This is a genomic window from Sorangiineae bacterium MSr11954 (genome assembly GCA_037157815.1).
Lineage (GTDB): Bacteria > Myxococcota_A > Polyangia > Polyangiales > Polyangiaceae > Pendulispora > Pendulispora albinea.
Genome location: CP089984.1, coordinates 8,233,084 through 9,155,829 on the forward strand (window position 1 = coordinate 8,233,084; position 922,746 = coordinate 9,155,829).

Genomic DNA, 922,746 nt, shown 5'->3' on the forward strand with positions numbered 1-922,746 from the left:
GCGCGCGCGCGAACGACCACCGCCAGTGGCGAGCCTAGCGCTTGTTCAGTCGCGTTTGTCGCGGTCGAAGCTTCGGAGACCCATCGGACGTACGACCTACGATATAAGTATCGGTTCCCCCGCCACGCCGTTTTTTTCCGGACACGATTTGGTGGTTCGCCAGCTCGAAGACGCCATGCCCACATTGAAATGGTTTCCCACTCAAGGCTCTCCTCGCGTGTTCTCGCTCTTCAAGCCGGTCTCCACGATCGGCCGAGCGCTCGGCAACGACGTCGCCGTGCCCACACAAGGCATCGCCGAGACGCACGCGCAGATCCTCTTCGACGGTCGCGACTTCAATCTGGAGGAGGTCGACCGCAGCGGCGAAATTTTGATCAACGGGAAGAAGAAGCGGCGCGCGCGTCTGGTGCACGGCGATCGGCTCACGCTCGGCGACGCGGAGCTGCAGTTCAGCGTCTTCGACGAGCCGCGGACCGAACCCGAAGGCGGGGCCGGCGCCCGTGAGCGCGGCGCGCCCGAGGCCACCGACACCACCTTGGCGGGCGTGCGGAAGCTCTTCGAGTTCAGCGAAAAGTTGATGACCCAAAAGGGCCTCGACGAGCTGCTCGACACGATGCTCGACCTCGTGCTCGAGGTCACCGGCGGAGAAAAAGGCCTCATCCTGCTGCTCGACGACGCCCTCGGCCCCGCGGGTGCAGCCAGCGCGCCGCCGCTCGAGAAGCCGGGCGCCGCGAGCGGAGCGCCAACCGGCGACAAGGCCGATTCGCGCCGGCCGGTCGTGCGTGCATCGCGCCACATCCGGCGCGAAGCGATTGGCACCGCGCCGAACCTGGTGTCGGACAGCATCGTGCGCAAAGTGCTCGAGAGCGGCCGCCCCATCATCGTCAGCGACGCCTTGAGCGACGCCCAATTCGGCTCGAGCGAGAGCGTGCTCGCGCTGCGCGTCTCCAGCGTCATGTGCGCGCCGCTCATGGCGCAAGGGCACGTGATCGGCGCCATGTACGTCGGCAACGATCGGGTCAAGGGCCTCTTCGAGCGCTCGCAGCTCGACGTGCTCTCCATCTTCGCCGGGCAAGCCTCGCTCATCCTGCAGAACGCCATGCTCCTCTCCGCGCTGCGCGCCGACAAAGATCGCCTCTCCGCCGAGCTGAAGGACAAGCGATTCGGCGAGATCATCGGCGTGTGCCCCTCGATGCTCGAGGTGTTCCGCAAGCTCCAAAAGGTGGCCACGACCGATATTTCCGTCCTCATCACCGGGGAGACCGGGACCGGCAAAGAGCTGATCGCGCGCGAGGTGCACCGCCGCTCGAATCGCGCCAATCAACCTTTCGTCGTCATCAATTGTGGGGCAATACCGGAAAATCTCATCGAGAGTGAACTATTTGGGCATATCAAAGGAGCGTTCACGGGCGCCGTCGCCTCGCGCCCCGGCAAATTCCAAGTAGCCGACAAAGGTACACTCTTTCTCGACGAAATCGGCGAGCTGCCGCTGAACCTGCAGGTCAAGCTGCTGCGCGCACTTCAAGAGCGCGTGGTCTTCCGCGTGGGCGATTCGCGTCCGGAGAAGGTCGACATTCGGGTGGTGGCGGCCACCAATCGCGTGCTCGAAGAGGAGATTCGCGCAGGGAGGTTCCGCGAGGATCTCTATTACCGTCTCAACGTCGTGAATATTTATCTCCCCGCGCTGCGCGAGCGCGGAGACGATGTGCTCATCATCGCCAAGGCGCTCCTGTCCAAGTACGCCGACGAGCTGGCGTCGAAGATCGTAGGCTTCACGCCGCAGGCGCTGGCCGCCATCAAGAAGCACACCTGGCCGGGCAACATCCGCCAGCTGGAGAACCGCATCAAGAAGGCGCTGGTGCTCTGCGAGAAGACCCTGCTCGGCCCCGAAGATCTCGATCTGGTGGAGAACGCGGAGAACCCCATTCTGCCGCTGGAGAAGGCCAAGGAGGAGTTCCAGCGCAAGTATGTGCTCGAGGTGCTCGAGCGCAACAACGGCAACCGCACCCAGACCGCGCGCGATCTGGGCGTCGACCCACGCACCATCTTCCGTTACCTCGAACGCGAAGCGAACCCCATACCGAGCGGCGCCGGAGGCGGAAATGACAAGTGAGAAGACGATGCGGGCGGTGCGCGTTCACACCTTGACCGGCCCCGCGGGGCTGCGCGTCGACGCCATCCCCGAGCCCGTGGCCGGCGCGGGCGAGGTCCTCATCGACGTTCGAGCGGCCGGCGTCAACTTCCCGGATTTGCTGCTCGCCAATGGCAAATACCAATTCAAACCCGACCCGCCCTTCGTGCCCGGCGGCGAAGCGGCCGGCGTCGTGCGCGCGGTGGGCGCCGGCGTCACGCACCTCGCGCCCGGCGATCGCGTGGCGACGACCATGATCCATGGCGGCTTCGCCGAGACCGTGGCGGTGCCCGCGCAGACGGTGGTCGACATCGGCGAGACCCCCTTCGAGGTGGCCGCCGCGACCTTGCTCACGTACGCCACCACCATGCACGCGCTGGTGGATCGCGCGGCGCTGAAGGCCGGTGAGACATTGCTGGTGCTGGGCGCGGCCGGGGGCGTGGGCACGGCGGCCGTCGAGATTGGCAAGCTGCTCGGGGCGCGCGTGATCGCGGCCGCGTCCACCGACGAGAAGGTGGCGTTCTGCCGGGAGCGCGGCGCCGATGCGGTCATCAACTACACGCGCGAGGACCTGAAGGAGCGCATCAAGGCGCTCACCGAGGGCAACGGCGCCGACGTGATCTACGATCCGGTGGGCGGCGCGCTCGCCGAGCCCGCGCTTCGGGGCATCGCGTGGCAAGGGCGCTACTTGGTCATCGGCTTTGCGGCGGGGGACATCCCGAAGATCCCGCTCAACCTGGTGCTGCTCAAGGGCTGCCAGATCGTGGGCGTCTTTTGGGGCTCCTTCGTCATGCGCGATCCCCAGCGAAACCACGAGCATGGCCGGCAGCTCTTCGCGTGGATCGCCGACGGGAAGCTTCGTCCGCACGTCGACGGCGTGATCCCCTTCGATCGAGCACCTGAAGCGCTGGAGCGTTTGGCGCGCCGCGATGTAAAGGGCAAGATCGTGCTCGTTCCGTAAGGATCACGCGCGTTTCAGAAGAATGGCCGGGCCTCGGGGAAAAATCATCCGAGGGGCGCAACGCGGGAAGGTTGGCAGCATCCCAATCTTGAAGACGCTCCTGACGGGTGAGTTCGGCACTTACCTGCTCTGGGTCGTTTTGCTCGCCGTTGGGGGGGTGGCGTGAGGAGTCACCCGGAATGAGCCACAATCCAGGCCCTGTGTCGCCTTCGGCGAGCCCCCCGCAGGACCCCGAGAAGCCGAAGCGAAAGATTTTGGAGCGCCTCCACATCCTGGTGGTGGAGGACGATAGGGACTCGCGCTCGCTCATCGCGCGCTTCCTTCGCCAAGCGGGGGCCCGCGTGACCGCGGTCGCCGACGCGTACGAGGCGCTGGAGGTCATCCGTCAGGTTCGTCCGGATCTGCTGCTCTCCGACATTGCCATGCCCGGCATGGACGGCCACGCGTTGATCCGCCAGGTGCGGAGCTCCCCTTCCCTTTTCGGCTTTGGCTCCCTGGTGCCCGCGATTGCTCTGAGCGCCTATGCCGCGCACGACGATCGCGTCTCCGCCCTCGGCGCGGGCTTCGACGAGCACCTGGCCAAACCGGTGGACTTTGCGGCCATGCTGGCCACCATCACCCGGGTCGTGAACGAAAAACGCGCCCAGGGCGAGCGCAAGACGGACCGTCCGAAGCGTTGATCGCCGGCGCGGCAAGCCGCGCGGAACGTCGGGCGCGGCTTGCGTCGGAGGAAAACGCGCCCTACTACTCCTCGACCTTGAGCGCTGGATATCCCACATTGGAAGCTGCGTGCCCGGCGAAAACGCGGGCGGACCTCGAGTGGGACCGCGTGCTCTCCGCCATTGCTTCACGCTGCCAGGGCGAGATGGGCCAGGCCGAAGCGCTCGTGCTTCCCTTTGCCCAGACGCGCGACGAGCTGCGCACCCGCCTCGCGGAGGCCAAAGAAGCGTTTACGGGCCTGGCCTCCGGCGAGCCTCTGCCGATCGAAGCCACCTTCGACGCAGGCGACGCCATCCGTCGTTTGAAGGTGGGCGGCGCGCTCGGCCCCGTCGAGCTTCGCGGCATCGGCAACATGCTCACCGCCGCGCGCACCTTGCGGCGCTACCTGCACCAACGCCGCGCCACCTACCCCGCGCTCTACGCGGCGTGCGCCACCGATCCCACCCTCGACGCGCTGGCCGAGGAAGTGGCCGGTTCGTTCGATCCGGACGGCACCTTGTCGGACCGCGCCAGCCCGGCGCTGAGCCGCCTTCGCGCCGAACGCCAGGTGGCGCGCCAGCGCATGATCACGCGCTTGGAGGACTTGATGGGGCGCTACGAGCGCGTCCTCCAAGAGCGCTTCATCACCGAGCGCGAGGGCCGCTACGTGCTGCCCGTCCGCGCCGATGCCCACGAGCGCTTCCCGGGGCTGGTGCACGCCACCAGCGCCAGCGGGTCCACCATCTTCGTCGAGCCGCGCGCGGTCATCCCCATGGGCAACCGCCTCAAGATGCTCGACGCCGAGGTCGAGCGCGAAGAGATCGCGGTCTACACGCGTCTCTCGTCCCTCTTGGCCGACGCGCTGCCCAGCCTCGAGGCGTGCCGCGCGGCCATCGCCCGGGCCGACGTGCTCGCGGCCATCGCGCGCCTCGGCGAGGAGCTCGCGCTGGTGTTCCCCGAGGTCGTGGACGAGCCGCGGCTCGATCTGCGCCAGGCGAGGCACCCGCTCTTGGCGCTCGATGGCACCCAGGTCGTGCCGAGCGATCTCTCCATCGTCGCCGGCCGCGCGGTGGTGGTGAGCGGCCCGAACGCCGGCGGCAAGACGGTGGCGCTCAAGACCATGGGGCTCGCGGCGCTCATGGTTCGCGCGGGGCTCCCGGTCGCGTGCGACGAGGGGAGCACCGTCGGCATCTTCGACGTGGTCGTGAGCGACGTGGGGGACGATCAGAACCTCTCGAAGAACCTCTCCACCTTCAGCGCGCACGTCTCCAACCTGCGCGACATCCTCGATGCTGCGCACCGCGGCGCGCTGGTCCTGCTCGACGAGCTCGCGGGCGGCACCGATCCCCGCGAGGGCGAGGCGCTGGCCGCCGGCGTGCTCGACTCGCTCTGCGCGCGCGGCGGCGCCGTGGTGGTGACCACCCACTACGAAGGGCTCAAGGCCCTCGCCCTGGCCGACGATCGCTTCCAGAACGCCTCGGTGGGCTTCGACCTGTCCACCATGGAGCCCACCTTCCGCGTCACCATCGGCATCCCCGGGAGCTCCAGCGCCCTGGCCGTGGCCCGCCGCTTCGGCATGCCGAGCACGGTCATCGAGCGCGCCGAGCGCTTCCTCTCGCGCGAAGATCAAAGCTTCGAGACCTTGGTGAAGCGCCTGCACGAAGAGCGGGCCGCCCTGGAGCTCGCGCGCAGCGCCGCCGTCACCCGCGAGCGCGAGGCCGACGAAGCCCGCGCGCGCCTCGACGACGAGATCGCCCGAACGCGCGCGCAAGAGGCGCGCATCGTCTCGCGCGAGGCGGAGGCGCTGCTCACGAGCTTGCGCCGCGCCAAGGACGATCTGCGCGAGGCGCAAGCCCGCTTGCGCGCCAAGAAGCTCGACGAGGCCCAGCTGCGCGACGCGGAGCGGGCCATCCAGCGCGTCTCGGGCGCCGTCGCCTTGGGCGGCGAGCTCGAAGGGATCGTCGCGCGCCCGGAGAGAGCGCGCGGTGACGCGGGGGAGTCGCGCCGCGCGCTCTCGCCGGGCGAGGTCCGCCGAGGCACCCGCGTCTACGTTCCGCGCCTTCGCGCCGAGGCCGAGGTGGTCGAGGTCTCGGGCGAGTCGGTGCGCGTGTCGGCGGGGGCGCTCAAGTTGAACGTGCCCCTGGGCGAGCTTCGCTCCGCCGCGCCGGAGCCGGCACCCGCGGCCGCACCGCCCGGCGCGGGCAAAGCCGGAAAAGAACCCGCGCCGCGAAACGAGCCGGCCATCGCCACCAAGGACAACACGTGCGATCTGCGCGGGCTGCGGGTCGACGACGCGCTGGCGCTGGCCACCTCGTTCCTCGACCGATGCCTCAACGATCGCCGCCCGGTCGCCTTCCTGGTGCACGGCCACGGCACCGGCGCGCTGCGCGATGCCCTGCGCAAGGAGCTGAAATCGAGCTCTTACGTCGCCCACTTGCGCGCGGGGACGCACGACGAAGGCGGCGACGGCGTCACCGTCGTGTGGCTCAGTTAGCCGCCGTCCGGCCCGCGCGCCTCGCGTCCGCGCTGCCGCTCCGTGATGAGCAGCGCGACCCCGTCCAAGATCCGCTCGAGCCCGAAGTGGACCGCGTCGGGGTTCGACGAAGCTTGGTAGGCGATGCCCGCGGACATCCCGACCCGAGTGGCCAGCGGAAACCGCCCCGGATCCACGATTTTCTCGAGGATGGGCGCCGTGGCCACCCACCACTCCAAGTCGGTCATCCCGCTCTCGCGCTGCACGCGCGCGGCGTTGGCGCGGACGCGCGCGGCGCCTTCGACGTGGGTCAGGATCAACGACAGCACCGAGTCCATCTCGACGTCGGTGAGCCCGAGGCCCTCGAGCGGGCGCAGCTCCGCCTCGTATTTGAGCGAGCCATTGGGGCCGAGCACCGGGCGCCCCACGATGTCGAGCAGCCAGGGGTGCTTCTGGAACGTTTCCCAGTTGCGCAAGGCGATGAAGCGAAGAGCCTCGCGCCATCCCGGCTGCCGCGAGGGCGCCTCCACGTCCTCGTAGAGCTCCCCGCACACGGTGTCGATCATCAGATCCGTCAGCTCGCCCTTGCCGGGGACGTGCGTGTAGAGCGACATGGTGCCCACCTCCAGCACATCGGCCACCTGCCGCATCGACACGGCGTCGAGCCCTTTGGCGTCGGCCAGCTCGATGGCCGCCGCGACGATGGAGCACACCTGAAGCCCCGACCTCCCCGGCTTGGCTTGCGATCCCCATAGCAGCGCGAGGCTGCGGGCAGGGTCCGTCGGTTGGTCCTTCCTCCCGTTCACAAAAACGTGCTCCCGAGGCTCTTCCGCCGGACCCTACTTGACACATTTTGCCTCGAACCGTACATCGTACGGTACACCATACGGGATGGTGCTTTTCGAGGCAATGCGTGACCGCCGTATCAGACGCTGATCGCCCCTTTGCGAAAGTCGCTCTTGGCGATCTTCACATTGACGCACGCGGGTTTACCGCAGGCGAACGCGGCATCGAGCGCCGGGCCGAGCTCCTCCACCTTCTCCACGTACGCCCCGAAGCCGCCGCACGCCTCCACCACCTTCTCGTAGCGCGTGTAATCGAGCGCCGTCGCCACCGCGCGCTCCTCCCCATAAATGTCCACCTGCCCGCGGCGGATCTGCGTCCAGCCGGCGTCATTTCCAATCACGGCGATGACCGGAATGTTCTGGCGCGCCATCGCCTCGAACTCCATCGCGTGCAGCCCGAAGCTGCCGTCGCCGTACACGAGAACGACGTTGGCATCCGGGCGCGCCAACTTGGCGGCCATGGCATAACCGGGGCCCACGCCCAGGGTCCCGAGCGGCCCCGGGTCCATCCACAACTGCGGCCACTCCAGCTTGAGCACGTACGCGGCCGTCGCCACGAAGTCGCCGCCGTCGCCCACCACGATATCGTTCGGGTGCAAACGCTTTCCCAGCTCGGCGCACACCCGCAGCGGATTGGGCGGCGAGTCGTTCGACCCAATCTCCGCCTCCATCTTTTCGCGCCGCTTCTTCTCGTCGGCGCGCACGGCCGCCAGCCACTCGGGGGCCTTCTTCGAGGGAAGGGCGCGCACGAGTTGGTCGAGCACCAACCCGCTGTCGCCATGAATCCCAATTTCGACCCGCCGATTGCGTCCGAGCTCGGCCCCCTCCAGATCGACCTGCACGATCTTCACCCCGTCCGCCCATGTCGGGGTTCGTCCATAATCGACGCGAAAATCGAATGGCGTGCCAAACACGAACACCACGTCGGCTTGGCCCAGCGCAAATCGGCGCGAGCGCGAAAAGAGCCCCGCGTGCTGCGACGGCAGCGCACCGCGCGCCATTCCATTGAGGTAGAACGGGACCTCGAACGCGTCGGCCGCGCGCGCCACCGCCTCGCGCAGCGGCGACCATTTGATCTGCGATCCCACGAGAAAACAGGGGCGCTGCGCCTCGCGAAGCAAGGCCGCGGCCCGCTCGATCGCGCGCGCATCGCCCGCCGGGCGCGGCGGCTCGACGAAGGGCGCCGTTGCGGGCACATCGGCATCGTCGTGCACGTTCATCAACAGATCGAGGGGCATCTCCAAGAAGACGGGGCCTGGCACGCCTGCCTGCGCGACGCGAAATGCGGCATCGATGTACTCGGCAATGCGACGCGTCTCGGGTACTTGAACGCTCCACTTGGTAATGGGGCGCATCAAGGTCACATGATCCATGTCCTGAAGGGACCCCATATCGGTCAGAAGCCGGGGGCCCGCGCCACCAATGACAATCATGGGCACCCCGGCGCGATGGGCGTTGGCCACGGCCGTGACCACATCGGTCACCCCGGGCCCTGCGGTCACCGCGCAAACACCGGGCCGTCCGGTGACCCGCGCATACCCATCGGCCGCGTGGCCGGCGGTCTGCTCGTGGCGCGTATCGACGACACGGATCCGCTCATCGAGGCAGCCGTCGTAAATCGCCTGGATATGGCCTCCGCAAAGGGTGAAAAGATGAGTCGTGCCATGACGCTTGAGGGCTTGGGCGACAATGCGACCGCCGTGAACGTAAGCCATGTATTTTTTCCTCCAGATGATTTCCGTATGATTCCGTACGACTGCGTAGGACGAGATTAGCCGTTAGCGCGTCCGAGCGGCGCGTGTATTCTAGGGGGGTTACCTTGAGCCTCGACGCTCCGCGTTCATTCCTTCGACATCAAAACTGGCATCAAAACCTGACCGAGCCCTGACACAACGCGGAACTGCGCGTATCCACGCACCCAGGCATCCACTCATCCATGCATCGGCGCGCGCGCTCCGGGAGCACTTCGCATGTCGGAACAGCTATCGAACGATCTTTTGTCGCTGAAAATCGAACGCGGCTCCAAGCCAGAGCGGAAGAGCGGGCGTTCCTTGGTCCTCATCGTAGGTGTGGCGGCCGCGATGGGGGTCGGCGTCGTCGCCTATACGGTCGCGGCCCCTTACATCGAGGCAAAATTCTTCAAAACCAAGGTGGATGTCACCGAGGTCGCCATGGTGTCGCCCGCGCAAGCCACCATCGAGCTGAGTGCAACCGGCTATGTCGTTCCCCAGGTCAGCGCCCGCATCGGCGCCAAGGTGATCGGTAAGATATCGAAAAATTACATAAGGGAGGGATCGCGGGTCAAGGCGGGGGATCCCCTGTTCGACCTCGACGTGACCGACCAAAAGAGCGCCATCGCCGCGGCCCAAGCCCGTTACGCCGCCGCGGTGGCCAAGGCGCGCGCATCGCGGGCGCAGACCCGAGAGGTGCAGCAGCAGCTCGCCCGCGAGAAGAAGCTCGTGGCCTCCGGCGCGGTCGCGCCCGCGAACTCGCAAGATCTCGAGGCGCGCACCAGCGCGTTGAACGCGACGGCCGCCGCCATGGAGGCGGAGGCGCAGGCGCAAAAGGCGGAGGTGCACGCGCTCACGGTGGGGCTCGGGAACTACCGCATCGTCGCCCCCATCGATGGCACGGTCGTGAACAAGCCCGTTCAAGTGGGGACGACCTTGAACTTCGAGCTCCCGCTGCTGGAGCTGGTCGACTTCGACTCGCTCCTCATCGAGGCCGACGTGCCCGAAGGGAAGATGAGCACCATCAAGAAGGATGGCCCGTGTGAGGTCGTGCTGGACGCCTTCCCCGGCAAGCGCATTCGCGCGGTGGTGGTGGAGGTCAGCCCCAAGCTCAATCGCGCAAAGGCCACGGGCACGGTCAAAATCAAGATGATCGACCCGGCGGAGGGCGTGCTGCCCGAGATGAGCGCGAGGGTCAGCTTCCTCAACAAAGCGCTCGACGAGGGGCAGCTCAAGGAGCCTTCGCGCAAAATCGTCCCCTCGTCGGCCATCGTCGATCGGGGGGGCGCGAAAGTGGTATTTGCCATCGAGGGCGAGAAGGTGCGCCAGCAGCCGGTGGAGCTCGGGGCACCGTTCGCCAACGGCTTCGAGTTGAAGAACGGCCCTCCGCCCGGAACCATGTTGGTCAAAGACCCATCACCGACCCTATCGGACGGCCAAGAGATCAAGAGGAACTAATGCAGACTGCAGCGGCTTATCGTTCGGCGGATACGGACGCCATCATCAAGCTGAGTGGGATCGACAAGACTTATTATCGCGGCGACGAAGCGGTCAAGGTGCTCGACAAGCTCTCCCTCAATATCCCCAATGGCTCCTTCGAAGCGCTCATGGGCCCCTCCGGCTCGGGCAAGTCGACCCTGCTCAACCTCATCGCCGGCCTCGATCGCCCCAGCGCGGGGTCCATCGAGATCGGGGGTCAGCGCATCGACAGCCTGACCGAGGGTCAGCTGGCCAAATGGCGCGCCGACAACATTGGATTCATCTTTCAGTCGTACAACCTGCTGCCGGTCCTGACGGCGGTGGAGAACGTGGAGCTGCCGCTCCTCCTCACCTCCGTTCCATCCGGTGAGCGGCGCAAGCGCGCGGAGACCGCCCTTCGCATCGTGGGCCTGGCGGAGCGCATGAACCACTACCCGCGCCAGCTCTCGGGCGGTCAAGAGCAGCGCGTGGCCATCGCCCGCGCCATCGTGAACGATCCGAAAATCCTGGTCTGTGACGAGCCGACGGGCGATCTCGATCGCCACAGCGCCGACGAGATCCTGAAGCTGCTGGAGACGCTCAACAAAGAATTGAACAAGACCATCGTCATGGTCACCCACGATCCGGTCGCCGCCGAACGCGCCGGCATCGTCCGCCGCCTCGAAAAAGGCGCGCTGACGTGAATGCGGGTTCGTGATCCTCGATCCCGACCCCCGAAGCACCGGCGACCGCGGGTGCTGGGTACGAAGGAACCCACGACCGCCGTAGGCCGGAGCGCCACCTCCCCCGCCGTGTCGTCCTTCGCTCTGGCCATGCCCACCTTCGTCGGGCGCTACTCGGGACGGCCCCCGCACGCTCGTGCACCCTTTCATGAATGAGGCTCCGCCGTGAATTTCCTTTATCTCGCGTTCCGAAATTTGGCGCGAAATCGATTTCGTGTCGTGTTGACCATCTTCGGCGTCGCCGTGCCGGTGGTGGCCTTCGTTCTTCTGCGCACGGTGGTCTGGGCGTGGGAGGTGGGGGCTGAATCGGCGGCCAAAGATCGGGTGGTGACCCGGCACAAGGTCACGTTCGTCATGACGTTGCCTCACCGGTACGTCAATGATCTCGAGCAGCACGCCCAGGAGCTCGGCATCAAGCAGAGCACCTTCGCGGTGTGGTTCGGCGGCAAGGATCCCGCGCACGACAGCGAATTTTTCGCGACCTTCGCGGTCGACCCCAAGACGTACCTGGAGGTCTACAACGAGATGGGCCTCGCGCCGGCGCAGAAGGAGGCCTGGCAGAAGAACCGCAAGGGGGCCATCGTCGGCGACGTCCTGGCGCGAAAGCTCAATTGGAAGGTCGGCGACAAGATCACGCTCCAATCACCGTTCTTCCCCGACGTGGAGAACTGGGAGTTCGTGATCGAAGGGATTTACGACGCGCTGGCCAAGTCCGTCGATCGTTCGAGCTTCTTCTTCCACTACGACTACATGAACGACGCCGTGCGCGAGCGCAGCCGTGACCAGGTGGGCTGGATCGTGAGCCGCGTGAACGATCCCTCGAGGGCGACGGAGATCGGCACCCGCATCGACAAGCACTTCGAGGAGCAGGAGACGCAGACCTTGAGCCAGGACGAGGGCGCCTTCACCGCCTCGTTCCTCGCGTCCTTCTCGGCGCTCCTCAAGGCGCTGAGGCTCATCTCGTTCGTCATCCTCGTCATCATGGCGCTCATCTTGGGCAACACGATCGCCATGGCGGCGCGCGAGCGAACCAACGAGTACGGCGTGCTGCGGGCGATTGGCTTTTTGCCGAAGCACCTGGTGGCCTTCGTCTTGGGTGAGTCGATGCTCCTGGCCTCCATCGGCGGGGTGCTCGGGCTGCTCGTCGCCTATCCGTTCGTGGAGAAGGGGCTCGGGCGGTTCATCGAGGAGAACATGGGGAACTACTTCCCCTACTTCCGCGTCACCCCCACCACCGCCATCCTCGCCTTTCTCGCGTCCGTCTTGGTCGGTCTTCTCGCGGGGGCCATCCCCGCTTACCGCGTCTCCAAACTGCGCGTGGTCGACGCCCTGCGCCGGGTAGCCTGAGGTCATCGCATGATCCCGATTCGGTACAACCTGCGCAGCCTGGCCGTGCGCAAAACCACCACCATCGCGACGGGCCTGGGCGTGGCCCTGGTCGTCTATGTCTTCGCCTCTGCGCTCATGCTCGCCGAGGGCATCCGGCGAACGCTCACCACCTCCGGCAGCCCGAACGCAGCCATGGTCATGCGCAAAGGCAGCGACAACGAGCTGAGTAGCGTGGTCGAAACGCCGACCATGAGCCTCTTGCTCGCCGCGCCCGGGGTGAAGCGCGAGGTCAGCCTGCCGCTCGGCGCGGGCGAGATCGTGGCGGTGAACGCCATGGAGAAGATCGGCGCCAACGGCATCAGCAACGTGCAGCTCCGCGGCGTGACCGACGTGTCGTTGAAGCTGCGGCCGGAGTTCAAGATCGTCGAGGGGAAGGCGCCGTCCCCAGGCAGCGACGAGGTCCTGGTCGGCGAGCGCATTCGCGGGCGCTTTCGTGGCCTCGAGATCGGCCAGACCTTCGAGCTGAAAAAGAACCGCCACGCCAAGGTGGTCGGCGTCTTCTCGGCCGGGGGCTCCTCCTACGAGTCCGAGGTGTGGGTCGATCTCGAGGTCCTGCGCACCGTCTTCCGGCGCGAGGGTGTCGTCTCCTCGGTGCACGTGCTCCTCGACTCGCCGGCCTCGTTCGATGCCTTTCGAGCGGTGGTCGAGCAGGACAAACGGCTCGGGCTCTTGGCCATGCGCGAGGTCGAATACTTCGAGAAGCAGTCGGAGGGGACGAGCAAGCTGCTCTCGGGGCTCGGGAGCATCATCGCCTTCTTCTTCGCCATCGGCGCGATGATCGGCGCCATGATTACCATGTACGCGGCGGTCGCCAACCGTCAGCGGGAGATTGGGACCTTGCGCGCCCTCGGCTTTCCGCGCTGGAGCATCCTGTTCTCCTTCTTGCTCGAGTCGGTCTCCTTGGCGATCATGGGCGGCTTGGTGGGGGTCATTCCCTCGCTCTTGATGGGGTTCGTGAAGATCTCCATGATGAACTTCGCCAGCTGGTCGGAGATCGTCTTCGAGTTCCGGCCGACGCCCGAAATCCTGATTGGGTCGGTCGTCCTCTCGGGCTTCGTCGGCTTGATCGGCGGCTTCTTCCCCGCCGTCCGCGCGGCCCGCGTCTCGGCCGTCACCGCCATGCGCGCCTAACCAAAGGTATCGGGGCGTGCGACAGTATGCCGCACGCCGGGCGTGCGACAGCATGCCGCATCGCCCACGGCGAGCTGAATCGTTATCGATCTCTTTGTCGAGTCAAACCTCACAAGGAGATCGATATGACCATGGTGAAGAAGGAAGTCGCCCAGAAGACATCCACCCTCGAGTCGAAGCGGGTCGAGGTCGTTGCGGTTCGTGAAATCGAAGTGGGTGACCTCGGCGCGGCGCGATGCGCCGGGATCTGTGCGGCTCTCAAGCTGTAAATGGTGAAGGTCGGCGTCAATTGGACCCGCGGTGTTCATCTGCCGCTCATCCAGCAAATGGTGGGCGGCAGGGTCGCCGACTTCGTCGAGGTCCTCATCGACAACTTCTTGCACGTGGAGCCACGCGCCATGGCCGAGGCCTTGGACGGCGTCCCGGTGGCCTTCCACATCATGCACTCGCGGTTCATGGAGCGCGGCCCCGAGGACCTCGCGTTCATGGCCGGCCGAATCCGCGCCCTCGCCCGCGAGCTAAAACCCATCTATATCTCCGATCACCTCCTTCGCTTTTCCATCGAGGGCCGCGAGCTCATTTATCTGCCGGAGCTCGACTACGGCCCCGCCTACGACGGCGCGCGGCGCGCGGTCCTCGCGTGGCAAGATCGGCTCGAGTCGCGGGTGCTCTTCGAGAACTACCCGTCGGTGTTCGACGCGGGGCACGAGCAGCCCGCCTTCCTCGAGAGCCTCCTACGCGACACCGGCGCCGGCCTGCTGTTCGACATTTCCAACGCGGTGTGCGCCCAACGCAATTGCGGATTGAGCCTCTCGGCGTGGGACCGCCTCGTTCGCGACACCGAGCACTTTCACGTGGCGGGCTACGAGCCATCGACCGAGCCCCCCTTCGTCACCCTCGACATGCACGGCACCAACCTCGCAGACGATACGCTCGCCTACACCGAGCACGCGCTCCGCGTCGCATGGCATCCGTCGACCATCAGCGTGGAACGTGACAACAACGTGGAGCTCGAACCGTGGAGCGCCGATCTTTCGGCCGTGCGCCGGCTCGCGGAGCTCTCGGTTTCGCAGCGGCCGGGGAGACTCGAGGAGCGCGCACATGCTCCGTGAAGGCATCGAGCGGTCGTATTTGTCCTTGGCGCGCGCCCGAACCTTGCCCGAGGGGACGCGCGAGCGTGCGGTGGCGGAGTTTGCCATGCGCCTGCGGTGGCATACGCTCTTCGACCCCTGCCCGCGCGTCCTCGCGCTGGCGCCCCCGGACGGAGCCGACATTTTCCGCCGCTTCTCCGATTGGCTCGACCAGGCGAAGCCGTCCATGGATTGGACGCTGCACCTGCACCTGCTCGCATGGCTGCTGCGCGATCCGCCGTACGCCGGCGCCGTCGACGAGCCCATGGTGATCGAGCTGCTGGCGGCCGCCGCCTCCAAGTGGGCGATCTTCGATCGAGGACCGCGCGAGGGCATCGTCCTCGGCTCCGAGCGCGTGAAGAAGGCGCTGATCGTCGGATGGAAATGCCGCGCGCCGGACACGGGGCGCACCATCGAGGTGGCCACCCTCGCTGGCGATCTCGAGCTCGAGAGCTTGGTTGGATATGCCTATGCAGCCGGCGGTGTATTGGAATCGGTCGGTCCCCTTTTGCCCGTGACGGTCGATATTTAGAATTGCAATGAACGTTTTCCGATCGATGCCCGCCAAACACCCGACTTAATCCGCCATCGACGTTGCGTGTATTGCCGAATGTGGCGTGCGGCGCAACACATCGGGCATGCGATCCTATGTTGCGTATACTGCAGTATCGTTGTTCTTATTGGGCGCGGCCGGGTGCAGCGGAGATCCGACCAACTCCGCCGCCTCCAACGACCCCGGAGCCTCGGAGAGCCAGCTCGAGGCTTCGAAAGCAGTGGACATTCTGGACCGGCTCAAGGCCATTCCCGATTTCACCAGCGTGCAGGAAGTAGCCCCCGGACAGGTGGCGAACGCCCGGAAATTCATCATCAAGATCTCGCAGCCGCTCGACCACTCGAGGCCACTCGGCGGGCGCTTCGAGCAACGGTTCGCGCTCTGGCACGTATCGGAGCAAGCTCCGGTGGTGCTCTACTCCGGCGGATACGAGCTCCGCGAGATCCTGAGCGACGTGCAGCCCGTGATCAAGAGCAATCAAATTTCGATGGAGTACCGGTATTACGGAGAATCGGTGCCGTCACCGCTCACGCCGGACCAGTGGAAATACCTCACCGTCGAACAATCGGCCCACGACTTCCACCACGTCGTCAGCTTGCTCAAGTCGATTTATGCCGGTAAATGGATCTCGCACGGCCGCAGCAAAGGCGGCATGACGCAGATTGCCTACCGCACCTTCTACCCGGAGGACGTCGACGGTACGGTCGCGATCGTCACCCCGCTGCAGACCGAGTTCATGGGGCCGCGCTACCCGGAGTGGTTCCGCTCCCTCGAGTCGCGCTTTCCGCAGTGCACGGCCAACAAAGTCGGCTTCGAGCGCGAGGTGCTGAAGCGGCGCGACGTCATCGCCAAGAAGACGTTGGCCGAGGCCAAGGAGGCGGGCGAGACGTTCACCAAGCTGCCCATCCAGAAGGCGATCGAGCTCGGAATCAAGGACTTCCACTTCGGCTTCTACCTCGGGGCCAACCCGCTCACCGACTGCAACGACTTCGTCGGCGCGTCGGCCACCGACGACGAGCTCTACGCGGCGTACGACAACTGGGTCGGCAAGTTCTCGTACAGCGACCAAGGCATCCAGCGCTACGATCCGCGCGCGTACATCTATCAAGGGTGCGCCGAGATGGGCATCTACCAGATCGACGAGACCCCGCTCGCCGATCTCCTGCGGTATCCGAAGGAGCAGCCGTTCTGCTACTTCCTGCCGGACGGCACGAACCCCACCTACAATCCGCTCTCGTCCCGCCTGACCGTGCACTATTTGAAGTCGGAGGCGCAGCGGATGGTCTTCGTCTACGGCAGCACCGACGCTTGGAGCGGCCAATCCGTGCAGTATCCCGGGGTCGAGGATGCGCACAAATTCTGGATCACGGAGGGCCCGTCGACCGGGCACGTCGTCCACTTCACGTCGCTGAAGGGCGCCGATTGGACGAAGGCGTCCACCCGCGTGCAAACGTGGGCCGGGCTCTTGCCGGGTGCCACCGCCGCGACCGCCGCGCCGGAAGCCGTTGCGCCCAAGGCCGAAATTGGAGCCGCGTCGGCCGACGAGGAGGTGCTCTGGCCGCCGAAGCTCTACTTCCGGAATCGGGCGCGGAAGAACGCGCACTGATCCGTAAGCAGGGTCCTCGAATGAGATGAGTCGACCGCAAGGACGCTAGGATCGCCAGGGGGTGGAGGGTGTTTGGGCTTGCGCGGTCCATGCTTGCGCAGCCTTCCACCCTGGCGGCCTTGGTGTCCTGGCGGTTTTTCGTGGGTCACTTCGCGGGGACGGCGATCGTCCCCGCGATGATCCCGGCGCGGAGCTCTTCGACCCGCGCCGTGACCGCGGGGGGGAGACGCGCGGCGTGCGGGCCTTCGTGCACGTAGTCGATGCCGTGATCGCGCACGCCGAGCTGGAGGATGCCGCCGCGGAAGCGATGCTCGATCGCGGAGCGCACGGCCTCGAAGACGGCCACGTCGACCCGTTTGACCATGCTGGTGAGCACCACCTCCGGCATCTCGTCGTATTGGTCCGAGTCGACGCCGATGGCGAGGACATGCGCGTCGCGTGCGCCTTCGAACACGCCGTGGCCGGTGGCGCCGGAGGCGTGGTAGACCACGTCTGCGCCCGCCGCGACCTCGGTCATGGCCAACGTCTTTCCCTTTGCCGGATCTTTGAAGGCCTCGGGGGTCGCCCCCGCGTAGGCGGAGTGCACCTCGCACGTCGGGCACGTGGCCTTCACCCCCGCGATGTAGCCCGCTTCGAATTTGCGGATGAGAGGAATGGTCATGCCGCCGACGAAGCCCACGTGGCCCGTCTTGGACACCAAGCCCGCGGCCGCGCCCACCAGGAACGAGCCTTCTTCCTCGCGGAAGGACAGGCCGGCCACATTGGGCGGTGGGCCCTCGGGCCCCGGTGCGTAGTCGACGCACGCGAAGCTCACGTGCGGATAGGCGCGGGCCACGGCGTCGACGTCGCTCGAGAAGATGAACCCGACGCCGATGACCAAATCGAGGTTGCGCGACGCGTACAGACGAAGCCCCGCCTCGCGATCTTCGCTCTGACCCGGCTCCAGGTAGCTCACCTCGGCGCCGAGCTCGTCGCGCGCGCGCATCAGCCCCAGGTAGGCCGCGTCGTTGAAGCTCTTGTCGCCCCGCCCGTCGATGTCGAACACCAACCCCACGCGCGCCGTCGGTGCGCCTGGCCGGGGGCTCTGCGTCTTGGCGTCGTTGGCGCGCGCGCGCCCGCGACCGCCGCCTGGGAGGAACGTGAGCACCAACGCGATCACGAGCATCAGGCCTACGACGAGGCCTGCGCGGATCACGTCTGCTCCCCCAGATCGGATCGTGCGCTGGTGGCGCGTGCCGTGGCGGCGGTGCCGGGGATCACCAGCCCGCGGCCGTCACCGCGGGAGTCCGGCTCCACGAAGATCTTCTTCATGTCGGGCAGCTCCGCGCGCAGCCGCGCCTCGAGCTCGTTGGTCGCGTCCTCGATCTCGGCCACACGCATGTCGGGGCGGAAGGCGATCTTCAACGCGAGGATGATCACGTCGGGCCCCAAGTGCATGGTGAGCATCTGCGTGACCCGCTCGACCCCCGGGCTCGCCTGCACGATGCCGAGCACCCTCGCCCGATCCTCCGGGGAGGCCGCCTCGCCGATGAGCAGACCGTGCGTGATGCGCGCCAGCATCACCGCCACGAAGGTGAGCAAGCCGCCGATGATCAAGCTCCCCACCGGATCCCACCAGGACTGCCCCGTCACATGGCTCAGGGTGACGGCGACCAACGCGATGGCGAGCCCCACCAAGGCCGCGGTGTCCTCCGCCAACACCAGCGGGATGGTCGGATCCTTGGCCTCCAGGAGCGATCGCCTCCAGGGCTTTCCGCGCGACATGACCTTGAACTCGCCGAACGCCACCCGAAAGCTCAAGGCCTCGAAGACGATCGAGGTGCCGAGCACCGCGTAGTTCAAATAGCTGGCGTCGAAGCCGATGTGCGTCCCGAAGAGATCGAGCGCGATCTGTTTGCCTACGTGGTGATCCTCGGGGTGCAGCAGATGCTTGATGCCCTCGTAGATGGCGAACGCGCCGCCGATCGAGAAGAGCATCAGCGCGACCACGAAGGCCCAGAAGTACTTTTCGGCCGAGCGGCCGAAGGGGTAGCGCTCGTCGGCGGGGCGGGCCGCGAGGGCCAAGCCCACCAGCAAGAGGCCCTGATTTCCGGTGTCCGCCAGCGAGTGAACCGCCTCGGCCAACGTGGCGGTGGACGCCGAGAGGAGCGCCGCTCCGAATTTGCAAAAGGCAATCGCGAGATTGCCCGCGAGGGCGGCGATCACCACCTTCTTACTGTCCGCTGAGCTCATCTTGTGGCGGCGATCTTCACCCGCGAGCGAGCGGCCTGCAAGAAGGCCGTTTCTGCCGCACGCAATCTTTCATCGACGTACCAGCGCGCGAACGGGAGCCGCGCTTCCTCGAACTTCTGCGACTTATACGGGTGCGGTGCGGTCCGATACACGTCGCGCAGCTGCTCCTCCGATGGGTAGAGGATCGGCAGCACCGCGCGCTCGACGTAAAGCGCGGCCCGCGCCCTCCGTCGAAAGAGCGCCCCCAGCTCGGCCTCGGAGATGCGCTCCATCTCGGCGAGCTCCCGGAGCACCACGTCGCCGCCGATCCGCTGCACGAGCCCCTCGCGCAAATCGACGGAGACCCGCGCGATCTCGGCCTCGTCGGGCGCCCGCTCCAGGGGCAGCGCGACCAAGAGCTCCTCCGCGATGTGCTGATCCATCGCGGCCCGCACATGCCGATCTTGGTATGCGCGCGCGCCCCCGTCCTCCACCTTGGCTTGGATGCGTGCTTCGAACGCCAGCACGCGCTGCATGATGAACCGCGGTCGCGAAACACCCCCCGTCTCCGCGGAATAAAACCGTACCGCCACCCCGTCGACGATGTCTTCCTCTTGGGCCGCCGCATCGCGAAGGCTCGCCGTCAGCGCGAGCACCGCCGCCACCGCGACCCGGGTCCATCGCAGGCGCAGGCGCGGGCGCGCGCGCGGCGCAGAACGCATCACCGCGCTTCTTTTTCCTCGGGCGAACGTTGCGACGCGGGGCCCGGATCGATCTTCGGGGCTTGCCGCTCGCGCTCCTGCAGGTGCTCGTGGTGGTGCGCGAAGCCCCGCGCCGCGCGGCGCGCCTTCAAGAACTCGGCGAAGGCTACGATCGTCTCCAGATCGCGGGGGCCGAGTCCTTCGGCCACCTCGCGCAGGTGCTGCCGGCTCGCCTCCGCGTTTCGAGCGCGGCGGCCGCTGGTCGACTTCGGTGCTTCTTCACTCGACGGACCGACCTCGGACAACGGGCCCTCGCTTTCCGGTCCTGCCGATGAATTCTCGGCCCATTGCGGCCGCGCCGTCGGGCGGATGGCGTGGGCCGTGAGCCAAGCTTCCATGAAGGTGCGCAGGCGCTCGCTGCGGAACGTGAACCATTTCTCGCGGTCCGCACCAAAGGACATGAGCACGTCCTTGAAACGGCGAAACGCCCCCTTCCCATCGATGGCATGTCCGAGCTTGGCGCGAAGATCGTTGTCCTCCACCATCGGAATGAACCGCTCCATCCACCGGTATTGCTCGCGGGAGCTCACCGGATCGATCCGGAGGTAGTTCGGGTCCGACGAGATGCGGACGTGCATCTGCGGGTCGGCGACCCCATCCACCACGCGAAGGACCTCACCGGTCGATAGATGTAAGTAGCTATGGACTTCCGGTGCGTTGTTTTCGAATGCGTCCTCGAGTGCTTCCCAATCGACGGGCACATCGCGCGTCGTCGCGGCGGGACGGTCCGCAGGCTCATTCATGACTTGCTCCTTCGAAGGCATAAGAGGCGTCGGAGACGTCCCAACGCGAATACGGCGGACAAAGGCACCTCGTGCAATCTTGGGCTGAAGATCGCGGAAGGAGCGCAAAGCTAGGAACGCGGGAGCGGTATTCTCTAAGCACCGGGCCCCTATTCCAAGCGCCGGCGGTCACAACAGAGTGCCATTTTTCACGGGTCCATGAAAGGGAGTTACGCTATCACTGATCTTGCACGGGAAATTGCGTCGTTCCACCTGCTGAGCATTGCGGCACGGTCGGCCTCCCCGACCTGGGGCTCGAAGCGCTTTTCGACCTGCACCCGATTCGTCAGCTCGGCCATTCGTGCCAGCCCGGCCCCGACCGCCGCCAACATGGCCGCGCCCCGCCCGGTGGACTCGATTTCCATCGGGCGTTCTACTGTAACGTGGGCAATGTCGGCCTGAAGCTGCATGAGCAAATCGTTCTGCACGGCGCCGCCGTCGACGCGAAGCTTGACCACTTCACGTTTGGCGTCTTTCGTCATCGCCCGCAAGAGGTCCCAGACCTGAAAGGCGATCCCCTCGAGGGTCGCCCGTGCAATGTGGGCCGCGGTCGTCCCGCGGGTCAGCCCAACAATGGTTCCGCGCGCGCCTTGATCCCAATACGGCGCGCCGAGCCCGGCCAACGCAGGGACGAAGGCGACCCCATCGCTCGACCCGACTTTTCTCGCGAGCTCTTCGACCTCACCGGCCGACCGAATGATCCCGAGACCATCGCGCAACCATTGAACTGCTGCCCCGGCAATGAACGCGCTCCCCTCGAGCGCATACGTCACCTCGCCATCGACCTTCCAGGCAACCGTAGTGACCAGGCCATGGGTGCTCCACACCGGGCGCGCGCCAATGTTCATCAGCGCAAAGGCCCCGGTGCCGTAGGTACACTTCGCGTCCCCCTCGCCAAAACAGGCCTGGCCGAAGAGCGCAGCTTGCTGGTCACCCGCGATACCGGCGATGGGGATGCCGTCGGGTAGAAAACCGACACCGCGCGTCGTGCCCACCACCTCGGCGCTCCCCACGATCGTCGGGAGCACCGCGTCGGGGACGTTCAGCAGCTCGCAAAGCTCCGGATCCCACTCGGTGCGGGCCAGGTTCATCAACATGGTGCGCGACGCGTTGGTGACATCCGTAGCGTGCACGGCGCCCTTGGTGAGCTTGTGGACCAAAAATGTATCAATGGTCCCAAAAGCAAGTTCACCCCTCTCGGCCCGCGCCCGGGCGCCCTCCACGTGGTCGAGGAGCCACGCAATTTTGGTCCCCGAAAAATACGCATCGATGACCAAACCGGTGCGCTCGCGCACCCGCGGCTCGTGCCCCTCGGCCTTGAGCCGATCGCATGTATCGGCCGTGCGGCGACACTGCCACACGATGGCGCGGGCGATGGGCTCGCCGGTGGCCCGGTCCCACACCAAGGTGGTCTCGCGCTGATTGGTAATGCCGATGGCGGCGATGTCCTTCGAATCGACCTTGGCGGCCGCCAGCGCTTGATTCACGGCGGTCACGACCGAGGCCCAAATCTCCCGCGCGTCGTGCTCGACCCACCCCGGCTTTGGAAAATGCTGGGGAAACTCCGTGTTGTAACGGCCCAAGGTCTTGCCCTCGAGGGAGACCACCAACGCTGTCGACCCCGTCGTTCCTTGGTCGATCGCAAGAATGTACTTGGCCATGACGAAACGAGACTACCTCCAGCGACCGGAACGCGGGCGGGAGAAAATCGAGGAAAGCACAAGCAAGGCCCCCGCCGCTCCCGAGATCCAGACCAGCACACGAGCGATAGCATCCTCCCCGCGGAAATGAAGCTGCAAAGCGGCGACACCACACGCAATTGCAATGGCCGTGTAGATCACCTGACGCCCCACGGCGTAAAGGATGCGGGCGCCTTCCTGCACGCCGCGCACGCGGACCTCGAGCTCGCCGCGGGTGGCGCGATTGAGGTACTTGCGGAGGTCGTCGGGCAGGGTGACCGCCTTGAGGACCATGTCCTTGACGGTTTCCACCGCGATCTGCTGCCAATCGCGCTTGCCGAGCACGAATTCGTGCAGGTACGGCTGAATGATGGCCATCGGATTCAGCTCCGGATCGAGCAGGGAGCAGCACCCGTAGACGAGCAGGATGGTGCGCTCGAGGAGCACCCAGTCCTTCGGCACGTGGAACGCGCTGGAGAGCTCCTTGATGCCGATGTTCATCTTGCGCAGGTCGAGCAGGTTCTCGAAGCCGCGCTGGGGGTCGATCTTGATGTCCTTGAGGTTGAAGCTCTCGAGCCGGATCTCTTCCTGGAAGCGATGGTGGAAATATTCGATGACCTTCTCGCTCACCTCTTCGTCGCTCGTCCGTGACAGGAAGCCCATCTTGCGCAGCGCATGAATCAACCGCTGCGTGTCGCGCCGCAGCACGCCTTCGAGGAACTCGGGGATGCCCTCGCGCATCTTGGGCGAGAGCTCCGCCACCGCGCCGAAGTCGAGCAAGATGAGCGAGCCGTCTTTGCGCACCAAGATGTTCCCGGGGTGCGGATCGGCGTGGTAGACGCCGTCGACGAAGATCATCTGGCAGTACGCGCGCACCAGGCGGCTCGCGAGCTCCTTGGTGTCGACGCCCATCTCCTGCAGGCCGGCCACGTCACCGACCTTGCGCCCCTCGACGAAGGTGGTCGTGAGGATCTCCTTGGTCGAGAGCGCCCGGACGGGCGTGGGAAAGACGACCATGGAGTCGTTGGCGAAGTTCTTGGCGATGCGCTCGATGTTGTCGGCCTCGAGCGAGAAGTCGAGCTCCTGCCGGAGCAGCTCGCGGATCTGGTGGTAGTAAGCGTCGAGCCCCTGCACGGGGAAGAACCAGCTGATGATGCGCAAGATGCGGCGGATGGTCCGAAGATCGAGCCGCACGATCTCGTCGATGTCTTGGTGCTGCACCTTGACCGCCACCCGGGTGCCGTCGCGAAGCCGCGCCTCGTGCACTTGGCCGAGCGACGCGCTGGCGATGGGCGTGCGCTGAAACTCGCCGAACAGCTCGTCGACCTTGCCCCCCAGCTCCGACTCGATGCGGTGAAGGATCTCGGCGAGCGGGCGCGGGGGCACCTGGTCCTGCAGGGTCTCGAGCTCGGCGCGAAACTCCTCGGGTAGAAAATTCGCCATGATCGAGAGCAGCTGCCCGACCTTGATGAAGAGGCCCTGCAGCGCCAGGATGGTCGCCTTGACCCTGCGCGCGTTGCGCAGGTGCACCTCGCGGATGTCGTCGGAGGAGCGCGAGCCGCGGGCCAAGCGCCTTCGAAAGGCGAGCCAGAGGTAGCTGAAAATGACCTGAAACGTGGTGTAGTACGCGCGAATGAAGCGGTAGCTGTTCGCGCCGCGCGGCCGGTACGCCTCGAGGGCCTCGGGGTCTCCAGGTCGTCCGCGTTCGCCGCGCTCTTTGCGCTCGCGCTCTCCGCTGGAGCGGCTGGAAGGGCCGGGCGCGCCGTCCGAACCTTTTGGGGGCGAGGTTTGCTCCTGGCGCAGGCTGAGGCTTCGGTCGACCATGTTTCCTTAGGGGTTCAGGCCACGAACAACGTAGACCATAGAAACGCACATGTGGGTGGCGGCGTCCTACAATTGTGGGGGATCGGCGCCGGGCACGCCGCGCGCGAAGCGCATTCTGGGGAGGCTGCGTAGCCTTCTTAATGATGTCCCCTTTTGCGTGCGAGCGTCCCTCGGAGGGAGACAATTCGTCCGAGGAGTCGCCCGCCCAGGAGGCCCGCGACGCGGAGGCCGACGCGCCGCCCGTCGATCTGGATGAGGCGCGCCGGTACAACCTGGCCAAGGTGAACGCGTACCGCGCCGAGGGCGGGCTCGCTCCGCTCGCGCTCGACGGAGCGCTCAACACCTTTGCGCAAGCCGCCAGCGAGCAGCTGGCCATCGATCACGTTCCGCATCTGTACTTCAAGATCAACGTCTACGGTTGCGGGTGCGGGCTCGCGGCGGAGAACCAGGGGAGCCCGCACGGCTGGCGGGTGCGCGACGTCCACGTTCAGATCGATCAGATCCTGGAGGCGATGATGCAGAGCCCGGGGCATCGCGCGAACATGATGAACCCCGCCTACCGCCGGATGGGAGCCGGGCTGGTGCGGCCGGGCGCCGATCTCTACTTTACCAACGACTTCGGGCGCTGAGCGCGCCGGCTCCGAGCCCGCCGGCTCACAAGGCGAGCGCCAGCTCGAACAGCGCGTCGTGCGTGACGGGGCGCGCGGCGCGGATGGCGACGTGATCGCGCGTGGGGTGCACGCGGTTCGTGAGGAGCACGATCACGACTTGCGCGTCGGGATCGATCCAGAGGCTCGTGCCGGTGAACCCGAGGTGCCCGATGGCGCGCGGGCCCATGCGCGCTCCGGCGCTGGAGCCTTCGCGGCTCTTACCATCGAAGCCCGCGCGCAAGGTTCCACCGGGTCGCTCGCGGACCAAGGGCGCGAGATCGTCGATGCGGTCGAGCACATGGCAGCCGAAGCGAAGCACGGCGTCCGCGGTGCCGAACAACCCCGCGTGGCCCGAGCCGCCGTCGCGGGTGAGCGACCACGCGGACTCATCGTGCACCCGGCCGCGCACGACTCCACCGCGCCAGCCCACGTGCTCCGTGGGGGCCGCGCGCAGGGCGAGATCGATCGACCGCGCTTCGAGCGCGCGCGCCGTTCCCAGTTGGTCCGAGAGCCCCAGGGGCGCGATCAGCAGGCGCTCGATGGCTTCACCGGCGTCGCGCGCGGAGACGAACCGCGCGAGCGCTTCGCCGGCGAGGATGTAGCCCACGTCGCTGTAGAGCGGCGCGAAGCCCTCGGGCGGGGCCGGGCCGATGGCATCCGGGCGGCGCGCGTTCGCCAAGCTCACGAGCGCCTTCGCGCGATCCACTTCGCCTCCGACCAGGAGCGGAATGAAGACGGGGCACGTCGCGCGAAGGCCCGCGCGATGGGCGAGCAGAAGATCGATCGCCACGTCGCCGCTCGCCGTGTGCCCGAGTTCGGGCACGAAGTCGGCGAGCGGACGTGAGGCGTCGAGCCCGCTCGCGCGCACGGCCACCGCGGTCATCGGCTTCGTCAAGCTCGCGAGATCGAAGAGCGTGTCCTCGGCGCCGCTGGAGATGGCGAACCATCGTCCACCTTGCCGTCGGGCCGCCGCGACTGCACATCGTGGCGCAATACCGGACTGGACGATCCTTTCCGCGATGGCGGAAGCGCGGCTTTTCATTGCGGAGAATGTTGCCAAGTTCCGTACGTCGAACATAAAGAAACCGATTCGAGCCCCCACGGTCCGGATCGAACAGAGCCGGAAACGTAGGAGTGGAGTAAACTAATGAAATTGCGGAACTTTTTTCGATCGATCGCGTTCGCCACCGTCGTGGCCGGTTTGGCTGTAACGAGCGTTTCTACGATTTCCAGCCCAGCATTTGCGGATGAGGCGGCGGACGCGCAAGCCTTCGTGCAGGCCCAGCATGCCAAGATTTCCGCGCTCTTGCGCCAGCCTGCGTCCGGTTCGCGCGACACCCAGATCAACTCCGCGCTCGAGACCTTCGTCGACTACGACGAGCTCACGCGCCGCGCGTTCGGAAAACCGTGTCCGCCCGCGCTCTCGGGTTGCACCGATCACTGGGGCGAGTTGAACGATTCGCAAAAGGCGGAGGTTCGCGGCTTGCTGAAGCAGCTGGTCGAGAAGAACTACCGCAAGAACATCATCAAGACGCTCGACTACGAGATCGCCTACAAGAGCGCGAAGGCGGCCGCCCTCGGCGACTCGAAGATCCGCACCGAGGCGCAGAACAAACTGAAGCCGCGCGATCCGGCGGTGCAGGTCGACTATTTCGTGCACCTGCAGGGCGGCAGCTTGAAGGTGGTCGACATCGTCACGGAAGGCTCCAGCCTTACGAAGAACTACTACGACCAGTTCCATAAGATGTTCGTCACCGCGGGTCAGGGCTATCCGTACATCGTGAAGAAACTCAACGAGAAGATCGCCAAGAAAGACTGACCGGGGCGGAAGGCTCGGGTCGGTCGCGCGCGCCACGAACCGCCGGCCGCGGCCCATCCCCGGAAAAGACCGGAACGAGGGCGGAAGAACCCGAGGAAAAACCGAAAGAACCGGCAAGAGCGCGCGAAGCCATCCGAAACGGCGACCCCCGACGAGCCGAGCGAATCGGGCCGTGCGCTCCAACAGGCACAGCACGAAGGCGCCAGATTTTTCGGCGCGCGGGAGCGTTTTTCTCGGCTCTTCTTCCCGGCTTACCGGCGGTGGCTGTGCATCGCACCGCTTACCGGCGAGTCGGATTGCACAAGAGGTTCCCACGACGTCGGCATGCATCCTATACTCGGAGAATGCCGTCCGTAGCCGGCGTTGGTTCGAGTGTGGAGGATGAGCCCACGCCTGCGCCTGCCAACCGTTACTCGTCTCTTTTTCGGATTGGCCGAGGGGGTATGGGGATCGTCGAGGCGGCGATTCAACACGGTCCGGGCGAGCGGGTGCGGATCGTGGCGTTCAAGCGGCTCCTGCCGGAGGCGTCGCGCGAGAAGCGTCATCGTGACATGTTTCTGCGCGAGGCGCGCCTCGCCACCATGCTCGAGCACCCCAATGTGGTCCGCGCGCTCGACTGTGGCCAGCTCAAAGGCGAGGTGTTCATCGCCATGGAGTTCGTCGAGGGCGAGACGCTCTCGAGCCTGTTCGATGTGCTTCGCGCCAAAGGGCACCGCGTGCACCCCGCCGTGGCCGCTCACATCCTCGCGCTGGTGTGCGACGGGCTTCATGCCGCCCACGAGCTTTGCGACGCCAACGGCGTGAAACTGAACCTCGTCCACCGCGACGTCTCACCGCACAACGTGATGATCGCGCGCGACGGCGAGGTGAAGCTCTTGGACTTCGGCGTGGCCAAGATCGATGCGAGCGACGTGCTCACGCGCACGGGCGAGGTCAAAGGCAAGGCGGCGTACATGTCGCCCGAGCAAGTGATGAGCGATCCGCTCGACCGGCGGAGCGATCTTTACAGCGTGGGGGCGCTGCTGTTCGAGTGCATCGCCGGCCGAAAGATGTGGGAGGGCAGCGAGATGGAGGTCATCCGCGCGCTCACCCAGGGCCAAGCGCCCAGCCTCGCCGAGTGGGCCCCCGATGCGCCGCAGGAGCTCTGCCAGCTGCACGCGCGCTTGGTCGCGCGCTCGCCGGAGAACCGCCCGCCCAGCGCGCGTCATGTGGCCGACGAGCTGCGCGCCTATGTCGGCACCAGCGGGGTGATGCCGGATCAGTGGATGCTCGAGCAGTCGCTCTTCGGCCTCTTCGCCGGCGAGGCCCATCGCCGGCGCGAGGCGCTTCGCTCGGCCGTCGCCAACGCGGACCTTCCCGATCTGTTGAAGCAGCGGCTCATCGAGCAGGTCATCTTCACACAGTCGGGCGTTCACACGCGCTCGTATCATCCACCTGCGCCTCCGCAGGTCGTGATGCCGGACGACACGGCGCAGACCGTCGCGGCGGGCCCGATCACCGACCCGATCCCGCCGCCGATGGTCCCGCCGGAGCCGCCGTCGCGCAGCCTCGCGGCGAACCCGGAGGCCGCGCCGCAAGCTTCGCAGGCGTCGCAAGCTGGGCAAGCGTCGCAAGCTTCGCAGCAGCAAGCCCCTGCGCGGCCACCGCAGGTGAGCACGATCCAAGAGACACGACGTTACGCGATGCTGGGCATCGCGCTGGTCGTGCTCGCGGTGGCCATCGTTCTGCTCTACTGCTTGTCGATGCTGTACTTGCGCAGGTAGGCGCGCACGTGGTGGCGCTCCATCCCGCTCTGGCGCGCCATTTCGCTCACGTTGCCCGCGGCGCGCTTGGTGAGGTCCGTGAAGTATTCGCGCTCGAACGCGGCGATGGCCGCGCGTTTCGCCTCGCTGAACGCGGTGGCGGGACCGCTCGGGCGCGCGGCGTCGAGGGGCTGCTCGCGGGTGAGCGTGAGCACGTCGTCGATGGCGCCCGGCTCACCGGCGAGGGTGGCGGCGACGGAGGCCACGTTGACCAGCTCGCGCACGTTGCCCGGCCAGTCGTGCGAGCCCATGTGCCCTTCGAGCCACGCGATGACCGTCTGCGCGTGCTCCGGCTTTCCGACCCTGCGGCAGATCTCCTCCACCAAGAGCGGCAAATCGGCGATGCGATCGCGCAGCGGCGGCAGCTCCACCCGCACTTGGGCGATGCGGAAGAAGAGGTCCGAACGAAAGCGCCCGGCGTTCATCTCGCGACCGAGATCGCGCCGCGTGGCGGCGAGCACGCGCACGTCGATCGGCTCGACCGCGTTTCCGCCGACCCGCTTGATCTGCCGCTCGGCGAGGGCGCGAAGGAGCTTCGGCTGCAGATCGAGGGGTAGCTCGCCCAGCTCGTCGAGGAAGAGGGTGCCGCCGTCGGCCTCGCCCAGCGCGCCTTTGCGGCGCTCGTGCGCGCCGGTGAAGGCGCCGCGCTCGTGCCCGAAGAGGAGGCTCTCGGCCAGCATCGGAGGGATGGAGCCGCAGTCGACGACCACGAAGGGGCCGTTGCGCTGAGGGCTCGCGTCGTGCACCGACTTGGCGACCACCTCTTTGCCGGTGCCCGTCTCGCCCAAAATCAGGACGCTGAGCGCGGTCGGCGCGACCTTCTCGAGGATGCTGAAGACGCGTCGCATGCGCGGCGAGTTGCCCACCAGCGATCCGAAGTGATCGGAGAACCCCACGTCGACGCGCCGCTTGGCGGCCGGCTCGATCACGAGGCGCGTGCTCCCCACGGTCAGCTCGGAGACCGTGGTGACGATCGCTTCCTTGACCCGCGTGAGCCCGATGAAGGTGCCGTTGGTGCTGCCCAGATCGCGCACCAGGATCCCTTCGTTGACCGCGCGAAGCTCGCAGTGGATGCTGCTGACCTCCGGATCGGCGATGGGGATCTGCGTTCCTTCGTCGCGGCCAATGACTATCGGATCGACATCGACCGCGATGATCTTTCCGTCGGGTGTGCGTACCGAACCGCCGCGAACGAACCAATGGAGTACGCGCGCTTTGGTGGCATGGTTTTCGTCCATTGAGCCCTCAGTGTGACTGTGTACCGCTCGAGTGGCCGCCCTCTTCAATCGGTTCCTCGTAGACCTTGAGCGGCTCGAGGTTGGCGAGAACTTCCGGACGGATGCCTACGCCGCGATCGGAGAAGAACAGATCATTTTCATCCATATTGGCGCGCTGCTGCGCGATGAACAGAATCGGGTCGCCCGTGCGTGTGTAGCCCAGCTGCACGAGGGTCCCCTTGGGCCAGGAGCCGCCATCGAAAGTAAGATCCTTCCGAAGCATGTAAAAGCCTTCGTTGGGCACGCGGGCCAAACTATCGGCCCAAGAAAGTCCGCGAAAGGGAATGCCGGCCCCGTGGAAGTGCCAGCGGTTCATAATGTTGTGGTCGGGGGCAATCACGACCGGAAGGCCGGAGTCCGAGTGGTTGTGAAAGTAAACGAGGATGCCCGAGGGGATCTCGCTCTCGTGCTCCGGTAGCGGCTTGGTGGTCCGGTAGAGGCCGCAGTTCGGAAGGATATTCTTGACGCTCGCCATAAGCGTCGACTGTAGCACTGGGTTCTTCCGTCATTCCACTACCGGAATAGCCTGGAGGCCCGCCGGTCGCGGCGGAGACCCGCGCGCTCCTCGATGCCCTATTTACCCGTACGCCTTTCCGTGCCCGTACACGTTCCCGACTCTCCGGCCGGATATGCGCGCGTTCTTTGCCCGTCCCGACTTCCCGTTCTTGCTCCGGATGACTCTCCCAGACCGACGATCGGGAGTCTCCGAAGGAGACCCACGGCCCGGCAGGCCGGAGTGTCGTGTACGGGGAAAAGACCTCAGATTTCCGGGGTTTCCGGCGCCTCGGGGGTATCCGGTGAGGGCGGAGCCACGGGCTCCGCGGCGCGATGGGTGCCGGACGGGGTCAGGAACTCGACCCCCACGATTTGGCCGTCGGCCTCCTCTTGCACCCAGACGATGCGACCGCGGCGCGTCAAAGGCGCGTTGCCCTCTTCGCCGATGGTGATCTCGAACTCGTCCCCGAGCTCCACGTTTTCTTCGAGGATGCAACGAATTCCGCCCCGACTTACGTTGAGCGCCCAGCCATCGAGGACTTCCCCGCCCCCGCCCGTACCCCCAGGTCCCGAGGTGGAGCGCCGAAGTTGGATGCGCTCGCTCACCTCGCGGCGAACGTCGTTGCGACGCATCGGGGTGGTGCCGTCGGCAACGGGGAGGCCCTGCATGGGGGTGAGACTCCTACGGTTTTTCACAGCTAGTTCCATCATAGCAGGGGCTCTCGCTTCCCCGTGCGCTATACAGCTACGGCTGCGATCGGCCTTATCTTCCCTTCCACAATTCCCTACATAGGCTAATATTACCCCCTCTTGACTACCTCGGGCTCTTCCGAAACGATGTGGCGATTCGGGGGAAACGAAGCACGGAGCCGACGTCGTTGACGCCCCAAGAACTGAAAAAAGCGCTGATTACCGCGGGTTTCGAGGTCTATCGCACCAACGGCGACGAAGTCGTCCTGGCCGATCGGGTACGGGATAACCTCATCCTCGACTCAGGGGTTCGCGTCCGCGCGAGCACGCCATTCGAGATTCGCTTGATCATGGGCCTGCGCCGAGCTCAGTACCCGGTCGACGACGAGCCGACCCTTTTTGGTCGCGTCCGCCAGATAGCCAGCCCGCTCCTCGCCGATGGCTTCGTGGAGGTGACCACCCGCACGTCACCGGTGACCGACCCAGCCGACGCCACGCGAACGCTCGATACGTTCTACGAGGTCGTCTTCGTGAAAAAGATCCCGACTTTGGACGAGGCGTCGCTCCGGCTGGCCCTTCGGGTGGCCAAAATGGCCGAGTCGAGGCACTAGCCGCAGCCCGTTCGCGCAAACCGGCCGGCGGCCCTACCGACCCGGGAAGGAATGAGCAGAATTCGGGCCGGGGGACTTGGGGTCAAGCGGCCACGCATGCTATTCCCCGCGAGCTCCCATGCTCGATCTGTTCCGAAAGCGAGGTGTTACCTCGTTCATCTATGGCGCCATCATCATTGGCATGGTCCTCGTCTTCGTTCTGGAGTTCGGGCCATCGGCCGGGCAGAAGAAGGCATCGCTCAGCACCGCGTGTGTGGCGACCGTCAAAGGACACTGCGTCGATCCGAAGGACTTTTCGGGTGCGTACCGCATCCTCATTCCGCGCGACGAAGATGGGATGCGCCGCGCGAAGCAAATGGGGCTGCGCAAGGTGGCGCTCGACGGGTTGATCGAGCGTGAGCTGCTCGTGAGCGAGGCGGAGCGCCTGGGGCTCACGGTGACGAAGGACGAGCTGGACGACTCGATTTACCAAGGCTTCATCCACGTCAGCGTGCCCTCGGACAACCCGCAGCTCGCCTACCAGCTTCGCATCGGCGAAGGGCGGCTGTACGCCGGATTCAAGGATCCGAAGAGCAAGCACTTCGACATGGCCGTGTACAAGCGCACCATCCGCAACTTGATGGGTCGCTCCGAGATCGAGTTCCGCGAGGAGCAAGGGCGCGAGATCCTCGCCGCCAAGATGCGCGATTTGATCCGCGCGCCGGTGCGCGTGAGCGAGGTCGAGGCGCTGGAGGCTTACATCGACGAGAAGAGCTCGGCCACGGTGGAGAGCGTCGCCGTGAAGACGTCGTACGCGGGCAAGTACGCCGTGGCGGCCACCGATGCGGACGTGGCCAAGTGGGCCGCCGACAAGGAGAACCAGAAGCAGATCGACGATCTGGTCCACCTGCGCAAGGCCGACTCGGATCCCAAGGCCAACCACGTCCGCCACATCCTGGTGCGCGCCGAGAAGAGCGCGAGCATCGAGGAGAAAGGGCTCGCGCTGGGCAAGCTCGCGGAGGCCGCCGCCCGCATCAAGCGCGGCGAGGCCTTCGCCGACGTGGCGCGCGAGGTGTCGCAAGATCCCGGCAGCGCCATGCGCGGCGGGGATCTGGGCGAGGACACCAAGGGCTTCGTCGAGCCGTTCCGCGTGGCCGCCAATGCGCTCAAGCCGGGCGAGGTCACGGCGAAGGCCATCGAGACGCAGTTCGGCTATCACCTCATCGCCAAAGACGATCCGGCCAAGGCGGCCGAGATCGAGGCGGCGGTGAAGAAGGGCGCGGCGCGCGAGCTCTATGTCAAAGGCAAGGCGCTCGAGGCGGCCAAGGATTTGGCCAACAAGATCCAAGCAGGGCTGAAGGCCGGCAAATCGCCCGACGACGCCATCCGCGAGGCGACCTTGCCGCTGAAGCGACCCACCGCCGCCATCCCCACCCTGCTCATTCAGGAGGAGTCGGCTGCGGCTGCGGACGCGGGCGCCGCCGACAAGAAGGAAGGCAAAGAAGAGAAAAAGAACGACAAGAAGGCGGACAAGAGCGATGGCGGGGCGGCGAAAGACGTCGTGATCGCCAGGGAGCTCACGCCGGAGAACGATCCGGATCGGCCCAAGCTGGAGACGTCGAGCTCGTTCAACCGCGGCGGCGATCCCATCCCGGGCCTCTCGCCGGAGACGGCCCAAAAGGTGCTCGCGTTTGCGTTCGAGGGCGCCTCAGGTAAAAGCGGTGACCTTTATGCGGAGCCGCTGCGCACCGACGATGGGTTCACGGTCATCCGTCTGAAAGAGCACAAGTCGGCCACCAAGGAAGAGTTCGAGAAGGATCGCGACACGTACATGCAGACGCTCCTCGCGGCCAAGCAAGCCGAAGCCCTCGCCATCTATGTCAAGCGCCTGCGCGAGACGTCGAAGGGCGAGATCAAGACGGACGAGACCTACCTGCGGGATCCTTCGGCCCGCGATGGCGGCGCGCCGGCCGACATGGATGACGAAGGTCCCTGATTGAGCACGTCGGCATTCCGCACGGTCGTCCTCGACAATGGGCTGCGCGTGGTGGCGGTCGCGCAGCCCCAACTCCATCGCGCGCACGTGGGGCTCTACGTTCGCGTCGGCTCCCGCTACGAGACGGTGGAGACGAACGGGCTCAGTCACTTTCTGGAGCACATGCTCTACCGGGGCACCGACCGGCTGAAGAACGCCCACGACGTGAACCTCGCGTTCGAGCGGCTCGGCGGCTACCTGTACGCGGCCACGCAGGCCGACTTCGGCGTGTTCTCGGTGACCTTGCCGCCCGAGTCGCTGGAGCAGGCGTGCGCGCTCTTCAGCGAGGTGATTCACAAGCCGGCGTTCTGCGACATCGAGATCGAAAAGGGCATCGTCTGCGAGGAGATCCTGGAGGACCTCGACGACGAAGGCCGGCAGGTCGACGCGGACAACCTCTCGCGCGCGCTCATCTACGGATCGCACCCGCTGGGCTTCACCATCACGGGCGACGAGAAGAACGTGCGGAGCTTTACGACGGAGGCGCTGCGCACGCACTACGTGCAGCACTACAACGCCTCGTCGAGTGTGCTCGTTTTCTCGGGCGCCATCGACGTCGACGCGGCCATCGAGCTGGGCGCGAAGAGCTTCGGCGATCTGCCGCGGGGTGAGCGCTTCCAGACGGTGGCGCCGCCGTTCACGCAGAAGAAGCCGCGCATCCGCATCGTGGAGAACATGTCGAGCCAGACGGAGCTCCGCGTGTGCTTCCGCACCATCGCCGAGAACGCGGCGGAGCGGCCCGCGCTCGATATGTTCATGCGCGTGCTCGACGACGGCATGTCGACGCGGCTCTATCATCGCATCTGCGACTCGCAGGGCCTCTGCTACGACGTGGGCGCGTCCTACGACGGGTACGAGGACGACGGGGTCGTCGACTTCGTGGCCGGCGCGCAACATGCGCGTACCACGCGCGTGACGGAGGAGATCCTCGACCTGGTGCGCGAGCTCGGGTCCGAGGGGCCGACCGAAGAGGAGCTCGTCAAAGCCCGCCAGCGGCATTTGTGGGAGCTTTCCGCCATGCGCGACTCGCCGGACGACCTCGGTGCGTTCTACGCCGTCGGCTACTTGTTCGACCGCTTCGAAACACCCGAAGAAAAACACGCCAAGCTCGCTTCCGTCACCGCGGACGAGGTGCGCGCCATCGTGCGACGCGTTGCGCAGCCGGAGCGCCTCAACGTCGTTGCAGTCGGGCTGCTCGAGAACGGTGAAGACAAGCGCCTGACCGATCTGGTCAAAGGCTACAGCTTCAAGTAGATCACGCTTCGAGTTTGCCCCTTGGCAACCTCGGAGCCAATCGGGCTTCGCTCGGTTGGGTCGCTCTCGCGGGGCTTCGGCCCTTGGTTTCGAGCCTCTGCCGGCCGCCTTTTGGCGGGTGGTGGGGCTGGTGGGGCTTACCCCTCCACGGTCTCGTTTTGCTGGTTCGAGCCTCCCCCAGTCGCCTTTGGCGATGTCGTCTTTGGCGGGTGGGCGGGCTTTGCCCCTGCACGATCTAGTTCACTTTGGTTTGCCTCCCCCGTCGCCTTCGGCGATGCGTGCTTCCCATGCGGAGCACGCGCAGCACGCGAAGAGAGTTGGAAGAGTTGGCGTCGCGGTCGAGACGAGGTGCGTGACATTCACGCGGAGAGAAATCGGACGATGGCGCATACGATTACGTTGATTCCGGGGGATGGAATTGGGCCGGAAGTTAGTGACGCGACGCGGCGCGTGTTGGAGGCGGCCGGGGTCGCGATCGAGTGGGACGTGCAGGAGGCGGGGGCGGCGGTCGCGGAGAAGGTTGGAACGACCTTGCCGACGAGCGTGCTCGACTCGATTCGGAGCAACAAGGTCGCGCTGAAGGGCCCGATTGGGACGCCGATCGGGAAGGGGTTTCGCTCGGTCAACGTGACCTTGAGGCAGGCGCTGGATCTCTATGCCAACGTGCGGCCGGTTCGGAGCCTCCACGGGGTGGAGCCGCGGTTCGAAGGGACGGACATCGTCATCGTCCGCGAGAACACCGAGGATCTGTACGCGGGGCTCGAGCTCGTGATCATGCCGGGCGTGGCCCAGTCGATTAAGCTCATCACCGAGCGAGGGTGCACGCGCATCTGCGAGTATGCGTTCGACTACGCGGAGCGCTTGGGGCGCAAGCGGGTCACGGTGGTGCACAAGGCGAACATCATGAAGCTGTCCGACGGGCTTCTGCTGGAGTGCTTCCGCAAGGTGGCGCTCAAGCACCCGAAGATCGAGCCGGCGGAGATGATCGTGGATGCGTGCGCCATGCAGATGGTGCGCAACGCCAACAAGCTCGATGTGATCGTCACCGAGAACTTGTACGGCGACATCTTGAGCGACTTGGGCGCCGGGCTGGTGGGCGGCTTGGGGATCGTCCCCGGCGCGAACATCGGCCACGACGCCGCCGTGTTCGAGGCGGTGCACGGGAGCGCGCCGGACATCGCGGGCAAGGGGCTGGCGAATCCGACGGCGCTCATCCAGAGCGCGGTGATGATGCTGCACCACATCGGTGAGAGTCCGGCGGCGCTGCGGATCGAGCGGGGGTTGTTCTCGCTCTACGAGCGCGGCGAGGTCCGTACGGCCGATCTCGGCGGCCCGGCGACGACCACCCAATTTACGGAAGCGCTCTGTAAAGCGATCGCCACCGCCTAGAGCGATTCGCGCTCGTCGATGACGAGCTCCGAAGGGGACCCTGGGCGGCCGTGGGCTGGGTGCCACCGAAGCCCGACGTCATCGAATTTTCTCGACGGAAGCGCTCTGTAAGCGATCGCCACCGCCTAGGGCGGTTCGCGCTCGTCGATGACGACGCTCCGAAGGGGACCCTGGCGGCCGTGGGCTGGGTGCCACCGAAGCCCGACGTCATCGAGTTTTCTCGACGGAAGCGCTCTGTAAGCGATGGCCACCTAGGGCGGTTCGCGCTCGTCGATGACGAGCTCCGAAGGGCCCACCGAGGGTCGCGGGGGCGAGGTGCCCGAGGAGCCACGCTTTCGTCGAGTTCGCGATGGACGGCCCGGAGGGCTTCGCCTCGCGAAACTGCGGTTTCGAGCCTCCTAGGAGCGCGAAGGCAGCGCTGAGGCCGCAATCGAAGGCCCCGGGGGCGGAGCGGGACGGGAGGTTGTGATATCCGTACTTTGTGACGGAGCACGACGCGGTGGTGTTTCTCGCAGCGCTGGCCGCGCTGCTCGGCGTAGCACGGCTCTTGGGGGAGTTGGCGCGACTTTTTGGGATGCCGCTGGTGGTGGGGGAGATCCTCGCGGGCGTCTTGCTCGGGCCCACGGTGCTGGGGCGCGCGCTCCCGGGCGTGCATGGGTGGCTGTTTCTGCAGCCGACCCCGCAGAAGATGATCGGCGCGTACACGACGGTGGGCGTGGTGCTGCTCCTGGTGGTGGCGGGCCTGGAGGTCGATCTCGGCATCGTGCGACGGCGCGGCCGAAGCGCGTTCTTCACGAGCGTGCTCGGGATCGTGCTGCCGCTCGCGGGCGGGCTGCTCCTCGGGTTCATGCTCCCCGCGTCCGACATGGTGCACGCGGATCAGCGGGTGCTGTTCGCCATGTTCATCGGCGTGGCGCTCTCCATCTCGGCGCTGCCGGTCATCGCCAAGACCTTGCTCGACCTGGGGCTCTTCAAGACGGACTTGGGGCTCCTGGTGATGGCGGCGGCCATGATCAACGATCTGGTGGGCTGGATCGCCTTCTCCATGCTCGTGGGGCCGATGCAGGGCAACGCGGTCGACGTCGCGCGGCTGGTGGTGATGGCCGCGCTCTCGCTCGTCTTCATCGTGGGGACCATGACCGTGGGGCGCCGGGCGATCGATCGCTTGCTCGGTCAGCTCGCGGACGAGTCGCACGGCGGGCGGGTGCTCTCGCTGGTGATCCTCTTTGCGCTCGTGGGGGCGAGCATCACGCAGGCGCTCGGGATCCACGCGGTGCTCGGGGGGTTCGTGGTGGGGGTCGCCATCGGCGACAGCCCCAGCCTGCGCGAACGCACGCGCGCCACCATTCACGAGTTCGTGACCAACGTGTTCGCGCCGGTGTTCTTTGCGTCGCTGGGGCTGCGCGTCGACTTCCTGCGGGCGTTCGATCTGCGGCTGTGCGTGCTGGTGTTCGTCATCGCGACGGTGGCCAAGGTGGTGGGCTGCTCGGTGGGCGCGCGGGCGGGCGGTCTGCGCTGGCGCGAGTCGATGGCGGTCGGCTTCGGGCTCAACGCGCGCGGCGCCATGGAGATCATCCTGGCGCTGCTCGCGCTGGAGGCGGGGCTCCTGAAGGAGCAGCTCTTCGTCGCGCTGGTGGTGATGGCGCTGGGCACCTCGCTCATCGGGGGGCCGGCGATGAAGCGCCTCTTGTACCGGGCCACGGAAGAAGACGTGGTCGCGCTCCTGCGGCGCGGCGGCTTCGTACCGCGGCTCGCGTCGGCCACCGCCACCGGCGCCATCGAGGAGCTGGTGCGCATCTTGGAGCCGCGCCTCGGGCACCTCGCGACCAGCGCGCGCACCCTGGTGCTGGAGCGCGAGCAGATGGCGCCCACGGGGCTCGGCGACGAGGTGGCGGTGCCGCACGCCGCCATCGAGGGGCTGGAGGAGCCGATGCTCGCGCTGGGGCTCGCGCCCGAGGGCGTCGATTTCGACGCGCCCGACGGCAAGCCGGCGACCATCGTCTTTCTGCTCCTGCTCGCGCCGGGGCGCTACGAGGAGGAGGTGCGCGTGCTCGCGTCGATCGCGCGCTCCGTGATCGATTCGCACGCGCGCGAGCAGCTCATGGACGCGCGCGAGACGGAGCAAGTGCTGGTCGTGCTGGCGGAGAGCGCGCGCCGCATCGCCGAAGAGCGCCGCGCACGCGGACCGGCGCTCGCCGACATCTAGTCTAGTACGCGCACGTGACGAGGGGCGTCGGGCAGTCGGCCGCGCGCGCGGCCTTCGTCGGTGTCCCCTGCCCTTGGCCCGACGGCGAGGCGCTGCTCGGCCGCGCGGACGATTGACGGAGCACCAGCCACACGACGGCGGTGGCGACGGCGGCGATGCCCACGGCGCCGAGGACGTCGCCCACCACGAGCTGCGTCTTGGCGCGCGACACGTCGGAGTCGCTGCACGAGTGGCTCGGCGCGCAGGTGGAGCCGAGGTTGCTATGGGCGTCGGTGCCCGCGTACCAAAAGCCGACGCCGACGCCGAGGGCGGCGAGGCCGCTGCCGCCGAGGATCCACGGCCATGGCGAAGGAGCCGGCGCGGGTGGAGGCGGAGGCGCGGGGCTCACGATGGGCGCCGGCGCCGAGGGCTTGGGGACGGGAGCCTTGCCGGCGTTCTTGTCCGGCAGGTGAAACACGTGCAGCCGGTTTCGCTCGCCTTCCCGCACCACGATGTCCTCTTCGATGCGCTCGGCCGCCTTGGTGCCGCTCGCGCTCACGTAAGCGATGCGATGGGCGCCGGGATCGACGGGCACCGCGCGGCCGTCGAGCTTGTCGACCAGTGATTCGCCGTCGAACAGAACGTGGCCCTCGTGCACGTCCTGCCCGCTGGCGTCGACCACGCGAAAGACCATGCTGGGCATCGCGTCTTGCAGCTCGGCGATCCACCGGCCGCAGTCGCGGCGCACGATCCCCGGGCACTCGGGGGCGATGCAGATGGCGAAGCGCTCCACCGCCGCGCGCAACGTTCCCTTGGCCCGAAGGCGCTGCCCGCTCACCGCGGCGTCGGTGCACTGCGCGACCGCGCGCGGGTTGCTCGCGTGCGCGAGCCTCGGTCCGAGAGGAGCGAACGGGCCGAGCAGCATGGAGGCGATGGGAACGAGGAGCGAAAGCGATCGGGCTCGCGTGACTCGGTCCGTCATCGAAAGCACTCTTCCTTGTACACACGGATCCCCATCGCATCGACGACAAATGGAGGATCGCACCCATCGGCGCGGTGTACGGCCGGCGCGCGCTTGGTCTTCGTCGCGCGCGACGGATGATTGTCGGGCTGCGGCTCGGGCGCCTTGAGCGGCGCCGCCGCCGCCACATCGCGCGAGGGCGCGCTGGCAGCCACGTTGTTGCGCGGCGCCGCAGCTTCGGGCGCCGGTGCCGATGCCGGCGCCAAGGGAACGGACGGCGCGGGCGGCGCGAGGACCGGGGCGGCCGGCAGCTCCGGTTGCACCTCGGCGCGCGCCTTCACGGGGGCGACGAGCTCGCGCCCGATGAGCGCGAGGCACGCGACGGTGAGCACGGTCAGGAGCACGAACGGCGTGAAGCGGGGCGGCTTCTGCGCCGCGGGCACCGACTGCGAGGCGTCCGGGAGCGGCGAGACATGCGCGAGCTGCAGCGACTGCGGCGAGAGCGATGGCACGCCGCTCGCGGGCCCCGAGCCCGCGACGGCCGCACCGCCTGTCCCACCTGTCCCGCCTGTCCCGTCACGCAAACGCGCGCGCTCCATCTCCACGATCTCGGTGAGGCGCGCGGCGCGCTCGTCCAGCTTGTCCCCGGCGAGCTCGTGGGTCCATGCGCCCACCTCGGCGGCGCTGGCCACGCCCTCGGTGCCCACCGCTTCCGCCAGCGCCGAGGCGAACGCCTCCGCGTTTTCATGGCGATCTTCGGGCGCGACGGAGAGCGCGCGGAGCATCACCCCGTCGAGCGCCGGGGGGATCCCTTGCGCGATCGCGCTCGGGGGCGGAATTTTGGGGTTCAGCGCCTGGCTGATCAGCTCCACTTCGTCTTGGCCCCGAAAGGCGCGCACCCCGGCCAGCGCCTCCCAGAAGACCAGCGCCGCCGCGTAGAGATCCGCGCGCGCGGTAACATGACCGCCCAGCTGCTCCGGCGCCAGGTAGGCGAGCTTTCCCTTCAAGCCGCCGGACTGCGTGGCATGGAGCCGGCCGCTCGCCTTGGCCACGCCGAAGTCGCCCAGCCGCGTGATGCCGTTGGCGCCCACCAGGATGTTCTCCGGGGTGACGTCCCGATGCACCAGGTCGAGCGCGTTGCCCGCTTCGTCGCGCGCATGGTGCGCAGCGTGCAGCGCGCGAAGGACGTCGAGCAAGACAGCGGCGGCGATGCGCAGCGGGACGACCAAGCCGCGCCGCCGCGCCGTTGCCAGCAGATGACGAAGTGACTCCCCGTGCACGTACTCCATGACGAGGACCATCTGTTCGCCGTCGTATGCAAAATCGAGCACGGGGACGACGTTGGGATGCTGCGCCATCCGCGTCAACCGCATCTCGTCGAGCAGCATGGTGACGCTCGCCGGATCGCGCGCGTACTCGGCGTGCAGCTGCTTCGCGGCGACGGGGCGAGGCTCCTCCCCGTCGCGCACGACCCCAAAGTGCACCGAGCCCATTCCACCGACGCCGAGGGCGTCGTAGAGCGCGTAGCGACCGACAACACGAGGTCGCGTAACCCGCATGGGCTGAGGTATAGCTCGCACAGAGCTTTCGCTCAAGCGCCCGAACCCATTCTGTGTGCCTGCGCTATTCCTGTTTGTTTTGTTTGTTCTTGGCAAGCAGCATATGGAAATAGCGCCGGGTGAGACCGGATGCCGCAGCCGCGCGGGTTACATTTCCACCTTGTTCGCGCACGGCGCGCTCCACGAACCGGCGCTCGAACTCGCGAATGACCAGCTGCCGTGCGCTGGGCATTGCCAGACTCATACCCAGCACATGCTCGATGTAGTCGCTGGGCCTATCGCGCTCGCCGATCGTGGGGCTGACGATGTCGTGCTCCTCACCCAGCACGGTCGCGCGCGAAACCGCATGTTCGAGCTCCTGCACGTTGCCCGGCCACGGCTGGCGGGCCAGCTGGAGAAGAAAACGCTTCGGGATTTCGGCCGCGCCGCCGAACAGCTTCCAGAAATGCCGCGCGAGGAGCTCGACGTCGCCGTGCCGCTGCCGCAACGCCGGCACTTGGATGCGCGCGCCCGCGAAGTGCACCAACAGCTCCTCGCGAAAGCGCCCTTGCTCCACCGACCGGTCGAGATCGTCACGGGTGGTGGCGATGAAGCGCACGTTGGCCCGCACCGGCTCGATCTCCCCTACCCTTCTCAGCTCGCCGCGATCGAGGAGCGCGGCCACGCGCGATTGCGCTTGCATCCCCAGCTCACCGATCTCGTCGATCACCAGGGTGCCGCCGCGCGCTTGGTCGAGCGCGCCCGGCCCGCGCGGGCCACCGAACAAGGCTTCGAGCTGCGCCTCTTCGTCGTGCGCCGCGCAGTCGAACACGATGAAGGGGGCGGCGCTGCGGGGGCCGGTCTCGTGGATGGCCTCGGCGAGCAGCTCCTTGCCCGTGCCGGTTTCGCCTTCGATGATGACCGGCAAGGTCGACGTGCTCAGCGCTTCACAGGCCGCGAAGAGGCGCTGCATCGCCTGGCTCTTGCCGAGCACGCGGCCGAAGCGCTCGCGTCCTTCGGCGCCCATGCGAAGCTCGCCGGCGCGCGCGACGCGCAGCGAGGAGTCCCCGAGCTCGATCAGCTCGCCCCCTTCGAGCAGCGCCTCCGTGATGCGGATGCCGCCCACCCGCGTTCCGTTGGTGGAGCGCAGGTCGACCACGCGGAGCGCGGTCCCTTCGGATGTGAGTGATAGATGCCGGCGCGAGGTGCGAGGATCGGAGAGCACCAGCTCGCAGACTTGACTCTGTCCGACGAGAGCCTGCGGCACTTTGTTCCAATCCAAGATAAGCGTCTTGCCCACACTGGGTCCGCTCATGACGCGTAAAACGTAGAGAGGTGCAGTCGTGGCTGAATGGGTGGGTCGATCCGCGATGGTCGACAATTCTTCGTTCGGTCCGTCTTGGCCCATGTTGGGCACTGTAGCCGACGAAGGGTTGATACGCGTAGGCTGCGTCACACGAATGATTCGCAAACGTGCGACCACGCTGCTCCTTGCGCTTACAATGGCAGCGGGATGTTCGGCAATGACCAGCTTCGATGGCTATGTGCCCGATAAGCCCGGGTGCGAGCTGAAAACGTGGCCCAAGCCTCCTAAAAGTGCCGAGCCCGGTAGTCCCAATACCCTAACGGGCGCGACCAGAGCCCTCCGCTTCGGGGCCGATACCGCAGGCAACTCACCGGGTTTCGATCTCGACGGGCTCTGCACCTGCCCCGATCGCGGCTCGTGCACCACCAAAGCCGGATCGGGCGGGCGCTGCGACTCGCCCAACGGCGTGGACAACACCGGCGCGAGCATCCTGGCGCTCCTCTTTGGAAGCGAGAAGTTGCTCGAAGGGATCGAGCACGGGCTTCATGGGTTGTTCGTGCAGATTGACGAATACAACCTTCAAGCGAGCGATCGCAAAGTGAGCGTGTCGCTCTTCAACGTCGTAGGCGTCAATGGCAAAACCGACGGTACGGGCTCGGCGACCTTTACGGGAAACGACGAGTTCATCATGGATACCGAATCGATGGCCTTCGAGGCGCAGCCCGGCTCGAAGTATGTCGACATCAATGCCTATGTCACCGACGGCACCTTGGTCGCGCAATTCAACAGCTTTCCCTTGCGCATGGTCTTCGATCCGGCGGACGGCGATCCCAAGGTCGCCGTCGTCCAGCCCTTCGAGTCCTTGCACCTCGTAGGTCGCGTCGCGCACGATGGCCATGGCGGACTGCAGCTGCAGGGCGCAACGCTCAGCGGGCGGATCGCGATCGCCAACATGTTCTTGCAAGCGGGCCCCGCGAGCATCTGCGCGAAGGACTCGCGGTTCGGGAACATCAAGGAGACCGTCTGCAACGCAGTCGATCTACACACCGGCGGCAACGAGAGCGCGCCCTGCGACGCCATCTCGTTCGCGCTGGAGCTCGATGTGCTGCCGGCCAAGCGGAGGGTCGCGCCCGCCCTCGGCTTTCGCGACCCTCCGTGCCCGCCGCCGGAGGGCGGCGTCCACTGCGATTGACCTACGCCGCGTGCGCGCTCACGAACCGCACGTGACGTCTTGCCACGAGCCGGTGGCCGCGAGCTCGCGCGCCTGCTCCGGCGCCGACCAGCGGAGCGGGACGGCTCGGGGCATCCAGAGCCCCTCCGACACGCGAAAGCGTACGAAGCGCTCCGCGCGGGCGAAGGATGCGAGCTCCGGGGCGTCCCATAGGACCTCCGACTCGCCGGTGAGCGAGAGCAGATCGCCGGTCTCGAAGTCGACGAAGAGCATGCCGCTCCTCGGGTTCTGCAGGAGGTTGCCCAAGGTGTTGAAGTGAAAATTGCCGCGGTAGTCGGGCCAGATGAGTTGCGTCCGGTCCGAGGTCTCGTGCGGCTCCACGCGGACGAACCCCGGCTTGCCGCCGCGATGGGAGACGTCGAGACCATCGGCCGCGCGATCCACCTCGGCGGCGGCGCGGGCCGCCGAGGCGATGAAGAACGTGTCGGCGCGCGCGATGAGGGCCACGGCTTCGGGCGGGAGCATCGGGCCGAGCGCCTCGCTCGAGGTCGAGGGCGCCGAAGGTGCAGACGGGTCGGCCACGAAGGTGTGCTTTCGCGCCTGGATGTACTGCGGGCAATTGCCGAAGCTATGGTCGACGCGAACGACGAAGCCGGCCTCGTCGACCGCCGTCACCGTTCCGTTCATGCGATTGCGCCGGCGCGTCTCCAGCTGGATGCCCAAGAGCCCCACCCGCGTGCCGACCCGCAGCTGCGCGCGAACCGGCTCGGCCGGCAGCGCATCGATGCGGAGCGTCTCGGGATCGGGCGAGCGCATGAAGCCGGGACGGCCGACGAGGATCGATGCCCACGGCCGCATCGACGCGTCGTGCGCGCCGAGGAGCATGAAGGGCAGCTGCGCGAAGAACTCGCGATGCTGATCGGGCATGTAGCTGCGGATGAAGCGCTCGAGGGACTCGAGCTTGGGCCGCACACCGGCGCGCTCTTGAAGAGCCTGCTCGGTTGCGTTGAATGGGGAGTCTGGTGAATCCGTCATGACGACCTCAGCTGGCGTCGGCGGGGATGGGCGAAGCTTTCATCCGTACGAAGCCGGGGAGCGCCTCGATGCGTCCGAGCCACGCGCGAACGTTCTCGTAGCGCTCGAGGAGCACGCCGCCCTCGGGCGCGTGCGCCGTGTACGTGTAGAGCGCGATGTCGGCGATGGTCGGCGCGTCGCCCGCCACCAGCCAGGGCTGGGTGGCCAGCTGCTGGTTCATGACGCCGAAGAGCTGCGCGGCCGCGGCCCGACATTGCTCGATATCGAACTTGGAGCCGAACAACTGCACGAGCCGCAGGGAGCCGGGCCCGAACACCAGGGGACCGGCCGCGGCCGAGAGCCAGCGCTGCACGTGCGCGGCGCCGACGGGATCGCGCGGGAGCCAGCGCCCGGACTCATCGTAGCGGCTCGCCAGGTAGACGATGATGGCGTTGCTGTCGGCCAGGGTGATGTCACCGTCTTCGATCACGGGCACCTGACCGAAGGCGTTCTTGCTCAGAAAGTCGGGCTTCTTCTGCTCGCCCTTGACCAGGTCCACGGTGACGCGCTCGAACGGCAGACGAAGCAGCGAAAGGAGGAGCTCGACCCGGTGCGCATGGCCGGAGAGGGGGAACGAATAGAGGCGGATGGGACGTACAGGGGTGGTCATGTCAAGGTTCCTTTGTCGAACGCGAACTGCAGTGAGAATGCGCACTTACGGCCGCGCCCGGAATCACCGTTCTTGACAAGGAACCCTTTCACCTCGCGCAATGGTGCTGTGGATCGGCTCGAAACCATGCGGGTTTTCATCGCGGTGGCGGACGAAGAAGGCTTTGCACCCGCGGCCAGGCGCTTGTCCATGTCGGCCCCCGCGGTCACCCGTGCCATCTCGGCGCTCGAGGGGCGGCTGGGCACGCGGCTCTTGCGGCGCACCACGCGTGTGGTGCGGCTCACCGAGGCTGGACGGCGCTACCTCACGGACTGCCGGCGCATCTTGGGCGAGATCGAAGAGGCGGAGGCCGCCGCCGCGGGCGAGGACGCCGAGCCGCGCGGGACCTTGCAGGTGACGGCGTCGGTCAACTTCGGGCGCATGTTCATCGCGCCCATCGTGCTCGAGTTTCTGGCGCGCCACCCGCACGTGTCCGTGCGCACGTTGATGGTCGATCATGTCGTCAACTTGGTCGACGAAGGGATGGACGTGGGCGTCCGCATCGCCCACCTGCCCGACTCCGAGCTGCGCGGCATCCCCGTCGGCACCGTGCGGCGCGTGGTCTGCGCGTCGCCCGCGTACTTGGCCGCGCACGGCAAGCCGGAGAAGCCGTCGGATCTCACGCACCACGAGACCATCTCGTTCTCCAGCGTGAACCCGAACCGCCATTGGTCGTTCACCTCGGCCAACGGTGGAAAGCCGCAGACGGCGACCCCTGAGCCCCGCCTCTTCGTCAACTCGGCCGACGTGGCCATCGCCGCGGCCACCGCCGGGCACGGGCTCACCCGGGTGCTCTCCTACATGATTCAACCCGAGCTTCGCGCCGGGCAGCTCGCGATCGTGCTCGAGGACTTCGAGCCGCCGGAGATCCCCATCCACGTGGTGTACCCCGACGCGCGAAGGGCTGCGTCCCGGGTGCGCGCCTTCGTCGAGTTCGCGGCCGAGCGCTTGCGGGCGCTCGCGTACAAAGGATCCTTCGGCACCAAGGCCGGAAAGAAGCTCGAGTCCTCATGAAGACCAACGCTGCGCGCATCTTGGATCGCCTCGGCATCCGCTACGAGCTCAAGGAGTACACGGTCGACGAATCGGATCTCTCGGCCGGCACGGTGGCCCGCAAGATCGGGCTCCCCGCCGAGCAGGTGTTCAAGACCTTGTGCGCCCGCGGCGATCGCCACGGTGTGTGCTTTGCCGTCGTTCCCGGCGACGCGGAGCTGGATCTCAAGGCGCTGGCCGCGCTGTCGCAAGACCGGAAGGTGGAGATGGTCTCCTTGAAGGAGGTGTTGCCCTTGACCGGGTACATCCGCGGCGGGGTCACCGCCCTCGCGGCCAAAAAGGATTACCCGGTGTACGTCGACGAGACCGCGTCCATGTTCGACGTCATCTCCATCTCGGCTGGGGTCCGCGGCACGCAGATCTTCTTGGCCCCGGACGACTACGTGCGGGCGACCAAGGCCAAGATGGGCGCGATCACTCGTCCGTCGGGCACGTAACGTGGCTGGCGATGAACCGGAGGCGTTTGCGCTCGTCGAGCACGCGCGCTTGCATCCGGTCGAACACCCACGGAATGAACGCCACGCCCGTGATGGCGATGAGGATGGTCGGCACGAAGAGCAGCACCGCGCCCGGGATGGAGCCGATGCCCACCGTCCAACCGAGGACGCTCCACCCGTCGGGCAAGGTCTCCTCGGAGTCGGAGCTCCACGCGCGCAGGTTCTTGGCGAAGCACCAGCTCAAGGCCACGAGCACGATGTGGGCGAGCCCCACGATGACCATGCTCAAGCCGATCCATACATCGAAGGCCTCGAAGAAATTGCTGCCCGCGAAGGGCGCCGCGATGGCGAGGTGAATCGAGAGCGGCGCCACCAACGACCAGCCGATGAGCGGGAGCGCGACGCTGCGGTATTCGAGGCCATCGACGAGCGCAACGGCGAGATCCCGCGGCTTGCCCGACTCGAGGTCCTCCAGATCGCGCCGCACGTCGTCGGTCGCCACGTAGAGCTCCCCCAGCACGTGCGCGAAGTGCGCTTTGGCCAGCACCCGGGTCATGAAGTACGCGGGGGCGATGGCGGCGAGGGTCGCGATGAGGATCTGCGTGAGGCGCACGGAGGCGAACGACGAGTCCGCGAACGCCTCGACCGAGCGCAACACGGCCCGCAAAATCATGATGGCCGCGCCAAAAATGGCGACGCAACCGGCCACGGCACGGGCGTGCCTTCGCGCGTAGATGCTCGCGAGATCGTCGGCAGCGCCAAGAGAGCGTTGCCACCCGTCGATGAGCTCATCGCGCCGCCGCCGGAGCAGCGAGCACACGTCGCGGTAAGGCGACGCGTGTGACGTGTCCGCGGCTCGAGATCCAAGGTTTCCCATCAGCTTGGCTCCACGCTCGTACGTTGGGGTCGAGCGAAAAACCTAGCACTCGAAATTCATCTTCCCAGCTGGATCGCTAACCCGGTGCGACGTGGAGGGCGGCGAAGGCGTCAATCGCCTCGCGTTTCGGCATGGACGTACTCGCTCCCGCGCGCTGAACCGAGAGCGCGGCCGCCGCGCTCGCCCACCGCAACGCTTCCTGCATGTTTCGGCCCTCCGCCAGGGCCACCGCCAGAACGCCCACGAAGGTGTCACCTGCCGCTGTCGTATCGACCGCTTCGACTTTGGGCGCGGGCACGTGCAATGTGCCACCTTGGGTACGTGCGCCGTAGACACAGCCCTCGGCGCCCAAGGTCACCACCACCTCGGGCACTTGCTCGAGCATGGCACGAAGCGCCTCGCGCGGCTCGTCGATGCCGGTGATCTGCGCAATTTCATGCTCGTTGGGCGCGAGCAGATCGACATTTGCAAGGAGCTCCGGGGGAAGGTCCTGCACGGGGGCCGGCGTAAGAATGACGCGCGTGCCTGCTCGACGCGCCACGGCAGCCCCGGCGATGGCGGCCTCCATGGGCAACTCCAGCTGCAAGAGCAAGACCGCACTGTTCGCCACGATGGCTTCGTCGGCCGCCGTCAGCGATGTCACCGTGCCATTGGCACCTGGAATGACCACGATGGAATTGCCGCCCCGAGCATCCACCACGATGTGCGCGATGCCCGTGGGCTCCGCGCTCGCGCGCACCGCGCCCGCATCCACCTGCGCCTCGCCGAGGACGGTACGAAGCGCGCGACCAAAGTCGTCGTCGCCCACGGCGCCGATCATGCGAACGGCGCCACCCGCGCGCGCGGCGGCGATGGCTTGATTGGCGCCTTTGCCGCCCGGGATGGTGGCGAAGCGCCTTCCGGCCACGGTCTCGCCGAGGGTGGGCGCGCGATCGGCGAAGGCCACGACGTCCATGTTGCAGCTGCCGAGAACGGCGATGGCGGCGGGGGTCATTTGTTGCAGCATCGGAAGCCTACGTCGGGGAAGGTCAACGTGCGCGAGCCAATCAAGAGATCGTTGCAGCGCACCTCGTCTTCGTCGTGGTGGAAGCTGCCGCCGCGGAGCGCGCAGCGGTCGGAGGTGGGGGTGCTGCCGTCGCCCGAGATCTCGCAGGTGTTCTCCCACTCCCCAACATTGGCGCTCATGTCGAAGATGCCGGGGAACCCGCCGACGCATCCGGGGTCCGATCCCACGGGCACGGTGGCGTCGAGCTTGCGCTCGTAGGCGTTGCACACCGACGCGTCGTACGTATTTCCATAGGGGTAAATGTGAAAGCCGTCTTCGCCGCGGGTGCAGGCGATGCGCCATCGATCCGAGACGACGCTCGCCGGCTCGGTAAATGCCGTGTGCGGGCCGCCATCGAGATCGCCGCACAGCGTCTTGCCGGCCCAGGCGCAGTAGGCGTACGCGTCGCACCAATCGACGGCGACCACGGGGTGGTTGCCCGGTTGTGGAGCGACCTTCTTCGAGTCCGGCTCGAAGGTGGTGTTCCATTCGCAAACGCCGATCTGCTTGCCCGGATCCACCTTCGCCGCGAGGAACTCGGCGTACTGCGCCCGCGTCACCTCGGTGGAGTCGATGCAAAAGACCCCGGCGTCGCGCGGCGCGCGCACCCCGACCATGGCCGGCCCGCGCGTCCCCGCGCCGGTGGGGCACGCCAGCGGTTTTTCGCGGCCATCGTCCGCGTCCGGCGCGGGCGACGACGTGTCGATGCTGCCATCGCGCGACGGCCCCGCCGGGGTGAACGTAAAGTCGTAACAGCTCGCCACATACGTCAGCGATACGCCCGCGACCCCCGCCACCGCGGCCGCCCCGAACCGAGCCCACCCCCGACGTCGGTGGTGGCTCATCCCCGGCGCGCCCCGCCCGCGCCCCCGGTCACCGTGTGCTGAAACACGTGGACGAACGCGTCGCGCGCCGCGATCAGATCCGACTCCAGCACCCACTCATCGGGCGCGTGCGCCTGCGCGATATCGCCTGGCCCGAACACCACCGCGTCGATGCCGGCCTGCGTGAGCTGCGCGGCCTCCGTCCAGAACGCCAAATCGACGGGCGCCTCGGAGCGGGCGCCGATGGTGGGCGGAAAAGCCGCGAGGGCCTGGGTCGCAAAGGCCGGGCGGCCGAGGACCGCGTCGGAGGTGGCGTCGGGGCATATTTCTTTTGCGATCGCAACGAGCTCGCTGCCGACGGCATTCACATCCGTTCCCGGCGGCGGACGGAACGACGCGGTCAAGGTCGCGCGCTCGGGCACCACATTGAAGGCCACCCCGCCCTCAAGGCCCGCGATGTTCGTGCACATCCCCGTGAACCCTTTCGGCCCGCGACCGCGCTGCGCCTTGCCCCAATCGTCCCAGGCCACCGCCACGCGGCAAAGCTCCGCGAGCGGCGCGCGCATGGTGTCGGCCCGCGAGGAGTGGCCGCCCTCGCCCCGCAAGGTGAGCTTGAGCCCCAAAATGCCGCGATGACGCACGCCCACCCGCACGCTGGTGGGCTCGCAGACGATGGCCCGCGCGAGCCCCTTGGCGTACGGGCTCGCGAGGAAGGCCGCGATGCAGGTGCTGCTCAGCTCTTCGTCGCCGGAGAAGAGCACCCCCACGTTCTTGGGCTTCACCGCATCGAGGGCCGTCAGGATCGAGGCAATCGCGCCCTTGGTATCACACGCCCCGAGGCCATAAAGGCGACCATCCGCCCGGCGGGGCTCGAAGGGATTGCCCGTCCAACCGGCGTTGACGGGCACCGTATCGATGTGGGCGTTGACCAAAAGGTCCGGCTGTCCCCACCGTGCGTAAACGTACGCGCCGCGCGTACCGCTCGCACGGGGCACCTCGACCACCGCCACGTCGTCCGGCGCGCGCGCGTGCAGCTCTTCGGCCAAGAGCGCGGAGAGCGCCAGCTCGTCGCCGCCGGGGTTGTGCGTATCGACGCGGATCAAACGCTCGAGCAGCGGAATCGGGTCGGTCGTGCGGGTCATGTTCGCCGCAGTATTGACCGCCTCATCTGACTTCGCAACGCGCGCCGCGAGGTTCACCGCCCCCGTTTACGCGCGGGGAACATCGGCCCGCGGGCCGCGCGGGCGCAGCGGAAGGCGCAGGGTGAAGCGCGCGCCTCGGTCGCGACCCTCGCTGTGGGCGACCAAGGAGCCGCTCAACTCGCTCGCTGCAAATGCACAGCTGTGCAGGCCGAAGCCGTGACCGTCCCTGCGGGTCGAGAAGCCATAGCGAAAGAGCTCGCCGATGTTCTCGGGCGGAATGCCGTCGCCGTCGTCGATCACCTCGATGACGATGCCCGATGGCGCGGACGATGGATCGAGGTCCGCGGCGGCGCTGGCTCGCTCGCCGGGAAGCGCGGCGGCGCTGGCCCGCTCGCCGGGAAACGCGGCGGCGCCGGCCCGCTCGCCGGGAAAGGTTCCCCCGTCGCCGCGACCGCGGCTTCGAATCCGGATCGTCAGGGTGCCCTCCGCCCTCCCCGTGGCTTGAATGGCGTCGCGGGCGTTGGTGAAGAGGTTCACCAGGATCTGCACCACCTTGTGGCGCTCGACGGTGAGCGACGGCACCGGCTCGAAATCCTTCTCCACCGTGATGGCCGGGAGCACCCGCTCGTCCTCCACGCGGGCGATGGTGAGCGCGTCGTCGACCAGGGCCTCGGGGGTCACCTCTTCGACGATGCTGGCCACCCCCGCGTAGTTCTGCTGCCAATTGACGATGGTCTTTGCGTGATTGACCATGCCTTGCAAGCTACCGAGCTCGCCCATGACCCGCTTTTGCTCGTCGGCCAGCGCCGTGGCCAAGCTGCGAACGAACGCCGGAACGAGCTTGCCCCGCTCGTCCGACACCAGAAACGTGCCCAGATCCTCGCGGTGCGCTTCGAGGAGCCCGGCCAGCCGCTCCACGTCCTTCACCTTGGACTCCGCGACCAGCGAGCTCGCCACCTGGCTCGAGATGTTCACGCTGTTCAGCGCATTGCCGATGTTGTGGAGCACCCCGGTCGCGATCTCCGCCATGCCCGCCTTGCGCGCGGTCACCAGGAGATCGGAGTGCATGGCGTCGCGCTCCCTTTGAAAGCGTTTGCGCTCCTCGATCTCGGAGTGAAGGAGCTCGTTCTTGGCCGACAGCTCGTCGATCACGTTGTTGATGCCCAACACCAGCCGCCGAAAGCTCCCCGAGTACGCCTTTTCTTGCCCCCGGAGCCCCATTTTCCCGGCGCGGAAGGCGGCGAACAAGCTCTCCGTCTCGCGCAACAGGCGCCCGATCACCTCCTGCATCTCGCGAAACGCGGAGGCCAGATCGCCCATCTCGTCCTTGCCCGTGGCGGCGATTTCTTGCTGCAGGCTGCCCGCCGCCAGCTTCTTGGAGACGGCGATCATCTCGCCCAGAGGCCGCACGATGGCCCGGTTCGCGAACCAGATGCCCAAGAGGAGCGAGCTCGCGGCCACGATGAGGATCGCGCCTTGGATCCCGCGCTGCAGCGCCAAGTTGTTGCGCACGGTGGCCTCGCGCACGGGCAGCAGGTTTTGCAGCTCCTGCGCCACATAGAGGTCCACGTCGCGCCGGGCGTAGCTCATGATTTTGTCGATGAGCTCGATGCTCTCCACCAGCTCCGGGGTTCGCTCCTGGCGATCGACATAGCCGATGGATCGGGTCACGTGCTCGTCGAGGCTGCGCACGAGCCCCTCGATGCCGCGCAAGGTGGCGACGCTATCGGTGTGCTCGGAGGGCGTGTTGGCGAGCGCTTCGCCGGAGATCCGGCGCAGCTCCTTCATGTGCCCATCGATGCGCGAGCGCGCCGCCACCGTGGGCACGCGCTCGTAGACGTCGACCTCGCGATCCACCTCGGTCACGATGCCCGGCAATCGGCTGATGAGCAGGAGGTTGTCGAACAGGCGATCGTACGGCGCGATGCTCGCCGTCATGAAGTAATAGACGAACAGCGAGCCCGCGCTCATCACCCCCACGAGCGCGAGGAGCATGACGTTGAGCTTCGATTTGATCGAGATTTTCATGGCGGGCCAGCGACGCGCTCTCACGTCAAGGTCGGCTTCGGTCCTTCGGGTGCGTCGCGCTCATTTTCTTGAGCGCCATGACCCATGGCTCGGTGAAGTCTTCGCTGTCGGCGAAGGCGGGGACGAACTGGGCGAGCGTCTCCAAGGAGACCGGCTTGTCGGGGCCCGGCAGCATCTCGCGCGCGACCAACACCGGCTCGAGCGAGTAGCTCGATGGCACACGGCGCCCGGCGATGCGGTAGCCGAGCATGCGCACTTGAACGCGCCCCACCGCCGCGCCCGAGCAGCCCACGGTGGCGACCCAGGGGCTCGCGGGATCTTGGATCATCTCCAGATCTTCGTTGGAGACGTCGATGCCGTACACCTTGATCTCGGCGCGACCCGCCTTGCGGATGGCCGAGCTGGCGCCGCGGGCGAACTCGTCCCAGGTGGCCCACACGGCGTCGATGGTGCCCTTGGGGTGCCGCTTGAGCACCTCGGTCATCGCCACCTCGGTCTGCAGCGCGCTGTTGGCCGTCACCTTGCCGAAGCGCTCGATCTCGTGCACCTCGGGGGCCGCGGCCATCATGCGCGTATAGGTCTCCATGCGCTTTTCCATCGGCGCGTAGCCGGGCACCCAGACGAGGACGAGGTTGGCGTGGCCGTGGGTGTCGGCGAGCATGCGGGTCAGAGCAATCTCGGCGATCTTGCGATCGTTCTGATCGATCTTGGGGATCTCGGCGCCCAGGCGGTCGTTGTCGAAGGCCACCACGGGGATACCACCGGCCACCGCCCGCTCGACACCTCTGTGGAGCAGCTCGGGATCGCCGTGCGAGACGAGAATGCCGTCGACCTTTTGCAGCACCGCGTTGTTCAGAAGATCCGCCATGCCCTTGCGGTCGTGGTGCGCGTCCATCACCTCGAGGCTCAAACCGAGGGAGGCGGCCTCGCTCTTGACCCCCTCGAGGTACTGCGCCGAGTGCGGATCGGAGGAGAACTCCACCAGCGCCACCACCCGCGGGCGCTTGCGAAACGCTTCGGGGATCTCGACCTCCGGCGCCGCGGGAGGCTCCAGCGAACGAGCCACCTTGACCCCGGCGATGCCCGCGGCGACGAGCAACAAGACGGCGGCCGTTCCCAAAAGGGCTTTCCTCGTCACCGTTGCACCCCGATCTTCCTACGGCTCCCGCTCTTGTCTTGCTCGTTGCGCGTTGGCTCGTTTGCGCGTTCGCTCGTTGCGCGGTGCGTCGTGTGCGGCGGCTTCTCGCCCACGCGACGGGGTCACGCGATCCGGGCGCGCGCGCGGCGCAGCCACCGCGAGGTGAGCGACCAGGCGAGATCGAGCACGTCTTTGCTGTCGAAGGGCTTCTTGAGCAGGCGCAAGCCGGTGCGATTGAGGCGCCGGATCACATCGTGCCATGAGTAGTCCGAGTAGGCGCTGCAGATGACCACCTCGAGATCGGGGTCCTTGCCGATCATGTGCTTGATCGTCTCCACACCGTCCCACCCCGGCGGCATCTTCATGTCCACGAAGGCGAGCGCATACGGGCGCCCTCGCTCGCGCGCGCGCACCACCATGTCGTAGCCGGCTTGCCCTTGCGAGGCATAGTCGACCACGTATTCCAATGTCGGATCCCTCTGGGGGACCGGGCCACCACCGCCGAAGAGTGCGCTCTCCAGGCTGCCCAAGCTGGGGTCGGCCGGCAATGGACAGAGCACTTTTCGAAAATCTTCATGGATGGCAGCGTTGTCATCGACGACCAGGATGCGCCGTGGTCCCTCCACCGCGCTCTTTGGAAGCGGCAGCGACTCCGATCGTGGTCCCGAGGTTCCAGCGCCAAGGTCGGGTCCGGAAGGCCTGCCGGAGCCGGCGTCGTAGCCGGAGCCCCCTGGCTTGCCGGAGCCGACGTCGTAACCGGAAACTGGACCACGCCTATCGGAATTGGGCGGAATAGTCCCGAATTCCCCGCGTGATTTCCCCGAGTCTCCCATTGCCCCTCGACCCCCTCCCTCAACCCCGTCCGCTCCATGCTACAGCCGACCGGCTCCGCCGTGCGTCGGAAAGTGCATGACGCAGAGCGACTTCATCGGATCGAGGTCCTTTTGACACCATAATACCACTGGAGCGGACCCGTGGGGCGGCCCGGAGAGCGGCCCCTGGCGCGACGATTCGCCGCATTCCTGCATGTGCAAGGGTGCCTTAGAAACGCGCGGAATCTTCTAGGAGACCTTCATGCGCCGTGCGCCTCTTTTCTCCGTAGCATCCATTGCCTTCTCCGCCGCCATGGCGGCCATTCTGTGCAGCAGCGCGTGCAGCGACGACAAAACATCGGTCGCGCCCCCCGGCAACGACTCCGGCACCCCGGACACGTCGACGGGGAGCTCGGTCACCCTTGCCTTCGAGGCGCGGGTGGGCAGCGAGCCCTTCAAGTGCACGAGCACCTATTCGAAGCTGGGAACCACGAAGGCCACCCTCAACATCACCGACTTCAAGCTCTTCGTGTACGACGTGCGCCTGGTGGGCAAGGACGGCACGGAGACACCGGTCTCCCTTACGCAGGATCAAAAGTGGCAGTACCAGAACGTCGCGCTGCTCGACTTCGAGGACCGCACGGGCAGCTGCCGCAATGGAACCACGGACACGAACACGAAGATCACGGGCACCGTACCGCCCGGCGAGTACCGCGGCGTGCGATTCCGGCTCGGTCTCCCCCCGGCGCTCAATCACGGCAACGCCACCTTGGCCCCTGCGCCGCTGAACGACGAAGAGCTCTTTTGGACCTGGGCCAGCGGCTACAAGTTTCTCCGCATCGACTCGCGCGCCGTGCGTGACGACGCCGGCGCCGGCGACGCGGGCACCGACGACGCGGGCCATGGAGACATGGACGCGGGCGACGGCGGCATGAACCACGGCGGCAACCCGCTGACCTTCTTCGTGCACCTCGGGAGCGCCGGCTGCAAGGGCGAGCCGCAAGTGGGCGAGAAGGTCACCTGCACGTACCGCAATGTGCCCGACATCGATCTGCCGGCCTTCGATCCGGCGAAGAACAAGATCGTGCTCGACTACGCGGCGCTCGTCTCGGAGAACGACGTGAGCGGCGGCGGCATGTGCATGTCGTCGCCCACCGAGCCCCGGTGCGTGCCCATCTTCAAGCACCTCGGGCTCGACATCGCCACCGGCAACCCCGCCCCGGGCCAAACCACGTTCCGCGTGGAGTGATCATGAAACGCCTCCTTGCTCCAAGCGTGGTGACCATCGCGGCGAGCGCATCGCTCGCGATCGCCGCGACCGCTGCGATGGTCGCGGGGTGCGGCGATTCGTCGAAGGCGAGCCCCGATCCGCCGCCCGGGCCCGGCCCCGACGGCGGCACCAGCGCGTTCGAATGGCGCTTGCCGGTGGGGTTCCCCACGCCCAAGGTGCCGAACGACAACCCGATGACGGCCGAGAAAGTCGACCTCGGGCGGCATCTCTTCTACGACACCCGGCTCTCGGGCAACGGCACCTTCTCGTGCGCCTCGTGCCATGAGCAAGGCAAGGCGTTCACCGATGGCCTGGCGCGCTCCAAGGGCTCGACGGGGGAGCTGCACCCGCGCGGCTCGATGAGCCTGACCAACGTGGGGTACGCGAAGACGTTGACGTGGGCGAACGATCTCATGGGCACCCTCGAGAAGCAGGCCCTGGTCCCCATGTTCGGCGAGGCGCCCATCGAGCTGGGGCTCGCGGGGCATCAAGCCGAGATGCTCGAGAAGCTCCGCAAGGAGCCGTATTACCAGACGGCGTTCCCGCGCGCGTTTCCGGGGACCGACGAGCCGTTCGCCACCTTGCGCATCGTGGAAGCGCTCAGCGCCTTTCAGCGGACGCTCATCTCGGGCCGCTCGCCTTACGACAAATGGGCCTTCGGCGGCGAGAAGAACGCGCTGTCGGACTCGGCCAAGCGCGGACGCGATCTGTTCTTCTCGGAGACCTTGGAGTGCTTCCACTGCCATGGAGGCTTCAACTTCTCCGACTCGTCGACCCACACCGGCGGCCCCTCGAGCGAGGGGCAGTTCCACAACACCGCCCTCTACAACCTCGACGGCAAGGGCGCGTATCCCGCAGACAACCGAGGGCTGATGGACGTCTCCACCAACCCTGCCGACATGGGGCGATTCAAAGCGCCCACCTTGCGCAATATCGCGGTCACCGCTCCGTACATGCACGATGGGAGCATCGCGACCTTGGAAGAAGTGCTCGACCATTACGCCGCCGGCGGGCGCACCATCAAGACGGGGCCCAACGCCGGGGACGGTTCGAAGAGCCCACTCAAGAGCGAATTCGTCATTGGGTTCGTGATTTCCGACGAACAAAAGCGGGACGTCATCCACTTTCTCGAGAGCCTGACGGACAACGACTTTTTGACCGATCCACGGTTCGCAAACCCGTGGACCGCAGGGAGAACGCCATGAAAAAGCGCAACCCGGCTCGTATCGCCAGCATGTCGCTCCTCGCCCTCGCGGCCTTCGCGCTGGCCTCCTTCGCGACCGCCTGCGGGAGCTCCGACTCCGAAGGCGTCAGCGTGGCCATCGCCCTCGAGGCGCCCACCACGAACAGCAAGGCCACCGGCGACACCTGGACCACCGATCTCGGCTACACGGTGCACCTGCAGCGCGCCTATCTGGCCTCGGGGAGCGCGGAGATCCTTCCGTGCGCCACCGCCGCCAAGGGCTCGCTCCTCGGCTCGCCGCTGCGCGAGCTTCGTTCCTTCTTCGCGATCAAGGAGGCCCACGCGCACACCGAGGGCAGCCCCACCAAGCTGGGCATCCCGGTGATCGAGTCGCTGCTCGCCACCGGGGGCACCCGCGTTCGCATGGGCACCCTGGCGCCGCCGCCCAACTCGTACTGCCAGGTTCGATACAGCGTCCACGAGGCCGACGCCGACGCGGTGGCGATGCCGAGCGACGTGGACATGGTCGGCAAGTCGCTCTACTTGAGCGGCACGTGGGCCAAGGGTGGTGACCCCAAGCCGTTCGTGGCCTCGTCCCAGCTGCCCTTGACCGTCGATCTGCCGGTGGGCACCACGGTGCTCTCGACGGACGGCACCCAAAAGGCGGAGCTCGTGATCCGCAAGAACGCCGACACGTGGTTCAACGGGATCGACTTCGCTTCGCCGACCCCGGACATCGCGTCCAAGGCGCTCAAGCAAATGCAAACGTCGTTCACGGCCGCCCGACTGTGAGCGCGCGATCGAGGAAGCTGCGCGTCTTGGCGCGGGCCCTCGGGGCCCTCGGCGCCGCGCTGTTCACCGTCGCCGTGCCCATGGCACGCGAGGCTCGGGCGTGCGCGGTCTGCGGCTGCGGCGATCCCACGCTCACGGCCATGGGCACGGAGAAGCCGCAGACGTTTCGGCTGCGCGCATCGGCCGAGTGGCGGCACCGCACCGACTCCATCGGGCGGTCCGGCATGGACGAGGTCCGCCTGACGGAGGATCGCTTCGACGCGCAGGTGGCGGTCGCGCCCATCGATCGATTGTACCTGCTGCTCACGGTGCCCACCCTGCGGCGCAAGGTCTCGTACGTGAACGCCGCCGAGCGCACGCGCTGGGGGTTGGGCGATATCGAGCTCCGCGCCAAGTTCTTTCTCTATCAGGACCGCGACTTCGTGCCGCGCCACCTGCTCGCGGTGGTCGGCGGGGTGAAGCTCCCGACCGCCCCCCTGCAGCGCGGCGCCGGTGGAAAGCTCCTGCCCATCGAGCTGCAGCCCGGCACCGGCTCCGTCGATCCCATCGTCGGCCTCTCGTACGCGTACTTCGCCGCGCCCATTTCGTTCTACGCGAGCGTCCAAGGCACCTATCCGACCAAGGGCACCGAGGGCTTTCGCGCCGCCGCATCGGTTCGAACGACCACCGCCGTGCAGTATCAAATCGTGCAGCCGTTCGCGCTCCGGCTCGGGATCGACACGCGCACCGAGGGCAAATCGCTCGAGGACGGTTCGAACTCGCGCGACTCGGGCGGGTTCATCGGTTTTGGCACCGCGGAGGCGCTGGTGAGCCCCGTCACGGATTTCATGCTATTCGCCTCGTTCCGCATGCCCGTCCTCAACGCGCTCGCCGGGTACCACGACGAAGGGCCCATTTATGGGGCCGGGATCGCGTACGATTTCTGACCGCCGGCGCGCGGCCGCCGAGAGCTCCTCATGCAAGCCCCCGCTCCGTCCTCGATCCCCGCCATCGACTCCGCCCCGACCATCGGGCTGGCGTGGCTGGTGCGGCTCCGTTGGGGCGCGGTGGCCGGGCAAGCCGTGCTGGTGCTGGTCGCGCGCGTCGCGCTCGGGATCGACTTTGCGCTGTCGATCCTGGCCGGGCTCTTGGGGCTGACGGCGGCCTCGAACGCGGCGCTCGCGATCTGGCTCGGGCGCGGCGGGCGCTCCTCGCAGCAGATCTTGGCGGCGGTGCTGGTGTTCGACACCGTGATCCTGACGGCGATGCTGCACGCCAGCGGGGGCGCCGCCAATCCGTTCTCGGTCTTCTACTTGGTGCAGGTCGCGCTGGCCGCGCTGCTGCTCGAGACGAGCGGTACGTGGCTGGTGGCGTTGGTCACGTCGATTGGGTTCGCCACCCTCTTCGTCGGCTTCGTGGTGCCGAGCCTGGCGCCCGCGGAGCCGCCGACCATGCACCACGGGCATCATCACGGGGGCGATCCGTCGAATCAGTCGTTCTCGGTGCACTTGCAGGGGATGTGGGCGGCCTACACCTTGGCCGCCATCTTCGTGGGCTACTTCGTGACGCGGCTGGCGCGCGCGCTCGAGCGGCAAAAACGCGACCTGTTGGCGCTGCAGCACGTAGCGGCCAAGGCGGAGAAGCTGGCCTCTCTGAGCACCCTCGCGGCGGGTGCGGCCCACGAGCTGGGCACACCGCTGGCGACCATCGCGGTGGTCGCCAAGGAGCTGGAACGCGCCAGCGAGCGGGCCGGCGACGCGCCGCTCGATCGCAAGAGCGTGGCCGACGATGCGCGCTTGCTTCGCGCCGAGGCCGAGCGGTGCCGCACCATTTTGGCGCAGATGGGTGCCCACGCCGGGCAGAGCCAAGGCGAGGCACCGCGCGCCGTGTCCGCGCGGCAAATCGCCGCCGATGTGATGGCGGAGCTCGACGAGGCACGCTCGGCGCGGGTCGCCGTGGAGGCAGGCGATGATCCTTCGCTCACGGTGGTGGCGCCCCCGCGCGCCCTGGTGCAAGTGCTGCTCAACGTCGTGCGCAACGGGCTCGACGCGAGCGAGGACGCCCCCGCGGCGCGACGCAAGGTGACCCTGTCGCTCGGCGCCTCCACCCGCGCCAGCGGGCGGCCCGCGCGCGACGCGAGCTTCGTCGACTTCGCGGTGACCGACGAAGGCGCCGGCATCGCGCCCGATATGGTGGGCCGCCTGGGCGAGCCCTTTCTCACCACCAAGGCGCCGGGGCGGGGCTTGGGCCTCGGCCTTTTTCTGGTGCGCGCCTTCGTCGAGCGCACGGGCGGGCGCCTCGACATCGCGTCGCGGCTGGGCGAGGGGACCAAGGTCACGTTGTCGGTGCCCGCCCGCGCCGATACCTCCGCAGCACCCATGGACAGCAGGATGGCAACCGGATGAGCGAAGAGACACCGCGCTCGATTCTCGTCGTCGACGACGACGACACCTTTCGCACCCGCCTGGTGCGCGCCTTCGCCGACCGCGGCTTCGACGCGCACGGCGCCGCCAACGGCGAAGAAGCGCTCCGCCGCGCGCGCACGGACAGCCCCGAGTACGCGGTGGTCGATCTGCGCATGCCGGGCGACTTCGGCCTGGACGTCGTCCGCGCCCTCCGCGAAATCGACGAGGCCACCCGCATCGTGGTGCTCACCGGCTACGGAAGCATCGCCACCGCCATCGAAGCCATCCGCATGGGCGCCGTCGACTACCTCACGAAGCCCGCCGACGCCGACCAAATCCTGAGCGCCTTCGAAGCCGGCCAAAGCGGCAAACGCGTCGACGAGAGCGCCGACAGCAGCGCCGTCCCCAGCTTGGCCCGCGTGGAGTGGGAGCACATCCAGCGCGTCCTCATGGACTGCGGCGGCAACGTCTCCCAAGCCGCGCGCGCCCTCGGCCTCCACCGCCGCTCGCTCCAGCGCAAATTGTCGAAGCGCCCGATGCGGCGCTGAGCGCTACACCGTCACAGCGACCGGATCGGGCTCACGCAAGCGGAGGGTGGCGAAGAGCGCCGTCAGCCCGAAGAGCATGGCCGCCGTCCACATGCGCGCTGCGCCGATGTATTCGAGCCCCTGGATCCCGAGCCACGGCCCCACGCTGGAGGCGAGGCTCCAGATCATCATGTAGTAGCCAAGGGCCTCCCCGCGCCGCGCCTCGGGCGCCACCTCGGTCACGTACGCATTGAGCTGGGGCAATGTCAGCATTTCGCCGAAGGTCCAGATCACCAGGCCCGCCGCCGCGCCGAACACGCCATCGACGAACGCCAAAGCACCGAATCCAACGGCCACCAGAAATGCCCCCAGGGTCAAGGTGCGCCGGTAGGACCAGTGCGCGAGCGCGGTGGCCAGCGGCACCTCCAGCAGCACGATCAGCACGGGATTGATGCTGGAGACGATGCCATAGTCCACGGCGGTGAGCTTCAGCTTGTCCACCATGAAGAGCGCAAAGGACGAATTGTGCTGCAAGAACACGACCGCGATGGGAAAGGTCGCCAGAAAACACAGACGCAAGCGCGCATCGGCAAACAGCCATGGGCCATCTCCCCCTCGCGCGGCGCGCGGCGCGCTGGGTTTCTTAGCTGGCCAGCCCTTTCGCGTCCCCGCGATCAATACGAGCGCCGCCAACAAACTGGTCCCGCCGTCGACCCAAAACAGGAGAACGATATCGTGATCGGCGAGCAAACCGCCAACCACCGGCGCGATGGCCATGCCCAGGTTCGTGGCCAGTCGCGAAACGGCAAACGCCGATTTGAGCCGGTCCGCCGGCACGACCTGCGCCACCACGGTGGGAATGAGCGGGCGAAATCCCTCGTTGGCAAAGGACGCCGCCGTTGTCACAACCACCACGCCCGCAAAGGTGCTCACGGCGAGATAAGCAAGAAGAAATAGGCCCGTCAGCACCATCAGGATCTTCATCAGGCGCATGGCCCCGACCCGATCGGACAGCCTGCCCATGAGGGGCGAGGCCACGAGCGCGACCACCCCCCACGTGGCCATGACGAACGCTGCCCGCGAGCCGCTCATGCCGAGCGCCCGCGTCAGGTAGAGGACGAGAAAGGGCAGCACCATGGTTCCGGTGCGGTTGATCAGGGTTGCCACGAAAACGAGCCAGAAGGCAGGGGACAACCCCCGGGTCTCCTGCCAGGCGCGACGGAAAGGCATCGCGGCTTCCATAGGGTCGGTCCCCGATCTGGGTAGCTCCCATGGACGCGGGCCACACGTTGACGGTATTCCTCTTTGCCCACAACTCGAAGGGTGAGCCCCGAAGGGAGGAATGGATGTCGAGAGACAAGAGCCAAGCACTGATCGACGAACTGGGGCGCTACCTCATCACGGAGCCGCTCCCCTTCGGGGTGGATCTCGCCAAATCCGAGGGGATGTATCTCGCGACGGTGGACGGCGACCGCCTCTTCGACTGGGCCGGCTACTACGGTGCCAAGTTGATTGCGCACAACCATCCACGCCTTTACGAGCCGGACTACGTCCGCCGGCTGGTGGTCGCAGCCAACAACAAAACGGCCAATCCTGATTTTCTCACCCCCGAGTGCGTCGCCTACTACCGCGAGCTGCACGCCCTCGCACCGCGCTCGATGAGGAGCGATTCGCTCGAGGTGTACGCGGTGAACTCGGGCGCCGAGGCGGTCGAGAACATGATGAAATACCTCATCAACCGCCACCACGAGCGCCTCATCGAGCAGGGCAAGCTCCAGACCGTGCGCCGGTTCGTCTACTTCGAGCAAGCCTTCCACGGCCGCACCATCTTCACGCTCAGCGTCACCCGCCTCTCGCACGCTCCGGTGATGACCAAGGATTTCCACGGCTTCATGCCTGGAAACATCCAAGTCCCCTTCCCCGCCCTGGACAGCGCCGCCGACTCCGCGGGCGAAAACACCTCGCGCATGGAGCGCACCCTCTCCATGATCGAAAACGCCTTTCTACAATACCGCGACGAAATCGTGGCCGTGGTGGTGGAGCCTCTGCAAGGCGCAGGCGGCCATCGGGTAGCTCCTCCCGAGTTCTTCCCCAAACTCTCGACCCTCTGCCACGAATACGACGTTCAACTCGGCTTCGACGAAGTGCAGACCGCCGGCGGAACCACGGGAACCATGTTCGCCATCGACCAGTTCGATCTTCCACACGCGCCGCAGGCCGTCGCCGGAGGAAAAAAGCTCGGCAACGGCGTGGTCTACATGCAAAGGCCGATGAAGGACCTCGGCGTGCTCGACTCGACCTGGGGCGGCTCCCTCACCGACATGGTGCGGTTCGTCCAAGAGATGGATATCGTCCGAAGCGAAAAGCTCGTCGAACAGGTACCCGCCAAGACCGCGCTCCTCGTCGAGACCCTCGAGTACCTGGCAAACCGCTTCCCCGAGGTCCTCCACAACGTCCGCGGCTACGGCCTTTACCAAGGCTTCTCCCTACGGGAACCGGCCATGAAGAGCCGCTTGATCGAGCTAGCCCTCACCGAAGAGCGCCTCCTCCTCCTCGGCGCGGGCGACCGTACGATCCGACTGCGTCCTCATCTCCACGTGACGGAGAAGGACATCGTCAAGCTCGGGGAGCACCTCGAACGCCTGGTGAAAAAGCTGGTGCGCTAGCGGGTGCGAGATCATCAACGGGCCCGCGGCCACCGGGCGCAGACGAAATCGAGCCGTCCGCGCTCGCGGTGCTCATCGGCGCGCGTCACCAACCGATGCCGAGGGTCAGGCTGCTCGGCGGATTTTTGTTCGGCAGGATCTCCACCGTGCTCGGATCGTTGATGTCATCGTATGGAAATCCGTGCGCCCGCCGCGCAATGCCAACTGTGTGAAAAAAGCCGGCATCATCGTTCTCGATCGCGCCGCTCGGATAATAAGCGGCCGGATTGTACCAATCGGCCGTATTCAACGCCACGCAGTTTCTGATCCGATTCACAAAATCAGTGAGAGACCGGTCGCCCGAGCCTCACTGGCCAAGGAGGAGCAGCGTGAACCGGTGGCGCGCTGTCATCATCTGCCGCGAACGTTCGACGCCGGCTAAAGATTCTGAAGTCGGCGTCCATGCTCAGTAAGGTATCGATCCACGCAAAGGATGTCTTCCTGCGCTATCGCCAGCAGCTGCCAGGCCACGCTGCGTCCATGGCGAAGAAACTCGTCGGGCAGACCAATTCCGTAGTGCTCGACGTAGTCCGCGGCGTCAAGTCGCCAGTGATACGCACCGTCCGTGAGCACTGCACTACCACCCGATACCCCAAACGAACCGTTCACCACGTCCCGCGTGTACTCCATGATCGCGAACACAACCGCCCCACCGCGGAGATATCGTGCGATTACCGAGCGCTCTTCATCCGGGAGCACCCCGCCAGGGCTAGAAGCTCGCCACGTACCCGTTCAAACTCGGGCTGGGACGCGACTACCCCGAATACCCCTAACGGAGTGACGGCAACAAATGAGCTATTCTGGTCAAAATTCACGAAGAAGCCCCGTTGTCGGATCGAGATCAACGAGCGGCGCAAGCCGCTGCGTTCTCACAGCGACGCGTCGTGGTTCACCTCGGGGTGCACCGTAAAACGCTAGGTACGAACCAGTTCGGCCATCACATCCACCGAGTCATGGAGGCATGGGGGTCGACTGTGCTCGATGAAATGCTAGAACGGCCGCCAACAGCAACTTGGCTCGACCTACGTCGGGCCCCATTAGCGCTCTGAAATCCTCGTCCCAGGTAACGACGTCGATCCCGTGAAGCTGCTCGACCCGGAACGTGAAACGCTGTTGTCCACGCTCGAGTTGCAGCACCACACGATACGCGGCATCCGCGATCTTGGTCAGACTCTCGATTGCGCTCATCGGAACACCGCCACACCGTCCCACGAGTCGAAAAAGGCGTCGCGGGTCATCTGATACGAGCTCCCGCCCGCCCAAGGACCGCGGATGAGAATATTGCCACCTCCTTCTATGCCGTCAACGACAACGTAATGCATAGCTTCCTGACCTCGCATCATGGCGATCCACGGCCGTCCAGTGCCAACGAGCATATCGAATGCACCGTGTCCAACATATCCCCCTTTTCCTCCGATCGCAGCGGCGAGGAGATCGGGTGCCGCGGGAGCTCCGACCCGCGAGATAAGCGCGGCTTGCGGAATGCCGCTCACCATTTCACCGCATGCTGCACCGCAGGAAAGGGAGGTCGTTTGACCAATTGCCCCACCCGGGACCTCACCGATCGTTGCCCATCCGGGGAAGCCTGCGCCCTCAACCCCGACCCCCTCGAGAAGAAGCCCTGCCGCGTCCGAAATCATAGCGAGCGCTGCCGCCTTCAGGACCTCCTTCGGCAGGTTGTCCAGCCTGTCCGCAGCGTAGATCCGCCTCGCTGTTGCCCCACCGTACTTCTGGGCCAGTAATTGCCGCAACGACATCGACACATTCCGGGCGTCCTTCCCATAATTCGGGTTGGAGCCCATTGCGTAAGGCTGAGGCCGGGGCGTGGCGATGATCGATCCCCCCGAGTATGTCCCTGTCGCAGGCCCTCCCGGTAGGACCACCGAGGGCCGTGATGGTATCACCCCAGGGGTGCTCGGCAGGCTATCCGGCCCTGTACCGGGCACCCCGGGGTACGCCGGCCGCGCTTCCCGTCCCGGATCGCGGCCTAGCACTACTCAGTCAATTTATGGTGGAGCGAACAGGCGCACCGGAGCGCTGCATCGCGGGCAAGGCGTAGTGAGGCACTGCAGGAGACGCTTCCGAATCGAAGGGAGCGTCGCCGGCCGGTGCGGGTCCTCGCTACGCCGAAGCTTTATTTTCGCGGAGGCGTTCCTGTTGAAGAAACGCGAAGCTCACGAGAGTGAGAAGTGCGTGGTGATGAAGGCCACGCCAGGAGCGACCCTCGAAGAGGTCGAGCCCGAGCTCCTCTTTTAGCTGCTGGTGGCCTTGCTCGATCACCTTGACGCAAACCACCAAATCGTCCTGACAGAGGGATAGCGTGCTCGATCGTGAGCTTGTCGCCGGTAACGACGACGCGCTCAAGAAGAAGACGGACGATCCTTTGGCGCTCGGTGAAGTCGAGCTTGTCGAATCCCTTGCGGAGTGTCGAGGCGAAGGCCGCGAGGTCATCGGCGATGCGTGTAACGCGGGTGGAGTCCATCTGCTGACCAATCAAGTCCTCGCCTCGGAGGCTGACGGAGTCCATGGCACTGTCGAGTCTCTCGCGTCGGGACTTCAGTTGCTCGACGCTGATCGCTCCTCGTTGGTATGCGTCGATCAATCGCTCGACTTGGAGTTCGAGTTGTCGTCTCGCTCCTTCCAGGCGCGCGAGCTCCTTGGCAACGCTCGACGCGGCTTGACGACTTGTTCGCCATAGTTCGAGTTCGCGTTGGAGCATTGCGGGGCTCTGCACCCAAGATCGAATCGCGTCCCACACAACACCGTCGAGTTCCTCTGCGCGCACGCGCTTGGCGGTGCACTTGCTCATTCGCCCGGTGTCGACAGGATCGCGGCGAGCACATTCATAGTAAAAATACTCGTAGCGCTTGCACACGCTCGACTGGTGCCCACACGCCATCTTCCAACCGCACTCACCGCACGTGACGAGAGCCCGCAGCAAGTAGTCATGCTGCACGTTGCGTGGCGCCCAGATTTTGTTCTTCGCCAGCCGTGTCCGCACGCACTCTTGATCCTTTTCGGTAACGAGCGAAGGAATCGAAACGTGTAGCCATTGCGCCCGCGGGCGGATGACGTGCGAGCTCTTCGCGTTCTTACGATATCCACCAGGACGACGCGGACGCTTTGGCTCTGCGGGTTCGCGTTTGCCGTACGTCGCCATGCCCGTGTACGCAGCGTTGGTCAGGATGACGTGCACGCTGCCTGCGACCCAGATCTTGGCGCGGCGCGGCTTGATGCCGAGCGCGTTCAATCGTTTGGCGACTTGCCGTGCACTCAGCCCTTCGTCGAGCACCCATCGATACATCGCACGGACATTCTGCGCCTCGACCTCGTCGATCACAATGCTTCCACCGGGCACGGCCTTCGTCCTGACGATCGCGTATCCGTACGGCGGTATTCCAAAAGGAAGCATTCGACCTTCGCGCACTTTGTGCATTCGTCCTCGCCGCGTACGTTCCAGGATCTTGGCACGCTCGTACTCGGCGATCACGCCTTGCATCTGGACAAGCAGTCGATCCTCCGCACGCTCGCCGACAGGATGTTCAACGAAGTGTACGCGCACCCCACGCTTGGTGAGCTCTTCGAGGATGACCTGCTGATGGACGTAACTTCGCGCGAGCCGATCAGGACAATATATGTAAATTACATCTATCAATCCATCTGCCGCGGCGTCGCGAAGTGCATCGAACGCGGGGCGGTCCAAACGCGACCCGCTGAATCCTTCATCGACATAGCGCCGATCCGGCGCGATGCTCACGCCACCAGCGGCGCACGCGCGTTCGATCGCTTCGACTTGCGAGCCGATCGTTTTCTCTTGCTCCTGGCGCGCCGTTGAAACGCGCGCGTACAGCGCCGCTCGGTTCTTCATGCATCACGCTCCTCGAGAACGCCGACGCTCGTGGGGATGAGGAGCCTCGACCTCTCGTTGTTGTCCGTTTGCATTGCGCGGGCGGCGGCCTCTCGGACGATCACGAGCTTCACCACCTGCCCGAGTCGTTCCAAACCGTCGGATTGCGGTCTCGCGCGTAACTCGACCTTCCATTTTCGCTTCGCCATCGCCGATGGCCTCCCCGCGCGAGGGAGCCCCATCACGACTCGCGCCGCAGGGCAAGTTTTCGGCTACGCCGCGATGTCGCGATCGACGAACCAGCTTGAAAACTCGTCGCTCCAGCGCGAAGCGGACCAAGATTTTACGGTTTGCGTCTGGGCTTCCTCGCACGACCAGCGCGCTTTGATCGCGCCCACGACTTTCCGAAGCGATGCGTCGGTTGGATGGTTCGTTAGGTAGTACTTCTTTTCGCCGTTCGCTCGTTCTTCACAGACGAGCCAGGCCTCCGTGCCGGGCAAACGGCATCCGACGCCGGTTCGCTTGCCGTCTGCGATGGCGACGCGACAACGAGCGAAGCGGGCACTCATCGGTCTGCCTGTCGTCGTTGTTCGCCAGGTGACTTTCTTGAATCCTTTATCACCGAGGGCCTGAATCATCTCCGAGGCGGCATCGACGGGGTGACTCGGAATCGGATGTTTCTGATTTCCGATGCGAGCTGGCATCTTGGTTTTCACGTTGGCCGGATAGACCTGTTGAGTCGACTGTACTCCGAGTGCCCAGAGCAGCCCTTCGCTCGAAAGCGCCTCGCGAAACTCTGTGCAGTGGCCGTAACCGGCGTCGGCCAGCACCGTCCCGAACCGAACGCCCGCTTTCCGAAGGCGTCTCACTTCGTCGATCGCGATCCTCCACTTCTCGCGAAAGACGACGTTGTCCGGGATGCCCACTTTCGCGCGTCGCTCCGGGTCGGCAGCCCAATCCATCGGAACGTAGAGCTGCAAGGACAGCGGAAGGGGAACGATGTCGTTGGCCAACGTCACGGACACCAAGCACTGACAGTTCGCCTGTTTTCCGAGCGCTCCGCAGTACTGATGTGCGACGCCAACCGATTCGCTTCCCTTCTTTGGGAGTGCGGTGTCGTCGATGATCAAGAACGCATCGTCCGCACCAAGTAATGCATCCGCCTTCTCCCACAGCACTTCTTCGACCGCCGCGGCGTCCCAAGCAGACTCGCTTACGAAGTGACGCAACTCTGTCGAAGACACGGCCCACAATGGAGCAGAGCGGCCGCCGAATGGAAAGTAAAAAGTGACCGAGTAGTGTTAGGCCGATCGTCCACGATTCCATATCGATTCGACACGTAGACGCCGGTGTGGCGATTCGAGCCCACGGTGTACGATTCGTAGACGTCCTGCGTGCCGTTGCCATCGATGTCCCCCACCGCCACCGGGGCTCGTGCAAAATCCAGCTTCGACGACTCCGACCATGTAAAGGCGTCGGCAGCCTGTGTGATCCGCATTCGTTGCAGCTGATTCGCCCCTACACGTCTCCAAAATGCGGAGGGCGCGTTCTTGAGGTCGAGCGGATCCACGAGCGTGAACCCTTGGTAGATGGACAAGAGGTCGCTGTCGGCCTTCGACAGCGGTTTGTAGCGGAGGCGGATGTCCGCCTGAGTGCTCTCCGTCAGATAAACGCGACCGGCGTCGCCCCGCAGCGGATGCAGCACGAGATCCATCGCCCCGTCCCGATCCACGTCCAGCAGATTCACGCCACCTGGGTATGGAAACAGCAGCCCTGCCGGTGGTGGGCTCTCCGGCGAGGCGCGAAAATACGCCGACGGATTGGCGCCCTGGAGGCCAGGCTCCGAGCTGGGACCCCAATGCGGGGTCGCATATTCGAATGTCGTCGGCGGCAGCCGCGGGCAGCTCGTTTCGGGCGCCTCGTAGTCCGTCGTCCCACCGAAGGGGCCCGGCGGGAGCGGTACCTCCTGCGCGGACGCGCACGCGGCCCCCTCCTCCGTGATGGACGTGAGAAGCGAGCGGCGCAAATAGAGCTGATAGCCCAGATGATACCGGCGGACGACCGTTCGCGCTGCTTGAGGGTCTTCGCCATTTCCGGCGACGTCAATCCGTTTGATTCGGAGTTGGTACTTCTGCTTCCACGTCCTGGTATAGGTGATCGTGTTCACGCCGGGATCGCCCGAAGCGGGGTGCGGCTCGTATGCGATATGCACGTGATGGGCGAATTTTGCGGGATCGAACGATCCGCCCAGCGGAGTATCGTAGATATCGGTCAAGAGGAGCATCTCGTCGGACGTCCGACCGAGGTTGTGCCAGTGGTAGACAATGAGGTTGCACGCGTCGCCCGCGCAGTGCGCGTCGTACTGCCGCACCAGCCGCCAGCGATGAATCGCGCCCGAGCGCTCTTGGTCGAGGGCGGAATCGCCGTCCTGCGGTTGCGTGGAGGGTTGCCCAAATTCGAGCGTAATCCCGCTTGGATCTTGTACGACCCATTTTCGACCATTCTTCTGCTCGGGCCCCTCCAGCGGCGACCAAAAGAACCGAAGGTGCGACGCATCGTCTTGAAGGCGATAGTAGTACCAGCCCACCGACCACGCAGGCAGCTGCTCCTGGGTACCATCCCGCATGGTCGAGGAGAGGGAGCTCACCTGGCGGATGAAAACGAGCGGTCGACCGTTGTAGGACACGCGCTCGCTCTGACGGTAACTCGGTGCGCCGCCTTGCGGCGGCTTTCGCTCGATGATGGGGAGACCGAAACCCCACCCCGTTCCCGCCTCTTGGACATCGGAGCTCGACGCGTACGCGAGCCGCAGTTGCGATTGGACCGCTCCTCGGGCGGGCAACAGATTGAACGAATAGGATGCGTGCGCCGTTCCGCTCGTCGGATTTGCCCACCCTTGCGCGCCCTCGAATGTACCTACGCCACTGGTATGCGAATACTCGACGTCCGTCGCGGCGGCCAGCGACGTGACGAGAAGAAAGACGAGCGGCAACAGCGCCATGAGCCTTACTTGCATGATTGCTCCAATTGCTTCGTCGCCTGAGCGCACTTCGACCTCACCTCGGCCAGCTCCGCGTCGCTCGCGGCCGCAGAGTGCTTCATCGAACGCCCCGCAGCGGCGAGGCGGCTCGCGATTTGCTCCGCTGCCATTCCGGTTTTTCTCAAGCAGCGCTCATAGACGACCATGTAGCCATCGCACGTATCCATCTCGGTGCTCTCCAGCTCACGGCCCGAGCGGCACGCACCGACGAGCATCGCGCCGAGGAGCAAAGCAGCATGCCGTTTGCGGCGAACGCTTGCGGCCCATCCGGGAGAGCAACGAAAAGCACGCGTCATCTGTCTTCCTTCATGAGAAAGTCCAATAAAGCCATCACGCGAACACGGGATAGGCTCGGCCTCATCGAAATGAGGCACCTCAACGTGCATCAACGGTATCTCCTCCGCAATCAAATTATCTGCAATCCGCTTGAGCACGAAAGCGCGCAACATCCCACTCGAAGCGTACGATTGTCGCATTATCGCGAATGTCGAACCGACATCGCCCGATCGGGTATTCGTTAGTCCAATCGACCGCGACGCATACGAAGTTGCGACCTTTTTTCGTACCCCGCGCTCGTACCAACGGTACCCAACGACCCTCTGCAATCCGCGCACACCACGCGACCATTCAATCGCTCGAACCGTCGCAACCGCCACACCACAACACGGTGCGCGCGCCGAAACCCGTACGCCGCGATCCGCCTAATACGTCTCTTTCGGCTCGTTCTCGGAGAGCACTTCGACCTTGGGCAACACATCGCGCGCGAAGCGATCGCGCACATCGCGGGCGCGGGCCGGATCGTCGCGGGCGGGGACGGCGACGCCTAAAATCAGGCACGCCCCCGCCCACGCGGGGTACGCGGAGTATGCGACCGCGTACGCCTCGCGCTCCGCCAAGGTGGCGGTCTTGGCGAACATGGCGTCGATTTCGACGATTTGGCGGGCCGCGCCCTTGGCGACCGAGGGGCCCTTGGTGTGCGTCCAGACGAAGGCGGAGGGTGCCTCGTGCGTCAGCTCCACCTCGAAGCTCTGCACCCAGGGCATGGCCCACGCCTCGAAGCTCTTGGTGCACGCGCCCTGCGCCGTGTTGTCGGCCACGTGGGTGACGACGCCGCCTACGATGGCGTGGTGCTCTTTTCCATAGCGGAAGCCCACCAAGCTGGGCACGCCCCAGAAACGAACGCGCGTCCAATGCTCGGCGTCGGGCAGGAGCACGCGCACGGCCTGTTGCTTGTCGATGCGGCCGCGAAGAGGGGCGACCTTCAGCTGCTCCAGCGCGGCCGCGTGCGAGGTTCCCCCCGTTCCGCCTTGCGCCGCTTGGCCGTCGTCTTTGGGGGGCGAGGCAGCGGATACGGGGGAGGCTGGCGCGGTGGACGATGGCGAAGGACCGGTGCCGGAGCATGCGACGTTCGCCAGCAACGCCAGGGAGACGAAAGGATACGCTGCTCGAGGGCTACGCATGGGACGGTTCCATTCGCTTGGACGGATTCATTGTACCGTTTACTCACTTGGCGCAAACGGCATGCTCTGTGCTCGGTACCGAGCCGATGGCCCGACTGCGGTTGCTCTTTGCCTTCCCGCTCCTGTTTGCCCTCTCCGCGGGCCTTGGCGCGCTGTCCCCGAGCTTTCCCGTCGCGCTTCCCCCTGCCTTCGGCGGCGAAATCGCGCCCAATGAGCCCCCGGCCGCGGCCCCCCGCGACAAGCACGATGCGCCTGCCGACGTGACCGGCTCCAGTGCCCCCGTGTGATCCCTGCGTCGGACTGACGCACGGCGGATACACCTCTTTCCCACACGCCCTGGTGGAAGCGGACACGATGCGGTAAACCGGGACAATGAGCACGACCCCGGTCTCCCCGACAGGCAAGTCCCCGTACCCGAGCTCGGTACTTGCGGGCCCTTCCAAGGTTCCCTCCACAAATCCCCACCTCGTCACGTGGGTGAACGAGATGGCTGCACTCTGCAAGCCGGATCGCGTGGTGTGGGTCGATGGAAGCGAGGAAGAAAAGAAACGCCTCACCGACGAAGCCGTCGCCCAAGGCACCCTCCTGCCGCTCAATCAGGAAAAGCTCCCGGGCTGTTACCTGCACCGCTCCAACCCGAACGACGTGGCGCGCGTGGAGCAGCTCACGTTCATCTGTACGCCCACCGCCGACGAGGCGGGGCCGACCAACAATTGGATGGCGCCGAAGGATGCCTACGAGAAGCTCGGAAAGCTCTTCGACGGCTCGATGCGCGGGCGAACCATGTACGTCGTGCCGTACATCATGGGACCCGCCGGCTCGCCCATGGCCAAGGTGGGCGTGGAGCTGACCGACAGCATCTACGTGGTGCTCAACATGCGCATCATGGCGCGCATGGGGAACATCGCGCTCAAGCAGCTCGGTGAATCCAACGACTTCAACCGCGGCCTGCACTCGACCCTCGACTGCAACCCCGAGCGCCGCTTCATCTGCCACTTCCCGCAGGACAACACCATTTGGTCCGTGGGCAGCGGCTACGGCGGCAACGTGCTGCTCGGCAAGAAGTGCCTGGCCCTGCGCGTCGGCAGCTACCTCGGTCGCAAAGAAGGCTGGCTCGCCGAGCATATGCTCATCCTGGGGGTCGAGAGCCCCGAGGGCGAGATGACCTATGTCGCCGCGGCCTTCCCCAGCGCTTGTGGCAAGACCAACTTCGCCATGATGATCCCGCCCGCGCGCTTCAAGGGCTGGAAGATCTACACGGTGGGCGACGATATCGCGTGGATGAAGGTGGGCGAGGACGGCCGGTTGCGCGCGGTGAACCCGGAGTTCGGCTACTTCGGCGTGGCGCCGGGCACGAACCTCAAGAGCAACCCCAACGCGATGCGCACCATCGCGCGCGACACCATCTACACGAACGTCGCGCTCACGTCCGATGGCGACGTGTGGTGGGAAGGCAAAGACGGCGACATCCCCAACGAGCTCACCGACTGGCAAGGCCGCCCCTGGACCCGCAAAGGCTCCACCGAGAAAGCCGCGCACCCCAACTCGCGCTTCACCGCGCCCATGACGAACAACCCGGCGCTCTCGCGCTTCGCGGAGGATCCCGAGGGCGTTCCCATCAGCGCCATCATCTTCGGCGGCCGCCGCGCCAACACGGTCCCCTTGGTCATCCAGGCCTTCAGCTGGACCCACGGCGTGTTCTTCGGCTCGGCCCTGGGCTCGGAGACCACGGCGGCGGCGGCGGGCAAGACGGGCATCGTGCGGCGCGACCCGTTCGCGATGCTTCCCTTCTGCGGCTACAACATGGCCGACTACTTCGCGCACTGGCTGGAGATGCAGGCGTTCATCACCAACCCGCCGAAGATCTTCATGGTGAACTGGTTCCGTCAGGACAAGAACGGCAACTTCCTCTGGCCGGGCTTCGGCGAGAACATGCGCGTCCTCAAGTGGATCGTGGACCGCGCTCGTCTGCGCGTCGGCGGCCAGGAGACCCCCTTCGGCTGGGTGCCCCGCGCCGGAGACCTCGATCTGTCGGGCCTCGCCATTTCGCACGAGCAGGTCGATGCGGCGACCGAGATCGATCTGGACGAGTGGAAGGCCGAGCTGGAGTCCCACGGTGACTTCTTCAAGAAGTTCGGCGAGCGCCTGCCCCATGTGCTCGAGCTCCAGCGCGAAATGTTCCTCGCGCGCATCGAGACCTTGAAGAAGCGCAAGTGGGGCGCGCACCAGCTCGACTAACGTCGAATGCATTGAAACGAATGGACGCCCAATCGTAGTGGAGCGATGCGATGACCACGCCTCTTCTGAGTCCCGAAGCCTTCGTCCGTGAGCTCGACGAGCAGAATCGCCGCGCGCTCGAGCGCATCGCGCAGGCCACCAAAGGCCCCGCGGCGAACGAAGCGACCCCCGGGAGCTGCACCCCGGGCTCCGCCTCGGCCAGTAAGCCGGCGTGCGAAGGCAAAAAGCTCGACACGGCCACGTTGCTTCGGCTGGCTCTGAAGAACGAGCTCGAGGCCACCGAGTGCGCGGCCGCATGGATTCCGACCACGACGGACGTCGACGTCAAGCTGGCCCTCGCGCGGCAAGCCGGCGACGAGGCGAAGCACTATCGCCTGATCCAGAAGCGCCTCGGTGAGCTCGGGATCGATACCTCGCAGCACGATCCGCTGGCCCAGGGCCGAAGCCCTCTCCTCGAGTTCCTCCTGGGGCTCGAGGGGACGGTGGCCCGGGTGGCGGCCGGCCAGTTCACCCGCGAAGCCCTGGCCGTGGTGAAGAACACGGAGTTCGTTCTCTTTTGCGAGGAGCAGGAGGACTTCAAAACGGCTGCCCTTTACAAAGGCACCATTCAACCCGACGAGGAGCACCACCACGAGCTGGGGCGCACCCTCTTGCTCAAGCTGGCCACCACCGTCGAAGCGCAAGAGGCCGCGCGTGCGGCAAGTCGTCGCACGTTGGAGCTCGCCGAAGAACTGCAGGAAATTGCACGCATGCGCGCCGGGATCGTGCGTGCACCAGGTTGTTAGACCACCGCTGGGACTGGGGAACGCGGCGGTGACCACCGAACCACACGGAGCGGGCGGTAGCGGCGTCGCCGCGTTGTGCTAAAAGGCTAGGCCGTGCACGTTGCCAGACAACGGGCGATCGAGCGTCGTCACGCGAACGCCCTCAACGCGACCTACGAAAAGACATTGCGCCGGCTCCTGGAGCGGGCGGAGACCAAGCCGTACGCGCTGGCGACGCTCATCGCCGATGCGGTCGTCCGCGCGGGTGTGCTCGCGACGGTGAACGAGACCTCGCCCGAGATCCCCAAGTTGATTCGGGTCGCGGCCCAGTCGGGCACCGCGCTGTTTGCGCTGGCGCGAAGCGGGGGTGAGGCCATCGAGCTGCCGCTCGGCGACATCGCCAAGACCGTGAGCGGCAAGCCCGACGATACGCAAATCCACGTCGCGCGCTGGCTCGACACCTTTTGGACGGCCGCCCTGGGGCGCGACACGGTCTCGATCGTGCGCCTCCTCGAGACATCGACGGACGAGCTCCGGCGCTCCCCCACCAAGGGCGACGAGTTTCACTACCACCTCGTCGACGCCTTGCGCGCGGCCGCCATCGACGACACCACCTCGGCCCTCGAGCACCTGCGCCATGCCACGCGCAAGACCGACGCCGAGTCCCTCCGCATCCTGGCGCTGGACCGGGTCGAGGAAATCGAGGTCCCCGTGCTGGCGGCCCTCACCCGCCTCCTCGAGCGCGACGAAGCCGGCTTTGCCGCCGCCATCCGCATGGTGCTCGAGCTCCACGGCCGCTTCTGGAACGAGGGCGAGCGCCGCGACGATCTGGCCGGCCTGGTGTGCGTGCGCGCCGGCGCCCTGCTCGTAATGGCCAAAGAGCGCGGCATCGTCCCCGACATCACATCCGATTTCGTCCCCGCGCTGCTCCTGGATTTCTGACGATACCGCAGCCCGGAGACGCCACCGTTGTGGTTCGGCGTGGTTCGGCGTGCTTCCGCGCGGTTCGGCGTGCTTCCGCGGGCTTCCGTGTGCTTCTGCACTTTGGGGCGCTTTTCGCGCGCGAAAGATTCGCGAACGAAACATGAAAGTTTCTTATTTTTGCGGGGAGGCCCGCGATCTGTTGGCGCACGCCGCGGCCTCGGGGTTTACTCTCGAGGCATGACACACGCATCAGGCGGATCAGACGGAATCGAGTCACGGCTCAAGGAGGAGCGCAAGTTCGTACCGAGCGCCGAGTTTTGCGACCACGCCCGGGTGCGATCGCATGCCGAGTACCTGTCGCTCTACCAGCAGTCGCTCGAGTCGCCGGAAGAATTCTGGCGCGAGCAAACGTGCGATCTCGTGTTTCGCACGCCCCCCACGAGCTTCTTGGAGTGGAAGCTCCCCAAGGCAAAGTTCTTCGGCGGCGCGACCCTGAACATCACCGAGAGCTGTCTGGATCGGCACCTCACGACCGCCAACCGCACGCGCGCCGCCATCGTCTGGGAGGGTGAGCCCGGCGATACGCGCACGATCACGTACTTCGAGCTTCACCGCGAGGTGGTGCGCTTGGCCGCGGGCCTGGCCAGCCTCGGCGTCGGCGCGGGCGATCGTGTCGCCATCTACATGGGCATGGTCCCCGAGACCGCGGTGGCCATGCTGGCGTGCGCGCGCCTCGGCGCCACGCACTCGGTCATCTTCGGCGGCTTCAGCTCGGACGCCTTGCGCGATCGCATCAACGACTGCGGCGCCAAGCTGCTGCTCACGCAAGATGGCGCCTGGCGCCGCGGCTCCGTGGTGCCCCTGAAGAGCATGGCCGACACCGCGATCGCGCAGACGCCGTCGATCGAAAAGGTCGTCGTGCTTCGCCGCATCGGCGAGGGCCAAGCGCCGGTGACCCTCGAGGAAGGTCGCGACATTTGGTGGCACGATCTCATGGCCGAAGGCGCCGCCGGCATCACCGCCGAGCACCGCAAGCTCGCCGCGTCTCCCCCCGCGTTCGACGCCGAGCACCCGCTGTTCGTCCTCTACACCTCCGGCTCCACCGGAAAGCCCAAGGGCGTGCTCCACACCACCGCCGGCTACCTCGCGGGCGTGCACGTCACCTCCAAGTACGTCTTCGATCTGCGCGACGGCGATCTCTATTGGTGCACCGCCGACGTGGGTTGGGTCACGGGGCACAGCTACGCCGTCTACGGCCCGCTCTCGTGCGGCGCCTCGTGCTTCATGTACGAGGGCGCGCCGAACTTCCCCGATCCGGGTCGCTTCTGGCAGCTCATCGAGCGCCACGGCGTCACCATTCTCTACACGGCCCCCACCGCCATCCGCGCCTTCATCCGCTGGGGCGACGAGTGGCCGAACAAGCACAATCTCTCGTCCTTGCGCCTTTTGGGGAGCGTGGGTGAGCCCATCAACCCCGAGGCGTGGACCTGGTACCACCGCGTGGTCGGCGGCAACCGCTGCCCCATCGTGGACACCTGGTGGCAGACGGAGACCGGCAGCATCATGCTCACCACCTTGCCGGGCGCCTGCTACTCCAAGCCCGGGAGCACCGGCCTACCGTTCTTCGGCGTGGACATCGCGGTCGTCAAAGACCGCGGCGAGCCATGCGGCGCAAACGAGGGCGGAAAGCTCGTCATCCGCCGCCCGTGGCCCTCGATGGCGCGCACCCTCTACAACGACGACGAGCGTTACTTCTCGGCCTATTGGAAGCAGCTCGAGGGCGTCTACTTCACGGGCGATGGCGCCCGAAAGGACCAAGACGGCTATTTCTGGGTGGTCGGCCGCATCGACGATGTCCTCAATGTGGCGGGACACCGCATCGGCACCGCCGAGATCGAGAGCGCGCTGGTGAGCCATCCGCAGGTGGCCGAAGCCGCCGCCGTGGGCAGACCGGACGACCTCAAAGGGCAGGCTCTGGTGGTGTTCGTCACCCTCAAGCAAGGTCAGAAGTCGGACGCCGAAACCAAAGCCAACCTTGCGAAACACATCGAAAAGGAAATCGGCAAGTTCGCCCGCCCCGATGAAATCCGCTTCGCAGACGCCCTCCCGAAGACGCGCAGCGGCAAAATCATGCGGCGTCTTCTGAAAGAGGTCGCTGCAGGCGCCACGGAAGCCAAAGGCGACACCTCCACCCTCGAAGATCTGAGCGTGCTCGCCAAGCTCCGGACCTCCGACGAAGAATAATCGGCTCGTCCAACGCGGAAAACGCGAGGCGCCTCGCGCATCCGACCATGGCCGAGGGAAGACTTCGCAGAGACGAACGTACGTAAGGGGGCGATGCTGACGTTCGACGACGACGAAGAGACGGGGCCCGCTTCCGTCTACAATCCCAAGGGAACGAAGGCCGATTCCACGGGGCTCGTGCAGACCACCGCACGAGCCCACGCCTCGGGTTCAGCGTCGCCGCTGCGGCGCGCGGCGACTCTTTTGCGCATCGTGCTGGCCGGCCTGGCACACGCGATCCTACTTCCCCTCATTCAGGTTCGGGACGTTCGGCGCGGGGCTCGGGGCTGACTCCGCGAGCGCAGGCTGGGTGCTGATCGCGATGCGCCGCGGCTTCGACGCCTCGAGCCTGGGGATCCGAATCGTCAGAACCCCCTCCACCAGCTCGGCCGTCAACCGGGACACGTCGAGATCCTCGGGAAGCGTAAACGCGCGATTGAACGAGCCATAGCTTCGGCCGAGCAAAACCTGGCCAGCCTTGCCGTCGCCCTTGTTTTGTCCCGGCTCCGCGAACTTGCGCGCGCCGCGGATGGTGAGCGTCCTTCCCTCGACGGTGAGCTCCAGATCTTCGCGCTTCACGCCCGGCAGATCGCACACGAAGAGCACGCGCTCGGCGTCCGAGAACACGTCGATGCTCGGAGAGAAGGCGCGGCGGTGGGTGGCGGTGCCGAAGCTCGCACCCATCACATCATCGAGAACGCGATCGAAACGGCGGAACGATTCATAGTCGAACATGGTCCAATTTCCTTCCGTCGTCGGCAGCGAACACACTCCTCCGTCTACGCAACACCGCTTGCACGCGCCGGTGCACGAAGCCCGGACGCGCCCCCGAGACACGGGGACGGTTGCGCGAAGACGAGGGATCGAACGCACGCGATTCCGGCACCATTGCCGCCTCTCGCGTGCCGGTTCGAACCGGCGACGTCGTTGACCACATCGATAAAGCATCGATCGGGCCTGTCAATGCCAGGTCACCCACCAGACCGCCCGGTGCGCTCCACGGCATCGACGTACCGCCGACCGCGGCATCCAAAACGTCGGGCGCGCGCGTAGCGGCTCCGACAATCTCACCCTTCGAGCGCCGGGGCTCGTTCCCGTTGGCGCTTGTACGTACACCGGTCTTCCCAGGTGACGCGGGCGCGCCCGGCGCTCGAAGGGCTCTCTACAAAAACGACACGATTCAAACTGAAACGAAATGCGAAAGGGGTGTTTGATCGAACGGATCGAGGTGGTTACCTTCCTTTCCGACGGTTCGCGTTCCCGCGTCCCCGTCATGGAAACGACACGCGCGAGCGCGCGTCCATTCCCGGCATTCACGATTCGCAAAGGCTGGGGCGATCGAAAACAACGACGCTCGAGGCGCAGGCTCCCTGTCGCGCCGCGCCACCGCCGTTCGTGTTGGGCGCACCGTCGCGTTGGGCGCGCCGTCGCGTTGGGCGCGCCGCGCAGCTCGTTCGCGTTGGGCGCACCGTCGCGTTGGGCGCGCGGCGCTCGAAGCGAACGGCGCGCGGCGGAGACGGCGGGCTCGCCCGAGCCGTAGCTTCGCCAACTCGACAGCGCCGCTTCGCAGCACTAGTTTGGACCGCGCAATGAAACGACCCGGTCACCCCTCGCCGTTTTCTTTTCCTTTCTCGTTCTCCGCGTTCTCCGCGTTCGCGGCCCTCGCGTTCGTCTTTCTGGGCTCCCAGATGCTCATGGGCTGCCAGAAGTACGACGAATTGATCGAGAAGGACCAAGTGGCCGAGCAGCGCTGGGCGGATATCGACGCGCAGCTCCAGCGCCGAGCCGATCTGGTCCCCAACCTCGTGAGCACGGTGAAAGCATCCGCCGCGCACGAGACCGAAACGTTGCAGAAGGTCGCCGAAGCACGCGCATCGGCCACGAGCATCAAGCTCACCACCGAAGATCTCTCGGACCCGGCCAAGGTGGCCGCCTTCGAGAAAGCGCAGTCCGAGTTGAAGGGATCGCTCTCGCGCCTCTTGATGGTCGCCGAAAAGTACCCCGACCTCAAGGCAAACGCGGCCTTCCACGATTTGCAGGTTCAGCTCGAAGGCACGGAAAACCGCATTCTGCGCGCGCGTGAGCAGTACAATCAGGCCGTGCGCGAGTACAACAGCGAGCTCGGAAAGATCCACGGGCAAGCGGTCAACCGCGTCACCGGAAAGGCCTTCAAGCCGCGCGTCTACTTCCAGGCGACCCCGGAGTCGCAAGCCGTGCCCAAGGTCTCTTTCTGACGTGGTGAATTCGCCGACTCGTGGAGGTCTGCTGGTGCGCGCGCTGTTCGTCTTCTGCACCGTGTTGTTTGCGCTGATCACGGGGACGGCGCCCGCATTCGCATACAAGCCCCCTCCCCTCGACGGCCACGTGATCGACACGGCGGGCAAGCTCACACCCGAGGACATCGCCCGCCTCGACAAGAAGCTGGACACGTTCCACCGCAGCACCGGCTACGCCATCGTGGTCTTTCTGACGGGATCGCTCGAGGGCGAGAACATCGACGACTACACCTACCAAACCTTTGCCAGCTGGAAGATCGGCGACAAGGGCCAGGACAACGGCGTTCTTCTGCTCATCGCCCCGAACGAGCGCAAGATCCGCATCGAGACCGGCAAAGGCGTGGGCGGCGAGCTCCCCGATCTCCGCGCCAACGACATCATCCGCAACAAGATCGCGCCACGCCTGCGCGAGGAACAGTTCCGCCAAGCCGTCGACGACGGAACCAACGGCATCATGACCGCGCTCGCAGGCGACGACTGGCAAACCAACCCGCGCCCGCGCAAGCCCAAGGTCATTCGGACAACATCGGGCAATCCGCTCTGGTTGATCGTCCCTCTGGCGGTCCCTCTTCTCATCCTGGTCATCATTTTCGGCGCCATTGCACGCGCCAAGCGCCGCGGCTTCGGCCCCGGGCGCCATGACGACGATGACCGCTGGGGCGGCGGAGGCGGCTGGGGTGGCGGCGGATTCTACGGTGGAGGAGGCGGGTTCTTCGGTGGCGGCGGCGGTGGCGGGGGAGGCGGCGATTGGGGCGGAGGCAGCGGATATTCGGGGGGCGGCGGCGAATCCGGTGGCGGCGGCTCCAGCGATAGCTATTGAAGTAGTACACTCGTCGTTATACCGAGGGCGGCCCCGCCCGGGCGGGGCCCACTGAAAGGCCTGCTGCCGTGCCACGAAAACCGCGCCCGTCGAAACACATCGTAGCCTTCAAGGTCGAACCCGAGCTCGCCGCGGTGCTCGATGCGATGCCCAACAAGAGCGAGTTCATTCGCGCAGCCGTCCAGAACCGCCTTGCCAGCGCGTGTCCCCTCTGCCGCGGCACCGGCGTCGCCCCCTTCGGCGGGGTCGGCGACGAGCTCACGAAGCTCGTTCAACAACACCCCCTCTGCGTCTGCACCGGCTGCGGCGTCAAAGAGCCCCGCCCCTGCCACTCCCCAGGCCACTGCGACGACGAGCCCCGCATCGAATCCTTCGAGCGCTGGGGCATCTTCATCTGCGAAGCCTGCGCCAAAACGACCCCCTTCTGCACAGTCTGCAAAAAACCGCTCCGCACCGCCGCCAAAAAGAAATCCGATCGGTGCGACGAGTGCCGTGCAGCCTAATTCGTATCCATGATTCCCTATTTGGGTATTCCTCCAAAATAGAAATAGGCAGACGTTTCACGTCGATCGCATCCGCCGTTCATGAAACGTCATGACCCCCAATGCGCGCCGCAACGCAGGGCGCTCCGACCCTGGCGCCCTCGCGTTTCTCTTTTTCGCCCTTCGCGTTTGATGGCGAAATGATTGTCGAAGAGGGTCAACGAAGACGACGGCGGACGGCCAGCAATGCAAGGATGGCGGCCATCCCGGTGAGCGCAAATAGGGGTGGCGAGGTATCCCGGATTTCGGACTGAGCGCATTTGGTGCAGCCGAGGAGGGAGGTGCGGCGGGGTTTGCGAGGGGTGTAGTGGTGGTCGAGGATGTCGAGGAGTTGTTTGCGGGCGGTGAGCCAGGGTATCCCGCGCTCGGGCCAGGAGGGATGGCGGCCGGCGGAGGAGAGGACGTCGGGGACGAGGTCGTCGGCGATGGCTTCGGCGGTGGCAGGGTCGATGGCGCGGGCCAGCTGGAAGTACGCCGCGTCTTGCGCGCCGCGCCGGAGGTTTTTGAGGCGAATGGAGGGGAGGAGGATGGGGACGCCCTCGTCGTGCATGCCGGGGACGATTTGGGTGCCGGGGTATAGGAGGATGCCGTCGCCGTTGGCGTGGTCGCCGCGCGTGTTGTGGAACGTCTCGGCGATGACGAAGGGATCGAAGCCATGGGGGCCGCCGCGGCCGCCGCGGTTGTTGTCGAGCCAGAAGGTCGATTCCCAATAGAACCAGCGGGTGATGCCGTAGCGGGCGGCGATCCAGCCGTTGGCGCGGAGATCGGTGGCCGGGACGTCGAGCATCATGGCGCCGGCGTAGGGGCGCTGGCCGTTGTAGACCCAAATGCGCTTGCCGCCGGCGCGCGCTTGCTCGACTTTTTTGAGCGGGTAGTGCTCGGCCAAGAGCATGACGAGATCGGCGGCTTGTTTGCGGGGATCGTCACTGCAGGTGAGGCCGACGCGAACGCCGCGCGCGGATGGGAGGGCGCCAAGGAGCTCCTTCCAACGGGCGGTGCGCGGCGTGGTGCAGTCTTCGTCGGCGGCGTAGACGAAGGTGTCGGTGGTCTCGAAGACGTGGAGGGCGCGGAGACGCTCGGCGATGCGGGCGACCTCCGCGGCTTTGGCGGGATCGGGATCGCCCAGGGCACCGTAGGCGCCGATGGCGAGGATGCCCTCCCCTATGCCCGCGCCCGGGCCGGTGTAGCCCGCGGACGAGGTGTAGAGGGTGCCGGTGAGGGCGTCGAGGTCGGCGGATACCTCGTCGGCGGTGAGAATGTCGTGGATGGCGCTGATGCGATGCGCGTGCAGCATCTGGCGAAGGGAGCGCTCGGCGCGTCGCTCGCCGCCATCCCCCATGCGCTTCTGCAGGGTCGCGCGATCGTAGAAGGTGGTGATGGCCGCGCCGGGGTAAGGCATCGCAGCGTCGACCACGCGAAGGGTGAGGGGCCGCTCGAGGAGAGGGCGTGTGCCGGCTTCGACGCGGAGAAGACCCGTGTAAAGGGCAGGCGGGGCGTTGGGCGGGACGTGGATGTCGATCCACAAGGCGCCGCGGGCGCGGGGGCCGGCTTGTACGTGCGCAGGGGTGCGATCGCTCGCGGCCGGAACCAGGGGGTCGGCGAAAAAGCCGATGTAGGCGCCGGCGGAAGGCGCGGCCTCGGGGGTGAAGGCGAGCGAGCCGGGGAAGCGCTCGTTGTAGCTCGCGCGGCGGATTTCGATGAAGCGCTCCGCGAAGGTGGAGATGGGTGCATCGAGGGGCGGGGTGAAGGGCGCGAAGGTGACGTGGATGGATTCGAGCGTTTCGCCGTCGGGTTCGATGGCGACTTGAAGGGCGATGATCTCGTCGCGGAGGCCGAAAAGGTCGATGGGCTGGGCCGGATCGGGCCAGGCGCTCGGCGGCAGCGGGTGCGCTTCGTCGCGAGGAATTTTTTCGCCGTCGTCGAGGACGATCGCGCGCGGGGCAGCTTCGGCGCGCGAGCCCGGCGTGATGGCGGCGAAGGTTGCCCACGCTGCGAACGCGGCATGCCGCGCCCCGCGCTTGCTCGAACGAGACGGGGCGCGGCGGGCGCCCATCATCGAAAGAGACGCACGAGCTCGGGCGCGAGCTCCTGCTCCTCGGGTGCGCCGGCCAAGAGCGGTGCCATGGGTGCGCTCGACAAGGTGTGCACGTAGAGGACGTGGCGGTAGCGGCCGGAGTCGACCAGGTCCAAGACGGCGGCGAAGGTCTTCGCGGTGTAGGTTGGATCGAGGGTCAACCCCGAGCCTTGCGCGAGCGCGGTGGCGCGATCGCCCCACGCGGTTCGATGTCCGTAGCCGGCGCCGAGGTAGCGGCTGGTGACGCGAAAGCGGATCGCCAGGTGGCCGCAGCGCCATGCGAGCCAGCGCGCCATGAGCGCGATGCCCCACCCCGGGGGCGTGACGGCCACGCCCAGGACCTCGGTCTTCAATCCTGCGGCGGCGAAGCCGGCGGCGAGGCCGGCCGCGGTTCCTCCGGAGCCGAGGGTCACGACGGCCACGTCGGGCTCGGGCATCGCGCCGCTGCGAATCTGCTCGGCGATTTCGCGTGCGGCGTCGACATAGCCCAGGGTGCCGAGGTAGTTCGAGCCACCGACCGGGATGAAGAGCGCATCGCGACCAAGGCGGCGCACGATGGCGAGGGGCGCCGCCGCGTACGAGCTCACGGGAAAAACATGGGCGCCTTGGGCGAGCGACGCCCGGAGATTGAGCAGCGCATGATCGGAGCGCGGCTGAGGCAAAAGCACGGCCTCCACCTCGAAGCCCGCCTGGCGGCCGAAAAGGGCCGTGGCCAGCACTTGGTGGCTTCCCCCTGCCCCCACCGTTACGATACGGTCGGCTGCGCGAGCCTTGGCGACGGCCAGGAGTCGCTCGAGCTTTCGGACTTTGTTGCCGCCATAAAGAGGATGCGTGACGTCTTCGCGCTTGACCCATAGTTGGCAAGCGTGGCTGGCACGGCGCGCGTCGCACGCGCGGGCCGAGGAGGACGCGTCCGGTACCCGGCTCAGGCGCGGTAGGTGCTCGACGGGGGTGGGGTAATTCGGGTTAAGTTCCATCGGGGAAAACGCCCGCGAAACGTTGGCGAAACCTTAGCCTGGCACAGTGCGGTCTGTCATCGAAGGCGAAACGACTCGCACGTTGCACGCGGCCACGGTTGCTTTCGATGTTTTGCGGCAGCTCGCGTCCGTCCCCGCCTAGAGAAAGGCCCCCTCGTGAAGAAGATCGAAGCCATCATCAAACCGTTCAAGCTCGACGAGGTCAAAGACGCCTTGAGCGAGGTCGGCGTGCAGGGAATGACCGTGACCGAAGTCAAAGGGTTCGGGCGCACAGGTGGAAAGAAAGAGGTCTACCGCGGTTCGGCGTACGTGGTCGACTTCGTCCCGAAGGTCAAAATCGAGGTCGTGGTGCCGGACGAGCTCGTGCACGACGTGATCGACGCCGTCGAGAAGTCAGCCAAAACGGGGCGGATCGGGGACGGAAAGATCTTCATCACCCCCGTGGAAGAAGCGGTGCGAATCCGCACCGGTGAACGTGGAAAAGAAGCCATCTAAGGAGAATCTTCGAATGAATCCCAAGGAAGTCATTGAGCTTGCCAAAAACCACGACGTCAAATTCGTCGACTTGAAGTTCGTCGACTTTCCAGGGGTATGGCAGCACACCACGATCCCGGTCAATCGGCTGGACGAATCGCTCTTCGAGGATGGTCTCGGCTTCGACGGCTCGTCGATCCGCGGCTGGCAGCCCATCAACGCGTCGGACATGCTCATCATCCCCGACGCGGAGACGGCGCGCATCGACCCGTTCTACGCGCAGTCGACGCTGCACCTGGTGTGCTCGGTCTACGATCCGATCACCAAGCAGCCGTACTCGCGCGATCCGCGTCACATCGCGAAGAAGGCCGAGGCCTACCTTCGTCAGACCGGCATCGCCGACACGTGTTTCATGGGTCCCGAGGCGGAGTTCTTCGTGTTCGACGACGTCCGCTTCGACCACTCGCAGCCGAACGCGGGCTACTACTACCTCGACAGCATCGAGGGCGCCTGGAACTCGGGCCGCGAGGAGTTCCCCAACCTGGGCTACAAGGTTCGCCACAAGGAAGGCTACTTCCCCGTTCCACCGACGGACACCTTGGCCAACCTCCGCAACGAGATGATGACCACGTTGATGGATACCGGCGTGGAAATCGAGGTCGGTCACCACGAGGTGGCGAGCGGCGGTCAATGTGAGCTGGGCGTGAAGTTCGCCCGGATGCTCCCCAGCGCCGATCAGCTGCTGTGGTTCAAGTACGTGGTGAAGAACGTGGCGCGCAAGAACGGCAAGACGGCGACGTTCATGCCGAAGCCGCTCTTCGGCGACAACGGATCGGGCATGCACGTGCACCAGTCGCTCTGGAAGGAGGGCAAGCCCCTCTTCGGCGGCGACGGCTACGCGGGCCTGAGCGAGACGGCGCTCTACTACATCGGCGGCATCATCAAGCACGCGCGCGCGCTCGCCGCCCTCACGAACCCGACGACCAACTCGTACCGACGCTTGGTGCCGGGCTTCGAGGCGCCGGTCAACCTGGCCTACTCGAGCCGCAACCGCTCGGCCTCGGTGCGCATTCCGATCACGGGGCCTTCGCCGAAGACCCGCCGCATCGAGGTGCGCTTCCCCGATCCCAGCTGCAACCCGTACCTGGCCTTCAGCGCCATGATGATGGCCGGCCTCGACGGCATCCAGAACAAGATCAACCCCGGCGATCCGCTCGACAAGGACATCTACGCCCTGTCGCCCGAGGAGCTGAAGGACATCCCGCACATGCCGGGCAGCCTCGAGGACGCGCTCGATGCGCTCGAGCGCGACGGCGAGTTCCTCCTCCGCGGCGACGTCTTTACGCGCGACGCCATCCACGAGTGGCTCGAGTACAAACGCAACCGCGAGCTCAACCCGATCCGCATGCGCCCGACGCCGCACGAGTTCTTCCTCTACTTCGATATCTGATTCGCGGAGCGGAAGCCGATTTCGCTTCCCGTACACGTACACGTTCCCCTTCCCGTTCCCGCCTCTCGGCGAGGAGAAGATCGGGAACGTGTACGGGAGAGCCCGTTCAACGCCGGGCTGCGAGGAACGCGCGCAGCTCGGTGTTGAACCGATCGAAGTCCTCGATGTGCGGGATGTGACCGATCCCCGGGAGCTCCACCAGCTTGCTCCCGGGGATTTTTCGTGCCGTCTCCTTGCCCAGGCGATCGTAGCGGCCATGTTCGGCGATCACGTCGGGCTTGAGCAGCGCTTTGCCCACGATGGTGCGATCGGCGGTGCCGACGAAGAGCAGGGTCGGTACGCGGATGCGATCGAGCTCGTACTGGACGGGCTGCATGTAGATCATCTCGGTGGTGAGCGCGGCGACCTTGGCCGACTGCGAAAAATCCGGGCGCTTGGTGTACGCGGAGACCGCGTCGACCAGGGCGTCGTAGTCCGGCTTCCACTGCGGAAAGTACGAGGTCTGGAAGTACTTGCGGATGGAGTCGGCGGTGGTCGCGAGCTCCGCTTTGAGCTTTTGATCCACCGTCGTGTACGGGACGAAGGTGCGGTAGTCCTCGAGGCCGATGGGGTCCTCCAAAATGAGCTCGCTCACCCGCTCGGGGTACGAGAGCGCATAGCGGATGGCCAGCATGCCGCCCATCGAGTGACCGAACATGGCCGCGCGCGAAATGCCGAGGGACTCGAGGAGCAGCTTGGTGTTGTTCGCCAGCCCGTGAAAGCTGTAGGCGATCACGGGTCGGGACGACTTTCCGAATCCGATTTGGTCCGGAACGATCACACGGTAGCCGCCCTCGCGGAGCGACTCGATGACCCGGCGAAAGTAATAGCCGCCGAAGTTCTTCCCGTGGAGCAGCACCACGCTCTTTCCGTTCGGCGCCGCCGTGGGGGGCACGTCGAGGTAGGCCATCGTCACCTGCTGCCCCTCGAGCTCCAGGGGAAAGCGCTTGACCGGAAAGCCGTAGTCGATCCCATCGTCCGCCGGCTCGGCCGCGTTGACGGACGCCACGCCCGCGCGCGGCGAGGCGTCGCTCCTGGTTGCGCCCGGCGACGACGGCGAAGATGAAGATGAAGATGAAGACGCGGACGCAGACGAGAGCGCCGGAGTCGGTGCAGGGGATGCGGCGCAGGCGGTGAGCCATGCAGCGCTGGCGAGGGTGAGCGCCATCGTGAGAACGCCTTTGGGAGAGAGGGCCATCGTCGTCATGGGTCGACCTTTCCGGCGAGCGCGCGCAGCGCCTCGCCCTCGATGCGCACGTTCTTCCATTCGTGGAGGATACGCGCACCGAGCCGCTCGTAAAAGCCGATGGCGTCGACATTCCAGTCGAGCACCTCCCACTGAAAGCGGGTGCACGCGTGGCTCAACGCTTCCCGCGCGAGGTGCTCGAGCAGAACGCGCCCCAAGCCGAGCCCGCGAAATTCGGGACGCACGAAGAGATCCTCCAGGTACAGCGCGGGGCGGCCCTCCCACGTGCTGTATTGCAGGAAGTACAACGCAAACCCCGCTGGCTCGATCGCGCCGCCCGACGGAACCTCCACGATGAGCACATGAAAGAGCGGGTGCTCGCCGAAACCATCGCGCAGAAAATCGGACGCCTTGGCCACCACGGCGTGCGGCTCGCGCTCGTAGGTCGCGAGCTCCTTCACGAACGACAGGATCAGTGGCGCGTCGGACGCGACAGCACGGCGCACGGTGATCGATGGATCGGGCATCCTTTCGCGATTAGCGCACGCGCACCCACGGGAACAGGGCCATAGTGCTGCCAAGAGCGGGGCCATGTTGTACGTTTTCGTCCATGATGACTTCGGCATTTTCCGCGAGCCGCCGCGCGCGGTGGGTCCCCGGCATCGTTCTCTCGTTGCTCCTCGCACCAACCGCATGTTCGTCGAGCAGCGACGGGCCCAACTACGACGGCATGTTCGCGCCGCCGCCTGCCGGTCCCATCACGGCCAACAACGTTCGCGGCTTCTGGGTCGCGCACATCAAACGCGATGCGGGCGACGGTGTCGACGCGGACATGGATATCCGCATGCGCATCACCGATGCCAACCTCACCATCGCCAACCGATGCCGTTATACCGATGGAACGTCGCTGACCGCGGGCATCACCGTCGCGCTCCGCATCGATGATGCCCAGACGGATTTGATCACGAGCGAGTCGGCGGAGAGCGCGCCCGCGGCGGCAAATCACACCTGTCGGCTGGCGGTGCAAGCGGGTACGCTCGAGTATCACCTCAACGGGCGCGAGTTGCACTTTCAAGGGCGCGATCTGCCCTACCCGAAATTCGCCAACGCCAACGAATCCCCGCCCTTCACCAAGGCCGCCGACTGACACGATGACGGCCGACTGAGCCGCAACGGACGAACCGCGCCGAGGGCGTGTCCGCGCGATGACATCGCCGCTAGTCCGCTAAAAAAGCGTCGATTGCGGTAACGTGGCTTTATGGATGAAGCGCACGATTACGATCAGGAGTCCGTCGTTCTTCACGAGAAGTTGCATGGCAAGCTGAGCGTGGCGAGCCGTGTGCCGCTCGAATCCCGACGCGATTTGAGCCTCGCGTACACGCCCGGTGTTGCGCAAGTGTGCCTGGAGATCGCCAAGGATCCGCAGCGCGTACACACGCTGACCCTCAAGCACAACACGGTGGCCGTGGTGAGCGATGGGTCGGCCATTTTGGGCATCGGCAACCTCGGGGCGGCGGCGGCCATCCCGGTGATGGAGGGCAAGGCGGTGCTCTTCAAAGAGTTCGCCAACGTGGACGCCTTTCCCATTTGCCTCGCCACCCAAAAGACGGACGAGATCATCGCGGCCGTGCGCGCGATCGCGCCGGTCTTCGGCGGCATCAACTTGGAGGACATCTCCTCACCGCGCTGCTTCGAGGTCGAGGACGCGCTCAAGGACATCGGCATCCCGGTCTTTCACGACGACCAACATGGAACCGCGGTGGTCGTCCTGGCCGCGCTGCTCAACGCCGTGCGCTACACGCGCAAGGATCTCTCCACGTGCCGCGTGGTGTTCAACGGCAGCGGAGCCTCGGCCCTGGCGTGTGCGCGGCTGCTCATCGTCTGCGGCGAGCGCGGGCTGCTCCCCAAGCTGGGGGATCTCATCCTGGTCGACTCCAAGGGCATCGTTCACAAGAACCGCACCGATCTGCACGCCCACAAGCGCGAGCTCGCCGAGGCTGGAAATGTCGAGGGCCGAACGGGCACCTTGAGCGACGCCATGGTGGGCGCCGATGTCTTCATCGGTCTCTCCACCGGCAATTTGGTCACCGCGCAGATGATCCACGCCATGAACAAGGACCCCATCGTGTTCCCCATGGCCAACCCCACCCCGGAGATCATGCCCGATCTGGCGCTCGCCGCCGGCGCCGCCATCGTGGGCACCGGGCGAAGCGACTTCCCCAACCAGATCAACAACGTGCTCGCCTTCCCCGGCATCTTCCGCGGCGCGCTCGATGCCGGCGCCATCACCATCAACGACGAGATGAAGATCGAGGCCGCGCGCGCCCTCGCCGCCTATGTGAAAGAGGTCGGCGTCGAGAAGATCCTGCCCGATCCGCTCGATCGCAAGGTGGCGTACCACGTGGCGGAGGCCGTCGCAGCGGCGGCGCGGCGCACGGGGGTTTGCCGCACGTAAGGAGTCGCGCCATCATCGATGCATCGCTCACCGCGGGCTCGCGAGCCACCCGGATCACGCGCGCGCGAGCCGGTGGTGGCGCACGCCGGGCGGCCCCGCGTCGCTCAATCCTCTTCTTCTTCCTCCGCGCCCGCGGGCACGATGCGCCCCCCGGGCCGGAGCGCTTGATCGACGTCGGAGGCGATGAAGAACGGGGACGGTGGGACATCGCCGCGCTGGCGGGCGCGCGCATCGGCATGTTGGGCGACATCGAGCAGGACGCCGCGCTCGCGGCTCGAGCGCCCAGGACCGCTGCGGTCGACCCAGAAGTAGCTTCGCTGGCGCACGTCCACGTGGACGAAGGAGCTGATCGGGTAGACGCCCACGCCGACGAAGCCCGTTTCGCGTGCGAAGCGGGCCACGTCCTGATCGGTGGCGCCGGGCACCACGAAGTCGATGGCGAGGCCGCGCCCGTGGTTGCCCTGGCCGGTGCCATCGGGCTTGGGCGTGCGGTAGCCCGAGATGATGCGGATCTCGTGGGCGTTGAAGTGCCGCTGGATGCGGTAGATCACGTTGAGGGTGCGCGGCTCGACGGGGTGCTCGTTGCCCTCGGGCGCGCGGAGCACGTGCGCGGCTTGGTCGAGCTCCTCGGCGGCGAAGCCACCTTCGTCGGTGGCGGCGGTGAGGGCCACCGTCTCTTTGAGGTACACGGCGTTCAAGACGAGCTTGGGCTTTCCCGCAGCATCGAGCGGCGCCTTGGCACCCCGGGTGGGCGTGTGCAGCGCGCGCACGTTGTGATGGTAGCCCGATGGCGCCATGGGCCGCGCGGCGCGGCCGGGAAATGCGCGCACGGGACGCGCCGCCGGCCTTTGTGCCCAGGCTGTGCCCGAGATCCACACGATTGCCAGCGCCGCCAGTGTGTACGTCCTTCGCATGATGCTTCCACCCCCCGACGTTTTAGGTCGGTTGAAACGTATCGACCACGCGGAGCAGCTCGCGCACCACGGGGGTCACGGACTCGCCTTGGTGGACGATCTCGACGAGCTCGTAGTGGTTCTTGCCGCGCATGATGAGCTCACGGCTGTAGTTCGTATACGGGGCCTTGGACGCCTTCACATTGCGCCGGACCACGTACTCGCGACCTTGCGCCGTGAGGCTGGCGACCGGCACGCGGCCCGCGACCACCTCGGCGCCGGATGTCTTTGCGTCCTCCTCGTAGCGCGAAAGCACATCGCCCCACGAATCGCTCGGGAAGTCGAGCCGCTCGTAGACGGCGAACACGTACTGGCGCGGCGAGACGTACTCGATGAAGCGCTTTTGATAGGTCAGGCTCGCGCGACGGATAATCCAGTTCTTCGGCCGCGAGAAGTGAACCGTTCCGCCCAAAATGGAGACCCCGATGTATTCGACGTCGCCATCCTTGTGATCGAGCGCCGGATACGGCGTTTCGAACGCGCTGGTGGTGCCGCCCGGGTGGTCGTCGTACTGGTAAAAGGTGTGGTTCTGGGTCGCCGACGCAGGCGGGCCGCCTTTGCATCCGGCAGTGGATGCGACGAGCGCGACGAGCGCGACGAAGGCCACGGGCACCAAAGAGCGAAGCACGGAGCGGTTCACGCGAAGGAGAATATCGACTTTGCAGCCGCGTGAATACCTCGGCACGAGACGCGAACGAGCAACCCGATGCGATGCAAGCCGGCGTCTCGCCGCGCGTTGCGTATTGGCGCCCCCTCATTTATGAAGCAAACATGGTGAAGCGCACGGTGGGGGCTGCGAGCGGGTCGATGTGGTGCACGGTGCTCGCCCTGGTGGCTACCGCGGGTTGCGGAGGAAGCGGGTACCATCCCAAACCGCTTCAGCCAGCCGTCTGCTCGGGTGTCGATCTTCAGCCGGCGTCCACGATGTTGGATGAGATGTCCATCATCAACTTTTTGAAGGCGCAAGGTGCGGTCACCCGGATCGAGCGGGCGCGCCCCGATCTGGTGTACGTCGAGGTACAGCTCAACCCTGAGCAAAAAACGGACACGTGGGTCCGCCTTCGGGTTGCCGTCCTGGGCTCCCCCATGCTGGCGGGCCGCGAGCTTCATGATGCGATGCTGCAGCACAAAGAGGGCTCCTGGGGGGTGCACCGCGGGAACCTGGCCGTGCTCGGACCGGTCGACAAGATTGACAACACCCTGGCGTTCGCGCAGCGAACCAAGCTGGCGTGCTGGGGGGTGCTCACGATCGCGGCGTCCTCGGACGAAGCGGTGGTCGTCCCGGGCGGCTACCGGGAGCTCTGACTTTCGCTCCGGGGGAGCGAAAGTCGAGCCCGAACGCTCGTTTTTCGCGACGTGACGAAAAATCGGAAACGTGCTTCGGCGCGGGGCCGAACTACGAGGAAAAGGGGAACGAATCATGACTCCTTCTCATCTCGCGGTTCGAGCAGCCGTGGACCGAATGAATCGAGAACTTCGCCAACGTTACGAAGAACTTCAAGCCTTGCTTGCCGAAGCCACGGGCAAAGACGTGCGCGCCCGCTACCGCATCGGCCGGCTCATCAAAGACGTCAAGGGCTCCGAGCAGCGTTACGGAGCAAGGGCCGTCAAGAACCTCGCCGCCGCCTTGGGGCGCGACGAGGCCACCCTCTATCGCTTTGCGCTCGTCGCCGAGGCGTGGACGGAGGAAGATCTCGACGTCTTGCTCGCCCGCAAAACGCCGCACGGCGAGCCGCTCTCGTTCTCGCATCTGGTGGAGCTCGCCCAGATTCAGGACAAGAACCGGCGGAGCGAGATGCTCGAGTTTGCCCTCAGCTACGGCGCCTCCGTGCGCGAGCTGATCGACGCCATCGCCGACCCGGGCGCCGAGCGCACCGACAACAACGGCGCCGATCCCGCTCCCTCGATCGACTCGCTCCTGCGCAGGGTCGCCAGCACCTGCGACGCCGTGCAGCGCAAGATCGAGATCAGCGAGCGGCTGCTCTCCCAACTCGAGCGCTCCACCGATCCCAAGTCGACCAACTCGATCGACGAGCTGCTCTCCCGCGCGGTCTCGTCCCAGAGGGCAATCTTGGAAGCCTCCACGCGATCGATCGAGCGACTCGAACGCGCACGCCAAAGGCTCTCCGTTCCGAGCCTGCCCGCATCGAAGCCGGCGCCGGCCACCACGCCGAGCAGCGCGCCGGCCTCCGACTGGAGCGAGACGCGATCGGCGCGCTCCGTGGCGCGCAAGGCATCGCAACACACCGGCGCCACCCCGCTTCCCGCCGTGCACGCAAAGAACGCGACGGCCGAGCTTTCGGACAATCGCACGCCGCGATTGTTGGCGGGCTTCACGTCGGCCTGACTCGGCGTGGGTCTCTCGCTCGGAGGCTCACGTCGCGGTTCACGTGGGCTCGCGGCACGTGGATCGGCGCACGCGGGGCTCGCGGCACGTGGATCGGCGTGGCAAGCACAAAATTGTGCCGGCCGCGACCTTCACATGATGCGCGTCATATGAGCTACGACGAAACGCGTTATGAACGATTGTGCACCGCCAATTCAAAGTTCCAGTCGAGGTTGGACGTTCGTAACGCACCGCGCAGCAGCCATACCAGCGATCGTAGATCGCGCTGCTCCTCTCGTTTTGTTAGATACCACTTCGAGGCCATCTACCGATATTTATGCCACCCGGTCGGATTGGTAACCACCCAAGAGGGGGTCGCGATTGGGTAAAAATTGGAAACGCAGCGCGTCAATCCTCATAAATTGACAATAATATTCAGCAATTGGCATTGAGAATGCGTGTGGGTGCAAGTGTCGCGCGCCGGCGCCTCGATCGGTATTTACATGGTATTAAAGTGGTAGTAAGCGGTAGAAGATATGATGACCTCGGGCGGGAGATCGAAGTCGTCGGCCCTGCAGATGCCTCTTTCGCCGGCGGTGCATTTTGGGCGGATGCTCGGGGCGAGCGTAGCCATGCGCAGGCTCTACCCGTTGTGCGAGCGACTCGCGATGTCGAACGTTCCCTTGATTGTCGAGGGGGAGACGGGAACCGGAAAAGAGGTTCTCGCCGAATCCCTTCACGATCAGGGGCCGCGGGCGCGCGAGCCCTTCACCGTCTTCGACTGTACTGCTGTGCCGCCCAACCTCGTGGAGGCTGCCCTCTTCGGGCATGAGCGGGGCGCATTCACAGGGGCGACGGAGCTTCGACAGGGTGTTTTCGAGCAGGCGCACGGCGGCACGCTCCTCATCGACGAGATCGGCGATTTGGAGCTGGAGCTGCAGGCCAAGCTTCTGCGCGCCATCGAGCGCTCGGAGGTGCGGCGCATCGGAGGCAAACAATGGATCCGGGTGGATGTGCGGATCATCGCCGCCACCCGGCGAAACCTCGATGAAGAGGTCGCGGCCGGCCGGTTCCGGGACGATCTCTTCTATCGTCTGGCGGTGGCCCGGTTGGAGCTACCGCCGCTTCGAAATCGCACGGGCGACATCCAGCTGCTCGCGGGGCATTTCTGGAACCGGCTCGCGGGCACGAAGATGCCCATCGGCGACGATTTTCTCGCGCAGCTCGAAGGTTACTCCTGGCCGGGCAACGTGCGGGAGCTGCAAAACACCGTCGCACGGCGCGTCGTCCTCGGTGATCTGATCGGGGGCGAAGCGCTCGCGCCACCGTCGTCGCGCAACCTTCGCCCCGTGCCGCCGATCGACGGCGGTGCATCGACGCAGCGCTCCACCCGGCCTTCGGATCCGGGTGATGTCATCGCCGATGTCATCGCATGCGGGCTCCCCCTCCCTCGCGCGCGGGAGCGCGTGCTGGAGGCCTTCGAGCGCCGCTATGTCAAGCACCTCGTCGATAAGCACCGCGGCAATGTGGCACGTGCGGCCGCCGCCTCCGGCGTGGCGCTTCGCTACTTTCAGGTCCTGCGCGCCCGTACCAAGCGGCGCGAAGAAGGCACGTAACACCGCGCCCATCACGTGGCGACGGTGACATCGCCACGTCGAACGAGTTGCGACGTGGCGCGAGGACGACGGCGATGGGCTCCCATCGCCGTCGTTTGCGCTTCCGCTTATTGCAGCCCGTTGGAGATGGCGGTGATCAGCTCACCGTTGGTCGTATCGCCACTGAGCTCCCAGAACATCGCGCCGCCGAGCCCGCGGCTCTTGATGTACGAGGTCTTCGTTCCGATCGACGTGGGCGTGTCGTAGCTCCAGAGGGTCGACCCGTTGAAGACCCAGTAGGCCTTCGTATCGGGGTGATAGAACCCCGGGTAGTTCTTGCTCTTGAGCACCTTGTAGTCGTCGATCCCTTGCTCGTACGTGCCTTGGGCGGCGCCGGTGGCCGTCTGCCACAAGCCATTGTTGACATTGGGCACGCCGGTCCATCCGCGTCCGTAGAACGGGATGCCCACCACCAGCTTGTTCGAGGGTGTTCCGCCATCGAGCCACAAGGACACCGCCTCGTCGGTGGTGTACTTGAGCGCCTTCGCGGGGTTCCCCGCCGAGTTGTACAGCGGCGATTGGAAGTTCGTCTGCTTCTCCCACGCGCCGTGGAAGTCGTAGGTCATCAGGTTGATGAAATCGAGGTGCGGGTGGATGGCCCCCACCTGGATCTTGCTGATCTTGTCGCCACCCGCGGGCGCCGCGATGGTGAGCTGGAGGCCCGGGCGGACGGCGTTGAGTTGTTTTCGGAACTCCCCCAGCAGCGCGGTGAAGTTCACCGTGTCCTCGGGGCGGTGATTGCAGGTGTTTCCGCAGGCCGCCGGATATTCCCAATCGACATCGATGCCATCGAACAGCCCGGCCCAGCGCGTGTCCTTGATGTACAAATCGATGCACGACTTGACGAAGGACGCACGGTTCGCAGGCAACGCCGCGTCGGAGAAGCCGGAGGACCACGTCCAGCCGCCGAGCGAGATGAGCACCTTGATGTTCGGGAACTTCGCCTTGAGCTTCTTCAGCTGATTGAAGCTCCCGCGAAGCGCTCCGTTGTCCCAGGTGTCAGCTTTGCCATCGACGCTGACATCCGCACCATAGAATTTATCGTAGTCGGCATAAGCGTCGCCGATCGCGCAGCGGTTGTTCGTCACATTGCCGAAGGCGTAGTTGATGTGCGTCAGCTTGCTCGCCGAGCCGCTCGTTGCGATGTTCTTCACGTGGTAGTTGCGACCGTAGACGCCCCACTCGACGAAGTATCCGATCACCCGATTGCCGGCTGCGACATCGGCGACTCCAGCTTGGGTGGAGGTTTCGCCCGCGGCGGGCTCGTTCGAAGCGTTGGTCGATCGGTCTTCGTTCTCTGAAGCTCCGGTGCATCCGAAAGCACTGACGGCGAGGGCGGTGAGAATGGAAAGCCGCCGTGCGGCCACATTCGAGCGATGTGACATGATGGGAAGGCTCCTTGTTCGTGGTGCGCGCGCGCGTGCGCGGGAAGTGTGGGCGCGCCCACGTCGTGTGCACCCCGCATGCCGCTGCCCAGACGCGCAAACTTCGCGTTGGCTTGCCACCGAGATGATCCGACTGATCAGGCCAGCATGATCGGCACGATCATACCGAGCGCGTTGATGAGGTACGCACGATGCGACCCCGCCTTCCGGGAGAAGCTCCAAAGCTCGGCGGCACTTCGTGAGACAGTGTCCCACCGGATGATCGCATCGTGCGTCGGAGGAATATCGTCCTGCCGGCCGGAAAGGTTGCTAGCGCGCGACGTCCGAGACGCCGTACGGCGGCGCGTCTAATCGACGCTGCGCTCCAAATCCGAGACGTGCCCCGCGCGCGTTGCGCCGGAGGGCGACGATGCCGATCCGGTCGCGGGGATGGCGCGCGCCTTGGCCGAAGGATGCGGCGCTGCGCTGGCGCTGCCGGGCGCGCCGGCAGGAGATGCGGCAGCAGGAGATGCGGCAGCAGGAGACGCAGCGGGAACGCGCGGCGCGGAAGGCTCATCCGCGATAGGCGACTTCTGGGACGAGGGCGAGGACGCAGCGGCCGCCGGCGAGATATGAATCGTAGGTGCGGCGCGGGGCTCGGCTGCGGCGGGTGCGGCGCTGGCCGCCGGCGCATCGGGGATGTACTTTGCGGCCAGGGTGCCGAGGATGCCCACGGCGAGGATCAAGCACACGCCGAACAAGAACACGGCGACGACCAAGGTCGCCTTGCCGCGCGCCAAAGCGCCGTTGCGCGCGACATCGTTCGAGACGATGGCATCGAGGCTGCGGCTCGTGGGATCGGTCGATACGTCGACCACGACGAGCGGCTCGGCGGGGCGCGCGACTTGACCCGGCGCGGGCTGCACGACCGCGACGTGCACGGCCCCATCGCGCCCGCGTGACTCGGCGGTGTGCGCCACCGGCGTTTGCGCGCTGCTGCCGCGCTCGAGGCCGCGAACCAAATCGTCCGGATCCGGCGGCAGCGCGGCCCGCGGTGGATCGCCGGGCATCGGCGCGCCCGACTTGGGCGTAATGGGCGCCGTGACCGCGTTCTCCACGAAGGGATCCGACGGAGGCGGCATGCCGACCAACGTGCTCGCGCCGTCGACCAGAGCTCCGCTGCCGGCGACACGAAGCTGCGAGGGCACGATGCCGAGCCCAGGCACCGTGGCGTTCGCGATCTTCCGCGCCGGCGCCGCGCGCACCTTCGACGGCAGCTCGCGTGGAACGCGCGGATTCGAATCGGGCGAGCGCAAGACGCCCTGCACGACCCGAGGCGCGCCACGGCCGTCGGTGGCGGGCGGCGCAACACCGGGAACGGTGTCATTGCGAACCACGCGGGGCGACGGCGACGGAGGTGACTCGTCGGAGACCTTGCGTTTCGTAGGATCTGAGTTGCTATCGTTCATCGGACCCCACCGCTGGTCGCGTCTGGTACAACGAGACGCGTCGCATGGTAGCGCATTTCGGTGGTGGTGCGCGAAAGCAAGGAGCCTCGCGCGAAAGGATTCCCTCGCCGTGCGCGTTTTCTATCGACCGCACGATCGCGCCAGTTGCCGTTGTGGGGCGCACAAAGCAAAGAAACGCCACGCGTGAAGGTGCGCCGCTTGCTGCGAGCGACGGCATCCGCGCGTAGCGTTTCGTGTACGAATCGGTCGTGAGCTACTCTTTGTCCAGCTTACCGACGAGCGACAGCGTAAAGAACGCGCCCATGTAGCGGAAATGGGGACGAATCTTCATGCTGACTTTGTACCAACCGGCATTGCCCTCGACATCGGCCACCTTGATTTCGGCCTGACGGAGCGGCCGCTTGCCGCGCACGGCCGGGGTGATCGAGTCCATATCGGCCACGTATTGCTTGATCCATGCGTTCAGCTCGGACTCGAGATCGCCGCGCTCCTTGGCGGTGCCGATTTGCTCGCGCTGAATGACCTTCAAATAATGCGCAATGCGATTGGCCACGAACAGATACGGGAGCTGCGTGCCCAAGCGGTAGTTGAGCTCCGCCTCTTTTCCTTCCGGCGATTGCCCGAAGGTCTTCGGCTTCTGCACGCTGTTGGCGGAGAAGAACGCCGCGTTGTCGCTGTCCTTGCGCGCGACCAGGGAGATGAAGCCCTCTTCGCTCAGCTCGAACTCGCGGCGCTCGCTGATGAGCACCTCGGTCGGGATCTTGGTCTGCACCTCGCCCATCGCTTCGTATTGATGGAGCGGGAGGTTCTCGACGGTGCCGCCGGCCTGCGGGCCCACGATGTTCGGGCACCAGCGGTACTTCGCAAAGCTATCGCCGATGCGCGTCGCCAGCGCGTAGGTGGCGTTGCCCCAGAGGTACGCGTTGTGTTTGCCCACCACGTCTTCTTGGTAGTCGAACGCCTTGGTGGGCGTGGTGGTGGGGCCATACGGAAGACGGAGGAGGAAGTTCGGGAGCAGCAGACCGACGTAGCGCGCGTCCTCCGACTCGCGGAACGACTGCCACTTGGTGTACTGCGGCCCCTCGAAGAGCGACTTCAGATCCTTCAAGTTCGGCAAATTGAGGTAGCTCTTTTCGCCGAAGAAGCCCGGTCCGGCCGCGCCGAAGAAGGGCGCGTGGGACATGGCGGCCACCGCCGCGACCTTCTGCAGGAGCCCCACGTCTTGCGGGCCGGGGCCAAAGCTGTAATTCGAGAAGATGGCGCCGTACGGCTTGCCGCCGAACTGCCCGTACTCCGCGGTGTACGCGATCTTGTAAAGGCCGCTCTTGGTGATCTCGGGCGCGTCCTCGAAATCGGTGATCAAGTCTTCTTTGGAGACGTTGAGCACTTCGATTTTGATGTTCTCGCGGAAGTCGGTCCGGTCGACCACGAACTTCAATCCGCGCCAGGCCGATTCCAGCTTTTGAAAATCGGGGTGGTGCAGGATTTGATCGATTTGCTTGGAGAGCTTCGAGTCGAGCTCGGAGATCATCGCGTCGACGAAGGCCTTGTCGACCCGATCCACCGCGTGGCCCGGGGTGAGAAGCTCGCCGATGAGCGCGCGGATGCCGCGCTTGGCCACGTCGTAGCCGTCGTCGGTGGGCGTGAGCTTCGTTTCGAGGAGGATCTCGTCGAGCAGCGAGCCTTCGGTCGTGGTGGTCGTGGTCGCTGCGGCGCCTTGGTTTTCGAGTTCGTTTGCCATGATCAGCCCTCCCCCTTCCCGCCGAGGCCAACTTCACCGAGCAGCTTTTCGCGCGCGCTCACGTCCGCGATGAGCGATTGAATCTTTTTGCGAAACGCCGGTACGTTGCCCAGCGGCCCTTTAAGGGCGGTGAGGGCGCGGCGCAGCTCGAGGAGCTGGCGCAGCTCCGGAACGCGCTCGGCGACGGCCTCCGGTCCGAAGTCGCTCAGGCGTTTGAACTGCAGGTTGACCGCCAGCTCCTTGGGCTCGCCCCCTTCGACCAAGGTGTTGGGCACGTTCATCGAGAGCTGCAGATTGTGCTCGGCGAGCACGCTCTGGAAATTGTCCTTGTCGATGTTGATGGGCTTTCGGTCCTCGAGCGGTCGTTCGTCGGCGCGGCCCGTGTAATCGCCAATGAATAGACTCTTCAGCGGGAGCTCGACCTCCGCCTGTGCGTCCCCCGTCGAGGGCTTGTACGTAATGTTGACGCGCTCCTGCGGAGCGACGCTTCCCTCTTTGGCCATCGGTAAACTCCCTTTCTTCGATTTCCCTTTTACGTACCGCGCAACCGCAGCGCGGCCTCCGGATCCAGCTTCAAGAGTCGACGAAACAGTAGGTTAATCCTTCCATCGACCGGGCCTTGTTCGTCGTTGCTCGTTTTTTGGATGGCGCTCAAACAACTGGCCAGCGCCTCGGCCGCCAACGCTGGCTCCCACGCTTCGAGGGTATCGGTCACCTCGGGCAAAAGAAGCTCCGCGACATCCAGCGCGAGCGCATGACGTTCTTTGTCGAGCGCGATTTTTGCCACCTCCAGCCGGCCGACAAACCGGCTTCGCACATCGGCGCGCTCCGCCGCCCGTAGCAATTTGGCCATCGAGGCGTCCGTTCCATCGCGCGCCGCCCCCAGCGCTTCCGTGACGGCGGCGGCCATCGCGGCGCCGCCACCTGCGCTCGAAGCGCCTGCGCCTGCACCTGCGCCGGCGGTTCCACCCGCATGAAGGGGCGAGAAACGCGCGCGCTCGCGTTCGAGCCACGCGCGGGTCTCGGCGGACGCGAAGGGCATCCCGCCGCGGAACTCGAGCTCTTCGACCCCCGGCAACCGCGCGAGGAGCGCCACGAGCTCGCGCACCACGGTGTCGCGCGCGGCGGTGCGCTGCAGGCGCTCCAACCCCAGCGCGGTGAAGCGGTGCAGATCGAGCCAAAACGTGTATTGTGCAAACAGTTCTTCCGACGCGGTAACGAGGCCCTGCCAGTCGGAGGCGTCCACCAGATCGGCCAGAGTCGACGCTTCGTCCGGCGCGCGGATGTACGTGCGGCGGCCCGTGTCCAAGTCGGGCGGGGCGTCGATCGTGAGCCAGATGGACGCGCGCAGCAGCCGGTAACCCCACGGATCCGCCGGCGCCGTGGCACGCGCGGCGCGCGCGAGCGCGAGCAACCCCTCTTGCCAAGGTCCTGCCTTTTCGTGAAGCTCCTCCAAGGAGCCACCGACGTCGGCGACGAGCGGCGGAGCCTCGGGCACCGGGGGCGGCGGGGCGATGATGGCCACCTGTGGGGCCACGACGGCCGCCTGCGGCGCGACGACGGCGACGGGGGATGCAACCGCGGTCACGGCCGACGCAGCGGCGCTCCCATTGGTACCGTTCGTGGCGGGCGGCGGCGCCTCCGCCTTCGGCGCCGTCGCGGGAGGCGGAGGAGCAGGCGGCGCGGGCGCAGGGAGCGCGCGCACCTTTTCGCGGACCACGCTGCGAAAGCGCCCGACGCCGGGGTTCAAGTCGCCGAGGCGCTCGCCGAGGCGCGCATCGAGATCCGACACGAGCGTCTCCAGCGCCTTGATGGCGTCTGCGTCGGCCGCCGAGACGGCGCGCACGGCGAGCATCTTCTCGAGCGACTCCCACAGCCATGTGAGCACGCCGGCGCGCGCGCGGGCGCGCTTGGTGGGCGGGAACATGGTGTCCCAGAAGCCATCCACCATGGCCTGCATGACGAACAGCCCCTCGGCCACGCCGCGCCAGCCTTCGCGCTGCGCCTTGGCGACCGTGAGCCACCCCACCAGGCGAAAATCTTTGCTTCGCTCGGAGAGAATGCGGGTCGAGTCCTCGACGACGAGCATCCAATCGACATTGCCGCCCGTGAGGTTCGACAGCTTCTCGATCTCGGCGGAGACCCGCTCGAACTCGGCGTCGTAGGACAAATCGCTCCCGGCCGGCGCGGCGCCGGCCAGCGGATTCGCGAGCGGCGCGATGCGCGCGCGGATCTCTTCGTCGAAGGTGGTCATGGACATGCGCTCCTCATTGCAGCGTCTGCGCCTCGGTGCCGTAGAGGGAGAGCTGCACGGTGCTGGGATCGATGGGGAGGTAGATGGCCACGCCGCCGGTGGTCAGGATTTCGCGCCAGTAGTCGCTCGCCTTTTCGATGCGAAAGAAGAGGACCCCCGGCTTGACGGGGAGCGCCGCCGGCACCCGGTACTCGTGGGCGATGCGGGCCCCCGAGACCGCCGAGTGCATGAGCGACTCGATGCGCCCGGTGGACGCGATCTTGGCGAGCCTCGGGACGTGCTCGCGGATCTGGGGCTCCGAGATGTTCCCGGTGCCGCTCACCGCCAGGAAGTAGTCGTACGGCAAGGCGGCCGGATCGCGGAACTCGCCCGTGTAGAGCCCGCGATCGTGAACCTTGAGCGGCACGGTGACATAGCGCTCGGCGATGACCGTATCGAGCAGCTTCAAGGCTTGGTTGAACATCGGCTCGAACGTTTCGCCCAGGCCGAGGTGGTTGTACTTGGGGATGGTCATCGGATCGGCGGTCGCGTCGAAGGTGCCGAGCATGCCCAGGAGCTGCGCCAGCGCCTGATGCGCCTCGCGCGGCGGCGTGGCCGGCTTGTCGACGATCTCGGCGATGGATGGGATGGCCTGGTTGAGCGTGTGCAGCAGCCAGAACTTCGCGGCGTCGGCCGCTTGGAAATCGACCACCGACGCCGAGCGCAGGCGGCGGCTCTGCGAGAGGCTCTGTTGCTTGGCGATCATCGCCCCCAGCACGCGGCGAAAGCCATCGGCCACATAGCGCGAGGCGCCGACCCTCAGGATCGGTGGAACGAACGTATCGCGCAGGACCACCGCGCCGGCGGCGGAGCGCACCAACTCGGCGATCGGGATGACGTCGAACCGATCGAGGGGCTCGGCACCATAGAGGATGCGTGCATTGTGCCGCACCCAGGCGACCGGTCGCTCCTCCTTGGCGGTGGAGGTGTCGAGCTCGCGCGCCTCGGCCGCGATGTAGCGGTTGGTGGCCGCCGGATCGCCGCTGAAGTCGACGGCGGCGCTCGAGCCATCTTCGCGCGCCAGCGCGACATAGACGGTGAGGTTCTTTCCGGTGAAGCCTTCGATGGGGCGCGCGGGGAGCACGTCGTCCACCTGCTGATCGGCCACCACCAGCGGTGTTCCATCCTGCAGAATCGCCTCGAGGCGGGCGACGCGAAGCTGGCCTGCACGAAGCGCAGCTTCGTCGATCTCGAGATCGACCACGCCCCACGCGTAAGGCAACATCGATTCGAGCCGCGCGGCGAGGAGCCGCTCATGGTAGCGGTCCTGCGCTTGCAGGTGATGTTGCGCGAGAAAAAGTCCTTTGGTCCAGAGCGGCTTACGCGGCTTCATCCCGCCTTCCCAGGTTGGATCGACTGCCTCAAGAACGACGAACGGATAGTTGAATACGCTACAGAAAGTCTTGATCGTACGGCAACGGCCGACGACTCACGACGAGGCCAATGCATGCAGCACATCCGCAAAGCTAGTATGCCCCGCGCTCAGGACCTGCGAAACATGCGAAATATGTGAAGGGTGCGAAACATGCGAGATATGTGAAGGGTGCGAGAGTTGCGAAGGGTGCGAGAGTTGCGAAACATGCGTTGGTGCTGCTGAGCTATTGGCTCCATCGACCGGTACCAACGATTCGTTGTCCGGATCCGGCATCCATAGCTCCGCCAAAGTTGTTTGCGGCACATCTCCGAAGTGCACAATCAGCGAACCGGTTTGCATCGACCAAAAGGAAGTGGGCACGGTGTTCCTCCAGCGCCCGAGCCGCCGGATCACATCGAGCCACAGCACCGCCGCCCCTGCCCCACCCGAGCCAAGCGACAAGCGCGCACCCAACTTGGTCATCGGGCGCTCGAACCCGCGAAAGGGCTCGATGGTGAGCGCCAGCATGGAAAGCGCGCGCTCCGCGGCGCGGGCTCCCTCGGAGAACAGCGGCAGCCACGCTTGCTCCGGCGCGCTGCCCGCACACCAGGCATTGTACTCCGACGCGGCGGCGGCCACCGTTTCGTAGCCGGGGACCTGCAGCCAGGCGAGCGACTGATCGAATGGCGCCGAGGGTGGCATCGTGGGGTGCACGATCTGGTAGGCCTGATCGAAGAAGTCGCCGAACGCGAGCGGGATCGTGTGGGCCGAATCGCCGAAGAGCGCCACGGGCACCCCGGCAAAGACGGTGATGGGGTAGCTCCTTCCAACGGCGTCGCGGCTGGGGGTGATGATCCCGCAAAGGGCCATATCGGGCTGCGCCCTGTTCGTCCATACGAAGGCGTACGGCGCGCCCACTTCGAACTTCGCGCGCCATTCGTCGCCATGGCGCATATGACCCCATTCGAGCCCGTTCGCGAGCCATGCTTCGAAGCTCGATGCGAGCTCCCCGTGAGGACGAAGCCGGACGAACTCCGCATACTGCGGAACCTTGCCGATCGCCCCGATGAAACAGCCGCCTTGCACGCGTCCTCCTCGCCCGACCTTCGCTGATTCCGCTACCTGCCCGCGCTGACGCGGGGGCAAGAATAGCCGCGGAAGAACCCCGACGTGAGCGGGTTTTGCTCGCGTGAGGGTTTGATATCCAGCTTGACTTGCGCCGGTGGTCTCGTCCCTCGAATCTCGAAGGTCGCGATCAAAACGGGGCGTTCGTTGGCCGTGCCTGCCCGGACATCGGCCGCGTCGAGCAGACGGAAAAGACCGAAGTCGCCCTGGCGCCCGATCTCCTCGTTGAGCCCCTCGCCCCTCACCTTGAGCTTCGCCCCGTGGGCGCCCTTTCCAGGCCATGTCACGGTGAGCCAGCGCTCGGGCTCATTGCGGTAGGTGCGCGTTTGGCCTTCTACCTCCAGCACCACCTCGGCGATGCGCTCGCTCACCGAGTGCAGGTTCACATCGAACGCCACGACCGCTCCATCGGCCTTCGGCGGAAAGACCGTCTCGGTGATATCGGCGCCGCGGCTCAGGCAATTGCTCAAGAACTCCGGCATGTACGGCACCGCCGAGCGCGCCCTTCGCGAGGGCGAGAACCTGTTGCCGCTGCGATCCAGCGTGGGCCTCAACGTGGCGTCGTAGAAGCTCCAGAGAACACCGTCGCCCTGGCGGAAGAAGTCGATGAAATCCGGGAGCGGCGCGTCGGCACCCGAGTTCGTAAAGGGGTATTTCCCTTCGAGCTTGTCGTGCCACTTGGACCAGACCTGCGTCTCCCACTGGGCCTGAATCACACCGGAGGCACCCACGGTCACCGAGTTGGCGGTTATGTTGATGGGGTTCAGCAAAAGCGGCGACAGCAGCGGTCGCGTAAATCCATCTTGCTCCGTGAGGAGCGCCGCCGTCGCGCGGGCCGCGTCCGTGAAGACGGCCGTCGTTTGGCGGGGATCGGCGTTCGCCTCCGCGTCGCGAAGCTCGGTGAGGGTGGCCACCAGCCGCGCGAGCTGCGCCTGGTATTGCGACAGCCCGGTGGGCGCGGCCGGCTCGCCCTCCTTTGGCTCGCCGGCCGGGAGACCAAAGCGGACCATCGGCTTGAATGCCAGTTCCACCGGCGAGGGGCCGGCCTTCTTCGGGGCCGCTTGCCCTTGCCCGAGGCCACCATCGACGATCTTGTTCGCCCGCTCCGCCGCCTTGCCCTGCGCGGCCTCCTTGAGCTTGTCGATGAGGCCCGCGTCGGCGCTGGTGTCGGGCTCGGACATGTCCAAGTTGACGTTATCGCGGAGCACGCGCATCAAGCGCAAATAGGGCCACTCGGGCTCGCTCAGCGCGCTGAGCTCGTCGAGCGCGAGCTCGGTGTTGCCCGGATCTTGGATCTGGAGATCCGCCAGAAAATCGCGCCAGGCGTTCTTGTAGCGCTCGAAGTACAGCTCCCGCAGCTTCACGATGGCGTTGTTCTCGCTGCCCGGATCGCCCTCGTCCTGGAGCACCCACTTCTCGGCCGCGAGCTTGGCCCGCTCCGTCCCCAGGAGATCGCGCACCCGAAGCCACCCGGCCTTGGTGTACGCGCCATCGACCCGCACCCCGCGCCGCGACTGCACGAAGGGCGCGATCGACCCGTAGAAGATCGTCTCCCGGCGGATGGGCGCGAGCTCCATGTTCGCGTCGCGCACCAGCGACTCGTAGAGCCGCTCCACCTGCGGCACCTGCGCCAGAACGGATCGCGCGGTCGCGACCAGCCGCGCGTCCTGGCCCCACGGCTTGATGCCGCCGCGCTTGAGGAGCTCGAAGTAGTAGGCGACGTGGGGGAGCAGGAGCTCCTCCTCGTTGGTCACCCGCGTGTGCGCCGTGAGCGACCACTCGCGGACCAAGCGCGGCGACGCCCACTCGGGATCCATGTGCTTGGGATCGCTCATCATCAAGTACAGCTTGAGCGTGTCGAAGTCCTTGTTGAAGTTCTCCGACGTGCGCACGGGCCCCGCGTCCATCGTCTTCAAGCGCGACTCGATCTCGGCGTGCGCGCGCGCCACCGCCGCGCGCGCGAGCACCGCGCCGTAGAGGCTTCGCATGCCGTCGTCGAGCTCGTCGCCCGTGTACATGCCCCACCGCAGTTGGAGCGGCGGTGCGCCGTTCTCCCAGGCGTCGAGCTGCTTGAGGCGCGCCTGCGCCGCGTCGAGGTGCGGCGCGCCCTCTTGAAGGCTCGTCCCCTCGCCCCACCGCACGCCCTGCACCCGCGCGGCGATGTCGTGCGTGGTTTGCACCAGCTCCCGGTTGCGCACGAAGGTGAAGAACGCCGGGAGCAAAAGGGACCCGCCCAGGAGCGTGGCCGCCAGCGCAAAGGCGCCGCGCGTGAGCAGGCGCCGCTGGCGATCGACCTCGGTGCGGCCGGCCACGTGCTGGTCCTTGAACATGACGCTCTTGAACACCTCCGTGAGGAAGTAGCTCTTGGACTCCGTCGCCGCGCGGCCACCGAACGCCGCGCCGAGGCCGCGCAGCCCGAAGGCCTGCGCCATCGCGTTGACCACGCGCGACGTGGGCGTGCCCATTTGCGTGCCGCTCGTGAAGTAAACACCGCGCAAAATGGGCGTCTCTTGGAAGCGGTTCTTCTGAAAGAGCGCCTGCAGAAAAACGCCGATGTGATGGCGCAGCGGCGTGAACTCCAGCGGAAACTCGGCGATCTTCTGCCGCATTTCCAGGTGCCGCTCGCCCCGGAACCGGCGGAGCGCGCGGCCGTGGAGCGCTTTGGCGAGCAGCGCGAACTCGCGCTCGAAGGCCGCGCGCGGCTCCTCGTTCGCGTTGTTCGCGTTCAAGGGAAAGCTCATTCCCCAGATTTGCCCGCGCTCGGATTTGCGAAGGTCGCCCCAGAACTCCACGAACCCTTGCACCAGATCGCACTTGGTGAGCAGCACGTAGATGGGCACCAACATGTTGATGCGCGTGGCGATCTCGTCGACCCGCGCGCGGATGCGGCGCGCCACCTCGTCGATCCCTTGGTCCTGCGAGACCGCCAGATCGGCCAAGCTGATGGCCACGATGAGCCCATTGATGGGGCGGCTCGGTCGATGCTTCTTCAGAAGATCGAGGAACATGAGCCACTCGTCTTGATCGTTCACGTCGGTGGCGTAGCGCCCCGCGGTGTCGAGCAAGATGGCGTCGTTCGTAAACCACCAGTCGCAGTTGCGCGTGCCGCCCACCCCACGGTACGCCGAGGCCGACTGCTGATCGGCGAGCGGAAAGCCCAAGTCCGAGTGCTTGATGGCGGTGGTCTTGCCGGCGCCCGGCGGCCCCACGATGATGTACCAGGGCAGCTCGTAGAGCGCCTTGGCGCCACCGCGCGCTCCGAGCTTGCTTCGCTTGAGGGTGAGGATGGCCTGCTGCATCTTGCCTTGCAGCTCCATCACCGCCTCGCGCCGATCGGGGCGCGTGCTGGCGATTTGCGCTTGGCCCTGCTGGAGCATCGCCTGCTCGAGATCGCGCGCGGCCGTGTAGCGCAAATAGAGGATCAGGCCCAGAAAGAGCCCTCCGATCGCGAGCACGGCCACCGTGAGCACGATTTTGACGACGAGGGTGACCGTGAAGAACCATCCGATGACCCAGATGGCGATGATCGCGGCGACGCTCAGCGCGATGGTAATTCCGAGAATCATAGCCAGAAACTCATGGTGTGTGTGCCGTGCCCGATGCGTAAGACTTCATCTGCTGGTTCGCGTTCGATGCGGTGAAGCCCACCACCACCTTGAGGGCGATGAACGCGAGGATGGACAGCGCCACGATGCCGATGCCGATTCGAATGAGCGGCATATCGGAGGTGAGCACGTTGCGGCCCAAGTCGGGGGGCAAGCCGCTGGGGCTGATGGCATCACTCGGCGGCAAGAAGCGATCGAGCGCCGCCGCCGTTTGATCGAGCACGTTCGCCAGCCCCTCGCCGCCCATCATCTGGTAACGGCCTTGAAAGCCCATGGCGAGGCAGAGAAAATAAATCTGCAGAACGTGGGCGCGGTGCGGCTCGCCGCGCAGCACGTCGAGCCGGCGGAAGAAGCCCTCACCCGCCGTGTTCTCCTGAAAATAAATGAACTGCAGCAAATTGGCATTCCACTCCGCGCGGCCGGGCCACTGCCCGCGCAGGATCTGCTCGTCGAGCAGCGCCGCGATGGCATATTGCGCGTCGCGGATGTCCTCCGGCGGGATGTTCGACTCATAGCAGCGGCGCCCCATTTCCGTGAACATGCCGCGACAGGTCGCGCGCAACGCGTCGGGCGCCGGGAGGTTCTCTCCGTGCGCGAGCTGCGGGGCAAACGCCAAAAGGTCGGCGCACGCCCAATACATCGGCGAAAGAAGCGGATGCTCCGTGCGCATACCGGCCGGCACCGGCCCGCCGCCAACACCGCCAACACCGCCAACGCCGCCAACGCCGCCAACACCAGGAGGTAAATGCGCGGGGCGCTGCTGCGGGGGCAAAGCTTGAGGAGCGGGGGCGGGGCCCGGCGCCCAGGCGTGCTGCGGGTGCTGCGGCTGCGACGGATACTGCGGCTGTTGCGACGGCTGCGATGGATGCGACGGCTGCGACGGTTGCTGCGGCCCGCTCGGGCGGACGCCGGCGGCTTGCTGCGGGTTGAATTGAACGGTGCGGCTCACTGCTTGGCCTTTTTCTTCATGGGACCGCCGGCGGCAGGGAACTGGTCGAGGTGATCGACGCCGTCGTCCACTTTGCTGCCGTCGATCCAGTACGCCAACTCGGCGTTTTGTACCGGACGTTCGGTACAATCTTCGTCTTCACACGTGTTGCATTTCCCCGGCTCGGGGAGCGGCGGCAAATCGAAGGTCGTGTACCACGTTTTGCCTTTGGGGTTGTGGAACAGGGCCACCGCCGCCACGTACTCCACGCCCTCGGCCCTGTCGAACTTCAGATCTTTGCGGGTGGCGGGATAGGCCTGCACTTCGTCGACCTTCACCAGATCATCGGCCAAGGTCGTCTTGTCCTCGTGCCAAATCTGCTCGAAGGTGGCGTTGTACAGACGCGTGTCGCCTTTGAGCTGGTAGACGCGCACCACCACCGGGCGCGCGGAGCCTTCGTCGGTGGGGTTGATCATGGGCGACGCCAGCACGGAGACGGTGATGTGCTGCGGCTCGCACTTGGCGGGTGCGGCGGGCGGCGGCGCGGCAGCTTGACCACCGCCGCAGCCGACGAAGCCGATGCCCATCGCCAGCGCGGCCGCGGCTGCCGTTTGCCGCGTTCGAGCTCCTGTTCGCGCGCGCCGCATGGTGCGGATCCCTCGTTGCCCCATCATCGTTCCTCCACCTGGCAAGCGAAGCCTCGTTCCTCGTCGGTGACCAGGCGAAGCCTTCGTGTGACTTTGCCGCTGGCCATCCCCTCGAGCAAGGCGTTCGAGATGAGCGGGAGAATCGTCCCGCGCAAAATGTGATCGACGTTTCGTGCGCCGCTCTCGACCTCGCGGCATCGGGCGGCCACGGCATCGATGACCAGGTCGTCGATTTCCAGATCGATTTTGTGCGCCTCGCGTGTGCGGGTCGCCACGGCCGAAAGCTTCATACGTACGATGCCCAAGAGCGCGTCCGCGCGAATGGGAATGTACGGGACCACGGTCATGCGCGCGAGCAGCGCCGGCTTGAAATGGGCGCTCAAGGTGGGTTTCACCAGCGCGATCAAGTCATCATGGCCCACCGCGCTGGCGTCGGCCGGATCGGCCGCGCGGGTCAGAAGATCGGTGGCGAGGTTGGAAGTCATGATGACGACGGTATTTGCAAAGTCGATCACGCGCCCCTCCCCGTCGGCCAGCATGCCTTTGTCGAAGACTTGATAGAAGAGGTTCATCACCTCGCGATCCGCTTTCTCCACTTCGTCGAGCAAGACCACCGAGTAAGGGCGCTGGCGTACGGCCTCCGTCAACATGCCCCCTTCGCCGAAGCCGACATACCCCGGCGGCGAGCCAATGAGACGCGACACCGTGTGCTTCTCCTGAAATTCACTCATGTTGATGGTGACCACGAAACGCTCACCACCGAACAGGAGGTCGGCCAGCGCAAGCGCCGTTTCGGTCTTTCCAACGCCGCTGGGTCCCACCAGAAGAAAGACGCCAAGCGGTGCGCCCGGCGCTTTCAACCCGGAACGCGCCGAGCGAAGCTCGCGGGCAATCACGGAAAGGGCCGCGTCTTGGCCGCGCACCCGTTGCCGAAGGCGGTCCTCCAGGGCCAGAATGGTCGCCACGTCGTCTTGCACCATGCGGCCGGCAGGAATGCCGGTCCAATCGGCTACGATGGTCGCGACGAGTGTCTCATCGACATCTGCAAAGACGACCAGCTCGTCGCGGGGAATCTTGCGCAGGCGATCGAGGGCGGCGCGCAGCTCATCCAGCTTGCTGTCCGAGACGGCGGCCTCGTTGGGGGATGCAGACGTGATTTTCGCGACGTCGCGACGAAGTTCATCCACCCGGTCGACGAGGGCGCGTTGCTCCTGCAAGCGCGCCTCGAGGGTGGCCACCCGATCGCGAAGCTCGCCGCGCTTGGCCTCGGCCGCCTTGCGCGGCTCGTCGTCGACCACCACGCCGGCCGCGTGATCGCGCCCGAACGCCGCGATTTCACGCTCCACCGCGGCCAGCTCGGCGCGCGCATCCTCCAGCGCGGCCGGCGGCGCCCCGCGCAGGACGCGAACGCGGGCGGCGCTGGTGTCGAGCAGATCGACGGCCTTGTCCGGGAGCTGGCGGCCCGCGATGTAGCGGCTCGAGAGGGTCACCGCGGCGCGCACGGCCTCGTCGCGAATCACCACGCCGTGCGCATCTTCGAATTTGCGCGCGAGGCCGCGCAGCATGAGCACGGCCGCGTCGATGCCCGGCTCGTCGACCTTGACGGGCTGAAAGCGCCGCTCGAGGGCCGCGTCCTTTTCGAAGTAGCGCTTGTACTCGGCCCAGGTGGTCGCGGCGATGGTCCGAAGCTCGCCGCGCGCGAGGGCGGGCTTCAAAAGATTCGCGGCGTCGCCGGCGCCTTGCGGTCCGCCGGCGCCGATCAAGGTGTGCGCCTCGTCGATGAAGAGCACCATCGGCTTGGGCGACGCCTTCACCTCGGCGATCACCGACTTCAATCGATTTTCGAACTCGCCTTTGACCCCGGCGCCGGCTTGGAGCGAGCCCAAATCGAGCACCACCACCTGCGTATCCTTCAAAAACTCCGGCACGTCGCCCTCGGCGATGCGCAGCGCCAGCCCTTCCACCAGCGCCGTTTTGCCGACCCCGGGCTCGCCGACGATGATCGGGTTGTTCTTCCTTCGCCGGCAGAGAATATCGACGATCTGCCGGACCTCGCCCTCGCGGCCAAAGACCGGATCGATCTCTCCTTTTCGCGCCCGCTCCGTCAAATTGGTCGTAAATCGCGCGAGGGCACCGTCGCGCGCCGCGGGCCCTGCACCTGCGCTCCCACCTGCCGCGGGCGCGTTGGGTGCGGCGCCCGCGGAGGACGCGGACCATGCGCTCTCGGCCTCCTCGATGGCCTCCGCGCTTTCGCCGGCGAGGATGGCCATGTTGCGCCGGAGATCGTCGCTGGGGATCGCCTCGAACAGGGCCAGATCGAGCGGGAGGTAACGGCCGGGGGCCTGCACCAGGCGCACGAGCATGGCGCCCGAGCGCAGGTACGCGGCGGGTTGCTCGGTGCTGGCGTAGATCCAGGCGTCTTGCAGGAGCTGCAGGAGCAGCGGGCTGAAACCCGGGCGGCCGGCGTTGCCCGTGCGAAGCTCGGTGAGGCTTCGGTGCAGGCGCGCGCGCACATGCGAGGGGTCGATGTGGAAGCGGTCGAGCAGCACCACCAGGTCGCTCTCCCGCACATCGAGGAGCGCGTGCAAAAGGTGCTCGACGGTGACCTCGTAGTGCCTGCCGGTCACGCTGGCGGCGCCTGCAGCCTCGAGGGCGCGGCGGCTTGTGGAGTTGAGCTTTTTAATCAGAGCGCGCGGCTCGGCAATCAACATGAATCACCTTGGGAATGCAGTGGGCTATCGGCGCTTGGGGCGTCGATGGCTGGGAGAGCTGGGGGAATTCGAAGAACCTGAAGATCCGAGGGCTGGATTCGCCGGAGCTCCCGCATCTTGAGGGGCCCGTATGGTCAGGAGGGTTCCCGGCTTCAACGGAGCGGCAGGATCGAGCGCATTGTCGGAGACGAGGGTCACCGGCGATACGCCATAGGTGCGGGAGAGGTTCTCGAGCGTATCGCCTTCCCGCGCGCGGTAAAGGATGCGCCGCTGATCGCCATAGCCCACCGTCACGGCGTCGTTGGCCGGGCGGCTTGGCGAAGAATCGGTTGAGCCAGCGTCCATCGTGGGCAGGTTGCGATGGCCCCAGTCGAAGCCATCGCCCACCTTTCGTTCGAGACCGGGACCGGTCGCATAGAGGAGGGGCATGAGGCTCTCTTTTGCCCGCGCCAGCCCTTCCGTAGGCAAGTGCACGATCATGGCGAACTTGGTGGAGGGCACGGTGTCCGTCAGGTACTCCGGGTTGAGCTCTTGAATGCGGGTCAGGCTCGTTCCCGCCGCGCGCGCCACCACGGCGAGCGGGGCGCCGCCGGGGACCTCGAGATCGCTCGTCAGCAGCGGCTCGTCCAGCTTGACCCGGTCCATTCCAAAGCGATTCAGGTTTCCGAGCACGGTGGATGCCGCGAGCACCCGAATGACGTATTCGGCCCCTTCGCGGGGAAGGACATCGAAGGACGTCCAAAAATCGTTTACCGCATGAGCTGTCACATCGGCCAAGGCGGTCCGATACCCCACCCCGTAGGCATAGAGCGCGAGCTCCCAACTTCCGAATCGCTCGCGCAAATCGGCGAGGTAGTGCGCCGTCGCTTCGGTGGCCAAGGTCACCGCGCGGCGCTCGTCGTACTTTTTATCGATGACGGCCAGGCCATAGGCCCAGGCGACGTCGGGGGTCATATGCCAAACGCCCGCGGCGTCGCCGGCCAACTCGGTGGGCGATAGGGTTCCTTCGACCACGGCCAGCACCATCAGCGATTCGGGGACCTTCCATGCGCGGAGGATCCGCTCGACGTCGGTGCGATAACGCCCGCTGCGCTGCATCCGCTCGGTCAAAAGACGGCGGCCGCCGTCGTTCTGCGTGAGGGAGGTGATGGCAAGGTCGATGGCGGCGTCGTCGCGCGAGCTCAAATCGCTGCGTTTGAGGGCTTTGGGGAGCTTCTTCGGGTCGCCTGTTGCAAGCCCATCGAACAAGGCGGCCTTTCGAGCTGGCCGCTCCGAAAAGGCTTGCGGCGGGGGCGCGCCGGCATCGCTCGCGCCGCTTCCTTGAAGGAGTGAACGAAGCTCAATCGATTCCGCCCCGGCGGCACCGCGGATGGGCGGAAGAGTTGCAAGGCCCGCATCCGCCCGGGAAACGATCGGAGCGTCGGCGGCGACGGGGCTCATGAAACCGCTCACGAGCGCGCGGACGCTCGGACGGGTCAATGCAACGCCGGCACCGACCAAGGGGAGCGCCGCCGCCGCCGCGAGCAGCGCATAGAAGGCAGGCTTACGCATTCGGCGGTTCGAAGGTCGCACAGAGTGATGACGGACTTCAAACGATCTTGCCTTCGACGTGCGACTGGGTCAGCGTCGTCGTGTGACCCAAGCCGTCCAACTGCGCGTCTACAACGTGGCCGACCATCGCAGCTTCGAGTACGTGACGGATCGTTTTCCCGTGCTCATCGGGCGCGACCCCAAGGTCTCGGCGTGCATTCTCGAAGATGATTTGAAGGTGTCGCGCGTGCACGCCGGCGTCGATCTTCGCGGCGACGAGATTTTCGTGCGCGACGGCGGCAGCGCCAATGGCACGTTCGTGAACGGGCAAAGGCTCTCGGATCGTTGGGTGTCGTTGGGACCCGCCAATCACGAGCACGAAATCCGCATTGGCAATTGGCTCATTCGCGCCCAACGCGCCGCGCAGCGCGCAGCCCTGCCCGGCCAAACGTCATTTGGCGCCGACACCGGTGCATCGGTTGCGAACTTCAATGAAACGTTCGGGGGTCTCGATGGGGTCGAGCCCAGCCTCCAGCACGCAAGCCCGTCGCCCGGCCACCCCGCGACCACCGGCGCACACCATGCGGTGCAGCAAACGACCGATGGCCTGCGCATCTTGTTCGACTGCTACGAGGCGGCGGCACGCGAGCTGTACACGCGCATGGCGGCGCAGCTCGAGGCGATGCCGCCCGCCGCGCGCGTGGCGGCGTGCCGTCAGATTCAAGCGGCCTATCCGTCGCTTTCGGGGAACGACGCCTTCGTCCAACTCTTCCGCCATTACGGCGCAAGCCCCGAGGGCGCGCAGACGCCGGAGACGGTCGCGCTCAAGGCGGTGCAGTACCTGTCGCAGTGGTACATCGGACAGCCGGTCACCCGCCCGCGCGAGATCATTGCGTTTTGTGACAAGGTTCGCCAGGCGGTCGATGAGCTTTTGCTCGGGCATGTGCCGCTCTTGGCGGGGCTCGAAAAGTTCGAGCAGCAGATGGCCCTCGCCGAGGGCGACGAAGCCTTCAGCCTTCCGCACACCCCGGCCGAGTTCTCGCGCGCCCTCTTCGATTGGACCGATCCCACGGACCGGGCCTCGCGCGCGCTGCGACGCAGCTTCGCCGATTTGATGGTGCATCAAGTCGGGATGCTCAACGGGGTCATGCGCGGCGTCAAAGCGCTGCTCGTGCAGCTCGCGCCGGATTCGATTCAAAAGAGCTGGCACGAGCACCAAGCGCGCCGCACCGGCATCGGCCGGCTGCTCGGCAGCTTCCGCAAGGCGCCCGAGCTTCTCTCGATTTACGCCAAACGCCATAGCGATTTGGCCGACGAGGAGAACGAAACGTTCCGGCTCATCTTCGGGCGCGAGTTCGTGGAGGAGTACAAGCAGTTCGCGCGCGAGCAAGGCTCCGAAACGTCCCGCGCCACCGCTATGATCCCCGCGACGACCACCGGATCGCGCCAGCTCCTGGCGGCGGCGCCGGTGCAGGGCCAGGCGCAACCTCCTGCGGGGGCGGCCGCGCAAGCGGGGCCCGCGGCGCAGACTGGACCGGGTGGAACATCGGGGCGCTATCCGCCCAACGCGACCCGATAGCCGTTCGCGTCAGCGCGGCGGGCAGTGCAACGCGGCGTGGCGGGCGCGCGCGGTCTTCGCCGAGACGCTGCGCGGCTCCTTTCCCCATCGCGTCAGCACCACGTCGTAGGCCGCGCACGCGCCGGGGATGTCGCCCGCGCGTTCGAGCGCGGCGCCCAAGTGCAAATGGAGCCACGTGTGCTCGAAGGGGCGCCGGAGCGCTTGGCACCGGCGAGCCCCGTGTCCGAGGTATTGGACGGCCTTGGCCGTGTCCCCCGTCAAAAAGTACACGCGGCCAATCGCCAGCTCGTCCTCGGGCTCCTGTCGGAGCAAGTCCCAGGTGGGCGGGTTCTTGGGGAGCGCACGAAGCGCGGCCACGGCGTCGAGGTGCGTGACGGCCGCGTGCCCATAGGCTTCGGTCCATCGGGAGTTGATCTCCTCTTGAAGCGGCGGACGGCTGGCCATGCGCTCCAGCCATTTTTGCCGGCGCGCCTCGAAGGCTTCGCGCGACATACCGCCCGCGAGGTACTGCGTGCGCAGCGGCACGATCTCCCAATCGAAGTGCGAAGCGAGGAGCGAATCGCGCTGCGATAAAAATCGAGCGGCGAGCCGCGCGGCGCGGTGCCGATCGCCCAGCTCCATCGCCAAAGACAGCCGCAGGCTCTCCACCGGCACATGGTCGATCTCGTATTTTTTGCTCGCGATCAGCTCGCCCCATGCGTCGAGCGAGCGCTCCACCTCGGCGAAGTTGCCCGCCAGCACGTGGAAGCGCGCCTCGCTCTTCAAGCGGGTCACCTCGCGCTCGGCCGGCGACGCGAGCCTCCACTGCTGCTCGAGCACGTTGTGAACGCTCTCCAAGCTGCCGCCGCGCCCGTAAATCGAGTCCGCGAGGCGCAGCCCCCACCACTTGGGCGCCAAGGGTGTGGCCATGAGCTTGCGGCCACTTTGCTCGGCCTCGGCGCAGCGGCCCTCGGACATATCGAACAACATGAGCTGGTCGAGGCATGCGTCCGCGGTGGCCGCGAGCCGAACGCACTCTTGCAGCGAGGCCCGGGCGCCCGAGGCATCGCCCATCACCGCAAAGGCTTCCGCCTTGTCCGACCACCCGAGGCCGAGCAGCGGATCCAGATACAGGAGCTCGTCGAGGACGGCAAACGCCTCGGCCGACCTTCCGCTCATGACGAGCAGGCCGCTGAGCGTGGCGAGCACCATCCAGTCCGATGGAAACTCCTTTTTCACGGCGAAGAGGCGCTCCGCGGCCGCGTTCAAGTTCCAGGGGACCGTCATGGCGTCGGCGAACGCATCGAGCAGCGCGCGGTCGCGCGGGCCAAGGCGATCGCGATGCGCGAGCGCGCCTCGATACTCCTCGCGCATCGTCTCCTCGTCGTTGAGCAAGAGCATGGCGTAGAGGTGGGCCTCGCCCAGGCTCGGGTCGAGCTCCGACGCGCGATCGAAGTCTTGCTGCGCCGCAAACACGGAGCCATCGCGCCAGTTCTGGATGCCGCCTCGAAGATGTGCGAGGGCGCGAGGGTTTGCGGGCTCCCCCGCGTCGCGCTCGACGACCTGCGCCGGCGCCGCCGAAGCCGCCGACAGCGCCGCGGATCCGACGGAGTCGACCGCGCTGCGCTCGTGTCGATCGTGCCGAAACGCCGCCACCGAGGCCGCGATCCCCAACGCGACCGCGCCGGCGAGCACGGGGGTTCGGTGACCTCCCAGGCCCTTTCGGCGCAGGCTCTTGGCCAAGCCGGCTTTGGTCGAGCTGTTGTTGATGGGCGGCGGATGGGACGCCCGCAACGGCAACTCCGTGTCGAGATCCGCCGATTCGGCGCCCAAGGTGAGCTCGGCGATGAGGTTGGCGCGAACGCGCAAGGCGACGTCCTCGAGCGGGGTGCCCAGCGCTTCTTCAAATGCGCGCAGCAGCGCTTCGCGCATTTCGCGGGCCGAGCGCCATCGATCCTTCGGCTCGAACGCGAGCGATTTGTCGACGAACTGCACGATGGCGGGCGCCATGTCGGGCGCCACCTCGGCCAAGGAGCGGGCGCGCCGCGTGATGGCCGCGGCAAGTTGGGCTGGTCCGCTGTCGGCGGGGTGCACGAACTCGCCCGAGAGCAATGTAAACAAGGTGGCGCCCATCGCCCAGCAATCGCTGGGGGGACCGATGGCGTCGCGGTCGGCGACGGCCTGCTCGGGCGGCATGAACGCGGGGGTGCCGATGATGCCGCCGGTGACGGTCGCCGTGCCCGTGCTGTCGGTTCGGCGGGCGATTCCAAAGTCGAGCACGCGGACATCGCCGGAGCTGGTGACGAAGAGGTTTTCGGGCTTGATATCGCGGTGAATGATGCCCTTGTCGTGCGCGCACGCCAGCACGTCGAGCACATCCGATAGAAATACGCCGACATCGATCAGCGGCAAGCGCTTGTTGGCGCGCTCCCACCGCTGGCGAAGTGTCTCTCCGTAAAGGAGGGGCATCACCAGAAACGCGCAGCCGTTCGCGTCGATGCCCGATTCGAGGACCGGGACGGCGCCGGGGTGCTCGATCTGGTTGGACGTATGCGCCTCGCGGTCGAAGAGCCGGACCATGACGGGATCGTCCGCCAAGCGCTCATGCAAAAACTTGATGGCGACCCGACGCCCGTCGAGGTCCACGGCGGCATAGACCGCCGCCATTCCCCCGACCCCCAGCAAACGAACGATCCGATACTTTTCTCGAACGAGCGCTCCCAAGCGGGCCAACGCCCGCTCGGAAGCCGACGGCATTACGGGGGACATCGACCGTTACACGATTTCGATTCGACGGGAGGCATCGGTGCGCGTTTCAAAGCGAACGGGCGAGGTGTGATCGGCAAGGACCATGGCGGCGGTGATTTCGAATCGAACGACCAGCTCGGTGGTTTCGCTGGGAATGTGGCGGACCCGCACCCGGGTGAGCCGGGGCTCGTACTTCTCGATGGTCTCCTTGATGGATCGCGCCAAGGTGTCGAGGGCGGCGGGAAACGAATGAACCATTTCGGAGACGTCGGGCACTCCGTAGTCGGGGCGGGTGAGCATGGTGCCGATGCGGGTGCTGCACATGGCCCGCAGGTGCGCCAAAATCGCGTCGCGAAGGGCGCGATCATTGTCGCCAAAGGTGCCCTCCTGCGCGAGGGTCGGCTCGCGCAGGCGACTACGGAGTGGGTGAATTGCCACGGTGCACCGAGTGTGTTGACGGACCGAGGATTCCAAGGAGCTCCGAGCCGCGCAAGGCGCGACGACGAAAGCCATGGGAGGAGCTCGAGGAGGAGCAACGCAGCGCTGCGACGGAAATCCGCAGGAAGCCGGCGGGGATCAACACGTTCGGTGCTCAAGAACCAGGTGTCAGCCAGTCGTCGCTGGTGGCGGTACCCGCTTCTTTGTTTTCGACTTCGATTTTGCGGAAGCGAAAGCCGATGTCTTCGAGGTGCTGCACGTCGGTGTCGACGGTGGCCTTGGCCGAGGCGGACGAATAACGCTCGACGGAGGTGATGACGGCGTCGGTCAGCTTGATCTGCTCGACGACGATTTCCCGCTTGCCGTCCTTATCGCGGCCCACCACGTCGATGACCACTTCGTCGAGGACCTCGTTCGTCCAGTGAGCTTGCAAGATCTGGGGCGAGGCCGCGCCCCATTCCTTGGTGACGATGAGCGGCTTGTGTTGGCGATGTCCTTTGGCCTCACCGCTGTTGGCGTCGACTGGAACCTGCGACGACATGAAGAACTTGATGCACGGAATGTGCTTCTCGCTTCGCCCCGCCTTCTTGGTCTCGGGTTTGAACTGCTTTTGGCTCTTTCCCTTGATGGAAATGTAAAACTCGAACGACATAACGAACTGCCTCCATGGCCTTGGCGAAGGCCAGCTAGAACCACCTGGAGCTGTGAAGAACCGAGAACGCCGAGCCCGGGTAAACAATGCCAGTTGCGTGGCGACGGCGCCATCGCCGTGCGCATGGCGCCGCAGCGTATCGTTGCCCGCGCGCCACCTTCAAGCCGCTCCATACCTTTCGTTCTTAGTTCGTCCCTTTGGACCGGATGGTTGCGCGTTTCATGCTTGGCCATGCTTGGTTGAGCTAACTTGATTGCCCGGCCATGGGCGCGAATCTTCCAACCATAAGATCGCGCGCGACCGGCGGAAGGGGGAATTGCCGATTTCGAGCTTTGCATCCCCGCGTGAGTGGTGTCGCAATGGCCGCTTGGTGTAGCTTTCGCTCAATGCGCCGGTCACTCCGCGTTCCTCGGTCCGTTTCTTCTGCGGCAGCCGCGCTTGCGGCGGTTTCGACCCCGGCGTTCAGGGCGTTGGGCGCAATGAGCCTCGTTGCCATAACGGGCATGGCAGGCATGGCAGGCATGATAGGTGCGACGGGGTGCTCGCGAACTCCCCCGGCGCGCACACGCATCGAGGATCAATCGAGGAAGGTGGCTCCTCTTCCCGCGTGCATTCACTACCTTCCATCGCGACGTTCGGAGAGCGCAGGGACGGCACGGAGGTTGCGCGATGAGCAAATCTTCAAGCTGATCTTTCCCGCCTTCGATGACTCGAAGAACGTCCTGGCACGTTCCCCCGCGTGCACGGAGCAAAACGTCTTCGATGACAAAGTGCTCGCCGGCGGGACACCCAAGGGCGGCTGGCCCATTCGCATTCAAGATGGGCAAATCATGCAGGGCAGCGGGGGCGATCGCATCAAGGTCGTCTGGCTTCGTCTTTTGGAGTGGCCCGATGGCACGGTGGGCGGTCCGCTGGCCATCGTCCGCGGCTCGGAGCACTTTGCCGAGTTGTACGCGGTCACCGCCCTGCGCGGCCGGCCCGACAAAATGCGCTTGGGAACGGAGCGCATGGGCGGCGAGCTGCTGGTCACGGCGGAGGAAGACGGCTGCACCGGGCACGCGGCGGGTTCGCCGTGCGAGACGGCGCTGCATGTCTTTCTTCCGCGCGGCGGCGCGCTGCAGCGCGTGGTCGATGTGCCGGTGGAGCGCATCGATTATGCGATGGGCCGCGAGAAGACCAGCGGGAAGGTCGAGTACCACATGACGTCGTCGTCGCGGGTGCAGCCGGACGGCATCCACCTCTCGGAGCAGGTCGAGGTGAAGGACGACGGCGGCCAAGTGCTTCGCAAGGCGGAGCTCGAGCGGCTCTTTCGCATGAGCGAGGCGGGGCTGACCGCGAGCGAGGGCTCGCTCTGGGATCGGATCGCTAAGCCCGAGCTGGCCGCGAACCCGGAGCCAAAGGAGAAGCCCGAAAAGACCAAGTCACCGCCCCCTCGTCGCCAGCGCTGAGCTCCACCCGCACGATCATCGGCGGATCGTCGGCCGAGCGTTGCCCGAGGGCCGCCGTGCCGCCGAGGGTGGCTTCGTCTTCCCCGAGCACCAGGCGCGGCTCCTCACCGGGGCGCACTTCGATTTCGATGGCCACGTCCACGAACCCGCCCGTGACCTCTTCGATGACATAACGCAGGCGCGCATGATCGGCGCCGCTCGGCACCAGGCGGGCGAGCATCTCGCGCCCCACGGGGGCAATCCAGAGGACCACCAGGCCCGCCTGCTTGGTGAGCACGCCGCCGAGCACCACCTCGCCGAGCCGGTTGCGTCGCTCGCCGAGGAGGGTCGTCTCCGAGGGCGCCAGCGCAATGTCGCGCCAAGGCGCCTCCACGATGCGGACCGACAGCTCCGGAAAGGCCAGGGCCAACGCTTCGACCAGCGCCGTGCGCCCGCGCGGCCTCTGCGCAAAGAGGCGCGCGCGCCCGAGGCGCATCAGCGGCGCGATGGCGGGAACGTCGGACGCGAGCGCGGCGCCGCCCACGAGCGCGAGCGCCCGCCGGGTCGAGGTATCGCGCCCGCCGCCCGTGAGGCTCGCCGAGAGCCCCACCCGCCGCGAGGCGCGCAAGAACAACGAGATGAGGCGGTGATGGAACACGTCGTAGAGCGCGAGGACGGGGTCGTCCTCGTTCGCGGCGGCGCGGAGCGCGTCCTCCGTGAAGAAGCTGGCCAGCGGCGACACGGTGCCCACGACCCCTAGGAAGGTCGTCGACACCTCGAAGGTCGGCTCGCCTTTGCGCCCGGTGAAGTCGTCGTACACGTCGATGATCCGCAGCTCGGTGACATCGCCCGCGTGAAAGATGGGGCGAATGTCATGACGGAAGCGAATCCGCTCGGCGCGCGCGGGCCCGAGCTCGCCCACGGGCACGGCGTCGGGGCCGAGCAGGCGCTCGAGCTGCTCGATCAGGATCGCGAACGGGAGCTCTGGGGCCCGTCGAACGAGCTCGTCGAGGTTCGTGAGGTGGCCGAGGTTGCGTTTCATGGTGCGCGCGTTCCATGGCGAAGGTCGTAGGAGAAGAGCACCGCGCCGTCGCGGCGGAGAAGGACCAGGCGGATGGAGTCGTCCTCGCTGGCGGCGCCCGCAAAGAGCTGCTCCACCACCTCGCCAAAGAGGTGCAGATCGCCTCTGCCGGCGAAGCGCGATTCATCGACGACCACCTCCAGCTCGATGCCGATGCGCGCGACCGCCCGAAGGTCCGCGCTCGTGTCCGCGCCAAGATCCGTGAGGTGGGTGCGGCGCCATCGCACGTCGAGCAGGGCTTCGAAGTCGGTGGCGCTCTCTTTGGCGCCGGGCCACCGTCCCCACGCCGGCAAGTTGGCGCGCGCGAGCAGCGCCGCGAGCTCGTTTCGCTCCGCCAGCGAGGGGAGCCCCAGCTTGAAGTAGCGGTAGAAATGCCAGAGGCGATCGCCCTCCAGCACCGCGGGCGCCGCGCGGGTCACGGGGATCACGTTCCGATAGGCGATGACGGCGTTGGCGGATTTGGTGGACTCGCACACGTCGCCGATCCCCAGCTGCGCGGCGCGCCGAAGTTGGGTGGTCACCAAGGTCACCTCGATATCGCCGCCCGGGGGGCACGAGCGCAGGGCCGTGCCGAAGGTGAGCTCGATGTCGAGGGTGGGGCCCACGGCCGAGCGGCGCCGCGCGAGCTCGTAGAAGAGCACCGCGTCCTCGGTGGCCTCGAGCGGCGGCGGGATCAGCTCGCCCCACGAGGGGATCGGCTTGGACTTCAAGGTGCCTCGCTCCACCACGGCCACCTTCTCGACCGAAACAATCTCCGTATCGTCCCCCGGGACGAGCGCGCGCAGCGCCCAGCGATCGTCCTCCGGCTCCGTGCGCACGGTCACCGGCGTGGGGGCCGAGATTTGAATGGCCGGCACGGCGTGCATGCGGATCGACGTGGGATCCACGGTCACGTGCGCCGGAATCGGCTCGGCCAGGCGTATCTCGATCTCGAACCGCTCCGCGTCGCCCAGGCCGGAGAGCTGGAGCGGCCCCAGCTCGAGGCGCGCAAACTTGTTCGGAAAGGCGAAGTACTCGCGCGCGAGGAGCAGCGGCCCGCCCAGCCGACTCGCGCCCGAACCAAGCGAACCAGGCGGACCAAGCGAACCAAGCGGATCGGCAAAGCCGGGGCGCCGGTAGACATCGCGCCCGGACGGACCACCGAGCCGCACCTCGCGCTCACCCGCGCGCGCGAGCACCTTGTCCGTCTCCTCGAGGAGGTGCGCGCGCAAATCCAGGGCGCCCGGGAGATCGCCGGCAAAGTAGAGGCCGATGGAGTCGACATCGGCGAGCCTGGCGCCTTCGAAGAGCTCGAACACGAGCAGGATCTGCCGCCGCTCGGCGCCATGGAGCACCACGTCGCGCAGGGCAATCGGCTGCATGATGCACGCTTCGGTGCTGGCAAACGCGCAGCGCACGCCCTCGACCGGGCGGCTGTCGAAGGCCCGTCCCTTCTCGACGATCTGGCGGGTGCGGATCTTGAGGGTCGGCTCGAGCTCGAGCATGGTGGCGCTGGGGAAGGCGCGGAGGAGCGCGGGGCAGAGCGTCTCCATCACGGGGTGGATCACCTCCGGCAGCTCGTCGTCGAGGCGCTCGCGCAGCCGCGCAAAACCAAAGGCGAGGCTCTGCACCAGCCGCGACACGCCCGGATCGGCGTCGCGGCCCAGCACCGGCGCCACGCGAGGGTAGGTGCGCCCGAGCTCTTCGCAGAGTTGATAGAGGTAATCGAGCTCGGTCTGAAACGTCCTTTCGAACATGGTCTCGGATGCGTCCTCGCGTGAAGGCTAAATGGTCTCGTCGCCGGATCGCGCGGGGAAGGAGACGATCCGCCCCGTTCCCTCGAAGCGCGCGCGGGTGCGCGCGAACGAGTTGATGGCCGCGTCGTGCGCGAAGAGGCGCGCGAGCACGGCGGCGAACACGTACGCGTCCCCTTCCCCGTCGAGGCCCGCTTCGTCGAGGCGCACTTCGAGCTCGCTCCCCTGCCGCATGCCCCGCTCGCCCTCGACCAGGGCCGTGGTGCGGGTGACGTCGATGACCGCGCGGATGCGCCGGAGCGCCGTGAGCCCCGCCGGGCCGTTGAAGGTGGTGTGCAAGTTGAGGAGGTGAAGGAGCGTCTTGAGCACCTCGACCTGGAGCCGGGAGCATGCGCTGACCGCCACCATGGCCAGCGATCGCCGCTGCAAGGTGCGCCCGCCGGGGGCGGCGCGGTAGGGGGTCACGGCGGTGATGTTGCGAAAGAGGAGCCCTTTGGGCGTGCGCGGCCCCGGCACCTTGATATCGCCCACGCCGAGCGCCATCGGCAGATCGCGGTTGCACGCCAAGAGATCGAAGGAGACGGACTCGATGGGCGGGAGCTCGCGGCCCTCGCGGGGCAGCACGAATCGAACGGTGGTGTCCTCTTTCTGCCCGCTCGCGCGCGGACTGCGCCCGAGGGCATAGAAGATCCGATCCTTGGTCGACCGCTCCAAATCGGCGACCGCGTCGAAGTCGGTGAGCGGGGGGATGGGCAAGGTGCCGCTCTGGGGTCCGCAGTAGCCTTGCGCCCCGAGGACCTCGTAAACCTCACCATGATCGGGCGCGAGCCCCGCGACCCGAAGCATATGCGCCTGCCGCGCGAGGGTCGGCCGCACCGGCTCGGCGGTGGTCTCGAAGACATTGACGACGGGGACGCAGTTCGTTCGAATCGTGTCGCGCGTCACCGCGAGGTTCGCAGGGAGGGCGCGGCCGAGGCGGAGCGCAATCTCGATGCTCTGCGCGTCGCCGAGCGGCTCGGTCCACCCGCGCTGGCCAGCGATCTCCACGAAGGCAAACTTGGCGGGCAAAAGGAAGTACTCGCGCAGCAGCCGAAAACCCACGTGCTCCCATGGCTCCGGGGGCAAGAGGGCCTCGGAAGCGTCGAGCCCCCACATGCGAAGGGCGTGGCCGGGAAGGCGGACGGTGGGCGCGGCCGTCGCGCCGAGCCCGCCCTGGTTTGCGGCGCGCGAAGGGTCGGTGACGAAGAGATCCATCGACTCGACGGACGACAGCGCGAGAAGGAGCGCGAGGGACGCGCGGGTCTCGCCGGCCAGGTGCAAGCGCAGGGGAAAGAGCGATCCGAGGGTGGCCGGGGCGGAGGCACCTTGCGCCTGCGCCTGCGCCTGCACCGAAGCGCGCCGGCGAAGGACGATGCGAAGGAGCTGACCGCGATCCTGCGCCCACGCGAGCTTGGCGTCGGCGACCTCCCAGGGGATGACGCGCGCCGGCGCGAAGGTACGAAATCGGCAGCGCGTTCCCTCGACAGGGACGCTCTCGAACTCCGTTCCCGCGAGCACGTCGAGGGTGCGATCGGCCACGAGCTCCAGGATGGTCGCGCAAGGAAAGGGCCGCAGAAGCTCGGGGCCGAGGATCTCCGCAAAGGGATCGGCCGCGCGCTTGGCCGCAGCGTCGATGAGCGACTCCACTTGGTGGACCAGGTAGGAAAAGCCATCGATCAGCCGCTCCACGTCGGGATCGTCCGACGGCGCAGCCAGCCCAGGGGCGAGCGCAGGATGGGCCGCGGCGAACGAGCGCGAGAGCGCCGCCAGGGCCTCGAGTTCACGAGCGAAATCGTGTGCCACCGTCCGGCGACAGTAACCGCTTTAAGCTGAGACCGCATTCTCGCGGCGTTGCGAGAATTGGCTCAGCGCAGCCGTTGCGACATGCCATGGCGCTTTTCTGCGGGGAAGAAGCTCCGCCGCGAATTTTATCTACGATGACTCCGGCACATCATTGGTGTTCAAAAGACGACATCGCTATCCTTCTGCGATCGAATGGCGCGCCCCCGCACGATCCGCGAGGGCAAAGCGACATCATTTGAAGGGGGAGGCGAGATGCGAAGCAAGCTCGGAGTGGTGCGGATCATCGGGTTGGGAGCGCTGGCGACGACCGCGGCAGCCATGGCCATGGCGGGTTGCAGCGCAGCGGACGAGGGGTCGCTCGATGAGCCGCTCGTCGACGACAGCGCCCTCTCGATGCACCAAGGTCCCAAACGCAATTGCGGTACGCGCGAGGTCGACGATCGCGAGCAAGATCGGGTCAACAAGGCGATTGCAGCGGCGCCCCAGAGGCTCGTTTCGCCGGGGGTCTCGACCATCGACGTCTATGTGCATGTGATCAACGGAGGATCGGGCACCGCCAACGGCGATGTGCCGCTCTCGCAGATCAACGACCAGATTGCGGTGCTCAACGCGGCCTACGCCGGCGATACGGGCGGGGCGGAGACCAACTTCCGCTTTGCGCTAGCCTCCGTCGATCGAACGACCCACCTCGGGTGGTACCACGTCGGCTACGGCTCGCCCGAGGAGGCGGCCATGAAATCGGCGCTGCGCAAAGGGGGCAAGCGCGATCTCAACCTCTACACGGCCAACGTGGGCGGGGGCTTGCTCGGCTGGGCGACCTTCCCGCAAGACTACACGTCGAATCCAAATGACGACGGGGTCGTGCTCCTCTTTTCGTCGCTCCCCGGAGGAAGCGCGGCGCCCTACGATCAAGGCGATACGGCGACCCACGAGGTCGGCCACTGGCTGGGCCTCTACCACACGTTCCAAGGAGGCTGCAGCGCGCGAAACGACGGCGTGAGCGACACGCCGGCCGAGAAGTCCGCCGCCTACGGCTGCCCAACGGGCCGCAACACATGCACGGGCAACAAATACGTAGGCTTCGATCCCATTCGGAACTTCATGGATTACACGGACGATGCGTGCATGAATCAATTCACGGCCGGGCAATCGGACCGAATGGATTCCCTGGTCGCCACGTACCGGTGACGGGCCATGTCACCCGAGTTCGAAGCGCTCGCCCACCGCGATGGCCGCGGTGAGCGACGCCAGGGCGGTCAAAAAGAAATACGAACCAACGAAGGTCGAGCGCCCCAATACGCAGAATGCAAAGAAGGCGACCATCGCCGAAAGTGAAAATGCATAGCGCGTGCGCGGTGCGCGCCAGGCGGCGAGGGCGGAGACGATGGCGGCGCTCAGCAATCCAGGGGCGCTGCGCGGTGCGAGCCCGTAGCGCTGGTAGAACCAGGTGGTGGGCGTGATGCCGTCGATGCTCGTTTGGGACGGGGTCCCGTAGAGATCCGAGAGGAATCGGACGGTGGTGTGGAGATCCCAAATGGCGAAAGGCGCGATGGTGAGGCCAGCCGTGCCCAGGAAAATCGCCCACTCGCCCAGGTCGAAGCCAAGGAGGATCACGAGCGGCACCAGCCAGATCATGCTTTGTTTGGCGCTCAGGGCGAGGCCGAGAAAGGCCGCCGTGAGCAAGCGCTTCTCGTGCAGGTGCGCCACCAGGGCGAAGGCGAGGAACGCGACGGGGAGAATGTCCGTGTACGCTTGCTCGACGAAGAAGTAGGCCTTGGGGGTCAGCCAGAGCATGAGCGCGGGGGCATCTTCCGCCAGGCCCGGGAATGGAAGCGACGAGGCCGGGCGCATTTCGGAGACCGAGCTGCGCGCGCCGGGCGCCTGCAGGGATGCCGCGGCGTTGGCGGCCGGGGATGCCTTGGCGGTGGTCACGTCGCCCGCGTGCTTGGCGGAGGGCCGGGGGCGCACGCCGCGGCGGGCGATGAAGCGCATGGCGAAGCCGGTGGCCACCAAGGTGACGAGCGGCGCCCAGCGAATGTCGTGGAAGACCAGAAACGCCAGGGTGCTCGTGTAGAGCACGGTCGGCGGATCGCTGCCGAGGGGGAGCGCGAGGGCGCGGTAAGGGTTCTCGCCGTGAAGGAGCGCCTGCACCGCCTCGGTGTTCATGCTGAACGCGCCGCCGTGCGGGCGCGGCGAGAGGATCATGACGCTGATCCCGCTGAGGACGAGGAACAGCGCAAAGAGACCGAATCGGACCTCGCCCCAGAGGCGCCGCTCGGGGACGCCGCGCAACACGGAGGGAAGGTACGAGGCGAGGAGCACGACCTGCCCGGCGTGGGTGATGCGGATGAAGCGTGGGGTCTTCTCGGCGTCGAGCAAGAGGCGCGCGTCGGCGAAGGTGGCCACGACGAAGACGGTCAGCGCGATGGCCGTGAGGGTGAGCGTGGGACGGGCGGAGTCGTGTTGAAAGGAGCGCTTGGCGACCAAGCGCGCAAACTGGATGGCCAGGAGCGCACCGCAGCCGAGGATGAGGAAAAAAGGGGTCCCCGCAAAGGATCCATCGCGGAATCCTACCGTCATGAGCATGACGAGGCCGAACACGTAGACGATGATGAGCAGCCAGCCGATCTCGCGCGGCAGTGTGGGCATGCGTATCACTGACTCTGGTCTCCCCCCGTCCGTTTCGTGACCCGCTCCCGTTGCGACCGTGGCTCCTGTTGCTTTCGTTGCAAGTCGGGCGCCGTGCGTTGCAAGCCGGACGCCGCGCGCGCCGCATCACCTCTGCGATGCCGATCTTCTCACGAATCGGGGAGCGCGCTCCGACGAAGCTCGGCGAGGCAACGACGAAGAGCACCGCGGGCGATGGTCGCTTCCCCTTGCAATCCACTCCGCGGCAACCCACGCGCGACGAGCGGCAACGAGAGCCGACTCGAACCGACTCGAACCGACTAGAGGAGATGTCGTACCAAAACGACAAGCAGCCACACGATGAGCGCGAGGAGCAAGAGCCCGACGATGATGCCGCCGATGGCCCAGCCGAGCGCCGAGGTGGGAGGGTCCATCAAGATGACGGGCGGCGGAGGCTCGGCCCAAACGGCGCCCGACTTGGATGCGCCGTAGCCGACCGCTGGACGCGGGGGTGAGAACGCAAACGGCGTGGTCGGAGGGTGAGCCGCACCCGAGGCTCCCGTCACGCCGCTCGCGGGCGGTGCATGCGCGCCGGCGGCACCTGCGCCCGCGGCACCTGCGCCGACGGCACCGGCGGCCGGAGATTGCGCGAGCGCCGCTCGTTCGAGGGGCGCGAGCGGATGCGGATCGACCACCGTCTCCACGCCGACGCCGGTGAAGCCAAAGCCTTCGGGCTCCGGATCGGTCGCGGAGCTGGGGGCCGCGGCAAGCGCGCTCTCGGTCGGGGCAAAGGCGAGGACGTTCTCGGCCGCCGCAGGCGCCGAACGGGCGGACAACCCCGGCGCAAGCGCGTTCGGCGGGGCCCCCAACTCCGCGGCCGCTCGGGGGAGCGGAGCGTTCTCCAGCGCGCGCGGCGACTCGTACGGCTCGAGGTGCGAGTCTTCGAGGACGAGCTCGGACTCGATTTCGGCCTCCGCGTCGTCATCTTCCGCGTCGTCGGCTTCCGCGTCGGTGCGGGCCTCCGCCCCAAAGCGCGGAGAACCCATCGCAGGGGTCACCGCCTCCGTGAACGGGGTGGCCGCCACCGGCCCGCGCGCATCCGGCACTTGAAGGAGCGACGGCAACGCCCGCGGCCGGCGGCTCGAGGGCACGGGCGGAACGTCCACCACGACGGGCACTTCGACGGTCGCGAGCGGCGAGACCGGCGTCGGCATACGCGATCCCGCACCGGCCGACGGCGACGCGCCGCCACCCGGTGCCGCTTGCGGCGCGCCCGGCAGCGAACCGCCACCCGGCGCCGCTTGCGGCGCGCTCCCACCTGACGGCGAAACGATGCTCGATGGCGAGACCGCGACCGGCGAGCTCCCCGCGTGCGCCCCCGCAACGGGCGCTCCCCTGCCCGGCGCCGCTTGCGGCACGACCGGCGGCGCGCTCCCACCTGACGGCGAAACGATGCTCGATGGCGAGACCGCGACCGGCGAGCTCCCCGCGTGCGCCCCCGCAACGGGCGCTCCCCTGCCCGGCGCCGCTTGCGGCACGACCGGAGCCACCGGCCCACCGGGCCGCACCGCAGGGGCCCCGGGATCCGAGCTTTCTCCCCCGACGGGAACGGAGGTCGGGGTCAGCGCGGGCGGCGGATGCGAGGCGATGCCCGCCTTCTGTGCGAGGGCCTCGATCAGGTGCTGCGGGAACTCGGTGACGATGGTGGATGCTTCATCGCCCGGCGGAGGAACGGAATCGGATGATGCGGGGATGGCTCTGAGGTTCTTCTCGTCCTCATCCGGCATCGGCGTCCTCCGGACAAAGATAGCCTATGCGAGGCTCAAGAGCGAAGAACTTCCCGAAATGCATAGCTCGGTTTTGCGGGCGCGTGTCCGAAATGGGAAGCGTGCTCCAAGGCCGCTCAGCCGCCTCCGAAGCGGACGTTGAGCCGTCTCATCATTTTCTGCAAGCCAAAACGGGAGAGCCCGAGCATCTCGGCCGCTTTGGTCTGATTTCCACGCGTGCGCTCCAGCGCATCCCGCACGAGCTCCGCCTCCAGCGCATCGACGCGCGCCCGCAAACCGACCCCTGCCCCGCGCGCCGCACCGGGTCCGCCGCGCGCGATCTCCTGTGAAAGTTCACCCACGTCGATCTTGTCGTCGGCGAGGACGATGGCGCGCCGGATCTCGTTCTCGAGCTGGCGCACGTTGCCCGGCCAAGGGTAGGCCACGAGGCGATCCATCGCGGCCTTGGTGATGCGCGCTTTCTTGTGGTTCGGGCCAGCGTGCTTCTCGAGGAAGTGCGTCACCAGGAGCGGGATGTCGTCGGTGCGCTCACGAAGCGGCGGAACGCGGATGGTGATGACATTGAGCCGGTAGAAAAGGTCCTCGCGAAAGAGCTTCGCCTCGACCATCGCCGCGAGATCGCGGTGCGTCGCGCAGACGACGCGCACGTCGACCTTGCGCGTGCGGTCGCTGCCGACGGGTCGCACTTCGCCCTCCTGCAGGACGCGGAGCAGCTTCTTTTGCATGGCGAGCGGCATCTCGCCCACCTCGTCGAGGAAGAAGGTGCCGCCGTCGGCCACGTCGAACAAGCCGGCCCGCGTGCTGACGGCCCCCGTGAAGGCCCCGCGCACATGGCCGAAGAGCGTGGACTCGAGCAGCGGCTCGGGCACGGCCGCGCAGTTCTCCGAGACGAACGCGCGCTCCTTTCGCGCGCCGTTCGCGTGCATGGCCCGCGCGATGAGCTCCTTGCCGGTGCCCGATTCGCCCACCAGGAGCACGGGGATGTCGCTCGCGGTCACCCGGTCGACGACCCGGAGCATGCTGCAAATGGGCTCGCTGCGCCCGGCGATGGCGTCGTACGCGTAGCGCGCGTCGCCGCGCACCGTGCGAAGCTCGGCGCGGGTCGCGAACAGCTCCGCTTCTTTCTCGCCGAGCAGCCGCGAGAGCTCGGCCTTGGCGCGCTCGGCGCGGCGGACCGCGCGGCGCAGGAGCACCTGATCGCGCGCGTCGGCGATGGCCATCGCCGCCTGGCCGGCGACCAGCCGCACCCACGCGATCTCGCGCGCGCCAAATGCGCCGCGTCGGACGCGATCGTCCAGGTAGACGACGCCGAGGGTCTCGCCGCGGGCCATGAGCGGCACGGCGAGCACGCTCCTGAGCCGCAGGGCGTGCACGGAGGCGTGGGTGTCCGGGCCCAGGTTGGAGAAGGCGTCGATGGCGATGACCGCGTCGCCCGTCTCCATCGCCTGACGCGCCAGCCCTTGCGAGAGCGAGAGCTGCTCGCCCACCAAGTCGCGCCGCAAAAGGTTGCGAGCGGCGCGCGGCACCAGGCGCCCGTCGGGGGCGCGCAAGAGCAAAAGGCCGCGCTCCACCCCCGACCAGAGCACCATGGCGTCGAGCACCTGCTCCAGGAGCGGGCGAAGGCGATCGCGCGATCCGAGCACGCGCACGATGGAGGCGAGCTGCTCGAGCTGCGCGGGGGCGAGCGTCAAGTCTGAGGCATCCGCCGGCGCCGCGGCCTTGATCCAGTGCACCGCATCGAGCGCGCCGCGAAGCTCGAGCGGCGTGTGCTCGCGCAGGGTGCGCGCGGCAGCCGATCGCGCCAGCTCGAACCTTCGCGCCGCGTCGCCGTCGCCGCGCGAGGCGGCCAAGCGCGCGGCCGCGTGGAGCGCGGGACCGCGCGATCCCAGCGGCGCGGGGACGTCGAGCAGGCCAAGCAGCGCCGCCAGCGCCTCGGGGGGCGGAGGAAAGGCCGGTGCGGCGGCCGCGCGGGCGCCCCACCACTCCCAGCGCGAGGGCGGCTTGAGGCCCTCGGCGATGGCGTCGATGGCCGCGAGCGACGCGCCGTCGACCGCGTCGGGTGCCCAGACGAGCAGGCGCGCGGTGGCACGGGCCACGTCGTCCATGTTGGCGTCGCCCTCGATCTCGCGCAGCGCAAAGGTGGCTTCGTCCTTGGCGCGTCGATCACCGGGCGCGCGCGTCTCCACGATGGCCCAGCGCGCATAGGCATGCGCGGCGCGATCGCCCGACTCGGCCGCGCGATGCCCCGCTTCCTCCGCGGCTTCGTCGGCCGCGTGCGACGCGCCCACCGTGGCGAGGGCGCTCGCGCGGGCCAGCCATGCGCGCGCCGCGTCGGAGCGGCGGCCGAGGCGCTCCCACAAAAGCGCGGCCCGGGTCGCGCTGGTGAGCGCGCACCCAATGTCGCCGCCGTCGGTGGCGGCGGCGGCGAGGCCCGTCAGGTACGTGGCCTCCTCGACCACGGCGCCCGCCTGCACCGAGAGCTCCACCGCCCGCGCATAGGCGCGCGCGCTCTCGGCCGAGCGACCGTCGGCGTGCTCGATGAACCCGAGCGCCGCCATGAGCCGGGCCGACGTCATCGCGTCGGGGGACACCACGATGGCCTCCTCGAGCGCCGCCCGCCCCGCCGCGAGCGATCCGCGGCGGTACGCGATGAGCGCGCGCACCTCGGCCGCACGCGGGCCGCGCGCGCCATCGAGCCGCTCTTCGGCGAGGGTCACGTCGCCCGCGTCCCACGCGACCCGGGCCGCGATCGCCCGCGCGCGATGCGCCACCGCCGGAGGCTGCGAAGGCTCCGCCATCAACGCGAGCGCAATTTGCTCCGACCCGCCCCGATCGCCGCGCCGGCGCGCGATCTCCGCGCGCCGCAAGAGCGCCTCCTCGCCCCGGCCCGAGCCGAGCGCCGCCCACGCGCGACCGATTTCGCCTGCGCGCACCAAGGCATCGACGGCGGAGAAGATCAGCGTCTGCGGCGCGCTGCCCCGCGCGATCGCGTCCTCCGCCGAGGCCAGCGCGCGCGCATCGGGGCGCGGTCGCTCGAGTTCGGCCACCAACGCCGCCATCGACTCCACCTCGCCCGCCCCGCCCATCTCGCGCGCCTCGCCGGCTGCGTCGCTCTCGGGCCCTTCGCGCGACTCACGCGCCTCGTGCGCTCCGAGCGCAGCGCCGCGGGCCCCGAGCGCCACCGTCACCTGCGACTCGCTGGCGTGGGTCAGATCCTCGAGGGTCCACGACTCCGGCGGCGCGTGCTGCGCCAGATCCATCATGCGCCGCACCAGCTCCCCGTCGCCCGGCGCATCCTCGCGAAGCGGCCACGCCGCGGCCGCGGGCCCCACCAGCGCGACCAACCATCGCGCGCGGCCCAGGGGCGAAAGGGGCCCGAGCCACCCCGGGTCCGCGCGAAGAGGCCCGCCACCCCGAAGCTGCGACACGCTGCGAATGGCCTCCTCGAGCCACTCGCCCGGCACCCCGAGCGAATCGGCCACCCGCGCGCCCGGCGCGATCTCACGCGCGCGCACGGCCAGGTACGCGCGCCGGATCCGTCCGTGGACGGCGGCGGCGTCGGTCACCTCCGCGCTGCGGCCGGCCTTTTCGTTCCACAGACGCCGCGCGCGCTCCGCGACCCAGCCCGCCGAAGGACGGGCGCCCGGCGACACCGAACGAAGCGCCTCGGCCCAGCGCGCGGGTTCGCATCCCGCGTCGCCGACCAGCTCCGAGAGCACCACGCCCAGCGCAAACAAATCCGCCTCGGGCCCCACCGACTCGGGCCGCTCGCGGAGCTCGGGCGACGCATAGCGCGGGGTGGCGCCGCGCAACGGCTCGCCCCATGCCGTGGCCAGCCCCAGGTCCAGCAAGGTCGCGCGCTCCGGATCGAGCACGATATTTTGCGGCTTGACGTCGCCGTGACGCACCCCGGCTTCGTGCAGCTCCGAGAGCCCTCGCGCGACGCCCAGCGCCACCCGCAAGGCGACCAGCTCCCGCTCGTGGGCCGCGCGCCCGCGCACCTCGACCGGATCGAGGGGCTCGCCGTCCACCCACGTGGTCGCAAGAAACCACCCTCCGTCGGGGAGCGCGCCCGCGTCGAGCCATCGAGGTCCCCATGTTCGGCCCAATCGAGCCACGACCTCGGCCTCCGCGCGGCCCACGGCACCATCACGGACCAGCTTGAGCGCGGCCAGGGTGCCGTCGGCCCGTCTGGCCCGCCAGACCTCGGAGGTTGCTCCCGCCCCTGCCCGCTCCAGCAGATCCCAGCTCGCCAACTCGGTGGGCAAGGCGAACGGCCGTACTGGCGCGAACGACATGCCTTATTTATGGCCGTAACAACCTGGAACCGTCAACAGAAGTGACACCGCCCGGCCCGGTCCACGGCTAGAACTTGATCCCGTTCTCGGCCCGGTGTTTCCACCAGCGGTGGGCGAGGATGGCGGCAGGAACCGCTGCGATGGCCGCTGTAATGGGGGCCCCCGCTACGGCCGCGGTGACGGCAACGGCCGTGACCGCTCCCGCTGCGATCCCTTTTCGTTTCGATTCATTGAGCACGTCCGTCCGCGATTCGCTCATGGTGTGGCCAACCTGCCCATGGTGCGCTCCGGACGCAAGACCGCCGCGCCGCACCGCTTTACAACGCGTTGATCCATGCATTCACCGCCTCGAGCGCGTTGCTATCGACCACGTGGGTGCCGAGCGGCGGCATTTGGATGCGTTCGCCGCCGGTATCGCGGTAGCTGTCGCGATACGGGATCGAGCTGTGGGCCACGTCCCTGGACTTGATGCGGTAGAAGCCCCCGCCGGGCCCTTGGAACCGCGAGGGCACATTGACCGCCGTCTTGTACGTCTCGGTGGCCGTGACGCTGCTCAAGGCGTTGGCGCGCAGGCGCATGAACAGACCCGAGTCGCGCGCGAGCGCGTAGTTCGAGTTGCTATGGCACGCGTTTCCACAATTGGCGTGCAGGGAGCCGAGCGCCGCGCGCGCGGTCGCGTCGCCCGGGAGCGTGAACGAGGACGACGGCGGGTTGGTGACACGCTGCTCGTTCACCAGCGCCGTCATCTCGAAGCCGCTCGCGCCCGGGTTGGAGAGCCCGATGGCCTCGAAGCCCAACACGCCGTCCAGGTGACCGCCGTGGCAAAGCGTGCAGTCGCTTTGCGGGACCACGTCGTAGCCCGTTCCCCAAATGTTGGAGACCCCGGCGGTGTTCTCGATGGCGCTCGTTTGATCCTGCGACCACACGTAGGTCGTCCGGTACCAGTCGCTGCCCGAGTTCTTCCAGAGCAGCCGCGTCTCCACCCGGCGCCCATTCAAGCGAAACTCTTTCCAGATTTTCGTGCCGACCGGAAAACGCCACTCGTCCATGTTGCTGGTGTCGATTTTTTGCCCGGGCGGCAAATAGATGTAGCGCGATTTCTCGGCACCATCGCTCCACGCCGTAAAGGCCGGCGCAAAGAAGCGCGCGCTGTCCGCGATGGCTCGATCGGGCCACGAGGCGTAGAGGCCGGTGCAACCGAGGTGGATCGGTTCACCCGCCGAGCCCACGGCCGTGCAATCCAGCGGCGGGCCGGTGTCGACGGGCGGCGGGTTCCCCACGCCATCGGGCCCCGCGTCCCGCACTTCGGAACCATCGGGGTTGCCCGCGGCATCGGCATCGGAGAGGGAGCCATCGCCGGTGGTATCTGGACCGGCCGCGTCGCGACCGGGGCGGGTACCGAGGTCAGGTGCCTGGCTGCCGTCACGATCGGTCAATCCATCCGACCGCGGGTCACCGCTTTGGGAGCTGCACGCACCGAGTGACCCCGCCGCCGCGACGATCATCGCAGGAAAGAGGACGATCGACACCCGCAACCCTCGTCGCGTCATCTGAGCCATGCTCGGCCGCATTCGCATTGGCTTGGCGACGTAGCGAATCGAATGCCAATTTGTTCCTGGCCACCGATCGTCCGGTCTCAGCGGGTACGGAGAGTGCCAGGCAACGTGGATCACACGGATGTCCAAACCAACAGACGAAGAGATCGTTTACCGCCGCGCCAACCACGACGATCCGGCCGATCGCGAACGGATCCTCGGGATTTTGCGCGAGTACCTCACCTCCGTTGGCGAGCCCGGCGTTGCAGACGCGCGCTACCAGTGGCTGTATCGGAAAAACCCCGCGCTCACCGCGTACACCTTCTTGGCGTCCGATCGCGCCACGCGGGAGGTGGTGGGCCTCACGTCGTTGTTTCCGCGTCCCGTTTGGGTCCACGGGCAGACCTTTCTGGGCGCCATCGGCGGCGATGGGTATGTCACCCCGCGCTACCGAAGGCGCGGGATCATCACCCGTTTGCATAGCGAGGCGCTGCGCGTGATGAGCGATCGCGACGAGGCGGTGAGCTTCATGTACGGCCCCCCGGAGCCGAACAACTTGAAGGCGCTGCTCCACGCGGGGGCCTCGCGCGTGGGCCAGGTGCAAAGGTTCGTGCGGCCGCTCGACGCCGATGGCTTCGGCGCCCGCGTGACCGCGCACATGGCGCAATGGGCGGCGCCGCTGCGAAAGCCGCTGGCGTGGGCGCTTTCACCGCGTCGAAGCAAGTTGAGGCTGCTGGAGCTCGGCGACCAACCCGATGCGCGCGTCGACCGCGTTTGGCACGCGACCGTCGACGCGTTCGAGGGCACGAAGCACGTGATCCCCGTGCGCGACGCGCCCTTTTACGCGTGGCGATTCGGGCCCTCGAGCGAGGGGGGGATCGGCCGGCAGCGCGGCTACTTGGTCCTCGATGGCGAGACACCGGTGGCCGCCGTCGCGCTGGAGCGCCACGAGGGCAAGGCCGCCATCGTGGACGTCACGGCCCCACCTCGGTGGCTCGCGCGAACCTACCGCGCCATTTTCGATGCATGCCGCGATGTTGCGTCGATTCACTTCGAGGTGCACACCCCCTGTCCGCGGCTGCAAATGACGCTCTACCGGCTCGGGTTTCTCCCGCGCACGAGCAAGCCGTTTCAGGTCCATGTCGGCCCGCATCACCCGGCGTACGATGCGCTCGTTCGGCCCAACGCATGGCGGTACATGTGGGGCGATGGGGATGTCACTCGGGTTCTTTGAGCATGCTCGGCTCGCTTGGTGCGTGCGGTTTTGCGCCACACCCGTGGAAAGTCGCCACATGGCGCCGAACCTGGATGGTTGATGCGGGTTGATTTAGGGTGATGGATCGTGAGCCCCCCGTGGCGCGTCGAGGACGAAGCGCTGCTCGCCCGTCTCGAGGATGAACGCCTCCTCGGGCGGCTATGGGCTGTCTCCACTCCATGGGCGGGGCGCGGTGCCGAGCCTCCTCATCCGCGCGCGGCCGGGATGATCGCCCTCATCGCGCGCACGGACAGCGGCCGCGCCGCACGGGCCCGCGCCGAGCAAGGCGATCTCGGGCCGCTGGTCGACGTGGTGGAGCGCGCGCCGCTGACCGATCTTGCGCCCGAGCTCTTGCACCATATCGCGCTCTACCTGACCCGCGTCGCCGACGCGATGTGCGAGCAATCGCCCGAGGATGCTTGCGATGTGCGGGTGCGGGCGCTCGGCGCATGGCTGGCGCTCAGCCGGCCGCCGCGCACGTACCTCATGGAGCTCGCGCAGGCGGTGGTGGGGACCGAGCTGCCCTCGGCCGAGATCGACCGCGCGGCGGCGGACGTGGCGCTGGAGGCCATCGACGCGCTGGGCCGCGAGGCCGAGGAGGGCACGCGCGCCCGAACGAACCGAGCGCGCTCGGCGTGGTGCACCTTGGTGCGCGTCCCCGAGGCGTGCCGCGCGGCTGGGATGGGCGGCTCGGACGACTTGGCCAAGCGGGCGGCGGCGCGGGCGGAGTCCAAGCGCAGCCACGCGCTGGAGTCGGCGCTGGCCCCCATCGCCGAGGCGATGGCCGACGCCGGGGCGCGCGGTACCCTTTCGGCCGATGCGCTGCGGATCCTCCACCCGGCGACCACCCTGTGGGCGTGGGCGGAATACGATGAAGCGGTGGAGCGCTTCGTGGTGGACCAGGTGAGCGACGCCGCGTGGGAGCTCTATCGCGACAGCCGTTGGGACGATCTGCGGGCGCTCATGGCCCCGCTCGATCCGCTGGTGGACAGCCTTTGCAAGCGCATCCTGGAGCATCGGGAGCCGATGGGCTACCTGGCCGCGTGCGCGCACATGCTCGTCTTCCGCGCCGAAACGGCGACGACCCTCGGGGAGCAGATCGCGCACGCCGAGCGGGCGCTCGTCATCTGCCCATCGCACCGCAACGCACAAATTGTATTATGCAGCTATCTCTGCCGCTCCGCGATGGACAAGATGGGCCGCACCACCTTCTTCGTGGGCGAAAAGACGCTGGCCGAGGTGGAGTCCACCTTGGCGCGCGCCGAAACGATGAACCCCGCATCGAAGTCGCTCGAGGAAGCCAAGCGCCGCCTCGCCGAGTTCCGCCAGCGCTCGTACCGGAGGTACCCGTGACCAACCCCTTCGAAACCTACGACATCGATCCGCGCGAGGGCCCGCGCGCCATCACCGAACGCTTTCGCGAGCTCTTGGAGGAAGCCCCCAGCGCCGACCGCGACCACCTCCGCACCGCCTGGGAAGAACTGACCCTGCACCCCGCCCGCCGCCTGCGCGCAGCCTTCGGCGCGCACCCCAGCTCGGGACACACGTCCCCTTCACGCCCGCCGCCGCCCCGCGCGATCCCAGGCCTCTCCGCCATCCTCCGCGGCGACGCGGACGCCTCACGCGCTCCCGATGACACCGCGAGCACACGCTCCACGAATGAAATGACGGGATCCGCGCGAGGCGCAGACGAAAATCAAGCCCGCGAGGGGCTCCGCCAGGACCCCATTCTCTTTCCTCCGAGGAAATGACGCATGTTCGTCGACCGTCCCGTTGGCATCGACCTTGGTACGACCAACTCCGAGATTGCGCTCTGTCATCCTTCGGAGCGACGCATTCACCTTTACACGGATCGCTTTGGTCGCAAGACCATGCCTTCGGCCGTCGCCTGGGATCCCAAGACGCAGTCGCTTTTGGTCGGTCACGCGGCCCGCGCCCGCCGCACCCGCGCGCGCACGCAAGGCGACGCCATCGTGGAGTCGATCAAGCGCAAGATGGGGCAGACCGTCAAGACCATGGTCGGCCCCAAGGCGCTCTTGCCGGAGGAGATTTCGGCCGCCATTTTGACCGAGCTTTGCGCGCGCTTTCGCGAATACCTCGCCGCGGACGCCGAGCCGGAGGTGGAGATGCGGGTCACCCGCGCCACCGTCACCGTCCCCGCCTACTTCGATGCCCCGCAGGTGGAGGCCACCCGCCGCGCCGCCGAGGCGAGCGGCCTGGAGGTGCTCAGCATTTTGCAAGAGCCGACGGCCGCCGCCATCCACGCCACGTGGAAGCACCGCCTCGGCGACGGCACGTTCCTCGTTTACGACTTGGGCGGCGGCACCTTCGACGTCTCCGTCGTGCGCTGCATCGGCGGTGAGTACCAGGTGCTCGCCATCGACGGTGACAACTACCTCGGCGGCGACGATTTGGACCGGCGCTTCGCCGAGCACCTGCGGGCCGACTTGGTGAAGCGCGGCTACACCCTCGATCTCGACGTGCGCCAGAGCCCCGACGACGCGGTCCGATGGTCCAAGCTGGTCCACCTCGCGCAGGAGATCAAAGAGTCCCTCTCCACGCGCGACGTCGTGCACGTCTCCAAGCAGGACATGTTCGACGATCAAGGCGGCGAGAGCGTGGCCTACGAGGCCGAGATCGGCCGCGCCCACTACGATGCCGTGGTGGCGAGCTTGATCGACACCACCTTGGTCTGCTGCGAGCGCGCGCTGGAGAAGAGCCAGAAGATGGCCGGCGTCGGGATCGCGGAGATCGATCACGTGCTCCTGGTGGGCGGCTCGACCCGCGTACCCCGCGTGGTGCAGCGGGTGACGGAGGCGCTCGCCGCCAAGAGCAAGAACGGCAAGCCGCTGCAAGACGAGGTGGACACCTGCGTGGCGCTCGGCGCGGCCATCCACGCGGCGCAGCTCGGCGGGCTGCGCATCGGCGACGTCGATAAAAAGACGATGGTCTCCTTCGTATCGCCGCTGGTCGGTCAGGGAAAGCACCTGCGCCTCGGGGTGCGGGTGGAGCAAGCGCCCGAGGGCACCCAGGGCCTCGCGGTGCGCGAGGGCGAAGGTACGCTGGCCGAGGCGGCGGTCGCCATCGGGCAGCAGGTTCGCCTCGATGTTCCGCTCGGGGAGCAGGAGGAGAACCCCGCCGTTCTCGCGCTGGTGGGCAAGGATGGCGGCACCTTGGTGGAGCTGAATTTCAAGCTGTATCGAGGCGATGCGCGGCCCCGTGCGAGCGCGCTCAGCCGCCCCAGCGTGATCGCCAAGGACATCGCGCTCGAGGTCGTCCGCGCAGGGCGCCGGGAGCGGCGGGTGCTCTTGGCGCATGGCACCGGGCTCCCCGCCAAGGTCAAACGCGAGTTCTTCACCATGGACCAGAGCGGGAGGGTGGTCTTGCGCCTGCTGCAGGACAGGCTCCCCATCAAGACGTTGGTGATCGAGGTGCCGGGCGACACCAAGGTGGGCACGCGCGTCGATCTCGAGCTCGCGTGCGACGAGTCGATGCGCATGCACGCGCGCGCCGAGGTCGCGGGCCAGGAGCTCTGGGCGCTGGTGGAGGCGCCATCGGCCGCCCGCTACGAAAAGGTGGAGGCCATCCTGGCGCTGCTCGACGAGGCCGAGCAAGCGGGGCGCGCGCTCTGGGGCGCGTATGGGCAGATTTACCAGCGCGAGAGCGAGCGGCTCATCACCTCCATCCGGGAGCTCATCGCCATCGATCCCGACAAGTGCGATGCGCTCTGCCAAAAGCTGCGCCTCTTGGTCGACGAGTTCCGCGGCGGCGAGCAGGAGGAGATGACGCCCCCGATGCACCGCTTCGAGCAAGTGCTCAACTCCTTGCGGCGCATCGTGTACCGCGCCACCGGCTCGCTGGTGGGCATGGACCGCGCGGCGTGGGAGGAGCGGATTGGGCGCATCGTGGCCGAGGCCGAGCGCGCCTACGAGGCGTCGGACGGACCGAGCTGGCGGCGCATCTTCAACGAGACGCAGGCCCTGGTCGAGACCGCGTACCAAGAGGAGCTCTCCTCGGTGCGCCACGACGATCCCTCGTACCTCGCGCGCCGCTTCGCCACGGTGTTCGCGTGGACCTCGCGGCTCGAGCTGGAGCTCGAAGACTTCCAACCCTCGGCGGCCGAAGAAGTGCGCCCCGTGCAGGTGGCCGAAAAGGAGCGCCTCACGGCCTGGCTCCGCGAGAAGTGCGCCAAGCCGCTCGCGGCGCTCGACGGCAACGGCGACGCCGCCCAGACGCGGCGCACCTTGGAGCAAGTGGCGTCCGAGCTCGAACGCATCCAAGCGGCGCTCGAGCGCATTCCCTCGATCGGCTTGGTGACCGATCGCGGAACCCGCTGAGGGCGCGCCATGGCCATGCTCCACTCCTTGGCGCTCGCCGCCTTGCGGGCCGCGATCGAGATCGGCAGCGTGCGCGAGATCGAGCGCGTCATCCGCTGGTGGCGCTCGCTGCGGGGCGGCGTTCACGACGACGAGCTGGCGTCGATCGCCGCCGATCTCATCGACCAAGGCATGCCCGATCTCGCCGCCAAGCTGGCGCGCGCCGAGGTCCACCGCCGCGAGCGCGCGCGGTCGCTCTACCTGCTCGGCCGCTGCCTGGAGCTGGCGCGTGGCGCGGTGCACGACGAGGCGCTCGAGTCGTTTCGGCGCGCACGCGCGCGCGCCGCTCAGGAGGGCGACCCGAACCTGGCGTGCGCCGCGGGGGTGCGGGTGGTGCAGCTGCTGGCGGCGGACGAGCTCACGGCCGCGCAAGCCGTTGCCGAGGCCATGAAGATCGATCGTGCGGCCCTGCGCGGCGCCGAGGAGTCGCTCTTCGTCGACGCGGTCCTCCTCGGCTCCACCAGCCGCTTCGTGCGCGCCGGCGCCCTCGCCTCGCTCACCGATCTGGCGCGGCGCGAGCCCGCCTTCTGCGAGCGCGCCGTGATCCTCGGAGCCCAGCACGCCGATGCGCGGGGACAGGCCTTGAGCGCGGTGGAGGCCGAGCGGCTGATCGCGCTCCTTCGATGCTGGCCCGACGAGCGGCAACGCGAGGAGCTGGAGGCGCGGTTCGATGCGCAGCGCCGGCGCGCGCGCGAGCTCGCGACCTCGGACCAGCTCGGGCGCGCCCTGGTCGAGGCCGCGCACCGCATGGCCGCGCAAGGCCGCCGCAGCACCGCCATCGCCTACTTGCGCGAGGCGCGCGCGCTCGGCGGCCCGTAGTCTCTCTGGTTTACTAGGCTTTCTAGCCCTCTTCGACGGCCCCTGGCTCGTGAGAAGAGACGGGATCGCGCTCCGTGAGAATGCGCTGACGGTGCGAGTCCTCGATGGAGTACGCGGGCTCGCGCGAGGCGCTGCTCATGGGCGGCGGGATGGTCGACGCCGGGCTGCTCGGGCTGCTCTCTTCGTCGAAGAACACCGGGATCTCCGTCGACGATGCCTCTCCGGGCGGGCTAGAAGGCGATACCGAGGGCGACGCGCGGCCACCCCCTCCCCCGCTCCCACTCTTACTCGACGAGCTCCCGGACGAGCTTCCTTTTCGGTAGAGCACGGCCAGCTCGTGGAAGCGTTGGCGCAGGTAAGCAAGACGCTCACTCGTGGGCTCTTCTCGCACCTGCGGACTGGACTCCGACGTGGCGTGCTTCAAAGACTCCAGCGCACGGGCGAAAGCTCCAGCGGTGGGGTAGCGCGCGTCGCGCGACGGAGCCATGGCGCGGGCCAGCACCGGGGTGATCGACTCCGGCAAGCTTGGCTCCAAGCTGCGGATCGGCTTGGGATCGGCGGCCGCGATCGACTTGAAGATCTCGCTGAAGTGGTTTCCCTCGAAGGGCCGCACCCCGGTGAGCGCCTCGTAAATGATGGTGCCGCATGCGAAAATATCGAGCCGTCCATCGGGATCGCGCTCGCCGCGCGCTTGCTCCGGGGCCATGTAATAGGGCGTGCCGACGGCGTAGCCGGTTGCGGTGAGCGCATCCAAGTTGTCATCGTCGCTCAACAAAAACCCGTCGAGCTTGGAGGCGCCGAAGTCGAGCACCTTGACCAGCGCTTCGCCGCCCACCGGCCGGCAGACGAAGATATTTTCCGGCTTCATATCGCGGTGAACGATCCCCTGCGCGTGCGCGGCGTGCAGGCCGCTCAGCACTTGGGTCATCATGGTGATGAGCGCCGACAGCTCCAGCTTGGGCGTTCGCTCCAGCCGGTCGGCGAGCGTGTCGCCGAAGAGCCGCTCCATGACCAAAAAGGGAGTTCCGTCGTCGAGCGGGCCGACGTCGTACAGCGCGCACACGTTTGGATGCGCGATGGCCGCACCTGCCCTGCCCTCGCGAAGGAAGCGCTGGAGGATCACATCGCTCGCGGTCTTATGGGGAACCTTGATGGCGACCGTGCGCCGCAAGGTCCGATCGATGGCTTCGTAGACCGTGCCAACGCCGCCGGAACCAATGATGCTTCGCACGAGATACTTTCCCGCGAGCACCTTGTTGATCAGGCTCCGTTCGTCGCGCGGCACATGATCCGACTCCAAGGACGGCAGTCGGGGCGGTCTGCTCACCACGGGCGCTACGTTACCAGGGACCGACAGCGCCTCCGTAAAATCCGCCTTCCTCGGCTCCACATTTTTCCGATGGCGGCGGTTCTACCGCGGAAGCAGGCCGGGAACGGGCAATGCATTGAAGCGATGCATGGGCTATCGCGCGCTCTCGATTGTTGCGTCCACACTCGTTACGCTTGGCTTCACGGTGGTGGCCTGCGGCGGCAGCGATGAATCGGGTTTCGGCAATCCAAACGATCCCAATCGGCAGGACCGTAACCCCGGGGGTGAGTTCGGCAATCCCCTGGCACCTGGAGGTGTCTTTGCGGCTTGTGCGACGTCCACCGCGGACGCGGCGCTCACGCCCGCCAACCTGGTGATTATGTACGACCGCTCGGGAAGCATGGGGGACCCGAACAACAAGCCGCCGTTCGATCCGAATTTGAAGTGGAACCCGGTGGGCCAAGGGATGACGACGTTCTTGTCCGATCCCGGCTCGGTGACCTTGAACGCGTCGCTCCAATTCTTTCCGGTGGGCGAGACCATCGAGGAGGTCTGCTCCTACGACTACGGCAAGCCGGGGGTGACCCTCACGCCGCTCACGCAGAGCAACTCCTTCGTCGACGCCATCCAGAAGACCAAGCCGCAGGGCGGTACGCCGACGCTCCCCGCGCTGCAGGGGGCCATCAAGTACGCGAAGGGCATCGCGACGCAAAAGCCCAGCGACACCACGGTGGTGGTCCTGGTCACCGACGGCGAGCCGGGGATCTCGGTCGACGATCGCTTCTCGGAGGGCTGCACCAACAACGATATCCCGCACGTCGCCGCCGCCGCGCGCGACGCGCTCCGCAACACGCCATCCGTTCGCACGTACGTGATTGGCGTGGGCCCGTCGCTCGAGAAGCTCGACGCCATCGCGGTGGCGGGAGGAACGGGGCAGGCCATGATCGTCGACGTGCAAGATCCCGCCAAGACCACCGCGCGCTTTCAAAAGGCGCTCGAGCAGGTGCGGTCGCAAACCTTGTCGTGCGACTTCGCCATTCCGCCGGCGCCGCCGGGGCAGTCGCTGGACGCGAACTTGGTGAACGTGGTTTACGCGTCGGGCGGGAAATACCAGGTGCTCGACTACAGCCGCGACTGCGCGAACGGCACCGGGTGGCGCTACGATCAACCCACGGCGCCGACGAAGATTTCGCTTTGTCCCACGAGCTGCAGCGCGGCGCAGTCCGATCGCAACGGGCGGCTCACCCTCGCCTTCGGCTGTTCGACCCAAGGAGGCGTCATCAAGTAACGACCAAGTGGCGGCTAATTCGAGCGACGGTCGGCGTAGCGCGAGACGTTGTCGAGCAAAATGTCGAGGCTCAAAGGCTTCCGCACGACGCCCGACACGCGCATGGTATCGGCGCGCATGGCGACGTCGCCGGAGGCGGAAACGAGGACGACCGGGATGGCGGACAGCGAAGGATCCGCTTCCTGCGCGGCGCGGAACTCGGAGCCGGACATGATGGGCATCATCAAGTCGAGCAAAATGAGATGAGGGCGCTTGGCCCCGGGGCTCTGCAAGTACGCAAGCGCTTCCTCCCCATTTCCAGCGCTCGCCACCTCGTAGCCTTCTTCCTGCAACGCCCCGGTCACCGCCTCACGTATGTCGACGTCATCGTCGACCACGAGCACGAACTTGGTAGTCACATCCGGGATGTTATGCCGTGGAGTCGGCACCGCCAAGCACAGCCACGGTCGACTTTCACGCAGTTCATCTCCCGTTGTCTCCACGTTGCTTCGATGACGGCGCAGTTTCGCACCTCAGCCATGGCAAGGGGTGGCCGCTTGGGATGGGGTGGCCGCTTGACGCAGCGAGGGAACCGCGGCCCAAGCCCAGGCGTGGGTTTAGGTGAGGGTTGCAGTGGCATGAAAAGCGCTTGACGATCCGGCGCCCTGAACCCAACGTCGGAGCTTACGAGACCGATGAAGGCGATTTGGAATGGGACGGTCGTCGCGGAGAGCGATGACATCGTGGTGGTTGAGGGGAATGCCTATTTTCCCAAGGCCTCGTTGGACCTGAAATACTTCCGGCCAAGCGCCCGCCACACAGTCTGCGGATGGAGAGGCGTGTGCAGCTATTACGACCTCGTCGTCAACGGTGAAGAGAATTGCGGCGCGGCCTGGTATTTTTCGACGCCGAAACCCGCTGCACAACGGCTGGCCGGAAGGGTCGCGTTTTGGCACGGGGTGAGCGTCGAGCCGTAGGCGTTTCTGGGCTTTTGCGGCGGGCGTTTCGGCTTCCGGCGGGCGTTCCTGGGTTTTTGCGGCGGGCGTTTCGGCTTCCGGCGGGCGGTTCCCGTGCTTCCAGCGGGCTGCGTTCCCTATGCTTCCGGGGACGGCGCTTTCATGCTCCCCCGCCCCAATCCTCCCCCTGACGGGGAGAGAGCGTGATGAGAACGTGGAGCGCCGGGTTTAGACGGGCCGCCGCGATGCGATGCGTCATTTCGTGTCTTTGAAGAAATTTGCCAGAAATTTTCTTGTGAATTGATCGAAGGCGTCGTGGGCGATTTGTTCGTAGACGATTTCTTCGGGGCGCTCGGCGCCGCGGATGGAGTCGGTGCGGGGGACGCGCCAGGTGGTGTACTTGAACTTGTAGGGGCGGGAGTCGCCGGGGATGCGGAAGGTCACGTCGAAGGTGACGCCGATGCCGACGAAGACACCGCGGGGAACATCGGATGTTGCGGTCCCGCCAGACCACTCGCTGGTGTGCTCGATGAAGAGGGTCGGGACGGTGGGCTCGGGGAGAGGAGCGTCGGGCTCGGAGAGTGGCTCGCCCATGGTCACGTCGAGGATGTCCTTCGGGAACACCTGGCCGAACTGCTCCACGATGATGCGCCCCGCATAGGTCTCGCGCGACCGCGCGTGGGCCACATCGAAGTAGCGCGTGGGGAATGACTGGCCGCCCATGAACATGCGGCTCTTGCCGACGGCCGTGTCGGCCTTCTCGAGCGCCTTGCCGATCTCGCGCTGGAAGCGGACCTCGACGCGCGGACCTTTGCGCTCGGCGAAGCCGAGGAGGCGCTCGATGAAGGCGAGCGCCGTGGGATCCTTGGGGTTGGCCATCGGCCGGTACGACTCGAAGGCGGCGGCGTAGACCGCGTGCTTGGCGGTTTGGATCTCGGCGGCCAGCTTGTGATCGGGCCGGCGCTTCTCGAAGTCGTTCAGCGCGCTCACCGTGCCCGCTTGCTTGGTGGTCGCGAGCTCCGCCAGCATGGCCTGGCGCAGCACCGCGCTCACCTCGTTCTGAATCTTGATCTGCGGGTGCGCCTGCATGTACGCCTCGATGGCGTCCACCGTCCCCACGCGCTCCGCCTCGCGCAGCTCGGCGCGCGGGAGCAGCACGGTCTCGACCTCCGCGCGGTGCGACGAGCCAGCGGCGCCGCGCGCCAGGTAGGCGCGGTACGACGCCACGTCGTTCTTCGTCTTGGCGGTGGCGAACATGCGCTCGTCGCTCCACGCGTTGCGCCCCGTCCAGAGCGCGTGGCCCACCGCGAGCCCCACGATGGGCGCGACCAGCCACGCGCGCGACCACACGGGCGTGGCGCGCGCGATGGGCGTCTTGGGCACCAGCGGGCTCGCGAAGCCGCCGTCCTGCAAGGGGTCGATGGCGGCGATGGCCTTGGGCCGTATGCTCTCGCGCGCGGACGTGGCCTCGATGTGCTGCGTGCGCGCCGTGTTCAAGCTGCGCAACGCTCGCTCGGCCTTCTCCTTGTCCGGCGCCGGGAAGACGAAGCGGGGGCCGCCTTCGAACGAGAGGACGAACTGCCCCGCGGTCGGCCCCTCCACGTTCTTCAACTCCGCCAGGTGGTAGACGCGCATGGTGTGGCGGCGCGCATCGATGACGCCGATGGGGAAGACGTAGACGCCGGGCTTGTAGGGGAGCACCCGAACGGCGCGCCACACCGCGAGCGCGCGCACGATGCCGAAGGCGATGAGCGCAACCAATACGTATGCCGCCACCGTCCACGTTCGCTGAATGGCGAATGGGCTATCGAGCGAGCCGTATCCGAGCCGATACAGGATCAGGAGCAAAAGGGATGCGACGGCGCTCAGCCCCAGCCACGCATAAGGCTCCTTTGGACCGACGTGCACCTCCAGAATGGGAACGGGCATACCGCTCCCCCGCACCGACCCTAGAAAGCGCTCTTGAACAGGGCGCGTCAGCTTATAGAAGTCGACGATTTGCATCCCGCGCGAGCCATACTCTCGCGGGTTCGACCAGAAAGCCAATCCCTCTAAATGTTTGCCCCCATTGTCCCGTACCGTCCGATTTATATATCGAGCCCTGATGGCCCCGTTTTGGCCGATCGCCCGCCCGGAGCCCGAGCCCCGTGACATACCCGACCATCCTTTTTGCAATTGGAGTTGCATGTGCGGCCGTCGCCGCGGCCTTCGGCGGAGCTTTCTGGCTGCTTTTGTGGCCGGCGGTGAGCTTCTGGACGGTGGTGCTCCTGGGCTACGCGGGGCGGCGCCCGGGGCTCGTGGGCAAACGGGTGGACGGCACCATCGCGTTGCATTCCTTTCTCTTTTTCCTCCCCTTCCTCCTGTTCTCGCAAACCTCGTGGAGCGTCTTTCGGTTGCTGGTGCGCGAGGACGCCGCCAACGAAGTGGTCCCCGGCCTATGGATCGGCCGTTGGCCAGGTGAAGCCGATCTGCCCGCCGCGGTCGGGCTGGTGGTGGACGTCACCGCCGAGCTCCCCGTGCGCCGCCGGGTGGTGCACGCCGGGCGCGCCTATGTCTGCCTGCCGGCGCTCGACGCCTCGGTGCCGGACGAAGCGCTCTTTCGAACCATGATCGATCGGCTCGCCGGCGATCCGCGCGGGCTCTTCGTGCACTGCGCGTTCGGGCACGGACGCTCGGCCATGGTGGTGGCGGCGCTGCTCATTCGGCGCGGTTTGGCGCGGGACGCGATGGAGGCGGAGAAGATGCTCAAGGCGAAGCGACCTCTCGTCTCGATGAGCGCGCGGCAGCGCGACTACGTGCGCCTCGTGGCGACCCGAGCGGCCGTTGCGACGGGGGACACCGGGCCGGGTTGATGTTACGGTGGTCGGGATGTCCGATTCATCCACCATAGAGCGCCGGTTCACAGGCATGCTCGCCCGTATTTTCTCCGACGGTGTCGTCACCGACGAAGAGCGCACCGAGTTGTGGACCGCGGTCACCACCGGCGGCCTCGATGCAGCCCGCGTCGACGCGCTGCTCGTCGACTTTCTGCAAAAGAGCTTCTCGCACTTCTCCGCCGACGGCCGCCTCACCGACGGCGAACGCAAAAAGCTGCGCCTCATCGTCAACGAGCTGGCGCTCTCGCAGGAGCACCTGCCCCCCGCCATCCAGCGCGCGCTCGATAGCTGACTTACTCGAGCAGCGCCAGGAGCTCGTCGCGCGTAATCCCGCCCGCGTGATCGGCATTGCCGAGCGCGACGTCCGCCAGCGCGCGCTTTCGCTCCTTGAGCGCCAGGATGCGCTCCTCGACCGTGTCCTTGGTGACCATGCGGTAAACCATGACGGGCCGGTCTTGTCCGATGCGGTGCGCGCGGTCGGCGGCTTGATCCTCCACGGCCGGGTTCCACCACGGATCGAGGAGGAAGACGTGGTCGGCGGCGGTGAGATTGAGCCCGGTGCCGCCGGCTTTCAGGGAGACGAGCATCACCGGGGGCCCGTCCTCGGCTTGGAACTCGGAGACGACCGCGCCGCGATCGCGGGTGGCGCCATCGAGGCGCGTGTACTTGATGCCGGCCCGGCCCAGGTGCGGCTCGAGCAGATCGAGGAAGCTGGTCCACTGCGAGAAGACGAGCGCCTTGTGGCCCTCGGACGTGGTCTCCTCGAGCGCCTCCAAGAGCCGGTCGACCTTGGACGAGCTCTCCGCTTTTTGCCCGGGGACGAGCTGCGCATGGCACGCCGCCTGGCGCAAACGAAGGAGCGCTTCGAGCGCGGCCAGCACATTGCCGCCTTGGGAGAGCGCCAGCGCCACGTCTTTCTTGGTGGCCACGCGCACGGCGTCGTAGACGCTGCGCTCCACGTCGTCGAGCTCCACGTGGAGGATGGCGTCCGTGCGCGGGGGGAGCTCGGGGAGCACCTCGCGCTTCATGCGGCGGAGCACGAAGGGCCGGATCTTGGCGCGAAGTCGGCTCGCCGCCGACGGATCGCCCACCGAAATGGGGCTGGCGTAGCGCTCTTGGAAGTCGCTCCTGCCGCCGAGGAGCCCCGGGTTGGCGAAGTGCATCAAGCTCCAGAGCTCCTCGAGCCGGTTCTCCACCGGCGTGCCGCTCAGGGCCACGCGAAACGCTCCTTTGAGCTCGAACGCGGCGCGGGCGGTCTGGCTCGTGGGGTTCTTGATGGCCTGCGCCTCGTCCAGGATGACGGTGTCCCACGACTCGCTGGAGAGCACCGTGGCGTCCAGACGGAGCACGGCGTACGTGACCAAGGTGACGTCGGCCGAGCGATCGAGCTCGCGCTTGACCCCTTGGTAAATGTGGGTGCGAAGCCCCGGGCGAAAGCGCTGGATCTCGTCGGCCCAGTTGTAGACGACGCTCTTGGGGCAGACGACCAAGGTGCGGCCGGACACCGCGCAGATGGTCTGCAAGGTCTTTCCGAGGCCCATGTCGTCGGCGAGGACGGCCCCGAGCTCGGCGTCGCGCAAGAACGAGAGCCAGTCGACCCCCACCCTCTGGTACGCGCGCAGATCGGCGAAGATCCCCTTGGGCAGATCCGCGTGCGGGATGCCCGCGAAGCCTTCGACCAACGGCAAGAGCTTCCCCACGCCCAGCGGCTTCGGGGTGTCGAGCGCGTCGCACAGGGCGCCCAGCTCGGGGAGCGCGGCGGTGGGCAGCTTCTTCTCCGGATCGCGCGCGGCGAGGAGATCGGCCACCAGGTGCCCGTGCTCGTTGAGCCACTGCGCGGGCAGCGGCGCCCATCCTCCTCCTTGCAAGGGCACCAGGTCGAGGCCATCGCGCCATGCGCGGATCACGGCCTCGGCATCGGCGCGCCGGCCGGTCGCGGCCGACGGCGGACGCGAGCCGCGCGCGTTCCCGTCTTTGTCCAGCGCGGGGCCATCGGTCGCGGGGTCGACCTCGAAGATGACGTCGAACAAACCGTTTTGCAGATCGAGGCGCGCGCTCAGCGCATGGTTCTCGAACACCTTGGCGTGCGCCTCGTCCCCCGTGCGCTGCTGCCAATCGCGCAGCTTGGCGGCGAAGCGAATGGCCTCCGTTCCATCGAGGTCGACCCGGCGGCCGGGCACGAGGTTCAAATCGTCGCGAAGACGGAGGATCAGCTCGCGCTCTTCATCGCGGCGGCGGACGGGGACGTCCTTGCCAAAGAGGGTGACCGTATCGCCGTCGACGCGCGCGATCGGCGGATCGCCATAGACGAGGGTGGGCAGGATGGAGAGCGTATGGCCTTGGTGCGACAGGTCCATCGCGATGCGCGGGCTCAAATGCGCGGCCTTGCGCGGGAGCTTGTTCGTCTTGATGACGACGGAGAAGCCCTTCTCGAGCTCGGGGATGACCCGGGTCACGAGCTCCGTCTCGTGCGCGCGCGGGAAGGTGCGCGCGAGCGGTAGGCGCTCCAAGAAGTCGCCCGTGGTGGTGGTCTCCGTGAGCGGGCGGAAGGTGTCGGGTGCGGCGGGGGCGCCCTCGGCCCTGGGGGTGCGGCAGCGCGCGACCCCCATGGCCACGAGCTCCGCCATGGCGGGGTTCTTCTCGATGCGCACCACGAAGCCGCCGCCCGGTGCATCTTCGACGACGGCGCGCGGCGCGAGCCCCTCGCCCGAGACGCGAACGGGTGTGCCGTCGAAGGTCACCACCGCGTCGTGCGAAAGAGCCTCGAAGATGTCGCCCACACGCGCGAGCGGCACCACATCGCGCGCGGGCGAACCGAGGATGCGGTCGATGAGCAAATCTTCGTGCGTGGGTGAAAATTCGGTCGGACCGCGACCGCGGCCCAGCTCGGAGGCCAGGGTGCCCCCAAAGGGCTCCTCGCGCCCATCGTCGTGGATGACGACGCGCGTCAACGTGAGCAAGCGCCGCTTGGTGCCGAGCCGGTAGACCAGGCGCGCGGTCTTGGCGGGAGCTTGCGGGATGTCGCTCCCATTTTCCCCTTTTGCGCAAGTGATGGCCGCGGCCGCGACATGGGCACAAGGGTCGACCTTGCTGCCGCAATCGCACGACCACTCGTTGTCCTCCACATACAGAATCACGGTGGGGGCGATGGGATGCCCCGGCGCGCGAACGCGCACGGTCACCTCACCGGAATCATTGGCAGAAGCCCGCGTGACCGACGTGACGGAGTTCTCGCGAACGAGCTTGACGCCCTGCGACCAAATGGCGGGCAGGGCTTCCTTCTTGATCGTCTCGAGCAGTCGACGCATGGTGCCTACTCTTTAGCCTCATCAGCCATGTTGGCGCACACGTCTTTCGCGTCCCTCGTGCGCCACGTGGCCCGGCGCGTCAACTTCCACGGAATTTTCTTCGACTTTCGCCAGAAGTGCGAAGTCTCGTCTTGTGGCCTCTCGCGCTGCGTGAAAGAAGGTTGCTTTGATGCCTCAGCCATACAACCGGTCGCGTTCCTCTTGGACTCCTCTTTGTTCGGCCGCGCTATGCGCTCTTGCAACCGCATGCGCTGGAACATCGGCGGGCACCTCCACTCCGGCACCTTCCGCGCCGCGATCTGCGGTATCATCGTCGCCCTCTTCTGCATCCCCGCAAACCGCACTGTCACGTACGCCCCTCAGCTCGTCACCCGTGTCCAATTTCCCCTACGAGTTTGCCCTTACCCGCGGCTACACGCTTGGTGCGCCGAAGAACCTCGTGCCCACCGAAGATGGGCGCATTGTTCTCTTTTTGCGGGCGCGCGCGCGCGACGCGAGTCAGTCGCTCTGGGAAACCGATCTGACGACCGGCCAGACGCGCGAGCTCCTTCGCCCCGAGGCCTTGAGGTCCGGCCCGGAGACGCTCTCGGCCGAGGAGCGCGCGCGGCGTGAGCGCCAGCGCATCAGCGCGGCAGGCTTTACATCGTTTCAGCCCACGCACGACGGCAGCAAGATCATCGTGACCTTGTCGGGCCGGCTCTATGTGCTCACGCGCGCCTCGGGCGAGGTTCGCGAGCTGCCGACGGGAAAGGGCGCGGCCATCGATCCGCAGCTCTCGCCCGACGGAACGCGGGTGGCCTACGTGCGCGACCACGACGTTCACGTGATCGGGCTGGACGGCGGCAAAGAGCTGCGGGTCACCCAAGGCGGAACGGAAGGAAAGCCGAATGGCCTCTCCGAGTTCATCGCGCAAGAGGAGCTTCATCGCTCGCGCGGCTTCTGGTGGTCACCCGACGGACAGGAGATCCTGTACGAAGAGGCCGATCTCTCCCCCGTTCAGCGGCTGACCATCACCGATCCGGCGCACCCCGAGAAGCCGCCGGAGATCCTCCCCTACCCGCGCGCCGGCACGCCGAACGCCATCGTGCACTTGGCCATCGCGCCCGTTCCCTCGGCCAATGGGAAGGCGCCCGCGAGCGGACGCGTGCGCAAGGTGTCGTGGGACGCGACGCGCTACCCCTACTTGGCCACCGCCACCTGGACCAAGAACGCGCCGCCAACCATCTACGTGCTCGATCGGGTGCAACAAAATGGTCTGGTCTTGGCGATCGATCCCAAGACGGGGGCCACGCACACGCTGGTCACCGAGCAGGACAGCGCGTGGCTCAACGTCGATCCGTCGGTGCCCCGCTGGCTTCCGGACGGCAGCGGCTTCCTCTGGTCCACCGAGCGCCGCGGATCGTGGGAGCTCGAGCTGCGCGACGCGCGCGGCGAACCGCGATCGGTGCCCGTGCCCGCCGCCATCGGCTACCGCGCGCTCTTGACCGTCGATCCGGACAAGCACGTCGCCTATGTCTCGGCGTCGTCCGATCCCATTCGCGCGGAGGTGTGGGCCGCGCCGCTCGACGGCAGCGCCGCACCGCATGCCCTGGCCCGCTCCGAGAACGGCGTGGTGCACGCGTTTTTTGGTGAAGGGTCGCACACGTTTGCCTTCGTCGAGGCCACGAAACAAGGCGACCGCCGCTTTGGCGCCCGCTCGGTCGACGGGAAATCGCAAGCCACCATCGGCTCGATGGCGGAGGCGCCGCCCTTCAATCCGCAGGTCGAGTTCACCACGGTCGGGGTGGGCGACGAAAAGTTCCACGTGGCCATCGTCCGCCCGCGCAACTACGACCCCAAGCGACGCTATCCGCTGATCGACGCGGTCTATGGCGGTCCGCACTCCAACGTGGTGGTCGCCGACGGGCTGGCCTACCTGCGCGCGCAATGGATCGCCGACGTAGCCGACGCCATCGTGGTGGCCGTCGACGCGCATGGAACGATGTGGCGCGGCCGCACCTGGGAGCGCAAGCTGCGCGAGCGGCTGGGCGAAGTTCCGCTCGAGGGTCATGTCGCGGCCATTGGCGCGCTGGCCAAGGCGCACCCCGAGATCGACGCCACGCGCGTGGGCATCTACGGGTGGTCCTTCGGCGGCTACCTCACGTCGATGGCCATCCTCCGCCGGCCCGACGTCTTCAAGGTCGGCGTCGCGGGCGCGCCCACCGTCGACCAAGCCGACTACGACACCTGCTACACGGAGCGCTACCTCGGCATCCCCCCGAGCCCCGCCTACGACAACGCGTCGCTCCTCACGTGGGCCGCGCGCCCCCCGACCGCCGCCCTGCCCGCGCGCCCCTTCCTCCTCGTCCATGGCACGGCCGACGACAACGTCTACTTCTCCAACTCCCTCAAGCTCGCCGACACCATGGGCAAGTCCGGCCGCCCGCTCGAGTTCATCCCCCTCGTCGGCGTCACGCACATGCTCTACGCCCCCGACATCGCCGGCCCCGCCTGGACCCGCATGGCGAACTTCCTACGCGATCATCTGTAGGCGCCCGTTCAACGGAAGCGAAAAGCGTTCAACCGCAAGGACGCTAAGAGCGCTAGGGATCGTCGCTTATCTCCCTCTTTTGCGGCCCTTGAGCCCCTGGCGGTTGACTCATCGAAGACTTCAACCGCAAGGACGCCAGGAGCGCGAGAGATCGTCGCTTATCTCCCCCTTTTGCGGCCCTTGCGCCCTCGCGGTGAATTCATCGAAAGATTTCAACCGCAAGGACGCTACGAGCGCCAGGGATTGAAGGGGGACTCTAACTATCTCTTCCTTTTGCGGCCCTTGCGCCCTGGCGGTGGACTCATCGAAGACTTCAACCGCAAGGACGCTACGAGCGCCAGGGATTGAAGGGGGATTCTAACTATCTCCTCCCTTTGCGGCCCTTGCGCCCTGGCGGTGGATCCATCAATTCATTTGCCCGGCGCGCAGCTGCCCTGCAGCCCCTTGATCCATTCGTGGATGAGCGACACCGCCTCTTTGTGGATCAAGCTCCGACCCAGCTCGGGCATGGCGACGCTTGGTTCGGTGGAGTTCATACGGAAGGTTAGGATCGACTTGTCGGGGCTCCCCGGCACGATGTCATATTCGAGGCCGGAGCCCGCGCGCCCGGCGGCGACGGGGGCTTTGCAGACGCCGAGGCGGACCGGTGCGGTTTGGCGGAGATCGAGGAAGAGGCCGCTGGTGCGCGCTTCGCCGGTGGCGCTGTGGCAGTACGCGCAGTTGCCATCGAGGTACGAGCGGGCGCGTTCGGCTACCGTGCCCGACGAGGGATCGTCCCAGGGGACGAGACGGGGTGCCCCGCCCAAGGAGGCGGGCGCGCCTTGAAGTAGGCCGAGCTCGCGCCACTTGGTGAGCTGGTTGGCGAGGGTGCCGCCCTCGTAGGGGTGAGGGCGGTTCATCTGTGCCGCGTAGATGCCAATGGGGACCGTTTCTTCCCCTTTGGCGTGGCACTTGGGGCATTGGTTTACGTTGGGGACGAGGTAGTTCGCGCGCTGCGGTGCTCCGGATGCGTCGATGAACTCGATGGGCAGCGTTTTTCCACCCGGCGCCTGGACCGCGCGTTTTTGCTCTGTGTCCCACGAATAGACCATCGGCCTCCACTCGGTGCTCGTTCGGATGAAGAGGCGCGTCTCGATCCAGGTGACCTTCGACTTGGGATCGCGAAAGTCCTTGGGGAAGCCAAAGGACTTGGTGAGGATGGCCCCCGGCGGAAAGTCGAAGATCCCATCGTCGCGGTAGGTCATCGACGTACCGCGCGGGAGGTAGATGCTCCGCTCTTTGACCGCATAATCCGAAAAGAGCGGCGTGTTCAAATCGTAATGGACCGACTCCTTGGCCATCACGATCGCGCCGTCTTGGATGCGAACGAGACCGTACTCCTCCAAGGTCTCGTACGGCTGGATGACGTAGCTGCCGTCGCCGCCCGCGGGAGGCCCCGACGGAGGGTCGCTCGACGAGCTGCACGAGACCAACGAAGAAACGAACATCGCCGCAGCGAAGCCGACAATCCGATTTGCCATCACCATCATGGATGTACCGATGTACCGATGTATCAGGAACACATGTCTCGGCGATCACAGCCCCGGGAGGGATACGGGGGCGAGGCGCGGGAGCTCGCACTCGAGCTCGGGCGGGCTCATGACGCGGACCGCGCCGAGATCGATACCTTCCATTTTGTCGAAATGCAAATTGGCCCACACGGCCCCCGGGTTGTTCTTGAAACAAACCTTGAGCGGGTTGCCGGCCGGCGCGGGGGTCGGAGGCGTGGTCACGATGCCGTCGTAGAGCAGATCAGGCACCTTATCGCCTGGAAATTTCCCGAGCTTGAGGACGATGCCGAGCTTGTTGTCCTGGTCCGGGCTCGCCCCGCCGCCGGCGTACGTGTTGTCGTGGATGTAAATGTTGGACGGGAACGGCTGCTTGTAATTCGGATCGTCGATGGGCTGCTGCAAAATGAAATAGCTCAAGACCGACGTCTGCGCGGTCACGTTGTTCTTGAAGGTATTCTCGAAGACCTCCACGTTGGAATTCGCCAATACGAAGAAGCCCGTGCCCTTGGGGACGGCCGCGACGGTGCTGGCCGAAGGGGCGAAGTTGGCGGTGTTGTTGTCGTGGATGTCGTTCTTGAAGACGCGAATGTCGTGTCCGCCGGTCTGCGGCAGATGAGGCAGGTCGAACACGAGAATACCGCCCGTGTTGTCGTGCGCATTGTTGTTGTACACATCGGCGGTGAAGCTGTTCTCGATTTCGATGCCCGCCACGTTCTCGTAGACCTCGTTGTCGCGGACCACGATGTTCTTGGACTGCCCCACGTAGATGCCGGTGTCGACGGCGCCGATGGCGATGCTCTTCTCCACCAGCACGTTGGTCGACTCCACCGGATAGATACCGTAGGCGCCGTGTTTGGTTTTGTCCTCGGTGGTCCAATGGGTCTTCAGGCTGCGGAAGGTCACCCCGGTGCCTTTGAGCACCTTGATGGCGTTGCCCACCGAGTTCTTCACCGTGAACCCTTCGAGGCGAAGGTTGGTCACGTTCTGCGCGAAGATGCCGTCGTTGCCGCTCGTTTGCGCGCTGAAATCGATCACCGTCTTGTCGATGCCCGCGCCCAGGACCGTCAGATTGGAGACGTTGGAGGGCAGCGCGATCTGGTTGACGAACTTGAAGGTACCTTCGCCGAACTTGATTGTCTGCCCCGCTTTGGCGGTTGCGATTCGATTCTGCACCTGCTCCTCGGTGGAGCCCACCGCGAAGAAGGTACAGTTGTTCGCCGCCGTGCACGAAGGATCGGGCGGCGGAGACCCCGGCGAGTCGTCGCTGCTGCAAGCAGCGAGCAGGCCGAATCCGAGGGACGAGAAGACCAAGGCCGCGCAGCGGCAAACGAGCAGCATTCTCATATCGAGGAAGCTATCCGCAAATTGCTTGTATCTGCAAATACGAAAAACGCGCGCCCGGTGTTCCTCTCTACTTAACCCGCACGCGCGCGCGACGAAGAGGATAGCAGCGCGACGCGTCACGAGCTATGGCGGTGTCCCGCCGGCATGCAATCGATGGCGACGGGATGATAGCGGAGCCTATGCTCTAGGCGTGGTGGGGTACGGCTTGGCCCGACTCTTCCGCGGCGGTAGGCACCGCGCGGGCGCGGAGCATCGGCGCAAAGCTATCGCGGTAAGCCCAAGCCAAATAGATCTCGAGCGCGAGCACCACGACCGCGGGCCCCAAGCCCTCTGGCTCGACGGAGAGATGGTAGCCAACGACGTTGACAATGACGGGTGCGAGCAGGGCCAATGCGAGGGGAACGAATCGCCCGCTCAACAGAAGAACACCGGCGACGAGCTGCGTGGCCGCGAGCAGAGGATAGAAATACCCCGCCGCCGCCAGCCCGCCCGTGAATTGTGCGGCGGCCCCCGTAGGCGACGGCAAAGGCAGGAAATTCAGAAAGCCGTTCAGTCCGAAGAGGGCGAAGATGCCCCCGAAAAGAACGCGCGCAACAGCCGGGATTTTACCGACCAACGTGTCCATGGCAGTCTCCTGAATCGAATGAATTTCGGAGTGGACGAGGTCCAAAGCGCTGGACGAAGCCCACGGAGAAACCGCAACCAAAAGCACCCCGCCCCGCAGCTTTCCTGCGTTTTCGGAAGTCACTTCCCTTTTTGCGGTCACCCGGAAGCTTGTGTCCTGACCTTTCGGAGGTCAATAGCTTCCCTTTCAGAAGTGGGTTGCTACCTTCTTGGAAGGACTGGACTGAACATGACCCGCTACAGCCGAGCGCTTTGCCCGAACTACCAGGCCGCCGTGAATCTCATCGGCAAACGATGGACCGGGCTCGTCTTATTGATTCTGATGGATGGCCCTGCCCGCTTTGGCGAGCTGCTCGAAAAGCTCGAGGTGGTGGGCGACCGCATTTTGTCCGAGCGGCTCAAGGAGCTCGAGGCCGAGGGCGTGGTCGAGCGAAGGGTGCTCCCAACGCACCCCGTACGCGTCGAATACGAGCTCACCGAGAAGGGCCGCGCGCTCGCACCCGTGATCGATGCGCTCGCCAAATGGGGCGACACGTGGGTGTCGATCGACCCGAAGCAAGCTGCGGAGTTCGAGGCAGCGGCGGACGCCGAAGAGGCGGAAGAGAAAACGCCCTCGCGCCGCACCAAGCGCAAGGCCGCGGGCGCAGCGTAGACGAGCGCGAAGGATCGCTGGTGGCGCGGGCTCGGAGCGTTCGACGCCCCGCCGCCCGGAGCGCCGACGTCAGGATCGCTCGATCAGCTCGATCTTGTAGCCGTCCGGATCTTCCACGAAGGCGATGACGGTGGTGCCGTGCTTCATCGGGCCGGGCTCGCGGGTCACTTTGCCGCCGGCGGCGCGGATCTTCTCCACCGTCCCGTGGATGTCGGAGGTGGCGAGCGCGATGTGGCCGAAGGCGTTGCCGAGATCGTAGGTCGAGGTTCCCCAGTTGTAGGTCAGCTCGAGGACGGTGTTGGACTCTTCGTCGCCGTAGCCCACGAAGGCGAGGGTGAATTGGCCGCCCGGGTACTCCTTTTCGCGAAGGAGCTTCATGCCGAGGACTTCACAGTAGAACCGCTTCGACGCCTCGAGGTTGCCCACGCGGAGCATGGTGTGCAGCATGCGCATGCGCGCATCTTACCCCGACTCGGGCACGTTGGCGCGGCCCGTGAGCTCAGGAGGCGCCGGCGGCGCGATGGGCGCCGTGGCGGAGGGGTGGTTTCGGGGCTGGAAGCGATCCTTGAGGCGGAGAATGGGCTTCTCGAAGGCGTACCAGCTGGCGGTCGCAAAGGCGATGGCGACGCCAAACTTGGCCACGAGCAGCGCCACCGACGTGGCACCACCGGGGATGCTCTGCGGGTCGAGGATGTCGAGGCGCTCGGCGAGCTTGTCGACGAAGACGTCGGCCGGGCGATGGAGCAGGTACGTGCCGTAGCAGATCTTGCCGACGTATTGGAGCGGGGGCCAGCGCAGGAACGCCGTCGCCGCTTCATCCCGGCGCTGCAGCACGAAGGCGAGCAGCACCGTGAACGCGATGGCCACCAGCGAATATCCGAGCACGCGCCCCCAAGGCGTGGTCCGCGTCAGCACCCCGAGGGGAAACGCGACCAAACAGAGCGCCGCCACGACACCGAGCGCGCGCGCCACCGACGCGCGCGAGCCCACGGCGGACGGCTCGATGCGCAGGAGCAGCGCCAGGAGAGCGCCGTAGGAGATGCAATCCATGCGGCAGGGCGTCGCGAGGTATTGGATGCGTTCGTTCGAGGGCACCAAGAGCAGCGCCAGCAGCCGAAAGAGCGGCGCCAGGACGATGAGGCCCAAGAGCACCTTCTTGAGGCGCGCCGGATCGAGGGTGGCCACCACGAAGGGGAACACGATGTAGAACTGTTCCTCGATGGCCAACGACCAAATGGGACCGAGCACGTACGGCGGATCGTGGCCGATGGTCTCGGGGACATTGCCGAGGTAGAAGAGGTACCAAAGCGGCGAGCCGGCGCTCTGAATGAACGGCGTCTCGAAGTACGCGCCGGGCTGCGTGAGCGGAAAGAGCAAAAGACAGCCGGCGACGAAGAGGTAATAGAGCGGAAAGATGCGCAGCATGCGCCGCGCGTAGAAGTTGCGATAGAAGTGCGGGTCGCCGCGGGTGTCGAGCAGGATGCCGGCGATGAGAAAGCCGCTGATGACGAAGAAGAGATCGACGCCGACCCACCCGAGCTCCGCCAGGCTCGCCCATCGATGCAGCGGCCCTCGATCGGGCCAGAAGCGATGAACGAGCACCAGCGAAATGGCGATTCCGCGCAATCCGTCGAGCTCTCGGATGAAGCCCCGGGTCAGACTGTCTTTCACGTTCACCAATTGCATGAAGCTGCACCTCGGCCCCACCCTGGCCTGCGCCCCAACGTCACCTAAAGGGCTGCCAGAAATGTGCCGCGAACATGGATAAGGTGCTCGCAGGGCCTTCTTGGTTGCACGAAAGGCCATCTTCGTGCACCCGAGGCGGGATGACGCGAAGCGCGGTCCGGCGCGCGCTTCGGGGCAAAGTGCTACGGCTGAGAAATTGGCGCGAGCGCACGCGGTGCGCGCAAGCAAGGGAACGCGGGCAATTTCACGTTCGGTATGTGGATTGCTCCGCCCGGTTGCCTGCTCATGAGACGAATCCGAACGTGCAGCAAGCTGGCCTGCGGAATCCCAGCGACCACCGCGTTTCTGGTCGTGGCCGCCGCCGGCTTCTTCGGGGCGTGCAGCTCATCATCCGACGTGCACCCGCCCGCCGATGGTCCGGGCTCGGGGGATGGCGCGGCGGATCGCAACCAACCCGCGCGGGATGGCGCGAGCGGGTCCATTGGCGATCGCCCGGACGGAGACGTGGGCCTGGAGGACGCATCGAACCCCGCCGACGCGGGCCCCGACACTTCGGTGCCGCCGCCGCCGGGCGATGCGGGGCTTCCGCCTGCGGCATCGCTCTGGGCGAGCCCGGCCCTGCCCGCCTTCGACGCGGAGACGGTCGCGCACGTCCGGCAGGTGCGGGCGTTGGGGCAGACGAAGAGCAATCGGCCCGAGGTGGTGGGCAAGCTCGGGGACTCCATCACCGCCTCGTCCAGCTTCTTTTACGACGTGGGCAACAACGCGTATGCGCTGGGGAACTATGCCGCCTTGGGGCCGACCATCGAGGCCATTCGCGCGGTGCCGGTGGGCGGCGGGAAGAACGCGTTCAATCGGGACAGCTTGGCCGCAAAGGGCGGCTGGACGTCGGGCGACGTGCTGGCCGGCACCCCCAGCTATGTGCAGCGCGAGGTGGCGGCCATTCGACCCGGGTATGCCATCGTCATGTTCGGGACGAACGACGGCAACGCGGCGACCTTGGCGACGAACATGAATCGAATCGTCGACCAGCTCGAGAGCGAGGGGGTGGTGGCGGTGGTGAGCACCATCCCCGATCGAACGGACTATGCTGACGCCGGTACGCTCATTCGCGCGATCAACACGCAGGTGCGCAGCATCACCGCGCAGCGGCATGTGCCGCTCATCGATCTCTTCGCCGCCCTCGGGGCCTTGCCCAACGTCGGCCTCGGCCCCGATGGGGTGCACCCTTCGGTCGCCGCGCCGGGGACGTCGGGTTACTTCAACGATTCGGACCTTCAGTACGGCTACAACGTGCGGAACCTCACCGCGATTCAAATGCTCGACCGGCTTCGAGCTCTGCCCCAATAGGCACCGAAATGGGCACCGAGAAGCTCGAGCGCGGGCCCGCCGCCTTTTGGCTCGGAGGCGAGGAGGATAGCGGCGCGAGCCAATCGTGGTTACGAAGAGCGCCTCACCATGATGATCCTCCGTCCCTCCGATGAGCGCGGCCATGCGAACCATGGCTGGCTCGACACCTACCACACGTTCTCCTTCGCCGATTATTACGACCCGGGGCATATGGGCTTTCGCTCGCTTCGGGTGATCAACGAGGACCGGGTGAGCCCGGGCCGCGGCTTTGGAACGCACCCCCATCGCGACATGGAGATCGTCACCTACGTGCTCGAGGGCGCCCTCGTGCATAAGGACTCGATGGGCACGGGATCGGTCATCTCCCCCGGCGAGGTGCAGCGCATGAGCGCGGGCACCGGGGTCACGCACAGCGAGATGAACGCCTCGAAGACCGAGCCCGTTCACCTTTTGCAGATCTGGCTCCTGCCGCGCGCGCAGAACATCACGCCGAGCTACGAGCAAAAGGCCTTTTCGCGCGAGGAGAAAGACGGGCGCCTTCGCCTGGTGGCCTCGCCGAATGGCCAGGATGGGAGCGTCACCATCCACACCGACGCGCGCCTCTACGCGGGCATCTTCGAGGACGGCCAGCGCATCGAGCACCCGATCCCCGAGGGCCGCTATGCATGGGTGCACGTGGCGCGCGGCCGCGTTCGCGTGCAAGGCCGGGAGCTCCGAGCCGGCGACGGCGCCGCCTTCCGCGAGGAGCCGGCGCTCACCCTCGAGGGCGCCGGCGGCGGCGAGATCCTCGTCTTCGATCTCGCGTAAATCGCCGTTCGCGAGCTGCCTCGGATCTTTCACGATCGCTCGAGGGAGACCGCGGTAAGTTACGCACGCTCTCGATGCTGTACGCGCCCGACACGATTTCGCGTTTTCTTTGGAGCATCGGCAAGCGTGCCGAGGCGGAGTTTTACCTGGCGCTCTTTCGCGCGGAGGCGAAGGAGCGCTTCGCGACCATCGCCGTCGATGGCCCCGTGCTCACCCACGCGCTCGACGCGCTGGTGGTCGATCTTCGCTTTCTCTCCGAGCTGGGCCTGGTGCCCATCATCGTCCTGGGGCTGCTCGACACGGGCCACGTGGCCCAGCACGCCTCGAAGCTCGCCCTCGAGCTCGCTCGCGCCGACGTCCTGGCCACCGTGCTCGATCCCGCGTCGTCGGAGATCACCAGCGTGGCGGAGGCCGCGCGCACGGCGGCCCGCGACGGCGTGATCCCCATCATTCCGCTGGGCATCTTCGCCGGCCGCACCCCGCCCGATCGCTTCGAGGCGATGCGCGTGTTCGTGGAGACCATCGCCGCGCGCAAGGTCATTTTTCTCCAGCGGCGCGGCGGCATCGTGGTCGAGGGGCGGCCGGTCAGCTTGGTGCGCCTCAACGCCGATCAGGCCCCGCTCTTGGCGTCGAAGGAGGTGTCGCGCAAGCAGAAGATCATCCTGAACGGCGTGGGCTACCTGCTCGATCGCCTGGCGCACCGGTGCACCTTCGCCATGACGTCGCCCCTCGAGCTTTTGCGCGAGCTCTTCACCACCGGCGGCTCCGGCACCATGGTCCGCCGCGCCGCGCGCGTCGAGCGGCACGATGGCTACGCCACCCTCGACACGACGCGGCTGATCACCATGCTGGAGTCGGCGTTCGAGCGCCCGCTAAGCCCCGGCTTTCTCGAGCGCCCCGTCTCGCGCATCTACCTGGAGGAGCACTACCGGGGCGCGGCCATGGTCATGGAGACCCCCCTCGGCGCCTACATGAGCAAGTTCGCCGTGGGCCGGGAGGCGCAAGGCGAAGGGCTGGGCAAGGACGTGTGGACCGCGCTCACCTTGGACTATGGGACGGTGTTCTGGCGCTCGCGCGTGAAGAACGCCGTCAACGCGTGGTACACGAAGCAGTGCGACGGGATGATCCGCACCGGCGTATGGCAGGTGTTCTGGCGCGGGGTGCCGACCGAGCGAATTCCGGAGGCCATCGCGTTCTCGCTCGATCAGCCCAAAGACTTTCCGCGCGTGGACGGCGAGAGTTAGCGCCCCAGGTTCACATCGACGTCGACATCGATGTCGACCCCGATGTCCAAGAGCCCGCTCGAGCCGGCGTAGCTCGTGCCAATCCACGCCTCGTCGACGCGAAGGCGCTTGTAGCGCGTGCTGTCGGTGGACGCCGCCCAGGTGCTGACCACCTCGAGCCGCACATGGCGCGTGGTGACGGCGGTGAGATCGATGAACTGCACGCCGCGGTGGCTCGGGAGGGTCCCCGTCTTCACGGGCTGGCCCCAGCTGCTTCCGTCGTTGGAGACATAGATGCGGTAGTCGCGAATGCGCGCCGATTGCTCCGTGTCCGAGCGGGCGTAGCTCACCGAGTCTTCGCGTTGGTTGATGCCGATGTATTGGACGCGCTCGCGCTCGCCCAAATCGAAGCGCAATGACACCGGTGTCACCTTGTTGCTGTCCCAATAGGTCGTGGAGTCTCCATCGGCGGCGGCGGACGCGGCGTGTCCGCTGGACGAGGAGCTGGCGCTCATCGTGTACGTGGAGGGCGGGAGGATGCCCTCGCGGCCCGCGCTCTGCACGCGAAACACGGTGTCGTAGTCGTCCCACTTGGTGATGCCGGACAGGGTGAGGCTCCCGCCCTTCTGCGCGAACGCCACGGGCGCGCCGGTGCGCAGGTTGGTGACCGAGGTGATGCGGTAGCCGTTGTCGCGCACGACCAGGGTGCTGCCCGATGGCTTGGTGATCACGTGGATGTAGTGCCGGTTCGGATCGTCCTTCTTCACGGTGGTGACCCCGTGCGCGCCGTCGTTCCAGAAGCCGGGCTTCAAGCCGCCGTAGAGGTAACCGCCGCCGTGGGTTCCCTCGAGCGACTCCCAGATGGCCTGGAAGTAGCCCTGGGCGAAGTCGTTGAAGGCGGCTTGGTTCGAGGGGAATTTGCCGTTCACCATCGCCGTCTCCGCCATGAGGGACTTGATCGACGAGCCGGCGTTGGTCACATAGCGGCCGATGGTGAGCTTGTAGTCCACGGTGGAGTTCGAGCCGCTGTACCACCAGGCGCCGCCCGTGGGCAGCTTGTAGTCGGCCTCGATCAGCCGCGGCCCCGCCGTGTAGACGGCCTGCGGGTAGTCGTAGCTCGGGGTCATGCCCGTCTTCTGCTCGTTGCTGATCATGTCCATGATCGGCGTGTCTTCGTTGTTGTTGCTCAGGGTGAAGCTCGGTCGGTCCTTGCGAATGCGCTCGTAGAGGCCGTGGCTCTCCCAGTACGCGTTGTCGTTGTCGATCCAGAAGCCCGAGAGGTTCGGATAGTTTTGCATCACCTCCACGAACTGGTCGTAGCTGAACTCACCGAACCCATCGCGCTTCGTCAGGTCGACGTCGTGGCCTTTGTATTTCGAGTACGCGGCCGAATCGAGCCAGCTCTGGCCCGAGGGCAAGCCCTCGGCGTGCCACTGGGGATCGTCGGTCATGTAGAGAATGACCTTCAGCCCTTTGGCGTTGGCCGCCGCGATCAGCTCCCCCAAAAAGTCGCGCTTGACCCGACAGCTGCCCGGGATGGCCGACGGCCATGGCCGCGCGTAGCCCAGTCGGCTGTGAAAGGTCGCGAGCACCAGGTACTGCACATGGAGCTTCTGCGCCTCGGCGACCCAGTAGCCCGGGTTCCAGCCGCCGCTGGTGACCGCCGCCTCCCAGGCGCTGCAGCTCGTGTAGCCGGGCGAGGTCCGCATGCCCCAGTGAAGGAACAATCCGCCCTGAGCGTCGCGGAGGTACTGTTGGCGCGGGTGCGTGACTTGCGCGTGCGCCGGAAGGGCCGCGGTGCCGAGAATGAGCGGAAGGGCCAAGGTCCAGAGCCGCCGGGCGGTGCTCCGGCCTGCCAACCGACGGGGCTCTTCGGCAGAGACTCGCGGCGAGTGGCAATCTGTACGTATGTGTGTCGTGTCCCAGGCGCGAAACATGGCGTAACCTCCTTGGTCGCGGGAGAGCACCATGTCGGTCTCCCCCCGCATTGGGTCGACGTTCGAGCTCTAGCGGACTCGCCCTCCAGGCAGTCTCGCTCGCCATGCGGTATACATCGGATGTATGTCGGCTGTAAAGAGGTTCGTAGCTGTCGTTGGTGTCACATCTGGGGAGAGTTTTATGCATACTGATGGCAAGACATCCGATCTATATGGATTTCGAAGGAGTGGCGTGGCGGTCACGGACGAGGCCATCGATAAGATCAAAGAGATGATCGTCACCGGGCAGTGGCGTCCGGGGGACCGGCTGCCGAAGGAAGCGGATTTGGCCGCGCAGCTGGGCCTATCGCGCAACTCGCTGCGCGAGGCCGTGCGGGCGCTCTCGCAGCTTCGCATCCTCGATGTGCGGCAGGGGGATGGCACCTATGTCACGAGCTTGAAGCCGCAGCTTTTGCTGGATGCCGTGAGCTTTGCGGTCGAGGTCCACCGCGATGGCTCGGTGCTCGAGTTCTTCGAGGTCCGCCGCTTGCTCGAGCCGGCGGCTGCCGCCATGGCTTCATCGCGGATGAGCGACGAAGAAGTGGAGCTGCTGCGGCTGCACCTCGCCAAGGTGCAACCCGACTCCTCCGTGGACGAGCTCGTGGCCAACGACTTGGAGTTTCACCGGCGCATCGCGGAGGCCTCCGGCAACTCGGTGCTCTGCTCGCTGATCAACGGGCTCGCCTCCCCCACCCTCCGCGGCCGCATCTGGCGCGGGGTCAATGACGAGGGCGCCTGGCTGCGCACCCAGTCGGAGCATCGCTCCATCCTCGACGCCATCGCCAGCCGCCAACCCGAGGTGGCTCGCGCTTGGGCCGCGGTGCATATTGCGGGCGTCGAGCAATGGTTGCGCAAAGTGCTGTAGGACGGTGAACGGCGAGCGGGTGCGCGCGAAAGCATGCCGCCGATGAGGAAAGAGCCGAACGCCGGCCATGGGGAGGCCGACGTAAAGGAAACGATGCGACAAATGCAATTTACGGAGGGGCCGGTCGGGAAGACGCTGTTCCTGTTCACCCTGCCCACCCTGGCCAGCAGCATCCTGCAATCGCTGAACGCATCCATCAACGCGGCCTGGGTCGGCCGCCTGCTCGGCGAGCGCGCCCTGTCGGCCAGCGCCAACGCCAACGCGCTGCTGTTCTTCTTGTTCAGCACCACCTTCGGGCTGGGCATGGCGGCCACCGTGCTCGTCGGTCAGAGCCTGGGCGCGCGCGACATGGAGACCGCCAAGCGCACGATCGGGACGGGCTTCGCGTTCTTCGCGCTGGTGTCGCTGGTGGTGGCCACCTTGGGCATCGCGTTCGCGCCGCAGGTGCTCACCTTGATGCACACGCCCCCGGATGCGCTCCCCCTCGCCTCCTCGTACCTGCGGGTCATCTTCATCGCGCTGCCGGGCATGGTGCTCTACATGTTCGTGATCATGGCGCTGCGCGGCGCCGGCGACGCCAAGACACCGGCGGTGTCGTTCCTCGTGGCGGCGGTGCTGGACTGCGTGCTCAACCCGCTGCTCATTCGCGGGGTGGGGCCGATTCCGGCGTTCGGGATCGCGGGCTCCGCGCTCTCCACCGCCATCGCGCAGTGGACGGGCGTGCTCGGCGTGATCGTGTGGATGTACAAAAGCAAGCACTTTCTGCGCTTTGCGCGCGGCGAGGGTCACTACCTCCGGGTCGATCGCCGCATCCTGCGGACCCTGATCGTCAAGGGGGTGCCGATGGGGCTCTCCATCGCCGTGATGTCCTCCTCGATGATCGTGATCATCAGCCTCGTCAACCGCTTTGGCTCGCACGTCACGGCGGCCTACGGCGCGTGCTTCCAGCTCTGGAACTACATTCAAATGCCGGCCATCGCCGTGGGCACCGCGGTCTCGTCGATGGCCGCGCAAAATGTGGGCGCCAAGCGGTGGGATCGGGTGAGCCTCATCGCGCGCGCGGGCATCGTGTTCAACGTGATCCTGACCAGCGTGCTGGTGGTGCTGGTCTCCGTGATGAGCCACACGGCGTTCGCGCTCTTTCTGGGCAGCGACTCCGACGCGCTGCCGATCGCGCAGCACATCAACGCCATGGTGTCGTGGTCGTTCGTGATGCTCGGCATCAGCTTCGTGCTCTCGAGCGTGGTGCGCGCCACCGGTGCGGTGGGAGTGCCCCTCGCGATCCTCTTCGTGGCGCTCTGGGTGGTGCGCATCCCGTTCGCGTACGCCCTCGCGCCGACGTTTCAGGCCGAGGCGATCTGGTGGAGCTTTCCGCTCGGCTCGGTGGTGTCGCTGCTGCTGTCGATCCTGTACTACCGCTTCGGCAACTGGCGCGAGGCGCGCATGCTCGATCGGGGGCGCGGACCTGTCGACGGCGAAGCGGCGGCCGTGGAGCCGGCGGGGTAGCTACGAAGACGAGGTGGCGACCGTCGCGGAAGCCGGGACGGTGGGGCCGATGAGAGATCGAACCGGTTGCCGTAGAGATCTTCGAAGACGGCGACGGTGCCGTAGGGTTCGTCTTTCGGGGGACGCGCGAAGGTGACGCCGCGGGCGACGAGCTCGCGGTAGTCGCGCCAGAAGTCGTCCGTGTCGAGGAAGACGAAGACGCGGCCGCCCGTTTGGTTGCCGACGCTCGCGTGCTGCTGCTCGTTCACGGCGCGCGCGAGCAGGATGGCGGCGTCCGAGCCTTTGGGGCGCACGCGAACCCAGCGCTTTCCTCCGCCGAGATCGGTGTCTTCCAGCTTCTCGAAGCCAAGCTTGCCCACATAGAACGCCAGGGCCTCGTCGTAGTCGCGAACGGTGATGGCGAAATGGGCGAGACGTTGGACCATGGGCGGTTAGCCGCAGTTATCGCACAGTCCCTTGAGCTGGACGGCGACCTTGTTCTTGCTGACCGACTTGGGGACGCCCTTCACGCTCTTGACCTCGAACGCGAGCCCCGGAAGACACGCGACCTCACCGCAGTGGATGCAGACGAAGTGCGGGTGCTCGTCGGTGTGGGCGGTGCCGGCCACCCCTTTCTTCAGCTCGAAGCGCCACACGTGATCGCCCAGATCCGTGCGGCTCACGATGCCGACTTCGGCCAGGTCCATCAGGTTTCGGTAAATGGTGGCGCGGTCGAAGCCCTTGCTGGCGAGGGCCTCGAACAGCTCGGCGTGGCTGCTCGGCTCCGACGAGTCGTGCAGGTACTGGAGCACCGCCACCCGGGGCGCGGTGCTCCGGAGCCCGGACGAGCGCAGAAGGTCCTGGAACTCCTGAACGGCCCTTTCATCTGCTTTTCGCGGCTTTTTTTGCTTGGTCAACGGCGGCTCCCATGTCGCTTCCATAATTGAACGACTCATGGAGTCTAACGCTCCTGCATCTGCATTGCACAAGAAACGGAAAACCCGCGAGGCCCCTCCGAGCGCGGAAGGGCGAGGGTGGCGAGGGGTGGTCCGCGCGACGTGCACGGACCCCGGCGCGATGCCCGGCCCTATCGGTTGACAAGAGGAGGCCCCGACACCATACAGCAATTGAGTTGCAATTGCATGCACGACGCAATACTTGCCGCAAAAAGTACGCTGCTGTTGGGCCTCGTTCTGGGGATGCGCCACGCAACCGATCCGGACCATGTGCTGGCCATCAGCACGATCGTCAGCCGCGACCCTCGCGTTCGCCGCGCCGTTCGCACGGGGATGTTCTGGGGGTTGGGGCATACGCTCACCGTGATCGGGGTGGGCGCGGCGATGCTGATGGGGCGGCTCACGGTGCCACCCGGGGCGGTCCTCGCCATGGACTTGCTCGTGGCGTTGATGCTCGTCGTCCTCGGCGCCGTGGGGCTCCGGGCGCGGCCCGTGACGCATGCCGCGGAGCACGCGAAACTTCCCGCGGGCGCGCGCCTTCTGGCGTCGCCGCTGCGCGCGTTTGCGGTGGGCATCGTGCACGGGCTGGCGGGATCGGCGGCCGTCACCTTGCTGGCGTTGACGACGATTGGGGATCGAGGGCGGGCGCTCGCCTATTTGGCTTTGTTCGGCGTGGGGACGGTGGCGGGGATGATGCTCATCACGCTCGCCATCGCCGTGCCTCTGACATTTGCGGCGGAGCGCATGTCGCAGAGGATGCCGCTGTGGATCGCGCGCGCATCGGGCGCGCTCAGCATCGCGGCGGGGCTCACGTTTGCCGTGCGGAGCTTGCTCGCCCCGTGACGAGGAGCGCGGCGAGGGCGGCGGCCACCGTGAGGATGCCCGCGGCCCACCCCGCGGCCGTGGCGTAGCCGTGCACCAAGGCCGCGAGACGCGGTTCGGCCGCGCGCGTGGCCGCGTAACCGGCGCTGGCGCTCGCGGCGATGGTGTTGAGGAGCGCCGTGCCCATGGAGCCGCCGAATTGCTGGGCGGCGTTGATGCTCGCCGAGGCGACGCCGGCCTCGCGCGGCGCGACCCTCTGCGTGCCCACGCTGAAGACGGTGATCATGGTGCAGCCGATGCCGAAGCCCACGGCAATTTCGGCCGGCAGGATGTCGGTGAGGTAGCGGCTGTCCGCATCGATGCGGGTGAGGAGCGCCATGCCGCACGCCGCCACGAGCAGACCGGGGGCCATGATGGCGCGCGGCTGCACATGGGGCAAAAGGCGCGTGGCGAGCGCGGTGGAGCCGAAGAGCGACGCGGCCGTCATCGGAAGAAAGGCGAGGCCCGCGCGCAGGGGCGAGTAGTGCAGGACCACCTGGAAGTAATACGTGAGCAGTAGAAAGAGCCCGAACATGCCCACGATGGCGAGCGCCGCGCACAAGGCGGCGCCGCCCCGGGTTCGATCGGCCACGATGTGCAGGGGCAAGAGCGGCGTCGCGCTGCGCGCCTCCTGAACGACGAAGAGCGCGAGCAAGACGACGGCCGCGCCCAGGAGCGCGAGCACCGTCGCCGATCCCCACCCCAGCGCCACCGCGCGCGTGCAGCCGTAGATGGCGGAGACCATGCCGAGGGTGACGAGCAGCACGCCGGGCACGTCGGCGCGCAAGGGGCCCGAGCCGGGCATGTCGGCCAAGGTTCGACGGGCGCCGGCGATCGCCACCAGGGCGATGGCCACATTCACATAGAGGCACCAGCGCCAGTTGCCGGCGAAGGTGAGCGCGCCGCCCAACACGAGGCCCACGGCGCCGCCGCTGCCCGCGATGCCGCCATAGATGGCGAACGCTTTGGCGCGCTCGCGCGGCTCGGTGAAGGTGACGGCCAGGAGCGACAAGGCGGTGGGCGAGAGGAGGGCAGCGAAGGCACCTTGCGCGGCGCGCGCCAGGGCGAGGGTGGCGAGATCGGGGGCGGCCCCGCCGGCGGCCGACGCGAGCGCAAAGCCGGTGAGGCCGATGAGAAAGGCGCGCTTTCGGCCGATGGAGTCGGCGATGCGGCCCCCGAGCAGGAGCAGCCCCGCGAACGGCAAGGTGTACGCGGTGATCACCCACTGGCGCTGGGCGTCGGAAAAATGCAGGGCGCGCTGCACCGAGGGGAGCGCGATGCTCACCACGGTGGCGTCGAGGGCGACCATGAGCTGCGCCAGGGCGATGAAGCCGAGCGCGGTCCAGCGGCGATCGCGCTCAGCGGAAGGCGCCGGCATGTGCCCTCGCCCATTGCTCGAAGGTGCGGGGCGGGCGGCCCGTGATCCGCTCCACGGTGGAGAGCACCTCGGTGCCATGGGTGGTGGACACGCTGCGCGCCACGATGGCGTCGATCACATGGCTCGGAAAGCCCGAGCGCTGCATGCCGGCCCGCGCCATCTCGAGGGGCACCGGCACGGGCTCGAGCGTTCGCCCCAGCACGGCGCCGAGGATGGAAAGCTCCTGCTCGGGGGTGAGCGCTTCGGGGCCCGAGAGCTCGTACGCCTGGTTGCGGTGCCCGGGCTCGGTCAGCGCGCGAAGCGCCACCGCGGCGATATCCGCCGGATCGATGGACGCGGCCGGGCGGGTGGCGAACGACAGATGAACCTTGTCGCCTTTTTGGATCATCGCCCCCCACTGCAGCGCGTTGGACATGAACCGCCCGGGGCGCAGCAAGGTCCACGCGATGCCGCTGTCCGTCACCGCGGCCTCCGCCGCGCTGTGCCAACGGGCGATCGGATCCTCGGAGTCGACCCCCGGACCGCGACCTCCACCCAGCACCGACAGCTTGACGATGTGCTCCACACCCGCGCGAAGCGCGGCGCGCACGGCGAGCCGTTCGTGGGTGGGGCCGCCCTCCGTCCCCGTGGCCTGCGTGGTCACGAGAAAGAGGCGCTCCACGCCCGCCATGGCGCGGTCGAGGCTCGCGTCGTCCTCGAAATCGCCGCGCACGGGTTCGATGCCCGCCGGAAACCGCGCCGCCTCCGGACGGCGCGACATGGCACGCACCCGCGCTCCACCGTGTGCCGCAAGCAGCGCGGCGAGCTCGCCGCCGACGTGTCCCGTTGCTCCCGTAACCAGAATCATGGCTGTGCTCTCCGCGGTGAATCGTTCATAATGTGAATGATTCATAGATCACGCGATTCGGTTCGACCATGGTTTGCGGGCAAAAAAAATTTCGGATTGTCACCGAGAGGCCTTAAGTTGGTGACAGCACGGCCGTATACAGAATGAGAGCGCGGGCCGATGCGAAGGGCCCACCTCCGGGGGGATGGAGCCACGCACGCATGTCGCTCGTTCGTCCTCGATCGTCGCTTTCGGAGCTGGTGCTCCCGGTTACCCTTTGGTCTGCAGGCGAAGACAACGATGTCTTGGCCTCTTCGGAGGCATGGCGTGGGAAGTCCACGATCGCGGGGGCCCCTCCTCCGGACACGACGGAGTGGATCCGACCGCACCGCATCGATGTCGTTGGGACGCGGGAGCTTCGGCAGCTCGATCCCTCGCGGCTGGGCGTGAAATATTTCGTGACCTGCCGCTCGTCGGACGAGGAGGACTATCGCCGGGTGAGCTGCGGTCTGGAGCGAAGGCACCATTTCGCGATGGGCTCGATGCTGCTCGGGGACGAGGTGGTGGCGGTGGCGCTCCGGCCCGTGGGCTGCTTGTTCGAGCTCTTTCCGGTGCTCACCCGTCCAAAGACGCCGCGGCACCTGCCGCTGGGCGCGCTGCGCATCGCGACGATGCACCTCCTTTCCGCATCGGCGAAGCTCGACGCGGAGGGCGCGTCCAAATCATCGGAGCCGCGCGGCGACGAGCCGGCGGAGACGGGCGGATATTTGGACTGGCTCTGGAAGTAGCGCTCACGCAAGGTGCGCGCTCACGGCGGTGCGCACCTTCGCGACGGTGCGCGCTCGCGGCGGTGCGCGCCTTCGCGACGGTGCGTTGGCAACCGCCACGCTCACGATGGGCTACGGGAACGGGATCACGCGGCGCGGGAACGGGTTGCAGAGGCTGCGGAGCTGGTCGTTGCAGTTGGTGAGATCGTCCTGGGTCCTCGGCGTGTGACCGAGGCGCGCGGGATCGTTGCTGCCCCAGCCCCAGATGCTTCGACGATCGTCGCTCCACGCGAACGTGCTGGCAACGCCGGTGGTGATGCCGGCCATGGCGCCATTCGAGAGCACGGCCTGCGGAACGCGCTGGCATGTCTGCCGGGTGCCGGAGTTCTCGGGCATGCACCGCTCGCCGGCGATGTTTCCGATCCCGAGCGAGCCCAAGGTGTTATCGCCCCAGCACCGAACGGATCCGTCCTCGAGCAGGGCGCAGGCGTGCTGAAACCGTGCATCGATCGTTTGCGCGTTGGAGAGGCCGGCGATGGCCACGGGGGCGCGCTGGATGCCGCCATCCGTGGGGCCGCCCACGGTGCCGATGGACTCGTCGCCCCAGCAGAACACCTGGCCGCTTCGGTGGCGCGCGCACGAGAAGAGAAAGCCCGCGCGCACCTCGGTCGCGCCCTCGAAGGGCTGGTACATCGCGCCCCCGTCTTCGCCGATGGCCGCCGTGGACACGGGCATCGGCAAGCAGCCCTCCTTGCAGTCTTTGTCGAGCTCCTGCGGGTGGCCGAGCTCCCCGTGGCTGGCGTTGCCCCAGCACCACACGGCGCCGCCGTCGGCCGCGATGGCGCACGAGTGCCACGACTGGCCCGTGGCCACGTGCACGCTCGGCGGGATGGACGGGATCACCCGCGGGGTGGCGCGCTCGGAGACGGCGGCGCTCGGCTCGCCCAGCTCCCACTCCTTGTTGGTCCCCCAGCACGCCACCGCGCCGTCGAGTTGGAGCGCGCAGACGTGGAGGGCGCCGGAGCTGACCTCGAGCGCGCGAAGATCGGCCACCCGTTGCGGCGTGGGGTTGCACGGCTCGGAGCCGGCGTCGGGCTCGAGGCTCACGGGGCAAGGACGGTCGCCCGAGGTGCCGGCCTCGTGCCCGAGCACCCCCTTGGCGTTCTTGCCCCAGCACCACACGGAGCTATCGCGCTTGATCGCGCAGACGAAGTACTCGCCCGCGGAGACATGCGCCACGTCGGACAACCCCGGGACGCGAACGGGCTTGGGACGGCAGGCCACCGAGACACCGCCATTGACGCACGAGCTGTCGCCTTCGGGCTCCACCCCGAGGGTGCCGAACTGATTGCCGCCCCAGCACCACAAGCTGCCGTCCGCGAGGACGGCGCAGGAGCTCTCGGTGCCCGCCGACACCTCCACGATGTCGTCGCTGCACGTGCCGGCGCCCTCGGTGCCGAGACAGGTCGAGCCCTGGGCGCAGCAGCGCGAGCCGCACGCGTTGCATGCATCGGGCGGATCGGGGCGATCGGGGAGCGGGGACGAGCCATAGCGCCCGAGATCCGCCACCACCTCGCATCCGCCGAGGATCGCGAGAGCGACCGCCGGCACGGCGGTCACGAGGGTCAACCAGGATGCAAAGCGCATTCGGCCGCCACTCTATAGCACTTTTCCAAGTGCGCTGATTTTCAACGGGTCCGGGGGAACGTGCGCTTCAACAGGATGTGAACGCGCCAGAGCACCAAACCCAGCACGGCGAAGGCAGCCGTCACGGTGCCCATGGTGGCCAGCACGTCGATCCAAAGAGGAGCGCCCGAGCGCAGGATCACGAGGGAGACCGCCATGGCGCCGCCGCCCAAAATGCCGCCCATCGCCCCGCCGATGAAGGCGAGGCCCAGGCGGATCCAACGGGCGCGGGGGGAGCTCGGCGCGGGTGGATGGGCGGGTGCAGGCCCCGGCGCGGGTGCAGGCTCCGGCGCGGGCTGCAGCGCGCGCCCTGTGATCCGCGGTCCGCTGGGCGCACACGGCTCGATGCCGGACTTCAAGCGTTCGGTGGAGGAGGGCAACCCACGAAGGGCGCCCCGATGGGCTCTTCTCGACTCGGCCATACCGTTGTGTAGCTCCCAATCACAATTGGGTTCGGCGCCGTGCTTCCGTCACACGGCGCGCGATGCTTCAATCGCCTTGCATCGCGTCTTCGACGATGGGAACGAAGAGGCTGCGCGGAAAACGCTGGAGGAAGCGCTCGCCGCGCGACTTGGCCGCGGCGGCGTCGCCCGTCTTGGCGAGCGCTTGAACGGCGAGCGCCTCGCGCTCCTCCGCCAAGACGCCGTTTGGAAACTGACGCGCGTGCCGCTGCAACGTGGTGAGCGCGGCGTTCGCATCGGCCCGCGCCAGAGCCGCGCGCGCCGTCTCCACCAGCGCGCGCTCGGCGGCGAGCGCGCCATCGCGGGCGGCCGAGGGAAACGCCGGCGGGGCGCCGTGAGGCTCGGGATCCGCGCTCTCCGCCGGCCCGACGTGCGCCGGGGCCGGCGCGGTGACCGGATCGTGCGCCGGATCGAGAGATGGATCGTGCGCCGGATCGTGAGACTGTGTCGGGCGGCGCGGAGCGGTCTCCGTCGCGGGAGTCGGCGCCTCCTCCGGCGCGGTCACGGTGTGGGCGACCGGCGACGCGCTGCGCTCGGAGCGCAGCACGCCATAGACCAACGCGGCCCCCGCGGCCGCGCCGAGAACGAAGACCCCGGCGAGCATCGGCAGAAGCCGGCCAGGGGTGCGCGGCGTGTAGCCGACGGCCGAGGCCACATAGTCCGAGTCGGGCGCTCCCCATGTTGCGTCGTCCCCTTCCCGCGCGGGGCGCCCTCCCCGCCCGGCCGCAGGCGCGATGGGGATCACCGACGCAGGCGCGCGCTCGGGCGCGACGCCCACCGTGGTCTCGACCCGGTGCAGCAAGCGCTCCCGGACTCGCTCCGGCGCCGGGGGCCCTTCCGCCCCCGCATCGAGAAGCGCCCGCAACGAGGGCGCGAGCGGCTCGAGATCGTCGCTCATGACCGAGCCTGCGCCCCTTGCGCGCCTTGCAAATGCGCGACGGCGGACGCGAATGCCTTACGCGCCAGCCGCAAGCGCGAATAGACGGTGTTCAGCGGAACGCCGAGCGCCGTGGCCACCTCGGGGGCGGTCTGCCCGTCCAGCTCGTGCAAGATGAAGACCGCACGCTGGTCCAGGTTGATCGTGTCGAGCGCTGCCATGACGAGCCTGTGGGCCTCCATCGTCTCCAGTTGGGCGTCGACCGAGGGAGAAGGGTCTTCTCGCTCGGGTTCCCCGTCGAAGACCTCGCGCTGGAAGCGCGATGTTCGGCGGTAATCGGATGCTATGCGAAAAGCTATACCGAAGAGCCACGGACGAAGCGGGCGAAAAGGATCGTAGTCACTCAGCTTGCGGTGAACCGTAACGAAGACATCGTGCGCGACGTCCTCGAGATCCGAAGGGCGCACCCCCAGCCGGCGGAGGCTTTGCCATACATAGTTGAGCTCTGCATCGTAAATGGATCGAAAGGAGGGGCCCCACCCCATGGCGCTCGCGGGCGAAGCCTGCATGTCATCTGGGTATCGGGATGACGAGGGTGAATCCGTCACGGAATGTGCACCCCCAGTCCGAATCCGACGGCACCGGAGACCGACGGGCTGCGCCACACCTCGGACTGGTTCACCTGGGCCACCGTTTGCGAAAGCGGGACCAGGACATCGCCATGAAAATTCAAGGAAAGCACCCCGTGCAATGGGATCTCCAGCGCCACGCGGCCCCCGGTCACGAAGACCGGCGTGCTGGACGTCCGGCTCTCCTCGAAGGAGCGCCCCTCGGATCGCAACGCGCCCACCCCCAAAATGGCGCACCCGGCGAACACCCGGTGGTGCACGCACGGCACGACGGATCCGAGCACGAGCGATGCGCGGATGCTACCCGGCCCCACAGCTTGGCTCGCCGCCGCGTCCATGCGCGCATCCACACCGATGGAGACGGCGTCGTGCCGCACCCCCACCAGCACCCTGCCACCTTGGGACAGATCGGGCTCGGCGCCAAACGCCACGATCGCGCCACCGTTGGCATAGATCGACAGGTGCAGCCGCGGAGGAGGAGGCGGCGGCGGCGCGGGGGCGGCTACGAGCACCTCGACCCGCGGCGGGGGCGGCGGCGGCGCGGGCGGCGGCTCCTCTTTGATGACGATGGGCCGGGGCGGCTTGGGCTCCATGGCGCCCAGCGGATCGATGGCGATCGCGATGGCCAGCTCGGTGGCGGCCGCGAGCTCCGCGCAATCTTTTCCCTGCGAGGACAATTCGCGCTCGCCCGCGAGCTCGCCCGAGGCATCCCGCACCTCGATGCGGGTCCGCAGGGTGCGACGGGCGCGCGAAACGCGTGCGATGACCGTCCTCTCCGCGTGGTCGTCGAACGGATCGCGCCCGAGCCGGCCGGAGACACCGTTGCGAAGCGTCTCCTCGTCCGGGCACTTCTCGGCCCCGGCACCGCGCGCATACACGAGCTTGACCCGTGACGGCTCCCCGGCGGACGCACGTCCTTCCACTCCGAGGAGCCCGAGCACGAGTGCTCCGAGCATCGCCGTCGGGAACGATCGCTTCGCCAAGATGGTCCCTCAATAGCCCAGGCCCACACAAGGTGCTCTGCAAAATGCGCGTTCCCCCGCGCCGCGTGCTCCAACGCTTCCGATCAGGCGCCGTCGCCGATCACGTAATGGACTTGCTTCCGGAAATAAGCGGGATCTTTCTCGAAAACGTCACGCAACACAATCGCATCGCGGCCGACCCCACCAGCGCCAGCGCTGGCATCGCTGTCGATGCGATCGAAAGAAAGAATGCCATCGAGGTGGTCAATCTCGTGCTGAAGCAGCTCCGAGGTGGCGCGATCGAGCTTGGACCACATGCAAGGCTGGCCGGATTCGTCCAAGAACGAGACCGAAATGGCATCGTGGCGGCGGACGCGAACGAACAGCGAGGGGAAGCTCATACAGTCGTCCCACATCGTAAAGGTCTCCGCGCTTCGCCAGGTGATCGCGGGGTTGATGAGCAACCCGACATAGCTCGGGAGGTGCACGGCGATGAAGCGCTGCGCAATGCCAATCTGCGGCGCGGCGATGGCGCGGCCGAACCCGTGCTCGTTGCGGAAGGCATCGAGCGCGCGGCGAAGGCGCTGACCCTTGGCGAGGAAGTCCGGATCGTGGACGTCGAGGACGGGCTCGGAGACGCGGCGCAGCTGGGGATCGCCCAAGAGGAGCACGGTGGCGGGCATTTCGGCGTGAGGCGGGGTCATAGCGAGGATCTTCCACCGCGCGGGCCACCGGGCAAGCACGATCCCAGGCTCGGGGCTACACTCGGAGCATGTGCCTCATTTGCATCGAGTTCGACAAGCTCACCATGAACGTCAAAGAGGCGCGCCGTGCGCTCGGCGAGATGCGCGTGACCTTGGACGCCAAACACGTGAAGGAGCTGGAGGCCAAGCTCGACAAGGCCGAGCGCAGTCGCTCGCCGACCAAGCCTTAAAGCTCGGAGCTCTTCGCCGCCACCGCTTTGCATCGCAGCTCGCCGCACCGCCCAAAGCGGAGCACCGCGGACTGCCCCGCTTCGATATCGTGAATGCCGGTGGCCGCGCCGGTGGTGACCAGATCGCCCGCCTTGAGCGGACGGTTTCGATGTGCCAGGTGCTCGAGCAAGAATCGCAGGGCCTCGATCGGCCCGCCGGGCACGGAGGCGGCGGTGCCCGTGCCCACCCGCGAGCCCTCGATCCAGGTCTCGCACGGGAGCTCCTGCCAAGGCGTGCTCCGCCAATCGCGGATCTCGGGGCCGAGGATCAAGCCGTTGTTGTTGCCGAAGTCCGAGACCACCACCGTCGGACCGAGCGCGTTGATGGTGGCGAGCGGACTGCCCGCGGGCTCCACCCCGATGTGAAGCGCGGCGGTCATGGCCCGGGCCTCATCGAGCGTCCAATCGGTCTTCCCCGGTGGGGCATCGTGTGCCACGCGCACCACGTATTCCGCCTCGACCGCGGCGAAACCTCCGACGAAAACCGGAAACGCGATGGCCTCGTTGCGCTCGCCTTCGGGCACGGTCCAGAGCTTCCGACGAAAGATGGGCCCGGCGATGCGCGGTGCCCCGAGCACGGCCTCGTACTGCGGGGGCACACGACCGATCTTCCACCCCACGACATCATCGGACCAAAGCGAAATGGCGATTTCCTGGGTGGCGTAGCCGGTGGCCAAATCGCTTGGAACCGGCCCCGGAAACTCCGGCAACGCGCGCATGGCCCTGCGCGCCTCGACGAAGTGACGGGCGACTTGGGTCACGGCGGCGGAGGAAAGGGGCGACGAGGTCACGCATTGGGCTTAGGGGAAACCGGTGTCATTTTCAATGGAGTCATTTGCGGGGGTGTGAAATCGGGTACAACGAGTGCGCGAACGACGCACGCCATGGCGAAGAACCGATCGAAAATGACGCAGGACGTTGTCCGGGGCGCGAGCCGGGCCGGGCGAAGTCCAGCCGGATGGACGGAGCCCACGGAGGACCACGGAGCGCAGCGGGTGAGCGAACGCGCGCGCCGACCGACGATCAACGACATCGCCCGGCTGGCCCGCGTGTCGAAGAAGACCGTTTCGCGCGTCATCAATCGCTCCCCGCTGGTGCGCGAGGACACGCGCGAGCGCATCAACGCCGTCATCGAGGAGACGGGCTTCGTCCCCGATCCCACGGCGCGCGGCCTGGCGTTCCGGCGCGCGTTCCTGATCGGCATGATCTACGACAACCCGACGCCGCAGTACGTCGTGAACATGCAACAGGGCCTGCTCGATGGCATGCGCGACTCGGACTACGAGCTGGTGGTGCACCCGTGCAACCGGGCGAGCCCCGACTTCGTGACCGACGTGCGCAACTTCGTGGAGCGGCAAAAGCTGTTCGGCGTGGTGCTGCCGCCCTCCGTCTCGGAGGACGATCGGCTGCCGCCCATCCTGCGCGAGAACGACTGCGCATACATCCGCATCGCATCGGTGGCCCTCGACGAGCCCGACGTCATGGTCGTGACCAACGATCACGTGGGCGCCGCCGCGGCCGCACGTCACCTCCTCGCCCTCGGTCACCGCCGCATCGCCCACATCTCGGGCCTGATGACCTTCCGCTCCGCACACGAGCGCCGCCGCGGCTTCTCCGAAGCGCTGGCCGCCCAAGGCGTGAAGCTCACCAGCAAGAACGTGCTCGAGGGCGCCTACACCTTCGAGAGCGGGATCGAGTGCGCAAAGGTCCTGCTCGCCCGCTCCCCTCGCCCCACCGCCATCTTCGCCGGCAACGACGAAATGGCCGCCGGCGTGCTCGTGGCCGCGCGCCAAGCGGGCGTCTCCATCCCGCACGATCTGTCCGTGGTCGGCTACGACGATTTTCAAATCGCCGAGCGCGTATGGCCGCCCCTCACCACGATCCACACGCCCACCCGCGAGATCGGCCGCATCGCCGCCGATCAGCTCATACGCAGCACGGGCGACGCCCACGGCATCCGCTACGATTCGCAGGCGATCCTGCCGACCTTGGTCGTGCGCGAATCGTCGGGCCCTGCGCCCGCCGAGTAGCCGCCGGCGATTCGGGCGGTGCGGACCCGGGCGCGCGGCACGGCGGGCGCGCGGCGAGCTCCTTGCGCTTGCCTTCGGCCATGACACCGGTTACCTAACGAAGAAGGAAGGAGCAGGGCCGCGGGTGGCCTGCAACGCACCGTGTTCGAAAAAACCTACCAAGCGACCCATCCCGACATGATGGCGGGCGCCACCGCCGATCAACTGCGCAACCGGTATCTGGTCGGCGATCTCTTCGCGCCCGACGCCGTTCGTTTGAACTACTCGCACAACGAGCGCATCGTCATCGGCGGCGCGGCCCCGGTGACCAAGGCCATCGAGCTACCGGACCAAACCGAGCCGGCATCGGCCGCGGGCCACCCCTTCTTGAAGCGGCGCGAGCTGGGGCTCATCAATGTGGCCGAAGGCCCCGGACGGGTCACCGTCGACGGGCTCGCCCACGATCTGGCACCCAAAGACGGCCTTTATGTTCCGATGGGCACGACCAAGGTGCTCTTCGAGAGCCTCGACCCCACGAACCCCGCGCGCTTCTATTTGGTGTCCACGCCGGCCCACGCGCGCTTCGAGACGCAAAAGCTCGGGCTGCGCGAGTCGGCGCCGCTGGAGCGGGGGGCGCTGGCGACATCCAACGAGCGGACCATTCATCAATACATCGTCCCCGGCGTATGCCGCTCCGCGCAGCTCTTGTTGGGGCTCACCATCCTCAAGCCGGGCAGCGTATGGAACACCATGCCGCCGCACCTGCACGACCGCCGCTCGGAGGTCTATTTCTATTTCGGGCTGAAGAGCGACGCGCGCGTTTACCACTTCATGGGCGAGCCCGATGCCCAGCGCCACATCGTGGTGGCCAATGAACAAGCCGTGATCTCCCCGCCCTGGTCGATCCACATGGGCTCGGGGACGTCCAATTACGCGTTCATCTGGGCCATGGGCGGAGAGAATCTCGACTACACCGATATGAACGTGCTCGATATCTGCCAATTGAAGTAAGGCCCGTCGCGCCGCTCTATTTGTTCAGCCCCAAGGTGAGCAGGATCGCCGCGCCGAACGAGGCGATCGTGCGCAGGTGGTTCCACGCCGTCCAGTTCGTGAGGTAATATTGCCAATACGTCGCCGCCTCGGCGCTCGCAGGATCGAGCGCCGCCAGCGCGCCGTTGCGCGGCACGTGGTACACGATCGTCAGCACGATGGCGACCAAGTACATGGCGCAGCCCGCGACCCGGTAGACGGCGCCGGCCTCGCCCAGGTGCAGCCCGGAACGAACACCCAAGATCGTGCAGAGGAGGGCCGTTCCAAACAGCGCCGTCATGAACCACGCGGTGGGCGCCTGCTGGTTGATGCCCTGCATGGCCGCGATCCCACGCGCCGGCTGCACGCTGCCGAGCCCCGCCATGACGAAGGTGGAGAACGCGAAAAACACGCCTGCCATCAGGGCGCAACCAAGAAGCGATACCATCGTCAACGAACGGACCATCTGGACACTCATCGAAGCCTCCACCTCGCTGCACCTTCGAAACGGAAGGTCGCAGCACCCGGAGAATGGCGCCTGCGCAGATGCATTGCAATCCGCATGGTTGCACGCATTCATTGCGTTTATGCATCGCTGCGCGGCGAGTGGATCGGCTACGGTCTCCCCATGGCGCGTATCATCGACAAAATTGCATGGATCCGGCTCGAGTCGGGGCGCATCTTGGGCACCCGCTCGCGCGGCAAGGATCGGTACTATTTGCCTGGCGGCAAGCGGGAGGCGGGCGAGAGCGATCACGATACCTTGGTGCGCGAGATCGACGAGGAGCTCTCGGTCGCCATCGTGCGCGAGACGGCCGTGCTCTTCGGCTCCTTCGAGGCCGCGGCGCATGGACACACCGATGGGACCTTGGTGCGTATGACCTGCTACACGGCCGACTACCGGGGAACCCTGGCGCCCAGCCACGAGATCGAGGAAATCGCTTGGCTCACCTACGCCGATCGCCCGCGCGTATCGCCGGTGGACCAGCTCATCTTCGATCACCTCCAGGAGCGAGGCCTCTGGGGCTGATTCACCGAAGCGAAGCGTGAACGCGCAGCAAGCTCTCCTCGCTGGGCACGCCCACGCGCAGCGGAAAGCCGTAGTGCCCCGTGCCACGGTGGACGTAGAGGCGGTTTCGGCCGAGCGCCCAAAAGCCGTGGTCGGGGATCTTCGTAAAGGCGCTGACGAAGGTGTGGGGGAGGCCCAGGGTCAAGAGGCCGAGTTGGCCGCCGTGGGTGTGCCCCGATAGCACGAGATCGGCGTCGCCGTCGGGGACATGACGGAAGGCGCCGGGATCGTGGAGCAGCACCAGGCGCAGGTGGCCGGGGATGCGCGGGTGGGCTTCGCATACGCCTCGGGTTTGCCGGGCGCGATCCCGAAAGTGGAAGTCGAGCCCCAGGATTTGCACGGGGCCGGCCGGGGTATCGACCACCGCCGCCTCGTCGACGAGGAGCGTCGCGCCAATATCGGACAGGGCGCCGGCGACGGTGTGCGGCGCCTCGAGATCGTGATTGCCGCGGCACGCGAAGACCCGCCCGGGCAGCGCGGCCAGCGGAGAGAGGGCGCTCGCCAGCGCCTCGCGCGCGTGGTGCGATTCCATGGTGAGGAAGTCGCCCGTGAGGAGCACGAGATCGGGCTTGGCCGCCACCGCGCGGAGGGCGATGCGATGGAGCCGCGACTCGGACATAAACGGGCCGAGGTGCGGATCCGTGATCTGCACGATCCGCAGCGGGCGATCGACGCGGGCGCCGCCTAGCGAGCGGCGCGCGAGCGATGGCGCGGAGGCTTCATCCAGGCTGACGTCGATCTCTTCGAAGCGCTGCGCGAGGCTCTGCACCAAGCCAAAGGCCGCGATGGCGTAAGGAACGAAGAACCCATACGGGGTGCCGCCGAAGGCCGCGACGATGGCCCAAGGCATCGCCAGCAGGGTTCCGGCGGCGAAGAACGACGCCGGGAGGCTCACCAGCGCGCGAAACCAAACGGCGCGCATGCGCGGCCGCACCAGGAACGCGAAATGAAGATACACGGCCGCCTGCAGATAGACGTAGATGGGCAGCGCGGGCTCGAACGAACGCGCGATCGAGGGCGCGAGGGCGCACGCGATGAGCGTTTGAACGGTGAGGAGCACGCCCGCAAAGGTCGCGTAGAGGCGACCGCGCAAGATGGCCGCGAGGATGACGACGGTGATGGCGGCCGCCGCCGAGAGCCAGGGAAACAACGCCAGCATGAGTGCCCAAGGTCTACCATGCCGGCCCCCGGTGCAGTATTGCGCAACATTTCTTCATAATCGGCTCGTATTTCCGAACACTTCCGTGCTGAACCTGCTTGGCGTTCGCGGGGACGAGCGCGCTCCGTACCCGGATTTTTGCACGACCGTCGCGAGGGTGTCGCGGGCGGGCGGCGCGTGCAGGGCGAGCTCCCACGGATCGTGCGATCCGAGGGTGTGCCATGGCGTGTCCGTAGGTCGGCCGCGGGCCAACGAAGATTGCGCCAAATGGGCGCGGCGCATGGGGCGCGCTGAGTGCATTGGGCCCGGGCTCCGCGCGGTTCACTCATCCCCAATTGGAGGTCGTCATGTCGACGCGTCGTGTCCGAATTCGCAATGGTTTGGATGTTGGAAAGGCTGTCGTTCTCACCGCGGTCATGTCGGTGTTTGGTGCCGTGGCATGTGCCGCGGATGGTGCGGATGGTACGGAGAGCACCACGGAGGAGGCGATGAACGAAATGCTCCTCGATGTCGAATCGGATGATGGAGAGCTGGGGGCGGCCTGCCATGTGCCAAAAACATGTGCCGGGATCGAATCCGCCATGAAGAAGTGGGTGGCCAAACATCGAAGCTGCGGCGATGGGCTCCCCAGCTGCGAGTACATCCCCGATCTGGACTACGTGAACCTCTGTGAGATCGTGGCCGCCAAAAAGAAGGATCGAAAGAAGCTCGACGCGCTCTTGAAGGCCTTCAAGGACAAAGGGTGCACGACCACCGGCGTTTGCGGGCACACGCCAGGGAGCGCGGTGTGCGAGAACGGAACGTGCCAGTGGAAGCGCGATACGAGCTGCGAAGACTGTCCGCGCGATCTCGATCCCCAGTGCACGGTGAACAACCTCAATGCGCTCAACAAGTGCTACGCCGAGCATTGCTTGAAGAGCCCCGTCGCGCACGCCGGCTTCTGCGAGGACTCGGCGGAGTGCAAAGGCGCGCAGGGCACGTGCGAAGAGTGGACCTCGAACGAGACCGCATTCTGCCCCGATGGAACGCGGTGGCACGGCGCCTTCTGGACGCCCGAGGCGACCAAGGGGTGCGCCGAGGGGAACTTCCAGAACACCTGCTGTGTGCCGTGGGATCAGCCCTGCAGCTACATCGGTAGCACCGTGAGCTTGAACATCGATCCGTTCACGTGCGCGACGCCGACCGGGGGCGGCATGCCGTGGGTTTGCGTGGACGCGAACGATACGTCGACGTGCACCATGGCCGCGAAGATGCAACAACCCTTGAACCCCAATGGCCCTTACAACGCCGATATCACCATGATCTCCCACTTGGGAAACATGGCCGAGATCACCGGCGTTCATCGGGAGACGGGCGCTCATTTCCGCTGCACCGGCAAGGTCTCGTACGATATTTCGCGCGCCAATACCTGGAACTGCGAGACATGCCAAAACGGCGCATGCACGCAGTGCCAGGCGCAACAGACCTATCTTTGCAGCCTCTAGCCGACCCGTAGCGCGCCATCAAAAGCGGTTATCGAGCGGGTCCTTGGCTTTCGAGCCCGCGTGACTCGAATGGCTCGAATTGCCCGGATTGCTCGGACTGCCCGAACCGCTTGCTGCGCCCGGCGCGGAGCCACTTGGCGACCGCAAAGGGCGCAGCGGCGCCCCGGCGTCGGCCTCGAGGGTCGCCGTCTCGCGCGCCGCATCGGCGCTCGGCGTCGGTGCGATCGCGGGCGGCGCGGCGCTCGGGGACGAGAGCTCGCCCCGCGCCAACGGCTCGCGCGGCGCCGACGCCGTGGCGTCGAAGGTCGAGACGGCGCCCGCCGCGACGGACGCCGCGGGATCGGCCGACGCCGCGCGCCCGTGCGTGAGCCAGGAACGAAGCCACCACGTCGAGCCCAGGAGAACGGAGACGGTCACCAGCCCCGCCACCAGCGCGACCCACTTTCCGCCGCGCGTGCTCTTCCCCCCATCCATGGACGCGGCCAAGTTGGCATGCTGCACCGTTGGAAGCGGTGCGGGCGAAAACGAGGGCTCGGGCGAGAACGAGCGCGCGGCCACCGTTTCCATCGGCAGGAGCGGGGGATCCAGGGGCGCCTCGGACCTGCGCGAAGTTTGCCCCGACCCGACGGCGGCGTGCGACGAATGCCGGCGCAGCTCGACCAGCACCTCGTCGTCCGTGGGGCGCTTTGCGCGATCGTTCGAGAGCATGCGCGAGGCCAACGAGACGATCGCGGGCGGAACGTCGCGAAGCAAAATATCCAGCGGCGGGCGCTCGTCGACGGCGATCTTCCGAAAGACTTGTCCGAAGTTGTCCCCGTCGAAGAGCACCTTCCCCGAAAGGCACTCCACCATCACCACGCCCAGCGCCCAGATATCCACGCTGCGATCGAGGTGCTTCTCCCCGAAGACCTGCTCGGGCGCCATGTAGTGCGGTGTTCCGACGACCGCGCCCGTGTTCGTGATGTTGACATGGGCAGCCGTATCGGTCGCGCGGGCCAGGCCAAAATCGAGGACCTTGACCACCGTGAGCCCATCGTTCTCTTGCGCGAGAAAGATGTTGTCCGGCTTGAGATCGCGGTGCACGAACCCTTGCGTGTGGGCGCTCTTCAAGGCGGCGGCCACCGAATAAAGGATCTCCGCCGTCGCCCCGAGGCCGAGCGACGTCTCGCGCTCCAAGCGCTCGGCGAGCGATTCGCCGCGAAGGAGGTCCATGACCATGAGCAGGACACCGGTGTTCGGCAGCTGCCAGAGATCGAATACTTGAATGATGTTTCGATGTTGGAGCGACGCCGCCACCCGGGCCTCGCGCAAAAGGCGTGCAGCATCGTCGGGGCCATTGCGTTTGAGGACCTTGATGGCCACGGCTCGCCCGGTCGTCAGGTGGGTGGCGGCCCACACGATGCCCATCCCCCCTTCCCCCACGATCCGCTCGAGCCGGTAGCGGTCGGCGACAACGTCCCCCGCCGCGAAGCTTGGCGCGGCAATCGGGGTCGGAGGCGGGGAATCCGGCGGCATCGGGGCGGAGAATGGCTCAAAGGCGAATCAGCGTCTACTGCTGTACGCGCGTTCTTTTTCTCGTGACGGCGCGCTCATCGCGTGTCGTTCAGGGGGGAGAATCGTCTCTCCTGGCGTATACGGAGCCATGAGCGCCAAGTTTCCTCATGATGTTTGGCATCAACGTTCTACGAGGTATGACGGCAGGCGAGTATGATGCGTATCTTTCGAATGTCCGCCGCACGAATCGCGCTCATTTCGTCAATAGGGCTCGCGGCGATCACGGGGACCACGGCGGCTCGTGCCGATGACCGCACGGCCGAAGCTCTTTTTCGCGCGGCCAAGCAGGCGGTGCAGGCCGGCGACTACAAAACCGCGTGCGAGAAGTTCGAGCAAAGCCAGCAGCTCGAGCCGGCCCCCGGTACCCTTCTCAACCTCGCCGACTGCGAAGAACATTTGGGCCGCCTGGGCCTCGCCTCGCAACACTTTCGACTGGCGGCGCTCCACTTTCGTGCGGGCGATTCCAGGATCACCTACGCCAAACAGCGTGCCACCGCCGCCGAAAGCCGCATGCCGCGACTCGCCATCCGTATCGCGATGTCATCTTCTTCCACGTCCTCCGGGCGCGGCCAAGCCGATAAAACCACGGTGCTCCGGGATGGGGTCGAGCTCGATCCCGCGGCGCTGGGGCAACCGCTGCGCGTCGATCCGGGGGAGCACGTGGTGATCGCGCGAACCGCAGGAATGAGCGACGCGACGTATACCATCACCTTGTCGCCGGGCGAGACGAAGGAGCTCTTGTTGCAGCCCTCCGATACGCCCGCGCGTGCCGCGGCGCCGGCCGTGTCTTCTTCCTCTTCTTTTTCTTCCTCTTCTTCTGAGGCGGCGACCCGAGAACCCAAGCCGGTGCCACCGTCCGCGTCCGCATCCGCATCAATCGATTTGCGCGCCGAGAACCGTGCGAGCGGCACGCCCGTGCGCACGGCCGAGGCGCAAGCAGGCCCCAGTCGAACCTTGGGGTGGATCGCATTGGGCGTGGGCGGCGCGGGGATCGCGGTTGGAACGATTTTCGGGCTTCGGGCCCTGTCGGAGAAGAGCACCATCGACTCGCACTGCAACGCCATGTGCGATCGCGAGGGCTACGACGCCCAGTCTTCGTACAAAGACGCTACCGTGCTGAGCACCCTTGGCTTTGGCGCGGCGCTCGCCGGAATTGGGGTGGGCACGTATTTTCTCGTGGCCCGCCCGTTCGACAAGCGGGTCACGGTGACCACGCAGACGGGACACGGGCTTGGCTTGCGCATGACGGCGGAGTTCTGAGCATGCGCAAGCGCGTTTCGATCTTTTGGGTGAGCACCCTCGCCGCCACCGCCGCATGGGTCCCCGGGTGCGGCTTGCTCCTCGGCGTCGACGCCGATCGCCCGCTGGATCCAGGCGATGGCGGCAACTTGCAGGCCGACACCAGCACCTCGAGCAACCCGGGAGATGGCTCCACGCCCGACGGCAAAGGTGGATCGGGCGATGGGAATGTCGACCCTCCCCGCGATGGCGGCGATCCCGGCCACGACGGGGGCACCTGCGCGGAGGGCACCCATCGTGTCGGCAGCGCGTGCGTGGCCAATGAGATTCTCACGGCGGGCACCAAGCAAACGTGCCGCATCAAGCCCGATGGCTATGTCCTTTGCTGGGGCGATTCGGCGGCGGGGCAACAGCGAATCCCCAATACGACCTTCAAGCAAATATCGTCCTCTGGATTGCACATCTGCGGCGCGCGAACGGACGGCCTCGCGTCGTGCTGGGGCTCCGATGGACAAGGGCAATCGACCCCACCGCCGGGGACGACGGCCCAACTCGCCGCCAGCGGTCTTTACCACTCGTGCAGCATCCTGGCGGAAGGCCCGCGGACGGGGACGGCGGTCTGCTGGGGCTCGAATTATTACCAACAGGCCGAACCCAAGGGCGGCATCTTCGCGCAGCTCACGGCCGGCGCCCGGCACACCTGCGGCCTTCGTCCTACCGGCGCCGTCGAGTGCTGGGGCAACAACGACTCCGGTCGCGCAACGCCACCGTCCGATTCATTTCTCCAAATCAGCGCGGGCACCGATCACACCTGCGGCGTGCGAACCGACGGCACCTTGAGGTGCTGGGGCGATCCCGGAAATGATCGGTTGGCCGCCCCCGCCGGCACCTTCCAACAAGTGGTCGCCGGCAGTGCCCACGGCTGCGCCTTGGCCATGGACGGTCGCATCACCTGCTGGGGCGACAATGGAGCGGGCCAAGCGTCCCCGCCCTCCGGCACCTTCCGACAGATCGCCGCGGGGGATCGCCATACGTGCGCCCTTCGCGCCGATGGCACCGGCACATGCTGGGGTGACAACGCCGATAAGCAAGCACCCCAGATCATGCCGTGATCGCCGCCCGGGCGCCGAGGACTTATTTCGTTTCGCGCCGCGTGCCCGTCTCGTGCTTTTCGCCCGCTTCGTGTGTTTCCCGCACGAGCAAAACGGGGATCTCCGCCAGGCGCGCGATCTTCTCGGCCACGCTGCCGAGCAAGGTTCGGGATAGCCCCCGCCGGCCATGGGAGCCCACCACGATCAAATCGGCGTTCTTCTCCTTGGCCACCGTGAGCACCTCTTCCCACGGCGCGCCCGATCGCAAAATCGGCTCCACGCTCGCGCCACCCAGCCGGGTCGCTTCGGCGCGGAGCTCGTCGCGCGCGGCCGTTTCGATGGGCCCTAGCACCGCCTCCACGTCGACCCCCGGTGCGGGGATCCCGGCCCCCGGCGCGTAGCCCAAGGACGTGATGGGAATTTCGTAGGCGTGGACGAGAAAAATGGTTGCCCGAGAGGTCTTGGCCAAACGCAACGCCACGTCGCTCGCTTTGCGCGAAGACTCTCCGAAATCCGTCGCTAGAACGATTCGTTCGAACACCGTTGCACCACCTTTCTACGGCCGCTGCCTGGGCCGTTCATGATTTCTCGGCAGCACCCGCCCTTGTACGGCTCTTCTTCGCGGTCATGTGGTCCGGTGATTGCTCCCGACTGGAGCAAGCATCGAATAGGCGGGGCACATCGAAAGGGATCCTCATGGCCGCGAAGAAGAAATCGAGCTCTCGGAAATATGGGAAAGCCGCCAGCGACAAAGTCGGCAAAGCCATGCATGAACGAAAAGAGGGCACCTTGCGCTCGGGCAGGTCCGGAAAAAAGGTAACGAATAAGAAACAGGCCGTCGCCATTGGCCTTTCGGAGGCGCGCCGCGAGGGCGCGAAAGTGCCAAAAAAGAAAGCCGCAAAGAAACCTGCTGCCAAAAAGACGGCCGCCAAGAGGTCGGCGTCCAAGAGACCAGCCGCCAAGAAGTCGGCCACCAAGAAGGCGCCCGCGAAGAAAAAGGCGCCCGCGAAACGCGGCAACCACGGGAAAAAAGCCGCGTAACGCGGGCTGCGAAGACGAAGCATGCTGCGCGTGCGACCTTGGCCGCACGCGCCATGAATCAACGACCGGGACCACGCCGCCGTGCTCCATTGCCGAGCGTGTCGTGAAGCTCTTGCGCCACCTTCATATGCACTTCGACCTTGGCGCGCACCGATTGGAGCATCGATTTCACCTCCTCGTTCTTGGCGGCCGGCAGAAGCTGGTTGTCCAACGTCTCCAGCGCAGCACGATGCGCGCGCACCTCCTCGGCCATGTACACCCGATCGAAGCTGGCGCCGGCGCGCTGCAGCTGCTCGAGGGTCCTATCCGAGTCGTCCTTCAGCGCCTGGCTGGTCGCGCTCTCCACGGGCGCAAGCCGCCTTCTCTTGGCCAGCTCGTAGCCTCGACCATCGGCATCCATATGGTCGTTCATCATGGTCGTGGCAAAACGCCTCACCCGCTCGTCCTTGCCTTGCTCTCGCGCCAAACGCGCTTGGTCGACCTCGGCCGTGTGGAGCACATGCGCGACCTGCACGATTTGGTCATCGCTGAGACCACCGGCCCGAACAGTTTCGGATCCACCCCCCGAGGTATGGGCGCCGGCGCTGCTCGAGCTCTTCGCGGCATTGGGGATGCTCGACGTGCCTGGCCGATACATCGGATAAGCTTCGGTACCGGGGCCGCTGGCAGCATCGACCGAGCCACGGGGCGCTTCGCCGCCGGTAGTGTTGGTGACGCTGGGCATCTCCGACCGGGGAGCCCGCGGCGCGGGGGTGTCGCCTCCCCCGCACGCCAGCACGACCGAGGCGGCCGACGCAAGGGCACCGGAGAGGAGGCTCGCGCGCGCCGACCGGGAGCTCACAAGTTGCACGACGTCGATCATGATGGGCTCTCACACCCAATGGGCGGGTCTTGTGTACGCGCCTCGCCCAGGTGGCGGGCCACGACCGATTTGAGCGCCTCGTGGCTGAATGGCTTCGCGAGGATCGCGTCGGCGCCCATGGCGATGGCCCGTTCGAGGAGCGAGGGATCGCCGCTCATGGCCACGATGGGAACGTCGGCGGTCTTCTGATCACCGCGGACCTGTTCGATGACCTCCAACCCCGTGATGCACGGCAAGCACAAGTCGATGAGCATCAGCGAGGGCGAATGCAGAAACAGCGATGAAAACGCGTCGATCCCGTCTTTCCCATGGAGGACGCCGTAGCCTTCGCGCCGGAGCACGCGCGAGACGAGATCGACGAAACTTCTCTCGTCGTCCACGACGAGAAGCGATTTTTCATGCACCATACAAGTATCCTCCGGAACGTATACGCGGGAACGAAGGGGTCGGTCTGTCGAAAAGGTCTATAGGGTCGCCGCCCGCCGCCTTCCACGGCGGCGCGAGGCGCCCGAATCCGATGAAGGAGCAACCGCGAGAAACACCACCTCGTATTTTTGCGCGAGGGGGCTCGCGTCGACCTCCGGACTACGACGGAGAAGCTGCTGCATGGTGCCCAGCGCCAAGGCGCGCGTCGCGGATCGGCACTGCAATGCCGGCATGAGGGGACACCGTGCGGAGACCGTTCCGTCTTCTTCGTAGTGAAGGTAGACGGGGAGATTGCGCAGGGAGTTCATGGGTCACGCCCTTCTCCATGGTCGGTTATCCCCCGACGACTGAAACCTCTCGACCCCCAAAGGGCGAAGGTTTTGCGCTGCATGTTTCATAGGCGAGTCTCCTTCCCGAAACTGCGCCCCCCCGAAACCAGACGACGTCACCCCGTGCATCGTTCGGACCAAAATCGAGCGCAGCGCCTCAAGGCTGTCCTGTAACAAACGGATATCACTCAATTTTTCGCCGAAAGGAGGTCGAGCCTTCTTTGTCACGCGAAGCCGGACAGTTTTGCCTCGGGTGTGATCCTCGCGCCCGCGCACACGAATCGATGATGGAGCGAAGACGCGATGAGAAGCGTTGAGATGCGATGACGCGCCGGCGGAAGACGAGATGCGATGAGCCAAACTTCGTTTCCATGAAAACTCCATTGGACATCCGGAGGCCGCATCGATCACATGTGGCGGTATTGCCTCCGCACGCTTGCACGATGCACATGATCGCGCGCGCGTGTTTATCTGCGGTATGCGCCCCATGGCACGCACGATGCTGGGCATGGCAGCGGGGGGAGTTCTCACGGAGGAGACACGTCATGCTCAACATTTCACGTATCAGCATGGTCCTCATCGCTTCGGCGCTTGCCCTTCCCGCTTGCGAACGCTCTGCGCGCGACGAGCAAGACAAGGTCGCATCGGCCGAGCGCGAGGCCCAAAAGAAGACGGTTGAGGCCCAGAGAGAGTCGACCACCAAGATCACATCGGCGCAAGCAGAGGTCGATCAGAAGGTGGCCGAGGCCAACGCCAGCTTCGTCAAGACACGTGAGGATTACCGATCCGATTTGATGTCCAAGCTCGACGACGCCGACAAGAAAATCCAAAAGCTGGAGTCCAAGCAGAACACGGCCTCCGGTAAGACCAAGGCCGAGCTCGAGGCTGCGCTGCCCGACATTCGCGCCAAGCGCGACGCGCTTCGCAACAACATCCGGCAGCTCGACATGGCCAGCGTCAACAACTGGGACGCGACCAAGAACCAGCTGGACAACGATCTGGCCGGCTTGAAGAGTGCCCTCAACAAGGCGCCGGTGGTGATGTGACATGTGACGGCGTCCTCGCCGGGCCGCGAAGGCGGCGCGCGCGCAGAACGCGAAACGTACATCGAACGCGCGAGACACCACGAACGCGTTGGATGCAAAAAGGGGGAGTGCACCCGTGCGGTACCGCGCGGGTGCCTTTCTCGCCGCGAGGGCGCGCCACCTGAATCACCGACTCTGCCTACCACCTCTATTGCGACTATTACGTCAATTACGGAACCCGCCGGGAGAGAGAAGAGAGAGAGCTGCCATGGCCACGAAGAAGGTCCGTTATGCCGTCGTCGGGGTTGGGAACATCGCGCAGATGGCCGTTTTACCCGCCTTCGAGCACGCGAAGGAGAACAGCGAGCTGGTCGCGCTGATATCCTCCGATCCGCACAAGCTCGAGGAGCTGGGGGAGCACTATCGCATCGAGCACCGGGGCTCCTACGAGGAGTTCGAGAGCGTGCTCCGGCGCGCGCGGGCCGACGCCGTGTACATCGCATTGCCCAACACGATGCACTGCGAGTTCACGGAGCGGGCGGCGAAGGCCGGGGTCCATGTTCTATGCGAGAAGCCGATGGCCATGTCGGTGTCGGAGTGCGAAACGATGATCCGCGCCTGCCAAGCGGCCAACGTGAAGCTCATGATCGCCTATCGTCTGCACTTCGAGGAGGCGAACCTTCGCGCGATGGAAATCGCCCGCTCGGGCAAGCTGGGCAAGCTCCGCTCGTTCGACTCCGTGTTCGGGCACGACGTCCGCCCGGGCGACATCCGCACGCGGCCCGATCTGGGCGGCGGCGCGCTCTTCGATATGGGCATTTATTGCATCAATGCCGCCCGCCACCTGTTCGGCGAGGAGCCGATCGACGTGGTGGCCTTTCAAACGGATCATCAGGAGCCGGAGCTCGGCGGGGTCGACGCCACGACCTCGGCGTTGTTGCGCTTCCCCGCCGATAAGTTTGCCACCTTCACCGCCAGCCAGAGCTCTGCGGACGTGGACTCGTACCGCATCGTCGGCAGCGAGGGCGTGTTGCGCGTGGAGCCCGCGTACACCTATCGCGGCGACCTAAAGCACTATTTGACGATCGGGGATCGCACCACGGAGACGCTCTTCACCGAGCGCGATCAGTTCGCGCCGGAGCTCGTCACCTTCTCGAAATGCGTCTTGGACGACACCGAGCCGGAGGCATCGGGGCAAGAAGGGCTGGCCGATGTCCGCATCCTGAAGGCCATCGCCAAGTCCGCCCGGCGCGGCGAGGTGGTGCAGCTGCGGCCCTTCCAGCGCGATGTTCAGCCCGACTTGGACCAGGAGATCCGCAAACCGCCGGTGGAGAACCCCAAGGTGGTGCACGCTCCCCCTCCGCACAAATAACCCCTATCGAAGTCATCGAATAGCCATCGAGACAGGAAACGGCCATGGCGCGCGCAATTTGGAATGGGGCGATCAATTTTGGTTTGGTGAGCATTCCCGTCCGGCTCTTCGGCGCCATACGCGCGAACGATCTTCGGTTCCATCTCCTGCACGAGAAGGACATGGGGAGAATTCACAACGAGCGCGTGTGCAATGTCTGCGAGGAGCACGTGGAGTGGAAGGAGCTGGTGCGCGCCTATGAAATCGAGCGCGACAACTTCATTCCCATCACCGAGGCGGAGCTGAAAAAGGCCACCGCGGAGGCGACCCAGTCGGTCGACATCGTGGAGTTCGTCGGATTGAACGAAATCGATCCCATCTTCTTCGATACACCGTATTACCTCGCGCCCGAGCCGCGCGGGCGCCACGCGTACACGCTCCTTTGCGAAGCGCTGCAGCAATCGGAGCGGGTGGGGATCGCGCGGGTGGTCATCCGCACGCGCGAGCATTTGGCCGCGCTCAAGCCGAGCGACGGTGTGCTGATGTTGGAGCTCTTGCACTGGGCGTCCGAGGTGATTCCTCGCTCGGAGTACGACTTTCCCGAGGCGAAGGGGAAGCTCCCGGCGGCCGAGATGAAGGCGGCCATGATGCTCATCGATACGATGACCGCCACGTTCGATCCGCAGACGTTCCATGACCGGTACCGGGAGCAGGTGCTGGCGCTCATCCGCGATCGCGCCGAGGGCAAGGAGCTGCCGGCCGCCAAGCCGCAGAAAGCAGCCGGTAAAGGGAAGCTGGTCGACCTGGCGGCGATGCTTCAAAAGAGCCTCGATGCGGCCAAGAAGCGGGGGCCCGCGCGACCCAAGCGGGCCAAAGCGCCGGCGCGGGCTGCGCGCAAAGCGGCGTGAGGGTCAACGTGGCGCCGGCGGCGCCTCGGGCGGATCGTCCGTGAGCAGCGGCGCCATGGCGTGCGCTTCATCGCGGAGCCAATCGTCGAGGCCGAAGAGGCGGACGCCGGCGCCCTCGTCATCCAGGCGGATCCCCGCGGAGAGCACGCCCTTCTCGACGATGAACGCGCCCCGGCGGTGCTCGCCCTTTACCGCATAAAGACCGCGCACGGCGAGATCGCCGCCGCGCGCATCGAGGCGGCGCAGCGCGAAGTGCTGCGGGGCGAGGATCAGCCGGCCCGCCGCCACGAGCCGCGGCATCTTGGCCAGCTCGCCCAGGATCTTCGGCGGGCCGTCGCGCAAGAGAATGGCGAGCAGCGGATTGGCGTCGCGCGCATCCAGCAGGATGCGGGCGTCGAGCCGGGGCTCGGGCGCGATTCGAAAGATGGCCCCGGGGAGCATGGCGTCGCCGTACCAGTGCGACGCCTCGGTGGTCGCGTGGGTGACCTCGACGTGCCGCATCTGCACGCGCGAGCCGCTCAAATCGAGGATCGGCCCGCCGAAGACGCTGCCGGCCGCCCCCGTGGTGTGCGCGCGCGCGATCACTCGGAAGTCGCCCGCGAAGTGCGTCTCGTTGAGGCGAAGGCGCGACCGCGACAAGGCGAGATCGGCGGTCCCGTGCGCGACATTTCGATCCCCGGCCATGGCGAGATCGGCCGAGAGGTGCGCGGCCCCCGACTCGATGGCCACGATGCCATCGCCGGGCAAAATCGTCTGCAGCGAACGCAAATCGGGTATCCGTGCGTCCCGGATCCGAAGCTCCGACTCCCAATTCCCGAGCTTGCCGCGCGCGTGGCCGCCTTCGAAGAGGCTCGAGGTCGGATGGCGAAGGCTCACCAGGCTGACATGCGGCGCGCGCGCCGAGAGCTCGAGCCGCTCCAGAGTGAGATCGGGCGCGCCTTCCAGGGCGTCGGGCCGCGTAAACCGCGCTTTGGCCCGGGTGAGGGCCACCCGTACGCCATGCACGCGCAGCGATTGCCGCGCGAGGTTCACGTCGGCCTCGGCGGATGCATCGATATCGCCGGCGACGCCGAATGGCTCCACATTGACGCCCAGCCGCTCGCCGTGAACCCGCGCGGAGAGCGACGCGCGTTTCTCGGCCAGCCAGCCCTCCGCCCGCGCCTGGCCGCGCGCGTGCCCGCTTCGAATGGCCGCGTGCCACGCGGCGGGTAAATAACGCGACAGCGCTCGCGCATCGGGCAGCTCCAGATGGGCGAGGTCGAGGGTGCCATGAAGATCCGTGAGCGGGTGTGCGAGCTCGAGAGCTCGCGAGTCGGCGGTGGCCACGGCGCGGCCCCGCAGAAAACCGCGGCGCGCAGGCGGCGCTTGCCTTTCGGGCGCCACTTCGAACGATGGCGCTTCGAGCCGGAGGTCGAATCGATTGCGCTGCTCCGCCACCTCGGCGCGCGATACATGGCCGGTCACGACGAGCTCGCTCGAGAGCGTATGACCTGCCGCGGATAGGGTCGCGCGCGGCAGCACGGCGTCGAGTTGGCTGCCCGTCTCCACGGAGCCGCCCTGAAGGTGTACGGCCAGCCTCCGCACCTCGGCGATGCCTTTTATCGATACGTCTTTTGCGAGCTCGGGCGCCATCCGCCCGACGTCCGGGAGCATGCCCGCCACGTCGGCGTGGATGGTCGCGCCGCGCAGGATGTCCTCGCCTTGCGCGGTGCGCGGATCGAACCGGGCCACCGTGACCTCCAACTTGCCACCGCCCAGCGCGTCGGCCACGGCAAACGGGCCGGTCATCGCGCGACCCTGCTGCACGTCCACCTGCACGGGCCCGATATCGACCGAGCGGACCGGGATCAAGTGAAAGCGGCCGGCGATGCGGGCCAGGCCCTCGAAGCGATACCGATCGATCCACACTTCGCGCACCTCCTCGGCGACGACATCCTCCAAGTGGGGCTGCCAGAGATGGTACTCGGCGTCGTTCCACGTATCGGGGGTCTCGACCTTCGGCGGCCGCACCGCATAGGCGCCGAGCCCCGGGATGCTCGGGAGGCCCGCCACCTCCTCGGGCGATGCGGGCGGCGCATCCAGGCGCTGTCGGAGGCGAAACGATATGCCGCGGCCGCGCGCGCGCGATACATCGAAATGCTGCTTTGCGAACGCCAGCAGCGATACGTCGAAGGTGACCTCGTCGAGCCATAGAATCCACTCGACATTGCTGTCGCGTCCCCGGATGGAGAGATCGGTCGCGTGGATGCGGCCGGGGATGAGCGACCACCCGTGTCGGTAGCGAATGTCGATGGTCTCCGGCTCGCGATCGATGGCCATCTCGAAGAGCGGTGTCGCCAGAAAGACATTCATGACGACCGCATAAAAGACGAACGGCAAAACGACGAGGGCGACCAGGAGACGCACCACGCGCTCGATTCGCGCGCGCGGCGCCTTGCCCGATCCATCCTTGGTTTCGTGTGCGGTCTCGTCTGCCACACCCGGGTTCTCATGCATTTTCGAGCCCAACGCCGCTACGCCTGCGCCATGCGCGACCGCGCCATCGTCCCCGAGGTGGCGCGAGGACCGCGGAACGTGAGGCAAAATGCGCAGGGACGCCACTTCGCCACATGCGCTGGCTCGCTCGAGCGCCGCTCGAAGCTCCCGGAACGCCGAGCGATCGCGGTCACGCGGGCGGCGGAGCGAGCACACGTTGGCCAGATGTTTGCGGAGCGACGCTCCACCATGCTCAGGGCGCGATCGGGAAGCTTCGGGGGCCTCGGTTTCACGGCCGGGATCTCCGCCATGGCGTGCGCGATGACGATGCTCGCGGCGCCCCCGGCGCAGGCCGTCGAAGACGACCCTTCCCGCGTCCCGCGGCCGAAGACCGAGGTGGATGGGGTCCCCATCGTGGGCGGTGACAGCGACATCGGGGTGGGCGCGGGCGCCCTCGGCGCGATCACCCGCCTCGAGCCCGGGCGCAAACCGTACCTGTGGCGGCTGGAGGCCGGCCTGCTCGCCACCTTCAAGCCGCCGACGTCGGACGCCGGGTTGCGGCTGCCTTACCAAGATTATTACCTGCTCCTCACGTTGCCGTACCTTGCAGGGAAGGCGCTTCGCCTGGAGGTGCGGCCGTCGTTCACCAAGGAGACGACGCAGCGCTATTACGGAATTGGAAATGATTCGCCGGCGCCCTCCCCCGACGGGCCGCAGGACGAGGGATCGTCCTACTACCAATATGGGCGCCTTCACGCCTCGCTGGCCGTGCGCGCGCGGCTCCGGCTCACGGAGCACCTGTTTTTGCTGGTCGGAGACACCTATACGTACAATCGCCTGGACGTGCCGGCCGACTCCAAGCTCGGCGCCGATTTCGCCAACACGGCCAACACGGAGGTGCGCTCGATGCTCGGCGATACGCGCCCGCACGGCGTAAACTTCTTCGAATATGGCATCCTGTTCGACAACCGCGACAACGAAATTTGGACCCGGCGCGGCACCTACGACCAGCTCAAGATTCGATTGAGCCCCAGCGGGCCCGATGGCCTGCCGTACCGCTATGGGCAAGTCGACGCCATCTTGCGCGCCTATGTGCCCATCGGCTCGCGCGTGGTGCTCGCCGCGCGCCTGGTGGCCGACGTGCAGTTCGGCGATCCTCCCTTTTACGAGCTGGCGCGCTACGAAGACACCTTCGCCCTCGGCGGCTCGAACGGCGTGCGCGGTGTGCCGGGGCAACGCTATTACGGCAAGGTCAAGGCGTTCGGCAACTTCGAAGTTCGTTCGACCCTCTTCGACTTTCGCTTGTTCGACAAAAAATTCGCGCTGGGCGCCACGGCCTTCTTCGATGCGGGCCGCGCCTGGACCGAGCTCGGCTCCTCGCACCCCGCCCTCGATGGAACGGGCCTCGGGCTCAAGTATGGCACGGGGGTCGGTTTGCGGCTGCACCAGGGACAGGCGTTCGTGGTGCGCGGGGACATCGCGTGGTCGCCCGATGCGCAGCCCATTGGCGGGTACTTCACCGCCGGTGAGATGTTCTAACCAAAAGGACTCGTGTGGCAGTTTTGCTCAAGGGATCGCCGGGAGCGATCCTCCGAGTTTCTCCTTCATGAATTCATGAAACTTCGCGTCAGAGGGCGCTTGTTCGGATGACGCCAGGTGGCATGTAGATTGCGACGCAACCATTCGCGTTCGACCGGGGGCGTTCGCGTTCACGACAACCATTGGAACCGGGAGGAAGTCTCATGAACTGGGATCAAATCGAAGGTGAATGGAAGCAAATCAAAGCGCACGTCAAGTCGAAGTGGGCCAAGCTGACGGACGACGACGTGCAAGCCTTGTCCGGCAAGAAAGACGCGCTCGTGGGCAAGATTCAAGAGCGCTATGGCGTCTTGAAGGACGAGGCCGAGCGCCAAGTCGACGAATGGATCGCCAAGGTCAAGCCCGGCAGCGGGGACAACAAGGACGTCCGGCCGGGGCCGCGCTGACGGCGGACACGAGCGTCGAATCGTAGCGGCGTAACGCACCGCAGTCCACGTAGGAGGTCACGATGCATTTCATTTTATTTCTGCTCTTTGGACTCGTCGTAGGCGTGCTTGCACGGCTCATCGTGCCGGGTCGAGAACCCGGTGGGTGGATCATCTCCATTTTGCTGGGTATCGCGGGCTCCTTCGTGGGCGGCTTACTCGGCCGGCTGGTGGGACTCTACCGCGAAGGTGAGTCGGCGGGCTTCGTGATGTCGCTCATCGGTGCGGTCCTCTTGGTGGTCGGGTACCACGCGATCGCCCGCCGCCGCCGCTCGCTGGTCTGAGAGCCATGAGAAGCGCGCGCCAAGCCGAAGTGCTTCGGGCCACGCTTCCAGGACGGAGCGCCTCGAGGTCTTCGGGTTCGCGCGCGCGCTCTGCCGTGGAAGGAGTGGGCATGTTTTCGAAGCTGCTGCACGAACGCAGTCCGTGGGCGATCGCAGCGGGCATCGGCGGGGTGGTCCTCGTCGGGCTCGCGGTCCGCTCGCACGTGGGTCGCGGGATCCTCGCGACCCTCGCCGCGCTGTCGGCGGCCCGCTGGACGACGAGGCGGCTCTTGGAGCCGCCCCACGTCCCTACCGCACCACCACCACCACAGCTCACGTCGTCGTAATCCGTTCGCCCGTCAGGGGCGAACGGGCCCCTGGCGGGTCGGCGTCGCCGTCAAGGCGGGGGTGTCGTAGTCGATGCTCAATCGGGCGAGCGAGAGGGCCCCGAGGCACAAGCCGAGGTCGCGCAGCGCGATATCCCAGTAGCCTCCGACGAGCACGAGATTGCCGATGATGGCGAGCAGCCATGCCACGACGATGTACGCGCCGACCCTGGGTTTGGCCGCGACGATCAGGGCCGCGGCGATCTCCACCACGCCGACGAACATCATGAACATGCTCGTGCGGAAGGGCAGGTGCGTCGCCACGGCGGGCGCGATGTATTTCTCCCACGAGACCAGCACGTTCGCGAACTTGTCGAGGCCTGCGATCAGCGGGAGGATCACGAACCCCCAATGTAGAATTTGATAGGCTTGATAGGCAGGGCTGTGCGCATCGGCGACGAGATCGTCGCGCCGAAGGCCGCCATGTGCGTGACTGATGTTGGCCATTGTAAACCTCATGTGCAGGTGTCGACCGCCAGGCCGACTGCCGCGCTTATCGACGCAACGCGCATTCCATGGCCGCGCGCTTCGTTCGCGTCATTCCGTCACGCTCCGTCCCGCTCACGCGGCACCAGCATCCGTAGCGCGCCGCGCGCGACGTCGAGGGTGACGTCGCCGTCGAGCTCCCACGCTTTGTCGTCGCGCTGAGCCCATTGCACCTCGCTTCGGATGCGCACATGGGTGGCGCGGCTCACCTCGAAGGATGGCAGCACGATGTCCGCGGGGCTATCGATATCGTACAGCGCGTCGATGAGCGCGCGCTTGAAATGCGGCCCCACGCGCACCACATCGAGCTCTCCGTCGTCGTGCTCCGCGCGCGGGGCCAGCCGCAATCCGGGGCCGAGGCTGCGGATGTTCATCACCGCGATGAGCACGTAGTCCCCCGAGAGATCGCGGCCATCGGCCTCGATGCGGTAATGGCGAGGCTCGTACGTCTCCAGCACACGCGCGATCAAACCCGACGCCTTGGCCGGGCTCTTGTGCTCGTGGCCGGCCTTGTTCGCGAGCACATGGGCGAGCACCCCCGCGCTGACGCCCTCGAGAAAATACGCTTTCGAAGCGGCGGTGGTGACGATGCCCAAATCGATTCGGCGCTCCACGGCGCGCTCCAGCCGCGACACGGCCATCATGGGCTCGATGCCGACCCCCAGGGAGCGAGCCACGTTGTTGACGGTCCCCACCGGGAGGATGGCCATGGGAATGTCGGGCAGCTCCCCGCCCGCGATCTGCTTGGCCACGCGTCCGACGGTCCCATCGCCCCCAGCCACCACGACGGCGTCGGCATCCCGCAGCGCGTCGCGATCGAGCTGATCCTCCGTATGGCACGAGGAGACGGTCCATCCGGCCGCTTCGAGGGCGGTAACGAACGTGGCCTGGGAGGTCTTCTTGTTGTCCTCACCTGCGGAGTTTTTTTCCCCCGCACGTGGATTGTAAACGAGCACAGCACGCATGCGGCCCTTGCAATGCAGGTGCTGCGCCCGCGCGCCCGCGGTCTGGCTCCATCCGTGCACGGCATGGGCGAATGCGAATCTTGGTGACCAACGACGATGGGATTTACAGCCCAGGCCTTTGCGCATTGGCCGAGGCGGCCTCCAACTTCGGCGAAGTGCGCATCGTCGCCCCGGACGTGGAGCAATCCTCGATGGCGCACGCCATCACGTCGTCGCGACCGCTCTCCCACCGCCCCGTCAAGCTTGGCCGCTACTCGGCATTTCGGGTCAACGGCACGCCGGCGGATTGCGTGGCGCTCGGGAGCCATGTTTGGGGCGGGGTCGACCTGGTGCTCTCCGGGGTGAACCTGGGCCTCAACGTGGGAAACTCGATGTGGCACTCGGGCACCTTGGCGGCCGCGAAGCAGGCGTCGCTCTTGGGGATGCGCGGGGTGGCCCTGAGCGCGGGCGAGACGGAGGACGAGTACGCCGTCCTCAAACCACATATGAGCCGGGTGCTGGCGGAGGTCATGAAGCGCCGCCACCTGATGTTGCTCAATGTCAATTTCCCGCCCCGCCCCGAGGGCATCCAATTCACCCGCCAATCCGTGAGGCACTACGATGGTTACATCGTGCCCGCGCGCGATCCGCACGGCCGCGATATCTTCTGGTCGGCCATCAAACCGCTGGAGGCGCCGGAGCCGGGCACCGATCGCTGGGCCATCGAGCACGATCTGGTCTCCATTACCCCGCTCCGGCTCGACTTGACGGACCAGAAGGCGCTCGATGAGCTCCTGCGGGGCACGGAGGAGCAGTAGGTCAGATCTCGCCCGGGGGTTGATCGCGCAGCAACTCGAACAGCTCGCGTCGGGTTCGAGGACCGTAGGTGCGGAAGGACGGACGGGGATCGTTGCGGTACTCCATGCGCTCGCGCGCGACGGCGTCGTTCGCGTGCGCGCGCCGGACTTCATCGATGTCCACGCCGTAGACGCGCGCGCCGTTCCATCCGAAGATCTTGCGCTTGATGCGCGGGGTGAGCGCCGGATAGCCGTAGCGCTCCTGGAACTCTTCGGAAATTTGAAAGGCGCGGAACGCTTGGATCTGGTCCTGGGGCGATCCGTACCAGATGGCATCCGTGCCCCATAGAATGCGGTCTTCGCCGAGGTGCTTCAGGAGCTTGCCCAAGAGATGGGCGGCCTGCTCCGGATCCTTCATGAGCTCCCGCCACACCGAGCCCAGCTCCGCATAGACGTTGCCGTGCTTGCCGATGTCGTTCTCCTCCAAGCTGCGAATGAGCGCGTCCACGCCCTTCTCCGCGTTGGGATTGTACGGGCCTTCACGGAGCGAGGGCTCGTAGCCGGAGTGATAAATGAGAAACGTGGCGTCCGGCGCGGCTTTGGCGGCGGGGCCCACGTCGATGGGGCTGGTGAAGGCGTTCTTGGCGCCCGGGAGCGGCAGGCCTTTGTGCACGGCGAAGATGTCGACCCCGAGGCGCAATCCCTCGCGAATGGTGAAAAGCCCCGTCTCGGGATCGTCGAGGCGGTATCCGGTCGAATCGCCGGTCCACACGGGATAGAGCTTCCACGCGCTGATCTTCCACCGCTCGGCCAGCGCGTGCATGCGCTCGCGCGTCCTCTGGTGGGATTCGTCCTTGGGCAGCACGATCCCGTGGATGCGCAGGCGGGGCGAGCCCTCCATTTGGGCGACGCGGCGGCGGGTCAGGGCCTCCTCATCGATGTGAATGGCGTTGATGTCGTCGGTGCCCCAGAGGGCGCTGAGCACGGCCAACTGGGTATCGCTATCGAGGAATACTTCTTTGAGGAACACATCGCGACCGAAACAATCCATCTTTTCGGCGCGGCCGCATTGGGCTTGGGGGGTGGTCAGGATGAAGTCGGCGAGCGTGGGGCGCGAAGCCTTCCACCAGGGCCGGTTGGTGGCGACGTGGTGGGTCTGCACGTCGAAGATGAACTCATCGCCTTCGAGCACGGCCGCGGCCGCAGGATCGGTTTGCGCCTCGTCGGGGATGGCATAATGGCCTCCGCAGCCCGTTTGCCCCAGCTCGTTCAACGTGAGCAGCACGGTGGCGGCGCCGCAGCTCGAACGAAGGAACGCGCGGCGATCCATGCCCAATCGCCGCGCGGTTTCGCTCGCTCGCTCGAGCGATGTTCGCATGACCCATCGCAGCCGCTCGCTCGGCGGTTGCGGTTCGTATTCGCCATTGGTGGTCGCGTCGAGCTTGATCGGCAAACGCAACGGCTCTTCGGGTGACGTTTTCGACATAGCGGACCTCCTCGGGCCGCCTCCTAACGCAGAATACGTACCGCGAAAAGCGGGATCGTGGCGCGATGTCGCGCGTGGCGAGATGCCGCGAAGACTGGGCCTCGACCGGGTGCGGCATGAATCACGCACCGGGCCCGCTCATGCCGTGACGTTCACGGCATCGAGGTGGGACCCAAAGCCAAACACCACCCGAAAAGACAACGACGAAAGAGCAGAAAGAGAAGGAGGTACCAACGATGACCACAGCCCAAAGCCACAACGTCGACCAACTCAACTCGTTCCTTCGCGGTGAGATCTCCGCAGTCGAGACCTATCGGAAGGCGGTTGGAGCGCTCGACAAGTCCGTGCACATCCAGCAGCTGACCGAGTGCCAGCAATCGCACGAGCAACGCGTGGCCATCCTCTCGGAGCAGATTCGGAGGCTCGGGGGCACGCCCGCCGATTCCTCGGGTATCTGGGGCGCTTTCGCGAAGCTCGTCGAGGGTGGGGCGAGCGCGCTCGGAGAGAAGACGGCCATCGCCGCCCTGGAGGAGGGCGAAGACCACGGCAATCGCGACTACCAGAGCGATCTGCCGAAGCTGGATCGGGAGGTGCGCGCGCTGATCGAGGCGCGCGTGCTGCCGCTGCAGCAGCGCACCCACGCGGCGCTCAGCGCCCTGAAGAAGCGTCTCTCGTGAGCCACTCGCACGCGGCACCCGAGCTCGTGCTCGTCGCGCTGGGCGCGGCGTGGGCCTGAGCGGCGCGTTGGACGCCCGAAGGAGGACGGGTTTGGCCGGTCTCCTTCGGGCCCTCGCCCGGCGCGGCGGGGGATGCATGCGGGGCGTGGAGGTCGTGCTCTTTCATGAACGACTCCAGCTGGCGCACGGCGCCGAGACACTCCTTGCGTGCATCCTGCAAGCGACGCCAGCGGAGCGAACGCGCATCGCTCGACTCTGGCCCCGCGCATGTCGAAGGACGCACCGGCGCGGCGTTATGCACCTGTGCAGCCGCCTTCTCGACGGTCAGATACACGATCTCGCAATTGCCTTACGAGCGAACGGATCGGCGCCGGTTGCGCCGAAGGAACACCCAAACCGAAGCATGATTTAGACCACAGCCGTTCCGTCCTTCGGCATTCCGCAATGACGCGATAAACCTATGTGGCCGGCACGAAGAATGCTCCGCTGTAGGCAATGCCGGAAAAGAAAACCATGGAACGGGCTCGTCGCGCGAAGGCGCGAGGAAAAGCGCCGTCGACCCAAGCCGGTGAGTTCGTGCGCGAAGAGATCGAGCATGTGCGCGAGGGCAAACACGGGGCCCGATCGGCCAAGCAGGCGATCGCCATTGGCCTCTCGAAGGCCCGGCGCGCGGGCGTCGATCTGCCGCCGCCTGCACCCGGCAAGACGTCCTCCAAAACGCGGCGCAGCGCCCAGCGCGATTACGAAAAGGGGCACACGCCCCGCGCGGCCGCCGCGCGCAAATCGCCTTCGCCGCGGCGTTCGCGCGCCACCAAGGCCGCTCTGAAGCGCGAAGGCACGGCGGCGGCATCGCATGGCGCCTTGGCGAGACAAGCGCATTCGGCCGCCACGCGGCGCACGCGCGCGGATCGCTCTCAGGCGGCCAAGAAAGCGGTGCGCACCAAGGGTCCGGCGGCGCGTTCGGCGGCCGCAAAGAAGGGCGCGCGCACCCGCGCGGCGCGATCAGGCCGCAAGCCCGCCCATCGATGACGGTGACGAGATACGCTCGATGCGCATAGGTGCTTCACGTCACGACGTTACCTTGCGTCTCCCTGCTTCATGCTCGATGGGGGTGAACGAGAGTGACTCGTAGGGTGAACGACGATGACGAGCCTGCAAACGTGCACCAACGGGGCACGCTGACACGTGCGCGCCCCGGGTTCGAAGAGCTACTCAGGTATGACTTCGGGGGTGGCCGGAGGAATGGGTGTGTGGATGGGTTGCTCCGGCACCGGACGATGAATCGGTTGCTCCCCGGGTGCATACTCGGGCACCTCGCGGGTCGGAATTTCCACGGGCTGACCGGGCACGTGAGGCTGGCCGGGGTTCGGGGTCATGGGCGGTTGCGTCGAGCTCATTGAATCTCCTTTTCTCTTAAGGTCTCGTGTGCGGTTTGCTTCGTTATTCGTTCTTACGGCTCATGCACTCTTGCGCCGGCGGGCATGCGCCATTTGCAAGTACGCCGGGGGCACGCGCTGCGCGAGATCGAAGAAGTCCGCCCAAGGATCGGTGCGCCGTTTGCTCAGCAGCTTGGGCACGGTGGCGACGGAGAAATCACGCGGGTCCATCTTGCCGAGATCGCGCCAGGCCACGGGAAAAGCAACCGGCGCGCCCGGGCGAGCGCGGACCGCATAAGGAACGATGGCGGTCGCTCCTTGTCCATTGCGAAGGTAATCGATGAAGATCTTTCCGCGCCGCGCAGACTTGGACAATGTCGCGGTGTACCGAGCGGGATCGCTTCGAGCGAACTCGCCCGCTACGCCAAAGGTGAACTCCTTGATGGCGTCGAAGGGCGCCTCGGGCACGATGGGCACCACCACGTGCAAGCCTTTGCCGCCCGTGGTTTTGACGAAGCTCCGGAGCCCGATGCGCGCGAACGCGTCGTGCATCGTCCAGGCCGCGTCCACCACGCGCGCAAAGGGCAAGCCCTCGTCGGGATCCAAGTCCATGACGATCCAATCTGGAACGCCGCTCTCCGGGAGCCGCGATCCCCATCCGTGCAGCTCGACGGCTCCGAATTGGATGAGCGCGATCAGCCCGCCCTCGTCCTCCACGTGCAAAATGCCGTGCTCGGCGATCTTCGATCCATGAATCGAGGGCGGCATCCCCGGGGTTCGCTGTTTTTGAAAGAAGCACTCCGCTTGGTCACCCTCCGGACATCGCACCAGCGCAAGCGGCCTTCGGATCACGTAAGGGAGCATGCGGCCGGCGACGGCACCGTAATACCGAGCGAGCCCCACCTTCGTCAGCCCCGATTCGCGGTCGAGAACCCGGTCAGGGTGGGTGATCCGCACGCCGGCGACGGCCTCGCCGGCCGGGCCTGGGCGCGCGGTGCGCGGGCGCGACGATGACGACGTCGATTTCATCCGGACGAGCGCTCCGTGTTCGCGATGCGCGGATCTTTGATTTGGCGCATGGGATCGCCATCCGGGCCAAAAGGCGGATCGCCCAATGGCGGTGGCGGCGGCAGCGGCCCCTGTTTGGGCGGCTCTTTGACGGGCGGTTTCTGGGGCGACGGATCGCGGGCCGGAGGATGGGGCGGACCTTTGCGGCGGGTGCTGCGCTCGCGCGGATCTCCCTGTCCTTGGTGCCCTTGCGACGGATCGTGCTCTCGTTTTCCAATCATGTTGCCTCCTTTCGCCGGTACGCCGCGTGTGCGTCGGCTACGAGCTTGGCCGCCACCTCGGGACCTTTCCAGCCCTCGATGCGAGGGTCTTTGGGGGTCAGGAGGGTCGCCAAAAGAAAGAACTGTTCGAGCTCCTGGCGAACGCGCGGCGAAAAGAGGGTGGCGTCGCGCGCGCGCTCGTCCTCCGCGGGGACCACGATGAGCCGATCGTTGCTCTGACGCTCGCTCGATGCCCGCCCGTCCTTCACGACCGCCTGCGACAGCTCGACGAGGCCAATGGGTTTGCACGCGATGACCAACCCCGGAAAGCTGGTGCCGTCGTGGTAGATCAGCGCGTCGAGCGGATCGCCGTCGGGTGCGACGGTGCTGGGGACGAATCCCCAGTCGTACGGGTACGTCACGCCGAGCACCAACGGGCGCGAATATCGAAATAGCTCCCTCTCCGGATCGTAGGCGATCTTGGTATGCGATCCGCGGGGCGTCTCGACGACGACGTGCAGGTCCTGCTTTTCGTCCTGGTAGGGGAGCTTTGCGAGGTTCACGGTGGTCTACGCCCTTCTTCGTGAAACGACTGGGTGCAACGACCGGACCGGCCTCGTTGACGCGGTGTAGCCCGCGTTATCGGGCCTCGAGCGTGGTATTTGGCAAACACGACCATCTTGGCGCGATCGCGTGAAAACGCGAAGGAGGCGTCGGAGATTGCCCCAGTGAGGAAGAATGCAACGCGGCCGCGCGCTGCGACGAAGATCTAAAGAAGAAAAGCCGCGAGCAAGGTCGCGCCGGCGAGGACCAGGAGCAAGACCGGGGCGAGCCAACGAAACGAGCCACGGCCCATGACCAAGGCGAGGACGATCTTCACCAGCGCATCGCCGACGACGCCGAAGGCAATGGCGCGCGCGGCGACGTGCACGCCCTCGTGGATTCCGGTGCGCGTCATCGCGAAGACCACCGCCTCCACGTCGACCAGCCCCACGATGGCGCCGGAGATCGCGAGGCCGAGCGATCCCCAATGCGTCTCGACGAGGTGCACGGCGAACAGCGCGAGCTGAAAGATCAGCGCGAGAGGGAGCGCCACCCCGAACTGCAAAGGGTTCTTTGGCGTCATGACGTCGCGCGCGGGGGGCTTGCTTCGCCACGTCAACACGCCGACGAGGATCGCGCCGGCGGCGAAGGGCACGGCGAGGATCATCGCCAGACGGAGGGCGAGCGGCGGGCTCAGGACGGCGGCGAGGACGAGCACGCGAAGGAGGCGCGTGGTGCCGGCGGAGCACGCAGCCAGCGCCAACCCCGTGCCCTCGCTGGGATCGTCGCGGCTCGATTTGGCGCCGAGGACGGTCACGGCGGTGGACGAGACGAGCCCCGCGAGCCCGCCGAGCACGATGGCGCCATGCCGCTCGCCGACGAAGCGCCGGGCGATGTACGCCGCGAAGCTGGTGCCGGAGAGAAGCAAGGTCATGCCCCACACATCGCGCGGGCGGAAGCCACCGAGCGGTCCGAAGGGCCCCTTTGGCAGAATGGGCCAAATGACGATGGCCATCACGGCGAAGCGCGCCGCCGTATGGAGCTCGGCCACTTCGATTTTGGCAATGAACGCATGAAGGCGCGAACGCTCGACCAAGAGAAAGCACGTCAGCGCGACGAGCGCGCCTGCGAATACCAAATAACCGGCCCCCGCCAGGACACCCGAGCAGAGCACCGCGGCCGCGGCTGCCTGCGACGTCGCCCCCGCGCGCCGCCGGGGCAGGGAGTGGGCGACGAGGATGGCCGCCACCGTCACCAGCAGCACCGCGGATGGAAGGAGGATGCCTTGAATCCAGAGCCAGCTGGCCGACGATGCGGCCAGCCCGAAGAGCGCGCACGTCCGGACGCCGAAGGCAGCGGCTGCTCCCCGTGAGCGCCGCGACCATTCGCGCTCGAGGCCGATCGCCAGGCCGCCCGCGGTTCCTACCACCGTGCGCACGAGTCCGATGAGTTCCGGTCCGGAGTCCACGGCGGCCACCTCGTTTGGCCCGCGCGGGGCGTCCTTTCTTCCCCCGTCCGGCGTTGCAAAGCACGTACTTCGAAATTTGCGAGCGTGCCACGGCGCGCCATGAATGGGCACACGACGCGCCGGCACCAAGCGGCGCGTGCCGCAGGCGCGAAAGCCGGCTCGAGGAGGCTTCGAGATTGCCACTTTGCGCGGCGCTCGTCGCGACCGCCAGCTCATGCCATTGTTGCCTCGATGCTGCATCCTCGCGTGGCAAAAAAGCGTGCTTGGGCCCTGGGTTCGGCGCGCGCGAAACGTTTTTTACATGCAGATTACCCGAATGATCATCGCGAGGTGCAACGCGGATTTCGCGTCGGCTCGGCGGTATACGATTCGCAATCGTCGCCGGCGATTCTCGTTTTCAAAGGAGAACGTCAAATGAGCTTTTCGAGTCTCGCGACGAAGTCGTTCATCGCAACGAGCGCGCTCGTGTGCGCTTCTCTCGCCGTGAGGACGGCGGAGGCAGCAGACCCTGTCGCTCCATCGGGCCCGCCGCCCGTGGCGGCGCCGGTCGCAACGAGCCAGACGACGACGACGGCCGGCGTGGTCGATACCGGTCCATCGCCTTTCGCCGTGAAGGATTTGCCCTCGACGGAGAAGGTGTCCCCCGTGAACCGGCCGCTGCTCATCACCGGCGCCGTCGTCCTCGCTGGAACCTGGGGTACGTCGATTGGGTTCGCGTACGGCAGCAAGCGCAAGGAAGACCAAGATTATCTCTATTACCCGGTGGCCGGCCCATGGCTCGATCTGGCTCATCGCGATTGCGATGCGCGCCCCTGCTCCAACGAAGACGTCAACAAGGCGCTGCTCATCGCCGACGGCATCGGTCAGGGGCTCGGCGCGCTGGCCATCGTCACCAGCCTCTTCCTGCCGGAGAAGAAGACCAAGAACTGGTACCTGATCGGAAGCGAAAAGTCGGTCATCGGCGGGCCGATGCGCGTGGGCACGGGCTACGGGCTCGGGGCTCTCGGTCGGTTTTGAGCGGACTTTTCAAGGAGAATACAACCATGTTGCGATCGATTCATTTGGCTCTCGGCGCGGCGGTCATCGCCAGCACCGCGGCTTGCTCGAGTTATCCCGCCCCCAACCAGCGGATGGCGGACGCGGTGGCGACCTCACGCGCGGCCCAGGAGGTCGGCGCGAACACCAACCCGCAAGCGCAGCTCCACTTGCGGCTGGCGAACGAAGAGATCGAGCGCGCCAAGCGCTTGATGGAGGACGGTGACAACAAGCGCGCCGACTTCGTCCTGGTCCGGGCCAAGGCCGACGCCGACCTCGCCCTCGCCGAGGCGCGCGAGGTCGCGGCCGAGCGCGACGCCAAGGCCGCCGTCGCGCGCGCCGACGCCTTGCAGTCCGAGCTCCAGCAGGCGATCGCCGCGGGACAAGCCCCGGCGCCCACCCCGATCGGCGGCTCGAGCGTCCCGGTGGGGACGACGACCACGACGGGATCGACGGTGCCGGGACCGGTTCAACAACCCGCGCCGGTGGTGAAGCCCCGCAGCGAAGGAGGTGCGCGATGAAACTGATTCATCTTCTCGGGTTCTCCGTGATCGCGGGCGCGGTGGGTTGCGCCAGCACGACCCCTCCCTCGGAGCTCGTCAACGCCCGCAGCGCCTACAAGGGCGCGAACGAAGGCCAAGCCTCGCAGCTGGCGCCGGCCGACGTGCACGCGGCCAAGCAAACGCTCAAGGTGGCCGAGCACTCGTTCGACGAGAACGGCGATTCGGACGAGACCAAGGACATCGCGTACGCCGCCCAGCGCCGGGCCGAGTACGCCGACGTGAAGGCGCGCACGGCCGCCGCGCGGCAGCAGCAGCGGGAGGCCAACGCGCGCGAGCAATCGCTGCGCGATCAGCTGGCCAAGGCCAACGCCAACCAGCTGGCGAACACACGGCAAGCGCTGGAGAACGAGCGCATGCAGCGGGAGGACGCCGAGCGGCGCGCGCGCGAGGCGAACTCCGAGTTGAGCAAGATCGCGTCCGTGCGGAGCGATGCGCGCGGGCTCGTGATCTCGCTCTCCGGCTCGGTGCTCTTCACGTCGGGCAAGTCGGCGTTGCTCCCCGCCGCCAAGAAGCGCCTCGAGCAGGTGGCGCACGTGCTCAACCAGCAGGACCCCAAGGCCAAGCTGCGCATCGAGGGCTACACCGACTCGACCGGCTCGGCCGCCGTCAACGAGCGCCTCTCGCAAGCGCGCGCCGACACCGTGCGCAGCTTCCTCGTCTCGCAAGGCATCGCCGCCGATCGCATCGAGGCCACCGGCATGGGCCCGAGCAACCCGATCGCCGACAACACCAGCGCCGAAGGGCGCGCGAACAACCGCCGCGTCGAGATCATCGTTCAGTCGTCCAAGGACACCGGCGGCAATATCCGCTGAGTCGTGATTCGCATTTTCAATCATGACTTCGAGCCCGATCGCGCCGGTGAATCGACCCTGGCGCGGTCGGGCTCTCCACGGGCGGCCGGCGTTCATTCGCGTTTGGAGCATCGCCACGCACATCGCTCGCACTTAGATTATGCCTGAGTTCATACTCGGCATTCCCGACCCTTCGAATCGCAATTTCGCATTTCTCATTTCCACGGCGTCCCCGCGCGACCTATACGGATCATCGCGCGAAAGGGGACGCTCATGCTCGATACGAAACGACTGATTCGGTGGACATCCATGTGTGCGGCCATCGCCTCGCTCGGGATCGGGAGCCCGGCGGCGATGGCGACGAGGGCCGAGGCGGCGGAGAGCGCGACGAGCGCCGCTCCGCTGCGGGACGTGCTCTTGGTCGGAAACAGCGCCGCGGGGACCGTGAGCTTCCTCGACGGCCACACGTTCCAGAACCTCGGCTCGATCGACGTCATTCCGGATTTGCAGGCGCGGCTCGACGCGATGAACCTCGTCGAGAAGACCGCCTACGACATCGTCGGGCAGCAGGAGGGCGGCGATCGGTTCGTCGACGATCTCTTCGTCTCGCCGGACGGACGCACCCTGTACGTCTCGCGCGGCGCCCTCAATGACGCGGTGGCCATCGACATCGCGAGCAAGAACCAACTTTGGCGCTTCAAGCTCGATGGCTTCAAAGCCGACCACGCCGCCCTCTCCCCCGACGGCACGCGCCTGGTGGTCTCCGCCACGACGGCCATGGCGGCGCAGGTCCTCGACACGAGCACGGGCCTGCTCGTCGGCAACTTCGCGACCGGCACCTATCCGCATCAGAACGACTATTCGGCGGATGGACGGCGTATCTACAATTCGAGCATCGGCGTGGTCAGCCTGCCCCGGGCGCTCGACGCGCTCAAAGGCGAGAAACGGCTGACGGTGGTCGACGCGAAGACCTTGAAGGTCCTCCGGACGTACCAGTTCCCGAGAGGGATCCGGCCGTCGGTGATCACGGCGGACGAGAAAACCATGTACACACAACTTTCTTATCTGAACGGCTTCGTGGAGTTCGATTTGGTGGCCGGGCAGATCACGCGAACCGTCGCCATGCCCTTCAGCGCCCACGGCGGCGCGCTGACCCCCGATGAATACCCGCTGAACTCCGCGCACCATGGCCTGGCCATATCGGGCGACGCCACGAAGCTCTGCGACGTCGGCACCATCGACGATTATACGGCCATCGTCCGCCGGCCCGCGCTGACCACCGACGGCTTCGTTCACTACCCGACCGATTCCCTCCCCTACTGGGCCACGACGAGCGTGGATGGCAATCACTGTTTCGTTTCGCTGAGCAAAGCCAACGCCATCTCCGTGATCGATTATCGCACCGCGACCGAGGTGGCGCGCGTCCCCGTCGGCGCCTTCCCGCAGCGCGAACGCATCGGGAAGCTGCCGAGCACCGTTCTTTCGGCCCTCTCACCGACGCCGGGTTGACGCGGGCGCGCGCTCCTCGGGCCCGCACCTTGGGCCCGAGGGCCGCGCAGGTCGGTCGGGGTGGTGCGTCGGGCGCGTCAGGGACGCTCGCTCGGTTGTCGGATGGTCACCCAGTGTTCCTTCGAGCATCGAAGGGTGCGGAGCTTTGGTCGGGGTGACGATCCTTGGTCGAGTCGGTGGCGATGCGGAGCTTGGTCGGGTCCGTCGCGATGCGAAGCGTCGGTCGGCGGGGTCGCCGGACGCGCCCAATCGTTCGGATTGGACATTTTCGAATGGAGCTCTTCGGCGGTAAATCGCGTGCGGCGAGGTAACGTTCACTCCTCGCTGCGGAGTCGTTCATCATACCGAACGGCATCTCCCAATCTCCATGTATGGGTGGGAGCACATTGGCGTGCCCCGACCCGAACAGGAGGATGAGTCGATGAACTTTCTGTGGGTCCTCGCCGCCCTTTCTTTCGTCATTTGGGTGACTGCGATTGCATTCCATCAGAACGTCACGAGTGGTATCATTCATTCGCTGCTTTTCTTGACCGTTTTCTCCATGCTGGTCCGATTCGTCTTGGGCCAGAGGATCGCACGAAGGCGGCGGGCGTGACCCCCGCGAGCGGACGCCACCGCTCTCTTACCTTGTAAGAACGAGAAGACCTCCTCCCGCACGAGAGCTGAGGAGTGCCGGCGACGTCGCGATTCGGGACAGGCCCCGAGCCGCACGATCGTCGGCAACGACTTCGCGGCGACCACGCGATGCCGTGCAACCCACAAGGCTGTTTTGCATTCGACCGCTTCGCACGCGGTGCAAGTTGGGATTGGATGTATTCGGGCAACTGAAGCACCAGGTTGCCGGCGTCAGTCCAATGCATACGCAATTAATTTGACAGGCGGCAACCGTCCGGCGACGGCGTCGACGCGCGACGCACCAATCGACCGTGCGATGGGGATGTATCTACACCGGTTGTGAGTTGGCCAACTTGCAGAGGCAAGCATTTTGCGCCAAGGCGCGATGTCTTCGACGAAGGCGTCCAAGCGACACCACGACCCAACATCGCAACGAGACGCGGGGTCGCTCGCACGATCGCGCTCATTTTCTGCGGGTTCGAGGCATTGGCGCGCCACGACAATTTTGGCTCGGTTGAGTCAGCGCGAGGCCTCCACAATCGATTCCATTGTCGATCGATGTCGCACAGAAATACCCAGTTGAATGCGTCGTAGGACCGGTGCGTTATCGAATTTTCTCGATGAAAACCGATATCCCACTGCGGCAAAACAAACTTCTTTTCCACCGTGCTCTTCGAGCTTGACTCGCGAGCGACAAGCGCTCAAAGTCCCCCCGCCCACGAAAGCCCGTCGGTCCACAGCCTCGCTTCGGCAAAGGATTCATCGCGCTGGCGAAGCCCCGGGATCCTGACAATTCAAACGACGTTTCTAACCTGGAGATCACAATGAACAAGAGCGTGATTCGAGGCGTGATCGGTGCAGTGGCGGTAGCGGCGATGGGGTTGACGAGTGCGGCGGCCATCGGGTCGCCCGCTAGCTCGCGGGAAATTTCCTTCATGCCCCAGAACAGCCTCGACCAAGAGGACAACCTGCTCGCCCCGACCGGCATCACCGAGGCCGAGTTCAATCGGGTGATCAACTACTACAAGGGCATCTACACGCCCATCGTCTCCCGTCTGGGCGGCCGGCTCGTGATCAACAACCGCTGGACCGACAACACCGTCAACGCCAACGCATCGCAGAGCGGAACGACGTGGACCGTGAATATGTTCGGCGGTCTGGCGCGCCGCCCCGAGATCACGTCGGACGGTTTCGCCATCGTTCTGTGTCACGAGATCGGGCACCACCTGGGCGGCTACTTCTTCTACAGCAGCACCAACTGGGCGTCCGCCGAAGGCCAGTCGGACTGGTACGCGACGCAGGTTTGCGCGCGCAATGGCTGGGTGAACGAGACGGCCGTCAATGCCACGTTCCGGAACACGGCCCCCGCCATCGTGAAACAGAAGTGCGATGCGGAGTGGAAGACCACCGCCTCGCAGGACCTCTGCTACCGCATCTCCGTTGCGGGCAAGTCGACGGCCGACCTCTTGGCCGCGCTGGGCGGCGGCACCGTCCGTTACGAGACGCCCGATACGACCGTCGTGAGCGCCACGCAAACGGCCCACCCGCGCGCGCAATGCCGCCTGGACACGTATTTCACGGGCGCGCTCTGCACGGTGCAAGGCGACATCAACAACATCCCGGGCAAGAGCCGCCCCAACCGCAACTCCGTGGATGCAGAGCGTGACGCTGCCAAGGTCCGCTGCTTGCCCGCCAGCGTGGGCGTGCCCGGCTACAACGGCAAGAACGTGCCGACCTGCTGGTTCCGTCCGCAAGTCCGCGCCGGTGGCCTGCTCGACGTGGATGACGCAACGGAGTCGACCGAGTCGGTCGCTCCCGAAGGCGACACCTACAACTGATAAAGACGCCCGCGGCCCCGCCGGGGGCAACGAGCTAGGTTGAATGGGAATGGCGCGCCTCGATCGCATCGAGGCGCGCCGCGCCACATTTGACATGCAGACGCACGGGCAACCTGCCGGGAGCTCAGCGATCGGCCACCAGCGCGCACGCATCGATCTTTCCTTCGCACGCGCAATTCATGGCGCTGGCGAGGAGGCGGCGGGCCATTGTCAATTTGGCAATGGACGCGTCGAGCTCGACGAGCTTTCGCCGTGCGATGGATGGCCATGGATCCGGGCCGCCGCTCCGCAGGAGGCCGACCAGCTCGCGCGTTTCGGCGAGCGTAAAACCGGCGCGTTGCGCGGCTTGGACGAACTGCAGCGTATCGAGCGCGCTATTGGCGTATTCGCGACGTCCGGACACCCGCGCGGGCGGCTTCAAAATTCCGATACTTTCGTAATATCGAATCGCCGAGGGCGCGAGCCCGGCGCGCAGTGCGAGCTGTCCGATACGCATGATGTCCGTTTCGAGCATACGCCAAGAGCGGGTGCGCGGCTGCAACATGCAAGACAACATCGCGCGCGAACGAAATCGCTTCGGGGGGTAGCCTGGCGTAAGCTGCCGCCATGAACGGCTATGTGTATCTCGGGATGGCGATTTTCTGCGAAGTCATCGCGACCTCGGCGTTGAAGGCGTCCCAGGAGTTCTCACGGCTCGGGCCGTCACTTCTCGTCCTCGCGGGCTATTCAGGCGCCTTTTATGCGCTCTCGAAGACCTTGCGGGACATCCCCGTGGGCATCGCATACGCGATTTGGAGCGGCATCGGGGTCACGCTCGTGTGCATCATCGCCGCCGTGCTCTACCGGCAGAAGCTCGACTTACCGGCGATTTTTGGGATTGCGCTCATCATCGCGGGCGTGCTCGTCATCCAACTTTTTTCGCGCAGCGCGGGCCACTGACTCCGTCTCCGGATCGGGGGACATGGTGAAGAATGTCGCCCGGTTGGCACTCGAGAAATTCGCAGATACGCGTCAAGGTATCGAAGCGAACACCTTTGACCTTGCCTTGCTTCAAGAGCGAGAGATTCGCCTCGGTGATGCCCACGTACTCCGCAAGCTCCTTGGAGCGGACATTTCGTTCGGCAAGCACGACCCCCAATCGGACGACGATGGGCATTTCGGCCGTTACACGATCTGTGCGTGCTCTTCGGCCAGCGCGGCGGCATCGACGACCACACCGCTGAGCAAGCGAAGCGCACCCGAAAAGGCCATGGGCAAAACGACGCCCGCCCCCGCGTGCACGGTGATGGAGAGCTCTCCGCTCGCCAGCGAAAGCAGCACACCGGCCACCGTCGGCACCAGCAGCGCGGCCGCGCTCGACGCGAGCATGCACGTCGCCGCCGTTCGCAGCTTTTGCGCCACGTCGAGGGTAAGACCTCCGCCCTCGTGAACCGCGCGCGACGCGCTCGACCAGTTGACGTTTTCGTACCGTATCTTCTTCGAGATGGTCGCCTCGTTCGCAGCTTTTGCGCCACGTCGAGGGTAAGACCTCCGCCCTCGTGAACCGCGCGCGACGCGCTCGACCAGTTGACGTTTTCGTACCGTATCTTCTTCGAGATGGTCGCCTCGATGGCCGACCCTTCCGAGGGCGGCCCCGCGCGGGTCCGGCGCATGTTCGTGGCGCGGGAGGCGCGCATGTTTCCGCGCTTTGCGCGCTGGCGCGCGACCCTGCCGGAGAACGCCAAGGTGGCGCTCCTGGCGCACGATCTGCACGTCGCCCGCGACTCCGAGGTGCTCTGGTACGGCCGCACGCCGCACGATTTGCCCATGTGGACGAGCTTCGGAACGCGCATCGAGCGCGATCAGCCGGGCAGCCTTTGGGTGTCCTGGTTGCTCTACGGCCGCGGAACGCGTTACCTGCCCGACAAAGCCGGTGGCATCTCCCAAGTTCATTTGCGAGAAGGCGCGCTGGAGGCGCACCTCGCGGCCACCCCCGGCTCGAGCTTCGTGGTGGTGGATCGCGCGCCGGCGGGCTCGGTGGTCGATCGGCCGATCCCGTTCGGAACGGAGACGAGAAGGCTCGGGCCCCATTCGCTCATCCGTCGATTCGATCGTGTTTTTGGAGACAGCGTCGGCGCCACCGTGCCAAGCGGTGCCGTGAGAAGCGCGCCCGCGAGGCTTTTCGAGCGCGGATCGTTTTCATAGGCTTTCGTGCATGCACGCTGCACCCATCCTGATCCGCCCCGAGCTGCCGAGCGATGTCGCGAGCATTCGGCGGGTGAACGAGCTGGCGTTCGGGCGCGCGATGGAAGCCGATATGGTGGACGCGGTACGGCACCATGGCGGGGTTACGCTCTCGCTCGTGGCGGTGCTCGATGGGAACGTGGTGGGGCACATTCTCTTCTCGCCCGTCGCGGTGGACCGCGAGGATGGAGCGCGCGACATGGGCGTGGGGTTGGCTCCCATGGCCGTCCATCCGGATTTTCAGAAGCATGGCGTTGGCTCCGAGCTGGTGCGCGATGGGCTCGAGCGTCTTCGCGGCCTGGGCCACGGGGTGGTGATCGTCGTGGGCCACCCCGAGTACTACCCTCGCTTTGGTTTCGAGCGGGGCAGCCGCTTCGGCCTTCGTTGGGAGCTCGCGTGTCCGGATGCGGCCTTCATGGCCCTGGCGCTTCGCGAGGGCGCGCTCGATGGGCGGCCTGGCGTCGTGCGGTACCGGCCCGAGTTCGGTTCGCCTTGACATCATCGATCGTCTTCGATCTGCACCACGCGGAGGCGGTTCCGCGCTAAACGTAGCGCCATCGATGAGCATCGTGGTCGTTGCCGAGAAACCGAGCGTCGCGCGTGACATTGCGCACGTGCTCGGTGCGCGCACGCGCGCGGAGGGGTATTTCCGCAGCGACAGCCACGTGGTGACCTGGGCCATGGGGCACCTGGTCACCCTCGCGGAGCCCCACGAAATGAACCCAGCGTGGAAAAAATGGCGGCTCGGCGATCTTCCGCTGCTGCCGGCGGCGTGGCCGCTGGTGGTCACCGAGGCGACGCGCGCGCAGTTCGAGGTGGTCCGCCGGTTGATGCTGGCGCGCGAGGTGCGCGGGATCGTATGCGCGACCGACGCCGGCCGCGAAGGGGAGCTCATCTTTCGCTATATTTACGAGGCGGCCAAGGCGACGAAACCCGTTCGCCGCTTGTGGATCTCGTCGCTGACCCCCGACGCCATCGCCGCCGGGCTTCGCGCGCTCAAGGATGGCAAGGAGTTCGACCGCCTCGCCGACGCGGCCCGCGCGCGGAGCCGCGCCGATTGGCTCGTCGGGATGAACCTTTCGCGCGCCTACAGCGTCGTTCACGACGACAACCTCTCCGTGGGCCGCGTGCAGACGCCGACCTTGGCGATGCTGGTGGCGCGCGAGCTGGAGATTCGGGCATTCGTACCCGAGGACTACCTCGAGGTCGTCGCGACGTTCGGGCCGCCCGGCGCAGCGGCCATCGTGGACGAGCCCGCCGGCAACGGCGGCGCGGCCAACGGCGGCGCGAACGCGAAAGAGCTCTACGAGGGCACGTACCTGCGACCGGACACCCCCGAGCCCGAAGCGCGGAGGCTGCCGCCCGACGGCAAAGAGGCGGAGGAGATCGTGGCGCGAGCCCAGCGCGGGAGCGCGCGCATCGAGTCGGTGGATCGGCAGTCGCGGCGTATGCCGCCGCCGCTGCTCTACGATCTCACGGAGCTTCAACGGCACGCGAACCGGCTCTATGGCTTTACGGCGCAGCGCACCTTGGGGATCGCGCAGTCGCTCTACGAACGGCACAAGCTCCTCAGCTATCCGCGCACGGATTCGCGTCACCTCTCGCGCACGGTGGCGAGCACATTGCCCGGGATCGTGGATGCGATCGCGGAGCCTTACCGCGCGCTCCTTGCTCCGGGCACCGGGGCGCGGCCTCTCGGCCCGCGGTTCGTGGACGACGGGCGCGTCTCCGATCACCATGCCATCATCCCCACGGGCGGAAGGCCATCCGCCGATTTGACGGCCGACGAGCGCGCCATTTACGACCTGGTGTGCCGGCGCCTGCTGCAGGCGTGGCACTCGGACCATCTGTACGCCGTGACGACCGTCATCACCGCCATCACGTGCGACGACGTGCGCGATCGCTATACGAGCCAGGGGACCAGCGTCGAGAGCATGGGGTGGAAGGTGCTCGACATTCCGTCGCGCCCGGCGCGTCCAGCGCGCGCGACGAGAGAGGGCGACGCCAAATCGACTGCGCGCCCGGCGCCCGAACCAGAGCTTCCGGGCGGGCTCGTGGCGGGGATGCCGCGTGACGTCGTCGACGCCAAATCGGTGGCAAAGAAGACGCGAGCGCCCGCGCGCTTTACGGACGGCACGCTCCTCACGGCCATGGAGACCGCGGGGCGCACCCTCGACGAAAAAGAAGTGTCGCAGGCGATGCGCGAGTGCGGGCTCGGTACGCCGGCCACGCGGGCGGCGATCCTGGAGACGCTCCTGCGGCGCGAGTACGTGGTCCGCGAGGGAAAGCTGCTGCAGGCGACCGACAAAGGCATCGCCCTCATCGCCATGGTGCACCCGCACGTGAAGAGCCCCGCCATGACCGGCGAGTGGGAGGCGAAGCTCGGGCGCATCGAGCGGGGAGAGGGAAAGCTCGATGCGTTCATGCTCGAAATCGAGCGGTACGTGCGCGAAGTCGTGGGCATCGCCGCCTCCGCCGCACCTTCCGCCGACAAACCGGCGTACATGAACGGAACCGCGCGGCACGCCCCCTCGGACGCATCGAACCTCGCACCGCTGCGCGACACGTCGAACGCCGCCGGCACCGCATCGCTGCACGGCAGCTCGGGTGCAGCCGGTACCGCATCGCTGCGCGGCAGCTCGGATACAGCCGGCGCCGCATCGCTGCGCGGCAGCTCGAACACCGCCGGTACCGCATCGCTGCGCGGCAGCTCGGACACCGCCGGTACCGCATCGCTGCGCGGCAGCTCGGGCGCAGCCGGTACCGCATCGCTGCGCAGCTCGAACACCGCCGGTACCGCATCGCTGCGCGGCAGCTCGAACACCGCCGGTACCGCATCGCTGCGCGGCAGCTCGAACACCGCCGGTACCGCATCGCTGCACGGCAGCTCGGGTGCAGCCGGTACCGCATCGCTGCGCGATAGGCTCCCCCTCCTCGATTTGCCCCCTGCCCCGCCCCCTGCGCGCTCGCGCAACCTCGACGAGCTGCTCACGAGCGCGTTCGGATTTTCGTCGTTTCGCCCATATCAAAAGGATGTCTGCCAAGCCGCCGCCGCAGGCAAAGACGTGCTCCTCGTCATGCCGACCGGCGCCGGCAAATCCCTCTGCTACCAGCTCCCCGGCCTCGCCCGCGGCGGCACCACCCTGGTCGTGAGCCCCCTCATCGCGCTCATGGAGGACCAAGTCGCCCAGCTCGCCCGCCGCGGCCTCGCGGCAGCACGCATCCACTCCGGGCGAGACCGCGCGGAGTCCCGCGCCGCGTGCCGGGCGTACCTCGACGGCGCGCTCGACTATTTGTTCATCGCCCCCGAGCGCCTCAAGGTACCGGGCTTCCCCGAGATGCTCGCCCGCCGCAAACCGGCATTGGTGGCCGTCGACGAGGCCCACTGCATCTCGCAATGGGGCCACGACTTTCGCCCCGACTACCGCATGCTGGGCGAGCGCCTCCCCCTCTTGCGGCCCGCGCCGATCATCGCGCTGACGGCCACCGCCACCCCCAGCGTACAAGACGATATCGCGAGCGAGCTCCGGCTCGAATCACCCGAGCGCTTCATTCACGGCTTCCGCCGCACCAACATCGGCGTCGAGGTCATCGAGCAGAGCCCCGCCGAGCGCCCCAGCGTCGTCCAGCGCCTGCTCGCCGATCCCGCGCGAAGACCGGCCATCGTTTATGCGCCGACCCGCAAAGACGCCGAGCAGCTCGCGACCGAGCTCTCGCGAAAGCGCCGCTTGCGCGCGGCCGCCTACCACGCCGGGCTCCACGCGAGCGCGCGCGACGACGTCCAATCCGCGTTCCTCGAGGGCAAGCTCGACGTGGTGGTCGCGACCATCGCCTTCGGCATGGGCATCGACAAAGCCAATGTCCGAACCGTTTTGCACACCGCACTGCCCGCCAGCGTCGAAGGCTATTATCAGGAGATCGGCCGCGCCGGACGCGATGGATCGCCTTCGCGCGCCGTGCTGCTCCACTCGTTCGTCGACACCAAGACGCACGAGTTCTTCCTCGAGCGAAACTACCCGGACCCCGCGCACCTCGCGCAGATCCAAGACGCCCTGCCCGCCGGGGGATGCACGGTGACCGATCTCGCCGCGCGCGCCCAGGTGAGCCCCGACGTCTTCGAGAAGGCGCTCGAGAAGCTCTGGATCCACGGGGGCGCGATCATGGGGCCCAGTGAAACCGTTCGCCGGGGCACCGCCGACTGGCGCGGCGCCTACGAGCGCCAGCGCGCCCACAAGCGCGAACAGATCGACAAAATGCGGCGCTTCGCGGAGACGTCCGCGTGCCGGATGTTGAAGCTGGTCGCGCACTTCGGCGATCAAAATGACCCGGGTAGCCCGTGCGGGCAATGCGACGTGTGCGCGCCCTCTGCCTGCGTGGCGCTGACCTTCCGCGCGCCCGCCAAAAAGGAGCAAGACGCCGCGGCCCTCATCCTCGCCGCCCTCCGCGAGCGCGACGGGCGCGCGGTGGGCCAACTCCACCGCGATCTCTTCGGCGAGAGCACCATCGACCGCCGCACCATGGATCACGTGCTCGGCGGCCTCGCCCGCGCCTCCCAAGTTCGCATCGTGGGTGACGAATTCGTCAAAGACGGTAAGACCATCGCCTTTCAGCGCGTCTATCTCACCCCCGCCGCGCGAAACGCACCCCCCGGGCCCGCCGTCATGACCATGATCGCCGTGCCCGAGCGGATGCCGGCGCCAAAGCGCGCAAAAACCACCAAGCGCGCCAAACGCACTAAGCCCGCTAAACCGAAGACCACCAAATCGACTAAATCGACCACGCCCAATACCTTCGCCAAGAGCGGAACGAAGGTCGTACGGCGCGGAAAACGCAAAACACCGCGCTGATCGGCGCCGGACGCGCGCGCGTTCACCGGCCCTTCGTCTACTTGGGTGAGGCCGGATTATTCCAGACGTCCCATGGTGCATTGCGCGGCGCTATGATGCGAGCATGGGATCCTATCGCAGGCACGGGCTCGTGCCCTGGATGACGCTCGCTTTGACCTTGGGCGTTCCGGCGTGCAGCAGCGGAACGTCGAACAATCCCTCCGGCGACCTCGATGGCGGCGGAAAGGAGCCGCCGGGTGGAAACCCCGGCGGCACCAACCCCGACGCCGGCCCGCCCGCCGGCAACCCCGATGGCGGCTCGAACATCCCGCCGGAGGCGCGTTTGGAGGACAGCTCCAATCCGCGCACCGTGGTGGGAACGGGCACGAAAGAAAGTTGCACGGGCGATGCATTCGTCGACGCCGTGGCAAAAGGCGGCGTGATCACGTTCAACTGCGGCCCCAATCCGGTGATCATCACGCTCACGAAGACGGCGAAGATCTTCAACGACAAGGGCCCGAAGATCGTCATCGACGGCGGCGGAAAGGTGACCTTGAGCGGCGGCGGGAAGGTGCGCATCCTTTATCAAAACACGTGCGACAAGAATCAAGTGTGGACGTCGAGCGACTGCAACAACCAAGAGACGCCCGCCCTCACCGTGCAGAACCTCACCTTCATCGACGGCAACGCCAAGGGCTTGGAGACCCAGGACAACAACGGCGGCGGCGGCGCCATTTGGGTGCGGGGCGGCCGCTTCAAGGTCGTGAACTCGCGCTTCTTCAACAACGTGTGCGACGAGCTGGGCTCCGACGTGGGCGGCGGCGCCATCCGGGTCCTCGATTTTCCCAAAGGAGGAAGCCAATCGCGCCCCGTCTACATCGTGGGGAGCACGTTCGGCGGCGCGGCGGGGTTCGGCAACGACTGCGCAAACGGAGGCGCCATCAGCAGCATCGGTACCTCTTATACGATCATCAACAGCGTCTTCGGCGACAACCACGCCACCGGCCACGGCGCCAACGATGGCCAGGGCGGCAACGGCGGCGCCATTTACAACGACGGCAATACGTACAGCCTCTCCCTCTCCGGCGTTCGTATCGAGGACAACCACGCGAACGAGGGCGGGAGCGCCATTTTCTTCGTGAGCAACGACGAAACCGGCTCGCTGATCATCAAGGACTCCGTCCTTCGGAAAAATCCGAAGGGCGCGTTCCAAAATTATCCAGGGATGTTCGTCAAGGCCAAGGGCCCTCCCCAGGTGACCAACTCCGTCATCGAGTGAGCGCCCTCACTCGCCTCGCGTGACCTTGGCCACCAGCTGACCATCGCCGAGCACCACGTCGCCGCCCAGGACGAAAGGCGTATTCATCGCGCCATGTCCAAACGTGGCGCCCGCGTAAACGGGGACGCGAAGATCGCTCAAACAGCTCGCCAGCGTCTCCATCACCGTCACTCCATCGCCGTCGGGCTGGCAATTGACCCAATCGCCCAGAACGATCCCGGCGGCGCGGGCGAGGTGCCCGCCCAATCGAAGTGACGTCAGCATGCGATCGACCCGGTACGGGTGCTCGGTGGTGTCTTCGAGCGCCAGAATACAGCCCTCCGGGAGATTCAGCCGGCCGCCCGCGGCCATGACCACCAGGAGCGAGAGGTTGCCCCCCACCAGAACGCCCTCGGCCGTGCCGGGGGTGATGGGCTCGAGGTGCGGAAAGCAAAGGTGCCGCTCGCGCCCCTCGAGCAGCTCACGAAAGCCGCCCCGCGCGTGCGCTGACATCGACGACAGCGTGGTCACCACCGGACCATGCAGCGAGGCAATCCGGCGCGCGGTGGCCTCCACGTGCAGCACGGTGATATCGCTGAAGCCGACGATCCATTTGGGATCCTTTTCGAATTCGTCCCAGGGCAGTTGGTCGATGATGCGCATCGAACCGTAGCCCGCGCGCGCGGGGAAGATCGCGCGCACGTCGGGATCGATCATGGCCGACGCCAATTCGTCGCGGCGGCGCGCATCGCTCCCGGCCAAATAGCCATTCTCGTCGAAGATGGATGGCAGCATGCGGATGCGGTAGTGCTCGCACAACCACGCGAGGCCCGGCTCGAACCGCTTGCGGTCGACCCCCGTCGCGGGCGCCACGACGGCGATCAAGTCGCCGCGCGCAGGTGATACGGGAAAGGTGAACCCCATTTGTCGGGGGCTCAGGGCAACCAGGCCAAGATCCGCGGATGGTCCGCCTCGGCGGCAACGCTCTCGACCTCGGAGACCAACTTGCTCCGAACGGCGAGCACGGATGCGCCGATGGTTTGGACCCACTCCGCCACCTTCAACGAGGACGCGACGTCGAGCGCGTCGATGGCCTCGGCCATTTGATGGGCGGTCGCGAACCGATCGCGCGGGTTGCGCGCGAGGGCCTTCATCGTGATCCAATCCACCTCGGGCGGCACCTTGGGGTTGATGCTGCTCGGAGGGGCAACCTCGCCCCACATGATGGAGTTCATCAACTGCAGCCCGTTCTCGCCGCGAAAGAGCCCCCTCCCCGTCAGCATCTCCCAGAGAACGACGCCCGCCGAGTAAATATCGGTTTGCCGGGTGACCACCCCGACCAGCTGCTCCGAGGCCATGTACGGGATCTTGCCTTTGAGCACGCCGCCATTGGTGGATTGCGACAAGCGATTTGCGGCCTTGGCAATCCCGAAATCGAGGACGCGCGCGATCCCGTCGATGCCGACGATGATGTTTTGCGGCGACACGTCGCGGTGCACGAGGTGAATGGGATCGCCCTTTTCGTCCTTTGCCTCGTGGGCGGCGTGCAATCCATTCAACATACCGGTGGCGATGAAGAGGCTTATGGGAACCGGTATCGTCTCACCCAACTTGGCCGAGGCGCGGAGCAGCCCCGCGAGCGACTCGCCCGTCACGTACTCCAGGACCAGAAAGAGCTCGCCATCCCTGGCCACCACGTCGAGGGTGGGCACCACGTTGGGGTGGTGGATGCAAGCGGCCAAACGGGCCTCGTCCACGAAGCTCGTGACCAGCTCCTCGTCGCTCGCCAGGTGTGGATGAAGGCGCTTGATGGCCACTGTGCGACCGAATCCAGCTGCGCCATGGATGCGTGCAAGATACACCGTCGCCATTCCGCCCGAGGCGAGCTCGCGAAAAAGTGTGTACCGCTCCAGCGCGAGAGGAAGCTGCATCCCAGGTGCCATCCAGGTTAGCAAATGTCCATGCCGACAGAAGAGGCAGAAGCCGCTGTGGTCACACGATGTTGCATCGACATACAGCGCCTTCGGCCTCGCGCGGGCCCAGTGGGCTTGACTTCAAGCGTGCTTGAAGTCGCACGCTTGGTGCATGTGCGATTCCGACCTTTCTCCTTCGAACGTCGACCTACCTTGTAAGGATAGCAGCGCCTCCGTGGCGTGCGATCCCGCGGTGTTCAGCCCGGCGGAGCGCGCCGAGCACGCCGCGCGCTCTCGCGCCGTTTTTCACGCGATTCATAGGCTAATCGAGAATTCGGACGGCTACACCTTCGTTTTCCCAACGGCCCCGGCGCTTCGTGAGCAAATCACGGATTGGGTGGCATTCGAACGTCGATGTTGCCCATTTTTTACCTTCGAGCTGGCAGGCTTCGACGGTCATCCAGCCCCGACCGAAGGGGCGGTTCGTACCGCACCATTCCTTCGGATCGCAGGGCCCGACCGGACCAAAGCGATCCTGCGCGCGGCGCTGGACGAACACGGTGTCTCGCATCGAAGTTTGACAGCTGAGCAGCGCGAGTGAGCCCCCATGAGCCCGCGGCGCCATGAGCCGCACGCCTGCGCGAACGGCTCATGGCGAAGCACCTCCCACGAACGATTTCGAAACGCGCGCCATCGCAGCGCGGCGCGAGGTTCGGAGTGTTCGATTCGTGTGAAGAGCGTATGAAACGAAGATGGGCGCGCCGCTCCGATTCACCGTTTATTACGGAGAGCGTCGCTTTCTGCTGCTGGCATCGCGACTCGTGATGGAGCCGCGCACCCCATATCGACGAATCGCCCCGACCTTGCTCCTGGCGTGCAAGGAGCCATTTTGGCTCGAGTGCGGCGAAGACATCACCCTCTCGACCCGCGCGGCGTTGATCGCCCCCAACACATGGCGGCGGCGCCTGGTGGCCGTAGACAGCGATTTGGCGGTATTCGAATTACCGCTTCATTCGATTCGCGCCACCAAGCCGGCGCAGTCGCTCGACATCGAATCATTTCTATCGTTGATGCCCGCGCTGGAGCGCGCCCTCGGCGGCTCCTTGCCGTGCGCAGGGCTCGATGCGCTCTTCGAGGCGGCGGTGCGCGCGATCGCAGGCCAAGTCCCCGCGCTCCGCGGCGGCACCTCCGGAGCGCTCCCGGCCATCGATCCACGCATCGAACGGGCGTTGAAGCTGCTCGACGAATTGCCATTCGACGAAGCGCGATTGACCGGCTTGGCGAACCAGCTCGCCTTGTCGCCTTCGCGCTTTCGTCATCTCTTCAAGGAGGTCACCGGCGACACCGTGGGCCACTACGCGCGCTGGGCAGCCGTATGGCGAGCGGTCTCGCTTTGGTCGCAGGGGCAGGCGCTATCGGACATCGTGCGCCAAGTCGGCTTCCCGGATCTGGCGCACCTCGATCATGCGTTCAACGAGCTTTTCGGGGTGAACCCGGCATCGGTGCTCAGCCCTGAAAATGTCACCTTGATCCACTGCCCTTGAATGGCGGCAACCACTTCAGCGAGACGGCCGAAGAGAAACGGGAGAAGATGGCCCATTCGTTCCATCCTCTCTCACCCCGGGTCCTCCGATGCCGAATCCGACCATCCTCGTCACCAACGCACACGCGACACGCCATGGCTGGCGCACCTTTGGCAAGAGCGCATGCTGCCCACCAGGCACGGGTCGCACATGACGCGCCCCAGCCTCTCAGACCACCAAAACGTCTCGCTTCGCGATGTCGACGAACGGGATCTCGACATCTTCTTCGAACACCAGCGCGATCCGGAGGCGACGCGGGTGGCGGACTTTCCCGCGCGCGAGCGCGACGCGTTCATGACCCACTGGAAGGAGAAGGTCCTCGTCGACCCCACGAGCCTCGTGCAGACGATCGTCGCCGGGGGCGAGGTGGCCGGAAATGTCGTGAGCTGGGTCGGGTCGGGCCAGCGCATGGTCGGCTATTGGATCGGCCGCGATTACTGGGGCCGGGGCATCGCCAGCGCGGGGCTGGCGCTTTTCCTCCGTCATGTCGCCCGGATGCGCCCCCTCTACGCCGAGGTCTTCCCTGGCAACCTCGGCTCCATCCGCGTCCTGGAGAAGTGCGGGTTCCGGCGGCTGCCCCGGCAAGACGCGACGAACGCGACGAACCGGAACGCTGCGAAAGCCACGGAAGGTGCCGATGCGCTCTTCACGAAGGACACCGAAAGCGCGAAAACCGCGAGCCGCACGACCAGCACCACCAGCACCACCAGCACCACCAGCACCACCAGAGAAGAGCCCGAAGGACTCCTCTTCGTTCTCGATGCTTAACGGAAGGCGTCACGGACAGCGTAACAAAAGGCGCGAAGAACGCGTATACCCCCACGATAGGGGTTTCATATCGCAAGGTGGAGCATGGTGTCACCACCTTTAATTTTCATATTGAAATATCGATACTTCGTCGCCCACGGTGGACCTTATGCGTGCCGGGATGTGGAAAAACAAGCCCCTCAATCGGATGACACGGATGACTGCGACAAGCCGTTGCGGCGGCTCCGCCTGATGCGCATGATCCACCGCCGTCTCATGCAGAACAGCAAAGAAGCAAATCGCACATCAATCATCTTGAGTATCCAGAAAATCGACATACGTTGATTGGGTGGTGGGGATGTTGTCCGAAGGGGAGCTCTTCCTCGGGAAGTATCGCGTCGAGAGGCTGATCGGCAAAGGCGGAATGGGCGCTGTTTACGCCGCCGTCGACGTCGACCTGGCACGTAAGGTTGCCATCAAGGTGCTTCTCCCGCATGTGGCCAGCTCGCGCGAGGCGGCGATGCGCTTCATCAACGAAGGCCGCGCGGCTGCACGCATCGAGGGCAACAACATAGCGCGCGTATTCTCCGCGGGGACCACACCGAGCGGGCTGCCCTACATGATCCTGGAGCTGCTCGAAGGCTTGGATCTCGAGGCCCACCTCGAGGAGCGCGTGCGGTTCGAGGTGGACGAGGCGGTCGACATCGTCCTGGAGGCGCTGCAGGCGGTCGAAGAAGCCCATCACCATGGCATCGTGCACCGCGATCTGAAGCCCGCGAACCTGTTTCTGCACCGCGGAAGCAACGGCGCCGAGATCGTCAAAGTGCTCGACTTCGGGATTTCGAAGGCGTGCCAACCTTTGAGCGAGGTGGACGAAGAGCGCGAGCTCACGGTCACCAAGATGCTCCTGGGCACTCCGTTCTACATGTCGCCCGAGCAGCTGCTCGACTCGAAGAAGGTGGATCGCCGCACCGACATCTGGGCACTCGGCGTGATTCTCTATGAGTTGCTCGCAGGGGTACCTCCCTTCGGCGGCGACTCATTGCAACAAATATTCACAGCCATCTTGCACGAGCCGCTGACCCCGCTCGCGCAGCATCGTTCGGGCGTTCCCGAGGCGCTGGAAGCCATCCTGGTGCGCTGCTTGGAGCGCAATCTCGAGCAGCGCCTCGCCAGCGCCGCGGAGCTCGGGCGCCTTCTCGCCCCCTTCGGCTCCCGCGCCAGCGGCACGTTTGGCTCCGAGCGGCATGTGGTGCGACCACCTGCGGAAGGTCGACCTGCCACCCTCACGGTGATGTCGTCGTACCCCCAGCACATGCCCAAGGCGCCGCCGGTCCCTTGGGTGCACCCGGCCTTTGCCCCCGCGCAGGCGGGCATCGCGACCCTGGCACCGGCGCCGTCGCCCCGCGAGCAAACGAACGCCGCCTGGGTCGACAGCACCGCACAATACCCTGCCACCACGGCGCGCACCCGCAGGCGCTCGATCCTTCCCTGGATCTTGGCGCTCCAGAGCGTGCTGATCGTCGTGGGCTGCCTCATTGGCGTCACCCTGGCGCGCACCAAGGACGCACCGCGACCGGTCACAGCGAACCGCACGGCACCCGCATCTGCTCCTGCTCCCGCGCCTGCACCTGCACCTGCTCCTGCTCCGATTGCGCGAACCGTGGATTCGCTGCCCGATGCAGGAGCAGACTCCGGCAAGGTGGCCGTGCAGCCGTAACGCGCTTCGGATCCGGACGAACGGACATGCATTGCCGACGCGCGGTCATGGCCCATCGCGTCTGCGGGACACACATCGTCGTCATGACAATCGACGAACTACGACGTGTGGCCGTCGTCACGGGCACGAGCCGTGGCCTCGGATACGCCATCGCCAAGCTGCTGGCCGCGCGCGCGAACATGCACGTGGTGGCGACCAGCACGGAGCTCGAGTCCGGACGGCGCGCGATCGCCCGGCTGGCCGGCGAGGGGCTCCCGATCACGCACCACCTGCTCGACGTCACCGATCCTGCCAGCGTCGCCGCGCTCGGGCATCACGTGCGCGAGCGATTCGGCCGAATCGATGTTCTCGTAAATAACGCCGCGGTGTTCCCCACGTTCCTCGAGCCCGAGGAGGGCAGCGTGCTCACCGCCCGCCCCGAGACCGTTTTGAGCACATTCAATGTCAACGCGGTGGGCGCGCTGCGCCTCGCGCAGACGTTCGTCCCGCTCATGCGCGAGCAGGGTCACGGCCGCGTGGTGAACGTCTCGAGCGAGGTCGCCTCGTTGGCGGTGCTGCCCGAGGACGAATACCCACTATCGCCCTCGTACCGCATCTCCAAAGTCGGAATGAACGCCCTCACCCGGCTGCTCGCGCGCGAGCTTCGAGGCACTGACGTCTTGGTCAACACCTACTCGCCGGGCTGGATGCGAACGGACATGGGGGGCCCCGACGCTCCCTTCTCCGCCGAGGAGGGCGCCGAGACGGCCTTTTACCTCGCCACCTTGCCCCGCGGCGGGCCCCAAGGCGGCTTCTTCGCCGAGATGCGCAAATTCGGCGGGCCCATCGCGTTACCGTGGTGAGCGGATTGCGGGCGCGGCCGGGCGGCGAAGAAAATCCAAATTCGTTTGGCCATCTCGCGGGCGATGATCCATAGCCCACGAGGCCATCGCCGCGCCATGCACCGGCGCCGCGAGCGCACCAGACCGTCGTGGGGAATCGATGAACCTCCGCACCCTCCGAGTCACTCTCTCGCGAACGGCGCTCATGGCGCTATCGACCTGGTGCCTTATCCATTGCGAGCGTCCGAGGCTGCCCGTCGAGGCGGCGTATACCGCTCCTGGCCCATGGCCCGTGGAGCGCGCCACGGTCAAAGACGGCGCGGGGGCCGCGAAATACGAGCTCTTCTACCCCTCCGGGACCGCGGGCGGGACCGTGCGGCACCCCATCCTCGCGTGGGGCAATGGCACGGACGCGACCGTCGCCGAGTACAGCCGGCTGCTCGCGCAAATGGCATCGTGGGGGTTCGCCGTCATTGCGAGCACGAGCGCCAACACCGGGACCGGCCAGGAGATGCTCGCCTCGGTCGATTGGCTGGTGGCCGCCAATGACGATCCAGCGAGCGCCTTCTACGGGACCCTCGATCCCACCAAGATTGGCGTCTTCGGACATTCACAAGGCGCGGGCGGGAGCATGCGGGCCTTCGCCCTGGCCAACGAGCCTGGATCGGGGCACCGCCCGATGAGCACCTTGGTGCCCATCGAGCTCCCGGCACAAAAATGGATTTGCGTCGGCAACTCCGATCCCGAATGCAAAGCACGCCACTGGTTCGACGGCGCCGCGATTCGCTCCGGCTCCGTCTTCTTCGTGAATGGCAGCAGAGACTCGCTCATCTCCCCTTCCACGCAAGCCCCAGGGACGGAGGGTCAACAGTCGATGGCCGCGTTCTTCGACGCCGTCCCCGATGCGGTCCCCAAGGCGCGCGCGACCCTGGCGGGGGCGGATCACAACGATATCCAAGACGCGTGCAAAATCCTCTGCAGCGTGCCGCAGGCCGAATACTTTGGATACCTGGTCGCCTGGATGCGTTACCGGCTCATGGATGATCCCATCGCCAGCCTGGCCTTCGCCGGCCCGGACGCCGAGCTGGTTCGGAACGCCGGCTGGGAGAACGCCACCGTATCCGGCCTCGGGGTCAAACCGGATTGAGCTCGGGCGCGCGCACCTTGAGCTCGCGCGCAGCAAAGTCGATGAAGGCACGGATGCGCGGCGTGTCGCGCAGATCGGGGTGAACGCCCATGCGGATCGGTTGCACCGGCTCGGCCAGCGGAGTTTCGATGCGGCGGAGGGCCGGTCTTCGATCCGCCACCGCGCGCGGCAAGGCGGCCATCGCATCGCCCGCCTCGACGGCCGCGAGGTGCGACTGGAGGCCATTCGTGCGCAGGATCACCCGCGCCTCCCGGGCGAGCGTCTTCAACCACTCACCGTAGCAAACCCGGCCCGCCGCCTCGTGCAGGAGGATAATCGCATGGCCGGGGCACCCTCTCTCGAAGTTCGGCCGCCCATGCCGTTCGAGGTATTCGGGGGATGCATAGAGCCCATATGCGGCCTCGGCGAGCTTGCGCACCACCAGATCTTCTTGATCGAAGGCCCCGAAGCGAAAGGCCACGTCGGCGTCGCGGCGCGATAAGTTGAAGACGCGCGCGTCGTTGATGAGCTCGCACACCACCAGCCGGTGGGACGCGCTGAACCGCGCCAGCATGGGCGCGACCACGTAGTCACCGAGCCAATCGAGGCTCGTCACGGTGATGGCCCCTTGAAGGCCGGTGTCGCGGGCCGCGATCCGCCGTTCGATGGCGAGCGCTCCCTCGTCCATGCGCTGGAGGTTCTCGAACAAAGCGGTGGCCAGCGGGGTCGGCGCGAGCCCTTCTTTTCCGCGCTCGAAGAGCTCGATGCCGATGTGGCGCTCGAAGGCATCGAGCCGGCGGCTCACCGTCGGCTGCGTGGTGCCCATGGCGCGCGCGGCGGCGCTCAGCGATCCATGCCGGAGCACGGCGAGCGCGATGCGCAGGTCGTCCCAATCCACCTTGACGAGCTTCGGGCGAGGCATGCGCTTCATCCATTATACATTTTCGTATGACCTTTCTACGGATTCGTTGAGCACCCGCCCTGCTCCGCGGGATCTACAGAGCCGTGCATGCTCCAATCTCCCACCGCGTTCGCGGCGCGCTCGCCCGCCCGGCCAGGGCTGACCCTGCTCCTCTTGGCCTTTGCGCACCTGATCATCTCCCTCGATTACACCATCGTTTTCGTAGCCCTCCCCGAGATCGGCCGAGGCCTCGGCTTCTCCGCCCAGACGCAGCAATGGGTCATCAGCGCCTATGTGGTGCCCTACGGCGGCCTCTTGCTCCTGGGCGGCCGCGCGTCCGATCGGCTGGGGCGCCGCCGAATGTTTATCCTTGGTCTATTTTTGTATGCCCTGGCATCCCTGATGGGCGGCCTGGCCACGGTCCCGGCGGTGCTCATCGCCGCCCGCGCGCTGCAGGGGGTGGGCGGAGCGTTCCTCTTCCCGGCCACCCTCTCCTTGGTCAACACCACCTTCGCCGAGGGCGCCGATCGAAACCGCGCGCTCTCGACCTGGGGAGGCGCCGGCGCCGGCGGGCTGGTGCTGGGCTCCCTCCTCGGGGGCGTGCTGACGGAGACCTTCGGCTGGAAGGCGGTCTTCTATGTGAATGTTCCACTGGCCGGCATCGGCATCCTGCTCGCATTTACCTTGATCGCCGCAGACGAAGCGCTCACCAAAGGCCGCCGCTTCGACTTCCCGGGCGCGCTGACCGCCACCACCGGCACCACCTTGTTCGTCTTTGCGCTCGTTCAGGGCCCGGAGTCGGGCTGGACGTCGATGGCGGTGCTCGGCAGCGGCACCGTCGCCGTTCTTCTTCTGGTGGCATTCGTGATCATCGAGGCGCGCAGCCGCGATCCGCTGATGGCGTTGCGTCTCTTTGCCAATCGCAACTCGAGCACTGGCGTCATCGTCACATTTCTATTCACGGCCACGTTCTCCTCCCTGGCCTACTTTCTCACGGTCTTCCTTCAAAACGTGCACGGCAACAGCGCATTGCAGGCGGGCCTTGCGTTCATCGTCCCCTGCGCGGTCATCTTCGTAGGCTCCACCGTGGGCGGCCCCATGGCCACCCGTTTGGGCATCCGCACCACCTTGATCTCCGGGCTCCTTTTGGGCGTCGCCGGCACGCTCCTCCTCGGCCGCGCGATGTCTCCCAACGGCAGCTACATGGCCCTGGTCCCAGGGCTGGTCATTCTCAGCCTGGGGCAAGGCATCGTCTTCACCACCATGTTCGCGGCCGCCGCCACCGGCGTCTCCGAAGAGGACCAAGGAATCGCCTCCGGCATCGCCTCCACGGGCCAACAAATAGGCACCGCCATGGGCCTCGCCGTTCTCGTCCCCATCGCCAACGCGGGAACCGCACACCTCTCCGGCGAAGCGCTCCGCGTGGCGTCCGCCGATCGGCTGCGCACGGTCGTTTACGTGATCGCTGCCGGCATCGCCGCGATGATCGTCGTGGCGTTGAATTTTCGAACCGCCGTGGAACGGGGGTGATTCACTTCACGGGGCGGCCGTCGCAGCCCTCGGCTCTCGAGCTCTTCTACGAGTTGGGCATCCCTTTCCGACGCTGTACCCAGTGCGCGCGATGATCCCCACGACCGGGGGCCACCTTGCATGATCTCCCCGCCACCCTCACCAGGAGCTTCTGCGTTCTGGCCAGCAGCGAGCCTCGACGGATGGAATCCCCTCCCTTCTCGTCGGGATGGCACGTCGACCAGACGACGTTCGCCCCACGCGGAGCTCGGGGCCCAGGAATGGCCCCGCAGCCAGCTCGAACGGTGCTTTCTTGTCGCCGGCTCCCCCCATGGGCAGCTCGGGGAAGCCGGGGATCAACGCGTCGAGACCCGCAGGGAGGTTGTTCATGTCTCGTTTTTCCTATCGTTCGATCGATCAGAACGCGCGCTTCACGCCATAGAGAAAGAAGCGGACCCCGGGGGGTGCGCCCGGGAGAAAGAGGAGCACCCGCTTGCGGTCCTCGATATCGAGCCAGAGGGGATCGCGAACGTGAATGCGGTAGACCACGACGTCGCGCCGGGTCGCGAGCACGCCGGGGGGCTCGAACTCCTCCACGATGGCCACGCCGCGCACCGCGGAGGCTTTGAGGCGCCCGATCTCGGTCGGTCCGGCCATTTTGAGCAGGCGCGGCACCTCCCCGCGCAGGTAATGCTCCGGTGCGCGATCGGCCACCAGGAAGGGGCGTTTGCCGACGAGATCGTCGGATTGGAAGGACAGGTCGAAGGTGACCGGATCCACGCGGACGAACTCGAGGCGCGTGGTCTCGTCGCGTGCAGCTTCCTCGACGATGGTTTGAATGCGTCGAAAGAACCAGGGGAAGATCTCGGAGAGCTTCGTGTGCGAATAGCGCGGGCGCTCTTCTTTGGCTCCGAAGATGCGCAGGGCGCCGTAGAAGGCGTTCAGGAGCTCGTACAGCTCCCGTGGATGCGCGTCCTCGCGCGCGCAGTCGGTGAGCAAGGGGAGGTGTTCTCGGAGCAAGAGGCCGAGCTCCATGGGCTCGCGCGCTTCGGGGGTGCCCAAGGAGTCGCGGTCGAGCGGGTGGTTGCCCCGATCGTTTCGCAGCTCGTCGCGCCGGCGTTCGAGGGACGCGATGAATCGCGTGAGGGCGCGGTCGAGCTCCGCGGCGGCGCGGATCCGAAGGATGGTCGGAAACATCGCCGGGTCGAAGCGAAGTCGGTTTCCAATTCGCTGCAGGTGACCGACGAAGAGCACCTCGAATCGATCCATGGGCTCGCCCCCGAAGAGGATCTCCGGTTGGGGGCGCATGGTGCCTTCGCCGGTCTCGATGTAACGCACGGAGCGCACCAGGCCGTCGCCCGCGCTCACGTTGGAGCCGAGACCGACTTTCGGAATGCCCACGAACACGGGCAGCATGGATCCGGTCTCTGGAAACATGGTGGACGCGTTGCGCTCGAGGGGGACCATGCCCGTTTGGTCGACCAGGATGCCGCTCGGAAAAATGGCCTTTAGCCGTCGGAAAACGAGCTCGCCGCGGCCGAGCTCTTCGTCGTCGAGCGCCATTTCGACGATGCCGTGGCCGTGAGGGTGCAGCGATTGCAGCCAATATGCGACCAGGTTTTCGGCGTAAGCGTCGCGCGCCTCCAGGTGGGCCACGTGGAGCTGGAACCTTCGGGGCCAGTGGGGCTTCATCGGAAAAGGCGTCATCGCGTATCGATCCTCCCCGTAACGGAGATTTGAAACTCGTGCTCCATGTGCCGGAGGTGCGGCTGGATGAGCACCTCCATGCGGTACCAGCCGGGCGAGCCGGCCACGTCGCTGGTCTTGATGCGCGCGTAGCGGAGCGGCCGTTGGCGGCGGGTGGCGGGGCTCACGTTATCCATGGCCGCCACATAGCGGGAGATCCACTCGTTGAGATCGGACTCGATCTCCTCGCGGGTTCGATTTCCGCCGAGGCGCTCGCGCTCGATGACCTTGATGTAATGCGCGAACCGCGCCGCGAAGAAGAGATACGGCAGGTGGGTGCCGAGGAAGAAATTCACGGTGGGATCCGTGCCGTCGGCCGCGCGCTCGTCCCGCGCGAAGGTCCTTGGAAGCTGGATGCTCGAGGCGGTGGTGAAGAAGAGTTGGGCGCGGTGCGGATCGCACATGAGCGGAATGAACCCGAGCTCCGCCAAGGTGCCCTCCATGCGCCGGGAGAGCACCACCTCGACGGCGGGCTTCTCGTGCTCGCCGCCCATGGTGGGATGGATATCGCGCACGGGGGGCTCGTCGCCCTCGGAGCCCAGCATGGCCAAGGCCGTTCGATGGCGCGCGAAGCTCTTGGCCAGGCGCACCGCGAATGCGTAGATGGGGCTCCCCCAGAGGTAGTCCTCGGCGCCGTGGGTTCGCTCCTCGTAGACGAAGCTCTCGGCGCCCTCGTGCTCTTCGCCGTAGCGCAAACGAAGGAGGATGCGCGGCAGTAGAATACCGACATAGCGGGCGTCGTCGCTCTCGCGCAGCGCGTTCCACTTCACGTGATGGGTCGAGTCTTCGAAGATCGCGGGGACGTTGGCGGCCGAGGTGAGCGCGGAGAAGCGCTCGAGCAAAAAGAGCGCAGGGGATGCGCCGAGGAGCAGCGGCGCGTGGGCCATGGCGCTGACGGCGGCCATGCGGCGCATCAAGGTCATGTCCGAAGGCGATGCGTCGATGGCGAAGTTGGCAAAGACGGCCGTGTACGGCTTGCCGCCGAATTGTCCGAACTCCGAGGTGTACACGGCGCGGAAATAGCGCGAGGTCGTCACCTCGGCGGCGTCGGCCAGATCGTCCTGGAGCTCCTCTTTCGAGCAGCTCCAGAGATGGACTTCGATATTCTGATCGAACGAAACACGGCTGACGACGTGCCAGAGGCCGCGCCAGGCCGCTTCGAGCCGCTGAAAGTCCGGATGGTGCAGGATCGAATCGACCACGCGACCGATGCGCGCGTCGAGATCGGCGATCATCCGCTCGATGGCGGCCCGCGAGGGCTCGGCGCGCGAGGGCTCGGCGCGCGACGGCTCTGCGCTCACAGGAGCCTCGGATCGACGGCATAAAGGTGGACGGTGACATTGGGAATGAGCGCGTCGATCCCCAAATGCCCGGACCGCAAAACCGCCTCGAAGGCTTCGGACGTCTTATCGAGCCGGAAGTACACGGTGCCCGGCTTTTGCGGCAGGGACGCGGGAGGAACCGCCAGCGGGAGCAGCGGTACACCGGCCACGGCGGCCTGGCGCACGTGCGCCAGCTGGTGCCATGCGGCGAGCCGGAAGGTGCGCGGGACGTGGGTGCGCAGCATTTCGGTGTCGGGGCCGACGACGCAGAGAAAGAACTCGTTGCGGAAGATGGTCGGCTCGAGCAGCTCGACGTGGTACGTGTTCGCGTCCACGTGATGGACCGGGATGCGCCGGTATTGCTCGGCGCCGAGCGCGTCGAGGATGGCCACGATGGTGTCGAACAGGAAGTGGAATGTCTCGCCCAAGGCGCGGTAGCGAAACGGCGGACAGGTGGGCTCGCGCTCCGGGGTGAAGGCGGAGAGCGCGCCATAGAGGCGGGCCAAGACGCGATAGACTTTGTGCGGGTGCTCGTGCCCTTGCTCGACGATGTCGGCGAGGGTCGCGATATGGGAGCTCACCACGCTGAGGGTCCAGCGGCGCCAGGTTTCGGTCGAATCGCGCGCGGTCATGCTCTCCAGCGCGTTCTGCTGGTTCAAGAGGGCCGCGAGGACCCTGCGCAGCCCCTCTTCGAGCGGCCGCGAAGCACGGATTTGGAGGACCGGGGGGACGTACGCTTCGTCGAAGGTGATTTGCCCGTCCCTGCGAACGACGCGCGCGATGGGCAAGGTGACGAAGTCGTCGAGGCGGTCGTGCTCGAAGAGCAGGGTGACATTGTATCGAAGGCGGCCTATCTCCACCGGCTCGCGGGTGCCATTCTGGAGATCGGCCACGTGGATGGAGTCGCGGGTGTACCTTCGGTGCGAGGTGGGATCCTCCTCGGGGTCGACGTTTTGCGTCCCCGGGTGCACGTGCGGAACGCCTACGTAGACCTCGAGCGACTCCCCTTCCTCGAGATGGTGCACGATGCGGCTCGGGGCCCCGGGCGCCTCCTTGGTTCCGCACGCGATAGGAAGACCGCCGGGCAAAATGGCGCGCAGCTCGCGAAGGGATACGTGACCGGAGGAGATGGCCTGCTCGTCCACGTCGACATGAAGGATGCCCCACGTATGATTGAATAACGCATCGATGTGCGACGCGACGAACGCCTCGTGGTAGCTATCTTGAAATTGGAAGTGGTGCGGCATCAGCTGCATACCCATCTTCCAATGCGGCTTATCGAGCGCGGAGGTGCGGTTCGGGGAGGCGTCATCGCGCTCCGCGTCGCGGGCGAAAGCGTCGTTCAACGAAGGATCTTCGAGCATCGGCTGGGCCATGGGTAAATCTCGTGGGGAATCAAAGGACGAACGTTCGGGTCACGGCGTTGGGGTCGAGCTTGACGCGCACGTCGACGAATGCGCCGGACTCCGAGGCGCCATCCGCGGTGCAATAGGTGTCCAGGCCGAGTCGGGCGCCGGTGGGAGCGCCGAGACGGCACGGTGGTGCATCGCCGTCGGCGACCTTGGCCTCGAGCTCGGCCTCGACCGAAAAGAGCTGGAGGGTGAGCGCGGTCAGCTCCGCATGCAGCTCTTCGCCCGGCATGAGCGACGCGTAGGTGGCGCCATCCAAAGGGCCCACGTGCACGCGGACGAGCCCCTCGGTGTCCTCCGCGTCATGGCCGCAAAACACATCGATCCCCAGGCGGCTTCGTTCGGATCCCAAGCGCGACTGCTCGCGGCGGGTCAGCGCGACGATGCGAGGGACGTTGCACCGGAGGCGCACGTTCCACACGGGGTAAAGGCGGCGCAGCAGCTGCTCGGCGCTCGTCGCGTCGATGGACTGCGGCTGGCCGCGCTGATGGTCGGCGAGGCCCAACGCCACCATGGGCGCGAGCGGCTTCTTCGTGCCCTCGGGCGCCCAGGCATCGACCCCGACCAGCGCGCGCAAACCTCGGCTGAGCGGGTCGCGCCCCTCGCGATCGAATCCGCCCTCGAGGGTGCGGGTCTTCCACATGTCGAAGAGCACACGGATGGCGCGGTCGTGGAAGACGTCGCAAAACGCGCGCAGCGCGCCCTCGTCGTCCCCGTGCTGCATGTCCTCCGTCCACTCGAGCGGCATCGGGGACGCGGTCCCCACCAGGCCAAAGCATTGGATCGCCATGCGGGCCTGCGCGTGGCCCTCGTCCCATGCGAGCGAGGCGACGTCGTGGGTCGGGAACGCCAAATCCGCGGTGTGCTCGAAGGTGATGGCGGGGGGTTCGCTGCGAATGTCGGTGCCGAGCAGGTGCTCGAGCAGGCGCACCAGCGCGAAGAATGGGAACTGCCGCGCCTCGGCCACGAGATGGGCCATGTCGCTCATGAACGCACGCTCCGCGGCCAGCGAACCGTCGATCCGCTTCGTTTGCAGAGAATATCGCACTCGTAAAAGCGATTGAGGCTCGTCTGCGCGTCGAGGACCGCGTGCAGGACGCGGGCGAAGAGCGCCACGTCGCCTTGGCCGCGAAACGAGGTCTCGTCGAGGGTCAAGGTCGCGCGGTAGCCGCGATGGGCACCGCGGCTGGCGATGGAAACGTCGAGGGCCTCGATGGCGCGGATGCGCGCGAGGTTGGCGCGAACGAGCGCGGGATCGACCCCTTGCCGGGGGAGGCGGCCGAGGAGAAGGCGCTGCAGGGAGGCTCGCGGATCGCGTTGCGGCACCGCGCCGCGGTGGAGGGCGTGGAGCGCAAACTCGGGGCCCGCGGGCGCGGGGACGTACGGGGACGCGGGGGTGAGGCTGCGAATGCGCGCACCGTGCGGGATGCCCGGCCCTCCCTCCAGCCGATCGCCGGGCCGAAGATCCGCGGCGCGATCGCGGTGCGTGGCCAAGAGATCGACCATGAGCACGTGCGGTTCGAGCAGCGGCTTTTCGCCGTGCGGGCTGGTGATCGATACGACGAGATCGGGCTCGGGGCGGCCGCGAAACTTCACGAGCTCCGTGGAGAAGGCGTACGGAAACTCCCCGGGCGCGGCGGCCGCGGCAAAGCGGCGCAGCGGGGGCACCACGATGCTGGGCCCTCCACCGTCGCGGCGAACGGCCGCGACTCGGGTCACCGCGTACACCGACGCGCGCTCGCGCGAAAATCCGGCCACGCGCAGGGGAAAACGCGACATGGCCGGATCGACGGTGCGCGGCTCCGAGGTGGCTCGAAACAAATTGGTCGCAGGGACGGCGTGCACGCGAAGGTCGTCCTCGCCCAGGGTCCCGCGCGTCGGGATCGGTGCATCGAAGCGGAGGGTCACGGTGGCCCGCGCGCCGGCACCGCGCAGCGCCGCGCGTACCGCGGGGAGCCGGAAGAAGGCGAACTTTTGCGGCAAGAGGAAATATTCGCGGAGGAACTGCGCGCCCGTGGGCGGACCGTCGGGCTCGGGCGCGAGCGCATCCTCCGCGCGGAGGCCGTACGGCTCGGCGGCCTTCACCGACTTTCGTACCTGGGCGCCGGGGAGCTCGATGGTGACACTCGCCGTGTGCCTCAGCACGTGCTCGACCAGCGCGAGCGCGGATTCGCGCGGGCCGTCCACATAGATGCGAAGGTCGTCGCCCACCGCGTGGGCCAGTGGAACGGCGGCCGTGGCCGCGAGATCGAACGAGAGGCCCTCGGATGTGAGCCGCGCCCGCTCGGCGCGGTACGGGCCGAGATCGACGCCGGCCGCGAGGGTGAAGATGCACCCCGAAGGCGTGTGGACGAGGGCTCCCGCCGGCACGTGCGTCGCGTGGCTCGCGTCCGAGAGCTCCACGAGGGTGGCCGCCGGAAAAGGCCGGCTCAAATCTGGCGCGACCAGCTCGCCCAGCGCGCGGTAGCTCTCGCCCTCGAAGCGGCGGCTCTGCTCGAGCAAGGTGGCGCCGAGGTGAAAGAGCCCCTGGCGAAAGCGTTCGACCTGCGGCTCCGACGAAGGCCGGCCGAGCCTCCCCGCGAGCGCCGGGTGAGCCTGGGCGAACTCACGCGCCGAGATCAGCAAGGTACGAAGTGCGCTCTCCGGGAACCTCGCCATCAGCGCACGCTCCAGAACCCGTTCAAGCTCAAGGTCGCGGTGAGCTGCACCGGGACCGCTTCATTTCCCACCACCAGCCACCCCGCGATCCGCACGCCCACGGCGCGTTTGGGCCACTCGGCGAACGTGGGGATCACGCGCGGCTCGCGGAGCCGAGGCTCGTAACGGCGAAGGCTCGCGACCAATGTCTCGCTCCACCGCTCGATCACGTCGGGGAACGAGGCCCCGAGCGCGGTCACCACCACGGCGCCGTATCCCGGATCGCACGGCACGCCGCCCATGCGGGTTTGGCAGAGGGCTTCGATGTCGGCGCGGACTTCCTCCCGCTGGTACTGCCAGGATCCGTCCGAGCGCGGCTTCGTCCCTGCAATCTCGTCGAAGAGGCTCATGGCCTACGACGCATTCTTCTCGTAATTGGCCACGGCATCGCCCCCGCTGCCCTTCACCTTGAACTCGATGGCCTGAGGTACCAACCCAATATGCTCCAAGGTGGGCTCGGGATCGCTCCCCTCGCGCCACTCCGCCGTGTTGCCGAAGCGCAGCTCGACGTGGGCCACGACGACGTTGGTGAGCTTCATGGTGGCGAACACGTGCTCCTGCTCGCTGGCGTCGTATCGGACGAACTCGAAGAGGACTTCGTCGATATGGCGATTGGTATTCCAAACTTCCTCCAGGAACTGCGCCGTCGAAGGCCGCCATTCCCGAATGACGGTGATCGGCTCGTGCTTGGTGGCGGAGTACGTATCCCCTTTTTGACCGGTGTCCTGCGCACGCTCCCCGCGGAATCGCACCGCCAGGACCGCCGACCACTTTTCACGGCCTTTGCGGACCCCCGTATCGTCCCCCAGGAAGATACCGCTCTTGGAGCTCTTCGCCTGCATATACGCCAACGCCTTCGTATTCATCGGTACCTTCCGCTTCGACGGTCCGCCCGCTTCAATCGCTCAACCAAGAGGAAATGGGAGACGCTCCCCCGGGCGCGGTGCATACTCGGCAAAGACCCGCCGGCGCGCACCTCCACGAACCAACGTGAGCCTCGAAAAATCGATGGCCTCACTTCGCTCCGCCAGCGCGCGCGCGAGCAGGGCCCCCACGAGCCAGGCCTCCCCTTCGCTGCACGCGCCCAGGCCGACGTCGACCTCGAAGGCGTCGCCCCACTGCAAGGTTCGACCCGACAAGGTATGCTCGCGCGCGCGCCGCATCTGGAGAAACTGCGGCCGCCGAACGCGCGCTTGCCCATCTTGCGCCTCCGAGAGATCGTGGAGCCCGACGAACGCGGTGAGGTGAACCGGATCGGCGAGCTCCCTCGCCGGCATCCGCGCATACGCGCTCACCCGGGTCGCGTGATTTTGCCCGAGGGGCGCGCGGTGCGAGGGCGATACGCGCGAAATGTTGGTGAGCCCGTGGCTGGGCGAGCGCACGTCCCCCAGCCCCAACGCGGCGGTGAGCGCTCCATCCGTCGCCAGCACCTCGCCCTCCACGATCCCGGCCGGCGCCGGCGCAAAGAACCGCTCGAGCGTGGCGAAGGACACCAAGAGCTCGCCGCGCGCCGCATGCGGTGACTGCTCGAGGCGGTAATACACATCGTCGGGATCGAAGGCGTGGGGCTCGCCCGGGGCTTCCCACGAGGCGATCGGCCGCCGGCCTTCCGCGTCGGAGCGGGCCTCGACGAACATCGAGCGCACGTGCAGGATTTCGGCGTGCGGGCGGCCCGCGACCGCGAGCGGCCACTCCGACTCCTCACGCACCGTGCGTATCGGCTCGATGGCCGCCGCGTAGTGGTTCGTGGCCGGCGTGCAAAAGAGCCGAAAATTTTCGCGCGAAAGCGCCGCGCCCTCCTCGACGACGCGCGCCAGCGGCAAGGTCAGGGTGAGGGTGGCGAGGTTGGTGCGCGGCACCCCGGTCACGTCGAGCTCCAGAAACGAGAAGCTCTCTGGAAACGAATGCAGATCGCGCAAAAGGGTGCCCGATCCGAATCGATCCACCGGCGCGGACGTGAGCGGGGGCTCGTCGGTATCGACGCGGACCCATCGAAGCACCGTCGGAGGGAGGGTCGACTCCAAGGGCCGGGCGCGCTGGGGCCGTGAGCCGCTCACCAAAATGGGCTCGCCCGCCGTGCGCAGCGCATGCAAAAGGTCGAGCGCGACCCTCCGCGGCTCGACGTGCACGTAGATCCGCAATTTATCGGGTAGAACGCCCCCGAGCGCGACCCCGCCGAGGCCTCCGAACGTGATCCGAAGCACTTGGCGCTGCGCATGGATGCGGTCGACCCGCACGTCGGCGACCTGCATGGGCGCAGCGACCGCGGACCACACGGCCTCGAACGGCAACGCCACCCCGCCCACCTGGGCCGAAATCACGTGCCCGCGTACATCGCGCGCATCGGCCTCCCGAAACGACCGTTCGAGTATGGTCGAGGATGGGCGCGGCCGCAGGGCCTCGGGGAGGGCCGCCGCAACGAGAGGACGGGTCAGCGCCTGGTCATCCGTCTCCAAGCTGGCCAGCGCCGACGCCACCACGAACGCCCCCGACTGGACGAGCCGCGCCACCCGCGCATCGACGTCCACCCCATAAAGCCGCTCGAGCCGTGGATCCCGCTGGGCCAACCGCCGCAACCCCGCCCACATGGCGTTCGACTCCCGTTCGAATAGGTCCCGAAGCATCGCTCTCCCTTCCCCATGCTCGTCGGCCGCCGGACCGAATCCGTTCCCTACTTTCGGTCACTTTTTGCCAATGCCGCCGTGGTTGCCACGGTTGGGGTACCCCGGATGACGATGTCGGACAGGTCGATCCCGCGCTTCGTTCGCCCCGACCGCGGGCGCGAGGAGAGGTGCCAAGCCCGGGCGCATTCGAAGCCGCCGTCGGCCGCACCGGTGACGCAAGCCACGTCGTCCAGAAACGGGTTCGGAGACCGAGCGTGCGCGGGGAGCGGGGGTGGGGAGCGACCGCGCGCACTCCATGAAGCGCTCGGGACATTACGTATGTCCGAATCGTAACTTTCGTTATTCGTCGACCTGCCGCCCGGGCCATAACGCATTTCATTCACGAAATGCGAAATCATTTACGACCATCATCGCACAATGGCGCGTTTGGCGCGTTCGCCGGAGCCCTGCGATTGCACCATGTCCGATAGGACATTGTCCGCGCACCCGCTCATTCACGAAATGTTCGTTCGACGAACATTTCAATGCACGCCCGCGCGATGTCGCGCGTCGATACATTGGGGAGAAGAGCTTCCCCGGCATCGATTTCAAACACGATGGTGTAGCCACAATCTGTTATCGCACGCTACCGTAAGCCTATTCTCGTCATTTGGCGCCACGCGGCTCGATGTATCGCGTTCGACGCCCAACGATGAGCGTTCGCTCACCCCTCGTTGGAAGGAGTCCTACATGAAGAGGCTGGCCTTGTTCGGCTGCTTTTGGGTGATTGCTTGCAATTCGTCCCCCCGCGCCGATCTTCCCCCGAGCGAGCCGCCCGACGGCGACCGCTCCAATGCGCTCGTATCCACGGGAGCACGCCCCCCAACACCTGCGGCCGAAAAGGCCACGACGGTCACCCTCATCACGGGAGACCGCGTACGGATAACCCCATTGCCCAATGGGAAAAATGCTCTCAACGTCGAACCGGCGACCGGCCGCGAGCACATTGCTTTTTACCAATCCCAGAGCACGCACGGGGACATCGAGCACGCCACCGTGCTGCCGGAGGACGCCGCGCCGCTGGTGGCCGCGGGCCGGCTCGATCCTCGGCTCTTCGACGTAACCGCGCTCGTGCACCAAGGATTCGACGATGCGCACGGCAGCTCGCTGCGGTACATCGTGACGCACACACGAGGGGTCCAAGCGTTGGCCGCCTCGAGCGTGCTCCGCGCAAAGCCGCTGGCGAGCATTCACGGCGAGGCGGTCACGGTCGACCATCGCGAGGTGGGTCGATTCTGGAGCACCCTCACCGCAACCACGGCGCGAACGCCCGCGGCGATGCTCGCGGGCGGCGTCACCAAGGTCTGGCTCGACGCCGTCGTTCAGCCCGTGCTCGCCGAATCGGTACCTCAAATTGGCGGGCCGGTCGCGTGGCAACGAGGGTTCACGGGTAAGGGCGTAACGGTCGCCGTCCTCGACACCGGGATCCGGGCCGAGCACCCGGATCTCAAAGATCGAATCGCCGAGGTGCGCGACTTTACCGGCACGGATCCCGCGGCCGGCGACGACAATGGTCATGGGACCGCGTGCGCGAGCATCATCGCGGGGAGCGGCGCCGCCTCCGGCGGCCGCTACAAAGGTGTGGCACCGGACGCCAAGGTGCTCATGGGCAGGGTGTGCGACACGACCGGGTGCGCGACATCGAGCATCCTCGCGGCCATGGAGTGGGCGGCGGCTCGGGCTCCCCTCGTCAGCATCAGCCTCGGCAGCGAAGACGCCAGCGATGGCACCGATCCCATGTCGCAAGCCATCAACGCGCTCGCGGCGCAATATGGAACGCTGTTCATCGCGGCCGCGGGCAACGCAGGCGGATCGCAGACGATCAGCTCCCCGGGTGCAGCCGACGCCGCCCTCACCGTCGGGAGCATGACCAAGCAGGGCGTGATGAGCGGCTTCTCGAGCCGCGGGCCGCGCTTGGGCGATTACGCGATCAAACCCGATATCGTCGCGCCGGGCAGCGACATCGTGACGGCGCGCGCCAAGGGCACCCCCGTCGGGGATTACGCGCCCATCGATGACCATTACGTCCGGCTCTCGGGCACCTCGATGGCGACCCCCCACGTCGCAGGCGCGGCGGCGCTCCTGCTCCAGCAGCACCCCGATTGGAGAGCACCGGAGCTCAAAGCCGCGCTGATGGGCAGCACCGCGCGCGTGCGCGATGCGGGCGTCGCCGCGCAAGGCGCAGGGCACGTGGATCTGGCGCGCGCCACCGGGCAAACCATCCGCACGCGCGCCACCAGCCTCGGCTTCGGTGTGCTCCGCTACCCCCATCAAGAGTCCGTTACGAAGACCGTGACGTATCAGAACGACGGAGATAATGCGGTAACGCTCGATCTCGCGTCGAGCATCACGCACTCCAATGGAGCGACGGTCCCCGCAGGCCTCTTGGCCGTGAGCCCGCAGCAAATCACCGTGCCGGCGCACGGCAGCGCCGATGCCCAGGTGACCCTGCGTTCGACCATCGAGCTGGTCGGGCTCTATAGCGGTTGGCTCTCCGCCACCACCACCGTGCGCGGAGCGAACGAGCAAGCGCTGGTGATCCCCATTGCGGCATTCGAAGAAGAGCCATCGTACGATCTCACGCTCCGCCTCACCGACCGCGGCGGCAATGTGCCGCAGTCGCACGATGTCACGATGGTGGACCTCGCCGTCAACGAGGCCCAACGTCACATCAGCCACCTATTCGACCGCGAAGGCAAGGCCGTGGTGCGCGTGCGCTCGGGAACGTACGATATCCACGCGTTCATCGGGGAGATCGATCCCGACGGCTCGCCCAGGCCCCATACCTTGATTTCGCAACCCGGGATCGCCGTCACCCAAGGCGATGTCGAGGTGCCGCTCGACGGGCGGCAAGCAAAACCCGTCACCGTCAAGGTCGATCGACCGGCATCGGTGACCGCCACCCGTATGGTGGTGACCTCCAACGATGGGCTGGACGTGCTGGGCATCGTGGCGCGTGACAACACGAGGCTCTTCGCCACGCCGACCAAGGCCATTCGGGATCATGGTTACGCGTTCATGTACTCGCCCGCGCTGGCCCCTCCCCCGGGCAGCGCCGACCGAAATGCATACATCTATCGACTGGGGTTCGTGGAGCGCGGCCGCATTCCCAATCAGCTCGGCTATCGGGTTCGGGACCGCGAGCTCGCGCGCGTGGAGACCGATTACTTCGCGCAAGGGACGGCCGTGAACGTCCAGCGCCACGAGCAGTTCATCGTCGGGGATCACCTCGCGGTATTCTTCGATCCGCGGGACCAAGCCCTGCCCGGCCGAACCACCGAATACTACAGCCCCGGCCACTGGTCCCATTGGGCCACCTGGAACGACGGCAAGGTCGACGCCGAGTACACGGTGAGCTTCAACGAGTGGAAGGCCGGATACCGTCATCAAGATTGGAATCGCGCGCCGATCGGCCCCGCCTTCAACACGGGCGTCGTTCGCTCCGAGACATGCCGGCTCGAGGGCGGCCGCATCGCCCCTTGCCTGGCGGCAGGCATTGGAATGGCGTCGCCGAGCGAAGAAGGGCACTTCGGCCAGCTGAGCCCCTACAACAAAGTCACCACCGGCACGACCACCCTCTCCCGCGACGGTATCGTCCTCGGAACGTCCCCCAAACCGGGCAGCGGCACGTTCGAAGTCGCGCCGGGCGCGGGAACGTACACCCTCCGCAGCCAAGCCACGCGCGCCGCACCGTGGTCCGCGCTCGGGACACGTATCGACGCGGAATGGACCTTCCGCACCGATCCTCCCTCCGGCTCGGAGCCCGTCAGCGTACCGCCCTTGATGATCGTGCGCGCCGATCTCCCCGTCGACCGGAACAGCGCCGTGCGCGCGGGAAAGCTCGCCTTCGTAACCTTGAATGTCGAAGGGCAGCCCGGCCAACCGAACCCCAAGGTGGAGACCATCGCGCTCGACGTCTCCTACGATGATGGCCAATCCTGGCAGAAGACCCAGGTCCTCGTCGCCGGCCGGCGCGGCTACGCGACGATCCAACCGCCGCGCGGCGATGGTTTCGGCTCACTTCGCATTCACGCGCGCGACACCGACGGCAACGAGGTGACCCACACCGTCGTTCGCGCATTCAAAGTAGCAACGCGGACGCTCGACGAAGCTTCGTCCAACGCGGAGGGCGGCTCGCACACGGGCGCCGGATCGACGTCGAACGATCGCGGCGAAGAGTAGTCCTCGGCGCCGGCGACCTCCCCTCGACCTCGATGGTGCCTAGCCCGGCACCGATGTTAGGACGGACCGAACAAAGGGCGGAGCGCCTGCTCGCGTGCAGGATCTACACGGGCAGGCGCTCTTGGCTACTCCGGGACCGGGGCTCTACACCTGACGAGACGCCGCTATCTTCGCGCGCGCGCCGCAATATTCGAGCATCGCATCGAGCCGCAACTGCTCGGCGTCCACACGCCCATTGGAAATGAATTGCCGACGCGTCGGGATCGGAGAGACGGTTTCATGCTCTGCCCACGAGTGTCCCTTCCGCAACTGTCTGGCCGCAAGGTACCATTTGATCGTATCCCGGGCTCCAATGGTGCGCTCCACCTGAGACACCGTCACGCTCTGCACGTTTGGGATGTCGCTATATACGCAAATGCCGGCGATGACACCTCGCACCAAACGACGGCGGGCATCCTCGACGGCATCGGTGAGGCACACGATCGGGGCGAGGACGCCGAATGCCTGATACGGCGCCGTTGGATCGCTCGCCCCATACAACAACCAGAGCACGGATTCGAGACGTGGCGCGCGACGAGCAACGCGTGAAAGCGCCGCGTAGACGAGGTTCGCGCGCCGCACGACGTTGCTATCCGCGCACCTGCACATCCGCTCCTCGACCTCCGGCGAAAACCCCTGCGACGTCGCGACCCAGACACCGCGCGTCCGGGAGCGCCTGGCCGTCACCTGCGATAAGTCCGGAAACGTAGAATGGAACCCAATTTCGGACTCGAACCTCCCGTAATAGTCCTCGATCTCCCTCTGCCATGGAAACACGAACGCGCGGCTCGTACTCCGCGCTTCGCAAGAATGCGTCTCCAACCCCGCGACCCACACCGATTTCTGTCTCGTGCTGATATCCATCGCACCCTCCATCAAATTCGCTCGACGATTTCATTCGACACGCATTTCGATACGACAATTCAGCAAACCCATGCGACATCACGTCATCTAAGAAACTTTCGGCAGAGCGCGGAGCGCATTTCGCTCGACCAGCCGGCGAACGTTCGTCTCCACATCGAAATCGATCCGGCTTGAGTTTTTGCCGCGCCGCGAAGACGTCGGGCGCCAAATCGCCCCGCTTGTAGAGTACGACCATCTCGCGCCAAAATGGTTCCTCATTACGGACACGACGTTCTGTCATCACGACCTCCACTTTTGGTGTCATCGCGCAATCCGTTGTAAATCGAACTTCGATCGATCGAACGACGTCTAAAATATCGTCGCCTCGATCCTATGCATCCACGCGGCGTGCCGGATGCAACTCGACCGCGCATCATCGGGCAGCGCTACGCTCGCGGCGCACGGATGGACGAACGTTCGATCTGGCTATGGCAGCCGCGCGATCGACGTTTTGCTCGCATTCATCGAGGTCCGATCGACGCAATCGAGCTGCATGACGGAGCACGCGCGATCGACTCCTCGAAATCGCCGGCGAGGAATTCGACATGAGCGAGCAAATTTTTGACACATCCGTCCCCACGATGTCGTACAGAACACGTCGGCTCCGTCCGAAACGTCCGAGCTGCACGCGCGGATCCACGGCGCGGGAACACGTTTCGAAGCAACGAAAAAGCTGGCCACCCTGCAAAACCGAAACTTCCAAAGGTGGCACGTCGTCATCGACGCAATCGAGCAAACGGAAATGCATTTCGGAGTGTGCATCCCTACTTTTTGGTTCAGAGGGGATCGCGGGCTGGCCGGCTCGAATGGAGCGTTTGGTCGAAAACACCCGCGCACTTCGAGCCGGCAGGCTCGGCCGAAGACCGTTCGCTCCTTTAGAAATGTAAAGTACCTCGCGCGCCATGTGACGGCGCGATGACGCGGAGTGGCATGCGTGCAGCCTCGCGCGCCATCACGAGAAGCCCGACTTCCCGTGCGCAGCGCGCCGATGCATCCAACGGCGGCGAACATTTCGAAGAACATGAATCTTCGATTTCGCAAACAAGGGGATGACCGTAATCTGCTATCGTCGCTACCGTACGCCTGTTTTCGTCATTCGGCGCCAAGCGGCTCGATGGGCTGCGTTCGACGCCAACCGATGAGCATTTTGCTTATCCATTCGTTCGAAGGAGTCTTTACATGAAAAGGCTAGCCCTGCTCGGCTGCTTTTGGCTGATTGCGTGTAATTCGTCACCGCGGGCGGATCCACCCCCTGCCGAGCCTCCCGCCGGCACCCCGTCCAATCCGCTTCTATCGGCGGGGGCCTCCGTCCATGCGCCGGCGACGGGGCAGCCCACCACGGTCACGCTCATCACGGGGGATCGCGTCCGAGTGACCCCATTGCCCAATGGGAAACATGCTTTCACCGTCGAGCCGGGCACCGGACGCGAGCATATTGCCTTTTATCAATCCCAAAGCACCCGCGGGAGCACCGAGAAAATAACCGTGCTGCCGGAGGACGCCGCGCCATTGGTGGCCGCGGGGCGGCTCGATCCTCAGCTCTTCGACGTGGTGGCGCTGATGCAGCAAAGCGCGGGCGATGCGCACGGCAGCTCGTTGCGGTACATTGTGACGCACACCCCCGGGATCCGCGCGTTGGCCATGCCGAGCGTGCGCGCGGCCAAGCCTCTGGCCAGCATTCATGGCGAAGCGGTAGCCGTGGACGCCAAGGACGTGGGGCGATTTTGGGGCGGCCTCACCGCGCACGCGCCCCCAATGCAAAGCGCAACGCTCGCGGGCGGGGTCGCCAAAGTCTGGCTCGACGCGATCGTACAGCCGGTGCTCGCCGAGTCGGTGCCTCAAATTGGGGGGCCTGTCGCGTGGCAACGGGGGCTCACGGGGAAAGGCGTGACGGTCGCCATCCTCGATACGGGGATCCGGACCGAGCACCCCGATTTCAAAGACCGAATCGCCGAAGCGCGCGACTTCACCGGTACGGATCCCGCCGCCGGGGACGACAAAGGCCATGGCACGCATTGCGCGGGCGCCATCGCAGGCACGGGGGCCGCGTCGGAGGGCCGCTACAAAGGTGTGGCACCGGACGCCAAGCTCCTCGTCGGCAAGGTGTGCACCATCGCGGGGTGCTCGACCTCGGGCATCCTCGAGGGCATGGAGTGGGCCGCCGCGCGCGCGCCGCTCGTGAGCATCAGCCTCGGCAGTGACAATCCAAGCGACGGCACCGATCCCATGTCGCAAGCCGTCGACGCGCTCACGGCCCAATATGGAACGTTGTTCGTCGTGGCCGCCGGGAACGCGGGCGAATCGCAGTCGATCGGCTCCCCGGGCGCAGCCGACGCGGCCCTCACCGTCGGCAGCATGACCAAACAAGGCACGATGAGCTACTTCTCGAGCCGCGGCCCGCGTGTACGCGACTATGCCGTCAAACCCGATATCGTGGCTACGGGCAGCGACATCGTGTCGGCGCGCGCCAAGGGCACCCCGAATGGGGACTTCGATCCCGTCGACGATGGGTACGCGCGGCTCTCGGGCACCTCCATGGCGACCCCCCAAGTCGCAGGTGCGGCCGCGCTCTTGCTCCAGCAGCACCCCGATTGGAAGGCACCCGAGCTCAAAGCCGCGCTCATGGGGAGCGCCGCGCGCGTGACCGATGCGAAGGTCGCAGACCAAGGCGCGGGCCGCGTCGACCTGGCGCGCGCCACGGGGCAAACGATCCGTGCGCGGACCACGAGCCTCGGCTTTGGCATGGTCCGCTACCCGCATTCGCAGCCCACGACGAAGACCGTCACCTACCAAAACGACGGCGACACCGCGGTGACCCTCGCCCTCGCGCCGAGCATCACCGGCGCCGATGGATCCACCGGGCCGGCCAACCTCATTACGGTCAGCCCACGACAGATCACCGTGCCGGCACATGGCCGCGCCGACGCCAATATCACCCTGAATTCGACCAATGACGTAGCCGGCCTCTATAGCGGCTGGCTCTCGGCCGCCACCGCCCCCGGCGATCCGCGGGACGAGCAAGCGCTGGTGATCCCCATCACCGTCTTCGAAGAACCATTGGCGTACGACCTCACGCTCCGCCTCACCGACCGCAGCGGCCACTTGCCGCAGTCCTACGAGGTCACGATGGTGGACGTCGCCGTCAACGAGGCCCAACATCGCATCAGCCACCTGTTCGACAGCGAGGGCAAGGCCGTGGTGCGCGTGCGCCCGGGAACCTACGATATCCATGCCTTCATCGGGGAGATCGATCCCGACGGCTCGCCCAGGCCCCATACCTTGATTTCGCAGCCCGGGATCGCGGTCACCCAAGGCGATGTCGAGGTCCCGCTCGACGGACGGCGCGCAAAACCCGTCACCATCAAGGTCGACCGACGGGCTTCGTTCACCGCCGCCCGCATGGTGGTGACCTCCAACGACGGCCTGGACGTGTTGGGCATCGTAGCCCGTGACGGCACCCGGATCTTCGCCACGCCGACCAAGACCGTTCGCGATCATGGTTACGCGTTCATTTATTCCCCCGCGCTGACCTCTCCTGCGGGCAGCTCCGGCCGAAATCCATACATCTATCAGCTGGGGTTCGTGGAGCGCGGCCGCATTCCCAATCAGCTCGGTTATCGGGTTCGGGACCGCGAGCTCGCGCGCGTGGAGACCGACTACTTCGCGCAAGGGACGGCCATGAACGTCCAGCGCCACGAGCAGTTCATCGTCGGGGATTACCTCGGTGTGTTCTTCGATCCCCGAGACCAAGCCCTGCCCGGCCGAACGACCGAATACTATAGCCCCGGTCACTGGTCCCATTGGGCCACCTGGAACGACGGCAGGGTCGACGCCGAGTACACGGTGGGCCTCACCGAGTGGAAGGCCGGATACCATCACCAAGATTGGAACCGCGCGCCGATCGGCCCCGCCTTCAACGCGGGCGTCGTTCGCTCCGAGACATGCCGATTCGAGCGCGGCCGCATCGCCCCCTGCCTGGTGGCCGGCATTGGAATGGCATCGCCGAGCGAGAATGGGCACTTCAGTCAGCTGAGCCCCTACAACAAAGTCACCACCGGCACCACCACCCTCTCCCGCGACGGCGTCATCCTCGGTACGTCCCCCAAGCCGGGCAGCGGCAAGTTCGAAGTCGCGCCGGGCGCGGGAACGTACACCCTCCGCAGCCAAGCCGCGCGAACCGTACCGTGGTCCGCGCTCGGAACGCGCATCGACGCCGCATGGACCTTCCGCACCGAGCCTCCGGCGGGCTCCGACCTCCTCAGCGTGCCGCCCTTGATGATCGTGCGCGCCGATCTCCCCGTCGACCGGAACAGCGCCATCCGCGCTGGAAGGCTCGCGTTCATGACCTTGAATGTCGAGGGCCAGCCTGGCCAACCGAACCCCAAGGTGGACACCCTCGCGCTCGACGTCTCCTACGACGATGGCCAATCGTGGCGCACGACCAAGGTCCATGTCGCCGGCCGGCGCGGTTACGCGATCCTCCAGCCGCCGCGCCGGGAGGGCTTCGGCTCACTTCGCATTCACGCGCGCGACACCGACGGCAACGAGGTGACCCACACCGTCGTTCGTGCATTCAAGATTGCGACCCGTACCCTCGACGAGACTTCGTCCGACGCGGATAGCGGAACGAACGCCGACGCGGAGGCCTCGGACGATCGCGACGAACAATAGCCCTCGACCTAGGCGGCGCGACCCTCACTTCTGGCCGCAGTTGGAGCTGGTGAGGGTCGCTTCGCCATAAGACGCCGGATACGGCGAGAGCGACTTGCCTTCGAGCTCGATGGGTTGCCCCTGACCGTCGCGCAGCTGCTCGTAATGCAGGTGCGGGCCGCTGCTGCGGCCGGTGGAGCCCACCTTGCCGATCTCCTGCCCTTGCTTGACCTCGACGCCGCTCCCCACGGAGAACGATTGCAAATGAAAGTAGTAGGTCTTCCACGAATCACCGTGGTCGATTGAAATATAGTTGCCCGCCCCATTGGGCTCGACGTGCTGCGTGGCCGTACCATCGGCCGAAGCGAGCACCGAGCTTCCATCGGTGCTCCCGCTGGGGTTGACGAAGTCGAGCGCCTGACGAATTTCCCCGTTGTAATGCGTATACGTCCACGTCTGCCCGCAGGGAAAGGGCGCCAGGAATTTGCGCGATCCATCGGTCACTTTGCCGCACGAGCAATCCTTGCTCGCCTGCTGCTGCGCATCGGAGGCCGAGGTGTTCCCGGTATTGCAATCGGTCGTCGACGATTGGCAAGCCGCCGTCGTGGTGGCCCCCGCGGTCGCCGACCCGCGAAGGGATTCGCCGCAGGTCCTCGTCAAGCACGCGCTGGCATCCGTCAGGAGCCCCACGGCGCTGGGGCCAACCCCAGAGGACAACAAGGTACCGCCCCCTGCCCCTCCCATCCGCGCCGGCTGGCTATCGAGATCGGCCACGATCCGATCGACGATGCGATTGGCGTCGACGTTCTTCGCAAACGTGTTCTCCACGACGCGCGCTTGCGAGCGATCCGCTCCGATATCGAGCTTCAAGGTCGCCGGCGCCGCACCCTTCCTCGAGAGCTTGGCCTCGAAGCTTCGACGGTAACCTTCGCTCGTCTGCAGCTCGAGCTCGATCGTCTTCGTATCCGCCGCATCGTATCCCCGCACGACCGTCGCATCTCCATGGCCGGCGCTCACCCCCCAGGTAGAGACGCCGAGCTCGGAGCGCGTAGCCTCCGAGGCGCTCAAAACGAGGGGCGCATCGATGGTCGAATTCGGAGGGGCGTCGTGCTCGGCGCGTGAGCATGCAAAGCCCAGGAGGGTCAGGACGGTAAGCGTCGCGATCGCCGTTCGTTTCATGACGTCGCGCAGTGCAATCGGGGGGCCGCGCCTTGGAGATGTGCTTTTAGCGTGGATTTCACGGGCAACGAATGAGGCGCGGAATTCGGACTTCCAGCGAGGGAAATGGATGTGCCGGTGGCGGTGCCGGATTTTTCTAGGGCGCCTAGGCATGGCCCCACCCTTCGCGTATGTTCACGATATGCTCGAAAGCGTCGTCGTGGTCGCACCGCGTATGGCGAAACGGGATGATTTCGCCCGGCTTGGCAAGCTAACGGATTGTCCGCTCGTCCTGGTCGCGCTCCCCGACGGGCAGGAGAATACGGATGCCTCGGCACGCGAAGGACACCTCGCGTCCGGCATCGAGAAGTGCGAGACCGCGCGCTTCATCGTGCTCGTTCAAGGCAATCCGGCGACGGACGCCGATGGTCATCATCGCGCCTTTCTGACTCAGCTCTACGCGCGGCTATCGCCAAAAGCGCGCCGGCGCTCATTGAGCTTCGATTGGCAATGGACAGCGCCGACGGGGTCAAGTGACGGCCTTTTGCCGAGCTCTCCGCCATGGGGTCGATCCGCTGGCGATCTCGCGAACGCCCGCGACGATGATCTGCGCCCCTTGCTGGAGGCGGGCGCGCCTCCCCCCAGAACGACCGACGAGCGACCGTTCGAGGGCATGGTGATGGGCGACCATCCCGCGACGGACGATCGACTCGGATTCGAACCGGCGGTGGGCGAGCTGGCGTCGATCCTGTCGAGCGAAAAGCTGCAGCTACCGCTGGTCGTTTCCATCGAGGGTGGGTGGGGTGCAGGCAAATCGTCGTTCATGGCGCAGCTGCGCACCGAGTTGCGCAAGAAGGCCACGACGAACGGAAAACCGCTCGACACCGATCCCCCCGGCGTCGTCACCATATGGTTCGACGCGTGGGCGGCCGAGGCACAATCCTCGCTCCTCTCGCGCTTCGTCCTCGGGCTCCTCGACGAGATCCAGCGGCGCGAAGGGCTCCTGACACGCGGGTGGAATCGGCTTCGCCTCGCACGAAGGCGGTTCGACCTGGGGACGGGGTGGAAGGATCTCGCCAAGCTCGTCACCGGGCTGCTCGTTCTGTCGATGGGCATCGCGGGCGCGTGGGCGAGCATCGCGATGCGCGACGCGAGCTCGTGGGTCGCGGAGAAAACGGCGGCCGGCGCGAACGCGCTGACGATCTTCTCGGCTGCATTCGGCACCGTCGTCGGCGCGGTCGGGATTCGCCGGATCAGCAAATGGGCGGGCTCGCCCTTTTCCATCGATCTCTCCAAGCACCTCCGCGAGCCCGGGTACGAGGCCAAAACGGGCTTTCTCGATGCATTTCGCCGAGACCTTCACCGTGTGATCGACGTCTACGCCCCCTCGAGCACACGCATCTACGTCTTCATCGACGATCTCGATCGGTGCGATCCCGCGCTGGTGGCGGAGCTGACGCAGGCCATCAACGTCCTTCTCGGACAAGCGGTTCCATTCGTTTATGTCCTCGGCTTGGATCGTCAAAAGGTCGCGGCGGCGATCGCGGCCAAGTACGACAAGATCGCAGCGCTGGTCGCGGATCCCGCGGAGAAAGGTGCGCCGCTCGCATTCGGACACGCGTTCCTCGAGAAGCTCATCCAACTCCCCTATCGCGTCCCGGCGCCGACGGCCGACGCCCTCCCGTCGCTGGTCGCCAGCGACGAGCATGGGAGCGACACCTCCCTCGGCGCGGCGGTGAGGCTGGTCGCGCGGTTTCTCGAGTTCAACCCGCGCCGCATCAAGCAATTCACCAATGTCCTCTCGCTGCGCGTCCGCTTGCTCGCAAAGATGACATCGGAGTTGCGCGCTGGCTCGCGCCGCCCCACGCTTCATGCGCTCGCGAAGGTCATCGCCATCGAGCTCCGCCAGCCGGAGCTCATACGCGACATCGCAGAAGACGCCAATCTGCTCAACGCGCTCGTCCTCGGCTCGGGCCGCGGGACGGAGACCGAGGCATACCGCCGCTGGTCGGCGCAATCCGAGTTGATGGAGCTGCTCACCGCGACCCTTCCCGCGCGCGCGCCCGACGTCGTCAAGGTCGATCGGGAGGTATCGCTGCTCGATGTGGATTTCGGATCGCTCCTGCACCTGAGTCCCCAGTCCGGCGCGGCACGCGACGCGCCCGAGGTGGCCATGGCTCCCCTCGTGGCCGTGGAGAACTATGCACGGGAGTACGAGAGGCTCCGGCGCGCCGGACCATCCAGCGTCAGCCGAACCAAAATGCTCACGCGGCTCTTCGACGACGTAGCCCGCATTCAACGCACCACACCGCTGCCGCCCGAGACCATCGAGGAGCTCTTCTCTACGGAGAAAGAGGGCAATCGCATCGCCGCCCTGGCGTTGTGCCAAAGCAAGCAACCCCCTCTGTCATGGACGATCGCGTTGCGCGTGCTCGATTCCCCGCGCAGCGCCTTCGAGGACTACCAGGCGCTGCGCTTGCTCGTCCAAGTGTGGCCGCTCCTCGATTCGCCGACGCGACGGCGCACCGCGCGGGCCGTATCGCACCGCCGCTACACGGGCCCGCCGATCCCACGCCCCGATACATCCAGGTGGGTCATGAGCGAAACGCTCCTCCGAATGGCGCGGAGCATCGAGCTGGAAGACGAGATCATGATCGAATTGCCCGATCAAGAGCCGATTCGCATCGAGCTGTACAGAGTACGATCGTTCAATGCGCTCGCCGATCGCATTTATGCCGCCTTGGATGGAGCCGTGGCCCCCTATTCCTACGGGACGGATTGGGTCATCCGGCACGGCACGAACGTCCTCGAACACATGCGGCAAATCAATGGGGAGGACCCAGGGGAATACGTATCCGACGAGCGGTCGCTGCGGTCCCTCGGCGTGGGAGCCGGTGATGTGTTGCGCGTCGAGCTCCTCGGTCACCGGGCGAAACGCTCGATCGCGCGCAGCGCCGATGATGCTTCTCGGATGGTCTCGCCGTCGTTCGACCCTTGATGCTCGCGCGCATCGAGGCGCCTTCACGTTTCGCGCTGGCGCGAGCCCCGTTGGTGGAGCACGGAGCGCGGCGCCCACTCGGCAAATTGGGGTACCTCGTCGACGATATCCTCCCAGGGCGCCTTGTCGGAGACGAAGGTGTGCGCCCTTGCCTGCTTCGTGAACGGAGTGTCCAGGCTCCCCAGGCGGATGCGGAGAACGTCGGGGCTCGACGCCAGATAGGCATAAATGGGCGAGCCGCAGCTCGAGCAGAATGTTCGGAATTTGCCGGGAGACGATTCGTGCTCACGGAGCACGGAGGCGCCGCGCAGCAGGCGGAAGCGCGCCCGGTCGACGGGCGAATTGGAGCCGTGCGCCGTGCCGCTGGCCTTGCGGCAGCTCGTGCAATGGCAATATCCAAAGTCGCCGAGCTCGGCGTGTAGTTCGTATTCGATGGCTTTGCAAAGGCAGCTCCCTCGATACAGGGCGTCGCCGCTGGGCTCGAGCGGGCTCTCGGCCGCAGGCTGAAACGGCGGGTCCGCAGGCTGGAAAGGCCGGCCCACAGGCTGAACCTCCGCGAGCACCGCGTCGCGCGCATCCTTGCCGAGGAGCACCTCGATCACCCAGGCGGAGAGCTCCACACCGGCCAGGCACGCAGCCGCCGTGGCGATGTTCCCTTGGCGCACGAACGGCGCGTCGACCACCTCGATCCCCGCCTCCCGAAGAAGCGGCGCGGCCGTCGGGTGGGTCGTCGCCCGTTTGCCCTCCAGCAATCCGAGCGCGGCGAGCAACAAGGCGCCCGAGCACATGGAGCCGATGAGTTGCCTCGTTGGATCGAGCGCGAAACGGGCGAGGTATTCGCGGTCGAAGCGGAGCTCGCGCGTGGCGGGGCCGCTCGCGAAGAGAACGGCGTCGGCCGCGGCCGCCTCCTCGATGCGCCCGTGCATCGGCAAGGTCAAACCGGAGACGCTCCGGTGCTGGGCCTCCGTTCCGAGCAGCTCGACCCTCCAATCCGGCCTGCGAGCACGAACGCGTACGCGATTGAGGAGGTCCCACGCGAGAAAAACGTCGACGTCCGTAAAATCGTCGAACACGATTTGAGCGATGAGCATGATGCCACCTTCCGCTACGAATTATGTAGCAACGCGCGCGGCGCGACAAGACGCCTGGGCTACGAGGCGAGCACTCCCTCGCACGATCACGTCGAGCGCGCACGAGCGCTCCGTCACACGAGCGCATCTGGGAAAAAAGCGCACAGCCCAGCAAACACGGCGTCACGGACGCCGTGGAGTTGGCATATGGCGTGCTCGAAAAAAGGCATGGCGCATCTCTCGAACACCTCTTGGGCGGAGCGCGCGGGCGATCTCGGCGGTTTCATCCTCGCACCCCTGACGGCCACCATCAGCCGCATTCGCCACGCGCGCATGTTTCACCCCGACGGCCGCACGTACCGCGCCAAGGTGACGCTGTGCACGTCACGCCCCGAGCTCAAGCCGATCGCAGAGCGCCTCCGCGGGCCCGCGCTCGTCCGTCTTTCGAGCGCATGGTGGCGGGGTGAAAAACCATGGCGCGACGCGCTCGGCATGGCGGTGCGCTTCGTTCGCGGCGGGCGGATCACCGCCGAGCCGGCGAACGACGATCAGGACCTCTTGCTCGCGACCATTCGATTCCCGTGGACCCTGCCGTTTGCGCCGCTGGCCACCAATGTCACCAGCTTCCTCTGGAACCATTTTCACGCCGTCTCCCCCTTCGAGATCGAAACCGTGGGTCGCGTCAAGGTGCGGGCGCGCTCTCCGAGGCTGACGAACGAGGGGGGCATGTCGCGTGAAGAGCACCTCGCGTGGGCGGTCTCCACGCACCGCGCCGTATATGCCATCGAGGTGCGAAAGCTCGATCGACCCGTGTGGCGCCGCCGCTGGGAGCCCATCGCCGAGCTGCATCTCGAGGAGCCGATCGACGTCGACCAGTCCGCCCTGCGCTTTTCCCCGTTTCGAGCCGGTCGCGGACTCGAGCCCAAAGGCTTCGTGCACCACCTGCGCATCGCCAGCTACGCGGCGAGCCAGCGTGCGCGCCGGCCACGAGCAGATGGCCAATGAGCTTTACGTCACGAACAAAAGCTCGCACACGCGGACACCGGCTCGTAGTGGGCCGTGCAGTCGATCGTGCGTCGAGGGTGCGCCTCCCGAATGCACGCATCCCGGCGCGACGGATCATTTTCGCAATAGCTGCACTTCCCCCCCGACCCCGTTAAGGTGCATTGCGTTCCGCCTCCGCACTCGGTCGAGCGGCCGGAGCAGCTCGCTCCGGGCTCGTAGGCTCCGAAGTACGCTTTATCGAGCAGGCACTGCGAGCAGGCCCCGCTCGTCCCCGTCAACCGCGCCGCGCACGTAGAGCGGCACGTGCGCGCGCTTTGCTCGCTGCAAATATCGTAGGCGTCGGGACGTGAGGGCTCCTTGATCGTGCACAGCTGCACGCAGCGGGGATCGACGTTGGTCGATGCATCGTCGTCGTCCCCCGAGCAGGCGAGGAGCGCCACGAGCATCCCCGCGAGGCCCACGGTGGGGATGATTACCTTTACATTGTAAGACATACGGTACGATCTCCTGGTCACGGCATGATTGTGTCGAGCTGCGGGCTTCCGTCTCGGCCCGAGGGCACCTCCGACGATTTCGTGAAGGTCATACCGGGCGCCTTGGAGCGCGGGATACCGCCCGTCACGAGGTCACCACCATGGGTCGACCTACGTCTCATCCGTATTACGCATCCGGAGACCCCCTCCCCATGTGCGCGGACGGGGCTCTTGAAATGACGGTTCGGGGGGGCGATCGTCGTGCGCACCATCCGCGGGAGAGGACCCTATGACCACGAACGAAGCAGCGAACCCCACGGCGGCCGACCCCATGGATCCGGTGCGCGCGATGGACGCCCGGGTGGCGATGATTCGATCCGAATGTGCCGATCTCGACACCACGCGAGCCATCCCCGCCTCGGTCATGCGAGCGCTCCAGGCCGCGGGGGTTTATCCGATGCTGGTCCCAAAGGAGCTCGGTGGCGCCGAAATCGATCCGGTAACGTTCTTGCGGGTGGTGGAGGCTGCGTCGTATGCCGATGGATCCGTAGGATGGTGCGTGGCGATCAGCGGCTGTTACGGCACCTTCGGTGGGATGCTCCCAGCCGAGGGCGCCCGCCGCATCTTCGCCGCCCCGGCGACGATCGTGGTCGGCGCCTTCCGGCCTACGGGGGTTGCCACCCCGGTCGACGGGGGATATCGCGTGACCGGCCGCTGGCCATTTGCCAGCGGGTCCACCCACGCCACATGGTACCTCGGTGGATGCACCATCGTGCGCGACGGTAAGCCCATCATGGGCCCTACGGGGGTCCCTATGCCGCGATCTCCTCGGGCGCGAGCTCATTCCGAGCCCGTGGGCCATCGACTACCGCGGCGAGGCCTGACCCCGCTCGCCATGGCGGCCGTTCGCGAACGCGCGCCCACGATTCATCGCTCATGCCGGCAGGAGCAGACTCTTGCCGGCCCTGCGCCGCGCCTCGATATCGGCATTGCGGTATGTCCGCCCTCGACCGTGAAACGTCTCCTTTCACGGCAATGTCAATCGCAATAATTGTCACATGCACATCGCACCGAGCACGATGGCCAATGGGGTCCGCGCGAGGGCCAAATCGCGGGTGCACATTTACTTGGCGTCTTGGGCGATTTACTGAATGTTCTGATTCGCCCGAAACGACGAGGACAATCATGGCACGAACGGAATTCTTTGGAAGGATCGCGCGCGGTGCGAACGGCCATTTGGCTCGAGCGGCGGGGGATTCAAACGTGGGAGCCACCCGCCAAAGCGGCCGATCGCACCAAGGGATCGCAGCCCGATTTCGGGCGCCGGCAGCTGTTGCAAACCTTTGGCATGGCCGCGGGGGCGGCGAGCCTCGGGGCTGCGCTGCCCGCGTGCGCATCGGGGGTCGACGAGAAGGATGACGGGCCCGAAATCGATGCGCAATCGTCGGCAGTTGCAACGCGCGGACCACAGATTGTCGTGGTGGGCGCGGGTCTCGCCGGGTTGACGGCGGCGTATCGTCTCGCGCAACGCGGCCGCCGCGTTCGTGTGGTGGATGCCAACGACCGGATTGGCGGTCGTACCTTCACCTTGCGCGACCGATTTCCGACCAAGGTCGAATTGGGCGGCGAATTGATCGACACCGGGCATGTGGCCATCCAGCGTCTGGTGGGCGAATTGGGATTGCATCTTTTGGACCTGGTGGGGGCCACCGCCACCCTGGAGCGCGAACGTTATTTTTTGCGGGGCGAGACGTACACCGAGGAGCGAATCATCGAGTTGTTCCGGCCCATCGCGCGGCAGCTCGATGCGGACTACGAGGCGCAGGGGCCCGAGATCGCATCGTACGACTCGAACAACGAAGTTCAACGCAGGCTCGATCGAACCAGCATTCAAGAGTGGTTCGACCAGCACGGCTTTCACGGTCCCGCGCGGAGCCTCCTCGAGGTTGCCTATGTCGGAGAATACGGACGTGAGGCCTTCGAGCAAAGCTACCTCAATTTGCTTTACCTCATTTCGACGGAGGCTCCGCCCTTGGAGCTCTTTGGCGACAGCGATGAGCGCTTCACCGTAAAGGAAGGCAACGACGCCATCGCCAAAGGGCTGGCGGCACGGTTGCCGGAGCCGGTGCGGCTCGAGCACCGCCTTCTGGCGCTTCGTGGAAAGAGCGATGGTCGGGTCGAGGTCGTTCTCGATGCCGGAAGGCGCACGGTGCAGATCACCGCCGACCAGGTGGTGGTGGCCATCCCGTTCACGCAGCTGCGAAAGTGCGAAATCAGCGGCATCGAAATCGCGAGCGCCCAACGTCTCGCCATCGATCGCCTGAACTATGGGACCAATAGCAAGTTGATGCTCGGTATGTCCTCGCGTCCGTGGGTGGCCGCCGGCACGTCCGGATCTTCGACCACGGATTTGGACTACCAGCAAAGTTGGGACTCGTCGCGCGGCTATGCGACCACGGGCGCCGCCATCACCTCGTTCAGCGGCGGCAAGCACGGGCTATCGGTGGGCGAAGGCCGCGTTCAGGACCAAGCGGCGCGCTTCGTGGCACGGCTCGAACGGGTCTTCCCCGGCGCGGCCGCCGCGTACGATGGTACCGCCGTGCGCATGGTTTGGGGCACCGCGCGCCACTTCGAAGGAAGCTATTCCTGCTACGCGCCCGGCGACTGGACCAAGATATCCGGCGCCGAAAAGCTCCGATTCGGAAATGTGCACGTCGCGGGCGAGCACACCAGCACCGACTTTCAGGGCTACATGGAGGGCGCCGTCGAATCGGGCGAGCGCGCGGCTGCCGAAATTCTCGAGTAAGACGAGGGCGCGCGCGGTCGATCCGCGCGGGATGACCCGCGGGAGGACGGCGCGCTCATAACGCCGTCCTCCCTACCCTGCGGCCCAGGATGATGGCGGCCACGAACGAGACCGCGCCATCGAAGCCAAGCTCGCCGTAAATGCGTGCAGGCAGCAGAAGGCCCATGGCGAGGAGCTCGAGGAGCACGGTGAAGCCGACCTGAGCGAGGTAGGTGAGCGGGACCGATCTCGCCGCGCCCGCGGTGGCGGAGATGGGGAGATCGGCCGTTGGATGTTGCATGCAGGAAAACGTAGCCGGGGGACGCATGCCTTCCACTGCATGTACGGAAGCTTATAAGTGCGTCCCATGCACTCGTCGAAATGGCGTGTGCAGCCGCGGGCTCCTCCTACTTCGGATCGCGAGCGTCCGCCGGAGCTTTGGAAGAAATGACCCGCGCGACGGCGGTCCAGTGACGCGGATAGAGATGCGCCAGGAGGGTCAACGGCTGGTCCGACCAGGGTTGAGGCGCGTAACGGACGCCATCGGGGTCGATCGAGCTCCGGGCCGCGAAGCCTCGGCGCACCAGATCGGCGAGACACTTGTCACAGGAGTAGGCATCGCGTTTGAGCTCACGGGCAACGGTCGCTCCCGACCAAAGGCGTTCCGGCCACGCGCGTAGCAACAAGATGACCTCGAGCTCCTGCACCGAGCCGATATGGTTGAAAATAAAGCGCTGTAGCGAAGGGGGCAGATTGATCATGCTTTCTCCAAAAAAAACGGCCACGAGTTTTGGGCCAAACCATTCAAGCGAATTCGGGGCGACTTGCCGTGCATGCGCGAGTCCTGCTCGCGATGTCTGCGAACGCGGTCAGCTGGCTGCGCACGCCTTCGGCTATGCGGCAGCGCACGCGACCCTCCGCGGCGCGCGTCTCCCAATAGGGCGATCACTCGACGCAAATCGTTTGACGTCCACCAACGCGAGGTGAATGCGATTCGAGCGACGTGTGCGACCAGCGCACGCCGATTTTCCCGCCGGCGCACGCGGACTCGATCGCGACCGGCGCCCGGTCACGCGCTCGACGCACGCAAGATTCGATCGCGTGCTCATCGCGCGCAAAACGCTCGCGCGCAATCCGCGCGCGCAAACGCTCAACGCCGCGGCAACCTCAGGCCCGTGGAGGGCGGGGTGGACACTCGGCGACGTGATCGCTCACGAGGCGGTCGGACGTGGGTCTCCGCCATGTCACCGAATTCAAATGCTCACTGGAAATCTCGAATAGCTCTCGTTCGATGCGCGCGACCGGCTCGTCGGTTCGTTCTTCTTCCTCGAGCATCACGCCCATATCTGCGGTTCCGCTCTCGGCATCCCCATGGTCCTGGGGGTCCCCCAGCCACGAGTCCGCGACCGCGAAGCTCACCGTCTCGGTATTCGCGTCGGCTCCAGCAACGGAGCGCAACATTCCCCACAACGCTACGAACAGCATGCAATATGCAAGCGGCACGAGGATGAGGGAAGTTGCGAGGGCGAGCCCTCGCGCGAACATGCGACTCACGCGGTGTCAGAATATAAGTCACCGAGTAGCCAGCTTCAATCTTTTTCGTAGTTTGAAACGATTCGTACTCTCACGTCTTCGATGCGAGCTCGTTGCTCGTCCGTCGTATGCGCGCTTCGCCCATCGTGGAAGAGCCTGCTGGAATATTTCGCGGAGCCCTGCGGTTGGCTGCGCCCCCCCCGTGGTAAGCGCAATGTGGAATGCGTTTTCGTCGCGCGTTCCGCTACAGCGGGTGGCGCAGCAACGTTCCTTTGCGGCCACCGACGAAGACCTGATTGCCATGGCCGCGCACGGCGTTGAGCGAGTGCGTGGTGCCGCTATCTTGCGCAGTCCATGCGGCGCCGTCGTAGTGGAGGATCAACCCATCGTCGCCGGTGGCCCAGATATTTCGAGGGCCGTTTCCCCAGGCAGCGTGGATGGTCTTCGCGCCGGCCGGGTTGGGGACCGATGTCCAGGCGCTTCCGTCCCAGTGCTGGAGCTTGGTCGTGTTGAGCATCCAGACGTCGTTGGCGGCAGATCCCCAGATCGCGCCGCCGTCGACGGACGCAGGGCTCCAGGCCGTGCCGTTCCAGTGAAACGCTCGGGGGCTCGGGTTGGAAGGATCATCGGTCCGCCCGGCGGCCCAAATGTCGGTCGCGGAGCTGCCCCATAGCTGATCGAGGATCACCGTGTTGGCGATGAGGTCCTTCGTCCACGTGGTGCCGTTCCAATGTGCCAGGACGTGCTCGCCGGAGATCCAGACGTCGTTGGCCGCGGTGCCCCATATCGCGTGCAGATCGCCCCAACCGCGAAGGGCGAGCTGGTGCTGCTCATGATTCCACGCCGTGCCATCGTACTTCATGATGAAAGGACTACCGCCGATGATATCGTCGTTGCCGATGGCCCAAAGATCGTTGGGTGAGCTGCCCCATATCCCTTGAATGTGCGCTTGCCACGCGTACGTCCATCGCGCGTTCCACGTATCGCCGGTCTTGTTCAAAATGTAGTAGCCGCCCACGGCCCATAAGCGATCCGAGCTCCAAATCCCATGGATCCACTCGCTGGTCACGTACTTGGTCGACCACTTCGATCCATCCCACGCGAGCGAGATGCCGGTCCTGTCGCCTCCGTAGATGCTCGCGAGCGCGCGCCCCACCGCCCAGGATTTACCGGGGCTCGCGGACCATGCCGCGTCGACGATGATGGGCTCCATGGCGCCCGCCGCCGTCCATTTCGCGCCATCCCAATGCGAAAGGGGGCTGCCCGGGCGCAGGGATGCCGCGGCCCAAACATCATTGGCGCCCGAGCCCCACAACATGTGAACGAGGCTCGCGCCGGATTCGAATGCGCTCGGCGTCTCCCTCCATACGGCTCCGTCGAAGTGAAAAATCACCGGCGCGCGATTGCGCCCGCCGCCGACCCACACATCCTTTTTCCCGGTGCCCCATACGGAGCCCATGGTCACATCGCCGCCGTTCGGCAACCCCGCAACGGGCGACCACGTATGGCCGTCCCAATGCAGGACCCTCCACGTCACCGCGTAAAGGTCATCGCCCGCGCTTCCCCATAGGCTGTCGATTCGGCGGTCGCTGTCCTGGAAGCCCGTGGTTGCAGAGGTCCACTTCGTGCCGTCGAACCGAAGCAGCACGGGACCTTGCGAGCCCGATCCCTCGATACCGCTCGCCCATGCTTCACCGGGACGCGCGGACCACACGCGCGTGAATCGCGTCTGCTCGAACTTCTGCGCGGACCAGGCGCGCCCGTCGTAGTGAAGTATCTCGCCATTCCACGCATCATCGTAGCCGACCGCCCACACGTCCGTGGCGCTGCTCCCCGAGACGGCCTGCAGATCCACCTTCGTGCCGGAAGGAACCCTCGTCCACGAGACGCCGTCGAAGTGAAGGATCGTCCCCGCTTCGCCGACCTCCCACACGTCCGTGGCGCTGCTGCCCCACACGCCGCGAACGTCTTGCCCCTGCGGCGACGGATGCTCCCAGCACCATCCGTCCTTGCTACAAATATCCTGCGTACCGGGAACCCGTACATCGCCCGAATCCGATTTTACGACCAAACCGGAGTCCACACCGGGCGAGCCTCCGTCGGAATTTTTTCCCGGATTGCTGCCATCGCTGGCGCAGCCGGACGCAATGACCAAACCAAGGGTGCTGCCACCCAGACAAACGAGAAAAAGAAAGCGCATGATCCATTGAACGTCCCTCCCCGTTCGCTATTCCAATTTCGCGACCTCCGGCAATGCGCGCCATTGGTTTCGTGTAACCAATCGTGAGCAGGGATATGAGCCAGCCGGCGCAGCGGATCGCAAATCGACGTCACGCCACGCGCACGTCATCGATTTGGATGACCCGGGCCAGGTGCTGCACGTGACTAATCTCGATTTCCAATCTCTCGGTCAACTGGAGGAGCTCGAATGAAATCATCGACCCGTGTTGCACGACCTTTGGCTCGCGCGTTGGGACTCGTGGCTTTCGCCTTCTGCGGCACTGCGGCTGCTCAACCCTCTCCGGGCGACAGCATCGTGCCCATCGGCATGACGGTGGCGGACGACCCTACCCTGGCCGGCGTCATCGAAAAGGACGAGAGCCGCAAAATCTTCTGCACCGGCTTGTACGGAACACTTCAGACCCGCGTCGTACGCAGCACGATAACGGGCAACGTCGACTTCTACTTTCGCGTGACGAATGCGGCCCCGAGCTCGGGTCCCATCGTCGCCGTCTATGTCAGCGATTTTACGAATGCAGCCTGGAACGCCAGGTCCGACTACCGCGTCGACGGCGTCGGTACGGTGCCGCCCACCCGCATCAACCGCTCGTCGTCACCCGGAGATACGTTTTCATTTCACTTTTTGAGCTGGCCCCTCGCGCCCGGTGAGAGCTCCCGCCAGATCTACGTGCAGAGCCTCGCCAAGAACTACGATCGCTCGGGCTACGCGCTGATCGTCAGCGATCGCGCGTCGTGCCTCGTGTACAACGTATTCCGCCCCGTGCCGTAGGGGCACAACCCTACGAACGAGAACGAGGCGGTGCATCGGAAACGACCCTACCGTCGTCGATGACCGCCTCGTTCTGGGGCTCGGACCGCGCGCTAAGCGGATCTTCTTACTGAACGTTGATGAATACGGCGCTGGGAACGCCCCAATTTCCGGAGGCGTCCTGGCTCTCGACCAGAACGATGTGCCGGCCCGTCTGCCATCCGCTGGTATCGATGGACGCGGTCACGCTTTCGGTCTTCGCGTTGAAGGCGCCGTCGGACGCGCTCATGGCGACGGTGGTCGTTCCGGAGACCCACGAGGGTGCGCCCACCGAGTAGCGAGCCGCCGCGATATTTTGAGTCGCCTCGCTGGTGCTGCTGTAGCGGCCATCGATGGCCTTTGCCGTCAAGGTCACCTTGGCCCCCGCGGTCACCGTGGACGGCGACGCGACGACCTCGAGCGAATCCGGTCCGGAGGGCGTTTGGTACGGACGCCGCGCCGCCTTGAAGGCATAACGCAACGCCGCGAGGTTGCCGGGAGCGACCGTGCTGGTGAAGCTCGAGCAGCTCTCGAAGAAGGCCGTGCCCATTTCGATGGTGTACGAGGCCACGCCCAATTCGCCATAGGACCAATCGTCCGTGCCACCGCTTGCAACATACATGCAACCGGAGGCCGCGACCTGGCACGCGGAGTAGCCATTGAGGAAGCCGAGCTTGCGGCCCAAGGTCGCCAACCCCGCCGCATTCGGCGGCGCGCTCGCGCTCCAACCCCACGGATAGAGCACCTTCTGCGCGTAGCTATGCAAGGTGATGAGGACACCCGTGGCGGTGCTCGGCGCCGGATCCGAGGTATTCGGCCCGCGCTGATCCGGAAAAATGGACGCAATGTAGTCCTGCACGGCCCGGGTCTCCGGCTCCGACGCCGCGCTCGGTCCTCGGTACGTCTCCGCACATGCTTGGGAGCTCGAGCCCCCCGTCGCATATTTGTAGGAGCTGTTCCGATTCAGATCGGTCCCATACTGATTGCTCGACTGCGGCGGATTGGAGCAACTTCCGCCGTTCGAATTGTTCCCGTTCTTGCGTTGGTAATAGCCTTGCTCGGCGATTTTCCTGCCATCGGGGTTCGTCTGCGGCAAAACATGCAGCTCGTAGTGGTCGAGCAACCATGTTGCATCGGCATCCGTCCCATAGCCATTCACCATCTGCTCGGCGAAACGCAGCGCCGTCTCCGCCGTCGTGTACTCCCGTGCGTGGATCGCGCCCATCAGGAAGAAGACCGGCTTCGGTCCCGCGATGGCGCTGTTGGTGACCTTGAGCACGCGCAGGTCGTACCCCTGGCTGCTGTTCTGTACTTTCTTCCACGACTTGCCAATGGTCACCACCTTCGCAAGCGTCGGATGATCCGATACGAGCGTATTGATGGCCGTGTTCGTCTCTTCGACCGTGCGATAGCATGAATAGCCCGGGATGCCCGCCAGGGCCTCCATGCTCTGGGTCTTCTTGCGCGCCGCCGCGGATTCGCGCTCGACGATGTCGACGCGATATCCCTGCGCAATGAGGTCATCGTACTGCTTGGCGTCCTCGATCAGAACGGCGACCCATCCCTCCTCGGCATTGACCTCCTCGAGCACATCGAGGTCCGTCTCGTCGACCATGCGTTGCAGGTCGGCCTGATCCTTGTAGTAGACGTGGGTCACCAACAGGTCTCCACGGGCCGCGGATGCCTCCGCGGGGGCCTCGGGGGCCGCGGCGCCATCGCTGCTGCAGCCCGCGACGAGCACCATGGTCGATGCAAGCCCGAGCAAGGCCGAGAGGGCCAATACGCTCTTTCGCCGAATCGTTCGCAATTGCATGGAAACACCTCACTTCGGGGGTTGAATTCGACACACCGAATCGCGGCATCGCGACTTCTGGGCTTCGGTGCAAGGAGCACACACTCTCCCATTCGTTCGCACGAACGAACGTTCGCGTGGGCTTCCGCAAGCACCACCCGCAGTGTGTGGATCGGGCCACTGCAGAGATGCTCCAGCGAGAGCAGCGAGGCCACGTATAGCATGATTGCGATGACGTTCATCTGATTAATCGAAGTGCCCACCGACAGATGACCACGTAGTCGCCTTTCTCGTTCGGTGCGCGCGAGCGGGCGGTGGCATCGTTTTCGGACGAGGGGAGGACTCGCTGCGTCAATTCGGGGCGTCGGGGGCCACCTTCGGCCGCGGGCGTTCGTGACCATCCCGCACACCAGGGCGCACCCGGAATCCGAGCACCGGCTATTTCACGTAGAGTGAATCAGGTCGTGGCGCGCGCGCACGGGCGCTCCGAATCGTCCTTCGAGCATGCCACCGATCTTCGGAAACGCGTTCGCGTACGATTTGGAGTATCTGCCCGCCCCCGCGGGCCAGGGTCCTAAATGGATATCGTGCGGAATGAAACGAATGAACCGCATGTCCCTCCGCGATGTGAGTTTGTCAATTATCAAGCATTCGACCGTTCCTGCTCGACCCGCGGCAGGAAGAGCGGACGAGCCGCGGATCATGTATGACATGCGGTCCCATGCGCGTGCAGCGCGACAGCCCCGCGCACGAGCGAGCATGAAATGCGTGTTTTGGCGCGAAGCTCGAGCCCGAGCGTGAGATCCGACGCCCGCGGTCGGAATAAGTCCATCGCGCCGGCGTCCACCCCTTCGAGACCCAACGAGGTCGGAAAGGCCGAGGGCTAAGATGGAATCATTTCGTCGTCGTTCGATGCGCCCGAGCTGGGCGCTCTTGGGAATTGCGTGTTGGATCGGCGCTGCGGGCTGCACGGGCAAGGCGAAGGCTGCGCCGGCCGCGACCGAGGCTGCGGGCAGCGCGAGCGCGCGCGGCGACGAAGCACCGTTCCTCGCGGAAAACGACGCCGCGATGAACAAGATGATGGCCGACATGGCCGTCGCGCCCACGGGCGATGTCGATCGCGATTTCGTCGCGATGATGGTCCCGCACCACCAAGGCGCGATCGACATGGCGCGGGCCGTGCTGCGCTACGGACACAACGAGCAGGTCCGGCGCATCGCCCAGGAGATCGTCGTCGAGCAGATGCAGGAGATCGCCGCCATGACGCTCGCGGTCGGCCAACCGCTGCCGCCATCCATTCCGGCGCCCACGCGCGCGGGTGTCCCCGAGGTGACGAAATGAAGCGCGCCCTCGTCGCCTCCATGGGGCTCTTGGCGATCCTCGGCCTCGCGTGCACCGAGCCTGCGAGCGCTCGGCAAGCGCCCAGCCCGGCGCCCCCGAACGACATCCCGATCAGCCACCGCGATCGCGTGTACGCCACGGAGCAGTTCTCGAACACGGTTTCGGTCACGGATCCCGTCGACAACAAGCTGCTCGGCGTCATCCGCCTGGGCGATCCGCAGCCCGGCAATTTCAGCCCGCTCTACAAAGGGCAGGTGCTCGTGCACGGCATTGGCTTCTCGCCCGATCACCGCACCTTGGCCGTCGTCTCCATCGGCAGCAACTCGGTCTCGTTCATCGACACGGCGACCAACGCCATAAAGCACGTGACGTACCTGGGGCGCTCGCCGCACGAAGCGTTCTTCACCCCCGACGGCAACGAGGTGTGGGTCACGGTCCGCGGCGAGGACTACGTGGCGGTGCTCGACGCCCGCTCGTACGAGGAGAAGACGCGCATCCAAACTCCGTCGGGGCCCGGTATGCAAATTTTCTCGCCCGACGGTCAATACGGATACATTTGCTCGTCGTTCAATCCGGAGACGGTCATCGTACGCGTCTCCGATCACACCATCGTCGGCCGGGTGGTGCAACCGAGCCCCTTCTGCCCGAACATCGCGGCGACGCCCGACGGAAAGCAGGTTTGGTTCACCTTGAAAGACGTCGGCAAGGTGGCGGTGTTCGACGCGCAGCCGCCCTTCGCCGTATTGGCCACCATGGATACGGGGCCCATTACCAATCACGTCCATTTCGCGCGTACCGCGCGCGGCCAATTCGCATATGTCACCATCGGAGGAGCCAACGAGGTCAAGGTGCTGCGCACCGACGATTTCTCGCAGGTCGCTACCATCGCGGTCGGCAAGCTGCCGCACGGCCTGTGGCCCTCGGGCGATGGGACGCGCATCTACGTCGGGCTCGAGAACGCCGACGCGCTCGCGGTGATCGACACCGCGATGAACCGGGTGGTGGCCACCATCCCCGTCGGGCAGGCACCGCAAGCCGTCGTGTACGTGCCGAACGCGGTGACCGATGGCATGGGGACGCAGAACCTGCAAGCGCTCGGCGTCGCCGGGCAGGTCGCGCAGCTCACCTTGGCGCCTCTCGCGGCCCCGAGCGGCAGAGATGCGCCCACCAGCGTCGCGCTCTTCGACCAGGGCTTGCTGCAAGTGGTGCAAGCTTCGGTCACGGGGCTCGCGCCCAAGCAGCCGTACGTGCTCGCGCTCGCGGACAACCCGAACGGCAACGGACGGATCGAGCCCATCGCGTCGTTCACCACGAACCCCACGGGGTCGGCTGTCGTCAACGCCACCGGGCCGATCCGCCAGCTCGTGCAGGACGAGACCAGCGGTCCGCGCCGGTACCTGGTGATCGCGCCCGGCCTTCCGGCGAGCCCCGGCGCGCCTGTCCAAGTGCAGGTGCCGTGATTGCCAAGCGTACCCGCGCGCGCCGCATGGCGGCGATACCAGCGCGTGTGCGCTCGAGGTGGGAGCTCCCGAACCATGAACGACATGATCCTCTTGATCGAGCCGTTGATCCCGGCGCTGCGCCGCTATGCGCGGGCGCACGTCGGGGACCCGGCGGCCGCCGACGATCTCGTGCAAGCGAGCCTGGAGTGCGCGGTGAGCCGCTGGCACCAGCGGCGCGAGGACGGAGACGCGCGCGCGTGGATGTTCGCCATCCTGCACAACCTCGCCATCTCGCGCGTGCGGCAGAAGCTCCGTCGCGGCCGACACGTGTCGATCGACGACGCCAACGAAGCTTCCCTGGCGCGGCCCGCGTGGCAGGAGAGTCGATTGCGTCACCGTGATCTGTTGCAAGCCATGGAATCGCTGAGCGAAGATCAAAAGAGCGTGCTGCTCCTCGTCTCGATCGAAGATCCGTCGTACGCGGAGGCGGCGCGCGTGCTCGGCGTGCCCATCGGGACCGTCATGTCGCGCCTCGCCCGCGCGCGCGAGAAGCTGCGGGAGGCAATGGAAGGCGTCGAAACGGAGCCCGCGAGCGACGAGGGGACGCGCGAGTTGCGGAGGATCCAGTGAACGACAGGCGCCCTATCTCGGAAGACGACTTGCACGCCTATGTCGACGCCACCCTCGAGTCCGTGCGGCGTATCGAGGTGGAGGCGTACCTCGAGCTCCACCCGGAGGTCGCGCATCGGGTGGACGGCTACGTGCGCCAGCGCCAGGCGCTGCGCGAGGCGTTCGCGCCCATCGCCGAGGAGCCCGTGCCGTCGGCGCTCGATCTGCCCCGGCTCATCGAGGCGCGCCGGCGCGCGATCGTGCCGCCATGGCGCTTCGCGGCGGCCGCCGTGCTCCTCCTGGCGATCGGCGGGGCGGGCGGTTGGTTCTTGCGCGGCAGGACGGCGGCCGTTGCGGGCGCCGGCGTCGCGTCGCTCGCGCAAGAAGCGGCCGACAGCTACGAGGTCTACGGCCCCGATCGGGTTCGCCCGGTCGAGATCCATGCGAGCGACACCGCGCAGCTCGTCGCGTGGATCTCGCAGCGCTTGCAGCACCCCATCGCCGTGCCGGACCTCGCACCGGCGGGCTACCGCTTCATGGGCGGCCGCCTCGTGGCCACCTCGCACGGGCCCGCGGGCCTCTTCATGTACGACGACGATCGCGGCACGCGTTTGATCATGCTGGTGCGTCCGATGGCCATCGAAAAGAACATGCCCATGTCCAACCACAGGCGCGGGAGCCTCTCGGGCATCGCTTGGTCGAAGCAAGGCATCGGTTACAGCCTGGTGAGCCCGGCCTCCGACGAGGTGCTGCACCCGCTCGCCGACGAAATCCGCCGCCAGGTCGGCGACGAAGCGTAACGGAGCTCGGCGCTTGCCGCGCGGCAAACCGTGCGCATCCACGTGAATGCGCCACACCGAGCGCGGGGCGGACCGGCGGACGAAGGACGCGAGCGAAGCAGCACGCCGGCACCGGCGCGGTGGCCCCCAAAGCCTTCGATGCGTGCGTGATGCACATGATACCATTCGTCATCGAGCGCCCCGAGAACGTGGAACACTTCGAATTCTCAGCGCCTCATGCGCCGTTCTCACGCTGATGTTTCGGCGAATGGCCGCATCTTCGTGAGCGCGAGCGGCTCGACCTTCGCATCAGTTTCGCTCGGCGCCGACCTTCCAAGCCGAACCTTGGGCCATGCGACCGCATCGTTCGCGCGGGTGCGCCATCCGCCGATGGAAACGCGACGGTACCAGGTTTAGAGTTCGCCCATGTCACTCCCAGCGTCTTTGCTCAGCGCTGCTGAGTCGCACACCTGCTTCTCAGGTTGTTATGACAGCCGGTCCCTGGTGCACGTATGCATCGATCCGGCGGTTGGGGTCGTCCAGGCGATGCAGGTCAATTGCAAGGATTGCTTGACCTACCAAGTCGGCGCCCTCGCGAGCCTGCTACCGTCCGGAATGTCGTCGCAGCAGCTGGCCGATGGGCTCAGCGCGCACATGCGGATGCTGCGCGGTTTCCAATGGTCGACGAGCGGCTATTTCACATCGGGTCCCGGCTTTTGGATGACCGCCGCCTACTTTGGCGATGGCCTCTTCCTCGTGGACGGGTCGCGCAACTCGAGCGTGCAAAGCGACATTGATGTGCTGGTGCGCGCATTTCAACTCAAGATCGTTCACCCTGCCGAGCCACGGATGCTCGACCCCGCGCTCTACACCTCCGAGGTCGTCTACGTGAGCTTCGGGAGGTACCCGACCCCCATCCAAACCAAGCACGATTTGCTGTCGTCCCCGCACTGCAGCCGCACCCCACGGGCAGGATTCCGCCGCGCAAGCATTTTGGAATTCCAGCCGCTGACATCGGCGACCGCCATGCACACCACCGCCGTCTCCGGAATGCGGGCGTTGGCAACACCGGCCCGTCCTCTCGTGATGGGCGACGTATGTCCAATCTGTCACGCAAAGGTCAAAGAGCGTCCCCTCTTCTCGAGCACATACATTGGTTGCCTCTGTTGAGATGCGCTCCCAGGCGCCGATATGCCGGCTATCCCGGCGGCCGACCTCGTGCACGCCGCGGCGGCAAGGCGCCCTCGCTTGGACCCAGACGTTTCGACTCCACCCGGGCGCGGCGCGCGCACCATGGCGAAGGAGCGCGGCGGGACCGGTCTCGCGATCCAAGCACATATGTCCATGTAACTATTACCGAATATAGCTTCTCCCCAGGGCGCTCGCCATTTTCGAGCACTCGAAATCCAAACGGCGCGCGGCGCGTGTAGTCCGATCATGACGCAGCCACCCAACGCCAACTCACCCGCCATGCGACAACTCGCGCTCTTCTTCCGACCGGCAGCGACGCCATCGCAGGCCAGGATCGCGCTGCGAGCGGCGGTCGGCGGGGTCTTTCTCGTCTCGGGGATCATCAAGCTCCTGTACGAGAATCAAGGAGTGGGACGGTTCACCCGAATCGGGCTGCCGCTGGCGGCGCAATTGGCTCGTTTCGTCAGCGTGGTCGAGATCGTCGCGGGCGGTCTGCTGCTCGTCGGGCTCTTCACCCGGCTCGCGACCGTGCCTCTCATGGTCGATATGCTGGTCGCCATCGTCACCACCAAGGTGCCGCTCCTATTTGGCGTCGGCCCCGAGCCCGTCTCGGCGATGCCAAAGATCGGATTTTGGGCTTTTGCCTACCAGGTACGACTGGACATCACCATGCTGTGCGCATGCGGTTATCTGCTGGCCGTCGGGGCGGGGCTCTGGTCCTTCGATGCGCTGTTAATGCGACGGCGGTGGAGCACATCCCTTTTGGGGCAAGTGCATCACGACACCGAGGTAGGGCCGCATACGGTAGCCTAGGCTCGACGTCATGCCGTCCGCTGCAAGTCAGCACAAGGTGTCTCCGGCATCCGAGAGCGATGAAGCGCTCGTCGCTCGAGTGGGGCTCCGCGACGAGGTTGCGCTGCGCGTTCTCCACGCCCGCCATGCCGCGCGAATCTTTACCATCGCGGCGCGTATGGCCGGCGAGTCCGTCGCGGAAGACGTCGTGCAAGACGTTTTGCTGACCGTTTGGCGCAAGCACGAGACATTCGACCCCGCACGCGGCTCGTTCAAGAGCTGGATCGCGCAGATAACGCGGCGCCATGCGCTGAACGAGCTTCGCCGTCGTCGGCGGTATGCCAAGGACGTTCCCGACGAGCTCGAGGACGTCCCCGCCGAGGCGCTGGAACCCGACGAGGCCCAATGGGCCGCGCATCGCCGAGCCGTCGTTCGCCGCGCGGTGGCCGCGCTTCCTGTCGCGGAGCGCCAGGCGCTGTCGCTCGCGTTCTTCGACGAGTTGACCCACGAGCAAGTCGCATCCACGCTGCGAACGCCGCTCGGAACGGCGAAGTCGCGCATCCGCCTCGGCATGAAGCGCCTCGCGCCGGTGCTCGCGGCGGTGCTCGTGGCCGTCGTTGCATTCCTGGGCTGGAAGCGCGAACACCAGCGGCAAGAGCTCCAAGCGCGCGCGCTCCGCATGGTCACCTCGAGCGACGTCGTTCCCATCCGCCTCGGCCCCACCGAGGGCACGCCGCCCGCGGCCCACGGTACATACCGCGCGCGCGCAGGCACCGGTATCGCCGTGCTGACCGTGAGCTATCTCCCATCGATCGCGGGCGCCGAGCGGTACGCCGCGTGGGTCCGACATGGCGAGCACTGGACGTCGCTTGGGATGATCGACGTGCGGGCCGACGGTAGCTCGTTGCTCACGTGCGAGAACGAATCCCTCGCAACCCCCGCCGACGAAGTGCGCGTAACACGCGAAGCGAATGCCGGCCCCGTGCCGCGAGGTCCGGCGGTCTTGGAATGGCCAGTGGCACACCGGTGAACGCTTTCGACTTCACGGTGGCGCGCGATCCCGCCGCGGCCTGGGATGCCACGTTCTTCGCGGCATTCGGCCGCTGCGCGACGACAGGGTGCAGAGTGCCTCGCCCGGCAACACAGGCACCGACATCGCACTACGTTTGCAAGCCTCGCTCGAAGTGCCGGGAGAGGAGCATCGGTGCATCGCCCCCGTCGGCGAGCCTCCGAACTTGAAAGGCGCAATCGCAACCTTGCAACGTGGCGAAGCGGACACAATCGCAATTTCTCGATAAGAACAAGTACGGCTTCGCTGGCATGAGCCTCGCTAATACGTATCTCGGCATCGCTTAGAGGCTCTCCCCCCCCGGGCCCTATGTGGTGCCTTTTTCTTTTTGTGCGTCGGGCACCGGGGCGGCCACTCGCGCCATCCGCGTGGATCGCGCCATCGTCGCGCGGCAGCCATTACGCAGCAGCTCGACGGCGCAAACGTACCCGAAGGTCGCGCGGATTCATCGTGAACTTCAGCACCTCTTCGATGTCGCGCGGGCTGGTGCGCACGATCTCGAAATTTCGAAAGATCATGGCGAGCGCGACGCGCATTTCCAAGAGCGCGAGGGTGCGCCCGGGGCAGATTCTCGGCCCCGAGCCGAAGGGCGCGTACGCCGACGTATCGTGGGCGTCGATGGAGTCCGACTGTGCGAGCCAGCGCTCGGGCCGGAACGATTCGGGATCGGCGAAGTTTTCGGCATCACGCGCGGCCGGCCGCACCAGGACCCACGTCGCCGTGCCTTTTGGCAATGCGAGATCGCCTAGGACGACATCCGTGTTGGCCTCCATGAACATCGATGGAACCACCGGACGAAGCCGCATCACCTCGTTTGCAATCGCAGTCGCGTAAACCAGGCGGCCGGCGGTCTCGATGCTCTCCGGCATGGCGTCATCGCCCAGCGCGCGATCCAGCTCTTTGCGGAGAGATGCCACCACGTCCGGGCGATCGCAGATCTCGTGAATCGCCCACGCGAGGGTGTTCGCGGTCGTATCTTGCCCGCCAGCGAGGATTTGCAGCGCGTTGCCGAGAATGACTTCGTTGGAGAACGGCTGCCCGGCATCGTCGCGCGCGCAGATCATGGCCTCGAGAAAGTTTTGTGGCTGTTCGGCGCGCCCGGGATCCTCGGCGATTCGTTCGCGCGCGGCGTCGACCAAGCGGGAGATCCAGGGGAAGACTTGTCCGATGATGCGTTCCAGTTTGCGATCGGCAGGGAGCCGCACGAATCGCCAATAGGGAAATGGCGCGATGAGCCGGCGGTTCACGGCGTCGAACACTTCGTCGAATTGGCGGGGTGAAATTTCACCGCGGCGCTCACCGCCATCGCCTCCTTCGAGCGCGTTGACGTCGTACCCGAAGGCGAGCCGAGTCATGACGTCGACGAGAAAGCGTTGCAGATCGTGGGTCACGTGCACTTCGCGACCGGCATCCGCGGCGCGCGACCAGCGGGTGTGCAGGCGCTGGACGACGCCTTTGAGCGTCGGATAGAAGCTCTTCAGATGGCGATGCGAGAGCGCCTCCATGGTGAGCCTTCGCAGTGAACGCCATGGTTTTCCTTCGGCGGACAACACGCCCGGCGCGCCGATTTCTTCGAACACCGGCGCGAAGGTGCTCATGCGCCGGTAATTCTCCGGGCGCTCCCGCAAGACCTTCTGTACGAGCGCAGGCTCGGATACGACGACGACGTCGCGCGTGCCAAGGCGAAATCGGAATAGCGAGCCATACGTCGCCTCCCAGCCTTCCAGCACGCGATGCAACTGCGACGGATCGAGGGACAAGAGATTGCCGAGGAGCGGCAACCCCGGCGGTCCGGGGAGCGATTGCACGGACCTCGTGTGGGCCAAGGAGGCAGCCGGCGCCGCCGTTCGGAGCGCGCGAAGATCCGCGTAGACGATCCCATTGCGCACCTGGGATGGGCAAGCGCGAAGGCATTGCGGCCCGCCCAAGCGCCGGCCCGACTCCACGTCGAATCGCCAGCGATGATTGCGGCACACGAGCTCTCGTCCGTTCCGCTCGCCTTCGCCCAACAGGGCGCCTTGATGCGGACAACGGCCTTCGAAAACCTTCAATCCCGTATCGGTGTGGAACGCAACCAAATCCACACCGTCGGCCGACAAGGCAACGGGCTCCTCGCCGCGAAGCTCCCCCAGCCGGGCTATGGGCGTCGAGACCTCCGGGCGAGGCCGCTCCTCGGCCATGGGACCGACAGACGGTTGTCGGCCGTTCGACGCTTTCTCTTCAAACATGAGCGCTCTCCTTCTTGGTCCCCTGGAGCCATGCGACCCCACGGCGCACGCGTCGCACGGTGCTGCTCACGCGCGGAAAGCTCGCTTCACCGATTTGGCGGATCAGGCCGAGCATGTCGGTACAATCCCAGAGCTCGACGAATTTGCCATTTTGCACGCGGTATTGCGGGTGGGCGATGACATCGATCCGATGGCCCGATGGGCCGACTCCGAAATAGCGGCCAGCGTAGGTTCCCGAGCAGACGAGGCGCGATGCGAGCATTCCGTTCGCGTACACGAAGGTCTCCGGAACGAGCCGGCAGTCGGAGAACGTGTCGAGCAAGGCTGCGGCCGCGGCCTTTACACCGGCGAAGTCGAGAGCTCCGGGAAAGGGTGGGTGAACGACCAGGTCTTTCGAAAAGAAACGGTCGAGCTCTCGGATCTGGCGGCGATGGTACACGGTATCGAGGTAATCGAGATAGAACGCGCGTGCGCTTTCGGTGTCCATGACAGGATCCGTTTGTATGGGGTGAACGCTCACGATGCCACTTCGACGGAGAGATTTCGGTCGGGCTCCACGAGCGCACGTAGCCAGCTTTGCGGCGCATGCAGCATGGCCACGTACGCGCAATCGAAGATGAAGATCGCCGCGAACAAGAAATCCATGAGCGAGACGTTCGGCAGGTGAGGATTGCACCAATGCACCAGGAAGTGACCATGTACTGCCGAAAAGACCGAGCCGACCAACTTGAGCCATCCGGCGGTGATGGATATACCGCGCCGATGGCCCTGAGCGATCCTCGAGAGGAACATGAGGATGAAGGCAATGCTCATGATCAACACGATCACATAGCTGATGACGATACCAACGACATCTTGATACATCGATACGAACGCGTACTGGCCCGTGAGCCCGAGGATCAACAAGAATCCGACCATCGGTCGGTAGAACCGCCGGCGCAGGGGGACCGTCTGCAACGCAGGGCCGTACCGCAAAAGTTGCCACAAAATCACCACATCGATGACGAGCCACGCTCTTCCGAGAAAGACGAACTGGGGATTCGGGTTGGGAAACGCAAAAACGTCGAGAACTTCCCATGAAAAATTGCAGCAAACCGCGACCATCGGCGCGGCCGGTGCACGATCGCGAAACGCGCGATAAATCCAGGCAAAGTAGACGAACGCCCACAGTACGTATCCGAAGGCCCCGATTATGCTCACCAGCAGCGCAGTGTCGGTGCAGCGCGGGTCCAAATTTTGGAGAGAGTAAAGATCGAATAACATGGATGACCCTCCAATTCACCCCAATACGTCGACATGGTTGGCCAGCAGGTGAGATAGGGCAACCACCGCGAGCTGCATGCGAACCGTGCGAAACGACAGGAGGCGGGCGCTCGCGTACTCTCCGGCGAATGCCCTTACCAGAAACCGAACGTGATTCGGAAGTAGAACGAGGCAGAAGAGGGTCGCGCGCGGCAGAACTCCGATCCACAGGCCGATGGCAAAAAGGATCCAATAAACGGAGAGCAGGACCAGGGAGATCACGGGCGCGCGTCGTACCCCCACCAGCACGGTCGCGGTACGACGGCCGGACGCGGCATCGGACTTCGCATCGATGATGTTGGAAACGACGATCTGCGCCGCATATGGGATGCCGTTCATGCACGCCGTCCACAGAACGACGGGCGTCGTTCGGCCGGTGAGTATCAGAAAAGGCAAGGCCGTGGCCATGGCGGCGCCAAAGATGATCACCACTTCGCCGAGACCGCGGTAGCTCAATTTGAGCCCAAAGGAGTATTGGGTCACGAAGCCGAGCGCGCAGATGAGGAGCACCACCGTTCCGGGTGGGAGATGCGCCAACCAGAGCCAGAAGACCACGAGCGACATGGCCAGGCTGAAAATGGCAAACGCCGCCACCTTGGCTTCCCACAAGGAGAGCTCCCCGGTCAAAAGGGGCTTGGCGATGTTGCGCTTTTCGCCGAGCACGGCGAGCTGATCGACGCCATCGACGTAACCCATGACGTCGTCCAATACGATGGTCAGCGTTCCACAACACAAGCTGAAGAGCAGGAAGGTCAGCATCACGATCCAGTACTGCGCCTCGCCGATGTATGTCGATGCGAGCCCAAATGTGGTCAAGGGATACAGCGACAGCTCGGGAACATTTAGCTTCAACAAGCGAGAATAGGTACCAATTTTCGCGGCTAACATCGTATTTGTCTCTCTTTGAGATTCGACGGCACACGCGCGCGCGGTCGCTGTATCCATCGCGCCCCATCAGGCGACATGATGTCGCTGGGACCCGTTCGACGACCAGCGATCTCTCGAGGATGTCGAGGATGTGGAGGATGTCGAGTGAGGCGGACTTCGATCGTTGCGAGACAACCGCGCGGGGGCGCGTAGATAAATATTTCTAGTTCATAGCACGGGATCTCGAATGGGCCATCGAGCACCGAACGTCATTCGATGGTGTTGCTTCGATGGATCGATATAGATCCAAATCCGTTGTGATGACCAGCAAAACCAAACACAGGGCGGTAATGACGACATCGATCGCCGCAATGGATGAAATGCGCAATCCGCAAATGCAGTCAGAGCGGATTAGCCGTCTCCTCGAGCATCCGCGCCATGCCCATGGTGACGACATCGAGCCGGCGAGGTTGGGGTCCGTGCAGCTCCCCGCCCCCTCGGCCACGATGAGATCGAAGCGCGATTTCAGATGACAATGGATTCTTCGATGGCTCCAATCTTCTACGTCGAAGACATCCGTCGTGTCCGGGCTTGGGTCGAAGTGCTCTCTCCAGTCTTACGATCGGGCAGAATTTCGGCGATGCCGTCGCGCCCGGGGACACGACTCGCGGTAGGCGTTCGGTTTGCGATTCGGCGCGTTCGGTCGGACTCGAGGGCGTCGATGTCGAAGATTCTCCGAAGGAGCTCGGGCTGTCGCAGGCAACGGGAAGTGGCGTGGAGAGTCCGCCGACGGGCCGCCGATACGCGGTGAAGGGGCGATGTCCGTAAGCGCCATTTTTGGCACGCTGTGACCCCGCGGCGCCGGTCCGCTCTTTCGAATCGTTTGGCGGGAGCGGTACGAGCTGCGTGCGTCGAGCTCATGCCACCATGCTGCGTGTGCGCAAGTACGACATGCTCGATTTGTCGTATGGCTCCGGCGATGCGGAGGCTATTCGGCGCGTTCGATCCTTGAGCAACAGCGTGCATTTCTATAAGCCATTTGGATGGCGGTAGACAGCGTCGTCCGAGAGGATGAAAGTTGGTATCGCGACAACCGGGCGCCCTCCTGGGTGGAGGTTCTCTACCGCGCGTGAATACGAAGACGTCTAGGACGATGTGACGCTCCTGAGCGTTTCGTGTCTGGACGGAGGCACCGTCATGGCGGCATGAGGACCACCCTATCGAGGGTGTCAAAGTCCGTCGCGTGCGCGATGTGCTCTCCGCGTGGTGGAGTCGTGGAGCCGCAGCCTGGGCCTCCCAAGCGAAACGCTCGGCTGCTCCCGCGACATCGAGGGCCACGGGATTGCCCGCGAGATTCTCCTCGATTCAGCCGAAGCGCGCATCCATCGCCGGTATCGGCGTGGGTCGACGAGTCGGGTCGTATGCAGCGATCCGGAGCGGCCGACGATACGATGACGAAGGCGTTCTTGCTCGAAGTGTGTGGGTTCTGCCGTTGGATTCCCCCTCGGCAAGAACTGCGCGTAAGGAGTACGCGGAGGGTCAATTGAGGGTTGATGTGCGTATTGGGAGTGCGTCGCGGTTGCATGGGATTGGATGCTTCGCGGACGTCAGCAGAAGTATTTGATCGGTGGGCGATAGGATCGATCGTGCGGCAGCGCGATCTCACATGCAGTAGTCTCGACAGGGACACCGATGCGATTCGCGAAAGGCTTGCTCGCTGCGTGCGCAATGACCGCGTGGAGTTGTGCGGCGATCTTCGGGCTCGATGAGACGACCGTGCGTGATGACGCGAACAACGGCGGACGCGATGCGGGTGCGATCCGCGGCGCCGATGGAGCCGTGGGATCGGTGCCGGACGGTGGTGAGCCCAAGGACGCGGGCCCGGACGTAACGACGCCGGTTTGCGGCAGCGGAAATGCGAATGCATGCGATGGCATTCCGTCGGGGTGGGAGCCGGTCGGGTATCTGCCCGGCAGCGCGAACTGTGGAACGGGCTACGATGCTGGGCCTACGATGGTGACCGATCCCACCGGCGGAAGCTGCGGGTGCGATTGCCGCGGCAAGAGCCCCCAAGAGAACCAGTGCCCGGGAAATATCCGCATGTCACGATGGGACGGCGACCCCTACACGGCGGCGTGCACGAGCGATTTCACGGGCAACGACGAGTTCTCACAAGGATGCTCGGATCTTCAGCCTCGGACGATTCACCACTTCAGGGCGATACCGCAGCCCGCGAACCCCGTGTTCGGATGCTCGAACGGATCATGCTCGGGCAGCAAGGACACCAGCACCTTGACCACCGCGACGGTTCGAATCTGCACCTCCGCCGTCTCGGAGTGCAGGCTCGCGCTCTGTGCGCAGCCGCACGCTTGCATCGTGCGCGACGGCGACAGGTCCTGTCCGAGCGGGTACACCGAAAAACATCTCCTCGGCACCGGCGCAGACATCACCTGCGGGAACTGCACGGGGTGCTCGTACTCGGCGACATGCTCGACCAGCGTCAAGCTCTACACCGGTAACAACTGCACCGGTACGAACGATTCGGTCGATGTCGACGGCGGGTGCAATCCCGTCATTGGACAGGATGCATCGTCCCCGAAAACCTATCAGGCTTTGTATTACGAGAATAAGTTCCAAACCGGCGGGTATGACGCGTCGGCAGCGGCGCCGGTACGCTCGGTGACAGGTGCGCTCCGCACGGTCTGCTGCAAGCCGTAACACACTATGTACCCGTAGACCGCCGCTGTCGCACGCGTCATCACCGCCGGGTAGGTCCGTTTTGGTTCGGACATCGCGAGGCCCGTGTCTTGCCGGGTGACTCCGGCCGCGACAAGGCCCGTATGCAGATCGCCGAAGGGAGCAGATCTTCAACTCGAAGGTATTCGTCGTACGCGGTGTGTCCGGATTCAATGACGAGCTGGGACGCGCGCGCGTCATGGCCACCTGCGGCTCGTGCCACAACACGCCCAATGTGGGGACGAACTCGGAGAGCCGGTTGATGGATATCGGTGTCAGCGACGGGGCCCGTCGGACCGCGGACCTGCCGCTGTACACCTTCCGAAAAAAAGGCAGCAAAGCGATCAAGAGAAGACGAGCGATCCGGGTCAGGCGCTGATCACGAAGAAGTGGGCACACATGAATCGGTTCAAGGTTCCCAACCTACGCGGCCTCGCTGGACGCCCGCCGTACATGCACGACGGCTCGGCGGCCTCCCTCGCGGCCGCCGTCGACTACCACGACCAGCGTTTCGACATTCACCTCAGTGCGAAGGAAAAGGCGGATCTGGTCGCATTTCTCAGCGCGCTTTGAAACGCAGCCGCGGCGGTGCGCGTCGAGGCGGTGCTACGGATCGCGGCCACGTGCGACACGCGTCCCATCCGAAAAGGTGAGCGACTGGATGTCGGCGTCGAATTCATCGGTCTCGCCGAGAGCATAAACACGCTCCGGATCTTGAACGAACCGATTCACGTCGAACTCCCAGACGCCGTCCTCCGATGCTCCCGGCGCGAGCTCCATGCGCACCTTGATCCCATGGTCGAACTCCTGTGCTGGCGCTCGAATACGGCCCGTGAGGCCCGAGATCGTCTTGTCGCCCTTGTTCTCGAAGCGAACTTGGAAACGATTCTCCGGGTCCAGCCTTCGTGGATCGACGTGTGGAGCTTCGCGGTCACCTTCCGTGTCGCGAGCTTCTCGTCGTTCGCCCTCGCGATGGCCTCCTTGCGTGCTTGCTCCTCGCGAGCCACATCGACTTATCGCCAATGGCCAACACGACTGCCGAGGAGCCTCCCCGCCTCGCGTCATACGATGTCGCTCGTCCCTTACTCGATCGATTCGATGAGGGATTTCCATGGGCACGAACGCATGCAAAATACACACATAACGTTCGAGACGACTCCGAGCGTGCACGCGCGGAGGCTATCCACGCAGCGATGTGCAGGCTCACCCGCGCCGCGCCTCACGCGCCTGCGCTACGCCGTGCGCAGGGCGTGAGCTACGGGTGCGCGTCGAGCCACGCGACGACGCGCGGTCGCAAAGGTCCTCGACGGCCGCCTCGAGATGGGGCGGAACGTCGTGGGCCATCGCGTTCGGGCAGCTCCCATCGGTGCCGGCCTCGCTCGGAGGCGCATGAGCCATCGCGCGGCCCGCCCGAGAAGTCAGGGCGCCTCGATCCTCTCTGCGCAGTACACTTTTCCCACTTCTGGATGGTCCATCGTGGGCCACCACTGGAGTTCATTCCGATATCCCATCTGGTCTTCCGTCCACCCGAGGACAGGCCCCGAGTACCCTACCGCCCGTGCCACGAGCGCACCGAGCAAAGCTTGCACCATACGGAGTCGCGGCAAATCCGTTTCGATGCGCTGCTCTTGCTTGCGCGACATGACGAACTCGTGGGCCGCGATGTTGCGTAGCTTCACCTCGTCGAGAACCGCCTTGGGCACGGCGAGCCCCAACATGGACAACGCGGACGGGACCGACGTGGAGGATGGAGCGTACATCGCGCTCCGAACCTTCCCAAGAAGAATTCCCGCAGACTTCTCATCGACCGCGTGGGAGCGAACGGTGTGCTCGACCTCGGTGACCCAACCTCGCCATGCCTTTTCGCTCGCGACGAGGTGCCCCGCCGTTTTCCGGATGAGGGACTTGCTGTAAGCCTCCAAAGCCACCTGCGCCTTGAGATAGGCACCATCGAGATGGTCCACGAGCGAGTCCATGTAAGCCCCAATGGCCACGTAGCTTTTGTCTTCGGGGTTCAAGAGTCGGCTGGCGATCCGTGGAAACAAAACAGGTGCCCAGCATTTCGCGTCGAGGCGATCCGGTAGCGGTGAGTGGGTTTCCGTTCCAAACGGCACGCGGAACCCCAGATGTGGGCCCACCGCGGCGACGAGGTCGAGATGTTCGTCGACGCCGAGGAGGAGATCGAGCCTCGTTGGCACGCCAAGGACGAACTCCAGAGCGGTGAAGTCTGCGCCAAGAGCATCCCCGTCGAGGGCTGCGCCGCGGGAGTCGAGAACGAGTAAGGGAGCTTCTCCCTTTCGACCGTTCCCGACGATGTACCAGGTGTAGTTGCCCCGAAGGCGGAGGCCGTCACGCCGCGTTCGTCCGCCTGCACCTCGGATCGAGAGCTCAAGGTTTCCGCGCCCAAATCGAAGTCCAGGCAATCGCCCCACCCATGCGACGGGTTCGCGCCGTATCCATGTCCATAGGTCGAGCTCGAGCGTTGTCGTCGTCCGCATGCTCTCGCCTACCTCGATGACGGTGGAGTCTCCGACCCAGTGCGTGAGCTCGGCCACGAGCTCGGATCCATCGGAGAGGTGGAATGCACCGGGCTCGTTGAGCAGCTCGCGTAGCCGAAAGGTGTCGAACCTTCGCGGGAACGTCAGGACCAGAGACCTATTCTCGATCGCGAGCCGGCCTTCGATTCCGTCGAGCCGGGTAGTCCCTACCGAGCCGGAGGCACAGGAAGCGAAGGAGAGCGCGGGGAGCGGGACCTCCTCCAAGCCGAACGAGAGAAGGATGCGGGCGATGGGGTCGGCGATTCGTTCGGCATCTTCTCGGAACGGCGATGGGAATGACATGCCAAACCTCCTTTGGAATTCTCTTCGTCGGTATGGTTAGGGCTCGTACGTGCCGTTGCGCAGTTCCGCCCCCGCGCCCTCGATCGCGCGACGTCTCGCCATCAAAAGGTAAGAATGGCCGTAGCCGTCTACCCCAAGGCGAGAACGTCTTGGTCGTTGACCAACGTATCGTCACAGTCGTCCTGCTCGCGCTCGCCGTTGCGGTCACGGGTGTCGTCCACACTCGACAACGGAGGTCGAGCGCTATGATTCATTTGGGCCTCTTCCACGCTCGATTCGTCAGCGACCCCTCGTTCGACGGAAATCGCGCCTGCGTTCCGCAGTCGCGCCTCGTACAGCTTCGAAAAATAATCCAGCCCTTCATTTCCGGCGTTCAACGTCTGCATTGTCTCTTCGCGAATGGCCGAGAGGAGCGCATTCAGGGTCTTCATCGATAAATCTCGTGCCCGATGCGATTCGTATTGGGTTCGTTCAGCGACGTGGTTGCGAAAAATGAGCATGGGATTGTGCTCTTTCAAGCCAGCTCCGGACGAGTATCCTCGGATGTGCTTTTCAATCCGTGCCCCACATCCAAAATGAGCGTACAAAAACGCCGCGAAGATCGGCGCGCGGTTGTAAGGCTTCTTCTTCGGCCCGTTCTTTAGCAGCCACTGGGTCGACGCGTGAAGCTCTGCGAGCTGCCGGCGGGCAACGTGGGTCGAAATGACGTGGCTTCGCCCGCGAACCAATATTTCGATCCCCCGCAACCAGGAGACCAGCTTGCGCGACTGCTCCACACCGTCCACGATTCGCAACGTATCTCCCACATCACGCATACGGCCCTGATCGATGGTCGCGCGTGAACTCGGCTGCAACCCACGAATGAGCCATATTTGCACCGTCATCCCCGAAAGCACCACTGCCCATAATCGATGCTGACCGTCGTACAGGCGGCCATCGGCCCCGAGGCCGATGCCTTGATTATTCAATAGCCAAGCGCCATCTTTCATATCGCGCGCGAAGGCCGCGACTCGATCCCAGGAGACCGTACGGTTCTTTACGGATCGCGACAGGAGCGCCATGGCGATTTCCGGTGTCATCGAAACCAACATGGCATTGGACGGCCCTTTGGATTCGAACAATCTCCGAACGGCTGCATGATCGGGAATGGGCTCCGTAAACGACGGCTCGTCGCTGGCATGCTCCTCGCCGACCAATCGAATATTCGAGCGCAATCGTCGATGAACTTTACAGTAGGGCGCCAGCTCCGGCCGGGTCGGGTATATGGCGCTTACGCGGTGTTCACAGCCCGCTTGAGCGCAGCGCCTTCCAGCATAATTTTTGAGTCGATTGGACTGCGACGTATGATTCATGGGATTCTTTCGCAATAGATTGGTTGTGGTTGGCGAACGGTTCGATCGTCCTCGGTAGCAGCTCGTGTGCGCGAGCTCGGGCGCGAGCGAGCGCAACGCCTCCCGCAGATCGTCGGCGGTGCGCGCGCGAATATCTCGAATCACCGGAACGGATCGCCCGAGCTGGCGCGCTATTTTGGTGTCAGACATGCCGTCGAGCGTCGCGTCCAGGATCTGGCGCTCAGGGGCAGCGAGTTGGTCGATCACTTTCTCGACCGCGGCGATCATCCCGGCTGGCGTTGGGCCATCGTCGGATACGAGATCGCCGAAGCCGGCGGGTACGATCGCGAACGGAGCCCAGCCCTCCATGAGCGCACGATTCGGCCTTTCTCGCGACGTTGGTCGATCAGGGATACCCACGGCCTCATTGAGACGGTCGCAAGGCTCACGACACGTCGCGCGATCGATACAGTCAGCACATGGGCTGTTCAGGGATGTTTTTCGTGAGTTCATTGCATCCCTTACGTTCGCGACTCGTAGCAGCGCAATGTTCGATATTCATGCCCATGACATCTCCTTTATCGGGTGCGATGCCACCTGCGCCTGGCGTCGGTCTTTTGCCCGGCGGGTGGTTCGTTCGACGAAGCTCTACGGAGGGTTGCCCTTGTGCCGTTTCGCCCGACGGCCATGATCGGCTGGCAACGAGATCGAATCACCGAACCAACGACGAGCTCCACTCGTGCGGTCAGGCGGTGCTCACGTTAATCGCCGTTCGGTGGCTGACAACCCATCAATCTATCTTTTTAGGTTGCCGGACGTCTCCACGGGACTGCGAAAGGGTTTTCCGAAGTGGATCAAAAATAAATATATAAAACCAACTGAAGCCGAGCCCCGTGGAAGGCGATTTGGCGTGTATCTAAGACATCTATGTTCGTACGGACCAATGCAGACCCCTCCAATGAGCGAGCGGGCCTCACGCTCACGGAGCTTCTCGTGGGTTCACCGTTCTCGAGCGAGTGGACGCGGATCCTGACGAGCCCGAGGCAGCGGAAGCGCGGCGCACCTTGCGAGGTGGGCGCCCGAGACCAGCCCCCAACGCGGCCAGCGCGATGATGATGAGCGCGGACGCTCTCGCCCGATCTCGGATGACGTCCGGCGGCCCTCGGCATTCGCTCGCTCTCATGCGCGGGCGTCCCCGGGGAGATTCGTACGAGGGTTCCTCCGAAAGGGAGAAGCCGGGGTGCGCGACGTCTCCGCGTGGGACGTGCGGCATGTGCATGCGCAGGCGCTGTAGAGGAAGCGGAGCCTGCGGTCGGGGATACCTTTTGTGCGTCACCCCTTCATCTGACTTTGACAGAACGGAGCATACCGCGTAGGTTGCCGCCCGCTCAGTCCCCATCGTCTAGAGGCCCAGGACCGCGGCTTTTCACGTCGCTAACGGGGGTTCGAATCCCCCTGGGGACGCCTGGCATCCGCAGCGAGTACCCTCGTTCGCGCTACGGAGGCTCGTCTTTTTCCTCGCGGGAACGCGGGGGCGCATCGCCTGATTCGGGCGCGACACCTTGCCCCGTGCTCGCCGGCGCCGACCGCGGCGCACGCTCGGATGCGAAAAATTTCGACAGCCCCCACATCGTGAGCGCGCCTCCCATCACGAGCGCGACGATCCCCACGATTACCGCCACCCCGCGCATCGAACGGCGTCCTTCGGGCGGCTGCGACGCTGCAAGTACCCCACGCTCCCCGGCCGCCGGAGACGTATCCGCAACGGCAAGCTCCGTCGCGGCACGCGAAGGTGCCGCGCGCGACGCGGGACTCAAAACGACCGTACGCGACGGCGACGCGCCCATCGGCCCGGACGGCGATGGAGACCCGGGCGCCGATCCCGATGGAGACCCCGGCGGCACCGGCATGGCCGCTCCCCCGGCAAGCAGTGTCTTTGCCGCGAGCACCTCCACCTCAGCCCCGCCCCCTTCACGGCCCTTATGCCCCGGCTCGCGTCCGATGCCACGCTCGCCTCGGCCCCCTCCGGCGCGCCTGCCTTGGTCCCCCGCTTCGCCCCCGATATCGCTGCTGCCTCGGCCAGGCTCGCCCATCCCCGCGCCACGCGGATCCGACCGCGGAATGTCGCGCCCCTCCGCCCGCACCTCCGGGCCCCGAACCTCGACCCCCGGCTCCTCCGCCCCGCGCCCCACCGCCTGACACGCCTCGGCATACGCCGGAAGCGTCGTCACCGCGACCAGCATCTGCCGCGCCGAGACGAACCGCCGGGTGCGATCGCGGCGAAGCGCCCGTTCGACGACGCGCGCAACCTCGTGCGAAATCCCCGGATCGAGCGACCTCAAATCCGGCGCGTCGTTCATACAAATCGACAGAATAATCTGCTCGTAGCTTTCACCCACGTGCGGTGGACGCCCCGTGAGGCACTCGAACATGATGGCGCCGAGGCTATAGATGTCCGCCCGCGCATCGAGATCGGACGCGGCTTGCGCCTGCTCGGGCGAGATGTAGAGCGGCGTCCCCACCACGGTGCCTGCGCGCGTTACGAACGACTGCGACAGACCTGCCTCCCGCGGCTCGATCTTCGACACGCCGAAATCGACAATCTTGACGAAGTTGCGGTCCGACTTTCGCGAGACCAGGAACAGGTTGTCCGGCTTTAAATCGCGGTGCACGATGCGCGCTTCGTGCGCGTCGGCCAGCCCGCGGAGCGTCTGCGCGGCAATGTGGAGCGTCTCCGCCACGGACAACTTTCCGCATCGTCCCAGCCGGCGGCCCAAATCTTCGCCGCGCAGGAGCTCCATGACCAGGTATGGCTGGCCGTCGCTGATGCCCGCGTCGTGGACCGACACGATGTGGTCGCTCTCGATGGAGCTGGCGGCACGGGCTTCGCGCGTGAAGCGGCTGGCGACCGATCCGACCTGCGCCCATTCGCGGTCGAGGAACTTGATCGCCACCTTGCGGCCGAGGCCGAGGTGTTCGGCTTCGTAGACTGCGCCTACGCCACCGGTGCCGAGGAGCTCGGTGATCCGGTAGCGCTCGTCGATCATGCGACCGACGAGCTTGCGAAGCTCACCTTCCCGCTCTCCGTCGATCGGATGCCGTTGGGAAGTGAGTTCCACGACGCGGTTTTAGCACCGAAATGACGGCCCGTGCTCGAGCCCTCGCTTAGCGGGGTCGAGCGTCGAGACGAAATGCCGAGCGCGAAATCAGCCCGCGGTGAGCTTGTGGACGGCGGCGGAGAGACGCGCGACGGTGCGCGAGGCGGCCTTGAAGTGATAGACGCGCTTGCCGGCGGCCTTGTCGAGGGCCTGAATCGCCTGGGCAAGAGCGGTCTTCGCCCCTTCCTGGTTCTTCGCACCGATTTCGGTGCGCACACGCTTCACCAGCGTGCGCACGGCGCTCTTCACGGCGCGGTTACGGTTCGTTCGCTTGATGCGCTGACGGTTGCGCTTTTCTGCGGAGGGATGATTGGCCACGATGATTCCTTCGAGAAACCAGAGATGGATGCTGCGGGCGCCAACAGAAAGAAACGTCTGTTGCCGGGCGGCGCACTCTATTGAAAGCAGCACCCTTGTCAAGCGGTCGTCATGGGCCTGTGCGGTCCATGCCCCCCACTTCGCGGGCGTGCGGCGCAAGGGTGACCCGAGCGCACGGCAGATGCACGCGTTATCCCACCCTTTACCTCGCTTTAGGCCCCACTTTTTGCGACACGTCCCACCCAGGCTCCCGCGCACGCCAAACCCCAGGCAACCGGTGAGAATGCCAGCGCAAATACGAGCGCAACCGGTGCAGCCAGGCCGAGCAGCAGCAAGGTCGCCAAAAGTGCAAGTGCGGTGGCTAGAGCAGGCTCGAGCAAGGTCGGCGCGTTCGAGGCTCGGGCGACCAGGTAACCGCTCACCGGGAAGGCGCTGAGGAGGCCCGCCCCCATCAGCGCGACGGGCGCCGTGGTCGAGACGCGGTGCTCGTCCACCAGCGAGAAGTCGACGTGGGCCCAGTTCCCAAAGGCGATGGCCGCCGCGAGACCCACCAACATGGCGCCGAGGGTGACGAGCGCGCCAAAGGCAATCCAACGCAGCTTGACGGGCTGCTCGCTGCGGCGCAGCGCTTCGCGCACGGCGCGCAGGCTGGGCGGGTGCGACAGGGCGTCGAGCGGCACGAACGAGATGCGCGGGCGGTGATCGCTCGATATCGGTAGGCTCGAGACGGGGGCATCGTCGTCGGTGGTGCGGTTGCGGAGATCGCGGGCGGCGATCCATGCGACCACCGCCATGACGACCAAGAGGGGCGCGGCGGCGATGAGCGCGCCGGGGCCCCGGCCGTAGACGAAGTGGATGTAGAGGCCGTGCGCGACCATGGCGCCGAACCAGGTGACCGGAAACATGGTCCCTGGCGTCTTCAGCTGCCGCGAGCGGCCCAGCGCGTAGCCCCAGGCGCAGGCGAAGAAGAGGTGCGCAGGAAACGCAAATGCCGCGCGGGCGAGCCAGATGCCGCCGTCGGGGTGCGCGCGCAGCAGAATGGCATTTTCGACGGCCGCGAAGCCCACGGCGGCCGCGCTGGCGTAGACCAGGCCGTCGTAGGGCTCGTCGAAGTGGCGGGTGCGAAAGGCCACCCAGGCCGCGGAGACCTTGGCCGCCTCGCGCACGGGGGCGACCACCGCGAACAAGAAGAGCAGCGAGCCTGCTTGCCCCGAGACCGAGGCGCGGATGTCGAGGCCCGTCCAGGCGGCGGCGCGGTTCTCGATGAGGAACGAGAGGCCGCCGAAGACGCCGCCCAGTACGAAGACGAGGCTGACGAGCCAGATGGGCTCGCGCTCGTCATCGCTTCGATAGACGCCGATGGCCAAGAGCACCGCCGGCAGCACGGCGGGGACGAACCATCGCAAGAACGAGAGCACCACGGCTAGGTTATGCCGTCAGAACCCCAGCGCGTCAAAAGTACCGACCTTGGGGTGCGGGCTCGCGGGGTCGTCGGCGATGCCGGGGCGGAGCAGTTGCCAGGTCGACATGCCTGCGGCGCGGGCGGCGTCCAGCTCGGCGACGACGTCGGAGAGGAACGCCACGGCGGTGCGAGGGACGCCCAGCGCGTCGGCGATGGCGGTGTACGAGCGCGATTCGCGTTTGGGGCCGGTGGTCGTATCGAAATAGGCGCTTAGAAACGGGGTGAGATCGCCGTGGTCCGAGTGGCGAAAGAGGAGCTCTTGCGCCTCCACCGAGCCGGAGCTGAAGATGGCGATGCGCGTTCCGTTGGCCTTCCAGCGCTCGAACGCGGGCGGCACGTCGGGGTACACGTGGCTCTTCACCTGGCCGGACTCGAAGGCCGTGCGCCAAATTTTGCCTTGGATGGCCTTGAGGGTCGACTCCTTGCGGTCGGCGTCGATCCAGGCCACCAGCTGCGCGGTGAGGGCCTCGGGGCTCGACTGGCGGGTGGCCTCGCGTGCCTGGCGAACGTCCTCGCTGTCCCAGTGCTCCGCCACATAGGCGGGCATCGCTCGGCGCGAGAGCGGAAAGAGGACGTCGTGAACGAAGGCGATGTCCGTGGTGGTGCCCTCGATGTCGGTGAGGATGACGGAGATCACGCGGCCTTCTCGAACCGCGGGAAGCGCGCGGCCACGTCGGAGCCGGTAAAGTCGGCGATCCAGCCTTTGGGATCGGTGAAGAGGCGAATGGCCACGAAGCGCGGAGATGGGCCCATGTCGAACCAATGGCGGGTGCCGGCGGGGACGTTGATCAAATCGCCCTTGGTGCACTCGAGGGCGTAGATGGCTCCCCCGTGGTGGATGCAAAAGAGCCCGGAGCCTTCGACGAAGAAGCGCGCCTCGTCCTCCGAGTGCGTGTGCTCGTTCAGGAACTTCTTGCGCAGCTCGGGGTGGTTCGGGGTGGAGGCGCTGACGGATACGACGTCGGCCGTGGCGAAGCCGCAGTCGCGCTCGAGGCGGGTGATGGCCTCGGCGTAGGCCGTCAGGATGTCGGCTTGGGTGGCGGCTTCGGCGAGGGGCTGCGATGCGTCCCATCGCTCGAAGCGGATGTTGGCCTCCGCCGCGGCGTCGCGGATCGTCTCGAAGGTCGTGTGGTCTTCGAAGACATCGGGCCGCGTGTCGTCACGGTAAATGCGCAGATGGCTCATGGTGCGTGCCTCGTTGCGTTGCGGGTCCGAAGGGTGCAATCGAAGAGAAACTCGAACGCCTCCACGTGCCGGCGCGCCTCGCGCATGGTGCGTCCCCACGCGTAGAGGCCGTGGCCGGCGACGAGGTAGCCATGGAGCGCGTCGCTGCCGAAGGCGTCCATCCAGGCGTCGACCTCGTGCGCGAGGTCCTCCATGTTTTGCGTGTTGGAGAAGATGGGCACGCGCTCGGTGTGTTGGTGGGTCCGAACGTCGGAGAGGGCCTTCAGCATTTCGTAGCCGGAGATCTCCAGAACCCCCTGAGGCGCGTCGAGCCGCGAGAGGACCGTGGCGCTGGGCGAGTGCACGTGCAGCACCGCGCCCGCGTGGGGGATGCGCGTGTACAGCCGTGCATGAAGCTTGGTCTCGGCGCTCGGCCGCGCGCGGGATGACGAGGACGACGAGGCGGGGCCCGACCCCGAGCCCGAGCCGGAGTTCGATGGCAGCATCCGCCCATCCAGATCCATGACGACCATGTCATCGACCGTGAGCTCGCCTTTTTCGCGGCCCGACGCGGTGATCACCATGGCGTTGGTGCCGAGGCGCATCGAAAAATTACCGCCGGTGGCGAGCGCCCAGCCGCGCTCGTAGAAATCGCGGCCCACGGCCACCAATTGCGATGCGGCAGCCTCGAGCGCGGGGTGATGCGACAGATGGGATGTCATGGTTCGGTGAAGGCCATTCCCCGTGGAGTAAAAAGACACGCCAGCTGGCAGGTGCCGGACCGCACCTCCACCTTTGCCGTAACCCGGCTCGCGTGTTTTTTCAACCGACTGAGGTGAGGCTCCGCGCACGGCATCGCGCAGGTGCCCTCACCTCTTGGGGACGCCGATCACCCCTCGTTATCGTTATCGCGATCGCGCGCGCCCTGGCGCGGCCCCTCGGAGGCTGCGGCAGCCTCCTCGGTACCATCCGTTTCGCTCCCGGAGATGCGGTACTCTTCGTTGAGCCAGCGTCCGAGATCGACTTGCCGGCAGCGCGCCGAGCAAAACGGACGCGCCTCGCGCATCGCGTCCGTCAACGGTTTGCGGCAGATGGGGCAGCGCGCGGAGCTCATTCGGAGGCCGAAGCAGACGATCCGGGGGCCTCGACGTGTGCGGCCGCGATGGAGAGATCCACGCCGGCGAGATCGCCGGAAGGAACCGCGAGCACGTCCTCTTGGCAGCTCTGATCCAAGAGCTCGGCGACGTCCATCGTCGCAAAGCTGTCCTCGAGGTTTTGGCTCTTGAGGCCGTCGGTCAACATGGTCATGCAGAACGGGCACGCGCTCGCCACCGTGCCTTGTTTGCCGAGCACGTCGCCATGACCGCCATTACCAGAATGGCCAGCGTGGGCAGCGTGCGCCGCGTGCGCAGAAGCCGAAGAAGAAGCAGAAGAGCGCGACGGCTTGGCCACGGCGTCGATGAGCTGAAGGGTGCGTTTGACATTCACCCGGTTTTGATTCTGCTCCTCCATGAACATCTGCGCGCCGCCGGCCCCGCAGCAGAGACCGCGCTGGCGGGTCCAATATTCCGCCTCCACCAGCTCCACCCCCGGGATGGCGCGGAGGATGTCGCGCGGCGAGTCGAAGATGCCGTTGTAGCGGCCGAGGTAGCAGCTGTCGTGGTAGACGACCTTCCCCGCGACCGCCTTTTGGGGCTCGAGCTTCTTTTGCGCGAGCAGCCCGAGGAGGTAGTCGGTGTGGTGGATGACCTCGAACTTGGCGTCGAAGTCGGGGTACTCGTTCTTCAAGGTGTTGAAGCAGTGCGGGCAGGTCGTCACGATCTGGCGAATGCCGCCTTGCTCTTTGTAGCCGTTGAGCACGGCGGCATTGGTCTCGGCCAGCATGGCGAACAAGAACTCGTTGCCCGCGCGCCGCGCCGGATCGCCGGTGCAGTTCTCCTCTTCGGCCAGGATGGCGAAGTCGACCCCCGCCTTCTTGAGCAGACGCGCCGTGGCGCGCGCGATCTTCTTGGCGCGGTCGTCGTAGCTGGCGGCGCAGCCGACCCAGAAGAGCACCGGGGTGGCCGGGTTCTCGGCGAAGGTCCGGATCTCCAGGCCATCGGCCCAACCCGCGCGGTCCATGCGCGAGAGGTTCCAGGGGTTGCCGTTGACCTCCATGCCCTGAAACGGCTTTTGCAGCTCGTGCGGGAACTCGCCTTTGACCAAGACGAGGTTGCGCCGCATATCGACGATCTTGTCGACATACGAAATCATCACCGGGCACTGCTCCTCGCAGGCGCGGCAGGTGGTGCAGCCCCAGAGCACGTCGGGGTGAATGATGGTCGACACCAGATCGATCGGGGCCACGCCGTCGGTCTTCGGCGCAAGGTCACCGTTGCTCGCGGCAGCTGCTTCCGGCGCGGGGGCTTCGGCGCTGCCCTCTGCACCTGATGCGCCTGAGGCCGCGGCCGGCGCGGCAGGCTTGGCAGAGGCGCCGGTCGATGCCTGGATGAACTCCTTCTCGCGCGAATAAAGATGATTGCGCAAGTCGAGGGTCAGGTGCTTCGGGCTCAGGACCTTGCCGGTTCGGTGCGCGGGGCAATTGTCCGAGCAGCGACCGCACTCGGTGCACGTGTAAAAGTCGAGGATGGCCTTCCACGAAAAGTGCTCGATGCGGCCGATGCCAATCGCGAGCGCGGTGGGATCCGCCGACTCACCCGCGGCGCCGACGAGCTCCATGAGGGTCTCGGAGTAGGGCTTCTTCTCGGCCGGCGCGCCATTTTCAGCCGGCGCGCCGTTGGCTTCGGCGCTCGCCTCGGGGGCCTCTGCAGGCGCCGCCGACGGCAAGGTGGCGTTGATCAGCGGGAGGCGGCCGTACGGGGAGAGGTCGCGGAAGAAGACGTTGGGGATGGCCGTGATGACGTGGAAGTGCTTGGAGTGCGGGAGCAGGTTCAAAAAGAGGAGAACCAGCGAGGAGTGGATCCAGTAGCCCGCGTGCGCGAGCACGATCAGCGCGGTGGGCGAGAGGCCCTCGAAGAGCATCGAAAAGAAGCTCCCGGCGGGCGAAGGGAACAGCGACCAGCCGACGTGCCCCGCTTCTCCGTAGGGCGCCACGATGGTGGCGATGGCTTTGCACTGATCGGCCGAGACCATTTCATGGCCGGTGATGCCGCAGAGCGTGGTGTCGCGCTCGGCCAGGACGAAGGCCGCGCCGTCGTAGGCCATGTCGGCCACCATCATGGTGAAGATGATGCCGAGAATGAGGAGCCCTTCCAGGCTCAAGGTCGTCCGCTTCATGGGGCGGATCACGCGGTAGTAGAAGAAGACGCTCACGCCCGTGATGACCATGAGGCCCACGGTGTCCTTCATGAACTCGTAGAGCTTCCCCAGCGGCATCCACGGGGCCAGCACCCACAGGTTGAACGAGGGGACGAAGCCGCGTCCCCACAGGACCAACGTCCGCAGCAAGAGCACGACGAAGCCGACGAAAATCAGCTTATGGGCGATGCCGGCCGGTTGGTAATAATCCATCCGCTCCTGCACGAAGGCGTAGCGCCACACCGCCGCCACCCGGTCGCCCAAACGATCGAACCGTTGCGCAGGACGCCCCGTTCGAAGCAAGAGCCATCGGCGCCCTGCCGCGAGCGCGAATGCTCCGAACGCCACCACCAGCAGCACTACCATCGCCAACGCACTCAAGACAGAAACCTCCGCGCTCCAAATCGGCGGCCGCGAGCGGCGCACCTTCCGATGAAAACCTTCGAATCGATGCGGGGTCGAACCTTATTCTCGAGCCCGCTCCCGCAACTGAATCGCCATTCAGTCTACCCTAATCGCTCGGAAGGGTCCGTGCAAATTCGCAAGGGCGTGCGGTTCGCCCGGGCGTTTGCCGAAGAAAGGGTGCGAGACGGCGGGGCGAAGCGGCGGCCGAAAGGCGGGCCACCAAGGTAGCACGGGCGGTTCTTCGCCCTACAACGTGAACGTGAAACTTTTCAGATCGTCGCTGGGGGTGAGCTCGAGGTCGACCCCATAGGAGCGGCTGCCGATGCGGGCCCCCAGCCGCGCCTTGAGCGGGGCCGGCGCGCCGTGGATATCGGTGAGCTTGACTTTCACCACGTAGGACCCGCGCGGCGGCTCGATGCCCTCGAAGTAAATGTTCTCGACGTTCTGGGAGTAGCAGCTCTGATTCCCCGTCCCGGGGCAGTCGCGGTCGAGATGCAGGCCGCTGGGGCTCGTTCGGTTCGATTCGTGAACGGTGCTGCCCGAGGGATCGATGACGCTCAAATCGATGTCCGCCGGGCTGTCGCCCCAGGCCACGATGAACTGGAGCAACCCCGTCCCCAGGCCGCACCCCTCTTCGAGGACGCCGTTGCAGTTGTCGTCGACCGCGTTGAAGCAAATCTCCGGGCCCGTGGGCGTGCAGGCGCTGACCAAAGAGACCCCCGGCGGGGCGACGATGGCGCGCGGTTTGAGGTCCGCGCCGGACTTGGTGGACGGGGCGCTCGGGCCGCATGCCGCGAGCAGCGCGACGGCAAAGGGCGCGGCGCCAAGCTTCGAGCGGGGGGATTTTCGCGTCATGCGTTCTCTTTACGCGCTTTCACGCCAGCGTTCACGCCTGCCGCGGAGCGTGCGGCGGGAGCTTCCGCTAACACTAAGACCAGTTGACGCGATCCCACAGCCATGATCTCTGCTGGATATGATCACCCCATTGAAACTGCGCGAGGCTGTTCTTCGTGCTCGTGCCGAAGGGCGTTCCTACGACGAAACCGCGAGGCTGCTCGGGATCGGTCGGGCGACGGTGAACCGAATCCTGCGGCTGCACCGCGAAACGAGCTCGCTCGAGCCGAGGCCTCGCGGAGGTGGCAACACCTCTCCGATTCACGGCGAAATGGCGCGGATGCTTGCCGCCATCGTGGCCGAGATGCCCGACGCGACGGTCGCCGAACTCGCGTCGGAGCTCGTAAAGCGCTCACGCACGCAAACGAGTCGCTCCGCTGTGCAGCGGGCGCTCACTCGCCTGGGGTTCTCTCGAAAAAAAAGTCGTTTCTTGCCGCCGAACGCAACACACTCGAGCACCGCGAACTCCGAGAAGCGTTCTGCGCGCTCTTGAAGAACGCGGACCTAAATAGCCTCGTTTTTATCGACGAATCTTTCGTAAAAACCGGCATGCGTCGCGAGTATGCACGCTCGTTGCGAGGTCACCGCGTCACCGGAAGCAGGCCCTTTCGTTCGTGGAAGACGCTCTCCCTCATCGGTGCGATCCGACTCGGCGAGAAGCCGAAGATCATGACGAGCAAAGCTGCGGTGAACGGGACGACCTTCCTTCGCTTCATCAAACACCGGCTCAGTTCGTGGCTGTATCCAGGCGACATCGTCATCATGGACAACCTCAGCATCCACAAGATGCTGCTCGTTCGCGAAGCCATCCTCGATGCAGGCGGCTTTCCGGTCTACCTCCCGACCTACAGCCCGGAGCTAAACCCAATTGAGCGCCTCTGGGCAGACATGAAACGACGTCTTCGAACGCTCGCCCTCGACGCTCAGGATGAACTCCTTCGGACCGTCCGTCGACTTCGCGCTTCAACACCGATCACCAAGATCGCCGCGTGGTTCCGCCATTCTTTATCAGAGGCTCGCTTCAACTGATCGCGGTGTTAGGCGAAGAGCGCGTCGACGGAAGCTTCGGTCGCTGCGCGCGTCAGCCATGCGTCGAGAAGGGCGGGATCGCGGCACGCGAGGATGCGAGCCTTTTGCTCGTCCGTGGCGACGAGGTTGCGCGCGGCGAGGACGTGCAGAATCGCCTGTGCGGTAGCTTCTTCGCGACCTTCTTCGCGACCTTCTGCGCGTACGGCGTCGAGGCTCGCGTAGCCTTGGCGCTCGAGCAGGTTCTGGAAGGTCGCTTGATAGGCTTTGTCGCGGTCGTACAGGGCGTCCACGGGCACCGGATTTTTCAGGATCCCATCGGCCACCAGCACGTCGCCGGACGACACCGTTCGAACGGGCTCGTTCGGGCGGTGGACCTCGACCCGGCGCGGGCCCACCAGGCGCACGATCCAGACGTGCTCCGTGCCCGCCGTCAAAAGCTCATGAATCTTGAGCTTGAGATCCGCCTCGTCGGTGCCCGTATCGGCGTACTCGACCGCGAGCGGAGGAGCCCCCCGAATCCAGCCCGGCTCGTTCGGAACACCGCCCACGGCGATGTCCGGGGCGCGCAGGATATGGGGCGTGGGCGAGAAACCCGCATCGATTCCGGCCGACTCGACCGCGGGATCGGTCGCCAATGGAAGCGCGCCCACGATATTTCCATGCGCGTGGCGGGCGCCTGCCGGCAGGCAGTAGATCGGGTGCCCGTTCGAGAGCTCGTACCGATCGCCGGGCCTCAATTCATCGGCGTGAAACGGGCCACGGGTGTTGGAGTTCGATGCCGACATGAAGCCGAGTATAGCGCAATCGACGGTGCCTGCCGCCAGGCGCCCGGGGCTCATCCTTCACGCCCGCCGAGGGCGCGAACCCAATAGCTGGTGGCCGCAAAGACACCCGCGGCCCCCGTGATCCAAAGGAGCGCCCCCAGAATCGATTGATGCAGAATGGCGACGCCCACGCATCCGAACTGGAGGACCGTCGCCACCTTGCCGGGCAGGTTCGCCTTGGGTTGCTCGGCGCGGCGCTTTCGTGCGGAGCGGTTGGTCGCGAGGTAGACGACGAGCGGGAGCTCGCCCACCTCGCGCGTGCTCAAGAGGAGAATGGCGAGGGGCGACAGCGCGCCGGTCACGACCAAGGTGCCGACGACGGCAGCCACGAAGAGCTTATCGGTCACCGGATCGAGCACCGCGCCGGTGGCCGTGGCCCGGTTGAAGGTGCGAGCCCACCAGCCGTCGAGGACATCGGTGATGGCAGCGCCCACCAGAACACCGAACGCGACCGCCGGACGGTCGACCACGAAGGGAAACGCCGCGCCCAGTGGGATGCGCGCAAGACTGAGCATGCCCGGTACGGTCACGAGATCGGCAGCGCGATAGAGCCCCACATCGGGAGTCTAGCCTCGGAAGAGCCCGGTGGCGCATGAAGCAAGCTGGGTTTCCGCTCGCGACTCGACTACACCCCGACCCATGACCACGATGCGCATGAAGCGCACGCTCTCCTCCCCGGCAAAACCCCGCAGCAACGCGAGCAGCTCTAGCAAGTCTGGAAGCGCTGGGAGCTCGAGGTCGAAGGGCGCGCTCTCCTCTTCGAGCTCGAACCCGAGCGGCCGGGCCTACGTCCTCGACGTTCCCTTTGCCATGCGCGCGGTGGCCATGGCCAGCGGTGCCCGCTGGGACGCGGAACGCAACGTCTTTCTTTACCGCGGCGACGCGCTGCCCGCGGCGCTCGGCCCCTTCCACCCCGCCGCGTACTCGTGGGAAGCGCGCATCCAGCGCGAGCTCGACCTCGAAAGCGGCCACGGTACCGCGCGGCCCACCCAGCCCGCCGGCAAGCCGCGCGCATCCGGCGACGGCAACACGGCCGGTGCCATCACCCTGCGCCCGCACCAATCCGACGCGGTACGCGCGATCCTCGCAGCGCACGCCGCGGAGAGGCCCGGATTTCTTCTGGCCGACGACGTGGGCCTCGGCAAGACGATCACCGCCTGGGAAGCGATCCGCCGCCTGCCGGGGATGCACACGGTGCTCATCGTATGCCCGCTGGCCGTGGTGGCGCATTGGCGGCGCACCATCGAGGCGATGGGCGATGCAGGCAAGGACATCGTGCTGCTCAACTACGAGCGCTTGGGCAAGCTGTTCGAGGTGAGCCCGGAGGCGCGCAAGAAGATCCGATCCAAGAAGGGGCTCGCGCGATCGGGAAAGGCCAGCGACTTCGACGTCATCGTCTGGGACGAGAGCCACCGCTGCAAAAACCCCGCGGCCGCCCGCTCCAAGCTGGCGGCGAAGCTCGTCGGCAGCTCGGAGTTTTGCCTCTGGCTCTCGGCCACCGCCGGCCAGAACCCCCTCGAGCTCTCGTACCTCGCGCCGCTGCTCGCCAGCGTCACCGGGAGCCGCGCCACGGACCTCAAGGACTTCGAAGGGTGGTGCCAGGAGCAGGGGCTCGGTCTCTCGCGCGGAGCGTACGGCCGCTGGGAGTGGCGCGGCGACGCAGGCGACTGCGCCAAGGTGCGCGCGATGCTCTTCGACGCGCGCAAAGGCGCCCCCGCCGCGGGCATCCGCCGCCGGCCCGAGGACATCGCGGGGTGGCCGGAGATTAATCGCATCCTGACCCCCATCGAGCTCGATGGCGAGGCGCGTGAGCTCTACACGCAAGCGTGGACCGAGTTTCGACGCGAGATGGATCTCGCGCCGCGCGGGCGCGATCCCAAATCTGCGCTGGCCGCCACCTTGCGATTGCGCCAGAAGAGCTCCCTCATCCGCGCGGCGGGCACCGTGGAGCTCGCGCGCGAGCTGCTCGACAACGGGCACCAAGTCGCCATCTCGGTCGCCTTCATGGAGACGCTCGGCTCCCTCCGCGAGGCCTTCGAGGCGGAGAAGATCACGTGCGCCGCCATCTACGGCGGCATCCCTGCGCAGGCGCGCGAGGAGGAGCGCCTTCGCTTTCAGCGTGGAAAGGCGCAGGTCGTGCTCTTCACGGTGGAAGAGGGGATCTCGCTGCACCAGGGCGAGCACGTGGACGTGGCCCGCTCCGAGATCATCCACGATCTGCGCTGGTCAGCCATTCAGATGGCGCAGATCGAAGGGCGCTGCCATCGCGATGGGCGCTTTGCGCAAGTGTATTGGGCCTACGCCGACGATACGATCGAGGACCGCATCGCCCGCATCGTCGCGCGCCGCATTCAGTCGATGAAAGAGATGGTCGGCGACGACGTCGAGACGTTGCGCGAAATCGAGCGCCTTCTGCTCGAAGCCCGCCCCGACGATCGCACCGAGGGCGCTTCGCGCAGCTGAGCGGGCGCTTTGCGCACCTGAGCGGGCGCTTTGCGCACCTGAGCAAGCGCCTCGCGCACCTGAGCAGCGCCTCGCGCACCTGAGCAAGCGCCTCGCGCACCTGAGCAAGCGCCTCGCGCGCCTGAGCGGGCGCTTTGCGCACCTGAGCAAGCGCCTCGCGCACCTGTCCGGGACACCCCCTGATCTGTCCCGGACACCCCCCAGCCCCTCGATTCGTCGGAAAATCAAGGGTGCATCCGGCGGCACGCGGTTTGTTCTTACCCCCCGCATGACCGCTCATCAATCGTCCCCGCCCCCTCCCCATCAACCCTTGCCCGCTTCGTTGCCCAAGACGCGAATCGGCCGCCGCAAGCGGCGCGCCTCCGAGTCCTCGAAGCGGCCTTCGAAGCCCGTCGAAGCCCCGAAGCCGTCGCCCGTGACCATCGCAAGCGCCATGGCCCTCGCCCTGGCCGCGCTCCTCACCGCGGCGTGCAGCGCCTCCGCCCGCGACAGCGAATCGGAGGATGCCGCGGTCGAGGTCTCGACCGAGCAAGCCGCCCACCCGCTCATCACGGCCGATCCCGAGCTCGCGGCGGGCGATCTCACGAAGGAGCAGTCCGCGATCGTCCTCAAGCTCCTCGACGACATCTGCGGCGATACGTGGTGCGAAGGCGAATACAACTGGCACTTTCCGAAGATCGACTGCCGCTTCGCCAAGGGCAAATGCACCCTCGGGTTCCGCGTCACCGATCGAAACCCCACGCCGCCCAAGAACTACCGGCGCTCGTGCACGGTCCGCGATGCGCGAGCCTTCACGGACTTGGTGCAAACGGCGCCCAACGGTTACCGATCGCTCGACGAGACCTTCTACGACAACGTCTCGCGTTGCGTTCAGCGGATCGAGGACGATCTAAAGCCGAAGTAGCGGCGCAAGCCCCGGAGGGCAACGCATCAACGTGCGGTGCCCTTCTCGTTGGCGGCCTTGACGGCCTCCGGGATCCGCTCGTCGGTGGCCTTCGGGTTCATCACCTCGAAGAACGCCTGGCGCGCTAGATCGCCGAGGGGCGCGGGCTCGCCGCGGAGCGCGAGGAGCACGCCTTTCTCCTTCATGAACTTCAGGACGAGGATCGCGTCCTCGCGCTTCACGGGGTCCGAGCCGCGCGCGTCGCGGATCAAGCGCACGCGAAGGTTGACGCGCGTCACCGAGTGCGGACCGTTGTCGGCCTCCACGCCTTGCAGGGCGCGCGAGAGGATCAACTTCGGCCAATCCTGCAGCGCGCCGTTCACCTTCACGTGCGCGCACGCCTCGGCGTTTCGGATCCAGCGGGCGAGATCTCCCTTTTCGTAGTTCTTGTCGCTCCAGTACCCGAAGGACCGATTGTAGATGTCCTTGATCTCCTCGAGCGCCTCCGCGTTCACGTCGTTGTACGAGGCCACGGCGTGGGTCGCGGTCTCCGTATCGCCGCCGATGAGCAGCGCGAGCACGGCGTCGCTTCGCGTGTTGGGATCGCCCAGCTTGGCCTCGAGTTGCTTGGCGACTTCGGGCGCCACGCCCCCGAACCCGATGGCGCGCGCGGCTTGATGCCTCACCTCCATCGACATGTCCGGGTTCAGCAAGGGCACGAGGCCGCGCGTGGCCGCGGGCACCGGACGGTGCACCAAGGTCTCCAAGTAGCAAGCGCGGATGAGCGAGCTCTTGGGATCCGGCTTGTTGAAGTCGTGAACCTTCTTCACCACCTCGCCGAGCTGGTCGTCGGTCGCCACCCACGAGAGCGCAAAGCATGCTTCCAGGCGCGACTGCTCGTTGTTCTCGGAGTTCTCGATGTACTTCGTGAGCAGCGAGTAGGCGCGCGCGTCACCCCATTCGGCGAAGCCGTCGGAGGCGCCCACACCAAGGCCGCGCAAGGTCATGCCGAGAACGGCGAGGCCGCCTTGCATGAGCGCATCCATCGTGGTGTCGATCTTGGGCGGCTTGCGATTGAGCTGCCGCTCCAAGATGCCCCAGCTCGAGGGATCCTTCGTCATACCCAAGTAGCGGAGCGCGCTCTGCGCCGTCGCCCACGTGGGGGGAAAATCTTGCTGCCCCTCCTTCGGGAGCGGATCCCTCGGATCGCCCCACTTGCGCAGCAAGGTCAATCCGCGCGCAGAGCCGGCCGCCGCCAAGAAGCGCATGCCGTTGGCGTGGGGCTGCGGCAGATCGGTGGTCCAGAAGATGGCGCCATCCTCCGCCACCGAGAGAATGTCGTTGCGCTTGTCCGGGTGGAGCACCGCCAAATCGGCCAGCATGCGCGCGGCCACCACCCGCTCGTTGTCGTCGCGCACCAGCTCCGGATCGTCGACCTTGTTGTAGAGTTTGAGCGGATCTTGCTTAAGGCGCCAGCCGAGGGTGGTGGCAGCCCGCGCATCGCCAATCTCGGCCAGGCGGAGCGCGGCCTCCGTCTTCCAGTGCGGCTTGGGGTTGGTGGCGATGTACTGCACGAGCATGTCGCCGCCGCGCGGGTCGGAGAGCTCCTTCATCATGTCGAAGAGCTGCCGCGTCTGCGCCTTTTCGCGCTCGGGGTTGTCGTGCGAGACGCTCTTGATGGCCAAAATGAGCCCCTTGGCGCCGACGCCATCGCGCAGTGCCTCGAGAAATTTCCCGCGCGACGGTTTGTCGGCGCGCGAGAGCGCGTCGAGCAGCGGGCCGACGGCGTCCTCGCTGCCGATGCGGCCCAAGCCGACGGCGGCCTCGCGGGCGACCTCGATCGACGGGTCTTTCACGAGCTTGATGAGCACGGAGGTCCACTTGGCGTCGCCCGTGCGCGAGAGCACGGTGGCGATGAGCTGGCGCACGCTCTCGCTCTCGTCGGCGGCGTAGCTGGCCAGCTTCTCCAGCGGCACCATGCTGGCCAAAAGCTCCGGATCGAAGGCGGGAACGCCGTCCAGGCGCTGCACCTTGGAGAGGTGCCCCAAGCGGTATTCGGCGAGCACCGCCTCGAAGGCGCTCGCCTCGTGAAGGGTGGCCAGGGCCCAGGAAATTTGTGGTTTGTCGCTGCTGTCGGCTTCTTGCAGCGCCTTGAGCAAGGCCGGCTTGGCCGAGTCGGCCGCGGGGGAGCCGTATTCGAGGATGGCCTGCGCCGCCGTACCGCGCACCCGGTGATCGTCGGAGGCGAGGCCCTTGATGATCAGCTCGAGCCCCGTGGGATCGTGCGCCCACGCGAGCTCCGCGAACGCCTCCTGCTGGAGCGCGGGCACGTCGTTTCGAGCGGCCCACGCGCGCCACTTGGGGATGGCTTCCTGCTTGGCAAGCACGTAAATGTGCTTTCTTTCCGCGGCGATCTCCTTGACCCCGAGCTTCTCCGATTGCCCCTTGGCCGCCAGCACGGCGAAGACGGCGCCGCCCAGCACAGCGAGCGCGCCGAGGCCAATGGCGATCGGCTTGAAGGCCCCCTTCTTGAAGTTTCCTTCTTCGACGTCGAAGTCATTGCCTTGCATCGCCCCGAGACGATATCAGAGCGCAGGTTCCGAGGATCCCCTTAAGAATGAATACCGTCATCGTTGCTGCTGCAATTTTGATCGAAGACGGCCGCGTCCTTCTCACGCAGCGCAAGGCGGGCGGGCACCTCGCCGGCGCCTGGGAATTTCCCGGCGGAAAGGTCGAGCTGGGGGAGGACCCGAAGGAAGCGCTCGCGCGCGAGCTCCACGAAGAAGTGGGTATCTTCGTGCGCGTCGGTGAGATTGTAGACGTGACGTTCCACCGCTACGATGACGCGAACAAAGCAGTGTTGCTGCTCTTTTACGAAGTGGAGCGCACCGCCCCCTCGCCCGCCCCCCAGGCCATCGACGTGGCCGCGCTGAAGTGGGGCGACGAGGGCGACCTCGATCCCGCGCAGTTTCCGCCGGCGGACGTGGCCATCTTGTCCAAGGTGCGGCGAAGGCTCGGCGCGAAGGGTTAGCGGCGAACCAGCATATCGCGCGTGACGGCGTCGATGGCGGGGCAGCCTGCGAGGGTCATGGCGTGCACCAGCTCCGAGCGGAGAATATCGAGCACGCGGGCGACCCCTGCTTCCCCGAAAGCGGTGAGCCCCCAGACGATGGGGCGCCCCACGAGGACCGCGCGCGCGCCGAGGGCGAGCGCCTTGAAGACGTCGGTGCCCCAGCGCACGCCGCCGTCGAGGAGCACGTCGACGCCGGCTTGCGCGCCGAGGGCTTCGACCACGGACGGGAGCGCGTCGAGGGTGGCCACGGCAGAGTCGAGCTGACGGCCGCCGTGGTTCGAGACGATGATGCCGGCGACGCCGGAGTCCCGCGCGCGAAGCGCATCGTCGGCGCGCACGATCCCCTTGAGGACGAGCGGCATCCGCGTCCACGCGCGGATCGACGCGAGGTCGTGCCAGGTGAACGACGCATCATGCCGCGCCGCAATTTGTGCGTGGCGGAACGCGGGGTCTTTTGCCTCGATGCCGTCGCCCGGGGCAAACAGGTTGGCCATGTGCATGCCGTCGGGGAGCCCGAACGCATTGCGCACGTCCCGAAGCCGTCGCCCGAGCACCGGCGTATCTACCGTAACGACCAGCGCGCCATATCCGCTCGCCTCCGCGCGCTCCACCAGCGACCGGGTCAAGCCGCGATCTTTGTGCACGTAAAGCTGAAACCACCGCGACGCGCCTCCGACCGATGCGCCCCCCGCAGACGCGCCTGCGGCATCGTACGTGGCGGCAATGTCCTCGAGCGACGTCGTCGCCAAGGTCGACGCGACATAGAGCGTCCCGCTGCCCCCCGCAGCGCGAGCGGTCGCCCGCTCCCCCTCGGGGTGCGCCAGGCGATGGTAGGCGGTCGGGGCGATGAGGATCGGCGAGGCGAGCTCCTGACCGAGCACGCGAACGCGCGTATCGACGCGGCTCACGTCCACGAGCACGCGGTAGGCAATCGCCCATTTCCGGAAGGCGCCGCGGTTCGCGCGACGCGTGTATTCTGCATCCGATCCCGAGCGAAAGTAGTCGACCGTGCTCTTTGGAAGCATCGTGCGCGCCAGGCGTTCGACATCGCGGACCGTAAGAAGCGACGACACCTCGAGCGTGGGCTCCGTCATACCCCTAGCGTACACCTGCGATCGTCGTTATGGAGTCTCCCATGTCCAGCGAAGGCTTGCACGAGGCGGAAGAACGGCTGTCCGAGCAGACCAAGAACATGCACCGGGCGATTGTCTCGCTCATGGAGGAGCTCGAGGCGGTCGATTGGTACCAACAACGCGCGGAGGGAGCGACGGATGATGCCCTGCGCGCGGTGATCGAGCACAACCGCGATGAAGAAATCGAGCACGCATCGATGACGCTCGAGTGGATCCGTCGAAACAACCCACGCTTCGACGAAAACCTCCGCACCTACCTGTTCACGAGCGATCCCATCACCGAAATCGAGGAGGTGGAGATGGCTGCCGAGGCGCAGGGCGAGGGCGGCGCGAGCGAAGGAGCACCACGAGCAGCAAACAAGGGGGGCGAAACCACGAACCGGCCCAAGGCTGCATCATCCCGAGCGGCGGACGGCTCGCTTGCCATCGGCAGCTTGAAGGAGACCCCATGAACCTGCTCAAACGAGAGCTGGCCCCCATCCTCCCCGAAGCGTGGGAGCACATCGACGAAGAAGCCACCCGCGTGCTCAAGCTGAACCTCGCCGGGCGCAAGCTCGTCGACTTCAAGGGCCCCCACGGGTGGAAGTTCGCGGCCGTCAACACGGGCCGGCTGGAGTTCCTCAAGGAGTCCCCCGTGGCCGACGTGGCGGCCGGCGTGCGCTCGGTGCAGCCGCTCATCGAGATTCGCACCCCGCTCCACCTCGATCTGCTGGACCTCGACTCGGTCGCGCGCGGCGCGGACGACCCCGATTTGTCCGAGGTGGTTCGCGCCTCCGAGCGCATCGCGCGCGCCGAGGACAGCGCCATCTTCAACGGCTACAAAGCGGGGCAAATCGACGGCATCATCGACACCAGCCCGCACCCGCCCATCGACGTGCGCGCCGTGGAGTCGTGGCCGCAGAGCATCGTGCAAGCCAAGGAAGTCTTGCGCGCGGCCGGCATCTCGGGCCCGTACGCCATCGCGCTCGGCAAGCAAGCCTACGACGAGCTCTCGGCCGGAAGCGAAGATGGATACCCGCTGCGCAAGCGCATCGAGCGATCCCTCATCGAGGGTCCCTTCGTCTGGGCCCCCGCCATCCAAGGCGCGGTCTTGCTCTCGATCCGCGGCGGCGACTACGAGCTCACCGTGGGCCAAGATCTCTCCATCGGGTACGCGTACCACGACAAGCACTCCGTGGAGCTCTACATCACGGAGTCCTTCACCTTCCGCGTGCTCGAACCCGCCGCGGCGGTGGTGCTCAAGCGCGTTTGAGAGGCGGAGGGATCGCGCGTTCGAGCGCTCGAGCGTCACGCCCGAGCGCTCGAACATGCGAGCCTTCGCGTATTCGCGTTTACGACGACGCGAAGATCGACTGCGCGATGTCGTCGGCGGTGATCTTCGCGAGCACGATCCCGCTGCGGTAGTGGCCGGTCGCCCAAAAGAGGCCCGGGATGCTGGAGCGCCCCACCAGCGGGCGCTCCGCGTGGGGCCGAAAGCCCATCCACGTCGAGGAGAGCGACGCTTCGGCGAGCGAAGGGATCGTGCGGATGGTGCCATCGAGGATATCGCGCACCGCGCCGGCGGTGATCTCGCGGCGGTAGCCCACGAACTCCACGGTGGAGCCGCAGTACACGCGGCCATCGCCGCGGGGGATCGCATAGGCCGGCCCGCGAACGATGGGCGTGGCGAGCCGCGGAGGGCGCTCCTCGAGCTGCACCACTTGACCGCGCGCAGGGCGCACCGGCGCGAGCTCCTTCTCGATGCCGGGGAGCAAGGACGACCAGCTCCCCGCGGCCAGCACCGTCGCATCGGCCTGCACGACATTCGATTGCCCCGCGGCCGGCGGCGCCGCGAGCGCCACACCGGTGCAGCGTCCGCCCTCGAGCAGCATGCGTTCGACCACCGCACCGCTGCGCAAGCTGACATTGCGCTTCTTCGCTAAAGAGGCCACGAGCGCCCGCAGGAGCGCAGGCGGATCGACCTGCGAATCATCGGGAAAATACGCGCACGCTCCGACGTCGGCGGAGAGCTCCGGCTCGATGGATCGCGCCTGCACACCGTCGATCAGCTCGGCGCGCTGCCCCCGCGCGCGCTGCAGCGCCACGATGCGGGTGAGCCTCTCGCGCTCGACCGGGTCGCCCGTCATCACGATGAGGATGCCCGACACGCGGTAGCCCACGTCGATGCCGGTCTCGCCGCGGAGCTCCTCGATCCAGGGCCCGTACGCATCGCGCGCGCGCACGAGCCGCTCGATCTGCTCCGGATCGTCCTCGTCGATCTCGGCGCCTGCGCCCAGCATGCCCGCCGCCGCGCTCGAAGCCTCGGAGCCGGGGACGGCTCGCTCGAGAAGCACGACCTCGGCCCCGCGCTTCGCCAACTCGAGCGCGGTCGCGCACCCAATGACCCCCGCACCAATCACCGCCACACGCATGCCCGAGCCTTAGCACCAAAAAATGCAGCGTGTCTGTCTCTTCCAAGCCGCCCATGCTGCAACGCGGAGCGCCCTAGCGTACTCGTCGAGTCAGGCGCACAAACGTCACCACGTTCCACACGGCGAACCCCATGAAGAGCGCCATCAAGGCGAGCGACCATCGCGCCCGGCCCGGCGTCTCGCCATCGACCAAGAGCCACGAGCTCTCCGGCGCGCTCGCCCCGCCCTCGTTGATGCGCGCATGAAGTCCGCGATGACGGGGTCCCGTGGCATCGAAGCGCACCAGGCGACCCGTAAAGGTGCTCGGCGGAACGAAGCGCGCGCTCTCCTGCCCCGACGGAACGCGAATCTCGACCCACAGATCCGAGCGCCCCGCCACCGGCGCCAGCCGGTACGAGTCGGACTCGAAGGGGCGCTCGTAGCGGATCGCGCCGCTCGCGCCCAGCATACCGCGCGCGGTGGTGAAGCGATTTTGACCTACATCGCCCGGGCGCAAGGTGAGCAGCTCGCCCGCGTCGAAGGGCTCGGGCTGCGCAAACGCATACGCCGCGTCGCGGGCCAAGGAGAACACCATGGCGAGCGATGCCAGGGCCGTAAAAATCAAGAGCGCGAGGGTCCAGGTACGTTCGCGTCGCGGAGGCTCGGGGAGCTCCAAGAGCTCCGGATCGAGCTCCTCGCGGGCCGGGTCCCCGGGAAATGCCTGCGCATCTTGCGCGCGGTGGAGGTCTCTCATCGGACGCACATCCAGGTTGACATCTGCCGTGCGCGAACGTTCCGTAAATTTTCTCAACGGCGGCGTCGTAGGCAGGGTAGGCTTTTTGCCATGGCCAAGGCCGTCGCGTGCCCCAATTGCGGCTTTACCCAAAATCCCCCCAACGCCGTGCGTTGCGCCTCGTGTGGCGCCAAGATGGAAAGCTTGGGCCGAGCCGGCCGCTCGCGCGAAGAGGACCTCGAGCGGCGCTACCAACAGGAAGGGCTGAGCATCCGCTGGATGTTCATCGCCCTGGCCGTTCAGGTCGTTCTTACGGCCGCGCTCGTCTTCGGGCTGCCGGTCATCATCAGCGCGCTCGATTTCGAAGGGGGCAACGGGATGATCGTGTGCATCCCCGTGTGGTTCCTCGGGGGCCTGCTCATCGGCATGATCTCGCCGGGCCGCACCTTCATCGAGCCCGTGATCGCGAGCTTCATCGTGGCCATCCCGACCACGTTCGTGCTGGTGCAGAATCAAACCGTGCGCATGATCCCCACCTTTCTTTATGTGATCATGGCCTCCATCGGGGTCCTGTTCACATTGGTGGGAGCCTACATCGGCGAGCGCATTCAGCTCGGACCTCCACCGAAGACTGCGGAATAACGAAGAACACGAAACTGAGGAAAGAAGCGGCGAGCCTACGGCGCCGTTTGCCCATCCCTTCATGAAGTTCGATGTCATCATCGCGGGCGGTGGCCCCGGGGGCTCCATTTGCGCCGCAGCGCTCGCGCAAAAAGGCCGGCGCGTGCTCGTGCTCGAGAAGGCGCGCTTTCCGCGTTTTCACCTGGGTGAGTCGCTGCTGCCGCAGTCGATGCCCATTCTGGACGCGCTGGGGCTCATGCCCGAGCTGCACCGCCGCTTCCTCGTCAAACGCGGCGCCAACTTCCACGAGCACGGCACCGGCAAATCGGCGCGCTACGACTTCGCCGAGGCGTTCGACCGAAGCACCACCTATGCGTTCGAGGTGCCGCGCGACGAGTTCGACGAGGTGCTGCTCCGCCGCGCCGAGTCCCTGGGGGCCGAGATCCGCGAGGGTTGGACGGTGACCCGCATCGTGTTCGACGGCGGGCGCGCGGTCGGCGTGGAGGCCAAAACCCCCGAGGGCGCCACGCAAATGCTCCCCGCGCACTTCGTGGTGGACGCCACCGGCCGCGACGCGCTCCACGCCCACACCACGCGCACCACCGTCAAAGTTCCGCGCCTCGACAAGACCGCGCTGTTCTCCCATTTCCGCGGCGCGTACCGCGACACGGGCGATCGCGAGGGCGACATTCAAATCGTGATTTTCCCGGCCGGGTGGTTCTGGGTCATCCCCTTCAAAGACGGACGCACCAGCGTGGGCGCCGTCGTCTCCAGCGCCTGGATGAAGACGCGCGCCCCCGGCGAGAGCGTCGACGCGCTCTACCGTCGGGCGATCCAAAGCTCCGACGTGGCCACCCGCATGCTCCAAGGCGCCGAGCAGCTCTTCCCCGCGGAGGCCACCGCCGATTTCAGCTTCCGCGTGCAAAACCTGGTGGGCCCCGGGTGGCTCACCATCGGCGACGCAGGCGGATTCATCGATCCCCTCTTCTCGACGGGCGCGCACCTGGCCATGTACGGCGGCTTCCACGCGGGCGACGCCATCCACCAAGCGCTCACCGACGGAGACGTGGCCCCCGCCCGCTTCGCCCCCTGGGAGCAACTCATCCGGCGCGGCGCCGAAATGTTCCTCGGCAGCGTGCAAGCTTTCTACGACGGCACCCTCACCGAGTACCTCTTCGCGGACAAGCCGCACCCCTTCATGAAGCGCTCGATCACCTCCATGCTCGTGGGCGACGTCTTCAACGGCGACGCCCGCTGGACCCGCGAGATCCAGCAGCGCTTCCCAGCCGTGCTCGAATAGCGCGCACTAATTCCCAATCCAAATACCGCGCTGATTCGCCAAATACACCTCCTGCCGCAGGCGCGCCTCTTTGAGGTCGAGCCCCTTGCCGCGCTCTCCGCGGCGGCGCCGGTTCTTGATGAACGCGAGCTCCACCAGGGCGAGCTGCTTGTGCCGGCGCTGGCGGAAGGCGGACCAGCCCATGGAAAAGAGGATGGCCCAGTTGCGCCAGCCTAGGGTCACGTAGGTGCTGATCAAGGCGAGCTCGCTCGGGTGAATGAGGCCGCCCAGCTCACCGGTGAGCTCGCGGATGACGATGGCGCGATCGCGGACCACCAGGGCTCCGAGGAGGACGAAGAAGAGCATCACGATGACCCAGGTGCACAGGATCATCAGCACGGCGCCTTCACCGCCGAAGAAGGTGGGCAGGCCGTTGTGAAAGGCGTGCATGCCGACGGCCGCGATGTAGCCGCCGATGGGGGCCACGATCTTGACGAAGAGGTTGCGGGATTCGGCGGCGATGCCGAAACCGAGGCCGGTGCACGCGGTGAAGGTGCAGTGTGAGAGCCCCAAAAGCACGGTGCGGACGAAGAAGAGGCCCACGAATCCGCCCAACCCCGACTCGGCGAATTGGCCGGCGACATAGAGAATGTCCTCGGTCAATGTGAAGCCGAGGCCGATGATGCCGCCGTAAATGGCGCCGTCGAGCGGGCCGTCGAACTCGCGGAGGCCGAGCGCGCTGATGCCTGCGACCAGCGCGACGCCGATGCCCTTGAACCCCTCTTCGAACACGGGGGCGAGCACGGTGGCGCCGAAGGCCTGGATGCCGGGATCGTCTTGAGCCGCACCGGTCATGTTGCTCGCGAGCGCTTCGCCAACACCGCTGGAAATACCGCCGCCCAAGGTGGCAAAGATGGCGCCCCAGAGAAAGGCGCCGATGAGCAGCCACCAGGGCTCCGGCTCGAATCGATCGCACCAGCGAACGAGCAGCGCGTAAAGCACGACCAACGGGGTGACGAAGCAAAGTCCGAGAATGACTCCGACGAAGAACATGCCGCCCCTACGCTAACACGCTCGGCCATACCTCTTGGTAGGTACGGTGTCGCCGCCGCCGCCGGCCCGCCCTCGCCCTTCCCGTGCCTCGACGGCGCGCGCGTCAACGCGCGCGAAAAAGGAATCGGGCAACGAGGTGAGTCGTTGCCCGATCGGCAGTGACGTAAGCAAAGGAAGAGTGGCGGTAACGACGATTGCGAAGATCGATTCGGCGCGCACACCGACCCATCGGCCGGGGAAGGCTCGCCTCCGCGCGCACGCGGGTTGGGATCGATCGCACGGCACCCTCGGCGAAGTTCGCCGTCCACCCTTCCTACGAAGATGAGCGACAGAACCTTTAACGCCGCGGCGTTTTTTTTAAACGACGGCCATCCACACGAAGCGCGCAACACCTTGCGCCGATGCGGCTTTGCCGAACGCTCGGATATGTTCGTCCCCGACATATGGAGCGCGCACGCGCCTCTCCCATCGGATCACGCGCATCGGGACACGCGCCGCTCCACCGAAGCTCGTTTGCCTAGCCTTTGAGCACGCTTCGTTCGAGGTCGGCCGCGCGCATGGCTTGGTCGGCCGCGAGCTGCTCCTGTTTCTGCACGCGCCAGAGCAGGAAAAATGGCGGTCCCAAAAGGACGGCCGCCGGCAGGAGCGCGACGAGAGCCATCCCCATGGCAAACGCCAGCATCCCCCCAAATGCGATCAAGGTGACCACCAGAAACGCGATGAAGAGCGCTTTGGTGATCATGGGACCACGGTGGTCTGCGAGGGGAATAAGAGGAGATACGCCATGGCGACGGTGGCGAACAGCGCCACGAGAATCGCAACCATGGCGAAGATCAATGCGTGCGAGCGCTCTTTCCGAATCAAGTCGAGCGCCTCGGGGACTTCCCCGCCATACGAAAAAATGGGCGGCGGGGTATGCGGATGCGCGTGAGCCATGACTCGCCTCCTTGGCAATGCTTCTTGCCGTTGGCGAGACGAACAAAGAAGCATCTTTCGCACCCCCAGCCCGCAACCCTTTCGTCGAGGAATGCGCATGCTCAGTGAGGCAAGACGCACCGCCCACGCCCCACGTGTGACAAATGAGCGCGCCGCAAGCGCAGGATTCTGCCGCGCGCGCCATCCGTTTGGCGGAAAGCGCTCTGCGGCATCAGCGGACGCCGAACGCCTGGCGCCTCTTCGACCTACCCGTAGGCCGGCCCTTGCTTGCTCTTGGCGACCGCCGCGAGCGCGCGCATCACTTCCACCACGAGCCGCTCGGGCGACGAGCGACCGATGGCCGCGGACAGACCGAGCAATGTGGCGCGGGCGCGCGCGCCCGAAGCGCGATCGCTGTCATCCACCACGGCCAGCACGGGCACCGGCGTATCCTCGAGCTTTGCGCAGAACTCGCCGAACGACGCGTCCTCCTCGTGCTCCACGATGTTCATATCGAGAAGAACGAGCGACGGCGACGATTCGCGTACGTGATCGACGGCATCGACGAGATCGGTGGCACCGACGGTCGTAAAGCCTGCGCCATCGAGCACGCTCTTGACCACTTTGCATCGCGCTTCGTCGCAATCGACATACAGGACGAGCGGTGCCTTCGGACGTGTTGCGGAGCGCTCCGTGCGAAACGAGGGCGGCGAACGGTCCATGAGCCGTCAAGCTTAGCGCGTCCTCGCAAAGCCTAAAGCGCAAGCATACATTTCGCGCCGTGCGGTTCAGCTACATTCGCGCCGCGAGCTGTCCACACGCGGCCGCCACATCGGATCCACCGCTGTAGCGCTTGTGCGTGAAAACGCCACGTTGTCGCATGGTCTCGCGAAATTGTTCCTCGCGGTCGAGCGACGTGCGCACAAAGGGATCGGCCTCGGTGTCGATTTGATTGTACGCGAGGATCGAGAGCCTCGGTCGCACCCCCGCGCGCTTGGCAAAGTCGAGCGCGCGATCGGCGAGGGCGTGCGCGTGCGCTTCGCCATCGTTGATGCCTTGGAGCAAGGTCATCGCCCACATGGGCGAGAGCCCGGTGGTCTGGGCGTGCTCGACGGCGGCATCGAGCACCGCGTCGAGTGAAAAGGTATCGTCGATGGGCATCAAATTGCGGCGCACCTCGGTGATCGCGCTGCCCAAGGAGAGCCCGAGCCGCACCTTCGGCAGCTCGCGCGCAAGACGGCGGATCCCGGAGGGGAGCCCCGAGGTGCACACGGTGATGGCACGCGCGTCGATGGCTTGCGCGCTGGGATCGCAGAGCACGCGAATCGCTTCGATGACGCGGTCGAGGTTGGCGAGCGGCTCGCCCATCCCTTGAAAAACCACGCCGTGCACGCGCTCGCCCGCGCGAAGCCCGCGCCGCACCCAGCGCACCTGCTCGACGATCTCCCAGATCTCCAGGTTGCGCCGCAATCCAAGGCGCCCCGTCGCGCAGAAGGCACACGCCAGCGCACAACCAATCTGCGAGCTGACGCACACGGAGAAACGCCCCGCGCGCTCCAGGGGAATGCGCACGGTCTCGAACAGCTCCCCGGGCCCGTCGTCGACCGCGCTCCCCGCGCGCCCGGTCTGCGCGGCGCGAAAGAGGAGCTTGCGAAAGGGATCGAGCTGGCTCGCTTCTTCGCGAACCAGGGTGAGCTCTGGCACATGGCCCCCGGCGCGGACCCGGTCGAGGCTGACCCGGCGGACCTCGGCGAGAGGCTCCCGGAGGTCCTTTTGACGATGCACCGCGCTGACGATTTTGCGGGCCTCCGCAAGCGAAATCGCAAACGCCTCGGCGAGCGCGACAGGGGTTGCTCCTTGGAGGGCCAACATGCCCGCTTCTATAGCTCGATCTCGGCAGCGGGAGCGAAGGATCCGGGCGACGGGAACGAGGCGGAACGAACCCGGAATGATTGGGGGTCCGAAAGGGGCGCGTGTGCTAGGTTTCGCCCGACTTCGAGCATGTTCGGACTGAGCTTCGGCGAGCTGGTGGTGTTGATCGTGGTGGCGGTCGTCGTGATCGGTCCACGCGATCTGCCCAAAATGCTGGGAAAGCTCGGGCGATTCGCCGGAAAAATGAGGCGGATGGCCGCGGACCTCCGGCATCAGAGCGGCATCGACGAGGTGCTGCGCGCCGAGGGCATCCAGGAGAACATTCAGGAGATTCGCAAGCTGGCGCGCGGTGAGCTGGACCAACTCACCGAGGCGGCGCGCATGCCCGAGAGGCCGTTCGGCCCCGATCCCGACCCCGCGGTGGCTGCCTCGAGCGCGGCAAGCACCTCTTCGAGCCTGTCGGGTTCCACGAACGCGGCCGGCGGATATGCACCCACACCTTACGGCGGGCACACGTCCTACGGTGGCGAAGACGACATCGACTACGTGGGCGCGCGCAATCGCGAGTACCCGCGCGAGGGAGCCGACTCCGGCAACGCCATGCCCGATACGGCGTTCATGTACACCGAACCCTTGCGACCGAGCCCGCTCGCGAGCGATCCGCTGTACATGACGGGCGATCCCCACGGCGTGATCCCCGCTCCTCCTCCGCCGCCGGTCGATCCTGCGTATCCCGAAGAGTCGACGGATCTGCAGGAGTCCCACGAGCCGGGAGAGGCTCGAGAGCCACATGAACCCGTCGAGGTTCGCGAGCCTCGCGATTTGGGCGCACCATGAGCGAAGCCGAAATCCGCGGACAGAACGAGACCATTCCGTCCGGCATCACGAACTCCACGAGCAGCTCGGGCGGCTCGAGCGAAGGCGATCCCCTCCCCGAGTCCGACGTCAAGATGACGATCTGGGAGCACCTGGGCGAGCTGCGCACGCGCGTGTTTCGCGCCGCCATCGGGCTGTTCGTGTGCACGGCGGCCTGCTGGGGGTTTCGCGAGAAGATCCTGGCGTGGCTGGTCAAGCCTTATGAAGCGCAGTGGATCGCGCGGAAGTTCCCGGGGGTCCCCGAGCTTCAGACCCTGGGGCCCGCCGATGTTTTCGTGGGCTACATGCAGCTCTCGCTGGTGGGCGGCGCCATCTTCTCGGCCCCGGTGATCTTTTATCAGCTTTGGGCGTTCATCAGCCCCGGGCTGTATTCGCGCGAGAAGCGCTTCATCGTCCCCTTCGTGGTCTTCTCGACGGGCCTGTTCCTGTCGGGGGTCTTCTTTGGGTACTACGTCGCGTTTCCATTTACGTTCAGCTACTTCTTTTCGCTGCTCGGCCAAGTCAGCGACGCCGGCATGGTGCTCACCCAGCGGCCCACGCTCGAGCTGTATCTCGACTTCGCGACGACCATGCTGCTCGCATTTGGGTTCGTCTTCGAGCTGCCGCTCTTCATCTCGTTTTTGGCCATCGCGGGCCTCGTTACACCGACGCAGCTCGTAAAATTCAGCCGCTGGGCGATTCTCCTCTCCTTTATCGTGGGGGGAGTCGTCACGCCGGGTCCTGAAATTTCGAGCCAGCTCGCCGTCAGCCTTGCGCTCATCGTTCTCTACTTCGTGTCCGTCGTCATCGCGTTCTTCGTAGCGCCCAAGAAGCGCCCGGACGACGACGACAGCAAGGCGGCGTCGACCTAACCCGCATCGAGGTCGCGCCATGACCACCGCCACTCCCCCTGTTTCGCGCCCCGTTTCGCGTGGGGCCTCGTTGCCGCTGGCGCCGCTGGTCCCGGGCGAGCCGGTGATCGGGCAGCTGCGCAACCTGCAAAGCCGGCGGCTGACCTTCTTTACGCAGACGATGCTCGCCTACCGCGACATCGCGCGATTCCGGGTGTTGAACCTGTCGGCGCACCTGGTGATCCACCCCGATGGGGTGCGCCATATGCTCCAAGAGAACGCGAAGAACTACACCAAGGAGACGCGCGGCTTTCGCCAGCTGCGGCTGGTGCTGGGCAACGGTCTCGTCACCAGCGACGGCGAGTTCTGGCTCCGCCAGCGGCGCATCGCGCAGCCCGCGTTTCACAAAACCAAGATCTCCGGCTTCGCCGATACCATGGTCCGCGCCGCCGTCGATCTCGCCGGCGTGTGGGAAGCGCAAGCCCGGCGCGGAGCGAGCCTGGACGTCGCCCAGGAGATGATGCGCGTCACCTTGCGCATCGCGGGCGAGACCTTGCTCAGCACCGACGTCACCGGAGACGCAAACTCCATTGGCGCGTCGCTCACGTCGCTCCTCGCCAACGCCAACCGGCGCATCACCGCGCCGCTCGATCTGCCGCTCCACTGGCCCACCCCAGCCAACGTGCGCTTCCGGCGCGAGCTCCGCGTCATCGACACCGTGGTGGGGCGCATCATCGCCGAGCGCCGCGCCTGTCCGGGCGAAAAGCCCGCCGATCTTCTCTCGATGCTCATGGATGCGCGCGACGAATCGGCCGCGCCCGGGAGCGAAGCGGGCATGACGAACGAGCAGCTGCGCGACGAGGTGATGACCATGTTCCTCGCCGGCCACGAGACGACGGCCAACGCATTGGCGTGGACGTTCTATTGCCTTTCGAAGCACCCCTCGGCGCAGAGGCAGCTCACCGAGGAGCTCGACCTGGTCTTGAACGGCCGCACGCCGGCCCTGGACGACGTGCCCAAGCTCGCGTTCACGCAGATGGTCATCAAAGAATCGATGCGCCTCTATCCCCCTGCTTGGGCCGCCTCCCGCCGCGCCATCGACGACGACGCCCTCTGCGGCTACCGCGTCCCCGCGGGCGACATCGTCTTCTTCAGCCCCTACGCCACGCACCGGCACCCCGATTTCTGGGAGAACCCCGAAGGCTTCGATCCCTTTCGATTCACCCCTGAACAAGAAGCCAAGCGCCCCAAGTTCGCCTTCCTGCCATTCGGCGGCGGCCCGCGCATTTGCATCGGCAACGCCTTCGCGATGCTCGAGGTCACCCTCGTCCTCGCCACCTTGGCGCAGCGGTTCCAGCTCGATTTGGTGCCGGGCACGAAGGTGGAGCCCGAGCCGCAGATCACGCTCCGCCCGCGTCATGGTTTGCCCATGACATTGCGAAGGCGCGAGCGCGTCGCAGGCGCGTAACGTCACGTCGCGGGCGCGCGACCTCGCGGCGCGGGCGCGCGACCTCGCGGCGCGGGCGCGCGATATCGGCCGCGGCGTCGTGCCCATGGCCTTACGACGGCACGATGTCGATGAAGCGGGCAATGGGTGACAGCCATCTATGGGCGCGCACGACGACATTGCGAAGTTTCGGCGCATCGCGGCGCAGCGTCTCGTTCATTCGTCATTTCAATACGTCACTCGCATCGTCCTGGCGCATCTCCGTGCCGGGTGCGCGGCCCCAATTGCATCGACGTAGACACGTGTCGCTCGTGCGGATCGTTGCTGCGGCAAGCACCTTCGCGTTCGTCGGCGAGACGGCGCCCGCGTGGCCCGTTGGACCATCGGCGCGCCGTCGTCCAATGCGTGGGGTGCGACCATCGCCCTCAGCGCGGAGTTCGTAGGACCTTTGCCGAAGGACGGCCTGGTCGCCCATGCCGCCGTTCGGGCGCGGGACGCGCACATTTGTTGGACCGACGTGACCCTGGTGGGCAGCACCTCGCGCGCCGTGCACGCTTTTGGAACCGTCGTGTACCGCTTCAGCAAAAAGGGCGGATCGTAGACCGGCTCACGATCCGTCCCCAGGCTCTCGCGATGACGGCGAGAGACCGGTGAATGCCGGCCCGCGGTTGCAAAGACGTTCACGCCGATGATGGGCTTCATGGGCGCGATGGGCAAATCGAGCAGCGAAGCCAACGCCTCGCAGGTCTTTGGAATGAGCTCCGTTTGGATGGACACCGAGGGTCTCGAGCTTCACCGCGAGCTCGAGCTCTTGCTCGATGGTCATCGCATTACCGGGCGCCTGCTCACCGTCTCGCAGCGTGGCGTCGAAGACGCTCGACATTCGCATTCGTCCCCATTACGCCTCCGCGCAACGAACGTCCCCGTCATTAGTTGCAGGTTGCAGATAGCTAACGCACTAGGTCGATTGGCAAGCTCGGTCCGCCGCCGTCCGGAGAGGCGTGCTCATGACATTCGTCATGGACCATGCCGAAACGATACGTACGAAGCAGGAGTCGCCACGGATCAAAACACGACACGTGTGCATCAAAACGTCGTCGGCGCGCCGGCGGCGCTGAAATCGCCGCCGGTTTCGCGTTGGATTTCTACGAGCGTTCGCGCAGCTCGTCGGGGACGGGCACGGACAGGCGACGCGCATCGAGCCAGAGGCCCTCCAAGTCGTAGAGGCCGCGCGCCTCGTCTTGGAAGATGTGGACGACGACGTCGCCGTAATCCATCAGCACCCAGTTGGCGTGCGGGAGCCCCTCGACGGAGAGCGGCCTTCGCCCCTTCTTTTGCAGCGCCTCCTCGATGCCTTGGGAGAGCGCGATGACCTGGCGATCGCTTCGACCGGTCATCAGAACGAGAAAGTCCGCGTAGTCGACCTTGCCGGCCACGTCGAGGATCTCCAGCCCCACGGCTTTTTTGTCGAGGGCCGCGACGGCGATGGCGATGGCGTTCTGACGGGCCTCGTCGCTCGCGACGCTGGCCGACTCGGTGCGAACGGCCTTGCGGGTCTTGGGCCCCACCCCCTTGGCCGCTTGGCTCAGCGGGGAGCCGGCCGCACGCTTTGCGGCGGGTTTGGTCCCCGGGGCAGCATCCGATTTCGCGCCCGTCGAGGCACGGCGGGGGGCAAGACGCGGGGCGTCGCCGCGGCTCGAGCCTGCGAACGGTTCGCTGGAGCCCGACGAGCCGCCGCTCGCGACGGGCTTGCCTGGACGCGGGGAGCCGTGGGAGGAGCGGATGCGGGGCGTGCGTCCATCGCCGCCCTTCGAGGTGCTGCTCCCGGACTGTGTTCGTCGTGTGGTGGCCAAAGTTTCTCCGTGATTACCTTGTCTGGCCGCTTCCGTTCAAGATCCACTTCATGGTGGTGAGCGCTTCCAACCCCATGGGTCCCCGCCAGTGCAGCCGGCTGGTGGCGATCCCAATCTCGGCGCCCAGCCCCAGCTGCCCCCCATCGTGAAAGCGGGTCGAAGCGTTCACGGCCACGCAGGCCGCGTCGACTTCATGCTGAAAACGGCGGGCGCGTGACGAGTCGGTGGTGCAAATGGCCTCCGTGTGACCCGACCCGTAGCGCGCGATGTGGTCCAAAGCACCCTCGAGCCCCCGCACCACCCGCACGGCCAGCACCCGGTCGAGAAACTCGTAGCCCCAGTCGGAGAGGGCCGCCTCCCGCGCCTCGGGGACCAGCGCCCGCGTACGCTCGCAGCCGCGAAGCTCGCAGCCGCCCGCCAGGAGCGCGGCCGCCACCTTGGGGAGAATCCGCGCGGCATCGGCTTCGTCCACCAGCAGGCACTCGAGCGCATTGCACACGCCGGGGCGCGACAATTTGCCGTTGACGGCGAGGTTCACTGCCATGTCGACATCGCAACCGAGGTCCAAATAGAGGTGGCAGACGCCCTTGTAATGCTGCACCACCGGGACGCGGGCGTGCTCGGTGACGAAGCGGATGAGCGCCTCGCCACCGCGGGGGATCACCAGGTCGAGGCTCTCGCTTTGCTGGACGAGCGCCCGCACCGCCTCGCGGTCGGTGAACGGGATGACGGCGGCTAGGTCGGGCGGGAGATCGCTTCGTTCGAGCGCCTCCGAGATGACCTTGGCGAGCACGCGGTTCGAGTAGAACGCCTCGGAGCCGCCGCGCAGCACCACGGCGTTGCCGGCCTTGAGGCATAGCGCGCTGGCCTCTACCGTGACATTGGGGCGCGCCTCGTAAATCATGGCCACCACGCCGAGCGGCACCCGCACGCGCTGCATGGCGATGCCGCTCGCCAAGGTGCGGGCCTCGATGACGCCGCCCACCGGATCGGGCAGCTCCGCGATTTCCTCCACCCCCACGGCGATGGACTCGAGCCGCGCGGGATCGAGCGCCAGCCGATCGAGCAGCGCTCCCTTCGTGCCCCGCTGCCGCGCCGCCTCCAGATCGAGCGCGTTTTGCTCGAGGATTTCACCGCGGCGCGCGCGCAAGCCGGCGGCCATCGCATGAAGGGCGCGGTCCTTGGTCGCGCGATCGCGCGGGGCGAGCTTGCGGCTGGCGCGACGGGCGCGCGCGCAAAGGTTCGCGATTTCCTCGGTCAGGTTGGCATCGGTCATGCCAGAGCTTGGAGCGGTCACGCCGCACAGGTTACAGCCCCGAACGAGCCCCGTCGAGGTAGCGTGCCAAGGTCAGAACCATGGGCCCCATCTTGGGACTCTCCGGAACGATATGGGGCGGAATTCCCAGCGAACGGAGCGTTTCCGCACACGTCGGGCCGATGGCCACCACCGTGACCCTGCCGTGGAGCGCCTCCACCAGCGCATCGCGTTTGCCGAGTTCTTCGGCGATGGCCACCAGATGGCGCGCGTGCACTTGGGTCGTAAAGGCCACCGCGCCCACCTCGCCCGCGATGATCTCGTCCACGAGCCTCACGAGCGGTCGCGTGTCCTCGGGCAGCTCCCACGCGTAAAGAAGGAGCTCGAAGACGTTCGGAATTTTGGAGCGGGTGGCCGTGACCAGGGCTTCGCTGCGCTCGCCGTGGTGAACGATGAGCGCCGCCTCCAAGGCGCACGGCTCGGGCGCGACCACGGTATCGAGCGCCTCGACGGCGTCGAGCAGCTCGCGCGTGGTGTGCGGCGACGCCGCGCGCACGGTCACCGGCATGCCGAAGCGCTTGAGCGCGGCCACCGGCTTGGGCCCGCGGCACACGGTGATGGAGCGCGCCAGAATGGCCTCGAGGCTGGTGCGCCGGCCCATGTCGTCGGCGATTCGAAAGAGCGCCTCGACCCCCACGCCGGTGGCGAAGATGGTCACCGGGCGGCGGACGGCCGCGAGCCCATCGAGCGCCGCGGCCACCTCGTCGCGCGGTTCACGCGGGGTTTCCCGCAGCGCGGGGACCGAGTAGGGCTCGCCGCCGTGGCGTCGAACGAGATCGGCCAGCTCCTCGTTGCGGCGCGCCTCCAGGAGCGCGATGCGCAGGCCGCGCAGCGAAGGGAGCGATGAGCTCGAATTGGACGGTGCGTTGGACGAGTTGGACGGGGGCGTCGAGCCGGAGTCGGGCGTGTTGGTCATGGGGGCCGATCCCAAGACATGCCACGTTACACGTGAAGAATCACTTCGCCCGTGCTCGATACTTCCACCGGATACGTCCGAAGGGTGTCGCATGCACCTTGGGTAACGCAGCCGGTGCGCAGATCGAATGTGTACGCATGAAGCGGGCAAACGACCCGGGCGGCGCCCACGATGCCGTCGGCGAGCGGCCCCTGCCCGTGCGGGCACTGCGCTTGGGTCGCGAACAGCTCACCGGCGCGCGTGCGAAAGACCGCCACCTCGAGTTCACCTGCACGAAACGTGCGTCCTTCACCGAGCGCGATGCGCTCCACCGAACCGAGATTCCACGTCGACATGACTCTCACTCCCCGGACGCCCGCGCCAAGACCGGCTCGAGCGGCTCCAACTTTTCGGAAAACTGCGTAACGTGCGGAACTTCTTTCCATGGGTCGGCGTACGCCTGCACCGAGGCTTCGATGTCCGCGTCCAGCCGCGCGCCGATGCCCTCGACATCGTCGACGACCACCTTGCGCACCTCTTCGATGCCCACGCGCTCCACGAAGTCGTAGGTGCGCTCGAGGTATTTGGCGTTCTCGCGATAATATTGCATGAAGCGCCCCATGTAACGGAGGACGGAGTCATGCGAATCCACCGTGCAGAGGATATCCCCTTTGCGCACGCGGGAGCCGGCGGCGCCGCCCACGTAGATCTCCCAGGTGCCGCCGGAGGTGGCCACGGCGCCGATGTCCTTGGTGGTCGCCTCCGAGCAATTGCGCGGGCAGCCGGCGGTGGCGAGCTTCATCTTGTGAGGCGACTCGATGCCCTGAAATCGCTCTTCGATGGCGATGCCGAGCCCCGTGCTGTCGCCCACGCCATAACGGCAAAAGTCCGTCCCCACACACGTCTTGCAAGTGCGAAATGCCTTCGAGTAGGCGTGGCCCGAGGGCATATCCAGATCGCGCCAGACGTGCGGCAGATCTTCTTTTTTGATCCCGAGCAGATCGATCCGCTGGCCGCCCGTGATCTTGACCATCTTGGCGCCATATTTGTCGGCCGCGTTGGCGATCTTTCGGAGCTGGTCGGCCGAGGTCACGCCGCCGTAGATGCGCGGGATGACGCTGAAGGTGGCGTCGCGCTGGATGTTCGCGTGCACGCGGTCGTTGATGAACCGCGCGTCGCGCTCGTCGACGTACTCTTTGCCCCAGAGCGTCTTCAGGAGCGAGGCGAGCCCCGGTTTGCTGGCCGTATCTTCTTTGCCGCCCGCGAGCTCCCGAAAGACCGCCGAGACGCTCGTCAAGCCGCGCGCCCGGATCTCCTCCACCAGCTCCGGCTTCGGCAGCGGAACGCCCGGTACGTAATAGTGGACCGAGGGATCCTCCACCACGGCATCTCCGGCCGCCAGCTCGAGGAGCGCCCCCACGTCCCCCTTGCACGTGCCGCAACCGGTACCCGCCCGGGTGCTCTCGCACAAGACCTTGAGCGAGCGCGCGCCCCCGCGGACCGCGCGGAGAATGTCGCCTTTCGAGATGCCGTTGCAATTGCAAATTTGCGCCTCGTCGGGGAGGCTCTCGAGGGAGGCGGCCGCGCGGCCATCGCCGCCATCGAGCCGGAAGAGCAGCTCCGCGCGGTTCTCGGGGACCTCGGCGCCGCGATCGAACGACTGCACCAGCCCCGGCGCGGCCTCGGGATCGCCGAGCAGGATGGCGCCGACGATGCGGCCATCGCGCACGATGACCTTCTTGTAAACGCCGCGCTTGGCCTCGGCGTAGGTGACCTCTTCGTCGTTCTCGGTGGAGGCCTCCCGCTCGCCCATGACCGCGAGATCGACCCCCATCACCTTGAGCTTCGTCGCGACCCGCGAGCCATGGTACGTCGCGCCGGGCTTGCGCGCGGAGAGGCGCTCGGCGAGGACCCGCGCCTGGTCCCAGAGCGGCGCCACCAGGCCGTAGGTCTTCCCGGCGTGCTCCGAGCACTCGCCGATGGCGAAGACATGGGGATCGTCGGGCGACGCGAGATCGTCGCCGACCACGATGCCGCGGGCCACCGTGAGCCCCGCCTCCCGCGCCAATTGTGTGTTGGGGCGGATGCCGGCGGAGACGACGACCATGTCGCAGTCCAGGGTGCCCCCGTCTTGGAAGCGCAGCCCCGTGACCGCGCCGTCCTGGCCCAGGATTTCACAGGTCGCCTTCTCCAGGTGGATGCGGAGCCCCATTTGCAACAAGGTGCGCTGCAGGATGCCGCCCGCCGTGCGATCGAGCTGCAGCTCCATGAGGTGGTTCATCAGGTGCACCACGTGCACGTTCATGCCGCGCTGGAGCAGGCCGCGCGCCGCCTCCAGGCCGAGCAGGCCGCCGCCGATGACCGCCGCCGTCTTGCGCCCGGGGATGTACTTGAGGATGGAGTCGCAGTCGTCGAGGGTGCGAAAGACGAAGACGCCCTCCTGCGCCGTGCCCTCCATGCGCGGAACGAAGGCCGAGCTGCCCAGCGCGAACACCACGTCGTCGTAAGGCTCCACCCCCCCGTTGTCGCCGCGCACGATCTTGGCGTGGCGATCGACCGCGACCACCCGCACGCCCGCGTGGAGCGTGATGTTATTTTCCTCGTACCAACGGAGCGGGTTGATGAAAATGTCCTTTGGGTCGTGCGCGCCCGCCAGCACGTTCGACAACAAAATACGGTTGTAGTTGCCATAGGGCTCATCGCCGAACATGACGATGTCGAACCGCTCCTTCCCGCCGCGCAGAAGGAGCTCTTCGACCAGGCGAGCACCGGCCATCCCATTCCCAATGACGACGAGCTTCTTCTTCATACCCCGGGTCCCTTCGCTGGATTCGCTGCGTTTGCGTCCCTCGCCACCGTGCGCTCGATGCGCACCGCGCACACTTTGAACTCCGGCATGCGGCTCGTAGGATCGAGCGCATCGTTGGTGAGCCGGTTGGCCGATCGCTCGCCGCCCCAGTGAAAGGGCACGAACACGGTGTCCTCGCGGATGCTCGCCGTGACCTTGGCCGCAAATTGGGCGCGACCGCGCCGCGTGGTCAGGGTGATCACGTCTCCATCGGCGATGCCATGGCGGCGCGCCACCGCCGGGTGGAGCTCCGCCAGAGGCTCGTGCGCGAGCTTCGTCAAGGCCGGCACGCGGCGCGTCTGCGTGCCCGATTGGTACTGGGCGAGCACGCGGCCGGTGGTGAGATAAAGCGGGTACGATTCGTTGGGCTCTTCGGCCGGGTGCACGTCGCGAACGGGGTGGAAGCGCGCGCGCCCGGTGGGGGTCGGGAAGCGCTCGGCGAAGAGGCGGGGGGAGGGCCAGAACAAGCCGCCTTGCGCCTCGATGGCGCCGTAGCTCATCGCCGAGTAATCGGCGACGCCGCCCGCGCTGGCGCGGCATAGCTCGTCGAAGACATGCTCGGGATCGCTGGAGGCGAAGAGCTCGCCCTTGCCGAGGCGTGCGGCGAGATCGCACAGGATGGTGAGATCCGTGCGCACCTCGGGGGGTGGGGAAAATGCGCGGCGGCGCAGGATGACGCGGCCCTCCAGGTTGGTCGTCGTCCCCGACTCCTCGGCCCATTGGGCGGCGGGGAAGACGACGTCGGCCATTTCGGCCGTCTCCGAGCGGAAGAAGTCGGACACCGCCAGAAAATCGAGCTCGCGAAGGCGCGCCTCGATGCGCCGCGCGTTGGGCGCTGACACGGCAGGGTTGGAGCCGACGACCCAGAGCGCGCGGATGCCGTCCGCCTCGCCGATGGAGTCGAGCATCTCGTACGCCGACTCTCCGGCGCCGGGGATCGAGCCCGGGTCCACGCCCCACACGCGCGCCACGTGCTCGCGCGCCGCGGGATCGTCGATGCGGCGGTAGCCCGGGAGCTGATCGGCTTTTTGGCCGTGCTCGCGGCCTCCTTGTCCATTCCCCTGGCCCGTGAGGCAGCCGTATCCGGCGTGGGGCTTGCCGACCATCCCGAGCGCCAGCGCCAAGTGGATGTACGCCGTCGCATGATCGACCCCGTGCGACTGTTGCTCCGGTCCGCGGCCGGTGAGCACCATGACCGTGTCCGCGTGCCCCAAGAGCCGCGCGGCCAGGACCAGCTCCGCCTCGGGCACCCCGCAGAGCGACTCCGTGCGCTCCGGCCAGTAGCGGGCGACGGCCGCGCGAACGTGGTCGAAGCCCTCGGTGCGCTCGCGGATGTACTTGGTATCGATGGCTCCATCGCGCACGAGCAGGTGCAAGAGCCCGTGGGCGAGCGCCGCGTCGGTGCCGGGGGCCAGCCGCAGATGCAGATCGGCCGCCAAGGCGGTGACCGAGCGGCGCGGATCGACCACGATGAGCTTTCCGCCGCGCGCCCGCTGCGCCTCGAAGTACTGCACGATGGGCGGCATGGTCTCGGCCACATTGCTGCCCACCAGGAGAACGACATCGGCGTGCGCGATGTCCGACAGCGGAAAAGGCAGCCCGCGATCGACGCCGAACGCGCGGTTCGAGGCGGCGGCGGCCGAGGACATGCAAAAGCGGCCGTTGTAGTCGATCATCCGCGTCCCCAGCGCGATTCGGGCGAACTTGCCGAGCAGGTACGCCTTCTCGTTGGTGAGCGCGCCGCTGCCGAAGAGGCCCACCGCATCGCAGCCGCCGCGGGCCTGCGCCGCTCGAAAACCCGCCACGGTTCGATCGAGCGCCTCGTCCCAGCTCGCGGGATCGAGGAAGCCGCGGAGGTTGCGCACCAGCGGGGTGGTGAGCCTCTCGGGGTGCGCGAGGGTGGCGCCCGAGGACCAGCCTTTGATGCAAAGGCTCCCTCGGTTGACGGGGAAATCGGGATCGCCGGAGATCGAGGGCTCCGCGGGCGATCCGGCGATGCGCATTCCGCACTGCAATGCACAGTACGGACAGTGCGTCTTCACGCCTTCGTTCCGGGACGGATCATCCGGGATGGAGCGCATCTCCCTAGGAGTATGAAACATCGTTTGTTTCGCGATCGTTTCATTTTTAATGCGTCGCGTTATTTCCAATTGCGCGCAGAGTCGCTAAATTCAAGCCGTTCGGAGAGATGTCCCCGATGTTTCATAACAAAATAGACGCGACGTGTCATCGCGAAACGGGCGCGTCACACGCCGGAAACATGGCGCGCTCATTTTCCTTTTTGGGATCGCCAGGAGGGTATGGGCATGTCGCGGTGGATTGCAGATTGGAATCCCGAGGACGAGGCTTTTTGGCAGCGTGAAGGGGAGCGCATCGCGCGGAGGAACCTCATTTGGTCGATCCTCGCCGAGAACATTGGATTCTCGGTTTGGCTGATGTGGAGTGTGGTGGCGACCCGCCTGCCCAAGGTCGGATTCGACTATACGACCGATCAGCTCTTTCTCTTGGTGGCGCTCCCGGGGTTGGTCGGCGCCTTCATGCGCTTCCCGTACACGTTCGCCGTCCCCCGGTTCGGCGGGCGCAATTGGACGGTGGTCAGCGCGCTGCTCCTGATGATCCCCACCACGGCGCTCGCGCTGTTGGTCACCCGCCCCGCCACGCCGTTTTGGTGGATGGCCCTCGCCGCCTCGACCGCCGGCCTCGGGGGCGGGAATTTCGCGTCCAGCATGGCCAATATTTCCTTCTTCTACCCGGACAAAAAGAAGGGGCTCGCGCTGGGCCTCAACGCGGCCGGCGGCAACATCGGCGTGAGCAGCGTGCAGCTCCTGACGCCCATGGCCATCGGCATCGGCGGTCTGCATCTGCAGAACGCAGGGCTCATGTGGATGCCGCTGATTGCGCTGGCGGCCATCGGGGCGTTTGCCTTCATGAACAACTTGAAGGTGGCGCGCTCCAATTTCCGCGATCAAGTGACGGTGGCCAAGCGAAAGCACACGTGGGTGATGGCGTGGCTCTACATCGGGACCTTTGGCTCCTTCGTGGGCTATTCGGCGGCGTTCCCGCTCTTGCTGAAGACGCAGTTTCCCGATGCCTCGACCACCCTCGCCTTCGTGGGGCCGCTGGTGGGCTCCATCGCGCGACCGCTGGGCGGAATGCTGGCCGATAGATTCGGCGGCGCGCGCATGACGTTCTGGAACTTCGTGGCCATGGGGTGCGCGACCATGGGGGTGGTCTACTTCGTGGGCGCCGGGAGCTTGCCGGGCTTCCTCGGCACCTTCGGGCTTTTGTTCGTCACCACCGGCATCGGAAACGGCTCCACCTTCCGCATGATTCCGGTCATCTTCCGCGCGGAGGCGTTGAAGGACGCAGGACCCGACGGGACCGAAGCGGCCCTCGCCCGCGCGCGTCGCGAGAGCGCGGCGGTGCTCGGCCTCACGTCGGCCATCGGTGCGCTCGGCGGGTACTTCATTCCGCGAGCCTTCGGCGCCTCCATCCGCGCGACCCATGGCCCCACCACCGCCCTGGCGTTCTTCGTTGCGTTCTACTGCACCTGCGTCGCCATCACGTGGTGGTACTACCTACGCACCTCGTGGTTCGTGGGGCGCGCGCCCAGCCTTGCAGCCGCCAATGTATGAGCCGCCGCTCATAGGAGCTGATCGCGAACGCGTCGCACCAGCTCGGGCGACACGGGGGCCGACCAGGATCCACCTTGGCGCGCGGCGCTTCCAATGTGGAAGCCCGTGAGCCCGCCCGCGCGCAGCGGCGCGAGGTGCTGCTCGCGCAAGCCGCCGCCCACCAGCAGGTGAAGGTCTCGACCCTCGAGGGCAAACGCGCGCTCCCGCTCGGCCTCGGCGATGAGCACGTCGATGGACAGCGCGGGACCGCCGGATGTGAGCACGGTATCGAGCCCCGGCAGATCGCGGATGGCGGCGTAAGCGGCTTCGCGGTCGCGCGCAGAGTCCATGGCCTTGTGGAAGGTCCACGCACATCCATCGAGCCGATCGACGATGGCGCGAACGGCATCGATGTCCACGTCGCCCGCATCGTCGAGCCACCCGAGGACGAATTCATCGGCGCCGGCTTGGCGAAGGGCGGTGGCGGAGGCCGCGAGCGCCTGGACATCCGAGGGGCCACCGGCGGAGAAGCCGCCTCGAAGTCGGATCATCACGCGAAGGGGCACCGAGACCGCGGCGCGCACGGAGACGAATGTCTCCACGGTGGGGTTGAGTCCCGCGAATTCCATTCCGCTGACGAGCTCGAGCCGATCGGCGCCGCCATCGACGGCGCGCCGTGCGTCTTCGGCATCGAGCGCGATCACTTCGAGGATGGGACGAGACGGCCCTGGGCGCGGCGGCACTTCGAGACGGGATCGGACCATTGGTTCGTGCGATATTTCATCGCATGGTGCCCGCGTCAATTCCGAAAGATTGGTCGGAAGCTTTGTCCAACGAACGAAACGCACCTTGGTTCACGGAGCTTTGCGCGTTCGTGGCCGAGGAGCGGATGCGCGCGACGGTGTATCCCCCCGAGCCCGACGTGTTCGCGGCGCTCGTCCACACGCCGCTCGACCGGGTGAAGGTCGTGCTGGTGGGTCAAGATCCGTATCACGGTCCGAGTCAAGCCGAGGGCCTCGCCTTCAGCGTGCGCGAGGGGATCAAGCCGCCGCCCTCGCTGGTGAACATGTTCAAGGAGCTGGCGGCCGACGTGGGCTGCCCCGTGCCCGGCAGCGGCTCGCTGGTGCCCTGGGCGAAGCAAGGCGTGCTGCTGCTCAACACGGTGCTCACCGTGCGCGCGGGCGAGGCGAACTCGCACAAGGGCAAAGGGTGGGAGCGGCTGACCGACGCCATCATCCGCGTGGCGAGCGCGCGGTGCGCGCCCTCGGTGTTCGTGCTCTGGGGCTCGCACGCCAAGAAGAAGAAGGCGCTGATCGATGGGGCGAAGCACCGCGTGCTCGAGGGGGTGCATCCCTCGCCGCTCTCGGCGCACACGGGGTTCTTCGGGAGCCGTCCCTACTCGAAGATCAACGGCATGCTCTCGGCGCTCGGGCGCGAGCCCGTGGATTGGCCGCTCCGCTGATGGCGCCCGCGCCGGCGTGAAATGTTCGCGCTGCACCACACCGCGGATCCATCGCGCTGGCGCCGGCGGCGGCGTAGGCGGCGCTAAAAGCCGATGGCGACGTGCGCGCCAACGATGGCGTAGGCGCGCAGATCGGCGGCCTCGCGATCCGATGGGCCGGGGAGCGCGCCGGTGATGCCACCGCCGATGCGCACGTCGGCGTCTTCGAGGCCCACGGAGTACTCGAGCGCGAGACGCGCCACCCCGACGCCGGCGTTGCCGCCGCCAGTGGATTTGCTCACGCGTGCGATACCGAAGCCCATGCCGAGCACCGGGTGCACGGGGCCTCGCTTGTTGAAGTCGAGGGTCAGCTCGCCCGTGTAGTGAGCAAGGCCGCTTCCCGCGCTCGTCACCGATGCGTCACCTTCATCGGGGCGCTCGGCGCGCATCCAGGCGGCCGAAATACGTGCGCCCACCGTGCCGCGGCCGAAATCGGCGGCCACGCCGAGCCCCATTCCAAGACCGCGACCCGTGGTGAGGACAGAAGGTCCGAGTTGCAGTCGAAGCGGTGAGCGATACACTGCGGGTCGCTCGGATCGGGCAAGCGATGAATCGCTCTCGGGCGGGGATGAATCGTACGGAGCTTCGTAAGGGATGGGCTCGACCGGAAGGTCCGGATCGGGCGGACGTGCAAAGCGTTGACGATTCGTGTCGAAATGTTCCCTAGGCCCTACCGTAACCACCGCAGGATCGGCGCGCGCTTCGCGGCCCGCCAGGACCACGGCAAGACATGCACAACCCGCAAGGCAAAATGTCGCAAGAGATGAGGATCGCCCGGCCATGATCGTTTGCCTTTCCGAGCAGACAACGGGGGCCAGTCCGCAGCCTTACACCGGTGCGTTTATTTTCCTGAGCTTCCACAATCGAGCGGGCACGCTATGCTGACCAACCTTCACATGGAGTGGGCACGGAAAGCGTCCGTCCTTCTCGTCGTGGTTCTTGCCAGCACCCCGGCCGTGGCGTTCGCGCAACGCAAGGGCACTCGGGTCCCCACCCCGCCCCGCGCGGGAGCGACCCCGCCCGCATCGACCGGAGCTGCCAGCGGATCCTCGGGCGCGGCGGGGACTTCAGGGACGGCGGGAAATACGGGAACGACCGGAAATGACAGCACGGCGCAGGTCCCGGATCCGGAAACGGCAGCCAAGGCGCAGCAGCATTTCCAGCACGCGCGGGAGCTCTACCAGCAGGGTAGCTATACCGAGGCCATCGGTGAGCTGGAGGCGGCCCACAAGCTCGATCCGGCGGCGAAGGATCTCGTCTACAACCTGATTGTCGTCAACGAGAAGCTCGGACGGATCGACGCGGCGCTCGAGCACATGCAAACGTACAAGTCCATGAATCTCGACACCGCCGAGCGCGCGCGCGCCGAGACGGTGACGCGCCGGTTGGAGGGCGCCAAGCGCGAGCTCGAGGCGCAACGCCCCAAACCGCCGCCGCCCGAGAAGCAAATCGTCGAGCGCCGGGTGACGGTGACGAAGAAGGTGGAGTACGGGCGCATCGATGCGCTGACCATCACATCGGCCGCGGTGGCGGTGGCCGGGATCGGGGTCGGCACGTTCTTCGGGCTCAAGGCGATGAACGATCGCCCGAGCAAAGACTTTACGACCGGCCGAGATGGCACGTACGACGATCTGACCCGCCGCGCCGACGACGCGCACAAGCAGGCCATCTTCGCCGACATTGGCTTCGCCGTTGGCGCCGTAGGCGCCGTGGCCACATTGGTTCTTTATTTCGCGCGTACCAAGACCCCCAAGGACAGCGAGATCACGGTCTCCGGGGGAACTACCTCTTTCCGTCTGTCGTTCTGACATGATCGCTTTACGCCGCTTCGGTCTTGCTGCGTTCACATGGCTTTGCGCGCTCCTCGTCTTCGCGGGAGGCGGGTGCGAGGCCATCGTCACGGCGGATCCACCCGGCGGCTGGAGCTGCGACGGGAGCTTCGACGCGGGCACCTGCCCCGAGGGTCAGCGCTGTCTCAACGCCAAGTGCGTCCCCTGCCCCAATGGCAACTGCACCCGCAGCACCTGCGAGGAGATCGACGCCGACAAGGACGGCTACACCTTGTGCGGCAAGTCCGAGAACGGCTTCGCCGACCGCGATTGCGACGACAACGATCCCGAGGTGCACCCGAACGCGGCGCCCAAATGCAACGGCAAGGACAACGACTGCAGCGGCAAGCCCGACGACCCTTGCCCCGACGGCTCCCACTGCGCGTCGGCGTCGAAGGAGTGCGTGAGCGAGAACGAGGATTGCACCAAAAAGCCGGGCAGCTGCATCCCACCGCAGACGTGCGATCCGGGCACCAAGCGGTGCTTCGCGCGAAGCTCGAAGAAGCTGGGCGATGGCTGCAGCGCGACGGCGGAGTGCGAGTTCGACAAGGGTGCGTTCTGCGCGTCCAAGCTGGTGCTGCCCGACGATGTGGTCCGCGATGGTGGTATCTGCACGCAGGCGTGCTGCACGTCGAGCCAGTGCCCCACCGACTTCGTGTGCTTCGGCGCGGGCACGGGCGGCAACTACTGCGTGCACAAGGGCAAGCTGGGGCGGCTCACGGTCGGCGGCAAAAACGGCGGTGAGACGTGCGGCTCGGGCACCGAGTGCCGCTCGGGCATCTGCGGCGGCAACAAGAAGTGCCAGGACACGTGCTGCCACAGCGGGCAGTGCACCAACAAGACCAAGTGCCTGGTGATGCCCCTCCAAGGCAACGGCGCGTCCGTCAAATACGTGCTCGGCTGCGGCGACCCGCCGGGAGAGGGTACGGGGTTCGGAAACCGGTGCGAGGTGTCGTGTGGCCTGCTCTGCGGCAATTACCCGCTCTGCGGCGAGGGCGTATGCGACAAGGAAGGTACGACATGCCGTGCGCCTTGTTGTGGCTCGGCGGGGTGCGGAGGCAGCAGCTGCGGGAATGTCACGGCCAACGGACGCGGCGATGACGTGATCACCGCTTGTACGGGCAGCCGGCTTCAACCAGGGCCGAAACAACTCGGTCAGGACTGCACTGCGGCCACGGAGTGCGCTACGAACAACTGCCTGCAAGATCTGACCACCACGGCAAAGTACTGCTCCGACGCCTGCTGCACCGACGCCGATTGCGCGAGCGCCGGCTTGGTCTGCAGACCGTACGACAGCGGTGCCAAGCGCAACTACCTGCGTTGCCAACGGCAGATCACCGCGCTGGCCCAAGCCCCCTCGAAGCAATGACCCAACAAGCCTACCGAGCCCACTTCCGCTGTTTCTCCGGGTGCTCCGGCACCTACCCCACCACCCAACCGCTCTACCGCTGCCCCACGTGCGACGGGTTGCTCGAGGTCCACCACGACATCGATGCCTTGCGCAACCGCAGCGCGCAGGAGTGGCGCGACCTCTTCGACGCGCGCTACCGCGGTCACGAGTTTCCATATGGCTCGGGCGTGTGGGGCAAGCGGGAGTGGATCGCGCCCGAGGTGCCCGACGACTTCATCGTGTCCACCTACGAGGGGGCGACCAACCTCTTTCACGCGCGCCGTTTGGGCGCAGAGATCGGCATCCCCGAGCTGTGGGTGAAGCAGTGCGGAAATGCGCACACCGGGTCGTTCAAGGACCTGGGCATGACGGTGCTCGTGAGCATCGTGCGCTGGGCGCACCACATCGGGGCGCTGAAATCGCCGGTGATTGCGTGCGCGAGCACGGGCGACACCTCCGCGTCGTTGGCCGCGTACGGCGCCATCGCGGGGCTGCCGGTGGTGGTGCTCTTGCCGCGCGGGCTGGTCTCCGCCGCGCAGCTGGTGCAGCCGCTCGCGCACGGGGCCACGGTGCTCGCGCTGGAGACGGACTTCGACGGCTGCATGGCCGTCATCCGGGAGCTGGCGAGCCGGGGCCTCATCTACCTGGCAAACTCGATGAACCCGCTCCGGATCGAGGGACAAAAGACGGTGGGCATCGAGCTGACGCAGCAGCTCGAGTGGAGCGTGCCCGATTGGGTCATTCTGCCGAGCGGCAACCTGGGGAACGCGGCCGCCCTCCACGCGGGCTTCCGGATGATGGTCGATCTCGGCCTCACCGACCGCATGCCGCGGCTGTGCGTGGCGCAAGCCGAGAACGCGAACCCGATGTACCGCGCCTTTTTGGCCAACTCCGAGACCGTCTCCCCGATTGCCGCGAAGAAGAGCCACGCGAGCGCCATTCAAATCGGCAACCCCGTGAGCGCGCCCCGCGCCATGGCCGCCTTGCGCGCCATGAATGGTGTGGTCGAACAAGCCAGCGAGGACGAGCTGGCGGATGCCTGCGCCCGGGCGGATCGCACGGGTCTCTATACGGATCCGCACACGGGGGTGGCCCTGGCGTGCACCTTCAAGCTACGCGACCGCGGCGTTCTGACCGCAAACGACCGAGTCGTGGTGGTCTCGACGGCCAATGCGCTCAAGTTCACGGAGTTCAAGCTCGGCTACCACGAGAAGACGCTGGCCGACGTCCGCCCGCAGCGCGCGAACCTGCCGATCACCTTGCCGGCCGACGTCGAGCGCATCGCAAAGACGATTCAAGAATTGTCGGCGCGCTAGGCGGCGGGCGCTCCGGCGCAGGTTGCGCTCGAGGGGGGAGCTCCGGCGCGGGGTGCTCCCCACCCCGCGCCGCGCGCCACACTCCACGCGACAGCTATGCGTCCGCGTCTGCATCCGCCGACGCGTCACCCGCATCGCCGGCGTCCACGCCCGTGTCGGGCGACCCCGTGTCCGGGGGAACGTAGTTGTCCGGCTGGGCGCCGTCGTTGACGGAGGAGTCGTTGCCCGGTGGAGGGTTGATCTTCGTGCGATCGAAGTCCACCGCGATTTCACATCCCGCGATCACGATGAGGGACGTCAGGGTCACGAGCGGCAGTAAGCGGCGCCTAAGAAACAGTTTGTTCATCGTCGGTCGTCCTCGAGAGCTCGTGGAGTCGATCAGAAGCGAATCAGCGCGCCAGCGCCGCCGCCGTGGGTGGTGACGATCGGCGCCGGCCGGATCGTGACGGGCACCGGCTTGGGCGCCGAAGCCACGTTCTTGTTCGGCGCGGCCTTGGCGGCCTTGGCTGCCGGCTCGTCGGCGCTGAAGAACAAAACGGCGCTGGTGATGCCCAACGTGATGGCCACGCCAATGGCCATGTCCGCGATGAGCGCGTGGTTCTCGCCATCGTCCGCCTTGGCGGCCGTAGGGTTCTTATCGAAGTCGCTCTTGTCGCTGAGCGCCATGATGCCGAACACCGTGCCCACGCCCGCCGCGGCCAGCGCCACGCCGCCCGTAACGAAGGCGGGGACCTTGCTGCGCGGCGCCGGGGGCGGCGTTTCGGGGGCCGCCGGCGGCGGAGGCTCGGCCGCGGGGACCGGCGCGGCCACCGGCGGCGGCGCAGCGGCTTCCAGCTCCACCTTCACGTTTTGCTTCGACGCGAAGGTCACGTCGACCTCTTTGTCCTGGGCTACGAACCCATCGGCCGCGACATGGATCGCGTGCTTGCCGGGCGCGAGCTCCAGATCCGCCGGCGCGGGCGAGGCCGTGGGCGCGCCGTCCACCGTGATCTTGGCGGCTGCCGGCGCGGCCTCCACGTGCACCTTGCCCGGCATCGCCTTGATTTCGGAGACGCGCTTGGTGGCCTCCTCGCCTTCCTTCTTCATGTTGGCCGGCACCTCCGACAGGAAGCGCTCGTACGCCGCCACCGCCTCCGGATACTGGCCCAACTTGTCCTGCGATAGCGCGATGTAGTGCGCGCCCTGCGGCGTCGGCTTGAGCGAGTCGGACGTCTGGAACGCGCTCAGCGCGCCCGCAAAGTCGCCCGCCTTGAACTTCGTCTCGCCCGCCTGGAAATTTTTCTTCGCCTCGGCGGCGACGGCGGCCGGGCTGGTCGGCCCTGCGCCGGCTTGCGGCTGCGCGGGAGCCGGTTTCGCCTGCTGCGCGTGCGCCACGCCTAGCCCCGCCGGCCCCACCAGCGTGAGTGCGCCGGCGAGAGCGCCGATGCCAAACCATCGCCGATGCCGGACGGTTCGTTCCACTCCTCTTGTCTGCGCGTTCATTGGCCTCATGTGCGTTTCACTCTCCCGGGGTCCTAGAGCACCGAATCGCCGCCAACTTACACAAGCTCCGCCGGTAGCCCTAGTGACATTTACTCGGGCTCGACAAGTTCCACGAGTACGCCACCTGTCGCCCGTGGGTGTACGAACGCCACCTTGTGCCCGCGCGCCCCCCGGCGGGGTGCCTCATCGATCAGCGGGACCCCGATCCCCTTGAGAAAGGCCAGCGCCTGCTCGATCCCCTCGACCTCGACCGCCACATGGTGCAGCCCCGGCCCGCGCTTCTCGAGGAACTTCGCCAGGCCCTCGTTGCCCCGGGGGCTGATGAGCTCCAGGTTCGACTCCCCGAGGGGCAAGAGGCAGGCTTCCGTCTTTTGCGACTCCACCACCTCGCGCTGCTCGGGGACCAGCCCCAAAACCTCCCGATACTTCGCGGCCGCCTCGTCGATATCCGCGACGCAGATGGCCACATGGTCGATTTTCTTGACGGTGAAGGACACGGCTCCCTGCTTTCCCTTTCGCGCGCGCGCCAGACCTTTCCCTGTCACGCGCGCCCGAAGCCTATCCCGAACCGCCACCCCACGCGAGCCCCGCGCGACCCGCTTTCGCCGCGGCCAGGGCTCGTCTATCGTGGCGCCAAGCTCCATCCGAATCACCCCGAAATCCCACGAATCCCGAATGACGAGGAAAGTCGGCCCTTGGCCAATTGCGACGGGCCATCCTCGCTACGAGCTCCGGAGGCTACAATGATCGTTTCGCTTGTTCGCTCGCGCTGGACGAAAGCATCCGCCATGGTCGTCATGCTCGCCTGCGCCGAGGGGTGTGGCTCGAGCCTCGCCCAACCTTTCGATAAAATGGAGCAGGCGCCGATCACGTCCTTCCGCCTTCAGAACTTCGAGCCCCCCACCGCGGGACCGGCCACCGCCCCGACCGGTTTCCAGCTCCCCCCGCAGATTCAATCGTGGGTGACCGCCGGCGCCGCGCTGCTGCCGCCGGGGCTCCTCCCGCCGGGCCTGCTCCCGGGCTCCGCCGCCCCGCCGCCGCAGCAGAACGTCCCGCGCTTCCACGACTTCCGCATCCTCGGCTCGATGAACATCGGCACCAAGAAGCTGCACGACGAGCTTCTCAGCATCTTCGGCACCGAGAAGAACTTCGACATGCCGCGCGAAAATTGTATGTACGCCGAGTTTGGCGTGTCCATCGGCCAGATGAACCAGCCGCCGGCCGACATCCTGGTCTCGCTCTCGTGCAACCAGGTTCGAACGTTCGGCTTCGCCTGGCCCTTCGGCGCCAAGGTGGGCCTCACCCCCGACGCCTCGAAGCGCATCGTCGAGGTCATGAAGAAGACCTTCGGCGGCTGATCGCCCTCGCTGAACCGCGTAAGGAGAAGAGTCCATCTTGAGTGATCGCCCGCTGGTTGCCTACGAGCCCAACGCCGTACTGGGCTGGCTGTACCACCGCTTCTTCGAGCACATCCAAGTGGACGAAGCGTGGGCGGCAGCGGTGCGCGAAGCCGATCGGCGCGGCACGGTCGTTTACGTGCTGCGCAACCTGTCCTTCTTGGACTTCCTCGCGCTCGATCATCTCATCAAGCGGCTGCACCTCCCCCAGGTTCGCTTCGCCAACGATCTCGGGCTCTGGGTGCTCGAGCCCATGGGCCGCGGCTGGCTCAGCGCCATCGGCCGCACCGGCGCCCGCAAAGACGAGGACGACGCGCAAGATCTCCGGCGCGTGATCCGCGACGGCTCCTCGGCGGCCCTCTTCCTCAAGCGCCCCCCGTCGCTCCTCGGCCCCTCGCTCTCGCGAGGCAGCGGCCGCGGGCGCATCGAAGGCGACACGTACGTGCGCACGCTCTTCGAGATGCAGCGCCAGACCGAGCGCCCCATCCTGCTCGTCCCGCAGGTCTTCGTCTGGTCGAAGCAGCCCGACGCCGCCCAGCGCAACCTGGTCGACACCCTCCTCGGCCCCCGCGAGTGGCCGGGCAAGGTCCGCACGGTCGCGCAGTTCTTGGCCAACTACCGCAACGTCACCTTGCGCGCGGGCGAGCCGGTCGACGTCAAGGCGTTCCTCGCCAGCGAGCAATCGGAGAACGGACATGCGGCCTCCGACGACGTGCTCGTTCGCCGCATCACGTACACCTTGCTCCGCCGCCTCGAGCGCGAGCGGCGCGCGGTCATCGGCCCCACCAAGAAGCCGGCCGATCGCATGCGCGAAGAGGTGGTGCGCAGCCCCAAGCTGAAAAAGGTCATCTACGACATGGCCGGCCAGGGCGAGGCCGAGCGGCAGGTGCTCACCTTCCGCGCCATGTCCCTTTTGCGCGAGATGGAGGCCGACCTCGACATGGGGACCATCGCCGCCCTCGACGTCACCGTCGAGCAGCTGGTGCTCCGCATGTTCGGCGGGCTCGAGGTGGATCAACCGGGCATCGAGCGCCTGCGCAAGGCCATGCGCGACGGCACGGTGGTCCTTTTGCCCAGCCACAAGTCGCATATCGATTACATCGTATTGGCGTACGTCCTCTATTCGCATCACCTGCAGCTGCCCATCATCGCGGCCGGCGAGAACCTCAACTTCTTCCCCATCGGCCCCGTCCTCCGCCGCGCGGGCGCCTTCTTCATCCGCCGCAACTTCAAGGGCGATCGCCTCTACAGCGCGGTGGTCGACGCGTACATCCGCCGCTTGATCATCGACGGCTTCTCCCTCGAGTTCTTCATCGAGGGCGGCCGCTCCCGCAGCGGGAAGCTCCTGCCGCCCAAGCTCGGCCTCCTCTCGTTGGCCGTCGACGCCGCCCTCGGCGTGCGCCCCCGGCCCATCTTCTTCTGCCCCATCTCCATCGGCTACGAGCGCGTCCCCGAAGAGAAGTCGTACGTGCACGAGCTCTCGGGCGGCGAGAAGCAAAAAGAGGACATGCGCGGCCTGCTCGGATCGCTCGACATCCTGGTGCAGCGCTTCGGGCGCATCAGCGTGCAGTTCGGCGAGCCGCTCTCCCTCGAGACGGTGCTCCGCGAGGACGAAGAGCACCACCGCCACAAAGGAAATGGCGGCAACGGCAGCAACGGCGGCCCGCCGTCCACCCGCGGCAACGGCGGCGCCCTCAGCCCCGCGCGCCGCCGCGGCATCGTCACGCGCCTCGCTTACCGCGTGATGAACGAGATCAACCGGGTGACCGCGGTCACCGCCGGCTCCTTGGTCGCCACCGCCCTCCTCACGCACGACAAGCGCGGCATGTCGCAGCCGGAGCTCATCGAGGGGTGCCGCCGCCTAGCGCGCATCCTGCACAGCTTCGGCGCGCGCTTCTCGGCCCAGCTCGAGCCCTCGCACGACAAAGAGCCCATCTCGGAGGAGGCCATCCGCGAAGCGTGCGCGCTCTTCGTCCGCGCCGGCCATGTCACCGTGCGCCTCCCGGGGCGCGACGTGCACCCCGACGAGCAAGTGGGCCTCGCCCGCCACGGCAGCGACACCATCTTCGTGGTCCCGGACGACGCGCGCCTCTCCCTCGATCTGGCGAAGAACATCGTGGTCCACTTCTTCGTCTCGCGCGCCATGGTGGCCACCGCGCTCTTGGGCGGACCGCCCAGCCGCGAGGGGCTCAAGCAGCGCGTCCTGTCGCTCTCGAAGCTGTTCAAGTACGAGTTCCAGTTCCGCGCGGACGCCACCTTCGACCAGATCTTCGATGAAACGTTGGCCGAAATGATCGCGGACGGCGAGCTGGCCAGCGAGGGCACCTTCGTGCGCTTCGGCAGCGAAGAAGGGCGCAGGCGGGTGATGCTCTACAAGAGCGTCGTGAAAAATTTCGTCGAGGGCTACCGGGTCGCCGCCCGCGGCCTCACGGCGCTGCTCAAGACGTCGCTCGCGCCCAAGGATCTCACCCGCCGCGCCATCGCCATCGGCGAGCGGCTCTACCTCGCGGGCGAGATCGAGCGACGCGAGGCCATCAGCGCGCCGCTCATGGAAAACGCCTTCGCGTCGTTCGTCGACCAGGGGTATCTCACCCGGGTGGACGGGAAACTCAAGCTCGCCGAGTCCTATGCCACGGCCGATGCCGTTCGCACCGTGGAGGCAAGGATCGCCGGCTTCCTCGAGTCGTGATCGCGCCGTGCTACAGTGAAGGGGTGCTCGACGTGACCTCTCGCCGCCCTGGCCATCTCTCGGGCGCCGCGCGGGCCGCGCCTCTCACGTTTGCCACGCGGGCCGCGCCCTCCACGTTCGCGACGTATGCCGCGCTGGCCCTGTTGGCCGCGCTCGTTCTTCTCGGCTCTCTCGGCTGCGGCCGCGCACCCTCGCCGCTCTATCCGGCGCTCGAAGGGAGCATCGGCATGCCCCACCGCGGCGTGCTCACGGGCGCGGTGGAGATCCCCGCCAAAGGCCACGGCTACGAGTTCCTGCGCGACAACGGCCGCCACTACGCCACCAAGCGCTTCGCCTCGGCCATGCTCCGCGCGGTCGCGCGCGTGGAGAAGGAGCGGCCGGGCGCCGTCTTGGTGTTCGGCGATCTGTCGAGGTCCACCGGCGGGCAGATCCTGCCGCACTTCTCCCACCGCAGCGGGCGAGACGCCGATCTTCTGCTCTACGCCACCACCTTGGGCGGAGCCCCCGTACGCACGCCGGGCTTCATCCACTACGGCGCCGACGGCCTGGCCTACGACAAAAAGCGAAACCGCTTCTTGCGCTTCGACGTCGCCCGGCAATGGGTCCTCTTCAAGGCGCTGCTCGAAGATCCGGACGCGCACATTCAATGGATCTTCGTCCACCGCTACATCCGGGCGCGCATCCTGGAGTGGGCGCGCGCCATCGGCGAGCCGGCGGAGCTCGTGGGCCGCGCCTTCGAGGTGATGGGCGAGCCCCACCCGGGCGGCCCGCACGACGATCACGCGCACATCCGCACGGCGTGCACCCTCGAGGAGACCTTCCAAGGCTGCGAGCCCTTTGGCCCCATCCGCCCCTGGCTGGTGCCCAGGGACACCGGAAGACCACTCGCACCCAGCCCCAGCCCCGTCAGCGATGCCGACCTGATCGCCGAGCTCACCCGATGATCGCCTGCGAGACCTCGGCCCCCGTGCTGCTGGTGCACGGGGACGCCATCGACATCGGAGACCACGTCGCGTCCGGGAGCGCCGACCTCGCCTACCTCGATCCACCGTTCACCGTCGGCATGACCTTCCGCGCGCGCGCCACCGAAGGGGCACCGAGCCGCGAGTCGGGCGAGGTCGCCTACCACGACCGCTGGGACTCGCTGGACGCCTACCTCGCGTGGCTCGAGGCGCGGCTCGATCGGGTGCGCGAGGCCCTCTCGCTCCAGGGCACCTTGTGGCTCCACTTGGACCAGCGCGCGGTGCACGAGGCCAAGGTCGCGTGCGATCGCGTCTTCGGCCGCGCCGGGTTTTTGGGGGAGATCATCTGGGTCCCCGGAAACGGAAGCAAAAAGCGGCGCGGCCCCGGCATGAGCCACCAGACGATCCTGCTCTACACCCGCGGCAAGGACTTCGTCTGGAACACGAGCGACCCCGCGCTGCGCGCGCCCTTCGCCCCCACGAGCCTTTCCATGCATTTTACACGCACTGACGAAGACGGCCGTTTTTTCCGCGAGCGCACCTTGGGCGGCAAGACCTACCGCTACTACGCGGACCAAGGCCGCGCCATCGGCAGCGTGTGGAGCGACTGCCCCGCCATGGTGGCCAACACCCCGCTCCGCAAAGAGAGCACGGGCTACCCCACGCAAAAGCCGCTGAAGCTCCTCGACCGCATCGTGCGGGCGTCGAGCAACCCGGGCTCCTTGGTGCTCGATCCCTTCTGCGGCTCCGGCACCACCTTGCACGCGGCCGTCGCGCTGGGCCGGCGCGCCATCGGCTTCGACGTCGGCGAGCTGGCCATCGCCACCACGCGCCAGAGGCTCGCGGACGCGAACATCGACGTCTCCTTCGCCGACGGGCGCCGCCATGGCTGAGCGCCCGCTCTACCCGCTGTTTCTCCACCTCGAAGGGCGCGACGTGCTCGTGGTCGGCGCGGGCTCGGTGGCGGAGAAGAAGGTCGAAGACCTCCTGACGGCGCGAGCCCGGGTGCGCGTGGTGGCCCCGCGCGCGACGGATCGCATCCGCGCCCTCGCCGGCGCAGGGACCCTCGAGTGGAGCGCCCGCGCCTTCACCGCCTCCGACGTGCTCGGCTCCTGGCTGGTCGTCTCGGCCACCGGGAGCCGCGCGGTCGCCAAGCGCGTCTTCGAGGAGGCCGAGCAGCGGCACGTCTTCGTGCTCGCCGTCGACGATCCCAAGCGCGGCTCGGCCATCTCCAGCTCCGTGGTGCGGCGCGATCCCTTCGTGGTCGCCATCTCGTCCTCGGGCAACGCGCCGGCCCTCACCCGCCTCCTGCGCGAGCTCATCGAGCAGATCCTGCCGGAGGAGCACTGGATCCGGGCGGCCCGCGATCTGCGCTCGCTCTGGCGCAAAGAGCAGGTCCCCATGGGATCGCGCTTCTCGGAGCTGGTGCGCGCCTTCAAGGATCGCGCGACGAAGAAGGCTCCTTCCGGCGAGAAATAGGCTCTACGCTGCCGCGCCCCGGCAAGCGAAAGGTGGCCGTGAGCCCTCCCCCGGGGCGATTCTCGAGCCGCAGCCGCCCGCCGTGCGCCTCGATGATCTCGTTGCTGAGCGCGAGCCCCACCCCGGTGCCCGTGGGCTTCGACGTATAGAACGGGAGGTGCGCCTGCGCGAGGGCCGCCGTGTCCATCCCGCGCCCGCGATCGAACACGCGCACCACGGCGCCCTCGTCCGGCGCCGTATCGACGTTCACCGCGATGTCGTCGGGCGAGCTCCCGGACTCGCGCGCGTTCTTGAGCAAATTGATGAGCACTTGCTGGACCAGCATCGGATCGAAGAACCCGGCGACCCGCGGCAGCGGCCCCTCCACGCGAAAGGCCCCCAGCCGCTGCACCTCGGCGAGGAACGGCTCCCACGGCACCTCCTGCCTCTTGGGCCGCGGCACCTTGGCGATCTTCGCGTAGCCATCGAGGAACACGGCCAGGTGCTTCACCCGCTCCTCGACCGCCTCGAAGATCTCGTCCAGCTTCCCCAGGTGCTCCGGGCGGCCGAGCACCAGACGCGCCGAGTGCACCAGCGACTGAATGGGCGCCAGCGAGTTGTTCAGCTCGTGGTTCACGATGCGAATGGCGTTCTTCCACACCTCCACCTCGCGCCGGCGAAGCTCCGGTGTGAGCCGCTCCACCGTGTACAAAGTGTGCATCTGCGCGTTGATCTGAAAGGTGCGCCGCGTGCTTCGAAACGTCTCGTCGCCGTTCTCGTCCGGCGATTTGAAGAGCACATCGTCGTCTACCGCCAGCCCGTCGCGCATCGCCGGAGGGCACGCGCGCAGGATGTCGTCCCAGCGCTGGCCCTCCAGCCGCTTGCCGGCGCCCAAGAACTCGCGCGCCGTGCGGTTCGAGAACACCACGCGCCCGTTCCCCGTGGCCAGCACCGTCGCCACCGGTGCCCCCTGCAGCAACGTGTCGAGCAGGAGCTCCCGCTGGAACACATCGCGCCGCTCCTCGCGCATCACGTCGGCCAGCTTGTTGTACAGCTCGAGCAGCTCGCCAATCTCGTCATTTCGATTGGCGAAGAGCCGCAAGCTGTAGTCGGACGCCTGGAAGCCCCGCACACCGTCGGTCAGCGCGAGCAGCGCGTGCCGGGCCGAGGCCGTCGCCTGCCCCAGCGCGATGGCCGTAAACGCACCACCGACGACGAGCGACACGGTCAAGACGAAGACGGGCGCCCACTGCAACTTGGTCGCAAAGAACGCGACCAGCGCCGTCACCGCCACCCCGCTCAGGGCCAGCGCCATCAACCGCGCCGAGAGGCTCGTTCGCTTCACCCGCGCGCTCACGTTTTGGGACGCCGCTCCAGGACGATCCCGAGCCGCTGCATGCGCCGGTAGAGCGCCTGGCGGCTGACCCCCAGCCGCGCGGCCACCCGCGAGATCATGCCGTCGCACTCGCGCAAGAGGAGCTCGAGCTCCTTTCGTTCCTGGTTGTCGCTGGAGGAGCTCGAAAAGCCGGGAGCGCTCGAAACGCCGGGCGAGCTCGACGAGCCGGGGGCGCCCGGCGCGTTCGCAACGTGAAACGCACCGGCAGAGCCCGGCGCGCTCCCGCCATCGCCCGATTCGCCCGCCGCCACTCCTGCCATTTCGGCGCGCCCGAGCCCGAGATCCTCCGGCGTGATCTCGGCGCCCGTCGCCACGATGCTCGCGCGCTGGATGCGATTCATCAGCTCGCGCACATTCCCGGGCCACGAATACTCGCGGAGCACGGCGCGGGCGGCGGCCGAGAGCGGCTTGTTCGCGGCGCTGGCGTTGCGCGCGAGGAACTCGGACGCGAGCGGCAACACGTCCTCCGGGCGAGCGCGCAGCGCCGGCACCTCGATCTCGATGACATTGAGGCGAAAGAACAGATCCTCGCGAAACGCCCCCTTGCCGATGGCCGCTTGCAAGTCGGCGTTGGTGGCCGCCAGGATGCGCACGTCCACCTTGCGCGTCTCGCTCGAACCGAGCCGCTCGAACTCGCCGCGCTGCACGGCGCGCAGGAGCTTCATCTGCCCCGCCGCCGACAGGTTCCCAATCTCGTCCAAGAACAGCGTACCGCCGTGCGCGGCCTCGAACCGGCCGATGCGCCGCTTCGTCGACCCCGTGTACGCGCCCGACTCCGCCCCGAAGAGCTCCGCCTCCAGCAGATCGTCGGGCAGCGCCCCCGCGTTCACCTTCACGAAGGGCGCCGTCTTCCGCCGCGAGTTGGCGTGCAAAATCTCCGCGATCATCTCCTTGCCCGCGCCATTGGGCCCCGTGATCAGCACGGGCACGTCGGCCGACGCCACCTGGCACGCCAGGGACACCACCCGGTGCATGATCGCGCTCTCGTACACCAGCCCCGCGAGCTCGAACTTGCGCCCCAGCTCCCCTTTGGCCGACGTCTTCTCGTGTTTGAGCCGCTCGTTCTCCAGCGCGAGCTCGCGCATGCGCAAAAGGTTGCGGACGCTGGTCAGGAGCTTGGTGTCGTCCCACGGTTTGGCGAGGTAGTCGGCCGCACCGGACTTCACCATCTCCACCGCCGTCTCCAAGGACGACCAGGCGGTCATGGCGAGCACCGGCAGATCGGGATCGATGGCCCGCAGCCGCCGAAAGAGCGCGAGCCCCTCCTCGCCCGACACGGCGCCCGCGCTGAAGTTCATGTCTTGAATGACCACCCCCACGTCCTCCGCCTCCACCAGCTCGATCGCCGCCGCCGGGCTGGAGACGACGGCCACCGCGATGTCGTTCACCTCCAGGAGAAACTGCAACGCCTTGGCGACCGCAGGTTGATCTTCGACGACGAGCACACGCAGAGCCGACATGCTCCCCATGATCAGATATTTCGCGTGGCCACGGCAGGCGAAATGCGGGCACCGCGCAGCGCCGGCGCGATGGCCGAGCCGAGCCCCACGCTCCAGAGCAGAATCATGCTCAGCACCAAGAGCGGCACGTTCAGCTTGGCCCCCGCGAACACGGACACGACGATGACATTGAGCCCCATGGCCAGCCCGAACCCGAGGACGAGGCCCAGGGTGGTCAGAAGCCAATTCTCGGCCAAGAAGTACCGCAGGATGTCGCCGGTGGTGGCCCCCAGCGCGCGGCGCGTGCCGATCTGCCGCGTGCGCTCGGTGACCGAGAACGTGGTGAGCCCGGCGATCCCGAGCGCCGTCACCAAGACCAGCAGCGCGATCACGACCCCCATCAACGTGGTCACCAGCCGCTGGGGACCGAAGTGCGTGGTTCGCACCTCGGGGATGCGCTCCACCTTGATCTGCCGGGGCTCTCCGGGACGAGCCAGCCGCTCCTCCAGATCGCGCGCCACCAGGACCGCTTGCCCGGGCTCGGTGCGCACCAGGGCCCGGAACCCGCGCCCGTACGACTCGTCGCGGTCGGCGTAGAACATCACGTGCTCGTTGCTCCGGGCGTCGCTCGCCAGCCCTGGCTTGTAGAAGCGATCCACCACGCCGACCACGTGAAAGAGGGTCCCCGCCTCGTCATCGAGCCACCGCCCGACATAAGGGCCGTCGCCGAACGCGTGCTTGGCGAACGCCTGCGAGATGACCACGTCTTGCTCGAAGGACGTGAGCGGCTTACCGCGCGCGTCGTGCTCGTGCTGGGTGGCGTTGAAGACCTTCGCGCGCTGGGTGTCGCGATCGACGTCCTCGCGCGAAAACTCACGGCCTTCGACCAGGTTTATGCCCAGGGTCTCCGTGAGACCTTCCCCGGTCGGGTAGCTCTGCACGGTGAGCTGCTCCATCGTGGACTCCGCGGGCCGAACGCCGGTGGTCGTCAGGTTCGGGCCCCAGGGCGTGAAGAACGTCTCCAGCATCGCGTGCACCCCGGGGGTCGCGCGCACGGCCTCCCGATCCCGGCGGAGCATGTCGGCGAGCGATTCGTCCTTTCGCATCGCCGAGTCCAGCGGGCGCGCGGTGACGATCAAGAGGTTCTCGTCGTCGAAGCCCGATGGCTGGCTTATCTCGCGCCGCGCCTTCAAGATCATGGCCGCGCAGTTGGCCACCACGGCCAAGGTGAGCGCGATCTCCACCACGATGAGCCCGAACTTGACCTTGTTGCGCAGCATCGCGCGAAAAATGGGACCTAATTCTTCCATGGTTTGACGTGCGCCCGTTTACTGGAGTTTGAGGTACGTCGAAGGCGATAAGCGGCATACGCGGTAGGCGGGATAGAGCCCCGCCATCAAACCGGCGGCCAGCGAGGCGACCACGGCGAAGAGCAGCATCGTCCAATCCATCTGGAACACGTCGCTGCGCGAATACATCGATTTGACGTAGTTGTTGACCCCGAAGAGCGCGAGCCACGCGGCCACGAAGCCGACCGCACCGCCCGCGAGCGCCACCACCTCGCACTCCAAGAGGTGCAGCACGAAGATATCCCAGCGGCGCGCCCCCAGCGCGCGTCGCACGCCGATCTGCGGTGCCCGCGCCAAGAACTTCGCCATGAGCAGCCCCATGAGGTTCAGCGCGCACACCGAGAGAAAGAGGATGGCCACGATCATCATCGCGGTGGTCTCCGGCGGAACCGCGCCGCGATCCACCATCCACTCGAGCAGCGGGGTCACCCGATTGTCGAGCGGCCTTTGGAAGCGCCCCACCTTCTTCTGGCTCATCGTGTACGCATCGACGAAATCCTTGTACTCTGCAACTTTAGCGGCCGTGGGGAGCTCGACCCACATTTGCAGCCAGGTCTTCTCGCCCTGAAGGTACTCCGCCTCGTACCCCGGCCCCGCCGCCGGCTTCCAATTGGCCTGGCTTCCCGAGCTCTGGATTTGCATGGGGCCGACCAGATTGAACGGGATGAACAGCGCCTCGGGGGTCCCCGGCGCCCGGCGCGACACCAAATCGTAAAAGAGGACCGAAGGCGACCACCGCGCGAGCACGCCGACCACGCGAAAGTCGCGATCCTCGATGCGCAGCACCTTCCCCACGCTGTTCCCGCCGCCAAAGACCCGGTCGTTGAGATCCTTGCTCAAGACCACCACCGGATCGCGCGCCTCATCGGCTTTGCGATCCCACCCCGAGCCGTACTCGAACGGCACGTCGAACATGGTGAAGAAGTCGCCGAAGCACAATCGGGTCGGCTCTCTGCTCGGGTGCGCCTTGCCCGGCTCGGGGATCACGTTCAGCTCCGCGCGGGTCATGACCGACTGCCGAACGGGGATGCTCGAGCGCATGATCCCCATCGCATCCATGTACGTGACCTGCGAGGGAACCGGCTCGAAGTTCGGGTGCGCCGGATCCCAGCTATCCATCCGAACGTAATAAAGAACCCCCGACTTGCTCGGGATCGGATCTTTGGCGAACGAGTGCCGGATGGCCGAAAACACCGTGGCCACCGCCACCCCTAGCGCGATCCCCGCCACCACCAAGAGCGCGTGCCCGGGCCGCTGGCGCAAGCTCCGGCCGACCAATTTGAGATGGTAGTCGAGCATGGCCCTACGCCGTCGCCGCCGCGAGCGCGGGATCGGACGGGCGGACCAAGCTGGGCACCTGCTCCACCTCCACCACCCGGCCATCGAGGATATGAATCTGCCGGTGCGCGCGCATGGCGCACTCGGCGCCGTGGGTGACCATGACGATGGTGGTGCCCCGCTCGTTGGCCTGCTCGAGCAAATCGAGGATCTCGCGGGTCATGAGGGAGTCGAGGTTCCCCGTCGGCTCGTCGGCCAAAATGAGCCTGGGATCGCCGGCGAGCACCCGGGCGATGGCCACGCGCTGCTGCTGCCCGCCCGAGAGCTGCGAGGGCAAATGGTGCATGCGCGACGCGAGGCCCACCTGCTCGAGCGCCCGCTCGATGCGGTCTTTGCGCTCGGCGCGCGGCAGGCGGCGGTAGCGCAGAGGCACATCGACGTTGTCGAACACGTCGAGGTCGGGGATCAAGTTGAAGCTCTGGAAGATGAACCCAATCTTCTCGTTGCGAATGCGCGACATCTCCGAGTCCGAGAGGCGGCTCACGTCCCGCCCGTCGAGCTCGTATTTTCCCTCGCTGAAGGTGTCGAGCAGCCCCGCCACGTTGAGGAACGACGTCTTGCCCGATCCCGAGGGGCCCATGACGGCGACGAACTCGCCCGCCCGAACGTGCAAGGTCAAATCGGAGATGGCGTGCGTCTCCACGAGATCGGTTCGATATACCTTCTTCACGTGTTTCATCCGAAGCATCGTCTCGCTCTCCTATTCACGAATGAGGACCGTCTCGGCGCCTTGAAAGAGCGTCGTATCCGAGACGATGATACGCTCGCCGAGGGCGAGCCCGCTCACGACCTCGACCTCGCCCACGCTCACGGCCCCGAGCTGCACGGGCCGCCGTACGGCCACGCCACCTTGAACCACGTAAACGTGCCGCCCTCCGCCGCTCTCCAGGAACGGACCGCGCGGTACTTTGCGAACTCCATCGTGCCGGTCGAAGATCAAGCGCGTCTGCAGCCGCTCGCTCTGCCGCAACCCGGTGGGCGCGTCGCCATCGAACACCACGGTCGCCCGCACCTGGCCGTCCTTGACCTGCGGTGAGACCGCCGTGGCGTGCCCGGCGAACGGCTTGCCTTGGTGCATGATCTCGGCGCGCGTGCCCATGGCCACGTCGGTCGCGTAATTTTCGGGGAAATCCAGCTCGATCTCGAAGGCCGTGAGGTTCACGATCGACAGCAGCGCCTGGCCTTTGTTGACGGCGTCGCGATCTTGCACGCTGACCTGCGCCACCATTCCATCGAAGGGCGCGGTCACCGTCAGATCGTCGACCTGTCGCGCCACGTCGCTCGCGATGGATTGCTGCCGCTCGAGCAAGAGCTTTCGATTGTGCACCTCGAAGGCGAGCGTCTCCTGTTCGAGCACGGTGGTCTCGCTGGCGTTCTTCAACTCGAGCGCCGCGATCTCCGCGTCGTCTTGGGCCTTCTCGAAGGTGCTGACATTGATGAGCCCCTCGTCGTGCAGGGTGGTGGCCCGGCGCAGGGCGCGCTTCGAGGTCTCGAGCCGCAGGGTGAGCAGCGAAATCGTTTGCTTCGCCTTCACCGCCGCCTGCCGCGCGGCAATTTCGTGGCGGGAGAGCTCGGCCTGCAGGGAGCCCGTCGTCGCCCGCTCCTGCGCCAATCGGCTGGTGAGCTCGGGGCTCTCGATGCGGCAGAGCGGCTGCCCCTTCTTCACCTCCGTTCCGGCGCGCACCAGCAGCGCCGCCGTCCCTTGCACGGGGCTGTACAAAGTCGGGTGGAGCGCGGCGACCACCCTGCCCTGCACCGACACGTCGCGCTCCAAATCACCGCGCACCACCTCGCCCATGCGAAGGAGCGAGGCATCGACCACCCGCTCCGCGCGTGCCCACCGCCGCACCATCGGCATGGCCAGCGCCACGCTCGCGGCGAGCGCGATGGCCAGCGCCGCCCAGAGCGCGCGCTTCCGCCGCCACGTGCGCATCGCCGGCTCAATCGGCCGATCCATCGTCGATGTGGGCCGAATCACCTTAGGTCCTTTCGCATCGCCGTCCGCTTCAGCAACCGATGTGCCAGCCAGCCATCGTGCACCGCGAGGCTTGGACACCGATGTTTTGCGCGCGGCGCAGGGTTCATCCGCGGACAGGTGTCCGAAGGCCGGACATCTGTCCACTCCGCTCGATGCTCGACGATCATGGACCGAGTCCCGAGCGAAGGGAGACGCGACACCGAAGCGCGGGGGACGAGGATGCCGAGCACGATGCCTCGAGCTCCAAGCCGCCGAAGGAGGCGCCCTCCACGCGCAGGTGCAGCAGGTCGTGGGCGCGATCCTCCCCCGCCCACTCCCTCACGAGCGGCATCGCCAGCGCGAGGCTCCCCGCGAACACCACGAACAGGGCCGCCGCGAGCTCGTGCTTTTGCCGAGGAGGCTGCGGCGGGCGCGCCATCGCGCCATGGGGCTTCGTCTCTCGCATCATGAGCGGACCTCTCGCATCGCGTCTCGCGTCGCGTCTTGCATCGCATCGGGTCAGCAACCGACATGCCGCGGGGCGCCGGGCGGGTTTACCGCGGGAATCGCCCCGCGATGGCGACGGATGCGAACGGACACCGCCGATGCGACGGACACGTGTCCGGAGGCGCTGGAGCACATGTCCTCGTTTCGGGGTCCATCGCTGCGAAACCGATGAGATAGGCCTGCAGGTTCTCGGCTCGCGCGGGAGGAGATCTCCCGGCGTCACCGTGCGGGAAGATCGCGACCGACTGCCTCGAGAAAGCGCATGGCACGATCGGGCTCACGCTCTCCTTCGTAGGTCGGTATCTCGACGTCCGGACGAATTCCGGCAACTTCGTTGCTGCCATCGGCGCGCAGGCGAACGCAATTGGGGATTCGATAGCGTAGTTTCGCGTGCGGCAACGTGTCCGTGCGAGCTCACGAAGTCGCAATTGTAGGTTCGACAGCGCCAGCTGCATCACGCGATGGTCGAGATCGTTCTGGCATTCACGATTGCACGCGCCAGCCTCCCTCGCGTGCGCCATTTCGCTCCACGCCTGCTCGCGCTCGGCGACGAAGTCCGCGCGGCGAAAGGACGGGTGCTCTTGGCGCCTGACTCGTCCCGAGCTTGCCCTCAGGGCACGGCGAGCACCACGGCCCCCGCCGCCATGTGCACGGGCGTTCGCAGCGACCGGCACCCTGGGATCGAATTGCTCCCAGATCGACCCGATCACTCCAACGCGATGGACCTTGGCGCCAAAAGTCGCCCTCGTCGAGGGCCGCGGGAAGAAAGCCATGATCACGCTCGTAAGCTCACGATGCGGATGGGAACGGCGAATCGTCGGCGTCCGCAGGAGAGCGACAATGCTATTTTGGTCGGACAAAGCCGAGTCGAACGGGCCCAAGGTCGAAGCCAAGGTGCGCAAGGAGTTCGGAGTGCAAGCGCCCATTCCTTATCAAGTCGAGATTCATGGCCAATTCCGCCCACAATCGCTCGGTCAATTCGCCGGGGACATCGCAGGAGACGCCATCTTCGAAATATTCGGCGCGGGAGGTGTGAAGCCGCTCTACACATTCGACTTCCGCGTCCAAACATCGCGGCCGTGCAACCTCAAAGTGCCGGTGATCAAAGCAGGGAACGCCATCGTGCTCGGCTCGCTCGTCTACGCGACACCGCTCGCAAAACCCATTTTCGGCGAAATCGTCCTCGAAGACGAGAAGGTATTCGGCAACTCCAAATTCGTAGGCGACCCCGCGGCGTCCGAAAAGCTCAACGCCAACAAAGACCTCGTCAAACGCGTCAACAAATTCGCCCGCGCCGAATACAAAATGAGCAATCAAACCATCAAAGCCAAACGCATCGTCCGCATCTCCTCGCACGCCAGCCCGCAAGGCCCCATGTCGGTCCTCACCATCACCACCCAGCCCCGCGCCACCTGGTTTGGAATGGGCTCGTCCTTCGACGCGCAGGAGTTCCTCGCCATCGCCGGCACCGTCGAGCAGCTGCTCTGAGGATCGGCGCTGGCCCGCGCTACGGAAGCGGGAGCTCGTTCAACGACGTGTCGAACGCCGCAGGGAGATCGCGTCCCCTGCCGAAATCACGAGATGAGGGAGGCCGCTTGCCGCGCGAGGATCCGCGGCACGGGCCGTCAACGCCCGGATGGCTTCACCGCCACCACGCGCAAGCGACGGTAGTCGGCGAACCAATGGCCGTCGCGGTGCAGCGCCGGGCGCAGCGCGTGGCTCAACTCGGCGAGGAACGCATCGACGTCGGGCACGTCGGTGAGCCAGTGGTGTCCGAACATGCGCACCCAGGTCGCGAGGCCATCGTCGCCTTCGAGCTGGGTCGGTCGATCGAAGAGCCACGCCTGCCGAACCTCGAGGCCGGCGCGCTCGAGCACCGCGGCGTATTGTCCGACCGTCGGGAAATACCAGGGCGACCGCACCGGTGGGAGGCCGCGCGCCCCGCGCAACGCCTCGACACCTCCGCCAATGGTGGCCGTGTTGCCGCTGCCCCCGAGCTCCGCCACGAAACGGCCGCCGGGTCTTAGCGCGGCGTGGATCGAGCGGGCGGCGAGGTCGGCGTCGGGAACCCAGTGCAGCACGGCGTTGCTGACGACCGCGTCGAACTCGCCCGCGACGTCGAGCGAACGCGCGTCGCCCACGCGGAACACGTGGGCGGGGTGGTCGGGGAATTTCTGGCGGGCGCGCGCGAGCATCTCGGCGCTCGCGTCGACCCCGAGCGCGTCGATGCCGCGCGCCCGAAGGGCCGCCACGTGATCGCCCGTGCCGCACCCGAGATCGAGCACGCGCTCGCCCGGCTGCGCCGCCAGGAGCTCGAACAAGTCCGCGCCGTACGATGCCACGAAGGCGTGCTTGCCGTCGTACAGCTCGGCGTTCCAAACGAGTCCCATCGCCTCGATCCTAAGGCGACTAGCCCGCCCCGTCGATGCCCCCCGCGGTGCGCCCGAGCGCTTCGCCTTCGTTCTCGTCCTCGCCCAAGCCCTCGACCGACTCGGGGCTCGCCACCGCGCACGCCACCACCTCGCCCACGATCACCAACGCCGGGGCCTCGAGCTTCGCGTCCTCCACGCGCTCGGCCAGATCCGCGATGGTACCGAACACGGCCCGCTCGTTGGGGAGGGTGGCCGACGCGATCGCCACCGCAGGTGTCGACGGCGCGCGCCCTCGCGCCACCAGCTCCGATAGCCTTTCGCGGAGCTTCCCCAATCCCATGTAGAATACAAGCGTTCCGTCGGTGGGGAGGTAGCTCGGCAAGGTCGCCTCGCCCTCGGGGGTGGCCGCGTGGGCGGTGGCCAAGGTCACCGAAGACGAGACTTGACGGTGCGTGAGCGGAACGTGCAGGCGCGCGGCGGCGCCGAGGGCGGCCGAGATGCCTGGAACGATCGCGAAGGGGATGCGCGCAGCAAAGAGCTCCTCCGCCTCCTCGCCGCCGCGCCCGAAGACGAAGGGATCGCCGCCCTTCACGCGAACGACCTCGCGCCCTTCGAGCGCCAGCTCGAGGACCCGTGGATGGATCTTGGCCTCGTGATGCCGGCATCCGCGCGCGCGCCGGCCCACCGGGATCCGCTCGGCCTCGGGCGGCGCCAGATCGAGGATGGCCTGCGAGACCAGCTCGTCGTACGCGAGCACCTCGGCCTGGGCGATCAGGCGGTGGGCCCGCACGGTCAAGAGCTCCGGATCACCGGGGCCTGCGCCGACCAGCCACACTTTGCCGCGCTGCATCCTTCGAACGCCGAAGGTGCTCTCGTTGAGCTTATCGGGCTTCCTGCTCATGGTTCTTTCGTTCGCCGCTTCGTCCGGTCGTTCACTGCGCCGTCCGCATCATCCGCTATGGCGAAACGGCGATTCAGAATAACGAACGGTGTCTCGTGCAGCAAGCGAGGAAGCGCCTATCGCTCGTACACGATCACGTTGTGATAGCGCGCCTCGGAGCCGCCGGGGTTCTCGTATGCGTGGCCGACATCCGCCGGAAACGAAATGGAATCACCGGCGACCAAATCGTAGACCTCTCCCTCCACCCGAAGGCGGAGCGATCCCGTGAGCACCACCACCAACTCGTGCGTGCCCGGCGCATGGGCCTCGGAGACATGCGTGGAGCGCGCGGCCAGCCGGAGCTCGTACAGCTCGACCACCGGTGAAGCCCCGGCCGGGGCCAGCGGGCGGCTCTCGAGCTTTCCATCGAGGGACCGCAAAATTTGAGCGTCGCCGCGCCTCAGGATGGAGACGCCGCCCTTGGCTTCGCCAATGAGATCGGCGAAGGGCACGCCGAGGCCGACGGCGATTTTCCAAAGGATTCCCAAGGTCGGGTTCGACTTCTGCGTCTCAATCTGCGAGAGCGCCGCGCGGCTGACCCCCGAAGACTGCGCCAGATCGTCGAGCGACATGCCGCGTGCCTTGCGCCTCTGGCGGAGATTCTCTGCGACGCGGCGACCAAGCTCCGCGGCACCAATGTCATCCCCCAACGCTTCCGCGGCTCGAGCGCGCGCCCCAGGATTGCCCTTGCGAACAGCCAATCTGTCCTCCATTATTCTGGACAAATATGTGTTATACGAGACCCACACATCGCAGACCTTGTGGTTGAGCGCGCACCCTACCATGGAAGCGGATACGGGAAGTCGGGGAACCCGCGGAAATAAGGGCCTGCGTTCGACCTCGGGGGGCGTCGCGGACCACGGCCGGCCCTCGATGCTGCAAGGGACCTAGAAAGGGCGCAGAGCATGTTGGGGACGGCTGGGAAGGGGGTTGGGGGCGCTGTCGTATGGTTCACGGGGTTGTCGGGTGCCGGAAAGTCCACCCTGGCCGAAGCCCTGCTCCCTCGCCTCAAAGCGGCGGGAAAAAAGGTCGAGCTGCTCGACGGCGACATCGTCCGCACGCACCTGTCCAAGGGCCTCGGTTACTCCCGGGAGGACCGGGACCTCAACGTGGCCCGCATCGCCTTCGTGTCGCATCTCTTGGCGCGCAACGGGGTCTTCGTGCTGGTCGCGGCCATCTCGCCCTTCCGCGAGGCCCGCGATCGCGCGCGCGCCACCATCGGCGACTTCGTGGAGGTCCACGTGGCGCCGCCCCTCGACGAGTGCATCAAGCGCGACGTCAAGGGCCTCTACGAGAGGGCCCTCGCCGGGCAAATCCCACAGTTTACCGGGGTCAACGACCCTTATGAAGAGCCGCTCGCCGCCGAGGTCACCCTCGACACGAGCGCGCTCACGGTCGCGCAGGCGACCTCACGCATCCTGATCAAACTACGCGAGCTCGGCTACCTCGAAGAGTCCGAGCTCGCTCGAGCAGAGGCGCCCGGCAACGCGGCGAGTGCACCATGACCGAACACGTAGAACCCGCACGACACGCACCCTATTTGCCCCGCTACTCGGATCCGAAGGACATCGAAGACTTCGTGACCAAGCTCGAGTCCTTCGAGCGCAGCGAGCTGACCGCCGAGCAGTTCCGGGCCTTCCGTCTTCAGCGCGGCGTCTACGGCCAACGGCAGGACGGCGTGCAGATGCTGCGCGTGAAGATCCCCTACGGCCTGGTCGGCCCCGAGCAGCTCGAGGCCCTGGCCGATGTCGCCGACAACTGGGGCCACGGGATCGGCAACGTGACCACGCGGCAGAACGTGCAGTTCCACTTCGTGCAGATGAAGGACATCGAGCCGGCCATGCGGAGGCTCGATGAAGCGGGCCTCACCACCCGCGAAGCGTGTGGAAACACCGCGCGCACGGTGACGGGCTGCGAGGTGGCGGAGGTCTGCAAGGCCGCGCCGTTCGACATCAGCCCCTACGCCGAGTCGCTCACCCGCTACTTCTTGCGCCATCCGCTGTCCGGCGGCCTGCCGCGCAAGTTCAAGACGGCCTTCAGCGGCTGCGCGAGCGACTGCGCGATGACGCAAATCAACGATCTCGGCTTCATCGCCACCGTGAAGAACGGCGAGCCGGGCTTCATCGTGGTGGCCGCCGGCGGCTTGTCGACCAGCCCGCAAGCCGCCATCACCCTGCACGAGTTCGTGCACCCGGGAGAGATCGCACGGATCGGCGAAGCGATCCTGCGCTTGTTCAACCGCCTCGGCAACCGCGACAACAAGCACCGCGCGCGCTTGAAGTACGTGCTGCGCAAGCTAGGCGAGGCCAAGTTCCGCGAGACCTACGCGCAGATCCGGGCCGAGGTCGACGCCGAGGCCGCCGCGGAGCTCAAGCTGCCCGAGGCTCCGAGCCGCACGCCCGCGCCCCCGGTCGAAGCGCCCGAGGAGCGCCCCGCGGGCTTTCTCGCGTGGCGCGCCAGCGCGGTGGTCGATCAGAAGCAAGACGGCTACGCGGCCGTGTACATCCGGCTTCAACACGGCGAGCTCTCGAGCAAAGACCTGCGCGGCCTCGCCCGCATCGTGGGCCGCTTCGGCGATGGCTCAGTGCGGCTGACCATCGACCAAAACGCGCTACTGTCGTGGGTGCACCAAAAGAGCCTCCCCGCGCTTTACGCGGCCCTCACCGAGCTCGGGCTCACCCGAACCGGCGTGCACACCGCGCGCGACGTGGTGGCCTGCCCCGGCGCCGAGTCGTGCAACCTGGCCGTCACGTCGTCGCGCGCGCTCGGCGCCGCCATCACCGCGCGGCTCGAAGAAGACGACGCGCGCGAGCTGGCCGCGTCGGTCGACACCAGCATCAAGATCAGCGGCTGCCCCAACAGCTGCGGACAGCACCACGTGGCCGATCTCGGCTTCCACGGCGGCGCCAAGTCCTTCGGCAATGTGACGGTGCCGGTTTATCAGCTGCACCTGGGCGGCGGCGTCGACGAAAACGGCGCGCGCTTCGGCCGGCAGGTGGTCAAGATCATCGCCCGCAGGGTGCCGGAGGCGGTGGTCCTGTTGATGAAGCTCTACGAAACCGATCGCAAAGAGGGCGAGCGCCCGCGCCAGTTCTTCCAGCGCGTCGATCCCAAGCGCGTCACGGCCGCCCTGGCGAGCCTCGCGGGGCCGCCCGCCGCCGGCGAGCACGAAGAAGCGGACATCGGCGAGGAGCGAGGGTTCGTGGTCGATTTGAAAGAGGGCGAGTGCGCAGCATGAACGTGCCAGAGTCGCGCGCGAGCCAATCGATGACGATGACGAGCCAGGAGCTCGTCGAGGCGAACGCGCGGCTCGAGGCCGCGAGCTATGCGGAGCGTCTGGCCTGGGCCGTCGAACGATGGGGGGAGCGGCTGCTCTTCACCTCGTCGTTCGGCGCGGGCAGCGGGGTGCTGCTCCACCTCTGGAGCCAAGTCGCGCCGCATTTGCCGGTCGTCTTCATCGACACGGGTTTTCTCTTCGACGAGACCATCGCCTACAAGGATCGCTTGGTGGAGCGCCTGGGGCTGAACGTGCAGGTCGTTCGCTCGAAGATCCCGCGCGACGACTTTCTGATCGAGCACGGCGCCGACATCCAGGCGAAGAACCCCGACTTTTGCTGCGGCGTGAACAAGATCGAGCCGCTCGCGCCCATCCTGCGCGAGGCCCGCGGGTGGGTCTCTGGTCTGCGCCGCGACCAAAGCGCCACCCGCGCCGACGTACCCATCTTGCTCCCCACCGCCGAGGGCCACGTCAAGGTGCACCCCATCGCCACCATGACCGCCCCCGAAGTCGGCGCCTACCTGGAACGCCACGGCATCGAAGAACATCCGCTGCGCGCCCGGCGCTATCTTTCGATCGGGTGCTGGCCCTGCACGCGCCCCGTCCGCGAGGGCGAGGACGAACGCGCGGGGCGCTGGGCGGGGCAAGCGAAGACGGAGTGCGGTCTGCACTCCGCGCTCTACGAAGAGCCACCGACCCGACGCCCGCGCTAACCCCGATCCGAATCCCCGGCCCACGGCCCGTATCCCCAGCCCACGGCTCGGATCCCCAGCCCGGAGCCCGCACCACCTACGAGTGCAGATGCCCGTGATGCACATCCGGCGCATGCTCGTGCGTGTGCGTCACGTCCGTGTGCGCGTGCACATGGCTATGCGCTCCGGTGACCGGCGGATCGTGCACGTGGTCGTGATGCCCATCGTCGTGCCGATGCGCATGCTCATGCACCATCGCGGCATGCGTATGCTCGTGGCTATGCGCCTCGGAGAGGTGCAGATACACCGCGAGCGCGAACAGCCCCCCTGCGAGCACCGTCAGCGCGCCCGCGCGCCCGTCCGCCCCATTGGGCGCGCCCTCCAACGCCCAGGCAAGCCCCGCCCCCACGAAGGGCGCCACGGCAAACACCGACCCCGTGCGCGCCGCCCCCAGCCGCCGCTGCGCGAGCAAGTACAAACGAAGGCTCACCCCGTACCCGCTCGCGCCGCACGCCAAGAGCCCCGCCGCGCCGCGCGCCGAGGGCAGCACCTCGCCGAACGCCATTGCCAGAACCCCGGTAAACACCGCACCAAACGCCGCCTTGCGCGCGATGAGCCCCATCGGATCCAAATCCGACAGCGGCCGCGTGAGCGTGTTGTCCGCCGCCCACGCCAACGTCGCCAGCAGCACGGCCAAGAGCCCCCACCTCGCGCCCAGCGCACCGCCGGCGCTCGCCACCACCAGCAAGCCCCCACCGGCCACCATCGCCAGCACCGCCCCCCACACGCGCCCGCCGAGCGACTCCCCAAAGAACCACCGCGCCAAGAGCACGGTCGCCGCCGCCTCGAAATTGAGCAGCAACGACGCGCTGGCCGCGTCCGCGTGCTGCAAGCCCCACGCGAGCGCCGCCGGCGCCACCACGGCACCAAACATCGCCACCAGCACGATGCGCGGCAGATGCTCCCGCCGCACCCGCGCCTCCGCATCCGCGCGCCCGCGCCAGAACACCGCCACCAACGCCGCGCCCGCGTACAGCAGGCACGCCGTTGCAAACGGCCCCACCCCTGCCCCGAAGCGATGCACGAACGGCGTGGTGCTCCCAAACGCCAGCGCCGCCGCCAGAGCGAGCAGAACCCCGGCCGAGATCGGCGAGCGCGCCATCCCGCAAGTGTTGCGCTACGCCGGCGGCCTCGCAAGCGGCGCGGTGTCCAGCCAGCGCCCCAAGTCCACGAGCGCGCGCTCCGACATGGCCGCGTAGCGATCGCGCTTCTTCAAGCGGCGCGTGGCCTCCAGCGGGGGCATGCACGCCCAGGTGATGTTCGACGGCTGGTAGCTCGGCTGCTTGCGCATCAAATGCGTTCGGATCCCGCCCAGCGCCGTGGTCTCCGGCGGCGGCACCAACGCGTTGCCCGAGAGCACCTGCGCCAGCAAGACGGCACAAATATAGCCGCCGGCCGCGCTCTCCACATAGCCCTCGACCCCCGTGATCTGCCCCGCCAGAAACACGTTGGGCAGCGCCCGCAGCTGCATCCGCTCGTCGAGCAGATCGGGCGCGTTCACGAAGGTGTTTCGATGCACGCTGCCGTAGCGAAGGATCTCGCACTCCTCCAGCCCGGGGATCATCCGGAAGATGCGCGCCTGCTCGCCGTACGTCATGCGCGTCTGGAAGCCGACCAAGTTGTACGCCGTGCCCCCCGCGTCCTCCTTGCGCAGCTGCACCACCGCGAACGGCTGCTTGCCCGTGCGCGGATCGGTCAAGCCCACGGGCTTCATCGGCCCGTATGCCAAGGTCAGCTCACCGCGCCCCGCCATCACCTCGATGGGCAGACAGCCCTCGAAGTAGCGAATGTCCTCGAACGACCGCGGCGCCACCTTTTCGGCCTCGCAGATGGCGGCCACGAAGGCTTTGTACTCGGCTTCGTCCATCGGGCAGTTGATGTACGCCTCGTCGCCCAGCGCGGCGCGATCGCGGAGCACTTCGCCCTTGTCGGGCGCGTCGTCCTCGCCGCCCTTGCCCCAGCGCGACTGCCGAAACACCCTGGACTCGTCGATGGAATCCTGGCTCACGATGGGCGCGATCGCATCGTAGTAGGCGAGCTGCGAGGCGCCGATCTTCGACGCCAGATCGGCGGCGAGCTCGTCGCCCGTCAAAGGCCCGGTGGCCACGATCACGGGCTCGGCCGCCGACGCCTCGGGCAGGTGCATCACCACCCGATGCTCCACCTGGATATGCGAATGCGACCGGATCCGCGACGACACCGCCTCGGCGAAGCGCTCCCGATCCACGGCCAGCGCGCCGCCCGCCGGAACACGCGACTCCTCGGCGCACCGCAGGATCAGCGAGCCGCAGCGGCGCAGCTCCTCTTTCAAGAGGCCCACGGCGTTGACCCACGCGTTCGAACGCATCGAGTTGGAGCACACCAACTCGCAGAGCCAGTCCGTCGTTTGCGCCGGCGTCCGGCGCTCGGGCTTCTGCTCGATCAATGTGACGTGGATGCCGCGCTCGGCGAGCTGAAAGGCCGCCTCACATCCTGCCAGACCGCCACCGATCACACGCACATGCAAAGACATCGTCAGTGGGTGATAGCAGAACCGGTGTGCCTTTTGGCGGCGCGAAGCAGGTCGTCGAAGCTGAAGGGCTTCACGATGACATCGACCACGCCAAAGGCCGAGCGCGAGAAGGTCACCGCGTGGGCCGACATGACCACCACGGGCACCTTGCGCAGCTCGCGATCGCGCATCCGCCGCTCGAGAAACTCCGCGCCCGTCATGACGGGCATGTGCATGTCGAGAAAGATGACGCTCGGAAGGCCGCCTTTCTCGATCTCGGACAACGCGTCTTGTCCGTTTCGAGCCCAACCCACCGTGTATCCGGCCGCAGCCAGCAGGTCGACCAAGACCTCGAGCAAGTCCTCGTCGTCGTCGACGACGAGTATGGGTCGCGTGGCGTCTGCGTCCGCATCGAGTGGCCCCCGCATTTCTTTTTTCACGTGCTGCACGGATGCAGTTTACCGCGACCTTTGCGCCTGCGGTCTATAGTTTCAGCGCGACAGCTCAGGACGTACACGCAATACCCGACGCTCCCCCGCGCTTTACGCGCGCTCGACCGCGACGACCCCTTCCACCTTGTGAAGGGCCTTCATCACATTCTTGAGCTGGTTCATATCACTGCAAATGAACGTAAATACGTTGACGGCCCGGCCGTCATCCCCGGCGCGGCAGTTCGCTTCGCTGATGTTGATGCCTTGCGCACTGAACGTGTGACCGACCGTGGCTAAAATGCCAGGCCGATTTGCGGTGGTGACCCGCAGCTGGACGTTGCGGTTGATTTTCGCCTTCGCATCCCACGAGATTTCGACCCGGCGTGCAGGATCCGTGTCGAAGGCCTTGGGACAGCCGCGGCGGTGGATGGTGATGCCGCGACCGCGCGTGATGAAGCCGAGGATGTCGTCGCCCGGGAGCGGATTGCAGCAGCGGGCGTAGCGGACGAGGACGTCGTCGATTCCATTGAGGCGGATCCCGTCCTCGTCGCGCTTGATGACCTTGCGGACCAGGCCCTCGATGCGGCCCTCGCGCAAATCGGCGGGGGGGATGCTCTCGCGGCCGTCTTCTTCGGGCGGCGAGACCACCGCCACCACGTCGCCTGGTTTGAGCTTTCCATAGCCGATGCTGATGAAGAGCTCCTCTTGGTTCTGCACCTTGAGGGACTCGAACAGCTTGCCCAGCTCGTGGTCGTTCTTCAGGAGGCGGTTGAGGCTCACCCCCGACTTGCGCAGATCGCGCTCGAGCAGCTCGCGCCCGAGACGAAGCGACTTTTCGCGCTCCTCGGCCCGCAAGTAGTTGCGGATTTTGGCGCGGGCGCGCGTGGTGCCTGCGAGCTCCAGCCAGTCCTTCGACGGGTGTTGGTTCGGGTTGGTGATGATCTCCACCACGTCGCCGTTGCGAAGCTTGTAGCGCAGCGGCTCCATCTTGCCGTTGATGCGGCTGCCCGTGATGTGCTCGCCCAGCTGCGAGTGGATGGCGAACGCGAAGTCGATGGGCGTGGCGCCGCGCGGAAACACCCGCACGTCACCCTTGGGGGTGAAGACATAGACCTCGCCCTCGAACAGGTCGACCTTGACCCCCTCGAGAAACTCGGCCGGATCCTTGAGCTCCTTCTGCCACTCCATCAGCTGGCGCAGCCAACCGAAACGCTGCGCGTCTTGATCGGGCACCCCGCCGCCGTTTCGCTCCTTGTAGCGCCAGTGCGCCGCGATGCCGCGCTCGGCCACCCGGTGCATCTCGTGCGTGCGGATCTGGATCTCGAGGCGCTCGCGCGATGGACCGATCACGGTCGTGTGGAGCGACTGGTACATGTTCGGCTTGGGGAGCGCGACGTAGTCCTTGAAGCGGCCCGGCACCGGGGTCCACTTCGAGTGCACGACGCCGAGCGCGGCGTAGCAGTCGCTCACCGACTCGACCAAGACGCGGAACGCGATCAGATCGTGGATCTGATCGATCGTACAGTCCTGCGACTTCATCTTGCGCCAGATGGAGTACAGGTGCTTGGCGCGGCCGCTCACGTCGCACGCGAAGCCCTGCTCCGCGAGGCGCGCCAGCAAGGTCTTGCTGACGTCGGAGATGTACTTGTCCCGCTCGCGTTTGGTGCGGCTGATGGCGCTGGAAAGCTCGGCGTACGTCTCCGGCTCCAGGTGCTTGAAGGACAAATCTTCCAGCTCGCTCTTGAAGCTCTGCATGCCGAGGCGGTTGGCCAGCGGCGCATAGATGTCGAGCGTCTCGCGCGCGATGCGCTCCTGCGCATCCGGCTTCATGAACTCGAGGGTCCGCATGTTGTCCACGCGGTCGCAGAGCTTCACCAGGAGCACGCGGATGTCGCGCGCCATGGCGACCACCATCTTGCGGAAATTCTCCGCCTGGCGGTCTTCTTTCGACGTGAAGTTGATCTTCGAGAGCTTGGTGACCCCATCCACCAGGTTGGCGATCTCGTGGCCGAATTCGCGCTCGAGATCCTTGGTGGAGGCGAGCGTATCCTCCACCACATCGTGCAAGAGCCCGGCACACACGCTCGCCGTATCCAAGCGGAGCTCGGTGATGATGCCGGCCACCCCCGCGGGGTGGACGAAGTAGGGATCGCCCGACTTGCGAACCTGGCCCGAGTGGGCACGGTAGCTGAAATCGTAAGCTCGTTTGATGAGATCGGCATCAGCGAGAGGCTGATACCCTCGAACGCGCTGGATTAGGTCATCGACTTGGAGCATGGGTTAGCCTCTATGCCGGGTCCGCGCGTTGACCTTCGTGCTGGCGCTCGATGCGGGCTGACGGTGATAGGCGGCTGAAACCGAAACGTAACATTGGGTCTTTTCCCCGGCAATTGGAGACTCTGCCAAAGACTGCCAATGTGTTCGCGACCGCACCTTTTTGGCCACTTTCTCTTTTGCTCCTGTTTGCTCTCTCCCCACGTTGGACGGGCGACTGCCCGAATCGTTCGTGAGGGCCTGCGCCCATGCGATACTGGCGGGTCCCGATGAAACATAACCAGACCGGCGTGTACGTGCATTTTCCGTGGTGCCTGGCGAAGTGCCCCTATTGTGACTTTGTAAGCTACGCGAAAGAGCGCACCGCGATCGACCACTCCGGCTATGCCGATGCCGTTCTTCGCGAGCTCGATGCGCGCCGGGAGGCCATCGGCGATCGGTTCGTGGGAAGCATTTTCTTCGGTGGCGGAACGCCGAGCCTCTGGGAGCCTCGCGAGCTCGGTCGGGTGCTGCGTGCCATCCGTGAACATTTTTCGTGCGCGCCCGATCTCGAGATCACGGTGGAATGCAACCCCACCTCCTTGGACCGCGAACGCGCCGCCGCGCTGATGGACGCGGGCGTGGGCCGCCTTTCCATCGGTACGCAGTCGCTGCGCGCGGAGCAGCTGCGCTTTCTCGGGCGCCTGCACGATTCCGCGGGCGCGCTTGCCGCCATCCACGACGCGCTGGCGGCGGGCGTGCCACGCATCTCGACCGACATCATCTTCGGCCTTCCGGATCAGTCAGCCGAGGACGCCCGCGACCAAGCGCTGGCCCTCGCCGACCTCGGCCTCACGCATCTGTCGTGTTACCAGCTGACCATCGAGCCGGGCACGCAGTTCGGGGAGCTCGCCCGCCGCGGAAGGCTCCCTCTGGCCGACGACGGCCGCACGGCCGACGCCTTTCTCGCCATCGACGAGGCGCTCTCGAGCCGCGGATTCCGTCATTATGAAATATCCAACTACGCGCAGGCGGGCGAAGAATCGCGCCATAACCTCGGCTACTGGCGCGGGGAGGAGTACATCGGGCTCGGCTGCGCTGCCTTCGGCTGCATTCGCCCCGATGCCGCGGAGCCGAGCCGCGTCCGGTACCGCAACGCGATCGATCCAAAGCGGTACATCGAGGGCACCTCGACCATGCGGAGCGATCGCACGGGCGAGGGCGACGGCTTATCGATGTTCTCGGAGCGCGTCGATCCCGAGGCGCTCTTGCGCGAGAAGATCATGCTGGGCCTTCGCACCGAAGAGGGCGTCGATCTGGAGGCGAGCGCACGGGACCTCGACGTCGAAGCTTGGCCACGCGACCGAAGGCGCGCCGCCGATCGCCTCGCCTCGATGAATCGCCTCACCATCGAGGGCGGCCACTTATCGATCCCGCGCAGCGCATGGCTCTTCACGGACGACACGGCGGCGCGTCTCTTCTAACGACACGACGGCGCGACTCTTCTAAGATGGCGCCGGAAGAATCCGAAACGCCAGGAGCCACCCATGTCCGAAGAACTCGTCATCACCGCCGTCGGCCCCGATCGACCCGGAATCACCTCGGAGTTTTCGGGCCACGTGCACCGAGCCGGTGCCAACCTCGCGGACGCGCGCATGATCAACTTGCGCGGTCGCTTCGCCCTGGTGGCCCTCGTCCTCGGCGATCGTCAAACCCTCGACAACACGCGCCGCGTGCTCGAAGGCGCCGCGCGCGAGATGGGCCTCGCCATCGAATTTTCGAGCGCCGAAAAAGCCCCGCCCCGCGGCGGCGTGCCCTTCCGCCTGCGAAGCTACTCGATGGACCAACCCGGCATCGTGCACAAGCTGACCCGCTACTTGCACGAACAAGGCGTGAACATCGAAGAGCTCGAAACCCGTCTCGAGTCGGCGCCCTTCATGGGCACGCCCGTCTTCACGATGACCTTGGTGATGCTCGTCCCCAACCACGTCTCCGTCAAGGCACTGCGCCACAACCTCGACGAACTGGGCGGCGCGCTCAACTGCGACATCGATCTGGACCCAGCATAGACGCCGCATTTCGGCGCTTGCCCGACGTTTGCCGAGAAAAGAAACCGCCAGGGCGCTAGGGGCGCCGAAGGGGTGGCTTGCCTCTGACGTGCCGGAGAAAGAGAAAACCGCCAGGGCGCTAGGGGCGCAAAAGGGTGGAATGCTCTGACGGGCCGGAGAAGAGAAAACCGCCAGGGCGCTAGGGGCGCAAAGGGTGGAATGCCTCTGACGGGCCGGAGAAGAAAACCGCCAGGGCGCTAGGGGCGCAAAGGGTGGAATGCTCTGACGGGCCCAGAGAAGAGAAAACCGCCAGGGCGCTAGGAGCGCAAAGGGTGGAATGCCTCTGGGGGCTCGTTGTTTTTGTTTTTCAGCTCGGGGCCCGTAGCAGCCTCCTCTCTCTATCCATCTCTGGCTCCGGCCCCTAGCGACCCTTGCGCCCTTGCGGTTGCCTCTCTCTTTTCGAGACCTCCCCCCGCCGTCGTAGCAGCCTCCCCTCTCTATCCATCTCTGGCTCCGGCCCCTAGCGACCCTTGCGCCCTTGCGGTTGCCTCTCTCTTTTCGAGACCTCCCCCCGCCGTCGTAGCAGCCTCCCCTCTCTATCCATCTCTGGCTCTGGCCCCTAGCGACCCTTGCGCCCTTGCGGTTGCCTCTCTCTTTCGAGACCTCCCCCCGCCGTCGTAGCAGCCTCCCCTCTCTATCCATCTCTGGCTCTGGCCCCTAGCGACCCTTGCGCCCTTGCGGTTGCCTCTCTCTTTTCGAGACCTCCCCCGCCGTCGCAGCAGCCTCCCCTCTCTATCCATCTCTGGCTCTGGCCCCTAGCGACCCTTGCGCCCTTGCGGTTGCCTCTCTCTTTCGAGACCTCCACCGCGCGTCGAGCGGTGCTCAACTTGTGGACAACACCTGAACAAGGCGCGCACAAACTGGGCAGTGGCTGTATAGAACCTGTGTTCACCCCTGCACATCGTTGAAGGATCTCGTGCACTTACATGTGCAGTGATCCCCCTCCGTCAGGACAGCCACTAAGGGCGGTGTCCGAATCGCTGGACGGCCACAAGCCTTTGTGGTTAGAAGGACTTTCCGGACGCGAGCACACCAGGCCAGACGGACTGCACCCGGCAAGCACATGCGGTGCGGCGAAGAACAGACGAATCGTGACGCGGGGGCTGTTCAGGGGAACGTTCAGCATTACGTTGAGACTCTGTTCAGGAGTCGCTTTCCCTCGAACGGCCCCGTTCGTGTCCCTTCCCATCCCATTGCCAGCAACAGGAGGCGGTCATGGCAGAATCGGACTTCGGCAAAGTTTCGAACGGGCGCAACCATACGATGACGAGCAAGCAGACGAAGAAAGCGCCGGCTACGCCGAAGGCGATCGCCAGTTCCTCCCAAGCCATCACGCCGAAGACCGCTGCCACTGTTCCGGCTCACGCGCGGACCCAAGACGAGGTCCCCGTGCAGCGCTTCTACACGAAGGCCGGCATCGATCCCCTCGACCAAGTCACGTACGAGCGCCGCTCGAGCACCATCTCGAACCCCGATGGATCGGTGGTCTTCAAGATGGAAGGTGCCGAGGTCCCCGCGGGCTGGAGCCAGCTTGCCACGGACATCGTCATCTCCAAGTACTTCCGAAAGGCCGGCCTGCAGAGCGGCTCGTCGCCGTCGAAGACGAATGGCGTGGGGCTCGGTGAGGGTGAGCGGAGCGTCCGCCAAGTCGTCTACCGCATCGCGCACACGATCCGCACCACCGCCGAAGCATTCGGCGGCTACTTCGCCAGCACCGAAGCGGCGGACACCTTCGAGGCGGAGCTCTCGTACCTGCTGGTGAACCAGTACGGCGCCTTCAACTCGCCCGTGTGGTTCAACTGCGGCTTGTACCATCAGTACGGCATCGAGGGATCCGGCGGAAACTGGGCCTGGAACCCCGAGGCGGAGGAGTCCGAGCTCGCCGCCGACGGCACCTCCACCACCGAGGTCGTGGAGACCGCGAACGCCTACGGCCGGCCGCAATGCTCCGCGTGCTTCATCCAGTCCGTGCAGGACGATCTCATGGGCATCTACGAGCTCGTGAAGTCCGAGGCCCGCCTCTTCAAGTACGGCTCGGGGACGGGCACCAACTTCAGCGCCATCCGCGGCAAGCAGGAGAAGCTCTCCGGCGGCGGCACCTCCAGTGGGCTCATGAGCTTCCTCGAGGTGTTCGATCGCGCGGCCGGCGCCACCAAGAGCGGCGGCACCACGCGCCGCGCGGCCAAGATGGTCTGCTTAGATGTCGACCACCCCGAGATCGTCGACTTCATCGAGTGGAAGATGCGCGAGGAGAAGAAGGCGCACGCCCTCATCCGCGCCGGCTACTCGAGCGACTTCAACGGCGACGCGTACCACACCATCAGCGGTCAGAACTCGAACAACTCGGTGCGCGTGACCGACGAGTTCATGAAGGCGGTGCTCGCGGGCGGCAAATGGCACACGCGCATGCGCCTCACGGGCAACGTGTGCGAGACGTTCGAGGCCAAGGATCTCTGGCGCAAGATCGCCGAGGCGGCGTGGGGCTGCGCCGATCCCGGCATGCAGTACGACTCGACCATCAACCGCTGGCACACCTGCTCGAACACCTCCCGCATCAACGCGAGCAACCCGTGCTCCGAGTACATGTTCCTCGACGACTCGGCGTGCAACCTCGCCTCGGTGAACCTCATCAAGTTCCTGCGCGAGGACGGCAGCTTCGACATCGAAGGCTACCGCCACGCCTGCCGCATCTTCTTCGTCGCGCAGGAGATCCTGGTCGACCTGTCGAGCTACCCCACCAAGCGCATCGCGCAGAACAGCCACGACTATCGCCCGCTCGGCCTCGGCTACGCCAACCTCGGCTCGTTGCTCATGCAGCTCGGCGTCCCGTACGACAGCGACCAAGGGCGCGCGATCGCCGCGGCGCTCACCGCCATCATGTGCGGCCATGCGTACAAGGCGAGCGCGGAGATGGCCAAGAGCAAGGGCGCGTTCGTGGGCTTCGCCAAGAACCGCGAGCCGATGCTGCGCGTGATGAACATGCATCGCGACGCCGCGTACTCCATCTCGCGCGACGACTGCTGGCTCCCCGGTGAGCAATCGGGCAAGAACGGCGAGTCGGGCTCGCAGACAGGCGCGCACACCGGCTCGCTTTATCGCGCCGCGTGCGAAGATTGGGATGAGGCCGTGCGCCTCGGCGAGATGTACGGCTACCGCAACGCTCAGTCGACCGTGCTGGCACCCACGGGGACCATCGGCCTCTTGATGGACTGCGACACCACGGGGATCGAGCCGGACTTCGCGCTGGTGAAGTTCAAGAAGCTGGCGGGCGGCGGTTACTTCAAGATCGTCAACCAGTCCGTGCCTGCAGCGCTGGCGCGGCTCGGTTATGCGCCCGCGGAGGTGCAGGAGATCGTCGCCTACGTGAGCGGAACGAACACGCTCTTGGCGGCGCCCCACATCAACCGGCGCACCTTGAAGGAGAAGGGCTTCACCGACGAAGACCTCACCAAGGTGGAGACGGCGCTCCCGGGCGTGTTCGATCTCGACTCGGCCTTTGCGCCGTGGGTCCTCGGCGAGGCCGCGCACACGCGCCTGTCCGGCGGGACCAAGGGATCGCTGCTCGAGAAGCTCGGCTTCGGCAAGGCGGAGATTGCAGAGGCGGGCGATGTGATCATCGGGCGGATGACCATCGAGGGCGCGCCCCACCTCAAGGCCGCACACTACGCGGTGTTCGACTGCGCCAACCGCTGCGGCAAGACGGGGCAGCGCTACCTCGCCCCAATGAGCCACGTCAAGATGATGGCCGCCACCCAGCCGTTCTTGAGCGGCGCCATCTCGAAGACGGTGAACCTGCCCAACGATGCGACGATCGACGACGTCGCCAAGCTGTACGAAGAAGGCTGGCGTCTGGGGCTCAAGGCCGTCGCGCTCTACCGCGATGGATGCAAAGCGTCGCAGCCGCTCTCCAGCTCCGGCGAGTCGAAGTCCGACAAGGTGGAGTCCAAGGCAGATGCCAAGAGCACATCGAATGTGCCCGCCACGGGCATCGAGCGCCTGGATCCTTTGCCGTCCACCGCAGACCAAGGGCCGCAACTGACGCTTGCCCTGACCCCCAAGGGCACGCGCGAATATGGTGTGCGGATTCGCTTGCCGAAGAAGCGCCGAGGCTTCACACAAGAAGCACGGGTTGGCGGACACAAGATCTTCCTCCGAACCGGCGAATACGAAGATGGGCGCTTGGGTGAGATCTTCATCGATATGCACAAGGAGGGCGCGGCCTTCCGCTCACTCATGAACTGCTTCGCCATGAGCGTCTCGGTCGGCCTCCAGTACGGTGTGCCGCTGGAGACCTATATCGACCAGTTCACGTTCACCCGCTTCGAGCCGCAGGGCGTCGTCGAAGGACACCCGAACGTCAAGCTGGCGACCTCGATCGTGGACTACCTATTCCGCGTCCTTGGTGTCGAATACAAGCAACGTTACGACTTGGCGCACGTCAAACCCGAGGAAGGAAATCCGACCTTGGCCGCCGCCGACGTGCGTAACACCGTTCCCACCCACGCCAATGCGAGCATCGCACCTACGAAAGAAGCGACTGCACGCAGTGCAGCAATCCCGAATAGCGGCGGGACGTTGGAACAGCCCGGTTCCGCGAGCCTTGTTTCTGTGAGCGGAGACGGCGCACAGGCGGGATCGAGCCTCTCGGCGCATCTTGACGCGATGATGGGTGACGCACCGGTTTGCGACGTGTGCGGACATATTACCGTTCGAAACGGTGCATGCTACAAATGCCTCAACTGCGGCAACAGTATGGGGTGCAGCTAGCGCACCCTCTCTCTTTCCAGGAAGTCTTGCTTGAAACTTTTCTTCGAAGCCGGAACGGTGAGCGCAGCGGACGAAAGCGTCGCTGCGCCCCGGCGCACGCATGATGGCGACACGAACGACTCGTCGGATCGCCCTCCACCGTTACCTCGTCGCGTGTCGAGGCCAGTTTCGGAGCAAGTTGCAGCGCAGGTTCCGCAAGCTCCACGAGCCGACGCAATCGCCGCAGGCGAGGCCCGCGCCGAGGCGGTGCGGATCACGAACGCGCCGTTGAAGCCGATCATCATGGAGTGGGACGAGTGGCAGCTCTCGTTTCAGAACGACCCCGTGGTGATCGACTACGGCGGTCAAGTTCCCGACGAGGAGACGACCACGTCCGACCTCGCGTCATCGGGGGTGCGGCTGCATTTGGCGTCGCAGGATCTAGCAGCGCAAGCGGAGCATCGCGAACAGGGCGAGCAGCGTCGGATCCCGTAAGCTCGACGGAATGCGTCGAACCATGTAGGGTCCTCGGCCAAAGGAGGCTCCCTCGAATGACTCGCTCCACGTTCCGCTCCTCCCGCTCCCTCTTAGCGCTGTCGTTCATGCTCGGCGTGTCCGCACTCGTCCTCGGCTGCCCGAAGAAGAAAGAGGCGGTCGTGGAAGTCGATGCCGCCCCGCCAACCCCCCCCGCCCCTGCCACCACGGCGCCCCCCGCCGAGCTCGTCCCCCTCGATCAGGCCGACGCAGGCTTCGACGCCGGCGTGGACTCCGGCCCGCCCAAGAAGCCGGGCAGCGGCATGACCACGAGCCAAGCGCGCGTCAAGCAGTGCTGCAACGCCATGCGTGCCCAGGCGAAGGCCATGGGCAATTCGCCCGAGCTGCTCGCCTTCGCGGCCCAGTGTGATGCGGTCGCGGCGCAGGTCGGCCCCTCCAAGGGTGCGCAGGCGCCCGAGTTGGAAGGGTTGCGGCAGTTGCTCAAGGGCAAGGCGGTGCTTCCGCCGATTTGTTCGGGGTTCTAGCGGTAGAGTCGATCACGAACAGGGTGCGCCGGCTTCTCGCAACGAGCTGGCGCTCCTCGGGTGTCACGACTTTCTCGTGCCCCGACCATGAGCGAGCGCTCTAATTGGCCAGCCGATTGCCACGAATGAGCGGAATGGAATCGGGTACGCGCTCGACCGCGGAGCTTTCCCGAGCCAATTTAACGAGCGCTCGCGCGTCATCCGCTTGTTCACGCCGAAGCTGACGAGCCGCTTGCAGCATCGACGGAACGGGAGGAACGCTCGGCAATTTCTTCTCGTTGGTCATCAGAGCCCACCTCCCTATCGAGGTACAAGATAACTGGCTTCGGCAATTCGTCGAACGGCTTTCGGGCTACGTCACGCAACAAATCTTCCAATGCTCGCTCGGCGATGGTGGGCTCGCGCACGCTACGGAACAAAGTAGCGGCGTCTTCCCGATCGATCACGAACTCATGCGAGGGATAGCCCGACACGAGTCGCTGAATCGCTCCGTGGGTCGCGATGTCGCTGCTCCACCAGCCGTCGCCCGTAATGCAGGGCTACGGCTTGCGCCCGTTGAATTTCCCCAAGCCGGAGCGGGTCAAACTGCGCGTAAATTCCACCATACAATCCCGCAACCGTGCGCGTGGCGAGTTCGCCCGCCGTCTTGGTCGAGAGTCTCAAATCGAGCCTCAGCATCAAGAAGGTGGACTGGAGAGCTTGGTGCACCTGGGCATCGAGCGAGAGGAATGCCTGCGTTGGAGTCAATCCGGAGCTCCGCTCGCCAAGAGAATCTTCCTTCCACAGCTGGACATCGAGGGGGCCAAGCTCGGCGTGATCGAACATGACCAACTCGTCTGCACCTAGCACGAGAAGCGTCCCCGCACTCTTACAGAAGCCCGCCACCACGGCAATAACGCGCTTGTATGCACGACGCAGGGTACGAGCGATGCGATACGCAGCGTCTGGATCGCCGCCATACGTGGTCACGAAGAAAACGACGTTCTCACGCCGACGGCGCTGCAGCACGAGATCGATGACCTCATCGTCGTGTTCACGAGAGAGTTTTCCTGCATAGACGAGGATGTCTGCGTTGCTTGCCTTCGAAACGGGTGCAGCCCGCTCGGACAGCTCCTCGAGTAGGTCACGGCTCACGCGGTGAGCGTCGCATGCCCATCGTTCAACCGGAAGAATCAACGTTGAACGTGGCGCGACGACATCCACTCGTCTGAGCCGAAAGAGTACGCGGGCGATTCGCCAGACACGTTACGGGACGACGACGCAGGTGTTCGAGCGGTAGTCGCAGACGGAGCTTTGGGGGCAGTCGTGTTGGGTGACGCATTGCGCGCAGAGGCCGCGGGTGCGGTCGCAGTGGGGGCGTGCGGAGGGGCAGTCGTTGTCGCCGGCGCACTCGGTGCACGAGCCTGTGGCGGTTTCGCAGGAGAGCAGGGAGCATTCGCTCTTGAGCGTGCACGAGATGCACATGCCGCGGGAGGAGTCGCAGCGGCGGCCGTCGATGCATCCGCTGCCGCCCTCGCAGCTGAAGACGCAGCGGCGGGTCGTGGGCTCGCACGTCATGGTCGGCGGGCAGTCGGAGTTGGTTTGGCACACGACGCAGCGGTGAAGAGCCGGATCGCAGCGGGGCCACCCGGCGTCGCCGCTGCAGTGTGCGTCGGTGGAGCACTGCACGCAGATGCGCAGGATGGGATCGCAACGCAGGCCGAACGGGCCGCACTCCGCGTCGAGGGTGCATCGCGGGGGCCCACCGTCGAAGATGCCGCCGCCATCGCCGCCGGCGCCCGCGTCATGAGGGCGTTGTCCATCGTCGCTCGAGCCATCGCGGTCGGCGCCGGAGGGTGTTCCTGCGTCGCCCGCGAAGCGCAGATCGCCGGTGCACGCCCACACGAGGACGCAGGCGAGCGCGCCGGCGATGAGCGCCCTACGGGACCGCCGCAAGGATCTTCTCCGCATCGCCCCGGGCAAAGCCGCGAGGATAGCGCGCCAGGTAATCCCGCGCCGCGGTTCGGGCGCGCGCCGGATCCGATGTCGCCAGGATTTTCATCCGTTCGGCGAGCGCGTTCTCCGCCAAGGGGCTGGCCGGATACGTCGCCATGAACCGCTCCAACGTCGCCACCGCCACATTGGCGCTGCCGCCTTGCTTCTCGCGCATCGCCTTGGCGAAAAGGTCGTTTTGCGCGGCCAAATCGGAGGTGGCCCGCTGCGGCTCCGGGGTGGCCGGCGCACGCGGCGCGGTCGACGTGGGCGATGCGACCGAGCTCGCCGGTGCGGCCGCGCGCGGCGAAGGACTTCGGACCTTTTCGCGCTCGCGCACTGCGCCATTTGCCGGCGCTGCGACACTTGCCGACGCTGCGATACTCGCCGACGCTGCGCCATTCGCCGGGGCGGCGCCGTTTGCCGGAGCTACGCCATTCGCCGACGCTGCGCCATTTGCCGACGCTGCGCCACTTGCCGACGCTGCGCCACTTGCCGGCGCTGCGCCATTCGCCGGCGCAGCGCCATTTGCGGGAGCTACGCCATTCGCCGGTACGGCGGCACTTGCCGGTACGCCGGGCGGACAGGCCGCGGGCCACGATTGCCCCGGGTGCAGCGCGACTTCCTCCTTGCCATTGCGGACGGTCACCAGCCCTTCGGTCACCTCCACCCGCGTGATCGGCATGGTACTGCCACCGCTACACGCAGCGCCCGGCGGGACGACGGCGACCCGGAACGAGGTGCCGCGCACCTCCACCTCGAGATCGGTGGTACGAACGAGAAAGCGCGCCCCCGGATGCAGCTTGGCGACGTCGGCGCGCACGGCGCCGTGCATCAGCGTAAAGATCGTCAGCGCCGGATCGGCCTGCGTCATCGCAAGGTCCGAGGTGCCCTCCAGCGCCAGGCGCGTTCCGGTCACCAAGGTCACGCTCGCACGCGCGGTGCTGTCGGCGATCACATGATCGCCCACGGAGAGGTGCGTCCCCTCGGAGATGGATCGCACGGTCGCACCAGTTTGCACGCGCACATCGCCCACCAGCGGCGTCGCGATCGGATCGATCCGGATCCCGCCCGACGAAGCGGTCACCGCGGCCGGCCGAGAGAGAGCGCGCACCGCGCCGAACACGAGGAGCGCCGATGCCGCCAGCGACAGGACCACCAGGGCCGTGCGCGCACGCCGGCGCCGCGCTCTGCGGGCCGCGAGGGCCGAGGTCACGGTGGCGATCGCCCGGACGCGCTCCGCGTCCGCGGGCGGCGAGGGGCTCACGTCCTCATCGCGACCTTCTTCCGCGAGGACCTCGGCGGCCAGGCGTGCATAGAGTGGACGCGGATTCATGGGTTCTCCTTTGTCCCCGAGGTTTCAGCCGCGCCCGCGCGCAGCCGGAGGTCCGCCGCTTGCTCCGATTGCTGCGAAGGGGGCGAGTGCTGCGAATTCGAATGATGCCGGCTCGAAGCATTTTGTTGCAGTTGATCGGCCAGCTCGGGATCGGCCGCGATCTGCGCGTGCAGATCGCGCCGCGCCCGGACCAAGCGCGATTGTGCGGCAGCCACGCTGACCCCGGTGATTTTGGCGATTTCGCGCAGGTCGTAGCCGCACGCGTCGTGAAGAAGAAAGGTCCATGCTTTGTCCGGATCGATGGTGCTCAAATGCTGACGAACGCGCGCCACCAGATCGCGCGCCATCACCACGCGACGGGAGCTCGGGCCGCGGAAAGCTTCGTTCTCGGATTCTTCCGACGCCGCGAAGATGCGGCGCTCGGTCTTGCGCCGGCGAATGTGCTTGTAAACGATGTGCGCGGTCACCGTGGAGACCCACGAGTTCAACGAACAATCACCGCGGAATCGGTCCATGGTTTGAACGAGCTCGATCAAACTGAGCTGCGCAAGATCGTCGTGGTCGACGTCGCGCCCGCCGAGCAACCGGTACAATGTCGCGTCAATCCGGCCGCGCACCCGATCATGAAACGCCGCCGCCGCCCCCGGATCCCCTTCGCGCACCGCGGCAATGAGCTCGCTGTCATCGAGCGGCATCACCGGCCGCGCCACGCCCTTTCGCCCCGCATCCTCCGCGGAGCTCGCCGGCTCTTGTTCGCGGACCAGCCGCAATCGAGGGGGCGCCATCTCGAACGATGTACCGCAACCCGCTCGTCACCAGGCGCGCGTCCCGCCGCCCTCTAAAATCGCAACTGCAGCCCCAACCGCAACACCGTCTGGAAAGGTGAGAGCGTCGCCACCCGCTCCGGTCCCACAAACACCCGGGTCGCACCAAATCCAATCTCCTCCGCCACCGCCCCCACGACCCCCACGCGCTCGCTGAAAAACCACGCCCCCTCCACCCTCACCTGCGCACCAAGAATCCACCGCGCCTCCGTCGCATCGCCCCGCCGCACCGATTGCCCCAGCGCCAACGCATCCCCAGCAACGGCCACCCCCCACCGCTCCCACGGCCCCGACGGATCGCGCACGAGCGGCACCACCACCCCTCCCCCAACCCCCACAACCCGCAAATCCGCCCCCGCGTCCGACACCGTTCCCCACCGCACACCCCCCACCGCCTCCAGCGCAACCCCATGCGCCAGCGCCACACGCACACCCCCATGCCCACCCCACGCCGCGCCCGTCCCCCCACCGCCACAAGCCCCGCAAAATCCACCGCCCACCGCAATCTCGCCGCCGCCCCACCCTCGCCCTCATCCCCAGCCCGTAGTCCCGCACCCGACCCGGCGCTCGACCCCGACCTCGCACTCGACCCGGACCCAGCACTCGACGCCGACCCCGCACCAACCCCCGGCCGCCCCCGCACCGATGCGCCCCCATCCGCCGGCGCCAAACCCCGCACCCGCCACGCGAGCGGCATCATCGACGCCACGACGAGCCCCACCGTCCGCCCCCGCTCCGCCGGATCATCCACATTGGCGAACGTAATCGTTCGATCAACCCACGCGCCGCGGCCCGCGCCCGGCCCCGGCACGTGCGCGTGCATCTGAATGCGCGTCCCGCCTTTTGCGCCCGAAGCATCCCCCCAGCGCAGCTCGACGACGGCGGTCGCGTGCGCCTTCTGCGCCAATGCGAGCGCCTCTTCATCGGAAGGCAAATCGCTCCGATTCTCCACGAGCACGTGCGCAGAGGGCCCCAGCGCATCGCGCGCCGAAGCGCTCATCGCCGAGGTGACGTTGTCACCAGCGCCGGACGCACCGGTGCCGGGGGAGGCGACGAGGAGCAGAATGATGATGGGATCCGCCATCGGGCGCAGCGCGTCTCGGAGGTTCCCTCAATACCACGACCGAATACGAACTTCGCTCGCCCCGGCCGCGCGAACCGGCTCCTCGAATTCAGACAAATTCGAATCGCGGTAATGGTACGGAAATACCACTTTCGGCTTGAACGCCTTGACGCACTCCGCGGCCTCCGCCGGAGGCATCGTATACGGTAGGTTCATGCACACGAACGCCACGTCGATGTTGGCGAGCGCCCGCATCTCCGGCGTGCACTCCGTATCGCCCGAGACGTACACGCGCTTATCGCCAAACGTAAAAATGTACCCATTGCCGCGGCCCTTGTCGTGAAAGAGCTGCCCGGGCCCGGGGCCGCGCGTCCGATTGTACATGGGCACCGCCGCCGCCGAAAACGCGCCGAAGTCCTTGCTCTCACCGTTCTTCAACGTCACCGAGAGCGACGTCTTCTCCCCCACGGCCGGCGGACCGACCAGCACCGTGCCATCCTTCTTCACCAACGATATCGCGTGCGGATCGAGATGGTCCGGGTGAATATCCGTCATGAAAAGATAATCCGCCTTCGGCAGCGTTCGCAAACGCGCGTCGACCACCGCATCTTCATCAATCGACGGATCGACGTAAATCGTCTTTCCCCCATACTCGAACAGCAGAGACCCATGGCGGATCGGCGTCACCCCCAACTCGCCCTTGGACGTCGCAAACGTATCCGTTCTTCGCCCCGACGCCTGCCCCGATGACGCCACCGGCGGCGACGACGACACCGCCGGAGCCGGAGACGCCCGATCCTTCGAACACCCCGTCACGAAAACCGCGAGGACCGCGGCAGCAGCCAAAGCACAGGAGCGAGCGTACATGCGCCCAGAGTACGCCCTACGGCTCGAGACGAGCGCGGAAGTGATCGTACCCAAGCTCGAAGAGCTCCCGCTCTCGTCCGGTCGCTCGCTTCAACGCAACCCCCTGCCCTTCCACGAAGGTACCCGCGCGCCAAAACCCCTCGAGCGGGACATCACTGGCTGCGATCAGCGCGTAATCTTCGCCGCCCGTCAACATCAGCTCCAGCGGGTCCAGCACCAAGAGCTCCGCGATGGACTCGAGCCCCGTGCGATGCGCATGATCGCGCAGCAGATTCTCGTCGAAGAGCGCCCGGACGCCGCTGGCCTCGCCCACATGCCCCACGTCCTGCGCGAGCCCATCGGACACATCCACCAGCGCGTGCGCAAACTTGGCCGCATGGCGCCCCTCACCGATGCGCGCCCAAGGACGAAGCCACGCCTCCTTCACGCCGTCGAGCCGCTCATCGTGGAGCCCGCGATCGAGCGCAAATAGCCCCGCCGCCGCCAGCCCGAGCCGCCCGGCGATCCAAATATCGTCGCCAGGACGCGCGGCGTCGCGAAGCACCGGGCGCTCGGCGGTTCCCAAGAGCGTCGTCGTGACGGTGACCACCTCGCCGCGGGTCAAGTTGCCCCCCACGATCGCGGTCCCCAAACGAAGCGCCGCGGCGTGCTGGCCTCGCGCGAGCGCGTCCAAGTCTTCGTCCTCGAAGTCGGCAGGCAGCGAGAGCGCGCTCAGGGCGCACCAGGGCTCGGCGCCCATGGCGGCCAGATCGCTGGCGGCGGACATGAAGGAGCGCCAGCCGATGTCGATCCAGCCCGCCAGATCGCGGCGAAAGTGCGTGCGTTCCACCTGTTCGTCGATGGTCCACACCAGGTTCCCGCGCATGGAGGACGGATCGAGCACCGCGGCGTCGTCGCCGATGCCGAGGAGAACCCCCACCGCATCGTCCGCACGAAACCGCTCCTTGAGTCTTGAGATCGTCGCAAATTCGCCAGAGCGCACGTTTCCGTTTCCTCCTGAGACGAGGATCCCGTGCATGTAGCACGGGCCCACCCCTCACCTTCGAGCTCGGGAGGGTTAACTACCCTATTTCCAAGGAAACATTCGTGCCATTCGGGGGCGCATGAAGGGGCCATTCGGAGGCCGGATGCGCCACACCGACATTCACCCTTGTCGCGCCCAGCTCCTCACCCATTGGCCGACGGAAGCCGAACTACGAACACCGTCCCTTGTGGGACGTTGTCCTCGATGTGGATGGTCCCCCCGTGCGCATCCACCAGGCGCTTGACGATCGAGAGCCCCAAACCGGTGCCCCCGTACTCCCGCGTCGACGAGGAATCGACCTGGTAAAAAGCATCGAACACGCGCGCTCGCTCGGTGGCCGGGATGCCGATGCCCGTGTCGGTGACCCGCAGCTCCACCCGCATTTGGGCCGGTGCAAGCAGGGCAAAACCGGTCACGTCGGGATCCCTGGAGTCGACGCCGAGGTTGCGCGCAAACAGCCGCACCTTCCCGCCCGACGGTGTGAACTTGATCGCATTGTCCACCAGGTTCACGAACACTTGGCGAAGGCGCTCCGCGTCGGCCTTCAGCTCGCGCACCTCGGGATCGACGTCGATCGACAGCTCGATCGACTTGCGCCGCGCCGACGGCGACAAGGTGGAGACCACCGCATCGAACAGGCCGCGCACCGACGAGGGCACCAGCTGAATGTTGAGCGATCCGCTCTCCAGCTTCGACAGATCGAGCAAGCTCGTAATGAGCGCCAAGAGCTGCTCACCCTTGTCGTGAATGGTGAGAACGAACTCCTTTTGCTCGCCCGCGAGCTCCCCCGCGATGCCCTCGGTCAGCATCTCGCTGTAGCCGATGATGCTCGTGAGCGGCGTGCGCAGCTCGTGGCTCACCGTGGCGAGGAAGCTCGATTTCAGCCGATCGAGCTCGCGCAACCGGTCGTACGCCTCCTGCAGCCGGCGCGTCTTTTCCTCCAGCTCCCGGTAGCTCTCACGCACGCTCGAGAGGTGCATCTGGCTCGTGAGCATCGCCTTGTGCCCGCTCCAGAGGATCAGATCGAGCGCGCACTTGAGATGGTTCGCCATGCGCGTGACCGCCTCGTCCTTCGCGCGCGGCACCTTGTTCAAGAGCGAGCGCGCGCGCAGCGGCACGATGTCCGGATCGGCGTGGAGGAGCGAGGGCGGAACCTCGGTCACGGCCGCGGGCAGGTACGGGCCCAGGATCAGGCGGCCGATGCGCCGGCCGTCGTAGTCGATGCCCAGGATTCGGTAGACATTGCCGGTGAAGCAGGCGTGCGTCACGTCGGCCGCGCCTTCGAGCTCGGGGTCGTGCGACTTGGCCGCGCTCACCGTGGCCGTACAGAGCGCGCCAGCGCGCGGCAGCGATCCCATGTAGGCACAAATTTCGTGCTCGCGTGAAGCGTCGGCCAAGAGCGCTCCTTCGCTCGAATAAACGCGCACGGGGATGCCGAACAGCGCAAAAAAGCTGGCGCAAAGCTCCGAGAGGCTCTCGCGTGCCACCAGCTCCTCCAGGTGCACCCCGCTGTCGCTGCCGCGCGTCACCTGGCTGACCGGGCTGACTTGCCCGACGGGGCTCGCCTTGCCGGCTTGCCCCGCCAAGGTGATGGAACCCGGCTCCGGGGTCGTATCGAGCCCGATCACGTGAACGGGCTCCGCGGCCGCCGAGCTCACATCGGGGGTCGACCCGAGCGGCAGCAGCGGATCGCGCGAGGTGGGCGGGGCGTCCTCCATCTCCGACCCGAGCGTGTCCTCGGCGTTGAAGGTCGGGCGCGGCGAGCTACGGTCCCCCGGCAGGCTCATGGGCGCGGCTCCGAGCGTGGAAAATCGAGCGAGCCGCCCACGCAGGTCGACAGGAGCGACTGCACATTTCCCGCGTATCCAAGCTGCTTGGCCGCGCGCGGGAGAAACTCGCTCGCGTCGATGCCCAGGGTGCGCGCCAGCTGATGCTCCGAGTCGAGCTTGGACCAGGTCAGACTGAGGAGCCCAAAGAACGACTCGAGCACCCCATCGCCCTGGACGGCGGACGCCTTGAAGACCGGTTCACGCCCTCGACGCGCCAGCTCCTCGAGCTCGTCGTCCGAGCGGATGCTCCCCAGATCGCGCTTGTTGAACTGGATGACCAGCGGTGTCTCCCGAAGGCGCACCCCGAGGTCCTTCATGTTGGCGCGCAGATCGAGGAATGAAGCCGCGTTGTTCTCCGTTTCGGTGAGCTGAGAATCCGCAATGAACGCCACGCCATCGGCCCCCTGGAGCACCAACCGCCGCGTGGAGCCGTGAATCACCTGCCCCGGCACCGTAAACACCTTGACCCGCAGACGGAGCCCGGCCGACGTATGAAAGACGAGCGGGAGCATGTCGAAGAAGAGGGTCCGGTCGTCGCGCGTTTCCAAGGTCATGAGCCGCCCGCGGCTCTCGACGCTGGTCAGCCCGTGCAGCGCACGGAGGTTCGTCGTCTTCCCACTGAGAGCGGGACCGTAGTAGACGAGTTTGATGGAGACCTCGCGGGCGGCGAAATTGAGCTGCACGGAGCGGTTATCCTAACAGCGAGGCGGATGAAAGGCGCGGGAAAGACATGCTCGAAGCAGGCGACAAAGCACCCAGTTTCAAGCTCGAGAGCGATCTCGGCAAGTCCTTCGAGCTGAAGGACTTCAAGGGACAGATCCTCGTTCTGTATTTCTACCCAAAGGATAACACCCCTGGCTGCACGCGCGAGGCACAAGCCTTCGCCGCCGCGTCCAAAGCGTTCACCAAGGCTGGCGCCGCGGTGGTCGGGGTTTCCAAGGACTCGTTGAAGAGCCACGCATCCTTCCGCGAAAAATACGGGCTGAGCTTTCCATTGCTGAGCGATCCGGATCTGGTCGTCCAGAAGGCTTATGGCGCGTACGGCGAAAAAAACATGTACGGCAAGAAGGTGATGGGGACCATTCGCAGCACCTTCATCATCGATGGCAAAGGAAAGATCGTTCGCGTCTTCCCCAACGTAAAGGTGGATGGTCACGCCGAAGCCGTGCTCGACGCCATCAAAGAACTGAAATAGCGAACCGGCGCCGCCGACTCTCCCGCCGCCTACCTTCGCTACTGTCCGGCTCTCCCCGCATTGTGTTCGCCCCGCGAAAGGTTAACCTCTTCTCATGGCCCAATTACCCGAGCTCGATTTCCAGGCCTACGTCGACAAAAAGAGAACGGAGCGCGCGGGCGGGGGGCCGGAGACGACCGGACATGAATACGCCTACATCTCCGATCGTCAAACGCGCGCCGCCTTCGAGCGGATGAAGGCGGTGGAGCTCGCGGTGCAGAGCACCGTGCGCGTGTTCAAGCAGGTCGGCAAGGGGCAGCTCCTGGGCAACGCCGTCAAGGTGTCGGAGAAGCAGTTCCCGCGCATCCGCAAGCTGGTCGACCGATGCGCGGAGACGCTGCACATCCCGGCGCCCGAGGTCTACATCGTGAACAGCCCCGTCCTCAACGCGGCCACCTACGGCACGAACGAGGACGCGTTCATCATGGTGCACTCGGCGCTCATCGATCACTACTCGGACGAAGAGCTGCTCACGGTCATCGGCCACGAGTGCGGGCACATTCACAACCAGCACGTCGTCTACCTCACGGCCCTTCACTACCTGACCCATGCGGCCGGCACCTTGCTGCGGGTGGTGGGGTGGGCGCTGGAGCCGGCCCTCATCGCGCTCCGCGCCTGGTCCCGCCGCGCCGAGATCACGAGCGATCGCGCGGGGATGCTCTGCGGCAAGAGCGACGTGGTGGCCGCGCGGGCGCTCACCAAGCTCGCCCTGGGCTCCAAGAAGCTCTACGAGGAGTTCAACCTGGACGCCTTCCTCGAGCAATACGAGGAAGGAAAGAACGACGTGGGGCGCTACATGGAAGTGTTTGCCACACACCCCTGGCTCCCCAAGCGCGTGCTTGCCATGCGAACATTCGCGGAGAGCGAGCTTTACCGAAAGGCAGCGAGTCTCGGTGAGGGCGGCATCTCGATGAAGGAAGTCGACGACCGCGTCCTTGCCCTACTCAAAGGAGACGCTTGATGACGACCCCGGTGGACGCGGATGCCACGGTTCATGGTTTGGCCTCGAATCAGACATCGCCCGAGGCGAGCCTCGTTCAATTCCAAGAGCGTCAAAATGCGGTCACCCGCGCCCTCGAAGAGCTGAGTCATGTGGCGCAGAACCTGGGAGCCAAGAGCCTCAAAGAGCGCATCGGGCGCGATCTGGTGCGCAAGCTGACGGAGGATCGGTTTCACCTGGTGGTGGTGGGCGAGTTCAATCACGGCAAGTCCACCTTCGTGAACGCGCTGCTGAACCACTCGGCCCTCCCCGTGGGCGTGACCCCCACCACCGCCGCCATCCACCACCTCCGCTACGCCGAAACGCCCGAGGCCACCGTGGTCTTCGCCGACGGCCGGCGCGAGTCCATTCCCTTCGAGCAAGTCCGTCGCTTCTCGGTCGGAGGCGATGCGCGCCCGGATGAAGTCGACTTTCTGGAGGTGGGCTATCCGGCCCCGCTGCTCAAGGAGCGCATCCTCTTGGTCGACACCCCAGGCGTGAACGATCTCTCGCTTCAGCGCGCGGACATCACGTACAGCTACATCCCGCGGGCCGACGCGGTGCTCTTCCTGCTGGACGCGGGACAGATCTTGAAAGAGAGCGAGCGCGTCTTCCTGGAGGACAAGCTGCTCAAGGCGTCGCGCGACAAGATCGTCTTCGTCATCACCAAGTGGGACCTCTTGAACCACGAGGAGCGGGCGGAGGCGCTGGAGTATGCGAAGCAGCAGCTGGCCAAGTTGATCAAGGAGCCGGTGGTCTTCCCGGTGAGCGCCGAAGAATCGCTGGCGCGCTCCGAACAGGGCACCTCCGCAGCGGGCGAAGACCCGAGCGGCATGCCCGAGCTCATCACGCACCTCACCCGCTTCCTGGCGGAGGAGCGCGGCCGCATCCTGCTCGACAACGCGCTCGGCGAAGGGCTGAACGTGGTGCGGCTGCTCCAAAAGGGCATCGATGCGCGGGCGCGGGCCCTCGCCATGAAGAGCGAAGACTTGGCGCGCCGCATCGAGACCTTGACCAAAGATCTCGCGGGGCAGGCGGGCACCATCGAGCAGCGGCGCGTGCAGATCAAAGAAGACGTGGCGGGCATCAAGGCCTCGGCGCGCAAAGATCTCGAGCGCTTCGTGGACGATCTGATCCGCCAGCTCCCCAACATCGTCGACAACGCCAAGGGCGAAGATCTGAAGCAGTACCTGCCCTCCTTCCTCTCGGACACCTTCCAAAGGTGGGCCGAGGCCGAGACCAAGGAAATCGCCACCGCGCTGGAGGCGTTGGCCGAAAAGACCGTCGCGCTGGTCAAGGAAGACGCCCACGAGAGCGCCAAGCGCATTGCCGAGACCTTGGGCACCGGAGAGGTGAAGAAGCTCGACGTCCAAGTCGACACCTTCCGCTACGACATGGGCATCGCCGCCCTCTTCACCGTGGGCATCGGCGTCATGTTCGCCAACGTGCTCCTCGGCGGCCTCTTGGCCCTCGCCGCACCGATTCTGGCATTGGCGCTGCGTGGCAAATTCGAAGGCGAATACCGCAAAAAGGCGCTCGAACAAGCCCCCGAAGTGCTGCGCCTGGCCGCCGCCAAAGTTGGCCCCAAAATCGACGAAATGGTCGACGACTTCGCCCAAAAGCTCGACACCTGGGTCGTCACCGCCGGCGAAGAGCTGCATCGCGAGGTGCTCGAGGTGCTCAAGTCGACCGAGGAAGCCCGCAAGAGCGGCCTCAAAGACGAAGCGGCGAGCAAAAAAGACGTGGAGGAGCAGAACAAGCAGCTCGACAGCGCGGAGAGCCGCATCTTGGGGCTGCGCGCGGAGTTGTGGAAGCCGTCGGCTCCCTCACCGGCGGCGCCGGCAGGAAATGGCGACCGTGTTCGCGTGGCGGATCCGTCGCTCGACGGCACGGGGTAACAGGGGCTAGCGTTCCGGAGGGGCAGGAACGTGGCGGCATCGGGCAGATCTGCTAAAATTCCGACCATGACGCACGATCGGAGAACGCAAGCGAGCGCACTGCGTTGGCTTGCGGAGCGCATCGAGGAAAGCGACGCCGATCTGTCCGATGACGAACGTGTCATGGGAACGGTCGCTCATATCGTAGCGTTGATGAAGCTCGACGAGGCGGTGCGCGACTGGCACGAGCGGGAAGCGGCCGGAGAAAAGACACTCTCGAGCGCTGAAGTCCGGCGGATGCTAGGCATGTGAATGCCGTGGTCGCTCGAGTACACGACGCGCGCGGCAAAGTACCTGCAATCCTTACCGGACGAGACGGGCCGTCGCCTTCTGACGTCGATCGAAACGTTATGTGACAACCCGAGGCCCAAAGGGTCGCGACGGCGACGTAACACCGCGAATGTCTTCTACGTGCACGCGCACGTGGATGCCGCCACGTATTTCATCGGCTACGAGATCCGCGAACGACGCGTGGTCATCATCGTTTTGGACGTGTTCGAGACCTCTGAATAATCGGCGTCAAGCCGATGCGGCCTTGACTCGAACGACCGGAAATCGCGGCCGGCGCGGGCGTCATCATGAGCTTCGCACGCGCGCAGTCGCGGACGATTTTACTCCTCGGCGCGCGGCGAGTGGGGGCATCCTCTCGACTTCCATGTGTTGGAGCCCTCGTAGGATGGGATTCAAGCACCCGCCGGACGCTCCGCCTTGGGTGCGAACAGCTTGTACAGCAGCGGCAGCATGAACAGCGACAAGGTCAGGGAGGAGAAGAGGCCGCCCACGACCACGATGGCCAACGGCTTTTGCGAGTCGGAGCCGATGCCGGTGCTGATGGCGGCGGGGATCAGACCGAGGGTCGCGACCAGCGCCGTCATCATGATGGGCCGCAACCGCAAATCGGCGGCGCGCTCGATGGCGGTGTCGAGGGGCATGCCCTCCGCGCGCTGCTCCTGAATGTACGAGACGAGGATGACGCCGGTTTGAACGGAGACGCCGAAGAGGGCGAGGAAGCCGACGCCGGAGGAGACGGAGAAGTTGGTGCCGGTGACGAGGAGGGCCGCCATGCCGCCGCAGGGTGACGTCAAAAGCACGTTGACGAGGATGATGAGCGCCTCGCGCGGACGGCGGAACATGGCGAAGAGCAGGATGAAGACCGCCAGCACGGTGAGGGGGATCACGATGGCCAGGCGATGGCCCGCGCGCCGGGCGCTCTCGAACTCGCCGCCCCAGGTGGCGGTGTAGCCGGGAGGAAGGTGCACCTCGCGGGCGACGCGCGACTGGGCTTCGCTGACGGTGCCGCCGAGATCGCGGCCGCGTACGCCGAATTTGATGGCGATGTAGCGACGGTTGGATTCGCGGTAGATGCGGGAGGCGCCGGCGAGGATGGATACGTCGGCGACTTGGGACAAGGGGACGAGGTTGCCGCCGGCGACGGGGATCAGGAGCTGACGGATGGCGTCGACGCTGCTCCGCATGTCGGCGCGGTAGCGGATGACCAGATCGTGGCGGCGCTCGCCCTCGATGATGTCGCCGACGGTGTGGCCGCCGATGCCCTTTTCAACCGCGCTCTCGACGTCGTCGACGGTCATGCCATAGCGCTCGGCGCGCTCGCGGACGATGGCGACGTGCACATTGGATTGGCCGAGCTCGCGCAGGACGCCCAAGTCGACCACGCCGGGGACGGATTGAATGGCGCGGGCCATGCGGTCGGCGATGTCGTCCAGGGCGTTGAGATCGTCGCCGACGATTTTGATCGCAAGTTGCCCTTTGACCCCGGTGATGGCCTCTTCGATGTTGTCGGAGATGGGCTGCGAGAAGCCGAAGGTCACGCCGGGGATGACCGACAGATCGCGGTTGATGGCGGCGATGAGCTCGTCCTTGTTCCCGTGGAGCTCGGGGCGCCAGGTCTTGCGGTCTTGCAAGACGAGGAGGAACTCGGCGTTGTAGAAGCCGGTGGGATCGGTGCCGTCGTCGGGCCTCCCGACCTGGGCGCTGGTGGTGCGGATCTCCGGGTAGCGCGCGAGGATTTCGCGCATCCCCGGCATGTCGCGCGCGGGCGTGTGCACGCCATCGACCAGCGCCTCCGCCTCCTCGAGCGAGATGTTCGCCGGCATGGAGGCGCGCATCCAGATCGAGCCCTCGTCCAGGTGCGGGAGGAACTCGGTGCCGATGGCGTGGGCCATCAGCGCGTCGCCGGCGAGGAGGACGGTGGCGATCACCAAGGCGATGCGGGGGCGCGCGAGGGCGCGGCCGAGGGCCGGGAGGTACACGCGGCGCACCAGCGACAGCAAGGGGTTGTGGAACTCCTTGACCCTCTTGGTGAAGAGGATCGTGGTGAGCACGGGGACGACCGTGATGGCCAAAAGCAACGCGCCGCCGAGCGCAAAGGCCACGGTCCACGCCATGGGGCTGAAGAGCTTTCCCTCCACCCGCTCCAGGGTGAAGATGGGCAGGTAGGCGGTGACGATGATGGCGATGGCGAAGACCACCGGCCGCGCCACCTCGCGGCTCGCGGCGCGCACCAAGTCCGTGAGGGTGTAGGGCTCGCCGCGCTCCTGTTTTTCGGCCAGCTGGCGGAAGACATTTTCGACCACCACGATGGAGCCGTCGACGATCATCCCGAAATCCACCGCGCCGATGGAGAGCAGGTTGGCGGGGATCTTGGCGCAGTCCATCAAGATGAACGCGATGAGGAGCGACAGCGGGATGGTGACGGCCACGATGAGCGCGGCGCGCGTGTTCCCCAGGAAAAGAAAGAGCACCACGGTGACCAGGCCGATGCCTTCGAGCAGGTTCTTCATGACCGTGTGGGTCGTGAGGTTCATCAGCTCCGTGCGGTCGTTGTGCGGGCTCAGTTTCACGCCGCGCGGCAGGATGCGGCGGTTGATGTCGTCGATGCGCACGTGGAGGGCGTCCAGCACCGTGTCGGCTTGCTCGCCTTTGCGCATCAAGACCGTGGCGGAGACCACGTCGGTGTCGGCGTTCACGGAGACGCGGCCGAGGCGCGACTGGTGGCCCACCTGCACGGTGGCCACGTGGCGGATGCGCACGGGGGTGCCGTCGCGCACGGCGATGGAGACGTCGCCGATTTGGTCCGGCGTGAGCAGGCCGATGCCGCGCACATTGAGCCCCGCGGCGCCGAAGCGCACCACGCCGCCGCCCGCGTTGCCATTGGCGGCGACCAGCGCCTTCTCCACGTCGTCCAAGGTGCAGTTGCGGGCGGCGAGCTGGGTGGGATCGACCAGCACTTGGTATTGCTTCACGGTGCCGCCGAAGCTCACCACGTCGGCCACGCCGGGGGTGGCCAAGAGCTCGCGCTCGAGCACCCACTCTTCGAGATCCTTGAGCTCGAGGAGCGGCTTGGGCTCCATGCGCGCGTCCTCGTCGGTGCACTCGGGGGTGCGCGTGGTCTTGCAGTTGACGAGGCGGTAGCGAAGGATTTCGCCCACCGGGCTGGCGAGCGGCCCGAGCGCGGGGCTGACGCCGTTCGGGAGCTCGGCTTGATTGAGCCTCTCGGTGACCTGCTGCCGGGCGAAGTAGCTGTCGGTGCCGTCGGCGAAGATCAAGGTGATGACGCTGAGGCCCGCGATGGACGTGGAGCGAACGGCGACCTGCTTGGGCACGCCGTTCATCACGCGCTCGGCGGGGATGGTGATCTGGCGCTCCACCTCCTCGGCCGCGTGGCCCGGCCATTGGGTGATCACTTGGACCCAGGTGTCGGCCACGTCGGGGTAGGCTTCGATGGGCAGGCGCTGAAAGGCGAAGAGCCCCAGAACCACGAGGATCCCGGCCGTGACGACGATCACGGCGCGCTGGCGCAGCGCAAATTCGACGATGCGTTCGATCATGGGCGCTCCGGGCTAAAGCGCCTCATTGCTCTCGGCGTCGAGCAGGATGGCCCCCTCGGTCACGACCTTGTCGCCGGGGGCGATGCCCGTGAGGATGAGGGTGTGCTCGCCGTGCTGCTCGCCGATCTTCACCTCGCGCTCGCGGTAGGCGCCGTCGGGGCCGTGCAGGAAGACGAAGAACTGATCGCGGCGCGCGAGCAAGGCGCTGGTGGGCACCTCGGCCGCGGCGGCGGTGGTGCCGTGCACCTCCACCCGCGCGAACATGCCGGGGCGTAGGGAGCGATCGAGGTTCGCCAGCTCGATGCGCGCGCGGGCGGAGCGGGTCTGCGGATCGACCACCTCGCCGATGTGCGTGATGGTTCCCTCGAGCTTTCGATCCGGGTAGGCGAGCACCTGCACGGTGGCGCCGTCGCCCATGTGCACCTGCGGAAGATCGCGCTCGTAGACGTCGGCCAACACCCACACGTTGGAGAGATCGGCCACGGTCACCAGCGGGGTGTCTTGGTCCGCCGAGACCGCGGTGCCGACGGAGACATTGCGCTCCACCACCGTTCCCGCGATGGGCGAGCGCAGCGCGTAGTCGCTCGTGCCATGCGCACCGCCGAGCGCCGCGAGCGCCGCCACCGCGCGCTGCTCTTCCGTCTGCGCTTGCACCAACGCCGCCTCGGCTTGCTGCTTCTCCGCTTCGGCCGCCGCGCCCTCGCGCACGAGGAGCGCCGCGCGGGCGGCGACTTTTTCGGCCAGCAGCTTGGCCGATCGCGCTTGCGTCACCTGCGCTTGGGCGCTGGCGATGTCGGGCGCGTGAATGGTGAGGAGCACGGTGCCAGCCGTCACGGCATCGCCGGTCACCACGTTGATCTTCGCCACACGGCCTGCCACGGGAGGGCCCATTTTTGCCACGTGGCGCTCGTCGTACGAGACGTGCGCGACCAGCGAGCGCGAATGCTCCAGGCTCGCCTGTGAGGCAGGCTCCACCCGCACGTACGCGGCGCTCTCGGCGGACAGCACCAGCGAGCGATCGGGGCGACGCTCGTGGGTCCGTTTGGTGGGCGGTTCGCTTTTCTTATGGCAGCCGGCCAGAAGCGAAAGCAGCGCGAAAAAAAGGAGCGAGATGGCTGCTATGCGAGCGGTAGGCACCGCGGGTCGACTTCGGAGTGGATTCATGACGAGGGCGTGCACGGGAACGGGCGCGCAAGGCGAGCTTTCCCGCGCTTCGTCATAACCATCTGGCCCCGCGTACAACGCTTACATCTCCGTAAGTCGCCGTGCAGGGAGCGGGCCGTTTGCGCCCGGGCTCTTCACGCGGCCGGCTCTTCGCGAGGGCGGGTTCTTAAGCGTGTGTAAGGTATTGCTTGGCGAAGAAATAAACGGTCATCGCCCACGCCACGACGAGAACGAACGCGCGCATCCACTTCGGCGAGACCTTGCGGGTCACGATGGCGCCACCGTAGCCGCCCAAGGTGGCGCCGACGGCCATGAGCAGCGCAGGCGCCCAGGCCACCTTGCCGGCCGCGATGAACGCCACGATGGCGATGCCGTTGATGACGGTGGTCAGCACCGTCTTGACTGCGTTCATGGCGATGAGATCCGACATGCCCATCACCGTGAAGGCCGCGAGCATCATGATGCCCATGCCGCCGCCGAAGTAGCCGCCGTAAAGGGAGATCACGAACTGCAGCGCGAAGCCGGTGGCGCTCACACCTCGGCGCTCGCGCTGTTCATCGACCGGATCCATGCGCAAGCGCGACGTGAGGACGCCGCCGAGGCTGAAGAGCACCGTCGCGGCCAAGAGCAGCCACGGGACGAAGTACATGAAGGCGGCGTCGGTGGTGAGCAGCAAGAGCACGGCGCCCACGAGCCCGCCGAGGAAGCTCGCGACGCTGAGCGCGACGAGCGACGTGCGCATGCGCGAGAGCTCGCGCCGGTATGCGAAGGCGCCGGCGACGCCCGCGGGCCAAATGGCGAGGGCGTTGGTCGCGTTGGCAGCGACGGGCGCGATGCCGACGAACATGAGCGCGGGAAAGGTGAGAAAGCTGCCGCCGCCCGCTACGGTGTTCAGCGCTCCGGCGAAGACGGCGACGGTGAACAGGAACAGGTGGTGGTGGAGCGGCACGACGTCTTTCTAGGGCCTGGTAGGCCTAGGTGCCAGACGGGGCGGGGGCGCGCTCGGGGCCGTCGTCGAACAGGATGCGGGCGAGCCCCTCGTGTCCCATTTGCTCCAAGGTTTGGTAGCGCATGATGAACCTGCGGTAGTCCTTCAGGGTGTTCGCGCGCATGGCAAAGTCCGTGATGCGCGTGATGGAGAAGCGCAGCGCCGCGTAGCACGCTTCGCCGTAAAGGCCGTCGCGCTCCTCGAGGGTGAGCTCGCGCACCGACTCGTAGCCGGAGACCATGGCGCGCGCGAGCTCGGGGCGCAGGGCATCGCCTACGCACCACGAGAGAATGGTCACCATGAGGTCGAACGCGAAGGTGCCGACGAACGCGCTCTCGAAGTCGAGCAAGGTGGTGATCGCGCCCGCCTCGTCCCAAAGGATGTTGTCGCGGAAGAGATCTCCGTGCACGAGGCCCTTGGGCAGATCCTTTCGCCGCCTCGCCTCGTTGGCGTCGAGGGCGCGGCCCAGGGGCTCCGCCCACGCGGCGAGGGTCGGATCGCTCGCCGCAGCGATGCGCGGGAGCCGCAAGCGCAGCTCGGCAGGGCCGAAGCGACCGGCGCGACCGCTCCACCTCTCACCTCCTGCGACATGAATCCGAGCCAGCGCCGCGCCGACCTGCCATGCATCGCGCACGGAGACGCTGGCTTGGCAGCGCATGGTGCCGTCGCACCACGCAAAGAGGGCGGCGGGCTTGCCGGCGAGTTGGCCAATGCGTTCGCCATCCAACCGCAAGATCGGCGCCGTGCAGGGGACGCCACGGGAGGCAAGGTGCAGCAAGGTCTCGGCCTCCAGGCGTGCGCCGTCGATGGCTTGCTCCTCGTAAATGCGAAGGAAATATGGGCGGGCGGGGTCGCGGGAGGTCTCGACCCGATAGTTGGTGTTCACACTCCCCTCCGGAATCCCAGCGAATGACACGAGATTTCCGAGCTCGCTGTATTCTGCGAGGAAGGGATGGAGCTGCTCCTCGCAAACCGGAGTTAGGATGGCCACGGGCTCTATTTGCCGCATCATGGCACCCGCGCTCAAGCGAAACGCCGTATTTCGGGCGCCAAATCGGAGCGCACGGGCGGAGGCCGGCGGAGCGTAGAAGCGGTCCCAAGCGGGTTCGGAAGCCCGCGTCCGCCCGCTCGGCGGATCGCCGAAATTTTGCGAGCTGAGGAGATGTGCTCATATAGATGGACGTAAGCGGATACCTTCTGGTAATTGGCCGAGCGGGCGTCAGGTGCCCCCAAAAGCATTGGCTTTGATGATGGCAACGACGAAAAAGGGTGGGACGAAAAAGGCCGCAGCCAAAGGCGGGGAGAAGCCCGCAGTTGGCAAAGGCACCGGCGCGGGAAAATCACCGGCCGGCAAAAACGGCAAGGACGACAAGTCCGCCGGCGGAAAGCGCAAGCTCGGATTGCGCGGCGCCGCACCGTGGGCAGCTCGGCACGCCGCAAAACATGCCGCCGAGGCGCGTGCCCGGGCGGCCGAGCCCCCGCTTCCGGGGAGCGCTCGCGCCACCATTCGCACGCCCACGGGCGCCGAGGACATCAAGGCGAAGATCGGCGATCTTCACAATGCCCTCCAGCACATCAAGCAACTTCGGAAAAACTTCAATAAATCATTTTACGATATTGGAGAGATCCTGAAGGACGTGCAGAGCCGAAAGCTCTACGAGGCCAAGGGCTACGGCACCTTCGAGGCGTTCCTCGAGCGCGAGATCGATCTGGGCAAAATCACGTCGCTCCGCCTGGTGCGCGTGGTCGCAATCTTCCTCAAGGACGCAGCCCTCGAATACGGCGTCGACCGCGTGCTCAACGCGCTCGTCGCCCTCGAAGCGCCCACCGAATCGTCCCTCGACGTGAACAAGGGCAAGGTCCCTCCGCCGCCCATTTCAACGGCGGCACTGCCGCTCAAACCGCCGGGCCGCTAGTCGTAGCTCTATCGAGCGGACCACGTCCGCTCGTTTTGCGGGGTCTCGCCGCGTGATGCCTCGGTTGACCGCTCCCTGCGCAGCGGTGGCCGAGGCGCTCGCCTCAGGTGCGCCAGTCAACGGTAACGGCTCCCGCGCGGAGCGGTGCCGGTGCAAACGCTTGCCGAAACGATCCCCGCCATCCAGCTCCCTCCTCCCCAGGGGGATGGCTGGTGCGGACCGAGGGCGCGCCTTCGTGGTGAGCGCGGTGGGTGCGGTAGCCCGTCAGGAACGCGCGAAAGCGCCCCGCCGAAGATTCGCCGGAGGCGGCGCTAGGCAGCTCACCGGGCAGCGCCCCATGCGCCACCGCACGGCATCGCCAATTCAACGCCCCGTCGGAATACGCACCCGCACCTGCGTCCCCTGCCCCCGCTCGCTGGTGATCCCAACGTCACCCCCGTGCTGATCGACGATTTTCCGCACGATGGAGAGCCCCAGGCCCGTGCCGCCTTCTTTCGTCGTGAAGAACGGATCGAACACGTTGTCCACCAGCTCCGGATCGATCCCGGGCCCCGTGTCGACAATCTCGAGCACCACATTGGAGTCGCCGCATAGAACGCGGGCCGTCAGGGTCCCGCCTTCCTTCATCGCCTCGATCGAGTTCACGACCAGGTTGATAATCACCTGCTTCAACTTTTCGCGATCGCCAATGGCCACGCCGCATCCGTCGGCCACGATTTGACGCTCGATGCGGATGCCGCGCCGCTCGGCGCTCTCGCGCTCCAGCTCCAGCACGTCATCAACCAAGCTGCCGATGTGCACCGGCTCGCGCCCGATGCCGCGCGGGCGCGCGAGCTCCAAAAACTCCGTGAGCAGACGATTGAGACGGTTGATCTCGCTCCCCACGATCTCGACCCGGCGATGCATCGCCGCGCGTCGATCGAAGTCCGCCTCCAGCTTGTCGATGTCGCGGCCCATCAGGTGCAGCTGCAGCACGGCCGCGTTCAGCGGGTTGCGGATCTCGTGCGCGAGGTTGAGCGCCAAGGTGCCCATGGCGCTGAGCGCCTCGGCGTCGGCCGCGCGCTTCTCGAGGGCGCGGCGCTCGGTGACGTCGATGCCGATGAGGTAGACGAAATGATGGCGCTTCTCCTCGCTGTCGCGCGCGGGGAGCAGCTGCCAGCGCACGCGCCGCTGCGGCTCCACGAAGCTCGTCTCCACCTCGCGCAGACGCTCACCGCGGTGCGCTTGGCTGAGCGACTCGCGCAAGCGGGCGCGGTCCTCCTCCGGGATCCAGGTGTCGACGAAGTCGCGACCGTAGGCCTCCTCGGAGGCGATCTCCGCGAGCGCGGCCGCCCGGCGGTTGAAGAGGGCCACGTGCCCCGTCTCATCGAGGCCAATCACGAGCACGTCGGTCAGCTCCACGAGGGCGCGGTAGCGGCGCTCCAGCTCCTCGCGGTCGCGCATCAAGCGGACCTTGGTGATGGCCTGCTGAATGGTCGACAGAAGCTCCTCGGGCCGGAATGACTTGAGGATGAAGGCAAACGCGCCCGAGCGCAGCGCCGCGATGGCGGCGTCGACGCTGGCAAAACCGGTGACGAGCACCACTTCGCTCGCGGGGGACGCGCGGCGCAGCGGCTGAATGATATCGACCCCGCTCGTATCGGGGAGCTTCACGTCCACGATGGCGACGTCGAAGCCGTCGGTCTCGGCGATGCGCAGCGCATCTTGGCCGCGCGTGGCGTTGATCACCACGAAGCCGTGCGGCTCGAGCACCTCGCGCAAGGTCGTGACCAGATCGGTGTTGTCATCGACGACCAGAACGCGCCCCAGCATGCCGCGGCGGCAGATGCCGAAGCCGGTGCGCGGGGTTCGAAGCGATGGCGGCGTGGGGACCCCGGGCGAGGTCGTGTTGGCCGCCTTCATCTTCACCGACTCCGTGAGGCCAACCGCACCCCCCAAAGTGGACACCTTCCAGTTCGCAGATTCCCTGAAGCTCACGATAGAACCCCCAGTACCGTTTGGAGCAGGTCGTTCACCATCTGCGGATTCGCGCTCCCCTTCGTCTCTTTCATCACCTGTCCTACGAAAAATCCCATAAGCGCGGTCTTCCCGCCACGCAAGGCTGCGGCCTGCTTTGGATTTTGCTCCACGACCTTGCGGCAGATGGCCAAGATGGCCTCCTTGTCGGTGACCTGGGCCATGCCGAGCTCGGCGATGACCTCCTCGGGCATCCGCTCGGTGCGGACGATTTTTGCGTAGACCTCTTTGGCTTGCTTGCCGCTGATCTTACCGCGGTCCACCAGCTTGAGAAGCTGCACGATCTGGCGCGCCGAAACGGGGATGTCGGCGGTGAGACCATGGGTGGTCACATCGCGCAGCACCTCGTTCTGGATGAAGTTCCCGACCTTCACGCCATCCCCGTATAGGGTCGCCGCCTCCTCGAAGAAGGCCGCAATGCGCGGGTGCTGCGTTAAAACGGCCGCCGCGCCCGGCACCAGCCCCAATTCCGACACGAAACGGGCGCGTTTGTCGCGTGGCAACTCGGGCATCTCGGCGCGCACCTGCAAGATGAACGCCTCGTCCAGGATCAGCGGCGGTAGGTCGGGCTCCGGAAAATACCGATAATCTTGGGCGGTCTCTTTGCTGCGGAGGGAAAACGTCTTGCCGCCGTTTTCGTCCCAGCCTCGGGTCTCCTGGGTCAGCTTGCCGCCCGACTCCAGCACCGCCTCCTGCCGCGAAATCTCGTACGCAATGGCCTTCTCGACGAAGCGGAACGAGTTGATGTTCTTCAACTCCACCCGGGTGCCGAACGGCTCCGTGCCGCGCGGGCGCAACGAGACATTGGCGTCGCATCGAAAGGAGCCCTCCTCGAGGTTGCCATCGTTGACCCCGAGGAAGACGAGCACGTCGCGAAGCGCGCGCAGGTAAGCGACCGCTTCCGCCGCGCTGCGCAGATCGGGCCTGCCCACCACCTCGACCAGCGGCACACCCGAGCGATTCAAATCCACGATGGAGTGATCACCGCGGTCGTGGAGGTTCTTGCCCGCGTCCTCCTCCATGTGCACCCGCTCGATTCGGGGCCGGATGGTGCGCCCCTCGCACTCCACCTCGAGGACGCCGTCTTCGCTGAATGGCTCGTCGAATTGGCTGATTTGGTAGCCCTTGGGCATGTCGGGGTAGAAGAAGTTCTTGCGCGCGAACCGGCTCACGGCTCGAAGCTGGCACCCGAGGCCCAAGGCCGCCCGCACCGCCAGGCGCACCGCCTCGCCATTGAGGACCGGGAGCGCGCCGGGGAGGCCGAGGCACGTGGGGCATACTTGCGTATTGGGCGCGGCGCCAAAGGCGGTCGAGCAGGAGCAAAAAGCCTTGGTGCGCGTGAGGAGCTGCACGTGCACCTCGAGGCCGATGACCGCTTCGTAGCGAGATGTCATGAGCCCCGAGGATAGCGCGCCGCGCGCAGGCGCAGGCTCGAAAGTGGCCTGCGACGGCCGAATCGTGCGAGACTCGCGCTGTGTCCAGCGGCGACTTTTCCCTCGGTGATTTCGTCCAGCGCGCCCTTCCGCTCGCCATTCTGGGGCTCGCCCTCATCGGCGCCCCGCTCCTGATCTTCGAGCCGGAGGGGCTGCCGCGCATGCGCGCGCTGTCGAAGGAGCTGGCGCAGGTCAAGGCCGAAAATGTGGAGCTTACCCGCGACGTGGCGCACCTTCGCGCGGAGGTGCTCGACCTGAAGGACAATCCGACGGCCGTGGAGCGCATCGCGCGGGGCAAGCTCGGGCTGGTGCGAAAGAGCGAGGTCGTCTTTCAATTTGGAAAAGGGCGATAGCAAAGCGGGTAATATCCGCGTGACGTGCCCTACGAGCTCGGTCGCGCCCTCCTTCTGTCCGAGGCGGTAACGCCGGCGGCGCTCGCACGCGCCCTGTACGTGGTGGCCACCGAGGGGATCCCGCTGCCGCGCGTGCTGGTGGCGCTCGGGTTCATCACGCCCGAAAGGTTGGACGACGAGCTGGCGCGCACCGACGCGCCGGTGGTGCACACCCTGGTGCCCGTACCGAGCCTCCTCGATGCGCTGCCGAGCGGGCTTTGCAGCCGCCTGCTGGCGCTGCCCATCCGCATGGATCCGCGCACCGGCACCGTCGATGTCGCCGTCGCCGATACACGTGATCCCCATGGAGCCAACGAGATTGGCTTCTTCCTCAAGGCGCCGGTGCGCATGGTGCGCGCGCCGCTGGCCATGCTGGAGCGCGCCCTCGATCGCAGCACGGCGCCGCCGGCCATGCATGCGCTCGCGGCGCCGCCCCATCCCAACGCCCATGCCGATGCGCCGCGGAGCATCTGGGCGGTGCAGCGCCGGATCAAAGAGACGCCCGCGTGGGGCACGCCCGTGCCGCGCCCTGCTCCGATGCTCGCAAACCCCGTGAGCCCCTTCGGCGTGAACGCGGAGCCCATCGAGTCGGATCTGCCTCCGGTGCTGCGTGTCATCCCGCAGAGCCCAGGCCCGGCGGAGCGTCGATCGCGGCCGTCGTACCCGATGGCGCATGCGCTCCTCGCCAACGATACGATGGCCACGTCGGGCCGGCGCGCCTCATTTCTTCCCACGCAAACCGCCCGCCCGGACTCGTGGATCCCCGACGAGCCGACCCTCCCCTTCCCCGATCCATCGCGGATCATCGCGACCATGCGGAGCGCGCTCGATCGCGACGAGGTGCTCCACGCGCTGCTGATGGGCACCCGCGCGGTCGCGCGCAAGGTGGCGCTGTTCGTGGTGAAGCGCGATGCGTTCGTGGGCTGGCGCTGCACCCCGGAGTTCGGCGACGAGTCGGAGCTCCGCAAGATCCGCATCGCGTCCAACTTGCCGAGCACCTTGGCCACCGCCGCGGCGGCCGGGCGGTACCTGGGGCCCCTCTATCGAACCGAAGCCCATGCGCCGCTCTTGCAGGTCATGGGCAACACCACCCGCGACATCGCCATGTCCGTGGTGCGGCTCAGGGGTCAGGCGACCATGTTGGTCGTGGCCGATGAATTGGGCGACACGGCCCTCGGCACCCAACGCATCGACGAGCTCGCCCGCATCGCAGGCGAAGCGCTGACCCGCATCCTCAAGCGCGCGCGCTGACGCGGACGGGAACTTGCTTCCACCCCGGCACGAGGTGGAAAAAGCTTATGCGATCGTGGATGAGGTCTCGCAGGTGCTCAACCGCAAGCGCGACGAGCACGCCAAGCGGCTCGGACACTGAAAAGCGCGCGCGCGGTCACGCAGCGCGCACCGGGAGAACGCTGTGACGCGGCGCCTCGCGTGGGGCAGGTCTGTTCGGTGGGCCTGTGTCTGTGTGGCGGTCTTGGCGATCGGCGATGCCGTGGCGGCCTGCTCGACCCTCCTCGGGATCGAATCCGGCCTACCGTTCGAGGACGGCGGCTCGCTCTCCGAGGCGGGTGTCCCCGACGAGGGCGGGATCGGCGGCGGTTTGCAGCCCGACTCCGGCAATGCGTGCGACGCGGGGAGGCCCGATCCCTACTTTTGCAATGGCCGCTGCGGAAAGCTGACCGACAGATGCGGCAATGAAGTCAATTGCGGGATGGCCTGCGCGGGAAACCTTATTTGCAACGAAACGAAGCACCTTTGTGAATGCACGGCGCCGGATTGGTGCCACGGACGCTGCGACAAGAGCATCGACTACTGCGGCGTTCAGCAGACGTGTATCTGCCCCAACGGCAGCGTGTGCAATCACTCGACGGGGTTCTGCGGCACGTGCATTCCCAACCCTCTGGCCTGCAGTGGAAAGAACTGTGGATACCAAGACAATGGATGCGCCAAACAATCGTGCGGAACGTGCAAAGCCGGCGACGTATGCCGCCGGGTCCCCGCCAGCGACACCTCCGGGACGTGCTGCACGCCCAAGACGGGCGCGGAGCTGTGCCTCGGCAAGTGCTCGGGCATCGTGGTCGATCCCTGCACGGACAAGCCCACGGACTGCGCCACCATCAACCAATGCGCCCCCACCGAGATGTGCGGCGGCAACGCGACGTGTTGCCTGCGCGACGATCAACCTTGTAGCCCGCAGGGCGAAGCATGCTGCTCGGGCAAGTGCGCGCCGTCGGTCGACGCGGGAGATGGCGCCGTGACCCCGCAAGTGTGCGTGCCCTGATGAGCATCCTCCTCGGAGAAGTCCTGGACGACAAATACCGCATCCAGCGCCCGGTCGGCGAAGGCGGCATGGGGCTGGTGCTGGAGGCGCTGCACCTGCGGCTCGATCAGCGGGTGGCCATCAAGATGCTCGTGGGCGGCGCGCTGCGAACCGACGAGGCGGTGGCCCGCTTCACGTTCGAGGCCCGCGCGGCCGCGCGCATCCAGAGCGAGCACGCCGTGCGCGTGTTCGACGTGTCGACCTTGCCCAACGGCATCCCCTACCTGGTGATGGAGTACCTCGAGGGCCGCGATCTCGAGGCGACCTTGCGGCGCTCGGGGCCCATGGCGGTCACCCAGGCCGTAACGTACGTGCTGCAAGCGTGCGAGGCGCTGGCGGAGGCGCACGCGAGCGGCATCGTGCACCGCGATCTCAAGCCGGCGAACCTGTTTTTGGCCGAGCGCCTCGATGGCTCGCTGCGCATCAAGATCCTCGACTTCGGCGTCTCCAAGCTGCTCTCCAGCGGCGCGGCCGGCGAGGCGAGCTACGCCGACGACGTGGCGCTCCCGCACGCCGCGCCGCTCGTGGGCTCGCCGCTGTACATGGCGCCCGAGCAAATGCGCGACGCCAAACGCGCCGATCCGCGGGCGGACATCTGGTCGCTCGGGATCATTCTGTACGAGCTGCTCGCGGGCGCCGCGCCGTTCGCGGGCGAGACGTTGACCGAGGTGTGCGCGTCCATCGTCACCGACCCACCGCGGCCGCTCGCGCCCGGACGCACCGACGTCCCGGCGCCGCTCGAAGCGGTGGTGACGCGCTGTCTGGCGAAGGATCCGGCGGAGCGGTTCCAAAATGTGGCCGAGCTGGCGCGCGCTCTCCAACCTTTCGCGCCGGAGCAGGCGTTCATCACGGTGCCGCGCACCGCGCGCGTGCTCTCGCGCGGAGAGCTGGGCTCCGCGAGCGCGCTGGCGACCTTACCGCGCGACACGCGGAGCGCATCCCAGGGGGTGCTGCTGGCGCTAGCGGGCGCGGGGTTGCTGCTCCTCGTGGCGTCGGTCGTGGGGCTGCTCGTGCAACGTGAGCCCGTGCCCGCGTCCGAGGCGGCGCGCGCGACGCACTCGGCGCGCGCGGTTAGCGCGGCACCGCGGTGATCGCCTCTTCTTGCACGGGGCCGACCCCGCACTCGCGGACGGTGGTCGCGCTGCCCGCGTTCTCCTCGGGCTTCGGCGGGCGGTCGATGCAGCGGATGGGCGCGGTCATCTCGGTGTCCGGCTTTTCGTCGCGATCGATGTCGCCATAGGCTTGCACGATGCCGGTGTCATCGCTCTGGCGGATCCAGCGGAATTGGTAGTGGCAGGTCGCGTCGGTGGGCGCGAAGTGCGCGCAGGTGAAGGCCTCCGCTTGCCAGTCGCTTTTGGTGGTGCGGTAGCCGGCGCCGGCGAGCAGGCTGAAGTCGGCGGGCACGAGCGGCGAGCTCGGCGGAAGTTTGCCGGTGGTCGCGCAGTGCGCGACGCCCTCACCGAAGTCGCCGAGGCGCCTTCGACCTTCGGAGAGGAGCGAAGCGCGCACGAGTTGCTTCCGGCCGACGAAGGCGAAGGCCAGAAAGATTCCCAGAGCGACCACGGCGATGACGGCGGCTCCAACGGCGACCAAGCGTTTGCCAGAAAGCGACTTCGAAGGCATCGTGCAGGCCGAGGAACCTACCGTGATCTCGTCCAAGCCGCAGAGCGAATCCATCACCGATATGACAGAATACGTTCTCCCCCAGCACGCCAACGCCCTGGGCGGCGTGTTCGGCGGACAAATCATGGCCTGGATCGACTTGTGCGCCGCCATCTGTGCGCAGCGCCACTCGGGTCATATGGCGGTCACGGCCTTCGTGGACGATTTGAAGTTCGAGCAGCCTGTCAAGATCGGAGAGGTGGCGCGGCTGCGGGCTCGGTTGCTGGCCACTTTTCGCACGTCGATGGAAATCGAGGTGGTGGTCGAGGGGGAAAACCTGAAAACCCAGCGCCGCTGGCCGTGCGTCCGCGCCCGGCTGGTCTTCGTGGCCATCGACGACGACGCGAAGCCCACGGCGGTGATACCGCTGGCGCTCGACTCGGAAGAAACGCGAATTTCCCAGGCCGAAGGGGAAGCGCGGCGCCGCGCGCGCTTGGACCGGGCAGAAACGACGCGGACGTGAGCGCCCCTCTTGCGTGACCCGCGGCCGCGCTCCTTATAATGCGCGGATCATGTCGCACGTCGTTCCCGTTGCCGAACTTTCGCAGCAGGTGGGCCAAGAAGTCACCGTCCGCGGTTGGCTTTACAACAAGCGCTCGAGCAAAAACGTTCACTTCCTCGAGCTGCGCGATGGCACCGGCATCGTGCAAACCGTCGTCTTCAAGGGGAATGTCACCCCCGAGCTCTTCCAGCTGGCCGAGGGGCTGGGGCAGGAGTCCAGCATCGAGGCCACGGGGCTCGTCAAAGAGCACGGCAAGCTGAAAGGCACGTACGAGCTCGACGCCAAGGACGTGCGGGTCATCGCCCACGTGGCGCGCCAGTACCCGATTTCGCCCAAGGAGCACGGGACCGATTTCCTCATGGACAACCGGCACCTCTGGCTGCGAAGCAAGCGTCAGCACGCGATCCTGCGCATCCGCCATACGATCATCAAAGCGGTGCGCGACTTCTTCGACGGGCGCGGCTTCACCTTGGTGGACGCCCCCATCTTCACGCCCAACGCGTGCGAGGGGACGAGCACCCTGTTCGAGACCGACTACCACGGCGAGCCGGCGTACCTCACCCAGTCGGGCCAGCTCTACATGGAGGCCGCGGCGGCCGCGGTGGGCAAGGCGTACTGTTTCGGGCCCACCTTCCGCGCCGAGAAGTCGAAGACGCGCCGGCACCTGGCGGAGTTCTGGATGGTGGAGCCCGAGGTGGCGTTCCTCGATCTGGAAGGCGACATGAAGCTGGGCGAGGACTTCATCACGTACATCGTGGAGCGCGTCCTCGAGACCCGCGCCGAGGAGCTCAAGATCTGCGAGCGCGACACGACCTTCCTGGAGAAGGTGAAGACGCCGTTCCCGCGCATCACGTACCACGAGGCCATCAAGATCCTGCAAGAGAACGGGCACCCGGAGGCCAAGGTGGGAGACGACTTCGGCGGCGACGAGGAGACGGTCATCTCGAACAAGTTCGACCGCCCGCTGATCGTGCACCGCTACCCGAGCGACATCAAAGCCTTCTACTTCAAGCGCGATCCCGGGAACGAGGCGCTGGCGCTCAACATGGACATCCTGGCGCCCGAGGGCTACGGCGAAATCATCGGCGGCGGGCAGCGCGAAGATAGCCTCGAGCGCTTGGAGGCAGCCATCGGCCACCACAAGCTGCCCATGGAAGCCTTCGAGTGGTACCTCGACCTCCGCCGCTACGGGAGCTTTCCGCACGCGGGGTTCGGGCTCGGCATCGAGCGCACCGTGTCGTGGATCTGCGGGCTGCCGCACGTGCGGGAGACGATCCCGTTCCCGCGTATGCTCAATCGGCTGGCGCCCTAACGTCTTCGCTGGAGCGCTCCGCAAGGCGCCCTGAGATTTCAACTGCAAGGCGCCTTGAGGATTTTGAACCGCCAAGGCGCCCTGAGATTTCAACTGCAAGGCGCCTTGACGATTTTGAACCGCCAAGGCGCCCTGAAGATTTTCAACCGCCAGGACGCAAGGATCGCTAGGAGCAGAAGAGAGAGATAAAAAAAAAATACCTCTCTCCTTTCCTGCTAGCGCCCCTAGCGACCCTGGCGGTTTCACCTCGCCTTCATGGGCGTGAATCGAGCGTCCGCGAAATCGGCGCCCCCCCACGAAATCGGCGCCCCCACGAAACCGGCGCCCCCACGAAACCGGCGCCCCCCCCACGAAACCGGCGCCCCCACGAAACCGGCGTCCCCCCACGAAATCGGCGCTCCCGCGAAATCGGCGCCCCCTTCGCGAAGGCTAAAGCCCTGCGCGCAGTTGGGTGATCGGGCGGTAGATGCGCTCCAGATATTCGTCGGCGGAGCGGGTCCATGAAAAATCGCGGTGCATGGCGCGGGCGATGAGACGGCGGAAGCCTTCGCGGTCGGAGTAGGCCGTGAGGGCGTCGTCGCAGGCGATGAGGAGCGAGAGCGGATCGGGGTTCTTGGCGACGAAGCCCGTGCCCTCTTCGCGCACGGCGCTGAACGGGGTGACGGTGTCGTGCAGGCCGCCCACGTCGGTGACGATGGGGATGGCGCCGTAGCGCATGGCGTACATCTGGGTGAGGCCGCACGGCTCGTAGCGCGATGGAACGAGCAGAAAATCCGTGCCCGCGTAGATGCGGCGCGCCAGCTTCTCGTCGAAGGCCACCCGCGCCGCCACCCGGCCCGGGTAGCGCGCGCCCAGCGCATGGAGCGCACGTTCGAGCGCGCGCTCGCCCGTCCCGACCAGCGCGATGCGCGCGCCGCCCTCGAGCAAGTTGCCCACGATGGGGAGCAGAAGGTCGATCCCTTTTTGATGCGTCAGCCGCGACACGAGGGAGAAGAGCGGCGCGTTCGGATCGCCCAGCCCCAGCTCGTGAACGAGCGCCTCTTTGCAGCGCGCGCGCCCGGGCGCAAAATCGTCCGCGTGGTAGTTCGCGGCGATGGCGCCGTCGCGGCTCGGATCGAAGCTCTGGATGTCGATGCCATTGAGGATGCCCGCGGTTTTGTACGAGAGCGACCGCAGAAAATGGTGCAGCTGAAAGCCCCCGCTCGGCTGCAGGATCTCGCGCGCATACGTCGGGCTCACGGTGGTGACCCGATCGGCCACCGACATGGCGCCCTTGAGCAGGTTCACCAAGCCGCCGTGCTCGAGACACCCGGGATGGTACGCCCCGCGCGGAAGCGCCAGCCGATCGAGCGAATCGAAGCCGAGCACCCCCTGGTAGGCGAGGTTGTGAATGGTGAACACCGTGGGAACGTCGGCCCACGCCTGCCCCATGGTGAGGCGCGCGTAGAGCAGCGCAAAGGTGGCGTGCCAGTCGTGCGCGTGGATGACGTCGGGCCCCCGATCGGGACCGGTGCCGCCCCAGAGGCGCTCGGCGATGGAGAGCGCGGCGCGCGACATGGTGGCGAAGCGGAGCTCGTTGTCGCCGAAGGTGCCGAACGCGTCTTCGTAGATGCCGTCGCGCAGAAAAAGCCCGGGATCGTCGACCAAAAAGACGCGCACATTGGGGGCGAGCCGCACCTCGACCACGCCCGGGTAGCGCACGTCGTCGGCGCCCCAGCCCACCCGCGCGGGCACGGTGCCGTACCATCGGTGCACGTCGTCCGATGGGATGCGCGTGGTGCCGTAGAGCGGCGTGACGATGGCCACGTCCACCCCACGGGCCCCCAGCGCCCGCGACACACCGAGAACGACGTCACCCAGCCCGCCCGTGCGGGCAAACGTTTCGACCTCGGACGAAACCATGAGAAGACGGAGCGGTCGGGGCATCGTCCGCACTTTAGAACACGCTTGAGGCTGTTCGTCGCGAAGATTTCGGAGCGTGCCTCTGCTTCGACGCCGACGCTATAGTGGCAGGACGACCGCCAGGACGCGTGGCAGGACGAGCGGCGGAACGAACGGCGAAACGTGGGCGTTTTCGATCGAATTTTCGGCAAAGGAGGCTACGCGCAGGTGGCGCGAAGGGCCGAGCTGCGCGGGGATCTCGCGCGTGCAGCGGAGCTCTGGGGCCTGGCGGGTCTGCCGGAGGAGACCGCCCGCGTCATGATTCTCCGCGGCGACGCGGAGGTCGACCCCATCATCCGGCGCCAGCATTATTTGCAGGCGAAATCCATAGCCCCCGACGATCACCCGGTGCGCGCGGAGGCGCGGCGCAAGCACGCGCTCCTCACGTTGAGCATGGCCAAGGACGGCGCCTTTTCGTCCGCGCGCCGGCAGGAGCTGCTCGCCGCCGCCCAGGAGCTGGAGGAGCTCGCCGAGCCGCTGCAGGCGGCCGACGCCTATCGTTTGGCGGCCGACGAAGAGGGCGAGGCGCGCGCGTTGACGCAGGCGGGCGAGATTGAAAAGCTCGAGAGCTTGCTGGCGAGCGAGCAGGATCGCCAGCGGCGCGAGCGCGCACGGCAGCAGATGGCCGCCGAAATGGACATGATGGTCGCCGGAGGCCGCCGACGCGAAGCGTTATCGGCGGGGCAGACGTGGGTGGCCACCGACTCCGAGGATCGCATGCTGCGCGAGCGGTGCGATACCCTTCGCGCCCGGCGCACCAAAGGCTCCATTTTGCGCGCGGTCGTGGAGGGGCACGAGCGGCTCATCGCCTTTGGCACGGAGATCGTTCTGGGGCGCACGGAGGGTGAAATCCTGGTCGCATCGCACGCGGTGAGCCGGAGGCACCTGCGCATCGTTCGCGAGGGGAGCGAGACGTTCGTGATGGACGTGGGCAGCCGCAACGGCACCCAGCTTCGCGGCATGCGCATCGCCGGCCGGCTCGCGGTGGGCGAGGGGCTCGAGCTCCGGCTGGGCAACGAGCTGCCCGTGCGGCTCTCGCCGGCGGCGGAAATCGAGGGTGCCACGGCCGTCGAGGTGGCCGGGCGGCGCTACCTTTTGCCGTTTGGGCCGGCGAAGCTCCCGGTGGGCGATTGGCAGTTGGAGCAGGGCGAGTCGGAGTGGATCGATCTGGTGACGGGCGAACCGCGCGCCTTCCTCGGCGACGCGGTGCTCGCGGCGCGGGCCACGTTGTTGGTCGGTGATCGCATCGGCCGCGCGCGGGGAGGGCCGTGCGTGCTGGAGATCGCGGGCGAGCCATGAAGGAGGCGAACCGTCCGCCGCTCCCGCCCGAGGTGGCGCGCTTGCTCGAGGTGGGGCGCCCGGGCGGGCCATCCATCGACGATGCCATGGCGCTGCTTCGCCAGATTCGCCGCACACCGCACGAGGCGCGCACCTTGGAGGAGCTCACGATCCGCCACACCGCCTCGCCGCTCCCGGAGCCGCTCGCGTTGGCCGCCGCGTCGGCCGCCATCGATCGCGGCGAGCCGGCGGCCGCCTTTGCGCTCTTGAACGAGGCATCCTCGTCGGGCGCGCTCATGCTGCGCGCCGATCTCGAGGCCGATCGCGGCGACACCAGCGCCGCCCTGGCGCTCGTGGAGCGCGTGCTCCTTCGCGACATCGGCCACCCCGGCGCGCGCGAGCGCCACCTTCGACTTCGCCAGGCCATGGGGCTCACGTCCGCGCTGGACGGTGGCCCCGGAGGATGGCGCGGCGCCCAGGGCGCGCGCAAGGAGCGCGATGCGCGCGAGACCACGTGGATCGCCAGCGAGCCCGATACGCCGTACGTCATCCACCGCGAGGTCGCGCGCGGCGGCTCCGGGGTGGTGTACGAGGCCGAGGATCGCGATTTGGGAAGGCGGCTCGCGCTCAAGATGTACCACGAGCCGAATCGGCAACGGGAGCAGCTGCTGCACGAGGCGCGGGTCGCGGTGGCGCTGTCGGGCCTCGCGGGGCCGGGCATCGTGCGCGTGTTCGACGTGGATCCGGATCGCGGCTGGATCGCGCTCGAGTGGGCCGGGGGCGGCGCGCTGCGCGATCGCATCGGCGAGGGCGATCGCGCCGCGCTGCTCCCTATCGAACGATGGGCGCTGCCGCTCGCGGCCACCCTGGCGCGCGTTCACGATGCCGGCTGGCTTCACCTCGACGTCAAGCCGGCCAACGTTTTGTTCGCGCGCGACAACGCGCCGCTCCTCACCGACTTCGGGATCGCGCGCCGCCAAGGTGAGCACCCCGCCGCGGGGAGCCTGGGCTATGCCTCGCCGGAGCGCATCGCCGGCGCCGCATGCGACGAGCGTGAGGACGTGTATGGCTTTGGGCGACTGCTCGAAGATGTGATCCAACGCCTGAATACACCCGACATCGTCGCGCAATGGACGCCGCTCGTTTCGGCCTGCGTGGCACCGCGAATGTCGCGGCTCTCCTCGGCCCACGCCATCGCGCAGCGCATTTCCGAAGCGCTGGCGCGCTGAAAGTACACAGGCGCACGAAACCGCGGAGCTCTGACGCACAGACAACGCGCAGACGCACGAAACCGCGGAGCTCTGACGCGCGGACGGTACGCGGACCCACGAAACCGCGGAGCTCTGACGCACAGACAACGCGCAGACGCGCGAAATGCGGAGCTCCGGCGGCTGACAACACGCGGGCGAGCTGAAACACGAAGCTCTGACGCACAGACAACGCGCAGACGCGCGAAATGCAGAGCTCCGGCGGCTGACAACACGCGGGCGAGCTGAAACACGAAGCTCTGACGTGCGACAACGCGCAGGCGCACGGATGCCTACCTCTGGCGCTTCGATGCCGGAGCTCTGGCGCGCTGAAAAGGCGGGTCCAAGAAATTTACGCAGTGCATCGTCGCGACTCGTGGGCGAAACGCACGAGAAACAACGCGCCCGTCAAGTTGAAAAGATGTCGCAGATCAACACGACGATTAATACGGGGGACACGGCCTGGCTGCTGGGGAGCTCGGCCCTGGTCTTATTGATGACGCCTGCACTCGCGCTCTTCTACGCGGGCATGGTGCGTCGCAAGAACGTGCTCGCAACCTTGATGCACTCGATGGCCGCCATCCCGGTGTTGAGCCTGAAGTGGTGTCTCTTCGGTTACAGCCTTGCCTTTGGGCCCACCAAGTTCGGCCTCATTGGCGGCTTGGACTTCATCGGCCTGCGCGGCCTCGCCTCCGACGTGCACGGCACGGTGCCGACCTTGGCGTTCGTCGCCTTTCAAATGATGTTCGCCGTGATCACACCGGCGCTCATCTCGGGCGCGTTCGCCGAGCGTATGAAGTTCACCTCGTATCTGGTGTTCGTGCTTCTGTGGTCCACCTTCGTCTACGATCCGGTGGCGCACTGGGTTTGGGCGGACGGCGGGTGGCTCTTCAAGATGGGCGCGCTCGACTTCGCCGGCGGCACGGTGGTGCATCTGTCGGCGGGCGTTTCGGCGTTGGCGTGCGCCATCGTGGTCGGTAAGCGCTACGGCTACCCGCATCGCAAGCCGATGCCGCACAACTTGACGATGACCCTGACCGGCGCGGGCCTTCTCTGGTTCGGTTGGTTCGGCTTCAACGCGGGCAGCGCGCTCTCGTCGGGCGCCTTGGCGGCGCTCGCCTTCGTGACGACGCAGCTGGGTGCGGCGGGCGGCGCGGTGAGCTGGGTGCTGGTCGAGTCGCTCCACCGCGGCAAGCCCACGGCGTTGGGCGTGGCCTCGGGCCTCGTGGCGGGCCTGGTGGCCATCACGCCGGCCGCCGGCTTCGTGGCGCCTTGGGCGGCGATCCTCATCGGGCTCGCGGCGGGCGGCATCTGTTACGCGGCGGTGCTGCAGAAGGATCGCCTCGGCTACGACGACTCGCTCGATGCGTTCGGCATCCACGGCGTGGGTGGGCTCGCCGGCGCGCTCCTCACGGGCGTGTTCGCGCAAAAGAGCCTGAACGAGGCCGGTAACGACGGCGCGCTCTTCGGCAACGTGCACGTGCTGACCACGCAGTTGATCGGGTGCGGCGTCACCATGGTGTACGCGTTCGCGCTCACCTTCGGGATCCTCAAGCTGATCGACGCCGTCATGGGGCTGCGGGTCAGCGAGAACGACGAGCGCGAAGGCCTCGACGTGACCTTGCACGGCGAGGAAGGCTACGTGCTCTCCGGCGGGAGCACCGCGGCCGAGGAGCTCATGGCCCCTGCCGAAGCTTCGGCCCCCAGCGTGTCCACCGCCATCGCGAGCCCGAGGACCACATGATCCACGCCCATCGGGCGCGCACGCTCACCTCCAGGCGCGCGCGCGCGCGCTCGGGGGTGCTCTCGATCCTTTGCACCTTGGCCGCGGCGACGGCGTCCTACGCACGCTCCGCGGCCGCCCAAGAGGCCAGAGATCCGAATGCCCCCCCGCCTTCATCGCCCGCTTCCGATGCGCAAGGCGCAACCCCCGCGCCCGCGGCGGCCACCTCGCCCGCGCCGGCCGACGCCGCACCCGCAGCCACCACACCGGCCACCGCGGCCGAAACACCCGCGCCGCCCGCGCCACCCGCGGAGAGCCCAACGCTCAAGGTGACGGTGGGCGGCTACGCCGAGGCGTATTACTCGTACAACTTCAACACACCGGAGAACGGCATCACCAACTTCCGGTGGATCGACAACCGCCACAACACGTTCAAGCTCCAGACCGCGGTGCTCGACGTGTCGGCGGAGTACGGCGCCTTCACGGGGCACATCGCGCTGCAAGCCGGGCCCACGGCCACCGGCTGGTACGCGGACTCGGTGGAGGCGCGCGCCGGTGCATCGGGCGCCGCGCCGCTCGACAGCGCGACGTGGAAGATCTTGCAACAGGCCACGGTGGGCTGGAGGGCGCCCATCGGGCGCGGGCTGCTCCTGCAAGCGGGGCTCTTCTTGACGCCCATTGGCTTCGAGGGCCCGGCGGTCAAAGACAACTACAACTGGTCGCGTTCGAACCTGTTCTTTGCCCTCCCCTTTTACCACGCGGGCGTTCGCGCCTCGTACGAGCTGACCGACCGCCTCACCGTCTCGGGCATGCTCGTGAACGGCTGGAACTCGGCCACCGACGTCAACGACGGCAAGTCGGGCATCGCGCAGGTCACGTACAAGATCCCCGACTTGCTCTCGCTCTCGGTGCTCTACATGGGCGGGCCGGAGCGGGCGCAAGCGAGCCCCGAGGGCCGGCCTTTTCGGCACTTGTTCGATGGGTGGGCCGAGGTCTTCGTGCACAAGCTGGTGTCGCTCGCGGTGCACGGCAACGCCGGCTTCGAGAACGGCGCGTTCGGCACCCAATCGTGGAAGGCGACCGCGCTCTACGCGCGCGTGCAGCCCCTACCCTTCTTGTACCTGGCGGCGCGCGGCGATGCGTTCTTCGAGGACGCGCCTTCGAATGACAGCGGCAGCGCCTCGTCCATCTTCTTTGGGAGCGACGTGTACTCGGTGACGGGCACCATCGATCTGCGGCCGATGGATCACCTGTCGTTCCGAACCGAGTACCGTCACGATTCCGCGAAGGCGCCCATCTTCTTCAAGCACGGCGCGGCGCAAGACGCGACGGGGGCGTACATCGCCAACGCCGACGCCCAAGACACGGTCACCGTGGGCCTGACGGGCTGGTTCTAGGGGATCACCCCACGAAAGATGCGACCTTCGGACGCGCCGCCGATGCCGCGGCCAGGGAGGAACGAGCGGGTCCCCATCATTTCGATGCCCCGCTTCAAGTTGGCGAAGAGAAACCGCACGGCGCGCGCGCCGTGCGAGCTCGCGGCCAGACCTTGATGCTCGAGCGCCATGGGGAAGGTGCGGGTGGCGATGGGCACCCAGCTCACCCCATCGCTCGAGGCCGACGACGAAGCCACCGTCGCGTCTTGGTTCGGCGTGAGCTCCAGGCGCGCAAAGAAGGTGCTCTCGGCGCTGAGGCCCGAGGGCTTCGGCGCCTCCAGCTCCATGGTGTCGCCGCCCTTGGTCAGGCGGTACTGCACGCGGATGCGGCCGTTGTCCGCCGGGCGGCACACGGCAAAATAGGGGCTGTCCGCGTCGCGGGTGGCGCGGGCCATCAAGCAGCCCTTGGCCCATCGCTCCACATTGGAGCTCGGCACGGCGATGGCGGTGCTCCAGATCGTGCTCGCGGCGCCCTCGGTGTTCGCCGCGCCCGCGCTCGCGGAGCCCGCGCTCGCGGCGGCGGCATGCGACGGCTGCTGTGAATCCGCCTCCAGAAAGTAGAAGCTGTCGCGCCTTCCGTCGATGTCGCCCGACTCCACGGAGACGCCGACGATCGCGCCCTCCTCCGCCGGATGCGGCTCGCACCCCGTGAGCAGGCACAAGAACGGCCAGCCGCTGATGGTGTGCGTGGACGCCCAAGGATCGACCTCGGCGTTGACCCGGTCGGTGGCGAGGAAGTTCGTGCGATGGGCCCGCGCCGCGTTCCATGCGAGCGCGTCATCGAGCCCGCCGCCCATCCCGCCCGCGTACACCCGGCTCACGAGCCCCGCGCGGGAGACCTCGTCGGTGCGCCATGCGTTCTCGCCGTCGGCGTTGAAGAAGACCACGTCTTGCCGGCGCGCGTAGTCGGCGAAGGTGCACCTCGCGTCCAGATCGGGCGCGATGAACGCCGCGCGGTCGGCGCGCCCATCGTCGAGGTAGCGGTCGAGCGACGAGCCGCGCGCGCACGCCTCCGCCCCCGTCAGCGCCACCATGATCTTGCCGCGGAGCGCGCGCGTCTCGGGCCATGCGCAAGCCCCGGTCACCGCGTCGCGCAGGCTCTTGGCCTCGGGGCACGCGGCCATCAAATCGCGCGGCCGGAAGAGGACGTCTTGCCCGAATGCGTTCGTCAGCGCCGCGTCGAGATCGGCGGCGCCGTGGCCGCCGGGCCCGAGATCGTCTTTGAGATCGAGCCAGAGGGTCACGACTTCGTGCTGCGGAAAGCCGTCATGGAACGTCTTCACCACGCGCAGGCAATCGCTCAGACGGACGCACTGGGTGTCGTCGTAGGGCCCCGCGAACATGTGGTAGACGAACCAGTCGCGCGGCGCGGTGGGGAAGCCCACGCGGCCCTCGTGCAAGTCGAACTCGAGCGCGCGCACCCCGTGGTAGACCAGCTCGTCGAAGATGGTCTCGTCGCGTCCGTAGCTGTTGTGGGTCGCCTTTTGCTGAACCTCATTGAAGCGCACTTCCCTTCGCGCAGCGCCCAATGTGCGACGAAGGACGCCTTCGAAATGCGACTCCTGAACCCCGCTCCCCCGGCTCTCGGCGCATGCGGCAGCCAGCAGAAGCACGCCCGCCACCTTCCACGGGCGGCTTCGATCGCGCGCCCGGCGCACTTCAGCGTGAAAACCCGGCCGGCGCGAGCAGCGGACCTCGATATTCGACGTCGGCGGCCGCGAGCGGTCCGCCTCCGCGCTCAAACGCGGCATTCCCGAATCTTTCTGCACCCACACCCCCCGGACGATCCCTGCATTGAAGCTCGGGTGCGCGATGCAGGCTTCAGCACCCTTCCATATTGTCTTTGGTCTTTCACTTGACGCAAGCAGGATATGGCCAAAGATCGTTTCCAAAACGATGCCTACGACCTACACCGATCTACTCGCAGACGTTAAGAAGAAGACCAAAGAGGTATCGCTCGACGAGCTCAAGAGGCGTCTCGAGGCGGGGGAGAAGATCACGCTCCTCGACGTGCGTGAGAAAGAAGAGAACCGAGCCGGCTACATCCCGGGCTCGGTGTCGATTCCACGCGGGTTCCTCGAGATGCAGGTCGAGTCGAAGATCCCGGACAAGTCCGCCAAAATCGTCGCCTATTGCGCGGGCGGCACCCGCTCGGCGCTGGCCGCCGCCACCTTGGCGGAGCTCGGCTACACCAACGTGGAGACGGCGATGCCCGGCTTCGTTCGTTGGAAGGACCTGGGCTACCCCATGGAAACCCCGCCGCAGCTCACCGACGCGCAGCGCGATCGGTACTCGCGGCACATCCTCCTGCCGGAGGTGGGTGAGGTCGGACAGGCGCGCCTCTTACAGAGCAAGGTGCTGCTCCTTGGCGCCGGCGGGCTTGGCTCCCCGGCCGCGCTCTACTTGGCCGCCGCCGGCGTGGGCACCTTGGGCATCGTCGACGCGGACACCGTCGATGCGTCCAACCTGCAGCGCCAGATCCTGCACGCCACCAGCCGCCTGGGGATCCCGAAGGTCGCGAGCGCCGCCAAGGCCATCGCCGACATCAACCCCGACGTCAAAGTGATCGGCCACGAAGAGCGCCTCACCAGCGCCAACGTCGATCGCCTCTTTCGCGACTACGACGTGGTGGTCGACGGCACGGACAACTTCCCCACGCGCTACCTGGTGAACGACGCCAGCGTATGGCTCGGCAAGCCCGTGGTTCACGGCTCCATCTTCCGCTTCGATGGCCAAGTGACAACGTTCCTCCCGCCGAAGGCCGCCGCCAAGTTCGGGCGCGATCCCGGCCCTTGCTACCGTTGCTTGTACCCGGAGCCGCCCCCGCCGCACCTCGCCCCGAGCTGCCAGGAAGCGGGCGTGCTCGGGATTTTGTGCGGCATCGTCGGCACCTTGCAGGCCACGGAAGCCATCAAGCTCTTGCTCGGCAAGGGCGACGTGCTGGCCGGCCGCTTGGTCACCTACGACAGCCTGAAAATGCAGTTCCGCGAGCTCAAGCTCCGCAAGGATCCGGATTGCCCGGTGTGCGGGAAGAGCCCGACCATCACGAGCTACATCGACTACGAAGGCTTCTGCGCCATCGGCGTTTAGTCCCAACCGTACACGCGCACGATCCCCGTGACACTCCGGCCCTTGGCCGTCGTGGCTCTCTTCGAGCCCCTCGGACGCGTGCCCGCTCTCCTCTCGACGACGGAGATCGGGCACCGGAAGGGAAACGGGTACGGGTACTACCCTCACAGCTACCGCTGGTAGCGAAGCCCCTCGGACTTCTTTTCCGAGCTCGGAGCCGCAGGCTTCGACGGCGCCGCCGGAGCATCGTCGTCGTCGTCGATTTTGCCCTCGCCCATGTGGGTCGTGTGCTCGTCCGCGGGCAGCGGAGGGAACAGCCGATCCAGCTTGGCGAGCGCGTCCTCCACGGTGACGGCGGATTCGTCGGATGGCGGCGGTGTGTTGGGCGAGGCAGGCGACGATGCGGCGGGCGGCGGCCACGCGGAAACGTAGCGGGGGGACTCGCCGGGGCCGCTGGCATCGATCCAGGTGACGTGACCCGTCCCCGGCTCGCGCACGTCGATGTGGATGAAGGAGCTGTTCGGGTAGTAGCCGCACCCCGTGTCGGGCAGGGTCTTGCAGTACGCGATCAACGCTTCGTTCGAGACCCCATCGATGCGCATATCGAGCGCGCGGCCGGTGGCGTGGTAGCTGCCCGCGCTGGCCGGGCGGTAGCCGGAGATCAGCTGCAAGCGCGCGTGCTTGCCCTTCGAAAAGTGGTCGACGACCGACTGAATGCGCTCCACCAGCTTGGCATCGATACGGCGGATGCCCGGCGCCAGCTTGTTGCCCTTGACCTTCGCCAGATCGCTGGGGTCGACGCCCGGCTTGGCCGCGCTCCCCGGGCGCGACAGAACGGAGAGACGCTCCACCGCAAGGTGCGCGACGCTGCCATCGCAACGGGTCAGCGGAAATGTGTCTTCCTCGGCGAAGTGCACGATGGTCACCGCGTCGCGAAAGCACGGCGGCTTCGCCTTGTCCTTCGAAGCTTTCAAACCCGGCAGCGCGCCCTTGGCCGGACGCTCCTCCAAGGTGCGCTCCGGCACCATGCCGCCCGAACGCGCGCGCCCGGCCGTCTTGCCGTGCGGGGCATGGGCCGGCGCGGGCCTCGCGCCGGATGCGGGCTTTGCCCCGGTCGAGGGCGTCGAAGGCGACGCGGCGGCGCTCTCCGTGTGCCGGTTGGCGGCGGGCGCGCTCTTTTGCGCGGAGGCGGGGGCCGCCGCCGATTTGACCGCGGTCGCCGGCGCCGGCGCCGTTGCAGGAGAGGCCGCGGGGCTCGAGGGCGATGCGGCAAGGGCGTCGCCAAACGACGCGAGGCTGAGAGCAGTAACCGTACCGAGCGCGAACAAAGCCTTCATGATGACGTCTCCAACGCGCACGCAGGTGGCGCGCAACACACACATGCACTTACCCACGTCTTTGGGCCAAGAAAATGGCAAAGTGACGCCCACCCCATGGCATCCCCTACGCTGACGCGCACCGAGTTCGAGGCCGCCCTCCAAGCGCTCCGGGCCGACTATGCCGCGCGCCAAGGCAATGTGGCGTGCATCGGCTGCGAGCGGTGCATCCGGTGCTCCGAGTCGATGTTCTGCGTCGAGAGCGAGGGCTTGGTGCGCTGCCAGTACTGCACGCAATCGGCGGACTGCACCGACTGCGCGCACTGCACCCGGTCCGTCGCCTGCCTTCGCTGCACCCACTGCGACGACTGCGAGCGCTGCACCGGCAGCGCCTACCTCGTCAAATCCATTGGCTGCACCGAGTGCACCTACTGCTACGGGTGCGTCGGGCTCACCAAGAAAGACTTTCACATCCTCAACCAGCCTTACGATCGGCAAACCTACTTCGCGATCGTGGCAGCCCTCGGGTAGAGCATGCGCGCCGTCATTCAACGGGTATCGTCCGCACGGGTCGAGGTGGACGGGGAGATCACGGGGGCCATCGAACGCGGGCTGCTCGTCTATCTGGGCGTGGGGATCGGCGATGGCCCAAAGGACCGCGCCTACCTCCTCGACAAGATCCTGAACGCGCGCATCTTCGAGAACCTCGAGGGCAAGTTCGACCGCAGCGTGCTCGACGTCGGCGGTGAGCTCCTGGTGGTGAGCCAGTTCACCCTCTACGGCGACCTTCGCCGCGGCCGCCGTCCCAGCTTCGACGGCGCCCTCCGGCCCGAGGAGGCCGAGGCCATGTACGAGGCGTTCGTGCACGAGGCGCGCGCACGCGGCGTCGGCGTGGCCACCGGCCGCTTTCGCGCGCACATGCACGTGTCGAGCGTCAACGACGGCCCCGTCACCCTCTGGCTCGACACCGCCAAGGCCGCGGACTAGCGCTCAGCGCGATCGCGTCTGCCCCGAGTGCGCGGCCGCCGGCTCGGACGGCGCGGCGGAGTCGATGACGGCGGGCTTGGGAATGACCGCCGATTCATCGGAGACCATCGGCGCCTCGCCCGTCTCCTCGGAGGAGGGCATCTCCTCGGGCGTGCGGAGCTTGTAGCCGGTGCCGCGCAAGGTCTCGAGCGGCAGCGCATCGCCGAGCTTCGCGCGCAGCCTCCGCACGTGGATGTCGACGGTGCGGGCGCCGCCTTCGTAGCGCACGCCCCAAACCCGCGCGAGCAAGGTCTCGCGGCCGAACACGCGCCCGCGGTTGGCGGAGAAGAACGCGAGCAGCGCGTACTCCTTGGCCGTCAAAACCACCCGGCGCCCATCGAGTGAAACCTCGTGGGCGGCGCGATCGAGCACGATGCTTCCAATCTTGATGCGCTCCTCGTTGGCAAACTCGCTTCGCTGCCACTCGAGCTGGCGGATGCGCGCATAGAGCTCGGCCGGCCGATACGGCAGCACGATGAAGTCATCGAAGCCGCTCGACGGCTCGATGCGCGCCACCTGCCGCTCGGGGATCGCCAGAATGGAGGGCGTCTCCTCCAGCCGGGCCTCGCGGCGCGCGGCGCGCAGGGCGCTCACGGCGAAGTCCGGGCGATCGCCGGCCTCGATCACGATCGCGCGAAATGCCGACTCGCTGTCGCAGACGGAGGAAAAGTCGTCCCAAAAATCGAGAGTGCGCACCCGCGCACCCAGCTGCCGGAGATGGGACGCAGCCCCATCCTCCGAGTCGTGCTCTCGTCCGTGCCCCACCACAAGCACATATTTGGAAACAGACATCTCTTATTCTTCGATAGCGCGATGCAGCGCGTCAGTCGAGAGACCCGGCGCCTCTTTTGCAGGTCTTATTGCGTTTCAAATGGCGTCCCCGCCCGAATTTCGTTGACCGCATGAGAAAGCGTAACCCGTGTCGTAGTGCGGCCGTACTCTTCCTACAGTCACCACAGGACGGTTACGCCCGGATGTCCTCTCGAAAGCCGCTCTCTCGCCCGTCCACCCTCTTCGCAAGACCGGTTCGGCTTTTTACGCCCAGCGCCTCGCTCGCGCCCATCGCGTCCGCCGCGTCCATCGCGTTGCTGGCAACCGCCCTCGGGCTTTTTGCCCCGGCCTGCGCACACGATCCGGCCCCACCTTCGCGGCTCATTTACGTGGCCATCCCTCCGCCGCCGGATCCCGTGGAGGTCAGCGGAAGCGCGCCTTCACCCCGCTATGTGTGGGTTACCGGCCGCTACGACTGGAATGGAGTCGAGTACGTCTGGATACCCGGCCAATGGGAACCTCGTCCGCACGAGCGGGCGGTTTGGGTTTCCGGAAGGTGGATGCGCACCCGCTATGGGTGGGTTTGGGTCGAAGGACATTGGAGTTGACGGAAACACGCCGGAAACATCTCTGTAAGGCCGCGCGGCCCAAAACGTTTTTCACGATGAGCGCGATCGCCCGAGGGGGCGACGCGAACTCCAAAGGAGACGTCCATCGTGAATACCCGGCTTACTATCTTCGCCATTCGACGGCTCGCGACCACGGCAGGGGCGCTGGTCGCCTTCGCATCCGCGGGTTGTGCCCAACACGAGCAGCCCGCCGATGAGAAATTCGGAAAGGTTGGCATCGTCGCCAGCGCGGTGACCCCGCGCGAGTCGATCACGTCGCTCGTCATCGCGTCTGGAACGGCGACCGCCAACCTGTCCTACGACAGCGGCAAAGGGAAGTACACGGGGGCCATCGTGCTCCCCGTCGGGCAGCAAACCATCACCGCCAAGGCCTACGCCGGCGCGCAGCAGGTGGGCTTCGGCACGGCCAACGTGATCATCGAAGCCAACAAGACCGCGACCCTGAGCTTGCGGATGCTCGATACGACCGGCGCGCAGCCGCACGTGGACGCTGGACCGTACATCGTTGCGATTTCATCGTCCTCCACGGAGCCCGTCACCGGTCAGCCCATCACCCTCACCGCGAACGCGCTGGACGCCGAGGGCGACACCCTGAGCTACGCGTGGACCTCGGACTGCGGGGGGACCTTCGGATCGGCGTCGGCCGCGATCACCACGTGGCAAACCGCGGCGACCGGCCCGTGCAAGATCACGGCGACCGTCACCTCCAAGGATCTCACCGACGCCGAATCGTTGGACCTCGTCGTCTTCGAGCCGAACGCCGCCAAAGGCGCGGCCGCCGTCGACGTGGACTACGTCCCGAACCCCATCGTGACCTCGATCTACCTCAACAGCACGCCACCGTGCAGCGTCGCGACCTACAGTTTCAACTCGATGTGCCCTGCGCCCGTCGCGAAGGCGCCGTTTTACGTCGGCATCGGCCTCGTGACCTATACGGGCCACACCGTCTCCCTCACGGATGACTGCGGGGGCACGGTGGAGGAGCAATCCCTCGGCTACTACCAGTATCAACCCGGCACGGGCCTCTGCACGCTCACCGCGAAGGTGACCGACGCCTACGGCCTCTCCTCGTCCCTCTCGGCCTCGGTCTACGTCAAGCAGCCCTGACGTAGACTCGAGACCGGCGCCCTCAGACCTTGGTGCCCCCCACCGTGATGGCCGAGATCTTCACGGTGGGGCACCCCACACCCACGGGCACGCTCTGCCCGTCCTTGCCGCACGTCCAGATGCCGTCGGAGACGCCCACGTCGTTGCCGAGCATGCTCACCTTGCGCAGGACGTCGGGGCCGTTGCCGATCAAGTTCACGCCCTTGAGCGGCGCCGTGATCTTGCCGTCTTCGACGAGGTAGCTCTCGGTCAGCGAGAAGACGAAGTCGCCGTTGGAGATATCGACTTGTCCGCCGCCGAACTTCTTGGCGAACACCCCGCGCTTGACGGTCTTGAGGATCTCGTCGGGGTGGTGCTCGCCGGCGAGCAGCAGGGTGTTGGTCATGCGCGGCATCGGCGCGCACGCGAAGCTCTCGCGGCGGCCGTTGCCGCTGGGGGTGAGCTTGAAGTGCTTGGCGCTCAGGCGATCGTGCATGTAGCCCACCAGCTTGCCCCGCTCGATCAAGAGCGAGGAGCGCGGCTCGTTGCCCTCGTCGTCGACATTGATCGAGCCGCGCGACTGCAGGAGGGTCGCGTCGTCGACCACCGTGCATAGCTCGCTCGCCACCATCTGGCCCACCTGGCCCGAGTAGTTGCTCGTGCCCTTGCGGTTGAAGTCCGCCTCCAGGCCGTGGCCCACCGCCTCGTGCAGCAAGATGCCGCTGTCGCCGGGGGCCAGCACCACCTCCATGGTCCCGGCGGGGGCCTCCACCGCGTCCAGCATACGGACGGCTTGCGTGGCCGCCTCGCGCGCGTGCCACTCGGGGCTCTTTCCATCGAAGTAGCCCAGGGTGGTGCGACCGCCTCCGCCGGAGGAGGCCTCTTGCCGCTTCTGGTCACGTTCGGCCACCACCCGCACGCCGAAGCGGAACAGGGGCTGCGTGTCGCGGGCCATCTTGCCGTCGCTGGTCACGATGAGCAGCTCGCGAATCTCCTCCGCCAAGCTCGCCTCGACCTTGATGATGTGCTTATCGAAAGCATGGGCTGCCGCCGCCGCGCGCTCCAGGAGCTTGCGCTTGTCCAGGCCGGGCACGTCCAGGGTCACCCGGTCCAGCTCGTAGCGTGCGGGGAGCGCGAGCGATCGCAGCGCCACTGGAACCTGGCTGCCGCCGCCCGTTGCAATCTGAGCCGCCGTTTCGGCCGCGCGCTTCATCGCGTCCCAGTCGAACTGTTCGACATAGGCGTAGCCGGTGGAGTCGCCCTTCTGCACACGCACGCCCAGGCCCATGGTGACCCCGCGCGACGCGCTCTTCAGGATGCCTTCGTCGAAAAGAAGCCCTCCGCCGGCGCGGTACTCGAAGAACAAATCGGCGTAGTCGCCTCCGGCAGCCAACGCGATCGACAGCAGCCGCTCAGCGAGCTGGACGTCGATTTCGTTCGAACCACCGGGCGCAAAGGGTGCTTTGTAGAGGGAGGATTGGGTCGGCATGGGAAGATTGGAACATATAGACCTCCTTGAGGGCGCGTCGAGTAGAGTCGGCGGCTAACCCATGACGTTCACCCTCGCGCTCGCGCTCGTCGCGCTGCATCTTTTTGCCAACCTGCTCTGGATCGGCTCGATTTCCGTCGTGGGGTGGCTGGTGGTGACCGCCTCCGGCCCCGCGAGGCGCCCGGCTCCGTCCGAGGGCGCCTTGGAGCTGGCCTTGACGACCGACACCCGCGCATCCGCATCCCAACTCGCGAGGGTGATTTACCTACGCTTCGCGATGCCGGCCTTCGTCCTCAGCTTCCTCTTCGGATTGGGACGGGTGGCCATGGATCCAGCTGCGTACATTCACATGCATTGGTTCCACGCCAAGCTTACCGCCGCCTTCGGTGTCATTGGGATCCACCATGTGATCGGGGCCCGTGCCAAGCGACTTGCTGCGGGAAGTATGCAAGTTCGCGGAACAAGCGCTATTCTTTTTGGTGCTCTCCTTGCGTGCGTCGTGCTGACTTGCCTCTTCGTCATCTTCAGGAATGAACTCATTGGCTGATTCGGAACAAGTGAGGAGTGCGTTCATCCGTGCCGATTGACCGCGAATCGGTGCTCCAGACCGCTCAGAAGTACGCCGAGAAGAAGAAGTACGATCGGGCGATCCTCGAGTACCAAAAGATCATCCAGGTGGATCCGAGCGACGCGCGGACCCTCCTGAAGATGGGCGACCTGCAAGTCAAAATGGGCGCCTACGCGGACTCCATTGCGACGTACGAGCGGGTCGGCCGGCATTACGTCAGCCTGGAATTTTTCGTCAAGGCGGTCTGGGTCTACAAGCAGATCGGGGAGATCCTGCACAAGCACGTCCCGCATCTCGAGGATCGGTACGCGCACATCGGGCCGAAGCTCGCGGAGCTCTATCAGAACCTGGGGCTCACCAGCGACGCGCTGGCCACCTTGGACGAGGTGGCCACCCGGCTGCAAAAGCAGCAGCGGGACACGGAGGCGATCGAGGTCTTCAAGAAGACCATCGAGCTCGACCCAAACAACCCGATCCCGCACCTGCGGCTGGCCGAAGCGCTGTCCCGGGCGCGCGATCCCGAGGCGGCGGCCGCCGTGTTTGGCACCGCGGCATCGCTCCTCATCAAGCGCGGGCGACCGGCCGATGCCCTGAAGGTGCTCGAGCGGCTGCTGCACCACAAACAAGATCCGCAGCAGGCCAAGGTCGCGGCCGAGCTCTATCTCCAGCGCGAGACCCCCAACGACGGCCTGCAGGCGCTGGCCAAGCTGCAGATTTGCTTCCAGGCGAACCCCAAGGATCTCGACACCCTCGCCTTGCTCGCCCGCGCCTTCGTGGTGATCGGCCAGGCGGACAAGGGCATCGAGGTCCGCAAGGAGATGGCGCGCATCGCGCGCGAGCAAAACAAGCCGGACCTCTTTCGCCGTCTGGTCGAAGAGCTCTCCCGCGCCGCACCGGACGACGAGCAAGTGCGCCAGTTCGCGGCGAGCTTGCCCGCCATCGGCGGCGGTCCTCCCGCGGCGAGCGACCGACCGGCGGCGCGCGAGCCGGGTCCCGCGGCGGCGGCGCCGCACGAGCTGCCAGGGCGCGCCGCGCATTTGCCGCGCGTGTCGGGGCCGATCATCGAGTCGGTGGAGATCGACGAAGAGCTGCTGGAGGACGAGCACGTCCTCGAGGCCGAGGCCTCGCACGACGACGTGCCGCACTCGTTCGACGTGCCCAGCCGGCTCTCGGTCACCGGGCGCACGTCGCACACGGAGCGGATCAACGCGTCGCCGTACGCCGAGGAGGACGACGACTACCCCGAGATGAGCGTCGAGGAGGCCGACGATCTCCTCGTCCCCGCCAACGAAGAGGCCATCGGCGAGCTGCTCGAGGAGGCCGCCTCGCTGCGGCGCCGGCGCATGTACACGTCGGCCATCGAGTCGCTGCGCATCGGGCTGGAGCTCGACGCCAACTCCATCGAGCTGCGCCAGGCGCTGCGCGACGTCCTCATCGAGGCGGGGCGCATCGACGACGCCGTCGACGAGGCGTTCGCCCTCGCGTCCTTGCAGCTCGATCGGCTCGACGGCGAGGGCGCCGCGCGCTCGCTGAGCGAAATTCTGGCCTTCGACCCCGGCAACGAGCGGGCGTTCGACATGCTGCGCGAGCTCGGCTACGAGGCGCCGCTCTCCGCGTTCCCGGACACGCGCCGCTCGCCCGATTCATCGTCGCCGCCGCCATCGTCCGAGAGGGCCTCGTCGGAGCGGGCCGTCCCCGAGGAGCAGCACGCGCGGCGCGCGTCGTTCGACGATCTGGGGGATCTGTACGATCCCGACGCGCCGCTGCCCACCTACGAGCTCGACGAGCTGGGCACCGGCGACATCGAGGCCTCGATGTTCACCGAGGAGACCTTGCCGCGCGGCAGCCTGCCCTTCGATCGGCGCGCGCAGATCCCCACGCCCACCGCGGTGCAAGGCGATCCGACCCTCGGGCGGCGCGCGAAGCTGGGCGAGCTCGCCATCGACGATCCGTTCGGCTCCTCGGAGCTGCCGCTCCCGGAGTTTCCGCTGGAGGCCCTGGGCTACGACGGGCAGAGGAACACCGCACCGCTCGACCCGACGTCGCGCGACACGTACGCGGATTCGCCGCCCGAGGGCGAGGCCGAGCTCGAGCTCACCTCGCGGCAGTCGATCTCCTCGCGGCCGGTGATCGAGCTGGAGGACGCGCTCGAAGAGGCCGACTTCTTCGCCTCGCGCGGCCTCTACGGCGATGCGCGCGCGGTGCTCCGCGAGCAGCTCTCGCGCACGCCGAACCATCCGCTGCTCCAGGAGCGCATCCAAGAGCTCGAGCACCAAGAGCGCGGCGGCTCGGCGCAGGCGTCGGGCACGCGCGTGGTGCCGGCCAGCGTGGACGAGCGCAGCTTCGACGTGGCGGCGTCGCTCGACGCGCTGGAGAACCTCGAGGAGGTCACCGGGCCCATCGACCTGAGCTCGTTCGGACAGGTCGACGTCGAGGAGGTGTTCGCCAAGTTCAAGGAGGGCGTGGGCAAGCACGTCAGCGTGGACGAGGCGGACATTCATTACGATCTCGGCATTGCCTACAAGGAGATCGGCAAGGTGGACGACGCCCTGCGCGAGTTCCAGCTGGCGGCCGCGCAAGGCGGCGCGCGCGCGTGCGTGTGCGAGTCGCTCATCGGCCAGATCCACATGGAGCGCGGCGCGCTGGTGGCGGCCATCGAGGCGTTCCTGCGCGGGCTCCAGGTGCCCACGCGCACGACCGAGCAAGAGACGATGCTCTCCTACGAGCTCGGCACCGCCTACGAGCAGAAGAACCTCTTCAAAGAGGCGCTCGGCGCCTACCAGCGCGTGGCGCGCCACAACCCCAACTACCGCGACGCGCTGGAGCGCGTTCGCAGGCTCTCCAAGTACGAGCCACCGAGAACGTCCTCGCGCGCCGTTGCGGTCGGCGCCGAGGACGACGAGTTCGACCGCGCCTTCGACGAAATCATTGGAGACGGGAAACTACCTTGATTTGCCGCTTGTGGAGAGGTTGGACGACGAAGGAGAACGCCGACGCGTACGAGCGCATCGTGCGCGGCGAGGTGATCCCGGGCATCGAGGCGCGCCGCATTCCGGGCTTCCTCTCGATCGATCTGGTGCGGCGCGAGCGCCACACCGACCAGGGGACCGACGTCGAGTTCATGACGTTGATGTGGTTCGACGCGCTCTCCTCCGTGAAGAAGTTCATGGGCGAGGACTACGACGTGGCGCACGTGCCGGCGGCGGCGCGCGCGGTGCTGTCGAGCTTCGACGCCCGCTCCGCCCACTACGAGGTGCTCGATCGCCGCGAGCAGCGGCACGACGCCGCGGCCACCGTGAGCAACGATCCGCCGAAATGAGCGCGGCCGGCGGCGCGGGGACGCGTTCGGCGTCGCCTTCGTCGAGCCTCACGGCGCGCCAGATGTCGGCGGCGCTCGACACCATCGCGCGCTTCGTCGATGGCCGCGACCATCTGGCGGTCACGCGGGTGTCGCTCGATGGCGATCCGTTCGCGGTCCTGGTGTCCACGATCATCTCGCTGCGGACGCGCGACGAGGTCACGGACATGGTCACCCCGCGGCTGCTCGCCGAGGCCCCCGACGCGAAGACCATGGGGGAGACCTCGCCCGAGCGCATCGCGGAGCTGATCTACCCCGCCGGCTTTTACCGCACCAAGGCGCGCACCTTGCGCGATCTGGCGCGCACGCTCCTGGACGAGCACGGGGGTGAGGTTCCCGATACGTTGGAGGGGCTCTTGGCGCTGCGCGGCGTGGGCCGCAAGACGGCCAACTTGGTGCTGACCATGGGGCACCGCAAGCCGGGGATCTGCGTCGACATCCACGTGCACCGCATCTCGAACCGACTCGGGTTCGTGCGCACGAAGACCCCCGACGAGACGGAGCGCGTCTTGCGCGAGCGCCTGCCGCGGCGCTGGTGGATCCCCATCAACGACACCTTGGTGAGCTTCGGGCGCCTTCACTGCACGCCGCTGTCGCCGCATTGTTCGAGCTGCCCGGTCGCGGGCGTCTGCCGCCGCATCGGCGTGGGGCGAAGCCGTTAGCGCGTTGCGCGAGCGCGGCGCACGACCGACGTTACGCGAGCGCCGCGGCGCACGACCGACGTTGCGCGAGCGCCGCGCGCGACCGACGTTACGCGAGCGCCGCGATGAGGCGCGCGACGAAGGGGTTCGCGCGCAAGCCGGGCGAGAGCTCGGCGATGGCCTGCGCGCGCGGACGGTCGCCGCCGAAGATGGCCGCGTAGGCCTTCGACAGGGCGGCGATGGTGGCGTCGTCGAGGCCGCGGCGCTCCAGGCCGATGCGGTTCAGCGCGCGCACGCGGGCGCGATCGCCTTGCACCACCACGAAGGGGGGCACGTCGCGCTCGCACATGGCGCCGGCGGCGACGAAGGCGCTCTCGCCCACCTTGACGAACTGCGCGACGCCGCTCAATCCACCGAAGGTCGCATAGTCGCCGACCTTGGCGTGGCCGGCGAGCTGCACCCCGTTGGCCAAGGTGATGTGCGAGCCCAGCACCGTATCGTGCGCGGCGTGCGCGCCGGCCATGAGCAAATTGTGGTGCCCGATCACGGTGGCGCGGCCCCCGGTTCCACGGTGCACGGTGACGTGCTCGCGAAAGACGTTGGCGTCGCCCACCTCGAGCGATCCGGGCGCGCCCGCATGGCGCTTGTCCTGCGCGACGCAGCCCAGAACGGCGAAGGGAAAGATCACGTTGCCTTCGCCCAGGCGGGTGGGGCCCTCCACGATGGCGTGCGATGCGAGCCGCGTCCTCGGACCGAGGTGCACCCCCTTGCCCACCACGGCGTAAGGCCCGAGCTCGACCTCGTCCTCGAGGGTAGCCTCGGGGTGAACGATTGCCGTGGGGTGAACGTTGGTGCTCATTCGCCTTCTCGATTGCGATACAGCCAAGCGAGCCCCCGCAGCCATCGCATGCGCGCCACCGCAGGATAGCCTGCCACGACCTCGCCCGCAGCCACATCCCCGATCACACCGCTCTTTGCCGCGATGCGCGCGCCGTCGCCCACCTTCACATGATCGGCGATCCCGGCCTGCCCGCCGACGAGAACGCCGCGCCCCAAGGTGACCGATCCCGCGAACCCCGCTTGCGCCGCCACGATGCACCCCTCGCCGATCACGCAGTTGTGGCCCACGTGCACGTGCGCATCGATCTTGGTGCCGCGGCGAACCACGGTGGGCGACAGGGTGCCCGCGTCCACCGTGGACAAGGGCCCGATGGAAACGTCGTCTTCGATGACCACGCCCCCGAGCTGGGGCACGGCCACGAGCTGCGCATCCGGGCCCGTCGCCCAGCCAAAGCCGGGGTGGCCGAGGACGGCGTGCGCCCCCACCTTCACGTTTTTTCCAAGGACCACGCCGGGATGCAACACGGCGTGGGGGCCGATGGACGAGCCCTCCCCGATGACCGGCGGAGGAAGTTGCAGAACACACATACCTAGGACTTGGGCCATCGCCCAGGTGGCGTGCGCGTGCACCCAACAGGCTTCGCCCGCGCTCGGCGCCGGCAGCCGCGATGCGAGGGACGCATCGATCAAGAGCGCCGCGCCGCGCTGGCGAGCGGCCAGCGCTTCGCCCAAGCGCGAAGAACGCAAAACCGGCGCGAGGGCGCCGGCGCTTGCACCCTCGGGGGGTGCGATCGAGGTGATCGCTGCGTCGATCGGCACCTGGCCACCCCAGCGAGCGGCCAGCACGGACAACGGGATCTCTGGAAGGGCGAGGAGCACGGGAGAACTCGGCGGGTGCTCAGCGAAGCTCGGAGAAGCTCAGACGGGCCCAGAAGAAGGACCAAGAAGCCCGAGCGCTCGGAGCGCGCGCCGTAGCCGAGCTACTTCTTCGGAGCAGCCGGGGCGGCCGGCTTGGCAGCGCCACCGCCACCGCCGTTGTATTGCTGGATGACGCGATCGGTCAGATCGAGATCCGAGCGCATGTACGCGGCGGCCTGCTTGTGCACCACGATGTCGAAGCCCTCGGCGGCGGCGATGCGCTTGACGATGGCCATCAGCTTCTCGGCGATGGGCTCGGTAAGCTCCTTCTGCTTCTTCTCGAGGTCCTTGTTGTACTCGACGAAGACCGACTGCAGCTCCACCATCGCCTTCTGCCAGTCCTCGACGCGCTTCTGGAAGGCCTCCTTGGAGAGCACCTTCTGCTGCTTCTCGAGCTCCTCGCGCTGCTTCTGCAGGTCCGCCTGCTTCTTGTTCAGCTCTTGCTGCTTTGCATCGAAGATCTTTTTCAAGGAGGCCTGTGCGCGAAGGCCATCCTCGGTCTGCATGACCGCGCGCTCGACGTCGATCACGGCGACCTTCATCTCCGCGCGAGCGCCGAAGCCCAGAAGGAACAAACTGGCCGCGAGCAATGCCGCGAAGATTCGAGGATACAATTTCATGGGAAACTCGCGTACCCAATGGCAAGCAAGAGGTCAAGGCGGCATCGTCAGCCGATGTGCAATCTCCTGAGCTCCGCCGCCGACCCCTCGCCTTGGCGACCGGGGGCGTGTACCCGCGTACGGGGTGAGGCGTAAACGGCGGGCTACACTGGGACCGGCAAGATCGTCGTACAATGGTCACTGTGGGCGGGAAAAAGTCGTATCATTTCTCGAGAAATTCAACCGGGGGGAACCCTTGGCGAGATGGCACGGGCCGTGGATACTATGGGGGTGTGCCCGACTCTGCGCCGGGGCACAGTCGTAACTTTGGCCCGCCGGAGGTCCCGCGCCATCGCACGGGCCCCCCCTCGCCTACGAGAGCTCGGGAGGCACCGTCGAAAATGGATCGTCGTGGTTGGCATGCACTGGGTCGGTTGTCGGGTGTCTCGTCGTTCGTGGCGTTGATCGGCTCCGTGCTTTGGGCCGGCTGCTCCGACGAGGACCGCTACTACTGTGATTCCACGGGCTGTTACCAGTGCAGCGGCTACGGCTGCACCCCGGCGCCGACCAAAGACGGCGGCAGCGGCCCGAGCCCCTTGGACGGCGGCTCGTCGCGGGTCGATGCGGGCAAGTCGGACAGCGGCACCAAGCCCGGACCGCAGTGTCGCTACAGCAGCGAGTGCCCGGCCGACAAGTCCTGCGTGAACGGCCAGTGCGTGCCGACGTGCAGCGAAACCAAGCCGTGCTCCCCCGGAAACAAATGCGTCACCGGCGTCTGCCAGCCGGATCCGGGACAGCCCCAGTGCCGCGTCGACAGCGAGTGCAGCAACGCCGCCCCCAAGTGCGTGAACGGCCAGTGCGTGCCCGCGTGCACCGAGGACAAGGACTGCCCCGAGGGCAAGTACTGCAACCCCGACGGCGCCTGCGTCCCCGATACGCGGCCCAAGCCGAATTGCTCGCCGACCGACACCTCGGCGTGCAACGCCAACCAGACGTGCCTCGATGGCTATTGCAAGTACCGCTGCGATTCGGACGCGTACTGCAAGCGCATCGACGCGCGCATCGGCTGGTGCGCCTCCGACGGCGTTTGCCGCACGCAGAACGAAGCGCACCCGCAGTGCACGCGCGGCGATCAGTGCAAGGCGCCGCAGCTCTGCATCGACAACGTGTGCCGGTAACGGCGCGATCCAGGATCGGCTGATCCAGCTCTCGCTCGAGCCCGGGCGCTCCAGGTAACGGTACGGTTACGTCGCGATTCGTACGCGAGCCATTGCGATCGATCACAGATTCGATCGCATGGCGCCATCTGTCATGAGACACGGCACCATCCACCGCGGCGGCGATGCATTCGACCGCCGAGCGAGGGCTCATGACACAACGGAACGTTTCGAGGCGATTGCTCCTCCGGGGGGCCGCAAGCGCCGCGGCGCTGGGCGCGCTCCACTGGACACCTGCGTTTCGAATCGCCGTCGCCAGCGCGGCTTCGACGATCGCGGCGCCACCGAATGCGCTGCAGGGCATCTCCATTTACCAACAGGCATTTCGAAACTGGTCCGGGGAGATCGCGCTCGACGGACTCTGGACGGCCGCGCCATCGTCGCCGGACGACGTGGTGGCGCTCGCGAACTGGGCGCATGAAAACGGCTGGCAGCTGCGCCCGCGCGGGCATGGCCACAACTGGTCACCGCTGGTGGTGCCCCCGGGCACACGCGCCAACGTGCTTCTGGTGGACACCACGCAGCACCTCACGGCCGTCACCGTGCACAAAGGGGCGCCGGCTTCCGTCACCGCGCAAGCCGGCGTGAGCATGGAGTCGCTCCTGCAGATCTTGGAGGACGCGGGCTACGGCGTCACCGCGTGCCCTGCGCCGGGCGATCTCACGTTGGGCGGCGTGCTGGCCATCGATGGCCATGGCACCGCCATACCGGCGCGCGGCGAACGGCTGACGCCGGGCCATACGTTCGGGTCCATCAGCAACTTGGTGATCGCGCTCACGGCGGTGGTGTGGAACGAGGGCGCGAACCGCTACGAGCTCAAGACGTTCCACCGCTCCGATCCGGAGATCGGCGCGTTCCTGGTGCACTTGGGGCGCGCGTTCATCACGGAGGCGGTGCTCCGCGTGGGCGAGAACAAGCGACTGCGCTGCCAGAGCAGCTACGCCATCCTGGCCGACGATATGTTCGCGCCGCCCTCCAAGGCCGGACCGCACGCGTTCGCGAACTTGGTCGAGGGCTCGGGCAGGGTCGAGGCCATCTGGTTCCCGTTCACGCCCGCGCCATGGCTCAAGGTTTGGTCGGTCGCGCCCGCGAGGCCCTGGAGCTCGCGCGAGGTGTGCCACCCCTTCAACTATCCCTTCTCCGACTCGCTCCCGCAGCCGGTGTCCGATCTGATTTCGAAGGTCACGCGCGGGGCCAGCGAGCTCACCCCCGTGTTCGAGAACGCGCAGATGGGGCTGGTGGCCGCGGGGCTCATCGCCACCGCCAGCTTGGACATCTGGGGCTGGTCGAAGGACGTGATGCTCTACGTGCGGCCCACCACCTTGCGGGTGACCGCCAACGGGTATGCGATCCTCACCAACCGCCGCAACATCCAACGCGTGGTGAGCGACTTCTACGCGTACTACAAGAAGGCGCTGCGCACGTACCAGGAGAAGTGCCGCTACCCGATGAACGGTCCGCTCGAGATCCGGGTGACCGGCTTGGACGACCCCGCCGACGCGCTGGTGCCCGGCGCCGTCGCCCCGAGGCTCTCGGCGGTGCGCCCGCGCCGCGATCACCCGGAGTGGGACGTGGCGGTGTGGCTCGACATCCTCACGCTCTCCGGCACCGCGCACGCGCAGCCGTTCTATCGGGAGACCGAGGCGTGGATTTTATCGAACTACACGGGCTCGTACGCGGCCGTGAGGCCCGAGTGGTCCAAGGGCTGGGGCTACGACGGCAAGTCCGCCTGGTCCGATCCCACCATCCTCGGCACGACCATCCCCAACGCATACCGCGCGGGACAGCCGGCCGATGAAAACTGGGACGCGGCCATCGCCACCCTCGACGCGTACGATCCCCACCGAGTCTTCACCAACACCTTCCTGGATCGGCTGCTCGTTTGACGGAGGTCAGGCCTTGTTGCGCTCGGCCCAGTGGGCGCGCGCCCAGATCATCGCCTCGGCGAGCGTGTCCACGAAGATGTAGGGATAGAGCGGCTTGGCCTGCCAGAACACCGCGATCATGGCGCTGTGCATCTGGGGCTGCTCGTTTGACGGAGGTCAGGCCTTGTTGCGCTCGGCCCAGTGGGCGCGCGCCCAGGTCATCGCCTCGGCGAGCGTGTCCACGAAGATGTAGGGATAGAGCGGCTTGGCCTGCCAGAACACCGCGATCATGGCGCTGTGCATCTGGGGCGAGCACACGTAGGCCTCGCCCACGCAGAAGCGCTTGTAGAGGTGCTCCATCTTCGACTGATGGTCGGCGATCAAGGCGCGCTTGAGGGCGTCGGGGATCTCGCCGCGCGTCTGATCCACGATTTGGAGGAAGGGCTGCCTGCGGAAGAGAACGCGGCTCTCCACCTCGTGAAGGTGGTCTGCGAGCTCCCGCAGGCTCGGCTTGCCGCCGTACGTGATCACCACGATCGGCCAGCGCGTCACATCGACCGTGAGAATCGTTTCGCTTCCCCGCTCGCTGCGTTCTTCGTTCGCAATCCGACGATCGCGATGCCCTGGCATCCCCCGAACTCCTCGATGATTGGTGCGCTCGACTCAACCTGACTCTTCGATGTTGAATCGTCAACCTCGGGCGTTCATTCTCTTGCCGCGGAGGCGCCGCAGGCCGCGTCGGTCTTTTCGACCTGGACGGTCACATACTCGCACGAAAACTCCTCCCGCAGCTTCTTGCTCAATCGGGTGGCCAGCTCGGGATCGCCATCGTCCGAGCGCACATGAACGATGATGGCGTCGTGACCGGCGCCGAGCGTCCAGACGTGCATGTCGTGCACCTCGCGCACCCCCGGGAAGTTGCGGACGATGGCCCGAACCGCCGCCACCGGAAGATGAACCGGCGCCGACTCGAGCAAGACCAAGGTCGCATCGCGCAGGAGGCCCAGCGCACCCAGGACGAGAATGAGCGCAACGAGGAAGCTCGCCAGAGCATCGATGGCCGGCGGCCCACCCGCCCGAATCGCCACCGCCGCGATCAACGCCGCCAGCGATCCCAGAGCGTCCCCCAACAGGTGCAGCCGCGCCCCACGCAGATTCAGCCCATGACCTCCCCCGCCCTTGCGCTTTTCTTGCGCGGGTTGCGCGTGCGCCGTGTGTCCATGTGCGTGGTCGCCGTGCTCGTGCGCGTGGTGCTCGTGCGCATGATCGGGATGCTCGTGCGCGTGGTGATCCTGCGCATGCCCATGGCCATGCTCGTGGTGATGGTGCCCGTGGCCGTGCCCGTGGTGATGGTGCCCGTGGCCGTGCCCATGGTGCCCGATCACATCGTGGAGCAACCAGGCGCTGAGCCCATTGACGGCGAGGGCCCCCACCGACACCAGCAGCATGATGGTCGCCGCGGGCGGCTCGCCTTGGCCGCGTAGCTGCTCGATGGCGTCTTGGACGATTTCCACGGTGGCTGCCAGGACGAGCAGCGCATTGAAAATGGCGGCCACCGGCTCCGCGCGGCGAAGGCCGAAGGTAAAGCGCGGGGTCGGACGGCGCACGGCGAGCTTCATCGCCACGAGGCTCATGGAGAGCGCCAGAACGTCCATGAGCAGATGCAGCGCGTCCGCCTTGAGCACTTGGCTCCGCGCCGCGATGGCGCCCGCCAGCTCGAAGATGAAGAAGACCCCGATGAGGCCAAGGACCAGGCCAAGCCGACGCGCCTGACGCGCCTCCGCCTTCGTAAAGGTCGACCGCGACCGGGTCCCCGTCGACGACTCCGCCGCGTGCGACGAATCCGCCGCGGCATCGGCCCGCTCGGCCGGCACGTGCGCGGACGCCTCGCCCGATGCTGGCCCGCTCTCCTCCGGCCCGTGGTGATGATGAGAAAGGGACACAGGGTGGGAAGATGAGTGATGCGGCATCGGTCCGGTTAGACCGCGTTATACAAGAACGTAATCGTCTGTCACGCTGGTCGTCGCGTTGGTGATGACGGCCGACGTCTCTTCGTCGCGCTGAATCGCGGAAAGATAAAGCGTTTTGAGGATGGCGGGGTGAGCCTTGATCAGCGAAATGAAATCCTCGCGCGGCAAATGCAACGTCACCGTCGGGTGCACCGCCACCACGTCGGCCACCGCCTTGCGCCGAAGCACCAGGGCCACCTCGCCCACGACCTCACCGGCCCCCAAGGTGGAGATGACCAGCGGCTCGTCCGACTCGTAGCCGATCACCGCGACCTCACCCGACGCAATCAGGTGCAGCCCCGCGGCCTCCTCGCCCACCGTGATCAGCTTCGTGCCCTTCTCGAACACGTTCGTCTCGAAGCGCTCCACCAGCGCGGGGCGCGCGTCGGGGTGCACGTCGATGAGCACACGCGATGTGCGCACCAGGTTGGCGACCATGCGCCGCCGGCAATGAGCGGCGAGCTCGATGCCCACCTCGGGGCGCGCCTGGGCCACTTTTTCGAGTGCATCGCGGCGGGCCACGAGCAAGATCGAGGGCCGGCACGCCACCACGCTGGCCGCACGCGGCGCGCGCGAGAGGAGCGCCATTTCGCCGAACAGCGAGCCGTTGACCAAGCGGGCCAAGGTGACATCGCCACCGTCGTCGATGGAGCCTGGCTTGCGACGGACCTCCAGCTCACCGCGCGCGACGATGTACGCTTCGGCGCCCTCCTCACCCTCGACGATGACCGCTTGCCCCGAGGGCACCGTGATCATCTCGAAGGCCGCGATGAGCGCGCGCAGCCCTTCCATTTCGAGCGCGCTGAAAAGAGGGAGCGATGCGATCTGCGGAAGCTCGGGGGCCTTTTGGTAGCGCTCGCGTGCGCCGTGCACGATGTTGGTGGCCTTCGAGAGGAGCGCCGGGCCCGCGAGAAAGGAGCTCATCGGCTGGAAGGTCTCGAAGTTCGGCAACGGGGGTGGCGGCGACGAGATGTCCGACAGGCGCGACGAGCCCGCACAGAACGATGCGGCGATTTCGTCGAAGTAGCCATCGACCGGGCGCCCGAGCTGCCTCAAGTCGGCGACCGCGGCCACGGCGAGCGGAAGATTGCCGGCGTCGGTCGCCTGCTTGACGGCGAGCTCCAGGCCCTCGATCGCGGCCTCCGTGCGGCCTGCGTCGGCCAGGAGGCGGCAGGTCAAGATGAGCGCGCTCGGCGTGACATCGTGCTCGACGACGGCCGCGGCCCAACGCAAGGCGGCCTCGCCCTCGTCGGCGAGCATCAGGGCCAGGGCGCGATCAATGGGGGAATCCGTGGTTTGGCTACCGGGAAGATCCGGGGGTGCCGTTCGCATCTCGCCACCAAGAGTATACTGAGTTGGCACAGCTGCGGTGCAAATCACCGGCCAGAAGGCGCTACTTTTGTGGATTGTTGGCGCGGTCGATGTACTCGGTCATGGCCGTGGCCGTGGCTTCCACGAGCGGGACGACCTTGGGGTAATCCATGCGGGTGGGTCCGATGATGCCAATCGTGCCAACCGTGCGCCCATGATCGAGAAAGGGAGCGCGTACGATAGCCAGCTGACCACCGCCGAGCTCGCCGGCTTCGCGGCCCACCATCACGGTGGGGCCTTTGGCGGCCATGGTGGCGTCGAGCAGGCGCAGAAGGCGCTCGCGATCGTCGAAGGCGGCGACCAGCTGCTTGAGACCCTCGGCGTCCGAGAACTCGGGACGGTCGAAGAGCTTCGACTGGCCTTCGATGACCACGTCGGCCTCGGTGGCGCTGGCCTCGGTGACGGCGGCCTCGCCCAGCGAGAAGGCGCGCTTGCGCAGTTGATCGTGCTGAATGCGCTCGGTCGCCAGCTTGCGGGCAAAGAAGTCGCGCAGATCGCCGAGGGTTCGACCATCGGTCACGTCGTCGAGCAAGTTGTGGATGCGGGTTAGCTCCATCTCGCTGACCTGGGCCACGACGAATCGATTTTGCACCGCGCCGTTGGACATCACCAGCACCGCCAGGAGCTCGTTCGGGCTGGTGCGGATGAAGCGCAGCTGCTTCAAGGTGAGCGACTCGATGCGCGGGCTGACCACCACGGCCACGGCGCCGGTGAGCTCCGAGAGGAAACGCCCGGTCTCCCGCATCATGTTCTGGTTCGGCGACATTTCCTCGAAGCGGGCACGGATGCGCGCGTGCTCTTCCTGGGACAGCGCCCGCACCTCCATGAGCGCATCGATGAAGAGGCGAAAGGCGCGATCGGTGGGCACGCGGCCTGCGCTCGTATGCGGCTGCTGAAGGTACCCGGCCTCCTCCAGATCCGACAGGACGTTCCGGATGCTGGCCGGGGAGAGCTCGATGCCGCACTTCTTGGAGAGGGTGCGCGAGCCTACGGGCTCTCCGGTGGCGACGAATTCGGTGATGGCCGCATACAGGATCTGCTTCGCACGCGCACTGAGCTCGGACATCGGGATGTCTCAGCTTAGCACTCGGGCGCCAGAAACGACACGATCCATGAAGAATCCACCTTGACTGGATGAGAAACAGGACCAACCGGTATAGTGGTAGCTTTTTACGATTAGCGCGCCGGTCTCGCAATCGACGGGCAACCAGGCGACTATCCAAGCACCTCCGGCACGCCGCATTGGAAGTGGCCTCGTGCCCATCCGCGGACCGCCGGCTCGACCGTGGGCCTCGACATCTCCTCCACCCGATGGACCATCCTCCGGACGCCGATGGTGAGGATTCGAATCGCGAATCCTTAATCGTGTGTCGGATTGTCCGTAAATTCAATTGAAGGCCAAATTCGCAAATCGAATGCGCTCGGCGCCCGGGTGGGCGTCTCTTCGATTGCATTTCGTCGAATCCCACCGAGTGACGAAGCTCGCCGGATTCGCCGCACCATTTGCGAAAAGCGGTCGAACGCCCGAGGCAAATGCTTATGCCACACAGCCATACGAATATTCATTATTCTGCGAATGCAATCGCCGCCAAAACGGCGCCCACGGTGGCGGGCGCCGTGGTCGATCTTCTTTGCGGGCTGGGTGTCGATACGTTCTTCGGCATCCCTGGCGGATCGATCATCGCCGTCTTCGATGCCATCGTGAAGAACCCCAAGGCCACGCTCATCGAACCGCGCCACGAGACGCATGCGGCGTTCGAGGCCATGGGCGCCTTTCGTGCAAGCGGGCGCGCGGCCGCGGTCCTGGTCACCTCCGGTCCGGGCGCCACCAACGTGGTCACGGGGGTGGCTGCGGCGCACTTCGAGCGCGTACCCATGCTCGTGATGGCGGGCGACACGGCCTGGGAGCGCACGGGCCGGCGCCTGCTTCAATCGCTGGGGCCCGAGGGGGTCGACATCGAAGAGATGCTGCGCGGCCTCACGCGCACCACCGTGCGGCTCGGGCCAACCTCGGCGCTCGCGCAGGTGAGGGCGGCCGTTCGCGCCGCGCGCAACCCCCGAAACCCGGGCCCGGTCTTGATCGTGGCGCCCATCGATTGCCTCGATGGCGCAGCCCGCGCCGAACGACCGCGCACCCTACCTCTTCGCGTGGCCGAAGGCGCCATCGATCCGGCGCGCTTGGCGCACGCCGCGCAGATGCTCGCGCGGGCGGAGCGGCCGCTCGTGGTGGTGGGCGCCGCGTGCAGGCCCGCAGCGGACCCGGTCCGCCGTTTGGTCGATGCCATCGGCGCGCCGTTCATGACGACCCCGCAGGCCAAGGGGATCGTCCCCGAGGACCACCCGCTCAGTTTGCGCAACGGCGGCATGAGCTCGTCGCTCTGGGCGCGGCGTTATTCGGACACAAAGCCCGACGTGGCCCTGGTCCTCGGCACGGATCTCGACGACGTGAGCACCGCGGGCACACCGCCCGTCGGCCCCGGTGGCCGCGTCATCCACGTGGACACCGACCCTCGCGCCATCGGCCGCAACTTCCCCACCGCGCTGGCCCTCGTGCACGACGTGGGCGCGGTGGCGGAGGAGCTCGCGCGCATCCCCGCCTTCGAGGCCACGGCCCAGCGGGGCGCGGAGCTCGCGGCCCGCGCCCGGCTCCGATCGCCGTTCGACGTGCCCGACTTCGACGCGGACGATTCGCTGCCCATCGCGCCGCACCGGGTGATCGCCGATCTGGAGCGCGCCTTGCCGCCCCAGGCGACCATCGTGACCGATATCGGCGAGCACATGCTCTTTGCGCTGCACTACCTCACGGCGCGGAGCCCCGAGCGGTTCGTCATTCACCTGGGGCTGGGGTCGATGGCCTCGGGCATCGCCTCGGCGGTGGGGCTGGCGCTGGCCGATCGTTCGCGGCCGGTCGCGTGCATCTGCGGCGATGGGGGCATGCACATGGCCGGCATGGAGATCCTGCTCGCGATCAAGCACCGCCTGCCCATCGTCTACGCCGTCTTCAACGACGCGCGCTACAACATGGTGCACCACGGGCATCGGATGACGTATACGCGGACGGACATCGCCGCGTGCGCCAGTCGGCCTTGGGAGACGCCGCCCATCGACTTCGTCAAGTGGGCGGAGGCCACGGGGGCGCGCGGGGTGCGCATCGAGCGGCCGGGGGAGATCACGCGGGGGCTCTTGGAGGGCGCCATGGCGGATCGGGTGCCGCTGGTGCTCGACATCCGCCAGGCGCGCGACACGCGCATCTCGGGCGATGGGCGCATTCAAACGTTGATCGCCATGGCGGGGGCGCGGCCGTGAAGACCTTGAGCGGCATGGGCGTTTTGGGGGTCGCCATCTTCAGCGGGGACGTGGTGACCAACGACGCGTTCCCCGCGTCGCTCCAAACGGCGCGCGCCGCCGATCCCTTTCGCGGCCGGCGCTCGCCCGATGGAACCATCCGCATCGCGGGCATGGAATTTTCGCACCCCAAGTGGTCGCGCACCATCCGCGCCTTGGAGCGCGCCTTCGAGGACCCTTTTCGCGGCACCCGCAGGCGCCGTTATTTTCCGCCGGGCATGCTCTCCTCCGACGCGGAGGCGGAGGCCGGGCGGCGCGCCATCGAAGGCGCGGGGCTGACCCGCGATCGCATCGATGCGCTGCTCGTTCAGTCGTTCTTGCCCGACGAGATCCAGCCGCAGAACGCGGCGCTGGTGGCGCACAAGCTCGGCCTCTCGAACCTGCCCTCGTGGGGCGTGGACAGCATCTGCAACAGCCCCATCGCGCAGCTTCAAGTCGCGTGTGCGCTGGTCGCATCGGGGCAGGCGGAGCACGTTTTGTGCGTTCACTCGGCGGCGTACTCGCGCGTGCAAGATCCCGGCTCGTCGTGCACCTTTCAAGACGCGGACATGGCGGCCGCGTTCGTGGTGGGTCCCTCGCCGGGCTCGCGCATCGACTGCGCATGGCGCACGGACGGGCGCCTGCACGCGGCCATCCGGCTGCACTGGGCGGTTCCCCAGAACGAGGGCGTACGGCGCTATTGGCAACCGTCGCGCGAGCGGCTCATGGTCGGCTGGGACGAGGCGCTGCAGGCGCAGGTCATGGGCGAATTGGAGGGCTATACGGTGACCGTGTGCGGCGAAGCGCTGGCGCGGGCCAACATGAAGATCGACGACATCGACGTCTTCATTTCGCACCACCCCAACGCCTGGTTCGGCGCGTTCATGGCCGACGCCTTGGGCCTGCGCGACGGGATCGTGTTCGACACGTTCGAGGAGTACGCCGTGATCAACTCGGCGACCCTCACAAGCTCCATCTACGAAGCCCTGCGCGCACGGCGCATCGAGCGCGGAAGCCGCGTCCTGCTCTTCGGCCCTGGCGCGGGGTACACCTACGGCGCCGCGGCCATGGTGTGGTAGCCATGATCGCGCTCGATCACGTGACGGCCATCGTCGAGGACGCGGAGACCACGGCGCGCGCCCTCGAGGCGGTGCTGGGGATCGCCGCCGGCCCCGAGGTCGTGCTGCCTGGAATGTCGATTCGCACGCTCCGCATCGGCGAGGTCGAGCTTCACGTCAATGCGCCGGCGGGGCCGGGACCGGTGCGCGATCACCTGGCGCGCCACGGCCCGGGTCTGCACCATCTGGCGGTGCGGGTCGCCGATCTCGACGCGGCCATGGGCGCGCTGGCGGCGCTCTCGATTTCGACGTTGGGGGCCCCGGTGGAGACGGCCAAGGGGCTGCGCGAAGTGTTCCTCGATCCGGCGCGCACCGGTGGGGTGATGATTCAGCTGGTGGAGCGTCGGGCGGAGGTTCGCGCGACGGATCTGGATGCCGCATCGACGGCCGCGTTGATCGAGCAGGCGGGGGCGCGGATCACCCGGTGATGCCGGCTTGGTCGAGCCGATGACGGAGCCCGCGCGGGTTCTCGCCCACCTTGGTGGCGATGCGCTGGATGGCCACGTCCACCGTGCTGAAGACGGCCACGAACCGGCTTCGCATGGCCAAGGTCAGCTCCGTGATGACGCTGCGAACGAGGGTGGCTTGAAAGCCGGTGGCGAGGATCACCACGTTCACCGCCTCGACGTTGTCCATCCAGAGGTGCCGCTGTTTGAAGATTTGCTTTCGCGTGGGACCATCGGGGATGCCGACGCGATCGGGGACCACCGTAAGATTGATGAGCAAGGCGCCCGCCTGGTGACGTGCGGCGGGTATCTCGCGATCCAGCGTGGCCACGTCGCGGGCATCGGGTGCAGCCAACCAATGCAGCGCATGCACGCGCCCGATCAAGGCGGACTTAAACGACATCGATCCTTCCTCGAAGCCTTGGAGCGTAACGGTCGGTACCCCTCGTCGAGCCCCAAGCTTCACTGGACATCGATTCCGTGGCAAGCGCGCCGTTCGGGGCTTCGGCCCACGGCACCCGGCATTTCAACGCGTCGAAGAACCGTCCGGCGCGCGAAGCCCCTCGAGAATTTCCGCCATATCCGGGGGAAGCGGGAGCGTAAAGGAGAGGGGCTTCTGCGTGGCCGGGTGCACGAACCCCAGCTCGGCCGCGTGGAGCATGAGGCGCGGCGCCGGGACAATGTCCCGCGCATAGTTACGAATGTAGACACGCTCCCCCACCAGAGGATGCCCCGCCTCGCTCAGGTGGATGCGGATTTGGTGGGTGCGCCCGGTCTCGAGGCGGCACGCGACCAAGGTGGCGCCGCGCAAGCGCTCGACGGGTTCGACGTGGGTGATGGCGAGCTGAGGAGCGGTTGCACCGCGTTCGCGCTGGCCGGGGCGCTGGGTGGAGCCGCGAAGACCGTCACCGCGATCGCTCACCAGGTGCGAACGAAGGGTGCGGGGGGTAGGAGAAGAGCGCGAGCCCGGGAACATATCGCCGTGAACGATGGCCAAGTAGCGCCGGCCGATGGAGTGCGCTCGAAATTGCTCGGTGAGGCTCTTTTTCGCCAGCCAGGTGCGGGTGAACACGATGAGGCCCGAGGTCTCCTTGTCGAGGCGGTGCACGATGCCCAGCGCGGGGCGCGCCCCTTGATCGCGGCCCGCCGCGTGCTTGCCCTTGGCCAGGATGGCGCGCACTTTGGCGTCGAGCGTATCGGGATCCTCTTCGTCGCCGTAGGGGATGGTGCTGATGCCCGCCGGCTTGTCGACCACGATGACGTGGGTATCGACATAGACGACGCGGCTCTCGGCGAGATCGCCCGGTCGCGGGCGGGGGGCGCGCATCCGAAGCGCAACCTCGCTCCCCGCGCGCACGCGTTGGGTGGCGTTGGTGACGGTCTGACCATCGAGCTGAACTTTGCCGGTCTCGATGCACGACCGCGCCTTGCCCCAGGTCAGAGCGAAGAGCGCTCGGACCACGGCGTCGAGTGATTTGCCGGAGAGATCGTCGGTCACGCGGAGCGGTGCGTGCGGGGGTTCGCGATGGGATGACATTCTGGCCGCCGAACTTCTCACACTATGCCGTACGGCCGTACGCGGGGTGGCTGGGGTGCTCCCACATTTTTCGGTTGGGTCCGACGCAACTGGGGTATCGTACCCGCTCGAAGACCGATTCTTTATGGCTCTGGAGGAGCACGTGCCCAAGACCCTGCTCGCTGTCGATGACAGCGTCACGATGCGTAAGGTTCTCGAAATCACCTTCAGCGGGGAAGATTACCGTGTGATCACCGCCGACGGTCGCAACGCCGCACTGGCCGCGTTGGGCGAGCAACCGCACGCCGTCGTCGTCGACACCGTGCTCTCGAACGAAGATGGCTACGCGCTCGCAAAAGACCTGCGCCAGCGCCTCCCCGGCGCCGCCATCGTGCTGCTCGCGAGCCGCCACAACCCGTACGACGCGGGGCGTGGCAAGGACGCAGGGGCGGACGATTTCATCGATAAGCCCTTCGATACGCAGCAGTTCATCGACAAGGTGAAGAAGGCCTTGGCCGCAAAAGAAGCGGCGGGCATCCCGGCGGCTGCGCCGGCCATCGCCCCGGCGGCCCCGGTCGCAGCTCCCCCCGCACCGTCGCAGCCGCGAGCCGCGGCAGCCGCACCGGCCGCCCCCGCGGCGCAGCAGCGTCCTTCGCCCCGGTCGCCGACCCTCGTCTTCGGGCAAGAGCCGCCGGCCGCGCCGCCCGCACCGAGTGCGTCGGCCAAGCCGTTTCCGGCCTCGCAGCTCCCCACCTCGCAACTCCCCACCTCACAACCCACGCCCGCGGCGTCGCCCGCGAGCGGAAGCACCGGGGTCACCGTCTCCACGGCGGTGAACGGTCATTTGGCGGGCAAGCTGGACGAGCTCGGACTGAGCCCGCAGCAGGCCGACGCCGTGCTGGCGCTCTCGCGCGACGTGGTCGAGAAGGTCGTGTGGGAGGTGGTTCCGCAGCTGGCGGAGACCTTGATCAAGGAAGAGATCGCGCGCCTGACGCGGGATTAATCGTTCGCGCGAGGCCTCGCATCGATGCGCAGCCTCGATTGGAACGACTTTCAGTTCGTGCTTCGCGTGGCGGAGAAAGGCTCGCTCGCGGCCGGCGCGCGCGCCATGGGCGTAAACCACACCACGGCGCTGCGGCGCGTGCACGCGTTCGAGCGGCAGCTGGGGGTGCGGCTGTTCGAGCGGCTCGCGCAAGGTTACGTGCTCACGGGGCCGGGCGAGGAGTTCGTGCGCACCGCGCGCGCGATGGACGAGCTGGCCGCGCAGGCCGAGCGGCGCATTCTCGGGCACGATTTGCAGCTCACCGGCACCGTGCGGGTGACGACCACCGACTCGTTGGCGTCGTCGATTTTGCCGAGGCACCTCGAAGCGTTTCGCGCGAAGCACCCCGAGGTGCACCTCGAGCTCACGACCAGCAACGCGGTCCTCAGCTTGACCCGACGCGACGCCGATGTGGCCATCCGGCCCATGGCGAAGCCGTCGGAAAATTTGGTCGGGCGGCGGATCTCGGACGTGGCGTTCGCCGTTTATGCGGCCGCTGCGCTCCTCGAGCACGCGCCGGATCGGGCGGCGCGCGAGCTCGGTGCGCATCGTGAGGGCGCCGCGGCGCGCGAGCTCGGCAAGTACCGCTGGATCGCGCCCGACGAGAGCCTCTCGAACACCACGGTGCATCGTTGGATGGCGCGCAAAATTCCGAATGAGAGCGTGGTGCTGCACGCCGACTCCTTCGTGGCCATGCGCGCGGCATGCGCCGCCGGGATCGGCGTGGCCGCCCTGCCCTGCTACCTCGGCGATCTCGAGCCCCGCATCCGCCGCGTCCAAGGGCCGATCCCGAGCCTCGCCAGCGAGCTTTGGGTGCTCACCCACGAAGATCTCCGCACCGCCACCCGCATCCGCGCCTTCTCCGAGTTCATCGGCGACGCGCTCGCCGGAGAGCGCGAGCTCATTCAAGGTGCGGGCATCGGACCCAAGGGCACCCGAGCATCCACCGCACCCAAGGGAACCCGAGAACCGACCACCGCGCCCAAGGGAACCCGAGAATCGACCACCGGGCCCAAGGGAACCCGAGAATCGACCAGCCCCAAAGGCGCCCGAGAATCGACGAAACGAAAGCCCCCAACAAGCAAACGAAAGATGCCCTGATGGGCGCGGCTCGCAGAATACCTGTAGGCGCATTCTTCGGCAGCAGGCGCTTCCATTGCGACGGCTTTTGCCGGATGATGCGCTAAATTCGAGGTGAATCATGGCTGGATTGCTCGATGCCGAGCGCACGATCGCCGAACCGGGATACAGCCGGTGGTTGATACCGCCCGCCGCCTTGGCGATTCATTTGAGCATCGGTCAGGTCTACGCGTTCAGCGTCTTCAAGCGCGCCCTGCAAGTACACTTTGCGACCAGCCTCACGGCCATCGCGTGGATTTTCAGCATCGCCATCGTGATGCTCGGCCTGTCGGCCGCGTTCTTGGGCACCTGGGTCGAGCGCAATGGACCGCGCAAGGCCATGTTCACCTCCGCGTGCTGTTGGGCCACCGGCTTTGCCATCGGCGCCGTGGGGATCGCCACCCGCCAGCTCTGGCTCCTCTACCTCGGGTACGGCGTCATCGGCGGCATCGGCCTCGGCGTGGGCTATATTTCGCCCGTCTCCACCCTCATCAAGTGGTTCCCCGATCGCCCGGGCCTGGCGACGGGCATGGCCATCATGGGCTTCGGAGGCGGCGCCCTCATCGCATCGCCCTTGTCCGTGCGCTTGATGCAAGCCTTCGATCCCCAAGCCACCGCGCCGGGATCGGTCGCGTCGGGCGACGCCGTGATGAAGACCTTTCTCGTGCTCGGCGTCGCCTACTTCGCCCTGATGATGTTCGGCACGTTCAATGTGCGCCTGCCCCCGGGATCGCGCGCCGCGCAGTCCCGCACCGCCTCGCTCGGAAAGGCCCCGGCCAAGTACGCGCCCTTGCAAACGGGGGTGAACATCTCGGCCGCCAACGCCGTTCGCACCCCGCAGTTTTGGATGCTCTGGGTCGTGCTCTTTTGCAATGTCACCGCAGGCATCGGCATCCTCGAGCAAGCGGCGCCGATGATTCAGGACTTCTTCCGGGTGCCGGCGGAGGCAGGCTCCAATGCAGCCCCCGCGGCCTCGCGCGTCTCGGCGGCGGTGGCCGGTGGGTTCGTGGGGCTGCTCTCGATGTGCAACATGGCGGGCCGGTTCGTTTGGTCGTCGACCTCGGACATCGTGGGGCGAAAGCGCATTTACATCCTGTACCTGGGGCTGGGCATGGTGCTCTACGCCTTGCTGGCCACGGTGGGCGCGCGCTCGACCGCGGTCTTTGCCACATTGGCGGGGACGATCCTCACCTTTTACGGGGGCGGCTTTGCGACCATCCCCGCGTACTTGAAGGATCTCTTCGGCACGTTCCAGGTCGGCGCCATCCACGGCCGGCTTCTAACCGCGTGGTCGGCCGCGGGCGTGGCGGGCCCGCTCATCGTCAATGCCATCATCGAGAGCCGCGGCAAGCCGGGCGCCCTCACCGCCGCGGACTACCAGCCCGCCCTCTTCGTGATGGTGGGCGTGCTGGCCGTGGGCTTCGTGGCCAACCTGTTCGTTCGCTCCGTTCCCACGCGTTACCACGAGCAGACATCCGCCGGCTCCCCGCCGGGTACGGGCAAAACTGCGCCCATCTCGCTCAAGAAGGTGGCGCGATGACACCGACGACCTCTTCCGCACCGCCCCTGCCGATCGCGCGGCTCGTCGTGGCCTGGCTCCTCGTCGGCATCCCCCTCGCGTACGGCATCTACGAGACCCTTTTGAAGGCGGCGAAGCTTTTCACCGGCTGATTCGACGGGCGAGCCCGCCCGCGGGCTTACGTAGGGAGAACGAGCCGCATTCGTGCTAATCCCTCTCCGCATGAGCGCGGAGCAAAATGCCCCGGATCTGAGCAAGGGTTACGATCCAGCCGAAGTCGAGCAACGCTGGTATTCGTTTTGGGAGAAACACGGCGTCTTCGAGGCGGCGGACGATCCGGCCGATCCGCGCCCGGTCTATGTCATTCCGATGCCCCCGCCCAATGTGACGGGCTCGCTACACATGGGCCACGCCCAGCGCTGCACCTTGGAGGACGCGCTGATTCGCTGGCACCGCATGCGCGGCTTCAACACGCTCTGGCAGCCCGGCATGGACCACGCCGGCATCGCCACCCAAACCGTGGTCGAGCGCCAGCTTCTGCGCGAAAAGAAGACCCGCCACGAGCTCGGACGCGAAGCCTTCGAGCAGCGGATCTGGCAGTGGAAGGCCGAGAGCGGCGGGCGCATCGCCGTGCAGCAGCGCGAGCTCGGCGCATCGCCCGATTGGCGGCGGTCCAAGTTCACCATGGACGCGGACATGGCCCGCGCCGTGCGCGAAGCGTTCGTTCGGCTGCACGAAGAGGGGCTGATGTACCGCGCCACGCGGCTCATCAACTGGTGTCCCGAGTGCATGACCGCCCTCAGCGATCTCGAGGTGGAGACCGAAGAGGGCGCGCAGGGCGAGCTCTTTCAATTCGCCTACCGCGTGGAGGGCGAGAACGAAGAGATCGTCGTGGCCACCACCCGCCCCGAGACCATGCTCGGCGACACCGCGGTGGCCGTTCACCCGGCCGATCCCCGCTACACGCACCTGCATGGAAAGCGGCTCGAGCACCCCTTCTTGCTGCGCACGGTGCCCGTCATCACCGATGAAATTCTCGTCGACCCGAAGTTTGGAACCGGCGCCGTCAAGGTCACCCCCGCGCACGACTTCAACGACTTCGCCACCGGCAAGCGCCACCGCCTCGAGGAGATCAACATCTTCAACCTCGACGGCACCCTCAACGACAAAACGGGCGACTTTGCCGGCATGACGCGCAAGAAGGCGCGCGCCGCCGTCAAGCAGGCGCTCGAGGACAAGGGCCTCGCCCGCGGCTCCAAACCGCACGTGCTCGCGCTCCCGAAGTGCCAGCGATCGGGCGGCGTGGTGGAGCCGATGATCTCCACCCAGTGGTTCCTCAAGATGGGCCAGATGGCCAAAGAGGCCCTCGAGGCCGTGCACGGGACCGAGACATCGCCGCCCAAGACCGAGATCATCCCGGCCGAGTGGGTGAAGACGTACGACCACTTCCTGGAGAACATCCAAGACTGGTGCGTGTCGCGCCAGCTCTGGTGGGGCCATCAAATCCCCGCCTGGCACGGCCCCAACGGCCAGATCCGCGTGGCCCGCGAGCGTCCGCCGGAGTGTACCCCGGAGGCCGGGTGGACGCAGGACCCCGACGTGCTCGACACCTGGTTCTCCTCCGCGCTCTGGCCCTTCTCGACCTTGGGCTGGCCCGACGAGACCCCGGCCTTGAAGAAGTTCTACCCGGCCGGCGATCTGGAGACCGGGTACGACATTCTGTTCTTCTGGGTGGCCCGCATGATGATGTTCGGGCTGCACTTCATGAAGGAGGTCCCCTTCCGCCGCGTGCTCCTCTCGGGCCTCATCGTGGACGAGACCGGGGAAAAGATGAGCAAGGTGAAGGGCAACGTGATCGATCCCTTGGATTTGATCCACGGCGCCGACTTCGCCGAGGTGGTGAGCAAAACCTTGCCGGGCGCCCCCGAGCAAGAGGCGCTCACCAAGTTCAAAAAGGCTTATCCGTCGGCGGCCCAAATGGGCAAAGGCTTCCCCCCCTTCGGCGCCGATGCGTTGCGCTTTACGCTCGCCACCTTCCCGCCCACCAACCGCCGTATCGCGCTGGCGCTCAAACGGCTCGAGGGATATCGCTTCTTCGTCAACAAAGTCTGGAACGCGACCCGCTTCTCCCTCGAGAATTTGCGCGATCTCACGCGTGCGGGAGGGGCGTTGCCGGAGGGCACCCCGGAGCCGAAGGGCTTTTACAATCGCTATATCTTGTCGCGCCTCGGTCAAGCTGCGCGAATCGCCAATCGCGGCATTGGATCGTTCCGCGTCGACGAGGCGGCCAACGAGCTTTATCGATTCTTCTGGAACGATTTCTGCGATTGGTACGTGGAGCTCACCAAAATCGTATTCCAAAGCTCCGCGGAGACCGCCTCCGAAGAAGAGCAAGAGGAGACGCGCCACACCCTCGCGCACGTGCTCGAGAGCTCCCTCCGGCTGCTCCACCCGCTGATGCCGTTCGTCACCGAGGAGCTCTGGCAGCGCGTGCCCAAGCCAAGCTCGCGCCCCGTCTCGGTGGCGCTCGCGCCCTACCCCACCGAGGACGACGGGCGCATCGATCTTGCGGTCGAGCGCGAGATGGAGCTCGTGCAAGCCATCATCGGCGCCGCCCGCACGGTGCGCAGCGAGCACGAGATCAAGCCCGCCGAGCGGGTGCCGGTGTGGCTGCGCGTCACCGACCTGGCCTCGCAAGGCGAGCGGATCGCCCGGCACCTGCCCGCCATTCGCACCTTGGTGAAGACGGCGGACGATCCCAAGGTGATCGGCCCGACCGACGGGCGCGAGGCCGGAACGGTGGTCACCGTGGTGCCGAGCGATCTGGGCGCGGTGGAGGTCCTGGTCGGCCTCCGCGGCCTGGTTCCGCGCGAGAAGGAGCTCGCGCGCATCGACCGCGAGATCAAGCGCGTCGACCGCGAGCTCGCGGCCATCGACAAGAAGCTCCAGAGCAAAGGCTTCGTCGATCGGGCGCCCAAGGAGGTCGTCGACGAGGCACACGGGCAGCGCAAGGCGCTCTCCGAGGCGCGCGAGCGCATCCTGGCGTCGCGGACCTTGGCCGACGAGCTCGAGGCCGAATCATGACCCGGGTGGCGCTGGTCGGCTACGGTCGCTTCGGACGCGCGTTCGCCAACTTGGTGACCGAGAGCGGCTTCTCCGTGCGCGCGTACGATCCCTATGTCAGCGTGCCCGATGGGATGCGCGCCGAGTCGGTGGCGGACGTGGTCGCCGGCGCCGATCTGGTGGTCCTCGCGGCGCCCGTTCCGGTGATGCCCAGCGCGGTGTCCGCGGTAGCGCCGCACGTGCGCCCCGATCAGCTGGTGATGGACGTGGGCAGCGTCAAGGTGCGGCCGGTCGCGGCCTTGGAAGCGGGGCTCGGGGCGCGCATTCCTTGGGTGGGCACGCACCCCTTGTTCGGCCCCCTCAGCCTGACCTTGGCCGAGCGCCCGCTGCGGGTGGTGGTGTGCCCCACCGCCTTGCACCCCGGCGCCGCCCGCCGCGCGCGCGCCTTTTACGAGGGACTCGGCTGCGTCATCGTCGAGCAGTCGGCCGAGGAGCACGACATGGCCATGGCGCGCACGCACGCGCTGGCGTTCTTCATCGCCAAGGGCGTGATCGACGCGGACCAAGCGCTCGCCGACGATCCCCCGCCCTTCGTGCCGCCCTCGTTTCAAGGTCTCGCCCGCACCATGCAAGCGGTGCGCGCCGACGCCGGTCACCTCTATCGCGCGCTCCAGCGCGACAACCCCTTCGCCGCCGACGTGCGGCAGGCGCTCATCGAAGCGCTGGTGCACGCCGACCGAACCCTGGCGAGCGAGCAAGCGTCCCCCGGACAAGCGACGGAGGGCCCCGAGTCGCTCACCATCCCCGATCTCGGCCAGCGCTCCCCCGAGCTGCAAGAGGCGCGCACCCACATCGACGCGCTCGATCGCGAGCTCACGGCGCTGCTCGCGCGGCGGGCGGAGCTCTCGGCGCGCGCGGGGCGGGCCAAGCGTGCGCTCGGCCACGGCGTGCTGGACGCCAACCGCGAGGCGGAGGTGATGGCCCAAAGGCGGCGCTGGGCCGAGGAGCAGGGCCTCGATCCCGCTGCGGTAGACGACGTATTTCAGGCCATCTTGCGGTTGTCACGCAGCGTGCAACGGCGGGGTGACTGAGGGCTGCACCCCATGCTAATCGTGCTGGGCTTATCCTCATGAGCAGCGAACAAGAAATCCAAGGGGATCGCGAGGAAACGTCCAGCCCCGAGAGCGGCCCTGCGCCCGTGCCCTCGCCTTCGTCCTCTCCCTCGTCCATGCCCCCGCAGGCCCCCGAGGCCGATGCGCGGCAAGAGCAGAACGAGCGGAAAGAAAACGACGCGAAGGGCGAGCAGGACGCGAAAGACGAGCTGCACAACGACGCGAACGACGCGAACGACGCCACGTCCTCGGCCGACGACGACGAGGTCGAGCTCCTCGCCAAAGGCAATCCGCTGCGGCTCGCGCGCGGCGGCATCACGGCCGCCATCGGCAGCGTGATCGCGTTTCTCTTGATGGCCCACAACGGCCAGCTTCGCCTCGGGGTACCGCTCGGCTTCGTAGCCATCGCCATCGCCTCGTGGGGGCTGATGGATCTCCTCGGCACCTTCGACGACGCCGAAGAACGGGTCGCGCACACCACCACGCTCTCCGCGCTCACGCGCCCCCTCGTGCAAGTGGGCGCCATGGGGCTGCTCTTCGGGCTCGCGCTCATGGGCGGGCAGAGCGGCCTGTCGAAGCAGTGGCTCTGGGGCATCCTCGTCACCGCCGCCTTCATCGCCTTGGTGGCGTCCATCTTCGAGCTGGGACGGCAGCTCGGACCGTGGAGAACCGACGAGCTGGGCGCCGAGCGCCCCCTGCTCCAGCGCCATGGCTTTTGGCTCATGGTGGCCGCCGCCGGCCTCTATTTGCCATTCCTCGGCAGCTTCTCGCTCTGGGATCCATGGGAAACGCACTATGGCGAGGTGGCGCGCGAGATCCTCGCCCGCGATGATTGGATATCGCTCTGGTGGGCGTCCGATGGTTGGTTTTGGTCCAAGCCGGTCCTGAATTTCTGGATTCAGTCGCTCGCCATGGCCACGCTGGGGACGCATTACCAGCCGGGCGAGATGCTCATGGGCCCCGCGGGGCAAGCGCTCGCGCACCCCGAGTGGGTCGTGCGTACGCCCAATTTTCTGATGACCGCCGTCGCGATGTACCTGATCTACAAGGGTGTCGCGAAGGTGTTCGGCCGGCGCGCGGGGCTGCTCGGCGGGCTGGTGCTCGCCACGATGCCCGACTGGTATTTCCTCGCGCACCAGACGATGACCGACATGCCCTTCGTGGCCGCGATGACCGCCGCCATGGGCCTCTTGCTCATCGGTCTCCACACGAGCGACGAGGACATCCTGCGCGCGTACGAGATCAAAGCCGGAAAGCTCGCGTTTCGAGTGACCGGATGGCACCTCGTCTTCGGGATCATCCTCGCGACCGTCGTCCCGCAAATCCTCTATTTGCTCTCGCGCAACCTGGAGCTCGTGCTCCACGGCGACGGTCCCCACGGCTTCCTCGCGCACCTCGATCAATTCCGGAGCGGGTCGGGCGGCGGCAACTGCGGAATGCCGGGCAATGAAGCCTGCAATCTGACCAATCCGGCCAGCATCCCCAAATCCGTGGGCCCCCACCCCGAAGGGTTCGTCCCCTCGCTCGTGCGGTTCTTCGGCGGGTTCGAGCCGTCCCTTCAAGGGCTTCTGTGGAGCGTCATCACCGGCGCCCTCCTCTACATCAATTGGGGCGAGCGGCGCACCAAGCGCATGTACTACCTCGCGGCCTGGTATTGCGCCGCGCTGGCGACGATGGCAAAGGGCCCGGCCGGCTTTGCGCTGCCCGTGATTTGCGCGCTGGCGTACGTGTGCACGAAGAAGCACTGGGGCGAGTTCTTGAAGCTCGAGATCCTGAGCGGGCTCCTCATCATCGCGCTGGTCACGCTCCCCTGGTGGGTCGCGATGTACGTGCGCCACGGCTCGCCGTTCATCGACCAGCTCTTCTTCCATCATATGTTCAACCGCACGTTCCACCACGTGCACGACACGAACGAAGGCGACGACACGAGCTTCCGCTTCTACGTCTGGCAGCTCGGCTACGCGCTCTTCCCATGGACGGGGCTCGCGCCCTTGGGCCTCCTCTGGTGGCTCCGCCGAAGCGACTCGGCCGACCGCGGCAAGGGCGACGCCTCGGTCTTCCTCGTCATGTGGTTCATCTTCACCTTCGCCCTGTTCTCGTTCATGGGGACGAAGTTCCACCACTACATCTTCCCCGCCGTGCCGCCGGTGGCCATGCTGATCGGCATCGCGCTCCGCGATATGATGGGCGACGCCAAGGTCGCGCCCAAAACGAACCGCGCCGCGTACTTCCTCCCCCTGGCCGGCCTCGTCATCGTGCTGGTGGTCGCGGTCACGCAAGCCTTCAAGGGCTCCCTCTCGGGCGGCACGTCGACCGGCATCAATGTGGCCGCCCTCGTGCTCGGCCTGGCGCTCACCGCGGTCTGGGTCGTGCGCGGCCTCCTGCCGAAGCCCGCGGAAGACGCGCCGCGCGAGCGCGCATCCGAGCCGGCCGCTCCCGCGGAGGTCTCGCGTGAGACCGACGAGGGCGAGGCCAAAGACGATGCATCGTCCGAGCCGGCGCGGGCGCACCGCACGGAGCACGAGGCGCTGATGCTCAGCGCGGCGGCCTTTGCGGCGGCGCTGGTCACCGGATTGGTGGCGCGCGATCTCGCCATCAAAGAGACGACCGACCAACCTGGCGCCATCCGGCTCCTGCAGCTCTTTACGTACAACTACCGGCGTCCCTGGCCGGACGACATCGACTTTACGGCCGTCCTCACCTCCTTTGGAATCGTCGCGGCGGCGCTGGCGCTGCTCCTTTCGGTGCGCGCCATCCGGCAGCACGCGGTCATGGCGTTCACGGCCTTCGCCGTCGTTTGGGCCGTGTGGGGTCTCGATGTCTACATGGTCGAGACAGCGCCGCACTGGGGGCAGCACGAGGTGATCCAGGCGTACTACGACAACCGCGGATCGGCCGAGGAGCCGCTGGTGGCGTATCAGATGAATTGGAAGGGCGAGAACTTCTACACGTCCAACAAAGTGCCCGCCTTCATCTCGTCGGGCAGCACCTTCACCACCTGGATCCGGCAGCAGCGCGACAAGGGCGTTCGGGTCATGTACTTCGTCACCGAGCACTCCCGCACCGGCGGGCTCAAATCCGAGGTAGGCGCGCGCGCATACCGCGAGGTCACCGACAAACATCTGTGCAACAAGTTCGTCCTGGTCCGCGCCGAGTTCTGATGCACATGGGGGCCACGGCCCCCGAGCCCAAAACTTTTTCCCGTGGTTTTCGCGGTTTTCGAATGTCCTATCCTTGCGGCGAGGCTTCGGGGATCGTTACTTCTGGGAACGAACACTCGGAGGGAGCAACGATTCATGGCGAGCCAAGCCTTCACGCGGAACTACCGCGATCATTCGAACGACACCGGCTTTCAGTTCGAGTTCTTTTGCGACAAGTGCGGCAACGGCTTTCGCTCGAGCTACAAGGCCAACGGCATGGGGGTCGCGGCCTCGCTCCTGAAGGCGGCCGGCTCCCTCTTCGGCGGGGTCGTGCAGAGCGCGGGGTGGGGCGCGGACCACGCCAAAGACGCCTTTCGCGGCGGCGCGTGGGATACGGCCTTTCGTGAGGCCATCACCGAGTGCATCCCCAAGTTTCGCCAGTGCACGCGGTGCGGCCAGTGGGTGTGCCCGGAGATTTGCTGGAACGAAAAGCGCGTGATGTGTGAAGCGTGCGCGCCCGATCTGCAGGAAGAAGCGGCGCACATCCAGAACTCCGTGGCCATCGAGCAGCTGCACGAGCGGGCGCGCGGGATCGACCAGACGCAAGGGCAGAGCGTCGAGGGCCTGCAAGCCGCGGCGTGCGCCAAATGCAATTCGCGGCTGCAGTCCAACGCCAAATTCTGCGGGAGCTGCGGCACCCCGGTGGCCGCGGCGCAGAAGGCGTTCTGCTCGCAGTGCGGCACACCCGGCGTTCCCGGTGCCCGATTCTGCTCGGGCTGCGGCGCGCCACAAGGAGGTTAGAGCTCCGCCCGCCCGAATCGAGAGCCGGCTGCCTCCCGGGCGGGCGAGCCTTGCCCTATACAACAGGGCGAGATGTACCTGCCCGCCTCCTTCCGCGAGAACCGGCTCCCGGTCCTTCACGACACCATCGCGCGCATGGGTTTTGCGACCCTGGTGACCTCGGGCCCCGACGGCCTCGTTGCCACCCATCTTCCCATGTACGTCGAGCCCGCCGAGGGCCCGATGGGGACGCTCTACGGCCACGTCGCCAGGGCCAACCCGCAGTGGAAGGAGCTCGCGGGAAGCGGCGAAGCCCTGGTCACCTTCGTGGGGCCGGACGCGTACGTATCGCCCTCGTACTACCCGAGCAAGCCGATCGCCGGCAAGGTCGTCCCCACGTGGAACTACGTGGCGGTTCACGCCTATGGGAAGGCGGAGGCCATCGAGGAGCCCGCGCCGCTCTTGGAGATCGTCACGCGCTTGACCGACGCGCACGAGGCCGGACGCGCGGAGCGCTGGAGCGTCAGCGACGCGCCCGAGTCGTATGTGCAGGGGCTCTTGCGGGCCATCGTGGGCATACGCATCCCCATTTCGCGCATCGAGGGAAAGTGGAAGCTCAGTCAAAATCGCTCGCCCGAGGACGCCGCAGGTGTGATCGCCGGGCTCTCTCTCTCCGAGCATGGAAACGAGCGCGCCACGGCGGAGGCCATGAAGGCGCTCGGCACACCGGCCGATCCCGCGGGCACCGTGCGCCGGTGAGCGCGCCTCTCTCCGTCTCACCCATCGGCGTGGTGCGGACGCCGTTCAAGGAGAAGGTGAGCGCGCCGCGCCAGGCGGTGACCGCGCGCGACGTGCCGGGCACCATCGAGCTCCTGCCCGAGTACGAGCACGCGCTGTCCGATCTGGAGGGCATCGACCGCATCTGGGTCCTCTGGTGGTTCCACTTGGCCGAAGGATGGCGCGCCAAGGTGCTGCCGCCGCGCAGCGAGCATCGCCGCGGGTTGTTCGCCACGCGATCGCCGCACAGGCCGAACCCCATCGCGCTCTCGTGCGTGCGCCTGGTGCGCGTCTCGGGGCTCACCCTGCACATCCTCGACGTGGACATGGTCGACGGCACCCCGGTGCTCGACATCAAACCCTATGTGCCGTACGCCGACGCCTTCCCCGAGGCGCACACGGGCTGGCTCGAAAAGGCGCGCGATCCGGCGCCGGGCCATACCGTCACGTGGAGCGAAGAGGCGCGCGCCCAAGCCGGGTGGCTGGCCGAAACCTACGGCCTGGAGCTGATGGCGCCCATCGAGGCCATCTTGTCCCTCGGCCCGCAGCCGCACCCGTACCGGCGGATCAAGAAGCTCCCCGGCGATGGCGCGGGTCTTTGCCTCGCCTACAAAGATTGGCGCGTCCTCTTTCGCGCCGAGGGCGAGCGGACCATCGCCGTCGATGCGCTGGCGACGGGCTATCGGCAAAACCAGCTCTTTGGCGCGGCCCGCGTGCGCTTCGAGCACGATCCGGAGTCGCTGGCCGTGCACCGCGCCTTCGTGATCCGCTTTCCTCCTCGACGAGACCCCGAGCCCACCGGAGATCCAACATGACGTCGGCCGATGCATCCTCCGATTCCGTGCACTCTGCAAGTATCGAAGCGCGGCGCGCGTTCGTCGAGCGCAACCCCGAGAGCCGCGCGGGGTTCGAGAGCGCCTGCCAGGCGATGCCGGGGGGCAACACGCGCACGGTGCTGTTCCACGAACCGTTTCCGCTCCGCATCGCGCGGGGGGAGGGCTGTCGCATCTGGGACGCGGACGGGCACGAGTACATCGACTTCCTCGGCGAGTTCACGGCGGGGCTCTTCGGCCACTCGCACCCGGACATCACGGCGGCCGTGAAGGCGGCCATCGACAATGGCATTTCGCTCTCGGGCCACAACACGCTGGAGGCCCGCTTCGCCGGCGCGGTGTGCGCGCGCTTTCCGTCCTTGGAGCTGGTGCGCTTCACCAACTCGGGCACCGAGGCCAACCTGCTCGCGATCGCCACCGCCAAAGTCGCCACCGGGCGCTCCAAGGTGCTCGTGTTCGACGGCGCCTACCACGGGAGCCTCTTGTCGTTCGCCGGCGGCGGATTGCCCATCAATGTGCCGCACGCGTGGGTGGTCGGCACCTACAACGACGTAGCGGGCACCGAGGCGCTCTTCGATGCGCACGGCCCCGAGCTCGCCGCGGTGTTGGTGGAGCCGATGCTCGGCGCCGGCGGCTGCGTACCGGGTGAGCCGGCCTTCCTCGAGATGCTGCGCGCGCGCACGTGCTCTTCCGGAGCGCTCCTCATTTTCGACGAGGTGATGACCTCGCGGCTCGCCCCCGGCGGGCGCCAGGGCGAGCTCGGGATCCGCCCCGACCTGACGACCTTGGGCAAATACATCGCCGGCGGCATGTCGTTCGGCGCGTTCGGCGGGCGCCGCGAGCTGATGAGCCTCTACGATCCACGCCAGAGAGGCGCGCTGCCGCACGCGGGCACGTTCAACAACAACGTGCTCACCATGAGCGCGGGGCTCGCCGCGCTGCGGGTGCTCACGCCCGAGGTCACCCGCGCGCTCAACCTACGCGGCGATGCGCTTCGCCTGCGGCTCGACGCGCTGTGCAAGGCGGCGCGCGCCAATATGCTCTTCACCGGCATCGGCTCGATGCTCACGGTGCACTTCACCGATCGCCCCGTCCGCTCCGGCGCCGACGTCGCGGCGGGCGACGCGGCGCTCAAAGAGCTCTTCTTCTTCGAAATGCTGGCGCACGGCATCTACTTCGCGCGGCGCGGCATGATGGCGCTCTCGCTGCCGATCGGCGATCTCGAATGCGACCGGCTCGCATCCGCAGTGGAATCGTTTCTGACGCGGCATCGCGCGCTGCTTCAGTCATCATCGGGGTAAGCTCATGCCACGCGCGCGATGCGAAATCGCAAATCGACGATGAAAGTGCACTTCGTTTGCTCGATAGGTGTAAGAGCGCTTTGTACTTCGGCCCAAAACCGCCTACGATAGCCAGAAATGCGGCCAAGCCCGGACCCGGGGGGAACGCGCCTTCGACATGCAAAGATTCTGGTCGCCCTGGGCGAGCTGGCTGAGGCCGAGGACGAGGTGGCGGCTCGGCTCGAAGAGGCGCCCGAGGACCTTACGGCGCTAAATCTGTTCGCCAAAATCAAACACATCAAGGGTGAGCTCTCGGAAGCGGTCGCCTGTTGGGCGCAGCTCCACGCGCGCTCCAAGCACAACGAGCTCACGCTCATGCGGCTCGCGGTGCTGCTCGAGCTCGCCCGCGATCCGGAGCGCCACGCGGGGAACTACCTCGCGCTCGGTCAATTCCCGCTGGCCCATAGCCCGACGGCGCCGTTGGAGCTCGAGCAAGCCTTTCGGCAGCTGCTGGCCCGCCGTCCGCAAGAGGCAAAGGCCACGTGCGATTCGCTGGCCGCGCGACATCGCAACAAGGATCCCGAGCTCTACAAATTATGTTTGATGGCCAAAGCGTGGATCGCCGAGCTCTCGGGGGAGCTCGACGTCGCGCGCAACATCCTCGAGGGCCTGGGCCAAGAGCGCGGCTTCGAGACGGACACCGATCGGGTACTCTCGCTGGCGCGCGTCTACGAGCGCTCGTCCGATCCGGCGGCGCTCGAGAAGGCCGTGCACATTTATCACTTCATCTGTCGGAGCTTCGAGAAGCTCTCCGCGCAGGCGCACCTGGCCACCCTCTATCGAAAGCTCGGAAACAACGAGGCGGCCGAGGAGCACGAGCGCAACTTCCTCATCGCCTTCGAGCGCCGCATGCACCGCCTGTCGCGCGCCGAGATCGCGCGGGCGGCCGCCTACCGTTACGTGCCGCTCGATCGGCTGAAATCCATCCGGCCCTCCTCGGAGGAGGGCGGCGAGCTCGAGCCGGGCCGCGAGCGCGCGCTCTTCGATTACCTCTCCGGCGACGAGGCGGCCGCGCGCGCGTACTTCGAAAAGGGCACCGAGCTGCTCGATCGCAAGTACATGGCCGATCTGCACGCGGGCAGCGGCACCTTCGATTTGGCAGTAGACGGCTTTTTGATCGCGCTCAAAGAGGATCCCGACGACTACCACGTCATCGGCTTTCTGCTCTCGCACTGGGATCACACCTACGATCCGCGCATCGTCGACGCGCTCGCGGCCACGCCGCTCGGTGAGCGGGTGCGCGAGGCGCTCGAGGCGGTGCTTCACGTGCGCCCGCGCAGCACGCGCATTTGGCACGTGCTGAGCCTCTTGCTGGAGCTGCAAGGCTGCACCGAAGAAGCGGAGCGCCATCGCGAGCGCGGGCGGGCACTGCAAATGGCCGAGCAGCGCGACGCGAACCCCGTCGGGCGGGTGCTGGCCGCGGCGGTTTACCATTTCGTGGGCAAGGCCAAGGGGCTCATTCACCAGATCTGGGTCGACCGCAAGCCGGTGGCGCCGGGCAAGGGCGGGTTCCTCCACGCGGAGGACATCTTCGGCAATGTCACCAAGGACATGCAGCAAGCCGTGCGCAATACGTTCTTGGCCGTGCGCGAGTACGCGCGCTCGCGGTTCCCGCATCGCACGACCGACATCCTCGACTACGACTACACGTACAAGGTCACGAAGGAAGACGAGCCCTCGGGCGGACTGTCCGCGGGCCTCCCCACGGCGCTCGCGTTTTTATCCGTGTTCTTGCAGCGCCCGGTGCCGCAGGACATGGCCTTCACCGGGGTCATCATCGCCGATGCGCACAACGTCTTGGTCGTGCGCGGCGTGGGCGAGGCCGAGTACAAAGTCAAAGGCGCCTACCACCGCAACCTGTACGCGATCGTGCTGCCCACCGAGAATCAGAAGGATCTCGCGCAGACGCAGCAGGTGCCCCTCGCCATCATCTCCGATCACGTGCGCTTCGCGTCCAACTTGGACGAGGCGATCACGCTCACGTTCGGCGAGCGCATCTGGTTGGATTGAGGCGCAAACGAACGAAGAACAAAAAGAAAGAGGGCGCCGAAGCTCGACGCCCTCTTTCAGTCAGTGTGTGGTGAGTGGGGTGAGGCTTACGCCCTGGCTATCAGTAGAGACCGGGGACGGGGGAGCCGACGAACGGAAAGGACTGGAGAATACGAACCGCGGTGACGGGGTCGATTCCGGCGCCGAGGGAGCGATTCTGCAGTTGGAGCTCCAGGTAGTCCGGCGAGCTGTGCGCCAAGCCGCCGATGCCTTGCAGGCCTTGCTGCACATACGGGTTGGTGTGCTGCAGACCGGGGAGGATGCCCGGGATGCCCTGCAGGCCGCCCAGACCTTGCAGACCTTGCAGGCCGCCCAGACCTTGTACGCCTTGGAGTCCTTGCACGCCCTGGAGTCCTTGCAGGACTTGCGGAAGGACGCCCTGCAGGCCTTGCTGCGCGTACGGGTTGGTGTGCTGCAGGCCCTGGAAGATGCCCGGGATGCCCTGCAGGCCCTGGAGTCCTTGCAGGCCGCCCAGACCTTGTACGCCCTGGAGTCCTTGCACGCCCTGCAGGCCTTGCAGGCCTTGCAGGACCTGCGGAAGGACGCCCTGCAGGCCTTGCTGCACGTACGGGTTGGTGTGCTGCAGGCCCTGGAAGATGCCCGGGATACCCTGCAGGCCCTGGAGTCCTTGCAGGCCGCCGAGACCTTGCAGCCCTTGCAGGCCGCCGAGACCTTGCAAGCCGCCGAGGCCTTGCACGCCGATGCCCGGAATGCCTTGCACATACGGGTTGGTGTGCTGCAGGCCGCCAAGGCCGCTCAGGCCGTGGATGCCCTGCAAGCCCTGCAGACCGCCGAGGCCTTGCAGGCCGCCGAGACCTTGCAGGCCGCCGAGACCTTGCAGGCCGATGCCCGGAATGCCCTGCACATACGGATTGGTATGCTGCAGACCACCTAGGCCGCCCAGGCCATGGATGCCCTGCAAGCCCTGCAAACCGCCGAGGCCCTGCAGACCGCCCAGACCTTGCAGACCGATACCCGGAATGCCCTGCACATATGGATTGGTGTGCTGCAGACCGCCTAGGCCGCCCAGGCCATGGATGCCCTGCAAGCCGCCGAGACCTTGCAGGCCGCCGAGGCCTTGTAGGCCGCCGAGGCCTTGCAGGCCGCCGAGACCTTGCAGGCCGCCGAGACCTTGCAGGCCGATGCCCGGAATGCCCTGCACATACGGGTTGGTGTGCTGCAGACCGCCTAGGCCGCCCAGGCCATGGATGCCCTGCAAGCCCTGCAAACCGCCGAGGCCCTGGAGGGCCTGCAGCGCCGGATGAACGCCGAACGGCGACGTGTGCTGCAAACCGCCGAGACCCTGCAGACCTTGCAGGCCTTGCAGACCGCCCAGGCCCTGCAAACCACCGAGGCCCTGCAGGCCGCCGATCCCGCCGTGGCCCTGCCAACCGCCGATGCCGCCGAGGCCCTGCAGACCGCCGATGCCGCCGAGGCCCTGCAGACCGCCGATGCCACCGAGGCCACCGAGCCCGCCGAGGCCCGGAACGCCGAACGGCGACGTGTGCTGCAGCCCCAAGCCGGGGATGCCCTGATGCACGCCGATGCCACCGAGCCCGCCGAGGCCCTGCAGGCCTTGCAGACCACCGACGCCACCGAGCCCGCCAAGACCTTGCAGACCGCCGAGGCCAAGGCCCGGGATGATGTTCTGCAAGAGGCTCTGCTGCAGCGCGAAGGGCGAGGTGTGTTGCAGGCCGAGGCCTACGCCGGGGATGCCGTGGCCGCCCCATTGCGGGACCTGGCCCCACGGGGAGAGTTGCTGCGCCCAGGGGTTGAAGCCTTGCTGTCCGCCGAAGGGGCTCAAGCCTTGCGCGTACGGATTGGTGTGCTGCAGGCCGGGGACGCCGATGCCGGGGACGCCGATGCCGGGGACCCCTTGGAGGCCTTGGTAGCCAAACGGAGAGGTGTGCGAGATACCCTGAAGGCCCTGGAGCCCGACGCCCTGAAGGCCCTGCCACGGTATACCCGAGTGCCACGGCGTCGCGCCCTGGCCAATGCCACTTCCGAGCCCGGCGAGGCCACCGACACCGCCGAGGCCAAAGCCGGGAACGTTGCCGGCCGTGTGCGAAAGTCCGAGGCCGTGAACCGAGAGACGAACCTGATTGAGCGCGTCGATGGTCTGCGCAATGCGGTCGTTGAGGAGTTGCAGCCTGCGAATATCAACCTTGGCCGTTGTATCCATGTCTTCTGTCTCCTTGAGGGGTTTGGAAACACCTGCGGACCGACCCCCCCGTTGGGCCGGGGCACTCTTTGCGGACGACGACCCAGTGTCCTCGTCCGAGAACTCATCTCGTTCGTCCGCCGCGTTCATCGCGTCGGCCGAGTTGGCCTCTCTGGCCTCGCCTCCGCCCTCGTCGCGAGAGCCCCGCTCCCGCACGAGCCCAGGGCGATCGGGGCTCATGTGATCGGGATGTTGCGCGCGTTGATCGGCGTGGTCTGCTGCTGACGTGGAGCGCGGATCGTCAGAACGCCGTCCTGGAACGTCGACGCGATCTGGTCCGTCTTGACGTTCAGAGGAAGGGGAATCACCCGACGCAGAATCCCAATCGGATGTTCGGCGCGAAGGAGCACCAGCTTGTTGCCGTTCGTCGTCGCCCCTCCTGCCTGCGGAGGACCCCGGCGGCCGGTCACGATGATCACGTTCCCCTGCGGGGTCCCCTGGATGCTCACCTCCAGCCCCTGCCGGTTGACCCCCGGGAGATCGACGCTGAGAAGGAGCTCCTCCGGCGACTCCCAGAGGCTCACCAGCGGGGTCCACGCCTGGGGCTGCGCCGTCGGCTGACCGGTCGCCACTCCCAGTATCTGGTTCAGTCGCTCGATCTGCTCCTGTACGTGCTCGACCGGATCCCGCTCCGCCGGAATCGGTGCGAACGGAGCCTTGAGTTCCGGAGCTTCCTGTCCCGTGAGTGATCGGTACAGATTTTCGACCTTTCCGATCGTTTCGTCGATTTCGGTCATCGCTCATCGCCTCCCCACGTAGAAATGCCCGGCAATACGGGCGGCTAACGTGTTCCTTTTCAAGGAGCTCGAAACTGGCTCCCTTGTGTGAGCCTGTTTGGTTCCTTCGGTGAGATTGCGACGGCGACCTTACAACGAAGACATTGAACGATTGCTACTTTAAAGAAGCTGGACCAGAAATTAAAAATGGGTCTAGCTACGGGCGAATCGAATCTTAATTTACTTATTCCCCGTTGTGCTCCCTGGCTCCCCCGCCGCCCTGCGCACGCGCATCCGAAGGGCCCCACGGCGGCCCCGAGCCGGAGTGCAGCCGCCCGCGATTTCTCGCAATTTCCGCATAAATCCAGGTGAAAACGCGGTGGCGGACGAGCGACCGTTGGATGACCCATCCTGACGGCCGCGCTCAGCTCCAGCAGGGCGCCGCCCGCGATCCCCGGGGATCCGCGCATCAACGCACCACGCTAGGATACTACTACGATGTTCACGATAATGGCATATCGTACGTCTACTGGCTAAAGCGCAAAACAGATATGAAAGGTCGGATGTCGGATGTCCGACGCCGACTCGGCTATACCGTTTTCCTCATTTTCGAATTTCGCGCGATTTCCGCGCGACTCGCGATTTCGCACCAAGCGCGCCACGCATGGGGTCGCGAGGGCAGCGCTCTACGGGATCCCTTGGACCCAGAGGCCTTCCTGCGCGGCTCCTTGCGGACCTTGCGCCGCCGGCAGAGCATAGACGATCTTGTCGTGCTGAGGCGTGAGCTGCAATGTGCGGCCGTCCACGATCTTCGTGTGCAAAACGACGGGCGCGGCGCCGCCCGCGAGGTCGACGACCTTGACGTCGCTCGTCACCGGATATGTCTGCGGCTCGCTGCGGTTGTCGGAGAACACGATCTTGCTTCCGGTGGCCGCGAGCACGCTGTCGACCCCCGGGAACGTCCGCACCACGCCGCCGGCGACGGCGCGTGCGTTGAGGGTGCCGCGATCGGGCTTGATGTTCGTGAGGTAGAGCACGTACGCGCTGTTCTCGGTGAACGCCGAGCGCGACACCTGACCATTTGCGCCCTCCACCAGCTTGTCCACCGCGGTGTTCAACTTCGAGGTGCTGGCCAGGAAGAGATCGCGGTGCTCACCGCCCTCGTAGGTGACCACCGTCGAGTAGAGCGCGTACGCGTAGTTCGGGCTGAACGCGCTGCGGGCCGAAAAGCCGACGGTCACGACCGGGGTCGGGTTGACGGTCGGGAGGCTGGTGCGCCTCAGTTGATCGTTCACCGTATAGAGGAGCGTGTTGCCATTGTCCGCGAAGGTCGCCCAGGTGACCCCGTTGTCGATCAAGGTCGCGCCGCGCGCGTCGCTGACCATGCCTCGCGAGTTGTTCGTGAGAAAGAAGACCCGCTCGCCGCGCGCATCGGCCACCCACGCCGGTTGCACATCGGTGGCGATCGACGAAGCGATCCAAGGGCCGGCGCTCCCGGCGGCCGGAGCATCGTAGCGCGCGAGCACCGCCGATTGGCTCCCCTCGATGCACGACACCGAGAGCGCACGGCGCTGCGCAAATCCGAAGCGCGGGCGGCACGTGGTGGACGAGCCTCGACCCATGGCAGGAATGAGCAGCTGCCTGCGCTCCGGCGCGTTGCTGGGCGCCACGTAGAGGTTCGCGGTGGCGGCGGTCACGTCGCTCGTGAAGAGGACGTACGCGCCATCGTCGGTTGCCGCGACCATGTCCTCCGCGAGGAGCGTGGGGCCCACCGGCTTCGAGCCGCCGGCTGCGGTCCAAATCGTCAGGTTGGCGGTGTTGTTCGCGTAATCGACATTCGTATATGCAAATACGACCGGCCCGCGAATCACCGCGAGCGCGGATTCGGTTGTGATGCGCGTGGGTGTCTGAGCGGGCTTCGCCGCCACCGCGTTCAGACCATCGCTGGTGTGATAAACGACGTACCCGTCACCGGTGACACCCGAGATGCTCCCGCTGGTGCCGGTGATCTTGTAGGGCGTGGTGTCGACGGGGACCTTCGGAACGTCCGCTCCCGCATCGGCCCCGGGGACGCTCCCGCCTCCGGGCCCCGGTTTCGGTCCCTCGTCGCTCGAGACATCGGCCCCCGTGGCGCACGAGGCCAGCACCCAAGGTACGACGCAAGCGAGACCGGCGAAACGCAACGCATGCTTCATGGCAATGCGATGCAAAAGCAAGGTGTGTGCGAGCCAGTGCGATGGGGGTGGATCGCCCTACGCGACGGCTACCTTTAGTTCTGCTCCAACAACCCGCGAAGCTTCGACGGCGCAATTTTATATTGTTGACGGCAGTAGTCGCACGCAATCTCGAGCATCTCGCCCTGCTCGGAGAGCTCCTGCACATCGCGCCGCGGGAGGGTCGAGAGCCCGAACAGAATGCGCTCCTCGCTGCAGTTGCATCCGAAGCCGTGCCCCGATTCACCCACCTCGGTGTACGGCATGCCGTAGAGCAACTCGGCCAAGAGCAAGCGGGGCTCGGCCAAGCGTTTTTCGAGCAGAGGGCCCATGGATGCAAAGTCCTTGAGCCGCTCGGTCATCACCATCAGCGGCCCCTCTCCAACATCGGGAAGGAGCTGCACGATGTAGCCTCCCGCGCGCAGGTCGTCCCCTTCTCCATGCGTGCCCACCGCGATCATGGAGACGACTTGCTCGGACGTCTGCATATAGCTCATGAGCGCCCCCGAGATGCCGCCCGACGCGGGCACCGCCACCACGCCTTGGTGCAAAGATCCGTTGTAAAGCCGTCGCGCCACCTGCAGGCGCGCTTCGACCCCCAGCTCGAACTGCTGCGTACTCGGAGCCAACTGAATGAGGCCTCGTGTCCACGGGTGGGTATCCGGGTTCGAGTCCGCGATCATCCTGCTGCGCTGATCCTCTGCCTGCAGAATGATCTGCACACGCTGATCGGGCGACATCGTCTCGCGGACCAAAATGGACCCCGTGATCAGATCCGCGAAGAGGGGCGCGAGGTGGCTCGGGGGCTTCTGAGCCTCGATCGCCGCACGCACGGTGCGGGTGCTCTCCACTGTGATCACACGAAATGCAGCGTCGTCTGTAAGAGCTCGAAGGACACGGTCGCCTTGAGCCGGGGAATTGGGGTCGGTCACGCGGCACTTATCATACCCGCAAACCTGGGCTCGTCCCGCTCCCGCTGCCGCCTTCGTGAAGGAATTCTCTCGGGTTTCAAGCCCGCCAGCGGGCTCGGCGTGGTTCTTGTGTGCACATCCAAGCGGGCTCGTTGGGCGCAGGACAGACCGGCCCCGGTGACGTCCAAAAGACAAGAAAGAGGGTAAGCACTAGCCAAGTGCGTCATCAGCATCTAAACTGAATGGCGATTCATTCATCATGGGTCACTGCCGCCTGGTGCGCGGCTTTCTACTAGGGAGCGTGACGTGTCGAAGCCCATTCCCGCCATCAACCGATACAAGGCCGATCTCCGCGAACTCAATTTCCTCCTTTTCGAGCAGTTCCGGCTCGGCGAGATCCTCGGGCGCGGCCCGTTCGAGGCCTGGGGCGAGGAGGAAGTTCGTACGTCGCTGGCCGAATGCTACCGCTTCGTTCGCGAGGTCACGGGGCCCCTCAACTCCCCGGCCGATGCGCAGGGCTGTCGCCTCGAAGGTGGAAAGGTCATCACCCCGCCCGGCTTCAAGGAGGCGTGGAAGCAGGTCTACGCGGCCGGCTGGAAGGGCGTGGGCATCTCCGCCGAGTACGGCGGCGCTGGCGCACCGAACAGCTTGCACATCTTGGTCGAGGAGCTGCTCTCCGGCTCCAATGTCGCCTTCAATATGTACCCGGGCCTGGCGTACGGCGCGTCCGAGCTCATCGAGGTCTTTGGAACCCACGAGCAGAAGGAGCTCTACTGCCGGCGCATGTTCGACGGCACCTGGGGCGGCACCATGAACCTCACCGAGCCGCAGGCCGGGAGCGACGTGGGCGCGAGCACCACCACCGCCAAGCGCAACGCCGATGGCAGCTACTCCATCCGCGGCACCAAGATCTTCATCTCCGGCGGCGATCACGATCTGGCGGAGAACATCATCCACCTGGTGCTCGCGCGGGTCGAAGGCTCGCCGGCGGGGACCAAGGGCCTCACCCTCTTCATCGTCCCCAAATTCCGCCCCAACCCCGACGGATCGCTGGGCAAGTTCAACGACGTCACGTGCGGCGCCATCGAGCACAAGATGGGCATCAACGGCTCGTCCACCTGCGTCCTCAACTACGGCGAGAACGACGCGTGCATCGGCTGGCCGGTCGGCGGCGAGGAGAAGATCAACCAGGGCATGCCGCAGATGTTCCGCATGATGAACGGCGCGCGCATCGCGGTCGGCATCCAGAGCATCTCCGTCGCGTCCACCGCGTACCTGAACGCGCTCGAATACGCCAAGGATCGCAAGCAGGGCGCGTCGATCACGCACTGGAAAGACGCCACCGCCCCGCGCGTGTCCATCATCCAGCACGCGGACGTGCGCCGCATGCTGCTCGACATGAAGGCCCGCGTGGAGGGCATCCGCGCCCTGGCCGTGAAGCTCGCGCACCACCTGGACATGGTGCGGGTGCTCGAGGACGAGGACGCGGAGAAGGCCGCGTACCACCAGGGCCAGGTCGACCTGCTGGTTCCGCTGGTCAAAGCCTACGGCTCGGACCAAGCGTTCCGCGTCTGCGAGCTCGCCATCCAGACCTACGGCGGCGCGGGCTACACGCGCGACTACCCGGTGGAGCAGTACTGCCGCGACGCGAAGATCTTCAGCATCTACGAGGGAACGAACCACATCCAGGCGATGGACTTGGTCGGCCGCAAGCTCGGTCAGGCCGGCGGCGCCAACCTGCAGGCGTTCCTCGGTGACATCGCCAAGTTCGTGGCCACCAACAGCGCGCACCCCGTCTTCGGCGAGGCGGTGAAGCGGGTGGGCGCGGCGCAAGAGGCGCTCGCCGGCTCGGCGATGAAGCTCCTTACCTGGTTCCAGTCGGGCCATATGGAGCTCGTTCCGCTCAACGCCAACCGCTTCCTGGAGATGATCAGCGAGCTCACGGTCTCGGCGCTCCTGCTCGAAGGCGCCATCCTCGCCGACGAAAAGCAGAAGACGGTCGCCGCCGAGCACCCCGACCACGCCTTCTACGAAGGAAAGAAGCACACGGCCCTCTACTACGCGCGCACCGTGCTCCCCGGGGTCGAGGTGAAGGCCAAGCAGATGCTCGAAGAAGACCGCAGCGCGCTCGACATCCCCGACCTCGCGTTCGCCACCGTGTAGTTCGGCGCGCTCGAAAAACGAATCGACGACTCGGCCGGGCCCATCGGTGCTCCGGCCGAGCTCGTTTAATGGCCGCGCGCGGCCACTGCCGTGGTCTTCTTCCAGCATGCGGATGGCCATGCGGGGAAGGGCAGCGTCGGCGATGGCGACGGCGACGGGGATGCGCAAGGTGCTCGCGGTGGCGGGCGCAGCGGGGGTGCTGGCCGCCGGCTCGCCGGCGGCGGCGCAGAAGATCGACCTGGTCTCGGTGAGCGCGCAGTACCTGCCGAGCGCGGATATGAAGAGCGCGCCGGGCAAGGCGCAGGTCTCGTCGTACGACGTCTCCTTCATGGTGCCGGTGCCCCTCGGGGAGAAGAGCTTCCTCTTTCCCGGCGCCGGCTACCACGTGGACTCCGTCTCCTTCTCGGACACGCGGCCCGACTTCGTGGACCTGCGCGCCTTTCACGCCGTGGAGATCTCCGCGCTGTTCGTGCAGCTGCTCCCGAGCGACTGGGCCCTCAGCCTGCGCGCGGCCCCGGGTCTCGCGGGCGACTTTGGGACGGTGGATGGCCGGATGGTGCGGGCGAACGCGATGGCGATGGCCTCGCACACGTTCTCACCGCGCTTCGTCCTTGGTGGCGGGGCCATCCTCTCCTACAGTTTCGGCACATTGCTGCCGCTTCCGGCCGTGTACGCGAGCTATCGCCCCTTCGAGGGATTCGAAGTCGAGGGCTTCTTGCCCGCGTTCTTGCGGGTCCACCACACCATCGGCGATCGCGTTCGGCTGGGCATCGCCGCCGAGTTTCAGGGCAACGAGTACGCCGTGCGCGACGATCGCATCCGCGGGCGATGGCCATGCACGGCCGCCCGCGCCGACGATCCCGCCACCTCGCCCAACGAGGCCATCGCGCGCCCCTCCGAGTGCTTCGACAACCTCGCCTACTCCGTGGGGATCGCCGGCTTCACGGCCGGCGTGCGGCTCGTCTCCACCGTGTGGCTCACGGGCCTCTTCGGCCACTCGTTCTACCGCCGCTTCGATCAACGAAACGAAGAGCGCAACGAGATACCGGACGGCAGCCAGGACATCCCCAACGTCCTGGTCGTGCGCGCCGGCTTGCTCTGGAGGATGCCCACACGTGAGTGAGCGCGCGCCCACCTTGGACGCGTCGATCGCCATCGCGGTGATCGCGCAGCAGGTCGGCGGCAAGGTGGTGCGCGACTCCATGTTTCTCTCGAGCTTCCCCGCGGCCTCGCTCCCCTCGGTGATCGCCGCCTCGGCCGTGCTCTCGCTCCTGGCGGTGCTGGTGACCTCGCGCTTCATGGCCAAGCGCGGCCCCGGGCGGGTCGTGCCCGTGCTGTTCGTGCTCAACGCGCTGGCGCTCCTCGCCGAGTGGACGATGGCGTCCGCCCTGCCGGGCGCGAGCGCCGTGCTCGTCTATGTGCACACGTCGGCCGTGGGCGGCCTGATGATCAGCGGCTTCTGGTCGATCGTGAACGAGCGCTTCGACCCGCACGTGGCGCGGCGCAACATCGTGCGCGTGACCACGGGCGCCACCCTCGGGGGCCTGGTCGGCGGGCTGGGCGCCGAGCGCGTGGCCGACATGTTCGACCCGCACGCCATCTTGCTGATGCTCGCCGCGCTGAGCCTCTCGTGCGCGTGGGGCGTGGCCGCGCTCGGCCGAAGCTTGCCCCGGTCCCCGGGGCCGAGCGCGCCCGCGTTTCGCGATGGAATGAAGGCGCTCGGGCAGCGGCCGTACCTGCGGCGGGTGGTGAGCATGGTGGTCGCGGTCGCGCTCCTCGAGATTTTCCTCGACTGCGCGCTCAAGACCGCGGCCGAGTCGAGCTACCACGAGCCGCGCGCCCTGGTCTCGTTCTTCGCGCTCTTTCACACGGCCACGGGCCTGCTCACCTTCTTCGTGCAGGTGGCGCTGAGCCGCGCGAGCCTGGAGCGGCTCGGCCTCGGGGGGACCTTGGCCATTTTGCCCGCCGCGGTGATCGTCTCGGCCCTCGCCGCCAGCGGCATGCGCACCCTGCTCGCCATCGCGGTGGCCGCGGGCCTCGAGACGGCCATCGCCAGCTCGCTCTTTCGCTCGGCCTACGAGATCCTCTTCACCCCGCTGCCCACGCACCGGAAGCGCGCGCTCAAGGTGGTCATCGACGTGGCGTTTCCGCGGCTGGGCAATATGCTCGGCAGCGCCGCCGTGGCCTTGGTCGTCGGGATCGCCGCGGGGCCGCGCCATGTGAGCGTGGCGCTCTTGTTCGGGGCGGCGGCGCTCGGGGTGCTGGGGCTCGTTTGGGGGATCAGCTTGCATCGCATGTACGTGACGGAGCTGGGCACCAGCTTGCAGCTCGGCATCGTCACCTTGCGGCAAGGCGACGTGCGCGACGCCACCACCCGGCACACCATCCTGTCGACCATGGCGCTCGACCGAGCCCGGTTGCTGGCGCAGATCGAGGCGTCGCGAAGGGGCGACCCGGGCAAGGCGCCCTCGGACCCCTCGAGCGCCGAGCGCTCGCCCGCCTTCGCAAAACTTGCTGCGAGGGCCGAAGGAACCAGCGATACACTCCTGTTCGACGTGCTCCTCGGCGGACTTCGAGACGACGACTTCGACGTAAGCTACGCGAACGCGCGCGCGCTCGCCGCCATCTGCGCGCGCAACCCCGCGCTGCCCCCGGACCGCGCCCGCATCCTCGACGAGGCCCGCGCCGCGCTCTTCGTGGACGACGGCACGTGGCGCGCGCGCAAGGCGCTCGGCTCGGACTCGAGCGGGCGCACGGGCCTGCACCGCGGGCTCGAGCACGTCTTCACCTTGCTGGGGATGGTGCTCGAGCGCGACGTGATCAAAGGCTGCCTCGCGGCCCTGCAAGGGCCGGATCGGCGCCTCCGCGGCACCGTGCTCGAGTACTTGGAGAACGCGCTGCCGAACGACATCGGCCTGCGGATGCGCGAGCGTATCCAGGAGCACTTCGCGGAGGCGGAGGGAGAACGTTGAGCACCTCGCTCTCGGTGAACCATCCCCTCGCCTCGCGCGTGGCCCTGTTCGGCGCCGCGTGGGCCGGCATCTCCGCGCTCGGCGTGGCGGTGCGCTTGGTGACCACCGCCGTGCTTCGAAACCCCGGCGACAGCATCGTCACGGGATCGCTCGCCGTGCACGCGGTGGTGGCGCTCGTCCCGCTGGTCATGTGGGCGCTCTGCCGCGGCCCGCGCGGCCCGCTCTTCGGCCGCACCGTCGACGCCGCCGGCTTGATCGCGAGCGCGGCCGGCCTGGCCTACATGGGGCAAGCGATCGCGCACGAGGCCATGGCGGCGAACACGGCGCACTCCACGCCCCTGGCCATGGCGCTCGACGGGAGCTTGTACGACACGTACATGGTCACGGCGCTCTTCGCGTCGACCTTGATGTTCACCTTGCGCTCCGCCTTGGTGCCCAGCCGCATGGTGCACACCATCGCGCTGGGCGTGGGTATGGGCATCGCCATGGTGCTGGTGTTCGCGCTGAAGTACCCCCTGACCGCCGCCGCCCCGGGCGCGTCGCCCACCAGCGTGGCCATCTCCGCCGCCTCGTACTGGTCCTTGTCCATCGCCGTGTGCGCGGTGCTCTCGGCGACCATTTATGGCTTGCGGCAGCAGATCGAGAAGGCGCGGCGCCTCGGCCAGTACACCTTGGACGAGAAGATCGGCGAGGGCGGCATGGGCATCGTGTACCGCGCGCACCACGCGATGCTGCGAAGGCCCACGGCCGTGAAGCTCCTGCCGCCCGATCGCGTGGGCGACGAGGCCATCCAGCGCTTCGAGCGCGAGGTTCAACTGACGGCCGAGCTCACGCACCCCAACACCATCACCGTCTACGACTACGGCCGCACGCCCGACGGCGTCTTCTACTACGCCATGGAGTTCCTGGACGGCGCCAGCCTGCAAGCCATGGTCGAAGCCACGGGACCGCAAGCCCCCGCGCGCACCATCCACGTGCTGCGCATGGTCGCGGGCGCCCTCGCCGAAGCGCACGGGCGCGGCCTCATCCACCGCGACATCAAGCCGGCGAACATCATCTTGAGCGAACGCGGGGGCATGCCCGACGTGGCCACGGTGCTCGACTTCGGCCTCGCGCGCGACGTGGCCAACGGCGAGGACCGCGGGCTCACCTTCGACGGCAAGATCATGGGCACCCCCATGTACCTGGCGCCGGAGGTGATCAAGCAGGCCAACGCGGCCGATGCGCGCTCCGACATCTACGCCCTGGGCGCCGTCGCCTACTTCATGCTCACCGGGCGCACCGTGTTCGAGGCGAGCACCATCGTGGAGGTGTGCGGCCACCACCTCCACAGCCCCGTGGTGCCCCCTTCCCTGCGGCTCGGCGCGCCCATACCGCCCGATCTCGAGGCGTTGGTCGTGCGCTGCTTGTCCAAAGATCCGGGCGAGCGCCCCCCGAGCGCGAACGCCCTCTCCGAGGCCCTGGCGGCCCTCGATGTCCCCGCGTGGACGGCGGACCATGCCCGCGCCTGGTGGAGGACCTACGGCGCGCGCATCAAGAGCTCGACCGACGCGCTCGCGCCGACCGTGCAGGCGTGAGCCCGCGCGCTTTGCGCGGTGCACGCGGCGCGCGGGCCGGTGGCTCGTGGTCGTTGTAGCAAGGGAGCCGGTGCTTCCGGTCCGACGCATAGATGACCGACGTCTCGCAGTGGGCGACTTGCGGGCGGGTGGCCACCCTCTCGACGATGAGCTCGCGCAGATGCGCCACGTCGCGCAGCGCGACGTGCACCTGCAGATCGTTCACGCCGGTGACGTGGAACACGGCGAGCGTCTCCGGTAGGCCCAGCATGTACTGGTAGAGCGTGCGGCACGTCTCGCTCGAGTGCTTGACGAGGCGGATGGCGAGCAGCGCCTGAATGCCGATGCCGAGCGCCGATGCGGCCACGTCGGCGTGGTGCCCGCGAAGGATGCCCGCCTCGGTGAGCGCGCGCACGCGCGTGAGGCAGCTCGAGGGGGCGAGGTTCACTTTGGCGGCGAGCTCTTTGTTCGCCAGCCGCGCATCGTTCTGCAAAGCGTCCAAAATTTCGAAGTCGATTCGGTCGAGGGTCATGGGGCAAGGCTCATTCCGAAGTTTATTCGGTTGAATGAAATGGTTCCGAACATCATAAGAATAGTTCGCTGTTTGCACGCATAAAAATCGAAAAGAGAGGACTTCTTCCAAATGGACGCCAGCATACTGAGCCTCTACGATCGCATCCGGGGCTGGGAAGAGAGGGCGCGGAGGGCTCCGGTCACGCCGCGCCTGTCGCGCGAGGCCCTCGCGGAGCGGCTTCGCCCGTACGATTTCTCCGCGCCGCGCGATCTGGCGGAGCTCGTGAGCAATGTGGCCGATCTGCTCGAACAAGGGATCATCCAAAACAACCATCCGCGCTACTTCGGCTTGTTCAACGCAGGCACACGACGTGCCGGTGTGGTGGCCGACGCGCTGGTGGCCCTCTACAATCCGCAGAACGCCGCGTCGTGGCACTCACCGGCCGCGTGCGGCATCGAAGACCATACGCTCGGGTACCTGGCTCGAAAGATTGCACGCGCGAGCTTCGACCCGACCTCGTCCACCACCGCGCACCGTTTTGCCACATTCACCAGCGGCGGCTCGGAGGCCAACCTCACCGGGGTGCTCTCGGCGCTCGCGCACGCCTTTCCGCGTTATGGTGAAGAAGGGATCGCCGCGGTAGGAGCTCAGCCGGTGTTCTATGGCTCGGACCAAGCGCACGACTCCTTCATCAAGATCGCGCGCATGACCGGGCTGGGCGCCCGCGCCTTCTGCCGCGTTCGGAGCGACGATCGCCAGCGGATGGACGTCGATGCCTTGCGCGCCGCCATCGCGCGCGATCGGGCCGAGGGAAAGACGCCCTTTCTCGTGGCCGCCACCGTGGGCACCACGGCCACCGGGGCCATCGATCCGCTGCGCGATCTGGCGGCGCTGTGCAAGAGCGAGGGGCTCTGGCTGCATGCGGACGCGGCGTGGGGCGGCATCGCGCTCTTCTCCGATTCCTTGCGCCCGCACGTCGCGGGCCTGGCGGAGACCGACTCCATCACGTGGGATGCGCACAAGACACTGCCGGTCCCCATGGGCGCGGGCATGTTCTTTAGCCGCACCAGCGCGCCGAGCGACGCGCTCTTCTCCGTGCGCGCGGGCTATGTGCCGGAGATCGAGCCGGGCACCCCCGATCTCTATCAGCGCTCCGTCCAATGGTCGCGGCGCTTCATCGGGCTCAAGATTTTCATGACCCTCGCGGAGCTCGGTGACCTTGGCATGGCCGCCATCGTCGAGCATCAAGCGCAGATGGGCCGGTATCTGCGCGAGGCCCTCGGGGCGCGCGGGTTTCGGGTCATGAACGATTCGCCCCTCCCGATCGCCTGTTTTACGCGCGAGGGCGGGCCAGAGGTTCGTCCAGCCGATGTCGCGCGAAGGGTCTCGGACGAGGGCACCGCGTGGCTCTCCGATGTTCGTTTGCCCAATGGGCAGCATTGGCTGCGTGCATGTATTACGCATCACGACACGCAGCGCGAAGACATCGACCGATTGGTTTCGGCCGTGCAAAGCGCGTGCAGCGAGGTATCCGGATAGCGTAGTCTCGCCCGCGCAATGCCGTTGCGTTTTGCTGCCTGCACACACGCCGGGTGCTTCTTTGCGATCGCGCTGTCCGCGTCGATGGCGTGGTTTGGTTGCTCCAAATCCAAGGAAGAAGCTCCGGCGGAGCCGTCTGCGACGGCGGTTGCTCCGTCGGCGCCGGGTGCGTCCGCGCAGGCCGCACAGGCCGGCGACGCGGCTGCGGAGGCCGCGCACGGCGGGGACGCGTCCGCGCCGGTGCACGAGGCGGTGAAGAGCGGATATGTCGGCCAAAAGCGGTGCGCCGAGTGCCACGCAAAGCAGAACGAAGCCTTCTCGCACGATTGGCACGCGCGGGCGCTCTCGCGGGCCACGCCATCGCAGGTGGTGGGGCGCTTTGGAAACTTGCACTTCAAAGGAACGTCGAGCGAAGCGTGGATGCTTCGCGAAAAGAATTACCAAGTGCGCACGGTGGGCGCGAGCGGCGAGCTCGCGACCTTCTCCGTGGATTGGGTGCTCGGCGGAAAACGCATGCAGGATCCGGTCACCGTCTTTCCCGACGGGCGCTGGCAGGTGCTGCCGGTTTATTACCACGTGACCGGCAAGGGCGAGTGGGTCGACTACACGGAGAACAAACAGGGCGCGCTCACCCCGGACCACCCGTTCTTTTGGTCCAACTTCCGCCGCATGGCCAACCGCGAGTGCCTCGACTGCCACGTCACCGGCATCGGGGTCCACTACGAGCGCGCCGCCCACCAATGGCGCACCGAAATGGCCGACGCCGGGGTGACCTGCGAGAGCTGCCACGGCCCCGGCGAACGCCACGCCGAGTCGCTCGATCCCGACGACATCGTGCGCCCGCGCAAGGTCCCCGACGCCGTCGGCCTCGCGCTCTGCGCCCAATGCCATGGCCCGCGAAATCCACTGTTCCCGGTGCTCGACCGGGCCAACCACTTCGCGGCCGGGCAAAACTACGACGAGCACTACCAAGCGCTGGGCATCGTCGACGGCCGCCAGCACTCGGGGGATTTCTTCGTCGACGGACGCCCCAAGACCTCGAGCTTCGAGTACCAAGCGCTCATCCAGTCGCGCTGCCACCTCGAGGGCAAGGCCACCTGCCTCTCCTGCCATACGGCGCCCCACGGCAACCACGACGCCAACGAGGTGAAGAAACCCGATCGCGCGCCGCCCGCCGGCGGCCCCTCGCGCACCGACGCAAGCGCGTGCAAAGGTTGCCACGAGCCCCTCTTCGCCAAGGCAAAGGAGCACTCGCACCACACGTCGGCGCAAGCCCAGAGCTGCGTCGCGTGCCATATGCCGAAGGTGGTCACCGGGGTGCTCGACTCGTTCGCCGATCATGCCATCGACGTGCCCGTGCCGGAAAATACGGCGCGCCATGGGGTGCCCAACGCGTGCGGCACATGCCACAAGCACGAGAAGGACACCCCGGAGACGCTCTCGCGCGCCATCGCCGCGTGGTGGCCGCGCGCCGCCGAACGCGCGCAGCGCCGCATCCGCATCGCCGACGCCTTCGACGATAAAACCAAGGATCAGAGCCTCGCGCCGCTCCAAGCGGTGCTCGCCGACACGAAAGAAGCGAGCTTGGTGCGCGGCGGCGCCGCCGCCCTCCTCGCCGAGCGCTTTCCCAAAGAGGCGCGCGCGCTCGTCCCGCTCTTGCGCGCCCCCGATTCGTTCTTGCGCACGCACGCCGTGCAGGCTTTGGGCGTCGCCGGGGCCAAAGACACCGCGCCCGAGATCGCCGCCTTGGGCCGCGATCCCTCGCTGTTCGTGCGCGAGGCAGCCGCGCTGGTGCTCGCACAATTCGGCGACAATCACGCCGAATCCCAGCTTCGTACGCTCACCGGATCGGCCCCGAGCAACGCCTTGCCGCGCCCGCACGCGGTGCTCGGCTTTGCGCTCGCCAAGCGCGGCCAGATGGAGGAGGCCATCTCCGAGCTGGAACGGGCGGTCGATCTCCAGCCGTACTTCGTCGACGCGCTCGTCGTGCTCGCCGATCTCTACGCCAAACAGAATCGGCTCGATCGAACACGCGCCCGCCTCGACGAAGCCCTCCGCTTCGACCCGCAAAATGCCGCGGTAAAGAGCCGTTTGCGCATGCTCGGCGGCGGCCTCTGACGGTGCGCGCACACCTCGTCCCGCAGGCCGGCCCGACGCATTTCTGATGACCTGGACGAAAAAGCGCGCGTAGCATCGGCCGTAACATGAGTCTTCCCTCACATCCTCGAACGGTCGTCACGGGCGGGGGCAGCGGCCTCGGTCGCGCCTTTTGCATCGAGCTCGCCAAGCGCGGCGCGCGCATCCTCATCGCCGACGTGCGTCGGGAAACGGCAGAAGAAACCGTGCATCTTGCACGCGATGCCGGCGCCGCAGACGCGGTGGCCGTGACCATCGACGTTTCGAAGCCGGGGGACATCGAGAAGCTCGCGGCCGACGCCGACGCGCGCTTCGGCGGCACGGATCTCTTGATCAACAACGCGGGCGTGGCCACCGCGGGCCCCATGGGCACCATCCCCCTCGCCGACTGGGAGTGGATCGTCGGCATCAACCTGTGGGGCGTCGTCTACGGCTGCCATTACTTCGTGCCGCGCATGAAGGAGCAGGGCTCGGGGCACATCATCAACATCGCCTCCGCCGCGGGCCTCCTCTCCGCGCCCGAGATGGGCCCGTACAACGTGACCAAGGCCGGCGTGGTGGCGCTCTCCGAGACGCTCTACCCCGAGCTCGCGCCCTTTGGCATCGGCGTCACCGCCGTGTGCCCCATGTTCTTCAAGACCGGCATCGTGGCGAACGCGCGCGTCCAAAGCGAAAAAGAGCGCGTCCTCGGCCAGCGCCTGCTCGAGCGCTCCAAGCTCGACGCGAACGACGTCGCCCGCAACGCGCTCGACGCCGCCGACCGAAAGCAACTCTACGCGGTCCCCATGGCCGACGGCCGCTGGCTCTGGCGCTTGAAGCGCACCTCGCCCGAGTCCTATGCGCGCGTCTCGACGGGGCTGGTCAACAAGGTGCGCAAGTACTTCGAGCGCGGCTGAGCGCCGGCGCTACGTCGCCAACATGTTCGACGCGTGCTCGCCGAGGAGGGCGGCGAGCGCTTGCAGCGCCAGCGCCTTGAGCTCCGCGCGCGCGAGATCGCGGTGATCGATCCAGTCGAGCGAGATGGCCTCCATGAAGCCAATCCAGCCGCGCAGGGCCGCGCGCAGCCGCGGATCGTCGCGGATCTCCTCGGGCAGCTCCACGCGAATGCGCTGGAGAATGTGCGACCGGGTGAGCTCCACGATGCCGAGGATCTCCGGATCGCTGCCGATGCCGCCGCGCAAGAGCGCGGAGTAGCCCTTGGCGTGGCCCTCGACATAGTGGAAGTGCGCATCGAGGCCGAGCTCCAGCCGCTCGAACGGGGTTCGGCCCGGGGTCTCCATGGTGCTCGCCAGAAAGTCGGAGGCCGCCGTTTGCATGGTCGCGACATAGAAGTCGCGCTTGGTGGGGAAGTAGTGAAAGATGAGCGGGCGCGAAATGCCTACGGTGGCGGCGATGTCGTCGAGCGACACCTCGTCGTAAGGTTGCTCCGAGAAGGCCGTGAGGGCCGCGGCGAGCAGCTGCCCGCGGCGCTCGTCGACATGGAGGCGCTCCCGCGCCCGCGGCTTCTTTGCCGCACGTTTTTTGGGCTTTGGAGCGCGGGACGGGAGCGATTTCATAGAGGTTACCTACCCGCTATTGACTCTGTGTCAATAGCTCGTATGCTTCCCAATCATGGGTCAGCACGTCACTGGGCGCCCCTCGATTGCCATCGTCGGCAGCGGTTTTTCGGGGCTTTGCATGGCCATCAAGCTGAAGGAGGCGGGCATCGACGACTTCGTCGTCCTCGAGCGCGCCCCCGACGTGGGCGGCACCTGGCGCGACAACACGTACCCGGGCTGCGCGTGCGACGTTCCATCGCATTTGTATTCGTTCTCCTTCGAGCCCTACGCGGGCTGGACGCGCGTGTTTGCGCAGCAGCCCGAGATTCAAGCGTACGTCCAGCGGTGCTTCGACAAATACGACGTGCGCCGCCACGTGGTCTTGAACGCGGAGGTGGACGGCGCGGAGTTCGACGGCCAGGGGTGGCGCGTGCGCCTGCGCGATGGCCGCGTGTTCGAGAGCAACGTGCTGGTCTCGGCCGCCGGTGCGCTCAGCAACCCCGCCTATCCGAACATCCCGGGCCGCGAGAGCTTTAAGGGCGAGCAATTTCACTCGTCCGTTTGGAATCACGACTACGATTTGACGGGCAAGCGGGTGGCGGTCATCGGCACCGGCGCCAGCACCATCCAGTTCTTGCCGGAGATTCAGCCCAAGGTCGGCAAGCTCGTCCTCTTTCAGCGCACCCCGCCCTGGATCCTGCCGCGGCCCGATCGGGCCTTCGGGGCCCTGGAGCTCGAGGCGTTCGCGAAGATCCCGGGCCTGGCGTGGCTCTATCGCCAGTCGATCTACTGGAAGTACGAGTGCCGCGCGCTCGGCTTCACCGTTCACCCGAGCATCATGAAGGCCGCGGCCCTCATGGGGCGGCGCCATATCCGAAGGAGCATCAAGGACCCCAAGCTGCGCGAGATGGTCACGCCGAAGTTCATGCCCGGCTGCAAGCGCATTTTGATGTCCAACGACTATTACCAGGCGCTGGAGAAGCCCAATGTCGAGGTGGTGCCGGGCGCCATCGCCGCGGTGAACGAGCGCGCGGTGGTGACCAAGGACGGCCAGAGCTTCGACGTCGACGCCATCATCTACGGAACGGGCTTCGCCGTTCACGAGCAAGTTTGGCCGGTCGCCATCTACGGGCGCAACGGCGTGAGCCTCGAGACGGTGTGGAAAGACGGCCCCGAGGCCTACTTGGGCACCACCATCGCCGGGTTTCCCAACCTGTTCGTGCTCACCGGGCCCAACACCGGGCTCGGGCACAACTCGATGCTCTATATGATCGAGTCGCAGGTTCACTATATCATGGAGTGCATCAAGCTGATGCGAGAGCGCTCCGTGACCTTCGTCGACGTACGCGAACCACTTCAAAAGAGCTACAACGAGCGCCTCCAGAATCGGCTCAAAAAATCGGTCTGGAGCTCCGGATGCGCCAGTTGGTACCTCGACAAAAACGGAAAAAACACGACACTTTGGCCCAGCTTCACCTTCGCGTTCCGAGCCCGCACCCGGCGCTTCAAGCCGGCCGACTACGAGCTGGGCAAGGTGAAGGTGCGCGCCGTGCGCCCGGCGCCGGAGCCGCAGCCGGTCCTCAACGGCCGCCCCGCGCTCTAAGCCGCATCGCGCGCGCGCTTCTCCTGGGCGCTGTCGGCACGCTCGGCGTCGGCACGCTCGGCGTCGGTGCGCTCGGCGTCGGCGCGCTCGGCGTCGGCGCGCTCGGCGCTGTCGGCGCGCTCGCCGGCTGCGAGCGGAGCAAGGTGCGCGAGCCGGAGAGCGCGCCCGAGACCAAGGCCGCATCGAAGACGCCGCCCGCTGCATCCGCGTCCGCACCCTCGATCCCGCCGCTGTCGGAGCGCCTTTCGCGCCCCGCGCCCGAGCGGCTCGTGGCCATCGGCGATCTGCACGGCGATCTGGAGAAGACGCGGCGCGTGCTTCGGCTGGCCGGCGCCATCGACGCCAACGACGCGTGGATCGGCGGAAAGCTCATGGTGGTTCAAACCGGCGACGAGATCGATCGCGGCGACGACGATCGCCGGATCCTCGACCTGATCGAGAAGCTCAAAGGCGACGCCAAAAAGGCGGGCGGCGAGCTCATCGCGCTGGTGGGCAACCACGAGCTGATGAATGTCGGGTTCGACTTCCGCTATGTCACACCCGGCGCGTTCAAGGCATTCACCGACATCACCGCCAGCGATCCCAACACGGCCGCCTTTCTCGCGCAGCTCGATCCGAGCGCGCGCGGTCGCGCCGCCGCCTTCGCCCCCGGCGGTCGCTACGCCACCCTGCTCGCCGAGAGGCCGTTGATGATCAAGGTGGGCGACAGCATCTTCGTGCACGGCGGGATCCTGCCGAAGCACGCGAGCTACGGGCTCGATCGCATGAACGACGAGGTCCGCGCCTGGCTCACGGGCAAAAAGGAGAAGCCCCCGCAGGTGGTGGTGGCCGAAGATGGCCCCGTGTGGTCGCGCGCCTTCTCCATCCCCGGCGAAGAGAAGTGCGCCCTCTTGGACGAATCCCTCCGAGCCCTCGGCGCCAAGCGCATGGTCATGGGGCACACCGTGCAAAAAGGTGGTGTCACCGACGCATGCGACCGGAAGGCTTGGCGCATCGACGTAGGCTTATCGCATTATTACGACGGCCCCGTGCAGGCCCTCGAGATCAAAGGCGATACGCTGACCCCACTCAAAGAATCGGGTTAACGATCAACGAGACGAGAGCGACGATCGCAGCGGTGCCACGGCAGAAACGGGGGAAACGGGGGGAAGCGGTGTGATGGACAAAGCTTGATCCCGGGTGCCGAGCGCATAAAGGAAATCCCGTGCGTCCGGCGGTTGACCGTAGAGGCCGTGGATGATGCTGCCCGGCGGGGTACTGTAAGGAGGAAGGGCGGTGCCCATGCCCACACGGGCACCCTCGACCTTTTCGGGGGTGGGGTTCGTGTAGACCAGCCTCGCGACCCCGGGCAGCCCGAGGATGCCAACCTCCGCACATGCAAATTCCACTTTTGCGATCCGGCCGCCGTTCACTTGGCGGCCGACGAGGCTCAATCCCACGGCCAGCTTTGGCTTTTTGCATTGCACGGTGGCCGCGTTGGGGCCGCCCGCACCGTGCGCGGGAAATCGAAAGAGTGGCTCCTCCCGCCATACGACCGAATATTTGTACTCGGGCGCCGCGACCTCTCTTCGGACTTCCAGCTTGACGCACCAGGTCCTCACCTGATCGACATAGTCGCCATATTGCGCGTCCACCCCCACCACCGCTTCACCCTCGCCGCAGGTATCGTCGAAGATATCTCCGCCCTGGAGCGGATAGCCGAGCGGTCCGCTGCCGCCGGTGCCCGTAAAGGTCATGGCCACGGTGCATCGCCCATTGGGCCCGTCGCACTGCGGGCAGCCCTCGTCAGGCACGCCGTTGCAATCGTCGTCGCGCCCGTTGCATGTCTCGGCCGTCGGGACGCACGTGGGATCCCCCTTGCCCGGCGAGGTGGTGCCGCCGTCGCCGCCGGCGTTCCCCGGGTTGGCCGGACCTGGAGGCCCCGCAGAACCCGGCGCCGCGCCGAAGCCCCCCTCTTCCAAGCCGCACGCCGTTGAAATGAGCGCGGACGCGAGAAGCAGCGAAGCACAGAGGGCCCCTGCGGACGGAGCTGTCCATTTCCAGGTACGCACACTGGACGTCATGAGATGATACTTGCCATAGGCATTCACCGCGGGCTAGCCGAGATCGGGTCTTTTTTTATGTTCAAGCGCACGTCGATCGTCTTCATATGCACCATATGCACCTTCGCGTCCATCCTAACCCCAGTGCTCACCTGGGTCGATCAAGCGTCTTGCTCTTTGGCTCGAGGCATGATCTGGTCGCGGCATGGCGGAAGCGCACCCTCTTGAATTGAGAGCCAGGGTCGTCGAGGCGTACGAAGCTGGCGACGGAAGCTATGCGGTAATTGCCGCTCGATTTCGTATCGGTGAGGCGAGCGTCAAGCGGTGGGTTCGTCGAGGGCGTCGTGGCGTGCCGCTCGGCGCCGACCCGAAGCGAGGCGGAACGCCGTCCCCGATCGGCCAGGGCGACGTTGATGCGCTTGTTGCGAAGCTGCGCGATGCGACCGCTAACGAGATTACGGCGGAGTTCAATCGGCTTCGCCCGCGGGGCGCGCGAGTTCATGTGTCCAGCATGAAGCGCGCGCTGCATCGGTATGGGTACGTCATCAAAAAAAACGCCGACGGCCGTTGGAGTGTCAGCGACCCGACGTCATAGCCAAGCGCCGCTCCTTCCGACGGAGGATCCTCCGGATTCCCGTGGAAAAGCTGGTTTTTCTCGACGAATCGGGCCTAAACCTGGCCATGAGTCGGAGCCACGCCTGGGTGAAGCGAGGTCGCGAATTCATCGATCGCATTCCTATGAACTGGGGCACGAACCTCACACTTCTTGGGGCGATGCGCCTATCGGGATGGGTCGTCCTCAGCACGATGTTCAAAACGGCCAACCGTCCCCGCTTCCTGGCTTGGCTGAAACGCAAGCTGCTCCCTCGACTGTACCCCGGAGACGTCCTGGTGATGGACAACCTCCCCGCCCACCGCGACCCGCGTGTCGTAGCCGCCTGCAAGGCGCGCGGCGTTCGTGTCGTCTACTTGCCCCCATACTCGCCCGACCTCAATCCAATTGAATCCGGCTGGGCCCTCCAAAAGCAATACGTGCGACGCCACGCTCCCCGCCACCCCAAAGCGCTTCGGCTCATCGCCAGACGAGCGCGCTTTCGAGTCACCGAGACGCACGCGAGCAACTGGTTCGTTCACGCCGGTTATCGGGCTCCACTCAGGTGATCTCTGGGGTTAGGGGTCAGTGCATGCAATGGACCGAAGGCAACATCGCAATCGGGTGATCGTGACGCTGGATCCTCGGCGACCGGTGAAAAGGCACCAGGGCACGATTCACCCCCCGAAAGCGAAACGTTGGAAGAACGGGCGGCGCGCGTTCACAAAGAGGCCATCATCGTGGACGGGCACAACGACATTCCGTCGGTCATGTTTGCGACCGGGGTCGATCTGGCGGCTCGCCGAGCGCCAACGGAATTACCTCGTTTGCATACCGATTTGGCGCGGATGAAGGCCGGCGGCATCACCGGTGAATTTTTCTCGATTTACGTGGACCATCGCTATGCCGAAAAGCCCACGGTGCGGGGCGGCGGCTCGGCCCGCCATGCGCTGGATCTCATCGACATCGTCTATCAACAGGTGGAGCGCCACCCGGATGCGCTGATGATCGCCACGCGTGCGGAAGACATCCGCCGCGCCAAGCGCGAGGGAAAGGTCGCGTGCCTCATGGGAGTCGAAGGCGGGCATGCCATCGAGAACTCCCTGTTTGCGCTTCGCACGTTTCATCGGCTGGGCGTTCGCTACATGACATTGACGCATACGAATACCAACGAGTGGGCCGACTCCTCGGGCTACGGGGGCGTGGTGGTCACCCGGCACCATGGATTGACCCCCTTCGGCGAAAAGGTGGTGCGCGAAATGCAGCGCATCGGCATGCTGGTCGATATCTCCCATGTGTCGGACGAGACGGCCGCCGCCGTGTTGAAGATGGCCAAGGCGCCCGTGATCGCATCGCACTCGTCGGCGCGCGCCCTCGCGCCGCACCCGCGAAACCTGAGCGACGATCTGCTGAGGGCGCTGGCGCGAAATGGTGGCGTGGCCATGGTCAACTTCTTTTCGGCCTTTCTCGATCCCAAGTTCGCCGAGGCCGAAGAGCGCTTTGCGCAGAAGTACAAAAAGGAGCTCGCCGCGATCGGCCCAAAGTACGAGACCAAGCCGCTCGAGGCCGAACGCGAAATGATCGCGCTCCGGGAGGGTGCCGCATTTCCCGTCACACCGCTGTCGCTCTTGATCGATCACATCGAGCACATCATTCAGGTGGCGGGGATCGATCACGTCGGCCTCGGCTCGGACTTCGATGGGGTCACGGCGCTCCCCGCGGGCATCGATGGCGTCGATAGCCTGCCGAAGATCACCTTGGAGCTGCTCCGCCGCGGGCACAGCGAAGAGGACGTGCGCAAGGTGCTCGGCGGCAATTTTCTACGCGCCTTCGAGGCCGCGGAAGCGTACGCCAAGGGGACGAATACGACCCTCTCGGGCGACGGCGACACCACATCGATCGACTCCGTATCGGCCGACGCCGGTACGCGTTAGGCGCGCTCGCACGCCCTCGCGCGCCGCGCGATGCGACTTCGGGCGAGCGGCCGACTCGGGTACCTGCTAGGTATCGAGCTGCCATGAACGATTGGTCCCCCGAGAGTTGGAAGACGAAGGCACACGCGCAGGAGGTGAAATACGAGGACACGGCCGCCCTCGACGCGGCGGTCGCGCGGCTTCGCGAGCTGCCACCGCTCGTCACCTCGTGGGAGATCGAAAAGCTCAAAGGGCTGCTGGCCGACGCCCAGCTCGGAAAGCGCTTTTTGCTCCAGGGCGGCGATTGCGCCGAGACCGTCGCGGACTGCCGCTCCTCGGTCATCGCCAGCAAGCTGAAGATTCTCCTCCAGATGTCGCTGGTGCTCGTGCACGGCGCGCACAAGCCCGTCATCCGCGTGGGGCGCTTCGCCGGGCAGTACGCGAAGCCGCGATCCAAGGCGACGGAGACCAAGGGCGACGTGGAGCTCCCGAGCTACTTCGGGGACTTGGTGAATCGCCCGGAGTTCACGGCCCAAGCGCGGCGCGCCGATCCCAACTTGCTCCTGTCCGGCTACCAGCACGCGGCGCTCACCTTGAATTTCATCCGGTCGCTTTCGGCCGGCGGCTTCGCCGACGTGCACCACCCCGAGTACTGGGATCTCTCGTTCTTCAAGACCGCAGGCGTCCCCGAAGCGCTGCGCGAGCAATACGAGCAGACCGCGCGCCGCCTGGCCGACGCCCTACGCTTCATGGAGGCGCTCGGCGAGCGCACGGTGGAGGATCTCACGCGCGTCGACTTCTTCACCAGCCACGAGGGGCTGAACCTGCCCTACGAATCCGCGCAGACGCGCACGGTGCCGCAGTGGGCCGGTTGGTACGATCTGAGCACGCACTTTCCTTGGATCGGCGAGCGAACGCGCGCGCTCGATGGCGCGCACGTGGAGTTCTTCCGCGGCTTGAAGAACCCGGTGGGCGTCAAGATTGGCCCGCAGGCCTCGCCCGACGAGGTGGTTCGGCTGGTGGAGACCTTGAACCCCACGGACGAGCCGGGAAAAATGGCGCTCATCACGCGCATGGGATCCGCGCGGGTCGGGACGGCGCTTCCTCCGATCATCGAGGCGGTGAAGCGCTCGGGGCGGCGCGTGCTCTGGATCTCGGACCCCATGCACGGCAACACCGTGCAGACATCGTCGGGCTTCAAGACCCGCAATTTCGATCACGTTTTGCACGAGGTGGAGCAGACCTTCGAGATGCACGACGCCCTCGGGACCAACCTGGGCGGCGTGCACTTCGAGCTCACCGGCGAGGACGTGACCGAGTGCCTCGGCGGCGCGGCGGGCATCACCGAAAAAGACTTGGACCGCAACTATGCGAGCGTGTGCGATCCGCGGCTCAACTACCGTCAAGCGCTGGAGATGAGCTTCCGGATCGCGCGCTGGATGGAGCGCCGCAAAAACGGCCGATAGGCGTCTATTTTCCGCTGAAGGTCGCGGTGCGGCGTTCGATGAAGGACATGAGCCCCTCGCGCGCGTCCTCCGTGGCCATGAGGCGCTGAACCTCGGGCAAGAGGGCGCGCACGACCGCCTCGTCCTCGAAGGCGCGGCGCGCCGATTCGAGGGTGGCGGTCACGCCGAGGGGGGCTTGGGCGGCCACCGTCTCGGCCAGGGCAACGGCGCGCGCGAGCTGGGTGCCGTTCGCCACCACCTCTTGCACCAAACCAATGCGGTGGGCCTCTTCGGCGCCGAACTCGTCGCCGGTGAGCAGCCATCGCATGGCGTTGCCCCACCCCGCCGTGCGCACCAAGCGAAAGGTGGCGCCGCCAAAGGGATAAATACCGCGCTTGACTTCGATTTGCGCAAAGCGCGTATCGGCGGCGGCCACCACGATGTCCTGCGCCAGGCATAGCTCGATGCCCAAGGTCAGACATCGCCCATGAACGGCGATCACCGTCGGCTTGGTGCGCTTGGTCCCATGAATGCCCCATGGATCGATGGCGCCGTCGCCCAATGCAATCTTTCCCTCCGCCACCGCCGGCGCCACATTCGCAAGATCGAGCCCGCCCGTGAAGTTGTCCCCGTGGGCGAAGATCACGCCCACCCGAAGGCTGGGATCTTGCTCGAGCGCGCCAAACGCGTCGCCCAGCTCGCGCAGCATATCGAGATCGAAGGCATTCATCTTTTTGGGACGGTTCAACCCAATCAGAAACAGATGCCCGCGCCGCTCCGTCGTAATCTTTCGTTCGGTATTGGTCTCGCTCATGGATTGGTCTTATCATCGTCTTTGACGCACCGCGATTCCGTCCCTTTCGGCGAGCTTGTGCTGACGTCATCGTGACGTCTCGGATGATCGCCGCGATCAGGCTCACCCGATCCGGTTCACCATGATCCGTCCGATCATGTGCGCGGGAATGGCCCGTATTGAGCGCGGAATGCTCTTTGCGTAGGCAGGCGCGCTCGTCTTGCGCCGTGAGGGAAAAATCATGTCCAAGCTTCGGTTGTATCTCTTCGCATCGATCGTGGCATTCGCCATGCTGGCCTTTGGGGGGATCGCCCCGGCCAGCGACATTTTGGCCGGGGTGACCGCCGCCTTCACCAAAGGATCGGATTGGGGCTCGGGCTACGGAGGCAATTACGTCATTACCAATGGCGGCTCCACCGCCACGACCTCTTGGACCTTGGAGTTCGATCTCCCCGCCGGGCATCGCGTGGCGAGCCTTTGGGATGGCTCCTACACCACCAGCGGCCAACACGTGACGGTGAAGAACCTCTCGTGGAACGGCAACATCGCGCCGGGCGGCACCGCCGCCTTTGGATTCAACATTTCCTACTCGGGCGCATACTCCGCGCCCAGCGGCTGCCGCATCAACGGCGCCTCGTGCGACGGCGGCCCCACGAACCCGGACGCCGGCCCCACCGACGCGGGCAGGCCCGACACGGGACCCGGCGTTCCAAGCGCGCCCGGCACCCCGAGCGTCACCTCGGCCAACGATACGTCGATCGGGCTCTCGTGGACGGCGTCCTCGGGCACCGTCTCGGGCTACCGCGTCTACGAAGGCTCCACCGTGCGCGCGACCGTCACCAGCGGCACCGCCACCACGATTTCCAGCCTCGTAGCCTGCACCTCGCACACGTACGCCGTCACCGCCTTCAACGACGCGGGCGAGTCTGCGCGCAGCGGCGAGGTCACGGGCAGCACCACCGGCTGCCCCACCGGCCCCCTCCCGAAGCATTTCCTCACCGGCTACTGGCACAACTTCGTCAACCCCGCCGTGGAGCTGCGCCTGCGCGACGTGCCGAACGACTACGACGTCATCGCCGTGGCCTTCGCCGAGGCGACCGGCACCGCGGGCGCCGTCACCTTCGCCGTCGACTCCGGGCTATCGACCGCGCTCGGCGGCTACACCAATGCCGACTTCAAGGCCGACGTGCAAACGCTCAAGGCGCGCGGCAAGAAGGTCATCCTCTCGGTGGGCGGCGAGGCCGGCAACGTCTCCGTCAACAGCAGCACGGCCGCGACCAACTTCGCGAACAGCATGCGCACCTTGATCCAGGAGTTCGGCTTCGATGGCGTGGACATCGATTTGGAGAACGGGCTCAGTGCGACGTTCATGGCCCAGGCCCTTCGCTCGCTGCGCTCCCAAGTCGGCGCGAGCCTCATCATCACCATGGCGCCGCAAACCATCGACATGCAGTCCACCGGCGCCTCGTACTTCCAGCTCGCATTGAACATCAAAGACATCCTCACGGTGGTGCACACGCAATATTACAACTCCGGCTCCATGCTCGGCTGCGACCAATCGGCGGCCTACAGCCAGGGCACCGTGAACTTCCTCACCGCGCTCGCGTGCATCCAGCTCGAAAATGGCCTGCGCCCCGATCAAGTCGCGCTCGGGCTCCCGGCCGGTCCGGGGGCCGCGGGCGGCGGCGTGGTGGCACCTTCGGTGGTCAACAATGGGCTCGATTGCCTGGCGCGCGGGACCAATTGTGGATCTTTCCGTCCCCCGCGCACCTATCCTGGCATTCGAGGTGCGATGACCTGGTCGATCAACTGGGACGTCTCCAACGGCAACAACTTCGCCCGCACGGTTCGCCCCCACCTCGATACGTTGCCGTAATCGAAACACCTGGACAACCCCGCGCCGAATGGGCCACCTTCGTAGGAAATGCGCCCATTGCTCTCCAAGCGCCTTTGCGCACGGTTCGGGGTTGTCACCATCATCGCGTGCGGGGCCGTCGCGGGCTGCAGTGGCTCATCGGCGGCTCCCGTCGATCCGGGGACCGATGGAGGGGGCACCGACTCGGGTGGCGCGGACGCGGGCCGTGACGCACCGCCCCCGGGTGATTGCGACGATCAGCTGGACGAGATTGGCGAGCTGCGTAAAGCCGCCATCGTCTGCGATCCCCGGGGAATCATTCCGCCGTGCACGCAAGAGGTGCAGGACGTGTGCTGCCCGGCCACGGTGAGCGATCGCACATCGCCCGCGGCGCGCAGGTTGGAGGCGGCGGTCAAACAGTTCCGTGAGGCAGGCTGCAGCGCCTTCTGCACCGAGGGCGTTTGCAAAGGCGCATCGCGGCAATGCATCACCGGCTCGAGCGACAAGGGAATGTGCAAGCAGTAGCCGTCCCCATGTATGCTCCGCACCGATGACGGAGCTGAGAACCATCCCCAGTCGGGAGCTCCCGAAGACGCCGGCCAAGCGGCTCGAGCTCATCGCGGCCGTGCTCGCGAGCTTCATCGCGGCGCTGGCGCTCATCGTGTCGGCCTACTCCGCGTATTGGCAGCGCGTCCAGGCTCGCGCCTTGGTTTGGCCGTACTTGCAACTCGCCTCGTCGGACGTCACGGAGGACGGCAAGAGCGACTACCGCTTCCTGGTGCTCAATGGTGGAATTGGGCCCGCGCGCATCCGGTTCGTGGAGGTGACGGTCGATGAGAAGCCCGTTTCGACGTGGGACGAGGCCGTAAAAGAGCTCATCGGCGAACGCCCGCCGAACACGATGATTCGCAACAGCGTGCACGGCCGCATCGTCTCGGCCGGCACGAACGTCAACGCGGTGCACGTCATTGATCCGGAGGTCGCCAAAGCGGTCGCAGAGGCCCGCCACCGGTTGCAAATGCAAGTTTGTTACTGTTCGGTGTTGGACGAATGCTGGTTGGTGAGCTCGCACGAGGAGCCAGCCCCCATCACCAAGTGCCCCGCGCGGAGCACGTCGTTCAAAGATTGATGACGACCTTGCCGCTCGTGGCGCGCGAGGCCATGGCCCGATGCGCGTCGGCCGCGCGCGCGAGCGGAAAGCGCGCCCCCACGTGGACCTGGAGCGCGCCGGCGGCGACGAACGCAAAGAGCTCGTGGAGGGCCGCGCGACGAACTCCGTCGGGGAGCGCCATGAGCGAGAAGCCGGCATAGGCTTGGCCCTGCACCAGCAGACCGCGAAGCTGCTCGGTCGACAAACGCGGCTCGGTGAGACTATCCGCGCCGAAGACGATGAGCCGGCCGCCTTTCGCCAGCGCCCGCAGGCTCTCGTCCGCGTGGGCGCCGCCGCTCCTCTCGAACACCACGTCGGCGCCGCGCCCATCCGTCGCCGCGCGCACCTGGTCGGCCCACCCGCCCTCGGTGTAGTCGATGGCGGCATCCGCGCCGAGGCGTAGCGCGAGATCGCGCTTCTCCTTCGTGCTCGCGCCGGCGAGGACGCGCGCTGCGCCAAGGCGTTTGGCGAGCTGCACGGCCAGGTGCCCCGCCCCGCCCGCGGCCGCCGGGATGAGCACGGAATCCCCAGGCGCCACACGACCGCCGATGCGCAGCGCCAGCCACGCGGTGAGCGCCTGGACGGGCAGGGCGAGCGCTTCCTCGTCGCCCACGCCCTCGGGGATCTCCGTGACCTGGGCGGGCTCCGCCTCCACGTACTCCGCGAACGTACCCGGCGCGGAGACGGCGGCCACCACCCGGGTGCCCACCGCCGGTCCCTCGACGCCTTCGCCCAGCGCCTCCACCACCCCCGCGGCCTCGTAACCCGGCGTATAAGGCAGCGCGGCCAGCTTCGGATAACGGCCTTCCCGAATGAGAAGATCCGCGTAATTCATGCCCGCGGCGCGCACGCGAATCAAGATTCGTCCCGGCGCGGGGCGCGGATCCGGCACGTCTTCGAGCTGGAGGACATCGGGCGGACCAAAACGATGGATGCGAATGGCTTTCATGGGCTCCTCGTCCGTTGGGATCGCGGCCGCCATCGACCCCCTACGAACGGTCGGCGGCGTGCGACTGACTCAACACCTGTTGACTCAACACACGTAGAGCGTTTTGCGAACCAGGTCAACGCCTGTAGAGTGAATGGGTGACGAGCGCCGCCCGCCCCCTCAAACCCCGCGCCCAACGGCGCGCCGAGACCGAAGCACGGATCCTCGACACGGCACGCGCGCTGTTCTCCGACCTGGGCTACGACCGCACGACCATCCGCGCCATCGCCTCGCGCGCCGAGGTCGATCCGGCGCTGATCATGCAGTATTTCGGATCCAAGGACGCGCTCTTCGAAAAGGCTTCGTGCCTCCCCACCCAGGACGCCTTCACGAGCGGCCCCGACCGCCTCCTCGACGAGCTGCTGGAGGTGCTGGGCACCAAAATGACCGACTACTCCATGGACTCGGTGGCCACCCTTCGCTCCATGCTCACACACCCGCAGGCCGCCGAGCAGGTGCGCGACCGCCTCGACGCATACGTGGCCCGCATCAGCACGCAAATCGACGCGGACGACGCGCCGCTGCGCGCGGCCCTCATCATCGCCATCCACCGCGCCGTCATCATCGATCGCCACCTCTTACGCTACGCGCCCATTCGGGACGCATCCCCCGAGCACATCGTTCGCCTCTTGCAGCCGTGCCTGCGCGCGCTGATTCACCCGGGCAAAAAGAAGCGGAAGAAGAAGGGTAAGAAGAGCTAGGAAGGACGAACGAATCGGCTGTGGCCGCGGAACTTCGGGCGCGCGGGGGTGTCCTGCCTTATCGATGCTTTCCCACGAGCTCTCGCGCACCGCGTCTACCGCCTCCGCCTCGTCTACCGCCTCCGCCTCGTCTCCAGCGTCTGCCGCTCCTGCCGCTCCTGCCGCTCCTGCCGCTCCTGCCGCTTCTACCGCCTCTGCCAGCGCCCATCCGCTGAGGATCGTGCACCCCTCGCCCGCAGAGCCGGTGCTCGTGCCCGATCTGCTCCATGCATCGGCCCACACCCGAATCGACCTCGCGAACACGAAGCTCGCGATGGCGCTCGCGTTTGCGGGCGGCGCTTCGGGCGGTCTCTTCACCGATGCGCTCGATCGCGCCATGGTAGCGCCTTCGAGCTGGGATGCGGAGGCGTATGCGCGCGATCTGTTCCTGCCGCAGTTCGTCGCCCTTTGCTTCGAGGTCCGCATCGGCCAGGAGACGCCCGCCTTGGCCACGCGTCATTTGATCAAGGTGCTCCGCTGCCCGCCGGACGACGTGGCCACCATCCATCATCGCCGAACGATCCTGGCCGAGCTCGTAGCATCCCCGACCTTGCGGCGGTCGCTCGAACGTTCGTACCTCTCGCTGGGCCGATTTCGCGTGCTCCTCGAGGGCGCGACCGAGGGCGCGGGCTGGGATCCGAACCGCCGCCGGCTCGATATCCTCACCGCCATCAAAGAGCTCATCGACGGGATGGCCGAAGGCTTTGCGACGGCCCGCTCGGGGCTCGCGCGCCTCGGCGCCTTCGGGCGGCGCGTGCGAGCGGGCGAGCCCTATCGGGCGCTCTCCGATTTGCTCGACCACGACGCGAACCTCGCCACCGTAAACCTCACCGTGCGCGTCGGCGCCGATGGCAAGGTTCGCAACTTCGAAATCCTGGCGGTGCAGCCCAACGACGCAAACCCGTTCACCGGCTCGGTCTGGGGCCGCTGGCTCGCGAAGCTCGCGCTCTTCGTCCGCGGCTACCACTTCGGCGAGGACGAAATCGTGGCGCGGCTGATCGATACCGTGTTCGATGGCCTGCAAGACGACGTCGTCCACTTCGTGCAGTTGCTGGGCGACATGGAGTTTTACCTCGGCGCGCTGGGGTTTCGCGACCGCGCGCTGGCCGCGGGTCTCGATGTGTGCCTGCCCACCCTCGTAGGCCCCGAGCAGCCGAGGGCGCTCGAAGGACTCTTCAATCCGCTGCTCCTCGCGCACGGGGTCGCGCCCATTCCGTGCAATCTGCACACGGATCGGCACACCACCACGGTCCTGGTCACCGGGCCGAACTCGGGCGGGAAGACGCGACTCCTTCAATCGGTGGGCCTCTCGCAGCTGCTCGCGCAGTCGGGGGTGTTCGTCCCGGCGCGCGCAGGGACCATGGCCCTCGCGCGCGGCTTGGTCGTCTCGCTGCTTCAAGAGATGCGCGCGGATCAATCCGAAGGGCGGCTCGGGATGGAGCTCTCGCGAATTCGCGAGCTGTTCGAGCGATTGCCGCCGGGCGCCATGGTGCTCCTCGACGAGCTCTGCTCCGGAACGAATCCCTCGGAGGGCGAAGAGATCTTCGAGCTGGTGCTCCAAATGCTAGCGCGGCTCGAGCCGTTCGCCTTCATCACGACGCATTTCCTCGCGTTCGCCGCGCGCCTCGAGAAAACACGAAGCATCGCCCAGCTCCGCTTTTTGCGCGCGGAGCTCGGCGCCCAAGGCGACCCCACGTACCAATTCGTTCCCGGCGTGGCCCATACGTCGCTCGCGGGCCAAGCCGCCAAGAGGCTCGGTGTGACGCGCGATCAGCTGATGGATCTGGTCGAACGAAACATCCGGCGCATGCCCCACGCGCCAAAACAAAACGGCTAAAAGCGCCAACGCCAAATTGATATCGATCGATGTCGACCGTGATGTACGCGTGACCTCATTCGCCCACGTGCGCGCGCCTCGGATCTCGCCGATCGCACCATGGGATCGCGCGGATCGACCCTCCTTTTCGAGTCGCGCACGGGTGATTCGAGCCCCTCACGCGTTTGAACGGGCGCGCGCGGGCAAGTTGATCCCCTTCACCCGCGAAGGTGTTTTCGATACTCCCCGGGGGTCATCCCCGTCGTCCGAGAGAACAATCGTGAGAACGAGGGGACATCGTGGTAGCCCACACGATGGCATATCTCCGAGATATCCAATTTGGTCCCCTCCAAGAGCCACCGCGCGCGTTCGAGCCGCTTTTCCTGAACCCACTTCCCGGGGCTCGTTCCAAGCTCCTCCGAGAACCGGCGGGCGAGCGTCCGCGGGGACATCCCTAGCCTGCGCGCCAAAAAGTCGAGGCTGAGCTCCTCGAGGCTGCCCTTCGCGACTGCGTTCAGCTTCTTCTCGAACGGCTCGCGTTGCTCCGGCAAGACCATCTCGTAAGGGGACTGGAACTCGCGCATCGGCGGCAGCACCATCAGCTTGCGAACCATGCGCTCTTCCTTTGCGAACCCCAAATCGACCAGCATCGTCGTCACCAGATCGAGCCCCGCGAACCCCGCGCCGCTGGTGTAAATGCGCCCCTGGCGAATCACGAGGCGCGAAGGCTGCCATCGCACCCGAGGAAATCGGCGGCTCGTCGCGTCCTTGAGCCACCACGAGATGGTGGAGCGCTTGCCATCGAGCACCCCCGCCCCCGCGAGAAAGTAGGGCGCCGCGCAGATGGCGGCGATGGTCGCATCCTCCTCGATGGCGCGATCGATGAAGGGGGTGACATACGGGAGCTCCCCGTCGAGGAGGTTCACGGTCTCGTGGGGGTCGATGGTGGCCGTCGCCAGCAGCACCAGCACATCGACCTTGCGCGAAGGCTTCGTTCGCGCCGAAAAGACGATCCCCGACTTCGAGACGGCGCGCGGTACCCGCGACACGAACTCGAACGAGAACGCCGGCGATGCGCGCACCGCGTTCACGGTCTGCAGGGTTTCGACCAGGGCGGCGGCGATCGCCGAGTAGAACGAGGGCTGCAAGTAGAAGGCGACGTGCACGATGGCTATTTTGGCACATCATTTGTCAAGATTGCCAGCTGGTGAGCGCCCCGGCGGGGCCCAAATTCAATGGCACCATGAAAGCCATCGTCTTCGACCGCATCGGTTCTCCCCTGGACGTGCTCCGGCTCCGCGATGTGCCCGCCCCCAGCGCCGGCCCCGGCCAGGTGTTGGTGCAGGTGCGTTCGGCGTCCATCAACCCCGGGGATTTCCTCTTCATCCAATCGCTCTACCCCGACCCGAAGAAGCCCCGGCTGCCGCAAATCGCAGGCCAGCACGGCGCCGGCACCATCGTCGCAGCCGGAGATGGCGTCTCGCTCGCGCCCGGCAGCCTGGTGGCATTCAGCTACCAAAACGTATGGGCCGAGCACACCGTCGTGCCCGTCGAATGGTTAATCCCCTTACCGGCCGAATACCCGCTCGAGAAGGCGGGTCAGTTCATGAACCTCATCACCGCCTGGGATCTGCTCGAGGAAGCGAAGGTCGCGCCGGGGCAGTGGCTCGCGCTCACCGCGGGCAACTCCACGGTGGCCACCATGGTGGCACAAATGGCGCGGCGGCGCGGCATCCACGTCGTATCCATCGTGCGCCGGACCCAACCCGAGGTCGACTTGAAGGACTTCGGCGCCTCGGCCGTCATCGATCTCTCCGAGCAACGCGATCCCATTGGCGAGCAGCTGGCGGAGCTCACGCGCGGTCAGGGGCTTTCGGCCATCATCGATCCGGTTGGCGGGCCGCTGGTCGGGGATCTGGTGCGCGCGTTGGCGTGGGCCGGACGGCTCGTCATCTATGGCGGTTATGGCAACGATCGATTCGCGCTGCACAACTTCGATATCCTCATGAAGGACGTACGCATTGGCGCCTACGTTTACCGCTACTTCTTCGATCCCCCGAAAAAAAGCGACTCCACCGTGCTCGAGGCGATCACCGAGCTGGCGCAAAGCCCCGACTTCCGGGTGCGCGTGGGGGGCACGCACCCCCTCGAAGACTTCGAGCGGGCCGTTCGTGAGAGCTGGGAGCGCCCCGAGCAAGGAAAGCGCTTCTTCGTGGCCGAAGGAGGGTACCGCTAGCCGCGCGGCGGCGGCGCGAAATCTCGGCGGAACGCGAGCGCACGTTCGCGCGACTCCGCGGCGGGCGCGCACGCATGATGGGGCGCGGCGGATGCACCGAAGCGCGCGCACGTGCGACCCTGTGGCGGGCGCGCACGCGTGACGGGCGCGGCGGATACACCGAAGCGCACGCATCCGCGGCCCGTGGCGGGCACGCACGCGTGATGGGCGCGGCGGATGCACCGAAGCGCACGTACGTGCGACCCTGTGGCGGGCGCGCACGCGTGATGGGCGCGGCGGATGCACCGAAGCGCACGCATCCGCGACCCCGTGGCGGGCACGCACGCGTGATTGGGCGCGGCGGACGCACCGACGCTCACGCATCCGCGGCCCGCGGCGGGCGTTTCGAGTAGCCAGTTGGTTCAAGAGGCGGGGCCGACCGGGGCCTAGGTTTCCCGCATGGCACCTCTCGTCGTACTGGTTGCAACATTTCTCGTGCTTCTCCTTTTGGGCCGCTTCGGCGTTCGAGCGCTCCGCGATCCGCTCGTGTGCCTTCGCGGGGCGCTCTGCGCCATGTTCCTGCTCACGGCGTCCGCACACTTTGGCAGCCGCCGCCCGGACCTCGTTCGAATGGTTCCTTCCATGGTTCCCCATCCGGAGTTTTGGGTCACCTTCACCGGCGTCGCTGAAATCGCCGGCGCCGTCGGGCTCCTACTCCCACGCCTCGCACCGTGGGCCTCCGCGGGGCTCACGCTCCTTCTCCTCGCCGTCTTCCCCGCGAACCTTCATGCCGCCAGCCACCACTTGACCATCGGCGGCGTCCCCGTACCTGCGGCCGGGCCGCGCACCCTCATCCAGCTCGTTTTTCTCGCGGCCGTCCTCGCGGCCGGCTTCGGCCACCGATGGCGCGCGCGCGGCCCGGCGAAAGGTCATGACTCCGCCGTCGACTCGGCGCCCTAGGCCCTCCCCGCCACGGTGCCGAACATCACCACGTCGTCCCAGCGCTGCCACGCGACCCCCGTCTCCTCGAACCCCGCCTGACGAAGCGCGGCCAGGTGATACGCCAAGGTGATCGGCTCCTCGCCATGCCGTGCACCGAACCTGCGGCCGCGCTCCTCCCACGCGCCCGCGAAGGTGGCGTCGTGCGCGATCGCGTCCCACCACCCTTCCCAGGTCGCGGCGCCGCGCGCGTCTGCCTCGACGTGCATCTGCTCGCGCGACCTCGCGACGACGCGCGCGAGGGCCTGCTCGCCGGGGGCCGGGGCCACGTGATCACCGTTGACGAGGACGCCGCCGGGTCGAAGCAGCCGCGCCGCCTCGCGGTAGACGCGGACGAGCTCGTGGCTCCCGAGCCAGTGGAGCGCCGTGGTGCTCACCACGGCGTCGAAGCTCGCGGGCGCCTCGTCCTTCCACCATCCGGAGAGGCGCAGATCCGACTCGAGAAAGCGGCGGCGCGGATCCTCGCGGTGCGCCGTTCGCGCGATCGCGAGCAGCACCGGATCGTAGTCGACCCCCACCACTTGCGCCTTTGGAAAGCGCTCGGCCAAGCGCGCCCCCAGGCTGCCGGGACCGCACGCGAGATCGAGGATTTTCGCGTCCGCGCGGCACGTCGCGGCCAGCAGATCGCCGATGACGGCGAAGCGCTCCTCGCGCCGTTCGATGTAGCGATCTTGCTGCGTGTCCCAGCGCGAAAGCCAATCACGGGCGCCCTCGAGCGAGAGGGATGCGGTCGAATTCGGGTTCATGCTCGTCTCCTTCGTCGTGTGTTCCTGGGTGACCATGGGGCACGCCGCCGGAAGCGATAAGCATCAAAAATGTGATACACACTATCCTTTATGAAACTCACCGCCAGCTCGGTCACGCTCGAGTGGAGCGACGTTCGCATCTTCCTCGCCGTCGCCGTGAGCGGCAGCTACGCCAAGGCGGCGCGCCGCACGGGGGTCAGCGTCATGACGGTGGGGCGCCGCATCCAGGCCCTGGAATCGTCGCTCGGCGTGCGGCTGGTGGAGCGCCTTCCCAATGGCTACCGGCCCACGTCCGAGGGGCACGCGCTCCTGCCGGCCGCCACCCAGATGGCCGCCGCCGCCGATGATTTGCTGAGGACCGCCAGCCGCCGCGATCCGCGCGTGGTGCGGCTGTCGGCCACCGAGTGGGACTCCATGTTCGTCGTGCGCCACGTTCGCGCGCTCCGCGCCCTCGTTCCGCGCCTCGACCTGGAGGTGCAGATGGCGCATCAACCCCCGAGCCTCGCCCGGCGCGAGATCGATCTGGTGCTCATCGAGAACCTTCCGCAGGAGGGCGCTCTGGTCTCGCGCCGGCTGGGCGCCATGGCCTTCGCCATTTATGGCTCGGCGGCCTATGTCGCGCGCAACAAGCACGCCCGCGACGAGAAGAAGCGCTTCTCCAAGTGCGATTGGGTCGGCTTCGACGCCGAGCACGAATACATGCCCGTATCCCGCTGGCTCACCGAGCGCCGGCGCGCGCCGGCCACCTACCGATTCACCAACGCCGTCGCCATCCTCGAGGGCGTGCGCGCCTCCGTGGGCTTGGCGCTCCTCCCCTGCTGGATCGCCGACTCCGAACCAAACCTGATCCGCCTATCCCCCCCGCTGGACGATCCGACGCACCCCACGTTCGCGCTCTTCGCAGCCGACCGCCGGCGCGATCCCATTTTGCGCGCCGCGGTCGACGGGCTCGCCCGCGTCTACCGGGCCGAGGCCGGCGCGCTGCGCGGTGAAAAGGCGTAACGAACCGAGCGCGGTGCGCAGAGGCGGGGCGTGGTATCGTTCACCCCCGCATGGCCCGCCCCTTTCACTACGCCTTCCTCGTCCGAGATCTCGAATCCACGCGGCGCTTCTATGGATCGATCCTGGGCTGTCCGGAGGGCCGGAGCACGGAGACGTGGGTCGACTTCGACTTTTTCGGTAACCAAATCTCCGCCCATGTGAACGACGTCCTCCCGGCGCCCATCCCGTGCGGGCACGTGGATCAGGTCGTCGTACCGATCCCTCACGCGGGGGCGGTCCTGGATTGGGACGAGTTCCAGGCGCTGGCCAAGCGGCTCCAGGATGCCCAAATTGCGTTCCTCATTGCCCCCATGATCCGGTACGCGGGCCGCCCCGAGGAGCAAGCGACGATGTTCTTCACGGACTTCAGCGGCAATGCGATCGAGCTCAAAGCGTATCGCCACCCCGAGCACGTCTTTTCGATGTGAACGATCCCCTTGAACACGGGCCACTTCGGCATTAGTCACTGCCGGGTGAGAGCCGTCGTCTACCGAAGCTACGGGCCCCCCAGCGTACTTTCGCTCGAGAACGTGGACGACGCGCACGAGCGCTCCGCGCCCGGCCGAGGCGAGCTTCGGGTGCGCGTGTTCGCCGCGTCCCTCAACCCGAAGGACGTGCTCGTTCGCAAGGGGAAGTACAAGCTGTTCACGGGCCATCGCTTTCCCAAAGGGCTCGGCTACGACTACGCGGGCGAGGTCGTAGCGTGCGGGCGCTCGGCCGGATTCTTTGCCAACAAGGACCGCGTGTTCGGGATGATCCAAACGTGGGACGGCGGCACCTGCGCCGAGTACATCACGGTGCGCGCGGAGGAGTGCGCGCGCATCCCCGACTCGCTCGGGTGGGAAGAGGCCGCCGCCATTCCCCTGGCCGCGCAGACCGCCTTGCAAGCGCTGCGCGACGTCGCCAAGGTCCGACTGGGCACGCGGGTCCTCATCCACGGCGCATCGGGCGGCGTCGGCACCTTCGCCATTCAAATCGCAAAAGCGCTCGGCGCCCACGTCACCGCCGTATCGAGCTCCCCGAACCACGATCTTTGCCGCACCCTCGGCGCCGACGAAACCATCGACTACCAAACCTCGTCCCCCTTCGCGGCCGCGCGCGGATACGACACCATCTTCGACGTCTTCGGCAACCGCACCTTCACCGAAGCCCGCCGCGCCCTCCATGGCCGCGGCACCTATGTCACCACGGTGCCGAGCCGCCGCACATTCCTCGATATCGCCAAAACCCTCGGCGCACCGCAACGGGCGCGCCTGGTCAAGGTTCGCTCCAAAGGCTCCGATCTCGCCTACCTCGCCATGCTCGCCGAGCAAGGCCGACTCCGTTCCATCATCCACCGCGTCTTCGATCTCCACGACGTCCAGGCCGCGTCCACCCAAATCGAAACCAAACGAACGCGCGGTAAAGTCGTTCTACGGATCCGCGAAATGCCCTCGGACCGGTCGGCCGGAACAATCTCCGCGGCGCAAAGCCCGTAACATTTTACCACAGTTGTGACGTCCGTCGCTTTGCCATGTCCGTTTGCCGCCCCGGCGGGCGCGGCGAGCGAGGCGCGCGTGAAACGTTCGAGAAACCCCGAACGGCGACCGCGATAGAGTCAATCGCCGCGCGCCTACGGCGCAGGTGGTGCGGAACTTGAAGTTGGGCGGTGCACGAAAGGGGGGTTGTTGACCGCCAAAGCACCCGACGTTCGAAATCCGTTAAAACCGACGGAGGTCGATTCGTTCGGTGCTCCAAGGCCTTTGGAGGCAATTCATGATTCGACGATCGACGACCGTAAAATCGTTTTTTGGCATCTTTGCAATCCTGAGCGGCAGCATCGTGGCAGGCTGCGCGTCGGAGGATGCTCCGGGCTCGGGTTCGAGCGCGGGTGAGAATGCGACCGAGAGCAAAGGCCTCTCCTCGTCCCTCGAGAGCGCCGTCGCGACCAAGCCGCCGCCCCCCACCACGTGCAACGGCCCTTCGCACCTCGCGTGCAGCAGCAAAGACGAGCACTGCGAGCTCCCCGCCGGAGCCTGCGCCACCGCGACAGACGCCACGGGTACATGCGCGATCACGCCGGTCGCGTGCACGCGGGAGTACAACCCCGTTTGCGGTTGCGACGGAAAAACGTACGCCAATGACTGCGAGCGCCGCGCGAACAAGGTGCAGATCGACACGACGGGCGCGTGCAAGCCGCCGCCGCCCACCACGTGCAACGGGCCTTCGCAAATCGCGTGTGGTAAGGGCGAATATTGCGAGCTGCCGGCCGGTACCTGCCATACGTCGTCGAAGGCCGAGGGGACGTGCAAGACCACGCCGGCGGCTTGTACCTTCGAGTACAATCCGGTTTGCGGCTGCGACGGCAAGACATATTCGAACGACTGCGCGCGCGCAGTTGCGCATGTGCAGCTCGCCCATCCGGGAGCGTGCGGCGGCAAGCAGTCGCTCTAAAGCCACGGCGGACGGCGGCGAAGGGGGCTTCTCCGGCCCTTCGCCGTCTTCTTCAGGGGCACGCGACTGCGTCGATCGCGACGTATCCGTTCGGGAATGGACGGGTTCAGCAGACGAGCATGGCGCGGGAGGCTCGCAGACCATGGGGTTAGTTTCAATCCCGCTCTCTGCCGGGTAGAATCATGCGTACTGATCATGCGGTGGTACATGGTAGACGAACCGGTACGGCATGATAATGGCCATCTCCGTTCGAGTGTACCCTCGAAGGTGTTTCGCTTCTATTTGCCGGATAGAACACACGTCCCTCTTGCCGCATTACACCGACGATCGCGCCTAGCCCGACCGCAACCTCACCAACGATCCACATACGATACTCGCTTACAGCGAGCTCCGCCTGCAGCTCACTACGATAGATGCCATCGGGTTGGCTCTTCACGGACGCGACGAGTCGATTGAGCAGCATCATCTCAGGTTGAATCTCGTGTGACGTTGACGCAGACGATACGTACCGTATGGAGCGCCGAGCTCCGACGCGATAAATTGCACCCATAGCCAGCGCAGCAAAGCTCGCAAATCTAAATCGCGTATCACTGAAAGCGAGTTGAGACTTCAGAGCCCTTGGCGAAACGCCGTTCGCGGCGTTTGTTACCAGGTCAACCAATTTACATTTGTCCGGCAACAGCGTTCGCGCGTATTGCCCGATATTTTCTGCGTGGACTACGATTCGCGGCGGTGGCATCAGATATCTCACGCCGTCAAACGTTCGGCTGACAACTCGTTGTGCGGCAATCGCGTTCCGGCACGCCAGCACGAACGCAGATATTTCTGGGTTGCCAATGGCCTTGCGTAACGACGCGATCGAAATGCCCCGCTCGGTCCTGCTGACGACCGCTGCGATTCGGGCGGTCAAGTCCACGAGCACGCTTTTATCTCGTACCGCGATGGGAAAGTACATCGCGTCCTGCGTGTGCCCCCAGCGCACAATGAGCCCTATCCTTGTTGCAGCGCGACAAGCCGCATGGACATCGACGCTTGGCGCGGAAATGTGTGCGTAAAGGTCCTTCGGGAGAATACCTGACGGATGCTGATTCACGATTGACGTGACGCGCTCGACGAGCGTGCGATTCGAAATCGGCGCACATGTCAACAGCACGTGAACAGCGAATTCGTTCACGGCCCGAGGTAGCTCCTCAGGCGGCACCGTGAAGACATCCCGAGCGAACCTCTCGCTAAGTTGACGGATGATCGATAGGTCGGTCATGGCATACTCTTGTTGTACGTGTCCATCACTACACATCTTCTTGGTCACGCCAGAGGTATCCCAAATCGTTGAGCACCTCATACGTGGACACCGGCTCGCCCCCATCGGCTCTCCCTATTCGTCACGATGCCGGCCTCGTTCGCCCGGCCCGCCCACATCGAGCAATCTCTTACAAATGGACCCTCGCGGGATTGACGTGCTCCCATCTTCGAGTCCAATCGAGCCACGAAAATCCTTCCCCCAGCACAAACCGGTGGCGAAGCTCGCGCCGCAGAGCAGGATTGCAGGACGCACCTGCCGAAGCGCTTTACGGCTCATTCGAGCGGATACGGGTCGAGCGTTTTGTCTTCATCCTTGATGCTTGGCTCGGTGGGCGGGGCCGGGGGCACGCCTGGAGGCGTCGGATCGACGTCGCGATCGTACTCGCGAGTTCTCTCGTCGACGGAACCAGAGCGCTCGGCGTCCATCATAGCATCGATAGTCGCCTGGCTTACGGACTCCTGAACGTGGTGGTCGAAGTCGACCAAGCACGCCCTCCCGTCACGTTCCCGTAAAATCGCATTGCCGACCTTCTTATATCCGCTTGGGAGATTCACGCCATTAGCGACGTTGATTGCTCTTGTGGTCATGAGCATGTCCTAGAGTGAGGTTTTTGCGACCTGGCTGGGGCGAGCGAGGCTCAGATGGGCAGCGGTATGCGCGCGGATTGGTGACATTGATCCCGCACGTTACACTGCTCTGATCCTCGCTCGCCCCCGCCAGGCCGCTCTGGAAAAACGATTGAAATTAGAATTTGACGCGACCTTGCCGGAGTGAGCGAGGGCCGGACATATGCTACGCATGTAGAGGGGCCGGCTGCTCAGCTAACCCATACATTGACGGAGGCCTGGACGAGATCTGGAGAGTGACTTCCGGAAAGGACAATATGCAGGCGTTCTGCCGGACCTCGCTCACTTCGACTAGGTTGCGTATCGCATTGGTCACCCTGTATCTCACCGCCCGCTCCGCCTAACGGCTAGCGACGACGTGGTATTTCATTTATAGTTGTTCACCATGACAAGTACGGCGGTTGGGGAACCTCGTTTCGTTGACGTTTTGGGTGGCACGTTGATCGTCGGGGGGAAGTCGATTCCTATTGAACCCGAAACGACGGCGCTGATTGTGCGGGAAGGTGCGGACGACTTCCCCGAAGATAGTGTCGTTCGTATACCGATTCACGATCGCAAGGTCAGCGAAATTCATGCAGAGTTGACCGTGACACGGGACGGCGTGCGGATTCGTGACCTGCGGTCGACAAATGGAACCGTCGTGGACGGCGTTCCGGTAACAGAAGCGTTCTTACGTAAAGGGCATAGAATTCGTGTAGGCGAAACCGAGCTGCAATTTCTGCCCGCAGCCGCTGCAACCACGGTCGACCTGGAGACGGATGAAACATTTCCTCCGCTCGTCGGAACAGCATCATCAATGCGAAAATTCTATCGCAAGCTGAGCCGGGTTGCACCGACGGAGTTTACCGTTCTGGTTACCGGGGAGACTGGAACCGGAAAGGAGCTCGTTGCTCAAGCGATCCATGAGGCGAGCCGCCGCGCGAAGGGACCTTATGTGGTTATCGATTGCGGTGCTATCAACTTATCGCTAGCGGAGAGTCTCCTATTTGGGCACAAAAAGGGTGCGTATACGGGTGCAGCCGACCGACAACCTTCGCCGTTCGAAGACGCGGATGGAGGTACTTTGTTTCTCGACGAGATAGGCGAACTCCCGCTCGAAACTCAGTCAAGGCTTCTGCGGGTCCTCCAAGAGCGTCAGGTCAAATCGGTAGGGGACAACTTCTATCGGCGGGTCGACGTCCGCATCATTGCCGCTACCCGCCGGAACCTTGAGAAGGAAGTCAATGAAGGCAGATTTCGAGTTGACCTCTTCCATCGACTGATGGTGTTGCAGGTTCAGGTTCCTCCGCTACGAGATCGGCTCGACGACATTCCGGCTCTCGTCGAGCTGTTTACCCGAAAGTTAGGCCACGAGGGAGCCTTTGCTCGAATTTCCCACGAGTCGCTCCTCCAAATGACGACCTACGACTGGCCAGGCAACGTGCGCGAGCTGCTAAACGTCGTCGCGAGGGGTCTGGCGTTCGCCCCCGATGTCGGTCCGATCCATCTCGAGCTGCCAAAGGCTGGCGCGAACCCGTTGGAGGAGCAGGCGAATACTTATCCAGTCGCTCTGCTCGCATTCAAGCGAGCATACTGGACGAACGTGCACACGCTATGCGGGGGCAAATACAAGAATATGGTTTCACTGGCGGGCCTGTCGAAAACGGCAATATCCAAACATCTCGCCGTTCTCGGGCTGTCGAAGGATTCAAAAGGCTGAGAGAATCGACCATGCTCGGACGTAAGAGCACGTATCGTGCCAACGCAGTGACCCGCGCGCTACACCCAATTTTTAAGTATCTCTCTTCTTTGAGGCGCCGAGGTGCGGTCCACATTTGTGGACTGAGAGAAACCATTTGGTTTACTGCGTTCAATCGACATCTTCGCACAAGGTCGCATGGCTATAACCAACTACGGACCAGTTAGAAGGTTCACATTGGAAGCCTTCGCCGGTTCCGGATTGGGGTCGACCTCGGTCGGGGGCGGTGGAGCGGGCGAGGGCGCGACAAAGGGCTCCCGCCGGGGGCTCCGCTTGTCGGTCCGAGCCGTGCTGGGGATGGGCCCGGGAGCGCCGGCGCGACTTGGCGCGCGGTGTCCAACGGCCTCCCCCGCCCCTCCTTCGCTTGTGGTTGTGACCCGATGGTCGTTGCTGGGGGTTGAAGAGGACAAGGGAGCTATCGTGCGCGGGGATGCTGGGGGTGACACTTCGGCCGGGACAACAGGGAGTCCGGCGCGAATGATGACGGCGATGCAGAAAGCCGCGACGAGGCCCACCGCAATCAGCCGCTTGGCAGGCGATCCGCGGGTGAACTTTGCGTGCCATGGAACGCCGTCTTTGACAGTATCATGTAGCGGGGCGCTTGGCGGATGTACCCTCCTCGATATACGCGGTTCAACCGTTGGCGGGATTCGCGGCTGGTCCGGTAGCGAACCACGTCCTTGCGAGCGCCGGGCGGCGATCCTTTGCACGCGCAACATGAGCGCCGGGTCGGGAGCCTCGACACGAGCATCGGTAATTGGACCAACCGAAACTCCGTCTACACTCTCGCTAATGAGCGAGTTCGCGCTTTCCCGTGCTTGCGTATAGAATATTTTCATAATCTCGCGCAACTCTTGCGCCAACAGGTACGCGTTCGATGGACGGGTATTCAGATCCCTCGAAAGCATTCTATTCAAGACTCTGGCCAGCTCGGGCGGAAATCGATGGTCGAGCAGCATTGGGTCGTTGTTCAATATGGAAATGGCAATACTTCGCACGTCGCGCTTGCGGAAGCTGCGCCCCGTCTTGTCGAATGGATGGCGACCTGTGAGCGATTCGAACAGCACGATCCCCATAGAAAATATGTCAGCTCTCTGGTCGACCGACCATGCGTGTCGATTTTGCTCGGGTGACGCGTACAGATAGTCTCCGACGAAATCTTCTCCAGTAAAATTGTTCGACACGTAAGATAGCTTCGCTACCCCAAAATCCAGCACCTTCGCGATCCCTTGGCGCGTCACGAATATATTTTCTGGCTTGACATCTCGATGAACCACGCCCTTCTCGTGAGCAACGTAGAGCCCCTCGAGACCATCGACGATGATTGCAATTGCAATCGCAGGGGGCAATGGTCCGCGTGTGTCGAGGACGTGCCGCAGACTGCGACCGTCTACGTATTCCATGATGAAATATTCTCGACCGTCGCGAAGCTCGCCGATGTGAAACACTTGGGCGAGGTGCACCGATCGGATCTGGAATCCCGCCTGAGCTTCCCGTTTGAGTCGGACGCGGTAATCTGCACGCGTGCGATGCACAACCTGTATGATCTTCAGCGCGCATGGGCCATGCAGCAGCATGTGCTCGACGAGGTAAACGTCGGCCATGCCGCCACTGCCAAGATGGCGAATTGTTCGATATTTTACGTCCCCTGGGATGATATCTTCTGGTTCAAATTCAGGCACAGGGCGGACAGGGTATCATTGCGATGTGTCTTGCGAAGAATGGTTTAATGAACGAGCTATGGTGCCATTTGTACCACCAGCCCCCCTTCGACGGGGACGGCTCTGCCGTTTGCTCGGAGAGAAAACGAGAGTGGTATGCTACGACGTGACCCGTGAAAGATCGGAATAGACACCTCCCTCCGGAGGCGCGGCAAGCGAACGATTCCGTCAACACAGGCGAGCTACTCGCGCGGTTTTCCGATCCCGAGCGGCGCATCCAAGAGGCCCGACGAGGACGGGTCGAGATCTCGGACCCCGACCCGAAGAGCCTAGACATGCGCGCTACGCTCCATCGCCTCAACGAATCCGTCAACACGGGCGAGCTACTCGCGCGGTTTTCCGATCCCGAGCGGCGGATCCAAGAGGCCCGACGAGGACGGATCGAAGTCTCGGATTGGAAACCGAGCGAGCCGCCATCCACGCGATCGAATCCGCGTAATTTTGCTCGGATCATCGGTGTCGTTGCCCTTGCTGTAAGCGTGGGCCTGCTGGTCTACCTCACTCGGCTTTGGACGCCCTCGGGCACGCCGGCGGCGAGCACCCCACCGCCCTCCTCTGCCCCGCCGGCCGCCCCCATGGCGAGCACGGTAGGTTCAACCGTGCCACTCGTTGCTGTCACTTCATCATCATCAGGAAGACAACGCTTTCCCGCAACCACCGCTTCGCCGCTCCCTCGTCGGCCGAGCGAGGGAATGGCATCCTCCTCTGCTCCGATACGCTCACAGCAAAAGCCCCCCGCTTCCGTTCTTCCTATAGCATCGCCTGCGGACGCCTCTCTCGCTCCCATTCATCGCCCGCCCGTTCTTGAAGACCCTGACTTCGTAGACAATCCACATTCGCACTGACGCCATGAACCGATACCTTCTCGCGATCGCCGTGTCGTTTCTTCCGAGGCTGGTCTACGCCCAACCGTCGGAGCTCGAAACCAAAGTAGCCAGCGAACAGATGGACCGCGGAATCGAAGCGGTCAATGCAGGCGACTACGAGGCCGCGCGCGTCTATTTCAAGCAAGCCTATTCGGCAGTTCGCGAGCCGCACGCGCTATGGAATTTAGCCATGGCCGAGAAGAAGAGCGGCCGTTACATCCTCGACGCGGTCGGCCATTTTCGCGAGTACCTGGCGGATGCCCGAATCAGCCCTGAGAAGAAACGAAAGGCGGAGGCGATGATTCGCGAGCTCTCGATGCAAACCGCCCGACTCCGGTTCGAAGCCGCGGGGAATCACGAGATTCACGTAGGCAGCAAAGTGCTCACTTCGGAAGAGGTCCGCGATGGCCTCGACGTGCTACCCGGCAAGTATGAGATCGAAGCTCGCCTGAACGGCAGGACCAGCAAGCAGGAGATCGACGCACCCGCCGGGCGCGAGACGTCCGTGCGATTCGCGGATCCATCGTCCCCACAACCCCCACCGAATTCTGCTCCGAGCGCACGCACGGTACAACCGAGGGAGAAGATGGTCACCGTGGGGGCGTTGGGGGTCTTGGGCGTGGCATCGATCGCAACGGGAATCGCCTTCACCGTCGCGAAAGGAAACGCCCAGGACCGCGTCAATCGGCACGTCGGCGGAAACAGCGCGTGTCGAGGTACCCCAATCCCAGAATTTTGCGGCAGCTTGGACGACGATGTCCGTTCCGTGGAAAGCAGTACGTCGAAGGCCAACATCCTTCTCGGCGTCGGGATCGGCGCTCTCGTGAGCGGCGCTGCAGTCTATCTCTTGTGGCCAAAGACCGTGATCCAGGAGGAGAAATCCTCGAGCTCGATCCGCTTCGTGCCATCGATCACGCCCCGCAACGTGTCATTCACCGCTACGGCTTCCTTCTGAGGTCACCATGTATGCGTCTCGCTTTGCATTTGTCTGCATGATCGTCGCTGGTTCCTTTAGCGGATGCTTGGTTACCAACGACCTCCATAACGATTGCCGCGACAAAAAGGTCTGCGAGGAAGCCGATGCGGGATCGGTCGGACAAGGGTGCGATCCAGCGCGCGACGTGCGATGCGTCAGCGACCAAAGCGGCGTCTTCGTCTCGGTGCTCGGCAGCGACAACAACAACAACGACGGAACGAAGACCAAGCCCGTGCGCTCGCTCGCGAAAGCGCTCGAGAAGATGGCCGGGAGGCCGTACATCTTCGTGTGCGAGGGGAACTATGATGGCGGGGTACGGATCGAGGGCTCTATCTCGGTGTTCGGTGGTCTTGCCTGCGATTGGAAATACACCGGGAAGGCCGCGAAAATCTCGAGCGCTCCGCCGGCCATCCCGATCACGTTCGTGAACGCGAACGGGGTAACCGTCGCGGATCTCGAGCTCGAGGCCACCGACGCGGTGATCCCGGGCGGGTCGAGCATCGCGGCTCGCGCTATCAACAGTCCGAGCGTGAGCCTGCTGCGCGTGCGCCTCGTGGCGCACGATGGGAAGGCGGGAGCTTCCGGAGAGAGCGGCGCGACGGGGACCTATCTCGGCATCGAAGGTGGCAATGGAAATGGTAAGGGAGCTTCCGGAACGACAGCCGGCGGCATCGTAACGTGCAGTTGCTCCACCGGAGGGACGACGACGGGAGGAGGTGGTGGCGGTCCGACCGGAGATGGGCAGGACGGCTTGCCGAAGATTCCGCCAACAATGTCTGGACAGGACGGTCTCAAGGGGGTTGGGAATACCAGTTGTACGAACCCCGTCGAGCCGAATGGATCCGGGAATACCGGCGCAAATGCCGCAAGCGCAGTTCCCGCTAACGCAGCGACCTCCCTTGGCGAAATCGCGAACGATGCGTGGGTTCCTCGTTCGGGTCTGGACGGTGCATCGGGAGGTCCCGGCCAAGGTGGGGGCGGTGGCGGCGGGCGTGACGGTGCAAGCGCGGGCGGCGGCGGCGCGTGCGGTGGATGCGGTGCGACCGGTGGCAAGGGTGGACAGGGTGGCGGCGCCAGTCTCGGGCTACTCGCTATGAACTCATCGGTGAAGGTCGTCAGCAGCGCGATCGTTACAGCGCATGGAGGAGATGGCGGTAAAGGTGGCGCCGGGGGGCCGGGGGCGACGGGAGGAAGCGGAGGAGGGGGCAATTGCCCGGGTGGTGATGGCGGAAAGGGGGGCGATGGTGGGGCTGGGTCAGGTGGCGCCGGCGGACTATCGGTCGGCATCCTCTGGCGAGGAAGAGCGCCCGACGTCGATGCGACGACCATGAGCGCCATCAACGTCGGAGCATTCGGAACGAGAGGCTTGGGACCCGCCAGCAACGATGGTATCGACGGCAAAGCGGAGCGAATCCTACAAGTACCGTAACCGCCATTGCTGTCACTTTGATGTCTGAGATTGGGGGCCGCATTGAACCTGCCCGTAGTCCTCGCTTTCGCGGTTAGCGCCGGGGTGGTTGCCGCCGGTTGCCTATCATCCCCTTCCCGGTGCGAGTCCGGAGAATGCAGCCCGAAGGACGGGGGGACGGATGCGCCGGCAGGGACGTGCGATCCAGCGCGCGATGCGCGGTGCATCGGCGATCAGAATGGAGTCTTCGTCTCGCAGCTCGGAAACGACAACAACGACGGAACGAAGACCAAGCCCGTGCGCTCGCTCGCGAAGGCCCTCGAGAAGATTGCCGGGCGGCCGTACATCTTCGTGTGCGAGGGCAACTATGACGGCGGGGTGCGAATCGAAGGCACCGTCTCGGTGTTCGGCGGTCTCGCGTGCAGCGATTGGCGCTACACCGGGAAGGCCGCGAAAATCTCGAGCGCTCCGCCAGCCATCCCGATCACGTTCGTGAACGCGAACGGGGCGACCGTCGCGGACCTCGAGCTCGAGGCGACCGAGGCTGTGGCTCCAGGTGGCTCGAGCATCGCGGCGCGTATCGTGAATAGTCCGGGCGTGAGCTTGGTGCGGGTGCGCCTTGTGGCCCACGACGGAAAGGCGGGAGCTACGGGCGAGAGCGGTGTGACGGGGACATACGTCAATCCCGAAGCTGGAGACGGGAGTGGCAAGAAAGCTTCCGGAGTGACTTCGGGAGGGCAGACCGTGTGTACGTGTTCGAGTGGTGGCACGACTTCTGGTGGAAGCGGTGGCGCACCGAGCGGAGATGGGCAGGATGGCTTTCCAAAGATTCCAGTAAATCCGCCGGGGCAGGATGGTCTCCGGGGCATAGCTAATAGCAGTTGCACCAGTCCCGTAGAGCCGAACGGTTCAGGGAACGTCGGTGCGAGCGCCGCTAATGCGTCCCCGGCCAACGCGGTCACCTCTATCGGCGAACTTGTAAATGATATGTGGAGCCCTCGCGCTGGAGCCGACGGCGCAGCAGGTGGACCGGGTCAGGGTGGGGGTGGCGGTGGCGGCCGCGATGCATCCAACGCCGGTGCGGGTGGCGGGTGCGGTGGTTGCGGAGGAACGGCGGGCAAAGGCGGACAGGGTGGAGGGGCGAGCGTGGGGCTGCTCGCGGTCAATTCATCAGTGAACGTGCTTGAGAGCGCGATCGTTACCGCCAACGGCGGTGACGGTGGCAAGGGAGGCGTCGGTGGAACTGGCGGCGCTGGCAGACGTGGAGGCAGCGGGGACTGCCCTGGCGGTGATGGCGGCAAAGGAGGAGACGGAGGGGCTGGATCGGGTGGAGCCGGCGGTCTCTCCGTTGGCATCCTCTGGCAGGCAAGACGGCCGGAGGTCGATGCGACGACCATGAGCGCTATCAAGGTTGGGGCGTTTGGAGCGAAGGGTTTGGGGCCTGCCGGCAACAATGGTATCGACGGCCAAGCGGAGCGCGTCCTACAAACACTGTAGCCGCTACCGCTCCCACTTTGAGACCCGAATGGGTCCCCAGGTCAGGCGGTGCTGGAGCTCGATGTCCCGTAGATACGAACGTAGCAGAAAAACTATATAAAGCTTCAGAGCGTGGCCGTCAGACACTAGGCTTCGCGCTCCGTAGCGCGGGTGATGCGTTGTGCTATTGCGCGCGTACCACCCGCATAGCCGACATCGTTTCCGATCTGCAGGACCGCGTTTACGGAATGGCCCCGAGCTCATCGCTCGATTCGATGTCTTTACATTGTACGCTTCTCGCGGACATCGCCTGCCGACGGGTTTCTAGCGCAAGACCCATCGGCAATGCGCGGTGAGCTCATCCGGCGGGAGCGCTCGGAAAGGTGGACCATCCGGCGCGCGTCCACGTCATGGAGGAAGAAGCCGAGGTAAGCTCGGCCAGCGAGGCGCACTTTGAACGGACGGAACAAAGAACCCAAGCCAGCAGCCCAGCGTAGCGGAGCGCGCGCGAATGACTCCGTGAACACGGGCGAGCTTCTCACGCCGTTCTCCGACCCCGAGCGGCGGATCCAAGAGGCCCGCCGAGGTCGCGTCGAAGTGTCCGACGTGAATGGAAAGCTTTTGTGCGGCGCCGCCGTGTCTCATCGTGGGAACGATTCCGTCAACACCGGAGAGCTCCTCACGCTGTTCTCGGATCCCGAACGGCGGACCCAAGAGGCCCGTCCAGGTCGCGTCGAGATCTCGGAATGGAAACCGAGCGGACTCGGAGCCGCGCGCGCGAGTCCTTGGCGCCGCCGAGAGTTCGCCGGGATCGTGATCGTCGTCCTTGCAGGAAGTATCGGACTGCTTATCTACCTCACCCCGCTTTGGACGCCTTCCGGAATACCGACCGCGATCGTCACACCATCTCCGCCCAACAATGTGGGAAGCACTACCGAGTTGGTCAGTGCGCACGTTGATCCTTCACCGCCTACAACAGCTTCAGTCGGCGTTCCCATTCAGAATAAAGATGCTAATCCGCAATCACATCATGTAAATACCACTACGAAGACGCTATTGCCACCCAGAACGCAACAACAGTTAAAGGCCCCAGCGCCTATCCAATCCGCGTCGGCCATCCAATCAGCAGGAGCGTTGCCGCCTTCTCCCGTTCGCCCCCCCGTCCTTCGAGATCCTGATTTTGTGGACAATCCGCACGCACAATGATCATGAAGCAACACGTCCTGGTGATGGCGATGTTTCTCCTTCCTAAGTTGGCCCATGCTCAACAACCGTCTTCTCTGGAGAGCAAAATTGCAAGCGCGCATATGGACCGTGGAATCGAATCGGTCAACGCAGGCGACTACGAGGCCGCACGCGTCTATTTCAAGCAAGCCTATTCGGCAGTTCGCGAGCCACACGCGCTATGGAATTTAGCCATGGCCGAAAAGAAGAGCGGCCATTACGTCCTCGATGCACTTGCCCACTTTCGCGAGTACCTTGCGGATGCCCGCATCAGCCTTGAGAAGAAACGAAAAGCGGAGGCGATGATTCGCGAGCTTTCGATGCAAACCGCCCGACTCCGATTCGAAACCGCGGGGAATCACGAGGTTCATGTAGGCAGCAAAACGCTCACTTCTGAAGAGGTCCACGATGGCCTCGACGTGTTACCCGGAAAATATCAGATCGAAGCTCGCCTGAACGGCAGGACCAGCAAGCAGGAGATCGACGCACCCGCCGGACGCGAGACGTCCGTGCGATTCGCGGATCCATCGCCACAGGTTGCTCCGCCTTCTACATCGGAGACGAGCACGAGGCAGCCGACCGCGAAGCTCGTGACGGTTGGGGTGCTGGCGGCGGTGGGAGTCGTATCGACCGCGGCGGGGGTCGTTCTCGCGATCAAGAAAGGAGGCTCAGAAGGCCGCGTTCATGGTCATTCGGAAGATCCGACTGCATGCAGCGCGAACCCCGCGCCAGCCTTCTGCAGGAATCTGGCGAACGATGTTGACGACGTAAAAAGTAACACAACACGAGCCAACGTCTTCTTGGGCATCGGAATCGGAGCGCTCGTCAGCGGCGCGGCTGTCTATTTCCTGTGGCCGGCGACGACGGCGGCGCCGCCCGATGGGCAAAAGCTTTTGAACAGCGCCTTCCGCATCACCCCATCGATTACGCCCAACACGATCTCAGCAACCGCTACGGCGTCCTTCTGAGGGGTCATCATCCATCGACACGTCGCTACCATACATCTTCGCTCTTCGACATCGTCTCGCACCTTGCTCACGAAGGCGGTCGCGTGGTTCCCGTCGTGGTCGAGCGTGGCGGCTGCCACCCCCATGGCGGCGGAACGAACGTGGGCCGAGGTTCATCACGGGAACGTTCATCGAATTTAGAGGGGCAGCCTTGCTGACCACGGCCAGGGGAAAGGGCCCGTGCCCTTCGATGTCCGAATCACCATTCTCGCAAATAGCGCCGTATCACTCAGTGGTCCTCGACCTAGGATGTGAATCCTGAATCGGCGAGTCGACGACTTATTCGTTCACATGAACGTTTCACGTGCCGGTTAAAGCTCGTGTACTGCTGATCGCATGACGACGACTTACCGACGCCAAATAATCGTTCTCGGGGCTCTCGTCGCAGCGATGGCTATACCCGAACAAGCCCTCGCCTGGGGGATCACTCCTTGTACAGTTGGAACCGAAATTCCATTTCCATTCCGCACGTCGTACGGCGGCTCCCGCCACTGGACGCTTCCGGAGGATGTCAACACAATGTCGGCGACGAAGATCAAGAACAACGCCTACTATTACCACTCCGTCGCGGCAAACCCCGCGGTGCTCGGGCTTACGTTTCACTTTTCGAGCTTTGATATGGAGTGGGGCAACGATCGGCTCCAGATAGGGACGCTGCCCCCCGTCAACTTGACCGGGGCATTGGGGGCGTTCGACCTTTACGTCGAAGACACATCGTCGCCAACTACCCCAGCCATTTGGGGAGCCTCGTTCAACCTCATCACAAATAACCTTCGCCCGAGTGATGGCTTCGAAATCGACCGGGTCACCGTTTCTAAATGTCGTCCGATGCCCACTACGCCGAGGCCGTATATCGCGCACGAGCTAGGGGATGGTACGAGCGGAGCAGGGCGCCGAACCATGGGCATCCTGCAGCAGACTGGCGATGTGATGTTCTATTCTTATCTAGCCAATAAAAATCCTGTACCGGGACATTTCATGATACATGCAGCTCTCAACACACAAATACCGAATGTTGACTTCAACCTATACGCTAGGTGCGGAGCGTTCCCTACTGCCACAACTCACGACTTCAAAGCCGTTGCCCCAGGAGGGCAGAAGTTTTTGCAGTTCGACTCCGGAACGTGCTCCACTAGATGGTATTTCGCCGTAGATTCGGAGCATGGCGCCGGACAGTACGAGTTTTCTGTTGCAACCGGTGCAAACATCAATGTGTGTGCGACCTTCGAATCGGGGTTCTCGAGGGAGGAGAAGGATAGGGCACGCGATGCGCTCGCACGGTCTCTCAATTCCATCTACGGGTCTACGGCCGGAGCTGTCCTCGTTTCGGGCTTGCAGCTCACCGACAACGGAGAGTGCAGCTCCTCGACTCTGCCGCCGTTGCCGTTGGATCCATTTCGCTGGACCAACATTCGTATCGACAAGAGCTGCCAACGGTCCAACGCAGCGGTTGGTCATTTGTCTCCCAACCGCGCCCAATTCTGTGCCGATTGGATGAGCAATGTCAGTAAGGGGGATGCTCTCTCGGTCGCCTATACCGTTGTGCACGAGCTGGGGCACCATATTTGGGGCTTGCCCGACGAGTATACGGACGACAAGGGGGCGGGATGTGGCCATTCCGCCATGGCGGTCAACGCCGAGCATTCTTTCAGCTTCTGTACGGCGGCGACACATCGTCTCGATCACATGCCGGGAGCGGAGTATCACGACCCGGGAGACCTCAGCCACTCGAGCTCTCCTCCCTATGGAGACATCGTGTCGATGTGGGACAAAATGAGTTACAATTTGTACGGGCCGGCAGTTGATTTTCCCAGAATGCGTCAAATCAACACGCCGGACAATTACGATTACTTGGATTATGACTTCAATACGTCGAGCGAGGTTGTTCGCACTGTTACGAGCTACCAGTAGGAGGACGGAATGAAGATTCAACGGCTCCTGGCATTCTTCTCCGCTATGGGACTCGTGTGGCTTCCAGCATGCAGCAAGAGCTCGTCGGAGACCACTCCCCCACCCTCTTCGTCCCGTCCGCCGCCGAGGGATCTCCCCCGCGTGTGGTTCACGCCGGATGATGTGATGTCCGATACGGACAGTACGCCGTGGGCGCTAAATTTCGAACCAACGCCGAGTGCTGAACTGGTGGAGCAGCTTCGCTCGCTGATCCAGGTGCGCAGCTACCCTGCCGGAGTACCCATCGCGTTCACGTCTACCGTGCGATCCGGTTCGGAGTTCAGCAAGTACATTCTGATTCAGCCGGCGGCGCCTCCCACATCCGGATGGGTGGAACTTTCGCTTCCCTCGTTGCCGAGCGGGTTTCGCGACGGGAGTGAACCCCCTGGCGCCTCCTCGGGTGTAATCGCGCGGGTAAGCGCGGGATCGGCGCCTGTCGTGCGCCTCGTTCGGCTGGTGGCCAACGGTCGCTTCGAGGTCGTCTTCTCGGAGGGAATCACGATTGATCCCGCGTCGCTCGGCGCGCACCTCCGCGTGGGACCGTCCGAAGAAAGAACAACATGGTGCTCGCTCGTTCCTGTCCCGAAAGTCGGGTCATACTCGACGATCGCGTTCGACTGCCCTGATTCGGTATGGGCGACGCGGAAGGTGCGGGTCGAGCTCCACGACGGTTTGCAGAGCCCATCGGGGATCAAGCTCGGTGTCTTGCGCAATCAACCTTGTGCATCGGTCGTGGGACCGAGCGAGTTCTCCGGGACATTGGATCTTTCGAACGGAGCATCGTGCTCCACGGGATGCCAGCAAATAAAGCTTACGCAACCTTGCCAGTAGGCACGTGCTGAGAGGAGACCAGCTCGATGTGGCGCACTTCGAAATTCATACTTCCAGCAGGGATGCTCGTCGTGGTGGCATGTGGAAGGCCCGAGGAACCTCTCTCGTCCAGGAGGAGGGAGGCTTCACATCACCCCGCGGCCGGGCCGAGCGGATCGCTCCAGGGGCCCCTTCGGCCACGCATCCGAGTGCTGATGCATCCAGAGGACGTTCGCACCGGGATCGGGGCGGACCCGATAACGATATCATTCGCCGGGGAACCCTCGGACGCACAGTTGGCCGATATTGTCGCGCAAATCGATCTGCGATCGTTTCCGGAGCTTACATCTATTCCGTTCTCGGCCTCGATTCGCAAAACGGACCAACAGGGCAAGCCTATCCAGGTCGTGACGCCTGGTCTCCCGGTCTTGCGCTTCATCGACGTAGTTCCCACGGGGAGCACGATTCCGAATTGGAACATCTTTTCACTGAAAACTCTGCCCGCCGGCTTCCGCGCAGGCAACGCGGTGGACAATCCCGGCGGCCTGGGAGAACAGGTTGCTAGATTCCATCGAGGCTCGGTCCCCGTGATCCGCCAATTGCGCCTCATAGAAGGCGGTCGAGCCGAACTCCTGTTCTCCGAGGGCATCGTCAACGATGACGTGACGGCGCATCTCCACGTCGCGGCCGCGGATGGTACCGCATGCTCGTTGGTCCCCCTCCCCTCCCCCGGCCAAGCTTATTCAACATTCGCGTTCGATTGTCCCGGCTCGGTGTGGGCGGAGCAGCAACTACGCGTCCATGTCGAGCCGGGCCTGCGAGGCGCGTCCGGGGTTCCTTTAGGAGTGCTGCGCACGAAAGGATGTGCGGCCTCACCCGTTACACGTGCGCTATCGCGGGAGCTGGACTTCGGATCGGCGAGCTCGTGCTCGACCGGATGCAAGCAGCGCAGTTTTATCGAACCCCCGCTGCCGCCGACAATCACCGTGACCCAGGTTTCTACGCCGATCATGGCCTGCTCTCCGGGTGCTTCCGTCAAGCTCCCGCTGCCGCAAGTGTTCGACTCCTGCTCGAGCACCACGCTCACGGGCACCGTGGTTTCGGTCGATGGTGCAATTGTCAACATTCCCGTGGGCGCTGATGGTTCGGTTGTCGCGCCTCCGGGAGCTCTCGTCGTGCGATGGACTGCGACGGGAAGTTCCACTGGCCTGATCGCGACGGCGGAGCACTCGCTCACGGTCCTCACCACCCCTACCCTGTATGCGACCGACGCGCTGACGATCGGCGAGGACGCCGCGATCGTCGCGCCGAACGGGAGATCCGGAACGATCGATAACGGCGCGCCCGAGAATGGCGACCCTACTTTGGTGGGGCCTGATGCAACCGTCGGCGACATTTTCAGTGTCCCCTCGGTCAGCATGCGTCCGCACTCAACGGTCGAAGGCGCCATCACGACCCGCGGAGAGGTGCTCGACCTCGACACCGCGACGGTAACGGGCACCGTCCGCGTACACACGATGCCGTTACTCCCAATGTTCCCTACGGTTGAAACGCCGGTCCGCGCGGGCCCCGACGTCATCGTCTCTCCGTGGCAGCAACGTGATCTAGCGCCGGGTGCATACGGACAATTCAGGGTTGCGGCTGCCGCGCAGGTCACGCTGCACGCGGGTCTTTACACCTTCGACGAAGCTCGCGCCGAAGGGCGGATGGTCCTCGACCAATCTCGAGGACCCATACGAATCGTCGTGAAAGACGATTTCGTATTCGCGGGCACTCAGCGGTTCACGGGCGGGCCAAGCTCTCTCTTTGTGGGCGCTGCCCAAGGAGACGTCCGGCTTCCTGCCGCTTTCTTGGGAAGCGTCGTTGCACCCCATGGGTCCATCTGGCTGGGGGCCACGAGCCCGCGTACTACGCACATAGGCACATTCGCCGGGGTAACCGTAAACGTGGCTCCTGGTGCCACAGTTACTCACCGGGCGTTCGAGTGCCGGTAGACCGCCGACCGGATCTCCGAAGTGAGAACGTCAGTATTGGACGAAAGCGTATTCGCCGTGCGATCGCGGATGCCCGTCCGGGCACCAAAGGGGAGGCTTCGGAGACGAGCGAACGGCGAGTCCGGATAGGCTTACCAGGCGCTCACCGGGCTTCGCCGGAGAGCGACTGCGTCGCGATGTTCATCGCCATCCGTGGACCGAGCGCCACCACGGTGCGACAGAATCCGCCGAGCGATCGCGGGGTGTGCCCGGCCGCGATCCGGCGGAATTGCGCGGAGTGCCAGCCGAGTTGAAGGTAGGCGTCGATGGGCTTGTAGCCGATGGCGGGCACCCGCGGCAGTGCGGCGGCGGGCTCGCCGGAGAGGAGTTGCTTGGCGATATCGGGTTGCACGGCAAAAGGGCGGGCCATGCCGATGATGTCCACGATGTTGGTATCGACGATGCGGGACATGATACGAACGTCGCGGAGGCCGCCCGTGAGCATCCGTGGGAGCTTGGTGCGCCGGCGGAGCTCTTCGGCATATGCGAGAAAGTAGGCGTCGCGCGCGATCTGCTCTGGCGCCGCGAACCCGAGCTGCGCGGGGGACTCGTAGTTTCCACCCGATATTTCGAGCAGGTCGATCCCCTCGTGCTCGAGCGCGAGCGCCACATCGAGGGACTCCTCTTGCGAAAACCCGCCTCTCTGAAAATCGGCGGCATTGAGCTTTACCGAGAGAGCGCGATCGGGGCCGATGGCTCCCCGAACGGCGCGCACCACCTCCAGCAGAAGGCGCCTGCGCTTTTCGGGGCTGCCGCCCCACCCGTCGGTGCGGGTGTTCGCGATGGGTGAAAGGAATTGCGAAAGTAGATAACCGTGCGCAGCGTGCACCTGGACCCCATCGAATCCGGCTTTCACCGCGAGCGCGGCGGTGGTCGCGAAGCGGCGCACCTGATCGTGAATGTCGGCCTCGGTCATCGCGCGTGGAACGCGCAGGTTGAGCCCCGGGAGCTTGACCGTCACCGCCGACGGCGCGAGCGGGCGGGACGTGAGCGGAAGAACGGCCACCCGGCCCGGGTGGTTGATCTGCATGAGGATCGTCGTGTTGTACGCGTGGGCCGCATCGGCCCAGAGGCGGTACGCGCCGAGGAAGCGATCGCTCTCGAGGATGGCATTTCGCGGTTCGACGAGGGCCCGCCCGTCCACCATGACATTGCCCGTGACGAGGAGCCCGGCGCCACCCCGCGCCCACGCGGCGTAGAGTTGCTCGAGCTCCCGTGTCGGCGAGCCGTAGCGATCGGCGAGCTGCTCGCTCATCGCCGATTTGGCGATGCGGTTCGAAATGGTCACGCCGCACGGCAGGCGCAAGGCGCGTTTCAAGCTGTCCGTGTTGTCCTTGGTTTCGGTTGGGAGCATCGGAGGACCCTCGGGTTCAGACGTCGCGCGAGAACGAACGGATGGAGAAAGCGAAGGGGCGCCGGTGGCAGAATCGACGCCGAGAGGTTCACCCGGTGAAGGCGCCGGGACGCGAGCTTCGCGAAGGTGGCCGCGTCCGCGTGAAGCTGCGCGAAGGTCATGAGCGCGCCCTCTCGAGGACCTTGGCGATCGCCGGAAGGAGCAGCGCACGCGGCGTGTAGCGCCCTCCCAATGTCTCGAGCTTGGCGAACGCGCCCGGCACCACCACCCGACGCCGTGCGGCCATCGCGCGGAGCGCTTCCTCCGCCACGCGTGCAGCGCCGAGCCAGGCGAAATCGCCGCCCTTGCCCTCGAGGTGCTTGACGCCCGCCACCTCGGCGAAGCCGGTGCGCACGGGACCGGGCGCGAGCAAGGTGCAGGTCACCCCCGTACCGCGCAGCTCTTCGTGCAACGCCTCGGCGAAGCAGTTCGCGAAGGCTTTGCTGGCCGAGTACGTCGCGCTGCCGGGCATCGGCTGATGCCCTGCCGTGGAACCGACCACGAGGATCGCCCCGCGGCGGCGCGCGCGCATGCCGGGTAGCACGGCGAGTGTGAGATCGTGGACGGCGACGGCGTTGAGCTCCACCTGCTCGCGTTCGCGGTGAACATCGAGCGTGCCCACGCGCCCGAAGGTCGCGAAGCCGGCGCTGTGGCAGAGGACATCGACCTCGCGCCCCTCGAGCTCCGCGAAGAGCGAAGCGCGCGCCGGGCGATCGGCGAGATCGCAGCCCCGCACCTCGACCCGAACCGAATGCGCGCCGGACAGCTCGCGCGCGAGGGCCTCGAGCCGCTCGGCGCGCCTGGCCACGAGCACCAGCGAATGCCCGCGCCTCGCGAGCCCGCGGGCGAGCTCCTCTCCAATGCCGGAGGACGCGCCGGTCACCACCGCCAGACGCTGCGAATCTCGGTCGAAAAGGGTCATGCGGGAGCACCCTCCGGTGTAGGATGCTACGTCATTGTAGCTTTTAGCTACGGTAGTGTAGCTTTCGGCTCGACGCAAGGGAGCTCGACACGAGATGGGCACCACAGGCATGAAACGTCCGTACGCTCCGCGGGTTCCGCCCGAACAACGGCGCGAGCAGCTGCTCGACATCGCCCTCCGCATCATCAACCGCGAGGGGGTCGGCGCCGTCACGATGGATGCCGTCGCGCGAAAGGCCGGGGTCACGCGGCCCGTGGTCTACGACCACTTCGAGGACGCCGATCACGTGTTGCGCGCCGTGCTCGATCGCGAGAACAATCGGGCGCTCGCGCAGCTCACCGCGATCTTCGGCGCGAGCTTCGATCCGAAGGACCCGGCGAAGGCGATCGTCGAGGTGGTGCGCGGGCTCATGCAGATGATCCACGACCACCCCGAGACCTGGCGCTTCGCATTGATGCCCGTCGGGGGGACCCCGGCCCCCGTCGCGCGGCGCATCGAGCGCGGGCGGGACATGGTCTGCAAGCGAATCGAAGCGCTGCTCGGCGAACGAGACGTCGACGCCGAGTTGCTCGCGAAGGCGACCCTCGGAGCCGTCCTGGAGATGGGGCGGCTGGTGCTTTCGGACGCCACCCGCTTCTCGCCCGAGCGGATCGCCGGCTTCGCCGAGGCGTTGGCCCGCCGATGGTTCGGGTCACCCGAGGTGCGCCGGCGGAGCCGTCACTCCAGGGCGTAGGTCGCCAGCGCGGCCTCGAGCTCCGGATCGTGTTTGGAGAAACTTCGTCGAGCTCGTTCGCTCGTGGGAAGCTTCCGCACGCGTTTTGGCCTTTCGAGCATCGCCCGAACCCGTGAAGCGATTTCGCCCGGCTCGGGCACCAGACCGAGATCGACGTAGTGGCGGGAGTAAGCGTAGGGCCGCGTTTCGCCGAGAAACGTCGCGAGCACCAGGTTCCAGCCGATCTCCTCGTCCCACTCGAGGTAGACGCCTTCGTTGTCCTCGAACTCGGCCGCGATGCTCGACGCGGCCACGTTGATCAGACCGATCCGCTGCAGCACCTTCACGGAGCTCCCTCGGGGCGCCGCTTCACCGACTTTTTGGTTCATGCCACCGAGAGCGGCGCCAACGCCGAGCCGCTTCAATTCCCTCGCGACGGTCCGGATGTAGGGCACGTGATCGGTGCGTGGCGGCGCCAGCTCGAGCTTCTCTCTCCGCGCTCTTTTCCGAAGCAGCTCCACGATCTCGACGTCGTGTTCACAGAGCACCGCGTGCTTGGCGGAGACCCACAACGGAAAACCCTTGGCGAAGATGTTCGGGCGGTCGACGTCGTCCAAGGTCCGCGCGTTCGCCCAAATGGGCTTCTTGCCGTCGCGCTCCACCCCAATCAGGTCGAGGGCGGGCACGATCACGGGCCTGCCTCCGTTCCGGGCATAGTCGTGCTCGTGCTTGTTCAAATGGCGGTCGCTCGATACGACGAGCTCGCCCTCTCGGAGCCGGCGCGATCGGAGCACCTGCCACTGCCCATAGGTCACCAATCGATCCTTGCCGCAAAACCAGCCCCAATGGATCTCCGCGTTGCTGGCGATTTTGGTCCGGCCGAGCACGGCGAGCTGGCTGTCGAGAACGAGGAGCTCGTCCTGGAGATACGAACGATCCAGCTTGTGGGTCACGATGGCAATGCGGCCGCTCGTCCGATCGGTGGCGAGCAACCTCGTCTGGCACGCGCCGAAGATCTGCTCCCGCAGCGGCCCGTCGTTCCCGCCGAACAGAAAGGTGCCCGGCGGATGGACAGAGTCGGGGGCGTTGGGGCTGACCACGAAGCCATCGCCGAGCGGGGCCATCGAAAGCCAATGCACCCCGCGGAAGATGTGCACCGTCTCCGGCACGAAATCCGGCCGGCGCCATCGGACGACCTTCCAACGACGGGGCCTCTCCGGGGTGCCCGCATCCGTCATCGTCAAGGACACGATGGAGTCGCCGAGGTGCACGACCGCTTCGCCCATGCCCTTCGGGGCCGGAATGCTGTGCACCCTGCTGCCGTCCCGCACCGAGTAAATGTCGATCGCGGCTTTGGTACGTTCACCACCCGATTCACGTGCGCTCGTCCACACCGCGATCTCGGACTCGTCGGGCGAGAAGGACACCGTGAGGGGGTTTCGAATCGGAAGTACAATCATGGGGCGCCCATCCGACGAGGATATTACGCGAAGGCGCCCGGGAAGCTTCCTCGATTGTGAACATGAGAACGGGCCGTTCCCAATGAGAAATATCGGATCGCCCGGTGGAGCCCCTGGCACGACGGACTCGGCGCGCGCAAAGGCTCGGCGTGAATTCGCGATACCCAAGCGCGCGTCGCGTGGTGATATCATCCAATCACGCCGGCCGCCTGGCTCACGCGCGACAGCTACCGCTTCGGCATGGGGGCCCGCTGGAGTCTTTCAGCGGAGATTTACCGGAAGCACTCCGACACGGTCTCTCCCGGATCTTGCCCAACGCAGTCACACTCGTAGGAGCATGTATTGTGGCCAGGGTTGTACCGGCAGAACTTGAGGCCCCGGCTCTTGCTGCCGAGCCTCGGGCACGCCGGATTGGCGCACCAGGCCTGGATCTTACGAATCTCCGCATTCGTGCATCCACCCTGACCGAGCGCTTCCATTTGAGCCTCGCTGGGCTCACCCGCTTGGGTCTGATCCTGCAAGCTCGACTCCTCGGTATTGTTCGTTTCGTCGCCTTCCGAACCGGTCGCTGAGCAGCCACCGACGAGGGAAAACGTGAGCATGATGGCCGCGAAGATACCTTTACCAAATTTCATTATGGAACCTTTCTCGAGATGGATGGTGCCGCTCGTACGCCGGCCGGAGAGCAACTTCAGTGCCATTTTCGTTCGGGGAAGCGATACGTGAATGAATCGCGAAATGGGCCTGGATACCCGGTGGGCCATGTACCAACCATCGACCTTGAACGGGACCGGGTGTACCGGCGCTTGGTTCATGTACCAATGCAAACGGTAAGCGGGAGGCGGCGATGCCGAACGGTTTGCGATTCCAAGGCGAAATCGCATTTTTAGTTTCGAAAACAAAGGCGCAATCGCCCATGCGCCTTCGAGGCACCCTCGCTCGATCGCGCCTCGTACATCAATGTACGAGGCATGAATCGCCGGGTGCCACCCCACGCCTTCTTCCTCTGCAGCGCGCTGTTCCACTACCTCGGTCCCGCGTTTGCCGTGCTCCTCTTCGCGCACGTTCGCCCGCTCGGCGTGGCGTGGCTTCGCATCGCCAGCGCGGGGCTCGTCTTCGCCATTTGGCGGCGGCCCTGGCGCTACATGCGATCTTTGCGTGCGACCGAGCGTGCCACCGTCGTGGCGCTGGGCGCCGTGTTGGCGGCGATGAATGCGTGCTTCTACGTGGCCATCGACCGGCTGCCGCTCGGTACGGTGGGCGCCATCGAGTTCGCGGGACCCATCGCGCTCGCGGCCGCAGGTACGCGCACCCGGCGAAACCTCCTGGCGCTCGTGTTGGCAGGCGCCGGCGTGTACGCCTTGAGCCGCGTTCGGCTCGCGGGCGATCCGCGCGCCTACGTCTTTGCGTTCGCCAATTGCGCGCTGTTCATGCTCTACATCGTATTGGGGCACCGCATCGCGGCGCGCGGCGGTACGGGCGGGATCGATCAGCTGGGCGCCGCGATGCTCGTGGCCATGGTGGCGGCCTTGCCCATCGGGGTCCGCGACGCGGCGCCGGCCTTCGCCGATCCGAAGCTGCTCGGCGCGGCCGTTGGCGTGGGCGTGTCGTCGTCCGTCATCCCGTACGTGTGCGATCAATTGGCCATGGCGCGCCTTTCGCGATCGACATTTGCGCTGCTCCTGGCGTTGCTGCCGGCCACCGCGACGGTCGTCGGCTTGCTCGCCTTGCGCCAGGTTCCGACCGTGGTCGATCTCGCGGGCATCGGCCTGGTGATCGGAGGCGTGGCCCTGCACCGCGCGGCGCCGGCACGAGCCGCGGGGCGTGATGTGCGATCGCGCCCCGCGGTTCGCGGGAATACTGCCCAATCGGGGTGACGGTGAGGTTAACGAGGGAGCCGATCGAGGATCCACTCGCCGATCTCCGCGCTCATCTCCGAGTGCGGAGTGTTGCGCGACGGCAAGAAGTAGTCATCGAGGTCGCTCTTGTCCGGGGGGAGCTCGTTGATGTTCGTATACAGGTTCCTCGGATCGATATCCAAGACGGCCACCGCGCTGATGGACGGCACGAAACAAACCTCCCGGTGGTGGGCCACCGCCTCCATGCCCAAGACGGGGATCGTGAGGTTGTCCGCCGCGATGGCGAACGATTCGAGGGTGCCACCCGGCGCGCCGTCTACCTCTGGAAGCTCGCTGGTGCGGACCTCCTTGGTCTGCAGCGGACCTTTGAGGCTCGCGACCAGCGCGCCGTTCGCGGACGATTGGGTGTACAAGGTCGTGGGCTTGAACCCACCCTTGGTGCACTCCAGCGCCTTCTCGCCCGGTCTGATCCCGTTGCCCTGCCCCGTGCCGCTGCCGTTGGCGACGCCGAGCAAGCGCGGCCTCCGCGGCCAGCTTCCGACCCGCGTCAGCTCGGCGAGGAACTGGGTGCGCTCCGGATCCTCGCGCGGCGGCGTGTTGAGATCCGGAATGTGCCGCACCAAGAGCTGCCGGGCCGCCGGGCTGTTGATCTGCTTGGACATGGTCGGCGCGATGGTGACGAAATGCGCGAGCGCCTGCAGCGAAATGGGGATCCACGCGCCGCGGTGCGGGCTGTCGAAGCTCATATAGACCGCCGTCTGGTGGTCGATGCCCTCGTTCTCCATCCTCGCGAGGGCATACCGCGTGACCATGCCTCCCATGCTGAAGCCACCGACGGCCAGCGGGGCGGAGCCAAGCCTCTCCTCCGTGGCTCGCCGGATGCAGCGATGCGCGATGGTGGCGTTGTGCAGGATCGATGCGGCGCGATCGTCGTAGCCGAGCAGGATCAGGTCGTGCCCTCGCCTGCGCAGCTCGTCCGCAAAGGCGAATTGCTTCTCGTTCAGCCATTGCCAGAGCTCATCGAGGTTCGATGGGCCCCAGTTGAAGCCATCGGCCAGGATCACGGGGCGCACCAGCCCCATCTTCGAGTTCGCGAGGTACACCCGCGCGATGCCTCCCTTTCGATCCGCGCCCGGGATCTCCCAAGTGGCGTCCGGCTTAGGCGCCGGAGGCACCGGCGGATCGCTCGCACGTTTCCATAACCCCCAGGATTGCTCTTCACTCATGGCAACTCCCTCCTTTTTTCAACGCCGAATCAGGTCCTCCCCAGCGCTGCACGTGCGGCACGGGATTTCGATACGAGCGTGAGCCCGATTCGGATTGGATATTCGTCTATATCGAATACCGAGCAGCGCGTCGCCCACCAAGTCTCTTGTGGTTCGATGAAACACGCGCTTGCGACCACTCCGTCCGCGAAGATGTCAACGCGATTGGCTCGGCTCCCCCGCGACATACGAACCGCGCGCGAGATCGTCGAGAACCGAAGGTGAGCGCGGCGACCATCCGAAGCGCGTGCGCGCCCTCGCACCCGTCACGACTTGATGGAGAGCCAGCGCATCCGCGAAGGGGCCCATCGCGCTTCGCGCTTCGTCGACCGGCCACGGGATCGTTCGACCCGATACACCCGCGGCCTCGCTCGCGGCGAGCGCGATCGCGTGGAGGGTGTGCGTAACGTCTGCGGAGGCCATGACGATCTCCGTGCCCGGCGAGGCTCGAAGGAGCGCGCGCGCATAGAGGTCCGCCAGATCGTCCACGTAAACGAAGCTCCAACGCGTCTCCGGCGCTCCCACGTACCGCACGATGCCCTGCTCGCGCCCCGAGCGCACGAGCATCGCGAGCAGCCCGCCGCCGCGCCCGTAGACGACGACGGGGCGGAGCAGGACGGTGCGCAACGTGGTGCCGGAGGCCTCGGCGATCTCCTTCTCGAGGGGCGCGCGCCAGGCGGTGAGCGGGGTGGGGTCGAGGGGGCTGGTTTCGCCGGCGGGCGAATCACCGGTGTTGCCGAGGAGCCAGCTGCCGCTGGTGTACACGAACGGCTTGTTCGAGCCGCCGAGGCCCCGCAAGAGCGCGCGCACGGAGGTGATATCGGCTTCGGCGCTGTCGGCGGCGCCCGTCGATGCGGTGTGAACGACGCCGCCGGCCTCCCGCGCGGCGCGCTCGAGGATTGCCGCGTCGAACAAGGTGCCGCGGAGCGGTTCGAAGCCGCGGCGCTTGGCCTCCGCTTCGCCGCCATCGGTGCGTACGAGGGCGACGATGGAGTGACCGAGCTCGAAGAGACGGTGGGCGACGGCCGAGCCGATGTAGCCGGTCGCGCCGGTGACGAGAACGCGCATGGAATCCTCCTGGCACCGGCGACGCCTCGAACCGCGCGGGAGGATATCTCCCGGCGGACGGCGTGAGCGCGGTGCACACGATGAAATGCCGCCGCGGGCGTTCGTTTTCCAATCGATAATGTAAAGCTATGATTCCACTTCCATGGATATCACCGGCATCGATCTGAACCTGCTCGTGGTCCTCGACGCGCTGCTCGCCGAGCGGAGCGTGACCTTGGCGGCCAAACGCCTGCGCCTCTCGCAGTCGGGGACGAGCGCGGCGCTCGGGCGCCTGCGGCTCTTGTTGGACGATCCGCTCTTTGCGCGCACGCCGCGCGGCTTGTCGCCGACCCCGCGCGCCCTTTTGCTCGTGGAGCCGGTGCGGCAGATCTTGACGAGCGTGGAGCACGTGCTCGCGGCGCCGAAGTTCGATCCGGCCACCGCCGAGCGGACCGTGCGCCTCGCCATGGGCGACTATGCGCAGTACGTGGTGCTGCCGGCGCTCCTCTCACGGCTCGCGCGCGAGGCGCCGCGCGTGGCCATCGCGGTCACGCCGCTCGTCCGCGAGCCGCGCGCCCACCTCGACGATGGGTCCTGCGAGCTGGTGCTCGCGCCCGGCTTGAAGACGGCGGGGGCGCTGCACGCCGAGACGCTGTTTCACGAGCGCATGACGACCATCGCGCGCAAAGGCGTGGTCGGAAAGAAGCTCGGCTTGCGGCAGTTCACGAGCCTCGGCCACGTGCTGGTCTCGCCCGAGGGCAGCGGCGGGGCCATGGTCGACCGCGCCCTCGCCGAGCGAAAGCTGCGCCGCTTCATCGCCCTGCGCGTGCCGCATTTTCTGGTCGCGCCCGAGGTGGTGGCGCGCTCGGAGCTGATCGCGACCTTGCCCGATCGGGTCGCGCGGCGCGCCGCCGAGGCGCTGCCCGTGCGCGGCTACGTGCCGCCCGTGCCGCTGCCCTCGTTCTCCATCGCCCTCGGATGGCACGCGCGCTCCGAGGGCGATCCCGCTTTGAGCTGGCTGCGCGCGACCCTCCAAAAGGTCGCGCGCGATCGGGAGAGCGGCGGCTAGTTATTCGGCCGACGAGTACTCGCCGTGCTCGGGCGCCGCAGCGGCGGGCTCCGGCTTGTGGCCGGTGACCCACTCGCGGAGCTGCTCGACGAGGACGTACAGGACGGGGATGAAGAAGATGTTCAACACCGTCGAGACGAGCATTCCGCCGAACACCGCGGTGCCGAGCGAACGGCGGCTGGCCGCGCCGGCGCCCGTGGCCACCAAGAGCGGGATGAGGCCGAGGAGGAACGCGATCGAGGTCATCAAGATGGGCCGGAGGCGCGTCTCCGATGCCTGGATGGCGGCGTCCACCACCGACAGCCCCTTTTGCTCGCGCAGCTCCTTCGCGAACTCGACGATCAAAATCGCGTTCTTGCTGGCGAGACCGATCATCATCACGAGCCCGACCTGGCAGAACACGTCGTTGGCGTAGCCGCGGTACCACTGCGCGAGGAGCGCGCCGAGCAGACCGACGGGGACGGCCAGGATGATGATCAGCGGGAGCACGAAGCTCTCGTATTGCGCCGAGAGCACCAGGAAGACGAACAAGAGGCCGAGGCCGAAGATGATGAACGTCTGCCCGCCCGACTCGATCTCTTCGCGCGATAGACCGGACCACTCGAACGCCATGCCGCGCGGCAGCTCGCGCCGGGCGATTTGCTCCATGGCCGCGATGGCCTCGCCCGAGCTTCGACCGGGGGACGGAGAGCCCGAGATCTCCACCGAGCGAAACAGGTTGTAGTGGTTGATGGTCTGCGCGCTCGTGGTCGTTCGAACGTGAACGAGGTTGCCCAGCGGGATCATCTCCCCCGAGTTCGAGCGGACATAGAAGGACTCGATGTCCTTGGGCTTGGAGCGCGCCGTCGCGTCGGCTTGCACATAGACGCGGTAGGTCCGCGTGCCGAACACGAAGTCGTTGACGTACTGCGAGCCCATGTAGATGCGGAGGGTCGAGAAGAGCTCGTCGAGCGTGACGTCGAGCGCCTTGGCCTTCTCGCGATCGACCTCCACCACCAGCTGCGGATCGTTGGCGGTGAACGCGGAGAACACCGAGGAGAGGCGATCGTCCTTGGCCGCCGCGCCGACGATTTGGCCCATCGAGGCCGCCAGCGCGTTGATATCGGGGCTGCTCGACTGATCTTCGACCTCGAACTGGAAGCCGCCGAAGCCGCCCACGCCTTCCACCGCCGGCGGCGCGAAGGGGAACGCGAGCGCGCCGCCGATGCCCATCAAAGGTCCGCGGAGCCGCTCGATGACCTCCGCCAGGCCGCTGCCCGGCTTCTTGCGGAGGCTCCAATCGTGCATGTTGCAGAAGGAAACACCGCGGTTGGGGGCGTTGCCGCCGATGACCGAGAAGCCGGCGATCGAGAAGCACCCGTTGATCTCGGGGATCGTGTTGGTGATCTCGTCCACCTTGTCCATCACCTCGCGGGTGCCCGAGACGCTCCCACCTTCGGGCGCGACGACCGCGACGATGAACCAGCCTTGGTCCTCTTCGGGGACGAAGCCCGCGGGGACCTTGCGGTACACCCACGAGGTCACCACCGTCAGCCCGACGAACACGGCGAGGGTGACGAACTTGTGGCGCACCACCCGGGTCAGCAGCTTCACGTAGCCGAGGCGGATGACGTCGAGCACCCGATCGAACGCGCGGAAGAAGACCCACTTTTGCCCCTCGTGACCGCGCAAGAGACGGGCGGCCAGCGCCGGGGTGAGGGTGATGGCGTTGAAGGCCGAGAGCGCGATGCTGAAGGCGATGGTCAGCGAGAACTGCTGGTAGATCTTGCCGGTGGTGCCCGGGAAGAACGACACCGGGATGAACACCGCGATGAGCACGAGCGAGGTGGCGATGACGGCCGAGGTCACCTCTTTCATGCCGCGCGAAGCGGCTTCGGCGCCCTTGACCCCCGTCTCCTCGGTGATGCGCGAGATGTTCTCGATGACGACGATGGCGTCGTCGACCACCAGTCCGGTCGCCAAGGTCAGACCGAACATGGTGAGGGTGTTGATCGAGAAGCCGAACAGCTTCACGAAGATGAAGGTGCCGACCAACGAGACCGGGATGGTGATCGCCGGGATCAAGGTGGCGCGCCAGCCGTGCAAGAAGATGAAGATGGTCGCGATGACCAAGAGGATCGCCTCGCCCAGGGTGACGAGAACTTCGTGGATCGACGCGCTCACGGGGGCGGTCGAGTCGAAGATGAGCTCGCGCTCGAGGCCGGGCGGGAAGTCCTTGGCCAGGCGGTCGATCTCCTTTTCGACCAGCTTCTTCACGTCGAGCGAGTTGGCGCCCGGGAGCTGCGTGATGCCGATGCCGACCGTGGGCCGGCCGCGCCAGCTCGACTGCGATCCGTACTCTTCGGCGCCCAGCTCCACGCGGCCCACGTCGCGCAGGCGCACGAGGGTGCCGTCGGGGAGCGACTTGACGATGACGCTCTCGAAGTCTTTGACCTCGACCAAACGCCCGAGCGCGCGGACCGAAAATTGGTAGGCCAGCTTGTCGGGCGCCGGCTGCGAGCCGACAGCGCCCGCCGCGACTTGGATGTTCTGCTCGCGGAGCGCGCCCACCACCTGGCTCGGGGCGATGCCGCGCGACGCCAGCTTGGCCGGATCGAGCCAGATGCGCATGGAAAAGCGCCGCTCGCCGAAGATCTGGACATCGGCCACACCCGGGACGCGCTTGAGCACGTTCGTCATGTACACGTCGATGTAGTTCGACATGAACTGTTCGCTGTAGCGATTGTCCTTGCTGAAGAGCGCGACGCCCTCGACGAAGGCGCCGCTGGTCTTCGTGATGACGACGCCCAACGTGCGCACGTCGATGGGGAGCCGGCCGAGCGCGGTGTTCACGCGGTTCTGCACGTCGACCGCGGCCAGGTCGATGTCGCGCGACGACTTGAAGGTGACCGAGATCTGGCTCTGGCCATCGTTGCTCGACGTCGACGTCATGTACTGCATGCCGGGGACGCCGTTGATCTCTTGCTCGAGCGGGATGGTGACCGAGGCCTCGACCTCGGCCGCGCTCGCGCCCACGTAGTTCGCGGTGACCTGGACCTGCGGCAGCGCGATATTGGGATATTGCGCAATGGCCAAACCAGGGATGACGACCGCGCCCGAGAGCACGATGATCATCGCGCAGACGCTGGCGAAGACGACTCGCTTGATGAAAAAATCGACCATCGTCGTGTCCTCGTTCGATTACTGCTTCGACGAAGCCGTCGACGCGGATTCCTTGGGATCGACGGGCGCTCCATCCTGGAGCTTCTGGAGCTGGGTGGTCGCGATCTTGTCGCCGGCCTTCAGCCCCTTGATGACCGTGTAGCGATTGTCGTCGAGGCCGCCCAATTCGACGGGACGCTGGCGCACGACGGCCCCGCCGTCCGCGTTCTCCACCACGAAGACGAAGTACTGCCCCACCTGCCGGATGATGGTCGAGGCGAGCACGCGAACGCCGGGCTGGGTCTTGAACACGACCCGGGCGCGCGCCACCTGCGCCGCGCGGAGCACGCCGCTCTCGTTGGGGATGACCGCCTTGATGAGAACGGATTGCACCGCGGGGTTCGTCTCCGGCGCGATGAAGTTCACCGGGGCTTGCCCGAGGACCTTGCCCGCCGGGTCGAGGATCTCGATGCGGCTCTTGTCTCCGAGCTCGCCGAGGCGCTCCACCGGGAGGTTCACGTAGGCCTCGAGGTTCTTGTTGTCGGCGATGCTGGTGAGCTTCATGTTCGACGAGACCATGTCGCCGAGCTTGACGGGGATATCGCCGAGCGTTCCATTGAAGGGCGCGACGATGCGGAAGAAATTGAGCTGCGAGCTCTGGGCCGCGATGCTCGCCGCCTGGGCGTTGACGTCGGCCTCGGCCACCACGCGCGAGCTGCGCGCTTGATCGAACTGCGCTTGGCTGACGAGCCCTTCGCGAAAGAGACGCGTCGCGCGCTCCTCGTTGCGCTTGGCCAGCTCGAGGCTCGCTTCGCGCTGCTCTTTGGCGGCCACTTGGTTCGCCAAATTCGCGGCCTCGCGGCGCGGGTCGATCTGAATGAGCGCCGCGCCTTGCTTCACCTGATCGCCAGGCTTGGCCAAAATCTGCACGACCACCCCCGTGACCTGGGGGTAGATCGCGACCTGATGACGCGAGACGAGCTGGGCGAGATACTCGGCGCCGTCCGAGAGCGACTCCTCTTGAAGCGTTTGAACCTCGACGGGCATCTTTGGCGCGCCGCCGGCGCCACCGGGTTGGCCTTCGCCGCCACCCGCGCCCTTACCGCACCCCAAAAGCGTCCCTATAACGACCAGCACATAAAGTTTTCGCATCCCGTAGCTCTCTTCGACTCGAGCCCGCCACAAATTTCAAGGACAGCGGGGCGCAGAGCATGGGGTCGGGTTTACACGGGTGCAAGGCGCGAAGTTACAGATCGTAGCCCTTGGGTCCGAAAACCATGTCGGCATGAACTGCGAGCTGGCGTGTGAGGCCGTACGCTCGCGCGTCAATCGCTTCAATCCCAACCAGGCCAAGGGCGCGGCGGCTCGCTTGGGTTCGGGGATCGGCGAGCGCTTCGCGGGCGGCCGCCAGCAGAGCATCCGCATCATTTTCCCGCGAGGTAATGAAGGGTAGCGACGGGCTCAGCCGTGTCTCGAGCAGGATGCGTGTGACGTTTCCAAGGCGGGGGTTTGCGCGCAAAGAATGCGCATATGTGACGCAGTCGATTGCCGCCGCATCGGCCGCGCCGTCGGCCACGGCGGTCAAGCTCGCGAGGTGGCTGCCGCTGATGGTCACGGTGGCGAAAAACGGGTAACGGGCGCCGGCCGCCACCAGTGCGTCACCGAACAAGTTTCGTCCCGTGTTGGACTCCGGATCGTTGATGATGGCGCGGCGTCCAAGGAGATCGAGGGGGCGCCGAAGCTCCGAGCTCGCACGAACGACGATGAAGCTCCGGTGCTGGATCCCCTCGCAGCCCGGCTGCTCGTAGACGGGGACGCCGACGACCTTCATTTTCTCGGAGAGGCGCGACGCAAACGGGTGGCCGCACGTCTGCCCGAACAAGAGCGGTCCGCTCCAGATGGCGTCGAGCGGACGATGGCGCTCGAGGCTCGAGGGGACGCCGATCATGCCGCGCGCGCGCAGGCGCTCGGCGATGCGGGTCCAGAGCTCGTCGTTGGCGGCGGTGAGATCCCCGCCGTCGTACATGCCCAAGTTGGCAATGGGCTGGATGGCATGCGCGCGCACGATGGAAAGATACCCTTCCCCGTAAACGACGTGCGAACCATCGCGCAGGACGCGCTCGCGCTCGCCGCGCCAGAGGGCGGGGAGCTGGAACCACGGTACGTGCGGGGCGCGATGGTGCGTCACATGAAAATTGTTGTTCAAATAAAGAAGGCGAAAGAGCCACCCCGCTTCGACGACGGTGGTGCGCCGTGCGGGGATGGGATCGGCGCGGTGCTCGGCCAAGGAGCGAAGGAGGGTGAGGCCCGTGCCGGGGTACACGAAGGCGAGGAGGTACTTCCAGAGGGGCATGCCCGAGACGGCGAGCACCCACGCGAGGACCAGGGACACGGCGACCAGATGAAGCGCCCAGATGCGGCGGCGTCCGGGTTCGCGCGCCACGACGGCGGCGCATTCATGCTTCAGAAAGCGCGCAATCGTCAGAAATGGGCCGACGAGCATGCGCCCGAGGGCGGTCGCTTGCATCGCCACCAACGTGCGCAGCCACGGCGGCATCCGCTGCCAATCGTCACGGCGGACGAAGGAGGACTCGGGATCGTGCTCGGGGTGGGTCAGGTTCGCGGTGGCGTGATGCCGCCGGTGGCTATCCCGATACAATTCATAGGGGAGCCACAGCGCGAGAGGCGGCGATCCCAAGGCGCGCGGGAGCCATTTGGGCCCGGCGGGGTGGCCGTGAATCGTCTCGTGTTGAAGCGAGCCTTGCCAGGCGATTAAAAATCCGCCGATCGCGGCAAGGATCGGCAGCGGCACCCATCGGTGCGCATAGGTCGCGGCCAGCCATCCACCATACGTGAGCACCGCGACGACCCAAGTCGGACCATGCAGCCTCGCCCACATGGTGCGTCCCGTTTGACGAACATGTGTCCATTATAACAGAATTTCCATCATTGCGCAGCACGACCCTAGCACCTCGATGGGATGTACTTGATCCGCATGCAAAAGGTTCGTGCACGAAATATTTGAATCGGAGACGCAGGCGGTTCATCTTGCGAGGGTGAGCTCTCTACCGATCCGTGAAAAAGTAGCCTCGAGGGACGGCGCAACGTCCGAGCTTTTGCTGTATCGCACCGCCGACGAAGGGGCACCCGTCGTGTTCGTCATCCCCGCCATGGGGATCGGCGCCGGCTACTACGACAAGCTGGGCGCAGCGTTCGCCAAGCGCGGCGTGCACGCTGCCCTGTTCGAGCTGCGCGGCAATGGGTCGAGCAGCGTGCGCGCATCGCGGGGCACCGACTTTGGGTACGGCACCATCGTCGAGCAGGACGTACCGGCGGTGGTCGAGCGCGTTCGGGCGCACCTCCCGCGCGCGCCGCTCTTCTTCCTCGGGCACTCCCTGGGCGGGCATCTCTCCTTTTTGAGCTTGGCGCGCGGCCAAATCGAAAAGGTCCGCGGGATCGCGCTCGTAGCCAGCGGCTTACCGCACGCCGTCGCCTGGCCCGGCGTGGGAAACGCCGCGATTCGGACGCTCGCGCGCTTCATGAAGACCACGTCCACCTTGGTGGGACACTACCCGGGCAGCCGCTTTGGCTTCGCAGGCCGCGAGGCGCGAACCCTCATCAAAGAGTGGGGCCACGCCGTGCGCACCGGGAAGTTCGTATTTCCCACCACGTGGACGGGACATGTCGCACCGGACGAGGCCATCGCGCGCGTGGAGTGCCCCGTGCTCGCGGTGTCGCTCAAAGGCGATTCGTTCGCGCCGCGGCGATCGACGGAGCTCCTCGTGGCCAAAGCGCCCAAGTGCCCGGTGAAGTGGATCCGCTATGAGCCGGAGTCGGGGCTGCCCCCGTCGGCGGGATCGCACAACAAGTGGCCGCGGCACCCCGATGCGGTGGTCGCGCACGTGGCCGATTGGATGCTCGCGCTTTCGCCCCCGCAGGATCGGACGGTGCCGTTACATTGAACGCGTGGACCGCCACGTCTTCGAGTTTCTCGCTGGCCGCGTTTGCCTCGACTTCATCAACACGGTGAGCTGGCGCGAGTCGGAGACGGCGGCGGTGGAGCGCTTGACGAGCTACTCGGAGATCCTCGCGTGGGCGGCCGCCGGTGGGGTGCTCGACCGGCAAGCGGCGCGGCGCCTTCGCGCGCGGGCCCTCCGCCACCCCAAAGAGGCGGAGGCGGCCCACACGGACGCCGTGCGCTTTCGCGACGCGCTCTATCGGACCATCTGCGCGGAGCTCGAAGGCGCGGCCTCCGATCCGGCCGATCTGGCCAAGATGAACGCGCGCATCTCCGAGGCGGCCGCCTTTCGAAGGCTCGTCCCCTCCGAGGCGGGGTTCGTCTGGCGCTGCGACGAGTCGAACCTGCGCGCCCCGCTCTGGACGATCGCGCTCTCCGCGGCCGATCTCCTCCCCTCCCCCGGCTTTGCGCGCGTGCGCAGGTGCGGACTCGAGGACTGCGGCTGGCTCTTTCTCGATACGAGCAAGAACAAGACGCGCCGCTGGTGCCGTATGGAAATCTGCGGAAACCGGCACAAGGCCCAGCGCTTTTACGAGAAGAAGAAGCTGCGGGACCGCGGGACCCCACCTTCGCAGACGACAAGACCCCACTAGTGATCCGTCCAAGACGTCGTGACCTTCGCGCGTGCAAGCGTTGTCTCGCGACGCAAACCGCCCCTATCGTATTTTTGAATCTTCGTTCGGGGCCCCGTGAACGTTCGTGAGGGGGCCGCGATGGGGGCGTGTTGGACCGAGTGGGCCAATTGGACATCAAAAAAAGCCAATCACGCCATTTCTTCAGCCTGCCACACGCAAAAGCCCCAAGGTAAACTTGGTTTGTGGAGTCTTGGAGAGCTCGAATCGTCGATGTTCTACGCGCACGACGAGACCATTACATTCGAATTTGTGAGCGGCTGGTGGCCGAAGCCGACCCTGAAACCGTGCAAAATCACACGCCGACGGCCGTGCAGCAAATCGTGGATGGTGTGCTCGCCGTGCTCATGGAGGCGGCCGAAGATCGCGGCGACACGATCCGGCGCATCTACATTGAGACGCTGATCCCCTCGCTCATCGACAACGGCACGGTGATGCGCGGGATCGTGGGCGGCGCCATTGAATTCGGGTTCATCATTGCAGCCGACCTGGATCGGCTCCTCGAGGGCGAGGACCGCGTCCAGGGCCTGCCTTGGTTCTCGCGCTTCTATGCGGGCTATGTGACCGACCTTGCAACCGCCGTGGCGAAAGCCTTGTACGCATGACGACCGAGCCCATCGCCGGAAATCCGCTCTTCGATGCCGTGGTCGCGTCCAGCGGGCTCGCGTCCGTGTTTGGCCCCGCGGTGATTGCGCGTGCACTGGGTCGGGTCGGCGTCAACACCCGAACGGTCACCCGCCACGATCTGGTGCGGGCCCTGCCGGCGCTGGAGCAGGCGCTTCTGATTTACCTGCCCCGCCCCGAGGTGCGCAGCCGCCTCGCCGCCATCGAGCAGCTCGCTGGGGTCGATCCGCGCGGGCGCTGATGGATGTCGCCGCGGTGGTAACGGCTCGTCGGCGTGGATCGGCGGCGGGCCATCTTGTAACGCGGTTCGTCCTGCGTGAAGCTGCGGGCCTCATGCTCGCTCGACACAGGGTCGTGGCCTCCGTGGCCTCCGTTTCCGCCGGCTTTCTCGTTTGCTCCGCGTGCAGCTCGCAGCCGCCGCCCAAAGAACCGGAGAAACCGGCGCCGAGCAACATCACGTCGGTCCCGGCGCTGGCCGAGGAGGTGCACTTGGCCGATCTTCGCCAGCTCACCAAATCGGGGGAGAACGCGGAGGCGTATTGGTCCTGGGATGCACAACAGTTGATCCTGCAGTCGCGAACGGGCGACGGGGACTGCGATCGCATCTACCGCATGCCGGTGAGCTCGGGGACGCTCATCCCCGTCTCCAGCGGCAAGGGCGCGACCACGTGCTCGTACTTCATGCCGGGCAACCAGGAGGTCATCTACGCCTCCACCCACCTGGGCGGCGAGGCGTGCCCGCCCAAGCCGGATCATAGCCAGGGTTACGTTTGGGCCCTCTACGATAGCTACGACATCTTCAAGTCGAAGGCCGATGGCTCGGGCGTGGTCCGGCTCACGGACACCAAGGGCTACGACGCCGAGGGCACCGTTTGCAAAAAGGACGGCTCCATCGTCTTCACCTCCGTGCGCGACGGCGACATCGATCTTTACCGCATGGATGCCGACGGCAAGAACGTGCGCCGCCTGACCAACACCTTGGGCTACGACGGCGGCGCCTTCTTCAACGAGGACTGCTCGAAGATCGTATGGCGCGCGTCGCGGCCCCGCCCCGGCAAGGAGCAGGACGACTACAAATCGCTCTTGGCGAAGAACCTCGTACGCCCGTCGAAGCTGGAGCTCTACACCGCCAACGCCGATGGAAGCGATCCGGTGCAGCTCACGTATTTGAACGCGGCGTCGTTCGCGCCGTATTGGCACCCTTCGCAAAAGCGCATTCTATTTTCATCCAATTACGGCGATCCCAAGGGCCGCGAGTTCGATATCTGGGCCATCGACACCGACGGCACCAACTTGGAGCGCATCACCCACGCGGGCGGCTTCGATGGCTTCCCCATGTTCTCCCCCGACGGCAAGCTCCTCGCCTTCTCCTCCAACCGCGCCACCGCCCCCGGCAAACACGACACCAACGTCTTCTTGGCGCGCTGGGTCGAGGGCAGCGCGAAACGTGACGTCGCGTCTTCTCCGCCGTCGAAGAGCGAGAGCGCCGACCGCATCGCGGCGGATTTGCGCTGGCTGGCCGATCCGGCGCGCGAAGGCCGCGGCGTCGCGACCAAGGGCCTGGAAGCCTCGGGAGCGTACATCGAGCAGCGCTTTCAAGCGCTCGGCCTCGCCCCCGCGGGCGACGATAACTCCTTCCGCCAAGCCTTCCCGGTCACCACCGAGCTGCGCACCGCGGACGAGACGAAGCTGACCGTCGGCAAGGACGAGTGGAAGAGAGAGGATTACACGGTCCTGGGGTACTCCCCTGCCCTGGCCGACGCCAAAGCCGATCTGGTGTTTGCCAACTATGGAATCGTGGCCAAAGAGCTCGGGGTCGACGACTACGCCGGGGTCAAAGCCAAAGGCGCCATCGTGGTGGTGCGGCGCTTCGTGCCCGAGGGCGGCAAGTTCGCGAGCACCGACGCCCAACGCCGCTACGGGGATCTGCGCCAGAAGGCGTGGACGGCCAAAGAGCGCGGCGCCCGTGCGCTCATCGTGGTCGACGACCCGGCGCCGCCCGCGGGCCCCGACGCCAAGGACTGGAAAGCGCCCGCCGAAGCGCGCCTTCCGCGGCTGGAAATCGAAGGCCACGGCGATGCGGGCATCCCCGTGCTGGCGGTCAAGCGCGCGCCCTTTGCCGAGAGCTTGGCCAAATTGAAGGCGAAGGCCCGCGTCCCGGCGCAGGTGCACGTGGCGCTCACGGAGGTGCGCTCCAACGCCTTCAACGTGGTGGCCCGTCTTCCGGCCGGCAAAGCCGACAAGCTCCCCGGCACCTTGGTCATCGGCGCGCACTACGACCACCTGGGCATGGGCGGCCATCACTCGCTCGCGCCGAACACGGTGGCCCCGCACGTCGGCGCCGACGACAACGCGTCGGGCGCCGCCACCTTGCTGGAGATTGCCCGCGAGCTGGCGAAGGACAAAGACGCGCTCCGGCGCGACGTGCTGTTCGTGGCCTTTTCGGGCGAGGAGTCGGGGGTGCTCGGATCGGGCTACTTCGTCAAGGCGGCCAAGGAGGGAAAGAAGGGCGGCCTCGATCCCAAGGGCGTCGTCGCCATGCTCAACATGGATATGGTCGGCCGCATGCGCGAAAACAAGCTCCAAGTCTTGGGCTCGGACACGGCGCGCGAGTGGGGCGATCTCGTCAAAGGCCTTTGCAACGAGGGCGCCCGGGTCGACTGCTCCATCGGCGGCGATGGCTACGGGCCGAGCGACCACATGTCCTTCTACACGGCGGGGATCCCGGTCCTGCACTTCTTCACCGGAACGCACTCCGACTACCACAAGCCCAGCGACACCGCCGACAAGATCAACTACGCGGGGGCCGCGCGCGTGGGCAAGCTGGTGGCCGATATCGCGCGGCACGTGGACGTGCGCCCGGAGCCGCTGACATTCCAATCGGGCGCCCAAGGCGCGGCGCCGCGCGGTGATATGCGCAGCTTCAACGCGTCGCTCGGCACCGTTCCCGACTACGGCGGCCCCGGCGCCGGCAAAAAAGGCGTGCTGCTCTCGGGCGTGCGCCCCGGCGGCGCCGCGGAGAAAGGCGGGATGAAGCGCGGCGACATTTTGATTCGCCTGGGCGAGCACGAGATCGGCAGCGTCGAAGATTTGATGTTCGTCCTCAACGCCAGCAAACCCAACGAAACGGTGACCGCCGTGGTGGTCCGCGAGGGCAAAGAGGTGAAGCTCGAGGTGACGTTCCAAGAGAGCCACCGGCCGCGATGAGCGGCGAGCCCCGCAAAAGCGGCGAGCGCGATCTGGCGGTGCTTTTGCGCGCGATGCAGCCCGTGGTCAACCCGGGCGAATACGTCTTTGCGACGATCGCGGGCGCCGTGCCCGAGGGGCTCGATCCCATCGTCACGGTTCGGGAGCCCGAGGGGCGCACGCTGGTGATCCCGCGCGCCGACGCCGATGCCGCGGGGCTCCCTTACGCCTATGTGGCGGGGTGGATCACCTTGCGCGTGCACTCGGCGCTCGACGCCGTGGGGCTCACCGCCGCCGTGGCCACCGCCCTCGCGCGCGAGGGAATGAGCTGCAACGTGGTGGCCGGCTACTACCACGATCACCTGTTCGTCGCCCGCGCGGACACGGAGCGCGCGATGGGTGCGCTCCAGCGCCTCACGACCGCGCAGCGCGAAGAATAGCGTCCACGGACCTGTCGGCGTCGGCCTCCGACGTGGACCAGTTGGCCACCGAGATGCGCATGGCCGCCTGCCCTTTCCACACCGTGGGCCCGACCCAGCACGTTCCATCGCGCTGCACGCGCGCGATCACCTCGCGCGTGAACGCATCGGCATCTCCGCCCCCGTCACCACCGCGCGGCGCGAAGCGCACGAGCACCTGGTTGAGGACGACCTCGTTCAAGACCGCTACGCCCGGCGCCCCGGCGAGCCGCTCCGCCATGCGCCGCGCCAGCCCGCACGTGCGCTCCACCAGCTCCGCCAACCCGGAGCGCCCCAGCGCGCGCAGCGCCGCGTACACGGCGAAGCCGCGCGCCCTTCGCGAGGACTCGGGCACCCAGTCTTGCGCGTCGCGCTCACCGCGATCGCCCGGCACCAGATACGCCGCCGCGGTGTTCGCCACGGCCGCGCGGTGTGCGCGCGGATCGGCCACGATGGCGTACGCCGAGTCGTAGGGCACGTTGAGCCATTTGTGCCCGTCGACCGCCCACGAGTCGGCCCGCGCGGCCCCGCGAACGAGGTGCCGAAGCGCGGGGCTCGCCGCCGCCCAAAGCCCGAACGCGCCGTCCACGTGCAACCAGCCGCCGTGCTCGTGGGTGAGCTCGGCGATGTCCTCGCACGGATCGAAGGCGCCGGTGTTGACGTTTCCGAGCTGGGCGCACACCACCAGCGGCCCGGACACGCCGCCCAGGGCCTTCGCCAGCGCGTCGGCCCGCATCCGGCCCTGCGCATCGGCGGCCACCGTCACGATCTGACGGCGCCCGATCCCGAGCATGCGCAGCGCCGTGTAGATGGTGGCGTGCGCCTCCTCGCCGAGGACCACGGTCAGAGGCGGCGCGCCTGCGAGCCCGCGCTCCTCGAGATCCCAGCCCGCCCGCCGCAGCACCTCGCCCCGCGCCGCGCACAGGCCCGTGAAGCTCGCCATCTGACAGCCGCTCACGAACCCCACGCTGGCCGTGGACGGCAGCCCGAAGATCTCCGTGAGCCAGCCCGACACCACCTCCTCGACGACCATGGCGGCCGGCGAAAGCTTGTAGAGTGCAGCATTTTGATCCCACGCGGCGGTGAGCCACTCGGCCGCGAGCGCCGCCGGCAAGCTCCCGCCGACCACGAACCCGAAGTACCGCGGCCCCACCGAGGAGACCAGGCCGGGCGTGGCGCGGCTCACCAAATCGGCGACGACGTTTTGCGCATCCATCGGGTGCTCGGAGAGCGGCATCGCGAGGCGCGCGCGCAAGGACTCGACGTCGCACGGGACGCCGACGGGGCGCTCCGCGCTCGAGCGAAGGTAGGCGAGGGCGTGGTCCAACGTTTCGCGCAAGAGCGCTTCGGTGTCGGTGGAGGACATGGCTCCAACTGTAATGCACGCGGTTCGATCGAACCGATACAGTTTCCCTTCTATCGGCGCGGGACAGTTCGACCCAATTGACGCGAAGCGAGATCGCCCAAGGTCGCGAGCGCGTCCTTCAGCGCCGGGGTCCACGGATGACCGCACGTCAGACGAAGCGCGTTCGCGTATTCGCCCGACGCGCCGAAGAGGGGCCCCGGCGCGACGCTGATGCCGCGCTCGAACGCCGCCTCGGCGAGGGCCACGGCATCGAACCCGCGCGGCAAGGTGGCCCACAAGCAAAAACCGCCGCGCGGCTCGCTCACCCGCGTCCCCTCGGGGAAGGTGGCGGCGATGGCCTCGCGCACGCAGGCCACTTGCGCGCGCAACCGGCGCCGTAGCTGCCGGAGGTGCGCCTCGTAGCCGTGGGACAGAAACTCGGCGACGGCGAACTGCGTCAGGCTGGGGGTCGACAAGGTCGTCGCGTGCTTCCACTGCATGGCGCGCCCCCGAAAGCGCGCAGGTGCGGCCAGCCACCCGACCCGGTACGCGGGGGCCAGCGTCTTGGAGACCGAGCCGCAGAGCATGACGAAGCCGTCGCGATCGAAGGCCTTCGCCGGGCGCGGGCGCGCGCCTTCGAACGCCAGCTCGCCGTACACGTCGTCCTCGATCAGCGGCACCTCGCGCTCGGTCAAGAGCGCGACCAGCTCCTTCTTCGCCCGATCGCTCATGGCGCAGCCGAGCGGGTTGTGAAAGGTCGTCGTGGCCACGCAGGCCGCGAGCCTGTGCGTCGCGAGCGCGGTGCGCAGGGCCTCGAGATCCAAGCCGTCGCGCGGATCGACCGGGATCGACACCACGGACAAGCCGAGCGCCGCCACCGCCTGCAGCACGCCAAAGTACGCCGGCGTCTCGAGCGCGATCGTATCGCCCGGGCGGGACACCGCGCGCAGCGCGACGAAGATCGCCTCCGTCGCGCCCACCGTCACGATGAAGTCGTCCGCGCCGAGCGCGCAGCCCCAGGCCATCGCGCGCCGCGCGAGCTGCCGGCGCAGCACCGGCACGCCGGCCGCATCGTACCAAACGCCCGCGTGGCCCACCGTCCGCGCGATGCGCGCCAAGCCTTGATTCAGGCGCGGCAGCGGCAGCAAGTCCGCGCTGGGGCACGCGGCACCGAACGGGATCACGTGCGGATCGTTCAGCGAAGCGTAGAGGCGTTCGATGAGCCCGACCGATCTCACCGCCTTTGGCGCGGGCGCGGCGCGAGGCGATCGGACGGGATGGCGCCGCGCCAAACCCGGCAGCGGCAAAAGCTCCGCGGGCCTTCGCACATAAAAGCCGGACTGCGGCCTCCCCTCGAGGAGCCCTTGCGCCTCCAGCTCCTGGTAGGCGCGCACCACCGTGGCGGTGCTCACGTTTTGTTGACGGCTCAAGGTCCGGATCGAGGGGGCCCGCTGACCCGTCCGCAGCGCACCGCACCCGACCAGTGCCGCCACGTGGGCCGCAATTCGTTCGTACAGATGCTCGGTCTGATTTTCCACGTCCCGCTATGTCATTTAGACTATGAGCGACCCCGTGCAAAATCTGCCGACACAAATTCCTTATCGATCGGTCCAGCGCGTCTACTTCGACGATTTGGATGCGCTGAATATCCTGCACAATCTCAAATTCGTTCTCTTCATGGAGCGGGCACGGGGTGCCTTCATCAACTCACGCGGCTTCCGCTGGGAGGACGATCTTTCCATCAACCCCGACAAGTTCCACGTGGTCGCCGCGCACGAAATTCGTTACCTGCAGCCGGTGCGCGGTGAGACGGAGCTGGTGGTGGAGATTACGCCCATTCACCTGGGTACATCGTCATTCATCGTGGAGGCGCACGTGAAAGCGCTGCACGGCCCCACCCTGCATGCGACCGGAACCACCCGCCTCGTTCGTCTCGATCCGGAGACGAACGCGCCCTGCCCGTGGAGCGACCGTTTTCGCGCGGCCTTTGGCCCGCTGATCGCGCCGCGGAAGCCATAAAGCGCGCTCGAAGTCACCCCTTGCGCGCACGGCGCGGGGCCACCGCAAAAACTGCGGGATTCCATCGCGCGCGGAGGGTGCGGCCATGGCCGTAAAAACTGCGGGGTTTGGGCGTCCTGGCGGTTCGAGACTCAGCCCGCCTCTTCCACCGAGTGGCGGGCATCGTACGCCTCGCGGGCGCGGCGCACCGCATCTTGATGCCGGCTGGCCCAGTTGACGAGCGAGCGCATGTTCTCGAGCAGCGCGTGGCCGAGCGGGGTCAATCGGTATTCGACGTGCGGGGGAATCACCGGTTTGACCTTGCGCTGAACGAAACCGTCGCGCTCGAGATCGCGCAGGGTGACGGTGAGCATCCGCTGGGAGATGCCTGTGACTTTTCGTCGCAGCTCGGTGAAACGGAGCACCTCGTGCTCCCCCAAGATGCAGACGAGCAGGACGCTCCAGCGATCGCCGATCCGGTCGAGCACGTCTCTTGCGAGACAGGGGCATCCTTTTTGAATATCGGAGTTGGCTGATTTTCCCATTGGTTACTCCTGGGTTCCCTCGTTCCGAAATGGTGCCTCCTTGCCGCTGCACGGCAGCGGCAGCACCTTCCAGACCTTGACGGTTCCTAACAGTAACGAAGAAACACAAAGGAACCATAACCCAGACTGGACCAATTACCAGCCGGCCCTACTCCTCGTGGCGCAGTGCCGAAGGACGGGTCGGTAACGTTCGTCACTCGCTGAAGGCGCCCGGGATCGGCGTTCCCATCAAGACTGCTGGAGATCACTTCATATGCTCGGTTCGGAGACCATAGACGCCGGCGTGCGCCCAGCACGTCGGCTTGCACGAAAAAACAGTGTCGCGTGGATCGCGCTGGCCGCCGCCATGGGTACGTCGTTCGCGCTCGCGGGCTGCGGAAAGGGCGAAGGGGCAGGGCACGGTGGCGGAGGGGTACCGGTCAAAGTACAGACGGCCGCGTTGGCGGACACCGATGAGACGTCGGAGTTCGTCGCGGAGGTCAAATCGCGCAACTCGATCGAGCTGCGCCCTCAGGTCGATGGTCACGTCTCGAAGATCCTCGTCGCACCGGGGACCGTCGTCACGGCGGGCACGCAGCTTTTGCAGATCGACCCGCAAAGACAGCAGGCTGCCTTCACCAGCGCCACCGCGGCGTCGGGTACGGCGGAGGCGGAGCTGGCGCGCGCGCGCTCCACGCTCTTGGCCTTGGAGTCGACGCGCGACGCGCGGCGCGCGGCCTTCAAGCTGGCGGAAACGGAGCAGAAACGCTCCGCGTCGCTCTTGGGGTCCAACACCATTTCGCAGCAGTCGTTCGACCAGTCGCAGACGGCGCTCGACCAAGCGCGCGCCGATCTGGCCGCGGCCGAGCAGCAGGTGTCGGCGCAGAAGGCCGCCATCGCCAGCTACGAGAGCGGCCGCGCGCAAGCACAGGCCAGCGCGCAGGTGCAGCGGGCGGAGCTTCGCTACTACAACATCGCGGCGCCCTTCAATGGCACCGTAGGTGACATTCCGGTCAAGATTGGCGACTTCGTCACCCCGCAGACCCTCTTGACGACCCTCGACGACGAGAAGATGCCGCTCGAGGCGTACATCTCGGTACCGGTCGAGCAGCAGGCGCGGTTGAAGCTCGATTTGCCGGTTCGCCTCATCGACGCCGACGCAAAGCTGCTCTCCAAGGGCACCATCTCCTTCATCGCGCCACGCGTGGACACCGCCTCCCAGACGGTGCTCGTCAAGGCGCGCATCGAAGACGCATCGCTGCTGAAGGCGCAGCAACTTTTGCGCGCCCGCATCGTGTGGCGTTCGACGCCCGCGGTCAGCGTCCCCACCACATCGCTCTCGCGCCAGAGCGGTCTCACCTTCGTCTACGTCCTCAACGATGCCAACCCGCCCACCGTGGCGCAGCGTCCCGTCAAGCTGGGGGCGACCACCGGCAACGACGTGGTCGTCATCGACGGCGTGAAGCCGGGCGAGCGCTTCGTGACGGCGGGCATCCAGAAGCTCCGCGATGGAGCACCGGTCTCACCGGAAGCGCCGACTGCCGAAAAAGCAGCGGACGCGAAATAAGGAACGAGGAGACGCGCCGTGTTCGTCGAATTTTTCATACGCCGTCCCGTATTTGCGAGCGTCTGCTCGCTGCTCATCGTTCTCGCGGGCGCCATCTGCATTCCCACCCTGCCCATCGCGCAGTACCCCGACCTCGCCCCGCCGCAGGTCGTGGTGAACGCGGTGTACACGGGGGCGAGCGCCGAGGTCCTCGAGAGCGCCGTCACCACGCCGCTCGAGCAGCAGATCAACGGCGTCGAGGGCATGAAGTACATGTCCTCGACCAGCACCAACGACGGAGTGAGCACCATCACCGTCACCTTCGACGTCGAGCGCGATCCGGACTTGGCCGCCGTCGACGTGCAGAACCGCGTGTCGCAGGCCACCGGGCGATTGCCGAACGAGGTGAAGATCACCGGCGTCTCGGTGAAGAAGAACTCCGCGGCCTTCGTCCTCGGCATCGCCTTCTATGCGGAGAACAACGAATACGACAACGTGTTCATGAGCAACTACGTGGACCAATACGTCCGCGACGAGCTCAAACGCATCAAAGGCATCGGCGACATCCCGCTGTTCGGCGAGCGCAAATACTCCATGCGCCTCTGGCTGGATCCCACGCGCCTCGCCACCCGCCAGCTCACGGCGAGCGACGTCGTGCGCGCGCTGCAAGAGCAGAACGTGCAGGTCGCGTCCGGCCAGCTCGGTCAGCAGCCGGCGGTCACCGGCCAGCAATTTCAGGTCAGCGTCCGCGCCGTGGGCCGATTCAAGGACGCCGAGGAGTTCAACGACCTGATCCTCAAGGCCACGAGCGACGGCACCTTGGTGCGCCTGCGCGACGTCGGCCACGCCGAGCTCGGCGCCGAGGACTACAGCCTGACGGCCGTGTACCAGAACATCTCCAGCGTCGGCATGGGCATCATCCAGCTGCCCGGCGCCAACGCGCTGGACGTCGCCCACCAGGTTAAGGCGGAGCTCGATCGGCTGTCGAAGAACTTCCCGCCCGGCATGAAGTACAAGGTCGCCTTCGACTCCACGCCGTTCGTCGAGGCCTCCATTCACGACGTGGTCGAGACGCTCGCCATCGCCATCGTGCTGGTCATCGCGACCATCTTCCTCTTCTTGGCGACCTGGCGCAGCACCTTCATCCCGGCCATCACCATCCCCGTCTCGCTGATCGGGACCTTCGCCTTCGTGAAGGCGTTCGGCTTCACGATCAACACGCTCACGTTGTTCGGCATCACCTTGGCGACCGGTCTGGTCGTCGACGACGCCATCGTCGTCATCGAGAACATCGAGCGCTTCATGCGCGAAAAGCACATGAGCGCACGCGAGGCGGCCGGCGCCGCCATGCAGGAGGTGTTCGGAGCGGTCGTGGCCACGTCGCTGGTGCTGATCGCCGTGTTCGTTCCGATGGCCTTCTTCCCCGGCACCACGGGGCGCATTTACCGCCAGTTCTCGGTGACCATCGCCATCTCGGTGGCCATCTCCGCCTTCAACGCCATCACCCTCACCCCCGCCTTGTGCGCGCTGCTCCTGCGCCCGCACGGCAAGGTGAACGCGTTCTTCGAGCGCTTCGAGCGCATGCTCGACAACGTGAAGAACCGCTATGGCAGCATCCTGCGCGTCTCGCTCCGTTTCCGCGGGGTGGTCCTCGTGGCCTTCATCGCCTCGCTCGGCGCGACCTTCTGGATGAGCAAAAAGGTCCCCACCGGCTTCGTGCCGCAGGAGGACCAGGGCTACTTCATCGTCGCCGCGCAGACGCCGGAAGGATCGTCGCTCGAGTACACCACCAAGGTGTTCAACAAGGCGACGAGCATCCTCACGGCGCAACCCGAGGTGCTCGGTGCGTTCGCCGCCGTCGGCTACGGCTTCAACGGCAACGGCGCCAACAAGGGCGCGATGTGGGTCATGATGAAGCCGTTCTCCGAGCGCAAAGGAGACCAGCACTCCGTGGAGGCGGTCCTCAACCGCGTGCGCGGAGCGCTGTTCGCCATCCCCGAGGGCTTCGTCATCGCCGTTCCGCCGCCGCCCGTCCAGGGCATCGGTAACCTCGGCGGCTTCCAGTTCGAGGTGCTCGATCGCGGCGGCTCCACCTTGCAGGAGCTCGCGGGCGGTACCTGGGGTCTCATCGGGGCCGGGAGCAAAGACCCCCAATTGAGCAGCCTCTTCTCGACCTACAGCGCCAACGATCCCCAGCTCATCGTGGAGGTCGATCGCAAGAAGGCGCGCGCGATGAACGTTCGCCTGGACCAAGTCTTCAGCACCCTGCAGGTCTTCATGGGCTCGCAGTACGTGAACGACTTCGACTTCGCGAACCGCTCGTACCGCGTTTACGTGCAAGCCGACGCGAAATTCCGCGCGCAGCGCGAGCACTTGAACGAGTTCTACGTCCGCTCCGAGACGGGCCAGATGGTGCCGCTCGGAACCCTGCTCAACATCCGCGAGACGGTCGCGCCGCAGGTCATCAGCCACTACAACCTGTTCCGCTCCGCGGAGATCAGCGGGACCCCGGGTACGGGATTCAGCAGCGGCCAGGCGATCGAGCGCATGCAGCAGCTCGCCGCCGAGCTTCCGAATACGATGACCTACTCGTGGTCGGGCTTGTCCTTGGAGGAGCTCGAGGGTGGAAAGCAGACCACCTTGCTGTTCGGTCTCGGGTTGCTCATCGTCTTCCTGGTCCTCGCGGCCCAGTACGAGAGCTTCGCCCTTCCGTTCATCGTGCTCCTCGGTGTTCCGGTCGCAGTCCTCGGCGCGCTCGGGGCGCAGTGGGCGCGCGGCCTCCAGAACGACGTGTTTTGCCAAGTCGGTCTGGTCATGCTCATCGGTCTGTCGAGCAAGAACGCCATTCTGATCGTCGAGTTCGCGCAGCAGCTGCGCGAGCGCGGTGCATCGATCGTCGACGCCGCCGTCGAAGCCGCGCAAACGCGTCTGCGCCCGATCCTCATGACGTCCCTCGCCTTCATCCTCGGCGGTCTGCCGCTGGTGTTCGCGACGGGCGCAGGCCAGGCGAGCCGCCATTCTCTGGGGACCGCGGTCCTCGGGGGCATGGTGGTCTCGACCGTGCTGAACCTGCTCATCATCCCCGTCCTCTACGTCCTCGTCGAAGCTCTGCGCGAACGCCGCCGCGGACCGAAGACGGAGTCCGTTCCGCCCGAGCACGGGCCGGAGCCTCTGGCGACGCCGGCGGAGTAAGCCGGCCGCTGAGGTTGCGAGAGTTGCGAGGGTTGCGAGAGACCGCCAGGAAACATCCTGGCGGTCTTCGCTTTTTGGGGTCAGCGAGCAGGCGGCGAAGCGGTGGAGACGGGAGGCGGCAGGAGCGCGACGACGCGCAGAGGGCCGCCCGAGCCTCCGCCGATTTTCATGGGCAGCGCGATGACCGCCGCGCCGCGCGCCGGCAGCTCCTTGAGCGATGCGAGGTTTTCCAGCCCGGGGATCTCCGCATCCAAGAGCACCCGGTGCGTCATGAAGGTCTTCGACGGTCCGTTGTCGATGCTGGCCGTATCGATGCCGACCGCCGCGACCTTGCGGGCGACGAGCGCGCGCGCGGCGTCCTCACCGATGCCGGGGAAGTGCAGGTTGGAGGCGTCGCCGGGTTTGTCGTCGCCGAGGTAGCGTTTGCGATCGGGCCACCGCTCCGACCAGCCCGTGCGAACGAGCACGATGGTCTTGGGCTCGATGCGGCCATGGGTGCGCTCGAACGCCTCGATGTCGGCGGCGCCGAGCAGCGCGTCGGGGTTCGAGGCGGCGGCCTTGGAGATGTCGATCACCACGGCGGGGGCAATCAGACGATCGAGGGCAATCTTATCGAGGGTGGGGCGCCCTTCGGCAAAGTGAATGGGCGCATCGATGTGCGTTCCGCCATGTTCGGCCGTGCACATTTTGGCCGAGGCATAGAAATAGCCGCCGTCCGTTTTACCCCAGTGGGTCTTTTCGAGCACGAAGCCGGCGGTGTCGGTCGGCCAATAGAGGGTGGCGTTGTCATACGGATACGAGAGATCGACGATGCGGCCGCCGGTGGCCACGATGGCCGATTGCACGGTGGCCGCGTTGAGTTGAGGAGATGCGGGTTGGGACGGATTCGCCGCACACGATGTGAGCGCAAGTGCGGCGAGGAGCAAGAGTGATCGCACCATGGGCGCCTCCTGGATTCGAAGTTAATGAAGAAAAACGATTTCACGAACGAAACCGGTTCTTCAAGGAAAGAAATGGCGTCTCGAAGAATCGATATGAAGCCCAAGCGGCGAAAAACGTGACGCAGGTAGCCGTAAAAAACACCATCGGCGCGGTGCACCATTCCACCGGCAATAGCCACTTGGCCCCTGTGATGGCCGAAACATGAAACAGGTACATCCCATAACTGACCACCCCCACCAGGCGAAGGAGCGGAGCGTTCAAGAGCCTAGCCAACCCATGATCGCTGCGGATGCACACCGCCGCGACGAGCAAAGCCATGACGATATGAATGGAGACGAGCGGTGTGCCCGAGACGGCGAGGAGCACGGCCAAGGCGGCCAGCAAAATGGGCGCGCTGCCGCGCCGGCCGAGGACCATCCGGGCGATCGCGAAGCTGGTCCGCGCATGAAGCGCACACGCCACGAGCGCGCCCAAGCAAATGGGGGTCGCAATCCCCACCAAAACGCGATGCGTTGAGCCTGCCTCATCGACGATGGGTGCCAAAAAGCCATGCTCGGCGAAGAAATCCAGCGCAACGGCGGCGAGCATGAACACCACCGGCGCGCGAAGACCGCGGCTCTTCGCGACGACCCAAGGCCACACCAGATAAAATTGCTCCTCGACCGCGAGCGACCACGAAAATCCGAAAATGACCGGATGCGGTACATCGAAGTCGACGAACCAATTGGGCGTATAGGTGGCATAGAACGGTAAGCTTCGAAAGAAATGGTCGCGCAGAGGCGAGTCGGGCAAAAAGAGCCAGCCGCGAAGGGCATAGAGCGCGAGCACCGCGTAATAGAGTGGAAAGATTCGCAGGGTGCGGCGGAGGTAGAAGTTCTTCAGCGAAATGCCGCGCGCTTCGCCAGCGAAATGGCCGCCGTATCCGCGCGTTTCCAACGACGCCGGCGCTTCGTGCTCGCGCGACGACACGGGTGTTCGTCGTTCGCGCAAGAGCAGCGTCGTAATGAGAAATCCGCTGATCGAAAAGAACAAATCGACACCAAACGGACCTCGTCCGAGAATTCCGGGTAAAGGTCGCGGTGTGCTGTGGTGCCAGATGACGGGCAGAATGCTGAGGCACCGGAGGCCGTCGAGGGATTCGAACCGCGAGGTGCGGAGGTAGTGCTCGTACTGTGGGTGACCCATGCTGCTTGGATTCGCGCGCTAGGGAGTGCGCGCGTCGATGAAGTCGGGATGGCGAGGTAAGGGTTCGACCGCAGCGGCAACCCAGGCCGGGAGCTCACCGTAGATTTTCCGCAGGAGGCCATCTTGCGTGCGAGCGCAGAGCGTCTCCCGGCGTGCCTGGGTCCAATCGGCGGCCCTTCGGACTGCATCTTCGGAATTCCAATCGCCGAGTCGTTCGCGTGCGATGTCATCTGGATTCGAATCGACGACATCCTCACTCCACCGCTCCTGTTTCAACCGCACGGTCACGGTGGTCTTTCCCGACCCATTTGGACCCGCAACGATGAGGAGCACGGGATTCAAAGGTCACGCTTTCCGGTGCGGTTCATCTGGCTGCTCGAACGAGCGCACGAGCTCTCCTCGCGAGCGCGCGATCTCCTCGTGAAGCCGCCTCGAGCTCTGCTCATTCGCTTCCCGAACCCCGCTAAAGGCCCGATGCATCCAACCCCCGCAGCGGCTCGTCGGCCGGCTCGAAGTCGGGATCGGCCAGGTTGATGCGTTCGTCGCCCATGCTCTCATCCTACGGTTTTCTCCGTATGACCGCCAGCAGCCCCCCTACAGCTTCGTCTTCCCCTCCGACAGCACCGTCCGAAACTCCGCGTCCGTGACGGGGACGACGGAGAGGCGGGAGCGGCGGACGAGGGCCATCTGCGACAATTGGGGGTGTGACTTGATGTGCTCGAGGGTCACGGGCTCGGTCAGCGACTTGACGGGGGAGACTTCGACGACGCTCCAGTCTTCGCCCTCTTCGCTCGAGGGATCGGGATAGGCCTCTTTGGCCACCTTCGCGATGCCGACGACGGCTTTGCCCTCGTTCGAGTGATAGAATAGGCAAAGATCGCCTTTACGCATTTTGCGGAGGTTGTTGCGTGCTTCGAAGTTGCGGACCCCGTCCCACACGGTCTTCTTGTCCGATACGAGCTGCGAGAAGGGATAGACGGAAGGTTCGCTTTTAATCAGCCAGGCGCTCATGAATCGTGAGGTTAGCCTGACGGAAACGTCTCCGACACTTCGGCCGGCCATCTTTGGATCATCGTGAGCCTCCCATGTCCGGCGCCCCCTCGCGGGGTGCGCCCACCGCCAGGTCTTGCCAAAGATGGAAATTTCGTTAAAGTGGACACGCATCCACTGAAACAGACGGGCGTCCCTCCGGGCCCGTGCTGGAGGAGATCCACCATGGCCCCGGTCGTCGCCCCTGTTCTAGTCAAACCGGTCGAAAAAGCAGCAGAGGAGCAGCCGCAGCGTTTGCGCGGGGCCGTCACGGAGGCCATCGGCCACACGCCCCTCATCGAGCTGCGGAGGCTGGGCCAGGGACTCCCCGGCCGCATCGCCATCAAGCTCGAGTCGAAGAACCCCAGTGGAAGCGTCAAGGACCGGGTCGCCGCCGCCCTCATCGACGACCTCGAGCAGCGCGGGCAGCTGGTGCCCGGGAGCACCATCGTCGCCCCCACCAGCAGCAACACGGGCATCGCCATGGCGCACATCGCCGCGTCCCGAGGCTACAAGCTGCGGCTCACCATCCCCAGCGATTGGGCGAACGAGCGCATCGCCCTCCTCCTCTACCTGGGCACCGACGTGGTGGTGACCCCCGGCGGCGATATGCACGGCGCACGCGAGCGCGCCAAGGAGATCGTCCAGTCCACCCCGGGCGCCGTGCTGATCGATCAGTTCGTTTCGCCGGCCAACCCCGAGATCCATCGCCGCACCACCGCGGCCGAGATCTGGGAGGACACCTACGGCAAGGTGGCCGCGTTCGTGGCCGGCGTCGGCACGGGGGGCACCATCACCGGGGTGGGCCTCGGGCTTCGCGCCAAGAAGCGCGACATCCGGCTGGTGGCCGTGGAGCCCGCCGGCTCGCCGGTTTTGTCGGGCGGGGTCGCCGGCAAGCACGCGATTCAAGGCATCGGCGCGGGCTTCGTCCCGCCGCTCTTGCGCCGCGACCTCATCGACGAAGTCGTCACCGTGTCCGATGACGATGCTTTTGCCAACGCGCATCGCTTGGCGCTCGAGGAGGGGATCCTCGCGGGCGTCTCTTCGGGAGCTTCCATCACCGCCGCGCTGGCCCTCGCCGCCCAAGAGCGCATGGCCGGAAAGCTGATTGTAACCCTCGTATGCGATTCGGGCGAACGCTACGTCACAACGCCGCGCTCGGACGCGCGCGCACCTCGTGGAGCAAGACGATGACGACGATGATCAAGAGACCTAGGATCGTGTTCGTAGGCGGCGTCGAGCGCGTCGAACGCTCGCTCCGCGCGTCGGGCGAAGAGCTCGGCGTCGATGTCGACGTGCACGCGGGCCATATGCAAGGCAACGCCGGCACGCGCCTCGCGGCCCTGGTGCGGCGGGCGAACTTGGTGGTGCTGGTCACGGGCGTGAACAGCCACAACGCCGTGCAGACGGCGAAGAAAGAAGCGGCGCGCTGCGGAACGCCGCTCCAGATCATGAAGTTCTGCGGCGCCGCCACCGCCCGCGCGCTCATCGCCGAAGTGGCCCGCGCGCCCGCCGCCTGATTCACGCCCCGAGCTCACGCCTCCGAGATCACGACGCGAGCGCGTAGCCCGGCAGCGCGTTCCGTATCGCCTCTTCGCTCCGTTCGAAGAGCTCCTTCGCCAACGCCTCGTCGCGGGCGAGCCGGCTCACGCGCGCCTCTTTGCACGCGTCGTAATAACGACCCGAGGTGCCCGAGAGCTCCGGCGCGGTCGCGCAATAGAGGGTGGTCTTCGCCCCTTCCTCGTTCGAAATGAAGAACAGCTTCATGATCGACGCGATGGGCCGAGGGACCTCGCGCCATAGCTCGGACGCCACCACCCCGGGGTGAAGCGAGTACGTGGTCACCCGTGTATCGGCCAGCCGCTTCGCCAGCTCCTGCGCGTGCAAGATGTTGAGCAGCTTGGTGAAGCTGTATTGGCGAAAGCTGTCGATCCGCTTGACCGGTCGCGAAATCGAGCCCCAGTCGACCTCTTTGGTCCGAAAGTGGGCCCTCGAGGCCACGTTCACGATGCGAGCTCGAGGCGCCGCCTGCAGCTTGGGTAGGAGGAGCTGCGTGAAGAAGAACGGCCCCAGATGGTTGGTGGCGAAGGCGATTTCGAAGCCGTCGCGCGAGAGCCCGCGCGCCCCGGCCACCCCGGCGTTGTTGATGAGGACATCGAGCGGCCGCGGCGACGCGAGGAACGTGTCGGCCGCCCGCTTCACCGAGGCCAGATCGCCCAAGTCGATGGGGAGGAACTCCACGTCGGCGTCGGTGTACTGACGCCGGATCTCCTCCAGAATCGGCCGCGTCTTGGCCTCGGAGCGCGACGCGAGCACCACGCTCGCCCCGCGCGCCGCCAGCCCGAAGACGGTGGCGCGGCCGATTCCTGCGCTGGCCCCCGTCACCAGAAACGTTCGTCCCGAGAGCTCGCGCATCGAGATTTTTCCGGTTTTCTTGGGTGGACGTGGAGGTGGAGTGGACTAGTTCTGCGAGGTCTTGAGCTTCACGACGTCCTCGAGGAGCACCTGCTCGTGCCCTTGAGGATTCACCTTGGTATACACCTTTCGCACCACGCCCGTGGGGTCGATGACGAAGGTGGTGCGGTCCCAATAGAGGGTCCCTTTGTAGTCGCTCTGCCCCACCCCGGCGGCGGTGAGCAGCTTGGCCTCGGGATCGGCCAAGAGATCGATTGTAAAGGAATACTTGTCGCAGAAGCTCTTGTGCGACTCGGCGTCGTCTGCGCTCACGCCGACCACCACGATGCCGTTCTTATCGAACTCGCTCTTGGTCGCGGTGAACGACTTGCCCTGGACCGTGCAGCCGGGGGTGTCGTCCTTGGGGTAGACGTACAAAACGAGCCATTTCCCTCGGTAATCGCTGAGCCCCAGCTCCTTTTTGTCTTGGTTTTCGAGGCGAAAATCCGGAAAGCGTTGGCCGACTCCGATCATGATGCACCTCTGTCTTTCGGGGAGGGCGCCGCAATCGGCCGACCTCCGCAAGCGTTCTACGGAACCGCGAACTGCTTACTCTACGCCAAACCCTCGGGAGACCTCGACCGATTCACGCCAGACCGAACCACGTATAGACTCCGCTTCAGTCGTCTTATTCGCCCTCGTCGCAAGACCGCGCTCCGCGCTCCATCCGTCCAGCCATCCGCCCGTGGACGGCGGCGACGGGCGCGCGGTACGGAAAGGAAAATCGTCGTCGTGCAGCATCCCTCGCCTCTTAAAGTGGCACTCTTCGTCTCGGCGTTCTCCGCGGCCGCGGCAGCCGCCCTCCCCGGCTGCGCTCGTTTTGGTGCCGTGTATCCACCGCGGCCGGCGGCGTCGCCCGCGACCCCGGTGGCCGATCCGGCGCCCTCGCGCATCGTCACGCATGTGTCGGTCACCTCGGCGGCGCTGCGTTCGTCCTTGGATGAAACGGTGCCCCGAACGGGCGATGGCGATTTTCAGCTGGCCGGCACCACCCGGAGGTACGCGTGGAGCCGCTCGCCGCTGGCCGTCGGCTTTTCACAAGGCCGCCTGGTGCTCGACACCCGGGTCGATGCCAAGGTCGACGTTCGCGTGAGCTCCCTGGATTTTCCCATCGACTTGAAGGTGGCGGCCGAGCCGGTGGTCAACACCGACTACAAGGTGAAGCTTCAGTCCATCGACGTGAAGGTCACGTCCAGCGACCGAAGGCTCCGCGTGGCCGACTCCGTCGGCGGCGTGTTCGAAGCGATCCGGGCGCAGGTGCATCAGAAGCTGCAAGAGTTCGAATACGATCTCAAGCCGACCTTGGCCGAAGCCTACGCACGTGTGGCACGCCCGCTCGATATCCCGATAGGTGAGGCAAAAGGGTGCGCCATGCTCAAGGTTTTGGGCGTGGAAGCAGGCCCCACCGTGATCGCCGACGGGGTCGAGAAAGATCTGGCGCTGATCGTGGCCCCCTCGGTCACCCTGCCCTGTGCCAACCCCGAGGAGAGCCTGCCGCTGCCGCCGCTGGCAAATGTGGCCACCATCACCCCCGGCCCGTTCACGGTCACCGTTCCCGTCGCCGCCAGCTACGAGGAGCTGACCCGCGCCATGTCGGTCACCTTTACCGATGGGAAGTACTTCTTCTCGACGGACTATCCCAAGCTGTATCTGGAGAAGCCCGAGCTCTACGAGTCGCAGGGGATGCTCGTGCTCAAGATGCACATCGCCGGCCCCGTGCATGCTGCGGGCATCGACACCGACATCAACGGCGACATCTTCTTGAGCGGACACCTTTCCGTCGTCGACAACGAGCTGCGCATGCCCGATCTCGAGCCGACCATCGAGACGTCGAACTTCTTTCTGTCGCTCAAAGCCATGGCCGATGTGGCCAAAATCCGCGATCAAGCGCGCGCCGCCCTGCGGCTCGACATCGGCGAGCGCCTGCGCACCGTGCGCAGCAAGCTCTCCTCGGACTTGACCTTCGGCGGACCGCGCGCGTGCTTCAAAGGCGACGTCGATCGCATCGAGGTGACCGGCGCCTATGCGCACGGGACCTATGTCCGGGTCTATGTGGCGGTCACCGGCCGCGCCGCCGCCGCCGTCCCCTGCCCCAACGCGGGCTGATCCGCTCCCGCTCCCGCTACCGTTCGAGAAAATCCACGGCCGCCGCGATGGCGCGTGGGTCGTGCAAAATGCGGATGTGGCCCAGCTGCTCGGTGCGCACCAGCGCCGCGTTGGGCCATGTTTGGGCCATCTTTTCGCCTTGTTCGAAGCCGACTTGCCGATCGGCCACGTCGTGCAGGACCAAGAGCGGCGCGGTCATGCGGGGCGCGTGCTCCAGGGCGAACACCTGGCGCATGCTCACATTGAGCCATCCTTCGGCCTTCTTCTGCATCTTTTGCCAGACCACATCGGAGACGCCCACGTCCTCACGGAACTGCGCCCACATCGGCTCGAACTCCGTGGCCGGTGCAAAGAACGCCACCCGCGTGGGGCGCAAGGTGCGGGTCATGGCGAAGGTGGTGGCCGCCGCGCCCAACGAGTGCGCGATCACGCCATGAATCGGGCTGAATAACGCCGCCCCGCGCTCCAGCGCCCGCGCAAAGTGCACGATGGACGAGAGGCGCCCCTCCGACTCGCCGTGCCCGGGAAAGTCGATGGCCACGGCGCGGTAGCCCGCCGCCACCACCGCTTGCACGAGCGATGTCATCTGCCCCGAGTGGCCTCCCCACCCATGCGCCAGAATCACCGTCGGCCCCTCGCCCCATGTGCGCGCGATCACGTTCGAGCCGTCGACGTCGAACGAAAACCGCTCCCCTTGCGCCAGCACCGCGCGCTCGTCATCGCGAAGGCGCGCGCCCCTCGGGGTGAAGAAGAGGTGGTGCCCCATGCTCGCCGCCGCATCGGGCACCATGGCGCCCACCAGGCGAAAACCGTTGCGAAACCAGGGCGGGGCCAGAGATTTTTTAGCACGATCGTTCGTGCTATTTATATGGAAAGCGTATGCCATGCTCGTTCTCCTGTACCTTTCGTAGGGTTGGCTCTTGCGGAGAACCAGCCCGCGCATCCTCTCATTTGCAGTTCATTTGCGCGCGCGGCGGCTGCGCGCGAGCAGGCCCTCGAAGGCGGTGCGCGCCCGCTTCTCGGCCGTGGGATCGGCCAGCAGCTTGTAGGCCTGCTCGAACGCCATGCCGATGCCGATGCACTCGTAGGCGAACTGCGTATCGTCCAAATCCGTTCGGAAGTGGCCCTCTTTGACGGCGAGACGCGCGGCGCGCGCCAGGGTGCCGTACCAATCGCGCTGCGACTGCACCAAACGATCGCGCAGCGGGCCAGGGCGATCGTCGTATTCGTGCGCGAGGGACATGAAGAAGCAGCCGCCTTTGCGATCGCGCTGCTCGCTCCCGCGGATCCACACCAGGTACCGGTCGAAGAGCGTCTTCACCCTCGGCTCGCCGCGTGGCTTGGTGAGCGCCGGCAGCACCACGTCCTTGACGAAGAGGCCGATGGCCCGCTCGAGCACCTCGAGCTGCAGCGCCTCTTTCGACTTGAAGTGCGCAAAGAGCCCGCTCTTCGAGAGGTGCGTTCGCTCCGCGAGAACGCCCAAGGTCAGCCCTTCGAGCCCCACCTCGGTGGCGATGGAGTAAGCACGGCCGATGATTTCGTTGCGGGTGTCCTCGCCTTTGCTCACATGGCCATAATAGCACGAACGGTCGTTTCAGCAAGTCCGGCGCAGGATGCGCCAACGATACGTCGAGCGCGAGCCCGAACCCAGCGCCATGCACGGGTACGGGTACGGGTCATGTGCACGTACCCGTGCTGGGGTTTCCACCCGCGCTCGGGCTCGGGCTCGAATCGTCTCTGCTAAGCCCGCGCTTCCCGCTGCGATACCGAGCGCAGAATGGCGGAAGCTTTTCCGCCTGTCTCTTGCTGGGCTAGATCGGAAAGACTGATGACGCCGACGGGGCGCTTTCGATCATCGACACAGACGATGCGCGATTTCTTGTGCTTGCTCATCAATTCCTCGGCCTTGAGCAACTCGTCGTCCGCTTTGCACGAAACGACGTCGGTGCTCATCACGTCTTTGGCCTTTGTTTGCGCCGGGGAACGATGTTCGGCGAGCACACGAATGGCCAAATCGCGATCGGTGAGTGTTCCGATAACCACCCCTTTCTCATCACACACCGGTACGAAGCCGATATTCTTCGAACGCATTTGCTCGGCGACTGCTTCGACGAGAGCACCCCCGTCGCAGCACTCGACGTCCGTCTTCATGAGCTCGGAGCACTTCTTCATTGTCTCCTCCTTCGGTGAACGAAGACAGCCGCTCGAAGAACGGCCTCGCCGTGCCACCAACTGTAAATCTCGGTTGAGCCTGTTGGTCAGGAGGAGTCCTGACGGCAGCTCCGTTAGCGAAGCGCGTGCCGAGGCGCCATCCGCGACACGACCGAGGGCGACCTGCGCGACCTGCGCGGCAGCGAACCTCGCATCAGCCTCTTTTTTTCCGGACACGGCCCCAGGGCCAAAAATTAGGGTACAACCGAATTTGCACACTCTGCCACGATTAGGCGCGCAGCCCCTGCCCTTGTCACGGCGACCCACACGAGGAGGAGCCCAATCATGCAATATCATCTAGGCAGGTTGCTCGATCACGTTCACTTACGCGTCCGCAACCTGGAGGCGAGCCGCCGCTTCTACGATGCGGTTCTCCGTGCGCTCGGCAGGGAGCTATCGGGGCAAAGTGAGCACGGCTTTTTTGCCGACGAGCTCTTCGTCGACGACGACGGTGAACCGACGGGACGGGTGCACCTGGCGCTGCAAGCGCAAGATCGCGAAACGGTGAACCGCTTTTACCAAGCCGCCCTGGCCGCGGGGGGGCGCGACAACGGCCCCCCCGGCGAGCGGGACTACCACCCCGGCTACTACGCCGCCTTCGTGCTCGACCCCGACGGCAACAACATCGAGGCCGTCTACCACGGTAAGACCCAGCGCTCGGCCACCAGCGTCGTGGTCACGCCGATCAGCCGTCTGGATTGATCCGCGACTTAGTCGACGCGCTCGAGGACGGCGGCCGCGCCCAGGCCGCCGGCGGCGCAGATGCCTAGAAGGGCGGTCTGCTTTCCGGTTCGAGCGAGCTCGTTGGCCATGGTGGTCACCATGCGGGCCCCGGTGGCGCCGAAGGGGTGGCCAAGGGCAATCGAGCCGCCGTGCACATTGAGGCGGTCGGGATCGACTTCGCCCACGGCTTCGTCACGACCGAGGCGGCTCTTGGCGAACGAGGTGCTGCCGAGCATCTTCAGCACGCTGAGCACCTGGGCCGCAAAGGCCTCGTGCATGTCGACGAAGTCGATGTCCCCGAGGCGCAAGCCCGCGCGCGCCAGCGCTTTCGGCATGGCCAGCGCGGGCCCCATCAGCAGCTGATCGGAGGGATCGACCCCCGTGTAGGCCCATGACTTGAAGGCGGCGAGCGGGCGGTAGCCGAGCGCGCGCGCCTTCTCCTCACTCATCAAGAGCACGGCGGCGGCGCCGTCGGTGAGGGCGCTGGAGTTGCCGGCGGTGAGGGTGCCCTCGCGCGCGAAGGCCGGGCGAAGCTTCGACAGTTTTTCAAGTGTGGAATCGGCGCGGACGAGGCCATCGGTGTGCACCCATTTGCCGCCCGAGGTTTGCACGGGGAAGACCTCGTCCTCGAAGCGCCCGGAGGCGATGGCGGCCGCGGCGCGCTGGTGCGACTTGAGGGCAAAGGCATCTTGCGCCTCGCGGGTGATCTCGTTGCGGCGCGCCATGCGCTCGGCCGATTCGCCCATCACCTCGCCAGTGGAGCGCTCGGCCACCTTGGGCTGGCGCGGAATGAGGTCGGTGACCGGCAGGAGCTTGGGCGCCGCGGCCAGGTAGTCGGCGGGGGTGGGCCTGCCCAGCGCGAGCGGCGCAAAAGCGTGCACCAGCTTTTGCGGGAGCTTCACCTCGGCGTTGCTGGTCGAGTCGGCGCCGCCGCATATGAGGACATCTGCCTCGCCGCGCTCGATGGCCGCCGCGCCCGAGGTGACCGCTTGCAGCCCGGAGGCGCACGCGCGCGTCACCGTGTACGCTTCGCAGCCGGGGTCGAGCCGGAGATCGAGCGCGATCTCGCGGCCCACGTTGGGCGCGCCGCTGGGGAGGATGACGCCGCCCCATACGATGCCCTCGACCTCGCGGTACGGGAGCTCGGTGTTCTTCAGGAGCGCGCGCGTCGCCAGCACCCCGAGGGCGATCGCGTCGAGCTCGGTGTACTCGGAGAATGCTTTGACGAACGGTGTGCGCGCCCCCGCCACCACCACGGCCCGACGTCCTTTTTGAAGATTGCTCGTCATTTGTGTCCTCGTGTTCGTGCGGGTCTTGCGCCGCTCATGCACCAATGAGAGATCCGCCGCATACGCGCAGCACGGAGCCCGTGATGCCTTGGGCGCCCGGGCTCGAGAGAAAGAGGATGGCCTGCGCCACGTCGATGGGGAGCCCGCCCTGGCCGAGCGCGCTCATACGGCGGCCGCCCTCGCGGACCACGAAGGGGATGGCCGCGGTCATGCGCGTCTCGATGAACCCGGGCGCCACCGCGTTCACCGTGACCCCGCGATCGGCGAGCTTGGCGGCGAGCGCGCGCACATAGCCGATGATGCCCGCCTTGGACGCGGCGTAGTTCGTCTGCCCCACGTTGCCCGCGATGCCGGCGATGGACGAGAGGCACACGATGCGGCCGCCGGCGCCGAGCGAGGGCTCCAGCGCCTGCGTGATGGCGAGCACCGAGGCGAGGTTCACGTCGATGGTCTGCTCCCAGAGCTCCGGCTTCATGCGCGCCAGGGTTTTGTCGCGGGTGATGCCCGCGTTGTGGACCACCACGTGGACGCCGCCCAGCTTCTTCAGCGCCTCGGCGATGCCGCGCGGCGCCTGCGGATCGGTCACGTCGAAGAGCAGCGGGGTGCCGCCGATGTCGCGCGCGAGCTTGCCGGTGGCCGCGTCGTCGGCGGGTCGATCCAAGCAAACGACGTGCGCGCCTTCTTGCGCGAGCGCCCGCGCGGTGGCCTCGCCGATGCCGCGCGCGGCGCCGGTGACCAGCGCGATCTTGCCGTCGAGCGGCCGCACGAACAGCGGCTCGACGTCGACGCGGGAGCGCTTGCCCACCGTGATCGGCTGCGCGGTGATGAAGGCCGAGCGCGGCGAGAGGACGAAGCGCAAGACCGCATCGAGGCGCGCGTCCGCGTCGGGCTCCACCCGCACCAGGTTCGCGGTGGCGCCTTTTCGCCCCACCTCTTTGGCGAGGCTGCGGACGAACCCCTCGAGCGCGGTGGCCACCAGGGCGCGCTCGGGCGAGGCGCCGGGATCGGCGCGGCCGATCACCACGACGCGGCCCGAGCGGGCGAGCCGATCGATGTACGCGTGGAAGAAGTCGTAGACGTGCCGGAGCTCCAGCGGGCCGCCGATGCCCGAGGCGTCGAAGACCAACGCGTGAACGCGCGTGGACTCGGTGAGCTCCGCGGCCTTGCGGGGCGGGCGCCCGAAGGCCTCGCCCGACGCACGAAACGCGGCCTGCTGCAGGGTCGTGCCCTCCACGTAGGGCTCGGCGCCGGCGGCGGTGAGCGAGCCGGCGATCTCGGAGACGAGGGCCGCGTCGCGGGTGGCGCCGATGACCACCGCGCGATCGCGCAAGGGATCGGCGACCCAGGGGCCTTTGTCGCGCACGAGCTTCTCCGGCACCGGGACCGGGAGGCCCAACGAGCGAATCACCGTGCGCGCTTGCTTGTTCTGACCGACTTCGACCAACCAGTCATCCATGATCGTCTCTCCTCCGCCTCATGCCTCGGCCCCACGCGACTCGAACTCCCCCTCGAGGTACGCCCCCGCGCCCGGCGCATCGCCCACGAAGATCCCGCGGCGGTCGAACCCGTCGCCGTCCGCCAGGTACACACCGACCTGCGCCGGCAAAACGAGCGGGCGCGTGAAGCGCGCCTCCATGGCGCGGATGGCGCCCGCGTTGCCCGAAAAGACGTTGCGCACCAGCGCTTCGTACGCGCGCGCGAAGGTGGAAAACCCGTGCAGAATACACGAACGAAACCCGGCCGCGCGCGCGAGGGGCGCGACCCAGTGGATCGGGTTGATGTCGCCCGTCAGCTTCGCAAAGTCGAGCCCCGCGTCCTTCTTCAGCCGAAAATAGGCGATCTCGCGCGACGACAGCGGCACGGTGACCGGGGGCCGCGGCGCGGCTTTTGGCGCCTCGTGGCCGTTGGTCACGGCGCCATGACGAGACGGAAGCGGAACGTGGGTGCGCCACTCGGCCACCAGCGCGTCGGAGGCTTGCCGCGTTCCGGTGATGACCCGCGCCACCAGCTTGGCGCGGCGGCCGTCGTCGTCCACCGACTCGAGCCGCGCTTTGACGAACAGCGGCTCACCCAGCGCGAGGGGCGCGCGGTTCTCCAGGCGGAAACCGGCGTTGATGACGCGCGTGAGCGGATACCCCGCTTGCGCGAGCACGCGGCCCACCACGTCGAAGGCCCACTGCGGCGCAAAATGCGGCGGGAGCCGCCCGCGGTAGTGCGCGGGATCGCCGCCGACGTGGCGCACGTACGCGCGCACCAGCTCTTCGCTGCGCGGGGGCAGCTCTTCTTCGATCCATGCGCCGGGGAGCGCGGCCGGACGCTGCGCGGTGCGCACGAGCGCTCCCACCGCCGCGCGCCCGACGGCCCGAAGCGCCGGGCCTTGCGAGAGGAGATATTTGCTGGGAATGGTCACGGGATTACTCCGCGGCTGCCAGCGCGGCATCCCGCGCGCGCCGGGTGGTTGAGGGGTTGGAGGGCGTGGCGTCCGAATCGCTCTTGCGCTCGGGCCGGGGCGCATCGCTCGCGGCGAGGTTTTGCAAAATGCGATCGCCGGTGGTGGTGATCTCGCGATGAAGGGCGTGGCAGCGCAGCTCGGCGCGCTCCAGGTAGCGCTCGAGGAGCTCGCGCCGCTCGGGGAACTTTCGGGCTTGCTCGAGGAGGACGTCGCAGATGGCCTCGTCGGCCAGGATGCGGGTGACGCGCTCCGCGTGGAGCATGGCCCGCGCAAAATCGCGCTTGGGGTTCCATCCGCCCAGGGCGCGGCGCAAGCTGCTCGAGCCGCCCGAGTTGCCACGCAGCTGGTCGGGCAGCGAACGAAGCTTGTCCACCGCCGTGCGCGCGGCCAGGTGCTGCAGACTGCGGAGGGCGAGCAGCTCGATGCCGGCCACGCGCCGCGCCAGCGGATCGCGCGCCGACGTGCGCTGCCATCTGGCCCGCGCCAGCCGCGCGAGGAAGGCGTGGGGCCTTCGAACGAGCGCCAAGAGCTGGTCCTTCATCGCCATCAGCGCCTGGATCTGGCTGGTGCCCTCGTAGATGGGCATCACCATCGCGTCGCGCAGGAGCTTCTCCGCGCCGTAGTCGCGCGTGTAGCCGGCGCCGCCGTGGATCTGCATCGCGCGACGCGCCATCTCCACCGCCTTTTCGGCCGCGAGGTACTTCAAGAGCGGCGTCACCCGGCGTGAGCTCGCGACGTGCATGGGCAAATGGCGCTGAATGCGCTCGGTCTCCTCGGGCCTCGCGATCCCCTCGCCCACCTTGTCGAGAAAGCGCAGCTTCTGCGACATCTCCTCGTGAAACGCGCCGTACATGGCCAGGGCGCGCAGGCCTTGGATATCGGTGCGCATCTCGTCGAGGTAGTCGGCGATCATCTCGTGGCGCGCCACGGGCTTGCCCATCGAGCGGCGCTCCTCCGCGTAGGCCTTGGCCATGCGGTAGGCGGCCTCGCAAAGGCCGATGCTCTCGAACCCCACGCCGAGCCGCGCGTTGTTCATGAGCAGGAGCATGCACTTGAAGCCTTCGCCGCGCTGGCCAATGAGCTCGGCCGGCGCCCGCTCGAACAGGAGCGACGCGGTCACCGAGCCATGTTGCCCGAGCTTCTCCTCGACCCGGTCGATGGTCACGTACCGGTGGCGCGTACCATCGGGCCGGTCCTCGTACGCTTTGACGAGAAACATGGAGAGCCCGCCCAGGCCGGCCAGCGGATCGTCGCTCGCGCCCGGCGCACCGGCGCTTGGCGCGCTTTCGGTCCGAGCGATGACGAAGTGGTACTTGCCGTGCCCGGAGGTGATGAAAATCTTTTGCCCGCTGACGAACCAGCGCCCGCTCGCGTCTTGCTCGGCCACCGCCCGCAGCGCGGCCATGTCGCTCCCCGCGTTGGGCTCGGTGATATCCATGCTCCCCCACGCATCCCCCCGCGCGACCTCGTCGATTTCATCGGCGAAGCGGGTGCGGAGGATGCGCGCGCGCTCGGGGTCGAAGCTGGTCGAGCCTTCGCTGAGCGAATAGGCGAGCATCGCCAGCGCCATCCCGCCGTGAAACGAGTGGTGGGCCATGACCGACACATCGGCCCGCGCGATCAGCTCGATGTTGACGAAGTAGGTGAGGAGGGGCGCGTTGAGCCCTCCGAGCTCGCGCGGAAGGCAAAGCCGGTGCAGATCCATGGCGCGGATCCGTTCGAAAATGGCGGCCATGGCGGGGCCTGCGACCACCTCGCCATGTTGCAAGCGCACCTCCTCGCGATCGATGGCGGCCGCTCGCGTCGCGATGTCGTTGGCCGCGAGATCGCCGACCATTTCGGCCACCTCGCGGTAGAACGCCATGGCTTCGCCCTCGGCTTTGAATCCCCCTTCGGTGCGGTAGCCGTATTCGGTGACCTCGACGAGCGGGGCCCAATCGATACCTTTGTCGTAATAGAAGGCGAGATCGTCGTTGTCCTTGAAGAAATTGCTCATCGTTTCACCCCGGCCCGGGGCCGCCCGATGCCCAAACTGCTCCGTGCAATGCGCAGGAGCTCCCGTTCGTAGCGCGCGCGCGCCTCCTTCGCATCCTTCGACTCTTTCCCGTCTTTGCCGTCCTTCGCGTCTTTCGTCTCCTTCGCATTTTTGGCGTCCAGCACCGCCATGGCGACGCTCTCGGATGCGCTCGCGCCGATGACCAAAAGAAGAATGTGAATCACATACGCTTCCGCATCGACCTCGGGCGACGTCTCCCCGCTCGCTTTACCCCGCTCGATATACCCCGAGACGGCCGCAAGCCAAGGGCGCACGGCATTCTTGAGCAGCGCGCGCACCTCGGCCGGTCGATCGAGCATCTCACGCGCGACCAGCCGCGCCCGATCCGGATCGGCCGCAAAAAACCGGCGCAGCTCCCCGATCACCCGCTCGAACCGGTCATCGCCCGCTGTGGCCGCAAGCAAGAGGTTCGGCAACGTCTTCTGCCAGTGATCGAGCATATTGCCCACCACGGCGCGCCGGAGCTCCTCCTTCGATGAAAAGTGATGCAGCACCGCAGGCTTGGTGACCCCCACCTCGTCCGCGATCAGCTGCACCGACGTTCCATCGAAGCCTCGATTGGCAAACAACCGCGTCGCAGCCGCGAGCACCCGCGATCGCACGTCATCCTCCGTCTCGAGACGATTTACCATTCGATTGAGATACGCTTACCACTTGGTAAGACGAACGCAAGGGAGATCGCCCTTCCAGCTCCCTCCCCCCCCAACCGATACGAGAATCAAGCCCACACCGAGCAGGTGCGCAGTCGTGGCGCGTTCATCGGCAAGGAAGAACCCGAGGGTCCACGTATTTCCCTTCGACATATCGAATTATAATTACACAAACGCAACCCATACTACCCAATACCGATTAGACAATCGCGCGCGCAGCTTCGCTCTTTTTCCTAGCGCTCCTTGCGCCCTAGCGGTTGATTCTCTCTCTCGACGAAGGCGCCACCCCATTCGACATGGTCGACAGCCCTAACGGCAATGCTGTTCACTTAGGATTTCTCTCGCTCTCGTACACGTTCCCCTTCCCGATCTTCTCTCCCCGGAGCCTCGGGTACGGGTTCGGGTTAAATGAATGGCATTGGCCCTAGCACTACTCGGTCACTTTTTACTTTCCATTCGGCGGCCGCTCTGCTCCATTGTGGGCCGTGTCTTCGACAGGTTGGGAGCAGCGCTTCGATCGGTTCCTCGAGCCCTTTCTCGCGGCGTGGCGGACGAAGAAACGCAGGTATTGGGCACCGCTCTACCTGCGAGGGCTACTGCTGCCCGGCGAGCGGAAGAGTATCGAGCCGCTGGCAGAGCGAGTTGCGCCTGGTCACGAGCAGGAGTTGCGTCACTTCGTAAGCGAGTCTGCTTGGGACGCCGCGGCGGTCGAAGAAGTGCTGTGGGAGAAGGCGGATGCATTACTTGGTGCGGACGATGCGTTCTTGATCATCGACGACACCGCACTCCCAAAGAAGGGAAGCGAATCGGTTGGCGTCGCACATCAGTACTGCGGAGCGCTCGGAAAACAGGCGAACTGTCAGTGCTTGGTGTCCGTGACGTTGGCCAACGACATCGTTCCCCTTCCGCTGTCCTTGCAGCTCTACGTTCCGATGGATTGGGCTGCCGACCCGGAGCGACGCGCGAAAGTGGGCATCCCGGACAACGTCGTCTTTCGCGAGAAGTGGAGGATCGCGATCGACGAAGTGAGACGCCTTCGGAAAGCGGGCGTTCGGTTCGGGACGGTGCTGGCCGACGCCGGTTACGGCCACTGCACAGAGTTTCGCGAGGCGCTTTCGAGCGAAGGGCTGCTCTGGGCACTCGGAGTACAGTCGACTCAACAGGTCTATCCGGCCAACGTGAAAACCAAGATGCCAGCTCGCATCGGAAATCAGAAACATCCGATTCCGAGCCACCCCGTCGATGCCGCCTCGGAGATGATTCAGGCCCTCGGTGATAAAGGATTCAAGAAAGTCACCTGGCGAACAACGACGACAGGCAGACCGATGAGTGCCCGCTTCGCTCGTTGTCGCGTCGCCATCGCAGACGGCAAGCGAACCGGCGTCGGATGCCGTTTGCCCGGCACGGAGGCCTGGCTCGTCTGTGAAGAACGAGCGAACGGCGAAAAGAAGTACTACCTAACGAACCATCCAACCGACGCATCGCTTCGGAAAGTCGTGGGCGCGATCAAAGCGCGCTGGTCGTGCGAGGAAGCCCAGACGCAAACCGTAAAATCTTGGTCCGCTTCGCGCTGGAGCGACGAGTTTTCAAGCTGGTTCGTCGATCGCGACATCGCGGCGTAGCCGAAAACTTGCCCTGCGGCGCGAGTCGTGATGGGGCTCCCTCGCGCGGGGAGGCCATCGGCGATGGCGAAGCGAAAATGGAAGGTCGAGTTACGCGCGAGACCGCAATCCGACGGTTTGGAACGACTCGGGCAGGTGGTGAAGCTCGTGATCGTCCGAGAGGCCGCCGCCCGCGCAATGCAAACGGACAACAACGAGAGGTCGAGGCTCCTCATCCCCACGAGCGTCGGCGTTCTCGAGGAGCGTGATGCATGAAGAACCGAGCGGCGCTGTACGCGCGCGTTTCAACGGCGCGCCAGGAGCAAGAGAAAACGATCGGCTCGCAAGTCGAAGCGATCGAACGCGCGTGCGCCGCTGGTGGCGTGAGCATCGCGCCGGATCGGCGCTATGTCGATGAAGGATTCAGCGGGTCGCGTTTGGACCGCCCCGCGTTCGATGCACTTCGCGACGCCGCGGCAGATGGATTGATAGATGTAATTTACATATATTGTCCTGATCGGCTCGCGCGAAGTTACGTCCATCAGCAGGTCATCCTCGAAGAGCTCACCAAGCGTGGGGTGCGCGTACACTTCGTTGAACATCCTGTCGGCGAGCGTGCGGAGGATCGACTGCTTGTCCAGATGCAAGGCGTGATCGCCGAGTACGAGCGTGCCAAGATCCTGGAACGTACGCGGCGAGGACGAATGCACAAAGTGCGCGAAGGTCGAATGCTTCCTTTTGGAATACCGCCGTACGGATACGCGATCGTCAGGACGAAGGCCGTGCCCGGTGGAAGCATTGTGATCGACGAGGTCGAGGCGCAGAATGTCCGTGCGATGTATCGATGGGTGCTCGACGAAGGGCTGAGTGCACGGCAAGTCGCCAAACGATTGAACGCGCTCGGCATCAAGCCGCGCCGCGCCAAGATCTGGGTCGCAGGCAGCGTGCACGTCATCCTGACCAACGCTGCGTACACGGGCATGGCGACGTACGGCAAACGCGAACCCGCAGAGCCAAAGCGTCCGCGTCGTCCTGGTGGATATCGTAAGAACGCGAAGAGCTCGCACGTCATCCGCCCGCGGGCGCAATGGCTACACGTTTCGATTCCTTCGCTCGTTACCGAAAAGGATCAAGAGTGCGTGCGGACACGGCTGGCGAAGAACAAAATCTGGGCGCCACGCAACGTGCAGCATGACTACTTGCTGCGGGCTCTCGTCACGTGCGGTGAGTGCGGTTGGAAGATGGCGTGTGGGCACCAGTCGAGCGTGTGCAAGCGCTACGAGTATTTTTACTATGAATGTGCTCGCCGCGATCCTGTCGACACCGGGCGAATGAGCAAGTGCACCGCCAAGCGCGTGCGCGCAGAGGAACTCGACGGTGTTGTGTGGGACGCGATTCGATCTTGGGTGCAGAGCCCCGCAATGCTCCAACGCGAACTCGAACTATGGCGAACAAGTCGTCAAGCCGCGTCGAGCGTTGCCAAGGAGCTCGCGCGCCTGGAAGGAGCGAGACGACAACTCGAACTCCAAGTCGAGCGATTGATCGACGCATACCAACGAGGAGCGATCAGCGTCGAGCAACTGAAGTCCCGACGCGAGAGACTCGACAGTGCCATGGACTCCGTCAGCCTCCGAGGCGAGGACTTGATTGGTCAGCAGATGGACTCCACCCGCGTTACACGCATCGCCGATGACCTCGCGGCCTTCGCCTCGACACTCCGCAAGGGATTCGACAAGCTCGACTTCACCGAGCGCCAAAGGATCGTCCGTCTTCTTCTTGAGCGCGTCGTCGTTACCGGCGACAAGCTCACGATCGAGCACGCTATCCCTCTGTCAGGACGATTTGGTGGTTTGCGTCAAGGTGATCGAGCAAGGCCACCAGCAGCTAAAAGAGGAGCTCGGGCTCGACCACTTCGAGGGTCGCTCCTGGCGTGGCCTTCATCACCACGCACTTCTCACTCTCGTGAGCTTCGCGTTTCTTCAACAGGAACGCCTCCGCGAAAATAAAGCTTCGGCGTAGCGAGGACCCGCACCGGCCGGCGACGCTCCCTTCGATTCGGAAGCGTCTCCTGCAGTGCCTCACTACGCCTTGCCCGCGATGCAGCGCTCCGGTGCGCCTGTTCGCTCCACCATAAATTGACTGAGTAGTGCTAGCGGTTGACTCTCTCTCGACGAAGGCGCCACCCCATTCGACATGGTCGACGTCGTCCTTCGACTCACGGCATACGTCAACGGCTCTGCAGCACGGCGGCGCGCTGTTCACTCGAAGCGAGGGAACTCCAGAATGAACCGCGAGCCGCGCCCCACCTCGCTGTCGACACGGATGCTGCCGTGCATCGATTCGACCAGCTGCTTCGTGATCGCGAGCCCCAACCCCGCGCCGCCCTTTTCGCGCGAGCGCTCGGGATCGACGCGGTAGAAGCGGTCGAACAAGCGCGGTACGTGCTTCGCGTCGATGCCCGGGCCGTCGTCCTCGACCTCCACCTCGACCCGGTTCGGCTGGGTGCGCGGCTCGGTTCGCGCGCGGATGGCGATGGTGCCCGCGCGGCGGCCGTACTTGATGGCGTTGTCGACTAGGTTCTCCAGCACTTGCTCGAGCGCCAAGGGATCGCCGCCGATTTCGATGCCCTCGTTCACATCCAGACGAAGGGTGACATCGTGCGCATCGGCGCGGGCTTGCAGGGTCTCCACGACGGCGGAGGCCACGCCGCCCACGTCGACGCGCTCGACGATGGCCTCCTCGGCAGGACGCACCTCCAAGGCCGAGAGGCGCAGCATGTCTTCGACCAGACGACCGAGGCGGTCGGCGTGGCGATGGATCGTCTCCAGGAATTGGCGCGAGGTGCTGCTGTCGGCGCCTCCTGCGAGCAACGTTTCGGAGTAGCCCTGGATGGCCATGACGGGGGTGCGAAGCTCGTGCGAGGCGTCGGCCATGAATTGGCGGCCCACCACGAGGAGCTGTCGCACGTGCGTGCGCTCGGCCGTGAGCTCCCCGATGCGCGCTTTCAGCTGCGACGCCAAGGACGAGAGCGAGCGCGCCAAGACGCCGAATTCATCCGGCGCGCTCGAGCGCACGCTCACGTCGAAGTCGCCGTCGGAGATCTTTTTGGCCGCCGCCGTCATGGCGCGGAGGGGACCTGCGGCCACGCGGGAGGCGAGAAAGCCGAGGCCCAACGCGACCACCGCCGCGACGATGGCGGCGGCCAGCAGCTGATCGCGCGTGGTGGCGATGGTCGCGTTGATGTCGGAGAGGGGCGCGGCCAGGCGCACGATCCAGCCGTCGGGCGCGGCCACCGCCACGTAGTGCATTTCATCGTGCGTGTCGGGGGCGGCGCGGGTGGCGCGGCCGATCGCACCTTGGAGCGCGGCGCGGACCTCGGGGGCCAAGGGCTCTTGGCTCGCCTCCCCCTCGGTGCGCGAATCGCCGAGGACCTTTCCATCGCGGTCGAAGAGGGTCACGTCGGCGCCGATCAACGAGGCGAGGCGCGAGGCGATCTTCTCCGGGTGCCTTCGCTCGCCCACGCCCCACTGCGCGGCGCCGCGCGCCTGCTGTTCCAGCCGCTGATCGAGGCGCCGCTGCAGATCGGCGCCCAGGGAGCGGTCGAGCAAGAGCACCAAGAGGGCTACGATGGCCGCCACGAGCCCCACGTGGCTCGCGAGAAGCTTCGTTCGGAAGCTGATGGACATGGTCTACTCGTTTCGCAGGCGGTAACCGACGCTGTGCACCGTCTCCACCGCGTCGCCGTAGGCACCGAGGCGCTCGCGGAGCCTCCGCACGTGGGTGTCGACGGTTCGGGACGGGGTGCTTCCGCTCGTCCCCCACACCTCCTCGAGCAGCTCGCGGCGCGTGAACGTGCGCTCGGCGTTCTCGAGGAAAATGGCGATCAGCTTGTACTCGAGCGGGCGAAGCGAAAGCTCGGCGCCGTCGACATAGACCCGCTGGCGAACGGTGTCGACCTCGAGCCCCCGCCATCGCAAACGCTCCCCGGTGTCGGCCGCGCGGCGCGCGATCGTGCGCTCGCTCACCCGGCGCACCAAGGCCCGCACCCGAAGCACCAGCTCGCGCACGCTGAACGGCTTGACGACATAGTCGTCCGCGCCCACCTCGAAGCCCAGGATGCGGTCGTATTCGTCGCCGCGCGCGGTGAGCATCAAGATGCCCACGTCGCTGAGCGCAGGGTCGGCCCGCATCCGCCGGCACACTTCGGTTCCGGACACGTCGGGGAGCATCAAGTCGAGCACCACCACCGATGGCCGCTGGCGCGCGGCGGCCTCGAAGGCTTCCTTGGCCGTCCCCACCGCCTCGGGATCGAAGCCCGCCTCCCGAAAATTGAAGAGGAAGAGCTTCTGCAGATCGACCTCGTCGTCCACCAAGAGAATGCGCTCGCCTGCGTCGGGCAGGTGGGCCTGAGGATCGGCTTGCGAGGTCGGCGGGATCTTCTGGGTCATGGGCTTACCGTCGAAAGCGTGTAGACTGCATACGTCGAGCCGCCGCGGCTGTCGCGCAAGACCACCCAGAGGCGGGCAAGCCCGGGCTCCGTACCGCTGAACCACACATTGTTCGTAAAGGTATCAAGCTCGCCCTCGGCGCGTCCCGTGCGATCGGTCTCGAAGGAACCTGCCGTGGCATACCATGAAACGCGCATCGCCTCGCGGCGCACAACCACCGATTTCGTCGTTGGATCCAAGGCGACGTACGACTCGGCGTCGCGAGGCTCCCAGCCTACCGCGAGCTCGATGCCGCGCCCTGCCGGGAGCCGATCGAGCGGACGAAGCTCCCCATCGACCCGCGCCGTCAGGGTCCCCAGCCGGGGGTTCTCGTTGGCCACGTACCGGCGATTGAACTCCAAGGTGACGTCGGCCGGCGCGTTGGCCAGGTTGCAGCTGACGCGCGCACGCGCAAACGCGGTGGCCGAGCGCCACGTGGCGCGCACGGGTTGGTAGTAGCCGCCGGTGCTGTCGGGATCGCGCGGGCGAAAGGAGCCCGGGGGCGCGTCGGGGCCGAAGAGCGCGCACGCATCGGAGAGGATCGCGCCGGTGGCCGTGGTTCCGACGGGCGGTGGCTCGGCCAAGGGGCGCACGCCATCGCGCAGGCACTCGGGGCTCACCGCGCCGTTCTCCGTGAGCAGCTTGGGCGTGGCGCACACGTCCCACCGAACGTCGGCGCCGTCGAGGGGCCCGTCGTGCGAGGCGACCACCGCCTTGTAGGTCACGGGCACCCCCGGCTTGGCCTCCGGCGGCTCGGCGACGATGGCCACGATGCGCGCCTCCTCGATGCGCGACTCGCGGTCGTTCAAATCCGGCTTGCACGCGGCGAGCGCCAGGGCGAGGCCCGCGACGAACGCCGGCGCGAAGCGCATGGCCAACGAGGCCGCGCCTGCCCGATACACCGCGATGGAGAGCGCTCGCTTCATCGTCAAAACTCCAGCCTGGCCCCGACCACCGCCACCGTGGGCAGCCCTCGAATGTACCCGCGCTGCCGAAAATCCGGCGAGTAGACCACCTCCTCGGCGTTCTCGCGGTAGGTGACGTTCTGCACGTCGAGCGAGAGCGCGAGAAGCACGTCTTTGCCCAAGGGAACGCTGCGCTCCACCCGCGCATCGAGCTGGTAAAAGGCCGGCAGCCGCGCGCCGTTGTGCAGCCCGAAGACGGGGTCCGAGCGATCGCTCACCGCGTCGTAGTAAGCCCCCACCACCGGGGTGCGCGGCACCCCCGACGCATAGCGAAAGCGCGCGCCCAGCACCCACCGCCCGAGCTCCTGGCTGAGGGCCACCACCAGCACGTGCGGTTGATCGAAGTCGAACAGGCGGTAGCGCGCGGCGGGCTCCGCGATGCGCCGCTCGCTGCGGCTCATGGTGTACGAGATCCAGCCGGAGAGGCCGTGGCCCAGCTCGCGGCGAACGAGGAGCTGCAGCCCGTAGCTCCGGCCCTCGCCGTCTTGCACCAAGGCTTGCGCGAGCTTGGGCGTGACCGAGCGGCTGCGCACCACCAAGTCGCTCATCGTTTTGTAGAAGCCCGTCACCTCCGCGGTGAGCCCCGGGAGCACGGTGATGCGCTCGCCGAGGCTCGCGTGGAGCGCGCGCGAGAGGCCCAGCGCCGGCGTTCCGAAGATGGCGCTCAAGTCGGCCGGCTCCGGCGCTTGATGGTAGGCGCCGCCGCTGGCGAAGAAGGTCAGACGCGGCATGGGCTGGTAGCGGACCAACAGGCGCGGATCGATGGCCGTTTCGACCCGAGAGAAGCCCACGTCGGGCTTTTGACCGAAGGTCGGCAGGAGGCGTTCGCCCTCGATGAGGAACGTCTCCACGCGCACGCCGGGGGTCACCGTCAGATCGCCGAGCTTCACGTCGAGCGACAGGTGCGGCGCGACGTCGAGCACATGGGTCGAAAAGTCGTCCGCCGTGGTGTCGTCGCTGGGCGGTGCGCCAAAGACGGCGATGTCGCCCTCGCGCGGCGGGAGGGTGAGCGAGCCTCGGCGTACGATTTGCGAGGCGGTGCCCGAGGCGTCGATGCCGGTGGAGGCCACGACCTTGCGGCCGAAGCGCACGCGGTACGACGCGCGCATGCCGTAGCGCATCGAGCCCACGTCGAGCTTCGTGGGGTTTCCGCCGAACGACGTGGTGAGCTCGGTCTGGTCGTAGCCCACGAACGGCGTGACCTCGATGCCCTCGGCCTCGCGCGTGGTGCGCTTCCAGCGCGCGTACACCCGATGAAAGCCGCCCTCGGTGCGCTCGGTGCGCGTCTTGGCCGGATCGGCCGAGGCCACGGTGCGATCGAGCGCGTCGTGGGAGCCGAGCAAGGTCACGTCGAGCGACTCGCCCTGCGCCAGATCGATGGCGATCCGCGCCTGGTAGTCGCGGTAGCGCGGGATGGGAAAATAGTCGCCGATGTCGCGCGCCGACGTCGCCGCCAAGAGCGCGTCGAGGTAGCTGTAACGCGCGGCGACCCCGGCGCGCACCTTGGACCCGAGCGCGGCGGACACGAAGGCCGAGGCGTCGTACGTATCGGCGCCGGCGTAGCCGTGCACCCCTTCGTCGCGGAGGGCGCGCGTCTCGACCCGCACGGTGCCGCCCAAGGTTCGTCCGTAGTCGGCGCCGAAGCCGCCCGGCAAGAGCGCCACGCTCGCGACCAGGTCCGAGTTGATCACGGAGCGCAGCCCGCTCCCATGGTACAGCGACGGGACCTCCACGCCGTCGATGTACGTGCGCGTATCGGACGGCGCCGAGCCCCACACGACGAGCTGCCCCGATCCCAGCGGCGGCCTCGCCACCCCCGGCAGGTTGTCGACCACCTTCGCCACGTCCCCTTGCGTCCCGGCCACGTGCCGCGCTTCGTCCGCGCTCACCGTAGCGGTCACCGGATCGCGCGGTGCCCGGGGCGCCGCCCGCACCCGCACCTCCTGCACGTCCTTCTCCTGCGCCTGCGCGACGGACGCCCAAGGGAGCCATGCTGCGGCAAGGGAAGCGAAAAGGCGCGCGCGTTGCATTTCAGGGGCGTCTCGGTGGCGTCTCGGTGGGCGTCTCAGTCGCGTTTGTCGCGTTCGAAATCGAACTCCAGGGCGAGCACCCCGGCGCCACGATCGTGCGGATAGCGCGCGTCCACCTCCGTCGACATTCCCTCCGCCGAGCCGATGGAAACCCCGCGGCGGAGCACGTCGACGTGAAAGCGCGCCGTGCTCTCGCTGCAAAGCGAGAACGCATCGACGCGGACCACGTAGTGGCCCTCGGGCGGGGCGCTCTTCCAGAAGACGTTCTCCCGGCGGCGCCCATCGATCACGCACGCCGCGTTCGAGTCGAAGTCGAGGATGCCGCCCGTCTTCCACCCCTCCGGATCGATCGGCTCCCCCGGCGCCGGGCGCTCGTACGAGTTGATGTTGCGCTTCCAGATCTCCACGCCGCGCGGATCGACCACGTGCAAATCCAGATCGACCTCCGTATCCCAGCGAAGCGAAATCGCGAGCTCCGCGTTGCGCACGGCCTCGTCCGTGCTCACCGTTGACAGCGCGCGCGACATCGGCAGCCCAAAGCGCCCCGCGCCATCCACCGCGCGCACCATGAGCTGGTACGTGCCGTCGGCCAAGTTGGGCGCGAACGCCAGGGTGGCCTGAAACGACGCCAGATCCGGCGTCTCCGCCGTGGGGGCGCCGGCCGGTACGATCCAGTAGCCGAGATCGCCCGAGAGCGCGATGGCCGCCGCCGTCGCCTCCCGCGCCAGCGCACCGTTGCACGGCTTGTCGCGCGTGCCGGCACGGATCGCGTTCGTCCGAAGCGACACCGCCAGCACCGCGGGTCCCCCTTGCTCCCCCTCGGGCATGGCCCCGCGGTAAAACTGCGCGCCGGCAACCTGCAGCCGCGCGTCGCGCCCGCTGTCGGCCTCGGTGGTCTCGCACCCCGCCGCCGCCACGGCCACCGCGACCCCAAAGCCGATGACCATCGCGCGCGCCGCACGCACAGACCGCATCTCGCGAATGGGGTGCATCAAAACGTCACCTCCCCCCGCACGGTGAGCGAATCATCCGCCAAGGTCGTCGGCGCCCCCGACGCGGCCCGGCCGAGCGCGTTGGTCCGATGGTCGTACTGCACGATGCAACGCGCCGGGTAGATCGCGCGCGCGGCCCCTGCCCCCCGCGGGGTCGTGCCCTTGTAATAGCGCGCGGCCACCATCACCGACACCGTGGAGGAGCTCGGGTCCCGCGCCACCAAGCGCACCCCCGATTGCTCATTGGCGTCCGAATCGGGATTGTACCGATCGTAGCGCGCGCCGATCATCGCATAAGGCGTCACCTCTTGTACGATATCGACGTAATATCCCACTTCGCGCAAATCCCGCCCCACCACCACGGGATCGGCCGCTTGAAGACCGCGGTCCAAGTTCTTCGCCCGCACGATCTCGCCGCGCACCATGAGCTCCCCGAGCACCGGAATATCGGCGCTCAGCCGCAGATCGGCCCCGATGGCAAACCGCGTAAAGCGCTCGGAGGGTGTGGCCGGAGCCCCCGCGATCACCTGAATCTCCGTGGGATCGACCACGCCGTCCTCGTTGAAGTCCCGCCACACGAAGACGTCTTTGGTCGCCGGTGTCCCTTTGTGAAGACCGGCGCCCGTCAACCCGGAGAAGCCTGCCTCCACGCGAAGATGGGAGTCGCGGTTCGACTCCACGCCCACGCGAAAGAGCAAATCCTTGCTTTGATTGGGGTCCCTCCCGGGAAATGCCCGCTCCGCGATGGGATCGCCGTTCATGATCCCGAGCGAATAATTGAAGAAGCGATACCCGCCGCGAAGCGCGAGCCCCAAATCGTACGAGCCGGGAAACAGCGCTTCGCTGAACGAGCTGCGGGCCAGAAACGGCCGCCGCTGCGCCACCTCCTGCGTATCGAACCCGAAGGGGGAGCGAAACAACCCGATGGTGGCCGAGAAGTACGCCTCCCCCGGCTTCACCTCGCGGGCCGGCCATCGGAGCGATACCTCCGCGTCGATGGGCCGGACCTGCATGCCGTTCAAGGTGTTCGCGTCGATCTCGGCGACCCCCGTCACCAGCCCGTGATCGACGTTCGCCCGCAGGCGCGCGGCGTTGAGGATGAAGCGATCCTCGTTGAGCGGCAGGCCCGTCGCGGCGTTGACCTCGTCTTGCGACGATTGCCGGAAGACGACCCAATCGGCCTGCGTATACCCCGAGAAGCGCACGGGGATCGAAAAGACGGCGATCTCGTTCTTCGCCCCCGCAGGCGCACCCGTCGCCGGCGCCCCCGCAGACCCAGCCGTGGGCGGCGCGCCCGCCACCTGCGCGGCGGCGGGCGAGACGAGCAAAACGATCGAGACGGCCAAAACGAGACCCAGCGCGCGGACTCGAATCGAAAAACGCGACGAAGGCTGCAGAAGCGGCACGGCGCGACGTTCTATCGTATTTACGGCAACGCGGGGCGTTCGCCGTTGGGGCCGAGGAGCGGCAAGTTGGGCTGCTTCTCGACCTTCACGGCGTCCGTGCATGCGTTGAGGAGCTCCTCCGAGGTCTTCGGGTTCGTGACGCAGTCGCCGCCGCCGCTGCCACCATCGCCACGGCTGCTGCTGCCCCCGTCGCGGGTGGTTTGCGGATCGTCTTTGACTCCATCGTTGCTCGAGCAACCAAGTTGCAGCATCGGCACCGTGACGAAGGCGGCGGTGAGCGCGAGCGCGGGGAGGGAGAATCGCTTCATGAACGTCATCGCTTACCTCGCCTCGCAATAGCCATGACGGCACTTGCCGCCGTTGCACGCGTTGTCGCTGCCGTCGCAGGCCTTGCAGCTGGTGCTACCGTTGGGGACCTTGGCCTCGTAATAACACCCGCAAGGCTCGGGGTGCTCGAAGGTCGAGAGGGGCGCGCCGTCGGCGGGTCGCGTGACCTTCATCGCGCAGTTGGGGACGAGGCCTTTGCTCACCACCACGGAGAGGCCGTCCAGATCGGTGGCCGGCGTGTGGCCGAGCACCAGCTCGACGAACCGTTTGGTCACCGCCTTCGACGGCACCGGCTGCGCCGGATCCCCGCCCGGGGCGACGGGGGCGATGTACACGGTGGGCGACCACGGGAAGTAGTGACCATCGCGCAAGTTGCGCTTATCGAAGCTGGTGGGGGTGGAGTCGGGGTAATACGCATAGCGCTGCTTGGCCGCGCGGAACGCGAGCAGCTTCACCTTGTCGCGGTTGGCGTCGAAGATTTCCGTGCCGAGCAAGCCGATGGCCTTCTCCGGCGAGGGCGTGCTGATGAGCGCATTGAGCACCCCCGCCGATGAATCGCGCACCGTGGGGTCCACCGAGAGATCCCACCCGATCAACTTGGTGACCGGCGCGATCCCGATGGCCGCGGCCAGGGTGAGCGCGGTGCTCTTCGTCGGCCCGCGAACGAACCGCTGCTCCTTGTCGACCCAGGGCTGCGCGTTGCCTTGCGCCCCGAAGTTGCCGAACGCGAAGTAGCCTTCCTCGGCCGTGATCGCGTCCTGCGGGCTGTTCTTGGGGACGGCAAATCCGTAGCCCTGAACGGGCCCCGTGATCAGCCCGACGGTGTCCGGCTTCTGCAGGTTGCAGCTCGAGATGAATGTGGCGCCGATGCCCAAATCGATGGGCAGACCGCCTGCCGCGTCGACCGAGCACTCGAGCGGCACATCGGAGCCCGCGGTCATGTACTTGAGGATCGTGCCGGACGGGATCTTCTTCGATCCATACAGATCCGTCGCCACCGCGCACGTTCCGGTCGTCTTGTAGATCACCGTCATGGGCGCAGCGGTGAACTCCCGCAGCTTTCGCCCCAGGGACTTCAGGAGCGGCTCCTGCGTGTCGCCCGATTCGATGACGATGGGATTTTCGGTCAAGGTGCTGCACGCCACCGGATCGGCCGCCGCGCTGCTCCTGGCCGCCGAGAGCACCCCCACGGCGGTCAGCGCGCTTACCACGAAGGTCCTCGCCGGCGCGAGGGCCGCGCGCGCATGGCACGGCCCCGAGCTTCGAGCTCGCACGGTCTCATTCGTTCGTTTCATTCGTTCCTCGCTTGGTGCGACGACGATTGTTGCCATCGTCCCCCCGTCATCGCGACCGGCGAGAGTTGCACACCCGAGGCCAATCCGATGCAAAAGAACGTTGTTACAGCGTGTAACAACGCTTCGCGCGACGAAGGCGTGAAACATCCTCGCCGTGTGTCACTCGATGTAACAAGTCGATGCACAAAACCGGATCGACTGATCCGGTCCGTGTAGCAGCTACGAGCTTGCCTTGGCCGGCGCCTTCCCGGACTTGCCGGTCATGATGAACGCGACCCCCACCACCACGAGGAGCGCGGCGATCGGCGTCGAGACACCGACCCGCTCGTTGCCGATCACGATGCCGAAGGCGACGGCCACCATGGGGTTCACGTACGCATAGCTCGTCGCCACGGACGCGGGCGCATGGCGAAGAAGATACATGTACGCCGAGAACGCGATGAGCGAGCCGGCGACGATCAGATAGGCGAGCGCGAAGAAGGCCTTGCCGGGGATCTCGGACAGCGACTGCTCGGGGAGGCGCTCGCCGAGCACGGAGCCCGCGATGAGCAGCGAGAAGCCGCCGGTGATCATCTGCGTGGCGGACGCCATCATGCCCTTTGGCAAAGGCAGCTTTCGCGTCAAGTTCGTGCCGAGCGCCCACCCCGCGGCCGCCAGCAGCACCAACGCCAAGGAGCCAGGGGTGCCCCTCAAGTCGCCGCCGCCCATGACGAGGATGCCCAAAAAGCCAAAGCCGAGCCCGACCCACTGCCGCCGCGAGGTGCGCTCCCCCATTTGCGAGGCGATGAGGGCCGAGAAGAGCGGCATGGTGCCGATGAGAACGGCGACCGCGCTGGAGGAGACGTGCTTCTCCGAGAGGGCCACGAACCCATTGCCCACCATGAACATGAGCACCCCGACGGGGGCCGACGCGAGCCACTCGCGCCGCGTCGGGAGCGGGGCCTTCCGCGATAGCAAGAAGACAAAGAGAATACAGCCCGCGATCACGAACCGAACGCCGCTCGCCAGCATGGCCGGGAGCACCTCGACCACGTAGCGAATGGCCAAATACGTCGAACCCCAAATGAAATAAAGAAGCCCGAGGCATACGGCGACCGGCGGCGTAACGCCGCGCCATGCAGACTCGGCTTTGACAGGCGAGGAGGACAAATCGTGGGTCGAATGTGGAGTGCTCGAGGCCATGTTTGCGCCGCTATAGGGTCGAAAGAACATAAAGCACAGGCACAGTTCGTTTGATTCCGACAAGTACAGACAAGGTCTGTTCCGGTGATACTCCACCGATCTGTGCTTGCGTTAAGCTGGCATAAACGTCCCCCTGCGCTAACGTGCTGGGCGTGGACGACCAAGGTACGGACCTTCTTTACCGGCGTATTGCAGCCGACATTTCATCCTTGATTGAAGAGGGCGCGCTGCGTCCAGGGGACCGGCTTCCGTCCGTGCGTCGCACCAGCCGCGATCGGCGGGTCAGCGTAGGGACCGTCCTCGCCGCTTACCTCTCGCTCGAGAAAGAGGGCTTCGTCGAAGCGCGGCCCAAATCGGGACACTTCGTCCGCCGCAAACCGGACCGCTACGAGTCCCCCGCGCCCCATCGACGAGCACGCCTGAAGGTCGTTCCGGCGCGGGTCTCCGTCTCCACGGGGGTGGCTGCGCTCATGTACTCGCTGCGCGATCCGAGCGTGCTGCCTTTGGGTTCCGCGGTGCTCGCGCCCGAGCTCCTCCCCATTCGCGCCTTGAACCGCACCTTGGCCATCGCCGCGCGCGACGCATCCGGCTCCAACTACGTGCCGCCGCCGGGCCCCTCGGCCTTGCGCCATCAGCTCGCGCGAAGGGCGCTCACCTGGGGACTGGCGCTCGACGAAGACGACTTCGTCACCACCGTGGGCGCGACCGAGGCCATGCACCTTTGCTTTCGCGCGCTCACCAAGCCGGGCGACACGGTGGTGGTGCACTCGCCCATGTATTTCGGGGTGCTGCAGCTGCTCGAAGAGCTCGGGCTGCGGGTCATCGAGATCCCGACGCACCCCGATCGCGGCATGGACCTCGACGCGCTGAAGGACGTGCTCAAGAAGGCCCCCGTCCGCGCCTGTGTCGCCATCCCCAACTTCGACAATCCGCTCGGCAGCCGCATGTCGGACGAGGCCAAGGAGCGCATGGTTCGCCTCTTGGCGCAGCACGACGTGCCGCTCATCGAAGACGACGTCTATGGAGACATGTCCTTCGATGGCTCGCGACCGCGCCCGGCCAAAGCCTTCGACCGCGACGGCCGCGTCCTTCTCTGCAGCTCCGTCTCCAAGACCTTGGCCGCGGGCTACCGGGTCGGCTGGGTCGTCCCCGGGCGCTACCGCGCGCTCATCGAGCGCATGCAGTTCTCGCAAACGGTGGCCACCCCCACGTTGCCGCAGCTCGCGGTGGCCGAGTACCTGGCCGGCGGCGGCTACGACCGCCATTTGCGCTCGTTGCGCACCAAGCTGCGCCTGCAGGTGCAGCACTTCCGCGAGGCCATCGCGCTCGCCTTTCCGCGTGGAACCTCGATTTCGGCGCCGCAAGGCGGCTTCGTGCTCTGGGTGGAGATGCCGCGCGAGATCGACGCGCTGGCCATGCAGGCCGAGGCGCTCCGGCGGGGCGTGGCCATCGCGCCGGGGCCTATCTTTTCCGCGCGCCAGCGCTATACCAACGCCATTCGAATCAGCTGTGGAATCCCGTGGTCCTCGCGCGTGGAAGAGGCTATCGCCATGCTGGGCGAGCTCGCGCACGAGCAAATGAACGCGAGGGCCAGCGCCAAGTGAACGAAACCCCGATGAGGAAACGAACATGAGCGACAAGATCAAGCTACCCTCTCCGGAACGAGCCCTGCCCGGCCGCGCGGAGCGCATGCCGGTTCCCTCGAACCATTTCGTCAATGGCAACCGCATCGTGCCGCCGTTCCCCGATGGAACCAAGCTGGCGCTCTTTGGCCTCGGCTGCTTCTGGGGCGCCGAGCGCAAATTCTGGCAGCTGAAGCCGGAAGGGAGCGTCTACTCCACCGCGGTCGGCTACGCCGGGGGCTTTACGCCCAACGCCACCTACCAGGAAGTGTGCTCCGGCCTCACCGGCCACACCGAGGTCGTGCTGGTCGTATTCGACCCGAGCACCGTGAGCTACGACGCGCTGCTCAAGACGTTTTGGGAGAACCACGATCCCACGCAGGGCATGCGCCAAGGCGGGGACATCGGCACCCAGTACCGCTCCGCCATCTATTGGTTCGACGAGGCGCAGCGCCGCGCGGCCGAAGCTTCACGCGACGCGTACCAAAAGGTGCTCTCGGCCGGCGGCTACGGCGCGATCACCACGGAAGTCGCGCCGGCGCCGGAGTTTTATTACGCCGAGGAGTACCACCAGCAGTACTTGGCCAAGAACCCCAACGGCTACTGCGGCCTGGGCGGAACCGGCCTGGCGTGCCCCGTCGGGCTCCCGACTTGATGACCGTTTTGATGCGCCTTCTGTGAACGGGCCCCGTCGCTGCGCTCGCGATCGCTGCTGGTCACCACCTTGACATTGGTCGCTCCGCTCTTTTCCTGACTCGAGTGACTCGGGCTCGACGCGCTGGTGGTGCGCGGACCGCCATCGGCGGGGGCCGTCCGGCGCGAGCCACGCCGCTCGAGGCTACGAGCGCGCCGCGCCCGAGCTTGGTCCTCGTTGCGCGCGGCCACGCCGATGCCGAGGATGGTGCCCATGGGGATGAGGAGCGCCGGGGCCCATGCGCCGAGGGCGAGCAGCGCGGCCGAGCCCAAGACCAGCCGGCCCGCCGGAGACGAGAGGGTGCGCGCCACCTTTGGCTTGGTCGTTCGAGGCGGACCTTGCAGGTTGGGGATCGACTCCGACTGCGCGTGGGGCTCGAGGTAATCGCGCACGAGGACCACGCCGGGTACGCGCGCGACATGGCGAACGAGCTGGGCGTGCTCCTCGCTCAGCACCAGGCCGGTGAGCTCCACGCAGCCGCGATCGACCATCACATGAACGGCGTGAGCATGGCTGCACACGCGGCCCATGGCCGAGCGAACCCTCTCGTGCAGGATGTCGTCCGAAACCGGGTGACGTGCGGTGAGCGTGTGAAGAAAGCCCATCCCCTGACTCATCAACCCGTGCACGCGATGCGAGAGATCGCGCATACCGGCATCCGCCTGCTCACGCACCTCACACGCGAAGTGCACCACCTTGTCGCGCGCCATGGCACGACGGCGATGACCTTGCCGTGAATCACAGAAGTACGTCACGCCGGCCCCAACGCCGATCCCGATGAGAAAAAGTTTGGCGAGTCTCATGACCGCCCGGTCTCGCATTGCTCATGCCACACGATCCCACTCGTGCACGGTCACCGTACATGGCGTCCCCTCGCCCTCTCCGCACGGGATCGTGGGAGAGCGCGCCCCCGGGCACGGGGTGTACGTGCACAGAAGCGCACGTCGAACGTTGCAAGCGTGCTGTTCCGACACACCCGTGGCGATCGTGCGCCCGGCATCGCCCGCTACGGAACAAGGACGCAACGCCCAACACCGAACACGATGCGGACGCTGAAGCGAGCTACCACAATGGCGCGGGACACGAGAAACGCCCACGGCACTGACGCGGACGCGAGAACGGCCTCCCGCTCCTCACCGCACTGACGCGGACGCGAGAACGGCCTCCCGCTCCTCACGGCAATGACGCGGACGCGAGAGCGGCCTCCCACGCCTTCACCGCAAGAAGGGCGCGGGACGCGAAAGCTGCCCGCTCACCGCAAGGACGCGAAAGCTGCCCGCCCACCGCAAGGACGCGAAAGCTGCCTCCGCTCCTCACCGCAAGGGCGCGGGACGCGAAAGCTGCCCGCTCACCGCAAGGACGCGAAAGCGGCCTCCGCTCCTCACCGCAAGGGCGCGGGACGCGAAAGCTGCCCGCTCACCGCAAGGACGCGAAAGCGGCCTCCGCTCCTCACCGCAAGGGCGCGAAAGCGGCCTCCCGCCCACCGCAATGGCGCGAAAGCGGCCCTCCCGCTCCTCACCGCAATGGCGCGGGACACTAAAGCGATTTGCCCAAAAGCTTGAGTCGGTTCTTTGCAGAATGCAGCTGTTGGCGGATGGAGTCCGCCTGCCGGGCGATGTCCGACATTTCGATGGAGAGGGCCGCCTTGGCCACCTCTTCCGAATTGGACACGACCGTACTCATCTTGGCTTCGATATCGGCGATGAGCGCGAGCACGTCTTCCTTGGCCGCGCCGGGCTCGTGCACCTTCTGGATCAGCCCCACCAAGTCGTGCGCCTCCACGCCGAGCAAGGCGAAGCGCTTCATCAGCGCCGTGACCTCTTCGCCGCGGCGCTGGATTTCTTGAGCGCGCGCGAGGACCCGCTCCGCGGTCGCTTGCTGCCGATCGCGCGCCCCGGCCACGGCGGCGACCAACGACTGAACGCGCTCGGCCACCCGATTTTGACAGGCCGCCGCGTCCATCGTGGCGCGCGCCGCGCGCTCGATGTTCTTTTCCGAGTTGAGAGGGGTCTGCAAAGCCGTTTGGGCCAGGCCCTCGAAGCGAGCCAGCTCGGCATCGAGGGCCGCGGCGGCCAATCCCAACTCGGAGAGCTTCTTTGCGGCGGGCTTGCTCAAGCCTCGAGGAGCTTGAGCAGGTTTTCTTTGCTGGTCAGGCCCACGTGCGATTGCGTCTTCGCACCGCCCTTGAAGACCAAGAGCGTGGGCACGCCGCGGATGCCGTACTGGGTCGCGAGCTTGGGCGAGTCGTCGATGTCGACCGCGACGATCTTGTACTTGCCCACATTCTCGTCGGCGATCTTCGCCACGATGGGCGCGATCGCTTTGCACGGGCCGCACCACGTGGCGCCGAAGTCGACGAGGACCGGCAGATCGGACTGGAGGACTTCGCTGTCGAAGTTGCCCTCACCGACCTCGAGAACGTTCTTGCTGCTTGCCATGATGAGACTCCTGGATTTCGGGGGTTTTGAAAGGGATGGTGGCCGCTTTTGGACTGCTTCCGCCTTCGCTCGCGCGGCGATGTCGGCGACGGTTTGTTTGGCGAGACCTTGAAGTAAAGCTTCATTCGCGGCGCGGGCCGCTTCGGCAAAAGCAACGCGCATCCCGCCGCCGATGCGGCAGGTGTCGTTTGGTTCGCTCGGGCTCGGTGGAATGGCCCCCGAAGGCTCGGTGGCCGCGTACACCTCGCTGAGAAAGATCTGTTCGGCGGGACGCGCGAGGCGGTACCCCCCGCCAAACCCTTCCCGCGCCTCGACCAAACCTGCTGCGCAGAGAACCTTCATCAACCGGCGAAGAAACACCGGGTGCGTGTTGATGCTCTGAGCGACGTGTTCACTCGGATAGCCGTCCTGAAGCTGAGAGAGCATGGCAAGGGCGTGCGTGGCGATGGCAAATCTTCCAGACGACACGGCAACGACCTCGTGGACCCATCTGTAATCTTCACGGTTTCAGATGTCAACCAGCCCCCTGGAAATGCCTTACGGGGTGCTTGCATTTCCGTAAAGGAGGTACTTTTCGCGCTTCGCCTTGAACGCCCGAAGCCCCGCCGCCCAGAGCGCCTCGATCTCGGCGGGCGATCGCTTCGCCTCCATGGCCTCGAGGATCGTTCGGTCGGCGAGCATCTTGTCCAAATCCGCGAAATGCCACTCCTTGGGATGCAAGGTATGCAACGTCATGGCCATCCCGAGCCACGCCCGCGCGGGCTCGAAGGCCGCGCGGTTCGAGACGGTCACCCGCACGCCGCCGCACCGCTGTCCCGCATAAATGGCCGTCTTCGGGGTGAAGCTCACGGGACGAAAGGTCAAGCCCGCGATGCCCGCCGCTCGAAGCGCCGAGGCGAGCGCTGGTCCGTCGATCCATGGGGCGCCGAGGATCTCGAAGGGCGTGTCGGTGCCGCGGCCGACAGAGAGATTGGTCGACTCGAGGAGCCCCACCGCCGGATAGAGCACCGTCTGAGCCACGGTTCGTAAGTTTGGCGAGGGCGGCGTCCACGCGAGCCCCGTTCGATCGAAATAGTCGGCCCGCTGCCAGCCCTTCATGGTGACGACCTCGAGCGGGGCCCCCATGTGATGCTCTGCATTGAAGAGCAGCGAGAGCTCCCCGAGGGTCATTCCATGGCGCACGGGCAGCGCATTTTCATTCACGAAGCTCTTTGGAACCGGCGTGAGCACCGGCCCCGCGACATCCACCCCATCAATCGGGTTCGGCCGATCCAACACGACCACGCGCACCCGATGCCTCGCCGCCGCCGCCATCGCATGCCGCAAGGTCGACGCATACGTATAAAATCGCACCCCCACGTCCTGCAGGTCCACGACGAGCGTATCGATCGACGCGAGACTCTCCGCCGAAGGCTCGAGCCCCTCCTCCCCGCGCCCGTAGAGGCTGTAGACGGGCAACCCCGTCTTCGCGTCCTTCCCGCCGTCAATCCTCCCCTCCCGATCGCCGCCCATCCCATGCTCCGGCGAAAAAAGCGCCTCCAGCCTCACCCCCTCGGCCTGCGCAAGCAACTCCACCGTCGTCCGCCCATCCCTCGCCCTCCCCGCCGCATTCGTCACCAACCCAACCTTCGCCCCCCTCAACCTCCGAAAACCCTCCGCCCTCAACACATCAATCCCCGCCCAAACCCCTCTTCCCCCAACGCCACCCCCTAGCCCCGATCCCGACTCCAACGCCTGCGCCACGACCGTCCCAATCCGCCCCGCCAGCGCATTGACATTCCCCCGCCCCTCGGGATGCACCCGATTCGACAGCACGATCACGAACCAATCCCGCTCCGGATCCACCCACAACACCGTCCCCGTATACCCCCCGTGCCCCACGGCCCGCGGCGACCACCCCTCCCCGCGATTGCCGGAGTACGCGCTCCTCACGTCCCACCCCAGCGCACGAATCGCCCCTGGAACGTCGTGCGGGGCCAGGAACGCAAGCTGCGTCCGCGCCGACCACGCGGCCGTATCGCCTTCGGCCAGCAGCGCCCGCGCATAGCGCGTCAGGTCCTCGGCCGTCGAAAAGAGCCCCGCGTGCCCCGCCACGCCGCCAAGGTAAAACGCACGCGGATCGTGCACCTGCCCGCGCATCCACACGCCATCGCGTTGCTCGGTCACCGCCGCGCGCGCGCGCAGCTCGGGCCCCGGCAAAAATCCGGTCTCCACCATGCCCAGCGGACGAAACACGTTCTCGGCCGCAAACACGGCCACGTCCTGCCCGGTGACCCGCTTGATCACCTCCTCGAGAACGAGAAACCCCACGTCGGAGTAGACGAACGCCTGCCCCGGCGCCGCGCGCGGCACGAGATCGTAGATGCGCCCCAGGGCCACCTCGCGCCCTTCTTGAAAATCGCGCACCGGCGTCTCCACGGGCAAACCCGAGACGTGCGTCAGCAGATGCCGCAACGTGATCGCGCCCTTTCCGGCGCGCCCAAACTCCGGCACATAGCGCGCGGCGGGCTCGTCCAGCCCCACCCGGCCGCGATCGACCAGCACCATGATGCTCGACGCCGTCGCCACCGGCTTGGTCAGCGACGCCAGATCGAACACCGTGTCGAGGGTCATCTCCTCGGGATCGGGCGCGTACGCACGAAAGCCGTACGCCTTTCGAAAGAGCACGCCCTCGCGCCGCCCCACCACCACCACGCAGCCGGGGAGCCGCCCCTCCATCAGCGCCCGATCGACCGCATGATCGATCGCGGCGAGCCGCGGATCGGTCACCGGCTTCGGGACATCGACCTCGCTCGGCGGCTTGGAGACCGGGGGCTTCGACGATACGGCCGGGGGCGGGGCCACACCCTGCCCCTGCACGCGCTCACCGCAGCACACGGCGAGCGACGCGCAACACAGGAGCCCCGCCCACGTCCGTTTTGTCACGCTTTCACAGTATGACACCCATGTCGTGGAGACTCACGACGAACGGCGACGGCGGCGGGCCATTCCAATGCCCACGGCGCCGAGCCCCATCACCAGGAGCCCGCCCGAGACGGGAGCGCCGCCCGGTGCCGCGGCGCACGAGGCGCTCGCGCTGCCTTGGGCTTGGGCCTGGAACTTGAACTGGAAATTTTTGATCGCCTCCAGGCAATCCCGCAGATTGTTGCCGGCATCGACGAATTGGCCGTCGCAGAAGATGGCGCCCTCGAACTTGTCATCGGTGCACTTGACATTGCACCCGCCCTGAAGGTCGGCTTTGCACGATGCGTACAGCTGCGGGGTCTGGCACTGGATCTGGCAGTCCGCGTTGACCTTTCCGTGGCAGCTGCCGTTGCAGCTCGCCTGGCACCGCGCCTGGCAGGTCGCCGAGGGCGCCGTCACCTGGCACTTGGCATCGCAGCTTCCGCTGCAGCTTGCCTTGCACGAGGCCTCGCACTCGCCGCGGTTGTTCGAGCCCGAGCACTTGCCGCTGCAGTCGCCCTGGCACGTGCCCCGACATTCGGCGGCGCAGTCGAATTTGCCCGGATCGACGTTGCAGTCCCCTTCGCACCCTCCTTGGCAGCTGGCCTTGCAGCTGACGTCTGCTTCCACATTGCACCTGCCCCGGCAGCCGCCCTCGAGCTTGGCTGCGCACGCCGCCTCGAAGCTCACGGGCGTGCACTTCGCCTGGCACTGGGGCCCCCTTGCGACAAGCTCGCACTTCGCGTTCCCGCTGATGTCGATGTTGCCGCATGCTTCGAGCCCCGCTGCAGCATGCGCGCTCTTTGGCAGTGCCAAAAGAATGCCGGCCGGAACCATGGCCATGGCGACGAAGCGAACGAAACTCGAAACCCGGTGATGATCACCCATGAGAAACCCTCCAGATAAGCAACTGCTTCGCGTTGCGTCAGGGCGAAGCGGTGAACCTCGGAACAGACGCGTCCCCATTGGACGCATCCTCTACGCCAATCATTCGTGCGTATCTTCGTCTACATCCCGTCTGCAGTCTTTCACGACTCTTTCACGAGCTGCCGCGAGACCGTTGCCGATGTGGAACGCATCCCGCATGTACGGCATCCAACGGCATTCACCGCTCACGCCCATCGCCGACCGAGCGAATGTGTGATGCCGAAACGAGAGGAAAATCGACCATGGATGCGGAAGACCTCGTCGTGGTTGCAACCTTTGGAACCGTAGCCGAGGCGGAGCTCGCAAAGGAAATTCTCGGCAATGAAGGCATCTCCGCCTTTCTGGGCAACGAGATGGCGGCAGGGCTCATGCCCTACCTCGCCTCGGGCCTCGGGGGTATCACGTTGCAAGTTCAACGGCAGCATGCCCCGCGCGCACGCGGCATCCTCGCCGCGCCCCCCGACGGCGCACCCGCGGGCGACGGCCTCGATCGCACCAACGGCGATTGAGCCACCTCGCCGAGCGCGCCGATCGCCAACGCGAGCATGCGCTCGGAGGTAGCTTCCGTACTTGCTCGAGCAAGAGTTTTCTCTATCGTGGGAGCGACTTCGCCATGCAAACTCGACAACTCGGCCCCGATGGTCCCGTCGTAACGCGAATCGGCTTTGGCGCGATGCACCTGTCCTTGGCAGGGCGCCCCCGCGAAGAGGACGCGGTTCGCGCGCTGCACCTGGTGCTCGACAGCGGCGTCACCTTGATCGACACCGCCAACGTCTACTGCGTCGACGACTCCGACATCGGTCACAACGAGCGGATCATCGCGCGCGCCCTCGCATCGTGGGGCGGCGATCGCTCGCGCATCGTCGTGGCCACGAAGGGTGGGCTGCGGCGGCCCAAAGGCGCATGGACCTCCGACGCACGCCCCGAGGCCCTTCGCGCCGCGTGCGAGGCGAGCTTGCGCGACCTCGGACGCGACGTGATCGACGTGTACCAGCTGCACGCGCCCGACCCCAAGGTGCCGCTCGCCGACACCATGGGCGCCCTCGCCCGCCTGCGCGACGAGGGAAAGATCCGGCACGTGGGCGTCTCCAATTTCAGCGTGAAGGAGATCGAGACCGCGCGCGCCATCGTGCCCGTCTTGAGCGTGCAGAACCGATTCAGCCCCACCCGGCGCGACTCGGAGACCAACGGGGTGGTCGCCCACTGTGAAAAGCACGGCATCGCGTTCCTCCCCTACTCGCCCTTCGGCGGATCGAGCGCCGCCCCCACCTTGGGCACCGTGGGCTCCTTGGACCGCACGGCCGCAGGGTTCGGCGTCTCACCGCACCGCCTGGTCCTCGCGTGGATGCTGGCGAAGTTCCCGCATTTCTTCCCCATCCCCGGCGGCCGGCGCCTCGAGTCCATCCGCGACTGCGTGGGTGCCGATGGCGTGCAGCTCACCCAAGCCGACATCGCCAAGGTCGAAGCGTCATTCGGCTGACGTGCACGCGTTCCACATCGCGAGCGCGCGCGCCTCGATCGCGCGGCGCAGCTCCGCATCGAGAGGCCCCTCGATCCGCACGCGCGGCGCACCGTTGCCCGAGGTGACCCGAACCTCCACCCGCTCGATGGCCGCGCCGGCGAACTCTTGCCGCAGCTCCTTCGCGAGCCGCTTCCCGACCCGATCGAACACGCTTCGAACCATCGCGTCGTCGATGTCCTTGCAGAGGACCACGGTGGGAAAATTGAGCTCGCGCAGCACCACGTCGCGCTCCGCGAGGCCCGGCTCGCCCATGGTGCGCTCGAGCAGCGCGCCGAACACGCTGCCGTAGTTTCGCTGCACCTGCTCGCGCCGGAACGCCTCGTCCAGGCTCGGGCCGAGCCGGTTCTCGAGCTGACGCACGCCGCACAGCCCATTGGCGAAGAGGCCGTGGTTGTGCGCGAAGTACGCGCCCGATGCGCGCAGCCGCTCCCCCATGGCCACGAATTGCCGCGCCATGGAGCTCTGGGCCTGCAGGATGCGATCGGCGAAGCGAAGCTCCTCGTGCAGCCAATCCACGTCGCGGATCTTCCCCGCCAGAAAGGGCCACACCACCAAGTTGTAGTAGTTGTTGAAGTCGAGCAGGTACTTGAGGCGAAATACGTCGTAGCTGCCGAAGATGGGATAAAGATCGATGTAGAGCCGAATCGTCGATTCGTATTTGAATCGATAGTACGCGTCGTACGTCGCGACCTTCTTGCGCAGGCCGGCATCGTCGCCCTCGACGTCGGACGCGATCATCGAGGCGATGAACTCGTTGGCGGTGGCGATGAAGTCGGAGCCGGGGCTGTAGAATGGATCGGTGAAGGCGCCCGCCTCCCCGGTGATGGCCCAGCGGTCCTCGGAAAAATACACGTCCGACCAGTACGGAAGATGCGCGTATGCCTGGAAATCTTCGCCGATGGCTCCCTCCAGCAGCTCGCGCGCGGCGCGGTGCTCGCGCAGGAACGCTTCGAACGCCGGGCGGGTGCGCAGCCCGTCGCCGATGCGGCGCGTATCGTAGACGACCCCGACGCTCATGAGATCGCCCGCGAGCGGGATGAACCAGATCCAATAGCCGTCGTACATGAAGTGGTTCGTCGACAGGTGGCGCGAGGTCCATCGCACCCGCGCGCGCCAGCTCGGATCGGTGACCGCGTCCAACCCCGCGACATTTCGGTAGCGCCCCCACGCGGCGGCGGTCGCGAGCCGCTCTTCTTTGTGCACCTTGTTTCCGAGGTGGCGTTGAACGAGGTGCCGCCTCCCCGATGCATCGCACAGCCAACGGCACCGCACCTCGTGGCGCGCGCCGTTCTGTTCGTACGTTACCTGATGCGAGCCGGCGCCGCCGCGGATGGTGACATCGACCACCTTCGCCCCGAGTTGGACGTCGATCCCCAGCGCGCGATTCAAATCGACCAAGTCGCGCTCGAGGGAGGCACGTTCGAGCTGAAAACTCGGCCAATGCGGCATATGATCCGAGCCGATTTCGCTCATCTGTGAAAGAGGAAGGGACTTGCTCTCGTTGTCGAAGAAGAAACGGAGACCATTTTTCGGGAGCTGATGCTGGTACAGATACGTGCCGAGATTCAGGCGGGTGATCATGTAATGTGCAGCCACCTCCACGGTCGATTCACCGACCTTGAGGTTGTCGATCTCGGCGGCTCGTTCGAGCACCAGAATCGAGGTCGATGGCCGCTCGAGCTTGAGCTGCCGCGCGAGAAAAGCTCCCGCGATCCCACCCCCCACAACGACCACGTCGTACGATGTCATTTCATTCATCGCCGGTTTGAGCCTATGAAAGGGCACAACCTCTCCGGAGACAACCCATGACGAAGCCTATTCTCTCGCTGTTGCAGCCGTTGCCGTCTTCGCGCATCGCGAAGCTCCGCTCTTCTGGTAGGGCGCTTCTGTGTGCCGTCGTCCTCGTCGGGGGTCTCGCCTCCGTCGCGGGCTGCGAAAAGAAAGACGAGCAGCCGCCGCCGCAATACGGCGTGAACCAGCCGCCTCCGGGGCAGCCGGGTTACCCGCAGCAACAGCCGGGCTACCCGCAGCAACAGCCGGGTTACCCGCAGCAGCAGCCGGGCTACCCGCAACAACAGCCGGGTTATCCGCAGCAGCAACCGGGCTACCCGCAGCAGCCCGGTTACCCGCAACCGCAGCCGGGCTACCCGCAGCCGCAACCTGGCCAGCCGACCGGGCAGCCCGCGCCGGGGCAGACCGGCACCACCGGCGGCACCCCCACCGCGCCGGGCGTCGATCCCGCGCTGGTCGGTGCGCTCATGGCGCCGCTCGCGGCCAAATACGCGCCGGGCATGCAGGCCGAGGGCGCGCCCCTTACCGCGCAACTCGCCGAGGGTCAGAGCACCTCGATGACCATCAACATGCAGGCGGGCAAGTGCTACACGATCGTGGGCGTATCGCCCATCGGCGTGGGCGTGAAGGATCTCAACTTGAACCTTCTTCTGCCGCCCATGTACACGATGTCCGCCGGACAGGATAAGACGACGAGCAACGAGGCCGTCATCGGCGCCGCGCCGAACCCGACGTGCCCCATGGTGCCGTTCCCCGTGGCCTACAAGCTGGATGTGCGTGCGAACAAGGGCGCAGGAGTAGTCGCCGTCCAGGTCTACTCCAAGACGAAATGAGCGGCGGCTCGGGCGGCTCTCCGCCGAAGAACCCGGACGATCCGGTGATGGAGATCCGCTGCCCGACGTGCAAGGCGACCATCAAGGTCGCCTTGTCCGAGGCCGAAGCCACCATGAAGGTCAAATGCCCCAAAGGGCACGACGTACCCTTGGTGAAGATGGTTTGAGGAGCGCTTCACCGCGCGCGCGGCGCCCTTCGCCGCGCGCGGATCGCGCCTAGCCAGCCGAGCAGCGCAACGTGATACACACTTGACACGCGTATCACGTTGTATCACGTTGCAGCGCCATGCTCGGTCCCGCGGCGCCTCGGCGCGCCTTCACTCGTTTGGGGGTGATGGATCTCCATTGGGCCGAAATGGGCCGGGGTCGTCCGCTCGTGCTGTTGCACGGGCTCTCGGACTGCCACACCACCTGGTCCCGCGTCGCCCCGCGCCTGGCGAAGAACCGGCGGGTCATCATGCCGGATTTGCCGGGTCACGGCTTCTCGGGCCGGCCGCCCGAGGCTTACGATCTCGACTGGTACGCCGAGACGATGGCCAAGTGGATCCGAAGCCTTGGCCTCGATGAGTTCGACTTGGTGGGGCACTCTTTTGGCGGCGGCATCGCGCAGCGGCTCTTGCTCGAGTGCGGCTCGCAGGTGGGCCGGCTCGCGTTGGTGGCCAGCGGCGGGCTCGGACGCGAAGTGGGCTTACCACTGCGTTTTTTTGCGTCGTCGGGCTTGGTCGAGCGGTTTGGGCAGCCCTTCATGGGCCCCGGCACCCGCGTGGTGCTCAAGTACTTCGACATCCACGATCCGGGCGAAGCCGCCAACCTGGCGTGGTTGAACGCGCAGCCGGGCTCCGCGCGCGTCCTCTCGCGCACCGCGCGCGGGGTGATGGATTGGCGCGGCCAAACGCGGCATTTTCTCGACCGGGCCCACGAGCTCCGCCAGCTGCCGCCGACCATCGTTTTTTGGGGCGATCGCGATTGGATCGTGCCCTCGCAGCACGCGTCGGGCGTGCTCGACTACCTGGAGGGGCTCTATGTCGTTCAGTTCGCGGGCTGCGGGCACTTTCCGCACCGCGAGTGCGCCCAGGCGTTTGCCATTTCGCTCGAGGCTTTCCTCGATGCCGCCCACCATGAGCCGCCACGGCTTCGGCACGCGGGGCTGCTTCCGCCGTCCTCGCTGCGCCGTCCGTCGTTCTTGGCTCGATCGAGTGCCCGACTTCGGGCAGTCTGGGATCGAGTGGCCGCCGTGTTCGGCTTACGCCGGCCGCGTCTGGCGTAACGGCGGCGGCGACTTGACGCGTGATACGTCGCAGGTTATGTATCACGTCGTGACACAAAATGACGACCAGCGGGACAAGGGGGACGGCATGGAAGTCGACAGCCACGGTGATCACGAAGCCGGCGATTCGGAGCCGAAGAAAGAGCGCGTCTTGCACACGCGGGTGCCCGCGGTGCTCGAGCGCGAGCTCAAACGATTCGCGGACAACCTCCGGGTTCCCGTCTCGAACCTGGTGCGCACCATCCTGGAAGACGCGTTGAACGTGGCCGACGCGGCGACCGAAAACGTGGAGTCGCGGCTGCGCAAAGCGGCCAAGCAGCTCGAGCACGAGCGCGAGCGCCTCAAAGCCCGCGTCAAGTTCGATCCCCTGAAGGACATCTTCGCCTTCCAGCGCGTCACCCTCGCACAAGACGCCACCTGCGCCAAATGCGAGCGCGATCTCGCCGCCGGCGCGCACGCGAACCTGGGCCTATCCGACGAGCCCACGAACGGCAAGAAGAAGCCCCGCATCTTCGTCTGTGACGAGTGCCTCCCCGGCGCTCGCTGACTCTTCGAACTCGCTTCCAGCCTTAGTGCGAGCCGGCCCCGTGCTCGCAATTTGCCACGCGCGATCCCGCTCTGCTCGTTCGCTCTACGAACAGCGGGCCATGCATTTCCATCAACCCACACAACCCAGCAAAAGGAGAGGTTGTCATGAGCACGAACGAAACCCCGAGCACCGATTCCACCGAGAAGCCGGCCGCAGGCAGCGCCAGCGCCAACAAGAAAGGCGAAACGAGCTCCTTGGTCGATCTCATTTTCGACCTCGGCACCGAGTGGGCAACCTACGGCCTGGGCCTGGCCAAATCGGCGCTCGAGCAAAGCGCGAAGACGCTCGAGAAGCTCGCGGGCTCGATCGATGCGTTGAAGAAGCAGCTCGCCTCCAAGGCCTGATTCCCTACGTACCGCGACCGTCGGGGGGCGGTGAGCCGGGCAACGCCGGACTCCTTGCGGCGAGCCCCTCGAAGCTCACCGCCCCCCGACGGTCGCGGTACGGGTTCTCTCGACGGCCTCGTAAGCCGCGCGTGCAACTCACTCGTCCTCGAGGCGCTTTCGTAGAACGAGCAGCGTCTTTGTTCCTCGCGACCGAGTTGCGGATTGATCTCCCCGACATCGTACGCCGCGCGTGCGGATCACTCGTCCTCGAGGCGCTTTCGTAGAACGAGCAGCGTCTTTTGTTCCTCGCGACCGAGTTGCGGGTGATCTCCCCGACATCGTACGCCGCGCGTGCGGATCACTCGTCCTCGAGGCGCTTTCGTAGAACGAGCAGCGTCTTTTGCTCCTCGCGACCGAGTTGCGGGTAATCGAGATCGAGGCCCTTCAAGGTGCGGCGGATGATGTCGGCGACGGTCCAGCGCATGAAGGGCTTGTCGTCGGCGGGGATGGCATACCATGGGGCCCACGGGCGGGATGTTTCGTTCAGCACGTCCTCGTAGGTGTGCATGTACTCCGACCAGTGCTGGCGCTCGTCGATGTCCGCGGCTTGGAACTTCCAGTTGGCGGAGGCATCGTCGATGCGGGCGAGCAGCCGTTGTTTTTGTTCTTTCTTCGAGACGTTGAGCCAAAACTTCAAGACCACCGTGCCGTTGCGCGCGAGGTGCTTCTCGAAGTCGCGGATGGACTCGTGGCGCTCCCTCCAGAGCTTCGGGAGATCGGGCATGCGCGGCAGGCGCTGGCGCTCCAGATACTCCGGGTGCACGCGCACCGTGAGCACCTCTTCGTAGTGGCTCCGATTGAGCACGCCGATGCGTCCCCGCTCGGGCAAGCGTCGAACGATGCGCCAGAGGAAGTCGTGATCGAGCTCCTCGTCGGAGGGCGACTTGAAGGCCGCCACTTGACAGGCCGCGGGGTTGGTCCCCGTGAGCACCGCGCGGATCGTTCCATCTTTGCCGGCCGCGTCGATCGCCTGAAACACGCAGAGCAGCGAGTAGCGGTTGTCCGCATAGAGCTTCTTCTGCAGGCGCGCGATCTCCTCGACACACGCGGTAAGGCGCTCCTCGGCCTCCGCCTTGTCCGGCGCTCCTTTCGGCGGCGCGGTGCGCGTTCGCTTCACACGAAAGCTCCCGTCGAAGGGAACGGCGAAAGGGCTCTTCGGAAAATGGTGCATGGTGCAATCTATCGCACCGGCGGACGGCGGAGAAGCGCTCTATCTCCTCACCTCGCGTCGCGCGCGTACGTCATCACCAAGTACATGACCGTCTCGACGTCGCCCGGGTTCTCGTAAATGTGTGGCCGATCGGCCTCGAAGTAGATGGCGTCGCCGGTGGCGAGGGTGAAGCTCTCACGGTCGACCGTAAGCTTGAGCGCGCCGGCCTGCACGACCAAGTTCTCCGTCGTGCCCGGAGGGTGCGGATCGGCGTGCTCGGCGCCGTGCGCGGTCAGGCGTAGCTCGTAGAACTCGACCGCGCGGCGCGTGTCGAAGGGAAAGAGCGCGCGCGATCGGAAGGCGCCATCGCGCGACATGAGCATCCGCGCCCGCTCGAGCGGAAGGAGCGACACGCGCGGCGTGCTCCCCGCCCCGCCGAGCAGCGCCGAGAACGGCACATCCAGCGCGAGGGAGATCTTCCAGAGGACGTTGATGGTGGGCGTGCTCTGCCCGAGCTCCACCTGCCCCAACATGGCGCGGCTCACCCCCGATTGCTTGGCCAGGCGCTCGAGCGAGAGCCCGCGTTTGACGCGAAGCCGACGCAAGTTCGCCCCGACGATCGGCGTGAGATCCGGGGACGCATCAGGATGAGCGACTTCGCCGTCGTGCGGAAAACCACGGGGCGGATCCGTTCGAGGGGTCACGGCCAAGCGGGCATCCTATCGTAAAGCCTTCCGCCAACGCCGTGCATCCGGTCGTCCTCCACTATAACGAAGTTTTATTAGATAAAACGAAGGACTGTCAAGGCTGGTCCCTTTGCGGAGATGGCCCGGCGGCCCCATTTGTTACAGCCTGGAGATGGACAAAACGACTACGTCGGAAGCGTTCGATCGTCACACGTTCAGTGAACGCGCGCGGACCCTGCGGCACTCGTGCCCCGAGTGCGGCTCCATGATGCGCGGAACGGGCAAGATTTACTATCTGGCACGGACGCAGCGTTGGTTCGTCGAGTACCTCTGCGAGCGGGAGCAGGAGATCGTCCCGCTCTGGTCGCCGGACACGCAAAAGCTGGCCGAAGAGATCGCCGCCGACGGTTGAACGCGGCGACCTACGGCAACAAGGACTCTTTCACAACGGTGACATCGCCTTCGACCACGTCGACCTCGACGACCTTTTCGGCTTTGGGGTCCGTGGTCTTCAAGGTCAGGCGGTGCGTCCCCAACGAGGTCGCGCGCTTGTAGATGGGCGACGGGCCCAGCGACGATTTGCCATCGAGCACGTCATCGCACGCGGGATCGCAGATGACGGTGAGCCGTCCCTTTGGCGCGGGGGGCGCCGCTGCGCTTGCGGAGGGTCGGGGCAACGGGATCGGTGCGGGCGATGGTGCGGCCAACGCGACGGATGTTGCCGCGGGCAATTGCGGACGGGGCGTCACCGCCGGAAGGGTCGGAAGCGGTGTCGCCGTCGAGGGGGTCGCGGCAGATGTCGGAGCCGCAATCACCGTCGAGGGGGTCGGAACCGGTGTCACCGTCGAAGGGGTCGGAACCGGTGTCACCGCCGAAGGCGCAGCAACCGGCGGGGGCATCGGCGCCGCCGCAGCCGACAGCGCAGCCACCGGCGCGTCGATCGCGTTGGACCGACGCACCATGACCACGACCAGCACCGCAATGACGGCCACGGCCACCCCAAACACGACGAACAGAATCGCGGGCCCGATCCAGGGGCTGCGCGATCCCGAATCCGTATCGAAGAGCCCCCGCGGCCGGGGCGGCATTCCAATCGGCATCAACACGGGCGCCTGCGTCCCGCGACCGGACCCCGGCACCTGCGAAGTACGCGGCGCCCCGGGCACCGCCGACACCCGCGCCGCCCCAGGCACAGGCGACACCGGCGCCGCCGACACCCGCGCCGCCCCAGGCACAGGCGACACCGGCACCGCCGACACCCGCGCCGCCTCAGGCACAGGCGACACCGGCGACGCGCCCGGCAAATTCGGACTCTCGCTCGGCCGAAAGAGCAACGGCGGCGGCAAATCGTCGGGAATCGTATCCGACGGCAGACGAACGGCCCCCGACACGAACGGCGGCGCAAACGGCACCGCCGGTGTCGGCGCCACCGCGGCCGAAGCGCCCGAAGCGCTCGGGGCGACCGGCAGCACCGCATCGCGACGAAAGACGTGGGTCACATCGGCGGCGGTGAGCAGCCGGCTCTTCTTCCGCGGAAGCCGCTCGGGAAAGCTATGGAGCAAGTAGCGCGCGACCTCGTCGTCGGTCACCACCAACCCCTCCTTCACGAGCGCCTGATGGAGCGCCCGCGCCAGCGCCTTGGCGTTTTGCATGCGCGAGGCCGGATCGGGCGCCAACGTCTGGTGAATGAGCGCCTCCACCTCGGCCGGAAATCCGCGCACGGCCTCGGACAGCGGCGGCACGGCGTTGGCGTGGATCTTCGCGCGGATTTCGCCCTCGTCGGCTCCGCCGAAGAGGCGCCGCCCCGCGCACAGCTCCCAGAGCACCACCCCCAGTGAGAAAATGTCCACGCGCCGATCGAACGCCTCGCCCCGCAACAACTCGGGCGCGGTGTAGGCCATCGCACGGCCGACCATCATCTTCGCCTGCCCCGCCTCGCCCGGCGAAAGCGCCACGAATGGCGCAGAAGGCTCCAGCACCTTGGTCACGCCATCGTACGTGACCGCGATGCGATGCGGGGCCAGCCGCCCGTGCACCAGCCGCATCGGCTCACCCGTGGTGGCGTGCGTGAGCTCGTGAATGGCATCGAGCCCCAGCGCCGCATCGGCCACGATGCGGCACGCGATGTCCCAAGGCACCGGCACCTGGCGATGCCGCGCCAAGGTCAGGAGCTCTTTGGCGGTCTCGCCCAGCAAATACTCCGACGCCAGCCAGAGCATTCCCTCGGTCTCGCCCACGTCGAGCGTAGCGACCACATTGGGATGCTGAATGCGCGCCGAGGTGCGCGCCGATTGGAAAAAGGCGTGTCGAAACTCGCTGTCGCGCGAAAACCGCGCCTCCACCTCGAGGATCGACGACCAGCGCTGAAACGCGTTGGGGCCTTCGTACCGTGCAAGATGCAAAGGCCCGAAGGTCGAACGGCCCACCTCCTCGATGAGATGGTACCGTCCGACCATACGCGGGAGACCCTTCCCGGGAACCGTCTCCACTTAGGGATTGAAGTCCTGGGGTTGCTTCGCAGGCGGCGACGAGGACGTTGGCGGAGGCGGCAACTGCACCGTTCCCCCCTGGGTCGGCTTGACGGCGGCCGCGCGCGGCTTGTCGGCTCTTTGGTCGCTCCGCTTCTCGCTGCCTTTGTCTTTCGCTTCGCCCTTGTCGTTATCTTCAGATGTTTGCTTCTTTGGCGCGAGGGCATCGCCCTTCGTCACATCGAAGGTTGGGGGCGTATTGGGATCGCACCCGTGGGTGAATCCAGAGGCGTCGAATTCACTCACCAGCGATCCCGAGCGCTCTCCCTTTTTTTCGTCCTTCGCCTGCGCCTCGATCTTCACCGCGTGCTTTCCCGCGCGGGACGGAGAGCAATAACTCAAGAGATAATACGATTTCGTGGAGGCCTCGATCCGCTGCGCGATATCGTCGAACGATTTGACGACCTCTTGCTTGTTGTCCGTGCGCGACGTGCCATTTTTGCCCACGTCTTTGAGCTCGGACTCCTGCATCTCTTTGCCGAGCCCGATGGCGAAGACCTCGTACTTGCTGTCCTTGATGGCTTTTCGCATTTGGTCTTTGGTCACGCGGCCCGCCCGGTCGGTCCCGTCGCTGAAGACGACCAAGGTGCCGAATCGCATCGGGTGCTCGGCGCGGGAGAGCGCGCGATCGAGCTCGGCGAGGCCTTTGACCACGGCGCCATTCAAGTTGGTGCTGGGATCTTGCGGCTTGTACGAGAGGAGCCCGCGGATGGCACCTTTGGCGCCGCCGGGACTGCCGAACGGGGCCACCGGGTGGATCTCGGGGCTGCCGTCGAAGGTGTAGACCCCGACCTTGTGCGTCTTTTCCACGCGATCGGTGAACGCCGTCGCGGCGTCGACCAAGGTTTTGACGGCCTCCGGATCGGCGCTCACGCTGCCGCTCATGTCGATGAGCAGCAAGGTGTAGTGCGAGGCCGCCACCTCGGGGTTCAAAATGGTCTGCTTGCTTTCGTGCTCGGAGACCAGCGAGCCATCCTCGTAGATCCGAAACTGCTCGGCGGTCATTCCCCCCACCGGCTCACCGCCCGACGATTGGACTTTGAAATAGACGGCCACATTGCTGGGCCGGTTCTGCGTCGACTTGACGGGGGTCAGATTGAGGCCCCCACCGCAGCCAATGGACAAGGTGGAGAACAGCAGTGCAAGGGGAAGCACCAGGGGGGAGGTCCGAAGAAAAAGGGGACGAGCTTGCATGACGTGATGGCCCCGATTTTACGCCGAACCGAGTCTTCGAGGTAGCCGACGACCATCGGGTCGGGGAGAATCCGCGCCCGAAAGCAGCGCCTCCCGCACCACCTTCAGACGCGCCGTTTCGACGACACCCTTTCGCCACGCGAGATAGATCGTATTTCGCGCTCGAGTGCGCTTCGTCCCCGAAGGTCCAACGAGCACAACAGCTTTGGCCTTGATTGCATCTGCAACGAAATATTGCGGCAGCACGGCAATCGCCACGCCTTCGGTGGCCAGCGCCAGCATCTCGTCCAGGCTGGTGATCCGACAGATGATTTTGGGCGGCAAAGGCTCACCTCGGCCAAAGGCGCTCGCCCAATACGTGGCGTGCATGGCCAAGTCGTCGTCGAACACCACGAACGGGTGCTCGGCGAGCTCGCGCGCCGTTTCGGGTTTGCGCTTGAAGCGACGCGGGGATGCGACGGCGACGAACTCCTCGATGTACACGGGGTGCATCTCGAGCGCGGGTGCATCGAGGGTGCGCACGATGAGCGCGAGGTCGAGCTCTCCCTCGGTGAGCTGCCGGGTGAGCACGGAGGGGATGTCGAAGCGCGCATCGATGACCAGCTCCGGATAAGCCTCGAACAGCGCGAGGAGCCGCGGCCGCAGCCACATGCGCGAAAAGGGCCCCGGGCCGCCCAAGCGCACCCGCCCTCGGATCGCGCGCGAGTCGGAGGTGACCGCGAGGAGCGCGTCGTCGATCCGCGCAAAGGAGGCGCGCAGCTCGCGGACGAGCACCTGCCCTGCAGGGGTGAGCTGCGCGCGGCGCCCGACCCGCTCGAACAGCACGACGTCGAGCTGCGCTTGCAAGGTTCGAAGCTGGTGGCTCACCGCGGATGGGGTCACCCGAAGGCGCCGCGCGGCCTCGGCGAACGTGCGCGCCTGACCCACCTCGAGCAAGGTGCGGAGCAGCTCGTAATTGATGAACACTGCTCAACCATATCGTGACTTCGTTTCGCCAGATCGTACGATTCGCGTGGCGTAAGTAAGGGCCATGAAACTTCACGTATGGCTCTTGTTGGCGCTCGCCGTGCTGCTCGCGGCCTGCCGCGCCAACGATTCGAAGAGCCCGAGCGCAAACCTCACCAGCGCGAACCACGCAAAAGGAGCCGCCATGTCCCAAAAGATCCTCATCCTCGTCACCAGCCACGACCGCCTCGGCGAAACCGGAGAGAAGACCGGCTTCTGGCTCGAGGAGCTGGCCGCGCCCTACCGCGTCTTCGTGGAGGCGGGCGCGCACGTGGACATCGCGTCGCCCAAGGGAGGAAAGCCCCCCGCCGATCCGCGAAGCACGGAGAAACCCTCCGAGGACGTGCGCTGGTTCCTCGCGAACCCCGAGGCCACGCGCAAGCTCGACGCGAGCTTGGCCATCGACTCCATCCAAGGCGACTACGACGCCTACTTCGTGGTCGGCGGCCACGGGGTCATGTGGGATCTGGCCACGCACCCCGGGTCGAACAAGCTCCTCGGCGCGGCCTTCGATCGCGGCAAGGTGGTCGCCGCCGTCTGCCACGGCCCCGGCGCCCTCATCAACGTCCGCACCGCCAACGGCGACCCTCTGGTCAAAGGCCGCCGCGTCGCCGGCTTCTCCAACGAAGAAGAGCGCGCCGTGAAGCTCGACACCGTCGTCCCCTTCGCCCTCGAGTCCCGCCTGCGCGATCTCGGTGGCCTCTACGAGCGCGGCCCCAACTGGTCCTCCTTCGCCATCCGCGACGGCCGCCTCGTCACCGGCCAAAATCCGCAATCCTCGGCCCAAGCCGCCCGCGAAACCCTCGCCGCATTGTCCGCGGCGCGGTGATCGCTCGAGTCACGGTACCGACGACCGCGGCCCGTGCAAATGCTCGCGGAAGTATTCGGCCGTGCGCTTTTCCACGGCGGCGTGGGAGTCGGGATCCGTGACCATGTGCGTTTGGCCGATGAGGGGCATGAACTCCACGGGGCGGCCGGCGCGGGCCATGGCTTCGGCGAACTTGAGGGAGTGCAGGATGTAGACGTTGTCGTCGGCGGTGCCGTGGATGAGGAGGAGGGGTCGGATGGGGGCGGTGGGGCTCGGGGGGCGCGCCGCCCAGGTGAGGAGCGAGGCCGGGGTGTAGTCGGGGTTCGGGGGTACGCCGAGGAAGCGCTCGGCGAAGGCGTCGTAGTCGGCGGGGTCGGCGACGGGGGCGCCGGCGACGCCGACTTTGAAGACGTCGGGACGGCGAAGGATGGCCATGGCGGAGGAATAGCCGCCGTGCGACCAGCCGTAGATGCCCACGCGGGAGGCGTCGATGGCGGGGTACTTCTTCGCCAGCTCGGCGATGGCTTCGGCGTGGCCTTCGATGCTCAGGGTGTCGTAGCGGTGAAGAAACGCGCGCTCCCAGTTTCGGCCCCGGCGCGGGGTGCCGTAGCCGTCGATGATGGCGACGATGGATTGCGTGGTGTCCGCCAGCCATTGCTCCGCGAGGTAGCGGTGCGCGTCGGCATAGACTTGGTTGGACCACGAGCCACCGTAAATGTGATCGAGCAGCGGGTAGCGGCGCTGCGGATCGAAGGAGCGCGGGCGCACCAGCGCCACGCGGAACGAGTCCTTGCCGATGGTCGTGAACTCGATGTTCGCCTTGAAGGGCGGCGCCTCGGCCACCGAGGGTATCGGGATGTTCACCGACCCATCCACCGAGCGCACGCCAAAGCGCCGCTCGGCCCCTTGCGTTGCCTCGCCAAAACCGTAGATGCGCGGGTGGTCGCCGAAGCTGGCCAGAAAACGGCCGTCGGTGTTCTTCGAGATGGATTGCGGCGCGCCGCCGTCGAACGGCACCGCCCAGAGCTCGTCGCGAATGGGCTCGGACGATGCCGTGATGTACGCCACCTTTTTCTCGGCATCGACGCCGACCAGGGCCCGATAGCCCACCGACGGCGCCGCGACGGTGGAGAGCTTCGCCCCCTGGCGATCGTGGAGCTCGAGCTCCCACGAACCATTGCGCTCCGTCGACCAGAGAAAGGCGCTGCCGTCCGGCAGCCAGCGCGGCACCGACACCTCTTCACCGAGCCACGCCGCGTCGGTCTCCGTGAGGAGCGGCTTGGTGCCGAGGGTGCCCGCACCCGCGGCCGTCTCGACGGCCAAGAGCGCGCTGTGCCGGAAGGGGCGATCGATGACATTGAGGGTCGGCGGGGCGTTCTTCGTCCAGGTCACGGAAAAGAGGTACGGATAACGCTCGCTGTCCCACGTCACCTTGCGCACCGGCCTCCCGGGGTTGCGCACGGAGGCGATGGCCAATCGCACGATGGCCTGCGGCTTTCCGGTCTTGGGGTACGCGATCACCTGCGCGGGAGCATCGGGCCGCCCCGGATCGGCGAGCGCCCATTTGGGGACCGCCGAGAGATCGGCGTCCTCGTAGAGGATTTCGCTGCTGTCGGGCGACCACCAGAAGCCTCGCAAGCGCGCGAACTCCTCCTGCGCCATGAACTCCGCCACCCCGTGCGGATTGGTCTCGGTGCCGCCGCGCGTGATGGCCGTCTCCTTGCCGCCTTTGAGCGGCACCACATAGACGTCGTTGCTCCGCGCGTACGCGACCTTGGTTCCGTCGGGCGAGAGCTGCGGATCGATGAGCGAGCCCGGGCCCGTGGGGAGCTCGTGGGCCTTGCCCGTGGCGCGCGTCCAAGCATAGAGCCGCCCGGAGAGACCGACCACGATGACCGAGCCATCGCTCGTCGCTTGAAACGAGGTGAACCCACCGACGCGAATGCGCTGCCGCTCCCGCCGCGCTTTCTCCTCGGCCGAGATCTTCTCCTCCCCAGGAGCGAGCGACTCCGGACGAAGCAGCTCGCGGATGGCACCCGTCGCGATCTCCACCTCCCAGAGCGAGTTTCGCGGCTCGCGCGCGGGGGAGCGCAGGAAAAACGCGTAGCGCCCGTCCTCCGTTGGCGTGATGCTCTTGGGCTCACCGAGCGTATAGCGGCGCGTGATGGCGTAGCTCCGCGGAAAGTCCGTGGAGATGGGCTCGAACGAAGGCGTCGCCGGCGCCAACGAAGATGCAGAAGATGCGGAAACTGACGCCGAGCTCGGAGTTTGCAACGACGCCGGCGAGGGTGCACGCGGCGGCGGCGCGTCCCCTCCCGCGCACGCGCTGAGGATCGTAACCACGAATGTCGCGGGGAGCGCAGCCAGCTCTGTTCGGAGGTGCATGGGGCGGCGTGAGGGTAACTAGTTCTTCGATGCGTGCAAATGCTCGCGGAAGTACTCGGCGGTTCGCTTTCGTACGGCCGCGATGGACTCCGGAGCGGAGACCATGTGCGTCTGACCGCCGAGGGGCATGAACTCCATGGGACGCCCGCCGCGGGCCATCGCTTCGGCGAACTTCAAGCCGTGGAGCAAATAGACATTGTCGTCGGCCGTGCCATGAATCCACAAAATGGGACGCGCGGGCGCCGCAGGGGTGGGAGGCTTTGCGGCCCAGAGAAGAAGCGACGCATCATCGTACGCCTTGTTGGGCGGCGTCCCGAGGAAGCGCTCCAGAAGCGCGTCGTAGTCCGCCATATCGGCCACCAACGCACCGGCCACCGCCGCCTTGAACACATCCGGACGCCGCAAAATGGCCATGGCCGAGTAGTACCCCCCGCCCGACCACCCGTAGATGCCCACGCGCGACACATCGAGCTCCGGAAATTTCTGACCGAGATCGGACAGCGCCTCGGCGTGCCCCACGATGGGCAGATCGCCGAAGCGATCGCGGAACGCGCGTTGCCATGCGCGCCCGCGGTACATGGTTCCACGGGAGTCGATCATGACCACCACCGCTTGCACCGTGTCGGCGAGCCATTGTTGATCGAGATAACGCTTGGCGTCGGAGACGACCATGTTGTTGATAGGACCCCCGTAAATATTATCGATCACCGGATACCGTCGCTTGGCGTCGAAGTTCCGCGGGCGAACGAGCGCCACCCGGACATCGTCTTTGCCAACCGATGCGTATTCGATATTGGGCGCGAACGGCGGAGCCTTTGCCACCGACGGGATCGCGATGTTCACAGCGCCATCGACCGAGCGCACCCCGAAGCGATGCTCCGCGCGCACGGTCGCCTCGGAGAAGGCGTAGAGCTGCGTGCTGTCGCCAAAGCTCGCCCAGACGGTCGCTTCGGTGTTGCGAAACACGGGCCGCGGTGCGCTGCCATCGAACGGCGCCGCCCACACTTCCCCGCGGTTCGGCTCATTGGAGGCGGCCACATACGCGACCTTCTTCACCGGATCGACGGCGTTCACGTGGCGGTAGCCCATGCTGCGCGGCACCACCGTGGATGTCTTGGCCCCGTGCGCATCGTGGAGCTCCAGCTCCCATCCGCCGCTCCGCTCCGTCGCCCAGAGAAAGCCGCTTCCATCCGGGAGCCAGCGCGGCACCGAAGGATCGATCTCGAGCCATGCGGAGTCCTCCTCGGTGAGGAGCACCTTGGTGCCCCCGGTCGCCGGATCGATTGCCAAAAGCGCGCCATGCTGCTCGGCGCGATCGCGCACATAGATCGTAGGGGGAGCGTTCTTGGACCATACGACCTTGGTCAAATAGGGATAGCGCGCGCCGTCCCACGTGATCTTGCGCGGCGGCTTCGCGGCGCCCGCGCGCGCGTCCGCGATGGCCAGGCGCACGGTGGCGTGGGGCGCGCCCACCTTGGGGTAGGCGATGATCTGCGCGGGGGCTTCAGGGTGCGCCGGATCGGCCAAGGTCCACTTGGGCACCGCGGAGAGATCCGCGTCTTCGTACAGAATGGAGTTGCCGTCGGGCGACCACCAGAACCCGCGCGAGCGCTCGAACTCCTCCTGCGCCATGAACTCGGCGACGCCGTGCGGGTTCGTCTCCGTACCGCCGCGCGTCACGGCCGTCTCTTTTCCTCCGGCCAGCGGCACCACGTAGACATCGTTGTTGCGCACATAGGCGAGCTTCGTCCCGTCGGGGGAGAGATGCGGATCGATGGTGCCCGGGGACACCGGGAGCTCGCGCGCCTTGCCGGTCGCGCGCGTCCAAACGAAGAGCCGCCCGGACAGGCCCACCACGACGGCCGAGCCATCGCGCGTCGCCTCGAACGATGTGAAACCACCACTGCGAACGCGCGCCCGCTCGCGCCGCGCTTTCTCCTCCGCCGAGACCACCTCCGGACCTTGGAGAAGCGCATCCGGGCGAAGCACTTCGCGCAGGGTTCCCGTTGCGACATCCACCTCCCAAAGGGTGTTTCGGGGATCGTCGCCGGGAGACCTCAGAAAAAAGACGTAGCGCCCGTCCTCCGTGGGCACCATCCGCGCGGGCTCTCCCACCTTATAGCCGCGTGTCTTGGCGAACTCCCTCGGGAAATCCAATGAAATGGGCGCTTGCTCGACAGGTGCGGCTGCCAGCGCGGGGCTCCCAGCCGATGCCGTCGTGCGGGTATTCGGTGACGAAGGCGCCATGAGGTTGGGCTCGGGCGATGATCCGCCTGCGCTCGCACACGCACTGGCCAAGACAGATGCACACAAAGGCAAAAGAACGCCGCGGCGCACGCGGCACGCACAAGGGTTGGTCATGTCATGTTCGACGATACCGATTTGATTGTTCTTGGGAACAACCTCCTCCATCGGAAACGAACGATTCCCACGACTGGGAACGAATCTCGGAATTGGGAACTTTCCCAGAATTGGGACGACGCTATTTTACGCGCTAGGGACTCGTTGCATCGCGCAGGTGCTCGCGGAAGAACTCCGCGATGCGCTTGTTGGCGGCCGCCATGGCGTCGGGGTCGGAGACCATATGGGTTTGCCCGCACAGCGGCATGAACTCCATGGGCCGCCCCGCGCGGGCCATGGCCTCGGCGAACTTGAGCGCGTGAAAGAAATAGACATTGTCGTCGGCCGTACCGTGAATCAAAAGAAGCGGACGCGCCGGCGCAGAGGCGGTGGGCGGGCGCGCGGCCCACGTAAGGAGCGAACCATCCTCGTAGCCCTTGTTGGGGTACGCGCCGAGGATCTCCTCCATGACCGCGTCGTAGTCGCTCAAATCGGCCACGCTCGCCCCGCTGACGGCAGCCTTGAAGACATCCGGGCGCCGAAGGACCGCCATGGCGGAGAAGTATCCCCCGGCGGACCAACCAAAGATGCCCACGTGCGCGCCATCCATCTCCGGGTACTTCTTCGCGAGCAACGACAGCGCCTCGGCGTGCTCTTCGACCGGCAGCTGGCCGAAGCGATCGCGAACGGCGCGCAGCCACGCCCGATCGCGGTTCACGGTGCCGCGCGCATCGAGCGAGACGACGATGGCGTCGGCCGCGTCTGCGATCCATTGCGCTTCGAGGTAACGCTTGGCGCCGGCGGTCACCATCACGCCGGCGGGCCCGCCGTAGATGTTGTCGATCACCGGATAGCGACGCTTGGGATCGAAGGTGCGCGGCCGCAAAATCACGACCTGCACGGCGTCCTTTCCCACCGTGGTGTACTCGATGTTCGGTAGAAAGGGCGGCTCCTTGGCGGAAGACGGTATGGCCACGTTCACGGCGCCATCCACGGAGCGCACGCCGAAGCGATTGTCCCCGCGCATGGTCCCCTCGTAGAACGAAAAGACGTGACCGCCGCCATCGAAGTTGGCGAACACCGTCCCCTCCGTGTTTCGAAACACGGCCCGGGGCGCTCCTCCGTCGAAGGGCGCCGCCCAGAGCTCGACCCGCTTTGGATCGCCCGAGGCTGCAACATAGGCGATTCGCTTTTCGGCATCGACGCCGCGAAGCGCGCGGTAGCCCATCGCGGGCGCCGTGACGGTGGACGTCTTTGCGCCGGTTCGATCGTGGAGCTCCAGCTCCCATGCGCCATGGCGCTCGGTCGACCAGAGAAAGCCGCTACCATCGGGGAGCCAGCGCGGCACGGACGTGTCGGTCCCGAGCCACGCGGAGTCTTCCTCGGTCAAGAGCACGCGCGTGGTCCCCGTGTCGGGATCCACCGCCAAGAGCGCGCCGTGCTGCCATGCGCGGTCCTCCACATAGAGGGTGGGGGGCGCGTTCTTCGTCCACACCACCCGCATCAAATACGGATAGCGCCCGATATCCCACGTCACCTTGCGCGCCGGTGCTCCTGCGGCACCCGCGGCGCCGGCGGCCCCCGCAGCAGCGGCCCCGAGCCGCGCCAAGGCCAGGCGAACGACGGCGTGCGGCGCGCCCGTCTTGGGGTACGCGACGGTCTGCGCGGGGTTCTCCGGGTGCGCCGGATCGACGAAGGTCAGCTTTGGAACGTTCGAAAGGTCGGCCTCTTCGTACAAGATCGCCCGGCCGTCCGGCGACCACCAAAAGCCGCGATGGCGCCCGAACTCCTCCTCCGCCAGAAACTCCGCCACCCCGTGCGGGTTCGTCGCCGTGCCCCCGCGCGTGACTGCGCTCTCCGTGCCGCCCGCGAGCGGCACGACGTACACATCGTTGTCGCGCACGTACGCGACCTTGGTCCCGTCCGGCGAGAGATGGGGATCCATCGCGCCTTTGCCCACCGGGAGCTCGCGCGTCTTTCCGGTCGCCCGCGTCAGCGCAAACAGCCGCCCCGAGAGCCCCACGACCAAGACCGAGCCATCGGCGGTCGCCTCGAACGACGTAAAGCCGCCGCCCCGGATGCGCGCGCGCTCGCGCCGCGCTTTTTCCTCGGGCGAGAGCGCCTCTTTGCCGGCCAACAAGGCGTCGGGGCGGAGCAGCTCGCGGACGGCCCCCTTGGCGACGTCGACCTCCCAGAGCGCGCTTCGGGGATCGTCGGGGCCAACGGGCTTCAGGAAAAAGACGAAGCGCCCATCCTCGGTGGGCGTCGCACGGCGCGGCTCCCCCAAGGTGAACCCGTTCGATTGCGCCAGCGCATAGGGAACATCCTTGGATATGGGCGGCAGCTGCGCAAAAGAAGGCGCGCGCTCGCCACCCACCGCAGGTGAGGTCCCCGGCGCGACCCCCGGCACCGGCCCGACCTTGGTCGATGGCGATCCCCCGCCCGCGCACGCGCTCAGCGCACACACTGCGAACACGAGCTTCCCACTTCGCACGATCTCGGACATTCGTCCTTAACCTACGAACTCTGGCGTCGCGCCCTTTAGGCTCGAGCTACGGATTTGCATCCGAACCGCGGAATTTCAGTCACCGAGCACCGAGTGCATGATGCCGCGCGACGGACCGCTGGCGTCGCGCAGCTCGGGGTGGGTGGTGAGCATGCGCACACAGCGATTCCAGCGGAGAATGGGATCGGCCGCCGAGTCGGGCGGTGCGAGCTGCTCGGCGCGCGCATAGAGCTCGAGCGCCGTTTCGAAGGACACGGTGGCGTTGTGTGCCTGCCCTTGCTCGAGCTGGGCCTTGGCGCAGCGCTCGTGGGCAATGCCTGTATAGTACACGCGGTCGTATTCACTGTCGAGGCGCTCGAAGACCTCCAGCGCCTCGTCGAAGACGCGCAACCACGCGTTGTGCATTTGGTCCGTCAGCGCCAGCCCCAGGAGCTTGAGCGCGCCCGCGTGATCGGCGTCGACGGCGAGCACGTCGCGGCAGATGCTCTCCGCCTCCTCGGGCTGATTGAGTTCGCGGTAGTGATCCGCTTTGACGAGCGCTTGCTCGATGCTATTCCCCGGTAGCCGTTTGAGCTCGTACATGCGCTCATGGTACGGCCATTTGCAGCCAGGCGCCCCCTCGTTCCCATCGGGCCAATCGGGCGCGCCCCAGCCTGCATCGACGCAATGCGTCTGCTCCCGTGTGCGAATGCGCGAACGCGCGGATCAGCGCTCGAGCTCACCCTTCCCATTGCCGCCGTCGACCCGGTGCCGGCCGGAGATATCGGCCGTCTTTCCCGCCTCGGTCGGCTGCGCAGGGACCTTGTGCGCGCGCGGCTTGCCCGCGACCTTGCGCAAAAGCCATCGGACCGGATCGTAGTGATCGTCGGCGATGCGCTCTTTGAGCGGGATGATGCCATTGTCCGTGATGGTGATGTGCTCCGGGCAGACCTCGGTGCAGCACTTGGTGATGTTGCAGAAGCCCACGCCGAAATCGCGTTTGACCATCTCGCGCCGATCGAGCGTATCGAGCGGGTGCATATCGAGGGTGGCCAGGTGAATGAGGAAGCGCGGGCCCGAAAACACTTCCTTCTTTTGGTGATCGCGCACCACGTGGCACACGTTCTGGCAGAGGAAGCACTCGATGCACTTTCGAAACTCTTGAATGCGGTCGATATCGATCTGCTGCATCCGCCAGTTGCCGTCGGCGTCGCGCGGGCGCGGCTTGAAGGGCGGTATCTTCTTGGCCATCTCGAAGTTCCACGAGACGTCGGTGACCAGATCTTTGATGATGGGAAACGCCCGCATCGGGGTGACGGTGATGGGCTCGCCCTCGGGGTAGGCGCTCATCCGGGTCATGCACATCAAGCGCGGCTTGCCGTTCACCTCCGCGCTGCACGAGCCACAGCGGCCGGCTTTGCAGTTCCAGCGCACCGCCAAGTCGGGCGATTGCTTGGCCTGGATGTCGTGGATGGCATCGAGCACCACCATGCCCGGGTATGTCTCCACCTCGTAGTTCTGGAAATCGCCGCCCGCCGCGGTGCCTCGGAACACGCGGAGCTTCGCCGCCTTCGCCTTCGAACCGTTCGAACCAGGATGCGCGGCCATCACTCCTCCTCCAGGACTTGTTTGATCTCGCCCGGAATGGGCGGAAGGGGAACTTCGCGGACCTCCATCGTGTCGCCGTGCTTGCGCGATACGATGTTCACCTTGGCGAAATGCTCTTTGTCGGTGTCGGGGAAGTCGTCGCGGGCGTGCGCGCCGCGGCTCTCTTTGCGGAGCACGGCGGCGCGCGCCATGGCCTCCGAGACGATGAGCAGGTTGCGCATGTCGATGGTCTCGTGCCACCCCGCGTTGTAATGGCGGTTGCCGTCGATGCGGATCGTGCCCGCCCGCTCGCGCAGCGCCTCCAGACGGCGGAGGCCCTCGCTCAAGTCCTCCTCGGTGCGGATAATGCCGACGTACGTCTGCATCGCGTCCTTCAGCTCCTCGTGGAGCGCAAAGGGGTTGGGCCCGCTGCTTCGCTCGAAGGGCGCGAGCGCCTCGCGCGCCGCGTCCTCGATTTGCCCGAGGTCGAGCGAGGGGAGCCCGCTCCGCTCCTTGGCGTGGCGCCCGGCGTGAAGCCCGGCGATGCGCCCGAAGACCAGGAGATCCGAGAGCGAATTGCCGCCGAGACGGTTTGCGCCGTGCATGCCGGCCGCGCACTCGCCCGCCGCGAAGAGACCGCGCACGCGCGTCTGCTGCGTCTCCGGATCGACGCGGATGCCGCCCATGGTGTAGTGCGCCGTGGGGCCGACCTCCATGGGCTCCTTGGTGATGTCCACGTCGCCCAGCTCTTTGAACTGATGGTACATGGCCGGCAGCTTTCGCTTGATGTCCGCCGCCGTGCGCCGCGTGGCAATGTCGAGGAAGACGCCCCCGTGCGGGCTGCCGCGCCCCGCCTTCACCTCGGCGTGGATCGCGCGCGCCACGATGTCGCGCGGGAGGAGATCCGGCGTGCGGCGCACGTTCTTGTCCATCTTGCCGCTGGTGCTGAGCGCCAGCCAGCGGTCGGCCTCCTCCTCCGTGGGCGCCGTCTCGTTGGCGTAGAGCGGGTGGATGTAGTCGAACATGATGCGCTTCTGATCTTTGTTGCGAAGCGTTCCACCTTCGCCGCGCACCCCCTCGGTGATGAGCGTGCCCCGCACCGACGGCGGCCACACCATGCCGGTGGGGTGAAACTGCATGAACTCCATATCCATGAGCTCCGCGCCCGCGAGGTAGGCGAGCGCCTGCCCATCGCCGGTGCACTCCCACGAGTTGGAGTTGATCTGAAATGCGCGCCCGATGCCCCCCGTGGCCAACACCACCGCCTTCGCCCGAAAGAGGACGAAGCGGCCGCTCTCGCGCCAATAGCCAAATGCGCCTGCGACGGCGTCGCCCTCCTCTTGTCCAGAGGCGCCGGGAGCTCCGGAGCCGCCGCCGGAGCCGGGCGTGGTGAGCAGACGGGTGACGGTGCACTCCATGTACACCTTCATGCCGGTGTGAATGCCGTGCTGCTGCAGGGTGCGGATCATCTCGAGCCCCGTGCGATCGCCGACGTGGGCGAGGCGCGGGTATTTGTGACCGCCGAAGTTGCGCTGCAGGATGCGGCCATCGGCCGTGCGATCGAAGAGGGCGCCCCACTCTTCCAGCTCGTTCACCCGATCCGGGGCCTCCATGGCGTGGAGCTGGGCCATCCTCCACTGATTGAGGTAACGGCCGCCCTTCATGGTGTCGCGAAAGTGGACCTTCCAGTTGTCCTTTGGCTCCACGTTCCCCAGCGCGGCCGCCACGCCCCCTTCGGCCATCACGGTGTGCGCTTTGCCGAGCAGGGATTTGCAGATCAGCCCCACGTCGAGCCCCAAGGCCGAGGCCTCGATGGCCGCGCGCAACCCCGCACCCCCGGCGCCGATGATGATGACATCGTGCTCGTGTGTCTCGTAACGCGCAGAACCATCCGACGACGTCGATTGCGATTGTGCAGAAGGCATCAGAGGATCCTCACATCTTGGATCACACGCAGCGACACCATACGCACATACAGGTCGGCCAGTGCCACGGCGAAGAGGCTGGTCCAAGCAAAGAACATATGGTTCTGGTTGAGGCGCGATACACCGCGCCAGAGCGCGTGACGCAATTGGCCAAAAGGGGCCGTGGAATAGCTATCGACGCTGCCGCCAATGAGGTGGCGGAGCGAGTGGCATGAAAAGGTGTAGCCGGTCAAAAGCGCGGTATTGAGCGCCAGCACCAATGTGCCCACGCCGACGCCAAAGGACGCCTCCGTTCCGTAGGGATCGCGGAACCAGAGCGCTTTGTAGACGTCGTGCCAGAGGATGACGAGGAAGCCCAACGCGACATAGAGCGCAAAGCGGTGCAGGTTCTGGAAGATGAGGAGCTTCGTCTCACCATTGTAATTATCGTGGCGTCCCCCCTCGCCGACCGCGCACGCCGGCGGATCCATGGCAAACGCACGGTAATACGCTTTGCGGTAGTAGTAGCAGGTGAGCCGAAAGCCCGCGGGCCCCGGCAAAATGAGCATGGCGGGCGATAGGAAGGGGATCCCCCACCCCGCCGTGGGGATCAGCGGTGAATAGAACGGGGAGAGATACGGCCCCACGCGATAGTAATCGTTCTCGAAGGCGCGAAAGGTCGCATAACAGATGAACCCCATCAGGATCACGAACGTGATCGCGGGCCCAATCCACCAATTGTCCTTCCGCAGCGTCGCGCCAAAATCGAGCACCGGCAAATGCACAACCTTGTTCGCCATGGCCACCCTTTCCCGAGTTCCCCGTTTCCCCTCTTGCTCGGACCTGAGCGGACGCTAACACAAACTGGGTTCGGTTCTTCCGCTCCCGTTTGTGCCACGTAGGGTGTTTGGCGAATTTAGGTCAGCAGAGCCTTTGGCTTCTGACGCGCTACATCACGGCTGCACCATGACGACCGCGCGCGCGGGACATCACAACTGCTGCGCTGCGAAGGTATCGCACGATTCCATTTTTCCGGTCTCGTAGCCACGCTTGAACCAGCGCACCCGTTGCTGCGAGGAGCCGTGGGTCCAGCGCTCCGGGCTCACGGTGCCCGTCGACATTTTTTGCAATCGGTCGTCGCCGATGGCGGTGGCGGCGCCGATGGCGGACTCGATGTCGCCCTCCTCGAGCAGCTTTCGCTCGCCGGTGGAGTGCGCCCAGATGCCGGCGTAGCAATCGGCTTGCAGCTCCAGGCGCACCGATCCACTGGTCGGCCCCTTGTCCGCGCCGCCGCGACCTTGCACCTTCGCCTCGGTGCCGAGGAGGTTCTGCACGTGGTGGCCGATCTCGTGCGCGATGACGTACGCCTGCGCAAACTGCCCGCGCGCGCCCAGGCGGCCCGAGAGCTCCTGGTAGAAGCCGAGATCGATGTACACGCGCGAATCGGCGGGACAGTAGAACGGACCGGTGGCCGATTGCCCGTAGCCGCACCCGGTGGCGGTGCGGTTGGTGAAGAGCACCAGCTTGGCGCGTTGATACGGCATCTTTCGCTCGGAGAACTCGCGGGTCCACGTCTCTTGGTTGTCGTCGAGGACGAACGACACGAAGTGCACCAGCTCCTTCTGCGGATCGCCCGCGGTGACCCCCGGAGCATGCTCTTGCCGCACCGCGCGCGTGGGGCCGCCAAAGAGCCCCAGCTGGCTCACCACGTAATAGCCCGCGATGCCGAGCAAGATGATCCAACCGAAGGGGCTGCGCAGAAGCGGGCCGAGGAGCGGCAAGAGCCCGAGCAACCCGGGCCCTCGCGGACCGCCACCGTCATCGGAGCTGCCGCGCTTGTCGATGACGTCGCGGCTCTCGTGATCTTCGTCCCAGCGCATGGTGCGCTTACAATGCAAGCAACCGGCCCGGGTGTCCAACTCGACGAGACCTTCGCCCCTGGGCCCAAAGTCGGCTATGAACCCAGAGCCTTGACCTTCTCGCACCGAAGCTCATTCGATTCGCGGCCCAACGCGCTCACCCTCGCGCTCATCGAGCACGCGCGCGTCTACGGGAACACCCTTTTGGACCTGACGGTCTCCAACCCCACGGAGGCCGGCATCCCCTACGACACGAGCAGCATCCTCTCGGCGTTGGCCGATCCGCGGGCGCTGGTCTACGAGCCGCACGCGTTCGGTCTCTCGAGCGCCCGCGAGGCCGCCGCGCGCGAGGTCTCGGAGCTCGCGGGGCTGCCCGTGGATGCGGCCGACGTGATGCTCACGGCGAGCACGAGCGAAGCGTATTCGTTCCTCCTGAAGCTCCTCTGCGACTCGGGCGACGAAGTGCTCGTCCCGCAGCCGAGCTATCCGCTGTTCGAGCACCTGGCCGCCTTCGAGGCCGTGCGGCTGGTTCCCTATCCGCTGGCCTACGACGGCGCATGGCACATCGATTTTGCGGCGCTGCGCCGCGCCATCGGTCCGCGCACGCGCGCCGTGCTGGTGGTGAACCCGAACAACCCGACCGGTTCTTTCCTCAAACGCGACGAGCTCGCGGCCCTGGCGGGGCTGGGGCTGCCGATCGTTTCGGACGAGGTCTTCGCCAGCTATGTGCTGGAGGACGATCCGGCGCGCACGCGCTCGGTGCTGGAGACGAGCGAGACGTTGGTCTTTGCGCTCGGCGGGCTCTCCAAGCTGGCCGCCCTTCCGCAGATGAAGGTCGCGTGGACGGTGGTGGGCGGCCCTCGGGCGCAGAGGCGGGAAGCGCTCGCGCGCCTCGAGCTCATCGCCGACACGTTTCTCTCCGTGGGCACCCCGGTGCAGCACGCGCTGCCGACCTTGCTCGCCACGCGGGCATCGGCCCACGATGCCATCGCCCAACGCACGCGCGCGAACCTCGAAGCCCTCCGCACCGCCCTCGCGCGCGCCGCGTCGCCGGCGACCTTGCTGCGCACGGAAGGCGGTTGGTACGCGACCTTGCGGCTGCCGCGCACGCGCTCGGAGGAGGCTTGGGTGCTCGACTGCCTCGAGAAGGATCACGTGTACGTGCACCCCGGCGCCTTCTTCGAATTTTCGGAGGAGGCGTTCCTGGTGCTGAGCCTTTTGACCCCCGAGGCCAACTTCGCCGAGGGCGTCCGGCGTATCCTCGATCGTGTCGAGGAGCGTGTCGAAGGGCGTGTCTCGGAGCCGGTTCGCTAGCTCGTACGCTAGACGATGGAGAACGGATCGCGGTCGGCCGTGCTGCGTTCCACGGTGACGGTGAGCTTTTCGCGCAAGGTGCGCTCCAGCGCGCCTAGCGCCACCCGCTCGCTGTTCGAGTGGAGCGCGCACACCACGGTCATGCCGGCGGCCGCCGCGGCCAGGGCGTCGTGGTGCCGGATCTCGCCCGTGAGGTAAAGGTCCGCGCCGGCGGCGATGGCATCGCGGTAAAGATCGCCGCACGCGCCCGCGCAAACGGCGACCCGGCGCGCGCTTCCCGCCATCGGCCCCGCGACCAGCACATGGGAGAGCCCCAGGCCGGCCTTGATCCGCGCGATGAGCGCCTCGCGCGACGCGGGTGCCACGGCGCCCACCCGGCCCATGCCGAACGCATGGGGCGCGGGCACCGCCACCTCGCGCAAGGGCACCCGATCGACCAGGCCGATGACATCCGCCAGCACGTCGTTGGTGCCGCCGGGCGCCACGTCGAGCGCCGTGTGCGGGCTGTAAATGGCGATATGGTCCCGAACCGCCGAGAAGACGAGGCCGGGGGTCACGCGCTTGAGCGGCTGAAAGATGAGCGGATGATACGCCACGATCATCTCGGCGCCGCGGGTGCGCGCCTCTTGGGCGACGGCGTCGGTGCAGTCGATCGTCAAGAGCACGCGCGACACGGGCGCGTCGGGATCGCCGACCAAGAGGCCCACGTTGTCCCAAGGCTCGGCGAACCGAGTGGGGGCGATTGCTTCGAGGATCGCTACGATTTCGCCAACGCGCATACCGGGTGGTTAGCCCCTACCACCGCGGCCCCGCCCCGCGCAACGCGATCGCAGGCCCCAGCCCTTCCGAGCGCGTCACCAGCTCGTCGGCCGCCCGCGGCGCGGCCCTGCACCATCCCACGAGCGACTCGAGCGCCTCGGGATCCGCGTCGCGGATCGCTCGAAAATCGTCCCAGCCGCGCCGGTTCATCATGAACTCGCCCAGGCCCTCGTACGGGTGCGCGATGGCCCAGCGAACGAGCATCCGCACGTGATCGGGCTGCTCGTACTCCCAGCGCAAAAGGCGTTGGGCGCTCTGGGGGTGGTGCTCCATCCACTCGGCCAGCATCTTGGCGGGGAACGGGTAGCGCGCGCTCCACTCGCTGGCCGTCTCCGACGAGGGGGTCGGGTACTTCAAGTCGTCTTCGACTTGCTTCTGCAGCGGCGTGGACACCGTCGGCGGCGCGTTGACATCGCCGTAACCGGTCGGCAGCTTCATCTGCACCGAGGTCACCTCGGCCGAGGTCAGCGCTTGCTGCGACACCGCTGTGCGCGGCGGCGCCGATTGCGACTCCGAGCATCCAACACCAACGGAGGCGAGAACCACCACACCGATCCACGCAGCCCACGGGGTTCGAATCCCAATTGCGGTTGCCATTGCGCCAAGCTCCTCCGGGTGACCGCGGCGCGGCTATCTCGCCACGCCGAGGGGGGGCAGTCATCCGGTTGCAGCACGCTCGTGCATCTGCCGGGCCAAAGCGGACAATCACGCATTCGCCGCGCGATCGTACGGAAACGTGAGCCTCCTCGCCCGCGCGCCGGGCATCCAAAGTGTGGCATGTGGCGCGCGTGCTGCGGCGCGTTTATGTTTTGTGCGCCATGAGCTCACCTCGCGCGGCCGCGCGTGCCGTTCCCATCGGCTACCTCGCGGCGATCTACCGGTTCTTCCGTGACCCGAACGCGTCCATCGTTGGAAAGCTGTTCGTCTTTCTGACGGTGGCTTACGTGGTGTGGCCGATCGATGCCATTCCCGATGTCGCGCCCATCCTCGGGTGGCTCGACGATTTGGGCATCGCCACCCTGGCGCTCGCCTATTTGGGCCGGGTGGCCGCGCGTTACCGCCATGCGCTCCCGCAAGCGCCGGGAGCACCCGCGCCATGATCATCATACTCAAGCCGGATATCGCGCCCGACGGCCCCGAGGTTCGTGAGTTGGTCGCGCAAGCCGCGCGTTATCCCAATATCGCCGCCAAGGTTTACTCCTACCGCGGCGAAAACCACGTGCTCACGGAGGTCCACCTCATCGGCGAGACCAAAGTGATCCCCGCCGAACCCTTCGCGGAGCAGGCCCACGTCGTCCGGGTGGTGCGCGTCTCGGAGAAGTACCGTTTGCTGGGCCGCCACGACGGGCAGATCGACGCGGTGGGCTTCGAGTACCGCGGCATCCGCTTTGGCCAGGACACGCTCCACGTGTTTCCCGGACTGTGCGCGGTAGACAATCGTGCAAATGTCGAAGCCACCTTTGCCGCCATCGGCGCAGCGGGTGTCAAAACGGCACGAATGGGAGCGTACAAGCCGCGCACCAGCCCGTACGACTTTCAAGGGCACGGCAAAGACTGCCTGCCGTACGTGTTCGAGCTCGCGGCCAAATACGGCATTCAGGTCGTGGCCATGGAGATCACGCGCGAGGCGCACCTGGACGAAATCCGGGAGGCTTTGCAGCGGGCGGGCAACCCCACCGGGGTCATGCTCCAGATTGGGACGCGCAATGCGCAGAACTTCGAGCTCCTCAAGGTCGTGGGGCAACAGCGCGAGTTTCCGGTTCTTTTTAAGCGGGGGATGGGCATCACCCTCGAAGAGGCCCTCAACGCGTGCGAATACGTCGCCAGCGAAGGGAACACGAGCATCGTGTTCTGTCTGCGTGGTGTCAAATCGCACCTGGGGGCGCCGCATCGCAATCTCATCGACTTTTCGCACGTGCCCGTGGTGAAGCGGCTCACGCGGCTCCCCGTGTGCGTCGATCCTTCGCACTCCGCCGGGCGCCGCACCCTTTCGCCCGACGGCATCAGCGAGATCCACCACGCCACGGCCGAGGGGATCATCCTGGGCGCCAACATGGTCCTGGTCGACTTCCACCCCGATCCGGCGCACGCCCTCTGCGATGGGCCGCAAGCGCTCACCCTGGACGAATTGCCGAATTTTCTCGAGGATGTGCGGCTCGTCCGCGAGACGTATCTGCAGCGGGTGGAGCGCGCCCGCAAGCGGGCGGCCACATAGCGAAGGTCGCGCGGGTCGAGCGAACGGCAGCGCGCAGGCGCGCCTTTCTTTCGAGCGGGACCCTACGTACCCTTTCGCCGATGAGGATCCTTTACGGTGTCGTCGGCGAGGGGATGGGGCACGCCATGCGTTCGCGCGTCGTCCTCGAGCATTTGGTGCGAGAGAACCACGAGGTCGAGATCATGGCCTCCGGTCGCGCGGTCGACTTCTTGTCGAAACACTTCGAGGGGGTGCGCAAGATCCATGGCTACCACCTGATTTACGAAGAGAACCGGGTTCGCCTCGGAAAGACGGTCTGGTCCAACGTCATCGCGGGGACAGCAGGCGTCCCCGAGAATATTGCGGCCTACTTCGAGCTCTTCAAGAGCTACCGGCCGGAGGTCGTCATCAGCGATTTCGAGTCGTGGACGTATTTGTATGGCAAAACGCACAACCTTCCGGTGCTCAGCATCGACAACATGCAGATCATCAGTCGCTGCACGCACGACGAAGCGGTCACGCGCGGCTACGAGGCCGATTTTCAGCTCGCGCGCGCGTTCGTGAAGAGCAAGCTGCCATTTTCGAGCGAGTACTTCGTCACCACGTTCTTTCAGCCGCCCATTCGCAAGGAGAGGACGCGTCTTTTTCCTCCCATTCTCCGGCCCGAGATCGAACAAGCGAAGGCGTCGGCCCGACGTGGCGAACACTTGCTCGTTTATCAAACTGCCGAAGGGAACGAGGGGCTCGCGCGCGCATTGGCCAGCGCCGGCATCGAGTGCCGCATTTACGGCATGCGCCGGCAGATTCAGGAAGAAGAAACCGAAGAAAATCTGCGGTACATGCCCTTTAGCGAGACGCGCTTCATCGAAGACCTCGCCACCGCCCGCGCCGTCATCGCCGGGGGCGGTTTCACATTGATGGGCGAGGCCGTCTATCTGCACAAACCGATGCTCTCCCTCCCCGTCCGCCGTCAGTTCGAGCAAGTGCTCAACGCCCGCTATTTGGAGAAACTCGGCTACGGACGCGAGGCCTCGCAGATCGATGCCGAAACGGTAAAAGGGTTTCTCGACATCGTTCCTCGATGTGAAGAGAAGCTCGCGAGCTACGAACAAACGGGGAATTTGCAGCTATTTCGCGCCGTCGACGAGTTCCTCGATCGAGCCGCGGCCGGCCTCGTCTAACATTCAATTTCAATACGTTCGAGGGCCACTTGCCAGAGAGACTCTCTGGCTTATCTTCAAGTCTAGAGGGCGACGCATCCTTCACGGCGCGTCCCCACAGACTTCTGCCCCGATGCATAGATGTCGCCTCCGCCAGCGGAGCGACCCTGGTCTTCGCCTTCGTTTGCCCTAGAGAAATGAAAAGCGAAGCCCCATCGTTGCGGCCCCACCAATAAGGGGCCCATGCGGGGCATCAGCCGGCCTCCTTCGCGCGCCCTCCCCTCCCCGCGCGTTGGAGGCCTTTTTTTTGTGCGCGTCACGGCGCACGGTGCAGCGCGCTGCGCGCACCGAACGATCGGGAATGTGCGCGCGCGCGTAGTGCGTGGTTGAACCGCCGGGGCGCACGAGGAACCTCGAGCTGCCCGAGGGTGCTTCATCGCGGGGGTGTCCCGAGGATGCTCATCGGCAAGGCCACCCGAGGCGATCATTGCCGGGGCGCTCATGGCCTACGGCGCCCGCGGCGCTCATGGCCCAGGGCGCCCGGGGGGACTTCAACCGCCAGGGCGCTAGGGCCGCTAGCAGGAGCAACCCGATCACGACGAGAGGATTTTGATTCCTCTCTCTCTTCCCTGCATCTGCATGCCTAGCGGCCCTAGCGCCCTGGCGGTTTCCTCTCTCTCTCTCGGGCGAACGAGAAACGCTACTGCCCGATGACGGAGACGGCGAGGCGGCGCGTGTGCGGGTGGCGGCGGTGTTCCCAGACGTAGAGGGCCTGCCACGTGCCGAAACAGAGTCGCCCGTCGATGACGGGGATGGATTCGCTCGTTCGCGTGATGGCGCCGCGCAAGTGGGCGGGCATGTCGTCGGGGCCTTCGTCGTCGTGTTCGTAGGTGTCAGACTCGGGCGCCAACCGCGACATCCATTTTTCGAGGTCGCGCAGCACCGCGGGGTCCGCATTTTCTTGAATCACCAGCGACGCGCTCGTGTGTTGAACGAACACCGTGCAGAGGCCCTGCCCAACCCCAGCGGCACCGACCACTCGAGCGACCTCGCGCGTCACATCGTAAAAGCCCCGCCCCTTCGTTCGTACCTCGATAACGTCGTTATGAATCTTCATCACTCAGCGGATATGCCACATTTGTGACTCTTTTGTTGCCCCCTCCGCGAGCTGCAAATCCCCCTCCCGCCGCTGCTGCACCTTGGCGCAGAGCGGCAAACGTCAAAGGCTGCCAGCGCGTGATTACGCGTGACCGTTGGCGGTGGGAAAGGGCTCGGGGACGGCGTCGACGGGGTTCATCTCGTCGACGGTGATGGCGAATTCCTCTTGGGCCTGCGTCTCCACGAATGGTCCGCCCACCTCGTCTGCGTTCAAGGCATCCCGAAGCTCCTGGGTCACCTCTTCCCCCGAGGTCGCCGATGCGAGGAAATCCTCGGCCAACGACTCGGCCATGGGCTCGGCGGCGCGGGTATGCCCGCTCTGGCCCCAAGCGTACGGATCCGGGAGGAATGCGTCTGCACCGTCCGTGCGCCCTCGGGAATGATGGGATCCATGGTTGCGGCGGGTTGCGCCGTCCAGATGCTTCATTGGATGTCTCCTTCACGTCGTTGTTCGTTGTGGGCCGTGCCGCCCCTTCCCAATGGATCACCTGGGGCGATGGCACTCGAACCACAACTCAGCAATGCGCGTGCCGCGATTCACCTTGCTTGCTCGCGCGCACCTACCGACTCTCAGCGCTCGACTTTCTGTCGCGCCAAGCGCCTTGTCCGTCAAGAGACAAAGAGCCCGATTTCGAGGAGACAGCTATCCAATCGGGCTCCCTCGTATTTAGTTCAGTGCGTCGTCCAGGGCCGCCCGTGCTCGGAGCTGGGCGGATGGTCGGATGCACGCGCACGACGCCCGCGCCGGCCGTCGAACCAGGCGACGAGCGCCGGGAGCGCAAGGATCGCCGCGGTCACGCAGGCGATTTCGCCGAGGACGGCCACCAGGCCAAACAAGAACAGCGCGCGGTTCTGGGCCATCAGCAAGGACGAGTAGCCGATGGTCGTCGTGAGCGAGCACAATGCCACGGCGCCGCCGGTGGCTCGCACCGCCAGGCCGACGTCTTTGCGTCCGTCCTGGGCATAGCGGGCCATCACGTTGACCGCGTAGTCGACACCGATGCCGAACGTGATCGGAAAGGCGATGAAGTTCGCGAAGTTGATCCGAACGCCAAAGGCCATCATGGCGCCCGCCAGCCAGACCACGCCGAGCAAAAGGCCGCCCACGATATAGGCGGAGATCACATTGGTGCGGAACAGCAGAAGCACCACGAGCATCACGCCGATGAGCGCGGCCGAGCTCGCACGGATTCCATCCCGGCGGATGGAGTCGAGGATGTCGGCCGACAGCGGAAGCGATCCAGCGACCCGCGCCGGCTTGGCGCCCGGCCCCACGGCGTCGCGCGCGATGGTGCGCAGCGACTCGACGAACATGGCCAACGGCGGGCCCTCCCAGAGCGCGTGCGAAGGGCGCGGGAACACCAGCACCGCGCGCCCGTACGAGCCATCGCGCTCGCGCAGGCCGGTGGTGAACACGTGCGGAAGGTCCGCGAAGGTCACCGGCTTGTTCTCGTCGTTGGCGAGCAGGCGGTCCATCAGCTCCTTCTTCTCCGGCGGGACCAGCGAGCGCATGTTGGGCGTCATGTCGTCGCGGATGGCGTCGGCCTCGACGAACTTTGCCTGCTGATCGCCGGGCAAAACGTCGTCGATGGTGCGGATGTTCGAGATCATCTCGTGCAGCGGGCTGTCGTGCGACGCCGAAGCCTTTCGCACCGCCTCGGCCACCGCGCGCGCTTGCTCGGGGCTGTCGGTCAGGATCACCGTCGGCGTCAGGTAGGTGCCGAGCAGCGCGTCCATACGGCGGCCCCAGTAGCCTTCACCGCTGACCCAGGTGTCGGCGCGACGCAGCTTCGAGAAGTCGTACTCCAACTCGTTGGCGCCGAAGTGGCTCAGCTGCTGAATCGACAAGGCCAAGAGCACGCCGGAGACCGCCAGCACCCAGCCCGAGCGGCGGGTCACCAGCTTGGCGAAGGGGGCCATGAAGCCACCGTGCTCCACCTTACGATGCGCGCTCGAGTCCTTGTCGAGCGCCTTGGTGAGCGACGGAATCAGCAGGTACGCCGTCAGCCACGACATGACCATGCCGATGCCGCCGATGTATCCGAACTGCGCGAACCCACGGAAGTCCGTGAGCGCCAGCGACGCGTACGAGACGCCGGCGGCGAGCGCCGCCGAGACGGTCCCCACGCGCGAAGCCCATACGCCGGTGACCATCGCCTGCTCGACCCCCACGCCCGCGCGGCGCTCTTCGATGTAGCGCGCGAGCAGGATGATGCCGAAGTTGATGCCGTTGCCGACGATGATCGAGCCCAAGAACGCCGTGTTGGAGTTGAGCTCCTTCACGTGGAACGGGGGCAGCGAGGCGAGCGCAAACGAGTAGACCGTGGCCAGGAGCAGCGGCGGAATGAGCACCAGCACGCTGCGCCACCAGCGGTAGTAAACCACCAGCACGGCCACCACGAGCACGAACACCACGATCGACGAGAACGACAAGTCGGCCATCAACGCCGACGTCTCCTCGACCGAGATGGCCACGTCGCCCGTGTAGCCGACCTTCATGTTGGGCGCGTAGTGATCGGTGCCGCCGAGCGCCGAGATGTCGGCCTTCACCCGATCGAGGAGCTCCGTGCCCTTCCCGCGGCCGGTCGAGAACTCACCGACCTCGATCAGGAGCAAGGAGACGTGCTGCTGCGCGCTCGAGAAGCGGCCGCTCGGGAAGCGGTCCGCCTCCGAGCCATCGCCGCCGAGGCGGGCCTTGTACTTGGCCTCGATGTCCGAGAAATCCAGGGCGGGCGGGGTGTCGCTGTCGTCGAGCGACGAGCCGGTCTGCTTCTGCACCTCCCAATCGCGCCGCGCTTCGATGCGCTGGCGGATGGTCTTGAGGTCCGCGAGATCTGTGTAGAGTGCAATATTCTTCTCGAGGAAGCTCTTCTCCTCGGATTGCCCGAGGCGCACCTCGCGCACGAGCTCGGGGGGGTACTGGCGCACGCGCGCGGCCAGATCGTCCAGGAGCTTCTCGCCCGCCGGCAGGTTCTCGGCGTTGCCCGTGTCGACCAGGACGCCGAGGAACTGGAGCCCGGGCATGCGCTTGCGCAGCTCGTCGATGGCCACCACGCTCGGAGCTTGGCGCGGGAGCAGCTCTTCGAGCTCGCTCCGCAGGTGCATGTACATGTTCGCGGTGCGCCACACCGCCGGGATCGCGAGCAGAAGTGCGCCCATCCAGAGGATGCGCCCATAACGAAGAGACCAAGCTACCGCCGCGCGAGCCCACGGAGGTACCGAAGAATAGGTTCCGTGGCCATTCATGATCGTGTCTCCTGGATTTCCGGCTCCTGGATTTTCCCAAACGCGCGGACTTCGCCTGCCAAAGACGCGGGCTCGAGCCGCTCGAAACCATCCCCGTCGTCACTTCCGGGGCGACGCAGGACCCTGCCGAGGACCCGAATCAAGCCGAAGGTGAAGATCGCATACGTAAGGCCGACCATGACGTCGATGACCCAGTGGTGATCGAGGTAGATGGCCGAAAAGCACATGAGCAAAAAGAACCCGAGGGTGAAGGCCCGTCCGCGCGTGCGAAATCGAGACCAGCCCTCGAGCACCACCAAGAGCGGATAGGCCACGTGCAGCGACGGGACCGCACCGAACACATCGCTCGCACGACCGTACAGGCCGTGGAAGTAGGTCATGCCGAACAGAGCGTCGACCCGCGCCAGGTTGGGGCCTTCGCTCGCCTTGGCGAAAAGGTCCACCGCACAACCGTGGGTGTGGAAATACCACGGGGGCGCCGCCGGATAGAGGTGATAGGTCGTAAACCCAATCACATTCAGCGCCAGCCAGCCCCAGGTGAAACGCTGCATGGCGCGAAAATCGCGCATGAACAGGTAGCCGGAGAAGGCGATGCAATAGAAGAGGAAGGTGCCGTACGGAATGGCGCAAAGCACGTCGAGCCCGAGGCTCGCGTGCTGCTGGAAATAGTCGTGCAGGGTGATGCGTGTACCGGCCAGATCGAGGCCAAACCAACGCAGCTCAAGGGCACGTAGGTCACACAGATGCACAGTGCTGGCATCGATCCCCACGTGTTGAACCAGGCGCATCGAATCGTAAAGTAGGGCGACGAGGCCCATTGGGTAGAGCCCTACGCAGAGCTTCTTGGTGAAGGCATTGCCATATGCAAGCCCCACCACCACAACCAGAATCAGGATGTGGTCCCAACGCAGCGCGCCCAGCGACGCGTTCATGATGGAGTCGAGGACGAAGGGCACCGGCGGCAGCCACCACGTCCATCGCGGCCAGAGCGCGCGGATATGACGCCAGGCCGCCGTCGGGATCGACCCGGATTCTCGAGGCGGCGCGACGTTCACGTGAGACCCCACAGATTGGTTCGCTTGGCCTCGTCGAACACTTCGCGCAGAACGGCGATGCCGTTCTTGGCCGTTTGATGGTCGATGGTGAGCGCCGGCTGAATGCGGAAGCTCGGGGCGTACGCCATGGTGAGCAGGCCGCGGCGAACACACTCATCGAAAATGCGGCGGGTGACGGTGCGCGAGAGCGGCTGCTTGGTCTTCTTGTCCGCCACGAGCTCCACGCCCATGAAGAGGCCGCGTCCGCGCACGTGTCCCACGAACGGGTACTCGTCGACGAAGGCGGTGAGCTCCTCGAGCATGGCCGCGCCGACCTCGCGCGCGTTCTCGACCAAACCGTCCTCGTCGATGGCGCGCAAGGCCGCGACGCCGGCCGCCGCCGCGAGTGGATTTCCGCCGTAGCTCGAGGACGAGCCCGATGGAATCGACCACGGCTTTGCTTGGGAGATGGCGTCGGTGGTGAGAACGCCGCTGAGGGGAAAGCCGCCGCCGAAGGCCTTGCCGAGGGTGACGATGTCCGGCTTCACGCCCGAGTGATCGACGCCCCAGAAGCGACCCGTCCGGCCAAAGCCGGTGATCATCTCGTCGGCCAGAAAGAGCGCGTCGTGCTCCTTGGCGAGCTCGCGCACCGCGGGGAGGAAATCGTCGGGCGGGACGACATTGCCGGCGGTACCCTGCATCGGCTCGATGACGAAGGCGGCGATGGCGTTCGTCGAGGCGTTTTTCAGCTGCTTGCGCCCGTGCTCGACGCAGGCGAGGCCGCACGAGGGGTACGTCGTACCGAAGGGACAGCGGTAACAATCCGCGTACGGCAGGATGTGCGCGCCGGGGACCATGGGGCCCAGGCCCTCTTTGAAGGTCGATCCCATGAGCGACAAGACGCCCATGGTCTTGCCGTGGAAGCCGCCCCAGAACGAGACGAACTCGCTCTTCTTCGTGTGGCTCTTGGCCAGGCGGAGGGCGCTCTCCACCGCCTCGGCGCCGCTCGAGTACAGTTGAAGACGGTGAACGCCGAGGGCCGGGGGGTGCTTGGCGACCCGCTCGAGGAGCTCGACCCGCGACTCGGAGGTGAACGAGCCGACCGATGCGCGCGCGACCTGGTCGGTGATGGCTTTGACGACGCCGGGATGGCTATGGCCGAGGGCGCCGACACCGATGCCGCCAATGAAATCGAGGAACGTATTTCCATCGACGTCGGTCACCGCGCTCCCTTCGGCGCGCTCGACCGCGATACCTGCCATTACGGCATAGCCTTGCAGGCCCGGGGCCACATGCTCATCCTCGCGTTGCCGCAGCACCGTGCTCCGCGGGCCGGGAACGAGGGTCTTCAAGTGGACTTTTTGATTCTTGGGTGTTGCCGTCATGTCGAAGCGCCTCGATCACGAAAAACGAAGTGACGATGCAGGGGGAAATTCCAGAGGATGCTGACGAGAATGGATACGGCCACCCGCGCAAGGAGGTATTGCAAGCCCGCTTGGTGGTGGAGCACGAACACGCCGAGCGAGTTGAACCCCGCGCTCGCCGACGATACGAGGGCGTAGCGCACGGCCTGCGGCGCCGCCGAACCACCCGTCGCGCGAAAGATGCGCCGGCCCAGGAGAAAATTGACGACGGCGCCGAACGCTGCGCCCACCAAGGTGGCGATGGCCGGGGACAGAACGCCAAGCTCGACGAGCACGGTCATGGTGCCGAAGTCGATCGCCGTTGCCACGATCGAGGCCATTTGGTGTCGCCCGAGCAGGTGCAACGTGCTCGGTCCAGGGCGGGTGCGCGCTTCCATGGTTCGATTCATGAAGCCCGCCGATCCACATTGGTGCGAATGCTCGACACCGCCGCCGCCGCCGCCGAGATGGGCGTGGGCGTGGGCGCGGGCGGCGTGGGGGCCGCGGCTTTCGGCTCGTTCTTCTCGGCTTGTCCCGCCTTCTCGAGGTCGCGGCGGCGAAGCGAGACGGTGAGGGCGTAAAGGCGCCGGATGGCGCTCACGTTGGAGAAGAAGGCGACGATTCCAAGGACGGCGAACATGGGCACCTTGGCCCACGCGATGCTCGCGCCGGTCGGGGCGAGCGCGGCCACGATGGGCACGATGGTGATGCCGACATTGAGGTAAACGGCGCGCTCTTGCCGGCGCATCCAGCCGCGGGGGACCTCCGCGTGGCAGGCCTCGGCCTTGGCGGTGGCGTAGCTCACCATGAAGGAGCCGAGCAGCGCGGCGAGCACGAGGGCGAGCAGGATCGCGTCGTCACGGTAGAAGATGGCGAGCCCCGAGAGGAAAACGCCCTCGAAGTAGCGGTCGATGGTCGCGTCGAGGACCTCGCCTGCGTCGGAGGCGACCCCCGTGTTGCGCGCGACCAGGCCATCGAGCGCATCGCCCAAGGAGGCGACCGCGGTGATGACGGCCGCCACGCCAAAGTGCCCAAACGCCAAGGCCGTCGCGGCCACCAGGGCGAGGCCCATGGAGATGAACGAGATGGCGTTCGGGCCCATGCCGAGGCGCTGGCAAAATCGCGCGATGGGCTGGAGGGACCAATAGGCCATCTCCATGAGCCGGCGACCCAGGAGCGGTGACGAGCCCGCCGCATCGACGCGCGCATAGTGCGCCTCGCCGCGCAAAACGAGCCGCACGCCGTAGGCGGCGACCACCGCCACGAGCAGAGACAGCAGTGCGAGCGAGGAAACGAGGTCGATCACCGTCTTGGCCTTTGTTCTTCTTTGCTTCTGCGAAATTCTCGAACGACGAGGAGCTACCGCGCGACGGAGACCGCCGGGCGGCCGGGGCGGCTCAAACGCGGCGCGTCACCGAGCGGGAGCTCGCGCGAGCCTTCCATGGCGGACTGGTAGGCGCGCGTAATGAGCTCGACGCAGCGGAGGCTGTCCTCCGCGGACTTGCCAACGTGCTCGCCGATGTCGATGGCGTGGGCGAAGTCGCCGAGCAGCGACTCGAACCAGATGACGTGGCTCGCATCCATCCAGTCGGAGGGGATGCTGTCGCGGAGGGTCTGCCACCTGTGCGGCTCGCCTTCGCGCGAGGTCATGACATTCACCTCGACGTCGTCGTCCTCGACCCGGATGGCGCCGCGCTCACCGTGCAGGGTGTAAATGACTTTGCGCACGCCGGCCGTCCACGAGAGGTGCGCGCTGGCGGTGGCGCCGGGGAAGCTGATGGCGCAGCTCAGATTGTCCTCGGTGTCGTACGGGCCGAGGGTCGACATCTTGGCGGTGATGGCGGTCGGGTATGCGCCCAGCCAGTCGAAGGCGAGGTAGAAGGTGTGGCTGCCGTGGTCCATGGCGATGCCGCCGCCCGACCACCGCTTCTCGCGCCGCCAATCGGGGCGGAACTCCGGGACACCGCGGGCATGGGTGCTACGAAATGTTTGCAAGGTGACCATCGACACACGACCGATGCGATCGGCGTCGAGGGCGCGGCGCACGGCCTTGATCACCGGAGCGTGCCGGTAATTGTGGCAGGGGTAGAGCACCCGACCGACGCGACGTGCCCGCGCCAGCATGGCGCGGGCGGCGTCGGCCGTCGTGGCCAGTGGCTTCTCACAGAGGACGTGCAGGCCGCGGTCGAGGGCGCGCAGGGCCAAGGGCGCGTGCTCCGAAGGCGGCGCGGTGATGTCGACGAAATCGAGGCGCCCGTCCTCGAGCGCAAACAATGCGTCGGCGCTCTCGTAGATGCGAACCCCCGGCATCTCCGTGCGCGCCCTTTCGCGTCGGGCTGCACACGTATCGACTACGGCCACGATTTCCAACGGCGACGCGCCCTTATTCGCGAGCGCTTTGTACGCCGGAGCATGGCCACGCTCGGAAATGAAGCCGTAGCCAATGATCGCCCCACGCAGAGGTCGACGATCCATTTTTATTTACCTTCCCCTTCCACCCGCGCTCGCGCGCGGTCCCGCAGATCACGAAAGATCACGAAACCGAATGCAACGTTGTTGACGCAGCAACCGTGAACGGGCCGTAACGATCGCGAGCTTGTGCCCTTCCTGGAAATTGGACCAGTTTTTGTGGAGTTGAAGCCAAAATCGCTGGAAAACATCGTTGGGTTCATCATCCGATTCATCGGGTTCTTACCTCGCCCACGTGGGCAACCTCCTCCGTATTGCGAAAGGAGTGCCCGGTCGCGGCCGTAGCGTTCAAAAACCTGCGCGTTCAACCAGAGAAGAAGGTCGGATGCAAGGATCACGTGCGTGTCCTCGTGCGGGGGCCCGCGCCTGCGCCGCGCAAAAACAAGTCGACCACGCGCTCCGCCTCCTCCGCCACCGGGCGGGCACGCGCGTCGATGCGGTCGAGCAGTATCGCGCGCACGACACCCATGAGTAGGGCCGGATACAGGTCTGCCGACTCCAGGCGGAGCACTTTTTCCTTGAGCCCCGCTTTGACGATCTCCGCCGCCTGCTCTTGAATCCGCAACATCGCCGAGCGCTCGGGTGAATCGGACGATTTGATGCGGTCCAAACATTGAAGGCCGAGATGCTCGGTCTGCAGCACGATGGAGAGAAAATCGTGCCGGTTGTCGAAGTGCTGTAAGACGACGCGAACAAATGCCGTGAGCTTGTCGCGAAACGGCAATTTTTGCGCTTCCTTCAATACGGAATCCACTTCCGCGAACATTTGGGCGCGGCGGGTGAGGAAAAGCTGCCGTATGAGCTCGTCCCGATCGCGGAAATGGTTGTAGATCGTGCCCACAGCAATTCCTGCGCGCGCTGCAACGGCGTTCAGGCTGAAGGCTTCGACCCCCGCTTCGGACATCACCTCTTCAGTGGCGTCCAATATCGCCATGGCCGTGGCTTCGCGTAGCCGACTACGCAGCCTTGGAGTCCTCATGGCATTTGATGAACGCGGATTCACGACTTGAAGGCTCGCAGATTTGGGGCCGCACGAGGCCACCGTCAAGCACGACTCCAGCGTTCTTCACGGTTCTTAACGCACGGCAGACGTCGCCGCCGCCAAGCGTTTTCACCTTCTATTACGAGCGTGCTCGGTATTCGGTTCCCCAGCTGGTTACTTAGGGAGAACCGTTGGTTCCCCAACCGGTTACTTGCGAGCGCGGTCGCGGTTTGCCGCGGAGGGATCGCGATGCGCAGCGAGCGCTTTTGCGCGGCTGCCCCTGCCGGTGCGGTCGGCGCGAACGCGGCGGTCGGAATAGCTGAGCTACCGAGCGGGACCGCGCATACGCGATGGCGCGGGCGCGATATCGCGAAAGTTAACGCGCTACGAGCGTGAAGTTTGCGTAGTCGGCTTCCGCCAGGGTTTTCGTGCCGTCGCCGTCGGTGACGACGCCGACGTAGAGGACCTTTTGTCCTTCGCACGCGCCATATTCGCGCCGGTAGAGCGCGCAGAGATCGACGCTTTCTTGACGCCACTCGGGGCCCGCGGGATCGCTGCGCAGGGGCACTTGGAGCAGGCCGTGTTGATGCGTTCCGGTGGGGCCCGGCTTGGCGAGCCAGCCGAATTTGAATCCGCGCCCGCCGACGATCATCGACGGCTGCTTGATGATGACGTAGATACCGGCGGCGCAGTCCTCCCACGCGTCGCTTTTGGCGGCGGGGTGACGGGTGACACGCCATTTCCATTCGAGGCTCGCCACTTGATCGAGCGGCGCGGGGCCCTGCTGAAAGGGCTGCCCGTAGTGCATCGCCGGCGGTCGGTCCTTCGACGCGCCGTCGTAGTGCGCGTGCAGATAGTTGAAGGCGCCCTCCGTGCGCAACGAATAGACGCGCGCCAAGGTGTCGCGATCGTGATCGAACGGGTCGAGCCAGGGGAGCGGGCGCTTGGTGAATTGCTCCTGCCAGAACACGCGCCGAGGTGCGGGCGCGGGCGCAGGTGCGGCGTCGGCCTTCGCGGGGGGCGCGGCCGCCGGGGTACCGCCTTCGGCAGCCATGGCCGTGGAGGCGGTGGCTGCATCGGCGACGACGGCGAGGGCGGCCAGAAGGAGCGGCACCATGGCGCCGAGGCGTGACACGCTGGCCTTACGGCCGTCGTGGGTCTCCCGGGGAGACGGGTCGAATCGGAAAAGAGGCTGCATGGTGCGCTTTCAAACTTAACGCGCCCGCGGGGCGCGTGCTCGTAGCTTGGACGTAGCCCCCGCCGGGGAGATGCAAAACCAACCGAGCAAGTCAGCAGATCGATCAGCGGGTGGTCGGGCTGCCGCGGGACGATACCGGGCGACTCGATACCACGGTGCGTGCCCGGACGACTTGTCCTTCGGCGACGATTTCGACGCCCACAGTGCGACAGCGGCGCGAGAGCCGGTCGGTGTCCACACCGGGCTGAACGATGAGCCCGCCCGGCGGAGAAGGGTCGACGAACAGCTCGCTGGTCGCCCGCCGGGTGCGAAGCATCTCGCGCACGTTGGCGTCGTCGACCCAGAGAAAGCCGCCCGCCGCCACGAAGCTTCCGCGCCCGACCACCACGCTGGCTTGCGCCAGGGTGCGCGAGAGCGTCTCCGGCAAGGGCGCCAGGGCCTCGATGCGCTGGCGAAGCGCCTCGGGGTCGAAGCCGGCGGCGAGGGCCCGCGAGAGGGTCTGCGGGGCGACGATCAAGTCGATGGTGTCGGTCGCGCGGCCGACCTCGACGAAGGGTGCAATCTGCATGATGTTGCAGATGCGCGAGTGGATGCCCACGCGAAGCACATTGGCGTCGTAGAACTGCGACTGCGTGATCTCGGTGGAGAGCGGCCGGTCGAAGAGCAGCGAGCGCCCGCGCGGGGTCAGACGCAACGTGACGGTGCTCTGCGTCTCGGCGCCGCCGTCGGCCGCGCTCTCGGACGCAAAGGCGTCTTCCTCGCCCAGATCGAGGACGCCGAGGGCCGGGAGGCTCTCGTGCACGATACGGGCTGCGACATCCATCGGGTCGATGGCCTCGACCCCGACCCGATCGGCCCAGCGGCGCAAGAGACGCGAGATGCCCGGGATGCGATCGTCGCTCTTGAGGTAACCGGCGAGCGAAGACCACGGCACCCAGCCGCCCTCCGCCAGCTCCGCGACGGCATCGAGCACCATTTCGCGAAGGACGCCGACGGGGCTGGGATCGCGCGACTCGGTGGAGACGCGAAACAGCTCCGGCTCGGGCCGCGCTTCGTCCCACGCACCGCCGCGGCGCCACGTCTTGAAGAGGGCCGGCGTGAGCTCGCCCATGGTGAGCGAGCCGGGTGGCGCCGACGCGCTCATGGCCGACGCGTCCCACAAGCCGGTGGCGCGCGAGAGGGCGATGAGCATGGCCACCTGCGAGGGATCGCGCCCGAATCGGGTGGCCAAGCGCTGCACCAGCGACTTGGGCGTGCCGATGCCCGCGCGCACTTCGTTTCCACCCTCGCGCGCGACGATGGCGAGGCCAATGGCCAAAATCGACGGATCCGAGGCGAACTTGGCGCGGCGCGGGGCGTGGTCGCCCGTGAGGACGAAGGACTTTACCTGCTCGCGGCGCTGCGCGCGCTCGGCGAGCCGGGTCGCGCCTACGATGGCCGCCACCTCGGTGGGGACGATGTGGCGATTCGGATACACCGGGATCAAGAAGCCACGGCGCTCGAGCGAGACCCCCACGCCGCGGCGGGATGGGGTGGGCCCCGATGCGCTGCGAAGCCGAAGAGGCTCGCGCTCCAGCTCGAGGAGCTCCTCCGTGGACACCTCACCGCCCTCGCGATCGACACCATCGAGCAAGCGGCGCTCGGTGGGCGCCAGGCGTTCGATTTCTTGCTCGAGCCGATTGGGATCGGTCAACGCTTTCCACGCGACCTCGAGCGAGAGCGCGAACGGCTGCGTAGCCGGGCGACCGAGGTAGTGGCTGGCGATGGCGCTCATCGTCTCGGGCGATGCCTGCGCCAATAGGGCGCGCAGGCCATGCGGATCTTCGCCCTCCCACGTGCGCAGCTGCACCAGGTACGCGGGCGGCAGGATCAACTCGACCGCGCCTTTGCCACCGCGGGCGAACATCAGGCCGCGCGCGCTCAGCGGCTCGAGCGCAGGAGGCACGGTGGGCACGATGAGCGAGCCCCTGGCCTCGGCCACGCGATGCAAAAGCTCGACGCATGCATTGGGCAGCCGGCTCGAATCGCGCAGATCAGGCTGCGCCACGAGCACACGCGCCACTTGCGAGGGGACATCGAGCCGCTTGGCGGTGTCGATACGAATCGCAAGCCGCGCGATGAGCGACTCGAGCTCCGCGGGCGGAAATGCACGCAGGATCTCCACGAGCCGATGGGTCGTCGGCGTGGGTGAAACGGGCGGGGGGGATTGGCTAGGGGAAGACGTCAACGAATGCGGCCGGTTAGAAGACTGAAGACGGATGGAACCAATGAAACGACCGAGACAGCCATAGGCTCGATTCAGCCAAATGAGAGGTGGCTGTGCAGGTGAAACACGATGGTAACCCGAAAGTGAGCTCGAAAGAGTAGCATGAGCCTCTGGCTCAGCGCACAGGTACCACACTTCGGCACCCATAGGCTTCGCTATCCTAAGTACCGAGCTGACGCACAAATCCTTCCCCGCTTTTGAATGGACCTTTCATGATCTTGCGCGATCCCGTTCATGGTCTCGTGTCGTTCGAAACCGACGAAGAACGCGTCGTCGAGCTTTTGATGGACACCCCGGAGATGCAGCGCCTGCGGCGGGTGCGGCAGCTCGGGGTCACGTCGCTGGCCTTTCCCGGCGCCGAACACACCCGATTTGCCCACGCGGTGGGGGCCGCCTTCGTGATGAAGGCCCTGCTGGCGCGCCTTCGAGCCATTCAAAGCGACATCCCCTTTTGGCAGCAGGTCACGACCGATCGCGCCCGCGATGCGCTCGCTGCAGCGCTGCTGCACGACGTGGGACACGGGCCCCTATCGCACTTGTTCGAGCACTCCATCCCCGGCACCCCGCACCACGAGGTGTGGACCGAGCGCATCGTGCTCGATCCCTCGACCGGCGTGCACCAATGCCTGAGCGCGCTCGATCCGGCCATGCCCGAGCGGGTGGCGGCGCTGGTGCGCGGGGAGCATCCCCTCCCCTATTTGGCCAAGGCCGTGAGCGGCACCTTCGACGTCGACCGCTGCGACTACTTGCTGCGCGATGCCCACGCGACGGGCGTTCGCTATGGGGTGTACGACCTCGACTGGCTCCTTCGCAGCCTGCGCTTTGCCCCCGCCAGCCATAGCTCATCCGCACCTGCGCTGGCCATCGACGGCGCCAAAGGGCTCCCAGCCATCGAGGCGTTTCTGTTGGCCCGGCTCTTCATGTTCCAACAGGTGTACCTGCACAAGGCGACGCGCTCGGCGGAATGGATGATTCGTGCCATCCTCGCGCGGGCGGCCTCGCGCATCATGGATGGGGAGCGGCTGCCGTACGTGCCGCGCGCCATCGAGCTGGCCGCGCATGGGGAGTCGATTGGTTTGGGCGATTACCTGGAGCTCGACGACGCGGTGCTGACCTTTTCCATGCACGCGTGGGAGAGCGCCAAAGACCCGGTGCTGGCCGATCTCTCACGGCGCGTTCGGAACCGGGCGCTGTTCAAGACCTTGGAGCTCTTTGGCGAGCAAGCGAGCCTCGCGGGCCGCGAGCGCGCGCACGAAGAGGCGCGCGCCATCGCCGAAGCGCGCGGGCTCGATCCCGATGCCTACGTGGGCCTGGACGTAGCCACCGACACGCCCTTTGGCGCGGAGCCCGATCCGCTGCTGGTCGTCTTTGCCAAGGGCCCGGCGCGGCACCTCAGCGACGTTTCCTTTCTGCTCGCGCGGCTCGCCGGACAGGTCCTCTCGCGCGTGCGCCTCATTTTCGCCCCGGAGCTGCGCGACGACATTACGCGCGCCATCGCCGGATGATACGGAACCGAATCGGAATGCACTCGCTGATCCGTTGGAGCATCGCCCTGGGGGCCCTCCTCATTTCCGCTGCGGCGTACGCGGACGAGCCCGTGGAGGTCGATCCGAAAAAGCAGCCCGAGGCGAGCGAGCGACGCGCACCCGTGTCCCCCGATCGGCTCGATGCCTCGTACGGGCGCATCGAGGGGGATCTTTCGGTGTCGGTCGGCCTCGGGGGCACGTTGGCCGCGCGTGGTCCGCGCGCAGCCGGCGATCTTCGCTTTCGCTACCTCGATACGGTGGGCGCGTTCGGCACGTACGAAGAGAGCTTCGATGGCGCCTCCGAGCCGGCGCGGGTGGTCGCGGTGGGGGCCGAGGTTCGTCCGATGTTCGTCGCGCGCTGGCTGCAGGGGCGCGAGCTCGGGATCCCGCGCTTGGATCTGACCATCGATTCGTTCGGGCTCGAGCTGGGTGCGTTCTTCGCGCAGCCGCACGGTCAGTCCTTTGGCTCGAAGCGCGGGCTCCAAGCGGGGCTCGGGCTGGAGTTTCCCATCTTGGCGCGGGCCAGCGGTCCATGGATCGGGGTGCATGGCGGGTTGCGCTGGAGCGACGATGCGCTCGGGGGTGCGCCGATCGCGGGTCCCGGGGACCGCGCGGCCTATCTGACCATCACGGTAGCGTGGCACGCGTTCTTCGGCGCGCACCTGGTGGACCTCCGCGATCGCAGGGCCGATCGGTGAGCCTGCGCGCCGCCCTGCAATCGGCGTTTCGCGAGGCGCTGCGCGCGCTCGACTTCGCCGGTGCGGTCCGGCGGGAGCTCGCGGATCCGCAGCACGCGCCGGCGGAGGGCGGGCGCGTCTTTGCGGCGGCCGTGGGGAAGGCGGCGCCGCAAATGATGCAAGGTGCACGCGATGCGTGGGGCGCGCGCATCGCTCGGGCGCTGGTCGTGTGCCCGGACCAAACCCCGTGCGCGCTGGAGGAGGGACCCGAGCTCGCGGTCATTCGCGCGGGGCACCCTCTCCCCGATGCGCGGAGCGTGGATGCTGGCGCGCGGCTCCTCGAGCTGGCGCGGCAAACGACAGCGCGCGATACGCTGCTCGTGCTGGTGTCGGGCGGCGCGTCGGCGCTGGCGTGCGCGCCGAACGAGGACATCGGCTTCGCGACGAAGCTCTCGCTGACCCATGCCCTGCTCGGCGCGGGTGCCACCATCGTAGAGTTCAACACCGTGCGCCGGCACGTCTCGCGCCTCAAAGGCGGAGGGCTCACGCGCGCGGCGCGCGGCTCGGTGCTGGCGCTGCTCGCGAGCGACGTCATCGGCGGTGCGCCGCACGACATCGGCTCCGGGCCCGCCGCGCCCGATCCGACGACCGTGGACGATGCGCGCGCGCTGCTGCACCGCTACGCGCCGGCGTTTGCGTCGCTGCCGCTGGCGGAGTCGCTGAAGGCTGCGGACTCGGACGCGGCGCGCGCGCGGCACGTCATCGTCGTCGAGCCGGAGCTTCTGGTCGAATACGGTGTGCGCGCATTGGAGCCATGGCACCTCTCCGCGGTGCGGCTCGCACCATCGATGGCCTCGGTGACCGACCTCGCCGCAGAGTATGCGCAGCTCGCGCAGTCGCTCGCGCCCGGGCAGGCGTACGTGCGGGTGGCCGAGCCTTCGCTCCGCATCGACGCACCGAACCCCGGGCGGGGCGGGCGCTCGGGTCATTTGGCGGCGTTGGTCGGGGCCGACCTTCCGCCCGGCGTTGCGTTTTTGGCGGGCGCATCGGACGGTGCCGATGGAACGAGCAACGCGGCAGGCGCCGCGGTCGATACATCGTTTCTCTCCGTCGTGTCGAAAGCGCACCACGCGGAGCATGTTGCGCGGTTCGACACGGCGGCGCTGCACGAAGCGGCGGGCACGGCGATCGTGACCGGGCCGACGGGGGTGAATCTATGCGACCTACACATTTTGGCCCGGGAGCTCTAAGCTCGCGCGAAGGCATTTTTCGTGAGCAATCTGGAATCCGCAGCTGGCTCCACAGCTCTCCCCGAGGTCGTGGCCCGAGGTAACGGAACGCGTGGTAACCCCTGGGAGTGGGCGCTGATTGGCGTCACCGCCATCTGGGGATGGACCTTCGTCACGGTCCACGACGCCGTCGCGCAGATCGCCGTTTCGACCTTCCTCGCGTACCGCTTTACGGTGGCGACCGTGGTGATGGCGCTCGCTCTTTTGCCGGTGCTGCGCCAGCTCACGAAGAAGGAGCTCGTGGGCGGCATCGCCGCGGGGACCATCCTCTTTGCGGCTTACGCCTTCCAAACCGCGGGGCTTCTGAGCACGACCCCGTCGAACGCGGGCTTCATCACCGGCTTATCGGTCGTCTTCACCCCCATTTTCGCGTTCGTCCTTTTGCGCATCAAGCCGCTCGCGCAACAAGTCGCCGGCGCCGCCCTCGCGGCCGTCGGCCTCGCGCTCCTTACGATGCGCGGCCTCGAAGTGCACCGCGGCGACGCGCTGGTCCTCTGCTGCGCCATTGCCTTTGCGCTGCACATCCTCATCCTGAGCCGCGTGAGCCCCGGCGCCCATCCCGGGCGTCTTACCCTCGTTCAATTGGCCACCGTCGGCGTGCTGAGCACCCTCTGGGCGGGCGGCGCCGGCGAGCTGGTGTTGCCGCCGAATGGGCAGGTGTGGCTGGCCCTCTCGGTCACGGCGGTCATCGCCTCGTCGTTCGCGTTCTTCATCCAAACCAAGGCGCAAGCCACGACCCCGGCGAACCGCATCGCGCTGATCCTCACCCTCGAACCGGTGTTCGGGGGCCTCTTCGGCTACTGGCTCTCGGGCGACCGCCTCACCCCGACCAACTTGGTCGGGGCGGCGCTCATCTTGATGGCGACCATCGTCACCGAGCTGCGCTGGCGTCGCGATCTTTAGTCGCGCGCGCGCCGATGGTGACCTACTTGTAAATGGTGTCGACGGCCATATCGCGGCCATGAATGCGGATCGTCTCGCCTTCGCCTGCGATCAACGTCGTCCATACGCCCTCGTGAAGGGTTCGCACCTCGATGCGGCGCTCCGCTTGGGAGCCGAGCACGTATTCACGGAAGGATGGGATCTTCTTGTACGCTTCGAACTTCCCGTCGCGATCGTAGCGCTCGGTCCCCTCCGAGAGCACCTCGACGATGAGCGTGGGGTTGACGATGGCGTCGCCGATGCTGCGACCATTTTTGTCGTGCATGGTCCGCGTGACGAGCGGGCCGCACACCGAGCTTGCATCCGCGTACGTGTGGTGTCGCGCGGCCTCGATGAAGATGGGCGTATCGGATGCGAAGAGCTCGCAGCCTTCTGCGAGCAATGGCGTGAGGACGAGACCGATAACGCGGCCCGTAAGCCGCCCATGCTCCGGCGTCCCGCGGCTCATCGCATAGACGACGCCGTCGACCCACTCGTGACGTCCCTCGCTCGCCTCCTCCATGGCGAGAAACTCTTCGTACGGTACGAAATGCGGACTCCGTGCTGCGACCATGGTGAGGCTCCTCTCTCCCCCGAGCCCACCTTACCACCATGCGCGCGCACGGGCGAATCGGCGCTACGTTCGCCTCCGGCGCGGCAAGACGATGGCGACCTCCGTCCCTTTGCCCACGTCGCTCTGGATTTCCACGTTGCCGCCGAGGGCGCTCACCAAGCCATAGACGGCGCTGAGCCCAAGGCCGCTCTTGGCGGTGCGGCGGGGGCCGCGGGAGTAGAAGGGGTCGAAGACGTGGGCCAGCTCGTCGGGCGGGATGCCGTGGCCCTCGTCGCTGACGGAGAGGACGACGCGATCGCCTTCGCTGCGGACGCTCGCTTGAATGGTGCCACCGCCGGGCATCGACTCGACGGCGTTGCGGGCGATTTGAAAGAGCGCCTCGGCGAGGGCCGCCACGTGGCATTCGATGGCGCCGACGGAGGGGTCGTAGTGGCGGAGCACGACCACGCCCGAGCGCGCGCGCCCGATGGCGCTCTCCAGCGCGAAGTCGAGCATGGCGGCGACGTCCGCCGGTTCGAGGATGCCCTCGGAGGACATGGCGAAGCGGCGCAGGCGATCGACGGTGCGGCGGATGCGCGCGAGGCCGCCGTCGCTTCGTTGGATCGCGGCGAGGGCGGCCTCGGTCGGGGCGGCGGAGACCTGCGAGACCTGAGAGACCTGGGCAACATGCGAGGCGTTCTCGGAGGGCGAAGCGGCCAAGGTCTTTGCGGCTTGTTGGTTCGAGGCGACGCTGACGGCCAGCGCGTTGTTCAACTCGTGCGCCATGCCGCCGACCAGGACGCGCAGCGCCTCGAGCTTTTCGACCACCACCAGCTGCTCTTGCACCCGGCGCATGCGCGAGACGGCCGCGCTGAGGCGCTCGATGCGGCGAAAGGTCGCGAGGCTCACGTGATGGCGGGAGCGCGCGAGCACCACGCCGCCGATGCCGCTCATCACCAGGGTGACGTGCGCGTGGAGCGGCGCGCTCCCGGTGGCCACCCAGAGCCCGACGTACGAGGCCGACGCGTTGACCACGGCAATCCACGGCGGGAGCGGAACGGTGGCGGCGATGGCAAAGCCCACCAGCGCGATGATCATCAAGTATGGGCTCTCGGGCCCGCCGGTGGCGCGCGCGATGAGCCCCCAGCCGAGCATGGTGATGCACGAGGCCGCGATCGACACCGCCAGCAGCGCGTCCACCCCGCGACGGTGCATCGATGGCACCAGCAGCGCACATACGCCGAGGCCCATGGCCACCCCCGCGCCCGCGACGGTGGCGAGCGCCGGCGGCTCGCGCGCGAAGAGGTCGAGGATGGTGACGACGCCGGTGAGCGCGCCGATGGCGGCCGCCGTGGGAAGGAGGCGGCCCGCGAGCTTCGAGCCCTGCTCGGCGAAGTAACGACGGCGGGAGCGACCGGTCCTCCCCGCTTGCTCCGTCACCCGATCGACCACGCGATCCGCGCGATCGCGCAGCGCCCGCGACGTCTGCAGCGAGAGGCTCGGCCTGGACGTGGACGGCGGTCGCTGCGGCGGGAGCGACTCCCCCGGATCGGGGCGGCTGCGACTCCCCGGATCGGTGCGACGGCGCCCTTCCCCCGGATCGGTACGGTTGCGCCCCTCGTTCGCCATGCTCAGAACGACCCGACGATGGCGGTGTGGGCCGGCCCCACCACGAGCCGCGCGCTCCGGGTCGGGTGCGAGGGCTGGAGGAGCAGGTACAGCCCGATGCCCGCGCTGGCGAGCCCCACGAGGATCGATACGTCGGCGAAGGTGCGGAAGGCCATGCCGGTCGACTTGGTCCCGCGCACCCCCGTGCGCTCGTAGTCGTCGGAGAGCGACAAGGCGCGGAGCCCCGCGTACGCACCGAACCCCAAGGTCGCGGCGCTCACCGCCACCAGCGACCAGCCGATGGTCTTGGTGCGCGAAGACGCGGCCTCGTTCGACCCGCCCGGCGTCTCGCGAACGGTGACCGCCGCCGGCGACTCCGAAGCCAGCGCGAGGCTCCGCGACGTGCTTCGTCCGGGCTCCACGCGGAGCGCCTGGTCGAGCGGCACGTAGCCCTCGGCCTCCACGTGCAGCGCGTGCTCCCCCGCGACCACGCGCACCTCGGAGATGCCCCCGGACACGAGAGGAATCGGCTTTCGATCGAGGGTCGCGCGCGCGGTGGCCTGCGCCACTTGGATGAGCAAGGTGCCGAGGTGCATCCGGACCTCGGCCAGCGCCGCGCGCGCGCCCTTTTGTTCATCGGGCGCCGCGCCGCCGTCGTCGACGAGGAAGCTCAAAAGGTTCCGCTCCGCCTCGACGTATTCACCCGTCTTCGCCCGCGCCAGCCCCAGGTTCAGCAAAATGCTGGGGTGCGCATAGAGGCGGTACGCCTCGTCGAAGGCGTCGCGCGCCGCCGCGTAGTTCTCCTCTTTCACCAGCGCGACCCCGCGCCGAAACGCCGCCCGCGAACGCTCGCGCGCGCCCTCGTCCTTCTCGCTCGCCGAAGCAGTCCCCGGTGGCTCCGCGCCCGCCGCGTCCGAAGCGGCAAACGCGCCCGCGACGCAAACGATGCAAACGAGAAAACGGAGCAGACGAAGGACGCGAACGGGCATCAGTATTTCGGCTTCTCGATCCACGTGGGCGCTGCCCCCGCCGAAGACGGCCCACCCGGCGCCACCCGCTTGGTGACCGACCGAGCCCGCGGCCGCGAAGCATCACCGCCATTGCCGCCGCCCACGGCACCCCCACCACCCTCACCACCGGACGCGCGCACGTCCATCATCACCGGCGCCACCACCGGCGAAACGGACGACGGCGACCCCGCCGACGCCGCAGGCGCTTCCACCGGCGGCCGCGCGCCCTCCACGACCTCCGCCGCGGCGCCATGGACCGCATCGTCCCCCGCATCCCCGATGCGCGCGTGCCGCGTCACCACCGTCACCACCGCGGCCGCGCCGAGGAGCACCGTGGCCGCCGCGATCACCAGCGACGAGCGCGTGCTCGCATGCGCCAGGCGCCCTGGCGCCCGCGGCACCTCGGTCACGGTCGTCACATCGGTCACATGGGTCCGGCTCAGCGCGCCCGCCGTAGGCTCCTCCAGATCCCGCTGCGACTCGACCGGCAACGGCAAGGACCCCAGCGATACCGCCGGCTGAATCGGCGGCCCCAGCGCGCGCCACGCTTGAAGCAGCGCCACCGCCGAACCGATCCGATCGGCAGGGCGGCGCGCCAGACAGCTGGCGATGAGCGCGTCGAGCGCCAAGGGGATGGGCACCTGGGTCACGCTGTTCAAGCTTCGCGCGGGGCGTTCCAGCTTGCTGGCCAGCAACGCCATTTGACCCACGGCGTCGTAGGCCAGCCGGCCCGCGAGCGCTTCGAAGACCACCATGGCGAAGGAGTACAGATCGGCCCGCTCATCGACCCGCGAGGCACCGCGAATCTGCTCCGGCGCCATGTATGCGATCGTGCCCACCGACTCGCCGGTGATGGTCAGCTTCTCGGCGTCTTGCACGTCCACTTTGCACACGCCGAAGTCGAGCACCTTGGCGCGCTGCGCGCCGTCGGGGAGGTGCTCGATGAAGATGTTTCCCGGCTTCAGATCCCGGTGCACCACCCCGGCCGCGTGCGCATCGATGAGCGCCCGCAGCACATTGTCGCCCATGGCGTGCACTTCGTCCCATGAGAGCGCTCCGCCCGCGCGCTTCATGCGCTCCGAGAGCGACTCACCACGAAGCAGCTCCATCACCAGGAAAAGCTCGCCCTGGTCGGTCCCGTCGACGTCCAGCAACCGCGGAATGTACTCGCTCTGGATCCGGCTGACCGCGGCGGCCTCGCGTTCCAGCCGCGCCATCAGCAAATCCCCGATCATCGCCCGGCTCACGACCTTCACGGCGACGTGCATGCCCGAGGCGAGGTGGATCGCATGGAACACCTCGCCCATACCCCCACGTCCGATGGAGGCAACGAGTCGATACTTCGCCCCTAAAATCGCGCCGACCTGCATGCGGCAACGAGGATGTTACTCTCTTTTGGCTTTGCTTGCCCAAACCTTGGGCCACGCCGCCTACCCAGCAGCACCGGTTTTTACGCGTGCCAAAGGCGAAGGTCACGCTTGATGACCTTGCCAGTGGCATTGCGGGGCAGCGCGTCCACGAATACGAAGTCGCGCGGCACCTTGGGCCCGGCAAGACGCTCGCGGCTCCACGTCTTCAAGAGCGCGTCATCCAGTTGAGTCCCCGGCTTGCGCACGATGAACGCGCGCACCCGCTCCCCCCACTCCGGATCCTCGACCCCCACGACGGCGACTTCGGACACATCGGGGTGTGCCTCCAATGTCGATTCCACCTCGGCGGGATAGACGTTCACGCCGCCGGAAATGATCATGTCGCGCTTGCGCCCCTCGATGAAATAGCGGCCATCCCGATCTTTTCGCGCCAGATCGCCCACGCTGAAGAAGCCCTCGCGCATGCTGGCCGACGTGGCCTCCTCGTCTTTGTGGTAGCCCGCCACCAGGAGCTTGTTCTTCACGTAGAGCTCCCCCACTTCCCCGCGCGCCACCTCGATCCCGGCATCGTCGAGCAGCTTGATCTCGTTGCCGGGGACGGGCCGGCCGATGGTACCCGGCGCCGCGCGGAGGTCTTGCGGGTTGGCCAAGGTCACCAGCCCCGTTTCGGTTGCACCGTAAAAGTTGAAGAGAATATCGCCGAAGTGGTCCATCACCCGAATGCCGAGCAGCGGAGGAAGCGGCGCGCCGCCCACGATGATGGCGCGAAGGGTGCGCGTTCGATAACGCGCGAGAAGCTCGGGCTCCAACGCCAAGACGCGGTGCATCATCGTGGGCACCACCGCGGTGGTCGTCACGCCCCAGCGCTCCACGTCGCGCAGGAACCACTCGGGCTTGAACTCGTCCATGAGCACCGCGGTGGCCCCGAGGATCTGACTCAGGGTCAGAAAGGCAAACGCCGTCGAGTGGTACAGAGGACAGGCCACCAGATGAACGTCGTCGGCGCGCATGGGGGTCTGCGCGATGAAGCGAAGGGCCGCGGGAAACGCGTCTTTGGGGAACTTGCGCACGGCGCCTTTGGGCTTGCCCGTGGTCCCCGACGTGTAGACCACCACCGCCGCGTCATCGCCGGCGACGGGCACACTAGAATCATCCAGCGGGGCTGCATCCAGCAAGTCCTCGTAGCGGGTGACCCCGGCCGGCACCTCGCCCGCGCTCGCCCCCACGGCCACGAACTGCGAACGCGGCAGCCCCGGAAGCGACCGGCTCGCCTCCTCCACCACCGGCCAGAGCTCCAGGTTGAAGAAGATGAACTTCGCCCCCGAGTGCGTGGCCAGGTAGACCAGCTCCGCCGCGGTGGATCGCCATGAAATGCTCACGGCCGCCGCACGCAGGCGCGTGGCCGCGTTCTGCGCCTCCACGAACTCGGGGCGGTTTTTCAGCATCAGGATCATGCTCGATCCGCGCGAAAGACCGCGGCGCAGGAGCGAGCCGGCCACCCGCGACAGGCGCTCTTCGACCTCGGCGAAGGTAAGCGACTGCTCCCGCCAGCGCAGGGCGATCCGCTTTGGCGTGTTGGCCGCGTGGAGCCGATAGAGGTGGGACGGGTTGGGAGCCCCTCCGGTAAGCGTTTCCACGAACGTGCGTACACCGGAGGCATGCAGCTGCCACATCAAACCGGTCCGATTGGCCACCGTCGCCATCACCCGGATTCGGCCGGGAACATCGACCAGGCGTTCTCGCAACTCGTTCAGGTCGTGAAGACGAAGCATCGGCATCCCACTCTCCTCGTATCTCGCGCTATTTCCCGGAATTTTCGCACGGCGCTGACCTTGGTGCCCTGCAACTGTGATATCGTTACCCTCTCATGGAAAGCAATGCGCCGGGACCGATCCTCGGTTCCGCGAGCGACGATGGAGTGGACGACCTTTCCGCCGAGCTTCCCTTCTCCTTGGAGAAGCGAACGACCGAGCGCTCCACCATCACACTGCGTGTAGACTACAAGCGGCTGAATACCTTCTTCGCCGACTACACGAAAAACATCTCCAAGGGCGGCACGTTCATCCGCACGGCCAAGCCGCTGGACGTAGGAACCAAGTTCGTTTTCGTCTTGTCGTTTCCGTCGCGCGAGGGCCAGCTAAGGCTCAAGGGCGAAGTGATGTGGACGGTGACGGACGATCGCGCGACCGAGGATCAACCGCCAGGAATGGGCATTCGCTTTCTCTTCAACGACGACGACGAGCGCGAGAAGGTCGCGGTCTTCGTGGAGAAGCTCATGGCGGAGGCGCTGGGCGAGCACATCTCGTCGCGTTTGCTGAAGCGCCCGCTCCCTGCGCGTTGATTGCACACCAAAAAACCCGCAGGAAATGCGACCGAAAGCTCGGTCGATGCATGCGTGCTTGACATGTGGCTGCGACGACCACAAGAGTTACGAGCCGTTTTCTGGACAATGAAGCACTTCGCTCTGTGGCTCGTTTCGCTGGTCGTCGTCCTCGCCGTGGTGTGGGGCGTCTTTCCGCGCGTGGCGATGGCTGCAGGCGTCGAGCGGGTGGCCGTGTCCCCCGCGGACGTGACCCGATGCCACGTGGCCAACGCCGATTCGGGGTTCTCGGTCCTGGTTCACCAAGACGGCCCAAGCGAATTCCAGAGCTCGCCAGAAGACGAAGCCCCGGTCTACGACTATGCGCAGCTGGATGCTGCGAGCGGGGTCGAAACCGATGGCGACGATCCTCTCGAAGAGGTTCTGGCCTTCATACCTGATGCGACACCGATTATGCGGCTGACTTGCGCGGGCGCGCTCAAAGCTCTACCGCCGCCCTTGCGAACTTCGCAGTCCTTCGTGGGATTGCACGAAAAAGTCCCGAGATAGCGCGCCATCGGCGTGCGAGCATGATAGCGCGGCCGTTCTTCTCTAGAACGTTCTTCTCGATCTAGAGGCAAACGCGCGCGGTTGGGGGTTTCATCGCGACGTACGCTCGTCGAGCATCGGCTCACGCGCAAAACGTGCGTGCGCACCAATGTGCAAAACGCGCGATGGTCAAAGTCTCGGTCGTACCGGTCGTGAAATCCCAGCTGGAGGTCGTGGTGTCTCGTTCTTTGGGTGCTCCCCCAATCGTCATCGTCTGTCTTATCGCTCTCGTTTTTCCGCTGTTCGCCGTCGAGCGGGAGGCTCGCGCCGCGTGGCCACCCCTGTCGGAGGTGGTCCAGCGATCGCGCGAACGTGCGCTCGCCGTCACCGAAGCTTCTGGAAACGTGGGTGTCGCGCGGGCGGGTATTTTGGGGGCGCGCGTCTCGTCCTTGGGCAACCCATCGCTCCAAGTCATCTTCGATTATGGGCGCGGGGTCACGCACGACACTCAAGTGCAGGGCCAGCTCGCGCTACCCATCGAGGTCGGCGGACAGCGCGGCAAGCGTATCCGCGAGGCCGAGACCTTCGTCGATTGGCGCTCGCTCGGCCGCGACGAGGTTCGCGCCCGGGTCGCCGGCGCGGCCATCGCCGCGTATGGCGATGCGCTGGTCGCGCGCTCGCGCATGATGCTCGCCGAACGAGGAGAGTCGGAGGCGCAGTCCGAGGCGCAGTATTACGCGCAGCGGCTGGTGGCGGGCGACGTGAACTTGGTCGATCGCAGCTTGGCCGACGCCGAGCTCGCGCGCTGGTCGCAGCTGCGCGCGGAGGCGGGCATTCATCTCCTTCGCGCGCGCCAGGAGCTCGAGCTGCTCATGGGCGGGCACCTGGACGATCCGCCGGCCGGCGTGCCGGTGGACGTCCCGGAGCTGCACGTCGATACGCAGCAGGCGTTCGTGGGCCGGGTGCTCAACGTCTCGCCGCTCCTGCGGTCGCTCGGCAAAGAGTCGCTCTTCTGGCAGGCGCAGCGCGAACGCGCCGAGGCCGAGCGCTCGCCGCCCATCAGCGTGCTCGTCACGGGAGGGCGCGGGGACACCGGCGAGGTCCGCTACGGCGCCGGCCTCGGTTGGACCTTCCCCATCCTGCGCCGCAATCAGGGCGAAATTGCAAAAGCCAGCGCCGAACAAGGGCGCGTGCAGGGGGTTCGTGAGGCCACCCAGCGCGCCATCTCCGTCGAGGCCGATCACGCGTTCGAGGCGTACATCAAAATACGCGCCGGTATCGAAGCGCTCGACAAAGTTGGAATCCCCGCCGCGCAGCGCGTCGTGGACGCTACCCAAGCTGCATTTTTAGCTGGAAAGGTCGAGCTCGTGCGTACATTCATTGCCCGTCGTGATCTCTCCGCCGCCCAAGCGCGACGGCTTGATTTCATATCCACCGCTTGGCACACGTACGGCGACATGGTCGTGCTCATGGGGGATTTGCCATGATCTGCATCGATCGATATCGAAATCGAAACTCGAAAGCGTGGGCGGCTGCGGTCTGTGCGGTGACCGTCGCGGTCGCCGGCATGACGACCGGTATGGTTGCAGGTTGCAACAAATCGGCCGCCAGCGAGAAGACGCAGACCACGGCCGCGACCGCGCCGCAAGGCCCGCGCACCGTCAAGCTGGAGGTCGAGTCGCTCAAGCGCTTGGGCGTTCGCGTGGAGCCCGCGGGCGCGGGAGCGCACAGCAGCACCCTGCGCGTGCCGGGCACGCTCGACTACAACTACGATCACTACGCGGAGATCGGCGTGCCGCTGGAGGGCCGCGTGGCCACCGTCAGCGTGCGCGCGGGCGATCCCGTGAAGAAGGGCAAGGTGCTCGGCACGGTGGTGATCCCCTCGATCGCGTCGGCCCAAGCAGAGTTCTTGTCGGCGCAAGCCGCGGCCACCGCCGCCGCCAAGAACCGCACGCGCGAGGCGGAGCTCTTGCAGCGCCAGTTGACCACCGCGCGCGAGGCGGAGGTCGCGCGCAGCGAGGCCGACCAAGCGCAGGCCAACCTCGCCGCCGCCGAAGCGCGGCTCCATGCCCTTCGCGTGGGCGTGCCGCAAAATGAGAACGTGGTGGCCACCGCGGGCACCTTGGCGCTCACCTCGCCCATCGACGGCGTGGTCGTATCGCGCAAGGTCAACCTGGGCGCGTTCATCCAGCCCGCGGACAAGGCCTTCATCGTCGCCGACTTGAGCGAGCTCTGGGCCACCTTGGACGTGCACGAGTCCGACGTCTCGTACCTCAAGATGGGCGCCGAGGTGGAGCTGCAGATCGACGCGCACCCGGGGCAGGTCTTCAAAGGCAAGATCACCTTGCTCGATCCGCAGGTCGGAGGGCTCACCCGCGCGGTGCGCGCGCGCGTGTCCGTCCCCAACCCCGATGGTCAATTGAAGCCGGGCCTCTTCTTGCGCGCGCAAATCAAGCTGCCGGCCGACACCGCCGCCGGCCGCATGCTGGTCGCGGGCGGCGCGGTGCAGCCGCTCGGCGAAGAGGACGTGGTCTTCGTGGAACGCGAGCCGGGGACCTTCGAGATCCGGCCCGTCAAAGTGGGCAGGCGCACGATCGACCTGGTGGAGGTCCTGGAGGGGGTCACGTCGGGAGAGCGCATCGCCGTCGAGGGGGCGTTCTTGCTCCGCGGCGAGGCATCGAAACAATGAAAGCACTCATCGCATGGGCAGCGTCCAACCCGCTGCTCGTCGGGCTCCTCACGGTCATGGGCATCGTCGCGGGCGGCGTCGCCTTCACGCACATGCCCATCGACGCCGTGCCCGACGTGACGAACATTCAGGTGCAGGTGGTCACGCGCGTCCCCGCCCTCTCGGCCACCGAGGTGGAGACGCAAATCACGCAGCCGCTCGAGCGCACGATGGCCGGCTTGCCGGGGCTCAAGGAGATGCGAAGCATCACCAAGCTCGGCATCAGCATCCTGACGCTCGTCTTTCGCGACGACGTCGACGTGTACTTCGCCCGGGCCTTGGTCAACGAGCGGCTCAGCTCGATCCGCGCGGTGATCCCAGAGGACATCGGCCGCCCGGAGCTCGGGCCCATCGCCACCGGCCTGGGCGAGATTTACATGTTCGAGCTCAAGACCGAGCGCGAAGATGCGCGCGCCGAAGAAGAGCTGCGCACCATCGTCGAGTGGCAGATCGGCCCCCGGCTCCGCCAGGTCCGAGGCGTCATCGACGTGGTCGGCTTCGGCGGCTCGGTGAAGCAGTACCAAGTGACCCTCGATCCCGCGCGCCTCGCGGCGCACGGCGTATCGATCGAGGACGTGCGCAAGGCGCTGGAGCGCGACAACGCGCTCGCCGGCGGCGGCTACATCGAGCACGCGGGCGAGCAAATCGTGCTCCGCGGCGATGCGCGCTTCCGGGGGCTCGAAGACATCGCCTCCAGCGTCATCCGCTCCGACGAGCACAACGTGGCCATCCGGGTCGGCATGGTGGGAACGGTGGACACCGGCCCCGCCCTGCGCCAAGGCGCCATGACCCGCGACGGCCGCGGCGAGGTCGTCGGCGCCAGCGTGTGGATGCTCAAAGGCGAGAACAGCCGCGAGGTCGTCCAGCGCGTGAAGGAGGCGCTGGAGGAGATCAAGCCGCGCCTGCCCCACGGGGTCTACATCGATCCGTACTACGACCGCGCGGAGTTCATCGACCGCGTGCTCAAGACGGTCATGTCGAACTTGGCCGAGGGCGCCACCTTGGTCGTGGTCTGTCTGCTCCTGACCCTGGGCAGCATCCGCGCGGGGCTCTTGGTGGCCGGCGCCATCCCGTTCGCCATGTTGATGGCCTTCATCGGCCTCACCGCCATGGGCCTGGGCGGCAACGTCATGTCGCTCGGCTCCGTCGACTTCGGCATCGTCGTCGAGGGCGCGGTGGTCGTGGTCGAGCACGTGATGACCCACCTGGGCTCCCCCGCCGATCGCGTGCGCAGACGGCACGCGATGCTCCACTCGATGCAAGAGGTGGCGCGCCCGGTGGTGTTCAGCGTCATCATCGTCACCCTGGTCTTTCTCCCGCTGGTGACCCTGGAGGACGTGGAGGGCAAAATGTTCCGCCCCGTCGTCTACTCGCTGGTGTTCATGCTCCTGGGCGCGCTCTTCTATGCGCTCGTCATCGTGCCGGCCGTCGCCCCTGCCCTCTTCAAGAGCGTGCCGGAGCCGAAGGAGCCGTGGCTCGCGCGGCAGCTCGCCAAGGTCTACTCGCCCGCCGTGGAGTTCGCCGTGCACCGGCCGCTCATCACCATCGGCGCGACGTTCGCGCTGGCCGTGGTGATGCTCGGCTTCGGCAGCACCTTGGGCGCGGAGTTCTTGCCGAAGATCTTCGAGGGCTCCTTCGCCATCGACGCGCGCAGGCCGCCGAGCGTATCGCTGTCGCAGGCGATCGACCTCGGCGAGGAGACGGAGCGGGCCCTCACCGACATTCCGGAGGTGAAGACCATCGTCAACCGCATCGGCCGGCCGGAGGGCGCCGTCGATCCCGCCGGTCCGGAGTCGAGCGACGTCTTCGTCATCCTCAAGCCGCAAAAGGAGTGGCGCCACGGCGTGAAGCCGGACGATCTCGTCGAAGAGATGTCCAAGCGGCTCAACGCCCGCGTGCCCGCCACCATTCACGCCTTCAGCCAGCCGATTGAAATGCGCGTGAACGACCTCATCGCCGGCGTCAAGAGCGACTTGGCCATCAAGGTGTTCGGCTACGACCTGGACGAGATGCGAAAGCTGGCGGACGAAATCCGCCGCACCGTCGCGCAAGTCCCGGGCGCCGCCGACGTCAAGATGGAGATCCCGACCGGGCTCCCCTCCATCAAGGTCAAGCTCGCGCGCGATCGCGCCGCGCGCCTCGGGGTGCCACCGCGCTCCGTGCTCGACGCGGTGACCATGACGCGCGCCGGCGAAAACATCGCCGAGGTGCGCGAGGGCGAGCGCGTGTTCGATTTGAACCTGCGCATCGGCGGCGACAAGATCCAAAACGAGTACGATCTGGCGCGCCTGCCCGTCTACACGGAGCGCGGCTCGCTGGTGCCCATGTCGCTGGTCGCCGACATCGAGCAAGAGTCGACCGTCGTCCAAATCAGCCGCGAGCAGATGAAGCGCCGTTTGGTGGTCGAGTCGAACATCCGCGGACGCGATCTGGTCGGCTTCGTGAACGAGGCGCAGGCCAAGGTGGCGCAGCTCAAGATCCCGCACGGGATCGAGCTCACCTGGGGCGGTCAGTTCCAGAACTTCAACCGCGCCAAGACGCGCCTTTCGCTGCTGGTGCCGGTGGCGCTCGGGGTCATCGCGCTGATGCTCGTCATGGCCTTCAAGTCGGTGAAGTACATGCTGGTCACCGTCTTGAACCTCCCGTTCGCCATCGCGGGCGGCGCCATCTCGCTGGTGGGGCGCGGTCTTCCGTTCAGCATCCCGGCGGGTGTCGGCTTCATCGCGCTCTCCGGCGTGTCCGTCATGACCGGCGTGGTGATGACCACCAACCTGATCGCGCAGTCGCACGACCTGCCCCCCGAGGAGCGGGTGAAGAACGCCGCCATGGCCTCCCTGCGCCCCATCGCCAGCACCGCGCTGGTCGCGGCCATCGGCTTCGTCCCCATGGCCATCGCGACCGGTCCCGGCGCCGAGGTGCAGCGCCCCCTGGCCACCGTCGTCATCGGAGGTCTGATCGCCGCCGCCGTCCTCTCGCTCCCCGCGCTGCCCGCCATGCTTCTCTGGGTGGTGCGCCGCGAGAAGGCTGGCCCGGCCGCCGACCCGGATCACGAGCACGCCGCGCTGGATTGAGCGCCGAACCTGGGGCGCCGGCCGGTCCGGCGCCCTAGCAGCCTGGTCGGTGGGGTGCCTTTACGGACCTTCTGGGCGGGCCTAGATTCCCAAGCATGACGTCTCTCCCAATAGCCGGCGCGCCCGACCGCGCCGGCACCTTGCGTGCGCCCATCGACCCGAGCCTCGATCTGGAGGACGAGATCGCGCGCTTGAAGAAGGAGCGCAACGCGATCCTTCTCGCCCATTATTACCAAGACTCCGACATTCAAGACGTCGCCGACGTCATCGGTGACTCGCTGCAGCTCTCGCAAGCGGCCGCCAAGACCACGGCCGACGTGATCTGTTTCGCCGGCGTGCACTTCATGGCCGAGACGGCGAAGATCCTGAACCCGGACAAGATCGTGGTGCTCCCCGACTTGGACGCGGGCTGCTCCCTGGCCGACGGCTGCCCCGCCGACAAGTTCGCCGCCTGGAAGGCGCAGCACCCCAACTCGGTCGTTGTAAGTTACATTAATTGCTCGGCCGAGGTGAAAGCCCTCTCCGACTACATCGTCACGTCGTCCAACGCCGAGAAGATCGTCGACCACATCGGCCCCGACAAAACGATCCTCTTCGCGCCCGACCGAAACCTGGGCGCGTATTTGGAGAAGAAGCTCGGACGCAAGATGGTGCTCTGGCAAGGCAGCTGCGTGGTGCACGAGACCTTCAGCGAGCGAAAGCTGATCGCGCTGAAGACGCGGCACCCCGAGGCCAAGGTGCTGGCCCACCCCGAGTGCGAGCCCACCGTGCTCAAAATGGCGGACTACATCGGCTCGACCACCGGCATCCTCAAGCACGCCATCGCGAGCCCGCTCAAAGAGTTCATCGTGGCCACCGAAGCCGGCATCCTGCACCAAATGCAAAAGGCCGCGCCCGAGAAGACCTTCATCCCGGCCCCGCCCGAGGCCAACTGCGCGTGCAACGAGTGCCCGCACATGAAGAAGAACACGCTCGAGAAGGTCTACCTCGCCCTGCGCGATCTGGAACCGCGCCTCGAGCTGCCGTCCCATCTGCTCACCGCCGCGCGCACGCCCATCGATCGGATGCTGTCGCTCAGCTAGTTCTCATCCGGAAGTGCCGTCGAGAAAGAAGGGACCGCCAGGGCGCTAGGATCGCCGAGAGAACGAGAAGAAAAGAACAGTCAGAGCGGGAGGTCGTTTCAAAACGGGCGGCCCCGTTCAACACCAAATTCTCTGCCCTCGATCTCCCCACCTCCCCGTGCTCTTCTTGGCGGCCCCGGTGTCCTGGCGGTTGATTCATCTTGTTCGAGAGTTCTGCTCGCTGATTCAGAGCTCAGAGCTCCGTCATCATCGTCGTCACCACATAGTCCGCCGCGAAGATGGCGACGATGCTGGCGACGACGGCTTTGGCGGTAGCTTCGCCCACGCCGCGGGCGCCGCCCGATGCGAAGAAGCCTTTTTTGCAGCAGATGATGCTCACGATGAGGCCGAAGAGGGCGCTCTTGGTGCCGAGCATGCGCAGATCGCTGGGCTGGACGAACTGCTCGATGCGATCGTAGAAGATGCCGGGGTCGATGCCTTGCCATAGGACCGCCACCACGTAGGCGCCGATCATGCCGGCGAGGCCGAAGCAGATGGCGAGGAGCGGCAGCATCAAGGTGGTCGCCACCACCCGGGGCGACACCAAGAACTGCACCGGGCTCACCCCCATGGTGGTGATGGCGTCGATCTGCTCGGTGACCCGCATGTTCCCGAGCTCGCTCGCCATGGTGCTCCCGGCGCGGGCGGTCACCACCACGGCGGCGAGCACGGGCGCCAGCTCGCGGGCGAGCGCCAGCGCCACCACGCCGCCGACCATGCCCTCGGCCGAGAATTGACGGAAGCCCACGATGCTCGAGACCGTAAAGGCCATGCCGGTGAAGAGCCCCACCAGGCCCACGATGAACACCGAGCCCGCCCCGATGAACTCGAGCGCAATGAGCAGCTGCGACCAGCGGTAGGGCGGACGAATGGTCCAGGCAAAGGTCCGGCTCGCGAGCATGGCGGTGGCCCCCAGCTCGTCGAGCAGATCCAGCACGGGGCCGACCATGCGATCGAAGACGACCGCGAGAAATAGCGGTTTTTCAGCGCTCTCGGGCTTCTCGCCGCCATCATTTCGGGCTTCGGGGGACGTGGCTTCGCTCAACGGGCGGGAGAGTCTACCACTGGTTCGAAAAAGCCGCGGCATGGTACTGGGAAGGCGTGACTTTCCTCCGACCGGAGGTCCGCCGCGGGTGGCGGGCGACATTCAACGCAGAACGGCTCGCGCAATGGGGCCGATCGCCTCTTACCTGGATCCTCGTCGCCTGCGCCCTCGTTCGCGTCGTCGGGATCGGCTGGGGGCTGCCCGCGTCCGATGGGTGGGACAACGATGGCGTGGCCCCGCGGGATTTTCTCGCCGGCCTGGTCGAGACCTTCACCCCCGGTCACTACTTCACCTACCCGCCGTTTCATCTGCTCGTGCTCGGCCTGCTCACCAGCCCCGTCACCATCGTGGCGCTGCTCCGCGCTCCATCGTTGGCCCCGCCCGACGTCATCGCGGAGATCCTGAACGTCTCGTACATGACGGGCATCGCGTACATCGCGCGCTTCACGACCCTGGTCATGTCCCTGGGCATCACGTACGCGATGGCCAAAATCGCCGAGGCCGTGCGCGATCGGCGCGCGGGCTATTGCGCCGCGGCGATCACCGGCATCGACGTCTCGTTCACGTACTACGGCAAGATGACCAACCTCGACGTCCCCTACCTCTTTTGGGGATCGCTGGCCCTCCTCGCGCTCGTACGGGCCATCGCGTGGAACGAGCCGCGGCGCCTGCGCGCGTTCGTCATCCTCGCCGTGCTGGCGGTGGCCACCAAGGATCAAGCGTACGCCCTGTTCCTGGTCGGCGCCCCGCTCGCCATCGGCGCGTGGTTCGTCTTCGATCCGCGCGCGCGCGAGGGGGCGCGCGGCATCGTGCGCGAGCTCGGGCGGGGCCTGGCGATCGGCGCGGGCCTCTTTCTCGTCGTCGATGCGGTGATCCTGAACCCCACGGGCTTTCGCGCCAGGCTGGGGTTCCTCGTGGGCCCCGCCAGCCAGGACTTCGCGAACTATTCGAACGATATGACGGGCCGGCTCCGCGTCATCGAGGAGACGGCGCGCCTCTATGCGAGCCTATGGCCGTCGGCGTTCATCGTCTTGGCCGTGGGCGGCATCGTGCTCCACCTTTGGCGCAAGAAGCACGAGGCGCCTTCGCGCTGGGTGGCCGGGCTCGCGCCCCTCCTCACGGGCATCTCCTTCACCTTGGCGTTCAACTGCATCGCCCGCCGGGTGGAGCACCGCTTCATCCTTCCGCAGTCGCTCATGCTCGCCGTGTACGCGGGCCTGGCCGTGCACGCCTTTTTGTTCGAGCTGCGCGGCAGGGTCGCGCGCCTCTTCGCGCAGGCGGCGCTCGCCGTGGCGTTTGCGCGGGGCATCTTTTTGGTCGTCAACCTCGACGCCAACCTCCTGCTCGAGCCCCGCTACGACGCCGAGCGCTGGATGCGCGAACACTTCGCCCCCGGCGACCGGGTCGAGACGTACGGCCTGAACGTGTACATTCCACGCTTTCCCGATAACGTGCATGTTACACGCATTGGCCTCGACCCCGCGGCGCGGCGCAACCCCATGCCGGGCTTCGAAGAGCGGCAAGATCGCTTCGAGAACGTGGAGGCGCGAAAGCCGCGCTGGATCGTGATCAGCGAGGGGTGGGCGTGGCGCTACCTCACCCCGCTGCCCAAAACCGAAGAGGGCGGCGTCATCACGCCCTCCACGCAAATCCAGACCCGCGGCGATCCCAGCGCCACGAGCTACTTTCACGAGCTCTTGGACGGTCGCCGCGGTTACCGCGTCGCCCACGTAGGCGAGTTCAAAAGCGATATCTGGTCCCGGGTCGATCTGCACGGCAGCACGGGGCGGCCCACGTGGATCCTCGAACGCGTCCAATAAGCGAACCACGAACGCAACGCCGCCGCCGCAACGCGACGCAGTCGCCACGAAGAACCAAGACGCCGACGCCACGAACGCAACGCCGGCGCGACCAACCAAGACGCAGGCGCTACGAACCACGCCGCCGTCGCCACGAGCCGAGACACCGGCCGCCACGAACCACGAACGCAACGCCGCCGCCACCAACCCAAAACGCCATCGCGACCCGAACACCGAGGTGCCGGGCCGGATGGCGTCGTGATAACTGAACGAGCGTAACGCGAGGAACGAGCGCCGCGAGGCCGTCAGGTCTTGGACGGCAACGGGGCCGCGGCCGGCGATGATGCGGCCGGCGGGCTGAACTCGTAGACCCAGACGCCCTCGCCCTTGCGGACGTCGGGCGGCGTGACGGCGACGCCGGAGATGTTCTTGGTGACGCACTGGGAGACGGGATCGGGCGCGGTCGTGTTGGCCTTGTCGACCGTCACGTTTTGGATCTTCCCGCCCTCGGTCTCCACCTCGAACTTGACGGTGACCTTGCCCGAGGCCGTGGGGTTGCCCTTCAGGATGTCGTCGTAGCAGGCCCGGATATCCGCGTCTTTGGCGCTCAATGCGGCCTTGGTGTCATCGCGGTACACGTCGGGGCTGCGAATGGCGCCGCCGCCGCAACCGGTGAGCGCGGCGAGGGCCGAGAGCGCGGCGGGGGCTGCACAAACGAAAAGGAGCTTCTTCATCACTTCTTGTCCTCCTTCTTGGCGTCGTTCTTCTTGCCCTCGTGTTTGCCCTCGTGCTTCTTGGCGCCTTCGCCGGCCGGCTTCTTCTTCGTATCGGCCGAGACGTTGGCGTTTGCATTGGCGCCGCCGCCAGCCTCGACCAAGCTCTTTTTCTCGTCGATGATGCGCTCTTTGCCGGTGGCCGGATCGATCTCGACCTTCTTGGCGGTGACCTCTTGCTCCGTCACCAGGAACTCGACGCGGCGGTTCTTTTCACGCCCATCCTCGGTGTCGTTGCTGGCGATGGGCTTTTCGACCCCCCAGCCTCTCGAGGTGAGGCGCGCTGCCTCGACGCCTTCTTTCTTGACCAGGTATTCCACCACCGACTTGGCCCGCTCGTCCGAGAGCTTCTTGTTCGCCTGCGCGCTGCCTTCGGCGCTCGCGTGGCCTTCGATCGAGAGCTTTTTGACCTGCGGGTTCTTTTTGATGACCTCGGCGATGTCGTGAAGAAGGGAGAAGCTCTCCTCCTTGATGATCGCCTTGTTCACCTGAAATTGAATCTTCTCTTTGAAATCGATCTTGTTGTCGCGAAGCTCCACGCGCGGCGGCGGCTTCGGGGGCTCCGGCGGCGGGGGCGGCGCGGGCGGTGGCGGCGGCGGCGTCCCATTGATCGCGACCGCCTGGGCCGATTGGAACTGCGTGCTGCCGCCGCAGGCGCTCACGCCCACGCTCACAGCCAACAAGAGCGGTAGCGACGATGCCACGAAGATCTGCGGCAAGATGCGATGGGAAGTCATCGATAAACCCGTTCTGGCAAAAGACCGACTGGCTGGAAGCTTTCTCGCCTGTAAGGGCGATTCGCTCCTGAATCGATCTGCGTATCCCACTCCAACGAAGGGCGACAACCGAGCATCGGCGCCGTCCGTTCCATGACATAGCCGCCGAAAGCCCGCACGTCTACGCAATTTGACGGTCGCGCTCATTCATATGGCTGTGCATGAATATCTGGCGCGCCGCGATCGTCCAATCCAAACACATCAGGTTCGAATAACCCGCTAATTTACTTTCATAGGTTATATAAACCCGCGCCCACTTCACTGGCGCATGCCCCGAGAAATGCGCGCGCCGCGAACGAATATCGCGCCAATCGAAATGATTCTCGTATCGGCCCCGCCAATCGAAGGAATAAATCGAACACGCCCACCACGACCGCCCGTGTGCCACCCCGGCGACATCTAAACATCCGTTCTACCCACCTGGACATTTCATGGTGCAGGCGCGCGGCACACCGGGTAAACTGCGGCCCGCAACGGAGGTAGGACCCATGCGTGTTCGCGCTCGGGCGAGGGCTTTGTCGTCGCTCGTCTCGGCGTGCTTCGTCGGGGCAGGTTGGTTCGTCGGATGCGGAAGTGACGATCCTTCGGGGAACCCTCGTCCAGCCGATGGCGGGGTCTCGGACGGCGCCAACCTCGGCGACGCGCGCGCCGACGAGGACGGCCCGAGCGGCGGCGGCGATGCGGGCGGGGGCTGCCAAGTTCTTCGCGACGAGGTGGCCCGATTGCGACCGGCCGCCAAGGAATGCACCCTGGGCGCCCCGAATCAGTGCGGGGCGCTGGTGAGCGACGAGTGCTGCGATATCTCCGTCACCGACGCGAACAGCGACGCGGTGAAGCGATTCGCGCGCGCCGTGAGCGCCTTTCACCAACACTGCCGGCCGCTTTGCCCGGCGGTCATCTGCGCCAACCAGCCCTCCAAGACGTGTCTGCGAACGGACGCCGGCGGCGGGATCTGCAGCGCCGGCGAAGGATGATGGCGGCCTAACGCGCCTCCAAGCATCGAACGGGCGCTGGAAGCCTGGCCGAAATGCGAGCTCGGCACTAAGTGTGCGAGCTGTCCCATGAACCGAATCGTCCCGTTGGCGCTCGGCGCCACCCTCTCGACGTCCCTCGTTCTCGGCTGCCCCGCGCAGCCACCCCCCGCTGCCCCGCCGGCCGCCGCGCAGCCATCCCCGCCGAGCGCGGCGCGCGCGCCTGCACCTTCGCCCGCCCCCTCGCTCGGCTTCGCGGTCAGCTTCCCGGAGAGCCAGAGCCGAGAGCCGCTGGACGGGCGCGTCTACGTGGTGCTCTCGAACGACGACGCGCGCGAGCCGCGGCTCCAGATCAGCGTGGGGCTGAAGACCCAGCAGATCTTCGGGGTCGATGCCGAGGGTTTGGCGCCTGGGAAAGAAGCGCTCATCGGCGCGAAGACCCTCGGCTTTCCGCGGGCGAGCCTCGCCGACGTCCCCGCGGGCACGTACACCGTGCAGGCCGTTCTGCACCGCTACGAGACCTTTCATCGAAGCGACGGCCACACCGTGAAGCTGCCCATGGATCGAGGCGAAGGCCAGCACTGGGAGGAGGCGCCCGGGAACCTCTACAGCACCCCCCGGAAGATCACCGTCGATCCGGCCAAGCCCGAGACCTTCCGCATCGAGCTCGATCACGTCATCCCGCCCATCGCGCCCCCGGCCGAGACCAAATACGTCAAGCACGAGCGCATCCAGAGCGCGCTGCTGACGAAGTTCTGGGGACGGCCCATGTTCCTGGGCGCCCACGTGATCCTGCCGGAGGGCTTCGACAAGCACCCGAACGCCCGCTACCCGCTGGTGATCTCGCACGGGCATTTCATGCACGACATCGACTACTTCCGCGAAGCGCCGCCCGATCCCAATTTGAAACCCGATTACAGCGACCGGTTTCGCCTGGCGGGATACAACCGCATCGTCCAGGAGAGCGCGCACCAACTTTACAAAGATTGGACGTCGCCGAAGTTCCCTCGCATGATCTTGATCGAGATTCAACACGCGAATCCTTATTACGATGATTCGTACGCCGTGAACTCCAAGAACCTCGGACCGTACGGCGACGCCATCATGGATGAGTTGATCCCGTATCTGGAGAAGAAGTATCGCGCGATCGGGCAGGGCTGGGCGCGGTTCGCGTACGGTGGATCGACCGGCGGCTGGGAGGCGCTGGCGGTGCAGACGTTCTATCCGGATCGATTCAACGGCATTTGGGCCGCGTGCCCCGACCCCGTCGATTTCCGCGACTACATGACGGTCGACGTGTACGGCCACAAAAACGCGTTCTACACCGACGATTATTGGAAGAAGGTCGCCCGCCCTTCCATGCGGAACTACCTCGGTCACGTCTCCGCCACCATCGAGGACGCGAGCCGCTACGAGCTGGTGCTCGGCACGCGCGGCCGCTCGGGCGAGCAGCTGGACATCTGGCAGGCCGTGTTTTCACCGGCCGGCGCCGACGGATACCCCAAGGACATCTGGGACAAGCAGACGGGGGTGATCGATCACGACGTGGCGACCTACTGGCGCGATCATTACGATCTGTCGCACATCCTCCAGCGCGACTGGGCGACCCTGGGGCCCAAAGTGCGCGGCAAGATTCATATCTATGTCGGGGACATGGACAACTTCTATCTGAACAACGCGGTCTACCGGATCGAGGAGTTCCTGAAGAAGACGAGCAACCCGCCCTACGAAGGCGAGGTCGACTACGGTGACCGCGCCGAGCATTGCTGGAACGGCGATCACACGCGCCCCAACGCCCTGTCGCGCCTGCGCTATCCGCAGCTTTATTTTCCGAAGATTATGGATAGAATTCGCAAGTCCGCTCCGCGCGGGTCGGATTTGAAGAGTTTTCAATATTGAACCAGGTATCCATGGCCCCTCCGAGCAATCCGTATTTTCCCACCCATCGCAAAATCCCCGGCGCGCGCTTCCAGCTCATTTGTTTGCCGTACGCCGGTGGCGGATCCCTGGTGTACAAAAGCTGGGAGACGAAGCTCGCCCCCGGCATCGAGGTGGCCGCCGTGGAGCTCCCCGGACGCGGCCGGCGCTTCGGTGAAAAGGCGCACCAAAGGCTCGACACCTTGCTGCCGCCCCTGGTGCAGGCCATCGGCTCCGTGCTCGATGGCCGGCCGTTCGCCATCTTCGGCCACAGCATGGGGGCGCTGCTGGCGTTCGAGGTGGCGCACCGCCTGCATCGCGCAGGGGCCAAGCTCCCGTCCGTCCTCTTTCTGTCCGCGCGGGGCACGCGCGAGCGGGACGAGGCCATTCACACCTTGCCCGAGGACCGGTTCATCGCGCGGCTGCGGAGCTACAGCGGCACCCCGACGGAGATCTTGGATCACCCGGAGATGATGGAGCTCTTCCTACCTCTCCTTCGGGCCGATTTTGCCATTGCCACGGGATCGGGCGATCAGGAGACCACGGGGGCGCTCCCCGTGCCGCTCGAAGTGATGGGCGGCACGAGCGATCCGCACGTCCCCGTGGAGGACCTTTCCGGCTGGGCGGTCCGTACGACATCGCAGTTCCGTTCGACCGTCTTTACGGGCGGGCACTTCTACCAACGTGAGCAGGAAGACGCGGTGCTCCGGCTCATCACGTCGCGCTTGGAATCGGAGGCGCCGGCGGCCTAGTTCCGAGCGACAGGCGGCGGACTTCTGGGTAATCTCCGCGCACGCAAGCGCGCACGTGCGCGTGCACATAAGGAGAAGACCGTTGAAGCTCGTCACCTTCCAGACGCCGAATCCTTCCAGTTCGACCCGCTACGGGATCCTCGATGGGCAGCGAATCCTCGATCTCGAGACGGGCTTTCGCTGGTTCGAGCGCGATCGCGGACGAAACGCCGATCGCGCGTTCGTCACCGAGCGATACGGAGCGGGGTTGCTCGGGTTCATCGAGCGCGCGGCCGAGGCTCGCCCCGCGGCCGACGAGCTTCTTCGCCGCGCGCACGAGGGCAAGCTCGACGAATCCTTCGACGGCGCGTCGCTGTTCGTTCCCGCCGCGGAGGTCACCTTGCTCGCGCCGCTCCCGCGGCCGCCCTCGATGCGCGACGGCTACGCGTTCCGCCAGCACGTGGAGACGGCGCGCCGCAACCGCGGGGTGGAGATGATCCCCGAGTTCGATCAGTTCCCGGTCTTTTACTTCACGAACCACCAGGCGGTGGTCGGGCCGGGCGAGCTTCGCGTGCTCCCGCGGCAGCTCGATCGCCTCGACTTCGAGCTCGAGGCGGCGATCGTGGTGGGCAAACGAGGCCGCAACGTACCGGCGTCGCGGGCGGACGAGCTCATCTTCGGGCTCACCATCATGAACGACTTCTCCGCGCGCGTTCTGCAGATGGAGGAGATGAAGCTGTCGCTCGGTCCCGCGAAGGGGAAAGACTTCGCGACCGCGCTGGGGCCCTACCTCTGTACGCTCGACGAGCTCGCGCCGCACACCACGCGCACCGATCGCGGTAACGTCTTCGACCTCGAGATGCGCGCCTTCGTCAACGACGTGCAGGTCTCGCGCGGCAACGTGAAGGACATGAACTGGACCTTCGCGCAAATCCTGGAGCGCGCCAGCTACGGCGCCACCCTCTACCCCGGGGATGTCATTGGCTCCGGCACCTGCGGTACCGGCTGCTTCCTCGAGCTCAATGGCTCGAAGATCACGAACAACCAGTGGCTCCAGCCCGGCGACCGCGTGGCCCTCGAAATCGACGGGCTCGGTCAGCTGCTGAACACGATCGCGGCGGACGAGGAGACCTGCCAGGTCGGCTGACGCGGGCTTGCTCGACGATGGCCGAGCACGATGCCCGGCCGTTGCTCGAAGCAAGAGGCAACCGCCAGGACGCAAAAAGCGCCAGGGTCCTCCAGGGAATTTTTTCCATTCATTCCCTCTGGCGACCCTTGCGCCCTGGCGGTCGATTCATTCGCCGCCGAGCCCCGATCTGAGAGGTCTGCCAGGCGGCTGACGCGCGCCGGCTCGACCATGGCCGAGCACGATGCCCGGCCGTTGCTCGAAGCAAGAGGCAACCGCCAGGACGCAAAAAGCGCCAGGGTCCTCCGAGGGAATTTTTCGATTCATTCCCTTGGCGACCGTGGCGCCTTGGCGGTTGACGCATTCGTCGAACGAGCTCCGGCCTACGGGCCCGACGATTCGTTCGTCGGATCCGTCCGAGGGCTACCGCTTCGACCCCTGCAGCACCATCAAGTGAAACTTATTGAACTCCGTCTGCCCCAAGGTGAAGAGCACCTCGACCAAGAGACGATACGGAGTGTCTTTGTCGGCGATGATGATGGCCTCGCTGCCGGTGGCGTCTTTGCCGGTGCTGGCGCGGACCTGCTTGTCGCGATCGCGCCAGCTTTGAAGGCGGCTCGCCAGCTCGGTGATGTAGAGATCGTTGGGCCCGCCGCGCTTGTATTTGCCTTCGACGCCGTGGGTCGGGTCGCCGGGGACGGGGACGACTTGTTTGTCGTCGACGATGATCCAGCTCTTGGAGATGAGGACGGCCACGCCCTGTTGCGAGGCCTCGGTGGTGAGGATGCTCTTCGGGATCGTCAGGTCCGCCGATTGGGGCAGCGACGCCGTTTGAGCGCTCATGCTCTTGAGCAAGAAGACCAAGATGATGGTCATCATGTCGAGCATGGCGGTGATGTTGAGGAAGTTGATCTCGGGCTCCAGCGCCCGGCGCTTGATCTCGCGGCGCAGCTCCCGCTTGTAGACCGCCATCGGCGCCGGTGGCTGGCGCGGCGGCGGAGGGGTGTTGCCGCCTCCCGGTGACGTGGGGCCCAGCTGCTGCTCCAAGTTTTGCCCGGTCATCGCGCCACCCCGAAGCTTACGTCGGGAAAGAGCTCGATGTCCTTACCCGAGGGATCCGGCGCGCTGCGCACGGCGTCGATGGTGGAGATGATCGTTTGATACGGGATGTTCGGGTTGCCGCTGATGGTCACCGAAGTCTCGTCTTTGAACGCGTCCGACGAAGCTTTCAGCTTTTGCACACAAGCCGTCAGCTTCGCGTAGTCCCACTCGTTGCCGGTCTTGCCGATGGCGAGCCCCGGCCCTGCCTCGTTGCAGCCCGGGGCGACGTTGCCGCCGCGCGCCTTCACGCTGAACCCCTCGGGCACCACCAGAATGGTCAACCCGAGGGTCGGCGTGGTGGGCGCGCGAGCTCCCGCGCCACCCGCGCGCGGCGGGAAGGAGTCGATGGTGGCCGTGAAGGTCACCGTGATCGTGGCGAGCACGAACATCATCACGTTGGTGATGATGTCGAGGAAGGGAACGATGTTGAGCTCCCCTCCTTCTTCGTCGGGCGCCAGCTCTTTCGGCTGCGACAGTCGACGAATTTTGCTGCGTTGTTGGGCGCTCAGTCTCTCCATGGACGGCTCCGCGCGCGATGGCGCCTCAGTAGCCGCCGGGTCGGGTCGAGATGGTGAGCAGGTTGAAGACGCGCTCCTGGGTGGCGTCCAGATCGTGCTGAATGTTCTTGGAGCGCTGGTGCAGGATGAGGTGCGCGATCATGCACATGACGGCGATGCCCAGACCGAACGCCGTGTTGTACATGGCCTCCGCGATACCGTTGGCCAGAATGCGCTGACGGTCTGCGGCAGAGATGCCCTCCTTCGAGACGGCGCCGAAGGTGTGAATCAGACCGTAAACCGTTCCAAGAAGACCGATCAGGGTGGCGATGTTCGCGAGAGACCACAGCGAACCGATGCGCTTTTCGACGGCCGGCTTGAGCTCACCAATCTTCTCGCTCATCGCAGCGTCAATCTCATCCGGACCTTTGTTGGCGTGGGTGAGACCCGCTTTCACGAGTTGTAAGGTCGGGTAGTCACCCGCATCACACAACTTGATGGCGCGATCGATGTTGCCTGCCGTGACCAACTTCTTGATCTGCGCGAAGAATTCCTTGGAGTTCACCCGGTACTTGGTGAACTGGAACGCGACGCGCTCCACGATCATCGCGATGACGACCGCACTGACCACGAGATTGATCGAAAGAAAAAGCGGACTCTCACGGAACGCCTCCATCAGGCTATTGCCGCCGGTGCTGCTGGCCGTCGCCGCTGCCTGACCTCCCTCTAGAAGGGCAACAAACATCCTCGACGCTCCTTTCAACCTTGTACTTGTATGCGAGAAAGTGACCGCTTCCGTAAGACCACGCGGCGAGGACGATACCGCCTCGGGATCGACGAAGTCAACGGCGCGACTAGTTGCGTCGTCCCATTGCTTGATTCACCTCCGCCCTGAGCCGCTCGCATGACTTCGTCACGTCGTGGGATTTTCACGCCATCTCGGGCCCTTCCCGCGCGCCCCGCGCGCAGCCCGAACGAGCCCGCGACGCCCTTCCGCCGCACCGCCCGCACGCGCAACGTGACCCGCGCACGGACGGATCCCACAGTTCGCACGTGGCACCCCGGCTTGCCGGTCGTCACGGCGGAACCGCCTTCCGACGCGCACGCTCACGGCGCTCGGTCCCGCGCGCGACGCGCCGGCGCACACTCCGGCGACCCCAACGCGCGCACCGACGAGCCCGCGCACGCGCCGCCGGCCCAACGCGCAACGAGCCGACGAGCCGATCGGCGCCCAACGCCAACGCGCCCGAGCGCGTGCATCGCACCCAACGCGAAGGAGAACGGCACATCGCGGGCGGTGGCGCGAGCGCAGTGAAGCGCGGCTCACGGATGCGACGAAGATGCGTACCTTTCGCGAGAACGACGACCATTTTTGCCAGCTTTTTTGCTGGAAAACTCCGGCTGGGCGACAATCGTAACTGCGTCGTGCATTTCTGGCCAAAGCAGGTTGACGGGACGAAGTCCAAACCGGCATCCTGTAAAAAAGAAAGTGGGAGTAGTCTCTCTACCTACTTCATGAAGCGGGGAAAAAGCTGATGCCGAGCGCTTGCGCATACCGGACGCGTTCAGATAACGTTTTTTCCTGCCGCCGGATCATGAAGATCGTGAATCGGGGCGGCTCAAGGTGAACTCATTTTACGCCGCCGCGACACACGGCGGTCACGTCGAAGCGTCTCTGCGGCATCTACTTATCGTTATCGAGTCGCCGACCCGCCGACCCAAGTCTAGAGCTCGAACGTTGAAAAATTGAAGCGACTCCGATTCACGACACACGGCTTACGTAACTGGTGATTAACGCGACTCAAAAGGGACGGGATCGAGCCCGTCACCGACGTTCCCGGGCACTCGGCACATCGGCGCGAGGCGCCTGACATTCGAGGAGGACAACGCAATGGCTGCTCTTTGGAAGCATTTTAGAGATGGTGGACCGGGTATGTACCTGATCCTCTTCTGGTCGATCATCACCATCGGCGTCATCATCGAACGCGCCCTGTACCTTTATGGCTCTTCGATAAACAAAGACGTATTTCTCGCCACGATGCAGAAATGTATTCTCGCGGGAGATGTAGCGAAAGCCGTCAAGATGTGCTCCGCGGCCAACGCTCCGCTCGCGCGCATCGTCCAGGCAGGTCTGGTCAAGGTGAACCGCTCGGACGAAGAAGTTCAGGCGGCGATGGATGAAGCAGCCCTCCGCGAGATCCCCAAGATTGCCAAGCGCACCGGCTTCCTCGCGCTGCTGGCCAACCTGTCCATGCTCTCGGGTTTGCTCGGCACCGTCGGCGGTCTGATCTCCAGCTTCGGCGCCGTCTCCGGTGAGAGCGTCGACCCGAGCCAGAAGGCCCGCATCTTGGCCGAAGGCATCTCGGAAGCGATGAACTGCACCGCGTTCGGTCTGATCATTGCCATCATCGGCCTCATTGGATATGCCGTCCTCAACGGCAAGACCCAGTCGCTCGAAGACGACATCAACGAGGCGAGCGTTCAAGTGCTCAACCTCGTGGTCACCAACCGCCAGAAGGTCAACCTGGGCGGCGTGGCGCACGCGGCGTAGTTCTCCTGGGCTTCGCCCCTCGAGACCTCCGTTTCGAGCCTCCGAAGCCTTCGAGCTGCCCTCGAATTTTTCATTCTTTCGATTCCATTTTCAGATTCAAAGATCAGCCAACCTCGAACGGTGGGTGGGGCCCGAGAGCTCGAACTCGGGCCCCTTGACACCGCGATTGCGATGGAGCCAGGACGATGGCAGGTGTAGACATCGGTGGTGGTGGCGGAGGCCGGAGATCGCTCGACTCGGAGATCAACATGATCCCGATGATCGACCTTCTCATGGTGACCATCTCGTTCTTGCTCATCACTGCGGTGTGGTCGCACATGGCCCGACTGAACGCCGATGCGCAGGTCCCGGGTCCTCCCAGGCCCGACGAGGAGATCACCAAGGTCGAGCCCGAGAAGCAGCTGCACATCGAGATGCGCGATCAAGACAAATCGAAGTTTACCCTGGTGTGGAAACAGGGCGCGACGGTCGTCAATTCGATTGACGTGCCTCGCAAAGACGTGGTCGTGAACGAGTCGAACATCGAAGTCATTCGCTATCCGGAGCTGGCGCGCAAGATCACCGAAGAGTGGAAGAACGTCGGTTCGCACCGCGACGCCACCGATAGGAAGCTCGATCAGGCCGTCCTGCACACCGACAACGACACGCCCTACTCGAACATCATCGGCGTCATCGACGCGGTCTATCAGACCCATCGCCCCATGAACCTCGGTAGCAGGACCGAGCCCGTCTCGGCTTTCAACGTCACCTTCAGCGTGAACTGACCAACTTACAAGGGACCGAAGATGCCTGTTCATAACCCTGGTCGGCGGCTGATGCACAATGTGCCGCTTCGTTTCGTGCAGAAGAAGGTGCAGGGCCTCGGGCACCGCTCGATCAACGCCAACCTGTCGTTGACGAGCATGATCGACTTCCTCGTCGTGACCGTCGTCTTCTTGCTGATCACGTTCAGCGCCTCCGGCGAGACCCCCGTGCAAAAAGGGGTGAACCTCCCCAAGGCCGAGAACACGCTCGATATGATCGACGCCCCGTTGGTGGCCGTGGCAGGGAGCCAGATCCTGGTGGACGGCGCACCGGCCGGTAACACGCGGGCCATCGAGGACTCGAAGCGCCTGCAGCGGGTCGACGAGCTTTACAACATGCTCAAGGGCAAGCGCGAGACGTGGAAGCAAGCGCGCCCCGGCAAAGAGTTCCCCGGCGTCGTCGTTCTGCAGATCGATCAGAAGGTGCCGGCGGTGGTGGTGAAGAGCGTGTTCCAGACGTCGGCGTTCGCGGGCTACCCGAATGTCAGCTTCATGGTGAACACGATCCCCAAGACCGAGCACTGAGGCAAAGGTTCGTACCTCTGTCCCGCAAGTGCTCCTGTAAAAGCGCGTGTGTGAGTGCCCGCCCCTCCCGTTGAGCCGAGAAAGCCAGGGCTGAAAGCCGTCCACGAGATGCGCGAAAAGCGCGTCCGCGGCCGGTTCAACCGTGCTTCTCCGAACTTCTGGCTCTTCTCCGCGGGGGCGATCGTCGCCATTTTGTTGGGCTATCGTTTCTTTGCGATGCGCAAGCTCGATGGCGAGAAGGAAACCCTCTTGTCGAAGCAGCGCGCGGTGCAGGTCACCGTGGGCGCCGAGTGGGACAAAGTCCGAGGCACCATCGAGAAGTTCACGGTGGAGAGCGCGGGGCCTTGGCAGGGCGACTGGAAGGACTCGAACGCGGCCGCGTGGGACTTCCGCAGCGTGCCCGGGGTCTACCTGCGGCTGCGGGTCGACGAAGCCACCGACGTGAACCGGCTGCGCAAGGCGTCGCAAGGCTCGCTCCGCGATGGCTTCGTGGCGTGCCTGCTCCGCGAGCCGAATGTCGCGGGTGCGCGCGGCGAGCTCGATGGCGGCCTCTTTCCCGACCAGCCGTGGAACATGCGGCAAGCCTACGCGTCGACCCGGATCCTGACCGAGGACTGGGTGAACGAGGTGAAGGAGTCGGGCGACGATCTGCGGCTGCGCGTCTTCGATCAGCAGTATCGCCAAGCGGTGGACCACGAGATCCCGCTGGCCATCGAGATCGTGAAGCGCGCGCAGTTCTTCCTGCTCGTCCTCGACGAAGACACCCCGGAGGCGGCGGCGCTCGCGGACGGCGGCGTCATCACCCCCGAGGTGCTGCAGCTCGTCCCGCACGACTCGCGCGTGAGCATTTTGAACCTACGCACCGGCGCCCCGATCGCGCGGTTCCGGCGCCGCGGCAGCGCGATGGCCGTCCCCGCCGGGGAGCGCGTGATCACCGATCCGGAGATCAACGACGCCATCAAGCGGCAAGTCAACAACTGCGCCCTCGCGAACGAGGTGAGCGCGGCCATCGGCTTCAAGTCGTCCCAACAAGAGCAACACGGGCAATAAGCGTCGAGGCGCCCGTGAAGCCGCCGCGCATCGTGCCCTTCACGTTTGCAGCCGGCGGCGCAGCGGCGCTGATGCTCGCGGCGTGCGGCGCGCGACCGCAGGACGACGCGGCCAAGAGCGCGGCGCCCTCCACCTTCTCCGCGCCCTCCGCACCCGCGGCGAACGCCCTCTGCTCGACGTTCGCGCGCGATTGCGCCTTCTATGCGTGCCTCGAGGCGGCGCACCCCTGCGGGAGCGACGGGTACGCGCTGGGCTACGGCGCCAAGTACTGCGCGCGGTTCATGGGCCAAACGAAGCTCTCGGAGCGCGGCAACGCCTGGCGCAACGCGACGATGGCGTGCTTGCAATCGGCGCTCGTGCCCATCGCCGACCTCGCCGGCGCGGTGAGCTGCCGCACGGTGACCGACTCCGCGTTCGCCTCCCACGCGAGGTGCTACACGCAGCCCGGTCACTCCATCTGCGCCCTGCCGATGGACGACATCTGGACGATCCTTCGCACGCTCGACGCCGATGCGCTCTCACTCCGCGCAGCGAACCAAATTCGCAGCGTGCTCTCGACCTGCCTCGACCCGGCCGATGGCGTCGCGGCGCGATGACGCGATCGTGCGAAGGCGTCGCCCCGATCAACCGATGACGTGAACTCGCACCGTGTTGGTGCTGCCGCTCACGCCGATGGGGGCGCCGAAGACGATGACGACGCGCTCGCCCGGTGCGGCGAGGCCGGCGGCCATGAGATCGCCGGTGCACCAATCGACGAGCTGGTCCGTGTCGTGCATCACCGGCATTTCGCGCGGGATGACGCCCCAGTAGAGCGCCATGCGGCGGCGGGTGCGGGCCACGGCGGAGAAGGCGATGATGGGCACGGGCGGGCGCGCGAGGCTCACGTTCATCGCGCTGGAGCCGCTCTCGGTGAAGGCGACCAGGTATTTGGCGCCGATTTCGCGCGCGGTGTTGCAGGCGCCGCGGGCGATGGCCTCGGCCACGCTGGTGGCGCGGGAGGCATAGCTGGGGGCGGACTCGTAGAACGGGCTCTTTTCGGCCTCGATGGCGATGCGGGACATCATCGATGCGGCGAGGGTCGGGAAGTCGCCGTTGGCGGTCTCGCCCGAGAGCATGAGCGCGTCGGTGCCCGAGTAGACGGCGTTGGCCACGTCGCTGGCCTCGGCGCGCGTGGGGCGCGGCGCCTTGGTCATCGACTGGAGCATCTCGGTGGCCACGATGACGGGCCGGCGCACGCGGCGGGCGACGCCCAGGATCTGCCGCTGGATGACCGGCACGTGCTCCGGCGGAAATTCCACGCCGAGATCGCCGCGCGCGACCATGACACCGTCGGAGGCGGCGACCACGCTCTCCAGGTTCTCCACGGCGTCGGGCGTCTCGATCTTCGCAATGATGGGAGTGGGCTGCCCCCACGCGGTGGCGATGTCGCGAACGAGGCGGAGATCGTCGGCGCGCCGGACGAAGGACAGCGCGATGTAATCGATGCCCTGCGTAAGACCGAATGCGAGATCTTCCTTGTCCTTCTCGGTCAGCGGGCTCACCCGCATGGTGCGGCTCGGCAGGTGCACGCCGACGTGGTTTCGCATGCCGCCGCCTTGATCGACCCGCGCGTGGACCTTGTCCCCCACGATCTTCAGAACGGTGAGCCCGAGGCGGCCGTCGTCGAAGAGGATTTTGTCGCCTTGGCGCACATCGCCGGCCAGCCCCTCGTATTGGATGGGGATGTGGAGGCCATCCTTGCTCTCGTCGCCCTCGAAGAGCACCACCTCGGAGCCGGATGGGAGATCGTACGGGGCGGAGAATTTACCCGTTCGGACCTTGGGCCCGCACAAGTCCTGCAGGATGGCCACGCTCTTCTTCTTTTGCTGGCTCACCTCGCGCAGGCGCGTGATGCGGGCGCCGTGTTCTTCGTGGGAGCCGTGGGAGAAGTTGAAGCGGGCGACGTCCATCCCGGCGTCGACCAGGCTGCTGAGCCCTTCCGTGGAATCGCAAGCGGGTCCCAGTGTGCAGACGAGCTTCGCACGGCGCATGGTCATCGTTCGGAGAGCATGCCACAAAAGAGGGCGGAACAAGCCAGCCGAACACCACGAAAGAACGACGGACCGGCACGGCGATCGGCGCGGTGGGGTGCGAAGTTCGCGTGCGGCCGCCGCGAAATGTGATAACCGTGAGCGCTCTCGTGACAGAAGAGTCATCTGGCACCTCGCCGACACCGAAACGTGATTCCCACGGCCGGGCTCTACTGGGAGGCGTGCCGCTCTCGGAACTGGTGCGTTCGGGAACCCTCCGAACCCCGAGCTACGTCTACGATCTGGACGCCATCGCGGCCGAAGCGCGCGAGCTGCACCAGGGGTTCGGCTCCGAAGCGCACCTCGTGGCCTTTGCCGTCAAGGCAAACTCCGCGGGCCCGGTGGTGCGCACCCTCGCGGCCGAGGGCTGCGGCGCCGACGTGGTGAGCGGCGCGGAGCTCGACGTCGCCATCGCCTGCGGCGTGGCGCCGAGCTCCATCGTCTACAACGGGGTCGCCAAGCGCGACGACGAGATCGACAAGGCCCTCGGCGTCGGCATCCTCGCCATTCAAATCGAGAGCGTGGAGGAGATCGGTCGCGTGGCCGCGCGCGCGCGCGCGCTCGGTCTGGATCGGCGCGCGCAGATCTCGCTGCGGATCAACCCCGCCGTGGACTTCGACGCGCTGGAGACGCACGCCAACATTGCCACCGGCCACGACGAGGCCAAGTTCGGCATCGCGCAGGAGGATCTGCCGCGCGCGCTCGAAATCATCCGGGGCGCGCCCGAGGTTCGGCTGGTGGGGCTGGGGCATCACATCGGCTCCCAGATCCCGACGGTGCAGGCGTACCGCACGGCCGCGCGCACGCTCTTTTCGCTGGCGGCGGCGTTCGCGGGCAACGGCTCCCTTCGCGACAAGCTCCTCTTCCTCGACACGGGCGGCGGCTTCGGCATCGACTACGGCGCCGGCCGTCCGCCGCGCCCGCGCGAGTTCGTGCAGGCCGCGCTGGAAGAGCGCAAGCTCTGCGAGCTCGCCGACATACCGCTCTTGGTGGAGCCGGGGCGCTCGCTGGTGGGGTCGCACGGCATGCTCATTTCGCGCGTGGTGCAGGCCAAGTCGAGCAGCGTGCGCGGGACCACGCGGCGCTGGCTGATGATCGACGCCGGCATGAACGATCTCATCCGCCCTGCCCTCTACCAGGCACGCCACCGGGTCGTTCCGCTCGACACCAACGGCGCCTCCGCCGATTTTACCGCCACCTTGTGGCGCGTGGTCGGGCCGGTGTGCGAGAGCTCGGACGACTTCGGCGTCCATGCCCTTCCCGACACGGCGCCCACCTATGTGGCCTTGCTCGACGCCGGCGCCTACGGCTTCACCATGTCGAATCAGTACAACGGTCGCGCGCTCCCCGACGAAGTGTTCCTTCGCGGAGGGCAGGTCGTGGCCGTGAGCCGGGCCAAGTCGCAGGACGACTGGGTCGCGGACCGGATCGCCATCGGTCGCTGAGCGCATCGCGCGGGCGCGGCGCAGGGCTCACTTACGGGACCAGCGGGTCGAGCACCAAGAGCTCGTTCCAGGCGCCGCCGGTGGCGAGCCATGTCCCGCCGCCCACGATGTACACCTTGCCGTCGGGCCCCGTGGCGGCGCCCATGGTGTTTGCGCCGTAGGGCATGGCTCGACCGGCTCGCCATTGCTTCTTCGCGGGGTCGAAGATCTCGTGGCTGTCGGACTGCAAGGGCGAGCCGCTGCCTCCGCGATCGCCGCCCGCCGCGTGAAGGCAGCCGTCGCCCGCCGCTGCGAGGATATGACTGTCGCGCGGCGCCAAGAGCCCCGGCAGGGTGCTCCATCCTGCGCCGGCCGCGCTCGGAGCGAACGACTCCATGGATCGAAGGCGTTCGTTGTTTCCGAACCCGCCCGCCACATAGATGGTGCCGTCGCTGCCCACCGTCGCAGCCAAGTGGGTACGGGGCGCCGTCATGGGCGACGAAAGCTCCGTCCAAGCCGCGGCGCCGGGTTGGTACCAGACCACGGTGGCCAAGTTGGTCCGCGACGGGTTTTGCCCGCCCATCACGTAAATCTTGCCGTCTTTTCCCGCGACCGCCGCGGCATGAATCCGTCCCTCGGGCAGCGACGGCGCGCGAACCCAGCCTTCGCCCGGCGCGTACGCCTCGACCACCGTGGACGGTGCCGTGCCGGTGTTCTCATCCGCCTGCCCGCCAATCGCATAGATGCGACCATCGGACCCCAGCGCGGCCGTGAGCGCATACCGCGGCGTTGGAAGCGGCGGCGCCGTGCCCCACGAGTCGGCACCTGGATCGTAGACCTCGACGGTGTTCAGCGGGCCGGCCACCTCGGACGCGATGCCGCCCATCGCATAGAGCTTCCCATTGGCCCCAAAAGCGGCGGCGAGCGCTCTGCGCTTCGTCGGCATCGGTGCGCGCTCGGTCCATTTGCCGGATGGCGGCGCGGACGCATCGGGCGAGCCGTCCGGCGCGCGGCCATCGGATTTGGCGTCCGTCCCCGAGTCGCGCGAGCCATCGCCGCCGTCCATCGGGCCCGGGCCGCCACCGTCGTTCGCGTCCGGGCCGCCATCGCGCTCACCGTTCTTCGGGCGATGGCCGAGATCCTGCTCCGCGGTGCACGCACCAAAGGCGAACAAGGCCGCGACGACGGGCGCGATGCATCGGGAAGCGATCAAGCCCGCCGACTTTACACCCACTGCGCCCTTGCGCCGGGGTCTTCGTGCACGCCCTACGTCGACGTCTTCGGCCCGAGGAATCGACGCGGTCCCTGGTTGGAATCCCACGCCAAAAACTCGGCGCGGGTCCCCGTATCGCCGGGGTGGATCACCAGGTGCGTGCGTGCGGCCTGATAGGCGGCGTGCTCCTCCGAGCCGGACACCTCTTCGTCCTCGGCCCACGAGCCCAGGTTGATGTACGTCACCCCATCGTCGACGGGGACCTCCACCGGAATGTGCGTATGCCCCATGACGACGAAGGCCGCTGGGAAGAGGCGGGCGAGCTTTCCGGCGCGATCGACGAGCTCCTCGGCGGGATCGACCTTGCGCTGGCGCGCCAAATAGAGGTGCGTCGCCATCCACGCGCCGAGCACCGCACCGGCGCTGTAGGCGGCGTGGCCGCTCTTGATGCCGAGGAAGAACCCCACGCCCAAGAGCCCCATGATGGCGGCTGCACCAAGCGCCACGCGATCGAGCAGCACGCTCGCCAGGATGCCGCGCACCGAGCGGGTCACCGGCGGCACCTGCAAGGCGACCAGCGCCCGCAGACGATCCACGCCAATCCGCGTCGCCTCCGCGAGCAGCGCCATGCGCCGATCGTGCTCGTGGCGCAATGTCTCCGCGGCCTCGGTGAAGAAGCCGCGGCGCAGGCGGAACATCTCGCGCACGGCGCGGAAGAAGCGCAGACCGAGCTTCACCATCCCGCCGAGGCCGAGCCCCACCCCGAACTTCACGTAGTCGCCCACGCCGAGGTGCTCGTGGCCGTACTCTTTCATGCCCTTGGTGGGCCGCACCACGAAGCGCAGGAGCACATCGCAGAAGCCGCGCGTCAGGCGCCGCGGATCGAGCGGCGAGAGCGGCGCCATCACATGCGCGGTGGAGCAGAACGGATCGTACATGTGCCCGTGCTCGATGTACGCGACGTCGGCCACGTAAAAGAACCAGGGGTTGAACTCCACGCGCGCGAGAAAGCCCGTCTCGTCGACCCCGGCCGGCGCCGCCGCCACCAGGATCTTCCGGAACTCTTCCTTCACGGCATCCCAGTGAAACTCCACGTCGTGGTTGCCGTGCACGATGGTCAGCATGTGGCCGTCGGCCACGAACGCGGCCAGGGCCTCGAACACCTCGCGGTGCCGCTCGCCGACCTGGCGCATCTTGATGCGCGCATGGTCCTCCGCGTTGCCCAAGCCATGGGCAAGCTCTTCCTCACTGGGCTCGGTCGTGACCTCGAAGGCCCCGAGCGGCAAGGCCATGCCAATGAAATCGATGAAATCCCCTGCGATAACCAGCCGCCATCGCTCCCCTTGCGGCGGCGTCCGCCGATAGTGGCGGAGCAACATCACCAGGTCGTCATCGACCCGCTTCGAGCGACGTCCAAACCCGGTGGTCTGCGCCTGATCGTGGAGATCGCTTCCGAGGTGCACATCGGACAAGACGAGGAGGCTTTCACGAGCTGCGCTTCGGCGCACGGACGGCGGGGGAGGCACGATGACCCATTCAACGTGGGGCTCGTCCCGCACGCGGGCAACGGTCCCTCACCGCCCCCACCCCATGGATGGTCGAATCATGACCAATTGCAGGCATTCCCCAGACACTTACATTTACACACATATTTCCCATGTCCGTCCTCCGCTGGCAGGGAGAGTTTGGCGGGACGACCGCCAGGGAGGATCGCGAACCAGGGAGGATCGCGAAGAGGGAGGCGCCCGCGCCCGCAAAAGGGTAGGCGCCTCAGGTCGCAGTCGCCGAGCGCCCTTGCTATCGTCGGGAGACCATGACGACTTCCGCCGAAACCCCTCGTATTGAATCGAAAACGAACGGCGGCGTGACGGCCGCTGGAACGGGTCCGAGCCCGACCGCGCAAGCGACCGAGTCGAAGTCGCCCGCGCTCGATATGCGCGCGGTGCTCGAGACCATGAAGAAGGCGAACAAAGCAGGGCCCGCGCCCAGCTACGACGAAAGGATTGCGCACCTCGACAAGCTCGAGGCCGCGATCCTCGCGCACAAAGACGACATCGTTCGCGCCATGTCCGACGACTTCGGCAACCGCTCGCGGCACGAATCGCTCGTGTCGGAGGTGTTCGTCGTCATCGGCGCCATCAAGCATGCGCGCGATCATCTGCGCGAGTGGATGGAGCCCGAGAGCCGGGAGGTGACCTGGGCCTTTTTGCCGGCGACGGCCGAAGTGCAGGTCCAACCCCTCGGTGTGGTCGGGATCATCTCGCCTTGGAACTACCCTTTTCAGCTCGGGCTCTCCCCGCTGGTCGGCGCGCTCGCCGCCGGCAACCGCGTGATGATCAAGCCCTCCGAGCTCACCCCGCACGCCTCCGAGGCGCTCGATCGCATCGTGCGTGAGGTGTTTCAGCCCGACCATGTGGCCGTCATCAACGGCGGGCCCGAGGTGGGCGAAGCGTTCTCGAAGCTGCCGTTCGATCACCTGGTGTTCACAGGCTCGACGCGCGTTGGAAAAATCGTGATGCGCAATGCCTCCGAGCACCTCACGCCGGTCACCCTCGAGCTCGGCGGCAAGTCCCCCACCATCGTGGGCGACGATTTTGCCATCGAAGAGGCTGCGATCCGCATCATCGCCGGCAAGTGCTTCAACGCCGGCCAGACGTGCATCGCGCCCGACTACGTCTTCGTCCCCACGCAAAAGATCGACGCCTTCATCGCTGGCTCCAAAAAAGCCCTGGCCAAGCTCTACCCCGATCTGCGCCGCAACGACGACTACACCACGGTCGTCAACGAGCGTCACTTCGATCGCCTCCGCGGCTACCTCGACGACGCGCGCGACAAGGGTGCACGCATCGTGGAGCTCGCCGACACCGAGCCCGATCGCAGCACGCGCAAGATGGGCCCCATCCTCGTGGTGCAGCCGGGCGAAGACACGGCGGTCATGCAGGAGGAGATCTTCGGGCCCATTCTGCCCATCGTCGGCTACGAAAATCTGGACGAGGTCATCGCGTACATCAACGAGCACCCGCGTCCCCTCGCCCTCTATTACTTTGGCTACGATCAGTCGGCCATCGACAAGGTGCTCGAGCGAACCATCTCGGGCGGCGTCTGCATCAACGAAACGATGCTCCACGTCGCTCAAGACGATCTACCGTTCGGCGGCGTAGGCCCCAGCGGCATGGGCCACTACCACGCGCACGAAGGCTTCCTCAATTTCTCCAAGAAGAAGCCCATCTTCTACCAAAGCCGGCTAAACGCCCGCTCCTTGCTGCTGCCACCCTACGGCAAAGCGGCCAACATGTTCTTCCGGCTCACATTGGGCAAGTAGCCGCCGGGAGCACGACGCACCGAGAAGAAACCGCCAAGACGCAAGGGTCGCTCGAGGAGGGCCTCTTCTCTTTTCGACCCTTGGCGTCGGTGTTTTGTTTCTTCAGCGGGCTCCATGCTGAAAACAAAGAAAGCCGTTTCCCCCTAGCGCCCTGGCGGTGGATCCCCGCTCCATCCGCGTGCTCCACGCTGAAGAGAATCCGTCCACCCTTCGCGCCCCCGGCGGTCGCCCCTAACTAGAACGCGCTCCCATCCTCCTTGAGAAACTCGATCTCCTCCGGCGTGCTCTCGCGCCCCAAGATCGCATTGCGGTGCGGAAAGCGACCGAATCGCTCGATGATGGCGAGGTGCTTCTCCGCCGAGACCACGGATTGTGCAAAGCCCGGTGTCCCCTGGAGCGACTTGAAGCGCGCGAGCGCGTCGCGCTGGCGTTCGAGCGACTCGCAGTGTTCGAGCGGTAAGTAGAAGAACCAGCGCGCGACCGGAGCGACCTCGCGGTCGTAACCGTGATCGAGCGCATAGAGCGCATGCTGCAGCGCGCTGGGATCGTAGGCGAAAGCACGCGCGGTGCCGCGGTAGATGTTGCGCGAGAACTGGTCGAGCAGAAGGATCAGCGCCAGGCAGCTGGGGGGAGTCTTACGCCATGCGTCGAGCTCTCCGGCGGCGGCTGGCTCGAGCAGCGCGCCAAAGCGCTCCTGGATCGTTCGATCGAACTCGGGGTCCTTGGCAAACCAACCGCGCCGAGGTGAGAGCTGCTTCGTCAGGTCGACGGTGCCGAACCAAAACGTGAGAACTTCCTCGAAGCTCACCATGGATTTCCTAGAAGCATGGGTTTCTCATTGGTAAAAGTCGCACGCTGAACCCTTGTCCCCTTCTAGCACTCGGAGCCAATCGTGAGCCACAAGGTCCGCCGTATCGCTGCGATCACAGCGCTTTCCATTCTCCCGCTCGCATGTGGAGGGAGCCCGGCCGAAGGGCCGCAGCCTCCCCCACCGTCGGGTGCAGCCAAAAGCGAACCTTCCACCTCTGCTGGTTCCAGCGCGTCGAAGGATGCACCTGCCACGGCGGAAGAAGCGCAGCGCTTCGTCGCGCAAGTCGATCGCGATCTGCGAAAGCGCTGGGTGGCGCGCGATCGGGCCATGTGGGTCAATCAAAACTTCATCACCGACGACACCGAATCCATGGCGGCAACGGGTGAATCGGACACCGCGGAGTATGTGACCCGGGCCATCCAAGAGGCCACCCGATTCGACAAGGTGCCGGGCATCGCCCCCGAGGTGCAACGGCAACTGCTGCTCCTCAAGCTCGCCCAAATCATCCCCGCCCCCAGCAACGCCAAAGAGCGCGACGAGCTCGCGGAAATCGAAGCGTGGATGACGGGCGCGTACGGCAAAGGCAAATACCGTCCCCCGGGAGGCAGCCCGCTGGCAAAGGCCGCCGGCAAATACTTGAAGGCCGACGCATCGAAAGCAAAGGCGCCCGCCGGCAAGGCCGACACGTCGTACACCTTGGGCGATCTCTCGCGCGTGCTCTCCAAGAGCCGCAGCTACGACGAGCTCGCGGAGGCGTGGACGGGGTGGCACTCCATCTCCGCGCCGATGCGCGAGAAGTTCGCGCGCTACGCCGAGCTTGGAAACAAGGGCGCGCGCGAAATCGGCTTCGCCGACGTGGGCGCGCTGTGGCGCTCGGGCTACGACATGCCGCCGGAGGCCTTCGAGGCCGATCTGGAGCGACTCTGGCAGCAGGTCCGGCCGCTCTACGAGCAGCTCCACTGTTACACCCGGGCCAAGCTTCGCGACAAATACGGCAAGGACAAAGTCCCCGAGCAGGGCCCCATTCCGGCGCACCTCCTCGGAAACATGTGGGCCCAGCAGTGGGACGGCATTTACGATTTGCTCGAGCCCTACAAAGGCGAAGCGTCCCTCGACGTGGGCAAGTCGCTGAAGGACAAGAAATACGACGCGACCAAGATGGTGAAGCTGGGCGAATCGTTCTTTACGTCGCTCGGCTTCGATGCGCTGCCGAAGACGTTCTGGGAGCGCTCCCTCTTCACCAAGCCCGAGGGGCGCGAGGTCGTCTGCCATGCCAGCGCCTGGGACGTGAACTGGAACGACGATCTGCGCATCAAGATGTGCATCGAGCCCACGGAAGAAGATCTGATTACGATCCACCACGAGCTCGGGCACAATTATTATTACCATCAATATTACAAACTTCCGATCCTCTTCCAGCAGGGCGCCAACGACGGCTTCCACGAGGGCATCGGCGACACGTTGGCCCTCAGCGTCACACCGCAGTATCTCAAAGGGATCAATTTGCTGACGGCGGCGCCGGACAACCCGAAGGCGAACATCAACCAACAAATGAAGATGGCGCTCGACAAGATCGCCTTCATGCCGTTCGGTCTCCTCATCGACAAATGGCGCTGGGACGTCTTCTCCGGCAAGACGCCCAAGGACAAATACAACGAATCCTGGTGGGCGCTTCGCACGAAGTACCAGGGCGTCAGCGCCCCCGGGTCGCGCTCGGAGGCCGATTTCGACCCGGGCGCGAAATACCACGTCCCCGCGAGCACACCTTATACTCGGTATTTCCTGGCGCGCATTTATCAATTCCAATTCCACCGCGCGCTCTGCAAAGCCTCCGGCCACACCGGGCGGCTCGACACCTGCTCCATCTACGGCAACAAAGAGGCGGGCAAGAAGCTGGCGGCCATGCTCTCGATGGGCGCGAGCAAGCCATGGCCCGAGGCGCTCGCCGCGCTCAGCGGTGAGACCAAGGCCGACGCATCGGCCATGCTCGAGTATTTCGCTCCGCTTCGCGACTACCTCGGCGAGCAGACCAAAGGGATGAAGTGCGGCTGGTAGCCAACTCGTAAAGGAGCTGGCGCTCGCGCCGAAGTCGGGCTCGGGCGCTCGCGCTTGTTCGGGTTCGAGCGCGTACTCGGCTCGGGCTCCAGCGCTGGCGCATATTCGAGCTCGGGCGCGTATCGGCTCGGGGCGCGAGCGCTGCGTGCGTATTCGAGCTCGGGCGCGTATTCCAGCTTGGGCTCGAGCGCGGGCGCATATTCGAGCTCGGCGCGGCGGGATGGATTGCGGTTTACGGGACCGCGCACTACGGTACCGTAAACGGCGGGGTGGAATCGCGATGAAGAAGCGGGCGTCTCGCAGGGTTGCGAGGGCGGTTGTTCTCGGTGCATGCGTGGGAGCCGTCGCCGTTGCCTGTACGGGTTCGGCTCCCGACTTGATCGACCGCAACGATCCAGCCGACTCGGGCGACGCCGCCCTCGATCGAACCATCCGCGACGGCGCATCGAACGACGGCGCAACCAATGACGTCAACTCGGCCGACGCCCGCACCGAAGCAGGCGATGCGGCCGCGCGCGACGCGGCTGACGGCGGAACCTACGCCGATGCAAACTCGGACGGCAGCGACTCGGGCGCCGATCCCGACGGCAGCGACGACGATTCAGGCGCCAATCCCGACGGCGGCGACAGCGGCCCGACCGGCAATGCCGACGGCGGCCCCGACGTGGACGGCGGCGACAGCGGAGGCGGAGGCCCGGACGTCGACGGCGGAGGCCCGAACCTCGACGGCAATCCGATCCCAACGCCGGCATCCCAGGCGCACGAATCCCCGCCCCCACCCGCGCCCCACAACCAAACGCCCGCATCGCACGGACGCCGCCGCCGCGCGACGGAAACCGCTACTTCCAGACGATCGTCGTCTCCGCCGCACCAAGCCCCGACGCGAGCACCCGCAACTGACGCTCGGCCTGGCGCTTCGCACGGTCGGTAACGTCCACCTCGCGCGCCGCTTTTTCGATGGCCTCCACGGCTTGCTGGCGCGCCCGTGTCTCGAGCTGCTCGTTGCGCTGCGCCACCAGGCTCGTGGTGCGGCGGTAGACGTACGTCTTTTTCTCGTCGAGGTGCACGGAGAAGACCTCCGGCGCCGGCAAGCGCAAGGTCGCGAGCTTCGTCTTGGGGTCCATGCTCACATCGTCGGGGCGGAGCTTGGACAGATCGACCCCGATGCTGACATCGCCCGAGGCGACCAGCAGGATCGCGTCGGTCCCCTGGACCAGCCCAAAGAAGCGGCTTTGCGTGTCCGTCAGGTCGATGACCTTTTCCATGTGCAGCTCGGTCGTCTCGAGCCGGGAGAGATCTTGCACGGCGAGCAGGAGCGTGGCCGAAGGGCGAACGGAGACGGTGCTCGCCGGCTCCTTGGGAAACAGGTAGTTCGAAGCGAAATAAGCACCGGTACCGACCAGGCATACGCCCACGACGGTGAACATCGGCCAGAGCGGCATCGACCGCCGCGATTTGCTGGGGGGTGCTACCTCGGGGATCGCCGAATCATCGGTCACGACCGGCAGTATAGCGCTCCTCGATGGAACGCACTTTCCCGAGGCGGCGGGCGTGGCGCTCTTCGGTGCTGAAGCTCGCCCCCACGAACGCGGCGACGAGCTCTTTCGCCAGCGACTCGCCGATGATGCGTGCGCCAAGACAGAGCACGTTCATGTCGTCGTGCTCCACCCCCTGGTGCGCCGAGTAGGTGTCGTGGCAGAGGGCCGCGCGCACCCCCGGAATTTTATTGGCGGCCACCGACACACCGACCCCGCTCCCACAGACCAAGATGCCGCGCGTCACGTCGCCCCGGCTCACGGCCTCGCCCACGGAGAGGGCAAAATCCGGGTAGTCGGAAGGCTGGGAACCATCGTGGGTGCCGAGGTTCTGCACGTCGTGCCCGGCGGCGGTAAGCGCCTTGGCCAGCACTTCTTTCAGCTCGAAACCTGCGTGATCCCCCGCGATCGCAATCTTCATGGGGGTGCCCATTTCGCATGCCACTGCCCGCAAGGGAAGGGTTCAGCTTCAGTTTCGACATATTTTGCCCGCCCGCGATGAAACCCGCTACCTCGCGCGTTGTTCGACGAAGGTTTGACCCTGGAGGCAGAGGCGGTGCAACGTGCTCCCCACGCAATGCGAAATGCTCGACTTTTGGCCGTGCTCGCGCTGGTCGCCTCGTTCTTGGGGCTGGTCTTCGCCGCCTACTCCACGTACGACTATGCGCAGCACCTCGACCGGCAGATCCACGCCATCCACTGCAGCTTCATCCCGGGCGCCTCGGGCGATACCACCGCGGAAAATCCCTGCAAGGTCGCGCTCTTCAGCTCGTACTCGGCGCTCTTTCGCGAGTCGTACTGGGGCGGCGTGCCGATCTCGCTGTTTGCGGTCGGGGCCTTCAGCTTCTTTCTCGGCTACGCCTTGTACCTGCTGCTCTCGGGCTGGCGGACCCCGAAGCGAGCCTATCTGTTCTTTGGGGTGACGGGCCTCACCCCGCTTTGTGCCTCGCTGGTCATGTTCGTCATCTCGCTCACCCGATTGCATGCATTCTGCAAGGTTTGCGTGGGCATCTACTTCTCCTCGGCCCTCTTGGCCGCGGCCGCAGTCATGGCGCTGCTCCACTACCGCGCCATCGCCCACCGCCACCTGCCGTTCGATCCCATGGGCCCCACGGAGCCACAGGCCGGACCGGGCAGCCCGCTGCTCCTCGTGGGGTGGCTCGGCGCGCTGGGGCTCGCGGCCATCGTGCCGGCGCTCGTGTACGTGGCCGCGCTGCCCGACTACCGCCCTTACCTCTCCAACTGCGGAAAGCTGGAGGTGCAGCAGGAGCAGCACAACGCCTTGTTGAAGCTCCCCACGGCGCACCCGGTGAAGCCGGTGACCTTCTTCGAAGATCCGCTCTGCCCCACCTGTCGCGCCTTCCACGAGCGCCTGATCGACGAGGGCGTGCTCGAGAACTTGGACGTCACCCTCGTTTTGTTTCCGCTCGACAGCGACTGCAACTGGATGCTCGATCGCTCGCTGCACCCGGGCGCGTGCCTGCTCTCCAAGGCGGTGCTCTGCGGCGGAAGCCAATCGCGCGCGATCCTGGAGTGGTCGTACTCCGAGCAGGATAGCTTGCGCGAGCTGGGCAAGGGGAACCCGACCGCCATCGAGAAGAAGATCCGCGAGCGGTTCGGCAGCGACGTGATGTCGTGCGCCCAGGACAAGAAGACCGCCGTGCGGCTCACGCAACACTTGCACTATGCAGCCAATAACCACATCCCCGTCTCCACGCCCCAGATGTTCCTGGGCGACAAGCGCATTTGCGACGAGGACACCGATCTGGGGCTAAAGTACACGCTGTCCCAGCTTGCACCCGAGGTCTTGCGATGAGCGCCTACTCCCCTCCCCCGCGTCACGGCTCCGGCGATCCCCGTCATGGAAACCCGCGCGCCATGCACGCCGTCGATCCCCCTCCGCCCGAGGGCGGCGGGCGGCCGGCCTTTCTTCCGGCAGCCGTGGGCGCGGCCGCGGGCGTGGTCGTGCTCCTGGCGACCACCTTGACCGTGCGGGCCACGGTGAGCAATGCGTCGGACCGATTGAAGCATCCGCAAGCGGCGGCCGCGGTCGAGAGCAAGGTGGCGGTGGCCGATCAGAGCGAGGAGAAGTACTGCACCCCGAACTTCAAGACCGTGCTCCAGCGCGTGCTCAACGCGTGCGGCTTGGTGGGCGGCGAAGCGAGGCGGGGCTGCCAGCCGGCCGACGTGAAGACCTTCGCGTCCATCGACGACGACGACTTCAACGCGCTCTTCACCCCGCTGAAGGATCGCGGCGCCGTCATCATGTTCGACGACGCCTCCGAGACGCTCGACGCGGGGGCCAAGAAGCTCCTCGAGGAGCGCTGGCTCGATCGAAAGGGCGCCCGCTACTTCTTCATCGTGGCGCGCGCGTCGCGCACGGGCTCCGCCGAATACAACCGAACCCTCTCGCACAAGCGCGCCAACAGCGTGCACTTCTTCCTCCAGGAGCAGTTCAAAGATCCCGATCTGGAGAAGCAAGTCGGCATGCTCTGGCTCGGCAACGAGTTCGCCCAGCTCACCAAAGACTATTGCGATTGGCCCGCATCGCGCGGGGCCACCACGACCTCGCGCGGAGGAAAGGGCGGAGGAAAGAACGAGTGCAACCCCGACGCCATCAACCGGAGCGCCTTCGTATCATGGGTCGATTGCCGTCTATGAAGCTCGCGCCGCTCCGCGCCTTCGCGCTCGCGGGCGCGCTGGCTGCGCCGGCCCTCGCGGTGGCATCGGTCGCGAGCGGGTGCGACAAGTCCGATGCGCCCAGCGCGAGCACGCGCACGGCCGGGCGCAGCGAGGCCGTGGTGGCCACGGGAAATATGCCGACGGCGGCGCCCGCACCAGCCCCCGCGCCGCACCCGGCGGCGCCGTCGGGCCCGCGGAAGATTTGCGAGGGGGAGACGGTCGCGCGCACCTTGCCCAAGATGGCGCTGGCGCGCGCGCAGGTTCCGGGTGTGCCTCCGCTCGACGATAAAATTCCGACGGGGACCGGGCGATGGACGTGGTTGAACTTCTTCGCCGCGTGGTGCGGCCCCTGCAAAGAAGAGATCCCGCGCCTGCGCACCTGGGAGAAGAAGCTGGCGCAGGCGGGGACCCGCGTGGACCTCGTCTTCCTCTCCGTCGACGACGACGAGCGCCAGCTCGCCAAGTTCCTGGAGGCGCAGCCGCCGAGCGGCGTGCGGGCCGCGCTCTGGATCAAAGAAAACGTGCGCGAGGGTTGGCTGGGCTCGATGAAGATGAAGAACCCCCCCGAGCTGCCGGAGCATGCGCTCATCGATCCAACCGGACGCGTGCGCTGCGTGATCGAGGGCGCGCTCGAGGACACCGATTACGCGCCATTTGCGGCATATCTGGCCAAGTGAGCGCACCTACCGCCCATTCGCGCGACGAAGTCGCTCGCCGGAACGAGCCATCGACCCTAGAGTCACCGCCAAAATGGTGACCCCAGAAAATCGGAGCCCCGGGGAACATGGGGCTTAGGCTCTTTGCGTATCGAGACTTTCGTCTCTACCAGTGTGCGCGGTTCTTTCTCACCATCGCCATTCAAATGCAGAGCGTCGCCGTCGGCTGGCAGGTCTACGATCTGACGCGGCGGCCGCGCGATCTCGGCATCGTGGGGTTGGTGCAGTTTCTCCCGATGATCGGCCTATCCCCCATCACCGGGCACACAGCGGACCGGTTCGATCGGCGGCGCGTGATCCTGGTGTGCCAGCTCGGCATCGCCGCGTCGTCCTTGATGCTGCTCGCGTCCACGTTGGCGCACACCGAGCACGCGTATTTCATTTATGGCACATTGGTGCTCTTTGGCGCGGCGCGCGCGTTCTCGGGCCCCGCCGCCTCCGCGCTGACGACGCATTTGGTGCCCATGGCCGAATTTCCGGACGCCGTCGCGTGGGGCTCGAGCGTATGGCAAGCGGCGACGGTCATCGGGCCCGCGCTGGGCGGCGTGGTCTATGCCCTGTCGGGTGGGGCCGGCGGGGTGTATGCGCTGAGCGCGCTGCTGGCGCTGTCGGCGTTTGGGTGCGTGCTGTCCATGAAGGTGCGCACGGGGCGCATGGAGCGCTCGGCGCCTTCGCTCCAGACCTTGCTGGCCGGCGTGCGCTACGTGTTCTCGCAAAAGCTCATCTTGGGCTCCATTACATTGGATCTCTTCGCCGTGCTCCTGGGCGGCGCGGTGGCGCTTCTGCCCATCTTTGCGCGCGACATCCTGCACACGGGCCCCTGGGGCCTCGGCATCCTGCGGAGCGCTCCGGCGTTCGGCGCGCTGGTCATGGCGGTGTGGCTGGCGTTTCATCCGCTGCGCCGTCGCGCCGGGCTCACCATGTTCGCGTGCGTCGGGATCTTCGGGGTCGCCACCATCGTGTTTGCGCTCTCCAACGTGTACATGGTCTCGCTCGTGGCCTTGATGATCGCGGGCGCGGCCGACATGGTGAGCGTGGTGGTGCGCGGTACCTTGGTGCAAATTGCCACGCCGTCCGAGATGCGCGGGCGGGTCAGCGCCGTCAATCAGGTGTTCGTCGGGGCGTCGAACGAGCTCGGCGAATTCGAGTCGGGCCTCACCGCCGATTGGCTGGGCGTGGTGCCCGCCGCGGTGTTCGGGGGCTTCGCCACCTGCGCGGTGGTTGCAACCTGCATGTTTCTATTTCCGGCCCTGCGGCGCGTGGACCGGCTCGATAAAGCGATGCGCTAGCTACGCGCGCTGGGAGCGCTCCGGAGCGCGGCCTCGATGGTCGCCTCGATGTAGCGCGCTGCGAGCGCGACGGTGCGCTCCGAGCCACCGGGGGTGCGCTGCAGCGGCGGGGCCACCTCCATGACGTCGCCGGCGACCAGGCGAAAGTCCTGGCCCAATCGGCGGATGAGCGCCAGCACGAAATCGGGGTGAAGACCGTTGGGCTCGGGGGTGCCGGTGGCGTCGGCGAACTGCTCGTCGGTGCCGTCGATGTCGTTCGAAAAGTAGAGCGACTCGATGCCGCGCGCGCGCAAATGCGAGGCGATGGCGTCGATGGCGCGCTCGGGATCGGCGTTGCATTCATCGGCCCAGAATTGCCGGACTCCGGTCTGCGATTCCCAGTGCGCGCGCTCGTGGCGCGTCGCCCGAATACCGACTTGCACCATATGATCCGGCGACTCCAGCAGCCGGCTCGCGTGGTAGCTCCACGTGGCAAAGCAATAGCGAACACCCAGCCGCTGCTCGAGCAAATCGGTATGCGCGTCCATTTGCACGATGCCCCAACGGTCGCGCGTCCCCGAACCGCGCCGAGCCCGATGAAGCGCGGCCGATACGGGCCACGCGCACGAGTGATCGCCGCCCAGCACGATGGGCACCACCGTGGGGTTCACGGCAAAAATCAAATCGAGCGCGCGCTCGAGAATGGAAAGCGGCGACACCGGCAGACCCGCGGCGACATCCTCCTTCACCTGCGGATACAGCGCGCGGAGCGAGGCTCGTTTTTGCTCCGGCGAGAGCATGTCGTCGTGAAGCAGCTGCGGCACCACGAAGACATCGCCCACGTCGAGGATGTCTGGAGCGAGCGGCCCGCTCCGCAAAAGGGCCTGCCGGATCGCTTGCGGCCCCATGTTGGCGCCGCGCAAAAAGCCTGCGCCCACATCGGATGGGGCGCCAAGGAGCACGACCTTGGCACCGGCGAGAGCGCCCACGGCCGCGCGCCACTTCACGCCCACTTCCTCTTCGGAAGATGCAGCATAAATGTTTTTTTGCAGCTCGATTTGCTCCGCGCGCCCGGTGGAGACGAGAAAGAGCCCCCCGCCCGCGGGCCGGAGTAGGGTTACAAGCTCTTCATACGCATTCATCGAGCACATGGTATGGTCGACCGCGCCTCAGCAAAAGAGCCGAAAATGCGTGAGTGCTTTTCTCATACGAGGAGCCTGATGAAACACATTGCTTCAATTGCGGCGGCGGCCACAGCGCTCTCGCTCATGGTCGGGTGCGGCTCGTACCCTGCCCCCAACGATAAGCTGGTCAACTCGCAAGCGTCCCTTCGCGCGGCCCAAGAGGTCGGTGCACAAACCGACTCCCAGGGCGCGCTTCACATGAGGCTGGCGCAGGAGCAGATCGAGAAGGCCAAGCAACTGATGGCCGACGGAGACAACAAGCGCGCCGAGTTCCTCCTCCTGCGCGCCGAGGCCGACGCCGAGCTGGCGGTCGCCCTCGCCCGTCAACAGTCTGCGCGCAACGAGGCGCAGCAAGCTCTCGAGCAACTCAAGGCCCTCAAGGGGGGACGATGATCCGCGCGTACTCGAAGATCGCAGCCAGCCTCGCATTGACCACGTTCGTCGCCGGGTGTGGCTCGACCCCGCCGCCGAAGGAGCTCTTGGAAGCCCGCGCCGCCTACGAGAAGGCGCAAAAAGGTCAGGCGAACCAGATCAACCCGGCGCAGGTCCACGTGGCCAAGCAGGCGCTCGACCAGGCCGAGAAGGCCTACGACGATTCGCCGGGCGCGCCGGAGACGAGCGACCGCGCGTACATCGCGCTTCGCAAAGCCCAACTCGCCGAGGCGCAGGCCGGCATGATGGCCGCCGAACGCGAGCGCGATCAGGCGCAGAAGGATCTCGGCAAGAAGACCGGGCAGGAGCTGGAGTCGGCGCGCAAGCAGCTCGAGGCCGAGCAGCAGCGCTCGAAGATGACGCAGCAGCAGCTCGAAGAGGAGCGACGCCGCACCAAGGAGGCGCTCGATAACCTCGCCAAGATGGCCGAGGTCAAAAACGACAACCGCGGCATGGTCATCACCCTGTCGGGGCAGGTCCTTTTTGCATCGGGTGCGTCGGCTTTGCTGCCCGCCGCCATGAGCGCGCTCGACAATGTCGTCACCGCGCTCAAGGCCAACCCCGATCGCAACATCACCATCGAAGGTCACACCGACTCGCAAGGCCAGCGCTCGTTCAACATGGACCTGTCGCAAAAGCGAGCCGACTCCGTGCGCCAGTACATCTCTTCGCACGGGATTCCGTCGGAAATCATCCGCGCCGTGGGCGTGGGGCCCGATCGCCCGGTCGCAAGCAACTCCACGGCCGAGGGTCGCGCGAACAACCGGCGCGTCGAGATCATCGTCTCGCCGCCCGAGCGCAAGTAGAGCAACGCAGCGAGCGGGTGCCGTAGTCACACTACGGCATACACGTTGCTGGTGTGCGCGTGCTGGCCGGCCGGCTCACCGCCCCTTTTGGGCGTGTTTGACGGTGCCGACCAGCACGGTGGACCAATGGCGTGGACACAACGAGAACGAGAGCTGCGCGAAGCGGGGATCCCCCTTCGTTCCGATGCTTCCATCGCGGCCGGGGCGCTATCGGGCGCGGTGGCTGGCATCAGCGCGGGAGCTTTCGCGGGCCCATCGGGTGCGATGGTGGGAGCTTTCATCGGGGGCGCCGTCGGCGTCGTGGCCGGGCGTGCCATCGAAGTGCACACGGCGCAGGAGGATGCGACGCAAGAGGAGCTCGATCAACAGATCGGCATCATCGGTGGCGATCTTGGAGCCGCCGACATTCCTGCCTCGGCGCCCGGCTACGTGGTCTTCCCCGAGGACACGGACGAGAACGTTCCAAGCACGGTTCGCCTGCCGCCCACCCGTTCGCGGAAGTAGCAGAAGAAGTCGACGAGGCGAGGTCCGCAAAGCGGGCGAAGCGCCGCGCGCAAAGAGGCTGGAACGCGATGCACGGCGTCACCGGCGACGTGACAAATGCGCGGCGCGCTTGACGACGGATGACTTCGCCGGTCTCCTAGTGGGACCATGATTAGTGTTACCGAAGGGCTGGCTGGACTGCGCATCCTCGTGGCCATCGCGAAGGCCGATGGCAAGCTGATGGACGAGGAGCGCAACGCGCTCGAAGAGGCTCTCGGGGAGGTGCAGCTCCCCGAAGGGATCACCCTCGACACCTTGCTGGACGAGCCGGTGGACGTCGAGGCGCAGATCGAGCGCATCGTCTCCCCGGAGGCCCGGCGGGAAACGTACCAAGCGGCCGTGAACATCTCGATGGTCGACGGGGACTGCGATCCTTCGGAGAAGCAGATCCTCGATCGGCTCGAGGTGGCCTTCGGGCTCGAGCAACCCCGTCCGCAGACGCAGCCCAGCTTCTTGTCGGATCTGGTGACCGAAACGAAGGACACGATTTTGCCGAGCCACATCAAGCGGATCGACGATCCGAAGAAGCGCGCGGCGGAGGTGTCCGAGGACATTCTCAAGTACGCGATCATGAGCGCGGTGCTCGGCGCATTCCCCGTACCGGGCATCGCCATCGCGACGGATATCGCGGTGGTTGCCATGCAAGCAAAGCTGGTGCGCGACATCGGTCAGTATTACGGCAACACCATGGACAAAAAAGCCGTCGGCTCGCTCCTCGGCGGCGTGGTCGGCGGCGCCGGCATGCGCATCGCCGTAAACAATCTCGCGAAGCTCGTTCCGGGATGGGGCAGCGTCGTCGGCGCCACCACGTCCTTTGCGACCACGTGGGGCATCGGCAAAGTAGCGGACCGCTATTTCGAAAGCGGCGGAACCGTCACCGCCGCCGAGCTCCGCGCGGAGTTCAAGAGCGCGAAAAAAGACGGCAAGACCATCTACAACGAGAACAAAGAATCGGTCGCCGCCAAAGCCGACCGAACGAAGGCCACACTCGAAGCGCTCAATGCCGATTTGGCGGCCCAAAAGATCACGCAAGCCGAATACGACGAACGGGTCGAAAAGCTTGCTTAGCGCCCACATCGTTCTTACGTCCATCCTTGTCCTTCGACCGAACCCGGTCGGACACGGGAGATAACGAACGATGCAAGGTGGCAATCCTCCTCCTCCTGGCGGTGGCGGCGGCGGCGGTCCAGGTGGTGGCTACGGACAAGGTCCGAACAACGCATACGGCGGCGGCTATGGTCCACCTCCTCCTGCTGGCATGTCGGGTATGCCTGGTATGCCGATGGGTCCCCCTCCCGGCGCGGGTCCGGGCGCACCGTATGGCATCGATCCGGTAACGGGCATTCCTTTCTCCGACAAGAGCAAGGTCGTCGCTGCCCTTCTCCAATTTTTCCTTGGCTGGCTGGGCGCCGGCCGTTTCTACACGGGCCACACCGGCATCGCCATCGCACAGATCCTGGCGTCGCTCACCTGTATCGGGTGGATCTGGCCGATCGTCGATGGGATCATGATGCTCACGGGCAAGGTCACGGACGCGCAAGGCCGTCCGCTGCGCGATGGGGTTTAGGAAGCAGGCGAACACTCCTCACGGTTCGCGCGGCTTCTTTGCCGAAGCAGCCAACTCGAGCCGTTTCTTCCAATAGAGCGGTCTCCGCTTGAGATGTTCACACGCGAGCACCACGATGTTCGCTGGCGATACGAGCAAATACGCCAAAGCATAGGGCCAGGGCCGCGGAAAGAGGGCTCGACGGACGTTCTCATGGGTCGTGAACCGATGCCTCGGAAAACCGAGCGGACCATTCTTGATTGCGTCCAGCATCCCGTTGACCGCACCCTGAAATGCGAGGCCGAGCCCCGCGCGTCGTGACTCGTAGAACTCACGACTCTCGAGGATCTCGAGGGCGGCTTCGGGAGCGATTGCAATCATTTGCGTGAAGCAAGCAGTTGCGCCAAGTGTGCGCGGGCATCGTTCGGTGGCATCTCGAAGAGAGCGTCGAGCTGCTCACGCGAGAGCGCGTTCGCTTGGCCGCTCAACGCACGCTGGGCACGTTCATCGATTTCTTCGCCCCATGCGCGAGCAATGTCCACGTCTTCGACCAGCAGTTCCGCATCGAGCTCCGTTCGCTCTTCATCGCTCAGCTCCCCCATCAGCTCGACAATGTGACGGACGCGTGGAGACGTGGAAGAAGTGGCTGCCATCCTCCAAGGATACGACCGCCCGTCTTCGTTGCAAATCACGGCCGGAGCACCCCCTCAATCCCGACGGTGCGCGATCTCCGGGGGGGCTTGGAAGAAGCCGTTGCGTTGGGGATCGTTGTAGGCGCGGTAGTCGGGGGCCCAGGGGGTGATGGTGCCGTTGCCGTCGGGGTCGAGGAGGAGCGTGAGCGCCATGGGGGTGACGGAGCGGTAGCTGCTGTCGAGCGGGAGATCGTTGTTGTCGCGGCCCCCGGCGGAGAAGAGCGTGAAGAGTTGCGCGTGCTCGTCGTCGTAGGTGCGCTCGAAGCCTGCGTTCACCTTTTCGTGACCGCGCACCAACGTGTGGCACCCCATACGCTGCAAGAACGCGCGCAGCTGTAGCTTGCCGAATGGGAAGCGCGCCGACTTTTCTTGGAGCTCGGCGGGGACGACGTCGACCCGGCTCGGATCGCTCCACATCATTTGAAAGCGAAGCTCCACGTCGTTGAGGCTCGAGAGATCGCGCCAGCGCTCCTTGAGCAGACGATCGCGCGGGATGCCGCCGTGCACGAACACGAAGCGATCGAACAGCAAGGTGTTCGGGAGCCGCTCGAAGAGGTGCGCGTAGTGGCGGAAGACGTCGAGCGGCAGGTGCGGCTTGAGCGTGTTGATCGACTCCGCCGGCTTTACGCCGCCGTAGACGTTGCCGTTGTACTCCACGTAGTACTCGTGGTTCCCGCGCAGCGCCACCACGTGATCGGGCGCCGTGGCAAACAGCTGCAGCACCGTGCGCAGAACGCCGTTGAGGCTGAATAGACCGCGGTCGATGTAGTCGCCCAAGAGCACCAACTTCGGCTCCGGCACCGACGTGGGATCGCGCTGGAACGCCGTCACCTTCTCGAAGAACCGCGACTGGATCAACGTGGCCTTCAGCACGCTGTAGCAGCCGTGCAAATCGCCCAGCACGATCAGCTCGTACGCGCGCTTGGGCACCGGACGCGTCACGTACGTAAAGCCGTCGAGGAACGACTCGCCGCTCGGGATCTCGCCCACGTTGGTCTTCCCCGCGAGCTTCCCCTTCCCGTGCGCCCGCTGCTTCTCCAGGATCCCGAGCACCCGATCGATGAGATCCCGATCGCGCCCGGCTTGCTCCAGGATCTTCTTGCGGTCCGCCGAGTAGTGGAACTCCGCGGGCACGAAGAACGGATGGTTCTCACCGGTGGCCGCGTACCTTCGCGGGGGCTCCACCCGAACGTGGGCCACCGCATCTTCGTCGTCGACCAGCTCCAGATCGACCTCGGTCGAGAGCAGCGCCGCCAGCTCCGCGCGAAACTTGAGCTCCGCCGGATGTGCGTGTCCATCGGCCAGCAGAAGCTCGTCGATGGTGGCCATCAGCTGCTCCTGGCCCGCCCGATCGAAGCTTTGGAAGATCTCGAAGCATCGAACTTTCAGCTTCGTGTGCACGAACGCCGACGGGTCCTCGTCCTTTTGTACCGGCTCGGCAAAAAGTTCCTGGATACGAGAATCGATGCCCTCGAACACTTCATGGAAATGAGCCGTAAATTTCTCGATGATTTCCGAACGAAAGGCGGGATCGGCGTCCGCCATGGCCGTCTCCGCACGGTGTACGACAAGCTTGCGGATGTAGGCGCGCACGAAGCTCTTCTCCGTCGCGTCGAAGTCACCATCGATGTACCCGAATGTCGTCAGGTAAAAGATGATGGCGTGCATCTCCTGCTCGGCCTTGTCGGGATCGGGGCTAAACGTCAGCATGGCGATCTCCATCATACGAAACTATTCTGGCAAACATGACGAGAAGGCTTCTTGCCGGGTCACGTACGACGCCGTGTTCCCGTGAGGTCGCTCCATTTCCACGTTTTCCACGTTCTGCAGGTCTTGCCCCCACGCGTGCTGCACTCTCTGCGCTCACCCTCATCATGGTGGCATGCAGCGGCGGCGGCGAAAGCTCAGGGCCGGGCGGAAAAGACGGTCCTGGCGGTGGCCAAAGGCCACCCAACGACACGACCTCGGGGATCCCGAGCGGTGGCGTCCTCGGCCCGGGCTGCAAGGTGTTCCCGCCCGACAACCCCTGGAACAAGGACATCTCGAACGCCGAGGTCGATCCCAACTCGGATCGGTACATCGACGCACTCGGCAAGGACAAGAAGGTTCATCCCGACTTTGGCGCCGAGCCCCAGTACGGCATGCCGTACATCCTCATTTCCGGCGCACAACCCAGGCTCGGGGTGACCTTCGAGCAGCACCGCGAGAGCGATCCCGGGCCCTACCCGATCCCGCTCAACGCGCCAGTGGAAGGCGCGGGCGAGGCCGGTGACCGTCATGTGCTGGCCGTCGATCGCGACCAGTGCATGCTGTACGAGCTCTACTCCGCCGAGGTCAAGGACGGAGCGTGGACCGCCTACTCCGGCGCGGTGTTCGACTTGAAGACGAACAAACTGCGCCCCGACGGCTGGACATCCGCCGACGCTGCAGGTTTGCCCATCTTCCCGGGGCTCGTTCGCTACGAAGAGGCGGCCACCAACGGTGAGATCAAGCATGCGCTCCGCTTCACCGGCGCCAAGACGCAAAATGCCTTCGTGCGCCCGGCCACCCACGCCAGCGGCAGCACCACCGATCTTAACGTCCCCCCCATGGGGGCCCGCTTCCGCCTGAAAAAGACCTTCGACATCAGCAAGTTCACGGGGGTGCCGAAGGCCGTGCTGACCGCGCTGGCCCGCTACGGCATGTTCCTCGCCGACAAAGGGTCGAGTTGGTACATCTCGGGCGAGAGCAACCCCCAGTGGACCAGCAAGGACTTGGAGCCGCTCAAGACCATCCCCGGATCGGCCTTCGAGGTCGTGAAAATCGACGAGATCGTCAAAAATCCGGAGTGATTCGTACACGCGCGGAATGCTTGCTATAAACTCTTGCTGACATGACCGCAGTCCCGAGCGGGCGTACCAGCGCATCGAAAGTTGCCAAGTGGCTCGTCGACCGTGCGCGCGTGGACGATGCCATTATGGTGCTCTGCGCCTACGCCACCAGCGGACCGAACGACGCGGAGGGTCAACAGCTCCTCGCCGAAGCGCTGCGCCTGGATCCGAGCTCACCCCTCGCGCGCCAGGCGTTCGAGCGCATGGAGGGCATCGCCGGCGACCACGCGTTGCTCGAGCAAGCCATCCACCGCTTCAACGGCGATGCGCTCTCGCGCTTCGAGCGGGAGATGCAGCCCGCCGGGTTTCGCCGCGCGCAGGTCGGTTTCAACAACAACGTCAAGTACAAGGGTCGGGTCTTCCACGTGCAAACGGAGGACTCGGGGCTCGATCGCCCGCACATCATCACGCACCTGTTTGCCGACGGCGGGCGCATCGTCAAGACGCACAAGCGCAACTACGGCGAGCACATCGCGCGCGAGGAGGCCGAGGGCAACATCGCGCTGTTCGTGCGGGCGCTGATGAAGGGGCAGCACATGGAGATGCTGCTCATGCTGCGCGAGGGCCGCTTCGACGCCGTCGTCGAAGGACGCGCGGCCGGCGGCATCGAGGTCCTGGTGGACCCGCCCAATGTCGACGTCAAACGGCTCGGCAAGCGCAAGACCACCAAATCCGCCGACGGCACCGCCGACGCCGTTCCTTCGAGCCCTGCCCTCTCCAAGGCCGAGCCGTCGGGCCTGAATGTGTCGGCCGCCGCCAGCGGTGGGCATCCGACCTCGTCGAGCGGGCCGCCGCCTCCGAGCGTCAACGCGTCGGCCGCGACCAGCGGCGGCTATCCAGGCGTGAATGCGTCGGCTGCGGCCAGCGGCGGCTATCCGGGCGTGAGCCCGCCGATCGCCCCGGGCGGCATCCCTCCGCTGAGCAGCCGCTCGGCCCTCATGAACCCGGCCGCCTCCGACGCGGAGCTCGAGTCCGCGCCGGCCACGGTGGTCGATCCCTCGGCGGCCTTGGCAGCCATCGCGGCCACCGCGATGCCGCCGGCGTTTTTTCATCTGATCGTGCAGCGAAGCTTGGTGGGAGGTCCCGACAAGTACTCCGTCCGCGAAGACGAAGCGATCATGGGGCGCGAGGGGTCGATTCAAATCGCCGACGCGTTCTGCCACGCGCGCGAGGCCGTCTTCCGCTTCCGCGAGGGCCGATTGTGGCTCGAAGATTTCGAGGGCGGCAACGGTGCCTTCTTGCGCATTCGCTCGCGGGTGGAGCTCACGGCGGGGGACGAGTTCATCGTCGGCGACCAGCTCTTTCGCGTCGAGAAGAACCCGGTGGCCGACGACGGCCCCGATCCCGACCCCACGTACTTCTATTCGTCGCCCAAGTGGCCATCGGCCTTCCGCGTGGTGCAAATCTTCGAGGGCGGCGCCGTGGGGGCGTGTGCGGTATCGCGCGGCGGGATGGTGCAAATCGGGGCCGCGATCGGGGACATCGTGTGCCCGCACGATCCCTTGTTGAGCGAGCAACATTGTGTGCTGGAGGAGCAGGCGGAGGTCGTGGTCCTCACCGACTTGGACTCGCGCACGGGGGTCTTCGTCCGGCTCCAAGGTGAGGGCGAGCTTTTGGACGGTGACGAAATCCTGGTTGGACGGACGCGTCTGCTTGTGGACTTAAGCCCCTGGGAGGCTCGATGATGCAGCGATGTCGCGTCCTTTCTTCCAGCGAAAGCTCCTTTCGCTCGCCGCACTGACCGCTTATCTAACCGCCGCCGCACCGCCAGCCTTTGCGCAGCAGGCCGCGCCCACGGGCCCCGACGCCGTTTATCTCAAGGACAACAACGTCATCCGCGGCACCTTGAGTGAAATCGTGGTGGGCGATCACGTGACGGTGATGCTCAGCACCGGGCAGACGGCGCGCATCCTCTGGGCCTTCGTCGCCCGCATCGATCACAACGGCCAACCCGTCGACACCTCGGCGCACGCCCCGCCCCTCACGTCCCCGGCCACCGCTCCCCCGGCCCCCTCGGGCAATGTCACCGTGCACATCGAAGGCAGCGAGGTCACGCTCGAACAACTGAGCGGCGGCTCCTGGGTGGGCGTCTGCTCGACCCCGTGCGACCGCCCGCTCCCGGTGGGCCCGAGCTACCGCATCGTGGGCGACGGCGTTCGCAATTCCCGAGCGTTCCAGCTCGCGGGCCAAAACGGCGACCGCGTGGTACTCGACGTGAACACGGCCTCCAAGGGCGGCTTCGCGGGCGGCATCGTCCTCATCAGCGTAGGCTCGCCGTTCATCCTCATCGGCGGCTTGACCCTGCTCATCGTCGCCGCCGTCAACGGCAGCGGCCACCAAAACACCGGCAACGCCGCAACCATCGGCGGCATCATGCTCGGCGGCGGCGTCGCGAGCCTCGTCATTGGTCTGGTGCTCGTCACCGGCAACTCGAGCACCAAAGTCGATCAGTCCCTCGGCGGGCCGGCCCCCAAAGCCGCCTGGCTATCGGGCCTCGAAATGGCGAAAACGGAGCCCGCCCGTTCCCCCATCTTCCGCGATGACACGTCGACCGCGAGCCTTCCCAAGGCGCCGATGGTGCCGATCTTCAGCGGGTCGTTTTGACGGCCTTGGCGATGTAACGGCGCTTTCGAGCCGTGGTGCGAGCTCTGTCGCTTGTGGCGCAATCGTGCTGGCGCGCGCCGAGAGAGAGGCGTACATTTTCCTTGTTATGGCGAACGCAGTCAGGAATACGCCGGAGGTCGAGCTCGAAACCATGGTTGCCGATGACCATGACGAGCTCGATGTCGACGAGCGTGCGCGCCTCCATCTTGCGCTCGATCGAGCCGATGAGCAGCTGCGCGACGGGCGTTGGCTCGATGGCGAGGATGTCATCGCACGTCTGAAGCGCAACACGCCGTGACGCGACTTCGCATCGCGCAGGGCGCGGATGCTCAGATTCGCCGAATCGACGTCTGGTGGCGAGAGAATCGCCCCGCGGCGCCGGCCATGTTTGCCGAGGCCCTAGCCGGTATGCTCCAAGCGCTCCTTGTCATGCCTACGCGAGGCGCGCACTACAGCACGCGAAGAGGCGTACCGATCAAGCGCGTGCTCGTCGGAGCAACCCGGTACCACCTGTACTTCTCATACGACAAAAAGGCAGACATCGTAGAGATACGTGCCGTTTGGCACGCCTCCCGTGGGCGGGGCCCCCAACTTGGATAACGACGCTTACGAAACTCAGGAACGCGTGCGGATCGGGATGAACCGTTCCGCGCGACAGTTCCACGCGTAGGCGAAGGTCAGTCGGTAGATGACGAAGAACCCTATTGTGGTCCAAAAGGGGAACGTCCAGAGGCTGACCTCATGGGCGCGGCCTGCGACGGCGAGCAAGGCGTCCATGAAGGCGCCTGTGAAGATGCCGTAGAGGGCTGCGAGAAGGGCCACGCGCTTCGACGTCATCCGCTCGTAAGGTTCGGGACGTAGGAAGAGGAAAGGCCACCAGTTGGAATCGATGTCGCTGAGGAAATTGAGAACGTCTTCTACCTGTCGCACGTGAAAGAAGTATTAGCATGCCCAACGCAGTGCGTCCCGGCTAAGCCAGGATCAAAAATGCGAGAGGCCACGGTGACCAACATTCTGGAGTTCGCTCTCGACAAGATCGATGCCGATCTCGTCTATCTCATGGCGCTTCTGCGCGAAATGCTCGAACAAACTGGGGAAAAGGAGCGCGCACGGCGCCTCCCGTTCGTCGGGGATGAGCCTGTTTGCATCAAGGATGCACGCGACGTTGCTGCGCTGACCCTCGCGTTTCAGCTCCTCAATTTGATCGAGGAGAACGCATCGGCTCAGGCGCGACGCCAGCGCGAAGAGCAGCAGGGGCTTTTGCGCGAGCCCGGGCTCTGGGGCCAAAACCTGCGGCAGCTCATCGAGCTCGGTCTCTCGCCCGAGGCCATCGCCGAAGGAATCGGCCAGGTGTCCGTCGAGCCGGTGCTCACCGCACATCCGACCGAGGCCAAGCCGGCCGACGTGCTCGGACAACAGCGGCAGCTGTATCTGCTCTTGGTGCGCCGCGAGAATCAAATGTGGACGCCGAGCGAGCAGGAAGACATCGGCGACGAGATCAAGGCGACCCTCGAGCGCCTCTGGCGCACGTCGAAGTTCATGCAAAAGCGTCCCGACATCGCCGACGAACGTCAGAATGCGCTGCACTACCTGCGCAACGTGTTCCCGGAGGTGCTCCCCTGGCTCGATGCGCGGCTGCGGCACGCGTGGGTCGAGGCCGGGCTCGATCCCAAGCTCCTCGGCGAGCGGACCCCCGAGCTGCGCTTCGGCAATTGGATCGGCGGCGACCGCGATGGCCACCCGCTGGTCACCGGCGACGTGACCCGCGAGACCTTGAAGGAGTTTCGCAGAGCCGCGCTCGACGTGCACCGCGACAAATTGGAGAAGCTCGCGCGCCAGCTCCCGCTGAGCGACGTGATCCAGCCCGCGCCTCCCGTTTTGCGCGCGGCGCTGGAGCGGATGTACGAGCGCCTCGGCGACGAAGCGCGCGCGCTCACCAAGCGCTTCCCGGGCGAGCCTTGGCGGCAGTTCGTCCACGCCATGATCGCGTGGCTCGAACGCTATCCGAACCCGCGCGAGCTCATCGCGGATCTGAGGGCGCTCGCGCAGTCGCTCGAGGAGGTCGGCGCCGGGCGCCTGGCGCGAACCTCGGTGACACCGGTGGTTCGCGAGGTCAAGACGTTCGGCTTCCACCTGGCCGCCCTCGACGTCCGGCAAAATAGCCGCTACCACGATCGCGCGCTGGCGCAGCTGCTCACCGCCGCCGGCATCGACGGCGAGGACTTCCCCGACTGGGACGAGGCGCGCCGCCGCGAGCTCCTCGACACGGAGCTTCGAAGCGCGCGCCCGCTCGCGCCCGTGGGGGCATCGGTCGGCGAGGAGGCGGACAAGACGCTCGCCGCCCTCCGCGCGCTCGCCGAGGTGCGCGATCAGCACGGCATGGATGGCTTGGGGTCGCTCATCGTGAGCATGACCCGCAACGTGTCGGACCTGCTCGTCGTCTACCTGCTCGCGCGCGAGGTGGGCCTGGCGCGCATGACCCCCAAGGGGCTCGTCTGCGACATGCGCGTGGTGCCGCTCTTCGAGACCCTGGAGGACCTGGAGGCGGCGCCGCGCATCCTCGAGGGCTTCGTCGATCACCCGGTCACCCAAGCGAGCCTGGCGGCCATGGCCGAGCGCGCGGGCGGGGAGGCGCCGCACATCGAGGTGATGCTCGGCTACAGCGACAGCTGCAAAGACGGCGGCATCCTCGCGAGCCAGTGGGCGGTGCGCTGCGCCCAGGAGAAGCTCCACGCCTTTCTCTCGGCGCGGGACGAGTCGGTGCGCTTTTTCCATGGCCGCGGGGGCACGGTCAGCCGCGGCGCGGGCCCGACGCATCGCTTTCTCGAGGCGCTCCCCCATGGCTCGCTCACCGGGCAGGTGCGGGTGACCGAGCAAGGCGAGACCATCACGCAAAAGTTCGCGAACCGCATCACGGCGACCTACAACCTCGAGCTCCTGCTGGCCGGCGTGGCCGCCACCACCCTCCGCCATCGCTTCGCGCCGCCCTCGCGCGACGAAGAGCTGGTGCAGTTGCTCGACCGCCTCGCCGCATCGAGCCGCGACGCCTACCGCGCCTTGCTGGCGGAGGAGGGCTTCTTCGGCTACTTCGGCGAGGCCACCCCCATCGATGCGCTCGAGGTCGCGCACATCGGCTCGCGCCCGCCTCGCCGGACGGGCCGCCGCTCGCTCGAGGATCTTCGCGCCATCCCCTGGGTCTTCAGCTGGAACCAGTCGCGCCACTACCTGCCCGGCTGGTATGGCCTCGGCACCGCGCTCGAAGCGCTCGCCCAGAGCGATCCCGCGGCCTTCTCCAAGGTCGCCGCCGCCGCGGCCACCGATCCCTTCCTCCGTTACGTGATGAAGAACGTGGAGGGCGCCGTGGCCTCCACCGCCCTCGATATCGTCGCGCAGTATGCCGCGCTGGTCACCGATCCCCAGGCACGCGACCGCATCTTCGGCCTCGTCGCCGACGAGCACCGCCGCACCGTCACCATCATCGACACCCTCTTCGGCGAGCCGCTCGAGCGCCGCCGCCCGCGCATGTGGCGCACCCTCCAACTGCGCGACGAGGGCCTGCGCGCCATCCACACCTTCCAGATCGACGTGCTCCGCGAGTGGCGCGCGCGCAAAGCCGCCGGCGACACCACCGGCGCCGAAGCCGTGCTGCCCAGCGTGCTGCTCTCGCTCAACGCCGTCGCCAGCGGCCTGCGAACGACGGGCTGACTATTTCACCCGAACGCCATTGCCCCCCGCCCCATTGGTCGATGCGGCCTGCGGCGGTGGGGCGAGCCAGGGGGTTGCCAGACGGTCGCGGCGGCCGCGGAGCCAGTAGGTCTTCATGAGGCCCTTGCCCTTCACGTCGATCTCGCCGCGCTCTTCGAGATCGTAGTGGTCCTTGATGCGCTCGTAGGTGGCCTCCGTGACTTGGATGCGGCCCTCGATGCCATGGGATTCCATGCGGCTCGCCGTGTTGACGGTGTCGCCCCACACGTCGTAGATGAATTTCTTTTTGCCGATGACGCCGGCCACCACGGGTCCCGTGTGCACCCCGATGCGCACGCGCACGGGCTCGCCGAGCTCGCGGCTGAACTCTTCCATGTAGCGGCACATCTCGAGCGCCATTTCGGAGACGGCGTGCGCGTGATCGTCTTTGGAGGTCGGGAGACCGCCCGCGACCATGTAGGCGTCGCCGATGGTCTTGATTTTCTCCAGCCCGAGACGATCGGCCATGTCATCGAAGGTGCTGAAGATGGCGTTGAGCCTGCGCACCACCTCGGAGGGCGCGAGGCGCTCGGCCATCTTGGTGAAGCCCACGATGTCCGAGAAGAGCACCGTCACTTGGGCGAAGCCATCGGCGATGGTGCGGCCTTGTTCGCGCTTCAAACGCTCGGCGATTTTGGCGGGGAGGATATTGAGCAAGAGAGCGTCGCTCTTGCCTTTTTCATGATCGAGCTGGTCCATCTGCTCGTAGATGGTGCGCCGCTGCAAGAAGCCCTCGCGGGCCTGGAGCTCGAGCTGGTGCGCCACCAAGGTGCCGATGCCGCCCAGGACCACGATGGTCAAAATCATCGACACGCGCACCCGATCCTCGGCGTGCACGAGCACCACGTCGAAGAGCACGTACACGAAGACGGTGAGCAACGTATAGAGCGCCTGCGTGAACACGTTCATTTTGGCCACCAGGGGCCCGAGGGTCACGAACAGGATCGCGAAGGAGTTGTAGATGAAGTACCCGTGCGTGGGCGCGACCGCCGCGATGGCGATGACCACCACGTTGCACCCCATGCCGAACACCAGCATCGCCGGTTGATGCCACGGCTCGTATTTGCGCGAGTGCATCAGCGCGGTGACCAGCACCGCCACCGGACCGAAGACCCCGTACCGCAACGCCCATGCGAAGCTTCGAATCGAGGGGATCACGAGCAGGTCGTGGATCCCGTACGCGAGGAACGCCACGGCGCTCAGCCCGATGCTGAAGCGGGTGAAGCTCTTGACGCTCCGCTCGAAGTAGTCCGCGCGAAACTGCCGCTCGAGCCTGGGATCGAGGAAGGTCGCCAATACGCGGTGGGTGCGCACGTCCATGTCGGGGGCCACCGAAGCTTACCGCGATGTCATGCGCTTTCAGCCGTCCGGCCCCGAAAAGATAACTTTACAGAGCACATTGGAAGCAACGTGCCACTTGCTACGTCCAAGGGAAGACCCATGAAGTTCGTACGCGGCCCGCTCGCGATGGTTTCGGTGGTGGTGATGGCCGGTGGTTGCGCTTCGGGCGGCCCCGCCCCCGTGCCGGTGCGCGCGCCGCCGGCGGTGGCCAACCGAACGGGTGCATCGCCCGCACGTGTATCGATGCGATCGGCGGAGATCGACGCGCGGCTGCGCGCGGAGTGGCAGTCGAAGAAGATCGAGACCACCGCGCGGGTGGACGACGCGGGGTTCCTCCGGCGTGTGCACCTCGATTTGACGGGTCGCGTGCCCTCGGCCCAAGCCGTGGAGGCGTTCCTGGCGGATCGATCGGCGGACAAGCGCGCAAAGGTGATCGACGCGCTGCTCGCCAGCCCGGCGTACGCGGATCACTTCACCAACTACTGGGACCGCGCGCTGCTCGGACGCGACGTGCGGAACAACGTCGACCGGGCCGAGTTTCGGCGGTGGCTCCACGAGCGGTTCGACGCGAACGTCGGCTACGACGTGTGGGTTCGCGATTTGGTCTCCGCCACCGGGCTCACCACGGGGCCGAAGTCGGACGACGGGTCCCCCTTGCCCGCCGCGACGAGCGACGTACGGGTGAACGGCGCCACCAACTGGTACGTGCGCTACATGGACAACCCGGCCGATCTCGCGGGCACCGCGTCGCGCCTCTTTCTGGGGGTGCAGATCCAGTGCGCGCAGTGCCACGATCACAAGACGGAAAAGTGGAGGATGTCCGACTTTCAGGCCTTCACCGCCTCGTTCATGCAGACGCGGGCGCAGCTCTTTTATCCGCAGGACAAAGACAAAAAGGGAACGCGGCCCTTCGACGTGGAGGACGTCGAGAAGCCGCGCCGCAAGGCCAAGGGGATGGATCTCACCGACTACAAGAACGCCGTCCCCCGGGCGCTCGATGGAACGGAGCTCGCGGCCAGCGGGAGGCCGCGCGCGGCGCTGGCCGCGTGGATCACGGCCAAACGAAATCCATGGTTCGCGCGCGCGGTGGTCAACCGCATGTGGGCCAAGCTGCTGGGGCGCGGGTTCTTCGAGCCCATCGACGACATCCGCGAGTCGAACCCGCCCGCGGTGCCCGGCCTGCTCGATGCGCTGGCCCAGGACTTCGTGGCCAGCGGCTACGACTTGAAGCACCTGCTCCGGCTGGTGGCCAACACGGAGGCGTACCAGCTCGCCGCGCGTCCAAAGGCGCAGCTGCCCACCTGGGGAGCACCGGTGGAGCGTGGAAGCGCGCCGGCAGGCGACGAGAGAGGCGCGGCCGAGGGCGCAGCGCAGGTGCGGCGCGACGAGGACGCGCTCTGGTCGTACTTTCACATGGACCGCCTGGGGCCCGACGAGCTGCTCGACTCTTTGGCCCAAGCCACCGGCGACAAGAGCTTGCTCGAAAAGGGCGCAGGCGGCGACCAGATCCGCGCGGGGCTGCGCAAGCAGTTCGCCTTTTTGTTCGACGTGGACGAGGAGGCGGATCACCACGACGAGTTCGACGGGACCATCGCCCAGGCGCTGTGGATGATCAACGGCAACGTCCTCAATCGAAGCGTGCAGGTCGCCCCCGGCAGCGCGCTCGCGGAGGTGATCGGCAAGCCGGGGAGGGACGAGGCCAAAATACGTGCACTCTACATGCGAACGCTCTCGCGCCCTCCCACCGCGGAGGAGACGGAGCACTGGGTGAAGTTCGTGAACGCAAACCCCATGCGGCAAGCGTACGAAGATCTTTTGTGGGCGCTCCTCAACTCGAGCGAGTTTCTCTTCAATCATTGAGGTCGAAGCGATGCAGCGGTTCTCTCGTCGACAAGGGCTCGTCTACGGCGCGGGCGGATTGGCCGCGCTCCTCGCGAGCCGCTGGTTTTTGCCCGCGGTGGCGCACGCCGAGGCGGCGGCGTCGCTGCACCCCGGCGCGGCCGGCGCCGGCGGCAAGGCTGCGAAGGCCCAGGCTTCCAAGACGAAGGCCAAGGCGTGCATCGTCCTGTGGCTCAATGGCGGCCCCAGTCACATCGATACGTTCGACCCCAAGTCGGGCGTGGCGACGGCGCGGTTCAAGGCGGTGAAGACGCGGTCGAAGAACCTCTTCGTCTCGGAGCATCTGCCGCTCTTGGCCGACCACGGCGACAAGCTGGCCGTGGTGCGCAGCATGACCAGCAAAGAGGGCAACCACGATCGCGCGCGCTACCTGCTGCACACGGGGTACGTGCCCAACCCAACGGTGCACCATCCTTCGCTCGGCGGGTGGGTCAGCCACGAGGTGGGCGAGGCCTCGCCCGAGCTGCCCAACTTCGTCAGCATCGGGGGGCCCAGCCTCGGGCCCGGTTTTCTGGGCCTGCAACACGGGCCGTTCATCGTGGACGATCCGGCCAAGAAGCCCGCCAATGTGGCGCTGCCGCGCGACGTGGACGAGGCGCGCTTTCGCCGGCGCGAGGAGGCGCTGCGTTCGCTGGAGACCCGGTTCGAGCCTTCGGATCCGCAGATCACGGGCCGGCATGCCATTTACGAACAGTCGACCCGGATGATGCGCTCGCCGAAGCTCGCGGCGTTCGAGGTCGAGCAAGAGCCCGAGGCGGTGCGGAGGGCGTACGGGGACACCAAGTTCGGGCGCGGCTGCCTGGCCGCGCGCCGCTTGGTGGAGTCGGGGGTCAAGCTGGTCGAGGTGGTGCTCGATGGCTGGGACACCCACCAGGACAACTTCGAGCGTACGAAGAAGCTGATGTCCGTGCTCGACCCTGCGTTCTCCGCGCTGCTCGGGGATTTGCACGCGCGCAAGCTGCTCGATTCGACCTTGGTGGTGTGCCTGGGGGAGTTCGGGCGAACGCCGAAGATCAACGCCAAGGAGGGGCGCGATCACTACCCGGGTGCGTGGAGCTGCGCACTGGCGGGGGGTGGGATCCGCGGAGGGATCGCTTACGGGAAGACCGACCCCGAAGGGGCGAAGGTGGTCGAAAATCCGGTGACCGTGCCCAACTTGTTCGCGACCTTGACGACCCAGCTCGGCATCGATCCGAACAAGGTCGTCACCTCGCCCATCGGCCGGCCCATCGGGGTCACCGACGAAGGGGAGCCCGTGCGCGCGCTGATCGCGTGAAGCGTCGCGACGGGTACGACGGCGCCGGGCGGATCGACGCGGGCGCGCGCAGGTCTCGCACAGAGGTCGGCGCCGGGGCGGTCAACGCGGGCGCGCGCAGGTCGGCGCCGGGACGGATCGACGACGGCGCGCAGGTCTCGCAAGGAGGTCGGCTCCGGACGGTCAACGACGGCGCGCGTAGCGCATGGTGATTTCACTGGTCCAGGTGCGGCCGCCGTCTTTGGTGCCCTCCCAGCGCCAGTTCATGGAGTCCTTCGCGATGTCGAAGAAGACCATGCGCTTTTGCGTGGTGACGCCGTCTCGGGTGCGCGGGGGGCTGTAGAGGATCATTTTTCCGTCCTCCATGCCGCCGTAGTGCAAAAGGTAGCTGCCTTGGTTGTCGGTCCACGTCTGGCGCCAGGTGTTCTCGCGGGGAACCCACTGCGAGATGCTGATGCCGTTCCACGGGCCATCGGGGCCGTCCGACGATGTGAAGACCTCTTCGATGACGCAGCCGTCGAACCGCTTCCGAATGCGGTTGATGCCGTGCGAGGTGACCCACTCCTTGGTGAGATCGTCGCCCGGGTGGCTTCGCATCACCACGTCCCACTCGCCGATCCAAAAGTCGAACTGATGCCGCTCCGGGGTGGAGCAAAACTTCGTAGGCTCGGCGACTTCGGCGGCGGTGGTCGCGACCGGAGCCGCCGCCGCAGCAGCCATGGGCGGTGCCGCCGGAGGCGCAGACGACTGCGCATGGCAGCCCGCGAGCACGGATAGGAAAATGGCGCAGGGCGCGCCGTGGGCAAGGCGAAAATGCATGGGGGCAACGTGCACCGCGCGGCCGCCCCCGCGCTTCCGAAATCTTGCGCTCACGCACCGCGCGCCTATTTCCGCCGCGCTCCGCGCGCTCCCGTAGCGCACCGCGCGCTCCCGCGCCTATTTCCGCATGGCGCTCGGCGCCCGCCCAAAAACCCCGCGGAACGCACCCGTGAAATGACTATGGCTCGAAAAGCCCAAGCCAAGCGCAATGTCCGTCAGATCGCGGTGCGGATCGCGCACCTCCTCGAGCGCCACGTGCAGCCGAAGCTTCTGCCGCTTCGCATGAATGCTCGCCCCCGTGCGCGCGCGAAACACGCGGGCCAAATGAAACGGACTGTAGCCGACGGATTTGGCGATGTCCGTCAGCGAAATCGACTCCCGGTAACGCAAGGCGAGCGTTCGCTCCACATGATCGACCATGGCCGCATGCATCTTCGCGACCGACGCCGCGCACCCACGGGCCGGACGCACCCCCCTGCGCGCATAGGCATGACCGACGGTGCGCGCGAGCAACGTATAGAGCGACTCCTCCACGAAGAGCCCATCGACCGCTTCGCCCTCCGCCAGCCCCAACACATGATCGGCGATGCGCCGCTGAAGCAAAAACGAAGCGCTGTCCACCGGCGCGTGCGCCCAACGAAAGGGCTGCCCGGGGCGATCAGCCGCCGCCGGATCGTAAGGGCGCACGGCGGCCGACACGGTGGGGGCGTCGAAGGAGAACCACTCGCACCGGTCGCCTTCGTCGAAGAGCGGCTCGCGACGGAACTCTTGGCCCTTGTTGAAGAATTTGACGATGGTCGGGTCGACCACGACCATCGACTCGCCCGCGTGCGCCACCAACACCGGCACCCGCGGAAACGTGATGAGCCACCCCGTGGTCGGCCCGCTATCGACGAACTGCGGGTGCCAGCGCGAGCACCGAAACTGCCCCACCCGCAATGGCCCGCGCTGAAAGACGACCTCCTCGGGCCCCACCCGGTCGGCTTCGAGCGCGCGCTTTTTGCTGCTGTTAGCAGCGGTCATGGTGGCTCGAAGCTTCCCGGGCACCTTAGGAGCTTACACCAGAAATTCCTCTTTGATCTCCTTGGGCCCAAACGGCCAGATGCTCTCGATCTTCGCCCAGATGACGAAGGCGATGCCGCCGAGCGCAATCCAGCCGACGCTAAAGAGAACCGGCTGCAGCCCCGAGCTCACATAGAGGAAAATCCAGCCGATGAGCGCGACGAGGGAGGGCAGCGGATAGAGCCATTGCCGGTACGGCCGCACCAAGTTCGGCTGGCGTTTGCGCAGCACCGTCAGCGCCACCACCTGCCCGATCGATTGCACCAGCACGAACACCGCGGTGAGCACGGCGATGACGCTGGTCAGGTCGAACAGCGAGCCAATGCCGGTGATGACCCCCATCACCAGCAGCGAGATATGCGGGAAGTGATGCTTCGGGTGCAGCTTGCCGAACCACGAGAGGAACACCTTGTCGCGCGCGGCCTCGAAGGGGACGCGCGAGCCGCCCAAGAGACCGGCGAAGATCGATGCAAAGGCGGTGACGATGATGAGCCCCGTGAGCACGTTGGCCACGTCCTTGCCCCAGGTCGTCTCGACCACCAAGGACGCGATGGACGTGGACTTGGCGACCTCCTGCCACGGAACCACGCCGAGCACGCCGATCTGCAGCATCAAGTAGAGGAGCATGATGCCCACGATCGATCCCACGATGGATCGCGGCAGGGTGCGACCGGGATCCTTCACCTCGGCGCCCAGATAGGCCGACGTGTTGTAGCCCAGGTAGTCGTAGATGGCGATGATCAGGCCCGCGCCCAAGCCCGTCCAGAAGGTGCTTCCGAAGGCGAAGGCGCCCTTGGGGTAGTCGAACGCGTACTCGGGGTGGAAATGCGTGTAGGCCGCAGCAATCACGCCGAAGACGGAGAGCAGCATCACGTAGAAGAAGAACGTGGTCAGCTTGCTCACCTCGCCGATGCGCCGATAGAGGAGCGCGATCACCAGGACCACCACCCCCAGGCCCACGACGTGCCCGGTGGTGTTCGCGTGCCCCTCGGAGTCCACCACCGCGGGGACCAAGTAGCCGAGGTACTGGACCAGGCCGATGACCCCCGTGCTCATGATGAGGGGGATGAAGAGGAGCGCCGTCCAGATGAACAGGAACGGCATGAGGCGCCCGGTGCGGTACTGGAAGGCCTCGCGCAGGTAAATGTAGGTGCCGCCGGCCTTGGGCATGGCCGCCCCGAGCTCGGCCCAGACCAAGCCGTCGGCGAGCACGATGATGGCACCGATGATCCATCCAAAGACGGCTTGGGGTCCCCCGAGGGCGGCCACCATGGTTGGAATCGTAATGAATGGCCCGATTCCGCACATCGTGGTCATATTGATGGCGGTCGCCTGGAGGGGGCCGATGCGGCGCTCCAAGCCTGCGGATTGCGCCACCGATACGCTTTCGCGCTCCAATTCGAGCGCGGATTTCGTCTGCGTCTCGCCCATCATGGCTACCTTCCCATCCCCGCGCGGCGCGCGCGGTCCCATTGAGCCTGTTCTAGCAGGTGAACAATTAGTTAAGAAACTTTCCTAACATATCCCGCTGGTCAGAGGAACCCTGAAGGTCGTACACTCGCTCGTTCACGTGGACAAAGAGAGCAGCGTCAAAGTTCCCCAAGTGGGTACTCCCGCGAGCATGCGGGAATTGAATCAACGCATCGTGTTGACCCGACTGCGATCCGACGGAGCAGCCACCCGGCCGCAGCTCGCCAAGGATACCGGTCTCTCGAAGCCAACAGTGGGTCAGGCACTCCTCGAGCTCGAACAGAGTCGTTTGGTGCGCGCCGTCGGGCGCACGTCCAATGGCTTGGGACGCTCGGCCATCCTTTATGAATCCAACCCGGCGGCGGGGCACGTGTTGGGCCTCGACATCGGGCGCGCGCGCATCCGCGTGGCCGTCGCCGATCTGGCAGGGACGGTGGTGGCGCGGGTCGACGAGCCGAATCGTTGCACGACCGCGCGCGCCCTGATGAAGACCGTGTACCAGCTGGCGAAGAAGACGGTGAACGAGGCGTCGCTCGACCTCGACGACATCGTCGCCAAGGTGGTGGGCAGCCCGGGCGTGCCCGATCGCCACGGTCGCATCCTCCATTACGCTCCCAATTTACCCGATTGGGGTCGCAAAGGCTTGCTCGATGAGCTGGAGGCAACCTTGGGCACCGGCCTGGTGGTGGAGAACGATGCCAACCTCTCCGCCGTGGGCGAGCACGCGCGCGGGGCCGCGAAGAACGCGAGCTCCTTCGTCTGCGTGCTGGTGGGGACCGGCATCGGCATGGGCATCGTCATCAACGGGCGCTTGTACCGTGGCGCTCACGGTGCGGCGGGCGAGGTCGGGTATCTGCCATACGGCTGGCCCCTCTACGACGTCAAGGCACGCGAGCGGCCGAGCCGCGACAAAAAGGCGCTCCCCTCGCCGCGCGGTCTGATGGAGGCCGTCGCCGCCGCGGACTCCGTGGTGAAAATGGCGGAGGGCGACGGGGTGCGCGGCGCGGAAACGGCGGAAGACGTCTTTCGCCTCGCGCGTCAAGGCGACGCGGGCGCGCGCCGCACAGTTGCCGAAGAAGCGGCTCGGCTGGCGTTCCTCGTGGCGTCGGTGTCGGCGGTGCTCGATCCGGAGCTGGTGGTGCTCAGCGGCGGCATTGGAAAGAGCGCGGATTTGCTGGCGGCGCCGATGGAGCAGGCGCTCCGGACCATCACACCGCTGGTCCCCAAGGTCGTCCCCGGGGAGCTCGGAGAAGATGCGGTGCTCACCGGGGCGATCTCCATCGCGCTGACCTCGGCGGTGGACATCGTCTTCGATCGGCGCAACGACGCGACGGCGGAGTAAGGTCCGCGCGGGCCCAGGGTCGCCGCGCCGAAGAGGCGGCCCGTCGCATGCGCAAGGGTCGACGTGGTTCCCGTCGACCTGCGCGCGCCGCGCTCCTCGCCAGCGCCACCGGCGCGCGCCGCGGCTCGCTGTCGCTAGTCGTCCGCGCCCGCGCCCGCGTTCACGGCCGCGAGCTCCGGGAGCCGCACCGGCTTCTGCACCGCGCCCGGCTTGGGCGGCACGTGCGACATGGCATGTTCGGCCATGGCGGTGATCGTCAAGCTGGGATTCACGCCCAAGTTGGCGGGCACGATGGAGCCATCGACCACGTAAATGTCCTCGTAGCCAAAGAGGCGGCTCTTGGGGTCGACGGCGCCATCGTCGGGGGTGAGCCCGATGGGGCAGCCCCCGAGAATGTGCGCGGTGGACGCTTTGTTGAAGAGCACCTCGAGGAGCCCGCTCTGGCCAATGCCATCCATCTTCTTCGCCATCTGCTGCGCGACCCGATTGGCCATCGGAATGTAAACGGGCACCGCCTTGCCGCCCTCGATCGCCGTATCGAGCTTGCGCGAAAAAGGCCAGAACCAGCGCCGGCGCATGCGGTAGCGCAGGTAATTGTCCACCGGCTGCATCACCAGCAAAATGGCCGTCCGCTTGGCCCACCCGAATGGAACGTGGACGCGCAAAAACTGGAGCGGGTGCCGCACCATATTGCCGAGCCAACGAAGCCACCGCGGAATGGATCCGCCGCCGCCCGTGAGGAGGGTGGTGAGCAGCGACATGGAGTCGGACCCCGCCGGGTAGCGCACGATCTCGATGTGCGTCTTGTCATCGACGAAGGCGCCGCTGGTGATGGCGATGCCGCGCGAGTAGTCCACGTCGTTGCGCCGCGAGCGCACGGCCAGGAGCGCCTCGCTGTTGGTGCGCACGAAGTTGCCGAGCTGCGGGGAAATGTCGGGCAGCGAGCCGCGCTCTTTGCAGCCCATGAGGAGCTCCACGGTGCCGAACGAGCCCGCCGAGACGACCACCCCCTTGACCCGCATCGTGCGGCGCGGCCGCGACAAGCCCATCGAGCGCTCCAGGGTGAGCTCATAGCCGCCCGCCGGGCGGGGCCGAATGTCGATCACCTTCGACTCGGCGATCACCTCGGCCCCTCGTTTCTCTGCAAGATACAAATAATTTTTGTCGAGCGTGTTCTTGGCCTCGTAGCGGCAGCCCACCATGCACCCGCCGCAGCTCGTGCACCCCGCGCGCTCCGGCCCCTCGCCGCCGAAGAACGGATCGGGGACCTTCACCCCTGCTCTTCCGAAGTAAACGCCGACCGTGTGCTTGTGAAACGTGTCCCCGCGCCCCATCTCGTCGGCGACCTCTTTCAAGATGCGGTCGGTCTCCACGATGAAGGGCGACTCCACGGCGCCGAGCATCCGCTTGGCCAAATCGTAATAGGGCGCCAGCGCCTTTTCCCAATCGAAGCCGACCCACCGCGGATCGGCGAAGGCCGCGGGCGGCGGGCGAAGCAAGGTGTTCGCATACACGAGGCTCCCGCCCCCGACCCCCGCGCCGTGGACGAAGAAGATGTCGCGCAAGAGGGTCATTTGAAAGATGCCGTGGAGGCCGAGCGCCGGGTTCCAGAAGTACTTGCGCACGTCCCAGGTCGACTTGGGAAAATCCTCCGCGCGCCATCGCTTTCCCATCTCGATCACGGCCACGCGATATCCCTTCTCCGAGAGCCGCAGCGCGGAGACGCTCCCGCCGAAGCCCGAGCCGATGATCGCGTAGTCGTAATCGTACCCGTCGCTCATGTGTGGCCTTCCTCGTCCGTCCGATCCTCGCGCCGGGCGGCGTCGCCCTCGCGAGGTCGAGTATCGGCCGATTCGGCCACGACGGGGGCGCTTTCGTCCAGCGGCGGGGGCCGCAACGTGCGCAAGAACACGGAGAGCGACTCGGCGGCCGCGTGCAGCACGCGCTCGACCAAGCTCCGCTCCCCGGCCTCGGGCGATGTCGCACCCTCGATGGGCACATCGAAGATCACGGTGTTGCCCGTGCTGGTGTGCATCGACGCGCCCGCCCCGAGCAGGAGCCGCATCATGGGCTCGTTGTCGCTGAGCACCTCCGCGCGAAACCGCTTTACCCCCACCTCGCGCGCCCTTTCGACGAGGAGCCGGAGCAAAATCTTCCCCAGCCCTTTGCGCTGGGCATCGTCCATGATGGTCACCGCCGCCTCGGCGACCTCCGGATTGTCCGGGAGGCGAATGAACCGGGCGACGCCGAGCCCGTCCTCCACCTTCAAGTCGAGCGAGTCGACCACCGCCACGACGGCGACATGGTCGTGGCCGTCCACATGAGTCAGGTAGCGCACCGTCTCGTCACTGAGCTCGCTCACCCCGGCAAAGAACCGCCGGTAGCGTGACTCCGGCGAGAGCCGCGCAAAGCCCGCCCGCAACATCTCCGCGTCGGAGGGTCGAATGGCGCGCACGGTCACCTTCGTGCCGTCCTCCAGGACGTGCTCGCTCGACGTAGGATCCGGTTCCACTTCGGACCTGCAGGATACCATTCGCGTGCCGACCCCGCGATCCTCGGCGTGCACCCGCTTGGGCTCGGCGCAGGGTCAGAGCCCCGCGTAGCGGTCCGTCGCCTCGATCAGCTCGTGCAGGTTGCCCGGCTCGAACGCCGAGTGTCCCGCGTCCGGCACGATCCGAAAATCCGCCTCGGGCCACTTGCGGTGCAGCGCCCATGCGCTCTCCATCGGACACACCACATCGTAGCGGCCTTGCACGATGGTCGCCGGGATGTGGCGGATGCGGTCCACATTGTCGAGCAGCCCGTTGCCGGGCTCGAAGAAGCCACCGTTCACGAAGTAGTGACACTCGATGCGCGCGAAGGCGATGGCGAAGGAGTCGCCCGCGTACTTGGCCACCAGCTCTTCGCTCACGACCAGGTTGCTGGTGCGGCCTTCCCACACGCTCCACGCGCGCGCCGCCTCCATCTGGACCTTGGGGTCGTCGCTGCCGAGACGCTTGTAGTATGCACTTACCATGTCGTGCCGCTCGCTCTCGGGGATGGGGGCCAGGTAGTCCTCCCACTTGTCGGGGAACATGGCGCTGGTTCCCTGCTGGTAGAACCAGTCGATCTCCCACTTGCGGAGCAAGAAGATGCCGCGCAGGACCAGCTCCGTCACGCGCTCCGGGTGCGTCTGCGCATAGGCCAAGGCCAGGGTGCTGCCCCACGAGCCGCCGAAGACCTGCCATTTTTCGATGCCGAGGTGCGCGCGCAGCGCTTCCATGTCCGAGACGAGGTGCCACGTGGTGTTGTCCACGAGCGACGCGTGCGGCGTGCTCTTGCCGCAGCCGCGCTGGTCGAACAAGACGATGCGGTAGCGCGCCGGGTCGAAGAACCGACGCTGCTTCGGGTCCGTGCCGCTGCCGGGGCCTCCGTGCAGGAAGACCACGGGCTTGCCCTTGGGATTGCCCGAGACCTCCCAATGGATCTCGTGCAGATCCGAGACTTTGAGGCGGCCCGTTTCGTAGGGTTCGATCTCGGGATAGAAGGTTCTTCGGTGGGATTGGTTGTCGGCGGCGAGGTCGTGCATGGCGAGCTGACCATACCGTACGGCACCCGGGTGCGAAAGCGTTTACGCGATGGCGTAGTGCGGCTTGCCGCAAGTTTTGTGCTAAGACGCGGGCTGTGACGAGCACCAAAGAAGAGATCGAAGTTGGCTACGACATCTCCAACGAGTTCTTCCGGCTCTGGCTGGACGAGCGCATGCACTATACGAGCGCCGTCTTCGAGAACGAGAACGAGACGCTCGAACAGGCGCAACAGAACAAGTCACGCATCCTCTACGAGTTCGCGGAGGTCGGCCCCGACAAGACGGTGCTCGACATCGGCTGCGGCTGGGGGGCGAATCTCGAGTACATCGCGAAGCGCGGCGCCAAAGAGGTCCACGGGATCACGCTTTCGACAGAGCAGTACAACGAGATCAACGCGCGGAACATCCCGGGGGTCAAAGCCTGGTGCGCGGACTACAAAGACTTCGTACCGCCCTTTCTCTACGACTCCCTCATCTCCATCGAGATGATCGATCACTTGTGCTCTCCCGCGCAGGCCAACAAGGGGCTGGCGGTGGAGATCTATCGCAAGTACTTCACCAAGGTCGCCGAGTGGGTCAAACCCGGCGCGACGTTCGGGTTCCAGGCCATTCTGCGCAATCGCGTCCCGCGCACGCGCCAGGACATTGCGGATCTCAAGTTCACGGCCGACGTGATCTTCCCGGGCGGGCTCAACCCTAGGCTCGAAGAGCTGGTGATGGCCGTCAACCCAGCCTGGGAGATCCTGGAGCTCAAGACCCGCCGCCGCGACTATGGCAAGACCACCGGCGAGTGGCTGCGCCGCCTCAAGCTGCACGAAGCCGAGATTCGCGAGCGCTGGGGTAATAAAGTGTACGACGACTACGATCGCTATTTGTCGACCTGCGTACGCGCATTCGCCAATCACTGGTCGAGCGACGTGCAGATGAAGTTGAAGAAGATCGATATCTGATCCGTAGTCGGTATTCCGCGAATAGCCTCGAGTCATCGCGACAGGGCCGCGTCCCCGACCCCATATGAGCGGTTGGGACGCGGCGATAATTACGTTCTTTTTGGATCATTCAGGTATCGTCGCGTCATGAGCGCCACGATCTACCTGAGAGGCTCCATCGTCGCAGTTCTATCCTTGCTCGCCGCCACGGCCCGAGCGCAGACGGCACCGCCCCCGAACACGGCCGGAGGATCGGCCGCACAGGCCACGGCGTCCAAGGGGTCGACCGATATCGTCAAAGACCAGTTCGCGGCGGCCGGCGCGCGCGATCAGAAGGATGGAATGGCCGGCAACGTTCAGGCGGGCGGCATCCTCACCTCGGGCAACTCGCGCGCCTTGGCCGCGACGATCGCCGGCCAATATCGCTACCGCCAAGACATCCATCAGATATCGGCGGCGGCGGCAGGCAACTACGGTGAGGCCGCGAAGACGGGCGAAGCGGTGGCGCAGACGGTGGGGAACGTGCAGGGGCTCGTTCGCTATGACTTGTTCTTCGCCGAGCATTGGTCGGCCTTTCTCCAGGTCGGCGCGCGGCGCGATCGCTTTCAGGGGCTCGATTTGCGGCTCAATATCGATCCCGGTGTTTCGTATTATTTCCTCGAAGACCAAAAACACCGGTTCTGGGTGGAGGCCGGCTACGACTTCCAATACGACATTCGCCGGACCGAGCAACTGGCCGACGCGAAGCTGGCCGATCCAACCGGCGATTATCCTCGCACCAAGGGCCGCCATAGCGGCCGTCTCTTCGTCGGCTACGACAACCAACTGAACGCCTTCGTGAACTTCACGACCGGCGTCGAGTACCTGCAGCCCTTCGATCCCACGCGCGCCTGGCGCCTCACGTGGAACAACCAGCTGAAGTCCGCCATTTCGGACCAATTCTCGCTAGCGACGACCTTCACCCTCCGCTACGACCACGATCCCTTGCCGGGCGTGAAGGACACGGACACCATCACGTCCGTAGCCATAATCTATACATTCAAATGAGCCCGGCGCGCTAAAGCGAACGCTTCGCCTTGGCCCGCTCGTCCTCCTCCGCCGGCTCCTCGGATATCACGTTGGCCGCCGCGGGCTCCGCGACCCGCACACCGGGTCCCGCCACCCGCGGCCCCGGTGTCAACGCGATTTGCGGAAAGAGGTAATAGATGCCCCCGCTGTCGTCGAGCTCGAGCCGCACGCGCTCCGGATCCTCTTTGGCGAAGGTGGTCAGGAGCTCGTCGGCGGCCGGCAAAGGCAGGTTGAGCGCCTGCGACACGTCCATGGCCGAGAGCATCCCGCCGCGGTTTCGGGCGAGCGCGAAGATGGCTTGCTCGCGGGTGAACCGCTCCTTCTCCACGCCGCTCTTCTGCAGGCTCTTTCCGCCCTTGAGGAGCGAAAAGCCGATGCCGGTGGAGAACAGCGCGATGATGGCGCCGAGCAGGTACCCAAAGACGCCGGCCGGAAAAATGGCCTGAAAGAGCGCGCCCAGGCTGAGCGCGAGGGTGAGCCCCACCGCCAAGGTGACCCACCCCAACCCCCGCGCCACGGATCCGCCGACTTTGTGCGGCCGCCCCGCCGTGTTGACCCCCGAGCCGGTGAGCGGAATGCGCGGCTTGCCGCACGCGGTGCAATAGGCCATGGCGCCGCGGTAGACGATGGGTGCGTTCTGGCGGCAGTGCGGGCACATGGATCCTTTTTACTCCTCCGTCCTTCTAGCCCTCTAGCCCTCTAGTTCCTCGATCTCCTCGAGCGTCTTCTTTGGCTCGAGCAGAACCTCCCGGCGCGGCTCGGGTGTCATCACGAGCTCCGGGTTCGACTCGAACGCCGCCCCCGCCGGACCTGCGAAGGGCGCATCGCGCCGGTCGGGAAGATCGGCGAGATCGACCTCGCGCTCGTAGATGCGGAGCGCGGCCAAAAAGAGCGACATCACGATGGGCCCTGCGATCAGCCCCGCCAGACCGAAGACCTCGATGCCCCCGAGCAGCGCCACCAACATGAGCAGCGGGTGCCCGTGACCATGTCCGCCCACCAAACGGGGCCGGATGAAGTAATCCGATAACCCCATCACCACGAAGAAGCCCCAGCCCGACACCAGGATCGCCGCCAGCAGGTTCCCCTTGAACAGCAGGTAAAGCGAGGCGCCGACCCACACCAGCGAGGTGCCGACCAGCGGCACGAACGACGCGAGCGTCGTGAGCAGCCCCAAGCTCACCGAGTTGGAGAGCCCCGCCCCGGCATACCCCACGCCGCCGAGGAGACCTTGCACGAGCGCCGTGGCCACCGTGCCCACGAACGAGCTGCGCCCCACGTCGCGAAACTCGAGCACCAGCGCGCGCGTGTGCCGCGGATCGAGGGGCAGCACCCGCTCCAGGCGGATGGCGATGTTGGGCCACTCCAGCAGCACGTAGTACATGGTCATCAGCGCGATGACGAGGCCGAGCATCGCGCTGGTCGTGGCCTGCACCAACGTCCCCGCCGCGCGCGCCGTGGATTCGCTGGCGGCCGAGAGCTCGTGCCGGATGCGCGTCATGGCCGCCGCGCGGTCGATGCCGATGCGATCGAGCGCGCGCGCCGCCCGGTCGCCCACCAGCTCGGCCAGCGAGTCGCTCCCCAGCTTGTTTTGAAAGAGGGCGACCAGCTGAAAGAGCTCGCCCACCAAGATGTAGACGATCACGCTGAGCGCGATGGCGCTGGCGATGCCGCTGAGCACCGTGGTGATGGCGGCGGCGATGGCCCTCCGATCGCCCATGCGGACCGCGAGCTTGCGGTAAGCGGGTTGTGCGGTAAAGGCCATCACGGTGCCCAGCGCGATGCCGACCCAGAGCGGCGAGGCGATCCAGGCGACCGTGAGGAACGTCAGCACCACCACGATGGTCAAGGCAATCCGGCGCCCGCGCGCAATTTCGGGGGCCACCGGCGTCATCGTGAGCCGGGGGAGCTCCACGTCCGAGAGCGGCACCGGCGCCCGGCGATCGCGTGCAGGCCCTCGTTTTGCGACCTCCGCATCTTTCTTTCGGGATGCGACCACGAAGCGCATTTAGCACACCTCGCCGCGTTCATACGGCTGACGTCGCCCCTGGGGGCATTACCGGCTCCTTGCGGGCTTTACGACGCGCTTGCAAGACGTAACAGGCCTCCTGGGCGTTACGGACACACAGGACTGCGGTAAAGTCTCACCCCTTCCGGCATGTGCGAGCTCCTTGGGATGGAGTGCAACGTCCCCACCGACATCGTCTTCTCGTTCTCTGGCCTTGCGCTCCGCGGCGGTCTCAAAGGCCCCCACGCGGACGGTTGGGGCCTCGCGCTCTACCAAGGAAAGGCGGTGCGCACCTTCCTCGAGCCCTGCGCGGCCGCCAACTCGCCGCTGGCGACCTTCGTGCGCGAAAACCCCATCAAGACCCTGCTGGCCATCGCCCACGTCCGCAAGAAGACGCGCGGCCGGGTGGCCTTGGAGAACACGCACCCGTTCGTGCGCGAGCTCTGGGGACGGCATATGGTGTTCGCGCACAATGGAACGGTGCGCGGCGTGCGCAAGCACCCCATCGGCCGCTTCCGCCCCGTCGGCGACACCGACAGCGAATACGCCTTCTGCGTGCTCTTGCACCTGCTCGAGCGCGCCTTTCCCAAAGGCTACCCGCGCTCGCAACGCGCCCTCTGGACCAAAATCGCCGAGCTGGGAGGCCGCCTCGGGCGCGACGGGACCTTCAATTTCCTGCTGGGCGACGGCCGCCACCTCTTCGCCCGCTGCGCCACGAAACTGAGCTACATCATCCGCAAAGCCCCCTTCCGCGCCGCCACCCTGGCCGACGACGATCTTTGCGTCGACTTCTCCGAGGTCACCACGCCCACGGACTGCGTCGCCGTCATCGCCACCCAGCCCCTGACCCGCGACGAGGTTTGGGTGCAAGGAACCCCCGGCGAAATGTGGGTCTTTCGAAATGGGAAGCTCCAATCGACCCTCGCATCTCGGTAGCGGCCCCACGAAGCGCGCGGCGCTATCATGTCGAACGTGACCCTCCTCGACGGTACCAAGACTTTTTTCCGCGGCTTCGCGTTCATCGTAGCGCGTCCCTCGGTGTGGCCTTACGCGGCGGTGCCCATGGTGGCCGCGTGCATTTTGACCATCGCCCTCGCCGTGCTCGGCATCTGGGGAGCCAATGCGGCGCTGGACTCGCTCTTCGGCGTGGTCGACACCACGCTCGCCAACATCGGCTACGTGGCCACGCAAATCGTCGTCTATGTCGTGATCGTGGGCTCCGCCGTGCTCCTCGCGGGCAGCCTTGCGCAGCCGCTCTCGGGCCCTGCGCTCGACGCCATCGTGCGCGAGCAAGAAAAGGCGTTGGGCCGCGCGCCCTCGGCCGATCCGCCCTTTTTCGAGTCGGTCACGCGTTCGATCAACATCACGTTGGTGACATTGGCCATGGGGGTTCCTGTCTTTGCCTTGCTCTTTCTGGTGGACTTCGTCTTTCCGCCGGCCGTGGTGATCACCGTCCCGATCAAGCTCGTCGTCTCGGCGCTCCTGGCCTCGTGGAACCTGCTCGACTACCCCTTTTCCCTGCGCCGCATGAACTTCGCCGAGCGCAGGGCCTTCTACCGCGCCAACCTTCGAACGTGCCTGGGCTTTGGCCTCCCGGTGGCCGTGATGGCGCTGGTCCCGCTGATTGGCCTCTTGATGCTCCCGGTGGGGGTGGCCGGCGCCACGCGGCTGGTGGTGGAGACCGAGAAACCCGCGTGAGGATCATTTTCGTCAACGCGCACGTTGGCGTGGCCGAAGAGGAAGACTAAGAGCTGTCTCGCGAGCGTCATCATGCAGTCCCCCCCGCCTTCCCCCGACGTCGATCTCGAGCGGGCGCTCAACGAACGATTCCAGCTGCCCTCGTTCCGCCCGTGGCAAAAAGATGCCATCGAGGCACTCCTTTACGGTCCAGGTCGCGTCCTTCTCATCGCGCCCACCGGCGGCGGAAAATCGCTGACCTACCAGCTCCCGGCGGCGCTCCTTCCCGGCACCACCCTGGTTGTCTCACCGCTGGTGGCGTTGATGGAGGACCAAGTCCGCTCCCTCACCGCGCGCGGCATCCACGCCACCTATCTCGCGTCGACCCTGGAGCCCGACGTCCGCCGCCACCGCGAGGCGCTCCTCGCCCGCGGCGCCTACAAGCTGGTCTACGCCGCCCCCGAGCGCCTCGCGTCGGAGTCCTTCGTCTCCTTGCTCGCCCGCTCGCAAATCACCCTGGTGGCGGTCGACGAAGCGCACTGCATCGCCCAATGGGGCCACGACTTCCGCCCCGATTACCTTCGCATCGGCGGCATCCTCGAGCGCCTCGCCCCGCCGCGCGTCCTCGCGTGCACGGCCACCGCCACCCCGGCCGTCCGCCGTGAAATCCGCGCGGCGCTCGGCTTTCGCGAGGGCGCGAGCACCGAAGTGCTGCGCGGCTTCGCCCGTCCCAACCTGCACCTGGCCGCCCGCTATATCGACGGCCCGCGCGAAGCCCGCGCCGCCCTCTTCTCCGCGCTGGACGAGGCGCTCGGCTCGCCCAAATCCCCCCGCGGCGGCGCCATCGTCTACGCTGCAACCCGGCGCACCACCGAACAATTCGCCGAGCTCCTCCGCGAAAAGAGCTACCGCGTCGGCGCCTACCACGCCGGTCTCGATGCGAGCTCGCGCACCACCGTCTCGAGCGCATTCTCCGAGCGCAAGCTCGACGTGGTGGTCGCGACCAACGCCTTTGGCATGGGCATCGACCGACCCGACATCCGCCTGGTGGTCCACGTCCAACCGCCGTCCTCCATCGAAGCGTATTACCAAGAAGTCGGCCGCGCCGGCCGCGACGAAGCCACCGCCCACGGCCTTCTCCTCTGCAGCGGCGCCGACATCGCCCTGCGCCGCCGCCTGGTCGAAACGGACCGCGACGGCATGAACGCGTCCACCGAACAAGCCGCCCGCGCCTGGTCCCTCTTCCGCGAGCTCCTCCTCTACCTCGACGCCGGGACCTGCCGCCACGACTTCGTCCTCCGTTATTTCGGCGACGAGCACGAGCTCCTCGGCGGTTGCGGCCACTGCGACGTCTGCGCCACCATCGACGCCCGCCACCTCGCAGGCGCCCCATCTCCCGACTCGACCGACAGCAGCCAAGCCGAGCGCACGAGCCTCATCGTCCGCAAAGCCCTCTCCGCCGTCGCCCGCGCCGACCGCCGCGCCGGCCTGGTCGCCATCGCCGAAATGCTCCACGGCGACCGCACCACCCGCGCCGAGCGCTTCGGATTCACCGAGCTCTCGACCTTTGGCCTGCTGAGCGAGCACAACCCCGACTTCATCGTGGCCCTTTTACGCGCCATGCTCGCCGCCGGCTGGATCGATCTCACCCCAACAGACCACCCCGTCCCCTTCTTAACGGGCCCCGGCCGCGACGTGATGCACGGCCGCATCGCCGCGCGCATCGCCCTTCCGCCCGAAGCCCCCTCCCGTCGCACCCATCGACGCGACGGGGCGACGGATCGCTCACGCAGCTCGGGCGCCCGTGCGTCGCGCCCACCGTCGTCGCAGGAACAGGCGGAGTTGATGGATGACGAGCAGCGACCTTTGTTCGAGCGGCTTCGTGCACACCGGAGCGAAGTCGCAAAAGAAAGAGGCGTACCCGCTTATGTGATCGCGCCGAACCGCACGCTCGTGGAATTGGCGCAACAGCGGCCGCGGACGATGGGGGCCCTATCGGGCATTCATGGTTTCGGGCCGGCGCGCATTGCGGAGTATGGGGAGGGGTTTTTGGCGGTGCTCACGGGCGAGTAGTCATGAGGCCGATCGCCGAACGCTCGAGCAAGAAACCCTCGAAGTTGAAGCCGAAGACAACGCTCCGGCGGGCCAAAAAGTTCGACGAGGTTCTCGCGCTCATCGAGGCAGCCCGCCGGCGTGTCATTCTCGGACATGTAAGGCTTGCCGAGGAGCGTGCATACTACATACTCGCGGCGCTGGAGAGCCGTTGGACCTCTCGAGAGCTCGAGCGCCTCAATTGCTCCCCAACGGCGTCCTGCACACCACCAGCGCCCCATCCGCGCCGGGCAGGCAGCACTTCGAATCTGCGCGTGGCGTCTCTCCGCCGCGTGGATCCTTCGCCCGCAAACGAGCTCAATTGCTCCCCAACGGCGTCCTGCACACCACCAGCGCCCCATCCGTGCCGGGCAGGCAGCACTTCGAATCCGCGCGCGGCGTCTCTCCGCCGCGTGGCTTGATGACGGTGTCCCAGAGCGTATGTTCGATGGTCGAAATGGGGATGATGGGCGTCTTCGCCTTTAGCTTCACGCTGAACTCGATCCCCTCTTCCGCGAAGAAGCTGACCCCCGGCTTGGCTTCGCCGCCGTCGGTGGCGGCGGCCGTGCACGATTTCGAACCGATCTTTCCGTAAGGGCCCAACGCGAAGCCGATCCCGAGCATATCGAGCGCGTAGATGGTCACATCGAGCTTCATGCTGCATTTCAGATCGGCCGTGTATCCACCTTCGGAGGATTGGATCGTAAATGTCGGCGTGAAGGTGGTCGGATCTTTTATGAGGCTGGTGTTGCCGTCTTTGTAGTTGAATCCCGCGGTCAGCTCGCCTTTGAGCTCCACCTTGGCGGTGGCCTTGAACTTTCCTTGTGCCGAGCCACCGCATTTGATCGAGGGCCCGATCTCCACCGTGAGCCCGCTGGCGCCGATGGGAGCGCGCATCTTGAATTGATCCAAGGGCAGCGCCCACTCGTCCGTGAACTTCTCCTCCACCTTCACGTCGATGGAGAACCCCACGGTCGCAGACGTGTTGAACTTCGAATAGGCCGACTTGACCCCTGTGGGGATCCCCGCCCATTTTTTTAGCTCGTAGTCGGCCTCGAAATGGCTGTTGAAGTTGAAGACGCCATCGCGAAAGTCGACCTCCGTCTTGCCCTTGTGCCCGACGCTGCCTTTAACGCCGCTGTTGCCGTTGGAGCCCGAGCCGCCCTCGAGCAGCCGGAGATTGGCCGATTTGAGGTTCGCCGCCGGCGCGACCTTGGGTGCGTCGGGGAAGATCGGCAGTCCGCCCTTGTCGCTGTCGATGTGCAGATGCCCGTAGAGGAGCTCGTTCAGCTCCGCCGGCTCGGTGGTGATGACGATTCGGTCGCCAGTCTTCTTGATCGAAGCGACCTTGCGTAAAAAGCCGCGCGGGTTCAGCGACTCTTCGATGTTGCCGCGCGTATCCCAATTGCCTGCGATGACATTTCCGGGCGCGAGACCGGCCACCCACTCCTCGTTGGCGGCCGTGATCGGGAGCGAGACCTTTCCATCTTCGACTTCGGCGGAATCCGACACGTCACGCGGCGCGAGGCGCCCGTTCTCGTCGATGGTGAACCCAGGGTCCTCCGACTCCGACGGCGCGCAACCCGGCGCACATGCAAATCCGAGGATGAGTAGACCGAGCGCGGATGCGCGCACCGTGCGTAGCGATTTCATGGAGATCTCTTTCGTATCGAGGAGCCTCCCGTCTCGAGCAACCGGTGTGCCGTGCGCGATTTATCGCATTTCATACGAGATAGGATGCGCGCCGCGCGGACGATCGCAGGCCACGGCGGAAGCGCCTTTTCCGCGCCCGGAACCGAGCATTCCGCCCGGCTCCGGGCGAGGATTGCCGCGCCCGCTCGGCGCCAGAAATCGCGCGCCATCATCGCAAATGACGATGACACCACCGGCGTCCGCCACTACGTGGCCGGCTGGATCAAGGGCGCCTCGGGGAGCGGCGACAAGCCGCCGCCGAGGATATGGATTCTTCCGCCATGGACCAACGCGCCCGGCTTGGTGCCGAACATCCGGCGAAAGCTCCTTCCGAAGTGCGAGTGATCGGCGAAGCCCGAAGCCAATGCCGCTTCGCTCAAGCCCAATCCCTCACCGAGGTAGGCGACCGCCGCGCGAATGCGCATGAGTTGCGCATACGTTCGAAACGGGATGGCCGTCTCTTCGCGAAACAAGTGTGAAAAGCGACTCGGAGAGAGAGCGCTCGAGCGCGACAGGGGATCGAGCCGCGTGGTGATGGCGTTGGCGAATCGCAAATACTCGAGCGCACGGGCGATGCGCAGGTCGAGCGGCTTTCGAGCGGTACACTCGGCGGCGCGCGCGAAGAACGCGTCGAGCCAATCGGTGACTCGGCTCTCGTCGACCTTCAACGAAAGATCGTGCGGTAGCCGCTCGAGGCCCGGAACCGAAATTTGCGAGCGCGCGATGGCGTAGCGTTCACCGTCCCGCTCGGGCAAAATGAACGCGAGGTGGCCGAAAACGCGGCTGCCCCGCACGGCGTGAACCTCGTCGGGCGCCACGATCGCCGAGCGCGCCTGCTGCCACGGGCCGTTACCGAAACGAATTTGGAATTGACCCTCGTAGGCGACGAGGATCTTGACGGCATGAACCGCGTGGGGCCAGGTGTCGCCGAGCGCGCCGACGAAGAGGACGCGATCGGAGAGCAAGAACAAGTCATCGCGCGCCGCCGTCAATCGAGGCACGGGACGCGTCGAGGCGGCGTGTGTTTGCATGAGCTCCGTTCCTCAATCATCGAATTCTAGGGCCTGCGATCGTACTTGGATAGGCGTACGAAGCTCGCAGCCATCGATGCCATCTCACCGGTCGAACGTTTACAGTTTGGTACATTTCACCGTAATCGTCCCGTCTTTCGACGCGCATCCAACGGTTCCCCAACCCGGCTTGCAGTTGCTGCTGGTCGAAGGGAACTGTTTCGGAGCGTCTGCTTTTGCGCAATTGCAGTCCCGGCAGTCCGCGGGCAGCTCGACGCACTCGTTCGTGAATACCGCTCCCCCGGATGACTGGCTCCTGCAGCGGAAGCTATTTCGATGGGTGAAGTGACTCCCCGGAAACGCGCACATCGTCGATGTGGCGATAAGGAGCCAATGCAGGGTCCATTTGGTTGCCCTCGCGGTCTAGAACGATCTGGCTAAACCATGTATCGGCCCAGGATGACCGTGGCGCGAATTCGCCAAATACACGAAGAAACGACCGGTCGCGAGTGAGCGCTGGCGCCAAATGATTCGCGGCCGAAAAAGGCCACCTCCCGACGAAGATGCGCTCATTGGGAACTTTCGCGAGGCACGACTTTCCAATGCAAATAGTGGAGGTGGTGCATGGCGGGTATGGATCTGGGGCGCGGGACAGGCGCGCGGCGCGATTTAAATGCGGAAATTCAGCCCATCGCGATGATCGACTTGATGCTGGTAACGATTTCGTTTCTGCTCATCACGGCAGCCTGGTCGCATATGGAACGGGTCAATGCCTCGGCCAACACGCCCTCACGGGAGGAGCCTACGACGACACCCTCGGTGGCGCATAAGGCACTTCATGTCGAGGTCCAGGACAACGCGTTCGTTCTGAGCTGGCGCGAAGGATCGAATGTCGTGCTCCACACGGAAGTCCCTCGGCGGGCGGAGGAGCACCAAGAAGGCGCGGTGCGCGTCATCCGTTATCCCGAGCTCGCCGCGGAGTTGAAGCGTGCATGGGAGTCGGGTGGCGTTCATCGGGGTGCATCGGAGCGTGTGCTGGATCGGGCAGTGCTTCACACGCCGAATGCGCTGGCATATGCCGACGTGATCGCCGTGATCGACGCCATCCACGACGTCAAGCGCCCGATGCCGAACGGCTCGATGAGCGCCTTCGAGGTGGCGTTCGCGCTGGATTGAGCGGCTACGTCCCGTAGACGGCTACGTCCCGTAGACGGCTACGTCCCGTAGACGCCTACGTCCCGTAGACGCCTACGTCCCGTAGACGCCTACGTCCCGTAGACGTCGAGCCAAAAGCGGGGCTCGTTGCGGTTCTTCAACCATGAGAACCGCTGCGTATCCAGGGCGTGCGCGCAAATGACCAGGGGGCGGCGCTCGGCCAGGTGCGCGAGGCGGGTCATCACCATGTCGAGGACGGAGCCCGTGAAGGGGACGTACATGTAAAAGATGGTGCCCGCCTCGAGATCCGCTTCGCGGGCGTCGGCCTCCACGAGCTGAACGCGGGGCTCCGCGAGGCAAAGCGACGACGCGGAGGCGCGGGCGTGGGCGACGAGCGCAGGGTCGAGCTCCACGCCGCACGCGCGCGCGTCCGTGAGGAGCGCGGTGAGGAGCACGACCTTGCCGAGGCCGGCGCCGAGATCGACGAAGGTGTCCCCGGCCGCGGGCTTGACCGCGTCGAGCGCGTGAAGAATTTCGCCGACGCCGCTCGGCGCATACGGAACGAGCTCGTGCGCGTGCTCGCTTTCACGCCGCGCCTCGCCATTGCGCCCTGCTTCGCCCTCGCGCCGCGCCTCGCCTTCGCGCTTCGCCTCGCCCTCGCGCCTCGCCTCATTGCAAAGCGATGCGCCGCTGCGCCCCACGTCGCCCATGTGGCGCGGCCATGGTGCGTCGGCGGCTTCGAGCGCGGGGTAGGCGATATCGAGGAGCTCCTCGACGAAGTGGTCGCGGATATCGACGGGGCAAGCTTCGATGTGTTCGCGCAAGGCGGCGCCGCGCAGGGTGCCGCGCGCGATGGCATCGCGGATGGGGGCGTGGGCGCGAAGGGCGTGGGCGCGAAGGGATGCGTAGAGCGTGCTCGCTTGGGCGCGATGGATGGCGTCGGCTCCGCGCGCGTGGCGGATGCGCAGCTCGCCACTTGCAAAGGCGCGGTCCCGAATGTCGTGGCTCGTGGAAAGTCGAGTCAGCTCCGACCAGGAGGGTGGTGTTGTCGACAGGCGCAACACGGGCGAGGCATTCATTACGTGTAGATGCTATGAAGGAAACCCATGCCGAAGGACAAAAAGAAGAAGAGCGCGCTCGCCGCCGCAGCATCCCGCCGACTCGCCAGTATTGGAGCACCACAAATGTCGCCGGAACAACTCGCGCATGCTCTCCTTCATGCCGAAGAACGCGGCGAGGCCCAACGGGTGCCGCTCGAGGATGGAACGTGGGCTTGGGCGATGCAAGATGGGAACGGGCAGACGCGCTTACTGAAGCCGACCCCTCCGATGCTCGAGGCGCTCGACCGCTTCGAGCGCGAGGGTCATCCGGCACACTGAGTCGGCGACGACCGCGGTGAAGTCGCGACAAACGGGATCAAAAACGCGACGAACGCGATGAAACACGATGGAGCCGCCGTCGCACGCAAAGCGGCCCACGCGCCGCGGGTCAGGTGTGCTAGCGAAGGGCCATGCGGTCCCTGTTCAGGCTTTGCGCGCTCCCTCTTTTGCTCGGCACCTTCGGCGCTTGCGGCGCTTCGCAGCAGCCCGCGCCGGGCCCGCACGTGGCCGAAGCGAGCGCGCAAGGTAACGCGAAGGCATCGGGCGCAAAGGTGCCGGGGTGGGTCGCCCGGAGCAATGCCGCGGCGCGGCCGATATTGGACGTGCTCGCGAAGTACACGCCGGAGGAAGCGGCGTCGCTCGGGGTCGAAGGACACGATGAAGAGGTGGAGGACCTTCGGGACGGGCACGCGGAGCGTTATCGCGCGGATCTGCGGCGGGCGGCGGACGGGTTGCGCGAGCAGCTCGGCAAGGAGTCGGATCCGCTGGTGAAGCAGGATCTGGCGATCCTCGTGCAGTATGCCGATCGATCCATCCGCGCATCGGAGGTGCATCAACGCTACGAGGTGCCGTTTCATCCGGTGGCGCGGCTCGTGTTCTACCGCCTTCACGATCTGCTCGAGGACCGCATCCCTGCCGCGAGGCGGCGCGCGGCCGTGGGGCGGTTGCGGTCCTATGCGGGGATGAACGCGGGAACGGTGCCGCTCACGGATCTGGCGCGGGCAGAGACGGCAAGAGGGCTCGCGGCGGGGGGAAAGCGGATGCCGCCGCGACGGCTGGAGGTGGAGAAGGAGCTGCAGACGGCCGACGTGCTGGTGGCCGGCATCGAGGAGCTCTTTCAAAAGTACGCCATCGAGGGCTACCGGGAGCCATTCGAGGCCTTCAAAAAGCAAATCGCCGCCTACTCCGCGTATCTCCGTCAGGACGTTCTGCCGCACGCGCGCGACGACTTCCGCCTCGCGCCGGAGGTGTATGCCGTGGAGCTGGAGGGCTTCGGCGTGGAGGAGACGCCGGAGAAGGTCGCGGCGCTGGGGCACGAGGGGTTCGAGGCGATCCGCGCGGAGATGAAGGAGATCGCGGCGGCGGTGGCCAAAGCGCGCAAGCTGCCGAGCGCCGACTACCGCGATGTGATTCGCGAGCTCAAGAAAGAGCAAATTCCGACCGAGTCGGTGCTCGCGGTCTACAAGCAGCGCCTCAAAGACGTGGAGGCGATCATCGCGCGCGAGCGGCTCGTCACATTGCCCAGCCGGCCGGCGCGCATACGCTTGGGAACCGACGCGGAGAACGCGGCGTCGCCTGCGCCGCATATGAGCCCGCCGCGGCTGATTGGCAATACGGGAGAAGAAGGCGAATTCGTCATCACCACCAGCGTTCCGCCGCCCACGGGCAGCGGCAGCGGCGGCAACGCCAAAGCCCTGAAGCTCGACGACTACAATCACACGGCCGCCACCTGGACCCTGACCGCCCACGAGGCGCGGCCGGGGCACGAGCTTCAATTCGCGTCCTTGGTGGAGCGCGGCACCTCGACGGCGCGCGCCTATTTCGCGGCCAATAGCGCGAACATCGAAGGTTGGGGCCTCTACTCCGAGTACATCACCTGTCGCTTCATGCCCCCCGAGGCGCAGCTCGTATCCCTTCAATTTCGGCTGCACCGCGCGGCGCGGGCGTTCCTGGATCCCGAGCTGCAGCAAGGAAAATGGACCCTGGAGTCCGCGCGCGCCTTCTTGCAAAAAGAAGTGGTGCTCTCCCCGGGTTTCGCCAACTCCGAGGTGGAGCGCTACACCTTCCGCGACCCAGGACAGGCCACGTCCTACTATTACGGATTCATCCGCCTGCTCGAAATCCGCCGCGAGATGGAAAAGCGAATGGGCACGAAGTTCGATTTGCTCAAGTTCGACGACTTCGTGCTCGAGCAAGGCCTCCTACCGCCCAACCTCCTCCGCGAGGCCGCCCTCGCGTCGTTTGCCACGCAATCCGGGTAGCCAACGTCGACCCGCGCCACGGACCAAAGCCGCGGCGCGGTGTCAGTCGCGTTCGATCGGCTCCCGCGCGTGGTGGTAAAGACGAAGAACGACGACGGCGTCCTTGCTACGCTCGTAATAGACGCGAAAGGGATGTACGAACCAGCGGCGGGCCGGCCTCGGCCAGTTCTCGACGCGGACGCTCGGACCTTCCACCGGCGCGTCGATCAGGATGGAGAGCTCTGCAAGGATCCGCGCCTGCTCACGTTTGGCGGCGCGCGGGTTCTCCGATGCCACATGGAACACGTACGCGCGCAGATCGCGCCGCGCGTCCGCGGTGAGCTTCAGCCGCATCAGCCCGCGCGACGGGCTCGGACGTGCTCGAGCGCGTCGAGCTCCTCGGCAAGCTCGCCCATGATCTCTTCGAGATCGTAGACTTCGCCGCGCTCGGCTTGCCCCATCGCCCGACGGATCCCTTCGGCCTCCTCTTCCGTGAGCTCGGGATCTTCAGCGGGTGATCGGTACGGTCCGCTCATGGCTTAGGGATCGTAGCACGGACCGAAACGGGTAGCCAACGTCGCCCCCCGCCACGGACCGAAGCCGCGGCGCGGCTCATGCCCGCGACGAGAACGAGTCGCGGGCGCGGCGCGGATTTCGGACGAGGCCGACGACGATGGAGCGCAGTTGTGCGGGTTCGACGGGTTTGGTCAGGTGGGCGTCGAACCCCACTTCCAGTGCGTGGCGGCGGTCTTCTTCGGATGCGTAGGCCGTGAGCGCGACGGCGACGATGGCGCCGCCGCGATCGATGGGGAGCGCGCGCACTTTGCGGATGAGGGAATAGCCGTCTTCCTCGGGCAGGCCGATATCGGAGACGAGGACGTCGGGATTCGACTCTTGCAATGCCGCCAAGGCGGCGGAGGCGGTGGGCACGGCGGTGACTTTGGCGCCCGCGCGCTCCAGGACCGTGCGGGCCATGCCGCGGCCGTCGGGTTCGTCCTCGACCAAGAGCACATGGAGCTCGTCCAGATCGCGCGACGTGGGCGGGGCCCCGGTGGACGGATCGGGCTCATCGCCCGCGTCGAGCCCTTCGAATACGAAGGGCAGAATGGGCAGCTCCACGGTGAAGGTGGAGCCGCGATCTTTGCCTTCGCTGGTGACCCTTACATTGCCGCCGTGGAGCTCCACGATATGGCGCACGATGGCCAGGCCGAGCCCGAGACCGCCTTGCGAACGGGTGCTGGTGCTGTCGGCTTGGCGGAACCGCTCGAACACGTGCGGAAGGAACTCGGCCGCGATCCCCTGCCCCGTATCGCTCACCACGATGCGCGCGATGCCGCCGTCCGACTCCAGCGCCACGCTGATTTTGCCGGGCTGTGGCGTGAACTTGAGCGCGTTGGAGAGCAGGTTCGCCAGGACCTGCGTCAGCCGATTGGGATCGCCGCGGATCTCTTGCACGAAGGGGTCGATGGTCGACTCGAGGGTGATGCCCTTGTCGTCGGCTTGCAGCCGCACGGCGTCGAGCGCGCCCTCGATCAGCGACGGGAGCTGCACCCGGCCCACGTTCAAATTGAGCTTGCCCGTCACGATGCGCGAGACGTCGAGCAGATCGGCGATGAGCTGCGCTTGCGCCTTTGCGTTTCGCTCGATGGTCTCGAGCGCCCGATCGAACTCGTTCTCCTCCAGATCGCCCGCGCGAAGCAGCTGCGTCCAGCCCAGCATCGCGTTGAGCGGCGTGCGCAGCTCGTGCGACAGGGTCGCCAGAAACTCGTCCTTGGCCTTGTGCGCCTCCTCCAGCTTCTTTCGCTCGGACTGCGCGATGCCATAGAGATCGGCCACGTGCGCGGCGGAGGCCATGCGGCGCGCGAGATCTTCGGCCATCTCCAGATCGCCCTCGTCGAAGCGCCGGCGCGATTGGCTCGCGAAGAACGACACGGCGCCGAAGACGCGGTCTTGCGACACCAAGGGCACGCACATCCACGAGAGCGTGGGGATGGACCGCAGCTCCGCGAGGTGGGCGCTGTCTTGGGCGATGATCACCTTGGTGGCGTCGGTCACCTCGGGGAGGAGCTCGGACTCGTGGGTGCGCACCACCTTGCCGGCCCCGTAGGGCGACTCGAGATCGGGCGCGAAGCGCTCGGCGACCGCGCGAACGGTCACGTCGGACTCGCGGCTGGAGGCGGCGACGGTGCGGCTCGCGAAGTTGCCATCGGCCCCGACGAGGTCGACGACGCACACGTCGGCTTGCGTCTGGACGATGAGCTCCCCCACCTGCGCAAAGGCGTCGGCCGGCTCGAGCGAGGAGCCGACCACCTTGCTCGCCTCGGCGAGGAACCGCAGCGCGTCCTCGGCGCGCTTGCGATCGTCGATGTCGGTGCACGTCCCGACCCACGAGGTGACGGGACCTCGCTCGCTTCGAAGCGGTACCGCGCGAACCAGGTGCCAGCGGTAGTCGGACTCCACCCACGAGCCCAGGCGGAACTCACCGCCCCACGCTTCGCCTTGCGCGATGGCCTCGCGCCAGCCCGTGGAGAAAGCTTCGATGTCGTCCGGGTGGAGGATGGCCTCCCAGCGCAGCGCTTGCGGATCGGTGATCGGCGAGCGCGCGCAGTCGAACCACCGGCGGTTGCCGTAGGCAAGCTCGCCCTCGGCGGTGGCCGTCCACACGATCTGCGGCATCGACTCGGCGAGCTCGCGGTACCGGCGCTCGCTGGAACGGCGGAGCTCGGCAAGCTCGCGCTCACGAAGCACCTTGTCCTGTAGCTTCAGCTGCTCAGTCTTTCGATAAATATCGAGAAAGACTTGTACTTTCGACCGCAGGATGTCCGGATCGAAGGGCTTGAACATGTAGTCGACCGCGCCGACCGTGTAGCCCTTGAAGACGAACGCCTCATCCTTGCTGATGGCGGTCAAAAAGATGATGGGGATGTGGCGCGATCGCTCCCGCTCTTTGATGAGCATGGCGGTCTCGAACCCATCCATGGTCGGCATTTGCACGTCGAGCAGGATGACGGCGAACTCGCGCGTGAGCAGATGCTTGAGCGCCTCCTGACCCGAGTGCGCCAGCACCATATCGGTTCCTAGCGGCTCCAAAATGGCTTCGAGCGCTAGAAGGTTCTTGGGCTGGTCGTCGACGAGCAACACCGCTGGCTTGATCGCGGCCAGCGCAAGCTGAAACTCCCCCGATCGAGTCCCGACACCGGACACCATCTTCGCTTTATCATCCTCAATCCATGCGTTCAATGTGGCATACCGTTCATCTCTGCCTGAGCTGTGCCAAAAACGACCCGATTTGATCGAGCTCGAGGATTCGGTCGACGCAGTCGAGCGCGAGGGCCCCTTCGGGCATCGTGGGGCTTTCGGCTGAGGCGGGATTTTGGACGATCGTGAGACCACCTCGCTGTTTGATGCGCGACAGACCGCGTGCACCATCGTGGTTGCTGCCCGTGAGCACGATTCCAATCAAACGATGTTGAAATGAGTCGGCCGCCGACTCGAAGAGCACGTCGATGGATGGCCGGCTGAAGCGAACAGGAGGGTCGGTGGACAGCGCCAACGCACGTCCGTCGACGAGCAGGTGGTAGTCGGCCGGCGCGATGTACACGCGCCCTTCGCGAATGGGCTCCTTGTCCTCGGCCTCGCGCACGCGCATCGCGGTGTGCGCTTGGAGAAGTTGCGCCAAGGTGTCGTCGGAGTCGTGCCTTCGGTGCTGGACGATGGCGAGCGGGATCTCGAAGTCGCGCGGAAGGCTCGACAGGAGCACGCTGAGCGCGTGCAGCCCGCCCCACGACGTTCCCACCACGATGAGCTCGTGCCGCGCGTCCCCCATTCATTCCCCCTCGCGCTCGATGTTGAAAGTCGGACGCCGCATGCGGCGCACCTCCAGGGAGATTACTGCTCCACCCTCCGAAAGATCTTTTCTTCGCTCACAAACGGCACGAACCATGGCTCGCCATCGGTGTGCCGCAGGGTTTCTTTTCGACCGAGCGCGAGGAACCCGAACTTGGTGAGGCTGTCGCGAAAGAGCTTGAGCACCCGGTTCTGCAGGCTTCGATCGAAGTAGATCATCACATTGCGGCATAGAATGAGATGAAACTCGCTGAAGCTGCCGTCCGTCACCAGATTGTGCTGCGAGAAGACCACGTTTTCCATCAGGTTCGTATCGAACCGCGCGCCATCGTAGCGGGCCGTGTAGTACTCGGAGAAGGAGCGGAGGCCGCCAGCGCGCTGGTAGTTGAGGGTGTACTCCTGCATCTTGGAAAGTGGGAAGATGCCCTCTTTCGCGCCGCGGATGACCGTCTCGTTGATATCCGTCGCGTACAAGCGGGTGCGCGCGTAGAGGCCCTCTTCCTTGAGGAGGACGGCGAGCGAATACACCTCCTCCCCCGTCGAACAGCCGGCGTGCCACACGCGGATGAACGGGTACGTGCGAAGGCTGGGCACCACCTTGCGGCGGAGCGAGAGGAAGAAGGTCGGATCCCGGAACATCGACGTCACCTGGATGCTCAGGTCGAGCATCAAGCGATCCATGCACCCCGGATCGTGCAGCACGCGATCCTGCAGCGCGCTCAAGGTGGCGAGCCCCTCGGCCTGAGCGCGCCGCCAAAGCCGGCGCTTGATCGACGCGTACGCGTACGAGCGAAAATCGAAGCCGTAGACCCGATAGATCCCCTCGAGTAGGAGCTCGACCTCCACCCGTTCGACGTCGTTGTCGTGCTCCTCCTTCAGCGTACGGAACAGTCCAGACGCTGCTGCTGCATCCCGCATCATCGATACATCCACACCCGCATGAGCGAAATGAGTTGGTCGGGATCCACCGGCTTGGTGATGTAGTCGGAGGCGCCGGCCGCGATGCACTTCTCGCGATCGCCCTTCATGGCCTTGGCCGTCAGCGCGATGATGGGCAACGTGCGGTGCGCGGGGTTCTTGCGGATCTGGCGCATCGTCTCGTAGCCGTCCATCTCGGGCATCATGACGTCCATCAGGATCAAGCTCACGTCCTGGTTCTGATCGAGCATCACGATGCCATCTTTGCCGTTCTCGGCAAAGACCACGTTCATCCCGTTGGACTCGAGCACGCTGGTGATGGCGAAGATGTTGCGGACGTCGTCGTCGACCACCATCACCTTCTTGCCGGCAAACACGGCGTCCGAGCTATGGAGCTCCTCGAGCACGCGGCGCTTCTCCTCGGGCAGGTTCGCCTCCACCCGGTGCAGGAAGAGGGCCGTCTCGTCGAGCAGGCGCTCGGGCGATTTGACGTCCTTCAGGATGATGGTCTCGGCGTACTTCTTCAGCCGCGTATCCTCCTCCGGGGTCAGCTCCTTGTCGGTATAGATGATGATGGGCAGATCGCGCAGCTCCGGCTCGCTCTTGATCTTCTCGAGCAGCTCGAAGCTGGACATGTCGGCCAGGCCGAGGCCCAGCACCATGCAGTCGACGTGGCGGCCGCGCAAGAGCTCGAGCGCCTCCTCGGCCGTGCCGACCGAGACCGTCGATACGTCGCCCTGGCCGATGAGCTCCTCCATGCTGCGCCGGAGCGCCTCGTCGTTGTCGACGATGAGCAGGTTGCGCACGTCGTTGTCGAGGAACTGCGAAATGGAGTCGAAGGCGCGATCGAGCGCCTCCTTGGTGACCGGCTTCTCCAGGTACGCGAAGGCGCCGAGCTTCATGCCGCGCTGGCGTTTGCCGGTGCCCGAGAGGATGTGCACGGGGATGTGCCGCGTCTCGCGGTTGTGCTTGAGGCGATCGAGCACCGTGAGGCCGTCGACCACAGGCAGCGCCAGATCGAGCAAGATGGCGTCCGGCTTGTAGCGGTGGACGAGCGCCAGGCCGATGTCGCCGCGCAAGGTGGCGATGCACTTGAAGCCGCGCTCGCGCGCCATGTCGAGCAGCACATTGGCGAACTTGGTGTCGTCCTCGATGATGAGCAGCACGCGGTCGCCCGGCTGCACGGCGTCGCGGTCGTCGTTCAGCTCGTTTTCCATGGCCTCGTCGTCGAGGTTGGAGACCAGCTCGCCGAAGTCGGCGTCGCCGTCGAAGCCGAGCGAATCGTCGTCGTCCCCGAGCGGGATGGGGCCCGTTCCATTCGCCCCGGGCAGGCTGGGGCGGGCGCGCGCCGGCATCGCGTCACCTGCCTCGAGGCGCCGGCTCTCCTTGCGGGACTCGGCCGCCACGAGCCTCGGCTGCTCGCGGTAGTTCGGCGGGAGGTACAAGGTGAACGTGCTCCCCTCGCCGATGGCGCTCTCCACGTGGATCTCGCCGCCCAAGAGGCGCGCGAGCTCGCGGCTGATGGAGAGCCCCAGCCCGGTGCCGCCGAACTTGCGGCTGGTGGTGCCGTCGGCTTGCTGGAAGGCCTCGAAGATCAGCTGATGTTTGTCGCGCGGAATGCCGATACCTGTATCATGCACGCTCATCGCGATGACCCGCGTGGACTCCATCAGCACCACGTTGGTGAACTGCTGCTGGTTCTCCACGCTGCCGATGCGCACGGTGACGCTCCCGCGCTCGGTGAACTTGAAGGCGTTGGCCAGGAGGTTCCGCAGGATCTGCTGCAGGCGCTGGCCGTCGGTGTTGAGCGACTCGGGCAGCTCCGGCTCCTCCACCACCGTGAACTCCAGCGCTTTTTGCTGCGCCAGCGGGCGGAAGCTGCGCTCGATGTAGTCCTCGATGGCGGCGAGCCGCACCTCCGACGGGTAGATCTCGATCTTCCCGGCCTCCACCTTGGAGAGATCGAGCACCTCGTTGATCAAGTTGAGCAGATCGGTGCCCGACGCGTGGATGGTGCGCGCGTACTCGACCTGCTTGTCGGACAGGTTCCGCTCTTTGTTGTCCGAGAGCATCTTGGCCAAGATGAGCAGGCTGTTGAGCGGCGTGCGCAGCTCGTGGCTCATGTTGGCGAGGAACTCGCTCTTGTAGCGCGAGGAGAGCGAGAGCTGCGCGGCCTTGTCCTCCAGCGCGCGGCGCGCAAACTCCACCTCGCGGTTCTTCTGCTCCACCTTCTTGTTCTGCTCCGCGAGCAGGGTGGCCTTCTCCTCCAGCTCCTCGTTGATCTGCTGCAGCTCCTCTTGCTGCGCCTTGAGCAGCTCCTCGCTGGCCTTGAGGCTGGCGGCCTGCGCCTCGAGCTCGGTGTTGGTCTTCTTCAGCTCCTCTTGCTGCTGCTGCAGCTCCTTGGACTGCGACTGCAGCTCCTGGGTCAGCCCTTGCGACTGCAGCAGCAGCTCCTCCGTCCGCATGTTGGCGACGATCATGTTGAGCACGACGCCGATGCTCTCGGAGAGCTGGTCGAGGAAGATCTGGTGGATCTGGCTGAACGCGCGGAAGCTCGCGAGCTCCAGCACCGCGCGCACCTCGCCCTCGAAGAGCACGGGGAGCACGATGATGTTGAGCGGCGAGGCCTCGCCCAAGCCGGACGAGATGACGATGTAGTCGTGCGGCACGTTGGTGAGCAGGAGGCTCTTCTTCTCCAGCGCCGCCTGCCCCACCAGCCCTTCGCCCAAGCTGAATCGGTTCGACACGCTCTTTCGCTGCTTGTACGCGTAGCTGGCGATCAGCTTGAGCACCGTCTCGCCCTCTTCTTGCGTGGCGATGAAGAAGGCGCCGTGGTGGGCGGAGACCAGCGGGGTGAGCTCGCTCATGATCAAGCGGCTCACGGCCTCCAGGTTCTTCTGGCCCTGCATCATGCCGCCGAACTTGGCGAGGTTGGTCTTGAGCCAGTCCTGCTCTTGGTTCTTCTGCGTGGTCTCGCGCAGGTTGGCGATCATCTGGTTGACGGTGTCTTTGAGCAAGAGCAGCTCGCCCTGCGCCTCCACGGCGATGCTCCGCGTGAGATCGCCGTTGGTCACCGCCACGGCCACGTCGGCGATGGCGCGCACCTGCGCGGTCAAGTTGCCGGCGAGCTGGTTCACGTTGTCCGTGAGATCGCGCCAGGTGCCGGCGGCGCCGGGCACCTTCGCCTGGCCGCCCAGCTTTCCTTCGGTGCCCACCTCGCGGGCCACGGTGGTGACCTGATCGGCGAAGACGCGGAGGGTGTCCGTCATGCTGTTGATCGTCTCGGCCAGCGCGGACATCTCGCCCTGCGCTTCCATGAGCAGCTTTTGCGACAGATCGCCGTTGGCGACCGCGGTCACGACCTTGATGATGCCGCGCACCTGGGTGGTCAGGTTCGAGGCCATCGAGTTCACGCTGTCGGTGAGATCCTTCCACGTGCCGGCCACGCCGGGGACGCGCGCTTGGCCGCCCAGCTTTCCTTCGGTGCCGACCTCGCGGGCCACGGTGGTGACCTGCTCGGCAAAGACGCCGAGGGTCTCGGTCATGCTGTTGATCGTGTCGGCCAGCTCGGCGATTTCGCCCTTGGCTTCCACCACGAACTTCTTCGTCAGATCGCCGTTGGCGACCGCCGTCACGACCTTGGCGATGCCGCGCACCTGGGTCGTCAGGTTGGTGGCCATCGAGTTGACGTTCTCCGTCAGGTCTTTCCACACGCCGGCCACCCCGGGCACGAACGCCTGCCCGCCCAGCTTTCCATCGGTGCCCACTTCGCGGGCCACGCGCGTGACCTCGGCGCCGAAGGCGCGCAGCTGGTCCACCATGGTGTTGATGGTGTTCTTCAGCTCGAGCAGCTCGCCCTTCACGTCGACCGTGATCTTTTGCGACAGGTCCCCGTTGGCGACCGCGGTGGTGACGAACTTGATGTTTCGCACCTGCTCGGTGAGGTTGTTCGCCATGTAATTGACGCTGTCGGTGAGATCCTTCCACGTGCCCGCGACCTCCGGCACGTGCGCTTGTCCGCCGAGGCGCCCTTCGGTGCCGACCTCGCGCGCCACACGGGTGACCTCGGCGGCGAAGGCGCGCAGCTGGTCGACCATGGTGTTGAGCGTGTTCTTCATCTCGAGCATCTCGCCCTTCACGTCGACCGTGATCTTCTGCGACAGATCGCCGTTGGCGACCGCGGTCGTGACGAGCGCGATGTTGCGCACCTGCCCCGTGAGGTTCGAGGCCATGTAGTTCACGTTGTCGGTGAGGTCCTTCCACGTGCCCGCGACCCCCGGCACATTGGCCTGGCCGCCCAGCTTCCCTTCGGTGCCGACCTCGCGCGCCACGCGCGTGACCTCGCCCGCGAACGAGTTGAGCTGGTCCACCATGGTGTTGATGGTGCTTTTCAGCTCCAGAATTTCCCCGCGCGCGTCGACCACGATCTTCTTCGACAGGTCGCCATTGGCGACCGCGGTGGTCACCAGCGCGATGCTCCGCACCTGGCCCGTGAGGTTCGAGGCCATGTAGTTCACGTTGTCGGTGAGATCCTTCCACGTGCCCGCGACCCCCGGCACGTGCGCCTGCCCGCCGAGGCGCCCTTCGGTGCCGACCTCGCGGGCCACGCGCGTGACCTCGGCGGCGAAGGAGTTGAGCTGGTCCACCATGGTGTTCATGGTGTTCTTCAGCTCGAGCATCTCGCCTTTGACGTCGACGGAGATCTTCTGCGACAGGTCGCCGTTCGCGACCGCGGTGGTCACGTATTTGATGTTGCGCACCTGGTCGGTCAGGTTGTTCGCCATGTAGTTGACGCTCTCGGTGAGGTCTTTCCAGGCGCCGGTCACCCCGGGAACTTGCGCTTGCCCGCCCAGCTTTCCATCGGTGCCGACCTCGCGCGCCACGCGCGTGACCTCGCTGGCGAACGCGCGCAGCTGATCGACCATGCGATTGAACGTGTTTTTCAGCTCGAGGATCTCGCCCTCGACCTCCACGGACATCTTTTGCGACAGGTCGCCGTTGGCGACGGCCGTGGTCACCAAGGCGATGTTGCGCACCTGATCGGTCAGGTTCGAGGCCATGGAGTTGACGTTGTCGGTCAAGTCCTTCCACGTGCCGGCCACCCCCGGCACCCGCGCTTGGCCGCCGAGCTTTCCCTCGGTGCCGACCTCGCGCGCCACGGTGGTGACCTGCTCGGCGAAGAGGCGGAGCGTGTCCGTCATGTTGTTGATGGTGTCGGCCAGCGCGGCGATCTCGCCCTTGGCCTCCACGACGAGCTTCTTGGTCAGATCGCCGTCGGCGACCGCGGTCACGACGCCGGCGATGCCGCGCACCTGGGTGGTGAGGTTCGAGGCCATCGAGTTCACGCTGTCGGTCAGATCTTTCCAGGTGCCGGCAACCCCCGGCACATGGGCCTGGCCGCCCAGCTTTCCTTCGGTGCCGACCTCCTTGGCCACGCGCGTGACCTCGGCCGCGAAGGAGCGGAGCTGATCGACCATGGTGTTGACCGTTTCACCGATGCGCAAAAATTCTCCGCGCACGGGCTTGCCCTCGATCTCGAGGGCCATCTTCTCCGAGAGATCCCCGCCGGCCACCGCGGTGATGACGCGCGCGACCTCGGTCGAGGGGCGCACGAGATCCAAAATCAGCGAGTTGATCGACTCGAGCTGGCTGCCCCACCCCCCCTTGGCACCGCGGAGCAATGCGCGCTCCGTCATGCGCCCCTCGCGGCCCACCACCCGGCTCACGCGCACCACCTCGCGCGCCATGGCGTCGTTCAACTGCGCGACCTCGTTGAAGGCGGTCGCGAGCTCGAACATCGCCCCCTGCTCCCGGGCCGGCAGACGCACCGTGAAGTCCCCCTCGCGCAAGGTGCGCAGGGCCGTGAGCAGCCCCTGATACTCGTCGAAGGTCGGCCCTTGGACGACATCGTCGCTCGAACGCTTACGTGAAGGTGCGGCGGCCCGCGTTGCCTCTTGTCCCGTTGGCGCTGCGGGTTTGCGGCGGGCGCGCGGGCTTTCGCCGTTTCGACCGTTTCGGCTTGCTACAGCAAGGCCGACATCACCGTTGTTCTTTGTAGCCACGGTTTGCTCCTCGATGGGGGCTTCGATTGGTGTGTGTGTATCGTACACCCTCGATGCTCAGCATCCCTTTATCGACCAGATTATGCCGATTTGAGCAACTCGGAGATGGATGCTTCCAGGGTCGAGAGGCTCACGGGTTTGGTGAGGTGCTGCCGGAATCCTGCAGCGCGAATGCGCGCGGTATCTTCCTCCGAGCTCACCCCCGTGAGCGCGATCGCGTGACGCGGTCGCCCCAGCCGCTCCATCAATTCGACACCGCTGCCGTCGGGCAGCCCTACGTCGCTGATCAACACGTCGAAAGGCTGCTTGCGCGCGATGAGCAGGGCCTCCGCCAAGCTCGTTGCGCCGAGCACCTCGTAGCCGCGCCGCTCGAGCACGCGCCGCAAGAGCGACACGGTGTCGAGATCGTCGTCGACCACCAGCACCGTGCGCGTACCCGCGAGGACGGGGGCGCTGGGCGCGACGGCCGGGACGCCCATCGTGCCGGTCGATACCGGGCGTTCGAGGTGGCCTGCGCTCGCGAACTCGGTCTCGAACACGCGCTCGTGGCACGTCATACGAAGCTTCACGCGGTCTTCGCCCAGGGCGCTGGTCACCAGGATTTTGTCGCCTCGAACGGCAGCCACCATCACGCTCTCGAGCCCGTGCGCGACGAGCTCCCGCACCGCTTCGCGCTCGCCTTTCACGAGCGAGCGGCGCGCATTGAGCTCCAGGGTCACGTGCTGCCCCGCGGCGAGGATGACGGCCCGCTTCGCGATGAGAACCTCGCGCACCAGCGCATGGAGGTCGACCGAGGCTGCGCGTGCTTCGCGGGTCTTCGGGTCGCTCCGTAGATTCATGGGCCTACGCCAATTGTAGCTCCTCACGCGAATCGGGCGACCTCGGAGAGCCGAATCGAATGATTCAGCTGAGGCGCGAATCGCGCAATCATTTCTTCATTTTTTCGCAACGGCGGACGGCGGCGGTCCCTTGTGCAACGCCTCGTTCAACTCATGGATCGGGACCTTCGCAACGGAAACGGAGTGCGTGTGTCGCTCCAGCTTCCTCGCGAGGCTCGCGCCCGCACCAAAGGCCGCCGCCGAACCGGCCACGCCGAATAGACCGATGGCAAGCCACCGGCGCGCTTGCATCGAAATCATTGCGCGTCTCCTGTAACAAATCAGCGGAGCAATGCGCGTGCCTTAATCCCGTACGCGTGCCCGATCGTCTCCACGTACCCGTACCCGTTCCCGTACACGTGCCTGATCTTCTACTCGGGAAGGTCGCGACGGGAGAAGAGCGGGAACGGGGACGTGTACAGGAACGGGTACGGAACGCGAAGCGTACGGCGACGCTTTGCGTGCTCGATATTTCCAATGATGTGGCACGAGGCACAAATGCGGGCTAACTGGGTGCGTCATGCTCGCGTTCCATGCGGTCTTTCGTTTCTTGTTTAGCGCGCTGGCGGCGTTCGCAACGCTTTTGGCGCTGGCGCATCCGGCGTACGCCGGTCCCAACGATGGATTGCCGAAAACGAACGCCACCCTCGACCGCTCGACACCGCGGCGGGCGATGGCGGGCTTCATCGACGCCGCGCACGCCGGGGACTACGAGCGTGCGGCGAACTACCTCGATTTGCGCAGCATCCCACGGTTCCGCCAAGCGAGTGAAGGACCGGAGCTCGCGCGCAAGCTCGCCTATGTGCTCGACCGAAAAGTCGACGTGGATCTCGACCGGCTCCCCGACGAGCCGGAGGCGCGCGAGGCGATCGCGGGCACCGCCATCGTCGAAGACGAGCCGGTCAATGTTTCGCTCGCGCGCATCAAGTTCCCCGACGGCGTTCCGCGATGGGTGATCGCGCGCAGCTCGGTGGCGATGATCCCGCCGCTCTACGCGGCCTTCGGTCCGTCGGAGTGGGCCGATCGCTTTCCGCCCATTTTGGTTCGGGTCGCCTTCCTCGGGAACGCGCTCTGGCAGTGGCTGGCGCTGGTGCTCCTGGCGGTGGGCGGCTATTTGGGCGCGCGGGCGCTGGCCGCCCTGCTCATCGCGCTGGCGCAGCGGTTCGCGCAGCGCACGAAGACGACGTCGGACAACGCGCTGGTCGAGACGGCGCGGCGCCCGCTTCGGGGGGTGCTCTTCGTGCTCATCGTGCGGCAGATGCTCCCCGAGCTGCACCTCACGGCGGCCGCCGAAGATGCGGTGCACCACGTGGCGTACACGTTGCTCGTGATCGCGGTGACGTGGTTCGTCCTTCGCGCCATTTCCATCGGCGCCGAGTGGGCGGAGGAGCGGCTCCCCAGCGGTTCGCAGTTGGAGCTGAAACACCGCGCGGTGCAGACGCAGCTGGAGCTGCTACGGCGCGTGATGTCCGTCGTCATCGTGATCATCGCCATCGCCGTCGGGCTCATGCAGTTCGAGTTCGTGCGCAACGTGGGCGTGTCGCTCTTGGCGTCGGCCGGGGTAGCGGGCATCGCGCTGGGCGTCGCGGCGCAAAAGTCGCTCGCGGGCATCATCGCCGGTATTCAGCTTTCGCTCTCGCAACCGATTCGTATTGGGGATTCGGTGGTGGTCGAGAAGGAAATGGGGCACATCGAAGAAATCAATTTGACCTATGTGGTCGTCCGGCTCTGGGACGAGCGGCGCCTGGTGGTGCCGATGACCCGTTTCCTCGAGCAGCCCTTCGAAAACTGGAGCCGCAACTCCACCGAAATCCTAGGGACGGTGTTCCTCCACGTCGACTTTGCGACCCCCATCGACCGATTGCGTGTCGAGCTCCGGCGCATCTGCGAAGGGAGCCCCAATTGGGATCAGCGACTGTGCCTGCTCCAGGTGACCGACTCCACCGACCGCCGCATGGTTTTGCGCTGCCTCGTCTCCGCCGCGAGCGCCAGCCGCGCCTTCGATCTCCGCTGCGAAATCCGCGAAGCGCTCATCGACTTTCTGCGCCAGCTCGACGGCGGCCGCTACCACGGCAACCCGCGCCTCGACGTTCAATTGTCCCCGCCAAAGGCAGACCACGAGGAGCCACGCGAGGCGACATTGCCGCTACCGCAGGTTTGATGGTTTCGAGAGGGCAGAGCCCCCTCGCCCAGACGGCAAAGGCCCTTCGGCCCCGCTTTCATGACGCACGTTAAAAGGTTTTGAGAGGCAGAGCCCCTCGCCTAGGCCGCAAAGGCCCTTCGGCCCCCGCTCTCATGACGCACGTTGAAAGGTTTTGAGAGGCAGAGCCCCCTCGCCCAGGCGGCAAAGCCTCCTAGGACCCCGCCCTCACGACGCACGTCAAAGGTTTCGAGAGGGCAGAGCCCCCTCGCTCTCATGACGCACGGCGAAAGGTCTTTGACGGTGTAGAGCCCCCCGGCAAAGCCCTTCGCCTAGCTGCTCGAGGGCGGCTCGATGTGGATCGCCGGTGGGGGCGAGGTGTCGATGCTGCTGCCCAAGTCTTCGGCGGTTTGATCGACCGACGTTTCGGTGCCGTCGGCGGATTCGCCGGCGGGCTTGGTGTTCTTCTTGGCCACCTTTGCGCGCGGCTTCACCGTTTCGGCTTTGGCCACTGCGTCGTTCGGTCCGAGCTCGATCACGGTGTTCGGATCTTTGTTCGCCGTGCGCCCGGTGGGCGGAGGCGGGTTGCTCGCGGGCGGGGTCGGCGCCGCAGAGGTGCTCGCACCGCCGCGCGATCCGCCAGCCGATGACGGCGTGCCGGCCGTTGCCGATGTTCCGTTCGTCGCCGACGAGCCGCTGCCCGCGCCCGGCGCGGACGAGCCGCTGCCCGTCGCAGACGCCGCCGCCTTGGCCGCGAGCTCCTCGCGAACGGGCGGAGGCCCGGTCACCCGCTCGGGCGGATGCGCCTTCATGGCGCCGCCGACATTGGCCGTCACCGGCGCGGCGGCCGCCGTGTTGAGCGAGTTGCGCCACCAGGGACGCGCAAAGGTCACGGCGAGGAGCGCCCCGGCGAAGAGGGCGGCGGCGGCGACCATGGGAATGATGCGCGAGGAGCGCTTGATGCCTTTTTCGCCCGTGTGGCGCGTCACGTAGGAGGCCATCAGCGACCCCCGCCACGACGAGCTCAGACCGAAGCGCGAGATGCGCGGCTGCACCCCCATCGCCGTCAGGAACGCTTCGCCCATTTCGCGCGCCGAGCGGAAACGCTTCTTGGGATCGCGCGACAGCGCCTTCGTGAACCACTCGTCGAGCGCCCCCGGAATGTCGCGGCGATAGCGGCTCGGCGGCCGGAATTTGCCGCGGTTCACCGCGAGGCAGACGGCGCCGTACGTCTCGCCGGCGAAGGGCTTGCGGCCGGTGAGCATCTCGTAGGTGACCACCGCCAGCGCCCAGAGATCGCAGCGGTAGTCCACGTTCTTGGCGCTGAGCATCTGCTCCGGGCTCATGTACGTGGGCGTGCCGAGGGTCGCGCCGGTGTTGGTGACGCTCACGTCACCGCGCCCCAGCAGCTTGGCGATGCCGAAGTCGAGCACCTTGACGAAGACCTCTTCGCCGTCGCTGGTGAGGAAGATGTTCTCCGGCTTGATATCGCGGTGAACGATGCGAAGCTCGTGCGCCTTGTCGAGCGCGCGCGTGGTCTGCACCACGATGCTCGCCGTCTCCTCGAGACTCAGTCGCCCGCGCAGATGGATGCGGGTCTCGAGATCGGTCCCCTCGAGGTACTCCATCACGATGTACGGAAGCCCGTTGGGCTCCGACGGAACGCCGTAGTCCAGAATCTGCACCACGTTCGGATGGTGAATGCGCGCGGCCGACCTCGCCTCTCGCGTAAAGCGCTCCACGGCGGCTTGATGACAGGCCAAGGCCGGCGACATCAGTTTGACCGCCACCTGGGTGTCGAGCCCAACATGATGGGCGAGCCACACGCTGGCCATGCCACCTTCGCCGATCTGGCGCACCAGCCGCACATTCGGCGTGATCATGGTGCCCGGGCAAAGGGACACGACCGAACTGCGATGGATTTCGTTCAGTGTCATGGCTCCCCCGGGGGTTGTACTGAGCAACGCTCGTGCCCAAAGCGGACCGCTTCCGACCCAGGGAAGACCTCCATCCGAGCGCAACCAAGAGAGATCGCCGCAGGGATTGTCGGACGATGTACGAACGTCGGCGCAAGCTCCGAAAAGTGCGGCAAAAAAGCTGAGGGCCGATGTCATTTGCTACAGAGGCGGTCACTCGATCGCGGACCCGGGGCCGCATGTCGACGACAACGGGCCGCACCTTCCCCCGCACGCGCACCTGCCTTCCCTCTGCGGCCGCCTTCTCCCCCGGTCATCGCGGCGTGGTCCGTCGCGCGTACGTCACCGTTGGTGCTGTCGCAGTTCTCGACGCCTCCCCCGTTGGAAAGATCCGCGGGTGGTATCTGTGGTAGCTGCGCGCCCCTGCTTGCCTTGACCGACGCGGCATGTACCTAATTAAATGCCCCAAAAACGATGAAGGCGCGCAGGATGGTGGGGCATGGCCTCCGGCGACGTCCGGGACGTGGCGGGCTTGCTGGACGGGTGATGGACGTGGAGAGAGAAGAAGGACAAGAAGAAGGACGAGTGCGTCGATGAGCGCGCGGCTCGAGGAAAAATATTGATGACCAACGCGGAACAAACGCCCTCCGGACGCGCGCTAGGGCTCCCGCATCCGGGTGAAATCCTAGCGGGAAAGTACTGCGTCGAGGCGGTCCTCGGCGTGGGCGGTATGGCCGTCGTGGTGGCAGCTCGGCACATCGAGCTCGACCACCGTGTCGCGTTGAAGATCCTGCTGCCCCGCTATCGCGCGAATGAAGAGGTGGTCGCCCGCTTTCGGCGTGAAGCGCGCGCGGCGGTGAAGATCAAGAGCGAGCACGTCGCGCGCGTGCACGACGTCGGGGCCTTGGACGATGGGGCGCCGTGCTTGGTGATGGAGTTCCTCGAGGGCCACGATCTCGAGACATTGCTGGCCGATCAGGGGCCGCTGCCACAAGAGACCGCCGTCGATTACATGCTGGAAGCGTGTGAGGCGCTGGCGGAGGCCCACGGGCTGAGCGTGGTGCACCGCGATCTGAAGCCGGCCAACTTGTTTCTCGCGCAGCGCTCCGATGGCAAGCCGATCATCAAGCTGCTCGACTTCGGCATCTCCAAGGTGGGTGGCGTGGAGCTCACACGCCGTCGCTCCTCGTTCGGAACGCCGCACTACATGTCGCCCGAGCAGCTGCTGGCCGCCGGGCAAGTGGACTACCGCTCCGACATTTGGTCGATGGGCGCGATCCTGCACGAGCTCATCGCCGGCCGCCCGCCGTTCGACTCCGAGGATCTCTCCGAGCTGCAGCAGCTGATCAAACAAGGCGCACCGCGAAGGCTCTCGGAAGACGTGCCCGACGCGCCCCCGGGGCTGGAGCGGGTAATCCTGCGCTGCCTCGAAAAAGACGCCAAGAAGCGCTTCGAGAACGTCGCGGAGCTGGCGGCGGCGCTCGGGCCCTTCGGCTCCGCGGGCCACGCGCAAATCATGGTGGAGCGCGTGAAGGGCGTCACCGAGACGGCCAAGAACCGCGCGGCGGTCACCGACTCGCAGCAGCACCCGGCCATCGACGGCGGCTCGGTGGGCTTTCTGCCGATGGCTGGGGTCCAACCCGCGACCGAAACGCTCAAAGCCTCCTCGCGCTCCGCCACCACGGATCGCGTGGATGCGCCCATCGGCTCACGCATGGCCATCGCCAGCGCCGTCGCCCTCGCGGCCGTGGCGCTCGCGGGCCTCTACGGCATCGCTCACTACCGCTCGAGCGCACCTGCTCCGTCGCAAATATCACCCGCTTCACCTGTCGGGGTGACGAGCCCGCCGCCCACCACGGTGGAACCCCGCGACGCCACGGCAACGGCGCCGGTCGCCACGATGGCAACGCCCCCGACCATCACGTCTGCACCGTTGGCCGACATGGCCGTGCCCACCGCGGCCACGGCGCCGAACATCGCAGCCGTCAACAGCTCGCCCAAGATGGCTCCCAAGACCAAGCCGCGCGCAAAGCCGCGAGCTTCGGACAAGTAGCGCGAGCTTCGTTACAGATCGATCTGCGTGCCCAGCTCCACGACGTGGTCGTGCGGGATGCCGAAGTAGCGGGTCGCCGGTTGGGCGTTGCGCGAGAGGAAGGCGAAGAGCATCTCGCTCCAGCGCCCCATCTTGCCGCCGCCGCTGGCGAGGAAGGTCTCGCGGCCCACGTAATAGGTCATGTGGCTGAAGTCGATGGGAACGCCGCAGAGGCTCGATGCTTCGAGCAAAATTTGAGGCACGTTCGGCGCCTCCATGAAGCCACAGCGGGCGATGACGCGGTAGAAGCCCTCGCCGAGATCCTGCACCTCGAGGCGGCGCTCCTCGTCGGCCACGGGCACGTGCTCGGTCACCACCGTGAGCAGGATGACCGTGTCGTGGAGCACGCGGATGCGTTGCGCGTGGTGGAAGAGGATCGGCGGGACGCGGCCCGAGTTGGAGGCCATGAAGATGGCCGTGCCGGGGATGCGCGCGAACAGACGTTGGTGGAGCCCCGCGAGGAATTCATCCATGGGCGGCGAGCGCTTCACGATGTACTCGGCGAGCAGGCTTCGCCCCTTCTTCCACGTGATCATCACCGCGAAAATCGAGGCGCCGATCAGGACCGGGATGTAACCGCCTTCGAAGAACTTCAGGATGCTGGACGAGAAGAACGGGATGTCGAAGCAGAGAAACAGCACCAGGAGCGGCACGGCCTTCCATCGCGACCAGCCCCACGTGCGGCGCACCACCACGTAGTACACGATGGACGTGATGGTCATCGATCCGGTGACCGCCATCCCGTAGGCCGCCGCCAGCGCCGAGGATTTCTGAAACTGCAGGACCACGATGAGGCACGTCACCATGAGGCCCCAGTTGATCTGCGGGATGTAAATCTGCCCCTCGGTCTCGTGCGACGTGTGCTTGACGGTGACGCGCGGAAAGTACCCGAGCTGCACCGCTTGATGCGTGAGCGAATAGGCGCCCGAGATCATCGCTTGCGACGCGATGACCGAGGCCATCGCCGCCAGCACCACCAGCGCATAGGTGAGCGGGCCGGAAGGGACCTGCGAGAAGAACGGATTGGCCAGCGCCTCGGGGTGCGCGAGCACCAGCGCGCCCTGCCCGAAGTAGTTGATGACCAAGCTCGGCATGGCGAACAGCGACCACGCCAGCCGGATCGGGCGGGCGCCGAAGTGGCCCATGTCGGCGTAGAGGGCTTCACCGCCGGTGACGCACAGAACGACCGCGCCCAGGGTCAGAAATCCGTGCCAACTGTGCTGGACGAAGAACCGAACGGCGTGAATGGGCGAGAGGGCCCAGAGCACGGTGGGGTTCTGCACGATGTGAATCACCCCCAGGACGAACAGGGTGCCGAACCAGAGCAACATGATGGGGCCGAAGAAGCGCCCCACGTCGGCGGTGCCGCGGCGCTGAATGTAGAAGAGACCGATCAGGATCGCGCACGTGATGGGCACCACCGCCGGCTTGAGCGAGTGGGCGGCGAGCTCGAGCCCCTCGACCGCGCTGAGCACACTGATGGACGGCGTGATGATGCCATCGCCGTAAAGCAGCGCGGCGCCCACGAGCACCAGCACCGCCACCCATCCGAGCCTGTGCCCCGACGGCGCACGAAGCTTCTCGGGCACCAGGGCGAGCAGCGCCAGGATCCCCCCTTCGCCATGGTTGTCGGCCCGCATGATGAAGCCGAGGTACTTCACGGCCACCACCATGGTGAGGGACCAAAACATGAGCGACAGGAGCCCCAGGATGCCCTCTTGCGTGGGCGGACCTCCCCGCTCGGCCGCGTGCACGCACTCCCGCAACGTGTAGAGGGGGCTGGTGCCGATGTCGCCGAAGACGACGCCGAGCGCGGCGAGGGTCAGCGCGCGCACCGAAACGGTCTTCTCGGGGTGCTCCTTGTCGAGAAGACCGATATCGGCCAGCGAGTGGATGCTGCGTGACGCTGGACGCGGACGGCTGGGGGGCCGTTCCGACGGGGGAGCCGCGTCGAGCCCCGTCCCGATGGATGGACGCGACGCCGAGCCTGAGGAACCGGTCATTTAACGGTGCCCATTATGAGCAGAGCCGCCGCGAACGCAAGCAGGGGCCTAACGCAACGAGCCGAACCGGATTCACATCTTGACGTTGGGCGCGGAGCGAGGCACCCATGCCGCCTTCCACGAAAGGAGCCTGCGATGGCAGACCAACTCGGAATCGAAGACGTGAAGATCGGCGATGGAGCCGAGGCAACCGACGGCGCGAACGTGACCGTGCACTACGTCGGCACCTTGACCGACGGCAAGAAGTTCGACAGCTCGCGCGATCGCGGCCAAGGGTTCTCCTTCAAGCTGGGCGGCGGTCAGGTCATCAAGGGCTGGGATCAAGGCGTGAAGGGCATGAAGATCGGCGGCGTGCGCAAGCTGACCATCCCGCCGGAGCTCGGGTACGGGTCCCGCGGCTTCCCTGGCGCCATTCCTCCCAACGCGACCCTGCTCTTCGAGGTCGAGCTGCTCGGAGTCAAATAAACAACAATCCCGCCGGCTTACGGCTGAGTTAGAAGCGTATTCGAGCTACAAAAAGCAAAAGCGGGGCTCGCTTTCAAAGAAGCGCGCTCCGCTTTCGCTTATTTTCGCTGGTTCGACGATTCCGCCGATTGCGAACCGAGAATCAAGCTCCGAGGACGCGAACGTTCTCGGCGAGCAGGCCCTTTGGTCCTTGCTTCACTTCGAACTCCACCGGCTGGCCCTCGGCCAGAGTGCGGAAGCCCGATGCCTGGATGGCGCTGTAGTGGCAGAAAACGTCGTCGCCTCCGTTGTCCTGCTTGATGAATCCGAACCCCTTCGCCTCGTTGAACCACTTCACAGTTCCAGTTGCCATCTGCTGTCTCTCTGTTCCAACTTCGCTCGGGCTTGAACTTCGACCATCGAACCCAACGTGCCCAACGAAATCGAGCCGATAGATAAGTTTTCTACGAACGAAAGTCGAGCGCGAACGCTCGGGATGTTGTGCAAACGCGGTTTGTAATGTGGCTTGACACACGCACCGCCCCTAGAAATGCGGTATGATGGTCGATTTTCCCTCGGGACACGTAAGGTAAGGGCGCATCTTTCATGAGACTCGTTCGAATTGCGATAGGGAACGCCAATACGACGGTGGGCGCGGTGAAGAGCAACGTGGATCGTGCCATCGAGCTGGCCCACGCTGCCGCGGGCGAAGGGGCCACCTTGCTCGCCTTGCCGGAGCAGCTGATTGGCGGCTACATGCAGGAAGATTTGGTCCAATGGCGCTCGTTCATCGACGCGCAGCGGCGCGAGCTCGATCGCTTCGCCCACGAGACGCGCGCGCTCGGCACCGCCTCGGTGCTGGGCCTCACGGTGGCGCGCGGGAGCCATCTCTACAGCGTGGCGGCGCTGGTGCACGGCGGGCAAGTGCACGGCATGGTGCCAAAGGAGAAGCTCCCCACCTACGGCGTCTTCTACGAGAACCGCACGCTCGCGCGGGGCACGCCGGGCCTCTACGACGATCTGCCGTCCACAGGCACCGGCACGGTCCCCTTTGGCGATCTGGTCTTCGAGATGGACTTTGGCACCATCGGCCTCGAGGTGTGCGAGGACATCTGGTCGCCCGACGGCCCCATGCGCCGCCGCTGCTACGCGGGCGCGGAGATCATGGTGAACGTCTCGGCGTCGCCCTTCCGCCTGGGGGTCGAGGGCACGCGGCGCGAGATCATCAGCACGCGCTCCTCGGACAACCAATGCACCGTGGTCTACGCGGCGCTGGTCGGGGCCAACGATGGCCTCATCTACGACGGCGGCGGCTATGTGGCGCAGAACGGGCGCATGCTCCACTACGCGCCGCGCTACCGCGAGGGCATCACCTGCGTGACCGTCGATCTCGACCGCACGCGCCGGCTGCGCGCGGAGAACACCACCTGGCGCATGGACCAAGAGACGTTCGAAGCGGCCAACGTCGGCAAGGTCCGGCGCGTCGTGGTGAGCGTGCCCACCCGCGGGCGAAACGAGCTTCGGTACCCGGGGCCTGCGCACAAGAGCTTCTTTCTCCCCGAGCCGTCCGAACCCCGCTCGCCGCGCGCGGACTTCTGCGAAGATCTGCTCGATGCCCTGGCCCTCGGCGTGGGCGACTACTTCGAGAAGACGGGCGCCTTCAAGACCATCGGCGTGGCGCTCTCCGGCGGGCGCGACAGCTTGCTCTGTCTCATGCTCGCGCACCGCTGGCTCTTGCGCCGTCATGCGCACGAGGGCGACCATGCCGTGAAGAAGCGCGTGGCCGAGGTCCTGCGCGCCTTCTTCATGCCGACCCGCTACTCGTCGGCCGAGACGCGCTCGGCGGCCGAGGTGACCGCCCGCGAGCTCGGCGTTCCCTTGGTGGTGAGCGACATCGACGACGCGTTCGAGCGCGAGCTCGAGGCGGCCAAGGGCTTGCTGCAGCCCGGCGAGACGGTGACCGCGCTCACCCGCCAGAACATTCAGGCGCGGCTTCGGGCCGAGCGCATGTGGAGCTGGTCGAACAGCGCCTCCGGGCTCTTCTTGCAGACGAGCAACATGAGCGAGAAGGCCGTGGGCTACACCACCATCGGCGGCGACATGGAGGGCGCGCTCTCGGTCATCGCCAACGTGCCCAAGACCGTGGTGAACTACTTGCTCGACTACCTGCTGGAGACCACCGGCTCCGAGGCCATCCGACTCACCTTGAAAAAACCGGCCAGCGCCGAGCTTGCCGACGACATGGAGGACGAGCGCGATCTCATGCCGTTCCCCGTCCTCGACGCCTGCTTCGCCCTCTACGCCGGCGAAAAGATGAACCTGCCCGAGGTCGCCTCCGCGCTCGAGTCCATCTTCCCGGAGGAGAACCCCACGCAGCTCGAAGCCTGGGCGAAGAAGTTCGGCCGCCTGTTCACGCAGTCGATTTACAAATGGGTGGAGATGCCGCTCAGCCTCCACGTGGGCAACCTCGATCTGGAGCGCGAGCGCGCGTTGCAGTTGCCCGTGGTTCAAAAAACCGAGTGGCAGTAGCCATCGACGTCGCCATCCAAATAGCCCAGCCATGCCACTTTGCCTCGCGAGGCAAAAAGGGGCTCTTCCGTAGATGCACCAGGACCCACGCGGCGCCGTGACGATCCCGCCGCGGGGTCCTGCATGCAGAAGCATGGCGGGGTGCGAGGCTTGCATTGCGCCGTCTCATGGAAATTCGAGAAGCCAACGGTGCCGCGGAAGTCGAAAGCAGTCTGCGCAAGATCGCGAGCAAGATTTCGCCCGATAAGATCTCGAGCTTCGCACGGGAGCTGCCGGAGATCGTCGAAAGGGAAGTAAAAGCGAACCCTTACCGCACGCTCGGCGTGGCCGCGGGGATTGGTTTCGGGGTGGGCGCCATCGTAGGCTCTCGACTCTTGCGCACGGTGCTCCTAGCAACCGGAGGGGTGCTCGCGAGCGAAATGGCGCGCGGCCACGTGAGGCGATTCATCGAGGTCTTGGTGGACGAGGTGGACAATGAGTCCAACAACGGAACGAGCCACGAACGCGCATAGCGGCCCGCGGCCGTATCCCAGCGCCGATACGGCCGATCGCGGCGAAGAAGACTCGCTCGAGCGCCAGGTGATCGAGAGCTTTCCCTTCGACTTCGCGGAGTCCTCCGAAGGCCCCACCAGCACGGGGCCCGAAGACGTCGCGCGCACCGATCGCACCGACGGCGAGGTCGAAGCCGAGATTCCAACGGCTCCGTCGACCGACGACGATCGCGAATCGGTCGGCCATTTGCCCTAGCCGGTTCACCCGGTTTGCCCTAACCCTCGTAGCTCACCGGGCGCGTTCGAAGCGCCAACGTCGCTGCCGGCGACTCCCACCCGACTTCGCACAAGGGCCGACCGACATGACCGAACGCGCGCTGCACCTCCACGCGAACGATCCGCGAACCCACGAGAAACACCCTTCTCCCATGCTTGCCGTTCGAGCTTCGCGCTCCGCCCTCGCCACGCGTTACGGTGACGTGCGCGCGGCCACCACGTCCCTCGCCGCTCCGTTGGGACCCGAAGATTGCACCGTGCAATCGATGCCCGACGCGAGCCCCACCAAGTGGCACCTCGCGCACACCACGTGGTTCTTCGAGACGTTCGTGCTCGCGCGTGCAAAACCTTCGCGGACGCCGTTCGATCCGCGTTACGGCGTCCTCTTCAACTCGTACTACGAGGCGGTGGGCGAGCGAACTCCAAGGGCGAACCGCGGTCTCATGAGCCGCCCCACGCTCGAAGAGGTGTACGCATACCGCCGCGCCATCGACGAGGAGATGGGTCATTTGCTCGCGCGCGATCTCGACGGCGACATCGCCTCGGTGGTGGAGCTCGGGCTCCATCACGAGCAGCAGCATCAAGAGCTCCTCTTGACGGACATTCAGCACGTCCTATCTCAAAACCCACTGCGGCCTCGTTACGTCGATGCCCCCGAATCGCGCGCGGCGCGGCCGGCAGACTCCGCGGTCGGGCCGAGCGATCTCCCTCCGCTCGAGTGGATTTCGGCGCCGGAAGGGCTGCGCACCATCGGCCACGGCCCCGCCGCCGACGGCACCACGTCTTTCTCGTTCGACAACGAAACGCCACGCCATCGCCTCTTCGTGCCCGCATTCTCCTTGGCGTCCCGCCTCGTCACGTGCGGTGAGTACATCGATTTCATCGAGGACGGCGGCTACGAGCGCCCGGAGCTCTGGCTCTCCGATGGATGGGCCGCGCGCCGCGCCGAGCAATGGGAGGCGCCGCTCTATTGGGAGAAGCACGATGGCACGTACCACGCTTTTTCGCTTCACGGTCTTCAGCCCATCGATCCGCGCCGTCCGGTGGCGCACGTGAGCCTCTACGAAGCGTACGCCTACGCCACATGGGCGGGCGCGCGCCTTCCCACCGAGGCCGAGTGGGAGGTGGCATCGGAGCGCTGTCCCATCGAGGGCAATTTCGTCGAGAGCGGCCTTCTCCGTCCGCGCGCTCTTTCGTCGGGCGCGGCAGGCGCGGCGGGCGCATCTGGCACGTCGAGCGCGCCGCGCGGTGTGCTCCGGCAAATGTTTGGCGACGTCTGGGAGTGGACGGGGAGCGCGTACGCTGCGTATCCGGGCTTTCGTCCGCTGGCGGGGGCGCTCGGTGAATACAACGGAAAATTCATGTGCAATCAGATGGTCCTTCGCGGGGGTTCCTGTTTCTCGCCCGCGAACCATTTGCGGCGCACGTACCGCAATTTCTTCCCGCCCGGCGCGCGCTGGCAGATGACCGGCATCCGTCTTGCGAAGGACGCACGAGACGCCCGAGACGCGAGAGATGGAAGAGACGCGTCCGCACGACCGTCCGGAATCGGAGATTCGGTCTAACGCCTTTTTGCTTTTCGCTTTCCGAATATCCGAGCCCCGCAACCTCGCTGCGCGACGAGCAGCCGGAGAACCGCCGCCATGATGAAGAAAACGAGCATCGGCCCGTTCACGCTCTACGACTACGCACCCACCCGCGAAGACTCCTTCCGCACGGAGGTCCTTCGCGGCCTCGCGCAGCCAAAGAAGGCCATACCCTGTAAATTCTTCTACGACGAGCGTGGCTCCCGCCTCTTCGACGACATCTGCGAGCTGCCCGAGTATTACCCCACGCGCACCGAGCTCGCGATCCTGAGCCAATACACGAGGGAGATCGCGCGCGAGCTGGGACCGCGCCCGCTGCTCATCGAGCTCGGGAGCGGCAGCGGCAACAAAACGCGCCTCGTGCTGGACTACCTCGACGATCCGGCGGCCTACGTCCCCATCGACATCGCGCGCGAGCACCTCATCGCCTCCGCGGCGCTCCTGCTCGACGCCTACGCCGACCGCGGCCTCGAAGTGCTCCCGGTATGTGCAGACTACACGAAAGACTTCGACATCCCGCGCGCCCGGCGCCCGACGCAAAACCTGGTCTTCTATTTCCCCGGCTCCACGATCGGCAACCTCTCGCCGCAGGAAGCCGTCACCTTCCTCTCCCACCTGCGCTCCCTCGCGCGCGGCCCGTGCGGCCTGCTGGTCGGCGCCGATCTCCACAAGGACCGCTCCATCCTGGAGCCGGCCTACAACGATCACGCAGGCGTCACCGCCGCGTTCAACCTCAACGTACTGGCGCGCATCAACCGCGAGCTCGGCGGAGATTTCGCGCTCGACCACTTCCGCCACCGCGCCTTCTACAACGTGACCGATCGTCGCATCGAGATGCACTTGATCAGCACGTGCAACCAGACCGTCCACGTGGGCGACGTCCCCATCGCCTTCCGCGAGGGCGAGTCCATCACCACCGAGCACTCGTACAAATTCAGCCGCGAGAGCATGGCCGACATCGCGTCGCGCAGCGGCTTCCGCGTGGAGCGCGTCTGGACGGACGCCCAAAACCTGTTCAGCGTGCAGTTGCTGCGCAGCGTGTAGACCTCCGGAAGCGGCCGTCGAGGGCCCCTACCTTCCTCGTCGCGGGTTTTTACGCGCCTCGTCGAAGGTTTCTGGGCCCCTCGTCGTCGAAGAATGATGAGCAGATGACCGATTCGTGACAGAGCGCACCGTATGGTGGCGGCATGTCGCTCCAAGCTTCCGAGCTCGATCTTCCGACGACCGGCCAGCCGGCGTCCGTCGCCGAATCGTCCGACGATCCTTCGCTTACCCGGATTTCGTGGCTTACCAGCGCGCCGTTTTTCTTCGTCCACATCGCGGCGGTGGTGGGCGTGGCGATGCTCGGATGGTCGTGGAGCGGATTTGCGCTGGCGGTCGGGCTGTATTACCTGCGGATGTTCGGTATTACGGCGGGGAATCACCGGTATTTTGCGCACCGGACGTACAAGACGGGTCGGGTGTTTCAGTTCGTGCTGGCGCTCATTGGGACGTTGAGCGTGCAAAAAGGGGTGCTCTGGTGGGCAGCGCACCACCGGTTGCACCATAAGTTTTCGGACAAGCCGGGCGACATCCACTCGCGCAAGCTGCAAGGCTTCTTCTGGTCGCACGTGGGGTGGATCCTCGCGAAGAAGTACGACGAGACGGAGTGGGACCAAATTCGCGATTTTCGTGCGTACCCCGAGCTCGTCTGGCTCAATCGCTTCCACCTGGTGCCGATCACGGCGTTTGCCGTGGGGCTCTTTCTCGTGGGCGGCTCGTGGGGGCTCGTCTGGGGTTTCTTCGTGTCGACGACCCTGCTCTGGCACGGCACCTTCACGATCAACTCGCTGGCGCATTGGATCGGGCGGCGCCGCTATGCCACCACCGACGATAGCCGCAATAGCTTGCTCCTGGCCCTGATCACCCTGGGCGAAGGCTGGCACAACAACCACCACTACTACCCGAAGGCCGTCAACCAGGGCTTCTACTGGTGGGAGATCGACGTGTCGTACTATGTGCTGCGCATCCTCGCCGCGCTCGGCATCGTCTGGGATCTGCACACCCCGCCGCTGAAGGTCCGCGACCGCGCCCCCATCGCCAACCGCGCGGCCAAGACGGTCCCCAGCGCGTAACGGTCGGAACGCAGCTCGAAGCGCCGGGTGGTACACTTCCCCGCATGGTGATCATCCGGCCCGCCCTCGACGAAGACATCGCGGGGGTCGCCGCCCTCGCCGCCCAGCTCGTTCGGTACCATCACGGGCTCGACCCGCTGCGGTTCATGCAGGTGCCCAGGGTGGAGGAAGGCTACCGGCACTACCTCAAAGGCGAGATGCGCTCGGGCGATGTCGTCATCCTCGTTGCGCTCCGGGAGCCGGAGAAGCCCGAGGACACGCGACGCCCCCACGTGGTCGGCTACACGTACTCCCGCGTCGAGCCGCGCAACTGGAACGCCCTGCTCGACCGCTGCGGCATGATCCACGACGTGTTCGTGGCCGAGGAAGAACGCCGCCACGGCCTGGCGCGCAGGCTGATGCACGAGACGATTCGGCACCTGGAGGACCTGGGCATCCCGCGCATCGTGCTGTACACGGCCACCCAGAACGAGCAGGCGCAAAGGCTCTTCGCCTCCCTGGGCTTCCGCACCACCATGCTCGAACTGACGCGCGAAACCACCCACCCCCCGCGCCGCAGCGTCCCGCCGCCCTCGCGTTGATGTGGGGAGCCGCGCCCCGGCCGCCGCCGGCGCTTCACGTTTCTTAACGCCTCCCGCAGGATCCCGTTAACGAAGCCGACCGACCCTCTCCTGGACGCGGGATCGCCCCGCGGAAGGAGATGGAGATGATCGGTTTCGTCATTGGAACGCTTTGTTTGATCGGACTGGTAAAGGTCCTCCGCCGAGCCCGATACGGCGGCGGCGGCCCGTTCGCCTTTGGCCATTGCGGCCCGGGCCGATTCGGCGGCGGATGGGGAGGCGGCAGCGCATGGGGCGGCGGTGGATGGGGAGGCTACGGGGGAGGATCGCCCTGGGGCCATGGCGACCACGCCGGCGACTACCGCCACGGCTGGCACGGCGAGGCATGGCGCGGCGGCAGCTACGACGATGTCCCCGAGGGCGACCGGCGCGGACGCCACGGTGGTTGGGGCGCCTGGGCCGGACGCCAAGGACAGCGCTTCTTCCTGCGCGGGCTCTTCGAGCGCCTCGACACCACCCCCGGCCAGGAGAAGGTGATTGTCGCCGCGTTCGACGATCTGCGGGCGGCCGCCGACAAGGTTCGCGAGGAGATGCACGGCGCGCGGACCGAGGTTGCCACGGCCATGCGCGGGGAGAGCTTCGACGAGGTCGCCCTCGGCGGGGCCACGGCCCGGGTGGAGCACGGCATCGACACGATGCGGCGCGCAGGGATCGACGCGTTTGCGAAGATTCACGAGGCGCTCGATGAACGTCAACGCGGTCGGCTGGCCGACCTGCTCCAGCACGGCCCGCGCGGCTTTGGGTACTAAGGAGGCACGCTCATGCATCCCAAACAGAAGGTTCTCGCCATTCTGCTCGCCCTGGGGGCCGTCGGCGGATACAGCCTCGGCTTCATGAGCCTCCATTGCCACGGCCACTCGCGCCGGGCAGCGTTCGAGCGCCATATCGCGCAAATTTGCACCGACGCCGCGCGGGATTCCAAGCGCGGTGCCGCCGTTGATTCGCAGTAACCCAGCTTGTCGTAATCTGTCGTGACGACCCCCATGCCGACCCGCGTCCTACTCATCGACGATGACGTGCGCCTGTACGAGCTGCTCGCGAGCTACCTGGAACAAAATGGCTTCACGGTGACCGCCGTATCGGATGGCCCCCAGGGGCTCGCCGCGCTCGCCGCCGGCACCTTCGACGCCGTCTTGCTCGACGTGATGATGCCCGGCATGGATGGACTGGAGGTCCTTCGCCGCATTCGCGAGAAGAACCGCATCCCCGTCCTGATGCTCACCGCCAAGGGGGACGAGACCGATCGGGTCGTCGGTCTCGAAATCGGCGCGGACGATTACGTGCCAAAACCATTCAGCCCCCGCGAGCTGCTCGCACGGCTGCGCGCCGTCCTCCGCCGCGCAGCCCCCGATTGCATCGATCACCGCATCCGCGTGGGCGACGTCGCCATCGAAGTCGGCAGTCGCCAAGTGACCTTTGCCGGAAAGCCGGTGGAGCTCACCGGCGTCGAGTTCGACATTCTGCTCGCCCTCGCCCGACGTCCGGGCCGGGTGGTCGCGCGGGAAGCGCTGCTCGCCGAGGCAGGCCGCGGCGATGTCACGGTCGGGGACCGCACGGTCGACGTTCACATCTCGCATTTGCGGCAAAAATTGGGCGACGATCCCAAGTCCCCGCGCCTCATCAAAACGGTGCGCGGCGTGGGTTACGTGCTCGCCAGGGATCTCGCGTGAGGCGCCACCACCGGCGCCGCTGGCCCCCGTTCGACCCGAATTTTCTCGGGCTGCGGCACCCGTTTCATCGCGTTAAATTTCAATTCCTACTTCAGCGGCGCATCTTCTTGTGGTTCGGCGCGACCATCGTCATCAGCGCCATCGTGGTCGGATATTGCGTCCACGTGTTCGGCGGCGACGAAGGTTGGGGCGCCGACGGCAATCGCGCGCGCAAGTTCCTGGGCCATCGCTACGCCGAGGTCTGGAACGACCCGGAGGCACGCACCAAGCTCACCCAAGCGACCTCGCGCGATCTCGGGCTCCATGTCGAGCTTCGGGACAGCGCGGGCAACGTGCTCGATGGGAGCGGAAAGATGTGCAAGCACCCCTTCAACGCCCCCGTGCTGGACGAGAGCAACCACGCGCTCGGCACCGTCACCCTCTGCGGGGACTTTCACGCCTTCGGAAAGTCTGCGCTTGGCCCGCTCTTCGTGGGGCTGTTCATCCTTTGGGCCGCCTCCGGCATCATCGCCCGGCGCCTGGCCCGTCCCATTTACCAAATCGCCCTCGTGGCCGATGACATCGGGCGCGGCCAGCTCTCGAGCCGCGTTCGCATTCCGCTGCACCACCGTGGCGAGATGGGACTGCTGGCCGAAGCGCTTTACGATATGGCGGTACGCATCGAGAAACAGCTGGCCGATCAGCGCGCTCTTCTCGCCACCGTCTCGCACGAAATTCGCACGCCGCTGGCGCGCATGCGCCTGCTCATCGAATTTGCGCGTGGCGCTGCATGCTCGGCCGGGCCAACATCGGATGTTTCGTCCCCGCCGCCTGCGCCTTCGCCCTCTTCGTCGCCCGCTTCGTCCTCCGCCACCAAATCTCCTCTCGAGGAGTTGGACCGCGAAATCGTCGCCATCGATGCGCTGGTAAGCGATTTGCTCGCTGGATCGCGAATCGATTTTGCGGCGATCAAACCGGTTACGATGGATGCCACCGAGGTGGCCAAGGAAGCCATCGAGCGAACGGGCGTCGCCCCGGAAAAACTGGTCGTCGATGTGCCTCACCTGCAATTCCGAGGAGATCCGACGTTGGTGGCTCGGGCCGTAACCAACTTGCTCGAGAATGCCGATCGGCATGCAGGTGGGGTTACGATGTTTCATGTACATCAAGACGGAAACTTGGTGGCGTTCGACGTCGAAGACGATGGGCCGGGATTTGCGCCTGGAGAGGAATCCCAAGCCTTCGAACCCTTTTACAAAAACCCAAGAAGCTCTGCGGCCAGCGCGCGCTCTTCGGGTTTGGGTCTTGCACTCGTAAAGCGAATTGCAGAGGCTCACGGCGGCCGCGCTTTTGCAGAGAATCGAGCGCAAGGTGGAGCACGCGTTGGCGTGCGATTTCGGATGGTAGGACGGTAAGCTCCAAATCGCACGCCTAAGGTCCCCTCCGCAGTACCGCGCACCTATGGTATTGGCTATCGTGTTCAACACCGCCGTGATGGAAAATACTGTTTCGCCAGAGCTGAACGAACCTACTTCCGAACAACAACCACTCGCCGAAGATTCAATTCGCGGGCGCGTGCTGGTGGTTGACGACGAGCCTGCGGTGCGCCGTGGTATCTGCCGCGCGCTTCGCATGGATGGCTACGTCGTCACCGAAGCACGAAGTGGTGACGAAGCGTGGGACATCCTTACCAACGGCCGGCTCTTGCCGGACGTGATGGTTTTGGATCTCGTGCTTCCCAACGAAACCGGGCTCGCGTTTCTCGCGCGCCTTCCCCAACCGTTGCCTCTCGCCGTGATTCTCGTTTCCGGCCAAGGGAAGATCCCCCACGCCGTCGAAGCGCTGCGTCTCGGTGCTAGCGACTTCCTCGAGAAACCCGTCGGCATCGACGAGTTGCGCCCGGCCGTCGAACGCGCCGTGGCTTCGCGCCGCGCCCAGAAGGCGCGCTCGTGGGAAGAAACCGTGACCCACGCCGTAACCCCCGCGCTGCCTGCCCCCACGGGCGCACGCCTGCGCAAGGGCTCCTATCAGTCGCTCATCGACGACTCCGAACGCCATGTGCTGCGTTCGACGTTGGACCTCTGCCAAGGCAACGTGGCCGCCGCCGCCCGCATGCTGCACCTGGACCGCGGCAACCTGTTCCGCCGTCTCAAACGACTCGGCATGCGCTAGCACCGCTAGCATCGTCACACACCCTCGTTGAGCGCAACCTCGGCGCGTTGGGCCAAGAGCTTCACGGCCACGTTGAACGAAGCGAAGCGCTCGTCCTTGGTCAAACCCTGCTTGTAGCGCCAATAGATCTGCTGCAGGACGCCTGCGTTCTTGAAGAGCGCAAATACCAGGAAGAAGCGCAAGTCGCGTGGTGCGCGGCCGCTCTTATCGAAATAGCGGTCCGCGACCTCGCGACGCGTGAGGGCACCGGGCAGCACCGTCGGCCCGAAGGCGAGCCATTTCAGCTCGTCGGGATCCCCCTCTTCGATCCAGTAGCTCAACGTGGTGCCCAGATCCATGAGCGGGTCGCCCAAGGTCGACATCTCCCAGTCGAGGACCCCCCGCACCCGAACGATGTCCTCGGGATCGAGCACCACATTGTCGAACTTGTAATCGTTGTGAACGATGGCCGCGCGGACCGTGCCCGTGGGATCGGCCTCCGCCTCGTCGGTGCGCGCCGCGAGCCACGCGGCGATGCGATCGAGCTCGGGGACCTCGTCCGTCTGCGCGTCGCGGTAACGCTTGGTCCAGCCGGCCACCTGGCGTTCGATGTATTTTGCAGGCTTTCCCAAATCGGCCAGGCCCGCCGCCGTGTAGTCGACCGCGTGGAGCCCGACCAAGGCGTCCACCAGCGATTCGCAGACGCGCCGCAAGGTGGGCGCGTCCAGCGTGATCCCCTGCGGGACCGTGCGCCGCAGAACGACGCCGCGCACGCGCTCCATCAAGTAGAAGGGCGCGCCCAAGACCGATTCATCGTCGGAGTAGGCCACCGGGCGCGGCGCCGCCGGATACGAGGGACAGAGCTTCGAGAGAATGCGGAACTCGCGCCCCATGTCGTGCGCGCTCTTCACGCGGTTGCCGAACGGCGGCCGCCGCAAGACGAGCTCGCGATCGCCCGCCTTCACCAAGTACGTGAGGTTCGAGTGCCCTCCGGGGAACTGCAGGATCTGCAGCGGGCCCGCCAAGGTGCCCTCGGGCAGATGCGAGCGCAGAAACGCCGCCAGCTTCTCCGGGTCGAGCTCCTCGCCTGGGCGCACGGGCTTGGCGCCGTCCTCGCCCGTTCGCGATGCGGCGGTCACGAGCCCACCTCCAGGCCATAGCCCTTGAGAATGCGCTTGGCCACCACGACCTTGTGCACTTCGTCGGCGCCGTCGTAGATGCGCGCGGCGCGCTCGTGCCGATAGAAGTACGCGAGGATCGTATCGTCGGTCATCCCGAGCGCCCCGTGAACCTGAACGGCGCGGTCGATCACGTTTTGCAGAACGCCGGCCACATAGAACTTGATGAGCGAGATCTCCTCGCGCGCGGCGTACGCGCCCTCGCGCTCCATCTTCCAAGCGGCTTGCAGCACCATCAAGCGCCCGGCCTGAATCTCCGCGCGGCTCTCGGCGATCCACGCTTGCACGATTTGCTTGGTGCCCAGCGGCTTGCCCGGCGCCACGGTGCGCGAGGCCGCGCGCTGGCACATCAGATCGAACGCGCGCTCGCACACGCCGATCCAGCGCATACAGTGGTGGATGCGCCCGGGACCGAGCCGCTCCTGCGCGATGCCGAAGCCCGCGCCCTCCATGCCGAGCAAGTTCGTCTGCGGCACGCGACAGCCCTCGAAGGTGACCTCCGCGTGGCTCGCATAGCCATCGCCCGGCTCGCCCATCACCGAGATGTTGCGCACCCGATGGAACCCCGGGGTCGACGTGGGCACGAGGATCTGGCTCGCGCGCGCGTGGGGCGCCGCGTCGGGGTTGGTCACCGCCATCACGATGGCGAACGTGGCGCCCTCGCACGACGACGTGAACCACTTGCGACCGTTGATGACGTAGTCAGCGCCGTCCTTGGTGGCGGTGGTGGCGAGCCAGGTGGGGTTGGAGCCCGGGAGGTCCGGCTCCGTCATGGCGAAACAGCTTCGGATGTCGCCGCGCGCGAGCGGCTCGAGGTACGTCTTCTTCTGCTCGTCGTTCCCGAACTGCTCGAGGATCTCCATGTTGCCCGCGTCGGGCGCTTGGCAGTTGAACACGTAGTGGCCGAGCGGCGAGCGCCCCAGCTCCTCGCTGACCCGAGCGTGCTCCATCAGCCCGAGCCCCATGCCCCCGAGCTTCGTCGGGATCTGCGGTCCCCAGAGCCCGAGCTCCTTCACCTTGCGCCGCACCGACGCGAGCTCCGGCTCCAACGCCGTAAAGCTCTTGCGACGTGCGAGCTCGCGCTCCAGCGGGATGACGTCGGCGTCGACGATTGTGCGCATCGCCTTGAGCGACTTCTCCAACTCGGGTGAAACGGGGAACATGGACGCGAAGCCTACCCCATTCCTTCACGCTCTCGTCACATCAGCGCGTGTCCCGCGCTTCTTCGAGCACCTGCGCCATGAAGTGCACCAGCGCCCACCGTTCGCCTGCGGTCGGCTCCCCATGTAGTTCGACGTGTTGAACCGCGGGGCTAATCAGCTGTGTACGCAGGTAAGCGGGCGGCACCTCCTTCGCGAGCCAGCCGGTCTCGGTCGGCGGGATCACCGAGTCGCCTGCGCCATGCAGAAGGTACACGGGCACGTGCAGCGCGCCCAATCGACCGTGCGGCGACACCTCGCGCATCGCGGGTCCGCGCGCCTCCACCACGCGCAAGATCTCGGGGGCGAGCGCGGCGGTCTTCTTGTCGAAGAGCTGCTCCAGCTTCTCCCGCGACGCGGGCTGCAGCTTGGCGGCGCGCGCGCGGGCCTCCTTCTCCTCGCCCCAGAGCCAGCGGCGGAGCGTCTCCTTGGCCTCGGCGGCGTCCTCCGGGGGGAAGAAGTCGTCGGCGTGATCGCACATGAGCACGGCGATGCCATAGTCGTGGGCTTGCATCTGGACCGTGTGGCCTTCGGCATCGGGGATGGCGTTGGTCACGAAGAAGCGGCCCACGCGCGCCAGATCGTCGTGCGCGCCCACCGCCACCACGAACCCAATGCCGGATCGGTAGCGCTCGTCGGCAGCCGCCAAGAGCGCGAGGCCGCCCGCGAAGCTCATCCCCATGACCCCGACGCGCTCCACGTGCTGGCGCTTTGCGAGCGCCGACGCCGCCGCGCCGATGGTCGCAATGCCAAAAGGCTCGATGCGGTACTCGGTGAGGCTTTTGACCTCGGGGGTGAGCACCGCCACACCGCTGGCCGCGATGGCGCGCGCGAAGCGCTGAAGGCGCGGCTCGTCGACGCCGAGCCTGTGCACACCTGGAACGACGACCAGCGCGGGCGGATTTTCAATGCCGCGCGGAGAGTACAGCCGAGCGCGCGTGGGGCCGGAATCGGTTTCGAGCGATTCGCTCTGCTCGCTCACCTCGTAAGCAGAGGCGCGGGCCAGCCATGGCTTCGGCTCCTCCACCGAGGCGAATCGCGCGAGCAGCGCGGCGGCACGAACGTGCGCGAGTCCAGGACGGGCGAACGCAGCAAGCAATAGGAGAAGGGCGACAATTCCGATAAGACGCGCGCGCCGCCGCACACGGTTAGCCATTTCGATCGTCTACGTGTTATGAGCCATTTGCAGTGACGGTTCTCTGTTTTCAATTCCGACTTTCGCCCGAGAGCGACCGGGCCGATGAGATCGTCGAAGCTGGAACCGTGGATGAGCTTCTAGCTCATGTCAAATCCAATCACGGCGCCACCGTCATCCTCGGCCCCACCGTGGACGATCCCGAAGCCCTCGCGCAACGAATCCGCGTCGCGGACCCTCGCGCCGCGGTCATCCTGTCGCTGCCCACGACCAGCGCTTCGAGCGCTTCGAGCGCTTCGAGCGCTTCGAGCATGTCCGGCGGCGGCGGCGGGCCGGCGCCCGAGGTTGTGCGCGGGGAGACGGTGGTGGAGAAGGAGCTGGCGCGCAAGGTGGAGGAGCTCTCGCACCTGCAGCGCTCGCAGACGAACCTCCTCTCCATGGTGGCTCACGACATTCGCGCCCCGCTGGGCGTCATCGTGGGGGCCATCAACGAGCTGTCGCACCAAGACGTGGGTGAGTTGAACGACGAGCAGAAATTCCTGCTCACCCTTGTCCGCCGCAGCGTCGAGCGGCTCACGCGCCTCGCCTCGAACCTGGTGTTCCTGGGGCGCATGGAATCGGGCCGGGTGGAGCTGAAGAAGCGCCGCGCCGATCTGCGCGCGCCGGTTCGCTCGGTGGCCGACGACATCCGCCGCATCGACGCGGGGACGAGCATCGAGCTCACGGTCGAAGCGCCCGAGGCACCCGTCGAAGCCGTGGTGGACGGCGATCGCTTCGTACAGGTCCTCACCAACCTGCTCTCGAACGCCGTTCGCTTCGCCAAAAAGACGGTGCGGGTCGCGCTCACGGCCACGGAGACCCACGTCGAGCTCACCGTAGAGGACGACGGTCCGGGCGTCCCCGAGAACGCCATCGCACAAATCTTCGAGCGCTTCTCGCGCCTCGACGCACCCAAGAGCGGGACGGGGCTGGGCCTCGCCATCGTCCGCGGAATCGTCGACGCGCACACGGGAACCGTACGCGCCGAAAACCTGCAACATACGAATCCAAAAACGACAGGCGCACGTTTTACCGTACGCCTGCCGCGTGAATAACCGCGTCGTGTCGCATGCGACCCGATCCAGAACGACAGGCGCACACCGCGCGCCTGCCGCCTGAATTGAATCGCGTCGAGGTCGACGTGCGCCCCGATCCAAACGACAGGCGCACGTTTCACCGCGCGCCTGCCGCCTGAATGAATCGCGTCGAGGTCGCGTGCGCCCCGACCCAAACGACAGGCGCACGTTTCACCGCGCGCCTGCCGCCTGAATGAATCGCGTCGAGGTCGCGCACGACCGACCCACAAACGACAGGCGCACGTTTCACCGCGCGCCTGCCGCCTGAATGAATCGCGTCGAGGTCGCGCACCATCGACCCAAAACGACAGGCGCACGTTTCACCGCGCGCCTGCCGCCTGAACGAGTCGGTCGAGGTCGCGCACGACCGACCCAAAAACGACAGGCGCACGTTGTACCGTACGCCCGCCGCGTGAATGAATCGCGTCGAGGTCGCGCACGACCGACCCAAAAAGACAGGCGCACGTTTCACCGCGCGCCCGCCTGAACGAGTCGGTCGAGGTCGCGTGCGACCCCGCGAGCCGGGCGCAGGGCCCGGACCGTAGTGTTTAGCGTGGCGGTGAAGGCATTTTGCGACCTTCGACTTAGGTGGTCTTGATGGCGCCGTTGCGCGCGACGTCGTCGAGGGCGCGCGCCGCGTGGTGGGTGCGCTCGCTCAACTCTTGCCGCGCGTGGCGCACGCCTTGGTTGATCTCGTTCTTCACGGAGCGCACGCCCTCGCCGATTTTCCTGCGGGCATCGGCGGGGGCCACGGGGCTCGCGAGCATACTCACCCCCGCTCCGACGACCATTCCAGCGCCGAAGATGCCCACGATGGTCATCACGTGCTCGAAGGTGCTCTTGCGGCGAGCGAGTCCAACGCGGCTCAGGAGAGAGTCGGTATCGAGATGATCGGTGGCCGACGAGACGGCGTTGATTACTTTCGCGAACTTCATGAGAGGCTCCTTTCTGAAAGTCGGTTCAAGAACGAAGCGCGTGCTTTTGCCGGAGCGCGCGCACCCGATCGTGCGATCGACTGATGGCCGAATATTGACGTTCGACCAACGCTTTGACCTCGCCCCCGAGGTCGAGCGTGAGCACACGCGCATAACGCTTTCGCGCGTTCTGCTCGGCGCGCTCGACCTCGCGGAGCACGGCATAATCTTCTCGAACGGCCATCGCCGTTTTGACGTTCATCCACGCTTGCAAGAGCGCCCCTTCGAGCGTGCCTTGGCTCTCGGGCGTGCCGCCCAGCAGCACCACGTGGGCTTGCAGCTCGCGCGCAAAGTACGTGCGCTCCTGCGAGTGTTGCACGAAGAGCGCCTTGTAGTCCGGATCCAAGGCCTCGCCAGCGGCGAGCGAGAACATGCGCGCCCCATCGAGGGTCACCTCGATGAGACCGTTGAGCACCAGAACGAGCGTCTGCGGATCTTGCGAATCGAGCGCCTCCGAGGGCGCGGCGTCCATCTCGGGCTCGATCGCGGCCACGGGCTCGGATGATTCGAGCAAAACAGCCCCCGCAGGCGGCGCCGCGCCCGGTGGAGGTACCTTGCCCGTATCGTTCACTGTTTGATCGCTGGTCGGATTCATGGCCGGACTACCGCTTCCATTCTCCCCCCGACGAGCGCGATGCGTGATGCGAGACACTCACGACCCGAAGTGACCGTAAGAAGTCAAGATCCAGCCTTTGCAGTGGCTGTGCCATTTTCCTGTCCGGCGATGCGAACGACGAGGTCGCGAAGCACCGCAAAGTCGAAAGGTTTGTGCACCATGGCGGCGGCGCCCAAGTCGCGCGCGAGCACGTCCATGTTGTCGTCGCCTACGGCGCTGACGAGCACGATGGGTACGCTCGACTCGAGATCGCGAAGCTTCTCGATCACGCCAAAGCCCGATACGCGGGGCATCATGAGATCGGTCACGATGACATCCGGCGGGTGCTGTCCATCGTACATATCGAGCAGCTCTTCGCCGTTTTGAGCTTCCAGCACCTCGAAGCCTGCCCTGCGGATCACGCTCGCCAAAAGGCGGCGGTGATCGGCGTCGTCATCGGCGATGATCGCTCGCTTTGGCGGCCCGACCCGTAGCTTCTCTATCTTGTCTCTGTCTCTCTCCCTACGAGACTCGGCAGCACGACGAGTCGTTAATTTCGCTGACGAGGCGCGCATTGCGGCGACCGAGATGCAGTCGACGTGCCGCAAAAAAACTGCGCAAACGACTCCCTATTAGCGAGCGTTGCGTGGCGATTCGCCCCATCCGTTCCAAAACGTCTCTATCGGCCGAGCGGGGGCGCGCCCGCTCGGGTTCCACTCTTCATGGCCGGGCCACGACCTTCTCGTCGCCCGGCCGGTTACGTCGTCGCTCGGCGCTCGTGGCGCCTATTCTCGTGCTTCCTTTTTTCCTTCCGCCACGCCGCAGCGTTCGAGCTTGCGGTACAAGGTCCGGCGGTCGAAGCCCAAGACTTGGGCGGCCATGGTTTTGTTGCCGCCGACCGCCTCGAGCACGCGCAAGATGTAGCGGCGCTCCACCTCGTCCATCGGAAGCAGCTCCGACGGATCCTCGGTCTCCACGATGACGCGCGACGACTTGAAGTCGCGGATCTTCTCGGGGAGATCGTCGACGCCGATTTGGTCGTAGCGAGCCAGGGCGACGGCGCGCTCCACGCAGTTTTGCAGCTCGCGCACATTGCCCGGCCACGGGTAGCTGAGAAGCTTGTCGGCCGCGCCGCTCGACATGCCTTTCACCTTGGAGCGCCCGGCCGCGGAGTAGCGCTCGATGAAGTGCTGCGCGAGCAAGAGGACGTCGCTGCCGCGCGAGCGGAGCGGCGGCACGTTGATGCGCACCACGTTGATTCGATAAAAGAGGTCTTCGCGGAAGCGCTTCTCCTCGACCTCGGTCTCCAGATCACGGTTGGTGGCCGCCACGATGCGCGCGTCGAACGGGACCTCGACGTCGCCGCCGACGGGGCGCACGGTGCGCTCTTGCAGCGCGCGTAGCAGCTTGGCTTGCATGCCCATCGGCATCTCGCCGATCTCGTCGAGGAACAAGGTGCCGCCCTGCGCTTTGACGAACAGACCGGGCCGGGCCTGGCGCGCATCGGTGAAGGCGCCACGCGTGTGGCCAAACAGTTCGCTCTCGAGCAGGGTCTCGGGCATGGCCGCGCAGTTGATGGCCACGAAGGGGCCCCGATTGCGCGGGCTGCGTTTGTGGAGCGCGCGCGCGACGAGCTCCTTGCCGGTGCCGCTCTCCCCCGTGATGAGCACGGTGGTGTCGCTGTCGGCGACCCGGTCCAGCAAGTCGTACGCTTTTTCCATGGCCGAGCTCTGGCCGATGATGTCGTCGAACTTGCTCGAGTCGTCGACGGCACGGCGCAGGCGCTTGACCTCTTCGCGGAGCGCGCGATGGCGAAGCGCGCGCTCCAAGGTGAGCGCGATGTCGTCCATTTCGAAGGGCTTGGTCACGAAGTCGTACGCGCCCGCGCGGATGGCCGCCACGGCGGTCTCCATGCTGCCGAACGCGGTCATCACGACCACGGGAATGTCCTCTCGGTTCTCGGCAATTTGGCGGCAAAGGTCCACGCCGCTCATGCCTTGCATGTTCAAGTCGGTCACGACTACGTCGAAGTCTTGATCGCCGAGGAGACGAAGTCCTTCATCGGGCGAGGTGCGCCAGGCCACCTCGAAGTCGCGCCGTCTGAGCGCGCTGTCGAGGATCTCGCACATGCTGCGATCGTCATCGATGATAAGAATTCGCCCCTGCACCGGATCGCTCCGGACCGGAAGAGACGTAGGCGCTCCGTTCGGGATGATTTGTGTCATGGCTTACCCGTTCGATGCTGGGCACGCTGTTGCGTTTCTGTAATCCTTGCAGTTTCCCTCCGCACAGTTTGCCATTGAGCAAGGGTATCGCAAACTTAGAGTGTGTCAGCCGCAATCGCCCCTGTTGGGGGCCGAGGCAAATTTCACCCGCACAACGGCTGACCCTTTCATTCTCGCAACGTTATCCCGCATATGCGTCCTCTCCGTGCTGGGTGCTGTCCAAACCCTCGCGCTCGTCGGTCGCGGAGACCCGGATGCCCATCGCTCGGTCGATGACCTTGAGCAAGACCCACGTAACCCCGGCCGCATAGACGCCCGACACCAGGCAGGCGACGAGCTGGACCAGAAAGGGCCGCACCTCGCCGAACAGGAGCCCATCGGCCCCGTCGGGATTGTACGCCGTCTGCGCGAAGACGCCGGTGAGAAGTGCACCGGTGAAGCCGCCGACCCCGTGAACGCCGAACGCATCGAGCGAGTCGTCGTAGCCGTATTTGTACTTTGCAAGCACCCCGAGGTAGCAGACGAGCCCCGCCGCAAAGCCGATGACGATGGCGGCCCAAGGCGCCACGAAGCCCGCCGCCGGCGTGATGGCCACCAGGCCCGCGACCAACCCCGAGGCCACGCCGAGGGCCGTGGGCTTTCCGCGGTGCCACCACTCCACGAAGAGCCAGCCAAGCGCGCCGCCTGCCGCGCCGAGGTGGGTGACGAGAAATGCGAGGGCGGCCAGCGGGGTCGATTTGAGGGCGCTTCCGGCGTTGAAGCCGAACCAGCCGAACCAAAGGAGGCCCGCGCCCGTGAGGGTCATGGTCAAATTGTGCGGCAGCGGACGCTCTTGCGGGTACTTGAGGCGCGGCCCGAGGACGAGCGCGCAGACCAGCGCGGAGGCGCCCGCGGTGAGGTGCACCACGGTGCCGCCGGCAAAGTCGAGCGCGTGCAGCTCGAAGAGCCAGCCGCCGGTGGCCCACACCCAGTGCGCGACCGGAACATAGACGAGGGTGGACCACGCGATGATGAAGACGACATAGGCCGAGAACTTCATGCGCTCGGCCACCGCGCCCGAGATGAGCGCCGGCGTGATGGCCGCGAACATCATTTGAAACGCGATGAACGCGTAGCTCGGAACGGTATCGTGCAAGGTGCCGACGGTGCCGCGGAGGCCGATGAAGTCGAAACCACCGATGATGCCGCCGTGGCTCGAGCCGAACGCGAACGAGTAGCCGTAGAGCACCCACACGATGCTGAGCACCGGCAGCGCCGCCAGCGAGTGCATCAAGGTGGAGAGCACGTTCTTCCGGCGGACCATGCCGCCGTAGAAGAGCGCCAGCGCGGGGATCATCAAGAGGACCAACGCGGAGCTGACGAGCAACCACGCCGTGTCGCCCGCGCTCATGGAGTCAGGTGCGCTCATGCTCCAACGATGTAACGGGCACGCTGTTTCCTAGAGGTTTCGACCCGGCAATCGCCCGCGCTCCCGGCGACGAGTCAGCTCGGCCGCAAAAAGCGGACGATGGCGGAGTGCACCTCGTCCGGCTTTTCTTCGGGGAGCCAATGGGAGGCGTCGGGGAAGCGCTGCACGTCGAAGCTCTCGACATAGCGATCGAGCCCGTCGAGCAGACCGGTGCCCAGCGCTACGTCCTTTTCACCCCAGAGCACCAACGTCGGGCGCTTGATGATCGGGAGGCGGCCGCGGTATCGGGCGCTGGCGCGGTAGTAGTTCACCATGGCGCGCGCGGCGCCGGGCTGCCGGATGGCATGGGTGTACGTGTCGATTTCGTCGTCGGAGAAGACGCCGGGCCCGGACAGGCGAAACAGTCGGGGCAAGGTGCCTTTGAGCGCCAGCACCCGCTCGGGCAGGAACGGGAGCTGAAATGCGAAGACGTACCAAGAGCGTTTGCGTTGCGCCTGGCTCTTGAGGAGCGCGCGCGTATACGCGTCGGGGTGCGGGCCGTTGAGGATCACCAGGCGATCCACGACGTCCGGCCGCAGGGCCGCGACATAGAACGCGACGACCGCGCCCCAATCGTGCCCCACGAGATGAACCTTCTCGTATCCGAGCGATCGCACCAACGCGCTCACGTCGTCGACGAGGCGCGGGGGCGCGTAGTCGGAGACGGACTTCGGCTTGTCCGAGGCGCCGTAGCCGCGCATGTCAGGGGCGATGGCGCGAAAGCCCGCATTGGCGAGCATGGGCAGATGCTTTCGCCACGTGTGCGAGTTCTGCGGAAAGCCGTGAAGCAAAACGACGGGAGGCCCCTCCCCGCGGGACTTCACCGAAAGGGTCACCCCGGAGTCGAGCGCGATCCTTCGCTCTTCCAAGGGGAAACGCTGCTCGCCCAGGTGTCCGCTGCTTGTCGCCATGCGACAAGATTGACGCGTCTTGGCAGACGCCTCAAGACAAACGAAACGTGGGGCAATGATCGCTCATTGCCCCACATGAAAGGAGTTATCTTCTCAAAATCGCCTTCGCTGGAGCTCCAGCGACGACGATCGCCGAATTACTTCTTCGGCTTCTCGCCGGCCTTCGGCTTCTCGGTGTGGGCCGCGCCCTTGGCCGGAGCGGCTGCCGGGGGCTTGGCAACGAGCCACGCGTAAGCAACGAGGGCTGCTTCGCGCTTCGCAGCGGAGCTGCCGCCGTCGACCTTGGCGATCGTGTCGGCCTTCTTGGCCTTCGGCTTGGTGTGCGTGATGGTGCCGTCGTCGTTGACGGTGATCTTGGCGCCATCGTCGCTCGCCAGCTCATCGCCCGCGCCGAACTTCAGGCCGGCCGGGGCGGTGCCGCCGGAGACCGAGCCGTCCTTCGAGACGGAGAGGAGCGTGGTGCCCGAGGCATCCTGGACGCTGTCGCCGGACACCTTGCCAACCGGCTTGCTGTCGGCCGTGATCGACCCGTCGGCCGCCACTTCGATTGCCTTAACCTTGCCACCCTTCGGGGTGATCTTGAGCGCCGAGACGCTGATCGCCGGGGGTTCGGGGGCCGGGGGAGGAGGAGGAGGCTCCGGCGGGGCGGGCGGCGGCGTCGCGGCAACCGGCTCCGGAGCGGGAGGCGGCGGGGCGGGCACAGCCTCCTCTTGAGTCTTAGGGGGGGGAGCTTCGTCGCCGCCGCAGGCCGAAATTCCCATCGCAAGTGCCGCAAGAGCGGCGAGAACCGTGAGAGTGCTGGCTCGCATGCGGGGGGACCCTAACAGCCTCCGCGAATCGAAACAATAATAGATGCTTTGCAAACGCATTTTCATGCGTAAGGGTTGCAAGGTTCAGCTCATATCCCTCCTCAACCGAAAAATTCATCGGCAACGTTGCCCAAATCCGGCCACCTACACGCAACTTTGCTTTTACGAAGCGTGCGACGAAAAGGGGCTTGCGTTGCGTGCAGTCGAATGATGGGGCGCTGAGGATACGACGCACGGTACGTGCATTATACATGCAAGAGAAACGATGCGGGGGCGGGGGGCGATCGCGCACGCTCATCGCGCACGGCGCATGCGCCCATTCACCGCGCGCCTGTTCATCGCTCACCCGCCCCATTCATCCGGCACGCGCCCGTCCACATCGCGCGCCCGCCGTCCACATCGCGCGCCCCGCCGGTCCAGCGCGCACGCGCGAGCGCGTACCGTGCTCGTTAGCTTGCTAACTCGCTAGCTCGATAGTGTGACAGCAATGCCTTGCCCCACCCCGATGCAAGCAGCTGCAAGCCCATGTCGTTTGCCGGTGGTGCGCAATTCGTGGGCCACGGTTCCGACCAAGCGAGCGCCAGAGCATCCAAGGGGATGTCCGAGCGCAATTGCGCCACCATTGGGATTTACCTTGGTCGGATCGAGGTCGGGCCAGGACGCGAGGCAGGCGAGGACTTGGGCGGCGAAGGCTTCGTTGATTTCCACCACGTCGAGATCCGAGGCGACAATTCCGCCTCTCTTGAGTGCGCGCTGTGACGCTTCTACCGGTCCCAGTCCAAAGAGTTGGGGCTCCAATGCGCTGACGGCTACCGAACGAACGCGTGCCAACGGGGTGAGATCGAGCTCCCGCGCCGCGCGCTCGGACGTTAAGAGGAGGGCCGCTGCGCCGTCGTTCAGTCCTGATGAATTTCCCGCGGTCACCGTGCCCTTGGCGCGAAAGACCGGACGCAATTTCGCCAACTTATCGACGTTGGTGTCGGCGCGAATCGGTTCGTCGCGCAGAAGCTCCCAGGGGCCGCGCACCACTTCGAGCGCGAAACGACCGCTCTCCCAGGCTTGGTGCGCGCGCCGGTGGCTCTCGGCCGCGAAGGCATCCTGCGCCGAACGCTCGATCGCGTACTTCTCGGCGAGGATCTCGGCCCCCTCGCCCATGGAGACGGTCCACTCGGCAGGCATCGCAGGGTTGACCATGCGCCAGCCCAGGCGCGTACTAAAGGAGGGCAGCTCACGCGGAAATGCATCTTCTGGGGCAGGAATGACGAACGGCGCCCGCGACATGGATTCCACGCCGCCCGCGATGCACACATCGGCTTCGCCGAGCGCGATCGCTCGGTAGGCCGAGATCACGGCCTCCATTCCAGAGCCGCACAGGCGATTCACCGTTGCTGCTGGAACGGTCACGGGAAGACCCGAGAGCAACACGGCCATTCGGCCCACGTTGCGATTGTCCTCACCCGCGCCGTTCGCGGTGCCCGCGTAAACCTCGTCGAGCTTCTCGCCAAGGCGCGGGTGGCGCTCCGAAAGAACGCGGAATACGGCGGCCAACAGATCGTCGGGACGAACCTTGGCGAGCCCGCCACCCAACCGCCCCAAGGGAGTTCGCACGGCGTCTACCACGAAGACTTCAGCCATGGTTCACATGTATACCGCCAAGGACGGGTCACGCGGTAGACCACGCCCGTCAGGTCGGGGCGCGCTGGGCGTCACCTCCCGCAAACGCGCGAATTCGTTTCAAAAAAAAAAGCCGCGACGCGCATGGGAGCGCGCCGCGGCGGCGATACGTGATCGCAAGGGAGGTGCTTACGAGGCGCGGCGTTGGGCTTCCCCCGCGGCGCCTTCCTGCTGAATGACGCGCTCGGGTTCCGTCTTGGGCGAGGCTTCTTCGACCTCCTCGTTCTGCGTGGCGAGAACTTCGCCTTCCACAGGGGTGGCTGCCTTCATCTTACCTTCGCTCTGCGGCTGCTGCTGTTGACGGCGGGCTTCTTCCATGCGGCGCCGGTGTCCAGCGCCGCGAGCCTCGCCCCCACGGCGACCAATTTCGGCCATGTGGGCGCGATTCTGACTAACCGCGACCCCCCCTTTGCGACCGGCTGCGCGGGCTTCGTCGCTTGTAAACTCGTGAGCGCTCCCACGTTCGTGCGCAGCTTTTCCCCCCTGGCGTGCGATTTGGCGCTGGCGCTCCGGATCCATACTTCCAAAGCCGCGCTTCTTGGTTGCAGGGTTCGTATCGTTACTAGGCATGACTTCACTCCATCTGAATCTGACTGCTGGTAGGGTCCACCCCAACGCAAGTGCAGAGTGCGTGCCGGCGTCGAGGGGGGCTTTCTGCGCACCCAACAATCCGAATGCTTGTGGCATTTCGCGACCGTTGTAGCGATCGCGAGAGTCAGCGGAATTTTCAGGCGCGCTCATCACCCGCAGAATCTGCGCCCAAACCCATCGTTGGGTCGTCTTGGATCATGTGCGATCCAGCCTAATTCGTGGCTGGTCGCGAAGCGGGCTGCAGATTGTGCGTGCCACGCGTTACCGTGCACGAGGGGCAGGATGGCGCGTCATTCAAGCTTGGTAGACTGATCAAGCGGCGCCTGTTCGACCGGATGCGCCATACGGTCGCGCGCGTTTTGCGCGATTGCGCACTCAAGGGCAATATTCCGGAAAGTTGTGTGCTTTGTATAAAAAGAAGTTAAGGCCGGTTTCCCGCGGAGTGAGCTCTCCGAGGCCCGCACGCTTGACTGGTCTTGCCGACTTTCTTATACGGCGGTCTCGCTTCGACCCCTCCGATGAGCCCATCTTTCTCCCTCCCCGAGTCCGACCGTCTGGCGTCTGGCGCCACCACGCGCCCGAAGCTGGCGGATTTCATTGCACTCACCAAGCCGCGGATAACGCTGATGGTCCTCATCACGGCCGCAGGAGGGATGTGCCTCGCGCCACCGCACGTCTCTGCCGTCACCTTGGTGATGATGCTCGTCGGTACGGCGCTGATCGTATCGGGCGCGAACGCGCTCAATATGTATCTGGAGCGCGACATCGACCGAAAGATGGATCGCACGCGCAAGCGTCCCCTCCCCTCGGGACGCATGTCGGCCAAAACCGCGCTTTGGTTCGGCGTTACGATATCGGTCCTCTCCGTGCCGATTTTAGCGATCGGCGTCAATGCCGTAACGGCACTTTTGGGTGTGCTCGCGAATGTGAGCTACGTGCTCGGATACACACCGCTCAAACAACGCTCGCACGTTGCGTTGTTCGTCGGCGCCGTGCCCGGGGCCATTCCGCCGCTCATGGGGTGGACCGCAGCAACCGCGCATTGTGATCCGGGTGGGTTGGCACTTTTTGCGGTGCTCTTTTTCTGGCAGATTCCGCACTTCCTGGCCATTGCTCTCTTTCGGAAGGAAGACTATGCGCGCGCGGGCCTCTTCGTGATGCCCAATGTGCTCGGCGTCGGTGCAACGAAACAGAGCATCATCAGCCACACCGGCGCGCTGATCGCGTCCACGCTGTTGATCTTTCCACTGGGCATCGCGGGACGCGCCTATCTGATTACTGCCTTCGTCCTCGGGTGCGTCTTTCTCGGCTGGGCGTCGTATGGCCTCCGCGAGCGCGCAGGAAACCGCTGGGCGCGATCGTTGTTCTTTTACAGCATCGCCTACCTGGTGCTGCTCTTCGTCGCACTGGCGGCGGACGCGCGCGTCTAGAATCGATTTTCGTACCTCGATCACGACCCGCCCTTCATCGAGGGTGGGTCGTTTCGTTTTGTACGCCGCATGCACATCGTGCCGCGGTGCGTGGTGACTTTGTCTCATCAGGGCGAGGCAACGACGATCCGGGGTGTGCGAACCACCGCAGCCCGGTGAGGGCCCGCACATCGACGCGCCGTTCGAAGGACGACCGCGCGCAACGCGAGGGCGCGGTGCACGGGGAGGACTGGTCTTACTGGTATGATCGGGATGTCCTTGTTCCCCATGCGGAAAGGTCATCCTTCCGAGCTCTCCCACGGCCTATTGAAAGTCGTTTTCAGCAGGAAACCGCCATCTGCAAGTGGTTTGCCGCATTTGAAGCACGGATGCGGTTCTGGCCTTGTGCGGCATGGGGTCCGTCTCCTATAAGGACGCCGCAACTTGCCCGCGGCGGGCATGCGGCCTCCGGCCCGACGGTAACGGTCCGAGGGCCTTACGACCCGTTTCCGCCTGCTCCTAGGCCACGCGAATGCAAATCTTCCCCCGGTCGCTCAACAAGCTCCCCCTCCTCGCCGGTATCGGTACCATCGGCCTGCTCGGGAGCGTGGTTTTCGTTTTTTGGTACTACTTCTCGCCGAAGAACCTGCAGGTCGGCTATGCGCCGCTCCAGCCGGTTCCGTACAGCCATAAGCTGCACGCGGGACAGCTCGGTATCGATTGTCGCTACTGTCACGCGAATATCGAACGCGCGGCCCACGCGATGATTCCCCCCACCCAGACGTGCATGGGTTGCCACTCGGTCGTGAAGACCGAGAGCGCGCGCCTCGCGAACGTTCGCGCGAGCTGGGACACGGGGAAGGCCATCGAGTGGGTCAAGGTGCACAAGCTGCCGGAGCACACGTTCTTCGACCACAGCGCGCACCTCACCGCCGGCGTTGGATGCGTGACCTGCCACGGTCGCATCGACGAGATGGAGACGGTCCGCCTCGATAAGCCGATCAGCATGGGGTGGTGCCTCGAGTGCCACCGCGATCCGACGCCGAACCTCCGGCCTCGCGATCAAGTCACGAACATGGATTGGCGGCCCGACCAAGCCCCCGCCGGCTGGCAACCGCCCAACGTGAATCCCCCCAAGCACTGCTCAGGGTGCCACCGATGAAACGCAAGCCGTACACCTTCCAAGACATCAGCGCGTCGGCTGATGATACGTCGGGCGCCGCTGCGCCAGGTTCCGGTGCAAAAGTTTTCTGGAAGAGCATCGAGGAGAAGAACGCTCCCGATCATCTTCAGTCGATGAAGGAGGCCGAGTTCCCGTTCGGCCTCGCGAAGATGGCCGAAAAGGCCAAGAACGAAGGCGATGACGCGCCGGTGTTCTCCGTCGACCGTCGAAACTTCCTCAAGTTCGGCAGCGCGGCCGCTGCGCTCTTCGGCTTGGAGGGCTGCGTACGCCGCCCGGTCGAAAAGCTCATGCCGTACACGCGCGCGCCGGAGCAGGTGATCCCCGGTATCTCGAACCACTACGCGTCGGTCCTGAATCGCCGCGGAGAGGCGCTGGGCGTCCTCGTGGAGAGCCACGAGGGGCGCCCGACGAAGATCGAAGGCAACCCGGATCACCCCTCGAGCCGCGGCGGCACGGACCTGATCGCGCAAGCGGCCATCTGGGATCTGTACGACCCCGATCGCTCGACGAGCCCGAAGAACGCTTCGGCCGACGCCAAATGGGAGCAGTTCCAGGCTTACTTCGCGTCGACCTTGAAGGCCCACGAGGGTGACCAAGGCGCGCGCCTTCGCGTGCTGGCGGAGCCGACCAACTCGCCCACCTTCGTTCGCCTTCGCGACGCGGTTCGTGCGCGCTTTCCGCAAGCGCGTTTTCACACGTACACGCCCGTCGATGACGCCAACGCGCGCGAGGGTGCGCGCATCGCGTTCGGTCAGCCGCTCAACGCGCTGTACGACTACGCGCGCGCCAAGGTGATCGTGTCGCTCGAGTCGGACTTCCTCGAGACCGAGCCGGGCACCGTTCGCGCCACGCGCCTCTTCGGCGAGGGCCGGCGCGTTCGCTCGCCGGGCGACACGATGAGCCGCCTTTATGTCATCGAGTCGACGCATAGCCTCACGGGGTCCAACGCAGACCACCGCCTGCGTCTTCCCTCGGGTGACATCGAACGTTACGCGCGCGCGCTCGCCAAGGAGCTCGCGTTGGCCGGCGTCGATCTCGGCCCCGTGGCCGGCGCGCTCGGCCAAAGCGATGCTTCGGGCATTCCGGAGAAGTGGCTCAAGGTCGTCGCCAAGGAGCTCGCGGCCAACCGCGGTCGCGCGGTCGTGGTCGTCGGCTCGCGCCAGCCGGCCAGCGTGCACGCGCTCGCGCACGCGCTGAACCGCGCGCTCGGCTCCGTGGGTCAGACGGTGCACTACGCGCCGGTCGCCGACGCGCAGGAGAAGGACGCCACCGGCGACCTTCGCTCGCTCGGTACGGACCTCGAGGCGGGGAAGGTCGACACCTTGCTCGTCCTCGGCGGCAACCCGGTCTACGACGCGCCGGCCGACGTGAAGTTCGCCGATCGTCTGGCAAAGGCGAAGAACACGATTCACCTCTCGACCCACGTCAACGAGACCAGCGAGAAATGCGCGTGGCACCTGCCGAAGGCGCACGAGCTCGAGGCGTGGGGCGATCAGCGCTCGCTCGACGGCACGTGGAGCATTCAGCAGCCGCTGATCCTCCCGCTCCACGGCGGCAAGAGCGAGATCGAAGTCCTCGCCTGGATGGTCCCCGAGCTGGCGAACAAGAAGGCGTACGACCTCGTGCGCGACACGATGAAATCCGCGCCTTCGCTGTCGAACACCGCCGCGCTCGCGGCCGTCGCGCCCGAAGGCGTTGCCCCCGCAGCGCCGGCAGCAGCTGCTGCGGCGGCACCTGGAGCGCCCGCGGCCCCCGGGGCGGCGCGCCTCCACGTCAATGGCCCGGTCCCCCCCGCAGCAGGAGCGGCCCGCGCCGGCGCAGCGGGTGGCGGCGCGGTGAGGCTCACGGCGGCCAGCACCTTGGCCCCCGTTGTCCCTGCGGCGGGCGCACCCGCGGCGGCGGCCCCGGTCGCAGCGCCCGCGGTTCCCGCGCCGTCGGCGTTCGAGTTCGAGCGCCAGTGGAAGACGGCCCTGCAGAAGGGCATCATCGGCGGCAGCGCGCCCGCGGCGTTCACGCCGTCGGACGTGCGCGCGGCCGACATCGCGGCGGAGCTCTCGAAGGCCCCCGCGAAGCGCGCGCCCGCCACGGCGCAGGCCGTGGAGGTCGTGTTCCTCCCCTGCCCCAAGCTCCACGACGGTCGCCACGCGAACAACCCGTGGCTGCTCGAGCTGCCGGACCCGATGACCAAGATCGTCTGGGACAACGCGGCGCTCATCTCGCCCAAGACGGCGTCCGAGCTGGGCATCAAGAACGGCGACGTCATCGAGCTCTCGCGCGAGGGCGCGAGCATCACCATCCCCGCGTGGATCCTCGCCGGGCAAGCCGACAACTCGATCGGTCTGCGCCTCGGCTGGGGTCGTCCGAAGCCCGGCCGCTACGGCAAGGAGCACGGCTTCAACGTCAACGCGCTGCGCACCAGCGACTCTCTGGGCTTCGCCTCGGGTGTCACCGTTCGCAAGACGGGCACCACCCACGAGATCACGCAGACCCAGGATCACGACTCGATGGAAGGCCGCCCGGTCGCCATCGACACGACCCTCGAAGAGTACCGCTCCAACCCGAGCTTCACGCAGTACCGAAGCACCAACCCGAGGACGCTCCCGCTCTGGAACAAGCAGGACTACTCCAAGGGCCACCAGTGGGGCATGTCGATCGACTTGAACCAGTGCACGGGCTGCAACGCGTGCGTCATCGCCTGCCAGGCGGAGAACAACATCCCCACCGTCGGCAAGACCCAGGTCGGCCGCGGCCGCGAGATGCACTGGCTGCGCATCGACCGCTACTTCGTCGGCAACGACGTGGCCGATCCGCAGGTGGCGGTGCAGCCGCTCATGTGCGTGCACTGCGAAGAGGCGCCGTGCGAGAACGTCTGCCCCGTCAACGCCACGGAGCACAGCCCCGAAGGGCTGAACGACATGGCTTACAACCGCTGCATCGGCACGCGCTACTGCGCGAACAACTGCCCGTACAAGGTTCGTAAGTTCAACTACCTCGAGTTCCAGGGCGACCCGCTCTACGGCGACATGCCGGAGACGGTGAAGATGCAGTTCAACCCGAACGTCACCGTCCGCATGCGCGGCGTGATGGAGAAATGCACGTACTGCGTGCAGCGCATCCAGGAAGCCAAGATCGCCGAGAAGCGAAACGGCAAGCCGATGCGCGACGGGGCCTTCACCACGGCGTGCGCGCAGGCGTGCCCCGCGGGCGGCATCGTCTTCGGCGACCTGAACGACCCCAAGTCGCGGGTGGCCGAGCTCCGCAAGCGTGACCGCAGCTACGCCCTCCTGGCCGACCTCGGCACGCACCCCCGCACCACCTACCTGGGCAAAATCCGCAATCCGAACAAGGACATGGCCTGACCTGACCCGTTAGCCCGTTAGCTCAGGTCCCCGAGTTCCCGTACCCCGACCCATCGTTACCCCGGAATCCCATATGGCTTCGTACAAGCTCCCCATCAAGGAAATCGGCGAAATCCCGCTGGTGCGCGAGGGCGAAACGTTCGCAACCATCACCGAGCGCGTCGCGCGCGTGACGGAGACCAAGGCGCCGCGCGCCTGGTGGATCGCCCTCGGCTTGGCGGCGACCATGACGATCGTCCTGTTCTCCATGGTCGGCTTCCTGTTTTGGCAGGGCGTCGGCGTGTGGGGAAACAACTCTCCCGTCTACTGGGGTTGGGACATCACCAACTTCGTCTGGTGGATCGGTATCGGTCACGCCGGCACCCTGATCAGCGCCGTCTTGTTCCTCTTCCGGCAGAAGTGGCGCACGTCGATCAACCGGTTCGCGGAGGCGATGACGATCTTCGCCGTCATCTGCGCCTTGCTGTACCCGGGCATCCACGTCGGCCGCGCGTGGGTCGCGTATTACATGTTCCCGCTGCCGAACCAGATGAGCATCTGGCCGAACTTCAAGAGCCCGCTCATCTGGGACGTGTTCGCGGTCAGCACCTACTTCACGGTGTCGCTCCTCTTCTGGTACGTCGGCCTCATCCCGGACCTCGCGACCCTCCGCGATCGCTCGGAGACCAAGATCCGCCGCACGGTCTACGGCGCGCTCGCCCTCGGCTGGCGCGGCTCGAACCGTCACTGGCAGAACTACGAGCGCGCGTACTTGATCCTGGCCGCGCTCTCCACGCCGCTGGTGCTCTCGGTGCACAGCGTCGTTTCGTTCGACTTCGCGACCTCGGTCATGCCGGGCTGGCACACGACGATCTTCCCGCCGTACTTCGTCGCGGGCGCCGTCTTCAGCGGGTTCGCCATGGTCATGTCGCTGATGCTCGTCTGCCGTATCGTGTACGGCGTGCGCAGCATCGTGACGATGCAGCACCTCGAGCTGATGAACAAGATCATGCTCGTGACGGGTTCCCTCGTCGGTTACGCGTACGCGATGGAGTTCTTCATCGCCTGGTACAGCGGCAACCCGTACGAGCGCTTCACATTCATCAACCGCGCCACCGGGCCGTACGCCTGGGCGTACTGGACGATGATCACGTGCAACGTCATCTCGCCGCAGCTGTTCTGGTCCAAGCGCCTGCGCACCAACATCCCCGTGATGTTCGTAGTGTCGATCGTCATCAACATCGGCATGTGGTTCGAGCGCTTCGTCATCATCGCGACCTCGCTGCACCGCGACTTCGTCCCGGCCTCCTGGGGCTACTTCCGCCCGACGGCGGTCGACATCTGCACCTACGCTGGGACGCTCGGCCTGTTCATGACGTTGTTCCTTCTGTTCATCCGCTGGGTCCCGATGATCGCCATCGCCGAGGTCAAGGGCGTGCTCCCCGAAGCCGACCCGCACCACGGTGACGACCACGGTCACGAAGGTTCCCACGAAGAAGCGGCGGACGCCGCGCTGGCGCCGGCAGAGTAAGGCGGGTGTGAAAATGAGTGACGACGATCAGCGCAACAAGAAGACGTTGAAAGAAGGCCTCGGACGGCAAGAGCGCGATCGCGCCGAGAACGAGAGCACCAAAGGCAACGTGCCCGAGGCGCCTTTCTCCGAGCGTGACGCCGCCGTCCTCGCGGACAAGTACCAGGATCACGAGGGAGCCGTGCCCATGGCGCACACGCCGCACGGGGGGGAAGACATCGACCACGAGGCCAAGCCGGTGCCGCGGGCGGACTCCGACGACGAGGAGCCGGTCGCCACCTACAAGAAGATCGACGCGCACGACCGCGAGTCGGGCCACCACCGCGGCCCCGGGCGCAAAGACGAGACCCCGCGCGCGCGCGCCCTGCGCCCCAAGATGCGGCCCGCTCTTCTGCTCGCCGAGTACCGCACGCCGGGCGACTGTCTGCACGCCGCCGAGAAGCTCCGCGACGCGGGCTACACGAAGTTCGATGCGCACACGCCGTTCCCCGTTCACGGGATGGATCGCGCGATGGGCCTGCCCGACTCGAAGCTCGGATGGATCGTCCTCTGCTGCGGCCTCACCGGAACGACCTTGGCGTTCACGATGATGCACTGGATGAACAACATCGACTACCCGATCGTCATCGGCGGAAAGCCGCCGAGCATCGCCAGCATCCCGTCGATGATCCCCATCATGTTCGAGCTGACGATCCTCTTGTCGGCGTTCGGCGCGGTGTTCGGGATGTTCCACCTGAATCGCCTCCCCCGCCACCACCACCCGGTGTTCGAGTCCGACCGCTTCCGGGCCTTCTCCGACGACAAGTTCTTCCTGTCGGTCGAGGTGGAGGATCCCAAGTTCAAGCTCGAGCGCACGCGCGAATTGCTCGACAAGACGCACCCGTCGCACGTCGAGCTCGTCGAGGAGGAAGTTTGATGCGTCCCCTGGCTTCATACGCATGCTCCGCCGCGTTGGCGGTGTCGTGCCTGGTCGGACTTTCGGGCTGCCGCGGCGAGACATCGCGCGAGACGCCGATCGTTCCGATCCGCAACATGTACTTTCAGGCCCGCTACAACATGCAGAACGAGAGCGAGTTCTTCGAGGATCGCCGCACCATGCGGGCGCCCGTCGAAGGCGCGGTCGCGCGCGAGGAAGAGGTCGACCCGCGCGTCGCCCGCGGGCGCACGGAGGACGACTCGGCCTACGTGGCCGTGATCCCGAACGAGATGATCGCGCGCCACGGTGGGATGGAGCCGCTGGTCAAGCGCGGGCAGGATCGCTTCAACATCTACTGCACCCCGTGCCACGACAAGACGGGCGCGGGCGACGGGATGATCGTCAAGCACGGCATGCTGAAGCCGCCCTCCTTCCACCAGGATCGCCTGCGCCACGCGCCGGACGGGCAGATCTTCGCGACCATCTCCAACGGCGTGCGCAACATGCCGGCCTATGGTCCCCAGCTTCCGGTCGACGACCGCTGGGCCATCACCGCCTACGTGCGCGCGCTCCAGCTTAGCCAGGCACCGATCGCCGCGGAGACGAAGCCGTGACGCAAGAGAACGATAAGAAGAAAGCCTCCGCCGAGGAAGCCCAGCGCTCGACCCGTCCTTCCATCGCCAAGAAGAAGGCCCAGGAGGGCGGCGTCGATCCGCACCGCATCCCGAGCGGCAGCTCGTGGGACGGCGCTTGGAAGATCGCCGCCGCCGTGGGCGCCGTCGGCCTCTTGCTCTCCGCCTTCGGCTACGCGGGCAACGGCAAGCGCTTCGCCTTCTCGTACCTCTTCGGCTTCGAGGTGATCCTCACGGTCGCCCTGGGCTCGATCTTCTTCGTGCTGATGCAGCACCTGACCAGCGCCGGCTGGAGCATCACCGTGCGGCGCATCTCGGAGTTCTTCGCGGTGGGCGCCGTCTCGCTCATCGTGCTCTTCGCGCCGGTGTGGCTGCTGAAGGAGCAGATCTTCCCCTGGCTGGGTCATCATGGTGAGCACGGCGCCGAGACGTCCACCACGCACACCACCGGCGCCGACCTCGACGAGCACGCCGCGCAAGCGGAGCATGGCGCAGAGCCGGCGCAGGGCGCGCACGGATCCTCGACGCACACGGGTGCGGGCACGGGCGCGGGCGATGGTCATGGCGCCGGCAACGGTCATGGCGCAGGGGCCCACGGCGCGGCGATCGGCGCCCACGGCGGTGCAGCGTTCCCGCAGGGCGATCCGCATGAGCTGGCGGAGGAGAAGGTCCTCGAGGCGAAGAAGCCGTACCTCAACTCCGGGTTCTTCTCGCTTCGCGCGATTGTCTACCTGCTGGTGTGGGCCTTCCTCGGCTGGAAGCTCTTCCGCTACTCGGTCGACCAGGACACCACGAAGGATCCGAAGCTCACGGTGGGCGTGCAGCGCTTCGCGCCGATTGCGACGATCCTCTTCGCCCTGACCCTGACCTTCGCGGGCTTCGACTGGATCATGTCCCTCGATCCCTCGTGGTTCTCGACGATCTTCGGCGTCTACTGCTTCGCCGGCTCGGTGCTCGCCGGACTCACCACCCTCATCCTGACGACCCAGGCGCTGCGCCGGTCAGGTCTGCTTCGGAAAGAGATCAATACCGAGCACTACCACGACCTGGGCAAGCTCACCTTCGGCTTTCTGGTGTTTTGGGCATACATCGGCTTCTCACAGTTCATGCTGATTTGGTATGCCGCGTTGCCAGAAGAGACGACCTTCTTCCACCACCGCTGGGACCACGGTCCGTGGTCCGGGGTCAGCCTTCTGCTCGTGTTCGCCCACTTCGTCTTCCCGTTCTTCTTGCTGCTCTCCCGCAACACCAAGCGAAAGCTCCAGCTCATGACCTTCGGTGCGGCGTGGGTGCTCCTGATGCACGTCATCGATATCTACTGGCTGGTGATGCCGAACGTGGGACAAGATGACTTCGCCTTTCACTGGCTCGACGTGACGTGCCTCCTCGGCATCGGCGGCGTCTACCTCGCGGTGGTCTTCTATGTCATGCGCAAGCATCGGCTGATTCCGGTGGGGGATCCGCGACTGCTCCGCGCCATCCACTTCGAGAACGCATAGGTCTCCGGACGGGCGCAGCCCTCGCGCCCGCTATCCACGCAGAGGTTTTCTCATGGCTACCGACAACAGCCCCCCGCGAACCCGACTCATCCTCGTCATGGCCGTGGCCACTGCGGTGACGCTCTTCGTCCTGAAGTTCATCCTCGATTCGTACTTCACCACCATGTGGGAAGGTGAAGCCAACGCGAAGATCCCGCCCGCGCTCGAGCTCGCGAAGCTTCACGAAGAAGAGAACAAGAAGCTGACGGGGAGCCCCATTCCCATCGACAAGGCGATCTCGGAGCTCGCGTCCAAGGGCCGTGAGTCCTCGGCCCTGATCGCTCCCCAGCCGTCCTCGGACGATGGGCCGCTGGTCGGTTCGTCTCTTCTCGCGAAGAAGGGCGGCTCGGCGGCTGCAAGCCCCGAGTCGGCGGCGCCCGCGCAGGATGCCTCCACCACGACGACCACGGCCGCCCCCGCGAACGCCAACAAGGGCGATGCGGGAGCTCCTCATGCGGGAGGCGCTGCTGGCGGCGCGACCGGTGGCGCTGCTCCCGGCGCAGCCGACGCCGGCCACCCCCACTGAGCTCTGCGACACAAAGCCGCTCCCGAAAGAATCTTTCGCATCTACGAAGTACCCCATGAATCTACGTTCTCTACTCCTCGCCAGTCTGCTCTCGCTCGGTGCCCTCGTGGGCCCCGGTGGCGGCGTGGCGCATGCCGAGCGTGACAACACGCCGAAGGAGCTGAAACACGTGGGGGTCGACGAGCACCTCGACGGTCAGCTGCCGCTCGATGCGACGTTTCGCAACGAGAACGGCGCCATGGTGCGCTTGGGCGACTACTTCAAAGGCGAGCGCCCCGCCCTCTTCATCCTCGCGTACCACTCGTGCCCGGTCATCTGCGGCATGATTCAGCACGCAGCCGCCACCGCCATGAAGGAAGTTCCGTGGTCGGTGGGCAAAGAGTACGACCTGGTGGTCGTCAGCATCGACCCGCGCGACACGCCGGAGACGGCCACGAAGAAGAAGGCCTCGATCGCCGGAGCCTACGGCCGCCAAGGAGCCGAGGCGGGGATGCACTACCTGGTCGGCGACAAGCAGCAGATCGACAGGGTCACGACGGCGGTCGGATTTCAGTACGAGTACGACGAGCGGCAGCAGCAGTACGCGCACCCGGCCGTCGTGATGCTCGTGAAGCCCAATGGGCAGATGGCCCGGTATCTCTACGGGCTGGAGTACGACCCCAAGGACGTTCGCCTCGGCCTCCTGGAGGCGTCGAACGGGCGCTCGATCAGCACGATCGAGAAGGTCATCCTCTACTGCTACCACTACGACCCCCAGGATGGAAAATACAGCCTGATGGCGACGCGCGTGATGCAACTCTCGGGTTTCGTCACGGTGCTCGTCCTCGGGAGCTTTCTCGGCGTCATGTGGACGCGTGAGCGTCGGCGGAAGAAAGCCGAGGACACGCGTCTGCCTCAAGAACGCGACGCCTACCAGCGCCGCTCAGCGGTCACGGAGAACTAAGCGTGGTCAGTCCCGACAATTTCCAACTACCCGAGCAGCTCTCGACCGGCGCCGCCGAGGTCGACGACCTCTACATGTTCGTCTACTGGTTCAGCGTCATCTTCACCGCGGTCATCGTGGCGGTGATGCTGTACTGCATCGTGAAGTTCCGCCGGCGCCCTGGGGTGAAGGCGGAGCCCGTCGGACATAATCTGGTCCTCGAGCTCGTGTGGACGTTCGGTCCGGTCATCTTCATCGCCATCTTGTTCCACCTCGGGTTCAAGGTGTACGTGCACAACGCCGTCGCCGCCGAAAACGCGATGGAAATCCGGGTGCGCGGCCGCCAGTGGCTCTGGGAGTTCGAGTACCCGAACGGTACCCGTGAGAACAACGAGCTCACGATCCCGCTGAACCAGCCGGTGAAGTTCATCCTCTCGTCGGACGACGTGATCCACAGCTTCTATGTGCCGGGCGCGCGCTGGAAGCGTGACGCGGTGCCGGGCATGTACACGAACATCTCGTTCACGCCGACCAAGCTCGGGAACATGCAGGTCTTCTGCGCCGAGTACTGCGGTACGAGCCACTCGGGCATGCTGGCGATGATCCACGTCGTCACGCCGGAGGACTTCCAGAAGCACCTCGACTCCGCGGACAAAGCCCCCGAGGGCAAGAAGCCCGAAGAGTGGGGAGCCGAGCTCTACAAGAAGAACGCGTGCAACACGTGCCACTCGATCGATGGCTCGAAGATGCCTGGGCCGACCTGGAAGGGCCTGTGGGGCAAGACCGAGAGCCTGGCGGACGGGTCCACGGTCGTAGTCGACGAAAACTACGTCAAAGAGTCCATTCTCAAGCCGCAAGCCAAAATTGCCGCAGGATTTACCACCGCGCAGATGCCGCCGTTTACGCTCAAGGATGCGCAAATCGACGCGATCATCGCCTACATGAAGACGCTGAAGTAGCGTACTGAGGACAGTCATGGGAGCCGCCACAACCACCGTCCCTAGAGCTCAGGCCCACCACCCCGATCCGAACGAGAATTATCTCAAAGCGGAGCGCGGGATCATGTCGTGGATCTACACGCTCGATCACAAGCGCATCGGGGTCATGTACCTCGTGTCGGTCCTCCTCGCCTTTTTGATAGGAGGAATCTTCGCTCTCGCCGTGCGTCTCGAGCTGTTCTCGCGCGGCAAGACCATCATGGACGCCGACGCCTACAATCGGACGTTCACCTTGCACGGCGTGGTGATGGTGTTCCTCTTCATCATCCCGTCGGTGCCGGCCGCGCTCGGAAACTTCATCCTGCCCATTCAGCTCGGCGCGAAGGACGTCGCCTTCCCCCGGCTGAACCTGATGTCGTATTACATCTACGTCTTCGGCGCCTGCTTCGCCCTCTACAGCATGGTGAACGGCGCGGTCGACACGGGGTGGACGTTCTACACGCCCTACAGCATGCGCACGACGTCGGCGGTCATCCCGATGGTGCTCGGCGCCTTCATCATGGGCTTCTCGTCGATCCTCACGGGCGTGAACTTCATCGCCACCGTGCACAAGCTGCGCGCGCCCGGGCAGACGTGGACCAAGCTGCCGCTGTTCATCTGGGGCCTCTACGCGACCAGCATCATCCAGGTGCTCGCGACCCCGGTGCTCGCCATCACGTTGCTCCTGCTCTGCCTCGAGCGCTTCTTGGGCCTCGGCATCTTCGACCCGAAGCTCGGCGGTGACCCCGTCCTCTTCCAGCACTTCTTCTGGTTCTACTCGCACCCCGCGGTCTACATCATGATCGTGCCGGGCATGGCGGTGGTGAACGAGATCATCGCGACCTTCAGCCGCCGCGCCATCGTCGGCTACATGTTCGTCGCCATGAGCTCCCTGGCGCTCGCCCTCCTGGGCTTCCTCGTGTGGGGCCACCACCTGTTCGTCAGCGGCATGAGCGAGTACGCCACCATGGTGTTCTCGGCCCTGACCTTCCTCGTGGCCATCCCGTCCGGCGTGAAGGTCTTCAACTGGGTGGCGACGCTCTACAAGGGCTCGATTCGGCTCGAGTCGCCGATGCTGTACGCCCTGTCGTTCATCTTCCTCTTCACCATCGGCGGTCTGACGGGTCTGTTCCTCGGCGTGCTCGCCATCGACGTGCACCTGCACGACACGTACTTCGTCGTCGCGCACTTCCACTACGTCATGGTGGGCGGCACGGTGATGGGCTTCGTCGGCGGCCTGCACTACTGGTGGCCGAAGATCACCGGCAAGCTCTTCAACGAGGGCGTGGCGAAGGTGGCCTGGGCGCTGGTGTTCATCGGCTTCAACGTGACCTTCATCGCGCAGTTCATCATGGGCTCGCGCGGGATGCCGCGCCGCTACTACGACTACCTCCCCGAGTACGAGATCTTCCACAAGGTGTCGACCATCGGCTCGTGGATCCTGGGCCTCGGCTTCCTGACCATGGCCGTCATGTTCGTGGCTTCGCTGATAAAGGGCCAGAAGTCGACGCGTAACCCGTGGGGTTCGGCCGCGCTCGAGTGGCAGACGCCCACGCCGCCTCCCCTCGCGAACTTCATCAAGGTGCCGACCATCACGCGCGGCCCGTACGACTATCACTTGGCCACCGAAGAGGAGTTGTCCGAGAAATGAGCACAGCAGCCAGCCACGCCGAGCCGGCGCGTCCTCACGGGGACTCGCACCATGCTGGTGAGCCAGGACACGACGAAGAGCATCACGGGCCGGCCTGGCTCGCCCACCACTTCGATACGCCCGCGCAGCAGTTCGACGCGGCGAAGCTCGGGATGTGGGCCTTCTTGGCGCAGGAGCTCCTGTTCTTCAGCGGCGTGTTCGTCGCGTACGGGATCTTCCGCAGCTGGTACCCCGAGGCGTTCAGCGGTGCGTCGCACCAGCTCGATCGCGTGATGGGCGCGAGCAACACGATCGTGCTCCTCTTCAGCAGCTGGACGGCGGCCATGTCGGTGCGCTCGTCGCAGCTGGGGAAGAAGGCGCAGACGTCGGGTTACCTGATCGTCACCATCGCGTGTGCGTTCATCTTCTTGGTCGTCAAGTACTTCGAGTACCAGCACAAGTTCCACGCGGGTCTCCTGCCCGGCAAGTTCTTCGGGCACCCCGTGGACGGCGGTCTCTTCGGCGCGATCCCTGCGGGCCACGGCCACGTGCCGCACCTGCCGGCCAAGGCGCACATCTTCTTCTCCCTGTACTTCGTGATGACCGGCATTCACGCGATCCACGTCATCGTGGGCATCGGCGTGATGTTCTGGATCCTGAAGCGGAACGCGTCCGGGGAGTTCTCCAAGGAGTTCTTCACTCCGGTCGATCTGGTCGCCCTCTACTGGCACCTCGTCGACTTGATCTGGATCTATCTCTTTCCGCTTCTCTATCTAATCGACTGATCGAGGAAGAAGGCACACGGGCGATGAGCGACACGAGCCACAGCGTGGAACACGATCACGGCCATCACGGCGGGGACGATGGCGCGGTACACGCACACATTTCGAGCGCACGCTTTTACGTGGGCATCTTCGCCACCTTGGTGGCGCTGACGGTGCTGACCGTAGGCTTGTCCTACATTCACCTGGGGCCGTTGAACCTCGCGGTCGCGATCCTGATCGCGTCGATCAAGGCGTCGCTGGTGGTCATGTTCTTCATGCACCTGCGCTACGACAACAAGTTCAACGCGCTCATCTTCGTCTGCTCGCTCCTCTTCATCGGCGTGTTCTTCGCGTACACGATGAACGACACCGAGCACCGCGGTCAGGTCGACCTCGAGCAAGGTACGGAGGTTCTGCCCGTCGATGGAAAGCCCGCACCGGGTGGTATGCCGGAGGCGCCGGCCCCTTCGCAGCACAAAGACGAGCACGGGCCGCAAGTCGGCGGCGGCGCGGGGCGGGCCGAGCATGGTGGGGGCAAGGGCGAGCACGAGGCTACGCCAAAGGGTGGCGATCATCACTGAGGGGTGACGTCGTAACGTTTTCCGGCTCTCTCGCTTCGGTGGGAGGGCCGGTGGCGTTTTGTGGGGAAGAAGAGATCCACCGCAAGGACGCAAGGAGCGCTAGGGTTTTCGAGGAACTCGAATTCTTCTCTCGTTAGCGACCCTTGCGCCCTTACGGTTGAATCACAGGCTTCACCTCCCCTACGCGGTTCGACCTTTGGCGTTCAAAATCGTGATTCCGGCGTTTCGGCGCAGCTCCGCGTAGCGGTCGCTCGTGGCGAAGAGCAGGAGGTCGTCCATGGGGGCGGCTTGGTCTTCGAGCTCCAGCATGGCGCGGGCGGCGCGGAGATCGTTCGAGAGGAGGAAGGCGGCGCGGGCAGCGGTCTTGTGGACGGCGGCTTCCCAGTGTTGGAGGTTGGCGCGCCCCCCCGCCTCGATGAAGCGGCGGACGTGGGTGCGCAGACGGTCCAATGCGGCGGGGTCGAGGAGCGGCTCGATGGCGTGCGCGATGTGGACGACGAGCGGGTTCGTGGGCGGCGGGAGCTCGGGGTTGCCGATGTGGAGCGCCGCAAGGAAGATTTGCTCGAGGTTCGCGATCGAGGGCACCAGCCGCAGCACGATGTGCTCCTCCCGGAAATAGGCGAGGTGACGACCCGCGAGGAACGCGAGCTCCTCCGTGGTTCGGCCCGAGAGCGCCGGGGCGCCGAGGCGCAAGGCCGGTGGGATGGCGGGGATGAGCTCGACGGCGTGCGGCTGATCGGGCTCGACATAGAGGTCCGGGGAGGCGGTGCCCAAGATGGCGGCGGCCCACGAGAAGCAGCGGACGGCTTGGATCGTCGAGAGCTTCGGATCTTGCTTCGCCTTGGGGTCGAAGCTGGGGAGCTGCTTGTCGCGGCGGAGCGCCGAGAGACGGCCTAGGAGAACGGCGGGGGCGACCACGCCGAAGATGGCGCCTACGTGAGGGTCTTCGTCGGGGTGAGAGACGAGCTGCTGCCACGCGCGCGCGTCGAGCGACTGCGTGGGGCGGATGAGGATCGTGCTCTCGTGCGCGTCGAAGCAGGCGCGTTCGGCGGGATCGGTGGCGCCGAGGTGCGCGAGGACGTGGGCGATGCACCACGCTCGGTCGCGATCGCCTGCGCCTTCGTAGAAACGGAAGAGCGCGTGCAGGCTGGACTCGTCACGGGGGTTCGCCTCGAGGTGACGGTGAAGCTCGTAGCCGACGTCGGAGAGCGCGGCCTTGGGGGTGGAGGTCGACGGCGCGCCCGAGGTGAGCTCGGACAGATCGATGTCGACCGCCACGTGCTCGCCGGGGTGGTGCGCGGCTTGGTAGGCGGCCTCCAGCGCGTCTTCGAGCTGGTGGAGACGGGCGCGGTCGAGGCCGAAGGTGTCGGCCATCTGGTCGAGCTGGGCGCGTTCGTCTTGGGTGATGATGCCGTCCGCGATTACGGCCACGTACAGCTCTTGATAGAGCGCCTCCAGCTTTCCCAGCTGGAGGTGCCCCGACGCCTCACCCCCCTGGAACGTTTCCGTGTGCTCGAATTGGACTTCGCTCATCGTGTCGCCTCTCCTCCGGCTTGGCGGGGAGCTTAGCCGAAGCTGCCAAGGAGCCGGAAGGCACCGAATGAACGGCGGGGGTGGGGCCCGCGTGAATGGCGTCAATCCTACCGGTGATGAGCCGCGCTCCCCTCTCGTACGTGAGATACGACCACGTCCAGGTCAGAAATACGGCCACGCGGTTTCGATGGCCGATGAGGAACCACAGGTGAACGAAGAGCCATGCCAGCCACGCCATGAAGCCGCTCATGCGCAGGCGGCCCGATGCGGCGACGGCGCGCGAGCGACCGATGGTCGCCATGGTGCCCTTGTCGAAGTAGCGGAATGCTTCGCGCGCGACCTCCGCCGCTTCGCCGGTGGGGGCCTTGGGCGAGCGCACGATGCTCGTGATCAACTTGGCGACGAAGCGCGCCTGCTGCATGGCCACGGGGCTCAGGCCCGGCAGCAAGTTTCCGTTCTCGTCGGTGAAGGCCGCCATGTCGCCGATGGCGAACACTTCGGGGTGCCCCGGGAGCGAGCAGTCGCTCTGCACGATGACCCTCCCCGCGCGATCGATGGGCACGCCGAGCTTGCCCGCCAGGCGCGCGGCGCGAACGCCGGCCGCCCACAAGACGTTCGCGGCCTCGAGCCGGGTGCCCTCGAACTGCACGCCTTGCTCGTCGATGCCCGTGACCCGCGTGCCCGTGCGGATCTCGACCCCGAGCTCCTCGAGCTGGCGCTTGGCCGGCGGCGCGAGATCTTCCGGGAACGAAGGGAGCACGCGCGGGCCTCCCTCGACGAGGATCACGCGCGCCTCGGTGGGATCGATGTGGCGGAAGTCGCGCGCGAGCACGTATTGCGAGAGCTCGCGCACCGCGCCCGCGAGCTCGACCCCGGTGGGGCCCGCGCCGATGACGACGAAGGTGAGCAGCCAGCGGCGGCGCGCCTCGTCGGACTCGCGCTCGGCCAGCTCGAAGGCGAGCAGCACACGGCGGCGGATCTCGGTGGCGTCGGTGAGCGTTTTGAGGCCGGGCGCGAACTTCTCCCAATCCGAATGACCGAAGTAATCCGTTTTGGCGCCCGTGGCCACGATGAGAAAGTCGTAATCGATGCGACTACCACTTTCGGTCGTCAACGCTTTGGCTGCGAGATCGACGTCCGTGATTTGATCGAGCAGAACGGTGACGTTCTTTTGATGTGCTAAAATGGAGCGTATCGGCGACGCGATGTCCGCGGGGGACAGGCCAGCCATGGCTACTTGGTAGAGCAGCGGCTGGAACAAATGATGATTACGCCGATCGACGAGCGTGACCCGAACCGGAGCACGCGCGAGGGATTGCGCGGCCGTGAGACCGCCAAACCCACCACCCACGATCACGATATGAGGAAGGGACACCCGTTCCTGTAGGATTCATTTCGCGCCGCGGCAAGCTGCACTCAAAACCCAACTTGAAAATTGGCCTCGGGACCGAACGATGGGACGACCTGACTCTTCGCTACCGGCATGGTGAGATTGCCTCGCGCCCCGAGCAGCAGCGCCAGGTTCTTGCGCTCGCCGAACGTGATGCGCGCGCCCGCGCCCAGCGCGACGAACCAAGGGCCGGCGATCTCCCACGCATGAACCGTTCGCGGGGCCGGCGCGTCGTTCTCGCGCACCGGCACCTCGACCTTGGCGTCGAACTGCGATGCCCCGCTGGCAACGAAGACGTACGGCGCGACCGTCTGCGTGATCGCGTTCTTCCCAATCAGGTACGTGAGCCGCGCTTCGAGGTGAAACGGCGCGAGCGTCACGTGTCCGTCTTTCTTCGGCTCGCTGCCGGGGTACGTGCGCAAGACGAGGCCCAGCCGCGCGCCGAGGAGAAAGTTGGCGCTCAGCGCGTAGTCGAACGAGAGCCACACGCGCAGGTTCGCGGGCAGGAGGCCGCTCTCCACCTTGCCGGCTTTTCCTTCGACGAGCTTCTGGTTGTCCCTGAGCGCGGGATCGCTTCGCGTGGGGTAGTCCGAGCCGTCGGGCGTGGTGCAGTAGTAGCCTTTGTCGTTCTTGGGCGCGTACTTGTTCGAGCCCTCCCCGTTCAATTTGCAAACATCGTCGCCGGCGGGGAGCTGCAGAAATTCGAAGCCGAGCCCCGCGCCGATCCAGACGCGCGGAAATGCGGGCTGCGAGCCGGCCTTCGTATCGCACGGAGCGCCCGGCGGGCAGTCGCTCGAATCGGACCCGGCGCCTGGCTTTGCTTGCGGCGGCGGCGGCGGCACCAGCTCGCGGGGCAGAGGCTGAGGGCCCGCGCCCGAAGGCCCCGAAGCGGGCGAGGCGCCGGGCGGCGCGCTGACGGCGATGCCGGCTTTGCGCTTGGCCGTGTCGAAGGCTTGCTCGAGATCGCTCGTGCGCGTGTCCGGATCGAGGGCGACATTGGGATCGATGCGGAGCGCCTCGGCGAAGTTGGCGATCCCCTTCTCGCGGTCGATCTGGCCGCCGATTTGGACCACGCCGAGATCGCGGCGAAGCTGCGCGCGGAGCTGGGCCGAGCACTTGCTTTCTCCGCTCGCAGGGCCGCAGAGGTTGATCGCTTTGTTGAGTCGATCCTCGGCCTTGGAAAATTCGGTCGAGAGGTAGTCCTCTTCGATGGCCTTCTTCTGCAAGGTGCGCGCTTGCTGCTCGACTTTGTTTTGCGCCCTCGCCGGCGAGGAGACGACGGAGATGCTCGCCGCGAACCCGATGGCTAGAAGCCCGTTACGTACCGCGCCACGTCTTGCACGCACGCTCTGGGCATACAACGAGTGAGGCTCGAAGGCCCGTACTAACTCTAAAGGCGGCGGTAGACGCCCACGACGACGCCGAGGAGCATGGTGGGGCGGAAGTCGACGGCGCGCACCAAGATGGGCGCCATCTCTTTGTTGGCCGGCTGAAAGCGCACGTAGTCTTTCTCGGGGAAGTAGTACTTGACGGTGGCCTCGTCGCCGATGAGCGCGACCACGATGTCCCCGCGGCTGGCCGTGAGCTGCTTGCGCACGAAGATGTAGTCGCCGCTCAGGATGCCCGCCTCGATCATCGAGTCGCCCGTCACGCGCAGGCCGAACACCTCGCGCCCTCCGCGGAGGAGGCCGCGGTCGATGCGGACGGTGTCGATCACGTGCTCTTCGGCGAAGATGGGGAGGCCCGCCGCGACCCGGCCGAGCACCTGCACCTCGACGAGGTCGTCGTCGTTGGCGGGGATGCCCTTCGGATGAACACCGGTGAGGCCGGCCATGTTCGTCGCCGAGGCCATCACGTTCGCGTCGGCGAAGCTGGCGCCGATATCGCCCTGATGGATGCCGATGCCCGGGAGCTCGGTCTGCAGGTCGATCTCGGGGGCGGCGACGGAAAGTCCGGAGACGCCTGGGACCATCGCGGCGTTGCCCGCGGCGTCGAATCGGAAGGAGCCCGCGACGTCCATGCGATCGCCGGCGCCGGCTGGGAGCGAGCCCGCGGGGGTCGGCCTGAGCGCGCGGGACTTCATGTCCTCTCGGGTGAGATACCCTTTTCGCTCGAGCGCGCGGAGGTGATCGTTGACGCCGTTCGTCGAACGAATCCCCATCCTTGCGCCGATTTCGCGCAGCGTTGGCGGATAGCCGCGGTCGGCTATCGACTGGCGGATGAAGTCAAGGACCATCTGCTGCCGCTGGGTCAGACCTTGCATTTGGGATGGCAAGATACTGAACGCCCGTCACGCCGTCAAGAATTGCACACGATCCGCTACTTCGCCCAGCGCGCCAGGATGGCGCCATCGAACGGATCGCCGTGGCAAGTCGCGCATTTGTGCTCTTTTCCGTCCCGCCGGCGCATCTTGTCCTCGTAGTTTTGCTCCATCCAAGCAGCCAGGGCTTTCTTGTCGCGGCGGTCCAAGAACTCCATGCGGCCTTGGTGGCAGGAGTCGCAGTAGAGGGCGGTTCCATCCTCGAGGGCGAGGCCGCGCACGTAGTCGTTCCACATGTGCAGGGCGATCTTCTTCTTCGGCGTCATGGCCGAGTAGTCGGCCTCGTTGTGACAGTCCGAGCACTTTGCGCCGAGCGCCTTGTTGAAGGTGCGCATCACTTTGCGAACCTTGGCCGGTTCGAGCTTCTCGAGCGGCGGGAGGTTCTTCAAGTCGAGGCCGATGTTCTGAAGCTCGATGGCCATCGCGCTGGTGGCGATCGGCTTCATGGGCGCCACCACGGTGGGCGTGGCCGATCCTGCGGGGGCCGTCGATCCCGCAGGCGGCGCGCTGGTCGCGGGCGCGGTGCTCGACGAGCCCGATGGCGAAGGTGCATTCACGTCCGGGTTGGGCCCAGGGCCGGAGGTGCCCGGCGGCTGCTCGGGGGTGGGCTGCGCGCCGCCGCACGCGGCGATCCAAACGGCCAATGCCATGCTACCGGCGAGGAAAGAAGTCGTCTTCATCGAGCTCTCCAAAAAGCGATTGCGTGCCTCAAAAACGACCGCTGGTCGAGAGGAACGTGAGTTTTTCGTTGGTCTCGCGCAAGCGCGCGGAGAGCATGCGCACGCAGCTCCAAAGCACTTCGTAGGCGAGATCTTTGTGCAAGAAAAGGAGGTCGTCGAAGGCGTCTTTGGTGATGACCAAGAGGCGGCAGCGCTCGTGCGCGCGCGCGTCGGCCGAGCGGGGCGACTCGTCGAGCAGGGCCATCTCGCCGAACACTTCGCCGGCGCCGAGGACGGCGAGGGCCTCTTCGCCCATGCCGGAGACCTCGCGCGAGATGCGCACCTTGCCCTCGAGGATGATGAAGAGCTTGTCCCCGGGATCGCCGTACTGAAAAATGCGCGTGCCGAGGGCGTGGATCTCTTCGGCCGTGACCTGGGCGATGAGCGAGAGGGCGTGGCGGGTCAGCCCATCGAAGAAGGAGACGCGCGCCAGCTGATCCTCTCGCTCGGACGTCGGCCCAACGGCGCTGGGCGCCACCTCGTCGGGTCTTGTTTCCGCTGAACTCGGTCCACTCATGCGGATACGCCAGGCGAGGGTATCGTCCCGAGCGAGGCGGGTCCATTATTTGCGGACGAACGCCTGCGGTGCGCACACCGCCCGCGTCGGCATGATGTCGCGTGGGGCCGCGCGGGGCGAGATACGCGCAACAGGCGCGACAGGTCGCGTGCGGGGCTCATCGAAGCGGGAAGCGAAAGGAGTGTTCGATGAGAACGCACGGGCTCGCTCGCTTTGGAATTGCCGCGGTGCTCGCGGGTTTCGTTGCCTTGGCATGGGGGAGCGGATGCGGGGGCAGCGACGGAAAGGGCACCGATCCGCCCCCGGGGCAGCCGGGCATCAGCAACGCCTGCGGCGCCGACCTTACGAGTGACCTGCGAAATTGCGGTGCCTGCGGCCACTCATGCGAGGCCAACCATTACTGCAAGGCCGGATCCTGCGAGCCGGGGTGCCCGGCCGGCGTGTTGTACGTGTCCAACGCGGGAGACGATCACAACTACGGCTGCGCGCAAACGGCGCCGCGAAAGACCATCGGCGCGACCCTCGGGCTGGCGCGCGCGCTGGGGATGAAGAACCACGAGATCCACGTTTGCGCCGGTACCTTCCGGGAGAACGGGCTGGCAATCGATCATCCCGTCTCCCTTCGCGGAGGCTACGACTGCACCACCTGGACGCGCACCGAGGGCTACGGCATGGCCGGGGGCTTCGATGGCGTGAACCAGACGATCCTCGAGCACGTGGAGGCGGGCGGCGCGACCCTCGGCATCCGCGGGGCCTCGGTGGGGCCCCAGGTGCGGGTCGACGGGCTGACCATCCGCGGCGGGCAGTTCGCGCAGGGCGGCGGCGCGGTGCTGCTCTCGAGCGGCGCGGCGCCCGTCCTTGCGAACAACGTGATCGCGGGCGGGAGCGCGGTCAGCACCGGGGACTTGATCGGAAGCTACGGCATCTACGTGCAGTCGGGGGCTTCGCCGGAGATCACGGAGAGCGCGATCGCGGGGGGCTCGGGGACGGGGCAAGGGAGCTTCGGCAGCGTGGGAATCGCCATGGCAAGCGACGCCGGGCAGCCGCGCATCCACGGCAACCGCATCGACGGCGGCTCGGGGACGACCACGTTGGGGGTCGCGTCCACGGGGTTGCTCTTCGCGGGGAAGGCTCCGCTGACGGGGGATCGAGCCGTCCGCAACAACGTGATTCGCGGGGGTACGGGGCGCGCTCTGGGCGCTTCGGGCACGGGCAGCATCGGCGTGATCGTGAACGACGCGGCGGCCATCGAGCTGTCGAAGAACGTGATCGAGGGCGGTTCGTCGACGTGCGCGGGCGCGTGCCCCGTGCGCGGCGTTTCGGTGACGCGCACGCAAGGCGCGCGCATCGTGCAGAACCGCATCTACGGGGGCGACGCCACCCCGGCGAGCGCCACGGCGTGGGGTGTTCTGGTGGCGGAGTCGGGCGACGCGGTCCTCGAGAACAACATGGTGCACGGCGGCGGAAAGGCGGGCACCTTGAACACCGTGTTCGCCGTGGAGGTGTCGCAGTCGACCGCGGTCGCGGTCCGCGGCAATACGCTGTTCACGTCGCCCTCGGCGGCGGGCGGGCAGAGTCAGGCGCTGGGGATCACGCGGCAGTCGTCGAGCGTAACGGTCGAAAACGATCTACTCATCGGCTCGCGGTCGCCGCGGGACGTGGGTTTGCTCCTCTTCGCCTGCCCTGCCGGCGGCGCCCTCACCACCTTCCGCAACAACGCGTTCGCCAACTTCGGCGACACCCTCGCCTTCAGCGTGACGACCACCAACGTGGCCTGCGATACGCGGGGTTCGTTCACCACCATCGCCGCGCTCGAGCAATTCGCGACCAACACCGCGGGCGCGCCCGCGGCGCGCGTCTCCGGCAGCGTGCAGAGCGGCGCGGCCCTCAGCGCCATCTTCTCCGCGTGGACGGACGTCGAGAGCGGCTATCCGGAGCTCGTCAAAGCAGGCTGGACGCTCCTCCCAAAGGCGCCCTGCGCCATCGCCCGCGGCGGCTTCGATTTGCGCGACACCTTGGCGGCCGACGCCTTCGGCAAAGCACGCACCGCGCCGCTCACCATCGGCGCCGAGGAGCTGACGGACGACTCGGCGTGCACGCCGTGAGCGGCGGCCAGGTCGACGCGGCGGCGTTCGTGGCGGTGCGCGAGGGCGTTCGCGGCGGTGCCGGCTACGGCAGGGCGTTCGGCGCGGGGCGTTCGCGGCGGAGCGGACTACGGCAGGGCGTTCGGCGCAGGGCGTTCGCGGCGGAACGGGCTAAGTCGAGGCGACGGCGGAGGCGAGCGGGTCGCGGTAGATGTCGTCTACGGCGAGGCGGCAGTTCACGGATGCGAGCTCGATCGACTCGCCGGCGCATGCCTCCTCGAGCTCCCAGCGCCCGTGCTCGGTGCGGCGGTACACTTCGATGCGCGGCTCGTGTTGCGAGACCATGATGTACTCGCGCAGTGATGGGATGCGGCGGTCGTGGGCGAACTTCTCGCCGCGATCGCGCGCCTCGGTGATGTCGCAAAGGACCTCGACGACCAACGCCGGATTGGTGATAGCACCGTCGTCGGCGGGGTCGACGTACGCGGCAAACGAACGGTCTTCGACGTGCAACATGTACTTGCGCTTCGTCTTGGTAGCCCGAGGCCACTCATTCGGCTGCGCATGGACCGCTTCGATCGAGCGGCTCACCGCTTCGATGAAGCGGAAGCCGAGCTCCGGGTGATACGGTGGTAGTGCTCGAACACGGTTGCGATGTCGTTCGCGGCCTCGGGCCGAACGACCAGGCGTCTCACGCAGTGCGCCGAGCTCGGACCAAGATCCGAGCTTTGACGACGGGCCAAGGATCGCCGCCACTATCCTCGCGATCGCGCCGGTCGAGCTCTTCGATATGCCAGGCGGGGGTGCCCTGCTCCAACGCTTCGAATGCCGCGAGCTGCTCGACGTCCTCGGGATGACGTTCGAGCTCGCCCGCAAGGGCCGCCGTCAACTCTTGGCTGAGCTGTTCACCGCGCTCCGCGCGATCCGCCGCGAGACGCAGAGCCACCGCTTGCAGTTTGGCGTCTCGCTCGGTCATGCTCGGATCCTAGCCGACCGTAGGGCGTGAGCAACTCGGTGAACAGCTTCGCCGTGCGGCGCGCGCTCAGTGCGTGCCGTTCATCGCGAGCCAGCGCTCCGCCTCGAGGGCCGCCATGCAGCCGGTGCCGGCGGCGGTGACGGCTTGGCGGTAGACGAAGTCTTGAACGTCGCCGCTGGCGAAGACGCCGGGGATGCTCGTCTGCGTGGTGCCGGGTTTTGTCTTGATGTAGCCGTTGTCGTGGAGCTCCAGTTGGCCGGCGAAGAGCTCGGTGTTCGGGGTGTGGCCGATGGCCACGAAGAAGCCCGTGATGGGCAGGACGTGCGTCTCGTTGGTGCGCAGGTTGCGGATGCGTGCGCCCGTGACCTCGCCCTTGGAGACGTCGAGGATTTCGTCGACCGCGGACTCGTAGACGACGTGGATCTTCGGGTTCTTCAGCACCCGGTCCTGCATGGTCTTGCTCGCACGGAACTCGTTGCGGCGGTGAACCAGGGTGACGCTCTTGCAGATGCCCGACAGGTACATCGATTCTTCCATCGCGGTGTCGCCGCCGCCGACCACCACCACGTCTTGACCGCGGAAGAAGGCGCCGTCGCAGACGGCGCACGCGGAGACGCCTTTGCCGTTCAGCGCCTTTTCGCTGGGGAGGCCGAGCCACTTGGCTTGCGCGCCGGTGGCGATGATGACCGTGTCCGCGGTGTATTCCTGATCGTCGTCGCCCGCCCAGATGCGAAACGGACGCTGCGAGAAGTCGACCTTGTTCACGTCCTCGGAGACGATCTCGACGCCTTGATGGACCGACTGGTCCCGAAAGGCCTGCATCAAATTGGGGCCCGTGATCTTCGCGGGGAAGCCCGGGTAGTTCTCCACGTCGTTCGTGATCATCAGCTGGCCCCCCGGAATGCCACCCTTCACCAGCCCCTCGAAGAGCAGCGGCCGCAGGTTGGCGCGCGCCGCGTAGATGCCGGCGGTGTGGCCGGCGGGCCCGGAACCGATGACGATGACTTTGCGCGAAAGGTTGCTGTTGCTCATGGCACCTCGAAGAGGCCCGCCCGTCTTCGGGCGGTGCCTGGACCTGGATCGAACCTAGAATCGATACGTAGCACCGACGTTAATCACGTTGAGTGCATTCGTGATGGATCCAAGATTGACCGGCCAGTTCGTTCTGTATTTCTGGCGCCCCGTCGAACAGACACCTCCCGAAGGCGTCTCCGCCGGGTTGCAAGCGGTGCCGGCAATGGCGTGGACGCCCTCGCCGTTGGGATCGTCGTTCTGCTGCTTTTGATAAAATACGTGCATGAAGCCCAAGTGGAACTCGAGCGCATTCTTCCTCTCGGCGCCCAGCCGCAGCCGATATGTCGCGCCCGTTGCAACACCGAAGCGAGCAGCACCGACGAAGTCGATGTTCTGATACTTCACGTCCTGACCGTTCGTTTCGAAGAAGACACCGCCACGCAACGCGAGCTTGTCGGGCACGAGGTTGTAATCACCACCGGCGCGGATGCCGAACACGTCCTTGTAGTGACGCGGGATGTCGGAGTTGGGTGGCGCAAAACCCGGTGTGCCGTTGATCGGAATGACGCCGTTGCCGTTGGCGTCGCCCGGGAAACGGATCTCCATGTTGTCGATCGCGCTGTTGTTCGCCCAGGTGAAGTCGACCTCGGCATCGAACACGTCGGTCTTGATGGGATCGCGCATGTGCGCGTCCGCCGCGCCGGCGCGCGGCTTGTGGTAGCGGAAGGCCAGCTTCGCCTCCATGGGCATGGCGAGCTTGAACTTCACCGAGTCGGGCGAACAGCGCCCTTGCGCGCTCGGTCCGTAATTGCAATCGGAGTACGACGTGTCGCCGTCGGCGACGCCCGTGCGGTCTCCGTCGCGCACCTTCTTGGTGAAGTAGTTTGCTTGCGTGTACAAGTTTCCGGAGGCCTTCACCGTGTCTTGCCACTTGAAGGTCCCGGCGATGTCGAGGAAGTCGCCCACCGTGTAGATGGCGCCGAGGGTGACGGCCGGGACGAAGTAGTCGGACATGATGACGGTCGCCGCCAGGTCGTTGCCGTCGGGCGAGGCGTTGCCGATGTTCTGTCCGGAGACGCCGTTGTTCAACTTGGCCTTGAAGATGCCCCACGTGAAGGACGCGCCCAAGCGCAGGTTGTCGATCACCTCGACGCCGATACCGAGGGTCGGATTGAGCTGGAAGGCGTCGCCCTGAATGAGCATGTACCGCGACGGCGACGCGTAGGCCGCGTCGCCGCTGGCGTTGCTGATGAAGGTGGGCCAGGTCCCCGAGCCGATGCCGCTCGGCGGCAGGACGGCCAGACCGATGCCGATGCGATCGTTCACGCGGTACGTGGCGCCGATCTGGGGATTGAGGAAGGGCTTGATGTCGTTGCACACGCGCGGGTAGCTCTGTCCGGCCACCGGGTTGTCGCCCAGAATCGGATCGCGCGACTCGTCATTGGCGGCGCGGATCCGGGTGAAACAGGTGTGGATGGTCGAGATGTTGGCCTGCAGGGTCAAGCCGGTCCGCTGCCCCGCGAGGCCGGCGGGATTGAAGTACGCAGCCAGTGGATCGCTCGCGCGCGCAGCCCACGCACCACCGCGCGCCATCTGCTCCGAGCCATTGTCCGGGAATTCCGTAATGTTCGTTGCATGTGCAACGGACGGAGCCAACGCCGCGAGCGCGGTCAGTAGACCGATGGAAAGCTTTTTTTGCATGGCTAAGTGTCAATCCTTGACGGGCGTTGCCTTCAGAGAGGCCCGACCTTCTTTGACGTAAACCGAGAATCGCACGCGTTTGCAACCGTGTCGCTGAATGAGAGCGTCGCGGTTCTTCCTCAATGTATGCTGGAACTTGGCAAAAGTGAGCCCCTCTGTCGACTCACCACATTGCTGCTTGGTGCGAATGAAGTCCTCGTAAACGATCCTCCACTCGGCCTCCTCGCCCGCCGCCTTCGCCAAGAGCTCGCGCGGCGCGCTTCCCACCACCGTCGCCGGCTCGTCGTCGGCCCTCTCGGGATCCCGCCCGTCCTCTTTTGCCTCCTGAAGAAGCGCGCGCGCCTCGGGAGAAAGAGGGGCAACCGACGTTGGAGCGGTCGCGGGACGCTGCAAGGGAGGAGGCGGCGGACGCCCGGGAGCTACGGGGCGCGGGGGTGGAACCGGCGGCGGCGCGCCGGGTGCGCCTGCGTTCGGGCGCGAAATGCGCGCGGGGGGCGGCGGCCTCGGAGGCCCGCCCGCCATGGGCGCGTTGACGCCGTGCGGCCCGGATTGCGGCACCGAGTGAGGCCCCGACTGCGCGGCGGAAATCTTACCGGATTGGGGCGACGCCAGGTTGTGCGCCGAGGGCTGCGGCGCCGGAATGGCGCGCGCCGATGCGGCGTAGGCCCCGGCTTGTTGCCCCGGCATCGCGCCCGAAGGAGGCCCGCCGTGCATGGCTTGCACCGCCGGAGGTCCGCCGGGACGGCCTGCAAATCCAGGGCGCGAGGGGACTTCGGCTTGCGCAAAGCCCCCCGACTGCGAAGCATTGGCCGCCAGCACCGGCCGCGACGAAGGCATCCCCCCTTGGCGATTGCCCGGCGGAACGAAGGGCGGCGGGGGCGGAGGCTGCGACGAAGGCGACTGACCATCGGGCCCGGGGAACGCAAATGCGCTCATGGCCGGCTGCGCGGGCAGGGGGCCAATGATCTTTTCCACGTCGGCCAGCTTGCGCGGCGCGCCTCCCTTTTCGGCCACGCGCTCGATGCCCGCGTTGATATCGGTCGCGATGGGCCGATAGAGCCCGCGAAAGCGCGATAGCTGCAAAAGATCGAGGCCACCTTGGCGAAGGCGCTCGGCCTGCCGCTTCATTTCATTGAGCGGCAAGGTGTGCTCCACGAAGGAGAAGCCAAAGCCGACGAGGGCAAAGGCAAGCGCCACCAACGCCAACACCAGACGCGGTGCGTTAGCGCGGTCTTTGTCGTCGGCGCCGCTGAGGAAGCCGGTGGGGCCCGCGATGGAGACGCGGGTGCGCGCGACCACGAATCCCGCGCGCTGCTCCCAGGCATCGCCCTCGAAGCGCGCAAAGATGGCGCCGAGATCGTCGTGATCGAGCAGGCGAATGCCCGAGCGGCCCGTCTCGCGGTAGGTCTTGTCCGCCTCCACCTGCGGGAGCTCGCTGCTCAATTGATCGAGCAGCTTGCTGTCGAAGCCCTCGGCGCCCGTGGGGGCCGCGGAGGCCACCCGAACGCCGGCCGCGTAAAACGCGACATTGGTGCGGGTCAGGTTGGAGATATCCTGCGCGTAGCGCGCGTCGACCAGGCGAAGGGCCACGACGGCGCCGGCCGGGGGCTGCGTCACGTCGTACTCGACCGAGCGGGCCGACACGCGATAGAGACGGCCGCCGAGCACCCATGTGTCGTCGCGGAGGTAGCCGTGGAGCGCGTCGTAGACGGCGGGGTAGCCACCGAGCTCGAAATCGTCGAAGGCGTTGGCTTGATCGAAGCCGACCTGGGCGAGCACGCGGCCATCGCGATCGACGGCAAAGAGCGCGTCGTAGCGCAGATCCGGGGGGAGCTTCTGGTTGAACGCGTCGAGGCCCCTGCGCGAGTCGTCGCGCCACTTGGGGAGGATCTTGTCCTTGGTGGTGGCGGCGACCAGGCTCTCCTGCACCTCTTTGTCGACGGCCGCGGGGAGCAGTGCGTCGAGCCTGCGGCGCGCGTCGATCTGCATGGCCCAGCGGACCACTTGGCTATCGGACGCCAGGCCTTCGGTCATGGCCACCTGGTTGCGCCGGTTGTACTGGCCGACGGCGACGTAGGTGACATAGAGCGAAATCGCCACCAAGAGGCTCAAAAACACGTACCAAAACCGCGACAGGAGCATCATTTCAATTCGCCCCCTCGCCCACGTTGAGAGGCTCCTTCAGATCGAGGTTGCCCTTGTCCTTGGCGACCACGCTGAGCGCGCGGCCGACTTGGCGCCCGTTGAAGAAAGCCTTGAGCACGTAGTCACCTGCGGGGAGATTCACCGCGTAGGAGCCATCGCGCGCGGGGAAGGCTACGTCGACGACCTGGGGGTCGACGAGGATGAACATGCGAACGCTGGGAAAGAGCTGATCGCGGAACTCGACCCGTCCCTGGGAGGCGGCCGTCCACTCGCGGCGGGCTCCTGCGCCTGTGTCTTCCGCCTTCCACGCGTCGCTGCCCACCACATAGAGGCGGTGGGGAAAGGGATCGCGGTTCTCGAACGAGATGCGGGTGCCGGGCGCGACGACCAAGGTGGTCGGGTTGGTGTGGCCGCCGGTGACCTTCACGAGAATGGGCGGGTGAGCCGGTTGGTTGCCGGCAGAAAATGCGGCAATGCAGAGATCGCGCGAGGGATTGGCGGTGAGGTTGCGGAACTCGGCGCGCACCACCGGCGAGGGCTCGCGCCACGTAAACCGATGGGAATCGCTTTTGCTCGCCTCGAGGTAGACATCGGGTAAGAGCTTCTCTTGCCCGCTGATTTTTCCGCGAACCGAGCCCGCGAGCGCCGTCTGGGAGATGATGCCGGTGGCCACGACCACCAAAGGGGCGAGAGCAACGACGAGGATCTTTCGCGAGAGGAAACCACTCCGGGACATGGACCTCCAGGACGCTTTAGCCCGAGATGTACGAGGCTCGCCTTTGGTGACGCCGGAAGTGAAAGTGCCACCGCGAGCCGCCCACACCCGAGACGGTACAGACGCCGTGTACCCATGTAAACATGGTTTGAAACGCATCAGAAGCTCCCGTGGCCAAAGCAGGAAAGAGGTCCGCCGCTTGCGGCAGCCTCCCTTCCACGCTGGCATGCGCCGGCCGACTCGTGAGTAGGCAATCCCCGCGAGCGCGCTTGCGATCGTTTCGATGGTGCGGTGAAGAAGAGGACCGCCCCTGTCACCAGCGCGACCGCACCCACGACGAACGCCGCGGTCGAGATGGTCCCGGCACTCTTGGCGTCGTTCGCAGACGATACCCCATCCTCGTTACAGAGAAGATTGCCGTCGCACTGGCTCTTCGCATCGGACCACGACGAATTCGCCTTGAGGCCGAAAAAAGTACCCGTACCGAGACCCACCACGCCAAGCCCAGCGAGGCCAAAGCCTATAACGCGTTGCGTTGACCAAAATTCGGCGGGCGGCGGAGGCGCGGGCCTGGGGACGTCGAGGCCCGTCTCCAAGATGTTGGCGGGGCGGGCAGGCGCGGGCGCGGGCTCGTCCACGAGCTCGGGGACGATGACATTCACGTGCTTGGTGGGCGGGACCTCCACGGTCGAGCTCCAGGTTCGCTTTCCGGGGGCGCTCACCTCCACCCGATGGGTGCCGGGATCGAGCGGCACCGCGATGCCGAGCGCCGCTTCGTCCACGGGTGTGCCATCGCGCTTCACCACCAGACCGGGCAAGGTGCTTTCCAGCTGCAACGTGAGACGCGAGAGCTTCGTCTCCACCGCGGCCGCCCGGGTGCGCGCCGTTTGTTCGCGATCGGCGCGGCCGGCCCGCTGTGCGCTGGACGCAGCCTCCAGGTACGTGGCCCAGGCGCTCGCCGTTTTGCCGAGTCGCTCGTAGCAATCGCCGAGGTTGAGCAAGGTGCCCACGGCGGGCGCGATGCGCTGGCTGGCGGCGAACTTGGGGCATGCTTCGGCGTAGCGTTTGTCGGCGACGAGCTTGCGCGCATCTTGAAAGAGGGCCTCGGCGGCCGCGGCGTTCTCGGAGGAGGGCGGCTCGGCGCGCGCGTCGGCGGCGGGCAAGAGCAGCATGACCAAGGTGACGAGGGTGGACGGCAGCGCAAACCGGAGGAGCGGAAGCGGGGCGCGGGAAGCGAGGGATCGCATGTTGGTCAAAGCCTCACGATGGGTTGAGCGAGGCCGTTCAGGCCCGATGCGGCGGCGCCGCTCGACGAGGAAGCGCCGGCACCACCGCTGCCCGCGCGACCGACACCGATTCTTTTCGATGTAAGATCGTCGATTTGCGGTGGCAGGCCGCTGTACACGACGCCGGCGGACAAGCCTCCGGCGCCGCCGCCGCCATGGCCGCCGCGTCCTCCCCTTCCGCCCGCGCCACCCGAGCATGCGCAACCCGCGCTGGCAGGAGCGCCGGCCGCGCCGGGAGGCGATGGCTCGGTGCCCGCGGTGCCTCGGCCGCCTTTGGCGCCATCTTTGGCGGTGAGGGTGGATTCGACGATCGACACCGCAGCGTCTTTGATCAAGAGCGCGATGCTCGAGCCTCCGCCGCCACCTCCGTTGCCGCCGGTGCCTCCGCAGCCGCCGCACCCTCCTCCGCCGCCGCCCTCATTGTGCTCGTCCAACGCACCGAAGCCGGCGCCGGCGCATAGGCCACCGCGTCCTCCGCCGCCGCCTTGGCCGGTGCCACCGTGCTCGCCGGAGATGCCCGATGCGGGGAGCCAGCCCTCGGGGCGAATGGAGCCGTAGCCTGCGTCGCCCGCGCTCTGGCCGGTGGCCCCGTTGGCGCCGGCTTGTCCAGCGCCGCCGTCTTGCGCTCCATCGAGGGTGCAGCGGGATTCGGCGTGCGATGGAAAGCTGATGGGCTTTCCGCCCATGCCGGCGCTCAGCGCGGGCAGCCCGTTGTTTCCTCCGCCCTTGTCGCTGTCGCCGCCGCGTCCTCCGGTGGTGACGATGCCGGTGGGCTGGCATCGGCAGGCCTTGGCGCTGCCGCCGCCGCTCGAATCGCTCCTTCCCTGGTTTCCATCGGGGGTGCTCTGGTCCTGCGTGGGCGGAACCGGATCGTTCGCATCGGCGCCCGGTTGGCCGTTGCCCGCCGTGAACTCGCTACCGCGGATCGCGACGGACGATGAGGCGCTCACATAGCCGGCGACGCTCGATTGACCCGGCTCGGTGGCGGACGTCGCCACGAACGCGAGGCCGTCGAGGACCACGCGTCCGGGGGCATCGTGGATGCGCAGCGGAAGCGGGGGCGCCGCGGGCGGGGGTGGGGCTGCCGGTTGCACGATGGTGCGCGCGCCCGTGTAGCGCCACGATGGGTCGCACTCCAAGCCGCCGTAGATGCTCAAGCCCGAAAAGGCGCCCTCGCGACCGATCGTCATGGGCTCGGGGTAGGTGGTGGCGCAAAGGTACACGCGCGCCGTTTTTCCGGCGGCGGCGAGCTCGATGGCGCGGCGCAAGGTCTTGACCGGCTGGGCGCGGGTGCCCGGGTGGGCGTCGGAGCCGGTGGGGACGGCGAAAATGCCGCACGCTTCGCGGATCACGGTCGCATCTTGCTGGGGCGATGCGAGGCATGTGGGGTCGACCCCCGATTCGGCGGGGGCATCGGTGCCGGGGCCGGCCTCGCGTGGTGCGGGCGAGACATCTTCGATGCCGAGGATCGCGTTGCACGCAAGTATGCTGGCGGGGGCGGCGCCCGCAAAGAGGGTGAGCACCAGGAAGGCAGGCCCGAAGGAGCGCTTCGTCACGGGAGCTAATCTCGCGTCGAAGGAATGTCCGGTGCAACCACGGACGACGCGGCGCGCGCAGAAGGTCGCGGTTTCGTACGTGCCCGCGCCCCCGAGGAGGACGATTCCCCACCCGGGACGAGTTCCGCGCCCTTCCCCGTTCGTGCCGTCATCGGCGCGGCGGGCGTGACCTGCGCGGCGGGCGTGACCTGCGGCGCGGGGATGACCTGCGGCGACGCGACCACCGTCCCCGGCATAGAAGGCGTCGCAGCCGGCGGTGCGGAGGGCGTTGCAGCGAGCGCCGACGAGGGAGTCGCAACCGGCGCGGCCGCCGAGACGGCAAGGGACGATGGCGCTGGCGCAACGGGGGACGAATCGGACGTCACCTGCGTCGAGGCGACATCCGCCAACCGTGGCGTCGCGCGGCTTCGCACCACCAGCGCGCCGATGATCAAGCCTGCAGCCGCGAGGGTCGCCACCATCGCCCCACCGGCAATGGCGGCCGAGACACGCGTAAAGCGTCGCTTCTCCGATGGCGAACCGGTCCACGCAGCGCGGGTCGTACCGGTGCCGCTGGTCGCGGCCGAGTTCACGGAAACGGCGGGCACGGCCGGCGTTCCGGAGGGCATCGTGGGCCGCGAGCCTGCGCCGCTCAGCACCATGGCGATGCGGTGCACCGCAAAGCGCGACGTCTCGTGCGCGAAGGGCGCGAGCGCATCGGCCAACTCGGCCAAGCTCGCATAGCGATCGGCGCGGTCCTTCATCAGGCACTTTTCGACGACGCGCTCGAACCCCGCGGGCATACCCGGCGCGAACATGCGCAGCGAGGGGGTCGGCTCGTTCATCACCTTGTGAAGGAGATCGCCGAGCGTGCTCCCCTGAAACGGAATCTGCCCCGAGAGCAGGCGAAACAAAATGACGCCCATCGACCAAATGTCGCTTCGAACGTCCACATCGCGCGAGGAGCGCATTTGCTCCGGCGCCATATACCCGGGGGAGCCGAGCATCGATGCGCTCGACGTGATCGACGGCGCCGCCGTCCCGGCGTCCCCCAGCGGATTCGCCTTGGAAATGCCGAAGTCGAGCACCTTCACCAGCGGCATGCCGGCCGGCGTTCGCGTAAGAAACAAATTCGCCGGCTTGAGATCGCGATGGATAATCCCGAGCGCGTGCGCCTCCGCCAGCGCCTCGCACGCTTGAAGCACGTAGTCGACCGTCTCCACCACCGGAAGCGGCCCGCGCAACTTGAGCACCTGCGAAAGGTCCTCGCCCTCCAGGTACTCCATGACCATAAAGGGCCGCCCATCGTGGACGCCCACATCGTAAACGCGCGCCACATGCTCACCGCGCAACTTGACGCTGGCGCGCGCCTCCCGCAGAAACCGCGCCACCACCTCCGGATTGCCCATCGATTCGTTGCGAAGAAACTTGAGCGCCAGATTCTGATCGAGCTGCACGTGCGTGGCGGCCACCACGAACCCCATTCCGCCCATGCCAATGACGCGATCCACACGGTACTTCCCGGCGACGATGGTCCCCGGCTCGATCTCGCTCACGGGCATCGCCGCGTACACTACCAACCACTAGCCCGAGCCCTCAACCCCCACTCCTGGGCCTCCCCCGAGCTTCGCGCCCCTAGCGCGGCACACCCTTACCCGCATCCACCTCTAAACGACCCGCGGCAATTCCGTGAGGCTCGGGGAGGAAACGAGAGGAAACCGCCAGGGCGCCAGGGGCGCTAGGTGAAACGGCGATGGGGATTTCTTTGATGAGAATTCTTCCAATTCCCTCTCGTCAGCCCTTCTGCTTTTCACGGAGCCACGGGTTGGCGCCCCTAGCGCCCCGGCGGTTTTCTTCTCTCTCGCTTCTTCACGCGAAACCCACATAGCGCCCCGGCGGTTTTCTTCTCTCTCGCTTCTTCACGCGAACCCGCATTGCGCCCCAGCGCCCAGCGGTTTCTTCTCTCTCGCTTCTTCACGCGAAGCCCGCATTGCGCCCCTAGCGCCCTGGCGGTTTTCTTCTCTCTCTCTCACTTCTTCACGCGAAGCCCGCATTGCGCCCCTAGCGCCCTGGCGGTTTTCTTCTCTCTCTCTCTCGCTTCTTCACGCGAAGCCCGCATTGCGCCCCTAGCGCCCCTGGCGGTTTTCTTCTCTCTCTCTCGCTTCTTCACGCGAAGCCCGCATTGCGCCCCTAGCGCCCTGGCGGTTTTCTTCTCTCTCTCGCTTCTTTACGCGAAGCCCCGAACAACGTCCCGGCGACTTTCCTCGCGCATTCGAGCGAGAGCGAGAGCGAATACCGCCTACGCCCGAGAAGCCACCGGCAACACCAACGCGAACGTCGCGCCGCGATCGGGCTCGCTCTCTACGCGAATGTGTCCGTTGTGCGCCTCGATGATGCTTTTCACGATGGCGAGCCCCAAGCCGGTACCCTTCCCGTCCTTTTTCGTGGTGAAGAACGGAGTGAAGATGCGCGACTGGTCTTCGTGCAAAATCCCGTGACCGGTGTCGTTGACGACCACGCGAACGGCGCCATCGGAGTCGACCAACTCGGTCGTGATGGTGAGCACCCCACCCCGCGGCATCGCGTGGCACGCGTTCGTGATTAGATTCACGAAGACTTGCGTGAGCTGCTCGGGCAACCCCCGCACCGGTAAGATACCGTCCCCAAAACGACGCTCTACGCGGGTGTTCGACTCGCTGAGCAAATGTTCGCAGAACACCAGCGCTTGATCGATGACCCCGTGAAGCACCACCGGAATGGGAATTTCGCCCGCCGGGCGCGCATAAGTCACCAAGTCGCGCGTAAAGCGAAGAAGGCGGTGCGCCGATTCGCCGATGCGGCGAAGACGCTCGACCTCGTCGGGATCGCTCTGCTCGCGTTTGGCGAGCCAGCGCTTGGTGAGATAATCAGTATACGCCACGATGGACGTGAGCGGGTTATTCAGCTCGTGCACCATGCCCGCGGCGATTTGCCCGAGCGATGCGAGCTTCTCCGCCTGCACCACTTGCGCGTTCAACGCCGTGACCGAGTGGCGCGCGGCGTGCGCCAGCGCGTGCGCTTCTGCGTGCTCGCGTCCGCGCTTGAGCACCATGGCCGCGCGGCGCAAAATGGGGGTCACGAAGTCATCGCGGTCCGCGAAGAACGGATCTTGGAACGCCGCGTGGAGCGTGGCGCCGTTCGCGTCGCCCGGCACCTCCACCACCACCTCGCTCGCGTAGTCCGGAAAGAGGCGCGTGGGATCCATGCGATCGTGCGAATGGTCGCCCGGCGGGTGGTGCAGCACGATCTTCTGGCGCGCGTGCGCCGTGTGGCCCGTGGCTCCCAAGAGGTGCACGACCACCGGATTGGTGACGAAGCAAATGCCCACGCCGCACGTGGGGAGAATTTCGGCGAGGCCGTTCACCATGGCCCGCACCACCGCATCGTCGCCGTCGCCCACCGGGAGCTCACAGCCGAGCCGGATCAGGTGATCGTAGGCCGACTCCAGATCGCGCGGATCTTCGCCGTGCGCGCGGGTGCGCGAGCTGGGATCGGCCTCGCGGTCGGTGAAGACCACGTCGCTGGTGCGCTGCACGTCGGAGTGCGGGGGTGCGGACAAGGGATCGCCTGGCTTCTTCTGCGCCATCAGTCACCCGCCTTTCCGATGCGGTGCGCGGGTATGGCGCCCACGTCGAATGCGGAAGCGCCGTCATCGCGGCCGTCGCCTTCGCCGTTCTCGCTCGCTTTGTCCAAGTCCAGGATTTTGGCCTGCCCCACGTAGGCCTTGGTCTCGTACCGCGTGATTTTTCCGATTTTCCGTACGATTTCGGCCATGCGCTCGGCTTCGTTGAAGATCACGTCCACCGCGGCGAACACGGGAGATTCGGCGTCCAAACGACGTTTGATGAGCTCTGCATAGGCCATCACGCTGGTGAGCGGCTGATTGAGCTCGTGCGCGGCGGCGCCCGCGAGCTCCGCCACGATGGCCTGCCGCTCCTGCGCCAAGAGCTGCTCTTGCGCCTGCGCGAGGCGCTGCTCCATGCGCACCTTTTCGCGCAAATCGGTGAAGATGCCCACCGAGCCGACCAGGGTGTCCTGCTCGTACAGGAACGCGGCCGAGAGGGCCACCGGGACCCGGTTCTTTTGCGCGTCGAGCACCTCGGTGCGCACGCCCTCGATGCGGCCCCCGCCCTCGCGGATCATGCGCATGATGTTTCGAGCCACGCCGGGCGGATAGAGCTCGCGCACGTCGGAGCCGATGACGTCGCGCGTGGGGCGGCCGTAAATGCGCTCGGCCGCGTTGTTGAAGACCAGCACGCGGCCTTGCATGTCGGCGCTGATGATCGCGTCGCCCGAGGTGTCGATGATGCGGCGCAGAAAGTCGCGGGTCTTGACCAGATCGGCCTCCACCGTGCGCTCGTGCGTCACGTCGCGGAAGCTGCAAAGCACCACGCCTTCTTCCCGGAGCACCGAGTTGAAGTTGATGCTCAACGTGGCCCGCTGCCCCTCTTTCTTGCGGATGCGGACGTCGACCCCGCGCGGGAAATGGCCCTGGGCAAAACCATCGCGCAGCTCGCGGGCCAGGGAAATGTCCGACTCGTCGAACAAGTCGCCCAGGCGGCGGCCGCGGAAATCGCTCTCAGGGTAGCCCGTGATCTCGCGCGCCTTGGGGTTCGAGAAGAGCAAGCGCCCTTCGCTGTCGATGACCACGATGCCGTCGGCCGAGCTCTCGAAGAAATCCGCGTAGCGCTGCAAGGAGCGCAGCCTCCGCTCGGCCTCGAAGCGGGCCACATTGACCTTTTGCGTTTGGTCGCGCAACGATTGGAGCACGCGCGCGTTGCGCAGCGCGATGGCCATGGCGTTCGAGACGGTGGTGCAGAGGGCGAGCTCGTGCCCGCCGAAGGCAAAGGTGCTCTTGGAGCGGACGAACAGGACCCCCATCGGCTTCCCCTCGTAGAGAATGGGAAGGATCGCGATGGAGGCGAAGGCCCGGGCACCCGCGTTGGCGCGCGCACCATGGCGCACGATCTCCAAGAGCGGATGGGTCTCGGCGTCGGTGATGACCAGCGGCTCGCCGTTTTCGAGCACTTGGCGGATCTCGGGGTACTTGGATAAATCGATGGGCAGATCCCGCAGCTCGGCGTCGTCGGAGGCGGCCACCACGTAGCCCAGATCGGCCTGCTCGCTCACCAGAACGATGGAGACGCGATCGACCTTCGCCACCTCGGCGATGCGCTGAACGACGGTAAAGAGGATGCCCCGGAAATCGAGATTCGAGGCGAGCGCCTGCGTCAATTCGAGGACGACCTGAGCGTCTTTTTCCTTTCGGGCCAACTCCTCCATGACCGCCCGAAGGCGCAGTTGACCGCGGATTCGGGCGACGAGCTCGACGGGCTTGAAGGGCTTGCGAACGAAATCGTCCGCCCCCGCTTCGAAGGCGCGCGCAATTTCATTGTCGGCATCGAGCGCAGTCAAAACCACAACTGGGAGGTCACGAGTTTCGGGACGCGCCCGGAGGTGTCCCAAAATTTCGTAGCCGTCGGGTGGTGGCATGACCAGGTCGAGCACCACGATGCAGGGGTCGATCTCCTGGATTTTCTGCAGCGCCTCGGCACCCGAACCGACGGCCACATGGCGCAAGTCGGCCTGGCCGAGAGCCTGACACAAGACGTGTCGACTCACAGTATCGTCATCGACGACAAGAACCGGCCGACTGCTCACCGTTCCAACGATTTTACGCGGGCTCTTTGATTATCGCCAGTTAGAAGAGCTTTTTCTGTGGCCCGCCCTCGGCCCGCTCCCCGGAAAGCGCGATGCCCAGGTGTGCAAAGGCCTTCTTCGTGGCCACCCTGCCGCGCGGGGTGCGCCCCAGATATCCCTGCTGGAGCAAATACGGCTCGTAAACGTCTTCAATCGTATCGCGCGGCTCGCCGAGCGCGGCGGCCAGGGTCTCCACGCCCACCGGCCCCCCTTCGTAGTCCTCGATGATGACCTGCAAGAGCCGTCTGTCCATTTGGTCGAATCCGGCCGCATCGACCTCCAGGCGCTGGCAGGCGTCCCGCACGATGGCCACATCGATCTTGCCGCTGCCCAGCACCTGAGCGAAGTCGCGCACCCGGCGCAGAAGGCGGTTGGCGATGCGCGGGGTGCCGCGGGAGCGGCGGGCGATCTCGTCGGCGGCGTCGGGCGAGATGGTCACCTCGAGCAGGCGCGCGCTGCGGGTGACGATGAGCGCGAGGTCCTCGGGCGGATAGAAATCCAGCCGCAAAACATGGCCGAAACGCGAATAGAGCGGCGCCGTCAAGAGGCCCGTGCGCGTGGTGGCCCCCACCAAGGTAAAGGGGCTGATGCCGATTTGGAGCGACGAGGCAAAGGCGCCCTCGCCCGTCATCACGTCGATGCGAAAGTCCTCCATGGCCGGATAGAGGCTCTCCTCCACCACGGGATTGAGCCGGTGGATCTCGTCGATGAAGAGGATGTCGCGCGGCTGCAGCTTGGTGAGCAGCCCCGCCAGCGCCCCTTTGTGCTCGACCACCGGGCCGTTGGTCATGCAGAGGTCCACGCCCATTTCGTGGGCGAGGATCTGGGCCAACGTGGTCTTGCCCAGACCGGGGGGTCCGCAGAGCAGCAGATGGTCCAAAGGCTCGCCGCGCTGGCGGGCGGCTTGAACGAAGACCCGCAGGTTCTCCTTGTGCTTGCTCTGTCCGACATAGTCGTCGAAGCGCTGGGGCCGAAGGGTGCGGTCGTAGCGAACGTCGTCGCCCTGGGCGGAGCCGTCGATCGCGCGCTCCACGCCCTGGTGGGGCGGGGCGGGCGCCTTGGCCGATTCGCGTGCGCCGGAGCGGGACTTGGAGCTCGCCATGGCTATCGTCTCTACCATAGACGCAAGCCTTGCTGCTTTTCGCTCCCGAAAGTAGCTTGGCGCCCCTCACGATGACCCGACCTACGCTTCTTCTCGAGATTGGGGTGGAGGAGCTCCCCTCGTCCTTCGTCGATGCCGCGCTCGCCGCACTCCCCAACCTGGTGCGGGAAAAGCTCGGCCAACTGCGGCTGGAGCACGGCAATGTCTATGCCCTAGGCACTGCCCGCCGGCTCGCGGTGCTCGTGCATGAGCTCAGCCCCACCCAAACGAGCCTGGACGAGGAGGTCATCGGCCCGCCGGAGGCAGCCGCCTTCAAAGACGGCAAACCGACCCGAGCCGCGGAAGCGTTCGCGGCCAAACTGGGCGTTTCGGTGGAAGCGCTCTCGATCGTCGAAAAAGCCGCGGGGCCGAAGCAGAAGCCTGGCCGCTATGTGGTGGCGCGCCGGCAAGAACAAGGGCGGGAGGCCACGTCCCTTTTGGGCGCCGCCGTCGCCGAGATTTGCGCCTCCATCCCGTTCCGCAAATCGATGCGATGGGGTTCGGGCGATGTCACCTTCGCACGGCCCGTCCAATGGCTGGTCGTGCTCCTGGGCGACCAAGTCATCGACGCCACCTTCGCCGGCGTGCGAAGCGACCGAAAGACCTTTGGCCATCGTTTCTTGGCCCCCGCCGCCCTCTCGCTCGAGCACGCCGACGGCTATGTCGATGCGCTGCGCTCCGTGCACGTGCTGGTCGACCGCGATGAGCGCGCCCGCACCATGATGGACGGCGTCGCCCGCGCGGCCCGGGAGCTCGGCGGCACCCACGATCCGGATCCGGCGCTGGTCGATGAAAATGCGTCGTTGGTGGAGGAGCCGCACACGGTGGTGGGGAGCTTCTCGCCGGATTTTCTAGCTCTTCCGGCGCCCGTCATTCGGGCGGTGGCGCGCGGACATCAGAAGTACTTCTGCGTTCAAAAGAACGAGGAGGAGCTCCTTCCGCACTACCTGGCGGTGGTGAACACGGCGAACCGGCCGGACAAGGTGGCCCTCGGCAACGACCGCGTGATGCGCGCGCGCCTCTCCGATGCGCAGTTCTTCTTCGGGGAGGACAAGAAGACCAACGTCGAGGCGCGGGTCGAAAAGCTGGGCGGCATCGTCTTCGTGGCGCGGCTCGGCACCGTGCGCGAAAAGGTGGCCCGCTTCGAGGCGCTGGCGGCGCGCATCGCGGAGCGGCTGGGGCTCTCGGCGGACGCCGCCAAAAAGATTCAGCGCGCCGCGCACCTGTCGAAGAACGACTTGGTGTCCCTCATGGTCGGCGAGTTCCCCGAGCTGCAAGGCACGATGGGGCGCGCGTACGCGCAGGGTGCGGGCGAAGATCCCGAGGTGTGCGACGCCATCCGCGATCATTATCGCCCGGTGGGCGCCGACGATCGGATCGCGCCGAGCGACGTGGCGCGGGTCATCGCGCTGGCCGACCGGCTCGACACCTTGGTCGGCTGCTTCGCCATCGGCCTGTCGCCCACCGGCACCGCCGATCCGTATGCGCTCCGGCGCGCGTGCATCGCGGTGCTGCGCATCCTCATCGAGTCGGCCGAGGAGAGCCCGGCCTGGGGCGAGCTGCACTTCGGCGAGCTGGTGGGGTTGGCGTACGATTTGTATACGGGCAAGAAGCTCGATGCGACGCGCGAGGAGACGATCGCCAAGGTCAGCGAGTTTGGTCGCGAGCGGCTTCGCAACTGGATCGCGACCCGCACCAGCAGCCAAGTGGCCGACGCCGTGCTCACGGGGCACGCCTTCGCGGCGGGGGTGGAGGCGCCCATCGAGGGCTATCCTTACTTTGCGATGGCCAAGGCGCGCGCGCTCCAAGCGGTGGTCAGCTCGGGAGCATCGTGGTTGGAGAAGGCACGCACGGTGGCCAAGCGCTTGAACGGAATCAGCAAAGACGCCGCCCCCATTTTGCACCCCAAAGAGGGCTTCGCGGCCTCGAGCAAAGACGCCACGATCCATGACGTGGTGTGCGCTATCGACACGGCGACGGCCAGCTTGAAGCACGAGCGTGCGGTGGAGAGCGCGCTTCACCAGGCGGAGGATCTCGCGCAGCGCATCGACGAAATCTTCGTCACCACCCTGGTCAACGACCCGAACGATCCCAACACCAAAAAACGACTCGAGCTCCTGTCCTATGGAGCGAAATCCATGCTTCGCATTGGAGACTTCTCGAAACTCGGCTAGGTGCCCTGGCACTTTTCGCCAACAACGCATCACTGGAGAGCATCATGACCAAGCGGGTTTTCTTCTTTGGGGAGGGGAAGGCCGAAGGCGACAGCAAGCGGCGCGATCTTCTGGGCGGCAAAGGTGCCGGCCTGGCGGAGATGACGGCACTCGGACTCCCCGTGCCGCCCGGATTCACCCTGTCGACCGAAGTGTGCACGGAGTTCTTCGCGACCCCGAACAAGCCGGATCTGCCGAGCGGCGTGGACGCGGAGATCGCCGAGGCGCTGGCGAAGGTCGAGGCGGTGACCGGGGCCAAGTTCGGCGATCCCGAAAATCCGCTCCTGGTGAGCGTTCGCTCGGGGGCGCGGGCGTCGATGCCGGGCATGATGGACACCATCTTGAACCTGGGCCTGAACGACGCGTGCGCCGAGGGTCTGGCGAAGAAGACGGGCGACGCGCGCTTCGCCTACGACGCCTACCGGCGCTTCATCGCCATGTACTCGGACGTGGCGCTGGAGCTCGAGCGCGAGCCGTTCAACGCGGCGCTGGACAAGCTGCGCGTCAAGACCGCGCAGGCCAAAGGGCTCGACATCACACGCATCAACGCGGAAGAGCTGAAGAAGAAGGTCCCCGACTCGGAGCTCTCGGCCGACGACTTGAAGGCGCTGGTCGCGGAGTTCTTGAGCATCGTCAAGAAGACGAGCGGAAAGGACTTCCCGAGCGATCCGCACGAGCAGCTGCGCGGCGCCATCCGCGCCGTCTTCCGCTCCTGGAACACGCACCGCGCGGTGGTCTACCGCCGCATGCACGACATCCCCGACAGCTGGGGAACTGCGTGCAATGTACAAGCAATGGTCTTCGGCAACCTGGGTGACACCAGCGCCACCGGCGTGGCCTTCACGCGCAACCCGTCCACGGGCGAAAAGAAGATCTTCGGCGAGTGGCTCCCGAAGGCGCAAGGCGAGGACGTGGTCGCGGGCATCCGCACGCCGCTCCCCATCGATGGGAGCCCGGAGTCGCTCGAGGCCAAAATGCCCGACGCGTACCAGGCGCTCCTGCGCATCTCCGAGAAGCTCGAGTCGCACTTCCGCGATATGCAAGATCTCGAGTTCACGATCCAATCGGGCAAGCTGTACATGCTCCAGTGCCGCTCCGGAAAGCGCACGAGCCGCGCGGCCGTGCGCATCGCGGTGGAGCAGGCGAAAGAGAAGCTCATCTCGCAGGAGGAGGCCATCCTGCGGGTCGACGCAAGCTCGCTCGATCAGCTGCTGCACCCGACCTTGGATCCCAAGGCGCCGAAGAAGTTCCTCGCGCGCGGCTTGGCGGCCAGCCCGGGGGCGGCCGTGGGGCACATCGTCTTCAGCGCAGACGAGGCCGAGAAGCGGGCCGCCCAGGGCAAGCCGGTCATCCTGGTGCGGGTGGAGACCTCGCCCGAGGACATCCATGGAATGAAGGCGGCGCGCGGCATCATCACCTCGCGCGGCGGCATGACCAGCCACGCGGCGGTGATCGCGCGCGGCATGGGCAAGGCGTGCATCGCGGGATGTTCGGCCGCGAGCATCAGCTACGCGGAGCAGACCTTGACCGTCACCGTGTACGACGCGGAGGGGCGGCAGTCGGAGACGGTGGTCCTGAAGAAGGGCGACGTCGTGACCATCGACGGCTCCACCGGCACCATCTACGCCGGCGAGGTGCCCACCATTCCGGCGGCGCTCGCGGGCGAGTTCGGCGAGCTCATGGCGTGGGCCGACAAGGTCCGCACCATGAAGGTGCGCGCCAACGCCGACACGCCGCTGGACGCGCGCACCGCGCGCTCGTTCGGGGCCGAGGGCATCGGGCTTTGCCGCACGGAGCATATGTTCTTCGAGGAGGACCGCATCAGCGCCATGCGCGAGATGATCCTCTCCGACGACGTGCAGCAGCGCGAGCGTGCCCTCGCCAAGCTCCTCCCGTTCCAGCGCGAGGACTTCGTGGGCATCTTCCAGGAGATGCGAGGCCTGAAGGTCACCATCCGCCTCCTCGACCCGCCGCTGCACGAGTTCTTGCCGAACGATCCCAAGCAGCTGCAGCAGCTGTCGCGCACCATGGGCGTCTCGGTCGAGAAGCTCGAGACGCGCACCAAGGATCTGCACGAGTTCAACCCGATGCTCGGGCACCGCGGCTGCCGCCTCGCCATCACCTACCCCGAGATCTATGCGATGCAGGTCCGCGCGATCCTCGAGGCGGCGCTGCACGTGGCCAGCCAAGGCACCGAGGTCTATCCGGAGATCATGATCCCGCTGGCCATCACGGCGGGTGAGCTTTTGCGGATGCGCGCCATCGTGGACAAGGTGGCGGGCGAGGTCTTCGCCAACGCGAAGCCGGTTCCTTTCTCCTTCGGTACGATGGTGGAGCTGCCGCGGGCGGCCATCGTGGCCGATCAATTGGCGAACGTGGCGGAGTTCTTCTCCTTCGGCACCAACGATTTGACCCAGTCGGCCATGGGCCTGTCGCGCGACGACGCCGGGAAGTTCCTTCCGGCCTATGTCGAGACGGGGCTCCTGCCGAAAGATCCGTTCGTGTCCATCGACACGGAGGGCGTGGGCGCGCTGGTGCAAATTGCCGTGGAGCGCGGTCGCAAGACCCGTCCGAACATCAAGCTCGGGATCTGCGGGGAGCACGGCGGCGATCCCGCATCGTGCGAGTTCTTCCAATCCGTGGGCCTGGATTACGTGAGCTGCTCGCCGTTCCGTGTGCCCATCGCGCGGCTGGCGGTCTCGCAGGCGGCGTTGCGGGCGCGCAAAGCGAAGTAGCGGCGGCGCGCCGCGCGGGCGGTTGTGTGGGAGCCCGAGCAGGGGCCTCTTTCCGAGGCGCTGCTCGGGCTTCTTGCTTTTCGGGGTCGCCGTGCAAGGTGCGCTTTGGTTAGCTCATTTGTACTTATGCCGCGGTGGGGCTTTGAAACGATGCCGCTATTTTTCCCTGATTGGCCTCGATTTCGCGCATGACCAGGATGATGGCCACGGCCGCAACGCCGGTGAGGACGGCGTCGATCAGACCGACGACCCCGATGCCCACGAGGCTCCCGTTGGCCAAGAACGATGCGAAAACATTTACGAGGCGCGAGGCCACGTAGCTCGACCACCAAACCAACAAGAGGGGCGTACTGCGCCAAAATTGAATTCCGATACCCCTTTCGGGCTCACTGGCGGACCATATCTGGGAAAAGACACGATAAGGCATCACGAAATTTGCAAGCGGAACGAAGAACCAGCCGACGCACCACCCGGGCGTGTACTGCAATCCACTTCGTTGAAACGCGTGCACGTTGTGCGCAGCGTTGCGGGTCCACGCGAGAAAGAAGTAGATGGCGAGCAAGGTGATGATCTTTTGAATGGCCCCGACGCTGATGAGGAGCACCTTTACCAGGTTCAAATACGACGCGTTCCACATCACCAAGAAGAGGGCCGCAACCATGAGAAGGCCAGCTGCAACGGAAGCCACCATGGCGACGGCGGACGCGAGCCCGAAGGCCTTGAGCGGCTTAAAAGGAGAGTGGTGCCACCCAGGCCCAGATCCAGGCCCAGATCCAGGATAGGGCGCGGGCGTGGGGGCGATGGTAGACCACGGTCCCTGCGCTTGTGGGGCTTGGTAAGGGTTTCGATCGGGGTTCGGGGTGGGATCCACCAAGGCAAGGTCTCCTGCGCGGGCTCGGCCGCTCTCCCGCGGGTACGCGAGTACAACGAATGATTCGACCGCCGGTGCGAAAACGTTCTCGGCAAATGCGCCGATTGGACGATTTGCCCTGGTCACGGCGGATCCAGGAGCCACGGGGATCCGGCTGCGCACCTTGGGCGCGGAAGACGTTTCGTTGGGGTGCAGCGGACTTGCGGGACGGGCCGCGGGGCGGGCGCGCAATCGAGGTGGTGGCACGAGCGATGCTCACCGCGATGCATGCGCAAGTGGATGACGTTCGCCGGTGCCACATCGATGGCGCTTCTTTTGGCCAGCGCGAGCGCGTGGGGGCATGCGGTGTTGACATCGCCCGTGCCGCGCGATCTCACGTGCGACGACGCCGATTGCAAAGTAGGACCTTGCGGCGGGCGGAGCCCGGGGGCACCCAAATACAAATTCGAGAAGACGGGAGACTTGAAGCTCTCGTGGACGGAGACCATCGATCACGAAGGGTGCTTCGTCGTGGAGCTCTCGAAGACGGGGGACGACAAGAATTTTCAAGTCCTTCAAACCATTCCAGACGACGCCAACGGCGTGCCCCTCACCCGCACGAGCACCATCCGGCTCGACGGCGGCGTGGAGTGCGAGCACTGCGTGCTGCGCGTGCGGCAGATCATGTCGGGCTCCTCCGCCGGCTGCACGGCGGCCACCGACGCGAGCACGTACTTCTCGTGCGCGGATATCATCATTGGAACCGACGCGCAGGTGCCCGATGGCGGCGACTCCGACTCCGGCGGGGCGAGCAATCCGGACGCGGGAAAGTCGGGCGGCGGGAAGCTCGTCGATGGCGGCGGCGGGCGCGGCAGCGATTCGTACGAGGTCGATCCGCTCGATCCGTCGGCCGGAAAAGGGTGCGGTGCTTCCCCGCAGCCACCGGGTGGCATTTCGTACGGCGGGCTCGCCGCCGGGGCGCTGATCTTCGGCGCATCGGCCACGCGCCTGCTGCGAAGGCGCCGCAACCGTCGTTAGCCCCGCGCCGCATGCGCGATGACGCCCGCGCGCCGCGACGTCGTTTCCGTCACGCGACGTCGTTTCCGTCACGCGACGTCGTTTCCGTCACGCGACGTCGTTTCCGTCACTCCCGCGCGCGCCGCGATGCCGGTCACTCACTCCCGCGCGCCGCGGCGCTCCTCGAGCTCGTCGATCGTCTTGGGCCAATCGTCTTTCAGAAGGCGCGAGAGCGAGCGATCCATCAGCAGCTTGCCGCCGGTTTGGCAGCGGGGGCAGTAGTTGGTCTCGTTCTCGGCGTAGACGATGCGCTGGACATTGCCGCCGCACACGGGGCACGGCTTGCCGTAGCGGCCGTGCACGGCCATTTCTTCGCGGAACGCGGTGACCTTCTCCGGAAATTTGTCGCCGGTTTCCTCGCGGAGGCGATCGGTCCACTCGACCAAGGTCGACTTGGTGGCCTCGAAGAGACGCGCGATCTCCTCGTCCGAGAGCTGCGACGTCAAGCGCACGGGCGAGAGGCCCGCGCGATGGAGGATCTCGTCCGAGTAGGCGTTGCCGATGCCGCTGAAGAGGCGCGGATCGGTGAGGGAGCGCTTGAGCGTATGGTTCTCGCCGGTGAGCGCTTTTTTGAAGGCGGGGAGCTTGGCGGAGAGCACCTCGATGCCGCCGCGATCGAGCGCGCGGAGCGCCGCCTCGCCCTCGACGAGGTGGATGGAGGCCCGCTTCTTCTTGGAGACCTCCGTGAGCACCAAGGTGCCCTTCGGAAAGTCGAAGGCCGCCAGGCCCACCTTGGCCGGGACCTTGGCGCCCGCCGCCACGTAGCGAAAACGCCCCGCGACCATCAAGTGAATGACCACGAAGAGCTGCGGCTCGCCCGCGCCGACCACCAGCACGATGCGCTTTCCAACGCGCCGGATGGCGGTGACGAGCTGGCCTTCGAAGCGCGCCGGCGGCGGCGCTACGGTGCGAAGGACGAAGGGGCTCGCGAGGCGGATCTTGAGGAGCGGCTCGCCGACGATGCGCGCGGCGATCGCTTCGACATAAACGGTGACGTCGGGGAGCTCAGGCACGCTCCAGCATAGCCTCTTCGGCGGCTCGCACGGTCGCGTCGATGTCGGCCTCGGTGTGCGCGATGCTCACGAAGGCCGCCTCGAACTGCGACGGGGGGAAGTACTGCCCGCGCGTGATCATGGCGCGGTGCCAGCGGCCGAAGCGCTCGGTGTCGCTCTTCTTGGCGTCGGCCCAGTCGCGAACGGGGCTGCCATCGTTGAAGAAGAGCGTGAGCATGGAGCCCACGCGCTGCACGTGGCCGCTCGTTTTGGTGCGCGCGAGCGCGGCGAGCAGCCCCTGCTCGAGGCGCGACGCGAGGTGCTCCAGCTTTTCGTAGGCGCCGGCGTCGAGGCGCTCGAGGGTGGCGAGGCCCGCGCTGACGGCCACGGGGTTGCCGCTCAAGGTGCCCGCTTGGTACACGGGGCCGAGGGGCGCCACCTGCTGCATGATGGCGCGCTTGCCGCCGTAGGCCGCGAGCGGAAGGCCGCCGCCGATGATCTTGCCGAGGCAGGTCATGTCCGGCGTGAGGCCCGTGCGCTGCTGCATGCCGCCCAGCGCGACCCGACAGCCGGTCATCACCTCGTCGAAGATGGACACGGCGCCGTGCTTCTGGCAGAGCGCCACGATCTCCTCGAGGAAGCCCGGTACCGGGGGCACGCAGCCCATGTTGCCGACCACCGGCTCGACGATGACGGCCGCGATCTGATCCCCGCGCGCCGCGAAGAGCTCGCGAAGGGCCGCGCGATCGTTGTACGCCAAGGTGGAGGTGTGGCCCGCGGTCGACGAGGGGACCCCCGCCGAGTCGGGCACGCCCAAGGTGGCCAAGCCGGAGCCGGCCTTCACGAGCAGAAAATCGGCGTGGCCGTGGTAGCAGCCCTCGAACTTCACGGTGACGTCGCGCCCCGTGAAGCCGCGCGCCGCGCGGATGGCCGACATCGTAGCCTCGGTGCCGCTGGAGACGGCGCGCACCATTTCAATCGACGGGTAGAGCTGCGTGAGCTTCTCGGCGAAGCGCACCTCGAGCTCCGTGGGCGCGCCATAGCTCGTGCCGTTGGCGGCCGCTGCGACGATGGCCTTGATCACCTCGGGGTGCGTATGGCCCAGGATCATCGGCCCCCAGGAGCCGACATAATCCGTGTATTGTGCACCATTCGCCCCGTAGACGTACGCCCCCTCGGCGCGCGCGATGAACACGGGATCGCCGCCCACCGCGCGAAACGCGCGCACCGGGCTGTTGACGCCACCGGGGATGAGGGCCTGGGCCCGTTCGAACAGCTTGTGCGAGATGGGATCGTTCACGGGCCTGTCCCCAGGGTTCACGGTCTTACTTGTTGATGTTGAAGGAGTAATCGATCATGCCGGGGTTCCCATCGAACTTGGGTCCCCGGGTGTACTTGAATCGGGTGGCCACGCAGTCGCCCACGGTGGTTCCCTCGTAGGGAGGCCCCACCACGACCGAGTTCATGACCGAGCCATCGCCGAGGAAGGTGACGCGCACCTTGCCCGGGCCGGTGGGCCCATCGGGGCGCTTGCAGCTCGCGAGGACGCTCTCCTGCTTCTTGAGCGCCGCGCGCGCAGCCGCCGGATCGAACTTGCCCGGCTCGGTGGCCGCGCCCGGAGCAGGACGTTGAACCTGCGTGGGCCCGGTGTCGGTCCCGGGTGCCGAGTTTGGCTTGGGGGCCGGCGGCTTGTCGGGCGTCGGGGAACGGTCGCCGGGGGGGGCGCCCGTGGGGCGGTCGGACGTCGGAGGGCGGCGCGGCGGATCCGCGGGCGCCGCCGGCGTGGCCGCCGAAGGCGGGGGCTCGACCGTCTTTTCGACGGTCGGCGCAGGCGGAGGAGGAGGAGGCGGAGGAGGAACCGTCTCGGGCGGGGGCGGCTGCACGGTGGCCGACGGCTGCGCCGGCGGATTGGTCGCCTCGGTTCCCGCCGAGGGCGTAGCCGGCGGCTCGGTGGTCCCGGCCTCGGTGCCGGAGCCATGGAGCAAGGTGTACGCGGCGTAGCCCGCGCCGATGAGCAGAATGACCGCGAGGGCTGCGATCAGCCCGATCAAGATCAACTTCGGCTTCTGCGGCTGCGCGCCATACGGCGCCGCACCGGGCGGCGGCTGCTGCGGGAAGGCCTGGGGAGGCTGGAAGCCTTGCGCCCCCGGCTGCTGCGGCGGAAGACCTTGCGGCTGCGGCCAGCTTCCACCGGGCGCTTGCTGCGGCGGCGCGGCCCCGGGCATGTTCATCTGCGGCATGGCGCTGGTGCCGCCGAGCCCCGGGGGCGGGCCGTAGGGACCGCCGCCACCACCGCTGCCGCCGAAGGGAGACGAGGCGCCGGGCGCGTTGCCGTAGGAGCCAAACGGCGAGGCCACTTGCTGCGCCGCGGCTTCGGCGCCGCCAAAGGGGCTCCCTTGCTGCTGCGGCGGATAGGCCGGCGGATAGGCCGGCGGCGGGTTGTACGCCATCGCATCTTGGAGCTGCGGCGCGAACTGCGCCTGGGTCGGCGCCTCGGCATCGGGATCGGCCGGCGGCGTCGCGGAGAACTGCGCAAACGCGGCGCTCGAGAGGGCCACGGTCTTGTTGGCGCCGGCGCCCGCCCCCGGCTGCGAACCTTTGGCGCTCGCCCCGGGGCCGCTCCCCGTGGAGAACGACGGCGGATAGAACGGCTGCTGCCCGGGCGGCCCCGTGAAGGGCGAGGGCGCAGGTCCATCGGGGGCAAACTGCGTCTCGGCGCTGGCCAGATCGAAGCGGGCGCCCTGCTGGCCGCTGCCAAAGGCCGGAGGTCCGCCCGCCGGCTTGCCCGCCGCGGGTCCACCGCTCGGGATGGCCGCAGGTCCGGAAATGTGCTCGCTCAACGAGCCCACGGTGGTCGGCAGCTCGCTCGACGAGGGGCCGTTGTCGTCGTTGTTCGCGTTCGGGACCTGGATGGGCATGGCCAAGGTGCCGCCCGGCCGAGGCGGATTGCCCGCGCCTGCGCGCCCGTTGGCGCCTTCGGTTCGCGCGGGCACGCCCTCGGCCGGGGTCCCGGCGGCGGGGAGCGGCGCGGGGATGCGCGGCGCGCCCGACGATGCGGGGCCGCCCTCCGGACGCGGAATCGTGGGGCGCGGAAGATGGAACGCGCCCGGCTGCGAGGGGCGCGCAAACGGCTTGGCGCCCGCGCCGGTCTGCGGCAGACCGCCGCCCGCTTGCGGCGTGGAGGGGGACGGCATGCGCGCGCTGGCGGCGAGGCCGGTGCGCTGCAGAAAGTCCTTCACCTCGGGCGGAATGGGCTGCTGCGGGGGCTGGCCGGGGAGCGACGGAAGGCTGTTCACGTCGATCGTGCGCGTGGCCTCCTCGTCGTTCGAGGCGACTTGCACGTTGGGCAGGCGGTTCGTACCGGGGCCCGGGATCGGAGGCAGGGGCGGGCCGGGCGGCTCGTCATCGAACAACCCCTCGCTGTCGGCTACGATCGTGGCGGGGCCATCGGCATCGGGGGGAATGCTGTCGGCGACGTCACCCCAATCCTGGGGATCGTCCTTGTCGTTCTTCGGGTCTCTCACGTTCCCCTGCATGGCATTTCTCAACTTGCCCCAGAATTCTTCCATACTCTGCGGGCGTTCTCGCGGATTTGTCGCGCAGGCCTGGGTCAGGATGCGCTCGACGGCGTCGGGCAATTGGAGCCCGAGCCCGCGTGGCGTGATGGGTACGGCGGGTTTGCATGCTTGAATCAAACACTCCGCGTCGGTCTCACCGGTGCGCACGCGTCGATCGAGCAGCGCCTCGAGAAAGACCAGCGCAAACGAGTACACGTCGACCCGGGGCCCGATGGGGCCGAGCGTGGGATCGAACTGCTCGGGGGCCGCGTAGGGCGGCGAGAAAATAGCGATGTTCCCCATGCTCATCGCCAGGCGCGAAAAGCCGGTCGACTCGGAGGACGAACCGTCGCCGAGCACCTTGGCCATGCCGAAGTCGAGCACCTTGAGGCGGGTCGTTCCCTGGCGCGTTCGGGTGAGAAAGAGGTTTCCCGGCTTGATGTCCCGGTGAACGATGCCGTGCGAGTGCGCGTAAACGAGCGCCTCGCCCGCGGGCGTGAAGAGCTCGAACGTCTCCTTGAGCGAGCGCCCTTTCATCTTGGCCTGGGCGCGGCCGCGGAAGTGCACCGCGAGGGACTCACCCTCGAGCCACTCCAGGACCATGTAGGGGATCCTCACCCCGATGGGCGCGATGGTGGTGCCGCTCGCGACGCAGCGAACGATGTCCAGGTTTCCTTGCGAGAGCCGGTAGGCGATGCGGCTCTCGTCCCGAAACCGATTCACGAAGTCCTGCACCACGTCGGGCGCGTCCGCGATCGGCTTGAGACATTTGACCGCAATCGGCTCGTTCAGCCCGAGATGAAACCCCTTGTAGACGTTGCTGAAACCACCTTCACCAATCCACTGATCGATACGAAACTGGCCATCGATCACAGTGCCGTTGAAGCGGAAAGGGTCTCTTTGCATCGCAGGGTGAACCATACCACCCCGGCCCGCCCGACCTCCTTCATTTTGGCAGCCGAAAAGCGTGCTCCACAAAGGCCGGCGGTCCCTCGAACGGGGGAACCTTCGCGTTTCGATAGCGCATGGCCACGCACTCGCCCTCGGGCCCGTCCGCAAGAGGTCCGGTCACTTTTACCCCGGAAACCGAGCCATCGTTGGCGAAGGTCACCCGCGCGCTCCCCTCGCCCCCTTGCCCGTCCGAACGCCGGCAGCTCGCAAGAATGGCGTCGAGGACCCGCAGCGAGGCCTGCGCAGCCCGCGCATTGAACACCGTGGGGTCCACCGGGGGCAGCTCGGTCGGCTCGTCCGGCACCGAAGCCACCGGCTTCGACCCCGCCGCAGCCGCCGCCTTGCGACCGGCCACCTTCGCGCCTCCCCGTGCCGCGGGTGCCACCATGGCTGCAGCACCTCCACCTGCGTCCTCCCACCCCGCAATAGGATCGGCCTCGTTCGTGTGCGCAGGTGCCCCCATGTGGGAAGGACTATCGACCCGCGACGCCGCACCCGGCGGCGGATCGGGCGACACCGCGTCGTTCGCGCTCTGGAGCTTCTTCAGATACAGGCTCGCGATCGCCGCCAAGAGCACCACGGCGGCGCCGCCGCCCAAGAGCACGGCCAACACCACCGAGCCGCGGGTGTGCCGCGCGTCCGGCTCCTGCGATGCGGCGCGCTTGCTCGGCCCCGTCGCATCGGGCGACATCGCGTGGTGCGCGCCGGTGCGATCCCCCGTGGGGAGCTCCACGCGTGCGTTGTGTGCCTCGACGGGATTGGCGGGCTCGGCGGGCGCGGGCGCCGGTGCGCTTGCCGCGGGCTGCTCCGGCGCCTCGGGCTTCGTGTGCAGCGCGTCCTCGTGCCCCGATGCCGCGGGCCCCGCCTCCCACGCCTGGGCGAGCGCGGAAAACTCCGCCCCTGCGCGGGCGCGCACGCTCCCGAGCGACTCGTCGATGGTCGGACCGTCCTCGTCGAGCGCCTTGCGATCATCGATGGTGGGCCCATCTTCGTAGGCGAGCGGACCGGATCCGACGGCGATCGCCGCGAAATCGGGGAGGGCGTCCATGCGCAGGGTGGCATCGACCGCCGGGATCGCCGCCGCCTTCAAGGCCGACCAGAGCTCCCCCGCGTTGGGGATGCGCTTGGACGGCTCCCGCGCCAGCGCGCGCGCGAACACCTCTTGCACCTCGTCGGGCACGACCAAGCCGAAATCGCGCGGCGAAAGGCTCGCGGCGGGCGAGACGGTCTTGGCGATCAGCTCGCGCAAGGTGAGGCCGAGGAACGGGGGCTGATCGCGCATGCCCTCGAGGAGCACCATCGCCAGCGAGTACACGTCGGTCCAAGGCCCGATGGCCCCGAGCTTCTCGTCGAACTGCTCCGGCGCCGCATACGCAGGCGAAAAGATGCGGAAAGGGCCCGCGGGCGCCTGTGCGTCGGCCCCCTCGTCGTGCGTTTGCGCGAGCGCCGCGTCGCTGCCGGCCTTGGCCAGGCCAAAGTCGAGCACCTTGGACTCGGTGCGGGTCTCGGTCTCGACCAGGAAAATGTTCTCGGGATGCAGGTTCCGGTGCGCGATGCCCTGCGTGTGCGCATAGGCCACCGCGTCGATGGCCGTGTCGAGCAGCGGGAACAAGTCCGCGAGCGGCCGCCCTTGCCCGCCCGCCATGCGGCGCGCCTCGAAGTGACGCGCCAGGGGCTTTCCGTCGAGCCACTCCAGCACGGTGTAGGGCACCAGCGCGCCCGATTTGGGCGCCAGGGTGGTGCCGATGGTGATGCAGCGCACGATGTGGCCGTGCCCGAGCGAGAGCTTGAAGGACACGCGCCCTTCCTCGCGAAAGCGCCGCATGAACGTCTCGACGTGGGCCGACTCGAGCTGCGACTGCAGCTTCAGGCACTTGACGGCGACCTTCGCGTCGAACCCGACGTGTTCTCCGCGGTAGAGGACACTCGCGCTCCCCTCGCCCATCACCTCGTCGATCCGAAACTGCCCGTCGAGCACTTGGCCGAGCAGTCCGAACGGATCCAACGGACTGGCCTGCACCATCACGGCCCGCCGTAGAGCGCGAGACGCACACCGGCGGCCGCGCCATGCTGCGAGAACGGCTCGGAGAAGATCGCCTGGTATTCGACCTGGGGCGCGAGCGTAAAGTGCGTGCCCCACAGGTCGAAGATGCGGAACTCGTAGAACGCGCCGGTGGCGATGAAGGACTGCACGCCGTCGGCGCCGGGCGAAGGCCCGTGCTTCGCCTTCATCTCCGCGGCGCCCACCCCGAATTGGCCGCTGATGCCGAGATCCCTCAGCTTGGGCACCACCGAAAAGAGCGGAAAGACCTCGACGCGTACGCCGCCACCGCCGCTGGTGAGCTTCCAGTCGCTGTTCTCACCGCTTCCGCCGCCGAACCAAAAGCCAAAGTTCAGGTAGTCGGCCAGCGCACCCATGATCATGAAGGTCGAGCTCGACCCCACGACCACACCGCTGGCCGCGTAGTAGCGCGGATCGCCTGTCTTCACGGCGGAGTTCGGATAGCCGCTGGCGGCCACGAACGCAGGACCCGTGGATATACCGATGATCAGGCCGCTTCGTCGCTCGCGTGGTTTGTCGAGCGGAAACGCGCCGCGATCTTGGGCATACGCGGGCTTCGTCTCGAGGGCGCCAGAGGTGCCCGCGAGAAGCAATGTGAAGAAAATGAGACGAGAGGGGCGGAAGCGAATCGCGGGGGCCACGGCTCTTCCACGCATACCATAGACATGCGACAAGACACGCACGAACCGAGCGCTGATGGAGCGCAGGTGAAACAAGAGGCCCGACGTGGCCGGGAGTCCGGAATGAATCACGCAACAGACGAAGCTTTGGCCCAAGTCGATCCCGAGATCTTTCGTCTCATCGAGGCGGAAAACCGGCGGGAGCATGAGTCGTTACGCCTCATCGCGAGCGAAAATTACGCTTCGCGCGCCGTGATGGAAGCTACCGGCTCGTGTCTCACCAACAAGTACTCCGAAGGTTACGCGAAAAAGCGGTACTACGAAGGCCAAGCGGTGATCGACGAGGTCGAGGAGCTGGCCATCGCCCGCCTGAAGGCCCTGTTCGGCGCCACCGCACACGGCTCGGTCGATGACATTCACGTCAATGTGCAGCCCTACTCGGGCAGCCCCGCGAACCTGGCCGTCTACCTCGCCTTCCTGAACGCGGGCGACACGGTCATGGGCCTGGGCCTCGCCGCCGGCGGGCATCTCACCCATGGCCACAACGTTTCCATCAGCGGCAGGTACTTCAACAGCGTGCCGTACGGCGTTCGCCGCGACGACCACCGCATCGACGTCGATGAAGTCCGCCGCCTGGCCAAGGAGCACCGTCCGAAGCTGCTCTGGTGCGGCACCACCGCGTACCCGCGCACGCTCGACTTCAAGGCGTTCCGTGAAATCGCCGACGAGGTCGGTGCGATTTTGGCCGTGGACATCGCCCACATCGCCGGGCTCGTCGCGGCCGGCGTGCACCCGTCGCCGGTGGGCATCGCGGATGTGGTGACGTCCACCACCCACAAAACGCTGCGCGGTCCGCGCGGCGGCATGATCCTCTGCAAGAAGGAGCACGCGGCCAAGATCGATCGCGCGGTGTTCCCGGGGGTGCAGGGCGGCCCGCACAACCATACGACGGCCGCCATTGCGGTGGCGGCGCACGAGGCCAGCACCCCGGCGTTCAAGGAGTACGCGAAGGCCATCGTCGAAAATGCCAAGGCCCTGGGCGAGGCCCTCGCGGCGCGGGGATTTTCGCTGGTCACCGGCGGCACGGACAACCATCTTTTGCTGGTCGATCTCACCAACAAAACCATCCCCGGCAAGGTCGCATCGAAAGCGTTGGACCAAGCAAACATCGTCCTGAACTACAACGCCGTCCCGTTCGACCCGCGCAAGCCGTTCGATCCCTCGGGTATCCGTCTCGGAACCCCGTCGGTGACATCGCGCAAGATGGGCAAGGACGTGATGGTCAAGCTCGCCGATTGGATGGAGTACGTGGTGGCTGCGCCGGAGGAAAAAGCCCGCATCGAAAAGGTCGCCGCCGAAGTGCGTGAGCTCTGCGACGGCTATCCCGCGCCCGGATTGCGAGTCTGAACGATGCTGCGAGCGCGGCGCCCATTTGGCTTCGCGCTCCACGCGTCGTTCGCCGTGGCCGCTTCGGCTTTGCTTTTGTTCGACTGCTCCGCCCGTCCGGCCGGCGCCGGCGGGCCCCTTGCAGCGTCGTTCGCGTGCGAGGAGACGTCTTCGTTCGAGAACGACGAGGGACGGTTCGCTTCTTCGGGGGTCACAGGAAGACGGGAAGACGGGAGACGAGCCGATTTCGTGGGTCCTCTCGTTTCGTTCCCGTCTTCCCGTCTTCCTGCGACCCCGCAGGCGCCCGAGACATGGGGCGCGCCCGGTTCGACGGCGGACGCGCCTGCCTCGGCGGGTGGTTCGATGGCGATGGGCTCCGCCGATGCGCCGATGGTCGGGCCGGCGGGGCCGAGCATCTACGAGGACGCGTGGCAGCCGACCGGTTTTGGAGGGTGGTACCTCGCACCCAAGAAACTGCGGTCGGACTACTTCGATGTCGTATTTCATTTTCACGCGGGGAAGGCGGCCGCCAAGGAGTATCGCGAACAAGGTCGCGGCGCCGTGGTGGTGGCCCTCACGTATGGCTGCGGATCGAAGGCTTACGCCGATGCTTTCGTCGATCCGGCGCATTTCCGGAGAATGCTGGACGATATGGAAACGCGCCTGCGCGTGAGCCGCAATAACCCGCGGCTGCAGGTGCGCCGGATTTCGCTATTTGCGTGGAGCGCCGGGTATGGCGCCATTCGTCATATCCTCACACAAGGGTATTACGATCGCATCGACACCGTCGTCCTATTAGACGGTCTGCACGCCAACTATTTGGCCGCCGCTCTGCCCCCCGCGCGCAAGGTCGATGGCAAACAGCTCGACGCGTTCATGCGTTTTGCGCAAGACGCGATGGACGGCAAAAAGCAATTCGTTTTTACGCATTCATCGATCGTCCCGCCGGGATATGCCAGTACGACGGAGACGGCCGCGGCGCTGATCGACGTGGTGCGCGCCCAGAAAGTATGGCTGCGCACCCCGGCCCCGCGAAACCTGATGCGTCTCTATCGGGCCGACGTCGGTGGCTTTCATATCCGAGGCTTCTCCGGGACGACCAAGGAGGCGCACATTGCCCAGCTTCACCTGGTGGGCGAGGTCTTGCGCGAGCTGGTGGTGCCCCGGTGGGTGCGCTTGGATCGGCGTCTGCCGGCCCCCAAACGAACGCCGGTCTGGCAGCGCGCGGACAAGGCCAAGCGAAGCATCGCCGGGAACTGAGCAGCCCTCGTGATATAGGGGATCGTTCATGCGCACCATGCGCAAGGGGAGGGTCGGTGCAGTGGCGCGCGCGTTCGCCGTGGCGGCGGGGCTCGTGTTTGCCGTCTTCGCCGGACCGTGGGCCCTCGCCGCCCCGGCGCAAAGCGACGCCGATGCCGCCTCGCCCCGCGATGCCGCCGACGCAGGCGCAGCCGATACCGGCACAACCGACGCCCGCGCGGCCGACGCATCGCTCGACGAAACGGTCGCCGCGCAGCGCAAAGAGCTCCTTGCGCTCCTCGCCTTTCGCGACGGCCGCAAAGGCCCTCTGCGAAGCGCGGAGCTCTTTCGCATCGACGTGAGCAACAACGACGCCGTCGCCAAGCGCCTGCCCGAGCTGCGCAAAGATCTCGACGCCGCGCGCGCCCAAAGCGCGAGCGCCGCCAAGGCCGCGGCGACCGCCATGGCGGCTCTCTACGCGGGCGACGCGGGCGCCGACGCCGACGCGGGCGAGCCCGATCGCGAAGGGCGCTGGCTCCTCGAAGCGCCGCCCTCCGAGCCCATCGCGCGCCTGCTCCGCGTTCGCGTTTTGGAGGCGCGCCTGCAAATCTTCTCGCTCGCCAAGCCCCGGCGCGACGCCCTCTTGGCGGCCGAGCAAGAGTCCTTGCGCGCCGAGGCCGCGCGCGCCGTGCGCGAACAGTCGGAGCGCGAGGCCGAGCGCGCCGAAGAAGCGCGCCTTCGGGCGCTGCAGGCGGCGCAGGAGGCGCGCGGCAAGGTGGAGCGGCAGCTGGCCGAGGTGCGGGCGAGCCTCGAGGCCACGCGCGGTGAGCAGCTTCGCGCGCGCGCCGAGCTGGCCGAGCGCCGCCAGAAGGACGCGGAGTCCTACGCCACGCGCGAGGAGCTGCTCGCGCAGGCGGCCGACGAGGTCTCCACCGTGCCCATCGCCAGCGCGGAGGCCGACGCCCTTTACGACACGACCGTCCAGCGCCTCATCCAGCTGCGCAACCACAGCGCGAGCCTTCTCGCCGCGCTCGAGCACGACCAGCCCATGCCGCGGCCCGAGGCCGCCCCGCCCTTCCCCGAATCCGAAGGGCCGCCCGGCGCCCGCGAGCAAGACGAGCTGAAGAAGCTCCGCGAGCTGCGCCGGGAGCTCGAAAAGGAAGCGACCGATCTGGAGGCCGACGACCGAGACGAAACCTGGACCGCGCTCGGCTCCGCCATGCGAACGGAGCGCCGCTTGAACGAGCTGCGCATCGCGCTGCTCGAGCGCGTCTCCCCCGCCAAACACCGCCGGGTCTTGGGCTTCGGCCCCGAGGGGCGCGCCCAAGGCCTTCGCGAGATCGAGCGCATCGAGCTCGAGCTCCGCTGGCTCCGCGCCAGCGGCGGAAAGGTGTTCGACGAGGCGCTGGCCGAGCTCCGCCAAGCCTCGTCCATCGCGCGCATTTCCTTGCAGCTCGTGGGCTTGCTCGTCCTCTTGGGGATCACGGTCACCGCCCGCCGAAGGCTCGGCGCCTGGCTCCGCGCCTTGCGCGATCTCGCCGCGCGATCCGTTCGAAGGCCCGCGCTGCTTCGCCTGATCAAGCGCGTGGCCGACGCGCTCGACGCCGTCGGACGCGAGGCCATCGCCTTGGGCGGCGTTCTTCTGCTGCCCACGGTCACCCGGGTCGACGTCCACACCGGCGCGTGGTCGGTCGCGTACACGCTCCTCCTCTGGTACGGCATCTACCGCCTGGTCATCGCCGTCACGCACCGCAGCCTCGAGTGGGCCGTGACCCGCGGCGGCGCCGTGATCAAGCCCTCCACCGGGCAGAAGATCCTTCGCTCGGTGCGGGTGGTCGTGCGCGCCGCGTTCTTCTTTGCGGCGTTGCTCGCGGCCTCGGCGGCGGTGGTCGGGCGCGGCTACCTGCACGCCATGGTCGTGCGCGCCGCGTGGATCCTCTCCATCCCCATCGCGGCCGTACTCGTCAGCCGCTGGCGCGCGGACATCGCCGAGGCTTATTTGCGCGTGCGGCCAACGGGCGCGCTGAGCGGATTGGTCGCGCGCACCCGCGATCGATGGGCGGGCTTTTTCGTCGCCATCGCGGCCTTCGTGGTGCTGCTCGGCGCCGGCATCGTCAACGCGCTCAACCGCTTCGTCCTCGGCTTCGAGCACTCGCGCAAGGCGCTTGCGTACCTGTTTCGCCGGCGGCTCGAGAAGAAAATCGAGCACGCCCCCGCCGAAGAAACGCTCCTCGAGCCCGAGACCCTCGCCTTCTTCACCGAGCGTCCGCCCGAGGACGATGCGCTCGTCCTCGATCGCTTCCCGGGCCTCGTCCCCTTCGAGGCGCGATTCCGGGAGTGGCAGAAGGGCGCGCGGATCGGGGCCACCCTGCTCGTGGGCAAAACGGGCTACGGCAAGACATCGTGGCTGAACGCGGCCCGCCAGCGCTGCAACGGCGCCAAGGTGGTGGCGCTTTGCCTTCGCGAGCGCGCCACCACCGAGCGCGACGTGGTGGCCGCCCTCGCGCGGGCAACGGGTGCGCCCAGCGAGGTGCACGACGTCGCGGCGCTGGCGGAGCATCTGCGCGGCCAGGGCCCGCAGGTGATCACCGTCGACGATGCGCAGCTTTGGTTCTTGCGCGGCGTGGGGAAGCTCGCCGGCTGGCGCGCCTTTACGCTCGTGATGGACCGCACCTCCAACGTGGTCCTCTGGGTGGTCGCGTTTGCCCACTACCCGTGGGAGTTTTTGAGCTGGATCTCCCGCGGCGACACGGTCTTTCGCTCCATCGTGCACCTGATGCCGTGGACGGAGGCCGAAATCGGTCAGCTGCTCGAGCGCCGAAACAAAGCGAGCGGCCTCACCATCCTCTACGACGATCTTCTGGTGGAGGACCAACTGGGCCTCGACTCCGGCGCCCAGATCCTCACCACCGCCCGCGACTACAACCGCTTGGTCTGGGACTACGCCGAGGGCTCTCCACGGGTCGCGCTGCACGTGTGGGGGCGTTCGCTGGTCCCCGACGGCCCCACCCGCGCCCGGGTCCGCCTCTTCATGAACCCCAACGCCGCTTTTCTGGAGTCGCTGAGCGAATCGGCCCGCTTCGTTCTCGCGGCCGTAACGTGGCACGAGCGCCTCTCCGTGCAGGAAGCCGTCTCGGTGCTCCTCCTACCGCCGCTCGCGTGCGAGGACGCGTTCAAGCGCTTCATCGAACAAGGCGTGGCGGAGCTCGACGAGGGCAGTTTGCGCATCACACCGCGCTGGTGGCCGCTGGTCGTTCGCTACCTGCGGCGAAAGCATTTGATCGATACGTAGCCCGAACGGGAACGGTGGAGGAGCCCATGCCAGACAACGTCCAAGATGCGAACTTCTTCGAGATCGTCCGGGTCGGAGGCTTGGCCGCCGGCCTGCTCGTGCTGGTCGCGACATACCTCTTGGTCCGCTTCGTCACCACCGCGCTGCAGGGCGCAGGCGCACGATGGGTCGACCGCCGCCTGCTCATCAACCAAATTGCGACCTTGGTGCGCTTCGCGCTCTGGCTCGCGGGCTTGGGCGTGGCCACCGCGCTCACCGTCAACCTCACGCGCGAGGTGCTGCTCGCCATTGGAGGAACCGCGGCGGTCACCATCGGCTTTGCGCTCAAAGATCTGGCGGCCTCGATTCTGGCGGGCGTCATCATCATCATCGACCGCCCTTTTCAGGTGGGCGACCGCGTCAGCTTCAGCGGCATCTACGGCGAAATCGCGTCGATTGGCCTGCGCTCGGTCCGCCTGGTCACGCTCGACGACAACGTCGTCACCATTCCGAACAACAAGTTCCTCACCGAGGTCGTGAGCTCGGGCAACTGGGGCGCGCTCGACATGATGATCCAAATGGACTTCTATGTCGCCGTCGACCAAGACACATCGCTGGCCGAATCGCTCGTGGGCGATGCGCTCACCAGCTGCCGCTACGTGTACACGAAGAAGCCTTGGGTGGTGCTGGTCAACCAAGTGCTGGAGCACGGCATGGTGGCCATCCGCCTTCGCGCCAAAGCCTATGTGCTCGACGTCCAATACGAAAAAGCCTTCGAGACCGATGTCACCAAGCGCGTGCTGGCCGCTTTTCACGAGCACCACATCGTGCCGCCCAGGGTCATGCAACGTGCCGTTTGAACACGCTCGATGTCCTCGCGAATCGATGCGACTCGTCGTGAACCGATGCGACGCGATATGAACCGATGCGACGCGATGTGAACCGATGCGACTCGATATCGCGCAACCAAAACCCGTGCAGCACCCTGGTCAAATGCGGGTGATCGCGTGAGCTCCTGGATCACCCTTCCCTCGCCCGAGATTGCAAAGACTCGGGGTGCATGTACGCCCGCCTGCCACCCATCTCCCATTCGCGGTGCTCGACCGCGCGGTTATATGCATTCTACAAATAATACGTTATTAGTTATTTCAGATACATAGCCCCTCGATAGCGCTCGTCTACATAACGCGCCCGGTCGTGCAACCGAGGTGGCATACGCCATGAAAAGGGGGTGAAACATCATGCCCTCCACGAACTCCTCGATTCTTACCCGTCGTGCTTTCCTTGGCAGCGCCGCACTCGGTGCGCTGGGAGTTGCGGGCTTCCTCGCCGCCTGCTCGGCGAAGCCCTCGAAATACGATCTGGCCGGCGAAGACGATCCTGGGGGCGGCAACAAGCCCACCGACGACGACGAATACAGGCCCGGTCCGGGTCCCCAGACCGACGCGGGAAACGCGCCGAAAGTCCCCAATGCAGCGTGGGAAGCGCGCGTGGAGGAGCTCGAGGCCGCCGCCGGCAGCGTTATTTTCACGGCGAAGTCCCCCGGCCCCTGGGCGGGCAAAGAGCGATCGCACGTGCCCAAGGCCAGCGTCGCGGGAAACAAAGTCACGGTCCTCGTCGAGCACCAAATGGCCGCCGGCGGCCTGGACGCGGGCACCGACTCCGGCCTGCGTGACGGCGGGCGCGATGGTGGCGACGGCGGCGGTGGCGGTGGAGGAGGAGGAGGCGGTGGTGGTGGAGGGGGCGGAGGGGGCGGAGGAGGCGGTGGCGGCGGACGCGATGCAGGAAGGGCCGACGCGGGTCCCGATGCAGCGGTGGACGGCGGGCGCGTGGACGCCGGTGGAAAACCCGATAGCGGGGCGCCGGATGGAGGCGAGCCCCTTCACTACATCACGACCATTTACTTGAAGAGCGAGACGGACGTGGTGATCGGATTGTGGGAGTTCAAACCCAACGATCCCGAGCCTCCCACCGTGGTGTTCACCTTGCCGCAGGGCGTGAAATCGGTCACCGCCTACGAGCACTGCACGCTTCACGGCCTCTGGGCTTCCGATCCCCTGACCATCGCGTGAACGAAGAGCCCGTGGCCATAGCTTCGAACGAAGAGCCGTAGCTCGAACGAAGAGCCCGTGACCGTAGCTTCGAACGAAGCGCTCACCGCACCGAGCTATCCAACTTCGATATCCATCCCACGGGCGAGGGCCGGGCATCGCAAAGGGATGGCCTTCGACACGCCTCGTTCGCCGTAAGCCGCGAGGCGAAGACGCCTAGAAGCCGCCTACGAGTGCGGAAGAATCGACAAGTCGCCGTCGAGATCCCACTGTTGGGCGACGCGACGATAATATTGACCGGAATCGTGTGTGACGGCCGTCATGGGTGACGTGGCCGTGGGCCGGGCGGCCGTGAGCAAATCACCGACGACTCCGCCGGTGACCGCAAGCAGCGCCGACAACCGTTTGTATATTCGCATGGTAGTCACTCGTCCTTCGTTGATCGTCTCCCGCCCGGGTCCCTCGCGTCGTATCCCCTCCTCGATTGAGTGCATCGCCAGTGCCCACGTACCTGGAGGCCGCAATGGCAACGCACGACGGTTCGGCTACCCCGGATCTAGCCGCAGTTTGATGTCGTCGTGACCGCCGAAAGGCCGAGCATCCTCGACCATGAGCACGAGGCGAATCTCTACGATGTGGAGGGTAGGACACGTTCCGGACACATTGGGTATGTGTCACTTCCCTCGTAAACCGCGCATAAATTTCCGCTGGCAGCCGCACGAAATGACGTACGGCGGAAACCGGTAAAGGCCGCGCAGCGAACGGTTCCGCAGGTAGCGACCGGGGCATGTCCGGGCGACCTTCCAGGCAGCATGTGTGGTGCCCGCATCCGTGCACCGAGGTTGTCCGTTGCTGCGACGCGGCATGGCGATGGCCTCGTGTATTCATTTGACATCACGAACACCGAAGTTCGCGCGGCATAAATCATCGTCCAAAACGAATTATCAATCGACACACATTGGCCACACCGATTAGGGCGGTCATTTACAGTTCGACCGATTGAACGAGCTCTCGCGGCCAACGAAATCGTTGACGGGCGGGTCGCGAGATATGCTATTGATTCGGCTCTATCCTGATATTCAGGATGTGCGCTCATCGATTGATAAGCACATAAAAGAACATGTGTAGGCAAATACCTTCGTACGGTACTTGCCATTGCTCGAGGTGAGCGGGGACATCACCCTCCATGTCGAGCTGCGCGTCGGCTCGTGTGTCCGCGGGGAGGGAGGATGTAGGATGTCTCGGAAGAAAATCCTGCTCGTGGATGACTCGAGCACCGCGCTCCTCATGGAGCGCATGATCCTTCAGCGCGACTATGAGTGCGTCGAGGCGAAGGACGGTATGGAAGGGCTGGCAAAGGCAGCCCAGGAGCGGCCCGACCTCATCGTGCTCGATGTCGTCATGCCGGTGATGGATGGCTTCGAGACCTGCCGCAAGCTCCGCGAGCAAGAGTCCACGCGCACCACGCCGGTCATCATGGTGACCACGCGCGGCGAGGGAAAGAACGTGGAGGCGGGCTTCGTGAGCGGATGCACCGATTACGTCACCAAACCGATTAGCTCGATCGAGCTCTTGGCAAAGGTCAAAAGCTGCCTGGGGGAATGACCATCGTGGAGCGAAAATCGTTCGAGGAGCGTGAACGACTCCTGCGCGACAACGAGCGCTTGCACATGGCGCTCGCCTCGCTGGAGGCCGATAAACTCCGGCTGTCCGAGGAGCTCGAGATGCTCACCAACTTGTGCGTGGCGAGCCATCAGCTGCACGTATCGCTCGATCGGGAGCGCATTCTATTGGCGATTCAAGAGGTGATGATCAATCTGGTGGGCTGCGAACAGTTTGCCATCTTCGAGCTCGAATCCGAGGGCGGCAACGGCAGCGCGCACCGGTTGCAAATGTCGGATCCGTCGGATTTCTCGCAGCCGTCGCACCTGCCGAATCTGCCGCATCCCTCGCATCTGCCGCATCCGTCGCATCTGCCGCATCTGTCGCATTTCTCCCTGATTGGCTCGAAGGGGGTCGATCCCAAGCGCTGCACGATGCTGGTCGCGCGCAGCCGCATGGTGGCCCGCGTCATGGCGCGCGCGGCCAGGGGCGAGCGCTATGTGGCCGCCGACGAAGAGCCGACCACGGAGGACGACGGCGAACATGGGATGATCGCCTGCGTCCCGCTCCGGGCCGGAAACACCGTGCTCGGGATGATCGCCGCCTTTCGTCTGCTCGATCACAAGGTGCGCTTGCACCCGAACGATCACCACCTGTTCGAGCTCCTCGCCAGCCAAGCTGGACGAGCGCTCTACTGCGCGCGCCTTCACGCGGCGCGCAAGGCACTCGAATGACGCAATATTCCCACCGCCTCCGCCTCGCGCATGGCCACGCGAACGACGAATCGCCGGTGAGCGAGGAGGGCCCCGCCTCCGGCCTTCGCTCGGTGTACGTGCACCCGGGTCAGATGTTCGCATCGTCGGTGCCGCACGCCATCACCACCATTTTGGGATCGTGTGTGGCCGTCTGCCTCTGGGATCCGCGAACGGGGGCCGGCGGTATGAACCACTATGTGCTGCCCTATCGCGTCCTCGACCAAGGCCGCTCGGGGCGCTTTGGGGACGTGGCGCTGCGCTCGCTCGTGGAGCGGATGGAGTCCTTGGGAGCAGCGCGCTCGGATCTCTCGGCGAAGGTCTTCGGCGGCGCGAGCCTGCTCGGGGACGCCAAGCCGCCGCGCGAGCCCATCGGCGCCAAGAACGTGGCGCTCGCGCTCGACATGCTGAAGGACGCCGGCATCCAGGTGGTGGCGAAAGACGTCTACGGCGACACGGGGCGCAAGCTGGTGTTTCACACGAACGACGGGACGGCCTGGGTTCGGCGGCTCTAGGTGCATGAGCGCATCATGGAGATCGATCGCAACGTCTTGTTGGCCGCGTTCTTCCTGGAAACGGATGAAAAAGTCGCCTTGATGGAGACCGCCATTTTGGCCCTCGAGGCATCGCCGGGTTCGCCCGTCTCGACGGCGCCGGAAGCGCACGATGGCCGGCCGGAGCTGCGCGACATTTTTCGGGTGGCGCATACGATCAAGGGGAACGCCGCCTCGCTCGAGCTCTCGGCGCTCACCCGCTTTTCGCACCGGGTGGAGGATCTGCTCGAGCGCCTTTGCGATGGGCGCATGGTGCCCACCGCAAACATCGTCCGCTTGCTGCTGCGCGTGGTCGACGTGCTGCGCACCCTGGTGGACGATGCGCGCTCGGCCGCCGATCCGCACCGCATGCCGCCCCAAGGCGCCGCGCTGCTGCGCGAGATCCGCAGCCTCCTCGATGACGAGCCACGCCGCCCCGAAACGGTGCCGCCCATGCCCTTCGCACCCGCATCAACGGCACCCGCGCCGACCGCACCCGCGCCAACCGCACTCGCCCCCACCGCACCGAAGGCCAAGGCCCGCGCCCGAAGCACCTTGCGGGTCGACGTCGCAAAGCTGGATCGCATTTTGGACCTCTCCGGCGAAATTGCCATTTTGAACAGGCGCGTGGCGCAAAAGGTCGCGGGCGCGGACCTGGAGACGGACGAAGCGCTGTACGCCGAGGCGCGGCTGCTCGCGGAGCTTCAGGAGCACGTGCTCTTGGCGCGCATGCTTCCAACGCGGTCGCTCTTTGCGCCCTTCGTTCGCACCGTGCGCGATCTGGCAGACGCTTGCGGAAAGCGCGCACGGCTGCTCTTCGACGGCGGCGACGTGGACGTGGACATGGCCGTCCTCGCCGAGCTCCGCGATCCGTTGATGCACATGATCCGCAACGCCATCGACCACGGCATCGAGCGCCCCGAGGTTCGCGCCGCGCGCGGCAAGGATCCCTGCGGAACCATCTCGCTCTCGGCCCGACGCGAAGGGCAAAGCTTTGCCATCGCCATCTCCGACGACGGCCATGGCCTCGATCGCGCGCGCATCCTCGCCCGGGCGAGACAGGCCGCGCCGGGCGCACCGGCGATCCCCACCGCGTCGATCGCCCCCGCCACGGCCCCATCTGCCGCATCCGTCCCATCTGCCGCGTCACCCAGCGACCGCGAGCTCTGCCAACTCGTCCTCGAGCCAGGCTTCTCGACGGCGGCGAATGTCACGAACCGCTCGGGGCGCGGGATGGGCTTGGATATCGTCCGGCAGACGGTGAGCGCCCTTCGTGGATCGCTCACCCTCGATAGCCCCGAGGGCGCGGGCGTCACCATCACCTTGCGCCTCCCGCTGACCGTCGCCATTTTGCGCGGCTTCGGGGTGCGCGTGGGCGCGCAAGCCTTCGTGCTCCCCATGGACGCGGTGGTCGCGTGCCTGGAGCTCCCCTGCCCCGAAAAGCCCGCCCAGAACGCGGCCGAAGACGCGGCGCGCGGCGCATCGGGCGTCGTTCGCATCCACGAGTCGGGGCATGAGCGCGTGCTGCCGTTCCTTCGCCTGCGCGCGCTCTTCGACCTTCCGCCCCGCGCCGAGGAGGACGAGGACGAGCGCGAGAGCCTGGTCGTCGTGGAGCAGAACGGCGTTCGCGCGGGCATCGCGGTCGATGCGCTGCGCGGCGAGAGTCAGGCAGTGCTCAAGCCACTGGGGCCGCTCTTCGGCGATGGCGTGGTGTCGGGTTCGACCATTCTGGAAGACGGGGGTGTGGCGTTGGTCCTCGATGTACCGGCGATTCTCGCGCGCTGCGCGGTGGAGACCACGGGGGCGCCTCGATGACGGCCTTTCACTACGTGGTGTTTCGCATGCGCGGCGAGCGTATGGCGGTCGCGCTTGGGAATGTGCGCGGGGTGGCGCCGCAAACGGAGAGGGTCTCCCCGGCAGGGTGCGTGGTCGTGCTCCAGGTGGGCGGCGCCCTCTTCGACGTGGTCGCCGACGCCGTCGAGGACGTGATCGTGCTCAGCCACGAAGACATCGCCGCCGGCCGCGAGCTCGCCGCCTTGGCCGGCCTCGATGCGCTCGGCGCCGGCTCGGCGCTCGAGGGATTTGCGCAAGTTCAAGGAGAGCTGGTGCCCATCGTGAGCGCGGCGAGCCTCGCGACCGCCCGCATCGGCTTCGAGCCGGGAGGCTTGCCGTGACCGGAACGGTGCCCGCGCTCGAGCAACGTGAGTTTCGCGCGCTGGTGGAGCTGGTCCGGAGCGAGAGCGGAATTCACCTCGCGGACTCCAAGAGAGCGCTCGTCGTATCCCGCCTCATGCGAAGGTTGCGTGAACGGCAGCTCGATTCATTTGCAGAATACATACGACTCGTCGGCTCGGGCGGCGATCGCGAAGAGCGCATCCGCATGATCGACTGCATTTGCACGAACGAGACGCAGTTCTTCCGGCACCCGCGCCACTTCGAGTGGCTCGAGCAGCGCTTCGGCGGCGACCCTTTGGCGCAGCCGCCAAGGCCCCGGCTCCGCGTGTGGTCGGCCGCATGCTCGACCGGCGAAGAAGCGTACTCTCTCGCCATGTGCTTGGGGGCCAGCGCGTGGAGCGCACGGGGCACGCGGAACGGCGGAGCGCCCGCGGTCGATATCCTCGCCACGGATCTCAGCACCTCGGCCCTCGAGACCGCCGAGCGCGCCGTGTACGCGATCGCCCGCGCGCGCGACATTCCATCACGCCACGTGAAGGCGTTCATGCTCCGCGGCACGGGGCCGAGCGAGGGGCTCATGAAAGCAGGCCCCGAAATCCGCGCCCTGGTTCGTTTTCAGCGCTGGAATTTGAACGATGAACGAACGGTCCCCGGGGCCCCGTTCGACGTGATCTTCTGCCGCAACGTCCTCATTTACTTCGACGCGCCCACGCGCGCGCGGGTGGCCGGGCGGCTGGTGAATCAGCTCACGCCCGGCGGCCATCTCTTCCTCGGCGCGGCCGAAGGCCTCGGCGTGCATTTCGAGGGCGCGCGCGCGGTGGCGCCCTCCGTGTACATGCGGGTATCCAAGCGGGAGAAGACGGCGCTGGAGAAGGTGACGAGCCATGATTCGTAATCTCAAGCTCTTTTGGAAGTTCGCGCTCCTCGCGTCCTTGATCCCATTGACGGTGGCCATCCTGGGGTGGGTCGCGCACCGCGGGACGAACGACGTGAAATACCAATTCGACAACCTCTACGGGTTCATGCTCGTCCCCATCATGAAGCTCGACGAGGGGAACCTCCGGCGCGACGAGTTGGCGGACGAGCTCACCACCTTGCAACGAACGGATCTCTCCTCCGAGGAGCGCGCCAGGCGCATCGCCCAAGCGCGCGAGCACGACAAGGCCATGGCCGCCGTCATGACCAAGTACCGCGCCGAGTGGCTCACCACCTCGAGCCCCGCGTTCACGGAGACCCTGGCCGCGTGGGGCCAAAAGCAGCTTCAAACCGAGGAGATCCGCCGCCTCGCGCAGTTCGACCTCGCGTACGCCGCCTATTCGCCGCACCGCGACGCCTTTCTCGCGGGCAAAATGGACCAATACGCCGCCGCGTGGCCGCACATCGAGGCGATGGGGGAGTCCCTCACCGAGCTCGTTCGGCTGAACGCGGCCTTCGCCGACATCTCGAACAAGGACGCGCAGCTCACCTTGCAGAAGATGCGCACGCAAATCGTGGCCTGGGGCGTGCTGCTCGCCGTGGTGGCCCTCGGGTGCGCGTGGTGGCTCTCGCGCACCGTGGTCATCTCGGTGACCGCGCTGCGCGACGCGACCTTGAAGCTCGCCGAGGGCAACCTCGACGTGGAGGTCGCCGAGGGCATGAGCGCCGCCTCGCCGCACCTCGTGCGCGCGCCGCCGCCGGCCGACCAGGGCGACGAGGTGCGGCAAGTCCGCGTCCAGTTTCAACGCTTCATCGGTATTTTGCAGACGCTGATCGGCAATGTGCAATCGGGCGCCGACACCTTGGCCGCCGCCGCCGCGCAAGTGTCTTCGTCGTCGCAGCTCCTGTCCCGGGGCACGAGCACCCAAGCCGTGAACGTGCAGGAGACGAGCGCGTGCCTCGAGCAAATGGGCGCCTCCATCGCGCAGATCGCGCAAAATAGCCGGCGCATGGAGGAGATCGCCAAGCGCGGCGCCGAAGGCGCGGGCGCGAGCGGAAAGGCCGTGCACGAGACGGTGGAGGCGATGAAGGCCATCGCCAGCAAGGTGCTCATCGTTCAGGAGATGGCGTATCAAACGAACCTCCTGGCCTTGAACGCGGCCATCGAGGCGGCGCGCGCCGGGGAGCACGGGCGCGGTTTTGCGGTGGTGGCCGCGGAGGTGCGCAAGCTGGCGGAGCGCAGTCAATCGGCCGCCAAGGAGATCAGCGCGCTCGCGGCCTCCAGCACGGACATCGCCGAGCGCTCCGGCCGGCTCTTGGCCGATCTCGTTCCATCGATTCAGCAGACCGCGGAGCTCGTCCAAGACGTGGCCACCGCGTCGAACGAGCAATCCACCGGCGTGTCGCAGATGAACGGGGCGATCGCGCAAATGGACCATGTCACCCAGCAGAACGCCGCCGCCGCCGAGGAGCTCGCGTCCACCGCCGAAGAAGTGGCGGCGCAGGCCGAGGCGCTGCGGGAGCTCGTCGCCTTCTTCCGAATCGGCGCCCCGGAAGATGCGGGCCGGTCCGCCCGGCTTCCTCCGTCCGGTTTACCGTTCACCGGAAACGTCAGCATGAAACGGCAAACCTCCGGCGAGCAGCCCGCGACCGCCGCGACGGTCTCCACCGTCGTGACGGGCCCCACCGTCTCGGCCATCCGCGTGGCGTCATCCAAAGCGCGCGACCGCGACTTCCGCCGCTTTTAGCGCCAACGAGCCTTCCGCCAGCTCGAGCTCGAGCTCGAACGAGAACCGCCCATGGCATCCTCCGCCCTCACCCCGTATCTGACATTCGCGCTGGGCAACGACTCGTATGCGACCGCGCTCTTGCGCATCAAGGAAATCGCGGCGCACACGCCCATCAGCCGCGTGCCGGAGACGCCGGCGTGGCTCCTGGGCGTCACGAACCTGCGGGGCACGGTGGTGCCGGTGATCAGCCTCGCCCGCAGGCTGGGACTACCCTCCGCGCCGGTCACCAAAAAGACGTGCATCCTGGTGCTCGACATCGAGCGCCACGGTGAGCCATCCCCCGTCGCGCTCGAAGTCGACTCCGTCTCCGAGCTGCTCGAGCTCGGCCCGGACTCCCTCGAGCCCTGCCCCGCCTTCGGGACTCCCATTGAATCCCAATACATCCTTGGCATCGCGCACACGGGCGAGCGGCTCGTCTACCTGTTGGACCTCGACCGCGTGCTGAACGTCTCGTCCATGGCATCCGCGGCGCAAGGCGAGCCTCGCGCCACCTGAGCTCTTCTTGATCGTGCGGGCATGCGCGAGCGTGCGGCGTACGGGAGAGCGAAGTCTCCCGACGAGCGCCATCGCGGACGGCTATGTAAACTCGATCACGGTTCGAATCGATTTCCCCTCATGCATCAAGTCGAAGCTCTCGTTGATGCGCTCGAGCGGCAGCTTGTGCGTAATCAAGCTATCGATATCGATCTTTCCATCCATGTACCAATCGACGATCTTCGGAACGTCGGTGCGGCCGCGGGCGCCGCCGAAGGCCGAGCCTTTCCACACGCGCCCCGTGACGAGCTGGAACGGGCGCGTCCCGATTTCCTGGCCTGCGCCGGCCACGCCGATGATCACGCTGACCCCCCAGCCGCGGTGGCAGCACTCGAGCGCCTGGCGCATCAAGGTCACGTTGCCCACGCACTCGAAGCTGTAATCGGCGCCGCCGCCGGTGAGCTCCACCAGGTGCGCGACCAGATCGCCCGAGACGCGCTTGGGATCGACGAAGTGCGTGAGCCCCAGCTTGCGCGCGAGCGCCTCCCGCTCCGGGTTGAGATCGATGCCGATGATTTTGTCGGCGCCGGCCATGCGGGCGCCCTGCACCACATTGAGCCCGATGCCGCCCAGCCCGAAGACCACCACATTGGCGCCCGGCTCCACCTTGGCCGTGTAGATGACGGCGCCGATGCCGGTGGTCACGCCGCAGCCGATGTAACAGACCTTGTCGAAGGGGGCGTCTTTGCGGATCTTGGCCACCGCGATCTCCGGCAGCACGGTGTGGTGCGCGAAGGTCGAACAGCCCATGTAATGATGAATCTTCGTTTTGCCGATGGAGAAGCGGCTGGTCCCGTCGGGCATCAGGCCGCGGCCTTGGGTGGCCCGGATGGCGGTGCACAGGTTCGTTTTGCGGCTCAAACACGATTTGCAGGAGCGGCACTCGGGTGTGTACAGCAGAATCACGTGATCGCCTTTGGCGACCGAGGTCACCCCGGGCCCTATGTCGACGACCACGCCCGCGCCCTCATGACCGAAAATGACCGGAAAGAGGCCCTCGGGATCGGCGCCCGAGCGGGTGAACTCGTCGGTGTGGCACACGCCGGTGGCTTTGATTTCGACCAGGACCTCGCCGGCCTTGGGGCCATCGAGCTCCACGTCTTCGACGACCAGAGGTTTGCCAGCTTCGTAAGCGACGGCAGCGCGCGTTTTCATGCGCGCGATTATAGAGCACCGAGCGGCCGGCTCCCGCCGCTTTCAGGCCGCGTGCTTCGCCTTCGCGGCTCGAGCGATCTTAGCGCCGTGCCTCGAGGACGCGGAGGATCTCGGGCAGCAGAGGCGTCGATTTGCGGGTCGCGTCATCGACGAGGACCACGATGGACTCCGACGTGGCGGCGCAGCGACCGTTTTGAAAGAGCCCTTGCTCCAGGGTCATCGAGCTCCGGCCAACTTTGGTCAGACGGGTGCCGATGTCCACCGTGCCGGGCCAGGTGATCTCGGCGCGAAAGTCGAGGACCAGCCGCGCGATCACGAACGAGGTGCCGGGGTGGGCCAGCGATTGCTCCGTCAGGTGCAGAAATGCGACCCGGCCGGTCTCGCAAAAGGTCGCGAAGGCCGCGTTGTTGACGTGCCCCTGGCGATCGGTGTCGCCGTAGCGGATGGTGTCATGGGTCCGGAACGGGAAATCTTCGAGCCGAAGGGCGGGTGAATCGTGAGGATCGTGCGCCACGAGAACGCTCCCGGGTGGTGTGCCTAGAACGGAGCATCGACAATGCCCGGGCCGGAGCATAGATCCGGATCCTCCGAAAAACGCGCGCCGCCGATGGATTTCCGCCCGCCATCGGCTAAAGAGACGGCCCATGTCGTCGTCTGCCGCCCCGTCCACCCCCGAAACCGACTCTGCGCCCGCGCTGGATCACGCGTCGGCCGCCCCGAGGGGCGCTCCTCCGGCCTTGCGGGGTGCGGCCCTCCGCCATTTGCGCGCGCTCGGCCACGATTTGAAGCCGACCGTGATGCTCGGCAAAGAGGGGCTCACCGAAGCGCTGGTGGGCGCGGCGAACGCGGCATTGCTCACGCACGAGCTCATCAAAGTCAAAATCCTCTCCGAGGCGCCGGTCGATCGCCACGAGGCCGCACGTCAGCTTGCAGGAGACACCAAGTCGGTGCTGGCCCAAGTGCTCGGGCGCACGGTTCTCTTGTACCGCCGTCACCCAAAAAAGCCGAAAATCGTCCTGCCGAAGTGACGTCGAGCTCGCGGACGATCGCCCCGGTGAGGCGGGCCGTCACGTGCAGCGCTCTCCATCGCAGGCGCGGGGTGCGCCGGTACGTCTCGGCGCGCAAATTGCGTCGTGAACGGCATGCACAAGGCTGATGAATCGCTCGCGCGAAGGGTCCGCGACACCTTGCGCCAGCATGGTGACCTGCGCAGCAACGAAGTTCTGGTGGCGGCAGAGAACGGTGTCGTAACGCTCGAAGGCTGGGTCGACGATATTTGGATTGGCGCCGCCATCGAGAAATTCGCCGCCAACATCCCCGGCGTTCTCCGCGTCGACAGTCAGCTCAAAGTCCGCACGGAGCTCGGCGCGGAGGCGCAGGCCAAGCAGACCGAATTCGGTACCGCAAAGAGGGCGCGCGCCATCACGGGTCGCGGCTTGTAGAAGGCCGCACACGGCAGAGTCCCACGCCGACACCACCGCGATGGCTCGCGCCTCCTCGCCCTGCTCTTGGAGAAGCCGTTACGGCTTGTAGCGGTAGATTCGCCCGTAAATGTCCGCGAGCCAAAGGTGGGCTGTATCGGTTCCGTAAAATCGATATGCCGCACCCGTCGTGAATCCGCTGGGTCCCTACGATTGGCGCAGATTGTCTGCCAATCCGATTGGCGTAGATTGTTCGCGAATACGATTTGGCGCAATTTGTTCTTCTAATGCGATTAGCGCACGTCATTTCCGTGGGACGTGGGATCGAGCGGAGGTTTATGCCGTCACTTCAGCGGGACTCGCTTCGCGCGGGCCGCGCCGTCGCGCGCGCGATTCGCGATCGACGATCACGAACCGCCGCTAGCGCCATGTCACGAACTTGCCGCGCTCGTCCGGGTGCTCGTTCTCGTATGCCTCGAGGCTCTCGCGCGTGATCTCGACCTCGATCTCGCCGTCGCGCTCGATCTTCGACTGACAGCCCAAGCGCGAGTTGGCTCGAACGTCGAACGCCTTGTCGAGCATGTCTTCTTCCTCTTCCTCCTGCTCGGACAGGAGGTTCGCGCCCTTGTGCACATAGACGTGGCACGTCGAACAGGCGCACACGCCGCCGCACGCGTAACCTTCCGGCGCGGAGAGCTCTTGGGCAGCCTGGAGGATGCTCTTGCCCACCGGAACTTGGATTTCGCCGTAACCTTTGAATCGGACAATCGCCATCGATGCCATCCATTGCCGGCGCGAGGCCGGCCATTCAATCGAGATTCGCTCGGAACGACGCCCGGACGGCGTCACACGCGACGTTCGACGTCGTCGACTTTGCGCCCTTCGATCGCGCGCGCGATGGCGCGGTTCATTCGGCGCGTGGCGAAGGGCTTGCTCACCCGGTCGAGCTCTTCGACCAGTTGATGCATGCGCCCGGGATCGGTCCCCCGCGCCGCCTCTGCGAGCGCGGCCATCGCCTGGCCAATGGCGTCGGCCTCCCCGGGCTCGAGCAGCTCGGGATCGGTCACGATGGCCTTCTCGGTCGCGGAGACGATGCGGTGGGCCTCCAGCCGGTTCTCGGCGATGCGGCGGGTCAAGAGGTCCTCTTCGCCGTAGTCGAGGGCGTCGAGGAGCATCTTCTCCACCGTCTCGTCGTCGAGGCCGTACGAGGGCTTCACGGAGACGGTCTGCTCCAGACCGGTCACCAGCTCTTTGGCGTGCACGCTGAGCAGACCATCGGCGTCGACTTGAAAGGTGACCTCCAGCTTGGCCATGCCGGCCGGCATCGGAGGGATGCCCCGCAAGGTGAAGTGCGCGAGGCTGCGGCAATCGCTCGCGAGCTCACGCTCGCCTTGCACCACGTGGATGACGAACCCGGTCTGGTTGTCCTCTTGCGTGGTGTACGTGGCGCGGGCGCCCGTGGGGATGGTCAGGTTGCGCGGGAGGATCTTGTCGACCACGCCGCCGCCCACCTCGATGCCGAGCGAGAGCGGTAGCACGTCGAGGAGCAGAATTTCGTCGCGCGGGCCCTCGCCGGCGAGCAAATCCGCCTGCACCGCGGCCCCGAGGGCCACCACTTGATCCGGATCGATGTCGGACAGCGGGTCCTGCTTGAAGAGTCCTTTGACATAGGCCGAAACGGCCGGAACGCGGGTCGCGCCGCCCACCAAGATGACCCCGTCGAGCTCCTCGGGCTTGAGCCCCGCGTCCTTGAGCGCGCGCCGGCACGCCACCCCGGTGCGGTCGAGCAGGATCTTGATCGCGCCCTCGAAGCGCTCGCGCGTGACCACCACCGACTGCTCGCTCCCCTTGGCGTTGGGGAGGCTGACCTCCACCTCGAGCGCGTCGGTCAGCGCATGCTTGATCTGGCGCGACGTATCGAGGAGCAACCGCAAGAACGACGGATCGGTGGGCGCATGCGCGTCCGTGCCCGTTCCGTAGCCGAGATCGCGCAGCACGATCTCCGCGATGGCCCGGTCCATGTCGTCGCCGCCGAGGGCGCTGTCGCCGCCCGTGGCCTTGACCTGGAAGACCCCGTTGTCCAAAAGGAGAATGGTGATGTCGAAGGTGCCGCCGCCCAAATCGTAGACGGCGAAGTGGCCATTTTGCTTTTTGTCGAGACCGTACGCGAGCGCCGCCGCCGTGGGCTCGTTGATGAGGCGCAAGACCTCGAGGCCCGCGAGCCTCCCCGCGTCTTTGGTGGCTTGTCGTTGCGCATCGTCGAAGTAGGCCGGTACGGTGATGACCACGCCGCCCACCGTGCGCAGCTCGTCCTCCGCGTTGCGCTTCAAGGTGCGCAGCACCTCGGCGCTCACCTCGACCGGCGTGACCTCACGCCCGCCGCGCACCAGAAAACGCACCACGTTGGGCTCGTTGGCCCGCGCCGTGGCGAACTCGTAGGGCCCCAGGCGGCGGGTCTCGGGATCGTCGGAGCCCCGGCCCATGAAGCGCTTGACGCTCACGATGGTGTCGCGCGGGTTTTCCACCGCGCGCGACTGCGCCGCGCGGCCCACGATCACGCTGGTGTCCGTGTACGAAACGACGCTGGGCAGGAGCACTTCTTGATCGCAGTCGGCGATCGTCTCCGGGCGGCCATCGCGCACGCAGGCGACGAGCGAGTGCGTGGTGCCGAGATCGATCCCGATGGGGCGCGGTGCGGCCTTGGGGTCGAAAATATCGAGGAGTGCGGTCGGCATGGGTCAGGTCTCCTCGGCGAGCTCGTCTTCGATGGCGCTGACTTCTTCGAGAAAGCGCGTGAAGTAGCGGAGTTCGCCCAGCTTGCCAACATGGGAAATCAATTGGTCGCGGTCGCCGTCCGACGACTCGAAGGCCTTGGCCAGCGCGGCTTGCGTCGCTTTGGCGCGCGCTTCCACCCCCTCGGCCAGCGCATGAACGCGGTCCAAATCGCGCGCTTGTTTGGCCTCGTCGAGGGCCTCCCGCTCCTCGAGCACCTCCATCAAGAAGGCGGGGCTCGATTTGGGCTCGTTCGTTTCGCCCACCGGCACGCCGTGCAGCGCGAAGAGGGCCTCCGCCCGCTTCACCGGATCGCGAAGGATGCGCCACGCGAGGTTCACCTCCACCGCGCGCGAGAGCACTTCTTTCTTTCCGGCCGCGCCCACGTGCCGATCGGGATGGAGCGCGCGCGACAGCTCGCGATGCGTCCTCTCCAACGCGCCCAAATCCACGTCGTAGCGACGTGCTACTCCCAATGTTTCGAACGGATCCATATCTCGAAAATTCGTTCAGCCGGATTTGGCGACTCCCCTCCCAGCCCCCTCCCGCGCTGAGCGGGGAGAGGCGGTCGTCGGGAGCGGTGAGGAGCCGGGAAGCCTGGCTCAGACGGTAAAGCTATGTCCGCAGCCGCAGGAGGTCTTCTCGTTCGGGTTCACGAACTTGAAGCCCTGCTTCATCAATGTTTTTTCCCAATCCAAAGTCGACCCGTTCAAATAGATGAGGCTCTTCGGATCGACCACGACGCGCACGTCGTCGTATTGGAAGACGCGGTCGCGGGCGCGCGGGGGGCCATCGTGAAACTCGATGACATAGCTGAATCCCGAACAGCCGCCGCCGCGGATCCCGACACGAAGAGACGTGTCGGGAACGCCGCGCTTTTGGATCTGAGCGCGGATGGCTTCGACGGCGGCGGGGCTCACCTCGATGGACGGCTCCTTCTTCGCCGGGGCTGCGGCGACGTCCTGCGGGGCGGGCGAGCCAGGTGAACGGGGCTCGGGGCTTTGGGTTTCAGCGTGCATGGTTCTCGACCGACGACGCGGCGGAGCCCTTGTGGCTGGACTGAACGGCCGCGGCGCGCGCCTCCTGCTTCTTACGGTAATCCTCGATGGCGCTCTTGATCGCGTCCTCCGCCAGGACGGAGCAGTGAATCTTCACCGGGGGCAGATTCAGCTCGTTGACGATGTCCACGTTCTTGATGGCCTCGGCCTGCTCCACCGTCTTTCCCTTGAGCCACTCGGTGGCGAGGGACGACGAGGCGATGGCGGAGCCGCACCCGAACGTCTTGAACTTCGCGTCCTCGATCACGCCGTCATCGTTCACCTTGATCTGCAGACGCATGACGTCGCCGCACGCAGGGGCGCCGACGAGACCCGTTCCGACGTTCGGATCGCTCTTGTCCAGGGTGCCGACATTCCGCGGGTTCTCCGCGTGTTCGACCACTTTATCGCTGTACGCCATGATTTCGATCTCCAGTTCGTTCGTAGCGGGAATTCAGTGGGCCACCCAAGAGACGGATTTGAGGTCGATGCCCTCTTTGTGCATCTCGTAGAGCGGCGACAAGTCGCGCAGTTTGTTGACCTTGTCCACGACCAAGTCGGCGACGAAGTCGACTTCTTCTTCGGTCGAGAAGCGGCCCAGCCCGAAGCGGATGCTCGAGTGTGCCAGCTCGTCCCCCACCCCCAAGGCGCGCAGCACATAGCTCGGCTCGAGGCTGGCCGACGTGCACGCCGAGCCGGAGCTCACCGCCACGTCTTTGATCGCCATCATCAGCCCTTCGCCTTCGACGAAGTTGAACGAGAGGTTCAAGTTGCCCGGCAGGCGATGCTCGAGCGAGCCGTTCACATAGACCTCCTCGAGGTTGTCCATGATGCGGGCGCGCAGCCGCTCGCGAAGGCGGAGGAGACGCGCGGCCTCCTCGCGCCACTCGAGGTGCGCGATCTCCGCGGCCTTGCCGAAGCCGACGATGGAGGGCGTGTTCAAGGTGCCCGAGCGATGGCCGCGCTCGTGGCCGCCGCCGTCGATCTGGGCGACGAGGCGGACGCGCGGCTTGGAGCGGCGGATGTAAATGGCGCCGATGCCCTTGGGCCCGTAAAACTTGTGCGCGGTGATGGACGCGAGGTCGACATTGAGCTTCTGCACGTCGAACTCGGCCTTGCCGATGATTTGAACCGCGTCGCTGTGGAACAGCACGCCGCGCTCGCGCGTGATTTTGCCGATCTCTTCGAGCGGCTGGATGGTGCCAATCTCGTTGTTGGCGGCCATCACGCTGACCAGGATGGTCTTGTCCGTGATCGCCTTGGCGATCTCCTGCGGGTCGACCCGCCCGTCGCGGCCGACGCCCAGGTAGGTGACCTGGTAGCCGTCTTTCTCGAGGCGCTTGCAGCTGTCGAGCACCGCTTTGTGCTCGAGCACCGTGGTGATGATGTGATTGCCTTTGTCCTTGAGGAACTCGGCGACGCCCTTGATGGCGAGGTTGTCCGATTCGGTCGCGCCCGACGTAAAGACGATTTCCTTCGAGCTCTGGGCGTTGATCAGCTTTGCGATGCGCTCGCGGGCGTAGTCCACTGCCTCTTCCGCCTCCCAGCCGAACTTGTGGCTGCGGCTGGCGGCGTTGCCGAACTTCTCCGTGAAATAAGGGAGCATCTCCTGGACGACCCGCGGGTCGACGGGCGTGGTCGAGTGATAGTCCATGAAGATGGGGAGCTGTACGGACATGATTTCCTCTCGGGACGTTCCCCTCGGTCTGTCGGGAAGGAGGGGAGGAACGTGCGGCTACGAGCCGCCCAATGCGTTTAACTCGCTCGAAAACCGGCGATGAGCTCGGGGACGTGCTCACCACAGGTATGAAGATCACAGGCTTTGCACGCGGAGAGCATGCGGTCGGGGTCGCAGACCTCGCAGGTGTCGAGGTACACGAGGCTGGACTCCAGCTCGTGCTCGAGGGCCCGAAGCCGCGCGATATGCCCGCGCGTTTCGGCGAGCTTGCGCTTGTAGGTCTCCTTCATTCGAATCATCGCGCGGGGCGCCGAGTGGAGCTCTTCCCACTCGCGCACGATGGTTTGAATGTCGGTGAGGCTGAACCCCATTTCTTGAAGGCGACCAATCCAGCGGATGCGGACGATCGCGTCGGCACCGTAGAGCCGATAGCGCCCTTTGGAACGGGCCACCGGGTGCAAAAGCCCCAGCTCTTCGTACAGATGAATGGCGCGTACGGTTTTGCCGGAGTCGCGCGCCAAGTCCCCCACTTGAACGAGGTTCGCCTCGTCCGTACCTGCCCCGATCGGCTCCTCGCTGCTCGGTAGCTCGATACCGGACACATCGGACACATCGGACACACTCGCCCCGGGTACAGTCTTGGGCGGGTGCAGCACGGGTAGGCGGACGTTGTTGTTCACGGTTCCGAAATGTAGTCTTACCCATAGGTGAGGGTTTGACAATACCCTTACGTTAGGGTGGGACCTTAAGTTTGGCACCCGGGGACCCGAAGGATGAGGAAGGGACGCGAAAGCTGCCCGTGTCGAGGTCATCGGGACACCTGCGGGGACCTCCACACTGCAAGCGCAGCTCGCAGACATCACCCTCGTGGATGCGCCGCCGGAGCTCGACCTAAACATAAACTTCCGCAGCGGCCGTGCTTTGAACGCGCGGTCCATCCGTCGCGCTCGCCGCAAAATCCGACCGGTCACGTCCTTTCGGCAGCTCCTCTGGGGCACCCGTGCTCGGTACCCAACAAGGACGCCGCGGTCGCCGATCATGCCAGACACAGGGGCACCGACGGTGCTTTGCCGAGCGCGTCATGCCCTGCTCGGGCCTCCTTCCGCATCGCGTTGGAGGCGCGAGCTGGCCACGGGGCTGGCCACTGCCCCGGACCTTCGAGCGATCCGGCACCCTTCGAGTGAAGCGAAATCGCGCATATTGACGCCGATGCCACTTTGGCAACCACCGTAAGAAGAAGACGCAGACCGACGCGCTTACACCTACAAACGCGCTAATTTCGCGCAGATAGCCAATACCTTCGGCACGCCCTTCGCTTTGGAGATGCCGATAGCTGATAACCGATTCGCCAACATCGTCCCAACGGACGAGCGAGCGAGCGGCCCGCCATCCGTGCCGTTGGGCGTGGGTGCACGGCCTCGCTCGCGACTCGGGCAGTGGTCCTTCCGAGACCCGTCGGCTTTCTTTCGGATGAATACCAGGGGAGGGGACAAGGCAGTGCTAGCCCTAGATCCGCAGCATATTCACGCGCACGATCATACGTTTCACACGCTCAGCCACGACAACGATCCGAAGCGCAAAGCGCAAAAGCTGTTCACGTTGTCGGAGGTGGTTCACGGAAAGATCGGCGACGCTCGGTGGGCGGCGGATCTGCTCGGCGAAACCCTCGCCCTCGACCCATCCCGTCTGGACGCGTTCGAGCGATTGTTTGCACTCTACACGGAGCTGCAGGACTGGGGCTCGCTGATCCACTGCTACCGCGAACGCCTCGACCGCACGAGCATCGAGGACGCGGAGCTTCGTTATGCGTTGATTCATCAGCTCGGCCTCGTCTACCGCGACCGGCTCGGCGATGCGCCGCGCGCGATCGAGTGCTTTCGCAAGGCGCTGGAGCTCAAACCGGACAGCGACGCGGATCGAAAGCTGCTCTGCGAGCTGCTCGTGATCGTGGGGGATCTGGACGAGGCCGTGGACTTCACGCGCCGCGTCTTCGATCGCAACCCGCTGGCGGTGGAGCCGATGAAGGAGCTCTATACGCTCTTTCTGCGCAAGCGGCAGTTCGACCACGCGTGGTGCGCGGTGGACGTGCTGGGCGATACCTTGTCCGTGAAGCTCACCACCGAGCAAGAGCGCTTCTTGATCGGCTATTCGCCGATGCCGCTGGAGCTGGTGCCGGGCCGGCTGATGCCGGAGGCGTGGGACAGCCATATCCTGCACCCCGATCTCGATCCGACCATCACGGCCATTCTTCGCATCGTGGTGCCGGTGATCATCCGCGCGAAGCTGGGCACGTCGCGGCGGCGGGCGCGCGAGGAGCAGCTGGGCGGGCGGCTGGCCGAGGAGCAGACGGACAGCACGTACCCCATCTTGCGCACGTTCCTCGACGCGTCGGAGATCCTGGGGCTCTCGCCGCCCGATCTGCGCGTCCACACGGGGCTCACGGCGCCCTTCGCGGTGGCCATCGCGGAGAAGCCCACGGTGCACGTCTCGATCGATCACGTGCGCGAGCTGTCGGCGGGGAGCCGCGCCTTCTTCGCGGGCAAGTACATCGCGCTCCTGCAGCCGGAGCTGATGGCGCGGGCCATGTTCCCGTCGGTGCCGCTCTTGAAGTCGCTCATCGGGGCCGCCGTGCGCGCGGCCACGTCGAACAGCGGCATCTGGCTCTCGGGCGATGAGCTCGACGGCGCCATCCGCAGCGCCATCCTGCCCGAGGAGCTGGAGGCGCTCCGCCAGGTCGTCAAGGCGGCCCTCGCCATGGGCTCCTTGCTCGACGTCGCCCGCTGGGCGAAGCTCGCCGAGCTGTCGGCCTCGCGCGCGGGGCTCTTGCTCGCCGGCTCGCTCGACGTCGCGCGCCGCGCCAATGTCTACGAGCCGCACTACTTGGGCGATCCCACCTCGGTCGAGTGGCTCACGGAGATGATCTCCTTCGCCATCAGCGACACCTACGCCGAGCTTCGCGCGGCCATCGGCGTGGGCGTGCCCGCGAACAGCTAGGCGTCAGACCGTGAGGTCGAGGCCGACCGCTTCCTTGATGATGCGCGACACGGTGGAGAACAGCTCCGCGCCCGTTCCCTTGTCGTCCAACCACGCGCCCGACGCTTCGTCGTAGGAGAAGTGCCAGGCGCGGGCGTTGGCGGCGAGCCAGATCTGGCGGGTGGGCCGCTGGGTGTTGACGATGCTGCGGGCGCCACCGCGAAAGAGGAGCGTGACGACGTCGCCTGCGCGTTCGCAGTCGACGGCGTCCACATCGACATCTTCAAGGGCGTCTTCGATGCGGCGGAATGCGGTGTCGGTCAAATGCTGGTAGCGCGACTCGTCCATCTGGCTAGACATAGCGTCTAGTTCAACGAATAGGGAAGGGCGAGCGTAAAAGGAGCGATGGTCGCGTCGAAGGCGCGGCCGTCGGAGCGGTGCATTTGGTAGGTGCCGTGCATTTCCCCGCGGGGTGTCGTGAGCACGCAGCCGCTGGTGTACTCGAAGTGATCGCCGGGGCGGAGAAAGGGCTGCTGGCCGACCACACCCGGACCGCGCACCTCTTCGACCCTTCCGTTTCCATCGGTGATGATCCAGTGGCGGGTCCGGAGCTGGGCCCCTTCGGTCCCCTCGTTGTGGATCTTGACCGTGTACGCGAACACGTAGCGCTGGGCCCGGGGCGAGGATTGCTCCGGAACGTACACGGACTCGACCGAGACCCGAATCCCCTGTGTGACGGCGGTGGACACGCCGTAGTTTTACTCGCCCGAGCGAGCCTTTGCCTAGTACGGGGCGTCAGAAATTCGCAACGTCTGCGGCGCGTGAGGCCATGTGAGGCTCGAGGAACTCGTGCATGCGGGCCCACTTCTCGCGTGCCGCAGGGCGCCACACCATGGCATCAAAACCGTGGATTTCACCGGGTGCGATGAAAAGCTCGTTTTGGACACCAAGGCGGTCGAGCACGGTTTTCATGCGCTTGGCATGAGGCAACAAAATGTCGCGGGTGCCCACGGAGAGAAAGAAGGGCGCCAGAGGGCGGCGCAACTCCACCAGCCCGCGCTCGAGCAAAAGCAGCGGGCTTGCCAGCGGCGCCGTTCGTGTACCGTCGAACATTTCGTGGCCAAGGTAGGCCGAGCCGACGTCATAAAGGAGGCGCTGCGCCCAAAATGGCAGGCGCTCGTGCGCCATCATGGGCCCCACGTCGGTCATGTCGAGCACGGGATAGGTCGACACAACGGCACGCAGCGGGATATTCGCATCGAAGAGGCGCGCGGCGAATGGCTCCGGTAGGCGGGCGGAGGATGCAACCGCCATCGCCGCCACCAGGTTGCCGCCGGCCGACTCGCCCGCGAGGGCGATCCGATCGCGATCGCCGCCGTACTCGGGCGCGTTGCGGTGCACCCAGTGCAGCGCCTCGATGGCGTCCTCCAGCGGCTCGGGGAACGGGTGCTTGTGGCCCAGTCGGTAATTGATGTTGAAGACGAGGTAACCGCGCCGCGCGAAGGCCATGGCCATCACGAAGTGCGTGTCCTTGGAGAGCATGGAAAAGCCGCCGCCGTGCACATAGAGCACCACGGGCAGCGGCTTCGGCGCTCGGGTGGGCACGTACACGTCGAGCTGGTGCTCGCGTTTGCGCGTGGGCCCGTACACCACGTCGCGCAGCAGGTGCACCCCGAACCGCGCCGGCGCGAGGTCGGGCATGGCGTAACGGACGCGCGCCAACGCGTGCGCGGTCGTGTCCATGATCAGGCTCCGAAGCATGCTCTCTTGAACGAGCCACCTATGGTTGAACCGAACCATTCGTCTTCTCTCTCGCTCTCCTCGATTTAGCTAAGCATCGACCCTTACCCCGCGCAAATCCGCGGTTTCCTGCTCCATCGACATTGACAGACGGGGAATGTGCACCACATTCATGAGGTGCGTGAGGCATGTCGCCCACGCGTGAACCCCCGCCGGGAGCGAGACAGCCTCGGCGAGTAGGAGACGAAAAATGCATCCTGGTATGTTGTTTTGGTGGGAAAAGGCCCGTCGTCACGGACATTGCGGTGGCGGGTACGAAGCCGCGGCGTATGCGTATGGCGGCCGTCATGGGCACGGTAGGCACGGCCGGCACCGATGGGACGGCGGTCCGCCCTCCCCGCCCGATGCGCCCTCGCCGGATGGCGGTGGATGGCACGCGGGCTGGGGGCATCATCACGATGATGGCGGCGCCGGCTTCGGCGTCCGGCGCCCGTTGCGGTTTTTGGCCCATAAGCTGGATTTGAGCGAGCAGCAGGTGGGCGAGCTCGCGAACATCCTGAACGACCTGAAGACCGAGCGCGCCCAAGCCGAGGTCGACGACCGCCGCACGTTGGCCGCTTTCGCCGACGCCGTGGCGGGGGGCGCGTTCGACGAGACGCGCGCACGCGAGGGTGGCGAGCTGCGCACCAAGAGCGCCGAGCGGCTTCGCGACGCGGTCACCCGGGCGCTGGGGCGAATCCACGCCTTGCTGGATGACGAGCAGCGCGGTCGATTTGCATATTTGATCCGCACCGGCGTGCTCTCGTTGTAAGCGACCGTCCCGCGCGCGGCGCGGCGAGATCGCCCTAAAACGAAGGACGAAACGAGGTAGAGTTGGAGCATATGCCCCGACGACTCCCTCCCTCGCCGCGCCTGTCCGGAGCCCTTCTTCGCACCGTCGCGCGTGCCGCGCGAACCAAGACCGGCAGCGTCGCGCTCTACCATGCGCTCAAGGTCGACTTGAACGTCTCGGAGCTGGAGAAGCTCACCGAGAGCGCTCGCGGAGATTTGCTCCTCCACAATCGTCCCTGGCAGGCTCGCCCTCCCCGCGGCGGCGAGCCTGCCGATCTTCCGTTGCCCTCGGCGCCGTGGTCGGGCACCAGCGCGAGCTATGTTGCACACTACACGCAAGGCACGCTCTCGCCCGAGGACGTCGCCGTGCGCTGTCTCGCGGCCGCGCGCGCGCTCGCCGCGCGCTCGCCCAGCGTGGGACCGATCCACGAATACGCCAAGGAGCGCGTGGCGCTGGGGGAGGCGAGCGAGAGCAAGGCCCGTTATGCGGCCGGTGCGCCGCGGGGCATCTTCGACGGCGTGCCGTACGCCGTCAAAGAGCAGACGGCGGTGCGAGGGTTTGCGCGGCAGGCGGGGAGCACGTATTTGAGCGCGGAGCCCCTCGACGACGCGGCCTGCGTGGCGGCCGTGCGCCGCGAGGGCGGATTGGTGCTGGGCACCACGCCCATGACCGAGCTTGGAATGTCGCCCGTGGGGCAGAACATGCACCGCAGGCTCCCCAAGAACCCGCACGATCCAAAGCACGTGGCCGGCGGCTCGTCGACCGGATCCGGCGTGGCCGTGGCCACCGGGCTCGTCCCCTTTGCGCTCGCGGCCGACGGCGGCGGCTCGATCCGCATTCCATCGGCCATCAACGGCGTCTTCGGCATCAAGCCCACGTGGGGCCGGGTCAGCCGCGCGGGCGATATCTCGCAAGGGTCGGTCGCGCACGTGGGCCCCATCGCGTCGTCCACCGCGGACTTGGCGCGCGTCCTCGAGGTGATCAGCGGCCCCGATCCACGCGACGAAGAGACCATGGTCGGCACGCCGCCCAAGCTCGAACCGGGCTCGCTGGTCGCGGCGCTGGGGCGCGGGGTGCGCGGACTGGTCATCGGCGTCGACGAGAGCGAGTGGGGCGAGGCCTCCGCGGTGGTGCAGCGCGCGGGGCAAGAGGCGCTGCGCGCGCTGGAGAAAGAAGGCGCCATCCTGCGGGAGGTGACCATCGGGCTCGCGCGCTATGCGCCGGCCATCGGCTACATGACCATCGGCCTCGAGACGCGCGGGCTCATTCAGCTCGATTGGCTCCAGCACGCCAACGCCATGGGCTACGACTTGCAAATCGCCATGTCGGCCCTGAGCGAGGCCAAGGCGAGCGACTTCGTCGACGCCCAACGGATGCGCACCACCCTCCGCGCCGGCGTCGCGCAGGTTTTCCGCGATGTCGATTTGCTAGCGCTCCCCACCACCGTCGATACGGCCACCGCGGCGGACGACGAGGAGATGCGGAGCGGCTTCCTCGAGTCGAGGGTGCTCGCGGGCCTGGTCCGCTTCAATTTTCTAGGCAACCTCACCGGTTTGCCGGCGCTTTCGGCACCCGTCGGGCTCGATGCCAAGAACCTTCCCATTGGTCTGCAATTGATGGGCGACGCGTGGGACGAGGCCACAGTGCTGGCTGCATCGGCACACCTTGAGCGCATGGGTACGGCAAGGGTCGAGCGGCCGGCGGTTTCTGTTCAGATTCTTCCGTAGCTGAGTAGACACCCGGTGTGATCATGGCATCCTCTCCAAACGGAGGGGTTCGGGGGTGATGGTGCATTCGTTCACGCCGGGCGCGACCGTTTCAATGGAGAAGTCCGTTTATTGGCAGCTCACGATCGATCGTGAGCATCGGTTGGTCCGGCTCGTCCGCACGCCGGAGCCTTACGCGCAGCTGGTGGACATTGGCGCGTCATTCCTGTTCGTCGATCGGCAGCTGGTGGACGTGGATCGAAAGCAGTACCGGCTCCTGGTCGATCTTCGCGAGGGCCCGCGCCGCAACGACTCCGCGTTCGAGGCCGAAATGGAGCGCTTTCGACGGGCCCTGGTGGTGTCGTTTCGGCGCACGGCGCTGGTGGTCAAGTCGGCCACGGGGCTGCTTCAGGTGAAGCGGCATATGCAGCAGGATGGCGCGCTCCAAGCGGGCGTGTTCATGGGCGAGACGCAAGCGATTCAGTTCCTGCAGAAGGTGACCTTGCTCGCGCAGAAGGGCCCTTGAGTGAGCGCGGTCGGCGGCCTGCCGTTTCGACGATTCGGTAGCCGATTCGGCCCTATACCCGCGCCATGTGGAACCCTCAGCAATACGAGCGCTTCAAAGCCGAGCGTGAGCTTCCCTTCTTCGATCTGATGTCCCTGCTCCGGCGCGAGCCGAGCCCCGCGCGCGTGGTCGATCTCGGCTGCGGCACCGGTGAGCTCACCCGCGTGCTCCACCGCCAGCTGGGCGCGCGCGAAACCTTGGGCATCGACTCCTCCGCCGAGATGCTCGCGCGCGCGCCGGGCGATCCCGGTCTGCGCTTCGAGCAGCACGATATCCGCGCGTTCGCGCCGGCCCCGGAGGGCGGCACCTTCGATCTGGTGTGGTCCAACGCGGCGCTGCAATGGATCGACGATCACCCGAGCCTCTTCGCGCGATTGACCCAGTACGTGGCGCCCGGCGGGCAGCTCGCCGTGCAGATGCCCGCCAATTTCGATTACCCCACGCATGTCCTCGCGGGCGAGGTGGCAAGCGAGGCCCCCTTTCGCGAGACGTCCCTCGGTGACTACCGCCGGAAGTATCCTCTGCTGACCCCCGAGGGCTACGCTGAGCTCCTCCACGAGCTGGGCTACACGAAGCAGCACGTGCGCTTGCAGGTCTACGCGCACCTGCTCCCCTCGCGGGACGACGTCGTCGAGTGGGTGAAAGGCTCGCTGCTCACCGACTACCGGGCGCGGCTGTCGCCGGAGCTCTATGCGCAATTTCTGGAACGGTACCGAGCGCGCCTTTTGCCCGCGCTCGCCGATACGAAACCCTTCTTTTACCCGTTCAAGCGGCTCTTGATCTGGGGAGCACGGTGAGCGATTTCGCCCGGCGGGGGCGGCCGCTGCGATGAATCATTCTCATCCGAGGGCCGCGGCGACTACAATCGGCGCGTGACGATGCTGCGGAAGGCGATGGGTGCGGCGCTGATGGCGCTGGCGGTGTTCCCGGTGGTGGCGTGCAGCCCCAAAGAGGAGCGCTACGAGTCGGTGTGCCAATTGATTCGCCGCTCGATCGTCGAAACGGACAGCAAGGGCAAGCCGGAGCTGATCGATCTCGAGCTCGAATGGGATCCATGCCCGGGCGATCAGTTCCAAGTGGTGCGCGGCGGGCGTGAGTTTGCCGAGTGCATGGCCAAATACGAAATTGGCGACTATCTGCCGGTGCACGTGCTGCACCAGTGGGACACGCGCGGCTACTACAAGTGGGATCTCTATCGCGTGGGCGACTGCGAGCGGCCCATCGAGCGAGGCGCGGAGGGCTCGTACGAGAAGTCGCAAGAGTGCACGGATCGCAAATCGTTCGGGCGGACCACGGGGTTTACCTGCAGCCGCAAGCCGTTTCGGGAGCTCGTGAAGGTGTGCCCCTGGATGTCGCGCGAATGAGCGGCAACCAGGGGGAATGAGCGGGAACGCGCGAGAACGTCAGGGCCGATTCCAGACCGAACCATCGGCGCACGTGATGCGGTCCACCTGCGCCAAGGCCAAGGACGCGTTCTCGACATAGCGAAGCTTCTCGGAGATGAGCGTCTTGCCGCCGCCCGGGGCGAGCTTCAGCGGCTCGTGCGAGCCGGGGAGCGGGGCGACGAAGGCCACGTAGTTCTCCCCGTGGCGATTGAGCTTCGCGGGCCTTCGCTGGGCGTCGAAGCCATAGGCGACCCCTTCGATCTTCGTGACCTCGCACGTACCGCGGTTCTCCACCTGAACGTGCAGCTCGACCTCCCCGTCGTTTCGACCGATCGCGCCCACGATGGCGACGACCGGATCGGCCGCCGTCCGCTCGCGGACCGCCATCCGGGTGCGCTCGAGGGGCATGGCCTTCATGACCAAGGTGCCCGCGGCGGGCGTGGGGTCGGCGTCGTCCCGGCTCGCCTCCTCGTAGGAGTCCCGCGTGACGTGGGTCGTCGGCTGGCGCCACTGCTGCTCGAGCGAGAAGCGGCCGATGAAGTACCCGGCGATGAGGCCGACGACGAGCGTCGCCACGGCCACCAGGAGCATGCGCGCCGGGCTATTTCCGGGGTATCCGGGCTTCGCTTGCGAGGGCACGAGCGAGGGTTGCCTTTGGGGTTCGTCGCTCATTTCTACCTACCTATATCAAGGAAACGGTCAGCATCATGGCCACCGTCAAGATGGGCACCCAGAGGCGCGCCATGCGAAAGACCGTGTCGATCTGTTTCTCGTCCATGATGAGAAACGCCCATGTGGAGAGCATGTTCAGGAGCAGCGAGACATAGACCCCCAGCATCAGTTTGTCCGCGCGCGTGAGGTACCCGGTCGCCGGCAGGGACTGCGTGAGCGAGTAGTGAAAGAACACGGCCGCCGCCAGCATGGGCGCCACCGCGTTGGTGCGGATATCGAGCTGCTCGGCCGGGACCCAGAGGCCCATGAGCGAAATGAGCACGATGATGTACGCGGGGAAAAAGACGCTGAAGGCGGCGCTGGTGGCGAAGCGCTCGATGCCGAGGGTGAACTTGTAGCGCGAGACGTAAAGGTCGTCGCGATCGAAGCGCGGCGGGTAAAGGTGCTTGTAGGCGCGCGCGCCAATCGAGTCGACCCCCCAACCCGAGAGCGTGAACTGCGCGTCGAGCGAGGTGCGCTCTTGGTAGGGCTCGAAGACGAGCTGGTCGATGCCGGCGCGCAGATCCTCGAGCTCGATGCTCAATCGTTGCGTATCGAAGGGATAGCGGCGCAGATCCACGGGGCTCGTGAACTTGCCCGTGCAGTGGTACGCCTTGAAGGTGGGCGTGTCGGCGAGCGCGGTTTGATTCACCTCGTGCCCGTTGGTGAAGAAGGGCTCCACCGCGCCCATGGGCTTGTCGGACATGAGCGAGAGAAAAAACTCCGCCTCGAACGAGCCCGTTTGAATGTTGTACTCGCGCACATTGTTGATGACGAGCCCCACCTTGACGGTGGCCGGGCCGCCAAAGCGCGGGTGCGCGAACGGCGAGCGGTATTTGCCCTCGCGGTGAATGGGGACTTTGCCCGTTCCAATGGCGGCCTGCCGCTCCTCCGACAAGCCGGGCGGGATATCGCTCTCGTCTTGAATGACCGCATAGTCGAGCGGCGAGCCTGCGTCCTCCTCGGGGCTCGCGGGTGCGGCAGCAGGCGCCGGCGCGGCAGCAGGTGCGCCGGCGTCGGCGATGCTCCCTGCGCCGGCCTTGCGCGAGGCTTTTCCAGCGCCCTTGACGACCGCTCCGGCGGGCGGCGCGCTGGCTTTGTCCTCGCCCTTGTCCACGGGCGCCGCCGTGCCCGCGTTGACCTTGCCGATGAAAATCAGGACGCCGAGGACGAACGCCACCGCGAGCGACACGGCCTGCACGATGGCAGAGCGTGGGGAGTTGCGAGGTCGAGCGGTGCGCGCCAATAGCTTCCTTTCCTCAAAGCTCTCTCCCCGCTTGGCGTACGACGCAACCGCCGGGGAAGACCACTTTACTACGAAGGCCCTTCGGAAAAAGCCAGGGTTTTCACGCTTCGGTGGTAGGACGCTATAGTCTTACGGCATGGGTCGGCTTCGGTTGCTCTTTTGTGCAATGGCGTGCGTCGCGTATGTTGGCGCGTGCCATAAAAAGCAGGCCGAAGAGCCGCCCGAGGTCAAACCCGAGGCCGATGTCCAGCTCGGTCCGGCCGCCCTGCAAGCCGCGGGACTGAGCACGGGAAAGCCGCGCCGGGTCGAGCGGCGCTCCAGCGTGGCGGTGACGGGGGTGCTGGAGTTCGTGCCCAATCGCGTGGCGCGTGTGGGGCCGCTCATCGAGGGTCGCGTGGTCTCGATTCGGGTCGATCCCGGCCAACACGTGGCGCCAGGGACGGTGCTGGCCACGGTGGAGAGCGTGGAAATCGGCAAGGCGCGCTCGGACTTTTTGGCCTCGCAGGTGAAGATGCAATATGCCGAGCGCGAGCGCGTTCGGCAGCATCGCCTGGCCGACGCCGGGGTCACCACGGGACAGAGCGTGATCAACGCCGAGACGGATCGCGATCTGGCCAACCTGGAGATCCGCGCCGCGGCCGAGCGACTGCGGGCCGTGGGGGTGAACCTCGACGACCTGACGCACGCCGATGCGGGCGCAGGCTCCGGGCGGCCTTCGACGGCCATGAGCTTGCGCACCCCGCTGGGCGGCTTGGTGCTGGACGTGAACGCGCGGGTGGGCCAGGCCGTGAGCGCGACCGATACCTTGTTCGTGGTGGGCGAAATCGACAAAGTGTGGCTCATCGTGGACGTGTACGAGCGCGATCTGGCCAAGGTGCACGCGGGCGACGAGGCCAAGGCGCGCGTGGTCGCCTACCCGGATCGCACCTTCACGGGGCGGGTCGACTATGTGGGGGGCATCGTGGACGCGGTGCGGCGCGCGGTCCCTGCGCGCATCGTGCTGGAGAACCCCGACGGGGCGCTCCGGCCGGGCATGAGCGCTTCGGCCCATATTTTTGGGGCGGCGGCGCCAGCCGAGGGGGTCGATTCCGGCTCGCCGCAGCAGGTGGCAGACCGCGTGCTGGTGGTGCCGCGGGGGGCGATTCAGACGATCGATGGGCAGCCATTCGTCTTCGTGGAAAAAGGCGAGGGCAAATATGCACTTCGGGCGGTGGAGCGCGGGGCGGCGCTCGACCGCGACGTGGAAATCCTCAGGGGGCTCACGGGCGACGAGACGATCGTGACCGACGGCACCTTCGTGCTGAAGAGCGAAGCGCTGCGCGAGCAAATGGGAAAGAACGACTAGCTCGATGGGCGGCCGAAGGTGATCGATCGACTGCTGGAGCTCTCGGTTCGCAACCGTGCCCTGATCATCCTTTTGTCGTTCGTGTTCGTCCTTGTGGGAGGCTTCGCCGCAGGGCGGGTGCCCATCGACGCCGTGCCCGACGTGACCAACGTGCAGGTGCAGGTCATCACGGCCGCACCGGCGCTCGGCCCGCTCGACGTCGAGACGTACGTGACCTTCCCGGTCGAGATGACCATGGCCGGCACCCCGGGCCTCACCGAGGTGCGCAGCACGTCGCGCCCGGGCATCTCGGTGGTGAGCCTGATCTTCGACGACGACACGAACGTGCTGGAGGCGCGCCAGCTGGTGGCCGAGCGGCTCCCCAAGGCGCGCGACGCCATCCCAGAGGGCTACGGCGAGCCCGAGATCGGGCCCATGTCGAGCGGCCTGGGGGAGGTCTTGCACTTCGAGGTGCGCGGCGAGGGGCGGAGCTTGATGGAGCTGCGCACCATCCTCGATTGGCAAATCGCGCCGCGACTGCGGTTGGTCCCTGGGGTGGTGGAGGTCAACACCTTCGGCGGCCAGGCCAAGTCGCTGGAGGCGGAGCTCGATCCGGAGCGGCTGGCGGCGGCGCGCGTGGGGGTTCCGCAGGTGCTCGCGGCCATCGCACGCAATCACCTCGCGGTGGGCGGCGCGTACATGGTCGATGGGCGCGAGAACATCACCGTGCGCGGCGAAGGGCGCGTGATCGGCCCCGAGGATCTGGGGCAGATCGTGATCGAGACGCGGGGCGATCGAACCCCGCTTTATCTCAAGGATCTCGGGCAGGTGCACTATGCACCTCTGGTGCGCTACGGCGCGGTCACGCGCGATGGGCGCGGGGAGATCGTGGTGGGGGTGGCGCTGATGCGGCGGGGGGCCAACTCGGGCGAGGTGGTCTCGGAGGCGAAGGCGCAGCTCGGGCGCATCCAAAAGTCGCTGCCGGCGGGGGTGACGATCGACCTCTATTACGATCGGCAGTGGCTGGTGGAAAAGACGATCCACACGGTGGCCAAGAACCTGATCGAGGCGAGCCTCCTGGTCGTGGTCATCCTGCTGATCACCCTCGCGAATTTGCGGGCGGGGGCGGTGGTGGCCGTTTCGATTCCGCTGGCGCTGGTGGGGGTGTTCATCGGGATGTGGCTCGGGGGCGTGTCGGGCAATCTTTTGAGCCTGGGCGCCATCGATTTCGGGCTGGTGGTCGACGGCGCGGTCATCATCATCGAAAACGCGCAGCGCCACCTGGCGGAGCGGCGGGCCGAGCTCGGGAGGCCATTGACCGACCCCGAGCGGCAAGAGACGGTGCTCGCGGCGGCGCGCGAGGTGCGCGGGGCCACCGCCTTTGGCGAGGCGATCATCGCGCTGGTGTACGTGCCGATTTTGGCGCTCTCCAGCGTCGAAGGACGCATGTTCCGGCCCATGGCGCTCACCGTGCTCTTTGCGCTGGCCGCGGCGTTCGTGCTCTCGCTCACCTTGGTGCCGGCGCTGGCGTCGCTGGTGCTTTCTCGCAACGCCACCGATCGCCCGAGCGCGGTGCTCCGCGGTGCTTCGCGTATCTATCGGCCGATGCTGGACAAGGCGCTTCGTTGGCCGAAGGCCACGGCGTCGGTGGCCACCTTGGTGTTCGCGGGGAGCTTGGTGCTGGGGAGCCAGCTGGGGCGCGAGTTTCTGCCGAAGCTCGACGAGGGGACCTTGGTGATCCCCAGCGTGCGGCTCCCCTCGGTGTCGCTCGAGTCGTCGGTGGCTCAAATGACGCAAGTGGAGAAGCTCCTGCTCAGCTCTTTCCCCGAGGTGACGAGCGTGATCTGCCGCACGGGCCGGGCGGAGATTGCCATCGATCCGATGGGGATCAACATGACCGACGTCTACGTGATGCTGAAGCCGCGCGACCAATGGACCACGGCGCACGATCGGGAGTCGTTCATCGCGGCGGTGGATGAGAAGCTGTCGAAGTCCATCCCGGGGCTGGGGCTCTCGTATTCGCAGCCCATCGAGATGAACACGAACGATCTCTTGGCGGGCATCGACTCGGACGTGGCCGTGCAAATCTACGGGAGCGATTTGGTCCAACTGAAGCAGCTCGGCGATCGCGCGGTGCAAGTGCTCCGCGCCATCCCCGGCGCCAAAGACGTGCGCGCGGAGATGGTCGCGGGGTTGAACGCGCTCACGGTGCACATCGATCGCACGGCCATCGCGCGGCAGGGGCTCGACGCCAAAGACGTGCTGGACACCGTGCAGGCGCTCGGCGGCACCGAGGTCGGTACGATCGCCGCGGGGCCGGAGCGCTATCCGATCCAGGTCCGTCTGTCGTCCTCGGCGCGGCGCGACGCGGAGTCGATCGCGGCGTTGCCGATCCGCACGTCGTCGGGCGCGCTCTTGCCGCTCGGGCAATTGGCGGACATCACGGTGGCACCGGGGGCGTCGGAGATCAGCCGCGAGCGGCTCTCACGGCGCATTTCGGTGCAGGCAAACGTGCGCGGGAGCGATTTGGCGTCGTTCGTGGAGACGGCCAAGGCGGCGCTGGAGCGGGACGTGAAGATGCCGGCGGGCTACTTCTTCGCGTGGGCGGGGGAGTACGAGCGTTTGCAGAGCGCAACGGCGCGGCTGCTCGTGGTGGTGCCCGTGGCGCTGCTGCTCATTTTGGTGCTGCTCGTGGCCACCTTCGGCAAGGTGAAGCAGGCGCTCTTGATCTTCGCCAATGTGCCCATGTCGGTGAGCGGCGGGGTGTTTGCGCTGGCGGCGCGGGGGATGCCGTTCAGCATTTCCGCAGGCGTGGGCTTCATCGCGCTGTTTGGCGTGGCCGTGCTCAATGGGCTGGTGCTCGTGTCGAGCATCGAGAAGCTGCGCGCGCGGGGGGTGGCCATGGCCGAGGCGGTGCGGCTGGGGGCCGAGGGGCGGCTTCGGCCCGTGCTGACGACGGCGCTGGTGGCTTCGCTGGGGTTTTTGCCGATGGCGCTCGCCGAGGGGGCCGGCGCGGAGGTGCAAAGGCCGCTCGCCACCGTGGTGATCGGGGGGATCGCGTCGGCGACGCTGCTGACGTTATTGGTGTTGCCGGCGGTTTACGAGATCGTGATTGGGCGGGACGCGTTGGTGGGCAGCGTGGTGCCGGAGGCGGCTGGCGTGGTGGAGGAGCGCGCTTCGGCTCCCCCGCCCCTCCCCCGTGTCAGCCCAGAACGTGGCGGGCAATGACGATGCGCTGAACCTCGCTGGTGCCTTCGTAAATCGTCGTCACGCGCACGTCGCGCAAATGGCGTTCGGCGGGGAATTCGCGGATGTAGCCGTAGCCGCCGTGGATCTGGACGGCTTCGTTGCAGATGCGGTTGGCGGCTTCGCTCGCAAAGAGCTTCGACATCGACGCTTCGCGGGCGAAGGGCTTGCCTTTTTCCTTCAGGGTCGCGGCGCGCATGGATAGAAGGTGCGCGGCATCGAGCTCGGTCTTCATGTCGGCGAGCTTCCACTTGATGGCTTGAAAGTCGCCAATGGGATGATCGAAGGCGCGGCGATCCTTTGCATATTGCACGCTTTCGTCGAGGGCCGCGCGGGCGATGCCGATGGCCTGCGAGCTGATGCCGATGCGGCCGCCGTCCAGCGCCATCATGGCGATCTTGAACCCGCCGTTGAGGCCCCCGAGCAGCGCGCTCTCCGGGATGCGGCAATTCTCGAAGTGGAGCGAGACGGTGTTCGAGGCGCGGAGCCCCATTTTATCCTCGGCCTTGCCGACGAAGAGCCCCGGCGTTCCGCCCTCGACGAGGAAGCACGAGATGCCGCGGGTGCCCGGCAGGGTCGCCTTGTCGCCCGTGCGGGCCCACACCACGAACACCCCCGCGTGGGCGCCGCTGGTGATCCACTGCTTGTCGCCATCGAGCACCCAGCCATCGCCCTCGCGGCGCGCGGTGGTGAGCATGCCGCCCGGATCGCTCCCCGCCCCCGGCTCGCTGAGCGCAAACGAGCCTGCGAGCCACTCGCCGCTGGCCAGCTTGGGGCAGCAGTGGGCGCGCTGCGCGTCGGTGCCGAAGGCTGCGATGACCTCGCCCACCATGTTGGTCACCGCCATGGTGACCGCCGTCGACGCACAGGCGTACGCGATCTCCTGCATCGCCAGCGCGTACGAGACGGCACCTGCCGCGGCGCCGCCGAGCTCCTCGGGGACATTGACGGCGAGCAGACCCAGCTCGGCGAGGCCTTTCAGGATCTCGCGCGGGAACTGCTCTTTTTTGTCCAGCTCCGCGGCCTGGGGGAGGATGACCTTGCGGGCGTAGTCGCGGGCGGTTTGTTGAACGAGTTTTTGGGTTTCGTTGAGTTCAAGATCCATGGGTTTCCCGTTCGTTGTCGTCGCCCTCGGACGATGCCAAAGCAAGCTCCTCGATCGCTTCCTGCCGTAGCTTCGCGAGCTGCTCGCGGAGATCGTGGGCGATCTCGCCTTCGAGCGTCATGTATCGACGGTCGTCGATTTTTTTCAGCAGCTCCATTACATCGGCCAACCCTTGGTAGGAACGAGAACGGAGGAGTAGCTCCAGAAGCCCGCGAAGGCCAACATAGGCCGCATCCCGCGAGCTCGCTCCTGCGCAATCCGGCGATGGGTAGGCATGTCCTTCGGAGCGGAGTATCGGATCACCTGAAACGAACACGTGCACCCGAACGCCAGTTGGCTCGTGCCGAAGTCGGCGTGGCGAGACCAACACGAACCCGTGCTCACGACTGTGCTCTCTCAATCCTCTCCACGCTTCGCCGCTGACCAAAACGTGAAGGTCCGGCATGAATCGTTCGTAACCGTGATGAATCACGGCCGCTCCGCCCACGAGCCGGTACGGAGCCCCGACCTCTTTCAGCAACGTCTCCAGCGCGGGAAGCGCGACATCGACCTCGCTCACGTCCGGCCTCGCAAAGCGCGCGAAGCGCCGCAATCGTCCGAGAACATGAGCGACATCTTGCATAGCTTACAGGATAGCAGCCATCACAAATCGAAGCTCACCTTTGCCGCATAGCTCCCCGGGCTCGGCAACGAGAGCCCCCGGATCGCGTCCACCAAGCAATCGACCTTGTCCGCGCCCTCTTTGCTCGGGGGGACCACGGACGCAGCCTGCACCTTTCCTCCGCGCCCATCGGGTTCGACATACGCCGTGGCGCGGAAACGGCCGCTCACGCCCTCTTTGCATTTGCGGATGCCCTCGGCGTTTTTGCCGAGCGACTCGTTCACGCGGTCCGCGTTCCAAGCCACGGGCGCGCGCACGTCGCCGGGCGCATCGAAGCCGAAGCTGTTTCGAACTTCGGCCTCGCCGCCTTGGGGCTTCGGCCACGACGCGGAGGTGAGCACGTCCATCATGCACTTCTCGCTCTCGCGATCGCCCAAGGTGGAGTCTTCGAAGTACCCGTAGCGCACGGTCCCATCTTGGCCCACGCGGAGGAAGACCTTGATGTCGCCCTCCAGGTACTCGACCCGCTTCAAGCCGTTCTTGTAGCAGCCTTGAAGCTTGGACTGCAGACGCCAGAAGGTCTGCTCCACCGCCCGCGAGTCGATGGAGCCGAGCTCCGTGGACACCTGCATCCCGGAGCTCTGCGGACGAACGCGCTGCGACGTGGTCTCCGCCTCCGCGTCAGGGCTGCGCGCTTCTTGTTGCGCACCGCCGCACGCAACGGACGACGCACACGAAACGACCGCAACGAGACCAGCCAAGGTTCGTATGGACATCGAGCCTCTCCGCAACGAACGCTTCACGCGAGCAAGCTCGCCGCGATGACGAGACGCTGGATTTCGCTGGTGCCTTCGTAGATTTCGGTGATGCGCGCGTCGCGGTAGTGACGCTCGACGGGGAACTCGGTCGAGTAGCCGTAGCCGCCGTGGACTTGAATGGCCTTGTGCGCCACGCGCGTCGCCATTTCGCTGGCGTAGAGCTTGGCCATCGCGCTCTCGGGGCTGTGGCGCACGCCCTTCTCCTTCATCGAGGCGGCGCGCCACGTGAGGAGGCGGGCGGCATCGAGCTCGGTCGCCATGTTGGCCAGCATGAACGCGATGGCTTGGTGCTGCGCGATGGGGACGCCAAAGCTCTTTCGCTCCTTCGCGTAGGAGGCCGAGACCTCCAGCGCGGCGCGCGCGATGCCCAGCGCCTGCGAGGCGATGCCGATGCGGCCGCCGTCGAGCGTGGCCATGGCGACCTTGAAGCCATCGCCGACCTTGCCCACGACCGCGCTGTCGGGGACTTTGCAATTTTCGAAGAACACGGTGCACGAGTGCGCGGCGTGGATGCCGAGCTTGTGATCGCGCGCATTTTGCGTGTAGCCGGGGGTGCCCTTTTCCACCAGGAACGCCGTGTGGCGGACTTTGGGCCCGCTGCGATCGGTCACCGCGAAGACGAGGATGTAGTCGGCGTGCGGTCCGTTGGTGATCCAATTTTTCGCGCCGTTGAGAATCCATCCGTCGGATGTCTTCTCGGCGCCGGTCACCATCGTTTGCGCATCGGAGCCGCTCATCGGCTCGGTCAGCCCAAAGCACCCGAGCTTCTCACCGCGCGCCACCGGGGTGAGCACGTTCTTCTTCTGCTCCTCGGTGCCGAACTTGTAGACGGGATCGCAGAAGAGCGAGTTGTTCACGCTCATGATCACGCCGCACGACGCACACGCCGCGCTGATCTCTTCCATGGCCAGCGCATAGCTGAGCGGGTCCAGTCCGCCGCCGCCGTACTCTTGCGGGATGGCCATCCCCAAAAATCCGAGCTCACCCAGGCGCGTGACGATTTCCGCCGGCCAGCGCCCGGACTTGTCGAGCTCGGCCGCCTTGGGGGCGATCTCGCGCGCTGCAAACTCACGGGCCGTATCGACAATCAGCCTCTGTTCCTCGGTCAGATCGAAGTCCACGTCGTTTCTCCTGCTCGAATGAAAGAATCAAGCTCGTGGCCGGGCGGCCGGGCCGCTGCACCCTAAGCTTTTCGCGTTAGCTCGTCGAGCGCTTCGCGCCACTCGGCCCCGAGGTCCTCGTTGCTATCCATGTCGGGCCGTTTTTCCTTGCGGGGAACCACTTGGGGTCCTTCGGCCACCCCCAAAATGACGATCTCGGGCTCGTCATCGCGCGGTACGTCGCCCGGCTCGCTGCTCTCTCGCTCGCCGGTGGGCACGAGAAAGGCGCGCTCCAGGGTTTGTGACATCGCGGTGAGCACGCCGCCATCCCCCACGCCCTCGCCTGCCAAAGCAGGCTCGCAGATCAGAACGAGCGCCGTGATGTTGTCGCGCGCACCAGCCGCCCATGCCGCATCGACCAAGGTGCGCGCCGCCTCCTCGGCGGATTTGGCCTCGCCGAGCAACGCGTGCAGACGTTGGCGCGGGAGCGCTTCGGTGACGCCGTCGGAGCACAGAAGGTACCGATCGCGCGGCAAGAGCTCGTTCGTGCGCACGGTGACGCGCAGCGGATCCTGCATGCCGAGGGCGCGGGTGACCACGTTGCGGGGGAGCTTTTTCAGCACGTCGTCCCCCATGTCGGGCCACGTTTCGAGCACGTCGTGAAGGAGCGAGTGGTCCTCCGTGAGCAGCTCGAGCAACCCTTCGCGCCAGCGGTAGCAGCGGCTGTCGCCCACATGGGCGATGTGGATGGATCCGTAGCCCACCGCTGGAAAAGCTGCCACCACCGTGGTGCCCATGCCTTTGTCGGCGTTCTGGCTCTTGGCCTGCTCCATCACCGCGCGGTTCGCGTGCTGGATGGCGCTCACCAAGCGGCGCGCATCGACATAGAGGCCAAACGTGTCGACATCGGCGCGCTCCGTGCGATCGACGCCGCTCGCTTCGAAGGCGTCGGCGATCGCCTGGAGGGCCAGCTGGCTCGCGACATCCCCCGCGCCATGACCTCCGGCACCGTCGGCGAGCACGAAGAGCCCGAGATCCGCCCGCTCGAGCAGGGCGTCCTCGTTGAACGCGCGCGCCCCGATGTGCGTTGCACTCGCGGAGCGAACGACGATGGGGGCTCGAGGGCTCGGCGCGGCCTCGGGACTGGCGGGGGGGGACGCGGCCGGCTCCATTGTGCCACCCCAATATACTTCAGGCCGTGGGCGGGTTTCGCGGGGTTTCGCTCAGCCTTGGGTCGGAACGAGCTCCACGATGCCGGGGATCTCTCCAAGCCGCTTCAAAAGCCGCTCTTTCGGCAAAAATGTCACGGCGACGCGAGCCGCCCGAAGCATGGCCACATCGTAGATGTTGTCACCAAATGCCGCATAGAGGGGCCGCTTGTCCAAACGCGGCGCGAGCACCACCATCTTGCCACCGTCATATGGGACGGGACCGGCCATGCGCGGCACCATGACATCTCCCTCGAACGCGGCGGTCGCGGCCTCGGTCTGCCCGGGGCCGAAGCCCACCACCTCGGCGGCCGCATCGACGATCGATCGCGGCGAGGCGCTGACCAGAATGGCCTCGACCCCTCTTGCGCGAACCCACTCCACCATCCCAACGATCGGGCGATGAAGGCGCGCGACCAGATTTCGTTCGCGCACGACGTGCCGTGCGAACTCGTGGATCTCGCCGCGACGCCAGCCCGCGCAGCACCACGTCATCATCTCGCAGCAGCGAAGCTCGGGGTAGCGGCCGGCTTGGTGGGCCTCGAACAGCCTCCCCGCGAGCGCCGCACCGTCGCCGCCTGCATCGATGCCGAACTCCTCGGCCTCCCGGCGCATGGCCTCCATGGCCGGCGCACGAAAGTCATTAAGTTGAAGAAGTGTGAAGAAGAAGTCTTCGGCGACATCCCCGTCCCACAAGGTTCCATCGCCATCGAACGCCACGGCGCCCCCTGGATTCGCCGCAATTTCCCGCTCGATTCGTGCGAAAACCTCTTCGCTGTTCACCTTCTCCATTCGATCATTCTGCTCCGCGCGAGTCGATAGGGCATGGACTTGACTCCGGACAGGGTCGGACGCAACCGTGCGGACCATGCGCACGGCGATCGTGGCCTCCGGGGAGCGGGTGGAGGTCAGGGGTAGTTTTCCGGAACCAAGGCCCTAAGTAATCGCCTACTGTGCTTTGTAACTGAATGTAGATTCACCGATCCGAAGCACGATTCACCGAGCGAGAGATACCTGATATGCGCACGTTCATTCGATCGACTTCGACTCTTTCCATCGCCGTGGCCGGTGGTGTGCTGCTTCTCGCGACGGGCGCAGGGGCGCAGCCGGTGCGAAAAGCGCCTGCGCAACCCCTTCCTCCGGCAGCATCTCCGCAGTCGCCCGCGGCGCCGGGTGGCCCCGCAGGCCGTCCGACCGCTCCGGTCCCGGGCACGGCCGCCGGCACCCCCTCCACGCCGTCGGAGCGCATCCCCGTGGAGCTCACGCAAACATCTCCGAACGGGCTGACCGCCGAGCAAGTTGGCCAGCGCGCGGCGGCCACGAGCTACCAGGCGAAGGCGTCGGAGGAGGCGGTGAACTCGGCGGCGGCGAAGGTCGACGCGGCATGGGCGCAATTTCTTCCGCGGCTCACGGGTACGGCACGCTACACGCGCCTCAGTGATTTCACGCCGCCGGCGTTTGGCAGCGGCGGCTCGTTGGTGGTCACGGACGCGCCGCCCGGCACGCGCAATCCGCAGACGGTGGCGGGCGGGGGTTTCTCGTTCCCCCTCGTCCTCAATAATTATTTGCTCCAAGCGAACATCACAATTCCGATAAGCGACTACTTTCTGAAGATCAATCAGCAGTACTCGGCGGCCACCCACGCGGAGACGGCCGCCCGCTTCGACGTCGCCGCCGCCCGCGCCAAGTCGAGCGCAGATGGACGCGTCACCTATTACAACTGGCTGCGCGCGCGCAACGCGGTGGTGGTCGCCGTGCTCGCCCTGCAAGATCAGAAGAACCACCTGACCGACGCGAGCAATCAGTTCACGGTGGGCAACGCGTCCCGCGCCGACGTGCTGCGCGCCGAGACGAACGTGGCCGCCGCCGAGCTGCAGGTCGAGCAATCGAAGAACCTCGCCGACCTGACGGAGAAGCAAATCCGCGTGGCGATCCACGCCAAGGAGGGCGAGAACATCGTCCCGGGCGAAGGGCTCGACACCACGCCCGCCCCCTTCCCTGGAAACATCAAAGCCCTCACCGACGAGGCGCTCGCGAACCGCTTCGAGATCAAGAGCATCGACGCCAACGCCGAGTCGGCCCGTCGCCAAGCGAAGGGCGCGCGGAGCGCGGCGTACCCCAGCGTCAGCGCGTTCGGAAACGCCTACTACGCCAACCCGAACCCCCGCTACGTTCCCCAATCGGACACGTGGAACGGCACCTGGGACGTGGGCGCGCAGCTGGTGTGGACGCCCAACGACATCCTGACGGGCACCGCCAACGCGAGCGACTTCGAATCGCGCGCGGCCCAGCTCGAGGCCCAGCGCCAAGTGCAGCGCGACGGCATCGAGGTCGAGGTCATGCAAGCCTGGCAGAAGATCAAGGAGGCCGACGTCGCCCTCGAGTCGACGAAGCGGCAGCTCGCCAGCGCGACCGAGGCTTACCGCGTCGCGCGCGAGTTGTTCAACGCCGGCCGCGGCACCTCGACGACCTTGACCGACTCCGAGACCGAGCTGACGAAGGCCCGCCTGGCCGAGCTCAATGCCAAGGTCGACGCCCGCATCGCCCGCGTCCAGTTGGATCACGCGCTGGGGCGCGACACCAAGGACGTCAAGGTTCAATAAGTTGGGTGTGCCGGCAACCCGGCACGCCTCCCGTACACGTTCCCGTTCCCGGACACGTGCCCAAAGTTGCACGGAATCGCGCTCGAGAACGGGGCTCTCCGCAGGAGCCTCACGACCGCCGCGGGCCAAAGTTGTACGGAATCGCGCTCGAGAACGGGGCTCTCCGCAGGAGCCTCACGACCGCCGCGGGCCAAAGTTGTACGGAATCGCGCTCGAGAACGGGGCTCTCCGCAGGAGCCTCACGACCGCCGCAGGCCGGGGTGACGTGTACGGGAAAATTTTGCGGGTGCTCGCCGCGCGGGGGGAAACCCGCGCAGCGAAGCGGGCGCTGTGGTATCGAGATCCATCGTGTACTTGGCACACGTTGGAGTGTTGGGCGCCGGTCCGTGGGGTCTCTCGCTGGCGGCAGCCGCAGCGCGATCCGGTACGAAGACGCGAATTCAGTCGCGGCGTGATCTTTCATCGGTGCTTCCCGATGGGGTCGAGCAAGTGGCGGATATGCGGGAGCTGGCGCAGAAATCGCGCTTGCTCGTGCTCGCCGTTCCATCGGGGGTGGTGGAGCGGGTGGCGCGCGAGCTCGGCGCGTACCTCGATGGCCGCCATTTGCTGGTGCACGGCATCCGCGGGCTCGCCGGGGACGCGCTGGAGCCCATTTCCAGGGTGCTTCGCCGGGAGACACCGTCGCGGCGCGTGGGGGCGCTGGGAGGACCGGCGCTGGCCAACGAGCTGCGCGATGGAAAGCCGTGCGCGCTGGTGTGCGGCTCGCGCTACCCGGAGGTGAACGCGGCGCTGGTGGCGACCTTTGGATCGCCTTCGCTCCGCGTGTACGAGACGGGCGATCTGGTCGGGCTCGAGTGGGCCAGCGCGCTGGTGGGGTGCTTGGCCATCGGCGTGGGGTACGCGCACGCGGTGGGCATGAACGCCGGGCTGGTGGCGACGTTCATCTCGCGCGCGGTGGAGGAAGCGTCGCGGATCGCCGCCGCCGCCGGGGGAAATGAGCGCACCTTGCTGGGCCTCGCCGGGTACGGCGATCTGCTGGCATCCATCGCGCAGGACGAGCGGCCGGAGGTCATCGTGGGGCGCGCCATGGGCCGGGGTAAGACCATGGAGCAAGCGGTGGACGAGGCCAAGCTGCGCGTGGAGGCCATCGAGCTCATTCCACGCATCGCGCAGTGGGCGAAGGCGCACGGGGTGCGGAGCCCCATCTTTCAAGGGCTGTCGAGCGGCATGCTCCACGGTCGAACGGCGGAGGATCTGGTGCGCGAGTTGATGGCGCAGCCCCCGCAGAAACTGAGCTGAACGATGCCGTTGACGATCGCCACGTACAATGTGAAAGACCTCTTCGACGCCGAAGACGACGCAGGCGCGGCGCACTTGAACCGCAAGCTCGACGTGCTGGCCGGGGTCGTACGCACCCTGAACGCCGACGTGCTCGCGCTGCAGGAGGTCTCGTCCGAAGCGGTGGTCGATCAGCTCCGCCAGCGGCTGCCGGATGCCGGCTACACCGCGCGCATCGTGGGCACGGCGGACGCGCGCGGCATCGCGTGCGCGCTGCTCGCGCGTACACCGGTGCGGGCCTCGAACGTGCTCACGGCGGAGCGGCTCGATTTTCCGCGCTTTCACGAGGCCGATCCCCCGCCGTTCGGCGCGCGCATCCCGCTTCGGCGCGGCATCGTGCACGTGCAAATCGACGCGGGGGCGCTCGGGATCGTGCACGTGCTGGTGCTGCACTTCAAGTCCGTGCGCCCGCTGCCGTTCCGCGCGGCCAACGGCGATGTCGTGGAGCCGAGGACGTCGCGCGAGCACGCCGAGGGCGAGCTCCGGACCTTGGTGTGGCGCGCCTCGGAGGCGCTGTTCGTGCGCGGGGTGGTGGACGAGCTCTTCGCGAAGTACCCGGGCGAGCACGTGATCGTCACGGGCGACTTCAACGACGTGCCGGGGTCCACGACGCTCCGCATCGTCTCGGGCGAGGGCGAAACGGCGCTCGAGTCGGCGGCGGCGCATTTGTCCGCCGGCGAGCGCTTCAGCGTCGTTCACCGTACGAACCGGTATGAAATCGACCACATGCTGGTGTCTGCGCAGCTGCGCGCCAAAATGACACAGGTGCGCTTCCTCAACGAGAATTTACGCGATCATGGGCTCCTCGAGGAGCACGAGCTGCCCACCCCCGACTCCGACCATGCGCCTCTCGTGGTACGCTTTGCGTAGGGGCTCATGGAACTGCCGAACGACGACACCTTGAACTGGATCGTAACCCGCTACGCGGACTTCGTGGCCAAGCACGGCGAGGCCATTGGCCAGCCCGAGCTGGTGCAACCCACCGGCGAATTCTTCCCCGACGACTTTGCGTTCGACGTGCAGAGCGTGGCGCGCTTGTTCGAGCGGATGCTCTCCTACGCGCCGGTCTCCGACGATCTCGAGTTCGGCCTGCAGTTCGTCGACTCCGCGCAGGCGAGCGGCGGCGGCGGCTGCTCGTCCGGCGGTTGCGGGAGCGGCAGCTGCGCCACCGACGCCGGCGCCAACGTCCGCGACGGGCTTCGCAACGGGGTCCTCGAGACGGACGAAGGCTACGTCGCGGTGGTCAATGTCGAATACGTGCATAATGCAATTTTGCTCACGACCAGCTTGGTGCGGAGCATCGGCGCCATCGTGCTCGCCGAGGCGGACGAGGAGGTGGCGGAGAGCGATCTGGGGCTCATGAGCGAGATCGCGGCGGTGGCCAGCGGCTTCGGCGTGCTCTTGCATCAGGGCTCGTACGTCTATGGAAAGTCGTGCGGCGGGGCCCGGGTGCAGCGGGCGACGCAGCTGTCGGTGGAGGAGCTCGGCGTGGCGCTGGCGCTCTTCACGCGCCACCACGAGCTCAAGGCATCGCAGGCGCGCGGGCACCTCGACACGACGCAGCGCGAAGCCTTCGACCACGCGCTCGAGTGGGTGGACTCGAACGAGGACATCGTCGATGGGCTGCGCGAACGGCCGGAGGAGATCGCGCTGGGGTTCTTCGAGATCCAGCCGGCGCGCGGGCTCTTGGGCCGGATGCTGTCTCGTCAGCCGCGCAAGCGAAACGAGCCATCGATGGCGATGCTCGACCGCGCAAAATCGCGGTAGGCCTGTAAAAAACCGCGCAATTGCGCGGTACAAATACGCGGCAAGTCGGTAGAGTCGCGGCCCATGGAGCGCCGGCCGCCTGTCACCCCTTCCGACGAGATCGATCTTTACGTCCGCACCTACTCCTCCCTCTTGCGTTCGACGGGAGAGGTTCGCGTGCGCGCCTTCGAGGAGGCGCACGCGTTCTGCGGTTCGTCCCTGCACCCCGGAGCGCTCTCCCCCACCCCCGACGTCTCGGCCTTCGCCTACGCGGCGGCCCGCTTGCCCGACGACATGCCGACCATCGATCTGGTCGTGCTGGGTCAGTCGCACGAGCTGTTCGAGGCGGCCGGCTACGACGTGCAAAGCTGGCGCACCGTCAAAACACGCGGCCGCCGCCGCCCGCTGCGGCTCGATGGCGATGCGCGCAAGCTGGCGGTCTTCATCGCCAGCGAGAGCGACATCGACGACTTCATCCCCATCCTGACCGCCTTTCAAATCGAGTGGAACAAGATGCACGAGCGGCTGCGGGCGCTGGCGGGCGAGGTGCTCCCCAAGGACGCGGCGCTGCAGTCCGAGGAGCTGGCGCGCTACCTGGGCATCTCGGTGGACGAGGTCGACGTGCTGGCGCAAGCCTTCGGCGGGAAGCTGGCGCAAGGCATCGCCAACATCGCCGGGCACCCCTTGGACGTGAACATCCGCCTCTTGGCCGCGTCCTATTCGCAGTACCAGCGCGCCGCCCAGCGCTGGTGGAGCGCGGTCGAGCCGCACTACGTGCGAAACGAGCTCCCGCGGCGGCGGCCCGTTTACTTCATTTCGTCCAACACGCACGCCATCGCGAACCTCATCGGCGGCTATGCGCGCACGCACAAAGACGCGATTTTGGCGTTCGGGCGCGAGACGAACCCCGAGGGGCTGGCGGACACCATCGCGGCGGCACAGGAGCGCGGGACCGAGGAGGAGCAGCTGCCGTTCCTCTACTATTTGCTGCGGGGCTACATCCACGCGGGGCGCGGGCAGGATCGCATGCGGGAGGTGCGCGCGTTCGAGGCGAGCGCGGGGCTCACGCACCTGTCGGAGCCGGGGCACGTGGACGTGGACGCGCAGATCATCGAAATTGGGAAGATCGACCCCAAGGTGATCGATCCGCGTCTGAGCCTGCCGGGCATGGATACGGCGCTGCGAAAGAGCGACGCGGTCATCATCAACATCGATTACCCGCTCGGCATGGCCGCCTATCATTTGATGTCGCGCATCGGGCAAGGGGTGGGCGAGATACGAGGCGTCTATGTGATGGGCAAGGCCGCCACCCTCAACGGGCGCGTGGGGGACGTGGCGCTCTCGGGGATGGTGTTCGACGAGCACTCGCGCAATACGTATTTGCTGCGCAATGCCTTCGGCGCCAAGGACGTGCGGCCGTATTTGCGATACGGGAGCGTGTTCGACAATCAATCGGCGCTCACCGTGCGAAGTGCGTTCTTGCAGAATCGCAACTACATGAGCGCGTTCTACCGCGATGGGTACACTGTGCTCGAGATGGAGGCGGGGCCGTTCTTGAGCGCCGTGTACGAGCTTGTGCATCCTACACGCATTCCGCAGGATGAAATCGTGAACCTGACGTCGGTGGCGCCGTTCGACGTGGGGTTCGTGCACTACGCGTCGGATACTCCGTATTCGCGGCGGCAGTCGCTCTTGTCGAAGAGCTTGTCGTATTTCGGGGTGGACAGCACCTATGCATGTGCGATCGCCATCGTAAGGCGGATCTTTTCGATGGAGATTGAACGAAATTCGTAGGGGTTCGAAGGTGGTTCGCCGGTGCGCCGTGGGGCGCTCTGCTCTCGTGCTAGGTCCCGACTCGTGCTGGCCCTCCCACTCGAGCTAGCCCCCTACGACCTTTGGAGCTAGCTCGAAGCCCGGCTTACCCTCGCACGCCCTCTCACCCTCACGAGCGAAGCTCGCCTCTCACCCTCGCAAGCGAAGCTCGCCTCTCACCCTCGCAAGCGAAGCTCGCCTCTCACCCTCGCAAGCGAAGCTCGCCCTCTCACCCTCGCAAGCGAAGCTCGCCCCCCCTCACCCTCGCAAGCGAAGCTCGCCTTCTCACCCTTCGCAGCGGCGGACGTATTCGAAGTCGACGGGGCGGCCCTTGATGCCCTGCTTTGGTGCGGAGATCCAGTTGGCCATTTGCTTGGGCTCGTAGATGGGCTTTTGCATCAGGCTTTGGATGAACTCCCGGTCCTTTTCGCTGGGGAGCCACTCGTCGCGCCGGCTCGCGAACTCCTCGGCGGAGATGATCTTGCCCGAAGGATCGGCGGTGACGTCGGAGTAGATGCCGATGTGGCGATGGAAACGACGGCTCGGCAAGGTGAATTGGAACTCCACGTCGTGGGCAGCGAGCTGCCGGTTCCACTTGTCGAGACCGCGCTGGCAGTCGGCGACGTACTCGTCGCGAAGCACCTCGTTCATCGCGTTGCGCAGTGGCACCTGCTCGGTGTTGAGCGCGCAGTCTTTGACGACGTCGACGGGGTAGCTGGCGTCCAGCGCGCGATGGTCCTCGTATTTGTCTTCCTTGGCCCGGCCTTTGAGGCCCGTCGCAAAGAACGACGCGGCGTTGGACGAAATCTCGCCGCCGAACAAGTCGAGAGACAGCGAGTACCAAAGGTTCAGAGAACGCTGCATGGTCGGCAGGTCGATGGCGCCGAGCTTTCGCACGTCGTCGGGGTGCGTGACCTTGTGCTTCTCCATCAGCTCCGCGGTGCGCTCGACGATGCGCCCCACCCCGGTCTCGCCCACGAACATGTGGTGCGCCTCCTCGGTGAGCATGAAGCGCGTGGTGCGCGACAGCGGATCGAAGGCGCTTTCGGCCAACGCGAGGAGCTGAAACTTGCCGTCGCGGTCCGTGAAGAAGGTGAACATGAAGAAGGATAGCCAGTCGGTGCACGGCTCGTTGAAGGCGCCCAGGATGCGCGGCGTGTCGCGATCGCCGCTGCGGCGCATCAGGAGGGCCTCGGCCTCCTCGCGCCCGTCGCGACCGAAATACGACTGGAGCAGGTACACCATCGCCCAGAGGTGGCGACCTTCCTCGACATTGACCTGAAACAGGTTACGCAAATCGTAGATGCTGGGACAGGTGTGCCCCAGCATGCGCTGCTGCTCCACGCTCGCCGGCTCCGTGTCACCCTGGGTGACGATCAAACGGCGCAAGGTGTTGCGGTGCTCGCCCGGCACCTGCTGCCACACCGGCTCGCCGAATTGATCGCCAAAGCCGATGGTTCGATTTTCGACGGGCGGCGCCAGAAAGATCCCCCAGCGGTACTCGGGCATCTTCACGTAATTGAAGTGCGCCCACCCGTCGGACTCCACGCTGATGGCCGTGCGCAAGTACACGTCGTCCGACTGAAAACCGCTGGGCCCCATCTCCTTCCACCAGGAAATGAAATTGGGCTGCCAGGCCTCCAGCGCCCTCTGGAGCTTGCGGTCACCCGCCAGATTGACATTGTTCGGGATCTTCTCGTCGCTGACCACACTGCTCATGAACTGCTCCTCATCCGTTTTGCTCCGTGCGCGCGGGACGCGCACGGTTCTACGTTCGTCGGTAGTCGAACTCGGGTCGCTCCGGACTACCGTAAAGCGTCAGCGCGCCCCGCGCACCTACCGCGTTCGGCCTTTGGAAGATCCAATTTTGCCACGCGGTCAAGCGCCCGAAAATTTTGGTCTCCATGGTCTCGGGGCCCGCAAAACGCAGGCTCGCCTCCATCCCGGTCATCGCGTCGGGCGAGTAGCTGGCACGCTCTTCGAACGCGATGCGGATCTCGTCCTCCCAGTCGATGTCGTCGGGCGCAAAGGTGACGAGCCCTTCGTCGAGCGCGCGCTTCGTATCGAACGCGCCATCGTGCTCGAGCACGCGCGCCACCCGGGAAGGTTCGCGCAAAAACCTGGACTCGAGGCGGCTAAGACCGTTCGACATGGGATACGCCCCCGCGTTGAGCTTCGATGCCCAAACCTCGACCCCGTCGTCGTCGAGCATGTAAACGCGGTCGGCCGCCAGCGCGAGCTCGAGCAAGGTGCCCGCAAAGCAAGACCCCGGCCCAATCCGCGCAAAGAAGGTCTTGGCCGTCAAATCGAGGCGCTTGAGCACTCGCCGCACCAACAGCGTGATTTCGCGCACCAGCGGATCCTCCCGGTGTTCGTGAAGGGCCCGATCCATGGCGAGCACCGCCTGGGCATCCCCTGCCGTCTCCAGCGCAATCACGCCGATTTCGGGCTGATTGAAGCGCAAATCGAGCAGCGCATCGTCGAGCTCCCGAAAGGCACGCAAAATCCATGTCTCCGCGCCCGCCTTGGCAAAATCCTCCGGGCTCGCCGGCGGAGGCCCCGACGGGCCGCGCAAAATCAAGGTCGCCGTGCGCCCGGCCCGATCCAGCTTCAGCGAGACATATTTGTATTCTGCACCTTTTTCGCTTCGCTCGACCTCGAGCGCCGGCAAGATCACGGGCGGGTGCGGCCAGCGCCGCGAATTTTGGACGAAGGCCTCGACCCGCGCCTTCACCGATTGGTCGAACTGCGAGCGCGAGGGCGATTCGTCGACCAAGTTCCATGCAACGGCGCGCTTGCCTCGAATGCCCTCGGCCAGTGTCGAAAAGACGTCTGCCAAATCGCGACGCACCTGGCGCTTATCGACGAGGCGCGTCAAGCCGCCGGTGCCGGGGAGGACCCCCAGAAGCGGCGCCTCGGGGAGGCTCACGGCCGACGAGCCGTCGTCCTGGAGAACGATGGCGTCGCACGCGAGGGCGAGCTCGTAGCCGCCGCCCGACGCGGTGCCATTGAGGGCGGCCACGCTGGCGATGCCGGATTCGGCGCTCATCTCTTCCAAGTAGAGGCGCGTCTCGTTGGTGAACTTGCAGAAATTGACTTTGAAGGCGTGGGTGGAGCCGCCCAACATGTAAATGTTCGCACCCGACGAGAAGATGCGATCTTTGGTGCTGGTGACGATCAGCGCCTTCACCGCGGGGTTCTCGAAGCGAATGCGCTGGAGCGCGTCGGCTAGTTCGATATCGACCCCCAAGTCGTACGAATTGAGCTTGAGCGTATAGTCGCCGCCGTCCTCCTTGACGTTCATGGCGAGGCGGGCGACGGCGCCGCCATACTCCGCCGGAAAGGTGAGCTGCCAATGACGGTAGCGGTCGGGATGCGTTTCGAAACGGACGGGCTTCGAGCCGGAAGAGGGAGCATCGGCCATGGCGCAGAAAGGGTAACCGAAGGTCACCGGGAAGTCTTGCCCCGGAGCAAAAGAGGGCGGAGAGTCGGCTCATGATCGAGCTCGAAAGCTACCTTCAAGGTCAGTGGGTGCGCGGAAGCGGACGTGCGACAACGCTCGTCAATCCTGCAACAGAAGCGCCCATCGCAACATCCTGCACCGAGGGCATCGATTTCGCAGCAGCCCTCGAGCATGCACGCAACACCGGCGGCCCCGCGCTGCGCGCGATGAACTTCGCCGCCCGCGCCGAGATGCTGCGCTCCCTCTCGCGGAGCATCCACAGCCACAGGGACGAGCTCATCGGACTCGCCATCGAAAACGGTGGAAACACGCGCAGCGATGCCAAATTCGACATCGATGGCGCCTCGCTCACCCTGGCCGCCTACGCCGACATCGCCACCGAGCTCGCAAAGGAAGCACCCAGCGGAGCTGTGCTCGTCGACGGCGCCGGCTTTCAGCTCGCGCGCAGCCCGCGCCTCTTTGGCACGCACCTCTATGTGCCACGCGAAGGTGTGGCCGTTCATATCAACGCGTTCAACTTCCCGGCGTGGGGCTTGGCCGAAAAGGCCGCGGTCGCGCTCTGTGCGGGCGTACCGGTCGTGAGCAAGCCCGCATCGAGCACGGCGCTGGTCGCGCATCGCCTCGTGAAGCTCTTCGTGGAGGAGAAGCTGGTGCCCGAGGGCGCGCTCTCGTTCATCGCGGGCAGCCCCGGCAATCTCCTCGATCATTTGCGGGGGCAAGACGTCCTCGCCTTCACGGGCGCGGGCACCACCGGCGCAGCGCTGCGCGCGGGACGAGCCGTGCGCGAGCACTCGGTGCGGGTCAATGTGGAGGCCGATAGCCTCAACGCCGCCGTGCTCGGACCCGATGTCGCCGACGACTCCGAGGTGATGAACCTCTTTTTGACCGATGTGGTCCGCGATATGACGCAGAAGACCGGGCAGAAGTGCACGGCCATCCGCCGCATCTATGTGCCCGCAAACAAAGTCGCCACGGTGCTCGAGCGGCTGGGCGAGCGCCTCGGGGCCATCAAGGTGGGCGACCCTTCGCGCGACGACGTGGGCATGGGTCCGCTGGCCACGGCGCAACAACTCGCCGACGTGCGCGCGGGCATCACCAAGCTTCTGACCGAAACGTCGGGAGGTCGCATCGTATTGGGCTCGACCAACCCCATCGCGGGCGGCGACGGCGGCGCGGGAAAGGGCTTTTTCATCAGCCCCGTCCTGCTTCACGTGGCATCACCGAAGCCGGACGATGCCGTGCACACGCACGAAGTGTTTGGCCCGGTCGCCACGGTCATGCCGTATGCGAGCGAGGGCGCCGATCATGGGGCCGCCGCGGTCGTTCGGTGGGTGGCTGCGGGCGGAGGAGGCTTGGTCTCGAGCGTCTATTCGGACGACAAAAGCTTCGTTCGCGCGGTGGTCCTGGGCATTGCGCCGTACCATGGCCGGGTCACCATCGGCTCCTCCAAGATCGCGACGCAAGCGATCCCGCCGGGGACGGTGCTTGCGCAGCTCGTTCACGGGGGACCCGGCCGTGCGGGAGGGGGCGAAGAGCTTGGCGGAAGGCGCGGTTTGTCTTTCTATCTCCAACGCGTCGCGCTACAGGGCGACCGCGCGCTGCTCGAGTTGATTTCTGGGCAGCGTGAGGCAACGTCTTGAGAGAGGACCTTGCGATCGCGATGGCATCGTTCGAAGTTCCCACTGGAGCATGGTTGGAGGCTCCACCATGAATGACGCGACCTTTTCCCTCCCGAGGCGCCCGGAGCCTCGCACCCAGCGCAGGCCACTGATTCTCTGCGTCGAGGACAACGACGATAGCCGTGCAATGTACGCGGCGTTTCTCACCCGAGCTGGATTTCGGGTGACCGAGGCCAGCAACGGCGCGGAGGGACTGGAGCGCGCCCGCGCCCATCGGCCGGACCTCATCGTCCTCGATATCTCGCTACCGGTCATGGATGGCCGAGAGATGCTGAGACGGCTGCGTGACGCGGACCCTTCGGAGAACATCCCCGTCATCGTGGTGACCGGCCAGGCGTATCCCGAGCATTGGCGCGATGCCATCGATCGCGGCTGCGACGCCTATCTGACCAAGCCATGTCCGCTGGGCGATCTCCTCGCCGCGGTGCTCAAAGTCATAAGCCTGAAGCGGGCAAAAGACAGCGACAAGTCGAGTTAGGCGCCGTTGCTCCGCTGTGGCTGCACGCGTCGAGCTGGCGCTGGACCGGAAGCGCGCAGGAGCGGAATCGCCCTTTATTTGAATTAGGGCGAATTCTGCTTCAGACTTTGTTTCATGCGGCAGACGATTTTTTGGATCACGCTCGGTCTTGGGGTGGGCACCGTAGCGTGCGGAGGTTCGCCAAAGCCTGCCACCAACCCTTCGACGAGCGCGGCCACCTCCGAGCCGGCCCCAAAATGGGACGATAGCTCCGAGTCCTCCGACAACGCCCGTCACCCGGTGTTCTCCTCGTCGTCCCCGCCCTCGGCGGCAAACGATCAGGGCTGGAAGCCCTCGGGGGCCCCGCCCGCGGCCGGCTCCCCGGCTCCGCCCGCCCAACAACGTCGAACCGACTCCTACGACAAGGAGGCCACCGAGGTCGTCCTCCGCCGCGCCGCCCGCCAAGTCAAAGACAACTGCGGCTCGGCCAAGGACGAAAACGGCAAGGCCGCGGGCCCCTGGGGCAAAACCGTGGTCGTCGTAGCCCTCGGGCACAACGGCCACTCCAAGGGCGCCTCCATCGGCTCCCCCTTCGATGGCGCGCCTACCGGGCGCTGCGCTATCCAAGCTTTCTCCAGCCTCACCTACCCGCCGTGGGCCGGTGCCGACACCACCGTCAACTGGGAGGTCGACATCGCCACGCCAAAAGACGCGAAATAGCCGCAATATCGACCTCATTTCGCAGATCTTCGTCGAAGGGGTAGACAAGCCGGCCGCATCGCAGTAGATGAGCACCCACTCACGGGGCCGTAGCTCAGCTGGGAGAGCGCATCCATGGCATGGATGAGGTCAGGGGTTCGATCCCCCTCGGCTCCACAACGATGTCGCGCACTTGCGCGTGTCTGTCGACACCTTGTCCACACGTGTCGATATCGACGATGCCACCGCACGAGTCGTGCGTGATGCGTTCGGTAGCTCGATGCAGACGACCGCGTCGCGCGCGCGGCTGACATTGAGCCGCGCGTGTCGCGGTCGTAGGGTTCCGGCCGCGCCTCGTGTTCGACGTCGACGACGTCACCGCAAAGGTCGTGGGTGATGCGCTCGAGCCCATCCTTCGCGCATCCTCCCTGGCGAGCGTTCGAGATGAGCGAACGATAGGAGCTTCGCGTCGTATACGGCGTCGCCGCTCCGCGCTTACGTCCGCATCTCGGTGCAGTCGATCGTCTCGAGCATCGCGCGCGGTTCGGCCATCGGCAGGCTGTTCTTCGTGCCTAGGTTTACGCCACGCTACGAGGAAGGAGAGCGTAACACGTCATGGCGTCACGCTCTCCGCGAGAGCTTCGTCAGAGGCGCTCTTCGCGCCCCAGGAGCCGGAGCTCCTTCAATTCGTCGTGGGCGGGAGAGCGTCGTCGCACACGGCTCCGCGTGCGGGCAGCACTCGGTCGACGAGGTAGTCCGAAATGGCGGCCCTCGCGCACGCGCTCCCGCTATATCCGGTGTGGCCTTCGCCTTTGAAGGTCAGGAGGCGCGCGTTATCGAGCTTGCGAGCCAAGCTGACCGCATCCGGATAGGGGGTGTCGGGATCGCCGGTGGTGCCCACCACCAGGATGGGCGGCGAGCCGGCCGCATCCCAAGGTCCCGCGTAGCGGCTCCGGCGAGCTGCGGGCCACTGAACGCACGCGGGGGCATGGCCATGATCGTAGCCCGGCGGGCCGAAGGCGATCGCCGGCCCGGCGTACGGTGCCACCGCCGATTCGAGCCGCAGGAACGTGCGCAAGAGCGACTTATCCCGAGGGAAGTCGCGATCGGCACACTCGATCGCGGTATTCATGCCCAAGAAGCTCGCGGTCCCTGCCGACACTTCGGCGAGCAAACGACCGTCGCGGGTCGTTTGGGCCTGCGCCAGATCCTTTGCCAGGGTGGGCCAAAAGGGTCGAGCCCGATTGAGGTCGAAGACGATTTGCAGGACCAAGGTGGCGCCATTGGCGATCACGCGTCCTTCCGCATTTCGGATCGGATTCGCGTCCAGGCTCGCCTGCAGATCGAGGAACGCCTTGGCGGGGTTGCCGTTTCCAAAGGAGCAACTCTCCGGGGTATCTTTGCACCAATCGAAGAATCGCTTCAGCGCCGCGTCCACCGCCACGTACTGACCCAAATCGTACTCGTACGGGCGATTCGCGTACGTCTCGGGATCGTAGGCGCCGTCGAGGGCGAGGACGCGAATGCGTTTTGGAAATAGATTCGCGTAGACGGTGCCGATGAATGTGCCAAACGATATGCCGAAGTAATTCAACTTCTTGTCACCGGCGGCCTCGCGCAGAACGTCCATGTCGCGCGCGGTGTACTGCGTGCCGACGTAGGGCAAACGATCCGCGCTCTCGCGCACGCAGGCGTCGTTGAATTCTTTGGCCAGCTGCAAGGCCCGGTCGAACTGCCCCCGCTCCGGGCGGGCCGTCGCTTGCGCCCAAGCGTCCGAGTACTCGCGTTGATTCTGGCATGCGAGCGGCACGCTTGCGCCCACGCCGCGAGGGTCGAAACCGATGATGTCGAAGCGCTCGCGCATCGGCGCCGGCGCGCTCTGCCCCAAACGGCGCACCAAGCCGCCCGCAGATCCGCCGGGTCCACCCGGATTGACCCACAGCGAACCGATTCGACGCGCCGGATCCGTCGCCGGTTTTCGTGTCAGTGCGAGGGAAATGGTTCTCCCGCGCGGCTCCCGGTAGTCGAGAGGGACATCGGCCTTCGCACACTGATAGCCCCCTCCGCAGTCGGACCATTCGAGGGTCGGGACCTTGACCCCTCGCACACCCCCGGGCGGTGGTTCATGGGACAGTGCGTCGAAATCGCCGGACAGTGCGTCGGATTCGCTGGAAAGCGTCATAGGATCCTGCGCGCCATCACCGGAACTTTCCGTGTTGCTGGAGCAGGAAACCAGAAATGGAGCGGCGACCGCCGCACCCAGAACTCTCGAAAGCAACGACCACGTTTTCATTTCAAGACATCTCCACCCGCCCCGAGGCCGAGATCAACCGCGCGGTCGGAGATATGGGTGATAAGGGGACGAACGTCAAGGGACGTGGGTGGCGGTAACCGGATCCCATCCGACATCGTCTTGGTCCGTTCGACGATGACACGTGGAGCACGTGCATACGGGCCTTGGGCCGGTACTCCAACCCCTTCATGGCGCTCTCGCTGAAGTTGTAGAGTACCGGTATCCCGTACTTCTCGAAGAGGGGGACGTGATTCGAGCGAGGGTCGTGAGCGCTCGGGCAGGTTATTGGCAGTTGTTCGTCGCCAGCGCACATGGGCCGCACGGCTGACCGGGACAGCACTGTTGCTTTCTTCGGAAGTCACAGCATTGATACACGCAGGCCAGCGGCACGGTCTTCTGCTCCACCGTCTCGTGGCTTTGGACGTCTTCGTGCGCGGCGGGGACGTCTTCACCCGGCACGGCATCGTCCGGGGGTGCATTGGCGCTGCAAGCGGCCAGCAACGCACCGGACGAGATGAGGACCGTCATCCACGCAGCGAGTGATATTCGGCCATTTTTCGTCTTCATAGGACACCTCGAAAGTTGAACATAGGCTCGACATTGGACGGCGCTGCGCGAAGGTGCGCGCCGTCCAAGACGAAGGTCTGGCAATCGGCCTCGTCGAATATCCGACCGATCGCGGGCGAAGCAGGTTCCGGCGAAGCTCAGTCGAAACAGGTGAAGAGGTGCCAAACGGTATCGTCTTGGCGACACTCCGGGCGGCACCCCGGGTCGTGCACACAGTCATAGAAGATTCGCGAATTTGCACACGCACGTTGGGTAGAGTACGTACCTGCGTAGCTGCACGCGAGGGGCGCTCCTTCGATCGTGCTCGAAGTTTGCTCCGTCGCGGCAGCCGTGGGGGCCATGGCGATCAATCCGAGCGCCATGATCACAATGCCCATCGCTCCTTTTCGCGCTGCAAACGCGAAACGGACAGGCTCTCCGAAGGTCGAACGCCTCACATGTCGTTTAATCATCATGGGGATCTCCTATCTCGACGCGTGCCCAGCAACCCACGTACCAAGGTTACATTCGCGGATGAGTTTTCAAGAGCGTCGCAAAACCACCAAGATCCCATTTGATCGCATGTACCGGTGTACCAATCGACGGGCGGCCATCCGGTACGATATCGCGAAATAACGAAGATCTCCTGTACCACGCGCTCGATTCACGCGCCGCGCGATGCGCACACCGCTTCCGCTACTTTTCGAAATCGTTTGCGAATGGTGAAGACGTCACCGGGGCGCAGGTATGTCGGTCCACTGCGCATTCCGACCTGACTCAGGGTCCATTGCAATGTGACTCACGGGTCGACTCCTGGGTACTCGGAATGGATTCCGGAGCATACGGAGCGTAGTCGGAAGGGGTCACGCATCCGATCCCGTGGACGCACGGACACGCGGCGGCGGGCGAGACGAGCGTGCTCGGTCTCTGCGACGCAATGCGCGCCACCGCCGCGAACATGGACGCCGCCTGCACGGAGTCTGCGCGGATTGTCCCGCGCCTTTCGTGCGACATGCGGTTTCGCGATCGTTGGCTTGGCCGTCGCCGCGTTTCTGCCGGCTGGCCCGGGGAGTGGCCCGTGAGCAAGGGCGATCCCCCGTGAATCGGTATGGAGTTCCGTTATCGGAGAATAACGCAGATTCTCCGTACCAGGTGCTCGATGCACTCGCCGCGCGGTGCGCACGCCGCGAGGAAGGTCGCACGACGTCGTCCACACCGCTTCCACCACATTGCGCGAGTCGATACGCGGCGAATGAACTCGCGGGCGTTCAGCCGTCACGACATCGAGCAACGAGAACACGGAGATGCCCCTCACCCGCGCAGGGATGCATGCCGAGGGTCGGTCCGCCCCTACGCGGCAGATCCGACCCTCGGCGCTTACGTCTATTTCATGTCGACGACCGTTTGACCTGTCGACTCAACAATCCATGCACCGGCAGCCTCCGCTGGTGCAGATCCCGCACCGTCCCTGTTCGTTGCAGATGTAGTTGCACTTGAACGGGCTGCATGAGAGCGCGCCCTCGTCCAACCCCTCCTTCACCGCGCTCGGCCGAGAAGACGACAGCTCGGCGTCGAGATCCTTTACCAACGACTCCTCCTGCGCGTCCGAACCCGAGACACCGGCCTCGGGTGCCGCCGCGGTGCACGCGCTCGACACGAGGCTCGCAAAAGCAACGATCCACGTGAAACCAATGGTCGATTTCATGGTCCATCCTTTCCACGATTTTTCGCGTTCTTCGGCCGATGGAAACGATTGTCCGCCGGCCTTACGGAGATTGGCTATAGCGCTTTAGGGAACCTTCGCCCTTTCGAACTGCCGATCGCGTAATAAAGACGTCATCTCTCCCGCTTGGAGGTACTTCGAACCCCACGCCGCGATGCCAAATGGAAATCATTGCGCGAGGGCACGCCGCGTATCGAGGAACATCGCGTTCGTCACCATGGGCGAACAACGAGCGGACACACGGAGCCACCTATCTCCGTACCTCCGTACGGCGTCCCCCAACAGGTGGAACCCACGCACCGGCCGACGCCGTCGGGTGGACGGTATCGGCCACGGGGGTTCGCGGGTCGGGTTCCCGTGGTCACACGCGCGAGCGTGGACATTCGAGCGTTCACCCATCATGACATCCAATCATGAAAGCACCGACAGAGACTCTCTCCTTATGAAAGCCCACGCCCCTCATGAACCGCGCTCTCCTCGGGAGCCGACGCAATGCGGGCGGAGGTCGCCGCGCGCGGGGAGTCACCGCCGACATGATATTCGGGACGATAACGTCGTGCGCACGGATGGAATTCGGTGCTTGCAAAACGATTGTGGCTCGGGAAGTATATCGTCGATATTCAATGGCCATTCGCCGACTCGAGAACGAAGACGAGGAGAAGTTCTGGGAGGCGTGGATCAAGGATGGTTTGATCTTCTGCTACCGGTACGGAAAACTCGGGTCGGCTGGCCATACGAAGCTCAAAAAGTTCAAAACACAAGCCGAGGCCGAGGACGAGCTCGCGAAGAAACTCGAGGAGAAGTTGGCCGAGGGCTTCTCGGAAGTCGGCGATGACCAAGGCGCCGCAGCGGCCAGCGCGGACGCAAACGAAGAAGAGGACGACGGCGACGCGGCGGGTGACGAATCCGCCGATAAAGGAGACGGCACCGCGCGGGGAGCGACACCTGCCGATTCGGCCGTCGAAGAAATACCGATTGCGGCTCGTTTCGTGCCACGCGCCGATTTGACGGGGAAAACGAACGCGGGGGACATCGAGGCCGCGCAATGGGCGCTCACCCGGCTCGCGCAGAGCGTTGGCAACCGAAGTTGGCAGATCGCGCACACCGCGCGCAAAGCTCGTAAGGCGCTCGGGCGCGTTGCGGGGATCGACCCGAAGGCTCATGCCGCCCTGGGGCAGGTGTTCGACCAGGTGATGGGGCTCGTCGTCGCCCCCGAAAAGCGGCTCTCGCTGGAATGGGCGTTGGGGCTCCTGTGGGAGCTCGATGCGGCCGCGTTCGAGCGGGCCGTTCGACAGTGGCAAACGACCACGCAACCATCGGCGGCGTCCGCCGCGCTGGAGGTTTTGGGTGCGCTGCTCGAGGCGGTCGAGCCCGAGGTTGCCTTGCAAGTGGGCGCGGCGCTGCTCGAGAGGCGCCTCCCGCCCGCAGCGTGGCGGCGGCGGTTCGAGAAGGTTCGACCGGGGTTCATCGCGGCGCTCCGGAAGAAGGGAAAGAATGGGAAGAAAGCGATGGGGCTCGACGTATTTCTCGATAGCTTGCTCCATTCTTCCAAGCTCTCGCAGGTTTCGTCGGCAGACGGCAGTTTAGACCGCGATCCCATCGTTCGAGCGCGTATCCAATACGCACGTGAGATGGCATCGTGAGCGCAGCCGGCCCCATTTCGATGGACGACCTTCGACGCCTCGCCGAGGCCGAGGCGCCGGATCTCGTCCAAGCCATCCTCGCGCTGCTCGAGCGCGAGGAGGAGCAGAGCGAGCGCGCAAATGAGGACGAGCACTCCGCCGATCGTATGACGGTGGATACGCTCCGCGCGGCGCTCGATCAGGCGGCCCGCCTGCAGGACAAAGGGCGGCGCCAGGCGGACGCGCACGAAGCGTGGAAGCGTTACTTGGGGCAGCCCGAATCGGGTATTGCCCAGCAAATTCAGCTCGCGGATCTCATCGTTGCGCTTTATGAGCGGGGCAGCGGGCCGGCGCGCGCGGCCATCGTCGAGCTCGCGCGGGAGGCTCCGCTCGTTTATGGCATTTGGGGCGGGCTCAAACGCGTTTACAAGCTCGCCGAGAAGAACCTCGACGCGGAGATTTTTGGCGCCCTGGCGGTTCGATTCGATTGCGAAGCCCACGACATGGGCGCGGGTGCGCGGGACGTCAAGCGCGGCACCCTCGTCTATTTGCAGCGGCGAGCGTGGCGGTTCTTGCGGCAGCTGGGGAAGGCCGTCCCCGAGCTCTATCCGCAGTTCTGCGTCGAGGTCCTGCGCGCGTATCCGCTCGATACGGACTCGGATGTGCGCATCGCGGATGCGATTGAGCATCATCCGGCCAAGAAATGGGGCGCCCCCAAGAACCTCCCCAAGACGAAGAAGTTCCGCGTTCCCTATCGCGAAGCTTGGGAGGCCAGCGCGGATCCCTTGATGCTCCTGCTCGAAACGTGCCAGGCGGATTTTGCGGCCAGCTTTGCCATCTTGGGGCTTCGCGAGCTTTTTCCAGATGCCTTGCGAAAGGTCACGCCGGAGTGGCTTGGGCGCCTTGCCTTTCGCCCGCTCACATCGGCGCACGAGTTCCTGGTGGAGACCTTGGATGCGTCGCCGGAGTTCCACCAAGGAAAGCTCAAAGGCATTGGCTTGCACGAGCCGGTGCTCGCGCTGCTGGTATCGCCCTCGGCCAAGGCGCGCAAATATGCCATCGAGTATGCGCGCGGGCACGCGGCCGATATGCCCCCCGAGCGCCTCATCGAGCTGCTCGAAAAGGCGGGGAGCAGCTACTCCGATACGGCGAAGTTTGCTGCCAGCTCGATCATGGGGCGAAGCCCGCGTCAGCTCGGCATCGCGGTGTTGGGCCGGCTCATCGCCTTCGACGAGACGCGCAAATGGGCCGCTGCGGCGCTCGAGACCGAGTTCGAGCGCAAAGAGCTGGACGAGACCTTCTTCCTCGACATGCTCTATTCGCAGGACTACGACCGCGCCCAGTGGGCCACGCGCTACTTGGAAAAGAAGTTCAAGCGCGACGAGCTGCCGCTCGCCCTGTGGATCCGGGTGCTCGACGATCCCCGCGCGCGCGACGACGACGGCACCGTCGTCGAGTGGGCGATGGAGCAGCTGTCGAAGTTTTCCGTCAAGCTGGCCCCCGGAGCCTGGATCCTCGACGCGCTGGCCCGTGAGGACATCGGATCGGAGGTCGGTGAGTGGCTCGCCAAGGCCGACGGGTTGCCACCCGAGATCGATCTCGAGCGCATCAAGGGCCTCGTCTTCGACCCGTCGCGGCGCCAGGTCGCGTTTGCGCTGCTTGGAAATCGCAAATTGGTCTCCCCCGGCGACATCGGCCTGGGGTGGCTGCTCGCCCTCGCGCGGCGCGCCGATCCGCAGCTGCACGAGTGGGCGCACCGCTACTTGTTGCAACATATGGCGCCCGTCCATTTTGCCGAGGAGAAGGGCGATGCCAAGGCAGGCATCGCGCGCCTCTTTGCCTTGGCGTTGGGCGCCAAGGAGCCGGAGGCCGTGCGCGCCTTCGCGCAAACGTATTTGCGCTGCCACCACCCGAAGCTCGGCCCCGAGCAGTCGGAGTCGAAGCAGTGGGGCATCAAGTCGCTCATCCCGCGCGGAGCTTATTCCGAGGAGCGACTCTGGCCGGCTCTCTTCGACTCCCGCGGCGACGTGCGGCGCTTTGCCGTCGCGATCACCCGGGCGGAGCTGCGTCGCTGGGGCGCGCAAACGCGCGTGTACGAGCTCGCCGAGTCGAGCGCAAAGGAAGTTCGCAACATCGCGTACGATGCGCTCGTGCAAGCGGGCGAGGCCCACGCCGATCCGGAGCTCGCCCTCACCCCCGAGGAGCTCGACCCGGTCCAAATCTTCTCCATGACCGAGAGCCGCTCGCGCGCATCGCGCGACGTCGCCATCGAGCTCATTCGAAAGCACTACGCCCGCATTGGAGGCGTGCTCCGCCTGGGTTGGCTGATGCAGAGCGCCGATCGCGAGGTGCGCTTTTTTGCCGTGCGCCTGCTCTGGGAAAAGCACCGCCCGCGCGGGGTCCCCGAGCACTGGAGACCCTCCGCAGGCGCCATCGAGCAGGCGGGCGCGTTCACCGACGCGGAGGCGCTTCGGGCGCTCCTCAAGCGGCTGCTCTTCACCGTGCCGCCGGGGCGATCCATGGAGCAGTTGGAGAGCGCCCGCGCGCGCAAGCTCCCGGCCAGCGTGGCCAAGCGAAACTTGATCGAGATCGTGCGGGATTTGGCGATTGAAGACGCTGGTTTTGCGACCATCGTGGCGCCCGTTCTCGGTGAGTTCACGGGCTCGGTCGCCAAGGGCGAGTGGCAAGCGTGTCTCTCGGCGTTGATGACCCTGAGGAGCGTTCACGGCATGGCCCTCGAGGGAGTCGTCTGATGGCGCAGTCCGTGGGGCACTTCGAGAAGGTCCGCGCGCTGGCCGCGACGGCGCGTCACCTGATGATCGGCGGCCACCGCGCCGTGACCGGGAGCGTGATCACGGTCTACGATCACGTGTCCGACAAACTCGATTACGAGATTGCCGTTGCGTCGCACGTCAACGCGCTCGCGCTCGTCCCCAACGGAAAGAGCGCGAGCGAGACGCTCATCGCAGGATGCGCGGACGGCTTCGTCCGTCTGTACAACGTGAAGGCGGGGCGCTCCTCCGAAGCGAAGGGCGCGCTCCTTCGGGAGATCCCGGCCCATACGGGCGCCTGCCATGCGCTCGCCGTTCGTGGAAACGCCATCGCGACGGCGGGGGCCGACGGTGCCCTTCGCGTGTTCGCGCTCGATGGAACGAAGAAGGGCGAGTGGCAGCTCGCTTCGCGACCCCTGCGCTCGGTGGCCATGGCCCCCGAGGCCGACGGCACCTTGGCCGCGGGCGGCGAAGACGGCGTCGTTCGCGTCCTTCGCGAAGGCGATCCGACCCTCACCTTGTCCGGCCACGATGGCGCCGTGACATGCCTTCTGTTCACCCCCGCCGATGGACGCCTCGTCTCCGGCGGTGACGATGGCACCGTTCGTATTTGGTACCTCGCCGGCGACGCCGAGTCGGAGGTGCGCAGCAAAGACGACTCGCTGCACGTAGGCGGTACGACCGCGCTCCTGTTCGCGCCCGCGAAGAGCCCGGACGACGAAGGCGAGCGGCTGATCTCCGCGGGCGCCGATGGAAAGCTGCGCGTGTGGCGCATGTCCGAACGGCGAAAGCCGCGGACCTTGAACGCCGGCTCGGAGGCGGCGCGGGCGCTGGCCTTTGCGCCCAAGGCGCGCGAAAACAGCCTCGGGACATTGTTTGCCGCGGGCGATGCGCGCACCATCTTCGGCTACGCCTTCGACGCCGAAGGGCAGCCGACCGAGAATCGCGCGCTCTGGGCGCATGGCTTCGACGTCCTCGGCGAGGCGCTCAAGGGCAAAGCGGTCGCGGTGCGCGAGAAGGCCGCCCTGGCGCTGGCCGCGCTGGAGGAGAAAGAGGCGCTCGCGCTCGTGGTGGGCGCGCTCGAGAAGGATCCCGAGGCGGCCCTGCGGGCGCGCATCGCGGCGGAGCTCGCGGCCAAAGGTCGCACCGCTGCGAAGAAGGCCATTCGCGCGCGGCTCGACGATCAAGCCAAGGACGTCCGCGCCGCGGCCCTGTCCGCGCTGCGCCTCCTCGAGGCGGACGCACCGCTCGCGCCCCTGCGCTCCGCCCTGGAGTCGCGCTTTCCCGATACGCGATGCGCGGCGCTCGAGCTCTTGCCGCCGCTGTTCGAGACGTCGCCGCTGGTCGCGGGGCTCATCGCGTCGCGTCTGGCGGACGAGGACGCGCAGGTGCGGCGCAGCGCGCTGGTCGCCCTCATCGCCACCTATCCGCAGGGCAGCCTCGCGGCGCTTCGGGCAGGCTTCGAACGGGGCCGGGCCGACGTGCGCGCCGACGCGCTCGTGCGCGGCGCCATCGCGGGGCTCTCGAACGCGGCGGAGTTCACGCCCATGGTCGGCAAGGCGCTCGACGACGAGGACGCCGACGTGCGCCGCATCGCCTTCGTGCTCACCGTCCTCGCGCGGCCGGCCCTCGCCGCCTGGCTCGAAGCCAAGGACGAGGCGTTTGGACGCGCGCTCCTCGACGTCTTCCGGCGCGCCGGTGAGCTCTCGGGCTCCGCGAAGGAGACGGCCATCGCCGAGCAACGCCAGCGGCTCCTGCCGGCGGCGAAGGAGTCGCCCAAGGCGACCCTCGCGGAGGCGGATCGCGAGCCCCTCTGCGCCGCGCTCGCGTGTCGCACACCGGACACGTGCCTCCGCGGCGCGCGCGGCCTCGCGCTCCTCGGCGATATGCGCGCGCTCGGCGCGCTCTTGACCATCTCGCGCGAGCCGGACGCCGCGCTCCGGCGCGAGGCTGCGTTCGCGTTGGTCGCGCTCTCGGATCCGCGCGCCAAAAAGCGCATCGCGTGGATGCTGAACGACTCCGAGCCCGCCGTTCGCGACGCCGCGCTCACGTGCTACGGGCAATTGGAGAGAGACCCGCTGCTCGTATCGGAGGCCGCCCTTCACGCCTCCAACGAGGACGTTCGCGTGCGCGGGCTCGATATCCTCGTCAAGGAAGGCCGGGGCAAGCCCGCGGCCGAGACCCTGCTCGGCGATTCCATCGAGGACGAGTCCCCCAAGGTGCGGAGCGAGGCCTTTCGCACGCTCTGGGCTTGGCACCAAGAGAGCCCGCTCGACCCCATCGATCGCGCCCTGTCGGCCCGCTTCCCCGATCTGCGGCTGCGCGCCGTTCAGGAGCTCACCGCCTTCGCCAAGAAGACGGGCGAGCCGCTCGTGGCGCCGTCGCTGGAGAGGCTCGCCAAGACCATCGCCGACCGCGACCAAGGCGTGGCCAGCGCGGCGTACGATGCGACCCTCGAAATCAAAGGCAAGGGCGACGCCGACACGATCTTGGCGGGCACCTCCTCGACCAACGCGCCCCTGCGCGAGAAGGCCGCAAAGAACGCGGCCAAAGCGCCGGTCGAGAAGCTTCGCAGCGCGCTGAGCCGGCTCTTGGAGGACACCGAGTCGGCCGTGCGGATCGCGGCCATCGAGTCGCTCGACGCGCTCTTGCCGTCGGAGCATGGCGCGCTGGCCATCGGCCTTCAGAGCTCCCACTTGGACCTGCGGGTGCGGGCCGCGGAGCTGCTCGCGCGCCGGCGCGAGGAGTCGATCATCGACCCGATGCAGGCGCTCCTGGCGGACAAAGAGCTCTTGCAGCGCATGCCGCCCGGCGTGATCGTCCCGCTCCGGCAACGCGCCGCGACGTCCCTGGCGAACCTCGGGGTGCCGCGCCTCTTGAAGTACTTCGCGACCATCCTCGTCAAGGACGACGATCCGATCGTGCGCGAGCAGGCCGCGCGCGGCCTCTCCAACGCGAGCCGCCGCGGCGAAGAAGGGTATCTGCTCGATTTGCTCGGGCACGAAGAGCTGGCGGTGCGCTCGTGGGCCGCGGAGGGCCTGGCCCGCCTTGGCGATGCGCGCGCCCTGCCGGTGCTCACCGGCACCCTTCGCCACGAGCATCCGCCCATCCGCGTCGGCGCGATCTTGAGCTTCGCGGCGCTCGGCCCCGAAGGCTACGGCGGGATCTTGCAAGGGCTCGAGGATCCGTCCCGTCACGTGCAGCGCATCGTGCTGTCGGTGATCCTCGCGCGCGACTTGCGCGCGTTCCGCCGCGACGAGACGCCCGATCTGCTGACCTCTGCGCTCTCGTCGCAGAGGCCCGAGGTACGCTTTACGGCGGCGCGCGCGCTGGAGCTCCGCATCGTGGCCGAGCGCTACGCCGCGTACCTCGTCGAGGTGCTGATGCCCGATCGCCCCGACAAAGCCGCCGATATGGAGCGATGGCCGGGCGAAGAGGCGCGCGCGCACTTGATGATGGGCCTGGCCGAGGCCCTGGCGGGCGAACGCCCCGAGCAGCGCTACGCGGCGGCGCAGGCGCTCCGGCTTCGCGATCGCCCCCTCGACTATTTCCGCGAGGTGCAGCGGGTGGTGGCGCCCCGATCGGTGAAGGCCCCGTGGGTGCCGGACACGCACCCCGTCGTGCCTGCGCCCGATCCCACGGTGCAGAAGAAGGGCCCGCTCGCGCTCTTGCGCCGTCTCTTTGCGGGCGGCGATGAAAAAGCGGCGGCCGAGCGCTCCTCCTCGCAAGTGCCGGCCGAGGAGCAACGCCGGCTGCGGCAGCTCGCGTTCGGCGCGTACATCGGGCTCTTGCGCCAGGCCAGCGCCGACGATGAAGCGCATCGCGTGCGGCGCGACGCCATCGAGCGCATCGTCGGCCTCTACGACGAGAAAGAGGTGTCCCTCTCGAGCGCGACCCCGGCGCTGGCGCGCGCCCTGGACGATCCGAATCACCTGGTTCGCCAGGCTGCGTTCGCGGCGCTCCGCAAGGTCTACGCGGACGATACGCCGCTGTCCTTGGCGCTTTCGTCGTCGTCGGCGGACGTGGTCAAGGCGGCGCTCGATGAGTGGGCCGCGCGGGGCGAGCCCGCGAAGGCTCACATCGCCGCGGCCCTCGATTCGCGGGTGCCCGCGGCCCGCAAGTACGCCTTCGAGCTGCTCGAGAAACTTAGCCCCAAGGGCAGCCTCGAGCCGCTCTTGGCGGCGCTGTCGAGCGAGCACGCGGACATTCGCATCGGCGTCTTGGAGCGGCTATCCACGTCGCAAGACACGCGCGTCGCGGCCGCGTTGGTGAAGGCCCTCGAGAGCGACCAAGACGATCTGCGGCTGCGCGCGGCGGAGCTCTTGGCCACGCGGCGAGACGATCGCGCCGTGGACGCCCTCGCCCCTTGGCTTCGCGCCGAGGATCCGGCGGTGGCCCAGCGGGCGCGCGATGCGCTGGTCCACCTTGGCTCGCCGGCGGCCGTGCGCGCGCTGATGACGCGGCTCGAGGATGGCGCGACGGGCGACGAGCGGTCGATCCTCGCGGCGACCATCGGCAAGGTACGCGGGCAAGGGGCGCAGGCGGCCATCGGCGCGCTGTCGAAGTTGTTCCTCGACGAAGCCGAGAACGTGCGCCTCGTCGCGTTCGCCGGCGCCATTTCCATCGTGGGACCGCGCGAGGACGCGTACCGTGAGCGCACCGAGCCCAAGCCGAAGCCGCGCGACACCGCGCTGACGAAGCAGTTTTTGGGCGCCGCCGTCCAATCGCCGTTCGCGGACATTCGTGCGCTCGGCGCGGGCGAGCTCGACGAGCTCGGCGACGGGGTCGCGGACACGTGGCTTTCGGGCCTGTTCGCGGACCGGGATCGCGGCGTGCGCACCGCGGCCGTCAGCGCGTACGCGTGGCGGGTCCAAACGAAGAACGCCCCCGAGGCCCCGCTCGAAGACGTGCTCCGCGGTGGAGCGCGCGAGACGATGCTCGCGGCCGCCGAGGCGCTGGCCTTCAAGAAGGTCGCGGCGGCCCTTCGTCCGCTGCTGCTCTTTTCACGCGCGGGGGGCGACGGCGAACGGGAACGCGCGCTCCTCGCCCTCGGCACGCTCGGCGACAAACGCGCGCTCGAAGAGCTGGAGACGATCGCCGCCGGAGGAACCGAGGATGCGCCCGCGGAGCTGTCGATGCAGACCGCCGCGCTCGAGGCTCTCGGCCGGATGGCGCCCAAGTTGGACGAGGCCGATCGCGAACGGGTCCGGGACACGGTCGAATCGCACGTCGGCGAGAAGCGGCGCGAGATGTCGGTCGCCGCGATCAAAGCTTTGCGCTGGGTGGGCGGCGAACGCTCCCGCGCGCGCATCGAGGCGGTGCTCCGAGAGCGCGGGTCGAGCGACCACGAAAAGGAAGTGGCGGCCAAGGCGCTCGGCGAGCTCGGGGACGTTCAGGCCGAAGCGACCCTCGCGCGCGCCCTCGACGACGACGACGCGTGCTGGGCGGCGCGGGACGCGCTGGAGAAGCTCTTTCCGAACGATCGACTGCGCGTCGAGTTCCTGGCGGTGGAGAGCGAAAACTCCGACATCTCGGATCCCGCCGCGGCCTATCTCGCGGACGAGGGCGACGCGGAGCGCTTGCTCGCCAAGCTGGCCAAGCTCTCGAACGAGTCGCTCCGGCTGCGCATTCGCTTCGGCCTGGCGCGCCGCGCGCAGATCGCGCCCGACGCCGTGATCGCGCTGCTCGGCGATCCGTCGCCGCTCGCGCGCGAAGGCGCCGCGTGGGTCGCGGGCGCACGCGCGCGCGCGAAAATGCTCGAGGGTCCCGCCAAGGGCGCGCTGGCCTCGGCGCTGGCGGCGGCGGCCGTGCGGGCCGGGCAGCTCTTCGCGGAGGCCGCGCGCGCGGGCAAAGAGCAGGAGCGCATCGCCGAGCTAGGTGCGTGGGTTCGTTGCCTATGGGCCGCGCGCCTCTTGGATCCGCAGACGGTGCGCCCGCACGCGCGAACGTGGCTCCTGGAGACGGCGAGCCTCTCGGCTCCGACGTCGCCGAAGGCGAGCCTGCCCGTCGAGATCCGCACCGAGGCCGCGCGCGCGCTCCGCGGTGGCAACGCCGACGATGCGGCGGCCCTCGTCAAAGCGCTTTCGGATCGCGACATCACCGTCCGCAGCGCGGCCGCCTCGGCGCTCTCCGGCGCCAAGGACGTCCTCGCCATCCGGGTCTCGCCGCACGATCCCGTGCGTCTCGGGCTCGCCGCGCGCGGCGCAGCACCGCCCAAAAACGCGCTCGCGACGGCCGGCGGACGCCGCGTCCTTTTGCCGACGGCGCTCGGCCCGCGGCGGAAAGAGACGGGCGAACTCGAGCAGCTCCGCGAGCTCGCGCGACACGACGGCGCGGAGCAGCTGCACGCCATCGCCGCCTTGGGCCGCGCGGCGACCTCCGACGCCATCGAGACCTTGCAGAAGCTCGCCTTCAAGGGCGGCACCGAGCCCGTTCGCAAGGCCGCGTATCGCTCGCTCCGTCGCGCCAAGCGCATCGCGGCCAAGGAGGCGGCGTCGTGACCATCCTGAAGCTGGCCTACAGCGCGCCCAGTGAGACCATCACCGGGCCCACCTCGTCGCGGGTCGAGCTGGCCCTCGACGGCGGACGCGGAACCATCGGCGTCATGGGCCAAGTCCGCGATCCGGAGCTCTTGCGCGACGCGATCCTCACCGCGGCCGCCCTGATGCAGAGCGACCTTCGCTACAAAGGCAAAGATCGCACGGCGTACCTCGCGCACCTGATGAAGCAGGGCAAGCGCGCGACCGCGGCCATCTGGGAAGCGCAAAAGGCGTTCCTCGAGAGCGCCTATGGCGACGAGACACCGCGCCCGCGCGGGCTCGATCCGGTGCTGACCATCGATCCGGACGAGGTCTCGCTCGAGGTGTTCTCGCGCGACGAGAGCGCCTACGCGCGGCTCGCCCTGAACAATGCGCTCTTCGAGGCCCGCGGCGCCTCCCACGGCACCACTCTCGCCGATCTGTCGCCCGCGTTCCTCGAGCAGATCGAGCGGATCCGCACGTACCAGCCGCTCGCGCTCGAAGCCTCGACGTCGCTGGTTCGAAAGAACGCCGCGCCCGTGCCGCGCGAAATCGAGGTACCCGACGCGTGGCTCCGGGGCTTTCTGCAGGTGCAATCGGCGGCCACCCTGCCCCGCGCCGTCGCGCACCTCGGGCCGGTCGATCTCTACAACGTGCTCTTTACGCTTCGCATGCACAAGGCGAAGAAGGCCCCGCGCGCGCTGCGCTTCGAGCTCGTCCCCGGGGCGCGCCCGCGCGTCGTGGTCGAGCCCTGGGAGATCGCGCTCGAGTGCCACGGCGAGCCCTTCTCCGGCAGCGCGCCGCGCATCGTTCGCATCTACGGCCGCCAGCGGCTCCAGGTGCTCGAGCGCGCCCTGCCGCACGTGACCGCGGCGCGCGTGCATTTGCTCGGCCACGGGCTGCCGTCGTTCTGGGTGCTCGACATGGGCCTGGCGCGGCTCACCGTCGCGCTCACCAGCTGGTCCGAGAGCAAATGGGCGAGCGCCGCCTCGTTCGATTCGCTCATGCCCAAGGCGAACGGCCCCGCCGCCACCTCGGCCGCCGTTTCGCTCCTCGCGCAGCGCGGCCCGCTCCCGCTGTCCGAGATCGCAAAAGCCACCGCGACGAGCCCCGAGGAGACGCGCGCCGTCCTCCAGCGCGCCTGCCTCGAAGGCCGCGTCTTGTTCGACCTCGATCGCGGCGTCTACCGCCCGCGCGCGCTCCTCGCGGAGCCCGTCGATACGGCCCGCATTCGATACGGCTCGGAGCGCGAGGCCACCGCGCACCGCCTGCTCGGAGACGGCGCCGCCCCCGCGGCGGAGATCGCGATCACGAAGATCCACACCATCGCCGGCGAAGGGCAGGAAATTTCGGGCGAGGTAAAGCACGCGCGCCGCACGTTCTCGCCGCGCTTCACGATCGACGTGGAGGGCCAAGTCCGCGAGGCGTGGTGCAACTGCCCGACCTACCAACGATCGGCGATGCGCGAAGGGCCTTGCGAGCATATGATTGCGCTGTATGTTTTCGAGAGCCGCGCGCGGGCAGAGGCCGAGCGGCTCCGCACCACGATCGAGGGCCGCAAGCTCGTTCGTGCGGAGACGCGCGTCCTCATGCGGCGCGATCCGCGCGGCGGCGCCGACGCCGTCGAGCAGGTGCGCTTGTCGCTCGACGACCGCGTCGTGCGCATCGAGCGGCGCGAGAGCGCGGGGGCGGAGGGTCGTTTTCAGCGAATGTGGTTCGATACGGACGCCGAGGCTCGCGAAGCTTATTTCGCACGCCTCGACGAGCTCGCAGACAAAGGATTCATCGACACCGAGGCTTCGACTGCATAGATTGCGGCGTCCATCCGAGGAGGAGCGGCGCCAGAAAGGACGGAGAGGAGACCGAATCAAGGAGGTTCCGAGTGAGGGTACGAGAACACCAGCCTATGCGCCTCGAGCGCAGGGGCGGTGCCGCGCCGCCCTGGAGAATCGCCACCCATTCATCGCAAGGTAGCCTGTTCTTGGCTCTCTCGTCGGGAGACCTCCTCCCGCACGAGCAGAGCTGAGACAACATCGCATCCGGTGTTCCTGCTCATGCGGGAGGAGGTCTCCCGACGGAGAGCCGGTGAGACTACCGTGCCCAAAGTAGGAAGGTGATGTTCTCGCGCCCTCACTCGGGCCCTCGTTGTTTCGTAGTTCGCACTCTCGCTATTTTCTCGTGACCGAATCCGTCGCCGCCACGCCGTTGGTCGTCCTCGACCTCGAGAAGCTCCCCGCCCCCACCGCGGACGCCACCGAGCGCGCGCGCGACCAGCGAAAGAAGCGCGCAGCCGCACGCCAGCAGGACATCGCGCGGTGGAAGGCCATCGAGGAAGCCGGCGGCAACGACGCGTGGATCGACGGCGAATTGCGCCAGAGAGGCCTCTTCGTCGACACGGATCCATCGACCTTGGCCGAGTCCGAAAAGGCCTCTTTCAAAGAGAAAAAGCGGGTCGAGGCGGTGGAGAAGCGCCGCCTCGCCAAGCTCGCCTGGAAGGCCTACCTCGCCACGCACGTCTCGCACGTGGGCTCCGGCGTCTTCTACTGCGACGACAACGACGAGCCGGCAAAGGAGCGCGACCTCCGGGTGGCGCGCGCCAAGGAGAACGGGCTGGGCGATCTGGACTCGCCCGCGTCCTTGGCCAAGGCATTGGGCATCACCGTCCCGGAGCTCCGCTGGCTCGCGTACCACCGCGAGGTGGAGTCGGCGTCGCATTACCGCTTTTGGACCATCGCCAAGCGCGATGGCTCGCGCCGTATGATTACGGCGCCAAAACCCGAGCTCAAGGCCGCCCAGCGCTGGCTGCTCCGCAATGTGTTCGAGAAGCTGCCGGTGCACGGCGCCGCACACGGCTTTTTGAGCGCGCGGTCCATCGCGACCAACGCGGCGGTCCACGCGGGCGCCCGGCTGATCGTCAAGGTCGACGTCAAAGACTTCTTCCCCACGGTGACCCTGCGCCGCATCAAAGGCATGCTGCGAAAGGCGGGCCTGCCGGAGAACGTGGCCACCCTGATCGCCCTGGTCGCCACGGAGCCCCCGCGCGACGTCGTCCAATTCCGCGGGCAAACGCTTTATGTAGCCAAAGGTCCGCGGGCGTGCCCTCAAGGCGCGCCCACCTCACCGGCGATCACCAATGCCATTTGCCGGCGCCTCGATCGGCGCATGTCCGGATTGGCGCGCATGATGGGCTTTACCTATTCGCGTTATGCCGACGATCTGGCCTTTTCGTACCACGCCGATACGCGACCGCCCGTGGGGCAGCTCCTTCACGGCGTTCACGCGATCCTGGCCAGCGAAGGGTTCCGCGTCCACGCCAAGAAGACCGCCGTGATGCGCTCGGGCATGAGCCAGCGCGTCACGGGGCTCGTCGTCAATTCGGCAGCGCGCGATGGCGTGCCGGCCGCGCGCGTCCCCCGCGATGTGGTTCGCCGGCTCAAGGCCGCGATCTTCAACCGCGAGAAGGGCCGCCCGCCCCCCGCCGGAAAGGGCGAGGAGTCCTTGGCGCAGCTCAAAGGCATGGCCGCGTTCGTCCACATGACGGACGAAAAGCGCGGCCGCGCATTTCTGGATCGCATCGCCGCGCTCGAGGCCCGCGAGGGGGCTACTTCCTCTCCACGTACCCCTTCTTGACCTTTTCGGCCACGAGCTTTTCGTATTCGGCCCGCGCCCTGCTGTCCGATTCGTACTCTTTCAAGCTTTGCTGACCATCGGCGCCTTTGCGGCCATACCGGGTCGTAAAGCCGTTTCCTACGAGCTCGATCTCCCAAAATTTGCTCGACTTGCCATCTTCGAATTCGAAGTATCGTGCGCCGGCGTCGTCGCTCGCCGAGGCGGAGGCAATCGAGGCGACGGGCGGGATAGGCGCGCTCGACGGGCTCGACGGGCTCGACGGGATAGGCGCACTGGACGCGGCCTTCGGGACGGACTTCGCCGGGGCCGGTTTTTCGGCAGGCTTGGCGGGGGCTTTCGCCGGAGCAGGTTCGTGGCCCGCGTCTTCGCCGGATACGAGCGAATAGCCCTTCTTCACCTTCTCGGCGATGAGCTTGTCATGCTCCTTCTTCGCGCGTTCCTCCGAGTCCCACTCCTTGAGGCTCATCTGTCCATCGGTGCCGATTTTTCCGTAGGTCGTCGTAAATGACGTTCCTTCCAGCGCAATTTCCCAGAACTTATTCGATGTACCTTCCCGCAGCTCGTAACGTGCCATGCGTCGTCTCTTTCGCGGATTGGCTCTTTGCGTTGCAGCGCTCGCCCGTTGAAGGACAGAACGTACGACGCGGCCGCCATTGCGCAAGACGGGCCCGGTCGGCGATCGATGGATCCGTGGATCACAGGTAGGGCGAGATGTTTCGCATCGCGCGTGCCACGTAATCGTCCTTCTCCCCGACGGGGGCGACATAGTGCAGCGCGCTCTCGGCCGCCTGGACACCCTCCAGGCGGGCGATCATCCAAGCCGCGAGGTAATGCGACGCGAGGCACCCTCCGGCCGTGGCGACATTGGCCTTGGCGAAGAGGGGCTGGTCGAGCACCTCCACGCCCGCCTCCTGGACCCAAGGTTTGGACGTCAGATCGGTGCACGCGGGGACACCGTCGAGCCATCCGAGCTTGGCCAGCACCAACGTTCCCGAACATTGCGCCGCGAGCAGCTGCCGCGCGGGATCGAACCGCAGCCGCGCCATGAGCGCGCGGTCGTCGACGACGTCGCGGGTCTTCACCCCGCTGCCCACGATGACCGCGTCCGCAGCGCTGGCCTCTTCCAGCGTGACCATCGATTCGATGACCACACCGTTCATCGAACGGACGCGCGGGGTCGGGCTCGCGATGGACACCCGCCAGTCGGACTTTTTGACCCGGTTGAGGACGCCGAGCGCGATGAGGGAGTCGAGCTCGTTGTAGCCCTCGAACGTGAGGATGGCGATATGCATCCCATCACCGTAGGACCAAGGTCCTATACAATCAAAGAATTGTCATGCATACAATCGGCATGGCGTTCTCGCGATACAAAAGCGTGGTGGACGCGTTGGCGGCCGATATCCGCGCGGGCCGGTTGCCGTCGGGCGCGAGGTTGCCGACGCATCGCCAACTCGCGGCCAGCGAGGGGCTGGCGTTGGTGACGGCGACCCGCGTCTACGCCGAGCTCGAAGCCATGGGCCTGGTGAGCGGGGAGCGCGGCCGAGGCACCTTCGTCCGCGACACCGCGCTCCCGCCTGGCCATGGCATCGATCAGCCGGCCGCGGCGCCGGACACGGTGGATCTCAGCTTCAACTACCCCGCGCTGCCCGGTCAAGCCGACATGCTGCGCCGCGCGCTGCGCGAGCTCGCGTCCTCGGGCGACCTTTCGGCCCTCTTGCGCTACCAGCCGCATCGCGGGCGGCCGCACGAGCGGGCCACGGTGGCGCGCCATCTAAAACAGCGCGGGTTGCGGATTGGCGCCGACCAAGTCCTCATCGTCAATGGTGCCCAACACGGATTGGCCGCCACCGCGATGGCCCTGCTGAAGCCCGGCGACGTGGTGGCCGTCGATGCCTTGACGTATGCCGGCTTCAAGGTGCTCGCCCGCACGCTCCGCTTGGAGCTGGCACCGCTGCCCGCCGCAGGCCACGCCACCGATCTCGACGCCCTCGCGCAGCTCTGCGCGAACCGGCGAGTCCGCGCCGTGTACACGATACCGACCTTGCACAATCCCTTGGGGTGGGTCACGCCGGCGGATCACCGTGCGCGGTTAGTTCAGATCGCGCGAAGACACGGGCTCCTCATCCTCGAAGACGCCGCATACGCCTTCCTCGCGGAGCGGCCGCCCCCTCCATTGGCCGCGCTCGCCCCCGAAACGACGGTCTACGTCTCGGGGCTCTCCAAGAGCGTCGCGACCGGTCTGCGCTTTGGATTCATCGCGGCCCCCACCTCGTGGGTGCCTGCCATCGAACGCACGATACGCGCCACCACGTGGAACACCCCCGCCGTGATGACCGCCATCGCGTGCCGGTGGCTCGACGACGGCACCGTCACCCGATTGGAGACACAAAAGCGCAACGACGCAAGGACCCGGCAATCCATCGCCCGCGACGCTCTGGCGGGACTACCTCATATCGGCCATCCCGCGTCGTACTTCCTCTGGCTCCCCCTCCCCGAGGAAGTACGCGCCGACCAAATCACCGCCGCGCTCTTGCGCGAGCACGTCTCCGTCTCCACCGCGGAGCCATTCGCCACCGCCGCACACGTACCCCACGCGCTCCGCCTGGCCCTCGGCTCGACCGATCTGGACACCTTGCGGCGCGCGCTGGACAAGGTGAAGCGCGTGGTGGACGACTACACCGATCGCTGAGCCATCACCGTTCAACGCGCGGGGCGAACGAGCCGGCGATAAAGCGTGTACCGGTCGACCCCGATACCTTGGATTCCGGCCATACCATCGAAGATACCACGTTTGCTCCCCAGCGCGCCGCCATCGAGCGCCTCTTGGTGCGCGCGTTCGCTGGTCCACTCCGCGTAGTTGAGGACGCGCGTGCCGTCGGTGCTGAAGAAGAGATGCGCGCCGAGCCCGCCCGCCAACGACGTGCCCGACGGCGGACGCGCCACGTGCGCCGCCATCGTCTCCGCCACGCGGACCTGGCGCGCGGGATCGTCGGTGGCGATGGTGACCACGACGATGCAACCCGGATATACGCCCTCCGGGCGGGGCAGGCTCGTGTGCCGCCGCGACCGAATCACGCCCAGGCGCTCGATGTTCGGGACGACACCGTCGACGCCGCGCGCGATCTCTTCACGCTGCGTGCGCGTAAAGACGCGGTGAGCCTCCTCGCTCGTCCACTGCCCGAGAAACCAAATGAGCTGACCGTCGGTGCTCAAATAGCAGTTCAGCGAAATACAATCTTCAGGCCACGGCAGACGATCCCATAGGGACATCGTCGCGTCTGCCGCCGCCCGCTGGCGCTCGCGACCTCCAACGCGCCAGGTGCTGGTGATGATGCTCGCGGCATCGGATCGGGTGAGGTCGGGGAGGGAGAGAGGGTTGGACATGAGAGTATCCTGGTCGTGGTGCGCCCAATGCGCGTCGACCATACCGTGGGACCTCGACCTAAGTTGAGGTCAAGGGTCTTCCTGCGCTCCCGATATCGAGGGACATCGAAGATAGCTCATCGCAACACCCGAACATGCGATCACGAGACATTCCACGCCACCGCGGCGGCGAATGCGAACTGGCGCGCCATGACGCGCGGAAGCCTTGCAACGCGAAGAATATCGAGTAGTAGTCGGATTACTTTGAAACTTGATATACTTTCCGGGGGAGCATCGAACGTGCTCTCGCGCCGTGCCTTTCTGGGTGGAAGCAGCATTTTGCTGCTGTCTCGTTGCTACGCGACCGCGTCTTCCGAGCGCATTCCCGTCGAGCTCGTAAGGCGCAGCACAGGCAATGGGCTCGAAGTGGTCAATCTCGGCCTGCCGCTGCCACCGGGCTTACTCGACGACGCGCGGCGCATTCGCGTGCTCGCCCCGAACGGCCGGGAGTTGCCGTCGGTGGCGCGGGAGATCGAAGCGTGGCCGCTGGATGCGTCCTTGCGCGCCGCGCAGGTGCAGACTGCAATCGATTTTGGCGACGCGCAACGGCTCCAAATCGAGATCGTGACGGGAGAGCTCCCCGAGGCCAGGCGGCAGCTCGTGCCCATCGAGGACACGCTACTCGACCCGGAGGGGCTCACCGGACCGCGGGTCCTGCCGCTCTTACCCGCCGAGTGGCTTTGCCGATCGGGAGTCGGCGGCCCCCAGGTGCCCGCGGCCCGTTCGGGCGCCTATGCGGCCTACGACGCCGCCGTGGAGCGCAACTTCCCCGGCTCGCTCCGGTACGTCGATAGCAAGGTTTTCAGCACGTGGCTCTTCGACCGACCGAGCACGTGGTACAAACAATACGTCCGAACGGGCGACGGCAAGTTCTTGGACGCCGCGTACCGCGCGGCCAACTTCGTGCGCCTGCAGACGGAGCTCGAGGGGCCGGACGCCGGGATCTTCAAGCTGAAGGGCCGCGATCTCAAATACGTCTATCCGCAATCGATGCACCTTCACTCGTTGTTGACGGGTGATCCGCGCGCGCGGGTGGCGGCCGACAGGATGGCGCGATTCTGCCTTACGCGCTGGGACCCGTGGTACCGGCCGGAGCGATACACGGAGCCGCCGGTCGACGTCGATCCCGAGCAGGACCGCCCCTTTTGGACCACGCGCCACGCGGCGATATCGCTCCTCGGCATCGCGCACGGATGGGAGATGTCCGGAGACCTGGCCTACCTCCGCACGATCTACGAGCATATCAATGCACTTTACACGCATCAACGGCGGCCGCCCGACGGCCACGCCGCCGACGGCTCCTGGCGGCAAAATTGGGCGCTGTACGATCCGAGCGAGACCCGCCTGCCGGGGGCAACGTCGCCGTGGATGACGGCGATCTTGGTCGCGGCCCTCTCGCACGCGTGGCGCATCACGTCCGATCCGCGCATCCCGGACATGATCGTGCGCTGGTGCGAGTTCCTCGACCGCAAGGGGTTCCAGCCCAGCGGGGTCCCTTATTACGTCGTCGATTGTCTCGGGGCGGACTCTTTGCCGGCGCCGCCCGGTGACCCGGCCGAGTCCACCTCCGCGCATTGTATGGAGATCGCATACAGCCTGGCCATGGGCATCTATTTCACGCGCGATCCCGAACAGCGGAGTCGCTTTCGGAGGCGGTTCGACGATCAGCTCGCGCGCGCCGTCACCTTGAACCTGAACGCCCCGCCGCGCGCCTACAACTGGGCGTTTCACGCCTCCAGCGAGCTCGTAGCGAGGCTCCAATCCGTCGATCCGTGACCGCGCAGGCACGGCTGCACGAGCTCTCTCCCAAACGAAATTGGAGACGATGATGAAGAAGATCCATTGGTTGAGCGCCGCCGCGATATCCGCCTTCATCGGCATCGCGGCCGCCGGCTGCCAGGGCGGAGACCCCGCCGATGACGGGAAGCGAACGTCGCTCGGGTTGCACGAGGTCAACCCCGTCCCCTCCGGCGATCCCTCGAAGCCCGTCGCCGTCGTGGGGGCGACGCTCATCGATGGGCGTGGCAACCCGCCCGTCGAGGACGCGGTCGTCCTCGTGCGCGGGGACCGCATCCTGGCGGCGGGCTCCAAGGAGCGCGTGCGGGTCCCTGCGGACGCCGAGATCGTCGACGCGCACGGGCTCACGCTGTTGCCCGGCTTGATCGACGCGTTCTTCACGATTGACGGGGACAACGAGCTCCCTTCGCTCTTTCTCCAGCATGGAATCACCGCCGTGCGCGATCCGGGCCAATGGATCGAAGCCTACGACGTACCGCGCGGCTCGAACGTCCCCATCCCGCGGCTCTTTCTCACGGGCCCGCACCTCGACTCCCCGCCCCCTGCCTATCCGACCGACTCGTTCATCGTCCGCGACGGCGAAGAGGCGGAGATCGCCGTCAACCGCTTCGTGGACCAGGGCGCGTCGGCCATCAAGGCGTATTTTCGTCTCCCCGTCGGCTTGATCCGGAGCGTCGCCGATGCGGCGCACGCGCGGGGCGTCCCCGTCACGGCCCACCTCGAAATCGTGGACGCGCGCGACGCCATCCGCGCGGGGGTCGACGGCATCGAGTTCGTCACGTCGTTCGGCCCCTCCCTGCTCCCCACGCGCGAAGCCGAGAAGTATCGCCAGGCGGTCATCGCCGACAACAAAGCGCGCTCCGAAGGGCGTTATCAGGTGTGGAGCTCGGTCGATTTGAGCTCTCCGCGCGTCGGCGAGGTGCTCGGCCTCCTGGCAACGAAAGGAACGTATTTCGTCCCCGGCCTCGAGGCCTTCGAGCGCCGGCCGGGCGATGACCAGACGACCGAAGCTCACGTGCGCGCATTTCGAAATATGCTCGCCTTCGTGGGGCAAGCCCACGCGCGCGGCGTGCGCATCGCCGTCGGCTCGCACTCGTCGGGACCGCATGGTGAGCGTGGCTGGGGATATCAGCACGAGCTCGAGCTTTTGGTGGAGAGCGGCATGAGCCCGATGGATGCCATCGTCGCGGGGACCTCGCGCAACGCCCAATTCTTTCACGCCGACGATCGGCTCGGGAGCATCGAAAAGGGCAAATCGGCCGATCTCGTCTTGCTCGAAGGGGATCCCCTCCAAAACATCCGCGCCATGCGCAATATTCGCCGCGTCATGTTGAATGGGCGGTGGGTTACTCCCTAGCCGCCGCGCTTTGGCGCCTTCGGCGGGCGCACGCCGAATCGCCGGATCCAGCTCTTCGGCGGCCCAGGTGCGACGGAGCCCCCGCCATGCGCCAGCCCGCCGATCGAGCCGACATCGACGCCTCGAAGCGGCGCCTCGTGCTCGCGTCAGCTGGGTCTGGTGACCGCCAGCAAAATACCGCGGTCAGCAATTTGGCAATCCCGTTCTCCCAGAAGAACGGCATCCCGTCGACGGCCGCGAGAAAGAGTCGGAGTCCAGCCCACTCCCGAACGAGATGACGGCGCGTGTGTTCCAGCGCCTCTCCCAGGACGAATGGCAAACCTCCCTCGCGCCTCCGACGCGTACGTCTCCAAGACCGACGAGGCGACGGCAGCCGAGGTGAGCGCGTCCTCCACGCGCTTCGTGCGCGGCTTGGGGCTCTGGCCTGGGGAGTGCGAGAACGCGCTCTGGCTCGCCAAGCTGGGGCTCTCCAGCGGGCGCCCGGCGGAGGCGGCCGACCCGCTCACCCTCGACACGTCGTTCGTCGCGGTGGACCCGGCCGCGGACCAGCTCGTAACCCAGGTGAACGAGGTGCTGTCCAAACCTCGCCTGTTGGGGCCCATCCCCAGCGCCCTCGGTTCGATCCGCGATCCTCGGGCAGCGCGCGGAAAACGCCACTTCGCCAGCTTCGATGTTATATGAACCTCGAACGACCTATCCAAGCTCGAAGGAGCGATAGTCGAACGGCGATGCAACCTCGCCGCACGAACAAAGCTCCGCCGGCGCTCTTGTGCGATATCGCGTTTCCGGCTGACCATGCTTGAGAAACGGACTTGGTGCGATAGGGATCACGCTCGAAACCGCGGCGTCCGACCGATTGAGCGCCGCTTCGCTCGAGCCTGCGGGAAAGCGCGATCCATCGATGATGCGCAGCCGCAAAACGCGCCAGGGTACCTCGTTGCATCGCGTCCAAGCGGGTAGACGCATTCGCATCGCGGCGCGCCGGATCGCATGGAGCTCGTCGCTCGCACCTACGGTTACGATCCTCACGTGAGCGGATATTGACGGTTCGCGATCATGTCTTCCCCGTCGCACGTGACGTCAATATTATGGCGGAAATTCCAGGCGAACGGACGATCCGTAGGTCGCGAAGTCGGATACGGAGTCGAATCGTAACGTGATTCGTGACGGCGTTCGCGCATCGTTCATCGTTCGACATCGCCCTTGGAGCCTCAAGGAAGCGCTCTCGACGACGCTCCTCGTGCGCTGCGCCGCCCCCGCGCGAGCATCCGCGATGCCCTTGCGAAAGCGCAATCCGAAGCTAGAAATAGGTAGCTCGGATCGGCGGCCGAAACTCGCCGCATCCGGCGCGGTCATTCCGTAAAAGTCGCTATTCCAGCGAAATTGATATTAAGGAATTGGATTGAATGGCAATCAACGCCGGCTTCGATGTCGTGCGCACGTCGGATTGAAAAGCGCCGTCGCTCAGCCAAAACTTTCCAACGGCCAATGCGTTCATTGGAAGGAGATGGTCATCCTGAGCGTCAATAGAGCGGGGGCGCGATCCGACGCGCGCCTCCATCACCGGGGGGGGTACGTCATGCCGCAACAGGATCGATCGAACGGTGCGGGGAGCCAAGGTTCGGCAGAGAGCCCCGGTCCAATGCCGTCTTGCGACGGCAAGGAAAGGCTCTACCTATGACCCGCGAGGAACGCCACACACTCCCGCCAGAACGTGAAACCCCGGCACGGGCCATCCGTGTCTCGGTGATGGACGGTGTCGACGCCGGAAACTCCGTCGTCGTCTTCCCAGACATGCGCATCCACATAGGCACGGAGGAGTTGTCCGATCTGCGCGTCAGCGATCGCACGGTGTCGGCGCGCCACCTCGCCATCGACTGTGTCGGCCACCGATTCCGCATTACCGATCTCGACTCCGTCAACGGAACGCGGCTCAATGATGTGCCCGTCGAAAAAGCCTACATCATGGCGGGCGATGTAATCTCGTGTGGAAGTGTCAGATTGGCAGTCACGACGGAAAACGAAGACGAATCCCCTCGCTCTCGTCAATCCCGCGTCATGGAGTTCGACCGAGCGATGGGGAGTCACCCACCTCCGGACATCAAGGACCTGCTCGCAGAGTGGCAAGCGTGGGCCCAGGTCTCCAGCAAGAGCCACCGCAGGGCCGCGGTGCGCCTCGAACGCAGGCACTATTGGCTGGGCGTTCCGAGCACGTTGATGGGCGCCATCGTCGGCACGACCATCTTCGGCACCATCGAAAAGGCGGCCACCAGCCTGCCGCTGAAGATCGCGCTGGCGGTGGTGAGCATGACGGCCGCCGGCCTCGTCGCACTGCAAACGTTCTTTCGCTACTTGGAAAGGGCCGGGCAACACAATCTCGCCCACGCGGAGTACGACGATATCGCACGGTCCATCGAGCTTCTGTCGGTGGACACCAAGAGCCGGCCCGATTGGGTGAAGTCCCTCGAAGGATTGGGGCACCGGCTGGATGCCATCAAAGGGAAAGCGCCCATCCCTCCCGACGCCGACGATCTGGAGCACGAAGCGGAAGCTCTCAAAGAACGATTCCGCCTGCGACTGAGCGCCTCCGTCATGCGGCGCGAACGCCCCCACGACGTGCGGGGCTCCAACGCGCGCCTGATCGAGGCGCATCCGAGCACACGTCCAAGTCCTGCACGGCTGCGTCGTGCGCCGGCCATTCCTCCCACGGAGTTCTTCAGCGGGCCGCTCGATTCCTCCCGTTTCTACGAGGAGGACGAGCGAATCGCCGCCTGGCGCGAGGCGAAGGAAAAGGAGAGGGAGAAGGAGCGGGCCAGGCTCGACACGGAGAGGCGGGTCCGGGAAGTAGCCGAAGCGCGCTCGTTCTCCTCCGAAGAGCGCGATGGCACCTCCCCCGACGACGCACGCACCACCAGCGCGCAACGGGGGGAGGCCCATCGCTTGGAGGGAGGAAGCTTCGCTGCCCAGCTGCGTGCCTTCGAAGCCGTGGACAATTGAATGAACGCGGGCACACGCCGGCCGTGACGGCGCAGAGCTCTGCGCCCTAAAGGGCAGCATACGTCGGAACACCGGACAGGCGCGGCATTCGCGATCGATAGGAGGGCGATCGGCGATGGCCGCACCTGTCCGATCAGGGTATCGGTCGCGGGCTCACCGTCGGATCGTGGCGCTGGATCGGCCGACTACGGGCACGTCTTCCACGCGAAATGGTAGGTGGTATTGATGGCGCCGTCCGTCGAATCCATGGCAATGAAGCTGACTTTGCTCGCGCTCGAGGACCCCAGGCCCACGCGCAGCTCGGTATTGATATTGAAGTTACGCTCTTCGCCACACGGCTTGTAGACCAGTGCGGCCACGTCGGTGGTGTCCGTCGCCTGCCAGTCGTCGTCCATTGGGCCCGAAAAATTGTGGTTCCGGAAGGACGTCGGCGAGTTGCCCTGGAAGTAGTAATTCGCCCGTTCCAGGCCAGTGGCCCCGCGTTCCAGGTGCGCAAAGCCTCGGTAGTCGGCCTGCGCGATCGCATACGTGAAGCCCTGGGGGACGTGCACGCGCAGATTTAGCTGGCAGTTTTTACGGATATCCGTGGGATTGGAATTACCACCGACCTGCGCCATGAACTGGCTGTATGTCACGGTGAACGCCGTGTTGTCGGGGGAAACGGCGACGGCGGCCGTGTTCTGCGGGCACCCGGAGCCGTTCACCGTCACCACGTCGATCACGATCTTGTCGGGAGGGGGTCTCCCTCCCCAATCGAAATTAGCTGTATCTGCATCGGTAGCCAACGGAAGAGCCAACAGCGGCAGGCTGACGGCCACCGCGGAAATCAGGTTTAGCATGAGAATTTCCTCCGATACTTCACAATAGTCACCGGCGAGTTGCCTTTGACCGAATGGTCAAGGCCAATTGTGTATCGGCAAACACATATTACAGCTATGCGTTACAACATGTGAGTCACACCGCAAACTGCGAATTCGGAAGACTGCGAAATTCGAGCACCCCTCCAAACGAGATCGTGCATATAGACATTAACCATCCTTGTAAATCGATTTCGCCAATTCACCGTACGATGGGCTGCCAATTTCGCCATTTCGCTGCGCGACGAATGTCGCTGTGGAAGCTCGAGCGTCGCCGCCCGTGGCGCGGTCGGCAAAACATGACGCCCTAAAATTTCCGGCTGCGCGATTTCCGTCTGCGGTGCGCGTTCCGCCCGAAAAAGACCAGTGCTCCGACGTTTGCTCGAACGACGTTCGTCACATGGCGAATGGCCCCGCTTCGCATCGAGCGATGTCGAAACGGTACATCATCATTGTTCGTTACGGCACGTCATCATTGGAAACCGATTTCCGCTCGCCGGCAGATGGAAATGGCAACCACGGGTTTCACCCGCGGACATGGCTCGCGCGAAACGAAATGGTTCGTATCGAATCAGCGAGCACGCTTCGAAGTGAGGAGACGACCGCGAGGACGCCAGGGGCGCTAGGGCGAGCGATTGTTATTTCGATTGCGCCAATTTCGTCATTGGAACACGTGAGAGAGCTTGGGATACGAATGTTTGGAAGCTCGCGCCTGGCGTCCTCGCGCCCGGCGGTTCCTCTCGATCCCATGCAGCGGATGGCGTCGCCGCGATCACTCGTGCGCGGAGGCCTCTTTGCGCTCCGTCCAGATCACGTCGAAGCTGCATCGATTGTCGCCGGCGGTGAGGGGGCGCATCCAGACGTCGCCGCGCACCTCGCAGAACTCCAAGGCGGCGGCCAGCGCGCCCGCCATGGCCGTGAGGTGGCCGGGGGCGCCGAGCATCGCCTTGGGGATGTTGTTGAGCACGATGGTGACGGCGCCCTCGGCGCGGGATAGGCATATGAGCTCGCCGCTGCGGCTGTAGACGGCGTCCCAGAATCGGGGGGCGAAGCGATAGAGGCCGCGCGGGGTGAGGCCGAAGATTCGGATGGCCGTGTCCCGAAGCGGGCGAATCCAGGGGCGGGAGGTGACGCGCAGCATGGTGGCGCGGCCCCAGTTGAAGGTGTCCTTCTCGCCGAGCACGTCTTGGTAGGCGACGGCCAGCTGGATGCCGTACTCGATGGGCACCCACGTGAGGCGTGTAGCCTGCACGATTTCTCGTAGATGATCCGGATTGTAGCGGCCGTAGATGGCGCGCGCGACCGCGGGGGGCAGCTCGTCGATCAGCGCGACGGCTTCGTGCAATTGGCCAGCGCGCATGCGCGGAGCTTCGCCCGCGGAAGGCGGTGGTGACGTGGCGCTGCTCATGCGGATTGCCCCTCCAACTCGATCGATCGTTCGTTCGATCGCTCGACGCCGCGCATGCGCGGACGACTTCACTCTATCGGTTTTGGAGCCGGCGACGCAAGCGCACGAACCGAGAGGCGAGCGGGGCGACGAGCAGGCGGCTCATCAGAAGCGCCATCAACAACGCCAGGGTGGGCTCGGCACCGAATGGCTCTTGGTAGGCCAAGGTGCCGACGACGCGCACGACGCTGGCGACCCAGACCGCGAACGCGACCACGAGCACGCCCGTCTCGAGCGAGGCTCGGTGCGAAGTCTCCGGAAGCTCGGTTGCTCGATCCATGGCGCGCGTTCTCCTCGGTGGAAGTCCCACGCTTCGTTAATAGGCCCCGCCGGATCAAGATGCGATCAAGACGGCCTCGAAGCGGATTCACGCGTCGCGGTCGAGGGTCAATCCTCCGTCTTCAGCCGATATCCGATGCCCGGCTCGGTCACCAGATAGCGCGGGCGCGCCGGCTCGCGTTCCAGCTTGTGGCGGAGTTGGACCATGTAGACGCGAAGGTATTGCGTCTGGGTCGCGTAGGCCGGTCCCCATACTTCCTTGAGCAGCTGACGGTGGGTCAACACCTTGCCTGCGTTCTTCATCAGCACGGTCAGAAGTTTGTATTCGATGGGGGTGAGATGGACCTCGGCGCCCTCGACGAAGACCTGGCGCTTGTCGAGATCCATCTTCAAGCCGCCCACCTCGAGCACCGGCTCGGCGCGCTCGAGCCCCGAACGCATCGCGTGGCGCAGGGCGACGCGGATGCGCGCCATCAGCTCGCCCGTGCTGAAAGGCTTCGTCAGATAGTCGTCGGCGCCCTCGTCGAGCGCGCGGATTTTGTCCTCCTCTTGGCCGCGCGCGCTGATGACGATGATAGGGGTCGCCGTCCACGCGCGGAGCCCTTTGGTGACCTCGAGTCCATCCATGTCGGGCAGCCCCAAATCGAGGAGGACCAAATCGGGATTATGCGTCTGGGCCTGCATGAGACCGTCGCCACCGGTGGCAGATTCAACCACTCGGTATCCGTGGCTCGTCAGCGAGGCTCGAAGGAATTTTTGCATCTGCGGCTCGTCTTCCACCACCAGAATGCGCGGGATGACTTCGGTCATGGCGAAAGCTCCAGCCTGGGCGGCTCTCCCTCGATGGGCAGCGTAAAGTGAAAGAAGGCGCCGCCGCCGTCACGGTTCTCGGCCCAGATGCGGCCACCATGGGCGGCGATGATGCCGCGGCAGATCGTGAGCCCCAGGCCCGCGCCGCCCCGGAGGCCGGTCGTGTTCTGTTGAGCGCGAAAAAACTTTTCGAAAATTCGTTCCTCTTCACCCGGTGAGATGCCGGGACCGCGATCGGCGACCGTCACTTGAACTTCGCTTTCTTGGATGCGCGCTCGCGCTTCGATGGCAATCGGTGCATGCGGTGGAGTGTATTTTGCAGCATTTTCGAGGAGGTTCACCAACACTTGCTCGATGAGCACGGAATCGAGGGCGACCAGGGGTAAATCGCCCGGCAAATCGGTCGAGATGGAGCGTCCCACCAGCGCCGAATCGAGCCGGTGCAGGGCGGAGCCGACGACCTCTTCCAGCGGCTGCCACTCTTTGTGCACGCGAAGGGAGCCCGCCTCCAGGCGCGTGGCGTCGAGCAGGTTGCGCACCAGACGGGCGAGGCGGTCGCTCTCGTGCAGGATCGTCTCCGTGAGCTCGCGGCGCGTGTCGCCGCCCACGTTCCCCTCGAGCAAGGTGCTGGCCGCCCCCGTCACCACCGCCAGCGGGGTGCGCAGATCGTGTGAAACGGAGCTGAGAAGCGCGTTGCGGAGCTGCTCGGACTCGACCTGAACGCGCGCGCGCTGCGCCTCCTCGGCGAGCTCGGCGCGCTCCATGGCGGCGGCGATTTGGCTCACGAACGCCTCCAGGTGCTGGCGCCGTTGCGGATCGAGCAGCAGCTCGGGGCTATCGGGCTTTACGCCGAGCACCCCGAGCACGCCGCGCGAGGCGCGGATGGGGAGATACAGTCCGCGCGCCGAGGGCAAGGTGTCGGTGCCGGTGCCCGCGAGCTGCGCATGCTGCCAGACCCAGCTCGCCACGCCTTCTTCCTTGTCGTCGAGCTCGAACGTCGCCACCTCGTGCGCGATGGGTACGAGCCTTCCCACGCGCTCCGTGTTCGTGCGCCCCGATGGCCGCAAGATGACGGCCTTCACGTGGAAGACGTCGGCCACGTGCCGGGTGCCGGTGGCCACCACCTGCTCCAAGGTCTTGGCGGTGGCCAGCTCGCGGCTCATGGCGTAGAGGCTCGCGGTTCGGCGCTCCCGATCGCCCGCGGACGCGGCCTGTTCGCGCACGCGCGTGGTGAGCCGGCTGATGATGCCGGCGACGAGGAGCATCACGCCGAAGGTCATGAGGTGCCGAAAATCGCCCACGGCGAACGCGAAATACGGCGGGATGAAGAAAAAGTCGTAGCAGACGACGCTCACCACCGCCGTCACCATCGACGGCACGAAGCCGAAACGCATGGAGACGAGCACGATGCCGAGCAGGTAGACCATCACCGTATCGGGGAGCTGCGCGGGCAGGGCGCCGCGAAAGATCAGGGTCGAGATGCCCGTGGCCACGATGGCCGCGACGGCGCCGGCCACGTAGCCGGTGGGCTCCGAGTGCTCCGGCGCGGGGGCGCGCTCGCCGCGCGCGGAGCCATTGTTTTTTTGCTCTCCGGAGAGGACGTACACGTCGACGTCGCCGCTGTGGCGCACGATCTCGTCGAGGAACGAGGCCTTCAAGCGATCGCGCCAGCGCGAGTGGGTCGGCTTTCCCACCACCACGCGGGTCACGTTGCGCTGGTGCGCGTACACCATCGCGGCCTCGGCGGCCTTGGCCCCCGTGATGGTCACCGCTTCGGCGCCGAGCTGCTGCGCGAGCTGCAGGTTGGCGGCCACGCGCCGGTTGTCCTCCGTGCTCTGGCGGAGCGACGCGGGGGTCTCGACATAGACGGCGATCCAATCCGCGTGGAGCGAGCTGGCGAGGCGGCGCGCGCCGCGCACCAGGCGCGCGGAGGTGGGGCTCGGGCTCACGCACACCAAGACGCGCTCGCCCGCCGGCCACACGCGCTCGATGCCGTGCTCCCGCTTCCAGAGCCGCATCTGCGCGTCGACCCGCTCGGCCGTGCGGCGGAGGGCGAGCTCGCGCAGCGCGATCAAATTTCCTTTGCGGAAGAAGTTGGAGACCGCGCGGCGCGCCTGCTCGGGCACGTAGATTTTGCCGTCGCGCATGCGCTCGAGCAGCTCGTCGGCCGGGAGATCGATGACCCGAATGTCGTCGGCCCGGTCGAGGATCGAGTCGGGCACCGTCTCGGCGACGATGACGTGCGTGATCTGCGCCACCACGTCCTTCAGGCTCTCGACGTGCTGCACGTTGAGGGTGGTGAAGACGTCGATGCCCGAGTCGAGCAGCTCCACCACGTCCTGCCAGCGCTTCGTATGCCGCATCTCGGGCGCGTTGGTGTGCGCGAGCTCGTCGACCAAAAGGAGCCCGGGGCGGCGCGTGAGCGCGTGATCGAGGTCGAGCTCCTCGAGCTCCACGGTGCGGTGCACGATGGTGCGGCGCGGGAGGATCTCGAGCCCCAAGAGGAGCGCCGCCGTGTCGTAGCGGCCATGGGTCTCGACCACGCCCACCACCACGTCGCGCCCGTTGGCGCTCTCCGCCCGCGCGGCCTCGAGCATCGCGTAGGTCTTTCCCACGCCGGGGGCCGCTCCAAAGAAGATGGTGAGTCTGCCGCTCTTGGCTCGCGTTTCCTCTTCCCGCACGCGCTGCAGGAGGAGATCGGGGTCGGGACGGCCGTCGCTCATGTGGCCGCGAGCATAATGCGATGAAGTCCAAAGATCGATCGGCGCGCCGACCCCGCTCGGCATAAAAAAGACATTAAGAGTCACAGCGTGCTGTGGTGGAACGGCAGCTCGCCTCGGCTAAGATGAATATCATGACGGAGCAGATGGCCACGACGACGGAGACGGCCGCGGGCCCAGGACGTCTCGAAGCGATTCCATTACGCCGTGCGCTCACCGATCTGCGGGAGCTCCTCGCCTCGAGCCTCGAGGCGCTCGCCGACCAGGCGGCCCGTCTCGACATCGAATTTCGAATCCACACGACCGACGAGGTGCCGCCCGCCGCGCGCATCGATCCCGAGAAAATCGCCTGGGCCATCGCGACCTTGGCGGGAAATGCGCTTCGCTACACGCGGCCGGGGACGCGGCTCATGCCGGGAGGATCCATTCACGTCTACCTGGATTACGCGCCCGGGACCGGGGAAGTGATCCTGTCGGTCCAAGACGACGGCCCCGGTATCCCGGAGGACAAAGTGCCCTGGCTCTTTCAGCGCGCGACCGGAAAGACGCACGCCGCCGGCTTGGGGCTGAAGTTGATCCACGACGTGGTCACCGCCCACGGGGGATCCATCGACGTGGACAGCCGCACCGAGGGCTTCGAGCACGGGACGTCGATCACGTTGCGCATCCCCGCGCGCTGAATCGCGTCCGGCCGCGGGCTCGGGCATGGCGTGCATACTCGCATTAGAACCAAGCCGTGGCGCCGAAGAGCACCGTGTCCTGCGTGTCCTCGCTGGCCACGTACGGGTTCGCGGCGCTTCCATCGCCTTGGACATGGCGGCCATAGAAGAGCGGCGCGTCGGCCATGTCGCGGCGGTACTCCAGGCGAAGCGAGAGCTGATCGTGCGGGCGAATGTCGAGGGTGGCGGTGGTCGAGCTGACCCACTCGACCCCGCCCCAAAAGAGCGGCGAGCTGGAGCCCGCGCTGGACGTGGCCAGGTGCTCGTGGAAGCGATCGCCGCGCAGCGCGACGTACACGCGATTCATCGGCTTTACGCGCGCGTAGAGGGCGCCGGCGACCCAGCGCGCCGTTCCAAAGCGGTTCGGCTCCCAGCCGTAATCGGCTTGACCGGCCACCGAGAGCCAGGGGGTGGCGTCGTACTGCGCGATGGCGTCGACATGATGGCGCCAATAACGGCCTTCGGGGGCCCCGGACGAGCGCTCGATGCCGCCGAAGTACAGGAGCTGGACCAGGAGCTTATCCGGTAATTTGTATGTGACATTGGCCTGGAGGCTCTTTTCTTCGTTGTTGTCGACCACGTTGTTCCAGCCGTTGAAGACGGCGATCGTGGACGAGAGCTCGTTCGTCCACTCGTAGGTCGCGCGAAGGCCGGCGTGATAAAATGGAAGCCCGAAGAACAGGTTGGATCGCGACCAGTTCCAGTTGTCTTTGACGGCCAACACTTCGTAACCGATCGGCGAGGCGAACAACCCGAGCTGAAACTGAAGCCCGCGTCCAACCGGTGCCTTGTACGAAACGTACGCTTCTTGCAGGTATTTCCATAGCTCCGGTCCGCTCGCGTTGACGGAGCCGCTCCCCGGGAGGGATGGCTCGCCAAGGTAATAGGTGCTCGGCGTGGAGCCGATCTGCATGACGATGCGCGCGCCGAGCGGCCCCGCCTCGAGGTTCGCGCCCAGCGCAGCGTTGGAGAGGGTGAACGAGTCGTGCCGGTTGTCGAAGCCGCGGAAATTGGTAATTCCGTTCGACGGCCGGTTGAAGTTGTAAGCGAAATAGCCCTCCACGTAACCAAAGGGCGTAATCTTTACGGATGGCAGCGCGGGCGCTGCGGGCTGGGGTGCCGGGGTCGCGGGCTCGGCCGGTGCGGGTGGCGCGGGCGCGGCGGGGGGCGCGACCTCCTGCGCGTGCGCAGCCGAGGAGAGCAAGACGGCGAACAGAAAGGATCCTTGGGAGACGCGGGATCGGCGCGTGTGAGCAAGAGTAAACACGCCGCGCACGCTAGGCGTTCGCGGATCAAGAACGCGTTAAGCCGCCAGGCTGCTTCAGCCACCGGCGTTCGAGGAGCAAGCATCGATCGAGGTGGGCTCGTGGGAGGGCTCGGATCGTACCGTTCGGCTCCGTCTTGATCCAATCTTAACGCAGGGTCGTGCGCTCTTTATGCAGTCTTGATTCGCGCGGACCTACGTTGCGCTCGCGTTTCGCACAAAGCAGCAGAAGCAGCTTACCCCGTAGAAAACGAGAGAAGGAACTTCGGTCCATGGACATCATCTTCATCGGCCTCACCTTGGCGCTCTTCGGCTCCATGCTCGCGCTCATGCACCTTTGCGAACGGGTCTGACGAACCAGGAGCTCTCCATGTCCATCTTTCACACCGTGGGCGCAGTCCTATCGGTCGCGCTCTTCATTTATCTAGCGTTCGCCATGCTCAAGCCGGAGAAGTTCTGATGACGACCAGCGGCATCTTGCAGCTCGTCTTGTACTGCGTGCTCCTCGCAGCCGTATCCAAGCCGCTCGGCGACTACATGGCCCGCGTCTACATGGGAGAGGCGCGGTTCGCGCAAAAGATCTTCGGACCGCTCGAAAACCTCACGTACCGCGTTCTTCGCGTCGACCCAAAGCGGGAAATGACGTGGAAGACTTATGCGGTCGCGGTCCTCCTCTTCAACCTGGTCGGTATTCTGGTCGTTTATGTTCTGCAGCGCGTGCAGGGGGTCCTCCCGGCCAACCCGCAAGCCCTCGGCGCCGTCACCCCCGACTCGTCGTTCAACACGGCCATCAGCTTCGGGACCAATACGAATTGGCAGGGCTACGGCGGCGAAACGACCCTGAGCTACTTCACGCAGATGATGGGGCTCACCGTGCAGAACTTCGTTTCGGCGGCGGTGGGCATGGCGGTGCTGGTCGCCCTTTTGCGCGGCTTCACGCGGAGGACCGCGTCGACCATCGGCAACTTCTGGTCCGATCTGGTACGCAGCACGCTCTACGTCTTGGTGCCGCTCTCCATCGTCCTTGCGCTGGCCCTGGTCTCGCAAGGCGTCGTGCAGACGTTTGGCAGCTACGCGTCGGCCACCCTGGTCGAAGGGACCAAAGACGCCGATGGCAAGAGCGTCGTCGATCAAGTGATCGCGCTCGGCCCGGCCGCCTCGCAAATTGCCATCAAGCAGCTGGGCACCAACGGCGGAGGCTTTTTCAACGTCAACTCCGCGCACCCGCTGGAGAACCCCACGGGGCTCTCGAACTTCCTCG

771 protein-coding genes, 2 tRNA genes and 9 pseudogenes (1 of these 782 only partly in view) are annotated in these 922,746 nt (G+C 66.3%); 381 read left to right on the top strand and 401 right to left on the bottom strand.

From position 1 onward, the window contains the following. The first annotated feature begins 217 nt into the window (after positions 1 to 217). The 4 genes from LZC94_31830 (at position 218) to LZC94_31845 (ending at position 6,285) form a co-directional block, all read left to right on the top strand. Positions 218 to 2,113: a sigma 54-interacting transcriptional regulator gene (locus LZC94_31830; GenBank protein ID WXB12425.1), complete on the top strand. Its 1,896-nt coding sequence runs from the start codon at positions 218 to 220 to the stop codon at positions 2,111 to 2,113. Further along, positions 2,103 to 3,092, top strand: a complete 990-nt coding sequence (locus LZC94_31835) for an NADPH:quinone oxidoreductase family protein (GenBank protein ID WXB12426.1) — start codon at positions 2,103 to 2,105, stop codon at positions 3,090 to 3,092. The genes LZC94_31830 and LZC94_31835 overlap by 11 nt, the downstream gene beginning before the upstream one ends. Before the next feature lie 179 nt (positions 3,093 to 3,271). Further along, positions 3,272 to 3,772 (top strand): response regulator, encoded by a 501-nt coding sequence (locus LZC94_31840; protein WXB12427.1) that lies wholly within the window; start codon positions 3,272 to 3,274, stop codon positions 3,770 to 3,772. Between the two features lie 77 nt (positions 3,773 to 3,849). Further along, on the top strand, positions 3,850 to 6,285 hold the full coding sequence (locus LZC94_31845; GenBank protein WXB12428.1) for a Smr/MutS family protein: 2,436 nt from the start codon (positions 3,850 to 3,852) through the stop codon (positions 6,283 to 6,285). On the opposite strand, the gene LZC94_31850 is transcribed toward LZC94_31845, so the two are convergent. After that, a complete protein-coding gene (locus LZC94_31850) occupies positions 6,282 to 7,070 on the bottom strand; it encodes a TetR/AcrR family transcriptional regulator (protein WXB12429.1) in 789 nt (262 codons plus the stop codon). The genes LZC94_31845 and LZC94_31850 overlap by 4 nt on opposite strands. A 119-nt stretch (positions 7,071 to 7,189) precedes the next feature. Further along, positions 7,190 to 8,824, bottom strand: a complete 1,635-nt coding sequence (locus LZC94_31855; protein ID WXB12430.1) for a thiamine pyrophosphate-dependent enzyme — start codon at positions 8,822 to 8,824, stop codon at positions 7,190 to 7,192. A gap of 255 nt (positions 8,825 to 9,079) precedes the next feature. On the opposite strand from LZC94_31855, the gene LZC94_31860 reads away from it, so the two are divergent. The 8 genes from LZC94_31860 (at position 9,080) to LZC94_31895 (ending at position 16,849) form a co-directional block, all read left to right on the top strand. Next, positions 9,080 to 10,297, top strand: coding sequence for an efflux RND transporter periplasmic adaptor subunit (locus LZC94_31860; protein ID WXB12431.1), 1,218 nt, complete (start codon positions 9,080 to 9,082; stop codon positions 10,295 to 10,297). Then, positions 10,297 to 11,001, top strand: coding sequence for an ABC transporter ATP-binding protein (locus LZC94_31865; GenBank protein WXB12432.1), 705 nt, complete (start codon positions 10,297 to 10,299; stop codon positions 10,999 to 11,001). The genes LZC94_31860 and LZC94_31865 overlap by 1 nt, the downstream gene beginning before the upstream one ends. Positions 11,002 to 11,259: 258 nt before the next feature. Further along, positions 11,260 to 12,387 (top strand): ABC transporter permease, encoded by a 1,128-nt coding sequence (locus LZC94_31870; protein WXB12433.1) that lies wholly within the window; start codon positions 11,260 to 11,262, stop codon positions 12,385 to 12,387. 9 nt (positions 12,388 to 12,396) lie between these two features. Then, positions 12,397 to 13,560 carry an FtsX-like permease family protein gene (locus tag LZC94_31875; GenBank protein ID WXB12434.1) on the top strand — a complete coding sequence of 388 codons (1,164 nt, stop codon included), beginning with the start codon at positions 12,397 to 12,399 and terminating at the stop codon, positions 13,558 to 13,560. A 125-nt stretch (positions 13,561 to 13,685) separates the two neighbouring features. Then, positions 13,686 to 13,829, top strand: a complete 144-nt coding sequence (locus LZC94_31880) for a hypothetical protein (GenBank protein ID WXB12435.1) — start codon at positions 13,686 to 13,688, stop codon at positions 13,827 to 13,829. Then, positions 13,830 to 14,672: a DUF692 family protein gene (locus LZC94_31885; protein ID WXB12436.1), complete on the top strand. Its 843-nt coding sequence runs from the start codon at positions 13,830 to 13,832 to the stop codon at positions 14,670 to 14,672. It abuts the gene before it with no gap. Further along, positions 14,662 to 15,222 (top strand): hypothetical protein, encoded by a 561-nt coding sequence (locus tag LZC94_31890; GenBank protein ID WXB12437.1) that lies wholly within the window; start codon positions 14,662 to 14,664, stop codon positions 15,220 to 15,222. The genes LZC94_31885 and LZC94_31890 overlap by 11 nt, the downstream gene beginning before the upstream one ends. Before the next feature lie 106 nt (positions 15,223 to 15,328). Further along, a complete protein-coding gene (locus LZC94_31895; protein WXB12438.1) occupies positions 15,329 to 16,849 on the top strand; it encodes a hypothetical protein in 1,521 nt (506 codons plus the stop codon). Between the two features lie 145 nt (positions 16,850 to 16,994). Here the strand turns inward: LZC94_31895 and LZC94_31900 are convergent, their stop codons facing one another. The 6 genes from LZC94_31900 to LZC94_31925 all read right to left on the bottom strand — a co-directional run bounded on the left by LZC94_31900 (position 16,995) and on the right by LZC94_31925 (position 24,106). Next, positions 16,995 to 18,044: a BMP family ABC transporter substrate-binding protein gene (locus tag LZC94_31900; protein WXB12439.1), complete on the bottom strand. Its 1,050-nt coding sequence runs from the start codon at positions 18,042 to 18,044 to the stop codon at positions 16,995 to 16,997. Further along, positions 18,041 to 19,081 (bottom strand): cation diffusion facilitator family transporter, encoded by a 1,041-nt coding sequence (locus LZC94_31905; GenBank protein WXB12440.1) that lies wholly within the window; start codon positions 19,079 to 19,081, stop codon positions 18,041 to 18,043. The genes LZC94_31900 and LZC94_31905 overlap by 4 nt, the downstream gene beginning before the upstream one ends. Then, the gene (locus LZC94_31910; protein WXB12441.1) at positions 19,078 to 19,785 is read right to left on the bottom strand and encodes a hypothetical protein; all 708 of its coding nucleotides are present in this window, start codon (positions 19,783 to 19,785) and stop codon (positions 19,078 to 19,080) included. Before LZC94_31910 ends, LZC94_31905 begins: the two co-directional genes overlap by 4 nt. Next, positions 19,782 to 20,564, bottom strand: coding sequence for a UPF0158 family protein (locus LZC94_31915; GenBank protein ID WXB12442.1), 783 nt, complete (start codon positions 20,562 to 20,564; stop codon positions 19,782 to 19,784). Before LZC94_31915 ends, LZC94_31910 begins: the two co-directional genes overlap by 4 nt. A 209-nt stretch (positions 20,565 to 20,773) precedes the next feature. Then, positions 20,774 to 22,264: a glycerol kinase GlpK gene (gene glpK, locus LZC94_31920; protein ID WXB12443.1), complete on the bottom strand. Its 1,491-nt coding sequence runs from the start codon at positions 22,262 to 22,264 to the stop codon at positions 20,774 to 20,776. A 12-nt stretch (positions 22,265 to 22,276) separates the two neighbouring features. Beyond that, entirely contained in the window at positions 22,277 to 24,106 is a 1,830-nt protein-coding gene (locus LZC94_31925) for an AarF/UbiB family protein (protein ID WXB12444.1), read from the bottom strand. A 140-nt stretch (positions 24,107 to 24,246) separates the two neighbouring features. Here LZC94_31925 and LZC94_31930 point away from each other — a divergent pair, with 140 nt between their 5' ends. Further along, a complete protein-coding gene (locus LZC94_31930; GenBank protein ID WXB12445.1) occupies positions 24,247 to 24,735 on the top strand; it encodes a CAP domain-containing protein in 489 nt (162 codons plus the stop codon). A 25-nt stretch (positions 24,736 to 24,760) separates the two neighbouring features. Here the strand turns inward: LZC94_31930 and LZC94_31935 are convergent, their stop codons facing one another. After that, a complete protein-coding gene (locus tag LZC94_31935; protein WXB12446.1) occupies positions 24,761 to 25,798 on the bottom strand; it encodes a beta-lactamase family protein in 1,038 nt (345 codons plus the stop codon). Between the two features lie 105 nt (positions 25,799 to 25,903). Between LZC94_31935 and LZC94_31940 the strand changes: the two genes are divergently transcribed. Together LZC94_31940 and LZC94_31945 are read left to right on the top strand one after the other, a co-directional pair. Beyond that, on the top strand, positions 25,904 to 26,575 hold the full coding sequence (locus LZC94_31940; GenBank protein WXB12447.1) for an ABC transporter substrate-binding protein: 672 nt from the start codon (positions 25,904 to 25,906) through the stop codon (positions 26,573 to 26,575). A 443-nt stretch (positions 26,576 to 27,018) separates the two neighbouring features. Beyond that, positions 27,019 to 28,338, top strand: a complete 1,320-nt coding sequence (locus tag LZC94_31945; protein ID WXB12448.1) for a serine/threonine protein kinase — start codon at positions 27,019 to 27,021, stop codon at positions 28,336 to 28,338. Here the strand turns inward: LZC94_31945 and LZC94_31950 are convergent. From LZC94_31950 to LZC94_31960, 3 genes are all read right to left on the bottom strand, one after another. Continuing rightward, entirely contained in the window at positions 28,305 to 29,615 is a 1,311-nt protein-coding gene (locus LZC94_31950; protein ID WXB12449.1) for a sigma 54-interacting transcriptional regulator, read from the bottom strand. The two genes, LZC94_31945 and LZC94_31950, sit on opposite strands and share 34 nt — an antisense overlap. Before the next feature lie 7 nt (positions 29,616 to 29,622). After that, complete coding sequence (locus LZC94_31955; protein WXB12450.1) at positions 29,623 to 30,129, bottom strand: hypothetical protein; 507 nt, start codon at positions 30,127 to 30,129, stop codon at positions 29,623 to 29,625. A 284-nt stretch (positions 30,130 to 30,413) separates the two neighbouring features. Continuing rightward, positions 30,414 to 30,818 (bottom strand): PilZ domain-containing protein, encoded by a 405-nt coding sequence (locus LZC94_31960; GenBank protein WXB12451.1) that lies wholly within the window; start codon positions 30,816 to 30,818, stop codon positions 30,414 to 30,416. Between the two features lie 209 nt (positions 30,819 to 31,027). On the opposite strand from LZC94_31960, the gene LZC94_31965 reads away from it, so the two are divergent. The 5 genes from LZC94_31965 (at position 31,028) to LZC94_31985 (ending at position 38,313) form a co-directional block, all read left to right on the top strand. Then, positions 31,028 to 31,450, top strand: a complete 423-nt coding sequence (locus LZC94_31965; protein WXB12452.1) for a hypothetical protein — start codon at positions 31,028 to 31,030, stop codon at positions 31,448 to 31,450. 118 nt (positions 31,451 to 31,568) lie between these two features. Continuing rightward, positions 31,569 to 33,425: a peptidylprolyl isomerase gene (locus tag LZC94_31970; protein ID WXB12453.1), complete on the top strand. Its 1,857-nt coding sequence runs from the start codon at positions 31,569 to 31,571 to the stop codon at positions 33,423 to 33,425. After that, complete coding sequence (locus LZC94_31975) at positions 33,426 to 34,718, top strand: insulinase family protein (protein WXB12454.1); 1,293 nt, start codon at positions 33,426 to 33,428, stop codon at positions 34,716 to 34,718. Positions 34,719 to 35,099: 381 nt separating this feature from the next. After that, complete coding sequence (locus tag LZC94_31980) at positions 35,100 to 36,107, top strand: isocitrate/isopropylmalate dehydrogenase family protein (GenBank protein ID WXB12455.1); 1,008 nt, start codon at positions 35,100 to 35,102, stop codon at positions 36,105 to 36,107. 481 nt (positions 36,108 to 36,588) lie between these two features. Beyond that, positions 36,589 to 38,313, top strand: a complete 1,725-nt coding sequence (locus LZC94_31985; GenBank protein WXB12456.1) for a cation:proton antiporter — start codon at positions 36,589 to 36,591, stop codon at positions 38,311 to 38,313. Between the two features lies 1 nt (position 38,314). Here LZC94_31985 and LZC94_31990 read toward each other — a convergent pair whose 3' ends face one another. From LZC94_31990 to LZC94_32000, 3 genes are all read right to left on the bottom strand, one after another. After that, positions 38,315 to 39,274, bottom strand: a complete 960-nt coding sequence (locus LZC94_31990; protein WXB12457.1) for a hypothetical protein — start codon at positions 39,272 to 39,274, stop codon at positions 38,315 to 38,317. Beyond that, positions 39,271 to 40,812, bottom strand: coding sequence for a serine/threonine protein kinase (locus tag LZC94_31995; protein WXB12458.1), 1,542 nt, complete (start codon positions 40,810 to 40,812; stop codon positions 39,271 to 39,273). The genes LZC94_31990 and LZC94_31995 overlap by 4 nt, the downstream gene beginning before the upstream one ends. Positions 40,813 to 40,876: 64 nt before the next feature. Next, positions 40,877 to 42,106, bottom strand: a complete 1,230-nt coding sequence (locus tag LZC94_32000) for a sigma 54-interacting transcriptional regulator (protein WXB12459.1) — start codon at positions 42,104 to 42,106, stop codon at positions 40,877 to 40,879. Between the two features lie 208 nt (positions 42,107 to 42,314). Between LZC94_32000 and LZC94_32005 the strand changes: the two genes are divergently transcribed. Next, the gene (locus tag LZC94_32005) at positions 42,315 to 43,289 is read left to right on the top strand and encodes a hypothetical protein (protein WXB12460.1); all 975 of its coding nucleotides are present in this window, start codon (positions 42,315 to 42,317) and stop codon (positions 43,287 to 43,289) included. 18 nt (positions 43,290 to 43,307) lie between these two features. Here LZC94_32005 and LZC94_32010 read toward each other — a convergent pair whose 3' ends face one another. Together LZC94_32010 and LZC94_32015 are read right to left on the bottom strand one after the other, a co-directional pair. Next, a complete protein-coding gene (locus tag LZC94_32010; protein WXB12461.1) occupies positions 43,308 to 44,303 on the bottom strand; it encodes a pyridoxamine 5'-phosphate oxidase family protein in 996 nt (331 codons plus the stop codon). A 7-nt stretch (positions 44,304 to 44,310) separates the two neighbouring features. Further along, positions 44,311 to 44,952, bottom strand: coding sequence for a glutathione S-transferase (locus LZC94_32015; GenBank protein ID WXB12462.1), 642 nt, complete (start codon positions 44,950 to 44,952; stop codon positions 44,311 to 44,313). Between the two features lie 126 nt (positions 44,953 to 45,078). Between LZC94_32015 and LZC94_32020 the strand changes: the two genes are divergently transcribed. Both LZC94_32020 and ybaK read left to right on the top strand, forming a co-directional pair. Further along, positions 45,079 to 46,005: a LysR family transcriptional regulator gene (locus LZC94_32020; GenBank protein ID WXB12463.1), complete on the top strand. Its 927-nt coding sequence runs from the start codon at positions 45,079 to 45,081 to the stop codon at positions 46,003 to 46,005. Beyond that, entirely contained in the window at positions 46,002 to 46,481 is a 480-nt protein-coding gene (gene ybaK / locus LZC94_32025) for a Cys-tRNA(Pro) deacylase (GenBank protein WXB12464.1), read from the top strand. The genes LZC94_32020 and ybaK overlap by 4 nt, the downstream gene beginning before the upstream one ends. Here ybaK and LZC94_32030 read toward each other — a convergent pair. The 7 genes from LZC94_32030 to LZC94_32060 all read right to left on the bottom strand — a co-directional run bounded on the left by LZC94_32030 (position 46,459) and on the right by LZC94_32060 (position 54,161). Next, positions 46,459 to 47,358: a hypothetical protein gene (locus LZC94_32030; GenBank protein ID WXB12465.1), complete on the bottom strand. Its 900-nt coding sequence runs from the start codon at positions 47,356 to 47,358 to the stop codon at positions 46,459 to 46,461. The two genes, ybaK and LZC94_32030, sit on opposite strands and share 23 nt — an antisense overlap. Positions 47,359 to 47,434: 76 nt before the next feature. After that, positions 47,435 to 48,364, bottom strand: a complete 930-nt coding sequence (rbsK, locus tag LZC94_32035; protein ID WXB12466.1) for a ribokinase — start codon at positions 48,362 to 48,364, stop codon at positions 47,435 to 47,437. After that, complete coding sequence (locus LZC94_32040) at positions 48,349 to 49,248, bottom strand: formylglycine-generating enzyme family protein (protein ID WXB12467.1); 900 nt, start codon at positions 49,246 to 49,248, stop codon at positions 48,349 to 48,351. The genes rbsK and LZC94_32040 overlap by 16 nt, the downstream gene beginning before the upstream one ends. Beyond that, positions 49,245 to 50,369 (bottom strand): M20/M25/M40 family metallo-hydrolase, encoded by a 1,125-nt coding sequence (locus tag LZC94_32045; GenBank protein WXB12468.1) that lies wholly within the window; start codon positions 50,367 to 50,369, stop codon positions 49,245 to 49,247. The genes LZC94_32040 and LZC94_32045 overlap by 4 nt, the downstream gene beginning before the upstream one ends. Positions 50,370 to 50,435: 66 nt before the next feature. Further along, positions 50,436 to 52,397, bottom strand: coding sequence for an ATP-binding protein (locus LZC94_32050; protein ID WXB12469.1), 1,962 nt, complete (start codon positions 52,395 to 52,397; stop codon positions 50,436 to 50,438). A 25-nt stretch (positions 52,398 to 52,422) separates the two neighbouring features. Then, the gene (locus tag LZC94_32055) at positions 52,423 to 53,535 is read right to left on the bottom strand and encodes a sugar ABC transporter substrate-binding protein (GenBank protein WXB12470.1); all 1,113 of its coding nucleotides are present in this window, start codon (positions 53,533 to 53,535) and stop codon (positions 52,423 to 52,425) included. A 122-nt stretch (positions 53,536 to 53,657) separates the two neighbouring features. After that, positions 53,658 to 54,161: a response regulator gene (locus tag LZC94_32060; protein ID WXB12471.1), complete on the bottom strand. Its 504-nt coding sequence runs from the start codon at positions 54,159 to 54,161 to the stop codon at positions 53,658 to 53,660. A gap of 448 nt (positions 54,162 to 54,609) precedes the next feature. Between LZC94_32060 and LZC94_32065 the strand changes: the two genes are divergently transcribed. The 6 genes from LZC94_32065 to LZC94_32090 are packed head-to-tail and all read left to right on the top strand — an operon-like array spanning position 54,610 to position 60,524. Further along, on the top strand, positions 54,610 to 55,596 hold the full coding sequence (locus LZC94_32065) for a metallo-mystery pair system four-Cys motif protein (protein ID WXB12472.1): 987 nt from the start codon (positions 54,610 to 54,612) through the stop codon (positions 55,594 to 55,596). Positions 55,597 to 55,598: 2 nt separating this feature from the next. Next, a complete protein-coding gene (locus tag LZC94_32070) occupies positions 55,599 to 56,822 on the top strand; it encodes a di-heme enzyme (GenBank protein WXB12473.1) in 1,224 nt (407 codons plus the stop codon). After that, complete coding sequence (locus tag LZC94_32075) at positions 56,819 to 57,592, top strand: hypothetical protein (GenBank protein ID WXB12474.1); 774 nt, start codon at positions 56,819 to 56,821, stop codon at positions 57,590 to 57,592. Before LZC94_32070 ends, LZC94_32075 begins: the two co-directional genes overlap by 4 nt. Beyond that, positions 57,589 to 58,518, top strand: coding sequence for a transporter (locus tag LZC94_32080; GenBank protein ID WXB12475.1), 930 nt, complete (start codon positions 57,589 to 57,591; stop codon positions 58,516 to 58,518). Before LZC94_32075 ends, LZC94_32080 begins: the two co-directional genes overlap by 4 nt. Positions 58,519 to 58,548: 30 nt before the next feature. Further along, positions 58,549 to 59,976 (top strand): ATP-binding protein, encoded by a 1,428-nt coding sequence (locus LZC94_32085; protein WXB12476.1) that lies wholly within the window; start codon positions 58,549 to 58,551, stop codon positions 59,974 to 59,976. Further along, positions 59,973 to 60,524, top strand: coding sequence for a response regulator transcription factor (locus LZC94_32090; GenBank protein ID WXB12477.1), 552 nt, complete (start codon positions 59,973 to 59,975; stop codon positions 60,522 to 60,524). Before LZC94_32085 ends, LZC94_32090 begins: the two co-directional genes overlap by 4 nt. A gap of 3 nt (positions 60,525 to 60,527) precedes the next feature. Here LZC94_32090 and LZC94_32095 read toward each other — a convergent pair whose 3' ends face one another. Next, on the bottom strand, positions 60,528 to 61,733 hold the full coding sequence (locus LZC94_32095) for an MFS transporter (GenBank protein ID WXB12478.1): 1,206 nt from the start codon (positions 61,731 to 61,733) through the stop codon (positions 60,528 to 60,530). A gap of 116 nt (positions 61,734 to 61,849) precedes the next feature. Here LZC94_32095 and LZC94_32100 point away from each other — a divergent pair, with 116 nt between their 5' ends. After that, positions 61,850 to 63,169 (top strand): aminotransferase class III-fold pyridoxal phosphate-dependent enzyme, encoded by a 1,320-nt coding sequence (locus tag LZC94_32100; GenBank protein WXB12479.1) that lies wholly within the window; start codon positions 61,850 to 61,852, stop codon positions 63,167 to 63,169. Between the two features lie 85 nt (positions 63,170 to 63,254). Here LZC94_32100 and LZC94_32105 read toward each other — a convergent pair whose 3' ends face one another. Beyond that, positions 63,255 to 63,485 carry a hypothetical protein gene (locus LZC94_32105; protein ID WXB12480.1) on the bottom strand — a complete coding sequence of 77 codons (231 nt, stop codon included), beginning with the start codon at positions 63,483 to 63,485 and terminating at the stop codon, positions 63,255 to 63,257. An 803-nt stretch (positions 63,486 to 64,288) separates the two neighbouring features. On the opposite strand from LZC94_32105, the gene LZC94_32110 reads away from it, so the two are divergent. After that, positions 64,289 to 64,450: a hypothetical protein gene (locus tag LZC94_32110; GenBank protein WXB12481.1), complete on the top strand. Its 162-nt coding sequence runs from the start codon at positions 64,289 to 64,291 to the stop codon at positions 64,448 to 64,450. A gap of 903 nt (positions 64,451 to 65,353) precedes the next feature. Here LZC94_32110 and LZC94_32115 read toward each other — a convergent pair. The 6 genes and pseudogenes from LZC94_32115 to LZC94_32140 form a co-directional block, all read right to left on the bottom strand. Beyond that, positions 65,354 to 65,488 (bottom strand): annotated as a pseudogene (locus tag LZC94_32115) (IS701 family transposase). Positions 65,489 to 66,008: 520 nt separating this feature from the next. After that, positions 66,009 to 67,076, bottom strand: a pseudogene (locus LZC94_32120) (recombinase family protein). Positions 67,077 to 67,327: 251 nt separating this feature from the next. Next, complete coding sequence (locus LZC94_32125; protein WXB12482.1) at positions 67,328 to 68,299, bottom strand: IS701 family transposase; 972 nt, start codon at positions 68,297 to 68,299, stop codon at positions 67,328 to 67,330. Continuing rightward, on the bottom strand, positions 68,269 to 70,071 hold the full coding sequence (locus LZC94_32130) for a hypothetical protein (protein ID WXB12483.1): 1,803 nt from the start codon (positions 70,069 to 70,071) through the stop codon (positions 68,269 to 68,271). The genes LZC94_32125 and LZC94_32130 overlap by 31 nt, the downstream gene beginning before the upstream one ends. Further along, positions 70,062 to 70,544, bottom strand: a complete 483-nt coding sequence (locus tag LZC94_32135; GenBank protein WXB12484.1) for a hypothetical protein — start codon at positions 70,542 to 70,544, stop codon at positions 70,062 to 70,064. The genes LZC94_32130 and LZC94_32135 overlap by 10 nt, the downstream gene beginning before the upstream one ends. 252 nt (positions 70,545 to 70,796) lie before the next feature. Beyond that, entirely contained in the window at positions 70,797 to 71,555 is a 759-nt protein-coding gene (locus LZC94_32140) for a hypothetical protein (GenBank protein WXB12485.1), read from the bottom strand. Between the two features lie 86 nt (positions 71,556 to 71,641). Here LZC94_32140 and LZC94_32145 point away from each other — a divergent pair, with 86 nt between their 5' ends. From LZC94_32145 to acs, 5 genes are all read left to right on the top strand, one after another. Then, positions 71,642 to 71,842, top strand: a complete 201-nt coding sequence (locus tag LZC94_32145; GenBank protein ID WXB12486.1) for a hypothetical protein — start codon at positions 71,642 to 71,644, stop codon at positions 71,840 to 71,842. 85 nt (positions 71,843 to 71,927) lie between these two features. Continuing rightward, on the top strand, positions 71,928 to 73,793 hold the full coding sequence (locus LZC94_32150; GenBank protein WXB12487.1) for a phosphoenolpyruvate carboxykinase (GTP): 1,866 nt from the start codon (positions 71,928 to 71,930) through the stop codon (positions 73,791 to 73,793). Positions 73,794 to 73,843: 50 nt separating this feature from the next. Further along, positions 73,844 to 74,578: a ferritin-like domain-containing protein gene (locus LZC94_32155; GenBank protein WXB12488.1), complete on the top strand. Its 735-nt coding sequence runs from the start codon at positions 73,844 to 73,846 to the stop codon at positions 74,576 to 74,578. Between the two features lie 93 nt (positions 74,579 to 74,671). After that, positions 74,672 to 75,499: an immunity 49 family protein gene (locus LZC94_32160; protein ID WXB12489.1), complete on the top strand. Its 828-nt coding sequence runs from the start codon at positions 74,672 to 74,674 to the stop codon at positions 75,497 to 75,499. 219 nt (positions 75,500 to 75,718) lie between these two features. Further along, complete coding sequence (acs, locus tag LZC94_32165; GenBank protein WXB12490.1) at positions 75,719 to 77,725, top strand: acetate--CoA ligase; 2,007 nt, start codon at positions 75,719 to 75,721, stop codon at positions 77,723 to 77,725. A 279-nt stretch (positions 77,726 to 78,004) separates the two neighbouring features. Here acs and LZC94_32170 read toward each other — a convergent pair whose 3' ends face one another. Beyond that, the gene (locus LZC94_32170) at positions 78,005 to 78,499 is read right to left on the bottom strand and encodes an Hsp20/alpha crystallin family protein (GenBank protein WXB12491.1); all 495 of its coding nucleotides are present in this window, start codon (positions 78,497 to 78,499) and stop codon (positions 78,005 to 78,007) included. 854 nt (positions 78,500 to 79,353) lie between these two features. Between LZC94_32170 and LZC94_32175 the strand changes: the two genes are divergently transcribed. From LZC94_32175 to LZC94_32185, 3 genes are all read left to right on the top strand, one after another. Next, complete coding sequence (locus LZC94_32175) at positions 79,354 to 79,998, top strand: LemA family protein (protein WXB12492.1); 645 nt, start codon at positions 79,354 to 79,356, stop codon at positions 79,996 to 79,998. A 4-nt stretch (positions 79,999 to 80,002) separates the two neighbouring features. Continuing rightward, positions 80,003 to 80,860, top strand: a complete 858-nt coding sequence (locus tag LZC94_32180; protein ID WXB12493.1) for a TPM domain-containing protein — start codon at positions 80,003 to 80,005, stop codon at positions 80,858 to 80,860. 68 nt (positions 80,861 to 80,928) lie between these two features. Next, a complete protein-coding gene (locus LZC94_32185) occupies positions 80,929 to 81,363 on the top strand; it encodes a hypothetical protein (GenBank protein WXB12494.1) in 435 nt (144 codons plus the stop codon). A gap of 196 nt (positions 81,364 to 81,559) precedes the next feature. Here LZC94_32185 and LZC94_32190 read toward each other — a convergent pair whose 3' ends face one another. Next, complete coding sequence (locus LZC94_32190) at positions 81,560 to 82,189, bottom strand: DUF4091 domain-containing protein (protein ID WXB20281.1); 630 nt, start codon at positions 82,187 to 82,189, stop codon at positions 81,560 to 81,562. Positions 82,190 to 83,454: 1,265 nt separating this feature from the next. After that, positions 83,455 to 84,453, bottom strand: coding sequence for a pyridoxal-phosphate dependent enzyme (locus LZC94_32195; protein WXB12495.1), 999 nt, complete (start codon positions 84,451 to 84,453; stop codon positions 83,455 to 83,457). Between the two features lie 156 nt (positions 84,454 to 84,609). Between LZC94_32195 and LZC94_32200 the strand changes: the two genes are divergently transcribed. Then, a complete protein-coding gene (locus tag LZC94_32200) occupies positions 84,610 to 84,948 on the top strand; it encodes a P-II family nitrogen regulator (protein ID WXB12496.1) in 339 nt (112 codons plus the stop codon). Positions 84,949 to 84,961: 13 nt separating this feature from the next. Continuing rightward, the gene (gene glnA, locus LZC94_32205) at positions 84,962 to 86,377 is read left to right on the top strand and encodes a type I glutamate--ammonia ligase (protein WXB12497.1); all 1,416 of its coding nucleotides are present in this window, start codon (positions 84,962 to 84,964) and stop codon (positions 86,375 to 86,377) included. Between the two features lie 106 nt (positions 86,378 to 86,483). On the opposite strand, the gene LZC94_32210 is transcribed toward glnA, so the two are convergent. Together LZC94_32210 and LZC94_32215 are read right to left on the bottom strand one after the other, a co-directional pair. Continuing rightward, complete coding sequence (locus LZC94_32210; protein WXB12498.1) at positions 86,484 to 87,623, bottom strand: alpha/beta hydrolase; 1,140 nt, start codon at positions 87,621 to 87,623, stop codon at positions 86,484 to 86,486. Then, positions 87,620 to 88,129: a GNAT family N-acetyltransferase gene (locus LZC94_32215; protein WXB12499.1), complete on the bottom strand. Its 510-nt coding sequence runs from the start codon at positions 88,127 to 88,129 to the stop codon at positions 87,620 to 87,622. Before LZC94_32215 ends, LZC94_32210 begins: the two co-directional genes overlap by 4 nt. Positions 88,130 to 88,212: 83 nt before the next feature. Here LZC94_32215 and LZC94_32220 point away from each other — a divergent pair, with 83 nt between their 5' ends. Together LZC94_32220 and LZC94_32225 are read left to right on the top strand one after the other, a co-directional pair. Beyond that, positions 88,213 to 88,749 carry a hypothetical protein gene (locus tag LZC94_32220; GenBank protein ID WXB12500.1) on the top strand — a complete coding sequence of 179 codons (537 nt, stop codon included), beginning with the start codon at positions 88,213 to 88,215 and terminating at the stop codon, positions 88,747 to 88,749. A gap of 111 nt (positions 88,750 to 88,860) precedes the next feature. Continuing rightward, positions 88,861 to 90,057: an NADP-dependent malic enzyme gene (locus tag LZC94_32225; protein WXB12501.1), complete on the top strand. Its 1,197-nt coding sequence runs from the start codon at positions 88,861 to 88,863 to the stop codon at positions 90,055 to 90,057. 104 nt (positions 90,058 to 90,161) lie between these two features. Here LZC94_32225 and LZC94_32230 read toward each other — a convergent pair whose 3' ends face one another. Both LZC94_32230 and LZC94_32235 read right to left on the bottom strand, forming a co-directional pair. Continuing rightward, positions 90,162 to 90,971, bottom strand: coding sequence for a DUF882 domain-containing protein (locus LZC94_32230; protein WXB12502.1), 810 nt, complete (start codon positions 90,969 to 90,971; stop codon positions 90,162 to 90,164). Positions 90,972 to 90,993: 22 nt separating this feature from the next. Next, on the bottom strand, positions 90,994 to 91,650 hold the full coding sequence (locus tag LZC94_32235; GenBank protein ID WXB12503.1) for a hypothetical protein: 657 nt from the start codon (positions 91,648 to 91,650) through the stop codon (positions 90,994 to 90,996). A 131-nt stretch (positions 91,651 to 91,781) separates the two neighbouring features. Here LZC94_32235 and LZC94_32240 point away from each other — a divergent pair, with 131 nt between their 5' ends. The 3 genes from LZC94_32240 (at position 91,782) to LZC94_32250 (ending at position 94,952) form a co-directional block, all read left to right on the top strand. Continuing rightward, complete coding sequence (locus LZC94_32240) at positions 91,782 to 92,315, top strand: hypothetical protein (protein WXB12504.1); 534 nt, start codon at positions 91,782 to 91,784, stop codon at positions 92,313 to 92,315. Positions 92,316 to 92,514: 199 nt separating this feature from the next. After that, on the top strand, positions 92,515 to 93,357 hold the full coding sequence (locus tag LZC94_32245) for a hypothetical protein (GenBank protein ID WXB12505.1): 843 nt from the start codon (positions 92,515 to 92,517) through the stop codon (positions 93,355 to 93,357). Between the two features lie 647 nt (positions 93,358 to 94,004). After that, positions 94,005 to 94,952: a sigma 54-interacting transcriptional regulator gene (locus LZC94_32250; protein WXB12506.1), complete on the top strand. Its 948-nt coding sequence runs from the start codon at positions 94,005 to 94,007 to the stop codon at positions 94,950 to 94,952. Positions 94,953 to 95,059: 107 nt separating this feature from the next. Here the strand turns inward: LZC94_32250 and LZC94_32255 are convergent, their stop codons facing one another. The 12 genes from LZC94_32255 to LZC94_32310 all read right to left on the bottom strand — a co-directional run bounded on the left by LZC94_32255 (position 95,060) and on the right by LZC94_32310 (position 113,779). Then, positions 95,060 to 96,376, bottom strand: a complete 1,317-nt coding sequence (locus LZC94_32255) for a glycoside hydrolase family 18 protein (GenBank protein ID WXB12507.1) — start codon at positions 96,374 to 96,376, stop codon at positions 95,060 to 95,062. A 347-nt stretch (positions 96,377 to 96,723) separates the two neighbouring features. Beyond that, positions 96,724 to 97,752: a hypothetical protein gene (locus LZC94_32260; GenBank protein WXB12508.1), complete on the bottom strand. Its 1,029-nt coding sequence runs from the start codon at positions 97,750 to 97,752 to the stop codon at positions 96,724 to 96,726. 325 nt (positions 97,753 to 98,077) lie between these two features. Then, positions 98,078 to 99,565: a type VI secretion system contractile sheath large subunit gene (tssC, locus tag LZC94_32265; GenBank protein WXB12509.1), complete on the bottom strand. Its 1,488-nt coding sequence runs from the start codon at positions 99,563 to 99,565 to the stop codon at positions 98,078 to 98,080. Positions 99,566 to 99,567: 2 nt separating this feature from the next. Continuing rightward, positions 99,568 to 100,068: a type VI secretion system contractile sheath small subunit gene (tssB, locus tag LZC94_32270; protein WXB12510.1), complete on the bottom strand. Its 501-nt coding sequence runs from the start codon at positions 100,066 to 100,068 to the stop codon at positions 99,568 to 99,570. Between the two features lie 29 nt (positions 100,069 to 100,097). After that, a complete protein-coding gene (gene tssA, locus LZC94_32275; GenBank protein WXB12511.1) occupies positions 100,098 to 101,825 on the bottom strand; it encodes a type VI secretion system protein TssA in 1,728 nt (575 codons plus the stop codon). A 7-nt stretch (positions 101,826 to 101,832) separates the two neighbouring features. Continuing rightward, positions 101,833 to 103,191 (bottom strand): type VI secretion system baseplate subunit TssK, encoded by a 1,359-nt coding sequence (gene tssK / locus LZC94_32280; GenBank protein ID WXB12512.1) that lies wholly within the window; start codon positions 103,189 to 103,191, stop codon positions 101,833 to 101,835. Positions 103,192 to 103,287: 96 nt separating this feature from the next. Further along, a complete protein-coding gene (gene tagF / locus LZC94_32285; GenBank protein WXB12513.1) occupies positions 103,288 to 104,298 on the bottom strand; it encodes a type VI secretion system-associated protein TagF in 1,011 nt (336 codons plus the stop codon). 32 nt (positions 104,299 to 104,330) lie between these two features. Then, on the bottom strand, positions 104,331 to 107,903 hold the full coding sequence (gene tssM / locus LZC94_32290) for a type VI secretion system membrane subunit TssM (protein WXB12514.1): 3,573 nt from the start codon (positions 107,901 to 107,903) through the stop codon (positions 104,331 to 104,333). A 10-nt stretch (positions 107,904 to 107,913) separates the two neighbouring features. Next, complete coding sequence (locus tag LZC94_32295) at positions 107,914 to 108,891, bottom strand: DotU family type IV/VI secretion system protein (GenBank protein WXB12515.1); 978 nt, start codon at positions 108,889 to 108,891, stop codon at positions 107,914 to 107,916. Further along, entirely contained in the window at positions 108,888 to 109,544 is a 657-nt protein-coding gene (gene tssJ, locus LZC94_32300) for a type VI secretion system lipoprotein TssJ (protein ID WXB12516.1), read from the bottom strand. Before tssJ ends, LZC94_32295 begins: the two co-directional genes overlap by 4 nt. Beyond that, positions 109,541 to 112,228, bottom strand: coding sequence for a type VI secretion system ATPase TssH (gene tssH, locus LZC94_32305; protein ID WXB12517.1), 2,688 nt, complete (start codon positions 112,226 to 112,228; stop codon positions 109,541 to 109,543). Before tssH ends, tssJ begins: the two co-directional genes overlap by 4 nt. Positions 112,229 to 112,252: 24 nt before the next feature. Continuing rightward, positions 112,253 to 113,779 carry a transglycosylase SLT domain-containing protein gene (locus LZC94_32310; GenBank protein ID WXB12518.1) on the bottom strand — a complete coding sequence of 509 codons (1,527 nt, stop codon included), beginning with the start codon at positions 113,777 to 113,779 and terminating at the stop codon, positions 112,253 to 112,255. A gap of 82 nt (positions 113,780 to 113,861) precedes the next feature. Here LZC94_32310 and LZC94_32315 point away from each other — a divergent pair, with 82 nt between their 5' ends. Then, positions 113,862 to 115,337 carry an FHA domain-containing protein gene (locus LZC94_32315; GenBank protein WXB12519.1) on the top strand — a complete coding sequence of 492 codons (1,476 nt, stop codon included), beginning with the start codon at positions 113,862 to 113,864 and terminating at the stop codon, positions 115,335 to 115,337. Between the two features lie 9 nt (positions 115,338 to 115,346). On the opposite strand, the gene LZC94_32320 is transcribed toward LZC94_32315, so the two are convergent. From LZC94_32320 to hcp, 3 genes are all read right to left on the bottom strand, one after another. Then, positions 115,347 to 118,085, bottom strand: coding sequence for a serine/threonine protein kinase (locus LZC94_32320; protein WXB12520.1), 2,739 nt, complete (start codon positions 118,083 to 118,085; stop codon positions 115,347 to 115,349). Positions 118,086 to 118,091: 6 nt separating this feature from the next. After that, positions 118,092 to 118,502, bottom strand: coding sequence for a type VI secretion system baseplate subunit TssE (gene tssE / locus LZC94_32325; protein ID WXB12521.1), 411 nt, complete (start codon positions 118,500 to 118,502; stop codon positions 118,092 to 118,094). Between the two features lie 154 nt (positions 118,503 to 118,656). Beyond that, positions 118,657 to 119,154 carry a type VI secretion system tube protein Hcp gene (gene hcp / locus LZC94_32330; protein WXB12522.1) on the bottom strand — a complete coding sequence of 166 codons (498 nt, stop codon included), beginning with the start codon at positions 119,152 to 119,154 and terminating at the stop codon, positions 118,657 to 118,659. A 662-nt stretch (positions 119,155 to 119,816) separates the two neighbouring features. Here hcp and LZC94_32335 point away from each other — a divergent pair. Then, positions 119,817 to 120,602: a hypothetical protein gene (locus tag LZC94_32335; GenBank protein WXB12523.1), complete on the top strand. Its 786-nt coding sequence runs from the start codon at positions 119,817 to 119,819 to the stop codon at positions 120,600 to 120,602. On the opposite strand, the gene tssG (LZC94_32340) is transcribed toward LZC94_32335, so the two are convergent. Genes tssG (LZC94_32340) through tssF form a run of 3 tightly spaced genes read right to left on the bottom strand, consistent with a single transcriptional unit; the run spans position 120,520 to position 125,237 of the window. Then, positions 120,520 to 121,623 carry a type VI secretion system baseplate subunit TssG gene (tssG, locus tag LZC94_32340; GenBank protein ID WXB12524.1) on the bottom strand — a complete coding sequence of 368 codons (1,104 nt, stop codon included), beginning with the start codon at positions 121,621 to 121,623 and terminating at the stop codon, positions 120,520 to 120,522. The two genes, LZC94_32335 and tssG (LZC94_32340), sit on opposite strands and share 83 nt — an antisense overlap. Then, positions 121,620 to 123,398, bottom strand: coding sequence for a type VI secretion system baseplate subunit TssF (locus tag LZC94_32345; GenBank protein ID WXB12525.1), 1,779 nt, complete (start codon positions 123,396 to 123,398; stop codon positions 121,620 to 121,622). Before LZC94_32345 ends, tssG (LZC94_32340) begins: the two co-directional genes overlap by 4 nt. A 27-nt stretch (positions 123,399 to 123,425) precedes the next feature. Next, positions 123,426 to 125,237 (bottom strand): type VI secretion system baseplate subunit TssF, encoded by a 1,812-nt coding sequence (tssF, locus tag LZC94_32350; GenBank protein ID WXB12526.1) that lies wholly within the window; start codon positions 125,235 to 125,237, stop codon positions 123,426 to 123,428. 252 nt (positions 125,238 to 125,489) lie between these two features. Here tssF and LZC94_32355 point away from each other — a divergent pair, with 252 nt between their 5' ends. Next, positions 125,490 to 126,425: a zinc metalloprotease gene (locus tag LZC94_32355; GenBank protein ID WXB12527.1), complete on the top strand. Its 936-nt coding sequence runs from the start codon at positions 125,490 to 125,492 to the stop codon at positions 126,423 to 126,425. A gap of 9 nt (positions 126,426 to 126,434) precedes the next feature. On the opposite strand, the gene LZC94_32360 is transcribed toward LZC94_32355, so the two are convergent. The 5 genes from LZC94_32360 to LZC94_32380 form a co-directional block, all read right to left on the bottom strand. Beyond that, positions 126,435 to 127,886: a hypothetical protein gene (locus LZC94_32360; GenBank protein ID WXB12528.1), complete on the bottom strand. Its 1,452-nt coding sequence runs from the start codon at positions 127,884 to 127,886 to the stop codon at positions 126,435 to 126,437. Positions 127,887 to 128,185: 299 nt separating this feature from the next. Next, positions 128,186 to 129,652: a hypothetical protein gene (locus LZC94_32365; protein WXB12529.1), complete on the bottom strand. Its 1,467-nt coding sequence runs from the start codon at positions 129,650 to 129,652 to the stop codon at positions 128,186 to 128,188. 116 nt (positions 129,653 to 129,768) lie between these two features. Then, a complete protein-coding gene (locus tag LZC94_32370) occupies positions 129,769 to 133,950 on the bottom strand; it encodes a sigma 54-interacting transcriptional regulator (GenBank protein WXB12530.1) in 4,182 nt (1,393 codons plus the stop codon). 67 nt (positions 133,951 to 134,017) lie between these two features. Continuing rightward, on the bottom strand, positions 134,018 to 134,209 hold the full coding sequence (locus LZC94_32375) for a hypothetical protein (protein ID WXB12531.1): 192 nt from the start codon (positions 134,207 to 134,209) through the stop codon (positions 134,018 to 134,020). 58 nt (positions 134,210 to 134,267) lie between these two features. Continuing rightward, a complete protein-coding gene (locus LZC94_32380) occupies positions 134,268 to 135,500 on the bottom strand; it encodes a hypothetical protein (GenBank protein WXB12532.1) in 1,233 nt (410 codons plus the stop codon). Positions 135,501 to 135,627: 127 nt separating this feature from the next. On the opposite strand from LZC94_32380, the gene LZC94_32385 reads away from it, so the two are divergent. The 5 genes from LZC94_32385 to LZC94_32405 all read left to right on the top strand — a co-directional run bounded on the left by LZC94_32385 (position 135,628) and on the right by LZC94_32405 (position 141,935). Next, entirely contained in the window at positions 135,628 to 136,719 is a 1,092-nt protein-coding gene (locus LZC94_32385) for a GNAT family N-acetyltransferase (protein ID WXB12533.1), read from the top strand. Positions 136,720 to 136,827: 108 nt separating this feature from the next. Further along, entirely contained in the window at positions 136,828 to 138,093 is a 1,266-nt protein-coding gene (locus LZC94_32390; GenBank protein ID WXB12534.1) for a hypothetical protein, read from the top strand. Beyond that, entirely contained in the window at positions 138,090 to 138,491 is a 402-nt protein-coding gene (locus LZC94_32395; GenBank protein ID WXB12535.1) for a hypothetical protein, read from the top strand. Before LZC94_32390 ends, LZC94_32395 begins: the two co-directional genes overlap by 4 nt. Before the next feature lie 3 nt (positions 138,492 to 138,494). After that, positions 138,495 to 141,077 (top strand): Hsp70 family protein, encoded by a 2,583-nt coding sequence (locus LZC94_32400; GenBank protein WXB12536.1) that lies wholly within the window; start codon positions 138,495 to 138,497, stop codon positions 141,075 to 141,077. A 9-nt stretch (positions 141,078 to 141,086) separates the two neighbouring features. Next, positions 141,087 to 141,935 (top strand): hypothetical protein, encoded by an 849-nt coding sequence (locus LZC94_32405; GenBank protein WXB12537.1) that lies wholly within the window; start codon positions 141,087 to 141,089, stop codon positions 141,933 to 141,935. 22 nt (positions 141,936 to 141,957) lie between these two features. Here LZC94_32405 and LZC94_32410 read toward each other — a convergent pair whose 3' ends face one another. Then, positions 141,958 to 143,265 carry a serine/threonine protein kinase gene (locus LZC94_32410; GenBank protein ID WXB12538.1) on the bottom strand — a complete coding sequence of 436 codons (1,308 nt, stop codon included), beginning with the start codon at positions 143,263 to 143,265 and terminating at the stop codon, positions 141,958 to 141,960. A gap of 127 nt (positions 143,266 to 143,392) precedes the next feature. Here LZC94_32410 and LZC94_32415 point away from each other — a divergent pair, with 127 nt between their 5' ends. Next, positions 143,393 to 144,532 carry a VWA domain-containing protein gene (locus tag LZC94_32415; protein WXB12539.1) on the top strand — a complete coding sequence of 380 codons (1,140 nt, stop codon included), beginning with the start codon at positions 143,393 to 143,395 and terminating at the stop codon, positions 144,530 to 144,532. 14 nt (positions 144,533 to 144,546) lie between these two features. Here the strand turns inward: LZC94_32415 and LZC94_32420 are convergent, their stop codons facing one another. After that, complete coding sequence (locus LZC94_32420; protein ID WXB12540.1) at positions 144,547 to 144,930, bottom strand: response regulator; 384 nt, start codon at positions 144,928 to 144,930, stop codon at positions 144,547 to 144,549. A 276-nt stretch (positions 144,931 to 145,206) separates the two neighbouring features. Between LZC94_32420 and LZC94_32425 the strand changes: the two genes are divergently transcribed. Then, positions 145,207 to 145,488 (top strand): DUF427 domain-containing protein, encoded by a 282-nt coding sequence (locus LZC94_32425; GenBank protein ID WXB12541.1) that lies wholly within the window; start codon positions 145,207 to 145,209, stop codon positions 145,486 to 145,488. 234 nt (positions 145,489 to 145,722) lie between these two features. Here the strand turns inward: LZC94_32425 and LZC94_32430 are convergent, their stop codons facing one another. Next, positions 145,723 to 147,471, bottom strand: a complete 1,749-nt coding sequence (locus tag LZC94_32430; GenBank protein ID WXB12542.1) for a hypothetical protein — start codon at positions 147,469 to 147,471, stop codon at positions 145,723 to 145,725. Positions 147,472 to 147,614: 143 nt separating this feature from the next. Between LZC94_32430 and LZC94_32435 the strand changes: the two genes are divergently transcribed. Together LZC94_32435 and LZC94_32440 are read left to right on the top strand one after the other, a co-directional pair. Further along, entirely contained in the window at positions 147,615 to 148,319 is a 705-nt protein-coding gene (locus LZC94_32435) for a hypothetical protein (GenBank protein WXB12543.1), read from the top strand. Positions 148,320 to 148,374: 55 nt separating this feature from the next. Continuing rightward, positions 148,375 to 148,635, top strand: coding sequence for a hypothetical protein (locus LZC94_32440; protein ID WXB12544.1), 261 nt, complete (start codon positions 148,375 to 148,377; stop codon positions 148,633 to 148,635). Position 148,636: 1 nt separating this feature from the next. Here the strand turns inward: LZC94_32440 and LZC94_32445 are convergent, their stop codons facing one another. Then, positions 148,637 to 151,651 (bottom strand): DEAD/DEAH box helicase, encoded by a 3,015-nt coding sequence (locus tag LZC94_32445; GenBank protein ID WXB12545.1) that lies wholly within the window; start codon positions 151,649 to 151,651, stop codon positions 148,637 to 148,639. A 373-nt stretch (positions 151,652 to 152,024) separates the two neighbouring features. On the opposite strand from LZC94_32445, the gene LZC94_32450 reads away from it, so the two are divergent. Next, complete coding sequence (locus LZC94_32450; protein WXB12546.1) at positions 152,025 to 154,181, top strand: S9 family peptidase; 2,157 nt, start codon at positions 152,025 to 152,027, stop codon at positions 154,179 to 154,181. A 410-nt stretch (positions 154,182 to 154,591) separates the two neighbouring features. Here the strand turns inward: LZC94_32450 and LZC94_32455 are convergent, their stop codons facing one another. The 3 genes from LZC94_32455 to LZC94_32465 form a co-directional block, all read right to left on the bottom strand. Continuing rightward, complete coding sequence (locus LZC94_32455) at positions 154,592 to 155,710, bottom strand: hypothetical protein (protein WXB12547.1); 1,119 nt, start codon at positions 155,708 to 155,710, stop codon at positions 154,592 to 154,594. 45 nt (positions 155,711 to 155,755) lie between these two features. Next, positions 155,756 to 157,075, bottom strand: coding sequence for a right-handed parallel beta-helix repeat-containing protein (locus tag LZC94_32460; GenBank protein WXB12548.1), 1,320 nt, complete (start codon positions 157,073 to 157,075; stop codon positions 155,756 to 155,758). A gap of 184 nt (positions 157,076 to 157,259) precedes the next feature. Beyond that, entirely contained in the window at positions 157,260 to 157,700 is a 441-nt protein-coding gene (locus LZC94_32465; GenBank protein WXB12549.1) for a DoxX family protein, read from the bottom strand. Between the two features lie 228 nt (positions 157,701 to 157,928). Between LZC94_32465 and LZC94_32470 the strand changes: the two genes are divergently transcribed. Then, positions 157,929 to 158,351 carry a helix-turn-helix transcriptional regulator gene (locus tag LZC94_32470; protein WXB12550.1) on the top strand — a complete coding sequence of 141 codons (423 nt, stop codon included), beginning with the start codon at positions 157,929 to 157,931 and terminating at the stop codon, positions 158,349 to 158,351. Between the two features lie 69 nt (positions 158,352 to 158,420). Here LZC94_32470 and gloA read toward each other — a convergent pair whose 3' ends face one another. Beyond that, positions 158,421 to 158,804: a lactoylglutathione lyase gene (gene gloA, locus LZC94_32475; GenBank protein WXB12551.1), complete on the bottom strand. Its 384-nt coding sequence runs from the start codon at positions 158,802 to 158,804 to the stop codon at positions 158,421 to 158,423. Positions 158,805 to 158,813: 9 nt separating this feature from the next. After that, positions 158,814 to 160,037, bottom strand: coding sequence for an acyltransferase (locus tag LZC94_32480; protein ID WXB12552.1), 1,224 nt, complete (start codon positions 160,035 to 160,037; stop codon positions 158,814 to 158,816). A gap of 285 nt (positions 160,038 to 160,322) precedes the next feature. Here LZC94_32480 and LZC94_32485 point away from each other — a divergent pair, with 285 nt between their 5' ends. The 3 genes from LZC94_32485 to LZC94_32495 all read left to right on the top strand — a co-directional run bounded on the left by LZC94_32485 (position 160,323) and on the right by LZC94_32495 (position 163,438). After that, positions 160,323 to 161,387, top strand: coding sequence for an SGNH/GDSL hydrolase family protein (locus LZC94_32485; GenBank protein ID WXB12553.1), 1,065 nt, complete (start codon positions 160,323 to 160,325; stop codon positions 161,385 to 161,387). A gap of 108 nt (positions 161,388 to 161,495) precedes the next feature. Continuing rightward, positions 161,496 to 162,194, top strand: coding sequence for a pirin family protein (locus tag LZC94_32490; GenBank protein WXB12554.1), 699 nt, complete (start codon positions 161,496 to 161,498; stop codon positions 162,192 to 162,194). A 74-nt stretch (positions 162,195 to 162,268) separates the two neighbouring features. Further along, positions 162,269 to 163,438, top strand: coding sequence for a hypothetical protein (locus LZC94_32495; GenBank protein ID WXB12555.1), 1,170 nt, complete (start codon positions 162,269 to 162,271; stop codon positions 163,436 to 163,438). On the opposite strand, the gene LZC94_32500 is transcribed toward LZC94_32495, so the two are convergent. After that, the gene (locus LZC94_32500; GenBank protein WXB12556.1) at positions 163,435 to 165,276 is read right to left on the bottom strand and encodes a discoidin domain-containing protein; all 1,842 of its coding nucleotides are present in this window, start codon (positions 165,274 to 165,276) and stop codon (positions 163,435 to 163,437) included. The two genes, LZC94_32495 and LZC94_32500, sit on opposite strands and share 4 nt — an antisense overlap. A 310-nt stretch (positions 165,277 to 165,586) precedes the next feature. Between LZC94_32500 and LZC94_32505 the strand changes: the two genes are divergently transcribed. Together LZC94_32505 and LZC94_32510 are read left to right on the top strand one after the other, a co-directional pair. Beyond that, positions 165,587 to 166,258: a FadR family transcriptional regulator gene (locus LZC94_32505; GenBank protein ID WXB12557.1), complete on the top strand. Its 672-nt coding sequence runs from the start codon at positions 165,587 to 165,589 to the stop codon at positions 166,256 to 166,258. A gap of 102 nt (positions 166,259 to 166,360) precedes the next feature. Then, positions 166,361 to 167,764 (top strand): MATE family efflux transporter, encoded by a 1,404-nt coding sequence (locus LZC94_32510; GenBank protein WXB12558.1) that lies wholly within the window; start codon positions 166,361 to 166,363, stop codon positions 167,762 to 167,764. On the opposite strand, the gene LZC94_32515 is transcribed toward LZC94_32510, so the two are convergent. After that, a complete protein-coding gene (locus tag LZC94_32515) occupies positions 167,671 to 168,189 on the bottom strand; it encodes a VOC family protein (GenBank protein WXB12559.1) in 519 nt (172 codons plus the stop codon). The genes LZC94_32510 and LZC94_32515 overlap by 94 nt on opposite strands. Before the next feature lie 6 nt (positions 168,190 to 168,195). Beyond that, positions 168,196 to 168,699, bottom strand: coding sequence for a transcriptional repressor (locus LZC94_32520; GenBank protein ID WXB12560.1), 504 nt, complete (start codon positions 168,697 to 168,699; stop codon positions 168,196 to 168,198). Positions 168,700 to 168,942: 243 nt separating this feature from the next. Here LZC94_32520 and LZC94_32525 point away from each other — a divergent pair, with 243 nt between their 5' ends. Then, entirely contained in the window at positions 168,943 to 169,542 is a 600-nt protein-coding gene (locus tag LZC94_32525; GenBank protein WXB12561.1) for a high-affinity nickel-transport family protein, read from the top strand. On the opposite strand, the gene LZC94_32530 is transcribed toward LZC94_32525, so the two are convergent. After that, positions 169,508 to 170,938, bottom strand: a complete 1,431-nt coding sequence (locus LZC94_32530) for an MFS transporter (GenBank protein ID WXB12562.1) — start codon at positions 170,936 to 170,938, stop codon at positions 169,508 to 169,510. The two genes, LZC94_32525 and LZC94_32530, sit on opposite strands and share 35 nt — an antisense overlap. Then, positions 170,919 to 171,785, bottom strand: coding sequence for an NAD(P)H-binding protein (locus LZC94_32535; protein WXB12563.1), 867 nt, complete (start codon positions 171,783 to 171,785; stop codon positions 170,919 to 170,921). The genes LZC94_32530 and LZC94_32535 overlap by 20 nt, the downstream gene beginning before the upstream one ends. 200 nt (positions 171,786 to 171,985) lie before the next feature. Between LZC94_32535 and LZC94_32540 the strand changes: the two genes are divergently transcribed. Next, complete coding sequence (locus LZC94_32540) at positions 171,986 to 172,552, top strand: hypothetical protein (protein ID WXB12564.1); 567 nt, start codon at positions 171,986 to 171,988, stop codon at positions 172,550 to 172,552. 111 nt (positions 172,553 to 172,663) lie between these two features. On the opposite strand, the gene LZC94_32545 is transcribed toward LZC94_32540, so the two are convergent. The 6 genes from LZC94_32545 to LZC94_32570 form a co-directional block, all read right to left on the bottom strand. Further along, positions 172,664 to 174,178: a hypothetical protein gene (locus LZC94_32545; protein WXB12565.1), complete on the bottom strand. Its 1,515-nt coding sequence runs from the start codon at positions 174,176 to 174,178 to the stop codon at positions 172,664 to 172,666. Positions 174,179 to 174,219: 41 nt separating this feature from the next. After that, positions 174,220 to 174,639, bottom strand: coding sequence for a hypothetical protein (locus tag LZC94_32550; GenBank protein WXB12566.1), 420 nt, complete (start codon positions 174,637 to 174,639; stop codon positions 174,220 to 174,222). Positions 174,640 to 174,706: 67 nt separating this feature from the next. Beyond that, positions 174,707 to 175,576, bottom strand: a complete 870-nt coding sequence (locus tag LZC94_32555; GenBank protein ID WXB12567.1) for a hypothetical protein — start codon at positions 175,574 to 175,576, stop codon at positions 174,707 to 174,709. Beyond that, complete coding sequence (locus LZC94_32560) at positions 175,573 to 176,124, bottom strand: sigma-70 family RNA polymerase sigma factor (GenBank protein ID WXB12568.1); 552 nt, start codon at positions 176,122 to 176,124, stop codon at positions 175,573 to 175,575. The genes LZC94_32555 and LZC94_32560 overlap by 4 nt, the downstream gene beginning before the upstream one ends. Positions 176,125 to 176,159: 35 nt before the next feature. After that, positions 176,160 to 177,167 carry a hypothetical protein gene (locus tag LZC94_32565; GenBank protein WXB12569.1) on the bottom strand — a complete coding sequence of 336 codons (1,008 nt, stop codon included), beginning with the start codon at positions 177,165 to 177,167 and terminating at the stop codon, positions 176,160 to 176,162. A gap of 83 nt (positions 177,168 to 177,250) precedes the next feature. Beyond that, positions 177,251 to 177,850, bottom strand: coding sequence for a peptide deformylase (locus tag LZC94_32570; GenBank protein WXB12570.1), 600 nt, complete (start codon positions 177,848 to 177,850; stop codon positions 177,251 to 177,253). Positions 177,851 to 177,918: 68 nt separating this feature from the next. Here LZC94_32570 and LZC94_32575 point away from each other — a divergent pair, with 68 nt between their 5' ends. Further along, on the top strand, positions 177,919 to 178,080 hold the full coding sequence (locus tag LZC94_32575; GenBank protein ID WXB12571.1) for a hypothetical protein: 162 nt from the start codon (positions 177,919 to 177,921) through the stop codon (positions 178,078 to 178,080). Here LZC94_32575 and LZC94_32580 read toward each other — a convergent pair. Continuing rightward, positions 178,077 to 178,910: a hypothetical protein gene (locus LZC94_32580; protein ID WXB12572.1), complete on the bottom strand. Its 834-nt coding sequence runs from the start codon at positions 178,908 to 178,910 to the stop codon at positions 178,077 to 178,079. The two genes, LZC94_32575 and LZC94_32580, sit on opposite strands and share 4 nt — an antisense overlap. Before the next feature lie 114 nt (positions 178,911 to 179,024). Here LZC94_32580 and LZC94_32585 point away from each other — a divergent pair, with 114 nt between their 5' ends. Together LZC94_32585 and kduI are read left to right on the top strand one after the other, a co-directional pair. Beyond that, on the top strand, positions 179,025 to 180,149 hold the full coding sequence (locus tag LZC94_32585) for a LacI family DNA-binding transcriptional regulator (protein ID WXB12573.1): 1,125 nt from the start codon (positions 179,025 to 179,027) through the stop codon (positions 180,147 to 180,149). A 141-nt stretch (positions 180,150 to 180,290) separates the two neighbouring features. Then, positions 180,291 to 181,139 (top strand): 5-dehydro-4-deoxy-D-glucuronate isomerase, encoded by an 849-nt coding sequence (gene kduI, locus LZC94_32590; GenBank protein WXB12574.1) that lies wholly within the window; start codon positions 180,291 to 180,293, stop codon positions 181,137 to 181,139. 16 nt (positions 181,140 to 181,155) lie between these two features. Here the strand turns inward: kduI and LZC94_32595 are convergent, their stop codons facing one another. Further along, a complete protein-coding gene (locus LZC94_32595) occupies positions 181,156 to 181,578 on the bottom strand; it encodes a DUF1772 domain-containing protein (GenBank protein ID WXB12575.1) in 423 nt (140 codons plus the stop codon). 207 nt (positions 181,579 to 181,785) lie between these two features. On the opposite strand from LZC94_32595, the gene LZC94_32600 reads away from it, so the two are divergent. Further along, positions 181,786 to 182,187, top strand: coding sequence for an NUDIX domain-containing protein (locus tag LZC94_32600; protein ID WXB12576.1), 402 nt, complete (start codon positions 181,786 to 181,788; stop codon positions 182,185 to 182,187). Between the two features lies 1 nt (position 182,188). Here the strand turns inward: LZC94_32600 and LZC94_32605 are convergent, their stop codons facing one another. Further along, positions 182,189 to 183,385 carry a metallophosphoesterase gene (locus tag LZC94_32605; protein WXB12577.1) on the bottom strand — a complete coding sequence of 399 codons (1,197 nt, stop codon included), beginning with the start codon at positions 183,383 to 183,385 and terminating at the stop codon, positions 182,189 to 182,191. A gap of 347 nt (positions 183,386 to 183,732) precedes the next feature. Between LZC94_32605 and LZC94_32610 the strand changes: the two genes are divergently transcribed. After that, a complete protein-coding gene (locus tag LZC94_32610; GenBank protein WXB12578.1) occupies positions 183,733 to 184,869 on the top strand; it encodes a hypothetical protein in 1,137 nt (378 codons plus the stop codon). 18 nt (positions 184,870 to 184,887) lie between these two features. Here LZC94_32610 and LZC94_32615 read toward each other — a convergent pair whose 3' ends face one another. Beyond that, positions 184,888 to 186,384, bottom strand: coding sequence for a serine/threonine protein kinase (locus LZC94_32615; GenBank protein ID WXB12579.1), 1,497 nt, complete (start codon positions 186,382 to 186,384; stop codon positions 184,888 to 184,890). 210 nt (positions 186,385 to 186,594) lie between these two features. On the opposite strand from LZC94_32615, the gene LZC94_32620 reads away from it, so the two are divergent. Continuing rightward, on the top strand, positions 186,595 to 187,683 hold the full coding sequence (locus LZC94_32620; GenBank protein WXB12580.1) for a hypothetical protein: 1,089 nt from the start codon (positions 186,595 to 186,597) through the stop codon (positions 187,681 to 187,683). Positions 187,684 to 187,685: 2 nt separating this feature from the next. After that, positions 187,686 to 188,774, top strand: a complete 1,089-nt coding sequence (locus LZC94_32625; protein WXB12581.1) for a hypothetical protein — start codon at positions 187,686 to 187,688, stop codon at positions 188,772 to 188,774. 22 nt (positions 188,775 to 188,796) lie between these two features. On the opposite strand, the gene LZC94_32630 is transcribed toward LZC94_32625, so the two are convergent. Genes LZC94_32630 through LZC94_32650 form a run of 5 tightly spaced genes read right to left on the bottom strand, consistent with a single transcriptional unit; the run spans position 188,797 to position 191,390 of the window. Continuing rightward, the gene (locus LZC94_32630; protein WXB12582.1) at positions 188,797 to 189,294 is read right to left on the bottom strand and encodes a universal stress protein; all 498 of its coding nucleotides are present in this window, start codon (positions 189,292 to 189,294) and stop codon (positions 188,797 to 188,799) included. Positions 189,295 to 189,331: 37 nt separating this feature from the next. After that, positions 189,332 to 189,817 (bottom strand): hypothetical protein, encoded by a 486-nt coding sequence (locus tag LZC94_32635; GenBank protein WXB12583.1) that lies wholly within the window; start codon positions 189,815 to 189,817, stop codon positions 189,332 to 189,334. A 35-nt stretch (positions 189,818 to 189,852) separates the two neighbouring features. After that, on the bottom strand, positions 189,853 to 190,656 hold the full coding sequence (locus LZC94_32640) for a DUF4142 domain-containing protein (GenBank protein ID WXB12584.1): 804 nt from the start codon (positions 190,654 to 190,656) through the stop codon (positions 189,853 to 189,855). Further along, the gene (locus tag LZC94_32645) at positions 190,653 to 191,063 is read right to left on the bottom strand and encodes a response regulator (protein ID WXB12585.1); all 411 of its coding nucleotides are present in this window, start codon (positions 191,061 to 191,063) and stop codon (positions 190,653 to 190,655) included. The genes LZC94_32640 and LZC94_32645 overlap by 4 nt, the downstream gene beginning before the upstream one ends. 57 nt (positions 191,064 to 191,120) lie before the next feature. Continuing rightward, on the bottom strand, positions 191,121 to 191,390 hold the full coding sequence (locus tag LZC94_32650; protein WXB12586.1) for a hypothetical protein: 270 nt from the start codon (positions 191,388 to 191,390) through the stop codon (positions 191,121 to 191,123). Positions 191,391 to 191,956: 566 nt separating this feature from the next. On the opposite strand from LZC94_32650, the gene LZC94_32655 reads away from it, so the two are divergent. The 3 genes from LZC94_32655 to LZC94_32665 all read left to right on the top strand — a co-directional run bounded on the left by LZC94_32655 (position 191,957) and on the right by LZC94_32665 (position 194,695). Next, positions 191,957 to 192,457 carry a hypothetical protein gene (locus LZC94_32655; GenBank protein WXB12587.1) on the top strand — a complete coding sequence of 167 codons (501 nt, stop codon included), beginning with the start codon at positions 191,957 to 191,959 and terminating at the stop codon, positions 192,455 to 192,457. Positions 192,458 to 192,704: 247 nt separating this feature from the next. Then, positions 192,705 to 193,808, top strand: a complete 1,104-nt coding sequence (locus LZC94_32660; GenBank protein ID WXB12588.1) for a Gfo/Idh/MocA family oxidoreductase — start codon at positions 192,705 to 192,707, stop codon at positions 193,806 to 193,808. A 44-nt stretch (positions 193,809 to 193,852) separates the two neighbouring features. Next, on the top strand, positions 193,853 to 194,695 hold the full coding sequence (locus LZC94_32665; protein ID WXB12589.1) for a Ku protein: 843 nt from the start codon (positions 193,853 to 193,855) through the stop codon (positions 194,693 to 194,695). Positions 194,696 to 194,698: 3 nt separating this feature from the next. Here LZC94_32665 and LZC94_32670 read toward each other — a convergent pair whose 3' ends face one another. Next, positions 194,699 to 197,173 (bottom strand): hypothetical protein, encoded by a 2,475-nt coding sequence (locus tag LZC94_32670; GenBank protein WXB12590.1) that lies wholly within the window; start codon positions 197,171 to 197,173, stop codon positions 194,699 to 194,701. A gap of 318 nt (positions 197,174 to 197,491) precedes the next feature. Between LZC94_32670 and LZC94_32675 the strand changes: the two genes are divergently transcribed. The 4 genes from LZC94_32675 to LZC94_32690 all read left to right on the top strand — a co-directional run bounded on the left by LZC94_32675 (position 197,492) and on the right by LZC94_32690 (position 199,804). Then, positions 197,492 to 198,709, top strand: a complete 1,218-nt coding sequence (locus LZC94_32675; protein WXB12591.1) for an outer membrane protein assembly factor — start codon at positions 197,492 to 197,494, stop codon at positions 198,707 to 198,709. A 203-nt stretch (positions 198,710 to 198,912) separates the two neighbouring features. Continuing rightward, the gene (locus LZC94_32680; GenBank protein ID WXB12592.1) at positions 198,913 to 199,155 is read left to right on the top strand and encodes a CsbD family protein; all 243 of its coding nucleotides are present in this window, start codon (positions 198,913 to 198,915) and stop codon (positions 199,153 to 199,155) included. 62 nt (positions 199,156 to 199,217) lie between these two features. Further along, positions 199,218 to 199,478, top strand: a complete 261-nt coding sequence (locus tag LZC94_32685; protein ID WXB12593.1) for a GlsB/YeaQ/YmgE family stress response membrane protein — start codon at positions 199,218 to 199,220, stop codon at positions 199,476 to 199,478. A gap of 110 nt (positions 199,479 to 199,588) precedes the next feature. Continuing rightward, positions 199,589 to 199,804 (top strand): hypothetical protein, encoded by a 216-nt coding sequence (locus LZC94_32690; GenBank protein ID WXB12594.1) that lies wholly within the window; start codon positions 199,589 to 199,591, stop codon positions 199,802 to 199,804. Positions 199,805 to 199,816: 12 nt separating this feature from the next. On the opposite strand, the gene LZC94_32695 is transcribed toward LZC94_32690, so the two are convergent. Both LZC94_32695 and LZC94_32700 read right to left on the bottom strand, forming a co-directional pair. Further along, on the bottom strand, positions 199,817 to 200,290 hold the full coding sequence (locus LZC94_32695) for a hypothetical protein (GenBank protein WXB12595.1): 474 nt from the start codon (positions 200,288 to 200,290) through the stop codon (positions 199,817 to 199,819). A 98-nt stretch (positions 200,291 to 200,388) separates the two neighbouring features. After that, positions 200,389 to 201,294 (bottom strand): hypothetical protein, encoded by a 906-nt coding sequence (locus LZC94_32700; GenBank protein ID WXB12596.1) that lies wholly within the window; start codon positions 201,292 to 201,294, stop codon positions 200,389 to 200,391. A gap of 71 nt (positions 201,295 to 201,365) precedes the next feature. Between LZC94_32700 and surE the strand changes: the two genes are divergently transcribed. Then, on the top strand, positions 201,366 to 202,091 hold the full coding sequence (gene surE / locus LZC94_32705) for a 5'/3'-nucleotidase SurE (GenBank protein WXB12597.1): 726 nt from the start codon (positions 201,366 to 201,368) through the stop codon (positions 202,089 to 202,091). A 1-nt stretch (position 202,092) separates the two neighbouring features. On the opposite strand, the gene LZC94_32710 is transcribed toward surE, so the two are convergent. After that, the gene (locus tag LZC94_32710; GenBank protein WXB12598.1) at positions 202,093 to 203,556 is read right to left on the bottom strand and encodes an amidohydrolase; all 1,464 of its coding nucleotides are present in this window, start codon (positions 203,554 to 203,556) and stop codon (positions 202,093 to 202,095) included. 236 nt (positions 203,557 to 203,792) lie between these two features. Between LZC94_32710 and LZC94_32715 the strand changes: the two genes are divergently transcribed. Continuing rightward, positions 203,793 to 204,233: a PA2169 family four-helix-bundle protein gene (locus LZC94_32715; protein ID WXB12599.1), complete on the top strand. Its 441-nt coding sequence runs from the start codon at positions 203,793 to 203,795 to the stop codon at positions 204,231 to 204,233. A 513-nt stretch (positions 204,234 to 204,746) separates the two neighbouring features. Then, entirely contained in the window at positions 204,747 to 205,262 is a 516-nt protein-coding gene (locus LZC94_32720) for a DUF6496 domain-containing protein (protein WXB12600.1), read from the top strand. A 179-nt stretch (positions 205,263 to 205,441) separates the two neighbouring features. Here the strand turns inward: LZC94_32720 and LZC94_32725 are convergent, their stop codons facing one another. The 5 genes from LZC94_32725 to LZC94_32745 all read right to left on the bottom strand — a co-directional run bounded on the left by LZC94_32725 (position 205,442) and on the right by LZC94_32745 (position 208,888). Beyond that, positions 205,442 to 205,630: a hypothetical protein gene (locus LZC94_32725; GenBank protein WXB12601.1), complete on the bottom strand. Its 189-nt coding sequence runs from the start codon at positions 205,628 to 205,630 to the stop codon at positions 205,442 to 205,444. Between the two features lie 60 nt (positions 205,631 to 205,690). Then, positions 205,691 to 206,638, bottom strand: a complete 948-nt coding sequence (ligD, locus tag LZC94_32730; protein WXB12602.1) for a non-homologous end-joining DNA ligase — start codon at positions 206,636 to 206,638, stop codon at positions 205,691 to 205,693. Beyond that, positions 206,635 to 206,898 (bottom strand): hypothetical protein, encoded by a 264-nt coding sequence (locus LZC94_32735; GenBank protein ID WXB12603.1) that lies wholly within the window; start codon positions 206,896 to 206,898, stop codon positions 206,635 to 206,637. Before LZC94_32735 ends, ligD begins: the two co-directional genes overlap by 4 nt. Further along, positions 206,895 to 207,440: an inorganic diphosphatase gene (locus LZC94_32740; protein WXB12604.1), complete on the bottom strand. Its 546-nt coding sequence runs from the start codon at positions 207,438 to 207,440 to the stop codon at positions 206,895 to 206,897. The genes LZC94_32735 and LZC94_32740 overlap by 4 nt, the downstream gene beginning before the upstream one ends. A gap of 206 nt (positions 207,441 to 207,646) precedes the next feature. Next, positions 207,647 to 208,888 carry an MgtC/SapB family protein gene (locus LZC94_32745; protein WXB12605.1) on the bottom strand — a complete coding sequence of 414 codons (1,242 nt, stop codon included), beginning with the start codon at positions 208,886 to 208,888 and terminating at the stop codon, positions 207,647 to 207,649. A gap of 414 nt (positions 208,889 to 209,302) precedes the next feature. Between LZC94_32745 and LZC94_32750 the strand changes: the two genes are divergently transcribed. The 5 genes from LZC94_32750 (at position 209,303) to LZC94_32770 (ending at position 215,239) form a co-directional block, all read left to right on the top strand. Then, positions 209,303 to 209,905: a hypothetical protein gene (locus tag LZC94_32750; protein WXB12606.1), complete on the top strand. Its 603-nt coding sequence runs from the start codon at positions 209,303 to 209,305 to the stop codon at positions 209,903 to 209,905. Positions 209,906 to 209,931: 26 nt separating this feature from the next. Further along, a complete protein-coding gene (locus LZC94_32755; protein ID WXB12607.1) occupies positions 209,932 to 210,444 on the top strand; it encodes a DUF4398 domain-containing protein in 513 nt (170 codons plus the stop codon). Further along, positions 210,441 to 211,298: an OmpA family protein gene (locus tag LZC94_32760; GenBank protein ID WXB12608.1), complete on the top strand. Its 858-nt coding sequence runs from the start codon at positions 210,441 to 210,443 to the stop codon at positions 211,296 to 211,298. Before LZC94_32755 ends, LZC94_32760 begins: the two co-directional genes overlap by 4 nt. Before the next feature lie 252 nt (positions 211,299 to 211,550). Further along, positions 211,551 to 212,786 (top strand): serine/threonine protein kinase, encoded by a 1,236-nt coding sequence (locus tag LZC94_32765; GenBank protein WXB12609.1) that lies wholly within the window; start codon positions 211,551 to 211,553, stop codon positions 212,784 to 212,786. Positions 212,787 to 214,225: 1,439 nt separating this feature from the next. Next, positions 214,226 to 215,239 (top strand): hypothetical protein, encoded by a 1,014-nt coding sequence (locus LZC94_32770; protein WXB12610.1) that lies wholly within the window; start codon positions 214,226 to 214,228, stop codon positions 215,237 to 215,239. Positions 215,240 to 215,363: 124 nt separating this feature from the next. On the opposite strand, the gene LZC94_32775 is transcribed toward LZC94_32770, so the two are convergent. Next, complete coding sequence (locus tag LZC94_32775) at positions 215,364 to 215,735, bottom strand: MerR family transcriptional regulator (protein ID WXB12611.1); 372 nt, start codon at positions 215,733 to 215,735, stop codon at positions 215,364 to 215,366. 110 nt (positions 215,736 to 215,845) lie between these two features. Here LZC94_32775 and LZC94_32780 point away from each other — a divergent pair, with 110 nt between their 5' ends. Beyond that, positions 215,846 to 216,178 carry an SMR family transporter gene (locus LZC94_32780; protein ID WXB12612.1) on the top strand — a complete coding sequence of 111 codons (333 nt, stop codon included), beginning with the start codon at positions 215,846 to 215,848 and terminating at the stop codon, positions 216,176 to 216,178. Here the strand turns inward: LZC94_32780 and LZC94_32785 are convergent. Both LZC94_32785 and LZC94_32790 read right to left on the bottom strand, forming a co-directional pair. Then, entirely contained in the window at positions 216,144 to 216,395 is a 252-nt protein-coding gene (locus LZC94_32785; GenBank protein WXB12613.1) for a helix-turn-helix transcriptional regulator, read from the bottom strand. The two genes, LZC94_32780 and LZC94_32785, sit on opposite strands and share 35 nt — an antisense overlap. Positions 216,396 to 216,403: 8 nt before the next feature. Then, positions 216,404 to 216,640, bottom strand: a complete 237-nt coding sequence (locus tag LZC94_32790) for a hypothetical protein (protein WXB12614.1) — start codon at positions 216,638 to 216,640, stop codon at positions 216,404 to 216,406. 207 nt (positions 216,641 to 216,847) lie between these two features. On the opposite strand from LZC94_32790, the gene LZC94_32795 reads away from it, so the two are divergent. The 4 genes from LZC94_32795 to LZC94_32810 all read left to right on the top strand — a co-directional run bounded on the left by LZC94_32795 (position 216,848) and on the right by LZC94_32810 (position 223,567). After that, a complete protein-coding gene (locus LZC94_32795; protein WXB12615.1) occupies positions 216,848 to 217,423 on the top strand; it encodes a hypothetical protein in 576 nt (191 codons plus the stop codon). A gap of 10 nt (positions 217,424 to 217,433) precedes the next feature. After that, complete coding sequence (locus tag LZC94_32800; GenBank protein WXB12616.1) at positions 217,434 to 217,958, top strand: N-acetyltransferase; 525 nt, start codon at positions 217,434 to 217,436, stop codon at positions 217,956 to 217,958. Between the two features lie 64 nt (positions 217,959 to 218,022). Further along, a complete protein-coding gene (locus LZC94_32805; protein ID WXB12617.1) occupies positions 218,023 to 222,309 on the top strand; it encodes a DNA topoisomerase 3 in 4,287 nt (1,428 codons plus the stop codon). A gap of 139 nt (positions 222,310 to 222,448) precedes the next feature. Beyond that, positions 222,449 to 223,567, top strand: coding sequence for a hypothetical protein (locus LZC94_32810; GenBank protein ID WXB12618.1), 1,119 nt, complete (start codon positions 222,449 to 222,451; stop codon positions 223,565 to 223,567). 6 nt (positions 223,568 to 223,573) lie between these two features. On the opposite strand, the gene LZC94_32815 is transcribed toward LZC94_32810, so the two are convergent. Beyond that, the gene (locus LZC94_32815) at positions 223,574 to 224,470 is read right to left on the bottom strand and encodes an LD-carboxypeptidase (GenBank protein ID WXB12619.1); all 897 of its coding nucleotides are present in this window, start codon (positions 224,468 to 224,470) and stop codon (positions 223,574 to 223,576) included. 11 nt (positions 224,471 to 224,481) lie between these two features. Beyond that, positions 224,482 to 225,477 carry a serine/threonine protein kinase gene (locus LZC94_32820; protein ID WXB12620.1) on the bottom strand — a complete coding sequence of 332 codons (996 nt, stop codon included), beginning with the start codon at positions 225,475 to 225,477 and terminating at the stop codon, positions 224,482 to 224,484. A 217-nt stretch (positions 225,478 to 225,694) separates the two neighbouring features. Here LZC94_32820 and LZC94_32825 point away from each other — a divergent pair, with 217 nt between their 5' ends. The 6 genes from LZC94_32825 (at position 225,695) to LZC94_32850 (ending at position 231,477) form a co-directional block, all read left to right on the top strand. Further along, positions 225,695 to 226,060: a hypothetical protein gene (locus tag LZC94_32825; protein WXB12621.1), complete on the top strand. Its 366-nt coding sequence runs from the start codon at positions 225,695 to 225,697 to the stop codon at positions 226,058 to 226,060. 151 nt (positions 226,061 to 226,211) lie between these two features. After that, entirely contained in the window at positions 226,212 to 227,003 is a 792-nt protein-coding gene (locus LZC94_32830; protein ID WXB12622.1) for an AraC family transcriptional regulator, read from the top strand. A gap of 189 nt (positions 227,004 to 227,192) precedes the next feature. Beyond that, the gene (locus LZC94_32835; GenBank protein WXB12623.1) at positions 227,193 to 227,810 is read left to right on the top strand and encodes a GNAT family N-acetyltransferase; all 618 of its coding nucleotides are present in this window, start codon (positions 227,193 to 227,195) and stop codon (positions 227,808 to 227,810) included. 337 nt (positions 227,811 to 228,147) lie between these two features. Then, positions 228,148 to 229,509 (top strand): serine/threonine protein kinase, encoded by a 1,362-nt coding sequence (locus tag LZC94_32840; protein WXB12624.1) that lies wholly within the window; start codon positions 228,148 to 228,150, stop codon positions 229,507 to 229,509. Positions 229,510 to 229,592: 83 nt separating this feature from the next. Then, positions 229,593 to 230,351, top strand: coding sequence for an SDR family NAD(P)-dependent oxidoreductase (locus LZC94_32845; protein ID WXB12625.1), 759 nt, complete (start codon positions 229,593 to 229,595; stop codon positions 230,349 to 230,351). A gap of 271 nt (positions 230,352 to 230,622) precedes the next feature. After that, positions 230,623 to 231,477: a hypothetical protein gene (locus tag LZC94_32850; protein ID WXB12626.1), complete on the top strand. Its 855-nt coding sequence runs from the start codon at positions 230,623 to 230,625 to the stop codon at positions 231,475 to 231,477. On the opposite strand, the gene LZC94_32855 is transcribed toward LZC94_32850, so the two are convergent. Beyond that, complete coding sequence (locus LZC94_32855; protein WXB12627.1) at positions 231,464 to 232,378, bottom strand: LysR family transcriptional regulator; 915 nt, start codon at positions 232,376 to 232,378, stop codon at positions 231,464 to 231,466. The two genes, LZC94_32850 and LZC94_32855, sit on opposite strands and share 14 nt — an antisense overlap. Positions 232,379 to 232,465: 87 nt before the next feature. Between LZC94_32855 and LZC94_32860 the strand changes: the two genes are divergently transcribed. Beyond that, positions 232,466 to 233,887, top strand: coding sequence for an MFS transporter (locus LZC94_32860; GenBank protein ID WXB12628.1), 1,422 nt, complete (start codon positions 232,466 to 232,468; stop codon positions 233,885 to 233,887). A 396-nt stretch (positions 233,888 to 234,283) separates the two neighbouring features. Here LZC94_32860 and LZC94_32865 read toward each other — a convergent pair whose 3' ends face one another. From LZC94_32865 to LZC94_32900, 8 genes are read right to left on the bottom strand one after another with little or no spacing between them, the layout of a single operon-like run. Continuing rightward, entirely contained in the window at positions 234,284 to 235,573 is a 1,290-nt protein-coding gene (locus tag LZC94_32865; GenBank protein ID WXB12629.1) for a type VI secretion system baseplate subunit TssK, read from the bottom strand. Then, a complete protein-coding gene (gene tssC / locus LZC94_32870; GenBank protein ID WXB12630.1) occupies positions 235,570 to 236,913 on the bottom strand; it encodes a type VI secretion system contractile sheath large subunit in 1,344 nt (447 codons plus the stop codon). The genes LZC94_32865 and tssC (LZC94_32870) overlap by 4 nt, the downstream gene beginning before the upstream one ends. Beyond that, positions 236,910 to 238,310 (bottom strand): type VI secretion system baseplate subunit TssK, encoded by a 1,401-nt coding sequence (tssK, locus tag LZC94_32875; protein ID WXB12631.1) that lies wholly within the window; start codon positions 238,308 to 238,310, stop codon positions 236,910 to 236,912. Before tssK (LZC94_32875) ends, tssC (LZC94_32870) begins: the two co-directional genes overlap by 4 nt. Before the next feature lie 19 nt (positions 238,311 to 238,329). Beyond that, complete coding sequence (tssG, locus tag LZC94_32880) at positions 238,330 to 239,331, bottom strand: type VI secretion system baseplate subunit TssG (protein WXB12632.1); 1,002 nt, start codon at positions 239,329 to 239,331, stop codon at positions 238,330 to 238,332. Beyond that, a complete protein-coding gene (locus LZC94_32885; GenBank protein ID WXB12633.1) occupies positions 239,328 to 241,001 on the bottom strand; it encodes a type VI secretion system baseplate subunit TssF in 1,674 nt (557 codons plus the stop codon). The genes tssG (LZC94_32880) and LZC94_32885 overlap by 4 nt, the downstream gene beginning before the upstream one ends. After that, complete coding sequence (locus LZC94_32890) at positions 241,001 to 241,390, bottom strand: GPW/gp25 family protein (protein WXB12634.1); 390 nt, start codon at positions 241,388 to 241,390, stop codon at positions 241,001 to 241,003. Before LZC94_32890 ends, LZC94_32885 begins: the two co-directional genes overlap by 1 nt. 3 nt (positions 241,391 to 241,393) lie before the next feature. Then, positions 241,394 to 241,906: a type VI secretion system tube protein Hcp gene (locus LZC94_32895; protein ID WXB12635.1), complete on the bottom strand. Its 513-nt coding sequence runs from the start codon at positions 241,904 to 241,906 to the stop codon at positions 241,394 to 241,396. Positions 241,907 to 241,945: 39 nt separating this feature from the next. Then, positions 241,946 to 243,664, bottom strand: a complete 1,719-nt coding sequence (locus tag LZC94_32900) for a type VI secretion system baseplate subunit TssF (protein WXB12636.1) — start codon at positions 243,662 to 243,664, stop codon at positions 241,946 to 241,948. A gap of 729 nt (positions 243,665 to 244,393) precedes the next feature. Between LZC94_32900 and LZC94_32905 the strand changes: the two genes are divergently transcribed. Continuing rightward, a complete protein-coding gene (locus LZC94_32905) occupies positions 244,394 to 247,885 on the top strand; it encodes a S8 family serine peptidase (GenBank protein WXB12637.1) in 3,492 nt (1,163 codons plus the stop codon). Between the two features lie 144 nt (positions 247,886 to 248,029). On the opposite strand, the gene LZC94_32910 is transcribed toward LZC94_32905, so the two are convergent. Next, positions 248,030 to 248,788 carry a hypothetical protein gene (locus LZC94_32910; protein ID WXB12638.1) on the bottom strand — a complete coding sequence of 253 codons (759 nt, stop codon included), beginning with the start codon at positions 248,786 to 248,788 and terminating at the stop codon, positions 248,030 to 248,032. Positions 248,789 to 250,006: 1,218 nt separating this feature from the next. Here LZC94_32910 and LZC94_32915 point away from each other — a divergent pair. Then, on the top strand, positions 250,007 to 253,498 hold the full coding sequence (locus tag LZC94_32915) for a S8 family serine peptidase (GenBank protein ID WXB12639.1): 3,492 nt from the start codon (positions 250,007 to 250,009) through the stop codon (positions 253,496 to 253,498). A gap of 24 nt (positions 253,499 to 253,522) precedes the next feature. Here the strand turns inward: LZC94_32915 and LZC94_32920 are convergent, their stop codons facing one another. Then, positions 253,523 to 254,656, bottom strand: coding sequence for a M23 family metallopeptidase (locus LZC94_32920; GenBank protein WXB12640.1), 1,134 nt, complete (start codon positions 254,654 to 254,656; stop codon positions 253,523 to 253,525). Between the two features lie 181 nt (positions 254,657 to 254,837). On the opposite strand from LZC94_32920, the gene LZC94_32925 reads away from it, so the two are divergent. Next, entirely contained in the window at positions 254,838 to 257,633 is a 2,796-nt protein-coding gene (locus tag LZC94_32925; protein WXB12641.1) for a KAP family NTPase, read from the top strand. Positions 257,634 to 257,656: 23 nt separating this feature from the next. On the opposite strand, the gene LZC94_32930 is transcribed toward LZC94_32925, so the two are convergent. Then, positions 257,657 to 258,724, bottom strand: a complete 1,068-nt coding sequence (locus LZC94_32930; GenBank protein WXB12642.1) for a GFA family protein — start codon at positions 258,722 to 258,724, stop codon at positions 257,657 to 257,659. A gap of 207 nt (positions 258,725 to 258,931) precedes the next feature. Here LZC94_32930 and LZC94_32935 point away from each other — a divergent pair, with 207 nt between their 5' ends. Further along, positions 258,932 to 259,708 (top strand): hypothetical protein, encoded by a 777-nt coding sequence (locus LZC94_32935; GenBank protein ID WXB12643.1) that lies wholly within the window; start codon positions 258,932 to 258,934, stop codon positions 259,706 to 259,708. 8 nt (positions 259,709 to 259,716) lie between these two features. Here LZC94_32935 and LZC94_32940 read toward each other — a convergent pair whose 3' ends face one another. Next, positions 259,717 to 260,202 (bottom strand): hypothetical protein, encoded by a 486-nt coding sequence (locus tag LZC94_32940; protein ID WXB12644.1) that lies wholly within the window; start codon positions 260,200 to 260,202, stop codon positions 259,717 to 259,719. Between the two features lie 268 nt (positions 260,203 to 260,470). Here LZC94_32940 and LZC94_32945 point away from each other — a divergent pair, with 268 nt between their 5' ends. Further along, positions 260,471 to 261,232 carry an acyl-CoA dehydrogenase family protein gene (locus LZC94_32945; GenBank protein ID WXB12645.1) on the top strand — a complete coding sequence of 254 codons (762 nt, stop codon included), beginning with the start codon at positions 260,471 to 260,473 and terminating at the stop codon, positions 261,230 to 261,232. 171 nt (positions 261,233 to 261,403) lie between these two features. Next, positions 261,404 to 262,987, top strand: coding sequence for an FAD-dependent oxidoreductase (locus tag LZC94_32950; GenBank protein WXB12646.1), 1,584 nt, complete (start codon positions 261,404 to 261,406; stop codon positions 262,985 to 262,987). Between the two features lie 55 nt (positions 262,988 to 263,042). On the opposite strand, the gene LZC94_32955 is transcribed toward LZC94_32950, so the two are convergent. From LZC94_32955 to LZC94_32965, 3 genes are all read right to left on the bottom strand, one after another. Continuing rightward, positions 263,043 to 263,267, bottom strand: coding sequence for a hypothetical protein (locus LZC94_32955; protein WXB12647.1), 225 nt, complete (start codon positions 263,265 to 263,267; stop codon positions 263,043 to 263,045). 106 nt (positions 263,268 to 263,373) lie between these two features. Then, a complete protein-coding gene (locus LZC94_32960; protein WXB12648.1) occupies positions 263,374 to 263,727 on the bottom strand; it encodes a hypothetical protein in 354 nt (117 codons plus the stop codon). 1,016 nt (positions 263,728 to 264,743) lie between these two features. After that, positions 264,744 to 266,699, bottom strand: coding sequence for a hypothetical protein (locus tag LZC94_32965; GenBank protein WXB12649.1), 1,956 nt, complete (start codon positions 266,697 to 266,699; stop codon positions 264,744 to 264,746). 270 nt (positions 266,700 to 266,969) lie between these two features. Between LZC94_32965 and LZC94_32970 the strand changes: the two genes are divergently transcribed. Beyond that, positions 266,970 to 267,509, top strand: coding sequence for a hypothetical protein (locus tag LZC94_32970; protein ID WXB12650.1), 540 nt, complete (start codon positions 266,970 to 266,972; stop codon positions 267,507 to 267,509). A 106-nt stretch (positions 267,510 to 267,615) separates the two neighbouring features. Here LZC94_32970 and LZC94_32975 read toward each other — a convergent pair whose 3' ends face one another. Continuing rightward, the gene (locus LZC94_32975; protein WXB12651.1) at positions 267,616 to 269,340 is read right to left on the bottom strand and encodes a M14 family metallopeptidase; all 1,725 of its coding nucleotides are present in this window, start codon (positions 269,338 to 269,340) and stop codon (positions 267,616 to 267,618) included. An 867-nt stretch (positions 269,341 to 270,207) separates the two neighbouring features. Between LZC94_32975 and LZC94_32980 the strand changes: the two genes are divergently transcribed. From LZC94_32980 to LZC94_33010, 7 genes are all read left to right on the top strand, one after another. Beyond that, complete coding sequence (locus tag LZC94_32980) at positions 270,208 to 270,660, top strand: DUF305 domain-containing protein (protein ID WXB12652.1); 453 nt, start codon at positions 270,208 to 270,210, stop codon at positions 270,658 to 270,660. Continuing rightward, positions 270,657 to 272,120, top strand: a complete 1,464-nt coding sequence (locus LZC94_32985) for a YncE family protein (protein ID WXB12653.1) — start codon at positions 270,657 to 270,659, stop codon at positions 272,118 to 272,120. Before LZC94_32980 ends, LZC94_32985 begins: the two co-directional genes overlap by 4 nt. 75 nt (positions 272,121 to 272,195) lie before the next feature. Beyond that, complete coding sequence (locus tag LZC94_32990) at positions 272,196 to 272,732, top strand: sigma-70 family RNA polymerase sigma factor (GenBank protein WXB12654.1); 537 nt, start codon at positions 272,196 to 272,198, stop codon at positions 272,730 to 272,732. Then, positions 272,729 to 273,511 carry an anti-sigma factor gene (locus LZC94_32995; protein ID WXB12655.1) on the top strand — a complete coding sequence of 261 codons (783 nt, stop codon included), beginning with the start codon at positions 272,729 to 272,731 and terminating at the stop codon, positions 273,509 to 273,511. Before LZC94_32990 ends, LZC94_32995 begins: the two co-directional genes overlap by 4 nt. Positions 273,512 to 273,994: 483 nt before the next feature. Next, positions 273,995 to 274,660 (top strand): hypothetical protein, encoded by a 666-nt coding sequence (locus tag LZC94_33000; GenBank protein ID WXB12656.1) that lies wholly within the window; start codon positions 273,995 to 273,997, stop codon positions 274,658 to 274,660. A gap of 300 nt (positions 274,661 to 274,960) precedes the next feature. Beyond that, positions 274,961 to 275,494 carry a DoxX family protein gene (locus LZC94_33005; GenBank protein ID WXB12657.1) on the top strand — a complete coding sequence of 178 codons (534 nt, stop codon included), beginning with the start codon at positions 274,961 to 274,963 and terminating at the stop codon, positions 275,492 to 275,494. Positions 275,495 to 275,504: 10 nt separating this feature from the next. Then, positions 275,505 to 276,503, top strand: coding sequence for a sigma-70 family RNA polymerase sigma factor (locus LZC94_33010; GenBank protein ID WXB12658.1), 999 nt, complete (start codon positions 275,505 to 275,507; stop codon positions 276,501 to 276,503). 437 nt (positions 276,504 to 276,940) lie between these two features. Here the strand turns inward: LZC94_33010 and LZC94_33015 are convergent, their stop codons facing one another. The 4 genes from LZC94_33015 to LZC94_33030 all read right to left on the bottom strand — a co-directional run bounded on the left by LZC94_33015 (position 276,941) and on the right by LZC94_33030 (position 281,017). Further along, a complete protein-coding gene (locus LZC94_33015; protein WXB12659.1) occupies positions 276,941 to 278,770 on the bottom strand; it encodes a cytochrome P450 in 1,830 nt (609 codons plus the stop codon). Beyond that, entirely contained in the window at positions 278,763 to 279,257 is a 495-nt protein-coding gene (locus LZC94_33020) for an ester cyclase (protein WXB12660.1), read from the bottom strand. The genes LZC94_33015 and LZC94_33020 overlap by 8 nt, the downstream gene beginning before the upstream one ends. A 29-nt stretch (positions 279,258 to 279,286) precedes the next feature. After that, complete coding sequence (locus LZC94_33025) at positions 279,287 to 279,970, bottom strand: hypothetical protein (protein ID WXB12661.1); 684 nt, start codon at positions 279,968 to 279,970, stop codon at positions 279,287 to 279,289. A gap of 78 nt (positions 279,971 to 280,048) precedes the next feature. Next, positions 280,049 to 281,017: a prenyltransferase gene (locus LZC94_33030; GenBank protein WXB12662.1), complete on the bottom strand. Its 969-nt coding sequence runs from the start codon at positions 281,015 to 281,017 to the stop codon at positions 280,049 to 280,051. Positions 281,018 to 282,715: 1,698 nt separating this feature from the next. Here LZC94_33030 and LZC94_33035 point away from each other — a divergent pair. Continuing rightward, positions 282,716 to 283,657: a hypothetical protein gene (locus LZC94_33035; protein ID WXB12663.1), complete on the top strand. Its 942-nt coding sequence runs from the start codon at positions 282,716 to 282,718 to the stop codon at positions 283,655 to 283,657. 417 nt (positions 283,658 to 284,074) lie between these two features. Continuing rightward, positions 284,075 to 284,248: a hypothetical protein gene (locus LZC94_33040; protein ID WXB12664.1), complete on the top strand. Its 174-nt coding sequence runs from the start codon at positions 284,075 to 284,077 to the stop codon at positions 284,246 to 284,248. Between the two features lie 33 nt (positions 284,249 to 284,281). On the opposite strand, the gene LZC94_33045 is transcribed toward LZC94_33040, so the two are convergent. The 3 genes from LZC94_33045 to LZC94_33055 all read right to left on the bottom strand — a co-directional run bounded on the left by LZC94_33045 (position 284,282) and on the right by LZC94_33055 (position 288,215). Beyond that, on the bottom strand, positions 284,282 to 284,455 hold the full coding sequence (locus LZC94_33045; protein WXB12665.1) for a hypothetical protein: 174 nt from the start codon (positions 284,453 to 284,455) through the stop codon (positions 284,282 to 284,284). A 638-nt stretch (positions 284,456 to 285,093) separates the two neighbouring features. Continuing rightward, a complete protein-coding gene (locus tag LZC94_33050) occupies positions 285,094 to 286,515 on the bottom strand; it encodes a hypothetical protein (protein WXB12666.1) in 1,422 nt (473 codons plus the stop codon). Between the two features lie 128 nt (positions 286,516 to 286,643). Then, positions 286,644 to 288,215 carry a hypothetical protein gene (locus LZC94_33055; GenBank protein WXB12667.1) on the bottom strand — a complete coding sequence of 524 codons (1,572 nt, stop codon included), beginning with the start codon at positions 288,213 to 288,215 and terminating at the stop codon, positions 286,644 to 286,646. Positions 288,216 to 289,237: 1,022 nt separating this feature from the next. On the opposite strand from LZC94_33055, the gene LZC94_33060 reads away from it, so the two are divergent. After that, a tRNA-Glu gene (locus LZC94_33060) sits at positions 289,238 to 289,310 on the top strand. A 32-nt stretch (positions 289,311 to 289,342) separates the two neighbouring features. Here LZC94_33060 and LZC94_33065 read toward each other — a convergent pair. The 9 genes from LZC94_33065 to LZC94_33105 form a co-directional block, all read right to left on the bottom strand. Continuing rightward, on the bottom strand, positions 289,343 to 290,965 hold the full coding sequence (locus tag LZC94_33065) for a protein kinase (GenBank protein WXB12668.1): 1,623 nt from the start codon (positions 290,963 to 290,965) through the stop codon (positions 289,343 to 289,345). Positions 290,966 to 291,052: 87 nt separating this feature from the next. Further along, positions 291,053 to 291,481, bottom strand: a complete 429-nt coding sequence (rpsT, locus tag LZC94_33070) for a 30S ribosomal protein S20 (protein ID WXB12669.1) — start codon at positions 291,479 to 291,481, stop codon at positions 291,053 to 291,055. Between the two features lie 53 nt (positions 291,482 to 291,534). Beyond that, positions 291,535 to 292,743 (bottom strand): PrsW family intramembrane metalloprotease, encoded by a 1,209-nt coding sequence (locus tag LZC94_33075; protein WXB12670.1) that lies wholly within the window; start codon positions 292,741 to 292,743, stop codon positions 291,535 to 291,537. Between the two features lie 15 nt (positions 292,744 to 292,758). Next, positions 292,759 to 293,421 (bottom strand): acireductone synthase, encoded by a 663-nt coding sequence (gene mtnC, locus LZC94_33080; protein WXB12671.1) that lies wholly within the window; start codon positions 293,419 to 293,421, stop codon positions 292,759 to 292,761. Further along, positions 293,418 to 293,969 (bottom strand): acireductone dioxygenase, encoded by a 552-nt coding sequence (locus LZC94_33085; protein ID WXB12672.1) that lies wholly within the window; start codon positions 293,967 to 293,969, stop codon positions 293,418 to 293,420. Before LZC94_33085 ends, mtnC begins: the two co-directional genes overlap by 4 nt. After that, positions 293,966 to 294,670, bottom strand: coding sequence for a methylthioribulose 1-phosphate dehydratase (gene mtnB / locus LZC94_33090; protein WXB12673.1), 705 nt, complete (start codon positions 294,668 to 294,670; stop codon positions 293,966 to 293,968). Before mtnB ends, LZC94_33085 begins: the two co-directional genes overlap by 4 nt. 167 nt (positions 294,671 to 294,837) lie before the next feature. Further along, positions 294,838 to 295,062: a DNA gyrase inhibitor YacG gene (locus tag LZC94_33095; protein WXB12674.1), complete on the bottom strand. Its 225-nt coding sequence runs from the start codon at positions 295,060 to 295,062 to the stop codon at positions 294,838 to 294,840. Beyond that, positions 295,059 to 297,626: a (Fe-S)-binding protein gene (locus tag LZC94_33100; GenBank protein ID WXB12675.1), complete on the bottom strand. Its 2,568-nt coding sequence runs from the start codon at positions 297,624 to 297,626 to the stop codon at positions 295,059 to 295,061. Before LZC94_33100 ends, LZC94_33095 begins: the two co-directional genes overlap by 4 nt. 270 nt (positions 297,627 to 297,896) lie before the next feature. Beyond that, positions 297,897 to 298,505, bottom strand: a complete 609-nt coding sequence (locus LZC94_33105; GenBank protein ID WXB12676.1) for a hypothetical protein — start codon at positions 298,503 to 298,505, stop codon at positions 297,897 to 297,899. 102 nt (positions 298,506 to 298,607) lie between these two features. On the opposite strand from LZC94_33105, the gene LZC94_33110 reads away from it, so the two are divergent. Beyond that, complete coding sequence (locus tag LZC94_33110; protein ID WXB12677.1) at positions 298,608 to 299,573, top strand: IS630 family transposase; 966 nt, start codon at positions 298,608 to 298,610, stop codon at positions 299,571 to 299,573. Positions 299,574 to 299,581: 8 nt separating this feature from the next. Here the strand turns inward: LZC94_33110 and LZC94_33115 are convergent, their stop codons facing one another. Next, on the bottom strand, positions 299,582 to 300,358 hold the full coding sequence (locus LZC94_33115) for a Uma2 family endonuclease (protein WXB12678.1): 777 nt from the start codon (positions 300,356 to 300,358) through the stop codon (positions 299,582 to 299,584). A 50-nt stretch (positions 300,359 to 300,408) separates the two neighbouring features. Further along, complete coding sequence (locus tag LZC94_33120) at positions 300,409 to 300,954, bottom strand: CDP-alcohol phosphatidyltransferase family protein (protein WXB12679.1); 546 nt, start codon at positions 300,952 to 300,954, stop codon at positions 300,409 to 300,411. A gap of 82 nt (positions 300,955 to 301,036) precedes the next feature. Here LZC94_33120 and LZC94_33125 point away from each other — a divergent pair, with 82 nt between their 5' ends. Further along, a complete protein-coding gene (locus tag LZC94_33125; GenBank protein WXB12680.1) occupies positions 301,037 to 302,860 on the top strand; it encodes an SNF2-related protein in 1,824 nt (607 codons plus the stop codon). A 415-nt stretch (positions 302,861 to 303,275) separates the two neighbouring features. Then, entirely contained in the window at positions 303,276 to 303,764 is a 489-nt protein-coding gene (locus LZC94_33130; GenBank protein WXB12681.1) for a hypothetical protein, read from the top strand. A 26-nt stretch (positions 303,765 to 303,790) separates the two neighbouring features. On the opposite strand, the gene LZC94_33135 is transcribed toward LZC94_33130, so the two are convergent. Then, positions 303,791 to 306,313 (bottom strand): HEAT repeat domain-containing protein, encoded by a 2,523-nt coding sequence (locus tag LZC94_33135; GenBank protein WXB12682.1) that lies wholly within the window; start codon positions 306,311 to 306,313, stop codon positions 303,791 to 303,793. 47 nt (positions 306,314 to 306,360) lie between these two features. On the opposite strand from LZC94_33135, the gene LZC94_33140 reads away from it, so the two are divergent. After that, positions 306,361 to 306,774 (top strand): (deoxy)nucleoside triphosphate pyrophosphohydrolase, encoded by a 414-nt coding sequence (locus tag LZC94_33140; protein WXB12683.1) that lies wholly within the window; start codon positions 306,361 to 306,363, stop codon positions 306,772 to 306,774. Here LZC94_33140 and LZC94_33145 read toward each other — a convergent pair. Further along, positions 306,771 to 307,910 (bottom strand): alpha-hydroxy-acid oxidizing protein, encoded by a 1,140-nt coding sequence (locus LZC94_33145; protein ID WXB12684.1) that lies wholly within the window; start codon positions 307,908 to 307,910, stop codon positions 306,771 to 306,773. The genes LZC94_33140 and LZC94_33145 overlap by 4 nt on opposite strands. A gap of 41 nt (positions 307,911 to 307,951) precedes the next feature. Between LZC94_33145 and LZC94_33150 the strand changes: the two genes are divergently transcribed. Further along, on the top strand, positions 307,952 to 308,401 hold the full coding sequence (locus tag LZC94_33150) for a ferritin-like domain-containing protein (GenBank protein WXB12685.1): 450 nt from the start codon (positions 307,952 to 307,954) through the stop codon (positions 308,399 to 308,401). Beyond that, positions 308,398 to 309,201, top strand: a complete 804-nt coding sequence (locus LZC94_33155) for a bacteriocin family protein (protein WXB12686.1) — start codon at positions 308,398 to 308,400, stop codon at positions 309,199 to 309,201. Before LZC94_33150 ends, LZC94_33155 begins: the two co-directional genes overlap by 4 nt. A gap of 79 nt (positions 309,202 to 309,280) precedes the next feature. Here the strand turns inward: LZC94_33155 and LZC94_33160 are convergent, their stop codons facing one another. After that, complete coding sequence (locus LZC94_33160) at positions 309,281 to 310,360, bottom strand: FAD-binding oxidoreductase (GenBank protein ID WXB12687.1); 1,080 nt, start codon at positions 310,358 to 310,360, stop codon at positions 309,281 to 309,283. A gap of 73 nt (positions 310,361 to 310,433) precedes the next feature. Continuing rightward, entirely contained in the window at positions 310,434 to 311,093 is a 660-nt protein-coding gene (locus LZC94_33165) for a hypothetical protein (GenBank protein ID WXB12688.1), read from the bottom strand. A gap of 90 nt (positions 311,094 to 311,183) precedes the next feature. On the opposite strand from LZC94_33165, the gene LZC94_33170 reads away from it, so the two are divergent. Next, the gene (locus LZC94_33170) at positions 311,184 to 311,714 is read left to right on the top strand and encodes a hypothetical protein (GenBank protein WXB12689.1); all 531 of its coding nucleotides are present in this window, start codon (positions 311,184 to 311,186) and stop codon (positions 311,712 to 311,714) included. A 61-nt stretch (positions 311,715 to 311,775) separates the two neighbouring features. After that, on the top strand, positions 311,776 to 312,993 hold the full coding sequence (locus LZC94_33175) for a tryptophan 7-halogenase (GenBank protein WXB12690.1): 1,218 nt from the start codon (positions 311,776 to 311,778) through the stop codon (positions 312,991 to 312,993). A gap of 6 nt (positions 312,994 to 312,999) precedes the next feature. Here LZC94_33175 and LZC94_33180 read toward each other — a convergent pair whose 3' ends face one another. From LZC94_33180 to LZC94_33200, 5 genes are all read right to left on the bottom strand, one after another. Then, entirely contained in the window at positions 313,000 to 314,025 is a 1,026-nt protein-coding gene (locus LZC94_33180; protein ID WXB12691.1) for a PrsW family intramembrane metalloprotease, read from the bottom strand. Between the two features lie 517 nt (positions 314,026 to 314,542). Continuing rightward, positions 314,543 to 314,767: a hypothetical protein gene (locus tag LZC94_33185; GenBank protein ID WXB12692.1), complete on the bottom strand. Its 225-nt coding sequence runs from the start codon at positions 314,765 to 314,767 to the stop codon at positions 314,543 to 314,545. Beyond that, the gene (locus LZC94_33190) at positions 314,764 to 314,961 is read right to left on the bottom strand and encodes a hypothetical protein (GenBank protein WXB12693.1); all 198 of its coding nucleotides are present in this window, start codon (positions 314,959 to 314,961) and stop codon (positions 314,764 to 314,766) included. The genes LZC94_33185 and LZC94_33190 overlap by 4 nt, the downstream gene beginning before the upstream one ends. 245 nt (positions 314,962 to 315,206) lie before the next feature. Next, on the bottom strand, positions 315,207 to 315,662 hold the full coding sequence (locus LZC94_33195; protein WXB12694.1) for a hypothetical protein: 456 nt from the start codon (positions 315,660 to 315,662) through the stop codon (positions 315,207 to 315,209). 70 nt (positions 315,663 to 315,732) lie between these two features. Next, the gene (locus tag LZC94_33200; protein WXB12695.1) at positions 315,733 to 316,812 is read right to left on the bottom strand and encodes a radical SAM protein; all 1,080 of its coding nucleotides are present in this window, start codon (positions 316,810 to 316,812) and stop codon (positions 315,733 to 315,735) included. Between the two features lie 129 nt (positions 316,813 to 316,941). On the opposite strand from LZC94_33200, the gene tatB reads away from it, so the two are divergent. The 4 genes from tatB (at position 316,942) to LZC94_33220 (ending at position 320,566) form a co-directional block, all read left to right on the top strand. Continuing rightward, complete coding sequence (tatB, locus tag LZC94_33205) at positions 316,942 to 317,649, top strand: Sec-independent protein translocase protein TatB (GenBank protein ID WXB12696.1); 708 nt, start codon at positions 316,942 to 316,944, stop codon at positions 317,647 to 317,649. Next, a complete protein-coding gene (gene tatC / locus LZC94_33210) occupies positions 317,646 to 318,539 on the top strand; it encodes a twin-arginine translocase subunit TatC (protein ID WXB12697.1) in 894 nt (297 codons plus the stop codon). The genes tatB and tatC overlap by 4 nt, the downstream gene beginning before the upstream one ends. A gap of 19 nt (positions 318,540 to 318,558) precedes the next feature. Beyond that, positions 318,559 to 319,986 carry a cytochrome P450 gene (locus tag LZC94_33215; protein ID WXB12698.1) on the top strand — a complete coding sequence of 476 codons (1,428 nt, stop codon included), beginning with the start codon at positions 318,559 to 318,561 and terminating at the stop codon, positions 319,984 to 319,986. Between the two features lie 346 nt (positions 319,987 to 320,332). Next, positions 320,333 to 320,566: a hypothetical protein gene (locus tag LZC94_33220; protein WXB12699.1), complete on the top strand. Its 234-nt coding sequence runs from the start codon at positions 320,333 to 320,335 to the stop codon at positions 320,564 to 320,566. Positions 320,567 to 321,110: 544 nt separating this feature from the next. Here the strand turns inward: LZC94_33220 and rsfS are convergent. Genes rsfS through LZC94_33250 form a run of 6 tightly spaced genes read right to left on the bottom strand, consistent with a single transcriptional unit; the run spans position 321,111 to position 328,879 of the window. Beyond that, positions 321,111 to 321,818: a ribosome silencing factor gene (rsfS, locus tag LZC94_33225; protein WXB12700.1), complete on the bottom strand. Its 708-nt coding sequence runs from the start codon at positions 321,816 to 321,818 to the stop codon at positions 321,111 to 321,113. 13 nt (positions 321,819 to 321,831) lie between these two features. Continuing rightward, on the bottom strand, positions 321,832 to 323,094 hold the full coding sequence (locus LZC94_33230; protein ID WXB12701.1) for a glutamate-5-semialdehyde dehydrogenase: 1,263 nt from the start codon (positions 323,092 to 323,094) through the stop codon (positions 321,832 to 321,834). Positions 323,095 to 323,125: 31 nt separating this feature from the next. Then, the gene (locus tag LZC94_33235) at positions 323,126 to 324,049 is read right to left on the bottom strand and encodes a uroporphyrinogen-III synthase (protein ID WXB12702.1); all 924 of its coding nucleotides are present in this window, start codon (positions 324,047 to 324,049) and stop codon (positions 323,126 to 323,128) included. Between the two features lie 26 nt (positions 324,050 to 324,075). After that, positions 324,076 to 324,384 carry a nitrite reductase (NAD(P)H) small subunit gene (locus LZC94_33240; GenBank protein ID WXB12703.1) on the bottom strand — a complete coding sequence of 103 codons (309 nt, stop codon included), beginning with the start codon at positions 324,382 to 324,384 and terminating at the stop codon, positions 324,076 to 324,078. Between the two features lie 5 nt (positions 324,385 to 324,389). Continuing rightward, positions 324,390 to 326,837 (bottom strand): nitrite reductase large subunit NirB, encoded by a 2,448-nt coding sequence (nirB, locus tag LZC94_33245; protein WXB12704.1) that lies wholly within the window; start codon positions 326,835 to 326,837, stop codon positions 324,390 to 324,392. Next, entirely contained in the window at positions 326,834 to 328,879 is a 2,046-nt protein-coding gene (locus LZC94_33250) for a molybdopterin oxidoreductase family protein (GenBank protein ID WXB12705.1), read from the bottom strand. Before LZC94_33250 ends, nirB begins: the two co-directional genes overlap by 4 nt. Before the next feature lie 303 nt (positions 328,880 to 329,182). Between LZC94_33250 and LZC94_33255 the strand changes: the two genes are divergently transcribed. Further along, entirely contained in the window at positions 329,183 to 330,511 is a 1,329-nt protein-coding gene (locus tag LZC94_33255; GenBank protein ID WXB12706.1) for an MFS transporter, read from the top strand. A gap of 8 nt (positions 330,512 to 330,519) precedes the next feature. Here the strand turns inward: LZC94_33255 and LZC94_33260 are convergent, their stop codons facing one another. After that, entirely contained in the window at positions 330,520 to 331,254 is a 735-nt protein-coding gene (locus tag LZC94_33260; GenBank protein ID WXB12707.1) for a copper homeostasis protein CutC, read from the bottom strand. Between the two features lie 23 nt (positions 331,255 to 331,277). On the opposite strand from LZC94_33260, the gene ung reads away from it, so the two are divergent. Further along, positions 331,278 to 331,952 carry a uracil-DNA glycosylase gene (gene ung / locus LZC94_33265; protein ID WXB12708.1) on the top strand — a complete coding sequence of 225 codons (675 nt, stop codon included), beginning with the start codon at positions 331,278 to 331,280 and terminating at the stop codon, positions 331,950 to 331,952. Positions 331,953 to 332,035: 83 nt separating this feature from the next. On the opposite strand, the gene LZC94_33270 is transcribed toward ung, so the two are convergent. Continuing rightward, on the bottom strand, positions 332,036 to 332,446 hold the full coding sequence (locus tag LZC94_33270) for a hypothetical protein (GenBank protein ID WXB12709.1): 411 nt from the start codon (positions 332,444 to 332,446) through the stop codon (positions 332,036 to 332,038). A 477-nt stretch (positions 332,447 to 332,923) separates the two neighbouring features. Here LZC94_33270 and LZC94_33275 point away from each other — a divergent pair, with 477 nt between their 5' ends. The 3 genes from LZC94_33275 to thrC are packed head-to-tail and all read left to right on the top strand — an operon-like array spanning position 332,924 to position 336,526. Continuing rightward, the gene (locus LZC94_33275; GenBank protein WXB12710.1) at positions 332,924 to 333,799 is read left to right on the top strand and encodes a tetratricopeptide repeat protein; all 876 of its coding nucleotides are present in this window, start codon (positions 332,924 to 332,926) and stop codon (positions 333,797 to 333,799) included. Between the two features lies 1 nt (position 333,800). Continuing rightward, the gene (locus LZC94_33280) at positions 333,801 to 335,189 is read left to right on the top strand and encodes a putative metal-binding motif-containing protein (protein WXB12711.1); all 1,389 of its coding nucleotides are present in this window, start codon (positions 333,801 to 333,803) and stop codon (positions 335,187 to 335,189) included. Continuing rightward, the gene (gene thrC / locus LZC94_33285; protein WXB12712.1) at positions 335,186 to 336,526 is read left to right on the top strand and encodes a threonine synthase; all 1,341 of its coding nucleotides are present in this window, start codon (positions 335,186 to 335,188) and stop codon (positions 336,524 to 336,526) included. The genes LZC94_33280 and thrC overlap by 4 nt, the downstream gene beginning before the upstream one ends. Positions 336,527 to 336,620: 94 nt before the next feature. Here the strand turns inward: thrC and LZC94_33290 are convergent, their stop codons facing one another. From LZC94_33290 to mce, 3 genes are all read right to left on the bottom strand, one after another. After that, positions 336,621 to 336,872 (bottom strand): hypothetical protein, encoded by a 252-nt coding sequence (locus LZC94_33290; GenBank protein ID WXB12713.1) that lies wholly within the window; start codon positions 336,870 to 336,872, stop codon positions 336,621 to 336,623. Positions 336,873 to 336,904: 32 nt separating this feature from the next. Continuing rightward, positions 336,905 to 337,987 carry a PEGA domain-containing protein gene (locus LZC94_33295; GenBank protein WXB12714.1) on the bottom strand — a complete coding sequence of 361 codons (1,083 nt, stop codon included), beginning with the start codon at positions 337,985 to 337,987 and terminating at the stop codon, positions 336,905 to 336,907. A gap of 110 nt (positions 337,988 to 338,097) precedes the next feature. Then, the gene (mce, locus tag LZC94_33300) at positions 338,098 to 338,505 is read right to left on the bottom strand and encodes a methylmalonyl-CoA epimerase (GenBank protein ID WXB12715.1); all 408 of its coding nucleotides are present in this window, start codon (positions 338,503 to 338,505) and stop codon (positions 338,098 to 338,100) included. A 246-nt stretch (positions 338,506 to 338,751) separates the two neighbouring features. Between mce and LZC94_33305 the strand changes: the two genes are divergently transcribed. Genes LZC94_33305 through LZC94_33325 form a run of 5 tightly spaced genes read left to right on the top strand, consistent with a single transcriptional unit; the run spans position 338,752 to position 344,535 of the window. Further along, positions 338,752 to 339,366 carry a hypothetical protein gene (locus LZC94_33305; GenBank protein WXB12716.1) on the top strand — a complete coding sequence of 205 codons (615 nt, stop codon included), beginning with the start codon at positions 338,752 to 338,754 and terminating at the stop codon, positions 339,364 to 339,366. 37 nt (positions 339,367 to 339,403) lie between these two features. Beyond that, positions 339,404 to 342,094: a 1-acyl-sn-glycerol-3-phosphate acyltransferase gene (locus tag LZC94_33310; GenBank protein WXB12717.1), complete on the top strand. Its 2,691-nt coding sequence runs from the start codon at positions 339,404 to 339,406 to the stop codon at positions 342,092 to 342,094. A 32-nt stretch (positions 342,095 to 342,126) separates the two neighbouring features. Next, positions 342,127 to 343,038, top strand: coding sequence for a penicillin-insensitive murein endopeptidase (locus tag LZC94_33315; protein ID WXB12718.1), 912 nt, complete (start codon positions 342,127 to 342,129; stop codon positions 343,036 to 343,038). Continuing rightward, entirely contained in the window at positions 343,035 to 343,949 is a 915-nt protein-coding gene (locus LZC94_33320) for a site-specific DNA-methyltransferase (GenBank protein WXB12719.1), read from the top strand. The genes LZC94_33315 and LZC94_33320 overlap by 4 nt, the downstream gene beginning before the upstream one ends. Further along, positions 343,942 to 344,535: a bifunctional precorrin-2 dehydrogenase/sirohydrochlorin ferrochelatase gene (locus LZC94_33325; protein WXB12720.1), complete on the top strand. Its 594-nt coding sequence runs from the start codon at positions 343,942 to 343,944 to the stop codon at positions 344,533 to 344,535. Before LZC94_33320 ends, LZC94_33325 begins: the two co-directional genes overlap by 8 nt. On the opposite strand, the gene LZC94_33330 is transcribed toward LZC94_33325, so the two are convergent. From LZC94_33330 to LZC94_33360, 7 genes are all read right to left on the bottom strand, one after another. Further along, positions 344,492 to 345,859 (bottom strand): ATP-binding protein, encoded by a 1,368-nt coding sequence (locus LZC94_33330; protein ID WXB12721.1) that lies wholly within the window; start codon positions 345,857 to 345,859, stop codon positions 344,492 to 344,494. The genes LZC94_33325 and LZC94_33330 overlap by 44 nt on opposite strands. A gap of 8 nt (positions 345,860 to 345,867) precedes the next feature. Then, entirely contained in the window at positions 345,868 to 347,370 is a 1,503-nt protein-coding gene (locus tag LZC94_33335) for a sigma-54 dependent transcriptional regulator (GenBank protein ID WXB12722.1), read from the bottom strand. An 11-nt stretch (positions 347,371 to 347,381) separates the two neighbouring features. After that, positions 347,382 to 348,659: an FtsX-like permease family protein gene (locus LZC94_33340; protein WXB12723.1), complete on the bottom strand. Its 1,278-nt coding sequence runs from the start codon at positions 348,657 to 348,659 to the stop codon at positions 347,382 to 347,384. 18 nt (positions 348,660 to 348,677) lie between these two features. Then, positions 348,678 to 349,997 carry an ABC transporter permease gene (locus LZC94_33345; GenBank protein ID WXB12724.1) on the bottom strand — a complete coding sequence of 440 codons (1,320 nt, stop codon included), beginning with the start codon at positions 349,995 to 349,997 and terminating at the stop codon, positions 348,678 to 348,680. Between the two features lie 4 nt (positions 349,998 to 350,001). After that, the gene (locus LZC94_33350) at positions 350,002 to 350,715 is read right to left on the bottom strand and encodes an ABC transporter ATP-binding protein (GenBank protein ID WXB20282.1); all 714 of its coding nucleotides are present in this window, start codon (positions 350,713 to 350,715) and stop codon (positions 350,002 to 350,004) included. Between the two features lie 21 nt (positions 350,716 to 350,736). Continuing rightward, entirely contained in the window at positions 350,737 to 351,993 is a 1,257-nt protein-coding gene (locus tag LZC94_33355; GenBank protein WXB12725.1) for an efflux RND transporter periplasmic adaptor subunit, read from the bottom strand. A 184-nt stretch (positions 351,994 to 352,177) separates the two neighbouring features. Next, complete coding sequence (locus LZC94_33360) at positions 352,178 to 352,462, bottom strand: hypothetical protein (protein WXB12726.1); 285 nt, start codon at positions 352,460 to 352,462, stop codon at positions 352,178 to 352,180. Positions 352,463 to 353,340: 878 nt separating this feature from the next. Between LZC94_33360 and LZC94_33365 the strand changes: the two genes are divergently transcribed. Then, positions 353,341 to 353,988, top strand: coding sequence for a hypothetical protein (locus LZC94_33365; protein ID WXB12727.1), 648 nt, complete (start codon positions 353,341 to 353,343; stop codon positions 353,986 to 353,988). 137 nt (positions 353,989 to 354,125) lie between these two features. Here the strand turns inward: LZC94_33365 and LZC94_33370 are convergent, their stop codons facing one another. From LZC94_33370 to LZC94_33380, 3 genes are all read right to left on the bottom strand, one after another. Then, positions 354,126 to 354,890, bottom strand: coding sequence for a methyltransferase domain-containing protein (locus LZC94_33370; GenBank protein ID WXB12728.1), 765 nt, complete (start codon positions 354,888 to 354,890; stop codon positions 354,126 to 354,128). 19 nt (positions 354,891 to 354,909) lie between these two features. After that, on the bottom strand, positions 354,910 to 355,773 hold the full coding sequence (gene cobA / locus LZC94_33375; protein ID WXB12729.1) for a uroporphyrinogen-III C-methyltransferase: 864 nt from the start codon (positions 355,771 to 355,773) through the stop codon (positions 354,910 to 354,912). 116 nt (positions 355,774 to 355,889) lie between these two features. Next, positions 355,890 to 356,384 carry an XRE family transcriptional regulator gene (locus LZC94_33380; protein WXB12730.1) on the bottom strand — a complete coding sequence of 165 codons (495 nt, stop codon included), beginning with the start codon at positions 356,382 to 356,384 and terminating at the stop codon, positions 355,890 to 355,892. A gap of 333 nt (positions 356,385 to 356,717) precedes the next feature. Here LZC94_33380 and cysC point away from each other — a divergent pair, with 333 nt between their 5' ends. The 3 genes from cysC to LZC94_33395 are packed head-to-tail and all read left to right on the top strand — an operon-like array spanning position 356,718 to position 359,802. Further along, the gene (gene cysC / locus LZC94_33385; GenBank protein WXB12731.1) at positions 356,718 to 357,317 is read left to right on the top strand and encodes an adenylyl-sulfate kinase; all 600 of its coding nucleotides are present in this window, start codon (positions 356,718 to 356,720) and stop codon (positions 357,315 to 357,317) included. Next, positions 357,314 to 359,050, top strand: coding sequence for a nitrite/sulfite reductase (locus LZC94_33390; protein WXB12732.1), 1,737 nt, complete (start codon positions 357,314 to 357,316; stop codon positions 359,048 to 359,050). Before cysC ends, LZC94_33390 begins: the two co-directional genes overlap by 4 nt. Then, entirely contained in the window at positions 359,047 to 359,802 is a 756-nt protein-coding gene (locus LZC94_33395) for a phosphoadenylyl-sulfate reductase (GenBank protein ID WXB12733.1), read from the top strand. Before LZC94_33390 ends, LZC94_33395 begins: the two co-directional genes overlap by 4 nt. Positions 359,803 to 359,878: 76 nt before the next feature. Here the strand turns inward: LZC94_33395 and LZC94_33400 are convergent, their stop codons facing one another. The 4 genes from LZC94_33400 to LZC94_33415 form a co-directional block, all read right to left on the bottom strand. Continuing rightward, positions 359,879 to 360,943, bottom strand: a complete 1,065-nt coding sequence (locus LZC94_33400; protein ID WXB12734.1) for a DMT family transporter — start codon at positions 360,941 to 360,943, stop codon at positions 359,879 to 359,881. Positions 360,944 to 360,958: 15 nt separating this feature from the next. After that, positions 360,959 to 362,353 (bottom strand): methylenetetrahydrofolate--tRNA-(uracil(54)-C(5))-methyltransferase (FADH(2)-oxidizing) TrmFO, encoded by a 1,395-nt coding sequence (gene trmFO / locus LZC94_33405; protein ID WXB12735.1) that lies wholly within the window; start codon positions 362,351 to 362,353, stop codon positions 360,959 to 360,961. Positions 362,354 to 362,355: 2 nt separating this feature from the next. Beyond that, a complete protein-coding gene (locus tag LZC94_33410) occupies positions 362,356 to 362,781 on the bottom strand; it encodes a response regulator (protein WXB12736.1) in 426 nt (141 codons plus the stop codon). A gap of 93 nt (positions 362,782 to 362,874) precedes the next feature. Then, complete coding sequence (locus tag LZC94_33415) at positions 362,875 to 365,040, bottom strand: bifunctional (p)ppGpp synthetase/guanosine-3',5'-bis(diphosphate) 3'-pyrophosphohydrolase (protein WXB12737.1); 2,166 nt, start codon at positions 365,038 to 365,040, stop codon at positions 362,875 to 362,877. A 266-nt stretch (positions 365,041 to 365,306) separates the two neighbouring features. Between LZC94_33415 and hemW the strand changes: the two genes are divergently transcribed. The 5 genes from hemW to LZC94_33440 all read left to right on the top strand — a co-directional run bounded on the left by hemW (position 365,307) and on the right by LZC94_33440 (position 372,889). After that, on the top strand, positions 365,307 to 366,500 hold the full coding sequence (gene hemW / locus LZC94_33420) for a radical SAM family heme chaperone HemW (protein WXB12738.1): 1,194 nt from the start codon (positions 365,307 to 365,309) through the stop codon (positions 366,498 to 366,500). Between the two features lie 63 nt (positions 366,501 to 366,563). Next, the gene (locus tag LZC94_33425; protein WXB12739.1) at positions 366,564 to 367,085 is read left to right on the top strand and encodes a hypothetical protein; all 522 of its coding nucleotides are present in this window, start codon (positions 366,564 to 366,566) and stop codon (positions 367,083 to 367,085) included. A gap of 1,254 nt (positions 367,086 to 368,339) precedes the next feature. Continuing rightward, a complete protein-coding gene (locus tag LZC94_33430) occupies positions 368,340 to 371,891 on the top strand; it encodes a vitamin B12-dependent ribonucleotide reductase (GenBank protein ID WXB12740.1) in 3,552 nt (1,183 codons plus the stop codon). Positions 371,892 to 372,137: 246 nt separating this feature from the next. Then, positions 372,138 to 372,365, top strand: a complete 228-nt coding sequence (locus LZC94_33435; protein WXB12741.1) for a hypothetical protein — start codon at positions 372,138 to 372,140, stop codon at positions 372,363 to 372,365. Between the two features lie 56 nt (positions 372,366 to 372,421). Continuing rightward, positions 372,422 to 372,889 (top strand): hypothetical protein, encoded by a 468-nt coding sequence (locus LZC94_33440; GenBank protein WXB12742.1) that lies wholly within the window; start codon positions 372,422 to 372,424, stop codon positions 372,887 to 372,889. A 209-nt stretch (positions 372,890 to 373,098) separates the two neighbouring features. On the opposite strand, the gene LZC94_33445 is transcribed toward LZC94_33440, so the two are convergent. From LZC94_33445 to LZC94_33465, 5 genes are all read right to left on the bottom strand, one after another. Then, positions 373,099 to 373,362 carry a hypothetical protein gene (locus LZC94_33445; GenBank protein WXB12743.1) on the bottom strand — a complete coding sequence of 88 codons (264 nt, stop codon included), beginning with the start codon at positions 373,360 to 373,362 and terminating at the stop codon, positions 373,099 to 373,101. Continuing rightward, positions 373,340 to 374,023, bottom strand: a complete 684-nt coding sequence (locus tag LZC94_33450) for an ATP-dependent Clp protease proteolytic subunit (protein WXB12744.1) — start codon at positions 374,021 to 374,023, stop codon at positions 373,340 to 373,342. Before LZC94_33450 ends, LZC94_33445 begins: the two co-directional genes overlap by 23 nt. 111 nt (positions 374,024 to 374,134) lie before the next feature. Continuing rightward, positions 374,135 to 374,824, bottom strand: coding sequence for a hypothetical protein (locus LZC94_33455; protein ID WXB12745.1), 690 nt, complete (start codon positions 374,822 to 374,824; stop codon positions 374,135 to 374,137). After that, a complete protein-coding gene (locus tag LZC94_33460) occupies positions 374,808 to 376,196 on the bottom strand; it encodes a FecR domain-containing protein (GenBank protein WXB12746.1) in 1,389 nt (462 codons plus the stop codon). Before LZC94_33460 ends, LZC94_33455 begins: the two co-directional genes overlap by 17 nt. Next, the gene (locus LZC94_33465; protein ID WXB12747.1) at positions 376,193 to 376,981 is read right to left on the bottom strand and encodes an RNA polymerase sigma factor; all 789 of its coding nucleotides are present in this window, start codon (positions 376,979 to 376,981) and stop codon (positions 376,193 to 376,195) included. Before LZC94_33465 ends, LZC94_33460 begins: the two co-directional genes overlap by 4 nt. Before the next feature lie 157 nt (positions 376,982 to 377,138). Between LZC94_33465 and LZC94_33470 the strand changes: the two are divergent. After that, positions 377,139 to 377,267: pseudogene (locus LZC94_33470) on the top strand (energy transducer TonB). A gap of 864 nt (positions 377,268 to 378,131) precedes the next feature. Here LZC94_33470 and LZC94_33475 read toward each other — a convergent pair. From LZC94_33475 to LZC94_33490, 4 genes are all read right to left on the bottom strand, one after another. Further along, the gene (locus LZC94_33475; protein ID WXB12748.1) at positions 378,132 to 378,950 is read right to left on the bottom strand and encodes an MBL fold metallo-hydrolase; all 819 of its coding nucleotides are present in this window, start codon (positions 378,948 to 378,950) and stop codon (positions 378,132 to 378,134) included. A gap of 16 nt (positions 378,951 to 378,966) precedes the next feature. Continuing rightward, complete coding sequence (gene thiL, locus LZC94_33480; protein ID WXB12749.1) at positions 378,967 to 379,869, bottom strand: thiamine-phosphate kinase; 903 nt, start codon at positions 379,867 to 379,869, stop codon at positions 378,967 to 378,969. A gap of 248 nt (positions 379,870 to 380,117) precedes the next feature. Next, positions 380,118 to 381,761, bottom strand: a complete 1,644-nt coding sequence (locus LZC94_33485; protein ID WXB12750.1) for an ATP-binding protein — start codon at positions 381,759 to 381,761, stop codon at positions 380,118 to 380,120. Further along, entirely contained in the window at positions 381,758 to 382,486 is a 729-nt protein-coding gene (locus tag LZC94_33490; protein ID WXB12751.1) for a gliding motility protein, read from the bottom strand. The genes LZC94_33485 and LZC94_33490 overlap by 4 nt, the downstream gene beginning before the upstream one ends. Positions 382,487 to 382,533: 47 nt before the next feature. Here LZC94_33490 and LZC94_33495 point away from each other — a divergent pair, with 47 nt between their 5' ends. The 5 genes from LZC94_33495 to LZC94_33515 all read left to right on the top strand — a co-directional run bounded on the left by LZC94_33495 (position 382,534) and on the right by LZC94_33515 (position 386,466). Further along, entirely contained in the window at positions 382,534 to 382,998 is a 465-nt protein-coding gene (locus tag LZC94_33495) for a peroxiredoxin (GenBank protein WXB12752.1), read from the top strand. A 94-nt stretch (positions 382,999 to 383,092) separates the two neighbouring features. Beyond that, positions 383,093 to 383,998 carry a M48 family metallopeptidase gene (locus LZC94_33500; GenBank protein WXB12753.1) on the top strand — a complete coding sequence of 302 codons (906 nt, stop codon included), beginning with the start codon at positions 383,093 to 383,095 and terminating at the stop codon, positions 383,996 to 383,998. Continuing rightward, positions 383,998 to 385,914, top strand: coding sequence for a dynamin family protein (locus LZC94_33505; protein ID WXB12754.1), 1,917 nt, complete (start codon positions 383,998 to 384,000; stop codon positions 385,912 to 385,914). Before LZC94_33500 ends, LZC94_33505 begins: the two co-directional genes overlap by 1 nt. 66 nt (positions 385,915 to 385,980) lie before the next feature. Continuing rightward, positions 385,981 to 386,205 carry a hypothetical protein gene (locus LZC94_33510; protein ID WXB12755.1) on the top strand — a complete coding sequence of 75 codons (225 nt, stop codon included), beginning with the start codon at positions 385,981 to 385,983 and terminating at the stop codon, positions 386,203 to 386,205. Further along, the gene (locus LZC94_33515; protein ID WXB12756.1) at positions 386,206 to 386,466 is read left to right on the top strand and encodes a type II toxin-antitoxin system RelE/ParE family toxin; all 261 of its coding nucleotides are present in this window, start codon (positions 386,206 to 386,208) and stop codon (positions 386,464 to 386,466) included. Positions 386,467 to 386,636: 170 nt separating this feature from the next. Here LZC94_33515 and LZC94_33520 read toward each other — a convergent pair whose 3' ends face one another. The 4 genes from LZC94_33520 to LZC94_33535 all read right to left on the bottom strand — a co-directional run bounded on the left by LZC94_33520 (position 386,637) and on the right by LZC94_33535 (position 392,839). After that, positions 386,637 to 389,801 carry a CusA/CzcA family heavy metal efflux RND transporter gene (locus tag LZC94_33520; protein ID WXB12757.1) on the bottom strand — a complete coding sequence of 1,055 codons (3,165 nt, stop codon included), beginning with the start codon at positions 389,799 to 389,801 and terminating at the stop codon, positions 386,637 to 386,639. A 12-nt stretch (positions 389,802 to 389,813) separates the two neighbouring features. Then, complete coding sequence (locus tag LZC94_33525; GenBank protein WXB12758.1) at positions 389,814 to 390,809, bottom strand: efflux RND transporter periplasmic adaptor subunit; 996 nt, start codon at positions 390,807 to 390,809, stop codon at positions 389,814 to 389,816. A 322-nt stretch (positions 390,810 to 391,131) separates the two neighbouring features. Continuing rightward, positions 391,132 to 391,914 (bottom strand): sulfite exporter TauE/SafE family protein, encoded by a 783-nt coding sequence (locus tag LZC94_33530; GenBank protein ID WXB12759.1) that lies wholly within the window; start codon positions 391,912 to 391,914, stop codon positions 391,132 to 391,134. Positions 391,915 to 391,939: 25 nt separating this feature from the next. Continuing rightward, entirely contained in the window at positions 391,940 to 392,839 is a 900-nt protein-coding gene (locus LZC94_33535) for a homoserine kinase (protein ID WXB12760.1), read from the bottom strand. Positions 392,840 to 393,200: 361 nt separating this feature from the next. Between LZC94_33535 and LZC94_33540 the strand changes: the two genes are divergently transcribed. Further along, the gene (locus LZC94_33540; GenBank protein WXB12761.1) at positions 393,201 to 393,869 is read left to right on the top strand and encodes a hypothetical protein; all 669 of its coding nucleotides are present in this window, start codon (positions 393,201 to 393,203) and stop codon (positions 393,867 to 393,869) included. A gap of 363 nt (positions 393,870 to 394,232) precedes the next feature. Here the strand turns inward: LZC94_33540 and LZC94_33545 are convergent, their stop codons facing one another. Both LZC94_33545 and gatB read right to left on the bottom strand, forming a co-directional pair. After that, positions 394,233 to 395,807 carry an ATP-binding protein gene (locus tag LZC94_33545; GenBank protein WXB12762.1) on the bottom strand — a complete coding sequence of 525 codons (1,575 nt, stop codon included), beginning with the start codon at positions 395,805 to 395,807 and terminating at the stop codon, positions 394,233 to 394,235. A gap of 35 nt (positions 395,808 to 395,842) precedes the next feature. Continuing rightward, on the bottom strand, positions 395,843 to 397,279 hold the full coding sequence (gene gatB / locus LZC94_33550) for an Asp-tRNA(Asn)/Glu-tRNA(Gln) amidotransferase subunit GatB (GenBank protein WXB12763.1): 1,437 nt from the start codon (positions 397,277 to 397,279) through the stop codon (positions 395,843 to 395,845). An 80-nt stretch (positions 397,280 to 397,359) separates the two neighbouring features. Between gatB and LZC94_33555 the strand changes: the two genes are divergently transcribed. From LZC94_33555 to LZC94_33570, 4 genes are all read left to right on the top strand, one after another. Further along, the gene (locus tag LZC94_33555) at positions 397,360 to 397,671 is read left to right on the top strand and encodes a septum formation initiator family protein (GenBank protein ID WXB12764.1); all 312 of its coding nucleotides are present in this window, start codon (positions 397,360 to 397,362) and stop codon (positions 397,669 to 397,671) included. Between the two features lie 24 nt (positions 397,672 to 397,695). Then, positions 397,696 to 398,961 carry a hypothetical protein gene (locus tag LZC94_33560; protein ID WXB12765.1) on the top strand — a complete coding sequence of 422 codons (1,266 nt, stop codon included), beginning with the start codon at positions 397,696 to 397,698 and terminating at the stop codon, positions 398,959 to 398,961. 214 nt (positions 398,962 to 399,175) lie between these two features. Further along, complete coding sequence (locus LZC94_33565) at positions 399,176 to 399,991, top strand: hypothetical protein (protein ID WXB12766.1); 816 nt, start codon at positions 399,176 to 399,178, stop codon at positions 399,989 to 399,991. Continuing rightward, the gene (locus LZC94_33570) at positions 399,991 to 401,121 is read left to right on the top strand and encodes a serine/threonine protein kinase (GenBank protein WXB12767.1); all 1,131 of its coding nucleotides are present in this window, start codon (positions 399,991 to 399,993) and stop codon (positions 401,119 to 401,121) included. Before LZC94_33565 ends, LZC94_33570 begins: the two co-directional genes overlap by 1 nt. On the opposite strand, the gene LZC94_33575 is transcribed toward LZC94_33570, so the two are convergent. Beyond that, positions 401,102 to 401,653, bottom strand: coding sequence for a hypothetical protein (locus LZC94_33575; GenBank protein ID WXB12768.1), 552 nt, complete (start codon positions 401,651 to 401,653; stop codon positions 401,102 to 401,104). The genes LZC94_33570 and LZC94_33575 overlap by 20 nt on opposite strands. A 1-nt stretch (position 401,654) precedes the next feature. On the opposite strand from LZC94_33575, the gene LZC94_33580 reads away from it, so the two are divergent. Both LZC94_33580 and asnS read left to right on the top strand, forming a co-directional pair. Beyond that, entirely contained in the window at positions 401,655 to 402,155 is a 501-nt protein-coding gene (locus LZC94_33580; protein WXB12769.1) for an acyl-CoA thioesterase, read from the top strand. Between the two features lie 49 nt (positions 402,156 to 402,204). Continuing rightward, positions 402,205 to 403,506 (top strand): asparagine--tRNA ligase, encoded by a 1,302-nt coding sequence (asnS, locus tag LZC94_33585; GenBank protein ID WXB12770.1) that lies wholly within the window; start codon positions 402,205 to 402,207, stop codon positions 403,504 to 403,506. A gap of 429 nt (positions 403,507 to 403,935) precedes the next feature. Here asnS and LZC94_33590 read toward each other — a convergent pair whose 3' ends face one another. Further along, positions 403,936 to 405,432: a glycogen synthase gene (locus tag LZC94_33590; GenBank protein WXB12771.1), complete on the bottom strand. Its 1,497-nt coding sequence runs from the start codon at positions 405,430 to 405,432 to the stop codon at positions 403,936 to 403,938. Positions 405,433 to 405,570: 138 nt separating this feature from the next. On the opposite strand from LZC94_33590, the gene LZC94_33595 reads away from it, so the two are divergent. The 4 genes from LZC94_33595 (at position 405,571) to LZC94_33610 (ending at position 411,092) form a co-directional block, all read left to right on the top strand. After that, the gene (locus tag LZC94_33595) at positions 405,571 to 406,746 is read left to right on the top strand and encodes an FHA domain-containing protein (GenBank protein WXB12772.1); all 1,176 of its coding nucleotides are present in this window, start codon (positions 405,571 to 405,573) and stop codon (positions 406,744 to 406,746) included. After that, complete coding sequence (locus tag LZC94_33600; GenBank protein ID WXB12773.1) at positions 406,743 to 407,954, top strand: protein kinase; 1,212 nt, start codon at positions 406,743 to 406,745, stop codon at positions 407,952 to 407,954. Before LZC94_33595 ends, LZC94_33600 begins: the two co-directional genes overlap by 4 nt. Before the next feature lie 514 nt (positions 407,955 to 408,468). Further along, positions 408,469 to 409,716 (top strand): ammonium transporter, encoded by a 1,248-nt coding sequence (locus LZC94_33605; GenBank protein WXB12774.1) that lies wholly within the window; start codon positions 408,469 to 408,471, stop codon positions 409,714 to 409,716. Continuing rightward, on the top strand, positions 409,713 to 411,092 hold the full coding sequence (locus LZC94_33610; protein WXB12775.1) for a porin: 1,380 nt from the start codon (positions 409,713 to 409,715) through the stop codon (positions 411,090 to 411,092). The genes LZC94_33605 and LZC94_33610 overlap by 4 nt, the downstream gene beginning before the upstream one ends. Here the strand turns inward: LZC94_33610 and LZC94_33615 are convergent. Next, positions 411,089 to 412,744, bottom strand: a complete 1,656-nt coding sequence (locus LZC94_33615; GenBank protein WXB12776.1) for a hypothetical protein — start codon at positions 412,742 to 412,744, stop codon at positions 411,089 to 411,091. The two genes, LZC94_33610 and LZC94_33615, sit on opposite strands and share 4 nt — an antisense overlap. A gap of 283 nt (positions 412,745 to 413,027) precedes the next feature. Between LZC94_33615 and moeB the strand changes: the two genes are divergently transcribed. Beyond that, positions 413,028 to 414,221 carry a molybdopterin-synthase adenylyltransferase MoeB gene (gene moeB / locus LZC94_33620; GenBank protein WXB12777.1) on the top strand — a complete coding sequence of 398 codons (1,194 nt, stop codon included), beginning with the start codon at positions 413,028 to 413,030 and terminating at the stop codon, positions 414,219 to 414,221. A gap of 149 nt (positions 414,222 to 414,370) precedes the next feature. On the opposite strand, the gene LZC94_33625 is transcribed toward moeB, so the two are convergent. Continuing rightward, positions 414,371 to 415,537 carry a DUF882 domain-containing protein gene (locus LZC94_33625; protein ID WXB12778.1) on the bottom strand — a complete coding sequence of 389 codons (1,167 nt, stop codon included), beginning with the start codon at positions 415,535 to 415,537 and terminating at the stop codon, positions 414,371 to 414,373. A 96-nt stretch (positions 415,538 to 415,633) separates the two neighbouring features. On the opposite strand from LZC94_33625, the gene LZC94_33630 reads away from it, so the two are divergent. Together LZC94_33630 and dtd are read left to right on the top strand one after the other, a co-directional pair. After that, positions 415,634 to 416,047, top strand: a complete 414-nt coding sequence (locus LZC94_33630; GenBank protein ID WXB12779.1) for a hypothetical protein — start codon at positions 415,634 to 415,636, stop codon at positions 416,045 to 416,047. A 3-nt stretch (positions 416,048 to 416,050) separates the two neighbouring features. Then, positions 416,051 to 416,503: a D-aminoacyl-tRNA deacylase gene (gene dtd, locus LZC94_33635; protein ID WXB12780.1), complete on the top strand. Its 453-nt coding sequence runs from the start codon at positions 416,051 to 416,053 to the stop codon at positions 416,501 to 416,503. A 3-nt stretch (positions 416,504 to 416,506) separates the two neighbouring features. Here dtd and LZC94_33640 read toward each other — a convergent pair whose 3' ends face one another. After that, positions 416,507 to 417,334 carry a response regulator transcription factor gene (locus LZC94_33640; GenBank protein ID WXB12781.1) on the bottom strand — a complete coding sequence of 276 codons (828 nt, stop codon included), beginning with the start codon at positions 417,332 to 417,334 and terminating at the stop codon, positions 416,507 to 416,509. Positions 417,335 to 417,516: 182 nt separating this feature from the next. Between LZC94_33640 and LZC94_33645 the strand changes: the two genes are divergently transcribed. Both LZC94_33645 and LZC94_33650 read left to right on the top strand, forming a co-directional pair. Then, positions 417,517 to 417,921: a hypothetical protein gene (locus LZC94_33645; GenBank protein ID WXB12782.1), complete on the top strand. Its 405-nt coding sequence runs from the start codon at positions 417,517 to 417,519 to the stop codon at positions 417,919 to 417,921. Positions 417,922 to 418,029: 108 nt separating this feature from the next. Continuing rightward, the gene (locus LZC94_33650; GenBank protein ID WXB12783.1) at positions 418,030 to 419,049 is read left to right on the top strand and encodes a hypothetical protein; all 1,020 of its coding nucleotides are present in this window, start codon (positions 418,030 to 418,032) and stop codon (positions 419,047 to 419,049) included. A gap of 22 nt (positions 419,050 to 419,071) precedes the next feature. Here the strand turns inward: LZC94_33650 and LZC94_33655 are convergent, their stop codons facing one another. Further along, positions 419,072 to 420,517, bottom strand: coding sequence for a metallopeptidase TldD-related protein (locus LZC94_33655; GenBank protein ID WXB12784.1), 1,446 nt, complete (start codon positions 420,515 to 420,517; stop codon positions 419,072 to 419,074). A gap of 61 nt (positions 420,518 to 420,578) precedes the next feature. On the opposite strand from LZC94_33655, the gene LZC94_33660 reads away from it, so the two are divergent. The 4 genes from LZC94_33660 to LZC94_33675 are packed head-to-tail and all read left to right on the top strand — an operon-like array spanning position 420,579 to position 425,105. Further along, positions 420,579 to 421,064, top strand: coding sequence for a CopD family protein (locus LZC94_33660; GenBank protein WXB12785.1), 486 nt, complete (start codon positions 420,579 to 420,581; stop codon positions 421,062 to 421,064). Between the two features lie 29 nt (positions 421,065 to 421,093). Then, positions 421,094 to 424,036: a tetratricopeptide repeat protein gene (locus tag LZC94_33665; protein WXB12786.1), complete on the top strand. Its 2,943-nt coding sequence runs from the start codon at positions 421,094 to 421,096 to the stop codon at positions 424,034 to 424,036. After that, positions 424,033 to 424,404 carry a hypothetical protein gene (locus LZC94_33670; protein WXB12787.1) on the top strand — a complete coding sequence of 124 codons (372 nt, stop codon included), beginning with the start codon at positions 424,033 to 424,035 and terminating at the stop codon, positions 424,402 to 424,404. The genes LZC94_33665 and LZC94_33670 overlap by 4 nt, the downstream gene beginning before the upstream one ends. Continuing rightward, positions 424,401 to 425,105 carry an endonuclease III gene (locus LZC94_33675; protein WXB12788.1) on the top strand — a complete coding sequence of 235 codons (705 nt, stop codon included), beginning with the start codon at positions 424,401 to 424,403 and terminating at the stop codon, positions 425,103 to 425,105. Before LZC94_33670 ends, LZC94_33675 begins: the two co-directional genes overlap by 4 nt. Before the next feature lie 88 nt (positions 425,106 to 425,193). Here the strand turns inward: LZC94_33675 and lpxA are convergent, their stop codons facing one another. From lpxA to LZC94_33690, 3 genes are all read right to left on the bottom strand, one after another. Continuing rightward, on the bottom strand, positions 425,194 to 425,943 hold the full coding sequence (gene lpxA / locus LZC94_33680; GenBank protein WXB12789.1) for an acyl-ACP--UDP-N-acetylglucosamine O-acyltransferase: 750 nt from the start codon (positions 425,941 to 425,943) through the stop codon (positions 425,194 to 425,196). After that, on the bottom strand, positions 425,940 to 426,803 hold the full coding sequence (locus tag LZC94_33685) for a hypothetical protein (GenBank protein ID WXB12790.1): 864 nt from the start codon (positions 426,801 to 426,803) through the stop codon (positions 425,940 to 425,942). The genes lpxA and LZC94_33685 overlap by 4 nt, the downstream gene beginning before the upstream one ends. Positions 426,804 to 426,904: 101 nt before the next feature. Next, on the bottom strand, positions 426,905 to 427,462 hold the full coding sequence (locus tag LZC94_33690) for an OmpH family outer membrane protein (GenBank protein WXB12791.1): 558 nt from the start codon (positions 427,460 to 427,462) through the stop codon (positions 426,905 to 426,907). A 380-nt stretch (positions 427,463 to 427,842) separates the two neighbouring features. Between LZC94_33690 and LZC94_33695 the strand changes: the two genes are divergently transcribed. Together LZC94_33695 and LZC94_33700 are read left to right on the top strand one after the other, a co-directional pair. Then, on the top strand, positions 427,843 to 428,619 hold the full coding sequence (locus tag LZC94_33695; GenBank protein ID WXB12792.1) for a hypothetical protein: 777 nt from the start codon (positions 427,843 to 427,845) through the stop codon (positions 428,617 to 428,619). A gap of 191 nt (positions 428,620 to 428,810) precedes the next feature. Then, positions 428,811 to 430,544 (top strand): FAD-binding protein, encoded by a 1,734-nt coding sequence (locus LZC94_33700; GenBank protein WXB12793.1) that lies wholly within the window; start codon positions 428,811 to 428,813, stop codon positions 430,542 to 430,544. A 156-nt stretch (positions 430,545 to 430,700) separates the two neighbouring features. Here the strand turns inward: LZC94_33700 and LZC94_33705 are convergent, their stop codons facing one another. The 4 genes from LZC94_33705 to hrcA all read right to left on the bottom strand — a co-directional run bounded on the left by LZC94_33705 (position 430,701) and on the right by hrcA (position 434,969). Then, positions 430,701 to 431,075 carry a hypothetical protein gene (locus LZC94_33705; protein WXB12794.1) on the bottom strand — a complete coding sequence of 125 codons (375 nt, stop codon included), beginning with the start codon at positions 431,073 to 431,075 and terminating at the stop codon, positions 430,701 to 430,703. Positions 431,076 to 431,227: 152 nt separating this feature from the next. Continuing rightward, positions 431,228 to 432,466 (bottom strand): cation diffusion facilitator family transporter, encoded by a 1,239-nt coding sequence (locus tag LZC94_33710; GenBank protein ID WXB12795.1) that lies wholly within the window; start codon positions 432,464 to 432,466, stop codon positions 431,228 to 431,230. A 45-nt stretch (positions 432,467 to 432,511) separates the two neighbouring features. Next, the gene (locus tag LZC94_33715; protein ID WXB12796.1) at positions 432,512 to 433,864 is read right to left on the bottom strand and encodes a cyclic nucleotide-binding domain-containing protein; all 1,353 of its coding nucleotides are present in this window, start codon (positions 433,862 to 433,864) and stop codon (positions 432,512 to 432,514) included. Positions 433,865 to 433,925: 61 nt separating this feature from the next. Beyond that, complete coding sequence (gene hrcA / locus LZC94_33720; GenBank protein WXB12797.1) at positions 433,926 to 434,969, bottom strand: heat-inducible transcriptional repressor HrcA; 1,044 nt, start codon at positions 434,967 to 434,969, stop codon at positions 433,926 to 433,928. A gap of 551 nt (positions 434,970 to 435,520) precedes the next feature. On the opposite strand from hrcA, the gene LZC94_33725 reads away from it, so the two are divergent. From LZC94_33725 to LZC94_33735, 3 genes are read left to right on the top strand one after another with little or no spacing between them, the layout of a single operon-like run. After that, the gene (locus tag LZC94_33725) at positions 435,521 to 437,209 is read left to right on the top strand and encodes a thiamine pyrophosphate-binding protein (protein WXB12798.1); all 1,689 of its coding nucleotides are present in this window, start codon (positions 435,521 to 435,523) and stop codon (positions 437,207 to 437,209) included. Beyond that, a complete protein-coding gene (locus LZC94_33730; GenBank protein ID WXB12799.1) occupies positions 437,206 to 438,306 on the top strand; it encodes a hypothetical protein in 1,101 nt (366 codons plus the stop codon). Before LZC94_33725 ends, LZC94_33730 begins: the two co-directional genes overlap by 4 nt. A 2-nt stretch (positions 438,307 to 438,308) precedes the next feature. Further along, a complete protein-coding gene (locus tag LZC94_33735; GenBank protein WXB12800.1) occupies positions 438,309 to 438,773 on the top strand; it encodes a VOC family protein in 465 nt (154 codons plus the stop codon). On the opposite strand, the gene LZC94_33740 is transcribed toward LZC94_33735, so the two are convergent. Both LZC94_33740 and LZC94_33745 read right to left on the bottom strand, forming a co-directional pair. Beyond that, positions 438,763 to 439,194: a hypothetical protein gene (locus tag LZC94_33740; protein ID WXB12801.1), complete on the bottom strand. Its 432-nt coding sequence runs from the start codon at positions 439,192 to 439,194 to the stop codon at positions 438,763 to 438,765. The genes LZC94_33735 and LZC94_33740 overlap by 11 nt on opposite strands. Before the next feature lie 123 nt (positions 439,195 to 439,317). Further along, positions 439,318 to 440,328, bottom strand: a complete 1,011-nt coding sequence (locus LZC94_33745) for an RluA family pseudouridine synthase (protein ID WXB12802.1) — start codon at positions 440,326 to 440,328, stop codon at positions 439,318 to 439,320. A 142-nt stretch (positions 440,329 to 440,470) separates the two neighbouring features. On the opposite strand from LZC94_33745, the gene LZC94_33750 reads away from it, so the two are divergent. The 11 genes from LZC94_33750 to LZC94_33800 all read left to right on the top strand — a co-directional run bounded on the left by LZC94_33750 (position 440,471) and on the right by LZC94_33800 (position 457,042). Further along, positions 440,471 to 441,310, top strand: a complete 840-nt coding sequence (locus LZC94_33750) for a response regulator (protein ID WXB12803.1) — start codon at positions 440,471 to 440,473, stop codon at positions 441,308 to 441,310. Between the two features lie 24 nt (positions 441,311 to 441,334). Next, positions 441,335 to 442,450, top strand: a complete 1,116-nt coding sequence (locus tag LZC94_33755; protein WXB12804.1) for a LysR family transcriptional regulator — start codon at positions 441,335 to 441,337, stop codon at positions 442,448 to 442,450. A 100-nt stretch (positions 442,451 to 442,550) separates the two neighbouring features. Beyond that, positions 442,551 to 444,008, top strand: a complete 1,458-nt coding sequence (locus tag LZC94_33760; GenBank protein WXB12805.1) for an OFA family MFS transporter — start codon at positions 442,551 to 442,553, stop codon at positions 444,006 to 444,008. A gap of 201 nt (positions 444,009 to 444,209) precedes the next feature. Then, positions 444,210 to 447,071, top strand: coding sequence for a valine--tRNA ligase (locus tag LZC94_33765; protein ID WXB12806.1), 2,862 nt, complete (start codon positions 444,210 to 444,212; stop codon positions 447,069 to 447,071). After that, entirely contained in the window at positions 447,068 to 448,141 is a 1,074-nt protein-coding gene (locus LZC94_33770) for a prephenate dehydrogenase/arogenate dehydrogenase family protein (protein ID WXB12807.1), read from the top strand. Before LZC94_33765 ends, LZC94_33770 begins: the two co-directional genes overlap by 4 nt. Before the next feature lie 38 nt (positions 448,142 to 448,179). Further along, entirely contained in the window at positions 448,180 to 451,323 is a 3,144-nt protein-coding gene (locus LZC94_33775; protein ID WXB12808.1) for a glycosyltransferase family 39 protein, read from the top strand. A gap of 135 nt (positions 451,324 to 451,458) precedes the next feature. After that, complete coding sequence (locus LZC94_33780) at positions 451,459 to 452,103, top strand: zinc ribbon domain-containing protein (GenBank protein WXB12809.1); 645 nt, start codon at positions 451,459 to 451,461, stop codon at positions 452,101 to 452,103. Positions 452,104 to 452,175: 72 nt separating this feature from the next. After that, positions 452,176 to 452,841: an FMN-binding negative transcriptional regulator gene (locus tag LZC94_33785; GenBank protein ID WXB12810.1), complete on the top strand. Its 666-nt coding sequence runs from the start codon at positions 452,176 to 452,178 to the stop codon at positions 452,839 to 452,841. Beyond that, on the top strand, positions 452,838 to 453,674 hold the full coding sequence (gene tsaA / locus LZC94_33790) for a tRNA (N6-threonylcarbamoyladenosine(37)-N6)-methyltransferase TrmO (protein ID WXB12811.1): 837 nt from the start codon (positions 452,838 to 452,840) through the stop codon (positions 453,672 to 453,674). Before LZC94_33785 ends, tsaA begins: the two co-directional genes overlap by 4 nt. Then, on the top strand, positions 453,671 to 454,993 hold the full coding sequence (locus LZC94_33795) for an aminotransferase class III-fold pyridoxal phosphate-dependent enzyme (protein WXB12812.1): 1,323 nt from the start codon (positions 453,671 to 453,673) through the stop codon (positions 454,991 to 454,993). Before tsaA ends, LZC94_33795 begins: the two co-directional genes overlap by 4 nt. Positions 454,994 to 455,110: 117 nt before the next feature. Beyond that, positions 455,111 to 457,042 carry a hypothetical protein gene (locus LZC94_33800; GenBank protein ID WXB12813.1) on the top strand — a complete coding sequence of 644 codons (1,932 nt, stop codon included), beginning with the start codon at positions 455,111 to 455,113 and terminating at the stop codon, positions 457,040 to 457,042. Positions 457,043 to 457,142: 100 nt separating this feature from the next. Here the strand turns inward: LZC94_33800 and LZC94_33805 are convergent, their stop codons facing one another. The 4 genes from LZC94_33805 to LZC94_33820 all read right to left on the bottom strand — a co-directional run bounded on the left by LZC94_33805 (position 457,143) and on the right by LZC94_33820 (position 463,163). Then, on the bottom strand, positions 457,143 to 459,263 hold the full coding sequence (locus LZC94_33805) for a hypothetical protein (protein WXB12814.1): 2,121 nt from the start codon (positions 459,261 to 459,263) through the stop codon (positions 457,143 to 457,145). A gap of 215 nt (positions 459,264 to 459,478) precedes the next feature. Further along, positions 459,479 to 460,039 carry an Hsp20/alpha crystallin family protein gene (locus LZC94_33810; GenBank protein ID WXB12815.1) on the bottom strand — a complete coding sequence of 187 codons (561 nt, stop codon included), beginning with the start codon at positions 460,037 to 460,039 and terminating at the stop codon, positions 459,479 to 459,481. Positions 460,040 to 460,704: 665 nt separating this feature from the next. Beyond that, positions 460,705 to 462,213 carry a hypothetical protein gene (locus tag LZC94_33815; GenBank protein WXB12816.1) on the bottom strand — a complete coding sequence of 503 codons (1,509 nt, stop codon included), beginning with the start codon at positions 462,211 to 462,213 and terminating at the stop codon, positions 460,705 to 460,707. A 74-nt stretch (positions 462,214 to 462,287) separates the two neighbouring features. After that, positions 462,288 to 463,163, bottom strand: coding sequence for an Hsp33 family molecular chaperone HslO (locus tag LZC94_33820; GenBank protein WXB12817.1), 876 nt, complete (start codon positions 463,161 to 463,163; stop codon positions 462,288 to 462,290). Positions 463,164 to 463,448: 285 nt separating this feature from the next. Between LZC94_33820 and LZC94_33825 the strand changes: the two genes are divergently transcribed. The 4 genes from LZC94_33825 (at position 463,449) to LZC94_33840 (ending at position 469,854) form a co-directional block, all read left to right on the top strand. Further along, positions 463,449 to 465,305, top strand: a complete 1,857-nt coding sequence (locus LZC94_33825) for an acyl-CoA dehydrogenase (GenBank protein WXB12818.1) — start codon at positions 463,449 to 463,451, stop codon at positions 465,303 to 465,305. A 142-nt stretch (positions 465,306 to 465,447) separates the two neighbouring features. Continuing rightward, entirely contained in the window at positions 465,448 to 466,428 is a 981-nt protein-coding gene (locus LZC94_33830; GenBank protein WXB12819.1) for a DUF6268 family outer membrane beta-barrel protein, read from the top strand. Further along, entirely contained in the window at positions 466,421 to 468,277 is a 1,857-nt protein-coding gene (locus LZC94_33835; protein WXB12820.1) for a hypothetical protein, read from the top strand. Before LZC94_33830 ends, LZC94_33835 begins: the two co-directional genes overlap by 8 nt. Next, a complete protein-coding gene (locus LZC94_33840) occupies positions 468,274 to 469,854 on the top strand; it encodes a protein kinase (GenBank protein WXB12821.1) in 1,581 nt (526 codons plus the stop codon). Before LZC94_33835 ends, LZC94_33840 begins: the two co-directional genes overlap by 4 nt. Here the strand turns inward: LZC94_33840 and LZC94_33845 are convergent. Then, positions 469,811 to 470,365: an Lrp/AsnC family transcriptional regulator gene (locus LZC94_33845; protein ID WXB12822.1), complete on the bottom strand. Its 555-nt coding sequence runs from the start codon at positions 470,363 to 470,365 to the stop codon at positions 469,811 to 469,813. The two genes, LZC94_33840 and LZC94_33845, sit on opposite strands and share 44 nt — an antisense overlap. Before the next feature lie 111 nt (positions 470,366 to 470,476). Between LZC94_33845 and LZC94_33850 the strand changes: the two genes are divergently transcribed. From LZC94_33850 to LZC94_33860, 3 genes are all read left to right on the top strand, one after another. After that, the gene (locus LZC94_33850; GenBank protein WXB12823.1) at positions 470,477 to 471,886 is read left to right on the top strand and encodes an aminotransferase class I/II-fold pyridoxal phosphate-dependent enzyme; all 1,410 of its coding nucleotides are present in this window, start codon (positions 470,477 to 470,479) and stop codon (positions 471,884 to 471,886) included. Between the two features lie 18 nt (positions 471,887 to 471,904). Then, positions 471,905 to 474,004, top strand: coding sequence for an ammonia-forming cytochrome c nitrite reductase subunit c552 (locus LZC94_33855; GenBank protein ID WXB12824.1), 2,100 nt, complete (start codon positions 471,905 to 471,907; stop codon positions 474,002 to 474,004). A gap of 86 nt (positions 474,005 to 474,090) precedes the next feature. Then, on the top strand, positions 474,091 to 474,918 hold the full coding sequence (locus LZC94_33860) for an SDR family NAD(P)-dependent oxidoreductase (GenBank protein WXB12825.1): 828 nt from the start codon (positions 474,091 to 474,093) through the stop codon (positions 474,916 to 474,918). A 9-nt stretch (positions 474,919 to 474,927) separates the two neighbouring features. Here the strand turns inward: LZC94_33860 and LZC94_33865 are convergent, their stop codons facing one another. After that, a complete protein-coding gene (locus LZC94_33865) occupies positions 474,928 to 475,578 on the bottom strand; it encodes a TetR/AcrR family transcriptional regulator (protein WXB12826.1) in 651 nt (216 codons plus the stop codon). Positions 475,579 to 475,633: 55 nt separating this feature from the next. On the opposite strand from LZC94_33865, the gene LZC94_33870 reads away from it, so the two are divergent. Further along, positions 475,634 to 477,163, top strand: coding sequence for an NAD(P)/FAD-dependent oxidoreductase (locus LZC94_33870; GenBank protein ID WXB12827.1), 1,530 nt, complete (start codon positions 475,634 to 475,636; stop codon positions 477,161 to 477,163). A 143-nt stretch (positions 477,164 to 477,306) separates the two neighbouring features. After that, a complete protein-coding gene (locus LZC94_33875; protein WXB12828.1) occupies positions 477,307 to 478,248 on the top strand; it encodes a shewanella-like protein phosphatase in 942 nt (313 codons plus the stop codon). Positions 478,249 to 478,251: 3 nt separating this feature from the next. Here the strand turns inward: LZC94_33875 and LZC94_33880 are convergent, their stop codons facing one another. Next, positions 478,252 to 479,226 (bottom strand): hypothetical protein, encoded by a 975-nt coding sequence (locus tag LZC94_33880; protein WXB12829.1) that lies wholly within the window; start codon positions 479,224 to 479,226, stop codon positions 478,252 to 478,254. Positions 479,227 to 479,410: 184 nt separating this feature from the next. On the opposite strand from LZC94_33880, the gene LZC94_33885 reads away from it, so the two are divergent. The 4 genes from LZC94_33885 to LZC94_33900 all read left to right on the top strand — a co-directional run bounded on the left by LZC94_33885 (position 479,411) and on the right by LZC94_33900 (position 483,176). Next, positions 479,411 to 479,800, top strand: a complete 390-nt coding sequence (locus LZC94_33885; GenBank protein WXB12830.1) for a helix-turn-helix domain-containing protein — start codon at positions 479,411 to 479,413, stop codon at positions 479,798 to 479,800. Positions 479,801 to 479,841: 41 nt separating this feature from the next. Further along, on the top strand, positions 479,842 to 480,366 hold the full coding sequence (locus LZC94_33890) for a transposase (GenBank protein WXB12831.1): 525 nt from the start codon (positions 479,842 to 479,844) through the stop codon (positions 480,364 to 480,366). A gap of 129 nt (positions 480,367 to 480,495) precedes the next feature. Further along, positions 480,496 to 481,731 (top strand): dipeptidase, encoded by a 1,236-nt coding sequence (locus LZC94_33895; GenBank protein ID WXB12832.1) that lies wholly within the window; start codon positions 480,496 to 480,498, stop codon positions 481,729 to 481,731. Positions 481,732 to 481,814: 83 nt separating this feature from the next. Then, entirely contained in the window at positions 481,815 to 483,176 is a 1,362-nt protein-coding gene (locus LZC94_33900) for a 3-deoxy-7-phosphoheptulonate synthase (protein ID WXB12833.1), read from the top strand. A gap of 4 nt (positions 483,177 to 483,180) precedes the next feature. On the opposite strand, the gene LZC94_33905 is transcribed toward LZC94_33900, so the two are convergent. Further along, positions 483,181 to 483,969, bottom strand: coding sequence for a crotonase/enoyl-CoA hydratase family protein (locus tag LZC94_33905; protein WXB12834.1), 789 nt, complete (start codon positions 483,967 to 483,969; stop codon positions 483,181 to 483,183). Positions 483,970 to 484,189: 220 nt separating this feature from the next. Here LZC94_33905 and LZC94_33910 point away from each other — a divergent pair, with 220 nt between their 5' ends. Genes LZC94_33910 through LZC94_33920 form a run of 3 tightly spaced genes read left to right on the top strand, consistent with a single transcriptional unit; the run spans position 484,190 to position 486,932 of the window. Beyond that, positions 484,190 to 485,824 carry a cellulose binding domain-containing protein gene (locus LZC94_33910; GenBank protein ID WXB12835.1) on the top strand — a complete coding sequence of 545 codons (1,635 nt, stop codon included), beginning with the start codon at positions 484,190 to 484,192 and terminating at the stop codon, positions 485,822 to 485,824. Positions 485,825 to 485,872: 48 nt separating this feature from the next. Further along, positions 485,873 to 486,328 carry a hypothetical protein gene (locus LZC94_33915; protein ID WXB12836.1) on the top strand — a complete coding sequence of 152 codons (456 nt, stop codon included), beginning with the start codon at positions 485,873 to 485,875 and terminating at the stop codon, positions 486,326 to 486,328. 25 nt (positions 486,329 to 486,353) lie between these two features. Continuing rightward, complete coding sequence (locus tag LZC94_33920) at positions 486,354 to 486,932, top strand: hypothetical protein (protein WXB12837.1); 579 nt, start codon at positions 486,354 to 486,356, stop codon at positions 486,930 to 486,932. Here LZC94_33920 and LZC94_33925 read toward each other — a convergent pair. After that, entirely contained in the window at positions 486,922 to 487,902 is a 981-nt protein-coding gene (locus tag LZC94_33925) for an NADPH:quinone oxidoreductase family protein (GenBank protein WXB12838.1), read from the bottom strand. The genes LZC94_33920 and LZC94_33925 overlap by 11 nt on opposite strands. 137 nt (positions 487,903 to 488,039) lie before the next feature. Here LZC94_33925 and LZC94_33930 point away from each other — a divergent pair, with 137 nt between their 5' ends. Further along, positions 488,040 to 488,642 (top strand): TetR family transcriptional regulator, encoded by a 603-nt coding sequence (locus tag LZC94_33930; GenBank protein ID WXB12839.1) that lies wholly within the window; start codon positions 488,040 to 488,042, stop codon positions 488,640 to 488,642. 220 nt (positions 488,643 to 488,862) lie between these two features. Continuing rightward, the gene (locus LZC94_33935) at positions 488,863 to 490,518 is read left to right on the top strand and encodes a DNA mismatch repair protein (protein ID WXB12840.1); all 1,656 of its coding nucleotides are present in this window, start codon (positions 488,863 to 488,865) and stop codon (positions 490,516 to 490,518) included. 197 nt (positions 490,519 to 490,715) lie between these two features. Here the strand turns inward: LZC94_33935 and LZC94_33940 are convergent, their stop codons facing one another. Continuing rightward, on the bottom strand, positions 490,716 to 491,663 hold the full coding sequence (locus LZC94_33940) for a helix-turn-helix domain-containing protein (protein WXB12841.1): 948 nt from the start codon (positions 491,661 to 491,663) through the stop codon (positions 490,716 to 490,718). A 41-nt stretch (positions 491,664 to 491,704) separates the two neighbouring features. On the opposite strand from LZC94_33940, the gene LZC94_33945 reads away from it, so the two are divergent. Beyond that, complete coding sequence (locus LZC94_33945) at positions 491,705 to 492,733, top strand: zinc-binding dehydrogenase (GenBank protein WXB12842.1); 1,029 nt, start codon at positions 491,705 to 491,707, stop codon at positions 492,731 to 492,733. A gap of 438 nt (positions 492,734 to 493,171) precedes the next feature. Then, entirely contained in the window at positions 493,172 to 493,672 is a 501-nt protein-coding gene (locus LZC94_33950; GenBank protein ID WXB12843.1) for a DoxX family protein, read from the top strand. Here LZC94_33950 and LZC94_33955 read toward each other — a convergent pair. Further along, positions 493,669 to 494,457 carry a class I SAM-dependent methyltransferase gene (locus LZC94_33955; GenBank protein ID WXB12844.1) on the bottom strand — a complete coding sequence of 263 codons (789 nt, stop codon included), beginning with the start codon at positions 494,455 to 494,457 and terminating at the stop codon, positions 493,669 to 493,671. The two genes, LZC94_33950 and LZC94_33955, sit on opposite strands and share 4 nt — an antisense overlap. 90 nt (positions 494,458 to 494,547) lie before the next feature. On the opposite strand from LZC94_33955, the gene LZC94_33960 reads away from it, so the two are divergent. The 4 genes from LZC94_33960 (at position 494,548) to LZC94_33975 (ending at position 497,931) form a co-directional block, all read left to right on the top strand. Next, entirely contained in the window at positions 494,548 to 495,459 is a 912-nt protein-coding gene (locus LZC94_33960) for a LysR family transcriptional regulator (protein ID WXB12845.1), read from the top strand. A 50-nt stretch (positions 495,460 to 495,509) separates the two neighbouring features. Continuing rightward, positions 495,510 to 495,926, top strand: a complete 417-nt coding sequence (locus LZC94_33965; protein WXB12846.1) for a VOC family protein — start codon at positions 495,510 to 495,512, stop codon at positions 495,924 to 495,926. Positions 495,927 to 495,971: 45 nt separating this feature from the next. Then, positions 495,972 to 496,976 carry an NAD(P)-dependent alcohol dehydrogenase gene (locus LZC94_33970; protein WXB12847.1) on the top strand — a complete coding sequence of 335 codons (1,005 nt, stop codon included), beginning with the start codon at positions 495,972 to 495,974 and terminating at the stop codon, positions 496,974 to 496,976. 277 nt (positions 496,977 to 497,253) lie between these two features. Beyond that, positions 497,254 to 497,931, top strand: coding sequence for a hypothetical protein (locus LZC94_33975; protein WXB12848.1), 678 nt, complete (start codon positions 497,254 to 497,256; stop codon positions 497,929 to 497,931). A 193-nt stretch (positions 497,932 to 498,124) separates the two neighbouring features. Here LZC94_33975 and LZC94_33980 read toward each other — a convergent pair whose 3' ends face one another. Both LZC94_33980 and LZC94_33985 read right to left on the bottom strand, forming a co-directional pair. Then, a complete protein-coding gene (locus LZC94_33980) occupies positions 498,125 to 499,192 on the bottom strand; it encodes a hypothetical protein (protein ID WXB12849.1) in 1,068 nt (355 codons plus the stop codon). Positions 499,193 to 499,506: 314 nt separating this feature from the next. Beyond that, positions 499,507 to 499,821 (bottom strand): hypothetical protein, encoded by a 315-nt coding sequence (locus LZC94_33985; protein ID WXB12850.1) that lies wholly within the window; start codon positions 499,819 to 499,821, stop codon positions 499,507 to 499,509. Positions 499,822 to 500,245: 424 nt separating this feature from the next. Here LZC94_33985 and LZC94_33990 point away from each other — a divergent pair, with 424 nt between their 5' ends. Next, positions 500,246 to 501,559, top strand: a complete 1,314-nt coding sequence (locus LZC94_33990; protein WXB12851.1) for a sigma 54-interacting transcriptional regulator — start codon at positions 500,246 to 500,248, stop codon at positions 501,557 to 501,559. 191 nt (positions 501,560 to 501,750) lie between these two features. Here LZC94_33990 and LZC94_33995 read toward each other — a convergent pair whose 3' ends face one another. Then, on the bottom strand, positions 501,751 to 503,280 hold the full coding sequence (locus LZC94_33995) for a protein kinase (GenBank protein WXB12852.1): 1,530 nt from the start codon (positions 503,278 to 503,280) through the stop codon (positions 501,751 to 501,753). Positions 503,281 to 504,168: 888 nt separating this feature from the next. On the opposite strand from LZC94_33995, the gene LZC94_34000 reads away from it, so the two are divergent. The 5 genes from LZC94_34000 (at position 504,169) to LZC94_34020 (ending at position 515,030) form a co-directional block, all read left to right on the top strand. Then, positions 504,169 to 505,140, top strand: coding sequence for a hypothetical protein (locus tag LZC94_34000; protein WXB12853.1), 972 nt, complete (start codon positions 504,169 to 504,171; stop codon positions 505,138 to 505,140). 938 nt (positions 505,141 to 506,078) lie between these two features. Next, positions 506,079 to 506,258, top strand: coding sequence for a hypothetical protein (locus LZC94_34005; GenBank protein ID WXB12854.1), 180 nt, complete (start codon positions 506,079 to 506,081; stop codon positions 506,256 to 506,258). Between the two features lie 2,989 nt (positions 506,259 to 509,247). After that, entirely contained in the window at positions 509,248 to 510,237 is a 990-nt protein-coding gene (locus LZC94_34010) for a hypothetical protein (GenBank protein WXB12855.1), read from the top strand. A 375-nt stretch (positions 510,238 to 510,612) separates the two neighbouring features. After that, on the top strand, positions 510,613 to 512,187 hold the full coding sequence (locus LZC94_34015; GenBank protein WXB12856.1) for a hypothetical protein: 1,575 nt from the start codon (positions 510,613 to 510,615) through the stop codon (positions 512,185 to 512,187). 1,145 nt (positions 512,188 to 513,332) lie between these two features. Continuing rightward, complete coding sequence (locus LZC94_34020) at positions 513,333 to 515,030, top strand: hypothetical protein (protein ID WXB12857.1); 1,698 nt, start codon at positions 513,333 to 513,335, stop codon at positions 515,028 to 515,030. 142 nt (positions 515,031 to 515,172) lie between these two features. Here the strand turns inward: LZC94_34020 and LZC94_34025 are convergent, their stop codons facing one another. Next, a complete protein-coding gene (locus LZC94_34025; protein ID WXB12858.1) occupies positions 515,173 to 516,423 on the bottom strand; it encodes an NADH:flavin oxidoreductase/NADH oxidase family protein in 1,251 nt (416 codons plus the stop codon). Between the two features lie 157 nt (positions 516,424 to 516,580). Continuing rightward, entirely contained in the window at positions 516,581 to 517,384 is an 804-nt protein-coding gene (locus tag LZC94_34030; protein ID WXB12859.1) for an SDR family oxidoreductase, read from the bottom strand. A gap of 109 nt (positions 517,385 to 517,493) precedes the next feature. Between LZC94_34030 and LZC94_34035 the strand changes: the two genes are divergently transcribed. Beyond that, on the top strand, positions 517,494 to 518,117 hold the full coding sequence (locus tag LZC94_34035) for a TetR/AcrR family transcriptional regulator (protein WXB12860.1): 624 nt from the start codon (positions 517,494 to 517,496) through the stop codon (positions 518,115 to 518,117). Here LZC94_34035 and LZC94_34040 read toward each other — a convergent pair. Together LZC94_34040 and LZC94_34045 are read right to left on the bottom strand one after the other, a co-directional pair. Further along, positions 518,102 to 519,556 carry a DUF6292 family protein gene (locus LZC94_34040; GenBank protein WXB12861.1) on the bottom strand — a complete coding sequence of 485 codons (1,455 nt, stop codon included), beginning with the start codon at positions 519,554 to 519,556 and terminating at the stop codon, positions 518,102 to 518,104. The genes LZC94_34035 and LZC94_34040 overlap by 16 nt on opposite strands. A gap of 272 nt (positions 519,557 to 519,828) precedes the next feature. Next, positions 519,829 to 520,257 carry a hypothetical protein gene (locus LZC94_34045; protein WXB12862.1) on the bottom strand — a complete coding sequence of 143 codons (429 nt, stop codon included), beginning with the start codon at positions 520,255 to 520,257 and terminating at the stop codon, positions 519,829 to 519,831. Between the two features lie 270 nt (positions 520,258 to 520,527). On the opposite strand from LZC94_34045, the gene LZC94_34050 reads away from it, so the two are divergent. Then, the gene (locus LZC94_34050; GenBank protein ID WXB12863.1) at positions 520,528 to 521,433 is read left to right on the top strand and encodes an EamA family transporter; all 906 of its coding nucleotides are present in this window, start codon (positions 520,528 to 520,530) and stop codon (positions 521,431 to 521,433) included. A gap of 8 nt (positions 521,434 to 521,441) precedes the next feature. Here the strand turns inward: LZC94_34050 and LZC94_34055 are convergent, their stop codons facing one another. Further along, a complete protein-coding gene (locus LZC94_34055) occupies positions 521,442 to 522,641 on the bottom strand; it encodes a hypothetical protein (protein WXB12864.1) in 1,200 nt (399 codons plus the stop codon). A 195-nt stretch (positions 522,642 to 522,836) separates the two neighbouring features. Further along, positions 522,837 to 523,748 carry an NAD-dependent epimerase/dehydratase family protein gene (locus LZC94_34060; GenBank protein WXB12865.1) on the bottom strand — a complete coding sequence of 304 codons (912 nt, stop codon included), beginning with the start codon at positions 523,746 to 523,748 and terminating at the stop codon, positions 522,837 to 522,839. Between the two features lie 142 nt (positions 523,749 to 523,890). On the opposite strand from LZC94_34060, the gene LZC94_34065 reads away from it, so the two are divergent. Then, complete coding sequence (locus LZC94_34065) at positions 523,891 to 524,796, top strand: LysR substrate-binding domain-containing protein (protein WXB12866.1); 906 nt, start codon at positions 523,891 to 523,893, stop codon at positions 524,794 to 524,796. Here the strand turns inward: LZC94_34065 and LZC94_34070 are convergent, their stop codons facing one another. The 3 genes from LZC94_34070 to LZC94_34080 form a co-directional block, all read right to left on the bottom strand. After that, entirely contained in the window at positions 524,797 to 527,958 is a 3,162-nt protein-coding gene (locus LZC94_34070) for a multidrug efflux RND transporter permease subunit (protein WXB12867.1), read from the bottom strand. 18 nt (positions 527,959 to 527,976) lie between these two features. Further along, a complete protein-coding gene (locus LZC94_34075; GenBank protein ID WXB12868.1) occupies positions 527,977 to 529,089 on the bottom strand; it encodes an efflux RND transporter periplasmic adaptor subunit in 1,113 nt (370 codons plus the stop codon). A 94-nt stretch (positions 529,090 to 529,183) separates the two neighbouring features. Further along, positions 529,184 to 530,836 carry a fatty acid desaturase gene (locus LZC94_34080; GenBank protein WXB12869.1) on the bottom strand — a complete coding sequence of 551 codons (1,653 nt, stop codon included), beginning with the start codon at positions 530,834 to 530,836 and terminating at the stop codon, positions 529,184 to 529,186. 157 nt (positions 530,837 to 530,993) lie between these two features. On the opposite strand from LZC94_34080, the gene LZC94_34085 reads away from it, so the two are divergent. From LZC94_34085 to LZC94_34110, 6 genes are all read left to right on the top strand, one after another. Then, positions 530,994 to 531,899 (top strand): alpha/beta fold hydrolase, encoded by a 906-nt coding sequence (locus tag LZC94_34085; GenBank protein ID WXB12870.1) that lies wholly within the window; start codon positions 530,994 to 530,996, stop codon positions 531,897 to 531,899. Positions 531,900 to 531,903: 4 nt separating this feature from the next. Further along, positions 531,904 to 532,548, top strand: a complete 645-nt coding sequence (locus tag LZC94_34090) for a CGNR zinc finger domain-containing protein (protein WXB12871.1) — start codon at positions 531,904 to 531,906, stop codon at positions 532,546 to 532,548. Between the two features lie 302 nt (positions 532,549 to 532,850). Beyond that, complete coding sequence (locus LZC94_34095) at positions 532,851 to 533,192, top strand: hypothetical protein (GenBank protein WXB12872.1); 342 nt, start codon at positions 532,851 to 532,853, stop codon at positions 533,190 to 533,192. Then, the gene (locus LZC94_34100) at positions 533,189 to 533,452 is read left to right on the top strand and encodes a hypothetical protein (GenBank protein ID WXB12873.1); all 264 of its coding nucleotides are present in this window, start codon (positions 533,189 to 533,191) and stop codon (positions 533,450 to 533,452) included. The genes LZC94_34095 and LZC94_34100 overlap by 4 nt, the downstream gene beginning before the upstream one ends. A 92-nt stretch (positions 533,453 to 533,544) precedes the next feature. Further along, on the top strand, positions 533,545 to 536,418 hold the full coding sequence (locus tag LZC94_34105; protein ID WXB12874.1) for a M20/M25/M40 family metallo-hydrolase: 2,874 nt from the start codon (positions 533,545 to 533,547) through the stop codon (positions 536,416 to 536,418). Beyond that, positions 536,415 to 536,837 (top strand): ACT domain-containing protein, encoded by a 423-nt coding sequence (locus tag LZC94_34110; GenBank protein WXB12875.1) that lies wholly within the window; start codon positions 536,415 to 536,417, stop codon positions 536,835 to 536,837. Before LZC94_34105 ends, LZC94_34110 begins: the two co-directional genes overlap by 4 nt. Here the strand turns inward: LZC94_34110 and LZC94_34115 are convergent. Together LZC94_34115 and LZC94_34120 are read right to left on the bottom strand one after the other, a co-directional pair. Beyond that, positions 536,812 to 538,221 carry an aminotransferase class V-fold PLP-dependent enzyme gene (locus LZC94_34115; GenBank protein ID WXB12876.1) on the bottom strand — a complete coding sequence of 470 codons (1,410 nt, stop codon included), beginning with the start codon at positions 538,219 to 538,221 and terminating at the stop codon, positions 536,812 to 536,814. The genes LZC94_34110 and LZC94_34115 overlap by 26 nt on opposite strands. Before the next feature lie 50 nt (positions 538,222 to 538,271). After that, positions 538,272 to 539,693 (bottom strand): PLP-dependent aminotransferase family protein, encoded by a 1,422-nt coding sequence (locus LZC94_34120; GenBank protein WXB12877.1) that lies wholly within the window; start codon positions 539,691 to 539,693, stop codon positions 538,272 to 538,274. Positions 539,694 to 539,772: 79 nt separating this feature from the next. On the opposite strand from LZC94_34120, the gene LZC94_34125 reads away from it, so the two are divergent. Next, positions 539,773 to 540,219, top strand: a complete 447-nt coding sequence (locus tag LZC94_34125) for an acyl-CoA thioesterase (GenBank protein WXB12878.1) — start codon at positions 539,773 to 539,775, stop codon at positions 540,217 to 540,219. A 131-nt stretch (positions 540,220 to 540,350) separates the two neighbouring features. Here the strand turns inward: LZC94_34125 and LZC94_34130 are convergent, their stop codons facing one another. Then, entirely contained in the window at positions 540,351 to 540,743 is a 393-nt protein-coding gene (locus tag LZC94_34130) for a helix-turn-helix transcriptional regulator (GenBank protein WXB12879.1), read from the bottom strand. A gap of 346 nt (positions 540,744 to 541,089) precedes the next feature. Between LZC94_34130 and LZC94_34135 the strand changes: the two genes are divergently transcribed. Both LZC94_34135 and LZC94_34140 read left to right on the top strand, forming a co-directional pair. After that, positions 541,090 to 542,289: an efflux RND transporter periplasmic adaptor subunit gene (locus LZC94_34135; GenBank protein ID WXB12880.1), complete on the top strand. Its 1,200-nt coding sequence runs from the start codon at positions 541,090 to 541,092 to the stop codon at positions 542,287 to 542,289. A gap of 18 nt (positions 542,290 to 542,307) precedes the next feature. Next, the gene (locus tag LZC94_34140) at positions 542,308 to 545,460 is read left to right on the top strand and encodes a multidrug efflux RND transporter permease subunit (GenBank protein WXB12881.1); all 3,153 of its coding nucleotides are present in this window, start codon (positions 542,308 to 542,310) and stop codon (positions 545,458 to 545,460) included. Positions 545,461 to 545,540: 80 nt separating this feature from the next. On the opposite strand, the gene LZC94_34145 is transcribed toward LZC94_34140, so the two are convergent. From LZC94_34145 to LZC94_34155, 3 genes are all read right to left on the bottom strand, one after another. Further along, complete coding sequence (locus tag LZC94_34145; GenBank protein WXB12882.1) at positions 545,541 to 546,401, bottom strand: cyclase family protein; 861 nt, start codon at positions 546,399 to 546,401, stop codon at positions 545,541 to 545,543. A 40-nt stretch (positions 546,402 to 546,441) separates the two neighbouring features. Beyond that, positions 546,442 to 547,587 (bottom strand): acyltransferase, encoded by a 1,146-nt coding sequence (locus tag LZC94_34150; GenBank protein WXB12883.1) that lies wholly within the window; start codon positions 547,585 to 547,587, stop codon positions 546,442 to 546,444. A 594-nt stretch (positions 547,588 to 548,181) separates the two neighbouring features. After that, positions 548,182 to 548,598, bottom strand: coding sequence for an EVE domain-containing protein (locus LZC94_34155; protein ID WXB12884.1), 417 nt, complete (start codon positions 548,596 to 548,598; stop codon positions 548,182 to 548,184). A 204-nt stretch (positions 548,599 to 548,802) separates the two neighbouring features. On the opposite strand from LZC94_34155, the gene cysK reads away from it, so the two are divergent. Both cysK and LZC94_34165 read left to right on the top strand, forming a co-directional pair. Then, positions 548,803 to 549,810: a cysteine synthase A gene (gene cysK, locus LZC94_34160; protein ID WXB12885.1), complete on the top strand. Its 1,008-nt coding sequence runs from the start codon at positions 548,803 to 548,805 to the stop codon at positions 549,808 to 549,810. 5 nt (positions 549,811 to 549,815) lie between these two features. After that, positions 549,816 to 550,136, top strand: a complete 321-nt coding sequence (locus tag LZC94_34165) for a DUF2325 domain-containing protein (protein WXB12886.1) — start codon at positions 549,816 to 549,818, stop codon at positions 550,134 to 550,136. Positions 550,137 to 550,164: 28 nt separating this feature from the next. On the opposite strand, the gene LZC94_34170 is transcribed toward LZC94_34165, so the two are convergent. Then, a complete protein-coding gene (locus LZC94_34170) occupies positions 550,165 to 551,031 on the bottom strand; it encodes an SDR family oxidoreductase (protein WXB12887.1) in 867 nt (288 codons plus the stop codon). A gap of 45 nt (positions 551,032 to 551,076) precedes the next feature. Next, positions 551,077 to 551,544 carry a peroxiredoxin gene (locus tag LZC94_34175; protein ID WXB12888.1) on the bottom strand — a complete coding sequence of 156 codons (468 nt, stop codon included), beginning with the start codon at positions 551,542 to 551,544 and terminating at the stop codon, positions 551,077 to 551,079. Between the two features lie 258 nt (positions 551,545 to 551,802). Here LZC94_34175 and LZC94_34180 point away from each other — a divergent pair, with 258 nt between their 5' ends. Further along, positions 551,803 to 553,176: a DUF4403 family protein gene (locus LZC94_34180; protein ID WXB12889.1), complete on the top strand. Its 1,374-nt coding sequence runs from the start codon at positions 551,803 to 551,805 to the stop codon at positions 553,174 to 553,176. A 16-nt stretch (positions 553,177 to 553,192) separates the two neighbouring features. On the opposite strand, the gene LZC94_34185 is transcribed toward LZC94_34180, so the two are convergent. From LZC94_34185 to LZC94_34195, 3 genes are all read right to left on the bottom strand, one after another. Then, positions 553,193 to 554,062, bottom strand: coding sequence for a lysophospholipase (locus tag LZC94_34185; protein WXB12890.1), 870 nt, complete (start codon positions 554,060 to 554,062; stop codon positions 553,193 to 553,195). 72 nt (positions 554,063 to 554,134) lie between these two features. Continuing rightward, positions 554,135 to 554,743 carry a TetR/AcrR family transcriptional regulator gene (locus LZC94_34190; protein WXB12891.1) on the bottom strand — a complete coding sequence of 203 codons (609 nt, stop codon included), beginning with the start codon at positions 554,741 to 554,743 and terminating at the stop codon, positions 554,135 to 554,137. A 173-nt stretch (positions 554,744 to 554,916) separates the two neighbouring features. After that, complete coding sequence (locus LZC94_34195; protein ID WXB12892.1) at positions 554,917 to 555,348, bottom strand: CBS domain-containing protein; 432 nt, start codon at positions 555,346 to 555,348, stop codon at positions 554,917 to 554,919. Between the two features lie 324 nt (positions 555,349 to 555,672). Here LZC94_34195 and LZC94_34200 point away from each other — a divergent pair, with 324 nt between their 5' ends. Further along, positions 555,673 to 556,089: a VOC family protein gene (locus LZC94_34200; GenBank protein ID WXB12893.1), complete on the top strand. Its 417-nt coding sequence runs from the start codon at positions 555,673 to 555,675 to the stop codon at positions 556,087 to 556,089. 8 nt (positions 556,090 to 556,097) lie between these two features. On the opposite strand, the gene LZC94_34205 is transcribed toward LZC94_34200, so the two are convergent. The 5 genes from LZC94_34205 to LZC94_34225 are packed head-to-tail and all read right to left on the bottom strand — an operon-like array spanning position 556,098 to position 562,539. Further along, complete coding sequence (locus tag LZC94_34205) at positions 556,098 to 557,399, bottom strand: acetyl-CoA C-acyltransferase (protein WXB12894.1); 1,302 nt, start codon at positions 557,397 to 557,399, stop codon at positions 556,098 to 556,100. Positions 557,400 to 557,433: 34 nt separating this feature from the next. Next, a complete protein-coding gene (locus tag LZC94_34210; protein ID WXB12895.1) occupies positions 557,434 to 558,855 on the bottom strand; it encodes a 3-oxoacyl-ACP reductase in 1,422 nt (473 codons plus the stop codon). A gap of 18 nt (positions 558,856 to 558,873) precedes the next feature. Beyond that, positions 558,874 to 559,809: a hypothetical protein gene (locus LZC94_34215; protein WXB12896.1), complete on the bottom strand. Its 936-nt coding sequence runs from the start codon at positions 559,807 to 559,809 to the stop codon at positions 558,874 to 558,876. 4 nt (positions 559,810 to 559,813) lie between these two features. Beyond that, complete coding sequence (locus tag LZC94_34220; GenBank protein ID WXB12897.1) at positions 559,814 to 561,847, bottom strand: acyl-CoA dehydrogenase family protein; 2,034 nt, start codon at positions 561,845 to 561,847, stop codon at positions 559,814 to 559,816. Further along, entirely contained in the window at positions 561,844 to 562,539 is a 696-nt protein-coding gene (locus LZC94_34225) for a TetR/AcrR family transcriptional regulator (GenBank protein WXB12898.1), read from the bottom strand. Before LZC94_34225 ends, LZC94_34220 begins: the two co-directional genes overlap by 4 nt. A 503-nt stretch (positions 562,540 to 563,042) precedes the next feature. Between LZC94_34225 and LZC94_34230 the strand changes: the two genes are divergently transcribed. The 3 genes and pseudogenes from LZC94_34230 to LZC94_34240 all read left to right on the top strand — a co-directional run bounded on the left by LZC94_34230 (position 563,043) and on the right by LZC94_34240 (position 566,153). Continuing rightward, entirely contained in the window at positions 563,043 to 564,179 is a 1,137-nt protein-coding gene (locus LZC94_34230) for an IS701 family transposase (GenBank protein ID WXB12899.1), read from the top strand. 251 nt (positions 564,180 to 564,430) lie between these two features. Further along, positions 564,431 to 565,498: pseudogene (locus LZC94_34235) on the top strand (recombinase family protein). Between the two features lie 520 nt (positions 565,499 to 566,018). Next, positions 566,019 to 566,153: pseudogene (locus LZC94_34240) on the top strand (IS701 family transposase). A 263-nt stretch (positions 566,154 to 566,416) separates the two neighbouring features. Here the strand turns inward: LZC94_34240 and LZC94_34245 are convergent. The 9 genes from LZC94_34245 to yedA form a co-directional block, all read right to left on the bottom strand. After that, the gene (locus tag LZC94_34245) at positions 566,417 to 567,844 is read right to left on the bottom strand and encodes an ATP-binding protein (protein WXB12900.1); all 1,428 of its coding nucleotides are present in this window, start codon (positions 567,842 to 567,844) and stop codon (positions 566,417 to 566,419) included. Between the two features lie 3 nt (positions 567,845 to 567,847). Then, complete coding sequence (locus LZC94_34250) at positions 567,848 to 568,606, bottom strand: response regulator (GenBank protein WXB12901.1); 759 nt, start codon at positions 568,604 to 568,606, stop codon at positions 567,848 to 567,850. Next, positions 568,603 to 569,571: a hypothetical protein gene (locus tag LZC94_34255; protein ID WXB12902.1), complete on the bottom strand. Its 969-nt coding sequence runs from the start codon at positions 569,569 to 569,571 to the stop codon at positions 568,603 to 568,605. The genes LZC94_34250 and LZC94_34255 overlap by 4 nt, the downstream gene beginning before the upstream one ends. 2 nt (positions 569,572 to 569,573) lie before the next feature. Continuing rightward, on the bottom strand, positions 569,574 to 571,640 hold the full coding sequence (locus tag LZC94_34260) for a TonB-dependent receptor (protein ID WXB12903.1): 2,067 nt from the start codon (positions 571,638 to 571,640) through the stop codon (positions 569,574 to 569,576). A gap of 35 nt (positions 571,641 to 571,675) precedes the next feature. Then, positions 571,676 to 572,614 (bottom strand): hypothetical protein, encoded by a 939-nt coding sequence (locus LZC94_34265; protein ID WXB12904.1) that lies wholly within the window; start codon positions 572,612 to 572,614, stop codon positions 571,676 to 571,678. 17 nt (positions 572,615 to 572,631) lie between these two features. Further along, the gene (locus LZC94_34270) at positions 572,632 to 574,038 is read right to left on the bottom strand and encodes a hypothetical protein (protein ID WXB12905.1); all 1,407 of its coding nucleotides are present in this window, start codon (positions 574,036 to 574,038) and stop codon (positions 572,632 to 572,634) included. A 20-nt stretch (positions 574,039 to 574,058) separates the two neighbouring features. Then, the gene (locus LZC94_34275) at positions 574,059 to 574,355 is read right to left on the bottom strand and encodes a hypothetical protein (GenBank protein WXB12906.1); all 297 of its coding nucleotides are present in this window, start codon (positions 574,353 to 574,355) and stop codon (positions 574,059 to 574,061) included. A 3-nt stretch (positions 574,356 to 574,358) separates the two neighbouring features. Then, complete coding sequence (locus LZC94_34280; protein WXB12907.1) at positions 574,359 to 575,660, bottom strand: hypothetical protein; 1,302 nt, start codon at positions 575,658 to 575,660, stop codon at positions 574,359 to 574,361. 219 nt (positions 575,661 to 575,879) lie between these two features. After that, on the bottom strand, positions 575,880 to 576,809 hold the full coding sequence (gene yedA, locus LZC94_34285) for a drug/metabolite exporter YedA (protein ID WXB12908.1): 930 nt from the start codon (positions 576,807 to 576,809) through the stop codon (positions 575,880 to 575,882). 185 nt (positions 576,810 to 576,994) lie between these two features. Here yedA and LZC94_34290 point away from each other — a divergent pair, with 185 nt between their 5' ends. Both LZC94_34290 and msrA read left to right on the top strand, forming a co-directional pair. Beyond that, positions 576,995 to 578,446 carry a PLP-dependent aminotransferase family protein gene (locus tag LZC94_34290; GenBank protein WXB12909.1) on the top strand — a complete coding sequence of 484 codons (1,452 nt, stop codon included), beginning with the start codon at positions 576,995 to 576,997 and terminating at the stop codon, positions 578,444 to 578,446. Positions 578,447 to 578,471: 25 nt separating this feature from the next. Then, entirely contained in the window at positions 578,472 to 579,119 is a 648-nt protein-coding gene (msrA, locus tag LZC94_34295) for a peptide-methionine (S)-S-oxide reductase MsrA (GenBank protein ID WXB12910.1), read from the top strand. Here msrA and LZC94_34300 read toward each other — a convergent pair. The 6 genes and pseudogenes from LZC94_34300 to LZC94_34325 form a co-directional block, all read right to left on the bottom strand. Further along, positions 579,065 to 579,961: a BON domain-containing protein gene (locus LZC94_34300; GenBank protein ID WXB12911.1), complete on the bottom strand. Its 897-nt coding sequence runs from the start codon at positions 579,959 to 579,961 to the stop codon at positions 579,065 to 579,067. The two genes, msrA and LZC94_34300, sit on opposite strands and share 55 nt — an antisense overlap. A 733-nt stretch (positions 579,962 to 580,694) precedes the next feature. Beyond that, on the bottom strand, positions 580,695 to 581,273 hold the full coding sequence (locus LZC94_34305) for a hypothetical protein (GenBank protein WXB12912.1): 579 nt from the start codon (positions 581,271 to 581,273) through the stop codon (positions 580,695 to 580,697). Continuing rightward, positions 581,270 to 581,596: a thioredoxin gene (gene trxA, locus LZC94_34310; protein WXB20283.1), complete on the bottom strand. Its 327-nt coding sequence runs from the start codon at positions 581,594 to 581,596 to the stop codon at positions 581,270 to 581,272. Before trxA ends, LZC94_34305 begins: the two co-directional genes overlap by 4 nt. Before the next feature lie 132 nt (positions 581,597 to 581,728). Continuing rightward, positions 581,729 to 582,022 (bottom strand): annotated as a pseudogene (locus tag LZC94_34315) (Rrf2 family transcriptional regulator). A 111-nt stretch (positions 582,023 to 582,133) separates the two neighbouring features. Continuing rightward, on the bottom strand, positions 582,134 to 584,521 hold the full coding sequence (locus LZC94_34320) for a DUF1343 domain-containing protein (protein WXB12913.1): 2,388 nt from the start codon (positions 584,519 to 584,521) through the stop codon (positions 582,134 to 582,136). Positions 584,522 to 584,554: 33 nt separating this feature from the next. Beyond that, entirely contained in the window at positions 584,555 to 585,427 is an 873-nt protein-coding gene (locus tag LZC94_34325; protein WXB12914.1) for a hypothetical protein, read from the bottom strand. A gap of 281 nt (positions 585,428 to 585,708) precedes the next feature. Here LZC94_34325 and LZC94_34330 point away from each other — a divergent pair, with 281 nt between their 5' ends. Both LZC94_34330 and LZC94_34335 read left to right on the top strand, forming a co-directional pair. Next, entirely contained in the window at positions 585,709 to 585,975 is a 267-nt protein-coding gene (locus LZC94_34330; protein ID WXB12915.1) for a DUF2007 domain-containing protein, read from the top strand. Between the two features lie 104 nt (positions 585,976 to 586,079). After that, positions 586,080 to 586,946 (top strand): aldo/keto reductase, encoded by an 867-nt coding sequence (locus LZC94_34335; GenBank protein WXB12916.1) that lies wholly within the window; start codon positions 586,080 to 586,082, stop codon positions 586,944 to 586,946. Here LZC94_34335 and LZC94_34340 read toward each other — a convergent pair. Next, positions 586,935 to 588,746, bottom strand: coding sequence for a tryptophan 7-halogenase (locus LZC94_34340; GenBank protein ID WXB12917.1), 1,812 nt, complete (start codon positions 588,744 to 588,746; stop codon positions 586,935 to 586,937). The two genes, LZC94_34335 and LZC94_34340, sit on opposite strands and share 12 nt — an antisense overlap. A gap of 47 nt (positions 588,747 to 588,793) precedes the next feature. Between LZC94_34340 and LZC94_34345 the strand changes: the two genes are divergently transcribed. The 5 genes from LZC94_34345 (at position 588,794) to LZC94_34365 (ending at position 591,812) form a co-directional block, all read left to right on the top strand. After that, complete coding sequence (locus LZC94_34345; protein ID WXB12918.1) at positions 588,794 to 589,612, top strand: hypothetical protein; 819 nt, start codon at positions 588,794 to 588,796, stop codon at positions 589,610 to 589,612. Further along, positions 589,609 to 589,779 carry a hypothetical protein gene (locus LZC94_34350; protein ID WXB12919.1) on the top strand — a complete coding sequence of 57 codons (171 nt, stop codon included), beginning with the start codon at positions 589,609 to 589,611 and terminating at the stop codon, positions 589,777 to 589,779. Before LZC94_34345 ends, LZC94_34350 begins: the two co-directional genes overlap by 4 nt. 167 nt (positions 589,780 to 589,946) lie before the next feature. Continuing rightward, positions 589,947 to 590,879, top strand: coding sequence for an alpha/beta fold hydrolase (locus LZC94_34355; protein ID WXB12920.1), 933 nt, complete (start codon positions 589,947 to 589,949; stop codon positions 590,877 to 590,879). A 49-nt stretch (positions 590,880 to 590,928) separates the two neighbouring features. Further along, positions 590,929 to 591,426 carry a hypothetical protein gene (locus tag LZC94_34360; protein ID WXB12921.1) on the top strand — a complete coding sequence of 166 codons (498 nt, stop codon included), beginning with the start codon at positions 590,929 to 590,931 and terminating at the stop codon, positions 591,424 to 591,426. Positions 591,427 to 591,572: 146 nt separating this feature from the next. After that, positions 591,573 to 591,812, top strand: coding sequence for a hypothetical protein (locus LZC94_34365; GenBank protein ID WXB12922.1), 240 nt, complete (start codon positions 591,573 to 591,575; stop codon positions 591,810 to 591,812). A gap of 340 nt (positions 591,813 to 592,152) precedes the next feature. Here the strand turns inward: LZC94_34365 and LZC94_34370 are convergent, their stop codons facing one another. Together LZC94_34370 and LZC94_34375 are read right to left on the bottom strand one after the other, a co-directional pair. Further along, the gene (locus LZC94_34370) at positions 592,153 to 593,025 is read right to left on the bottom strand and encodes a polyphosphate kinase 2 family protein (protein ID WXB12923.1); all 873 of its coding nucleotides are present in this window, start codon (positions 593,023 to 593,025) and stop codon (positions 592,153 to 592,155) included. 47 nt (positions 593,026 to 593,072) lie between these two features. Next, a complete protein-coding gene (locus LZC94_34375; protein ID WXB12924.1) occupies positions 593,073 to 593,708 on the bottom strand; it encodes an XRE family transcriptional regulator in 636 nt (211 codons plus the stop codon). Positions 593,709 to 593,862: 154 nt separating this feature from the next. On the opposite strand from LZC94_34375, the gene LZC94_34380 reads away from it, so the two are divergent. Then, on the top strand, positions 593,863 to 594,102 hold the full coding sequence (locus LZC94_34380) for a hypothetical protein (protein WXB12925.1): 240 nt from the start codon (positions 593,863 to 593,865) through the stop codon (positions 594,100 to 594,102). Positions 594,103 to 594,112: 10 nt separating this feature from the next. Here LZC94_34380 and LZC94_34385 read toward each other — a convergent pair whose 3' ends face one another. From LZC94_34385 to LZC94_34395, 3 genes are read right to left on the bottom strand one after another with little or no spacing between them, the layout of a single operon-like run. After that, positions 594,113 to 596,146: a protein kinase gene (locus tag LZC94_34385; protein ID WXB12926.1), complete on the bottom strand. Its 2,034-nt coding sequence runs from the start codon at positions 596,144 to 596,146 to the stop codon at positions 594,113 to 594,115. Between the two features lie 33 nt (positions 596,147 to 596,179). After that, complete coding sequence (locus LZC94_34390; protein ID WXB12927.1) at positions 596,180 to 597,373, bottom strand: VWA domain-containing protein; 1,194 nt, start codon at positions 597,371 to 597,373, stop codon at positions 596,180 to 596,182. A gap of 57 nt (positions 597,374 to 597,430) precedes the next feature. Further along, positions 597,431 to 598,378 carry a LysR family transcriptional regulator gene (locus LZC94_34395; GenBank protein WXB12928.1) on the bottom strand — a complete coding sequence of 316 codons (948 nt, stop codon included), beginning with the start codon at positions 598,376 to 598,378 and terminating at the stop codon, positions 597,431 to 597,433. Between the two features lie 64 nt (positions 598,379 to 598,442). On the opposite strand from LZC94_34395, the gene LZC94_34400 reads away from it, so the two are divergent. Continuing rightward, positions 598,443 to 599,246 (top strand): type 1 glutamine amidotransferase domain-containing protein, encoded by an 804-nt coding sequence (locus tag LZC94_34400; GenBank protein WXB12929.1) that lies wholly within the window; start codon positions 598,443 to 598,445, stop codon positions 599,244 to 599,246. Between the two features lie 9 nt (positions 599,247 to 599,255). On the opposite strand, the gene LZC94_34405 is transcribed toward LZC94_34400, so the two are convergent. The 8 genes from LZC94_34405 to LZC94_34440 form a co-directional block, all read right to left on the bottom strand. Then, complete coding sequence (locus tag LZC94_34405; protein ID WXB12930.1) at positions 599,256 to 601,451, bottom strand: S9 family peptidase; 2,196 nt, start codon at positions 601,449 to 601,451, stop codon at positions 599,256 to 599,258. Positions 601,452 to 601,628: 177 nt separating this feature from the next. Beyond that, positions 601,629 to 603,707, bottom strand: coding sequence for a S9 family peptidase (locus tag LZC94_34410; GenBank protein WXB12931.1), 2,079 nt, complete (start codon positions 603,705 to 603,707; stop codon positions 601,629 to 601,631). 397 nt (positions 603,708 to 604,104) lie between these two features. Then, positions 604,105 to 606,456, bottom strand: coding sequence for a S9 family peptidase (locus LZC94_34415; protein WXB12932.1), 2,352 nt, complete (start codon positions 606,454 to 606,456; stop codon positions 604,105 to 604,107). 75 nt (positions 606,457 to 606,531) lie between these two features. Then, positions 606,532 to 607,038, bottom strand: coding sequence for a hypothetical protein (locus LZC94_34420; GenBank protein ID WXB12933.1), 507 nt, complete (start codon positions 607,036 to 607,038; stop codon positions 606,532 to 606,534). Between the two features lie 123 nt (positions 607,039 to 607,161). Continuing rightward, positions 607,162 to 608,043: a succinate dehydrogenase/fumarate reductase iron-sulfur subunit gene (locus LZC94_34425; protein WXB12934.1), complete on the bottom strand. Its 882-nt coding sequence runs from the start codon at positions 608,041 to 608,043 to the stop codon at positions 607,162 to 607,164. Continuing rightward, positions 608,043 to 609,947: a fumarate reductase/succinate dehydrogenase flavoprotein subunit gene (locus LZC94_34430; protein ID WXB12935.1), complete on the bottom strand. Its 1,905-nt coding sequence runs from the start codon at positions 609,945 to 609,947 to the stop codon at positions 608,043 to 608,045. Before LZC94_34430 ends, LZC94_34425 begins: the two co-directional genes overlap by 1 nt. Next, positions 609,947 to 610,726, bottom strand: coding sequence for a hypothetical protein (locus LZC94_34435; protein WXB12936.1), 780 nt, complete (start codon positions 610,724 to 610,726; stop codon positions 609,947 to 609,949). Before LZC94_34435 ends, LZC94_34430 begins: the two co-directional genes overlap by 1 nt. A 189-nt stretch (positions 610,727 to 610,915) precedes the next feature. Beyond that, positions 610,916 to 611,806, bottom strand: coding sequence for a zinc metallopeptidase (locus LZC94_34440; GenBank protein WXB12937.1), 891 nt, complete (start codon positions 611,804 to 611,806; stop codon positions 610,916 to 610,918). A gap of 12 nt (positions 611,807 to 611,818) precedes the next feature. On the opposite strand from LZC94_34440, the gene LZC94_34445 reads away from it, so the two are divergent. Then, positions 611,819 to 613,099, top strand: coding sequence for a pyridoxal phosphate-dependent aminotransferase (locus tag LZC94_34445; GenBank protein WXB12938.1), 1,281 nt, complete (start codon positions 611,819 to 611,821; stop codon positions 613,097 to 613,099). Between the two features lie 8 nt (positions 613,100 to 613,107). Here the strand turns inward: LZC94_34445 and LZC94_34450 are convergent, their stop codons facing one another. Both LZC94_34450 and LZC94_34455 read right to left on the bottom strand, forming a co-directional pair. Beyond that, positions 613,108 to 613,878 (bottom strand): Nif3-like dinuclear metal center hexameric protein, encoded by a 771-nt coding sequence (locus tag LZC94_34450; GenBank protein WXB12939.1) that lies wholly within the window; start codon positions 613,876 to 613,878, stop codon positions 613,108 to 613,110. 16 nt (positions 613,879 to 613,894) lie between these two features. Further along, on the bottom strand, positions 613,895 to 614,515 hold the full coding sequence (locus tag LZC94_34455) for a hypothetical protein (GenBank protein WXB12940.1): 621 nt from the start codon (positions 614,513 to 614,515) through the stop codon (positions 613,895 to 613,897). A 221-nt stretch (positions 614,516 to 614,736) separates the two neighbouring features. Here LZC94_34455 and LZC94_34460 point away from each other — a divergent pair, with 221 nt between their 5' ends. The 3 genes from LZC94_34460 (at position 614,737) to LZC94_34470 (ending at position 617,293) form a co-directional block, all read left to right on the top strand. Then, complete coding sequence (locus LZC94_34460) at positions 614,737 to 615,018, top strand: DUF1232 domain-containing protein (protein ID WXB12941.1); 282 nt, start codon at positions 614,737 to 614,739, stop codon at positions 615,016 to 615,018. Continuing rightward, positions 615,015 to 616,133, top strand: coding sequence for a 3-deoxy-7-phosphoheptulonate synthase (locus LZC94_34465; GenBank protein WXB12942.1), 1,119 nt, complete (start codon positions 615,015 to 615,017; stop codon positions 616,131 to 616,133). The genes LZC94_34460 and LZC94_34465 overlap by 4 nt, the downstream gene beginning before the upstream one ends. Before the next feature lie 80 nt (positions 616,134 to 616,213). Beyond that, on the top strand, positions 616,214 to 617,293 hold the full coding sequence (locus tag LZC94_34470; protein ID WXB12943.1) for a teichoic acid biosynthesis protein: 1,080 nt from the start codon (positions 616,214 to 616,216) through the stop codon (positions 617,291 to 617,293). A 679-nt stretch (positions 617,294 to 617,972) separates the two neighbouring features. Here the strand turns inward: LZC94_34470 and LZC94_34475 are convergent. From LZC94_34475 to LZC94_34525, 11 genes are all read right to left on the bottom strand, one after another. Next, entirely contained in the window at positions 617,973 to 618,389 is a 417-nt protein-coding gene (locus tag LZC94_34475; GenBank protein WXB20284.1) for a secondary thiamine-phosphate synthase enzyme YjbQ, read from the bottom strand. Positions 618,390 to 618,512: 123 nt separating this feature from the next. Then, positions 618,513 to 618,857 carry a hypothetical protein gene (locus LZC94_34480; GenBank protein WXB12944.1) on the bottom strand — a complete coding sequence of 115 codons (345 nt, stop codon included), beginning with the start codon at positions 618,855 to 618,857 and terminating at the stop codon, positions 618,513 to 618,515. Between the two features lie 245 nt (positions 618,858 to 619,102). After that, positions 619,103 to 621,589, bottom strand: a complete 2,487-nt coding sequence (locus LZC94_34485; GenBank protein WXB12945.1) for an MMPL family transporter — start codon at positions 621,587 to 621,589, stop codon at positions 619,103 to 619,105. Positions 621,590 to 621,672: 83 nt separating this feature from the next. Continuing rightward, positions 621,673 to 622,731, bottom strand: a complete 1,059-nt coding sequence (locus LZC94_34490) for a phosphatase PAP2 family protein (GenBank protein WXB12946.1) — start codon at positions 622,729 to 622,731, stop codon at positions 621,673 to 621,675. After that, on the bottom strand, positions 622,728 to 624,095 hold the full coding sequence (locus tag LZC94_34495; protein WXB12947.1) for an aspartate aminotransferase family protein: 1,368 nt from the start codon (positions 624,093 to 624,095) through the stop codon (positions 622,728 to 622,730). The genes LZC94_34490 and LZC94_34495 overlap by 4 nt, the downstream gene beginning before the upstream one ends. Then, positions 624,092 to 624,523, bottom strand: a complete 432-nt coding sequence (locus LZC94_34500) for a GtrA family protein (protein ID WXB12948.1) — start codon at positions 624,521 to 624,523, stop codon at positions 624,092 to 624,094. The genes LZC94_34495 and LZC94_34500 overlap by 4 nt, the downstream gene beginning before the upstream one ends. Then, positions 624,520 to 625,419: a CDP-alcohol phosphatidyltransferase family protein gene (locus tag LZC94_34505; protein WXB12949.1), complete on the bottom strand. Its 900-nt coding sequence runs from the start codon at positions 625,417 to 625,419 to the stop codon at positions 624,520 to 624,522. The genes LZC94_34500 and LZC94_34505 overlap by 4 nt, the downstream gene beginning before the upstream one ends. Before the next feature lie 53 nt (positions 625,420 to 625,472). Continuing rightward, the gene (locus tag LZC94_34510) at positions 625,473 to 626,588 is read right to left on the bottom strand and encodes a Gfo/Idh/MocA family oxidoreductase (protein WXB12950.1); all 1,116 of its coding nucleotides are present in this window, start codon (positions 626,586 to 626,588) and stop codon (positions 625,473 to 625,475) included. 328 nt (positions 626,589 to 626,916) lie between these two features. Continuing rightward, positions 626,917 to 627,516 carry a TetR/AcrR family transcriptional regulator gene (locus LZC94_34515; GenBank protein ID WXB12951.1) on the bottom strand — a complete coding sequence of 200 codons (600 nt, stop codon included), beginning with the start codon at positions 627,514 to 627,516 and terminating at the stop codon, positions 626,917 to 626,919. Positions 627,517 to 627,940: 424 nt separating this feature from the next. Further along, a complete protein-coding gene (locus tag LZC94_34520) occupies positions 627,941 to 628,762 on the bottom strand; it encodes a DUF3047 domain-containing protein (protein ID WXB12952.1) in 822 nt (273 codons plus the stop codon). Between the two features lie 103 nt (positions 628,763 to 628,865). Beyond that, positions 628,866 to 630,989, bottom strand: a complete 2,124-nt coding sequence (locus LZC94_34525) for a hypothetical protein (protein ID WXB12953.1) — start codon at positions 630,987 to 630,989, stop codon at positions 628,866 to 628,868. Positions 630,990 to 631,240: 251 nt separating this feature from the next. On the opposite strand from LZC94_34525, the gene LZC94_34530 reads away from it, so the two are divergent. From LZC94_34530 to LZC94_34545, 4 genes are read left to right on the top strand one after another with little or no spacing between them, the layout of a single operon-like run. Next, positions 631,241 to 632,533, top strand: a complete 1,293-nt coding sequence (locus LZC94_34530) for an HD domain-containing protein (protein WXB12954.1) — start codon at positions 631,241 to 631,243, stop codon at positions 632,531 to 632,533. Positions 632,534 to 632,550: 17 nt separating this feature from the next. Further along, on the top strand, positions 632,551 to 633,252 hold the full coding sequence (locus LZC94_34535; GenBank protein WXB12955.1) for a hypothetical protein: 702 nt from the start codon (positions 632,551 to 632,553) through the stop codon (positions 633,250 to 633,252). After that, positions 633,249 to 634,481 carry a glycerate kinase gene (locus tag LZC94_34540; protein ID WXB12956.1) on the top strand — a complete coding sequence of 411 codons (1,233 nt, stop codon included), beginning with the start codon at positions 633,249 to 633,251 and terminating at the stop codon, positions 634,479 to 634,481. The genes LZC94_34535 and LZC94_34540 overlap by 4 nt, the downstream gene beginning before the upstream one ends. Before the next feature lie 21 nt (positions 634,482 to 634,502). Beyond that, positions 634,503 to 635,423 carry a DMT family transporter gene (locus LZC94_34545; protein WXB12957.1) on the top strand — a complete coding sequence of 307 codons (921 nt, stop codon included), beginning with the start codon at positions 634,503 to 634,505 and terminating at the stop codon, positions 635,421 to 635,423. Positions 635,424 to 635,445: 22 nt separating this feature from the next. Here LZC94_34545 and LZC94_34550 read toward each other — a convergent pair whose 3' ends face one another. The 5 genes from LZC94_34550 to LZC94_34570 all read right to left on the bottom strand — a co-directional run bounded on the left by LZC94_34550 (position 635,446) and on the right by LZC94_34570 (position 641,760). Then, positions 635,446 to 636,015, bottom strand: coding sequence for a Uma2 family endonuclease (locus LZC94_34550; GenBank protein ID WXB12958.1), 570 nt, complete (start codon positions 636,013 to 636,015; stop codon positions 635,446 to 635,448). A 63-nt stretch (positions 636,016 to 636,078) separates the two neighbouring features. Beyond that, on the bottom strand, positions 636,079 to 637,623 hold the full coding sequence (locus LZC94_34555) for a HAMP domain-containing histidine kinase (GenBank protein ID WXB12959.1): 1,545 nt from the start codon (positions 637,621 to 637,623) through the stop codon (positions 636,079 to 636,081). 2 nt (positions 637,624 to 637,625) lie between these two features. Then, positions 637,626 to 638,591 carry a hypothetical protein gene (locus LZC94_34560; protein WXB12960.1) on the bottom strand — a complete coding sequence of 322 codons (966 nt, stop codon included), beginning with the start codon at positions 638,589 to 638,591 and terminating at the stop codon, positions 637,626 to 637,628. Beyond that, positions 638,591 to 639,919: a serine/threonine protein kinase gene (locus LZC94_34565; GenBank protein ID WXB12961.1), complete on the bottom strand. Its 1,329-nt coding sequence runs from the start codon at positions 639,917 to 639,919 to the stop codon at positions 638,591 to 638,593. Before LZC94_34565 ends, LZC94_34560 begins: the two co-directional genes overlap by 1 nt. 143 nt (positions 639,920 to 640,062) lie before the next feature. Next, the gene (locus tag LZC94_34570) at positions 640,063 to 641,760 is read right to left on the bottom strand and encodes an AMP-binding protein (GenBank protein ID WXB12962.1); all 1,698 of its coding nucleotides are present in this window, start codon (positions 641,758 to 641,760) and stop codon (positions 640,063 to 640,065) included. An 89-nt stretch (positions 641,761 to 641,849) separates the two neighbouring features. Between LZC94_34570 and LZC94_34575 the strand changes: the two genes are divergently transcribed. The 6 genes from LZC94_34575 (at position 641,850) to nadA (ending at position 649,711) form a co-directional block, all read left to right on the top strand. After that, on the top strand, positions 641,850 to 642,323 hold the full coding sequence (locus LZC94_34575; protein WXB12963.1) for a TIGR02266 family protein: 474 nt from the start codon (positions 641,850 to 641,852) through the stop codon (positions 642,321 to 642,323). Positions 642,324 to 642,377: 54 nt separating this feature from the next. Then, positions 642,378 to 642,851 carry a hypothetical protein gene (locus LZC94_34580; GenBank protein ID WXB12964.1) on the top strand — a complete coding sequence of 158 codons (474 nt, stop codon included), beginning with the start codon at positions 642,378 to 642,380 and terminating at the stop codon, positions 642,849 to 642,851. Positions 642,852 to 643,066: 215 nt separating this feature from the next. Next, entirely contained in the window at positions 643,067 to 644,317 is a 1,251-nt protein-coding gene (locus tag LZC94_34585) for a TolC family protein (protein WXB12965.1), read from the top strand. A gap of 59 nt (positions 644,318 to 644,376) precedes the next feature. Beyond that, complete coding sequence (locus LZC94_34590) at positions 644,377 to 645,519, top strand: efflux RND transporter periplasmic adaptor subunit (protein ID WXB12966.1); 1,143 nt, start codon at positions 644,377 to 644,379, stop codon at positions 645,517 to 645,519. Continuing rightward, positions 645,516 to 648,629 carry a CusA/CzcA family heavy metal efflux RND transporter gene (locus tag LZC94_34595; protein WXB12967.1) on the top strand — a complete coding sequence of 1,038 codons (3,114 nt, stop codon included), beginning with the start codon at positions 645,516 to 645,518 and terminating at the stop codon, positions 648,627 to 648,629. Before LZC94_34590 ends, LZC94_34595 begins: the two co-directional genes overlap by 4 nt. Before the next feature lie 95 nt (positions 648,630 to 648,724). Further along, entirely contained in the window at positions 648,725 to 649,711 is a 987-nt protein-coding gene (gene nadA / locus LZC94_34600) for a quinolinate synthase NadA (GenBank protein ID WXB12968.1), read from the top strand. A 232-nt stretch (positions 649,712 to 649,943) separates the two neighbouring features. Here the strand turns inward: nadA and LZC94_34605 are convergent, their stop codons facing one another. After that, positions 649,944 to 650,795, bottom strand: coding sequence for an ABC transporter permease (locus tag LZC94_34605; protein ID WXB12969.1), 852 nt, complete (start codon positions 650,793 to 650,795; stop codon positions 649,944 to 649,946). A gap of 56 nt (positions 650,796 to 650,851) precedes the next feature. Between LZC94_34605 and LZC94_34610 the strand changes: the two genes are divergently transcribed. After that, positions 650,852 to 652,615 carry a glycosyltransferase family 39 protein gene (locus LZC94_34610; protein ID WXB12970.1) on the top strand — a complete coding sequence of 588 codons (1,764 nt, stop codon included), beginning with the start codon at positions 650,852 to 650,854 and terminating at the stop codon, positions 652,613 to 652,615. Positions 652,616 to 652,899: 284 nt separating this feature from the next. Here the strand turns inward: LZC94_34610 and LZC94_34615 are convergent, their stop codons facing one another. Further along, positions 652,900 to 653,328 carry an AgmX/PglI C-terminal domain-containing protein gene (locus tag LZC94_34615; protein WXB12971.1) on the bottom strand — a complete coding sequence of 143 codons (429 nt, stop codon included), beginning with the start codon at positions 653,326 to 653,328 and terminating at the stop codon, positions 652,900 to 652,902. Continuing rightward, complete coding sequence (locus LZC94_34620) at positions 653,328 to 654,104, bottom strand: OmpA family protein (GenBank protein ID WXB12972.1); 777 nt, start codon at positions 654,102 to 654,104, stop codon at positions 653,328 to 653,330. The genes LZC94_34615 and LZC94_34620 overlap by 1 nt, the downstream gene beginning before the upstream one ends. Before the next feature lie 527 nt (positions 654,105 to 654,631). Between LZC94_34620 and LZC94_34625 the strand changes: the two genes are divergently transcribed. From LZC94_34625 to LZC94_34640, 4 genes are all read left to right on the top strand, one after another. Beyond that, a complete protein-coding gene (locus tag LZC94_34625; GenBank protein ID WXB12973.1) occupies positions 654,632 to 655,117 on the top strand; it encodes a hypothetical protein in 486 nt (161 codons plus the stop codon). 87 nt (positions 655,118 to 655,204) lie between these two features. Then, positions 655,205 to 657,013 (top strand): hypothetical protein, encoded by a 1,809-nt coding sequence (locus tag LZC94_34630; GenBank protein ID WXB12974.1) that lies wholly within the window; start codon positions 655,205 to 655,207, stop codon positions 657,011 to 657,013. A gap of 11 nt (positions 657,014 to 657,024) precedes the next feature. Continuing rightward, a complete protein-coding gene (locus tag LZC94_34635) occupies positions 657,025 to 657,783 on the top strand; it encodes an alpha/beta fold hydrolase (GenBank protein WXB12975.1) in 759 nt (252 codons plus the stop codon). A gap of 82 nt (positions 657,784 to 657,865) precedes the next feature. Next, positions 657,866 to 658,909, top strand: coding sequence for a fumarylacetoacetate hydrolase family protein (locus LZC94_34640; GenBank protein WXB12976.1), 1,044 nt, complete (start codon positions 657,866 to 657,868; stop codon positions 658,907 to 658,909). 402 nt (positions 658,910 to 659,311) lie between these two features. Here the strand turns inward: LZC94_34640 and LZC94_34645 are convergent, their stop codons facing one another. From LZC94_34645 to LZC94_34655, 3 genes are read right to left on the bottom strand one after another with little or no spacing between them, the layout of a single operon-like run. Then, a complete protein-coding gene (locus LZC94_34645; GenBank protein WXB12977.1) occupies positions 659,312 to 659,950 on the bottom strand; it encodes a biopolymer transporter ExbD in 639 nt (212 codons plus the stop codon). Then, entirely contained in the window at positions 659,947 to 660,507 is a 561-nt protein-coding gene (locus LZC94_34650) for a biopolymer transporter ExbD (protein ID WXB12978.1), read from the bottom strand. The genes LZC94_34645 and LZC94_34650 overlap by 4 nt, the downstream gene beginning before the upstream one ends. A 25-nt stretch (positions 660,508 to 660,532) precedes the next feature. Then, positions 660,533 to 661,231, bottom strand: a complete 699-nt coding sequence (locus LZC94_34655; protein WXB12979.1) for a MotA/TolQ/ExbB proton channel family protein — start codon at positions 661,229 to 661,231, stop codon at positions 660,533 to 660,535. 1,146 nt (positions 661,232 to 662,377) lie between these two features. Here LZC94_34655 and LZC94_34660 point away from each other — a divergent pair. The 5 genes from LZC94_34660 to LZC94_34680 all read left to right on the top strand — a co-directional run bounded on the left by LZC94_34660 (position 662,378) and on the right by LZC94_34680 (position 666,011). Beyond that, on the top strand, positions 662,378 to 663,037 hold the full coding sequence (locus LZC94_34660; protein ID WXB12980.1) for a MotA/TolQ/ExbB proton channel family protein: 660 nt from the start codon (positions 662,378 to 662,380) through the stop codon (positions 663,035 to 663,037). A 185-nt stretch (positions 663,038 to 663,222) separates the two neighbouring features. Next, on the top strand, positions 663,223 to 663,801 hold the full coding sequence (locus tag LZC94_34665; GenBank protein ID WXB12981.1) for a biopolymer transporter ExbD: 579 nt from the start codon (positions 663,223 to 663,225) through the stop codon (positions 663,799 to 663,801). 21 nt (positions 663,802 to 663,822) lie between these two features. After that, positions 663,823 to 664,365: a biopolymer transporter ExbD gene (locus LZC94_34670; protein WXB12982.1), complete on the top strand. Its 543-nt coding sequence runs from the start codon at positions 663,823 to 663,825 to the stop codon at positions 664,363 to 664,365. Positions 664,366 to 664,473: 108 nt separating this feature from the next. Next, complete coding sequence (locus LZC94_34675; protein WXB12983.1) at positions 664,474 to 665,415, top strand: hypothetical protein; 942 nt, start codon at positions 664,474 to 664,476, stop codon at positions 665,413 to 665,415. Between the two features lie 14 nt (positions 665,416 to 665,429). Beyond that, entirely contained in the window at positions 665,430 to 666,011 is a 582-nt protein-coding gene (locus LZC94_34680) for a hypothetical protein (GenBank protein WXB12984.1), read from the top strand. A gap of 27 nt (positions 666,012 to 666,038) precedes the next feature. On the opposite strand, the gene pyk is transcribed toward LZC94_34680, so the two are convergent. Continuing rightward, positions 666,039 to 667,451, bottom strand: a complete 1,413-nt coding sequence (gene pyk / locus LZC94_34685) for a pyruvate kinase (protein WXB12985.1) — start codon at positions 667,449 to 667,451, stop codon at positions 666,039 to 666,041. Between the two features lie 215 nt (positions 667,452 to 667,666). Here pyk and lysA point away from each other — a divergent pair, with 215 nt between their 5' ends. Continuing rightward, positions 667,667 to 668,929, top strand: coding sequence for a diaminopimelate decarboxylase (lysA, locus tag LZC94_34690; protein ID WXB12986.1), 1,263 nt, complete (start codon positions 667,667 to 667,669; stop codon positions 668,927 to 668,929). Between the two features lie 31 nt (positions 668,930 to 668,960). On the opposite strand, the gene LZC94_34695 is transcribed toward lysA, so the two are convergent. Continuing rightward, on the bottom strand, positions 668,961 to 670,121 hold the full coding sequence (locus LZC94_34695) for a hypothetical protein (protein ID WXB12987.1): 1,161 nt from the start codon (positions 670,119 to 670,121) through the stop codon (positions 668,961 to 668,963). Between the two features lie 53 nt (positions 670,122 to 670,174). Next, positions 670,175 to 671,593: a hypothetical protein gene (locus tag LZC94_34700; protein WXB12988.1), complete on the bottom strand. Its 1,419-nt coding sequence runs from the start codon at positions 671,591 to 671,593 to the stop codon at positions 670,175 to 670,177. Positions 671,594 to 671,985: 392 nt separating this feature from the next. Between LZC94_34700 and LZC94_34705 the strand changes: the two genes are divergently transcribed. Further along, positions 671,986 to 673,443, top strand: a complete 1,458-nt coding sequence (locus tag LZC94_34705; protein WXB12989.1) for a coniferyl aldehyde dehydrogenase — start codon at positions 671,986 to 671,988, stop codon at positions 673,441 to 673,443. Between the two features lie 235 nt (positions 673,444 to 673,678). On the opposite strand, the gene LZC94_34710 is transcribed toward LZC94_34705, so the two are convergent. Further along, entirely contained in the window at positions 673,679 to 674,254 is a 576-nt protein-coding gene (locus LZC94_34710) for a DUF924 domain-containing protein (protein WXB12990.1), read from the bottom strand. 81 nt (positions 674,255 to 674,335) lie between these two features. Here LZC94_34710 and LZC94_34715 point away from each other — a divergent pair, with 81 nt between their 5' ends. Further along, complete coding sequence (locus tag LZC94_34715; protein ID WXB12991.1) at positions 674,336 to 676,309, top strand: M2 family metallopeptidase; 1,974 nt, start codon at positions 674,336 to 674,338, stop codon at positions 676,307 to 676,309. 839 nt (positions 676,310 to 677,148) lie between these two features. On the opposite strand, the gene LZC94_34720 is transcribed toward LZC94_34715, so the two are convergent. Both LZC94_34720 and rpiB read right to left on the bottom strand, forming a co-directional pair. After that, complete coding sequence (locus LZC94_34720; protein ID WXB12992.1) at positions 677,149 to 677,808, bottom strand: DUF4230 domain-containing protein; 660 nt, start codon at positions 677,806 to 677,808, stop codon at positions 677,149 to 677,151. Beyond that, positions 677,798 to 678,265, bottom strand: a complete 468-nt coding sequence (gene rpiB / locus LZC94_34725; protein ID WXB12993.1) for a ribose 5-phosphate isomerase B — start codon at positions 678,263 to 678,265, stop codon at positions 677,798 to 677,800. Before rpiB ends, LZC94_34720 begins: the two co-directional genes overlap by 11 nt. 156 nt (positions 678,266 to 678,421) lie before the next feature. Here rpiB and LZC94_34730 point away from each other — a divergent pair, with 156 nt between their 5' ends. The 4 genes from LZC94_34730 to LZC94_34745 all read left to right on the top strand — a co-directional run bounded on the left by LZC94_34730 (position 678,422) and on the right by LZC94_34745 (position 682,531). Beyond that, entirely contained in the window at positions 678,422 to 679,660 is a 1,239-nt protein-coding gene (locus tag LZC94_34730; protein WXB12994.1) for a hypothetical protein, read from the top strand. After that, a complete protein-coding gene (locus LZC94_34735) occupies positions 679,657 to 680,505 on the top strand; it encodes a hypothetical protein (GenBank protein ID WXB12995.1) in 849 nt (282 codons plus the stop codon). Before LZC94_34730 ends, LZC94_34735 begins: the two co-directional genes overlap by 4 nt. Then, positions 680,502 to 681,203: a TlpA family protein disulfide reductase gene (locus LZC94_34740; protein ID WXB12996.1), complete on the top strand. Its 702-nt coding sequence runs from the start codon at positions 680,502 to 680,504 to the stop codon at positions 681,201 to 681,203. Before LZC94_34735 ends, LZC94_34740 begins: the two co-directional genes overlap by 4 nt. A 107-nt stretch (positions 681,204 to 681,310) precedes the next feature. Next, the gene (locus LZC94_34745; protein WXB12997.1) at positions 681,311 to 682,531 is read left to right on the top strand and encodes an MFS transporter; all 1,221 of its coding nucleotides are present in this window, start codon (positions 681,311 to 681,313) and stop codon (positions 682,529 to 682,531) included. Here the strand turns inward: LZC94_34745 and LZC94_34750 are convergent. Further along, positions 682,528 to 683,652: an arginase family protein gene (locus tag LZC94_34750; protein WXB12998.1), complete on the bottom strand. Its 1,125-nt coding sequence runs from the start codon at positions 683,650 to 683,652 to the stop codon at positions 682,528 to 682,530. The two genes, LZC94_34745 and LZC94_34750, sit on opposite strands and share 4 nt — an antisense overlap. A gap of 78 nt (positions 683,653 to 683,730) precedes the next feature. On the opposite strand from LZC94_34750, the gene LZC94_34755 reads away from it, so the two are divergent. From LZC94_34755 to LZC94_34775, 5 genes are all read left to right on the top strand, one after another. Continuing rightward, on the top strand, positions 683,731 to 684,087 hold the full coding sequence (locus LZC94_34755) for a DUF4398 domain-containing protein (protein WXB12999.1): 357 nt from the start codon (positions 683,731 to 683,733) through the stop codon (positions 684,085 to 684,087). Further along, positions 684,084 to 684,932, top strand: coding sequence for an OmpA family protein (locus LZC94_34760; protein ID WXB13000.1), 849 nt, complete (start codon positions 684,084 to 684,086; stop codon positions 684,930 to 684,932). The genes LZC94_34755 and LZC94_34760 overlap by 4 nt, the downstream gene beginning before the upstream one ends. Positions 684,933 to 685,058: 126 nt before the next feature. Then, the gene (locus LZC94_34765) at positions 685,059 to 685,436 is read left to right on the top strand and encodes a complement resistance protein TraT (protein ID WXB13001.1); all 378 of its coding nucleotides are present in this window, start codon (positions 685,059 to 685,061) and stop codon (positions 685,434 to 685,436) included. 147 nt (positions 685,437 to 685,583) lie between these two features. Beyond that, positions 685,584 to 686,543 (top strand): DUF533 domain-containing protein, encoded by a 960-nt coding sequence (locus LZC94_34770; protein ID WXB13002.1) that lies wholly within the window; start codon positions 685,584 to 685,586, stop codon positions 686,541 to 686,543. 70 nt (positions 686,544 to 686,613) lie between these two features. Next, a complete protein-coding gene (locus LZC94_34775) occupies positions 686,614 to 687,042 on the top strand; it encodes a TM2 domain-containing protein (GenBank protein WXB13003.1) in 429 nt (142 codons plus the stop codon). A gap of 18 nt (positions 687,043 to 687,060) precedes the next feature. Here LZC94_34775 and LZC94_34780 read toward each other — a convergent pair whose 3' ends face one another. Both LZC94_34780 and LZC94_34785 read right to left on the bottom strand, forming a co-directional pair. Continuing rightward, entirely contained in the window at positions 687,061 to 687,402 is a 342-nt protein-coding gene (locus tag LZC94_34780; GenBank protein WXB13004.1) for a hypothetical protein, read from the bottom strand. A 326-nt stretch (positions 687,403 to 687,728) separates the two neighbouring features. Then, on the bottom strand, positions 687,729 to 689,423 hold the full coding sequence (locus LZC94_34785; protein WXB13005.1) for a serine/threonine protein phosphatase: 1,695 nt from the start codon (positions 689,421 to 689,423) through the stop codon (positions 687,729 to 687,731). Between the two features lie 164 nt (positions 689,424 to 689,587). On the opposite strand from LZC94_34785, the gene LZC94_34790 reads away from it, so the two are divergent. From LZC94_34790 to LZC94_34805, 4 genes are all read left to right on the top strand, one after another. Beyond that, entirely contained in the window at positions 689,588 to 690,544 is a 957-nt protein-coding gene (locus LZC94_34790) for a hypothetical protein (GenBank protein WXB13006.1), read from the top strand. Positions 690,545 to 690,585: 41 nt separating this feature from the next. Continuing rightward, entirely contained in the window at positions 690,586 to 692,268 is a 1,683-nt protein-coding gene (locus tag LZC94_34795; protein ID WXB13007.1) for an FHA domain-containing protein, read from the top strand. Between the two features lie 7 nt (positions 692,269 to 692,275). After that, positions 692,276 to 693,187 carry a hypothetical protein gene (locus LZC94_34800; GenBank protein WXB13008.1) on the top strand — a complete coding sequence of 304 codons (912 nt, stop codon included), beginning with the start codon at positions 692,276 to 692,278 and terminating at the stop codon, positions 693,185 to 693,187. A gap of 64 nt (positions 693,188 to 693,251) precedes the next feature. Continuing rightward, positions 693,252 to 693,485, top strand: coding sequence for a hypothetical protein (locus tag LZC94_34805; protein WXB13009.1), 234 nt, complete (start codon positions 693,252 to 693,254; stop codon positions 693,483 to 693,485). Positions 693,486 to 693,802: 317 nt separating this feature from the next. On the opposite strand, the gene LZC94_34810 is transcribed toward LZC94_34805, so the two are convergent. Then, the gene (locus LZC94_34810; protein WXB13010.1) at positions 693,803 to 694,117 is read right to left on the bottom strand and encodes a hypothetical protein; all 315 of its coding nucleotides are present in this window, start codon (positions 694,115 to 694,117) and stop codon (positions 693,803 to 693,805) included. Positions 694,118 to 694,174: 57 nt separating this feature from the next. Between LZC94_34810 and LZC94_34815 the strand changes: the two genes are divergently transcribed. Further along, complete coding sequence (locus LZC94_34815; GenBank protein ID WXB13011.1) at positions 694,175 to 696,892, top strand: phosphoenolpyruvate carboxylase; 2,718 nt, start codon at positions 694,175 to 694,177, stop codon at positions 696,890 to 696,892. On the opposite strand, the gene LZC94_34820 is transcribed toward LZC94_34815, so the two are convergent. After that, entirely contained in the window at positions 696,893 to 698,263 is a 1,371-nt protein-coding gene (locus tag LZC94_34820; GenBank protein ID WXB13012.1) for a hypothetical protein, read from the bottom strand. It lies immediately after the preceding gene. Positions 698,264 to 698,371: 108 nt separating this feature from the next. On the opposite strand from LZC94_34820, the gene LZC94_34825 reads away from it, so the two are divergent. Both LZC94_34825 and LZC94_34830 read left to right on the top strand, forming a co-directional pair. Then, a complete protein-coding gene (locus LZC94_34825; protein ID WXB13013.1) occupies positions 698,372 to 700,132 on the top strand; it encodes a DUF1549 and DUF1553 domain-containing protein in 1,761 nt (586 codons plus the stop codon). 10 nt (positions 700,133 to 700,142) lie between these two features. Further along, the gene (locus tag LZC94_34830; GenBank protein WXB13014.1) at positions 700,143 to 701,447 is read left to right on the top strand and encodes a DUF1501 domain-containing protein; all 1,305 of its coding nucleotides are present in this window, start codon (positions 700,143 to 700,145) and stop codon (positions 701,445 to 701,447) included. Between the two features lie 162 nt (positions 701,448 to 701,609). Here LZC94_34830 and LZC94_34835 read toward each other — a convergent pair whose 3' ends face one another. From LZC94_34835 to LZC94_34845, 3 genes are all read right to left on the bottom strand, one after another. Further along, the gene (locus LZC94_34835) at positions 701,610 to 702,245 is read right to left on the bottom strand and encodes a DUF1579 domain-containing protein (GenBank protein ID WXB13015.1); all 636 of its coding nucleotides are present in this window, start codon (positions 702,243 to 702,245) and stop codon (positions 701,610 to 701,612) included. Positions 702,246 to 702,362: 117 nt separating this feature from the next. Further along, the gene (locus tag LZC94_34840; GenBank protein WXB13016.1) at positions 702,363 to 703,268 is read right to left on the bottom strand and encodes an AraC family transcriptional regulator; all 906 of its coding nucleotides are present in this window, start codon (positions 703,266 to 703,268) and stop codon (positions 702,363 to 702,365) included. A gap of 33 nt (positions 703,269 to 703,301) precedes the next feature. Then, a complete protein-coding gene (locus LZC94_34845; GenBank protein WXB13017.1) occupies positions 703,302 to 704,741 on the bottom strand; it encodes an APC family permease in 1,440 nt (479 codons plus the stop codon). A gap of 187 nt (positions 704,742 to 704,928) precedes the next feature. Here LZC94_34845 and LZC94_34850 point away from each other — a divergent pair, with 187 nt between their 5' ends. Continuing rightward, positions 704,929 to 706,119 carry an ROK family protein gene (locus tag LZC94_34850; GenBank protein ID WXB13018.1) on the top strand — a complete coding sequence of 397 codons (1,191 nt, stop codon included), beginning with the start codon at positions 704,929 to 704,931 and terminating at the stop codon, positions 706,117 to 706,119. A 134-nt stretch (positions 706,120 to 706,253) separates the two neighbouring features. On the opposite strand, the gene LZC94_34855 is transcribed toward LZC94_34850, so the two are convergent. From LZC94_34855 to pip, 3 genes are all read right to left on the bottom strand, one after another. Beyond that, complete coding sequence (locus LZC94_34855) at positions 706,254 to 707,900, bottom strand: GMC family oxidoreductase (GenBank protein ID WXB13019.1); 1,647 nt, start codon at positions 707,898 to 707,900, stop codon at positions 706,254 to 706,256. Next, on the bottom strand, positions 707,897 to 708,631 hold the full coding sequence (locus tag LZC94_34860; GenBank protein WXB13020.1) for a GNAT family N-acetyltransferase: 735 nt from the start codon (positions 708,629 to 708,631) through the stop codon (positions 707,897 to 707,899). The genes LZC94_34855 and LZC94_34860 overlap by 4 nt, the downstream gene beginning before the upstream one ends. A 75-nt stretch (positions 708,632 to 708,706) precedes the next feature. Continuing rightward, positions 708,707 to 709,687 carry a prolyl aminopeptidase gene (gene pip, locus LZC94_34865; protein ID WXB13021.1) on the bottom strand — a complete coding sequence of 327 codons (981 nt, stop codon included), beginning with the start codon at positions 709,685 to 709,687 and terminating at the stop codon, positions 708,707 to 708,709. A 95-nt stretch (positions 709,688 to 709,782) separates the two neighbouring features. Here pip and LZC94_34870 point away from each other — a divergent pair, with 95 nt between their 5' ends. Continuing rightward, positions 709,783 to 710,637, top strand: a complete 855-nt coding sequence (locus tag LZC94_34870) for a class I SAM-dependent methyltransferase (GenBank protein WXB13022.1) — start codon at positions 709,783 to 709,785, stop codon at positions 710,635 to 710,637. 126 nt (positions 710,638 to 710,763) lie between these two features. Beyond that, positions 710,764 to 711,663, top strand: coding sequence for a DUF481 domain-containing protein (locus LZC94_34875; protein WXB13023.1), 900 nt, complete (start codon positions 710,764 to 710,766; stop codon positions 711,661 to 711,663). 10 nt (positions 711,664 to 711,673) lie between these two features. Here LZC94_34875 and LZC94_34880 read toward each other — a convergent pair whose 3' ends face one another. Both LZC94_34880 and LZC94_34885 read right to left on the bottom strand, forming a co-directional pair. Then, entirely contained in the window at positions 711,674 to 712,342 is a 669-nt protein-coding gene (locus LZC94_34880) for a hypothetical protein (GenBank protein ID WXB13024.1), read from the bottom strand. A gap of 33 nt (positions 712,343 to 712,375) precedes the next feature. Continuing rightward, the gene (locus tag LZC94_34885) at positions 712,376 to 713,692 is read right to left on the bottom strand and encodes an AI-2E family transporter (GenBank protein ID WXB13025.1); all 1,317 of its coding nucleotides are present in this window, start codon (positions 713,690 to 713,692) and stop codon (positions 712,376 to 712,378) included. 168 nt (positions 713,693 to 713,860) lie between these two features. Here LZC94_34885 and LZC94_34890 point away from each other — a divergent pair, with 168 nt between their 5' ends. From LZC94_34890 to LZC94_34900, 3 genes are all read left to right on the top strand, one after another. Continuing rightward, complete coding sequence (locus tag LZC94_34890; protein WXB13026.1) at positions 713,861 to 714,628, top strand: class II glutamine amidotransferase; 768 nt, start codon at positions 713,861 to 713,863, stop codon at positions 714,626 to 714,628. A 27-nt stretch (positions 714,629 to 714,655) separates the two neighbouring features. Next, positions 714,656 to 715,390: an EI24 domain-containing protein gene (locus LZC94_34895; GenBank protein ID WXB13027.1), complete on the top strand. Its 735-nt coding sequence runs from the start codon at positions 714,656 to 714,658 to the stop codon at positions 715,388 to 715,390. A gap of 72 nt (positions 715,391 to 715,462) precedes the next feature. Beyond that, positions 715,463 to 717,442, top strand: a complete 1,980-nt coding sequence (locus tag LZC94_34900) for an ATP-dependent DNA helicase (protein WXB13028.1) — start codon at positions 715,463 to 715,465, stop codon at positions 717,440 to 717,442. 336 nt (positions 717,443 to 717,778) lie between these two features. Here LZC94_34900 and LZC94_34905 read toward each other — a convergent pair whose 3' ends face one another. Together LZC94_34905 and LZC94_34910 are read right to left on the bottom strand one after the other, a co-directional pair. Next, positions 717,779 to 719,113, bottom strand: a complete 1,335-nt coding sequence (locus LZC94_34905) for a hypothetical protein (GenBank protein ID WXB13029.1) — start codon at positions 719,111 to 719,113, stop codon at positions 717,779 to 717,781. Between the two features lie 245 nt (positions 719,114 to 719,358). Continuing rightward, on the bottom strand, positions 719,359 to 720,183 hold the full coding sequence (locus tag LZC94_34910) for an AraC family transcriptional regulator (GenBank protein WXB13030.1): 825 nt from the start codon (positions 720,181 to 720,183) through the stop codon (positions 719,359 to 719,361). A gap of 603 nt (positions 720,184 to 720,786) precedes the next feature. Here LZC94_34910 and LZC94_34915 point away from each other — a divergent pair. Then, the gene (locus tag LZC94_34915; GenBank protein WXB13031.1) at positions 720,787 to 721,338 is read left to right on the top strand and encodes a biopolymer transporter ExbD; all 552 of its coding nucleotides are present in this window, start codon (positions 720,787 to 720,789) and stop codon (positions 721,336 to 721,338) included. Positions 721,339 to 721,427: 89 nt separating this feature from the next. Here LZC94_34915 and LZC94_34920 read toward each other — a convergent pair whose 3' ends face one another. Then, positions 721,428 to 722,396: a hypothetical protein gene (locus tag LZC94_34920; GenBank protein ID WXB13032.1), complete on the bottom strand. Its 969-nt coding sequence runs from the start codon at positions 722,394 to 722,396 to the stop codon at positions 721,428 to 721,430. Between the two features lie 27 nt (positions 722,397 to 722,423). On the opposite strand from LZC94_34920, the gene LZC94_34925 reads away from it, so the two are divergent. Continuing rightward, entirely contained in the window at positions 722,424 to 722,696 is a 273-nt protein-coding gene (locus tag LZC94_34925; GenBank protein ID WXB13033.1) for a hypothetical protein, read from the top strand. Between the two features lie 131 nt (positions 722,697 to 722,827). Further along, positions 722,828 to 724,678, top strand: a complete 1,851-nt coding sequence (locus LZC94_34930; protein WXB13034.1) for a DUF885 domain-containing protein — start codon at positions 722,828 to 722,830, stop codon at positions 724,676 to 724,678. Positions 724,679 to 724,720: 42 nt separating this feature from the next. Here the strand turns inward: LZC94_34930 and LZC94_34935 are convergent, their stop codons facing one another. The 7 genes from LZC94_34935 to LZC94_34965 form a co-directional block, all read right to left on the bottom strand. Continuing rightward, the gene (locus LZC94_34935; protein WXB13035.1) at positions 724,721 to 725,011 is read right to left on the bottom strand and encodes a type II toxin-antitoxin system RelE/ParE family toxin; all 291 of its coding nucleotides are present in this window, start codon (positions 725,009 to 725,011) and stop codon (positions 724,721 to 724,723) included. Continuing rightward, positions 725,011 to 725,193, bottom strand: a complete 183-nt coding sequence (locus LZC94_34940) for a hypothetical protein (GenBank protein WXB13036.1) — start codon at positions 725,191 to 725,193, stop codon at positions 725,011 to 725,013. The genes LZC94_34935 and LZC94_34940 overlap by 1 nt, the downstream gene beginning before the upstream one ends. A 76-nt stretch (positions 725,194 to 725,269) precedes the next feature. Further along, positions 725,270 to 727,864 carry a response regulator gene (locus LZC94_34945; protein WXB13037.1) on the bottom strand — a complete coding sequence of 865 codons (2,595 nt, stop codon included), beginning with the start codon at positions 727,862 to 727,864 and terminating at the stop codon, positions 725,270 to 725,272. 46 nt (positions 727,865 to 727,910) lie between these two features. Beyond that, complete coding sequence (locus tag LZC94_34950; protein ID WXB13038.1) at positions 727,911 to 728,483, bottom strand: chemotaxis protein CheB; 573 nt, start codon at positions 728,481 to 728,483, stop codon at positions 727,911 to 727,913. Positions 728,484 to 728,545: 62 nt separating this feature from the next. Beyond that, positions 728,546 to 729,424 carry a protein-glutamate O-methyltransferase CheR gene (locus LZC94_34955; GenBank protein WXB13039.1) on the bottom strand — a complete coding sequence of 293 codons (879 nt, stop codon included), beginning with the start codon at positions 729,422 to 729,424 and terminating at the stop codon, positions 728,546 to 728,548. Further along, positions 729,421 to 735,483 (bottom strand): HAMP domain-containing protein, encoded by a 6,063-nt coding sequence (locus tag LZC94_34960; protein WXB13040.1) that lies wholly within the window; start codon positions 735,481 to 735,483, stop codon positions 729,421 to 729,423. The genes LZC94_34955 and LZC94_34960 overlap by 4 nt, the downstream gene beginning before the upstream one ends. 80 nt (positions 735,484 to 735,563) lie before the next feature. Beyond that, entirely contained in the window at positions 735,564 to 736,322 is a 759-nt protein-coding gene (locus tag LZC94_34965) for a response regulator (GenBank protein WXB13041.1), read from the bottom strand. Positions 736,323 to 736,881: 559 nt separating this feature from the next. Between LZC94_34965 and LZC94_34970 the strand changes: the two genes are divergently transcribed. Then, entirely contained in the window at positions 736,882 to 738,522 is a 1,641-nt protein-coding gene (locus LZC94_34970; GenBank protein WXB13042.1) for a mechanosensitive ion channel family protein, read from the top strand. A 311-nt stretch (positions 738,523 to 738,833) separates the two neighbouring features. Here the strand turns inward: LZC94_34970 and LZC94_34975 are convergent, their stop codons facing one another. Beyond that, positions 738,834 to 740,384, bottom strand: a complete 1,551-nt coding sequence (locus LZC94_34975; GenBank protein ID WXB13043.1) for a protein kinase — start codon at positions 740,382 to 740,384, stop codon at positions 738,834 to 738,836. Positions 740,385 to 741,039: 655 nt separating this feature from the next. Between LZC94_34975 and LZC94_34980 the strand changes: the two genes are divergently transcribed. After that, the gene (locus LZC94_34980; GenBank protein ID WXB13044.1) at positions 741,040 to 742,470 is read left to right on the top strand and encodes a protein kinase; all 1,431 of its coding nucleotides are present in this window, start codon (positions 741,040 to 741,042) and stop codon (positions 742,468 to 742,470) included. A gap of 11 nt (positions 742,471 to 742,481) precedes the next feature. On the opposite strand, the gene LZC94_34985 is transcribed toward LZC94_34980, so the two are convergent. After that, positions 742,482 to 744,512, bottom strand: a complete 2,031-nt coding sequence (locus tag LZC94_34985; GenBank protein WXB13045.1) for a potassium transporter Kup — start codon at positions 744,510 to 744,512, stop codon at positions 742,482 to 742,484. Between the two features lie 135 nt (positions 744,513 to 744,647). Between LZC94_34985 and LZC94_34990 the strand changes: the two genes are divergently transcribed. Beyond that, positions 744,648 to 744,977 carry an FKBP-type peptidyl-prolyl cis-trans isomerase gene (locus LZC94_34990; GenBank protein WXB13046.1) on the top strand — a complete coding sequence of 110 codons (330 nt, stop codon included), beginning with the start codon at positions 744,648 to 744,650 and terminating at the stop codon, positions 744,975 to 744,977. A gap of 142 nt (positions 744,978 to 745,119) precedes the next feature. On the opposite strand, the gene LZC94_34995 is transcribed toward LZC94_34990, so the two are convergent. Further along, positions 745,120 to 745,329, bottom strand: a complete 210-nt coding sequence (locus LZC94_34995; GenBank protein ID WXB13047.1) for a cold-shock protein — start codon at positions 745,327 to 745,329, stop codon at positions 745,120 to 745,122. A 233-nt stretch (positions 745,330 to 745,562) separates the two neighbouring features. Here LZC94_34995 and nadE point away from each other — a divergent pair, with 233 nt between their 5' ends. The 12 genes from nadE (at position 745,563) to LZC94_35055 (ending at position 756,393) form a co-directional block, all read left to right on the top strand. Continuing rightward, positions 745,563 to 747,485: an NAD(+) synthase gene (nadE, locus tag LZC94_35000; GenBank protein WXB13048.1), complete on the top strand. Its 1,923-nt coding sequence runs from the start codon at positions 745,563 to 745,565 to the stop codon at positions 747,483 to 747,485. 167 nt (positions 747,486 to 747,652) lie between these two features. Further along, positions 747,653 to 747,997 (top strand): hypothetical protein, encoded by a 345-nt coding sequence (locus tag LZC94_35005; GenBank protein WXB13049.1) that lies wholly within the window; start codon positions 747,653 to 747,655, stop codon positions 747,995 to 747,997. Beyond that, positions 747,960 to 748,232: a hypothetical protein gene (locus LZC94_35010; GenBank protein ID WXB13050.1), complete on the top strand. Its 273-nt coding sequence runs from the start codon at positions 747,960 to 747,962 to the stop codon at positions 748,230 to 748,232. The genes LZC94_35005 and LZC94_35010 overlap by 38 nt, the downstream gene beginning before the upstream one ends. 172 nt (positions 748,233 to 748,404) lie before the next feature. Continuing rightward, positions 748,405 to 749,817 carry an ergothioneine biosynthesis protein EgtB gene (gene egtB, locus LZC94_35015; protein WXB13051.1) on the top strand — a complete coding sequence of 471 codons (1,413 nt, stop codon included), beginning with the start codon at positions 748,405 to 748,407 and terminating at the stop codon, positions 749,815 to 749,817. Positions 749,818 to 749,895: 78 nt separating this feature from the next. Then, on the top strand, positions 749,896 to 750,882 hold the full coding sequence (egtD, locus tag LZC94_35020; protein WXB13052.1) for an L-histidine N(alpha)-methyltransferase: 987 nt from the start codon (positions 749,896 to 749,898) through the stop codon (positions 750,880 to 750,882). Between the two features lie 143 nt (positions 750,883 to 751,025). Beyond that, positions 751,026 to 751,952, top strand: coding sequence for an acyl-CoA desaturase (locus LZC94_35025; GenBank protein ID WXB13053.1), 927 nt, complete (start codon positions 751,026 to 751,028; stop codon positions 751,950 to 751,952). A 44-nt stretch (positions 751,953 to 751,996) separates the two neighbouring features. Further along, entirely contained in the window at positions 751,997 to 752,533 is a 537-nt protein-coding gene (locus tag LZC94_35030) for a GNAT family N-acetyltransferase (protein ID WXB13054.1), read from the top strand. A 125-nt stretch (positions 752,534 to 752,658) separates the two neighbouring features. Next, positions 752,659 to 753,321, top strand: a complete 663-nt coding sequence (locus LZC94_35035; protein WXB13055.1) for a periplasmic heavy metal sensor — start codon at positions 752,659 to 752,661, stop codon at positions 753,319 to 753,321. A 12-nt stretch (positions 753,322 to 753,333) separates the two neighbouring features. Beyond that, positions 753,334 to 753,522: a hypothetical protein gene (locus tag LZC94_35040; protein WXB13056.1), complete on the top strand. Its 189-nt coding sequence runs from the start codon at positions 753,334 to 753,336 to the stop codon at positions 753,520 to 753,522. A gap of 33 nt (positions 753,523 to 753,555) precedes the next feature. Beyond that, complete coding sequence (locus LZC94_35045) at positions 753,556 to 754,242, top strand: response regulator transcription factor (GenBank protein ID WXB20285.1); 687 nt, start codon at positions 753,556 to 753,558, stop codon at positions 754,240 to 754,242. After that, entirely contained in the window at positions 754,239 to 755,636 is a 1,398-nt protein-coding gene (locus tag LZC94_35050; protein ID WXB13057.1) for a HAMP domain-containing histidine kinase, read from the top strand. Before LZC94_35045 ends, LZC94_35050 begins: the two co-directional genes overlap by 4 nt. A 61-nt stretch (positions 755,637 to 755,697) precedes the next feature. Next, entirely contained in the window at positions 755,698 to 756,393 is a 696-nt protein-coding gene (locus LZC94_35055; GenBank protein WXB13058.1) for a response regulator, read from the top strand. Positions 756,394 to 756,407: 14 nt separating this feature from the next. On the opposite strand, the gene LZC94_35060 is transcribed toward LZC94_35055, so the two are convergent. Genes LZC94_35060 through LZC94_35070 form a run of 3 tightly spaced genes read right to left on the bottom strand, consistent with a single transcriptional unit; the run spans position 756,408 to position 759,848 of the window. Beyond that, entirely contained in the window at positions 756,408 to 757,511 is a 1,104-nt protein-coding gene (locus tag LZC94_35060; GenBank protein WXB13059.1) for a phosphotransferase family protein, read from the bottom strand. Further along, on the bottom strand, positions 757,508 to 758,713 hold the full coding sequence (locus LZC94_35065) for an acyl-CoA dehydrogenase family protein (GenBank protein ID WXB13060.1): 1,206 nt from the start codon (positions 758,711 to 758,713) through the stop codon (positions 757,508 to 757,510). The genes LZC94_35060 and LZC94_35065 overlap by 4 nt, the downstream gene beginning before the upstream one ends. 40 nt (positions 758,714 to 758,753) lie before the next feature. Further along, positions 758,754 to 759,848, bottom strand: coding sequence for a hypothetical protein (locus tag LZC94_35070; protein ID WXB13061.1), 1,095 nt, complete (start codon positions 759,846 to 759,848; stop codon positions 758,754 to 758,756). 164 nt (positions 759,849 to 760,012) lie between these two features. Here LZC94_35070 and LZC94_35075 point away from each other — a divergent pair, with 164 nt between their 5' ends. Continuing rightward, complete coding sequence (locus tag LZC94_35075; GenBank protein WXB13062.1) at positions 760,013 to 760,978, top strand: HAMP domain-containing histidine kinase; 966 nt, start codon at positions 760,013 to 760,015, stop codon at positions 760,976 to 760,978. A gap of 605 nt (positions 760,979 to 761,583) precedes the next feature. Here LZC94_35075 and LZC94_35080 read toward each other — a convergent pair. From LZC94_35080 to LZC94_35125, 10 genes and pseudogenes are all read right to left on the bottom strand, one after another. After that, a complete protein-coding gene (locus tag LZC94_35080) occupies positions 761,584 to 761,934 on the bottom strand; it encodes a hypothetical protein (protein ID WXB13063.1) in 351 nt (116 codons plus the stop codon). 25 nt (positions 761,935 to 761,959) lie between these two features. Continuing rightward, on the bottom strand, positions 761,960 to 762,568 hold the full coding sequence (locus LZC94_35085; protein WXB13064.1) for a PA2169 family four-helix-bundle protein: 609 nt from the start codon (positions 762,566 to 762,568) through the stop codon (positions 761,960 to 761,962). An 83-nt stretch (positions 762,569 to 762,651) separates the two neighbouring features. Then, the gene (locus LZC94_35090) at positions 762,652 to 763,176 is read right to left on the bottom strand and encodes a response regulator (protein WXB13065.1); all 525 of its coding nucleotides are present in this window, start codon (positions 763,174 to 763,176) and stop codon (positions 762,652 to 762,654) included. 177 nt (positions 763,177 to 763,353) lie between these two features. Continuing rightward, positions 763,354 to 764,736 carry a sigma-54 dependent transcriptional regulator gene (locus LZC94_35095; GenBank protein WXB20286.1) on the bottom strand — a complete coding sequence of 461 codons (1,383 nt, stop codon included), beginning with the start codon at positions 764,734 to 764,736 and terminating at the stop codon, positions 763,354 to 763,356. A 238-nt stretch (positions 764,737 to 764,974) separates the two neighbouring features. Next, positions 764,975 to 766,201: an ammonium transporter gene (locus LZC94_35100; GenBank protein ID WXB13066.1), complete on the bottom strand. Its 1,227-nt coding sequence runs from the start codon at positions 766,199 to 766,201 to the stop codon at positions 764,975 to 764,977. A 74-nt stretch (positions 766,202 to 766,275) separates the two neighbouring features. Then, on the bottom strand, positions 766,276 to 767,151 hold the full coding sequence (locus tag LZC94_35105; protein ID WXB13067.1) for an alpha/beta fold hydrolase: 876 nt from the start codon (positions 767,149 to 767,151) through the stop codon (positions 766,276 to 766,278). A 137-nt stretch (positions 767,152 to 767,288) separates the two neighbouring features. Continuing rightward, positions 767,289 to 767,852 carry a hypothetical protein gene (locus LZC94_35110; GenBank protein WXB13068.1) on the bottom strand — a complete coding sequence of 188 codons (564 nt, stop codon included), beginning with the start codon at positions 767,850 to 767,852 and terminating at the stop codon, positions 767,289 to 767,291. A 573-nt stretch (positions 767,853 to 768,425) separates the two neighbouring features. After that, positions 768,426 to 769,595, bottom strand: a complete 1,170-nt coding sequence (locus tag LZC94_35115; protein ID WXB13069.1) for a thiolase family protein — start codon at positions 769,593 to 769,595, stop codon at positions 768,426 to 768,428. Between the two features lie 168 nt (positions 769,596 to 769,763). Further along, the gene (locus LZC94_35120; GenBank protein WXB20379.1) at positions 769,764 to 769,952 is read right to left on the bottom strand and encodes a hypothetical protein; all 189 of its coding nucleotides are present in this window, start codon (positions 769,950 to 769,952) and stop codon (positions 769,764 to 769,766) included. A gap of 177 nt (positions 769,953 to 770,129) precedes the next feature. After that, positions 770,130 to 770,153: pseudogene (locus LZC94_35125) on the bottom strand (hypothetical protein). Between the two features lie 626 nt (positions 770,154 to 770,779). Between LZC94_35125 and cyoE the strand changes: the two are divergent. The 13 genes from cyoE to LZC94_35190 all read left to right on the top strand — a co-directional run bounded on the left by cyoE (position 770,780) and on the right by LZC94_35190 (position 786,172). After that, on the top strand, positions 770,780 to 771,655 hold the full coding sequence (gene cyoE / locus LZC94_35130; GenBank protein WXB20287.1) for a heme o synthase: 876 nt from the start codon (positions 770,780 to 770,782) through the stop codon (positions 771,653 to 771,655). Positions 771,656 to 772,166: 511 nt separating this feature from the next. Next, positions 772,167 to 772,796: a cytochrome c family protein gene (locus tag LZC94_35135; GenBank protein ID WXB13070.1), complete on the top strand. Its 630-nt coding sequence runs from the start codon at positions 772,167 to 772,169 to the stop codon at positions 772,794 to 772,796. After that, complete coding sequence (locus tag LZC94_35140; protein ID WXB13071.1) at positions 772,793 to 776,176, top strand: TAT-variant-translocated molybdopterin oxidoreductase; 3,384 nt, start codon at positions 772,793 to 772,795, stop codon at positions 776,174 to 776,176. The genes LZC94_35135 and LZC94_35140 overlap by 4 nt, the downstream gene beginning before the upstream one ends. A gap of 73 nt (positions 776,177 to 776,249) precedes the next feature. Beyond that, the gene (gene nrfD / locus LZC94_35145; protein ID WXB13072.1) at positions 776,250 to 777,686 is read left to right on the top strand and encodes a polysulfide reductase NrfD; all 1,437 of its coding nucleotides are present in this window, start codon (positions 776,250 to 776,252) and stop codon (positions 777,684 to 777,686) included. A 13-nt stretch (positions 777,687 to 777,699) separates the two neighbouring features. Continuing rightward, positions 777,700 to 778,602, top strand: a complete 903-nt coding sequence (locus tag LZC94_35150) for a DUF3341 domain-containing protein (GenBank protein WXB13073.1) — start codon at positions 777,700 to 777,702, stop codon at positions 778,600 to 778,602. Then, a complete protein-coding gene (locus LZC94_35155) occupies positions 778,602 to 779,216 on the top strand; it encodes a cytochrome c (protein WXB13074.1) in 615 nt (204 codons plus the stop codon). The genes LZC94_35150 and LZC94_35155 overlap by 1 nt, the downstream gene beginning before the upstream one ends. Beyond that, entirely contained in the window at positions 779,213 to 780,733 is a 1,521-nt protein-coding gene (locus LZC94_35160; GenBank protein ID WXB13075.1) for a hypothetical protein, read from the top strand. Before LZC94_35155 ends, LZC94_35160 begins: the two co-directional genes overlap by 4 nt. Before the next feature lie 52 nt (positions 780,734 to 780,785). After that, complete coding sequence (locus tag LZC94_35165) at positions 780,786 to 781,298, top strand: hypothetical protein (GenBank protein ID WXB13076.1); 513 nt, start codon at positions 780,786 to 780,788, stop codon at positions 781,296 to 781,298. A 55-nt stretch (positions 781,299 to 781,353) separates the two neighbouring features. Further along, positions 781,354 to 782,241, top strand: coding sequence for an SCO family protein (locus LZC94_35170; protein ID WXB13077.1), 888 nt, complete (start codon positions 781,354 to 781,356; stop codon positions 782,239 to 782,241). Between the two features lie 2 nt (positions 782,242 to 782,243). Continuing rightward, complete coding sequence (coxB, locus tag LZC94_35175; GenBank protein ID WXB13078.1) at positions 782,244 to 783,179, top strand: cytochrome c oxidase subunit II; 936 nt, start codon at positions 782,244 to 782,246, stop codon at positions 783,177 to 783,179. Positions 783,180 to 783,195: 16 nt separating this feature from the next. After that, positions 783,196 to 784,848, top strand: a complete 1,653-nt coding sequence (locus LZC94_35180; protein WXB13079.1) for a cbb3-type cytochrome c oxidase subunit I — start codon at positions 783,196 to 783,198, stop codon at positions 784,846 to 784,848. Further along, a complete protein-coding gene (locus tag LZC94_35185) occupies positions 784,845 to 785,612 on the top strand; it encodes a cytochrome c oxidase subunit 3 family protein (GenBank protein ID WXB13080.1) in 768 nt (255 codons plus the stop codon). The genes LZC94_35180 and LZC94_35185 overlap by 4 nt, the downstream gene beginning before the upstream one ends. 23 nt (positions 785,613 to 785,635) lie before the next feature. Continuing rightward, positions 785,636 to 786,172 carry a cytochrome C oxidase subunit IV family protein gene (locus LZC94_35190; protein ID WXB13081.1) on the top strand — a complete coding sequence of 179 codons (537 nt, stop codon included), beginning with the start codon at positions 785,636 to 785,638 and terminating at the stop codon, positions 786,170 to 786,172. Between the two features lie 180 nt (positions 786,173 to 786,352). On the opposite strand, the gene LZC94_35195 is transcribed toward LZC94_35190, so the two are convergent. From LZC94_35195 to LZC94_35225, 7 genes and pseudogenes are all read right to left on the bottom strand, one after another. Then, complete coding sequence (locus LZC94_35195; protein ID WXB13082.1) at positions 786,353 to 787,705, bottom strand: hypothetical protein; 1,353 nt, start codon at positions 787,703 to 787,705, stop codon at positions 786,353 to 786,355. Then, entirely contained in the window at positions 787,659 to 789,080 is a 1,422-nt protein-coding gene (locus LZC94_35200) for an NAD(P)/FAD-dependent oxidoreductase (protein ID WXB13083.1), read from the bottom strand. The genes LZC94_35195 and LZC94_35200 overlap by 47 nt, the downstream gene beginning before the upstream one ends. 41 nt (positions 789,081 to 789,121) lie before the next feature. Next, complete coding sequence (locus LZC94_35205; GenBank protein ID WXB13084.1) at positions 789,122 to 790,441, bottom strand: hypothetical protein; 1,320 nt, start codon at positions 790,439 to 790,441, stop codon at positions 789,122 to 789,124. A 44-nt stretch (positions 790,442 to 790,485) separates the two neighbouring features. Then, positions 790,486 to 790,893: pseudogene (gene lexA, locus LZC94_35210) on the bottom strand (transcriptional repressor LexA). Positions 790,894 to 791,154: 261 nt separating this feature from the next. Further along, positions 791,155 to 791,358: pseudogene (locus LZC94_35215) on the bottom strand (winged helix DNA-binding protein). Positions 791,359 to 791,414: 56 nt separating this feature from the next. Continuing rightward, positions 791,415 to 792,095, bottom strand: a complete 681-nt coding sequence (locus tag LZC94_35220) for a hypothetical protein (GenBank protein ID WXB13085.1) — start codon at positions 792,093 to 792,095, stop codon at positions 791,415 to 791,417. 28 nt (positions 792,096 to 792,123) lie between these two features. Then, the gene (locus LZC94_35225; protein ID WXB13086.1) at positions 792,124 to 792,612 is read right to left on the bottom strand and encodes a cyclic nucleotide-binding domain-containing protein; all 489 of its coding nucleotides are present in this window, start codon (positions 792,610 to 792,612) and stop codon (positions 792,124 to 792,126) included. Positions 792,613 to 792,839: 227 nt separating this feature from the next. Between LZC94_35225 and LZC94_35230 the strand changes: the two genes are divergently transcribed. Then, positions 792,840 to 794,756, top strand: coding sequence for a right-handed parallel beta-helix repeat-containing protein (locus LZC94_35230; protein WXB13087.1), 1,917 nt, complete (start codon positions 792,840 to 792,842; stop codon positions 794,754 to 794,756). Positions 794,757 to 794,906: 150 nt separating this feature from the next. On the opposite strand, the gene LZC94_35235 is transcribed toward LZC94_35230, so the two are convergent. From LZC94_35235 to ruvB, 12 genes are all read right to left on the bottom strand, one after another. Further along, on the bottom strand, positions 794,907 to 795,326 hold the full coding sequence (locus tag LZC94_35235) for a Uma2 family endonuclease (GenBank protein ID WXB13088.1): 420 nt from the start codon (positions 795,324 to 795,326) through the stop codon (positions 794,907 to 794,909). Between the two features lie 100 nt (positions 795,327 to 795,426). After that, a complete protein-coding gene (locus LZC94_35240; GenBank protein ID WXB13089.1) occupies positions 795,427 to 795,711 on the bottom strand; it encodes a hypothetical protein in 285 nt (94 codons plus the stop codon). Positions 795,712 to 795,777: 66 nt separating this feature from the next. Further along, positions 795,778 to 796,743, bottom strand: coding sequence for a thioredoxin-disulfide reductase (gene trxB, locus LZC94_35245; GenBank protein WXB13090.1), 966 nt, complete (start codon positions 796,741 to 796,743; stop codon positions 795,778 to 795,780). A 54-nt stretch (positions 796,744 to 796,797) separates the two neighbouring features. Further along, a complete protein-coding gene (locus LZC94_35250) occupies positions 796,798 to 798,426 on the bottom strand; it encodes an outer membrane protein transport protein (GenBank protein ID WXB13091.1) in 1,629 nt (542 codons plus the stop codon). A gap of 9 nt (positions 798,427 to 798,435) precedes the next feature. Then, positions 798,436 to 800,571 carry a hypothetical protein gene (locus LZC94_35255; protein ID WXB13092.1) on the bottom strand — a complete coding sequence of 712 codons (2,136 nt, stop codon included), beginning with the start codon at positions 800,569 to 800,571 and terminating at the stop codon, positions 798,436 to 798,438. Position 800,572: 1 nt separating this feature from the next. Next, positions 800,573 to 801,307 (bottom strand): hypothetical protein, encoded by a 735-nt coding sequence (locus tag LZC94_35260; GenBank protein WXB13093.1) that lies wholly within the window; start codon positions 801,305 to 801,307, stop codon positions 800,573 to 800,575. A gap of 137 nt (positions 801,308 to 801,444) precedes the next feature. Continuing rightward, positions 801,445 to 802,533 (bottom strand): hypothetical protein, encoded by a 1,089-nt coding sequence (locus tag LZC94_35265; GenBank protein ID WXB13094.1) that lies wholly within the window; start codon positions 802,531 to 802,533, stop codon positions 801,445 to 801,447. Between the two features lie 5 nt (positions 802,534 to 802,538). Further along, a complete protein-coding gene (locus LZC94_35270; GenBank protein WXB20380.1) occupies positions 802,539 to 804,128 on the bottom strand; it encodes a hypothetical protein in 1,590 nt (529 codons plus the stop codon). A 5-nt stretch (positions 804,129 to 804,133) separates the two neighbouring features. Beyond that, on the bottom strand, positions 804,134 to 805,663 hold the full coding sequence (locus tag LZC94_35275; GenBank protein ID WXB13095.1) for a protein kinase: 1,530 nt from the start codon (positions 805,661 to 805,663) through the stop codon (positions 804,134 to 804,136). A gap of 743 nt (positions 805,664 to 806,406) precedes the next feature. Beyond that, complete coding sequence (locus LZC94_35280) at positions 806,407 to 807,732, bottom strand: ATP-binding protein (protein ID WXB13096.1); 1,326 nt, start codon at positions 807,730 to 807,732, stop codon at positions 806,407 to 806,409. Beyond that, the gene (locus LZC94_35285) at positions 807,732 to 809,807 is read right to left on the bottom strand and encodes a PAS domain S-box protein (GenBank protein ID WXB13097.1); all 2,076 of its coding nucleotides are present in this window, start codon (positions 809,805 to 809,807) and stop codon (positions 807,732 to 807,734) included. The genes LZC94_35280 and LZC94_35285 overlap by 1 nt, the downstream gene beginning before the upstream one ends. Before the next feature lie 40 nt (positions 809,808 to 809,847). Further along, a complete protein-coding gene (gene ruvB / locus LZC94_35290; GenBank protein WXB13098.1) occupies positions 809,848 to 810,948 on the bottom strand; it encodes a Holliday junction branch migration DNA helicase RuvB in 1,101 nt (366 codons plus the stop codon). Between the two features lie 71 nt (positions 810,949 to 811,019). On the opposite strand from ruvB, the gene glyS reads away from it, so the two are divergent. After that, positions 811,020 to 813,161 (top strand): glycine--tRNA ligase subunit beta, encoded by a 2,142-nt coding sequence (gene glyS, locus LZC94_35295; protein WXB13099.1) that lies wholly within the window; start codon positions 811,020 to 811,022, stop codon positions 813,159 to 813,161. A 44-nt stretch (positions 813,162 to 813,205) separates the two neighbouring features. After that, complete coding sequence (gene ppdK, locus LZC94_35300; protein ID WXB13100.1) at positions 813,206 to 815,935, top strand: pyruvate, phosphate dikinase; 2,730 nt, start codon at positions 813,206 to 813,208, stop codon at positions 815,933 to 815,935. Positions 815,936 to 816,059: 124 nt separating this feature from the next. Here ppdK and LZC94_35305 read toward each other — a convergent pair whose 3' ends face one another. Continuing rightward, on the bottom strand, positions 816,060 to 816,596 hold the full coding sequence (locus LZC94_35305) for a DUF4328 domain-containing protein (GenBank protein WXB13101.1): 537 nt from the start codon (positions 816,594 to 816,596) through the stop codon (positions 816,060 to 816,062). Positions 816,597 to 817,085: 489 nt separating this feature from the next. Between LZC94_35305 and LZC94_35310 the strand changes: the two genes are divergently transcribed. Next, entirely contained in the window at positions 817,086 to 817,823 is a 738-nt protein-coding gene (locus LZC94_35310; GenBank protein ID WXB13102.1) for a lytic polysaccharide monooxygenase, read from the top strand. A gap of 137 nt (positions 817,824 to 817,960) precedes the next feature. Here LZC94_35310 and LZC94_35315 read toward each other — a convergent pair whose 3' ends face one another. The 5 genes from LZC94_35315 to LZC94_35335 are packed head-to-tail and all read right to left on the bottom strand — an operon-like array spanning position 817,961 to position 826,065. After that, positions 817,961 to 818,875 carry a formamidopyrimidine-DNA glycosylase gene (locus LZC94_35315; protein WXB13103.1) on the bottom strand — a complete coding sequence of 305 codons (915 nt, stop codon included), beginning with the start codon at positions 818,873 to 818,875 and terminating at the stop codon, positions 817,961 to 817,963. Next, on the bottom strand, positions 818,868 to 820,154 hold the full coding sequence (gene hemL / locus LZC94_35320) for a glutamate-1-semialdehyde 2,1-aminomutase (GenBank protein WXB13104.1): 1,287 nt from the start codon (positions 820,152 to 820,154) through the stop codon (positions 818,868 to 818,870). Before hemL ends, LZC94_35315 begins: the two co-directional genes overlap by 8 nt. A gap of 25 nt (positions 820,155 to 820,179) precedes the next feature. Next, complete coding sequence (locus LZC94_35325; protein ID WXB13105.1) at positions 820,180 to 823,317, bottom strand: protein kinase; 3,138 nt, start codon at positions 823,315 to 823,317, stop codon at positions 820,180 to 820,182. A gap of 40 nt (positions 823,318 to 823,357) precedes the next feature. Then, on the bottom strand, positions 823,358 to 825,385 hold the full coding sequence (locus LZC94_35330) for a serine/threonine protein kinase (GenBank protein WXB13106.1): 2,028 nt from the start codon (positions 825,383 to 825,385) through the stop codon (positions 823,358 to 823,360). Further along, entirely contained in the window at positions 825,385 to 826,065 is a 681-nt protein-coding gene (locus LZC94_35335) for a hypothetical protein (protein WXB13107.1), read from the bottom strand. The genes LZC94_35330 and LZC94_35335 overlap by 1 nt, the downstream gene beginning before the upstream one ends. Positions 826,066 to 826,167: 102 nt before the next feature. Between LZC94_35335 and LZC94_35340 the strand changes: the two genes are divergently transcribed. From LZC94_35340 to LZC94_35360, 5 genes are all read left to right on the top strand, one after another. Continuing rightward, the gene (locus LZC94_35340) at positions 826,168 to 827,451 is read left to right on the top strand and encodes a serine hydroxymethyltransferase (protein ID WXB13108.1); all 1,284 of its coding nucleotides are present in this window, start codon (positions 826,168 to 826,170) and stop codon (positions 827,449 to 827,451) included. 228 nt (positions 827,452 to 827,679) lie between these two features. Further along, a complete protein-coding gene (locus LZC94_35345) occupies positions 827,680 to 828,690 on the top strand; it encodes a hypothetical protein (GenBank protein ID WXB13109.1) in 1,011 nt (336 codons plus the stop codon). 28 nt (positions 828,691 to 828,718) lie between these two features. Then, entirely contained in the window at positions 828,719 to 831,961 is a 3,243-nt protein-coding gene (locus LZC94_35350; GenBank protein WXB13110.1) for a hypothetical protein, read from the top strand. Between the two features lie 26 nt (positions 831,962 to 831,987). Further along, positions 831,988 to 832,800, top strand: a complete 813-nt coding sequence (locus tag LZC94_35355; protein WXB13111.1) for a mechanosensitive ion channel family protein — start codon at positions 831,988 to 831,990, stop codon at positions 832,798 to 832,800. A 381-nt stretch (positions 832,801 to 833,181) separates the two neighbouring features. Then, positions 833,182 to 834,012 (top strand): hypothetical protein, encoded by an 831-nt coding sequence (locus LZC94_35360; GenBank protein ID WXB13112.1) that lies wholly within the window; start codon positions 833,182 to 833,184, stop codon positions 834,010 to 834,012. Positions 834,013 to 834,218: 206 nt separating this feature from the next. On the opposite strand, the gene LZC94_35365 is transcribed toward LZC94_35360, so the two are convergent. Beyond that, the gene (locus LZC94_35365; GenBank protein ID WXB13113.1) at positions 834,219 to 834,410 is read right to left on the bottom strand and encodes a hypothetical protein; all 192 of its coding nucleotides are present in this window, start codon (positions 834,408 to 834,410) and stop codon (positions 834,219 to 834,221) included. A gap of 817 nt (positions 834,411 to 835,227) precedes the next feature. On the opposite strand from LZC94_35365, the gene LZC94_35370 reads away from it, so the two are divergent. Genes LZC94_35370 through LZC94_35405 form a run of 8 tightly spaced genes read left to right on the top strand, consistent with a single transcriptional unit; the run spans position 835,228 to position 842,253 of the window. Beyond that, positions 835,228 to 835,596: a response regulator gene (locus LZC94_35370; protein WXB13114.1), complete on the top strand. Its 369-nt coding sequence runs from the start codon at positions 835,228 to 835,230 to the stop codon at positions 835,594 to 835,596. A 5-nt stretch (positions 835,597 to 835,601) separates the two neighbouring features. Beyond that, a complete protein-coding gene (locus LZC94_35375) occupies positions 835,602 to 836,327 on the top strand; it encodes a GAF domain-containing protein (protein ID WXB13115.1) in 726 nt (241 codons plus the stop codon). Continuing rightward, positions 836,324 to 836,860, top strand: a complete 537-nt coding sequence (locus LZC94_35380) for a chemotaxis protein CheD (GenBank protein WXB13116.1) — start codon at positions 836,324 to 836,326, stop codon at positions 836,858 to 836,860. The genes LZC94_35375 and LZC94_35380 overlap by 4 nt, the downstream gene beginning before the upstream one ends. A gap of 15 nt (positions 836,861 to 836,875) precedes the next feature. Further along, on the top strand, positions 836,876 to 838,693 hold the full coding sequence (locus tag LZC94_35385) for a chemotaxis protein CheW (GenBank protein WXB13117.1): 1,818 nt from the start codon (positions 836,876 to 836,878) through the stop codon (positions 838,691 to 838,693). Further along, positions 838,690 to 839,052: a hypothetical protein gene (locus LZC94_35390; GenBank protein WXB13118.1), complete on the top strand. Its 363-nt coding sequence runs from the start codon at positions 838,690 to 838,692 to the stop codon at positions 839,050 to 839,052. The genes LZC94_35385 and LZC94_35390 overlap by 4 nt, the downstream gene beginning before the upstream one ends. After that, positions 839,049 to 839,948: a protein-glutamate O-methyltransferase CheR gene (locus LZC94_35395; protein WXB13119.1), complete on the top strand. Its 900-nt coding sequence runs from the start codon at positions 839,049 to 839,051 to the stop codon at positions 839,946 to 839,948. Before LZC94_35390 ends, LZC94_35395 begins: the two co-directional genes overlap by 4 nt. Then, complete coding sequence (locus LZC94_35400; GenBank protein WXB13120.1) at positions 839,938 to 841,716, top strand: methyl-accepting chemotaxis protein; 1,779 nt, start codon at positions 839,938 to 839,940, stop codon at positions 841,714 to 841,716. The genes LZC94_35395 and LZC94_35400 overlap by 11 nt, the downstream gene beginning before the upstream one ends. A gap of 51 nt (positions 841,717 to 841,767) precedes the next feature. Next, positions 841,768 to 842,253: a chemotaxis protein CheW gene (locus LZC94_35405; GenBank protein WXB13121.1), complete on the top strand. Its 486-nt coding sequence runs from the start codon at positions 841,768 to 841,770 to the stop codon at positions 842,251 to 842,253. Positions 842,254 to 842,334: 81 nt separating this feature from the next. Here LZC94_35405 and LZC94_35410 read toward each other — a convergent pair whose 3' ends face one another. Both LZC94_35410 and LZC94_35415 read right to left on the bottom strand, forming a co-directional pair. Beyond that, on the bottom strand, positions 842,335 to 843,447 hold the full coding sequence (locus tag LZC94_35410) for an S-(hydroxymethyl)glutathione dehydrogenase/class III alcohol dehydrogenase (GenBank protein ID WXB13122.1): 1,113 nt from the start codon (positions 843,445 to 843,447) through the stop codon (positions 842,335 to 842,337). A 79-nt stretch (positions 843,448 to 843,526) separates the two neighbouring features. Then, a complete protein-coding gene (locus LZC94_35415; protein WXB13123.1) occupies positions 843,527 to 843,961 on the bottom strand; it encodes an acyl-CoA thioesterase in 435 nt (144 codons plus the stop codon). Positions 843,962 to 844,091: 130 nt separating this feature from the next. Between LZC94_35415 and LZC94_35420 the strand changes: the two genes are divergently transcribed. Beyond that, on the top strand, positions 844,092 to 844,475 hold the full coding sequence (locus LZC94_35420) for a YhbY family RNA-binding protein (protein ID WXB13124.1): 384 nt from the start codon (positions 844,092 to 844,094) through the stop codon (positions 844,473 to 844,475). Positions 844,476 to 844,589: 114 nt separating this feature from the next. Further along, entirely contained in the window at positions 844,590 to 844,889 is a 300-nt protein-coding gene (locus LZC94_35425) for a BON domain-containing protein (GenBank protein ID WXB13125.1), read from the top strand. A gap of 399 nt (positions 844,890 to 845,288) precedes the next feature. On the opposite strand, the gene LZC94_35430 is transcribed toward LZC94_35425, so the two are convergent. From LZC94_35430 to LZC94_35460, 7 genes are all read right to left on the bottom strand, one after another. Beyond that, positions 845,289 to 845,642 (bottom strand): 2Fe-2S iron-sulfur cluster-binding protein, encoded by a 354-nt coding sequence (locus LZC94_35430; GenBank protein WXB13126.1) that lies wholly within the window; start codon positions 845,640 to 845,642, stop codon positions 845,289 to 845,291. Between the two features lie 71 nt (positions 845,643 to 845,713). Beyond that, on the bottom strand, positions 845,714 to 847,603 hold the full coding sequence (hscA, locus tag LZC94_35435; protein ID WXB13127.1) for a Fe-S protein assembly chaperone HscA: 1,890 nt from the start codon (positions 847,601 to 847,603) through the stop codon (positions 845,714 to 845,716). 3 nt (positions 847,604 to 847,606) lie between these two features. Beyond that, on the bottom strand, positions 847,607 to 848,116 hold the full coding sequence (gene hscB / locus LZC94_35440; GenBank protein ID WXB13128.1) for a Fe-S protein assembly co-chaperone HscB: 510 nt from the start codon (positions 848,114 to 848,116) through the stop codon (positions 847,607 to 847,609). 126 nt (positions 848,117 to 848,242) lie between these two features. Continuing rightward, positions 848,243 to 848,659: an iron-sulfur cluster assembly accessory protein gene (locus LZC94_35445; GenBank protein ID WXB13129.1), complete on the bottom strand. Its 417-nt coding sequence runs from the start codon at positions 848,657 to 848,659 to the stop codon at positions 848,243 to 848,245. Next, the gene (gene iscU, locus LZC94_35450) at positions 848,649 to 849,098 is read right to left on the bottom strand and encodes a Fe-S cluster assembly scaffold IscU (protein ID WXB13130.1); all 450 of its coding nucleotides are present in this window, start codon (positions 849,096 to 849,098) and stop codon (positions 848,649 to 848,651) included. Before iscU ends, LZC94_35445 begins: the two co-directional genes overlap by 11 nt. Before the next feature lie 33 nt (positions 849,099 to 849,131). Beyond that, positions 849,132 to 850,355 carry an IscS subfamily cysteine desulfurase gene (locus LZC94_35455; GenBank protein ID WXB13131.1) on the bottom strand — a complete coding sequence of 408 codons (1,224 nt, stop codon included), beginning with the start codon at positions 850,353 to 850,355 and terminating at the stop codon, positions 849,132 to 849,134. A 77-nt stretch (positions 850,356 to 850,432) separates the two neighbouring features. After that, the gene (locus LZC94_35460; GenBank protein ID WXB13132.1) at positions 850,433 to 851,035 is read right to left on the bottom strand and encodes a MerR family transcriptional regulator; all 603 of its coding nucleotides are present in this window, start codon (positions 851,033 to 851,035) and stop codon (positions 850,433 to 850,435) included. A gap of 817 nt (positions 851,036 to 851,852) precedes the next feature. On the opposite strand from LZC94_35460, the gene LZC94_35465 reads away from it, so the two are divergent. Beyond that, positions 851,853 to 853,349, top strand: a complete 1,497-nt coding sequence (locus LZC94_35465) for a tetratricopeptide repeat protein (GenBank protein WXB13133.1) — start codon at positions 851,853 to 851,855, stop codon at positions 853,347 to 853,349. A gap of 3 nt (positions 853,350 to 853,352) precedes the next feature. On the opposite strand, the gene cyaY is transcribed toward LZC94_35465, so the two are convergent. Genes cyaY through LZC94_35480 form a run of 3 tightly spaced genes read right to left on the bottom strand, consistent with a single transcriptional unit; the run spans position 853,353 to position 855,071 of the window. Beyond that, entirely contained in the window at positions 853,353 to 853,676 is a 324-nt protein-coding gene (gene cyaY / locus LZC94_35470) for an iron donor protein CyaY (GenBank protein WXB13134.1), read from the bottom strand. A 17-nt stretch (positions 853,677 to 853,693) separates the two neighbouring features. Next, the gene (gene apaG / locus LZC94_35475) at positions 853,694 to 854,077 is read right to left on the bottom strand and encodes a Co2+/Mg2+ efflux protein ApaG (GenBank protein ID WXB13135.1); all 384 of its coding nucleotides are present in this window, start codon (positions 854,075 to 854,077) and stop codon (positions 853,694 to 853,696) included. A gap of 46 nt (positions 854,078 to 854,123) precedes the next feature. Continuing rightward, on the bottom strand, positions 854,124 to 855,071 hold the full coding sequence (locus tag LZC94_35480) for an alpha/beta hydrolase (protein ID WXB13136.1): 948 nt from the start codon (positions 855,069 to 855,071) through the stop codon (positions 854,124 to 854,126). 247 nt (positions 855,072 to 855,318) lie between these two features. Between LZC94_35480 and LZC94_35485 the strand changes: the two genes are divergently transcribed. From LZC94_35485 to LZC94_35505, 5 genes are all read left to right on the top strand, one after another. After that, positions 855,319 to 855,879 carry a Spy/CpxP family protein refolding chaperone gene (locus tag LZC94_35485; protein ID WXB13137.1) on the top strand — a complete coding sequence of 187 codons (561 nt, stop codon included), beginning with the start codon at positions 855,319 to 855,321 and terminating at the stop codon, positions 855,877 to 855,879. 71 nt (positions 855,880 to 855,950) lie between these two features. After that, positions 855,951 to 857,627 (top strand): amidase, encoded by a 1,677-nt coding sequence (locus tag LZC94_35490; protein WXB13138.1) that lies wholly within the window; start codon positions 855,951 to 855,953, stop codon positions 857,625 to 857,627. Between the two features lie 55 nt (positions 857,628 to 857,682). Next, the gene (locus tag LZC94_35495; GenBank protein WXB13139.1) at positions 857,683 to 858,132 is read left to right on the top strand and encodes a hypothetical protein; all 450 of its coding nucleotides are present in this window, start codon (positions 857,683 to 857,685) and stop codon (positions 858,130 to 858,132) included. A 65-nt stretch (positions 858,133 to 858,197) separates the two neighbouring features. Next, complete coding sequence (locus LZC94_35500; GenBank protein WXB13140.1) at positions 858,198 to 858,968, top strand: methyltransferase domain-containing protein; 771 nt, start codon at positions 858,198 to 858,200, stop codon at positions 858,966 to 858,968. 75 nt (positions 858,969 to 859,043) lie between these two features. Continuing rightward, entirely contained in the window at positions 859,044 to 859,535 is a 492-nt protein-coding gene (locus LZC94_35505; GenBank protein WXB13141.1) for a hypothetical protein, read from the top strand. Positions 859,536 to 859,574: 39 nt separating this feature from the next. Here LZC94_35505 and LZC94_35510 read toward each other — a convergent pair whose 3' ends face one another. Further along, positions 859,575 to 860,228 carry a hypothetical protein gene (locus LZC94_35510; GenBank protein WXB13142.1) on the bottom strand — a complete coding sequence of 218 codons (654 nt, stop codon included), beginning with the start codon at positions 860,226 to 860,228 and terminating at the stop codon, positions 859,575 to 859,577. 10 nt (positions 860,229 to 860,238) lie between these two features. Further along, the gene (locus LZC94_35515; GenBank protein ID WXB13143.1) at positions 860,239 to 861,468 is read right to left on the bottom strand and encodes a hypothetical protein; all 1,230 of its coding nucleotides are present in this window, start codon (positions 861,466 to 861,468) and stop codon (positions 860,239 to 860,241) included. A 181-nt stretch (positions 861,469 to 861,649) separates the two neighbouring features. Here LZC94_35515 and LZC94_35520 point away from each other — a divergent pair, with 181 nt between their 5' ends. Together LZC94_35520 and LZC94_35525 are read left to right on the top strand one after the other, a co-directional pair. Continuing rightward, positions 861,650 to 862,858 carry an efflux RND transporter periplasmic adaptor subunit gene (locus LZC94_35520; GenBank protein ID WXB13144.1) on the top strand — a complete coding sequence of 403 codons (1,209 nt, stop codon included), beginning with the start codon at positions 861,650 to 861,652 and terminating at the stop codon, positions 862,856 to 862,858. Between the two features lie 18 nt (positions 862,859 to 862,876). Next, positions 862,877 to 866,065 carry a CusA/CzcA family heavy metal efflux RND transporter gene (locus LZC94_35525; protein WXB13145.1) on the top strand — a complete coding sequence of 1,063 codons (3,189 nt, stop codon included), beginning with the start codon at positions 862,877 to 862,879 and terminating at the stop codon, positions 866,063 to 866,065. On the opposite strand, the gene LZC94_35530 is transcribed toward LZC94_35525, so the two are convergent. The 6 genes from LZC94_35530 to LZC94_35555 form a co-directional block, all read right to left on the bottom strand. Continuing rightward, complete coding sequence (locus LZC94_35530; protein WXB13146.1) at positions 866,040 to 867,188, bottom strand: acyl-CoA dehydrogenase family protein; 1,149 nt, start codon at positions 867,186 to 867,188, stop codon at positions 866,040 to 866,042. The two genes, LZC94_35525 and LZC94_35530, sit on opposite strands and share 26 nt — an antisense overlap. Next, positions 867,178 to 867,345: a hypothetical protein gene (locus LZC94_35535; GenBank protein WXB13147.1), complete on the bottom strand. Its 168-nt coding sequence runs from the start codon at positions 867,343 to 867,345 to the stop codon at positions 867,178 to 867,180. The genes LZC94_35530 and LZC94_35535 overlap by 11 nt, the downstream gene beginning before the upstream one ends. Positions 867,346 to 867,830: 485 nt before the next feature. Then, positions 867,831 to 868,565, bottom strand: coding sequence for an AgmX/PglI C-terminal domain-containing protein (locus LZC94_35540; protein ID WXB13148.1), 735 nt, complete (start codon positions 868,563 to 868,565; stop codon positions 867,831 to 867,833). A gap of 23 nt (positions 868,566 to 868,588) precedes the next feature. Then, a complete protein-coding gene (locus LZC94_35545; protein WXB13149.1) occupies positions 868,589 to 869,728 on the bottom strand; it encodes an acyl-CoA dehydrogenase in 1,140 nt (379 codons plus the stop codon). A 62-nt stretch (positions 869,729 to 869,790) separates the two neighbouring features. After that, positions 869,791 to 870,879 (bottom strand): protein phosphatase 2C domain-containing protein, encoded by a 1,089-nt coding sequence (locus LZC94_35550; GenBank protein ID WXB13150.1) that lies wholly within the window; start codon positions 870,877 to 870,879, stop codon positions 869,791 to 869,793. Between the two features lie 51 nt (positions 870,880 to 870,930). Then, the gene (locus LZC94_35555) at positions 870,931 to 871,707 is read right to left on the bottom strand and encodes a haloacid dehalogenase-like hydrolase (protein WXB13151.1); all 777 of its coding nucleotides are present in this window, start codon (positions 871,705 to 871,707) and stop codon (positions 870,931 to 870,933) included. A gap of 227 nt (positions 871,708 to 871,934) precedes the next feature. On the opposite strand from LZC94_35555, the gene LZC94_35560 reads away from it, so the two are divergent. The 5 genes from LZC94_35560 (at position 871,935) to LZC94_35580 (ending at position 878,396) form a co-directional block, all read left to right on the top strand. Beyond that, positions 871,935 to 873,518 (top strand): TolC family protein, encoded by a 1,584-nt coding sequence (locus tag LZC94_35560; GenBank protein WXB13152.1) that lies wholly within the window; start codon positions 871,935 to 871,937, stop codon positions 873,516 to 873,518. Between the two features lie 348 nt (positions 873,519 to 873,866). Beyond that, positions 873,867 to 874,817, top strand: coding sequence for a glycerol-3-phosphate dehydrogenase (locus LZC94_35565; GenBank protein WXB13153.1), 951 nt, complete (start codon positions 873,867 to 873,869; stop codon positions 874,815 to 874,817). Between the two features lie 3 nt (positions 874,818 to 874,820). Continuing rightward, positions 874,821 to 875,726 (top strand): endonuclease/exonuclease/phosphatase family protein, encoded by a 906-nt coding sequence (locus tag LZC94_35570; GenBank protein ID WXB13154.1) that lies wholly within the window; start codon positions 874,821 to 874,823, stop codon positions 875,724 to 875,726. A gap of 6 nt (positions 875,727 to 875,732) precedes the next feature. Beyond that, positions 875,733 to 876,623: a hypothetical protein gene (locus LZC94_35575; GenBank protein WXB13155.1), complete on the top strand. Its 891-nt coding sequence runs from the start codon at positions 875,733 to 875,735 to the stop codon at positions 876,621 to 876,623. Between the two features lie 63 nt (positions 876,624 to 876,686). Further along, positions 876,687 to 878,396, top strand: coding sequence for a hypothetical protein (locus tag LZC94_35580; GenBank protein ID WXB13156.1), 1,710 nt, complete (start codon positions 876,687 to 876,689; stop codon positions 878,394 to 878,396). Between the two features lie 303 nt (positions 878,397 to 878,699). Here the strand turns inward: LZC94_35580 and boxB are convergent, their stop codons facing one another. After that, positions 878,700 to 880,133: a benzoyl-CoA 2,3-epoxidase subunit BoxB gene (gene boxB / locus LZC94_35585; GenBank protein WXB13157.1), complete on the bottom strand. Its 1,434-nt coding sequence runs from the start codon at positions 880,131 to 880,133 to the stop codon at positions 878,700 to 878,702. A gap of 49 nt (positions 880,134 to 880,182) precedes the next feature. Further along, on the bottom strand, positions 880,183 to 881,838 hold the full coding sequence (boxC, locus tag LZC94_35590; protein WXB13158.1) for a 2,3-epoxybenzoyl-CoA dihydrolase: 1,656 nt from the start codon (positions 881,836 to 881,838) through the stop codon (positions 880,183 to 880,185). Positions 881,839 to 881,909: 71 nt separating this feature from the next. Here boxC and LZC94_35595 point away from each other — a divergent pair, with 71 nt between their 5' ends. From LZC94_35595 to LZC94_35610, 4 genes are all read left to right on the top strand, one after another. Continuing rightward, the gene (locus tag LZC94_35595) at positions 881,910 to 883,517 is read left to right on the top strand and encodes a 3,4-dehydroadipyl-CoA semialdehyde dehydrogenase (protein WXB13159.1); all 1,608 of its coding nucleotides are present in this window, start codon (positions 881,910 to 881,912) and stop codon (positions 883,515 to 883,517) included. A gap of 67 nt (positions 883,518 to 883,584) precedes the next feature. Further along, on the top strand, positions 883,585 to 884,034 hold the full coding sequence (locus tag LZC94_35600; protein WXB13160.1) for a response regulator: 450 nt from the start codon (positions 883,585 to 883,587) through the stop codon (positions 884,032 to 884,034). 114 nt (positions 884,035 to 884,148) lie between these two features. Continuing rightward, positions 884,149 to 884,733 carry a hypothetical protein gene (locus tag LZC94_35605; protein ID WXB13161.1) on the top strand — a complete coding sequence of 195 codons (585 nt, stop codon included), beginning with the start codon at positions 884,149 to 884,151 and terminating at the stop codon, positions 884,731 to 884,733. A gap of 83 nt (positions 884,734 to 884,816) precedes the next feature. Then, positions 884,817 to 884,889, top strand: a tRNA-Ala gene (locus LZC94_35610). 505 nt (positions 884,890 to 885,394) lie between these two features. On the opposite strand, the gene LZC94_35615 is transcribed toward LZC94_35610, so the two are convergent. The 3 genes from LZC94_35615 to LZC94_35625 all read right to left on the bottom strand — a co-directional run bounded on the left by LZC94_35615 (position 885,395) and on the right by LZC94_35625 (position 889,256). Further along, positions 885,395 to 886,609: an alpha/beta hydrolase gene (locus LZC94_35615; protein ID WXB20288.1), complete on the bottom strand. Its 1,215-nt coding sequence runs from the start codon at positions 886,607 to 886,609 to the stop codon at positions 885,395 to 885,397. Between the two features lie 678 nt (positions 886,610 to 887,287). Then, the gene (locus tag LZC94_35620; GenBank protein WXB13162.1) at positions 887,288 to 887,533 is read right to left on the bottom strand and encodes a hypothetical protein; all 246 of its coding nucleotides are present in this window, start codon (positions 887,531 to 887,533) and stop codon (positions 887,288 to 887,290) included. A 1,435-nt stretch (positions 887,534 to 888,968) separates the two neighbouring features. Then, on the bottom strand, positions 888,969 to 889,256 hold the full coding sequence (locus LZC94_35625) for a hypothetical protein (protein WXB13163.1): 288 nt from the start codon (positions 889,254 to 889,256) through the stop codon (positions 888,969 to 888,971). Positions 889,257 to 889,897: 641 nt separating this feature from the next. Between LZC94_35625 and LZC94_35630 the strand changes: the two genes are divergently transcribed. The 5 genes from LZC94_35630 (at position 889,898) to LZC94_35650 (ending at position 903,815) form a co-directional block, all read left to right on the top strand. Next, positions 889,898 to 890,917 (top strand): WGR domain-containing protein, encoded by a 1,020-nt coding sequence (locus LZC94_35630; protein WXB13164.1) that lies wholly within the window; start codon positions 889,898 to 889,900, stop codon positions 890,915 to 890,917. Further along, positions 890,914 to 893,649 (top strand): hypothetical protein, encoded by a 2,736-nt coding sequence (locus tag LZC94_35635; GenBank protein WXB13165.1) that lies wholly within the window; start codon positions 890,914 to 890,916, stop codon positions 893,647 to 893,649. The genes LZC94_35630 and LZC94_35635 overlap by 4 nt, the downstream gene beginning before the upstream one ends. Continuing rightward, complete coding sequence (locus LZC94_35640; GenBank protein WXB13166.1) at positions 893,649 to 900,167, top strand: HEAT repeat domain-containing protein; 6,519 nt, start codon at positions 893,649 to 893,651, stop codon at positions 900,165 to 900,167. The genes LZC94_35635 and LZC94_35640 overlap by 1 nt, the downstream gene beginning before the upstream one ends. Beyond that, a complete protein-coding gene (locus LZC94_35645; GenBank protein ID WXB13167.1) occupies positions 900,164 to 901,996 on the top strand; it encodes an SWIM zinc finger family protein in 1,833 nt (610 codons plus the stop codon). Before LZC94_35640 ends, LZC94_35645 begins: the two co-directional genes overlap by 4 nt. Before the next feature lie 367 nt (positions 901,997 to 902,363). Next, on the top strand, positions 902,364 to 903,815 hold the full coding sequence (locus LZC94_35650) for a reverse transcriptase family protein (GenBank protein ID WXB13168.1): 1,452 nt from the start codon (positions 902,364 to 902,366) through the stop codon (positions 903,813 to 903,815). Here LZC94_35650 and LZC94_35655 read toward each other — a convergent pair. Both LZC94_35655 and LZC94_35660 read right to left on the bottom strand, forming a co-directional pair. After that, positions 903,787 to 904,389 carry a WGR domain-containing protein gene (locus LZC94_35655; protein ID WXB13169.1) on the bottom strand — a complete coding sequence of 201 codons (603 nt, stop codon included), beginning with the start codon at positions 904,387 to 904,389 and terminating at the stop codon, positions 903,787 to 903,789. The genes LZC94_35650 and LZC94_35655 overlap by 29 nt on opposite strands. A 121-nt stretch (positions 904,390 to 904,510) precedes the next feature. Then, on the bottom strand, positions 904,511 to 905,107 hold the full coding sequence (locus LZC94_35660; protein WXB13170.1) for a DJ-1/PfpI family protein: 597 nt from the start codon (positions 905,105 to 905,107) through the stop codon (positions 904,511 to 904,513). Positions 905,108 to 905,151: 44 nt separating this feature from the next. Between LZC94_35660 and LZC94_35665 the strand changes: the two genes are divergently transcribed. After that, the gene (locus LZC94_35665; protein ID WXB13171.1) at positions 905,152 to 906,504 is read left to right on the top strand and encodes a PLP-dependent aminotransferase family protein; all 1,353 of its coding nucleotides are present in this window, start codon (positions 905,152 to 905,154) and stop codon (positions 906,502 to 906,504) included. An 11-nt stretch (positions 906,505 to 906,515) separates the two neighbouring features. Here LZC94_35665 and LZC94_35670 read toward each other — a convergent pair whose 3' ends face one another. Then, on the bottom strand, positions 906,516 to 907,199 hold the full coding sequence (locus LZC94_35670; protein WXB13172.1) for an antibiotic biosynthesis monooxygenase: 684 nt from the start codon (positions 907,197 to 907,199) through the stop codon (positions 906,516 to 906,518). A gap of 279 nt (positions 907,200 to 907,478) precedes the next feature. On the opposite strand from LZC94_35670, the gene LZC94_35675 reads away from it, so the two are divergent. The 4 genes from LZC94_35675 (at position 907,479) to LZC94_35690 (ending at position 913,389) form a co-directional block, all read left to right on the top strand. Further along, a complete protein-coding gene (locus LZC94_35675) occupies positions 907,479 to 909,014 on the top strand; it encodes a hypothetical protein (GenBank protein WXB13173.1) in 1,536 nt (511 codons plus the stop codon). A gap of 49 nt (positions 909,015 to 909,063) precedes the next feature. Further along, a complete protein-coding gene (locus LZC94_35680; protein ID WXB13174.1) occupies positions 909,064 to 910,392 on the top strand; it encodes an amidohydrolase family protein in 1,329 nt (442 codons plus the stop codon). Between the two features lie 312 nt (positions 910,393 to 910,704). Then, entirely contained in the window at positions 910,705 to 911,073 is a 369-nt protein-coding gene (locus LZC94_35685; GenBank protein ID WXB13175.1) for a hypothetical protein, read from the top strand. 1,377 nt (positions 911,074 to 912,450) lie between these two features. After that, complete coding sequence (locus tag LZC94_35690; GenBank protein ID WXB13176.1) at positions 912,451 to 913,389, top strand: SLATT domain-containing protein; 939 nt, start codon at positions 912,451 to 912,453, stop codon at positions 913,387 to 913,389. Between the two features lie 185 nt (positions 913,390 to 913,574). On the opposite strand, the gene LZC94_35695 is transcribed toward LZC94_35690, so the two are convergent. The 5 genes from LZC94_35695 to LZC94_35715 form a co-directional block, all read right to left on the bottom strand. Beyond that, on the bottom strand, positions 913,575 to 914,228 hold the full coding sequence (locus LZC94_35695) for a DUF4360 domain-containing protein (protein WXB13177.1): 654 nt from the start codon (positions 914,226 to 914,228) through the stop codon (positions 913,575 to 913,577). 790 nt (positions 914,229 to 915,018) lie between these two features. Beyond that, a complete protein-coding gene (locus tag LZC94_35700; GenBank protein ID WXB13178.1) occupies positions 915,019 to 915,654 on the bottom strand; it encodes a hypothetical protein in 636 nt (211 codons plus the stop codon). A 73-nt stretch (positions 915,655 to 915,727) separates the two neighbouring features. Beyond that, on the bottom strand, positions 915,728 to 915,973 hold the full coding sequence (locus tag LZC94_35705; GenBank protein ID WXB13179.1) for a hypothetical protein: 246 nt from the start codon (positions 915,971 to 915,973) through the stop codon (positions 915,728 to 915,730). 107 nt (positions 915,974 to 916,080) lie between these two features. Further along, the gene (locus tag LZC94_35710) at positions 916,081 to 916,770 is read right to left on the bottom strand and encodes a response regulator (protein ID WXB20289.1); all 690 of its coding nucleotides are present in this window, start codon (positions 916,768 to 916,770) and stop codon (positions 916,081 to 916,083) included. 8 nt (positions 916,771 to 916,778) lie between these two features. After that, positions 916,779 to 919,505, bottom strand: a complete 2,727-nt coding sequence (locus tag LZC94_35715; protein ID WXB13180.1) for a sensor histidine kinase KdpD — start codon at positions 919,503 to 919,505, stop codon at positions 916,779 to 916,781. Between the two features lie 131 nt (positions 919,506 to 919,636). Here LZC94_35715 and LZC94_35720 point away from each other — a divergent pair, with 131 nt between their 5' ends. Next, positions 919,637 to 920,182 (top strand): HAMP domain-containing histidine kinase, encoded by a 546-nt coding sequence (locus tag LZC94_35720; protein ID WXB13181.1) that lies wholly within the window; start codon positions 919,637 to 919,639, stop codon positions 920,180 to 920,182. A 43-nt stretch (positions 920,183 to 920,225) separates the two neighbouring features. On the opposite strand, the gene LZC94_35725 is transcribed toward LZC94_35720, so the two are convergent. Further along, positions 920,226 to 921,488: a porin gene (locus LZC94_35725; protein WXB13182.1), complete on the bottom strand. Its 1,263-nt coding sequence runs from the start codon at positions 921,486 to 921,488 to the stop codon at positions 920,226 to 920,228. 367 nt (positions 921,489 to 921,855) lie between these two features. Here LZC94_35725 and kdpF point away from each other — a divergent pair, with 367 nt between their 5' ends. Further along, on the top strand, positions 921,856 to 921,945 hold the full coding sequence (gene kdpF, locus LZC94_35730) for a K(+)-transporting ATPase subunit F (protein WXB13183.1): 90 nt from the start codon (positions 921,856 to 921,858) through the stop codon (positions 921,943 to 921,945). Next, positions 921,945 to 922,746 carry the 5' portion of a potassium-transporting ATPase subunit KdpA gene (gene kdpA, locus LZC94_35735; GenBank protein WXB13184.1) on the top strand. 944 nt of this gene lie beyond the right edge of the window, so only the first 802 of its 1,746 coding nucleotides appear in the window; its start codon is at positions 921,945 to 921,947; the stop codon falls past the right edge of the window. Before kdpF ends, kdpA begins: the two co-directional genes overlap by 1 nt.

Coding starts and splice junctions, on each gene's coding strand:
- LZC94_31835 (WXB12426.1), top strand. CDS start 2,103: ATGACAAGTGAGAAGACGATGCGGGCGGTGCGCGTTCACACCTTGACC.
- LZC94_31840 (WXB12427.1), top strand. CDS start 3,272: ATGAGCCACAATCCAGGCCCTGTGTCGCCTTCGGCGAGCCCCCCGCAG.
- LZC94_31855 (WXB12430.1), bottom strand. CDS start 8,824: ATGGCTTACGTTCACGGCGGTCGCATTGTCGCCCAAGCCCTCAAGCGT.
- LZC94_31860 (WXB12431.1), top strand. CDS start 9,080: ATGTCGGAACAGCTATCGAACGATCTTTTGTCGCTGAAAATCGAACGC.
- LZC94_31865 (WXB12432.1), top strand. CDS start 10,297: ATGCAGACTGCAGCGGCTTATCGTTCGGCGGATACGGACGCCATCATC.
- LZC94_31875 (WXB12434.1), top strand. CDS start 12,397: ATGATCCCGATTCGGTACAACCTGCGCAGCCTGGCCGTGCGCAAAACC.
- LZC94_31880 (WXB12435.1), top strand. CDS start 13,686: ATGACCATGGTGAAGAAGGAAGTCGCCCAGAAGACATCCACCCTCGAG.
- LZC94_31885 (WXB12436.1), top strand. CDS start 13,830: ATGGTGAAGGTCGGCGTCAATTGGACCCGCGGTGTTCATCTGCCGCTC.
- LZC94_31890 (WXB12437.1), top strand. CDS start 14,662: ATGCTCCGTGAAGGCATCGAGCGGTCGTATTTGTCCTTGGCGCGCGCC.
- LZC94_31895 (WXB12438.1), top strand. CDS start 15,329: ATGCGATCCTATGTTGCGTATACTGCAGTATCGTTGTTCTTATTGGGC.
- LZC94_31905 (WXB12440.1), bottom strand. CDS start 19,081: ATGAGCTCAGCGGACAGTAAGAAGGTGGTGATCGCCGCCCTCGCGGGC.
- LZC94_31915 (WXB12442.1), bottom strand. CDS start 20,564: ATGAATGAGCCTGCGGACCGTCCCGCCGCGACGACGCGCGATGTGCCC.
- glpK (WXB12443.1), bottom strand. CDS start 22,264: ATGGCCAAGTACATTCTTGCGATCGACCAAGGAACGACGGGGTCGACA.
- LZC94_31925 (WXB12444.1), bottom strand. CDS start 24,106: ATGGTCGACCGAAGCCTCAGCCTGCGCCAGGAGCAAACCTCGCCCCCA.
- LZC94_31930 (WXB12445.1), top strand. CDS start 24,247: ATGATGTCCCCTTTTGCGTGCGAGCGTCCCTCGGAGGGAGACAATTCG.
- LZC94_31935 (WXB12446.1), bottom strand. CDS start 25,798: ATGAAAAGCCGCGCTTCCGCCATCGCGGAAAGGATCGTCCAGTCCGGT.
- LZC94_31940 (WXB12447.1), top strand. CDS start 25,904: ATGAAATTGCGGAACTTTTTTCGATCGATCGCGTTCGCCACCGTCGTG.
- LZC94_31945 (WXB12448.1), top strand. CDS start 27,019: ATGGGGATCGTCGAGGCGGCGATTCAACACGGTCCGGGCGAGCGGGTG.
- LZC94_31950 (WXB12449.1), bottom strand. CDS start 29,615: ATGGACGAAAACCATGCCACCAAAGCGCGCGTACTCCATTGGTTCGTT.
- LZC94_31955 (WXB12450.1), bottom strand. CDS start 30,129: ATGGCGAGCGTCAAGAATATCCTTCCGAACTGCGGCCTCTACCGGACC.
- LZC94_31960 (WXB12451.1), bottom strand. CDS start 30,818: ATGCAGGGCCTCCCCGTTGCCGACGGCACCACCCCGATGCGTCGCAAC.
- LZC94_31970 (WXB12453.1), top strand. CDS start 31,569: ATGCTCGATCTGTTCCGAAAGCGAGGTGTTACCTCGTTCATCTATGGC.
- LZC94_31980 (WXB12455.1), top strand. CDS start 35,100: ATGGCGCATACGATTACGTTGATTCCGGGGGATGGAATTGGGCCGGAA.
- LZC94_31990 (WXB12457.1), bottom strand. CDS start 39,274: ATGACGGACCGAGTCACGCGAGCCCGATCGCTTTCGCTCCTCGTTCCC.
- LZC94_31995 (WXB12458.1), bottom strand. CDS start 40,812: ATGCGGGTTACGCGACCTCGTGTTGTCGGTCGCTACGCGCTCTACGAC.
- LZC94_32000 (WXB12459.1), bottom strand. CDS start 42,106: ATGAGCGGACCCAGTGTGGGCAAGACGCTTATCTTGGATTGGAACAAA.
- LZC94_32005 (WXB12460.1), top strand. CDS start 42,315: ATGACCAGCTTCGATGGCTATGTGCCCGATAAGCCCGGGTGCGAGCTG.
- LZC94_32010 (WXB12461.1), bottom strand. CDS start 44,303: ATGACGGATTCACCAGACTCCCCATTCAACGCAACCGAGCAGGCTCTT.
- LZC94_32015 (WXB12462.1), bottom strand. CDS start 44,952: ATGACCACCCCTGTACGTCCCATCCGCCTCTATTCGTTCCCCCTCTCC.
- LZC94_32020 (WXB12463.1), top strand. CDS start 45,079: ATGCGGGTTTTCATCGCGGTGGCGGACGAAGAAGGCTTTGCACCCGCG.
- ybaK (WXB12464.1), top strand. CDS start 46,002: ATGAAGACCAACGCTGCGCGCATCTTGGATCGCCTCGGCATCCGCTAC.
- LZC94_32030 (WXB12465.1), bottom strand. CDS start 47,358: ATGGGAAACCTTGGATCTCGAGCCGCGGACACGTCACACGCGTCGCCT.
- rbsK (WXB12466.1), bottom strand. CDS start 48,364: ATGCTGCAACAAATGACCCCCGCCGCCATCGCCGTTCTCGGCAGCTGC.
- LZC94_32040 (WXB12467.1), bottom strand. CDS start 49,248: ATGAGCCACCACCGACGTCGGGGGTGGGCTCGGTTCGGGGCGGCCGCG.
- LZC94_32045 (WXB12468.1), bottom strand. CDS start 50,369: ATGACCCGCACGACCGACCCGATTCCGCTGCTCGAGCGTTTGATCCGC.
- LZC94_32050 (WXB12469.1), bottom strand. CDS start 52,397: ATGAAAATCTCGATCAAATCGAAGCTCAACGTCATGCTCCTCGCGCTC.
- LZC94_32065 (WXB12472.1), top strand. CDS start 54,610: ATGCGCCGTGCGCCTCTTTTCTCCGTAGCATCCATTGCCTTCTCCGCC.
- LZC94_32070 (WXB12473.1), top strand. CDS start 55,599: ATGAAACGCCTCCTTGCTCCAAGCGTGGTGACCATCGCGGCGAGCGCA.
- LZC94_32075 (WXB12474.1), top strand. CDS start 56,819: ATGAAAAAGCGCAACCCGGCTCGTATCGCCAGCATGTCGCTCCTCGCC.
- LZC94_32085 (WXB12476.1), top strand. CDS start 58,549: ATGCAAGCCCCCGCTCCGTCCTCGATCCCCGCCATCGACTCCGCCCCG.
- LZC94_32090 (WXB12477.1), top strand. CDS start 59,973: ATGAGCGAAGAGACACCGCGCTCGATTCTCGTCGTCGACGACGACGAC.
- LZC94_32095 (WXB12478.1), bottom strand. CDS start 61,733: ATGCCTTTCCGTCGCGCCTGGCAGGAGACCCGGGGGTTGTCCCCTGCC.
- LZC94_32100 (WXB12479.1), top strand. CDS start 61,850: ATGTCGAGAGACAAGAGCCAAGCACTGATCGACGAACTGGGGCGCTAC.
- LZC94_32130 (WXB12483.1), bottom strand. CDS start 70,071: ATGCAAGTAAGGCTCATGGCGCTGTTGCCGCTCGTCTTTCTTCTCGTC.
- LZC94_32135 (WXB12484.1), bottom strand. CDS start 70,544: ATGTTGCGCGCTTTCGTGCTCAAGCGGATTGCAGATAATTTGATTGCG.
- LZC94_32140 (WXB12485.1), bottom strand. CDS start 71,555: ATGCGTAGCCCTCGAGCAGCGTATCCTTTCGTCTCCCTGGCGTTGCTG.
- LZC94_32145 (WXB12486.1), top strand. CDS start 71,642: ATGGCCCGACTGCGGTTGCTCTTTGCCTTCCCGCTCCTGTTTGCCCTC.
- LZC94_32150 (WXB12487.1), top strand. CDS start 71,928: ATGAGCACGACCCCGGTCTCCCCGACAGGCAAGTCCCCGTACCCGAGC.
- LZC94_32155 (WXB12488.1), top strand. CDS start 73,844: ATGACCACGCCTCTTCTGAGTCCCGAAGCCTTCGTCCGTGAGCTCGAC.
- acs (WXB12490.1), top strand. CDS start 75,719: ATGACACACGCATCAGGCGGATCAGACGGAATCGAGTCACGGCTCAAG.
- LZC94_32170 (WXB12491.1), bottom strand. CDS start 78,499: ATGTTCGACTATGAATCGTTCCGCCGTTTCGATCGCGTTCTCGATGAT.
- LZC94_32175 (WXB12492.1), top strand. CDS start 79,354: ATGAAACGACCCGGTCACCCCTCGCCGTTTTCTTTTCCTTTCTCGTTC.
- LZC94_32190 (WXB20281.1), bottom strand. CDS start 82,189: ATGCTCGACGTCCCGGCCACCGATCTCCGCGCCAACGGCTGGATCGCC.
- LZC94_32195 (WXB12495.1), bottom strand. CDS start 84,453: ATGGAACTTAACCCGAATTACCCCACCCCCGTCGAGCACCTACCGCGC.
- glnA (WXB12497.1), top strand. CDS start 84,962: ATGAATCCCAAGGAAGTCATTGAGCTTGCCAAAAACCACGACGTCAAA.
- LZC94_32210 (WXB12498.1), bottom strand. CDS start 87,623: ATGACGACGATGGCCCTCTCTCCCAAAGGCGTTCTCACGATGGCGCTC.
- LZC94_32215 (WXB12499.1), bottom strand. CDS start 88,129: ATGCCCGATCCATCGATCACCGTGCGCCGTGCTGTCGCGTCCGACGCG.
- LZC94_32220 (WXB12500.1), top strand. CDS start 88,213: ATGATGACTTCGGCATTTTCCGCGAGCCGCCGCGCGCGGTGGGTCCCC.
- LZC94_32225 (WXB12501.1), top strand. CDS start 88,861: ATGGATGAAGCGCACGATTACGATCAGGAGTCCGTCGTTCTTCACGAG.
- LZC94_32230 (WXB12502.1), bottom strand. CDS start 90,971: ATGCGAAGGACGTACACACTGGCGGCGCTGGCAATCGTGTGGATCTCG.
- LZC94_32240 (WXB12504.1), top strand. CDS start 91,782: ATGGTGAAGCGCACGGTGGGGGCTGCGAGCGGGTCGATGTGGTGCACG.
- LZC94_32250 (WXB12506.1), top strand. CDS start 94,005: ATGTCGAACGTTCCCTTGATTGTCGAGGGGGAGACGGGAACCGGAAAA.
- LZC94_32255 (WXB12507.1), bottom strand. CDS start 96,376: ATGTCACATCGCTCGAATGTGGCCGCACGGCGGCTTTCCATTCTCACC.
- tssC (WXB12509.1), bottom strand. CDS start 99,565: ATGGCAAACGAACTCGAAAACCAAGGCGCCGCAGCGACCACGACCACC.
- tssB (WXB12510.1), bottom strand. CDS start 100,068: ATGGCCAAAGAGGGAAGCGTCGCTCCGCAGGAGCGCGTCAACATTACG.
- tssA (WXB12511.1), bottom strand. CDS start 101,825: ATGTCCATGACCACCTTCGACGAAGAGATCCGCGCGCGCATCGCGCCG.
- tssK (WXB12512.1), bottom strand. CDS start 103,191: ATGAAGCCGCGTAAGCCGCTCTGGACCAAAGGACTTTTTCTCGCGCAA.
- tssM (WXB12514.1), bottom strand. CDS start 107,903: ATGATTCTCGGAATTACCATCGCGCTGAGCGTCGCCGCGATCATCGCC.
- tssJ (WXB12516.1), bottom strand. CDS start 109,544: ATGATGGGGCAACGAGGGATCCGCACCATGCGGCGCGCGCGAACAGGA.
- tssH (WXB12517.1), bottom strand. CDS start 112,228: ATGTTGATTGCCGAGCCGCGCGCTCTGATTAAAAAGCTCAACTCCACA.
- LZC94_32310 (WXB12518.1), bottom strand. CDS start 113,779: ATGCGTAAGCCTGCCTTCTATGCGCTGCTCGCGGCGGCGGCGGCGCTC.
- LZC94_32320 (WXB12520.1), bottom strand. CDS start 118,085: ATGTCCCCCGTAATGCCGTCGGCTTCCGAGCGGGCGTTGGCCCGCTTG.
- hcp (WXB12522.1), bottom strand. CDS start 119,154: ATGTCGTTCGAGTTTTACATTTCCATCAAGGGAAAGAGCCAAAAGCAG.
- tssG (WXB12524.1), bottom strand. CDS start 121,623: ATGAAACGCAACCTCGGCCACCTCACGAACCTCGACGAGCTCGTTCGA.
- LZC94_32345 (WXB12525.1), bottom strand. CDS start 123,398: ATGTTCGAAAGGACGTTTCAGACCGAGCTCGATTACCTCTATCAACTC.
- LZC94_32355 (WXB12527.1), top strand. CDS start 125,490: ATGCGAAGCAAGCTCGGAGTGGTGCGGATCATCGGGTTGGGAGCGCTG.
- LZC94_32360 (WXB12528.1), bottom strand. CDS start 127,886: ATGCCCACACTGCCGCGCGAGATCGGCTGGCTGCTCATCATCGTCTAC.
- LZC94_32365 (WXB12529.1), bottom strand. CDS start 129,652: ATGCCGGATGAGGACGAGAAGAACCTCAGAGCCATCCCCGCATCATCC.
- LZC94_32370 (WXB12530.1), bottom strand. CDS start 133,950: ATGTCGTTCGCGCCAGTACGGCCGTTCGCCTTGCCCACCGAGTTGGCG.
- LZC94_32375 (WXB12531.1), bottom strand. CDS start 134,209: ATGAGCGAATCGCGGACGGACGTGCTCAATGAATCGAAACGAAAAGGG.
- LZC94_32380 (WXB12532.1), bottom strand. CDS start 135,500: ATGACGCGACGAGGGTTGCGGGTGTCGATCGTCCTCTTTCCTGCGATG.
- LZC94_32385 (WXB12533.1), top strand. CDS start 135,628: ATGTCCAAACCAACAGACGAAGAGATCGTTTACCGCCGCGCCAACCAC.
- LZC94_32400 (WXB12536.1), top strand. CDS start 138,495: ATGTTCGTCGACCGTCCCGTTGGCATCGACCTTGGTACGACCAACTCC.
- LZC94_32405 (WXB12537.1), top strand. CDS start 141,087: ATGGCCATGCTCCACTCCTTGGCGCTCGCCGCCTTGCGGGCCGCGATC.
- LZC94_32415 (WXB12539.1), top strand. CDS start 143,393: ATGGGCTATCGCGCGCTCTCGATTGTTGCGTCCACACTCGTTACGCTT.
- LZC94_32425 (WXB12541.1), top strand. CDS start 145,207: ATGAAGGCGATTTGGAATGGGACGGTCGTCGCGGAGAGCGATGACATC.
- LZC94_32430 (WXB12542.1), bottom strand. CDS start 147,471: ATGCAAATCGTCGACTTCTATAAGCTGACGCGCCCTGTTCAAGAGCGC.
- LZC94_32440 (WXB12544.1), top strand. CDS start 148,375: ATGCTCGCCCGTATTTTCTCCGACGGTGTCGTCACCGACGAAGAGCGC.
- LZC94_32445 (WXB12545.1), bottom strand. CDS start 151,651: ATGCGTCGACTGCTCGAGACGATCAAGAAGGAAGCCCTGCCCGCCATT.
- LZC94_32455 (WXB12547.1), bottom strand. CDS start 155,710: ATGATGGTGATGGCAAATCGGATTGTCGGCTTCGCTGCGGCGATGTTC.
- LZC94_32460 (WXB12548.1), bottom strand. CDS start 157,075: ATGAGAATGCTGCTCGTTTGCCGCTGCGCGGCCTTGGTCTTCTCGTCC.
- LZC94_32465 (WXB12549.1), bottom strand. CDS start 157,700: ATGGACACGTTGGTCGGTAAAATCCCGGCTGTTGCGCGCGTTCTTTTC.
- LZC94_32470 (WXB12550.1), top strand. CDS start 157,929: ATGACCCGCTACAGCCGAGCGCTTTGCCCGAACTACCAGGCCGCCGTG.
- gloA (WXB12551.1), bottom strand. CDS start 158,804: ATGCGCATGCTGCACACCATGCTCCGCGTGGGCAACCTCGAGGCGTCG.
- LZC94_32480 (WXB12552.1), bottom strand. CDS start 160,037: ATGCAATTGGTGAACGTGAAAGACAGTCTGACCCGGGGCTTCATCCGA.
- LZC94_32485 (WXB12553.1), top strand. CDS start 160,323: ATGAGACGAATCCGAACGTGCAGCAAGCTGGCCTGCGGAATCCCAGCG.
- LZC94_32490 (WXB12554.1), top strand. CDS start 161,496: ATGATGATCCTCCGTCCCTCCGATGAGCGCGGCCATGCGAACCATGGC.
- LZC94_32495 (WXB12555.1), top strand. CDS start 162,269: ATGCTGTACGCGCCCGACACGATTTCGCGTTTTCTTTGGAGCATCGGC.
- LZC94_32510 (WXB12558.1), top strand. CDS start 166,361: ATGCAATTTACGGAGGGGCCGGTCGGGAAGACGCTGTTCCTGTTCACC.
- LZC94_32515 (WXB12559.1), bottom strand. CDS start 168,189: ATGGTCCAACGTCTCGCCCATTTCGCCATCACCGTTCGCGACTACGAC.
- LZC94_32520 (WXB12560.1), bottom strand. CDS start 168,699: ATGAGTCGTTCAATTATGGAAGCGACATGGGAGCCGCCGTTGACCAAG.
- LZC94_32525 (WXB12561.1), top strand. CDS start 168,943: ATGCGCCACGCAACCGATCCGGACCATGTGCTGGCCATCAGCACGATC.
- LZC94_32530 (WXB12562.1), bottom strand. CDS start 170,938: ATGCCGGCGCCTTCCGCTGAGCGCGATCGCCGCTGGACCGCGCTCGGC.
- LZC94_32535 (WXB12563.1), bottom strand. CDS start 171,785: ATGATTCTGGTTACGGGAGCAACGGGACACGTCGGCGGCGAGCTCGCC.
- LZC94_32540 (WXB12564.1), top strand. CDS start 171,986: ATGTCGCTCGTTCGTCCTCGATCGTCGCTTTCGGAGCTGGTGCTCCCG.
- LZC94_32545 (WXB12565.1), bottom strand. CDS start 174,178: ATGCGCTTTGCATCCTGGTTGACCCTCGTGACCGCCGTGCCGGCGGTC.
- LZC94_32550 (WXB12566.1), bottom strand. CDS start 174,639: ATGGCCGAGTCGAGAAGAGCCCATCGGGGCGCCCTTCGTGGGTTGCCC.
- LZC94_32555 (WXB12567.1), bottom strand. CDS start 175,576: ATGAGCGACGATCTCGAGCCGCTCGCGCCCTCGTTGCGGGCGCTTCTC.
- LZC94_32560 (WXB12568.1), bottom strand. CDS start 176,124: ATGCAGGCTTCGCCCGCGAGCGCCATGGGGTGGGGCCCCTCCTTTCGA.
- LZC94_32570 (WXB12570.1), bottom strand. CDS start 177,850: ATGACCCCGCCTCACGCCGAAATGCCCGCCACCGTGCTCCTCTTGGGC.
- LZC94_32575 (WXB12571.1), top strand. CDS start 177,919: ATGTGCCTCATTTGCATCGAGTTCGACAAGCTCACCATGAACGTCAAA.
- LZC94_32585 (WXB12573.1), top strand. CDS start 179,025: ATGACGCAGGACGTTGTCCGGGGCGCGAGCCGGGCCGGGCGAAGTCCA.
- LZC94_32595 (WXB12575.1), bottom strand. CDS start 181,578: ATGGCAGGCGTGTTTTTCGCGTTCTCCACCTTCGTCATGGCGGGGCTC.
- LZC94_32600 (WXB12576.1), top strand. CDS start 181,786: ATGGCGCGTATCATCGACAAAATTGCATGGATCCGGCTCGAGTCGGGG.
- LZC94_32605 (WXB12577.1), bottom strand. CDS start 183,385: ATGCTGGCGTTGTTTCCCTGGCTCTCGGCGGCGGCCGCCATCACCGTC.
- LZC94_32610 (WXB12578.1), top strand. CDS start 183,733: ATGTCGACGCGTCGTGTCCGAATTCGCAATGGTTTGGATGTTGGAAAG.
- LZC94_32615 (WXB12579.1), bottom strand. CDS start 186,384: ATGCCGCCGGATTCCCCGCCTCCGACCCCGATTGCCGCGCCAAGCTTC.
- LZC94_32620 (WXB12580.1), top strand. CDS start 186,595: ATGTCCGCCGCACGAATCGCGCTCATTTCGTCAATAGGGCTCGCGGCG.
- LZC94_32625 (WXB12581.1), top strand. CDS start 187,686: ATGCGCAAGCGCGTTTCGATCTTTTGGGTGAGCACCCTCGCCGCCACC.
- LZC94_32635 (WXB12583.1), bottom strand. CDS start 189,817: ATGCTTCGTCTTCGCAGCCCGCGTTACGCGGCTTTTTTCCCGTGGTTG.
- LZC94_32640 (WXB12584.1), bottom strand. CDS start 190,656: ATGATCGACGTCGTGCAACTTGTGAGCTCCCGGTCGGCGCGCGCGAGC.
- LZC94_32645 (WXB12585.1), bottom strand. CDS start 191,063: ATGGTGCATGAAAAATCGCTTCTCGTCGTGGACGACGAGAGAAGTTTC.
- LZC94_32650 (WXB12586.1), bottom strand. CDS start 191,390: ATGAACTCCCTGCGCAATCTCCCCGTCTACCTTCACTACGAAGAAGAC.
- LZC94_32655 (WXB12587.1), top strand. CDS start 191,957: ATGCTCAACATTTCACGTATCAGCATGGTCCTCATCGCTTCGGCGCTT.
- LZC94_32660 (WXB12588.1), top strand. CDS start 192,705: ATGGCCACGAAGAAGGTCCGTTATGCCGTCGTCGGGGTTGGGAACATC.
- LZC94_32665 (WXB12589.1), top strand. CDS start 193,853: ATGGCGCGCGCAATTTGGAATGGGGCGATCAATTTTGGTTTGGTGAGC.
- LZC94_32675 (WXB12591.1), top strand. CDS start 197,492: ATGACGATGCTCGCGGCGCCCCCGGCGCAGGCCGTCGAAGACGACCCT.
- LZC94_32680 (WXB12592.1), top strand. CDS start 198,913: ATGAACTGGGATCAAATCGAAGGTGAATGGAAGCAAATCAAAGCGCAC.
- LZC94_32685 (WXB12593.1), top strand. CDS start 199,218: ATGCATTTCATTTTATTTCTGCTCTTTGGACTCGTCGTAGGCGTGCTT.
- LZC94_32690 (WXB12594.1), top strand. CDS start 199,589: ATGTTTTCGAAGCTGCTGCACGAACGCAGTCCGTGGGCGATCGCAGCG.
- LZC94_32695 (WXB12595.1), bottom strand. CDS start 200,290: ATGGCCAACATCAGTCACGCACATGGCGGCCTTCGGCGCGACGATCTC.
- LZC94_32700 (WXB12596.1), bottom strand. CDS start 201,294: ATGCGTGCTGTGCTCGTTTACAATCCACGTGCGGGGGAAAAAAACTCC.
- surE (WXB12597.1), top strand. CDS start 201,366: ATGCGAATCTTGGTGACCAACGACGATGGGATTTACAGCCCAGGCCTT.
- LZC94_32710 (WXB12598.1), bottom strand. CDS start 203,556: ATGTCGAAAACGTCACCCGAAGAGCCGTTGCGTTTGCCGATCAAGCTC.
- LZC94_32715 (WXB12599.1), top strand. CDS start 203,793: ATGACCACAGCCCAAAGCCACAACGTCGACCAACTCAACTCGTTCCTT.
- LZC94_32720 (WXB12600.1), top strand. CDS start 204,747: ATGGAACGGGCTCGTCGCGCGAAGGCGCGAGGAAAAGCGCCGTCGACC.
- LZC94_32725 (WXB12601.1), bottom strand. CDS start 205,630: ATGAGCTCGACGCAACCGCCCATGACCCCGAACCCCGGCCAGCCTCAC.
- ligD (WXB12602.1), bottom strand. CDS start 206,638: ATGAAATCGACGTCGTCATCGTCGCGCCCGCGCACCGCGCGCCCAGGC.
- LZC94_32735 (WXB12603.1), bottom strand. CDS start 206,898: ATGATTGGAAAACGAGAGCACGATCCGTCGCAAGGGCACCAAGGACAG.
- LZC94_32750 (WXB12606.1), top strand. CDS start 209,303: ATGAGCTTTTCGAGTCTCGCGACGAAGTCGTTCATCGCAACGAGCGCG.
- LZC94_32755 (WXB12607.1), top strand. CDS start 209,932: ATGTTGCGATCGATTCATTTGGCTCTCGGCGCGGCGGTCATCGCCAGC.
- LZC94_32760 (WXB12608.1), top strand. CDS start 210,441: ATGAAACTGATTCATCTTCTCGGGTTCTCCGTGATCGCGGGCGCGGTG.
- LZC94_32765 (WXB12609.1), top strand. CDS start 211,551: ATGCTCGATACGAAACGACTGATTCGGTGGACATCCATGTGTGCGGCC.
- LZC94_32770 (WXB12610.1), top strand. CDS start 214,226: ATGAACAAGAGCGTGATTCGAGGCGTGATCGGTGCAGTGGCGGTAGCG.
- LZC94_32775 (WXB12611.1), bottom strand. CDS start 215,735: ATGCGTATCGGACAGCTCGCACTGCGCGCCGGGCTCGCGCCCTCGGCG.
- LZC94_32780 (WXB12612.1), top strand. CDS start 215,846: ATGAACGGCTATGTGTATCTCGGGATGGCGATTTTCTGCGAAGTCATC.
- LZC94_32785 (WXB12613.1), bottom strand. CDS start 216,395: ATGCCCATCGTCGTCCGATTGGGGGTCGTGCTTGCCGAACGAAATGTC.
- LZC94_32795 (WXB12615.1), top strand. CDS start 216,848: ATGGCCGACCCTTCCGAGGGCGGCCCCGCGCGGGTCCGGCGCATGTTC.
- LZC94_32800 (WXB12616.1), top strand. CDS start 217,434: ATGCACGCTGCACCCATCCTGATCCGCCCCGAGCTGCCGAGCGATGTC.
- LZC94_32805 (WXB12617.1), top strand. CDS start 218,023: ATGAGCATCGTGGTCGTTGCCGAGAAACCGAGCGTCGCGCGTGACATT.
- LZC94_32810 (WXB12618.1), top strand. CDS start 222,449: ATGACGCTCGCTTTGACCTTGGGCGTTCCGGCGTGCAGCAGCGGAACG.
- LZC94_32815 (WXB12619.1), bottom strand. CDS start 224,470: ATGGGGTTCACCTTTCCCGTATCACCTGCGCGCGGCGACTTGATCGCC.
- LZC94_32820 (WXB12620.1), bottom strand. CDS start 225,477: ATGCAGCTTCCTCTCGCGCTGGAGCGGTACACACTTTTTCGCGAGCTC.
- LZC94_32830 (WXB12622.1), top strand. CDS start 226,212: ATGGGCGCGCCGCTCCGATTCACCGTTTATTACGGAGAGCGTCGCTTT.
- LZC94_32835 (WXB12623.1), top strand. CDS start 227,193: ATGACGCGCCCCAGCCTCTCAGACCACCAAAACGTCTCGCTTCGCGAT.
- LZC94_32840 (WXB12624.1), top strand. CDS start 228,148: ATGTTGTCCGAAGGGGAGCTCTTCCTCGGGAAGTATCGCGTCGAGAGG.
- LZC94_32845 (WXB12625.1), top strand. CDS start 229,593: ATGACAATCGACGAACTACGACGTGTGGCCGTCGTCACGGGCACGAGC.
- LZC94_32855 (WXB12627.1), bottom strand. CDS start 232,378: ATGCCTCGCCCGAAGCTCGTCAAGGTGGATTGGGACGACCTGCGCATC.
- LZC94_32860 (WXB12628.1), top strand. CDS start 232,466: ATGCTCCAATCTCCCACCGCGTTCGCGGCGCGCTCGCCCGCCCGGCCA.
- LZC94_32865 (WXB12629.1), bottom strand. CDS start 235,573: ATGACGCCTTTTCCGATGAAGCCCCACTGGCCCCGAAGGTTCCAGCTC.
- tssK (WXB12631.1), bottom strand. CDS start 238,310: ATGGCCCAGCCGATGCTCGAAGATCCTTCGTTGAACGACGCTTTCGCC.
- tssG (WXB12632.1), bottom strand. CDS start 239,331: ATGAGCGACATGGCCCATCTCGTGGCCGAGGCGCGGCAGTTCCCATTC.
- LZC94_32885 (WXB12633.1), bottom strand. CDS start 241,001: ATGGCGAGGTTCCCGGAGAGCGCACTTCGTACCTTGCTGATCTCGGCG.
- LZC94_32890 (WXB12634.1), bottom strand. CDS start 241,390: ATGAGCCTCTTCGACGAGATTGCAGGGACGAAGCCGCGCTCGGACGGA.
- LZC94_32895 (WXB12635.1), bottom strand. CDS start 241,906: ATGAATACGAAGGCGTTGGCGTATATGCAGGCGAAGAGCTCCAAGAGC.
- LZC94_32900 (WXB12636.1), bottom strand. CDS start 243,664: ATGCTTCGGGACCTATTCGAACGGGAGTCGAACGCCATGTGGGCGGGG.
- LZC94_32905 (WXB12637.1), top strand. CDS start 244,394: ATGAAGAGGCTGGCCTTGTTCGGCTGCTTTTGGGTGATTGCTTGCAAT.
- LZC94_32910 (WXB12638.1), bottom strand. CDS start 248,788: ATGGATATCAGCACGAGACAGAAATCGGTGTGGGTCGCGGGGTTGGAG.
- LZC94_32915 (WXB12639.1), top strand. CDS start 250,007: ATGAAAAGGCTAGCCCTGCTCGGCTGCTTTTGGCTGATTGCGTGTAAT.
- LZC94_32920 (WXB12640.1), bottom strand. CDS start 254,656: ATGAAACGAACGGCGATCGCGACGCTTACCGTCCTGACCCTCCTGGGC.
- LZC94_32925 (WXB12641.1), top strand. CDS start 254,838: ATGCTCGAAAGCGTCGTCGTGGTCGCACCGCGTATGGCGAAACGGGAT.
- LZC94_32930 (WXB12642.1), bottom strand. CDS start 258,724: ATGCTCATCGCTCAAATCGTGTTCGACGATTTTACGGACGTCGACGTT.
- LZC94_32935 (WXB12643.1), top strand. CDS start 258,932: ATGGCGCATCTCTCGAACACCTCTTGGGCGGAGCGCGCGGGCGATCTC.
- LZC94_32940 (WXB12644.1), bottom strand. CDS start 260,202: ATGTCTTACAATGTAAAGGTAATCATCCCCACCGTGGGCCTCGCGGGG.
- LZC94_32945 (WXB12645.1), top strand. CDS start 260,471: ATGACCACGAACGAAGCAGCGAACCCCACGGCGGCCGACCCCATGGAT.
- LZC94_32955 (WXB12647.1), bottom strand. CDS start 263,267: ATGCAACATCCAACGGCCGATCTCCCCATCTCCGCCACCGCGGGCGCG.
- LZC94_32960 (WXB12648.1), bottom strand. CDS start 263,727: ATGATCAATCTGCCCCCTTCGCTACAGCGCTTTATTTTCAACCATATC.
- LZC94_32965 (WXB12649.1), bottom strand. CDS start 266,699: ATGCGCTTTCTTTTTCTCGTTTGTCTGGGTGGCAGCACCCTTGGTTTG.
- LZC94_32975 (WXB12651.1), bottom strand. CDS start 269,340: ATGCAATTGCGAACGATTCGGCGAAAGAGCGTATTGGCCCTCTCGGCC.
- LZC94_32980 (WXB12652.1), top strand. CDS start 270,208: ATGGAATCATTTCGTCGTCGTTCGATGCGCCCGAGCTGGGCGCTCTTG.
- LZC94_32985 (WXB12653.1), top strand. CDS start 270,657: ATGAAGCGCGCCCTCGTCGCCTCCATGGGGCTCTTGGCGATCCTCGGC.
- LZC94_32990 (WXB12654.1), top strand. CDS start 272,196: ATGAACGACATGATCCTCTTGATCGAGCCGTTGATCCCGGCGCTGCGC.
- LZC94_33005 (WXB12657.1), top strand. CDS start 274,961: ATGCGACAACTCGCGCTCTTCTTCCGACCGGCAGCGACGCCATCGCAG.
- LZC94_33010 (WXB12658.1), top strand. CDS start 275,505: ATGCCGTCCGCTGCAAGTCAGCACAAGGTGTCTCCGGCATCCGAGAGC.
- LZC94_33015 (WXB12659.1), bottom strand. CDS start 278,770: ATGTTTGAAGAGAAAGCGTCGAACGGCCGACAACCGTCTGTCGGTCCC.
- LZC94_33020 (WXB12660.1), bottom strand. CDS start 279,257: ATGGACACCGAAAGCGCACGCGCGTTCTATCTCGATTACCTCGATACC.
- LZC94_33030 (WXB12662.1), bottom strand. CDS start 281,017: ATGGATACAGCGACCGCGCGCGCGTGTGCCGTCGAATCTCAAAGAGAG.
- LZC94_33040 (WXB12664.1), top strand. CDS start 284,075: ATGAATCGGTTCAAGGTTCCCAACCTACGCGGCCTCGCTGGACGCCCG.
- LZC94_33045 (WXB12665.1), bottom strand. CDS start 284,455: ATGGAGCTCGCGCCGGGAGCATCGGAGGACGGCGTCTGGGAGTTCGAC.
- LZC94_33050 (WXB12666.1), bottom strand. CDS start 286,515: ATGTCATTCCCATCGCCGTTCCGAGAAGATGCCGAACGAATCGCCGAC.
- LZC94_33055 (WXB12667.1), bottom strand. CDS start 288,215: ATGGAGGGCTGGGCTCCGTTCGCGATCGTACCCGCCGGCTTCGGCGAT.
- LZC94_33085 (WXB12672.1), bottom strand. CDS start 293,969: ATGAGCCATCTGCGCATTTACCGTGACGACACGCGGCCCGATGTCTTC.
- mtnB (WXB12673.1), bottom strand. CDS start 294,670: ATGACATCCCATCTGTCGCATCACCCCGCGCTCGAGGCTGCCGCATCG.
- LZC94_33095 (WXB12674.1), bottom strand. CDS start 295,062: ATGAGCTCCGCGCGCTGCCCCATCTGCCGCAAACCGTTGACGGACGCG.
- LZC94_33105 (WXB12676.1), bottom strand. CDS start 298,505: ATGACGCGAAAATCCCCCCGCTCGAAGCTTGGCGCCGCGCCCTTTGCC.
- LZC94_33110 (WXB12677.1), top strand. CDS start 298,608: ATGATCTCTGCTGGATATGATCACCCCATTGAAACTGCGCGAGGCTGT.
- LZC94_33115 (WXB12678.1), bottom strand. CDS start 300,358: ATGTCGGCATCGAACTCCAACACCCGTGGCCCGTTTCACGCCGATGAA.
- LZC94_33125 (WXB12680.1), top strand. CDS start 301,037: ATGACCACGATGCGCATGAAGCGCACGCTCTCCTCCCCGGCAAAACCC.
- LZC94_33135 (WXB12682.1), bottom strand. CDS start 306,313: ATGCAAGGCAATGACTTCGACGTCGAAGAAGGAAACTTCAAGAAGGGG.
- LZC94_33140 (WXB12683.1), top strand. CDS start 306,361: ATGAATACCGTCATCGTTGCTGCTGCAATTTTGATCGAAGACGGCCGC.
- LZC94_33145 (WXB12684.1), bottom strand. CDS start 307,910: ATGACGGAGCCCACGCTCGAGGTGTCGTCGCTTCTTACGGTCCGCGAT.
- LZC94_33150 (WXB12685.1), top strand. CDS start 307,952: ATGTCCAGCGAAGGCTTGCACGAGGCGGAAGAACGGCTGTCCGAGCAG.
- LZC94_33155 (WXB12686.1), top strand. CDS start 308,398: ATGAACCTGCTCAAACGAGAGCTGGCCCCCATCCTCCCCGAAGCGTGG.
- LZC94_33160 (WXB12687.1), bottom strand. CDS start 310,360: ATGCGTGTGGCGGTGATTGGTGCGGGGGTCATTGGGTGCGCGACCGCG.
- LZC94_33165 (WXB12688.1), bottom strand. CDS start 311,093: ATGAGAGACCTCCACCGCGCGCAAGATGCGCAGGCATTTCCCGGGGAC.
- LZC94_33170 (WXB12689.1), top strand. CDS start 311,184: ATGGCCAAGGCCGTCGCGTGCCCCAATTGCGGCTTTACCCAAAATCCC.
- LZC94_33175 (WXB12690.1), top strand. CDS start 311,776: ATGAAGTTCGATGTCATCATCGCGGGCGGTGGCCCCGGGGGCTCCATT.
- LZC94_33180 (WXB12691.1), bottom strand. CDS start 314,025: ATGTTCTTCGTCGGAGTCATTCTCGGACTTTGCTTCGTCACCCCGTTG.
- LZC94_33185 (WXB12692.1), bottom strand. CDS start 314,767: ATGATCACCAAAGCGCTCTTCATCGCGTTTCTGGTGGTCACCTTGATC.
- LZC94_33190 (WXB12693.1), bottom strand. CDS start 314,961: ATGGCTCACGCGCATCCGCATACCCCGCCGCCCATTTTTTCGTATGGC.
- LZC94_33195 (WXB12694.1), bottom strand. CDS start 315,662: ATGGACCGTTCGCCGCCCTCGTTTCGCACGGAGCGCTCCGCAACACGT.
- LZC94_33200 (WXB12695.1), bottom strand. CDS start 316,812: ATGTTGGCCCTCCAAGGAGCAACCCCTGTCGCGCTCGCCGAGGCGTTT.
- tatB (WXB12696.1), top strand. CDS start 316,942: ATGTTCGGACTGAGCTTCGGCGAGCTGGTGGTGTTGATCGTGGTGGCG.
- tatC (WXB12697.1), top strand. CDS start 317,646: ATGAGCGAAGCCGAAATCCGCGGACAGAACGAGACCATTCCGTCCGGC.
- LZC94_33215 (WXB12698.1), top strand. CDS start 318,559: ATGACCACCGCCACTCCCCCTGTTTCGCGCCCCGTTTCGCGTGGGGCC.
- LZC94_33230 (WXB12701.1), bottom strand. CDS start 323,094: ATGACCGATGCCAACCTGACCGAGGAAATCGCGAACCTTTGCGCGCGC.
- LZC94_33235 (WXB12702.1), bottom strand. CDS start 324,049: ATGACCAACACGCCCGACTCCGGCTCGACGCCCCCGTCCAACTCGTCC.
- LZC94_33240 (WXB12703.1), bottom strand. CDS start 324,384: ATGTCGACGTGGAATCTCGGTTCGGTGGAGCGCATCGCGCTCGGTGAA.
- nirB (WXB12704.1), bottom strand. CDS start 326,837: ATGAAGAAGAAGCTCGTCGTCATTGGGAATGGGATGGCCGGTGCTCGC.
- LZC94_33250 (WXB12705.1), bottom strand. CDS start 328,879: ATGCGCATCGCCGGATCGCCCGCGGAGCCCTCGATCTCCGGCGATCCC.
- LZC94_33255 (WXB12706.1), top strand. CDS start 329,183: ATGTCGCGGTGGATTGCAGATTGGAATCCCGAGGACGAGGCTTTTTGG.
- LZC94_33260 (WXB12707.1), bottom strand. CDS start 331,254: ATGGTCCGATCCCGTCTCGAAGTGCCGCCGCGCCCAGGGCCGTCTCGT.
- ung (WXB12708.1), top strand. CDS start 331,278: ATGGTGCCCGCGTCAATTCCGAAAGATTGGTCGGAAGCTTTGTCCAAC.
- LZC94_33270 (WXB12709.1), bottom strand. CDS start 332,446: ATGGGGCTCGGCGTGGCCGCCGATTTCGGCCGCGGCACGGTGGGCGCA.
- LZC94_33280 (WXB12711.1), top strand. CDS start 333,801: ATGATCGCTTTACGCCGCTTCGGTCTTGCTGCGTTCACATGGCTTTGC.
- thrC (WXB12712.1), top strand. CDS start 335,186: ATGACCCAACAAGCCTACCGAGCCCACTTCCGCTGTTTCTCCGGGTGC.
- LZC94_33290 (WXB12713.1), bottom strand. CDS start 336,872: ATGAACAAACTGTTTCTTAGGCGCCGCTTACTGCCGCTCGTGACCCTG.
- LZC94_33305 (WXB12716.1), top strand. CDS start 338,752: ATGATCGTTTCGCTTGTTCGCTCGCGCTGGACGAAAGCATCCGCCATG.
- LZC94_33320 (WXB12719.1), top strand. CDS start 343,035: ATGATCGCCTGCGAGACCTCGGCCCCCGTGCTGCTGGTGCACGGGGAC.
- LZC94_33325 (WXB12720.1), top strand. CDS start 343,942: ATGGCTGAGCGCCCGCTCTACCCGCTGTTTCTCCACCTCGAAGGGCGC.
- LZC94_33335 (WXB12722.1), bottom strand. CDS start 347,370: ATGTCGGCTCTGCGTGTGCTCGTCGTCGAAGATCAACCTGCGGTCGCC.
- LZC94_33340 (WXB12723.1), bottom strand. CDS start 348,659: ATGGAAGAATTAGGTCCCATTTTTCGCGCGATGCTGCGCAACAAGGTC.
- LZC94_33345 (WXB12724.1), bottom strand. CDS start 349,997: ATGCTCGACTACCATCTCAAATTGGTCGGCCGGAGCTTGCGCCAGCGG.
- LZC94_33350 (WXB20282.1), bottom strand. CDS start 350,715: ATGAAACACGTGAAGAAGGTATATCGAACCGATCTCGTGGAGACGCAC.
- LZC94_33355 (WXB12725.1), bottom strand. CDS start 351,993: ATGGATCGGCCGATTGAGCCGGCGATGCGCACGTGGCGGCGGAAGCGC.
- LZC94_33360 (WXB12726.1), bottom strand. CDS start 352,462: ATGATGCGAGAGACGAAGCCCCATGGCGCGATGGCGCGCCCGCCGCAG.
- LZC94_33365 (WXB12727.1), top strand. CDS start 353,341: ATGCTATTTTGGTCGGACAAAGCCGAGTCGAACGGGCCCAAGGTCGAA.
- LZC94_33370 (WXB12728.1), bottom strand. CDS start 354,890: ATGGGACTCGTTTGGAACGCCGAGCTGTACGACGGCAAGCACGCCTTC.
- cobA (WXB12729.1), bottom strand. CDS start 355,773: ATGAGCAGGAAGCCCGATAAGCTCAACGAGAGCACCTTCGGCGTTCGA.
- LZC94_33380 (WXB12730.1), bottom strand. CDS start 356,384: ATGTCGCTCGACGATCTGGCGCAGTCTTCGGGGGTCAGCCGCGCGGCG.
- cysC (WXB12731.1), top strand. CDS start 356,718: ATGTTGGGGACGGCTGGGAAGGGGGTTGGGGGCGCTGTCGTATGGTTC.
- LZC94_33390 (WXB12732.1), top strand. CDS start 357,314: ATGACCGAACACGTAGAACCCGCACGACACGCACCCTATTTGCCCCGC.
- LZC94_33395 (WXB12733.1), top strand. CDS start 359,047: ATGAACGTGCCAGAGTCGCGCGCGAGCCAATCGATGACGATGACGAGC.
- LZC94_33400 (WXB12734.1), bottom strand. CDS start 360,943: ATGGCGCGCTCGCCGATCTCGGCCGGGGTTCTGCTCGCTCTGGCGGCG.
- trmFO (WXB12735.1), bottom strand. CDS start 362,353: ATGTCTTTGCATGTGCGTGTGATCGGTGGCGGTCTGGCAGGATGTGAG.
- LZC94_33415 (WXB12737.1), bottom strand. CDS start 365,040: ATGCTCCAAGTCGATGACCTAATCCAGCGCGTTCGAGGGTATCAGCCT.
- hemW (WXB12738.1), top strand. CDS start 365,307: ATGAAACATAACCAGACCGGCGTGTACGTGCATTTTCCGTGGTGCCTG.
- LZC94_33425 (WXB12739.1), top strand. CDS start 366,564: ATGTCCGAAGAACTCGTCATCACCGCCGTCGGCCCCGATCGACCCGGA.
- LZC94_33430 (WXB12740.1), top strand. CDS start 368,340: ATGGCAGAATCGGACTTCGGCAAAGTTTCGAACGGGCGCAACCATACG.
- LZC94_33440 (WXB12742.1), top strand. CDS start 372,422: ATGACTCGCTCCACGTTCCGCTCCTCCCGCTCCCTCTTAGCGCTGTCG.
- LZC94_33460 (WXB12746.1), bottom strand. CDS start 376,196: ATGAATCCGCGTCCACTCTATGCACGCCTGGCCGCCGAGGTCCTCGCG.
- LZC94_33465 (WXB12747.1), bottom strand. CDS start 376,981: ATGGCGCCCCCTCGATTGCGGCTGGTCCGCGAACAAGAGCCGGCGAGC.
- LZC94_33475 (WXB12748.1), bottom strand. CDS start 378,950: ATGTACGCTCGCTCCTGTGCTTTGGCTGCTGCCGCGGTCCTCGCGGTT.
- LZC94_33485 (WXB12750.1), bottom strand. CDS start 381,761: ATGAGCCTGCCGGGGGACCGTAGCTCGCCGCGCCCGACCTTCAACGCC.
- LZC94_33495 (WXB12752.1), top strand. CDS start 382,534: ATGCTCGAAGCAGGCGACAAAGCACCCAGTTTCAAGCTCGAGAGCGAT.
- LZC94_33500 (WXB12753.1), top strand. CDS start 383,093: ATGGCCCAATTACCCGAGCTCGATTTCCAGGCCTACGTCGACAAAAAG.
- LZC94_33505 (WXB12754.1), top strand. CDS start 383,998: ATGACGACCCCGGTGGACGCGGATGCCACGGTTCATGGTTTGGCCTCG.
- LZC94_33510 (WXB12755.1), top strand. CDS start 385,981: ATGACGCACGATCGGAGAACGCAAGCGAGCGCACTGCGTTGGCTTGCG.
- LZC94_33515 (WXB12756.1), top strand. CDS start 386,206: ATGCCGTGGTCGCTCGAGTACACGACGCGCGCGGCAAAGTACCTGCAA.
- LZC94_33520 (WXB12757.1), bottom strand. CDS start 389,801: ATGATCGAACGCATCGTCGAATTTGCGCTGCGCCAGCGCGCCGTGATC.
- LZC94_33540 (WXB12761.1), top strand. CDS start 393,201: ATGATGGCAACGACGAAAAAGGGTGGGACGAAAAAGGCCGCAGCCAAA.
- gatB (WXB12763.1), bottom strand. CDS start 397,279: ATGACATCTCGCTACGAAGCGGTCATCGGCCTCGAGGTGCACGTGCAG.
- LZC94_33570 (WXB12767.1), top strand. CDS start 399,991: ATGAGCATCCTCCTCGGAGAAGTCCTGGACGACAAATACCGCATCCAG.
- LZC94_33575 (WXB12768.1), bottom strand. CDS start 401,653: ATGCCTTCGAAGTCGCTTTCTGGCAAACGCTTGGTCGCCGTTGGAGCC.
- asnS (WXB12770.1), top strand. CDS start 402,205: ATGTCGCACGTCGTTCCCGTTGCCGAACTTTCGCAGCAGGTGGGCCAA.
- LZC94_33590 (WXB12771.1), bottom strand. CDS start 405,432: ATGCCCCGACCGCTCCGTCTTCTCATGGTTTCGTCCGAGGTCGAAACG.
- LZC94_33600 (WXB12773.1), top strand. CDS start 406,743: ATGAAGGAGGCGAACCGTCCGCCGCTCCCGCCCGAGGTGGCGCGCTTG.
- LZC94_33605 (WXB12774.1), top strand. CDS start 408,469: ATGACGCCTGCACTCGCGCTCTTCTACGCGGGCATGGTGCGTCGCAAG.
- LZC94_33610 (WXB12775.1), top strand. CDS start 409,713: ATGATCCACGCCCATCGGGCGCGCACGCTCACCTCCAGGCGCGCGCGC.
- moeB (WXB12777.1), top strand. CDS start 413,028: ATGCCTACGACCTACACCGATCTACTCGCAGACGTTAAGAAGAAGACC.
- LZC94_33625 (WXB12778.1), bottom strand. CDS start 415,537: ATGAAGGCTTTGTTCGCGCTCGGTACGGTTACTGCTCTCAGCCTCGCG.
- LZC94_33630 (WXB12779.1), top strand. CDS start 415,634: ATGGCATCCCCTACGCTGACGCGCACCGAGTTCGAGGCCGCCCTCCAA.
- dtd (WXB12780.1), top strand. CDS start 416,051: ATGCGCGCCGTCATTCAACGGGTATCGTCCGCACGGGTCGAGGTGGAC.
- LZC94_33640 (WXB12781.1), bottom strand. CDS start 417,334: ATGTCTGTTTCCAAATATGTGCTTGTGGTGGGGCACGGACGAGAGCAC.
- LZC94_33645 (WXB12782.1), top strand. CDS start 417,517: ATGTCCTCTCGAAAGCCGCTCTCTCGCCCGTCCACCCTCTTCGCAAGA.
- LZC94_33655 (WXB12784.1), bottom strand. CDS start 420,517: ATGCCGACCCAATCCTCCCTCTACAAAGCACCCTTTGCGCCCGGTGGT.
- LZC94_33660 (WXB12785.1), top strand. CDS start 420,579: ATGACGTTCACCCTCGCGCTCGCGCTCGTCGCGCTGCATCTTTTTGCC.
- LZC94_33675 (WXB12788.1), top strand. CDS start 424,401: ATGAGCGCGGCCGGCGGCGCGGGGACGCGTTCGGCGTCGCCTTCGTCG.
- lpxA (WXB12789.1), bottom strand. CDS start 425,943: ATGAGCACCAACGTTCACCCCACGGCAATCGTTCACCCCGAGGCTACC.
- LZC94_33690 (WXB12791.1), bottom strand. CDS start 427,462: ATGAAATTGTATCCTCGAATCTTCGCGGCATTGCTCGCGGCCAGTTTG.
- LZC94_33695 (WXB12792.1), top strand. CDS start 427,843: ATGGATCGTCGTGGTTGGCATGCACTGGGTCGGTTGTCGGGTGTCTCG.
- LZC94_33700 (WXB12793.1), top strand. CDS start 428,811: ATGACACAACGGAACGTTTCGAGGCGATTGCTCCTCCGGGGGGCCGCA.
- LZC94_33715 (WXB12796.1), bottom strand. CDS start 433,864: ATGCGAACGGCACCCCCGGATCTTCCCGGTAGCCAAACCACGGATTCC.
- hrcA (WXB12797.1), bottom strand. CDS start 434,969: ATGTCCGAGCTCAGTGCGCGTGCGAAGCAGATCCTGTATGCGGCCATC.
- LZC94_33735 (WXB12800.1), top strand. CDS start 438,309: ATGATCGCGCTCGATCACGTGACGGCCATCGTCGAGGACGCGGAGACC.
- LZC94_33740 (WXB12801.1), bottom strand. CDS start 439,194: ATGTCGTTTAAGTCCGCCTTGATCGGGCGCGTGCATGCGCTGCATTGG.
- LZC94_33745 (WXB12802.1), bottom strand. CDS start 440,328: ATGTCATCCCATCGCGAACCCCCGCACGCACCGCTCCGCGTGACCGAC.
- LZC94_33755 (WXB12804.1), top strand. CDS start 441,335: ATGCGCAGCCTCGATTGGAACGACTTTCAGTTCGTGCTTCGCGTGGCG.
- LZC94_33760 (WXB12805.1), top strand. CDS start 442,551: ATGGCTGGATTGCTCGATGCCGAGCGCACGATCGCCGAACCGGGATAC.
- LZC94_33765 (WXB12806.1), top strand. CDS start 444,210: ATGAGCGCGGAGCAAAATGCCCCGGATCTGAGCAAGGGTTACGATCCA.
- LZC94_33770 (WXB12807.1), top strand. CDS start 447,068: ATGACCCGGGTGGCGCTGGTCGGCTACGGTCGCTTCGGACGCGCGTTC.
- LZC94_33775 (WXB12808.1), top strand. CDS start 448,180: ATGAGCAGCGAACAAGAAATCCAAGGGGATCGCGAGGAAACGTCCAGC.
- LZC94_33780 (WXB12809.1), top strand. CDS start 451,459: ATGGCGAGCCAAGCCTTCACGCGGAACTACCGCGATCATTCGAACGAC.
- LZC94_33785 (WXB12810.1), top strand. CDS start 452,176: ATGTACCTGCCCGCCTCCTTCCGCGAGAACCGGCTCCCGGTCCTTCAC.
- LZC94_33795 (WXB12812.1), top strand. CDS start 453,671: ATGACGTCGGCCGATGCATCCTCCGATTCCGTGCACTCTGCAAGTATC.
- LZC94_33800 (WXB12813.1), top strand. CDS start 455,111: ATGCGGCCAAGCCCGGACCCGGGGGGAACGCGCCTTCGACATGCAAAG.
- LZC94_33805 (WXB12814.1), bottom strand. CDS start 459,263: ATGGATACAACGGCCAAGGTTGATATTCGCAGGCTGCAACTCCTCAAC.
- LZC94_33810 (WXB12815.1), bottom strand. CDS start 460,039: ATGACCGAAATCGACGAAACGATCGGAAAGGTCGAAAATCTGTACCGA.
- LZC94_33815 (WXB12816.1), bottom strand. CDS start 462,213: ATGAAGCATGCGTTGCGTTTCGCCGGTCTCGCTTGCGTCGTACCTTGG.
- LZC94_33830 (WXB12819.1), top strand. CDS start 465,448: ATGGCGACGGCGACGGGGATGCGCAAGGTGCTCGCGGTGGCGGGCGCA.
- LZC94_33845 (WXB12822.1), bottom strand. CDS start 470,365: ATGACCCTCGACCGAATCGACTTCGAAATTTTGGACGCTTTGCAGAAC.
- LZC94_33850 (WXB12823.1), top strand. CDS start 470,477: ATGGACGCCAGCATACTGAGCCTCTACGATCGCATCCGGGGCTGGGAA.
- LZC94_33855 (WXB12824.1), top strand. CDS start 471,905: ATGCCGTTGCGTTTTGCTGCCTGCACACACGCCGGGTGCTTCTTTGCG.
- LZC94_33860 (WXB12825.1), top strand. CDS start 474,091: ATGAGTCTTCCCTCACATCCTCGAACGGTCGTCACGGGCGGGGGCAGC.
- LZC94_33865 (WXB12826.1), bottom strand. CDS start 475,578: ATGAAATCGCTCCCGTCCCGCGCTCCAAAGCCCAAAAAACGTGCGGCA.
- LZC94_33870 (WXB12827.1), top strand. CDS start 475,634: ATGGGTCAGCACGTCACTGGGCGCCCCTCGATTGCCATCGTCGGCAGC.
- LZC94_33880 (WXB12829.1), bottom strand. CDS start 479,226: ATGACGTCCAGTGTGCGTACCTGGAAATGGACAGCTCCGTCCGCAGGG.
- LZC94_33885 (WXB12830.1), top strand. CDS start 479,411: ATGGCGGAAGCGCACCCTCTTGAATTGAGAGCCAGGGTCGTCGAGGCG.
- LZC94_33900 (WXB12833.1), top strand. CDS start 481,815: ATGAACGATTGGTCCCCCGAGAGTTGGAAGACGAAGGCACACGCGCAG.
- LZC94_33905 (WXB12834.1), bottom strand. CDS start 483,969: ATGAGCGAGACCAATACCGAACGAAAGATTACGACGGAGCGGCGCGGG.
- LZC94_33910 (WXB12835.1), top strand. CDS start 484,190: ATGTCCAAGCTTCGGTTGTATCTCTTCGCATCGATCGTGGCATTCGCC.
- LZC94_33915 (WXB12836.1), top strand. CDS start 485,873: ATGCGCCCATTGCTCTCCAAGCGCCTTTGCGCACGGTTCGGGGTTGTC.
- LZC94_33920 (WXB12837.1), top strand. CDS start 486,354: ATGACGGAGCTGAGAACCATCCCCAGTCGGGAGCTCCCGAAGACGCCG.
- LZC94_33925 (WXB12838.1), bottom strand. CDS start 487,902: ATGAAAGCCATTCGCATCCATCGTTTTGGTCCGCCCGATGTCCTCCAG.
- LZC94_33950 (WXB12843.1), top strand. CDS start 493,172: ATGGCACCTCTCGTCGTACTGGTTGCAACATTTCTCGTGCTTCTCCTT.
- LZC94_33955 (WXB12844.1), bottom strand. CDS start 494,457: ATGAACCCGAATTCGACCGCATCCCTCTCGCTCGAGGGCGCCCGTGAT.
- LZC94_33960 (WXB12845.1), top strand. CDS start 494,548: ATGAAACTCACCGCCAGCTCGGTCACGCTCGAGTGGAGCGACGTTCGC.
- LZC94_33965 (WXB12846.1), top strand. CDS start 495,510: ATGGCCCGCCCCTTTCACTACGCCTTCCTCGTCCGAGATCTCGAATCC.
- LZC94_33975 (WXB12848.1), top strand. CDS start 497,254: ATGATTCGACGATCGACGACCGTAAAATCGTTTTTTGGCATCTTTGCA.
- LZC94_33980 (WXB12849.1), bottom strand. CDS start 499,192: ATGACCGACCTATCGATCATCCGTCAACTTAGCGAGAGGTTCGCTCGG.
- LZC94_33985 (WXB12850.1), bottom strand. CDS start 499,821: ATGACCACAAGAGCAATCAACGTCGCTAATGGCGTGAATCTCCCAAGC.
- LZC94_33990 (WXB12851.1), top strand. CDS start 500,246: ATGACAAGTACGGCGGTTGGGGAACCTCGTTTCGTTGACGTTTTGGGT.
- LZC94_34000 (WXB12853.1), top strand. CDS start 504,169: ATGAACCGATACCTTCTCGCGATCGCCGTGTCGTTTCTTCCGAGGCTG.
- LZC94_34005 (WXB12854.1), top strand. CDS start 506,079: ATGCGTGGGTTCCTCGTTCGGGTCTGGACGGTGCATCGGGAGGTCCCG.
- LZC94_34010 (WXB12855.1), top strand. CDS start 509,248: ATGATCATGAAGCAACACGTCCTGGTGATGGCGATGTTTCTCCTTCCT.
- LZC94_34015 (WXB12856.1), top strand. CDS start 510,613: ATGACGACGACTTACCGACGCCAAATAATCGTTCTCGGGGCTCTCGTC.
- LZC94_34025 (WXB12858.1), bottom strand. CDS start 516,423: ATGCTCCCAACCGAAACCAAGGACAACACGGACAGCTTGAAACGCGCC.
- LZC94_34030 (WXB12859.1), bottom strand. CDS start 517,384: ATGACCCTTTTCGACCGAGATTCGCAGCGTCTGGCGGTGGTGACCGGC.
- LZC94_34035 (WXB12860.1), top strand. CDS start 517,494: ATGAAACGTCCGTACGCTCCGCGGGTTCCGCCCGAACAACGGCGCGAG.
- LZC94_34040 (WXB12861.1), bottom strand. CDS start 519,556: ATGATTGTACTTCCGATTCGAAACCCCCTCACGGTGTCCTTCTCGCCC.
- LZC94_34045 (WXB12862.1), bottom strand. CDS start 520,257: ATGGCACTGAAGTTGCTCTCCGGCCGGCGTACGAGCGGCACCATCCAT.
- LZC94_34050 (WXB12863.1), top strand. CDS start 520,528: ATGAATCGCCGGGTGCCACCCCACGCCTTCTTCCTCTGCAGCGCGCTG.
- LZC94_34055 (WXB12864.1), bottom strand. CDS start 522,641: ATGAGTGAAGAGCAATCCTGGGGGTTATGGAAACGTGCGAGCGATCCG.
- LZC94_34060 (WXB12865.1), bottom strand. CDS start 523,748: ATGCGCGTTCTCGTCACCGGCGCGACCGGCTACATCGGCTCGGCCGTC.
- LZC94_34065 (WXB12866.1), top strand. CDS start 523,891: ATGGATATCACCGGCATCGATCTGAACCTGCTCGTGGTCCTCGACGCG.
- LZC94_34070 (WXB12867.1), bottom strand. CDS start 527,958: ATGGTCGATTTTTTCATCAAGCGAGTCGTCTTCGCCAGCGTCTGCGCG.
- LZC94_34075 (WXB12868.1), bottom strand. CDS start 529,089: ATGCGAAAACTTTATGTGCTGGTCGTTATAGGGACGCTTTTGGGGTGC.
- LZC94_34080 (WXB12869.1), bottom strand. CDS start 530,836: ATGTGGGCGAGGCTGCATGGTCCGACTTGGGTCGTCGCGGTGCTCACG.
- LZC94_34100 (WXB12873.1), top strand. CDS start 533,189: ATGACGACCGAGCCCATCGCCGGAAATCCGCTCTTCGATGCCGTGGTC.
- LZC94_34105 (WXB12874.1), top strand. CDS start 533,545: ATGCTCGCTCGACACAGGGTCGTGGCCTCCGTGGCCTCCGTTTCCGCC.
- LZC94_34110 (WXB12875.1), top strand. CDS start 536,415: ATGAGCGGCGAGCCCCGCAAAAGCGGCGAGCGCGATCTGGCGGTGCTT.
- LZC94_34115 (WXB12876.1), bottom strand. CDS start 538,221: ATGTCCTCCACCGACACCGAAGCGCTCTTGCGCGAAACGTTGGACCAC.
- LZC94_34130 (WXB12879.1), bottom strand. CDS start 540,743: ATGGGAAAATCAGCCAACTCCGATATTCAAAAAGGATGCCCCTGTCTC.
- LZC94_34135 (WXB12880.1), top strand. CDS start 541,090: ATGGGTACGTCGTTCGCGCTCGCGGGCTGCGGAAAGGGCGAAGGGGCA.
- LZC94_34145 (WXB12882.1), bottom strand. CDS start 546,401: ATGGTGCGATCACTCTTGCTCCTCGCCGCACTTGCGCTCACATCGTGT.
- LZC94_34150 (WXB12883.1), bottom strand. CDS start 547,587: ATGGGTCACCCACAGTACGAGCACTACCTCCGCACCTCGCGGTTCGAA.
- LZC94_34155 (WXB12884.1), bottom strand. CDS start 548,598: ATGAGCGCCTGGCTGATTAAAAGCGAACCTTCCGTCTATCCCTTCTCG.
- cysK (WXB12885.1), top strand. CDS start 548,803: ATGGCCCCGGTCGTCGCCCCTGTTCTAGTCAAACCGGTCGAAAAAGCA.
- LZC94_34165 (WXB12886.1), top strand. CDS start 549,816: ATGATCAAGAGACCTAGGATCGTGTTCGTAGGCGGCGTCGAGCGCGTC.
- LZC94_34170 (WXB12887.1), bottom strand. CDS start 551,031: ATGCGCGAGCTCTCGGGACGAACGTTTCTGGTGACGGGGGCCAGCGCA.
- LZC94_34175 (WXB12888.1), bottom strand. CDS start 551,544: ATGATCGGAGTCGGCCAACGCTTTCCGGATTTTCGCCTCGAAAACCAA.
- LZC94_34185 (WXB12890.1), bottom strand. CDS start 554,062: ATGGCATACGCTTTCCATATAAATAGCACGAACGATCGTGCTAAAAAA.
- LZC94_34195 (WXB12892.1), bottom strand. CDS start 555,348: ATGAAGAAGTGCTCCGAGCTCATGAAGACGGACGTCGAGTGCTGCGAC.
- LZC94_34200 (WXB12893.1), top strand. CDS start 555,673: ATGCAATATCATCTAGGCAGGTTGCTCGATCACGTTCACTTACGCGTC.
- LZC94_34205 (WXB12894.1), bottom strand. CDS start 557,399: ATGACGAGCAATCTTCAAAAAGGACGTCGGGCCGTGGTGGTGGCGGGG.
- LZC94_34210 (WXB12895.1), bottom strand. CDS start 558,855: ATGGATGACTGGTTGGTCGAAGTCGGTCAGAACAAGCAAGCGCGCACG.
- LZC94_34220 (WXB12897.1), bottom strand. CDS start 561,847: ATGAGCAATTTCTTCAAGGACAACGACGATCTCGCCTTCTATTACGAC.
- LZC94_34225 (WXB12898.1), bottom strand. CDS start 562,539: ATGGTAAATCGTCTCGAGACGGAGGATGACGTGCGATCGCGGGTGCTC.
- LZC94_34245 (WXB12900.1), bottom strand. CDS start 567,844: ATGTCCATCAGCTTCCGAACGAAGCTTCTCGCGAGCCACGTGGGGCTC.
- LZC94_34250 (WXB12901.1), bottom strand. CDS start 568,606: ATGACCCAGAAGATCCCGCCGACCTCGCAAGCCGATCCTCAGGCCCAC.
- LZC94_34255 (WXB12902.1), bottom strand. CDS start 569,571: ATGAAGCGAGCGCTCTCCATCGCGGTGTATCGGGCAGGCGCGGCCTCG.
- LZC94_34260 (WXB12903.1), bottom strand. CDS start 571,640: ATGCAACGCGCGCGCCTTTTCGCTTCCCTTGCCGCAGCATGGCTCCCT.
- LZC94_34265 (WXB12904.1), bottom strand. CDS start 572,614: ATGCGGTCTGTGCGTGCGGCGCGCGCGATGGTCATCGGCTTTGGGGTC.
- LZC94_34275 (WXB12906.1), bottom strand. CDS start 574,355: ATGACGTTCATGAAGCGATTCTCCCTCCCCGCGCTCGCGCTCACCGCC.
- LZC94_34280 (WXB12907.1), bottom strand. CDS start 575,660: ATGAAACGAACGAATGAGACCGTGCGAGCTCGAAGCTCGGGGCCGTGC.
- msrA (WXB12910.1), top strand. CDS start 578,472: ATGAGCGACAAGATCAAGCTACCCTCTCCGGAACGAGCCCTGCCCGGC.
- LZC94_34300 (WXB12911.1), bottom strand. CDS start 579,961: ATGAGACTCGCCAAACTTTTTCTCATCGGGATCGGCGTTGGGGCCGGC.
- trxA (WXB20283.1), bottom strand. CDS start 581,596: ATGGCAAGCAGCAAGAACGTTCTCGAGGTCGGTGAGGGCAACTTCGAC.
- LZC94_34325 (WXB12914.1), bottom strand. CDS start 585,427: ATGGGTGATCATCACCGGGTTTCGAGTTTCGTTCGCTTCGTCGCCATG.
- LZC94_34330 (WXB12915.1), top strand. CDS start 585,709: ATGGATGCGGAAGACCTCGTCGTGGTTGCAACCTTTGGAACCGTAGCC.
- LZC94_34335 (WXB12916.1), top strand. CDS start 586,080: ATGCAAACTCGACAACTCGGCCCCGATGGTCCCGTCGTAACGCGAATC.
- LZC94_34340 (WXB12917.1), bottom strand. CDS start 588,746: ATGAATGAAATGACATCGTACGACGTGGTCGTTGTGGGGGGTGGGATC.
- LZC94_34345 (WXB12918.1), top strand. CDS start 588,794: ATGACGAAGCCTATTCTCTCGCTGTTGCAGCCGTTGCCGTCTTCGCGC.
- LZC94_34350 (WXB12919.1), top strand. CDS start 589,609: ATGAGCGGCGGCTCGGGCGGCTCTCCGCCGAAGAACCCGGACGATCCG.
- LZC94_34355 (WXB12920.1), top strand. CDS start 589,947: ATGGATCTCCATTGGGCCGAAATGGGCCGGGGTCGTCCGCTCGTGCTG.
- LZC94_34365 (WXB12922.1), top strand. CDS start 591,573: ATGAGCACGAACGAAACCCCGAGCACCGATTCCACCGAGAAGCCGGCC.
- LZC94_34370 (WXB12923.1), bottom strand. CDS start 593,025: ATGCACCATTTTCCGAAGAGCCCTTTCGCCGTTCCCTTCGACGGGAGC.
- LZC94_34380 (WXB12925.1), top strand. CDS start 593,863: ATGGACAAAACGACTACGTCGGAAGCGTTCGATCGTCACACGTTCAGT.
- LZC94_34385 (WXB12926.1), bottom strand. CDS start 596,146: ATGGTCGGACGGTACCATCTCATCGAGGAGGTGGGCCGTTCGACCTTC.
- LZC94_34400 (WXB12929.1), top strand. CDS start 598,443: ATGAAACTTCACGTATGGCTCTTGTTGGCGCTCGCCGTGCTGCTCGCG.
- LZC94_34410 (WXB12931.1), bottom strand. CDS start 603,707: ATGGTGCCCACGGAGGACGGGCGCTACGTCTTTTTTCTGAGGTCTCCC.
- LZC94_34415 (WXB12932.1), bottom strand. CDS start 606,456: ATGTCCGAGATCGTGCGAAGTGGGAAGCTCGTGTTCGCAGTGTGTGCG.
- LZC94_34420 (WXB12933.1), bottom strand. CDS start 607,038: ATGTACGAGCTCAAACGGCTACCGGGGAATAGCATCGAGCAAGCGCTC.
- LZC94_34425 (WXB12934.1), bottom strand. CDS start 608,043: ATGGCCGCGCATCCTGGTTCGAACGGTTCGAAGGCGAAGGCGGCGAAG.
- LZC94_34430 (WXB12935.1), bottom strand. CDS start 609,947: ATGCCTTCTGCACAATCGCAATCGACGTCGTCGGATGGTTCTGCGCGT.
- LZC94_34435 (WXB12936.1), bottom strand. CDS start 610,726: ATGGCGAACAAGGTTGTGCATTTGCCGGTGCTCGATTTTGGCGCGACG.
- LZC94_34440 (WXB12937.1), bottom strand. CDS start 611,806: ATGCGCTGGGACGAAGATCACGAGAGCCGCGACGTCATCGACAAGCGC.
- LZC94_34445 (WXB12938.1), top strand. CDS start 611,819: ATGCAAGCAACCGGCCCGGGTGTCCAACTCGACGAGACCTTCGCCCCT.
- LZC94_34450 (WXB12939.1), bottom strand. CDS start 613,878: ATGCGCGTTGGCGAAATCGTAGCGATCCTCGAAGCAATCGCCCCCACT.
- LZC94_34455 (WXB12940.1), bottom strand. CDS start 614,515: ATGGCAACCGCAATTGGGATTCGAACCCCGTGGGCTGCGTGGATCGGT.
- LZC94_34460 (WXB12941.1), top strand. CDS start 614,737: ATGAGCTCACCTCGCGCGGCCGCGCGTGCCGTTCCCATCGGCTACCTC.
- LZC94_34465 (WXB12942.1), top strand. CDS start 615,015: ATGATCATCATACTCAAGCCGGATATCGCGCCCGACGGCCCCGAGGTT.
- LZC94_34470 (WXB12943.1), top strand. CDS start 616,214: ATGAGGATCCTTTACGGTGTCGTCGGCGAGGGGATGGGGCACGCCATG.
- LZC94_34475 (WXB20284.1), bottom strand. CDS start 618,389: ATGAAGATTCATAACGACGTTATCGAGGTACGAACGAAGGGGCGGGGC.
- LZC94_34480 (WXB12944.1), bottom strand. CDS start 618,857: ATGAAGCATCTGGACGGCGCAACCCGCCGCAACCATGGATCCCATCAT.
- LZC94_34485 (WXB12945.1), bottom strand. CDS start 621,589: ATGGGCGCACTTCTGCTCGCGATCCCGGCGGTGTGGCGCACCGCGAAC.
- LZC94_34495 (WXB12947.1), bottom strand. CDS start 624,095: ATGACGGCAACACCCAAGAATCAAAAAGTCCACTTGAAGACCCTCGTT.
- LZC94_34500 (WXB12948.1), bottom strand. CDS start 624,523: ATGAATCGAACCATGGAAGCGCGCACCCGCCCTGGACCGAGCACGTTG.
- LZC94_34510 (WXB12950.1), bottom strand. CDS start 626,588: ATGGATCGTCGACCTCTGCGTGGGGCGATCATTGGCTACGGCTTCATT.
- LZC94_34515 (WXB12951.1), bottom strand. CDS start 627,516: ATGGCGATATTGGACGCCACTGAAGAGGTGATGTCCGAAGCGGGGGTC.
- LZC94_34520 (WXB12952.1), bottom strand. CDS start 628,762: ATGCAGCCTCTTTTCCGATTCGACCCGTCTCCCCGGGAGACCCACGAC.
- LZC94_34530 (WXB12954.1), top strand. CDS start 631,241: ATGATCTTGCGCGATCCCGTTCATGGTCTCGTGTCGTTCGAAACCGAC.
- LZC94_34535 (WXB12955.1), top strand. CDS start 632,551: ATGCACTCGCTGATCCGTTGGAGCATCGCCCTGGGGGCCCTCCTCATT.
- LZC94_34550 (WXB12958.1), bottom strand. CDS start 636,015: ATGGTCGCAGCACGGAGTCCGCATTTCGTACCGTACGAAGAGTTTCTC.
- LZC94_34555 (WXB12959.1), bottom strand. CDS start 637,623: ATGGCGAACGAGGGGCGCAACCGTACCGATCCGGGGGAAGGGCGCCGT.
- LZC94_34560 (WXB12960.1), bottom strand. CDS start 638,591: ATGCCCGTTCGCGTCCTTCGTCTGCTCCGTTTTCTCGTTTGCATCGTT.
- LZC94_34565 (WXB12961.1), bottom strand. CDS start 639,919: ATGGGCGAGGTGTTCCATGCGATCCACCTCGCCTCGGGCATGCACGTC.
- LZC94_34570 (WXB12962.1), bottom strand. CDS start 641,760: ATGCCGATGCTTCGTCTTCACGACCTGAACGAGTTGCGAGAACGCCTG.
- LZC94_34575 (WXB12963.1), top strand. CDS start 641,850: ATGGAAAGCAATGCGCCGGGACCGATCCTCGGTTCCGCGAGCGACGAT.
- LZC94_34595 (WXB12967.1), top strand. CDS start 645,516: ATGAAAGCACTCATCGCATGGGCAGCGTCCAACCCGCTGCTCGTCGGG.
- nadA (WXB12968.1), top strand. CDS start 648,725: ATGACGTCTCTCCCAATAGCCGGCGCGCCCGACCGCGCCGGCACCTTG.
- LZC94_34615 (WXB12971.1), bottom strand. CDS start 653,328: ATGAAGAAGCTCCTTTTCGTTTGTGCAGCCCCCGCCGCGCTCTCGGCC.
- LZC94_34620 (WXB12972.1), bottom strand. CDS start 654,104: ATGACTTCCCATCGCATCTTGCCGCAGATCTTCGTGGCATCGTCGCTA.
- LZC94_34625 (WXB12973.1), top strand. CDS start 654,632: ATGCGTGTTCGCGCTCGGGCGAGGGCTTTGTCGTCGCTCGTCTCGGCG.
- LZC94_34630 (WXB12974.1), top strand. CDS start 655,205: ATGAACCGAATCGTCCCGTTGGCGCTCGGCGCCACCCTCTCGACGTCC.
- LZC94_34635 (WXB12975.1), top strand. CDS start 657,025: ATGGCCCCTCCGAGCAATCCGTATTTTCCCACCCATCGCAAAATCCCC.
- LZC94_34645 (WXB12977.1), bottom strand. CDS start 659,950: ATGACCGGGCAAAACTTGGAGCAGCAGCTGGGCCCCACGTCACCGGGA.
- LZC94_34650 (WXB12978.1), bottom strand. CDS start 660,507: ATGGAGAGACTGAGCGCCCAACAACGCAGCAAAATTCGTCGACTGTCG.
- LZC94_34655 (WXB12979.1), bottom strand. CDS start 661,231: ATGTTTGTTGCCCTTCTAGAGGGAGGTCAGGCAGCGGCGACGGCCAGC.
- LZC94_34660 (WXB12980.1), top strand. CDS start 662,378: ATGGCTGCTCTTTGGAAGCATTTTAGAGATGGTGGACCGGGTATGTAC.
- LZC94_34665 (WXB12981.1), top strand. CDS start 663,223: ATGGCAGGTGTAGACATCGGTGGTGGTGGCGGAGGCCGGAGATCGCTC.
- LZC94_34670 (WXB12982.1), top strand. CDS start 663,823: ATGCCTGTTCATAACCCTGGTCGGCGGCTGATGCACAATGTGCCGCTT.
- LZC94_34675 (WXB12983.1), top strand. CDS start 664,474: ATGCGCGAAAAGCGCGTCCGCGGCCGGTTCAACCGTGCTTCTCCGAAC.
- pyk (WXB12985.1), bottom strand. CDS start 667,451: ATGACCATGCGCCGTGCGAAGCTCGTCTGCACACTGGGACCCGCTTGC.
- LZC94_34710 (WXB12990.1), bottom strand. CDS start 674,254: ATGGTGAGCTTCGAGGAAGTTCTCACGTTTTGGTTCGGCACCGTCGAC.
- rpiB (WXB12993.1), bottom strand. CDS start 678,265: ATGAAGATTGCGATCGCGGGGGATCACGCAGGTTTCGAGCTGAAAGAA.
- LZC94_34730 (WXB12994.1), top strand. CDS start 678,422: ATGCGAAATGCTCGACTTTTGGCCGTGCTCGCGCTGGTCGCCTCGTTC.
- LZC94_34735 (WXB12995.1), top strand. CDS start 679,657: ATGAGCGCCTACTCCCCTCCCCCGCGTCACGGCTCCGGCGATCCCCGT.
- LZC94_34740 (WXB12996.1), top strand. CDS start 680,502: ATGAAGCTCGCGCCGCTCCGCGCCTTCGCGCTCGCGGGCGCGCTGGCT.
- LZC94_34745 (WXB12997.1), top strand. CDS start 681,311: ATGGGGCTTAGGCTCTTTGCGTATCGAGACTTTCGTCTCTACCAGTGT.
- LZC94_34750 (WXB12998.1), bottom strand. CDS start 683,652: ATGAATGCGTATGAAGAGCTTGTAACCCTACTCCGGCCCGCGGGCGGG.
- LZC94_34755 (WXB12999.1), top strand. CDS start 683,731: ATGAAACACATTGCTTCAATTGCGGCGGCGGCCACAGCGCTCTCGCTC.
- LZC94_34760 (WXB13000.1), top strand. CDS start 684,084: ATGATCCGCGCGTACTCGAAGATCGCAGCCAGCCTCGCATTGACCACG.
- LZC94_34765 (WXB13001.1), top strand. CDS start 685,059: ATGGCGTGGACACAACGAGAACGAGAGCTGCGCGAAGCGGGGATCCCC.
- LZC94_34770 (WXB13002.1), top strand. CDS start 685,584: ATGATTAGTGTTACCGAAGGGCTGGCTGGACTGCGCATCCTCGTGGCC.
- LZC94_34775 (WXB13003.1), top strand. CDS start 686,614: ATGCAAGGTGGCAATCCTCCTCCTCCTGGCGGTGGCGGCGGCGGCGGT.
- LZC94_34780 (WXB13004.1), bottom strand. CDS start 687,402: ATGATTGCAATCGCTCCCGAAGCCGCCCTCGAGATCCTCGAGAGTCGT.
- LZC94_34785 (WXB13005.1), bottom strand. CDS start 689,423: ATGCTGACGTTTAGCCCCGATCCCGACAAGGCCGAGCAGGAGATGCAC.
- LZC94_34790 (WXB13006.1), top strand. CDS start 689,588: ATGGTGGCATGCAGCGGCGGCGGCGAAAGCTCAGGGCCGGGCGGAAAA.
- LZC94_34795 (WXB13007.1), top strand. CDS start 690,586: ATGACCGCAGTCCCGAGCGGGCGTACCAGCGCATCGAAAGTTGCCAAG.
- LZC94_34800 (WXB13008.1), top strand. CDS start 692,276: ATGTCGCGTCCTTTCTTCCAGCGAAAGCTCCTTTCGCTCGCCGCACTG.
- LZC94_34815 (WXB13011.1), top strand. CDS start 694,175: ATGCGAGAGGCCACGGTGACCAACATTCTGGAGTTCGCTCTCGACAAG.
- LZC94_34825 (WXB13013.1), top strand. CDS start 698,372: ATGAAGTTCGTACGCGGCCCGCTCGCGATGGTTTCGGTGGTGGTGATG.
- LZC94_34830 (WXB13014.1), top strand. CDS start 700,143: ATGCAGCGGTTCTCTCGTCGACAAGGGCTCGTCTACGGCGCGGGCGGA.
- LZC94_34835 (WXB13015.1), bottom strand. CDS start 702,245: ATGCATTTTCGCCTTGCCCACGGCGCGCCCTGCGCCATTTTCCTATCC.
- LZC94_34840 (WXB13016.1), bottom strand. CDS start 703,268: ATGACCGCTGCTAACAGCAGCAAAAAGCGCGCGCTCGAAGCCGACCGG.
- LZC94_34845 (WXB13017.1), bottom strand. CDS start 704,741: ATGATGGGCGAGACGCAGACGAAATCCGCGCTCGAATTGGAGCGCGAA.
- LZC94_34850 (WXB13018.1), top strand. CDS start 704,929: ATGCGGGAATTGAATCAACGCATCGTGTTGACCCGACTGCGATCCGAC.
- LZC94_34855 (WXB13019.1), bottom strand. CDS start 707,900: ATGAGCGACGGGTACGATTACGACTACGCGATCATCGGCTCGGGCTTC.
- pip (WXB13021.1), bottom strand. CDS start 709,687: ATGCACGACCTCGCCGCCGACAACCAATCCCACCGAAGAACCTTCTAT.
- LZC94_34875 (WXB13023.1), top strand. CDS start 710,764: ATGAGCGCCACGATCTACCTGAGAGGCTCCATCGTCGCAGTTCTATCC.
- LZC94_34880 (WXB13024.1), bottom strand. CDS start 712,342: ATGTGCCCGCACTGCCGCCAGAACGCACCCATCGTCTACCGCGGCGCC.
- LZC94_34885 (WXB13025.1), bottom strand. CDS start 713,692: ATGCGCTTCGTGGTCGCATCCCGAAAGAAAGATGCGGAGGTCGCAAAA.
- LZC94_34890 (WXB13026.1), top strand. CDS start 713,861: ATGGAGTGCAACGTCCCCACCGACATCGTCTTCTCGTTCTCTGGCCTT.
- LZC94_34895 (WXB13027.1), top strand. CDS start 714,656: ATGTCGAACGTGACCCTCCTCGACGGTACCAAGACTTTTTTCCGCGGC.
- LZC94_34900 (WXB13028.1), top strand. CDS start 715,463: ATGCAGTCCCCCCCGCCTTCCCCCGACGTCGATCTCGAGCGGGCGCTC.
- LZC94_34905 (WXB13029.1), bottom strand. CDS start 719,113: ATGAAATCGCTACGCACGGTGCGCGCATCCGCGCTCGGTCTACTCATC.
- LZC94_34910 (WXB13030.1), bottom strand. CDS start 720,183: ATGCAAACACACGCCGCCTCGACGCGTCCCGTGCCTCGATTGACGGCG.
- LZC94_34915 (WXB13031.1), top strand. CDS start 720,787: ATGGCGGGTATGGATCTGGGGCGCGGGACAGGCGCGCGGCGCGATTTA.
- LZC94_34920 (WXB13032.1), bottom strand. CDS start 722,396: ATGAATGCCTCGCCCGTGTTGCGCCTGTCGACAACACCACCCTCCTGG.
- LZC94_34925 (WXB13033.1), top strand. CDS start 722,424: ATGCCGAAGGACAAAAAGAAGAAGAGCGCGCTCGCCGCCGCAGCATCC.
- LZC94_34930 (WXB13034.1), top strand. CDS start 722,828: ATGCGGTCCCTGTTCAGGCTTTGCGCGCTCCCTCTTTTGCTCGGCACC.
- LZC94_34935 (WXB13035.1), bottom strand. CDS start 725,011: ATGCGGCTGAAGCTCACCGCGGACGCGCGGCGCGATCTGCGCGCGTAC.
- LZC94_34940 (WXB13036.1), bottom strand. CDS start 725,193: ATGAGCGGACCGTACCGATCACCCGCTGAAGATCCCGAGCTCACGGAA.
- LZC94_34945 (WXB13037.1), bottom strand. CDS start 727,864: ATGGTGTCCGGTGTCGGGACTCGATCGGGGGAGTTTCAGCTTGCGCTG.
- LZC94_34950 (WXB13038.1), bottom strand. CDS start 728,483: ATGGGGGACGCGCGGCACGAGCTCATCGTGGTGGGAACGTCGTGGGGC.
- LZC94_34955 (WXB13039.1), bottom strand. CDS start 729,424: ATGATGCGGGATGCAGCAGCAGCGTCTGGACTGTTCCGTACGCTGAAG.
- LZC94_34965 (WXB13041.1), bottom strand. CDS start 736,322: ATGAATCTACGGAGCGACCCGAAGACCCGCGAAGCACGCGCAGCCTCG.
- LZC94_34970 (WXB13042.1), top strand. CDS start 736,882: ATGCTCGCGTTCCATGCGGTCTTTCGTTTCTTGTTTAGCGCGCTGGCG.
- LZC94_34975 (WXB13043.1), bottom strand. CDS start 740,384: ATGATCACGCCGAATGTGCGGCTGGTGCGCCAGATCGGCGAAGGTGGC.
- LZC94_34980 (WXB13044.1), top strand. CDS start 741,040: ATGACCAACGCGGAACAAACGCCCTCCGGACGCGCGCTAGGGCTCCCG.
- LZC94_34985 (WXB13045.1), bottom strand. CDS start 744,512: ATGACCGGTTCCTCAGGCTCGGCGTCGCGTCCATCCATCGGGACGGGG.
- LZC94_34990 (WXB13046.1), top strand. CDS start 744,648: ATGGCAGACCAACTCGGAATCGAAGACGTGAAGATCGGCGATGGAGCC.
- LZC94_34995 (WXB13047.1), bottom strand. CDS start 745,329: ATGGCAACTGGAACTGTGAAGTGGTTCAACGAGGCGAAGGGGTTCGGA.
- nadE (WXB13048.1), top strand. CDS start 745,563: ATGAGACTCGTTCGAATTGCGATAGGGAACGCCAATACGACGGTGGGC.
- LZC94_35005 (WXB13049.1), top strand. CDS start 747,653: ATGGAAATTCGAGAAGCCAACGGTGCCGCGGAAGTCGAAAGCAGTCTG.
- LZC94_35010 (WXB13050.1), top strand. CDS start 747,960: ATGAGTCCAACAACGGAACGAGCCACGAACGCGCATAGCGGCCCGCGG.
- egtB (WXB13051.1), top strand. CDS start 748,405: ATGCTTGCCGTTCGAGCTTCGCGCTCCGCCCTCGCCACGCGTTACGGT.
- egtD (WXB13052.1), top strand. CDS start 749,896: ATGATGAAGAAAACGAGCATCGGCCCGTTCACGCTCTACGACTACGCA.
- LZC94_35025 (WXB13053.1), top strand. CDS start 751,026: ATGTCGCTCCAAGCTTCCGAGCTCGATCTTCCGACGACCGGCCAGCCG.
- LZC94_35030 (WXB13054.1), top strand. CDS start 751,997: ATGGTGATCATCCGGCCCGCCCTCGACGAAGACATCGCGGGGGTCGCC.
- LZC94_35035 (WXB13055.1), top strand. CDS start 752,659: ATGATCGGTTTCGTCATTGGAACGCTTTGTTTGATCGGACTGGTAAAG.
- LZC94_35040 (WXB13056.1), top strand. CDS start 753,334: ATGCATCCCAAACAGAAGGTTCTCGCCATTCTGCTCGCCCTGGGGGCC.
- LZC94_35045 (WXB20285.1), top strand. CDS start 753,556: ATGCCGACCCGCGTCCTACTCATCGACGATGACGTGCGCCTGTACGAG.
- LZC94_35065 (WXB13060.1), bottom strand. CDS start 758,713: ATGTTCCCCGTTTCACCCGAGTTGGAGAAGTCGCTCAAGGCGATGCGC.
- LZC94_35080 (WXB13063.1), bottom strand. CDS start 761,934: ATGAAGTTCGCGAAAGTAATCAACGCCGTCTCGTCGGCCACCGATCAT.
- LZC94_35085 (WXB13064.1), bottom strand. CDS start 762,568: ATGAATCCGACCAGCGATCAAACAGTGAACGATACGGGCAAGGTACCT.
- LZC94_35100 (WXB13066.1), bottom strand. CDS start 766,201: ATGAGCGCACCTGACTCCATGAGCGCGGGCGACACGGCGTGGTTGCTC.
- LZC94_35105 (WXB13067.1), bottom strand. CDS start 767,151: ATGGCGACAAGCAGCGGACACCTGGGCGAGCAGCGTTTCCCCTTGGAA.
- LZC94_35115 (WXB13069.1), bottom strand. CDS start 769,595: ATGGCTGAAGTCTTCGTGGTAGACGCCGTGCGAACTCCCTTGGGGCGG.
- LZC94_35120 (WXB20379.1), bottom strand. CDS start 769,952: ATGGAAGAAGCCCGCCGTCAACAGCAGCAGCCGCAGAGCGAAGGTAAG.
- LZC94_35135 (WXB13070.1), top strand. CDS start 772,167: ATGCAAATCTTCCCCCGGTCGCTCAACAAGCTCCCCCTCCTCGCCGGT.
- LZC94_35140 (WXB13071.1), top strand. CDS start 772,793: ATGAAACGCAAGCCGTACACCTTCCAAGACATCAGCGCGTCGGCTGAT.
- nrfD (WXB13072.1), top strand. CDS start 776,250: ATGGCTTCGTACAAGCTCCCCATCAAGGAAATCGGCGAAATCCCGCTG.
- LZC94_35150 (WXB13073.1), top strand. CDS start 777,700: ATGAGTGACGACGATCAGCGCAACAAGAAGACGTTGAAAGAAGGCCTC.
- LZC94_35155 (WXB13074.1), top strand. CDS start 778,602: ATGCGTCCCCTGGCTTCATACGCATGCTCCGCCGCGTTGGCGGTGTCG.
- LZC94_35165 (WXB13076.1), top strand. CDS start 780,786: ATGGCTACCGACAACAGCCCCCCGCGAACCCGACTCATCCTCGTCATG.
- LZC94_35170 (WXB13077.1), top strand. CDS start 781,354: ATGAATCTACGTTCTCTACTCCTCGCCAGTCTGCTCTCGCTCGGTGCC.
- LZC94_35180 (WXB13079.1), top strand. CDS start 783,196: ATGGGAGCCGCCACAACCACCGTCCCTAGAGCTCAGGCCCACCACCCC.
- LZC94_35185 (WXB13080.1), top strand. CDS start 784,845: ATGAGCACAGCAGCCAGCCACGCCGAGCCGGCGCGTCCTCACGGGGAC.
- LZC94_35190 (WXB13081.1), top strand. CDS start 785,636: ATGAGCGACACGAGCCACAGCGTGGAACACGATCACGGCCATCACGGC.
- LZC94_35195 (WXB13082.1), bottom strand. CDS start 787,705: ATGAGCGAAGTCCAATTCGAGCACACGGAAACGTTCCAGGGGGGTGAG.
- LZC94_35220 (WXB13085.1), bottom strand. CDS start 792,095: ATGAAGACGACTTCTTTCCTCGCCGGTAGCATGGCATTGGCCGTTTGG.
- LZC94_35230 (WXB13087.1), top strand. CDS start 792,840: ATGAGAACGCACGGGCTCGCTCGCTTTGGAATTGCCGCGGTGCTCGCG.
- LZC94_35240 (WXB13089.1), bottom strand. CDS start 795,711: ATGACCGAGCGAGACGCCAAACTGCAAGCGGTGGCTCTGCGTCTCGCG.
- trxB (WXB13090.1), bottom strand. CDS start 796,743: ATGAGCAACAGCAACCTTTCGCGCAAAGTCATCGTCATCGGTTCCGGG.
- LZC94_35250 (WXB13091.1), bottom strand. CDS start 798,426: ATGCAAAAAAAGCTTTCCATCGGTCTACTGACCGCGCTCGCGGCGTTG.
- LZC94_35255 (WXB13092.1), bottom strand. CDS start 800,571: ATGATGCTCCTGTCGCGGTTTTGGTACGTGTTTTTGAGCCTCTTGGTG.
- LZC94_35260 (WXB13093.1), bottom strand. CDS start 801,307: ATGTCCCGGAGTGGTTTCCTCTCGCGAAAGATCCTCGTCGTTGCTCTC.
- LZC94_35265 (WXB13094.1), bottom strand. CDS start 802,533: ATGCGATCCCTCGCTTCCCGCGCCCCGCTTCCGCTCCTCCGGTTTGCG.
- LZC94_35280 (WXB13096.1), bottom strand. CDS start 807,732: ATGGCGCAGAAGAAGCCAGGCGATCCCTTGTCCGCACCCCCGCACTCC.
- ruvB (WXB13098.1), bottom strand. CDS start 810,948: ATGGCGAGCTCCAAGTCCCGCTCCGGCGCACGCGAATCGGCCAAGGCG.
- glyS (WXB13099.1), top strand. CDS start 811,020: ATGACCCGACCTACGCTTCTTCTCGAGATTGGGGTGGAGGAGCTCCCC.
- ppdK (WXB13100.1), top strand. CDS start 813,206: ATGACCAAGCGGGTTTTCTTCTTTGGGGAGGGGAAGGCCGAAGGCGAC.
- LZC94_35305 (WXB13101.1), bottom strand. CDS start 816,596: ATGGTTGCGGCCCTCTTCTTGGTGATGTGGAACGCGTCGTATTTGAAC.
- LZC94_35310 (WXB13102.1), top strand. CDS start 817,086: ATGACGTTCGCCGGTGCCACATCGATGGCGCTTCTTTTGGCCAGCGCG.
- LZC94_35325 (WXB13105.1), bottom strand. CDS start 823,317: ATGCAAAGAGACCCTTTCCGCTTCAACGGCACTGTGATCGATGGCCAG.
- LZC94_35330 (WXB13106.1), bottom strand. CDS start 825,385: ATGGTGCAGGCCAGTCCGTTGGATCCGTTCGGACTGCTCGGCCAAGTG.
- LZC94_35340 (WXB13108.1), top strand. CDS start 826,168: ATGAATCACGCAACAGACGAAGCTTTGGCCCAAGTCGATCCCGAGATC.
- LZC94_35350 (WXB13110.1), top strand. CDS start 828,719: ATGCGCACCATGCGCAAGGGGAGGGTCGGTGCAGTGGCGCGCGCGTTC.
- LZC94_35355 (WXB13111.1), top strand. CDS start 831,988: ATGCCAGACAACGTCCAAGATGCGAACTTCTTCGAGATCGTCCGGGTC.
- LZC94_35360 (WXB13112.1), top strand. CDS start 833,182: ATGCCCTCCACGAACTCCTCGATTCTTACCCGTCGTGCTTTCCTTGGC.
- LZC94_35365 (WXB13113.1), bottom strand. CDS start 834,410: ATGCGAATATACAAACGGTTGTCGGCGCTGCTTGCGGTCACCGGCGGA.
- LZC94_35370 (WXB13114.1), top strand. CDS start 835,228: ATGTCTCGGAAGAAAATCCTGCTCGTGGATGACTCGAGCACCGCGCTC.
- LZC94_35380 (WXB13116.1), top strand. CDS start 836,324: ATGACGCAATATTCCCACCGCCTCCGCCTCGCGCATGGCCACGCGAAC.
- LZC94_35385 (WXB13117.1), top strand. CDS start 836,876: ATGGAGATCGATCGCAACGTCTTGTTGGCCGCGTTCTTCCTGGAAACG.
- LZC94_35390 (WXB13118.1), top strand. CDS start 838,690: ATGACGGCCTTTCACTACGTGGTGTTTCGCATGCGCGGCGAGCGTATG.
- LZC94_35400 (WXB13120.1), top strand. CDS start 839,938: ATGATTCGTAATCTCAAGCTCTTTTGGAAGTTCGCGCTCCTCGCGTCC.
- LZC94_35405 (WXB13121.1), top strand. CDS start 841,768: ATGGCATCCTCCGCCCTCACCCCGTATCTGACATTCGCGCTGGGCAAC.
- LZC94_35410 (WXB13122.1), bottom strand. CDS start 843,447: ATGAAAACGCGCGCTGCCGTCGCTTACGAAGCTGGCAAACCTCTGGTC.
- LZC94_35420 (WXB13124.1), top strand. CDS start 844,092: ATGTCGTCGTCTGCCGCCCCGTCCACCCCCGAAACCGACTCTGCGCCC.
- LZC94_35425 (WXB13125.1), top strand. CDS start 844,590: ATGCACAAGGCTGATGAATCGCTCGCGCGAAGGGTCCGCGACACCTTG.
- LZC94_35430 (WXB13126.1), bottom strand. CDS start 845,642: ATGGCGATTGTCCGATTCAAAGGTTACGGCGAAATCCAAGTTCCGGTG.
- hscA (WXB13127.1), bottom strand. CDS start 847,603: ATGCCGACCGCACTCCTCGATATTTTCGACCCCAAGGCCGCACCGCGC.
- LZC94_35445 (WXB13129.1), bottom strand. CDS start 848,659: ATGCACGCTGAAACCCAAAGCCCCGAGCCCCGTTCACCTGGCTCGCCC.
- iscU (WXB13130.1), bottom strand. CDS start 849,098: ATGGCGTACAGCGATAAAGTGGTCGAACACGCGGAGAACCCGCGGAAT.
- LZC94_35455 (WXB13131.1), bottom strand. CDS start 850,355: ATGTCCGTACAGCTCCCCATCTTCATGGACTATCACTCGACCACGCCC.
- cyaY (WXB13134.1), bottom strand. CDS start 853,676: ATGGACGAGTCGCGCTACCAGCATTTGACCGACACCGCATTCCGCCGC.
- LZC94_35480 (WXB13136.1), bottom strand. CDS start 855,071: ATGGACACGACCGCGCACGCGTTGGCGCGCGTCCGTTACGCCATGCCC.
- LZC94_35485 (WXB13137.1), top strand. CDS start 855,319: ATGCATCCTGGTATGTTGTTTTGGTGGGAAAAGGCCCGTCGTCACGGA.
- LZC94_35490 (WXB13138.1), top strand. CDS start 855,951: ATGCCCCGACGACTCCCTCCCTCGCCGCGCCTGTCCGGAGCCCTTCTT.
- LZC94_35500 (WXB13140.1), top strand. CDS start 858,198: ATGTGGAACCCTCAGCAATACGAGCGCTTCAAAGCCGAGCGTGAGCTT.
- LZC94_35510 (WXB13142.1), bottom strand. CDS start 860,228: ATGAGCGACGAACCCCAAAGGCAACCCTCGCTCGTGCCCTCGCAAGCG.
- LZC94_35520 (WXB13144.1), top strand. CDS start 861,650: ATGGGTCGGCTTCGGTTGCTCTTTTGTGCAATGGCGTGCGTCGCGTAT.
- LZC94_35530 (WXB13146.1), bottom strand. CDS start 867,188: ATGGATCTTGAACTCAACGAAACCCAAAAACTCGTTCAACAAACCGCC.
- LZC94_35535 (WXB13147.1), bottom strand. CDS start 867,345: ATGGAGCTGCTGAAAAAAATCGACGACCGTCGATACATGACGCTCGAA.
- LZC94_35540 (WXB13148.1), bottom strand. CDS start 868,565: ATGTCCATACGAACCTTGGCTGGTCTCGTTGCGGTCGTTTCGTGTGCG.
- LZC94_35550 (WXB13150.1), bottom strand. CDS start 870,879: ATGGAGCCGGCCGCGTCCCCCCCCGCCAGTCCCGAGGCCGCGCCGAGC.
- LZC94_35555 (WXB13151.1), bottom strand. CDS start 871,707: ATGGAGAAGGTGAACAGCGAAGAGGTTTTCGCACGAATCGAGCGGGAA.
- LZC94_35560 (WXB13152.1), top strand. CDS start 871,935: ATGCGCACGTTCATTCGATCGACTTCGACTCTTTCCATCGCCGTGGCC.
- LZC94_35570 (WXB13154.1), top strand. CDS start 874,821: ATGCCGTTGACGATCGCCACGTACAATGTGAAAGACCTCTTCGACGCC.
- LZC94_35575 (WXB13155.1), top strand. CDS start 875,733: ATGGAACTGCCGAACGACGACACCTTGAACTGGATCGTAACCCGCTAC.
- LZC94_35580 (WXB13156.1), top strand. CDS start 876,687: ATGGAGCGCCGGCCGCCTGTCACCCCTTCCGACGAGATCGATCTTTAC.
- boxB (WXB13157.1), bottom strand. CDS start 880,133: ATGAGCAGTGTGGTCAGCGACGAGAAGATCCCGAACAATGTCAATCTG.
- boxC (WXB13158.1), bottom strand. CDS start 881,838: ATGGCCGATGCTCCCTCTTCCGGCTCGAAGCCCGTCCGTTTCGAAACG.
- LZC94_35595 (WXB13159.1), top strand. CDS start 881,910: ATGATCGAGCTCGAAAGCTACCTTCAAGGTCAGTGGGTGCGCGGAAGC.
- LZC94_35600 (WXB13160.1), top strand. CDS start 883,585: ATGAATGACGCGACCTTTTCCCTCCCGAGGCGCCCGGAGCCTCGCACC.
- LZC94_35605 (WXB13161.1), top strand. CDS start 884,149: ATGCGGCAGACGATTTTTTGGATCACGCTCGGTCTTGGGGTGGGCACC.
- LZC94_35620 (WXB13162.1), bottom strand. CDS start 887,533: ATGACGGTCCTCATCTCGTCCGGTGCGTTGCTGGCCGCTTGCAGCGCC.
- LZC94_35625 (WXB13163.1), bottom strand. CDS start 889,256: ATGAAATCGACCATTGGTTTCACGTGGATCGTTGCTTTTGCGAGCCTC.
- LZC94_35630 (WXB13164.1), top strand. CDS start 889,898: ATGGCCATTCGCCGACTCGAGAACGAAGACGAGGAGAAGTTCTGGGAG.
- LZC94_35640 (WXB13166.1), top strand. CDS start 893,649: ATGGCGCAGTCCGTGGGGCACTTCGAGAAGGTCCGCGCGCTGGCCGCG.
- LZC94_35655 (WXB13169.1), bottom strand. CDS start 904,389: ATGGCACGTTACGAGCTGCGGGAAGGTACATCGAATAAGTTCTGGGAA.
- LZC94_35660 (WXB13170.1), bottom strand. CDS start 905,107: ATGCATATCGCCATCCTCACGTTCGAGGGCTACAACGAGCTCGACTCC.
- LZC94_35665 (WXB13171.1), top strand. CDS start 905,152: ATGCATACAATCGGCATGGCGTTCTCGCGATACAAAAGCGTGGTGGAC.
- LZC94_35670 (WXB13172.1), bottom strand. CDS start 907,199: ATGTCCAACCCTCTCTCCCTCCCCGACCTCACCCGATCCGATGCCGCG.
- LZC94_35680 (WXB13174.1), top strand. CDS start 909,064: ATGATGAAGAAGATCCATTGGTTGAGCGCCGCCGCGATATCCGCCTTC.
- LZC94_35685 (WXB13175.1), top strand. CDS start 910,705: ATGGCAAACCTCCCTCGCGCCTCCGACGCGTACGTCTCCAAGACCGAC.
- LZC94_35690 (WXB13176.1), top strand. CDS start 912,451: ATGGAGTTCGACCGAGCGATGGGGAGTCACCCACCTCCGGACATCAAG.
- LZC94_35695 (WXB13177.1), bottom strand. CDS start 914,228: ATGCTAAACCTGATTTCCGCGGTGGCCGTCAGCCTGCCGCTGTTGGCT.
- LZC94_35700 (WXB13178.1), bottom strand. CDS start 915,654: ATGAGCAGCGCCACGTCACCACCGCCTTCCGCGGGCGAAGCTCCGCGC.
- LZC94_35705 (WXB13179.1), bottom strand. CDS start 915,973: ATGGATCGAGCAACCGAGCTTCCGGAGACTTCGCACCGAGCCTCGCTC.
- LZC94_35715 (WXB13180.1), bottom strand. CDS start 919,505: ATGAGCGACGGCCGTCCCGACCCCGATCTCCTCCTGCAGCGCGTGCGG.
- LZC94_35720 (WXB13181.1), top strand. CDS start 919,637: ATGACGGAGCAGATGGCCACGACGACGGAGACGGCCGCGGGCCCAGGA.
- kdpF (WXB13183.1), top strand. CDS start 921,856: ATGTCCATCTTTCACACCGTGGGCGCAGTCCTATCGGTCGCGCTCTTC.